Raw genomic sequence first — 922746 nt, 5'->3', positions numbered from 1 at the left:
GATACCCCTTTTGGTAATCCCGCAGGATGATCGGCGAATCGTCGATGATGCTGGCCGGCTGAACTAAGCCCGCATCAAGCGCCGGCAAATAAGCGGCGATCGGCTTCATCGTGGAGCCGGGCTGCCGTTTCATTTGCGTCGCATAGTTCATTTGCTCCGTATAGAAATCGCGTCCCTCGATCATGCCCAAAATCGCGCCGGTATCATTGTCGAGCATCATTGCCGCAACCTGCTCCAGCCCTTTCTTCTCACTGTATGGCGAAAAATTATCCGCATTTTCGGACACTTTGTGCATCGAGTTGTATACCTGCTTATCGATCGTGGTATACACTTTGTATCCCCCGGTCAACAGCTCCTGCCGGGCATCCTCGAGAATTTGCGGGCGGCTGGCCGCCTGTTCCTTGGTCAGCTCCGGATTGCGCAGCATCGCAAGCACGATAGCGCCTTGCCGTTCCGTCTCCAGCATCAGATAAGGGTAAGTGTCGTAAGCTTTTTTGGTTTGCTGCGCCAGCGAACCTTTCAGATCAAAAGCCAGCGCCTCCTGATACTGGGCCTGGGTAATTTTGTTCTCTTCCAGCATGCGCTGCAGTACGAGCTGCTGGCGCTTCATCGCTCTTCCGAAGGCTTCCTCGTTAAATTCCCCTTTGCCGTTAAAGGCCGAATAGGAGGAAGGAAGCTGCGGAAGTCCGGCCAAATAAGCGGTCTGCGCGATGTTCAGGTCCTCCAGATTGGAGATGTTGAAGATTCCTTTGGCCGCCGCCTTGATCCCGTAGACCTGGTATCCGTTCGATCCGTTGCCGAAAGGAACTTTGTTCAAATAAGCCGTAATGATTTCTTCCTTGGATAAAAAACGTTCCAGCCGGAGCGCCAGCAGTATTTCCTTGACCTTCCGGTCTTCCGTGCGTTCCAAATTCAGAAAGACGCGCCGCGCGAGCTGCTGGGTCAGCGTACTCCCGCCGGTCTGTACGCTCTCATGGAGCAGCCTCTGCTTTACGGCCCGGAGCGTTCCTTTAAAGTCGACCCCGATATGCTCGTTAAAATGATTGTCCTCAATCGCGATCACCGCATCGATGACCGATTGGGGGATTTGCTGGTAAGTGACCGGACGCCGGTCTTCCTCCGAGCGAAGCTGGCCGATCGCCTGCCCGTCGCGGAAATACGCGAACCCCGTCATCTCGTTATAATTGATTTTTGCTTCAATGTCGGCCCGCGACCGCACGGGATCGTCCTTGACGATCGAGGAGACGTAACCGAACACGGCGCCCCCCGCAAACAGAACTCCCGCAAATCCAAGGAGAACGAGCCAGCCTAGCGTCGCCCAGATCCAGCGGCCTTTCCTGCGCCGCCGAACCGGTTTGTCGCTCTTTGACCTGCGCTTTTTTTGCTGGCCGGAGTTGTTTTCGTTATCATGAACCATCAATGATCCTCCTTTATAAACAGCAACATTATAGCATAAAAATGGTCTATTGGTTGTTTTTTCATCCTATTTGGCTGAGGTTTGACTTCGTAAACGGGATTATGTTATAAAATAATTTAAATGCATATCGTCAAAGGCGTGGAAAGACTTAGTAGAAAGCGGAATCCCGCCGCTCAGAGAATCGGTGGCCGCTGCGAACCGAATGGGCGGATCCCTTTTGAATTACCGTCTGGAGCCGTCCGGGGGAACGCGGCCCTAAGCCGCAAGTAGTCCGGTTCCGGGATGACCGTTATAGGAATGAAGTGAAAACCGTTTCGTTTGCTTGCTGCGGCCTGCGGCGGGTTAACGCGGTTTTAATTAGGGTGGTAACGCGAGCGCTCCTTCTCGTCCCTTGGGACGGAAGGAGCTTTTTTTGCGTTTTACGGGTTTGACGGTTGTTCCAATTTTGAAGCTGGAGGAGTGTTTGTTATGAAATGGGAAGAGTTGACGCCTGAGCAGCAGGCAGAGGTGGAGCGCCAGTTGAAAGTAATTTCCCGGGGGGTCGTCGAGATTGTCCCCGAGGATGAACTGAGGCAAAAGGTGATGAAATCGGTCGTCGCCGGAACGCCGCTTAAGGTCAAGCTGGGGCTTGATCCGTCGGCCCCCGATATTCACGTCGGGCACACGGTTGTAATGCAGAAGCTGCGCCAATTTCAGGAGCTTGGCCATCAGGTCCACCTCATCATCGGGGATTTTACGGGGCGGATCGGCGACCCGACCGGCAAATCGGAAACCCGCAAGCAGTTGACCGAGGAAGATGTGCTGCGGAATGCGGAAACGTACCGGCAGCAGATTTTTAAAATTTTGGATCCGGAAAAAACGCAGGTTCATTTCAACTCCGAATGGCTGGCTCCGATGACGTTTGCCGACGTCGTCAAGCTGGCGGCCAAAGTGACGGTAGCCCGGATGCTGGAGCGGGACGACTTCACCAAACGCTACCAAAGCGGCCAACCGATCAGCATTCACGAATTTTTCTACCCGCTGATGCAGGGGATGGACTCCGTGGCGCTGGAGAGCGACATCGAGCTTGGCGGAACCGACCAGAAGTTCAACCTGCTGATGGGCCGGACGCTGCAGAAGGAATACGGCAAAGATACCCAGATCGCGATTATGACGCCGATTATCGAAGGTCTCGACGGCGTGCAGAAGATGAGCAAAAGCCTTGGCAACTACATCGGCATCGACGAGGAGCCGAACGAAATCTACGGCAAAGCGATGTCAGTGCCGGACGAGCTGATGCTGAAATATTACGAGCTGGTGACGGATTTGCCTGGAGAAGAGCTGGAGACTCTTGCGGAAGGCCTTAAAACGGGCAGCGTCCACCCGCGCGACGCGAAGATGAAGCTAGCGTTCACGCTGGTCCGGATGTATCATGGCGCAGATGCGGCGAATGCCGCGCAGGAGCATTTCGTAACGGTGTTCCAGCAGCGGGCTTTGCCGGAGGATATCGAAGAGAAGGAGATCCCCGCAGGAGAGCTGGAGGACGGGAAAATCCGCCTGATCAAGCTGCTGACGCTGATCGGTTTCGCCGCCTCAAACGGGGAAGCGAGACGCAGCATCCAGCAGGGGGCGGTTAAACTTAACGAAGAGAAGCTGACCGACCCGAACGCGGAGGTCGCTTTGTCCGGCGGGGAAGTCATTCAGGTGGGAAAGCGGAAATTCGCCAAGCTGACGGTGAAGTAAAGAGAATTCAACTCATTCGTTTGGAAGATATACACATTATAGAAACGCCGGAGCGAATTGCTCCGGCTTTTTTTTCTATGACCTAAGAGGGCGGCGATATTTAAAATCATGAGCCGAATTTCCTGAGTTTTAATGCTTACTTAATGAGAATTTCGGCTTTCACGGAAACCTGCCTTCCTTTAAAATCGCCTATTTTTATGGTTTGCCTGCAGGAATTAGGTTCTTTTAACAGTATGGGCGAGTTTCGTTCCTTTAGTATTGAACCTTAATCCGTGGAGTTTATATATTCTGGCGTGATGTCTTAAGAACGGCCACGATTACTTTTTTGGAAAAAAATTTGGGTTTTTAAAACTTTTTCGCAGGCCCATCCGTTTACGCCATGTGTCGACCGATCGGAATATAAGACACTAAAAAATAGGCGGAAGGATGGAAAGATAAAATGAAACACAATTTTTACAAGGTTTTGAGTACGGCCGCACTGGCCGCAATCATTGCCGGCGCGGGGACGGTTGGTGTTGTGCGGGCTGTTCAGGCTGCTCCGGCAGCGAAGTCCGCTGTGCCGCAAGAGGCCGCACAAGCCGCACAAGCCGCAAAGGCCGCACAAACTTCACAAATTTCACAAGCCGAAAAGACCGAACATGCCGGGCAAACGGCCGGTCTGAACAACGTGGATCAAAAGCTGATCGACGCCGCGCAAGCGAAGCTCAAAGAGTTTGTTAAGGAACCGGTTGCTTTCCTCAAGGCGGAAACCGCAAAGCTTGGCGATGAGGAGGCCGTTTGTTTCGTTATCAGCGAGACAAAGATGGGCTCGGAGACTTCCCCTAACGAAAACGTAACGGTAAAACGCGACGGTACGGTGGTAAATCTTTATCTTAGCACCTCGTACAAAGAACTTAACGATAACGTCAAGGCAAAGCTGGACCTCGCCTGGAAGCAGGCCTACAACAAAGATTCAAGCGGCATTGAGCGGGTGTTCGTTCATTATACAAATTCCGATTTCTATTACACGGGGCTGGATTATACCAACATAACAGCCGCCAACGGTAAAAAAGAATCCGTAGATCTGATAAACGGAAAACTGGATTATAGCGGCGGAAAACTGAAGGAGCAAGAAGTGCCGGCCGCAATCAATAAGGCGGCGGCCGAGGCCCTTTCCCGCGCCGGAGCGACCTCGAAGGGAAGCCCTGACGTAACCTTCGGCAACAAACCGAACGGAAAGAAAGTGTACTATTTTACGTACGGAGAGACGAATAAGGGGGAAGTGAAAGTTAACGTTGAAGAAACGACCAACCGGCTGCTCGGCCTGAGCTTGGAGGACTCGTCCCTGCTCAAGGACCTCTCCCAAGTAAGCAAGGAAAACGCGGAGGAGGAAACGAACGCCATCCGTGAAAAAGTAAACGGATACGGGTTGGACGAATTAAAGAACGCGGCTGTAGAGCAGGCTAAAGCGATGCTGAATCTGGATTTGTCGGACTACACCCCGAAGCGGGATGAAACATCCAAGTCTTCTTACCATAATTCGGTAATCTTTACCAAAGAAGGCGCTCCCGGCGTAACGGGTTACTTTAACGCCAAAGGGTTCTTCCACGGCTTTAGTATTGAGCAGTAAACGGAGTTTACTTGACCGCGAATAGGCTGAGTTTTTATGCGCAATCCGGCTCGAGCCGATTTTTGACTTGGGCCGGCTTAACCTAGAAATGGTACTTGACAACCGGCTACTTGAACGAGTACCCGCCAGCTTTGAGAATAGCGGCACTTTATGTCCTTATTATCCGGAGCCTGGCAGGTTCATCTCCATTAGCGGCATTTTATGTACTTATTTTCCTATGAACAGTCTGGTATGGGGGATTTTCCTTGCGACAGGGGAAAATAGGGACATAAATCGCCGGAATAACGCGCGTTTTTGTCCTTATGTTTTTCGTCTCAGTCCAAGTGCCAGCGTGTCGGAAGGCTGAACGTACAGGACGAAGCTGTTCCGGATATCCGTTTACGCAATGTGCCGTTCAAATCGGGAACGGACGCTAAAAAAGTTAAGAGAAAGGGAAGATAAAATGAAATCCAGTTTTTACAAGGTTGTAAGCACGGCCGCCCTGGCGGCGATCATTGCCGGCACGGGAGCCATCGGCGCGACCGGGACGGTACAGGCGGCATCGGCGGCGGAAGCCGGACAAACGGAGCAAACGGTCAATATAAAAAATGTGGACAAGAAGCTGGTCGACGCCGCGCTGGCCAAGCTCAAAGAGTATGCCAAGGGGTCGGTTTCCTTCAGCAAGGCGGAGACGACCGAATATAACGGCGAGGCGGTCAGTCTTTCCTGGCAAAAAAACGGCAAATTGGCCGGTTCGGTGTATGTGAAGCCTGACGGTAAAGTGGTTAGAGTCTATCTTGATCTAAAATACGCACAACTTAACGATACGCTGAAATCTAAGCTGAGCAGCGCCTGGAAGCAGTTATACCAAAAAACGCCCTCCGGATTTACGAGTGTGGACGTTAATTATTTGGAAGACGGTTCTACCGATATCATGGCTTTTTGCAATAATGAGCGGATTACCCTTGTGGACGGAAAAGTGGAAAGCGGCGGCGGATCATTGAAATCGATGCCGGCGGCAATCCAAAAAGCGGCGGCCCAGGCGCTTTCCCGCGTCGGAGCGAAGGCAAAGGGCAGTCCGAGAATATACTACAGTCTCAAGCCGAACAAGAAGAAGGTGTATGAATTAGAGTACTCCACCAATAAAGGCAATATTGAGCTGGAGATTGAAGAGACGACCAACCGGCTGCTCGGCATCGACCTGGGATATTTGTCCTTGATTAAGGAGCTTGGCAATGTAAGCAAAGAAAACCCAGGCGAAGAAACAAAGGCTATCCAAGATAAAGTGAAATCTTACACTCTGGACGATTTAAAGAAGTCGGCCGTAAAGCAAGCCAAGGAAATCATGAACTTGGATTTGGCGGGGTATGGTGCGGAGTTAAAGGATGTCAACACGTATCCGTATGTCGTCTTTAGCAAAAAGGGTTCGCCCGCGGTAAAAGGGTATTTTAACAGCAAAGGCGAGTTCCATTCTTTTGTCATAGAACATTAATAGAAACGGAGTATGGGGATTCTGCCCGCGTTAGCCCGCAAGCAGGCCGTCCTTACATACGGCCAAAGGGCCCGAGTCGACATCGACTTGGGCCCTTTGCGTGTAAGCAAAATCTTAACGGTTGTAGAACTCGACGATTTGCTTCTCGTCGATGTCTTGCGACAGCTCCGAACGTTCAGGCAAACGGATCAGTTTGCCTTCCATGGCGGTGTCGTTGTACTCCAGGTAAGCCGGAAGATGCGTGCGGTTTTCCAAAGCTTCCTTGATGGAAGAAAGGCCGCGGCTTCTTTCACGCAGGCTGATGACGTCGCCAACGCTTACGCGGAAAGACGCGATGTCCACTTTCTTGCCGTTGACGGTTACGTGGCCGTGGGATACCAACTGGCGCGCTCCCGCGCGGGAGTTGGCGAAGCCCAGACGGTAAACGAGGTTGTCCAAACGGCTTTCAAGCAGGAACATGAAGTTTTCGCCGGCGATACCAGGAAGTTTCTGCGCTTTCTCGAACAGGGTGCGGAATTGCTTCTCGCCCAAACCGTACATATGGCGCAATTTTTGTTTCTCGAGCAGCTGTGCGCCGTAGTTGCTTACTTTTCTGCGTTGGTTGGGACCATGTTGTCCCGGAGGGAATGGGCGTTTCAAATCTTTGCCTGTACCGCTCAAGGAAATGCCCAGGCGGCGGCTGAGTTTAAATTTAGGACCAGTGTAACGTGCCATTGTATAGGTAGACTCCTTTGTGTTTGAAATTTCGCGTAGGGTTCTACTTATGCGGGTTTTGTTTGTTGAGCGTAGGATAGATGATAATTACGCTCACTGACAAGAAAGTTCAGCCGCTGTCCTGTCAGCAACAAAAACCGAGAGGGTGCTCGCATGCGTTACGCCCTAATCAAGACTCTATCCAGTCTTTATCAACAATATATATTATATGAAACGGATGCCTAAAGTCAAGATGGGGAAATTGTTTTAAAAGGAGTTTTTTTGTCGATAGGGCTTTTGTCCTAAAAATTTGATGCAAAACGATGGGGAAGATAGTAAAATACAGGTAGCTGTCAGTATAACTGCAACAAGGCGTTGGCCATGCGGTATAAATGAGAGTTCGAAAAGCCAGGATTTGAACGGCTTTTTGAACAACCTCTATAAAGGAGTTTTCCTATGGCAGACCAATCCCGAGGACATCCTACGTTGAACATGAACATTTCTTCAATGCTGCCGCGCCCGGAACAGGAAGAAGGCTGTGCAGATTGGCTGCAGCAGCTGGATATTACCTCCTACGATTACCCCTATATTGAACCGGTTATTTTACAAGCTTACAAGGACTTATGCCAAAATGCTACCGAGATCGCCGAACTGGGCGGAGCTCGCTTTTTTGTCGCGCGCCACGACGGAGGCCTGGTGATCTCAGGGACGGGGGAGGACGAGCCTGGCGAGGAAGGGATGGATGCCTCTTATATTGCCGGGACCGTATCCCGCAGCATTGAGCTTGCCGGTCCAACGGTCCTTCCGCACGGGAAATTCGTTTATGCGGCCGCCCCTGTCTTTACGCGGAAGGAAGGGGGGATGTTCGCCGTGTTCGGCTGCCGGCTGCCGAATGCCCCCGAATATGCGGGAGCGGCGGCCATGCTGTTTATCCGTGCGGTTGCCCAGCATTTCCGGACATGTTTTTACAAAGCTTTTGAAGCTTTGTTCATCGCGGACATGCTGCTCGTTCAGCAGAGGGCCAAACGCGAGGAGCACCGCCGGTCGAAGCTGTTTCAGGCCGTGCAGAAGCTTTACGACAAAATCGATGTCGATTCCGTCCTGTCGGAAGTGTTTGAACGAGTTTCCGGCATGTATCCGGAGGCCAGGCTTGAACTTTTGATGTCCCAGGACGATTTAAGCCGCGATCCGCGGGTAAAGCTGCTGCAGCTGCAGGGACCCGGGGAGCGGTTTTGCGTCAAGGCGTTTATGGAAGGCCGGATGCTCACCCGGGAACTGCATGGCCCCGCGGGAGAACCGCTGCTTGAAATCGCCGCCCCGCTCGGCGGAAAGCAGGGGATCTACGGCGTGTTTCGCCTCTTGATTCGGCGCGGTTTAGTCGATGAGTTCGATCTGCAGCTCATCGGCATGCTGGCGGATACGGCAGGGGTCGCCTTTGAAAATGCCAAGCTGTACCAGCAGTCCAATTTGCTGATCAACGAGCTGCGGCTGATCAATGAGCTCACCAAACGGCTGAATCAAAGCTTGCGGCTGAAAGAGGTTTTTCAATTTGCCGGCGATGAGCTGCTCTCCATTTTCCAGGCGGAGTATTGCTGTATTTCCCAGCTTCATAAAGAAACCGGGACATTTGAAGTGATGTCCACGAATGTGCCCGGCCTTTCGAAACAGACGTTTCCGGATACTTACGGTTTTTGCGGTTTGGTGTGCTCCACGCAGGAACCGATCATTTTGTCGGATTATCAAGCGTACGGCAAAGTATCCTCCCGCATGATGGAAGAGACGAAGGCGTGCTCGCTGATTGCCGCTCCTCTGATCGTCCGGGGGGAAGTAAACGGGGCGATTATGCTGGCTCACCGGGAAGAGCGGTATTTTTCCTACGACAATTACAAACTGCTGCAGGTTCTTTCCTCGCATATCGGTTTGGCCATCGCCAACGCCCTGCTGCATGCCGAGGTGCGGAGAATGGCCAACAGGGACATGCTGACCGGACTTTACGCGCGCCACTATGTGGATGAAGCCATCCAGCAATTTCAGAAAAAAGACAGCAACGGTTCGTTGATCATCGTCGACATCGATCAGTTTAAACAGGTCAACGACACCTACGGGCATCAGACCGGGGATAAAATCCTTCAGCAGGTATGCACGATTGTCAAAAGCTCGATCCGCAAAACGGATATCGCCGCCCGTTGGGGAGGCGAGGAACTGGCCATATATCTGCCGGGGGCCGACGCCGAAAATGCCTATCGGATCGCGGAGACGATTCGCCTCCGCGCCGCAATGGATACCGATCCCGCCGTAACGGTGTCGTGCGGCATTGCCGAATGGACGAAGGGAGACGGTAAGGTCAGCGTAGAGTCGCTTTTTTATGAGGCGGACATGGCGCTCTACAAAGCCAAAAACAACGGGAGAAACCAGACGCAAATCGGGTAAGGAAGCTATATAAGGTGAACTAACGAAAGTACGGATTAGGGCGGCCGTGTGAAATATACCAGATGAAGAGGTGTTCCGGGAAAGGCGGCAAGTCCGCAAACGGAACACCTTTTTCCTTTGCGCATAGATTTCCCGCGCCGGAGGCAGGATATTGCTGAATGCAAATTTTGAATCCGCCGTTAGGCAGCGGCGAATTTCAAAAATGAGAGGCGCGGGAAGCATATGCTGAAAATAGTTACCGGTTATCGGAAACTGATTTGGATATTTTTGCTTGCAGCCGTTTTGCCCGCTTGCGGCGAGCCGAAAACCGGCGACCAATGGTTTGGCTTTACCTGGTCGGGGCTGGCGGGCTGCGACGCCCTGACCTTTCGCGGGCTTGCTTCGCTGCAGCGGGGAGAACACAGCACGCCGGAAGAGAGCATCAGCTATACGGGGCGGCTTAACAACCATCGCGAACTGAGCATGAGCGCGGATTCATTGGCCCGGAGCGGCAAGGATCGCTTTCGCGCGGCCGGATTGACCGCCGCCTCAGGGTACGAAGCGAAGCTCCGCCTGGAAAACGGCACCTGGCTGCTGCAGGCGAACGAAAGCAGCGCTCTCCTGCATGGAATGAGCCGCTTGAACCCGCTCGATCAACTGGAGGACATCCACCATGCCGTCAAGAAAAAAATTACGCTGGAAAGCGGAGCGGCGCGCGGGACCAAGGTGCTGAGGATCGAAATGGACCCCGGTGAAGCCGGAATCCGGTTAAAAGATGAGCTATTGGCGGAGATGAGCCTGCTTGGGGCGGATCTGGACAGCAAGCTTGCGGCCGTTTCCCCGAGCCGGAGAAGTCATGTACGGGCCCGGCTTACGTCAATCTTGTCGGCGGGGCGCGAGCAATTGCTCGGGATGCTTGAGGATATGGAGGCGAACGTGGTTTACCATCTGACGATCAACCGCAAAACCGGGCTGCCATCCCGTTTGACCTCGGAGACCAAGCTGAAATATTTGACGCCGCAGGGACTGCCCCAGCAGGAAGTGCTGCGCACGGACAACAGGTTTGATAATTATAAGTAGACTTAGAGGCGGGCTGACTTCCTGTGACGGCCGTGCTACAATAGTAGAAGAATTAACCATTGGTTAACACGCGGGTTCCTTGAGCATGCGTTCTTGGCGAAGGGAAGTCCCGCTCCATTTTTGAGGAGGGAAAGCCATATGCGAGATCCTAGAATACAAAAACTGGCGGAAAACCTGGTTGGTTACTCCGTAGATGTCCAGCCCGGAGAAAATGTGCTGGTTGAAATGATCGGCGAAGAGCGCGATTTGTTAAAAGCGGTTATTGAGGAAGTGGGAAAAAGGGGCGGAAACGCGTTCGTGGAAATAACCGACCGCACCGTTCAGCGGACGCAGTTGAAATACGCCACCGCGGAAAGCATGAAGACGTGGGCGGAATACGACTTGAAGCGGATGGAAATGATGGACTGTTATATCGGAATTCGGGCGGGCTCCAACGTCAACGATTTGTCCGACGTGCCTGAAGACAAAATGAAGCTGTACAATTCGCTGTATTCCCATCCCGTACATAGCGAACAGCGGGTCAAGAAGACGAAGTGGGTCGTGCTCCGCTATCCGAACGCCAGCATGGCTCAACTGGCCAACACGAGCACAGAGGCGTTTGAAGATTTTTATTTCAACGTCTGCAATCTCGATTACGCCAAGATGGACCGGGCTCAGGACGCGCTGGCCGATCTGATGAAGCGCACGGATAAGGTGCGCATTGCCGGCCCGGGAACGGACCTGACCTTTTCGATCAAAAACATCGGCGCCGAGAAATGCTCCGGCCAGAAAAACATTCCGGACGGCGAAGTATACACCGCCCCTGTGCGCGATTCCGTGAACGGAACGATCAGCTACAACGCGGCGACGCTGTACAACGGCGTTACGTTCGAAAACATCAAGTTCCGTTTTGAAAACGGCAAAATCGTCGAAGCGACCGGCAACGATACGAAACGCTTAAACGAAATTCTCGATTCCGACGAAGGGGCAAGATACATCGGGGAATTTGCGATCGGCTTCAATCCGTACATCCTGCATCCGATGAAGGATATATTGTTTGACGAGAAAATCGCCGGCAGCCTGCACTTTACGCCGGGCCAGGCTTACGATGAAACGGATAACGGCAACCGCTCCTCGATCCATTGGGATCTGGTGCTGATTCAGCGTCCGGACTACGGCGGCGGGGAAATTTACTTCGATGACGTGCTGATCCGCAAAGACGGTATTTTCGTGCTTCCGGAGCTTGCGGCGTTAAATCCGGAAAACTTGAAATAACGAGGAAAATCCTTGCTTGGAAAGCGGATTCAATGTATGATTGAAGTATGTTATTTTCAATGTTAATCACGGAGGGATCCCTATGGCCACGAACAATGAAGCGGTAGTTGAAATTGCCCAAGCGGCGGGCAAGTTTACTTCTTCCATCGTGCTCCAAGCTGACAACAAGTACATCGACGTAAAAAGTATCCTCGGCCTTTTCACTACACTGGTGAATACAATGAGCTATGAGCTCCACGTTCACGGACCGGACGCCGATGAAGCGAAAAAAGCGATGAGCGAAGTTTTCGCCAAGCACGGCTTGAATGTAAAATTGGTAGAAGATTAATCGAAATGGGAAAGACACTCCTGCCGTTTGGCGGGGGTGTCTTTTTACAATGATAGAGTTTGTTTCCCGCAGGTTCTTGTATTGGCCCTCGATTTCGTCTAATATTAGGAATAGAGTAGCTGTGAAAGGAACATTGGACATAGGGGGGAAGAAGCATGACTTCATCTGAGTTACAGGAGCAACTGAACCTGAAAGCACTTAATCTTCTGCAGGAAGATGCAGATAAAATAGAGAAGCTGATTGAAGTACAGATGGAGAACTTGGCCACACGTTACTGCCCTCTCTATGAGGAAGTGCTGGACACCCAGATGTATGGATTCTCAAGGCAGGTGGATTACGCGATTCGCGTTGGACTGATTGAGGAAATGGTCGGCAAGCAAATTATAAGCAGATTGGAACGGAATCTTGCCTCGCTTTATGAAGCCATGAACAAGAAAAAGTGACCTGCAGGCCAGGCATGCATATAGCTCATCAGACAAAATACAAGCGTATGATCCGGAAATTTTCGGCCATACGCTTGTTTTTTCTGCGGCAAATAAGTTATGCAGGGGGCCAAGTGTTCTACACGAGGTAAAAGGAAACGCCGAGAATCGCGTATACGGCGAGCAGGAGCAAGCCTTCATACCAGTTGGTTTGACCGTCCTGCGTAATCGATTTGGCGATAAATACGGATACGCCGATCGCCGCCAGTTCAATGACCGTAAACACGATATCCATGGGCCGGCCGAACAGATGGCTGACGAAGACCAGCACCGGCGCGACGAACAGGGCAATCTGCAAGCTGCTGCCGACGGCAATCTCCACGGCCGCTCCGATTTTGTTTTTCAAAGCGAGCATGATGGCGGCGCTGTGTTCGGCGGCATTGCCCACGATCGCCACCACGAAGGCCCCGACGAAAAGTTCGCTCAGCCCGAACTTGGCCGAGAAGGTATCCAGCGTGTGCACCAGCCATTCGCTGACGAAAGCGACCATAACGGTGGCTAGAATCAAATACAGGATGGATCTTCCCCTCGACCAGGCCGGATCATGCTCGTGCTCGCCCGGCAGCTCATCGCCATCTTCGGTAATATCCGCCAAATAGCTTTTGTGAGTGATCATGGAGAAAACAAGCCAAAGCAAGTAGGCGGCGATGAGGATGCCGGCGACGACCAGGCTTAACGTGGTACGGTCCTCCTCATGCAGTACATGGGTTTGCAGAAATACCGCCGGAACGAACAGCGCGATGATCGCCACGATCATTAGTGAACCGCTCATATTGGCCAAGGCCAGATTGTATTTTTGCACCTTATGCTTCAGACCGCCCGCAAGCAGGCTCGCCCCCAACACGAGCAGCAGGTTGCCGATGATCGAGCCGGTAATGCTGGCCTTCACCATATCGAACAAGCCTTCTTTGACGAGCAAAATAGCGATAATGAGTTCGGCCGCGTTGCCGAAGGTGGCGTTTAGAAAACCGCCGAGGCGCTGTCCGGCGTAATGGGCCACGCTTTCCGTCGCTTTTCCCAGGAAGCCGGCCACGAAAATAACGGCGATCGCGGAAATGATGAACTCCAGCGTCGCCGGCCAATGCGCAAAATGCCCGATGGCGCTTAGTACAAAGAAAAGGATGAGCAAAAATGGGGTCGCAAACTTTCTCATAATCCACCTCAATTTGTAATAAATTGTCGGGTTCCGAATTAACAATTCTAACTAAATATAACCAATAACGCGAAAATTATAAATCAAAAATAATTAGCGAGTCTACATTTGCTTTAAAGCGACTTACCATTTACAATGAAATTAATGAGGTTGAAGGAGGTATGACCATGACCGAACAACTGCAGTTGGAAAATGGGCTGATTCGGATTGCGGATGACGTCGTTGCGAAAATTGCCGGAATGGCGGCCCTGGAGACACCGGGAATTGCAGCGATGTCCGGCGGGCTGTCTGAAGGCTGGGCGAAACGGTTAAGCGGCAAAAATGTGCAAAAAGGCGTCACGGTGGAAGTCGGTCAATTGGAGGCGGCGATTGACCTAAGGATTATCGTCCTGTACGAGACGCCGATTCACGAGGTATGCCGGATGCTTCAGCAAAATGTTCGTGAAGCGGTAGAGAGTATGACGGGGCTTAAAATTGTGGAAGTCAATGTGAAAGTCGAAGGCGTAGCGTTTAAAGATGACGAGATGTAATCGATTTTTTCGACCTTCTGCAGTAATATAAGGGTTCGGACTTGGGTCTCGAATTAACCGCAACATAAGCTGGCATAGAAAAAGGGGTTGCCCCAAAGCAGTTTCGCTGCTTGGGCAACCCCTTTTTGATGCGAGAAATTCGCTATTTAAATTTGCCGCCGGCTCCGAAAGTCGTATACGGCCGATTCCCTGACGACAACCGATTTGGTCCGCTCCTGTTTTGCCGGCAGCGTCGATTCGCGCGAGATGCTCAGCAAGATGCCCATGGACATCATCATGGCCAGCAGGGAAGAGCCCCCGTAGCTGATGAACGGCAGCGTTACCCCGGTCATGGGGATGGTGTTCGTAACCCCGCCGATATTGATGAAAGCCTGAATGGCGATAAGCCCCATGATGCCGACGCCGGTCAACGTACCGAACGTACTTTGGCAGCGCAGCGAAATAAGCAGGCCTCGCCAGATGAAATAAACGTAAAACAGCAGGAAAAGCAGCGTGCCGATAAAACCGAACTCTTCGCCAATCACGGAAAAAATAAAATCGTTGTACGCGTTGGGCAAATAGTGCAGCTTTTGAATGCCTTGTCCGAAGCCGGTTCCCGTAGGTCCCCCGTGCCCGATGGCCGTAAGCGATTGGAGCAGATTATAGCCGTTTCCCAGGGGGTCCTTCATCGGATCCAGATAGGCCTGAATCCGGCCCACCTTGTAGTTAACTTGATCTGTCGCGGATTCGCTGGGGTGAATTTTGTCCCACAGCGCTCCGGCGGCCAGCACGATGCTGGCTCCAAGCACGAGTAGTCCGATCGAACCGAGGATGTGCTTCAGGTTTGCGCCCCCGGCGAAAATAATCAGCCCGGCGGTGGCGACGAGGATCATGCAGGAGCCGAAGTCGGGCTGCAGCATGATCAGACCGGCGACAAAGCCAACGATGACCATAACCGGGATGTACCCGGTCCTTAGATCCCGGAAGCGTTCGCCTTTTTTCGAGATCAAGGCGGCCAAGTATAAAATCGTCGTGATTTTGGCCAGCTCCGTCGGTTGAATCCCCAGCGTGCCGATGGCGAACCAACTCGTCGCACCGTTTCTTTTGTCGCCGATTATGGGAACGAGCACAAGCATCATAATAGCCAAAATAAACACGGGCACGAACAGTTTTTTGTATTTGTCATAACGGATGTTCATCGTAACGAACATGAAAACCAGGCCGAGACAGGCAAAAATGATCTGCCGTTTCGTAAAATACATAGGATCGTTTCCGAATTTTGCGTCGATCAGCGTAATGCTGGAGCTGGAGCTGAACACCATGACGATCCCGAACCCCACCAGCAGCAGGGTGAGGATGAGCAATTGGAAATCCGGGGCCCCGCGTCTGGGTTTATCCGTTTCGCCTCTCATAGGCTTGCCGCCTTAAGCCCCAAGAAGTTCCTTCAATTCGGTCAATTTATGGGTTGCGGTTTTCATCACCGTCGCGGGAATTTCCGATTCGTATTCCAGCCCGTGCGGGAAAGTGGCCCGCCCCATGTAGACCGCTTCAATAGCCAGGACCGTGTCCGGACGCTCCAATTTGCCCTCTACCGCGCGCGTGTTGATGCGCAGGTAATATTCGTCGTTGTTGTGTTCGATTTTATAGTCGTATGTAGCCCGGTAATATTCCCATTGCCAGCGCACAAATCCGACCTTTTCAGCGGATTCGTCTAAATAAGCCAAATCGCTTTTTAATCCGTTCAAACCGCTATTTTCCACGATCATGCAAGAAATGCCCCCTTAATTATGACTTTTCAACAAATTCGATTGATTCTCTACCCCATGATATTATGTTTCCACCGCTTGTGCAAGCGCGGGAAAACGCTGCCTTAAGGACGGTTTCGTTATCCTGGAGTGATTCCGCTTTCCTTTTTCTGCTACAATAGAGCTAGATTCCATTCGGGCCGGCTTTGCAGGCTAAAGAAACGGTACCTGGGTGAAGAGGAGTGAAAGACCATGGAAGAGGACGTTGTACGCGCGTTGTTTCCGGCCATGGTGGAACGGCGCAGGCATTTGCACCGTCATCCCGAGCTGTCTTATCAGGAGAAGGAGACCTCGGGATTCGCTGCGGAGAAGCTGAGGGAGCTTGGGGTCGAAACCATCGTGAACGTGGGCGGTTTTGGCGTGGTCGGCAAAATCCGCGGCGGGCTGCCGGGCAAGACCGTTGCCCTGCGGGCCGATATGGACGCCCTGCCGATTCAGGACGAAAAAAGCTGCGAATACGCCTCCGAGGTGCCCGGCGTCATGCACGCCTGCGGCCACGACGGGCATACGGCGGCGCTGCTTGCGGTCGCGGAATATTTCAGCCGGATTCGCCCGCAGCTGCGCGGGGAAATCCGCCTGCTGTTCCAGCCGGCGGAGGAGACCTGCCCCGGCGGAGCGAAGGCGATGATCGAGGCCGGGTCGCTGGACGGCGTGGACGTCATTTACGGCGTGCACCTGTGGACGCCGATTCCTGTGGGAACGGCGGCAAGCGCTGCGGGGCCGCTGATGGCTTCGACCGATGAGTTTTTCATCGAGATGCAGGGGCTAGGCGGACATGGCGGAATGCCGCATAAAACGGTCGACAGCGTCGTTGCGGCCTCGGCGCTGGTGCTGCAGCTGCAAAGCGTCGTCAGCCGCTCCGTGAACCCGCTCGACCCGGCCGTCGTGACGATCGGATCGATCCAGGGCGGGACGGCGCAAAACGTTATTGCCGACCGCTGCAAACTGGCGGGAACGGTCCGCTGCTTCAGCGAGGAGTCGCGGGAACTGATCCGCGAGCGGATCCACGCTCTTGCCGAGGGGACGGCCAAAGCCTATGGGGCGAAAGCCAACATCACCTATATGATGGGTTATCCCAGCCTCGTTAACGATGAGAAGGAAACAAGGCGTTTTTTTGCCGAGGCTCCGGGGGTGTTTGGACTTCGCGCGGAGAAGTCGCCCCCCATTATGCCCGCCGAGGATTTTGCCTATTACCTGCAGAAGGTTCCGGGCTGTTTTATGTTCGTCGGTGCGGGGAACCCTGAGAAGGAGGCCGTTTACCCGCATCATCATCCGAAGTTCGATATTGACGAAGACGCCATGCTCCATGCGGCCGGTCTGCTGATCGCGATGGCGGAATCGTATCAGCAGGAGCATGCATAATTGTTTTCCCGCTTTGGAATTCTATATCCGAAGGAGGGATTTTATAGTGAGAAAAGTAGCCGATATCATGACGGACGAAGTCGTTACCGTAACCGTCCGGGATAACATCTATGAGGTTGCCGTTAAAATGAAAGAGAACGATACCGGTTTTATTCCCGTCGTCGAAGGCGACAAGCTGCTCGGCGTCATCACCGACCGCGATTTGGTCATTCGCTGCATGGCGGAGAAACGCCCGAATTCCACGGCCGTCGATGAGATCATGACCCGCGGGATCAAAACGGCATCGCGCGAAATGTCCGTGGACGAAGCCGCGGAGCTCATGGCCGAACAGCAGATCCGGCGCCTGCCGGTCACCGAGGGCGACCGGCTCATCGGCATCGTATCGATCGGCGATTTGGCCGTGCACAATATTTTTGCGGACAATGCCGGAGAAGCGCTGTCGGAAATATCGGAGCGGGTGCATTAATCGGCCGGACCCTAAGCGGCGGCCGGACACATCCGGGAGAAGTTCGCGGGCCTTAAGCAAGCGGACTTCTCTTTTTTTGCCCGTACCTAAGCGTACGGCACGAAAGGAGGAACAACTTGTGAACGAAGCGGGAGCTTGTATCGTTCAGCGCGATTTAACCGTGCTGCTGGAGAAGGAGCATCCGGGTTTTGCAGCCGCTCGGGAGATATTGTCCGCGTTTGCCGAATTGGTGAAAAGCCCTGCTGTTTATCATACATACCGGATTACTCCGCTTACTTTATGGAATGCCGCGGCCGGCGGACTGGACGCGGAGGCGGTCATCGGGCGGCTGCGCTCGGTGGCGCGCTGGGATTTGCCCGCAGGCGCCGCCCTCGACATCCGCAAATGGATGTCCAGATACGGCGCTTTAAGGCTGTATCCCGTGATGGAAAATCCCGAACTGATCGAGCTGGAAAACCTGAGCCGGGAAGACGGCTTGCTGGATGAACTCATCGGCCAGGTTGCGCTTCCGGGCGGGAAGCCGTCGTCGGCCGGCGCCCGCAGGGTGCGGCTGGAGGCAAAGTACCGCGGGCCGCTTAAGCGGGAGTTGGCCCGGCTCGGTTATCCCGTTTTGGACGAAGCCGGATACCACAGCGGAAGGGCGATGAGCTTTACGCTATGTCCATCGCTGCCGGATGGCAGGCCGTTTCGGCTGAGACCTTACCAGTTTGGGGCGGTTGAGGCTTTTGCGGGGCACAAAGGGGACGGCGGAAGCGGCGTTGTCGTCCTGCCTTGCGGAGCGGGAAAAACCGTGGTCGGGCTGGCGGCGATGGCGCGGTTTCAGTGCGAAACGCTGATTTTGACTTCCAACGTTACTTCGGTGCGCCAGTGGATTTCCGAAGTTATCAACAAAACGACCCTGTCTCCCGAAGCGGTCGGGGAATATTCGGGGGAGAAAAAGCAGGTGAAGCCCGTCACCGTCTCAACTTATCAAATATTGACCCACCGGAACCGGAAGGAGGAGGGCTTCAAGCATATGTCGCTTTTCAACGAACGGGATTGGGGCTTGATTATTTACGATGAAGTTCATCTTCTTCCGGCCCCGATTTTCCGGGCGACCGCCGAGATACAGGCGACCCGCAGGCTCGGGCTTACCGCTACGCTGGTCCGCGAGGACGGCTGCGAACGCGACGTGTTTTCGCTGATCGGGCCGAAGCGGTACGACGTGCCGTGGAGAGATCTGGAGGAAACCGGGTTTATCGCCCGCGTCGATTGCCAGGAGATCCGCGTGCCGATGCAAGGCGATTATCAGGAAAAATACGCCCGGGCCGAAGGGAAGGAAAAATTCCGCATGGCCGCGGAAAACCCGGAGAAATTGGCCGTTATAAAGCAACTGCTTGAGCGGCATGGGGATCGGCAAATTTTGATCATCGGGCAGTACCTGGAACAATTGAAACGCATAGCCGCCGAACTCGGCGTTCCCCTCATTACCGGCAGCATGCCGCAAACGGAACGGAGCAAGCTGTTTGGGGCGTTTCGTCAAGGGGAGCTTCCCGTCCTGGCCGTCTCCAAGGTGGCCAATTTCGCCGTCGATCTGCCCGATGCTTCCGTGGCCATCCAAATTTCCGGAAGCTTCGGCTCGCGCCAGGAAGAGGCCCAGCGGCTCGGGCGGATTTTGCGCCCGAAAAGCGACGGCGTCCGCGCCTACTTCTACACGCTTGTGTCGGAGAATACGCGCGAGCAGGATTTCGCCCTGCGCCGCCAGTTGTTCCTGCTGGAGCAGGGCTACGAATACGCCGTGCGGCGGGAGCGGGAGGTGTTTGAAGCATGACGGGTCCACAAGCGAATCATTCGGCGGCCTGGAATGGCGATGCCAAGCAGCCGCCGCTGCCTTCGTCCGCGGAGCGGGCGCTGCGCTTATTGTTTTACCGATTTGCCGGGCAGCCGTTTAAGCTGGAGCAGGTTGATTCGGCGGCCGCGGGCGGCGTATCGGGAGCGGAGCTGCGCGCGGCGATGCCGGCATTATTGCGCCGGGGCGATATCAAGGCCGTTCGCAAAGCTTGGGGCGAGAGGTTGTATTATTTGCCGTTGGACATGTCTTTGCAGCGGCAGCGCGTGTGGGGGTATCCGGCCTTGAAACCGCTGTCCGGGGGACCGGCCAGGTTGCTGCGGGAAGCCAAAGCCGGACTTGCGTTCGACCTGTTCCGGGCGCTAACCTATATCGCCGGAAACGGCTTGAAGTTGACGGCCAAAGGAACGATCCACCAAAAGGAGCTCGGCAAGCTGACGGGCCGCCTGCTGCTGGCCGAACGGGATGTGGCCGGCCTGGGACTAAAGTATCCGCATGCCGACGTGTATTCGCCGCAGCTGGCCGTTGTGCTTGACCTGCTGCAGGCGCTGGGGCTGATCGCCAAAGAGCGGGCGGCTTGGCGCCTGAACGACCGGGCGCTGGCGGCCTGGCTCGCTTTGGACGTCACATCGATGAATCGGGTGCTGATTCGCCACGCCCTGCAGCGCTACGTTCCGGCGGAGCCGGGGACGGCGCATGTTGTTTTGCGCCTGGCCGCAGCGGATTTGCAGGCGGGGGAGTGGTATTCGCTTGAGGAGCTGCTGGGCACGCTGCTGGATCAGGGAATACTGGCCGGCCCGCTTCCCCGCGAACGCCAGGATTGGATCGGCAGCTGGCTGGAGGCGTGCGCGGGCTTTGGCTGGCTGGATCTCGGGGAAGATCCGGAAGACGGTCTCATGTTTCGCTGGCGGGTCGGGCGGGACGAGCCCGCTGCTTCATATGAAGGCACGGCGTATGAACCGAAGGCTGCTCCGGGAAAAATCATCGTCCAGCCCGATTTTGAAATTCTCGTGCCGCCGGACGTCGCTTTTTCGGTGCGGTTCGAGCTTGAAGCCTGCTGTGAGCACGTTGCGACGGATGTAATGAGCGTGTACCGGTTGACCCGGGCGAGCGTCGAAGGGGCGTCCCGCTACGGCCGCACACCGGAGGAGGTGTCCGCCTTCTTGACCGGGCATGCCGCCTTCGTCCCGGAGCCGGTGCTGAATGCGCTCGAGCAGTGGGGAAGTGAAATCGGCCGGACGTCGTTTGCCGAAGTGCTGCTGCTGCGCTGTGCCGACGCCGGCGCGGCCGACAGAATCGCTTCGCTTTCCGCGCTGCATGGCACGGTTGAGCGGATCGGGCCGCTGGATTTTATCGTTAACGCGGAGCGTGAGGCGGAGGTGCGGAAGGCGCTGGCGGCCGAACGGCTCGCGCCGCCGGGCCGCCGGTCTGCCGAGGCGGAGCCGGATTATCCGCGGCTGACGGGCCGGAATTCCCCGCCTGCGGATGCCTCCGTTTTCGGCTGGCTGGAGGGAACGGGCGGACAAGGCTGGATTTACCAAGGAACGGATTTGCATTTTTACGAGCCTAATGACGAGCTTCCCGACGACGGACAGCTTTTCCCCGGACTTCGGGAGCTGCCGCCGATCTGGTGGAAGGAACTGAGAGCCTACCACCATTCAACGGCACGCCAAATCATCGCCCAGGCAAAAGGCTGGCAAACGAAGATCGCCTTGCAAATCGGCGGGGAAACGGTTCTCTGCCTGCCTCTGGAACTGCGCGGCGATGAGGAATGGAGCGTCAAGGTTCGCACGTTTCCCTCCCCTTCGGGAGAGGGGCGGGGCGAGGAAAGCGAGCTGTGGCTGTCCCCCGGGGACTGGCGGGCCATGCGGCTGATCTTGCCCGAAATTGCCCGGTAAAGCGGGGATTAGAAGGATGAACCTCTTCTTCTTATTGCCGGATTATGATATGATTATGTCGTCTACCTCGGGTGGATAATAAGAAGCAGAATCGAGTTGAAAATTCATGAGCGTAATCGAGAGGAACACGGTCGATATGGCCGCCGTGCTGACATACGCCTATGAATTGGGCGATATGATAAATAACTCGCACGCCGTGTCCGAATATTTATATTGGAAGCGCCGCGTGGAGGAAGATGCCGAGATTCAGGCATTGGTCAAGAAGCTGGATTCACAGAAAGAGCTCTTCCGGGAAACGGAACGCTTCGGCCATTTTCATCCCAACTACCATGAAGCCAAAGACAAAGTGGCTGCGGTGGAGAAGGAACTGGAGCGGTTTGAGGCCGTCCGCAAATTCAAAGCGGCCGAAAACGAGCTCGACGACATCCTGCACGAGATGTCGGAAACGATCGCTTATGCCGTCTCGGACAGCATCAAGGTGCCGAGCAACGATCCGAACCCGAAAGGCGGCGGATGCGGAAGCGGCGGCAAGTGCAGCTGCGGTTAAGCGGCCGATGCCGCCATTAAATTCGAAGCGCGGCCCAGCTGAGCTAATGGACAGCCCGGGGCCGCGAAAATTGCAAACGTACCCGGGAGGAGGGGAATGATGTTTCCGGAGCGTACAGGCTATATTATTTGGGTCAGCGATTTAAAGGCGGCCAGAAATTTGGAGAAATACGGGAGCGTGCACTATTTGTCCCGGCGTATGCATTATGTGGTCATGTATGTGGACGCGGACCGCGCCGAAGACATTATGCGCAACATCCGCAAGCTCTCCTATGTCCGCAAAATCGAACGATCATACCGCGGTGAAATCAAAACGGAATACAGCAAAGATGTTCCGGATAAAACCCGGTATTACGGATTATAGGGACAATAAGCGTCAAAGCGCCAGGCAGCTGATAAAGATAGCGGCCTGACGCTTTTTTTTGAGTTATGCCGGGTATCGGCATTGTCACTTGGATTCAGAGCAAAAGTTTTTCTTACTGCGCCCGGCAGCCCGCATCGCGGTTCTGCATATTATCGGAGGCGGAAGCCTATTGCAAAATCGAATACAATAATGGATGCGTCATGTTGTCGATGCCGAAAATAGGTCTAAAGAATCTGTATTTACTTTTTTCACTATATACGAGCGCTAGTCTTGTAGAAAAATTAGCGATCATGTAATATAATTAGGTACAAATACTTAGTCAAAAAGACCTATATCGTTTCATAAGTCCGGTTGATTCTAAAGAAATTTGCTGGCAAAGAGGCTTATGAACAATGAAATTGTCTGTTAGTTTGTTGAACAAGCCTATGAAATGTGAGGTGCGGCATGAGAGATAGGGCGACAGAACGCTGGGGAACCTATGAAGCTTTCCATATTATTTTAGGGGACAAAAGAGTAGCGGACATCGTGGTGACGAACCACGCCAAAAGCAGATATCACGACCGCATCAACCGGGAAAACATCGGTTACGAGCAAATTGCCGGATGGGCATGGGAATGCTTGAAGCAAGGGCGGATCACTCCATACTACCGGAAGGAAGAGGACGTCTATTTGATTGACGACGATTTGGTCATGGTCGCCGAATTTACGGAAATTCCGGGCGAATTCGATTTGGCCGGCCGACCGCTGCACCGGATGATTATCGTCACGTTCCTCGGAAGGATGTCGGAGACGATTGAATTGCGCGATTTGAAATCCTACTATTCCTGGCTGCGCCACTCCCGGCGGATGACGTTGATCAAGAACAGCCGCAAACGCAGATAAGCGGCGTCATACGGATGGAGACTGGACGTAAAGCGAGGTTCGGCATGCCCAAGCGGCATGCTTTTTTTGTTGGCTTGAACATGCTATTGTAGGGATAAAGAAAGGGGAATAGCGGACGATGGCGTTGAACTACCACCAGCTCCACATTTTTTACACGGTCGCGGAGCGGGGAAGCTTTTCGGCGGCGGCCCAAGCGCTCCATATGACGCAGCCGGCGGTAACGATGCAAATCCAAGCGCTGGAGGATTATTTCGGCTGCAAGCTGCTGGTCAGATCGACGAAAAAAATCGAGCTGACGGAAGCGGGACAGACGCTGCTTCCGTTTGCCCGGAAAAGCGTCGAGATGATCCGGGAAACCGAGCAGGCGATGTCGCGGTATACTTCGATGCTGGAGGGCAGGCTTCAACTCGGGGCGAGCCTGACGATCGGCGAATACGTGCTGCCGCGGCTGCTGGGTCCTTTTGGGCAGCGGTATCCGCACATTTCGATTGTAATGAAAGTGATGAATACGACGCAAATTATCGAGGAGATCGTAGGCCATCAGCTCAATTTCGGGCTTGTCGAGGCGCCCGTCCAGCACCCGGATATGGTATCGGAGCCGGTCATGGAGGATGAACTGAAGCTGATCGTTCCGGCGGGGCACCCGCTGTCCGGCAAAAAGACGGCGACGCTGGAGGAGGTTGTTTCTTATCCGTTTGTGCTCCGGGAAAAAGGCTCCGGGACGCGCCAGGTGATGGAAGCCGAATTTAAGCGCCGCGGAGTCGAAATGAGCCGGGTCCAAACGGTTATGGAGCTTGGCAGTACGGGAGCGGTCAAATCGGCGGTCGAAGCGGGAATCGGGATTACGATCATCTCCCCGTCTTCCGTCAAGCATGAACAGGCGCTTGGCCTGATGGAGGCGCTCGACATTGACGGCGTTTCTTTTAAGCGGAAATTTTATTCGATCCACTTGAAATCGACGCTGCTGCCGGTCAGCGCGGTGACGTTTCTGACTTTCTTACGGGAGTACGGGGGATAAAAAAGACAGCAAAGGATGTGGATGGATGACACAGGAACGGCAAACAGGGGAAGGACGGTTTGATTTACATACGCACACGCGGGCTTCGGACGGCATGAACGCTCCGGCGGAAAACGTCAGGCTGGCCAAGGAGAAAGGCCTGGCGGGCCTGGCGATCACCGACCACGACACCGTGGCCGGCATCGCGGAAGCCCGGGAAGCGGGGGGACGGCTCGGGGTAGCCGTTGTCCCGGGGGTCGAGATCAGCACGCGGGCCGGGGGCAAGGACATCCATGTGCTCGGCTACTTTCTGAACGACCGGGACGAATTGCTGCTGGAAAGGCTTGAGCGGTTGCGGGCGGTACGCCAAGAACGGAACGAAAAAATTATCGCCAAGCTGCAACAGCTCGGCATTCCGATCACGCTGGAGGAGGTAAAGCGCGGGCTGTCGCGGCCGCTTCGGCCGGATGAAAGCCTGGGGCGGCCGCATATCGCCGACGCGCTTGTCCGCAAGGGGGCCGCGAAGGACATGCGCGACGCATTCGACCGCTATTTGGCGGAGGGGAAACCCGGGTATGCGTCCCAGCCAAGAATCGCCCCCGAGGAAGCGATGGAGTGGATCCGCGAGGCCGGCGGAGCGCCGGTGCTGGCTCATCCGGGCTTGTACGGCGACGACGATCTGGTACGGGCGATTCTGGAGCGCGGGAAACCCGCGGGCATTGAAGTTTACCATTCCGATCACGGTCGGGACGAGGAAAGGCGATATATAGCGATGGCCGAACAATTCGGGCTGATCGCCACGGGCGGCTCGGATTACCACGGCGTCCGCCAGGGCGTGGTGTTCCACGGCGATCTCGGCGGCCGCACCGCCCCGCCGGGGACGGTGGAGCGGCTTAAAAGAGCGGCCCGGGCCGCCTGGACGGAATAAAGGCAAATACGAAAGCTGCCCCAGAGGTCCACATGGACTTTTAGGGCAGCTTTTTTTGCACGGTTTACCCGGATGCGCCGTATTGAAAGGCTAACCGTTTTTGACGGAGCCCGGCAGAGCCTTGATCAGCTGCTCGTCGGGCGTGACGAACAATGTCCGCTGATGGTCGTAAATGACGAAACCGGGCTTCGCTCCGCTCGGCTTGCGCACGTAGCGGATCAGGGTGCAGTCGACCGGCACGCTGCTGGATTGTTTGGCCTGGCTGAAATACGCGGCCAGTTGGGCCGCTTCATTTAAAGTAGCCTCCCCGTAGCTGTCGCTGCGGATCAGCACATGCGAGCCCGGAATATCCTTCGTATGCAGCCAGGTGTCGTTCGGTTTGCCCAGCCGGTTGGTGATGTACTCGTTTTGCAGATTGTTTTTGCCGACGTAAATTTCGACGCCTTCCGAGGACGTGTAGACGTGCAGCGTCGGGCGATCGCCCTTTTTCTTCTTTTTGCCGCCCTTTTTCCCCCGGTCCCGCAAATACCCCTGCCCGGTCAACTCCTCGCGGATTTCGTCGATATCGCTTAACGTGGCGTCGTCCAGCTGCTGCAGCAGCCCTTCGAGATAAGCGATTTCCTCCCCGGCCAGCTTCATCTGCTCGTGAATGACGGCAAGGCTGTTTTTGAATTTATTGTATTTCTTAAAATACCGCTGGGCGTTCTCCGAAGGGCTGAGCAGCGGGTCGAGCGGAATCGTTTCGGTTTTCTGCTCCTCGTCGTAATAGTTGACCAGCTCCACGGAGCGGTCGCCTTTGCGGATCGCATGCAGGGAAGGCAGCAGCAGCTCGCCCCAGATCCGGTAGCGTTCGGCGTCCTCGGCTTCGTTTAAGTCTTTTTCCAGATTGGCCAGCTTTTTGATGTTTTTGTTCCGTTCGTTTTGCAAAAAGCGCAGCAGGTCGCCCGTCTTCTGCTTGACGGTGTCGCGCAGCGCCTTGTCGCCGTAATAGTCCTCCATGCATTCGCTGATCGACTTGTAGGTGCGCAGCCCGCTGTGGATTTGCGTCAGCCGGATTGCGGAAAACACGTTTTTTCCTTTGGCGGTTTCGCCCGTCACCGGGGTGTAGGCATGGCTACGGACTGCTTCCATCAGCGCGGAAAAGGCTTGCCACAGCCGCTCGGCAGGGTCAAGATCAAGTCCGCTTTGTTCCTTATCGGGTCCGGTCAGACCTGCGCGGGCGTAAATTTCCCCGGCGATCAGCGGGCTTAATCCGTTATAGGACTCGACCAGCCAGCCGCTGCTTTTTCCGGCCTGCTCCGCCTTCCGGTATGCCGCCAAAAACCCGGCGCGCTCCGCGCCCAGCGGGTCGAGCTTATGCTGCTCGGGCGGGGTGGTGTAGGCGAAGCCGGGCATGACGACGCGGTAGCCGCTGATGGCCGGCGTCACATGGTGGATTCCGTCAAGCTGCACCCCTGTCGCCGGATCGACGAGAATGATGTTGCTGTGCCGGCCCATCAGTTCGATAATGATCCGCTTCAGCGACAGATCGCCAAGCTCGTCGCGCGTGCGGACATCGATATGAATGATCCGCTCCATGCCGACCTGGCTGATCGCTTCGATGGTTCCGCCTTCAAAATGCTTGCGCAGCAGCATGCAGAACATCGGGGCTTCCAGCGGATTCGGAAACGAGCTTTCCGTAAAATGAACGCGCGGATACGTCGGATTCGCCGACAGCAGCAGGCGCCGGTTGCCACCCTGCGTACGCAGGGCCAACACGATGTCGCTGGCCGCGGGCTGGTGTATTTTATTGATGCGCCCTCCTATGCAAACTTGCAGTTCATGAACGAGCGCACGGGTTACAATACCGTCAAGTGCCATAATTGTGTAATCTCCTGTCTAAAGGTAGTTCAAAAAGTCATCTTTTGAAGATTTAAGAATGAACAGTCACCAAGCGTGTCTTCCTTAAATCGCAAGAAAAACTTCAGCTTAGGGCGGTCTGTCTTCTTTGAATGTTCGTCGATAGAGTTTTTCTTATCACGAAGCGGTTCATGAAGAGGATTCGACGTCGAATCTTGAATTCAGCCGGGCCTTCCGTTGCTCACGTACCCAAAACGTACGCTCCGCTCCTTACGTCCCTAGCTTCACCCAACCTTCTCGGTGCTGAAAACCTGACTTTTTGAACACGGATTTTAATAAGACGCCTCTTCTATGATGCCATACTTCGGGCAAAAACTTAAGGGCTCCGCTGTGATAATTTGGGACTGGCCGGAATACATTTACCCTAGGTGGAAAAGCCTTCACGCGGAAACTGCATTAAAAACGGAAGGGGAATAGGGGATGGAACAAAAAAACTGGCACCAGTGGAGTGCTGAAGCGCTTTTGGAACGGTTTGGCGTCACGCGTGATCAGGGGTTGTCCGACGAGGAAGCGCGGCGAAGACGCGAGGAGAGCGGCTGGAACGAGCTCGAAGAAGGGAAGCGGATCTCCCCGATCCTGTTGTTTCTCAATCAGTTCAAGGATTTTATGATGCTGGTGCTGATGGGCGCCACGCTGATCTCGGGATTTCTCGGTGAATATTTGGATGCCGTGACGATTATAGCCATCATTATTTTGAACGGGGTGCTGGGGTTCATCCAGGAATTCCGGGCGGAGCGCTCCCTGCGCGCGCTAAAGCAGCTGTCCGCGCCGCACGCCAACGTGTTAAGGGAGGGAACCGTAAAGCATGTGCCGGCCCGGGAACTCGTTCCCGGGGACATCGTCGTGCTGGAGAGCGGCGACCGGATTCCCGCGGATATCCGCTGGCTGTCCACGAACAGCCTGGACGTGGAGGAATCCGCCCTGACGGGCGAATCGCATCCGGTCGGCAAGCATGCAGGGGTCTTAAGCGAAAGCGAAGTGCCGCTCGGCGACCAGAAAAACATCGGCTTTATGGGAACGATGATTACGCGCGGCACCGGGCGGGGCATCGTCATCCGGACGGGCATGGGCACCGAGATGGGGAAAATCGCCGACCTGATCCAAAATACCGAGGTTCAGGAAACGCCGCTGCAGCGGCGGCTTGAGCAGCTCGGGAAAATTTTGATCTACATGGCGCTTGGCCTGACCGTGCTTGTAGTGCTGGTGGGCATTTTGCAGGGGCAGCCGGCCAGCGGGATGTTTTTTGCCGGGGTCAGTCTGGCGGTCGCCGCGATTCCCGAAGGTCTGCCCGCCATCGTCACGATCGCCCTGGCGCTCGGCGTGCAGCGCATGATCAAACGCAAGGCGATCGTCCGCAAGCTGCCTTCGGTGGAGACGCTCGGCTGCGCATCGGTCATTTGCTCGGATAAAACCGGCACGCTGACGCAAAACAAAATGACCGTCACCCGCCTTTGGCTGGAGGGCCGTTCCCTGGAGGTCACCGGCGAAGGCTACGAGCCGGTCGGCAACATCCTCGAGGGCGGCAGCCCGGTCGATTTGCGCCAGGATCAAAGCCTGCGCCGGCTGCTGCAAATCAGCGCGCTGTGCAGCAACGCCGTCATTTATGAGGATGATCCGGAACAACGCGGCCGGCGGAAGACGAAGGACGAAGCGGCTGCGGGTCCCGTTTGGAAATTAAAAGGCGACCCGACCGAGGGGGCCTTGGTCACGCTGGCTTCAAAAATGGGCTTGTCCCCGGCTTCCTTAAGCGGCATGTATGCGCGCGAGCGGGAATTTCCGTTCGATTCGAAGAGAAAGCGGATGTCCGTGATCGTCTCCCATCAAGGCGGCAAAATGGCGTTGGTGAAAGGCGCGCCGGATATGCTGCTGGAGCGCTGCTCCTATATTTTGTGGGAAGGGAAAGTGGTGCCTTTTACCGGGACGTTCCGCCAGAAGGTGCAGGCCGCCAACGAAAAGATGGCCCGCGGCGCGCTGCGCGTGCTCGGCATGGCGTACCGGGAGTTAAGACCTCATGAAGGGGCCGATGACGAGGACGGCGCGGAATCGCAGCTGATTTTCGTCGGCTTGACGGGCATGATCGATCCGCCGCGGCGCGAAGCGCGGGACGCCATCAACGTATGCCGCAAGGCGGGCATCAAAACGGTGATGATCACCGGGGACCATGGGCTCACCGCCGAAGCGATCGCTTCCGATCTCGGCATTTTGCCGCGCGGCGGCTCCGCGATGTCGGGCCAGCAGTTGGAAGGGCTGAGCGACGAAGAACTCGACCGCCAGGTAGAAAACATCTACGTGTACTCCCGGGTTTCCCCGGAACATAAGCTGCGGATCGTCAAAGCGCTGCAGCGCAGAGGCCATGTCGTGGCCATGACCGGCGACGGCGTCAACGACGCCCCGGCGATCAAGGCGGCCGATATCGGCATCGCGATGGGCATGACCGGAACCGATGTATCCAAAGAGGCTTCATCCTTGATTCTTAGCGACGACAACTTTACGTCGATCGTGGCCGCGATCGAGGAGGGCCGGAACATTTACGAAAACATCCGCAAGTTCATCCGGTATTTGCTGGCGTCCAATGTCGGGGAAATTTTGACGATGTTTTTCGCTATGCTGGCCGGGCTGCCGCTGCCGCTGCTGCCGATCCAGATTTTGTGGGTGAACCTCGTCACCGACGGCCTGCCGGCGATGGCGCTCGGCGTCGACCAGCCGGAGAAAGATTTGATGGAGCATAAGCCGCGCGGGGCGAACGAAAATATCTTTGCCCGGCGTCTGGGCTGGAAAATCATCAGCCGCGGCGTGCTGATCGGCGTGTGTACGCTGGGCGCCTTCTGGCTGACGCTGCAATACGCGCCGGACGATCCGGGCCAGTTGGCCAAAGCGCAATCGGTCGCTTTCGCTACCCTGGTTATGGCGCAGCTGATTCACGTGTTCGATTGCCGCAGCTCGCGTTCGATTTTTCACCGCAACATTTTGCAAAACAAATATCTTGTGTTTGCGGTGTTGTCCTCCATCATTTTGATGCTTGGCGTTATGTACATCGAACCGCTGCAGCCGATCTTTAAGACGGTTCCGCTCGGCACGAGAGAATGGGCGATTACGCTGGTGGCCGCCGGCATTCCCACGTTCCTGATGGGCGCGGGCAGCGTCTGGTCCGGCAACCGCAAGCGCCGCGGCTTCAGCGGTCCGCGTCCGCTGGGAACCGCGAAAAGTACAAATATTCGTGCATAAAATCAATACCTTTTCCGGCCGTCAAACTTTAGACTAACCCCATAGGCAAGCTTTGTCGCAAGGGATGCGTTTCCCTTGATATATATTGACGATGCAGGAGTGGGGTTAAGATGGAATTTACGAAAATGCATGGACTGGGCAACGATTTCCTCGTTTTTTACGGGCATACGGAGCTGCCTGAAAATGTATCCGAGCTGGCGGTAAAATGGTGCGACCGGTATTTCGGGGCCGGCGGGGACGGGCTCGTGTTTATCCTTCCGTCGGAGAAGGCCGATTTCAAAATGCGGATCATCAACTCGGACGGTACGGAAGCCGAGCAGTGCGGCAATGCGATCCGCTGCGTGTCCAAGTACGTATACGACAACGGCTTGGTTGATAAAGAGAACGTGACGATCGAAACGCTCGGCGCGGGCGTGCAGCAGGTCAGCCTGCAGGTGGAGAACGGGGCCGTCAAAACGGTGCGCGTCGATATGGGCGAACCGATTTTGGACGGCCTGGCCGTTCCGACCACGCTGGAGGACAGCCCGGTGCTGAACCGGCCGATCGAGGCGGGAGGGCGCGAGTTTTCCTTTACGGCCGTGTCGATGGGCAATCCGCATTGCGTCATTTACGTGGACGACGCCCCGAACTTCGATTTGACGACGTGGGGGCCGAAGCTTGAGGTGCATCCTTATTTTCCGCGTAAAATCAATGTCGAGTTTGCGACCGTGACGAGCCGGGACCGGGTGGAAATGCGCGTCTGGGAACGCGGAGCCGGGCCGACGCTCGCCTGCGGAACGGGGGCCTGCGCCACCTTGGTATCCTCCGTGCTGAACGGGCTGACGGACCGGGCGGCCTGGATCGGGCTGAAGGGCGGGGACCTGTTCATCGAATGGGATGAACGGGACAACCACGTATATATGACCGGCCCGGCGGAAGCGGTGTACAAGGGCAGCATAGAAATCTAACAGCCGTTTGGCCGACGTTGCGGCAGGCGGCAAACGAAGCCGGGACACCCGTGGTTGGGGGCTCCGGCTTTTTTTGGACGCAAGGCCGGCACCGGGATCGCGCTTTGCGGAGGCCAGAGGGACGGTGAAAAGGGTGAACGAGCAGGCGCTGGCGGATTTCCCGATCTGACTTTGCGGAGGTGAGGAGGGCGGTAAAAAGGCGCAGCCTGGAAACCGGGGTTGACAGCTTGACAGCTTGACAGTTTGACAGCCGGCTGCTGGATCGGCAAACCATCGGGCTCCAAAAAATAGCGGCACTTAAGAGCGGCGTTTAATAGCCGTACTTATAGCCGTACTTATAGCCGTACTTATAGCCGTGCTTAATAGCCGCACTTAATAGCCGCACTTAATAACGGCACTTTATGTACTTATTATCCGAAGCCTCCGCATGTTCATCTCCATTAGCGGCGTTTTATGTACTTATTTTTCCATGAATGGTCCAGAAAGCGGGCATTTCCTTGCGACGAGGGAAAATAGCGACATAAAATGCTTCTATTTCTCTTAAGTAAACGGATATCGCCGAAATAACAACCTTTTTTGCACCTATGTTTTGCGCTGGCGCTATTTTCTCCTTACGAAAGATTTCTGCCAAACGCATCACATTCTATCTTATCATTCTTATGGAATTATGTTAGATTAGTATGATAATAGTTTACGTCAGGTTGTCGGGAGGGACGAGCATGAAGCCGGATTTGCGCGAGGCGCTGAAAAACGAAGTGATTGTCGGCGACGGAGCCATGGGCACGTATTTGTACCATTTGGGCTTTCCGGTCGGCATTTCCTATGAAGAATTCAATTTGCTGCGTCCGGATGTCATCGGCGACGTGCACCGGCGATACGTCGGGGCCGGAGCCCGGTTGATCGAGACCAACACGTTTTCGGCAAATTACTATAAATTGTCCAAATTCGGCCTGGAGGCGAAGGTGGAGGAAATCAACCGCGCCGCCGTGCGCATCGCCAGGGAAGCCGCGGGGGATGTTGCTTACGTGGCGGGCGCGGTCGGTTCGATCCGCGGCGGAAAGCGGGCGAACGTCACGGCGCAGGAGCTGGGAGATTATTATGAGCAGCAAATCGCCGCGCTCCTAACCGAAGGGGTCGACGCCCTGCTGTTCGAAACGTTTTACGATTTGCGGGAAATCCGGATCGCGCTGGGGAAAGCGCGCCATCTCACCGATCTGCCGGTCATCTGCCAATTTGCCGTCGACCAGGTCGGCCGCACGCTGGACGGATACGCGATGCAAGAAGCGTTCGGCACGCTGCTTCGGGAGGGCGCCGATGTGCTAGGCTTCAACTGCCATTCCGGCCCGAAAGGAATTATGAGCGTGATGGCCGAAATGAACGGCCCGCTGGACGTTCCGATGTCCGTATTTCCAAACGCAGGTTTGGCGGATTATGTGGATGGAGAATATGTATATGGAGCAACTCCCGAATATTTCGGCGAAAACGCGGCATCGTTCGCCGATATGGGCGCGCGTCTGATCGGCGGCTGCTGCGGCACGACGCCGGAGCACACCGCGGCAACCGCGAAGGCGCTGCTTGGATACGCCGCGCCGCCGCTGGCCGATGAGCGGAAGCTCGCCGCGGCGCGTCCGTCCGCGGTCCTGAACGAGCCCGCGGCCCCGGAGACGGAAAGCGGGGCTGCCGAAAGCGGTCTCTACGGCCGCCCAAACCGGCCGAGCCTCGTCGATCTGGCGAAGGAACGGCACACCGTCATCGTCGAGCTCGATCCGCCGCGCGATCTGGATATCGGCAAGTTTATGGAAGGGGCGGCCGCGCTTCAGGCGGCGGGCGTCGACGCTTTGACGCTGGCGGATAATTCGCTGGCCGTGACGCGCATGAGCAACATGGCCTTGGGGCATCTCGTCCAGTCCGAGCTTGGCCTTCGCCCGCTCATTCACATCGCCTGCCGGGACCGCAATTTGATCGGCACGCAGTCGCATATGATGGGCTTCGACGCCCTGGGCATCGACCATGTGCTGGCCGTGACGGGCGATCCGGCGCGCTTCGGCGATCTGCCGGGCGCAAGCTCCGTCTACGATTTGACGTCGTTTGAGATCATCCGCATGATCAAGCAGCTCAACGCCGGGATCTCTTTTTCCGGGAAGCCGCTGAAGCAGAAAGCCAAATTCGTCGTTGGCGCCGCCTTTAATCCGAACGTAAAGCACCTGCACAAGGCGGTTGAGCGGCTGGAGAAAAAAATCGCCTCCGGCGCCGATTACATTATGACCCAGCCGGTCTATGACCCGAAGCTGATCGCGGCGGTCAAAGCAGCGACGGCGCATCTGGATGTTCCGATTTTTATCGGAATCATGCCGCTGGCCAGCGGCAAAAACGCCGCGTACCTGCATAACGAGGTGCCCGGCATCCAGCTTCCGGAGGAGGTTCTGAAGCGGATGGAGGGACTGCAGGGCCCGGAAGGGCGCAGAGCGGGCGTGGAAATCGCCAAAGAGCTGCTCGACACGGCGATGGAGCATTTTAACGGCATTTATTTGATGACCCCGTTTATGTTCTATGAAATGAATGTCGCTTTAGTGAATTATGTCAGGGAGAAATCGAAACAGGGGGCGTCCCACTTGTCTCGCTCCACATAATCAATTACAATAGGGTAACGGATGTGATGCCATTGTCGCACAGTATGACAGGATACGGTGGGGCCGTCAGATCTTACGGCGGTTACATCGTTCAATTCGAGATAAAATCCGTCAATCACAGATACGCGGAAATCGTTTTGCGTATGCCGCGGGAGTGGTCGTGCTACGAGGACGGACTGCGACGGTTGGTTCAACGCCATGTAAAACGGGGACGAATCGATGTTTTCATCGGCAAAGAGCTTGACGATACGAGTGTCCTGCCTTTGGTGCTGAACGCTCCGGTTGCGGAGTCTTACCTGCGGGCAGCCGAAGAGCTTGGCCGCCGTTACGGCGTGGACGCCAAGCTGAGCGCCAAGGACCTGCTTGCCCTGCCGGATGTGTTGACGGCTCCCGAGCGGCCTGAGCTCGGCGAAAGCGAGCCGGAGTGGGAACGGGTGCTGCAGGACGGCCTCGAGGAAGCGCTGATCGGGCTTCTGGGCATGCGCGAGCGCGAGGGGAGGAACCTCGTTTCCGACCTGAATGGGCGGCTGGCCCGCCTGGAGGCGATTCACGCCGAGCTGGTGCGGCTTGCGCCGGAGGTTGTGAATGATTACAGAAGCCGGCTTAAGGCTCGGCTTTCCGAACTGCTAGAGGGAAGTTTTGACGAGCAGAGATTTGCGATGGAAGTGGCCGTATTTGCCGACCGCTCCAATATCGACGAAGAGCTGATCCGCTTGAAGAGCCATTTCGAGCAATGCCGCAGTTTGCTGCAGGCTGTTGAGCCGATAGGGCGCAAGCTGGATTTTCTCATACAGGAAATGAACCGGGAAACCAATACGATTGGATCTAAAGCCAATCATTTGGCTCTTGTCAACCTTGTCGTCGAAATGAAGGCGGAGTTGGAGAAAATCCGCGAGCAAGCCGCGAATCTCGAATAACGTATTTTGACGCAGGGCAGGAGTCAATTATATAGGGGGAACTACCTGAACATGGGAATTAAACTTATTAACATCGGCTTCGGAAATATCGTATCGGCCAACCGAATCATTTCGATCGTTAGTCCGGAGTCGGCGCCGATCAAGCGGATCATTCAGGAAGCGAGAGATCGCCATATGCTGATTGACGCTACATACGGGCGCCGGACGCGCGCGGTTATTATCACGGATAGCGACCATGTTATTTTGTCGGCGGTGCAACCGGAGACAGTCGCCCACCGGCTGTCGACTAAAGATGAAGACAACGACGAATAAAATGGAGAGAATTATGTCTAAAGGGTTACTTATTGTGTTATCTGGACCGTCGGGCGTCGGGAAAGGAACGGTTTGCAGCGAACTGCGCAAGCGCATGCCGGATTTGATTTATTCGGTCTCCGCAACGACGCGGCAGCCTCGCCTTGGCGAAGAAAACGGCGTGAACTATTTTTTCAAAAGCCGTGAGCAGTTTCTGGAAATGATCGAAAACGACCAACTGCTGGAGTATGCCGAATACGTCGGCAACTTTTACGGCACCCCGCGCGATTTCGTGGAAGAGACGATCGCCGGCGGCAAGGACATTATTTTGGAGATCGAAGTTCAAGGTGCGCTCAAGGTGAAGGAGAAATTCCCGGAGGGCGTGTTCGTGTTTCTGCTCCCGCCTTCGCTTGACGAACTGAAGGGCCGCATTCAAGGCCGGGGAACGGAAAACCAGGCAACGATCGACCATCGCATGTCGGTGGCCGCGCATGAGATCGGACTGATGGAAAATTATGATTATGCCGTCGTCAATGACGAAATCGATCATGCCTGCCAAAGAATACAATCCATCATTATCGCCGAACACTGCAGAATCCGCAAACAGGGGAAATGCTAAATCCGGCGATCAGCCAATAAGAAGAGGTGTTACGTTATGCTGTATCCATCCATTGACAAGATGCTCGGCAAAGTAGGGAGCAAATACTCCTTGGTCGTGGCCGCGTCCCGCCGGGCCAGACAGCTGCGCGAAGGAGACAAAAGCGAGCTGAAGCAGCCGAAGTCGCATAAGCAGGTCGGCATTGCGCTCGAAGAGATTTACGGCGACTACGTCAAGATCAAAAACGACGGAGAACAGCCGGCAGACAAAGAATAGATTCCGGCCTCCGGGCTGCTTTACGACAACCGCGAGGTTGTTATTTTTTTGGTTTGGGAGAAAGGCAGGGGATACCGATGTTATCCGGCAAAAAAATTTTGCTAGGCGTCACCGGCGGAATCGCCGCGTTCAAAGCGGCGTCGTTAACCAGCAAGCTGGTGAAAGAAGGAGCGGAGGTCCGCGTCATCATGACCCGGTCGGCGACCAAGTTTATTACGGAACTGACGCTGCAGGCCTTATCGAAAAATTTTGTGTACACCGATACGTTTGATGAAAAGCATCCTGAATCGATTTCGCACATCAACTTGGCCGATTGGGCCGATCTCGTGCTGGTCGCTCCGGCCACGGCCAACATCATCGCCAAAATGGCCGCGGGAATCGCCGACGACATGCTGTCGACGACGCTGCTCGCCACGCAGGCGCCGATCATGGTTGCTCCGGCGATGAACGTGCATATGTACGAGCACCCGGCGGTCGTCCGCAATATGGCTGAGCTTGTGGAGCGCGGAGTCATGATGATCGAGCCCGGCGAAGGGCTGCTGGCCTGCGGTTATACGGGCAAAGGGCGGATGGAAGAGCCGGAGTCGATCGCGGCCGTGGTGAACGGCTATTTTGCGCGCCAGGCCAAACGGGCGGATAAGCCGCTCGCCGGCAAAAAAGTCGTCGTGACCGCTGGCGGCACGGTCGAGCGGATCGATCCGGTCCGCTATATCACCAACGACTCTTCGGGCAAGATGGGCTTTGCCATCGCTAAAGCGGCCCGGGAATTGGGGGCGGACGTGAAGATTATCGCCGCAACGACGCAAGCGCAACCGCCTGCGGGGATATCCTTGACGCGCGTTTCCTCGGCGCAGGAGATGTACGAAGCGGCCCTTCGGGAATGGGCCGATACGGATATCATGGTGAAGGCCGCCGCCGTGGCGGATTACCGGCCGAAGGAAACCGCGCCAAACAAAATCAAAAAAACCGGCGATTCCCTGGTGCTGGAGCTGGTGAAAAACATCGATATTTTGGAAACGCTCGGGAAACAGAAAACGATCCAACTGCTGATCGGCTTTGCGGCGGAGACGGAAAATCTCGAGCAGCATGCCATGGACAAGCTGAAGCGTAAAAACTGCGATCTGCTCGTCGCCAACGACGTCACCGCGGAGGGAGCGGGATTCGGCGCCGAAACCAACATCGTAAACATTTATGATGCGAACGGATTGGTGGATTCGCTGCCCCGGCTCGCCAAAGACGAAGTGGGCATGCGGATTATGGAGCTTGCGGCCGGCCGCTTGAAGGGAACGGGCCGATGACCTACCGAATGGCCAAAGTGATCGTGGATGTGCCGAGTCGGGAAACCGACCGGCCTTTTGATTATTTGATTCCTCAGCCGCTGGCGGGGTGGATCGAGGTCGGCAGCCGGGTCGGCGTTCCGTTCGGACGCCGCACGGTGCAGGGGTTTGTCGTTTCGCTGCATGAACAGCCGGAAATGGATCCGGCGCGCATGAAGCCGATTCAGGAACTGCTGGACCTCCTGCCCCCTCTGCCGCCCGACCTCGTGGAGCTGGCGGACTGGATAAGCCGGACATACGCCTGCAGCATGATTTCGGCGCTGCAGGCGATGATTCCGTCGGCGCTGAAAGGCAAGGCGGAACGGTATATCCGCGCGGCCGGGCCGGAGGATGCGCCGGAAAGCGAAGACGCTGCGGAGTTGGTCGCGGCGGGAAGCGCAACGGGGCCGTTGCCCGGCGGGCAGAGGGAGGATGAACTGCCGCGGGAGAACGGCGGCCTGTACGCGCTCTCGGCCCTGCTGACGCGGGAAGAGGAGGAAATCGTCGCCCACGTCAAGGCGTCCGGGACCGTGACGATGACTCAGCTTAGCGGGCGTTTTCCGGACCGGGCGACGATGATCAAGGATTTGCTAAGCCGGGGCGTACTGACGGAAAGCCAGGCGATCAAGGATAAGGTCGGCAAAAAAACGGTGAAAAGCGTGGCCGCGGCGGTCAGCGGCAAGGCTGCGGAAGACGCGCTCGCTTCTTTCGGGCCGCAGGCCAAACGCCAGAAAGAAGTGCTGCAGTTTTTGCTGGAGGTCGGCATGCCGTTGTCTCTCCAAGAGGTGCTGTCCACCCTGCGGGTGACGGCGGGCACGGTGAAGAAGCTGGCGGAAAAAGGCTACGCCGCGATCGAAGACGTCGAAGTGTTCCGCGACCCTTTCCAGGGACGCCGGTTTAAGAGCAGCGCGCCGCTGGAACGAACGCCTGAGCAGGAGATCGTGTATAATCGGCTTACCGCGGCGCTTGACGCCGGGAGGTCCGAAGTGTTCCTGCTGCACGGGGTGACCGGGAGCGGCAAAACGGAGGTTTACTTGCAAACGATTGAGCGATGTCTTTCCCTGGGGCGCCAGGCGATCGTGCTCGTCCCGGAAATTTCGCTTACGCCGCAGATGGTCGAGCGGTTCAAAGGGCGGTTCGGCGGCAAGGTTGCCGTCATACACAGCCGGTTGTCCACCGGGGAAAGGTACGACGAGTGGCGGAAAATCCGCGAAGGCCGGGTGGAGGTGGCGATCGGAGCGCGTTCGGCGGTGTTTGCGCCGTTTGCCAAGCTCGGGCTTATCGTCATGGACGAGGAGCACGAAACCTCTTATAAGCAGGAGGAAACGCCGAAATATCACGCCCGCGACGTCGCCGTCCGGCGTGCCCGGCAGCACGGGGCCGCGGTGATCCTGGGCTCGGCGACCCCGTCGCTGGAGAGCTACCATGCGGCGCGCTCCGCGGGCGGGGATCACGGCGGCTTTGCTCCGGTGCTGCTGGAAATGAAGCAGCGTCCGTCCGGCAGCCGGCTCCCGGGGGTTCAAATCGTCGACATGCGGGAAGAACTGAAGGAAGGCAACCGTTCGATGTTCAGCCGCGCGCTGCACCGGGGGATTTCAGCCCGCCTCGAGCGCGGCGAACAGACCGTGCTGTTCCTCAACCGGCGCGGCTATTCCACGTTTGTGATGTGCCGGACCTGCGGATACGTGGCCGGCTGCCCCGAGTGCGACATTTCGCTCACCTACCATCAGAAATCGAACAATCTGCGCTGCCACTATTGCGGTTACGCCGAAGCGGCGCCGTCCGTATGCCCGGAATGCGGCAGCGAGCATATCCGCTACTTCGGCACGGGCACCCAGCGGGTCGAAGCCGAACTGGCCAAGCTGTTTCCGGGCATCCGCGTCATCCGCATGGATGTGGACACGACGAGCGAAAAAGGCGCACACGAAAGGCTTTTGCAGGCGTTCCGGGAAAAAAAAGGCGACGTGCTCCTGGGCACGCAGATGGTGGCCAAGGGGCTGGATTTTCCCGATGTGACACTGGTCGGCGTAATCGCGGCGGACACGGCGCTGAATTTCCCCGATTTTCGCGCAGCGGAGAAAACGTTCCAATTGCTGACCCAGGTGGCGGGACGCGCCGGGCGCCATCAGCTGCCGGGGGAAGTGTTTATCCAGTCCTATATGCCGGAGCATTATTCCATCGTTCATGCCAGCGGGCACGATTATTTATCGTTCGTGCGCGAAGAGCTGGGGCACCGCAAGGCGCTGCATTATCCGCCGTACAGCCGGCTGATTCTGGTCACGCTCTCGCATGAGAAGCTGCCGCTGCTGCTCCGCATGGCGGAAAATTTCGCCGGCGATCTAAGGGCCAAGGCGCAGCGCCTCGGCTGGTTCGGCAGCCTGGACCGGTTCACGCCGGCGGCTCTGGACATTCTCGGCCCGGTCGCCTCGCCGATTCCGCGCATCAAGAACCGCTACCGGTTCCAGTGCATGGTGAAGTACCGCGGCGATTTGGACGCGGTCGGCCTGGTGCGGGAAACGGCGGCCGCAACGCTGGCGGGCCTGCGCGACGCCAGTTTGCAAATCAGCATCGACGTCGATCCGCAAATGCTGATGTAATGGCTGTATGCAATTTATGATCAAACCTCGAGTTTACGGCATATATATTTTTTGAAGAATGCACTGGACCTTTTTATATAATATATAAGTTGAATTAAAGAATAGGGCAGAGCAGGCAAGAGGGTGAAATGATTCTGAAGAAGCGTCAGCGTTCGCCTTTGTGACCGGATTTCTACAGTGTTTGAATTCTTACAATACATAGAAATCCGGGAACAACAGCGATCGTAAGAACATTTCACCCGTCTGCCTCTTTCTGTACAATCATTAGTTCAACTCATAATAATACACAAAAAGCTCATCAAGCGACGGAAGGAAGTGCCGTATGGCGATACGTATTATCGTAAAAGAACCGGATGAAGTGCTGCATAAGGTAGCCAAAGAAGTGGCGAAAATTACCCCGAACGTTCAGAAAATTTTGACCGATATGGCGGATACGATGTACGACGCGGAAGGCGTGGGACTGGCCGCCCCGCAGATCGGCATTCTAAAACGGATGATCGTGGTGGACGTAGGCGATGAGCACGGGCTGATCGAGCTGATCAATCCGGAGATCGTGTCCACGGAAGGGGAGCAGTTCGGGCCCGAAGGGTGCCTGAGCATCCCGGGTTACCGCGGCGATGTGCGCCGGGCGATGACGGTGACGGTCAAAGGGCTGGACCGCAACGGGAATGAAGTGTCTTACACCGGGTCCGAGCTGTTGGCCCGAGCTTTTCAGCATGAAATCGACCACTTGAACGGAGTGCTCTACACCGATGTGGCCGAACGAGTGTACGAAATTACGCCGGAAGGTGAAGAGAAGGAGTGACGTCGCAGGTGAAGATCGTCTTTATGGGAACCCCGGAGTTTGCCGTTCCTTCCCTGGAGGCTTTGCTGCGCGAAGGGTACGATGTGGCCGCCGTCGTAACCCAGCCGGATCGTCCGCAGGGGCGCAAAAAGGTGCTGACGCCGACGCCGGTCAAAGAAGCGGCGCTGCGGCACGGGTTGCCTGTGCTGCAGCCGGCGCGGATGCGCGCCCCCGAGGCGGTGGCGGAGGTCGCGGCCTATCAGCCGGACCTGATCGTCACGGCGGCGTACGGGCAAATTTTGCCCAAGGCGGTGCTCGATTTGCCGCGTTACGGCTGCCTTAACGTTCACGGTTCGCTGCTGCCGAAATATCGGGGCGGCGCGCCGATCCAACGCGCGATCATAAACGGCGAGAAGGAGACCGGGATCACGCTGATGTATATGGCGGAGGGGCTGGACACCGGCGATATGATCGCGAAGTCCGTCGTTCCGATCGAGGACGAGGACACGTCCGGCACGTTGTTCGAGAAGCTGAGCGAGGCGGGAGCCAGGCTGCTGCTTGAGCAACTGCCGCTGATCGTGGCGGGCAAGGCCGAGCGGATTCCGCAAAACGACGAGGAATCGACCTATGCGCCGAACTTGAGCCGCGAGGATGAACGCATCGACTGGTCGGCTTCTTCACGGGACATCTTCAACCGGGTGCGGGGGCTCGTTCCTTTTGCCGGCGGTTTTACGTTATGGAATGGCGAAGTGTTTAAAATATGGTCGGTCGCCAAGCCTGCGGAGGGCGAAGCTTCCACTACCGCATCCGTTTCCGCGGGCGGATCCGCGTCCGGACAGGCTCCGGGGACGGTGCTCGACTTGTCGGCGCGCGGCATTGAGGTGAAAACCGGAGATGGCTCCGTACTGCTCACCCGCGTGCAGCCGGCCGGCAAAAAAGCGATGGAAGCCGCGGAGTTCGTGCGCGGCGGCGTGATGAAGAAAGGGACGGTATTGGGATGAGCCTAGAGGGTGGCGTTGGCGGAGGAAAAGGCGGCAGGGAACGGGGCGGAGCTTCGAAGACAGGCGCGGGCGGCGGTTTCGCTTCAAAGGCAGGGGGCAGTTCCGCTTCCAGGGCGGGCGCTGTGCGCGGAAACGCACCAAAGGGGGATGCCGGGCGCAGCTCTGCTCCAAATGCGGGCACAACACGCGGCGCCGTTCAAAAGGCGAGTGCCGGAGGAGGCACAGGCCCCTCGGGGGGAGCGGCCCGCGGACAGGCGAAGCCGTCCGCCCGCAGCGTCGCGCTGGAGGTGCTTACCGCGGTCGAGCAGGAGGGCGCCTACAGCAACCTGCTGCTCAACGGGGCGCTGCAAAAATCCGGTCTGTCCGGTCCGGACGCGGGTCTTGCGACCGAACTGGTATACGGTACGATTCAACGGTTGAACACGATCGACTTTTTTTTGGCGCCTTTCGTGACGAAAGGGCTTGGCAAGCTTGCTCCGTGGGTGCGCAATTTGCTGCGGCTTAGCTTTTACCAGCTTCATTACCTGGACCGGATCCCTCCGCATGCCGTTGTCAACGAGGCGGTCAATATCGCCAAAAAGAGGGGGCATCAGGGTATATCCGGGATGGTGAACGGTGTCCTGCGCAACGTCCTGCGCCGGAAGGAGGAGCTGACCTTGCCGGAGGATCTGCCGCCGGTCAGCCGAATCGCCCTGGCCCATTCGCATCCGGAATGGCTGGTCGCCCGCTGGGCCCGGCAGTACGGCATTGCTGCGGCCGAAGCCATCTGCCGGGCCAACAACGAGCCGCCTTCGGTCAGCGTCAGGGTCAACCGGGCCCGGACGAGCCGGGAGGAGATGCTGCGGCTGATGGAGGAGCGGGGCCTTGCGGCGTCGGCTTCCCCGATATCGCCGGACGGCATCATCGTACATAGCGGCGGCAACATGGCGCTGACGTCCTGGTACCGGGACGGGCTGATTTCCGTACAGGACGAAAGCTCCATGCTGGTGGCCGAAGCGGTGGATCCGCAGCCGGGCATGTCGGTGCTGGACTGCTGCGCGGCGCCCGGCGGGAAAACATGCCATATGGCGGAGATCCTTGAGGGCAGCGGCGAGGTGGTCGCGAACGATATCCACCCGCACAAAGCCAAGCTGATTGAGGATCACGCCGACAGGCTGGGCCTCGGGAACGTGCGGTCGCTGTCGGGAGACGCGATGAAGCTAAGCGGTCGCTTCCCGCCGGAATCGTTCGACCGCATCCTGCTCGACGCGCCCTGCTCGGGCCTTGGCGTAATCCGCCGCAAGCCAGATTTGAAGTGGGCGAAGACGCCGGGCGACGTTGAAGAGATCGCCGGGGTTCAGGAAGGTTTGCTGGACGCGGTCAGCGGACTGCTGAAACCGGAGGGCATCCTCGTTTACAGCACCTGCACGATCGAACCCCGGGAAAACGCCGAGATGGTCCGGCGGTTCCTAAGCCGCCATCCGGAGTTCGCTTTGGCGGCGGAGGAGCCGGCCGGCTGGGAGCGGCGGCCGCTGGCCGAAGCTGCCGGCCGGGTGGCGGAAGGGCTGCAAATTTTGCCGCAGGACTTCCATTCGGACGGATTCTATATCGCCCGTTTGCGAAAGCGCGGCGGCGGCAAATAGAATGAGACTAGTTTCAGTTTTTTAGAGGTCAAGCTCACGGTCATTGCCGCCGGGCTTGGCCTTTTTGAATTAGGCATGGGAACTGCCTGAGAATTCCCTCCTCTAAACCCCTTCATAAAAAATAGCGGAACTTTATGTTCTTATTTCCGGCTATGAGCACGGTCATCACCCTTAGCGGAATTTTATGTCCTTATTTTTTAATGAACGGTGCGAAAGGTGGCCATTTCCCCGCGATTTGGGAAAATAACGACAAAATGTTCCTCTATTTCGCTCAACATGGGGGATACCGCCGAAATAGCGACATTTTTTGTTCTTATGTTTTCGCCCGTTTTTTTCCACAAGCTAACTTTTGCAATTTTCCCCAGGTCTTCGCTTCGCAAAAGTGTCACTGCTGCCATACTCGCCATTCTAGCATTATTTCAGGTACCGTCCACTATTGGCTTCTCCTGCTCATCCTCCCCCTGGCCTCTCTCGCTCACCTTCCCCTTGACCTATTCTCGCTCGTCCCCTGCCTGCCCAACCTTTCTTGGCCTGGCTATTCCAGCGTTTCCGCCGCACGTTTTCCCCCGCCTCCCAAAGTCCCGGAAGGCTGTCAGGAGCGGCCCTATCCGGCGCACACTTTAGTGTCATGGCGATTTATGATAAAATAGGAGGAATGAGTGGGTGATTTTTTGATAAAACATAGGATAGGTGTGTGAAAATGAAGCCTTTTATATATGATTATACTTTGGAAGAGCTGCAGGATTGGGCGGTGAGCCAAGGAGAGCCGGCCTTTCGCGGCGGCCAGATTTTCGATTGGCTGTACGTAAAGCGCGTCGGTTCCTTCGCCGAGATGACCAACCTGTCCAAATCGCTGCGGCAGAAGCTGGACGAGCAGTTTGCTTTCGTTACGCTGCAGGAAATTACGAAGCTGGAATCCAAGGACGGCACCGTTAAATTTTTGTTCGGGCTGCATGACGACCACGCCATCGAGACGGTCATCATGAAGCATAATTACGGCAACAGCATCTGCGTGACGACGCAGGTCGGATGCAAGGTGGGCTGCACCTTTTGCGCTTCCACGCTCGGCGGTCTGAAACGCAACCTGACCCCCGGCGAAATCGTCGCCCAGGTTGTGCAGGCGCAGAAAATTCTCGACGCCAAAGGCGAGCGCGTCAGCAGCATCGTGATCATGGGGACGGGCGAGCCGTTCGAAAATTATGACGCCACAATGAAATTTTTGCGGATTATGATCCACGAAAAGGGCTTGAACATCGGACAACGGCATATTACTGTATCAACGAGCGGTATTGTGCCGAACATTTACCGGTTTGCCGACGAGAATACGCAAATCAATCTGGCGATCTCGATTCACGCGCCCAACGATGCGCTCCGTTCCAAGCTGATGCCGGTGAACCGGCGCTTTCCGTTTGACGACGTGATGGAGGCGCTGCGCTACTATATCGCCAAAACCGGCCGCCGGATCACCTTCGAATACGCGCTGATCGGCGGGGTCAACGACCAGCCGGAGCATGCGGAGGAATTGGCCGGCGTGATCAAAGACATGCTCTGCCATGTCAACCTGATTCCGGTCAACTACGTGCCGGAACGCAAATACGTGAGAACGTCCAGAAACGATATCTTTAATTTTCAACGGGTCTTGGCGGACAAGGGAGTCAATGTGACGATTCGCCGGGAGCAAGGCCATGATATTGCGGCGGCCTGCGGCCAACTGCGGGCAAAGCATATGGAGTCTGGTGCGAGGTGAACGAAAGTGATTAAGACGGTTTATTTGAGTGATGTGGGACGAGTCCGTTCGGTTAACGAGGACTGCACCTGGGTGGACCGGCTCGAGCAAGGCTACACGCTTGGCGTCGTGGCCGACGGAATGGGCGGCCATCAGGCCGGCGATGTCGCCAGCAGCCTGGCCGTGGAGACGATCACCCGGGATTTGGCCGGGCTGCCGGGAGGCTTGTCGGTCCGGGATTTCGGCGAGGAGCTTAGAAAAGCGATCCTCCACGCCAACGAAGTCGTGTTCCGCAAAGCATCGGAGCATGAGGAGTACCGCAACATGGGCACCACGGTCGTGGCCGTGCTGCTGGCCGGGCGCGATGGCATGGTCGGCCATATCGGCGACAGCCGGGCGTACAAGTACCGGCGCGGGGAGATCGTCCAGCTGACCGACGACCATTCCTTGGTCAATGAGTTGCTGAAAAGCAACCAGATCAGCGCCGAGGAGGCGAATGTCCATCCTCACCGCAATGTGGTGACCCGGGCGCTGGGCACCGACGAACAGGTCGATGTCGACATGAACCGGGTAACTTTGGAGCCTGGGGAAATCCTGCTGCTCTGCAGCGACGGGCTCAGCAATTACGTTACGCCGGAACAAATGACCCTGACGCTGGGGTTGGATGATCTTGCGCTGCACGATCGCGCCGATCGTCTGCTTCAGATGGCTTTGCATGCCGGAGGCGACGACAACATCAGCATCGCCTTGCTGGAACAACATGAGGATGCCGGGTCAGGCATAAAGGAGTGGAATTCATGATCGGACACGAATTGGGCGGTCGTTACCAGGTTGTCGAACGAGTCGGCGGAGGCGGGATGGCGCTCGTCTATAAAGCGCAGGACATTTTGCTGAATCGCTACGTGGCCATAAAAGTGCTGCGTCAACAATTTGTGAATGACGAGGAATTTATCCGGCGTTTCCGCCGGGAAGCGCAGTCGGCCGCATCCTTATCGCATCCGAACATCGTCAGCGTGTATGATGTCGGACAAGAAGACGACGTTCATTATATCGTGATGGAGTTCGTGGAAGGCCAAAATTTGAATGAAATCATCAAGGAGCGGGCCCCGCTGCAAGTCGAGGAAGCCGTCCGCATCGCGTCGCAAATCGCCGACGCGCTGGATCACGCCCATCAGAACCAAATCATTCACCGCGATATTAAACCTCATAACATATTAATCGGGCGCAACGGATGGGTGAAGGTTACCGACTTCGGCATCGCCCGCGCCGTCACGTCGACAACGATTACGCAGACGGGGTCGGTGGTCGGTTCGGTGCATTATTTTTCGCCGGAGCATGCCAAAGGGGTGGCGACCGGGGAGAAATCGGACCTGTATTCCCTGGGGATCGTGCTCTATCAGATGCTGACGGGGCGGCTTCCTTTTTTGGGCGAAAGCCCGATCAGCGTGGCGCTGAAACACCTGCAGGAGCATTTCGACGAGCCGCGGACGGTCAACCCGATGATTCCGCAAAGCGTGGAAAATATTATTTTAAAGTCGATGCGCAAAAACCCCGGGGAACGTTACCAGTCGGCGAAAGAAATGCTGCGCGACCTGGAAACCTGCCTGCTGCCGGAACGGCGGATGGAATCGAAACTGGCCTTTATTGAACATGATGATGAAGATAGCACGCGAATCATCCCGGCCATTCGCCCTCAAGCCGGCGCAAAGCCGGGAGGTTCGGCCAAGCTGACCCGGGACAATCCGCGGGAGCGGGACAATGCGGCTGCACTCGACGAACGCCAGGTTCCGAAGAAAAAAGCTTGGGGCAAGCCGACGTTATGGGTCGGGTTGACCTTGGTCATTCTGCTGGCGATGGCGGGCGTCGCATGGTATCTCAGCAGCCTGGTCACGGTGCCGGAGGTCAGCGTACCAGGCGTCGTGAATCTGCAGGAACAGGATGCGATCGCCAAGCTTAAAGACAACGGGATCGAAGTCGGCGACATCGACCGCGAGTATAAAGATGGCTTTGCCGAAGGGGTCGTTTGGGAACAGAGCAAACCGGAGGGCATGAAAGTGAAGGAAGGCTCCACGGTCGACCTCAAGGTCAGTATTGCCAAGCCGCTGCCCAAGATGCCGACGCTGACGGACGGTAAGACGACTTATGAAGATGCCGTGAATCAGCTTGTTGACTTGGGGGTTGATAAAGACCGCATTTCGAAAAAGGAGGAACCCAGCGACGACAAGGAAGCGGGTCAGGTCATCGGTCAAAGCCCCGACCCCGGAACGGAGTTTGATCCCGAAACGGAGGAAATCGTGCTGACGGTCAGCACGGGGCCGGAAAACGTCAAAATGCCGAATCTGGTGAACAAAACCCAGGCCGAAGCGGAAGCCGAAATTAAGAAGTGGGGGCTAAAGCTGGCCGAGGACGGCATCAAAGAGGAACCGAGCTACGAAGTCGAAGCGGGCAAGGTTACCAAGCAGTGGCCGTACGCGCCGAATGATGAAGTCCCGCCGGGCTCGAAAGTTACTTTGTTCGTCAGCACCGGTTATCCGCCGGAGGCGATCACGTATACGTATCAGGTTCCGGTCGTGCCTGCGGTGGAAGGACAGAAAAGCAAGATCAGCATCAGCTACGGGGACGCGCGCGGCGACAGTCAGCAGTGGGGTACCAAAACGATCGGCAAAGCGCAATATCTCGCCGTCGATCTCGTGCTTGCGCCCAACAAGAACGGCTACGTTTCCGTGACTCGGGACGGCGTGCTGCTGGATACCTACCAGATAAACTATATCGACGCCAAGCAGGGGACGGTGCCCGTTCCGGAGTTTCCGGCCAGCAGCTCGGAGGAGACATGGGGCGATGAGAATACGATGGACCAGGATTCGGGAGAGATCCCGGATACCGGCATGGTTCAATCGGGCAACCTGGTCTCGGCCGTGAGCGACAAGGTAAAAGGTAAAGGCAAAGGCAACGGTAAGGGGAGCAAGCATGGACATTAAGGCAAACCGAGATGAAAGCGAGGCCTGCATTTTATGCCGGAAGGCTTAATCGTGAAGGCATTAAGCGGATATTACTACGTAAAGCCCGCCCTAGCGGCTGCGGAAGGTAACGTGCAGTGCCGGGGCCGGGGCATCTTTAAAAAAAAGGGAGTTACTCCGCTCGTCGGGGACCGCGTTATTTATACCCCGACGGAAAACGGAGAAGGCACGGTGGACGAAATTTTGCCGCGTGAGACCGAGCTGATCCGTCCGCCGATCGCCAACGCCAAGCTGGCGGTGCTGCTGTTCTCTCTGCGGGAACCCGACCTCAATCTGCAGCTTTTGGACAAGTTCCTGGTGCATATCGAGCATGCCGGGCTTAAGACGCTGATTTGCCTGACCAAAGGCGATTTGCTGAACGAAGAGGAGGATGAAGCAGCGGAGAGCCTCCTCCGGGTGCAAGAGCTTTACCGCTCGATCGGCTATGAGGTGATCGTCACGAGCTCCGCCACCGGCGCCGGGACGGGGGAAGTCAAAGCGCGGCTCGCCGGCGAGATCAGCGTGTTCTCCGGACAGTCGGGCGTCGGCAAATCGTCGCTGCTGAACGCGATGCTGGGGCTTTCGCTGGAAACGAGCGAAATCAGCCTGAAGCTGGGCCGCGGCCGCCATACGACCCGCCATGTAGAGCTGATCGAGCTGGAAAACGGCGGGTACGTGGCCGATACGCCGGGTTTCAGCCAGCTCGACTTCCTCGAGCTTGGCGTCGAAGAGCTGTCCGGCTGCTTCCGCGAGTTTGCGCAATACGCCGAAGCCTGCAAATTCCGGGGCTGCAGCCATTTGCACGAGCCGGGCTGCAAGGTTAGGGAAGCGGCGGACCGGGGAGTCATCGCTGCGAGCCGCTACGAGCATTACGTGCAGTTCCAGGAAGAAATGAAAGAGAAAAAACGGAGGTATTAGCCGCATGAATCCAATTTACATTGCGCCGTCGATTTTGTCGGCGGATTTCGCCAAGCTGGGCGAAGAGGTCGCCGATGTGGAGCGGGGGGGAGCCGACTGGCTGCATGTCGACGTGATGGACGGGCATTTCGTGCCGAATCTGACGTTTGGTCCGCTTGTCATGGGGGCGATCGCGCCGCTGACGAAGCTGCCGCTGGACGTCCATTTAATGATCGAGAAGCCGGAGGAATACGTTCCCGCGTTCGCCAAATCGGGCGCTCATCTCATTACCGTTCACGCCGAGGCCTGCGTTCATCTGCACCGCGTGCTGCACCTGATCAAAGAGCAGGGCGTCAAGGCGGGGGTCGCGATCAATCCGGCGACGCCGGCTGCGGCGGTCCGCGAGGTGCTGGAGGACGTTGATCTCGTGCTGGTGATGACCGTAAACCCGGGATTTGGCGGCCAGGCGTTCATTCCGGGAACGCTGCGCAAAATCCGCCAGCTGAAAGCATGGAAAGACGAGCTTGGCCTAACGGATTTGCGGATCGAGGTGGATGGCGGCATTTCCGCAGCGACGGCGCCGCTCGTCGTGGAAGCGGGGGCGGATGTGCTCGTTGCCGGCAACGCGGTGTTTGGCCAAGCCGACCGCCGCAGGGCGATCGGAGAAATCCGGGAGAGCCTGGCCGGTTTGGAATAGGCGCCAAAAGATGCGCATACAATGGGTTACATGAGCAGGGTTCTCATGTAACCTTTTTTTTGTGGCGGGAATACACGGGTAAATGAAATTGAACATAGAATATGGGTGAGCATGAGCACGATTGGGGAGGGTGAACGATGAAATTTTACACATTCAAGCTGCCTAAGTTTTTGGGAGGATTCGTCAAAGCCGTTCTAAATACGTTTCACAAAAACTAGGCGGCTGCAGGCCGCCTGAGGAGCGAAGGGCCCGCCCCTAGCGGTTCCCGCCTGCCATTCACGAAAGGGCCCTTTGGCTGACGTGGCTTTGACCGGTACCGGTTGTTACCCGAGACTTCCAGGCAACAAAGCGCATGAAAAAAGCACCTCCATAAAAAGGTGCTTTTTGTCTATATGTCCCGTCCCGAGATTACACGCGGGTCACTTTACCGGATTTCAAAGCCCGAGTGCTGACGTATACGCGTTTCGGTTTACCGTCTACCAAGATCCGGACCTTTTGCACGTTTACGCCCCAAGAGCGCCGATTGCGATTGTTTGCGTGAGATACATGGTTACCGCTGCCTGGCTTCTTGCCAGTCACATAACATTTGCGAGCCATTCATTACACCTCCTGTTCCAGGTACACCTGTCTTGAAAATAACGGTTTGATTTCTCATGGACCGCATAAAACAATACTTATATATAATATCACAGCAAAAAAAGCTGCGTCAACAGATCGTTAAAGTTTATTTCTACGTGTTCTTATAGTACAATATGGTTTAGTCCATAATAATTTCATCATCTTTTATATTATTGCTTTTTGCGAGATTGTTGGACCCGGGGCCGGCCGGATCGAGGCCGTTTTATGCGATTGCCCGCAGTCCAAGCGTACGTGGATCAAGCTAGGAAGGGGAATTCTCATTGAGTAAGCGTTCTTTAAATGGAACTGATTTTACCGCCATGGTGTTGGCCGGTGCAAAGCGGCTGTCGGAGCATGCGGAGCACGTCAATTCCCTGAACGTATTCCCGGTTCCCGACGGGGACACCGGTACGAATATGAATTTGACGATGACGGCTGGCGTAACCGAATTGCAGAATAACGGAAGCGGAGGTGTCGGCAGCAGAGCGGGAACCTTGTCCAAAGGTTTGCTCATGGGCGCCCGCGGGAACTCCGGCGTTATCTTGTCCCAGTTGTTCCGCGGTTTCAGCCGCCATGTCGCCTCGTTGGAGGAACTGAATCCGATTCAATTCGCCTCCGCCCTGCAGAGCGGCGTGGATACCGCTTATAAAGCGGTAGTGAAGCCGGTGGAGGGAACGATTTTGACGGTGGCGAAGGAAGCGGCCAAACACGCGGTTTTTTACGCGAGAAGAACTCATGATATCACGGAGCTGATGGGCGAGGTGCTGGCCAAAGCCAAGGAAGCTCTTGCCGGTACGCCGGAATTGCTGCCTGTGCTGAAACAGGTTGGCGTCGTCGATTCGGGCGGTCAAGGACTTGTGTATATTTATGAAGGATTTATGGAATGGCTGTCCGGTGAAGGCGCGGCTGAAGCCTGGCCGGGACAAGCTCCGCTTAAGCCCGCGGCTCCGGAAATCCGCCAGCCTGCTTCGGCGGCTGCGGTGCACGCGCCCGCGCCGGCCCAAGCCAAGCTGGAAACCGAGGATATCGAGTTTTTATACGATATGGAGTTTTTTATCAACCGCAAGCTTGGCGGCGTGCAGGGGGCCGTTTTTGACGAGGAGAAGTTCCGGAAAGCGCTGTCGCTGAATGGGGATTCCATTATTGTGATCGCCGACGACGAGATTATTAAGGTGCATGTCCATTCCAAAACGCCGGGCGATGTGCTTAATTTGGCGCTGCAGTACGGCGAAATAACGCAGATCCATATTTTGAACATGCGGGAGCAGCATCGCGAATTGCTCACCGCGGGCATGGACGCCGCTCCGATGCCGGAGCTGTTCGCCGACATTCCGGCGGAAACGCTGCGGCCGGCGGACCCGGCCGAATTGCCGGCCGATGAGCTGGCGCCTTACGGATTTATCGCCGTCGCTTCGGGGCAAGGCATTGCCGATATTTTCACCAGCTTGGGCGTTGACGTCGTTTTGTCCGGCGGACAGACGATGAATCCGAGCACGGAGGACTTCGTGAAAGCGATCGAGTCCATTTCGGCCCAGCATGTGTTCGTGCTTCCGAACAATTCGAACATTATTTTGGCGGCGCAGCAGGCCCGCGATCTGCTTGAAGGGGAACGCAACGTCATCGTTGTTCCGAGCAAGAGCATTCCGCAGGGTATTGCGGCGGCGTTCGCTTTCCAGGAGGAAGAGAACGTAGAGGTCAACGAATCGAATATGCTGAGCGCGGTACAGCATGTAAAAACGGGGCAGGTGACGTATGCCGTTCGCGATACGATGTTTGACGATTTGAAAATTACGGCCGGGCATTACATCGGGATTGCGGACGCGAAAATCGTGGCTACGGAAGAGGGGCTGCTGGAAACCTGCCAGGGGCTGCTGGACAAAATGCTGGCCGGCGGCGATGAAATCGTCACCGTCCTGGCGGGCGAGGAAGCCGAGGAAGAAATGACGGAACGGCTCGTGGCCTGGCTGCAAGACAAGTATCCGGATGTCGAAGTGGAGGTTCACTCCGGCGGACAACCGATCTACTACTATCTGTTTTCGGTGGAATCCTGACGGGCGCAGGAAAGAAAGCGGACGATAGAGGAAAGGGGGAGAACCTTATGCGGCAGGCGGTTATTGTGGCCGACAGCACGGCGGATATTCCGCAGTCCATCGCTTCGGAGCTAGGCATTCATATCGTGCCGATGCGGCTGGCCTTCGGCGATCAATCTTTTGTTGAAGGCGTCGATATTACTGCGGAGGAGTTTTACGCTAAACTGACGAAGTCGCGCGAGCTGCCGACGACTTCGCAAACTTCGCCTTCCCAATATGCGGAAGTGTACCGAGGCCTGCTGGATGCCCATCCCGGCGCGCCGATCATCTCGATCCATATCTCCTCCGGCATGAGCGGTACATACCAATCGGCGCGGCTCGCCAAGGAAATGATTGAGGAGGAGCTGGGTCAAGAGTCCGGCATTACCGTTATCGACTCCCTCTGCGCATCCTACGGGTTTGGGCTGCAGGTCGTCCATGCGGCCAGGCTCGCGGGACAAGGGGCGACGGTGGAACGGATTCGCGAAGAGGTGGAGCGGCTCGGACGGGAACGCCGCCTTTATTTTCTCGTCGATACGCTGGAGTATTTGCAAAAAGGCGGCCGGATCGGCAAAGCGGCGGCGATTTTGGGGAATTTGCTCAATATCAAGCCGATTTTGTCGGTGGACCGGGAAGGCGTAATTTATGCCGTCGATAAGGCCCGGGGCCGGAAAAAGGCGCTGTCCCGCGTTATTGAGTTGTTCGTGAACGACTTCGGCGAGAGCAAGGATTTGAACGTGGCGGTGTGCGACGGCGTGAACCCGGAAGGCGCGGCGGAGATGCTGAGCCTGCTATCGCAGCATTTTTCGCTGCATGAGGTTGTTCGCACGAGCATCGGCGCCGTGGTGGGGACGCATGTGGGGCCCGGCATTTTGGCCGTGTTTATGTGGCCGGCTTCCGGGGCCGGCGAGTAGTTTCCGCTTAAGGTTCAATGGGTATGTAAAGCGAGGGATTTCAATATGGATTTGCATGAAATTCCCGTGAGGCAAGTCAGCGGCGTGAGCGCTCTTAAACAGGAGGAGCTTCACGCCTTTGGCATCTTTACGGTGAATGATTTGATCGAATATTATCCGTTCCGGTACGAGGATTACCGCCTCCGCTCCTTGACGGAGGTGAAGGACGGGGACAGAGTGACAGTGCAGGCGAAGATCATGGGCGTCCCCGTTCTGCAGCGGTATGGCCGCAAATCGCGGTTAACGTGCAAAATGGTGGCGGAGGACTGGATGTTTACGGCGACCTGGTTCAATCGTCATTTTTTGCGGGATCAGTTGACGAGCGGCCGGGAAATCATTTTGACGGGAAAATGGGATATGCGCCGCAGCCAATTGACCGTATCGGAATCGGAGTTTCCGGATCGCGGGACGCTGCGCAGCGGCAGCCTTCAGCCGGTGTATTCGGTCGGCGGAAAAATTACGCAGGCATGGATGCGCAAGACGATCGGGCAGGCGCTGCTGCAGTACGGGGAGATGATTCCGGAAATTTTGCCGCAGGAGCTGCTGCGCAAGTACGGCCACATGTCCCGCAAGTTCGCGATTCAGCGCATTCACCAGCCGCAGGACAACGAAGAGGGGCAGCAGGCCCGCCGCCGCATGGTGTACGAGGAGCTGTTTTTGTTTCAGCTGAAGCTGCAGGCGTACCGGGCGATGAACCACGAGCGGATGGACGGCGTGGCGCATACCGTGGACAACGCCACGGTGCGGGAGTTCGTGCGCAGCCTGCCGTTTGAGCTGACCGACGCGCAGAAGAAGGTGGAGCTGGAAATTTTGCGCGACATGCGTTCCCCGTACTGCATGAACCGGCTGCTCCAGGGGGACGTCGGCTCGGGCAAAACGGTCATCGCGGCGATCGCTTTATTCGCGGCGGTGAAATCGGGCCACCAGGGAGCCTTTATGGTTCCGACCGAAATTTTGGCGGAGCAGCATATGCGTTCCTTGACGAAGCTGTTTGAACCGTTCGGCATTACGGTCGGGCTCCTGACCGGCAGCTTGACGGGTCGCAAACGCAAGGATCTGCTGGCTTCGCTGCAGATGGGGCTGGTCGAAATTGTCGTTGGCACGCACGCGCTGATTCAGGAGGACGTGTTTTTCCGCTCGCTGAGCCTCGTCGTCACCGACGAGCAGCACCGTTTTGGCGTCAACCAGCGCAGCATTTTGCGGCGCAAGGGCTTTAATCCCGACGTGCTGACGATGACGGCGACGCCGATCCCGCGCACGCTGGCGATCACCGCCTTCGGCGACATGGACGTTTCGACCTTGTCGGAGCGGCCGAAAGGGCGCAAGCCGATCTCCACGTATTGGGTCAAACATGAGATGATGGACCGCGTGCTCGGGTTTATTTCCCGGGAAGTATTGCAAGGCCGGCAGGCTTACGTCATTTGCCCGCTCATCGAAGAATCGGACAAGCTCGACGTGCAGAATGCCATCGATTTGTACGTAGCGATGCAGCAGGCATTCCCGGACTTCCGGGTCGGCCTGCTGCACGGGCGGATGACGGCGGCCGAAAAGGACGAGGTGATGCGGGCGTTTTACGAGAACGAGGTCCAGCTATTGGTGTCGACGACCGTGGTCGAGGTCGGCGTCGATGTGCCCAATGCGACGCTGATGATCGTGATGGACGCCGACCGGTTTGGCCTGTCGCAGCTGCACCAGCTGCGCGGGCGGGTGGGCCGGGGCGAGCACGCGTCGTATTGCGTGCTTATCGCCGATCCGAAGTCGGAGGTCGGTCAGGAACGGATGAAGGTCATGACCGATACGGACGACGGCTTCGAAGTGGCCCGGCGGGACCTGGAGCTGCGCGGTCCCGGGGATTTTTTCGGCACCAAGCAAAGCGGGGTGCCGGATTTCCGCATCGCGGACATGGTCAGCGATTATGCGGTGCTGGAGGCGGCGCGGGACGACGCCGCCCGGTTGGTGGCCGACGCGTCCTTCTGGACGTCGCCGGAATACGGGGCGCTGCGCGACTATTTGCGGCGGGAGCAGGTTTTCCAGGGCGAGCTGATCGATTAGTGCGAGCACCATGCGGTTGACCGCGGCCGCGGTGATGTTGGCGGCGGCCGCGAAAATAGAAAATAGCGGCACTTTATGTACTTATATCCTGCAGCCTGAGGCATGTTCATTTCCATTAGCGGCATTTTTTATCCTTATTTTTCATTGGATTGTCCACAACACGGGTATTTCCTTGCGAGTCGAGAAAATAGCGACATAAAAATCCTTTATTTCCACAAATAGACGGGTATCGCCGGATTAACGACATTTTTTGTCCCTATGTTTTCTGCATTTATTTCTTGGATATAAAGTGTGGCTATGCACGTTTAAGGACGCTTGAGCGATGTGCTCAGGCGTTTTTTATTAAACGTAATGGAATTTATAACTTAACTTTCGATGCGGTCAAGCATGAAATTGGCAATTAAATATTGATGTAACTGGAGGGGAAGCGATCAATATCTGAAGTTGACACTGGAGTAAAGAAGAGAGCTTTTTCCGGTTTTTGAGGCAACTTTAGGATCAAATCCAGCAGTTGCCGCAGAAGCGATCGCTCCATCAAGCAAAGCGTCCTTGCTTTCTCTACTTCCGCTTTCTTGGTCTATTGTTTAGTGGAATAGTTGCAAAATCTGCACTTACTTATCCGGAATTGCTGCCACATCGCTTGATTAAATGTAAAACCTGCAATTGCTCCGCTACCTTTCGGAAGGAAAGGTAAAAAGACGAATAAATAGTTGTATGAAATACAATTAACCGAATGATTTATGAAATTATGGTAAAATTGGTTGTATAATCTGCAATTCAAGGTTAGAGCCAAGCCGATCAAACATGTTTTTATATACCTATTGTTCGAAACATGCGCCACATACATAACATATGGGATTGCACGACCAAGGACCTCGCCACCGGCGAGGTTTTTCTGTAGATTATAGAGTCCATAAATTTTCAGCGGAGCTGAACGATTCTATAATCGTGGGGAAAAACTACCTTTAAACGCGGTCCGGCTTCTTTGAAAGTACGTCGATATACGTTTTTCTTATAATCGCTGTCTGTCTTTCTAGCTTAACGGAATCAGAATTTGCAATATTCCTTTGAAATAAAATTTTAATGAATAAATATTGTGTTGAAATATTGTGTCGGATAGACTATAATCGAGCTGTAAACGATTGCAAACAGAGAATATTACATCAAAGGGGAGTTTCACATGCTGGAAAATCTGACAACCGAGGCAAGAAACGAACGCACGATGCGCCTGGATGAAATGAGCGTGGTCGAGCTGCTGACGGTGATGAACGAAGAGGATGCGAAGGTGGCCGGGGCGGTTAAGGAAGCGATCCCGCAGATCGCGAAGGCGGTCGCGGCCATTACGGATGCGCTGCGGCGCGGAGGCCGGCTGATCTATATGGGCGCCGGAACAAGCGGGCGGATCGGGCTGCTTGACGCGGTGGAATGCCCGCCCACGTTCGGCACTTCCCCGGATCAGGTAGTCGGGCTTATCGCCGGCGGAAGCAACGCTTTTATCAAAGCGGTGGAGGGTGCTGAGGACCGGGCCGAGCTAGGACGCGCCGATTTAGAGAACCTTAACCTCACCGCAAATGACGCGGTCGTCGGATTGGCCGCCAGCGGCCGGACGCCTTATGTGCTCGGCGGGCTGGAATACGCGAAAGCGGCCGGCGCCGCGACGGTCGGCATCAGCTGCAACAAGAACGCGGCGCTCAGCGAAAAAGCCGATATCGCCATCGAGATTGAGAACGGTCCCGAGGTGTTGACCGGGTCGACGCGGCTAAAGGCGGGAACGTCGCAGAAGCTGGTTTGCAATATGCTGTCGACGGCTTCGATGATCGGTTTGGGCAAGGTTTACGGCAATTTGATGGTCGACGTGCAGCCGACCAACGAAAAGCTGGCCGAGCGGGCCAAACGGATCGTGATGGAGGCGACTTCCTGCGATGCGCAAACCGCCGAGGAGGCCTTGCGCGAAGCCGGAAGGAAGCCCAAGCCGGCCATCCTGATGATCCTGACGGGATGCACGTACGCGGAAGCGCTGGAAAAATTGGAGCAGAGCCAGGGGTTTATCGGCAAGGCCGTGAAAAAAGCTTCTAAACCAGAATAATACCAACAACAGGTAAGGAGGGCTAACCGATGAGTAAATTTGCAGGCATGGCAGAACGTATTTTGGAATCCATCGGCGGTTCCGGCAATGTGGAGCAATTTACGAACTGCATGACCCGGCTGCGCGTTTCGGTCGTGGACCACGGCCGGATCGACGAGGCCGGATTGAAACAAATCGACGGGGTGCTCGGCGTGGTCGACGACGAGACCTATCAAATTATCCTCGGACCCGGCGTGGTCAATAAGGTTGCGGAGGAGTTCGGCAAACTTCTGCAAGCCGGGGGAGGGGGCGAAGCGGGTTCCCCTTCGGGCGGCAAGGCGGCCCCCCTGCGGGAAGGCGCCGACATAAAGGCGGAGCTCAAGCAGAAAAACAACACGCCGTTCAAAAACTTTTTGCGGAAAATCGGCAATATTTTTATTCCATTGATTCCGGCCCTGGTCGGCGCGGGGATTATCAACGGGATCGCCGGCTTGATGAACAACCTGATTACCTCCGGCAACGGCGCGGCCTGGCTCGTTACCCTGCAGCCGATTATAGGCGTTATCGGCTCGGCGTTCTTCGGGTTTCTGACGATCTTTGCCGGGGTTAACGCGGCCAAAGAATTCGGCGGCACGCCTGCGCTAGGCGGCGCGGTGGCTGCGATTATCGTTGCGCCGGCGGTGGCGAATATTTCATATACGTACCCCTTCTTCGGCGAAATCAAGCTGAACGCGGGGCAGGGCGGGATTATCGGGGCGATTTTGGCGGCGGGGCTGATTTCGCTGCTGGAAAAATGGATCCGCAAACGGATGCCCGCGGCGATCGATATCATCGTCACTCCGACCATTTCACTGCTTATCGTCGGCCTGATCACGGTGTTCTTCCTGATGCCGGTCAGCGGCATCATCTCGCAGGGCATCGGGCAGGCAACGACCTGGCTGCTGGCGCACGGCGGACCGCTTTCCGGATTTGTTCTGGCGTCGCTGTTCCTGCCGCTTGTTATGTTCGGCCTGCATCAGGCGCTGATCCCGATTCACGCCGAGCTCATTTCCCAGGTCGGATATACGGCGCTGCTGCCGATTCTGGCCATGGCGGGAGCGGGACAGGTCGGATCGGCGATCGCCATCTACATCAAACTGAAAGCTAACGCGCGGCTGCGCAATATGATCAAAGGGGCGCTGCCGGTCGGTTTCCTCGGCATCGGCGAGCCGCTCATTTACGGGGTCAGCCTCCCCTTGGGCCGGCCGTTTGTAACCGCCTGCCTCGGCGGCGGTTTCGGCGGCGCCTTGCTCGGGTTGTTTGCGATGACGGGAAATTTCGTCGGTTCGGTGGCGATCGGTCCTTCCGGTCTGGTGCTCATCCCGCTGATTCAAGGCCCGATGGGAATCGGCATGACGATCCTCGGCTATCTGGCCGGGCTGATCCTTTCTTACATTGCCGGTTTCCTGCTCACTTATTTCTTCGGTTTTACAAAGCAGATGCTTCTGGAGCATAATAGATAATAGGAGCAACCAGAAAGAAACGTTGGCGGATCTTTGCCGGGCCGCCGCGTTTCTTTTGCGTTAAAGAACGCGGACGGGAAAACGAAAGGGGCGTACAAGTGACGACAGGAAGCATTCTCACGCAAATGGAAGCGGTGCTGGGGCAGTTGCCCGATTCGGAAAGAAAGGCGGCGCAATATATTTTGGCCGAATCGGCGGAAGTTTCCGGTTTGAGCATCCATGCGTTGGCCGATAAAGCGGGGACCAGCGCGGCGGCGATTACCCGGCTATGCCGTTCGCTGGGCCTCACCGGATTTCCCGATTTGAAAATACGGCTGTCCGTGGACAACGCCAAAACGCAAAAACCCGGTTATTACGATATTGAGCAGGGCGAAACGGTTCAAAACATTATTCAAAAAACGGTCTCCAACAGTGTCCAAGCGATTCAAGACACGATGCTTCATTTGCAGCCGCAGCTGATCGAACAGGTGGTGGAGAGCTTCCGGAAAGCTCCCGTCATCCATATGTACGGCGTTGGGGCTTCGGCCATCGTAGCGGCGGACGCCGCTCAAAAATGGCTGCGGCTCGGCAAGCAGGCGTTTGCTCTCCAGGACGAGCACCTGATAGCCGCCGCATTGGCCAGCGCTCCGCCGGGCGCCTTGTTCATGGGCGTTTCGTACAGCGGCAACACCAAGGAAGTGCTGCAATTGTTCCGGGTTGCCCAGAAATACGGAGTTCGCACTATAGGCCTGTCCCGTTTCGGCAATCATAAAGTTTCCGAGCTGGCCGATTTGATGCTGTATACGCCGCAGGCCCCGGAAGCGACGCTGCGCAGCGGGGCGTACGGTTCCCGGCTGGCTCAGCTCGTGGTGATCGATATTTTGTTTTTTGCGTACGCGACAACGCAATATGAGGAGACGATCGTCAGATTGGGACAAACCCACGAGGCGACGGCGTTTCTTAAACAAAGCTGAACAGCCGGCTGGGCCCCGTTTACTTTTTCTGAACTATGTACAGCCTATTCGTCATATATTAGGGTTGAAGTCCGGAATTGACGGGACAGGAGGTGCTAGTCAAACGGTGCCCAGTTATCATCAATATGGAATCAGTCCGCAGCTTGTGGAGCGGGTAAAATTGAAAATGAAAAATCCGGCGATCAAGGATCGGATCAAGCAGATGGTCGACGGCCTTACCCGGGCGGATTTGCAGGATCGTCCCAAGGTGCGCAGGCTCGTCCGAACGGCCGCCTCCGTGCTTGGCGAACGGCTGAGCGGCACGCAGGAGGAACAAATCGTGCAGTTCGTCATCGACCAAAAAATCGATCCGCGCAATACGCTTCACCTGCTTCGGCTGTGGGGGATGTTCCGGTAGGCGCGGAAACGTTCATCGGTAGGTGAAATAGACAGAAATGACAGCGAATTCGTATGCCAGGGCCCTGGAATGGTTTGTACCGGTACCGGGGCCTTCTTTTTCTGTCGTGCTCCGGTCGGACTCCCTTGCAATTTGCTTGCCGTTGTTTTATATTGACATGAGAGTAGGTCAAAACAAAAATGGGAACGATATCTAAACAATGGGAGGAGGCTGCGAGTTTAGTTATGACCCCGCGGACGAAAGAACAAAATGAAGAGATCCGGCTGCGCCGCCTGGTGCAAATCCGCAAAGCGGCGGCCGATGTTTTTTTGGATAAAGGGATGGCTCTGGAAATTCGCGATGTCGCCGCGCAGGCCGGACTCGGCTACGGGACGGTATATCATTACTACAGCAACAAAGGGGATCTGCTGCACGATGTGCTGTGGATGGCGATGGAGCGGGCCGGGGCCTGGCTTATGGAACCGGATGGCGGGCAGGGCGGGCGCGGCAGGCGTTTAAGCGCCCAGGTTGTCCGTCTGCTTGAGGAGTGGGCGGATGATCATGGCTTGTACCTGCTCTACAAGCTTGCCGGGGACGGCTTTCGCCTTCTCCCCGAGGCCCGGGCGCTACCGCTGGCGGACTGCTTTCGGCGGGAGGTGCTGCTCCCGTTTGCCGCCGCACTCGGCATGGAACCGGGCGGGGCGGGCGAACCGGGCGAGCCGCCCGGCAGCGGCCGGGTTGTCCCTGGCCGGTGGCCTTTTGGCCGAAAAGTCCCGGAGGAGCTAATGCGGCGGGCGGAAATGCTGCTGGCCGCGCTGGCCGGCTGCGCCTCGCTCCCGCTTCGCCGGGGAACGCTGCGACAGGATGCGGAACATATTGTGCAGATTGTCCATTTAAGGAGTGAAAAAAATGATTATTTTGAAATCGCCGAGAGAAATTGAAGAAATGAAGCCCGCGAACCAAATCGTAGCCGAGTGCCACCGCGAGGTGGCGAAGCTGATTCAGCCGGGCATCACGACGCAGGAAATCAACGATTTTGTCGCCAGACATATCGTCAAATTGGGCGGCAAGCAGTTTACGAAAGGTTATAACGGCTTCCCTGCGGAAACATGTGCCTCGGTCAACGACGTGGTGGCGCACGGCTTTCCTTCGAACCGCCCGCTGCAGGACGGGGATCTGCTTAAGCTGGATATTGTGGTGGAATACGACGGCTGGTTCGGCGATTCGTGCTGGTGTTACGCCGTAGGCGAGATCAGCCCGGAAGCCGGGAAGCTGATGAAGGTTACCAAGGAATGCATGGATCTCGGGATTGCTCAAGCGCTTCCCGGCAACCGTCTCGGCGACGTGACTTCGGCGATCCAGAAGCATGCGGAAGCGCAGGGGTTTTCGGTCGTGCGCGATCTGCTGGGGCACGGTGTCGGCCGGAGCCTGCATGAAGAGCCGAACTACGAGCATATCGGCGTTGCCGGCAAGGGCATCCGCCTCAAGGAAGGTATGGTGTTTACGGTGGAGCCGATGATCAATGAAGGCACGTTCCGCATTATGATCGATGACGACGGGTGGACGGCGCGCACGGCCGACGGCAAGCTGTCGGCTCAATTTGAACACACGATCGCGGTTACGGCGGATGGACCGCTTATTTTAACCGCCCAATAAAAGTCGTCTTTCCATGACGAAGCCATTCATGAAGCGGATCGGGCGTCGAATCTTGAATTCAGCCGGGCCTTCCGTTGCTCACGTACCCAAAACGTACGCTCCGCTCCTGACGTCCCTAGCTTCATCCAACCTTCTCGGTCCAGAAAATCCGACTTGTTGAACTCAAACTTAGAGCGGCCCGAAAATGGGAAACGAAGCTGCTTCCAAAATGCCCGAAAGGCTTTTGGGAGCGGCTTTTTTTTGCGCCGGCCGGTCTGCCAAATTATCCAGCATAAACCTGTTGATGCCGCGAATATTTGTTCGTATTATGAATATGATAAGAACAAACGTTCTTGCTGGAAGGTGCATGAAGATGTTCGAGGAGCGGCGGACGGATCGATCCGGGCATCGAGGCGCGTTATTTGTGCCGGGGACCCTTGCGAATTTTCCATGCTTTGGGGCATGGTGAAAGCTGAAATCAGGCAGCGCCTCTACAGCTATCTGGGGAATTGACATGACGAAAGAGGGGATGTTCTCGTGAAACCTTATGCCTGAACGGACGATTTTTCTGGTCGACGGCCAATCATTCTACGCTTCTATCGAAAAGGCTGCTCATCCGGAGCTAAAGGATAAACCGGTAGCCGTAGGCGATCCTGCGCGCCGGTCAGGCATCATTCTCGCAGCCTGCCCGGTTGCCAAGTCGCGTGGGGTGACGACGGCCGAAAGGGTAGGTGAGGCGCTGGCAAAATGCCCGGATTTAAAGGTCATTCGGCCGAGAATGCAGACCTACATCGCCATATCCTTATTGATTACCGAGATCTTCGAGTCGTTTACCGATCAGGTTGAACCTTACAGCATTGACGAACAATTTCTCGATGTTACCGGCTCAACTGCCTGTTTTGGTCCTCCGGCAGAAATTGCCAAACAAATCCAATCCCGCGTGCTGTTGTCGACGGGAGTTTGGACGCGCTGCGGAATCGGACCAACAAAAGTATTAGCCAAGATGGCCACGGATAATTTCGCGAAAAAAAGACCTGAAGGGATCTTCAGACTTGGCTTTGACAATATCGAATCTGCTTTGTGGCCGCTGCCCGTACACCAAATGTTTATGGTGGCTTCGAGGATGTCCCGCCACTTTATGAGAATGGGATTAAATACGATTGGCGACATAGCACGGTTGGAATTGTCCGAATTCAAACGGCGCATGCGCCGGGAGATGGGAAAGCAAAGCGATATTCAAGCGGAATACTATTGGCAGACGGCGAGGGGCATCGATCCTAGCCCGGTCGTGCCGAGTATTCGTAACCAATTGAAATCGATTAGCCATGGCAAGGCACTGCGAAGCAGCCTTTATCGAAAGCTTGAAGATATTGAGGTTGTCCTTTTGGAGCTTGTCATAGAGGTCTGCCGGCGCAGCCGGAGGCATGGATACATGGGCCAGGTGGTGACAGTGAGTGCGGCGGAGACTGACGGAGAGCGGTCTGCAGGGTTTAGCCGGCAGGTAACACTGCAGCAACCTACGTCGCTTTCTCATGAAGTAGCGGCGGCAGCGCTGGGAATTTTTCATAAATATTGGAATGGCATGCCCGTAAGTCACCTGCATATTTCGCTCACTCAGTTGGTGGACGATAGTGTCTATCAGCTTACGTTATTCGAGGACCGGGAGAAAGCTTACGGTTTGGAAAGAGCGACTGATGAAATTAAAGATCGATTCGGCAGCGCCGCTATTATGCGGGCATCCTCTTTATTATCGGCAGGAGTAGCGCGAGAACGAGCGGAACAGATAGGAGGTCATTACAAATGAGCAAACTGGACGGTAATGAGCGGTGGAAATCAAAGATGCTGCTCACCGAGCATCAAGAGCAATATGAAAGCCGAAATGATCCCAAAAAGACGTCTCGGCCCACAACAGAGGAGCTCAGTATGATCCGCGACTATATCTTGCTGCCTTACATGCTTACGATGGTGCAAAAGAGCGCAGATGACATTGAGCGCAGCCCTAACCTTCTAAAACAGCTTTACCTGGCAGCCGGCCAAGCGGTCATAAACAAAATAAGCAAAGACATGTATGATCTAAGGCGTGAATTGACCAAACGCAACATAAAGATCATCAGTGACGAACATGCGGATTTGGTCGTTTATCACCGTTTTCTGTGTCGAGGATATGAGGATCGTTTTGGGATGACCCGCGATGTTATGCGTTCGGAAATCAGCGTCCGGTTGAAAAAATATATTAAAGAAGTCGTTGGCCGAATAGCAAATGAAAAATAACCCTCTTATTTTCGTGCAGCATTGATGAACGGGGCAATGAATGGCGTGTGCGGCCAAAGGCTGTACCGCCATTATTGTCATCAAGGCGCAGAAACTCTAATGTGCTGAAAATATCCAATCAAGCCGCTTTATTTACCATTAAATTTATATTTTTATTTAATATTTCCAATTTTAATGGCGCTTAAGACTGAAAACTTACCCCCAAAATATGCGAAAAATAATTGAAAGCGTTTTATTTCTTAAGGTTTTGTCCAGAAAATTCCCCCCGAAAAAGCCCCGCCTTTAGGAAATAAGTCGCCAACCAAGGACTTCGTACATGACGGAGTTTCGCTTCCGGGAAACACGAAAAAGCGCTAGGCCTAGCCTGGGACCAGGGAAGCTTTTTTTGACGCGGTTTGTAACTTTCTGAAATCGCAAAAAACCGCGTGATTACGCGATTTTTAAATATGACTTTGGTATCAATTTTGTAACCATTATGGAAAATGGTGTAAAATTCCAGCGAAACTTAGCAATTTTTTGCGCGTCTATTATTGACGGAATCGTCCGGCAGGGAAAATGGAGGGGGCCAACCGCACCCCGGAATACGGGCCCAGACGGGCCTATAAAGTAAAATACTTCCATCAGCCTAGTTACATGATAGGTCAACTTGGTTAATGATAGAAGTACTTTGAGAGATGGAGGTGTGGAAGGCCATACTGTTCGTCACCTGCATAGAAAAGGCCGCATCCAAAAGTTATTGTCGGATCAAATCCGAATGAGAGGGCCGGCACCATAAAAACAGCGAGGTGAGAACCCAAAATCCGATGACAAGACTAATGAGAAAAAGGCTGGCGGTATGGCTGGCGCTGGGGGCGGTCCTGATCGCCGGCGGAATCTATCTGGTGCTCCAGCAATTGCCGCCGCCTATTAACAGCTTTAAGGCTGCGGATGGGACGGAGCTTACATTCCGTACCTCCAAGGATCAATTTATGGCCTACGAAGGCGATGGCCAGTGGCGGAAGATGTTCGTCAAAGGCGTGAATTTGGGAGCGACGGTCCCCGGCCATTTTCCCGGAGAATTTCCGCTTACCGAAGAGGATTATTTGCGCTGGTTCAAGCAAATCGACGACATGGGCGCCAACGTCATCCGCATTTATACGGTTCACAACCCGGTGTTCTACAAGGCGCTCGTGAAATACAACCGCGACAAAGAGGGCGATCCGCTGTACTTCATTCAGGGGATTTGGTCCCCGGAGGAGCAGCTGATCGAGCAGCAGGACGCGTATATTCCGGGGATCAAGGAAGCTTTTCACAAAGAAATCGAAAAAGCGGTCAAAGCCGTCTACGGGGATTTGAATATCCCGGTTCAGCCCGGCACGTCGGGCGGCAAATACACCGCGAACGCCGGCCCCTATTTGATGGCTTGGCATATCGGCACCGAATGGGATCCGGAGATGGTGGACAACACCAACCGCAAGCATGCCGATGTTCAGCCGTACCAAGGGCAGTATTTCGGGGCGACGAAGGAAGCCAGTCCCTTTGAAAGCTGGCTGGCCGAGCTGGTCGACGACACGGCCCGGCAGGAGCGCGCTTACGGATGGGAGCACCCGATGACGTTTACCAACTGGGTGACGACCGATGTGCTGAAGCATCCCGGCGAACCGCTGTTCGAAGAGGACTTGGCCAGCGTCGATGCCACCCACATCAAGCCGCTGGACTGGGAGGCCGGATATTTTGCCGCCTACCACGTGTATCCCTATTATCCGGACTTTTTCCATCTGGACAAGACGCTGGAGACGATTCCGGACGGGAACGGCGATTACAACACGTATAAGGCCTATTTACAGGAGCTTAAGGCTTATTACAAGGACATTCCCGTCATGGTCACGGAATACGGCGTGCCTTCCTCGCTCGGCGTATCCCATCTCGGCCGCGGCGGCCGCAACCAGGGAGGGCATAACGAGCAGGGGCAGGGAGAGATCGACGTCTCGCTGACGAAGGATATTTACGATACCGGATACGCCGGGGCGATCCTGTTCATGTGGCAGGATGAATGGTTCAAGAAAACGTGGAACACGATGCGGTTTGAGATTCCGGAGGACCGCCGCGCTTTTTGGCTGAACGTGCTGACCAACGAAAAAATGTTCGGCCTCGTATCGATGGGCCCCGGCAAGGAGGACGAGATTACGATCGACGGCAAGCTGGACGATTGGGATCTGCTCCCCGAAGGGGAAGTACAGTCCTGGGACCGGCCCGCGCCCGGCATCGACCGGCTTAGGGTGACGCATGACGAGGCTTACGTTTACGTAGGGCTCACGCTGAGCGAACCGTTTGATCCGAAGAAGCGCAAGATCGCGCTCGGTACGGATACGCAGCCTGGCGGAGATCAGCCGGTTGCCGAACTTCCCGGCCAAACGCTGAGCGATGGGCTTGAAGGGCTGATCATGATCGGCAACGACGATGAAACCGAGGTGCTGACCGCGCCCAGCTACGATTTCCACCAGCGGCTGTACGGCCGCTACGGCTATTGGATGCTGGAGGATCGAACCGCGCAGGAAAAAGTGAAATTCCAGCCTTGGAAGCTGGCGGTCAGCCTGACGATGACGCCGCCGGACACCCGCACGGCCCATCCTTTTCAGGACATGACGGTCGGAAAGCTGACCCGCGGCACGTCGAACCGGAGCAGCGAGGATTTCAATTCGCTGACTTCATGGCAATACAGCGGTAAAGAAATCGAGCTGCGCATCCCCTGGATGCTGCTCGGATTTGCCGATCCCAGCTCGCTGCAGGTCGTTGATTACGGGCCTTTGAAAAAGGACCGGACCTTCGGCACGGCGAAGACGAGCGGGATCACCTTCGTGCCGTGGGTGGTGGACCGCGCAAGCGGGCAGGTTATAGGCTCCGGCACGGGGAAAGGGACCGCCGGGCCCGGAAGCCGGCATGGGGTGCTTCAACTGGAGAGCTATCCGAAATACGTGTGGCCCGCATGGGAAACGGTGAAATATACCGAACACCTGAAATCCGGATATTATGCGCTGCAGGCATTTTACAAAAGCTTGCCGGAGCGCTAGGCGATGGGCCGGCAGATGAAGCAAACCAAAGGAGGAAATCGAATTTATGGCTCAGCATCTTACCCTGGCTATCTATTTCATTTACGTGTGCCTGGGACTGATCGTTACTGGTATTGCGCTATTGTTTTACTTGAAAATCAAGCATTTGCGGATCACGCGCCAAACGAACATGTATCTGCGAAAACATCAAGATTACTTCACCTATATTCAGACGCATTTAAGCGGCGCGGCCTCGCTGCGGCTGCCGCCCGGGAAGCTCGGGCGCCTAGAGCGGCGGGTGATCCAGCAGCGGATGATCGAGTGGATCGAGCAGTTCAGGGGAGATCTGCAGCTTAAGCTGATCGCACTATGTTATGAAGCGGGGTTCGTCGCCGACGATATCAAGCTGCTGGACAGCTTGTTCTACGGCCGGCGGATCGCCGCCGCCTACCGCCTGGGCGGGATGCGGGCGGCCGAAGCGGTGCCGCGGCTGCTTGAGATGCTGAAGAGCCAGCGGTACAGCCCGCTCAGCATCGTGATCGCCCGCTCGATCGCGAAATCGGCGGAGCAGCCTGAGCAGCTGAAGGACATGCTGCGGCATTTGCTCCGCCACGGCAAGCCGATCCACCATCTGGCGGCCGATATCGTGATGGAGACACGGCTCGATCTAAGCCGGCTGCTCCCCGAGCTGCTGGAGGAGCAAAGCAAGGATCTGGTCAAAGTCGCTTTGGTGGCCATGTGGGGACAAGCGGTTCCCGAAGCGGCGCCGGCGCTGGGGCGGCTCGTCGGGGCGGCCGAGGAAGACGTCCGCACGGAGGCGGTGAAGCTGTATTTAAAAGCCAGTCCGGAGCTGAAGGATGAAACGATCCGCGAGCTGATGGCGGACAAAAGCGCGGGAGTCCGCGCCGCCGTCGCCAAATCGCTGGGCTCGCTGCAAGCGGCCGGCAGCCTCCCGCTCTTGCGCAGCGCACTGAAGGACACCAACTGGCAGGTGCGTCAAAACAGCGCCGAAAGCCTGGCAAGCTTAGGCGAAACCGGCTTTGAGGTGCTGTGCCAAATCGCCAAGTACGGCTCCGGCGACGAACGCGAGACGGCCATGCAGCAAATCGAAAAAACGATGCGGCAGCACCGTGAACAACAAAGACTTGACCAAATGGTCGATTTCAACAAAATGAAACTGCTGTACGACCGGTATTTCGGAGCTTCCGAAACGCGCCCGGTCCGTCAACTGGCGGCGGTTAGGGGGGATTCCACTGCTTAGGGATATTTTGCTGATCTACGGGCTGTTTGCCTCGTATTACGTCATAACGGTCAATCTTATCTATTTCTCGATCATGGGTTTTTCGTTTCGCCAAATTATGACGATTTTCCGGCGCGCGGCATATTCGAAATACAATACGCTGTCCGGCTCCGAGCTGGTGCCGCCGATTTCGCTGCTCGTTCCGGCGTATAACGAAGAAGTTACCGTCATCGAAAACGTTAAATGCCTGCTTACTTTGAATTATCCGACATATGAGGTCATCGTGATCAATGACGGTTCCAAGGACAATACGCTCGGGGTGCTGCGGGAGGAATTCGGGCTTGAGCCGCTGCCGAATCCGGATATTCGCCAGACGATCGACTGCCAGCCGATTACGGCCGTGTACCATAACCCGCAATATCCGCATCTGTACGTGATCGACAAACCGAACGGCGGCAAGGCCGATTCGCTGAACGCCGGCATTAATTTATCGCATTATCCGCTCATTTCATCCATCGACGCGGATTCGCTGCTGGAGAAGGACGCGCTGATCCGGATGGCCCGGATGTACATGGAAAATCCGGAGGAGACGGTGGCGATCGGCGGCGACGTCCGCATTGCCAACGGCTGCGTGATCGAAAACGGGGCGGTGAAGCAGGTTTCGCTGCCGCGCAAAATGTGGCCGATGTTCCAGGCCACGGAATACTTGAAGGCGTTTCTCGGCGGCCGCATCGGCTGGAGCTCGATTAACGGGCTGATCATCGTGTCCGGGGCGTTCGGCCTGTTCCGGAAAGAGTACGTCGTCGCGGTGGGCGGCTACCGGGGCGGTTACCCCGGGGAGGACATGAACATCATTATCAAGCTGCACCGCTATATGCTGGAGAACAAGCTGAAGTACCGGATCGCCTTTTGTCCGGAGGCGGTCTGCTGGACGCAGGCGCCGGACACGTACCGGATTTTGTCCAATCAGCGCAAACGCTGGGGACGCGGAAACCTGAAAAACATGATCGAAAACTACGACATGGCGTTCAACCCGAGATACAAGGTGATGGGGCTTTTGACGATGCCTTACAACATTATTTTCGAGGCGCTGAATCCTTATTTCAAAATTACGGGGCTGCTCGCTCTGATCGGGTATACGATGCTCGATATGACCCACTGGCGGATTTTGGCCGTGTTCTGGCTGATCAATTTCCTCAGCGGGTACCTGCTCAGCATCGGCGCGCTCCTGCTGGAGGAACTGGCTTTCAAGCGGTTCAGCAAGCTGTCGGATTTATGCCGGCTGCTCTTTTATTCGGCTTTCAAATTTTTCGGTTACGCCCAGCTCGGAGGACTTTGGCGAATCCAGGGGCATATCCAGTTTTTGCGCAACAACAACTCCTGGGGGACGATGACCCGGCAGAGCTGGCAGGACAAGGCGCCGGCGGGAAAACGGGAAACCCCGGCGGAGCAGGCCAAAACCGCGTAACCTCCGCTCTCCTTGCCGGGGCCGGAAGGGGGCTGATATGGCGAAAACAAACTGTTGGCAAGTACCGTGAAGCTTTTCCATTTCATGGTCAGTGCTAATCCAAAATCTAAGTTTCGAGAAAGGCGGGAATGAATGATGCCAAACATAACGGCAGTGCAAAGCGAAGTGGAACAATCCGAAGTGTATGCAAGCATGAAGCAAAGCGTGGAGAAAAACGCCTGCGAGGTCAACGGGATGGTGTTCATTTATTCCGCGGGCGGACCATCCAATGCGGAAACGCAGGTCCGGGGAATTCTGGATTCCGAGTCGGGGCTTGATTTTGAAGTTTGGAGCGGGAAAGAGCCGGGCAGCATCGCCGTCCTGTTTCCGGGACAAGCCTTGGACACGGTCCATTTTGAGGGCCTGCGGCTGAAGCTGCGTCTCCAGGAAAGAATTGCAAACTACCGTCCGCAGGTGGCGGTCGCCGGTTTTGCCGGCCAGGAGGAGATCACGCTGCAGGTGCTGCAGCAGCTGGAAGAAGCGGCCAAACAGAACTATTCCGACGATATTCATATTTTTACGAAACACGATACGCCGTTGGCCAAAAGCCGCATCCTCATTGTGGAAGGAGATCCCACCGTGCGGGAATTTTTGCAGATCCGGCTGGGGATGCAAAATTACGAAACGATGACGGCCGATAACGGTACTTCCGCGCTGGAGCTGATTGAGAGCTGGAAACCTGACCTGGTATTGACCGAGCTCAATCTTTACGGCATTGACGGGCTTCCGTACATCCATCAAATCCAGCGGATCAAAGAAGGCGAAACGCCGAGAATCGTCGTGCTTACCGAACAGCGTGTCGAAAAAACGATCAGCCTGTGCTTTCAAAGCGGGGTGGACGACTACATTACGAAGCCGTTTTCCCCTGTCGAACTGGACGCGCGGATCCGCCGTTGCATTATTTAAAGGTAACCTAATCCTATACAGACAAAATGGAGGTTGAAACCTGTGAATAATAACTACTATAAACTGTTGAATGCGATTGAGTCGAAAACGGCCGTGCTTGGTGTCGTGGGCCTTGGATATGTCGGATTGCCGCTGGCTGTCGAGATGGTGAAGCAGGGCTTTCGGGTCGTCGGAATCGATCTGGATGCCGGAAAAATCGACAAGATTGAGCGCGGGGAATCGTACATACACGATATCCCGTCCGAAACGCTGGCCGCCGCGATGGCGAGCGGCCGGTTTAAGCCGACGACGGACTATGCCGTGCTGTCGGAGATCGACGCGGTCAGCATTTGCGTGCCAACCCCGTTAAGTGAAAATCAGGATCCGGATACCTCTTATATCGTGACGGTAGTGGAGCAAATCAAACGTTATATGAAAAAAGGCATGCTGATTACGCTGGAAAGCACGACGTATCCGGGAACGACGGAGGAACTGATCCAGCGGGAGCTGGAGAAGCTGGGATATGCCGCCGGGGAGGACTTCTTCCTGTGCTTCTCGCCGGAGCGGGTGGATCCGTCCAACTCCAAGTTTAATACTTACAATACGCCGAAGGTCATCGGCGGGACGACCAAAGCCTGCCTCGAGCTGGGAACGGCGCTGTATTCCCGGTATGTCCAGACGGTCGTGCCGGTATCCTCGCCGAAGGTTGCGGAAATGTCCAAGCTGCTGGAAAACACGTTCCGCAGCGTCAACATCGCTTTCGTCAACGAAATGGCGATGATGTGCGACCGGATGGGCATCGACATTTGGGAAGTGATCGACGCGGCCAAAACGAAGCCGTTCGGCTTCATGCCGTTTTACCCGGGCCCGGGCATCGGCGGCCACTGCATTCCGCTGGACCCGATGTACCTGTCCTGGAAAGCGAAAGGCTTCCGCTTTTACAGCCAGTTTATCGAACTGGCCCAGTCGACGAACGACAACATGCCTTATTACGTCGTCAACAAAACGTCGAAAATTTTAAACGAATACGCCAAGTCGGTCAAACAATCGAAAATTCTCGTGCTCGGCATGGCCTACAAGCCGGATATCGCCGACCTGCGCGAATCGCCGGGACTTGCGGTGTACGAGCTGTTTAAGGACAGCGGCGCCAGAGTCGATTATTACGATCCTTACGCGTCCAGCTTCCGGGAAAAATCGGGCGGCGTGGTGCATAGCGTCAGCTACGAGCTGGACAAGTTCAAAACGTACGATTGCTTCGTGCTGGTGACGAATCACAGCAATCTGGATTACGGCGCCATCGCCGAACTGGGCGTGCCGATCGTCGATACGCGCAACGCTTTCCGCGACTACCCGCTTCCGCACATCTACAAAATCGGCCACTCCGTCCATCCGGTGAACGTGGAAGCCGCAGCGCTGATTGTCGGGTAACGGAACCTTGCGCAACAAAGCGGCGCTGCGGATGAGAGTGGCCGGAATCATCGCGCAGCGCAAGCGGTTGGCCGTCATTGTCATAGGGGGGGTGCTGCTGATGCTGGCGGTAGTGCTGACGCTTGTGTTACTCCCTGCAAACGACCCGCAGCCGAAAGCGACCTGGATCTGGGACACCGCGCAAATTGAGCAGCGGCCCGAAGAGATCGTGGATTTTGCCGAACGGGAGGATGTCAAAGTCATCTTCCTGCAGATCGGCGGCGGAGTGGGCAATGACAGCTACCGCCGTTTTATAAGTTTGGCCGCGTCGCATGGGATCGAGGTTCACGCTTTGAACGGACACCCCGAATGGGCGCTGCGGGAGCAGCGCCGGGAGGGGGACGACTTCCTGAATTGGGTGGCGGTTTATAACCGCGGGGTTTCGCCCGAGGAACGGTTCAAAGGCGTGCAGTTCGACGTCGAGCCCTATTTGCTGAAGACGTGGACCAAAGAGCGGGAGTCGATTGTCGAACAGTGGATGGAAGGCATCCGGGCCTGGACGGAAACGGCCAAATACAACAACCTGCAGATAGGGGCGGCGGTTCCTTTCTGGCTCGATGAAATCGACCACCCTTCAAAAAGCGTGCCGCTGCCGCTCGGTAATTGGATGGTCGACCGGTTCGATTATTTGGCGATCATGGCCTACCGCGATACGGCCGGGCGGAGCTACGAGCTGGCGCGAACGACATTGTCCGAAGCCGACCGCCAGAAGAAGCAGGTCTGGGTGGGCGTTGAGCTGGGGGAAAGCACGGAAGGGCCGGGCGTTTCCTTTCATGGACAGCCGCTTGCTTCGCTGAACCGGGAGATGAAGCAACTGGAGAAGCTCGGAGGGCGGCACGCCTCGTTTGCCGGCGTAGCGGTCCATAGCTATGAGTCGTGGAATAGCAAGCTCCGGCAACCGGGAAAATAACCGAAATCAAGGCTGCTCCGCAAAGGGCAGCCTTGATTGTATAATTTCTGAACAATTAAACCGGAGGAACCTGGCGAAAAATGAGAAATCCGGCGTTCCCAAAGGTTTATAAGACAGCCCCTGGCATTTTTGCTATAATAGGAATAATTGTGAATCAGGGGAATGGAGAGAGATCTTATGATTTTACATAAAGGCGAAATCTTATTCCGGCAGGGGGATGACGGTTCGTTTTTATACCATATCAAAAGCGGCCTGTTCAAAGTGACGCGCCTGCATGAGAACGGCAACGTGGTTTTATTTAATATTTTATATCCGGGAGAGACGGTTCCGCATCATTCCTTGATTTCGCCGAAGGAGATCCACGGCACGGCGATCGCTTTAATGCGCAGCGAGGTCGAGGCGATTCCCGCCCAGACTTGGTACCGGGAGCTGCAGGAAGATCCGAAGAAGCCGCTGGAAGTGGCGGAACTTCTCCAGGAGAAGGTCCGGTTTATGCAGGAGCGCCTGGATCATTTAACGGTCGGCACGCCGGCCGAACGGCTGGAGCTTCTGAGCAAATGGCTGAACCGGCATGCCAACGGCATCCCTTTGACCGATTATTTGACCCAGGAAGAGATCGGACAGCTGATCGGCGTAAGACGGGAAACCGTCAACCGGCTGCTGCGCGGCCAGCACAAGGAATAGGCTGCGGCGGACCAGGGCCGTTCCCTGGATCGATTGGACCGGACGCCAAAAGCAAGATGATTAAGAGACCACTTAGCTTATGCAAGTGGTCTTTTTTTGTTTGCGGATCGGGAAACGAATGATCCGGTGAAACGTACTACATTAGGAACCCTATTTTAAAGGAGGTTTTTCTTTGAAAAAAAGATTCCTGAGCATGCTGTTAACCGGCCTCATGATTATGCTGCTGCTGCCGGCAGGCGCATTTGCAGCGGAGCCTAACGTTCCCGTCCTTTCGGGCGGGTCATTGGAGAAACTGGCGGCTGAGAAAGCGGAGCTGATTACCCAAAAGTATCAGACCGCAAGCATCCAATATGCCCTGATCGATCAGGGCAAGATTACGATATCCGGTCAGGCGGGGCTTAATGATGCCGGCGGCAAAATCCCGTTAACCTCCGACACTATGTACGGAATAGGTTCCACCAGCAAGATGTTTACCGCCGCCGCGGTGATGATGCTGGCAGACCAGGGGAAGGTAAATCTGGATACTCCCTTGATTGAGTACATACCGGACTTCAAAATGCAGGACGAACGCTATAAACGGATCACGCCGCGGATGCTGCTTAATCATTCCTCGGGGCTGCCGGGCTCAAGCCTGGGAAGCGCCTTTCTTTTTGAGGATAACGACTCCCATGCCCATGATACGTTACTTAAGCAACTATCCGCTCAAACTCTAAAGGCCGATCCGGGGGCCTTCTCGGTCTATTGCAACGACGGTTTTACCCTGGCTGAAATCTTGGTAGAGCGAGTTAGCGGAATGGATTATACGGCATTCATTCATCAGTATTTGACCGGACCGCTGCAACTGAGCCATACCAAGACTCCCAAGGATCAGCTTGATGTAAGCAACATGGCGGCTCTTTATTATCCGACTTACCAGGGGCAGCTGCCTAGCCTAACCGCCAATGTCATCGGGGCGGGAGGGATTTATTCCACCGCCGAGGATCTGGTGCAATTTGCGGATGTATTTATGAAGGACTCGCAAAACCGCGTTTTGTCCGAGCAGTCGGTTCATGCTATGGAGCAGGAGGAATACAAAAAGGGACTATGGCCCGAAGAAGCGGATACTTCCGTGGTGAATTACGGGCTGGGCTGGGATAGCGTAAAGTTGTTTCCGTTTAATGATTACGGCATTAAAGCGCTGTCCAAAGGCGGAGACGTCCTGCTGTATCATGCCTCGCTGATTGTGCTTCTGGAACAGAACATGGCGGCAGCCGTCTTATCCTCCGGCGGCTCCAGTTCAATAAACCAGATGCTGGGGGCCGAGCTGCTGCTCCAAAGTTTGAAGCAAAAAGGGACCATTAAAGAATTCAAGCCGGCGAAGTTGTTTGGCAAGCCGGATAAAACAGAAATTCCCGGCAGTATGTTCAAATATGCCGGTTATTACGTCGCTACCAATCAGCAGGTGAAAGTGGCTTTTACCGATGGCGAAATGTCGATCACGACACCGCTTAACCCGGAAGCTCCGGAGCAAAAGCTTGTCTACACCGCTGAAGGCGCTTTTGTGAGCGAAGACGGCAGCGTGCAGGTCAGCTTTGTTACCGAAAAGAACGGCCGCACCTACTTGCGGGAAAGGCACTATGCAACGGTTCCTGAATTGGGACAGGCGGCGCTAAATGTGTATTCGGCCGAAAAGCTGGAAGAAGCCGAAGGGACTCCCCTGCCTCCCGAGATAGAAGCAGCTTGGGAGAAGCGGGAAGGGAAGACTTACTATCCCGTCAACGAGAAGTACAGCTCGGTGATCTATCAACTGATGAGGCCGACCTTGCGGATCGGCCGGACAGATGACTTGCCGGGGTATTTGGTGGATAAGAAGATCATAGATTCCAATACCGCGGTGAGCCGGCATCAAATTCCGGGTACGGGAAGCCGGGATACGGCGGAATACCGCTTCTTTTCCCGGGAGGGCGTAGAATATTTTGAGGCATTGGGTTCGATCTATATAAGCGAAGATGGGGTTAAACCGCTGCATGCCGGCAAGAAGTCTACGGTCATGCTGCAGGCTGGTGAAACGGCCAGATGGTACACCGTTCCTAAAGCGGCGGCCGGCAAGACGATGACGGTCGGGATGCCTGAGCACGGAGCCTTTGCGGTATATGACGCGAACGGGCTTTGTGTGAACTTCACGGTTGTCAGCGGGAGTAATCAAGTACAGCTGCCCGAGAACGGCACGATTGTATTTGCCGCCGGGGAGCGCGCCCGCTTTGACATTCAGCTGAAAAAATAAGCTGAGAGATTTGCGTTTAAAAAGCGCGGGTACAGGGAAATCCCTGATCCCGCGCTTTTGAGTTTTGGATGTTTCCAATCTGGCCCACATAGGTTATTTGCTCATCGTATCCTCAAGACTGTCGGCCGGTCCGAAAAACTCGAAGTGAATCCGCTCTCCGGGAACGCCCCATTCTTTCAGCACCCGGTTAATTGCTTTCATGAACGGCAGCGGACCGCAGAAATAAAAATCGCTGCCCGCGTCCGTAACGCTCTTCAGCCACGGAAGATCGATGTAGCCCGTTTTGTCGGGGTTTTCTCCGGCTTCCGCCGTTTCGTAGATGAAATAGGAGCGGAGATTGTCATGGGTTCGCGTAAGCTCGTCTACATGCTCCTTCATCGCGTGGTGTCTTCCGCTCCGGGCGGCATGGATATAAACGATCTCCCGCCCCGAGCCGCTTTGCAGCGCCGTCTCCAGCATGCTGATCATCGGCGTGAGTCCGACGCCGCCGCTCAGCAGAACGAGCGGTATTTGCTGCGATTGGTCGAGTGTAAAATCCCCGGCCGGCGCGCTTAGTTCAAGCACGTCGCCTTCGCCGATCCGCTCATGCAAATAAGTGGATACAATGCCGGCCGGCTGGCCCTCCACGGCGTCTTCCCGTTTGACGGAAATCCGGTAAAAGGGCTGGCCGGGAGCCGCGGACAGGCTGTAATGGCGGAGATGGGTGAATTCCTGGCCCTCCGGCTTTACGCGTACGGTGATGTATTGGCCCGGTTTGTAGGAGGCGATCTCCCCGCCGTCTTCCGGCTTCAAATAAAACGAGGTGATGACTTCGCTTTCCTTGACTTTGCGGTCGACGATAAACCGGCGGAATCCCCGCCAGCCGCCTTTTTGTTGCTCGGCCTCCTTGTACATCTCGGCTTCCGTGCTGATGAACACGTCGGCGATTACACCGTAGGCTATCCCCCAGGCTTCCAGAATTTCAACGGTAGCGGCGTCGCCGAGCACCATTTTGATCGCCGCCAGCAGGTTTTCGCCGACGATCGGATAATGCTCCGGCATAATCCCGAGCGCCCGGTGTTTTTGCGCGATGCCGCGCACGACCGGGAGGATTTCCTCAAGGCGGTCGATATGCGCGGCGGCGGCGTAAACGGCGTTGGCGAGAGCCGTCGGCTGTTTGCCTTGGCGTTGGTTGGCATGGTTGAATATGTTGAGCAGTTCGGGATGATTTTTAAACATCGTTTCGTAAAACTTTTTGGTTATCGTTTCGCCGTGAACTTCGAGTACGGGCACGGTCGACTTGATGATCCCGATCGTTTTGGCATCCAGCATTAGTGAAAACCTTCTTTCTCGGAATTTCGATTCGCTTCCACCTCAGTATAGACAGGGGTAATTCTCTAAAAGGTGATTTTCGTCACACTGAAATTTTCCGAACTGTGAACTATTTGTAGATTGCAATGATATACGTCACATTATTCGCCTTAATTATTTGAAATTTGGATGTTTGCTGTCGTCATGTTTTGCTTTGTGGTATAATATAAATATAAGAAAAATCTAAAGAAAGGATCAGGATACCATGAGTTCCCGAAGGACGAATTCCCCAAGGACGATTTGGAAACGTTGTGATCTCTCTTATACTTAGCTTCTTTCGTGGACTGTCGGTTACGGCCAACAACCCTACGAAAGAGGCGTGACATCATGCGAAGGATAAAGTCCTCAAGGACCTTCTCCGTAGGGCGTTGGCGTAAGGTCAACCAAACTACGATAAGAGGGATCCCGTATGAGGAACAAGACAAGATGGCAAGTTGACGGAAAATCGCTATTGATGATGCTGTTTGGCTCCTGTTTATTGGCTTTTGCTTATTATCACATTAACTTTCAGAACGGATTGTCGGAAGGCGGCTTTGTGGGCCTGGCCCTGCTTGGCAAATATTTGCTTAACCTGCCGCCGGCGCTGACGATGATCGCGCTTGATGTGCCGATCGTGCTGCTGGCCTGGTTTTTGAAGGGCCGCAAGTTTGTCCTTAATACGCTATTTTCATCGCTTGCGTTTTCGGCGTTTTACGAATTGTGCGAGCAATTCTCTCCACTCGTGATCGATTTGCGCGCGAATTTGCCGCTGGCGGCGCTGCTGTCGGGCTTGCTGACGGGGATCGGAGCGGGTCTGGTGCTGCGGGCGGGCGGAGCGAGCGGGGGAGACGACATTTTGTCGATGCTGCTTAGCCAATGGTCCGGAATCAAAATCGGTGCCATGTTTGTGCTGATGGATGCCATCGTTCTAACGATTTCATTATTATATCTGCCTTTTAAAGAAACCTTATTTACGATTATGGCAGTTCTTATAGCAGGTAAAGTGATCACCTGGACCGTTCATTACGGACACGGTCAGCTGACGCCGCTGCGCGTCCCGCACCGGGTTAAAGTTAAGGAAAAAACGGCTCGAGCTTAAGGCTCGGGCCGTTTTTTTGCCGCTTCCCGTCCGGCGAATTGCCGGCGGAACGCCCTAGGATCTCCAGCAGCCCTGCTGCCGGCGGATCAGCACGATTTGCCCGGCATGGTAGGCGTCATGCAGCATCCAGCGGGAAAGTTCACGGCCGATCGTTTCCGTGCTTGAGCCAAAAGGAGCTTCCAGATCGGCTTCGCTCAAGGAAGCGATCGCCTCGCGCAGCTCCAACTCGATCCGTTTTGTTTCGGCGAGCGTGTTGCTCCAGTTGCTCTCGTCCCGGGCGTCTTCAGACCCTTCAAACGTTTCTTCGTTCGTGTCCACGCCTGGGCCCGGGTCGATCCCCCGCAAGCGGCTTAGTATTCGTTGGTTGTAATAATTGATATGGCTTACGGTTTGCCAAATCGTATTGCCCCCGCCCGGCGGCGCCCAGGCCGCCTGTTCGGCCGTGACGTTGGCAAGCGCGGCGGACAAAGGGACGATCCACTCTTCCAGCTCCCAGGTGTTGTCTTTTTGCAGAAGCAACAAATCAACTGCGTTTACGCTCATCCTTACTTCCTCCCCATCAATGTAACTGGCTAACTACTTATTAAAAGGTTACAATGTAATTGTAGCAAAATATCCAGTAAATTGTAACCACTTATTATAAATTTAGATAGTTACATGCAGCTTTGGGAGGCAAGTTGAATTGGAGACGCTTTGGAGTGATTTTATCAACAGCGAATGGCATGACTGGAAGGGCGGCGGACGAAGCGAGGACCGTCTGGAGAAGCCGTCATGGCAGTCGGGGTTTCTGAACGATTGGCGGCTGCGGGCTCCGGTTCCGGCGGCGGATGATGACATCGCGGCGATGCGGGAGTTTCGGGAAAAGCTGCATGCTCTGGCGGTTGAATTGGCCGGCGGCGGAGAGATAGGCGAAGAGGCCTGGCAGCTGCTGAATCAGTATATGAAGCCGGGGACCGTGTACCGGGAGTTTGCGGCTGATCGCGAAGGAACCGTCAAGCTGGAATACCGGCCGGCCATGGCGGAGTGGAGGCAGGTGCTGGCGGAGGTGGCCGCAAGCTTCGGCCAGACCGTTTTGCAGGGGGAGGCCGGACGCATCCGCGTTTGCGACAACCCGGACTGCAGGTGGATATTTTATGACGATACGCGGAATCGGACGAAGAAATACTGCGACGACAAAATGTGCGGCAATCTGATGAAGGTGCGGCGTTTCCGCGCCCGGAAAAAAGCGGAACAAAACCCGAACGTCGACGCCGAAGCGTAGGGCGAATCGTCGATGACCATAAATCAAAAAAAGGTTGCCCTGACCATTTTGAGAACAGCACGGTCGTGGGGCAACCATCTTAATGCGGTGCGAATTTGTTAGACTAGGTGAATCAACTGCAAAAGTACACCTTATTATCTTTAAAAGGCAGCTACTCCCGCGGCTCATCAAATAACACAAGATACTCGCCGTAGCCTTCCTTCTCCATGTCGGCCTTCGGAACGAACCGCAGCGCCGCGGAGTTGATGCAGTAACGCAGGCCGGTCGGTTCCGGTCCATCGTCGAACACGTGGCCCAAATGCGAGTCGCCCTGCCGGCTGCGCACCTCGGTGCGGACCATGAAGTGGCTGGTGTCCGTCCGCTCCTTGATGTGATAGCTGCGGATCGGGCGGGTAAAGCTTGGCCAGCCGCAGCCGGCGTCGAATTTGTCGCGCGAGCTGAACAGCGGTTCGCCCGAGACGATGTCCACGTAGATGCCTTCTTCGTCGTGATCCCAGTACTCGCCGGTAAAGGGCCGCTCGGTGGCGTTATTTTGCGTGACCTCGTATTGCATCGGCGTAAGCCGGCGCTTTAGCTCCTCCCGGTCGGCGGGACCGGACCAATGCCGTTCCAGGAAATCCTCGCGGCCCGAGCCTTTACGGTACAGCTTGTAATGCAGCGGATTTTTTTTATGGTACTGTTGATGGTATTCTTCGGCCGGATAAAAAGGAGCCGCCGGAAGCACCGGAGTAACGATCGGTTTGTCGAAGCGGCCGCTTCGTTCCAGCGCCAGCTTGGATTCCTCCGCTTCCCGGCGCTGCTCCTCGTTATGATAAAATATGGCCGTCCGGTACGATTCGCCGCGGTCGTGGAATTGCCCGCCTTCATCGGTCGGGTCGATTTGCTGCCAGTAGAGCTCAAGCAGCTTGCGGTACGGGAACACCGCCGGATCAAATTGGATTTGCACGGCTTCGTAATGGCCGGTTCCGCCGGCGCAAACCTCTTCATAAGTCGGGTTTACCGTGCGTCCCCCTGTATATCCCGATACAATGCCGTGTATGCCCGGGAGTTCCTCAAACGGCGAAACCATACACCAGAAGCAGCCTCCGGCAAAAGTGGCCAGTTCTACCTTTGAATTTGACGCTGAACTCATTATGATCCCTCCGTTTCGATATCATTATAGCGTGTTTTCCGAAAAAGCCAAAACGATTCTCCGAAAAGACTGGTGCTCTTTGGCGGGACGTGGTATAATTGCTCCAAGAAAACATGCATGGTTCCCAAAGGGGAGTAGCTTATACAATAAAGTCGTCATTACGGGAGTTATACATACCCCGGCTTTATTGGCAACGTAACTTAGTTGTTAGCGAGACCTTTGCCCGTAGCGAGTATTGGGTAAAGGTCTTTTTTTGATGCGTTTTTGCGTCGTGCCCAATACGGACACGGCGCATTTTTTTTGGATGGAAGAAAGGTGTTTCTTCCCGTAGACCCGTCTGAATCCAAAAGAAGCGGGATCGATGCATGGAAAACTCTGAAAGGGGAGAGAAACATGGAATTATTTTCTCCGGAATTTTGGGCCGCACTGTTTTCCATTATATTGATCGATCTCGTGTTGGCCGGGGATAATGCGATCGTGATCGGACTTGCCGCACGCAACGTGCCGCAAAAAGATCAGAAAAAAGTCATCGTGTGGGGGACCGTCGGGGCGATCCTGATCCGCGTCGTTATGACGCTGCTCGTCGTACAGCTGCTGAATATTCCTGGGCTGCGTCTCGTCGGGGGGCTGGCGCTCGTTTGGATCGCTTGCAAATTGATCGTGGATGAGAAAAGTCACGAGATCAACGCGGGCAACCAAATGTGGGCGGCGATCCGGACGATCATCATCGCCGACGCGATGATGGGGCTGGACAACGTGCTGGCCGTCGCCGGCGCGGCGCATGGCGATTTCCTGCTCGTCATTATCGGGCTGGCCGTCTCCGTTCCGATTATGGTCTGGGGCAGCACGCTGATTCTGAAGCTGACGGAGCGCTTCCCGATCGTGATCACGATCGGCGCCGCCGTCCTGGCCTGGACCGCGGCCAAAATGATCGTGCAGGAACCGCTTATTGACGAACTGTTCGCAAGCAACTGGATCAAATACGGATTTGAGGTGCTTGTAATCATCGCCGTCATCGGCATCGGCACGCAAATGAAGAAAAGAAAAGCGCGCTTGCGCGAATCGGCGCAGGCGCAGGTCTGAAAGTCCGCAAACGATGAAACGCCGCCGGGGAGCAATTAACCCCTGCGGCGTATTTCGCTTTTTTTAAACCGGATGCTGGCCGCGCGCTTGTTGCCGGAACTGCCGGGGCGACATGCCGAACTTTTTGCGGAACACTTTGTGAAAATAATTATAGCTGGGGAAACCGGAGCTCTCCGCGACATGCTCCAGCGATAGCGGGCTGAAAATAATCCGTTCGCGCGCCATGTTCAGCCTGACCTCCAGCGTATATTGAATGATGCTTGTCCCGAACGTGTCCTTAAACAGATGCACCGCCCGGGAAACGCTGATGCCGGCATAGGCGGCCGCATCCTCCAATTTGAAGGGGGAGGCGGCGTTCTCTTCAATATAATTTTTGATCCGATGGGCAAGATAAGTCGGATAAGCGGGCCGCGGCTGATCCAGCAGGTTCCGGTCGATGTCCATGCATAGTATTTTCAAATAATATTCCGCGATTTCCGGGGCCGGGTTGGCGATGCGGCGCTGCTCCAGCATGATTTGCCGGAAAGCGCCGACGATGCCTTCGGAAAGAGGAACCTTCACCCGATGGGGTCTTGACCGTTTGTTCCACCAAGCTTCGATCCATGGCCCGGCCAAAAAAATATGATAATCGCCGCTGGACACCACCGTTTCGCCCAGTCCGCTCATTTCAGCTTCAATTTTCAGCTCGTAGGGTTCGCCCGGCGCAAACAGCAGCAGATCGCCGGGTTCGATCAGCTCCAGCCGGCCGTTTAAGCGGGACCGGCATTTGCCCGAGCTTTGCAGCCGGATCAAATAGTTTTCGTGCCCGTCCGGCTGCACCGTATGAAACGGCTTGTGGTGCACCGAATAGCCGGCTAATAAAATCTGCAGGTTCGAATTAGGTTTCATAACCGACCTCCGTGGGAATCTCCAAAAATAATGACCAGATTGTTCATGTTTTAATCATATTATTCATTTTAAATCAGCGCAATTTGAAATACCATTGTACATGAAAACAACCCAGATACACACATCTGCTTGGCGGGAGTGACCAGAAATGACTATGAAGATTGGCATGATCGGCTGCGGCAACATCAGTCCGGCATACTTGACGTACCTCGGGCAAAGCGAAGTCGCCAGGATTACGGCGGTAGCCGATCTTCTCCCGGAGAAGGCCCGCGAGCGGGCAGAGCAATTCGCAATTGAAAACGTCTACACTGTGGAGGAATTGCTGGGGCGGCAGGATATCGACCTGGTGTTGAACTTGACCGTACCGTCGTCCCACGCCGCCGTCAATATGGCAGCGCTTGCCCATGGCAAGCATGTGTACGTTGAGAAGCCGCTGGCGATCTCGCTGGAGGACGCGCGAAGCATGCTGGAACAGGCGGCGGCCAAAAATCTCCGCGTGGGCTGCGCTCCCGATACGTTTCTTGGCGCAGGCCTCGAGACGAGCCGCAAGGCCATTGCGGACGGGTTGATCGGCCGCCCGGTGGCGGCCACCGCGTTTATGATGGGCGGCGGGCCGGAAAGCTGGCACCCGAATCCCGAGTTTTTCTACGCGGAAGGCGGGGGACCGATGTTCGACATGGGGCCGTACTATTTGACCGCGTTCGTAGAGCTGCTCGGGCCGATCGCGCGCATCAGCGGCTCGGCGGGCAACCCGGTTCCCGAACGCACGGTCAAAACCGGCCCCAACGCCGGCAAAACGATTCCGGTGCATACGCCGACGCACTACAGCGCCACGCTGGATTTTGCCGGAGGCGCCATCGGCACGCTCGTGACCAGCTTCGATGTCCCCGGCGGAAGCGTCCTGCCCCGTATCGAGATTTACGGGACCGAAGGGACGCTGCTTGTCCCCGACCCGAACTACTTTAACGGGGACGTGAAGGTCCGCCGTTCCGGCAGCGACGTTTGGGAAACCGTCCCGCCGGCGTTTGAATGCGGCGAAAATGAGCGCGGCCGCGGCATCGAGGATATGGCCAGGGCGATTCTTGAAGGCCGGCAACACCGGGCCAGCGGCAAACTCGGCTACCATGTGCTGGAGGCGATGCATGCCGTGGCCCGTTCATCGCGCGAAGGCCGGCATATTTTGCTGGAAAGCGCGGATAGTTTAAAGTAGAGGCTTTCATTTTCATGGAGAGGTGATATTTTATGGCAAAGGTTGGACTGCAGCTTTATACGGTAAGAGATCATTTGGAACGCGATTTTGAAGGCACGCTGCGCAAGGTAGCCGAGCTTGGGTATAAGGGCGTGGAGTTTGCCGGATTTTACGGGAGAACGGTGGAACAAGTACAGCAAATCCTGCAGGAAACCGGGCTGGTTGCGGTGGGGGCCCATACGGCTTATGACCGTTTAAAGGCCGCGCTTGATGAAGAGATTGTTTTCAACAAGGCGATCGGCAACCGTTATATCGTCGTGCCGTATCTGTCGGAGGAAGACCGCAACCGTTGGCCCGAGGTCATCGAGGACTTGAAAAAATTCGGGGAACGCTGCAAACAGGAAGAAATGATTCTCTGCTATCATAATCATGATTTTGAGCTGACCCAGTCGCTGAACGGCAAACCGGTGCTGGATGCGATTTATGAACAGGTGCCCGCCTCCTTGCTGCACATGGAGCTGGATTCCTGCTGGGTAGCCTTTGCCGGAGCGGATCCGCTGGCATACATCGCTACATATCGCGATCGCCTTCCGCTCGTGCACTGGAAGGATGTTCTTAAGAAGCCGGACGGTTCGCCGGAAACGGTGGAGCTGGGCCGGGGAGAAGTCGCCGTTGCCGCGATTGGGGATGCCGCGATCGACGCGGGCGCGGAATGGCTGATCGTAGAGCAGGATCACTGCGCGGGAGATTCGCTGGAAAGCATCGCCGCAAGTATGGAATGGGTACGCGCTTATGCCGGAAAGGGAGGAAAACTTCATGTCTAAAACATTAAAAGTCGCCATCATCGGATGCGGCGGTATCGCCAATGGAAAACATTTGCCGAGCCTGAAGCAGCAACCAGAGGTAGAGCTGGTCGCCTTCTGCGACATCGTGGAGGAACGCGCGCAAAAAGCGGCCGCCGAATACGGCGTAGAGGGAGCCAAAGTATTTACCGATTTCCGGAAATTGCTGGCGGAAAGCGACGCTGAAGTGGTTCACGTCTGCACGCCAAACGATTCGCATGCGGAAATTACCGTCGCTTCGCTGGAATCGGGCCGTCACGTGATGTGCGAGAAGCCGATGGCCAAAACGGCGGAGCAAGCCCGTCAAATGCTGGACGCGGCCAAACGCACGGGGAAAAAGCTGTCGATCGCATACCAAAACCGCTTCCGCAGCGACAGCCTTTATTTGAAGGAACTGTGCGAAAACGGCGAGCTTGGCGACATCTATCTCGGAAAAGCTCTGGCGCTGCGCCGCCGCGCCGTTCCGACCTGGGGCGTGTTCCTGGACGAAGAGAAGCAGGGCGGCGGTCCGCTGATCGACATCGGCACCCATGCGCTTGACTTGACCTTGTGGCTGATGGACAATTACGAGCCGAAAAGCGTCACCGGTTCCGTATTCCACAAACTCGGAAACCGCGAAAACGCGGCGAATGCGTTTGGCCCTTGGGATCCCGAGCAATTTAAAGTCGAGGATTCCGCGTTTGGCTTCATTACGATGAAGAACGGGGCGACGATTATTCTGGAATCCAGCTGGGCGCTCAATATCGTCGAGGTTGGAGAAGCGAAAACGCTGCTGTGCGGCACCGAGGGCGGTGCCGATATGACGAACGGCCTGCGCCTGAACGGCGAAAAATTGAGCCGCCTGTACGAAACCAACGTCGATCTCGGATCCGGCGGGGTCGCTTTTTACGAAGGCAAACAGGAAAACGAATCCACCCGTGAAGCGAGAGCTTGGGTGCAAGCGATCTTGGAAGATAAAGAGCCGCTCGTGAAGCCGGAACAGGCGCTTGTGGTCACGGAAATTTTGGAAGCCATCTATAAATCGGCCAAAACCGGCCAAACCGTATATTTTGACTAACCCGGCCTTGGGCCAAACCACGAAGCAAGGAGGAGCATAGAGGTGAAATTAGGAGTATTTCTGGTTCTGTTTGGAGGCCTTCCGCTCGAACAAGCGCTCGATAAGGCGGCCGCACAAGGGCTGAAAGCCGTGGAAATCGGCACCGGCGGACATCCCGGGAACGCCCACTGCAATCCCGATGTGCTGCTGGAAAACAAGGCGGCCCGGGAAGAGTTCAAAAAAGCGGTGGAGTCCCGCGGACTCATTATCAGCGCGCTAAGCTGCCACGGCAATCCGCTGCATCCGCAAAAGGCGATCGCCAAGGAGTTCCACGACGTTTTCGTCAAAACCGTGCAATTGGCCGAGTTGCTGGAAGTGCCGGTCGTCAACACGTTTTCCGGCTGTCCGGGCGATCATGAGGATGCCAAGTATCCCAACTGGCCGGTAGCGCCTTGGCCCAACGACTTTCAGGAAGTTCTGGACTGGCAGTGGAAAAATAAAGTCATTCCGTATTGGACGGAATGGGGCAAATTTGCCGCCGATCACCATGTGAAGATCGGGCTTGAGCTGCACGGCGGATTTTCCGTGCACACGCCGGCGACGCTGCTGCGCCTGCGCGAAGCGGCCGGCGAAGTCATCGGGGCCAACCTCGACCCGAGCCATATGTGGTGGCAGGGAATCGATCCGGTTCAAGCGATTGCGATCCTTGGCAAGGCCGGCGCCATCCACCATTTCCACGCCAAAGATACGACGATTGATCCGGTGAACGTAAACCGTTACGGCATCACGGATATGCAGCCTTACACGAACATGCAGGAGCGGGCTTGGCAGTTCCGCACCGTCGGTTACGGCCACGATCTGAAGACGTGGGCCGACATTATCAGCGCGCTTCGGCTGTACGGCTACGATTACGCGGTAAGCATCGAGCACGAAGACGGGCTAATGTCGATCGATGAAGGATTTACCAAAGCCGTGCGCAATCTGCAGCAAGTGCTTATGGAAGATTCCGCCGCGGAGATGTGGTGGGTATAACTGACCATAAACGTAATATACTATATTAGCGGCTGCCGCCAAGGCGGCCGTTTTTTCGGATACGGGGCGGTGAATGAAGAGTCCCCCCCTTACTTTCCGCGTGTAAATATGCTATTATGAAATATATTAACTTACTTAACGTAAGTTTAACGCTTGCAGGCTTGCTATAATAATGAGGTGAATGTTATGGATGAGCATTCGTATGGAATGTGTCCGCGATTTGAATCGGCTTTTTCGTTTTTGGGAAAACGCTGGAACGGCTTGATTATTCAAACCCTGATGAGCGGGCCGAAACGCTTCAAGGATATTTCCAATCAGATTCCTTCCATGAGCGATAAGATGTTATCGGAACGGATGAAGGATTTGGAATGTGAGGGGATTTTGGTCCGTCATGTTTATCCGGAAACGCCGGTTCGCATCGAATATGAATTGACTGAGAAAGGGCGGGCGCTTCGTCCGGTGATGGAACAGGTGCAGTCCTGGGCGGAGCAGTGGATTAAATAAGCTCATGCCGTTTTCGGGTCGCGAAGGCGGCATGAAAATTTTAGAAAGTAGGTGTACTTGTGGCTGAGGTAATTGTAATCGGGGCAGGGCCGGCTGGAGCCAGCGCGGCGTTATTTTTGGCCAAGGCGGGCAAAGAAACGCTTGTTTTGGACAGCAACGCAAGCATGACGAAGCGGGCCTGGATTGAGAACCATTACGGGGCAAAGGACATTTCCGGACCGGATTTGCTCAAAATCGGACGGGAGCAGGCCGAAAAATTCGGCGCCAAGTTCATTGAAGAAAAAGTGACGCATATCGATGCCAACGGCGGTTCGACAGTAACCGTAAAAACGGAATCCGGCCGCAGCTACGAGGCGTCCCATATCATATTGGCCACCGGCGCGTTGACCGATCTTGCAAGCGCTGCCGGCCTGGAGCTGAAAGAAGGCCGCGAGCCGAGAATCAAAACCGTCATCGCTACGGACGGGCAAGGCCGGACCCGCGTTCCGCGAATCTGGGCGGCCGGCACGGCGGCGGGCGTCAGCGTTCATACGATCATTACGGCAGGCGACGGGGCAAAGGTCGCCATCGAGTTGATCAGCGAAATAAACGGCGAACGGTACGTGGATCACGACGTGCTGAAATAAAACGGACTTATCTGCAAGACAAACGGCAACAAGGCCTCCCGGATACGGGCGGCCTTTAAATATTTTGAGCGGAAGTAAGAAAAACAAAAGTGATTAAAATCACAAGGAGAGACGCTTCTATGCGTTAAGTTAAAAACGTAAGCTTACGACATTAGCTCAGGAGGTCTTTCCGGATGAATCACATACAAGCATTATTTAAGGAACAAGACATGGTTCGTGATATCGTGCTTCGTTTTCCGAAATCGGCGGATTATTTCCGCGGGCGGAAAATCGATTTTTGCTGCGGCGGCGCACGTCCGTTGGGGGAAGCGGCGACAGAGCGGGGGATTCCGGTTGAAACGCTGCTCACGGACTTAAACCGCATGGCGGCCGAGCATCCCCGGGCAGAGGAAGAACAGGATTGGACAAAGGCGGAATCGGCCGATTTGATCGGGCATATCGTAAACACGCACCATCGCTATTTGCGCGAGGAACTGCCGGAAATTCAAAAATACGTGACCAAGGTGTCCCGGGTCCATGGGGATGCGGATACGCATTTGCGCGAGGTCGAGCGGTTGTTCGGTGAGCTTCGGCGCGAGCTGCTGGAGCATACCGACAAGGAAGAGGCAGAGGAGTTTCCTAAGATAATCCTTTGGGAGAAGAGCCGGGACCCGGAAGTGCTGGAAAAATTGCAGTCCGCCATCGCGGAGTTGGAATCCGAACATGACGCGGCGGGCGACATTCTCAAACAACTGCGGGAGCTGACCGACGATTTTCAGCCGCCTGGCCATGCGTGCACGACGTACCGTTTAACCTATTCGCGTCTAGAAGAGCTGGAAGCCATGACTTTTACGCATGTGCACCTGGAGAACAATATATTATTTCCGCGATATACAACATAACTTGAAATATTCAGGCCTCGCCCTTCCCTGCTTAGGGAAGGGTTCTTTGCGCCTGCCCCGAAATTTGAGAACTTTCTGCCGGTCCGGTATGCTTAAGATATGGAATATTCCTGGATCGAATCAGGGAAAATGATTAAAGGAAAGGCGGGGCGGCGATGCGCAGGAGATTGAAATGGCTGGCAGGACTGATGGTTTTGGCCGCGTTCTTCACGGCAGCCTGCGCCGATGGCGGGACGATCGACAAACCGGACCCTTCGGAGGAGCTGCAAAGCGAGGATGGGCATGCCGATGACATTACTTTAACGATTGACGGGGGGACGTTTATCCCCGATGTGACGCGCAGTTTGCATTTCGATTATACGGAAGGGATTACCGTTCTTCGGGCGCTTGAAAGCAGCGGTATCGTAGAACTGACGAAGGATAAGGGCAAAATTCAATCCGTGGGTGAAGTTTCGCTTGATTCGACGCTGGAATGGGGGATCCGGCTAAATGACAAGGAGCTGCCGTCCCGCGATTGGGACAAGCAGCTCAAGGCGGGGGACAACATACTCGTTTACGTTAAAACCGCGGGCAGCGGAACGGCGGGCCAAAATGGAGCATCGCTGCTGCTGACCGTGAACGGGGGCAGTCAAAATCCGCAGCTAAAAAGCTATTTTGTCCATCAATACAATGAAAATACGACCGTGAGGGATCTGCTCAAGCACAGCGGGATCGTGGAGCTGAACAAAACCGGGCAGCATATCGTTTCCGTCAACGGTTATCGTCCGGATGAGACGGAAGCATGGGTGCTGAAGGTCAATCATAAGAAATTGCTTGACACCGGCCTTGACATGAGGTTAAAACCCCAGGACAATGTGGAAATCGCTTTGGTGCGAAAATAAGTTTCGGAGAAAAAGTAAATCCGCAGTTCTCTTAGATAAGAGGCTGCGGATTTTTCAATAGGTATGCAAAAAAAAATGTGACAATTAAATGTGATAACTTTCACAATTAATGTGAATGAAATCACAAACTATTCATAATTTTAAATGTATACTTTTGGCATAAGGGATTGCAGGTAATCAACTAATAATTCGGAACAGTCTTATTCTGAAAGGGGCTTGGATGAGGATGGCTACAGCGAAAGAGAAACTGGTCGTGATCGGTAACGGAATGGCGGGCATCAGCACCGTTGAACAAATATTGAAACTAACTTCCAAATTCGAAATAACGGTGTTTGGCAGCGAGCCGCATCCCAACTATAACCGGATCATGCTTTCCTATGTGCTCGAAGGCAGCAAAACGATAGACGATATTATTCTGAACGATTTGAACTGGTATCGCGATAACGGGATTACGCTGCATACCGGAACGGCGGTGGCCCGGATCGACAAGGAGACGAAGGAGGTTGTCACGGAGGACGGCCAGCGCGTGCCTTACGATAAGGTGCTGATCGCTACCGGGTCGACTTCGTTTATCCTGCCGATTCCCGGCAGCGATAAGGAGGGCGTGGTCGGCTTCCGCGACATCTCGGACTGCGAGCAAATGATCCAGGCGGCCAAGACTTGCCGCAAAGCGGCGGTCATCGGCGGAGGCCTGCTCGGACTGGAGGCGGCCAAAGGGCTCGTTCAGCTCGGCATGGACGTGACGGTCGTGCATTTAATGGAAGATTTGATGGAGCGCCAGCTGGATCATCAGGCGGCGGGGATGCTGAAAGCGGAACTGGAGCGCCAGGGCATCAAATTTAAAATGGGCGCGCAGACGACCGAGCTGCTTGGCGGTTCGCGGGTAAGCGGGCTGCGGTTCGCCGACGGCACGGAACTGGAAGCGGAGTTCGTCGTCATGGCGGTCGGCATCAAGCCGAACGTTGCGGTGGCCAAAGCGAGCGGCATCGAAGTGAACCGCGGGATCGTCGTCAACGACTATTTGCAAACATCGCTGGAGGGCGTTTATTCCGTCGGCGAATGTACGGAGCACCGTGGCGTCTGCTACGGACTGGTCGCTCCGCTGTTTGAGCAGGGCATGGTACTGGCGAAGCATATCAGCGGCGTGGAAACCGCGCCTTACGCCGGTTCGGTCGTTTCGACCAAGCTGAAGATTTCCGGGGTTGACGTTTTTTCGACCGGCGAATTTATCGATGGTCCGGAACATACGGTGATTTGCAGCAAAGACGAATGGAAGCGGACCTACAAAAAAATTCTGCTGAAAGACAACGTTTTTGTCGGCGCGGTGCTGTTTGGCGACATTAACGATTCGGCCGAGCTGCAGAAGCTGATCAAGCAGAAGGCGGAGATGACGGACGAACTGTACGCCTCGCTGATGGGCACGGGCTGCTGCGGCGGCGGAGGAGCCAAGAAAGCTTCGGTGGAAACGATGGCGGACGACGAAATCGTCTGCGGCTGCAATGGGGTAACCAAAGGCACGATCGTCGACGCGATTACCAATCAGGGATTGACGACCGTCGACGAGATCAAAGCCTGCACCGGGGCAACCCGCTCCTGCGGAGGCTGCAAGCCGGTGGTTGAGCAAATTTTGCAATACGTGCTGGGAGACGGGTTTCAGTCGGCGGCGAAACAGGGCATCTGCGGCTGCACGACGCTGAGCCGCGATGAAATCGTGGCGGAGATCAAGGCGAAAGGGCTGCAGACGACCAAAGAAGTGATGAACGTGCTTGGCTGGAGCCAGCCTGAAGGCTGCTCGAAATGCCGCCCGGCCATCAACTATTATCTCGGCATGCTGTACCCGGACACGCACGAGGACGAAAAAGAATCGCGGTTCGTCAACGAGCGGATGAGCGCCAACATCCAAAAGGACGGGACCTATACGGTTGTTCCGCGGATGTACGGCGGCGTGACGACGCCGGAGGATCTGAAGAAAATCGCCGACGTATCGCTGAAATACGATGTGAAAGTCGTCAAGGTCACCGGCGGCCAGCGGCTGGACTTGATCGGCGTGAAAAAAGAAGATCTGCCGAAAGTGTGGGCTGAGCTCGACATGCCGTCGGGGTACGCCTACGCCAAATCGCTCCGCACGGTGAAAACCTGCGTCGGTTCGCAGTTCTGCCGGTTCGGCACCCAGGATTCGATGGGCATGGGCGCGCGGCTTGAACGGAAATTCGAACGGCTCGACTTTCCGGCCAAATTCAAGATGGCGGTAAACGGCTGCCCGCGCAACTGCGCCGAATCGTGCACGAAGGATATCGGGATCGTCGGCAACGACGGCGGATGGGAGATCTTTATCGGCGGCAACGGGGGGATCAAGGCCCGGCTTGCGGATTCGCTGTGCAAGGTGAAGACCGACGAGGAACTGATCGAGCTGTGCGCAGCCATCATGCAGTATTACCGCGAGACCGGCAATTATCTGGAAAGAACGTCGGAGTGGGTTGAACGGATGGGGCTGGACAATATCCGCGCGGCGGTAGTGGAAGATGCGGAAAACCGCAAAGCGCTGGTGGAGCGTATTGAGTTCGCCTTGGAGCAGGTTACGGATCCGTGGAAGAAGATGCTGAACGACGAAGAAACCCGCGGCAAGCTGTTCCACAGCCTGGAAATGAGCAAACAGGCGAACTAAAGCCGTTAGACGGATGACAGGAAAGGGGAAGAGGAGCATGAACAAGGACATGAGTAAAGAGGCATTTTTCCCGGTTGGGCATGTGGAGCAGTTTCTGCCCCAGATCGGGCGCGTGGTGGAAGCGGGAGGCCGCGAACTGGCGGTGTTCCGCCTATCCGACGGACGCATTTTCGCCGCCCTGAATCAAAACCCGCATCCGAAAGGAGGGCCGCTGGCCGAAGGCATCGTGTCCGGGCATTACCTTTACGATCCGCTGTACGATTGGAAAATCGATCTGACGACAGGCCTTGTCCAGGCCCCGGACAGCGGGCAGGTGCCGATGTTCCCGGTCAAGGTGGAGGACGGACAGGTGTGGATCGCCGCCAGCGCCTTGCAGGAGGTATAGGTTAGAGCGAAATAAGCGCGGTGTGCAAGGAGAGGGACGCCGCGCTTATTTTTAAATCGAGGGATCGACAGAGGGAGGAAGCGGCGATGTATACGCCAAATGTGGAAACCATCGTAGAAACGGCAGTCAAGAAAAAAGAAAAAATGAACGAAAGCCTTCCGAGGTATATCGTTTCGGCCATGCTTGCCGGCGCTTATGTAGGGCTCGGCATCATTCTCATTTTCAGCATCGGCGCGCCGCTGGCGGCGGCGAAATCGCCGTACCAGACGATGCTGATGGGGATGTCCTTTGGGCTCGCCCTGACGCTGGTCGTTTTTGCCGGTTCGGAGCTGTTTACCGGGAACAATATGTTTTTTACGGCGAGCACGCTGGCGAGGCGAACAACGGTAGGCGATACGGCGAAAAACTGGACGATCGTGTTTCTCGGCAACCTGGCGGGGGCGGTTGTGCTTTGTTTGCTAATCGTCGGCAGCGGGCTGTTCAAAACGGCGGCGCCGGAGCATCTTATTTTTGCCTCTGCCGCGAAGAAGATGGGTGCTCCGGTCACTGAACTGTTTTTTCGCGGCATTTTGTGTAACTGGCTCGTTTGCCTCGCTTTATGGATGGCCAACCGCTCCAAGGAAGATATCGCCAAGCTGGTGCTGATTTGGTGGTGTCTGTACGCCTTTATCGCCAGCGGCTACGAGCACAGCGTGGCCAATATGACGCTGCTCAGTTTGTCGCTGCTTTTGCCGAACCACCCCGACACGATTACGCTCGCGGGCTGGCTTCACAATATGATTCCGGTGACGCTGGGCAATATTATCGGCGGCGGGGTATTTGTGGGCATGGCGTATTGGTTCATATCCCCGGTGCGCAAAAAGGCGAAACAAGCGGAAGATGGAAAGGCAGCATAAAAACGGCTCATCCCGAGCCGTTTTTTTCATTATATTTATCAAAATATTTATCAAATTTCCGGCGGGGTTAGAGGCCGCTAAGACTAACGGACCCATATGACGAAATTTCCCTCGAAGCGGCTCGGGTGAGCTGCTTTAGAGCGAACTAGAGTCGTATGGGTCCGTTGCTGGGGCTGGGAAATACCCGGGAAAGGGGGAGGGGGGCTCGAAGTAACCGAAGAGGGAATGGGTATGGGGGGCATACCCATTCCCTCCCGCGCTTCCAACGTATGGGTTTAAAACCGTCCCGGTCATTCGGGGCGGTTTCGCAAAGAAAGGCAGGCGCATATAGACTGACGCAAGCGGCATGTCAGATCCGGCAAATTTCGTTCGGGCACAGCTCGCAGTGGCAAATATCCTGCAGCATGACCATATCCTTAATGACGATCATGCCGTTTTCGTATTCGAGCGCATCCTTTTTGCGCAGGTCGCTGAGCATCCGGTTGACGCTTTCGCGCGTAGCCCCGATCATATTGGACAAGTCGGTATGGGTGATTTTTTTGTTGATCAGAATCGTGTCCCCATGCTGCTCGCCATACGTGTTGCTCAGGCGGATCAGCGTCGAGCAAAGGGCCCCCGGCTTGCCGTACATCATCAAATCGCGGAACTTCGTCTGCGTCAGGCGATGGTGGATGCCCATCCATTTCATGAAGTCGATCGCAAAATCGCAGTGCTGGCAAATCATAATTTCAAGATCTTTCTGATCGATTACGCCGATTTCGCAATCCTCAATCACCTCGGCCGTGAAGCTGTGCTTGGTGCTGAAGAACGGATCGGCCTGGCCGACCATATCGCCGCGTCCGTACATATACAGAATGAGTTCTTTACCCTCGTCGGTCGATTTGGTCAGTTTGACGCGTCCGCGTTTGATGTAAAACAGTTTATCGGAAAAATCACCTTCCCAGAACAAATGCGTCCCCTCGGGATATGCTTTATCTTTCATTGTAACGAGAAGGCGGTTGAAGTTTTGTTCTGTGAAGCAGCTCGTGTTACCGCGGGGCAGGGTGGCGTTTACGATTTCACTCATCATGGATTTCCCCTTTATATTTCTGATTTTTATGAAATTTTTAATTAATTATATAACGATTATTGCAAAATTTGGGGGCTCGGAAGGCCGAAAAAGTGTCGAAATTCTAACATTGTGACTAAATTCACGAAATTTGTTTGCTAAACGAAATAATTTCAGAACTTTTTCAACTTTGTGAAAAAATTCACTATACAAAATCAAATTCCTATGCTATGATCAAAACATAAAGAGAAGCAATACATCTTTTAAGGATGAACTTGCAAGTGAAAAATTTCACGAACTTATGATTCGCCTATCTACACTGCAGGTTTGTCCTTACCGAACTTAGGAGGATGAGAGAAATGGCCGTAAAGAATGAAGCGACAACAAAAGCCCAGCCCACCCCGGAAGCTTACATCCAAACCTTGATCGACAAAGCGAAAAAGGCTTCCGAAGCGTTCATGAGCATGACGCAGGAGCAGATCGACGCAATCGTGCAGGCGATGGCCCTGGCGGGGCTCGACAAGCACATGCATCTGGCGAAAATGGCGGTGGAAGAAACCGGGCGCGGGGTCTACGAGGACAAAATCATTAAAAACATGTTCGCCACGGAGTACATTTACCACAGCATCAAGTACGACAAAACGGTAGGCGTTATCGAGGACAACGATTTTGACAGCTTCCAAAAAATCGCCGAGCCTGTCGGCATCATCATGGGGATTACTCCGGTGACGAACCCGACGTCGACCACGATTTTCAAATCGCTGATTGCGATAAAAACACGCAACCCGATCATCTTCGGCTTCCATCCGTCCGCTCAGAACTGCAGCGCGGAAGCCGCTAAAATATTGCTGGAGGCCGCGGTGAAGCACGGCGCGCCCGCCGACTGCATCCAGTGGATCGAAAATCCGTCCATGGACCGCACGAACGCTTTGATGAATCACCCGGATGTGGCCTGCATTCTCGCTACCGGCGGTTCCGCGATGGTAAAAGCGGCTTACAGCTGCGGCAAACCGGCCCTTGGCGTCGGCCCCGGCAACGTGCCTTGCTTCATTGAGAAGAGTGCGAATCTCGATCAAGCCGTCAACGACCTGATTCTTTCCAAAACGTTCGACAACGGCATGATTTGCGCTTCCGAACAAGCGGTCATTATTGAGGAACCCGTGTTCGACCAGGTGAAAAAGAAAATGATCGCCAACGGCTGCTATTTCGTAAACAAAGATGAAGCGGCAAAACTGACGGCGGGCGCGATCATCGCCGATAAATGCGCGGTAAACCCGGCGATCGTTGGACAACCGGCCACGAAGATCGCGGAAATGTGCGGTATCGACGTGCCGGCCGGAACGAAAATTCTCGTCGCCGAAATCGAAGGCGTCGGACCGAAATTCCCGCTTTCCGCGGAGAAGCTTAGCCCGGTGCTCGCTTGCTATAAAGTGAAAAACGCCGAGCAGGGCATCGAACGGGCCTTGGAAGTCGTGCAGTTCGGCGGCATGGGCCACTCCTCGGTCATTCATTCGAACAACCAGGAAGTTATCCAGAAGTTCTCGGACCGGATGCCGACCTGCCGGATTTTGGTGAACCAGCCTTCCTCGCAAGGCGGCATCGGCGACATTTACAACTCGAACCTGCCTTCGCTGACGCTGGGCTGCGGGTCTTACGGACGCAACTCGACTTCGTCGAACGTCACGGCCGTCAATCTGATCAACGTGAAAAGGGTGAACCGTCGTACCGTGAATATGCAGTGGTTTAAAGTGCCGAGCAAAATTTATTTCGAGAAGAATTCGACGCAATATTTGGCGAAAATGCCGGACATCTCCCGCGTCATGATCGTCACCGACCCGATGATGGTGAAGCTGGGTTACGTGGAAAGAGTCGAGCATTATCTCCGCCAACGCCAAACGCCGGTGGCGATCGAAGTGTTCGCGGACGTCGAACCGGATCCGTCGACAACGACGGTGGAACGCGGTCAGGAGATGATGGCGAAGTTCCAGCCGGACTGTATTATTGCCCTCGGCGGCGGGTCGGCGATGGACGCGGCGAAAGGGATGTGGCTGTTCTACGAATATCCGGATGAAGATTTCTTTAACCTGAAGCAAAAATTCATGGATATCCGCAAACGCCTTTACAAATATCCGCGGCTCGGACAAAAAGCGAAATTTGTGGCCATTCCGACGACCTCGGGAACGGGCTCGGAAGTAACGTCGTTCGCCGTCATCACGGACAAAATCAAAGGCAATACGAAGTATCCTTTGGCCGATTACGAACTGACGCCGGACGTGGCGATCATCGACCCGGTATTCGTGTACAGCCTGCCGAAAACCGCCGTGGCCGACACGGGCATGGACGTTCTGACGCATGCGATCGAAGCTTACGTATCCGTCATGGCCAACGATTACACGGACGGACTGTGCATTAAAGCGATCCAGCTCGTCTTCCAGTACCTTGAAAAATCGGCGCTGACCGGCGACGAACTGGCCCGCGAGAAAATGCACAACGCTTCGACGATCGCGGGGATGGCGTTCTCCAACGCGTTCCTCGGCATCAACCACAGCTTGGCCCATAAATGGGGCGGCGAATTCCATACGGCGCATGGCCGGACCAACGCGATTCTGATGCCGCACGTCATCCGTTACAACGCCAAGAAGCCGACGAAATTTGCCGCTTGGCCGAAATACACGCATTTCGTCGCCGACGAACGTTATGCGGAAATCGCCCGCATCTTGGGGCTGCCGGCGCGGACGACGGAAGAAGGCGTGAAGAGCCTGATCAATGCGATCCGCGACCTGAACAGAAAGCTCGGCATTCCGGAAACGTTCCAGGATCTCGGCTTCGATCCGAAAGTGTTCGAATCGCGCGTCGATTATTTGGCCGACCGCGCGTTCGAAGACCAATGCACGACCGCCAATCCGAAGCTGCCGCTGGTGACGGAGCTGGCGGAAGTTTATCGCGACGCTTTCTACGGAAGATTTGAAGATTAAGTGAACAAAGGGTTTTGAAAACGTGAGAAATATCACTATATGTGATATTTCTCACAATCTTATTCGACAAATTGAGCTATGATTACAGTATAAATGATCCCTCAAAGTTTGATGACGGATTAGCCCCGGGAATAACAACGGGGACTCAATCGAAGCCTTAATCGGGTACATTTAACGTTATAAATGTGAAAATTATCACGTAAATTATGTGAAAAATATCACAAATTTTAAGGGATCATGAGGCGCGGTACATCTCCTTCGAACCGCGACCAAAATATAAATGGAGGGAATAAAGATGTCGGTGATCGAAAAGGAAGTACAAACCGTGGACAATGCTTGGAGAGGATTCAAACCGGGCAAATGGATGAAAGAAGTGAACACCCGCGATTTCATCCAAACCAACATCAAACCTTATGAAGGCAACGAATCCTTCTTGGCGGGCGCGACGGCCAACACAAAAGCTTTGTGGGAAATCGTGTCGCAGCTGTCCAAGAAAGAACGGGAAGCCGGCGGAGTGCTGGATGTGGACGTCAACACGCCATCCACGATCACTTCCCACGCTGCGGGGTATTTGGATAAGGACAAGGAGCAAATCGTAGGCGTACAGGGCTCGGCCCCATTCCAACGCACGATTCGCCCGTTCGGCGGGATCAATATGGTCATCAACTCCTGTAAGGCTTATGGCTATGAACTGCCGCAGGAAATTATAGACTTGTTTACGCATATTCGCAAAACGCATAACCAAGGCGTTTTTGATGCTTATACATCGGAGATGAGAGCGGCTCGTAAAGCCGGCATTATTACCGGGCTTCCCGACGCTTACGGCCGCGGCCGGATCATCGGCGACTACCGCCGGGTGGCGCTGTACGGCGTGGATTTCCTGATCAAGCAAAAACAACAGGAACTGAAAGCTCTCGAAGTGGATGTCATCGACGAGGATGTGATCCGCCTCCGCGAAGAACTGTCCGAACAAATCCGTGCGCTCGGCGAACTGAAACAGCTGGGCGAAATGTACGGATTCGATATTTCGAGACCGGCAAACAATGCCAAGGAAGCTTTCCAATGGCTGTATTTCGGTTACCTGGCAGCCGTTAAGGAACAGGACGGGGCCGCAATGTCCCTCGGACGCGTATCCTCCTTCCTGGACGCTTACATCGAACGCGACCTGGCCGAAGGAACGCTGACGGAAGAAACGGCGCAAGAACTGGTCGATCATTTCGTCATGAAGCTGCGGATCGTGAAATTCCTGAGAACTCCGGAATACAACGAACTGTTCAGCGGCGACCCGACTTGGGTAACGGAATCGCTGGGCGGCATGTCGGTGAACGGCAAAACGCTCGTTACGAAAAACAGTTTCCGCTTTCTGCACACGCTGTACAATCTCGGCCCGGCTCCGGAACCGAACCTGACGGTGCTTTGGTCGGAACAACTGCCTGACGCGTTCAAGAAATATTGCGCCAAAGTATCGATCGAGACCAGTTCGATCCAATACGAAAACGACGACCTGATGCGTCCGATCTACGGCGACGATTACGGCATTGCCTGCTGCGTGTCGGCGATGGAAATCGGTAAACAAATGCAGTTCTTCGGCGCCCGCGCCAACCTGGCCAAAGTGCTGCTGTACGCCATCAACGGCGGTAAAGACGAAAAATCCGGCGTCCAAGTCGGTCCGGAATATCCGGCGATCACGTCCGAGTATCTCGACTACAATGAAGTCAAGAAACGTCTGATTCCGATGATGGAGTGGCTGGCTAAGCTGTATGTCAACGCGCTGAACGTCATCCACTACATGCACGATAAATATTGCTACGAACGGATCGAAATGGCGCTGCACGACCGCGACATTCTGCGGACGATGGCCTGCGGTATCGCCGGCTTGTCCGTAGCGACCGACTCGCTGAGCGCGATCAAATACGCCAAAGTCAAACCGATCCGCAACGAAAACGGCATCGCCGTCGACTTTGAAATCGAAGGCGAATTCCCTTGCTACGGCAACAACGACGACCGTGTCGACCAAATTGCGGTTGAACTCGTGGAAACGTTCATGGGCATGATCCGCAAACACAAAACTTACCGTAACTCGCTGCCGACGCAATCGATCCTGACGATTACCTCGAACGTCGTATACGGTAAGAAAACGGGGACTACGCCGGACGGACGCAAAGCGGGCGAACCGTTTGCGCCGGGGGCCAACCCGATGCACGGCCGCGACAAGAAAGGCGCGCTGGCTTCCTTGAGCTCCGTGGCCAAACTGCCGTACGAACACAGCTTGGACGGCATTTCCAACACGTTCTCGATCGTGCCTAAGGCGCTGGGCAAAGAACTCGACGCCCGCAAATCGAATCTGGTGTCGATGATGGACGGCTACTTCGGCAGCAAAGCCCATCACCTGAACGTCAACGTATTCGATCGCGAAACGCTGCTGGATGCGATGGATCATCCGGAAAATTATCCGCAGTTGACGATCCGCGTATCGGGTTATGCGGTGAACTTCATCAAGCTGACCCGCGAACAACAGCTGGATGTCATCAACCGGACATTCCACGGCAAAATGTAATCCCATTTCCTGCATACAGGCAGCCGATTTCAGGTTGAACCTCCGGTTCAACCTGCCACAGAAAGGGTGACGAAAATGCTAAAAGGTCGCATACATTCATTAGAAACTTTCGGAACGGTCGATGGCCCGGGTATTCGCTTCGTGCTCTTCATGCAAGGCTGCCTGCTGCAGTGCCAGTACTGCCATAATCCAGACACCTGGAACCTGTCGGGCGGAAAAGAAATGACGGTAGAGGAAGTGCTCAGCGAAATCGAACCCTACCTGAACTACTACCGCCCGTCCGGCGGAGGGCTCACGGTCTCGGGCGGGGAAGCGACACTGCAAGCCCCGTTCGTGACCGAGCTGTTCCGGGAAGCGAAGAAACGCTGGAACCTTCATACTACGCTGGATACAAACGGGTATAATGAAGGGGATAAAATCCGCGACCTGCTGGATGTGACCGACCTCGTACTGCTCGATTTAAAGCATATCGACAACGAAAAGCACATCAAGCTGACCGGCAAACCGAACGACCGGATGCTGAACATGGCCCGCTGGCTGTCCGATCATGGACGGAGCATGTGGATCCGCCACGTATTCGTGCCCGGCATCCATGACGACGAACAAGATCTGCGGGAGCTTGGGCGGTTTATCGGCAGCTTGAAGGGCGTTGAGAAGTTCGAGATTCTCCCGTACCACCAAATGGGGATCTACAAATGGCAGGAGCTTGGCTGGGATTATCCGCTTGACGGCGTTCCATCGCCGACGGAGGAACAAATCGAATGGGCGTACCGGATCATTCATGAGGGAGAACGGGAAGCGGCAGAGCAAAGAGAAGTTCATGTCAATTAACATGACGTAAAACTTAATAATCTTGACCAAAACGGTTAAATCGGACAATTATATGTCAGGTTTAGCCGTTTTCATTTTGTCTTTTGGATGATATTATCCCTCTAAAAGAAAAATGTCCTCCTTACCAAAGAAGAAGACGCTTTCTATAATGGGGGTGTAAGTGAATCTACCGCGTTTGAGGAGGGGTCTAGAAATATGAGGAAAAGTTTGCTGCTGTTGCTGTCTTTGATTTTTATCGCCTCCGCGCTGCTTGCCGGCTGCGGATCATCAGGCAACGGGGGGAATAAAGCTCCGGCGAACGAAGGGCAAGGGACCGAGAATAAGGGGAATGCCGGATCCGGGACAGAGACAAGCAATGAACCGTTCGAGATTACGATTCGCCACACGCAAGTCGGGGAATCGAAGAAGTTCCGGTTGGCGATGCTCGAGGATATCGTCAAGCAGACGGAAGCGGCCGTCCCTGGCCTCACGATCAAGCTGGATGCGGTGGACTCCGAAGTCAACCGCAAGGAGAAGCTGCGCGGCGAAATGGCCGCCGGGAAACCGCCGGAAATCTTCGACGTGTTCGGCAGCCCGGATGCGGCACTGTATGCCAAAGAGGGCTTGATGCTCGATTTGACGCCGATTATCGAAGAGCTTGGCATCAAGGATAAATTTACGACCCTCGATCCGTTTACCCATGACGGCAAAGTGTACGGACTGCCGATCGGCGGATCGATCGAAGGTTTCTTCTACAATAAAGAATATTTTCAGCAAAAAGGGCTGCAGGTGCCCAAAACGCTGGGCGAACTGGAGCAAATCGCCGAGAAGATCAAGGCCGACGGCAAAATTCCGTTTGCGCAAGCCTCCAAGGACGCCTGGATTCCGTTGATGACCACCAACAATTTATGGACGTATTACGCGGGGCCTGAAATTACGTACGGGTTCAAAAGCGGCGCGACGAAATGGACGGACGAAAATATGGTTAAAGCGATCGCCAAACACCAGGAATGGGTGCAAAAGGGATATTTCAAAAAAGGCGAGCTGGGCTTTGAATACGCGGACATGCGAAATCAGATCATCACGGGCGAAGCGATGATGATGATGGACGGCTCTTGGGCCAACTCCGTCTTCCGCGATCCCGAGCAGGCCGGCGACATGGTCGGTAAAATCGGCTACTTCAACATGCCGCCGCTAAACGAAGGCGACCCGGTCATCGTCATGCAGGACGCCAACAACGGTTACGGCTTCTCCAGCGCCGCCGCTGAAGATCCGCGGAAGCTGGCGGCCGTCAAAGAGTTCATCAAAAACATGTGGACGGAAGAAATGCAGCTGCGCGGCCTTAAAGAAGACGGCGTGCTGCCGGCGATGAAAATGGATCTTGAGCAAATGAAAACGGCGTCCGATGATCCGCTTATGCAGGACATTTTCAAGGGCGTCAGCGAAATCGGGACCTCGTTCCCGGCGTTTGACGCTCTGGTGCAGGCTGATGTCAATACGGCGCTGAGCATGGGGATTCAGCAAATTATCGGCGAAGAAATCAAGCCGGAGCAAATGCTGGAAAACGTCCAGGCCGCACAGGATGCAGCCAACGCCGTAGAGTAACCGATCACGAATGAACTTTGGCAAGGGCGCCGCTCGCCTCGATGGCGAGGGGCGCCTTTGCTCCCGACTACGGAGGTTATTGGCATGAACAAAGCGCTTAGAAATCCCCTGCTGTACGTGCTGTTTGTTTTACCGGCTTTTGTGCTTTTTCTGGCTTTCTTTATATATCCGATTTTTACCGCCATTAATCACAGCTTTACCAGCTGGAACGGAATCTCGAAAAATCTAAGCTATATCGGTCTGGACAATTACGCCACGGCCATGCATGATAAAGCTTTTTGGAAATCGGTGCGCAACAACGCGTATTTCATCCTGTTTTCCTGCCTGATCCAGGTGCCGCTGATCGTCTTTTTTTCGCTGCTGATCGCGAGTGTGAAAAAGCTAAAAGGCTTGTACAAGACGGCCGTGTTTATGCCGTCCATCATGTCGACCGCCGTCATCGGCATTTTATGGGGGTTCATCTATAACCCGGATTTCGGGCTGATGAACAAGGTGCTGGGCATGTTCGGGATTCCGCCGGTCTATTGGCTGTCCGACAAAAATTGGGCGATGCTTTCCATTCTGATTACCAATGCCTGGCAGTGGACAGGTTTCTACATCGTGATGGTGCTGGCGGCGATCCTCGCCATTCCGCGAGAGCTGGAAGAAGCGGCGGCGATCGACGGGGCGAGCGGGATTCAGCGGGCGTTAAAAATCACGATTCCGCTCATCATGCCGATCATTTCCGTCGTCATCATGCTGTCGGTCGCCGGGGCGATGAAAGCGGCGGACATCGTGCTCGTCATGACCAAAGGCGGTCCGGCGGGATCGACGGACGTGATGGCGACGTATATGATCCGCTACGCGATCACCAGCTTCCGCCACGGCTTCGGCAACGCGATCGCGGTGCTCATTTTCGTGTTTACGATCCTCATTACGGCGGCGTACCAGCTCTTCGTCTCCAGACGAACGGAAAGGATTGAATATTGATGAGAGCGCTCAAAAAAACGATCCCGCATATTTTTCTGATGGCTTATTTGCTCGTCATTTTATATCCGTTTCTGTTCGTGTTGTTTTCTTCGGTCAAAAGCGACAACCAGGCGATCGCTGCAAACCCGTTTGGGCCGCCGGGCTCGATCATATTTGACAATTACGTCAACGCCTGGGTGAACGCCAAGATCAGCACGTATTTTTTCAACAGTTTGTATATTGGCGTATTGTCGGCCTGTCTGTCCATCCTGCTGGCGGCGATGCTGGCGTTCGCGGTAACGCGGATGCGCTATGGCCGGATCAGCATGGTCATCTTTCAGCTGATTTTGCTGGGGATGCTGATTCCGAACAACTCGCTGTTGCTGCCGATTTACGGAATGATGCGCAGGCTGAACGTGCTCGACACGCATCTGGCGCTCATTTTGCCCTATGTGGCGAATGCGATTCCGCTTTCGGTCATTATCCTGGCCGCCTTCATGCGCTCGATCCCCGGGGAGATCGAAGAAGCCGCCGTCATGGACGGGCTCGGCTCCGCCAGGCTGTTCGCGCGGATCATCGTTCCGCTGACCGTTCCGGCTATCGTCACGGTGTTTATCGTAAATTTTCTCGGGAACTGGAACGAGTTTTTGCTGGCGAACTACTTTTTGTCCAGCGACGAGCTGCGCACGCTGCCGGTAGGCATGGTCGGTTTCCGCGACGCCTACAATACGAACTATGCCCAAATGTCGGCCGGGATTGTGTTCAGCGTGCTTCCCGTCATGATCATTTACGCCGTGCTGCAGGAAAAAATTATTGAAGGGGTGACGGCGGGAAGCGTTAAAGGATAAGCGGCGGCGTGGTAAAATGAGGTAAAACGCCTAAGTAGACGTCAAGCATATTCGCTCAAAGCATGGGAGCTGCCGCCGATGAATCTGCGCATTAAATTGTTTACCGCCTTTTTGGGGCTTGTCATTATTCCTTTGTTTATTTTGGGGATTATTACGTTTTGGGTCACGTTCCGTTCGATCGAAACGAAATACAGCCAGCAGGCCGAATATTCGCTGAAGGCGATCGGCTACAGCATCAAAAGCGCGCTGCATGAAATGGACAACGTAACCGACAACGGCATTGCCAAGGGCGTGTTCCAGGATGCGCTGGTGGCGAAGGATCCGGATTCGCAGGATTTGACGGCGACAACCCAACTGGAGCTCAACGCCAACCAGCGGAACTTCCGTTCCCTGCTGTACAGCCATCCCGCCATCGATTACGCGTTCTTGTACAATCTCCACGGCGGGGAACGCTCGAATGTCATCGCGATTTTTAACAAGGAAAATTTTCAGACACTGCCCTACGAAAAATTCAAAGAGCATCCTTTATATAATGAAGTGATGGCGTTAAACGGGATGCCGAAGTGGATCGGTCCGCACGAATATCCGGAACTGACCGGGTCGGACAGCGTGTTCACGCAGATTCGGCTGATCAAGAAGCTGAGCAATCTGGAGCGTGTGGGCGTGCTGGTGGTGCAGATCAAAAACTGGGAGTTCGAAAAGATTTTTCAAAACTTGAATCTGGGCAGCAGTTTGCAGGATACCCGGTTTATGCTGGTCAACGATCAGGGGCTTATTTTGTACGATTATCAGGCGGAGCTGGATGGCCGGCAAATCGGGGAGTATGTTTCGCACAAATGGCGGTTCCCCGCAAGCTATCACAGTTTCAAAGGGAAATTTGACGGGCAGGAAAGCGTCATTTCGATCTATAAGCTGCAGGATTACCCCTGGAGCCTGGTGTCGGTGACTTCCTGGAGTTATTTGTCCCGGGAGGTGACGACGTTCGCCAAATGGTTTGTGGCGATCATTTGCGTGTGCGTGCTGACGGCGATGCTGTTTAACGTCCTGTTCATGAACCGGATTACCGGAACGATCGGCGTGATCGTGCGTTTCATGCGCAAGGTCGAAAGCGGCGATTTGCAAGCCCGGGTCGACGAAAAGGGCGACGACGAGCTGCTGCTGCTGCAAAAAGGCTTCAACAATCAAATGGCCAAAATCAATGAATTGTTCGAGCAGGTTAAGCGGGAGCAGCTGCAGAAGGCCAATGCCGAGCTCAGGGTGCTGCAGGCGCAAATCAAACCGCATTTTCTGTTTAATACGCTGGAATCGATCAACGTGCTTGCCGTGCAAAACGAAGGGCGCAAGGTCAGCGAAATGGTCGTCCGCCTTGCCAGCATTTTGCGCATCAGTATCCAGGGGCGGGAAGAGATCGGGCTGAGCCAGGAAATCGAGCATTTGCGCAATTATTTGGAGATCCAGAAGTTCAGGTTCGACGACTTGTTTGATTATGAAATCAACATTCCGGATGAGATGCTGAATTGCCGGGTGCTTAAATTGACGCTGCAGCCGCTGGTGGAAAACAGCATTCAGCACGGCTTTGAAGGAATTGAGTATAAAGGCAGGATCACGGTAACGGGGAGCATGGAACAAGACCGGATTTTGCTGAAGGTAGCGGACAACGGAATTGGGATGACGAGCGAACAGCTGGCGACGATTCAATACGCGGATCTGGGGGAACCGGCTTGCGAGACGGTGGCGCCTTATCCGAGCCATGAGCGGCGGGGGCTGGGGCTGCGCAGCGTGTATGATCGGCTAAGATTTAAGTACGGCCGCAAATACGGCTTGTTTATTTGCTCGCAGCCCGGACACGGAACGATCATTCAATGTGTGATACCTAAATACGGGGCGGGTGATGAGGATGCGTCTAAAAGCGCTGCTGGTTGACGATGAAATTCATATTTTGAGCAATTTGTCGAAAATATTGCCTTGGCAGGATATGGGGTTTGAAATCGTCGGTTTGGCCCGGAACGGCAAGGATGCGCTGGAAGCGGCGAACTTGCATCGTCCCGACTTGATCTTGAGCGACATTCGCATGCCGGTCATGGACGGCATCACGCTGCTGCAAAAAATTCGCGAGCTGAATTTTCCCTGCGAATTTTTGCTTTTGACGGGGTATCAGGAGTTTGAATATGCAAGAACGGCGATCCGCTACGGGGTCAAAGATTACATCTGCAAGCCGATCCATTATGCCGAGCTGGAGGAAACGGTAGGCCGCATCGCCGGCGAAATTCGGGAAAAACGCAAAACGCTGGGCATGGAGAAACGCCTCCATCAGGCCAGGGATTTGGCCGCCGAAAATTTCCTGCTTCATGCGCTGCTGGGACAGGAAACGGAAAACGGCGCCTTGTGGGAGGAGGAGGAAGAACCAGCGGAAGAGCGGCGTTATGCCGTTATGCTGCTGGATTTCGAGGGCTACTCGCATCATTCCCTGCCCTGGAGCGCACATGAACGGAAAGCTTGGAATTTGCGGACCAAACACGCGATCAAAGAAATTTTTGGCGGCGTTTTCCCCGCGGGGGCCACGGTGCTGCAAATTCGCGAGGGGGAATGGTGTCTGGTGGTCCCGGCCAAGCCGGACAGCCCGCCGATCACGAAACGGTCGCTGCTCCCCGGGTTTGAACGCCTACGTCAGCGGCTCCGGGAAGGGGGCGAGGATGGCCTTGCGGTCCGTTTCTGCCTGGAACCGCGGCCGCAAGCGGCTCAGGAGCTGCGCGCCGCGTACAACCGGTTGCAGCAAATGCTCATCTTGAACCCGCCGGAGGAATGGTTTTTGGAGGCCGGGGGAGGACGTGCGGAGGACTTAAGGGAAATCTGGCCCGCGGAGGATTCGCGGATGCACTGGCGCTGGATCGAGCAGCTTGGCAGCGGCCTGCGAAGCGGAAATCAGGAGGCGCTGGGGCAGGTGGTGGCGGAGCTCAAACGATATGTTGGGCATGTGGATGAGCACCATGCGTACGCAGCCGTTAAACTGCTGCATTACTTGCTGATCCATCTGCTGCGCGAAATGCGCGAACTGCAGATGCTGCCTGGCGAGCAGGAGGAAGCGTTGTGGCAAAGGCTGCAGCGCTCGCTTGATCTTAAGGATCTGCTGTCCCTGATCGTGTCGTTGATCGGGCAGTCGCGAGCCTGCCTCTCCTCCAAAAAGACCTCCGAGCTGCTGATGATGACCGCGCAAAACTACATTCAGCGGCATTTGGGCGATGATTTCGGCATCGAGGAACTGGCCGATCATCTCGGGATCAGCACGAGTTATTTCTGCCTGCTGTTCAAAAACCACTTCGGGGAAACGTTCGTGGAATATTTGACCAAACAGCGGATCGAATTGGCCAAATGCCTGCTGCGCGAAAGCGAACGCTCGATCGCCCAGATCGGCAGCGAAATCGGGTACCAGGAGCGGCGCTATTTTACCAAAGTGTTTCAAAAATACACCGGGATGACGCCTTCCGATTACCGTCTGAAGGAGACAAACGCATCCTGAACGGGGAGATGACGGGATTTGAACTTAGGAGCACTCACCTTGGAGCAAAAGGTCGGCCAGCTGTTTATTTGCGGTTTTCACGGCACAACGCCGGATGAGCATATTCGGACGATGATCCGGCAATACCATATCGGCGGGGTGGTCTATTTCCGCCGCAACATCGAATCGGCCGCGCAGCTTGCCGGCTTGTCGCGTTGCCTGCAAGCGATCAACCGGGAGGCGTCCCAAGTCCCGCTGTTCATTTCAATCGATCAGGAAGGCGGCATGGTCGCCCGGCTGGATCATGAAGGGATGAGCCGGATTCCGGGGAATATGGCGCTTGGAGCGGCCAACGATCCGAAGCTGACGGAACAGGTGGCCGCGCTGGCCGCAAAGGAGATGGCCCTGCTGGGCATCAACTTCAATTTTGCGCCCTGCGTCGACGTCAACAACAATCCGGCGAATCCCGTCATCGGCGTACGCTCCTTCGGGGAAGATCCGCAGCTTGTGGCGCGGCATGGCACGGCGGCAATCCGCGGTTACCGGAGCCAGGGCGTGATCGCCACGGCCAAGCATTTTCCCGGGCACGGCGACACGGACGCCGATTCCCACCTCGGGCTGGCCGTGGTGCCTCACGGCAAGGAGCGGCTGCGCGAGGTCGAGCTGGTTCCGTTCCGGCGGGCCATCGCGGCGGAAGTGGACGCGATCATGACGGCGCACGTCATTTTTCCGGCTTTTGAGCCTGACGAAATTCCGGCGACGTTGTCGCGGCGCGTGTTGACCGAATTGCTGCGCGAAGAGCTGGGGTACCGGGGGCTCATCGTCACCGATTGCCTGGAGATGCAGGCGATTTCCCGCCATTTCGGAGTAGCGGAAGGCGCGGTGCGCGCGATCGCAGCCGGGGCGGACCTGATCCTCGTCAGCCACACGATGGCGGAGCAGATCGCCGCGATCCGGCAGGTGTGCGCGGCGGTGCGCAGCGGGCGCTTGAGCGAGGAGCGGATCGATGCGGCGGCGGCGCGGATTTTGGCGCTGAAGGCGGAGCGGCTTGGGCTCGGCGGCGGGCCTAAGCCGGAGAAGGCGCCGGAGCCGCCGCATCCGCTGACGCCGGAGGCGGAAAGCGCCGCGTTGCTCCGCCGCTGCGCCGAACGCAGCGTCACGCTCGTCTGCGAGGCCGGCAACCTGCCGCTCGATCCGGATAGGCCCGTGCTGGTCATATGGCCGGAACTGCGCCACCGCACCGAGGTGGATGAGCCGGCGGTGCACTCTTACACGCTCGCCGATGCGTTAAAGCCGCTGCATGAGCAGGTCGTCCTTGCGCTCATCGGCTCGCGTCCGGCGGCCGCGGAAATCGCCGCGGTGCTCCGGCAGAGCGAAGGTTTTGAACAAATCGTCGCGGTCACCTACACGGCGGAGGGAGAAATCGACGAGGGGCAGAAAAGTTTGGTGAATGCCCTCATTCAAGCCCGGGGTTCACGGCTGATCGTCGCTTCTTCGCGGAATCCTTACGATATCCGCGCATTTCCGGACGTCGGTACGTACTTGTGCCTTTACGAAAATCGTCCTTTTGCCCTGAAGGCGTTGGCCGGGGTATTGACCGGAAAACTTCGGGCAAACGGAGTCTTGCCGGTAAGCCTGAATGCCCGTTATTCCGCGGGGAGCGCGGGGGACAAATAGTTTGTCTAATTTTGTATATAAACTTTAGAAACTTTTCCCCTTTACATGCGTTTAATAGATTGTGAGATCGCGAGGGATCTACATAAAATGGGAGAGTAAAGGGAGTTAAGGCATGAATTTGAAACGAATGTTAATCACCACGATTCTGGCAGCATCGCAAATGGCCATGGTTCTTCCGGCAAGCGCCGAGGAGCTCGTCCAGGGGAATAATCCGGACGCGGGCAGCGTATCGGAGCAATCGATAGATCAGGTCGCATCGATTGATCAAAACGGAATGAACGAAAACAATGCGGGTCAGGTTCAAACCGAAGGCCAGACCGGGGACTTAGAGCAGACAGGAAACGGCGAAACGGACGGAACTGCAGTTCCTGCGGAAGGGCAGGACGGAACGAACGATGGCAGCGGCGAAGTGCCGGTAACGGATCCGGCCACGACGAAAACTCCTGGCTCGCAAACGACAACGACGGCGGGTACGGGCCAACTGATTTTGATGGTAAACAGCAATAAAATGTACCAAGACGGAAAAGAATACCTTGCCGGCTATCCAATGGAGGTCAAAGACGGCGTATCCTATATTTCGATCCGTGCCATCGTGGAGCGGGCCGGATTTGAACTCTCTTTTGACAATAGTACCAAAGAAACGATTATCAAGCGCGGCGGCGACGAGTTGCGTTTTAAACTGGACACGACCTACTACAAAGTCAACGGCGTGACGCAGACGATGCGGGGCAAATCGTATTCCGTCAAAAACAATTTCATGGTGCCGTTGACGGCGATCACCAAAGCTTTGAACATTGCTTATGAATATGATTCGGTGGGCAAGCGGGTCATCGTAAATTTGGCGATGCCGCCGGTCGCTTCCTTTAAAATCGGAAACCAGGAGATTATTGCCGGCGAGACGCAGGTGCAGTATATTACCGAATCCTCTTCTCCGAGCGGCCTGGACATCGTCAATGAGGAATGGACCGGCCGTCAGGACGTGTTCGCGGAGCCGGGAAGCTACACCGTTACCTATCGGGTTCAGGATTCCAGGGGCCAGTGGAGTAATCCGTTCTCCCTGACCGTAAACGTATCGAAACCGCATACGCCGCCGGTCGCCAGTTTCACGACCGACAAAGATACTTACAAAATGGGCGAATTGATTTTGTATACGGACCTTAGTACCGATGAAGTGGGCATTACCGATCGCAAATGGGAAAACAAAAAGCTGGCCTACTTTACGCCGGGCCCGGTGACGATTCGGCTGACGGTCGTCAACCAGTTCGGTCTGTCTTCAACGACCGAGAAGACGATCAACATTACGAACGAACTGCTGTATCCTGAAGACGAATTCAACAAGATCTTCGTTCCGGTCGGCGACAAATTCACCTTCGACGGCGGGCAAGTGCCAAGCTGGAACAAAATTCAATATTCCTATACTTCCGAACCGGTAACCCTGATTCGCAGCAACAGCCCGGAAACGGTTTACAGTAAAGGCTTGTTGTATCGGGAGAACGCGATCGGGGCTACCCGCTTTATGGTCCATCACGTGAACTCCACCGGCACGCCGAAAAACATGTACGTGATTGCCACAAACAATAATGCGGAAACGACCCATCTGTCCCAATCGTTCCTTGGCTTCGGCGGGCCAAGCCCTTTTGCCACGGCAGCGGGGAAAGTATCCGTGCAGCGGTATTTCGAATCGATGCAAAACGGCAACAAATATAAAGATATGTGGCTCGCTCCGGGCGAAAGTAAAATCATTTTGAACGAGCTGAGCGAAAAGCCCCTGAAGCAGGGAGATGTCATCTCTTTGTTTGCGGATTTAAACAGCGATCATATGTTGCAATATAACGTAGTGATGGTCGATCAAGGAGAGGATCCGATTAGCGCGCTGCCTAATTTAATCGCTCCGCCGGAGGATGTTCACAACCGGGGAACGTACATGGAATCAACCCGGATCATCGAGGTTACGGATTTGATCGGGACGACGCCATCCCGCCTGGCGATCGGCGACAACGTAAGCGACCCGTTCCAGGTCGGGGCGGACGGAATTACGCAAGCCTATAAAACGAATGCCGGCAATTTTGGAATGTTGTATAAAATTAAACTGCACCGTGTTGCCCCAAATACGATTGTGACGTTTAACCCGCGGGGCGGAAAATACATGGGCGTCATAATGGTGAACGGAAGCGTCGTACAGCTGGCCAACGGTTCCAGCCTAAGCGCGCCGAGTGAAAACGGCGTATTGTTCCGCACCGGGGACCAAGAACAGACGGTAGAGCTGCTGTTTACGGCGGCCCCGGGCAGCAACCTGCCTTTCAATATTCTGTTCCAGCAAATGCCCGCAACGAAAAATTAAACAATAAACAGGCACGGCGGCGATCGCCGTGCCTGTTTATTTTGAAATGAAAGATTTATGGTTCAACCTAATCATCAGTGCTTGACAGTCAAGCCGGCAACAGACCGCGGCCTGGAGCGAGACTCGCTATCCGATAGGCTTTGCACGATTATCCCGTTTGACCAGGTGACTTGGCTTCCTGAACCAAAGGGATGATCGTGCAAAGTGGTTTGGAGAGACAACCCCCTTAAGGACTTCTATATGAATCATAAAATGTCGTTCCTTGATGATCTATGGCGGATTTTGCGCCCGCAGCCCTGTCTCATTGACGGGGCTTGCGATTTGCGGCATTATTAAAGAAGACGCATGTAGAAACGGTTCAAGACAGGAGGAATGTCACATGCTGTCGACAGAGGATATTATTAAGGTGATGTCCAGCCGGGGGTTGCGGATTACGGATCAACGCAGAAGTTTGGCGAAGCTGTTTGCCGGGACGGACGGTTATCTGACCCCAAAGGACGTTTATGACTATATGTGCAAGAAATACAGCGGGCTCAGCTTTGATACGGTATACCGCAATTTGCGCGTGATGGAGGAGCTCGGTGTTTTGGAGCAGGTTGTATTCGAGGACGGGTTGAAGTTCAGGGTTTCCTGCAGTGAAGGAGAACATCACCATCATATGATCTGCCTGCAGTGCGAAAAGACGTATCCGATTCATTTTTGTCCAATGCCGCTGACCGATGCGCCCGAACAGTTTCAGGTAGTGAAACATAAATTCGAAGTGTTCGGGTATTGTAAAAATTGCCGTCCGGACGCAAAAGATAAGCAGGTTCCGGAGCAGCACGGGGTGTCCTGAAATGGGCGTGGTTCGCAAGGCGTTTCAGGCTCCGATTTACGTTTATCGTAAATTCATTTCTCCGCTGAAGCCGCCGACCTGCCGGTTTTATCCGACCTGTTCGGCTTACGCGCTGGAGGCGATCGAGGTTCACGGGCCGCTGAAGGGATCATGGCTGGCGGCTAAACGCATCGCGAAATGCCATCCCTTTCATCCGGGGGGCATCGATCCGGTTCCGCCGAAAGCGGAGAAGCGCCGCGGGAGCGGCGGAACGCCGCCGGTAAGGGACGGTCGGGCCCGAAGTTAAGCGCGGAAGCGGCGGACTTCGCTTGACACGGCCTGAAACTTTTCATAAGATATAGAAAGTTATATACTTCCAGTGAACGGATGAGTACGAAGAAGGAATTCAGCTACAGAGAGCCGGGGGAGCTGCAAACCGGTCTGAATCCGCTTTGGAAGATGGTCCGGGAGGAACCGCTTTCGAGCCGGCGTCTTCGTTTTACGAACGGGCGGGTAAGGGGACGGCGTAAGTCCGGCGTTAACGGAGGGGTCGTTTATCGACCTGCGGAGCCCGCCGCCTGCGAAGGCGCGGGGAATTTGGGTGGTAACACGTGAGCAATCTCTCGTCCCATAGGGGACGAGAGTTTTTTTGTTGCATTTAAATGCGTGTTCAAAAAGGCGGGTTTTCAGCACCGAAGCCTATGCCTTCCGGACAACCTCATTAAGAACAAGGAGATGAAAAGAGTATGTCTAACAACAAACCAACCTTCTACATCACGACGCCGATTTATTACCCGAGCGACAAACTGCACATTGGGCACGCCTACACGACGGTGGCCGGCGACGCCATGGCGCGCTACAAGCGGCTGCGCGGGTACGATGTGCGCTACTTGACGGGGACCGACGAACATGGGCAGAAGATCGAGCGTAAAGCGCAGGAGAAAGGGCAAACGCCGCAGCAGTTTGTGGACGGTATCGTCGCCGGGATCAAGCAGCTGTGGGAGAAGCTGGATATTTCCTACGACGACTTCATCCGCACGACGGAACCGCGGCATAAGCAGGTTGTTGAAGAGATCTTCGACCGTCTCGTGAAGCAGGGCGATATTTACAAAGGCGAATACGAAGGCTGGTACAGTATTCCCGACGAAACCTACTATACGGAATCGCAGCTTGTCGATGTCGTCCGCAACGAAAAAGGCGAAATCGTCGGCGGTAAAAGCCCCGAAAGCGGACATCCGGTCGAATTAGTGAAGGAAGAGTGTTACTTTTTCCGGATGAGCCACTACGTGGACCGTCTGCTGAAGTATTATGAAGAAAATCCGGACTTCATTCAGCCGGAATCGCGCAAAAACGAGATGATTAACAATTTCATCAAACCGGGGCTGGAGGATTTGGCCGTATCGCGGACGACGTTCGACTGGGGCGTCAAGGTGAAAGGCGATCCGAAGCATGTCGTGTACGTGTGGATCGACGCTTTGTCCAACTATATTACCGCGCTGGGATACGGCACGGACCATCAGGAGCTGTTCGAACGGTATTGGCCGGCTGACGTGCATCTGGTAGGCAAGGAGATCGTGCGCTTCCACACGATTTACTGGCCGATCATGCTGATGGCGCTGGGGCTGCCGCTGCCGAAAAAAGTGTTCGGCCACGGCTGGCTGCTGATGAAGGGCGGCAAAATGTCCAAATCGAAAGGCAATGTTATGGACCCGAACGTGCTGATCGACCGCTACGGTCTGGACGCGACCCGCTATTATTTGCTGCGCGAGGTACCGTTTGGTTCGGACGGTTCGTTTACGCCGGAAAGCTTTGTGCAGCGGGTGAATTCCGATCTGGCCAACGACTTGGGCAACTTGCTGAACCGGACGGTCGCCATGGTCGACAAATATTTCGGCGGCGAGGTGCCGGCTTACCGGCCTGACGTAACGCCGTTTGACGCGGGGCTGGTGAAAGCGGCGGAAGAAACGGTCAGCAAGGTGGAGGAAGTGATGGAGAAAATGGAGTTTTCCGTCGCTCTGACCCACATTGGAGCGTTTATCAGCCGCACGAATAAATATATCGACGAGACGCAGCCGTGGGTGCTGGCGAAGGATGAGGCCAAGCGGGCGGAGCTCGCCTCCGTCATGGTTCATCTGGCCGAATCGCTGCGTTTCGCCTCAATCTTGCTGCAGCCGTTTCTGACGCAGGCGCCGGCGAAAATTTGGGCGCAGCTGGGGATTGCCCCCGGGGAGCTGACGGCCTGGGAGAGCCTGCGTACGTTCGGTCTGATTCCGGCAGGCACAAAGCTGGTTAAAGGCGAGCCGATTTTCCCGCGGCTCGATGCGGAGCAGGAAATCGAGTTTATCGTAAACTCGATGAGCGGGGGAGCGCCGGCCGCGGAGGAAGCGGCGGGAACGGCTGCGGCGAGCGCTGCTTCGGCGGCGCCGGCGGCATCGGCGGCGGAGAAGCCGGAGCTGAAGGACGAAATCGGAATCGACGATTTCGCCAAGGTGGAGCTGCGCGTAGCCCAGGTGCTCGCCTGCGAGCAGGTAGAGAAGGCCGACAAGCTGCTGAAGCTGCAACTGGATCTCGGCTTCGAGCGGCGCCAGGTTGTATCGGGCATCGCCAAGTTCTACAAGCCGGAGGAACTGGTCGGGCGCAAGGTCATTTGCGTCACCAACCTGAAGCCGGTGAAGCTGCGCGGCGAGCTGTCGCAGGGGATGATCCTCGCGGCTTCGCAAGGCGATCAGCTGACGCTGGCGACGGTGCCGGACTCAATGCCAAACGGCGCGGTCGTCAAGTAAGCTAAACGGGGCAGCGGCTATTCGCCCGCAAAACCGCCGGGAGTCAACGTACTCCTTGGCGGTTTTTGTTATTTGCCGGCTTTTTCGAGGAAGACTAGAAGATAGGCTCCTTGATTTTCCGCGAAATATCGGCGATGTGCGTCGAAAATATACAAAGCAGGCTAAATTTAATAGTTGACAATCGTTTGGGAAAGGTCCTATAATCCTTTTGGTAATCATTACGATTAAGAAAAGGGGAGTTAATCCATGCGTTTACATAAAAAGAGCTGGATCATGCCGGCGGTTTTGCTGCTTGCGGGAGCGCTGCTGCTTTCCGCGTGCGGGAAGAACTCCGGCGGGAACATTGTGGAGGGCAAAGTTAACGTCGTCACGAGTTTCTATCCGATTTATGAGTTCGCCAAGGCAATCGGCGGGGAGCATGCGAACGTCATCAATCTGCTGCCAACGGGCGTGGAGCCACATGATTGGACGCCGCGCAGCCAGGATATTTTGAATACTTCGAAGGCGCAGCTGTTTCTGTACAACGGTGCCGGACTTGAGGGATGGGTGCCCAATTTCCTGAAAGGGCTGGGGAATGACGCCAAGGTTAAAACGGTGGAAGTCAGCAAAGGGATTGAGCTGATTCGGGCGGAAGGCGATGATGGTCATGGACATGGGGCGGTGGCTGAGGAATCCGAGGAAGCTGAGGAAGCCGGTCATTCGCATACGGAAGTAACCCAGGATTCGCATGAAGGGCATGACGTCGACGCATCCGTCGATCCTCATACCTGGGTAAGCCCCAAATCCGCGATGGTCATGGCGGAAAACATCAAAGACAGCTACGTCTCCGCTGACCCGGAGCACCGGGCGGATTACGAAGCGCGTTACGAATCGTTGGCCGCCAAGCTGAAGACGCTGGACGCCGAATTTACGCAACAATTGTCCGGCGTGTCCCGACATGAAATCGTCGTTTCGCATCAGGCGTTCGGTTATCTGTGCCGCGATTACGGTCTGACGCAGCATGCGATTATGGGGCTTTCGCCGGAAGCCGAGCCGCGGGCGCAGGATTTGGTCGCTTTATCGAAACTGGTGAAGGACCACGGTATCAAGTATGTTTTCTTTGAGGAATTGGTCTCGGACAAATTGGCCAAAACGCTGGCGTCCGAAGCCGGCGTAAAGACGCTGGTGCTGAACCCGGTCGAAGGCTTGACCAAAGCGCAGGAACAGGCCGGGGACAATTATTTCACCTTGATGAAGAAAAATTTGCAAAATTTGATTCTCGCTCTACAATAAAGTAAGAAGAAACAGCCATCGACGTAATTCAAAGATACATCAACGTAATTCAAAGATAGATAAAGAAGACTCGTACCGGAAGGAAGACGTTATGAAATCCGACACTACCGCGGCCCTTGAGGCCGATTGCCATAACAGCATTATCGAGTTGGACCATGTCTCTTTTGCCTATAAAGAACAAAAAGTGATTTCCGACTTCAGCTTCGTTGTCCGGGAGCGGGATTTCGTCGGGGTAATCGGCTCCAACGGGGCGGGAAAAACGACCCTGCTGCGCATGATGGTCGGTTTGCTGCCGCCGACGGAGGGGGAAATTCGCTTGTTCGGCAAGCCGATCCGGCGTTTTCGCGATTGGGAACGGATCGGATACGTGCCGCAGAAAAATGCCTTTAACCCGCTGTTTCCGGCGACCGTTCGCGAAGTGGTGCTGTCGGGATTGTACAACAACAAAAAGCTTCTCCGCCGCATCGGGCGCGAGGAGCAGCGCAAATGCGACGATGCGCTGGAGGTGATGCGGATCGGCGATCTCGCGGGCAAGCGGATCGGCCAGCTGTCGGGCGGGCAGCAGCAGCGCGTTTTTTTGGCCCGGGCGCTGGTCAACAAACCGGATTTGCTTGTGCTGGACGAGCCGACCGTCGGGATCGACGCCCAGACGCAGGCCGATTTTTTTGAATTGATCTTTCATATGCACGCTCACCATCATATGACGTTCCTGATGGTTTCCCACGATATTGAAATGATCGAAGGGCGCCTGGGGAGCGAACCGCGCGAGCGGTGCGGCGCGATCAAATTTTATGTGCGCCATTCGCATGAGCAGGATTGCGCCATCCCGGACCTGCAGCATTCGCTGATCTAGTAACCTTTAGGAGTTGTGAATCTTGGAAATCTTAACCGCTGATTTTTTTCAAAGAGCGCTGGCCGGGGGGCTGCTCATCGGATTGACGGCGCCGCTGATCGGGATATTTCTGGTGCTGCGCCGCTTGTCCATGATCGGGGATACGCTGGCGCACGTCACGATTGCCGGGGTCGCTTTGGGCTTTCTCGTGGGCGCATATCCCGTAGGGATCGGACTGGCTTTTGCCGTTGCCGCATCCTTTGCCATCGAAAAGCTGCGTAAAGCGTACAAAGGTTACGCCGAGCTTTCGATCGCGATCATTATGTCGGGCGGCGTTGCCCTGGCCTCCCTGTTCTTTACGCTGGGGATGGGGTACAATACGGATGTCACCAGTTATTTGTTTGGAAGCATTTATACGCTTGACACCACTGATCTGTATGTCGTAGGGGGCGTAACCGTCGTTGTCGTCGCGGTGGTGTCTTTGTTTTTCAAGGAATTCTTTTTGCTCACTTTTGAAGAGGACGCGGCGTCGGTCAGCGGGCTGCCCGTAAAGCTGCTCAATCTGCTCATCACCGTGATGACGGCGCTTGTGATCAGCACGGCGATCAAAATCGTCGGCGCTCTGCTGGTGTCCGCGCTGCTTACGATTCCGGCGGCCTGCAGCCTGCTGATCGCCCGCAGCTTCAGAACGTCCGTCATTTTCTCGGTGATTGTGGCCGAAATCGCCGTGGTTGCCGGTTTGCTGACGGCGGGAATTTGGAACCTGGCGCCCGGAGCGACGATCGTGCTTCTGCTGATTTTTATGCTGATCCTCACCTTGCTTGGCAAAAAAGGCTTGTCCGCTTAAGTGAGGTTTTGGCGATTGGAACACCGAAATTTATGGCCCGGAAAGCCGCTTGCGGCTGCTAAGGCACGGATAAGCTGCTGACAAGCAGCGAAAAAAGACGTTTTGGAGGTTACGATGGCCGATATCAATCTGGGACTCGCTTTCGGCGCGGGGGTGGCTTCGTTTATTTCCCCGTGCTGCCTGCCTTTATATCCTTCCTATCTATCCTATATCACCGGGATGTCGGTTCAGCAGCTGAAGACGGAACAAACCAAGCGGGAGGTCCGATTCCGGACGATGACCCATACGCTCGCGTTTATCCTCGGGTTTTCCGTCGTTTTTTTCACGCTTGGTTTTGGCGCGGGGTTGTTTGGCGAGCTGTTTAACCAATACCGGGGTCTGATCCGCCAGCTTTCCGCCATTTTGATCATATTGATGGGCTTGTTTTTGCTTGGCATTTTCCAGCCCCAATTTCTGCTGAAGGAGCGCAAGCTCGACCTCAAATTCAAGCGGGCCAGCTATGTCGGATCGTTCATTTTCGGCGTCGGCTTTTCCGCCGGCTGGTCTCCCTGCGTCGGGCCGATTTTGGCGGCGATTATCGCGCTTGCGGTCAGCGAACCGGGGACGTGGCTTGGCCTGATTACGGCCTATACGCTCGGATTTGCCGTTCCTTTTTTTATTCTGGCGTTTTTTATCGGTTCCACCAAATGGATCGTCCGCTATTCCGCGTTGATGATGAAAATCGGCGGCGCCCTCATGCTGCTCATGGGCGTTCTTCTGTTTACGAACCGCATGGCTCAAATCACCATTTGGCTGCAGCAAATTACTCCGGAGTGGCTGAAATTCTGACGTGGGCGGAAGCGGGAAAGTGTGCAAAAGTGCACTTGCCAACGGACAATCATAACATGTATCATAAACAGAGTAGTGTTTTTTGCGTACAATGAAGTCCGCTTCAACTCATGGAAAAGAGGGAATCATCAGATGCCAACGCCCAGTATGGAGGATTATTTAGAGCGTATCTACAAGCTGATCGACGAGAAGGGATACGCGCGAGTATCCGATATCGCGGAAGGTTTGGAGGTTCATCCTTCGTCTGTCACGAAAATGATTCAGAAATTGGACAAGGATGAATACTTGATTTACGAGAAGTATAGAGGGCTGGTATTGACCAGCAAAGGCAAAAAAATCGGAAAACGGCTCGTGGACCGGCACCATCTGCTGGAGGAGTTTCTCGGCATGATCGGGGTCGATCATGAAAATATTTATAAAGACGTGGAAGGAATCGAACATCACCTGAGCTGGGATTCCATTACCCGCATCGCAACGCTGGTGGAATATTTCAAACGCGACAACTCGCGGATTCGCGACCTGGAAAACGTGCATCAGGAATTGTTAAACGAATCTTAGAAGAAGCATCTGTCTTATGAACAAGGCAGATGCTCTTTTTTTCGGGGGAACCGCAACTCTTCGGCTATCCGAAGCGTTAATAGAAATAGACGGATTTGTCCATACATAATATTTGTGGAGGTTACTGATGAAATTTCGCACTTGGTTCATTCCTCTTCTCGTTTTCCTGCTTGCGTGGCCGATAGGCGGACAGATGAAGGCGAACGCGGCCGACGCCATTACGATTCTATTGGACGGGACGAAGCTGACCACCGATGCCCCGCCTTATATCAAAGCGCAGCAAAACGTAACGATGGTTCCGCTAAGGGTGATTAGCGAAGGTTTGGGCGCGCAGGTAGCGTGGTCGCAGGCCGCAAAAACGGTCACGATCCAAAAGGACGGCAGCATCCTAGCTCTTGTCGTAGGCGAGCAAACGGCTCAGGTCAACGGTGCTCCTGTAGGACTCGACGTTTCGGTGGAAAGTTCGCAAGGGCGCACGATGGTCCCGCTGCGCTTTGTCGGCGAGCAGCTTGGGCTGGACGTAGATTGGGATCAGCAATCGAAGACGATCTCGCTTTCCACGGGACGGAAAGCGGAAACGCCTGCCGCCGATACGGATAAGGATACCGGCAAGGACGATTCACAGAGCAGCCTGCCGCAAACACCGCAGACGCCGCAAACACCGCAGACGGGAACGGCCGTGGACGCGGACGGTCTGCGCGGCGTCTGGGTGTCCACCGTTGCCAATCTGGATTGGCCGAGCACTAGCTCGTACGGAAAAGCGGAAGCGCAAAAGGCGGAATACATCAAGCTGCTTGACGATGTGCAGGCGATGGGGATGAACGCGGTGTTCGTCCAGGTCCGTCCTTCGGCGGACGCCATTTACCCTTCCAAGCTTGTTCCGTGGTCCTCTTACTTGACGGGTACGGCCGGTAAAGATCCGGGGTACGATCCGCTACAGTTTTTGATCGAGGAAACGCATCGCCGGGGGATGGAGTTCCATGCCTGGTTTAATCCGTTCCGGGCCAGCACGGGCGGGAACGCCGGCAAGCTGCCGGCGAACCATGTCGCCAACGCGCATCCGGATTGGATCGTGAAATTCGACGGCAAGCTCTATATTAACCCTGGCATTCCGGAAGCCCGGGAGCATGTGATCGAGGCGATTATGGAAGTCGTCCAAAACTACGATATCGATGGCGTTCACCTGGACGATTATTTTTATCCGACGGGGGAAACGGCATCGAGCAAGTTTAACGATGACAGCACGTACAAACAATACAATGCCAAGCAAATTTCCAACAAGGGAGACTGGCGCCGGGATAATATCAATCAATTTGTAGAAGATCTTGGGGCCAGCATTAAGCAGGAAAAACCGAAGGTCTCGTTCGGCATCAGCCCGTTTGGGGTATGGCGCAACAAAACGAACGATATTACCGGCTCCGACACTAAAGCGGGGATCACGGCTTACGACAGCACTTATGCCGATGTGCGCACCTGGATCAAACGCGGATGGATCGATTACGTCGCTCCGCAGCTCTACTGGAGCATGACGCGCAAGGAAGTCCAATACGACGTGCTGGCCAATTGGTGGGCCGGTGAAGTGCGCGGCACGGGCGTGAAGCTGTACATCGGCCATGCCCCGTACAAGATCGGCACGCCGGAAATCGGCTGGTCCAGCGCATCGGAAATAATCAGCCAGCTGGAGTATAACCGCCAGGTTCCGGAAATCAGCGGCAGCATCTTTTTCAGCGCCAAAGACTTGCGCAAAAATCCGCTTGGGCTGATTCCGCTGCTTAAGGATTATTACGGTATGTAAGATTTTTACTGAATTTGCTTGACAACGGAGTTTGGATCATATAAATTCGTACACATACTATCTCATATGAAATAGCTGTGATTAAGGACATAAGCATCCATTTCGTGCCCCCAGAGAGGAGGTCCGTAGAGCTGAAAGGCCTCTGCCGCGTGGGATTGCTTCCCGCCTTAGGAGCTGTACGGGAGAACCTCGCATTAACCCGTACCGGATTCCGCCGTTATCCGGATTAGAGCAGCGTTGCTTTTTGCGGGTAACGGTGAAAATAGGGTGGTACCACGACACATTCGTCCCTGACGAATGTGTCTTTTTGCGTTTACACGGCTTATTTCATGAAACGATAAGGAGGTCATCTGCGATGCGTCAAAGCCGGTTATTGCTGCCTACGCTAAGGGAGGTTCCGGCGGAAGCCGACTCGGCCAGCCATGCTTGGCTGCTTCGGGCCGGTTATATCCGCCAATTGGCTGCGGGGATTTATACCTATTTGCCTCTAGGAAGACGCGTTCTTCACAAACTCGAACAAATCGTCAGAGCGGAGATGGATCGGTCCGGGGCGCAGGAGTTGCTGCTGCCGGCGCTGCAGCCGGCCGAGCTCTGGCGCGAGTCGGGCCGTTATTCCCGTTACGGAGCCGAACTTATGCGGCTCATCGACCGTCACGGCCGGGAATTTGTGCTTGGACCGACACATGAGGAAGCGATTACCGGCTTGCTTAAAGGGGAGGTTCATTCTTATCGGAAGCTGCCGGTTACGGTATATCAAATTCAGACCAAGTTCCGGGATGAACGGCGCCCCCGCTTCGGCTTGCTGCGCGGCCGGGAATTTCTGATGAAGGATGCCTATTCTTTTGACGCGGATTGGGCCGGCCTCGATGTTTCCTATTCAATGATGTACCAGGCGTACCGGAATATTATGCAGCATTGCGAGCTGAACTATCGCGCCGTGGAGGCGGATTCCGGCACGATTGGGGGCGAAGGCGGGTCCCATGAATTCATCGCTTTTGCCGGCATCGGCGAGGATGTTGTCGCGGTCTGCGATCACTGCGAATACGCGGCCAATATCGAAAAAGCCGCCTCACTGCACCACAACGCGACTATACCGCCGCTGCCCGGTAATGCCGCTTTGGAAAAAATGCATACGCCCGGAGTGCATAGCATCGAGGAATTGACACAGTTTTTGCAAGTTACGTCCGCCGAGCTGATCAAAACGTTGATTTACGTGCTGGACGGCAAACAACCGGTGGCTGTGGTCGTACGCGGGGATCATGAAGTCAACGAACTGAAGGTGCAAGCCTATATGAACGCCGAAAGCATTGAGCTTGCCGACCCGGCTGCGGTTGAACGAGCAACCGGCGCTCCGCCCGGTTTTGCGGGGCCTCTCGGATTAAAGATTCCGATTCTTCTCGACCGGGACGTCAGCACACTGCCGGAGGGGATTGCGGGAGCGAATGAACGCGATTACCACCTGCGGCATGTTAGTCCGGCCAGAGATATCATAACGAGTTATATCGGGGATTTTCGCAATGTCATGGAAGGCGAGACTTGCCCGAAATGTCAGGCCGGCAAGCTGACGTTGTCTCGCGGAATCGAAGTGGGCCATATTTTTAAATTGGGTACAAAATACAGCCAGATGCTCGGGGCGTCCTATTTGGACCGGAACGGCAAGCGGCAGGATATGATTATGGGATGCTACGGCATCGGTATCTCGCGTTTGCTCTCCGCCGTGGTTGAGCAGCATTACGACGAGCGCGGAATCGTTTGGCCGGCGGCCCTGGCTCCTTATCGGGTGCATATCATTCCCGTTTCCGTGAAGGATAGGCAGCAAATCGAATTGGCCGAACAACTGTATGAGCAACTGGCCCGCAAAGGAATCGAGGCGCTGCTGGACGATCGCGACGAACGCCCGGGCATCAAATTCAATGATGCCGACCTGATCGGTATCCCCTACCGCATCATTGTCGGGAAAGCCGCCGGAAAAGGCGAGATCGAATATATGAAACGCGGGGAAGCGGAAGTGGAGAAGATGACCTTAGAGGAGGCGCTTTCCCGCATCACGGCTCCGTTAGAATAAATCTCCGCATACGTACAACCTCCGCCATCATACATAAGCAGTAGACTTGTGTATGGGATGGGGGCTTTGGAATGCGATGCTGATGAACGGCGTGTTTGAAGGCGGGGGCGTCAAAGGTATTTCGCTGGCGGGAGCGGTAAGGGCGGCCGAGAAATACGGGGGGAAGTTCTATCGCGTAGCCGGCACCTCATCCGGGTCGATCGTGGCCTCGTTGATCGCGGCCGGGTATACCGCGGAAGAGATGAAGGACATCATCTTGTCCACGTCGTTTTCCCGTTTTCTTCAACGGGCGCGGATTTTCAATATGGCCTTCGTCGGGCCGGCGATCCGGGTACTGCTGAAAAAAGGGCTTTACTCGGGCGAGGGGTTTGAGGATTGGGTCAGGCAAGTTTTGCTGGCCAAAGGCGTAAGGACGTTTGCCGACCTCCCCCAAGGCAAGCTGACGATCATCGCATCGGATATTACGAACGGCAAAATCCTGATACTGCCGGACGATTTGGCCAAAATAGGCCTGCGGCCGGAATCGTTCGAGGTCGCCAGGGCCGTGCGCATGAGCTGCAGCATTCCGTATTTTTTCGATCCCGTGCTGCTGCGCCTGCCGCCAAAGCTGGCCAAAGGCAAGCCGTTTTCCGAACAGTTCCTTCATATCGTCGACGGCGGCCTGCTCAGCAACTTCCCGCTTTGGCTGTTTGACCAGGAAACGCCGCGCAGCGGAGAGCGGATTCCGACGGTCGGGTTTCAAATGGTCGGCAAAAACACCAACCAGCCGCACGACATTCGCGGGCCGTTTTCCATGCTGCAGGCGATCGTGGAAACGATGCTGTCGGCGCATGATGAACGTTATATCGAACAATCGAACCGCTACCGGACGATAAAAATTCCGACGTTGGGGTATCCGACGACGCAGTTTGATATTAGCGAGGAGGAGAGCCTGCTCCTTTACGAGTCGGGCCTGCGCGCCGGCGAGCGGTTTTTCGGCAAATGGAACGCTCAATATTATGAGGAGCAATTTAATAAATATCAGCAGGCGAATCCGGGCGCTTTTAAATGACAGGTACAGGCGTCCCGCGAAAAAGACGGGCAAATCCACTAGCGTTGCATTAACTGGGGAAATGATCATGTTTTCAAGCCGATAATGCGCCCGCCGGAAATCTAACGGTTGTAACAGCGGCTAATTTGCGAAAAAAGCCTTTTTCAAAACTTTAACGGTTGTGATCGCCGTTATTTGCCTGAATCTAAGTAAACTACGCCGGATTTCAGTGAAATAAGCGCTATGGCAACCGTTACATTTTGAAATCAACGTTTTTGGCACAAATAACGCTTGTAGCAACCGTCCCTCGTATTTAAGAAGTTTTCTCACGAATACTCACTTATTCGCAGGATTTCGCTACCTTGAAAAGCGAAGAGATGGGGGAGCTCCGGACAAAAAGCCGTGGTTTCTTGCAAAAGGGTGTGCAGGAACAGAAGTCGTGCATCTTTGCACTTCTCCAAAAAATGGTTTCCTGCACCCTCCACTCGGCCCCTGGAGGTTCACCCTCCCATGTCTCTACGGGTCTTCGCCCTTACATTCCTTCGTTGTACCTGTCCAAGGCGTGGAGACCGATTGCGTTTAAAAGATGGGTCATTTGCCCTTACGGTTGCGAAACTCGGTTCTGTGTTGCTTTCTTTGTTCGAATCCTGCGAACGAGTCAATCTTCGTATGACGACGGATTATCAGCCAGGCTCGGTTACGTCAATAGATTTAGGCTAGGCGACTCGGTGGACCGCTATCTCGGAGCGATACGGTTCCCCCTTCTGAACCATGCCAATGAGGATTCGAGCGAGTTTGCCGATTAACTTGGTGATTGAAGCCATCTTCTTCATTCCTTTCTTCAGGTTGTACTCATGCCATCGCTTAAAGTCCGGATGTTGGCCAACCAAGCCCAGCACGCCCAGGTAGAGATACTTGCGAAGCATGCTGTCCCCGCGCTTGGAGAGCTTGATCTGTCCTTTGAACTTGCCCGAAGTACGTTCCGCTAGATTCAGACCGGCCCGGCGCAGCAGTTGACGCCCATGGGCATAGTTACGCAAATCTCCGGCACAAGCCAGAAGGGCCGCGATCGTTATGGTTCCAAGGCCTTTAATACTTCGCAACTGCCCAGCTAGCGGAATACAGCCTAGTAACTTCTTGACTTCCTGCTCGATCTCCTCAAGCGACTTGACGGCATATTCATACGCATCCAGCAAACGCTGCAGGTCACGCCGCGCTTCTTCAAGTGCCTGTATATCGCCGATACTATGTGCAGCCACCAGAAGAAGCCGGGCGGCCTTCGCTTTGCCACTTACTCCGCCCGCACGTTTCATCCCTTGCTCACGCCAAGCTTCGATCACGTCATCCGTACGAAGACCCTGCAAGTCGGACGGCAACGGAAAGGCGCGGAGCGACGCCAGAGAACGCAAAACTGTCCAATCCGGGAAGACCGAACGGAATTCCGGAAACTTCAGATCGATCCAGCGGATAATGCGATTTCCCAGGCTCACCTGCTGCTTGACCCAAAATTCTCGATCACTCATAACCGCCTTGAGTCGTTTGAAAACAGCCGCCTCTGGCGTATAGTCCGTGTAGAAGCCTCGGCTAACTACGTCGGCAATGTTCAATGCATCCTTGGGATCGTTCTTGGACGGGCAATTGTCGCGATTTTCCTTATTACGATGCACTGTTACCGGGTTCACCAGTACCACCGTGATCCCTTGCTCCCGTAACCAATTCGCGAGATTGAACCAATAGTGGCCTGTGGGCTCCATGCCGACGATGAGTGAGGATAGATGGTGTTTGTCCTGTACGTCACACGTCCAGCGCAGAAGCTTCTCAAAGCCTTCCCGCGTGTTTGCGAACGACAGATGGCGTGGTGTCAGGACACGCCCCCGAAAATCGGTCACTTGGGCGGCATGAACATCCTTGGCGATGTCAATCCCGATGATCGCATGCTGCATGGTAATTCGTTCAATCCGTTGATTTGTGGTTTGAATTCGAGTAGACTTCATAGTAAGCGCCTCCTGATAGGTTTTAAGGGCTTTTGACCCGTCGACACCCCTATCATACGAGGCGCTCCTGTTTTTTTCAAAGACGAAATCTTAACCTACACAGGAATGTTTAGAATATTGGTGCGGCTAGAAAATGTATCTTATCAGATTTAATGCAACGCTAGTGGCGAAATTAAAAAAGCAGGGCGAAAGCCATCTTGTATGGCTTTACGTCCTGCTTTTTTCAGATAGATTGCTTTAAGCGAAAGTTCTGAACAACCTATTTTAGTGGTATTTGGGCAAGTCGTCGTCATTTTTGCCTTTTTGGCCGTCAATGACTTGAAAAGGATAAGATTTGCGTCTTTCGCCGGAAGAGCCGCGCCGTTGTTCAGCGGCCACTTTGGCCATCGTCCGCGCGGAAGGCTTGATTTTGGGCTGCTGCTTCTTCCGGTATTTCCGCGGCGGGAACTTGTATAGCAGAAATACGATGCCGACGATGGCGACCGGAACGATGATGTTCGCCAAACTGATGATATGGCTAACGAATATTCCGTTAACGATGCCGATTACGACCAGGAGCATGATGATCCAAAACATGATGCCTTGTTTTTTCATGCTTTCATCACCCTTTCAAAGGATCCAAAGCTGAACTTACCGGCGATTCCACGACATGAACTTTCTCCAGTTCGGCATCCAGCTCGCGCATGCGGTTGAAAGAAGCGATCGACACTTCCACTTGATCGTCGGTCGGTTCTTTAGTGGTCAGAAGCTGGAGCCAAAGACCCGGATACCCGAGAAAACGCAGCACCGGAATATCCCGCACGGCGTTGGTGAACCGCAGCAATTCAAAAGAGATGCCAATAACCAGCGGGAGCAGCAGAATGCGGATGTACATCCGTTCCCATACCGTATCCCAGCTGAAGATCGGCAGCGAATAAATGATGACGCCGACGATAACCGTCAAAATAATAAAGCTGCTGCCGCACCGGTAATGCAAACGGCTGTATTTTTGCACGTTTTTGGGCGTTAATTCTTCTCCCGCCTCATAGGCGGAGATAACTTTATGCTCCGCGCCGTGATACTGGAACAACCGCTTGACGACCGGAGTTTGCGAGATAAGCCAGAGGTAAGTCAGCAGCAGCGCGATTTTGATGACGCCTTCCACGAGCGTATGCAGCGTTTGACCCGCAAAAGCGTGCTGGAACAAATACTGCTCAAGCAGGGCGGGAACCAGCGTGAAATGAGTTTGCCGACGATAAAAGACAAAACCCCGGCCACGGCAACGCCGACCAGCATCGTCAGCGAAAAGCCGGACTCCTCCTTTTCCTTCTGTTTGGCGCGTTCCTCCGGTTCCACCTCGTCATCGGCCATGGCTTCGGCGGAATAATTGAGATGTTTGGAGCCTTTGGCGCTGGAATCGACGATGCTGACAATGCCGCGGATGAGCGGAATTTTGCGCAGCATTCTGACCCAGTCTTTATCTTGTTTGGGAACTTCAAAGAAAGTAATTTCTCCCGTTTTACGGCGCACGGCCGTCACATTAACATGTTTACCGCCGAACATAACGCCTTCTATAACGGCTTGGCCGCCGTAAATTGCGGGTGCAGATTGCTCAGGCAAGCATTTCACCTTCCTACAATGATATAAGTTTTGTGCGAACGGACGGCGGGCGTCATTCGTAATAAATCCATTGTATCGAACTTTAGGGGCAAATTCTAGTTGTTTAGGCTTTTTGGAATTGAGCATACTAACCAACAAAATATTTCTAACCGGGAAGGATGAAAACGCATGAATCAACCGCAGCGGGAAAGACGGGAACCCGAAGGGAACGAGCGGGAGCTTTCGCGGGGAGGCGGGGATGACGAAAACCTGCAATTTTACGGGCAGGGCTGGCGCCAGCACGGGAGGGAGCGGACGAACATTTGGATCTATTCCCTCGAGATCGGTTTTTTTGCCGGCCTGATCTGGGGAGCTATCAAAGGTTTTTTTTATTTCTTGCGGTTCACGACGGTTATCCCCGGATATCTGGTGGAGCCCTTTTTTAAAAGATCATTTTTATACAGTCAACCCGGCTATTATGTCGGATGGCTCTCCTTCATCGTCTTTTCCATTTTGGCAACGCTTATTTACACGCTCCTGTTCCGCAAGCTGAAAGGTCCGGGACCGGGAATTTTGTACGGCATCGTTTGGTGGGGGCTCATCTTCGGCATCCTTGGCCCGGCGTTCGGAATGACCCGCCCGCTGCTTGAGCTTTCGAAAGATACGCTTATCAGCGAATTTTGCCTCTATTTATTATGGGGGTTGTTTATCGGCTATACGACTGCGGAGGAATATACGGACGAGCGGGAACGCGAACCGAAGAAATCTCCGGGGGGCGTGCTGCAGTAAGACAAAAAGCTTCTCAAGCGGCTCTCTTCTATGTTAAAATTACTTTTGGTTATTTTTCGGGAAAGGGGAGAGCTTATGCACCGAATCCTGGTTATGAACGGACCGAACCTGAACCTGCTGGGCGTTCGCGAACCCGGCGTCTACGGATCCGAGACGCTTGGCGACATCGAAGAGCGTTTGCGGAAGCTGGCGGGGGACCATGAACTTGAGCTCTCGTTCTTTCAATCGAACCATGAAGGCGCGCTGATCGACCGGATTCATGAAGCCTTTGGGGCCGTCGACGGAATTTTGCTCAATCCCGGCGCGCTTACGCATTACAGTTATGCTCTGCGGGATGCTTTGACATCGGTGAACATTCCCGTCGTGGAGGTGCATTTGTCGAATATCCACGCGCGCGAGGCTTTCCGGCACACTTCGGTGATCGCCCCGATTGCGGTGGGACAAATTGCCGGTTTCGGATCGTACGGTTATGAAATGGGACTGCTCGCGCTCAAACGCCATCTACAGACGAAAAAGGCCTGAACTGGCGGATCGCGATAGCGGGCTCTAAGCGAAAATAAGGGAGAGTTTTTTATGGCGAGCACTCGAGTTGCTTTGCTTCGCGAAGCGATGAAGCTTCAGAATATCGAAGCGGTGCTGATTACCGGAGAGGTGAACCGCCGCTATTTGACGGGATTTACGGGAAGTTCCGGCTATGTGCTGGTTACCCCGGACAAAGCTTGGCTGCTGACGGACTTCCGTTACTTGACCCAAGCCGCCGAACAGGCGCCCGGGTTTGAGATCGTCGACCACGGCGCGTCCGTTACGGGAGCGATCAAGTCTTTGCTGGCTAAGGAGAACCTGGAACGCCTCGGGTTTGAGGAAGAGCATGTCGTTTTCTCGGTTTACCGCATCTATGAACGCGAATTGCAACCGATCGCGCTTGTACCGGTGAGCGGGCTGGTGGAGGAGCTCCGGCTGTACAAGGACAGCGAGGAATTGGCGCTGATGAAAGAGGCCGCGGAACTGGCCGACCGCACGTTCCTACATATGCTGGACGTTCTGAAGCCCGGCGTCAGCGAATGGGACGCGGCGCTGGAGCTGGAAACGTTCATGCGCAAGCACGGAGCCGAGGGCACTTCGTTCGATACGATCATCGCTTCCGGGGAACGGTCAGCTCTGCCGCACGGCCGGGCCAGCGGGCGCATTATGCAGACGGGCGAACTGGTGACGATGGACTTCGGCGCGTTTATGAACGGGTATTGCTCCGATATCACCCGTACCGTCGCTTTAGGCAAACCGGCCGACAAGCTGCGCGAAATTTACGATGTCGTGCTGGAGGCGCAGCTGCACACGCTGGAGCATCTTCGTCCGGGCATGACCGGCCGGGAGGCGGATGCGCTGGCTCGGGACGTAATTGCCCGCTACGGCTACGGCGAGTATTTCGGGCACAGCACCGGACATGGCCTCGGCATGGAAGTTCACGAAAATCCGCGCGTATCCAAAACGAGCGATACCGTGCTTAAGCCGGGCATGGTTGTCACGGTGGAGCCGGGCATTTATTTGCCGGGTCTCGGCGGCGTGCGCATCGAGGACGATGTCGTCATCACCGATTCCGGCGTGCGGCGTTTGACCGAATCGGCGAAGGACTATATCGCGATCGGCTGACAAGCGGCCTCGGCGGGTAGGCCAAAGGCAAAAGCCGGGGGAATGGCGGGGTTATGCGGGTACTCCCCGAATGTGGGGTAACAGCAGCTAACAAACGTCACTGTTAATTTAGGGTATTCTTTTAAAATAAATATAATAAATTTGTTAACCCACTTGAGGAGGTACTTTTGTGATTTCAGTAAACGATTTTAAAACAGGCTTGACCGTCGAGGTGGACGGCGACATTTATACGGTGCTTGAATTCCAGCACGTTAAACCGGGCAAGGGCGCGGCTTTCGTCCGCTCCAAGCTGAAAAACCTGCGCAACGGCAACACGGTGGAAAAAACATTCCGCGCCGGCGAGACGATCAGCCGCGCCATGATCGAAAACCGCGACGTTCAATACTTGTACGCCAGCGGCCAGGAGCACACCTTCATGGACAACGAGACTTACGACCAATTTACGCTGTCGTCGGATCAGTTGGAATGGGAGCTGAACTTCCTGAAGGAGAACATGAACGTTAAAATCGTCAGCTACCAGGGCGAAATTATCGGGATCAACCTGCCGAACAGCGTGGAGCTGAAAGTAATCGAAACCGAGCCGGGCATCAAAGGCAACACCGCTACCGGCGCAACCAAAAACGCCAAGGTCGAAACGGGACTCAACGTTCAGGTGCCGCTCTTCATTAATGAAGGCGACGTGCTGCTGATCGATACGCGCGAAGGTAAATATATTTCGCGGGCCTAAGCGGTTTAGCGATGAAGTTTCGGACGGGGGCGGCAGGGCGGTGAACCTGGCGTTCCCTTAAGAATGCTGCATCCTCCACCTTTCAAGGTGGGGGAATTTTTTGTAATGACCGCCAAAGCATTGACGACCTTCGGGTCCTTCGTATTATACTGGTTTAAAGCGTTACTGGTTCAAATGGTTGAATGCTCATAGGAAAACGGGCACATTAGGGAGGGTCTGACTTGGCTTTATACGTGATGAAATTTGGAGGCAGCTCCGTCGGCGACACGGAGCGGATGCAGCGTGTGGCAAAGCGCGTTGTCGACAAGCAAAAGGAAGGGCACCAGGTCATGGTGGTCGTCTCGGCGATGGGGGACACCACCGATGATCTGATCGATCAGGCGAAGCTGCTCAGCAAGGAACCGCCGCTTCGGGAAATGGATATGCTGATGACGACCGGCGAACAAATTTCCATTGCTTTGCTGGCGATCGCGATAGATGCGCTTGGCGCCAAAGCGGTTTCGTATACGGGATGGCAAGCGGGCTTTCGTACGGAATCGGTTCACGGCAAAGCGCGAATTACCGATATCCAGCCGGAGCGCGTGCTGAAATCGCTGGAGGAAGGTTATATCGTCATCGTTGCCGGATTCCAGGGCATGACCGTGGACGGCGAAATCACGACGTTCGGCCGCGGCGGTTCCGATACGACGGCGGTGGCGTTGGCGGCCGCGACCAAGGCGGATACCTGCGAAATTTATACCGACGTGGACGGCGTCTATTCGACCGATCCGCGGATCGTAAAAAACGCACGCAAACTGAATGAAATTTCGTATGACGAGATGCTGGAGCTCGCCAATCTGGGAGCGGCCGTGCTGCATCCCCGCGCGGTGGAATACGCCAAACATCACCAGGTGCGCCTCGTCGTCCGTTCCAGCTTTAACCATAATGAAGGCACAGTAGTGAAGGAGGAAGCCAAGATGGAGCAAGGAGTAGTTGTCAGCGGGATCGCTTACGATAAAAATGTAGCCCGGATCAGCATTATGGGGGTTTCCCACGTTCCCGGCGTGCTCGCAAAAGTGTTCGGTTCGCTGGCGGAAGCGAAAATCGACGTCGACATTATCGTCCAGAGCGGCGTACAGGACGGCAAGGCCGATTTCTCCTTTACCGTTGCTTTGTCCGACTGCGAAAAAGCGCTGCAGGTGCTGGAAGGCATCCGCAGCGAGCTTCCGTATGAAGATGTGACTTCGGAAGACGGCTTGGTCAAGGTTTCGATCGTAGGCGCAGGCATGGTCAGCCATCCCGGGGTTGCCGCGCAAATGTTCGACGTGATCTCCAAACAGGGGGTCAACATCAAGATGGTCAGTACCTCGGAAATCAAAGTATCGTGCGTCATCGACGCCGACAAGTTAAATGAGGTCGTGACCGCGCTGCACACCGCTTACGGCCTGGATACGGAAACGCAGGCGTTTGTCGGCGGGCCTAAGGACCGTCGGTAGACCGGCGCAAAACAAAGCGGATATACGTTTTTTGCATAAGAGGCACCTTCAAGCCAGCGGCTTGGGGGTGCCTCTTTCCACAACTATTCTAACGGTTGCCATAGCCGCTATTCGGTCAAAAAAGGTTGATTTGAAATTGTAACGGTTGCCATAGCGCTTATTTCACTGACACCCGGCTCATTTTGCTTAGATTCAGGTAAATAACGATTCTCACAACCGTTAAAATTTTGAAAAGGGCTTTTTTCGTAAAATAGCCGCTGCTGCAACCGTTAGATCTCCTGCAAGCTCAATTTTAATTCGAACACCTAAGCCTTTCCCGGGAAAACTGAAATGTATCAAGGCAACAAGTTGTCTTGTGCAGGAGCGGCAAGGGAAACCTCATACCCACATATCCATCAACTTCTCCCCTTGTACACAACGTATATACGACGAAGGACAGCGCTGCCTCAAGACCGCCTGCCTGAACGGTTGCGTTCTTGCACACAATGAATATACGACGAAGGACCTCGCCGGCGGCGGGGTCTTTCTTTTCTATTAATAAATAGAAAAATACGGGCATATCGTTAAGAGAGCACCATTTGGACAAGGAGGCGAAGGTGGATATGCTCGATAAATTTGTAGTCAGCATGGCGACGCTGCGAATGTTCTCCGGGACCATCGAGATTTTGGCGGCCCTGCTCATGCTGAAGCTGGGAAGGGTGGATAAGGCGCTAGCCGTCAATTCGGCGCTGGCACTGGTCGGGCCGACGATCCTGATCGTCACGACGTCCATCGGACTGGCTGGAATGGCCGACAAGCTGTCCTGGGGAAAAATGATTTGGATCGGCTGCGGCGTCGCCTGTCTCTTAATCGGGATTTTGAAGAAATGATAGATTGCCCGGAATAATGACAAAGTACAGGCATACATATGAGGTATAGCAAAAAAATCATTAAAGTTAGAGTTCAAAAAGTCAGGTATTTCGTGAGCAAAAGATGACTTTTTGAACAGCCTCTTAAGATTAAGAGTTTTGGGGGTACGCCATGAACCCAAGTTGGTTAACCGTATTTCCCGACAACATCCGGGCTTTGCTGCTTAAGCTGCCGCCTTCCATTTTTCCCGTTCTGGAAGAGATTCGCATCCGCGAGGGACGCCCGCTTGAGATTAATTCAGGCGGCCGCTACTATTTTGTGACACCGGACGGAAGCCTGACGCAAAATCCGGAGGCAGCCTACAAGCCGGGAAAACAGGACGGCAACCGGCTGCTGGATCTGATCACCAACCACTCGCTTTATACGATGGAGGAAGAGCTTCGCAAAGGCTTCATCACGATTGCGGGGGGGCACCGGATCGGACTGGCCGGCAGGACTTTGCTAAGCGGAGGTAAGGTGGAGCATCTGCGCGATATCAGCGGCTTTAATGTGCGGATCGCCCGGGAGGTCAAAGGCATCGCCGACCCGATTTTGCCAAGGCTGCTCGATTTCAAGCGCAGAAGCGTATACCATACGCTGATTTTGTCTCCCCCGCAGCAAGGCAAAACGACATTGATCCGCGATTTGGCCCGGCAAATCAGCAGCGGAACCTGGGGGCACCCGGAGGCGTCCTGGCCGGGGCTGAAAGTGGCTGTCGTCGATGAACGTTCGGAGATCGCCGGCAGCAAAAAAGGCGTTCCCGGATTTGACGTCGGTCCCCGCACGGACGTCATGGACGGCTGTCCGAAAGCGGAAGGGATCATGATGATGATCCGCTCCATGTCGCCGGACGTGCTGATCGTGGACGAGATCGGGCGGCCGGAGGATGCCGAGGCTTTGGCCGAGGCGCTGCATGCCGGGGTGCGCGTCATCTGCACGGCGCATGGGGCAAGCTTGGACGACCTGTCCTCGCGGCCGGCGTTGGCCAAGCTGTCGGAAACCGGCTTCTTCCAAATGTACGCGGTGCTTGCGCGGACGGAAAAGGGACTGGCTTTCAGGCTCTGGGACGGAAAACGGCGGGGAATCCAGCTGCACGGGGCGGAATGGAAAGGCAGGGAGGAGCATGCTTAAAATGTTCGGGGCCGCGCTCGTCATTTTGGCGGCAACTTTGGCCGGATGGGTGCAGGCAAGGCAGTTCGCCAGCCGGCCGAACCAGATCCGCAGGCTGATCCTGGCGCTAAAACGGCTGGAAACCGAAATCATGTACGGTTTTACGCCGCTTCCCGACGCGCTGCGGCGGATCGGGGAACAAAGCCAGGAGCCGGTGAGAGCCATCTTCGTCACCGCGGCGGACAACATGAGCGCCTCCAACCGTTTGAGCGCCCAGGAAAGCCTGGAGCAGGCCGCCATCAACGTTTGGCAATTTACCGCCATGAAAGCCCCTGAGCAGGAGGTGATCCGCCAGCTCAGCTATACGCTTGGGACAAGCGACCGGAAAGATCAGTTAAGACATCTGGCGACGGCCGTCCGGCAGCTGGAGAGCGAGGAATCCGCGGCCCGGGAAGAGCAAGCCCGCTATGAGAAAATGTACCGCAGCCTGGGGCTTTTATGCGGAGCGTTCATCGTCATTCTGTTCTACTGAATTCATTTCCCTCCAGGGCTGATTGTCGCCTGTGAAATCGATCGTGAGGTGCCAAATCAATGAACATAGAAGTGAACGCCATATTTCAAATCGCGGGCATCGGCATTATTATCGCCATGATCCATACGGTGTTGAAGCAGATGGGAAAAGAGGACATGGCGCATTGGGTAACGCTGATCGGGTTCGTCGTCGTGCTGTTTATGGTCATCCGGCTGCTGGACAATCTGTTTCAAGAAATCAAATCGATCTTTTTGTTCCAGTAGGTGAGCTCCGGTGGAAATTATCCAGGTTGTAGGGCTGGGACTGATCGCGACGGTGCTGATTCTGGTCATCAAAGAACAAAAGCCGATGTTTGCCTTTTTGATCGCCGCCAGCACGGGCATCCTCATTTTTCTGTATCTGATCGGCAAAATCGGGAGCATCATCGAGGTGCTGGAGGATTTGGCCGAAAAATCCGGCGTGCAGATGATCTATCTGAAAACGATCCTGAAAATCATCGGCATCGCCTACATCGCCGAGTTTGGGGCGCAAATCGTCCGCGACGCGGGGCAGGAAGCCATCGCATCGAAAATCGAAATGGCGGGCAAGGTGCTGATCATGGTGCTCGCCATCCCGATCATCAGCATCATTATAGAAACGGTAATCAAGCTGCTGCCGGCTTAAAGTGGAAGTTCAGAAAGTCAGGCTTTAGCACCGAACAACCTCTTAAAGAGGGTGGGGAGACGGATGATAGGAACGACAAACGAGCTTTGGCGCGGCAAAACGCTGTTTCTGATCGTCCTCGGCGCTCTGCTGGTGTGGTTGATCCCGCAGGTCTCGCTTGCCGAAGGCGCGGACGGAGGCTGGATCAAGCGGCAAGCCGAAGAGCTGCCGACCGACCAGGTGGAGACTTACTGGCAGCAGCTGATGAAAGATTACGGCGGTTTTTTTCCGGATCAGAAGCTCCCGTCCTTTATGGATATGCTGCTTGCGCAAGATCAAAGCTTCAGCCTAAAGACGGGATTAACCGGTCTGATGAAATATATGTGGCACGAGGTCCTGTATAACGGCCGCATTCTGGTAACGATTGTGCTGCTGTCCATCTTCAGCATGATCCTGGAGACGCTGCAAACGGCGTTCGAACGCAAGCAGGTCAGCAAAGTCGCGTACTCCATCTGCTATCTGGTCATCCTTGTGCTGGCGATCAACAGCTTCCATGTGGCGATTACGTACGCCAGCAATGCCATCGGCGGCATGATCGACTTCATGATGGCGATGGTGCCGCTGCTGTTCACGCTGCTGGCCTCCATGGGCGGCGCGGTCACCGTCACGGTCACTCATCCGCTCGTCGTGTTTATGGTGCACGCGGTCGGTACGGCGGTGCATACGATCGTTTTCCCGCTGCTCTTTTTCTCGGCAGTGCTGCATATCGTCAGCTCCCTGTCGGACAAATACAAGCTGACCCAGCTCGCCGATCTGCTGCGCTCGATCAGCATGGCGTTGCTCGGGGTGCTGCTGACCGTCTTCCTGGGGGTCATCTCCGTGAAAGGCATCGCCGGTTCGGTGACCGACGGGGTGACGCTGCGGGCGGCCAAATATTTAACCGGCAATTTCGTGCCGGTCGTCGGCAAGGTGTTCGCCGACGCGACGGACACGGTGATCTCCGCTTCGCTGCTGGTGAAAAACTCGATCGGGCTCGTCGGCGTCATCATTCTGTTGTTTCTCTGCGCTTTCCCGGCGATCAAAATCATCACGCTGGCGCTGATCTTCAACCTTTCGGCAGCGGTGATGCAGCCGCTTGGCGATTCGCCGATCGTCACCTGCCTGGAAACGATCGGCAAGAGCATGCTGTACGTTTTTGCCGCGCTCGCGGCCGTCGGGCTGATGTTTTTTCTGGCGATTACGATCATGCTCACCGCCGGCAACATTACGGTCATGATGAGGTAAGCGCGGGGGGCGCCCCGCCGGAAACGGGAAGGTGATCCAAGCGATGAACTGGCTAGCGGAATGGCTGAAGGAAATCATTTTTATCGTACTCATCGCCGTCTTTGTCGATCTGCTTCTCCCCAATCGCGCGATGGAGCGCTACGTCAAGCTTGTCGTGAGCCTGCTGATCTTGCTGACGCTGATCTCCCCGGTCATGCGCTTCTTAAGCTCCGATGCCAAGAAAGAGCTGGAAACGGCCTTTTCCGAAAGCATCGAAGGGCTGGAGAACGAAGCGGCCGGGCAAAGTACGGAAGCGATTTTGCGGCAGGGCGAAGAACTGCGCCAAAAGCAGGAAGCCGAGGCGCTGCAGTGGGCGGGCGAAGAAACGGCGCGGCAAATGAAGGAGCAGATCGAACGCGAGACCGGGCAGCCGGTTGAGCGGGTATCGGTTAAACTGACCACAAAACCCGCGAAGACGGGGGCGGACAAGGAAGGCGCGGCCCCGCCGGCAGCGGAGCCGGTCATCTCCGAGGTGGAGGTGGTCATGGCCGAGGCCAAAACGGAATCGTCCAGCTCGGACAAAGGTGCTTCCGGGCGGGGGCCGGAGATAACGGTTACACCTATCGAAAAAATAATGGTCCGCGTGGGCGAAAGCGCAAATGAGCGTTCCGGGCAATCGTCAAGCGGCGGTGCGAACGGCCAAACCACCGCGGCGATGGCCGGCTCCGGTGGCGGCGCGGCGGCAAGAAACCGTTCCGGCAAGGACGGGAATCCAGGGAATGAATCCGTCCCGGAAAAACTTGTTACGCAAATTGAGGAGCTGCTGAGCAAAAACTGGGGGGTTGCCGAAAATGCCGTAACGATCATCCGGCCGCAGGCGGAAAAAAGCTAGTCGGGAGGTGAAGGGACATGCCGGGATGGCTGAAAAAGCTTGAGCAATGGATCGGCAAAGGCGCGGACGGGAAGAAGCGCGCAAATACGTTCCGCCTGCTGCTGATTCTCGGATTGGCAGGCATCGCGATTATGCTGTTCAACTCTTTTGTGAACGTTAAGGAGGTGGATAACGGGGGGGAAGGCAGAGAACCGCCGGTGATGCAGGATCTGGCGTCCGAGGCCATGGAAGAGAGCGCCGCCGGCGGGGAATTCAACAGCATGGAGTTGTCGCTGGAGAATAAAACGAAGGAGATTTTGGAAAAAATCGTCGGCGTCGGCGCGGTGGATGTCCTCGTTACGATCGATTCGACGGAGGAGGTCGTTGTGCAGCGCAACGTAAAGGATACCCAGGAATTGACGGAGGAGAGCGACGCGGACGGGGGGAGGCGCCATGTGACGCAATATACCCGCGACGGTCAAATCGTGACTTACGAAAATTCCGGCAGCGAGCAGCCCATCGTCACGAAAAAAATCAAGCCGAAAATCCGCGGGGTTCTCGTCGTCGCGAGGGGGGCCGAAAACAAAACGGTGAAAGGCCTGATCGTGGACGCTGTTGAGAAAGGATTAAATGTTCCGGCGTACCGGATATCCGTCGTTCCCCGCAAGCAGTCGCAGTAGTTCTCAGAGCCGCTTTCTTAAGAAGAGGGAGTCATGCTCACAAACCTAAGCGGATGCTGCCGAAGCAAGTTTTGCTCGAAGCTTATTCAGGAAGCAACGCTCACAAAACTAAGCGTATGCTTTCGAAGCAAGTTTTGTTCGAAGCTTATTCAGGAAGCAACGCTCACAAAACTTTTAGGAGGAATCTTTTTATGAAATCCAAAAGACAAACGATTTGGCTTGTATCGATGCTCAGTTTGATGGTTGTTTTATCGGCTTATTATCTGTTTACGGAAGAAGGGCCGGCGCCTGCGGCGAAAACCGACGGCCAGCAGGTCAGCATGGACGGCGGAACGGCTCAAAACGGCGGCCTGGAGGGGTCCGGCTTGTCCGCCCAAGATGAAGTGATCCTTTCCGAAGTCGCCGGCGATGGCGAAGCCGGCAGCGCTGCCGTTACCGACGACGAAGCCGCCGCGAAGACGGATGATTCCCAGGCTGCAAAAGAAGAAGCCGCAACCGAAGAAAGCGGCGCGGCCGGCGGCGCGGCGAACGCGTCCTCCCAAAATGGCGGAAAAGAAGCGGCCAAAGAGGGGAATAGCGCGGCCGAAGGGGACAAAGCGGCAGAACCTTCCGCGGGCGCGGGGGGACCTGAGCAAACCAAAACCGACGAAGATGTGTTGAAACAAATGGAGGCGCAAGGCATCGCTTCCTCCGATTCGCTGACGGCCTATCAGTTTGAGCGGACGCAGGAAAACCTGAAAAAGCAGGAAGAGCTGATGCAGGCGATCAACGATGAAAAAAAATCGCTGGAAGAGTCCGCCATGGCGCAGCAAGAGTTAAGCGCTTTGGAGGAAAAAGAAGAGAAAATTTACGATATCGAGGAAAGACTGCGCCAGCAATATGCCAACGCCGTCGTGGCCGAAGAGGGCAACAAATACAAAGTCGTGGTCGTCAGCGAAAAAATGGAGGCCAAAGAGGCCGTAAGCATTATGGACCTGGTGATGAAGGAGCTTGACGTGTCCCAGGATAAAGTAAGCGTGCAATACGTCACGCAGTAAAGCACGGCCGTATGTTGAGATGGAGAATATGCAAAGGTTAGGAGGAGTCCGGGGAAGCTTGGACTCTTTCCATTTTGTTCGATTGTGATATAATACATAAAGCTATGAACTGATGGTCCAAGCAATAGGCTAAGGCTTTCCCGACAAAGTGAAGGAGAGAGTGAAGACATGTTTAATTTGAACGAAATTAAAGAATTGATTGAATTGGTAGACAAAACGTCCATTCAGGAAGTGGAAATTGAAAACGAAGGCGCACGCCTTTGCATTCGCAAGCCGGGAAAAAGCGAAATCGTCCAAGTGCAGCCGCAGCTGGCAGCTGCCGCTCCGCAAAACGTTCCGGCGGCCTTGGCGGTCGCTCCGGCCGTGAACGAACCTGCCGCGCAGCCCGCGAAGCCGGCCGAAATTGCGGCTAACCTGCATACCATCGCTTCGCCGATGGTGGGAACCTTTTATCGTTCATCCTCCCCGGATGCTCAGCCTTACGTCAACATCGGGGACAAGGTTGGCGAGAAGACCACGGTCTGCATTATCGAAGCGATGAAGCTGATGAACGAGCTGGAGGCCGAGGTCAAGGGCGAAATTATCGATATTCTTGTGGAAAACGGCCAATTGGTAGAGTATGGACAACCTCTCTTTTTGGTGAAGCCGGAGTAAGTCGGGGGCCAGCCGCCCCTGATTTTTAGTGAGAGGGCAAGGAGGATGGATGACATGAAATTTCATAAAATATTGATCGCGAACCGCGGCGAAATCGCGGTGAGAATCATTCGGGCATGCCGCGAGCTGGGAATATCCACGGTCGCGGTTTATTCTGAAGCCGATAAGGATTCGCTGCACGTACGGCTTGCCGACGAAGCTTACTGCATCGGCCCGACGCTGTCCAAGGACAGCTACCTGAACCTGACCAATCTGATGAGCGTGGCGACGCTCACCGAATGCGACGCCGTGCATCCGGGCTATGGCTTTTTGGCTGAAAATGCCGATTTCGCGGAGATTTGCGGGTCCTGCAACATCACGTTTATCGGCCCGTCTCCGGAAGCGATCACCCGCATGGGGGATAAAGCGGTGGCCAAACAAACGATGAAGGATGCGAACGTTCCGGTTATCCCCGGTTCCGACGGCCTGATCGAGGATTTGGACGAAGCGGTCATGATCGCCCGGGATATCGGCTATCCGGTGATCATCAAAGCGACCGCCGGCGGCGGCGGCAAAGGCATCCGCATCGCCGAGGACGAAGAATCGCTGATCAAGCAAATCACCACGGCCCAGCAGGAAGCCCAAAAGGCTTTCGGCAACGCCGGGGTGTACCTTGAAAAATATTTGACCGGCATGAAGCACGTGGAGATCCAGATCATGGCCGACAAACACGGGAACGCCGTTTACCTCGGCGAACGCGACTGCTCGGTGCAGCGCCGCCGGCAAAAGCTGGTGGAGGAAGCGCCGTGCCCTGTACTGTCTGCGGAAAAACGCCGCGAAATGGGCGAGGCTGCAGTGCGGGCGGCTCTGGCCGTCAATTATTCCGGCGCGGGGACATTGGAGTTTTTGCTGGGCCCTGACGGCCAGTTTTATTTCATGGAAATGAATACGCGGATTCAGGTTGAGCATCCGGTCACGGAGATGGTCACCGGCATCGATCTCATTCGCGAGATGATTTCGGTGGCCGAAGGGAACCCGCTTTCCTTCACGCAGGACGATGTGCAGCTGAACGGCTGGTCGATCGAGTGCCGGATCAACGCCGAGGACCCGTCGCGCAATTTCATGCCTTCGCCGGGCAAAATCGGCTTTTACCTGGCCCCGGGCGGACCCGGCGTTCGCGTGGACAGCGCGGCTTATCCGGGATATATGATCTCCCCGCACTACGATTCGATGATCGCCAAGCTGATCGTGTGGGGGGCGACAAGAGAGGAAGCCATTGCGAAGATGAAGCGGGCATTGTCCGAATTTGCCATTGAAGGCATCCATACCACGATCCCTTTTCACCAGAAGCTGCTGAATCATCCGACCTTCGTCAAAGGCGATTTCGATATTAAATTTTTGGAAGAAAACGAGATTTAAGACGCTTGCCGGAAGTTTGTCATAATGAACCCAAAATGATATAGTATGTATAATAAGTGCGCAGTATCAAGGGTTTGAGCAGCGTCATACTTATTGAGAGGTGGATGAATAGAAAATGAGTACATTGCCTACGGAATTCGAACGCACGGATATCGGGGAAATCCAGATCGCTCCGGAAGTGATCGAAGTGATCGCCGGTTTGGCCACCGTCGAGGTGAAAGGCGTGGCCGGCATGAGCGGCGGTTTCGCCGGCGGCATCGCCGAACTGCTGGGGAGAAAAAATCTTTCCAAGGGCGTTAAAGTCGAAGTCGGACAACGTGAAGCGGCCGTAGACGTATCCGTCATCATCGAGTACGGCAACCGTTTGCCTGAAGTCGCCTCGGAAATTCAACGCAACGTCAAGCGTTCCATCGAAACGATGACCGGCCTGAACGTAGTGGAAGTGAACGTGCATATCCATGACGTCATTTTTAAGGCGGCTGAAAAAGCCGAAGAAGCCGAACCGACTCATCGCGTGAAATAGTGAACTTTAGGTGAAAGCCCCCGACCAATCAGGGTCAGGGGTTTCTTTTAAGGAGGCTGTACCCGTCGTGGCCAAAATTTTAGACAGACTTTTGCTGTTTATTTACAGCTTGAGCATCGGAATTTTATCCGTCATCGCGATCCTCCTGTTGACGGACGCCTTGCCGCCCGATTTCTATGCGGCCCAGGAAAGAAACCTGTACATAGCGGCTTGGGTGGTGGCCGTCGTGTTGTTTTTGCTGAGCATCCGCTTTTTTTACATTTCGGTCAAAAGAGAGCGCGGCTCCCTGCCGTCCATCAATCAACGTACGGAATACGGAGATATTCAAATTTCCGTGGATACGATCGAGAACTTGTCGTACAAAGCGGCTACCCGCGTGCGCGGCATCAAAGAGGTCAAGACGCGAATCCGGATTACGGAAGCGGGCCTGGAAATCGTGGTAAGAGCCCTTGTGGATGGAGAAACCTCGATTCCCGCCCTAACGGAGGAAGTGCAAAAACAGGTTCACGATCATGTGGAGGAAATTACGGGGATTCCCGTATCCTATGTTTCGGTTTACATCGCCAACCTGGTTCATTCGCCTGCCGTCAAAAGCCGGGTTGAATAGGGGTGAGTAGCGGGGTGTTCTGGAAGCAATTGTGGGAGAGTCACAGGGGACGCTTGCTGGGCGTGGCCGCGGCGGTGTTTCTATGCCCGATTTATCTGTTTTTCGGATTTTGGAATATGCTGTTTTGCGCGCTGCTTCTGTTTATCGGGTATACGATCGGCAAAATAAAGGATTTGGATCAAGGCCCGCTATTGCCCTGGGGTCAGATCTGGGAATGGTTGTCTTCGCGCTGGCGTCCTTTCAAATGATTCCTGTGATAAGCTTTCTCCGGAAAAAGACGATGTTGCCATTTTGTGGAGAAAGCTTGTTGCGGGGTTTTTTTGTGCGCAGAGAAGGTTTTGGCGAAAAAGTGATGATCGGCACGTTTTTGGTCCATGCTGAAAAGTAGGATCGTGATTATAAGGAGGAAGCAGATGAAACGGCGATTGGCGAGAGAAATTGCAATTCAAAGTTTGTATCATATGGAAATGAACGAAGTGGAAGCGGAAGAAGCGGTTTCGATGCTGCTTTCCGAAGCCGCGGGGGACAACGAAGGCGAGGTTAAATTGACCGATGCCGAAGGAGACAAGGCGTTTGTCCTTGAGCTAGTCAACGGGACCTGGAGCCGAAAAGACGCGATTGACGGACTGCTGTCCGACTATTTGAAGGGCTGGCAGATCAGCCGGCTGTCGAAAGTCGACCGCCAGGTGCTGCGGCTGGCGGCGTACGAAATGATATTCCGCGACGATGTTCCGGGCAAAGTGGCCGTCAACGAGGCGATCGAACTCGCCAAGCATTTCGGCACCGAGGAATCGGGCAAATTCGTAAACGGCGTGCTCGGCAAAATGATTCAGGACGTGGAACAGCTCAAAAGCAAAATTTAAACCATTATACCGGCAGAGGAGAGGATGACAATGTCAGCACCGATTATTAACGGAAAACAGGTATCGGAGGAGATCCGGGCCAATATTCGCCAAGAAGTGGAAGAGCTTAAGAAACAAAACTTTACTCCCGGACTTGCCGTCGTTCTCGTCGGCGAAGATCCGGCGTCCCAGGTTTATGTGCGCAACAAGGAAAAAGCCTGCCATGACCTGGGCTATTATTCCGAAGTTCACCGTTTGCCGGCATCAACCTCGCAGGAGGAATTGCTGGCGCTGGTGGACAAGCTGAACCGCCAAAACAACATCCACGGGATATTGGTGCAGCTTCCGCTGCCGAAGCATATCGACGAGAAAGCCGTCATCGACGCGATTTCCGTGGAAAAGGACGTCGACGGGTTCCATCCCGTCAATGTCGGCAACCTGGTGATCGGAGATGACAGCCTGCTCCCTTGCACGCCTGCGGGAGTCATCGAATTAATCAAGCGCACGGGCTTAGAAATCGCGGGCAAACATGCGGTAGTGATCGGGCGCAGCAATATCGTCGGCAAACCGGTTTCCCTGCTGCTGCAGCGGGAGAACGCGACGGTCACGATGTGCCATTCGCGCACGGCGAATATGAAGGAGTTGACCAAGCAGGCGGACATTTTGGTCGTGGCGATCGGCCGGGCCAATTTCGTGGACGCTTCCTATGTGAAGCCGGGCGCGGTCGTGATCGACGTCGGCATGAACCGGCTCGATAACGGGAAGCTGGCCGGAGACGTCGATTTCGACAGCGTCAAGGAAGTCTCCGGTCCGATTACCCCGGTACCCGGCGGCGTCGGCCCGATGACGATTACGATGCTGATGCAAAACACGCTGATCGCCGCCAAACGTTTGCAAGGATTGGCGTAAAGGGGCCGGTCTGTCGTGGAGCAGCGGATATTAACGATCAAGGAATTGAACCGCTATATCAAAATGAAGCTGGATTCGGACCGCCTGCTTTCGGAGGTGTGGATTCGCGGGGAGATTTCCAATTTTACGCACCATTCCAGCGGCCATATGTATTTTACGCTGAAGGATGAAAGCAGCCGGGTCAAATGCATTATGTTCGCCTCGTACAACCAGCGTCTGCCGTTCAGGCCGAAGGAAGGGGCGAAAGTGATCGCCCGGGGTAATGTGACGGTGTATGAGCGGGACGGGCAGTACCAATTTTATGCGACCCAGATGCAGCCGGACGGGATCGGCAGTCTGTATCTCGCCTTCGAACAGCTGAAACAGAAGCTGGAGGCGGAAGGGCTGTTCGCGCCGGAGCGGAAGCGGCCGCTGCCGCGCTTTCCGCGCACGATCGGCGTCGTGACGTCGCCGACCGGCGCGGCGGTGCGGGATATCCTGACGACGCTGCAGCGCCGTTATCCGCAGGCGGCCGTGATCCTGTACCCGGTATTGGTGCAGGGCAAAGGCGCGGCGCCGTCCATCGTCAAGGCGATCCGGGCGCTGAACGCCATGGGCGAAGCCGACGTTCTGATCGTCGGCCGCGGCGGCGGCTCGCTCGAGGAGCTGTGGGCGTTTAACGAGGAGCAGGTCGCGCGGGCGATCTATGAATCGGCGGTGCCCGTCATCTCGGCCGTGGGCCACGAGACGGACTTCACCATCGCCGATTTCGCCGCCGACCTGCGCGCCGCCACGCCCACCGCCGCCGCCGAGCTCGCCGTGCCGCACACGGCCGAGCTGCGCGCGCTGCTGCGCCAGCGCGAGCAGGTGCTGCAGCAAGGCTTGCAGCACCGCCTGCAGCAGGCGCGCGATCGGCTGCGCCGGCTGCAGCGCTCGCCGGCGCTTCAGCAGCCGCGGCGCAGCCTGCTCCAGCACGCGGAGCGGCTGGACCGGCTGTCCATGCGGCTGGCGAGCCGCATGGAGACGCGCCTTGCGCTAAGCGGCGCGTCCCACGACCGCCTGCATCAGCGGCTGCTGCGGTACCACCCGCAGGAGGCGCTGCGGTTCGCCAAGCGGCGGCGGCAAGAGGCCGACCGGCTGCTGCGGCAGGCGATGCTCGGCGCGCATAAGGAGAAATCCCGGCTGCTTCAGGCGGGCATCCGCCAGCTTGACGCGCTGAGCCCGCTCAAAGTCATGGGCCGGGGCTACAGCCTCGTCTACGATGAGCGGGGGGAAAAGCTGATCAAAACGTTGGCGGATGTTGAGCCCGGCGATATAGTGAAGGTGAAAATAACGGACGGGGAACTCGATTGTGAGGTAAGGAGCATGATGCGGGAAGGAGCTGGACAAGATGAAGGAACGGGAAGCGCTTGACTTGGGGATGGCGGAGCAACCGGAAAAGAACTTTGAAGAAGCGATGAACGAGCTGGAGAATATCGTTTCGGAGCTGGAGCGCGGCGATGTGCCGCTGGAAAAAGCGATCGATTTGTTCCAGCAGGGCATGCGGCTGTCCCAGCTGTGCAGCCAAAAGCTGGCCCAGGTGGAACGCAAGATCGAAATGATCGTTGAAGAGGATGGAGAAATAGGGAAAAAGCCTTTTCAGCCGCCTTCAGGCGACAGCGAAGATTTCTAAGGAGAGCGGTGAATAGCTTTGCAAAATTCGGCGATTGAACAATATATGGCGGAGGTCTCGGAACTGGTGGCCTCCCGTCTGCAATCCGCGATCCCCGCGGAATGGACCGTGCCGGAGACGCTGGGCAGTTCGATGAAATATTCACTTATGGCAGGGGGCAAGCGGCTGCGGCCGCTGCTCGTCGTGGCTGCGGCGGAGGCGCTGGGAGGAAGCCGGGACGCTGCGCTGCCCGTCGCCTGCGCCGTGGAAATGGTGCATACGTATTCGCTGATCCATGACGATTTGCCGGCCCTGGACAACGACGACTATCGGCGCGGGAAGCTGACCAATCATAAAGTGTTCGGGGAAGCAATGGCGATTTTGGCCGGGGACGGTCTGCTCACTCACGCTTTTTACAGCATTGCGCAGGCGGGACGGGGATACGGGGTGCCTGCGGAGCAGGTGCTCGCGATTGTGGAGGATCTGGCGCGTTATGCCGGCCCTTCCGGCATGGTCGGCGGGCAGGTGGCCGATATGGAAGGGGAGCAGGGCTTAACCGAACTGGAGCAGCTTCAGTATATCCACGAGCATAAAACCGCGGATCTGATCGTTTTTTCCGTCAAGGCCGGCGGAAGAATCGCCGCGGCGGCGGACGAACAGCTGAAAGCGCTTGAGCAATACGGCCGCTGCCTCGGACTTGCTTTTCAGATTCAGGACGATATTCTGGATCTCGTCGGCGACGAGCGCAAGCTCGGCAAAAAAACGCAAAGCGACGTCAAGCAGCAGAAAGTGACCTTTCCTTATTTTCTGGGCCTAGAAGCCTCCCGCGCCGAGGTGGAAAAGCTCACGGCCGCGGCCAAAGCCGCGATCGGAAGCGGAATCGTGCCTCATCCGGAGCGTTTGTTGGATATAGCCGATGTTCTGGTGCGAAGGGACCACTAAGTTTATTTTTTACCGTTAGACGGGGCTTGATCGATTTCGACAACATCGTGACATATGGTATAATGAACGTTATTAACATTCAGAGGGAAATCCATTTTAGGAAAGCGGGGAATGGCTGTGCTGCTTTCACAAATTCATGAGCCTGCCGATCTGAAAAACCTGTCCGTGGACCAATTGGCTTCGCTTGCGGCGGAAATCCGCCGGTTTTTGATCGAAAAGCTGTCGGCGACAGGCGGGCATCTGGCTCCCAATCTGGGCGTGGTGGAATTGACGATCGCCCTGCACTACTGCTACAACAGTCCCGAAGACAAATTTATTTTTGACGTCGGCCATCAGGCCTATGTACATAAAATATTGACGGGACGCATGGACCGGTTTGATACGCTGCGCAAGTACAAGGGCTTATGCGGGTTTGTTAAACGGAGCGAAAGCGAGCATGACGTGTGGGAGGCGGGCCATAGCAGCACTTCGCTCTCGGCGGCCATGGGCATGGCTTTGGCGCGCGATTTGAAAGGCGAATCGCACCGGGTCATCGCCGTCATCGGCGACGGTGCGCTGACCGGGGGCATGGCGTTTGAAGCGCTGAATCACATCGGTCACGAGAAAAAAGATCTCATGGTGATCCTGAACGACAATGAAATGTCGATTGCACCCAATGTGGGAGCAATGCATAACTATTTGACCAAACTCCGTTCCGACCGCAATTACCTGCGGGCCAAAGGCGAAGTGGAGCAACTGCTCAAGAAGATCCCGGCGATCGGCGGCAAGCTGGCCAAAACCGCGGAACGGCTAAAGGACAGCTTGAAATACATGATGGTTTCCGGCGTTTTGTTCGAGGAGCTTGGCTTCAAATATCTCGGCCCGGTGGACGGCCATGATTTGCCGGGCTTAATTGAATCGTTCAAGCAAGCAAACAATGTGAGCGGCCCCGTATTGGTTCACGTGTTGACGACCAAAGGCAAGGGCTATACGCCGGCGGAAATGGATTCGCACAAATGGCACGGCGTCAGCACGCCGTACAAAATCGAATCGGGCCAACTGCTGAAGGCGGTCGGCAATCCGACATATACGGAAGTGTTCGGACAAACGCTGATCGAGCTGGCCGAACAGGATGAGCGCATTGTCGCGGTCACGCCGGCGATGCCCGGCGGCTCGGGGCTGGTGAAATTCGCCGAGCGCTTCCCGGACCGGATGATTGACGTAGGCATTGCCGAGCAGCATGCGGCGACGATGTGCGCGGCGTTGGCGATGGAGGGCATGAAGCCGGTTTTTGCCGTGTACTCCACCTTTATGCAGCGCGCTTACGACCAGATCGTGCACGATATTTGCCGGCATAACGCCAACGTAATGTTTGCCATCGACCGGGCGGGATTTGTCGGGGCGGACGGGGAAACGCACCAGGGGGTTTTCGATATCGCCTTTTTGCGGCATATTCCGAACATGGTGCTGATGATGCCGAAGGATGAGAACGAAATGCGCCATATGATGAAAACCGCGCTGGAATACAACGACGGTCCGATCGGCTACCGTTATCCGCGGATTAACGTTCCCGGCGTGCCTCTGGACGAGGAGCTCGTGCCGATTCCGATCGGCAGTTGGGAAATGGTCCGTGAAGGGGATGGGCCGGTCATCATCGCGGTCGGCCCGATGGTGCAGGTGGCCGAGGAGGCCGCCGACATGATGAAGCGGGAAGGCGTGACGGCCTCCGTCGTCAACGCCCGGTTTTTAAAGCCGCTCGATGAAAGCATGCTGCTGAAGCTGGCTCATGGCAGCAGCGAGCTGATCGTGCTGGAGGAAGCGTCCCAGGCCGGCAGCTTGGGCAGCGCCGTTCTGGAGTTTTACGCCGAGCACGGCATCACCGGGCTGGACATCCGCCTGATGGGAGTGCCGGACCGGTTCATCGAACACGGCAGCATTAAAGAACAGCTGGAGGAAGTCGGTTTGACGGCGGAGGGCGTCGTTATGGAATTGAAAAAATTCCGTTCCGATCAGCCGTATTCCCTCGCCAAGAAGGTTAAGCCGGTTTAAGTAAATGTGAGATAGACGGGAGATTTTATGTCGGTTTCCAAGGAACGCATAGACGTCCTGCTCGTGGAGCAGGGATTTTTCGACAGCAGGGAAAAAGCGAAGGCGGCCATTATGGCCGGGCTCGTGTTCGGCGGGCAGGAGCGGATCGAAAAGGCCGGCACGAAAATACCGCGCGATACGGAGCTTACGGTGAAGGGCGCGATCCATCCTTATGTCAGCCGCGGCGGGCTTAAGCTGGAGAAGGCGCTGAAGCGGTTCGGGATCGATTTGACCGGCCGGACGATGCTGGATATCGGGTCGTCCACCGGCGGGTTTACCGATTGTGCCCTGCAGCACGGGGCCGGCTACGTGTACGCCATCGATGTCGGATACAACCAGCTTGACTGGTCGCTCCGCAACGATGAGCGGGTTAACGTAAAGGAGCGGACGAACTTCCGCTACATGACGCCGGAGGATTTGGACGGGCCGAAGCCGGATTTTGCCAGCATCGACGTCTCGTTCATTTCGCTGAAAATCATTTTGCCCCCGCTCCTTGCTTTATTGGAAAGGCCTGCGGATATCGCGGCGCTGATCAAGCCCCAATTTGAAGCGGGGCGCGAAAAAGTCGGGAAATCCGGGGTCGTGCGGGATCCCAAGGTGCATCTGGAGGTGCTGGAAACGGTGCTTTCCTTTGCCGAGGAGCTGGGGTATTGCGTGCGTGGATTGACCTTTTCACCAATCACCGGCGGGGAAGGAAATATCGAATTTCTGGCCCATCTTCGTCTTGAGACGAACGCCGGCGCAGCCGATCAGGACGGCAGCGGAGAAGCCGGACGGCGACAACGGATACGGGAAACGGCCGAGCGCGTCGTCAGGGAAGCGTCCGAAACCTTTAGCGTTTAGCGGAGGCCCATCTCAATGATGGGTCTTTTTTCTGTTGCAATCTATTGCCAAACGAACGTTTGTTCCCTATAATAAAAGAAAATGAAGCTAGTCCCATATAACGATAAATTGTTGATTGTTCCTGACAGGAGCTTGGGCGTAAGCGTCGAAATAGATTGTTTGAGGTGATTTGGAGTGGGGGCATTCTCTGACGATCTATTGATGGTGCTTATCGCCGCGTTTGCGGTGTATCTGCTTTATCGCGGATTTCGCTCCTGGGTCCGCAAGCCGTTATCCTTAAGAACCAGCATCGGTTTTGCTTTGAACGAGGAAATCTTGGATCATCCGGCGGTCGACCTTCTGGAACAGGCCGGATATACGGTCGTCAGCGACAAGCTGAAGGTGCCGCTCGCCTTTCGGGTGAATCGGGATATTTTGCACAGCCGCTTGTTCATTGACTATATCGCGATCAAAGACGGGGAATTCTATCTGGTAAGGACGGCAAGGGACCGCATCGCGATCGAGTGGACGGGCAGCGGTGTGCGGAAAGAGCTTTTGCCTTACCTGCTCTTATATCCGGAATGCGCCGGCGTTCTTTATGTGGACGCGGAGCAGGGCGACATCCGGGAAATCTCCTTGACGACGGATGAAGACGAAGATGAAGACGAAGCAGCCTTGTAGGGCTTATGGAGGGCATTTATGAAAGGACAACGACATATTAAAATTCGCGAGATCATCGCGGCGAAGGAAATCGAAACCCAGGACGAGCTGGTGGAGGCTTTGCGTGAGGCCGGTTATCAGGTGACGCAGGCGACCGTATCCCGCGATATTAAAGAATTAATGCTGATCAAGGTGCCGACCGATGACGGCAGGTACAAATACTCGATGCCGACCGCGCAGCGTTACAATCCCGTGCAGAAATTGCAGCGGGCCTTGATCGACAGCTTCGTACATATCGATCACACGGGCAATTTGGTCGTGATGAAATGCCTGCCGGGGACGGCGAACTCGGTGGCGGTTCTGATCGACAACATGGAATGGCCCGACCTGCTGGGGACGATTTGCGGGGACGATACGATTTTGCTGATCTGCCGCAGCGAGGAGTACAGTTTATATGTGATTGAGCAGATTATGAGCTATATTTCCGGGTAAATTCCTGAAAATCTCTGATTTAAAGAGGGGAGTGGCCTTCACATGTTGGTTCATTTATCGATTCGCAATTTGGCTGTTGTTGAAGCGGTGGATATTTCGTTTGCTTCCGGTTTTCATGTACTGACGGGCGAAACGGGCGCCGGCAAATCGATTATTATCGATGCGCTTGGCTTGATTGCGGGAGGCCGCGGCTCGGCCGACTTGATCCGTTACGGCTGCGACAAAGCCGAAATGGAGGCATCCTTCGACCTGCCCGAGCATCATCCGGTTTGGACTGCGTTAAGCCGGTTAGGCATCGGCGGCGATCCCGGAGAACTGCTGATCATCCGCCGGGAAATCAGCATGCAGGGCAAAAGCTCGGCCAGAATCAACGGCCAGCTCGTCAATCTGTCGATGCTGCGCGAAGTCGGCGATCAATTGATCAATCTGCACGGACAGCACGAGCATCAGACGCTGCTCCGCCCGGAGCGCCACCTGGAACTGCTGGACGCCTACGGCGCCGGCGCGATCGAGCCGATCAAAACGAAATATCAGCAGACTTATGCCGAATTTGTCCGTATCGATAAAGAATACAGCGATCTTCGCAATACGAGTCAGCAGGCCCTGCAAATGCTGGATCTGTACCGGTTTCAGATCAACGAAATCGCCGCGGCCTCCTTAAAACCGGGCGAAGATGAATTGCTTAACGAGGAAAAGGTCAAGCTATCCCATAGCGAGAAGATGATGGACTCGGTGTCCCGGGCTTATGAACTGCTGTACGGAACGCAAGGGCTCGATGCCGTCGCCAAGGCGATCGCCCGCTTAAGCGAGGTCGCGGGCTACGACAGCAAAGGGATTGCTCCGCTGGTCGAACAGCTGCAGTCCGCTTATTACCAATTGGAGGACGCGGCATACGGTTTGCGGGGATACCGGGAGCGCATCGAATTTAACCCCGAACGGCTCGAGGAAGTGGAGGAACGGCTTGATTTGATTTCCACCCTGCGGCGCAAATACGGAGACGATGTTCAGGGGATTTTGGATTATTACGAAAAAATCCGCAAGGAAGCGGACACGCTTGAAAATAAAGACGAACTGCTGGAGCAGCTGCAAGCCAAACGTTCGGAAATGACGTCCAAGCTGTTGGTGGAGGCTGCCGAATTAAGCGCTGTACGGCAGCAAATCGCTACGGATCTTGCGAAACAAATCGAAAGCGAATTGAAGGATTTGCAAATGGAGCGGACCAGTTTGCAGGTCAAACTAACCTGGAATGAAGACCCGCAAGGCTTGGAGTGGCAAGGCAAAAAGGTAAGGCCCGGCAAGCAGGGAATCGACAGCGCGGAATTCCTCATTTCTCCCAACCCGGGGGAACCGCTTAGACCGCTGAGCAAAATCGCTTCCGGCGGCGAATTGTCCCGGATGATGCTGGCTTTGAAGAGCATTTTTGCCCGCCATGATCAAGTGCCGGTATTGATTTTTGACGAGGTGGATACGGGTGTTAGCGGGCGCGCCGCCCAATCGATCGCCAACAAGTTATCGCGGTTGTCCGGCGCGTGCCAGGTTTTTGCCATCACGCATCTTCCTCAGGTGGCTTGTATGGCGGATCGTCAGTATTTAATCGAAAAAATTGTGGACGACGGCCGGACGATGACCCGCGTAAACCCCTTGGATGCGGCAGGGCGCGTAAACGAGCTTGCCCGCATGCTGGGCGGCGTGGAAATCACGAAAAAGACACGGCACCATGCTCATGAAATGCTGAAGCTGGCACAGGCGCAGAAGGATGGCTTATTAAGTACGGCACAATGATTGACAGTAATAAAAGACCTGCCCCGGGGTATCTTAAGGGTACGCAATTGGCGACCACCTTTTCGTCAAGCGAAAGAAGCTAAGGGAGCGTGACAGCCATTGAACCCGAACCTCAGGAAAAGAATGCTCGGTCTTTTACTTGCTTTCTTCTTTTGTTTCATCGGTACGTCCGCAGCAAAGGGACACGCGCCTGTTCTGCCGGACGAGCTGCGCCTGTTCCAAGGCCAAGGCACGCAAATTTCGTTAGCACTTCCCGTACAGGCCGAAGTCAGCGTCGATCGGCCCGATGTCATCCGCTTAAACGGGCAGCCTAACCCTTCCATGAAAGTGTCTTTGGGACATCCGCTCAAGCTTTCGTCGCTTCGGAGCGGAGAAGCCAAACTCCGCATGAAATTATTCGGTCAAATTCCTCTTAAGACCGTAAAGGTCAACGTAATTCCTGATTTAAAAGTGATTCCCGGCGGTCAAACGATTGGAGTTAAAGTGAAATCAGCGGGAATTTTAGTGGTTGGCCACCATCAGGTGCTCACGGACACGAGCAAGCTGTCTCCCGGCGAGGCGGCGGGAATTGAGGCCGGAGATTTGATCACGCACATCAACGGCATTAAGTTGAAGGATGTTCGAGATGTGGCGGAAATCGCCGAAGCGGCCGGTAAGAGCAAACGACCGATGCAGGTAACCTACAAACGGGACAGCAAGGAATACACGACTTCTTTAACTCCGGCATTTGACAAGCAAGATCGCGCATGGCGGCTGGGGCTGTATATACGCGATTCAGCGGCAGGGGTAGGCACTTTGACGTTTTACGCTCCTGAACAAGGTGTATATGGGGCGTTAGGTCATATTATTACCGATATGAATACCCAAACGCCGATTGTCGTGGGCAGCGGTCAAATTTTGCAATCCAGCGTCACCTCGATTTCCAAAAGCGAAAGCGGGGAGCCAGGTGAAAAACGCGCTCACTTTTTGAAGGAAGGCAAAATGCTTGGTACTATTGAACGCAACACGCATTTTGGAATTTTCGGAAAAATGTCGCAAAATCCGGAGCACAGCGTTTATCAGAAACCGGTGCCCGTAGCGTTTGCCGAGGAAGTCAAAGAAGGTCCCGCTGAAATTTTAACGGTTGTGGAAGGACAGCGGGTCGAGCGTTTTAAAATCGAGATCGTGCATGTTTCCAAACAAAGCGTGCCGGAAACGAAAGGGCTGGTCCTGCGGATCACGGATCCGCGGCTGGTCGAGAAAACCGGCGGGATCGTGCAAGGGATGAGCGGCAGCCCGATTATGCAAAACGGAAAGCTGATCGGCGCCGTGACCCACGTGTTTGTAAACGATCCGAAATCCGGTTACGGTTGCTTTATCGAATGGATGCTGCAGGATGCGGGAATATTGGAACGTCCCCAGAATACTTTCCAAAATCTTAAGGCGAGCTAAAAGCCTTAAGATTTTTTCCTTTTTGTCGACATGCGGCAAGCAGAATGATGTATAGGTTTGTCGAAAACATACGAACAACATCGCTTTGTGTAAATAAATAATTTATTATATCTTAACTCCGCAAAAAAATAAAGAAAAATAATTTTCGACAGAAGGAATTTACTTTTGTGTGTCGAATCCTTATTCTGGGAAGAAGAGAATAACAAAAAACTATCCATTTACTTGAAGGAGGAAGTTGGAAAGTGCAGAAAATCGAAGTGTTGTTGGCGGATGATAACCGGGAATTTACGAATTTGCTTGCGGAATATATTTCGGAGCAGGACGACATGATCGTCTCCGGAATCGCCTATAACGGAGAAGAAGTGCTGGAGATGATCGAAAACGCGGCCAAAGTACCGGATGTTCTGATCTTGGATATCATCATGCCGCACCTGGATGGTTTGGGCGTGTTGGAACGTATCCGTGATTTGAATCTGAATCCGCAGCCTAAAATCATCATGCTGACCGCCTTCGGGCAAGAGAACATTACGCAGCGTGCCGTCCAGCTCGGCGCTTCTTACTACATTTTGAAGCCGTTTGACATGGAGGTGCTCGCCAATCGAATTCGTCAGCTCGTTGGCGTACAGCATATGACGACCGGCGGAGCTCCTGCGGCGGTCTTTACGAAATCGAACGTTGTTCCGCTTGGCAAAGGCAAAAACCTGGATGCGAATATTACTTCGATCATTCATGAAATCGGAGTTCCGGCGCATATTAAGGGTTATCAGTATTTGCGCGAAGCCATTACGATGGTTTACAACAACATCGAAATTTTGGGTGCCATCACGAAAACGCTGTATCCGGCGATCGCGGAGAAATTCAAGACGACGCCATCCCGTGTGGAACGCGCCATCCGGCATGCGATTGAAGTCGCCTGGACGCGGGGCAACATCGATTCCATCAGCCATTTGTTCGGCTACACGATCAATATTTCCAAATCCAAACCAACCAACAGCGAATTTATCGCAATGGTGGCCGACAAGCTGAGAATTGAGCACAAAGTGTCGTGAAAGGGTAAGGAGTAATGGTACGGCAAAGGATTTCGGATTTTGGCAACGGCATCTAGCCAGTTCAATTTTGGCGGCAAATATCCAAAAAAACAAAAATACCGCTTATTTATTGGTTCCTTCGGAAACCGGTAAAGGAGCGGTGTTTTTTAACATTATAGAAGGCTCAAAACCGAGATCAGTGCTTGACAAAATAAATTATGACTGTCTTGGTATCCCTGCATGCTGCTTTGCACGATTATCCCTCTTGTTCAGGGGGGAGAGGGTGGGGGATAATCACGGTCCTTTCATTTTTATTCTCCTGAATTTATCTTCCTCTCTGCTTCCGGATCAAATGGGATAATCGTGCAAAGCGTCCGGACAGCGGATGTTGATCTGCCGACCAACCCAAGCTTTTTTATTTCGAATGGATTGCAAGAAGCATAACGGTGACACTAACAGGGGCGGGGTCAAAGACAATAGATAAAACGAAATTTGTAAATCATCTTGCCGGAACATACTTGTACTAGATCACCAATGCAAGCGGCCGCTTTTCATTTTTGCGGGTTGTGTGGGTTGACAAGATGCGCCGGCAGAGATATTCTGCCAATGAACATATGCTCATGTACAATAATTGCTGGAGGCAGTTTTTATGGAAAAAGATGTGCATTCGTTTTTGAGTCCGGATACGCTTGAAAAAGTTTCGACGATTTTCAAAGCTCTGTCGGATCCTACCCGAATTAAAATTTTGTATTTGCTCTCCGAAGAGGAATGTTCGGTAACGCATATGTCGGAGGTGCTGAACTTGTCGCAATCGGCGGTATCCCATCAGCTGAGCATGCTGAGGAATTTGCGCCTGGTGAAATACCGCAGGGAAGCAAACACGCTGTACTACAGCTGCGATGACGAGCATGTCATCTCGCTGCTGACCCAGGCGATCCAGCACGCTAAATGCGATTAAGAGAGGATGAGGGGATGATGGAGAACGATTTGGAGTTGGATTTTGATTTGGAACCTTGCCGGGAATTGGCGGAGCGTTCGGGGTTAAGCGAAGCGGACAGACAACTTGTGCGCGAGCTGATCGGCCAAGTGGAAAAGCTGTCGGCGGAGAATGTCCGGCTGCGCAAAGCGCTGCTGCGGGCTTCCCGGAACGGGGCGCGGATGTCGAGCAAACTCAAAGAAGCGTTATACGAATAAACTAAAAAAGCTGTCCCGCGTAAGTGAAGTCAATTCGCCGGGAACAGCTTTTATTCATGTGTCGGATTGATTTTGCTCTGTTTGCGCGGGTTCTTTTTTACGAAATCTTGGTCCAACATAATTGCGTTTGCGGTCGCGGAAAAAAATCCAGCCGCCCAAAAAGCCGACGCCTGCGGCAAACAGCAGCAATCCAAAACCGAATTGCAGCCAGTCGAACGTGACTTTGGCAAGCGAATCGTCGCCGTGTTTGGACATATAATCAAATAGGGCATCCTTTATTTTAAGGAACCCGGTCATGGCGGCTATGCCTGGTATCACCAGCATAAGAATAGCAATGAACCGGGAAATCATCAGCTTCATGGAGCAGGATCGTCCTTTCCGATCAGAAATGGCATTCCTCTTCATCATACCTTGTTCGGCATGTTCTGTCCATTTCAGGACCGGATTTGTATTAAGGGCAAAACAGGGTAAAATAGGAGTTGGATTTATGGCGCAAACGCATGGGACTTATATATAGCGATTTTAAAAGAATGGTGGAGATTTGATTATGGCAATCCAATGTGATGTGGCGATTTTAGGAGGGGGCACGGGAGGTTATATTGCCGCGATTCGCGCTGCCCAACTCGGCAAGGAAGTCGTAATTATCGAACAGGACAAGCTGGGCGGAACCTGCCTGCACCGCGGCTGCATTCCGAGCAAGGCGCTGCTGCGCAGCGCGGAGCTGTATGCGCAAATGAAGGAGAGCGCCGCTTTCGGCATTGAGACGAGCGGGCTGACATTGGTGTTTCCCAAAGTGCAGGAAAGAAAAGGGCAAATCGTCGAGCAACTGCACAAAGGTGTTCAATATTTAATGCGGAAGCATAATATCAAGGTGATTCAGGGCAGGGGCAGGGTCACCGGTCCTTCGATCTTTTCCCCGAAAAGCGGGGCGGTTGCCGTGGAGCTGGCGAATGGCGAAATGGAGACGGTCGTCCCGGCCAATCTGATCATCGCCACCGGTTCGCGGCCGCGTACGCTGCCCGGTCTGGTTCCCGACGGAAAGCATGTGCTGAGCAGCGACGAAGCGCTCGTATTGGAGGAGCTTCCGGGTGCGATGATCATCGTCGGCGGTGGGGTGATCGGTGTCGAATGGACTTCCCTGCTGAGCGATTTCGGGGTGGAAGTCACGATCGTGGAAGCGGCGGATCAACTGCTCCCGGCGGAGGACGAGGATGTGGCCCGCGAACTGCGCAAGCAGTTGGAGAAGCGCGGCGTAAAAGTGCTGACCGGGGTGAAGGTGGATCCCGAATCCTGCGAGATTCAGGAGGGGCAGGTACATATAACGGCACTGCAGGGAGAAAAGCCGCTGCGGCTGCAGGCGGACAAGCTGCTGCTTTCGATCGGCCGGCAGGCGAACGTGGAAAACATCGGATTGGAAAATACCGACATCGGTTTAGACCGGGGCTTCATCCGGGTAAATGAATATATGCAGACGACGGAGCCGCATATCTACGCGATCGGCGACTGCATCGGCGGTTTGCAGCTGGCCCACGCCGCCAGCCATGAAGGATTGACGGCCGTGCACCATTTGGCCGGAGAGAGCTCGCATGCTTATCACGCCTCCCAGGTGCCGCGCTGCGTCTATACCCGCCCGGAGGTCGCTTCAGTGGGGCTTACGGCCAAAGAGGCCAAAGTCAAAGGATATGAAGTGAAGGAGGGCAAAGTTCCGTTTTCGGCGATCGGGAAAGCGCTGGTGCAGGGGGAAAGCGGAGGGTTCGTCAAAATGGTCGCCGATGCTCGCACGAACGATATTTTGGGCGTCCACATGATCGGTCCGCATGTCACCGAGCTGATCAGCCAGGCCGCGCTTGCGCAGCTGCTTGACGCGACGCCGTGGGAAATCGGACAAGCGGTGTTTGCCCATCCGACGCTCTCGGAAATTATCGGGGAAGCGGCCTTGGCTGTCGAAGGAAACTCGCTTTCTTTATAGAGGTTGTGCTGAAAACCCGACTTTTTGAACACGAACTTAAAAGCATTTCGCGGATAAAGTTTTCTTTTTGGCGGAAAAGCGTTTATAATAAGGTTATTCCAAGTCTTAGTACCAGGTTTTAAGATTAGATGTAACAAGGTGCTAATCTTGCCTTTCAACCCAATGTAAGTTAAACAAAGGAGGTAACTCCCATGAACGCCAAAAGTTCAGTGCAAACCAAACCTAAACATGAGCAACTCGGATTGTCGGACACGGAAGTCGTCGAGATGTACAAATACATGGTGCTCGCGCGCAAATTCGATGAGCGCTGTCTGCTGCTGCAGCGGGCGGGAAAAATCAATTTCCATGTCTCCGGCATCGGACAGGAGACGGCGCAGATCGCCGCGGCGTTTGCGCTTGACCGGGAGCGCGATTACTTTTTGCCCTATTACCGCGACTACGGCTTTGTAATGGCGGTAGGCATGACTTTGGAGGAGCTGATGCTGTCGGCGTTCGCTAAAGCGGGCGACCCGAACAGTGGCGGTCGGCAAATGCCGGGCCACTTCGGCAGCAAGCGGCTGCGCATCGTGACGGGCTCCAGCCCGGTAACAACGCAGGTTCCGCACGCCGTTGGCTTTGCTTTGGCCGCCAAAATGCAAAAAAAGGATATTGTCTCGTATGTGACGTTTGGGGAAGGCTCCAGCAACCAGGGCGACTTCCATGAAGGCCTGAACTTTGCCGGCGTTCAGAAGCTGCCGGTCATCTTCCTGTGCGAAAACAACCAATACGCCATCTCGGTGCCGATCAAGAAGCAGCTTGGCGGCCGGGTGGTCGACCGGGCCCTGGGCTACGGCTTTCCGGGCATCCGGGTCGACGGCAACGACGCCCTCGAGGTTTACCGCGTCGTGAAGGAGGCCAGGGAGCGGGCCGTTAGCGGAGAGGGGCCGACGTTGATCGAAGCGATGATGTACCGTTTGTCCCCGCACTCCACTTCGGATAACGATCTGGCTTACCGGACAAAAGAAGAAGTCGATGAGAACTGGAAAAAGGACGGCATCCCGAAAATGAAATCCTATCTGATCGAACACGGCTTATGGAGCGAGGAACGCGACGAAGCGCTGCTTAAGGATATCCAGCAGCAGCTAAAGGACGCGCTGAAGGCGGCGGAAGACGCGCCGTACCCGAAACCGGAGGATACGCTGCTGCACGTGTACGCCAGCGAAGGAGAGGTGTAAGTTATGCCGGTAATGGAATATATCGACGCGATTCGTCTGGCGATGAAAGAGGAAATGGAGCGCGACGAAAGCGTGTTTGTGTTAGGGGAAGACGTCGGCGTCAAGGGCGGCGTGTTTACGACGACGAAAGGGCTGCAGGAGCAGTTCGGGGAGATGCGCGTGATCGATACGCCGCTGGCGGAATCGGCGATCGCCGGCGTGGCGATCGGCGCGGCCATGTACGGCATGAAGCCGATTGCCGAAATGCAGTATTCGGATTTTATGCTGCCGGCCACGAACCAAATTATTAGCGAGGCGGCGAAGATCCGCTACCGTTCCAACAACGACTGGAATTGTCCTGTCGTGGTGCGCGCGCCGATCGGCGGCGGCATTTTTGGCGGGTTGTACCATTCCCAGTGCCCGGAATCGATCTTTTTTGGCACCCCGGGCCTGAAAATCGTCGCCCCTTATTCGGCTTACGATGCCAAGGGCTTGCTGAAAGCGGCGATTCGCGATCCCGATCCCGTGCTGTTCTTTGAGAACAAGAAATGCTACAAGCTGATTAAAGAGGACGTCCCCGAGGACGATTACATCGTGCCGATCGGCCAGGCGAAGGTGCTGCGCGAAGGCACGGACATTACCGTGATCGGCTACAGTCTGCCGCTGCATTTCGCGATGCAGGCCGCCGCGGAGCTGGAGGCGGAGCAGGGCATCAGCGCGCATATCTTGGACTTGCGCACGCTGCAGCCGCTGGACCGCGAGGCGATTATTGCGGCGGCCCGTAAAACCGGCAAAGTGCTGATCGTGCACGAGGACAATAAAACCGGCGGCATCGGCGCCGAGGTGGCGGCGATCGTTTCCGAGGAGTGCCTGTTCGAGCTGGACGCGCCGATTGGGAGATTGTGCGGGCCGGACGTGCCGGCGATGCCGATCAGTCCGCCGATGGAGAAGTTTTTTATGCTTAGCAAGGATAAAGTCAAAGAAGCGATGCTTCAATTGGCGCTTTATTAACGGGAGTGAGGATTTCATGCCAAACCAAAAAACGTTAACCGACGTCGCGTTGCCCCAGCTAGCGGAATCGCTCGTTTCGGCGACCATCGGAAAGTGGCTGAAAAAGCCGGGAGATCCGGTCGAGCAATACGAACCGATTTGCGAAGTGATCACGGATAAAGTCAACGCTGAAATTCCGTCGACGGTGGACGGGATTATGGGCGAACTCCTGGCCCAGGAAGGTCAGGAAATCCAGGTGGGAACGGTCATCTGCCGGATCGAGACGGCTGTGGAGGCGGCCGGTTCCGCAGCCGGCGATACATCCCTGGCCACCGCCGGACCAGGTTCGACGGTGGCCCCTGCGCCGAGCCTCGCGGCAAGCGACGGCACGCAGCGCAGCCGTTACTCGCCGGCGGTGCAGACACTGGCGGCCGAACACGGCCTGGATCTGCGCCAGATCGCCGGCACCGGGCTGGGCGGGCGCGTGACCCGCAAGGACGTGCTGGCCTTTATCGAGCGCGGCGGGGCCGCTTCGGCGGCTTCTGCATCCGCGGGAGCAGCAGCCAGCCAGCCGACGCAGCCATCGCAGCAGCAGCCGGCTCAGCCGGGCGCAGCATCTGCGGCAGCGGCACCGGTTGAGCCGGCCCCGTACGCCGCTCCGGCCAGCGCGATCCCGGCCGGACTGAACGCCGCCGTTTCCGAGCCGGTGCGCAATTCCGGCCTGCATTTGACGGAAACGCCGCGGATTCCGACAATCGAAGTGGAGAATGGCGACCGCTCCGAATATTTCATCGACGTGACCCCGATCCGCAACACGATTGCGACGCGGATGCGCCAAAGCGTGTCGGAAATTCCGCATGGCTGGATGATGATCGAGGTGGACGTGACGAACCTCGTGCAGCTCCGCAATAAGCTGAAGGATGAGTTTAAGAAAAAGGAAGGCGTCAATTTAACGTATTTGGCTTTCCTTCTTAAAGCCGTTGTCGGCGCGATCAAGGATTATCCGATCATGAACTCGGTCTGGGCGGTGGACAAAATCATCGTCAAACGGGACATCAATATCTCGCTTGCCGTAGGCACCGAAGATTCCGTCATGACGCCTGTGATCAAAAAAGCCGACCAGAAAAACATCGCCGGCCTTGCCCGGGAAATTGAAGAGCTGGCGTCGAAAGTCCGCTCCGGCAAGCTGAAGCTGGACGATATGCAGGGCGGAACGTTTACCGTGAACAACACGGGGTCCTTCGGTTCTATTTTGACGCAGCCGATCATCAATTATCCGCAGGCCGCTATTCTAACGTTCGAGTCGATCGTCAAAAGACCGGTCGTCATCAACGACATGATCGCCGTGCGTTCCATGGCCAACCTTTGTTTGTCCCTTGACCACCGCATCCTGGACGGCGTCATTTGCGGCCGCTTTATGCAGCGGGTGAAGGACAATATGGAAAGCTACTCTTTGGATACTCAGGTATATTAATTCCAACCTAAAAAAGAGGCGAAAGCAGATGAACAACATTCCCTTGAAAGTGATGTATTATCCGATGATGGAGTACGGGGAAGCGTGGGAACTGCAAAAGCGCTTGGTTAAAGCGATAGACGGAGAACAGCAGCAGGAGCACCTGCTGCTGCTTCAGCATCCGCCGACATATACGATCGGTTCCCAGCGCCACCCCGAGCATTTGCTGCTTGGTCCGGAAGAGCTTAAGCAGCGGGGGATTTCCGTGTTTGAAATCGACCGCGGCGGAGATATTACATACCATGGTCCGGGACAGCTGGTCGGGTATCCGCTGCTCTGGCTGGAAGCCGGCCAGGGCCTTGATTTGCACGGTTATCTGCGCCAGCTGGAGCAGGTGATTATCAATTATTTGGCCCGTTTTGGGGTGGAAGGCAGCAGAAAACCGGAATACACCGGCGTTTGGGTCGGGGATGTCAAAATTTGCGCCATCGGCGTGAAGTTTAATAAATGCCGTCATAAAAGAGGGTTTATTACGAGCCACGGCTTTGCTTTGAATGTGAAGTCGGGCATCCAGGAGGATGGCTTTCGCGGCATCATTCCCTGCGGCATTCAGGAATATGGGGTAACTTCGCTGGAAGACGTCACCGGCCGGAACTTTACCGTTGAAGAGGCTGCGCGCGATCTCGTTCCGCTGTTTTCCGAGGTGTTCGGCCGGTCCGGAGCGTTTGAGCCGGCGGTTAACGAATAAAAAGCGGCTCCAGGAAGGCGAGCAGCGTGGAAGCCAGCATCGCAAACAGCATCAAATATACGACGATTCTCATCCATTTTTTTTGCATAGCGAAAACTCCTCCAACATAAACGTAAATTTCACTTATTCTATCGTAACGAAGAAAGCGAGGAAAGTCCAATGATCAACGAAACCAGAGTCATCGGACAGTTTTTGGAGCTCGTGCAAATCGACAGCGAGACCAAACACGAACGCCTTATTGCGGATTATTTGAAAAACAAACTGGCCGAACTCGGCTTGGACGTGGTAGAGGACGAATCCCAAAAAGAGACCGGCCACGGCGCCGGCAATTTGATCGCGACTCTGGCGGCCAGCGGAGGCGTTGACGCCGAGCCGTTCCTGTTCTCCTGCCACATGGATACGGTAGAGCCCGGGAAAGGGATCAAACCGGTCGTCGGCGAAGACGGATGGATCCGCAGCGACGGAACGACGATTTTGGGCGCGGACGATAAGGCCGGACTGGCCGTACTGCTGGAAGTGATCCAGGTGCTGAGCGAACGGAATATCCCCCACGGAAAAATCCAGTTCGTCATCTCGGCCGGCGAGGAGTCGAACCTGAGAGGGGCTAGGGCGCTCGACGTCAAGCATCTGGACGCCAAATTCGGATTCGCCCTTGATACGAACGGCGAAGTCGGGACGATTTGCGTCGGGGCTCCGACCCTGGCACGGGTCGAAATCGAAATTTTCGGCAAATCGGCGCATGCCGGGGTCAATCCGGAAGACGGCATCAGCGCGATTCAGGTCGCCGGCAAGGCGATTGCCCGGATGAATCTCGGCCGCATCGATGACGAAACGACGGCCAATATCGGAAAATTTGAAGGCGGCGGCCCGACCAATGTCGTACCGGATCACGTCAAATTGTACGGCGAGGCGCGCAGTCTTTCCCAGGTCAAGGTGGAGCGGCAGCTGGAGGAAATGAAGGAGGCCGTGGAAGCGGTCTGCCGGGATTACGGGGCCAAAGGGAAATTTCACAGCGAGATCATGTACCGGGGGTTCCTTATTTCCAAGGAGGAGACAGCGCTGCGGATTGCCCGGAAGGCGGCGGCAGCGCTGGATTTGTCCGGCGATACCTTCGTCTCCGGGGGCGGCAGCGACGCCAACGTGCTGAACGGCTACGGGATTCCGACCGTAAACCTTGCGATCGGTTATGAGAACATTCATACCACCGAGGAAAAAATCAAAACGGACGACATCGTCAAAGCGGCGGAATTCGCGCTTGAAATCGTCCGGCAGTCCTGCATCGTGTAAACGGTCCGGGAACGCGGCAGCCCAGGGCCGGAAAGGCGCCTTGGGCTGCCGTTATGTTAATGCAGCAGCGTTGCCGCCCGGGCCGGCCTGGGTTCCGTTTGTTCCGCGGAACTAACGGTGCGCCAGCCCGAGGTTTGGATAATATGTAGGGCTTGGTTGAAATCTTCCAAATACTTGCGGATTTTGATTCTCTCCGCTTCGGGCGGATGGTAGATTTCCATTCTGCGCCGCAGGTTTAACATCGCTTCCTGCAAATAACAGGAAGCCGCGCCGAAGCGGGCGGCGGCCAAATTCCCGCTCTGTTCGGCGATCGCCTCAAAGATCGCTGCGGCTTCCCGATAATATCCCTCGTCATAACGCATTTCCGCCCAAATATAGCTAAGCTCCAAAAAAGGGGGAGATGGCCTGCTTAGCGTTTCGGGATCGATCAGGGCAATCCGTTTTTTGGCCAGTTCCGCATAACCTGCTTTATATAAGGACTGCACCAGCGCGCTGAGCAGATGGATATCGCTTTGTCCTGCTATTTTATCGGCAAACTGGATTCGTCCTTTCTCAACGGAGATTTGAATCAACTGTACCATTTTGGCCATATTCTGAGGTTGTCCGACGGGACTACGCATAATTCACCCCCCGCTTTCTATTAACCTGAAACGATGCAACTGAATAACCGGCAACCGGGAATCGATCAGATCCGTCAGTTTTGCCTCCGGCCCCGCTTCTTTCAGCCATTGCGCCAGCAAAACGCGGATTTGCCACGCCTTGCCCTGGGCCCGGACGGCGGTCGGAGAAAAGCAGCTTTTCATTTTCAAAGGCTCCTTTCCTGAGCAGGTTTGGTATAATAACAGCATATGCCCTTATTGGACAAGTTATGTGCAAGGATTCGCGCATTTCTTTACGCGTTATATAAAAGGAGGACGTTAAACATGGCAGCTGATCAATTAAAAGAAACGACGGTTTCGACCGATCCGGTATTTTCCGGGAAAATGATCTCTTTGCAAGTCGACACGGTCAAGCTTCCCGACGGTACGCTGGCGACGCGGGAGGTTGTGAAGCATTCCGGGGCCGTTGCGGTGCTGGCGGTCCATGAGGGGCGGCTGCTGCTCGTCGATCAATACCGTCAGGCGATGGGGCGCTGCGAGCTGGAGATTCCGGCAGGCAAGCTGGAAAAGGGAGAAGATCCGCTGGAGGCGGCGGCCAGAGAGCTTCAGGAGGAGACGGGCTATACTTGCGGCAAGCTGACGCATCTGCATTCTTTTTACACGTCCCCGGGGTTCGCGGATGAGATCATCCATCTGTATTGGGCCGAGGAGCTAAGCGCCGGCGAGATGGCCCCGGATGCCGACGAATTTCTCGAAGTCCACGAGGCGACGCTGGAGGAAGCGCTGCAGCATATCGCCGAGGGCCGGATCGCCGATGCGAAGACGATTTTGGCCGTATATATCTGGCAGCTGCGGCTCACTTGGGAAACGGCGGTCCGCTAAATCATGCGGCAGGAAACAGAAGGACTGCACACCGTGTTTGCCGATCTGCACATTCATATTGGCCGGACCGGGCGGGGGGAGCCGGTCAAAATCAGCGGCAGCCGCGATCTGACCTTTGCCAACATTGCGAAAGAAGCCGCCCTGCGCAAAGGGATCGGCCTGGTCGGCATCATCGACTGCCATTCCCCCGGGGTGCAGGAGGACATCGCCCAATGTCTGGAGCGGGGGGAGATGCACGAGTTGGCCGAGGGAGGCGTCGCTTATCAAGAGACGACGCTGCTGCTCGGCAGCGAGCTGGAGATTCGCGAGCCGGGGATGGGGCCGGCGCATTTGCTGGCGTTTTTTCCGACGTTTGCCGCGATTCGCGGGTTTACCGGCTGGCTGGAAAAAAGGATGAAAAACGTCATGTTAAGCTCGCAGCGCGTATACGCGCCGGCGCGTACGCTGCAGGAAGAGGTGTATGCGCGCGGGGGGATGATCATCCCGGCGCATATTTTTACGCCACACCGCAGCATCTACGGCAGCTGTGCGCCGCGCATGGACGACGTGCTCGACACGGCGCTGATCAACGCCGTCGAGCTGGGCCTAAGCGCCGACAGCGAAATGGCCGGGCTGATCAGCGAACTGGATCCGTTTACGATCCTGACCAATTCGGACGCCCATTCACTCGGCAAGATCGGCCGGGAATACAACGAGCTGCTGCTTGGCGCGGCAAATTACCGGGAGTTCGCCAAAGCGCTGAAGCAAGTGGACGGCCGGCGCGTCGCCGGCAATTACGGGCTGAATCCCCGGCTCGGCAAATACCACCGGACATACTGTGGCAACTGCAGCTATATTATCGACGAAGCGGAGGCGGCGGTGGAACGCTGCCCGTATTGCGGCAGTCCAAAGCTGGTGCGCGGCGTATACGACCGGATTCGCTCGATCGCGGACCGTCAGGCGCCCGCTGTTCCGGCGCACCGGCCGCCGTACCACTACCAGGTGCCGCTGGAGTTTATCCCGGGCCTGGGCCCGGCGAAGCTGGAGCTGCTGCTTGCCGCATTCGGCACCGAGATGAACATCCTGCACCATGTCCCGGAAGCGAAGCTCGCCGAAGTCGCCGGGCCGGAACTGGCCGCCCGGATCGCCGAGGCGCGAAGCGGCAGGCTGGAGCTGGCCGCCGGGGGCGGGGGGATTTACGGCAAAGTGAAGAAATCCTGAGCGCTGGCAGGCGCTGGTTAGGCATAAGGAAGGAAGCTTGTTCATAAATTTTTTCTAAGGCACAAGTATTTGAACAAGCGAGGAGGCTTTCTTACATGCTTCAACCGATACGCCATGCGCTTAAGGATCAAACCCCGTTGTACGTATTCGTTGCGGTGCTGTTTTTAATGGGCGTCGTGTTCGGAGCGCTGATGGTCAATGCGCTGACGCTGGAGCAGCAGCAGGATTTATCGCGATATTTCGGCGACTTTTTCTTATCGATCAACGAAGGCGGAACGGAGTTTCAGCCGATGTCGTACTGGGAGGTCGCCGTTTTACATTTGAAATGGCTGGGTTTGATATGGCTGCTTGGACTTTCCGTGATCGGTCTTCCGGGGATACTGATTCTCGATTTTTTGAAAGGCGTATTGATCGGCTTTACGGTGGGCTGCCTGGTCGGGCAATACACTTGGAAAGGGCTGCTGTTCGCCCTCGTTTCGATTGCGCCGCATAATCTGATCGTCATCCCCGCTTTGTTGATTGCGAGCGTGGCCGCCGTCAGTTTTTCGCTCAACATCATCCGATCGCGGGTCCTGCTGGGCGGCAGCGGCAACGCATCGCGCCCGTTTCTCTCCTACACCGGCCTGACGCTGGCGATGGCCGCCGTGCTGCTCGCGGTATCTTCGTTCGAAACGTGGGTCACGCCCGCGATGATGGCTTGGGTTACGCCGATGATATCGCCGAATGCCTTGTAGCCGCATTTACTGCAAATCGTCTGCATTCGGGATGTTACCGAAGTGAAATTTTCACTTTTTCGGAAGCATCCTGTTTCATTTTCTCTTAGAAGGGGATGTTCCCGTCGCCGCGAACAAAATACAGATTCGGATCGTATAGGCCCGGACATACGTCTGGAACATGACGGACGTTCGGAGCGCTGGTGCAGCCGCCTGCCAACCAAAGGACGGCAGGGATTGTGGAATTGGGAGTACATCGGCCTTTAAAATAGCGGCACTTTATGTACTTATTATCCGCAAACGGGCTTGTTGTTGCTCATTAGCGGCGTTTATGTACTTATTTTTCTAAGAATGGTCCAGAAATACGGGAATTTCATTGCGGCGGGGAAAATAACGGCATAAACCGCTTTTATTTTTCTCGAACGAACGGAAATCTCCGGAATAGCGGGCGTTTTTGCCTTTATTTTTTTCGCTGGAGTTGCTTGGGGAGATTTTTGGCATTGGTTTTTGTTTCGAAGGCAAAACAAAAAAGCGCCGCTGCCGCTGATTTTAAGAGGAGTCCAGCTCCTCACAGCAGGCTCAGAATGCCGAATATCCAAAAAATTACACCTAACGCTATGCTGATAACCCCGGCAAATTTGATGTAGTCGATAAAGCCGGCGCTTGGGTCCGAGTCCTTTGGCAAACCTATTGGCCGAAAAAGCCAAGACGTTGGCTTCTTGATCGCAAATATGCCCAAACAGACGATTAGAGCTCCAAGCAGGAGCAGAAAAATAGTAAAAAGCACGGGATCATCTCCTTAACAAATGTTACGGGCAGGATGGGGAATGGTTTCAGACTCTAGCAAAATGTTTGACTTTGTGGAATGACTCCCCCTATAATGAAAGAAGTGGTTATTGAAGTTTAATTGGATGTGCGGGAATGGCTGGGGGAGGGAGAACATGGAAGCAAAGATCGAAAAAATCAAACAACAGCTGCAATCCCACGGTTACAAATTGACGCCCCAGCGGGAAGCCACGGTACGCGTGTTGCTCGAAAACGAAGACGATCATTTAAGCGCGGAAGATGTTTTTATGCTCGTAAAGGATAAAGCGCCGGAAATCGGACTGGCGACCGTATATCGCACATTGGAACTGCTCAGCGAGCTTCATGTTGTCGAGAAGATCAATTTCGGCGACGGGGTGGCCCGGTACGATTTGCGCACGGACACGACAAAACATCACCATCATCACCTGATTTGCGTGCAGTGCGGGGCGATGGACGAAATTCGCGAGGACTGGCTCGGCCCATTAGAGGAGCGGCTGGAGAAAGAGTTTAATTTTACGGTGTTGGACCACCGCCTGGATTTTCAGGGGATCTGTCACCGGTGTAAAGATAAAAACAACGACCCGTCGGGGACTGGCGATACGAAATAATGTTCAAGGTGAGCTCCATACGGCTGCGTGCCGTAAGGGGCTTTTTAGTTGTGTGTCGGGACTTCTATGTCAGCGGAAGCCGAGCTAAAGCTCCCCGCTTTTTCCGAGGCTAACGCATACTCGTCCTTTCCTCTTTATATACTGAAAGAGAAGGCGCCTGCCCCTTGCCGGCAAGGGGGGCAGAAGTTCGAGGAAAGAGGGATGACCGATGGTGATTTCGCTTCGCCGCTGGCTGCGGTCCGTCAAATATTTGCTCCTGTTTGCGGCACTCACGTATACTTTGTATAGAACGTTTGGGCTTTTGGAGGCATATATGTTTTACGAGGATAAGTACCGGATTCCTGACGGTTCTGCCGTGAAGGTGTTTCATGCCGATCTTCCCGGCGGCGGGGAGAGGGCGTCATTGGCCGACCGGCTTAAGCTGTTTTATTGGTACGGAGAATGATGGACTTTTTTGTCCAACTTCTTGGGACGATCGGCAGGGAATCGGACCGTGAACGTGGAATATTGATCTGACCATAGAAAGGGGGGCGCGGAGCATGGAACAATATGCGGCCTCTTTTATTGCATTTTTGGCGGAGCAGCGGGAATTAAGCGGTTCGACGCTGGAAGCCTACGCACGGGATGTGAAGCAGTACATAAATTATTTGCGGCGGCGGCGGGTGGAGCATTTCCGGGAAGTGACGCGGGCCGGAATCCAGCTTTATTTCTCGGCGATGAAAGAGGAAGGCAAGGCTCCCGCCACGGTGATGCGCGTGTCGGTGACGCTGCGCGCTTTTTTCGAGTATTTGCTGCGGGAGCGGGTGATCGATCAGGACCCGTTTGTCATGGTGGAGCTGCCGAAGCTCGACAAAAAGCCGCCGCAAACATTAACGGTGGAGGAAACGGAGAAACTGCTGGAGACGCCGGATCCGGCCGCTCCGCTGGGCCTGCGCGACAAAGCGATGCTGGAGCTGCTGTATGCGACGGGAATCCGCGTGTCCGAGCTGATCTCGCTGGACGTTCGGCATGTGGATACGGCGCTGCGGTTTTGCCGCTGTCGCGGAGATAGCGGGAAGGAGCGCATCATTCCGTTCGGCGGTGTGACGGCGGAATGGCTGGAACGCTATTTGCGGGAAGGCCGGCCTCATTTGGCGCAAACGGAGGACGAACAGGCGCTGTTTCCGAATCGGCGCGGCGGGCGGATCAGCCGCCAGGGCTTCTGGAAGGTGATCAAGAAATACGGGCAAGAGGCCGGAATTAACGCCGACATTACGCCCCATACGCTGCGGCATTCCTTTGCCGTCCATCTGCTGGAACGCGGAGCGGACGTAAGATCGGTGCAGGAGATGCTGGGCCATGCCGATATGGCTACGATCCAGATGTACTTAAATCAGGCGAGACCGAACCTGAAATCGGTGTATGACGCCGCCCACCCGCGTGCCGGGCGCAAGCCGGAGCAGGGGAAAGGCACGGCGGCTCCGTCGTAATAACCGGCGGTATGGTTTTGGCCTGGCAAGGAATAACTAAGCAGCGAACATTAACGAGGTAGTTCAAAAAGGAGAGATCCCATATGCAAAACGGAAATCGGTTCAGAAAAATATCGGTGATCGTGCTGGACAGCGTCGGAATCGGCGAGCTGCCCGACGCGGCGCAGTTCGGCGACGAAGGGGCGCACACGCTCGGTCATATTTTGCAAACGGCTCATGGCACCAAGCTGCCGAATCTGCAAAAATTGGGCCTCGGCAATATCGCGGAGCTGCCGAATTTGGCTCCTGCCGCAGATCCTGCCGCCTATTACGGAAAGATGGCGGAGATTTCCGCGGGCAAGGACACGATGACCGGCCATTGGGAGCTGATGGGGCTTAAAACCGAAACGCCGTTTCAAACGTACCCGAACGGATTTCCGCAGGACTTAATCGCCCGTTTCGAGCAGGAGACCGGCCGCAAGGTGATCGGCAACAAGCCGGCTTCGGGGACGGAGATTTTGGTCGAGCTCGGGGAAGAGCACATGAAAACGGGGGCGTGGATCGTGTATACGTCGGCGGACAGCGTGTTTCAAATCGCCGCGCACGAAGAGATCATCCCGCTGCCCGAGCTTTATCGCGCGTGCGAAATCGCGCGCAAGCTGACGCTTGAGCCGGAGCATTCGGTCGGCCGGGTTATCGCCCGCCCGTTCGTCGGCTCGCCGGGCAACTTCCAGCGCACGCCGAACCGGCACGATTACGCGGTGAAGCCGCCGGAGCCGACCGTGCTGAACGCGCTGAAAAACGCCGGCCAAGACGTGGTGGCTGTCGGCAAGATCGGCGACATTTTCTCCGGCGAAGGCATTACGGCGTCGTTCCCGACGAAGAGCAACCGGCACGGCATCGAGGAAACGCTGCAGCGCCTGGATGAAGATTTTTCCGGCCTATTGTTTACGAATCTGGTCGATTTCGATTCCCTGTACGGCCATCGCCGCGATCCGCAAGGATATGCCCGCGCCTTGGAGGAATTCGATGCGGCTGTGCCGGATCTGCTCGCCAAGGTCGGCGAAAACGACCTGCTGGTGATTACCGCGGACCATGGCAACGACCCGGTCCATTCCGGGACGGATCATACGCGCGAATACGTGCCGCTGCTCATTTACGGGCCGTCCTTAAAGAACCCGGGCAGCCTCGGGGTGAGGGGAACGTATGCCGATCTGGCGGCCACGATCGCGGACAATTTCGGCGTTCAGGCCCCTGAACACGGCATCAGCTTTTTAAGCCAATTGAAATAAGATACGGGAGGACCATGTGTATGACGACAACTTTAACGATAGGCATGATCCGGGACGCGGCCGACTATATCCGCTCCCGGGCGGCGCACACGCCGAAGGTGGGCCTTATTTTGGGCTCGGGCCTCGGCGTGCTCGCCGATCACATCGAGCAGCCGGTCACCATCGCCTATAAGGACATTCCTTATTTTCCGCAATCCACGGTGGAGGGGCATGCGGGCGAGCTGCTGATCGGCACCGTTCAGGGAACGGCCGTCGTGCTGATGAAAGGCCGTTTCCACATGTATGAGGGATACGGCCCGGAGCTGACGGCCTTTCCCGTGCGCGTCATGAAGGAGCTTGGGGTATCGACGCTGCTGGTGACCAATGCGGCCGGTGGCGTGAACACCTCCTATTCGCCGGGCGATTTAATGCTGATTTCGGACCACATCAACCTGACCGGCAAAAATCCGCTCATCGGGCCAAACGATGGGGAACTGGGACCGCGCTTCCCGGATATGTCCCAAGCGTACAGCCGGCGGCTGCGGGATACAGCCCGCCAGGTCGCTGGCGAAAAAGGCGTTCCGCTTCAGGAGGGCGTCTATGCCGGGCTGCTGGGTCCGTCATACGAGACCCCGGCGGAAATCCGCATGCTCCGTACGCTGGGAGCCGACGCGGTCGGGATGTCGACCGTTTCCGAAGTAATCGTCGCCAGACATGCGGGACTTGAGGTGCTGGGCATTTCCTGCATCAGCAACATGGCTGCGGGGATCTTGGATCAGCCGCTTTCCCATGCGGAAGTCATGGAGACGACCGACCGCGTGCGCGAGAAATTTTTAAGCCTTGTTTTGGCCATTATTCCTAAAATGTAATCCCATAAGAAGAACGGAGGTAAGGATCGATGAGAGCTGTAGATCTGATCCGCAAAAAAAGAGACGGCCAGGAGCTGACGACCGAGGAAATCGGTTTTTTGGTCCGGGGGTACAGCGATGGGCGGATTCCCGACTATCAAATGTCCGCCTGGGCGATGGCCGTTTATTATCAAGGCATGAGCGCGCGGGAGACGGCCGATTTGACGATGGCGATGGCTGCGTCCGGCGAAACGATCGACTTAGGTTCGATTCGCGGCGTCAAGGTGGACAAGCATTCCACGGGCGGCGTCGGGGACAAAACGACGATCGTGCTTGGTCCCTTGGTGGCGGCGGCGGGCGTGCCTGTCGCTAAAATGTCCGGCCGGGGCTTGGGCCATACCGGCGGAACGATCGACAAGCTGGAAGCGATCTCCGGATTCTCCGTTGAGCTGGGCAAGGAGCGGTTTTTTCGGCAAGTGAACGAGATCGGCCTCGCCGTCGTCGGCCAAAGCGGGAATATGACGCCGGCCGACAAGAAGCTGTACGCGCTGCGCGACGTCACCGCGACGGTGGACTCGATCCCGCTGATCGCCAGCAGCGTCATGAGCAAAAAAATCGCCGCCGGCGCCGACGCGATCGTACTGGATGTCAAAACGGGCAGCGGCGCGTTTATGAAGACGCTGGAGGATTCGATTCGCCTGGCCAAAGCGATGGTCGATATCGGCACCCAGGTCGGACGGCGTACGGTGGCGGTGATCAGCGATATGGACCAGCCGCTCGGCTACGCGATCGGCAATGCGCTGGAGATCAAGGAAGCCGTCGCCACGCTGCGCGGCGAAGGGCCGGCGGATTTGGAGGAGGTCTGCCTGATTTTGGCCTCCCACATGCTGATCCTAGGCGGAAAAGCGGCTGACGAAGAAGAAGCCCATGCGCTGCTGAAGGCTAAACTGCAAAGCGGCGAGGCGTTGGACAAGCTGAAGGGCATGGTTTCCGCCCAAGGCGGGGATACGTCCCAGATCGATCGCCTTGACCTGCTGCCGAGCGCCGAGCTGCAAATTGAGGTGCGTTCCGAAAGCAAAGGCTACGTCGATTCGATCCAGGCCGAGGAGATCGGACTGGCGGCGATGATGCTCGGAGCCGGACGGGAAACGAAGGATTCCGTCATCGATCTGGGCGCCGGCGTCGAACTGCGCAAGAAAATCGGCGATCCGGTCGAAATCGGCGACACGCTGGCCGTGCTGCACTTAAACCGCGCCCGCGAGAGCGGCCGGGCCGAGGCGGAACGCCGGGTGCTGGGAGCTTACGGCATTTCGGGGACGAAGGTTCCGAGAAGGCCGCTGGTGTTTGCGCTTGTCACACCGGACGGCGTCAAAAGGTTCTGAAAGAGGTAGTTCAACCTTCTCGGTGCTGAAAAGCCGACTTTTTGAACAATCAATAAAGTTTTTAGACGGCATTTTCTGAAAATCGCGGGGTTCGCGATTTTTGGGAGTGCCGTTTTTTTGCGTTCAGGAATAAAATCCCACTTTGCAGCCGATACTAGGTTAGCAGAATCCAGTGTTTTTAAAGGGGGACTAATCTTGAACAGACGGCTGTTAATCTGGTTAGCCGCGTTCGTTCTGGCCGTTTCGGTTTGGCCGAATTACGCATTCGCCAACCACGGCGGCCCGCATGAAGAAGATGACGCTATCGCTCTGGCGGACAATGCCCGTTCCGCCGTGCTGATCGATGCGGATACCGGCACGGTAATTTACGAAAAGCAGAGCCATGAGCAATTGCCTCCGGCCAGCATTACGAAAATCATGACGATGCTGCTGACGATGGAGGCGGTCGACAAAGGGACGCTGAAGCTGAGCGACAAGGTGACGGCCAGCGAATACGCTTCGTCGATGGGCGGCTCGCAAATCTTCCTGGAGCCGGGCGAAGTGATGACGGTGGATGAGCTGCTGAAAGGCGTGGCGATGGCTTCCGGGAACGACGCCTCCGTGGCGCTTGCGGAAAAAATCGCCGGCTCGGAGAAAGCGTTCGTGAGGCTGATGAATGAACGGGCCAAGCAGCTTGGCATGAAGGACACGCATTTTGCCAACTGCAACGGTTTGCCGGTGGAAAATCACTATAGTTCGGCTCACGACATCGCTATCATGAGCCGGGAGCTGCTGAAGCATGAGGGGATTACAAAGTATACCGGGGCTTATCAAGATTACTTGCGCCAGGGCACGGAAAAGCCGTTTTGGCTTGTCAACACGAACAAGCTAGTCCGCTTCTACAGCGGCGCCGACGGCCTGAAGACCGGCTACACCTCGGAAGCGAAGTTTTGCTTGGCGGCTACCGCCAAACGCGACGGACTGCGCCTGATCGCCGTCGTGCTCGGCGAACCGAATACGAAGACGCGGAACAGCGAAGTTTCGGCGATGTTCGATTATGCTTTTTCCCAATATACATTGCATCCGATATATCAAGCCGGGGAAACGATCGGCAAGGTGAAGGTGCAGAAGGGGATGAGCGCGCAGATCGACCTGACCGCCGCCAAGGCGCTCAATGTGCTGGTAAAAAAAGGAGCTCCGGCGGAAAGCATTACGCACAAGCTGATCGCTCCGGAAAAATTGGCGGCGCCGGTTAAAGCGGGGCAATCGATCGGCAAGCTCGTCGTTTATCAGGACGGAAAGGTGCTTACCGAATTTGAGCTGACCGCTCCGGCTGATATCGGTAAGGCGGGCTGGTGGACGCTGTTCAAACGGACGGCCGCACACTTGTTTTTTGTAGATTAATAGGGCTTTTCTTCTAGTTTTGTCACCCGGCAGGAATCGGCCGGCGGGCCGTAGAATTGTTGTGTTCATGTCAGGGAGGAGAGTGAACAAAACGTGAATTTGCATGTGGAAATGGAAACGCGCCGCGACACGCTGATCGTACGCTTAAGCGGGGAATTGGACCATCATACGTCGGACGGCGTCCGGATGCGGATGGACGAAGAGATCGCCCGGGGGAACTGCCGCAATCTCGTTTTAAGTCTCAAAGAACTGCAGTTTATGGACAGCTCGGGGATCGGCGTCATTCTCGGAAGATACAAGCTGATCAAGCAAAAGGGCGGCAAAATGGTCGTGTGCGACGTGAATCCGCCGGTTTACCGGTTATTGGAAATGTCGGGATTGTTTAAAATCATGCCGATCTTTGAAAACGAGGGATTGGCGCTTTCGGATTTGGAGGTGGCCCTGTGAGCATGAATCAAGGCAGCAATTTTATGTCGCTCAAGTTTGCCGCCAGATCCGAAAACGAATCGTTTGCCCGGGTAACGGTGGCCGCATTCGTATCGCAACTCGACCCGACAATGGACGAGATTACCGATTTGAAGACGGTCGTGTCCGAAGCGGTGACGAATTCGATCATTCATGGCTATGACGGAAATCCGGACGGGATTGTGACGATTTCCGCCGAGATTGAAGGCGATACCGTCACGCTGATCATCGAGGATCAGGGCCGCGGAATCGAGGACGTGGAGCTGGCCAAGCAGCCGCTGTACACGTCCAAACCCGAGCTGGAGCGTTCCGGCATGGGATTTACGATTATGGAAAACTTCATGGACGAATTCGACGTCGTGAGCGAAGTGGGCGGCGGCACACGCATCCGGATGAAGAAAAGGATTGTATCCAAGAAAGCTTTATACAATTAGGGGTTGGATCTATGGATGCCGAAGTGAAGCAAACCTCGAGAGAGTTTTTGGACGACGCGGAAGTAAAGCGGTTAATCGCTCTGAGCCAGGCAGGGGACAACGCCGCCAGGGACCGGCTGGTAGGCTGCAATATCCGGCTCGTCTGGTCGGTCGTGCAGCGGTTTATGAATCGGGGGTACGAACCCGAAGATTTGTTTCAAATCGGCTGCATTGGACTGCTGAAGTCGGTGGACAAGTTTGACCTCAGCTACGATGTGAAGTTTTCGACCTATGCGGTTCCGATGATCATCGGGGAAATTCAGCGGTTTTTGCGCGATGACGGGACGCTGAAGGTCAGCCGGTCGCTGAAGGAAATGGCCAACAAAGTGCGCAAAAAGAAGGATGAATTGTCGAAGCTGATGGGCCGTCTCCCCACCGTCAAAGAGGTGGCCGAGGAGCTTGGGGTGACGCCGGAAGACGTCGTATTTGCCCAGGAGGCCAATAAGCCGCCGGCTTCCATCCATGAGACGGTATTTGAAAACGACGGGGATCCGATTACGCTGATGGATCAAATCGCCGACGAATCCCAGGAACGCTGGTTCGACAAGCTCGCCTTGCACGAGGCGATCGACGGTTTGACCGACCGGGAACGGCTGATCGTGTATTTGCGGTATTACCGGGATCAGACCCAGTCCGAGGTCGCTACGCGGCTGGGCATCTCCCAGGTGCAGGTTTCCCGGCTGGAGAAAAAAATACTGCAGAACATCCGCGATCAAATCGCGCAATAACGGTTAAGTTACCAGGCAGTTAACAGGCAAATGAATAGAGCCGAACCCTTCCAGTGATGAAATCCCCTCCAAGCAGGCGTTGCCAATGCGGCGCTTTGACTTGGAGGGGATGTTTTTGTGTTGGCGACTGGAACAGCTCGCGTATTCTATACGGGCGATGCGACATCCTATATAATAGAAGCATGTTCGACTAAAATTGAAAGCAAGGAGATTTTAACGATGAGTGTACATATCGCTGCCAAACCGGGCGACATTGCGGAAACGATTCTTTTGCCGGGCGATCCGCTGCGGGCGAAATTTATTGCTGAAACGTATTTGGAAAATGTAATATGCTACAACGAAGTGCGCGGGATGCTCGGATTTACCGGAACCTACCAAGGCAAAAAAATATCCGTCCAAGGGACCGGCATGGGCATTCCCTCCATCTCGATTTACGTTAATGAATTGATCAAGGAATACGGGGTCAAAAATTTGCTCCGCGTCGGCACCTGCGGCGGGATGCAGGAGCATGTGCATGTCCGCGACGTTATTTTGGCCCAGGCTTCCTGCACGGATTCCAGCATGAACCGCCATGTGTTCGGCGGCTTTGATTTTGCCCCGATCGCCAGCTTCCCGCTGCTCAAAACCGCTTACGAGTTCGGCGTCAAAAAGGGGCTGAAGCTGCATGTCGGCAGCATTTTCAGTTCGGACATGTTCTACCGCGACGATACGACCGTCACGAAGCTGCTGATGAAATACGGCGTGCTTGGAGTGGAGATGGAGACGACCGCGCTCTATACGCTGGCCGCCAAATACGGCGTAAACGCGCTGACGATTCTGACGGTGAGCGACCACCTGTTGACCGGCGAGGAGACGACCGCCGAAGAACGGCAGACGACCTTCAAGCAGATGATGGAAGTGGCGCTGGACACCGCGGTGACGTTGTAAGATCAAGCCGGATTTCAGAAGTAGAGGGACCGCACTGCCTGAATTTTTTGGAGGCCGCGGAAATAGCGGTAAAAAAGGTCCTTATTTTCATCAAGAAAGGGAATATGGCCTAAATAGAGGAGTTTTTTACCTCTATTTATAAAAATTTGAGGTCATATGGCGTTTTTTTAAGTCCGTTTCCCAAATAGGGCCCTAAAATTCCGCTATTTTGCATCATCAGAGATAATTACAAAAATAGCGCCATAAAATACCGCTATTTCCAGCAACAGCAGTGCTTCCCGTCCCCATCCACACATCAAAGGACCGCCTGAGCGAAATTCTCCGGCGGTTTTTTGGCGTTATGGGCATTCTCATTGAATTTTGTTGGCCTTATGTTAAACTCATGGATTGACCGATGGCTTTAGCAACGGCTGCCGTTTCAAACTAAAATAAAATGAGAACGCTTTTCTGACGTGTGGTGCGATCCGGCTGCCGCTAATGTTATCCAAATTGTCCTGGGAAGGAGACAAGCTATGAAAAGAATTTTTACCGATCGGCCGATCCAGTCCAAGCTGCTGATTTCTTTTTTGCCGATATTGGTGTTGTCGGTGGCGATGACCGGATGGTTTTCTTATCTTTCGGTTGCCGGGAAGCTGCAGCAGACGACTTATTATTCGCTGTCCGATCTGGTCCAGCAAACCTCGCTGTTTCTGGACGACAAATTCGCCACGGTGTTCGAGCAACTGGTGAGCATTGAGGACCATCCTTCGTTCCGCAGTATTTTGGCGGGCGAAGGGCAAGGCTACGACCAACGTCGCTATGATGACATCATCGGGCTGCACGACCGCTTCGAGGAGGTTTACCATACTTATTTTCAGATGATCGATTCCATCTATGTCGGCTTCAACAACGGACGTTCGTTCAATTTGCAAAAAGAATTCGTCCCCCGCCGGGTCAGCGCCGACCTTGCCGATTGGGTGGGCGAATATCAGCAGGCCGAACGCGGTTATTATTGGCTGAACAGCCATCAGGACGGGGTGTTCGATACGGTGGAGTCGCGAAAGGTGCTGAGCAATTTCAAAATCATCGGCACGCCAAGCTCGGAGGTCAGCGGACTGATTCTGATTAACTTACGGGAGAGTTATTTCCGCGACATTATGGAAAACGTCAAAATCAGCCCAAGCGGTACGCTGGCGCTGATCAGCCCGGACGGGACGTTGTTCTCCAAGCCGCTGGACGAGCGTTACGAAGTTGCGGAGGAGACGATCGCAAAGCTGCGGTCGCTGGCCGGAGAACGGGGGAGCCTGACCGCGCGGAGCTCCAGGGGGGAGAAGCTGACCATCGCCTACGATACGCTGCCGCTGAATCAGTGGGTGCTGGCGGCGATCGTGCCGGAACGCGATATTTTGGCGGGCGTCCATTCGATCAAATACATATCTTTTGGCATTACGCTCATCGTCCTGCTCGTGTTTGTTGTCGTGGCCGCTTGGGTGGCCCGCAAGCTGACGGATCCGATCCGTTACTTGTCCAAACAGGTGAGACGTTTCGAGCAGGGCAATCTGCAAGTGAATTTTCAGCTGAATGAGCGCAACGAAATCGGGGTGCTGGCGAACGGCCTGACCAGTCTGTCGGAAACGGTCCGGCAACTGCTGCAGGAGGTCCGCGACCAAGAACGGCAAAAACGGCGTATCGAGCTACATGCTTTGCAGGCGCAAATTCAGCCGCATTTTTTGTACAATACGCTCTGTTCGATCAAGCATCTAATCGATTTGCGGGAGAAGGAGAAAGCGTCGGAAATGGTCGCGGCGCTGACCCGGTTTTTCCGCATTGGCATCAGCAAGGGGAAAGAGGTCATTCCGATCGGCGAAGAAATCGAACACGTCCGCAGTTATTTGCAAATTTTGCACCTGCGCTACAGCAAAGATTTCGAGTTTAGGATTGACGTGGCGGACGAGCTGCTCACGTTATCCATTCCCAAGCTGACGCTGCAGCCGTTGGTGGAAAACGCGATTTACCACGGCATCAAAACGAAACGGGGCCGGGGGATCGTTTCCATTACCGGACGCCGGACGGGCGATAAAGCGATCCTGGAAGTGTACGACAACGGTTCGGGAATCACCCCGGACAAGCTGGTCCGGCTAGCGGGTTCTATCCGGGCTGATAGAATCGACGAGGCTGAAGAGCCGATCACTTACGGTCTGCGCAATTGCCACCGGCGGCTGGCGCTGCATTTTGGAGCTCCGTATGGTCTCAAATTGGAAAGCGTGCACGGGGAATTCACCCGGGTGATCGTTGAATTGCCTTTTACGGAGAAGGGGGAGGAATATGACAGTGAAGCTGCTGATCGCTGACGACGACGAGTGGATTTGCGAAGGGCTGAAGCGAAATATCGATTGGGGCGGGGCCGGGGTAGAGGTGGTCGGCACGGCCTCCGACGGTGAAGCCGCCTGGGAGCTGGCGCTTGAGCTGACGCCGGACATCGTGCTGACGGATATCCGCATGCCTTTTATGGACGGGCTGGAGCTGGCCGCGAAATTGCGGGAGCTGAGCCCGCGGGTCAAAACGATTTTCCTCACGGGTTACGACGATTTCAACTACGCCAAACAAGCGCTGAACTTGCAGGCGTTTGACTATATTTTGAAATATGAGGACAACGGCAAAATTTTGCAAACGGTCGTTGCCGCCGGAGAGCGTCTGCTCCGGGAACGGCAGGAGGAGGAAAAGTTAAGCAAAAGCCGGACGCTGATGGAAAATCAGCTGTTTGCCCATCTGTTTGAAGGCTGCTTTAACGGGGAGTGGGTGTCGCGCGAGCTGGAGCTGTTGGGCTTGGAGCTGTGCGGGAATGATTTTCAGGTGGCCGTCATCCGGCCGGAAAATTTGATGCGTTACTCCAGATCCGCCGATTATGAAGAAATCGACCTGCTGTTATTCTCCATCCGCAATGTATGCGCGGAATTATTGGGCGAAGGCGGTGAAGGAGATTCCTCGCCGCAGTGTTTCTTCGCGGTTTACAACCGGCAGGCGAATCTGATCTTCTGCTTGCCCCAGCCAGGCGCTGCGGTCGAGCTGCTGCCTTTGCTGGAACGGACGCGGCGGGCGCTTGCGCAGGTGCTGAAAATTCCGTTCAGCATCGGATTGGGCGGATGTTTTTCGGGGTATGACGGCATCGCCGCATCATACCGTGAAGCGCTGGCGGCGGTTCAGGTTCGGGAGGTGGCCGGCGAACCGGGGGTTTTTGTCAGCGGCGAGATTTTATCGCAGCAGAGCTCGCATCAGCTCATGCTGAAAAAAATGGAAGCCTACATTCACGCCCATCTCTGCGACGAGAGCCTGAGTCTCACGGCCATCGCCGCCGCGGTGCACATTTCGCCCCCCTACGTCAGCACATTGTTTAAAAAATACAAACAAGTCAACCTGGTCGACTACATCATCTCGGCGCGGATGGAGCGGGCGGCGGAAATGCTGGAGAAAACCGATTTCAAAGCGTATGAGATTGCCGAAAAGACAGGTTATTCGAACCCGCACTACTTCAGCGTTCTTTTTAAAAAACATCACGGGCTGTCCCCGACGGATTACCGGAAGAAGCATCAGCCGCCTCAGCCATTTTGATCATTTAAAGAGGTAGTTCAACACATATTTAAAGAAAACAAACATTATTTAAAAAATATTGAATTCCGCCGTCTAACGGGTCTGGATTACGATAGACGCGGAGGTGCTGTTATGGAGACAACAAGACAGGCGCAAAGCGCAGGCCCGGCCCCGGCTGCCGGTTTAACGCGGGGCAGCAGGGAAAAAGAGAGATTTCTGCCGTATCTGTTTATCGCGCCTACGCTGCTGTTGATTGCGGGAGTGATGGTTTTTCCCATCCTGCGCGTGTTTGACCTCAGCCTGCAGAGCTACGATTTCACTCGTCTGCATGAGGCCGGGTATATCGGCCTGGCTAATTTTCGCCGTATTTTCACGGAGGACGCGCTGTTTTACGAATCGCTGGGCATCACCGTCAAATGGGTGCTGCTGGAGGTGGCGCTGCAGCTGATATTTGGGCTGATCGTCGCTTTGCTGCTTCATGAGAGCTTCAAGCTGCGCGGGCTGGTGCGCTCGCTCGTGCTGATTCCGTGGGCGGTGTCCGGGGTGCTGACGACGATGCTGTGGTCGCTGATGTATAACCAGCATATCGGGGTCATCAACGATCTGCTGCGGCGGCTTGGTCTGATCCAGGAAAATATCGCCTGGCTGGCCAACACGGACACGGTATTCGGCTCCGTGATCGTGGCCGAGCTGTGGCGCGGCATTCCGTTTTTTGCGATCACGCTGCTGGCCGCACTGCAGACGATTCCCCGCGAAGTGTACGAATCCTGCGAGGTGGACGGCGCGGGCAGGTTCCGCAAGCTGCTGTATATTACGCTGCCGTATTTGAAGGAATCGATCGTATTCGCCACTTTGCTGCGGGCGATTTGGGAATTCAACTCGATCGACATGATCTTCACCATGACCGGCGGCGGACCGATGAATATGACGACAACGCTGCCGATTTACATGATGAAGACGGCGATTCTGGAAGGGAATTACGGATACGGTTCGGCGCTCGGAGCCGTCACCTTCCTGCTGCTGCTGGTGTTTGTCGTCGTTTACTTGAGACTGAACCGATCGGAGGCGGTGTAAATGAGTCGGCGATGGGGCCGTATCGGGGCCAGGCTGCTGCTGTTTTATGTCCCGCTGGCGTTAACGCTGCTGTTTGTGCTCGTCCCGTTTTTATGGGCGCTGTCGACTTCGCTGAAGCGCGAGTCCGATGTCATAAGCAGTGCGGTTTCTTACATCCCGCAACCGGTGACGCTGGAAAATTACGTAAAAGTGTGGACGCAGAACAATTTCTCCGGTTATTTTCTCAACAGTTTGCTGGTGTCGGTGGTGTCGGTTGCGGTGATCACCGTGCTGGCCCTGCTGAACGGTTATGCGCTGAGCCGCTTTAAGTTCCGGGGACGGGGGGCGTTTATGCTGATTTTGCTGGCCACGCAAATGATGCCGGTGATCCTGTTCGTCATTCCGCTGTTTCTCATTTTCAAAAATTTAGGACTGATCAACTCGCCGCTGGCACTCATCCTGTTTTACATCGTGTCGCAGGTGCCGTTCAACACGATCCTGATGCGCGGATTCATCTCCGGCACGCCGCAGGAAATCGACGAGGCAGCGATGGTCGACGGGGCCGGGCGGATGCGGATTATCTTCTCCATCATCACGCCGATCGTGCTGCCGGGGATCGTGGCGACGAGCGCGTTTGCGTTTATCGGCGTGTGGAACGAATTTTTGGTCGCTTTTTCCTTTATTACGACGCCGGAGCGCTTTACGATACCGATCGGGCTGAAATTTATGATCGGCGAATTCAGCGTCGAGTACGCCTCGCTGGCGGCGGGCAGCATCATCGGACTGATCCCGCCGATACTGCTGTTTATGTACATCCAGCGCTATTTGATCCAGGGCCTTGGCGGGGGCGCGGTTAAAGGTTAGTCCGGGCCCGGCGCCAAATCTATTTTACAGGGGGAAGAAGTATGAAAAAAACAGGTTTTCGCTCATTATTGTTGTTAACGCTTTCTCTGGTGCTGGTGCTTGCCGGCTGCGGAAGCGCGGCCAAAAGCGGGGAGGGCGGTTCCGGTGGCGGGGTGCAGGGAGAGGCCGCCGCGCCAACGAAAATCAGCTTTTGGGCCGCTGCCGTAACGCCGGAGCGCAACGCTTTTTTTGAACAAATCATCCAGGAGTTTGAGCAGCAGAATCCGGATATCCAGGTGGACTATCTCGGCGTTCCAGGGGATCTGTCCGCCTATGAGCAGAAGGTCAATGTGGCGATTTCCGCCGGACAAGCGCCCGATATTATGAACGATTTCAAGGCCGATCTGATCACCCGCGACGTGCTTGAACCGCTGGACGATTATTTTGCGGCTTGGGAAGACAAGGACTTGATTTCGCCGGAGATCATCGCGAGCAACCGGAAGCTGGATGCGAAAGAAGGAAAGCTGTACGCGCTGCCCTACAGCTCGCAAACGTGGAATTTGTGGGTGCGGCCGGACTGGTTTAAGGAAGCCGGGCTTAAGCTGCCCGAGACATGGCTGGACTTCTTTACGGCGGTGGAGAAGCTTACGGATAAGGGGAAAGGCCGTTACGGGCTTAGCATCCGCGGCGGGGCAGGCAGCGCCAACACACTGGAGATGCTGATGTATTCCTATTCGGGCATTACCGATTATTTTACCGCGGATGGCAAGCCTACGATCAATGACCCGCTGCATGTGGAATTCGTCGAAAAATATTTGGGCGCCTATAACGTGTTCACCCCGGAAGACGACTTGAACAAGGGGTGGAGCGAACTGGCGGCCACGTTCCAGTCGGACAAAGCGGCGATCGTCGTGCACAACCTTGGCTCGGCCAGTTCGCATGAAAAGGCGTTTGGCGGCGACCGTAATAAATTCGCGGCGGTTCCTTTTCCAGCCAGTGTAAAAGGGTATAGGGAGCATCCGGGCCTTGCGCCGCTGGGGCTGACAATGTCGAAATCGGCGCAGCACAAAGACGCGGTGTGGAAATTTATGACCTTCTACCTGTCGCATGACATCAACAGCCGCTACTCTAAGCTATATGGGGAAATTCCCGCCAACAAGGAGGCGGCGCAGGATGCCTGGGTGCAGGAGATTCCGTACATGAAATCGGCTTCCGAACTGCTGAACTCTCCGGACACGAAGTTCGCCGACACGCCTTATTATTTGCCGGGATACAGCAATGTGCAAAAAGCGGTAGAGCCGTTGATTCAAAAGACGATGGCCAAACGGATGAGCGCCCGGGAACTGCTTGACGAGTGGGCGGACCTGCTGGCTAGAGAAAAAGCGAGCTACGACCAATCCGCCAATTAAAAGGGCGGAGGTCATCATGCGATTGGAGGAACATGTAATGCGGATCAATGAGATCGGGCGGCGGGGGTGGGCTCCCGACCTGGGGGACGGGACGTACCGGAATCCGATTATTTTCGCGGATTATTCCGACCCTGATATCATCGCGGTTCATGATGAATTTTATATGGTCTCGTCGAGCTTCAATCATATGCCCGGCTTGCCGCTGCTGCATTCCCGCGATCTGGTCAATTGGACGATCATTAATCATGTGGTCCCGAGTTTCGATTGGCCCGGATACGACCGCGTGCAGCACGGGAAAGGCATTTGGGCGCCGAGCCTGCGTTATCATGACGGGAAGTTTTGGGTGTTCTTCAGCACGCCGGACGAGGGGATATTTATGTGCCAAGCTGCCGATCCGTTTGGGATGTGGACCGCGCCCCATCTCGTGCGCGCGGCCAAAGGCTGGATCGACCCTTGTCCGTTCTGGGATGAGGACGGCCAGGCCTACCTGGTGCATGCCTTCGCCTTCAGCCGCTCCGGCCGCAAGCATTTGCTGCAGCTTTTCCGCATGGCGCCGGACGGCACCCGGCTGCTGGATGAAGGGCGGATCATTATCGACGGCACGGCTCGTCATCCGACGCTGGAAGGCCCGAAAATGTATAAACGGGGCGGGTATTACTATATTTTTGCCCCGGCGGGCGGTGTGGAGAACGGCTGGCAGAGCGTGTTCAGAGCGAGGTCGATTGACGGGCCTTACGAGGACAAAATCGTGCTGCATCAAGGAAAGACGGATGTCAACGGCCCGCATCAGGGCGGTTACGTCGAGCTTGAATCGGGCGAGTCATGGTTCGTTCATTTTCAGGACAAGGGCGCTTACGGGCGGATCGTTCATCTGCAGCCGATGCGGTGGGTCGACGATTGGCCTGTGATGGGCCGGGTTTCACCCTTGGGCGGCGAACCGGACAAGAATGGCGGAGCAGGTGAGCGAGAGCTAGGTGAGTGTGGGTCAGGTGGGTGTGAGTTAGATGAAGGGGCGTCAGTTAATGGAGAACTTAGTGCTGGAGAACTTAGTGCTGGAGAACTTGATGCTGGAGAACTCGGTGTAGGTGAAGTAGGTGAGGGAGAGCCAGGTGAGTGTGGATTAGACGAGTGTGCGCCCGGTGAGTGCAGGTCAGGTGCGAGCGAACTAGGTGAAAATAAGTTGCACGAGAGTGGTCCCGGGGAGCCGGTGGATCGTTGGAGCAAACCGAAGACGCGGGCGGTGTTGTCCGGCAGCGTAAATCCGGATATTCCGCAGACCTCGGATGATTTTCGTGCGGCAACACTGGGTTTGCAGTGGCAGTGGCAGGCCAATCCGCGAGCGGAGTGGTACGAGCTGCGGCCGGAGGCGGGATGCCTCCGCCTTTACGCGCTGCCGCTGCCGGACGAGTGCGAACGCCTATACGATGCGCCGCCGCTGCTGCTGCAAAAGTTCCCGGCGCCCTCTTTCAGCGCGACAACGCAGCTGACGCTGGAGCATCTTGCCCCGGCGGGCCGGGCGGGGCTTGTCGTGTTCGGCCGGCGGGCGATGGCGCTGCTGGTTAGACCGCTTGAGGACGGGCGATTCCTGCTCGAGCAGGTCGCTTCGGAAAGCGGGCGGCCGGACGATGCGATCGTCGCGGGCGTGGCGGTGGATACCGCCGGGATTGTACTGCAAGCTGTCGTGCAAGAGCCGGGGAACTGCCGGTTCAGGTATAGTCTGGACGGCGGCTGCCGGTTTATGGACATCGGCGAATCGTTTATCGCGGAAAAAGGCGCATGGGTCGGAGCGAAGGTGGGCATCTGCGCGTTTGAGGCAACTCAGGCTGGCCGGTCGAGCTTGGCGTCCCAGGCTAGCTGGCCGAGCCAGGCCTCCCGGGAGGGCCGGCCGGCGGCGCCGTCGAGAACCGCTTGCTCAGGCTTAAGCTCAAGTTCAACGCCTTGCGCCGATTTCAAAGGCTTCGATATCCGGGTAATTTGAAGCAGCGGCGAGAAGGAGGCCCAAAAGTGTCGATTTCTGATTGCATCGGTATTAGGGCGCCTAATTCGATCACACCAGGTCGATTCGTATTTAATGAATTTCTAACGGTTGCCATCGCCGTTAAATCGTTGATTTTGCTCGTTTAAAAAATCTAACGGATGCCACCGGCGTTATTTGAGCTATTTTCGTCCGTTAAGGGTGATTATGGGGCAAATAGCGTCGATTACATCCGTTAGAAATTCGGATGCCTCATTTTTGCGGGAATAGCGCTTGTGGCAACCGTTAGAGCATTGAAGCACGAGCAGATTACAGCAAGAACATCGCAGAGGAGCATCACAGCAAGGCCATTACAGCAAGAGCATTACAGCAAGAGCGTCACGCAAGAGTATTACAGCAAGAACTTTTAAAGTACGTTCCTGAGCCGATATGTGCGGTATCGCTGCTTTCTGCTGGCGACCATCAGCAGTTTCTTATTTACTAGTGAACGGAGGACAATCCTCGTGCGGTTTTCCGACAGGTGCAAATGTGCGCCAGTTCGCGAGTTTCAAATGCGCACAGCAATCTGCGTCCGAACCGCAATGTTTCCGCTTCCGCCCAGCTTAGTTCGGAGGGGGTTCCATAGACAAAAATTTTCCGGCAAAAGAAAGGACCAGTTGCTTGCACATTCCGGGATCATCACGTATGGACAAGTAAGTGATAGGCAGGAAATACCAATCGTCAAGAACGAGCAAAGCTTGTTTCATACATAAATCTTTAAATCGGGAGACCTCTACGTCCCGGGCATGGGAGCGATAACCGTGGATTTCAATACATCCTTTAGCGCCGCCGGGCATATAGGCTAGATCGAGATAGCGGTAGCCGTTGTTAAAGTCCCGCACCTCATATTCGGGATATAAATGATCAAGGCTTCCAATGGCCGGGAACCAGATACTGCGCAAAAAATCAACCGTTCCATGGCCTAATCCACTCTGCAGCAATTCCCGTCTTCTTGGACTTTTCTCATCGGCAATTTGCTTTCCTAGCCAATCATGATAGACCTCTTCAAACAAACAACTGCACCACCTAACTTATGGAATAACAAAAAGCCGCTCTGACAGACAACCCAAACAGAGTTGTATGGTCAGAGCGGCATGTGCTTCACACCGTTTTTTTCAAAGTATCATATTTTGAGCAGTTCATCAAGCAGGTCGAAGTTTGGGTTAAGTTTATGTGTGAATTTTATTTCTGCAGCGGCGGAAGCGCTGAGCAAAATGGCACAGCAGTTGAAGGATCTGATCGGTAAGTTTAAACCGTAAAAAGAATATGGACCGAATCGGGGTACGGCGGGTTTTCCCGTATCCGGTTCCGGATTAATACAGGACCATCCCTCCCGGGTGGTCCTGTTAATTTAAAGCGACGGTCCGGTACGGTCCACGGCTCAGCACTCCCGCCTAAGAGTAAACCGCCCCCTCCCTTGGCATACTATGGGCATACGTTAGTGAAGGGGTGAAACGGTTTGGAGAAGGATGCCGCTTCGGCCGTCTATTTGCGTCTTCGCAAGCAGGCGGGCCTGCCTGCCGGAGTTCCGATCCGGCTGGGGGATGTGGCCAGCGTACTGGCGGATTCCGGGCTTGAACGGAGGCTGCTGGAGCTGGTGCTGATCCGTCCGGAGCAACGTGACGGAAATCTGATCGTGATCGACATGATGCTGGTGATCTCCGTGATCCGGGAGCGTTTCCCCGGTCTGCGCGTCGAATTTATCGGCGAACCCCAGGTGCTTGTCGAGATGGTCAAAAAGGAGAAAAAACCTTCGCTGATCTTGTTTTGTTTCGTATGGCTGCTGCTGTTTTTCGGAGCCGCGCTGACGATTATGAACTTTCATGCGGATGTGAGCATGCCGAAGGTGCAGGTGCGGATCGTGGAAATGCTCACCGGCGAGCGGGACGAGCATCCTTACCTGTTTCAGGCTGCTTATTCCGTCGGCATCGGCTTAGGGATGATCGTCTTTTTCAATCACTTGTTCAAGAAAAAATGGAACGAAGAGCCTACCCCGCTGGAAGTGGAAATGTTTTTGTATCAAGAAAATTTGAATCAATACGTCATCGCCGAGGAATACAAAAAAATGCATCAAACCGGCGCGCCGAAGGAGAAGTCCTGATGACCCTCTTAACCGCGGGATTTGCCGCTTTTATCGGCCTCTCGGGAGGCATTGCCGTCGGGGCGGGCATGATCGTGTTTTTTATTGTGCTGGACATCATTCCCAGACTGGCTCAGCTCACGAACTCTTACGGTAAAGTTCATTGGTATGAAGGCGCGATGGTGAGCGGCGCTTTTTTGGGAACGGTCGCCGATTTCTGGAATTGGAAGATGGCCGGTTCCTGGACGGCCGAAGGGCTCGTCGGCCTGCTGAACGGGATCTTCGTCGGCCTGCTGGCGGCGGCCTTGACCGAGGTGCTCAATGTGCTGCCGATTTTGGCCAAACGCTTGCATATGCAGCGTTACTTATTCGGACTTATGCTGGCCATGGTGTTCGGCAAGATGGCGGGCTCTTTATTTGAATGGTTCGTTTACGGACCTTAACTTTGATAGCAAGGAGGTTGACCGGTGCAATGATGGAAAATGAACAAAACGGACCGAGGCAAGATGATGCGGACCATCCGCAGGTGATTCCGGATTTCGTTCCCGGTGAAGAGGAGAATGTGCTCGTCAGCGATCACTACCCGGAGAGCAGAACGGAATATCGGAAAAAGGAAATGGAACGGTCCGATAACGTCAAGGAATCGATTATATACTGGCAGAAAAGCGACAACATCAGCAGAAGCTTGTCCACGACGAAACATACGCTGAAGGAAGTCGTCGGCCTGGGAGAAAGCTTTGACATCGTAATCCGGGACATGACTTTTGGCGGCAAAAGCACGTCTTTGTTTTTTATCAACGGTTTTGCCCGGACTGAAGTAATGCAGCAAATCCTCAAGCGCTTGACTTACCTGACTGCGGAAGATCTCACGGAGGGTGCGCTGCGTTCATTTTTCGAGCTGTATATCCCCCATATTCAGGTGGAGAAGACGGACAAATTAAGCGATGCGGTAAACAAAGCGCTGACCGGCATGAGCGTGTTGTTCATCGATGGGGAACAATACGCCGTGCTGATGGATACGCGCAGTTATCCGATCCGCAGCCCGGAGGAGCCGTCGCTGGAACGGGTCGTTCGCGGCGCCCGCGACGGATTCACCGAAACGCTTGTCACTAACATTACGCTGGTACGCCGCAGACTTCGCGACCCCGGGCTCAAGTTCGAAGTGATGAGCGTCGGGCGCCGTACGCGTACCGACGTTTGTATCGCCTATGTGGACGATATCGTCGATAAAACGCAGGTGGATTCGATACGCGAAAAAATCAAAGCGGTTAATATCGACGGTATCCCGCTGGCCGACAAGCAGCTGGAGGAGGCCATCGTGCACCGGGGCTGGAATCCGTACCCGTTGGTGCGCTATTCGGAACGCCCCGATGTGGTCGCTTCCCATTTGATGGAGGGACGGGTCGTCGTGTTTGTGGACACTTCACCCAGCGTTATGATTTTGCCCACGACCTTTTTCGATTTGTGCCAGCACGCGGAGGAAAACCGGCAAACGCCGTTTATGGGCACTTATTTGCGTTGGGTGCGCTTTTTCGGTATCCTGGCATCCTTGTTTCTGCTGCCGCTTTGGCTTCTGATCGTCGTTCATCCCGAATACAAACCGGCGCTGCTCGCTTTTCTCGGACCGGAGAAAACCGCGAAAATCCCTTTGATCGCCCAGTTTCTGATCGTGGAATTCGGCGTCGATTTAATGCGGATGGCCGCGGTCCACACGCCGACCCCGCTGGCCTCCGCCATGGGTCTGATCGCGGCCATCCTGATCGGGGACATCGCCGTACAGACCGGCTTTTTCGTCAATGAGGTCGTATTGTACATGGCCGTGGCGGCGATCGGGATGTTTGCGACGCCGAGTTATGAGCTGGGCTTGGCCAACCGGATCATCCGGCTTGCTCTTTTGCTGGCGGTGGCGGCATTCGGGGCCCCTGGATTCATTGTCGGGGTAACTGCGTTTATCGTGCTGCTGACGATGCGGCGCTCGTACAACGCTTCATATTTGTGGCCATTTATACCATTTAATGCAAAGGCCATGGCGGCCGTATTGATCCGCGTTCCGGTCATGACCTCCAAACAAAGACCGTCGTTTAACAGAACGCGGGACAGTACGAGAATGCCTAAAAAATAAGGGTTATTGGCTTGTCTTGCACAAAACACAAATGTTATTCGAAAAAATCCATTTTTCAGCGCACCGGTTGTTTGCTATACTGGTGTAAAATTGAAAGTGGAGGACTGCATAGAATGTATTTACACGGTACCAGCAAAATCAACGCAAAAGGCCATCTCGAGATCGGCGGTTGCGACACGGTTGAGCTGAAACAACAATTCGGCACGCCGCTATATATCGTAGATGAAGCACTCGTTCGGCAAAGATGCCGTGAATATATGGATGCTTTCCGGGCATCGGGGCTGTCCTTTCAGGTAGCTTACGCCAGCAAAGCATTCTGTGTCATGGCGATGTGCCGGCTGGCCGAAGAGGAGGGATTGTCGCTTGACGTCGTCTCCGAAGGCGAATTGTTTACGGCTTTGCAAGCAGGCTTTCCCGCGCAGCGCATCCATTTTCATGGCAACAACAAGACGCTGGATGAACTGGAAATGGCCATGTCGGCAGGCATCGGCTGTTTTGTGGCGGACAATTTTACCGAGCTCCACATGCTGCAGGCGCTCGCCGCGGAGAAAGGCATCAAGGTCAACGTGCTGTTGCGCGTGACGCCGGGCGTTGAAGCTCATACGCATGAATATATCTCCACCGGGCAGACGGATTCCAAATTCGGTTTCGACATCGGTAACGGCTCCGCGTTTGAAGCGGTTGAATTGGCTTCCCTGAGCCTCAATCTGAATCTGCTTGGGGTTCATTCCCATATCGGATCGCAAATTTTCGAAACGGAGGGCTTCCAGCTTGCCGTGGAGCGCGTTGCCGCGTTTGCGATGCAGGTGAAAGAGCAGCTGAACGTCGTATTTAAGGTGGTTAACTTGGGCGGCGGGTTCGGCATCCGTTATACGGAAGAAGATACTCCGCTAAAAGTGGCGGACTACGTCCGTGCGATCACCGATGCGGTGAAGCAGCATTTTTCGAGCTATCCCGAGCTTCCGGAAATTTGGGTGGAACCGGGCCGGAGCATCGTCGGCGACGCCGGCACCACGCTGTACACAGTGGGAACGAGCAAGGACATCCCCGGCGTGCGCAAATATGTGGCGGTCGACGGCGGGATGACGGACAACCCGCGTCCGGCGCTGTACGACTCCAAATACGAAGCCATGCTGGCTAACCGCGCTTATGACGAGAACGAGGAGACCGTATCGATCGCCGGCAAATGCTGCGAAAGCGGCGATATGCTGATCTGGGACGTGGAGCTGCCGAAAGTGAATAGCGGCGACCTGCTTGCCGTCGCTTGCACGGGGGCGTACAACTACGCCATGGCCAGCAACTACAACCGGATTCGCCGCCCGGCGGTCGTGTTCGTCCAAGACGGGCACAGCGATTTGGTCGTGAAGCGGGAATCGCTGCAGGATCTGGTCGCGTGCGACGTGATTCCGGAGCGGATTTCGAAGCAACCTTCGCTGAAATAATCGGATCTTTTATAAGAGGCGGAACCGGTTGCGTCTTTCCACCAGCGAAAGCGGACCGGTTCCGCTGTTTTGCGTGCCGGGCTTTTTTCTAGTAAACTGAAAGAGGTTTGTCTAAAGACCTTAAAGAAGAAGGGTGTGTAACGATATGAAAAAAGGCAAAATCGTCTTGGAAAAAGGCGGGGAGGTAGAAATTCAATTTTTGCCGGAAGAAGCTCCGGGCACGGTAGCCAACTTCGAGAAGCTGGCCAACTCCGGTTTTTATAACGGACTAACGTTCCATCGCGTGATTCCGGGCTTTGTGGCGCAAGGCGGCTGTCCAATCGGCAACGGCACCGGCGGGCCTGGCTACACGATCAAATGCGAAACGGCTACCAATACGACGAAGCACGAACGCGGCGTTTTGTCGATGGCCCATGCCGGCAAAGACACGGGCGGCAGCCAATTCTTCATCGTGTATGAGCCGCAGCCGCATTTGAACGGGGTTCACACGGTATTTGGCAAAGTTACTTCGGGGATGGAACTCGTGGATGAAATCCGCCCTGGCGACAAGATGAAGGAAGTTAGCGTTTGGGACGAAGCCTAATCGAAAAGCATAGCGAAGGGGTGCCCGCATGGCCAAACAGGCTTGGCCGCGGAGCACCCCTTTTTTGGTTTGAGTTTTTTGAACAACCTCTTTAGGATCTTCTCTGATGCGCAGCCTCATCCTTCACTTCTTCGCGCATGCCTTCGATGGCGTTCAGGCGTCTTTCGTTTTTCTCCTCGATGTGCTGCTTCTCTCCGCCGGAGATTTCGTCGGCATGCTCGCTTAGGTAATCCTGTCCTTCACGGAAGTTTTCGATCGTATCTTGAATGCTATCCTGCAGTTTCTCCACGTTATCGGAACGGTCATCTGGTTTGGCCACGTTAAACTCCTCCTGAACTGTAATGATTTTCGTTGGGGATTTCGTGGTTAAGGTTGCCTTTTTCAGCGCGATTTATTCACTTTTGGCGGGCGTGGTGATGATTTTTCGATATTCCAATGGGGTCATGCCGATTGATTTTTTGAATTGCTTGCAAAAATAGGACGTATCGGAGAAACCAACGGAAGCCGCAATCCAGTTTACCGTTTTATCCTGGTCCGCGAGCAGTTGCTTGGCTTTGTTCAGACGGATCGACAACAACAATTGCAGCGGACTCATACCGTATTTATGTTTTACGCAGCGAATAATATGGGCGGGATGGAAGGCGTATTGCTCGGCGAGCTCGTTCAAAGTAAAACTTTGCTCATAGTTTAAAGTAAACAGATCGTAAATCTCCGCCGCAACGTCTTTTTCAACGGTACGTTCATTAGAGTCGCAAAAAATGGTCAATATTTTAAGAAACAGCTGTTGATATTGAATTTGCGAAATGGTGGAAGGGTAAAACAGCTTTTCATTGTGATATTTATCGATTTTGACTTGCGAGATATCGTCCATGTGGCTTTTTAGGACGTCGTGTAGGCTCTTATCGATCATTCCGTACTGCGGCAGTGAAATGTAAAAAGTATCTTTTTTATAATACTTGTGTTTGTTCATTTTGGCGGATACATAGGAAATGGGACTTTCCGAATAAGAGTAACTGCCCGTTGTGGAGAAATGAATCCAGGAAAAGGCAGTGTCGGTCGTGCACGGTTTGTATCCCTTATGCAGATTGTCCGGCGGCAAAATTAAAAATTGCCCAGACTCCACGATATATTTCCGTCCGTTTTCCTCCAGATAAAGCGCTCCGCTAAATACAAAGATCAAGTCAAAGGTATTGTTAAGAATACGCCGTTCATGAATGTCGCCTTTCCGAAAAAGTGAAATGCCCCCAACAATCAGATGGGGCAGTGGAGGACAACTGAAATTGATATATAACATTCCGAATTCCTCCAATGTTCATTTTGTTTTATTTAAGATATCACTTTAAATGGGGAGAAATCAATGACAAGAGTTGGAGACCGGATTCGGCGAAGGTGCTGAAGTTTATGAAATGCTAATAATGTTATATTTTAAAAGTTAATAATGAACTATTCTTTGCTAATTTTAATTATTTTAAAAACCCGTCCCTGCTTCCATACTTAGGTTATAAACTTTTTCATTCCGTCGACGGTGAAGCAGTTTTGTAAGCGTTATTATCCAAGGCAAACAACATCATGAATGAGGTGAGAGCAATGCTGGGTGTTTTAAAAAATTATAAATTTTCGATTATTTTGCTGGCCGGCGTGTTGGTCGGCGGGATTGCCGGTACGATTCTTGGCGAACGCTCATCCGTATTGCAGCCCTTTGCGGATGTTTTTCTGAATCTGGTGTTCTGCATTATCGTTCCGCTGGTTTTTGTGTCGATTGCCAGTTCGATCGCCAGTATGACGAATTTGAAAAAGCTAGGAAAAATTCTTGGCATCTTTTTTATGGTGATTGTGGTTACGGGCTTGATTACTGCCGTACTGGCGCTGATCAGCGGACTCATTTTTAATCCGGCACTGAACTCGCACGTAACTTTCGGGGAGGCGGTGCAAACCGACAACAGCTCTTTGGATCTTGTGAGATTGTTTACGGTTTCCGATTTTGTCGAGCTATTGTCTTTAAAAAATATGATGGCCTTAATCGTGTTTGCCATCTTGTTCGGGATATCCGTAAGCTCGATCGGGGAGATTGGAGAGCCTGTGGTCAGGCTGTTGAACAGCTTGTCCGCCGTGTTGAACAAAATCGTATCGATCATCATGTATTACGCACCTGTCGGCATTGCTTGTTATTTCGCTACATTAATCGGAAAAGTCGGCAACCAGGTGGTATGGTCCGTGGCCCGGGCTTCCATCATTTACTCCGTCTTCTGTATCTTGTTTTTCATCTTATTTTCGGTTCTAGCCTCATATTACGGCGGGGGGCCCACCGGGCTTAAGCGGTTCTGGAAAAATATATGGCTGCCGCTGACGACCGCCATGGGAACCTGCAGCAGTACGGCTTGCATCCCGGTCAACCGGCTGGCTGCCAAAGATATGGGCATCCCCGATGAAATCAGCGATATCATTATTCCGCTTGGGGCCAGCGTGCATAAAAACGGGGTTGTCAGCGTTCAAATGATTAAAATCGTGTTTTTGTTCGGAATTTTAAACATAACGATGGGGCCGGCGGATATGGTTACGGCGATTCTCGTGGCTTTGATCAGCGGAATTATCGTTGGCACGATCCCGAGCGGAGGATTCATTGGCGAGATGTTCATCTGTACTGCTTTTGGCTTTCCCATGGAAGCGGTTCCGATTCTGGTGATTATGGGCACGATTACGGATCCGTTCTGCACGATGGTGAACGTGACAGGGGACACGGCTATAAGCATGGTCATTGCGCGGATTATCGAAGGGAAGAACTGGGTGAAAAACAAAATCGGCAACTTAACACAAGCTTGAGATTAGAGAGGATGTACGCATATGGATAGGGAAGAGGTCAAAAAACACCGCCAGGAGATCGTGAAACTGGACTGCGATAGCATTTATATAGGTAATTTGTATACGGTGGATACCGATCTGGAGCTGCCTTCCACAGGCAAGCATGGCTCATCCATTACCTGGGAATCGAAAGAAATTCTTTTTTTAAGTCATACTGGCAAGGTCACCAGACCAACTCATGGCGTTGGAAATCGAATCGTTCCTCTGGTAGCCACGGTTACCTTTGAAGGGGAATCCCTACAGAGAACCTTTGATGTCACCGTGCTGGAAGAAGAGTATAAAGCCGAAATCGTTGAGGTCTATCCAGTAGAGGTCCAAACGATAGCAGGAATCAAGCCGGAATTGCCGACCGTCGTTGTCGTCCGAAACGATACCGGAAGCCGGACGGTAAGCCATGTCTCCTGGGAGCCGATCGAAAGGGAAAGGTATCAACAAACGGGTGTCTTTACGATCCAAGGCAAGCTGGAGGAAACCGGATGGAAGGCTGAAGCAAAAGTGACAGTGAAAACTGAGGCGGATGAAGTGATTCCGCACACCCCCAAAGTATATGCTTTTGGCGGTCAAAGCGTACGGCTTGAGGCGGATACGGAGTTTGCAGCGGCGATGAACCGTTCACTGGAGTATCTGTTATCCGTGGATGACGATCAGATGCTGTATAATTTTAGGGCGGCCGCCCATTTGGATGTCAAAGGCGCCAAACCGATGACGGGCTGGGACGCTCCGGAGTGCAACCTAAAGGGGCATACGACAGGGCATTATCTATCCGCTTTAGCGCTTGCCTATAGTGCTACAGGGGGAAATCCGGCCATCAAAGACAAAATGGACTATATGATTGCCGAGTTGGGCCGATGCCAAAACGTCATGTCGGAGCTGCCCGGCTATCATCAGGGTTTTCTAAGCGCTTACTCGGAAGATCAGTTTAATCTGTTGGAAGAGTATTCCACCTATCCGACGATTTGGGCACCTTATTATACCTTGCATAAAATTATGGCCGGACTGCTGGACTGCTACACCCTGGCCGGGAATAAACACGCCCTGGTGGTGTGCGTTCGCTTAGGCGATTGGGTATATCGGCGATTGAGCCAGCTCTCCAAGGAACAACGCCAGAAAATGTGGTCACTTTATATCGCCGGAGAATTCGGCGGCATGAACGAGGTTTTGACGAACCTGTACCTGATCACGCAGAACCGGAACTATTTGGCAGCCGCAAAATATTTTGATAATGAGAAATTATTATTCCCGATGAAGGAAAATATCGATACCCTCGGCGATATGCACGCCAATCAGCATATTCCGCAAATCATCGGCGCTTTGAAACTATTTGAGGCGGAAGGCGAGAAAGCCTATTATGAGGCGGCCAAAAACTTTTGGCGTATGGTTACGGAGGATCACGCTTATCAAATCGGCGGTGTCGGCGAAACGGAAATGTTCAAAGAGCCCGGCAAGATTGCCGCTTATTTGACCGATAAAACCGCAGAGACCTGCGCCAGCTACAATATGTTAAAGCTGACCAAAGAATTATTTTGTTTTGAGCCTAAAAAGGAATACATGGACTATTATGAGAGAACGCTTTACAATCATATTTTGGCTACGGAAAACAGCAAAAAGGCGGAAGGGGGAAGCACCTATTTCCTGCCTTTAGCCCCGGGTTCTTGCAAGAAATTCGATACCCATGAAAATACATGCTGCCATGGCACCGGTTTGGAAAACCATTTTAAATATCAGGAAAGCATTTATTTCCATGATCAGGATAACTTGTTCGTCAATCTGTATATACCGTCCACTTTGTCGTGGAAAGAGAAGGGGATTACCGTATCCCAAAAAAGAAATAGAGGAGAGTTTGCCGAGACCGTGCAGTTTTTTGTTGACGGCGGGAAGGTGTTAAACATCCGCTTTAGGATTCCCGAGTGGGCGGCGGAGCGCTCCATTACGGTAAAGATGAACGATGAAATTGTAGCGGCCCCGCGCCAAGAGGACGGATATATTCAAATCCAAAAAGTCTGGGAACACGATAAAGTCGAACTGATTTTTCCGTATACTTTAAGATTGGTAAGCGCTCCGGATGATGCTCGCATAAAAAGCGTTTTGTTCGGGCCTTATGTTCTGGCGGCAATCCATGAGGGGGCTGATTTCATTACTTGGCCGTACAGTGAAGAACAATTCATAGGTCGGATGAAAAAATTGGAGGGGGAAATGAGTTTCACCCTGGGCGATATGCGGTTTGTTCCGTTGTATCAAATCCAAGACCAGCGGTATCATGCTTATTTTAAGTTTTGAAGATCAAAAGGCCAGTTTTGTGATAAACTGGTCTTTTTTGCATGAGTTGGTTGCAGATCAACATCCGGTGGCCGGACACTTTGCACGATTATCCCATTTGCTCAGGAGGCAAAGAAGAAGACAAATTCAGAAGAAGGGGATATAATTGGGCAAGGTAGATATATTTGGAGTAGGGGATATGTCTGAGATAGGTGGGCATGTTTTCTTCCGCTCCGGGTAGGCTCAGCCGACGGCATCCGGTGTACTCGTTTAGGTACTTGATGCAAGTGCTTCAGTCCCAAAGCTACATACGTACCCTTCAGCGATTCCCATGCCTAGTACTCTACTCAAGCCGGAAATCTCGCTTGAACCGCCTCATTTTTTCCCTCAACTCTTTTTCTTTATCCCGTCACAGCCCCCACCCCCCTGCCCCCCTGAACGAAAGGGATAATCGTGCAAGCAGCATGCAGGGACACTAAGACATGAACGATGTATAAGATTTTAATTTTGGAGATGAAAATTTGCCCTTTTTCAACAATGGGATGGGAAAATGAAAGATTTTAAGCAAATCCCTCAGCCGATGAGGAAATAATAAGGAAGATACCGTTTTGAAAAAATTATTAACTATACTAATTTGTGCATTAACTTTAATAGGGTGTAATCATGAATCCAGTATTATTGAACCAAATGCAACTGATCCCGAAAGCGAAACAAAATCAGTTTCGCCGATAGTCTATAAAACTTTTGCAAATGAAGAATTCACCATCCAATATCCGGAGGATTGGGATGAGTTCGATATCACTATATTTAATAACCCCATGATCAAAATGGCTGTGAAAAACAATAATTCTGAAAATTCGTTTGCTGACAATATCAATGTGGTAGTCGAACCCAACAATTTCTCGAGCATGTCGGCCAAAGATATTGCAGAGTATGCCGTAGAAAATTTAAAGCAAAATCAAAGTGCTGCGGGGATGGATAATTTTAAGAAGCTGAAATTCGAGGATAAAATGTTCTTTAGTAGGGATGCAGGTATTTTAATATGTGAATACAAGCACAGCGCTACTGGCGCCCAAGTTATTTTGACTCAGTTTATTGTACCGCTAGAGTCAAATATCTACACAGTTTCTATCTCTTTATCAAATGATTCTTATAAATCGATCGGAGAAGATTTAGTCAAAAATGTATTTGGGTCGTTCGTGGTCAGCGATATAGAAAAGAATGCCGAGGAGAGTCAAGCAGCGTCTCAAAATCAAGCAATTAACGGTTCTTATGAATGGAACCTTGCTGATGAAAACCCAGAAACGAATGGAAATGTTATCATTGCTTTAGATTACTTAATTGAGTCTGGACCATTAACGGAAGGCAGTCATGAAGATATTGCCAAAGTTTTTAAGGCTCCGTGGGATTATTATGGAAAGCCTATTGCCTTTGAAGGAATCGTCAGTTTAGTCCAAGACTACCCACCTGAATCTGAAACTTTTTTACGTTCAGAAGTATTACTGTCAACTGAAGATAACACTATTATAGATATACTTTCAACAGTTCCAAGTGGTAACTTAAAAGAAGATGACGCCGTGTCGATTAACGGATTGGTCGTCGGAAGAATGGAAGTAGAAAATGCAATCGGTGGCACCTTTACCCACCTTATTGTTATCACAAATAATCTGGAGTAACTAACTTATCTCATTGATGCGCAGCTTGTGAATAATATCTAAACTTAAACGTTGGCTGGACCATGAAGATTTGCAGTTAGCGGTGATCGCCCGAATCGAGCTGCAAAAGAAACAGGCTATGGTGCTCTAGAGCCTGTTTCTTTTGGATTCTATTGGGAAGAAGAGGTGAAGTCAATGACCATACGGCCCTGGATTTTGCCTTCCTCCATCTCCTCAAAGATATGGTTGATGTCCTCAATCGGACGTTTGCTGACGATCGGCACGACTTTGCCTTCCGCGGCGAAGCGGAAAGCCTCCTTCAGGTCTTCGCGGGTTCCAACCAGGGAACCGATGACCTGAATACCGTCCAGAACGAGACGGGGAATGTCCAGGTCCATCTTGTCCGTCGGAAGGCCTACGGCTACAACACGAGCGCCTGCCTTGACCACGTCAATCGCCTGGTTGAACGGCTTCTTGGCCACGGCGGTAACGACAGTGGCGTCAAGGCCGGCTCCGTTGGTCAGCTCCTTGGCTTTGTCGGCCGGATTCTCCTTCAGGCTGTTCACGGCATAATCCGCACCGACACTAAGCGCCAGCTCCAGCTTCTCGTCGCTAATATCGAAAGCCACTACTTTGGCATTGAATACGTGCTTCGCGTATTGCACGGCGAGGTTGCCCAAGCCGCCGATACCGAAGATGCCAATCCACTGTCCGGGCTGGATGCCGCTGACCTTAACCGCCTTGTAGGTCGTCACCCCGGCGCAGGTGATGCTGGTCGCTGCAGCCGGGTCGAGCTGCTCCGGTACTTTGACTGCGTAATCCGCCTTGACGATACATTGCTCTGCCATTGCGCCGTCTACGGTATATCCTGCATTTTTGACCTCACGGCACAGCGTTTCCCGGCCCGTCAGGCAATATTCGCAGCGTCCACAGCTCTCGAACAGCCATGCGATGCTGACCCGGTCTCCAACGCGCAGGTTCGTGACCCCTTCGCCCAGTTCAACGACTCTGCCGATGCCTTCGTGGCCCAGCACCCGGCCCGTTACGTCGCCGAAGTCCGCGTTTTTAACGTGCAGATCGGTGTGGCATACCCCGCAATATTCCATTTGGACCAAAGCCTCGCCGTGCTTTAGGGGACGAAGCTGCTTGTCCTCGATGTGAACGTTTTGATCCTTCGTAACAACAGCTGCTTTCATGATCATAGATCTCCTTTGGCTGATATCGTTGGTATCACTGCTTCATACAGAGACTACCCGATATCATTCGAATTCTGTTTTGGAAATATACCGTAAGAATGTAAGATGACAAGCACATATATGGTTAACCGTAATTGATATGAATTATCAACTACGAGGTAACGGGGGCAATTCCATAGCAATTTTTATCGGCAATTAAGTTTAGAGAGTAAAACAAAGAATATTTCTTTATTGAGCTGTCTTTCCCATATTGGTGAACTTGTGATGAGATTCTCACTCGGAAACTTGGTTTAGCTTGCGTAGAAGCAAAGCCAGAAGGGCACCGACAATCCCCAGCCCAAGCAGTTAATGGAGGAGGGGGTAGTCACAGGAGTTTGCCGTAAAGTGGATCCGTGTTATCCCCAGCAGTATGAAAGCTATTGTCTAACGTATATTGAACCTTTGTTTAATCCAAACCTTGGAGAAAGTACGAGCTCTTACGAAAGATGCGACAAAAATTTAGGAGAAGAAAGAATGTAAGTCACCTCATTAAGCCATCGGGAAACGATGGCTTATGCCATTAATTATCCATTTCAAACAAAACCATAAGCAACTCAATCGGAAGAACTGGCATACCAAGTCCTTTGCATCTCTTGAGCTTTTTGCGGATCGTCCATGAGCAGCGTCTTGTACTCCAGCATCTTGTTAAGGGTGTTCAGCATTTGGTCGTATTCTTCCTTCTTGCTTTCGATCTCCCTTTTCTTGCCGCGAATCCATTCAATAATCTGCAGATTGGTGCTCATATTGGTGTCGCATTCCTGCAAAGCTTCCTTCAGTTCGGCCAGCGAACAGCCGATGGACTGGAAATTCTTGATGAGCCTCAACCGCTCGACAGCCTCTTGCGAATAGTTACGGTAATTGTTGCTTTCTCGCCGGACATGCCGAGCATCCAGCAAGCCTTCCTTTTCATAAAAGCGGATCGTATGGATCGTTAATCCCATCTTGTCCGCCAGTTCCTGAATCCTCATGATCATTTCTCCTTTGGGCCGCTTGCCCTAGAGTTCACTTCATAGTTTATGCTTAACACGTTCAAGCAGTCAACTCATGAAGGAGGATATCATTATGCATGTTTTTGTTACAGGAGCAACAGGGTATGTCGGTTCCGCAGTTGTCCGGGAACTGATCGGCGCGGGACATACAGTTACGGGTCTTTGCCGTTCTGAAGAGAAAGCCGCGGGATTAAAGGCGGCGGGAGCCGAAGCGCTATACGGCACGCTGGACGATCTCGATACTCTGCGCAGTGCCGCCGCGGCTGCGGACGGCGTGATTCATCTGGCGTTCACCGGCGACTTTTCCGACTTTGAAGCTGCGCTGGCTCTGGATTTGCGGGCCGCCCAAGCCATGGGGGCGGCGCTCGAAGGCTCCGGGAAGCCGTTCATTACCACGGGCCACCCTCACGAAAATGGACATACCGTGGACGATGCCGTGCTCGCCATGGCAGAGCGGGGTATTCGGGCATCCATCGTCACGCTTGCACCGACCGTGCACGGCGAAGGCGATAGGGCCTTTGTGCCGACGTTGATCAACATCGCCCGGGAGAAGGGCTTCGCCGCCTACATCGGCGACGGAATGAACCGCTGGCCGGCGGTTCACCGCCTGGATGCGGCGGTTCTGTACCGACTGGCGCTGGAATCCGCCCCGGCGGGCTCACGGCTGCTTGGCGTCGGCGATGTAGGCATTCCGTTCCGCGAGATCGCCGAGGTCATCGGGCGGCAATTGAACGTGCCGGCGGTTAGCATCACATCTGAAGAAGCAACCGCCCATTTTGGCTTTCTTGGCCCCATTGCGGCATTCGACATCGCAGGCGTGTTCAACACTGCGCAGGGGAGTCTGGCAACACGGGAGCTTCTGGGCTGGAAACCGGTGCAGCCCGGACTGATCGCCGATCTCGAAGAAGGGCATTATTTTGGGGTGTAGAGATTAAAGTTCCAAGAGACCCGTTCTTTCGGTGGCTGGAAGGCACGGATAATTCAGACATGTAGTTTAATTTAGAGTGGAAATGTTGCATTTTTCATTTTGTGGTGGTAACATTACCGCAGAGCCTATGACATGTCATAGGACCACAACCAAATAAGCTACAATCCTTCGGGGCAGGGTGCAATTCCCTACCGACGGTGATGGCTGAAACGGATAGCGGCGATTTTCGCCGGTCGGTATTAATCCCTCCGTTTCAAGCACGAGTCCGTGACCCGCGAAGCGCTGAACAAGCGCAAGCGGCTGAGCCGGTGAGATTCCGGGACCGACAGTATAGTCTGGATGGGAGAAGGAAAACGCGAAAAAACACGCTCGTTTTAGCTATGCTTTGATTATTTACTATTTCGGTGTGTGTTTGCAACCAAAGAGCTTTTTGTATTTCAAGTTCCGTATTTCACAAAGTTTAGTTGCGCGATGAAATGGCGGCTTGAATATACGGCGTCTTTAGGCTACCCGTCTTTTTGGCGGTATTGTCTTTGCCGTCTGCTCTTTTAGCTTGCGTCTTGCGTAGGATAACTCTCATACAACCCTGCCGGATTGGTTTCGGCAGGGTTATTTGGTTTTGTTTGGGGTTTTGGTTTGAGATTTATGTGATTTTGGATTCGGCGGGAGGCGAGAGGCAATGCAAGTGATCGATGATGAATACTACATGGGGCTGGCCCTGGATATGGCCGAGCGGGCCCAAGGCCAAACCGGCGTCAACCCGGTGGTCGGCGCGGTGGTCGTAAAAGACGGCGCGCTCGTCGGCCTGGGGACGCATCTTGAGCGCGGCACGCCGCATGCGGAGGTTCACGCGCTGAACATGGCCGGAGCGAACGCCAAGGGCAGCACCGTTTACGTCTCGCTGGAGCCCTGCAGCCATTACGGTTTGACGCCGCCTTGCGCCGAGCGGCTGATTACCGAGGGGGTCAAGCGGGTCGTGATCGCCTGCGAGGATCCGAATCCCCAGGTTGCCGGCAGGGGCATCGCCATGCTCCGCGATCAGGGGATCGAGGTAAAGGTGGGCGTGCTCCGGGAAAGGGCCGTGAAGATCAACCGGAAGTTTATCAAATTTATTACGACGGGGCTCCCCTACGTCACGGTCAAAACGGCCAGCACGCTCGACGGCAAAATCGCCTCCCGCACCGGGGACAGCAAATGGATTTCCAATGAAAGCGCGCGGGAAATCGTGCATACGATGCGGCACCGGCATCAGGCGATTATGGTCGGCGTCTCCACCGTCGTTGCCGACGATCCGCAGCTCACAACCCGGCTTTCCGTTCCGGGGCTGTCGCCGGTCCGGTTGATCGTCGATTCCACGCTGCGGATTCCCGAAACGGCCAAGGTGCTGCAGGATCATGCGGCCCCGACGATCCTGCTGACGACGGAGCGGGCCGATCCGGCCAAGGCGGAGCTGCTAACAAGCCTGGGCGCCGAAGTGATGCGCTGCGGAAACGGGCCGCAGGTGGACCTCAAACTTGCCCTGGAACAGCTCGGAGCCAAAGGCATCTCGTCCGTGCTGGCGGAAGGCGGCGGCCGCTTAAACGGCTCGCTTTTGCAAAACCGGCTTGTGGATGAAATCGTGTTGTTTTTTGCCCCCAAGCTAATCGGCGGCGGCCAAGAGACGGCGGTGAATTTCAGGTTTGCCGGCTTCGATTTGATGCGGGACGCCGTCACCTTGCGGGATATGGAAATAACGCAAATCGGAGATAATGTGTGCATCCGGGGTTATCCGGTTTGGAGCGAAACGTAAATGAACCAGAGGAGGGAAAAGAGATGTTCACGGGACTTATCGAGGAAATCGGAACGATGAAGTCGATCGGCCGCAAGGGAGAGGCGATGCTGCTGGAAATCTCCGCGCAGGTGGTCACCGAAGATATCAAAATCGGGGACAGCGTCGCCGTCAACGGAGTCTGTCTCACGGCCACCGCCGTAGGCGCCGCCTCCTTTACGGTCGATGTGATGCCGCAAACGTACCGGAATACGAATTTGAAAGATTTGAAGCCGGGCAGCCGGGTCAATCTGGAACGGGCGATGGCGGCAAACGGGCGCTTCGGCGGCCATATCGTTCAGGGGCATGTCGACGGCGTCGGGAAAATCGTCGGCACAGGCCGGGACCAGAACGCGGTCGTATACGAAATCGCACCGCTTCGATCTTCTTTGTTCAAATACATCATTCCCAAAGGTTCGGTTACGGTGGACGGCATCAGTCTGACGGTCGTGGAGGCCGGGAGCGGGAAATTTGCCGTTTCGATCATCCCCCATACCCTTTCCGAGACGGTGCTTGCGTTTAAACGCCCGGGAGATACGGTAAATGTGGAATGCGATGTGCTGGGAAAATACGTGGAGCATTTGCTGAAATACGGAAAAAATCACGGCGAACCTGAGGATGAAGGTCCCGGCAGCCCAACCGGCCAATCCGGAATCGATCTGCCGTTTTTGACCGCCAACGGTTTTGCCTAAAGTTTGTTGAAACAGGAGGGGAAAAAGCATGAGCGAGATACGATTGGACCGTGTGGAAGATGCGATCTACGAGTTAATGCGAGGCAAAGTTATCATCGTCGTAGACGATGAAGACCGGGAGAACGAAGGGGACTTCGTCGCCCTGGCGGAAAAAGCGACGCCGGAAGTGATCAATTTTATGATCACGCAAGGGCGCGGACTCGTCTGCCTGCCGATCACGCAGGAGCGGGCCGAAGAGCTTGATTTGCAGCCGATGGTTGCGCAAAATACCGATTATCACGGGACGGCTTTTACCGTGTCCATCGACCATGTAAATACGTCGACCGGGATTTCCGCCTATGAACGTTCGCTTACGGTCAAAGGGATTATGGACCCGAACGCGAAGCCGGCGGACTTCCGGCGGCCCGGCCATATGTTCCCCCTGATCGCCAAAAAAGGCGGCGTGCTCCGGCGCGCGGGCCACACGGAGGCCGCGGTCGATTTGGCCCGTATGTGCGGCTCGTATCCGGCGGGGGTCATCTGCGAGGTGATTAAGGAAGACGGGACGATGGCCAGACTTCCGGATTTGGCCGAGATCGCCAAAACGTTTGATCTGAAGCTGATCAGCATCAAAGACTTGATTCATTACCGCAACGAAAAGGAAAAGCTGGTCAACCGCGAAGTCGAAGTGCGGATGCCCACCGATTACGGCGAATTCCGCGCGGTCGCTTATACGAACGAGGTTGATTCGAAAGAACATGTGGCGCTGGTTAAAGGCGAAATCAACAGCACTGAGCCGGTGCTCGTCCGCGTTCACTCGGAATGTCTGACCGGCGATGTGTTCCATTCGCATCGCTGCGATTGCGGCCCGCAGTTTGAAGCGGCGCTCCGGCAGATCGAGGAAGCGGGGAACGGCGTGCTACTGTACATGCGCCAGGAAGGACGAGGCATCGGGCTGATCAATAAACTGAAAGCCTATAAGCTGCAGGAAGAAGGTTACGATACGGTCGATGCCAATCTGAAGCTCGGTTTTCCGCCCGATCTCCGCGATTATGGGATCGGCGCGCAAATCCTTAAGGATTTGGGCGTGCGGAAAATCCGCCTGCTGACGAACAACCCGCGCAAAATCAAAGGCCTGGAGGGATACGGCCTGGAAGTGGTCGAGCGGGTGCCGATTCAAATGAAGGAAAACGCCGATAACGCCAAGTACTTGCATACGAAGCAGACGAAGCTCGGCCACCTGCTGAAGTTCGACGATCTTGAGCAAGACGAGTCGCCCCGGGTCTGACAGGCCGAAGGGCGAACCGCTAGCGATTTTCATTCCAATAATGAAAGGTATGATTCGATATGGCTAACGTAAACGTATTTGAAGGGCATTTAATATCGGAAGGGTTAAAATATGCGATCGTCGTGGGGCGCTTCAACGAGTTTATCACGAGCAAGCTGCTGTCCGGCGCGCTGGACGCGCTGAAGCGGCACGGCGCCAAGGACGAGGAAGTCAGCGTCGCCTGGGTGCCGGGCGCATTTGAAATTCCGTTTGCGGCTCAAAAACTGGCGGAAAGCGGCAAATACGACGCGGTCATCACGCTGGGCACCGTTATCCGCGGCTCCACCTCGCACTACGATTACGTCTGCAACGAAGTCGCCAAGGGCGTCGCGGCGGTTGGCCTGAAAACCGGCGTTCCGACGATCTTCGGCGTTTTGACGACGGAAAATATCGAGCAGGCGATCGAACGCGCCGGCACCAAAGCCGGGAATAAGGGTTGGGACGCGGCGATAACGGCGATCGAGATGGCAAACTTGACGAAACAGCTAAAATAGTGCTTATTTAATGTAGTACTCTAATCGACGTTAGGGTACTACTTTTTTCATTTTTAAGGTAAACTTATTTACATATGTATGGTTACGGGTGGAGGATGTTCATTGACGACAGTATTGTACAAGCTGGAAACCTTCGAGGGGCCGCTGGATCTGCTTTTGCATTTGATCGACAAGGCGGAGATCGACATTCAGGATATTTCCGTCAGCGAAATTACGGATCAGTACCTCGAGTATTTACAAGACATGCAGGAGCTTGAGCTTGAAGTGACGAGCGAGTTCCTGGTGATGGCGGCGACGCTGCTGTCGATGAAAAGCAAGATGCTGCTGCCCAAGCCGCCCGTAATCGAATTTGACGATGATTTCGATTATTTGATGGAGGATGACGAGGACCCGCGGGAAGAGCTGATCCGCAAGCTCATCGAATACCGCAAGTATAAGGAAGTCGCCGGGCATTTGCACGAGCGCGAATGGGAGCGGAGCCTGATCTTCTCGAAGGAGCCCGAGGATTTAACTCCGTTTATGCCCGAGGTGGTGGAGAATCCGGTCAAAGGACTGCACGCCGCCGATTTGATCGCCGTGTTCCAGAAAGCGCTGAGACGGGCGGCCAAGCGAAATACGGTAGCGCGAATCCATCGGGATGAAATATCGGTCAAGGACCGGATCAAGGAAGTGGTGTCGGCCCTCCAGGAGTTGGGGAGGGGCGGAAGACTGCTGTTTTCGAAGCTGCTGCATGACGGGATGTACCGGCATGAGATCGTCGTAACCTTTTTGGCGGTGCTGGAGCTGATGAAGATGAAGCAGATCGTTTGTTACCAAAACAAATTGTTTGATGATATTGTCATGGAGTGGAGAGGGGAAGGAAACATCAATGGATTTTCAGGAATTGAAATCGATTATTGAGGGGTTGCTGTTTCTGGCCGGGGAAGAAGGCCTCAGCTTGAAACAGCTGGCCGAGGTAACCGAGCAGCGGCAGGAACTCGTCGCCGACGCGCTGGAGGATATGAAGTCGTCGTTCGAGCGGGCCGAAAGAGGGCTGCAGATCGTGCAGATCGCGGGCAATTATCAGCTTGCGACGCTGCCGGAGCACGCTCCTTATTTCGAGCGGCTGGCCTACTCCCCGTCCCGTTCTTCCTTGTCCCAGGCCGCGCTGGAGGCGCTGTCGATCATCGCCTACCGGCAGCCGATTACACGGGTTGAAATCGAAGAGATCCGCGGCGTGAAATCGGAAAGGGCCATCCATACTTTGGTGAATAAGGATCTGATTGAAGAAGTAGGACGTGCGGATGCGATCGGCCGTCCGATATTGTACGGGACAACCAAAGCGTTTCTGGATTATTTCGGACTGGCCAGCCTGGACGACTTGCCGGATCTGGCCGATTTCGAAAGTCCGGAACAGCTGGAGGAAGAGACGCAGCTGTTGTTTCAAAAGCTGGAGGAGCAGCAGCTGACCTTCGACGACGTGGACGGCGAAGAAGGCGCCGGATCCAAGGAAAATTTTTGAATGCAGGCCGTTTGGAAGGTGGCTACACCTTTTGAACGGCCTGTTTTGCCAGGAGTACCCATCCCTCCAATCGCTCAAATGTAGAAGTCAGAGCCATTAAAGAACGCCGTCAGGCGTTTTTCTTAATTCGCGAATTTTTTCCTGTCCGGGAAGGCATACTACCATGGAGAATTTTATTTGATAGGTATGGAGGGCTTTCCCGTGTGGATTTGGCTCGGAGGCATCCTGATCCTGCTGCTGCTCATCATTTTTTTGATTTTGATGTCCAAAGTCCGCCTGCGTTTGTTCATCCGGAAAGTAAACGATGACGATACGATAAAGCTCGATATTACGATGCTTTACGGGCTGTTATCCATGCACTATCAGGTGCCTTCCATCCTGCTGAAAAACTGGCGGGAAGGACTGGAGATTGAGCAGGAGCGAAGCGAAAACATGATTTTTGATTCGTCCGACAGCAAGCGGGACATCAACAAGGATAAGGTGAATTCGTGGATCGATGATTTGGATCGAATGATAAAGGCGACGAAGGGGTTTAAAAAATGGCTGAAAAAGACGCTGCGCCGGGTTACTTTTCAAGGAATGGAATGGTCCACAAACGTCGCGCTGGACGATGCCGCCCATACGGCGACCTTAACGGGAGCGCTTTGGGGACTTAAATCGACGCTGGTCGGATGGTTGACCCGCCATATCTCTTTACAACAAAGACCCAAGCTGTTTGTCGTTCCTGTATTCGGCGGCAAGCCGTTATTTACCACGGAACTCAGCTGCATAGCGGAAATTCGCTGCGGTTATGCTATATATGCAGGACTGGTACTTATAGTTCGCGTGTTAAAAGTGAAGGGAGGAGTGAAAAAATGGCTGAACATCCTATCCAAGGGTTAATGCAAACGGCGATGGAAAACATCAAGGAAATGGTGGATGTCAATACGATCGTAGGCGAGCCGGTGCAAACGGCGGACGGCGGCGTCATTTTGCCGATCAGCCGCGTCGGTTTCGGATTTGCCGCCGGGGGCAGCGATTTCAACGTGGACGAAAAAAACGGTGCTTCCCATGAAGGGGGCAGACTTCATCCGTTTGGCGGCGGCAGCGGCGGCGGCGTTTCGATTAATCCGATCGCCTTTCTCGTCGTCGGAAAAGCGGGCGTTCATATCGTTCCATTGGACAACCAAACCCATCTGGTGGAAAGAATCATCGATTCTGTTCCGGGGCTCATCGATAAAATCCAATCGATGTTTCCGGGCAACGGCACCGCAAATGCAGGCATGATGATGGGCCAAACCTTTCAGGCCGCGCAAGCCCCCCAGACCGCTCAAGCCGGCATGAACGAGCCGAATGTGAACCCTGCCCCTGCCGTTAATCCTTTCGCCTGACCGACCGATCCTTTCCGGGACCTCCGGGAGGGGTCTTTTTTTGGCGGGAAGCTTGGACATACTCCCTCTTTCCGCCGCATATAGTTAACCAAGAACTCGCTACATATTACCGGAGGAATCTATGATGAGGAATTTATCACGATCCCGCGCGTTGAGAAGCTTCTGCGGAAAGGTGGCGGGGATACTGATTTTGCCGCTTCTGTTGCAGACCGGGACGGTTCAGGCCGCTCCTTCCGCGGCCGAGCCGCAAATTCACGCCCAGGCGGCGGCGTTGATCGATGTGACATCGGGGCGGATTTTGTACAGCCTTGAAGGGGACAAGGAGCTGCCGATCGCAAGTTTGACCAAAATCATGACCGCCATCGTCGCCATTGAGCACGGGAAGCTGGAAGATACCGTCACCGTGGGAAGAAACGCTTTCGCCAAAGAAGGGTCGTCTTTGTATCTGCGGTTGGGCGAAGAGATGAGCCTGGAAAATATGCTGTACGGGCTGATGCTCCGTTCGGGCAACGACGCCGCCACGGCGATTGCCGAGCATGTCGGCGGCTCCGAGGAAGGCTTCGTATACCTGATGAACGAAAAAGCCAAATTGCTGGGCCTGGCGCATTCGCATTTTCAAAATCCGCACGGTTTGGATGCGAAAGGCCACTACTCTTCGGCGAACGATTTGGCCAAGCTGACCGCCTACGCGCTCAAAAATCCGCAGTTTAAGGAAATCGTCCGCACGCCGAGCAAAAAGGCGCCGAATCCGAACGACCCTTGGGACTATAAATGGCTGAACAAAAACAAAATGCTCCGTTTCTATGAAGGGGCGGATGGCGTGAAAACCGGGTATACGAAAATCGCCAGACGCTGCCTTGTCAGCTCGGCGACCCGAGCCGGCCAGCAACTGGCGGTCGTCACGTTAAACGACGGGGATGATTGGAACGATCACCGGAAGCTGCTCGATTACGGATTCGCGAATTTTCCGCTGACGAAAATTATCGAGGAGGGCCAAACGGTTCAAAGCGGTTTGATTACGGGAACCGGCTTCAGTTACCCGCTGGCCAAAGGGGAACAGGAGAAAATCGAAAGAAGGCTGAAGCTCAGCTCGCCGGCCGCCGCCTCGTTTGGCTATCGGGGAAAAATCAGCGTGATGCTGGACGGCAAAGAAATCGGCGCCGTTCCCGTTTATGAACAAGGGACGGACGGGCAGACACCGGGCCGGACGGCCGATACCTGGGGGGCCAAGGATTCGGGAAATACGTCGTTATGGGCGGAGTCCGGGGCATATGCCAACCGGGTAAAATTCCCGGAAGCCTGGGGCGGAACGTTCAAAAAAGTAATCCAAACCCTGTTGCTGGCCGATTAATGCGGCTGCCTCATGCAGGGAAGGCTATGGGAAGATTATTTATTGGGCAGAGGAGGGGAAACCATTTGGTCAATAAAATATGGCTTGCACTTATTCTGATCGGATTTTCGTTTGCGGCGGCCAAAGGGGAAATCGGGACGGTGACGCAGGCCGCCTTCGACGGGGCGGCAACGGGGGTTACCGTCTGCTTCGGACTAATCAGCGTACTGGTGTTTTGGCTTGGGATCATGCGGCTGGCGGAGGATTCCGGCCTCGTCAAGGCGATTTCCCGCCTGCTCGGTCCGGTGGTCGCCTATCTGTTCCCGGACGTGCCGAAAAACCATCCGGCCATGGGCTACATTTTGTCCAACATGAGCGCTAATTTGCTGGGCCTAGGCAACGCCGCCACGCCGATGGGAATCCGGGCGATGCAGGAGCTGCAGCAGCTCAATCCCGACAAGGAAACGGCGTCGCCGGCGATGTGCACGCTGTTGGCGCTGAACACCGCGAGCATCACACTGATTCCGACGACGCTGATCGCGATCCGCATCAATTTCCATTCGGCGAATCCGGCCGAAATCGTTGGCTCCACCTTGCTCGCCACCGCGATTGCCACCGCGGCCGCCATTGTGGCGGACCGCTGGTACCGGAGGCGGAGCCTGCGCAGGACGCCGCCCCAGGCTCCCCCGACCACGCCGTCTGCGACTTTGCTGGAGAGGTGATGCCGCTTGCTGGATTGGCTTAACGTGGTTTCCGCTTGGGCGGTGCCGGTAATGATCGCTTTTATACCGTTATATGCTTATTTAAAAAAAGTGCCTGTCTATGAATCATTTGTTGACGGGGCCAAGGACGGTTTCTCCACCGCGATCGGCATCATCCCTCACCTCGTAGGCATGATGGTGGCAATCAGCGTGTTTCGCGCTTCGGGGGCGCTGGACGCGCTGGTCGGCTGGATGGCGCCGCTGCTCGCGCGGCTGAACGTACCGCCCGAGGTGCTTCCGCTTGGTTTCCTGCGGCCGCTGACCGGAACGGGATCGCTCGCTTTTACGACCGATCTGATCAAAACGTACGGCCCGGATTCGATGATCGGCCGCATCGCCTCGACGATTCAAGGAAGCACGGACACGACGCTGTATGTGCTGACGGTTTATTTCGGCGCGGTCGGCATCAAAAACGGCAGGTATGCCTTGAAAGTCGGGCTGTTTTCCGATGCGGTCGGATTTGTGGCCGCGATCGCCGTTTGTTTGCTGCTGTTTGGATGATTAGACGATTATATGAAGCCAGGGCCGTTCATGGCGTTTTCCAAGCCGCTGTGGGCGGCTTTTTTCTGTACGCGCGGCGGCTATTGTGATTTTGTGCGTCTATGGGTATCATGTGTATGAGGTGACTATTGATCATGGAAAGATTACAGAAAATATTAGCCGGTGCGGGCGTGGCTTCCCGCCGTAAATGCGAGGAACTGATTTTGAGCGGCAAGGTGCAGGTGAACGGCGAAACCGTCACGGAGCTGGGCACTAAGGCGGACCCGGCCGCCGACGTCATTACGGTGGACGGCAAACCGATCGGCGCGGAAAAGAAGCTGTATCTCGTATTCAACAAGCCGAAAGGAGTTATTACGAGCGCGTCGGATCCGCAAGGCAGAAAAATCGTCACCGATTATTTAAAAGGCGTCAAGGAGCGGGTTTATCCGGTAGGACGGCTTGACTACGATACCGAAGGGCTGCTGCTCCTGACCAATGACGGGGAATTCGCCCATTTGCTGACGCATCCGAAACACCATGTGCCCAAAACGTATTTTGCCACGGTCAAAGGGGTGCCGCACGGCGATGATTTGGAAAAGTTGAAGAAAGGAATCATGCTTGAGGACGGCATCACGGCTCCGGCCGAAGTAGAGTACCATGACGTCGATCCGGAAGGGAAGTTCGCCACCATTTCCATCACGATTCATGAAGGGCGAAACCGTCAGGTGCGGCGCATGTTCGATGCGATTTCTCACCCCGTATCCAAGCTGAAGCGGATTTCCTTCGGCGATCTGTACCTCGGCAATTTGAAGCGGGGGCTGTACCGCCACTTGACCAAAGAAGAGGTCGACGGCCTCTACAAGCAAGCCCGCAGCGCCTCCTCTACCCCTGCTCCCAAGCGCAAATAGTGCGTAAATGAATCAGCGGCAAAGGCAAGAGGGTTCAATATTCTAAAGCATACCCGTTTTAGAATATTGAACCTAGGTGAAATGGTTCTGGAGAAGCTAAAAGCTTTCTGGCAGAAAGCTGCTTCGGAAGAACATTTCACCCGTCTGCCCCTATCCGCTCAATCACTAGTTCAACTTATTAACTCCGATCGTAAGAATGAAATCAGCCCTCTAGGCGAGTAATAAATATTGCCGCACTTTTCGCGCGTCACATAATATTCATATTTCCCAAGGCTGAAATTGTGGCAATTTTCGTTATAATGTTCATAGAGTGTTCACGATTTGTTCAATGCTTTATGATTATGTTCATAGAAAGGAAGTTTTCGATGGGAAAGGCAAGACGGCCGATTCAGATCGTGATCTTAATGCTAATTGTTATCCTGGGTGGTTATGCGATCAGCAACGCGGTGTTTGGCGACGACTCCGGCAAGCCCGTCGTAGGAGAGAAGCCTCCGGCGTTCAAGCTGCTGGGTCTTGATGGCAACGTACATACACTTGGCGATTACAAAGGCAAAGCGGTGGTCATCAATTTCTGGGCGACCTGGTGCACGTATTGCGTCAAGGAAATGCCCGCCTTGCAGACCCAGTGGGAAAAGTGGAAGGATCAGGACGTCGTCATCCTCGGGATCAATACGGGGGAGGACAAGATGACCGTGGAAAACTTCGTCAAGCAGACCGGCGCCGGATTTCCTATTTTATTCGACAGCGACAACACGGCGGTGCGCGATTATGGGATCGTGCCGATGCCGACGACGTTTTTTGTGGACAAAAAAGGCAAAATCGCCTCCATCCATCAGGGAGAGCTGAACCTTGACACCCTCGACGATCAAATTGCTCAGTTGGTTAACCCTTGATAGGAGAGGAGGGGGAAAATGGCGTTCATCGAAAATACAAAATGCGAATGCGGCCACCAGAACCGGGTCGGCACCGTGTTATGCGAATCTTGCGGAAAACCGCTGCAGGATGACGGAGCTCCCGGAGAGCTGCTGGAAATGCGCTACGACGGCGTGGCCAGAAGATCGCAGCGGGCCAACCCGAACTTCATCGACCGGATATGGAATTTTTTCTCCTCGGTGAAAGTCGCGGTTTATCTGATCATCATCACCCTGATCGGCGCCAGTCTCGGCACGATATTCGAGCAGGAAAGCAATTTTATCAATTTCGATCCTTCCACCTTCTACAAAAATAAATACGGAACGATCGGCGAGATTTACTACAGATTGGGCTTATCGCACACGTACGAATCGTGGTGGTTCATTCTGCTGCTGGTGATGATCGGGGCCTCCCTCGTCATCTGCAGCCTGGATCGGGTGCTGCCGCTTTACAAAGCGCTTTCAAAACAGAAGATCCGCAAACATCCGGAGTTTTTGACCCGGCAAAAAATCGTTTACCAGGGCCAAATCGGCGAGGACGGCAAGGCCTGGGTCCAGCGGGCGGTCCAGCCGCTCCGCAAAAAACATTACCGCGTCCATACGGACGGGGATGCGCTGCTGGCCGAAAAACAGCGGTTCAGCCGTTGGGGGCCGTATGTCATCCACATCGGGCTGATTGTTTTTTTGCTGGCCGTATTGTTCCGCGGGCTTCCGGGACTGCACATGGACAAACATTACTGGTTCCCGGAGGGGGAAATCACCCGGATTCCCGATACGAACCTTTATTTGAAGAACGAAAAATTCACGGTGGAATATTACAGCGAGGACGAAATGTCGGAGGACTTCAAAAAGACCGGCAAGATTGTCCCGAAGCTGTACGAAACGCAGGCCGTGCTGTACGAATGCACCGCCGATTGCGACGATCCCTCGAAGCACCCCCAGCTCAAGGAAGTGGAGCGGCATGCGATCCGGGTCAACGACCCGCTGAGCTATAAAGGCCTGAAGGCGTATCAGTTCGACTTCGACCTGACGCCGAAGCTGCGCTCCGTGCAGCCGGTGCTGGTGGACAAGGTGACGGGGGAGCAGTACGGGAAATTCAAGCTGGAGATGAAGAATCCGCAGCGCGAATTTAAGCTGGGGCCTTACACGCTGGAGCTTCAGAACAAATACATGGAATTTTCCCTGAATGAACAAGGGCAGCCGGTCTCCTTGTCCGGGGAGCCCAACGCGCCGGCCTTTTTATTTTTGGTCAAAGGTCCGGATTTGCCCAAAGAAGGCGCGCAATACATTTACTTCCCGAAACAGGTCGACAAGGAACGCTTCCAGCAGGATGCGATCAACGAGAAGCTGGGCGGTTTGCAGAACAAGCTTACGCTTGATGTCCTCGGGATGGAGGATGTCGATTTCATCAGCGCCTCCAGTTACCTGAACATCCGCGTCGACCGGGCGATGCCCTTTGTCTGGCTGGGGCTGGCGATCGTCATGCTCGGGCTCGTTCTGGGATTCTACTGGCAGCATCGCCGGATTTGGCTGCGCGTGGACGGCGGCAAGCTGACGCTGGGCGGGCATACGACGAAAAACTGGTTTGGCATGCGCCGCGAAGTGTCCGCGTTTCTGAAAGCGATGGGTATTGATGCGGATGAGAAGTCATTGGAAAACGGGGGGAAACGTCCATGATATTTTTGGAAATCAGCCGGGCAGCTTTTATGATCGCATTTTTCCTGTATTGCGCTGCCTTTATTTTTTATATCGTTGCCGTGACCGGGAAAACGTGGAGAAACCGCGACCCGAAGCGGCATGAGCACAAGTGGGGCCGCATCTCGTTTGCGGCCTCCTCGTTGGGCCTCGTCTCGCATTTAGTCTATTGCGGAACGCGCTGGGCCTACAGCGGGCATGTGCCGGTCAGCAATATGTACGAGTTCATGACGTTTTTGTCGATGATGATTATGATCGCCTTTACGGTCGTCTTTTTGATCTACCGCAAAATTTTGCTCGGCGTATTCGCGCTTCCGCTGGCGATTATCATTATGGCCTATGCCGCCGTGTTTCCGCAGGAGGTTCAGCCGCTGATTCCTTCGCTGCGTTCCATTTGGCTGTATATCCATGTCACGCTGGCGGCTACGGGAGAATCATTTTTTGCCGTCGGCTTTATCGCCGGATTAATGTATTTGCTGCGGGTCATCGACTTTAGAGGAACCGATAAATCCGCGCGCCGGCAAAAACGGTGGATTGAATTTACGTTTTTTTCGATTATGATAGTAGTGGGCTTTCTTGTTTCCGTATTCGCTTTCCGGGCCGCCGGATATGAAGCGGTGTTCATACAAAATGAGACAAAGATTGACAGCCAAGTACAAGGGGATAGTACAATAGGAAAAGAAGTTTATCAGCTTCCGCCGATCGTAGCACCGTATCATAGCGAACCTGCGCAAATCAAACCGTTTTTGGGAATGGCGCAGCCTTTGTTCGAGGCCCCTTCCTGGATGAACGGCGCCAATGCCGGACGCAAGCTGAATACGATCATCTGGGCAATACTAACGGGAGCGGTGCTTTATGTACTGATTCGTGCGCTCCTTCGCAAACCGCTGGCTCAGGCGCTGGCTCCGGCGGTGCGGGCCATCGATCCGGACGATCTGGATGAAATCAGCTATCGGGCGATCGCGATCGGGTTTCCGATCTTTACCCTGGGCGCGCTTGTGTTTGCGATGATCTGGGCGCAGCAGGCTTGGGGAAGATTTTGGGGTTGGGATCCGAAGGAAGTATGGGCCCTGATTACATGGCTGTTCTACAGCGCGTATCTGCACCTTCGTTTATCGAGGGGCTTTCAAGGCCGCCGGGCTTCCTGGCTAGCGGTTTTGGGCTTCCTCGTGGTCATGTTCACATTGGTAGGGGTTAACCTGGTTATCGCCGGCCTGCATTCTTATGCGGGCACCGATTAAATAGCAGCACATCAAATGGAAGCTCACGCGCAATAGGTAAGAAGATGAAGGGGTTGTTGTTAATGTCAGATGAAACGAACCGCATTTTGGTAGTCGACGATGAGGAAAGAATCCGCCGGCTGCTTAAAATGTATTTGGAAAAAGAAGGCTACGAAATCGATGAGGCCGAGGATGGCGAAACGGCTTTGAAAAAAGCGACGGTCAACGACTACGGGTTGATCGTGCTTGATGTTATGCTGCCGGGAATCGACGGGGTCGAAGTCTGCAGCCGCCTGAGACAGATCAAATCGACGCCGGTGCTGATGCTGACGGCCAAGGGCGAGGAAATCAACCGGGTTCAGGGATTTGAAGTGGGCGCCGACGATTACGTCGTCAAGCCGTTTAGCCCCAGAGAGGTGATTTACCGGGTGAAAGCGATCATGCGCCGGGCCTCGGCGACAGCCTATTTGTCCAAAGAAAGCGGGACTAGCAACAATATCGTGTTTCCTCATCTCGTCATCGAGCATGACGCTCACCGGGTTACGGCAAGCGGCCAGGAGGTCAGCCTGACGCCTAAAGAATATGAGCTTCTGCATTATTTGGCGGTTTCCCCGGATAAAGTGTTTTCTCGGGAGGAACTGCTGAAGGACGTCTGGAATTATGAATTTTTCGGCGACCTGCGGACGGTCGACACCCACGTGAAGCGGCTGCGGGAGAAGCTCAACAAGGTTTCGCCGGAAGCCGCCGCGATGATCACGACCGTATGGGGCGTGGGCTACAAGCTGGAGGTCGCGAAGTAAGTGAATTTCTGGAGAACGCTGGTCGGCAAGCTTTGGATCACGATAACCTGCCTCGTTGCTTGCGTGTTGATGTTGATGGGGTTGTTTCTGCTGCCTTACATCGATACGAATTTCACCAATTCCGGAGCCGTGAAGAGACTGTTTGTCATCGTCGCGATGATCGGGTTCTCGCTTACGACGTTTTTTGCGTTGTTTCTGTTCACAAAAATCACGCAGCCGATGCAGAAGCTGATTCAGGCTACCGATTCGGTGCGCAAAGGCAAATACGATACCCGTCTTTCGTTGAGAACGAGCGACGAAATCGGCGAATTGGCGATCGCGTTTAACCATATGGCGGAAGAGTTGGAAAATACGATCCGCAGCCTCAGGCACGAGAAGGAGCATTTGTCCAGCGTGCTGCGCAGCATGAATGACGCGGTCATTACGCTGGACCGGGAAGGCGCCGTCATCTTGACGAATCCGCCGGGGGATCAAATCCTCAGCATGTGGGGAGATTTGGATGAAGAAGACGCCGGCTTCGAAATAGGCGGACAAGACGCCGGGGGAAGGTTGGCGCCGCAGCCGCTGCTGCAGATGTTTCGCCGTGTGCTGGACCGGGAAGGCGACCAGCGGATGAACGTGCATGTCATGAAAGGCGTGTGGTCGGTCCATATGGCCCCCTTGTCGTCGGACGGGGAAATCCGCGGCGCGGTCGCCGTCCTGCGCGACGTTACTGAAGAGGTGCGCCTGGAGAAGATGCGCCGGGATTTTGTGGCCAACGTCTCGCACGAAATCCGCACGCCGCTGTCGATGATGCAGGGGTACAGCGAAGCTTTGCTGGACGGGATGGCGGCTTCTCCCGAAGAAAGCGCGGAACTGGCGCGGGTGATCCATGAGGAATCGCTGAGAATGGGCCGGCTTGTCCATGATCTGCTCGACCTTGCCCGGATGGAAGCGGGACATACCGATATGGATAAGCGGCCGGTTGATTTTCGCGGGCTTGCCGAGCGGGTGTACCGCAAGTTCATGGTCCGGGCCAAAGAGCATGGCATCGACCTGAAGCTTGAGCTGGGCGAAGGCCCGCTTTGCCTGGAAGCGGACGAAGACCGGATGGAGCAGGTGCTCACCAACCTGCTGGACAACGCCTTCCGGCATACGCCGGAAGGGGGGACGATCGGCATTTCGGCAGCCACCCGGGACGGCGAGCCCGGCAACGAGCTGCACATTTCGATTAAGGACAGCGGGGTGGGGATTCCAAGCGACGATCTGCCGTTTATTTTCGAGCGTTTTTACAAGGCGGACAAAGCCCGGGTACGGGGAGAGAACGGGGGAACGGGACTCGGCCTCTCCATCGTGAAGAACATCATCGACGCCCATCACGGCTCGATCCGCGCCGAAAGCGGCGTCGGCAAAGGTACCGTTTTTCACATCGCGCTCCCTGTCGAAACGGGACAATAATCGTAAAAAGAAAAACATCCTTCGCAAGAGAAGGATGTTTTTTTGTTGAATACCGCAGATAAATCTTGTTCATCGTGGAACATTATTCGAAAATGATTTGCAGCGCCTTATTCAGTTCGGGCAGCTTCGTCAGATCGTCAAGCACTTCTTTCGTCACGGCCTTGTCCACCGTCAATACCATGATCGCTTCCCCGCCGACCAGCTTGCGGCCGACCTGCATGGAGGCGATATTGACGTCGTTTTTGCCGAGCAGGGTGCCGACGTTGCCGATAATCCCCGGTTTGTCATTGTGCGAAATGAAGATCAGATGCCCTTCCGGAGCAACGTCGACCGGGAACTTGTCGATTTGCACGATGCGGGCTCCGTAACCGTTAAGCAGCGTGCCGGCGATCCGGCGTTCCGCGCCGTCCTGCGTTTTCAGGGTGGCGCTGATCAGGTTGGTGAAGCCTTTCGTCGCCGAAGCCTGGGACACGACAACGTTAATGTCGCGGACTTTCGCCAGATGCATGGAGTTGACGATATTTACGTCGCTGCCGAAATGGCGGGACAATACGCCCTTGATGATGTAGCGCGTAAGCGGCTGCGTATCCACCTCGGCCAGGTCGCCGGCGTAATCGACGTGAATTTCTTTGACCGCCTGGTTGTTAAGCTGGGACAGGAACACGCCGATTTTTTCGCCAAGCTCGAAATAAGGCTGCAGCTTGTTCATAACGCTAGGTGCGACAGGCGGCATGTTGACGGCGTTTTTAAACGGCTCGCTGCGCAGAATATGCAGCACCTGCTCCGACACGTCGATCGCAACGTTTTCTTGAGCCTCCACCGTGGAAGCGCCAAGATGAGGCGTGACGATAATTTTCGGATGGTGCAGGAAAGGATGATCCGCTTCCGGCGGTTCTTTTTCGAAGACGTCAAAGGCGGCGCCGGCCACGATCCCTTGATCAATCGCTTCAACCAGCGCCTGTTCGTCGACGATACCGCCGCGGGCGCAGTTGATGATCCGCATGCCTTTTTTCATCACTTCAAATTGCGGACGGGCGATCATATGCTTGGTTTCCGGTGTCAGCGGCGTGTGGACCGTAATAAAGTCGGCGTTTCTGACGATGTCGTCGACCGTGGCCAGCTTGACCCCAAGCTTCTCGGCGCGATCTTCCGTCAGGAACGGATCGTAGCCTAAAATCTCCATCCCGAACGCCTTGGCGCGTTTGGCCACCTCGCTGCCGATCCGGCCCATGCCGAGCACGCCCAGCGTTTTGTTGCGCAGCTCGACGCCGAGGAACTTGCGGTCCCACTGGCCCGAGATCGTTTTGGCGTAGGCCTGCGGGATATGGCGGGCGAGCGCCATCATCATGGCGAAGGCGTGTTCGCAGGTCGTGATCGTGTTGCCGTCCGGCGCGTTAATCACGATGATGCCGCGTTTCGTAGCGGCTTCCAGGTCGATGTTGTCGACCCCGACTCCTGCGCGGCCGATCACCTTCAAGCGGGAAGCGGCGGCCATGATTTTTTCGGTGACCTTCGTTTGGCTGCGCACCAGCAAACCGTCATACTCGGCGATGATTTCTACAAGCTCGTCCTCGCTGAGTCCCGTTTTCTTCTCGACCGCGATGTCGTCTGCATCCATCAGCTGCTGAATCCCCATATCGCTGATCGGATCCGATACTAAAACTTTAAACATGTTTGAACCTCCTAAAAGTTTTGTATAGCAAGGCTTCCTCGAAAGTTCTTCGTACAAAACTTCCTTCGGAAGCATAAGCTTAAGTTTTGTATAGCAAGGCTCCCTTGAAAGTTCGACGTAAAAAACTCTCTTCGGAGCATAAGCTTACGGTAGTGCATTAGCGCTTTTTTTCGTTACTGCAGAAAAGAATGGAGATAATGGGGTGCGTCCCACAAGATGCCAGCCCATAAAAGGGCGTGCGGGCATTAAAAAAACTCCCGATCCGCACACTACTTCCGTAGTAAGGGACGAGAGTTGTTCGTGGTACCACCCTAATTCGCTGCGCCTTCGCAGAAGCAGCCTCATTTGTCATCGCTGACAGACTGATAACGGAGTTCACCGACTGCGCCTACTGAACGTTCAACGCAGTGACTCAGGATCGCTAAAGTTCATCGTTCCGCTACCGGTTTGCAGCACCACCGGCTCTCTGGGAGCTTTCCGACAACTTCCTTCCTTCAAAGCCTTTCGTCAAATGTAATTTTTCATAATGTAACACGCCCCGCCTCAAGGTGTCAACTACTTCCCGAATAAATAGCGGCAATAACCCGGGCCCGTATCCCGGGGCTTTTGCCAAACTTGAACCCGGCTGATTTTTTGGTTATGATTTTGATAATGTCGAAAAACGTCTGTTATCCCCGGGGAACGGCCGATCTTCCGGTTAGTATTCCGTGAAAATAGGGAGCTCGGGCAGCAGCTCGGATGCATAATACGACGATTTGAAGCGGGAAAATTCATCCCCTTTGACGGCTTCAGTTTCTGTGACAATTTTCACAATGGAAGACACAGTTTTAAGATTTAAAGCCTTGGCTCGGCCGCTTTTGATCATTTGGTCAATTTTCGCGGTCATGTCTTGGGGAAGGTAGGCTTCATACCGCTTTTCGCTTTGCATCATATCGGCGACCGCTTTGTTTTTGACGGCCAAGGGATATTTGGACCATTCCTGAACCGGGATGTTTGCTTTATAATCGAACGTGGCCGGGATTTGACTGTTCGTCTTCGCCGTCCATTTAAGAATCGACGAATAAAATTTATTTTGCGCCTCAAGCCCGAAGTTTACCGCTTCAACGGTGAACTCGTTTTGTTTCAGCGCAGCCGCGAGCGCTGCTCCTTTTTTGTGTTTTACCGCTCCGGCGCCTTGATTGAACAGCTTCAAGCTTTTCATATAATCGGTTTGCGCCTCCTTCAGCAGAGGAGAAGAATCGGTTATGTATTGGGCTGCGATCTGCTCATACCCACGGTCGGCAATTTCGCGGATCTCCTTCAGATAAGCGCTTGATTCGGATGAAGTTGCGTCCTGTTCCAATAGCTCCAGGCGGGAAAGATAGGCTTCCTTAAACTGCTGATACGGCTGAAAGACAACGTAATAAAAAGAGACCAAATCCTGCTGCTGATAGGAGACGGCCGTTTCCTGCCCCGGCGGTACGACTTTGAGGTAAGCGTATTTTGCTTCGATTTTGTTCATGCCCGTCTGAAAGCCCCACAGAAACGTGCCGAATCCGACGATCAGCGTGAACAGAAAGCCCATGATAAAAAACGCTTCCTGACGGGTATTTTTTTTGCTGTTCATTATGAATTCCTCCTTACAAATGGTTTTGAATAGGCTAGAATAATAATAAAGGACAGGGATTGACAAAAACTATGAAAAAATTCAAATTCGGCAAGGTGAAGATCCAAAAAGTCGATCCCGGGCAGCTGGACGATCGTTTGCTATTGATCAATTTATATTTGACGCAAGGGCTTACTTTATTTATCGGCTTAATCATCATTTTTTTTCAAAAAAGAAATCCGCTGTCTTTGCTGGCCTGGCCGGAGCATGCCGAATTCCTCTATTGGAGCCTGGGGCTTGCCGCGGTGATGTTCGGCGCCGATTTTCTGCTCTCCCGGTTTATTTCGGAGGAAAGCATGGATGACGGGGGGATCAACGCCAAGTTGTTCCGGGGCCGCCCGGTCTGGCATATTGCCGTTATTTCGGCAATGGTCGCCGTCTGTGAAGAACTGCTGTTTCGCGGAGCGATCCAGCATGGCATCGGCGTCTATTGGACGAGCATTTTGTTCGCCGCCATTCACGTCCGCTACCTGCGGCACTGGATTCCGACCGGATGGGTATTTGCCAGCAGCTACGGGTTAGGATTTATATACATGCAAACCGGGACGCTATGGGCGCCGATTGTATGCCATTTTCTGATCGATTTCGTATCGGGATTAGTGATCAAATTTCGGAGGGAGTCATGAGCGAACGTTTGAGTCGATTGGAACGTTACGGCCGCGGCAGGTCGAAAACAACGCCAAGAAACCGCCGCGGCCGCGTTCACCTAGTGGAGAAAATCGAAAAATCCCGGGGAAATCCAAGCCCGCCAGATCATAACACAACAGCCGCGGAAGCGGAGGTTTCGTTCGAGATGCCGCGGCCGAGGACCTCGGCTTCGCCCGCTAGGGCGGCATCCGCTTTGACCGGAACAGAGCAGGACGTTATGGAACTGCCCGCCCGCAGGGAATTGTTTCCTTCGCAAAGGCTGAAATGGACAAGATGGTTTTTTAATTCGCTATTATATATATTCGTCATCATATTAGTTTTTTTGCTGTGGTGGGGGGTCAGCGATTCGCCTTGGGGCCAAAGCCATGGCTTGTGAGGTCCGGCGGCTTGTCTCCTAATTCGAGGCAGGAAACGCAGGGAGCCCGCGCCAAAATGCTGCCAAATGCAAAAGTGCAGGCGATTTTCGGTCAAAAGCACTGAAAGTGGCTCACCAAATGCAAAAGTGCATTTCATTTTCGGACAAAAAAGCATCGTTTTTTGTCGAATGAACTTCAACGGAATGTACTTTTGCATTTCAACGGCATAAAACGGGAGATTCGCGGGGAAATCAAATGCACTTTTGCAGTTGGTCACGTCAAGTGAATCCCTAACGGACACAGTTGACGTTATTTGCCCATTTCCCGCACTGGCGTTGCAATTAACCTTTGCTCAAGCTTTCCCGTAGAACCATCCGAAATCTAACGGTTGCAGTAGCGGCTATTTGCCGAAAAAAGACCATTTCGAAATTCTAACGGTTGCCAGCGGCGTTATTTGCCTGAATCCAAGCAAAAATTACCGATTTTCAGCAAATAAGCTCCATGGCAACCGTTACAATTTGAAATCAACGGTATTGGAACAAATAGCGCTTGTGGCAACCGTTAGAATATTGGTGTGCCCAGAAAATGTATCTTTCCACAGATTTAAATGCTACGTTAGTGGTGAACCATGTCCTTATTTTGTAAATTAAACCTTTTTTTCAAATTAACGGAAATTTGTGGTCCTAATTTGCAGCAAACCGGGGAAAATCACCTTCCACTATCGTTGCATTAACTTTCAATCTAGACAACTTGTCGCCCTGATACATTCCAGAACTTGCAATTTGGAAATCTTTCGTTCGGGGGCCGATTAGGGTCTCTGATGTCCGTTAGCGCTGCTGAAGGCCGCCCGCTTGGGCGGCTTTTGTCATCTTTTTCGTCCGAGTTCCGAGTTACTTCGCTTTCTGCCGGCCGGCGTCCGTCTGCCCCGCTGCCTGCCCCGCTGCCTGCCCCGCTGTCTGATCCGCCGCCGGAGCGGGCCCGATGCTGTCGGGGTCAACGAAGCCGTAGCCTTTATTTTCCAGTTCCGTCAGCAGCTCGTCCAACGCCTCCACGGTCCAGGGCAGTTCATGCATCAAAATGTTGCTTCCGGCGTGCAGCTGATCCAGCACATTTTGAATGACGGCGTCGGGCTTGTTTTTGTTTTTGCTGTCCCAATCCAGAGACCCGTTGGACCATGTCATGTAGATCAAGCCGTTGTCGTCGGCGATCCCATGCGTAACCTCGTTCCCGGAACCGAACGGAGGACGGAAAAATCTCGGGGCTTCGCCGATCGTCTCTTTGACGATGGTTTGCACATCCTCGATTTGTTGGCGCATTTTTGCTTTGCTCTCTTTTTTGAGATCGATGTGGTCCCAGCTGTGATTGCCGATGATCTGCCCGCGGTCGTGAATAAGCTGCAGGAGCTCGGGATGCGCTTTGACCCGGTAGCCGTTGACGAAAAAGATCGCCTTGGCGGCGTGCTTATCCAGCGTATCGATCAATCCCTCGATCATTTCCCGTTCTTTCGGCCCGTCGTCAAACGTCAATAGAACCACTTTTTTGTCGGTTTCTTCCTCGTTGGGCACGACGTTGTATGCTTTGTTGATGTGGTACAGCAGCTTCGGCTGCTCCGGCTTCGCCGCTTCGGCGGACTCTCCCGGTCCGGACGCGGAATTTTCATCCTGCGGCGTCTCCGGGACAGTCCGGATTCCGTTTCCGTCAGGGGAGCCGGCGGTTTCTTGAGACTCCGGCGCGGAAGCGGCGGCACTCGCCGCATTTTCTTCGCCTGGCGCGCTTGAATCGGGCTGCCTAACGCGGGAATCGGGCTGGCCGCAAGAGCCGAGCAAAACGCAAGCCGCCAAGGCGAGCAGGATTTTTTTGTAAAGCAAACGGGTCATCTCGCTTTCCTGTATTTATGCCGCATGAGTTTGTCGCAAACCGCGAACACTACAGATGATTTTAACATATCTAAGGAGGTATTTTGGTGAGATCTTCCACATTTTTAGGCGGAGTGTTGGTCGGAGCCATCGCGGCGATGTGGGCCTCGCGGCGGAGAGGCGGGATGATGTCCATCATGAATGGGGCGGGGAGCGCCCTGAAGCTTGCGGGTCTGAAATCCGATTTCCTGGGAGGCGGGCAAGGGCGGCATGGTTCGGAAGGTTCCGAATCGCATCATAAGGGGTATACTTCCAAGGCAACCGAAGAACATCGGGCCGGGGCAGGAAACGCCCAGGTGTATCCCAGTTCGGTTTCTGCGTCCGATGAGAAACATTCGAAGGAATACAATTTAAAGCAAATCACCGATTTTATTAAAGGCGACGCGGATGTGCGCCGGGAAGTGGAATCGATCCTAAAGGAGACGAATACGGTTATTCCGGGACTATAACCTCCAAAATGACGGAATCATTTTCCGCTGCGGTAAAGTTCGGCGGAAAATGATTCTTTTTTGTCTATTTTATTACGTGCATTTAAGGTGAATAAATGATAACATACATATCAAAGAACCATTTCCATCACACATTACAGCAGGTTTCATAATCTGTTATTACACGGTATAAAGAGAGGAGGATCCTGTATGAAGATAGAAAGACTTGGCCAGGATAAAATACGGATTTTCCTCACGTTCGACGACTTGAGCGAACGCGGCATTCAGAAAGAGGACATGTGGCAGGAAATTCCAAAAGTCCACGACCTGTTCACCGAAATGATGGATCAGGCTTATAACGAAGTGGGCTTTGACGCCACGGGCCCTCTCGCCGTGGAAGTGTTCGCCCTCCCCGCTCAAGGGATGGTTGTCATCGTAACGCGCGGTAAATACGATCATCATCATCACGGGATCGGATCGCCATATGAGGATGAACTGCCGGAAGAAGTTTATGAAATGGAAGTAACGCTGGAACAAAGCGACACGATTCTGTATTCGTTTGACGATTTCGAAAACTTGATCGAAGCAGCTCACGTTTTGCAGCCTATGCTCCAAAATGCTGGCAGACTGTATAAATATAATGGGAAATGGGTTCTTCAACTGGAGCCTGACGAGTTGGATGAAGGCAAACATCCGGCTTTAATCGCGGTATTGGCCGAGTTTGGCGAAGCGACGTCGGTCACTACGGCGATGCTTGAAGAATACGGAAATCTGGTCATGGCCGACAACGCGATCGAGGTTATTTGCAGCCATTTCAAACGTCAGGATTAATCGGCGTGCCAGGAACGCGAGTATGGATTCATGATGAGAGAGAGACAAGGAACAGCAAGCGGCAGACAAGGGGGGATTACCGTTGCTCTTTTTCTCTATTGCCACTGCAGCGGTAGCTCCCGGCCTTGCCCTGCTTACTTATTTTTATCTTAAGGACAAGTATGACACGGAGCCGCTGCATATGGTCGTCAAAGTATTTATGCTTGGCTTTTTGATCGTATTGCCGGTTATGATCATTCAGCGCGGCTTGACGCTGTGGCTTGGCGACAATCCATGGGTTTCCTCGTTCGGGATTTCGGCCGGCGTCGAGGAAGCCTTCAAGTGGTTTGTCCTGTATCACATGATCTACAATCATACGGAATTTGACGAACCCTATGACGGTATTTTGTATGCGGCGGCGATTTCGCTTGGCTTTGCCACGGTCGAAAACGTCATTTACGCCTTTGCCAGCCATGCCACGCTTGGATCTTTGCTGGTGCGGGCGCTGCTCCCGGTTTCCGGGCATGCCATGTTCGGCGTCATGATGGGATATTATTTGGGGCGGGCCAAGTTTTCGGAAGGTGCGGTAAGCCGGAAGTTTTTGATTTTTTCCTTGTTGCTGCCGATTATTTACCATGGGGTGTACGACTGGATTCTTAATAATACGACCCAATATTGGCTCTGGTACATCGTTCCTCTAATGGTCTTGTTGTGGTACGGCGGATTGGGCAAAATGACCCGGGCGAACAGCCGCTCGCCGTTTCGCTTGACGACGGGGGCCAAGGGGCAAGATTAATTTTAGGACGAATAGGGCATCCTATTTTCAGGAATGGCTGCGAAACTTGCGGCTTTATGAACTGGAAAGGGGTGCCTTTTTCGTGCGCGTCAAGGTGAAAATCACGTGCAAATCATGCGGAGAACGGTTTGTGCTGCGCGGTAAAAAAGAGCGTGGCCATATCGAAACCGGATTTAAGCAATGCTTGTGCAACAATCGGCACGATTTCGAAATCGAAGAAGAAACGCCATTATAACAGACTTTTTGAACGACCTCTTTAGCATGCATAAAGTTCCTTCCTTCTTGTCAAACTAATTCCAACCAGTTAAAGAAGGGAGAGAGCACTAGCCTAATGTATACACGTCTGAGTGCGATATTATTTCCGGTTACGGCGATTTTATTGATCGGCGCCTTAGTATGGGGCTACCAGGAAAACCAGGAAAAGAATTCGATCTTGATCAAAGCGGAAAACCAGTATCAGCGGGCGTTTCACGATCTGTCCTACCATATGGACAAACTGCATGCCGAATTGGGCAATACCCTTGCGGTTCACTCGGCTTCCACCGGATCGCATCGGAAAAGCCTGGTCAACGTGTGGCGGATTACGAGCGAGGCGCAAAACGAAATCAACCAGCTCCCGCTAACTTTATTACCCTTTAACAAAACGGAGGAGTTTTTGTCCCGGATCTCGAAATTTTCCTATCAGACGGCTGTCCGTGATTTAACCAAGCAGCCTTTGACCGATAACGAGATCAAAAACCTGAAGGAGCTGTATAAAAGCTCGGCGCTAATCTCCCAGGATTTGCAAGGCGTTCAGCACAAGGTCATCGCCAACCGCCTGCGTTGGATGGACGTCGAGACGGCGTTGGCCAGCGAGAGAGAACCCCGGGACAACACGATTATCGACGGCTTCAAAACGGTGGACAAAAGAGTCGGCGAATACCCTGAGCTCGATTGGGGGCCGTCCGTTTCCAGCATGTACAACAAACGGTCGGTCAAAAAGCTGGGGGGCAAACCGGTCACGATTCAGGAGATCCAGCGTAAAGCCGCTGATTTTACGGGGATGAAAGATCCGTCGGCGATTCAGGTGGCGGAAAACGGACGCGGTACGGAATGGGCTTCATACACGGCGAACGTTCCCGGAGGACGCGACGGGGAAGCTTGGTCGCTCGATTTTACGAAAAACGGCGGACACTTGATTTCCTACAACTATAACCGGCCCATCGGCCAGAAAACGGTCGATATGAACACGGCCAAAACCCGCGCCGACGAATTTTTGGCCAGCAAAGGCTATTCCGGTTTAACCCCGGTTTCCTACGACGAGTACGGCAACGAGGGGAACTTCACGTATGTAAGCAAAGATGGGGACGTGCTGATTTACCCCGAAAAAGTCACGCTCCGCGTCGCCCTCGACAACGGCCAGGTAACCGGGCTGCAGGCCAGCGACTATGTATACGAGCGCGAGAACAGAAGCGCGGTCAAGTCGCCGAAATTAACGCTGCAGCAAGCCCGCAAATTTTTGAATCCGGAATATAAGGAAACGTATCACCGGTTGGCGCAGATCGAAAACGACCAAGCGGAAAAAGTGCTTACTTACGAATTCGGCGGAGCCATTAACGGTTCGAACTACCGGATTTACATCAATGCGGATAACGGCAACGAGGAAATCGTCGAGGAAGTCAGAAAGAAAAAAGGGGCCGTTCAGTCCTAAGGTCAAAGTTCAGCCTATAAAAGGAACACGCGAGTATGCGAGGGCTTATCGCCTTTAAGCGCTCGCGTTTTATATTTATGCGCTTTTGCGAAGATTTCCGCTACAATCCCGTCCAGGCGTGATATAATCAGGGGGAAGCCAACAACTGAAATAGGACGGTGGGAAAACTTGTTTCCTAAAGTGAACGATCTCGTATACATTCAGGTCGCCTCGACAGACAAGCAGGATACGGATAAGGAATGTAAATCGCGGATCGCGGACGTGGAAGAAGAATCGTTTCTGATCGAGGTTCCGATCGAGAGCGGAAGCGGGCGCATCAAGAAGCTTTACATCGGGGACGAGCTTTCCATTTATTTTTTGACCGATGACGGAGTTAAAAATTACTTTAATACATATGTGCTCGGTTTTGCCGACGAGGTCGTACAGCTGGTGCGCATCCGCAAACCGGAAGCGGAGACGATCACCAAAATTCAGCGCCGCCATTTTTTGCGGGTTGTCGCTTCGCTGGAAATCGCCGTTAAAACGAAAAACAATCTTCGCTTTGTTACCTATACCGAAGACGTCAGCGGCGGCGGCGTTTCTTTTATTTGCGACGGCACGTACAAGCTCGTTCAAGGCGACCAGCTGTTCTGCTGGCTGCTGCTTTCGTTCAAGAACGGATCGATCGATCACGTTCCTTTCGAAGCCGAAGTGGTGCGCACGAAGAAGCTGGAAACCGGAAAAACGATGATCATGATCAAATTCGTCAGCATCTCCGATATGGAGCGGCAGAAATTGATTCGTTACTGCTTCGAGCGCCAGTTTGATTTCAAAAACCGCTAATCCGGCGGGTCTTCTCCTTTTCGCATTTGGAAAAGCTATATATTAACGGCTGATCGTGAAAATGGCGCGAGGAGGAAATGAAGATGCGGAAAATGAACGATGACGAAGCATATACGGCACTGTTTATAGAGTTTTCCGGGAAGGTTGAAAAGGCGCTGAAGAAGGCGGTGATCGCATTGCTTGCGGCGCTGTGCCTGTTCCAGGGACTGCTGCGGATTCCCGAACTCAGGCCCTTCCTCGCTTCGGCGGATCAATTCGAAGGAACCCCGCTTTATAAGGACGAGTTTAAAAAGCCGGGTTTTTAGCGCCGAAGCTTATGCTTAGGCCCGGCTGAATTCAAGATTCGACGCCCGATCCGCTTCGTGACCTACTTCGTGATGAAAAGCCGGCAGGATAAATCGGGCGGCTAAGCCTTTTGTTTCTTTTGCATCCCTTTGCTATCTGTGGTATAATTTTCACGTCGCAGGCAATGCCTGCTTTTTTCTTGAGGATCAGTTTTGAGGAGGAATGCCCCTTTGGCAAGCGAGGCGTCAACATCACAGGCTAAGATCAACATCGCGATCGACGGTCCTGCTGGGGCAGGGAAAAGCACGATAGCCCGCATGGTTGCCGGCAGATTGTCCTACGTATACGTCGATACCGGCGCAATGTACCGGGCGGCGACATGGTATTTTCTGCGGCAGGGCATTGAACCGGACGAGGTGGACAAAGTGCTGCAAATCGTCCCCGACCTGGTTATTGAATTATTGCCCGGCGAGCAGGGGCAGCAGGTGATTGTGAACGGCCAGGACGTGACGGAAGAAATCCGTTCCATGGCGGTAAATGCGAAGGTGTCCCGATATGCGCAAATCGAGGGGCTGCGAACCAGGCTTGTCTCGCTGCAGCGGCAAATGGCTTTGCGCAAAGGCGTCGTGATGGACGGGCGCGATATCGGCACCACCGTACTGCCCGATGCGGAAGTCAAGATTTACATGACGGCCAGCGTTGAGGAACGGGCGCGCCGGAGATACAAGGAAATGAAAGAGCAGGATCGGGTTTCGTTCGAAGAACTGGTGAACTCTATCGCGGAACGCGACCGTCTGGATCAGGAACGGGAAGTTTCCCCCCTGCGGCAAGCGCCTGACGCGACCTATCTGGATACGACCGAGATGACCCTGGATGAAGTCGCCGACCGGATCGTTTCCTTGTGCAGAAATTATGGAAGTGAGAGAGGAACAAGATGATTTACCGCTTCTGCCGCGCTGTGCTTCGCGCGCTTTACAAGCTGCTGTTTCGCTTTGAAGTCACCGGTTTGGAGCATATTCCGCGAGAGGGCGGCGTGCTTCTTTGCTCCAATCATCTTACGTTGCTGGATCCGCCGACCATCGGCGTCATGCTGAAACGCAAGGTGCATTTTATGGCCAAACAGGAACTGTTCCGGATATTTGGCTTCGGTTGGCTGATCACAAAACTTGGCGCTTTTCCCGTCAAAAGGGGAGGCGTGAGCAAGGAATCGATCAAAACGGCGTTAACGCTGCTCCGTTCGGGGCATGTGATGGGGATCTTCCCCGAAGGCCGCCGCGTCAGAAACGGGGAAGGCGGCGGGATCGGCAAGAAAGGCGCGGCCACGTTCGCCCTTCGCAGCGATGCGGTCGTGATTCCGGTAGCTATCGTAGGCGATTATAAATTGTTTCGCAAATTAAAGGTGGCGTATGGTCCGCCCGTCGACTTGTCCGAATTTAAGGAGAAGGATGTTCCGGATGCGGCCGAGCAAGCCACGGAGAGAATTATGGCGGCCATCGCAGCGCTCAAAAAATTGTGAGAATGACCGGCCCTGCCGGAGCAATGCATGAAGGCGGGGAACTTTTGGGAAGCTATATTTTAGATATGTTTTGAACTTCGCTTCATGCGGGTTTAAATAAATGGGTTTTTGAATTGAGGAGGTTATTGACATGTCGGAAGAAACAAAAAATGTTCAGGAAGCTGCGGAAGTGGCAAGCCAGGACGAAATGGAACAAATCGTTTCCTTGAAAAAGGGGGACACCGTCAAAGGGACGATCGTCAAAATCGAGGATAACCAAGCTTACGTAAGCATTGGATATAAATATGACGGTGTTATTCCTATCCGCGAATTGTCCTCCGTACACTTGGACAATGCGGCGGACGCCGTTCAAGTCGGCCAGGAAGTCGAAACCAAAGTCGTGAGCATCGACGACGAGAAAGAACGCCTCGTGCTTTCCAAGCGCGCGATCGACAGCGAAAACGCCTGGGAAGACCTGGAGAAGAAATTCGCCAGCCAAGAGACGTTCGAAGTTACGGTGGCCGATGTTGTCAAAGGCGGTATTGTGGCTGACGTAGGAGTCCGCGGCTTCATTCCGGCATCGATGGTGGAGCGTCACTTCGTGGAAGACTTCAGCGACTACAAAGGCCGTACGCTGCGCGTTAAGGTGAAGGAACTGGACCGCGAGAACAATAAGGTCATCCTTTCCCAAAAAGACGTGCTCGACGAGGAATTCGAAGCCAACAAACAAAAGGTCATGAGCGAGCTGCAGGAAGGGCAAGTGCTGGAAGGCACGGTTCAGCGTTTGACGCAATTCGGCGCGTTTGTTGACGTAGGCGGCGTAGACGGCCTGGTCCACGTGTCCGAAATCGCCTGGAGCCATGTCGACAAACCGGCGGACGTTCTGAGCGAAGGCGAAAAGGTCAAAGTGAAGGTGCTGAAAGTCGACCCGGAAAAGGGCAAAATCAGCCTCAGCATCAAAGCCGCTCTTCCGGGTCCTTGGGATACGGCAGCCGAGAAGTTCCATACCGGCGATATCGTAAGCGGCGAAGTGAAACGCCTCGTCAATTTCGGCGCGTTTGTGGAAATCGCGCCGGGCGTGGAAGGACTCGTTCATATCTCTCAAATCTCGCATAAACATATCGGTACCCCGCATGAAGTGCTGAAGGAAGGCCAAACGGTGCAAGTCAAAGTGCTTGACGTCAATCCGGCCGAAAAACGGGTTAGCCTCAGCATTAAGGAAACCGAAGAAGCTCCGGCTCCAGCTCCGAGAAGCGAAAAACCGTCCAAAGGCAGCGGCGTGAGAAAAGAAGATTTGGGCGATAACCCGAATGTTTCGCTGAGCAACCAAGGCCTTAGCATTACGCTCGGAGAGCGCTTTGGCGACAAACTGAGCAAATTGAAATAAAATGGTGTAGCAGGCTCGATCATCGGCGGACCCTGAAGAAGCGGGTTCGCCGATTTTGTTTGCCGGCCTTGGGGCCGGGGACTTAAGGGCGTGTTAGCCATTTTATGTTTTTTTTGCTATGATGAAATACGTGTATTAAGACGAAACAAGGTGATTTTAATCATATAAGATGGAACGCTTACAAACCTAGGAGGAATGTCTATGGCAAGACCCGTAGTGGCTATTGTCGGGAGGCCGAACGTGGGGAAGTCTACTATTTTCAACCGCATTATCGGCGACCGCCTCGCCATTGTAGAAGATAAGCCGGGAATTACGCGCGACCGGATATACGGGGTTTCGGAATGGAACGGCAAGCCCTTCAGCATCATCGATACGGGCGGTATTGAGCTGGATGACGAAGAACCGATTTTGAAGTCGATCCGGATGCAGGCGGAGCTTGCCATCGAAGAAGCGGACGTCATCGTCTTTATGTGCGATGGCAAAACGGGGGTTACTTCTTCGGACGAAGAGGTGGCGGCCTTGCTGTACCGCTCCGGCAAACCGATCATCGTGGCCGTCAACAAGGTGGACAATATCGGGCGGATGGAGAACATCTATGAATTTTACAATTTGGGCTTCGGCGAACCGATCGGCGTCTCCGGCAGCCATGGAACAGGCATCGGCGATTTGCTCGACGCGATTACGGACAATCTTCCGGAAGAGACGGAGGACGAATACGACGAAGATGTCATTCGCGTAGCTCTCATCGGCCGGCCCAACGTCGGAAAATCTTCACTGGTGAACGCCATTTTGGGAGAAGAACGGGTGATTGTCAGCGACATTGCCGGTACGACGCGCGATGCGATCGATACCCCCTTCGAGAAGGATGGTCAGCGTTATGTCCTGATCGATACGGCCGGGATGCGCAAACGCGGCAAGGTTTATGAAACGACCGAAAAATACAGCGTCATGCGCGCGATGAAAGCGATTGAACGCGCGGACGTGGTGTTGGTCGTCATCAACGGCGAGGAAGGCATCATCGAGCAGGATAAGCATATCGCCGGTTACGCCTATGAAGCGGGCAAAGCTTCCGTCTTCGTCGTCAACAAATGGGATGCGGTCGAGAAGGACGATAAAACGATGCACCAGTTCGAGCAAAAAATCCGCGACCATTTCCTGTTCATGACCTACGCGCCGGTCGTATTCCTGTCGGCCAAAACGAAGCAGCGCCTGCACAAGCTGCTGCCGGTCGTGCAGCATGTCGCCGACCAGCACGCTAAACGGGTGCAGACGCATTTGCTCAACGACGTCGTTTCCGATGCCATCGCGATCAATCCGCCGCCGACGGACAAAGGACGCCGTTTGCGTATCAACTACGTGACCCAGGTAGCCGTGAAGCCGCCGACAGTCGTGGTGTTCGTGAACGATCCGGAGCTGATGCATTTCTCCTATGAACGGTATTTGGAGAACAAAATCCGGGCGGCCTTCGATTTTGAAGGAACGCCGATCCGGCTGTTTACGCGGCGCAAGTCTGATGAAGGTTAGGGGAGAGTAAGGTGATTTTACCCATCGTAGCAGTAGTTGTTTGTTATTTGCTGGGCTCGGTCAGCTTCAGCGTGGTCCTGTCGAAGCTCTTGAAAGGGATCGACATCCGCCAGCACGGCAGCGGCAACGCCGGAGCGACCAATACGCTGCGCGTGCTCGGCAAAGGTCCGGCGATTTTGGTGCTTGCGCTTGACGTATTAAAAGGGATCGCCGCCGTATGGCTCGGACGCTGGCTGGGAGGCGGCGACGCGTGGACGGCGGCGCTTTGCGGTATTGCGGCGATCATCGGCCACAATTGGCCGCTGTATTTTCGCTTTCGCGGGGGAAAAGGGATCGCCACCACGATCGGCGTGATGGCCACTCTCTTTTTCTTCCCGGCCTTGTACGCCGGCATCATCGCTATTCTCTCGATTGTGTTTACCCGTTACGTATCTTTAGGTTCCTTGATCTTTGTGTTTTTGACGCCGATTTTTCTTGCGGTTTCCGGCGAATTCGGCCCCTACTTTTGGACGAGTCTGATCATTGGCGTGTTCGCCTTCTGGAGACATCGCACGAATATCGTCAAAATCGTTCAAGGAAAGGAAAACAAGCTGGGTTCCAAAGGAGGAAAACGAGTTGTCTGAGAAAGCCGCCGTGCTGGTGGCGGGCAGTTGGGGGACGGCACTAGCCAGCGTGCTCGCCGACAAAAATATGGAAGTGTCCCTATGGACGCGAAATGAAGCGCAAAAGGAAGAGATCAACGTCTTGCACCGCAATGAGCGTTTTTTGCCGGGGGTCGCGTTGCCGGGCAACCTGAAGGCCACCACGGATTTGGAAACCGCCGTCAGCGGGGCCAAAGCGGTGGTCATGGTCGCCCCTTCCTCCGCCGTGCGCGAGGTGGCCCGCTCGCTGAAACCGTATTGGCGCGAGGATATGCTGATAGTCCATGCTACCAAAGGCTTTGAAATCGAAAGCCTCAAGCGCATGTCGACGGTCATCTCGGAAGAGCTTGGCTGCGAGGAGGGCCGGATCGTCGTGTTGTCCGGACCGAGCCATGCGGAGGAGGTCGTCAAGCGCAGCCCGACCACGGTGGTGGTCGCTTCGCTGGTGGAGGAACAAGCCGATTTGGCTCAGGACTTGTTCATGAATTCAGACTTCCGCGTCTATACGAACCGCGATCTGGTCGGGGTCGAACTGGCCGGAGCGCTGAAGAACATCATTGCGCTTGGGGCCGGGATGTCCGACGGGCTTGGCTATGGAGACAACGCCAAAGCGGCGCTGTTGACCCGCGGGCTTGCGGAAATCACCCGAATCGGCGTGGAAATGGGCGCCAATCCGCTAACGTTCTCCGGGCTGGCCGGCATCGGCGACCTGGTCGTGACGGCGACGAGCCGGCACAGCCGCAATTGGCGGGCCGGATATCTGCTTGGGCAGGGCAAGCCGCTCCCGGAAGTGCTGAGCTCGATGGGCATGGTGGTTGAAGGGATCCGCACGACGAAAGCGGCCCATGCCATTTCGCAGAAATACCAGGTGCAGATGCCGATCGCCGCGCAGCTGCATCACGTCTTGTTCGAAGGGCTGGACCCGCGGACGGCGGTGGAAGCGCTGATGGGGCGCGACCGGAAGACCGAAATGGAGGTCATGTCGCTGGAGACCTGGGAGCAGTGGCATTCCTAGAGCCCGTTTTGCATAGACAGCTTCACCTTTCCGAAGGTGTCCTCATACATTGGTGGAGAGGACAGCGGAGGAGGCGAATGCATGAGCAAAATATCCAAAGAAGCGCTGGATACCATCAACAAAAAAACCGGCAAAAAGATTACCGAGGGTTCGGTGAGAAAACTGGCCAGCACCGTTAAGCCGTCAACGATGCAAAACGAAGCGGAGCTGCGGAAGCTGATCAAGCAGGTGTCCGCGATGGCCAAAATCCCCGTTTCGGAAAGCACCGTGTCGGAAATCGTCAACGCCGTGAAAAAGAGCGGCATGAACCCGGCCAATATGGAAGCCATGATGAAAATGATGATGAAAAAATAATGATATGGGGCCATCCCCCAAACATCGGCTCTGCGGCGTGAAAGCTGCAGGGCGTTTTTTTAAGAATATAGAAATTCAAGTTTTCATCCGTCTTCTTTGCAAGTACGTCGGTAGACGTTTTTCTTAAGTCCCTTCGGCGCGTAGCCTATAAAGCGGCGAGATGCTATAATATGGATCATATCAATCCAAACGAAATGGGAGAATCAAACCGATGGATGCAATGACGAAAATGTGGCTATCGATCGCAGCCGTTTTGATTATGGGATTATCCGTGTTTTTGATTACGTTTGCACGGGCGAAAACGAAAGGCATCGTTAAGGGAATCCTTTCGTTGCTGGCTTTTGTCATCATGCTGGCGGGCTTTCTGACCGGCCTCGTTTCCATCACATAAATTTCGTTAGGAAGCAGCGTGAAATTCTTGGCAGGAAAGAGAAGAGGGAGTTAACATGAATGGAAATCGGAGCTATGCATTTCCGGGACTAACCGCGGCCATCGGGCAAATGGCCGGGCTGTGCGCGGGGGCCGAGGCCAAGTGGCTGCTCGGAGGCAGCTGCGGCTTGTGGCTGCAGGGCGTCCGGCTCGATACGCGGCCCAGGGATATCGACGTGTATGCCGATGAAGGGGACGCGCGGCTTGTGCATGAGCGAATGAGCGAGTATGCTACCGATATCCCCAGGCAAGACCGGACCGGCTCGTACGCGTCGCTGCTTAGCCATTACCGGCTTGACGGCGTGACGGTTGAACTGGTCGGCGGATTTGAGGTGAAAACGGACAGCGCGTTTTACCGGACCGAAATCGCGGGGATTCTGGACGAGAACGCTCCCCTTGTCCGCTTGGGCGGGGCGGAGCTTCGCTTGATGCCGCTGGCCCATGAGTTTGTTTTTAACGTGCTGCGCGCGCGGCCGGACCGGTATTTGGCGATTGCCGAAGTTATCCGCGGCGAGGCTGACCGCCACTTGCCGCTGCTTCGCGAACTGCTGCGGAGAAATCAATGGACGGCCGGTATCGTCGGAAAAATGGCCGAGGTGCTGGATCGCCCGCTGCTGTCCGGGCCGTGGGGCGAATACGGCGGCGGACAAGCTTAAGGAGGCGCGCCGGTGGAGGTTCAGGTCATGTTTTGGCCGCAGGGCAAAAAGGTGAAGGTACGGCAGGGAACAAACGTGTTGAGGGCGGCCCGGGAGGCTAGGCTCCATATCGCGACCCGCTGCGGCGGCCAAGCCGCCTGTCTGCTGTGCAAGGTCCGGGTGGAGAAGGGGGGCGAGAGCGCGTTATCCCCGCTATCTGCGGCGGAAGCGCGCAAGCTGGGCGCGCTGGCGGAGGAAGGCATCCGGCTGGCCTGTCAGGCCAAAGTGATCGGAAATGCCGAAATCCATCTCCCGGAGGACCCGTTAAAGGCGGCCGTACGCAAGAAACTGCTGGAACAGCAGGAAGACGACAGATTGTGGTAATAATGCCACAGCCCCGATCGGGGAACCGGAAGAAAGAAATGAAAAGGATGGAAGCGAACAATGCCGGGAAATCGAAATATCCGTAGATTCGAAGAAACCATGGCACGGCAAATCGGTTTGGGCATGCTGCTGCTCGCCCTCATAACGCTCCTGTCAGGATGTATGTATCGCGGAGAGCAGCAGGCCGGACCGGTTTCCTATATGGATAGCGTCGACCGCGTCCAGCGGGCGCTGGACCGTTTTCAGGAGCGGGAGGGGATTCTCCCGATCATCACCGCCGGGGAGGAGACGCCGCGGTACGAGAAGTACCGGATCGACCTGGACCGCCTGAAGCGGTTGGGATATCTAGATGAAATTCCGTCGGCCGCCTTTGAAAAAGGGGGCAGCGTCTATTTTCTCGTTATCAATGAAGAGGTAGACCCTGCGGTAAAAGTGCTGGATCTCCCTACCGTGCAAAAGGTCAACGATGTCCAGCGGAGCGTAACCGCTTACCGTTCCTCCCACGGCGGCCGGCTGCCGGGAGAGGAGGCGGGGGAGACGTATCCGGGGCTGTATACGGTCGATCTTTCGCTCATCGGGGCCGAGAACGATGAACCGGTCAGCGTATACTCCGGCGAAACGTTGTCCTACATTATGGACTCCCAGGGCACGGTATATGTGGACTATGCCTTTGACATGATGCAAATCATCGACAAGACCCAGGCGGCTCCAAAGCAAGGCGAGGACTTAAGAACGATATTAACCGGCAATTCGTATTTTGTGCCGGTCAAGTCGCTGCCCTACCGGTTTATCGACGGGGCGCCGGTCCCGGTAGTCGAGGCGGATTGACGGACTGCGGGCCAGGTAAGGCGATGGATGGCAAGGCCGCTTCGGAATATTTTCCGGACGGCCTTTTTTGCTAGGCAGCTTATACAGTCATACTTTTTTCAATAGAATCATACAAATGGAGCATGGCGGATAAATGCCCGTCTTGTTCGGCGCGAATCGGACGATAAATTGCGAGTTCAAAAGGCTTCGTGACCAAAAGATGACTTTTTGAACTACCTCTTAAAGCAAAAAAAATGGGCTTGGACGGTTAATGCCGTCATATTTCCGCATCTGGTACATATGCTGTTACTAGTCCAAATGCAGGTACGAGTTTACGCCGCTTCGTTCAGCTTCGATCCAAGCCTTGGTTTACGGCGGCGGACATGGGCAAGAGGAGCTGCCGCTCCTGCCGTAACAGTGAAGCCCGAAATATTGGTAAATCAACGAAGCGGATGCTCGGGGAGCATTTTTCCTTCGGCGAAATTTGAGGAGGGGATATCATTGGTATTGGAGAAAGTGGACATTTTTAAGGACATTGCCGAACGAACCGGGGGCGATATTTATCTGGGCGTCGTTGGAGCCGTCCGCACCGGAAAATCGACGTTCATCAAACGTTTTATGGAAACCGTCGTGCTTCCGAACATCGCGAATGAAGCGGACCGGGTTCGCGCCGTGGATGAACTTCCGCAAAGCGCCGCCGGAAAAACGATCATGACGACCGAACCGAAGTTCGTGCCGAACAATGCGGTTCAGATCAAAGTGGCGGAAGGTTTGGAGGTCAACGTAAGGCTCGTCGATTGCGTCGGATACGCCGTGGAAGGCGCAAAAGGCTACGAGGATGAGAACGGGCCGAGAATGATCTCCACGCCATGGTTCGAAGATCCGATCCCGTTCCAGGAAGCGGCGGAAATCGGAACTCGCAAAGTAATTCAGGAGCACTCCACGCTGGGGGTTGTCGTTACGACGGACGGGACGATCGCCGATATTCCGCGCTATTCCTACGTCGAATCGGAGGAACGGGTCGTTGCCGAATTGAAAGAGGTGGGCAAACCTTTTGTGCTCGTCATCAACTCGACGCGCCCGAACAGCGAAGAAGCGCAGCAGCTGCGGGGAGAGCTGGCGGCCAAATACGATATTCCCGTCATCGCGCTCAGCGCGGCGACGATGACGGAAGAAGACGTGACCGGCGTGCTTCGCGAAGTGCTGTACGAGTTCCCGGTTCACGAAGTCAACGTCAATCTGCCCAGCTGGGTTATGGTGCTGAACGAAAACCACTGGCTGCGCAGCAATTATGAAAACTCCGTCCGCGATACGGTGAAGGACATCCGCCGGCTGCGGGATGTCGACCGCGTCGTCGGAAACTTCATGGAATACGATTTCATCGAACGGGCCGGCCTCAGCGGCCTCAACATGGGGCAGGGTGTCGCGGAAATCGATCTGTACGCCCCGGACGATCTGTACGACCGCATCCTGGTGGAAGTGGTCGGCGTGGAAATCCGCGGCAAAGACCATCTGCTGCAGCTGATGCAGGAATTTACGCATGCCAAACGGGAATATGACCGGTTTGCCGAAGCGCTGGAGATGGTCAAAACGACCGGCTACGGCATCGCCGCCCCGTCGCTGGCCGAAATGATGCTCGACGAGCCGGAATTGATCCGCCAGGGCTCCAGATTCGGGGTCAGACTGAAAGCGACGGCTCCGTCGATTCATATGATCCGCGTCGATGTCGAATCGGAATTTGCCCCGATTATCGGCACCGAAAAGCAAAGCGAGGAATTGGTCCGCTACCTGATGCAGGACTTCGAAAACGACCCGATCAAAATTTGGGAATCGGACATTTTCGGCCGCTCGCTGCACTCGATCGTACGCGAAGGCATTCAGGGCAAAATCGCCATGATGCCGGACAATGCCCGCTACAAGCTGCAGGAAACGCTGGGGCGGATCATCAACGAAGGTTCCGGCGGCCTCATCGCCATCATTTTGTAGATATAATTGCCTCCTCAATGACCGTGCGCGTGCTGATCTTTGGCCGCGTGCGGTTGTTTTGCTGCGTCCAGGTTCGATCTGGGCAAAGCGGCTATCGACTTCGCGGATCAGAACGAGCCGTTGCAGGAAAGCGATTGCCCTACCCGAGCGCCTACCCGGGCGGACCTGCTCTTTACTCCAGCTTTCTTGGTCCATTGTTGAATGGATTAGTTGCAAAACATACAGCAGCTTATCCGGAAATGCTGCCACAGCGCTTGATGAAGTGTAAAACCTGCAGTATTCCGCTACCTTTCGAAGAAGAGACAATGACACGAAGAAGTAGTTGTACGAAATGCAGTTAAGCGAATGGTTAGGTAAATGGATATAAAGTTAGATGTATGATTTGCAATTGGTTAGACGTTTTTCTTATATCGCGGCAGGCGTTTATATATTAAACTTACATAATGATCCAAGTTAATAGTTTCCAAAGGAGCAAGACATGTCAAACCGTAAATGGACTTTTATCCTGGTCCCTGTCTTCCTGCCATTCGTCTGGCTGCTGTTGCAATTTACTCTGTCTTCACTTCAAATTCACCAATTTGCCGAGCAATTGAAGACGGTTTCACCCAAAGACGGAGGTTCGGAAACAAAAGTGGTCTTGATATCGCAGGAATTGGACAATTTTTTCTGGCGGTCCATCGAACAAGGAGCCCGAAAGGAAGCGGCACAGTACGGGATGCGGCTCGATTATATCGGGCCGGGCCGCATCAATCCGTCCGAGCAGATCAAGCTGCTGGATAAAGCGATCGCCGCCAGGGCGGATGCCATTCTGGTTCAAGGCATCAATGATCCGGAATACCGCCGATTAATCGACAAAGCGGCCGGACTTGGCATCCCCGTCATCACGATCGATACGGATGAGCCGGATTCCCAAAGACTGGCTTACGTCGGAACGGATAACGAGGGGGCCGGAAAGCGGATGGGCGAGCTGGTGGCGAAGGCTTCCGGGGAGCGCGGCGACATTGGAGTTGTGATCAGCAACGAGCGCGTCGAGAACCAGCGGCTCAGGCTGGCTGGCTTTCGTTCCGTGATCGGCCGTTATCCCGGGCTGCGCATTGTGGAGATCCGCTCCTCGGACATTTCGCGGCTTCAGGCAGCCCAGCAAGCTCAGAACATGCTCGCCCGGTATCCGGAGATCCGCTACGTGGTTGGATTCAGTGCGCTGGACGGCCCTGGCATTCTGGAAGCCGCGGAGCGGATTGGCTCGAGGAGTCTGCATATATTCGCTTTTGACGATATGGCCGAAACGCTGGAAGCCGTCGGAGATAACAAAATCGAGCTGACGATTGTTCAACAGCCCGTGGAAATGGGGGCCATGGCCATAAAACGGCTGAATGATTATTTAAAGGGGAACGATCCCCAGGAAATAACATACACCAGGGTTTATGAAATACATGCGGACTCTTCCGACAAAACGTCCGGAGATGGCGGCCGATGACGATTAGAACAAAGCTGCTGCTGTTCATCCCCCTCCTGGTTGTGTTCGCCAATTTCATCGCTTATTTTGTTTTTCAAAGCGGAAAGGTCGTACAACAGAGCTACGATGAAATGCTTGGCCGCATTCTGCTCATCGAGCAAACCTCAGAAAGCGCGGAGAGCAACTTAAAGCTCCTGTACGCATATCTGCTTAATCCAAGCGACGATAAGGCCGTGCAAGGCCCGGCAGAACGCCAATTGATGCAGCTGCAAGGCAGAATCCGGGAAGTCTCCGGCACGGCGGATTCTTCTTTCTTCGAGGAGGACTACATGAACTTGCTGGTCACATTTCTGGAGCAGAAACAAGCCGCCGTTTTGGATGCGAATACGCAGGATCCCGGGTCGGCTTTTGAACATTATATTGAAGCGGAGAAAACCGTCGGCTACATCCATGAGGAGGGACAGCGGCTGATCGACGCCGAACTGGCTTATTACCGGCCGATCATCGAGAATATCCGCAAGCAGAATGCGCGAATGAACGGACTTGGAGCGGCGTTGTTCGGCATGAACGCGCTGATGGGGGTATTGCTTGCGATCTGGGTCTCGCGCAGCATTACCGGCCCTGTCGGCCGGCTTGTCGGGCTGGCGAAACGGATCGCCACGGGCGACCTGAATATCGGGCCCCAGCCGCGGCGGGACGATGAACTTGGCGTATTGTCGGAGGCCATTTCGCAAATGTCCGCCGATTTGAACATCCTCATCGAGAAGGACAAACAGAGCCTGGAAATGCGGCGGCTCGTGAAGGAATTGGAGCTTAGGGCCCTGCAAAATCAAATTAATCCGCATTTTTTGTTCAATACCTTAAATGTGCTCTCGCAAATGGCGATTCTGGAAGGGGCGGAGGAGACCAGCGACCTGATCGTTTCGCTGTCCAATCTGCTTCGGTACAGCCTGCAAAAGCTGGACAAGCCCGTCACTCTCCAGGAAGAGCTGGATCATATCCGCGAATACGTAACCATCCAGCAGGCGCGTTTCCGGGACAGAATTCGCTTTGATTTTCACTATGACGCTTCCGTGCTGCAGCAGCAAATTCCGGCCCTGACGATCCAGCCGCTCATTGAGAACGCTTTTCTTCACGGTGTGAAGGATTTGGAAGACGGAGCCGTAATCGCGTTGACGTTGTCGAGAACGGGTACGGATGTGCAGATTGAAATTTCGGACAACGGAAAGGGCATGCCGGAAGAAACCCGTCTGTCCGCGCTCCGTCTCGAAAGCGGAGCCGAAAACGGCGGTTCAACAGGACTGGGAATGCAAAACGTGTTTAAGCGGCTGCAGTTGTTTTACGGAAAGGAAGGAATGGTAGAAATCAGCAGTCATGCCGGACAAGGCACAGCCATAACAATACGAATTCCGGCCAGGAAGGAGAGTGAGCGGACGGATGTATCGGTTGTTGATCGCGGATGACGAGGCTTTGGAAAGGGAGGGGCTGGAACTGACCGTGGAACGGGCCATGCCGGGGGTATTCCGGTTTATGCATGCCGGCAACGGCCGCATGGCGATCGAATGCGCGGAAGAGCACCGGCCCCATATTGCCATGTTGGATATCAACATGCCGGGCATCGGCGGGCTTGAAGCGCTTCGCGAATTAAAGGAGCGTCTTCCCGATACCCGATTCGTGCTCGTCACCGCTTATGACTATTTTGCCTATGCCCGGGAGGCGCTCTCTTTGGGCGTAAAGGAATATATCCTGAAGCCGGCCAAGCGGGAAATGGTTGTCGGTACGCTAAAAAGGCTGATTGATGAAATTGAGCGCGAGAAGCGGGGACGCAAAGAAGAATTGGAGCTTAGGCACAAAATTTCTCAGCTGATGCCGCTCGCGGAAAACGAGCTGGCTTTAATGCTTATGGTCGACCAGACGGTGGATTCCAGCGCTTCCCAGCTGTCGGAATGGCTGGACTTTCGGCTTGACCGGGGGAGCGCCATCGTTGCCGCCTTTGAAAGCTATACGGACGAGCAGGACAAAAAGAAAATTTACGATCATTTCCGCAGTTATGTAAAAACGCACGGCCCGGATTCCCTTGTCAGCTCCTTGATCGACCATCATATCGCCGTTTTTTTGCGAAAGCCGCCCGCCACCGGAGACAACGGCTGGCGGCAATTGGTCGAATGCCTTGTCCGCCAGCTCCACGATCTGGCCCGGCAGCAGCTTGGCATACAGACGGCCATTGGCATCGGATCGCTGCATAGCGGCGAGGAAGGGTTCCGCAAGTCCTATTTCGAAGCCGTTTTTGCCTCCACCCTGCACAAGCAAGGCGAGGGTTACTGCCGCTTTGACGAACTGCAGCCGTCAGAGGCCGGAAACGCTTCTTTGCTTGCCGTCGAAGCGGCGAAAGGAATCCAGCAGCAGACCTACGTCATGTCGGCGTTGCAACGGTTGCGTGAACAGCGGGAGGTCCAAACGCTGTCCGTACTGGCCAGGGCGAAATTGTATATCGAGGAACGGTTCACCGATGATCTTTCGCTGGAAGAAGTGGCTGATTACGTCCATTTGAATGCTCACTACTTCAGCAAAATTTTTAAGCAGGAATACGGGGAAACGTTCATCGACTTCGTAACCCGGCTGCGCATTGACAAGGCCATTTCTCTGATTAAAGCCGGCAATCTTACCCTTAAGGAAGTCAGCTTTGAAGTGGGGTATAAGGACCCGAACTATTTTAGCCGCGTGTTTAAGAAGATCATGGGCGTCCCGCCTACCGAGTTCAAAGGCCAAAAATAATAGACTGATTCGTCCATGCCGGCCATCGGCATGGATTTTTTTAAGCTCGAGTGTGAAAGTAATGCTAGGTTCAGCCCCCACGCCTCCAATTCGGGAGACGAAGCCAAAATCGTGCATGAAAAGGTCCGTTTAGTGCAGACGATAACCCCCCTTCCTTAGCTAAGCGCATGCTAAACTTTTCCTTGAAGAACGGAAAATCCGGAGGGGAGATGATAAGATGGCAGTAGCCATTAAGTCGGAAAGCGCTAAACAGAAAGCGCTTCAAGGGGAAAAACAGAGTATGCTCTTTGTTACGCTGGTATCCATCGTAGCCGCGCTCGGAGGTATCCTGTTCGGTTTCGACATCGCGGTTGTTTCGGGGGCAATCGACTTCCTGCAGCAGCGTTTTTCGCTGAACGAATTTCAGGTTGGCTGGGCGGTGTCAAGTCTGATTGTCGGGAGTGTCACGGGGGCGGCTTTATCCGGCTACATGAGTGAAAGGATCGGCAGAAAAAAGGTATTGCTGGCCGCCGGATTTTTGTTCGTCGTCGGCTCGATTTGCTCGGCGCTTCAAGACACATTCACCGGGTATGTTATCTTTCGCATGATCGGCGGCGTTGGGATCGGGATCACTTCGACCATTTGCCCGGTGTACAACGCGGAGATCGCTCCCGCCAAATACCGGGGCCGTCTGGTTGCTTTAAATCAACTTGCGATCGTTACGGGCATTTTCCTGGTTTATTTTCAAAATTCGTGGATCGTCAGCATGGGGGATGAAGCCTGGGGCGTCTCGACGGCCTGGCGCTGGATGTTCGGCGCGGGAGCCGTTCCCGGGCTGGTCTTTATGATCTTGATGTTTTTTATACCGGAAAGTCCAAGATGGCTTATTAAACAGAATCGGCCGTATGAAGCGCTGCCGATACTGCTGAAAATTCACGGTGAAGAAGCCGCTAAACAGGAAGTGCTTGAAATCAAGGAATCGTTCCAAAACGAGAGCGATTCATTCCAACAATTGTTCGCTCCCGGCATTCGGGTTGCTCTTTTCATCGGTGTTATGCTCGCCATTATACAGCATATTACCGGCATCAACGCCATTTTGTATTACGCGCCGGTTATTTTTAAAGGAATGGGTCTCGGTACGGACGCCTCTTTGACCCAGACCATCTGGATCGGGTTGATCAATGTGTTGTTTACCATCGTCTCCGTATGGCTGATCGACAAAGCGGGGCGAAAAGTTTTGCTGATGATCGGCACCTCCTTAATGACTATTTGTTTGGCCATTATCGGAGCCGTTTTTAAAATGGATTTGACCGCCGGACCGCTGGTGCTGATCATGATTTTGATCTACGTGGCCGCCTATGCCATATCGCTCGGACCGATCGTATGGGTGATGATTTCGGAGATTTTTCCCAATCGCGTTCGCGGCAAAGCGGTCGCCATCGCTTCGATGGCATTGTGGGCCGGCGACTATCTGGTATCCCAGTTATTCCCTCCGCTGCTGAGTTCGGCCGGTCCGTCCAATACCTTCTGGACATTCGGAGTCATCTCGCTTTTCGTTGTAGTCTTTATATGGCGCAAGGTTCCCGAAACCAAAGGCAGATCGCTTGAACAGATGGAACAGATGTGGCTTGGGAAATAACCTTGCTTTCGAAAAAAACCTCTGAAGTCAGACCGCAAATCGGGATGCTTCAGAGGCTTTTTGTCGTGCAGAACTGGAGAAAATGCCGGCCGATTACGGAAAATTCGGCTTCACGCCTTGAAATCACTTGAAATTATGCATGGGCTGTATTACTATAAATTTGTTCCGAAGCCCCTGGGAACGTGCCATTTCGGTATTTTTTAGGGGATTTGTACGCATAGGATACGAAAATTACGTATATTCTGCGGTAAAACGGAAACACAAATAGCAAGAGGTATTATTTTCCTGCAGTGGGAGGTGAATCAACATGAACAAATCCGATTTGATTTCTCAAGTAGCAGAAAGCACGGAGTTGTCCAAAAAAGATGCGACGAAAGCGGTGGATGCTGTTTTCGAAGCGATTTCTACGGCGCTTCAGAACGGTGACAAAGTTCAACTGGTAGGCTTCGGCAACTTTGAAGTCCGCGAGCGTTCCGCGCGCAAAGGCCGCAACCCGCAAACCGGAGAGGAAATCGAAATCCCTGCGAGCAAAATCCCTGCGTTCAAGCCGGGCAAAGCGCTCAAAGACGGAATTAAATAAAGATTTCTACATATCTTCCGTGCACAAAAAGACCGTGGGCTTCTCGTTCACGGCTTTTTCTTTTCGCGTGAACCAAAGCATGGCACAAAGATAAGTTGAAGGGAGAGGCGCGGCAAATATGGATAACCATCAGCAAGCAGGCGGAAATGAATATGGCGCGGCCAGCGGGGATTATTGGGTGATTAAAGCCAAGGAGCAGGGAGTTACCGTCATCGGGCTGACCCGGGGCAAAGATACCCGTTTTCATCATACCGAGAAACTGGATAAGGGCGAAGTGCTGATCGCCCAGTTCACGGACCACACCTCCGCGGTGAAGATTCGCGGCAAGGCTGTCGTTTACACGAAATACGGTACGATCGATACGGAAGAGTGAATTTTCTTTCGGCAGGCATAGCCTGCTTTTTTTCTATGTACAATGGGGTATAGGAGTACTCGGATAACCTCGCGCCGAATGGCCGAGCATATCAAAGGGGGATGCCCCATGAAGTATACACCGCTCATAAAAACGGCTCTGCTGACGCTCGGCTGTGCGGCGGCGCTGGCTTTCGTCTCGTGGCTCGGCGAACGAAGCGGAACGCCGCCGCATACGGCCGCCGTGTTCGCGGGGCAGAAGCCGGCCGAATTAACAAACGACAACTTGGTGGACGGTCTCTCCTCGCTGGATCTTCCGGTGCCGATCGGCAAGGTGGATTTGACCGGAGGCATTTTGTCCGTGGACCTTAAAGTCACCGAGGAGGATTTCAGCGCCGACCGCATTTATCAAGGGATGGCGGAAATGCTTGCGTTTTCGTTCGAACGGACGAGCAACGTCGATCAACTGCTGCTGCGGCTGTTTGCCGAGGACCGTTGGCTCGGCACGAAATATTTGCTGCTCGCCGCCGATGTCCGCCGCAGCTATTGGCGGACAACCGATTTGGCGGAGCTGCGGCAAACGGGCGACCGTCAGCTGTCCGAGGCGCTGAGGCAGCGGCTAAGGGTGACTGAAACGCAGCTGTGGATGTCGCGTTTTCTTCGCGCACCGGCGGGCCGTTAACCGGCCGCCGCCGTCGCCGGAGGCTTGCTCCCGCCGCGATTGCCGCCCGGCCGGTTGGCGGGATCCTGCGCGTCCAACCTCTGTGCGCAGGGAATTAACATGTGATATAATATACAAGATTACGACCTATTTTTAATTTGAAACGTGGTAAGAACAAGCGGCTCGGACGGAGGCAAAGGATGAAACCTTATCGCATAACAGAATTGGCAAAAAAATATGTCTCCTATGACATGATCTCAGCCCACACGGCGCTTCCGGATTTTCCGGTGCCCCGTGTTCGTTTGCTTTATGCCTTTTTAAACGACCGGCAGAGCCGGGCGGCGGATGCGGCCGAAACCTGCGCGCTGGCTGCTTTTCTCGTTCAGCTCGGCATGGATACGCACGATCTGATCGATGTGGAGGAACGCTCGGGGAGGGAAACCACCGCCATGCGTTCGCGCCAGCTCAAGGTGCTGGCGGGCGATTATTTCAGCGGAGTGTTTTACGACCTGCTGGCCCAGGCCGGAGAAATCGGCATGGTGTCCTCCATGAGCGCGGCGATTTGCGAGGTGAACCGCCTGAAGGTCGAACTGTACAGCAAGCTTAAAAGGAGGCTGCTGTCCGCGGAAGAGTACCTGAAAGAATGCGTCCATGTCAAAATGGGGCTTTTTCTTTCTTTTTCCCATCTGCTGGACAAGCCGGCGCAAAATTTGTGGCGCCTGCTGCTGGCCGAATTAAGCCGCTGCGAAGTGATGCTGGACGAGATGAAATCGAGCGGCGAGCTTCCTCAGAACCGCCAGGGATACGCTTTTTTGCGCATCCTGGAGACCGGTACCGCCGAGGATCTTGAATCGATTGCCGAGCGGAAGGTCGGGGAGCGGGATTGGTCGCTCCTGCTGGTCAAGTACAACGTGAAGGAACAGCTGATGTCCATGCTCCGCCAATCGGTGGACCGGGTGCAGGCGCTGCTTCATGAATGCAAGATGGAAACGGCGCAAAGCGAGCTGAAAGCGATTCTTGAGCCTTTTATCGCCGCTTTGTCCCCGGCGCGCCGTTCCGCGCAAGAAGGGTAGGTGTTATTCATGAGACAGATGTCGCCCGACTCGAAGGGACAGTACGTACACGAAGTGTTTGAGAACATCGCGCCCAAATACGACATGATGAACGATTTGATCAGCTTCGGACGCCATAAGGCCTGGCGCAAATTTACGATGGCCAAGATGAACATGCCGCCGGGGGCTACGGCCATCGATTTGTGCTGCGGCACCTGCGACTGGACGATTAGCATGGCCGAGACGAGCGGCGGGCAGATTACCGGGCTCGATTTCAGCGAACACATGCTGGAATACGGCCGCCGCAAAATCAAGGAACGCCGTTTGGAGCAGGCGATTACCCTGGTTCAAGGCAACGCGATGGAGCTGCCGTTTGCCGATGATTCGTTCGACTACGCCACGATCGGCTTCGGCCTGCGCAACGTGCCCGACCTGCACCAGGTGCTGCGGGAGATGAAACGGGTCGTCAAGCCGGGCGGGATGGTCGTTTGCCTTGAGGCGTCCAAGCCCACCTGGCAGCCGTTTAAGAGCATTTATTATGTTTACTTCCAAAAAGTACTTCCGATGCTGGGCAAGCTGGTGGCCAATCGCTACGAACAGTACAAATGGCTGCCGGAGTCCCTGATGCAATTTCCCGGCCGCGAGGAACTCGCGCAAATTTTCCGGGAGACCGGATTAACGAAGGTCGAAGCGTATCCTTTAACCGGCGGGGTCGCCGCCTTGCATCTTGGAACAAAGGAGACGCCTCATGTTTAGAAAACTCGTAATTTTCCTGCAAATGATCAAATTCGAACATACGGTATTCGCGCTGCCTTTCGCCTTCATGGGCGCGCTGCTCGGATCCCAGACCATAAACAACCACCTTCCTTCCTGGCCGCAGATCGGCTGGGTGCTGCTGGCGATGTTCGGGGCCCGGAGCGCGGCGATGGGGCTGAACCGGCTGATCGACCGGGTCAGCGACGCCAAAAACCCGCGCACGAAAAACCGGGCCATCCCGGCGGGACTTTTGAAAATCGGGGAAGTGGTCGCCTTCGTCATCGTTTCGTTCGCGCTGCTGTTCTGGGCCGCCGCGGAGCTGCATCCGCTGGCTTTGAAGCTGCTGCCGATCGCGGTCTTTATGCTCGTGTTTTATTCTTACACCAAACGGTTCACCTGGCTCTGCCATGTCGTGCTTGGCCTGACGATCGCGCTGGCGCCGCTCGGCGGCTGGGCGGCCGTGACCGGCACGGTGGATTGGACGGCCATGGTATTTTTCGTGACGATCACGTTTTGGATCGCCGGCTTTGACGTTATTTACGCTTGCCAGGACGTAGAATTCGACATCAAGGAAGGGCTGCATTCGATCCCCGTTCGCTTCGGCGTCGCCAAATCGCTGAAAATCGCCCAGGCCTTCCATATCATCACGGCGCTCGGCTTTATCGCGCTGCTGCTGATGACCGATCTCGGCTGGTGGTATATCGCGGGCATGATCATCGCTTATTTAATTTTGTTCTACGAGCATCATATCGTGTCCCCGGGCGATCTCAGCCGGCTGCAAACCGCTTTTTTTACGATGAACGGCGTGCTGAGCATCGTGGTCTTTTCCTTTACTTTGATTGATTTGGTGGTGCGGCATTACTGATGGACAGACAAAAGGCTATCGTCGTTGGGATCACGGGGGCCAGCGGCTCGGTATATGGCGTCAAGCTGATCGAAACGCTGCTGGAGATGGAGTTTTCGGTGCACCTGGTCGTGTCGGGCGCGGGCTGGCGCGTGCTGAAGGAGGAGCTTGGCTGGAATACTGCCAGCCGGGAGGAAACGCTGCAGGAGCAGTTCGGGCGTCTGCCCGGAAAGCTCGTGTACCACAACGTGGCCGACATCGGCGCGTCGATCGCCAGCGGCTCTTTCCTCACATGCGGCATGATCGTGATGCCGTGCTCGATGGGGACGCTCTCGTCGATCGCCAGCGGCGCATCCGATAATTTAATGGCCCGGGCCGCGGACGTTATGCTGAAGGAAGGCCGGCCGCTCGTGCTCGTTCCGCGCGAAACGCCGCTTCATGCGATCCATTTGGAAAACATGCTGAAGCTGGCCAGGTTGGGCGTACGCATCATCCCGGCGATGCCGGCGTTTTATTTCGGACCGCAAACGATCGACGATCTGGTTAAATTTTTGGTCGGCAAGGTGCTGGATAATTTGGGCATTGAGCATGCCTTGTTCAAAAGATGGGGGGATGACCATGTGCAACCGGGAGAATAACGACATCCTCATCGGAAAAATCAAATACAGCAACGTATGGCCCGTATTTCATCATTTCGACGTGCCGCGCCTGCCGCAAAGCAGCCGTCTGGTCACCGAGGTGCCTTCGGCGCTGAACCGCAAAATGCTGAGCGGCGCGCTGGATATATCCCCGGTGTCTTCTTTTGCTTACGGCTACGGTGCGAAGCGGTTTTTGCTGCTTCCCGATCTTTCCGTCAGCTCGGACGGCCCGGTTAAATCGATTTTGCTGTTTTCGCGTAAACCCCCGGAACAGATTGCGGGCGGAACGATCGCGCTGACGAATACGTCGGCGACCTCGGTCAACCTGCTGAAAATCATTATGGAGAAAGCTTACGGCGGGCGTCCGACCTATTGGGACAGCGAACCCGAGCTCGATGCCATGATGGATAGGAGCGACGCCGCCTTGCTGATCGGGGACCATGCCATCGAAGCTTCTTGGCGGGATCACGGTTATATCGTGACCGATTTAGGGGAAGTCTGGAAAAAATGGACCGGTTACGGCATGACCTTTGCGGTGTGGGCCGTGCAAAAGACGTTTGCAGAAGCACACGGCGAATATCTGGCCGCGGTATGCGAGGCGTTTGAGGCGAGCAAACGGCAAAGCCTGGGCGATTTGACGCCGCTCGTCGAACGGGCTTGCCGCGAAATCGGCGGAACGCCGGAATATTGGACCCGGTATTTCGGCAGCCATATCCGTTATGATTTCGGCGAACAGCGCCGGGCCGGCCTGGCTTTATATTTTAGGTACGCCTACGAGATGGGCCTGCTTGACCATCGGGTGGAAATAGAGATGTGGAGTGACAATTCGTTGACGCGGGTGAAGAAATGAAGATTATGGACATTTTCGGCGCACTCAAAAAGGATATGGATTTTATCGAGCAGCAGCTGTACCGGAGCATCGACGGCGATGACGGCATCCTAAGCGAAACGTCCCTGCATCTGCTGAAGGCGGGGGGGAAGCGGCTGCGGCCGGTGTTCGTGCTGCTCGGCGGCAAGTTCGGCAACTACGATCTGCAGCAGCTGCAATATATCGCCGTTCCGCTGGAGCTGATCCATTCGGCATCGCTCGTGCATGACGATGTGATCGACGATGCCGAAACCCGGCGCGGCAAACCGACCGTCAAATCGAAATGGGACAACCGGATCGCGATGTATACAGGAGATTATATTTACGCCAAAGCGCTAATGCAGGTTACGCAGCTAGGCAACCCGTACATACACCGGACATTGGCCAAAGCGATGGTGCAGATGTCGATCGGGGAAATGGAGCAAATCCGCGATTTCTTCAACACCGAGCAAAGCGTCCGCGATTATTTGCTGCGCATCCGCCGCAAAACCGCGCTGCTGATCGCCATCAGCTGCCAGCTTGGCGCGATGGCGGCGGAGGCCCCGGACAAAGTGAACTTATTGCTTTATCGTTATGGTTACAATGTCGGAATGGCGTTTCAAATCCGCGATGATCTGCTGGATCTGTTCGGCACGGAGAAGGTGATCGGCAAACCGCCCGGCAGCGATATGCGGCAAGGGAACATTACGCTGCCGGTCCTTTACGCCCTGCAGGAGCCGGAGCTTCGGGAGCCGCTGCTGCGGGAAATCCGCGGGATTCAAGCGGGAGACGGCAGCGGCGACGTGTCCCGGGCGATCGAGATGATCCGGACCAGCCCGGGAATCCGCCGGGCCGAGAAGCTGGCGGACCGTTTCATCCGCAAGGCGCTGGACGCTTTAAGCGAACTTCCCGACAACAAATCCCGGGCTCATTTGCAGGAAATTGCGCACTTTGTCAACAAACGCTCCTATTAGCGGTAGTTCAAAACACGAATTATTTAGCTTTACGGGTTTCGCTTTTTTTTGGTAAAATGCAGGTGAAACCGCCTTCTTCAAGGCGATGTTTATAAAGTTTATAACGACGACGCGATTTTTCGGGAGGGAATCCATGGAACGAACGTTTTTGATGGTTAAGCCGGACGGGGTACAACGCGGTCTGGTCGGCCGGATCATTAGCCGGTTTGAGGATAAGGGGTTTCAAATGATCGCCGGCAAGCTGGTTCAAGTATCCGAAGCCCAAGCCAAAAAGCATTATGCGGAGCACGAGGGAAAGCCTTTTTTTGACGAATTGGTCGGCTTCATTACGTCCGGGCCGGTATTCGCCATGGTGTGGGAGGGCGACGATATCATCGCTTTATCCCGGATGGTCATCGGCAAGACGAAAGTGACGGAGGCGCTCCCCGGCACGATTCGCGGCGACTTTGCCGCCCATACGCCGTTTAACCTGATCCATGGTTCCGACGGACCGGCAAGCGCGGAACGCGAGATCGCCAATTTTTTCGCTCCGCATGAACTCATCAATTATTCAAGAAGTGTAAGCCGATGGATATGAACCGGATCATTCCCGACCTTGCTCGGACAGACAACGCAGAAACGGCACCGGATCCGGATTACCTCGGCTTTATTCAAAACATCAAGAAGAGCACGGGCATCGATCTGGCCCAGTACAAGGAAGCGCAAATGAAGCGGCGTTTGACGACGCTTCGCAACAAAAACGGCTTTTCCTCGTTCGCGGATTTCTATGCGGCGATGATGGGGAACAAGGCGCTCTTTTACGAATTTCTCGACAAGATGACGATCAACGTCTCGGAGTTCTGGCGCAACCCGAATCGTTGGGAAGTGCTGCGGGACAAGGTTTTGCCCGAGCTCGCAAAGGACGGGGGCAAGTTGCGGGTTTGGAGCGCCGCCTGCTCCACGGGGGAAGAACCGTATACGCTGACGATGATATTGGCGGATATGGGCCTGCTCCCCCGCACCTATCTGCTGGCTTCGGACATCGATGACGGGGCGCTGGCCAAAGCGCAGGAAGGGCTGTATTTGGAGCGTTCGCTCAAGGATGTGCCCAAGGACGTAGCGCAGCGCTATTTCGCGCCGGATGGCGCGATGTACCGGTTTGACGCCAAATTGAAGAAGGCCGTGACGTTCAAGAAGCAAAACCTGCTGCTGGACCGGTTTGAAGAAGGCTTTGACCTTATCGTCTGCCGGAACGTGATGATTTATTTCACGGAGGAAGCCAAACAGGGCCTTTATCATAAGTTTTCCGAAGCGCTCCGCCCGGGCGGCGTTTTGTTCGTCGGCAGCACGGAGCAGATTTTTTCGCCGGGCCAATACGGTTTGGAAGCGACCGAAACGTTTTTTTACCGGAAACAAGCTTAGAATCCTGAAGCCATCAAGGTTGAGTCGGGGTTTTGAGGGGCGAGGCAGATGCAGATGCTTTCGAAGTGCGTTTTTTTCAAAACGCTTTAGGTTAGATGAAGCCAGGGAGTGAGCAGCGGAGCTAAACGGTATCGTAGAAAACGGCCTCGTACACAAGCGTTGCATTTAAATTTGGCAAGATACATTTTCTGAGCACACTAATATTCTAACGGTTGCCACAAGCGCTATTTGTTCCAAAAACGTTGATTTCAAAATTGTAACGGTTGCCATGGAGCTTATTACACTGAAAACCGGCAATTTTTGCTTGGAGTCAGGCAAATAACGGCGCTGGCAACCGTTAGCATTTAGAAAAGGTCTTTTTTCGATAAATAGCTGCTGTTACAACCGTTGCTATGAACGTTTTTGTCAAGCCCTCCGTGTGAGAGGTGCCTGAGCACGTGGCGCGAGAGCAAAAATGCGAGCGACGGTCGGCACGCTGCTATCCGTGGGTTGGTACCACATGTTATGCCTTCGTCAAGGAGAGCTCTTGCAAGCTAGAAGCGCACGTTCAGTTACTCACCTAGTGCAAACGGTTGACGCAAATTCTCTCCCGGAACCTTCGTTTGCTCCCGGGCCTCGTGCTCAGGCGTGAGCTTGTCAAGCGCTTTTCTTGACAAGCGGTTAGGTTCAAATCAACACTTTTCCTATTCCTCATTGGAAATGAGGAACGCCTCACGGCGAGTGTGGGGGTGCAGGGGGCAACGCTCCCTGCGTCTCCCCAAAGGGGACGGAAGGGGCGTTAGTTAGCCACCGGTTGTTCCACCGTTCGAGCAACAGCCCATATGAACCCGGTTAGCTCCCTGGCCACCGCGCCTACGGCCACATTTTTGTGTTTGTTCTTTCCAAAAATGAGATGACGGTATTTGTAATGCAATCTTTCTTGCGCTTTCCACGACAACAGTTGTATATCGGCCGGCATGCCATCCAAACGCTTGGCGAGATCTCCTTTCACCGCAGGCCGATGACGGTAGCTCCAGGCGGATTCCACCAAGGATCGGCGCAAGCGCCCGTTACCGGCTTTGGTCATACTTCCGCGCCGAGTACTCAGGCCGGTTGAACTCTCACGAGGAACCAACCCTAAATACGCCATGAGTTGGGCCGGGGAGCGGAAGCGAGTAAATGAACCGATCTCAGCAGCTAGAGTGACGGCCGTCAGTAGTCCAATCCCACGCAGGGACTGAAGCACCCGAATCAGAGTTGCCTTGGAGCCGACCGTGGCTTGCTGAACCAAGGCTTTTTCCAAACGCCCCATCCGCTGCTCGATCTCATTTAAGGTATGGAGCATCTCGTCGAAGGCTACTTGCATGGGCTCATAAGGGAATGTCAGTTGCTCCAGCCAGGAACGGTACTTCCGGGTCCAACGACGCTTTATCGTAGCCGGCGGTTCGATTTGATGGCGGAGCAGGAACTTCAATATCCGCTGGCGTGCCCGATGCGCGTCCTCTTTGGCGGCCTCCCGGGCGCGAACCAACTCCCGCAAAGCCTCGTCTTCCCGCTCCGGGACGTAGACAGGAGTCAATTCTCCTGCACGAAACAGACGGGCAAGCTGCTCGGCGTCCCGTCGATCCGTCTTCACGTGATCACCAGGGCGTTTGGGAATAAGCGACGGAGCAATGACAACGCAATGGGCTCCCATGGAGGTGATCCAGCGATAGGTTTCGTAACCTGTCGGACCTGCCTCATAACAAAACGATAGCGTTTCGGCCGGTCCCAGTTCTTTGATCAGCTTGCGCAGCGCCGCCGGAGTGTGAGGAATGCTCCCGTAATAGCGAGGAGTTTCACCGCTTGCATCTGCAATAGCAACCGAAATTTTTTCTTTGGATACATCTAAACCGACGAATTTTGTGGTAGACTGCATAGTATCAGCTCTCCTTTGCTATGTAGCTCTGAAATGGTTTGGTTTTCACTATCCATTTTAACCTACGAGATGTAGCAATATGGAGGGCTGTCTTTTGTTTACGTTCATCATAGCTAGATTTCCTGCGGGCGACTGTATCGATTCGAAAGCCAACGCATTTCGCATTTAAAGAAATGTCGAGCAATAGTTAATGCAACGCCAATGGGGCTCGTAAGCATTTGTTGGTAAATCCTAAGCCGACTGTATATTCCAGGCTGTATTTTCCAATACTTGTAACCATAAGGTCATTTGGCATTGGAGGACAGGCCATGGACAAAAGAAAAGTGATCGAAGCTTACAGACGCGGGTTTTTGACGCCGCAGGAATGCGCCCAAGTGCTGGGCATCGAAGGCTCCCATCTGAAGCGGATGCTTGAGGATTTCCCGGCGGATTCGCGGCGGCCCGCCGCTTTGGACAACCGCCCGGCTTCGGGGTAAATGTCCGTGAAACACAGGAATAACGTTAAATTCGCGGTGCTTGAATGTTTAAGGCATAGCCTGCTCTCTTGAAAGGAACCCCAGGAGATGGCAGGTTATGCCTTTTTGCGCTGCGGAGTAGAAGTTCGGATAACTATTTGGCTAGCGGAACTTTTTGTTCTTGTTAGCCGGATTATCCGGATTATCCGGGTTAGCCGGGTTATCCGGATTGAGCGTGTTCATGACGACCCTCAAAAATAGCGGCACTTTATGCACTTATTGTACGGAGTCACGTATATTCATCCCCATTAGCGGCATTTTTTGTCCCTATTTTCCTATGCATGGTGCAGTTTGCGGGCATTTCCTTGCGGTTCGGGAAAATAGCGGCATAAATTGTATCTATTTCTCTTTCAATGGGGGATAGCACCGGAATAACGCCCTTTTTTGTCCTTAAGTTTTCGCCGGGGCTCTCGGACGGCATTGTTTTTTTTCTGTCTCGTCCGCTAAGGAAGAGGCGGAAATAAAGAAGAAATTGCCGCAATGTTGAATCGCGCGCGTGACAGACCCGGTGATAAATATTATAATGAGCAAAGAAATTATCGGATTTTAGTTCTTTACAGTTTAACAGTTTAAAGGGGGAACGCATCATCATGAGTTTACGATATTTGACCGCCGGGGAGACGCATGGACCCCAGTTGACTGCGATTATCGAGGGATTGCCGAGCAATCTTCAGATCGATCCCGACGCGCTCAATTTTGAATTGGCCCGCCGCCAGAAAGGGTACGGCCGCGGCCGGCGGATGCAGATCGAGAAGGATACGGCGCAAATCGTCGGGGGCGTACGGCACGGCTTTACGACCGGGGCGCCGGTGGCGCTGGTGGTGGAAAACAATGACTGGAAGCATTGGCAAAAAATTATGAACACCTGGCCGATCGAAGGGACGGACGAAGAGAAGCGCAGAGTGCACCGGCCCCGTCCCGGACATGCGGATTTGAACGGGGGCTTGAAATACAACCTGAAAGACCTGCGCAACGTGCTGGAACGCTCCAGCGCGCGGGAAACCGCCGTGCGGGTAGCCGTCGGCGCCGTAGCCAAGCAGCTGCTGGAGCGCTTCGGCATGCGGATCGCCGGGCATGTCATCCGCATCGGCGAGATCGAAGCGCCGCCGCATAACTTGCCGCTGGATGAGCTGGCGCGGGTCACGGAAGCGTCGTCGGTTCGGGTGGCCGATCCGGAAACGGAGAAGAAGATGGAGGCCTACATCGACAAAATCAAGGAGGAAGGCGACTCCATCGGCGGGATCGTCGAATGCATCGTGGAGGGCGTGCCGGTCGGGCTCGGCAGCCACGTGCAATACGACCGCAAGCTGGACGGCCGGATCGCCCAGGCGGTCGTGTCGATCAACGCCTTCAAGGGCGTGGAGATCGGGATCGGCTTCGAAGCCGGGACGATTCCGGGCTCGCAGGTGCACGATGAAATCCTCTACAGCGAGGAGCGCGGGTATTACCGGGCGACCAACCGCCTGGGAGGATTTGAAGGCGGCATGACCAACGGCATGCCGGTCGTGGTGCGCGGCGTGATGAAGCCGATTCCGACACTTTACAAGCCGCTGCAAAGCGTGGACATCGACACGCGCGAGCCGTTTGCGGCTCAGGTGGAACGCTCCGACGCCTGCGCCGTTCCGGCGGCCAGCGTTGTGCTGGAGCATGTCGTGGCTTGGGAAATCGCCAAGGCGTTCCTGGAGAAATTCGGCGGCGACTCCATCGAAGAAGTCGAACGGAATTATCAGGGTTACCTGAACCAATTGGAGAGTTACTGATGAGAACGCTGCAGGTCGATTTGGGAGAGCGTTCGTACCCGATCTATATCGGCGGCGGTTTGCTGGGGAAAGCGGGAGAGTTTTTCGAGAAACATCAGTTGTCCAAAAAAAGTCCGGTGCTGCTCGTAACCGATGAGCATGTGGCTCCCCTATATTTGGAAACGGTGGAATCTTCGCTGCAGGCAAGCGGGTACACGACGGTGAGCAAAGTGGTGAAAGCCGGGGAAAAATCGAAGTCGCTGGTCGTTTACGAAGACGTCATGACGACGGCGATCGAAGGCGGTCTGGACCGCCGCTCGGCTGTGGTGGCTCTCGGCGGCGGCGTCGTCGGCGATTTGGCCGGCTTCGTGGCGGCCAGCTACATGCGCGGCGTGCCGTTCGTGCAGATGCCGACGACGATTCTGGCGCATGACAGCAGCGTTGGCGGCAAAGTGGCCGTCAACCACCGGCTGGCCAAAAACATGATCGGCGCCTTTCATCAGCCGGAAATGGTGCTGTACGACGTGGACAGCCTGCAAAGCTTGCCGCCCCGGGACGTGCGCGCCGGCTTGTCGGAGATGGTAAAGCACGGGCTGATCTGGGACGCCGAGTTCGCCGCCTGGTGCCGCGAACACGCGTCCGAGCTGCTCGCTCTTGACCCGGAGGCGCTTGGCTACGGGCTGACGCAGGGCTGCGCCATCAAGGCGAAGGTCGTGTCCGTGGACGAACGGGAGCAGGGCCTCAGGGCGATCCTGAATTTGGGGCATACGCTGGGACATGCGATCGAGGCGATCGGCGGGTACGGCGAATTTTTGCACGGAGAAGCGATTTCGATCGGGATGGCGGCGGCCGCGAAGCTTGCGGTGAACCGGGGCCGGGATGCCGCCCTGTATCAAGAAACCGTCGCTTTGCTGCAGCGCTTTGAGCTGCCGACGGCAATGCCGCGCCATTTGGACGAGGAGAAGCTGATCGGAGCGATGATGCACGACAAGAAGTTCAAGGAACAGCAACTGGTGTTTATTTTGCCCGTCGCTATCGGCCAGGTGGAAATCGTCAGCGATGTGGCGCTGGGCGAGGTGCGGCGGGTGATCGCGGAATTGAAAGAGGAGGAACCCCATGTATAACCGAGGAATTCGCGGGGCGACGACCGTGACCCGCAACGAAGAGCAGGAAATTTTGCAGGCGACGGCCGGATTGCTGAAAGAAATCGTGAACCGGAATGAAATCGTACCCGAGGATATCGCCAGCGTCTGGATTACGGTAACCCCCGATCTGGACGCCACCTTTCCGGCCCGGGCCATCCGCGGCCTGAGCGGCTGGGATATGGTGCCGCTGATGTGCTCGACGGAAATTCCGGTGAAAGGCGGTCTGCCGAAGTGCATTCGCCTGTTGATTCACGTGAACACGACCAAAGGACAGCGGGAAATGAAGCACGTTTATTTGAACGAAGCGAAAAGCCTGCGCCCGGACTTGAGCGCGTCCAATTCTTAAGGAGCGGCCGGGCTGCCCAAAAACCGGTGTTGCCAAACGGGCTCGACATAAGGTATAGTAAGTTTAAGATTTTAGATGAGCGAGTTTTTGCATCGTATAGTTCAGTTATAGTGAGTTAGTGTTTGCCTAGAGTGAGCTAAGTTTTTGAGATGATTTAGAGCCGAGTAGAGTATAGTTGAGATGAGCCGAGTTTAGTTGAGCGATAGCCAATACGCACCATAGCAGTTCACGCAGGTTATTGGTTTGCCGTATGCCGAACGCAGGGCAACCTTTGACATTTGCAGACTGGGACACGTGAGCGGGATGGCTTTCCTTATAAACCGCAAATCTTTGGACCTCTACTTCGGTAGAGGTTTTTTTATTTTTATATCCCGATAAGGAAGTGAGAGACATGGCAACCCCGCAAGTAGAACAGGTCATTGCTTTGGCTAAAAATTACAATCTGATCCCGATTACCCGGACGCTGCTCGCCGATTTGGAGACGCCGATCCGCATTTTCCGCCGCGTCGCCCAGCGGGAGCGGGCATTTTTGCTGGAGAGCGTGGAGGGCGGGAGCCAGTGGGCGCGCTATTCCTTTATCGGCACCGACCCGTTTCTGATGATTTCAGCGAAAAAAGGAGAAGTGGTGCTGGAACGCGCGGACGGCAAAGAAACGCTGCGTTCGGCGAAGCCGCTCGATGAGCTGAAAGCGATCCTGCGGGGTTACCGCAGTCCGAAGCTTCCGGAAATGCCGCCGTTTACCGGCGGAGCGATCGGGTTTTTCGGCTACGATTTGCTGCAGTATTACGAAAAGCTTCCCGCCCACCGGGTGGACGATCTGAATATGGACGATATGCAGTTTATGTTTTGCGATCAGGTCATCGTGTTCGACCACGTCAAGCAGCGGATTCTGCTGGTCGCCAACGTACACGTCAAGGAAGGCGACCGCGACGAGGACATCCGGCGTTCTTACGAGCTGGCGGAACGGAAGCTGGACGAGGCGGCCGACCTGCTGCACCAGGAGGGACCGGGCGAAAGCTTCAACCGCCGCCCGCTGCCGGTCGTGACCGATTTGGGCGATGTCCGTTCCAACCTGACCAAGGAGCAGTTTATCGCTAATGTGGAGAAAGGGAAGGAATACATCCGCGCCGGAGATATTTTTCAAGTGGTGCTGTCGCAGCGGTTCCATATCGAAACCGAGGTTGATCCGCTCCATGTGTACCGGGTGCTGCGCACGCTCAATCCTTCTCCTTACATGTACTATCTCAAGCTGGACGGCGAGATCATCGTCGGAACGTCGCCGGAGGCGCTGGTGAAGGTGGACAGCGGGCGGGTCGAGACGCGGCCGATCGCCGGCACCCGGCCGCGCGGGGCAACGGAGGCGGCCGACCTCGCCTTGGAAGCGGAGCTGCTCGCGGACGAAAAAGAGCGCGCCGAGCATCTGATGCTGGTCGACCTGGGCCGCAACGATTTGGGCCGGGTTTCGGAATTCGGCAGCGTTCAATGCGAGTCGTACATGGAAATCGAGCGATATTCGCACGTGATGCACATGGTTTCGAAGGTTTCCGGCCGGCTGCGCGGCGACAAGGACTTTTTCGACGCTTTTCTGTCCTGCCTGCCGGCGGGAACCGTATCCGGGGCGCCGAAGCTGCGGGCAATGGAGATCATCGCCGAGCTGGAGAACGAAGCCCGGGGCACCTATGCGGGGGCGATCGGGTATCTCGGATTTTCCGGCAATATGGACTCGTGCATCACGATCCGGACGATCGTGTTTAAGCACGGAAAAGCTTACGTGCAGGCCGGCGGCGGGATCGTCTGGGATTCCGTGCCGGAAAACGAATATCAAGAGTCGGTGAACAAGGCCAAAGCGCTGCTGACGGCGATCCGTACGGCGGAGCAGATGTTTCCGCCCGCGGCCAAGGACGGCGATGTGCTGAACCAAGACTATTTATACGAATATATCCCGGGAAAATAAAGAAAGGAGCGAATGGCAATGGCAGGACAGCAAGCGGTGCAGGACGGGATCAACCGCCTGATTCAAGGAGAAAATTTGGGACGGGAGGAAGCGCGGGGCGTCATGCAGGCGATCATGAACGGCGAGTCGACGCCGGCGCAAATCGGCGGGCTGCTGACGGCGCTGCGCATCAAAGGCGAGACGGTCGAGGAGATCACCGGCTTTGCGGAGGCGATGCGCGGGGCGTCGAGCCGGATTGTGACGGAAACGAGCCGGCTGCTGGATACTTGCGGTACTGGGGGATCGGGCATCCACAAAATCAACATCTCGACGACGGCGGCGATCGTGGCCGCGTCGGAGTCGGTGCGGGTGGCGAAGCACGGCAACCGCTCGGCCTCGGGGCGTTCGGGCAGCGCCGACGTGCTGGAAGCGCTGGGCGTGAACATTCAGCTCGACGCCGAGCAGGCCAAGCGGTGCCTGGACGAAATCGGCCTCTGCTTCATGTTCTCGCAGCTTTATCATCCTTCGATGAAGCATGCGGCCGGCCCGCGCAAAGAGCTTGGCATCCGGACCGTGTTCAATATGCTCGGGCCGCTCACCAATCCGGCGGGCGCGGATCGCCAGGTGCTCGGCATTTACGACCGCACGAGAACGGAAACGATCGCCGAAGTGCTGCGCGAGCTCGGTTCCAAGCGGGCGCTGGTCGTCAGCAGCGAGGAAGGGCTGGACGAAATCAGCCTCTCGTCGGCAACGCGGGTATCGGAGCTGAAGGACGGCGTGGTGACGACGTACGAGCTGCAGCCGGAGGATTTGGGACTTGGCAAGTATCCGCTCGGCGCAATGATCGGCGGCGATCCGCAGACGAACGCGGCGATTGTGCAGCGGGTGCTGAGCGGAGAAAAAGGCGCTTACCGGGACATTGTGCTGGCGAACGCCGGCGCTTGCATTTACGTCGCCGGGCTGGCGGACAGCATCCGCGAAGGCGTCGCCATCGCCGCGGCGGCAATCGATTCGGGCAAGGCCTACAGCAAATTGGAGCAGTTAATTCGGACAACGGGGGAATTAAGTTATGTATCTTGAGCGGATTGTGGAGACCAAAAAAAGCGAAGTCAAGCAGCTGGCCGCCGTGTTTTCGCTGGCCGACGCCGAGCGGCGCATCGCGGAGCTGGCGCCGGCGCGGGGCTTTCACCGTGCGCTCGCTTCCGGGCGCAAACGGGAAATGGGCTTGATCGCCGAGGTGAAGAAGGCATCGCCGTCCAAAGGTCTGATCCGCCCCGATTTCCATCCGGTGGAGCTGGCGAAGAGCTATGAAGCGGCGGGGACGGACTGCATTTCCGTGCTGACGGACGAGACGTATTTTCAGGGGAGCGGCGCCTATTTGTCCGCCATTCGCGAGGCGGTGAAGGTACCGCTGCTGCGCAAGGATTTCGTCATCGACGAGCGGCAAATCTACGAAGCGCGGCTGCTTGGCGCGGATGCCGTGCTGCTGATCGCGGCCATCCTCAGCGATGCGCAGCTGCGCGAATATCTGAAGACGGCGGCGGCGCTTGGGCTCGATGCGCTCGTGGAAGTGCACGACCGCGAGGAGATGGAGCGGGTGCTGGCGTTAGGGACGGCGGGGCTCATCGGCATCAACAACCGGAATTTGCGGACGTTTGAGGTGTCTCTGGAGACGACGGCCGCGCTTGCCGAGTTGGTGCCGCCCGAAGTGACGCTGATCAGCGAAAGCGGCATCCGGACGCGGGAAGACATCGCGTATTTGGCGGCGAACGGAGCCAAAGGCGTGCTGATCGGCGAAACGTTTATGCGCCAGGCGGATGTCGGGCGGGCCGTTCATGAGTTGATGGGGCTTTTGCCGCAAGCGGCCGCGCCCGGAGGTACCGCGGAAAGAAGGGTTGCTCATGAGTGATGCGGCAGCGGTTAAACAGCGGGAAACGGCGGTAAAAATTTGTGGACTTCAAAGCGTTGAAGTGCTAAAATCAATGGTGAACTTGCCCGTGGATTACGTTGGATTCGTGTTTGCGCCAAGCAAGCGGCAAATCGACGGCGCCCGGGCGGCGGAGCTTCTTCCGGTGCTTCGCGAGTGGAGCGGGGGGGAACGTCCGCAAAGCGTCGGCGTTTTCGTCAACCCCTCGATCGAGGAACTGGCGGGTATTATGCGGCAGGCGCCGCTGGATATTTTGCAGCTGCACGGCACGGAAAGCCCGGAGTTTTGCCGGGCGGTCAAAGCGGCGTTTCATGTGAAAATTTTCAAAGCATTTTCCGTAAAACAAGACGGATCGGTTCATGGCGAACGGTCCTTGGCAGCATATAGCGGCATATTGGATGGGATCTTGCTCGATACTTACGATCCGAAATACGGCGGGGGATCGGGTGTGACGTTCAATTGGAGCGCCGCAGCCCCGTACCGGCGTTGGGCTAAGGCGCAGGGCATTCCTTTTCTCGCCGCCGGCGGGCTGCATCCCGAGAACGTGCGGGATCTGATCGATGCGCTAAAGCCCGACGGGGTCGACGTTTCGAGCGGTGTGGAGACGAACGCTGTTAAAGATATCGCGAAGGTTGCCGCCTTCGTAGAGAGGGTGAAGCATAACATGAAGCAAGCGCAAGTGCCTGATGAACACGGACGCTTCGGTCCGTTTGGCGGCCGTTATGTGCCGGAAACGCTGATGAACGCGCTGATCGAACTGGAAGAGTCCTATTTAAAATATAAAGACGACCCTGATTTTCAGCAGGAAATCGCTTATTTGCTGAAGCAATACTCCGGCCGGGAGACGCCGCTGTATTTTGCGGAGCGCTTGACCGAGCATTTGGGCGGGGCGAAAATTTATTTGAAGCGCGAGGATTTAAACCACACCGGGGCCCACAAAATCAACAACGCGATCGGTCAGGGGATTTTGGCCAAACGGATGGGCAAGCAAAAAGTGATCGCCGAAACCGGCGCCGGACAGCACGGCGTAGCCACCGCCACCGTCGCCGCTTTGCTTGGTCTGGAGTGCAAGGTGTTTATGGGCGAAGAGGATACGAAACGCCAGCAGCTCAACGTGTTCCGGATGAAGCTGCTGGGGGCCGAGGTTATCCCCGTCATGTCGGGGACGCGGACGCTCAAGGACGCCTGCAACGAGGCGCTGCGCTATTGGGTCAGCAACGTGCATGACACGTTTTACATCCTCGGTTCGGCGACCGGGCCGCATCCGTATCCGATGATGGTGCGCAACTTCCAGCGCATCATCGGCGACGAGACGAGACGGCAAATGCTGGAGTCCGAAGGTCGGCTGCCCGACATGCTGGTGGCCGCAGTCGGCGGCGGAAGCAACGCGATCGGGATGTTTTACCCGTTTATCGAGTACAAGGACGTCCGGCTTGTCGGCGTCGAAGCGGCCGGGAAGGGCGTGGATACCGAATTCCACGCGGCTACGATGACCAAGGGCAAAAGAGGCGTGTTCCAGGGCTCGATGAGCTATTTGCTGCAGGACGAACACGGCCAGGTGCAGCCCGCTCATTCGATTTCGGCCGGTCTGGATTACCCGGGCATCGGGCCGGAGCATTCCTATTTGAAGGATATAGAGCGCGCCAAGTATTACCCGATTACCGACCGGGAGGCGCTGGAGGCGCTGCAGCTGCTCAGCCGGACGGAGGGCATTATCCCCGCGCTGGAATCGGCGCACGCCGTGGCGCAGGTCGTGAAGATGGCGCCCGGGATGAGCCGTGATGAGATCGTCGTCATTTGCCTGTCCGGCCGCGGCGACAAGGATGTTGAATCGATTATGGCATACACGGAAGGCGGGGAATCGTTATGAGTACGGCGCTGGTCAACTTGCTGGATGCGACGTTTGCGAAGCTGAAGTCGTCCGGGAAAACGGCGCTCATTCCGTTCATTACCGTCGGGGATCCCGATCCGGAAACGACGCTGGACATTCTGGCCGTGCTGGAGCAGGCCGGAGCCGATATCGTCGAGCTGGGCGTTCCTTATTCCGACCCGCTTGCCGACGGTCCGGTCATCCAACGCGCCTCCGAGCGGGCGCTGGCGCACCAAATTACGGTTGAGACGTGCATTCAAACGGCGGTAAAGGCCAAGGCGCGCGGCATCAAGCTGCCGTTCGTGCTGTTTACGTATTACAATCCCGTGCTGCAGATGGGGCTCCCGCACTTTTTTGACCTGCTGCAGGAAGCGGGGATCAGCGGGCTGATCATTCCCGACTTGCCGTACGAAGAAGCGGCGGAGGTGCTGGAGCTGGCGGATGCCGCAAACGTCAGGCTGATTCCGCTCGTGGCTCCGACCTCCAGCGGCCGGATCACGCAGATTCTGGCCCGCGCCCGCGGTTTCGTGTACTGCGTGTCTTCGCTCGGGGTTACCGGGGAGAGAGCTTCTTTTCACGCCAGCGTCGACGAATTCATCGCTTCGGTCAAAGCCGAGACCGATCTGCCCGTGGCTGTGGGCTTTGGCATCTCCAACCGGGAGCAGGTCGAGCGGTTTGCGGACATTTGCGACGGAGCCGTCGTCGGCAGCGCGATCGTGCGAAAAATCGAAGAAACGCTGCCGCTGCTGGGAAGCGAGTCTTCCAAGGAACAGGGATTGTTGCAAATTCGCGACTTTGTGGCACAATTGAGGGTATAGCGGCTATTTAAGTTGAACTTTTGAATGCAGATGATAGGGCAGCCGCGTGAAATGTTCTTACGATCGCTGTTGTTCGCAGATTTCTTTCGATTGGCTAACTCACCGTTTTTCATTAGTTCAACTGATTATAGCAGGGAGAAAGTTACAAAGGGAGGAAAAATGCATGTTGCCCAAACCCCAGATCGTGGGTCTGCCGGTATATCAGCCCGGTAAACCGATCGAAGAAGTAAAAAAAGAGCTCGGCCTTGATGATGTGATCAAGCTGGCCTCTAACGAAAATCCGTACGGCTGTTCCCCGCGCGTCCGCGCCGCCATTGAGCAGGAGTTTATGAACATCAGCCTGTATCCGGACGGCAGCGCGGCGGAATTGACGGAGGCGGTGGCGGGGCATCTTGGCGTCAACCGGGAGCAAATTATTTTCGGCTGCGGCTCGGACGAAATTATCGCGTTGATTGCCCGTGCGTTTTTTCTGCCCGGCGACGAAACGGTAATGGCCGATCAGACGTTCAGCGTTTACAAGAGCAACGCCGATATCGAAGGCGCGGTCAGCATCGAGGTGCCGCTGAAGGACGGCACGCATGACCTGGAGGCGATGCTCGCCCGCCTCGGCACAAAAACAAAGATCGTATGGATCTGCAACCCGAACAATCCGACCGGAACGATTGTTCCGCACGAGCAGCTCGTTTCTTTCCTGGATCGGGTACCGGGCCATGTCCTCGTCGTGCTGGATGAAGCTTATGCCGAGTATGTGACCGATGCCGCTTATTCCGACGGAATCGGTTTGCTTGAGAAATATCCGAACTTGGTCGTATTGCGGACGTTCTCGAAAATTTACGGGCTCGCCTCGCTGCGGATCGGTTACGGCGTGGGCCAGCCGGCGGTGATCAAGCTGATCAACCAGGTGCGCGAGCCGTTCAATACGTCCCGCATCGGGCAGGCGGCGGCCAAAGCGGCCTTGGCCGACCAGGAGTACGTGCAGGGCTGCCGCGAGAAAAACCGCAGCGGAATCCAGTATTTATATGAACAGTTTGATCGCTTGGGCTTGTCCTATTTTCCGGCTCACGGGAATTTCATCATGGTCGACGTTAAACGCCCGGCCGCGGACATGTTTCAAGCGCTGCTGAAGCTCGGCGTTATCATCCGCGCCGGTTTTCCCAAATATCCGGATTCGATTCGGGTGACCGTCGGTTCGGCGGAGCAAAACGCGAAATTTATAGACGCTTTGGAACAGGTGCTGAGCAAGTCGGCCACAGAGGTATAATTCAATTTTTGGTTTGCATATTCGCAGAAAACGAGTGAGATTACATGACAACAAAAATCGCCATATTTGGGGTAGGTTTAATCGGAGGATCGCTGGCGCTTTGCCTTAAGGGCAAGCCCGGCATCACCGTCGTGGGGCACGCGCATCGTCCCGAGTCTTTAAAACGCATCGTGGCGCGCGGCGTCGTGGATGCCGCGACGCTTTCCATGGAAGAGGCGGCCGAGGATGCCGACTTTATTTTTTTGTGCGTACCGGTCGGAAACTTGGAAGAGTATTTGGTGAAGCTGAACGGCCTTACGCTCAAGCCGGGCTGCATCGTAACGGACGTAGGCAGCACCAAAGCGGCGGTGGCCGCCCGTGCCGCGGCCATTTCGCGCCCCGGCGTGCATTTTATCGGCGGCCATCCGATGGCCGGGTCCGAGCGCTCCGGCGTGGAAGCGGCCTCTTCCTTGCTGTTCGAGAACGCCTATTATGTGCTGACTCCGTCTTCGGACATTCCGGAGGAGGCATACATACGCCTTGAGCGGCTGTTGTCGTATACGAAGGCGCAAATCGTCCGCGTCGATCCGATGCTGCACGATGAAATCGTCGGTGCGATCAGCCATCTGCCGCATATTATCGCGGTTGCGCTGGTCAACCAGGTGTGCGATTACAACAGCTCCAACGGGCTGTACCGGATGCTTGCGGCAGGGGGGTTCCGGGATATTACCCGCATCGCCTCCAGCGATCCTGTTATCTGGCGGGATATTTTGCTCAGCAACCGCAAGGTGGTGCTGGATTTGCTGAACGATTGGAACCGGGAGATCGAAGGCTTCGTCAAGCTGCTGGAGGACGAAAACGGAGCGGGGATTGAGGACGCTTTCCAAAAAGCGAACCGCTTCCGCAGCGAGCTGCCGGAACGGCGCAAAGGCGCGATCACTTCCTTGTTCGATATCTACATCGACGTGCCCGACCACCCGGGCATTATCGGACAGATCGCCACGGAGCTGGGAACTCGCCACATCAATTTAAGCAATATGCAAATTATTGAAAGCCGGGAGGATGTGCCGGGGGTGATGCGCCTTTCTTTTCGCCAGGAAGCGGAGATGGAGCGTGCGAAAGAGCTGCTGCAGGGGCTTGGTTACTCGGTCTATGTCTAAGCAGGGGGACAGGCAGCCCGTAAGGTGGTCCGAAGATGGCTTAAAGAACGCAGCGCCCGGGAAAAGCCGGGCGTGTGCGTTTTAGAGGCCGTAATTTGGGTAAGCCGTAGTATACCGTATTTCGCTGTGCGCAAGGCCGTTTAGGCTTTGTGTGCGCCCAAATTATGAAAGCGCTAAAAAAAGTTGTTGACAAAATGAAAACGGATACATTATACTAAGACTACAGTATGGTTTCTCTCCACTCCTATCCAATATCTGTTGCTCCAGCGTGAGCAAGGGCCGCTTCGAAAGAAGCGGTCTTTTTTTTGCTTTTGGCGGGCTGTTGGCGGCCGAATGGAGGTATTGGATGAGGCTAACGGACAGGGAAATCTTATTCCGAAAAAAACAGCCGCTATAAAATTGTAACGGACTCAAGTGCACCAGCGTTGCATTAACGCCTACACAAAATCTCTGGTACACCTTGCCCGCTACTCCATTTAAAATCACGCCAGAAATCTAACGGTCCAGAAATCTAACGGTTGTATTAGTCGCTATTTTGCCCAAAAAGCCCCTTTCTAAATTTTAACGGTTGTGAGCGCGGTTATTTGCTCTAATCTGAGCCCAAATCGCCGGGTTTTAGCTAAATAAGCGCCATGGCAACCGTTAGAATTTGAAAACGGCGATATTGGAGCAAATAGCGGCTGTGGCAACCGTTAGAGTGGTGGCGAGAATGCAACGCTAGTGACTCGTGACTCAGGTGCACTCATTTAGCTGAATTCACCGGATGTGACGGGGAAATGCACGGAATAAGGTCGATGGTGTCTTAGCTAGGCTGGAAAATGGATGTAGACTAAAATAACCGGGGAAATGAGCAAATAACGGCTCGGTGGTCCCTTAGCCAAGGGGGGCTCATGCCCCGGCAGACGTTGCAAGGCAAACGTTGCCCCAGAAAAGTTGCCCTAATAACGTTACCCCAACGGACGTTGCCCTAGTGACGTTGCCCCTGCCGAGGTTCCTCCCGGCCCAAATGCTGTTTGCGGTAGGCCTGCGGGCTAACGCCGTGTTTTTTCTTGAATGCCTTGCTGAAATAGTAAATATCCGGGAAGCCGGACTGCTCCGCCACCTCTTTGACCAATAGCTCGGGCTTAAGCAGCAGCTCGCAAGCTTTGGCCAGGCGGATCCGGTTCATTTCCTCGATGAGGGTCCGCCCCGTCTTCCGCTTGTAAAGCCGGGAAAGATGGCCGTAGCTCATGTGCAGGGAAGCGGCCAGTTCCTCCACGTTCAGGCGTTCTCCATGAAAATCCTCCAAATAGATTTCCACCTTGCGGACGAGGGCGTCCTTGGTTTCGCCCGGCTCCGCTATGGCCAGGCGACCGGAGCCCGGAATCGAAGTTAAAATTTCCAGGAACTGCACGAGCAGCAGCTGCAAATAAAGCGGGGAGCGGCCCGCTTCCGCCTCGTGAAACAGCTGGACCAGCAGCGGCCGAATCCCGTAATCGTCGCGGTAAGCGCCGGGAGGCCAGTCTTTGAGCAGGCTCAGCCGTTCGAACAAGCCCTGCCCGCCCGCATCCGGGCGGGTGCCGGATACGGGCCTGAACCGCCAACGAAAACAAACGCCCTCGTGCGGATCGTCACGATAGTATATATGGGAATGGGTCATGCCCGGAGGGATCAGGAAAAATTCGCCTTCGCGGACCATGACGTCTTTGTCCATAAACCGGGTCTGCATCCGGCCGGACAATACGTAGTTAAATTCGTACCAGGTGTGGGCATGGGCCGGGCATCTTCCGGCGCCGCCGGTTTGTTCGATCACGATATCGGCCCAGTCGATCACGGCGTCATCGACCCGGATTTCGCGGCACAGCCCGTTCAGCACGGAGGCCAGCTCTTGCCTCCATTTTTTCAAGTCCATAGGGATGCTCCTTTTTGTTTCTTTGCCCCAATCATATCATAATAGGACAAAAATTGATGAGGATTAGTAATTTACTTCAGGCCGTCCCGGAACGCAAAATGGGGGTGAAGTCAAAAGTTGAAACTTGCTCCAAGGGAGGAACGCAGTTCATGTTTTGGACGGAAGAAAAATTAAACGCGCGGATTCGCGAGCTTGAAGCTTATCGCTACCGCGATGCGGTGCCGATCGCCGAATTCCGCGCGCTGGTCGACGAGGAAGGGCGGATCGCAGCCAGACCGCCGAAGGGCGGGGAGTGGAGCGCGATGCCGGCCGGTGAACGCTGGGAAGGCCGCGACCTTTACTTGTGGCTGGAGGCCGAGGCGATAATTCCCCAAGCGTGGAAAGGCCGCCGGGTCGTCGGGGTATTTGATTTCGGGAAGACGGGCGGAGGGAACAACTCCGGCTTCGAGTCATTGCTGTATGTCAACGGAGAGCCTTATCAAGGGGTGGACTCCAACCATCAGGAGGTGTTTTTCCCCGCAGAAGCCGCCGGCACTTCCGTGCTGCTGCAATTTCGGCTTTGGTCCGGTCTGGAGGGCGGAGGTAAGCCGCAGGTCCAGGAGCACAGGCTGAAGCGGGCGGAAATCGCTTGGCTCGACGGGACGGTCGACCGTCTGTATTATACGGCCCGGGCCGTGATGCAGACCGTGGAAGTACTACATAAACACGCTCCCGAGCGGCCCGACTTGCTGACAGCGCTGGACCGGGCGTTTTTGCGGATCGATTGGTCGCAGCCGGGCTCCGAGGCGTTTTATGACTCGCTGGCGGCGGCCGAAGAGCAGCTGACGCGGGCGATTTCGGCGCTGCCCAAGTCGTCGCCGGTCACGGTTCGCTGCATCGGGCATACGCACATCGACGTGGCCTGGCTGTGGCGGCTCAAGCATACCCGGGAAAAAGCGGCCCGCTCCTTCAGCACCGTTTTGCGGCTGATGGAAATGTTCCCGGAATACGTTTTTTTGCAAACGCAGCCTCAACTGTACGAGTATTTGAAGCAGGATTACCCGGAGCTTTACGAGCAAATCAAGGAACGGGTCAAGGAAGGCCGCTGGGAGGCGGCCGGAGGGATGTGGCTGGAAGCCGACTGCAATTTGACGAGCGGCGAATCGCTGGTGCGGCAGCTGCTGTACGGCACCCGTTTTCTGCGCGAAGAGTTTGGTGCGGAATGCACATATTTGTGGCTGCCCGACGTTTTCGGGTACAGCTGGGCCTTGCCGCAAATCCTGCGCAAGTCGGGTTTCGATACGTTCATGACGACCAAAATCAGCTGGAACCAATACAACCGGATGCCGCACGACACATTTAAATGGCGCGGGATCGACGGCAGCGAAGTGCTGACCCATTTCATCACCACCCCGCAGGACGGCAGTTTCTGGTGGTACACCTACAACGGCAATATCGAAGCGTCCAGCGTGCAGGGCATCTGGGATACGTACCGGGATAAGGAAATCAACAAAGAGCTGCTCCTGTCCTACGGTTACGGAGACGGGGGCGGCGGCGTCAACCGGGAGCATCTGGAGCTGCGGCGCCGACTCGAAGCGATGCCGGGGCTGCCGAACGTCGTCACCGGGCGGGCCGACGAATATTTCGCCAAACTGCACGAGACGGTGGAAAAGGCCGACCGTTATGTCCACACATGGGACGGCGAGCTGTATCTTGAGTACCACCGGGGCACTTATACGAGCCAGGCTTACAACAAAAAAATGAACCGCAAGCTCGAACTGCTCTCCCGCGACGCCGAATGGCTGCTCAGCCTGGAGGCGCTGCTGGGCGGGGGTGACTGGGCCGCGTACCCGAAAGCAAAGCTGGACGAAAGCTGGAAAACGATTTTGCGCAATCAGTTCCACGACATTATTCCAGGCTCGTCGATTCCCGAAGTGTACCGCGACTCCAAGCTGGAATACGAGCATGCCGCGGCGCTGCTGCAGGAATGCCGCAGCCAGGCGATCCGCGCGTTGACCGGGGACCGGGTGGCCGGCGATGCAGCAAACGGTACCGCTACGATAGGCGATGCGGCGAACGGTACCGCCACGATAGGCAATGCCGTGACCAGCGATGCTGTGAACGGTGATCCGAAAGGCGAAGTGACCTATACCGTTTGGAATCCGTCCTCTTGGACGTATAGCGGCCTGGTCCCGGTCCATGGCGCCGAACCCGGCGGCCGCTGGACCGATGCCTTCGGCCGGGAGCTCGCCGCCGAGTTTGACGGAAGCACGGTATGGGTAAAGGTGGAAAACGTTCCTCCGTTGGGATTTATGACGATAAGCCGCGGCTCTGAAGGCGGGAAGGAGGAGGCAACCGCTTCGCAAGGAGCGTCTGCGGGAAGCGAAGCGGCCATAGAAGCGCCGTTTAAAGCGCTGCCGAACGGCATCGAGACTCCGCTGTATCGGATCGCTTGGAACGAACATGGCCAGTTGACCTCGGTGTTCGACCGGGCTGCCGGCCGCGAGGTGCTCGCCCCGGGGGAACGCGGCAACGTCTTCCAGGTGTTCGAAGACAAGCCGAAAATGTTTGAAGCTTGGGATATCGATATTTTTTATCAGGAGAAGATGCGCGAGGTTGAAGATCTGAAGGAGTGCCGGGTTGCGGCCGGCAAGCTGCGGGCGGAAGTCGCTTTTACCTGGCGGTATATGAACTCCACGATCAGCCAGCGGATGATCTTGTACTCGGGTGACCGGCGGATCGAGTTCCGGACGGAGGTGGATTGGCAGGAGCGCCAGCAGCTTTTAAAGGTCGCATTTCCGGTGGATGTACGGGCGACGGAGGCCACCTACGACATCCAGTTCGGCAACGTCAAACGCCCGACGCATTGGAACACCTCCTGGGATTTGGCCCGGTTCGAAACGGTCGGGCATCAGTGGGCGGATCTGTCGGAGCACGGTTACGGCGTCAGCCTGCTGAACGACTGCAAATACGGGCATGACATTAAAGACAATGTGATCAGGCTGTCGCTGCTGAAATCGGCGACCTACCCCGATCCGGAGGCTGATCGCGGGGAGCATACGTTCACGTATGCGCTGTATCCGCATGAGGGGCATTGGTCCGAAGGCGAAACCGTACAGGCCGCCGCGCTCCTGAATCAGCCGGTGTACGCTACGCGCGGTCAGGCGGCGGCATCCAATTTCTCCTTGCTGCGGGCCGTGCGCGTCAGCGGCAGCGGCGAAGCAGCGATCGACGCGGTCAAAAAAGCGGAGGACGGCGACGCTCTGATCGTCCGCTTCCACGAGTATAAAGGCGGCCGGGGGACGGTTCGCCTGGAGAGCGATCTCACTTTTGTCTCCTGGCAGGAAACCGACCTGATGGAACGCCCTGCCGGCGAACTCAATCGGGGTCCTGCCGAACTGCAGATTTCGCCGTATGAGATCAAAACGGTCCGGCTCGAGTTCCGCTAAGGCGGCGGGGGTGCCCGGCAAGCATTCAACGCGGATTGACACTCCAGGAAGATCCAGGTAAAGTAGTGATAGTGAATCGAATAGGAAATTCCACTAGGGGCGCCGTATTCGGCTGAGACAAGAGCGTATCTTGGACCCTTTGAACCTGATCTAGTTCGTACTAGCGTAGGAAAGTGGAGCCGGTATCGCGCCGTCCGCACGTTATCGCAAGTATCATGCGACAGGTTTTGCGCGTTCAAGCCGCTCCCTCTACGGGGCGGCTTTTTTGCTGTCTTGTAAGCGGCCCGCCTCTCACCCGCCCCTAAGCCCCCACGCCCCTACGGATGGATGCTCCTGTATCGCAGTTCACATTTTATCGGAGGTGGAGACGATGAGTTTTACGCAAATGCTGCGCCAGCGGGCGGACGAGGTTTTTGAAGCGATTTTTGAGCATCCTTTTGTGCGGGGAATCGCCGACGGCAATCTGCAGAAAGAGCAATTGATTCATTACGTCAAACAGGATTACGAGTATTTGAACGCGTACATGCGGATCTACGGGATCGCCATATCGAAGTGCGAAAGCCGCGGCGATATCGCCCTGTTCAACGAGCAGATCTCTTTTATTTTGAACAGTGAAATCCATCCGCACCAAAATTTTTGCGCTGTCGCAGGGGTCCGTTTTGAAGATCTGCAGGGTTTCCCCTTGGCGCTGTCCGCGCATCATTACATCCGCCACATGCTGACGGTGGCGCATGAAGGCAGTTTGGGCGAAATCTTGGCCGTGCTGCTGCCCTGCCCCTGGACGTATCTGGAAATCGGCCGCAAGCTGCTGGCGGAAGTGAGGCCGGTGCCGGAACATCCTTTTCACGATTGGATCCAGTTTTACGGCAGCCGGGTGACGGACGTGACGCAGCGGTTCCGGGACGTTCTCGACCAATGGGCGGAAACCGCGGCGGAAGCGGAACGGCGGAGGATGGAGGAGCATTTCATGCAAAGCTGCCAGCTGGAGTACCTGTTCTGGGACATGGCCTACAAGCTGGAGGAATGGCCGGTTCAAACGGGCCGGCGGAGCGATGACCCGTTGTCGCGGGCGCATTAACGAAGGGGGCGAACTACAAATGAGCATATTGGAAAAAGAATTATCCGCTTTGCTTACAAAAGTGCAGAACGCGAAACCGCTCGTGCACAATATGACCAACGTCGTCGTAACCAATTTTACGGCCAACGGCCTGTACGCGCTTGGCGCATCCCCGGTGATGGCTTACGCGCCGGAGGAAGCCGCCGATATGGCCAAGATCGCCGGCGCCCTCGTGCTGAACCTGGGAACGCTGTCCGCCGCCCAGGTCGAGGCGATGATCATCGCCGGGTCGTCGGCGAACGCCCATGGAGTTCCGGTGCTGCTGGACCCGGTCGGGGCGGGAGCGACGCGCTTCCGCACGGAATCGGCGCTGCGCATCCTGCGCGAGGTCAAAGTGTCGCTACTAAGGGGGAACGCGGCGGAAATCGCCCACCTGCTCGGGGAAAGCCGCGACATCAAGGGCGTGGACGCCGGGGAGAGCAGCGGCGGGGATCAGGCGGAGCTGGCCGTGCGGGCGGCGCGGAAGCTAAACACCGTCGTTGCCGTCACCGGACGCGAGGACGTGATCACCGACGGGAAGCTGTGCCGGGCCGTCAGCGGCGGGGACGCGCTGTTGACGCAGGTGACCGGCACGGGCTGCCTGCTCACGTCGGTGCTTGGGGCCTTCGCCGCGGTGGAACGCGACGTGCTGCTGGCCGGCACCGCCGGGCTGGCATTCTACGGCGCCGCCGCGTCCCGCGCCGCGGAGCGCACTGCGTCCGCCGGGCCCGGCAGCTTCCAGATCGCCTTCCTCGACGAGCTGGCCAAGCTGCACCCGCACTCGCTGAAAGGCCACGCGGCGGTCAGCGAGCGGGAAGCCTCCGCCGCCGGCGGGTGGTGGCTCGGATGAGCGGCGCGGTCCGGAAGGCGCTGACGATCGCCGGGTCCGACAGCGGCGGCGGGGCCGGCATTCAAGCCGACCTCAAAACGTTCCAGGAGCTGGGCGTGTTTGGCATGTCGGCGATTACCGCCGTCACCGTCCAAAACACGCTGGGCGTGCGGAACGTGTACCCGCTGCCGCCGGAGGCCGCGGCGGAGCAAATCGAGGCGGTCGGCTCGGACCTGGCCCCGGACGCACTGAAAACCGGGATGCTGTTCAGCGCCGAAATTATCCGCGCCGTGGCGGGGCAAATCCGCGCTTTCGGCTGGGTCCGGGTCGTCGTCGACCCGGTTATGATCGCCAAAGGCGGCGCCGCGCTGCTGCAGCCCGAAGCGGTTGCGGCGCTGAAGGAGTATTTGCTGCCGCTGGCGCAGGTGGTGACGCCGAATATCCCCGAGGCCGAGGCGTTATCCGGCATCCCGATCACCGGCATGGCCGGCCGGCGCGAGGCGGCTAAGCGCATCCACAGCCTCGGGGCGAAGCACGTCGTCATCAAAGGCGGGCATGACGAGAGCGGAAGGGGGCGGATCGTCGACCTGCTGTATGACGGCGCCGGTTTTACCGAGTTCGGCGGACGGCGGATCATGACGCGGCATACGCACGGTACGGGGTGCACCTTCTCCGCGGCGGTCGCGGCCGAGCTGGCGAAGGGAGCGGCCGCCGCCGAGGCGATATCGACCGCGCGGGCGTTCATTCAGGCGGCGATCGAAGACGAGCTTGGCCTGGGGCTGGGGCACGGCCCGACGAATCATTGGGCATACCGGCGCAGGAAGGAACAGGGGGTGCGGCCGTGAACGGGCGTATTTCAGCAGCGGCTATGCGCAAATCCCTCGGCGTGTACCTGGTGATCGGCAGCGCCAACTGCCGGCAAGATCCGCTGCAGGTGACCGAGCAGGCACTGGCCGGAGGCGCAACGATGATTCAATTCCGGGAAAAGGGGCCCGGCGCGCTGACCGGGGGGCCGAAGCTAAGGCTCGCCGCACAGCTGCAGGCCGCCTGCCGCAGGGCGGGGGTTCCTTTTATCGTTAACGACGATGTCGACTTGGCCCTGGCGATCGATGCGGACGGAATTCACGTTGGCCAGGACGACGAAGCGGCCGGCCGGGTCCGCGCGCGGATCGGGGAGCGGGTTCTCGGCGTATCCGCGCATACCGTGACAGAAGCCCGGCTGGCCATTCACAGCGGCGCGGACTATCTCGGCATCGGCCCGATCTATCCGACCGCGTCCAAAGCCGATGCCCGCGAGCCGCAGGGCCCCGGCTTCATCCGGAGGCTGCGCGAATGCGGCATTGAGGCGCCGCTCGTCGCGATCGGCGGGATCACGGCCGCAAGCGCCGGGGAAGTGATCCGCGCCGGGGCGGACGGAATCGCCGTCATTTCCGCCGTAACGCAGGCCGCCGATGTCCGCAAAGCGGTGGAGGAGCTTCACGCCGCCGCCGCTTTAGGCCGCGGATGAAATGACCAGAAAGCAAAGCAGGGCCATCCATGACGCGGACGGCCCTGTAATATTTTTCAACAAATGACCATGGGTTTATTTTTTAAATTCCGGCTCCTGTGGTATAATATGAATTGTTTTTGGCTATAATGTATGGCTTCGCCAAACGATTTCCAACGGAACAACAGAAGTTTACATAAACGACCGCAACTTTTTTGATCCTGTTCGGTAATAATTAATGTAAGAATCGAACGGGAAGAAGCACATGGAAGTGCGAGGAGGTTTCGCCCCGAAATGACCGATTCCCAGATGATACGCGAGATTAAAGAAGGCAACACGGAACTGTATTCGGAGTTGATGCGAAGGTATCAGCGAAAAATATTGGCTTTCGTTTATCACATGTTGAAAAGCGCTCAATTGGAGCAGCTTGCCGAAGATTTATGCTCGGAGACGTTCTACAAAGCGTTTCGCAGCTTGCATTCGTTCCGGGAGGTGGACGCTTCTTTCTCCACCTGGCTTTACACGATAGCACGGAATACAGTGCTTAGCGAACTGCGCAAACAGCGCAGCGGAAGTGTTCCGCTCGAAGAGAGCGGGTACATTCCTTTGGCGCCAATCGAGGTCGCCCCGGAACAAGCCGTTCTGCGCAGCGAGAAGGTTGGTATGGTGCGTGAAGCGATCAACAAATTGCCGGAGAAACAAAGGTCCGCTTTGATATTGCGCGAATACGATCAATTGGACTACCAGGAGATCGCCAGTATTTTGGGCCAGAGCGTCAGCGCCGTAAAATCGCTTTTGTTCCGCGCCCGAAGCAGCGTCAAAAGCCAGCTTGAACCCTACTTTTACGAACCGGTCTACGAGCATTACGAAGGGATGAAAAGCAGATGAATTGTAGAGAGGCCCAAGAACTGTTCGGTATGATGCGGGATTTGCCCGAACAACATCCCCAGCGTATAGAGCTGGAGCGGCATCTTTTGGGCTGCGAGTTTTGCAATACTGAGTACCATTACTGGCAGGAAAGCATGGACATGCTGCAGTACATACCCATAGAAGTGACCGAGGAGCAGGCCGAGGCCGTAAACCGTAAGGTTATGGACCGTATTTATGCGGAATCTCCGTGGCTGGCGCCGGATGTCAAGGCCGGCGTGACCCGAGGCTACCGCCGGCGGATTATCGGCTGGGCCGCCAGCTTTTTGGTCGTGTTCCTGTGCAGCTTTATTTTTCTGCTCGTGGACCATTCCGGCCAGCCCGAGGCTTCGCAACCGGCGACAGGCATCCTTCCCACAGCCGTTGCCGCTCCCGATGCGAAGACATCCGAGCCCATGTCGTTTACTCTGCCGAGCATTTCTCCGGGGATTGTTGAGCCGTTCGCCGCTCAAATGGGACCGGCCTATCCGCAATACTGGATGCTGCTTTCGATGGCGGGCATGCTGCTTGCTTTGATTTCCTGGAAAGGAATCCGCCGTTCCAAAAGATAATAAACGGGTTTGAAACGCTTCTTTCGCTACAAAAGCGGGCGGGGCGTTTTTTTCGTATACTCCTGGACAGGCATCGCTTTAGAGGGGATAAAAAGAGCTGCCGAGCGAGCTCGACAGCTGATCATTATTCCGCTTGCCCGGTTTGCATCGGTTCGCTATTTTCACTAAGAACATTTCCGTCCGTATCGAGAAAACGGATAAGCGGTTGTTTATCGTTTTTATAGTAATCGGAGTGTTCGTACAATTGACGGATAATCGGATCAAACAAGGCGGTCATAATCCCTACACCCAGTTCTCCGCCGGATTCGGCCGGGTCAAGAACAAACTCAATGGTTTGATCATCAACCATCTCTGCGCTTTTAAAAGGTGTCTCTTCTCCGTCTTCTGTGGGTTTAGCGAGTTCATCGAGAAATGCCTTGAAATCTTTGTGCGATAGAAGTACTTTTTCCCAATCACTGGCATCCATGCCTTCCAAACCTTTGGAATCCAGCAAATCCTTGCCTTGGCTTTCGGTTTCTTCATCTGCCGTTTCCACATGGTTTCTGGAATTCTCTTTGACGGACGCGTTTGTTGGAGTGGAGTTTGCGGGAGCGGTGTTAGCAGGCTCGCTGCTATCGCTTTTTCCCCCGCCGCAGGCCGCTAATGCGGAAAGCATTAGGATTGATGTCATCATTACAGCTAAACTTTTTTTCCATGGCTTCATCTTCTGTTACTACCCCTTTTCCCAAATGAAAATAAGGGCTCTGCCGAAAAAATGGCGCTTGAGCTATCGATGGAGCACGAAACACACTTCAATTTCTAACGGACTGTAAAGCCGCTATTTCAGTAAAATCGGGAGATTTCAGAAGTTACCGGGCACCAGAGCCGCTATTTTACCTGGAACTGCCGGTTTCTAGTCATTTTCGGGCCAATAAGGTCGCTGCGGTCCGTTAGAAAATAAAACTCCTGTTTTTTAGCGAAAAAAAGAGCGTCTCAGTCCGTTAGCCGAAGTTCGGCGACCACGGCTCTCTCAAAGGTCATCGTCAAGCGCTTTTTTAAAGCCGAGCCCTTTTTCCGCCTTGCGCGGGTAAAAAGACCTATTCACAACCTATGTATAAGAAAAAAATAGTCTTATAGATTTAGTATACGTTAGTTTTTCACAGAAGGCCAACCTAATAATGGAAATGGCGGAGCTGAACAATTCTATAATCGCAAGAAAAATTCCTTAGAACGCGGTCTGTCTCCTATGGGTGTACGCCGATATGAATTTTTCTTATAATAAAGAAATACTCGCTAAAGCCATATACGTTGAATGCGATGCACACATAAGGAGGATGATTATGCTTGTCGGGTTAATACGCCATGGACTTACCGACTGGAACGCGGCGGGAAAAATCCAGGGTCAAAGCGATATTCCGCTGAATGAAGAGGGTAGAAAGCAAGCGAAACGGCTGGCGCGCAGATTGCAGGAGGAAAAGGAGTACCGCTGGGATTTTGTCATTACAAGCGGGCTGTCGCGAGCCCAAGAGACCGGCTCAATCATTGCCGAAGCGCTGGGCATCCCGCTGTACGATCCCGATTCGCGGCTGATGGAGCGGGCGTTCGGCCAGGCCGAAGGGATGACGGCGGAAGAGCGTGAGACGTTATGCGGCAAAAATTGGAATGACCTGGAGCTGGGACAGGAAAAAGATGCGGATATTCGCAAACGCGCGCTTGCTTTTATGAAGGATTTGGCGGAGCGGTACCCGGACAATAACGTGCTCGTCGTTTCGCACGGCGGATTGCTTGCCCAACTGTATATCGCCTTGTATCAAAATAAATACAGCGAGCGGATCGGCAATTTGTCGTTGACGATTTTGGAGAAAAACGATGAAGATTGGCAAATGAGGTTGTACAATTGCACCCGCCATTTGGAAGAAGCGATCGAAGAAAGGTAATAGTATTCCGATTTTCATAGTGGAAAAGGGCATATAATTCGCCCTTCTCCAATTTCTCAATCAGCCCGCTTTTATCATCACAGCCACTACCAGGAACAGCCAACTTCTTCGCCGTATCTGATGATATAGTTATCTTTGTTCGTTTTATCATATATATAAGCTGCATCCATCGGGCCTTTTCGTCTTGGCAAAATCGGTTCCAACAGCGCGCCGCAAATCCTTGCCGTGGATCGCAAATAAATCCTTTATCTCGGCAGCGCTAAGCAGAAAGACCTTGTCCTCCTATCCGGGCAGCCCTCTCCGTTGAATTGTGAAGAACACGCCATTTAATCGCCAGTTCTTTACCGTCTACTGTTTGCGGATACGTACCAAACTTAATGAAGTCGCCGGGCTTTAGGTTCCGGTACGTTAAAGCAAAATGCCCCTTTTCCATTAAGTTTTGCCTCCCTGATTTTTCATTCCAACTTCAATCATATAACATTCGTGCAAGTTTTCAGGCTTGAGGACATGGAAGGCCGGCGGGTTGGTTGGTAGATCAATACCCGCTGTCCGGACGCTTTGCACGATTATCCCGTTTGGTCCGGAAGCAAAGAGGAAAATAAATTCAGGAGAAGAAAATACGTGTTTGGGAAATGCAGATACGTTCGAGATCGTTAGACAGGTATGTGAGAAGGAGGTTTTGGAGAAGTGAAGCAAACCTGACGGGAGGAATGGGGCAAGACACCGGGAAAAATGAAAGGACCGTGATATGATTAGCCCCCACCTTCCCCCCTGAACAAGAGGGATAATCGTGCAAAGCAGCATGCAGGGATACCAAGACACGAACGCTATCATAATTTATTTTGTCAAGCACTGATCTCGGTTCTGAGCCCTTTTTTTTGCATAAATTCGCATGCCGCGGAATAAACGCCGGTAAATAATCCCATAATGGAATTAAAACGGCGAGGCGGTAAACTATGAATCTGGCGGATATGCTTTCTTTTGCCGATATCGGACAGCTAAGCAGAATAGCGGATCATTACAGGTGCGAGTGCAGCGGTCATTCCAAGCATGAACTGATCCAGTCCATCCTGCAAACGGTGGGACGCCGCGATTTTATCGATCGGCACGTCAGCGCAATGAGCATGGAGGACTTGCGTTTCTTGAATTCGCTGTTATTCGACGGGCGCCGTCAGTTCAGCCTGGAGGAGCTGGTCGCTTGCGCGCAGGCGTCGCGGTTTACGCAGGATGCCAAAGACCGCGAGAGTCCGCGGGAAATGATCGCCAGGTTCCGGCAGCGCGGCTGGTTGTTTAACGGAACCACCCATCAGACCCGCTACCTGTTTGAAGTGCCCGAGGACTTGAAGCGGCGGTTCAGGGAAGCGCTGGAGGCCAGGTTTAAGTCCGAAGTGGCATCGGCGCCGGCCGAACCGCCGGTCTACCGGGAAGAGCCGGACATGCTGGCTGCCGATCTGCTGGTGTTTTTACGGTATGTATCCCATCATGACGTCCCGCTGAACAATGAAGGCGTGATGTACCGGCGAAACCAGCTGCAAATTTTGGAGTCACTGCACGTGTCCGAAGCGCTGGCCGGCAAGGGCTGGAGGTTCGGGTATGGAAGGCGGTTCAAGGATTATCCCAACCGGTTTGCTTTGCTGTACGATTATGCCTACCATTGCCGTTTCATTCAAGAGAATGGCAGCCAGCTAGAGTTGACGGAGACCGGAAACTCGTATCTGGCGGAAGGCAAAAAAGAGCCGGCGATCCAGCTCGTCCGTTTTTGGTTAAGGCTGTACAAAGGTCCCATTCCCAATTTGCTGTCGCTTGTCTATTGGATCGAGCGCTGTTCGAAACAGTGGGTGACGGTGTCCTCGCTGTACAGCAGAATAGAATCGCTGATCAAGCCGTTTTATTATGACGCTCCCGCATCGATATTCGAGGAACGCATCCTGATCATGATGCTGCATCTCGGCATGGTGCGCATCGGGGAGAACGAACAGCGCGAACGCTACGTTCAGGCGACGCCTTTTGGCCACGAAGCGGTGGCGCAGCTGCAGGAGAAATAGGTTTGACAACGCCTGAAGGTACTGCTACAATCACTCCCAAATTCTAGGCTAAAGGGGAGCGTGAGCAGTGTGTTGATTCGTTATCAAGAAAAGCTGCCGGTCGTGGATGCAAGCGTGTTTGTCGCCGATGGCGCCAAACTGATCGGCAATGTAACGGTGGGCAGTATGGCCAGCATTTGGTACAATGCCGTGCTGCGCGGAGATTTGGCGGAAATTGTGATCGGAGATCGGACGAACATCCAGGACGGCGTGGTCGGACATGTCAATACATCCCAGCCGTTAATCGTAGGAAACGACGTATCCGTCGGACATTCCGCGATCATTCACGGTTGCCGTATAGGCCATGGCACATTAATCGGGATGGGGGCGATCGTCCTAAACGGCGCCGACATCGGTGAATATGCTTTAATAGGAGCAGGTTCGGTAGTTACGGAAAACAAAAAAGTTCCCCCCTATACTCTTTCTCTGGGCTCGCCGGCCAGAGTCGTACGCGAACTGACGGAAGAAGACCTGCAGCGCATGAAGCGGACGGCGGAAAGTTATGTGGCCAAAGGAAAAGAATATAGGATCACTTAAACTTTTTAAACTTGTTTTAAAACCATGGTTTGGAGGTGCATCCTATGGATCAGATGAAGGTTACTTATGAAGCAATGCTTGGTTTGGCGGCAGAAATGATATGGGACGAAGCGCTCCGGAAGCATCGCTCGGAACAAATCTACAGCGAAATCGATACCGCCTTGGCGAATGGCGATGAGGTTGCCTTCCGGCTCCTGACGGATGAACTGAAGACATTGGAAGAACGTTGAAATCGGATCATCCGCAGCAATATATAATGTAGAAAAAGGTCGATCGGCGACGAAAAAACGCTGCTCGATCTTTTTTATCGAAGATGGCATTGTCAATCGTTCGTGTTTATAATTGGGAAGGAAAATCATCAGCAAAGGGGATATGGATGTATGAAATTCAGTGAAGTGGAGGCTTCCGGGTGGGAGGAGCTGCGCCCGTATTTGGACACCTGCCTCGTCCCGGTCACGGGATTAACCGGTTTGGAACGGCCGTATGAAGTGACGGAAAAATTGGAAAGACTTAAAAGTGTCATGGATTGGGTGGAAATCCCTTTTAAGGGCAGAGTCGTCACATATCCCTCGATTCAATATACGGGAGACCGTTTATCCCAAGCGATCAACAAGGTTTGCGAAAATGTCAAGCGGAGCGGATTTGCTTATGCGATTGTTATATCCGCCGACCTGGATTGGGCTGACGAGGAGCTGCCGAATGCCGATCTTATCATCACGCCGGGACGGTTTTCCAATCCCGATCCGGATGGCGGATCTGCGGCCGGACGGGTAAAGGAAAAAGTCCAGCATTTGTGGACAGGCGGGTCAAGGGACTGAATGTGACAAATTATTGACATTTTTAAGCAGGGCAAGGTTTTGCCGCCGGAAAAAGATGTGTCAAATTCTTGACGCTCTTAAAACGCTAATATATTATTAATATGTCTTAGACGATGTTGTGATTATTGTCATTGAAAGTCAGGAAGAATTGGTTGCAAAGGGGGTTGAAGACATATGAACAATCAGCACGACCAGCATGAATCATCGCACAAACCGCCCATTCGCAAAGAAATGTCCCGTCGGCAATTTCTTACATACACCCTTGGGGGCGCCACTGCATTTATGGTGGGTGGTGTGACGCTGCCCATGGTTCGGTTTGCCGTAGATCCAATTCTGCACAAAAAAGGCGAAGGCACTTTTGTAAAAGTGGTTGAAGTCAGCAAAATTACAAATGAGCCGCAGGAATTCTCCTTTGAATTGCAGCAGCAGGATGGATGGTATCAAAGTACGGCATCGCTTACGGCGTGGATCCGTAAAGACGAGAGTGGAAAAATTTATGCGCTTTCACCGATCTGTAAACATTTGGGTTGCACGGTTGGCTGGAACAATGACAAAAATTTTCCGAACGAATATCATTGCCCATGCCATGGAGCGCATTACACGATCGAAGGCAAGCAGCTGGCGGTTGCGCCGAAGCCGCTTGACGAGTACAAGGTCATGGTGAAAGACAATTGGGTGTATTTGGGTCAGACGATCCCGAATACGATCGTGAAATAAGGAGGCGTAGATACGGATGTTTAAAAACGTATACAACTGGATTGACGAACGTCTGGATATCACGCCGATTTGGCGGGATGTCGCCGATCACGAGGTTCCGGAGCACGTTAACCCGGCGCATCATTTTTCCGCTTTTGTTTATTGCTTCGGCGGCTTGACGTTTTTTATTACGGTCATCCAGATTTTATCGGGGATGTTTCTGACGATGTATTACGTTCCCGATATCATCAACGCTTACGCCAGTGTCGAATATTTGCAGACGCAGGTGGCCTTTGGCCAGATCGTCCGCGGCATGCACCACTGGGGAGCGAGCTTGGTTATCGTTATGATGTTCTTACATACCCTTCGCGTGTTCTTTACCGGTTCCTACAAGGCGCCGCGCGAAATGAACTGGGTTGTGGGCATGCTGATTTTCTTCGTCATGATCGGGCTAGGCTTGACGGGATATTTGCTGCCGTGGGATAACAAAGCATACTTTGCGACAAAGGTTACTTTGGAAATCGCCAACTCCGTTCCGGTGCTCGGTCCGGTCATTAAAGAACTGCTGCAGGGCGGTACGATTGTCGGCGCGGAAACGCTGACCCGTTTCTTCGCGATTCACGTGTTCTTCCTTCCGGCCGTGCTGTTGATCCTTCTGGTGGGGCATTTCATTATGATCCGCCGTCAAGGGATTTCCGGCCCGCTATAAGTTACCTCTAACTAAAAATGGAGAAGGGAGGGCATAGAGGTTATGGCCCACAACAATTCGAAGGAAAAGATCGTATACGTCGGAGATTCGCGTGTGCGTAAAGGCAACGGATTTATCACGCCTCCGGATTACACGGCATACCCGGGTAAATCCGAAGCGTTTATCCCTAACTTCTTGCTGAAGGAATGGATGGTAGGCGTCGTGGTGCTGGTCGGCTTTTTGGTGCTGACGATCGCCGAACCGGCTCCGCTGGGTTATCCGGCCAATCCGACCGCTTCGGTCATTCCGATGCCGGACTGGTATTTCTTGTTCCTGTACCAATTTCTGAAATATCCGTACGCATCGGGCGATTACGTCGTGCTCGGCACGCTTGGGATTCCCGGGGTTGCTTTCGGCAGCCTGCTGCTGGCGCCGTTTTTGGACCGCGGTAAAGAACGCCGCTTCTACAAACGTCCGATCGCTTCCTCGCTGATGTTCCTTTCGCTGGCGTCGATCGTTTATTTGACGAACTTCGCCTGGACGCATTACCAGGAGGAACTGAAAGCTACGGGGCAAGTTCCGGAGCATATTCAGCGGGAAGAAGAGGCGCGGGAGAAGCGGGAGCAAGGCTTGCCGACTTCCAATGCGCCCAAACAGCAGGAAGTGGCGATCGTGGATAAGGATGATCCGGCGATGGAAACCTACAAGAAAGCGACTTGCGTTTCCTGCCACGCGGCTGACCTGAAAGGGGCTGCCGGTCCTGCCTTGCGCGGTGTAGGCGACAAACACAGCAAGGAAGAAATCATGTCGATCATCAAAGAAGGCTACAACGGCAAAATGCCGGCCATGTACGACACGGCGATCGGCGCCGGGGTAACGGACGAGGAACTCGACCATTTGGCCGAATGGCTTGCGAAACAAAAAACGGAACAGTAAAATAGGAAGTATGCGAAAACCTGATCGTTGATTCGATCAGGTTTTTTTGAGGAAGGAGCAGTCCGTTGAAATTATCGTATTTCTGGAGCCGGGCCTTTTTGGCGTCCCGTCCGATTTTATGGGCCTTATTCGTATGCAACTTGCTGGGCACGGTTTACGGGTATATTTGGTACGATGGGCAGCTGCGGTATACCTGGGAGAACCATCCGCATTGGCAGATTATATTTGTGCCCGACAGCCCTACGGCCAGTCTCTTTTTCACGTTAACGCTGTTGTTTCTTCTGTTTCCGCGGGCCCTGGGGAGGTTTACGGGGGTTCGATCGCTGCTTGAAGGACTGGCTGTCGTGACAAGCGTGAAATACGGCGTATGGGCGGTGTCGATGATCTTTGCCGGCGCTTACCAGGGCGGCCCGCTGGTCTGGCAGGATTGGATGCTGGTCGCATCGCATTTGGCGATGGCCGTTGAAGCGCTGCTGTACGTGCGTCTGTACCGGTTTGGGCCGATCATGCTGCTCGGCGCCGGGGCTTGGACGCTGCTGAACGATACGGTCGATTATACATATGAAGTGTACCCGTGGCTGCCGGAAACGTTGTGGGACGATGTACCTGCGGTTACGGTGTTTACCGTCGCTTTGACCGCCGCCAGCGTTGTCGCGGGGTGGTTGGCGCTGAAAGGCGCAAAGAGAGCCTAGTAGACGATTTTGGAAATAAGACTAATATAGAACAAAGTGATCAACTTTTAATCGCGAAACAGGTCACGAAGCGGACTTGTCATCGAATCTTTGAGCATGTACTTAAACGTTGAAGGTTCTACCCATGGACAGCCTGCCATACGATGATGGTAGGGAGGGATGTCCGTGAAAACGAAAGGAAAGCTCGGGTGGCTGCTTGTGCTGTTGCCGCTGCTGCTGCTGGCAGGCGGTCCGGCGGCCGCGGCCTCCCCGGCAGAGAAGGGGTTAGACGGCGGCACGGCCCCGGCTCCGGTCTCGCAATTGTCCGACGAAGAGCGCGGGGATAAACTGAAGCAGCTGGAAACGGCGGCGGAAGCGCTGTACGGCCATATGCAGCAAGGGCGCGTCGAGGAGGCCCATGCCGAGATGAAACGGTTGATCGCCGCGCTTGAAGGCGTTTCTTTTAAAGGCTTGACCTCGGTGGAAGGCATTCATGCGCTTGCGGAAAGCATTATGGACGCGAGAGAAACGCTTGCCCGGTCCGAGATCGTCCCCGATGAGTGGTCGCGCTCTTCGGCCGTGCTGCGGCTGGCCGTAAACAGCCTGCTTCATAAGGACAAGGGGTTATGGCTGCAATATTACAAAGTAATGGCCGATGACATGCAGCGGATGAACAACGCCCGTGTAGGGGGGCAATCGGAGAAGCTGCACGCGGCGTTTGTGAATTTGCAGCAGCATTACGAGACGATCCGCCCGGCCGCCGTCATTCGTCGCGATCCATCCACGGTCAACCGGTTTGATTCGTGGCTGTCTTACGCCGAACGGCTTAGCAACGACCAACCGGTGGACGAAGCGGCGCTTAAGGAGGCGATTCGCCAGGGGGAAAGCGCGTTGAAGGCGCTGTTCGGCCGCAAAGGCGAAGAGCCTGTGTTCCTGCCGATCACCGGTTACGAAAATCCGTGGTATTGGAGCGGTTTGATCGGATTATGGATCGTGCTCGCTTTAGGATACACGGGCTTACGTAAATTCCAGGCCGCTCAGACGGTCACAGTGGTAGGCAGAACCGACGAGGATTCGTACCGGTACCGCTTTTAACACCGCGAAATAGCCGGTGGCAAGGGAGCATTCCACCCCCCTGCCACCGGCTATTTTTTGGTCTTGTAGACGGTTGCCGTGGTATTTTTCGCCTTAATCTTCCTTAAACCCTTCCCCGTGCACGTCATGCACATCGCTGATAATGACGAACGCCCGCGGATCGACCGACTTGGCGATGCGCTGAAGCCGCCGGATTTCCTGCCGCGACACGACGCAGTAGGCCATATGCTTCGCCTGTTTGGAGTAGGCGCCGATCGCCGGTATCAGCGTGACGCCGCGCTCCATCTCCTTCGTGATGATGTCGGCGATTTCCGGGGCGTGATCGCTGATGATCGTAAACGCCTTGGCAGAATATGCGCCTTCCTGAATGAAATCGATCACTTTGGAGGCGATGAACACGGCGACCAGTGTATACAAAATATTCTCCTTCCTAATGTAGAACAGCGACAACCCGATGATGATCACGTCCAGCGTCAGGATGACCTGGCCCATGCTGAACCCGAATTTCCGCCCCAAAATCCGGGCGACGATGTCCGAGCCTCCGGTTGTGCCGCCGAAGCGGAAGACGATGCCGAGGCCGGCGCCCAGCGTCACTCCCGCGTACAAGGAAACGAGAATATAGTCGGTTTTTGTTTCAAACGGCAAAATCCAGCCGTGATCGATCAGCCGTTCGAACAGCCACAAGAAAAAAGAAAGCGAGCCGATGCCGATGCCGGTCCAGACGATGGAGCGACCACCCAAAACTTTCCACCCAAGAAGAAAAAGCGGAATGTTCAGCAGCAGGTTGGAGAGCGACGGCGAAATGCCAAACGCATAATTGAGCAGCAGCGTAATCCCGGTAACGCCGCCTTCCATCAATTGATTCGGCAGTATAAAATAAAGAAGTCCAAACGCGTATACCGCGGTTCCGAGCAATATCGGCAAAAGCGTTTTGAAAAAAACGGCCAGCTTGTTGGAAACCATCCGATCCCTCACCTGTTCCAAAGGATGAACCTTTGCATTTTTTAACCTATATTAGTATACCTTTTTCCGCCCCGATTAAAAAAGGATTTGTTTTCGCCCCGCCTTTACGATAACATAGGGAAAAACGGGATTATTGTCGGAGGGATAGGCGCTTTATGACGTTGAAAGAAAAAACTCTGGCGGAGATGCAGCGCGAAGTAGACCGGTACATATCGCAGTTTAAGGAAGGCTACTTCAGCCCGTTGTCCATGCTGGCCCGCATGAGCGAAGAAGTAGGCGAGCTGGCCCGAGAGGTAAACCATACGTATGGGGAGAAGCCGAAAAAGCCGGATGAAGCCGAAAACTCCATCGAGCTGGAACTCGGCGATATTTTATTTATTACGATCTGTTTCGCCAATTCCCTGGGCATCGACCTGACGGAGGCGCATGACAGAGTGATGCACAAATTCGCGACCCGCGACGCCGGCAGGTGGACGAAAAAGGACACCGAACAACCATAACTTTCATATGCTGTCAGTATGATCATCCCTACAAGAGGATGTTCAAAAAGTCATGGCTTTTTGAACACTTACTATAGAATAGGGGGGACGGCGTATGAAGGCGGAGGAATTTTTGTATAAAGCTTACCGGAGCATCTACGAAAACGACTTTGAGCAAGCGCAGCATTGGTTTGAGCAGGCGCTGGCCGCCGAGCCGGATCATGCGGATATCCATTACCGTTACTCGATTACGTGCGCCCGCAGCAACCGCTTGGACAAAGCGCTGATGCATGCCAGGCTGGCTGCGGCTTTGGCCCCGGACCAGGAGGAATACAGGCTGCATTATGACCGGCTGCAGTCGATGGAATTGACGCATATGGCCAAGAAACGGCTGGAGGGCCGCGAAGAGAGCGGCAGGAACGCGGCCGAACCGGCCACGCGCATGCTCAAGCGGGCCGTGGAGCTTGATCCGTTATCCGTGGATGCTCAGGTATGGCTGGCGATCGCCTACGGGGAGCTGGGGCGGTATGAGCAAGCTTTGCACGCCGTGAGAGAAGCGGCCGCGCTGCCTGTGGACGCCGGTATAGCGAACGAGCTGCAAGAGTTGGAGCAGCGTTTCAAATCCAAAATCAAACAATCATCATAGTAAAGAATGCGAGGAGATGTACATGTCGGATCCGATTAAAGTTGCCGTGGCCGGCGCGGCTGGCAGAATGGGGAAGGAAGTCGTTAAAATGGTGCTTGAGGACCCCGATCTCCAGCTGGTGGCGGCCGTTAGTGTATCGAAAGCCGGGCTGGACGCCGGAGTTGTGGCCGGCCTGCCGGAATGCGGAGTGGCGCTGTCAGACAACCTGGAACAGGCTTTGGCGGAGCATCGCCCGCGGGTGCTGGTTGATTTCACGACGCCGGCGTCCGCTTTCTCCAACACCGAACTGGCGATCCGGCTCGGCGTTTCTCCGGTTGTCGGCACGACCGGGTTCACCCCGGAGCAAATCGAAGAGTTGGACAAGCTGTGCCAAGCCCGGGGGATCGGCGGATTGATCGCTCCGAATTTTTCGATCGGGGCCATCCTGATGATGAAATTCGCGGCGCAGGCGGCGAAGTATTTCCCGCATTTGGAGATTATTGAATACCATGGGGATCAGAAGCTGGACGCCCCTTCGGGGACCGCGGTGAAAACGGCCGAACTGATTGCGCAAAACCGGCAGGAGCTGCGGCAGGGCAATCCGCACGAGGAAGAAACGATCGAAGGGGCGCGCGGCGGGTATTACAACGGCTTCCGGATTCACAGCGTGCGGCTGCCGGGCGTGTTCGCCCAGCAGGAGGTTATTTTCGGCGGCTTTGGCCAAACGCTGAAAATCCGCCACGACTCTTATGAACGGGCCGGATATATGCCGGGGGTTAACCTGGCGATCAAGAAGGTGCTGGAATACGAAGGCATGGTTTACGGATTCGACTATTTTGTTGAATGATAAGGAGATTATGACCGTATGATAAACATTGCATTTATTGCTCATGATCGTAAAAAAGAAGATATCGTTAATTTCGCCATCGCTTATGAACATGTGTTTAAGGATAAAAAGCTGTACTCCACCGGAACGACGGGCAAACAAATTATGGAGAATACGAGCTTGAAAATCCACCGTTTCCTGTCCGGCCCGCTGGGCGGCGATCAGCAAATCGGATCATTGATCGCCCAAAATGAAATGGATCTGGTCATTTTCCTCCGCGATCCGCTGATGGCTCAGCCGCACGAGCCGGACATCACGGCGCTGCTGCGCCTGTGCGACGTGCACGGCATTCCGGTCGCCACGAACATGGCCACGGCGGAAATTTTGGTGCGGGCGCTGGACCGCGGCGATTTCGCCTGGCGCGAGCTGGTGGAACAGTATAAACCGGGGCTGGGACAATGAACGGGCCGCTGGATATTTTGATTTTCGGCGCGCATGCCGACGATGCCGAGATCGGAATGGCCGGCACGATCGCCAAACACGTTCACGCCGGATACCGGGTCGGCATTTGCGATTTGACGGAAGCCGAGCTGTCCTCCAACGGCAATCCCGAGCTGCGCAAGCAGGAAGCGGAGCGGGCCGCGCAGGAGCTTGGTTTGGCCGTGCGCCTGAATTTGGGATTGCCGGACCGCGGGCTGTCCGGTACGCCCGAACAAATCGCCGCCGTGGCCGAAACGATTCGCGAGCATGCGCCGCGTATTGTGTTCGCCCCTTATTGGGAAGACCGGCACCCCGATCATATCGCCTGCAGCAAGCTGGTGGAGGAGGCGGTGTTTAACGCCAAGCTGCGCCGTTATATGCCGGACAAGCCGGCGGTTCAGGAGCCGGAGCTGTACTTTTATTTCATCAACGATTGGAAGACGCCGGACCTGGTAGTGGACGTCAGCGATTTTTATGAGGCGAAAGAGCGGGCGCTCGGCTGCTATCGTTCCCAATTCGGGCAAGGCGCTCCCGGCGAGGATGTCGCCGAGACGCCTTTGAACCAGGGGTATGTCGAACGCGTCAAGGCCCGGGACGCGCTGCTCGGGCAGCGGAAGCTCATTCCGTACGCCGAAGGTTTTGCGGTAAAATCGGCTTATCAAGTTAATCTATTCGGGTCCCGACGCACATAATCATAATCAGGGAACTAGAACATGAAGGAGGCCCCCGCCATATGGATCCATTTTTGAAAATAGGCATCACCTGTTACCCTTCTTTGGGCGGTTCGGGGGTTGTCGCCACCGAGCTGGGGAAACTGCTGGCGGAAAAAGGGCATGAGGTGCACTTTATTTCGCATAGCGTTCCTTTCCGTCTGGGTGGTTACCATAAAAACATTTTTTATCATGAAGTGGAAGTCAGCGATTATTACGTGTTCCGCTACCCTCCTTACGATTTGTCGCTTGCGACGAAAATGGCGCAGGTCGCCAAAACGCAGGGGCTGGATGTGCTGCATGTCCATTACGCCGTTCCCCATGCCGTTTGCGCTTTTTTGGCCAAACAGATGGTCGGCGACTCGCTGAAGGTCGTCACCACGCTGCACGGGACGGACATTACCGTATTGGCCCAGGACGAATCGCTGAAGGACCTGATTCGGCTGGCGATTAACGAAAGCGACGCGGTCACGTCGGTTTCGCTGGATCTGACGCGGGAGACGCGGGAGGTGCTGGACATCACCCGGGATATCGATTTGACGTATAATTTCGTCGACGAGCGGGTGTATTACCCCCGGGATGCGGCCGGCTGCCGCGCGGACTTCGCCGAACCCGGCGAACAAGTGCTGATGCATATTTCCAATTTCCGCCCGGTCAAGCGGGTGGCGGACGTCGTGGACATCTTCCATCGCGTCAACGAAGAAGTGCCGTCCAAGCTGCTGCTTGTCGGCGAGGGACCGGATCTTCCGAAAATCCAGCTGAAAATCAAAGAGTTGGGGCTAAGCGACCGGGTGCATTTTCTCGGCAAGCAGGACGATATCGCACACGTCATTTCGATGGCCGATATTTTGCTGCTGCCTTCGGAGAAGGAAAGCTTCGGCCTGGTCGCTTTGGAGGCGATGGCCTGCGGCGTGCCGACGGTCGGAACGATTGCCGGGGGCATCCCGGAGCTCGTGAAGCACGGCGAAACCGGCTTCCTCGCCCCGATCGGCGATACGAAACGGATGGCCGAATACTGCCTGACGCTGCTGAAAAGTCCGGAGCTCGGGGCAAAGATGCGGGAAGCCTGCCTGACCCGGGCGAGAAAAGAATTCAGCAGCCAGCAAACGATGGCCAATTACGAAGAGATTTATTACCGTGTGTTAAACCTTGAGGCTCCGCAGTTGAAGCCGGCGTGCAGCTAAAGGGGCGCGGCCGCGCGCCATACCCGCCTATGCCGGCCAGGAGCGAAGGAACGTTTGGAGGCAAGCCAATGAATCGCTGGACACAGGTAGACCCCCTGATGGTAAATCAGGGGGAAAAGGTGCTGCATATATTGCTGGAACGCGGGTTCCAGGCTTTTTTTGTCGGCGGCTGCGTACGCGATGAGCTGATGGGCCGGCCGGTTCACGATATGGATATCGCCACCTCGGCCAAACCGGAGGACGTGGTCGCGGTTTTTGAGCGCACGGTTCCGACGGGGATCGAGCACGGCACGGTCACGGTGCTGATGGATGACTATGCGTTCGAGGTGACGACGTTCCGCAAGGAGTCGCAATACGAGGACCATCGCCGGCCGGCATCGGTGGAGTTCGTTGACGCCGTTAACGAGGATTTGCTGCGCCGCGATTTTACGATGAACGCCATCGCCCGGGATATCGATGGGGCGCTCATCGATCCGTACGGAGGCCAATGCGACATCAAACGCGGCTTGATCCGCTGCGTCGGCGCGGCCGAGGAGCGGTTCGAGGAGGACGCCCTGCGCATGCTGCGGGCGGTACGCTTCGCTTCGGTGTTTGGCTTCCGCCCGGCCAAAAGCCTGTGGAGAGCGCTGCTGCGCGGCAAGGACAAGCTGTCCTACATCGCGATGGAGCGCGTGCGGACCGAGCTGGAGAAGGTCGTGCTCGGGGACCGTCCGCTGCGCGGCTTGGCCTTGCTTGAGCGCAGCGGGCTGCTGCGGCATGTGAAGGCGGCGCTGCCGGAGGCCGGCGGGGCGGCCAATGCCGAGCCGGACCCGGCGGGCCGGAGCCGGGCGCGGCTGACGCGGCAGCTGCTTGCGGCCGAGCCGCGGCGGGAGCTGCTGGCCGCGCTGCCGGAGCTGCCGCCGGAGCCGCAGGCGCTGCGCTGGTCGCTGCTGCTGCAGGCGCTTGGCACCGCCGGTGAGGACGTCATCCCTTTGATGAAAGGGTGGACGTTTCCGAACAAGGCCGCCGAGGAGACGGCGGCGATCGTCCGCTTCGACGAGGCTTGGCGGCGGGCCGGGGCCGAGGAGCGCGAAGCGGCGTCGCTTCGCCGCCGCTGGGTCGTCCTGCAGGTGACGCTCGGTCAAACGGCGGCTGCGTGTTGGCTGGGCCGGCAGGCTGCCGTATTGGCGGCTGCGTCTCTCTCCGAAGCGCAGCGGATAGCTGAACGGGAGCGGCTTGACCTCGCCCGGCGCTGGCATGGGGAAGTGCGGGCGCACGCCTTGTCCGAGCTGGCCGTCAGCGGCAAAGACGTGCTTGAGCTGACCGGTCAAAAAGGCGGCCCTTGGCTCGGCGAACTGATGAAGCAGCTTCTTTTATCGGTCGCCGCCGGGGAGGTACATAACGACAAACAAGCGTTGCTGGAGTACGTGAAAGCGGGGTTAAGCGAAGCATGGAAGCAAACCGATTGATCGACATGCTCCTGGAGCATCCGGGGCAATATATATCCGGAGAGGAGATCAGCCGCCGCCTTGCGATCAGCCGGACGGCGGTATGGAAGCAGATCGCCAAGCTGCGCGATGAGGGGTATGAGTTTGAATCCGCCCCGCGGCGCGGTTACCGGCTTATCCGCAAGCCCGACAAAATTGCCCATTCCGCCTTGGCGCGGGCGCTTGAGGGCCGCGCTCTGTTCGGGCGGCAAATCCGGCTGCTCGAACGGACGGTCTCCACGCAGGCGGAGGTTCGGGAGCTGGCCGAGGCCGGGGCTCCGTCCGGCGCCCTGGTCGTCGCCGAGGAGCAGACGGGCGGCCGCGGCCGTCAGGGCCGGGCGTGGTTTTCGCCGCCGGGCAAAGGCGTGTGGATGAGCCTGCTGCTTCGCCCGGACCGGCAGCCGCTGTCCTTTGCGCCGCAGCTCACGCTGCTGATTGCGGTGGCCGTGTGCCGCGCCGTGCGCCGGGCGGCCGGCGTCGATGCGGGGATCAAATGGCCCAACGATCTGCTCGTGCACGGCCGCAAGCTTTGCGGCATCCTCGTCGAATCGGTCGGCGAGGACGAGCTGATCCGCTACGCCATCGCCGGTATTGGGATCGATGTCAATCTGGAGGCCGAAGATATCCCTGAAGAGCTTCAGGACGTTGCGACGTCCCTGTACATCGAAAGCGGCCGCCGCATCGACCGGGCGGAGCTGATCGGGATAGTGCTGGCGGAGCTGGAACAGCTGTATGAGCTATACATTCAAGAGGGCTTTGCGCCGATCGGCCATCTGTGGGAAGCTTTATCGGTTACCCTGGGCCAGCGGGTCACGGTCAACACGCCCGCCGGAGACGTCAGCGGGCTGGCAACGGCTCTCGATCCTTCCGGGGCGCTGGTGCTGGCCGAAGATGACGGAAAATTGCGCACTATTTTTTCCGGCGAAGTGCAAATTGGCGGATGAAAAATGTGACGCAATTTGTTATACTGTGCTCAGGAGGCGGTATCGGCACCCGTTCGAACTGCACTCTTCAGCGGCTGTAGGTTAATGTGATGAAGCCTGCGTTGGATTCTGCTCTGAGCCGAAGAGGACCGAGACAGAAGGAACGAAGCAAGTGACTCCTTCTATGCATTCGGACCTTTTTAGTGCCAAACTAAAAGGTTTTTTTGTCGTGCGCGTTTTTTCGTTGTACAAAGGTATGCGGGTACGCGAATGGACGCGGCGCGGCAGGCCAAACCGAAGGAGATGGGAAAATTGGCTGGAAAACAAGCATTAAACATCGTGAAATTGAAAAAAATGAAGCAGGACGGTACGCCGATTGCGATGATTACCGCCTACGATTATCCGTCGGCGCAATTGGCGGAAGAGGCTGGCGCGGATATGCTGCTCGTCGGCGATTCGCTCGGCAATGTGGTGCTGGGCTACGATACGACGATTCCGGTGACGCTGGACGATATGGTTCATCACAGCCGCGCGGTGGCCCGGGGGGCGCAGCATACGTTTATCGTGACGGATATGCCGTTTATGACGTATCACGGCAGCGTTGAAGAGACGCTGAAGAACGTCCGCCGCCTGATGCAGGAAGGGCATGCGCACGCGGTCAAGATGGAAGGAGGGGCGGAAATCGCCCTGGCCGTCCAGGCCATCGTGCAGGCCGGGGTGCCGGTGCTGGGCCATATCGGGCTCACGCCGCAGTCGGTCAACCAAATCGGCGGCTACCGCATCCAGGGCAAGGATGCGCAGGACGCCCGGCGCCTGCTGGAGGACGCCAAGGCGCTGGAGCGCGCGGGGGCGTTTGGGATCGTGCTGGAGCTGGTCACCGAGGAGGTGGCGGAGGCGATTTCCAAGGAGCTCTCCATTCCCACGATCGGCATCGGCGCGGGCCGCGGCTGCGACGGCCAGGTGCTCGTGTTTCACGATGTTCTTAAATATACCCCGGATTACCGGGACAAACGTTTCGTCAAAACGTATGCCGACATCGGAGCGCAAATCCGCAGCGGCATCTCGGAATATGTACGCGAGGTCAAAACCCGCGCTTTCCCGGCCCAGGAGCATGTGTTCGCCGCGGAAGACGGCGTGCTCGAGACATTGTACGGCAAAGGAAAGGTGGAAACAAAAGCATGAAGACCTTTACGGAAATCCGGGCGCTTCGGGAGCATTTGCAGGCGGAGCGTTTTGCCGCGGCGGGGAAAGGGGAGGACCTGCGGGTTGGACTCGTCCCGACGATGGGCTACTTGCATGAAGGCCATGCCAGCTTGCTGCGCAAAGCGCGCGGCGAGAATGACCTCGTCGTGCTGAGCGTGTTCGTCAATCCGATCCAGTTCGGACCAAACGAAGATTTTGAACGGTATCCGCGCGACGCGGAAAAGGATTTGGCGCTCGCCGAACGGGAAGGCGTCGATGCTGTATTTATGCCGAGCGTAGAGGAAATGTATCCCCGCCCGACCCGGACCAAGGTCAAAGTCGCGGAGCTGACGGAGCGCCTTTGCGGCGCTTCGCGGCCGGGGCATTTCGACGGCGTGACGACCGTCGTGAGCAAGCTGTTTCACATCGTGCAGCCGGCCCGCGCCTATTTCGGGCAAAAGGACGCTCAGCAGGTGGCCGTGATCGCCCAGATGGCGGAGGATTTGAATTTTGACGTGGAGATCGTTCCGTGCCCGATCGTACGGGAGGCGGACGGCCTCGCGCTCAGTTCGCGCAACGTATATTTGAGCCCCGAGGAGCGCAAGGCGGCGCTCGTGCTGTCCAGAAGCCTTCTTCAGGCGCAGGAGAAAGCGAAAGCAGGCGGGGCGGTCACAGCCGGCGAAATCCGCGCGGATCTGACCCGGAGTATTGGCGATGAACCGCTGGCCGATATCGATTACGTGGAGATCGCCGATTTTCCGGGACTGTCTCCGCTCGCCGACGCTGAACGCCTTGACGATGCCGGCCGCGGCGCCGACGCGCTTATCGCGGTGGCCGTGAAGTTCGGCACGACGCGACTGATCGACAACGTGATTTTGACCAAAAAGGGGATGGCCTAATTGTTCAGAACGATGATGAAATCAAAAATCCACCGCGCGACCGTGACCGAAGCGAATTTGAACTATGTCGGCAGCATTACGATCGATGAAGAGCTGATGGAGGCCGCCGATATTCTGGAGAACGAAAAAGTGCAGATCGTCAACAACAACAACGGCGCGCGCCTGGAAACGTACGTGATCCCGGGACCGCACGGCAGCGGCGTCATCTGCCTCAACGGCGCGGCCGCGCGGCTCGTGCAGCCCGGCGACAACGTCATTATCATTTCCTACGCGGCGATGTCTCCCGAGGAAGTGCGCAGCCACAAGCCGACCGTCGTGTTCGTGGACGAAAGCAACCGGCCCGTGGAAAAAGCCCATCAGGAGCTGCACGCGGCCATTCGTTAAATAAACCCGCCCCGCGCGCCTGAATTTCGCCGCCAATCGGAAGCAAATATATGCAATTGACGCTTGCGGGAATGAAAAACCCGCCCGAAACAAAAAATGATCTTAAGGCTCGGACTGATTTCATTTTCGTTAAGGGTGGGATGCGAATGATGTTTCAGCATGTTTTTGCGGAAATGAATGAGATGTTGGATGATATTTCGCGTAAATATCCGCTGGCCGTGGGCGCCCAAAAGCAGGAGCTCGCGCAAGCTTGGCGACTGCTCAAGCACATGAGCGACGGGATCATTGAAGAGTGGCTTTGTTTCGAAGAGAAGATGGCCGCGCTGCGCCAAAAATGGGGCAGCCTTGAAGCCGAGGAGGTTCTGTCGCTCCCCGAGATCGAAACGGGTCCGTTTATCAAAGGACAAGGCTATTATAAATTGATGATGTTTCCCCAGGCGCTGGAGCAGTTTGAGCAGGTGCTGAAGCAGTATCCCGGCAGCGCGCTTGGCCGTACCTACCTGGCCATGTGCCATCTGCATCTGGAGCGAAGCGAGGAAGCCGCGCGGCAGTTTTGGCTCGTTCTGGAGAAAGCCGGAAACAAAAGGCTTCGCTCCATCATTTATAATGCGCTCGGCTGCATCGAGGCGCAAAAAGGCATTTTGGCCAAAGCCAAGGAATACTTTACCCTGGCTCATCACAGCGATCCGTCCCTCGCCGAGCCTTTGGCGAATCTCGAGGCATGTTTGAGCAGCACGGGCAAATTGTATTATGGCAATGAATTGGCCTCTTTGCTGTAAACCGTCTTTATCGTTGGCATGATCGAACTTTTTTTGGCAGAACCGGTTGAGCGATGCGTAAGTCCGCCCATGAGCGCGGGCGCATCGCTCTTTTATTTTGTGATTTTAATTACACATAACGCCCGGCATGAATTTTCAAATCGCGCTTCTTCTGTTATGCTGTATTAGAGACTGGAACGAAAGGGACTTAAAAAGCAATGAAATATGCCGTGCTCGATTTTGAAACGACGGGCAACCAGTCCTCCGATGAAATTATTCAAGTGGGACTTGCCATTATAGAACCGGATAAGTCGATTTCGCAGGTATACAACTCCTTCGTCAAACCGGGAATACCGATTCCGCCGTTCATCACGGGGTTGACCGGCATCACCGAAGACGATGTCAAGGATGCGCCGGACCTGGACGAAGTGATGATGGAGATGGTTCCGCTGCTGAACGATGTAGTGCTGGTCGGGCACAATGTCGCTTTCGACTTCAACTATCTGCAAAGCGCTTTGGACAAAACGGGTTATCTGCCGTTTACGGGGCGGATTCTGGATACGATGGACTTCCTGAAAATCCTCTTTCCTTCGTTGACCTCCTATCAGCTGGGGCTTGTGGCCGCCGAATTCGAAGTGCAGCACGAGCGTCCGCACCAGGCGGACAGCGACGCCTTGGCGACGGCGCTGATTTTTCTGAAATGCCTGGAGGAATGCGAGCGGCTGCCGCTGTTGACGCTGCAGCGCCTGGCGGATTTGTTTGCGGGCGAGGACAGCGACCTCGGCTGGTTTTTCGATGCCATAGTCCAGGAGAAGGAACGCGAAACGGAGCAAAGCGATGACCGTTACATCTTTTACCGCCAGTTCGCGCTGCAGGCCGAGGATTGGATGGATATCGAATCTCCGCGGGGCGCTATGGCGGACAATCCGCTGGAGGGTGTGTCCTTTGAGCAGTTCATGGAGCAGGTGAGGGAGCGGCTGCGCGAAAGGCTGCCCCAATACGAGGAGCGCGATGCTCAGAACAAGATGCTGGAGGAAGTGAGCCGGGCTTTTAACGATGACAAGCATCTGCTGATCGAAGCGGGGACCGGGACGGGAAAATCGCTTGGTTACTTGCTGCCCGCGATCTACCATAGCGTCAAACGGGAAGAAAAAGTAATGGTCAGCACGCATACCATTAACCTGCAGGAGCAGCTTCGGGAAAGAGACGTTCCGCTGCTCGCCGAGGTGGTGCCGTTTCCTTTCCTGGCTGCCGTATTTAAAGGCAGGCAGCATTATTTGTGCTTGCGCAAATTTGAACATAAAATAAATAGAAAAGACTTTGCCACGCCGAAAGAAGAGGTGATGACGGCGGCGCAAATGGTCGTGTGGCTGACGCAAACGGTCAACGGCGACGATGAAGAGCTCAATTTGGGCAATCGCGGCGGCGATTTCTGGGAAACGGTGGCCAGCGAGTCGGACTCCTGTCTCGGGCGGTCCTGCCCATGGTTCCGCAAATGCTTCTATCATCGGGCCAAACATGAAGCCGGGGTCGCCGATGTGGTCATTACGAACCACTCCAAGCTGTTTACCGATATCCAGGCCGGGCATCAGCTGCTGCCGGGATACGAGCGCCTGGTCATCGACGAGGCCCATCATTTGGAGGATGTGGCGGGGAAACACCTGGGCATTCATATGAAGTATTTTACCGTCATTCATACGCTCACCCGGCTGTTTAAAGACAGCAAGACCGGCCAGCTGCCGAATCTCCGCATCGCTTTGCAGGCGGCGGGGGGCGAAAAAACGGGCGAATGGTGCCGGGTCATCGACGAAATGTACCCGACGCTGATCGATGTGAAGGAAAGCTGGGACAAGCTCAGCGAGCTGCTGTTTGCCCTGATGCCGGAACGGAGCGACGCCGCGCCCGGCGATCCGGGCCAATTCGTTTACCGCCTGCTTCCGCTAAAGAAACCGCAGGAATGGGATAAGCTGTCGGCGCTGGAGAACCAGATTTACGTTGCGCTAGGGGACGTGCTCCGCAAAGGCGACCGGATGCTGGCGCAAATCCGGGAAGAGCAGGAGGATTACGGTTCCGAAAGCCTCCTGACCGACATCAACGGGTTATTCAAGGATTTGGCCAACGAGCGGGAGGCCCTGCGTTTCTTCATGAAGCTGGAGAGCGAGGAGACGGTGTACTGGATGGAAGCGAACGGGAATTTCCGCAGCCGCTCCCTGCAGATGTATGCCGTTCCGATCGACGTTAGCGCGCAATTGAAGGAATACTTTTTCGACAGAAAAAAAAGCGTGGTGATGACCTCGGCGACGCTGTCGGTCGACAAGTCGTTCCAGTATATGATCGAACAGCTGGGACTGACGGAAGCGGCCGGGGAAGGACGGCTGAACACGGCGATGCTGCCGTCGCCGTTTGATTACCGCAGCCAGGCTCTGCTCGTCATCCCGCGCGATTTTCCGAGCGTGAAGGGGAGCGTGGGCGACGACCATTTCGTCAGCACGCTGGTGCGTTCGCTCGCCGATACCGCGGTTGCGACGCAAGGCCGTATGCTGGTGCTGTTCACATCGTACCGGATGCTGCGGCAGGTTTACGAGCCGTTGAAGGAGCTATTGTCGGCGCAAGGAATCACGGTCATCGGCCAGGGGATGGACAGCGGCAGCCGCAGCAAGCTGACCCGGCGCTTTCAGGGCCAGGCGGCGTCAGTGCTGCTGGGGACGAGCAGCTTCTGGGAAGGCGTGGACATTCCGGGCGAAGCGTTGACGAGCCTGGCGATCGTCCGCCTGCCCTTCCAGCCTCCCAACCATCCGCTGGTGGAAGCGAAAAGCGAACGGCTGCAGAAGGAGAAGAAAAATCCTTTCATGAAACTGTCCGTGCCCCAGGCGGTCATCCGCTTCAAGCAGGGATTCGGCAGGCTCGTCCGCTCCTCGCAGGACCGGGGGATCGTGGTTGTTTACGATACCCGCATCTTGGAGTCTTACTACGGGAAATACTTTTTATATTCACTGCCCGGGCCGAAGATGGAGCATATGCCGCTCACTCAGATGGTTCCGCGCATATCGGAATGGTTAAATCCGGGAGACGAAAACGTCTCTAAGTCCGCGTCAGAATAGGGGGATAAACGTATGAAATCCGAAAAAATTTCCGATGCCGTCGTCCGCCGGCTGCCGGTGTATTTGCGGTTCCTCAACGAGCTGAGCCGGCGCGAAGTGCCTACGGTGTCCTCGCAGGAGCTCGGCCAGAAGCTGGACCTCAACCCGGCCCAGATCCGCAAGGATCTGGCCTACTTCGGCGATTTCGGGCGAAAGGGCATCGGCTACGATGTCGCGTATTTGATCGAGAAAATCCAGCAAATCCTCAACTTGGACCAGCAGATCAACGTTGCGCTGGTCGGCGCCGGTAATTTGGGGCAGGCGCTTTCGAATTACAACGCTTATTTGAAAGACAACATGAAAATCGTGGCGGTGTTCGACGCCTCTCCGGCCAAGATCGGCACGCAAATCAACAACATCACGATCCAGCCGATCGAAGAGCTGACGGAAACGGTGCGGGAGAAAAATGTCCGGATCGGGATCATTACCGTCCCGGATTACGAAGCGCAGCGCGTGGCGGATCAATTGGTGGCGGCGGGAATCGGGGCCATTCTGAACTTCGCTCCGACGATTTTGAAGGTGCCTCCGGAAGTCCGCATCCATGCCGCCGATTTCACGACCGATTTGCTCAGTCTGGCTTATTACTTGAATGACGGAAGCGGAAAGGAACAACCTGCCCATGAGTCGTAAATGGTTAATCAAGAACGGAACCTTTGTCGTGTTCGAACAAGATCGTTCCATTGTACAGGGCTATATGCTCGTTGAGGGCGACACGATTTCCTATATCGGCGAGCAGCTTCCTGAAGGGGCGGAAGACGCGGAAACCTTCGACGGAAAAGGGCTGCTGTTCATGCCGGGGCTGATCAACACGCACGGCCACGCGGCGATGTCGCTGCTGCGCGGATACGGCGACGACATGGTGCTGCAGACCTGGCTTCAGGAAAAAATGTGGCCGATGGAAGCCAAGTTCACCGCCGGCGATGTGTACGCCGGGACGGCGTTGTCCGTGCTGGAGATGCTGAAAGGCGGAACGACCACGTTCCTGGACATGTACGACCATATGGATGAAGTGGCCAAAGTGGTTCAGGAGTCGGGCATCCGCGCCGTGCTGATGCGCGGCGTCATCGGGTTGTGCCCGCCGGACGTGCAGCAGCAGAAGCTGAACGAAGCGATCGCGTTTGCGAAAAATTGGCACGGCCGGGCGGACGGCCGAATCACGGCGATGATTTCGCCGCACGGGCCGTACACCTGTCCGCCGGAATTTTTCGAGAAATTCGTACAAGCGGCTCATGATCTGGATCTGCCGATGCATACGCATATGTCGGAGACGCGGGCGGAAGTGGAGCAAAACGTGAACGATTACGGAGTCAGACCCGTTCAGCATTTGCTGAACCTCGGGATGTTCTCCCGTCCGTCGCTGCTTGCTCACGCCGTGCATTTGACCGATGAGGAGATCGATATTTTGGCGGCCCATAACGTGGCGGTGTCGCACAATCCCGGCAGCAACCTGAAGCTGGCCAGCGGCGTGGCGCGGGTGCCGGCACTGCTTGGCAAAGGCGTGGTCGTTTCGCTTGGAACGGACGGCGCCGCCAGCAACAACAACCTCGATATGCTCGAGGAGGTCCGCCTCGCCGCATTGATCCACAAAGGCGTTTCCGGCGATCCTACCGCCGTTCCGGCGCTGGAGGCCCTCAAAATGGGCACGGAATACGGGGCGAAGTCGGTGTACTTGGCGAATACGGGGAAACTCGCGGCCGGCATGAAGGCGGATTTTATCGCGCTGAATACGGAACAGGCCCATTTCGTGCCGAAGACGGATTACGTTTCCCATGTCGTCTATTCGGCCGGCTCCAAAGATGTAGAGCATGTGTGGGTTAACGGCGAGCAGGTGGTCAAACACGGGGCTTGCCTCACCCTCGACGAGGAGCGTATCCGGCGCGAGGCGCAAGCGGCCTTCGAAGGGCTGCTGGCCCGGTAGGGGCCTGGAGGCTTGGCACTGATTGCTTGCTGCTTTTTGAATGGCGCGTGCGGTTGCAGCTGCGGCCGTGGCCGTGGACGTAAACGTGAACGTGTCATGTTCGTGGCTGCACCTGTGGCTGTGCCTGTAATTACGGCGATTTAGCGGTAAAAAAGGGCGTTATTTTCGGATTTGAAGAGGTTTCCGCCGCAATAAGGGACTTTTTTGTCGCTATTTCCCGGCATTGGCCGTGATATTGACGATATCGCCCGTCCTCGGGGAAAATAAGAACTAAAATAGCCGTTATTTTAACGATGCGGAGGAAAAACGGCCGAATAACGACCGGAATTAACGTTATTTTTCTGCGACTGTGCGAATGTGCGCGAATGTAGGTTTAGACGACTGGCTACAGGGGAAAGGAAGAGAAGGTTGAGAAAGAGAACCAAGTGGCTCCTGCTTTCGCTGCTGATTTTAGTGATCGTGCTTTTTGCCCTTCACCGTTTTTATATCTACGTTCTTCAGGATACCTGGGCAAGCGAAAATGCAGTGATTGAGCAGGCGAAACAGGAGACGGACCTGGTCCAGGGCGATAAAGTGTGGAAATCGGTGTGGGACGATGTGTGCTGGGTGGTCCATGGCAAAGACGGGTCAGGCCGGGAGATGATGGTATGGCTCCGGGAAGGTCATGAACCCGTGGTGCGGCTGCTCTCGGAAGGTGTGTCGGAGACCCGGGTGCGGACGATCATTAACGAAAGCCTGCCCGGGATCACTATCGTCAGGCTGGTGCCCGGCATCTACAATGAACGGCTGGTGTGGCAGCTGTTTTATAAACAAAAGGATCACCACTACTACCGTTTTTACGATTTTGGCACCGGTGAGGCGTTGAACGATGTATTTACGCTTCCGAACCGCTGATCCGCCATGAAGTGAACCGAATAGGAGATTTGAAGCATACGGTTTCTATGTTCAGCAATTTGGACGTGGAGGCCGTTTTTTTGCAATATAGCAACCCCAATCAAACGCGGCTGGCTTAATTTAAAGTGGAAAGTTGAAACGGATTCGGAGAATACGTGCTAAAACAATACAATAAGGAGAGGTACCGGCTGTACAATCCAAGTCAGCTTTCTACGGCGCTTTCCGAACAAATCAGATTATTCCGCCAAGGTATCGCCTGTCCTAAGCTTTTTACATACCAAGACCAAATCATGCTGGAGTCCGAGTGTGGGGAGAAGTTCGTGGCCATGCAATATTGCAAGAAATGATTTGGCTCGCCGACCATCTGGGCGAGTTGCCGCTTCTGCTTGAGAATATGTAGCAGTCTACCCATTTAAAATTTAAAATATAGCCATACTTTTTTTCGATATTTGATAGATCATGTGATATACTCTTATTTGTGGATTTGATATACGAAATGATATATCAAAATAATATATCCGACTAAGCGACGGTTCTTGAAAAAGCAACCACTTCAGAAATATAGATAAGGGGGACATCACGTGAAACTGCGTATTGGACCAGTTGTGTCGAGTGTTGTCATTTCCGCCGTATTGCTGTTTGGCGGATGGTTCATATATCGGCAGTGGGCGATTGAGCGTCCGCTGGAAAATATCGTAAAAACTTATGACGGCGTAAACGATGTACAGTTGGACATTAAGCCGAACGAACTTGCCGTGAAGCTGGACCTCGCACCCGGGACGGATCTCGGCGATCTGGTGCGGAAAATCGAACAGGACGGAAAACGGCAAATCGGCGGACGGACGTTGAAGCTGGACGTGAAAGACCATTCTTCGCCGGTTCTGGACGAGCTGTGGCAGAAAGCGCTGTTCAGCGTGGCGCAGGCGATGGAGACGAAGAAATATACGGAAATTACGTCCGCGCTGGAGCAAATGGAGCAGGCGAATTCCAAAGTGACGGCCAAGGCGGAGATGGATGAGGACAATGTTTACATTACGCTGACGGACGGACAAGCCAGCAAGTTTATCATTTTGCCGCGGACTCCACAGCGATTGGGGGCATGGCCGAATGCGTAAATGGATGGTGGAGGCGGCCATAGGGTTTATTCCGGTGCTGCTATTGTTCCTGGCGATCGTTGGCTATAACGTCGTACCGCTCGTGATTTTGTTTGTTTTGTTCGGCGTGCTGTTTGCGGCGATCAACATGCGCGGGGGCGGAATAGCGATCGGGGCGGCTCAGGAGCGGAAGCGCCGGCAGAGCGGCCCGGACAAGCTGACGTTTGAGGAAATCGGCGGCCAGGAGAGCGCCAAGCAGGAATTGCGCGAAGCGCTCGATTTTATGGTGCGCCACGAGGAAATCAGCAAATTCGGGATCCGGCCGATCAAGGGGATTTTGCTGACCGGACCTCCCGGAACCGGTAAAACGCTGCTGGCGAAAGCCGCCGCCCAGCACACCAACGCGGTGTTCGTGGCGGCTTCGGGCTCGGAATTTGTGGAGATGTACGTCGGCGTAGGCGCGAGCCGCATCCGCGAGTTGTTTAAGGAAGCGAAGGCGCGCGCGGCCAAAGAAAACAAGGAGAACGCGGTCATTTTCATCGATGAGATCGAGGTGATCGGCGGCAAACGGGAAGGCGGGCAGCAGCGCGAATACGATCAGACGCTGAACCAGCTGCTGACCGAAATGGACGGAATTTATTCGTCGGACACGCCGCGCATTCTCCTGATCGCCGCGACCAACCGCAAGGAAATGCTGGACGGCGCATTGCTCCGGCCGGGGCGTTTCGACCGTCATATTCAGGTCGATCTTCCCGACAAAAAGGGCCGGCTCCACATTTTGGAGCTGCATGGGAAGAACAAGCCGCTGCACGAAAGCGTCAGCCTGGAGAAGGTGGCCGAGGAATCGTTCGGGTTCTCGGGGGCGCAGCTCGAAAGCGTCATGAACGAGGCGGCCATCTACGCGATGCGCGAAGAGGCGGCCGAGATCATGCAGCCCCATCTGTCGATGGCGATCGATAAGGTGATGATGGGCGAGAAGACGGACCGCCAGGCGAACGAGGAAGAGAAGCGCCGGGTGGCGATTCATGAGCTTGGCCACGCGATCGCCGCCGAGGTCGTAGCTCCGGGCAGCGTGAATCAAGTGGCGCTTAGCCCGCGCGGAAGGGCGCTCGGCTATGTGCGGCATAATCCGCAGGACGAAAAGTATCTGTACACCAAAGACTATCTCGAAGGGCAAATCATGGTTGCGCTGGCCGGTGCGGCCGCGGAAGAAATTTATTACGGCGGGCGCAGCACGGGCTCGAGCAACGACTTTGAGCAGGCGCTGAAAATCGTTCATACGATGATGACCTCCGGGCTGACTTCACTTGGCATCGTGAATATGGAAATGGTAACGACGGAGGTTTTGATGCATGAAAATGCGCGGATATTGGATGAGCTGGCCGCTAGAACGAAAGAAATGCTGCTCCGGCATTCGGCAGTATTCGACAAATCTCTCGAAATTTTATTAATAGAAGAGCGCCTTTCGGGCGAGCAATTCCGTTGTCAATTTCGTGACAGCGTGCATTTACCGGCATAAAACATGATGCCGGTTATTTTTTTTACTTTTTCGTCATGCTAAGATATTATTATATGTTGGGTGTAAAAGATGTATTATTCGACATCTGGGGAACAATATTATGCAGAGATCATGAAAGGATGGAGCGAGAGGACCATGAATTACAAAAAAATAGGCGTCATCGGCGGCGGTACGATGGGGCAAGGCATCAGCGAAATGCTTGCGGGCAAAGGGCTCGATGTGCTGCTGGTGGAGGAAACGACCGAAAAATTGAACCATGCTTACAGCATGATTGAGACGAGTCTCGATAAGCAACTCGAAAAATGGGCGATTACGCAGGCCGAGAAAAAGCTGATTTTATCCCGGATCCACAAAGTGACTCATTTCGCCGAACTCGGCACCTGCGATATGGTCATCGAGACCATTTCGGAAGATGTGAACGCCAAAAAAGAAGTTTTCAAGCAGTTGGATCAGGTTTGCCCAAGCCATATCATTTTGGCGAGCAATACGTCGACCCTCAGCTTGACGGAAATCGCCGGTTCCACGAAATATCCGGAACGGGTGATTGGCATGCACTTTATTTATCCCGTTGCCAAAATCGATCTGGTTGAAATTATCCGCGGCTTGAAAACTTCGGATTCCACATTCGAAGAAACGAAACGCTTTGTGGAGGAAGTTGTGGAGAAGCACGGCATTATGGTATATGAATCCCCGGGCTTCGTTACATCCCGGATTATTTGCGTTATGATCAACGAAGCGCTGCACGTGCTTGGCGAAGGCGTCGCCTCCGCGGAAGAAATCGACAAAGCCATGCACATGGGGTACCAATTCCAATACGGGCCGCTGGAAATGGCCGACCGCTTCGGCCTGGATTCGGTGCTGGCCGCGCTGGAACGGATGTTCCGCGAATTCGGCGAACTGAAATACCGTCCATCCTTTGTGCTGAAGAAAATGGTTCGCGCCGGCAACCTGGGCGTGAAAACGGGCGAAGGATTTTTCAAATACGATAAGGACGGTGACCGTTTGTGAAAATTTTAGTTATTAACGCGGGCAGTTCCTCGCTGAAATACCAGTTGTATGATATGACGGACGAATCCGTGTTGGCGAAAGGCCTTGTTGAACGGATCGGCATGGACTCCTCCATTTTGACCCATAAACCTACAGGGAAGGAAGAGGTTACCGAGGTCAGCGATATTTTGGAGCACACCACGGCAATGCGCAAAGTGCTGGAGAAACTTGTGGACAAAACGCACGGCGTTCTGAACTCCATCGATGAGATCGATGCGGTGGGCCACCGCGTCGTTCACGGCGGGGAAGCTTTCAAGAGCTCGGCGCTGATCACGGGGGAAGTGAAATCGGAAATCCGCCGCCTGTTCGACCTGGCGCCATTACATAATCCGCCTAGCATGATGGGGATTAGCGCAGCCGAAGCGAACTTGCCGAACGTACCGCACACGGTTGTATTCGACACGGCGTTTCACCAAACGATGCCGGAGAAAGCTTATCTGTACGCGATTCCGAAGGTGCTCTACAAGAAGCATAAAGTCCGCCGTTACGGCTTCCACGGCACCTCCCATGCATATGTGAGCAAGACGGCCGCCGAATTTTTGCAGCGCCCGATCGAAGACCTGAAGATCATTACTTGCCATATCGGCAACGGCGCCAGCCTGACCGCGGTTAAAGACGGGATCTCCGTCGATACCTCGATGGGGATGACGCCGCTCGAAGGCTTGATCATGGGCACGAGAAGCGGTGACCTTGATCCGGCGATCGTTCCGTACGTGATGAACAAAGAGGAACTTACGATGAACGAAGTGAACTCGATGCTGAACAAGCACAGCGGACTTCTGGCCATTTCCGGCAGCAGCAGCGACATGCGGGACATTACGGACGGTTGGGAAGCCGGCAAGCCCAATGAAACGCTCGCGTTTGAAATGTATGAATACCGCCTGCGCAAATACATCGGCGCTTATGCGGCGGCGATGAACGGCGTCGACGTGATCGTCTTTACCGCCGGGGTCGGCGAAAATTCGGCGATCGTCCGCGAGGCGGTGTGCCAAAACCTCACTTATCTTGGGGTCGAAATCGACAAAGAGCTGAACAAGGTTCGTTCCGGCGATCCGCGCCGCATCTCCACGCCGAATTCCAAAGTCGAGGTTCTGGTCGTGCCGACGAACGAAGAGCTGATGATCGCCCGCGACACGCTCCGGATCGTGCAGGAATCGAAGGGCTGATTGCCGAACATACAAAGGAGTATAAGTTAAATATCCATATTGCGACGTTAGAGGAGAGATAAAGACATGGCGATCAAAACCGTGATTCGTCAAGTGAATGAGCATGTCGGAGAGACCGTCGTCATCGGCAGTTGGCTGAACAATAAACGCTCCAGCGGAAAAATCCAGTTTCTGCAGCTGCGGGACGGTACGGGATACATCCAGGCGGTCGTCGTGAAAAACGAAGTGTCCGAGGAAACCTGGAACGCCGCCAAAAGCTTAACCCAGGAATCCTCGCTGTACGTGACGGGCGTGATTCGCGAGGAGCCGCGCAGCAAGTCCGGTTACGAAATGACGGTAACGGGCCTGGAAATCATTCATTTGACCGAAGACTATCCGATAACGCCAAAGGAACATGGCGTCGATTTCTTGATGGACCATCGTCATTTATGGCTCCGTTCCAGCAAACAGCGGGCGATCATGGTCATCCGCGCGGAGATCATCCGCGCCGTGCAGCAGTTTTTTGACCAAAACGGATTTACATTGGTAGATCCTCCGATTTTAACGCCGACCTCCGCGGAAGGCACAACCAACCTGTTCCATACCAAATATTTCGATGAAGACGCCTATCTGACGCAAAGCGGACAGCTTTACATGGAAGCGGCCGCCATGGCGCTGGGCAAAGTGTACTCTTTCGGTCCGACGTTCCGGGCCGAGAAATCGAAAACGCGGCGCCACTTGATCGAATTTTGGATGATTGAACCGGAAATGGCGTTTACGGATCATGAAGAAAGCCTGGTAATCCAGGAGAATTTCGTTACCCATGTCGTCCGGTCGGTGCTGGCAAACTGCCGCGCCGAACTGGAGACATTGGAACGCGATATCTCCAAACTGGAGAACATCCAAGCTCCGTTCCCGCGGATTACCTACGATGAAGCGATTGAATATTTGCATACGCAGGGCTTCGATATTCCTTGGGGCGAGGATTTCGGAGCGCCGCACGAAACGGCGATTGCGGAACGTTACGACAAGCCGGTGTTTATTACGCATTATCCGGCGGCGATCAAGGCGTTTTACATGAAACCGGACCCGAACCGGCCGGAAGTGGTGCTGTGCGCCGATATGATCGCGCCGGAAGGATACGGCGAAATCATCGGGGGCTCCCAGCGGATCGACGATCCGGAATTGATGGAGGATCGGTTCCGGGAGCATAACCTGTCTCCGGAAACCTATCAGTGGTACCTGGATTTGCGGAAGTACGGCTCGGTGCCGCACTCCGGATTCGGGCTTGGCCTCGAACGCACCGTCGCCTGGATTTGCGGACTTGACCATGTGCGGGAGACGATTCCGTTCCCGCGTATGCTGTATCGTTTGTATCCGTAACGGACGGCGGAAGAGGAAGGTGGGACAAGGGCGATGGCCGATAGTAAAAAATCGCTGATGAAGGGCATCGCTTTGGGGATGCGCAGCGGATCCGTGACTGTGCCTTATCCGCTGCTGGTCCATTACCGCGATCTTCATTTAAGCGATACGGAAGCGATGCTGCTGATCCAATTGCTGGCGTTCCAGCAGGCCGAACAAAACGATTTTCCTTCGATGGAGCAATTGGAGCGGCGGCTGGATATCGCCCCCGGAGGGCTTGCCGCCGTTTTGCGCCGCCTGCTGAAGGAAGGCTGGATCAGCATCGATGAAACGGTCGATGAGATTACGGGAGTTCAGGCGGAGCGCTACAATTTATCGGGGATGTACGAGCGGCTGGGCCAATTTCTCGCGGAAAGGCAAAGCTCCTTGGAAAGGGACCTGCTTTGGGGAGAGCTCGGGGCCGAGCCGCCGGAAGGCCAGGAGCGCAATCTGTTCGTCATTTTCGAGAAAGAATTTGCCCGCCCGTTGTCTCCGATGGAATGCGAAACGATCTCCGGCTGGGTGGACCAGGATCAATATCCGGAAGAGCTCATTTTGCTGGCTTTGAAGGAAGCCGTGTTTGCTGGGAAAGTGCATTTCCGTTACATTGACCGTATCCTGCTTGAATGGAGCCGCAACCGCGTTCGGACGGCGGAGGACGCAAGAGCCTACACGCAGCGGTTTCGCGGCGGCATGCGATAACAAAGGAAGAAGAGACCCTCGCTTTCGGAAGAAAGCGGGGGTCTTTTTTTGCATTTTACATGAATCTTGATTTAAAAACATACTAGTAACTATCTATCATCGTATGATGGAATCGGGAGATTGTAAATTTAACTGGAGGTCGTTCGTATGCAAGGCTGGATCATTTACAAAAGCTCCGCCAATGATGTAAAGCCGGAAACCTATGAAATAAAACGGCTGATGGAAGAGGCTGAAAAGCAAGGGGTCAATGTGCGGGTGTTTACTCCGGAACAGTTCGAATTGATCGTGACCCGGGACGATCGCAAAAGCGTGATGGTGGGCGGGGAAGTGCTGCAGCTGCCCGATTTCGTGCTGCCGAGGATGGGCGCGGGAACGAATTATTTCGCGTTGGCGCTGATCCGCCACTTGGAGCGGCTGGGGGTGCGCACGTTTAATTCGTCGCAAAGCATCGACACGGTCAAAGACAAGCTTTTCACCCTGCAAATCTTAGCCGAATACAATTTACCCGTCCCGAAAACGATGCTGATCCGCTCGAAAGTGGATGTGGACCTGGTCGAAAAGCATTTAGGTTTTCCGGTTGTCGTCAAGACGATTTCCGGCTCGCAGGGGAGCGGCGTGTTTTTGGCGGAAACGAAATCGAAATTCATCGATTTGCTGGAAATGATCAACGCTTATAAAGAAAATGCCACGATGATCCTGCAGGAATTCGTCGAGTCCAGCCGGGGAATGGACCTGCGCGTACTGACGATCGGCGGGCGCGTCGTTGCGGCGATGAAGCGGATGTCCGGCAACGACAGCTTTAAGGCGAACTATTCCCGCGGCGGGTCGGTCGAGCCGTTTGAAATCAACCCGGAAATCGAGTGGCTGGCGCTGGAGACCGCAAGGCTGCTAAACCTTGACATTGCCGGTATCGACCTGCTGTTCGACGGAGACCATTACAAAATTTGCGAAGCCAATTCCTCCCCGGGATTTGAGGGACTTGAATCCTGCTGCCGGGCCAATATCGCCGAAGAGATCTACAATTTTTTGCGGGTGCGGTTGAACGTGTTTGAATAGGTGAAGAATTTATAAAATTTCAGCTGGGGAGAGGGGCGCGCTGCCTGCGTTTTTGGGGAGGTCGCTGAAATAGCGGTAAAAATGGGCGTTATATTTGACAAAAAGGGAGTACAGCAGAATTAGGGGAATTTTTTACCGCTACTTTAGAAAGACTAAGTTCAAAAGGCACTTTTTCTAGGGTTAGTTTCCAAATAGGGCCTAAAAAATCCGCTATTTTGCGCGAAGGAGTTAGAATCCCAACAATAACGACACAAATTACCGCTATTTCTGGCGGCAAAGTTTTACCGCCATCCCCTTCCCACCGAAATGCATGAGCTTGCACGTATAAGGACCGCCGGAGTGAATTTCTCCGGCGGTTTTTCGTGCGCTTTGTTACCTCCCGATTGCTGGGCTTATCCCTGAATCGCCGCCGCCACGAAAATGGCCCACCCCGCCAGGAAGCAGACGCCGCCGAGCGGTGTGATCGCGCCGAGCTTGCGGATGCCTGTCAGGCTTAAGGCATACAGACTGCCGGAGAATAACACGATTCCGGCAAACAGAAACCAGCCAGCCAGGACGATCTGCGAAGCGTGCGCGGACTGGGCGGCGGCAAGCCCCAGCAGCACCAGCCCCAAACCGTGGGCGATATGGTACTGAACACCTGTTTGGTACGTCTTCTGCCGTTCCTCGGTCAGTATATTTTTCAAGGCATGAGCGCCGAACGCGCCGAGGGCCACGGCGGTAAACATCATGATTCCCCCAAGTGCGAGCATTGTTTGCATGACTGATCACCTCGCTATTATATTACTCTACTGCGGATAAGGGAGCAATCGGAACTACCCGGCATTGCTGTAGTGAGATGCTAAAAAATAAATGGCTTGTCGTCACCGGACAGCCAAGCTATAATTGATCATGATAATCATTATCATTACGTGTGCATGTACATGTACATGGATTTACGCTTAAGCATCTGCAGTTCGAACTTTAAACTCGGGAAAGGGTAAGATTCGGTTTTGACATGAAAATACCAGGAAACGTAATGCGCATAAGTTTTTGGTATCTGGCTGCTGTATTGATATTGCTCGTTACGATGTTCCTAGCCATATCATATGGGGCTAAAGAAATGACGCTGGGCACGGTATATTCGGCCATTTTTCATTATGATCCCGCCGTGACCACGCATCAAATCATCCACGATTTACGGCTGCCCCGGGTTTTTGGAGCGGCGCTGGTAGGCTCGGCTTTGGCGGTGGCCGGCGCCCTGATGCAGGGAATTACCCGCAATCCGCTGGCGGACACGGGAATTTTGGGGATCAACGCAGGGGCGGCTTGCGTAGTGGCGTTAAGCTTTGCCTTTTGGCCGGGGATTTCTTATAGCGGCCTTATGCTGTTGTCCTTTGCAGGAGCCGCCGCAGCCTGCCTGATCATTACGGCGCTGGCTTCTTTGTCCGCCGGTGGCATGACCTCGCTGCACCTGACGGTTGCGGGGACGGTGATGGCCTCGATTCTTAGTTCGGTCAGCAGCGGCATCGCCATTTACTTTGACCTTAACCAAGATCTCGCCTTCTGGTACGCCGGAGGCGTGGGTGGCATAACTTGGGAGCATCTTCGGGTGCTTACGCCGGTCATCCTCTTAACGCTGCTTGGATCGGTTGCGTTAGGCAAACCCCTGTCTTTTTTGGCGTTGGGTGAAGAATCCGCATCCAGCTTGGGCGTGAAGACGGGAAGAATCCGGCTGCTCGGCATGGCGGCGGTCGTCATCCTGGCCGGCTCCGCCGTATCCGTGGCGGGATCGATCAGCTTTGTCGGCCTGGCGGTTCCGCATATCGTCAGAAAGCTGGTTGGCGTGAACTACCGCAACATTATCGGGTTATCGGCTTTGCTGGGGCCGGTGCTGCTGCTGTGGGCCGATTTCGGAGCCCGGATGATCAATCCGCCGCGCGAGCTGGCGATCGGGATTCTCGTAGCTCTAGTTGGCGTTCCTTTCTTTTTATACCTTGCCCGGCAGGAAAGGAGGGAGCTGTAAATGGCGGCAAACCGTTTGCGGCGCGCTGTGGCGGCGGGCATCGTTTTGCTTGGAATCGCGGCCGCGGTGGTGCTGATCAGCATCAATACCGGAACGATCCGCTTGTCGCCCGTGGCGGTGATTCGGACGCTGTCCGGAAACGGCACGGCGGAAGAAAATTTGATTCTCTTCGATTACAGGCTGCCGCGAATCATCATCACGATCCTGGCAGGAGCGGGTTTGAGCGTGGCGGGGGCCGTTCTGCAGGGGATATCGCGCAATGCGCTGGCCGATCCCGGGCTCCTCGGCATTCATTCCGGCGCGGCGTTTGGTTTGATCGTGTTCGTTTCTTTTTTTCGGACGATGGAAGGTCCTGTATCCTTGCTTATTCCGCTGTTCACCTTCGCCGGCGGTCTGATCGCCGCGCTGATCATTTTTGCGTTTGCTTATGACCGGCACCGCGGCATCGTTCCGATCCGCTTGATATTGGTAGGAATATGCATCGGCGCGGGGCTCAGCGCTCTAACGCTGATGTTGTCGCTTCATCTGGATGAAACGACCTATACGTTTACGGCGCGCTGGCTGGCGGGAAGCGTCTGGGGGAGGGAGTGGGTGCATGTCTGGACCTTACTGCCCTGGATCGTCATTCTGACGCCGATCGTCTATTTCCACTCCCGTACGCTGGACGCGTTTGGGCTTGGAGACGAACTGGCGGTCGGCGTCGGCACGAAGCTGACGCCCAAGCGTTTGATGCTCCTGCTGCTGGCGGTTGCTTTATCCTGCATCAGCGTGGCCACGGTAGGCGGCATTGGCTTTATCGGCCTGATCGCCCCGCATATCGCCAAACGGCTGGCCGGTCCGGCGCATCGTCATTTCCTGCCATTGGCCGCGCTGATCGGCGTCATTATCCTGACCGGCGCCGATACGGCCGGGAGGGCGTTGTTTCAGCCGGTATCCGTTCCGGCGGGCGTAGTCGTTTCGTTGATCGGGGGTCCTTATTTTCTTTATTTGCTGTTTCGTTCCAAACATGAATAGATTTATCGGGAGGTCTTCTTGGAAAATGAAAAAAATGTTCAGTGTGCTGCTTGCTTTAATGTTCATCATGGGGGTGCTTACGGCCTGCGGCGGTGCCGCCAAATCGGCGGCGCATTCGGAGGGCCAGACGGCCGCAAACGGTTCGGGCAATCGGACAGGCGGAAATCCGAAAGGGGACGGACCGTCTTCGTCGGGCGCCGATCTCGTCATCGATCCCGCGACAGCCAAAATCGCTTCGATGTCCATCCATATTACCAATAATTTGCTGGCTCTGGGGATTAAACCGGCCGGTTCGGTCATCGGCGGAGATGTGAAGGATTTTCTGCCTCATGTGAAGGAGCGGCTGGAAGGGACGGTTAAATACGGCGTCGTTGCCGACCCGGATATGGAAGCGCTGCTGGCCAGCAAACCGGATTATATTTTCATCGATTCCACGTATTCGGGAGCGGACCTCGCCAAGTTCGAAAAAATCGCGCCTACGATCTCCATCAATCTGGATGAGGGCACCTGGCGCGACCATTTAAAGCAAATTGCCGGATACTTCGGCCGCGAGGCGGAAGCGGAGAGCTTTATCGCCGATTATGACGCCAAAGCACAGCGGGTAAGCGAAAAGATCAAAGCCAAGCTGGGCGAAAACGCCAAGGTGATGGCCGTTCGAATGACCGCCAAGGAATTGCGCGTGATGAGCACCGCCAGACCGCTCGGTCCGATCTTGTTCAAGGATCTGGGGCTAAGCATGGCGGACGGCGTGGACAAAATTTCCGCAGATGAGCCTTATGAAGTGATTTCCAAAGAGGTGTTGCCCGATTTTGACGCCGACGCGATATTTGTTATCGTCAGCAGCGGCAACGAAGCGGCCGCCAATTTTGCGGAACTGGAAAAAAACGCGGTTTGGCAAAATTTAAAAGCGGTGAAGCAAAAACACGTTTACGTGCTGGACGGCCAAAAATGGTTGGATTACTCGTCCCTCGGCCAGACAATGGCTTTGGATAACGCGGAGCAGCTGTTTAACAAATAGCTCCCGGATTTCGATATCGAACGTTTAAGCCAAAAGACCGCCCCGAACGACTTATCGCGTTCAGGGCGGTTTCGTTTACTTCCGGTTTTGCCGTTCCGTCCGGAGCGAGTCATGGACGGCCGCGGGCAGCAGCAGCGCCGCGGCGAGGCTTACGGCCAGCATGATTTTGAGACGGCTCGATTTTGCCCGGCGCATATAGCGATTCCCTCCTTTACAGGCTGCGCGTTCGCCCTCTTGCAGCGGTATGATCCGGTTATTTTTGTCCGTAGCCGATCGTTGTAAACCAGTCTTTGACCGTGTCGAAGTCGCTTGTAAAGGACAGGCAGAGCAAGAGCAGGATGCGGGCGTGCGCCGCGTTCAGGTTGTCGCCGGCGATGATGCCGTCGCCGCTCGAGTAGTTGCTGCCCGAGCCGGTGCGGGTCGTCGTGACGAATACGACGCCTTTTTCGATCGCGGCTTTACGCTCATCGCTCATCGCTTTGGAAATGCCGCCGGCGCCTGTTCCGGCGGTGACGATTCCTTTGGCTCCGCCCGCCACGAAACCGCTGATCGCCCCGGGGCCGGCATCCTGATAGGAGTAGGCGATTTCGACCTTGGCCAGATCGGCTTTGGAGATTTTGCCCAGGTCAAACGGCGTGGCCCATTCGCTTGCCGGCTTCAACGCCCGAAAGGGGGCGCGGTATACGCGGATGTTGTTTTCATCGATATATCCAAGCGCCCCGATCTCCGGTGTTACGAAGGTGTCGGTCCGGTAGGAGTTCGTTTTGGTCACGTCGCGGGCGGCATGGAATTCGTCGTTCAGCATCAGCACGGTGCCGAAATATTTCGTTTTCCCGCTGGCCGCGAGCTTGATCGCGTTGTACAGGTTGGCTGGAGCGTCCGTGCCGATAACGGTCCACGGTCTCATCGATCCGGTGACGACAACCGGCTTCGGACTGCGTACGGTCAGATCAAGGAAATAGGCGATTTCCTCCATGGTGTCCGTTCCGCTCGTTACGACGACGCCGTCCTGGGTTTTAAGCGCTTCGTCAACTTTTAAGGATAGATCGTATAATTGCTCAATCGTATAGGCGCTGGACCCGGAATTGCCGAATTGATAAGTGGTGACTTCGGCGATGTGCTCTTTATTCGGGAGGGAAGCGACCAGATCGGCGATCGGCAGCGAGCCGGCCTTATAGGTCTGAAAGCTCGTTTTATCCGTGGATAATCCGGCGAGCGTTCCGCCGGTGGCGATCACCTGAACTTTGGGCAGTTCTTTGGCCGCTTCGGTTGCCGCCGTGGCGTTTACGGCCGCTTCGGCGGCGGAAGCGGGAGAAAGGTACAGATTAGGCAGCAGAGCGGTTACGGCAAGTCCGGCAACCAATAAATTTTTTAAATTGCGGTAATTCCATTTCTTCATTCGATCAGCCTCCAAGATGTGTGATCAAGTTAACAGTATGTAATATAAAATGACATATAATGTGTTAACTTGAAACGATTATAGATTTATGTCATTTTATTTGACAAATTGCTTATGGTTTGAAGTAAGCGGTTAAACTCCGTATTTTCAAGTTATAACGGCTAATTTACTTTAATTTGAGCATGGAGGGATGAATGGTTCAGTTTTATGGGTTGTTTTTATGTTAGATAAACTTACATAATAACTAATACGAATAAGGTTTATTTAGGAAAATTCTTTTGGGGTCCACAGGATATACCTATAAGATTGTAGAAAATCGGCGTTCTTAAACGTTAATTAAAAAAGAGTGCAGGGGCAGGACGGGCGGCCAACGTCTATTGTTAGGGAGGAGGGGAGATCGATTGACGAAGCTTCGTTTATTTTAAGATTCCGGCAGGGGGATCGCAGCGTGTTCCGCTGGCTGGTTCAGGAGTATGGAACCTACATCTACCGCGTAACTTATTCGGTGCTGCACGATGCCAAAGAAGCGGAGGACGCCGCTCAGGAGACCTTCCTGCAAATCTATAAATCTCTCCCGGAATACCGGTCCCAGGGGCTTAAAACCTGGATGACGCGCATCGCCGTCAACAAGGCGATCGATCTGAAGCGGCGCCGCGACCGCCGCAAGGAAGAGCAGTGGGATCCGGCCGACCTGGCCGTAAAGCTTCCCGTTCAGGATGACGAGATTTTGCTTAAATTGATGGATGCGGAACGAAACCTGGAGCTTCGCCGCAAAATCGCCGAGCTTCCGGAGGGACACCGCGAAATCGTGACGGAGTTTTATTTGAAGGGAAAAAGCCATGAACAAATTGCCGCGGACCTGAGCCTTGCGGTAAAAACGGTGGAATCGCGGCTGTACCGGGCCAGGGCGTACATACGCCGGCATTGGACAAGGGAGGGATGGGGATGAGCTCAGAGAAGAAAATGGACCGCCGGCTGTGGATGGATTATGTTCGCGGGAACGTGGATTCCGGGACGGCGGAGCGGATGGAGGCGCTGCTGCTTGGCGATGAGGCGGCTTTTGCCGCTTATGAGGAAGCTTTGTCATCCCTCGAACAGGAGCTGCCGAAGCCTGCGGACGAGGGCGCGTTTATGCGAAGCGTGCTCGCGGCGCTGCCGGAAACGGAGCCGCGGCCGCCCATGAATAAGCGGGCCAAACGCTGGAGCAGGCATCCCCTGTTTCATTATGCGATCGCCGCGTCCGTTACTGTGCTGCTGCTTAGCGGGGGTTTTTTTGACCGGCTTGCCGCCGGCGCAAACCATATGATGGACTTGAACCGTTCGCAGGACGCTTCGATCAGCCGGCAGATGATGGATGCCGCCGCGGGCTGGCTTGACAAATGGAAACGATAACCATTTAAATATGGAGAAAGGATGGATACACATGTCGTATGACCGCAACCGGCTGCTCGGTTTGCTATTGAATTTTATTCCGGGCTTGGGCCATTTATATTGGGGGAACCGGGGGAGGGGCGTTTTTTATTCAGTTTGCTTTTTTGGAGGATCGCTGTTTGGTTTTACAGTGGCGCTCATGACCGGTGCTGAGGATTTGGCGCAGGTAACCCTTGTTTTGACGGTCGTTCTTTGGCTGATTTCGATGTTTGATCTGCTCATTTCCATGCTTCGCGAGCCGGCGGAAGTGAAGGCTTATCGCGATCATATGCGGCAGATGTCCGGAGAAGGCCGGGAGTCGGAAAAATTTTTCACGATTCTGCTGTCGTTCGTACCGGGCTTGGGGCATTTTCAGCTTGGGCTGATGCAGCGGGGCTTGTCGTTTCTGGTCGCTTTTTTCGGATTGATTACGGTATTGATTTTCGTTACAAGTGTTACTCATGAATCGGGATTTCTGCTGTTTTTGGGCCTATTGCCGATCATCTGGCTCTACGCCATGTTTGATGCGGTACAGCTGGTGCACCGGAAGCTGGCCGGGGAAATACTCGTGGACCGTACTTTGCTGGATGATTGGGAATCCGGGCGGATCGAAGGGCGCCGCAGCAAAGTGCTGGCCACGCTGCTGTCCGCTTTCCCCGGCGCCGGCCAAATGTACCTGGGGCTACAAAAACGCGGTCTGCAGATGATGGTGTTGTTCATAGGGAGCTTCTACATCATCGACATACTGAGGTTGTCGGTATTTCTGTTCCTCATTCCGATCATTTGGTTTTATTGTTTTTTTGACGGCCTGCAGCAAACGAGCCGCTACGGCATTTTGCCGATGGAGGACCGGCCGCTTATTGAAACCGGGGGAAATCATCAGCATTTGCTGGGCATCGTTCTGATCGTGCTGGGGATTTATTTTATCGGCATGGAGCTGATCGTACCGGCGATCGACGCCCATTTCCCCGAGCTTAGGCTGCACAGCCGGATTCGCGAATATTTGCGCCCGCTCGTTGTGGCCGTGGTTCTGATCGGCGGCGGATTGAAACTGCTGCTCAAACCGAAGCGGCGGGACCCTTTTTGGAGCGGTGAAGATTTGTGATAGATTAGAGAGATTTTTGCCTCGGGGGCAGGAATCTCTCTATTTTCTTTTCATAGTCCGAATTTGTTACAATGCAAAAGTAGGTCCTGCTAAAAAGGAGAATCGAGCGATGTTTAAAATATTTATCGTCGAGGATGACAAGCAGCTTGTAGTCTTGTTGGAGCAACATTTGCACAAGTTCGGCTACGGCACTTTTGCGGTAACGGATTTCGGCGCAGTGAAAGAGGAGTTCGAGCGCTACGCTCCCCATCTCGTGCTGCTGGACGTGAACCTGCCGAAATATGACGGGTATTACTGGTGCCGCCAGTTCCGTAACTTATCCACCTGCCCGATCGTGTTTTTATCGGCGAGAGAAGGAAAAATGGATCAAGTGATGGCGCTGGAAAACGGCGGGGACGACTACATCACCAAACCGTTTGATTACGACATCGTTATCGCCAAAATCAAAAGCCAGCTGCGCCGCGCGTACGGAACGTATGCCGGAAACGGGAATGAACGCCACGTCACGGCGGCAGGGTTGCGCCTGGATCGCGACCGGCTGCAGCTCAGCCTGGGCGAGAACCGGGTGGAGCTCAGTTTGACCGAAATGAAAATATTGGATGAATTGATGAGCAAAAGCGAACAGGTGGTCAGCCGCGACCGGCTGCTAGAGAAGATATGGGACGACCAGGCTTTCGTCGACGACAATACGCTGAACGTTTACGTCACCCGGGTGCGCAAAAAGCTGTCCGCGTTAGGCATCGACGATGCGCTGCGAACCGTGCGCGGCCAAGGCTACCGGCTGGCGCCGAACTGGGGGGAATAGGGGATGCGCCTGTTTATGCGGGAGCAGCGTCCGCTGATCGCGGTATATGCGCTGCAGCTCCTCGTAATCACGCTCGTATACTGGCTGGACGGTTACCGCCATTGGACGATCAGCTTGTATGCGGCGCTGCTGAGCACTTGCTTGCTGGCCGCTTATCTCGTTTTCCGCTACGTAACGAACCGGTCGTTTTACCGCCGGTTGGAGGAGCCGCGCGCGGCGATTCGCGGGTTTGGCGAAGCAGAGCCGGGCTCGCCGTTGTCCGACAGTTTGCAGCAGCTGCTGAAAACGCAGCACCGTTATTATTTGGCGGAAATCAGCGAACAGCAGAGCAAAATCGAGGGACATCGGCATTTTATCAATCAATGGGTGCATCAGATGAAGACGCCTTTGTCCGTGATTCATTTGATGGTGCAAAACGACGACGACCCCAAAGCGGTAGCGATCGGCGACGAGGTGGACCGGCTGCGCAAAGGCTTGGAGATGGTGCTTTATACCGCCCGTTTGGACACGTTTGAGCATGATTTTCTGGTCGAAACGCTTGATTTGGAGCAGCTTGTCAGGTCGGTCGTTTCGGCGCAAAAACGTCTGTTCATCCGGCGCAAAGTGTTTCCGGTGATCGAGATGGAAGAAAAGCTAACGATCGCTTCCGACGAAAAATGGCTGTCGTTCGTGCTGACGCAAATCGTAACAAATGCCGTGCGGTATACGACCGAGGAAAACGGCAAAATCCGCTTCCGCGGGTTTGCCCAGGGGCGCGAGGCGGTGCTGGAAATTGCCGACGAAGGCGTGGGCATCCCGGAGAGCGATTTGCCGCGGGTGTTTGACGCCTATTTTACCGGGGAAAACGGACGGAGTTTCCAGGAGTCCACCGGAATGGGCCTGTACCTCGTCAAACAGATTTGCGGCAAATTGGGGCACCGGGTGGAGCTGGAGTCCCGGGCCGGCCGTGGAACGACGGTGCGGATCGTGTTTTCCGCCATCTTTCCATCTTACAACCCTGTAAGGTAACTGTAAGATTAAGCCATGGAGCCGGGCGCGGCCGTCTTTATATAATGGAGACATCCCACCGAAGTAAAAGGAGTTTAAGGCCATATGGCGGTGCTGGAAGTGCATGGACTATCCAAAATATATGAAGGCAAAATCGCCACCAAAGCGCTGGACGGCGTCACATTCCGGATCGATAAGGGCGAATTTGTCGGCATTATGGGGCCGTCGGGCAGCGGCAAAACGACGCTGTTGAACGTGATCGCCACCATCGACGAGCCGACCTCGGGAGAAGTGATCCTGGGCGGTCAGGATCCGCACCGGTTGAACAAGGAGCAGACGGCTTTGTTCCGGCGGCGCGAACTCGGGTTCATTTTTCAACATTTCAACCTGCTCGACACGCTGACGGCGGAGGAAAACATCGTCTTGCCCTTAACGCTGGACGGGGCGCCCGTCCCGGAAATGAAGGCGAAGGCGCGGGAAATGGCGCGCCGGCTCGGCATCGAAGGCGTTCTAAGCAAGCGTACCTATGAGATGTCGGGCGGGCAAATGCAGCGGACGGCGATCGCCCGCGCGCTGATCCATGAGCCGTCGCTGATTTTAGCCGACGAGCCGACGGGCAATCTCGACTCCAAAGCGTCGCGGGACGTGATGGAGGCGTTCGCCGCCATGAACGGGTCGTACGAAGCGACGATCATGATGGTCACGCATGATGCGCTGGCGGCGAGCTACTGTCACCGGGTCATTTTTATTAAAGACGGCAAGCTGTATAACGAGATTTACCGCGGGGACAACCGGCAGGCTTTTTTCCAGAAAATCATCGACATGCTGTCGCTGCTGGGAGGGGACAGCCATGACCTTTCGTCAATTCGCCTTTAACAACGTGCTCCGCAACAAACGGACGTATGCCGCTTATTTCCTGAGCAGCTCGTTTTCCGTGATGATTTTTTTCGTCTGCGCGCTGTTTCTGTTTCATCCCGGCCTGCGCGGGCAGGTCGTCTACAGCTCGGCGCTGCTTGTGCTCGCTGCGGCGGAAGTGGTCATGTATGTGTTCGCTTTTTTCTTCGTGATCTATTCCGTGGGTTCGTTTCTGCGTTCCCGCAAGCGGGATTTCGGGATTATGCTGCTGCACGGGATGACGGAAAGGCAGCTGCGCAAGCTCGTATTTCTGGAAAATATGCTGATCGGCGCAAGCTCGATATTGTGCGGGATCGGCGTAGGGCTGCTGACGGCCAAGCTGTTTTTGCTGGCCGGCTCCGAGCTGCTGGGCGTATCTCCGCTGCCGTTTCACGTTCCTTGGCCCAGCCTGCTGCTGACGATCGCCGCGTTTTTGCTCTTGTTTCTGCTGATCTCGCTCTGCACGACGCTGCTGCTTGGCTCCCACCGGCTGATCGAGCTGTTTCAGGCCGGGATGAAGCCGGCGGGGCCGCCGCAGACGTCGGCCGCCTTATCGCTGCTCGCGGCCGGGCTGCTTGGCGGCGCATATGCGCTGGCGGCGACGGCGACGGCCTCGAGCGTGCTGGTCCGCATGCTTCCGGTGACGGCGATGACGATCGTGGGAACGTATTTTTTCTATACGCAGCTCAGCGTCTTTTTGATCAGGGCGGCGCAAAAACGGCTGCGTTTTTATTGGAAAAAAACAAATATGGTCACGGTGTCGAGCCTGGCCTACCGGATGAAGGAAAACGCGCGGATGTTTTTTCTCGTCACCATCATCGCAACGATGGCGTTTTGCGCGGTAGGAACTTTTGCCTCGATCAACCGGCTGGCGGACGGGTTTGCGGCGGATTATCCGGCCGATATCGGATATGTCGCCAAGGCGGGAAGCAGCGTGGAGGAGAGCCAGCTGCGGCGGATTCGCGGCGAATTGGACGCCAAAGGGGTGGCGTATCGTACGGAAAGTTTGCCGATTTATTATGCCAAGGTCGTATCTTCGACATCCGATTTTCCCGTAGCGTGGATGCCGCTGATTTCGTTTTCCGGTTATAAACGGGCCGTGACGGCGGCGGGGATCGCTTTTGACGAGAAGGAGCCCGCGGACGGGGAAGCGCTGGTGCTGCTCGGCTCGGAGCGGGAATTGCGGCTGTTGGAGCAGCGAAAACCGGCCAGCTATGTGTTTACCGGAGGGGCGGCGGGCACCCGGGTCCGGGAAAGCGGACTGACGCGGCATGTGGCGATTCCGGAATCTTTGATCGAGCGGGCGGGGAACGATCTGGAGGGCTCCTTTTCCGGGTTGGTCGTAAGCGACGGACTGCTGAAGCGTCTGGAGGCGGCGTCGAAGGATGGGGAGCGGCGGGTCGACCGATTTACCGGCTTCTATGTGGATAAAGTGGAATCGACGCTCGGCGTAGCGGCGGAGCTGACGGATCACGGAAGAATGCGCTACGACATGGATAAGCCCTATGCCTTGACGGTAAGCGGCACGTTATACGAGGTGCAGCGGACAACGTACCGGGCGCTGCTGCTGTTTGCCCTGCTGGTCGGTACGGTGTTTTTCATCGCGGCGGGAAGCTTCCTTTATTTCCGGCTGTACAGCGATCTGGAGTATGACCGGCGGCAGTATGGGGCGCTGGCGAAGCTGGGGCTGACGGAAAAAGAATTGGCCGGCATCGTCACCAGACAGGTGGGCCTGTTGTTTTTCGTGCCGATCGCGCTGGCGATCGTGCACAGCTTGTTCGCGTTCAAGGCGATGCAGAGCTTGTTCAGCTTTTCCGTGGCCTGGCAGACGGCCTTCATTTTAGCCAGCTTTTTGCTTGCGCAAGCCGCCTATTTTCTGCTGATTCGGGCCCGTTATTTGCGCAATGTGAAAAAAGCGATTCGATAAAACGGTTTGGAGGTACGACGTGGAAAATAATTGGATTACGGATTTTATGGAGCAGTATGGGTATTTCGGTATTTTTTTGCTCATCGCCCTGGAAAATGTGTTTCCGCCGATTCCATCGGAAGTGATTTTGACGTTCGGCGGTTTTATGACCACTTACACCAGCCTGACTCCGGCCGGGGTCATCCTCGCCTCCACCTTGGGTTCGATCTTGGGGGCGGTGATCCTGTACGGGATCGGCTTGCTGGTTAACGTGGACCGGCTGGAAGGCTGGGTTGACCGCTACGGGCGTTTTCTCCGCCTCAAAAAGGAGGACATCCGCAGAGCGGACGCCTGGTTTGACCGCTACGGCTACTGGACGGTGCTGTTCTGCCGCATGATCCCGCTCATCCGCAGCCTGATTTCCGTACCGGCGGGAATGGCCAAAATGAAGTTCGGACTGTTCCTGCTGTTTACGACGATCGGCACGTTGATTTGGAACGTGGCCCTCGTATTGGTTGGCGCGGCGGTGGGAGGCAACTGGGAAAAAATCGTCGCGTTTATGGACGTTTATTCCCATGTCGCCTACGGAGTGATTGCCGTCGCCGCGGCGGCCGTGCTGGTGTTTTGGCTGCGCAAAAGAAGGGGCGGCGGCGCCCGCCGGACGCCGGAGCAGCCGGAGCAGCCGGCGGACTGATGGACGAAATCATAGGCGAAATGGTAGAATGGACGAATGGTAGAATGACGGATGGGATGATTGACTAGCAAAGGAGAAGCTGAAATGATTGATTTTTTGCATCTGATCAAAGCAATTATTCTGGGGATGGTGGAAGGACTTACGGAATTTGCCCCCGTCTCGTCGACAGGGCATATGATCATTGTGGACGATATGTGGCTGCGGACCGAACAACTGCTGGGTACCAAATACGTAGCCAACACGTTTAAAGTTGTGGTCCAGCTCGGCTCAATTTTGGCCGTGGTAGTCGTGTTCTGGAACCGGTTTATGGAACTGCTCGGACTGTCCCGTTTTATGGGAAAGAAAGGGAGCGCTTCGGCGTGGTCCGACGAGATGATCGTGGCGGAGGACGGGTCGTACCAGCCTCGGCAGCTTAAACATGGCGGCGGATCGCGGCTCAAGCTAACCCAGGTCATTGTCGGGCTGATTCCGGCCGGCGTATTGGGCGTCCTGCTTGAGGATTTTATCGATGAGCATCTGTTCTCGACGGCTACGGTATTGATCGGTTTGGTGGTCGGGGCCTTGCTCATGATTGCGGCCGACCGGTTTGCGCCAAAGCGGGCCAAGGTGGAAACCGTCGACCAAATCACTTACAAGCAGGCGTTTACGATCGGCCTCTTCCAATGCTTGTCGATTTGGCCGGGCTTCTCCCGTTCGGGATCGACGATTTCCGGCGGGGTGCTGCTGGGCTTAAGCCACAAGGCGGCCGCCGATTTTACCTTCATCATGGCAGTGCCGATTATGGCCGGAGCCAGCGCTCTTTCGCTGGTCAAAAACCTGCAATATTTTACGTCGGACACCCTGCCCTTTTTTATCGCCGGGTTCATAAGCGCGTTTTTGTTCGCTTTGCTGTCGATCCGCTTTTTCCTGAAGCTGGTGGGCCGCGTCAAGCTGGTGCCGTTTGCGGTGTACCGGATTTTGCTGGCGATCGTGATCTATTTCGCGTTTTTCTTTTAAGCCGGGCCTTATTCGTGGAACATGAATTAACCGCCTTCCCGGGAAGGCGGTTTTGCTTTTATTCGTGTCTTTGTTCCCTGGTTGTTACGACTTATTGCAAGGAAATGCAAAAGTGCATTTCATCTGTCGTAAATTCCCATATTTGAGCGGTTGAAATGCAAAAGTACAGTTAATTCGGCTTAAATTGGTGAATTTTAGCATACTATCCGAAAATGAAATGCACTTTTGCACTTGATCAGCTGTTTTGGGGCTTTTTGGCGAAAATCAACTGCACTTTTGCATTTGGTGTGTCGTTCATTGGTTTCCGTTACCCGCAGGCGCAGTTCAGCACCGGCTTCCGGGCGGCCCCGGTTTCGTCCAGGCGCGTTACCGGCGTAGTGTGCGGGGCGTTCAGCAGGAGACCTGGGTTCGTCTCCGCTTCCTTGGCGATGGCGATCATACAATCGATAAACCCGTCCAGCGTTTCCTTGCTTTCGGTCTCCGTCGGCTCGATCATAATGCATTCCTCGACGTTCAGCGGAAAATAGATGGTCGGCGGGTGGTAGCCGAAGTCCAGCAGCCGCTTGGCGACGTCAAGCGTGCGGATGCCGTATTGGGCCAGCCCGCTGCCGGACATGACGAATTCGTGTTTGCACGGCTGATCCTCGTAAGGCATCTCGTAATAAGGAGCCAGGCGTTTCATCATATAGTTGGCGTTCAGCACGGCGTTTTCCGAAACCTGGCGGAGTCCCTCCGGGCCCAAGCTGCGGATATAGGCGTAAGCGCGGACGAGAATGCCGAAATTGCCGTAAAACGCTTTGACCCGGCCGATGGAGGCTGAGCCTTGTGTACCCGGCGAGTTGCCTTCGGGGGCTGGGCTGGGCGAGCCGACGAAGGCGGCAGAAGTCGGAGAGACGGACGGGCCGTCGGAACCAACTGAGCCAGCCGAGCCGGGCGAACCAGGCGCAATCGAACCAACCGAGCCAGGCGAACCAGGCGAACCAATTGAACCAACCGAGCCAGCCGATCCGGGCGAACCAGGCGCAATCGAACCAACCGAGCCAGGCGAACTAGGCGAACCAATTGAACCAACCGAGCCAGCCGAGCCGAGCGAACCAACCGAACCAACGGAACTAACCGAACCGGGCGGGTTTTCCGTGCCTACCAACGGGGCGAAGCCTGCCGCCCCCTCCGCACGCCGGCCGCGGATGGCGTAACGGCCGGATTCGTCCAGGACGACGGTCGGCTCGGGGAGAAAAGGCGCGAGCCGCTTTTTGACGCCGACCGGACCTGCGCCTGGACCGCCGCCGCCATGCGGCGTGCTCATCGTTTTGTGCAGGTTGAGGTGGACGACGTCAAAGCCCATGTCGCCGGGCCGCGTAATCCCCATAATGGCGTTCGAATTGGCGCCGTCATAGTACAGCAGGCCGCCGGCGGCATGGACGATTTCGGCGATCTGCACGATTTGCTGCTCGAACAGGCCAAGCGTGTTCGGGTTGGTGAGCATAAGGGCGGCGGTATCTTCGCCGACGGCCGCCCGCAGCGCGTCCAGATCGACCATGCCGCGCTGGTTCGAAGGGACGGTCACCGTCTCAAAGCCGGCGACCGCAGCGCTGGCCGGATTGGTGCCGTGCGAGGAGTCCGGCACGATCACTTTCGTCCGCTTCTCGCCGCGGCTTTCGTGATAGGCGCGGATCATCATCAGGCCCGTCCATTCCCCATGCGCTCCGGCGGCCGGCTGCAGGGTGACCTCGTCCATGCCGGTAATCCCGGCCAAATCCCGCTGCAGCCGGTACATCAGCTCCAGCGCGCCCTGCAGGCTTTCCTCCGGCTGATATGGATGAATTTTGGCGAAGCCGGGATAACGGGCCACATCCTCGTTGATTTTCGGGTTGTATTTCATCGTGCAGGAGCCAAGCGGATAAAACCCGTTATCAACGCCGAAATTGCGGCGGGACAAGGCGGTATAATGGCGCACGACATCGACCTCGTACACTTCCGGGAACGAAAGCCCCTCGCGGCGCAGCATTTCCGGCGGCACCAGCTCTTCCTTCGGCACGGCGGGGACGTCGCATTCCGGCAGGGAATAACCGATCCTTCCGGGCCGGCTGCGTTCGAAAATAAGCAATTCCTCCGGCTTGGTTTCATTTATTTCGCGCATATCGATTCCTCCATTACACTGACGAATTGGTCGATTTCCGCTTTGCTGCGTTTTTCGGTCACGGCGATCAGCACATGTCCGGCGAGTTCGGGGTAGCTGCGCCCCAGATCAAATCCGCCGATAAATCCGGCCTCGAGCAGCTTTTGCTGCAGCCGCTGCGGATCGGCGCCTTCCGGCAGCCGGATGACGAATTCATTAAAAACCGGGGCCGGAAAGGGGAGGCCTACGCCCGGGATGGAAGCCAGGCGTGTTTTGGCGTAATGCGCTTTTTGCAGGTTCAGCTCCGCGACCTCGGCCATGCCTTGTTTGCCCATCAGCGACATATACACAGACGCGGCGAGGGCGAGCAGCGCCTGGTTGGAGCAAATGTTGGAGGTCGCTTTTTCGCGGCGGATATGCTGCTCCCGGGCTTGCAGGGTCAGCACGAACCCGCGCTTGCCGTTACGGTCGGTCGTCTGCCCGACGATCCGCCCGGGCATCCGCCGCATGTAGCTGTCCGCCACGGCGAAAAATCCGCAGGTCGGGCCGCCAAAGGAAGGCGCGATGCCCAGCGGCTGCGCGTCGCCGACGACGATATCCGCGCCCAGCTTGCCCGGCGCTTCCAGCAGGCCCAGCGACAGCGGGTTGCAGCTGACGATCAAGAGGCCTCCGCGCGCATGGATCAGCTCGCCGATGGCGCGGATATCTTCGAGGGAACCGAAGAAATTCGGGTTTTGCACCAGCACGGCGGCGGTGTCTTCCGTGATAGCCGTCTCCAGCGCCTTACGGTCGGTAACGCCCGCTTCCCAGCCGACCTCCGCGATCTCCAGATTCAGGCCGCGCGCGTAAGTCGCCAGCACCTCGCGGGCATCGGGGTGAACGGTCCGGGCCACGACCAGCCGCTTGCGCCGGGTGGCGGCCGCAGCCAGCGAGCCGGCTTCAGCAAGTGCCGTCGCTCCGTCGTACATGCTGGCATTGGCCACCTTAAGACCGGTCAGCTCGCAGATGTAGGACTGGAACTCAAAGATCGCCTGCAGCTCGCCCTGGCTGATCTCCGGCTGGTACGGCGTATATGCGGTGTAAAATTCGGAGCGGGAAATGACGTGTTGGACGACGGAAGGAATATGATGATCGTAAATGCCCGCGCCGAGGAAGCTGGCGTAACGGTCGGTGTCGGCATTGCGCGCGGCGAGCGCGGACATGTGCCGGGTTAAGGCGTATTCGTCGAGCCGCGGCGAAACCGGCAGCGCGCCTTTAAAGCGGATCTCCTCGGGAATATCCTGAAACAGCGCTTCGAGCGAAGGCGCGCCGATCGCTTCCAGCATTTCGGCCCGGTCCTGTTCGGTCAGCGGCAAATAACGGTGTTTTATCATAAGTTTCTCGTACTCCTTTCACGGCTTGGCGGATGCGTTTCGGCGATAAAACGGCAGGGGGACGACTTTGGCTTTCAGCCGTTTGCCGCGGATTTCCACCTCGAGCACGGTGCCGGCCGCCGCGTGGGCGCCGGCGATCAGCGCCAGGCCGAGGTTTTTTTTGAACGTCGGCGATTGCGTGCCCGTGGTTACTTCACCGATGGGGTCCTCGGTGCCCGGCGCAAACACCGGATAATGCGCGCGCGGAATGCCCCGGTCGATCATCTCCAGACCGGCCAGCCGCCGCAGTACGCCTTCTTCATGCTGCCTGAGCAGCGCCTCGCGCCCGATAAACGGGCCGGAGTCCCACTTCACGAACCGGCCGAGGCCGGCTTCCAGCGGCGAAATGCTCGGCGACAGCTCCTGCCCGTAGAGGGGAAGGCCGGCTTCAAAGCGCAGCGTATCCCGGGCGCCGAGCCCCGCCGGCACGAGTCCGCGAGGCTCGCCGGCCCGCATCAGCGCGTCCCAAAGGGCCGGGGCGTCTTCCGCGGCAACATAAAGCTCGTACCCGTCCTCGCCGGTATAGCCGGTGCGCGAGAGCAGCGTTTTAATGCCGCAGACCCGGGCCGCGGGTTTAAACGTGAAGGGGCGCATAACGCTGGGATCATACCCTTCGCACAGGGGAGAGAGGATGGAGGCGGCCAGCGGTCCCTGCAGCGCCAGCAGCGCCGTGGCGGCGGAAACGTTGCAGAGACTGACGCCCTCGGCGGGCAGATGCCGGCGCAGCCATTCCCAATCCTTGGCGATGTTCGCGGCGTTGACGACAAGCATGTATTTGCCTTCGTCCCGTTTATACACCAGCAGATCGTCGACAACGCCCCCGTCCGGATAACAGAGCAGGGTGTATTGGGCTTTTCCCGGCCCCAGCAGGCTCACGTCGTTTGTCGTCATCCGCTGCAAAAAACTTCCCGCTCCGGGACCCTCGGCGTAAAACTCGCCCATATGCGATACGTCAAACAAGCCGGCCCGCTCGCGCACGGCCTCGTGTTCCTTCTGAATGCCGCTGAACTGCACCGGCAGCTCCCAGCCGCCGAAATCGATGCAGCGCACGCCTTCATACCGGGAGTAACAAGAGTATAGCGGCGTTCGTTGCAATAGGGGTTCTACGGGTTCGGACATTTCATCACCTCGTTTGGCCGCGGTGGGCCGTATTTTACCTGCACATATCATGAAAAAATAAAAAGACAGGCCAAGAAATTCCGACCGGCAAACGAATCGGATATTCCCGGGCTCTGTCCTTTGTACCTGAGAGTTACCCTGCGGCAAAACACCGGTCATCTTGCGCTCCGGCATTTTTGAAAAAGCAGGTTTCCCCTTGGGTGATCCGCCTTCTGTCGATAAAGACGAATTCTCTCCAGAGACGCGTCCGGCAGAGGTCCTTTTGCCTGAGAGATTCACCGCTTCCGCAACGGCTTGCTCCTTCGGCGTTACAATTGCCTGGAATTGTAATCTCTCCCTCTGCCTTCAACCGCTGATTACATCTACATTAATACTCAAAACCGCGAAATATGTCAATAAACTTATCATGAAAATATAAAAAATATTTTATTTTTGTATTATGCAACGCTTTCATTTTTTGAATCTATAAATTATGTTAGTAATATTGACACTACAGCTAGGTTTGGAATAATCTGAACGAGAAAGATCCGGAAGAGGAGGAATACGCATGTCTGCCAATATTAGGGGAAATCTGTGGTATAGCGATGAACATGAATGGGTGCTGGATTTGGGGGACGGAACGGTAAAAATCGGCATTTCCGACGTGGCTCAGCATCGCTTGGGCGATATTGTATTTGTGGAGCTGCCGGACCTTGGAACGGAAGTGGAAGCGCAGGACGGCATCGGCACGATCGAATCGGTCAAAACGGTGGCGGATTTGTTTACGCCGGTCAGCGGAACGGTACTGGAGATCAACACGGAGTTGGAAACGGCGCCCGAGCTGGTGAACGAGGAACCTTACGATGGGGGATGGATGGTGCGGATTCAGCTTCGGGAAGACCCCGCCGCCGCTTTTTCCAAGTTGATGGATGCCAAAGCTTATGCGGAGTTTCTTGAAAGATAAAGGCCTGTGATAGGCAAAAAAACCTCGCGGCAGCGATGAGGATTCGGCTTGCTTATCGCATTGCCTCTTTTTGCTTCGCTGGCCGCAAGGTTGCTCGGTGCGATCATTTGCGTTTGGGAGGGAGCAGGAGGGAGCGGTACAACGCTTCGAACATAAATTCGAAGGCCTCCAGACGGGATACGGCATCGAACGCGGTGGAGCCCCAGGCGTAGATGCCGTGGCCCCGCAGCAACAAGCCGGGAACCCGGGTGTCGAGCGCGGCGGGAATCCGCCTTTCCATTTCGGCGATGTCGGCGTAATTCGGCACGACCGGGATGCGTACAGCGGCGTCCTCCTCCCAGATGCCCAGCGCTTTGATCAGCTCGTTGCCCTGCAATGGAACGAATCCTTCGTCGCCGAAATATTCGCTGAGCACATTGTTAAATACGGTGTGCACGTGGAGAATCGCGCCGCAGCCGGTCATCCGGTAGATCTTCGCGTGGACCGGCGCATCTTCGCCGGGCGTCAGCTTCGTAGCTTCGCTTGGCGTTCCGGCGGCGTCCACAAACAGGAACTCCTCGGCCGGAAGGTTCGTCCGGCCTTTCATGCCCGACGTCACCGCAAAATGATAATTGCCCGGCGCAAAGCTTCCGACCCGGACGGACAAGCTGCCGCTCATGGCCGGAAGCCAGCCGCGGGCGGCAAGCTGCTCCTTGACGCCGCGCAGTTCGCTGAGCGCAGCTTGTTTTTCCTCCAACGGAATGTCCGAAAAATTCATCCAGGCCGTCCTCCTTCGTGCTTCATCCAGAATTTTGGCTTACAAAAGCGACTTTCGAACCGCCTCGCCCATTTCCAAAGACCGCTCGGCGGCGCGGTGCACCGCGGCTTTCACGTTCGGCCGGAACCCGCCCGCTTCGAGCACCTCCAGCGCCGCCTGGGTCGAGCCGTTCGGCGAAGTGATGTCGGCCCGGAGCTTGGCCGGATTTTCGCCGGTTTCCGCCATCATCAGGGCGGCGCCAAGCACGGTTTGCACCGTTAGCTCTCGCGCCTGCTCGGACGTTAGGCCGCCTTCCATGCCCGCTTCGATCATCGCTTCCATCATGTAATAAATATATGCGGGGCCGCTCCCGGAAACACCGGTCAGGATTTCCATCCGTTCCTCCGGAATCACGCTCACCATGCCGACCGCTTGAAACATGGACAAGACCTGCGCTTTTTGCTCCTCCGACATTTCGGCGGAGAAGGAGATCCCGGTGGCGCCGCGGCCGATGGAGCAGGACGTGTTCGGCATCGTCCGGGCGACCGGGATGTTGCCGCCGAGCAGCGCCTGGATCGTCGCAATCGACAGACCGGCGATCAGGGAGACGATCATTTGCCCTTCGCGCAGCATCGGGCCGAGTTCGCTAAGCGCTTCCCCGGCATCCTTCGGCTTCATCGCCAGGACGATGATCGAAGCTTCCCGGAGATGCTGCCGTTTGGCGGCTTCCTCGTTTGCGGCCGTGACGCGGTAAGTCTGCGACAAATAGGCCAGCCGTTCCTGGCTCGAGCGGTTCAGCATGGCGATTTGCTCCGCGGCGGCGACGCCTTTATGGATCAGTCCGCGCACGATCGCTTCGGCCATCGAACCGGCGCCGTAAAAGCAAATCGAGGCGGAGGCAAGGGATATGTTCGGGTTCATGGGAATTACCTCCTGATGTAGAGAATGGATATTGGCTAACAGGGATTTTTTTCAGGCTTATTGCAGATTTACTCCCGGATTTGCCCGTTCCCCGTAACGATATATTTGCTGGATGTCAGCGCAGGCAGGCCCATCGGTCCTCTGGCATGCAGTTTTTGCGTGCTGATGCCGATTTCGGCCCCATAGCCGAATTCGAAGCCATCCGTAAACCGGGTGGACGCATTGTGGTACACGGCGGCCGCGTCGATTTCCTGCTGGAACAGCTTCGCAGTTTGCCGGTCTTCCGTAACGATGCATTCCGAGTGTTTGGTCCCGAAACGGCGGATATGATCCAGCGCCTCCTCCAAGTTGCGAACGACCTTCACATTCAAAATATAGTCGTTGTACTCGGTCGCATAGTCTTCTTCGGTTGCCGGATTCGCCCAGGCCACGAGGCGTCTCGTGGCTGCGCAGCCCCTTAATTCGACGCCCGCCTCCTTGAAGCGGTCCGCCAATTCGGGCAGATGCCGGGCGGCGAAGTCTTCATGGACGAGCAGCGTTTCCATCGAATTGCATACCGATGGGCGCTGTACTTTGGCGTTGAGCGCAATGGAAGCGGCCATTTTCGGGTCCGCGGCGGCGTCCAGGTACGTATGGCAGATGCCGGCGCCCGTCTCGATGACCGGCACGGTGGCGTTTTGCACGACCGTTTGGATCAGCGAGCTGCCGCCGCGCGGAATGATGACATCCAGCAGCCCGTTCAGCTTCAGCATCTCGTCGACGGACGAACGGTTCGGGTCCTCGATGAGTTGCACGGCGTCGACCGGGATGGCGGTGACGCTTAACGCCTCGTGGATGATCTCGACGATTTTGCGGTTGGAGGCGAGGGCGGAGGAGCCGCCGCGCAGCACGACCGCGTTGCCGGTCTTAAGGCACAGTCCCATCGCGTCGACCGTCACGTTGGGGCGGGCTTCATAAATGATCCCGATGACGCCGAGCGGCACGCGCTTCTTCACGATATGCAGGCCGTTCGGGCGGTCGATCGTCTCCAGCACGTCTCCGACCGGATCGGGCAAAGCGACGATCTGCCGCAGCCCTTCGGCGATGTCTTTAATGCGTTTCTCGTTTAAAGCAAGCCGGTCCAGCATCGACGAAGAAGTGCCGTTCTCCCGGCCGCGCCGCAAATCTTCCTCGTTGGCCGCGATAATCGCGGCGCTGCCGTCCACAAGCGCTTTGGCGGCGGCCAGCAGGGCTTCGTTTTTTTGCTCCGTCGTCAGGCGGTTCAGCGCGGATACGGCGCCGGCGGCCCGCTCGGCTTTTTGTCTGACTTCACTCATGGTTTTAGGCCTCCTTATGATTCTTTGATTTATGATTTTAACGAAATCCATTCGTCCCGGTGGATAACCTCCAGACGGTGGACGATTTCCAGCTTCTTGATGACCTCCCCGCTGGGAAGCCCGAGAATTTCCTGCAGCTGCTCGGCGTCGTAATTGACGATCCCGCGTCCCAGCACTTCCCCGCCGGGATTGACGACTTCCACGACATCTCCCGTATGAAAGTGGCCGGTTGCGCACTTTACGCCCACCGGGAGCAGACTGCGCCCGCCGTGGATGAGCGCTTCTTCGGCGCCGTCGTCGACCGTCAGCGTGCCGAACGGAGTGGAGAAGAAGCCGAGCCATTGTTTTTTGCGCGGCAGGGCGGACCCGTGCGCTTCGAAGTAGGTGCCGCGGCCGTCGCCCCGCAGCGCCGCCAGCAGATCGCCGGGCTCCCCTACCTTGCCGACGAAGACGGGAACGCCGCCGATCGAAGCGATTTTGGCCGCGTCGATTTTGGAGCGCATGCCGCCCGTGCCGACCGCGGAGCCCGCCCCGCCGGCGATCGCGTACAGGTCGCCCGTGATTTCGGCGACGCGGGCAATGCGCGTAGCGCTTGGATCAAGGCGCGGGTCCTTGGTGTAAAGCCCGTCCATATCCGTCAAAATGAGCAGATGCTCAGCTTTGATCAAATTGGCGACCAAGGCCGACAGCGTGTCGTTGTCACCGAATTTCAACTCGTCCAGCGACACGGTGTCGTTTTCGTTGATGATCGGCAGGACACCCTGCCGCAGCAGTTCTTCGATCGCCATGCTCGCGTTGCCCGTCCGCTTGCGGTTCTGGAAATCGGAGCGGGTAAGCAGCACCTGGGCCGCGGATACGCGATGTTCGGCGAGCGCTTCGCGGTACGCCTGCATGAGCAGCGCCTGGCCTACCGCGGCGGCCGCCTGTTTCTCATGCAGCAGCTTGGGCCGCTCGGGGTAGCCGATTTCGCGGAAGCCGGCGGCCACGGCGCCGGAGGTGACGAGCAGGGGCTGGTATCCGGCCCTGATGAGACCGGCCAGCTCGGCGGCGAAATAACGGACGGCGTCCCGGTTTAACCCTCCTTCCGACGAAGTCAGCGAACTGCTTCCGATTTTGACGACGATGCGACGCAGCATGGTGACCACTCCTCCAAAACTTGAATAATAACGTGTGCGTGCGGGTAACGGATGGTTGCGCGAGCCGCAGGATGTAACGGACATGAGAGCCGCTAATCAAGCGAAAAACGGTCTTTTCCGCATTCTCCCGCAAAATAAAAAAACTTCCGCCTTTGCACGCAAAGGACGAAAGTGTGACTTCCGCGGTACCACCTTTATTGATGAGGTTTCTCATCCGACTCGGATTGCCCGGTAACAGGGGCGCTGTCCGGCTTTAGGGCCGGCCGCTCGGGGGTAGGGTTCGGAAAGGGCAAGCATGTAAATTCTCTCAGCCGATGGAATTTACTCTCTGGAGCGCCGCGGTCTTTCGTACTGGTCCCGTCTATGCGTTTGTATGGATGTCCGATATGAATATGATTACTGTTAGGATACCACCGTACTTTCTTTTTTGCAAAGAAAAAAGCTAAATGGGGCTCAAACTAAAATTCGGCGCTTGATAACCAGCTACCGAAGGGCGAACACCGTTGGCTGGAGCTAGTGTTCAAGCTTGTGTTACTGACGAGCTGCCGAACGACGAACACCATTGGCTGGGCCAGCAAAATAGCGGCATTTTATGTACTTATTGTCGGGAGCCAGGCATCTTCATCCCCATTAACGACATTTTTTGTTCTTATTTTCCTGTGAATGGCCCCAGAACGCGGACATTTCCTAGCTGCCGGGGAAAATAGCGGCATAAAGTATCTCTATATCGCTCAAAATGGGGGGGGGATCGCCGAAATAACGCCCTGCTTTGTCCTTATGTTCACTAGCCCTTGCATTTTACTTCTTGCACAAGACAATTTGTAGCCCTGATACATGCAGAATTCCCGCAAAAGCTCAGGTTTTCGAACCGATCCATTCGCCCGCCGGAAATCTAACGGTTGTTGCAGCCGCTATTTTACGATAAAAGACCTTTTCTGAATTCTAACGGTTATGAGCGTCGTTATTTGCTTGAATCTAAGCGGAAATAGCTGGGTTTCCATGAAATAAGCGCTATGGCAATCGTTACAATTTTGAAATCTATGTTCTTGGGACAAATAGCGGTTGTGGCAACCGTTAGCATAGTTTCGTGGTTATGAATGTATCTTGTCCGGTTTGATGCAATGCTAGTGCCTTATCTTTTCGCTGGAGCGGCCGTGTGAAAAGTTCTTGCGATCACTCCCCCGCCGCGGATTCCTTAATCACCTAAAAATTCAGCACACTTGCCTAGCTCCGCCATTTCTTTAATTTAACTTATTTTAAAACAAGCCGAGCCGTCCGATTCGCCATGCGGCTTCCTGCAGGCGGTCTTCGCCGCTGAGCAGTCCGATGCGGACGTATCCTTCGCCGTGCTCCCCGAAGCCGATCCCCGGCGCCACCGCAACTTTGGCTTCCCGAAGCAGCAATTCGGCAAACGCGGCGGAGGTGAATCCCTTCGGAACCGGGAGCCAGCTAAAGAAAGAGCCCCGCGGTTTGGAGGCGTGCCAGCCGATTTGCTCCAAAGCCTGAAAAAAGGCATCGCGGCGCGACTCATAACGCCGGGCGAGTTCCGTTACGCAGTCCTGCGGACCGGTCAGCGCGGCCGCGGCCGCCGCCTGAATCGCGCCGAACAGGCTGACATAAATGTGATCCTGCAGCAGGTTCACAAGCGAGATGATCTCGGCGTTGCCCAGCGCAAAGCCGACCCGCCAGCCGGCCATGTTGTACGTTTTGGACAGCGTGTAGAATTCGATCCCGACCTCTTTGGCGCCGGGGGCCTGCAGGAAGCTGACCGGACGATGCCCGTCATAACCGATGGCTCCGTAGGCGAAATCGCTGGCGACGACAATCCGGTTGCGGCTGGCGAATTCCACGGTATCTTCATAAAAAGAGAGCGGAGCGGTCGCCGCGGTCGGGTTGTTCGGGTAATTCAGGTACATTAGCTTTGCCTGCTTCAAATCGGAGGCCGGGATGGCCTTGTAATCGGGTAAAAACGCATTTTGCTCCGTTAATGGCATAAAGGCCAGCCGCGCCTTGGCCAAGGCCACGCCGGACCAGTAGTCCGGGTATCCCGGATCGGGCGCCAGGCAGACGTCCCCCGGGTTCAAAAGCATCTGGGGCAGCTGGACAAGTCCGGTTTTTCCACCGAACAAAATGGCCACCTCCCGCTCCGGGTCAAGCTGTACGCCGTAATCCTCCAGGTACCGCCGGGCAACCGCTTCTTTCAGAAACTCATAACCTCTAAAAGGAGAATATTTGTGGTAAAGCGGGTTTTCCGCCGCTTGCTGAAGAGCATGAACGATATGAGGCGGCGTAGGCAGGTCGGGATTTCCTTGTCCCAAGTTAATGACGTCATGGCCCGCCGCGATTTCTTGATTGACATTCTGCACAAGGCCCGCGAAAAATTGGGTCGGCAGCCCCTGCATGACATCGGCAACCGGCAGGGGGAAAGCCATGGAAGACGGGTTGATGGTTTCGTTGATTTCCTTCATCGTGATCTCTCCGGTCTGGTTAAAATGATAATGTTTATAATTTATCATGAGAATTTCGAGGTGTATAGGGGGAATAAAGGACGCTTATTGCCACCCGTGAAGCAGCAAGCTATCATATCTGGTATATGGCTCTAAAGGAGTGAACGATATGGCGGAGCGTCAGCAAAGTCAGCAAAGAAAATGGCGGGTGGCCCTGGTTCAGGGCGATATCAAGCTGGGGGAACCGGAGGAAAACCGCAGGGCTATGCAAGAACTGTTGGAGCGGGCGGTCCGGGAGCATCCGGACCTCGATCTGGCCGTGCTTCCGGAAATGTGGAACACGGGTTACGCTTTGGAACGGATTGACGAATTGGCCGACACCGAAGGCAAGGCGACGCGGGAGTGGCTGTCGGCGTTTGCGGCAAAACACCGCATTCATATCGTCGGCGGCTCTATTGCCGAGAAGAGGGACGGGAAAATTTACAATGCCATGTATGTTTTTGATCGCGAGGGAAAAGAGACGGCCCGTTATGCCAAACTGCATCTGTTCCGGCTGATGGAGGAGGAGAAATATTTGGCGCCGGGAGAGCGGAACGTCGTTTTTGAATTGGACGGCACGAAAGCCGGGGCGTCGATCTGCTACGATATCCGGTTTCCGGAGCTGGCCCGGACGCTGGCCCTGCAGGGCGCCAAGGTCCTGTTCGTCCCCGCGGAATGGCCGCATCCCCGGCTCCATCACTGGCGCACGCTGCTGATGGCCCGGGCGATCGAAAATCAGATGTACGTGGTGGCCTGCAACCGGGTAGGCCGCGGGGGCGGCTCGGACTTTTTCGGGCATTCGATGATCATCGATCCGTGGGGCGAAATCGTAGCGGAAGGCGGGGAAGGGGAGGAGATCGTCGCCGGAACCGTCGACCTGCCGCTCGTGGACGAGGTTCGCGGACGTATCCCCGTTTTCGCCGACCGCCGCCCGGGCTGCTACGAATTATAAGCCGCGTCGCGTTGCTCCATCGTCGCCTTGAACGTGTCGATAAAAGCCTCCGCCGCTTTGGACAAATAACGTCCTTTCCGGTAGGCGATGACCAGCGTACGGCTCGGCACGGGCTCAGCGAGCGGCAGATAAGCCGGGATCAGCTCGCTGCGTTTGGCCCGGGCGATAAAGCGGGGAACAAGCGTGATGCCCATCCCGGCCGCGACCAGCGATTGCACCGTTTCGATGTTGTTGCTTTCGAATACGACGTTCGGTTCAAAGCCCGCGCCGCGGCACAGGTCGACCGTCAGCTTGCGGAAGCCCTGCCCTTTTTTCAGTACGATAAACGGTTCGTCCCGCAGCTGCTCCAGCTTCACTCCGCTTCTGGCCTCACCGGAAGAGGCGAGGCGGTGATTCGGCGGCACGGCCAGGTCGATGATCTCTTCGCCGATCGGCTCGTAAGCGAGGGTCGGCTCCTGCAGCGGCAGCGACAGCAAACTCAGGTCGGTGCCGCCGCCGGCCGTCAGCTTCTCCAGATTGAGCGACGTATCCTCCAGCAGGGTGATTTCGATGTCCGGATAAGCTTCTTTGAAGGCGGGCAGCACGTAAGGCAGCAGATGGGAGCCGGTAATCGGCATGCTGCCCACGACGACGCGGCCGGCCCGCAGTTGGGAGATGTCGTCCATTTCCTGGCGCAGTTGGGCCACGGCGTCCATAATTTTTTGCGCGTGCTGAATAAAGCTTGCTCCGGCATAGGTCAGCTCCACCGTGCTCGTATTGCGCTGAAACAGCTTGACGCCAAGCTCCTGCTCCAGCTTGGACAGCTGCTGGCTGAGGGAGGGTTGGGCGATATGCAGCTTGTCGGCGGCGCGGGAAAAGTTTTTTTCCTCGGCGATTTTCAGCGTGTACAGAAGTTGTCTTAGTTCCATTTCATCATCCCTCTTATAAGAAATTCCTATAATAAAGTATACTATATATAGGCGGAGAATGCTTGATTTCGATATCGCCATCCACCTGGGATATTTAGGGAAATTTGTTTTGTGTCCCTATTCCCCGTTATAATAGATGGAAAAGTTAAAGTTATTATTCTGGAGGTTTTTCGTTTGAAGAAATGGTTGAAGGAAATTGTCGGATGGGGCGGATCTATCGCGCTTGGATTTGTGTTAAGCATGATTATCGGCATTTTTGTGATCCAGCCTTACCGGGTAGACGGCCATTCAATGGAACCGACGCTGAACGACAAGCAGCGCATTTATGCCTGGAAGTTTGCGCATGTGCTGGAGAAGCTGCCGGAATACGGCGATATCGTCATTCTCGACAGCCGGGTCGACCGCAGCCGTACGCTTTTGGACGACATTAAAGAGCATCCCTTGATTACCTGGTTATCCGGCAGTGGACAGGAGGATTTTTTCTATGTCAAAAGAGTGATCGGCCTGCCGGGAGATACGATTGAGGTGAAGGACGGACATGTGTTCCGCAACGGGGAGCAGCTGGACGAGCCTTATATTAAGGAAAAAATGAACGCGGGAGCCGCAGAGGTTTGGGACATTCCGGACGGTTACGTGTTTGTCATGGGCGACAACCGGAACAACAGCAACGACAGCCGCAGCATCGGGCCGATTCCGCTCGACCATGTGATGGGAGTCGATTCGTTTTAAGCCCGCGGGTTGAACCTGCAGCTTGCGTGCACGAACATTCATATGAAAAAGCAGCTCCTTTAGGTGAATCTACCTGGTGGAGCTGTTTTTTTGGTGGCCGGAGATTTTCCCAAATCTAACCTTTCAGGCTTAAAATACGCGGAAAAGTTATAGGGAATAGCTATTAGTTATATTGTTTTCAGGTCTTGGACGCCTTTTGCGGACAGGGGTACAATAGGGCAAAACAAAACTATCAAGCGAGCAGAGGAGTCCGGCAACTATGATACATACGGTTTTAGCTACGCTGCTTCATGTAATCGTTCCGCTTTCGATTCCGGTAATTGCCGGCGCGCTGCTGGCGCGTTTTCGCGGTTTGGACACCAAGCCGCTGCTGACTTTATATTTGTATGTGCTGAGTCCGGCGATCATTTTCGATACGCTGATGAACGCGCATATTTCCTCGGGCGATGTGTTCAGCACGATCGGGTTTTCCTTGTTGAACCTGGTGCTGATGTGGGGCCTTGCCAAGGCGGGGGGCCGGCTTCTGAAGCTGGACGCGCCGGAAGCGGCCGGGCTTACGCTCATATCGACGCTGACGAACAGCGCCAACTACGGCTTGCCGCTTGTGCTGCTCGCTTTCGGTCAGCTCGGGCTCGATAAAGCTTCGCTTTATGTCATCACGCAGATGATCATCGTTAACACGGTTGGCGTGTATTTTGCCGCCCGCTCGCAGTTTTCCGTAAAAAGCGCGATCCGGTCGGTGTTTGCCCTGCCGGCGATCTATGCCGCGGCCGTGGCGTTTTTTCTTCGCATGACTCACCTGCAGCTCCCGGCAGAGATCACCCAAGGGATTTCCATGGTGGCGGACGCTTATTCGCCGGTTGTACTGACGGTGCTGGGCGCGCAGATGGTGAAGGTCGGAAGGCCGGACGCCGCAACCGCCAAGCGATCCGCAGTTTGGGCCGGCATTGCCGTAAGGCTGGCCGCGGCGCCCGTTGCCGCTTATACCGCTTTAACGGTTTTGGGCATTACGGGTACGCTTTTTTCCGTCCTGTTCATTTTGGCTTCGATGCCGGTCGCCGTGAACGCCGTCGTTCTGGCCGAACGGTTTGACGCCGCGCCCGGGCTGGTATCGAGATGCATCATGTGGACGACGCTGGCTTCGTTTGTCGTGCTGCCGGTGCTGCTTGTGCTGGTTTAGTTGAACAATCCGGGAGTTAACGGCCGGTGTCGGGGCTCCCGTCTATCGCTAACGGTTGTAACCGCGCTTATTTAGCCGAAAAGACGGATTTCAATTTCTAACGGTTATAACAGCGCTTAATTGGGTAAAAAGGCCAGAATCCTTGAGAATAAAGCGAAATAAGCTCTGCTGCAACCGTTAAATTTGATTTCCCCTACATTACTCCCATGTTCACCGGATCCTGCAAAAATTCGGCTGCGAGGACCGGACCCAGGCCGTGGTCATGGCGCTGCGCGGCGGTTTGGTGAAAATAACTTAAAAGTCTTTTGTTACAAAAATACAGTAACAGATGATTTTTTTATTTTTATATTACAATATTACTGAATGTAAACGTTGACAAATTGAATTTGCAAACGTATAATCGGCCCTAATGATACAATATTATTGTAATAAAATGAACTATGTGTTTCTCTTGAGTTCGGAATTACCGAATTGGTTTGAGGGGGAGAGCCATGAGAAAAGCGTATTGGGCGGGATTTTTGATGATTTGTTTGGGGCTGGGGGCAGCCGGGTGCGACTCTAAGGGGCCGGATGCAGTGATTCAGCCCGCCGCAATCCATACATATACCAATCCGATAACGCTGCCGGATGAATGGGAGGAATATGGACTGGGCGATCCGTTCGTGTTCTCCTATAACGGGTATTATTATTTATATGTCAGCACGAGAGATACGGACGCCGGGGTTAAAGTATGGAGCTCGGCCGATTTGCTTAAATGGAAGTATGAAGGGCTGTGCACGGAGGATCCGATAACGACGGCCGCCTACGCGCCGGAAGTAAGATACTGGAACGGGAAGTTTTATATGTACACCTCTCCGGCCGGTAAGGGGCACTACGTGCTGGAGAGCAATTTGCCGACCGGGCCGTTCCGTGTGGCGACGGGAAATTTCGGCCGTACGATCGACGGTGCGACTTTCGTGGATGACGATGGGAAGTGGTATTTTTACTACGCCGGCACATCGGGGATTCAAGCCGCGCCTATGACCGATCCGCTCACCGTCGCTCCGGAAGAAACGCAAACCGGGGCCTACATGGGCGGATGGACGGAAGGCCCGACAGTGTTTAAGCGGGGAGGAAAATATTACATGACGTATACGGGGAATCATGTGTTCAGCAACGGTTACCGGGTGGATGCGGCGGTAAGCGATTCCCCGCTCACGGGATTCGCAGGTTTTGCCGGCAATCCGGTCCTCCTGCGCGCGGACGGGCCGACGGTGGGGCTGGGTCACAATTCCATCGTGACCGGGCCTGATTTGGACACGCAATATATGATCTATCACAATTTGGAGGGCCCCGGTGTCGTTGGTCCGCTCCGCCATATGAACATAGACCGTCTGGTCTGGAACGGCAGCCGTTTCAAGGTTCACGGACCGGTGGACGGCCCGCAGCCGGCGCCTGATCCGCCGTCTTTCAGCGACCGGTTTGAAAGAAGCGAGCTCGGGATGGAGTGGAAAAAGTCAGGGGAAGGCGAGTGGTCCGTGAGTGCGGGGGAAGGGCTGATCGCCGCTGCCCAAGGAAAGCAAGGACGCTCCATGCTGCTGGCTGAACCGGCGGCCGAATCCGACTACACTGCGGAATTTCATGTACAGCTTCGTTCGGAAGGTCAAGGAGGTAAAGCGGGGGTTGTGTTCTCCTATACGGACGATAAGAACTTCGGCATCGTTCTGCTCGATGCGGAGTCCCGTGAAATTACGGCCGAGGTATACCGGCAAGGGAAACCAGTCGCTATGGAGAAAAAGCGAATCCCGGACAATCTCGATATCCGCACTCTGCAAAATTTGCGGCTGGAGGTTCAGAATCGGACGGTCCGTGTGTATACTGCGGGCATGCAGCTTCTTACGCTCCAACTGGCGGAAGCGGCCGGCGGGGGACAAATCGGTTACGCCGTCCAAAACGCCGGCGCACGTTTCGGATATGCCGCCTTCAGCAATAAAGTGAACGGCAGCGGCGATCGGCTGGCCTATGCTCCGATGCCAGGCGTAGTGGATGCCATTCATGCGGAAAATGTGGCGGAAACCAAAGCCCCCGCCGCCGATGACGGGAACGGCGGTTATTACCTCGCCAAACTGGCGAAAGGCACTACCTTAAGCTACCGGGTGAACGTAACCCGCAGCGGGACCTACAGCATTCATTTTCGCGTGGCTCCCGGGCCGGATGGGGTGAAGTTCAGCCTTTCGGACGGAAACAAGAAAGCGGCGCCGGCCATTGAAGTGAAACCGCCCGCGAATCCCGGACAATGGGAGACGCTATCGTTCCACGGAGTGAAGCTGGAAAGCGGTCTGCAAGCCCTGAAGCTGGATGTGCAGCAGGGCTCCATGGATTTCGCCTGGATGGCAGCCGGCGAATTCACGCCAGTAACGGAAACCAAGGATGGGTTTGAGGGGAGAAACACTTCCGGATGGTTCCGTTACGAAGGAGTCTGGTCCGTCAAGGATGGCCAGCTGCGCGCATCGTCCTTGCAACCGGCGAAAATCGTAACCGGCGAGTACGGCTGGACGGATTATACGGTGGAAGCAGATCTTACCGTACCGGAGGAAGGCGGTCAGACCGGCCTTATGATCCGGGTCACGGACCCTGCAAACGGACTGGAACTGAACCAAAACCGCGATGATTTCCTGCGAGGATACTATGTGTATGCGGACGGAACCGGGATACATCTGGTGAAGCATCATTACGATACGATCCCTTTGGCGGACGCCGCCTACTCTATGCCGCCTGCGGGGGAATGGATGCACTTGAAAGTTGCCGCCGCCGGCACACGAATTACCGTCTATGCCGACGGCGGCAGCGAGCCGGTGCTGGAATATGACGACCGCAGCGATAGACCGTTCCTGCATGGCAAAATCGGGCTAAAGTCGGTGGCAGCGGCTTCGAGGTTTGATGAGGTTGCGATTCATCCGTTGGATATTCCATATTGAGCGTCCGGACTGCGTTTTCCCGTCTATCCCTAAGCCTCATTGAGTCTTCCTTTTCGGCGGAAAATGAAGGATGAGATCAACAGCAACAACGGTATTAAAGCGCAAGCAGCGACTCCGAAATAACCGGTTAATTGGCCCATCCTGTCGATTTCCACAAAATTTTGAGGATACATGGCTGCGGCAAACAGTAAAACTAACGGAAGGTAATAGATATACCTGTTCCATTTTTGCGTAAGTTGGCTGAGCCCGGCGACGAGGTAAAAATAGTAATTTGCCGTGGTCATGTAAATTTTAATCGTCCACAAAACGATAAACAACAATTCAAACCGTTCCAGGAACGCGCCGGGAAATTCGATTTGCTGGGCAAAAGAAACAACCGGCCACTGCAAGCGGGAAACTTCTTCCACGGACATGCAGGCGATAACCATCGTCACCATGAGAAGATACAACCCCATGGCGACGGAATAGCCGATCGCTCCCGCCTTCCACGCCTTTTGCGGATGAACCATGAAACTCGTTAAGATGAGCATGGATTCGAAACCTAGGGTTGAAAAGGGAACTACCTCCAGAGACTGGAGAATCGGCATCCATCCCTTATGAAAAACGGGACGCAAGTTATCCGGATCGAAATGGTTGATATTGAGAATAACCAGCAGCAAAAAAACGACAAAGGTTAAGGGGAAAAAAAGCTCCACCAACCGGACCATGACATGAAGGCCGCCCGAAGTCAAATAACCGACAAGCAGCAGAAACGGGATGAGAATTGCGCTTATCGGTGTTCTCTCCAGAGCCAGAGCTTTGATAAATTCCGCCATCATTCTTACTACATGCGAGCAGACCAATAGGCAGTATACAATAAATGAAAGGTTGATGATGTAACCGAAAAATTTACCCGCAACCCGTGTGCTTATCTCGTAAAACGTCTCCCCGGGAAATCGCCGGCATAAGCTTACATTGATAAAAACGGCGAGCAAACCCAGCAAGCTGGACAAGAGCAGTCCCTGCCAAACATCGGGAGTTTGCGTCTTTTCCGCGATACTTCTCGGCAAACTCACAATTCCCACGGCGTACACGGTCGAGGTGACCGTAAGAACGGTTTGGAGAGTGGAGATTTTTTCATGTTTCATGGTAGGCAGATTTGTCATGGTGCTCCCGCTCCTTTAGAATAAGCTCCCGTTTGCCTTACTTCGGCATCCACCAGAACGTCGATCGGGATTTGACTGAAGGTTTCCGGCCAGTTGTTCTTCACGCGATCCCAGGCTTCGGGACAGTCCGTTTTTATTTTTGTGCGAAAACCGGCCACATCCGCTTTTTCCTTCTGAAGTTTGCTTAACGACCGAAGCACGCTCTCTTTGATTTCTTCCTGAGCCGCTTCCCTGGCCGTTTGCAGGAACGGTTCCTTGAGAAGATCGGCAGAGACAACCCGGTTCTCGTTCAGATTAAGGGCGGTTTTAATAAGGACCGTAAATGAGATATCCTGTCCATCAGCATGCGGGAGGAGTTTTCTCTTCACTCTGTCAACTTCAAATACCATCGTTTGGTTTGTCCGCGGATCCTCGGTTTTAACAACGGTCCCCTCCGTGTTTCCCAGCATCCAGTTGATCCCGCTGATATCCTCCTCGTCAATCCAGCCGGCAAGTTTCTTCGTTTGGCCGCTAATCAGGGCCGCGCCTGTCAGACGATTGCCGCCTTCGCCGGTATCCAGCCGCTGAATTAAAAAATCGGCTCCCTGCGAAATCCGGATCGAAATGTCTCCCAACGTGATCCTTTGTGGTATTTTTTCATTTAAAACGCTATTTTTGGCTAAATCCCTCAAATCCATGGAAGGGATGTCTTTATGTTTGCCCATCTTCGCTAGAGCTTCTTTGGCGCTGCCTTTCACGACCATAACAACCGAGTTTCGGCTCGGTTTGTAGGAGCGGGTATATGTATCCAGCAACTGATCGATCCGCCACTTCCGCAAGGCCTGATCACTGATCAAGACCAGCCGGATAAAATTGTACAAGGGAGCATGAGCCACCTGTTTCGCCTGTTCCCTGGAGGCATACTGAATGGAATCCCCGTAAAGCGTTGTTATGTTGGCATATGCATTTTCTTGGTTTTTCTGAGCGATTAAATGCTGATAAGTCAGTTCAAGCATATCCTGATCCATATCGATGGCAACGCCGAGAATGATGCTCAAGTCTTCGATTTCCCTGCTGTCCCAGCAACCGGCAAGCACGGCGCAGGCCATCCATCCGGCAATGCATTTTTGCAGCAGCCGGCTGCGGCGGGACCGAAAGCTAAAAGCGGTCATAGGTTTACTTCCTTTTTCTGTGGGATAATGTTTCGTCCTGAGTTTTTAACGTTAATGAACGTTTTTTGAAATACCTGAAAGGAATGCGAACCCAAGTATCTTGCTGATCACTTAATCGGATGGGGGCCAAAGGCGCCATGTAAGAAACGCCGAAGCTTTTGATCCGAACCATATGGGCACCCAGAAATATGAACGACAGGATCACCCCGTAGAGCCCGTATACCGAGGCAACCAGCATAACCGGGAAGCGCAGCAGGCGGATGCCGATACTGCCGCTGTACTGCGGACTCGCAAAGGATGAGATCGCGGTAACCCCGACGATAATCACCATGAAAGGACTGACGATCGACGCCTCGATGGCCGCTTCCCCGATGACAAGCCCTCCTACGATGCCGATGACCTGGCCTATGCCTTTGGGCAGCCGCAGGCTTGCCTCGCGCAGGAGTTCCAATGACACTTCCATGATTAGAGCCTCGACAAAGACCGGAAAAGGGATGCCTTTCCGCGAGGCCACGATGGACATGATCAGATCGGGCGGGATGAGCCCGGGATGAAAGGAGACCAAGCTGACGTATAGGGAAGGCAGGAAAGTTGCTATAAACAACGCCATTAGACGAAGAATGCGAAAAAATGTCCCTAACGGGAACCGTTCGTAATAATCCTCCGGGGATTGAGCCAGCATCCAAAAAGTCATCGGAGCGATCAGCACAAACGGCGTGCCGTCCAGCATGATGACAACCCTTCCGCTCATCAGGGCGCTCACCGCTTTATCCGAGCGTTCCGTCGCTTGAAGCTGCGGAAACGGAGACCATGGTGTTTCCTCGATCAATTGCTCTACGATTCCGCTATCTTGTACATCGTCGATGTCGATGGATTCAATCCTTTTTTTAATGTCCTGAACCAGTTCCGGATTGGCAATGTCGGCGATATAGAGTATGGCCAAGTTTCGGGAAGATCTTTTTCCAACGCGGTAGTTATCGATTTTGAAACTGACGTCCTTCACAAATCGTCTGATCATGGCGAGATTGCTGGCCATATCTTCGACAAAACCTTGTCTCGGTCCTCTTACCAAAGTTTCGGTTGCGGGTTCTTCAACATTTCGAGCAGGGAAATTTGCGGTCTCGACAATCAGCGCTTCATCGGTTCCTTCAATAAGCAGGCAAGTCTTCCCCGACAATACTTCCAGAACACAACTATTCAGAAACTCGCCCGTTTCAGTTGCGATCGGTGAAGCGGTTTTCTGCAGCAGGCCTTCCTTTAATGTTTCCGGGGTAAGTGCAGGTTTGTTGTTCCCCAGCCCCGCCAAAATCAAAGGTTTGACGATTTGTTCATTAATCGCATTGACGTCCGCGATCCCGGAGAGATAGACAATGATAACTTGAAAGCCGGTTTGCCCTACATCCAATTCCTTGAAGACGGCATCGGAAAAATGGCTAAGGGTGCGCTTCAGATATTCCACATTTGCTTCAAGCGGCCTTGCCATGGCGATCCTCCTCTGAACCGTATCCGTGAACTTTAACAGGTAATATGTGTAAAAAAATATTTAATATTCGTATGCCCTCCAATTCAAAAAGCTGCCGCCGGTAGTATACCGACGAAAGCTGTATCCAGAATCTGGCCTTGTCAATAGTAAAGTTACTTTAAACGGGGATCCGATTGAAAACGCGGAAAGTTACACTGTTCACTACGGGACTGAGCCTGGTGTTTATACGGAGACTGCTACAGCCACTAAAGACGTTTATGGAAATTTTGTTATTCCAGGTTTAACAAATGGAAAGACCTATTATTTTATTGTTACCCCAATAGTTGATGGTGTAGAATCTGGATTTTCAAATGAGACGCTATTATTAGTGTTTTGCCTTGAAGGAGTAGGTATTAACCTGTATCGAAGTGTCATACAATAGAGGAGAATGCCGAGAGGAGTGTGCGTGATGGGTTTCCCGCCTCAGCAACAAAGTAAACCTGGCATTGAATCAATCATGATACCAAGACCTATATTTGATAACCCCAATTACAAATCAGCCGGTAAACTGATGAATAAGGTTGCTCTCATTACAGGTGGGGATAGTGGAATTGGGAGAGCTATCGCTGTCGCCTTCGCAAAAGAGGGCGCAGACATTGCAATCTCATACTTAAATGAACATAGCGATGCACAAGAAACGAAGTTCTACATCAATAAATACGGGCGTCAGTGCGTTATCATTCCAGGCGATATTGGATATGAGCAGCCTTGCCAACAAGCTGTAATGCAAACAATTGACCAATATGGTCGTATTGACATTCTAGTAAATAATGCAGGTGTATTGTATGTAAGGGAAAGTCTATTAGATATAGACTCGAAGCAACGAGCAAGCACTTTTCACACAAATGTTTTTTCGCAGTTTATTTTGACGAAAGCTGCTCTGCCATACATGAAATCAGGCAGCTCTATCATAAATACAACATCCATTAGTGCCTATCGGGGAGAACAATATTCAATTGACTATTCGGCATCAAAAGGAGCCATTGTTTCATTTACACGTTCGCTGTCACTATCATTGGCATCGCAAGGGATTCGAGTCAATGGTGTGGCCCCGGGACCCATTTGGACTCCATTAATCCCATCTTCCTTACCTCCAGAACAGATTGCCACTTTTGGAGACAATGTACCCATGAAGCGAGCAGGTCAACCGTTCGAGGTGGCACCTGCTTATGTATTTTTGGCCTCCGATGATGCATCTTACATATCAGGGCAAATTCTGCACGTGAATGGCGGGGAAATTGTAAACGGTTAAACCGTTCAATTCGGATTAGTGTCCCACGATATTGATTTACTTGCATTTATAAGTGACAACCAAACCTCCATATCCCCTCCTTATAGGCTGCCCCTATCACAATTATAGTTATTATATCTTGGAACAATTAACGGTAACGTGCTATATTGAATTCAACATACAAAGCGCTGGTCAAATTGGTTGTAAAACCGCCGGCATTCCGCTTTGTTCCAGGTTCGATTCCTTGTGTGGGGTGAAAAAAATGAGCAGCAAAAAAACGATGTATGAGAAAATTTGGGATAATCACGTGATTTATCAGGAAGAGGGCAAACCGAGCATTATTTACATCGATTTGCATCTCGTGCACGAGGTCACTTCGCCTCAGGCGTTTGAGGGCCTACGGCTGAGCGGCCGCAAGGTTCGCCGTCCGGATCTGACTTTCGCGACGATGGACCATAACGTTCCGACCAAAGACCGCTACAACATCAGCGACCCGATCTCCAAGCAGCAGATCGATACGCTGTCGCAAAACTGCCGTGATTTCGGCGTAACTTTGTACGATTTGGACACGGTCGATCAAGGCGTCGTTCACGTTATGGGGCCGGAGCTTGGCCTTACGCATCCCGGGAAAACGATTGTCTGCGGCGACAGCCATACGTCGACGCACGGCGCGTTTGGGGCTTTGGCCTTCGGGATCGGCACCAGCGAGGTGGAGCACGTGCTGGCTACGCAATGCTTGCAGCAGGCCAAAGCCAAGACGCTGGAAGTACGGTTCGTCGGTAAACGCAAACCGGGCGTAACGGCCAAAGACATGATCCTCGGCGTAATCGCCCAATACGGCACCGATTTTGCGACCGGGTACGTCATTGAGTATACGGGCGAAGCGATCCGCGAGCTGTCGATGGAAGAGCGGATGACCGTCTGCAACATGTCGATCGAAGCCGGCGCCAGAGCGGGGCTGATCGCTCCGGACGAAACGACGTTTGACTATTTGCGCGGGCGCCAGCATGTGCCGCAAGGCGAAGCGTTCGAGCAAGCGGTGGCCGAATGGAACAAGCTGGCGACCGACGAAGGCGCGGAATATGACCGCGTGGTCGAATTTGACGTGGATTCGCTGATTCCGCAGGTGACCTGGGGCACGAGCCCGGGCATGGGCACCAGCATCGACGGACGCGTCCCTAATCCCGCGGATTTCGCTACGGACAACGAGCGGAAAGCGGCTGAGAAGGCGCTTGAATACATGGCCCTGACGCCGGGAACGCCGATGACGGACATCGAGATCGACTACGTGTTTATCGGTTCCTGCACGAACGGACGGATCGAAGACTTGCGCGCGGCGGCGCAAATCGCCAAAGGCTACAAGGTTTCCGATAAAGTGACGGCGATTGTCGTACCGGGCTCCGGCCGCGTGAAATTGCAGGCGGAAAAGGAAGGCCTGGACAAAATTTTCACGGAAGCCGGATTTGAATGGCGCGATGCCGGCTGCAGCATGTGCCTGGCGATGAACCCGGACGTTCTCCAGCCCGGACAGCGCTGCGCTTCCACCTCCAACCGGAACTTTGAAGGGCGGCAGGGACGCGGCGGCAGAACGCACCTCGTTTCTCCGGCGATGGCGGCCGCGGCTGCGATCAAGGGACGTTTTGTCGATGTTCGCGAGTGGGAAATCAAAAGCGAAGTCCTGAGCTAATCAAGGTAAAAAGGGGAGAATCGATCGATGGAAGCATTTAAAAAACTGACCGGCATCGTCGGTCCCGTGGACCGCGTCAATGTCGATACCGACGCCATTATTCCTAAGCAATTCCTTAAACGCATCGAACGTACGGGGTTTGGACAATTTTTGTTCTACGAGTGGCGTTTTGACACCGAAGGCAATGTCAATTCCGAGTTTGATTTAAACAAATCGCGCTATGAAGGAGCATCGATCCTGATCTCGCGCGCGAATTTCGGCTGCGGCTCTTCGCGGGAGCACGCGCCGTGGGCGATTCTCGATTACGGATTCCGCTGCGTCATCGCGCCGTCTTTTGCCGATATTTTTTACAACAACTGCTTTAAAAACGGCATTTTGCCGATCAAGCTGTCGGAGGAGCAAGTCGAAGAGCTGTTCCAGCGCACGGCGGCCCATGAAGGCTACAAGCTGACGGTGGATCTGGAAGAAAAGACGATTAAGGACGAACACGGCCTGAATATCGCTTTTGATCTCGACGAGCACCGCCGCCAATTCCTGCTGCAAGGCCTGGACGACATCGGCCTGACGCTGCAGCACGAGGATTTGATCGCAGCTTACGAGAAAAGAAGATTCGGTTAAACTTTAGCCGTCAAAGAATAGGAACTCCCGGTTTATGACCGGGGGTTTTTTGCGTTCATAAGGCGGTGGCGGCCGCGTTTACGGGACCCGCAGAAATAGCGGCGCTTTATGTGCTTATTACCCGGATCCAGGTATGTTCATCCCCCTTAACGGCATTTCTTGTCCCTATTTTCCTATAAGTGATCAGAAAGCAGGTGATTTCTGGCGAGCTTAAGAAAATAGCGACATAAAATTCCTTTATTTCGCTCGAATGGTCGGATATCGCCGGAATAACGGCACTTTTTGCGCTTATCCTTTTCGTTGGGCCTCGGTGGACGGCTCGCGCGTCACCCGAATGTCCGTTTTTGTAGCTCTTTGAAAATATAAGTCTATCAGGAGACGCTATTTTCTGATATTATGGAAGTAATTAGCAGCCTTTTGCGGATGAGGATTTTTTTTGTCGGTAAATTTAACTAGGGTGAGGTAGGGATGAGGTTCATGAAGAAAATCGGCTTTTTCTTGTTTGCGTGGCTTTTTTTGCTTGGACTGCCGGGATTAAGCCATGCGGCTTCGTCCGGCACGCACATTTATTTGGACGGCCAAGAGCTGGTGCAGCCGGAAAATGCGCAGGCCGGAATTGTTCAAGGGAGCGTGATGGTGCCGATCCGCGTGATCGTCGAAGGGCTTGGCTACGATGTTGCTTGGGACAAGGCGAGCAGTACGTTGACGATCAAGCAGGCGGGAACCAACCTGAAGCTGAAGATCGGCGAAGAAACGGCCGTTGTGGGCGAACGGAAGGTAAAGCTGAACGGAGCTCCTTTTCTGCAGGGCGATACGACTTTGGTGCCGCTGCGGTTTGTCGGCGAGCAAATGGGGTTGAATGTAAGCTGGAACAACGAATCCAAATCCGCGTATTTATACAGTCCGGTCGGCGGTTCGGTGGATGGCGTTCTGCCCGGGCATGTCAGCGGAGCCGCAGCGCCGGACGGAGAAATCAAGGTGCCGGCGGATGAGCCGGAGCAAGATAATACATACATCCCTACCACAGACGACGATAAAGGCATTACCGCCGATATGCCGCAGGGAGAAGGGAATGGCGGTACGGTAAACGAGCAGACCAGCCCGACGCTCATTACGGGGATGAGCTTTGAAGAAAACCGGTTGATACTTGCGGTATCCGGCAGCGTTGAACCGAACGTGTTTACAATGACCGCTCCCGACCGGATCGTCGTGGACGTTCCGAATGCCGGGTTTGACAAGTCTTTTCTGGAGCAATATCCGCTGGACGAGTATAATAAAGGGGAGCTGGCGACCGCCGGAAATCCGGACGTGTCGAAAATCCGCTATTCTATATACAGCGAAGTTCCGGGAACGGTCCGCATCGTGATCGATCTAAACCGCGGCAGCCAATTTAAGCTGACGAATAACGGCGACGGCCTCGTCATCGTTGACTTGACGTCGGATGCAGCAAACCTGGGCCACGATCGGGGAATAAACGGTAGGCCGATCGTCGTCATCGATGCAGGACATGGCGGCGGCCAGCCGGGGGCGACCAGCGTAACGAAGCGGCAAGAGAAGGATTTTACGCTGGCGGTGGCGTTAAAGGTACAGGCTCTGTTGGAGCAGGAGCCCGGACTCGATTTAATAATGACCCGGGATTCGGATGTGACGTTGTCGCTGCAGGATCGCGTAAAAATAGCCAATGATGCAGGCGCCGACGTGTTTGTTTCCATCCACGGCAACAGTATCGATCCGCCGGCCAATCCGAACGGTTCGGAGACGTATTATACCCGGGAGGAAAGCATCCCCCTCGCCAACGTGATGCACAGTCATCTCGTCCAGGCAACAGGGCTGGCGGATCGCAAAGTGCGCTACAGCAGTCTGCACGTGACCCGCGAGACGACGATGCCCGCCGTGCTTCTTGAAGTGGGGTACCTCAGCAACAAGAACGACGAGTCTCTCATGTATGGCGAAGAGTTTCAACAGCGCGTTGCCGAAGGCGTCGTTGCGGGGATTAAGGAATATTTGGGCCTGTGATTTTGTCGGAGATAAACGATAAACAAGGGGGTAGCGGCATGAGAAAAATGGGATGTCTTTTGCTGATCATCGCTCTGTTGGCGCTGGCGGGCTGCGGACAAAAGCCTGCAGTTATGCCGGCGGATACCGGGAATGCTTCGAACGTCGCGGAAGGCGGCGCGAATAATGGCCAGAGCCCGGCGGCCGATTCCAGCCAGGGTGCCGGCGGCGAGGGAGCGGGCCAAACCGATGCAAGCGGGCCGCAGCAAACATCGGAGCAGGTCAAGCTGACGGTTAAGGTTTATTTTACGGATAATGATCTTATAGAATTGAAGCCGGCCGAGCGTGAGATTGAGGTGCCGAAAGGGCAAGAAGACCTCAAATATGAAGAAGCGTTTAAGGCCCTGCAGTCGGCCGATCCAGGTTTGATTTCTTTATGGGAGAAAGTGAAGCTCAATAGCGCCGCTTTTTCCGAAGCGAACGGCGAGCTGGCGCTCGATATTGAGCTGCCGGACGAGGCCCGGCTCGGCGCGGGCGGCGAGGCGCTAGCCATCGATGCGCTGAAAAAGACGATGTTCCAGTTCGACGAGGTGAAGCAAATCGAGGTTACCGTAGGCGGAGAAAAGGTCGAATCGCTTATGGGCCATGCGGACCTTGAGCACCCGATCACCAGATCCGGAAGCTAAAGGAATTTTGGAAAGTTTACATGCAGAAACGAGGCTGTCCCAAAAGGTCGTCGACCTTAGGGAGCCTCTTTTTTTACGCTGTTTTTCTTCCGAAGAGTCAAATTGCCTACCTTCCTTTGGAGGGTTTGAGGCTTTTCTTTTCGCAAAATCAGGAAATGCAGTAGTTTGATAGGAAACAGTAGCAAATTATACGCAGAAAAATGCCATAATTTCGCAACTTTTCAAGGTTCGGAGCGTCTAATATGTCGTCTGGTGATGTCGAAGATTTGGGTAAGGTTTCATCGGTCGTCATGAGGCAAAAATACTAGGATGGTAGGGGTGACGAATGAGGAAAAAAAATTTGGCGGCAATGTTGTTCACTTTAATTCTATTGTTTGCGTTTTCGCAAACGGGACATGCTGCCGCGGGAAGTACCAGTGTTTATCTGGATGGCAGGGCGCTAACCTTGCCCGAAAATGGACAAGTCCAAAATGTAAATGGCAATGTGATGATTCCAATTCGTGTCGTCGCGGAGGAGCTTGGTTTTGACGTCAACTGGGAAAAAATGACGGGCACGGTAACCATACAGCAACCCGGAACAATTCTCACTTTGGCCGTCAACAAGACGACGGCAACGGTAAACGGCAGTGAGGTCACGCTGACGGCTGCCCCCATGCTGGTCAAAGATACCACGCTTGTCCCTTTGCGATTCGTCGGCGAGCAAATGGGGCTTACGGTATCTTGGGACAATTCCAGCAAATCGGTTTATTTAACGAGTCCGAGCTCCGGCAGCGGCAGCGGCAGTATCGATAGCCCCGAGTCGGGCAACGAATCGGAGCAGCCGGGAACGCCGATCGAGCCGGAAAATGGCGGTGAATTGGCTTCCGTCAACGGCATCAGCTTTATTGACAATCGTTTGATGATCGACGTGGACAAGAACGTGACGCCGAACATTTTTACGATGAATGGCCCCGACCGGCTAGTGGTAGATCTGCCGCAAACCGTTTTTGCCGAGTCACTCGCGACCGGCCAAACGATGGATAGCAATCAGAGCGGCATGATGGAAGTGATCGATTCTCCAGACGTGTCCAGCGTTAGATTCGCCTTGTTCAGCAGCGATCCTTGGACCGTACGCGTTGTGCTGGACCTGAATCATCAGGTGAATTATTCACTGGTAAACGAAAATGACGGACTTATTATCGTTGATTTAAATGCCGAAGCAATTGCTCCAGGGGACGGAACGGACGCAGATGGCGGCTTGACTACGGTCGTGATCGATGCCGGGCACGGGGGGAAAGATCCGGGAGCGAGCAGCATCACGAAGAAAAAGGAAAAGGACTTCAACCTTGCCGTCGCTTTAAAAGTACAGCAACTGCTTTTGGAACAAGGGCCGAGCATTAACGTCGTGATGACGCGCGAGAGCGATACATATCCGACGCTGCAGGATCGGGTGAAGATTGCGGAAAATGCCAATGCGGACATTTTTATTTCCATCCATGCGAATTCCGGCCCGGCGACGGCGACCGGAGTTGAGACGTATTACACCCGCTCCGAAAGCGCGGGTTTGGCGAAGGTTATGCACAAACATCTCGTGGAATCGTCGGGGCTTCCGGACCGCAAGGTACGCACGCAAAGCCTGCACGTCACTCGTGAAACGACCATGCCGGCCGTGCTGCTGGAATGCGGATATTTAAGCAACAGAAACGACGAAGCCCTGCTATACACGGAAGAATTCCAGAACAATGTGGCCCAGGGAATTGTCGATGGAATCAAAGAATATCTCGGCGTGAACTAAACGCGGGAAGGAGGAACAACCGTGAACAGAAAAGGATGGGTCATGGGGATGCTGGTTGTTTTGCTCTTGCTGAGCAGCGGTTGCGGTCAAAAACCGCAGGCCGCTCCGACCACCGGAACGGGAAACGCAGGGTCGAACGGGGCTGTCGGGGAGCCTGTAGCGGCGGCTCCGCAAAATGAAGGGCAGGGCTCGCAAGGCGAGGATAACGGGAAGGAGCCGGCACAATCGCCGCTGCAAACAACATCGATCGAGGCTTATTACACGGATGATAACATGCTGGAGTTAACGAAGGAAACCCGGCAAATTTCGTTTGAATCCGATCAAGACAAATATTTGGCGGCGCTAAAAACGCTGCAGTCCAGCGAAAATACCGGCTTGTTTGCTCTCTGGGAGAAAGCTGTTTTTCATTCGGCTACGCTTGCGGACGGAGTATTGACGGTCGATATGTCGCTGCCTGATGAGGCGCGCCAAGGCGCCGGCGGAGAGGCGCTGGCGATCGAAGCGCTGACCAAAACGCTGTTTCAATTTCAGGAAGTTAATGCCATCGAGCTGCTCGTTGATGGGGAAAAGGTCGACACCTTGATGGGGCATGTCGAATTAGATCATCCTCTGTTAAGAAATTAGGGGAAAATTGAAGGAACTCGCCTGCCCGCGTCGAACATGACAAGGAGAACTTTTTTTAAAAGGGGAGAATTGGATGGCATCATTTAAACGCAGTTCTCGAAGAAATGCCCATAGAGCGGTTTCCGCCATGCTCGTGACGGCGATGTGTTTCAGCGGAGGCGCAGCAGTGTTCGCCGATGAGATGTCTTCCACATCTATGGGAACTTCGCAAACGATTTCCTCAACGACGTCGTTGTTCAGCGACGTGGCGAACGGTTTTTGGGCGGAAAAACATATATATAAGCTGGCAGCCGAAGGGATCATTCTTGGCGATGCCGGAAAATTTCGGCCGGGGGACATCGTAACGCAGCAGGAAGCAATCACGATGGCGATTCGGCTGATGAATCTGGAATCCCAATTGGGCAATGGCTCGAAAGTACCGGCGGATTTGAAAGTCGGCAACTATTTCAAGCCTTATCTGGAGCTGGCGTTGTCCAAAAATCTGCTGGATAAGAACGAAGAAATCGCCGCAACGGCGGACAAAGAATCCTGGGGCGAGAAAAAAGCGACGCGCGAGTGGGTTGCCAAAATTCTCGTTCGGGCCTTGGGAAAAGACGCGGAAGCGAAAGCTTCGGCAACCTTGTCCACGGGTTTTGCCGACCAATCGAGCATTTCCGTGAATGCCCGCGGATACGTGAATGTCGCGGCTCAATTGAAAATTGCGACCGGGGTTGAAGGCAAAAAGTTCGACCCGCAAGGGAAAGTGACGCGTGCCCAAATGGCTGCGTTTTTAAGCCGTGGCAGTGAGTATATCAGCGCCAACTATGAGAACGCGTATGAAGGCATCGTCACCAATTTGACGGGCGACAGACTGACGTTATACGCGAACGGACAAACGAAAACCTTTGCTTTGGACAACCGTACCGCTTATTTCGCCAAAGATTCCGAAGTCAAAATCAACAAAAGCCAATTGAAGCTGTACACGAAAGTTTTGGCGATTGATAAGGCGGGTTCGGCCGCTTACGTTGAGATCATCGATCCGGCGGAGCAGTTGGACAGCGTGGAAGGAACGATGCTGCGGATACTTGGCGACAACCGGTTGCTGCTGCTCGTCGGTAACGAGCCCGAGACGATTGTGTATGACGATAGCACGGTTTTCCTGGATCAAAGCGGCAAAGCGATCAAAGCGGCTAATCTCCAGCCGGACACCAAGATGGTCGTTAAACGGGAAACTTACTCCGGCCAGCACAGGCCTATCATCATTCAATCGACCGTGTTAAGCAAGAATGGAACCGGTGTGATCGAAGCGGTTTATGCGGACGGCAACACCGTTACCATTAAAGATCAAGACGGCACGACGGGGAAGTATGAAGTCGATAAAAATGCGCTGCTCCAGTACCAAAATCAACTGATGAGCTTAAGCGAATTGCAAAAAGGCGCTGCTGTTCAATACACGGTAAAAAACAGCGTTCTCGTCTCCCTCAAAGTGACCGGAAGTACGGAGCGGGCGCTTGAAGGGACGTTGCTGGAAATCGGCACCGACGCCAACATGCTGACGATCAAAAGAAGCAGCGGTGCGCTGGAAACGAGGCTGCTTGACGATAAGCCCGTGATTAAGATCGCCGGGATTGCCAATCCCGGCATCGACGATCTGATCGCCGATCTGAAAAATGGGGACCAAGTCAAGCTGACGCTGAACAGCAACGATGTTGTAACCGGAATCGAGGTTCTCGGACGCAATGTGAAGCAGCTCAAACAAGCGACCGTCGTTTCCTACGATACTAAACTGCAGGCCCTGATGGTTATGGACTCGGAAGGAAAACCGCATGCGTTTACGCTGGATGATAAGACGGAAGCGTATTATGACTCCGATTATGATGATCTAGGTTTGGATGAGCTTGAGGATCTTCTGACTAAAAATCGAGTTGTTAATATCGCTTATTTGGGTGACCGGGTGGTTTCCATTAAGGTCATTCACAAATACGTCGGCAAGTTTGTGGAGGCGGACACTTCCAACAAAGAGATCGTAATTGAAGTGGAGGGGGAACTCCTCAGGTTGCCTTACAATTCGAGTTTGGATATGGAGATTTCCGGAAAATCAAAACCTACCTTTAATGACTTCTCTAAAGGGGATCCGGTTGTAGCTGTTCTGGATTCCAGACAAGACAAGGTAGAATTGCTTGGCCTCAGAATCTCCAAACAATTTGAAGTAGCGTATGTAAATGCTTCGAGTGACCGTATCGGTATAAGTAAAGACAACTTCAACAACTACATTGATGTGAAGGACGCCCGGTTTTTGGATAATAACGGAAATGTCATCAAGTTGTCCGATTTGCATGAAGGGGATACGATCAGCATTGATTTTGAAGGCCTGGCGGCGGTCAAAGTGAAGAGAGTAAATTCACCAAGGTGACACAACGATTTCCGTGCAATCGCTCAAGGAAAATGATAAAATTGTTTTGTATTTCAGGCAGAGACGAGCTGGTTGAAATCGAAAAGCAATAATCGATCATTTTTCGTGAGATTAACCGTCTTGATGCGGGATGTTTCCCGGATCAAGACGGTTTTTTCTCGGGTAAAGGGGTGGAGACATGAATGCTGCAGATGTCCGTCATATATTGGACACCATCGGTGCCATGTTTCCGGATGCGCGCTGTGAGCTGAACCATAGCAACGCTTTTGAGTTAACGATTGCCGTGCTCCTGTCCGCGCAATGCACCGATGCGACCGTGAACAAAGTCACGGCGGATTTGTTCCGGAAGTATAAAACGCCTGAAGATTATCTTTCGGTTCCGTTGGAAGAGCTGGAGCAGGACATCCGCAAAATCGGTTTGTTCCGCAGCAAAGCGAAGCATATTCAAAACCTGTGCCGGATTTTGCTGGAACGATACGGGGGAGAAGTGCCGCGCGAACACGAGGAGCTGGTACAGCTGCCCGGGGTCGGAAGGAAAACGGCCAATGTGGTCGTTTCCAATGCGTTTGGCGTCCCGGCGATTGCGGTTGACACTCATGTGGAACGTGTCAGCAAACGGCTTGGGCTGGCAGGGTGGAACGATTCCGTCCTGGAGGTCGAAAAAAAGCTTATGAAGCGGGTGCCGAGGGACGAGTGGACGTTAACGCATCATCGGCTGATTTTTTTCGGGAGATACCACTGTAAAGCGCAAAACCCGAAATGCGAAGTCTGCCCGCTCCTGGACGTGTGCCGGGAAGGCAAGAAACGTATGAAAAAACCGAGAAGCAGGAAAAATAAAGAAGATGCGTACCCCAGCAGACAAAGACAATAGTAGAGGATGAGAGACCCTATGAAATGCATTTCGGTGTATACCGACAGCTTTGAGCAGTTTTCGGATGTATTTGAGCAAGTGATTGATCTGCAATTAGGCGAAAACGACGAACGCGAAGTGGAAGGTTTGGTCGTCAGCAATTCCGGCGAAGTGCCCGAGCACTACTTGGAACGGATGTCCGCCAAACCGGAGGTTGTCGTGATGAAAGACAAAACCAGAGGCATCACCATTTTGCAGCACGGAAAAGTGTTTGAAATTCTGCTTCCTTCCGATGAAGCTGCTGAGGTCGTAAGCTAACAATCCAGTAATGGGAAATTCCGGACGTGCGGAAAGTGCGTTGATCGCGGTTTCCCTAAGCGCCGAAAAACAAACAGAATCCCCTTTGCTTAAGCCGATGAGCGTTCCCCAGGTTCAAGCGAAGGGGACTTTTTGTGCTTCCTGGACTATTGGAGAGCTCCGGCTTACACATTTTATAGGCTCAAAACCGAGATCGGTGCTTGACAAAATAAATTATGATAGCGTTCGTGTCTTGGTATCCCTGCATGCCCTGCATGCTGCTTTGCACGATTATCCCTCTTGTTCAGGGGGGAGAGGGTGGAGGCTAATCAAGGTCCTTTCATTTTTCCCGGTGACTTGTCCCATTCCTCCCGTGAGGTCTGCTTCACTTTTCCTAAATATCCTTCTCCTAAACCTTTTTCTCACAAACCTCCTTCTCACAAACCTGTCTAACGCTCCCGAACTAATGATCTCGAACATGTCTGCTTCTCCCAAGCCTATTTTCTTCTCCTGAATTTATCTTCCTCTCTGCTTCCGGATCAAATGGGATAATCGTGCAAAGCGTCTGGGCAGCAGGTGTTAATCTGCTGACCAACCCGCCGGCCATTGATGTTATGTAAGCAATTGAGAATTTGAAATGTAAACGCACTCATGTAATTCGTATGTTAATTAATATGACGCGAATTTTGACCGATTTGTTAACTTGCTGCGAAATGGACGGAATTTGGTGATACGTTAATTGACGCGGTTTTAACGTGAAACTATGATATAGATAAATTTTTACAGTTTATTCAAATGATTCGGGCCCGTTGATTTGGAAAGCTGACACTGAAGGAATAGAAAGGAGAGGAACGCATGGATCCCATAAGCGCGGACGCCCGCCCAATCTTAAACAGCGACATCGCCAGGCACCCCTGCTACAGCGAAGCGGCGCACCGTTATTTTGCGCGGATGCACGTGCCGGTGGCCCCGGCTTGCAATATCGGGTGCCATTATTGCAACCGGAAGTTTGACTGCGTTAACGAGAGCAGGCCCGGCGTCGTCAGCGAATTGCTGACCCCGGAAGAAGCGGCCCGCAAAGCGGCCGGCGTCGCCGCCCAGCTTCTGCAATTGTCCGTCGTCGGCATTGCCGGTCCGGGCGATCCTCTGGCCAATCCGGATAAGACGTTCGATACGTTTCGCCGGATCCGCAGCGCCGTCCCGGATGTTACGCTTTGCCTTAGCACCAACGGCCTGAACTTGATGAAATACCTTGATCAAATCGTTGAACTTGGCATTGCCCATGTCACGATCACGATCAATGCGGTCGATCCGGATATCGGCAGCCAAATTTACGGTTGGGTATATGACGAAGAATCGGGCCGCAAATATGAAGGCCGGGAAGCGGCAAGCTTGCTTATCACCCGCCAGCTGCTCGGGCTGAAAGCCCTAAGCGACAAAGGGGTGCTGGTCAAAGTCAACTCCGTGCTGATCCCGGGCGTCAATGATGTGCATATGCCGGTTCTGGCCAGCATGGTGAAGCGGTTAGGGGCTTTTATGCACAACATTATGCCGCTCATCATCGCCCCGGGCAGCCGTTACGAGTTGGAGGGCCGCGAGGCGCCGCCGCCGAAGCTGCTGCACGCCGTCCAAGCGGCTTGCGGCGGAGCGGGGGCGCAGCTCATGAGGCATTGCCGGCAGTGCCGCGCCGATGCCATCGGCCTTCTGGGAGAGGATCGCAGCGGCGATTTCACTTGGGAGCGGCTTGCATCGGCGCCGCCGCTTGACCCGGCAGCGCGGGAGCGGCTGCAAGCCGACCTGGAGGAGAAAGTGAAGCGGCTGGCGGAACGCCAAGCGGCGAAAGCGGCTGCCGGACGCCGGACGGAAGGCGGGTGTGCTTGCCCCGCGGCCACCGCTTCGGGAGCGCCTGCGGAAGCTGACGGCTATAGGCTGAGAGCTGCAGTCGCTTCCCGGGGCGAAGGCCGGGTCAACCTGCATTTCGGCCATGCTAAGGAATTTATGGTGTATGAGACCGACGGACAGGATGTCACCTTCCTCGGGATTCGCAAAGTGCAGGCTTATTGTCACGGCAAAGCGAGCTGCAACGGGGACAAAGCGGCGACGTTGCGGGAAATTATCGCCAGCTTAAGCGATTGTTCGGTGCTTTTTTCGGCGGGCATCGGCAAAGTACCCGAAGCTAAGCTGAAGGCGGCCGGCATCATCCCGGTAGTCAAACCCGGCCAGATTGAAGAGCTGATTTTGCAGCATGCCAAATATGAAACCAAATTTCTAAAATGGAGGTCATTCTTATGAGACAAATCGCATTTTACGGAAAAGGCGGAATCGGCAAATCGACGACTTCGCAAAATACGCTGGCCCAGTTGGCCAAAAAATTCAATCAACAAATTATGATTGTCGGCTGTGACCCGAAAGCGGACTCCACCCGGCTGATCCTGAACACGAAAGCGCAGCAAACCGTGTTGCATTTGGCGGCGGAGCGGGGTTCGGTCGAAGACTTGGAGCTGGCGGACGTCATTCAGGAAGGGTTCGGCGGCATCCAGTGCGTGGAATGCGGCGGCCCGGAGCCGGGCGTCGGCTGCGCGGGACGCGGCATTATTACGGCGATCAATTTCCTCGAGGAGGAAGGCGCCTATGAAGGGTTGGACTTCGTTTCCTACGACGTGCTCGGCGACGTGGTTTGCGGCGGTTTCGCCATGCCGATCCGGGAGAAAAAAGCGGAGGAAATTTACATCGTCTGTTCCGGCGAAATGATGGCCATGTACGCCGCCAACAACATAGCGCGCGGCATTTTGAAATACGCCAACAGCGGCGGCGTCCGCCTCGGGGGCTTAATCTGCAACAGCCGCAACACGGACCGCGAGGATGAGCTGATCACCGAGCTTGCCCGTCGCCTGAACACGCAGATGATCCATTTCGTGCCGCGGGATAACGTAGTGCAGCATGCCGAACTGCGGAGAATGACCGTCACCCAGTACAACGAAAGCCATTCCCAAGCCGCCGAATACGAGCAGCTGGCCGACAAAATTCTGCACAACGACATGCTGACGATTCCGACGCCGATCAGCATGGAGGAGCTGGAAGACCTGCTGATGGAGTTCGGGGTCATCGAAAACGAGGAAGAGGCCGTGAAGCGGATGAAAACCGCGCTTTAAGCGCGGCCGCGCGGTAGATTCCGGATTAAGAGATAAATAAGGAGCGGGAGGTTGGAGAATGGGAACGACGGACGTGATGCAAATGAAACAGCTCGTTGAGGAGATCCTGGAGATTTTCCCCGAAAAGGCGAAAAAAGAGCGCAAACGCCACTACGAAGTCATGGAGGAGGACTACAAGCAGACTAACTGCAAATGCGCCATCAAGTCCAACGTCAAGTCGCGTCCGGGCGTGATGACGATCCGCGGCTGCGCCTACGCCGGCTCCAAAGGCGTGGTATGGGGGCCGATCAAGGACATGGTCCACATCAGCCACGGACCGATCGGCTGCGGCCAATACAGTTGGGGCACGCGGCGGAATTATGCCAGCGGCATGCTGGGCATCAACAATTTTACGGCCATGCAAGTGACCAGCGATTTTCAGGAAACGGATATCGTGTTCGGCGGGGACAAAAAGCTGGAGGTCATATGCCGGGAAATCAAAGAGATGTTTCCGTTGGCCAAAGGAATTACCATCCAGTCGGAATGCCCGGTCGGCCTGATCGGCGACGACATTGAAGCCGTAGCCAAAAAAATGAGCAAGGAGCTGGGGATCCCGATCGTGCCGGTCCGCTGTGAAGGCTTCCGCGGCGTCAGCCAATCGCTCGGTCATCATATCGCCAACGACGCTATCCGCGATTTTCTGATGGGCCGGGCGGAGCTGAAGGAATGCGGCCCTTATGACGTCAACGTTATTGGCGATTACAACATCGGCGGGGACGCCTGGGCGTCGCGAATTTTGCTGGAGGAAATGGGCCTAAGGGTCATTGGGCAATGGTCCGGCGACGGCACGCTCCAGGAGATCATGACCGCGCATAAAGCGAAGCTGAACCTCATCCATTGCTTTCGCTCAATGAACTACATGTGCGAAGTGATGGAGAATCAGTACGGAATCCCGTCCATGGAGTACAACTTCTTCGGTCCGACCAAAACGGTTGAAAGCTTGCGCAAGATCGCGGCCTTTTTCGATGAGACGATCCAGGAAAATTGCGAAAAAGTAATCGCCCGCTATAAGGACGAGATGGACGCGGTAATCGCCAAATACCGTCCGCGGCTCGACGGCAAGAAGGTCATGCTGCTGATCGGCGGCTTGCGGGCCCGGCATACGATCGGCGCTTACGAGGACCTGGGCATGGAAATCGTGGCTACCGGTTATGAATTCGCCCACAAGGACGATTATTTAAAAACGATTCCCGAGTTGAAACAAGCGACGATCCTGATGGACGATCCGGGCGCATACGAACTGGAGGAGATCGCCCAGAGGCTCGATATCGATTTGATGGGCGCCGGGGTAAAGGAAAAATACGTTTACCACAAAATGGGCATCCCGTTCCGGCAAATGCATTCCTGGGATTACAGCGGCCCCTATCATGGTTTTGACGGGTTTAAGGTGTTTGCCCGCGACATGGATATGGCCGTCAACAGCCCGGTGTGGAATTTGGTGAAGGCCCGGCAAAAAAAGGAGGTGACGGCATGAGCGAACTTAGGACGATTTTGGACCATAACAAGCTGTTCGACAGCGAAAAATACGTCCGCCAGCGGGAAAGAAAACGCGAGTTCGAAAACGCCTGTCCGGAGGAAGAGGTGCTGCAAACCGCGGCATATACGAGGTCGCAGGAGTATATGGACAAAAACTTTGCCCGCCAGGCGGTGGTCGTCAACCCGGCCAAAGCTTGCCAGCCGCTCGGGGCGGTGATGGCCGCCTTGGGCTTTGAAAAAACGCTGCCGTTTATCCATGGCTCGCAGGGGTGTACCGCCTATTTTCGCAGCCATTTCGCCCGCCACTTCAAAGAGCCGGTTCCCGCGGTGTCCTCTTCAATGACGGAGGACGGCGCCGTGTTCGGCGGGATGCGCAATTTGATCGACGGGCTGGAGACAAGCGTCGCGCTCTACAAACCGGAAATGATCGCGATGAGCACGACCTGCATGGCCGAGGTGATTGGCGACGACTTGTCGGCTTTTATCGGCAACGCCCGGAAGGAAGGCGTACTGCCGGAGGGGATGCCGATTCCTTTTGCCAATACGCCCAGCTTTTCCGGCTCGCATATCACCGGCTACGACAACATGCTGAAGGCGATTCTTAGTGATCTGTACGAACGTTCCTCAGGGCAAGCCGTCGACCCGGCCAGCAGCGGCAAGCTGAACGTTCTGCTTGGATTCGAGCCGTATACCGGCAACTTCTCCGAACTTAGGCGCATCCTGGAGCTGTTTGGGGCGGACTGCACCGTGCTGGGCGATCACAGCGGCAATTTCGATTCCGGAGCGGACGGAACTTATGCGTATTATTACGGCGGGACCCGGCTGGCCGACGTGCCGGCCGCGGCGAATGCTAAGGGAACGCTGGCGCTGCAAAAATACAGCCTGCGCAAAACGGTGGAGTATATCGGGGAAGCTTGGGGACAGCCGGTGAAGTCGCTGCACACGCCGCTGGGTGTCGCGGCCACCGACCGGCTGCTGGAAACGATCGGCGAATTGAGCGGCAGGCCGGTCCCGGAAGCGCTGCTGCAGGAACGAGCCCGGGTCGTCGACGCGCTGACCGATTCCCACAATTACCTGCATGGCAAACGGGTGGCGATGGCCGGAGACCCGGACCTGCTTTTGGGCTTGATCGGCTTTTGCCTGGAGCTGGGGATGGAGCCGGTCCATATCGTTTGTTCCAACGGCGACGCCGAATTCGCACAGGAGGCAGGTCTGCTTCTGTCGTCCAGCCCTTACGGCGCGGAGGGCAAAGTGCATATCGGCCGCGATCTTTGGCATCTGCGCTCTCTATTGTTTAATGAGCCGGTGGATCTGGCCATCGGCAGCAGCCATCTGAAATACGCGGCCAAAGAGGCCGGAGTGCCGCTGCTCCGGGTGGGCTTTCCGATTTTCGACCGGCATCATCTGCAGCGCTATCCGATCATCGGATATCAAGGCGCATTGAATCTGCTGACCTTATTCGTAAATACGGTGCTTGAGCGGTTGGATGAAGACGCTCCGGCCCACAGCTTTGACCTTGTGCGTTAACGCGCAGGGTCAATCGGTTATCCGCCAGGATGCCGGGATGCAGGGACAGGAAATTCGGATAGCAGGAGGGATCAGAACGGATGGAAGCGATGAGTATCACAGGTTATGCCGGAATGGGCGATTCCTGCGGCAAAGAGGAACCGCAAAGCAAGCCGTGCCCGCGGCCAAAACCCGGTGAAGCGGCGGGCGGCTGCTCGTTTGACGGAGCGCAAATTACGCTTGTTCCGATCGCGGACGCGGCGCATCTGGTTCACGGTCCTAGCGCGTGTGCCGGGAACAGCTGGGGGACGAGGGGCAGCTTGTCGAGCGGGCCAAGGCTGTCAGCGTACGGTTTTACGACCGATCTGGGCGAGCATGACATCATTTTCGGCGGAGAGAAAAAATTGCGCGCGGCGATCGAATATATCGCAAAGCGTTTTGCGCCGCCGGCGGTTTTTGTATATTCGACCTGCGTCTCAGCGCTGACGGGGGAAGACATCGATGCGGTATGCAAGCGGGCGGCCGCCGAACTGGGAATCGCCTGCATTCCCGTCAACAGCCCCGGATTCGTCGGCAGCAAAAACTTAGGCACCCGCCTGGCCGGGGAGGCGCTCCTTCAATACGTGATCGGCACCGCGGAGCCTGCCGCCGCCATGGACACGGCCGTAAATCTGATCGGCGAATACAACATCGCCGGCGAAATCTGGGATATCGAAAAGCTCCTGAATCAGGCCGGTATTCGCATTCATGCCAAAATCACAGGGGACGGAAGATATAAGGAAATCGCCGGGGCGCACCGGGCCAAAGTCAATATGATCGTGTGCAGCCGGGCGCTGTTGGGCCTCGGGGTCAAGATGGAGCGAAAATACGGGATTCCTTATTTTGAGGGATCATTTTACGGGGCCAAGGAAACGAGCTATTCCCTGCGGCAGCTGGCCTATCTGCTGGGCAGCCGGGAGGTGGAGCGGCGCGTCGACCGCCTGGTCGAGCATGAGGAAGCCCGCGTGATGCACGAGCTGGCGCCGCTCCGCAAACAGCTCAAAGGCAAACGGGCGGTGCTGTATACCGGCGGCGTCAAAAGCTGGTCGGTGATCTCCGCGCTGCAGGAGCTCGGGATCAAGGTGGTTGGCGTCGGCACGAATAAAAGCACCGACGGAGAGATCGCCCGGATCGCTGAACGGGTTGGAGACGACGCGGTATACATTTCCGAAGGGGGAGCCGGGCGCATTCTCAAAACGGTGCGTGAACGCAAGGCCGACCTGGTCATCGCCGGCGGACGCAACATGTACATGGCCTTAAAGGAACAAATCCCGTTCGTGGACATTAACCAGGAGCGGCATACCGCGTTTGCGGGTTATGACGGGTTAATCCGCCTTGCCAAGCAGGCGGCGTTTGCCCTTGAGCATCCGGTGTGGAACCTGGTGCGGACGCCGGCTCCTTGGGAAAGGGAGGGACATGATGACGATTAACAAAACGAACAAGCCGCTAAGCTGCAATCCTCTGAAAATCGGCCAGCCTCTCGGCGGAGTGCTGGCGCTGCAGGGCATCTACCGTTCAATGCCGATCATCCACGGGGCATTAGGCTGCACTGCGTTTGCGAAAACGCTGCTGACGCGGCATTACCGGGAGCCGATCGCGGTGCAGACGACCGCGCTGCAGGAGATGGACGTGATATTCGATGCCGACCGGAATTTGGAGGAGGCGCTCGAGACAGTGCTGGCGAAGCATCGCCCGGACTGCGTAGGCGTCATAAGCACCGCGCTCACGGAAGCGTCGGGCGCGGATTACGCCGGACGAATCAAAACCTTCAAGCGCAAGCGCAATCTCCGCGACACGCTGCTGGTGACCTGTTCGCTGCCCGATTACCGCGGCTCTCTGGAGTCGGGGTACGGCGCGATGGTCGAGTCGATCATCGACGGTCTGCTGGAGCAGACGGGGCGCAAACCGCAGCGGCCGGTAAAACGCCAGGTGAACCTGCTGCCAGGTTCTTTTCTGACGGCGGCGGACGTGATGGAGCTTAAAGAAACCATTGCTTCGTTCGGGCTTGAAGTCATCGCCCTGCCCGATATGTCCACCTCATTATCGGGGCATCTGCTGACCGGTTTTTCGCCGCTCACCCGCGGCGGGGTACCGCTGGATTCCGCCCGGCAAACGCTCCGCTCGGAGCTGACGATCGCCATCGGCTCCAGCATGGAGCGTCCCGCCCGGAGACTGCAAAATGCGGCGGGTATTCCTTACCGGGTGTTTGACGGCGTATCGGGTCTTGCGGCCAGCGACGAATTTTTTTATTTTCTGCAGGAATTCAGCGGGGAACCCGTCCCTTGGCGTTATCGCTGGCAGCGGGAAAATCTGCTCGATTGTATGCTGGACGCCCATTTCAATTATGCGGGGGCGACGGCGGTCGTTGCCCTGGAGCCGGATCACCTCGTTTCGGCGGTCTCCTGGCTGAAGGAGATGGGCGTCGGCTTTCAAGGTCTGGTCGCCTCCTGCGAGACGCCGTCTTTGCAGCGACGGTACGAGGAAATCTGGATCGGCGATTTGGAAGATGCCGAGCGGCTGGCGGCCGGGGCGGACCTCTGGATCAGCAATTCACACGGAAAGAGCGGGGCCGAACGCTGCGGCGCGGCGTTTATGGCGATGGGGTTTCCGGTCCTCGACGAGCTTGGAGCCTACATGTCCCTGACGGTGGGGTATCGCGGGACGATGGAGCTGATCAACAAAGCGGGCAACCGGCTCATCCGAAGGGAGGAGAACCAGTATGCGCGTAGCGTTTGCCACGGATGACGGCATTCATGTGAACGCCCATTTCGGACATAGCCCGATGTTTGCCGTCTATGAAGTCCGCCCCGGGGAGGCCAGATTTTTAGAAAACCGGATCGTTCCCGCGCAAATTTCCCCGGATGAAACGGGCAAAATCGATGTGCGGATTTCCCTGATCGGCGATTGTACGCTGGTGTTCCTGATGCAAATCGGAGCATCGGCCGCGGCGCGCGTGACCCGGCGGAAAATGATGCCGGTAAAGGTGCCGCCCGGCGTTCTGATCAAGGAACAAATCGCCAGGCTGCTGGAAATGCTGCGCGGCAAGCCGCCGATGTGGCTGAGCAAAGTGCTGCTTGCCGAGGAGGAGGCCGCTTCGGAGCAGAACGGGGAGAGCCGAAAAGAGGGATAAACAAGGAGGGATCGGTATGGAAGAAGCCACATATTTGGAAGGGGGCCCGGAGCCAAGTTCCGGTATGCAGGAGTCCGGTCTCGGTATTGCGCCAACAAGTTTCGGTCTAGCGCAAGCCGATTCCGGTTTGCCGAAAACAATGGGGAGCTCCGCAAATATCGAGGAACCGGACCGGCGATTGTTAGCGGCTTTTAACCGGACTCTTAGTCAAATGATCGATGCTTACGATTACTTCGGCAAGGTCAGCGGCCTAAGCGAGGAAGAGAAGATCGCCCGGCTGCTGTTGTTTACTCCGGAGGAGAAGCAGGCGCTAAGTCAGGATTGCACGCCCAACGCCAAGCTGCGGCGGCAAGTCGAGCATGTGTTTCAAGCGCTGGCGGCGGCCCTCGAGGCGGAGACGGGGCAGCTTATGCAAAGCATGGTGGAAATGAACGGAGAAGGGTTCGGCAGGGCCATCGTGTCCAGCGGCCGGTTGATCCTTGTCTCCGTCACGCTGCGGGCGGGGCTGCGTTTTCCGTTTACTTCCGCGGCGAAGCTGGAGAAATTTGCGTTAAGCCAAATCCGGGAGGCGCTGGACTGGCTTGCCCGGCATGGGGAAGTCGCGGCTGCGCGCTGACGCGGACATCTTTTAGTTTTTTAAAAGGGAGGGGGGACGGCGTGACGGAAACGACGGAGCAAAACGCGGCAAAGAAGATGGAAAGCCCGCAATGCGCAGGGGAGAAGATGGAAAGCCCGCCATGCGTGGAGGAGAACCAGCGGCTTGTGAAGGAGCTTGTCCGCTATGATCGGCAGCTCAAACTGCTGGGGCGGGAGGGTCAACGCAAACTGAAGGAAGCGGCGGTGATGGTTGCCGGCATCGGCGGGCTGGGCGGAACGGCGGCGCTTTACTTGGCGGCTGCCGGAATCGGCAAGCTGATTCTGGCGCATGAAGGGATCATCCGGCTGCCGGATCTGAACCGGCAAATCCTGATGGATTCCGCCCGCGTGGGCGAGGAGCGGATGACTGCGGCAGTGGAGAGCCTGAAGCGAGTCAATCCCGAGGTGATCATTGAAGGGCACAATGCCCGGATCACGCTTGCGGAAAGCGGACCATGGGTAAGAGCGGCCGATATCGTGATCGACGCGAGGTACGATTTTCCCGAACGGTACGCCTTAAACCGCCTGTGCGTCGCCGCCGGCAGACCGCTGGTCGAAGCGGCTATGTACGGGTTTGAGGTTTCTTTGACGACGATCGTCCCCGGGGAAACACCATGCCTTGCGTGTCTGTACCCCGAGCGCCCGCAGGAATGGGAACCCCTCGGATTTCCCGTTTTGGGCGCCACCGCCGGTCTGGCCGGCTGCCTGGCGGCTTTGGAGGCGGTGAAGTGGATTACCGGGGTTGGCCGTCCGTTCATCAATGTCATGCATCGGATCAACACGCTGAATATGAGCAATTATGCCGTTTCGCTCCGCTGCAATCCCGACTGCGAGTGCTGCAGCAACGTTTGAAGGCTGCAGGCCTGGCGCCGCTCTGATCGGAATTTCTGAATGATGTGTTATCAAGAACATGCCCAACGGGAGGAGGGAACTATTATGAGGGACCTGCGGATTTGCGACACGACGCTGCGCGATGGGGAACAGGCGGCCGGCGTGGCCTTTACGGCTGCGGAAAAACTGGAAATCGCCAAGTGCCTCGCCGCCGCCGGAGTCGAGCAGGCCGAAGTGGGCATCCCGGCCATGGGCGATGACGAATGCCGGGCTATCCGCCGAATCGCGGCGCTGGGACTGCCCATGCGGCTGCTGGCCTGGAATCGGGCGAACTGCGCCGACATCGATGCCTCCCTCTCGGCGGGCGTGGATTCGGCCCACATCGCCCTGCCCGTATCGCCGATCCAAATGCGCGCCAAGCTGGGGGCGGGGCCGGCTCAAGTCATCGATTTGGGCAAACGCACCGCTTGCTACGCGCAGGAAAAAGGGCTTGCCGTATCGATCGGTTTCGAGGATGCTTCGCGCGCCGATTTCGCTTTTTTGCGCACGTTGATTTGCGCTTTTCGAAAGGAAGGAATCCGGCAGTTCCGCTACGCCGATACCTTGTCCGTTCACCATCCCGGCACGCTGTATGCAAGGGTGTCGGCGCTGCTGGCCACCTGCCCGCCCGACATCGAGCTGGAAATCCACTGCCACAACGATTTTGGCTTGGCGGCGGCAAATACGCTGGCCGGCATCGAGGCGGGAGCCAAGTGGGCCAGCACGACCGTGCTCGGCATCGGCGAACGCGCGGGCAACGCCGCGCTGGAGGAAGTGGCGATGGCTTGGAAGCATTTATACCGCGGGGAATGCGCGGTGCGTCCCGACAAGCTTAAGCCTTTGGCCGAGCTCGTTGCCCGTGCGGCCGGCAGAGATATCCCCGATGCGCGGCCGCTGGTAGGGCGGCTGGCCTTTGCCCATGAATCCGGAATTCATGTAAACGGCCTAATGAAAGATCGCCGGACGTACCAGACGTTTGATCCTGCCGAGCTCGGCGCGGACCATGTCATCGTGTTGGGCAAGCACTCGGGGCGCAGCGCGGTGCGCCTGGCGCTGGACGGAGAAGGGCTTAAGGTGAGCGAAGGAGTTATCGAGACATTACTGGAGCGGCTGCGGCGGACGGCGGGGGAACGCAAATATCCGGTGGATAGCCGGGAAATCGGGGAGTGGGCGAAGGAGGAATTGGCGAAGTAATGAAGCTGTACCGGGTCCTACTGACATTTTAACGGTTGCCACAAGCGCTATTCGCTCCAAAAACGTTGATTTTTAATTGTAACGGTTGCCATAACGCTTATTTCACTGAAATCCGGCTATTTTTCTTAGATTCAGGCAAATAACGACGCTTACATCCATTAGGATCTAGAAAGTGGATTTTTTCGCAAAATAGCCGCTGTTACAACCGTTAGACTCCCGGGTGGCTTTTACGGGAAATCTTGAGCTAAAGTGAATGCAACGCTAGTGCGAAAACACGCGCTGAAATACCCAATAAGGTCAACTGTGTCCGTCCCTTTTGCAAACCCTGGATTTTGCCGAAATAACGGCGCAATGGTCCGTTGCTAGAATCGGCCATAAGGCTCAGGGACGGCTTACGCCCGGTTTTTCAGTTTTCGGCTGGCCATTCCCGGTCCACTGCAAAGAAACCCCCTCGCGGTAAACCAACTGGCTTACCGCGAGGGGGTTTTTGTCTTGAACCGTGAAGAGCGCTCTAATCGCTTTTCAACCGGGACGAAAGCATCAGCAGCAAAAACGACAGCAGGATCGTGCAGCCCGTCAGCGCCCAGGCGAGCGGCATATTGCCGGCATCAACGGCAAAATAAATGGCCGTCGGTATCGTTTGCGTCCGGCCGGGAATGTTGCCGGCGACCATCAGGGTGGCGCCGAATTCGCCCAGCGCGCGGGCGAAGCCGAGTATAAAAGCCGCTTGCAGCGAGCGCAAGGAGAGCGGCAGCACGATATGAATAAGCACCTGCCACTCGTTGGCCCCTTGCGCGCGAGCCGCTTCCTTGACATCTTTGCCCACCGACTGAAACCCGGTTTTCAGCGTTTGATAGATCAGCGGAAAGCTGACAACGCTGGCGGCGATGATCGCCCCGAGCGGCTGGAACACAAAGGACAGGTTAAACCAGGCGGAGGCCGCCTGGCCGATCCAGCCGTTGCGGCCAAGCAGCACAAGCAGGATGAAGCCGACGACGCTGGGCGGCAGCACAAGCGGCAGCAGGAACGCCGTCTCCAGCAGCGATTTGCCGTAAAAAACCGCGGCCGCCATCCGCCATGCCACCGCAAGTCCGAGGAGAAATGCAATCACCGTTGCGGCGATCGATACCTGCAGCGACAGCAGGACCGGCGACCAAAAATTTTCCGACACGAATAAAGGATCCATTACGATCCGTTACTCCGCCGGGTTGAATCCGTATTTTTTGAACACTTCCATCGCCTCGGCGGATTGCAAAAACTCGTAAAAAGCTTTGGCCTCGTCCGGATGTTGGCTGCCCGTCAGCACGCCGGCCGGATATTCGATCGGGTCATGGCTTGCCGGGTCCGCGGTTAGCGCAATCTTCACTTTGGCGGAGACGGCGGCATCCGTTTTATATACAAAGCCGGCATCCGCGTTGCCCGTCTCCACATAGGACAACACCTGCTTCACATCTTTGGTCATAACCAGCTTGGGCTGCAGACTGTCCCACAATTTATAATAGGTAAGAGTTTGCTGGGCATATTTGCCGGCGGGTACTGATTCGGGCGTCCCGATGGCGATATTTCCGGCCTGCCCCAGATCCTCCAGCGCGTTAATCTGAACGGTGGCGTTCTCCGGAACGATGAGCACCAGGTCGTTGGTCAGCAGGTTTGCCGATAATTTTGCATCGATAAGTCCTTTGTCCAGTAAAGCGTCCATTTGCTTCTTACCGGCCGACAAAAACAAGTCCGCCGGCGCGCCTTGCTCGATCTGCTGCTGCAGTGTCCCGGATGCGCCGTAATTGAAGGTCAGGTTAACATCGTTGTGTGCGGCTTCATAAATCGTTTTTAGCTCGTCCATGCTTTCGGTAAGGCTGGCCGCGGCGGAAACGAGCAGCTCGACTTTTGAGGAAGCGGTTGAATTTGCGCCGGACGCTTCCGCCTGGGCGGCGGTATCCTTATTGGCCGATGCGCCGTTGTTGCTTGCGTTTCCGCAGCCCGAGATGATCAGCATAAGCGCGGTCATCATCGCGGCCAGCAAAGGTATCATTTTTCGTTGAAACATAAATCTTCCTCCCTAGTTATAACAAATTATATCTAGATTATACTAAACATAATGAAGTGTATAGAGATTTCACGCACATTTCAAAAATTAAATTCGTCCTAACCGCGCTGTTCATTGAAATATAGCGGGAACATCAGTAAGATAAGTCTAGCTGGAACATTCCATAGATGACGTGTACAAGGAGAAACTCATGACCGAACCGATCTCTTACACGACCGAAGAAATCGCCAAATTGCTTAAAGTATCCAAACTAACCGTTTACGATCTGATCAAAAAAGGAGAGCTGCCCGCATATCGCGTAGGCAAACAAATGCGGGTGGATTCCACGGATCTCGAAGCGTACAAACTTAAAGCGAAAAGCGGGAGCACAGCCGGCGGTGCTGCGCCAGGGCGGCTTGGCGGCGGACCCGCCGGCTTCGGCGCGGCGGACATCCATCTGCCGCCGTCGATTCCCGTATCGCTCCCTGTCAGCAGCGTTGACGCCAATGACGGAGTCAAACCGCTGGTCATTACGGGGCAGGACCCGGGCCTTGATCTGCTGGCAAAAGCGCTGGAAAAGCGAAGCGCCAAATTCAGGCCGCTGCGCTCCTTCGCCAGCAGCATGGACAGCCTGGTGGCTATGTACAACGGCGGGGCGGATATCGTCAGCGCGCATTTGTACGATGGCGATACCGGGGAGTATAACCTTTCGTATATCCGCAAATTGTTCATCTCCTTGCCCTATCTTGTGTTTCATTTCGTGACGCGCAAAGCGGGGTTCTACGTGAAGCAGGGAAACCCTTTGGGAATCACGTCCTGGGAGGACCTGACGCGCCCGGACATTCGTTTGATCAATCGGGAAAAGGGCTCGGGCGCCCGAGTTTTGCTTGACGAGCAGCTGCGGCTCAGGGGCATCATCCCGTCGTCCATAAACGGCTACGAACAGGAAGAAACGACCCATATGGGGCTGGGGGGAAGGATTGCGCTGGGGCAGGCCGACGTCGGCGTCGGGAGCGAACGCCCGGCCCGTATCGCCGGCTTGGATTTTATCCCGCTGATCGCGGAAAGGGTCGACTTGGTCGTGCTGAATAAACCTGAAAACCGGGAATGGATTGGCCTGCTTCGCGAGGCGCTGCTGTCCGCGGAGCTACGGGACGTGCTGTTTTCCTTGGGAGATTACGATTTGTCCTCAACCGGACAACTGATCGCCGGCAGCGAAGCCGGTTTGTGAGATAAGGCGCGTGAAAAGGACAAGGGGGATTATTATGAAATATCGGCGTCTGGGAACAAGCGGACTTGAAGTTTCGGCGCTCGGCCTGGGTACAAATGCGTTCGGAAAACGCGCGGATCGGGAAACATCGATCAGACTGATCCACCAGGCTTTGGACAGCGGCGTCAATTTTATCGATACGGCGAATATTTATGCCGGTTCCGAATCCGAGTGGATCATCGGCGAAGCTTTGGCGGATAGAAGGCAGGGCGTGGTGCTGGCGACGAAGGCGGGGCTAGTGCGGGGAGAGGGACCCAACGCCAGCGGTTCTTCCCGGCTGCATTTGCAGCAGGAGCTGGAGCAAAGCCTCAAACGGCTGAAAACCGACTATGTCGATCTGTACCAAATCCATACGTTTGACCCGTATACACCGCTGGAAGAAACGCTGCGTACGCTGGACGACATGGTCCGCGCCGGGAAGGTGCGCTATATCGGCGCCTCCAATTACGCGGCCTGGGAATTGATGAAAGCGATCGGAATCAGCGAAAGCCGCGGCTGGACGAAATACATTTCGACGCAGGTCAGTTATTCGCTGGCGGACCGGACGCCCGAACAGGAGCTTGTTCCGATGTGCACGGATCAGGGCGTGGGGATTATCCCGTATTTTCCGTTGGCCGGCGGCATTCTTAGCGGCAAATACCATTCCGTTAAAGAGGCGCCGGCGGGCTCGAGAGCGGATACCGATCCTAACTTCGGCAGGTTTTTGGATGAAGAGCGGATTGCCCTTGGGCAGCAGGTGAGCCGGCTCGCCGCCGATCGCGAGACCTCTGCCAGCGCGCTGTCGCTGGCATGGCTGATGACAAGGCCGGCGGTCTCGACGGTGATCGTGGGCGCGACGCGGCCGGAGCAGCTCGAGGATAATTTGCGCAGCGTATCCGTGGATCTAGATCCGGAGCTCCTTACGCAGCTTAACGATCTGAGCGACCGTTTCCGCTATGCAAAGCCGTTTGCCTGGTATCGGCTGCCGTAGCCGCCGGCCGGGTCAATCTTGCTTTTAGGGAAGGACAGGAATCGTATACATGACAAAGGGCAAGTCAACAATTTTGGAAAATGCACTGCTCGTTCTGCTGGCGGCGGGAGTTTTGGCAGGATGCCAAAACGAGGAGAAAGGCGCGGCTGAAACCGCGACTGCGCCGGCGTCGGCGCCAGTAAAAGACAGCGCTGCGGAGCCAACGCCGAGTTCAAGCGGTGGGACAGAAGCTGCGTCAACGACGGGTTCCCCGAAGCTTCAGACGAACGACGGTAATATTACAGGCCAGCAGCGTATTATTCCGGGCACGTATATCATCGGCTATTATGATCCTGCGAATGTGGGTATTGCGGAAGTCAAGAAGCTTGGCGGGGAGCAATACCATTTGAACGTACAGATCGTCCGGGGCTTTAGCCATCATAACGGGGAAATCGACGGCGATTTTCGCGTTGACGGGCAGCGGCTGGTGTTCGTCGATGAATTATATCGCAACGTATCTTTATCATTCACGGATAACGCGCTTGCCATCGATTACCCGGAGGAAGACATTTTCGGAGGCGCAAATGCGGAGCCGAGAGACACGTACTTTTTGCAAAATTCGGGGACCGAGGACGCGCCGTTTCTGAGCCGGCTGTATGATCAGGCGGGGGTAGAGGAGGCCTACCGGAACGGGTTTACGGATGTGTACACCTACCCTTTGGACGATGATCAAAATCTGCTGCTGCTGCGTTCTCAAAGCAGCGTCGACCGCACCGTCACGGCCAGTGAGCGCATCGTCATACATAACCCTAAAGAAGACCGCTTCATCCCGATAGGGGAAGTAGTTCCATACGATCTTGACAGCATACGGGAGCAATTAAAAGCGTATAACGTCGATGAGGAGCTAGTCTATGAAGTCACTCGCAAGGAATATGCCGATCGTTATAAAGAGGTGTTGATGAAGAGGTTCGATCAGGGGCAGGCGGAATTTTTGAACGGAGCGGTCAACTTAACCGAGGAAGAAGCGTTTTATATCGTCACAGGGATTGAAAATAGTACGGCAGCGGAAAACAACCGGCGGGACAATCAAAACATCGGTTCCATCTTTATCCAAGAGGCCGATCATGCGGACGAGCAGGCGGTCACGATTCATAATTACGAAGAAGTCCGTAATGACGAGACCGACACGCATACGGCGACAGCGGATTGGTTGTCGGTGGACCGTCAGACCGGCAGGGTGGTCAGCGAGCTGTTCGATTAGGGGCGGAAATCCGCGGAGGAAATAGCGGTGATCTGCACATCGTGGCGGCAGCCCCAGCCAGAAAAGACTGCGGCAGATGAAAGTGAAAATTGGCGGCACCAGGAGGATTTCCTGGTGCCGCCATCTTTTTTGTTAAACTCTCAAGATTGAGGATAGGGTATGTATTTTTGGGAACGCTTCTTTCCCATGCTTTCCCATAAGGATCAGGCAGTTGGCGACGAGCGGCTTCTCGTCAAATACGTCCACGTAGAAGTTATGTCCGACGAAATCAACGGAGTCGGCGAACGTCTTACCGCCGTGTTGGGCAAGGCGTTCCCAGAAACGCGGCACCGACACGGCGCTTTCTACTATTTTTCATATCTGTTTAGCCGTGCTGGCCCTCTTCGGCATCCGCGCTAACGGTTGTGATCTAAGCTTATTTGGCCCAAAAGACGGCGTTTCCTTTTCTAACGGTTCTGAGCGCGCTTATTGGTTTGAAATTGCCTCATAACTCCGGTTAGAACATGGAATAAGGCCGATAGCAACCGTTACATTTCGGAAATCCCTGTTTTTGTCCGAATAGCGCCGCTCAGAACCGTTAGATTTTTTTGCACCCTTGTGTGCTCTTGACCAACTCCACCTGTTAAGCACCGATTTCGGTTTTGAGCCAACTTTCCGGCAGATTCGCAAAAGATATAGTAAACTAAGCTAGTAGTATGATGCGGATGATAAGTTATTATTTACTTAATGTCAATTTAAAGCGCCAAAGTGATGTAAGGGTGCATACGAATTGAAGGACCGAACTCAACGGATCGCTGAATAAACAGTTTTTGTTTAACCGCAAGCTTTACAACAACGGCGATTATGCCAAGGTAACAATTGCGCATGTACAGGATACGCGGGAAATGTATCTGTATTTAACCGGGCAGAAAGATTACCCCGTCGAGCGGCTAATAGAAGACTTTTTGTTGCGGCTGCCGGGGCTAGAACTGCCTGCCGGAGATTATGACGATACCTTTGATCGGCTATGCGCGGGCACAGGGAGACGAAATGATCTTAAAGCTGATATCCCATATCGCCGGTATGGAATATCGTTATTTTCCCAGCAGATCGACTGCGGAACAGATGGTGGACGGCTTGTTGTACCGGGAATTTCTGCGGCGCATGGCCTTGTTTGCCGACGCCTATTCCATAAGTGCGCACCCTCTATATTTTAACGCTCAAAAGCTGGTGGAGCGACCGGACGAATATGAACAGGTTGAAGAGGATTACGCTGTGTTGCGGAGAATGAGGGAGTCTTATGCGCGCAACATCAGCCGGATGGCTTTGTTTTATATGAAACGCGCCCGGGAAGGAAGCGAGGCTGCCCGAAGGGCTTACCGCGTTTACGAACCTTTGCTGTTGATGTACGGCATCGGGGGATATATCATGAAAGAGCATGGCTTCATCGAGGTTGGCGGCGGCGCGTTCCATCAAGGGAGCTAGCGTCTTCTCATCGGTAAGGAGCCGATAGAGGATCTCTACCGGCGGACAGAGCAAGTTTGGAAACACCGCAACCGGGAATATGCCTTGGAGCAAATTCGGCGGATCAAATGGGACCAAAAAACGGACCAAACCGGGCGTTTAAAAGCTGGAACCAACCTTGACAGTCAGGAAATGCTGCGAATCATCAAAGATGATTTGAACTGGAGGAGAGATGATGTCCAATACACCTACACCGGACCGAAAAAAAGTTTACATCATACATGGCTACGGGGCATCGCCTAGCAGTCACTGGTTTCCTTGGCTGCGCGATAGGCTGACGGAAGCCGGGGCGGACGCCGCTGTATTAACGATGCCAAACCCGCAAGAGCCGAATTTTAATGCGTGGGTCAATCAGTTGTCCGCCTCGGTTCCCGATCTTGACGGCAATACCTATTTTGTGGCGCACAGCCTGGGCTGCATTACTACGCTGCGATATCTGCTCCGGCAAAATCCCGTCAAGCCGATCGGCGGAATCGTATTGGTATCCGGGTTTGCCAAACCATTGCCGGAATTGCCGATACTGGATGCATTCACGGAGCAGCCGCTTGACTATGACCGGGTGATTCGGTCCGCAAGCGGGCGGGCGGTTATCGCCGCAAAAGACGACTCGATCGTCCCGTTTGCCTACAGCAAAGAACTGATGGAGCAAATTCATGCCGATTTCTACGAGGTTGAGCATGGCGGACACTTTTTGGAAAGCGACGGATTTACAACATTGCCGATCGTGTTTGACGTACTGAACAAAATGCTCTGCGCATAAAGTACAAGGTACAAGCAGGCCCGGACTCATGCCGAGGCCTGTTTTTCAATAAAGTAAGGAAATTGTTGACTTTTTTAATGACCGTATGTAGTATTTTGATATAACCATATACGGCGAGGATTGTAACCGCTTGCGCGGGCGAAACCTAAATCGAATTGGACATTGGAGTAAATCCATGTTGGTTCGAGTTAGGTTTTTTTTCGTTTAAGCGGCTCGATCCGGCTCGCCAGGTAACACATAACTCAACTTTGTAACTGGAGGTACGCGGGATGAAGAGGAAAAAAGGTACGGGTCTGATGCTAACATTAGTCTTGGCGATCGGGACCACATTGACCGGTGGATGGCCGGCGAAAGCCGAAGCGGCTTCGCCTGTGCAGATTACGGCGAACACGTATATCGGCGATGCGGGAAGAATGGTTGAATCGTTTGATCTTAAAGTGAGCGACGCAAGTGAATATGCCGATTTGAAAGCGTCCGATTTCGAGATTACCGGCAATTATGACGGCTATCCGTTGAATGAGAACAACGAGGCTGTGCAAGCGGATTACACGGATGACGGGATTGAATTAAGCTGGAATGAAAGCGTTTTATCCATAAAAGTGAAGCCGTTTAAATATCCCGGGGGATCGGTTTCCGCGTTTGCCGTGACAAATGAACGTTATCCCGAACTATCGTTTAATGAAGCGTCCGTAACGACGTTGAAGACGCGAACGGTTGATGATTTTGTCGCGGGGGAGTATACGGGCACTAACGGAGAGAAGCTGAGCTACCGGCTAAAATTGAGCGCTTCCGCGGCTCCGCAACCCCTGGTCGTATGGCTGCACGGCGGCGGGGAGGTCGGTACGGACAATCTGAAGCAGCTTACCGAAAACAAAGGCGCGGTAGCCTGGATAGAATCAGGTTACGACACGTCCGTTCTGGCCGTGCAGTTTCCCAAAAACTACGGCTGGAAGATCTATGACAACGCCGAGGAACTTTCGCGGATGCGGGATTATTTTGAGGTACAGGCGGAGCTGATCGGGGAGCTTGTCGATTCCGGCAAGGTGGACCCGAACCGGATTTATGTCGCAGGGGTGTCCAGCGGCGGCGGCGGCGCGCTCCGTTTCCTGATGCAGTATCCCGGGCTGTTCGCCGGCTCGATTGTCGTTGCGGCGAAAGACACCGTGGCCGATTATACCGGTTCCGTGGAGGCGTTTAAGCGGGAGCTGCAAGATCTGACGGATGTGCCGGTATGGCTCGTGCATGCGCAAAATGACCCGATTACGGATAGCCGGACGAGTACGCTGGCTTACGAGGCGTTGACCCAACTGGGCAGCAAGCAGGCCAAGCTGACCATTTATGACGATGCCTTCATGGACGCTAACCGTTTTTATGGAAATTTGAAGCATTGGTCCTGGGTGCCTGTTTTTAACGATAAAGAGATGTTCGATTGGTTATTTGAGCAGAAAAAAACAGCTGCCGCACCGGTCTCGCTGCAGCAGGATGCTCAAGTGACGCGCGCGGAGCTGGCTGCGCTACTGGCTGACCGGCTGAAGCTCAGCGAGGTGATCGGCACCGGCATTTATACGGATACCGGAAGTTCGCCTCAGGATCTGGCCATTCGCCAGAATACGACGGCCGGGATCATGAGAGGGATCGGCGGCGGCCGGTTTGCCCCGGATTTGGCCGTGACGCGGGCGCAGCTTGCGGCGATCGCCGATAATTTCGTGCGGAATGCGGGGCTGGAGCAAGCTTCCTCTGCGGCCAGCGCGGCAGCGTTCAGCGATGTGCCGAGCGGGCATTGGGCTTCCGAAGCGATAGCGCGTTCCGTTGCGGCTGGAATCCTGAAGGGCGATTCCGCAACCCGCTTTGCGCCGAATCGGCCCGTGACCGGGGCGGAAGCAACCAAGTTTGCGGAAGTGCTGGCCGGTATGAAGTAGGAAAAATGTTAATTGTACGATTAATCTTTCTTAAAACCTGCACATTTGCAGGTTTTTTGTTTTGCTAAATTCTTGCATGGATTCGCTTTTAGTTATGGGTGCGATGTTGCCTTTCCCAAGCGGGCGATGAAATGTTAAAATGTTGATATTCCAAAATGAAACTAGATTTCGCAGAGCGGAAGGCGGAGATTGTTTTATGAAACCGATTACGGCACCAACCGATTACGATATGCAGAACAAACTGAAGGAACTGAGCGGCGCGCTGAGCGAAGGCGGGGACGACCGGGCGGCCGATGAATTGCGGGAGATTCAGGACAAACTGGAGCGGAAAGAGCTGACGATCGCTTTTTGCGGCCATTTTTCGGCGGGAAAATCGAGCCTAATCAACAGTTTGTGCGGCAAACCGGTGATGCCCGCCAGCCCTTTGCCGACCAGTGCGAATGTCGTTTTTATTCGCAGCGGGGAGCCGCGCGCGGTATTAAGCTCGTCCGATCCGGACCAGCCGCCGGTGGAGATGCCTGTAGAGCATATCGCCGACTATGCCCGCAACGGCAAAGATTATACGCGCGTGGAGCTGTGGGATGAGATTGAGCTGCTGGATCAAGGCGGAGCGCTGCTCGATACGCCGGGCGTCGATTCGAACGACGCCGGCCATGAGCTAGCCACGCACTCCGCCTTGCATTTGGCGGACGTCGTTTTTTATGTAATGGACTACAACCACGTATCGTCGGAAACAAACCTAAGCTTTGCCAAAACGTTAAGCGATTACGGCAAGCCGGTTTATATGGTCGTAAACCAGATCGACAAGCACCGGGAGGAAGAGCTGCCCTTTGCCCGGTACCGGGAATCGGTGAACCAGGCTTTTAAAGTGTGGAACATCGGGATGCAGGGCATTTTTTATATTTCATTGAAGCGGGAAGATCATCAAGGCAATATGCTGCCGGCGCTGAAGCGGACGATGAAGGAAATTTTGGCGCGGGGGTCCGGGCTGTTGGATTACGGGGCCTACATGTCGGCGGCGCAAACGGTGAAGGACCATCTGGCGCGGCTGGCGGAAAAGGAGCGGCCGCAGCGGGAGGCGCTGCTGGAGCAGGCGGGCGGAGAAACCGACGTGTCAAGCATGGAGGAGGAACTGGCCCGGCTGGAGCGGGCCGAAGCTTCCGGCGGCGAGTCCGTCCGGCAGGAGCGCAGGCAGGAATGGATGAACCGGATCGGCAAAGCAATCGATTCCGCCCAGTTGATGACGCCGGCGCTGCGTGAGCGGGCCGGGTTATTCCTCGAAAGCCGGGCGCCGGGCTTCAAGGTGAAGGGATGGTTTGGCGGAGGCGGAAAAACGGAAGCGGAAAAAGCCAAACGCTTGGGCGATTTTCTGAGCGGCTTGGGCGAGCAGACGGAAGCGCAGCTCGGCTGGCATGTCCGCCAGGAGCTTCGGGCGGTCGGCCAACATTTGCGGCTGTGGGATGAATCCTGGGAGGAGCGGCTCGACGCGATCCTGCCGCAGCCGGAAGAGGCTTGGATCAGCGAGGCTTTGCCCGGCGGGGCGATGTTGTCCGGCGAGTCGACGCTGCACTACGCCGCGGCTGTGGCGGCGGGCGTCGCCGGGCGCTACAAGCGCGCGGCCGCGGCGCTGCTGGACGCGCTGCTGGCGGCGCCGTCGCCGCTCGGCGCGGCGGAAGCGGCCGCGGCTGCGGCCCGGCGCGCCGAGCTCGCGGCGCGCCTGCCGGCCGCCCGCGCGCTGGCGCAGCTCGCCGCCGCGCGGGCCGCGCGCGAAGCGCGCCTGGGCGCGCTGCTCGGCGCGCCCGTGCCGCTCACCTCCGGGCTGCTGCCGGAGGTGCATGAACCCGCGCCGCGCCCGGCCGGCGGCGCGGCCATGCCCGGCGCCAGCGCGGCTGCGCCCGCGCCGGTAACGGCGCCTGCGGCTGTGGCGGCGGCTGCGCCTACGCCCGCGCCGGCAGCGGCGCCTTCGGCAGCGCCTGCGGCGCCCGCCGGGCCGCCGCCGCAGGCGGGGGCCGCCGGGGGCGAGGCCCCGGCGGCCAAGACGCAGCCGCGCCCGCCGCAGGCCCGCGGGCGCGCGCTGCAGGCCGCCGCGCGCCTTGCGGCCGCGGCGGAGCTGCTGGCTCCCCACCCCGCCTTCGGGACGGGGGTGCGGGAGCTGACCCGGCGCGCCGCCGAGCTGCGCAGCGGCACGTTTACCGTGGCGCTGTTCGGGGCCTTTAGCGCCGGTAAATCTTCCTTCGCCAGCGCTCTGCTGGGCGAAGCCGTGCTGCCCGTGTCGCCGCATCCGACGACCGCGGCGATCATCCGTGTTATGGCGCCAGGAGAAGGGCAGCGCCATAACACGGCCCGCATCCGCTTCAAAAGCCGTGAAGCGATGGTCGAGGACTTGGCGTATTCCTTCGGGGCGCTGGGGCTTGGCGCTTGGCAGGAGAAAGGCTGGCTGGAAACGGTCAGACGCCTCGAAGCTGCCGAGATCCCGGCTGCCGGAAGAGCGCATTTCAGCTTCCTGAAAGCGGCCGCGGCCGGTTGGGAAGCCGCCGAGTCCGTGCTTGGCCAAAGCATCGTCGCGGACGCCGCCGAGTTCGGAAGATTCGCGGCGGAAGAAGAGAAAGCCTGCTTTGTGGCCGATATCGATTTTTATTACGCCTGTCCTTTGACCGAGCAGGGGATCGTACTGGTGGACACGCCAGGCGCGGATTCGATCCATGCGCGGCATACGGGCGTTACATTTCAATATATGAAAAATTCCGACGCGATTATTTTCGTCACTTATTACAACCACGCTTTTTCCCGGGCCGACAAACAGCTGCTCAGCCAGCTTGGCCGCATGAAGGGGAGCTTTGCGCTCGACAAAATGTTTTTTGTCGTCAACGCGGCGGACCTTGCGGCGTCGGACGAAGAACTCGCGGCGGTGGTCGAGTACGTAAGGGACGGGCTGCAGACAGCGGGCATCCGGGAACCGAACTTGTTTGCGCTGTCCAGCCTGCAGGCGCTGCGGGCGGAACAAGGCGGAGCAACCGAAGATCCCGGCTTTGCCCGGTTCCGGCGGCAGTTCGCCGAGTTCCTGGAGGTTGATTTGGGCAGCCTTGCCGCGGCGTCCGCCTCCGCGCTGCTGGAGCAAACGAAGGAGCGGCTGGCCAAATGGATCGCGGCGGCCGATAGCGACGCGGAGCAGGCGGAACGGAAGCTGGCCGCGCTGACGGGCAGCCGCGCCGCTTTCGAAGCCGCGGTCAAGGAATTTATGGCTGCCGAGATTAGCCGGGAATGGAATCAGGAGAACGAAGAGCTGCTGTTCCACGTCGTACAGCGGTTAAGGCTGCAGGCACTTGATGCGTATGCGGAATATTTTCACCCGTCGCTGCTTCAGGACGGCGCGGGTCCATTGAAGCGGAATTTCGCGATTGCCATGCGCGGCTGGGTTAGTCAAATCTCCGGCGAGTTGGAGCGCGAGCTGCTGGCGACGACGCTGCGCCTGGAGCGGAAGGCGGAAGGGCTGCTGGCGAGGGAAGCGGAGAAATGGTGCCGCGGGAACGGGGAACGGTTCGATATGCCGCTTGAAGCGCCGGCTTCATCCGGGGAATGGAGCACTCCGGAAATTCCGGAAGGCCTGCTGGACAGCGCTTATTTTCCGCCGGAAGACTATTGGCCGTATTTCAAAAATCCGAAAGCTTTTTTTGAGGGACAGGGAAAAATGCAGCTGCGCTCCAAGCTGGAGGGCCCGCTTACGGAGCGGCTTCAGGAGCTTGTGCACCGCATGCAGGGCGTTTTCCGCAACCATTATGCCGGAGAAATCGAGAAGCGCAAGCAGCAAATCGCCGGATATTTCACGGGTCTTTGGCAGGAATGGGAAGACAGTTTGAAGAGCTTGAAGGTTACCGAGGAAGAGCTGGCGCATTGGCAAAAAGCGGAGGCCCAATTGGGCCGATATCGCGAGGAAACGGATGTCCGTTAGAATCGGTTCTCCGAACCTATATCCCAGAAAGCTGCGACAACACCGTCGTATTGGGCTATTTGGGAAAATCAAGGAACCTGGAACACACCGGTAATGGATGGCTAAAAAAGGGTCTATTACGTTATGGTGGAAACCTAGTTTCGCGATTTGTAACTTTTTATCGAAAATTATCCCGAATTTTAATTAGAAGTATTGCAATCTTGGCCATAAAACCTGAAAATAAGAGTAGAGTGTTAAATGGTTGTTAACTCAGCGTTAAGGGGGATTTATCGTATCATGTGGGGGAACCCTGCATCAAGAAGCCCTAAAACGATCATGCTGCTCGGTAGCGGCGAGCTCGGCAAAGAGGTCGTGATCGAAGCGCAGCGCCTGGGCGTTCGCACGATTGCCGTCGATCGGTACGAGCATGCGCCGGCCATGGGAGTTGCCCATGAAGCCCATGTCATCGATATGCTGGATCCGGAGGCTTTAAGATCGCTAATTCTGCAAGTGAAGCCGGATCTGATCATCCCGGAGGTGGAAGCGATTTCCACTCAAGTGCTGGTCGAACTTGAAAGCGAGGGCTTTACAGTGATTCCGACGGCCACGGCGGCGAGGCTGACGATGGATCGCGAAGGAATTCGGCGCCTGGCAGCGGAGAAGCTGGGCTTGCCGACCGCGGATTACCGTTTTGCGAATAGTTTGGAGGAGCTGGAAACGGCGGTTGCCGAACTTGGACTGCCTTGCGTGGTTAAGCCGCTCATGAGCTCTTCCGGCAAAGGGCAAAGCGTGTGCCGCAGCCGGGAAGACGTGCAAGCGTGCTGGCGGATGGCGATGGAAGGCGGGCGCGCCCAAAACACGAGGGTCATCGCGGAATCGTTTGTGCCGTTTACGAGCGAGATCACGATGCTGACGGTCCGTTCGGTTTCCGGAACCGTGTTTTGTCCGCCGGTGGGGCACATTCAGCGGGACGGTGATTATGTGGAGTCATGGCAGCCTCACTTTATGAGCGAGGAAGAGCTGCGCGAGGCGCAGGACATCGCCCGCAAAATCACGGACGCGCTGGGCGGATACGGCCTGTTTGGGGTTGAGTTGTTTATCACGCCGGACGGCGTCGTGTTCAGCGAAGTTTCCCCAAGACCCCATGATACGGGAATGGTCACGATGGTGACCCAGGATTTGTCGGAGTTTGCGCTGCATGTTCGCGCGATTTTGGGTTTCCCGGTTCCTTCTGTAGAGCTGTTGACGCCAGGTGCGTCGGCGACGCTCAAAGGCGGAGAGGGCCGGGAGGGAGAAGACTTCAGGATCGCGGGAATCGGCGAGGCGTTAAGCCTGCCGCGGACGCAGGTGCGCATATTCGGAAAACCGTTATGCAAACCGGGCAGACGAATGGCAGTTGCACTGAGTGCCGCAGAAGATGTGGAAACAGCTCGCAGCCGCGCGAAGGAAGCGGCAAATCTATTAAAGGTGGTATGGTCCAATTGAGTATTCAGGTGCTTTCTCCGGCTTTGGTCATTCGTAAAGGATGTTGTGACGACTGTCAACACATGCTTCCGTTAATGCGCCAGCTTCGTTACCCGACAACGCCCAGCGTGCTGAAGGAACGTCTATCCATGCTGGAAGACCATCCGTTGTTCAGCAGTCTGGTGGCGGAATTGGACGGGGTTATTGTCGGAACGGCTTTTCTGAAGCAGTATCAAACCCATGATATGAGTAGACCGGTGACGCAGATTACGGCTCTGATCGTTGATGAGAAGCATCGGGGCAACGGTTTCGGGAAACGCCTGATCGAAGAAGCGGAGAGTTGGGGACGCCAACGCAGCAGCTCGGAGCTGATCGTGTCCACGGCACGCGAGAATTACATGTCCGCCAAATCGTTTTACGAGCACCTCGGCTTCACGAGCTTGGGTTATCGTTTAAGCAAGTCGCTGCTGTAAGCGAACGGATTGTAATTGAACCTGATAGTCTTAATTTTATATCGGCTCCCCTCTTGTTTTTGGGAAGGGGGCTTTTTTGTGTTCTGAGCCTTGGAGTGCTTGGAGAACAGCTGTAAAAGTGCATCTTATAAAGGTCCATTCGATAAAAAGACGGCTCGAAACCGTGATCAGTGCTTGACGAAAATTATGGCTTTGGTTCTATAGCTTTCGTGTCTTGGTGTCCCTGCTTTCTGCTTGCCTTTGCACGATTATCCCTTTCGTTCAGGGGGGCTAGTGTACGGGATAAAGAAAAAGAGATAAAAAAATGAGGCGGATCAGATGAAATTTTCGTCTTGATAAGGGAACGCATGTTTGGTATAATGAAATAATTAGAACTTATGTTCGGTATTCTTGATTCGGGAGGTAAGCGATATGGAAGCCAATACGGGAACGGAACTTCAGCCATTCAGCAGCCGTTATAACAGCGAGCAAGACTGCATGGAGGCGCTAATCACGATGAAGTGGCCAAACGGCTTCGTCTGCCCGCGCTGCGCTTACACCCGGTGCAGCCGTTTGACTTCCCGGCATATCCCTTTGTTCGAGTGCGGAAAGTGCAAGCATCAAACATCGCCTTTGGTCGGCACGATTTTTGAAGGAACGCATCTCCCCCTAGTGAAGTGGTTTCAGGCACTGGAGTTGTTCCTGCTTGAAGGCGGCATCTCGGCGCTGCGGCTGCGCCAGGTGATCCGGGTCACCTACAAAACCGCCTGGGCACTGCTGCACAAAATACGCCATGCCGTGGGGGAGTTCGATGCCTGGGAGCTGCTCTCCGGAGACGTGAAGGTGAACAGCGATCAGTATGGGCGTAATCCGACCCGGTGTCAGCTTTCGCATCCGTACGCCTCGGTGGTCGTAGCCGGCTGCACGGTCACGGACTCGGGCGAGCCGGAGCAGGTCAAAATCCGCCTGGTGCCGCATAAGCGGGGAGGCGAAAAGAGGGCAAACCGTCACGATCTAACCACGTTTATTAGCGGGCATGTGGATGTCCGTACATCGGCGGTGCAGTCGTTCCTTCAAGCCTTTCGGCTGTATGCGCCCTTGCGGAGAGTGGTGAGAGAGGCGTGGGAATCGCTGAAGAGTACATATATAGCCTTGGGACCAAAGCATCTGCAGGCGTACCTGAACGAATACACCGGACGCCGCCGGCTGCGCCTGTCCGGAGGACTGCCCGGAGCGGAAGAAACGATGCGGCAGCAGTTGCTGCACATGTGTATGGCGATTCCGGCGATCCCTTACCGCCGGCTGATCGCACGCCAACCAAACCAACCCCTTGCGGCCGCAGCCTGATTACGGTCTTTTTATTTTTCCCGGTGTCTTGTCCGATCTCTCGTCAGGTCTGCTTCACTTCTCCTAAACCTCTTTTTCCCAAAACTATCTAAATGATCTAGAACATGTTTGTTTCATGAAAACAAATCTATCTATCCCGAAAATATCCTTTTTCCAATATATCTCCTTCTTCTGAATTTATCTTCTTCTCTGCTACCTGACCAAACGGGATAATCGTGCAAAGCGTCCGGATAGCGGATGTTGATCTGCCGACCAACCCACTGGCCTTCCCTGTCTTCACGCTTTCAACGCCTTTCCGGAACTTCTTGCCACGATCGGTTGCCGGCCGGCTTGACTGTCAAGCGCTGATTATTAGGTTTTGAGTCACTTTTGCATTTCGTAGAATTCTGCACCTCTCATAGTATGCTGGTGCTCAACTAACTTTACGACACAGTCCGCATGCTTTTTCCCTACCCCCATGCCCCTCAATCTGCTTCTACTTAAATCGCATTCGTTTTTAAAAGTTATAATATATATCATATATTGTTCAAATAGCTTACATATATGAAATAAACAGTTGACAAAAATCGCCTTTCTCGTGTAAATATGGAGTTGTAGAGGTTTTTATACTGATTTGCGTAAAAATAACTTACATTAACATGACATAATAAAAGGCGGTCAGTGAGAAACGCAAACCATTGTGTAGGCCACCGAAGCGGTTTTAAAGCCGGTTGCCTGCACGCATACAATTTCTGGGAGGGTTAAAGGATGAAGGTAAAAAAAGCTTTAGCGTTTTTCTTGGTTTCTTTTCTCATCATTGGTTTGCTTTCGGCGTGTGGTTCCAACGGGGGAGGAAACGCGAGCGGCGGCGGCAACGGAACCGAAGGCGGCAAGGGAAGCGGGGCGGCCAGAGGTTCGTCCGGCGGCGCTTTGACCGTCATCAAGATCGCTTCCCAGTCGCCATTATCCGGCGGTTCGGCGATCCAGGGGGAATCGATCAAGCTCGGGGGCCAAATGGCGCTGGAGGAACGGCAAGCGGAATTCAAGGAACTCGGCTTCGACCTGCAGTATGTTCCATTCGACGATCAAGGCGATCAGAAAAAAGGTGTGGCCAACGCCGAACTGATCGGCGCCGATCAGGCGGTCATGGCGGTGCTGGGGCACTTGAACTCCGGCGTATCCATTCCGAGCTCGGTCGTTTATGAGAAATACAGCATTCCGATGGTATCTCCGGCCAGCACGGCGACGGAATTTACCGATCGCAAGCTGAAGGTGGTGAACCGGGTCGTCGCCCGCGACGATTTCCAAGGGCCGGCCGGCGCCGAATATGCCGTCAAAACGGTAGGGGCCAAAAACATCTTTGTCATTCAGGACAAAACGGCTTACGGCCAGGGGTTGGCAGACGCCTTCAAAACCGCGGCCGAGGAGCTTGGGGCCATGATCGCGGGTTACGAAGGAATCACGGTCGGCGAAAAAGACTTCAACGGCGTTCTGAACCAGGTGCTCAGCAAAAAGCCGGACTTCATCTTCTTCGGCGGGATGTATGCGGAAGCCGGACTTATTGTGAAGCAGGCGCGGGAGAAGGGCATTACCGTTCCGATCATGGGCGGGGACGCGCTCGATTCCTCGGGGATGGTCGACATTGCCGGGGATAAATTGACGGAGGTGGCCTACAGCTCCGTATCGACCGACATCACCAAATCAAATCAGGAATGGGCGGATAAATATAAGGAGAAATTCGGCAAAGCGGTCGAAAACTATTCGGCATATTCCTACGACGCGATGAACGTTATTTTGAACGGGGTGAAAAAGGCGATTGAAGCTAACGGCGGCAAGCTGCCGGCGCGTGAACAGGTGCGCGACGCCGTGCGGGCGACCACCGATTTCGATGGGGTGGCCACCAAAGTCAGCTTTGACGATATAGGGGACAACAAATACGCGAAGGTGTTTATCTACAAGTTTGAAAACCAAGCTTACCCGGGCGCGATGGTTTCGGAAATTGAACAGCCCAAATAAGCTCGTACACACTTCTAAAAAAGGGGTTAGGCCATAATGGATACGATCCTGCAAACTCTTCCCCAGGTATTGGTGGACGGCCTTACTTTGGGCGCGGTTTACGCCGTGGTGGCGATCGGGTATACGATGGTTTACGGCATTCTTGAATTCATTAATTTTGCCCATGGCGAAATATTTATGACCGGCGCTTTTGTAGGAACGGCGGCGCTGCTTGGGATGAGCTCCGCCGGCTGGCTCGGCGGTCTGCCGGCCGGATTGGCTTACTTTTTGATCCTCGCTACGGCGATGGTGTTCACGGGGGTGATGGGAATCGGGATCGAGCGGGTGGCCTACCGGCCGCTCCGCAATGCTCCCAAATTGATCTCCCTGATCTCCGCGATCGGCGTCTCCTTTCTGCTTCAGGATATCGTGCGGTTTATCGCCGATGTGCGCACGGGAAATTTCGTCGTTACCGGCATTTCGCTTTACGGCGATAACCTCAAGCTAGGGGCATCGTCGCTGTGGGGCGGGTTTAACGACGCTTTTCTGAAAACAAACACGATTATCGTCGTGGCCGTCGCCGTCGTTTTGATGATCGGGCTCGATCTGTTGGTCAGCCGGACCAAGTGGGGCAAAGCGATGCGCGCCGTGGCCCAGGATCGGGAGACGGCGGCGCTGATGTCGATCAATGTCAACAAGGTGATCGCCTTGACGTTTTTTATCGGCTCCGCGCTGGGCGGCGGAACCGGCGTGCTGTTCGCGCAGCAATACGGAACGATCGACCCGTATATCGGTTTTATTTTGGGCATGAAGGCGTTCACCGCGGCGGTGCTGGGCGGAATCGGAAATATCCGGGGCGCGATGTTCGGCGGTTTGTTTATCGGCGTGCTGGAAATGTTCTCCTCGGCCAACCTGTCGGTGATTACCGGCGGAACGCTGGGCGGGGAATACAAGGATGTCGTCGCTTTTCTGATTTTGATCGCGGTGTTGATATTCAAGCCTGAGGGGCTGTTCGGCAGGGCCCTCAAAGAGAAAGTGTAGGTGAAGCTTCGTGAACCGACTGAGTGTATGGCTGGGACGCAGCAAAGCCGCGCAAGCCGCGCTTTTTTCATTGTTCGTGATCGTTACGGCCGCGAGCGTCTATTTTTCGGATAAATCCGTGGTTGCGTTTTTGCTGCTCCTGGGTTCCTTGCTGCTGCTTTATTACACTACGTTTCCGGTCTCCGTCAAATGGGCGATTGGAGCGGTTTTGGTGCTGCTGGTCATTCCGTTCGCCACTTCGGGCGGGCCTTCGCACCAATCCTACATGGAGGTAGCGACGCAATGCGGCATTTACATCGCGATGGCGCTTGGCCTGAATATCGTGGTCGGATTCGCCGGTCTGCTCGATCTGGGATTTGTCGCCTTTTTCGCCGTCGGGGCTTACACCTACGCGATTTTTGCGACGCCGCAGGCGAATGAATTTATTGCCGGGGGGCTGTTTCCGCTGTCCGGCGGAGCTTTCTGGATCTTCATCGCAATCGGCGGGTTTATGGCCGCGTTGTTCGGCTTGCTGCTGGGCCTCCCGGTGCTGCGCGTCAAAGGCGATTACTTGGCGATCGTCACGCTGGGCTTCGGCGAAATCATCCGGATCATTTTCAACAATTTGGATAGGCCGGTGAACATTACGAACGGGGCGATGGGGTTGTCTTCGATTCAGGCGCCCAGCTTGTTCGGCTACAAGTTTGCATTTCCGAACCAGTATTATTTTATCGTGGTGTTCATTTTGGCGCTCGTCATCTTCAACGTAAAAAGACTGGAGCATTCCCGGCTCGGGCGGGCTTGGAAGGCGATCCGGGAGAACGAAATCGCCGCCCAGTCGATGGGCGTGCCGCTGATCCGGACCAAGCTGACCGCCTTTGCCATCGGCGCCTCGTTTTCCGGGATGATGGGCGTTGTGTTCGCCGCCAAGCAAACGTTCATCGACCCGACCAGCTTTACGCTGCTGGAATCGATCACGATTTTGGTGATGGTGCTGCTGGGCGGCATGGGCAGCGTGCCGGGGGTTATCCTCGGCGCGGCGCTGGTAACGATCCTCAATTTGCAGGTGCTGACGGAGCTGACCAATTGGCTGAACCAGCTAACGCTGCAAGGGGTGCTCAACATCCCGAGCTCGATTTCCCCGTCGAAAATGCAGCGGCTTATTTTTGGGGCGATTCTCGTGCTTATCGCGATATTTAGGCCTAACGGCTTGATTTCGGCCAAAAATCGCAAGGTGGACGGCGAGCGGCTTAGGGGCCAGCGTTCTTCCCCTGTGCTTTCGTTCCGACAGCAGGGCAAACAACAGAGCGGAGGTGTCGGCAAATGACCGTTTTGAAGGTGAAGGGTCTCGTGAAACGCTTCGGCGGACTGACGGCGGTGGACGGCGTCGATTTTTCGTTCCCCCGCGGCAAAATATCCGCCGTAATCGGGCCGAACGGGGCCGGAAAAACGACTTTTTTCAATATGATTACGGGCATCTATGCGCCGGACGAAGGCGTAATTGAATTGGAAGGGAAATCAATCGTAGGCGTCAAACCGCATCAAGTGGCGAGCCAAGGAATCGCCCGGACGTTTCAAAATATCCGCCTGTTCGGCAGCATGACCGTACTCGAAAACGTGTTGGTCGGCAGGCATATTCATTTGAAAGCGGGGTTGCTCGGGACTTTGCTTTCCTTGCCGAAATTCCGTCAGGAAGAGGAGCAGGCTCAGCTTGAGGCTTACCGGCTGCTCGAATTTGTCGGCCTGGCGGAGCTGCTGAACGAGCAGGCGGGAAGCTTGCCTTACGGGGCGCAAAGACGGCTGGAAATCGCCCGGGCGCTGGCGGCAAAGCCGAAGGTGCTGCTGCTGGACGAACCGGCGGCGGGCATGAACCCGCGGGAAACGGCGGAGCTGATCGGGCTGATCCGGCAGATCCAGGAGAATACCGGGATGACGATTATTTTGATCGAACACGATATGAAGCTGGTGATGGAGTTGTCCGAGCATATTTTGGTGCTGGACTACGGGATGAAGATTGCCGAAGGCGGCCCCGAGGCGATCCGCAGCCATCCGAAAGTGATTGAAGCGTATTTGGGAAAAAGCGCGGTTGCTCCGGAAGCACATAGGTTTGAGGTGATTTCATGAGTCTCTTGGAGCTGGGCGAAGTCCGCGCTTATTACGGCGCCATCGAGGCGTTGAAGGGCATCTCTCTTAAGGTGGAGGAAGGGGAGATCGTCTCGCTGATTGGCTCGAACGGGGCCGGTAAATCGACGACGCTGAAGGCGATCTGCGGGCAGGTGAACACCGTCGGTGAAATCCGCTTTGCCGGGAGCGAGATGTCTTCGCTGCCGCCGCACCGGGCGGCCCTGAAAGGGATCGCGCACGTGCCGGAGGGGCGGCGCATTTTCCCGCGTCTGACGGTGAAGGAAAATTTGGAACTGGGGGCTTTTTCGGTAGGCGATAAAAAGGCGGTCAAACAGCGGATGGAGCGGGTGTTTGCTTATTTTCCGCGGCTGAAGGAACGCCTGGGGCAAATGGGCGGAACGATGAGCGGCGGGGAACAGCAAATGCTTGCCATCGGCAGGGCGCTGATGATGGAGCCGAAAATTTTGCTGCTCGATGAGCCGTCGATGGGGCTGGCCCCGATCATTGTGGAGCAGATCTTCGAAATCATTCAGGAGTTGAACCGGGAAGGGATGACCGTGCTGCTGGTGGAGCAAAACGCCTTTCAGGCGCTGCAGATCGCCCATCGCGGCTACGTGATGCAAACCGGGGAAATTTTGCTGGAGGATGAAGCCGGGCGGCTGCTGTCCAATGAGCAGGTTAAGGAGGCTTACCTGGCCTAAAATGCGGCCGATTCTGTACGGCTGCACAGCAAGCTTTCGGGCGGCAAGCGTTTCCCGGCGGTTCCCGGCGAGGAAAGCAAAAACGGCCGTTTCGCCGTAAAGCTTGCGTATGGTGCCAAGTGCCGCAAATCAACAAAGGACTGCGGAATTTTATGTCCTTATTTTCCAATGAATGGTGCCAAAAGCGGCCATCCCCCTGCGATTTGAAAAAATAGCGACATAAGTTTCCCCTATTTCACTCGAAATGGGGGAAACGGCTGAAATAACGCCATTTCTTTCCCTTATGTGCTCGCTTGCTTGCCAGAATTAATTCGCGGCATACAATTGATGCTGCTCCAGCGAAGCCGCGGTTCTGCGGGAATAGCAGTACAGCTCGCGGTACGTTTCCAGGTTTCCGCGGAACACCAGCTTCAGGAAGGAGCAGGTCGACAGATCGGACGGGGTCGTTAACCCGGCGGACTTGTCGAGCAGCTTGACGCCAGCTTCCTGAAACACGGCGCTGACGAACTGGGAGCAAAAATAGGATTTTTCCCCTCCTAGCTCCATGTTGAGAATGACGCCCAAAAGGCCGAGAAAATTATAGTTATAATGTTCGCCGTTTTCTTCGAATTTTTTCACGTAGTTTCGCATGTGCATATAGGTTTCCTTGCTGACTTTGCAGCTGTACAAGGCGCAGGTTGCTTTTGCGAATACGCCGCCGTGAATGTCTTCCTTGACGAACCCGCCGTAAATCGGAATGAGCGGGTGCTTTCGCCCGAAGCTGTAAACTTCGCGGAGCTCGGGGTCAAAAGCGATGGAAGCATGATTGAACGGGGCTCTCGTATAAAGGCCGATCATCTTGGCGACCCAGGTTTTCGGATTGCTTAATAAGATGTAGATTTGCGTTTCATTCGACATTGTTTAACCACCAACATTTGAATTGATTGCAGTTCCATTTGATATTATCATGGTACTTCGTTTGCGGGAATACAAAAACAGACCGGAGGCGGAAATAAAACTAGACTAAGGTCTTGCTTCTCGTCCTTCCGCGTTTACCGGAGCGGTCATTTACTTTTTGCGGGCGATACGATAAAATCGGGGGGAATTCCAGGGATAAAGAAGAGGATGAAAGAGAATGAAAGAGAATGAAAGAGGATGGTCCACCGATGTACAAGTTGATTTTGGCCGATGACGAAGAGGATGTGCGGGAAGGGCTGCTGCAGTTGATTGACTGGGAAAGCGTCGGGTTTGCGGTGGCGGACACGGCCGAAAATGGCAAGGAAGCCGCGGAAATGGTCGAGAAGCATGTGCCTGATGTAGTCGTTACCGATATTCAAATGCCGTTTATGAACGGCCTGCAGTTGGCCGAGTGGATCCGCGGCCATTATCCGTCGACGAAGATCATTATCCTGACCGGTTACGAGGAATTCGAATATGCGCAAAAAGCGATCCGGCTCGGCATCGACGAGTATGTTTTGAAACCGTTTTCGGCGGCGGAGCTGGCGGATATTTTGCACAAGGTGAAGAAGCAGATCGACGCAGAGCTCGCCGAAAAGGAAAACGTGCAGCTGCTGATCGAGCATTACCGCAAAAACCTCCCCGTGCTCCAAAGCCTGTTCCTGTCCTCGCTCGTATCCAGGCGGCTAAGGGAAACGGAGATCCAGGAAAAAAGCCAGCATTACGGGCTTGATTTAAACGGCAGCGAATACATGGTTTCGGTTCTTCGCATCGATGCCGCGCCGGGCAGGAAGGAAGCGGCAGGCAACGGAGGCGGGGATGAAACCCGCATGGCAAGCGGTTCGATATCTTTAAAAGATACGAACGATACCCAGTTGCGGTTGTTCGCCGTCTATAATATCGCCGATGAAATCGTAAAAGGGCATCCGGCGGATAAAGCGTTTATCCACCATGACGAGGTGGTGCTGCTGAGCATCCGGCGCCATGAGGGCAGCGAGGATCTGGCCACCCGGACGCTGCAGCTGCTGGAAGAAATCCGCTTCAGCGTGGAGCGGTTTCTGAAGCTGACGGTCACGATCGGAGCCGGACGGGCGGCCGCCCGGCTGAACGATGCCGTAACCTCCTATGAGGAAGCGCTGAAGGCGCTTGATTACCGGGTGATCCTGGGCGGGAACAAAGTGATCTGGATTGAGGATGTGGAGTCCCGGGAGTACGTGCCGCTGGCGGTCGATGAACTGAAAGAGAAGGAGCTGGTCCGCTGCCTGAAAGTGGGAAGCGATCAGGAGCTGGAGCGGCTCCTTGAGGACATGTTTGGCGTATTGGCCGACAACAAAGTATCCTATCAGGACTTCCAGGTTTACCTGCTGGAAATGTTGACTGCGGTCATCAAAGTGGCCAAGGACAGCCATGCGGATTTGGACAAGCTGTTTGGCGAGGGGCCCGGTTTTCTCGGAACATTTGCCAAGTTTGCCCACGCGGACGAGGCGAAAGCCTGGTTATTGGACATTTGCATGAAGCTGAAGCATTCGATCGCTTCGGACCGTCAATCCAGCTATAACAAGCTGGTTGAGGAAGCGAAGGAATACATTTTGGCCAATTACGGGGACCACGATCTCTCGATCGCCAAAATATGCCGGCATTTGCATATCAGCGCCGGTTATTTCAGCAATATTTTCAAAAAGGAAACGAAAACGACCTTTGTAAGCTATTTGCTGGGGGTGCGGATGGAAGCCGCCCAGCGTTTGCTCGCCGCCACCGATTTGAAGGCGTTTGAAATCGCCGAGCGGGTCGGTTTTTCCGATCCGAACTATTTCAGCTTTTGCTTCCGTAAAAAATTCGGCATCTCCCCCAAAGAATACCGCGGCGGGGCGAGAAATCCATGAGGCTGTGGAAATCGGCCAAACAGCTGCTTCGGGGTTTTCATATCCGGAATATTCAGACGCTTATCTCCTTTTCCTCCATCATCGTTACGGTGCTTACGGTCGTGCTGGTCAGCACTTTGCTGTACAACCGTTTTACCCGCGCCGCCGAAAAGAATGTGGAGCTTAGCCTGGAGGAAATCGTCGAGCAGGTGAACTCCAATTTGGAGCTCTACGTGAGCGGGATGCAGGATGTATTCGAACTTACGGAGCACAAAATCGCTTCAACGCCCGAAGCTGCTTCGGACGAGCGGCTCGGGAACGAGCTTGGTACGGTGCTGAATACGCGGGAGGATCTGGTGTCGATCGCGCTGTTTACCGAGGAAGGCAAGCTGGTGCGCAATGTCCCGGAAATTCCGATGCGTCAAAATACGAGGCTTCAGGAGCAGCTGTGGTTCGAATCCGCGATGGAGAACCCGGGCAAGCTGCAGTTTACGCCGCCCCATATTCAAAACTTGTTTAAATGGGAGTACCGTTGGGTCGTGTCGATGAGCAAAACGGTCCAATACTGGGACCGGAATTCGCTGAAACAGGGCGTGCTGGTCATCGACATCAATTTCCGCACCATCGACCAGCTCAGCCAGCGCGTCAGCCTCGGCAAAAAAGGCTACGCTTACATCATCGACGCGGTCGGGAATATCGTATACCATCCTCAGCAGCAGCTCATCTATGCCGGATTGAAATACGAGAATTTGGAGCCGGTGCTTAACTACGCCTACGGCCGGTATTTCGACGAATCCGACGGGGAGCAGCGCATCATTACGATTCAAACGGTGAAGCCGGCCGGCTGGAAAATCGTCGGAGTGGCTTACGCGGACGAGTTTTTGACGACGAAGCGGGAGCTTGGCGTCTTTTTGACTTGGTTCCTGCCCGCGGTGATCATCATCATACTCGCCATCAACATCTACGTATCCGCCCGCATTTCACAGCCGATCCGCAGGCTGGAAAGATCGGTGCAGATGGTTGAACGCGGCGATTTCGGCACGATTGTCCACGTGAGCGGGGCTTATGAAGTGGAGCAGTTGTCCAAGAGATTCAACCTGATGCTGCGGCGGATCCGCGAGCTGATGGACCAGATCATCCAGGAGCAGGAAGCGAAGCGGAAAAGCGAGCTTGACGTGCTGCAGTCGCAAATCAATCCGCATTTCCTCTATAATACGCTGAATTCGGCAACGCGCCTGGCGGAGCTGGGAAGGAACGAGGAAGTCGTGACGACGATCACCTCGCTGTCGCGTTTTTTTCGCATCAGTTTAAGCAAAGGCAGCCATGTCATTTCCGTCCAGGAAGAGCTGGAGCATGTGCGGCACTACCTGATCATCCAGACGATCCGTTTCAAGAACAAGTTCAGGTACGAGATCGTGGCCGATGAAGCGGCGCTCGAATGCCGGACGTTAAAGCTGATCCTGCAGCCTCTGGTGGAAAATGCGATTCATCATGGCATCGAGAAATCGGCGGAAGCGGGTTTCATCGGCGTGGAGGCCCGTTTGGAGGGGGAACATCTGGTATTCCGCATCCGCGACAACGGCGTCGGCATGCCGCCGGAAACGGTGGCGAAGCTGATGAAAGGCGCGGTGCGCAGCGAATCCGGTTCGGGCGTCGGCGTGCGCAATGTGCAGGAGCGGATTGTGCTGTATTACGGTCCAGGCTACGGATTAAAGTTCGACAGCGAGCCGGAGGAAGGGACGTTGGCAACGATTACGATTCCGGCGGTCAAGCCGGAGAATGCGCAAAAGGACGGGGTGGAATCATGAGCAGACTTATGCCAAAAGCGGTATTTGCAATGCTGGCGGTTGCGCTGGCCGTTTTGTTGTCTTCGTGCGCCGGGTCCGGGAATTTGCCCCCGGATAACGGGAAACCGGTCGTTGTCGATATGATCGTCAAAATGGACCGCGGCGATTATTGGAATACGACGAAGCTGGGGGCGGAGGTCGCAGCCAAAGAATATAATGTCCAACTGAATTTTCTTGCCCCGGATAACGAAAACGACGTGGAGGGCCAGATCCGGCTGATGGAGGAGTCAATCAAGCGCAAGCCGGACGCGATCGTGCTGGCGGCCACCGACTATGAGGCGCTGGGACAGGCGACGGACCGGACATCTTATTTTAATATTCCGGTCATCTCCATCGATTCGGAGGTGGCGTCCACAAAAGTGAAAACGTACGTCGGGACCAACAATTATGAAGCGGGCCAGAAGGCGGCGGAACGCCTAGTGGAGCTGACCGGTCCGGACAGTGAAATCGGGATCATCAATTTCGTGAAAGGGGCCCGCAACGCGGGTCAGCGGGAGGAGGGCTTCCTCGACTATGTCGCCCGGTTTCCCGGGGTCAAGGTCGTCGATACCCTGTATTGCGGCTCGGACGAAACGCTGGCGTACAACCTGACGGTGGATATGCTGAAACGGTTCCCCGGCCTGGACGGCATCGTCTCTCTAAGCGCGGAGTCCTCGATCGGAGCGGGCAAAGCGGTGGATGAATCGGGAAACGGTCATATAAAGATGATCGCCTTTGACAATCCGCCGGAAATGCTGGAGCTGCTGCAGGAGGAAAAAGTGCAGGCGATGGTCGTGCAAAATCCGTTCAACAACGGTTATTTGGCCGTGACCGCCGCGGTGAAGGCGGCCCACGGCGAGAAATTGGAAGACAAAATGCCGACCGACACCAAGCTGATCGATCTGGACAATATGCTGTGGCCGGAAAATCAAAAGCTGCTGTTTCCCTTCGTCAAGTGACGTTTCTTTTCTATATTAATGAGGGGAAACGGCGGACTCGGGGCATATTACTGGGTAACCGCGCTTTACCTGCGTAACTATTAACCCTAGGAGGATATCCGCGATGGAAAGAAGTTTGCTGGCTACGGGATTGGTGGATACGGTACGGGTGGCCGAAGATGTGCGGAGCGTCCGCATGCTCATCGTTAACGTGTGTTTTGTCGGGAATGCGAAGCAAGGGGATTGGGTGCTGGTGGATACCGGAATCGGGCCTTTGACGGGAGCGTTATTGGAGGAAGCCGAGTCCGTCTTTCACCGGCCGCCGGCGTGTATCGTTTTAACGCACGGCCATTTCGATCATGTCGGGGGCGTGAAAGAGCTCGCGCACAAATGGAATGTGCCCGTATATGCCCACCCCGCGGAGCTGCCCTATTTAACGGGGAAAAAAGATTACCCGGAGGGCGACCCTACCGTCGGCGGCGGCCTGATGGCGGGCGTAGCTCCGTTATACCCCAACCGGGCGATCGATTTGGGCGAGCGGGTCCATCCATTGCCGGATGATGGCCAAGTGCCTGGAATGCCCGAATGGAAATGGATTCACACGCCCGGACACAGTCCGGGACACATCGCGTTGTTCCGCGAGCAGGACCGCTTCCTGATCGCCGGCGACGCCTTCATCACCGTCAAGCAGGAATCGGCGTTGGCCGTAGCCGCGCAAACGGTGGAGGTGCACGGTCCGCCGATGTATTTTACGCCGGACTGGCCGGCGGCCGGGCGCTCGGTCGAGCGCTTGGCGGCGCTCTCGCCGGAGTCGGCGGTAACCGGGCATGGGCAGCCGCTTGGCGGGGAGGCCTTGCGCGCCGGGCTGAGGCGTCTTGCCGAGCATTTTGAAGAGCTCGCGGTCCCGGAGCAGGGAAGATATGTCGCTGAAGGGATGCGTTAACCCTTGGCAGCAGAAACAATCGGCAGCAAGCCGTTCGGAACCTTCCGAACGGCTTGCTGTTTTTCGTTTTGCACACACCTCATTAGAATTTTTATAGAACATCTCAGAATTTTAGATTCGAATTCGACACAAACCGTTGCATAATGAAAACGTATCCAAGAGAGGACTTACAGAAATCCAAAACGATGCAGGAGGTCAGATACGAAAATGAAAAAGATGACTACGGTAATGTTGGCTGCGGCCATGCTGGGCGCAACGATGGCGGGCTGCTCCAACGGCGGGAGCTCGGCGAGCGGCGGCGGCAACGGAGGGGGAAGCTCAACGCCGAACGTCGGCGTGGCGATTTACAAATTTGACGATACGTTTATGACCGGCGTCCGCAACGCGATCGAGAAAAACGCGGACGGCATCGCCAAGGTGGATATCGTAGACAGCCAAAACTCGCAGCCGACGCAAAACGACAAGATCGATTTGTTCCTGACGAAAAAGACGAACGCGCTGATCGTCAATCCGGTGGACCGGACGGCGGCAGGCGTCATTATCGACAAGGCGAAAGCGAAGGATACGCCGGTGGTGTTCCTGAACCGCGAGCCGCTGCCGGAAGATATGAAGAAATGGGACAAAGTGTATTATGTCGGCGCGAAAGCCGAAGAATCCGGCACCCTGTCCGGACAAATCATCGTGGACTACTGGAAATCGCATCCTGAAGCCGACAAAAACGGCGACGGCGTGCTGCAGTACGTCATGCTGAAAGGCGAGCCGGGACACCAGGACGCCGAGTTGCGCACGCAGTTTTCCGTGCAGGCGATTGAAGACGCCGGTATCAAAGTGGAGAAAGTCGCCGAAGACACGGCGATGTGGGACCGCGTAAAAGGCCAGGAAAAAATGGCCGCGTTCCTTGCCGCAAACGGCGACAAAATCGAAGCCGTGCTGGCCAACAACGACGATATGGCGCTGGGCGCAATCGAAGCTTTGAAAGCGGCCGGCTACTTCACGGGCGACAAGTACATGCCGGTTGTCGGCGTAGACGCCACGGCTCCGGCGATTCAGGCGCTTGAACAAGGCACGATGCTGGGAACGGTGCTCAACGACGCCGAGAACCAGGGTAAAGCCGCCGTAACGCTCGCCTCCCTGCTGGCGAAAGGCGAAGAAGTGAACAAAGACTCCGTCGGATTTGAAATCACCGACAATCAATATGTCTGGATTCCGTACCAAAAAGTGACGAAGGAAAACGCGGCCGACTTCAAATAAGCTATGCGGCGGCCTGCTGGGCAGCGCTTCTCATCATCATAAGGTTCATGGGAGGCTTTAGCGCCACACGGTGCGAACCTCCCGGTTCTTTTTACAGGGATAGGATAACGGAGGAAACGAAGCTGGCCTCTAAAGTTTAATAGACCATAGAAAGGGGCGATAAAGGATGGCTGAACCGAAATTTTTGCTGGAGATGAAGGGCATCTCCAAGGAATTTCCCGGCGTTAAAGCGCTGGACGGGGTAACGCTGCAGGTGAGACCCGGCACCGTACATGCACTGATGGGCGAAAACGGGGCGGGCAAATCGACGCTTATGAAATGCCTGTTCGGCATTTACAAGCCGGACGGCGGAGAGATTTTTATCAAGGGGCAAAAAGCGGAAATCGGCAATTCCAGCGATGCCTTGAAGCTCGGCGTTTCGATGATTCATCAGGAGCTGCATCCGGTGCCTTTCCGCAATGTGATGGAAAATATATGGCTCGGACGTTTCCCGCTCAAAGGGATTGGCCCCTTCAAATTCGTGGATCACAAGAAGATGTACAAGGACACGGAAGAGCTGTTTAAGCAGCTTGATATCGATTTGCAACCCGATACGATCGTCGGCAAGCTGTCCGTTTCCAAAGTGCAATCGATCGAGATTGCCAAGGCCGTATCGTTTAATTCGCAAATTATCGTGATGGACGAACCGACGTCATCCTTGACCAGCGTCGAGGTGGAGCATCTGTTCCGCATCATTAACGACCTGAAGAGTCGCGGCGTCGCCATCATTTACATTTCACATAAAATGGAAGAAATTTTGCGGATCTCCGACGATGTGACGATCATGCGCGACGGGAAAAAGATCGGTACCTGGCCGGCGGCGGAAATGACCACCGACCTGATCATCTCCAAGATGGTCGGCCGCGATTTGACCCAGCGGTTTCCGGATCGGCACAACGTACCGAACGGCGTCGTTATGAAAGTGGAAAATTTGACGTCGATCGATCCAAGGTCGTTCAAAGACGTTTCGTTCGAACTGCGCAAAGGGGAAATTCTCGGCGTCGGCGGATTGGTCGGGGCACAGCGGACCGAACTGATCGAAGCGTTATTTGGGCTTCGCGAGATTAAATCGGGCACGATTTCGATTAACGGGAAGCAGGTGAAAATCCGCAGTGCCGGCGAAGCCAAAAAGCACGGTTTGGCCTTGCTAACCGAGGAACGTCGCACGACGGGGATTCTCCCGGTGCTGTCCGTTCACGAAAACGGGGCAATCGCCAACCTCAGGCGTTACGTGAAGCCTTATGGCCTGCTGGATGAACGGAGGAAGAAATCCGAGGTTAACCAAATGGTCGAAAAGCTGCGGACCAAAACGCCGTCGCCCAAAACGCTCATCATGAACCTCTCCGGGGGGAATCAGCAGAAGGTGCTGCTGGCCAGATGGCTGCTCACCGAACCGGATATTCTGCTGCTGGACGAACCTACGCGCGGCATCGACGTCGGGGCGAAATATGAAATTTACACCATTATTGCCGATTTGGCGCAGCAAGGCAAAAGCATCATCATGATTTCATCCGAGATGCCCGAACTGCTGGGGATGTCCGACCGTGTCATGGTTATGTCCGAAGGCCGCCTGACCGGGATTTTGGATGGAGACAAGGCCACGGAACAAGAAGTTATGCGTTTGGCGGCCCAGCATTAAGGCTTAAAGGAGGAGGAGAAAATCATGAATACGAAAAAAATTCAAGGTTTTGTGACCGAAAACGCGATATATATCGTTTTGGCCGTACTATTGATCGGCATTGCCGTATATGACCCCAGCTTTATCGGATTAAATACCCTGCGCGACATCTTGATTCAGTCCTCGACCAGGGTGATCATCGCGCTCGGCGTCGCCTTTATTCTCATTACCGGGGGGACGGACCTGTCCGCCGGCCGGATGGTCGGTTTGACGGCGGTCGTGTCGGCTTCCATGCTGCAAGAAGCTGATTATGCGCGGCGTTTCTTCCCGAACTTGCCGGAGCTTCCGCTGTTCGTTCCGGTTTTGATCGCGATTGCGGTGGGTTTAGTTTTTGGCCTCATTAACGGCATCATCGTTTCCAAATTCAAGGTTCCGCCGTTTATCGCCACGCTCGGCACCATGGTCGCGATTTACGGGATCAACTCGCTGTATTTCGACACGGAGCCGAACCAGTCGCAGCCGATCGGCGGTTTGCGCGGCGATTTTACGACGATCGGTTCGGGAAGCTTGTTCGGAAACGGGAATTTCTCCATTCCTTATATCGTCCTGATCGCGATTGCGGTCTGCTTTATCGTGTGGGTTCTGTTCAATAAAACGCGGCTCGGCAAAAACATGTACGCCATCGGCGGCAACGAGCAGGCGGCCAAGGTTTCCGGGATCAACGTGGCCAGAAACCTGATCCTGATCTACTCGATCGCCGGCGCCCTGTACGGCCTCGCCGGAGTGCTGGAGGCGGCGAGAACCGGCGGCGCGACGAACAACTACGGGAACATGTACGAGCTTGACGCCATCGCGGCCTGCGTCGTCGGCGGCGTTTCGACCACCGGCGGGATCGGCACCGTGCCGGGCATCATGGCCGGGGTGCTCATTTTTACCGTCATCAACTACGGCTTGACTTTCGTCGGCGTCGGCCCTTATTGGCAGCAAATCATCAAAGGCGCGATTATCGTCGCCGCCGTAGCGTTCGATATGCGCAAGTACGCAAGCAGGAAGTAACGTTTGAATAGTTTGACGCTCTGAGGACGCCACAGCGGCGTCCTTTTTTGAAGATTATAGAATCTATAACTCAACTTTCGCAGCAAAAAATCGGCAGACAAGCCTTGATGTAGCCGGGCAAAGCAGCACCCCATTGCCGGAGGAAGCGTCAACGATGTAGAGGCGTCACGATCCGGCGGGGCCAGTGTATCTACTTTTTTTTTGCACCGTGGCCGTTTCGAGCAGTGTCACAAATCGACGCCAAGTGAGGGGGCTGTTTAAAGGGGCTGCTTAAAGGGACTGTCTAAAGGCTTCGTGTCGTGGTGTCCCTGCCTGCTGCCTGCCTTTGCACGATTATCCCCATCGTTCAGGAGCGGGGAGCAGGGGGGGCTAGAGCAAGTCAAGGGTTCCAAAAAAGAAGTAAAACACAAAAATGATGAGGAAAAAATGAGGTGGTTCAAGTGAGATTTTCGGCTTGATAAAGGAACGTATGTTTGGTATAATGAAATAAATGGAACCTATGTTCGTATATTCTTGATTCGGGGGCGAGCGGATATGGAAGTCAATACGGGAACGGAACTTCAACCATTCAGCAGCCGTTTTAACAGCGAGCAGGACTGCATGGAGGCGCTGATCGCGATGAAGTGGCCAAGCGGCTTCGTCTGCCCGCGCTGCGCTCACACCCGGTGCAGCCGCCTGACTTCCCGGCATATCCCCTTATTCGAGTGCGGAAAGTGCAAGCATCAAACATCGCCTTTGGTCGGCACGATATTTGAAGGAACGCATCTGCCCTTGCTCAAGTGGTTCGAGGCCCTGGATTTGTTCCTGCTGGAGGGCGGCATCTCGGCGCTGCGGCTGAGCAAGGTGATCCGGGTCACCTACAAGACCGCGTGGTCGATGCTGCAAAAAATACGTCATGCCGTGGGGGAGTTCGATGCCCGGGAGCTGCTCTCCGGAGACGTGAAGGTGAACAGCGATCAGTATGGGCGTAATCCGTCCCGGTGTCAGGTTTCGCATCCGTATGCCTCGGCGGTCGTAGCGGGATGCACGGTCACGGAGTCGGGCGAGCCGGAGCAGGTCAAAATCCGCCTGGTTCCCTATAAACGGGGAAGCGAAAAAAGGGCAGACCGTCACGATCTAACCGCGTTTATTGGCGGGCATGTGGATGTCCATACATCGGCGGTACAGCTGTTCCCTCAGGCCTTTCGGCTGTATGCGCCCTTGCGGAGAGTGGTGAGAGAGGCGTGGGAATCGCTGAAGAGTACATATGGAGCCTTGGGACTGAAGCATCTGCAGGCGTACCTGAACGAGTACACCGTACGCCGCCGGCTGCGCCTGCAAGGAGGACGGCCCGGAGCGGAAGAAACGATGCGGCAGAAGTTACTGAGCATGTGTGTGGCGATTCCGGCGATCCCTTACCGCCGGCTGATCGCGCGCCAACCAAACCAGCCCCTTGCGGCTGCGGCCTGATCGAGACGCTGAAACGGTGGGGGGAGTTTGATGCAGATCAACTTAATGGGTCCTTGATCTCCTGTATTGATCTCCCTATTGATCTCTTGCCCGGTCTGTTTCACCTCCCCTGAACCTGATTCCTTCTCCTAAGCCCGTCTAAATTATCTCGAACCTATCTGCTTCTCCACCAAATATTTTTTTCTCCCGAGCTCGTCTTTCTCTCTGCTACCTGATCAAGCGGGATAATCGTGCAAAGTCCCCGAACAGCTTGTGTTGATCTGCCGCCCCTCCCCTCTACTTCTCTATCCTCAAGCTTTCAACGCCCTTTTGTGGTTTTTGCCACGATCGCTTTTCGACAACGATAATTGCCTGCGCTTTTGCATTTCGCGGGATGATCTTAAGTATGATACTCTTAAGTAGGATGACCTTAAGTTAGGATGACCTTGAGCGGGATCGCAATTGAGTAGGAGGGGCATACAGCGGGATGACATAAAACGGTGATGGTTTTCTAGAGCATCATCGCATGGCCTTGACCCATGCCAAAAGCATGAATACATACCCAGAATTGCAAGCATATTTCTCACATTGAAACAATAGAGACAACGTTCGGGTTGTTGTTAAAAAAAGTCGAAATTCATCTCGATGCGAGATGTGTGTTCCGACAAAAATCAGCTTTTTTTCAGCGGATAGACAGTTAAAAATGATGAAATGTGTCTAGTAATGATTCATCTCAACTTGAGATGAAAACGATATAAAAAAGTTGTGTATAAATGATGAACTTTTTAAGGAAAGCGTTTTAAAAAAGTGGTACAATAATCTGGGTTTCAGCTGATGTTTCCATGATGAGGGCTTTTTAACCTCTAATACCGCCTGTTGATAGGAGGATTTTTACGCATGAATATCCATGAATATCAAGGAAAAGAAGTCCTGAAGCAGTACGGCGTTGCCGTTCCTGAAGGACGGGTGGCATTTACGGTCGATGAAGCCGTTGAAGCGGCGAAAGCGCTGGGGACACCTGTTGTCGTTGTCAAAGCGCAGATCCACGCCGGGGGCCGGGGTAAAGCCGGCGGCGTCAAAGTCGCAAAAAATTTGGACGAAGTCAAAAGCTATGCGCAGGAGCTTCTCGGCAAAGTGCTGGTCACGCATCAGACGGGACCTGAAGGCAAGGAGGTTAAGCGACTCCTGATCGAGCAGGGCTGCGATATCAAGAAGGAATACTATGTCGGCGTTGTCGTCGACCGCGGCACGGGACGCGTTACGATGATGGCTTCCGAGGAAGGCGGCACGGAAATCGAAGAAGTGGCCGCGGCTACGCCGGAGAAAATTTTTAAAGAAGTGATCGATCCGGCAGTCGGACTTACGCCGTTTCAGGCGCGCCGTTTGGCTTTTGCGATCAACATTCCAAGCGAGCTTGTCGGAAAAGCCGCGCAGTTTATGCTGGCTTTGTACAATGCGTTTATTGACAAAGATTGCTCCATTGCGGAAATCAACCCGTTGGTTGTGACCGGTGACGGCAATGTGCTGGCACTCGACGCCAAGCTGAATTTTGATTCGAACGCTTTGTTCCGTCACAAGGACATTTTGGAGCTGCGCGATTTGGGAGAAGAGAACGAAAAGGAGATCGAAGCCTCCAAATTCGACCTCAGTTATATCGCCCTCGATGGGAACATCGGCTGCATGGTTAACGGGGCCGGCCTGGCGATGGCAACGATGGACATCATTAAATATTATGGCGGCGACCCGGCCAACTTCCTGGATGTAGGGGGCGGCGCGACGGCCGAGAAAGTCACGGAGGCGTTTAAAATCATTTTGTCCGACGCCAAGGTGAAGGGTATTTTCGTCAATATTTTTGGCGGCATCATGAAATGCGACGTCATTGCTTCCGGCATTGTTGAAGCGGCAAAGCAGGTCGGTCTGGACCGTCCGCTCGTCGTACGGCTGGAAGGCACGAACGTAGCTCTTGGAAAACAGATTTTGGCCGATTCGGGGCTGGCGATCGTATCCGCAGACTCCATGGCTGACGGCGCGCAAAAGATCGTTTCGCTTGTATCCTAAGTTTTACCTATCCATGAAGGGGAGGCTCGAAATATGAGTATTTTGGTCGATAAAAATACAAAGGTCATCACCCAGGGGATTACAGGCAAAACCGCCCTGTTTCACGCCAAAGGCGCCCTGGATTACGGCACCCAAATGGTGGGGGGGACTTCGCCGGGCAAAGGGGGAAGCCAGGTCGACATTGCCCTGGAAAACGGGAGCACGGTCAGCCTGCCTGTTTTCAACACGGTGAAGGAAGCGAAAGCCGCTACCGGTGCGACCGCCAGCGTGATTTACGTGCCGCCGGCGGCGGCGGCCGATTCCATTCTCGAAGCCGTAGAAGCGGAAATGGAGCTCGTCATCTGTATTACGGAAGGGATTCCGGTGCTCGATATGGTTAAAGTCAAACGTTATATGGAAGGAAAAAAGACCGTGCTGATCGGTCCGAACTGCCCTGGCGTAATCACACCGGGGGAATGTAAAATCGGCATCATGCCGGGATACATTCATCTTCCCGGTCATGTCGGCGTGGTCTCCCGCAGCGGCACGCTGACGTACGAAGCCGTACATCAGCTTACGACCCGCGGCATCGGGCAATCCTCGGCCGTCGGCATCGGCGGCGACCCGGTAAAGGGATCGGAGTTTATCGATATTTTGCGCCGGTTTAATGAAGACGAGAATACGCATGCCGTTATCATGATCGGGGAAATCGGCGGCACGGCGGAAGAGGAAGCGGCCGAATGGATCAAGGAAAACATGACGAAACCTGTCGTCGGTTTCATCGGCGGGGTTACGGCGCCTCCAGGAAAACGGATGGGCCATGCCGGCGCGATCATTTCCGGCGGGAAAGGCACGGCGAAGGAAAAAATCGCCAAGCTTGAGGCCTGCGGCATCAAAGTGGCGCCGACGCCTTCGGAAATGGGCGCTACGCTCGTCAGCGTGCTCGAAGAACGCGGTCTGCTCGAGCTCTGCACGACACATTGATTTTTATTTGGTATAATAAGGGAAAGGTAAGCAACCTTCTTATGGCCCATTGCGGCGGGAAGGTTGCTTTTTTTGTTGTACTGGCATACATCTGAATGGAGGAATGGCGATGGAGAAAAAATGGATTCTGGTGGGGCTGCACGAGAGCCCCGGACTTGGCTGGAAAAGAATTCGGGGCATTCTGTCCCGGCCCGATTGGGGGGAGGCGCCGGACTTCACCTCCGCGGACTGGATGGAGCGGGGGCTCGGTTCCGAACTGGCCATGCAAATGTCCGAGCTTTTCACCTTGAACTGGATCGAGTCCCGGTTGGAGCTGATGAGGCGCAAAAGGATTCAAGCGATCACCCGGTTTGATGAGGAGTATCCCTTATTAATGAAGGAGACCGCCCGCCCGCCTTGGGTGTTGTACACGCTGGGCGAGCCCCGCTTGCTCTCCACGCTATCGGTAGCCGTCGTAGGAACGCGTCTGCCTACCGCGTATGGACGCAAGGTTGCCGTTCAGCTGGCGGAGGAGCTGTGTGCCCACGGCATTACGGTCGTCAGCGGTTTGGCCCGCGGGATTGACGGAATCAGCCATGAGGCGGCGCTCCGGGCGGGCGGCTCGACAATCGCCGTGCTGGGTACGGCCATTGATGTCGCCTATCCGCCGGAAAACGCCTCTCTGTACCGCAGCATTGCGGAACAGGGGCTGATCGTCTCCGAATACCCGATCGGCACGCCGGGCCATCCCGGCATGTTTCCGCGGCGCAACCGGATCATCGCCGGGATCAGCCGCGGCACGGTGGTCGTGGAAGCGGACGCCCGCAGCGGTTCGCTTATTACGGTGGATTGGGCGCTGGAAGCGAACCGGGACGTGTTTGCCGTGCCCGGCCCGATCACCTCGCCCAAAAGCCGCGGTACGCTGGCGCTGCTGAAGCAGGGGGCGAAAATCGTGACCGATGCCCAGGATATTTGGGAGGAATATAGGGCTATCCTTCCCGTGCCCGAAATGCCTGTCCAAACCGGGAAAAATGCAAACAAGTTGACAGATGAGGAGCGGCGCATATACCATATGTTGGAGCAGGGAAACGCCAGTTTTGACGAATTGCTTGTAAAAACCGAATGGGATTTTGGACTTTTACATTCAGTTCTGTTATCTTTAATCATGAAAAAAACGGTGGTCCAGCTCCCTGGCTCCGTATATCAACTAATATAGTCCATTCCTAACCGAGAGTGGCTGAATATATGACTATATCAGATGGAAGTTTGTATGTTTGAGAGGAGGACGAACCTGTGGCGGATTCACTCGTCATCGTGGAATCGCCTGCCAAGGCGAAAACGATTGGCAAATACCTAGGCAGCAAATACATCGTGAAAGCCTCAATGGGCCATGTTCGCGATTTACCCAAAAGCCAAATTGGGGTTGAAGTTGAGAACGACTTCAGTCCGAAGTATATTACGATCCGTGGGAAGGGTTCCGTATTAAAAGAATTGAAGGATGCCAGCAAAAAGGTCAAAAAAATCTATCTGGCAGCCGACCCCGATCGCGAAGGAGAAGCGATAGCCTGGCATTTGGCCCATGTTTTGGACGTGGATGAAAAAGAAACGTGCCGCGTCGTATTTAATGAGATTACGAAGCAGGCGGTGAAGGATGCGTTTAAAAGCCCGCGCAAAATCAATATGGATTTGGTAAACGCGCAGCAGGCCAGACGCATTCTGGACCGGCTCGTCGGTTACAAGATCAGCCCGCTGCTGTGGAAAAAGGTCAAAAAGGGTTTGTCGGCCGGCCGTGTTCAGTCGGTTGCCGTCAAGATCATTTTGGACCGGGAAAACGAAATTTCCGCGTTTGTGCCCGAAGAATACTGGAGCATTACGGCGAGGCTAAAAACCGGAGAGTCTTCGTTCGAAGCGAAGTTTCATCAATTCCGCGGCGAAAAGCTTGAGCTGAAGAGCGAGCAGCAGGTTAAGGGGATTTTACAATCCATCGAAAAAGCTAAATTCAGCGTTGCCGAAGTCAAGGAGAAGGAACGTCTGCGCCATCCCGCCGCTCCGTTTACGACAAGCTCCCTGCAGCAGGAAGCGGCCCGCAAGCTGAATTTCCGCGCCGCCAAAACGATGTCCGTCGCCCAGCAGCTGTATGAGGGCGTTGACCTCGGGAAAGAAGGCACCGTCGGCCTCATTACCTACATGCGTACCGACTCGACCCGGATTGCCGCGTCGGCGCAGGAGGAAGCGAAGGAATATATCCTGGGCAAGTACGGCAAAGACTACGTTCCCGAAGCACCGCGCCAGTATTCGAAGAAGGCGGCCGGCGCTCAGGATGCCCACGAAGCGATCCGCCCGACGTCGGCGATGCGCGACCCCGAATCGGTCAAGGAATTCACCAGCCGGGACCAGTATCGGCTGTATAAGCTGATTTGGGACCGCTTTATGGCCAGCCAAATGTCTTCGGCCGTACTGGATACGCTGTCCGTCGATATCGCTGCCGGCGAAGCAACGTTCCGCGCCGTCGGGTCGAAAATCCGCTTTCCGGGATTTATGAAGCTGTATGTGGAAGGCAACGACGACGGAAGCGCCAACGACGATGACAAGTTTTTGCCGCCGCTGGCACAAGGGGATAAGCTGATCACGGAAGAGATCGAGCCGAAGCAGCACTTCACCCAGCCGCCGCCGCGGTATACGGAGGCCCGCCTCGTCAAAACGCTGGAGGAACTGGGCATCGGACGCCCAAGCACCTATGCGCCGACCCTGGAGACGATTCAAAAACGCGGATACGTCGCGATTGAGGAGAAGAAGTTTGTGCCGACCGAGCTGGGCGAGCTGGTCATCGAGCAAATGGAGCAATTTTTCCCGGAAATCCTCGATGTGGAGTTTACGGCCCATATGGAGGAAGATCTTGACCATGTGGAAGAGGGCGCCGAGGATTGGGTCCGGGTGCTCAGCGAGTTCTACGAATCGTTCGAGAAGCGGCTTAGCGTGGCCGAGGAAGAAATGAAGGAAATCGAGATCGAAGACGAGGTTTCCGATGAGCTTTGCGAAAAATGCGGCAAACCGATGGTGTATAAGCTGGGGCGGTTCGGCAAGTTTCTCGCCTGCTCGGGGTTCCCGGATTGCCGGAACACGAAGCCGATCGTCAAGGATATCGGCGTTACTTGCCCGAAATGCAAGGAAGGCCATGTGGTAGAACGGCGCAGCAAGAAAGGGCGGATTTTTTACGGCTGCGATCGTTATCCGGAGTGCGATTTCGTATCCTGGGATAAGCCGTCGCCCAAGCCCTGCCCGAAATGCGGCTCGCTGCTTGTGGAGAAGCGGAACAAGCAGGGCGGAAAGCTGCAGTGCACTTCCTGCGACTACGTAGAGGCCATCGAGGAAAACGACGACGGGGCCGACGAATAAACCGCGGCCTCCCGTTAGAACCACTACCGTACAAATCCAGATTTGAAGCGGGAAATCATCTAAGATACCCAGCAGGAGACTTGGGGGGATTTTACTCTTATGAACAACAATAAAGTAACGGTTATCGGTGCGGGGCTGGCGGGCAGCGAAGCGGCTTGGCAAATCGCGAGCCGCGGCGTCCCCGTCGTGCTCTACGAAATGCGCCCGGTCGTAAAAACCCCGGCTCACCACACGGATAAATTCGCCGAGCTCGTCTGCAGCAACTCGCTGCGGGCCAACGGTTTAACCAACGCCGTCGGCGTGCTCAAGGAAGAGATGCGGCTGCTGAATTCGCTCGTGCTCGGCGCCGCCGACCGCAATGCGGTTCCGGCTGGCGGGGCGCTGGCGGTGGACCGCGACGGCTTCTCCGGAGAAATTACGCGCACGCTGCGCGATCATCCCCTGATCGAAGTGGTGAACGAGGAGATCCGGGAGATTCCGCAGGAGGGGATCGTCGTGATTGCCACGGGTCCGCTTACGTCTCCCGCGCTGTCGGAACAGATCAAGCGGCTGACCGGCGAGGACTACTTTTATTTCTATGACGCCGCCGCCCCGATTGTGGAGAAAGACTCGATCGATATGAGCAAAGTGTATCTCGCCTCCCGTTACGATAAAGGCGAAGCCGCTTATCTCAACTGTCCGATGACGGAGGAGGAGTTCGACGCTTTCTACGAAGCGCTGATTTCCGCCGAAGTGGCCCAACTCAAGGAATTCGAGAAAGAAGTGTATTTCGAAGGCTGCATGCCGATCGAAGTCATGATGCGGCGCGGCAAGCAGACCGCGCTGTTCGGGCCGATGAAGCCCGTGGGCCTCGTCAACCCGCATACCGGCACGCTCCCTTATGCCGTTGTGCAGCTTCGCCAGGATAACGCGGCGGGGACGCTGTACAACCTGGTGGGCTTCCAGACCCATTTGAAGTGGGGCGAGCAGAAGCGCGTCTTTTCGATGATCCCCGGCCTGGAAAACGCCGAATTCGTCCGTTACGGCGTCATGCACCGCAACACCTTCATCAATTCACCGAAGCTGCTTGACCCGACGTATCAGCTGAAGGCGCGGCCTACGCTCTTTTTCGCCGGCCAGATGACTGGCGTCGAAGGCTACGTCGAGTCCGCCGCCTCCGGCCTGATCGCCGGCATCAACGCCGCGCGCGCCGCCTCCGGCGCCGAAGGCATCGTCTTTCCCGCAGACACGACGCTCGGCAGCATGGCCCGTTACATCACGACCGCGGACTTCGAGCATTTCCAGCCGATGAACGCCAATTTCGGCCTGTTCCCGAAGCTGGACACCCGCTACCGCAAAAAAGCCGAAAAAAACGAAGCGCTCGCCCAGCGTGCGCTGCAAAGCTTGAGAAACTTTATGACAGAAGAACGGTTGGGCTAACCACCGTTTTTTTGCACTCTACGTGACAAAAGGGAATCCTGCAAGCTCATTAAGTCATAACATAGAACTAGCGTTAAAAAAGGTGTCTGCTAAACCAGTCCCCTGTCCCCTTACAGAATTGCACGAAGTCAAGCGATTCCCGAAGGGAGAGCGGGTAGGAGCGCCAAAAGTAAGCAAGCACGAAGTCAAGCGAATCCCGAAGGGAGAGCGCTAGGGAGCGCCACAGTGCCTCCCACGTTAGTTCCAAAGCAGGTAACCCAGGAGCACCCAAAGTAAGACGTACCCCGAAGGGGAGAAAAGCGTTCCAAGCACGAAGTTCAAGCGAATCCCGAAGGGAGAGCGCTAAGGAGCGCCTCAGAACCTCCCACGTTAGTCCAGTTTGCGGGTATCCAAAGGGCAGCAGGCCCTTGGAGCCCTCCCTTACGGTAAGGGAGGGTTTGGGAGGGTTGAGATCATGAGGGTTGAGATCATGAGGGTTGAGAAAAAGAGAAAGGAAGGCGATACACATGATTCCGACTTTTCACGCTACAACGATCTGCGCCGTTCGTCATAACGGCAAGGGGGCGATTGCGGGCGACGGACAGGTTACTTTTGGAGAGAACGTTGTGATGAAGCAGACCGCCAAAAAAGTCCGCCGCTTATACCGCGGGCAAGTGCTCGCCGGGTTTGCGGGTTCGGTTGCTGACGCGATTACGTTGTTTGAGAAATTTGAAGGCAAGCTGGAAGAACACCACGGCAATTTGCAAAGGGCTGCCGTCGAGCTGGCCAAAGATTGGCGTCAGGATCGGGTGCTGCGCAAGCTGGAGGCGCTGATGATCGTGATGGACCATTCGGGAATGCTGCTCATTTCCGGGGGAGGGGAAATCATCGAGCCTGATGACGACGTGTTGGCCATTGGCTCTGGCGGCAACTTTGCGCTTTCGGCGGCCCGGGCGCTCAAACGGCATGCCGGCGCAATGGAGGCCAAAGACATCGTACGGGAGTCCCTGCAGATCGCCTCGGAAATTTGCGTGTATACGAACAGCAACATTATCGTGGAAGAGCTTTAATATAGTCTGAAAGGCCATAGGCCGAAATAAAGTGAAGTCCATAGGCCACACTATTTTCTCAGGAGGGACGTATCGTGAGCGAGAAAAATTTAACGCCAAGACAAATCGTCGCAGAGCTGGACAAATATATCGTAGGCCAAAAACAAGCGAAAAAATCCGTGGCCGTAGCCTTGCGGAACCGCTACCGGCGAAGCCTGCTCCACGAAGAGGTACAGGATGAAATCGTGCCGAAGAACATTTTGATGATCGGTCCGACAGGGGTTGGTAAAACGGAAATCGCCCGCCGTCTCGCCAAGCTGGTAGGAGCGCCTTTTGTGAAAGTGGAGGCTACCAAATTTACCGAGGTCGGTTATGTCGGCAGGGATGTTGAATCCATGGTCCGGGATCTCGTTGAAACGGCCATCCGCACCGTAAAGCTGGAGCGTACCGAAAAGGTCAAAGACAAGGCGGAAGAGCTTGCCAACGAACGGCTCGTCCATATACTGGTTCCTTCCGAAAACAAGGCCAAGAGCGGGCGAAATCCGTTCGAAATGCTGTTTGGCGGCGGAAACCAGGGCAGCGTTCCGAGCCAGGAGCAGAACGAGGAGGACACCAGCCTGACCGAACGCCGCCGCCAGGTCCGCTTCAAGCTGCTTGCCGGCCAACTGGAAAACGATATTGTCGAAGTCGAGGTGGAGGACAATACGCCTACGATGATGGACATGTTTGCCGGACAAGGCAATGACCAGCTCGGGATCAACATGCAGGAAATGTTCGGAAACCTTTTGCCGAAACGCACAAAAAAAAGAAAATTGACCGTAAAAGAAGCGCGCAAAGTGCTGACGCAGGAAGAAGCCTCCAAGCTGATCGACCATGATGATCTTATTCAAGAGGCGATCACGAGAGCGGAGCAAAGCGGGATCATTTTTATCGATGAAATCGATAAAGTGGCCAGCCGGGGGCAAGGCTCCGGACCGGACGTTTCCCGCGAAGGCGTGCAGCGCGATATTTTGCCGATCGTTGAAGGTTCGACGGTTATGACGAAATACGGCCCGATCAAAACCGACTATATTTTGTTTATCGCTGCGGGGGCTTTCCATATCGCCAAACCGTCGGATTTGATTCCCGAATTGCAGGGGCGGTTTCCGATCCGCGTAGAGCTTAGCAGTTTGTCGCTGGACGATTTTGTTTCGATTTTGACGGAGCCGCAAAACGCGCTCACCAAACAGTACATTGAACTGCTGCGCACCGAGAACCTGGAGATCGAGTTTTCCGACGAAGCCATTCGGGAAATTGCCAGAATCGCCGCGTCCGTAAATGCCAACACCGAAAATATCGGGGCAAGAAGACTGCACACTATTCTGGAAAAATTGCTGGAGGACTTATCCTTTGAGGCCCCGGAGCTAACGTTGGAAAAAATGGTGATCACTCCGGAATACGTAAGGGAAAAATTAGGAGAAATTGCCCAGGATCGTGATTTGAGCCAGTTTATTTTGTAAGCATTTCGACGATTTTTTGTGCAAATCGGCTTTTTTACCCAGGACCTGACACTTTTTTCACAAATTCTTCAAGAAAGGCCGCCTGCCTATGAAAATAGGGGCGGTTTTTTTGTTATTCCGACAAAATTGATAAATTTTGGTTTGATTGAAAATTGTCGAATCTTGGGTGTTTTATAGAAAAAACTTCAATTAATGAAAATGATAACTAATTAGGTCCTAAAGATAGGGCTTTTTTCTTATTGTAATAATGTCGAATCTCCATGAAACTTAGGATATATGACATCATGGAAAATTTTCTGTAACTAGGACATAAGAAAGACAGCGAGAAAGACAATAATTAGCAAAAATTTGTCGAAAAAAAGAGGATTTATTAGTTGTTTGTTGAATTATGAAAATTAACTACTCAATAAGACTTAAAGGGGGGGAAATAAGGTGCAATTGTTGAATGGGTTGGGATTTAACAGACTGGAGACCGCATTGCAGGCCGCCAATCTTCGGCAGGGGGTTATTGCCAATAATATCGCAAATGAAGACACCCCCTACTATAAGCGTTCAAGCGTTTCTTTTGAAAGCATGCTGCAGGCCGAATTGAACGGCGGCATGCCCGCCTTGCAGGGCAAAAGAACCGATTCCAGGCATTTCGTTATAGGGCCGTCGACGGGCATTCCGGAACCGAAAGTCCTAACGGATGAGAGCACGATCATGAACAACAACCAGAACAACGTGGACATCGACAGCGAGATGGCCCAACTCGCCGAAAATCAGCTTCGGTACAATTCTTACATCGAACAGCTGAGTTACATGATCAAAATGAAACGCACGGCTATAGAAGGGAGATAACCTAAATGACGATCAGCAACAGTTTCAGTATTAGTTCTTCCGCACTAACTGCGCAGCGTCTCCGGATGGACGTCATTTCCTCGAACATCGCCAACGCCGAGACGACAAGAGCCAGAATCGAGAACGGCCAAGCGGTTCCTTACCGCAGAAAAACCGTCGTTATGGCTCCCAAGGAAGCTGACTTTGGCAGTGCGTTGAGTTCCGCTCTGGAGGGCGGCTTCAATGGCCAAGGGGTTAAAATTACGAAGATTCAGGAAGACCCCGCTCCTTTTAAGCCGGTGTACAATCCGACGCATCCCGATGCGGACAGCGAAGGGTACGTGTACATGCCGAACGTGGACATTTTGAAAGAAATGGTGGACATGATTTCGGCAACCCGGTCCTATGAGGCCAACGTAACGGTGCTGAACGCCAGTAAGGCAATGATCACCAAAGCGCTGCAAATCGGCAAATAAACATAAGGCAAGCTAGAAATCAAGCAGTTAGGAGTGTTGACCTTTGATTGAAAGAATGAGCTTTGACGCCGTCAAATCGCTAGTGGGGCCGCAGCTGCCAAGCAAGCCGCAGGTGCCGACTCCCGCCGAATCCATTAAAAGTTTCAGTTCTTATTTGAGCGACGCGTTGGACGGAGTGGCTGCGCAAGAAGCGAACGCGCAGACAGTCAACGATCAATTTATGCTAGGAAATGCAAGCGCCGACCAGATGATGATCGCCTCAGAGCAAGCTTTGTTAAGTTTGCAATTGACGACACAAGTACGCAACAAAGTGATAGAAGCTTATCAAGAAATTATGCGTACGCAAATTTAACGATTTTAGATGCTTCGGATGAGGTGACATTGTGAATGAGAGAATCGCTCAGTACCGGGACCGATTAACCGGGTACTGGAACCAATTCAGCAAAAAACAGAAGACATTATTGATAGCTACCATCGCATTCGTACTGCTCGCCGTGATCCTGATGACGATCCAATTCTCCAAAACGGAGTATGAAGTAGCTTTTACGGACCTGGATTCGACCGATGCTGCCGGAATTATCAAATATTTGGAATCCGGGGGCATCCCTTACAAGTTGAATCCGGACGGAACGGCGATTTCGGTTCCGAGCAAAAACGCGTCCCGCGTCAAGGTGGACGTTGGGTCGCAAGGAATCGTTAAAAGCGGCTCTATCGGGCTGGAAGCTTTTAACGAGAGCACTTCACTGATCGGCATGACGGATAATGAATTCAACGTTAAGTACAAAAACGCTTTGAACGGCGAAGTTGAACAACTGCTGAAACAGATGCAGGGTGTCAAGGACGCCAAGGTATTGATCAATCTTCCCACGGAAAACGTGTTTGCCAGTCCGGACGAACAGCAAAAAGCGACGGCTTCCGTCGTCCTTACCTTCAATCCCGGATATCGCGCAAACCAGGAAGCTATCGACGGATACTTCAATCTGGTGAAGACGTCGGTGCCGAATTTGCCGGTTGAAAACATCTCCATGTCATCCAGCGACGATACCGTACTATTGCCCAGCGGCCAAGGCGGGACCAGCGGTACTCTATCGGCGGCGGTTCAGGAAAACATGGCCTTGCAGAAAAAATTCGAAAGCGATGTTCGCCAGAGTGTGAAACAGTTCCTTTCCAGATTGACGGGGCCGGACAAAATTGAGGTGTTGGTCGCATCCAAACTCAATTTTGACCAAGTGACGCAAAAAGACAATCTGGTGACGCCGGTCGATACCGACAACATGAAAGGGATCGAAATCAGCGCGCAAAAGGTGCAAAAGAGCTACACGGGCAATGCAAGTCCGGACAGCGGAGTCCCGGGAACCGGCCAGCAGGATGTCGTCAACTATCCTTCGGCTCAGGCTAACGGCGGCTCATCTTCGGAGGAATCGTCCTCGACGATCAATTACGAAGTGAACCGGATTACGAAGGATATCGTAGCCAGCCCTTATGTCATTAAAGATTTAACCATCAACGTTGCCGTTGAACCACCGGATGGACAGCAAACCTTGGACGATACGACCCGTTTGGCCATCGAAAATATTTTGACTAACATCGTCGGTTCCTATCTTGCCGATTCCGGTACTACATATACAGACGCAGAACTGCAGCGAAAAGTTTCAGTCGTCTCGCAACCATTTCATAATGAAGCGCAGCAAAATACAGGTCTGAGCCTCTCAAACCCGGTAGTATGGGGCGTAGGCGCGGCTGCACTGCTGGCACTGGCAGGCATAGGATTCGTCTTGTTCCGCCGCCGCCGCAACCAACAACTGGCAGAAGAGGAAGAAGATATTTCGATGCCTCTTACTCCGGAATTTCCGTCCATTAATTTGGATTCGGTCACGAATGAGAACCAAGTGCGCAAACAACTGGAGACGCTGGCCAAGAAGAAGCCGGAGGAATTCGTTAACTTGCTTCGCACATGGCTAGCTGACGATTAGAGGTGAACGCATTGTCAAAAACAACGAGCACAGTGTTAACCGGGAGACAGAAAGCGGCTATATTGTTGATCACGCTCGGGCCTGAGGTATCGGCGGAAATTTTCAAGCATTTGCGCGATGATGAAATCGAGCAATTGACGCTGGAAATCGCCAATGTCCGCAAAGTGGACAGCGCGGAAAAAGAGATGATCATGGCCGAGTTTCACCAGATTTGTCTGGCCCAAGAGTATATTACGCAGGGCGGGATCACTTACGCCAAAGAGATTTTGGAGAAGGCGCTTGGACAGTCCAAGGCGCTGGATATTATCAATCGGCTGACGGCGACCTTGCAGGTGAGACCTTTTGATTTTGCTCGCAAGGCCGATCCGAACCAAATTTTGAACTTTATTCAGAACGAGAATGCCCAGACGATTGCCCTTGTTTTGTCTTATCTGCAATTTGAACAGGCGGCGGCGATCCTCTCCTCTTTGCCGCAGGAGAAGCAGGCGGAGGTTGCCAGAAGAATTGCCGTGATGGACAGCACGTCTCCGGAAGTGATTTCTCAAGTGGAACGGGTGTTGGAACAAAAGCTTTCCGCTACCGTAACCCAGGACTACACCAGCGCGGGCGGCATCGAGTCGATCGTGCAGATTTTGAACGGGGTCGACCGGGGGACGGAAAGGACGATTCTCGATTCGCTGGAAATTCAAGATCCGGAGCTGGCCGAGGAAATCAAAAAGCGGATGTTTGTTTTCGAAGATATCGTCAACATCGACAACCGCTCGATCCAACGGATTATTCGCGATATCGAAAACGCCGATCTGCAGCTTGCCCTCAAAGTGGCCAGCGAAGAAGTCCGGGAAGCCGTTTTCCGCAACATGTCGAAACGGATGTCCGAGACGTTCAAGGAAGAAATGGAATACATGGGACCTGTGCGGCTGCGTGATGTCGAAGAAGCGCAGACCCGCATCGTAGCTACGATCCGCAGATTGGAAGAAGCTGGTGAGATCATCATCGCCCGCGGCGGAGGAGATGACATCATTGTCTAATGTGATTAAGGTGTCGCAGTACGTTCCGGTGGATGTGTTGAAACAGCTCAATTTGGCGAAGCCGCTTGGGGCTCCGGAGGAGCACCATGATATAGCGGCGTCCCCTGTGGTTGAAGAAGACGTTCCGTCGCCGGAGGATATCGCCGCGGAACAGACACGCAAGCAAATGCTTGAAGATGCCAAGGAGTTTGCCGAACGCCAGGTAAGGGAAGCGTCGGAACAAGCCGAGCAGCTGCTTGCCGAAGCCCGCAAGCAGATTGAAGCTTGGTGGCAAGAGCGCCGGGAGCAGGATGAGCATTTGATTGAGGCGGTTAAATCGGAAGGCTTCAGCCAAGGGTTTGAGGAAGGGAAAATTCAGGCGGAGTTGGCGACGAAGGCCAAGGTCGACGAAATGATGCGGGAAGCGGGAGCCGTGCTGCAGCAGGCTTACGTTGAGAAAGAACGGATTATTCAGGAGGCTGAACCGTTTCTCGTGGAGCTTAGCTGTGCGATTGCCGAAAAAGTTATCGATAAGCAGCTGAACGTCGATCCGGATTATACGCTGGAGCTGATCAAGAAGAGCCTGGCGCGCAAACGGGAGCAAGGCGTTATTACATTGTGCGTTTCGCCCGCTCACTTTGCTTTCGTGCAGGCGGCAAGGGAGGAGCTTGGCCTGGCGATCGATTCGCAAGCGGAGCTGCAAATTTTGCCGGACCCTACCGTAAAAGACCGGGGCTGCGTGATTCGTTCCGCTTTCGGCAGCGTGGATGCCCGTATCGATACGCAGCTGGCCGAAATCAAAAAAGAGCTGGTGCGCATCGCGATGCAGGCGGAAGAGCGGGGGCAGACGAACGATGAGCATGAACGCTGAGCGTTATATCGATCATCTTAGGCAGCTTGATCCGGTCCGGATTAACGGAAAGGTGACTCAGGTCATAGGTCTTATGGTGGAATCCGAAGGTCCCGATGCCAGCATCGGCGACGTGTGCTACATCTATCCGACGAAAGCGTCGCAGCCGCTGCAGGCCGAAGTCGTCGGCTTTCGGGACAACAAAGTGCTGCTGATGCCGCTGGGAGAACTCCAGTCCATCGGTCCCGGATGCGATGTGGTCGGAACCGGAAAACCGCTCACCGTGCAAGTGGGGTCCGAGCTTTTGGGCAAAGTGCTGGATGGTTTGGGCCAGCCGCTCGACGGTTCGCTTCTGCCTTCGCGGATGGGCCACTACTCGACCTTCAACAAGCCGATGAACCCGCTGAATCGTCCGCGTGTAGCCGAACCGATCAGCATCGGGGTCCGAGCGATCGACGGATTGCTGACGATTGGCAAAGGGCAGCGGGTAGGTATTTTCGCCGGCTCCGGGGTAGGTAAGAGCACCTTGATGGGAATGATTGCCCGCAATACGGCGGCCGATGTCAACGTTATCGCTTTGGTCGGGGAACGCGGCCGGGAGGTGCTGGATTTCATTGAACGGGATCTTGGCCCTGAAGGCCTGGAACGATCCGTCGTTATTGTGGCCACCTCGGACCAGCCCGCTTTGATTCGGATGAAAGGCGCGCTCATCGCTACGACGATTGCCGAATATTTTCGCGATCGCGGTTTGAACGTCATGCTGATGATGGATTCGGTGACGCGCTACGCGATGGCGCTCCGCGAAGTGGGGCTTGCCGTCGGAGAGCCGCCGGCGATGAGAGGGTACACGCCTTCGGTATTCGCCGCGCTGCCCAAGCTGATGGAAAGGGCGGGTACCGGGCCGGCCGGATCGATAACCGCTTTCTATACCGTGCTGGTTGACGGTGACGACATGAATGAGCCGATCGCCGACGCGGTGAGGGGGATTTTGGACGGACATATTGTGCTGAACCGGGGCATAGCGAACAAGGGACATTTCCCGGCCATCGACATTTTGGCGAGCATAAGCCGGGTTATGAAAGATATTGTGCCCGAGGAGCAAAACGAGGCGGCCGAAAATTACAAAAGGCTGCTGGCGGTATACAAAGATTCCGAGGATCTGATCAACATCGGCGCTTACCAGCGGGGGTCCAATGCCGATATCGACGAAGCTATCGAATACATACAGGGCATTTGGGCTTTCTCGAAACAGAAAGTAAGCGAAAAGGTAACGCTCGCCGAAGCGCAAGAACGCTTAATTTCCGAATTTGCAAGGAGATGACCCTTAAAGGATGAAATTCCGTTACGTCTATCAGAAAGTTTTGGATTTGAAATCAAACGAGAAGACGCAAGCTGAATGGATGTTGTCCGCCGCCGTCAGGGAACTGCAGTCGGAACAGCGTTCCTTGGAGCAATTGTTCGAGGAACAGGCCAGAACCGCTTCGGCCATTCAAGACGAGATGGAAAACAGCGCTTCAATGCTGAAGCTCCAGGAACTTCAACGGTACATGGAATATATCGAGCAATCCATCGCCCGGAAGCTGGGGGATGTCAAACGCGCCGAATTGAACGTTGAGCAAAAGAAGTCGATTTTAAACGGAAAGATGCTCGACGAAAAAGTTTGGTTGAAAGCGAAAGAAAAAGCGAAAGAAAAATTTCAGCACGAAATGCTTCTTCGGGAACAAAACGAGCTGGATGAGATGGCCACCGTCCGGTTTGCCATGAGGGCCCGTTAAATTTTGTGCGGGCGAAAATTATGGGTTTTTCGAAGGAGGAAAGAAAATGGCTAAGACGGAGCTGAAGCTGGAGGAAGAACTGGAGGAATCGGGCGGCGGGTTCTCGCGTTTTCTGTTTTTCATGACGCCGATCTTGTTTACGGTTGTTCTTTTTGCGGTGCTATTGTATCTGTTTAACACGAACTTTCGGAATACGCTGCTGGATATCGGGAACAAAGTGCCGTTTATTAACAACTTCGTGCCCGATCCCGAGCTGACCGATGAAGAGAAGGCCGCTGTGCCGGCGGATGAGAAGAAGCAGCAAGAAAGCACGGACGCTACGGTTAAGGAATTGAAGGAACAGGTCGCCCGTCAACAGGCACAGTTGCAGGCGGCGAACCAGCAAGCTGCGGAGCAGCAGGACAAGGTGAAGCAGCTTGAGCAAGAGCTGGCCGCGGCAGAGCAGAAATCCGCCGAGGAACAGCAGGCCGCCGAAACCGAGGCTTATCAAAAGGAAGTAAAAAAGCTGGCTCAGTTGTATGCGGAAATGAGCCCCAGTAAAGCGGCGGCCATTTTCGGCAATTTAACGACGGATGAAACGCTGCAGATGCTTAACGCGATGAGCAATGAGAGCAAAGTGGCGATTCTCGAAAAAATGGATCCGCAAAAAGCGGCGGCCATTTCGATCAAGCTCAAGGACGTAAAGACCTCGGATGATTTGGCGATCGCCGCGCTGCAGTCGCGGCTGAAGAAGGACGCGGCTACGGGAGCCACGGGTTCGGCCAAAGGACTGGACGATGCCCAGCTTAGCCAGACGTTCGCTTCCATGTCGGCCGACGCCGCTTCCCAGTTGATTTTGCAAACTTACAAAGTCAGCCCGGACAAAGGCTTGAAAATTTTAAAGGCCGTCGATGACAACACCCGGTCAAAAATTTTGGAAAGCATGACGAAAACCGACGAAAAAACTTCGGTGAAAATTTTGAATCAGCTGTTAGCTAAATGATGTCAAAACAACATCGGGCAACCGCCCATGAAAGGAGGTGAAAATAAATGGGTCAATCGGTATCGATAAATTCGGGAACGGCGGCCGGCGCGCTGGTTTACACCGTCGGCGGAAATGGCGTCGGTGCGGCGGCCGGCCAAGGAAACGGGCAGTCTTTTGATCAAAAGCTGGTTTCAATGCTGCTTGGAAATGCGGGGCTGGGAACAGGGCAAGCCAATGCCCAACTGCTTACTTTGGCAGGTCTGCAAAGCGGCGGCAGCACGCAAGAAGAAAATGCGAACGACAGCCTTCTGTCGATGATCGAAGGGTTGCTGCAGCAGCTTCCGAAGCTGGACGATGCGCTTGAGGACAACCCGTCGCTGCTCGAAGCGCTCCAGGGTTGGCTGCAAAGCTTTCAGAGCTTGATCATGCCCCAGGCGGAGAAATCCGGGGCGGATGGCAACGCGGAAATCCTGGCTTTGGCGCAGCAACCGGAAACGGTGCGCTTTGCCGTACAGGATGCGCTGGTTCAACTGCTGACCGCCCAAGCTGATGCGCAGCAAGTTGCAGGCGCGTCGAACGTGACGGCACCTCCCCAAATCCAAGTATTGCTGGATTCGCTGCAAAACGTGCTGGACAGTGTTCCGGATTCCTCCGAACCGGCGCAAACCGGTGGCAAAACCGCCGAGCTTCCAAGTGTACATAACTTGGTTTCGGGGAACAAACCTGCGGAAGCAAACAGCCAAGGGAATATGGGTCAACATGGAAATGACGGCTCCCTGAAGGGCGAAAACCCGCAGGCCGCTGCGGTAAGCCAACCTAAAGCGGAGTCGGGGAAATCCCAATTTTCCGTTGCCGCCGGAGTCGCTGAAGCTGCCGGAGAGATCAGCGTGGTTGAGACTGAACCAACGGACAATGCGGATGCGGATAGTCCGCTGCAACCGGGCAGTGTCGTTACGGCCGGACAGCTTGCGCTGCGGGATGCCGGTGTTGCTGCCGTTAAGCATACGCCACGCCCGGTGCCTGTGGAGAATTTCGCTAAGGAAATGAGCGGCTTTCTCGTAAACAAACTGGAGATCGTTAAGCTGCAAGGCGTGTCCGAAGCTAAAATTTCGCTTTACCCTGAACATTTAGGCCAGGTTGATGTGAGGATTACGATGCAGGGCGGCCAATTAACGGCGCATTTTATGACCGAGCACGCATTTGCCAAGGAATCGTTGGAACAGCAGATGTCGCAGCTTCGTTCGGCGCTGCAATCCCAGGGCCTGCAGGTGAACAAGCTGGAAGTGACGCAAAATACGGCGTTGTCTTCGCATATGTACCATGACGGACAGCAATCCGGCAGCGGGGCGGGACAGCAGCAGCAAAGCGAAAGACGCCGTACGCTGGTCGAGGAAGATGCTTTGGCAACCCGTGATTTGAATGAAGAGTGGAACGCGTGGATTGCCGAGGTAAGGGAGAAGGAACAAGGTTTTGGAAGCTCCTTTAGCGCCAGAGCATAGAAGAAAGGAGGCAGCTTTGTGGCTGATGCATATACGGGCAATATTTCGTGGCCGGGTTATTCGCAAACCAATACGAAAAAGTCCAGTACGAAGACTAGCGAGCTAGGCAAGGACGATTTTCTGAAATTGATGATCACCCAGCTGCAATATCAGGATCCGTTATCTCCAATGGACAACGCCCAATTTGTCGCACAAACGGCGCAGTTCACTTCGTTGGAGCAGCTTGTGAACATATCGGACCAGCTCGCCGCCATGAAAGAGTCTTTGGGGAATGAATCCGGCTTGATCGGTAAGGAAGTCACCTGGGTCGTAGAGACGAAAACCGGCAATTATGATGTAAAAACGGGAAAAGGCGAAGTTATCGTCGAGACCGATAGCGGGATCGTCGACTCCATCATCGTTCGGGACGGAATTCATTATGTGAAAGTCGGGGACAAGGAAATCAAAATTTCCGATGTACAACAGGTTGGGAATCCTGCTACAGAGCCGGATGAAACAAATGAGCCTGGGCAAGGAACTGATGGATCATGAGTGATCCGGTAAAAATCGGGCATCTTTATCCGGGACGAATCCCGCCAAGCTCATTATCTCCAGGGAAAGGCGCACAAGCGGGCGCTCCGGGAGAGACGTCCTTCAAGGACATGCTCGCGGACCAGTTGATTCATTTCAGCAATCACGCCGTAAAACGTTTGGAGCAGCGGGGAATCGAGATCAAACCGGAGCAGCTTCATCAGATTAAATCGGCGATCGACAGCGCGGCCGCAAAAGGCGCCAAGGATTCGCTGATCTTAATGAAGGATATGGCGCTGATCGTAAACATCAGCAATCGTACGGTTGTGACGGCCATGGACGGCAACAGCATGAAGGATAATGTTTTTACGCAGATCGACAGCGCCGTCGTTATTTCTTGATTGGCTGGACCGGGTACGGAAAGCCAAATAGCCGCGGATCGACTGATGCGGCTGCAAAGCGAACGATTTTATGACTGGGAGGAATGGGAACAGATGTTAAGATCAATGTATTCGGGCGTATCCGGGATGCGCGGATTTCAAACCAAGCTGGACGTTATCGGCAACAATATCGCCAATGTCAACACCGTAGGGTTTAAGTCCGGCCGCGTGATGTTCAAAGACATCATGAGCCAGACGGTATCCGGAGTTACGGCGCCGGTTGAAGATGCAAACGGCGGTATCAATGCCAAGCAAATCGGCCTTGGCTCGCAGATCGGCTCTATCGATACGCTGCATACCAGCGGCAGTGCGATGACGACCAACAATCCGCTTGATGTGCGTATAAACGGAGATGGTTTTTTCATGGTTACAATGGGCGACGATGGCCCCGTTTTTCTAACAAGGGCTGGGGATTTCCATATTGACGCACTGGGCCAGTTGGTTACTTCCGATGGTTTTCTGGTCTGCGGTACTGGCGGAGAAGCGCTCGGTGTTGTTGCTGGGGACGGTGTGGTGTCCATTTCCATTTCTGCGGATGGTACGATCTTACAGAAAAATGCTGATGGATCGACCGGTACTGCCGGCCCAATTGGCCTCGCAATGATGTCGAATCCCGAAGGGCTGGAAAAAGTCGGCGGCAATCTTTACCGTGTGACAGGAAATGCGATTGAAGACGGAGATCTTGAAGAGGCCTATGCGACCCCGAACAATAACGGCGCTGGAGCTCTAGTTCCGGGCCAACTCGAAATGTCCAACGTAGACCTGACCGGTGAATTTACGGAAATGATCGTCGCACAGCGCGGTTTCCAAGCGAATTCGCGCATTATCACGACTTCCGACGAAGTGCTGCAGGAAGTCGTCAACCTGAAACGTTAGTAAACGTCAGCGGGGGAGCGTAAGCTATGTGCCTCCCCCGCATCCCTAACTTTCCCGTTACCGCGTAGGAGGGGTACCATGATTTCAGTAACACGCCTAAACGGTTCGCAGATGTGGCTTAACGCCATCATGATCGAAACCGTCGAAGAAACGCCGGATACATATGTCACTCTCGTAACGGGCAAGCGGATTATCGTGCTGGAGAAGGCGGCCGATGTGATCGCAAAGATCGAGGAGTATTACCGGGATATCGGCATCCACGCAGCGACTATTAAAGTGCAACAAACGGAGGAATGGTCATGAAAAAAATGTTGCCCTGGCTAATTACGATTTTGCTTGCGATTACGTTGATTGTGATTGCCGCCGGCTTTTTGATGAACTTAATGAACAAACCGGATTCAGGCAACGCAGCGAAGGCAAATGTCGAAACAGTGGCAGAGCCCCAAATGATGTCGGCCGACGAAATCGTAAAAGTGACTTCGACGATCGATGACGTCAAGACGAATTTATCCGACCCGAACTACGTCGTCGTCATGAATTTTGCCTTCCAGTTGGATAAGGAAACGTCCAAGGCGGCGTTCGACAAGATCAAGGATTACAAAATCAAGCCGATTATCATCAAAACGCTTGCGGATACGAAGCCGGAGGATCTGACAGGGGCGCAGGGCAAGGACAATTTGAGCTCCAAGCTGCTGAACCTGATCAATAAATCGCTGCCGGAAGGGAAATTGATTCAAATCGATATTACCAATTTCATTATGCAGGCGATCTAGGCATACCCGAGCGAAACTGATTTTTCTAAGGGGGTGAGATGTTTGGTAGATGTATTGTCGCAGAACGAGATCGATGCGCTGCTCGCTGCATTGTCATCCGGTGAAATGGATGCCGAAGAACTGAAAAAGGAAGAAACGCAGAAGAAAATCCGCTCTTACGACTTTAAAAGAGCAGTGAGATTTTCCAAAGACCATATTCGCAGCTTAACCCGGATTCATGAAAATTTTGCCCGTTATCTCACCACCTACTTTTCGGCGCAGCTGCGCACCTTCGTGCAGATCAACGTGGTTCAGGTAGAACAGCTTCCTTACGACGAGTTTATTCGCTCCATTCCGAAAATGACGATTCTGAACATTTTCGAAGCGGAGCCGCTGGAAGGAAGAATGGTGCTTGAGGTCCACCCCAACGTTGCTTTTGCCATGCTGGACAGACTCCTTGGGGGGATCGGGACGGCGCCTTCGAAAATCAGCTCCTTGACCGAAATCGAAACGATCATCATGGAGCGGATTTTCAGCCGGGCCTTCGAAAGCTTGCAGGAAGCCTGGAAAACCGTCGTGGATATCAATCCGCGGATGGAGGGGCTGGAAACGAACCCGCAGTTCATGCAAATCGTTTCGCCTAACGAAACGATCGCGCTCATTTCGCTGAGTACCAAAATCGGAGACACCTCCGGGATGATCAACCTTTGTATCCCGCATGTGGTCATTGAACCGATCATGCCGAAGCTTTCGGTTCACCACTGGTTCGTCTCCCAGAAAAAGTCGCGTGTCCCCGAAGAGGTCGATGCGCTCCGCCACCGGGTCAATAAGGCGATGCTGCCGATTGTAGCGGAATTGGGGGAATCGCAAATCACCGTTCGCGAATTTTTGGGCTTATCGGTCGGCGATGTGATTTCCTTGAACAAACCGGTCCAGGAAGGATTGCAGATCCGGATCGGAGACAGATTGAAGTATATCGGCAGCCCGGGAACCATCAAGGACCGAGTTGCGGTGCAAATTAACGATATTGTCAGCGAAGGAGTTGAGGAACTTGACGAGTAAAGATTATTTGTCCCAAGAGGAGATCGACGCCCTGCTCAAACAGGCCAACCAGGAAACGGCGTCCGAGCCTACGGTGGACGACGTATTGACCCCGCTTGAGCAGGACGCGCTTGGCGAAATCGGCAACATTACGTTCGGCAGTGCGGCTACCGCGCTCTCGACGCTACTCAATAAAAAGGTGGACATTACGACGCCGAAAGTTTCCGTCATTACACGGGCTCAATTCGAAGCCGAGTTTCCTAAGCCGCATGTTGCCGTTCACGTTGAATACGTTGACGGGTTTGAAGGGATGAACTCCCTGGTGATCAAGACGAGAGACGCTCAGGTTATCGCCGATCTGATGCTCGGGGGGGAAGGAAATCCGGCCGAAGAGGAATTGAATGAAATTCATATCAGCGCCGTACAGGAAGCGATGAACCAGATGATGGGTTCCTCCGCGACGTCGATGTCGACCATATTCAACCGGTTTGTCAACATCTCGCCGCCTGGGATCGATATTTTGAACATGACCGACGGGCATGGGGTGGGAAGCCTGCCGCCTGCGGATCCGCTGATTAAAATATCGTTCCGGCTGACGATCGGCGATTTGATCGATTCCACGATCATGCAGCTTTTGACCGTAAAATTCGCCAAGGAGATGGTAAACAGCCTGATCAGCGGTTCGGCAACCGACTCGGGGTCCAAGGAGAGCGCCGCGGCGGCAGCCCCGACACCGGCAGCAGCTCCGCAGCCTTCGGCACCGGCTTATCACGAATCACCGGCAGCGCCTCAGCAATCGTATCAAGCGCCGCCGATGCATCAGCCGGATCCATATCAGCAGCCCGCCGCGTACGGACAGCCAGGTGCGCATCCTTATCCGCCGCAAGGCCAGCCTTACGGGGAACCGCATCATTACGGCGGCGTTCCGGGCCGGAATGTGAATGTGCAGCCCGTGCAGTTTGCGAACCTGGGAAGTCCGTCCTTCGGGCAAGTTGATGAAAATAATTTAAACTTACTGATGGACATTCCCCTTAAAGTGACCGTAGAATTAGGAAGGACCCAAAAGCAGATCAGGGATATCCTGGAATTATCGCAAGGCTCCATCATCGAGTTGGACAAGCTTGCCGGCGAGCCCGTCGATATTCTGGTGAACAACAAATTGATCGCCAAAGGCGAAGTTGTCGTCATCGATGAGAATTTTGGCGTTCGCGTAACGGATATCGTCAGCCAGTGGGACCGCATCCAAAAATTACAATAGTAGAAGTTTAGGGAGGATTTTAAATCAATGGCAAACCGAATTCTAATCGTAGACGATGCAGCATTTATGAGAATGATGATCCGCGACATTTTGACCAAAAACGGCTTTGAAGTGGTAGGGGAAGCACAAGACGGCGCGCAAGCGATCGAAAAGTACAAGGAACTGCATCCCGATCTGATCACGATGGATATTACGATGCCGGAAATGGACGGTATCGCCGCGCTCAAAGAAATTAAAAAGCTGGATCCCAACGCCAAAGTGATCATGTGCTCCGCTATGGGGCAACAAGCGATGGTTATCGATGCGATTCAGGCCGGAGCCAAGGACTTCATTGTGAAGCCGTTCCAATCCGACCGGGTTATCGAAGCGATCAACAAAACGCTGGGACTGTAGGCCTATACGATGAATCCGAATCAGCCGGCTCCCCAGTTCGGTTCTGGGGATGCGAGTCTATGGGGGAACCTGATAACGGTCATCGTTGTCCTTGGCCTCATCCTGGTTTTAATCGTTGTATTGCTCCGCTTTATCGGCAAAAGAAATCGCATCATGTCCCAGAGCCGGTCGATCCGCACTTTGGGAGCCGTGGGTCTGGGACCGAACAAATCGCTGCAGGTGATTGAAATCGGGGGCTCCATTTACGTCGTCGGAGTCGGAGAGGACATATCCCTGGTCGATAAAATCTCCGGCCCGGCTGAAGTCGAGGCGCTGCGGCAGGCCTTGGCGGAGGAAGAGACGGAGTTTGCCGGACTTTCTTCCATTCTGTCCGGCGTAATCTCCCGCTTCAAAAAGGAACCCCCTCAGGAAGAGGAGCTGGAAGGTACGGCTTTTCATGAGGTGTTCCAATCTCAGCTGCGGAAAATGCCAAACCGGAAACGGCAAATGGAGGAATTGTTGCAGGATCCGGAAGAACAATCTACAGATCGGTCGAGGGATTCATGAAGAAAAAAGTCATACTCGTCAGCTTGCTGTTGGCTTTATGTAGCGTGCTTGCCGTCTCCGCAGCTTCCGCAGCACCGGCGGATCCGATTCCGAACATCGGCATTCAGATCGGTGGCACGGGAGGGGAATCGGGCACCAGTTCGTTGTCCATTATTCTGCTCATCACCGTGCTCAGCCTTGCACCGGCCATCCTGGTGCTGATGACGAGTTTTACGCGGATCGTCGTTGTGTTGGGTTTTGTCCGCAGTTCCCTGGGGACGCAGACGATGCCTCCCAACCAGGTGCTGATCGGGCTTGCGCTGTTCCTGACGCTGTTTGTCATGAGCCCGACGCTCTCCACGGTGAATGAGGTAGCGCTTCAGCCCTATATCAAAGGCGAGATTACCCAATCGGAGGCGCTGGAAAAAGCGGCGGTGCCGATGAAGAAGTTCATGTATACCCATACTCGAACCAAAGACCTTCAGTTGTTTATGGGTTACACGAAAATGGAAAAACCGAAAAGCTATCAGGATATCCCGCTTTCGGTCATGGTTCCGGCGTTTGCCATCAGCGAACTCAAAACGGCTTTCCAAATGGGATTTATGATTTTTATTCCATTTCTTATTATCGATATCGTCGTTTCCAGCGTGTTGATGGCGATGGGGATGATGATGCTGCCGCCTTCCATGATTTCGCTGCCGTTTAAAATACTGTTGTTTGTACTTGTAGACGGTTGGTATTTGGTCGTCAAGTCGCTGCTGGCAAGTTTCAATCCTTAGAGGCAGTTCGACTTATTTATTAGGAGAGGAAGACGGTTTATGAGTTCGGAATTTATCATCGGTTTGGCCGGACAAGCCGTTTATACCGTTTTGAAAGTCAGCGCGCCGATGCTGATATTAGGGCTGGCCGTAGGTCTTTTGGTCAGTATCTTTCAGGCTACGACGCAAATTCAGGAGCAGACGCTGGCCTTTGTTCCGAAAATCGTCGCCGTTTTGGTCGCGCTTTTGTTGTTTGGCCCCTGGATCTTAACGACTCTGGTCGATTTTACGTACGGGATCTTAAACAACCTATCTAGTTTTATCGGTTAGGCCGTATAGATTATGGATACTTTATTGCACGGATTTTCTGTCTTTTTGCTTATTTTTTGTCGAATGACAGCTTTTTTTGTAGTTTCACCGGTGTTTTCATCGCGAGCGGTACCGACAACGTTCAAAGTCGGTTTAGCGGGCATTCTCGCTTTTATGGTTTTATTTATCATCGGTCCGGGTCAACCCGTTCCCGGCGATCTGGGATACATATTGTACATCCTCCGCGAGGTGCTGGTGGGACTTTTGATGGGGTATGTCGCGTTCCTTATTTTTTCCGTCATTCAAATGGCCGGGTCCTTTATCGATCTGCAAGTCGGCTTCGGGATTGCGAACGTGCTTGACCCGATGACGGGGGCGACGGCACCGGTATTGGGGAACCTCAAGTACGTTGTGGCGACGCTGGTGTTCCTCAGCATGAACGGGCATCACTACTTGCTGGATGCGATCATTCGCAGCTATGACTGGGTTCCGTTGTCCAACGATGTGTTTCAGCGGATCTACAACGGAAATTTGGCGGATTTTTTGGCTCAAACGTTCGGACAAGCGCTGCTGCTGGCGTTCCAGATGTCGGCCCCGTTAGTCGTCGCCATATTTATCACCGACGTAGCCCTCGGCTTATTGGCTCGTACGGCTCCGCAATTCAACATTTTTGCCGTCGGGATTCCGGTGAAGATTATAGTCGGGCTGCTTGTGATGCTGTTGCTTGTGCCTAGTTTCATTTATGCTTTTCAAGCTTTGTTCGAGGTGCTGTTTGACGCGCTGCACGACCTGCTCAGCACGATCGGGCAAAGACCGACGTAGGATGGGGGATTGAAGGTGGCGTATCGCTATTCGCTTGACTTGCAGCTTTTCGCCGGCGAGAAGACGGAAAAAGCCACGCCCAAGAAGCGGCAAGATGCCCGCAAAAAAGGTCAAGTGGCCAAAAGCCAGGATCTGTCGGGAGCGCTCGTCCTATTATCGGGGTTTTTATGTCTGCTTTTTTTCGGCGGATTCATTAAGGAACGGCTGGTCGGATTATTTGTGGACGTGTTCTATAATCGGCTTACAACCGAGGTGACGAAAGAGAACGTCATGACGATGCTGGGCGATTACGCGGTGCAGATCTTACTGCTGATTGCTCCGATCTTGCTTGTCGTTATGGTCGTCGCGGTCGCCACCAACCTGGCGGAAGTCGGTTTTATGGTGACGGGCGAGCCGCTTAAGATGAAGCTTAGCAAGCTCGACCCCATCAAAGGGTTCAAACAAATTTTCTCGATGCGGTCGCTGGTTGAATTCGCAAAAACATTATTTAAGCTCACGGTGATCGGTTATATCGTATATTCGACGATTTGGGGCTTAAGGGGAAGCATTTCCGCACTGGCGCATCTTCCGGCGGAGGGGATTTTTCATTTTGCCGCGGAGATGACGACGAACCTCGGAATCAAGATCGCCGCCGCCCTGCTTGTACTTGCGGCGCTCGATTACATGTACCAGAGGTACGAGCACGAAAAAAGTCTAAAAATGTCCAAGCAGGACATCAAGGACGAGTACAAAAACCAGGAAGGCGATCCGCTGATCAAAGGGAAAATCCGCGAGCGGCAGCGTCGGATGGCGCTGCAGCGGATGATGCAGGAAGTGCCGAAAGCCGATGTCATTATTACGAACCCGACGCACTTCGCGGTGGCTTTAAAATACGACAACTCGAAAATGGATGCTCCCCAGGTCGTCGCCAAAGGCCAGGATTACGTGGCCTTGCGGATTAAAGAGATCGCCAAGGAGCACGGCGTCATCACGATGGAAAACAAGCCCCTTGCGCGGGCGCTGTTTCAAAGAACGGAAATCGGCGACACGATTCCCGCCGATCTGTTTCAGGCCGTCGCCGAAGTGCTGGCCTATGTATATAGAATAAAAGGCAAAGTGAAATAAGGAAGGGACGGATGGAACTCCCCGTGAAAAAGTATAGAGATTTATTCATTCTTGTTGGCATTATCGGCATCGTTCTGCTCATGATCGTCCCGATCCCGACGTTGCTGCTGGATATTCTGCTGATCGTAAATATTTCGTTGGCTCTAATCATTTTGCTGGTCGCGATGAATACGAAGGAAGCATTGCAATTTTCCATCTTCCCGGCAATGCTGCTGATTACGACGTTATTCCGGCTGGCGCTGAACATATCTACCACCAAGCTGATTCTGGGACAGGCCAAAGCCGGCGACGTTGTCGCCACGTTTGGCTCATGGATATCGCAGGGACAACCCGTGGTCGGCTTTGTCGTCTTCCTGATTCTGGTGGTTGTGCAGTTTATCGTCATTACCAAAGGTTCGGAGCGCGTGGCCGAAGTAGCGGCCCGCTTCACCTTGGACGCGATGCCGGGGAAACAGATGAGCATCGACGCCGATTTGAACGCCGGGCTGATCAATGAGCAGCAGGCCAGGGAGCGGCGCTCCAAAATCGAACGGGAAGCCGACTTTTACGGCGCGATGGACGGTGCGAGCAAATTCGTGAAAGGCGACGCCATCGCCAGCATCGTCATTCTCCTGATCAATTTGATCGGCGGTTTTATCATCGGGATGTCGATCCATGGCATGCCGTTTGGCGAAGCGTTGTCAACTTATTCCATACTGACGATCGGGGACGGTCTGGTCAGCCAGATTCCTGCGCTGCTGATTTCCACGGCGGCCGGTCTGATCGTGACGCGGGCTTCTTCCGAAGGCAACCTGGCCGAAGATATCACCGGGCAGTTGTTCCATTATCCGAAGCTGCTTTATATCGTTGCCGGAACGATCGCCATGCTCGGCCTGTTTACGCCGATCGGCATTTGGACCACGTTCCCGTTTGCGGGACTGATGATTTTTGCGGCCATACGGATGCAAAAAAATATGAACCGCAAGCAAATCGAGCAAGAGCAGCAAGAGGAAGAACAGCAGATCGAAGAAGTCCGCAGTCCCGAGAGCGTCATCAACCTGCTGCAGGTCGATCCGATCGAATTCGAGTTCGGCTACGGGCTTATTCCATTGGCCGATACGAGCCAAGGCGGGGATTTGCTGGACCGGATCATCATGATCCGGCGCCAGTGCGCGCTTGAAATGGGGCTCGTCGTTCCGGTTATCCGCATTCGCGACAATATTCAACTAAAACCTAACGAATATGTCATCAAAATAAAAGGAAATGTCGTAGGCGGCGGTGAATTATTACTTAATCACTATTTGGCGATGAGTCCGGGGATGGATGACGAGTCGATCACGGGTATTGAGACCCGGGAACCCGCCTTCGGACTTCCGGCCCTTTGGATCGACGAAACGATCAAAGACCGGGCCGAATTGTCCGGGTACACGGTCGTGGATCCGCCTTCCGTCGTAGCCACGCATTTGACGGAGCTGATTAAAAAGCATGCGCACGAACTGCTCGGACGGCAGGAAACAAAGGCGCTGGTCGACAACCTCAAGGAACATTACGCGGTTCTTGTCGACGAGCTGATTCCGTCGATCCTAACGATCGGGGATGTACAGAAAGTGCTGGCCAAGCTGCTCCGCGAAAAAATTTCCATCCGCGACATGGTCACGATTTTCGAGACGCTGGCAGATTACGGGACTTACACCAAGGACCCCGATGTCTTGACGGAATATGTCAGACAGGCGCTGTCGCGCCAGATTACGCAGCAGTTCACCCGGCCGGGCGAAACGATGCGGGTCATTACGGTAGGTCCGTCGCTGGAGAAAAAAATCGCCGAAAGCGTCCAGCAAACGGAACAGGGCAGCTACTTGACGATGGATCCCCAATCGACGCAAACCGTGTTCCAGAAGCTTACGGAACAGATCAACCGGCTTGTGCAGATGGGGCAGCAGCCGATCTTGCTGACCTCCCCGACCATTCGCATGTATTTGCGGCAAATCATTGAGCGCAGCATGCAAGATATCCCGGTATTGTCCTACAGCGAGCTTGAACCCAATGTTGAAATCCAAAGTGTCGGGGTGGTGAATTTATGATAGTGAAGCGCTATATCGTCGACGCAATGCCTGACGCGATGCTGAAGATCAGGAGCGAGCTTGGGGCGGATGCCGTTATTTTGAGCACCAAAGAGATGAAGGTGGGAGGCATCTTTGGATTGTTCGGAAAGAAAAAGATCGAGGTCATCGCCGCGACGGAGGGGAATGAAGCCCCCTCCCCCAAGGCCAAAACGGCTAGGCCAACCCCAGTGGCGCCTGCTCCGGTGGCAAGGGGGGCCGTTCCCGAGGCGTATCGTAAAACTTCGCAGCTCGGATCGCCGGCGGCAAGTCCGTCTTTGTCATCCGCGGCAACCGCGGGCCTCGCGGCCATCGCACTGCAAGAGCGGGAGGAACCGCCGGTCATCGGAACCCCCTTTCCAGCCGCTCCCGAGCGGACGCCGTTCTCCCCGCCGGCGGCGCCTGCCGCCGATGCCTGGCCTGCCGCGGACGTGCCGAATCACGGCGCACAGCCTGCCCGGCTGAGCCCGGCTTTGGAGCACTCAAGTCCGGCCGCCGCTTCGGCCGCGGATTCCAAGGAGGAACGGCTGCTTGAAGACATCCGGCAGATGAAGATGTGGCTCAGCCAGCTTGCCAAAAACCAGGAAGGCGGCCGCGAGCTGCCGCAGGCCCTCCTGTCGATTCAGAATCAGCTGTTCGGCCAGGAGGTGTCGGCCGATCTTTGCGATTCCTGGATCGAGGAAGTGTATCAGGAGTGGAGCGAATCCGGAAAGTCGCTCAGCGACGAGGAGCTTACCGCACAGTTCCGCGGCAAAGCCGGCGCGTTTTTGGAGGGGCGGATCGGCTCAGGGATCGAAGAGGGGACGCGCATCGTCTATATTGCGGGGCCGACGGGCGTCGGCAAAACGACGACGATCGCCAAACTGGCGGCCGATCAGATTTTCCGGGCCCGCAAAAAGGTCGGTTTCATCACGGCGGATACTTACCGGATATCGGCGGTCGAGCAGCTTCGCACCTACGCCACGATCCTGAACGTGCCGCTTGAAATCGTACAATCTCCTGGGGATGTGCAGCGGGCGATGCAGCGGCTTGAACATTGCGATTTGATTCTGATGGATACGGCCGGCCGGAACTATTTGAACGAAATTTTTGTGGCGGAGCTGCACAGTTTGCTTGCGCCTTCGGATGTCAGCGAAATGTATCTGGTGCTCAGCTTGACGTCCAAAACGCAGGACATGAAAAAAATAACCGAGCATTTCAGCAAATACGGCCTGGATAAAGTGATTTTCACCAAGTTGGACGAAACGGAAAGCGTCGGGCCGATTTATAATTTGCTGAATGCTTATCCGCTCAAGGTTTCTTACATTACCAACGGCCAGAACGTCCCGGATGATCTGCTTCAAGCGGACCGGGAGCTGCTGGTCGACATCCTTATGGGGGAACGGAAGATATGAATGATCAGGCCCAGTCACTCAGACAACTGGTTTCGTCGCGGGATGATTCTGCGGAATCGGTCCCCAGAAAAGGTTCAGCCCGGATCATTACCGTCAGCAGCGGCAAAGGCGGGGTCGGCAAATCGAATTTTACGCTCAATTTTGCCTTGGCCCTAAAGTCGTTTGGAAGCAACGTGCTGCTGTTTGACGCCGATATCGGCATGGCCAATATCGACGTATTGATGGGCGTGAGACCGAGGTACAACTTGTACCATCTGCTCAAGGGCGAAAAAAGCATCTCGGAAATTATTGAACTGGGAACTCATTCATTGCCGTTTATTGCCGGGGGATCGGGATTGGCGGATCTGTTCGCGTTATCCGATGCGGATTTGAACTACTTCACCTCGCAAATCGAATCCGTCTCGGAGGGGATGGACTACATCATTTTCGATACCGGTGCGGGCTTGTCCAAAGAAACGTTGAAATTTATCGCCGCCGCCGACGAATGCCTGGTGGTGACGACGCCCGAACCGACGTCGATCACCGATGCGTACGCTTTGATCAAAGTCGTGCACGGCTTGGACGAACATGTGCCGTTCCGGTTGGTGATCAATCGGGTTACCGGGGAACGGGAGGCCCGTCAGGTTGCCGATAAAATATCGCTGGTAACCCGCCGTTTTTTGGGGATGGACATCCCTACTCTTGGGTTTCTGAGCGACGATGCGCGCGTCGTGCAAGCGGTCAAGAAGCAGGTGCCCTTTACCATCGCTTTTCCGGGCTCTGCGGCGGCGCGCGATATTGAGCGTTTGGCTATCGCTTATATGAATGTTCCACAAATCAAGCCAAGGGATTCTATGTCAGGAATCAAGGGATTCATGCAAAAGTGGTTGAAACTAGCAAAATGATTCTGGAACAGGAGTGGAACAATCGATGCCTTATCGAGTATTGGTGGTAGACGATTCAGCGTTTATGCGGAAAATCGTGTCCGACCTCATCGAGCAGGATCCGGATTTCAAAGTGGAGGCTACGGCCAAAAACGGCCGGGAAGCGATCGAACAAATCGCGGGGCTGAAGCCCGACCTCGTCACCATGGATGTGGAGATGCCGGAGATGAACGGGCTGGACGCGCTCAAAGTGATTATGAAGGAGCATCCGCTCCCGGTCATTATGCTGTCGGGAATCAATGAACAGGGAATGAGGGAAACCATCATGGCCCTGGAGCTGGGGGCTTTCGACTTTATCCGCAAGCCGTCGGCCTCGACCAGCTCGCACGACATCGCGCAGGTTGGGCGCGAGCTGCGGGAGCAGATGCGCGGCGCGATGCTGGCTGCGGAGCGGAAAGCGGCCCGCGAGGCGGCGCTGCGCTCGGCCATGGCGCCGCCTGCGGGCGGCAAGGCGGACGCAGGCGGTAAGGCGGACGCGATCGGCAAGGCGGCTGCGCCAGGCCGGACGAAGCCGGCCCGGCCGTCGGCGGCCCCTGCCGGCAGCGCCGCGTCCGCGCAGGCGCCCGGGGCGCCGGGCAGCGGCAGCGAAGGCGCGCGCCGCCCGGAGGCGCGCCTGCCCCGGCCGCAGCCCGGGCGTGCCGCTGCGCAGCCCCCGGCCGCGCCGCGCGCCGGCCGGGCCGAACCGGACCGGCGCCCGCCGCAGGACGGGGCAGCGCGCGCCCTGCGGGCGGGCCGCCGCGCCGGGAGCCGCAGGCTTCGCCTGCCGCGGCAGCGCGGCCGGCAGCGCGCGCGGCCTCCGTGCGGCAGGGCGCGCCTGCGGCGCCGCAGGCGCCGGCTCAGGCGGAGACCGCGGCGGCCCGAGAAGCGGCCGGCGGCAGCGCCGCACGGTCCCGCCCGCGGAACGCCGCCGCCAAGAGCTTTACCGATCTGGTTGCGATCGGTACGTCGACTGGCGGCCCCAAAGCGCTGAAAGCCGTGCTGGAGAAAATTCCGGCGGATTTTCCGGCCCCGATCGTTATCGTGCAGCATATGCCGCCGAATTTCACCAAATCACTGGCCCAACGCCTCAATAGTTTGAGCGAATTGAACGTGGTCGAAGCGGAAGAGGGCATGGAGCTGCTCGGCGGTACGGCCTATATTGCTCCGGGAGGTTTCCATTTAAACGTGGTGCCTGGTCCGGCCGAAAGCTACAGATTGCATCTGTCGCAGGAAGAGCCCTGCAACGGACACAGGCCGTCGGTGGATGTCTTGTATAAATCGCTGTTCCCGCTGGAATCGCTAAAACGGCATATCGTGCTCCTCACGGGAATGGGCAGCGACGGGGCGAAAGCCATGAAGCGGCTGTATGACGCCGGCGTGACCTCCACCATTGCCGAGAGCGAGGAGACCTGCGTGGTGTTCGGCATGCCGCGCTCGGCAATCGAACTGAATTGCGTCAGCCACGTTTTGCCGCTGCATGAAATCGGCCCCAAGCTTGTACAAGTTGTGAAATAAACGGAATCTCTTGGAGGAGGTGCCTCACCATGGACATGAATCAATATTTATCCATGTTTATCGATGAGTCGAACGATCATTTGCAATCACTGAACGAAAAGATGCTGGAGCTGGAAAGCAACCCGGACGATATCAGCATCGTCCAGGTTATTTTCCGGTCGGCGCATACCTTAAAAGGGATGGCGGCAACGATGGGGTTCGAGGATCTGTCATCCCTCACCCACCAAATGGAGAACGTGCTCGATTTGGTTCGCAACGAGAAGCTCAAAATGCAGGAATTCATTTTCGATACGCTGTTCCGCGGCCTCGATGCTTTGCAGTCGATGGTTGAGGACATAACCCAGGGGGGCGAAGGGAAGGCCGACGTCAGTTCCATCGTGGCCGATCTGCAGTCGATCGTGCGCGGCGATTTTGGGCAGGGCGGCGGCTCCGACGCCAAACCGGCGGCGGAAGCTCAAGGAGCATCCACTGCCGGTGCGATCCAATTGGACCAGTACCAATACTCCGTTTTGGAGCAGTCCATCGCCGAAGGGCACCAAGTGCTGTATGTCGAAGTCGCAATTTCCGAAGATAGCCAACTCAAGGCGGCGCGAGCTTACATGGTGTTCGACCTGCTGGAACGCTTCGGGGAAATCGTGAAGGCTTACCCTTCGGTACAGGATATTGAACAAGAGAAATTCGACCGCAGTTTCTCGCTTTATTACATAACGCAGAAAGAGGCTGCTGAAATCCAAAGCATGATTCTGAATCTCTCGGAGATCGGTTCGGCTCAGGTTGCGGCATTGGATCACGAGACGCTCGCCCAGCTTGCGGCCGGCGCCAAGGAAACGGCGGCATCCGCCGCGCCCGCGCCTGCACCGGCTCCGGAGACGAAAGCAGCCAATCCCGCGCCGGCAGCAAAAACGCCGGCGCAGCAAGGGGAACATAAAAGCGGCGCTCGCGCCGGCGGCGGTACCCCCGCTCCGTCGCGGACGATCCGCGTCGATATCGACCGGCTGGACGTGCTGATGAACCTGCTCAGCGAGCTGCTCATCGACCGCTCCCGCATGGAGCAGTTGGCGAATGAAGTAAAACGCGCCGATTTAACGGAAACGGTGGAGCACATGAGCCGGGTCAGCAGCGATTTGCAAAATATCGTGCTGAAGCTGCGGATGGTCCCGATCGATACCGTATTCAACCGGTTTCCGCGGATGGTCCGCGATCTGGCCAAATCGCTCGACAAAAAAATCGATCTTGTCATCGTGGGAGCCGAAACGGAGCTTGACCGGACCGTGATTGATGAAATCGGCGATCCGCTCGTCCATCTGCTGCGGAACGCCGTCGATCACGGAGTCGAGCCGGTGGCCGAACGGGTGGCCGCCGGCAAACCGGAGACGGGAACGGTCAACCTCCGCGCTTTCCACAGCGGCAACCACGTGTTTATCGAAATCGAAGATGACGGGCACGGCATCGACCGTGACAAAGTGCTGAAAAAGGCGCTCAAAAACGGGGTCGTCAAAGAGAGCGAGGCGGCATCCATGACCGATGAACAGGTGTACATGCTGTTGTTCGCTCCAGGCTTCAGCACGGCGGAAGTGATTTCCGATATTTCCGGACGCGGCGTCGGCCTCGATGTCGTCAAATCCAAAATCGAATCGCTCAGCGGGGTGGTTTCGGTACAATCCAAGCTGGGCGCGGGCACCAAATTTTCGGTTCAGATGCCGCTGACCTTATCGATCATATCCGCGATGCTGATCAAGGTCGGGGCGGAGAAATACGCGATTCCGCTCTCCTCCATCGTCGAAACCGGACTGATCAAACGGGAGCAGGTCCGCGAACTGCACGGCTACACGATGATTCCGTACCGGGACACGCATATTCCGCTGATGTCGCTGGCGCAATTGTTCGACATTCCGGGCTTTTCGGAAAGCGATGAGGAAGAGACGGAAATCGTGGTCATCCGCAAAGGCGACCGGATGGCCGCGCTTGCGGTGGAGAATTTTATCGGACAAAGCGAAATCGTCATCAAGAACCTGGGCAAATACCTCCCTGCGATTCAGGGCGTGGCCGGGGCCACCATTTTGGGAGACGGGCAAGTGGCGCTAATCATCGATCCAAATGCATTCATTAAATAAGGTTTGAATCATTAAGGAGGGATTTCCACATGGGACAGGAATTGAAAGTCATCGTTTTTAAATTGGGGCATGAGGAATACGGCATCGAAGTGGACAAAGTGCAAACGATCGAGCGGATGATGCCGATCACGCGCGTGCCTAAGACGTTTTCCTTCGTTAAAGGGGTTATCAACCTGCGCGGCGTCGTTATTCCCGTTATCGATCTTCGCGGCCGCTTCGGTCTGCCGGAAACCGAGTACACCGATCAGACCCGGATCGTCATCGTTGCGGCCAACGATTTGGAAGTCGGCTTTATCGTCGATTCCGCCAACGATGTCATCGATTTGGATTCCGATTTGATCGATTCGCCGCCGGATGTCGTCGGCGGAGTCAAAGCCAAATACCTGGACGGAGTGGCCAAAATTTCCGAGGAACGTTTGCTCGTGATGTTGAACCTTTCCGAAGTGCTAAGCCGGAAGGAAATCATCCAGCTGGAAAGCTTAGAGGACTAGATCGTGGAGCTCTTTAAAGACTTTGAGGATTTGAAGCTTGACATTTTAAAAGAAGTCGGCAACATCGGGGCGGGCAACGCGGCGACCGCGCTGTCGAAGCTGCTGGACAAGCCGATCGATATGGCGGTGCCGAAGGTGCAGATGCTGCCTTTCGAAGCGGTAGCCGAACGCGTCGGCGGCGCCGAAAATATCGTGCTTGCGGTATTTTTCCGCGTGGAGGGCGAAGCTCCGGGAAACCTGTTTTTCATTCTTAGCCCGGAAGCGGCCAAAAAATTGCTGCATCGCCTGGCGGGGATCGAAGTGGAAAGCGAGGACAGCTTTTCGGAAATGGAATGGTCGGCGCTTTCGGAAATCGGCAACATTTTGGCGGGCTCTTATTTGTCCTCGCTGGCCGATTTTACGTCTCTGTCGATGGCGCCTACGGTACCTGCGCTGGCGCTGGATATGGCAGGGGCGATCCTGAGTTACGGGCTCCTGCAGTTTGGTGAGATGGGAGACTCCGCCCTGCTGATCGATACTACGTTTATCGAAGGACACCATGAGGTAGAGGGACAGTTTTTCCTGATTCCCGATCCGGATTCATTCGCCAAAATTTTCACTGCGTTGGGAGTACCGGCCCAGCATGATTGATGAACAACGTGTCGTAAAAGTGGGCATGGCCGAGTTGAACGTCATAACGCAGCAGGGATTGATACGTACGACTGGGCTAGGCTCCTGCGTTGGGCTTACGCTATATGATCCGCAATTGAAAGTGGCCGGCTTGGCGCACGTCATGCTGCCCTCATCGGAGATCGCCCGGGAAGGCGCTTTGAACGTCGCGAAATACGCGGATACGGCCATTCCGGCGCTGTACCAGAAATTAATGGGTCTCGGAGCCTCTCCATCCCGGCTGGTGGCCAAAATGGCCGGAGGCTCGCAGATGTTTTCCTTTGGAGGGAACAGTGATTCGATGCGAATCGGTCCGAGAAACGCGGAATCTTGCAAGTTGCAATTGGAAGCATTGAAGATCCCCTTGTTGGCGGAGGATACCGGAGGAAATTACGGCAGGACGATCGAGCTGGATAACGAAACGGGGATATTATATGTGCGAAGTGTACAAATGGGGATAAAGGAATTGTAGCCATGGCAGGAAAAACGCGATATTACTTGTTGTTGGGCTTTATCGGTTTTCTTATTACATTTGCGGTATCGGCGGGGAACAATTTGTTTATGACCAGCTTTATCCGGGGACTAATCGCCTTTGTCGTCTGGTTTGTGCTTGCCTTTGCGGCAAGCTGGATGTTCGGTTTTCTGAAGGAGCTTCCGGGAAACGGAACGGTCGAGCCGCAGGAAGCCTTGCTTTCTGAACAGGGGAAAGGGGGCAATCTCGACTTGACGACGCCGGACGAAAGCGAGCAGCTTAATGAACTGCTGAAGCCGCCCTCGAATTCGCCGGGCGAAGCCGCGGATTTTACGCCGCTGAGCCCGCCGAAACTCGTGAAAACACCTGACGACAAAGATCCTGAAGAGCTGGCCAAGGTCGTTCGTCACCTGACAGAAAAATAAGGAGGGTGAAGGCAATTGAACGAGCGGAAGACATCAACTCTGAATTATGCCGAGGTTTGGGAAAGATGGAAAGAGCACGGCGATTTGGAGGCCAAGAAACAACTTATCGAAAAATATCTGCATATTGTCGACTACGTTTCGGGACGTCTCGCCGTTGGCCTTCCCAAGAACGTTTCCAAAGATGATTTAGCCAGCAATGGGGTGATGGGGCTGATTGATGCGGTCGAAAAATTCGACTACAAACGCGGCCTTCAATTTGAAACCTATGCATCCTGGCGGGTACGGGGAGCGATTCTGGACGGCCTTCGGCAGGGGGACTGGGTTCCCCGTTCCGTGAGAGAGAAAGCCAAAAAAATCGAAGAAGGCTATCAGCACTTGGAACAGAAATATCTCCGCTCCGTAACGGACGCCGAGATGAGCGCCTACTTGAATATCAGCGAGAAAGAGTTTCAGAGCATGCTCCAAGAAGTCGCCGTCATGACACTTTGTTCCCTTGAGGACCCGATTGGCGAAGAAGAGTCGGAAACTCGTCTCACATTACTCGTTGACGAAAAAGCAAAAAACCCGGATTATAAAGTCAGGGAGTTTTATTTAAGGGATTCATTGGCAAAAGGAATCGAAAAACTGACCGAAAAGGAAAGAACGGTCGTCTCCCTGCTTTATTATGAAGATTTATCGTTAAGCGAAATCGCGGAAGTGATGTCGCTTTCGCCTTCGCGAATTTCCCAGCTTCACTCCAAAGCGATTTTACGGCTTCGCGGCAGCTTGGAGAAGCAGCGGGAATTGCTGATGTGCGAAGACTGACGGGTAAATCATGAACGAGTGAATCGGAAGAGAGGAGGAACGACTTCTTGGAGCTTATGGACGATTTAAGGCAGATCTTAAGCGTCACGTTAAATGATGACAAGACGGTAGCCTACCTGCAGTTTTTAAAGAAGGAAGACGATTTTTCCTGTACGGAGGACGCGCTGCGTCAATTTTTACATAGCGAAGGGCTTAAATTCGGGCTACAGGAAGACATCGTCAGACGTTTTGCGTCGAATCCGAAGGAGTACTTTTTCAGTAGAACGCCGATTGCCATCGGGCAAGAGCCGGTGCACGGGCAAGACGGTTCAATCCGCTACGCGCTTTCCCTCGATGACGACAATCGCCATCAACCGGCGGAAACCGAAGACGGCAAAGTGGACTTGAAAGATATTACGAGACTGAACAATATCCGTAAAGGCCAAATTATCGCCGAACTTGTCCCTCCTGTGCCCGGACGCCCGGGAACGGCCGTGACCGGGGAAGTGATTCCCTGCAAAGACGGGAAAGCCGCCCGTTTCAAAATCGGGAAGAACGTCGTCCTGAACCCGGAGCAAACCGCCCTGTATGCGGCGATTGACGGTCTGGTGACGCTTACCGACAAGGGGAAGCTAAACGTATTCCCCGTATACGAGATCAACGGGGACGTCGATTACAGCATCGGCAATATCGATTTCGTAGGAACAGTCGTTGTCCGCGGTAATGTACTGACCGGCTTTAGGATCAGTGCGGCCGGGGACATTCGCGTTGTTGGCGGGGTTGAAGGGGCGGAACTGTACGCCGACGGGTCTATCGAAATCACCGGCGGGATCATCGGTTACAACAAAGGTTTGGTCAAAGCCGGGCAAAACGTGAAAAGCTCGTTTATTCAGGACGGAAACGTTCAGGCGGGGGAGGACGTCATCGTTTCCCAAAGCATTATGCACTCCAATATCCGCGCCGGGCGCGACGTTTTGTGCAGCGGGGCGAAAGGGCTCATCGTCGGCGGCAGCGTCCAGGCCGGGGAAAAAGTGATCGCCCGGATCATCGGCAACCCGATGTCGACGACGACCTCGATCGAGGTGGGGGCGCTGCCGGAACTGCGCAACGAGCTTCAGGAATTACGCCAGCAGGTGAAGGATCAGCTGGCGAATCTCGACAAAACCGAGAAAGCGCTGACACTTTTGGATCAACTCGCCTCGCTCGGAAAGCTGACGCCGGACAAGGTGGCGATGCGTTCCAAACTGAATTTGACTAAAAAATCGAATATGCAGGAATTGGATTTGATGAAAGAACGCATGCTTGCGATCGAAAAAGCGCTGGAGGATACCGGCAAGGCGCGTGTTGACGTACTGAAAATGATTTACGGCGGTTCCAAAATCGTGATTGGCCGCTATACGAAATATATCAAAGAGCCCATTTCGCGCATGTCTTTTTACTACAGCGAAGGGGATATTTCCATGTCGGCTTACATCTAACAACGGCTCCTATTTAGGAAGGAATCCTGGTTCTTATCGAAGTATTTTCCTTCATTTCGGATGAGGTGATCCCATGAATATGAAACCCGTGGAATTGCAAATCGCGGTCCCGCGCACCAGCGAAGCCGGCCGCGTTCAGCATGATCAGCAGCATCGCCCTCTTCTCGATCAGAATCTGCTTTCGCAGCAAGCCGTCAAAACCGGGGAAGCGGACCGCCAGCGGACCGCTGAAATGGACGAGAGCAACCGCAATAAGAATGTAAGGCGGGAAGGAAATGGCTCCTCCGGCCAGGAGCAGGAACCGGAACGCGGGTCCGGCGGCAAACCGGAAGAGCCGGAGACGAAGCCGGAGCACTTGGCCGAGCATCCGTATAAAGGGCGGCATATCGATTTCTCTCTGTAATTCGGGGAACTTACTTCAGGGATCGGGGGAGGATGCAAGCCGGCCTTAAGTTAGGCACTTCAATTCAACAGCAAAAAGGTGAGGATTACATTGTCATTTGGAGACCCCTGGTTCTATGTTGTACTTCTGGGGGTGGCGGCGCTTGTATACGCCCTGCTATTGCCGGGACGCCAAGCCTCAAGCCCGAAGAACGACGCGGCGAAAGAGATGGAAGCCACGTTGGAACAATACATGTCGGAAATCGAAAGAGAAAATCAGGAGCTTATCGATTTGGTGTCCCAGATGAAACAGGAGTTTGCCTCCAAACAGCTGGCCCAGCAGGAGCAGACCGCCGAGCTGCGCAAGCGGCTTAGCGATGTGGAGTTTTCGGCCCGGCAGAGCGAAGCGCGCTTGGAAAGCTTGGCGGCTTCCGTAGGGGAGAACGTCTCCGCCGTTTCCGTTCCGGCAGCAGCCGCGGCGGAAGCAAGCTTGACGATCGCAAGCGCCGCCGTTTCCGGACAAGCTTCCGAACCGGCCGCGCTTGCGGCCGGGCCCGCCCCGGAACCGGCGTCTGCACCGGAGGATGACGGAGATCATGTCCGCGGCAGGTATCCGGAACTGTTTGACTTATATGAAAAAGGAAAGTCGATCGACATGATCGCGAAGTCGACGGGACTTCAACGGGGCGAGGTGCAGCTCATCCTGCAGTTGGCCAAAAAGGAGGAGTCCCGATGATTAAAAACCGCCATTTTATGCTGGGGCTTGGCTGCGGTCTGATTGCCGGAGCGCTCCTTTTGCAGTTGATGATCCTTGGACAAGGGGGCGGCAAGCTTTATACGGCGGAGCAGGTGAAGCAAGCCGCCGAACAACTCGGCCTGAAAGTTGTCGCTGCGGATGAAGAGTTGCTGACCGAAGAGCAGTGGCAGGAGAAAGCCGGCACCGGCCAGGAGGATGGGGGAGAAGGAGATGAGCCGGATGTTCCGGCGTCACCCAAGAATCCCGATGCTCCGCAAGCTCCGGCCGCGCCGGCCAAGCCGAGCTCGGCAGAAAACAAGCCGCAGGCAAGCGCGGATGCGGAGAAGCCGCAAACGCCCGCCAAACCGGCCAAGCCCGCGGCGGTTTCCGTCGAGTACAAAATCGCTTACGGCAGCACGCTTGCCGGCGTGGCGGAAGGCTTGTATCAGGCCGGCGTGATTACGGAGAAGGAAGCTTTTTTGAAGGCGGCCAAAGCGAAAAAAATCAATAACAAAATCCGAACCGGAACGTACACGTTTACCGAGGGTGAAGATTACGACTCGATTATTGCCAAAATTTCGCCAAAGGCTTCGGGAAAATAAACCGGAGCCCATCCGCAAGGCACCGAAAGGTGCCTTTTTCGCGTGTACTCGTCCGAAAGGCGAAATAAGGGAAACATCGGTTGCATCCGTTTTTCACTTATGGTATATTAATTGACGGTGTTATAACGCACGCAGGCTGATTTCGACAAGGGTGCTCGCTTGATAAAATGCGTGTTCAAAAAGGCTGGTTTTCAGCACCGAGAAGGTTGGATGAAGCTAGGGACGAAAGGAGCGGAGCGTACGTTTTGGGTACGTGAGCAACGGAAGGCCCGGCTGAATTTAAGATTCGACGTCGAATCCGCTTCTTGACCTTCTTCGTGATCAAAAGCGGACTTTTTGAACTGCCTCTTTAAGCAAGGGAGTCTTGTCGGAAAATGAAACCTGCGGAGGAAGCATCATAAAAAAACCAAACTTAGGAGGTGCGTGAAGATGGCAGTAATCTCCATGAAACAACTGCTTGAAGCAGGCGTTCACTTCGGTCACCAGACTCGTCGCTGGAACCCGAAAATGGATCGTTATATCTTCACCGAAAGAAACGGTATTTACATTATCGACCTGCAAAAAACGGTCAAGAAAGTCGAAGAAGCTTACAACTTCGTAAAAAGCATTGCGGAAGAGAATGGAACCATTCTGTTCGTGGGCACGAAGAAACAAGCTCAAGATTCCGTGAAAGAAGAAGCGGAACGCGCTGGCCAATTCTACATTAATCAACGTTGGTTGGGCGGTACGTTGACTAACTTCCAAACGATTCAAAAACGGATCGACCGTTTGAAACAATTGGAAACTTGGGAAGAAGACGGCACGTTCTCCGTATTGCCGAAGAAAGAAGTTATTATTCTCCGCAAGGAGAAAGAACGTCTTGAGAAATTCCTCGGCGGAATCAAGAACATGAAAGGTCTGCCAAGCGCTTTGTTCGTCATCGATCCGCGCAAAGAGCGCATTGCGGTTGCGGAAGCCCGCAAACTTGGTATCCCGATCGTAGGTATCGTTGATACCAACTGCGATCCGGACGAAATCGACTATGTCATTCCGGGCAACGACGACGCGATCCGCGCGGTTAAACTGTTGACCAGCAAAATGGCGGACGCCGTGATCGAAGCTAACCAAGGCGAGCAAACGACGGCGTAAGCGGCTAATTGCCGACAATAAGCGATAAATTAAATGAAAAGGGTGGTTGGTAGGTGTCAAACCTCTCACTACCCTTTTTTTAAAGAGGAAGTTTAAAAATCGAGTTTTGATCACGAAGATATTACGTGGAAGACATTTCGGCGTCGAATCTTGAACTTAACCGGGATCTCCGGTGCTCACGTAGGCCAAACCTACGCTCCGCTCCTCGATCCCTAGTTTCGTCCAACCTTCTCGGTGCTGAAAACCCGATTTTTAAACCTTGATCTTAATTAGGAAGTTTGAAAAATCGGCTTTGATTTTTATAACAATAACGGAGGGAATTAAACAATGGCTGTTGACGCTAAAACGGTTAAAGAACTACGTGAAAAAACGGGCGCAGGGATGCTCGATTGCAAAAAAGCGCTGGAGGAAGCCGGCGGCGATCTGACGAAGGCGATCGAGCTGCTTCGCGAAAAAGGTCTTGCCGCTGCCGCCAATAAAGCTGGCCGCATCGCTACGGAAGGCGTGGTTGAGTCTTACATACACGCCGGCGGACGGATCGGGGTTCTGGTGGAAATCAACTGTGAAACCGACTTCGTTGCCAAAACGGATCAATTTAAAGATTTCGCCCGCGATATCGCCATGCATATCGCTGCGATGAGCCCGCGTTACGTTCGCCGCGAAGAAGTGCCGCAGGAAGAAATCGAAAAGGAAAAGGAAATTTTAAAGGCACAAGCCCTTAACGAAGGCAAACCGGAAAAAATCGTGGAAAAAATGGTGGAAGGCCGCATCGGCAAATATTTCGAAGAGTTCTGTTTGCTGGAGCAAGCTTTCGTTAAAGACCCGGACAAAACGATCGCCCAGCTGGTTAATGAAAAAATCAGCACGATCGGCGAAAACATTTCCATCCGCCGCTTCGTTCGTTATGAACTTGGCGAAGGTATGGAGAAGAAAGTGGACAACTTCGTAGAAGAAGTAATGTCCCAAGTAAATAAATAATCTAAAGACCAATCATAAACGCAAGGAAAGTTGGAACACGCCGTGTTCCTTCTTTTTTAAGATCAAAGTGCGTTGGTAGACGTTTTTCTTTATTGTTTGTCGCGAATGAGTTCGATGTGGAGGTATACATTTGGAACAGCCAGTGTTTAAACGTGTTGTATTAAAGGTCAGTGGGGAGTCGCTTGCCGGTCAAAACGGGTACGGTATCGACGCCGACACCATTTCATCCATCGCCGAACAGGTCAAGGAAGTGGTGGAACTGGGCGTTCAGGTAGCGATCGTTTGCGGCGGGGGCAATATTTGGCGCGGAATTGCCGGGAGCGCCAAGGGCATTGACCGGGCTACGGCCGATTACATGGGCATGCTCGCGACCGTGATGAATTCCCTGGCCCTGCAGGACGCGCTGGAGCAGATCGGGGTTCCGACCCGGGTGCAAACGTCCATCGCGATGCAGCAAATCGCCGAACCTTATATCCGGCGCCGGGCGATTCGTCACTTGGAGAAAGGCCGGGTCGTCATCTTTGCCGCCGGCACGGGCAATCCGTTTTTCTCTACGGACACGACTGCTGCGCTGCGCGCCGCCGAGATCGAAGCGGAAGTGATCCTCATGGCGAAAAATAAAGTGGACGGCGTTTATTCCGCCGATCCGTTTGTAGATCCGAATGCGGTGAAGTACGAATCCCTCACTTATTTGGATGTGCTGAACAAAAACTTAGGTGTTATGGACTCCACGGCTTCATCGCTGTGTATGGACAATGACATTCCGCTGATCGTGTTTGCCATTACGGAACAAGGAAACATTAAGCGGGTCGTGCTCGGTGAAAAAATCGGGACGATCGTTAAAGGGAGTGTTGAATAATGCCACAGTCAGTTAAAAAGCATGCCGAAGAACGCATGGACAAAGCAATCCAGGCGCTGAAAAGAGATCTTGCGACGCTGCGTGCGGGAAGAGCAACTCCATCGCTTTTGGATCGCATTCAGGTGGAGTATTACGGGGCGCCGACTCCGGTCAATCAATTGGCCAACATCAATACGCCGGATTCCCGGACATTGTTGATCCAGCCTTGGGACAAATCATCGCTGTCCGATATCGAACGCGCGATCCAAAAATCCGATCTCGGGCTGACCCCGGCGAATGACGGATCGTCCATCCGGTTGACGATTCCGCCGTTGACGGAGGAACGCCGCATTGAACTCGTGAAGATGACGAAGAAGCATGGAGAAGAGGCGAAAGTCGCCATCCGCAACATTCGCCGCGATGCCAACGACGAGATCAAGAAGCTGGAGAAAACGGATATTTCGGAAGACGAGTCGCGCCGGCATCAAGAGGATATTCAGAAAACGACGGATAAATACATCGCGGAAGTAGATAAGGTTCTTGCTGCGAAAGAGAAAGAGATTATGGAAGTTTAAGAGACGATAAGCGGCCCCTCCTTTTACGGTGGGGTTTTGTCTCTTTTTCATCATCGGCTGGAGGAAAAGGAATGATCAAGTTATTTCAACCCTGGTGGAAAAAAAAGCAGCGTCCGGCGTCTGTTGTTTTAGCTCCCGACAACATTCCAAAGCATGTGGCCATCATTATGGACGGGAACGGGCGTTGGGCGCGCAGGCTTGGTTTGCCGCGAATCGTCGGACATCGTACAGGTATGAAAGCCGTCAAGCGTGCGACGATTGCGGCTGACGAACTTGGCATTTCCGTTTTAACGCTGTATGCTTTCTCGACGGAAAATTGGAAACGGCCGAAGGATGAAGTCGATTTTCTAATGTCGCTTCCGCAGGAATTTTTGGCGATTGAGCTTGAGGAGTTGATCGAAAAGAATGTCCAGGTGCGAATGATGGGATACACGGACATGCTGCCTCCCCATACGATAGCCGCCATGGAAGAAGCGACCGAGCGTACAAAACACAATACCGGACTTATTTTGAATTTTGCCCTGAATTACGGCAGCCGCCGCGAAATTGCCGAGAGCGTCAAAGCCGTTGCCAGGCTTGTGCAGAACGGTGAGCTGTCTGTGGAAGACATTACCCCCGATTCGATTGATAGCCATTTGCTATCGGCGGGGCTGCCTGAGCCGGATCTGCTCATTCGGACCGGAGGCGAACTGCGGCTCAGCAACTTTATGCTTTGGCAAACGGCTTACAGCGAACTGTGGTTCACGGATGTTTACTGGCCGGAATTCAAGCAGGAGCATTTGATCGAAGCGGTGGCCGAATACCAGCGGCGCACGCGGCGCTACGGCGGATTAAGCTAGCGATGGAAGGTGTAAACTCTTGAAACAGCGGTTGATTACAGGGATCGTCGCCGGCGGTTTTTTTCTGGGCATGTGCTGGCTGGGCGGACTAACCTATCATGTACTCATCTTAATAATGGCTCTGATCGGCTACTATGAATTCGTCCGTATGACCGGGCTGCCGGCGTTTGGCGGAACCGCCGTTTTGGGATATTTAGGCGTTTTGTATTTGGGTTTTCCTTGGACTCTTTTACAAATTCCCATGCCGCTCCCGACTTTGGCGATCCTGTGGCTGCTGATGCTTCTGTTTTTGGCGGTGACGGTGACTTCCAAAAACGAGGTTCCGATCGCTCAAGCCGCGCTGCTGTTTCTGGGCGCCGTTTACATCGGAATCGGGTTTTCATCGATCGCTGAGACACGCAGCACGCCGGACGGCCACGGGCTGTTTTGGACATTGTTGCTGCTGGCTGCGATTTGGAGCAGCGACGCCGGGGCTTATTTCACCGGCCGCCGGTTTGGAAAGAGCAAGCTGTGGCCGGCTATCAGTCCGAACAAGACGGTTGAGGGAGCGCTTGGCGGAGTAGCGTTGGCGGTGATCGTCGCGGTCGTTTTTGCCGTGATTTCCGGCGGCTTGTTAAGTATTGGACGAGCCGCGGCGGTTGGGGTATCCGCCGCCGTCGTCGGACAATTCGGCGATTTGATCCAGTCTGCCTACAAACGTGTATACGGTGTTAAGGATACGGGGAAGCTGCTGCCCGGTCATGGCGGGATTTTGGACCGCTGCGACAGTTGGATTGTGGTGTTCCCATTCATACATATCCTGTCTCTCCTCCCGTAGAGGTAGTTTAAAAATCGGCTTTTGATCACGAGGCAAGAACTAGAGACGGTTCTGAGAAATAACGTCAGTATGATGGCAAGTGAAGAATTGAGAAAACGGCAAAATAGTCTTTTGAAAATCCCGGGGACAACATAAAGGAAAAAAAAGGCGCTATTTCAGCCGATGTCCCCCATGTTTCGTGAAATAGAGGAATTTTATGGCGCTATTTTCACGATCTAGTGGCAAAAGGCAGCATTTTCGACCTGTTCATCGGAAATAAGACCGAAAAGTTCCCTTATGGTGATGAATTGGCTCAAATTCGGGAAAATAGGCCCCTAGAGTTCCTCTATTTTATGGGGACGATGCTGAGCACAAGACTAATGTAGAACAAGCATATGCTTCGGTGCTGAAAAGCCGATTTTTAAACATTGATTGAAATGAGTTTGAAAATCACAAAACTCCATTGTTTAGAGGTGCGATATGAAAAAAATAGCGTTGATCGGGTCGACGGGGTCGATCGGTACCCAAACGCTGGATGTCGTACGGCAGCATCCCGGGCAATTTGAAATTACGGGGCTTGCGGCCGGCGGAAATATCGGGCTGTTTGCCGAACAGGTAAACCGGTTTCGGCCGAAAAAAGCTTCGGTGGCCACGAAAGAGCTGGCCGAGCGAGTGCGCCCTCAGCTTCCGGAAGATGTGCAGCTGTATTACGGGGAGCAAGGACTGATCGAGGTGGCTGCGGGGACGGAGGCGGAAACGGTAGTCACCGCCATCGTGGGCAGCGCCGGCCTCCCGGCGACGATCGCGGCGATTGAGGCCGGAAAGCATATTGCGCTGGCGAACAAGGAAACGCTGGTGACGGCCGGCCATCTGGTTACCGAAGCGGCGGGGCGCAAGGGCGTCGCTTTGCTGCCGGTCGACAGCGAGCATTCCGCTATTTTTCAATGTTTGAACGGGGAGCGAATCGAAGAGGTGCGCCAAATTACGCTGACGGCTTCCGGCGGCTCGTTCCGCGATTTAACCCGTGAAGAGCTGCGAAACGTTACGGTCGAGGATGCGTTAAAGCATCCCAATTGGTCCATGGGCGCCAAAATTACGATCGATTCGGCCACGATGGTCAACAAAGGACTGGAGGTCATTGAAGCCCATTGGCTGTTTGGCCTTCCTTACGAACAGATCGGAGTGCTGCTGCATCCCGAGAGCATTATCCACTCTTTCGTTGAATATCGTGACGGCAGCGTGATCGCCCAATTAGGAACACCGGATATGCGGGTTCCGATCCAATACGCGCTTTCCTATCCGCGCCGCTGGCCGTCCGAAGCCAAAAGGCTGTCCCTGGCGGAAGTGGGCAAGCTGCATTTCCGGGAGATGGACTACAACCGGTTCCCTTGTTTAAGACTAGCCTTCGAGTGTGGTAAAATAGGGGGTACAGCCACTTGTGTTTACAATGCTGCCAATGAAGTGGCTGTCGCCCGCTTTCTAAGCGGAAACATTTCGTTTCTGCAGATTGAGACGATTATTGAAACGGTGTTGTCCAAACACGACGTTCAGGAGGAGCCGGATCTGGAAGGGATTCGCTCCGCCGACCGCTGGGCCCGGAACATGGCCGAATCTTTATAGAGCCCGCCCGCTTGGGCCGGAACCTCTATAAAATTCCTCTTTTGCACCGGAAAAGTCCGGCGGCGGTATTCTCTTGTGCCTGATCGGAGAATAATGTTAATCTAAGAAGACGCCCTAGGACGATCCGTGGCCAAAAGGAGGATGCTTACGCTTGGAATTGCTTAAAATCATATTTTTGACGGTGCTCATGTTCTTCATCATCGTCACGGTGCACGAATGGGGGCACTATTACTTCGCGAAACGCGCAGGTATTTTGGTGCGTGAATTCGCGATCGGCTTTGGACCGAAACTGCTTTCTTTCAGAAGAGGAGAGACGCAGTTTACATTGCGCCTGCTTCCGTTCGGCGGGTATGCCCGCATGGCGGGGGAAGAGCCCGAACTGGTCCAGATCGCCGAAGGACAAACCGTCGCGCTGCGCCTGGATGGCGATACCGTACGTAAAATTTATTTGGACCGGCTGGACAGCCGCAAAAATGTTATCCGCGGCGAGGTGCGGCACGCTGATTTGCAGGACGATCTTGCAGTTCGTCTGGATGTGGATGGAGAGGTGGTCTCTTACCCCGTTCATCCGCAGGCGATGCTGGTGACCAAAGGCAAAGAAACGCAAATCGCGCCGAGGGATCGGCAATACGGCAGCAAGACGGTCGGGCAGCGGGCGTTGTCGATCTTCGCCGGGCCTTTTATGAACTTTGTTTTGGCCTTTGTTTTGTTTGCCCTGCATACGCAAATGGCGGGGATTCCGCTGGAAACGCCAAGCCATCTGCAGATCGGCGAAGTTGTGAAAGGGATGCCGGCGGCGGAAGTCGGGCTTCAGCCTGGAGATATTATCGAGACGATCAACGGTCAGCCGGTCGGCACCGATGCGAACGCAATGATCGGGAAGATTCAAGCTTCCAAGGGCAAACCGATGCAATGGACGGTCAAACGCGGCGAAGAAACGCTGAGCTTTACGATTACCCCGCGCGGGGCCGAAAATGAAGACGGAAAAGTGGGCAGCACGATCGTGACGGTTTTCCCGACCCGCAGCGCCTCCTTCGGCGAGACGTTCCAGGTGGCCGGACAGAAAATGGTGTCCACGACCGAGGGGATTTTTCTCGGCTTTAAGCAGTTGATCAACAAGTTTTCCATGGACGATCTGGGCGGGCCGGTGCGCACGTTTGAAATGACGGGGCAAATCGCCAAACAAGGGTTAGCCCAGCTTACGTATTGGGCGGCAATCCTGAGCCTTTACCTTGGCATATTCAACCTGCTGCCGATTCCGGCGCTGGATGGCAGCCGCCTCGTGTTCCTTGGAGTCGAGGCACTGCGCGGCAAGCCGATCGATCCGAACCGCGAAGGCATGGTGCATTTCATCGGCTTTGCGATGCTGTTCCTGCTGATGATCGCGGTCACCTATAATGATATATTGCGTTTGTTCCACGGCTGACCGGTTGCCCGAACCGTGCGAATCACGCGGTGAAATAAAAATTGTTGTTTTTTAACGGGAGGACAAGGGTTCTTATGGCAAAAGAGGAGAAACAATTCGTTACGGAGATTACCCCTCAGGGAGAAGACTTCTCCAGATGGTACATCGACGTGATTAAAAAAGCGGATTTAATGGATTACTCGCCGGTGCGCGGCTGTATCGTTTTTAAGCCGGACGGTTACGAAATCTGGGAGCACATTCAGGAGGAGCTGGATCGCCGTTTTAAGGAAACGGGGCATCGCAACGCTTATTTTCCGCTCTTCATTCCGGAAAGCTTCTTCCAGAAGGAGAAGGAACATGTCGAAGGCTTTAACCCGGAGCTGCCTTGGGTAACCGAAGCCGCCGGCGAGAAATTGGAGGAGCGGCTGGCCATCCGTCCGACCTCGGAAACGATGATCGGGCATATGTATGAGAAATGGATTCAATCCTACCGGGATTTGCCGGTGCTGATCAACCAGTGGGCAAATGTGGTCCGTTGGGAGAAACGGACGCTGCCGTTCCTGCGCACTAGCGAATTCCTTTGGCAGGAAGGCCATACCGCCCATGAAAACGAGCAGGACGCGCGGGAAGAGACGATGCGCATGCTGGAGATTTACCGCGATTTTGTCGAGAACTACTTAGCGATTCCGGTCATTGTCGGGCAAAAAACGCCGTCCGAAAAATTCGCCGGCGCGGTGGACACCTATTCTATCGAAGCGATGATGAAGGACGGCCGCGCCGTGCAAGCCGGAACCTCTCATTATTTGGGGACGAATTTTGCGTCGGCCTTTAATATTCAATATTTGAACCGGGACAATGTCCGGGAATATGTGCATACGACTTCCTGGGGGGTAAGCACCCGGCTGATCGGCTCGCTGATCATGGTTCACGGCGACGACCGCGGCCTTGTTCTGCCGCCGAAGGTTGCGCCGAAGCAGGTGATGATCATTCCGATCGGCCCGCCGAAAACGTGGGACGCGGTGGTGGGAAGAGCCGACGAATTGTTCGCTGAACTGAAGCAGGCGGGGATTCGCGTCGGGATCGACGACCGCTCCGATCTTCGTCCGGGGTGGAAATTCAACGAATACGAAATGCGCGGCGTGCCGGTACGCCTGGAGATCGGACCGCGGGATATGGAGAACGGCGTGTGCGTGCTGGTTTCCCGCATCAGCGGCGAGAAAAAAGTCGTTCAGCAGAACAATCTGGTCGAAGAAGTCCGGGCGATGCTCGATCAAGTGCATCAGGAAATGTACGATCGCGCCAAGGCGTTCCGCGAGGAGCATTTCTACTCCGTGGACACGCTGGATGAAATGAAGGCGAGCATTGAAGAAAAACGCGGCTTTACGCTGGCCGGCTGGTGCGGTTCGGAGGCTTGCGAACGCCAGGTGAAAGAGGAAACCGGCGCGACCAGCCGCAACATTCCATTTGAACCGAAAGAGAAGAAGCACACTTGCCTTGTTTGCGGGGAACAAGCCAAACATACCGTCGTTTTTGCCAGAGCCTATTAAAACTTGAATTATTTGTCCAAGCCATAAGAGGTTGATCAAAAAGCGATAAAGCCGACTTTTTGAACACGCATGATACGGGGAAACCCCTGTGCGGGCAAACCAACAGCCAAAAGAGGGCTTTCGGCAGTAAATTGTCGGGCAGGTTCATTGCCTGCCGGTTTTCTCGCCGGAAGCCTTTTTCATGCAAGCGGACGCGGAGTCACCGACCTGATTTTTAAACGGAGCGTTCCAAAAGTCGGGTTTTCAGCACTTAGATGGGGGAGGAAGACATGACGGAGACTCAGGACAAGAGAAACCGGCTTGAACTGTTGATGAAGCAGGCGGAGCTTCCCGCCTCGTTAATCGATCCCTATTTTCTCGAAGGTTATATCGAGCGGGTTGAGGTTAGCCGCAGCAACAAGGAATGGAAAATCACGATCAGGAAGGATACGTTGGTGCCGGCCCAGGCTTACCGCACTTTTTGCCTTCGCATCAAGGAAAAAATGGAGCACATCGCGGCAATTTCCTTTGAATTCAGGTACGGCGGCGAAGTGTCGGCCAAAGATATCGTTGGAGAGTATTGGAGGTTGTTTTTGGAATGGGTGCAGCGTCAGGTTCCTTCCGTCAACGGCTGGATGGTCCGGGCCGGATTTGAAGTCGAAAACGATCTCGTTAACGTAACGTTGGGCGATTCTACCGCACTGGAGCTGGCCCGCAAGAAAAATATCGACCGGGCGATCGTGACGTTTTACGAAACTTATTTTGCTCTGCAGCTGCGGGTCAAGCTGCAAACCGGCGAAACGAGCGCCGAAGCGTTCGAGGAGTTCCAACAGCGGATCGTGGAGGAAGAACGCGAGGTCATCCAGAAAATGATGGAAAGCATGACGGTGGAAGCGCCGCCTGAAGAGGTGGACGGCGAAGTCGTCAAACTGCAAATCGGATACGACATCAAGGAGCCGCCGGTGCCGATTCAGGACATTCAGGATGAAGAGAAGAAAATCACGGTCCAGGGAACGATTTTCGGTTTGGACCGCAAGGAGCTGCGCAACGGAAATACGTTGTTTACGTTCAATTTGACGGATTTTACCGACTCGCTGGCGATGAAGCTGTTTGCGAAAAACAAGGAAGATTTGAAAGTGATGGGCCAACTGGCAAACGGCAAGTGGGTAAAGGCCCGCGGCAAAGTCGAATTCGACCGCTTTATGCAGGTGCCCGAGCTGGTGATGATCCCTTCCGATCTGACGGAAATTACGGCGCCTCCGGGACGCAAGGACAATGCTCCCGAGAAGCGGGTCGAATTCCATCTGCACACGACGATGAGCACGATGGACGCCGTCACCCCGATCGGCGATTACGTGAAGATGGCCGCCAAATGGGGGCATAAAGCGATCGCCATCACCGATCACGGCGGGGTGCAAAGTTACCCCGACGCGGCTAAGGCGGCGAAGAAAAACGGCATAAAAATGATCTACGGCGTTGAAGCCAACGTGGTGAACGACGATGTCGCCGTGGTGCTGAACCCGCGCGGGGACGATTTGAAAGACGCTACATATATCGTATTCGATATCGAAACCACCGGTCTCTCCGTCACCCAAAACAAAATCATCGAGCTTGCCGCCGTTAAAATGCAGGACGGCAAGGAAGTGGACCGTTACGCTACCTTCGTCAATCCGCATGAACGGATTCCTTACAATATCCAGCAGCTCACCAACATCAACGACGAAATGGTCAGGGACGCTCCGGATGTGGAACCCGTGCTGCGGCGGTTCGTGGAGTTTGCCGGGGACGCGGTGCTGGTCGCCCATAACGCCCGGTTTGACGTCGATTTCGTCAACGCGAAGCTGAAAGAGCTGGGCCTGCCGCAGATGAACAATCCGGTGCTCGATACGCTCGAACTAGCCCGGATGCTGTTCCCGACCTTGAAGAATCACCGGTTAAATACGCTTGCCGCCAAATACAAGGTGTCGCTGGAGAACCACCACCGGGCGATCGACGATACGTTGGCGCTCGGGGAAATTTTGAACGGTCTGCTCGAAGATGCGATCAAAATCGAAGGGTATACGACGCTGGACCGGCTGAACGATAAGGTCGGCAAAGATCTGTCGAATACCCGGCCGTTTCATTGCGGCGTCTACGCGCTCAACGCTACAGGCAAGAAAAACCTGTTTAAGCTCGTGTCCCTGTCGCACACCGACTATTTCAAACGGGTGCCCTGCATTCCGAAATCGAAGCTGGTGGAAATGCGCGAAGGCCTGCTCATCATGTCCGGCTGCGAAAAAGGCGAGTTTTTCGAAACGGTGCTCAACAAATCGGTGGAGGAAGCGGAAGCTGTGGCCGAGTTTTACGATGTGCTGGAGATCCAGCCGCTGACGATGTATATGCATCTGGTGGACAAAGGATTGGTCGGCAGCGTGGCCGAGCTGGAGACGGCGATCCGCAAAATCGTCGAGATCGGGATGAAGCTGAATAAGCCGGTGGTGGCTACCGGCAACGTGCACTATCTCGATCCTAAGGACAAGCTGTTCCGCGACATCACGATTCACGGCATCACCGGGTTTAGCCCGCTGAAGGATATACGCAAGCCGGATGCGCATTTTCGGACGACGGAGGAAATGCTGGAGGAATTCGCTTTTCTCGGCGGGGAGAAGGCTTACGAGGTAGTCGTTGCCAACACCTCCAAGCTGGCCGACGAATTTGAGGAATACGAGCTGTTTCCGGATAAGCTGTTTACGCCGATCATCGAAGGCGCGGAAGAGGAAATCCGCCGGACTTGTTACGATACGGCCAAAAAGATTTACGGCGAGGATCTGCCGGAAGTCGTCGTCAAGCGGCTGGAGAAAGAGCTGGAGCCGATTATCAAATACGGGTTCTCGGCGAACTATTTGATCTCCGAACGTTTGGTCAAAAAATCGAACCAGGACGGGTATCTGGTCGGTTCCCGGGGGTCCGTCGGCTCCTCGGTCGTCGCCATGTTCCTCGGCATCTCCGAGGTCAACCCGCTGCCGGCGCATTATATATGCCAAAACCCGGAATGCAAGTACAGCGAATGGTTCCTTGACGGCAGCGTGCCAAGCGGTTTCGACCTTCCGGACAAGGCGTGCCCGAAATGCGGGCAAACGCTGAAGGGCGAGGGGCACGATATCCCGTTCGAAACGTTCCTTGGGTTTAAGGGCGACAAAGTTCCCGATATCGACCTTAACTTCTCCGGGGAATATCAGCCGCACGCCCATAACTACACGAAAGTGCTGTTCGGCGAGAAAAATGTGTTCCGCGCCGGCACGATCGGCACCGTGGCGGAAAAGACGGCGTACGGTTTCGCCAAAAAATACGAGGAAGAGCATCACAAGCATTGGCGCGGAGCCGAGCTGAGCCGGCTTGCGGCGGGGTGTACCGGCGTCAAGCGCAGCACGGGCCAGCATCCCGGCGGGATCGTGGTCGTGCCGGACTACATCGAGGTGGAGGATATCACCCCGGTTCAGTATCCGGCCGACGACACCGAGGCGGAATGGAAAACGACGCACTTCGATTATCACGCCTTTGACGCGAACCTGCTGAAGCTCGATATCCTCGGGCACGATGATCCGACGATGATGCGGATGCTCCAGGATCTCACGGGCGTCGATCCGACGACCATCCCGATGAACGATCCGAAGGTGATGAGCATCTTCAACTCGACGGAAGCGCTTGGGGTGACGCCGGAACAGATCCGCACGCCGGTCGCCACGTACGGCATTCCCGAGATGGGCACGAAGTTCGTCCGGCAGATGCTGGTGGAATCGCAGCCGTCGTCGTTTGCCGATCTGCTGCAGATTTCCGGCTTGTCGCACGGAACGGGCGTCTGGCTTGGCAATGCCCAGGATTTGATCAAAAACGGAACCTGCAACATCAAAACGGTGATCGGCTGCCGTGACGACATCATGCTGTTTTTGATTTACAAAGCGGGTATGGACGCCGGCCTCGCCTTCAAAATCACGGAAAGCGTACGGAAAGGGAAAGGGCTGACGCCGGAGTGGATCGAGGAGATGAAGAAATGCAAGGTGCCGCAATGGTACATCGACTCCTGTCTGAAGATCCAGTACATGTTCCCGAAGGCCCACGCCGCCGCATACGTTATTTCCGCGGTGCGCACCGCCTATTTCAAGCTCTACCATCCGATCGAATTTTACGCGACATATTTCTCGGTGCGCGGCGAGGATTTCGACATCGAGCTTTGCTGTCAGGGATATGAGGCGATTCACCGCAAGATCGAAGAGATCGAGCAGAAAGGCTTTCAGGCGCTGCCTAAAGAGAAAGCGATGCTGCCGATTCTGGAAATGGCGCTGGAGATGACCGCGCGCGGCTTCCATTTCAAACCGATCGATTTGTACCGCTCCGACGCGACGAAGTTCATCGTGGACGGCGATTCGCTGATTCCGCCGTTCTCGGCGCTGGCCGGGATCGGGGAGAACGCCGCCAAAAATATCGCCGCGGCCAAGGAGCAGGGCGAATTTCTGTCGATCGAGGACTTCCAGCAGAAATCGAAGGCGAGCAAAACGATCGTCGAACTCCTCGGCAACATGGGCTGCTTCCGTGGACTTCCCGAAAGCAACCAGCTGTCATTATTTTAAGTTTAAGTTTAAATTAAGTTCAAAGAGTCAGGTTTCCAGCACCGAGAGCAAAAGCCGAATTTTTGAACTACCTCTAGTAGTAAAGGCCTTTTACTTGTCACTGTTGGCGGACTATGTTATAATTTTTTTGGCAATCATGAAGATAGAACCGTTGTTTAAAGAGTGGGGAAACCCACTCTTTACTCTTTGGTATACAGGAATGAACGCGATGGAGGGAATGTACGCTTGAGCACACCGAAGATCAAAGCGACCGTAGAGCAAATGGTCACGCCTTATTTGGAGGAACACGGCTTTGAATTGGTTGACGTGGAATACGTCAAGGAGGGAAGCAACTGGTTCCTTCGCGTATTCGTCGACAAGGACGGCGGCATCGACATCGATGACTGCGGCCGGATCAGCGAATACCTTAGCGAAAAGCTCGATGAGAATGATCCGATTCCATCGGCTTATTTTCTGGAAGTGTCCTCGCCGGGCGCGGAGCGTCCGCTCAAAAAAGCCGAGGATGTATCGAAAGCCGTCGGCAAAGACGTATTTGTCACTACATACGAACCGGTAGGCGGCCTGAAGGAGTTTGAAGGCCGGCTTCTTTCCTTCGAGAACGGCGAATTGGTCGTTGAAGTCGGAAAGAAGAGTCACACGATTCCATACAGCAAAGTAGCCAGCGCAAGGTTGGCCATTATTTTCTAGAACAGCGGATGTTTGGTTAAGCGTGACCTGCAGGGAACTATGAAAGGGGGAACTCGAGGCAAATGAGTATGGATTTTATCGAAGCCTTGAATGAATTGGAAAGGGAAAAAGGAATCAGCAAAGATATTTTGTTCGAAGCGATTGAAGCCGCGCTCATCTCCAGCTACAAGCGGAACTTCAATACGGCGCAGAACGTTCGCGTGGATATGAACCGCCATACCGGCGCGATTAAAGTATACGCCCGCAAGCTCGTCGTGGAAGAAGTGCTGGATCCGCGCACGGAGATTTCGCTGGCGGCCGCGCGTGAGATCAACCAGAACTATCATCTTGACGATATTACCGAGATTGAAGTTACACCTCGCGATTTCGGCCGCATCGCCGCGCAAACCGCCAAACAAGTCGTGACCCAGCGGATCCGCGAAGCCGAGCGCGGACTGATCTACAACGCCTTTGTCGAGAAGGAAGAGGATATCGTAACCGGCATCGTGCAGCGTCAGGATCTGCGCAACATCTATGTCGATCTCGGCAAAATCGAAGCGCATCTGCCCTTGAACGAGCTGATGCCAAACGAGAAATTCAAGCATGGGGATCGCATCAAGGCATACATCACGAAGGTGGAAAATACGACGAAGGGGCCGCAAATTCTGCTGTCCCGCACGCATCCGGGCCTGTTGAAACGCTTGTTTGAGCTGGAGGTGCCGGAAATTTTCGACGGGGTGGTGGAGATCCGTTCCGTCGCCCGCGAAGCGGGATTCCGTTCCAAAATCGCGGTATACTCCCGCAACAGCGAGGTCGATCCGGTCGGCTCCTGCGTAGGGCCGAAAGGCACCCGGGTGCAAACGATCGTGAACGAGCTGCGCGGAGAGAAGATCGATATCGTCCGTTATTCGGAGAATGTCGAGGAATATGTGGCGAATGCGCTCAGCCCGTCCAAGGTGCTGGAGGTGCAGGTGTTTGAGACCGAGAAGATGGCGCGCGTCATCGTGCCGGATTATCAGCTTTCGCTGGCGATCGGCATCAAAGGCCAGAACGCTCGCCTGGCGGCCAAATTGACCGGTTGGAAAATCGATATCAAGAGCGAAACCCAAGCGGAAGAGGAATTCGGAAGAGAAAAAACCGATCAGGACGAAATGCCTCAGGATTCCATCTCCGTAGATTGATCGGGGGCGGTTGAAGGATGAAACAGAGAAAGGTACCGCTGCGTAAATGCGTGGCCTGCCAGCAAATGATGTCCAAGAAATCGCTGATCCGCATTGTCCGTTCGCCGGAAGGCGAGGTGTCGATCGACCTCACCGGCAAAAAATCGGGGCGCGGAGCATATTTGTGCGGTAAGGAAGCTTGCTTCAAGCTTGCCCACAAAACCAAAGCGCTCGACCGCGCGCTGAAAGCGCCGGTCAGTCCGGAGGTTTACGAGCAGCTTGCCCGCGATTTTTTGAAAGTGGAAGAGGAGTTCCGCGCCGGCCAGGGGCGTGAAGGGGATGGCGATGAATAAAGCGTTGTCCGGGCTTGGCCTTGCCATGCGGGCGGGCAAGCTGGTGACGGGGGATGAAGTCGTGCTGAAGGCGATCCGCTCCGCGGAAGCCAAACTGGTGATTGTAGCCGGCGATGCGTCGGCCAATACGCAAAAGAAGTACCGCGATAAATGCGGTACGTACAAAGTTCCTTTGATGGTCGGATTTGACAGGGATATGCTCGGATCGAGCGTAGGAAAGCCGGAACGGGTCGTTCTGGCCCTTACCGATCAGGGGTTTGCCGATATGGTTCGTAAAGCGATCGCGAAAACGTCGGAGGTGGAGTATATTGAGTAAACAAGAAAAACAAGATAAGCTCAGGGTATATGAATATGCAAAATCGCTCAACATGAGCAGCAAAGAAATCATTACGATTCTTAAGCGACTTAATATCCCGGTGAATAACCATATGAGCGTGATGGAGAATGATGCCGTAACGCGCGTAGAGCAATTTTTCAAGGATATTAAGACGAACGCTGCCGCCAAGCGGGAAAATTCGGGCCGCGCCGAAACCCCGTCCAAATCGCCGGCGCCGGCTTCCGCAGGAGGAAGCCAAGCTGCGAAAAATCCGGCCCCGGAAGGGGCGGGAAATCGCGGAGAACAAGGCCGGGAGGCGAAGGTTCACGGAAATCCCGGCGGTCAAGCCAAAAAAAATCAACATGAAAAGCAGGTAAGTATGAATAATAAACCTAATCAAAACCAAAACGCAAAAGGCGGAACTACCGCTGTACAGGAAAGAAACCAACGTCCAAACGGAGGCCATCAGCAAGGCCCACGCGCTTCTGCGCAAAACGCCGGCAATGCCGGAGGCCGCAACCCTCAAGGAAACCGGGGGCAAGGCCAAACCGGGGGCGATTCGCAGCGCCGTGACGGCGGCGGCAACCGCCAAGGAAACGGCCAAGGAAACGGCCAAGGAAACGGCGGAGCAAACCACGGCGGGCAAGCGCCAAACCGCAATTTTGTTTCGGCCGGCAGCAATAATAACAATGGCGGAGGCAAAGGCCAAGGTCAAGGCAGAAAAGGCAATCATGGCGGCAAAAATCAAAAAGGTTTTGACGACAACCGTGGCGGCAACTTTAAAAACAACAACCGCGGCGGCAAAGGCGGCCGGGGGGGCCGTGGCGGATATCAGCAGCCGCCGCGCGAAAAAATCGACAATACGCCGAAGAAAATCATTGTCCGCGGCACGATGACCGTTGGCGAAACCGCGAAACTGCTGCATAAAGACGCTTCCGAGGTGATCAAAAAGCTGATGCTGCTCGGCGTCATGGCCACGATCAACCAGGAGCTCGACATCGAGACGATCCAGCTTTTGGCCGGCGATTTCGGCGTTGAAGTCGAAGTGAAAATTCCGGTCGAGGAAGACCGTTTTGAAACGATCGAAGAGGTTGACGATGAGGCGGATTTGAAAGAGCGTCCGCCGGTCGTGACGATTATGGGGCACGTCGACCACGGGAAAACGACGCTGCTGGACGCGATCCGTTCGACGAACGTGACCGGCGGCGAAGCCGGCGGCATTACGCAGCATATCGGCGCTTATCAGGTCGAGATCAACGGCAAGAAGATCACGTTCCTCGACACGCCGGGTCACGAGGCGTTTACGGCGATGCGGGCGCGCGGAGCGCAGCTGACCGACATTACGATCATCGTCGTTGCGGCTGACGACGGCGTGATGCCGCAGACGGTTGAAGCGATCAACCACGCCAAAGCGGCGGGGCTGCCGATCATTGTGGCAGTCAACAAAATCGACAAACCGGAAGCCAACCCGGATAAAGTCAAGCAGGAACTGACAGAATATGAGCTTGTACCGGAAGAATGGGGCGGCGATACGATTTTCGTCAACGTGTCGGCCAAACAAAAAATGGGTCTGGAAGACCTGCTGGAAATGATCCTGCTCGTGGCGGAAGTCAACGAGTACAAAGCCAACCCGGATAAACGCGCCCGCGGCGCGGTTATCGAAGCCGAGCTGGACAGAAACCGCGGACCGGTGGCCCGCGTACTGGTGCAGCACGGCACGCTGAAAGTCGGCGACGCCTTTGTGGCCGGCAACTGCTTCGGCCGCGTCCGCGCAATGGTGAACGACCGGGGACGCCGCCTCAAGGAAGCGGGGCCTTCGACGCCGGTGGAAATTACCGGCCTTACCGAAGTGCCGCAGGCGGGCGATCCGTTTATGGTGTTTGAGGACGAACGCAAAGCCCGCTCCATCGCCGACAAACGTGCGATTACGCAGCGCCAGTCCGATCTGGGCGCGAATACGCGCGTGACGCTCGACGATTTGTTCCGCCATATTAAAGAAGGCGAAATCAAAGAGCTGAACGTGATCATCAAAGCGGACGTTCAAGGTTCGGTGGAGGCGCTGAAGGGCGCGCTCGAGAAAATCGACATCGAAGGCGTGCGCGTGAAAATCATCCACAGCGGCGCCGGGGCGATTACCGAGTCCGACGTTATTTTGGCCGCAGCTTCCAACGCGATCATCATCGGCTTTAACGTACGTCCGGACAACCAGACGAAAGCGACTGCCGAGCAGGAAAAGGTCGACATTCGTCTGCACCGCGTCATTTACAATGCGATCGAGGAAATCGAACAAGCGATGAAAGGGATGCTGGATCCGGTATACAAGGAGTCCGTCATCGGGCATGCCGAAGTCCGCAATACGTTCAAGATCAGCAAGGTCGGCACGATCGCGGGCTGCATGGTCACCTCCGGCAAAATTACCCGTTCGGCGGAAACGCGCCTGATCCGCGACGGCATCGTGATCTACGAAGGCAAAATCGATTCTTTGAAGCGGTTCAAGGATGATGCCAAAGAAGTTGCGCAAGGGTACGAATGCGGGATCACCCTCGATAACTACAATGATATTAAAGAAGGCGACGTGATTGAGGCCTTCATCATGGAAACCGTTGAACGGAAGTAAGGTGGTGTCATAAATGGCCAAAAATCGGACCGGCCGCGTAGGCGAACAGATTAAAAAAGAACTCAGCGTTCTTATCCAGAAGGAACTGAAAGATCCGCGCATCGGTTTTGTCACCGTGACCGGGGTGGATGTGACGAGCGATTTGTCGCAGGCCAAAGTCTACTTGAGCGTTTTCGGGGATGATGAGAAGAAAAGCGAATCGCTGAAGGGGCTGGAGAAGGCAAACGGATTTTTGCGCACCGAGCTCGGCAAGCGGATCCGGCTGCGCCATACGCCGGAGCTGATCTTTAAAATCGACGAATCGATCGCTTACGGTAGCCGGATCGAGCAGCTTCTGGGCGAAATTACGCACGAGCACGACAAATGATTTTATAGGTGAGAGTTCAAAAAGTCAGGTTTTCAGCACCGGGAAGGTTGGATGAAGCTAGGGACGTCAGGAGCGGAACGTACGTTTTGGGTACGTGAGCAACGGAAGGCCCGGCTGAATTCAAGATTCGACGCCGAATTCGCTTCATGACTTGCTTCGTGATCAAAAGATGACTTTTTGAACAACCTTGAAAAGGAGACCGGCAATGCAATATGAACGGGAGCTGCGTCAGAGCCAGGCTTTTTTGACGGAGCATGATGATTTCCTCGTGGTGGCGCATGTTCAGCCGGACGGAGACGCAGTCAGTTCCACCCTTGCGGTGGGCTGGCTTCTGTCATGTCTGGGTAAAAAATACGTAATGGTCAACGAAGGGCCGATTCCAAAGCGGATGGGTTATTTATGGCAGGCGGATCAAATTCGTGACCTGTCGGCAGAGCCCCTGAACCGGAAATTCGACAACGTGATCTGCGTCGATTGCGCGGATTTCAAACGGGTCGGGACGACCAAAGAGCTGTTTGCGGAAGGCGCCAAACTGCTGAACATCGATCACCATCCGACCAATGACGGATACGGCACGGTCAATTTGATTGTCCCCTATGCCGCAGCCACGGCGGAGATTTTATTCGACCTTATCCAATTTATGGGTCTGGAGTTGAACGAGGCGATCGCTACGGCGCTATACACCGGACTGCTGACGGACACGGGCGGGTTCCGCTATTCGAACACGTCGCCCAAAGTGATGGCAACGGCCTCCAAGCTGCTGGAGTACGGTGTTGACGGACCGGGCTTGTCCGAACTGCTGCTGGAGCAAATGACTTTGCCGCAGCTGCGCCTGCTGACGAGAGCCTTAAACGGGCTGCAGCTGACCGAAGACGGTAAAATCAGCTGGGTGGTCGTGACGGACGAAGACTTGAAATCCGCCGGGGCGGTTCATGAGGATATGGAAGGCATCGTCAACTATCCCCGCAATATTCAAGGGGTGGAGGTCGGCCTCCTGTTTAAGGTGATCGATGAGCAAGCTGTAAAAGTGAGCATGCGTTCTGCCGGCAAAGTGGACGTGGCCAAAGTGGCGCAAAGCTTTGGCGGGGGCGGGCACGTCCGGGCCGCGGGAGCGCGTGTTGAAGGATCGCTGGAGGCGATCGTGCCCCGCGTGGTGGAGCAGGTGAGGCTGCAGCTATGACCACGTATGAAGGCATCCTGCCGGTTTTGAAACCCGCCGGTTTTACCTCCCACGACGTTGTGGCCAAATGCCGCGGCATCCTCAAGATGAAGCGGATCGGCCATACGGGCACGCTCGATCCGGCTGTCACCGGAGTGCTTCCGCTTTGCTTGGGACGGGCTACCCGGATGGTCGAATATTTGCAGGAGCTGCCCAAGGAATATGAGGCCACGCTGATTCTGGGGGTGGCCACGGACACTGAAGACATGTCGGGTACGGTCGTGGAGCGGCTGGATCAAGTTTCGGTGACGGAAGAGGCCGTAAGGCAGGTGCTTCAGCGATTCGTCGGCACGATTTCCCAGGTTCCGCCGATGTATTCCGCCTTGAAGCACGATGGAAAGCGGCTCTACGAGCTGGCGAGAGAAGGAAAAATGGTCGAACGCCAAGCCCGCGAGGTGACGATTTATGAGCTGGAGCTGCTGTCCTTTCAACCGGAGGGACCGCATCCGAAGATCAAGTTCCGGGCGCTCTGCTCGAAAGGAACTTACATCCGCACGCTTTGCGTCGATATCGGCCGGGCGCTTGGCGTGCCGGCGGCGATGGCGCAGCTGAAGCGGACGGTGTCGGCCGGCATCGCGGAAGAAAGCTGTTTAACGCTGGAAGAAATCGCCCGGCACGCTGGGCAAGGGGACCTGGCTTCCTATTTGCTGCCGGTCGACCAGGGAGTCCGGCATCTGCCGGCACATACGATCGCCGGGGACAAAGTTAAGGCGGCCTTGCAAGGTCAGCGCCTGCCCGCCGCCGCGGTACATCCGCGGGCAAACCGGGGGGAACTGATCCGGCTTTATGATCCGCAGCAGCGGTTTTTGGGGATATTCCAGGCGGATGAAGAAATGCCTGCCGTGAAGGCGGTCAAGGTGTTCCTTCCCGACTGAATCATATGAACGATTGTGCCAATCCGAGGGAATTGCAGGTGAGACTTTAGATGGAAACGATAAGCTTATCATACCCTTTAACCGAACAATTTATTGCAACGTGCGCAAGGCCGCAGGTGCTGGCCATCGGTCAGTTTGACGGCCTCCATCTGGGGCACGCCAGCGTGATTGAGACGGCCGTCAAGCTGGCGGCCGAGCTTGGTCTGCCCGCATCCGTCATGACTTTTCACCCTCACCCGAAGGAAGTCATGAAAAAAGGCGATTACGACGGATATTTGACCCCGCCCCGGGAGAAGGAACGCCTCCTTCGCAGCATGGGCGTGGATTTTGTATATATCGTGGAATTTAACGACGCTTTCTCGCGGGTGAGCCCGCAAAATTTCGTCACCGGCATTTTGGTTCCCCTGCAGGTGCACACCGCCGTGGTCGGGTTTGACTTCCGCTACGGCTACCGGGGAGAAGGGCACGCCGGAATGCTGCGCGAGCTGAGCGATAACGTTCTGGACGTAAGCACGGTTCCGCCGTTCCTGATCGACGGCGAGAAGGTGAGCAGTTCGGGCATCCGCAAAGCGCTTCAGGAAGGCGGCATCCGCTTGGCCAACCGCTGGCTCGGACGAAGCTATTCGCTGAAGGGCGCGGTCATGCACGGGGAAAAGCGGGGGAGATTGCTCGGCTTTCCGACAGCCAACCTGAAGCTCACCGAGCATTACGTGATTCCTGCGAGCGGCGTTTACGCCGTGCGTGCGTATCACGGCGGCCACTCCTACGAAGGCGTGATGAACGTTGGGGTCAAGCCGACCTTTCACAACGATGCGACCGTCCCCTCGTTCGAGGTTCATCTGTTTGACTTTTCCGGAGAAATATATGATGAAAGCCTGTCCGTCGAACTGGTTCATTTCCTCCGCGAGGAACGCAAATTCGGCTCGATCGATGAGCTGATTGCGCAAATAACTAAGGATGCCGAAACCGCCAAAAGCTTGCTGAAAGCGGAAAAAGCGTAAACGGGAAAGCGGCATTTACTTTTATCCGGGTTGTATGGTATACTGATCTACGTTGTTATGCCCATGGGTTTTCTTTCCGGGCATCAACTATAACCTTGGCTTGGTTGTGCGGTTTCACCGCCGGCGACGAGGCTAACGGCGATTGAGGAAAAGGAGGTGAACAGGATGGCATTGACTCAAGAACGTAAGCAACAATTGATCGAAGAGCACAAAACTCATGAGTCCGATACCGGATCCCCAGAGGTGCAAATTGCTATCCTTACGGAGAACATTACGAACTTGACGGAACATTTGCGTACGCACAAGAAAGACCATCATTCCCGTCGCGGTCTTTTGAAAATGGTCGGTCAACGCCGTAAGCTGCTGGCTTACTTGAAGAACAAAGACGTGAAGCGTTACTCCGCATTGATCGAAAAACTCGGATTGCGTCGTTAATTTGACATCTTTACGAAAAAGCAGCCTGGTTGCCGTCGGACGCTTTCAAGCGAACGATGTGCCGCCGGGTTGCTTTTTACAAATGAACGGGTATTTCGGCGGTGTTTTGAATAGCGTAAACGAAAGGCTCCGTCAGGAGCTTTTGTTGTGAAGGGACAAGTTCATCGCTCCTTAATGATTTAAGATAAAGCAGGAAATAATGAACTTTGTACCGAACTTTTAATGTGATAAGGAGGGATTACATGGAGAATCATGTGAAAATGGATTTGGGGGGAAGACCTCTTATCCTCGAAACGGGCCGATTGGCCAAGCAAGCCAACGCGGCGGTCATGGTGCGTTATGGGGATACGGCTGTGCTGTGCACGGTAACGGCCTCCTCGGAACCGAAGGACCTGGACTTTTTTCCGCTTACGGTCAATTATGAAGAAAAGCTGTACGCGGTCGGTAAAATTCCCGGCGGCTTCATTAAACGCGAGGGCCGTCCCAGCGAAAAGGCCATTTTGGCCAGCCGGTTGACGGACCGTCCGATTCGTCCGCTGTTCCCGGAAGGGTTCCGCAATGATGTGCAAATCGTCAATCTGGTCATGAGCGTGGATCAGGACTGCGAGCCTGAAATCGCCGCGATGATCGGAACGTCGGCCGCGCTGAGCATTTCGGATGTTCCGTTTAACGGGCCGATCGGCGGCGTGGCGGTGGGACGGGTGAACGGCGAATTTGTGATCAACCCGAATATAGCCCAGCAGGAAGCCAGCGATATTTACGTCGTGGTGGCGGGGACGAAAGACGCGATTATGATGGTTGAGGCGGAAGCGAACGAAGTTCCGGAAGAAGTTATGCTGGAAGCCATCATGTTCGGCCATGAGGAAATCAAAAAAATCGTTGCCGTGATCGAAGAGCTTGTCCAAGTTGCCGGCAAAGAGAAAATGCAGGTGAAGCTGCACGCGGTCGACGAAAACGTGAACCAGGAAGTTCGCGCCTATGCCAAGGATCGGCTCGTGGAAGCCGTAAAGATCGCCGAGAAGCATGCGCGGCAGGATGCGATTGACGCCATCAACGAGGAGACGGTTGCCTATTTCGAAGAGAAATACATAGAGTCTCCGGAGCTCATTGCCGACGTCAAGGAAGTGCTGCACGATATCGTTAAAGAAGAAGTCCGCCGCTTGATCACGCATGAGAAAATTCGTCCGGACGGCCGTAAGCTCAGCGAAATCCGGCCGATCGAATGCGATATCAGCCTGTTGCCGCGTACCCACGGCTCCGGTTTGTTTACGCGCGGCCAGACGCAAGCTCTAAGCGTTTGTACGCTCGGCGCGCTGGGCGATGTGCAAATTCTCGACGGCATCGACCTGGAAGAGTCGAAACGGTTCATGCATCATTACAACTTCCCTCCGTTCAGCGTAGGCGAAGCCCGTCCGCTGCGGGCACCGGGCCGCCGCGAAATCGGTCACGGCGCGCTTGGCGAACGGGCGCTTTCCAAGGTCATTCCGCCGGAATCGGAATTCCCTTACACGATCCGCCTCGTGTCGGAAGTATTGGAATCGAACGGTTCGACGTCGCAAGCCAGCATTTGCGCCAGCACTTTGGCGATGATGGACGCGGGCGTGCCGATCAAGGCGCCGGTAGCCGGGGTGGCGATGGGCCTGATCAAAGACGGAGAGCATGTCTCCATTTTGACGGACATCCAAGGGATGGAGGATCATCTCGGAGATATGGACTTTAAAGTGGCCGGAACCGCGGAGGGCGTAACCGCCATTCAAATGGACATCAAGATCGACGGCATCGACCGGCAGATTTTGACGGACGCTTTGAAGCAGGCGAGAGAAGGCCGGATGTTCATATTGGGGAAGATGATGGAGCGCATCCAAAAACCGAAGGAGCACTTGTCTCCGTATGCGCCTAAGATCCTGATCATGAACATCAATCCGGACAAAATCCGCGACGTTATCGGGGCCGGCGGCAAAATCATCAACAAGATCATCGAGGAAACCGGCGTGAAAATCGATATCGAGCAGGATGGCCGCGTCTTTATCGCTTCGGCCAACGAAGAGATGAACAACAAAGCGCGTTCGATCATCGAAGGGATCGTGAAGGAAGTCGTCGTCGGCGAAATTTATGTCGGCACCGTAAAACGGATTGAAAAATTCGGCGCTTTTGTGGAAATTTTGCCAGGCAAAGACGGGCTGGTGCATATCTCCCAGCTTTCGACGGAGCGTGTAGGCAAAGTGGAAGACGTCGTCGCCATCGGCGATACGGTAACCGTCAAGGTGACCGAAATCGACAGCCAAGGACGGATCAATCTTTCCCGCAAAGCGGTTTTGACTGCCCAAACGGAAAAAGCTCCTTCATAAACGATGAACGGCTGCATATGAACTAAAGATGTGCGGGAAAAGAGACAGAATGAATCAATTCTGGCTCTTTTTTAATGCGCATGCCCCGATGGGCCTTTAAAAGGTGCATAATTCGGGTCTTGTCTACATATGATGGGGACAAAAACCGGTTGAAGGGATGAACCTGGCATGGGGCGGAACAAATTTGTGATCATTGCGGTCTGTATCGCATTTGTCGTGATTCTCGGGCAATTGGCGGGAATTCGCACATTTGTCGAGAACGGCGGCGGGCAAGACGGAAGTTTTGCCTTCCGTCTGTTTAGCGATTTTTATGAAAGCAATGAGTTGGGTCAAGACGGAAACAAACAAGACGATCTGCTGCTAAAAATACGCGAGGAAGCCGCCAAAAGGCGGATCGAGCCGGTCAACGCCACCGTCGATCGCGTCTGGAAGGCGATTCCGGGATATAACGGGCGGGAAGTGGACATCGAGCGCACTTATCAGAAGGCGAAGCTGCTGCCGGCCGGAGCGGAGATCGAATACATATACCGGGAAATTAAGCCGCAGGTGAGCCTTGATGATTTGGGGGCGCAGCCCATTTATCGGGGGAATCCGAACAAACCGATGGCGGCGCTGATGATCAATGTGGCCTGGGGAGAAGAGTACCTCCTCCCGATGCTGGACACGCTTGACGAAGCGAAGGTGAAAGCGACTTTTTTTCTGGACGGAAGCTGGCTCAAGAAAAATACGGAGCTGGCCGCGGAAATTCAAAAACGGGGGCATCTATTGGAAAATCACGCCTATTCCCATCCGAACATGAGCCAGCTGGAGGCATACCGGGCCCGTCTGGAAATCTCCAAAACGAAGGGTTTGCTGAAGGAGAAGCTGGGCGTGGACAACCGCTGGTTCGCCCCGCCTTCGGGAGATTATAACAGTCAAACCGTCAAGCTGGCCGCGGAGCAGGGACTCAAAACGGTGCTTTGGACGGTGGACACGGTGGATTGGAGAAAACCTCCGGCTTCAAGTATTGTAAACAAGATCGCAAACAATGTAGAACCGGGCTCATTGATCCTGATGCATCCGACGGCGCCAACCCGGGACGCGCTGAAGGACGTGATCCGGGTCATCCGCAGCAAAGGGCTCGTTCTCGGCACGGTGGAGCAGACGCTGTCGCCTGATCGGGTCGAAGTACCGGAGAGTTGAGCGGAACGCCTTTTTTTGGTAGGATAGGAACTGCGTTTATTGAAATTTTAGGAGGGCCTTTCGTGAAGAAAACGCAATTAAAAAACGGCCTTCGGGTGGTTATGGAACAGATTCCGACCTGCCGCTCGGTCTCGTTTGGCATTTGGGTCAAGACAGGCTCGCGCAATGAACAACCCGAAGTCGGCGGGGTTTCGCATTTTATCGAACATATGCTGTTTAAGGGGACGGAGCGCTTCAGCGCCAAGGATATCGCCGAGCAATTCGACGCCATCGGAGGCAACGTCAACGCATTTACGTCCAAGGAATACACATGTTACTATGCGAAGGTGCTCGACGAGCACTTACCGATTGCGGTGGATGTTCTGTCGGATATGTTTTTCCGGTCACTGTTTGACCCCGAGGAGCTGCGGAAAGAGAAAAATGTCATCATCGAGGAAATTTCCATGTACGAAGATACGCCGGACGACATGGTGCACGATCTGGTGTCGCAGGCCGCTTACGGAGACCATCCGCTGGCTCTCCCGATACTGGGAACGGAGGAAAAGCTCCGGGCTATGGAATCGGACCATTTGCGCGCGTACATGCGCGAGCATTATACGATCGAAAATACGGTGATCAGCGTAGCTGGCAATATCGATGACCAAGTGGTCGAGCTGCTGGAAAAATATTTCGGCGATTTCGCGATTCGGGGAGACCGGGGTTCGCTGGCTGCGCCGGATTTTCTCGGCGACCTTAAATTTCACCGTAAAAAGACGGAACAAAATCACATCTGCTTGTCCTTCCCGGGGCTGCCGATCGGTGACGAGAAGCAGTATGCCATGACCTTGCTGAACAATGCGCTTGGCGGTGGTATGAGCTCGCGGCTGTTTCAGGAGATCCGCGAAAAACGCGGTCTGGCCTATTCCGTCTACTCCTACCACAGCTCACATGCCGATAGCGGTTTGTTTACGGTATATGCCGGTACGGCGCCGCGGCAAACGAAAGAGGTCCTGGAGCTGACGAAGGAGCTTTTGCACGATGTGTCCGTAAACGGGATTACCGAAAGCGAGCTCAGCAAAGGCAAGGAGCAACTCAAGGGCAGCCTGATTTTGAGTCTGGAAAGCACGGGCAGCCGCATGAACCGGCTGGGGAAAAACGAGCTGATGCTCGGACGGCATTATACGCTGGATGAAATGATCGCCCGGATCGAGGCGGTGACGATGGACGATGTGAACGATGTGCTGAGGCGCATGTTCAGCCGGCCGTTCGCCTTGGCGATGGTTGGCGGGTCCGATCGCGCCATTATGGGATTAAGGAGAGATGAACTTGTCATTTGAAGTACAAATCAAACGTTTTGCTGGAAATGAAGATATTGAGCTGCCGCGCAAAATGTCGGAGCTGGCCTCCGGCTTTGATCTTTACGCCGCGGTTACGGAGGATCTGGTCTTGCAGCCCGGGGCGAGAGCGCTCGTCCCCACCGGGATCGCCATCGCGATGCCGGGCGGTCTGGAGGCCCAGATCCGCCCGCGCAGCGGCCTCGCTTTGAAGCATGGCATCACCTGTCTCAACACGCCGGGCACGATCGATGCCGATTATCGCGGTGAGATCAAGGTGTTGCTCATCAACCTCGGCCAGGAGCCCTTTGCGATTAAACGCAATGAGCGCATCGCGCAAATGGTCTTTCAAACCGTGCCGGAAGTGGCTCTAACCGAAGTGGACGAGCTTTCCGAAACCGAACGTGGAGCCGGCGGTTTTGGCCATACCGGAACGAAATAATGCGGCAATCGGCTATCGGAACAACCGGCGTGAGTCGTAAGCGGTCACTTTTAAAATAACGGCCCTTTATGTGCTTATTATCCGAAGCCCTGGCATTGCCTCTATTGGCGGCATTTTATGTACTTATATTCCTATAAACGGTCCATAATGTTTATCGACAGACTCTGCTTTGATGCTCCGGAGGCCTTCAATACAAGCACCATCCCGCTGGAAGACCAAGACCGCCCGACATATTTGATCGGGCGGTCTTTCACGTTGAAAGAATTTATTTCCTATTAGGTATAACCCGATTATCCTGCTTAACCCTCACATGAACTTTTCCGTTTTTCAGAAGATGATAGTAATCCAAGACAGCTCCGCTTGTTAGTATAGAGGCTCTTTTCATTTTAATCCACTCATCATTTTCGGCGGGGATAATCTTGGATAACTCTTCCAGCAACTGGTCGGGTGTCCGACCTCCAAGTTCCAGCAAAAGATCCCCGCGCTTCAGCTCTGACGGCTGTATGAGTGTCGTGCATACCCGCGAGGCTTTCGGCGGCAACGGCAATGGATTAGTTTTACAGGCGGCCGCTGCATTTAAGCAATGATTTTTTTCCGCTGGTCAGTTTCCGGCGGCAGCGCCCTCTTTCACCACTTTTTAGGCTGCGGCATAAGATGGTCTATACTGTGTTGCTTGGAAGGAGTGCCGTCTAAGAATGCTGACGGGAATCACGATTGTATTCCTTGGTGGAGACGCCCGCCAGGTGGAGGTCATCGACAAATGTTTGGAGCTGGATGCCACGGTGCGCATCGTCGGCTTCGACCGGTTGGATATGCCGCTTCCCGGAGTCTCGAATGAAGCGCTGACCCCCGGCTTGCTGGCCGGGGCTGATGTCATCATCCTTCCGGTAATCGGTTGCGATGATCACGGTATCGTACCGGCGCCGTTCTCTGCGGAAGAGCTTGTCATCAAGCCGGAAGGGTTTGAAGCTGTACGAAAAGATACGTTGGTATATACGGGAATCGCCAAAAGTTTTTTGAGGCAAATGGGAGACAGGGGCGGGTTCCGGATTATTGAACTGCTGGAGCGCGACGACGTAGCGATCTACAACTCGATACCGACGGCGGAAGGGGCCGTGATGATGGCGATCCAGAATACGGACATTACGATTCACGGATCGACCTGCATCGTGCTTGGGATTGGCCGTACGGGATTTACGCTGGCAAAAACACTGCAGGGTTTGGGAGCGACCGTGAAGGTGGGAGTGCGCCGGGAAGACGATATGGCCAGGGCGGTGCAAATGGGCTGGAAGCCTTTTGCCACAAGGGATTTGGCCGCTAATGTCGGCGATGTTGACTTGATTTTTAATACGATACCGACTATGATAATCACAGCGCAAATCATCTCAAAACTGCCGCGCAGGGCGGTTATTATCGACCTTGCGTCCGCTCCCGGCGGGACGGATTTCCGTTTTGCCGAGAAGCGCGGCATCAAGGCGATCCTTGCCCCCGGCCTCCCCGGTATCGTCGCTCCCAAAACGGCTGGAATCATCATGGCCAATACGATCTGTCAGTCGATTTTGGATGAGTTTCAAATACGGGGGGATGAAGAGTGAATTGGCAGGGCAAAACGGTAGGATACGCCATTACGGGCTCGCATTGTACGTTCGCTGAGGTGATGCCTCAGATTGAGCGTTTTGTCGATGGAGGTGCTAAGGTCATCCCGATCATTTCCCAGTCGGTGCTGACGACGGATACCCGTTTCGGCAAATCGGAGGATTGGCGGAAACAGTTGAAAGATATTACGGGGAATGATATTATTTCATCAATTGTCGAAGCGGAGCCGCTGGGACCCAGCAAATTGCTCGATGTGCTTGTCATTGCTCCTTGCACAGGCAACACGACAAGCAAGCTGGCGAATGCCGTCACGGACAGTCCGGTGCTTATGGCCGCCAAAGCCCAGCTGCGGAACGGGCGCCCGCTCGTGATTGCCGTGTCGACCAATGACGGCTTAGGCTTCAATCTGGCGAATATCGCCAAGCTGATCGTAGCCAAAAACGTATATTTCGTTCCGTTTGGTCAGGACAATCCGACGGGGAAACCGAATTCGCTGGTGGCCAGGATGGAACTGGTGCCGGAAACCTGCTATGCGGCGCTGGAAGGCAAGCAGCTGCAGCCGCTGATTATCGAGCGTTTTCATGGATGAGTCCGCCTGCTGGCGGAAACATACTCGTATTTTAGAATATAATCGTTCGATTTAAGAGGTTGTTCAAAAAGTCATCTTTTGATCACGAAGCAGGTCAGGAAGTGGTTCTCGACGTCGAATCTTGAATTCAGCCGGGCTAAGCATATTCTTCCGAAGCATGTTTCCTACGGAAACATCTCAGGTGCTCACGTACCCAAAACGTACGCTCCGCTCCTTTCGTCCCTAGCTTCATTCAACCTAAAGCGTTTTGAAAAAACGCTCATCGGAAGCATAAGCTTCGGTGCTGAAAAGCCGACTTTTTGAACACGTACTTTAAGAGAATGGGAGACTTGCTGCATGAGCAAGAGAGAACGGAACGTCGCTGTCGTCGGAAATCGTTTTGGATCATTTGCTCAAGGCGCGTCATGGAACGCTTTGCAATTCGCGGAGAGGACTGCAGTGAAGGTTTAGCTTCCGGCTTTTCGTCCGCTCGGGGTGCCCGGGCGATGGATAGGAGTTAAGCTACACTCCGCATTTACTTAACTGGAGGAATACCCATGCGCATTTTGGTGCAAAAATTTGGCGGCACATCTCTATCGACCGCGGAAGCGAGAGATCATGTCGTCTCACACATTCGCCGGGAACTGGAAAATGGTTTCCGGCTCGTCGTGGTGGTTTCGGCCATGGGCCGGAAGGGCGATCCATACGCCACGGATACTTTATTGGAATTGGCTTCCGCAGGAAGCGGCCTTTTACCATCGCGCGAACAGGACTTGCTGATGGCTTGCGGCGAAATTATTTCCGCGGCGAAGCTGTGCAGCCTGCTCGCGGAACGCGGTATTTCTTCGGTCGTTTTAACCGGCGCCCAAGCCGGGTTTCGAACGGACAGCCACTTTGGAAATGCCAGAATTTTGGACATCGTGCCGACAAGGGTGCTTGAAGAGCTCGAGCAGGACAAAGTGGTCATTGTGACCGGGTTCCAGGGCCAAAATCAAACCGGTGATTTCACTACATTGGGGCGCGGCGGCAGCGATACTTCGGCAACGGCGCTGGGTGCGGCCCTGCATGCCGAAATGGTGGACATTTATACCGACGTGAATGGGATTTTAACCGCCGATCCCCGAATCGTGGAGGACGCAAAGCCTCTGGAATATGTAAGTTATGCGGAGATTTGCAACATGGCCCATCAGGGAGCCAAGGTGATTCATCCCCGGGCGGTGGAGATCGCCATGCAATCGGGGATACCGGTGCGCGTACGCTCCACCTTTTCGGAAGGAGAAGGGACGCTGGTGGCCAATCCCGAAGGCTTTAAAGACGTTCAGCTGGGCATTGTGGACCGCTACGTGACTGGGATTGCTTATGTGGCGAACGTGACGCAAATTCGCGTCGAAGCCGCCGGCAAAGGGGCCGACAACCTTCAGCTTCAGGTCTTTAAAGCGATGGCGGGAAACGCAATCAGCGTTGATTTTATTAATGTGACCCCGACGGGCGTCGTTTATACGGTATTCGACAAAGATGCGGCGAAAGCCGAAGCGATTCTGAACGACTTGGAGCTGTCGCCGGAGATTCTGTCCGGCTGCGCCAAAGTATCGGTCATCGGCGGGGGCATCAACGGGGTTCCGGGCATTATGGCGAAAATCGTCGAGGCTTTGACGGAGCAAAATATTCAAATTCTGCAATCCGCAGATTCGAATACAACGATCTGGGTGCTGGTCCATAAGGACGACATGGTTCAAGCGCTTCGCGCTTTGCACGACAAATTCGAACTCGGCAGGTAAATCGGACGCGCGGAAAATGGGAGGAGGATAAAGTGTGGCAGAGTTTGGAAGATTGATCACAGCTATGGTAACGCCTTTTGACGAACAAGGGAATGTTGATTTAAACGGAACCGCTCGCTTAATGGATTATTTGATCGAGGAGCAAAAATCCGATGCCTTGGTCGTTTGCGGAACGACGGGGGAGTCCCCTACTTTAAGCGATGAAGAGAAGCGGAATTTATTCGAATTTGCGGTGAAGCACGCCGCGGGCCGCTGCAAAATCATCGCCGGCACGGGGAGCAACGACACGGCCCATTCCATCCGTTTGACGCAGGAGGCCGAGCGGTGCGGCGCGGACGGTGTTTTGCTGGTCGTTCCCTACTACAACAAACCGAATCAGGAAGGGCTTTACCGGCATTTCGAAGCGATCGCGGCTTCGACCTCCTTGCCGGTTATGCTGTATAATGTGCCGTCCCGGACCATCGTCGGCATCAGCGTGGAAACGACTCTCCGGCTGGCGCAAATTCCGAATGTCGTGGCGACCAAGGAATGCGCGTCCCTGGACCAGGTGGCCGGAATTGTGAGCGGCGCTCCGGACGGATTTCGCGTGTATTCGGGAGAAGACGCGGCAGCGCTTCCGGCGATGGCCGTTGGCGCCCACGGGGTCGTCAGCGTGGCCAGCCATCTGGCCGGCAGCACGATGAAGGAAATGATCGATTTGTTCCTGAGCGGCCGGGTCGGCGAAGCGGGCAAGCTGCATCGCCAGCTGCTGCCGCTGTTTAAAGGCTTGTTCGAATGCCCGAATCCGGTTGCGGTGAAATACGCGCTGAATGAAATCGGCTGCCGGGTCGGAACGGTACGGCTGCCGCTTATTCCGCCGAATGCGGAGGAAGCGGCGCGGATACGCGAACTGTTGAAGTAAGCGTTCAGCCAAATATGCGCTCGATTTCCAAAAACCGATACCTCGTTATGAGGCATCGGTTTTTTTGCTGCGGCGCAAGGTAACGTTAAAAGCGCGTAAAACGCCTGACTTGTTTTTTGCCAATTTAATCATGTATAATGATCTCAAGTGACTGGGTGCGGTGATTTTTTTAAAAAATAGCAATATTGAGAAACGGCTGGACCGTCCGGCGAGGCGGTCGTTTATTCCTGCGAAACATATGTGGTCTGCAGTGATCGGAGCCATTTCCATATGAAAAATACGACGTCCAAACTTATAGGAGGGTTAGATTCACTTGTCCAAAAAAATGAATAATGAAAAATTGACGATCTTTGCATTGGGCGGCGTCGCAGAAATCGGAAAAAACATGTATGTCGTTCAATATGCCAATGATATCGTTGTCATCGATTCCGGGCTTAAGTTTCCGGAAGAGGATATGCTCGGCATCGACATCGTCATTCCCGATATCACTTACTTGACGGAGAACCGCGACAAAGTAAGAGGTATCCTGCTTACGCACGGCCATGAGGATCATATCGGCGGATTGCCTTATGTACTCAAGAACTTGAACGTTCCGGTTTACGGGACGAAATTGACGCTCGGCCTTGTGGAGAACAAGCTGAAGGAAGCGGGATTGCTCGGCGAAACGAAACGGGTGCTGATCAATGCCGATTCGGAAATCGAGCTGGGCTCGACGCTGAAGGCGACGTTCTTCAGAACCAATCACAGTATTCCGGATTCGGTGGGCGTGTGCATTGAAACGCCGGAAGGAAATGTCGTTCATACCGGGGACTTCAAATTTGATCATACCCCAGTCAATGATCAATATGCGGATTTGCATCGGATGGGCGAAATCGGTAAAAAAGGCGTTCTGGCTCTTTTGTCCGACAGCACCAACGCGGAAAAACCCGGCTTTACGCCATCGGAAAGAAATGTAGGACTCGTGCTTAGCGATATTTTCCATAAAGCGCAGCAGCGCGTCGTGGTGGCAACGTTTGCTTCCAACGTGCACCGGATTCAGCAAGTGATCGATGCGGCCTACGAAACCGGACGCAAGGTCACGATCATCGGCCGCAGCATGGTGAACGTGGTGACGATCGCCGATGAATTGGGTTACTTGAACGTGCCGGACGGTATTTTGATCGAGCCGGAAGAAGTCAACAAAATGGCTGCGGATCGCGTAGTGATTTTGTGCACCGGCAGCCAAGGCGAGCCGATGTCGGCGCTGACGCGGATGGCCCGTTCGACGCACCGCAAGGTCGATATTTTGCCGGGAGACACCGTCATTATCGCGGCGACGCCGGTTCCGGGCAACGAGAAGTACGTGGGACGGACGATTGACGAGCTGTTCCGCCTCGGAGCGGAAGTCATTTACAGCGGCTCCAATTCGGGCGTTCACGTGTCCGGGCACGGCAGCCAGGAAGAGCTGAAGCTGATGCTGAACCTGATGCGGCCGAAATATTTCATTCCGATCCACGGCGAATACCGGATGCTGCGCAAGCATGCGCTGCTTGGCGAATCGGTGGGCGTGGAACCCGACAATATTTTCCTGATCGACATCGGGGAAACGATCGAGATTCAGAACGGCATTGCCCGCAAAGCCGGCAAAGTGCCGGCAGGCAACGTGCTGATTGACGGCCTCGGCGTCGGCGACGTCGGCAACATCGTACTGCGCGACCGCAAACTGCTGTCTCAAGACGGGATCCTGGTTGTCGTCGTCACGCTTAGCAAGCAGGACGGCACGATCGTTTCCGGTCCGGACATTATTTCCCGCGGGTTCGTGTATGTCCGCGAGTCGGAAGGTTTGCTGGAGGAAGCGAACCGGATCGTCTCAAGCACCTTGGAGAAATTGATGAACGAAAACGTCAACGAGTGGGCGTCGCTCAAGACGAACGTCAAAGATGCGCTCGGCCGTTTCCTGTATGAGCAAACGCGCCGCAGACCGATGATCCTGCCGATCATTATGGAAGTATAAAAGACGAATAGCACACAGTCGCCCCTTTTCCCGCAGGCAATAATTGGACGGTTCCTGACGGAGGAAGGGGCTTTTTTTATTTTTTGCAAACCGGACACCCACTTTAAGGCTTTTTGCATAGACCAGCGAAGGTTGTCGGCATACTAGTTGTATGCTTAAAACCGAAAGGATGGCTATAGCGATGAACAAGGATTCCAGCAAAACGCCCGATCTCCGCGAAAATGCGGAACTGCCTCCGAACCAACAACCGGATTCCGAAAAAAAAGAACCTACCGTGCCCGACGTCATTCAGCAACTGGGACAAACGGCCGTGCCTACTCCGGGCGAGTCGAATGTGTATTGCCTGACGATCATCGGGCAAATCGAAGGCCATTTGGTGCTGCCGCCGCAAAATAAAACGACGAAATACGAGCATTTGATCCCGCAGCTGGTAGCTGCCGAGCAAAACCCGCGGATTGAAGGCCTGCTCATCATTTTAAATACGGTGGGCGGCGACGTAGAGGCGGGGCTGGCGATCGCCGAAATGATCGCCTCGTTGTCGAAGCCGACCGTCACCGTCGTTATCGGGGGAGGACACAGCATCGGCGTCCCCATCGCCGTGGCTTCCGATTATTCGCTGATCGCCGAAAGCGCCACGATGACGATCCATCCGATCCGCATGACCGGCCTTGTCATCGGCGTCCCGCAGACCTTCGAATATATCGAAAAAATGCAGGAAAGAGTGGTGCGGTTTGTCACCACCCATTCGCGTATCTCGGAGCAGCAGTTTAAGGAGCTCATGTTCAAAACCGGAGAGCTTAACCGGGACATCGGCACCGCGGTGGGCGGCACCGATGCGGTGAAATACGGTCTCATCGATGCGATCGGCGGGATCGGCGAAGGCTTGAGCAAGCTGAATTCGCTGATCGATTCGCGCCGAAATGAGAAAACGGCGGGAGGGATCACGCAGTGACCCATTATACCATATTGCCTGATGGAATCTACTGGGAACAAGAGGAACATGAGGAGTCTTACGGCGAGATCGAGCTGGGCGGCGTCCTGATGCAGGTCCGGCTCGAGCCGGGAAACCGGGCGACGATCGTGAGGCTGCTCCGCTGCAACCTCGAAGATTATTTAAATCCGGATTTCGCTCCGGGCAAGCAAATCACCTTTTATCCCGCACTGCTGAAATAACCATTGCAAAAGTTAGCAGGCTCGTAAAGCTAGGCCCCCCTTTGGTGAATATGGTATAATATTCATCTAGGGGGTGTTTTCGTTTGGCACGCAAACGGAAGAAAAAGAAGGCTGCCTTCGGCAGCATGCTCAAATATGAAATCTACGGAATCATCCTGATCACTCTATCGGTTATTGCCTTGTCCGGGGAAGCGGCGGTGGGAAGAACGTTATCGAAAATGTCCGCGCTGATCCTCGGCAAGTTTTATTTTGTGATCCCTTTGATCGGCATCTACATAGGCCTGGCCGTTATGATCAACCGGAAATGGCCGTCCCGGTGGAATGCGCGGCGCAGCGGGCTGCTGCTCGCGGTGCTGGCCTTATCGCTGATGAGCACGATTTCGGCGGTACAGCACAAGCTTGTTCCGGCCGTTTCTTTATCCGCGGGCAATATTTTTGGCCAAATCCAACGCGATCTGCAGGGAGCATTGTTTCAGACGGCTGCGGGCGACGCCGGATTCAGCCTCCTCGGCATGGACATCAGCGGCGGTTATATCGGCGCACTGGAATTCGTCCTGCTGTATTCCTTGTTCGGCATGGCCGGGGCCAAGCTGATTATGATCGTGATGCTGGCGATCAGCTTCATGCTGGTAACAGGGCTGTCGTACGTCGACCTGTTTCGCTTGCTCCGCTCCAAATTGGGCGGGCTCAGCGAAAGCTTCGGCAGAAAAATGCGGCTGCTCCGCCCGGTGCCGGTGCGGGGCAAAGGGAGACGGCCCGAGCCGAAGGTTCCCGCCGTTACGGAATATGATGCGGCGTATGATGCCGGCGAGACGGAAGAGGTGGAGCTGCCCGAACCTTCCGTAAAACCGCGAAAAAAGCCGGTGTTCTTTCAACTGCTCGGGTATAAGGGACGTTCCAAAGAACCGGCCGCGGAAGTGCCGGAACCTTTCGGCCCGGATGACGAAGCCGGCGATTACAATGAATCACCGGCAGCAAGCATTAACTGGAACGAACTGGATTACACCGGCCGCGGAGCGGATGGCGGCTCCGGGGGCGTACCGCACGGCAGCGGCGAGACCGCGGCGGATACCGGGCCGATCATCCGCGATTTCTTCGATCATATTCAGCGGGAAGGGCTAGGCGAGCGGGAGGACGAAGACGAGAACGAGAGTCCATTATATACGGCCGCTGATGATGCGGACGCTGCCTACGGGGAGCGGGGCGAATCCGGGGTTGCGGATGAACCGCGCGGCGCTGCGGACGGAGAGCCGGAAATGCCGCCGGGAAGCGGAGCGTCAGGTGAGGAGGGCGCCGACGGCGCCGCGGGGGGAGTCCCGAATGACGGCTCCGAAGCGGCGGCGGAAGTTCCGGCGGCCCCGCCGAAACCGGCCCCGAAACCGTACAAGCTTCCGCCTTTCCGGCTGCTGGCCAAGCCGGCGGGGGCCGGCAAATCCGGCGACCAGGCCGATTATATGCAGACGGCCCGCAAGCTGGAGGCTACACTGGAGAGCTTTGGCGTAAGGGCAAAGGTGCTGGAAGTCGTTCGCGGTCCGGCGGTGACCCGCTACGAAATTCAGCCGGACATCGGGGTCAAGGTTAGCCGGATCGTCAATTTGACGGATGATATCGCCCTGGCTTTGGCCGCCAAAGACATCCGCATGGAAGCCCCGATTCCGGGCAAATCCGCGATCGGCATCGAGGTGCCGAACAACGAGGTTTCGCTGGTGACGATGCGCGAAGTGATGGAGACGCCGACGTTTATGGAGGCCGAATCCAAGCTGTCGATCGCTTTCGGCCGCGACATTTCCGGGCAGACGATCGTCGGCAATCTGGCGAAGATGCCCCATTTGCTCGTCGCGGGGGCGACGGGTTCGGGCAAATCCGTCTGCATTAACGGGATCATCACGAGCATTTTGTTCAAAGCCAAACCGGATGAAGTTAAGTTTATGATGGTCGACCCGAAAATGGTCGAACTGAACGTATACAATGGGATTCCGCATTTGCTCACGCCCGTCGTCACCGATCCGCGAAGAGCCTCGCTGGCGCTGAAGAAGATCGTTGTCGAAATGGAGAAGCGGTACGAGCTGTTCTCCAAATCGGGGGCTCGCAATGTGGAAGGGTACAATCAGATGATGAAGGACAACCCTGAGGCGATCCTCCCGTATATCGTCGTCATTGTGGACGAGCTTGCCGACCTCATGATGGTCGCCGCAAACGACGTGGAGGATGCGATTGCCCGCCTGGCGCAAATGGCCCGGGCCGCCGGCATCCATCTGATCATCGCCACGCAGCGGCCGTCGGTCGATGTCATCACCGGGGTGATCAAAGCGAACATTCCGTCGCGGATCGCCTTTGGCGTTTCGTCCCAGGTCGACTCGCGGACGATTCTCGACATGGCCGGCGCGGAGAAGCTGCTTGGCCGCGGTGACATGCTGTATATGCCGATGGGGGCTTCCAAGCCGACCCGGGTGCAGGGGGCGTTTATGAGCGACCAGGAAGTGGAGACGATCGTGAATTACGTTCGCGCCCAGGGGCAGGCGGAATATGACGAAAGCCTTGTTCCGGAAGTCGACGATGAGGTCCAGGAACCGGAGGAAGAATTGGACGAGCTGTACGATCAAGCCGTGCAGATCGTGCTGGAGGCCAAGCAGGCCTCGGTATCGCTGCTCCAGCGCCGCATGCGCGTCGGATATACCCGGGCGGCACGGCTGATCGATTCCATGGAAGCGCGGGGGATCGTCGGTCCGTACGAGGGCAGCAAACCGCGCGAGGTGCTTATGTCCATAGAGCAGTACAAAATGGGAAGAATATCTTCATGACCTTTGCGGTCAAGGGATGTTCTTCCCTTTTTTTCGGCCATATCCGGCGAGCCAGGCCTTGAAACTTTAGGGTGCATAGGAAGGGAGTCCGCTTGTCATACTAAAGTTACCCATCCTTGTTAATCCACTAAAGAAAGGTAGAGCTAAACGTATGAATAAAACTAAGATATGGTTTGCCGCCGGTTTAGTGCTGCTTTTGTTGGGAATCGGTTACGGGGCCAACGTGCTCCGGCATTCGCTTGACGTCGAGAAAAAGGAGGCTCCGGACAAAGCCAAGGCCGTATTCAGCGAGCAAGTCATCGATTACGGGGCTTTCGGCAAAGACGTATACGAATTGCAGGGCAGGCTTGCTTTTCTCGGTTTTTACCACGGAAAGCTGGACAGCTATTTCGGCCCGAAAACCCGCGATGCGCTGAAATGGTTCCAATCGGAGTTCGGGATGAAGGCGGACGGGTTGGCCGGGCCAAAAACCAAGCTTAAGTTATTTAATGCCACCAAAGATTGGAAGCCAGGCATGGAATACGTCAACGCGGACCGGGGAAATCAGCAGCCGAATACCGGAAACCAGCAGACGAACACCGGAAACCAGCAAAATACCGAAGCCGCGAAAAACAATTCGGATAATCTGGCCCCTTCCAACAGCATGGGCTTAAGCGAAAACGATCTGCGCATTATGGCCAACGCCGTTTACGGGGAGTCCCGGGGCGAGCCGTTCGAAGGCCAGGTGGCGGTCGCCGCGGTTATTTTGAACCGGGTCAAATCGCCGAGCTTCCCCAATACCGTTTCCGGCGTCATTTTTCAACCGGGCGCTTTTACCGCAGTGGCTGACGGGCAAATCTGGCTGGAGCCCAACGAGACGGCCCGCAAAGCTGTGCAGCAAGCGTTGAACGGCTGGGATCCGACCGGCGGCTGCATCTACTATTTCAACCCGAGAACGGCAACCTCCAAATGGATCTGGTCCCGCCCGCAGGTGAAAACGATCGGGGAACATATTTTTTGCATGTAAATATAATTTGGATGAAGGAGCAGCCGCTGGTGTCAGGTTGCTTCTTTCCTTTGGATTGGTATAGAATGGAACGCAGGAAATGAACGCGCTATTCAAAAAGTCTACTCGCAAAGGAGTTTTGGTTTTGAACAAAACGGTATTTGAGCGCGGCAGCGTGGGCCAAATCCGCATTCACGTGCTGCCTACAACCCGATTCAAAACATTTGCCGTTTCTCTCTACGCGGGTTTGCCGCTGGGCGAGCAAACGGTTACGACTACGGCGCTGACCCCTTTTGTGCTGCGGCGGGGCACCGCGTCTTATCCCGAAACGACGTTGTTCCGGGAACAGCTCGAGCATCTGTATGGCGCCGGCTTCGGCTTTGACGTCTATAAACGGGGCAATTACCAGATTGTCCAGTTCCGGATGGATACGATCAACGATTCTTTCGTGCAAAGCGACGATTCGCTGCTTGGTCAAACGTTTGCTTTTCTCGGCGAAGTCGTCACGAAACCGGCCACGGAGAACGGGGTTTTCCGTTCGTCTTATGTGGCTTCGGAACGCGAATCCGTGCGCAAAAAGCTGGAAGGGATCATCAACGATAAAATCCGCTATGCGGCCGAGCGCTGCATGGAGGAGATGTTCAAGGACGATCCGTACCGGCTGCACCCGCTTGGGGAACGCGCCGATCTTGACGGCATTACGCCGCAGTCGCTTTTTGCCGCTTATCAGAACTGGCTGCAGCAGGCGAATTTGGACCTGTACGTGGTGGGAGACACATCGCTTGCCGAAGTGGAGGAGCTGGTCGCAAGGCAATTCAGCTTAAACCGGACGGCTTCCCCGGAATACAAGCCGGAGCACGTCGAAATGAAGACCGCGGAAGTGCGCACCGTCAAAGAGGCGCTCGACGTCAATCAGGGCAAATTGAATCTCGGTTTGCGCACGCCGATTACGTATGGGGACGACCGCTACGCGGCCGCTTTGGTGTATAACGGCATTTTGGGCAGCTACCCGCATTCGAAGCTGTTCATGAACGTGCGGGAAAAAGCCAGCCTGGCTTATTACGCCGCTTCCCGGTTCGATGGGCACAAGGGGATCGTGGCGATTCAATCGGGAATCGAAATCGAAAATTACAACAAAGCGCTGGAGATTATTCAGGCCCAGCTGGCCAGCTTGCGGTCGGGGGAGATCAGCGAGCTGGAGATGTCGCAGACCAAAGCGATGATCCGCAACAGCCTGCTGGAAACGCAGGACTCGGCCTTCGAAATGATCGCCTACGATTTCAACCGGGTGCTGTCCGGCAAGGACCGTCCGGCCGAAGAGTTGCTCCGCCAGGTAGAGCGGGTAACCCCCGGGGACGTTGTGCAGGCGGCGGAAACGGTGCAGCTTGATACGATTTACTTTTTGACAGGTAAAAAGGAGGTTTAGCCGCTTGGAAACGCTTCGCTATGATGCTTTGCAGGAAACGTTATACCGTGAAACGATGGATAACGGCCTTCAGGTGTATGTGCTGCCGAAACCCGGTTTTCAAAAGACGTACGCCACGTTTGCCACAAAATACGGTTCGATCGACAACCATTTCCGGGTCGAGGGTCAGGAGGAGATTTCCGTTCCGGACGGGATCGCCCATTTTTTGGAGCATAAAATGTTCGAGGAGCCGGAGGGCGACATTTTCGCCACGTTTGCTTCCCATGGGGCTTCGGCCAACGCTTTTACCAGCTTTGATCAGACCGTGTACCTGTTCTCCGCGACCGAAAACATCGCGCTTAATCTGGAAACGCTGATCAATTTCGTGCAGCATCCGTATTTCACCGACCAGAACGTCGAGAAGGAAAAAGGCATCATCGGCCAAGAAATTGGCATGTACCGCGACAATCCCGATTGGCGGGTTTATTTCGGCCTGATCGAAGCGATGTACAAGGTGCATCCCGTTCACATCGACATCGCCGGTACGGTCGAATCGATCGGCACGATTACGAAGGAGACGCTGTACACCTGCTACAACGCGTTTTACCACCCCAGCAATATGCTGCTGTTCGTCGTTGGCGGGGTGGATCCGGAAGAGGTGTTTACGCTGGTTCGGAATAATCAGGCGAAGAAGCAGTACGGCAAGCAAGGCGCGATCGAGCGGTTGTTTGACCCCGAGCCCCGCGAGGTTCATGAGCAGCGGCGGGAGTCGCGGCTGCCGGTATCGCTGCCGAAATGCCTGTTCGGATTCAAGGAAACGGATCTTGGGTTGACCGGTGAAGCTTTGCTGCGCCGGGATTTGACGACGAAACTCGCGCTCGATCTGCTGCTTGGGCCCAGTACGAAGTTGTATCAGAAGCTGTATGACATGGATTTGATCTCCGACAGCTTCGGGCATGAGTACAACAGCAATCCGAATTACGCGTTCTCGGCGATCGGCGGGGACACGCCCGACCCGGACCGGATGCTGGCGGTGATCAAAGAGGAAGCGAAGGCTGTGCTGGCCGCAGGTTTCCGCGAGGAAGATTTTGAACGGGCGCGGAAGAAAAAAATCGGCGGCTACCTGCGGATGCTTAACTCCCCGGAAAATATCGCCCACGAATTCACGCGCTTCCGCTTCCGGGGCAGCGATCTGTTTGCGGTGCTGCCGATGTACGAATCGCTGACGCTGGACGAAGTGAACGCCCGGCTGCGCGAGCACTTGAACTGGGAGCAGATGGCCGTGTCGGTCGTGGTGAGCCCGTAACATGAACGAAGAGCATGGGATTGGAAAAAACATTGCGGACATGACCGTACTCATTACCGGAGCAAGCCGGGGGATCGGCGCGGATACGGCGCTGCGGTTTGCGGCGGTGGGCATGAACGTGGTTATTCACTATAGGAACTCGCTTGAAGCGGCGAATGAGGTGGCCCGCAGATGTCTGGAGGTTGGGGGCAAAGCCTATACGGTGGCGGCCGATCTGCGCAGCAAGGAGCAGATTTTGCGCATGAAGGAACGGCTGGACCATTACGGGCTGCATCCCGACATTCTCGTCAACAATGCGGGGATTTCCCATTACGGGCTGCTTTCGGACGTTACCGAAGAGGAATGGGATGACGTGATGAACGTCAATTTGAAAAGCGTTTTTATGTGCAGCCAGCTGTTTATGCCCTACATGATCCGGCAGCGCTTCGGGCGGATCATCAACGTATCCTCCGTATGGGGCATTTCCGGCGGCTCCTGTGAAACGGTTTATTCCGCCGCCAAAGGCGGGGTCAACGCTTTTACGAAAGCGCTGGCCAAGGAGCTTGCTCCGTCCGGGGTGACGGTAAACGCGGTAGCCCCGGGAGCCGTCCGGACCGAAATGATGGAACGTTTCGACGAGGGGGAACTAAAGCAGCTGGAGGAAGAAATTCCCGCTGGAAGGCTCGCCTCCCCGCAGGAAATTTCTTCCCTTATTTATTTTCTCGCCCTGCCGGAATCGGGCTACATCACCGGTCAAATCATCAGCCCCAACGGGGGCTGGATTACCTGAAAATTTCCGGTCGGGCCCGGGGGAGTCTTTCGCTTTGCCCGTCAGGAGCGCATAAAACCCGCGCAAACTTCACATATTACGACTGTTGATTTTAAATCGCCAAGCAAAGGAGGATTTAAGGATGTCAACCGTACTCAAAAATTTTGATACATGGAAGAAGTTTTTGGGCGACCGTGTGGAGCATGCGGAAAAAGCGGGATTCAGCGAAGAAGCGATCACCAACCTGGCTTATGAAATCGGCGGATTTCTCGAAGATAAGGTCGATCCGCAAAACGATTCCAACCGGGTACTCAAAGAGATTTGGGAAGTAGGCAGCGAAGACGAGCGCAAAACGATCGCTCGCCTGATGGTAAAGCTGGCGAAGAAAAACTCATAGTTTTTGCTTGAAAAGCTCCCGCGTTATGGGAGCTTTTCAGCCATTTTCCGCCAGCTGCTTGCCTTTCATTTTCATTTTATATATCATAAAACACATATGATTATTGTCGGGCTAAGGAAAGGGTACTAAACTTTTTGAAGCCGTAAGAAGGATTCAAGGTTATTTTGTCGAAAATGGGTGAGTAGGATAGAGAAGGTGTCTTCGGATGGAATTAAAACAATGGTATTTGGAGTACAAAATACATAAAAACCGCCCGGGACTATTGGGCGATATCGCCTCGATGCTGGGGATGCTGGAAATCAACATTTTGACGATCAACGGTGTCGAAGGCAAAACCAGGGGGCTGCTGCTGGAAAGCGATGACGACGGAAAGATCGACCAGGTCAGCAAAATGCTCAGCAAGGTGGACAGCATCACCGTTACGGCGCTGCGCTGTCCGCGGCTTGTCGATCTGCTGGCCGTAAGGCACGGAAGGTACATCGACCGCGATTCCGACGATAAGAAGACGTTTCGCTTTACGCGCGACGAACTCGGGATTTTGGTGGACTTTCTCGGTGAAATTTTCAAGCGGGAGGGCCATCAGGTCATCGGTCTTCGGGGGATGCCGCGCGTCGGCAAAACGGAATCGATTATCGCCGGCAGCGTCTGTTCGATGAAGCGCTGGACGTTTGTGTCCTCCACGCTGCTGCGCCAAACGGTAAGGAGCCAGCTGTCGGAGGATGAAATGAATCCGCACAATGTTTTTATCATCGACGGTATTATCAGTACGTTGCGTTCGAACGAGAAACATCATCAGCTGCTCCAGGAATTGATGTCGATGCCTTCCACGAAGGTGATCGAGCATCCGGATGTTTTCGTCAAGGAATCCGAATACAGTTATGACAATTTTGATATTATTATCGAATTGCGTAACAATCCTGAGGAGCAAATCGTTTATGATACGTTTACGACGATTTACACGGACGATGTGTAATTCGATAAAGCATAACCAATAAACACAGGAGGTGATGGTCATGTCGGAATTGGGCCAGAAGTTGAAGGAAGCCCGCCTTGCCAAAGGTTTGTCGTTAGATGACATACAGGAAATGACGAAAATTCGCAAACGATATCTGGAAGCCATCGAGTCGGGAGATTATAAAGTGCTTCCCGGGAGTTTCTACGTCCGGGCTTTTATTAAGACGTATGCCGAAACGGTGGGCGTGGATGCGGATGAACTCCTCGCCGAGCACCGACAGAACGTGCCTGATGCCGTACCGGAGCAAACGATGGAGCCCGTGATACAAAAACGCCGCAGCCGCCAGCACGCCGAGCGCAATTCGAAGTGGCTCTCCACCACGCTGATGTGGTCTTTTGCCGTGCTGATCCTGATCGTCATTTACATGTATTTTACGATTTGGGGGAAAACGAACCAGTCGGCCGGAGAGAAGCCGGACCCGACGCCGGTAACGCCGGCCACGCAAGCGGAAGGACAAGGGACGAACGGATCGGGGAACGCCAAAAACGGCGGACAAAGCGGCCCCGGAAACAATCAAACCGGCACGGGCGACGCCGTGAACGGCGGCAGCAACACGGGAAATGCCGGAACAGGGAGCAATGCCGGAACGGGGGCAAATACCGGTGCTGGCACGGGCGCTAACGGTGGGACGGGTACCGATAACACCGGCGGAACGGCCAGTCCGCAAGACATCGTAGTCGTTCCCGACGGCAAAGAGGGCAGCACCACGAAGTTCAAGGTGCAAAATGCCGGCGGCCAGCCGGTGCAGGCTGTCATTACGGCTTCCGGCGAAAGCTGGGTCGAGGTTCGCAAAGGCGGCAGAAAGGGCGACAAGCTTTACTTCGGCAAAACGTCCGACGGCGATGTGCTGACGTATGATATCGCGCCGGAGGGACTGTTTATTTTGTCGGGGGCTTCCAGCAAAACGGCGATTACGGTAGCCGGGCAAACGGTGGAAGACGGCAAAGCGACCTCGCGGATTTTGCTTACCCTGGATGACGGCACCGGTGCGGATACCGGTTCCACGGGCGACGCCGGCGCAGGCGGCGGAACATCCGGGAACAATGTCGAGAGCGTCGAGAGCGGAAACGGAACAAGCGGGCAGTAAGGATCGGCTTTGTCCGCTTGGGCCTCTGTTAAAGGCGGGATTTGGACCTGACAAGGTTTGGATCTCGCCTTTTTTGCATCTTTTACCCGCCGCGGTTATGGCTTGGAAACAGCTTGGAAATAGCGGGTTGGCTCGACTTCGGGAAAACTTTTACATATAATGAGTGATAGAAGAAAAGATTGGGAACCAGAAAGGAACGTGAAGTATGGCTTCGGAAAGTTCATTTGATATCGTCTCGAAAATGGACATGCAGGAATTAAACAATGCGATCGATCAAACGGAACGGGAGATCGCCAGCCGCTTTGATTTTAAAGGAAGCAAAAGCGAACTTAAACTGGAAAAGGACGTGCTGGTGATCGTGGCGGACGATGAGTACAAGCTCGGCGCCGTGATCGATATCCTGCAATCCAAAATGATCAAGCGCGGGCTGCCGATCAAAAATTTGGATTACGGCAAAGTGGAGCCCGCTTCGATGGGCACGGTGCGGCAGCGCATCAGCTTGAAGCAGGGCATCGACCAGGAGAACGCGAAGAAAATCAACGTGCTGATCCGCGACTCCAAGCTGAAGGTCAAAAGCCAAATCCAGGGCGATCAAATCCGCGTCACCGGCAAAAGCAAGGACGATTTGCAGCAAATCATTCAGTTGTTGCGCAAAGCCGATTTGTCGCTCGATTTGCAGTTTACGAACTTTAAATGACTCCAGAAAGGTCTCCTGCGGCGCTTCCCGCGCCTGCTTGAGACCCTTTTCATATTTTTGACAGCCGCCTTTTCCGAATATTATACTTGTAGAGGCTGTTCAATCGATGAACATGGCTTGATCACGGCTTGAATTATGGGGGAAATCGTCATGACTGAAAAGGTGAAAATCGTTACACTTGGCTGCGAGAAAAACTTGGTTGACTCCGAAATCATGTCGGGGCTGATCGACCGGCGCGGCTATTCCTTGGTGGACGACCGCGAAGACGCCACGGTCATCATCGTCAATACGTGCGGTTTTATCGACGCCGCCAAAGAAGAGTCGGTAAACACGATTCTGGAGCTGGCCGAGCTTAAAGAAAGCGGAAAATTGAAGGCACTGATCGTGTCGGGGTGCCTGACGCAGCGCTACAAACAAGCGCTCATGGAGGAAATGCCGGAGATCGATGGAATCGTCGGAACGGGCGATTTCCATAACATCACGCAGATCGTCGATGAGGCGGTGAAGGGCAAGAGGCCGGTATATGTTGGCAATCCGGTGTTCAACTACGAGCAGGTGCTGCCGCGCAAGCTGTCGACGGCCCGTTATACGGCGTATGTGAAAATCGCCGAGGGCTGCGACAACAACTGCACCTTCTGCAGCATCCCGCTGATGCGGGGCAAATTCCGCAGCCGTTCCATCGAATCGATCGTGGAGGAAGTCAAAGGCATGGCTGCGCAAGGGGTCAAGGAATTCAGCCTGATCGCCCAGGATTCCACCAATTACGGCACCGATCTGTACGGGGACTATAAACTGCCTGAGCTGCTGGACCGCGTCAGCCGGGTGGACGGCGTGGAATGGGTGCGTCTGCATTATGCGTATCCGGGCTTTTTTACGGATGAATTGATCGATATGATCGCGTCCAATCCGAAGATTTGCAAATACGTGGATATGCCGCTGCAGCATAGCGAGGACGCGATCCTGAAAAGAATGCGGCGCCCCGGACGCAACCGGGATATCCGCGAACTGATCGCCAAAATCCGCTCCCGCATCCCGGACGTTTCTTTGCGCACGTCGCTGATCGTGGGATTCCCGGGCGAAACCGAGGAAGATTTCGAGCGTCTATGCGATTTCGTCCGGGAGATCAAATTCGACCGGCTGGGCGTGTTTACATACTCGCAGGAAGAGGATACGCCGGCTTCGCGGCTGCCGGATCAGGTCGCCGAGGACGTCAAGGAATGGCGGGCCAATACGTTGATGGAGATTCAGCGCACCGTAGCGAACGAAAACAGCGGCAAATACATCGGCAAAGTGCTGGATGTCCTTGTGGAGCGCTACGATGGGCGGAGCGACGTTTATGTGGGGCGCTCGCAATTCGACGCACCCGAAATCGACGGGGAAGTGTTCGTGACGAACTGCTCCGGGAATATCGGCGATATTGCCAAAGTGCGGATTACGCACGCCTTTGAATATGATTTAACCGGGGAGGCTGTCCTGTGAATTTGCCCAACCGCATTACACTGACGCGTATTTTTATGATTCCGGTGATGCTGCTTTTTTTGCTGCTGGATGCGGGCTGGCTGTCTTATGAGCTCGTTGCGGGCACGTACGCGCTGCCGGTCCATCAGTTGATCGCCGCGGTGCTGTTCATCGTCGCCGCCAGCACGGACGGAATCGACGGATACATCGCCCGGAAATACAATCTGGTGACGAATCTGGGCAAACTGCTCGACCCGCTTGCCGACAAGCTGCTGGTGGGCACCGTGTTGATCGGGCTCGTGTCGCTTGGCAAATGCAACGCCTGGATCGCCGTCATCATTATCGCGCGCGAATTTGCGGTAACCGGCCTGCGGGAGGTAGCGCTGCTCGAAGGTTCCGTGATCGCCGCCAGCAAATGGGGTAAAGCGAAAACGATCATCCAGATCATCGCGATTACCGTGCTGCTTCTGAACAATTTCCCGTTTGCCTGGCTGAACATCCCGTTTGACGATATCGCGATCTGGCTGGCGGCGATCATTACGATTTATTCGGGCATCGACTATTTCGTCAAAAATAAAAGCGTGCTTTCTTTTTCGAAAATGTAGTGCCTTGAGTGCGATGCTTGGGGTGTGATCCATTGAGTGTGATCCATTGAGTGTGATCCTTGGGGTGTAATGCTTTGAATGTGTTGCTCTGAGTGAGATGCTTTGAGTGAGATGCTTTGCGTGGTAAGTTTTGAAGCGAAGTATTTAATGCTCAGGCAGAGGCTTGTTTTTGGATTGCCGGAAGGAGACGTGAAAGCAAATGAAAGCGGAAATTATCGCGGTGGGGACGGAGCTGCTGCTCGGGCAAATCGTAAACACCAATGCGCAATATTTATCCCAGGAGCTGGCCGCGCTTGGGATTGACGTATATTTTCAGACGGTGGTCGGCGACAATCGGAAGCGGTTTGCCCAAGCGGTGGAGACGGCGGCCGCCCGCGCCGATTTGCTGATTTTTACCGGGGGGCTCGGGCCGACGCAGGACGATTTGACCAAGGAGGCGCTGGCCGAGGTGCTTGGGCGGCCGCTCTATGTTGACCCGGAAGCGATGGCGAATATCGAACGCTTTTTCAAGGACAGGGGCGTGCCGATGACGGAAAACAACCGCCGCCAGGCGCTGGCGATTGACGGCGGGACGCCGCTTCCGAACGAAACCGGGCTGGCGGTTGGGGATGCGGTTGCGGCCGGCGGCAAGTTTTATATCGTTTTGCCCGGCCCGCCGAAGGAAATGAAACCGATGTTCGAGCGCCAGGCGAAGCCGTGGATTTTGAAGCATGCGCTATCCGAGGAAATGCCGATCTATTCGAAAATGCTCAAGTTTGCCGGGATCGGCGAATCGGCGCTGGAGACGAAGCTGCTCGATTTGATCAAGGAGCAATCGGACCCGACCGTGGCCCCTTACGCCAAGGAAGGAGAGGTCACGATCCGCGTTTCCACCAAGGCGGCGAGCGAACGGGAAGCGATGGAGAAGCTGGATGCCATGGAACGGGAAATCGCTTCCCGCTTGCCGGAGCATCTGTACGCGAACGTCGATGTGCCGATCGAGCAGAAGATTTTGGAGCTGATGGCCCAGCGCGGGCTGACGCTCAGTGCGGCCGAGAGCTGCACCGGCGGGCTGCTGATGGAGATGATCACCGCGATTCCAGGGAGCTCGGCCGTTTTTATGGGCGGCATCGTCTGCTATTCCAACGCGATGAAGGAGAAGCTGCTGAACGTTCCGCATGAACTGCTCGAAGGAGATGGCGCTCCTGGTGCCGTCAGCGCGGAAACGGCGCGGGTGCTGGCTGAGCAGGTGCGGCTGACCGCCGATACCGACTTTGGCCTATCGATCACCGGCGTCGCCGGCCCCGGCGCTTCCGAACGCAAGCCGGCCGGGCTCGTCTACATCGCGATCTCCCGCCGCGACGGGGATACGGCCGTATACGAGCTGAACCTGAAAGGCAACCGCGATGCCGTCCGCATGCGCTCGGCCAAAACGATTTTGTACCGGTTGTGGAGAGCGTTGATGGAGTCGTAAGCTTAGTGCATGTGCATGTGCATGTAATTATGCTTGTGCTTGTGTGAGAGCGATGAGTTCCCGCAGCTTAATTGACACCGTGTTCTGATTGGAATTATCCAATAGAATTGGAAATTTATTGGAAAATAGGACGGTGTGATTGGATATTTCCAAAAGATTGGGTTCGGTAAGGCGCAAAACGGGCGATTTGAGCGAGATCTATTGGATTTTTTCCAATGAGAGCTCAAAATGGCGAGCGAATTCCGACAATCTGTTGGATTTTTTCCAATGAGAGGTGAAGGGACGAACGGATTGTAGGAGCACTGCCGTATAGCGTGCGTCGCCACTGTCTACTGAGCATGCTTCTTGCACTTTTCGGCCGCTTAGCATATAATCAAAACACGGAAGAACCGTAGCAAACGAACAGTTGTGCTGCGGTTCTTTTTTTATTTGGAAATTTGTTTGGGAGGAGGAGTGAATTTGTGCATTTTGGCGAACGATGGATCGATGCCTTGTTGTGTCTAATCAGTTGACTAGCTAAAGTCCTGCGCCGAAGTAAAGCGAATCCCGCAGGGAGAGCGACAGCAAGCAGAAAAGTCACTAAAGCAGCACCAAGTTAGATATAAACAAGCTAAAGCTTTGCGCCGAAGTAGAGCGAATCCCGCAGGGAGAGCACCTGCAAGCAGAAAAGTCACTATAGGAGCACCAAGCAAGGGATAAACAAGCTAAAGCCTTGCACCAAAGTAGAGCGAATCCCGCAGGGAGAGCGCCTGCAAGCAGAAAAGTTACTAAAGCAGCACCAAATTAGGCATAAACAAGCTAAAGCTTTGCACCAAAGTAGAGCGAATCCCAAAGGGAGAGCGGGTCCAGCACGAACGTTGCAACAAACAGCCTACGTAGCAGTTCACCCCCGCAGGAGCGCCATAAGCAGAGCGTGCCCAAAGGGCGACAAGCGGCTGTTTTCCCCATAGCTACCCGGGTGCATGTGAAAGCAGCAGTGCCTGCAGCGTGTTTTCAGGTAGCCCTGGAGCACCAATAGTAAGACGTACCCCGAAGGGGAGAAAAGCGTTCCAAGCACGAAGTAAGCGAATCCCGCAGGGAGAGCGCCAAGGGAGCGCCTCAGAACCTCCCACGTTAGTCCAATTTGCGGGAATCCAAAGGGCAGCAGGCCCTTGGGGCCCTCCCTTACGGTAAGGGAGGGTTTGGGAGGGTTGAGATCCCGGTTTGAGAGGGTTGAGAATTTACGCGAATATATGTTCGAAAAAGTGCTTGGCAAACATTCCAAAACAAGGTACAATTATAGACGTTGGAAGTAATCGTGTTATTATCTCATTTAAGGATGTGAGCTGATTGTCAGATCGTAAAGCTGCGCTGGAAATGGCGCTTCGGCAAATAGAAAAACAATTCGGTAAAGGTTCGATCATGAAACTGGGCGAGTCGACGCACATGCAAGTGGAGATCGTCCCAAGCGGATCGATCGCTTTGGATATTGCTTTGGGTACCGGAGGATTGCCCCGCGGCCGTATTATTGAAGTGTACGGACCGGAGTCTTCGGGTAAGACGACGGTAGCGCTGCACGCGATTGCGGAAGTTCAGAAAATCGGCGGACAAGCCGCATTTATCGACGCGGAACACGCGCTGGATCCTTCTTATGCGAGCAAGCTTGGCGTAAACATCGACGAGTTGCTTTTGTCCCAGCCGGATACGGGCGAACAAGCGTTGGAAATCGCCGAAGCGCTCGTGCGCAGCGGTGCGGTTGACATCATCGTTATCGACTCCGTTGCCGCGCTCGTACCTAAGGCGGAAATCGAAGGCGAAATGGGGGATTCCCACGTCGGTTTGCAAGCCCGCCTGATGTCTCAAGCGCTGCGGAAGCTGTCGGGGGCGATCAGCAAATCGAAAACGATCGCGATCTTCATTAACCAGCTTCGCGAGAAAGTCGGCGTAATGTTCGGGAATCCGGAGACAACGCCGGGTGGACGGGCCTTGAAATTCTATTCGACGGTCCGTCTGGACGTTCGCCGCGTGGAAACGATCAAGATGGGCAACGACATGGTCGGGAACCGGACACGGATTAAGGTCGTGAAGAATAAAGTCGCTCCGCCGTTCAAACAAGCCGAAATCGACATTATGTACGGTGAAGGTATTTCCAAAGAGGGCAGCATCATTGACATCGGCGTGGAATTGGATATCGTGGATAAGAGCGGCGCCTGGTATTCGTTCGCCGGCGAACGCCTTGGCCAAGGCCGGGAGAACGCAAAGCAGTTCTTGAAAGAGCACCCGGAAATCGCCAATACGATTGAACTAAAAATCCGGGAATCGAGCAATTTGACCACTGCGGTTGCTCCTGCGTCGCCAAGCGAACTGGAAATGGAACTCCAAGAGGAGCAAGCGCTTTTCGGAGATGAATAAGGCAGCAGCCATGAAGCGCTCTGACCCCGTCGGTAAATAGCCGGGGCAGGGCGCTTTTGCAGTTTGGGGGCGGTTGGCCGAAAACGGTAAAAAATACAGCTTGACCTAAAAATCCGTGTTGACAGCTGGCTACTGGAACGACAGAGCGTCGGCATTCAAAATAGCGGCACTTTATGTGCTTATTATCCTGAGCCAGGCATGTTCATCCTTATTAGCGGCATTTTTGTACTTATTTTTCTATGAATGGCCCAGAACGTGAGGATTTCCTGGCGACTCGAGAAAATAACGACATAAATTGTCTCTATTTCCCTCAAATGGACGAAAAACGCCTGAATAACGCCATTTTTTGCTCTTGTGTTTTTCGCTGGAGTATATCAGGCAGCCTGGGTTTGCAGGTTTTCACATAGTTTTATCGAGCGGCGTATTTTTTTGGACACACAAAGCTGAACTACACCTGGTACCAGTCCGGTCCGGGTGTGACACAGGAGGAACGCAGTTGAATCAATGGGAGAAAAGCCGTGGAAAGGATAAAAGCGGCGGGGACGATATCGTTGACATATCCGATGAGATGTTTTGGAAGGAAAGATTGCGGACGCCTGACCGAAAGGAATCCAGACAACTGGAAGGATCCAGACAAGTGGAGGGATCCAGGCAAGTGCAGGATTCCGTCCAGGTGGAGGACTCCGTCCAAGTGAAGGAATCCGGATTAGCGGCTTTTCCGGAAGATGGAGAGCTGGTCATTACTTCGGTGCAGGTGCTGAAGCGGCCGAAACATCGGTACCGGATTTTTTTCGGAGCGTACACGTTTGAGGTTCATGAGGATGTCATGATCAAATACCGCATGATCAAAGGGGCGGTTTTCACCAAAGCGGAGCTGGAGGAGATCGTTTCGGCGGATGAGCGACAGCAGGGGTATGCGGACGCTCTGACGTATTTGAGCCGGAAGCCGCGGACCGCGTATGAAATCTCCATGCGCCTAAAGGAAAAAGGCTGGGGAGAGGAAACGGTAAACGATGTTATCGGCCGGCTGCAAGCCGAAGGTTATCTCGATGACGCCGCATATGCGCAGGAATGGGCTGCACAGCGGGTGAAACTACGGGGGAAGGGAAAACTATGGGTGCGCCACGAACTGCGCCAGAAAGGGGTCTCCAAGCCTCTGATCGAGGACGCGCTGGGCGAAGTCAGCGAAGACGACGAATTCGCAAGCGCGATGCTGCTGGGGGCCAAGAAATGGCGCGGTACTTCCGGCGAACCGTTAGATAAAAAACGCAAGACAGGAGCTTTTTTGCAGCGCAGAGGTTTTTCCGGAAAAATCGTCTCAAAAGTGCTTCGGGAGCTCGGCCGCGAAGACGGAATGGGCGCTGAAGACGAGTGGGACGTGGAATAGCCGGACAAGACCGGAACTGGAGGGAACTCTTGTCATTTGCTTGACAATTTCTTTCATCAAATAATAAAATGATACTTGAATCCATATCGCTGAAGTCCCTTTTTTTCCTTCCAAAATTATGGGCTCCGAATGTGATTCTTGTTCTCCAATCATGAGGCCGATACTTCCGTATTTTCCGCGGAACCGTCATGCATAAGCATGAACCAGCTGAACTGAATGGGCATGTCATGTATTCTTAGTACGAATGATGAATGAGAAAAGTAACTAACAACTGCAAACATCCCAAGGAATGCCTTGGAGGAAACAACGGGGAGGTGAACAGATGAATCCTGTAATCTGGTTCGTTCTCGTTGCAGCCGCTTTATTCTTTGGGTTCGTGATCGGGTATTTTATTCGCAAATCTCTTGCAGAAGCTAAAATTTCCAGTGCGGAACACGCTGCAAGCCAAATCTTGGAAAACGCGAGAAAGGAAGCAGAGGCACTGAAAAAGGAAACGGTTCTGGAAGCGAAAGATGAAGTCCATAAGCTAAGAACCGAAGCTGATAAAGACATTCGTGAACGTCGGAATGAAATTCAACGACAAGAAAGACGATTGTTGCAAAAAGAAGAGTCGCTGGATAAAAAATTAGAATCGCTTGAACGTAAAGAAGAGCAAGTGGTCAGCAAGGAGAAACGGATCGAAGAAACCCAGCAGCAAATCGAGTTGATTTACAAAAATCAGGTTCAAGAATTGGAACGCATCTCCAATCTGACGATGGAAGATGCTCGCACGATTATTTTGAACAACGTTGAGCAGGAAGTCCGCCACGAGACGGCGCAGATGATCAAGGACATCGAACAGCAGGCGAAGGAGGAAGCGGACAAGAAATCCCGCGAAATCATCACGCTGGCGATCCAACGCTGCGCTGCCGACCATGTGGCGGAAACGACGGTGTCCGTCGTGACCCTGCCGAACGAAGAGATGAAGGGACGGATTATCGGGCGCGAAGGACGTAATATTCGTGCGCTCGAAACGTTGACGGGAATTGATCTCATTATCGACGATACGCCGGAAGCGGTGATTCTGTCGGGCTTTGATCCGATACGCCGCGAAATTGCCCGCACCGCGCTGGAGAAACTGGTGGCGGACGGACGGATTCACCCGGCGCGCATCGAAGAGATGGTCGAGAAGTCGCGCCGGGAAGTGGACGAACGCATTCGCGAATATGGCGAACAGGCTACCTTCGAGGTCGGCGTGCATGCTCTTCATCCCGATTTGATCAAAATCCTGGGACGCCTCAAGTTCCGGACAAGCTACGGTCAAAACGTGCTGAAGCACTCGATGGAGGTTGCGTACCTGGCCGGATTGATGGCCGGAGAACTCGGCGAAGATATCGCGCTGGCCAAACGGGCGGGCTTGTTGCATGATATAGGTAAAGCGCTTGATCATGAAGTGGAAGGATCTCATGTCGAAATCGGCGTGGAACTGGCTAAGAAATACAAGGAACATCCGGTGGTCATCAACAGTATTGCCTCTCACCACGGCGATTGCGAAGCGACTTCCGTCATCGCCATGCTGGTTGGCGCCGCAGACGCTTTGTCGGCGGCAAGACCGGGGGCGCGGCGCGAGACGCTGGAAACGTACATTCGCCGTTTGGAGAAACTCGAAGAGATTTCCGAGTCGTTCGAAGGCGTCGAGAAGTCGTTTGCCATTCAGGCGGGCCGCGAGGTTCGCGTGATGGTGCAGCCTGATAAGATCGACGATGCGGAAGCGTTCCGCTTGGCGAGAGACATTACCAAGAAGATTGAAAGTGAGCTGGATTATCCGGGTCATATCAAAGTTACCGTCATCCGCGAAACGCGGGCGGTTGAATACGCCAAGTAAAGGATATGCTGAAAAGTGGCCCCCTGGGGGGCCGCTTTTTCATTGCTTGACAACGCGGCTTCCCGTTGCGCAAGGCATTCGGAGATTATCGCAAGATGGCGAACGCCGGATACTGCATAAGGGTAGTCATGCCTAAGGAGGGAGCACCATTAAAGTTCTGTTTATCGGAGATATCGTAGGGAATACGGGGCGAAAGGCGTTGAAGGCGACGCTGCCTCATCTGAAGTCCAAGTACAATCCGCACATCATCGTCGCCAACGGCGAAAACGCGGCGGCCGGCCGGGGAATCAACGCCAATATCGCCAAGGAATTTTTTGAGCAGGGCATTCACGGATTAACGATGGGCAACCATACGTGGGACAATAAAGAGATTTTCGATTTTATAGACGAGGAGCCGCGGATGATTCGTCCGGCCAATTATCCCCCGGGCACGCCGGGCCGGGGCTCGATGGTCATCAAGGCGGGCGGCAAAGAGCTGGCGGTCGTAAACCTGATGGGCCGCACGTTTTTGCCGCCGCTGGACGATCCGTTCCGCAAGGCGGACGAAATCATCGGCCAGTTGTCCAAGAAGCACAAATGCATTCTGGTCGATTTCCATGCCGAAGCCACTTCGGAGAAGATCGCCATGGGCTGGTATTTGGACGGCCGCGCTTCTTTGGTGGTCGGCACGCACACGCATGTGCAAAGCAACGACGACACGATTTTGCCCCAAGGCACCGCTTATTTGACGGATGCCGGCATGGTCGGCTCCCGGGAAGGGATTCTCGGCATGGAGCGGACGGCCGTGCTGCGGAAATTTACCACCCAACTGCCGGTCCGGTTTCAAGTATGCGAAGGCAAATGGCATTTTCACGCCGTGTTCGTGGAACTGGACGAAGCGACCGGCCGGGCGCTGAAAATCGAAAAAATCCGTTTGCTCGAAGACGAGTGGCGGATGGATTGAAACCGGCCGATCAAGGCCTCCCAAAGTACAGCAAGGGAAAAAGAAGGAATTATTTGAGCTCTCACGAATATGTTCTAAGTAGTGGAATCAACCGATTATTCCCAGGGAGGTACTTGACCATGGAAGTATTAAAAGTTTCAGCAAAATCCAACCCCAACTCCGTTGCCGGGGCGTTAGCTGGAGTTCTTAGAGAACGCGGCGCTGCTGAACTTCAAGCCATTGGGGCTGGTGCACTAAACCAAGCCATTAAAGCTGTAGCGATCGCCCGGGGATTTGTCGCGCCAAGCGGTGTAGACCTCATTTGCATTCCGGCATTTACCGACATCGTGATCGATGGTGAGGACCGTACCGCTATTAAACTTATCGTAGAACCCAGATAAATGAGAATTATGATGACATGATGCCTGTTTACGACGTAACCCGACGTAGACAGGTTTTTTTGTTATTTTTAGAAAATGGGACAGGAGGAATCCGCTTTGAAATATCCGGTGATTGACTTTCATTGCGATGCTTTAAGCAAAATGATGCTTGACCCGGCGCTTGATTTTGCCAGCGATGAACGGCTGGACGTCAATTTGCGGCGAATGAAGGACGGGGGCGTTGCCCTGCAGTGCTTTGCGATTTTTCTTTCCGAACGTTTGGGAACACCGAAAATGGAGCATGTCCTGGGGCAGCTTGACCTGTTTCGGCAAAAAATAAAAACCCTCGGCGTGTCCGAGATCCGTACGGCGGAAGAGTTTGAGGCATTGGAGCGGAAAGGCGGAATCGGCGGCTTTCTGTCGCTGGAAGGAGCCGACGGGCTGGAAGGCAACCTGCATTATCTGCGAATATGCTATGAGCGCGGGGTTCGGTTTCTCGGCATTACGTGGAATCATGCCAATTGGGCGGCCGACGGCATAATGGAGCCCAAAGGCCGCGGGTTTACGCCGCAAGGCCTGGAGTTGGTCAAGGCCTGCCATGAACTTGGAATTATCCTCGACGTATCGCATTTGTCGGTCAAGGGGTTTTGGGAACTGGCGGAGCTGGCCGATCGGGCGGGAAAACCTTTTATCGCTTCGCATTCGAATGCTTATAGCGTCTGCGGGCATGCGCGGAATTTGCGCGACGATCAGATCAAGGAGATCGTCCGACTGCGCGGACGGATCGGAATCACCTTTGTTCCCTGGTTCGTCAAAGAGGGCCGAAACGTTTCGAGCCGGGATATTTTGCCGCATCTGGACCGGATTTGCTCGCTTGGGGGAGCGGGGACGATCATGTTCGGCTCCGACTTCGACGGCATCGAATCGCATTTGAGCGATCTGCGGCATGCCGGACATTACGCCCAATGGCAGGAAACATTGCTGAAATATTACCCGGAGGAGCTTGTCCGCGGATGGTTGTACGGCCATGCGGCCGCGTTCCTGCGGGCCTGGCTGCCCAAAGGCGAGAAAGCGCTTTAATCCATCCAATTGCGAGATCGAATTAATCGAAAACTACTATACGAAAAAGTCGAGAAAACGCTTGCTTTTTGTCCGGTGGAGACATAAAATTGACATGACTCTGAAACAGAATGTTCACAAAATGCGAGGCCAACAGTGAGGTCTCACACGTCTACATTCTATGAGTGTGATTTATAATTTTAGTTTCCATTGCGATACGATTAAAGGGGTGGGCGATCTTGATTAGTCAATTGTCTTGGAAGATCGGTGGACAGCAAGGCGAAGGGGTTGAAAGTACGGACCGGATTTTTTCGACGGCCTTAAACAGGTTGGGTTATTATTTGTACGGGTACCGTCACTTCTCGTCCCGTATCAAAGGCGGACATACAAACAACAAAATCCGGATCAGTACCAAGCCGATTCGTGCGATTTCCGACGACTTGGACATCTTAGTCGCTTTTGACCAGGAAAGTATCGACTTGAATGCCAAAGAACTGCGCAGCGGAGGGGTTATCGTTGCCGATGCCAAATTTAACCCCACCGTTCCCGAAGGCGTGGATGCCGGATTGTTCCCGGTTCCGATTACGAGCATTGCCGAAGAACTCGGGACTTCGCTAATGAAAAACATGGTGGCGTCGGGCGCATCCTGGGCGCTGCTCGGACTTCCGCTCGAGGTGTTCAACAAAGCCGTGGAGGAAGAATTCGGGCGCAAGGGGCCGGCCATTGTCGAAAAAAATATCGAAGCGGTTAAACGGGGCGCGGACTATGTGCTGGAACTGGCCGGCGGTCCGTTGGAAGAATTTAAGCTGGAGCCGGCCGACGGCAAGCAGAAACTGTTCATGATCGGCAACGATGCGATCGGCCTCGGCGCCGTAGCCGCGGGATGCCGGATCATGAGCGCGTACCCGATTACGCCTGCTTCCGAAATCATGGAATATTTAATCAAGAAATTGCCGAAATTCGGCGGCACCGTCATTCAGACGGAAGACGAAATCGCGGCCATTACGATGGCGATCGGCGCCAGTTATGGCGGCGTGCGGGCGATGACGGCCTCGGCCGGACCGGGCTTGTCTCTGATGATGGAGGCGATCGGCCTCGCCGGCATGACGGAAACGCCGGTCGTGATCGTCGACACGCAGCGCGGCGGTCCAAGCACGGGCCTGCCGACGAAGCAGGAGCAAAGCGATATCAACGCGCTGATCTACGGCACGCACGGCGAAATTCCCAAAATCGTGCTGGCGCCTAGCTCCATTGAAGAGTGCTTCTACGATACCGTTCAGGCCTTCAATCTGGCGGATAAATATCAAGTGCCGGTCATTTTGGCCACGGATCTGCAGCTGTCGCTCGGCAAACAGTCCTGCGAGATGCTCGATTACAACAAAATTACGATCGATCGCGGCTACCTGGTCAAGGACATTCCGGACCGCGAGGATTCGAGCATGTTTAACCGGTACGCCTTTACCGAAAACGGCATTTCGCCGCGGGTTCTGCCCGGGGAGAAAAACGGCATCCACCATGTGACCGGGGTGGAGCACGACGAGGCGGGACGCCCGTCGGAAAGTCCGGTCAACCGGAAAAAGATGATGGAGAAGCGGCTGCGCAAGCTGGCGAAGGTGGAAGTGAGCGATCCGATTCACCTGCAGGCCCCGCACGCCGAACCGGATCTGCTGATCGTCGGCATGGGTTCGACCGGCGGCACGATCGATCAAGCGCGTAAACAGCTTGAAGCGGAGGGCATCAAAACGAATCACATGACGGTTCGCCTGCTGCATCCATTCCCGACGGAGCTGGTGCTGCCGCAAGTCGCCAAAGCGAAAAAAGTCGTCGTGCTGGAAAACAATGCGACAGGGCAGCTGGCCAATCTGATCAAACTGCATGTCGGCCATCACGACAAGATCGCGAATGTGCTGAAATATGACGGAAATCCGTTCCTTCCTTCGGATGTTTACGAAGAATGCAAGAAGGCGGCCGGAAACAAAGCGCAGGAGGAGTTGGTGAAAAATGGCAACCTTTAAGGAATTCCGAAACAACATTAAACCAAACTGGTGTCCGGGATGCGGGGATTTCTCCATTCAAGCCGCTATCCAGCGCGCCGCGGCGAATGTAGGCCTGGAACCGGAGAACCTGGCCGTCATCTCCGGGATCGGCTGCTCCGGCCGGATCTCCGGTTATATCAACGCCTACGGCCTGCACGGGATTCACGGCCGCGCCCTTCCGATTGCGCAAGGCGTCAAACTGGCCAACCGCGATCTCACCGTGATCGCTTCCGGCGGCGACGGCGATGGCTTCGCCATCGGGATGGGGCACACGGTGCATGCGATCCGCCGCAACATCAACATTACGTACATCGTAATGGATAACCAGATTTACGGATTGACGAAAGGGCAAACCTCCCCGCGCAGCGGCGAAGGATTCAAGACCAAAAGCACGCCGGAAGGGTCGGTGGAATCGACGTTGTCCCCGCTGGAAATCGCTTTGGCGTCGGGCGCAACGTTTGTCGCCCAGTCCTTCTCCAGCGATCTGAAGCAGTTGACGTCGCTGATCGAGCAGGGCATCCAGCATGAAGGCTTTTCGCTGATCAACGTGTTTAGCCCGTGCGTCACCTTCAACAAGGTGAACACGTACGACTGGTTCAAGGAAAACATTATCAACCTCGATACGATTCCGGATTACGATCCGGCCAACCGGGCGATGGCGATGGCGAAGCTGATGGAAACGGGCAGCATGATTACCGGCCTGATCTATCAGAACAAGGAGAAGAAGAGCTACGAAAATCTGGTTCACGGCTTTAAGCAAGAGCCGCTTGCTTACCAACAGCTGGCAATATCCGAAGCCGAGTTTGACAATCTTGTAGCAGAATTTAGATAATATTTCGAAAGACGTCCTTTTTTGGTGGACGTCTTTTCCTTTTTGTACACAATAGGTGTATAATGGGTAACGATGTGAATCGTCATCGACATAGAGAATATACGAGGAGTGTTTGCAAAGATGAGTAAGACAGTACCTGTCGGCGTTTCTGCACGTCATATCCACTTAACCCAGGAGCACATCGAAATTTTGTTTGGCCAAGGCTATCAGCTGACCGAGTTCAAGCCGTTGTCCCAACCGGGGCAATTTGCCGCCAATGAACAGGTGGCCGTGATCGGACCGAAAGGACAATTCGATAAAGTTCGTATTTTGGGACCGGCCCGTCCGGCTTCCCAGCTGGAAATTTCCCGTACGGATTCCTTCGCGATCGGAGTGAAGGCGCCGGTTCGTGAATCGGGCAACATCGAAGGCACGCCGGGCATCAAAGTCAAAGGGCCGGCCGGCGAAATCGAATTGGACAAAGGCGTCATCGTCGCCGCCCGCCATATTCACTTCCATACCTCGGATGCGGAGAAATGGGGCATTAAAGATAAGCAGCTGCTGAAAGTCCGTTTGGGCGGGGAACGCGGTTTGGTGTTCGAGAATGTGATCGCGCGCGTTTCGGACAACTTTGCGCTCGACATGCATATCGATACGGACGAAGCGAACGCCGCCGGAGCCAAAACGGGGGACACGGCGGAGATCATCGACTAATCGCTTTGCTATGATCATAGATACACCAATGGAGAAGGGCTTGCTCCCGGCAGAAGATGTGCCGGGAGCAAGCCCTTGACGTTTTCCCATAGATTTAGCCTTCGGAGCGTTCGATCGCTACGGCGTGAGCGATGCACGGAACGCTTTCCCCTTGCTGGTAGGAGAGCGGAGAGAGCAGCGCGCCGGTGGCGACAACGAGAATCCGGTTTAGTTCGCCGCGCTTCATCTTGTTCAGCAGGTGCCCGTAGGTCACGACGGCCGAGCAGGCGCATCCGCTGGCCCCCGCCTGCACCTGCTGCTTTTCGTAATCGTAAATCATCATCCCGCAGTCTTTATATGTTGTCTCCTGAATGGGCACATTATGGCGTTTAAACAGATCGTTGGCGATCGCGTAACCGACTTTGGACAGGTCGCCCGTCACAATGAGATCATAGTAGGAGGGGGCGATTTCCAAATCCCGCAAGTGCGCTTGAATCGTGTCGACGGCCGCCGGCGCCATCGCCGCTCCCATATTAAGCGGATCGGTAATGCCCATGTCGACCACTCTGCCGATGGTGGCCGCCGTCACCGAAGGCCCTGTCCCCTTCAGCGATACGACGGCCGAACCGGACCCGGTGACGGTAAATTGCGCTGTCGGCGGTTTTTGCGAACCGTATTCCGTCGGGTAGCGAAATTGCTTCTCAACGCTGGCGTTATGGCTGCACGTGCCGGCCAGCGCGTATCTGGCGCCCCCCGCGTTCACGACAAAGGAAGCGAGCGCCAGGCTTTCCATCGAGGTGGAGCATGCCCCAAACATGCCGACATAAGGAATGCTTAACGTCCGGGCGGCAAAGCTGGTGCTGATGATCTGGTTCATTAAATCGCCGCCGAAATGGAAAGAAATCTGCTCTTTCGTCAGGCCGGCATTTTCGATCGCCAGCTTGGCCGACTCCTCCATCAGAGTTTTCTCGGCTTTTTCCCAGCTGTCCTGCCCCAAATACAAATCGGCGTGGATGATGTCGAAATCTTCGGCGAGCGGTCCCTGGCCTTCGAACGGGCCAACGACGGTGGCGGTGCTGATGATTTTCGGTTTGTTCTCAAACACCCAGCTTTGATGTCCCTTCAGCATGTCAATGACCTCCTCCGGCGTAGCCCGGAACGAAGATGGCGTAGATGATCCCGACAATAAACGCCGCTACCGTGCCGAACACGACGACCGAACCGGCCAGCTTGAACATCCCGGCGCCGACGCCAAGCACCAATCCTTCGGCGCGGTGCTCGATGGCGCAGGAAGCCATCGAGTTAGCAAAACCGGTCACCGGCACGGCCGTCCCGGCCCCCGCCCATTGGGCGATCTTGTCGTAGACGCCGAGGCTTGTCAGCAGAACGGACAAAATAACGAGCACCGCCACCGTAGGGCTCGCCGCCTCTTTTTCGCTCATTCCGGCGAAATGAATAAAAGCCTGGCGAATGCATTCGCCAAGCAGGCAGATCAGCCCGCCGACCAGAAACGCCCGGACGCAGTTGAGGGCCACCGGGCGCTTCGGCTCATGCGAATTGGCCAGCCGTTGGTATTGCTGCTGCGTTGGCGTCAGTTTTTTGTTTTGTTTCTTGGCCATGATCCCATTCCTCCTTCGTTTACGATGATAAGAGCGGCTTGACGCCTTCGATGACCTTTTGCAGGCGGTTCGAGCAATCGCCGTACAGCTTTTTGGCTTCGCCCTCCTCCGACGAAAGGGCAAACATTTCCAGATCGGCTTCGCATTTTTTCAGTTCCGCCAGCAATACCGCCTTTTCTTGCGGCTGCGGCACCATCAGCTGATCATCGTACAAATCGGCGTAAAATTGACCGTACGCATCCACTTGCCCCAGGTTGACATTGTCGAGCGAGACGCCGAGCTTCTCCAGCTGGGTGTTCAGCCAATGCCGGTTCAGCCCCATCGTGGCGAGCGGCTCGTCCATGATTTTTCCGTCGATGATGACCGTTTGCGGTTCGGGTTCGGGGGAAACTTTGATGCCCAGATCGGAAGGGGTCAGCGGCAGGTATTCCTTTTTAGGCAGCGCGTTGATTTCCCCGTCGGGCTCGATTACGGCGAATTCGACCTCGGCGACTTTGAAAATGTTCTTTTTGCGCAGTTGGGCCATCAATTCCTCGTTGGTGAGCCTTTCTTTTTTCAAATTATCCTCCATCACCTTGCCGTCTTTGATCAAAACGGTGCCTTTGCTGTCGATCAAATCCCTGGCCTTTTTGCTCTTGAGCTGCAGAAATTCGATGCCAAAGGACACGGCAAACCAAACGGCGACGGCAATGATCCCCAAATACCAGTGGGTCCCGATATCGAGGGAGATGTAAGCCGTGATGCTGCCGATGGTGATTCCGGTGATATATTCGAAAAAGGAAAGCTGGGAAACCTGCCTTTTCCCAAGCAACCGAGTAAGCACATATAAAACGACGACAGCCACCAGCGTTCTAACTATGACTTCCAGCCATACCGGCATGCGGATACTCCTTTCGGCTTAGTGCTTTTGTCAAAAATCGGGTTGAACTAAACCCATTATGCGCGAGCCAAACCACTTTTACTAAATACAAAATATGGAAAAATAAAAGCCGCATGAAGATTCAGTTAGCAGGCAAAATTATGCTGTGTCTTAACGATTTTGCATTTCAAAGGTGGTGAAAAACATGACGGTGGCAGCACAAGTCAAAACGACGCTGGCTTCTTTGAAAAGCGCTCAGGCCAACCTTGAGCAATTTGCGCTGAACACGCAAAACCAACAAGCCAAAAACCTGTTCACGGATGCCGCTAAACAGACGCAGCAAATCGTGACTCAAGTGGAAAGCCGCGTACAGCAGCTGGAAAGCGAAGAGCCTCAATATAAAGGGTTCTAAATTGAATTTTGCGAAGGAAGGCCCGTTCTTTCATAGAGCGGGTCTTTTTCTGGATATCGGCAAGGAACCATGCTATAATTTAGTGTAATGCCTTTTTCTAGATATGAAGAATCGTCCATTGGGACCGCAAATAGATAGATTGAAGGAGTGAGCGGGCATCATGGCTAAGGAAACGAAAGATTATTCCAAGTATTTTGATTTTTCGGACGCCCGGGTGATATCCGAGGATGAACGGGGCAAGAAGATTAGAATCCGCGGAAGAGACATTCAGATTTTATCCGAACCGAATCACCGGATGGAGAAGCAGCGGGGCAAGGAAAACGTTCAAGTGCTGTACGAAAATGCCGTTCCGGAGGAGCTGAAGGGCCTCGGCACGGGCAAACGGTACATTGTATATACGTTTGGCTGCCAAATGAACGAACACGACACCGAAACGATCAAAGGCCTGCTGGAGCAAATGGGATACGCGCCTACGGAAGACCGCAAGGAAGCCGACATTATCCTGCTGAATACCTGCGCAATCCGCGAAAACGCCGAGGATAAAGTGTTTGGCGAACTGGGCCATCTGAAGGGCTTAAAGACGGAGAAGCCCGATCTGCTGCTCGGCGTCTGCGGCTGCATGTCGCAGGAGGAAGGCGTCGTCAACCGCATCCTGCATAAGCACGGGTTTGTCGATATGATTTTCGGTACCCATAATATACACCGTTTGCCGCATCTCATTCAGGAAGCGCTGTTCAGCAAGGAGATGGTCGTCGAGGTTTGGTCCAAGGAAGGCGACATCATCGAAAACCTGCCGAAAAAACGCGAGGGCATGCGCGCTTGGGTAAACATCATGTACGGGTGCGACAAGTTCTGCACCTATTGCATTGTGCCGTTTACGCGCGGCAAGGAGCGCAGCCGCCGTCCGGAGGACGTGATCGCCGAGGTGCGCGAGCTGGCGCGTCAAGGGTATAGAGAGGTGACCTTGCTCGGGCAGAACGTCAACGCTTACGGCAAGGACTTTACCGACATCAAGTATACATTTGCCGATTTGATGGACGATATCCGCAAAATCGATATTCCGCGCGTTCGCTTCACGACGTCGCATCCGCGCGATTTCGACGATGCGCTGATCGACGTGCTGGCCAAGGGCGGCAACCTGGTCGAGCATATCCATTTGCCGGTGCAGTCGGGAAGCAGCGAAATCCTGAAGAAAATGAGCCGGAAATATTCCCGCGAGCATTATCTGGAGCTCGTCCGCAAAATCAAGGCGAAGATTCCAAGCGTCGTGCTGACGACGGACATTATCGTCGGTTTCCCGGGCGAAACGGAGGAGCAATTCGAAGAGACGCTGTCGCTCGTGCGCGAGGTCGGCTACGACTCTGCATATACGTTCGTTTATTCACCTCGTGAAGGAACGCCGGCGGCGGTGATGGAAGACAACGTGCCGCTCGAAGTGAAAAAGCAGCGGCTGGCGCGGCTGAACGACACCGTAAACGAATTCAGCCGGCGCAGCAACGACGCACTACGCGGCCAAATCGTGGAAGTGCTGGTGGAAGGCGAAAGCAAAAACAACCCGAACATGCTGTCCGGCCGCACCCGCAGCAACAAGCTCGTCCATTTCGAAGGCGGCCCGGAACTGATCGGCAATTTCGTCGATGTGGAAATTACGGACCCGATGACATGGTTTACCAAAGGGGTCCTCGTATCGCAAACCGCCAAGATGGCGTAAGTCCCAAAGAACTGTTAGGAGGTAATCAAAGGTGGAGCAGCATACCGAACATACCGATTGCGGAATTCCGAAATTTGACTCCCGGGATCTGGTGATCCGCGCGGACATTATGGCCAAAGCGAAAGAACTGGCCGAGTTGATCGGAACAAGCGAAGAGGTAGAGCAGTTCAAAAAGGCCGAAAAGCTCATTCAGGAGCATGAGCGGGTGCAAACTTTGATCAGCGCGATCAAGAAGAAGCAAAAGGAAATCGTCGCTTTCGAGACATTCCAAAACAAGGCGATGGTAGAGAAGATCGAACAAGAGATCGCGGCGCTTCAGGACGAACTCGACGAAATTCCGCTGGTGACGGAGTTTCAGCAAAGCCAAAGCGATATAAACTACCTGCTCCAGCTGGTCGTTTCGGTGATCCGCGACACGGTGGCGAACAAGGTAAACGTGGAGTCCGGCAGCGAACCGGCCGTGACTTCGGGATACGGGGAATAGGCTGATTATGGCGGTGCGGAGGCATGTTCCTCCGCACTTTTTGAATAGAAAACGCCGCTTTGCCCGACTGAACGCAGGGCATCTTCGGAATATTATATAGAGAGCATAGGAGGCTAATCCATGAGTTGGAGTGAGGAAATCATGCGCCGGGATGAGCAGTCGTTCTGGGGGTTATTGGGGCTTCGGCTTATTTCGGCGGACGCAAGCCGCGTAGAGCTGGGTTTAACGGCGGGAACCTCGCATTTGAATGCGATGGGGATTGTGCACGGGGGCGTATTGTCTTCGATGATGGACCAGGCGATGGGCATGCTGGTGGGCGCCGTTAAAGGACGTTTGGGGGTCACGACCCATCTGAACGTCAACTTCCTGAGCCCGATGCGGATCGGCGAACTTGTCGCTGCGGCGTTTCCGCTGCATGAGACCCATCGGACCATGACGCTCCGTTCCGAGGTCCGGGATGGAGCAGGAACGCTTGGCTGCATTTCGACAGCGACGTTCCGGCTGCCCAAATAAGGGATGGTGAATATGGGATGAATGAAAAAGAAGAGCAGAAAAAACCAATTAATGAGGTTAAGAAATATCGCACCCCGGACGGCATTCCCGCCGATATCGTAATGTTTACGCTGACCAGGCAGGAACGCAAAGCGGCGACGAAATCGCTGCCGCGATTCGATCTGAAGGTGATGCTGATCAAGCGCCGCAGCTGGCCTTTCGCCGGAGCCTGGGCGCTGCCCGGAGGCTTTTCGCAGGAGGACGAATCCTTGTATGAAACGGCGCGAAGAGAGCTGAAGGAAGAGACCGGGGTCGACGGGTCGCATCTGGAGTATTTGGGCGTATACAGCGCGCCGGGGCGGGATCCGCGGGGCTGGATCATCTCCCACGCTTTTTTTGCGCTGGTGGAGGAGTGGGTTCTGGAAAAACGCCAATCCGCCGACGATGCACAGGAGGTAGGCCTGTTCACCGTACGCGAAGCGCTGGAGGAACTGCAGTTGGCGTTTGACCACCGTGAAATTTTGCAGGACGCCTACAAAAGAATCCAGCAGCAAATGCTGCAGACGACGATCGCCAAGCAGTTCCTCCCTCCTCATTTTACGCTGGGTGAATTGTATCAGGTCATTCAAACGGTCGTTCCGGATTTTGCCGAGCTGAATTTCATCCGTAAAATCACTTCGACACGCAGCCGGCAGGGGATTCTGGAGGAAGTGCGCGATGAAAACGGCAAGCCGATGCTGTCCAACCAGTACTCGCAGCGGCCCGCGCAATTGTACCGGTTTACCGATTATACGCCGCAGCTGTCGATTTACACGTAACCCAAGCTTTACTTTTACATATCTTGCAACCCGGGCGTAATCAAACAGGAGAGGGGAAGAGACGATGAAAGCTTTGATCGTGATCGATTATACCAACGATTTTGTGGATGGGAGCCTGCCGGTAGGAGAGCCGGCGGTGGCGATCGAGCCGGCGGTTTGCCGGCTTACGGAGGAGTTCGCGGGCAGAGGGGATTTTGTCGTGATGGCCGTCGATCTGCATGAACAAGGGGACCCGTGGCATCCGGAAACAAAGCTGTTCCCGCCCCATAATCTCCGTGGTACGGAAGGGCGCAACCTGTACGGTCAATTGGCGGATGTGTATAAGCGGAACGCCGAGCGGATTTATTGGATGGACAAAACGAGATACAGCGCTTTTTGCGGAACCGATCTGGAGCTGAAGCTGCGGGAACGCGGCGTTCGGGAAGTCCATTTGATCGGGGTTTGCACCGATATCTGCGTGCTGCACACAGCGGTGGACGCTTATAACAAAGGATTTGCCATAACCGTATATGAAGATGCGGTGGCCAGCTTTAATTCGGAAGGCCATGCCTGGGCGCTTGGCCACTTCCGCAGCAGTTTGGGAGCACATGTAATCAACAGCCAGAGAGGATGAGAAAGATGCCGACCGAAGGGTTAGCGCTGCATACCGATAAATATCAGATCAATATGATTTACGCCCATTGGGCGAACGGAACGCATGAGAGACAGACGGTGTTCGAAGCTTATTTCCGCAAGCTGCCTTTCGGCAACGGGTATGCGGTGTTTGCGGGCCTGGAACGGATCGTGGAGTATATTCGCAATCTGCGTTTTACGGAGAAGGACCTGAACTATCTAGCCAAGCAGGAGGAAAACTACAAGCCGGAATTTCTCGAGCTTTTGCGCAATTTCCGGTTTGGCGGCACGCTGCTGTCGATGAAGGAAGGGGCGCTTTGCTTTCCGAATGAACCCCTGATCCGCGTGGAAGGGACGATTATGGAGACACAGCTCGTGGAAACGGCGATGCTTAACTTCATGAACTTTCAGACGCTGATCGCCACTAAAGCTTCGCGGGTGAAGCGGGTGGCGGAGAACGACGTGCTGCTGGAGTTCGGGACCCGCCGGGCGCAGGAAGCGGATGCCGCCATTTGGGGCGCGAGGGCCGCGTATATTTCCGGCTTCGACGCCACCTCGAATTTGCTGGCCGGCGAAATTTTCGGCATTCCGACCAAAGGAACGCACGCCCATTCATGGGTGCAAATTTTCGATTCCGAGCAGGAGGCGTTTGAACGGTACGCCAAAGCGCTGCCCGACCAGGTGTCGCTGCTGGTCGATACGTTCGATACGTTAAAGAGCGGGGTGCCGCACGCTATCCAAACGGCCAAAATGCTTGAGGCGCAGGGGAAGCGGCTGAGCAGCATCCGGCTGGACAGCGGCGATTTGGCGTATTTGTCGATCCAGGCGCGCAAAATGCTTGACGAAGCCGGTTTGCCTTACGTGAAAATCGTGGCCTCCAACGATTTGGATGAGAATACGATTTTCAACCTGAAAGCCCAAGGGGCGAAAATCGATATTTGGGGCGTCGGCACGCAGCTGATTACCGCGGCGGACCAGCCGGCGCTCGGCGGCGTATACAAGCTGGTGGAGCGGGAAATCGGCGGCCGGATGGAACCGACGATCAAAATTTCCGGCAACCCGGAAAAAGTGACGACCCCCGGCAAAAAAGACGTGCTGCGCATCGTCAGTAAGGAAAGCGGCAAGGCGATGGCCGATTACGTTTGTTTTCCGCATGAGCAGCAGGCTAGGAGCGGCGGCAACCTGCGGCTGTTCGACCCCGTCCATCCTTATATCAAGAAATCGGTGAAAAACTACGAGGCCGTGTCCATGCTGCAGCCGATTTTCGAGGATGGCGAGCTGGTTTACGAGCTGCCGTCGCTGGAGGAGATCCGGAAATATCATCAAACGCAGCTAAGCCTGTTTTGGCCGGAGTATTTGCGCAAGCTGAACCCGGAAATCTACCGCATCAGCTTAAGCCAGGAAGCTTGGGAATTGAAGCAGAAAATGATTGAGGATTATTTGGGGCATCAGGAAGACTAGAGCGAAAAAAGATTGCTTTGCGGCGGTGTTGCCGTTAAAGCAATCTTTTTTTGCATGGGCACCCGCGGGGAATATTTCTCGGGAAAGCGCAAAAACCGCTATAAATCGGCGTTCTCCCGGTTTTGATTCGACACGTCCTGTTCGCAGTATCTGGCGAAATAATGCTTAAACAATATATCGATTTGCCGCTCGACCGCATTGCGGTCGGGATCGCCGGCGATATGCTTGATATGCTGCATCATGATGATCGGAAACAACACGGCGGCGTTGATTTGCAGCATCATGATGTTGAGGATCTCCGGATCCGCCTCCCCGGTAATTTCCCCCACCGTAGATCTGATTTTGTTGAAACCGGTCGTCTTTAAGAAGCTGCTGAACTCCTGATTGGATTCAAACGTGATGTTTCCTTTGCCGAGAACCTCCTGAAGCAGCCCGGGATACTGGGAAATGTAGTCGACATATTGAAGCATAAACGCTTTCAAGCGGTCTTTCGGATTCAGGGCGGTGTCGTCAAGTACGGTAAAGTTGTCTTGAAACGAGGTTAGCAGCATTTTCAGCGCCTCGTTAATCAACTTGTCCTTTGAACCAAAATAATAGTTGACCAGCGCCAGGTTGACATTGGCGGCCGCGGTGATTTTGCGCAGCGTGACTTGATCGGCACCCTCCGTTTTAATGAGCTCCAGCGTTGCGTTTAAAATATTTTTTTTGGTGGTCAGCCCATGATCGGCACAGTAGCCCATAATTCCGCTCCTTTATGGCGTAAATCATCTCAGCATAAGTATACCAAATGTCAACGCGGGATTAAATCCGCGAATCCGAGTTTAAATTAAAATCTGTTCGCTTGACAAAACCGGGGGAGGGATATTTAATATTAAATTAAACAATGTTTAAAACGTTGTTTAAACCTTGGATAGAAAGTTGAGTGAGAGAGTATGCCGAATACTGCGGGAAACCCGGCCAACGCCCAAGAGTTTTCCATCCGCTCCATCATTGCGCCGATGTTAGCCGTCATTGTCGGCATGATTATGGTCATATTGGATAGTACGGTGGTCAATGTCGCCGTCCCCCGGCTGGTGGATTATTTTGCCACGGATTTGAAAACGGTGCAGTGGACGATCACCGGATACACACTTGCGTTATCCGCCGTGATCCCCTTGGCCGGCTGGATGACCGATAAATTTGGCGAGAAGCGGATCTTCCTGATTACGATCGCCTTGTTTACCATTGGTTCGGTCTTATGCGCTTTGGCCGAGACGCCGGCCCAATTAATCGTGTTCCGCATCATTCAAGGCTTGGGAGGCGGGATGGTCTCGCCGATCGGTTTTGCGATGGTGTTCAAGCTTGCCCCTCCGGATAAGCGCGGCGCGGTCATGGGCGCGCTCGGCGTGCCGATGCTGCTGGCGCCGGCCCTCGGTCCGGTTTTGTCCGGCTGGATGGTCGAAAATTTAAGCTGGCACTGGATTTTTCTGATCAATTTACCGATCGGCATCATCGCTTTGTTGGTGGGCCTGCGTTTTTTGCCGAAATCCGAACGGCGGGAAGCACCGCGGTTGGATATGTTCGGGATGATTTTAGCCCCTATCGCCTTTGCGATGCTGACCTTTGGGGTCGGCGAAGGAGGCGCAGGCTGGACTTCCGCGGCTACGATTACGGGGCTCAGCGTTGGCGCTATGGCTTTGCTTCTCTTCATCATCGTTGAATTCAGACATAAGCAGCCATTGCTGGAGCTGAAGGTGTTCCGTTCCTCCCATTTTACGCGGGGGATCGTGCTGGTCTGGATTGCTCAGGCGGCGTTGTTCGGCTCGATGATTTTAACGCCGCTATACCTGCAGCAGGTGAGAGGCTACAGCGCCTTCGAAACCGGGATTTTCCTGCTTCCTCAAGCGCTGGCCTCGGCCTTCTTCATGCCGATCAGCGGACGGCTGTTTGACCGGGTGGGAGCCCGCCCGCTCGCATTTATCGGCCTCGGCATCGTATCCGCCGCCTTGTTCCTGCTGTCGCGGATCACGGCGGACACCAGCCTCGGCATGGTTTTGCTTCCGCTCGGGCTGCTCGGCAGCGGTATGGGGCTAACGATGATGCCGCTGAACACCCATATCCTGAACTCCGCGCCGCGCCATTTGGTCGCCCGGGTCACGCCGCTGATGACCGCCGCGCAGCAGGTGATCGTGTCCTTTGCGGTCGCCGGGTTAACCGGGTATTTAACCTCGCGGATCAACAGCCATATGGCGGAGGCGGCGCTGAAGGGAGGAAGCGATTCGCTGCAGGCCGCTGCGGCCGGGTTCGGCGATACTTACTTTGTGGCGTCTTGCCTGGCCGCCGCCGGTTTTGTGCTTACCCTGATGCTGTCCAGACCGAAAAAGCAGGCCGAACCTGCCGAAGCGCAGGCCGGCGAAGGGGCTCAGGCGGACCCTGGAGTGATGATCGGACATTAGATGAAGCAAGGATGCAATGAAAACGGGATATAGGTTGAAGCGAGAGCATCTCCGGCAGGTCGGAGGGCTCTCGCTTTTTGTTTATTTGGCGGCGCAAATCAAGAATGTATATATGACATTTGTTACATAAGTCACACGTCTTCTGTGATATTTTAAAAATTAACAAAGTCATGCTGTATTGTCATTCATCGATAGTTTGTTTTAACGCTGTTAATAAACTCGCTATGCGAGAAGGAGGGGGCCAAACGCGTGGTACAGTTGCCGAAAGTAAATGAACTTGGTTTTTTTGAAATTCGTTTGGAATCCATTGGAGGCTTGGGAGCCAACCTGGCCGGCAAAATGCTGGCGGAAGCCGGGGTGGAGGGAGCTGGCTTCAACGGGGTCAGCTTCTCGTCTTACGGCTCGGAGAAAAAAGGCTCCCCGGTAAAGGCGCATATCCGGTTTTGCGACTTAAATACGCCGATCCGCGATACGTCGCCGGTGGAACGGCCGCATATCGTCGGCATTTTTCAGGAGGCGTTATCCAAAACGGTGAACGTCATCAGCGGAATTTACGAGGACAGCACCGTACTTGTCAATTCGCGCAAAACTCCGCAAGAGCTCAAGGAAAAAATGAAGCTTGTCGGCGGGACGATCGCCGTCATCGATGCGACCGGGATCGCGCTTGAGGAGAAGAACCGGGTCAATATGGCGATGCTCGGGGCTTTGTTCCGGTTATGCCCGTTCCTTGATCCGGAAACGATGAAAGACGTTATCCGCAAATCGCTGGAGAAGAAATATCCGCAGACGGTGGCGCCCGCTTTGGCGACGTTTGACCGCGGATATAACGAGGTTGTGTTTGAAACGTTTGCGCTGCCGGAAGGCGTCAGCATGCCCGCTTTCGTACGCGCCGATACGCCGATGCTCGGGTATGAAACCCAGCCGATCGGCGGTATTGTCGTCAATCCGGGCAACAGCATTCTGAAAGATCTCAGCATTTCCCGCTCCGGGATGATGCCGCATTTTAAAGCGGAAACTTGCATCAATTGTGCGGCTTGCGACAATGTTTGTCCGGACAATTGCTTTGTATGGGAAGAACAGCCGGATAAAAAAGGGCGGCCGCAGATGTTCCTGAAAGGCATCGATTACCAGTACTGTAAAGGCTGCCTGAAATGCGTTCACGCTTGTCCGACGGACGCTTTGTCCGGGGAGCGGGAAGAAGACGGTTATGCGGAGGAGCATCGGGTTCCGCATCTGTTCGATTTGGCGGTTCATTAATATTAAGGGGAAAGGTGGTACAAACATATGGCGATCGATATTGAAACAGAACGCCGCGCCGGCACGGTCGAACAGCGCGTCGTGTATGAGTCGGGCAACGAAATGGCCGCTTATGCCGCGAGCCAGATCAATTATCATATCATGGGGTATTTTCCGATTTCCCCGTCCACGGAGGTCGCGCAGTTTCTCGATTTGATGAAAGCGAACGGCCAACATGACATCAAGCTTATTCCTTCGGACGGCGAGCACAGCTCCGCCGGGATTTGCTACGGTGCTTCCACCGCCGGCGGGCGGGTATTTAACGCGACCAGCGCGCAAGGCTATTTGTATATGCTGGAGCAAATGCCGGTGCAGTCGGGAACCCGCTTCCCGATGGTCATGAACCTGGTTTGCCGGGCGATCTCCGGGCCGCTTGACATCCACGGCGACCATTCGGACCTGTACTTTGCGCTGAACACCGGCTGGCCGATTCTGATGTGCCGCGATCCGCAGGCCGTTTACGACATGAACATCATGGCGATCAAGCTGGCCGAGGATCCGGAGGTAAGGCTGCCGGTGCTCGTCGCTTCGGATGGCTATTTTACGTCGCATCAAAAACGCCGGGTGCATACCTTCGCGAAACAAGAAGACGTGCTGAAATTCATCGGGGAACGTCCGCCGGCCGGGTTTGCGCATACGCTTGACCGCAACAACCCGATTACGGTCGGCCCGTATATGAACGAGCCCGATTATATCAACAACTGCTACCAGCAGTCTGTGGCGATGTACAACGCGGAACGCGTTTTCGAGCGCATTGCCGGCGAATACGAGGCGCTGACCGGCCGGGAATACAAGGTGCTTGATCTGTACCGGATGGAGGATGCGGAAGTCGCGGTCTTCCTGATGAATTCGGCGTCCGAAATCATCAAGGACGTGGTTGACGACCTGCGCCGCCAAGGCATCAAAGCGGGCTCGATCGCGCCGAACATGATCCGCCCGTTCCCGCAGAAGCAAATCGCCGAAGCGCTCAAAAACGTCAAGGCGATCACCGTTGGCGACCGCGGTGATTCCTATGGGGCGTACGGCGGAAACATGGTCAACGAGATCAAGGCGGCGCTGTTTACGCACGGCAACCATACGACGCAGGTGATCAGCCGGATCTACGGCCTCGGGGGCAAAGAGTTTTACGCCGAAGACGGACATCACTTTTTCAAGCTGGCGATCGATGCCGCGGAGAAGGGACATGTTGAGGTTCCGTTCGATTATTACGGCCATACGCCGGGCGATCCGGACAAAACGCCGAAGCGGGTATTGAATCCGCTCAAATTCGAAGATTTGAAGACCGGCTTGATCACCGTGACCAAAAATGAGGAGACCGGCAAGCTGGGCGTGCGGATTCCGCCGTTGCGCTCGCTTACGAAGAAGCCGAAGCGGATCGCTCCGGGGCACGGCGCTTGTCCGGGCTGCGGGATTTTCTCCGGTTTGGAGCTGTTTTTCAAAGGGATCGAAGGCGACATCGTGGCGCTGTTCCATACGGGCTGCGCGATGGTCGTAACGACAGGGTATCCGTATTCCTCCCACAAAGCGACCTATATTCACAACCTGTTCCAGAACGGCGCGGCCACCCTGTCCGGGGTCGTCGAGATGTTTTGGGAAAGAAAACGCCGGGGCGAACTGGACGATCTTGGCCTGAAGGACGACTTTACGTTCGTGATGGTCACCGGCGACGGCGGGATGGATATCGGCATGGGACCGGCGATCGGGGCCGCGCTGCGCAATCATAAAATGATTATCATCGAGTACGATAACGAAGGATACATGAACACCGGGGCGCAATTGTCCTATTCGACACCGCTGGGCCACCGGACTTCCACGTCCAATATCGGCAAGGTGCAAAAAGGGAAGGCGTTCCAGCATAAAGACACGGCGCAAATTATGGCGGCGACCAACATCCCTTACGTGTTTACGGGCAGCGAGGCTTATCCGCAGGATTTGGTGAAAAAGGCGGCCAAAGCGCAGTGGTATGCGCAAAACGAAGGGCTGGTTTATGGTAAAATATTGATAGCCTGTCCGCTCAACTGGATCAGCCCCGACGACCAGGGCACAAATATCGTCGATGCGGCGGTGAACTCATGCTTTTTCCCGCTGTACGAAGTCGAGCATGGACAGACGACGATTACGTACAACCCGGAGGAGAAGGGTAAACGTGTGCCATTGACGGACTGGCTGAAAACGATGGGCAAAACCCGCCATTTAACGAAGCCGGAAAATGCCGAAGCGCTGGCCGAATTTGAACGGGAGGTCGAGCGCCGCTGGCAGATGCTGCTGGCCAAGCATGAGCATCCTTATCTTTGATGTAAAATGAGTGTTCAAAAAGTCGGGTTTCAGCACCGAAGCGTATGCTTTCGAAGTGCGTTTTTGCAAAACGCTTTAAGGTTGGACGAAGCTAGGAGGAAAAACAATGGAACAACAATTTCGCGCCTTCCGCGTGCATCAGGACGAGCAGGGATTTCGCGCCGGGCTTGAGACGATCGGCTTGTCCGACCTGCCCGATGCCGAGGTCACGATTCGCGTCCACTATTCGGGCGTCAACTATAAAGACGGACTGGCGAGCATTCCGGACGGCAAAATCGTGAGGAAGTATCCGTTTATCCCCGGGATCGATTTGGCCGGAGAAGTCGCCGAATCGCGCGATGCGCGGTTTCGGCCCGGGGATCTGGTGCTGTGCACCGGCTACGGGCTGGGCGTAACGCATGAAGGCGGCTTTGCCGAAATCGCCCGGGTGCCAGGGGATTGGCTCGTGCCGCTGCCGCAGGGGCTGACGGCGCAGGAGGCGATGGCGATCGGCACCGCCGGCTTTACGGCGGCATTGTCCGTACAACGCCTGCTCGATAACGGGCTGGCGCGGGAGGACGGCCCCGTCCTTGTCGCGGGAGCGACCGGCGGCGTCGGCAGCATGGCCGTGGCCATTCTCGCCAAGCTGGGGTTTGAAGTCGTTGCCGTCACCGGCAAAACCGGAGTAAGGGAAAAACTTCTGGCGTTTGGCGCGTCCGACGTGATCTCGCGGGAAGAGGCATCGTCCGGAGCCAAAGGAGCGCTCGGCAAGGAACGCTGGGCAGCCATCGTTGACCCGGTTGGCGGCGCGATGACGGCCGATTTGCTTAAAACGGTCAAATACGGCGGCTCTGTCGCCTTGTCCGGACTGACTGCGGGCGGAAACGTGGAAACCACCGTTTATCCGTTTATTTTGCGGGGCGTGAATCTGCTTGGCATCGATTCCGTCTTTTGCCAGGCGCCACTGCGCCTTCAGTTATGGCAGCGGCTGGCCGGGGAATGGAAGCCGGAGCGCGCGCTGAACGAAGGGATTAACGTATATCCCCCCGAGCAGCTTCCGCAAACGCTGGAAACGATCCTTTCCGGCCAGGCCGTCGGCCGGCAGGTGATCGATTTTAAAGATTAGACCCAGAGGATGGTATAAACTGGGCGGATACGAGACACCCTAACCCCATCGGAGCGGCTAGCGAAAGCTTTGTGCAAAGGTGGGGTATTGACATGAATTGGTGTAAACTCGGTCTTGGCCTGGTATTGGCGGTATCGTTGTCCACGGGCTGCGGTAATGGGATGCAAAAAGTGGCGAAGCAGGAAATGGAAAAATACAATATGAACAGCTACCGGAAGGGCAACCAAAGGCAGCTAACGAGCGGAACGACGCTCAACACCTCCTTGCTGCGTTCGTTAAAGGCGGAGTGCGCCGAGCAGGGAATCCGTTTAACGCATGTAACGTATGCCGAAGGGCTTGACGGGAATATCAGCTACAGTTATTTCATTAACGGAGACGCGCGGCATTTCATCATCGTTCACGTTTTCCCCAGCGAGCAGGACCGGATTCGCGAAATGACGGAAATTTACGGCTCCGGCGATGGATCCGGCGATGGAAAGAAGGGGCTTCACGCGGCGGCTGCAGCCAGCCAGGCTTCCGTCATACGGACCCGGGACAACGCGGCGTTGGTTTACGCCTCCACGGCGCAAAAAAACAGTCAATATCGCGAGCAAATGAAAACGATCTTTGACCGTCTTTTGATGCGGATGCAGGACCGCGCCGCCCAATAATTATGAAGCGATAACCAACCTCTTTTTCAGGGCCGCACCCGGTAAGAGGTTGGTTATTTTTTTGGGGATATTATTTTTTGTAAATTTCCCGCATCACATGGCGCAGTTCGGGGATGATGATCCGCTCCATGGCGAGTTTGACGGCCCCTTGCGAACCGGGCATGGAAAACACGGCTTTGTTGCTGATCGTTCCGGCAATCGCCCGGCTAAGAATCGCGGCGGCTCCGATATCCTCGGTAAAGCTGAGATAGCGGAAAATTTCGCCGAATCCGGGCATCTCTTTATTCAGCAAGCTGCGGACCGCTTCATACGTCGTGTCCCGGGGCGCGATCCCGGTTCCGCCGGTAAGCAGCACCGCTTCGATGCTGCGGTCGGAGGCCGCTTCGCGCAGCAGCTGGCGAATCCCGTCGTAATCGTCTTTGACGATGACGTACCTGGCAACCCGGTAACCGTTCTGCTGCAGCAGCTCTTTGATCAGCCGGCCGCTGCTGTCCGTTTCTTCCGTCCGCGTGTCCGATACTGTGACCACCAGGCATGATACTTGATCCGGCGCTTCATTCCGATGTTCATCTACAGATCTCATCTTTAAATCGATTCCTTTCAGGTTGAGATAGAGTTAATCCCATTTTATCACTTCCTGGGCAAAACATCTCGGCATGAAATGCGGCGTGAAATAAGGACTTGAAATAGAGTGTGAAATAGCGACTTAAAAAAAAGAGTGTGAAACAGCGGCTTGAAATAGGGGCGTGGAATAGGGCTTGAAATAGGGTTGCATGTCCTTGCCGCTTGGTGTAAACTCGCATTCGTACAGATGGAACGAAAGCCGCCTAACCATAGCCATGGTGGTCAGCCTAGAAGGAGAAGAGGGGAAGTCATGGAGAAAATTACGCCAGTATATATATTGTCCGGATTTTTGGGGAGCGGGAAAACAACGCTGCTGCAGCGATTACTGCGGTTTTGGCAGGATAAAGGTTTGCGCCCGGCAGTCATCATGAACGAAATCGGGGACGTCAACCTGGACGGCCTGCTCGTCCCGGGCGAAGTGCCGATGGCGGAAATGCTGGGAGGCTGCATTTGCTGCACGATCCGCGGGGATTTAAGCGTACAGATGGCCGAGCTGATCTCGGCGGAAAAGCCGGATCTGGTCGTCATCGAGGCGACCGGGGCGGGCAATCCGCTGGAGATATTCGACGCGGTCACCGAAGTGTCGCTGTATTTGAAGCTGGAGATAAAACCGATGATCACCGTCGTGGACGCGGCGCATTTGGCCGAGCTGCACGATTTGCAAAAGGGGAAAACCTACCGTTTAATGCTGGAACAAATCCGCTGCGGGTCCGTCCTTATCCTGAACAAGATCGATATGATCGGCGAGGGGCGGCAGCGGGAAATGACCGATTTACTGCGCAAGCTAAACCCATACGCGCAAATCGTGCCCGCTTTGAAATGTGAGGTCGACATTCCCGGTTTGTTGAGCGGAGGACGGTCAGGTTCCGGGGGGCGCGATCTCCGGCTTGGTCATGAAGAGAACGACTATGGGCATGGGCACGAACATGGGCAAGTACTTGAACCTCCACACGAGCATCAATATGAGCACAAGCACGGATACGAACACAAGCACGAACACAAGCACGAACACAAACACAAACACAAACACAAACATAAGAACGAACACGGACACGAACATGAGCATCAACACGAGCGCAAGCATGAACGTGAGCACGAATTTGCATCACATGAGCATAACCATGACCATAACTATAACCATAACCATGATCACGACCACGACCACCATCACCCCCATACATCACATGAGCATGTTACCGTGTATACTCACTATTTTAACGGGCCGGTGGACAGCGAGGAATTCGAACGGTTTATTGCCGAACTGCCGCGCGAAGTGTACCGGGGCAAAGGCGTTTTGACCTTTACCGACACGGCCAGCCGCTTCCTGTTCCAATACGCCTACCGGGAAGCGGATTACTTGAAAATTACGCCGCAAGGCGAGGTGCCGGATGTGGCCGTGTTCATCGGCGAGCATTTCGAACGGGAGCTGATCGCGCGGCGCTTAAAAGAACTTGAACGCAAACAAGCGTAGAAGCGGTGCAGAAAATCGGGCCGGATGGACCTCGATTTCCGAAAGCGGAGGGCCGGATGGACCAAGTCGTCCAACCCCCGCCCACTGCCGACACGCGCCGCAGCAACGCGTTCTGGGAACTGTGAAAACAGGGTGAACAATGGGCTCAACCCTAAGTATCGGATCGGCGCTTATACAGCCAGTTAAATGCAACGGCCAGCCGTCGGCGTTCAAAATAGCGGCACTTTATGTACTTAATATCTGGAGCCGGGCGTGTTCATCCCCATTAGGGGCATTTTATGTACTTATATTCCTATGAATGGGGCAGATTACCGGCATTTCCTTACGACGGGGGAAAATAGCGGCATAAATCGCCTCTATTTCTCTCAAATGGGCGGATATCTCCGGAATAACGGCCTTTTTTGCCCTTATATTTTTCGCTTGCCGCCTTCTCAAGCAACTTGGCTTTATTTGTTCAGCGGCGTTCCGTTCCCTGAGGCCCTGATCCAAATACCATCGTGCTGGAAAACTGAATACTTAGGATGAAGATGCGCGCCTTCAAGCCTAGTTTATCATTCTAACGGTTGTGATCGCCGTTATTTTGATAAAATAGAGGTGAAATTAAATTTAACGGTTGCGACAGAGCTTATTTTGCCTTTCTTCTACGGATTTCGAGCCTTATTCACTGAATAAGATCAACCACAACCGTTAGAAATTGAATTACCGTCTTATTGGCGAAATAAGCTCGAGTACAACCGTTAGAAAAAGACTGGAGATCCAGAAAGCTGGGGCCGTTAACTTCAAACGAATGGATTAGCCAAATAACCGTTAAGCCGCACCGTCTACCGTCTACTGTTTGCTGTCCGTGTCTGCTGTCTGTGTCTAGTGTCTGCTGCCGATCAATAACGAGCACACATAAATTTGTGAAACGGAAATTACTGCAACCTTTTGGGCGGGCCTCCCGTCTAGGGGGACAGAGGTGATGAGACATGAAAAAAACGCCAAAATTGAAACTTTCAGCCGCTCTGCTGCTGGCCGGTTCGCTGCTTTTGACGACTTCCGTTTCTGCTTTCAGCGATGTGCAGGGAGATGACGCCGGTATTACCGAGTCACTGCAGCAAAAAGGAATCATCCAAGGAATCACGCCGGACAAGTTCGTTCCCATGGGCAAACTGACTGGAGCACAGGCGGTGACGATGATCGTCAACGGACTTGGTCTTAAAGTGAAGGACGCCGCCAAATCACAGGTTCCCGCCAAGGATGAATGGTATTCCTCCGCGCTGCGGATCGCCGCAGACAACGGCATCAAGCTTCCCAAAGGCTTTGACCCCAACGCCGAGCTGACGCGGGAAGCTTTTGCCGATATTTTGGTGCAGGCCGTAGGTACGACTGGCGACTATCCAATGGTCAAAATGTTCATTGAAATCGCCGATGCCGATCAGATCACCGTGGAATATTCGGGCCACATCCAGCAGCTGCTGCTAATGAAGATCGCCAGCCTGGACGAGCAGGGCAAATTCCATCCGCAGGATACCATAACCCGCATCGAAGCGGCCCGGCTTGTATATAATGCGGCCGAATACATCGATAAATACAAGGAAGCCGAACAGGGGATGCAGGATAACGTAAGCTTTCAAGTCGAAAAAGTAAACGACCAAATCAACAAGGTGGTGCTCACCCGCGCCGAGCAGCCGAACCCGGGATACGGCATCCGTGTAGCTAAAGTGGAGTTCTCCGGCGACAAGGCCACCGTCTATTACGAGCTGCTGTCCCCTGAACCGGGCATGAATTATATTCAGGTCATTTCCGATACGAGGGCAGAGACGTACATCTCCAGCCAATATACGGTGGAGGTTAAGAAGCTGTCTTGACCAAAACGCACATGTGAAAATTTACAGATATCTTTAATCTAAAAAAACCTTCAGAACCGCCTAATAAGCGGATTTGAAGGTTTTTTTGTCAGCGCGAAGGCCGCGGTCAGCGCGGATTAGCCACCGGCGCCCAGGGCTGGCCTGCCGCCGGCGCGCCGGGCGCTTCCGCGCCTCCGTGCTGCAGGCGGTACATTTGATAGTACCGTCCGCCCATGGCGAGCAGCTCATCGTGGGTGCCGCGCTCGACGATTTCACCGCGATGCAGCACGAGGATCTGGTCGGCGCTGCGGATCGTGGACAAGCGGTGCGCGATGATGAAAGTGGTCCGGCCCCGCTTTAACACCTCCAGCGCGTTTTGGATCAGCGCTTCGGTTTCCGTATCGATGTTAGCGGTCGCCTCATCGAGAATCAGGATAGCAGGATCGAAGGCAAGCGCCCGCGCAAACGAGATCAGCTGGCGTTCGCCGGCGGAAAGGGTGCTGCCTTTTTCCACGACCGGTTCGTCCAGCCCTTTGGGCAGATGCGCGAGAATCCGCGTTGCACCGACGTCGCGCAAAGCCTGCTCCGCCGCTTCCCGGGAGATCCGCTCGTCGCCCAAAGTGACGTTGGAGAGAATCGTCCCGGTGAACAGGTAAGGGTCCTGCAGCACGATGCCCATATGCCGGCGGATCCACTGCTTGGGCAGGTCCTTCACCGGCTGGCCATCGATCGTGATCAGGCCTTTTTGCGGATCGTAAAACCGGAACAGCAGGTTGATGATCGAGCTTTTGCCGGACCCGGTATGCCCGACCAGCGCCACCGTTTGGCCCTGCTTCGCTTCGAACGAAATATTTTTCAGCACGTAATCCTGCTTATAAGCAAACCATACGTCCCTGAACTCCACGTTCCCTTTGTAACGCGGCATCGAGCCGTCCGTGACGTCTTCGCCAGGTTCGTCCATCAGGGCAAACACCCGCCCGGCGGACACCATCGAGGTGTCGAGCGCGGCCAGTTGGTTGACCATCCCGGTGATCGGCTGGAACAAGCGCCCCAGCACGTCGACGAAGGCATACAGCACGCCGAGCGAAATGACGCTGTCCCCGCCAAGCTGTGCCGAACCGAAATACCAGAGCACCGCGGCAAAAGCGAGGTTGCGGATTACGTTCACCAGGTTATGCGACGTAAAAGCGTTCAGGTTCAGCATTTTGTTCTGATGTTTCATATAATCGTCGTTCAGGTGTTCGAACTCTTCCTTCGTCTTCGCCTCGCGGCGGAAAATGCGGATGATCGACATGCCCTGAATCGACTCGTTGATGATCGCGTTGATCTCGCTAAGCCGCGAGCGGATGATCGTGTTGTATTTGGTGGCGAACTTCCGGTACAGCACCACCCATAGGTAGATGACCGGCACGATGAACAAGCAGATCAGGCCGAGCCGCACGTCGAGAATAAACAGCGCCACATAGACACCCAGCATATTGATAATCCCGGAAAAAAAGTTCGCCAGCACCGCAATAAACAAATCTTTGACCGCTTCCGTGTCGTTCGTCACCCGGGATACGACTTTCCCGGCCGGCAGATTGTCGAAGAAATACACCGGCAGCCGCTGAATGTGGGCGTAGACGTCCATGCGCAGCTTGCGGATGACCTTGTTGGCGGACGATTGCAGCCAATACGTTTTGCCGAATTCCATCACGATGGAGACGGCCAGAAAAACGAAGTACCATATAATCAGCGAAATAATGCCGGGAACCTCGGGTTTGTAAAAAGCGAACAGCCCAGAGGCGCTGAGCTTTTGCGCCGGATATTCGCTAACGGTGCCGTCCTTGCGGGAGATGGTTAGGACGCCGTCCTTAAAGCTGCGGTCGCCGGTGACGTCCGCGACCGGCTCACCGATGAACAGGAAGCTGGTTCCGGCTTGCAGCACGCGCACTTCACCGCCTTTGGCTTCGCCTTCCGCAAAGCGGTCGCCCCGCTTGAAGTACCGGCCGTCGTAAAGGACGGTGCTCTCGTCCTGGCTTGCCGTTTCGTAAAACGGCTGTTCGATCGCCAGCATATGATCGTCGATCATCGCGCGGGCGATAAACGGGCCGGCGAGTTCGGCGGCGACGCCGATCGCCAGCATGACGAGCGCGAGTATAAAGGTATTTTTGGCCGTTAAAGCGTATTTGAATAACGATTTCTCCGTATGGGCGTGCATAACTTAGGACACCTCCTTAGTCAGTCAGGTTCGATTCCACCTGCTGGCGTTCGTATTGTTCGCGGTACCAGCCGCCGCGCGCAAGCAGCGATTCGTGGGTACCTTCTTCAATGATGCGGCCTTGCTCCAGCACGACGATCCAGTCGGCATGCTCTACGGCGGACAGCCGGTGCGTGGAGATGAGCGTCGTTTTGCCGGCCCGGCGGGTGCGGATATTTTCGATGATCCGGGCTTCGGTCCGCGCATCGACGGCCGACAGCGCGTCGTCGAGAATCAGGATGTCCGGGTTGGCGATAAACGCCCGGGCCAGCGACACCCGCTGCTTCTGGCCGCCGGAAAGGGCCACGCCTCTCTCGCCGACCAAGGTGTCCAGCCCGTCGGACAATGTGCCGAGGTCCTGGTCGAAGGCGGCGGTGCGGATCGCTTCCATGATGACTTCATCCGGCGCGTCTTTGAAGCCGAACTGGATGTTTTCGCGGACCGTTTTGGAGAACAGGATCTGCTCCTGCGGCACATACCCGACCCACCCGTGCAGCTGCTTCAGCGAGATATCCTGGATCGGCACGCCGGAGACGGTCAGCTCGCCGCTGCCGAGCGGATACTCGTGCAGCAGCTGCTTCAGCAGCGTCGACTTGCCGCTGCCGGTCCGGCCGACGATGCCGAGCGTTTCTCCGCGCCGGATCGTCAGGTCGATCTGCTCCAGATTGTTGACGGTCGACGTCGGATAACGGAACGTGACGTCTTTGAATTCGATCGTTTCCGGCGTTTCCACCCGCACCGGATTCGGCACGTCCTGAACGTCCGGCTTGACGTTCAGCGTTTCGTTGACGCGGTCGAGCGAAGCACCGCCGCGCTGCATAATGTTGATCAGCTCGCCGATCGCAAACATCGGCCAGATCATCATCCCCAGGTACATGTTGAAGGACACGAGATCGCCCAGGGTTAATTCGTTATGAAAGACAAGATAAATGCCGTACGTCAGTCCGATCGCATAGCTTAGCCCGACGCAAAGCCGGATGGTCGGCTCGAAGTAGGCGTCCACTTTGGCGACCGCCAGGTTTTTCTGGTAAACGTCGTTGGTGATGTCGGCAAAACGCTGCTCATCATTCCGTTCCTGCACATAGGCGCGAATGACACGGATGCCGGCGATCGATTCCAGCACCTGGTCGTTCATATCCCCGAACGCATCCTGGGCCAGCGTGTAGCGCTCATGGATGATCTTCCCGTAAATCTTCATCGCCAGAGCGATAAAGGGGAGGGGGATGATCGCCGCGAGCGTCAGCTTCCAGCTGATCAACGTGCTCATGGCGATAAAAATGACCGCCAGATACGCCGTCGAGTCGGTGAGCGTCAGCATCCCGAAGCCGGCGGTTTGGGCGACCGAGCGCAAGTCGTTCGTAGCCCGGGCCATCAGATCCCCGGTGCGGCTGCGCTCGAAAAACGGCGGCGTCATCCGCAGCAGATGGCTCATAAAACGCGAGCGCAGCAGCCGCTCCACCAGGTTCGATCCGCCGAACAGCGAATGCATCCATATGTAGGTGATCAGATAGATGAACAGCAAAAAGCCGATGATGAGCAGAATATATTTCGTGAGCGAGCCCCAAGTTACGGTGCCGCCCACGATTTCGTCGATGGCGCTGCCGAGCAGCCGCGGCGGGGCGAGTTCGGCGATTCCGGCCACGATGAGCAGGAACAGGCCGATGGTGTAGCGCCTCTTTTCACGCTTAAAAAACCAGCCCAAATTTTTCAGAACCGAAAACATGTTGCGATTTCCTCCTTTTTCCATACCAGGTTGTTCTACAGCTTGAAAAACGGCAAAAAAGGCATACCGTCCGTAAACGATATGCCTTAAAGAACCTTAACATATGCCGCGTACGCCGCTTTATTATCAAAAGCAGCCCCGCGTATAATTTCGCCGCCGAATCCGTCCCTTCATAACAATGGGTGGTCAGCGCTTGGTTCGTGTAAAGCGGGCAGGGTCTGCTCCGGTATTCGGTTGTAGACGGTCCGTACGCGGACGTACATCGGAATCTTTGAACTTGAACACCGTGCTCACCCTTTCTTCATTGGTAATTACTTGAAAATGCGATTCGTATGTTCCCGATTGTACCACCGGATTCAAGAAGATGTCAAACTTTATTTTTCCCGCTTCCGAACAAGGGTTTGGCAATCGGCCCGGTTTGGTCTACAATAAAAGAAAAAGGAGAGGGGAGAATCTGATGATCCACGTTACACAAGAAGCAGCCGAATGGTTTAAGCGGGAGTTGGACCTGAAAAACGGGCAAGCCGTGCGCTTTTTCGCCCGCTACAGCTCGGGGGGGAAACTGTATCCGGGGTTCTCGCTTGGCATCGGAGTCGATCGCCCGGTATCGCCGGCCTTGACTTCGGAGGTGGAGGGCATCACGTTCTACATGGAGGACCAGGATAAGTGGTATTTGGACGGCTATCATTTGAATGTGACGTATGACGAGGGGCTTGGCGACATTGAATATAAATACGAGGCGGCGCAACCGAACTGACCGGCCGCAAGGCCGGCAGCGCCAGCAGCCGCATGCCATAACGAAACAAGGCCCGTTCTTTACGGGCCTTTTCTGTATTTTTCCTAATCAGATAATGCTGTCTTCCATGGCAAATTCAAAATCGCCGATATCAAACACTTGAACCGGCATTTCCGCTTCGATGATCCGCCGGATCAGCTCCAATTGATCGGTTAGAATCGGGGCGTTCTCCCGCTGTGCGGTAAGCACGATTTCCGTTTCGATCGGGTCGAGAAATTCGCCGTATTGCTCATTGTCGACCGCGTTGATGACGGTCCAGGATATTTTATCGCCGAACAATATGGACGGGCTTTTGGACCAGGGAACGCCTAACGCGCGTTCAAGCTTCTTGCGGTTTAGCGGCTCCTCCAAATAAGCGATCAGCTCGGCTATTTTTTGTTTGACGTGGAAATCGTCGGCCGGATCGTTCATCAACGGTTCCGGGCTGTTTTGAAATTCATAGAGCTCCATGACGGTGGTGTAGGGTACAATATATTCAACAGGTGCCTGGGGCACCAGCAATTCTCCATAAATCGCCACCATCACGGCTTCAATGACAAATCGGCGTGACATGGTCATCCTCCTAAACCGGCCTGTGCCTCGTTGCTATATTATTTTCATAGTGCGTTATCAATTATAATGGAGTATACCACAATCGGTTTATAAATTCAGCTTTGCTTGACGAAAATCGGCGTTTATCCCCAAAATCGGGATATGTTGCCATTGCAGGAGAGGGATGTGTACGCAAATTGAAATATTGGAAAGCCTATTTTACGTTTGTCCGGCCTTATACGAAGTGGATTATATTAACCTTGTTCATCGGCATGCTGAAGTTCGGCATTCCGTCGCTGCTCCCGCTCGTGCAAAAATACGTGGTGGACGATATATTGCTGAACGGGAGCATGGCGGCCGGGCAAAAGGTGCCGCAGCTGATGATGGTACTGGGAATTACGCTGTTCCTGTTCGTCATCGTCCGCGGACCGGTGGAATATGCGCGGCAGTATTTCGCCCAGTTTATCACGGCGCGGATATTGTTTGACTTGCGGAACCGGCTGTACGGGCATCTGCAGCGGCTATCGCTAAGGTATTATCAGAACACGAAGGTGGGGGAGATCATTTCCCGCTTCATCAACGACGCGGAGCAGACGAAAAACATCGTCGAAGTCGGAATGATGAATGTCTGGCTGGACACGTTTACGCTTGTGTTCGTGCTGGGGTTTATGTTTTATTTGAACCCGCTGCTGGCGCTGGTGTCGATCGCGATATTTCCGCTGTATGCGGTGGCGGTCAAGGTGCTGTACAAGCGGCTGAAAAAGCTGACCAAAGACCGGTCCGCGGCCTTGGCCGGCATTCAGGCCTATCTGCATGAACGCATCCAGGGGATCTCGGTCATCCGCAGCTTTGCGCTGGAGCGGCACGACCGCAAGAAATTCGAAGGGATCAACGGCAAGTATTTGCAAAAAGCGATGGCCCATAGCCGCTGGAACGCCTGGACGTTCGCCATCATCAACACAATGACCGACATCGCGCCGCTGCTCGTGATCGGATACGGCGGCTACCAGGTGATTCAGGGGCATCTGACCTTGGGGACGTTCGTGGCCTTTTTCGGCTACCTGGACCGTTTGTACGCGCCGCTCAAGCGGCTGATCAATGCGTCGACGACGCTGACGCAGGCCTCCGCCTCGTGGGAACGGGTGCTGGAGCTGCTGGAGCAGCCGTACGACATGACCGATGCGCCGGACGCGGCGGCGCTGCCCCGGGGCAGCCACGGCGTGGCGTTCCGGAACGTTTGGTTCAGGTACCAGGAGCAAGGGCAGTGGGTGCTGAAGGATATTTCGTTTGCGGCGGCGCCCGGGCAAACGGTGGCGTTCGTCGGCATGAGCGGCGGCGGGAAATCGTCGCTGGTCGGTTTGATTCCCCGTTTCTACGATATAGAGAAAGGGGAGGTCGTCGTCGGGGGCCGGGACGTTCGGCAGTGGACGATGGAAAGCCTGCGCAGCCGGATCGGCATGGTGCTGCAGGATAATTTCCTGTTCAGCGGCAGCGTGCGCGACAACATTTTGTTCGGCCGCCCGGACGCGAACGAGGAGGCGGTCATCGCCGCGGCGAAAGCGGCCAATGCGCATGATTTCATCATGCAGCTGCCAAACGGCTACGACACCGAGGTCGGGGAACGCGGCGTGAAGCTGTCCGGCGGCCAGAAGCAGCGAATTGCCATCGCCCGCGTGTTCCTGAAGGATCCGCCGATCCTCATCCTCGACGAGGCGACGTCCGCGCTCGACCTGGAGTCGGAGCATCTGATCCAGCAGTCGCTGCTGCAGCTTGCGCACAGCCGTACGACGCTGATCGTCGCGCACCGCCTGTCCACGATCACCCATGCCGACCAAATCATCGTCATGAAGGACGGCGAAATCGCCGAACGCGGTACGCACGAGGAACTGATGGCTAAACCGGAAGGCGTGTATGCGCAGCTCTACAATATCCAGAATTTAAGCCCGGTGGAGGTCGGGGGATGACAGACTCGGCAACGATGACGGGCCGCCTGCTCCGATTGCCGGCGGGGGGCTGGTTGAATGACTGGCCGGTGCGAAATGCTGCAGGAAAAACGTCGTATGATGCGAAATGCCTGGGGCGGGAGGGAGTTATCAAATAACGGAAAAAAAGTACGTTATTTCAGTTCATTTACCGAAAATGCGGGCAATAGAGGGAAAAAATGGCGTAATTTTTTCGAAGAAGAGAGCAATCAAGACAGTTCTTGGCGGCTGGATAGAAAATAAGACCATAATTTTCCCCTATTCTACCAAGCAACCTTCACAACGAGGAAATAGATACAAAAAGTTCCGCTATCCTCTTTCGTAACGGAACTGAGCAATGAAAAGAGGATGTACCTGTAACGTTTAAAGGTACATCCTCTTTTTTTAATTCTGCGGTTCTTCGCTACAGCTTCCCGATCACCAGCGACAAAATCCCGGCGGCGATCAGCGGGCCGACGGGGACGCCGCGGAAAAAGGCGACGCCGAGCACCGTGCCGATGAGCAGCCCCGCCACGACGGTCGGCTGGCTGCCCATCAGCGCCGCGCCGCGGCCGCCGAGCCAGGCGACAAGCATGCCGACGCCGATGGCGAGCAGCGATTTCCAGTTGAGAAAAGATGCCCACAGCGTCTGGATCGAGATTTTCCCGCTAGCGACGGGGCTCATGACGCCGATGGTTAAAATGATGATGCCAATCGTCAGCCCGTACTTGTCCAGCCAGGGAAACATACTGTTCAAATGCAGCACGCGCAGCAGCAGCAGGACGATCATCGCCACCGTGATCGGCATATTGCTGCTGAAGATCCCGAGCGCGGCCAGAAGCAACAGCAGCAGCGCCGTGACATCGATTTGATTCATGGTGCTTTGCACCTCCTCCTATGGAGAAATCCGAACCGGGCCGTGCCCCTTTTGGGGCGTTACTTTTCAGCGGAACGGGAAGCCAAAATATGCTCCGCGATCAGCTTGCCGTGGCCGCGCCCGGTTTCGATAAACACCTCGTTGGCGTTGCGGCCCGAGGCAATGACGCCCGCGACGTACAACCCCGGCACGTTCGTCTCCATCGTTTCCGGATCGAACACCGGCTTCTCCATATCGCCGGCCATTTCCACCCCGGCGCCAAACAGCAGTTTGCGGTCCGGACGGAATCCGGTCAAGGCCAGCACGAAATCGTTGACCAGCGCCGTTGTTTCGCCGCTATCGTTGGCCTCGACGACCACATGATCCGGATGGATTTCTATCACCCGGGAGTTTAGCCGCAGATCTACTTTGCCTTTGTTGACCAGGCTTTCGAAGATCGGCCGCACCCAAGGCTTGATGTTGCCGGACAGATCGTCACCCCGGTAGACGACGGTGACCTCGGCGTTCACGCGAACGAGCTCCAGCGCCGCGTCCACGGCCGAGTTGCTGCCGCCGATAATCGTCACTTTGGTGCCGGTATACGGATGGGCCTCCTGGAAATAGTGGGACACTTTATCGGTATTTTCTCCCGGAATGCCCAAAATATTGGGGTGATCGAAATACCCCGTCGAAATGATCACATTTCGTGCCGCGTACTCCGCATGTTCACCGCCGCGTTTGACGGAACGCACGATAAACGTACCGTCCGGCTGCCGCTGGACTTCCGTGGCTTCCTCATAGGCCGATACCGGGACGTTGTAGAAGCCGCTCACTTTTCTGTAATAGGCCAGCGCTTCATGGCGGAAAGGTTTGTCATTAGGGGAAGCAAACGGCACATCCCCGATTTCCAGCAGCTCGGCCGTACTGAAAAATTGCATATGGGTTGGATAAGAGTAGATGGAATGAACTAAGCAATGTTTTTCGAGAACGAGCACATGCAGTCCGCGCCGCTGGCATTCGATCGCTGCCGACAGTCCGCATGGCCCTGCTCCGATGATGATGACATCCTGCATGGGTTCCTCCTGTGTTTGTTGGTTTTTTTGGTTTTCAAAAAGAATTTTCAAAACAATACCATCCTACAGCAAATGCCAAAGAATAGCCAGACATTCACGGTTTTTTGGCGAAATCAGGCCTTGTTGTGTCCATTGAGTGACAATTGAAGCGCGGCTGTCTCAAAACATAAAATTTGGAGTAAACTAATATTGTAAGCGCTTGCCATGAATTTGATAGATTTAGGGAGGTGCCGTACATGCTGTCGTGGTTCAAAAGAAAACCAAAACCAACTCGCGCCGGAGCCCCGGATACCGTTTCGGTTTCGCTTGATGAGGTGAGGCAGGCCGTATTGCGTTTTGAGGCCGACATGCCCGAAGGCGTAAACCGGTTATCGCTGCTGCTTCCTGACGGAAGTCTGGAAATGAAGCGATTGTCGCGTTATTTGGGCGGCATTACGAAGCAACGATTTTTTCTGTCCAGGGAAACCTATGAGATTTTTGACGAAGCCGACCGCCTGATTCCCTATTACTTGGACATGGTTCAGCCTGCGGTGGATACTTACATGGATGAGCAGGGGAAACTTCCGGTGCTGGAACAGTCCCGCGAGCTCCAGGTGGATTACCGGCTGTTAATGCGGGAGCATTACCTCAAGGAAATGCCGCCGTTTCCGCTGTATGTTACGGAGCAGGAGATGCTGCTAACCCACCGCCCCAGACGTGTTATGTGAGCCTTGCGCGCAGGGTCCGATCAGGGCCCTGCGCTTTTTTCATTTGACAGCCTGTTTTACAATAGAGAAAGAGAATAAGTTGGGGAGAGAGGGAACTTGAAATTGCAGCTGGAAGCGGTGTTGTTTGACTTGGATAATACGCTGATGGACCGGGACCATACGTTTCGCCGGTTTGCGGAACAGTTGGCGCGGGAATGTCTGTTGCCTGCCTTGGAAGAAGAGGAGCGGAACAGGCTGATTGATTATATGATCGAGAGGGACGCCGACGGATATCGGCCGAAGGAGGGCTTCTTCCGGGAGCTGATCGAGCATTTGCCGTGGAAGAAGCGGCCCGACCTGGAGGAACTAAAGGCTTATTATGACCGCAACTATATGACCCACGCCAAGGCGATGGATCACGCGGCCAAGACATTGGAAGCCTGCCGCTCGCGGGGCCTCCGGTTAGGCATCATCACCAACGGAATAAGCCGTTTGCAGCACGGAAAAATCGATTTGCTCCACTTGCGGCCGTATTTTGACACGATCGTCGTATCCGGGGACGTGGACATCCGCAAGCCGGATCCGCAAATTTACCGGCTGGCATTGGAGCGGCTTGGCGTAACCCCGGAGAAGGCGGTGATCGTCGGCGACCATCCCCGCAACGATATTTGGGGGGCGGCACAGGTCGGGATTCGCGGGATCTGGCTGCGGCGTAAACATGCCTGGGACGCGGAGCTGGCCGGAGGAGAACCTTGGCGTTCCGTTCATGGGTTGGACGAAATTCCCCCACTGCTGGAGGAACTCGCGGGAACGGAGCAATAACCGGGTAGGGGCATTTGACAAGTGGAAGGATTGACAAAGCCTGCCCGATCCAATATGATGAATACAAAATCTTGAAGGAGGCTGGTAATTATGAAAAAAGTCCATGTGTCTAAGCTTGATGTTCATGAAACTTTTGACGTAAGTACGGCCTGCTTGGCGGAAAAGCATCTAATGCTAACCTTTTGTTAATGAACGAAAGTTAGCCATAAGGTGCAGGATTACCCAGCCGCGGGACCGTATTGTCGTCCCGCGGCTTTTTGCTGTGGCCGCCGGCGAATTTCGCTAGGCGGCCGGGAGTAACTGCGCAGGGAACAGTGCCCTAATTCCGATTGCATGAGCGTGTGTGCGCGGGAATGGGAGCCGGTTTTCCTGCGGCTTCCCAAGCGGGCGCGGGGCGATGAGCCTCGCGTCTTTTTGCGCTGTTTTAGCTTGCTGCAGATCCGCCAAGAGACCGCGAAAAATCAAACCGAACGATACCATTTAGGAGGAATACCCAATTGAATTTGACCAATTTAGGATGGAATCATGAGCGGGAAACCGCATTAAACGGGCTGGGCCTTGGGCAGGTATGGCCGGGCAGAGTCGTGGCCGACCACGGACGCAAATACCGCGTGGCTACGGAGCGGGGCGAAGGCTGGGCGGAAATGTCCGGCCGCCTGCAGCATGAGCTTGGCGAACGCAGCGAATTTCCGGCGGTAGGCGACTTTGTGGCGCTCCGTTTTCTGGCGGACGACAGCCAGGATGCGGTGATACACGGCCTGCTTCCGCGTACCAGCCGGATCTCCCGGCGTGCCGCCGGTTCGGTACCGGCCGAGCAAATCGTCGCGGCCAATGTCGATCTGTTGTTTGTGGTGGCCGCGCTGAATCTGGATTTCAATTTGCGGCGCTTGGAGCGCTATTTGATTATGGCGTGGAACAGCGGGGCTTCGCCGGTGATCGTTCTTAGCAAAGCGGATCTATGCCCCGATCCGGAGCGTTACGTCAGCGAGACGGAGGGAATCGCGCCCGGGGTGCCGGTTATCGTGGTCAGCGCCATGGAAAACCGGGGGCGGGAGCAGGTGGATGCGCTGCTGAAACCGGGCGTGACGGTCGCCTTGACCGGCTCGTCCGGCGCCGGAAAATCGACCATCCTTAACTGGATGGCCGGAGAGGAGATGCAGCGGACCCAGAGCGTACGCGAGGACGACAGCCGCGGCCGGCATACGACGACGCACCGGGAGCTGTTCGTGCTGCCCCAGGGCGCGGTCATGATCGACACGCCGGGGATGCGCGAGCTGCAGCTGTGGGACGATGACGGCGGCTGGGCGGAAGCGTTCAGCGACATCGAGGAGCTGGCCAAGGCGTGCCGCTTCAGCGATTGCCGGCACCAGCAGGAGGCCGGGTGCGCGGTTCGGGAAGCGCTGCGCACCGGACAGCTTGAGCGTAAACGGCTGGACAATTACCTTAAGACGCAGCGGGAGCTTAAATTTCAGGCCGCCAAAGAGCAAAGCCGGCAGCGCGCGGCCAAGGCCGGGGCCGGCAAAAGCGCCGCCAAGGCCGGTTCCGGCAAAGGCGGCGCTCCCCGCGACAAAGGGGAGCAGCGCCGGCGGTTTGCGCAGGAGTGGGAGTAGTCGGGAGTTGGCTTATGGGTGTGATTGATTTCCGGGAAATCTCCCCGTAAGATACAGGCAAGATAGCGGATTTCAGTGGTTCGAATGTTGGCCGACCAACTGCAAAAGTGCATTTGAAAAGGGGGGGAATCCGGGCTATTCGGGCGATGAGATGCAAAAGTGCATTTGAAAAAGGGGCTTGGGAGAAATTTTGCTCTAAACGTTGAAAATGAAATGCACTTTTACCTTTGAACCACCGATTTAGAGGAGTTTCGACAAAAACCGCCTGCACTTTTGCATTTCGACGATATCCAGGAAGGGGGTCGTAAACGCTGACAAAGTCAGTTAGCCATCCATTCGTATGGAGTTAACGACCCTGCGTCCCGGATCTCCAGTCTTTCGCTAGACGGTTGTGATCGGGCATTTCGTCGAAAAGACGCGGATTCAATTTCTAACGGTTATAATCCGCCACAAGCGTTGCATTAACTTTTCTAACGGTTGTAGCAGTGGCTATTTTACGAAAAAAGACCTTTTCTAAATTTTAACGGTTGTAAGCGCCGTTATTTGCCTGAATCTGAGCAAAATAGCCGGATTTCAGTGAAATAAGCACCATGGCAACCGTTACAATTTGAAATCAACGTTCATGGAACAAATAGTGCTTGTGGCAACCGTTAGAATAGTTGTGTGGCTAGAACATGTATCTAGTCAGATCAGATTTAATGCAACGCTTGTGGCAACCCAACATTAAAATGACGGGGTCTGCAGCGGCAGCCATTGCAGCACGTCTTGGATTTTGGCGTCCCAGTATCCCCACTCATGTTCGCCGGGGCCTTCCTCGTAGGTCAGGGGGATTCCCAGCCGGACGCAGGCTTCGCGGAACGTCCGGTTATCCGCGTACAGAAAGTCTTCCGTGCCGCAGCACTGGTACAGCCGGGGCACCGGCTTGCCGTCTTTGCCGGTCTGCTCGAGCAGCGCCAGCAGGTCGTTTTCGCTGTTCTGCGGACCGGCATCTCCAAAGATGCGGCGCAGTAGCGCAAAGTTCGCGTCGTCCAAACGAAATCTTGCATTCATGTCCAAAGCCCCGGATAAGCTGGCCGCCGCGGCGAACATCTCGGGTTTTCGCAGGGCCAGCTTAAAGGCTCCGTATCCGCCCATCGACAGGCCGGCAACAAACGTGTCCTCCCGGCGTCCGGACAACGGGAAAAACGAACGGCAGAGCCGCGGGAGCTCCTCGCTGACGAATGTCCAATACCGGTTGCCTTCGGCCATATCGGTGTAAAAGCTCAAATCGACCTGAGGCATGACGACGGCGAGCCCCATGCCCGATACATAACGTTCGATCGACGTCCGGCGCAGCCAGACGGTGTCGTCGTCGGACATGCCGTGCAGCAGGTAGAGGGTCGGATAAGGACCTTGAGCTCCTTTGGCGGACATTCCGATTTGCGACTTGGCGGGCTCAGGCAAAATCACGGTCATCGATGTGCTGAGCCCCAACACTTCGGAAAAAAAGCGGCATTGAAACAGTGCCATTTAACATGCTCCTTTGCTTATGCGATTCGGAAAAACGCCGTGCCGCTTCGGGTAAGCGTTTTCCTGAACGCGTGATTGGAATGAAGCCATACCTGGCCAACTCTCGTCTGCCTTTCATGGCTATAGCCCAATTATAACGCCTGACAGGATTAATTTCTTCATCTTTCCAAACGTTCCGCTGAAATCGTGCTACAATAAGAAGGACGGGTTAGTTCCAGGGTATCGAGGCGACACGCTGGGGGTGGGAAGATGAAATTCCCCTGGAAAAGAAATCTGTACGTGCTGTGGATCGGGGTGTTTTTTTGCAGCACCGCTTATTCCATGGTCATTCCGTTCATGTCTTTGTTTATCGCGCATGATCTCGGAGTGACGAAGAATTTGACCCTTTGGTCGGGCTTTGCGTTCGGCATTACGTTTTTGGCCGGGGCTTTGATATCTCCTTATTGGGGATCGCTGTCGGACAAATACGGACGCAAGCCGATGCTGCTGCGCTCGGGTTTTTCCTTGTGCGCCGTATATATACTTAACTCATTGGTTCAGGATCCGTACCAGCTCATCGCCGTACGCATCCTCTCCGGGTTATTGGCCGGATACGTGCCGTCGGCGATCGCGCTGGTGGCGACGAATACGCCGGAGAAGCAGGTGGGTTACTCGCTGGGAATCATGTCGACGGCGGGGGCGGCGGGGGGTATTATCGGACCGCTGGTCGGGGGCTCGCTCAGCAGGTTTATCGGTTACCGCGAATGCTTTCTGGTTGCGGGGGCGGTGGTACTGTTTTCCGCCTTGATCGCTTTGATTTTTGTGAAGGAAGAGAACTTCGACCGCAACCGCGAACGCTCCCATGTGCTGGACGACTTAAAGGAAGCTTCGGCGAACCGTCCGTTTATGGGCCATCTGCTCGTGGTGATGCTCGTCACGGCTTCGGTCATGGTACTGGAGCCGCTGCTTTCGCTTTATGTGCTCGATCTTGGTGCCTCGGCGTCCGACGCCTCCTTCAGTTCGGGCATCATCTTCTCGGCGGTGGGCATCGCGACCGTGATCGCCGCACCGATTTGGGGTAAAATCGGCGGCCGTATCGGCTACAAGAATACGCTGATGATCGGCCTGATTGGCGGCGGTCTGGGCAATATTCTGCAGGTTCTTTTCCACAATCAGGTTGGCTTCGGGGCGCTTCGTTTCGTGTACGGGCTGTTTTTTGCCGCGGTGTTCCCGGCTTTGAACGCGCTGATCGTCGAGGTGACGAAGCCGGAGTTCCGCGGCCGGGCCTTTAGCCTGAACCAATCGGCCAGCCAGCTTGGCAATATGGTCGGGCCGATCGCGGGGGGCGCCCTTGGCGGCTGGATTTCCATTCCGCTGGTTTTTGTGCTGAACGGCGCATTGCTGGCTATCACCGCGGTGACGCTGCGCCTGAAGCCGCTGCTCCATGCCAGACATGCCGGCAAAAGACCCGGCTCAGCCGCCGGCAGATCGGGATAAGATAAAAGAAACTCCCCCTCTTAGCGTAAGTGAGCTAACGAGGGGGAGTTTCTTTTGCCGCGGCTTCCGCTAGATTAATAGAGCGAAAGCGCCAGCGTGTCGAATTCGCTTTTGCTGTGAAGGATCGCTTCGGAACCTTCGATTTCAATGCTGATCAGCGAGCTCAAACATTTTTTCAAAGCTTGTTTGCCGTTATAATATTTGTACTCGAGCGCGCTGGTCAGCAGTTTTAAAGTACGCTGTACAGGTTGCTTGCTGTCGACGTTAAAGTAAACGGGTACGAGATTGTTTTGGAAGTTAATGAGAATTCTCATAGTAATCACCTCTATACAGTGGTTTCATAGTACAATACTATAGTAAGAAACTTAAAAAAACATTAAGAAAACATTATAATTCGATTAATGTTTGATGACATATTATCGCCGGAGAGGGACGGAAGTCTCTCTTTTTTGCGCTTACCTTAATTACGAATTCAGGATTAAAAAAGTTTCATCTCACTCAAAAAATATGCTTCATGCCCTATTTTTGTGGGTATATTGTAATAGAATGGGAAAAATTTCCGCGCATTGCAAAATTAATAAGTGTTATGATTACACCAAAGGAACGAAAATGAAGCTTTGATCCTAATGAGGAGGTGGACAGATGTTGGTCTCAAGTGCTGTGCGGAAAGGCACAGTGAAGCTGGATGCATACTCTTGGTTTTATTTGACGAAGACTTTAGGACCAGGAGATCTGCTTGAAGCGGACCATCCTTTTTTAAAATATTTGCATAGAGGGCTGCGCAAAAACGAAACCCCCACACCGCTGATCGAGAATCTGCCAAGCTTGCCCCTGCACGTATCGACCTGTCTGACTGCTGCGTTTCTGGCGGGCAAAGCCTGCTGGCTAAATTTTCGGGCCGGGACGAAGAAATATGAACAATATTTATATTTGGCCGGAAAACAAATGGTTAAAGTAGAGCGGCTTCACGAGGAATCGCCGCGTTTGCTGCTGGAAAGCGCCGGCGGGATGCAGCAGTGGTGCGAGGACCTGACTTTGAAAATGAGATGGAATTCGCGAACGCCCCGCGTCGAGCTCCCCGCTTTAATGATGTCCAGACGCCGGTTTGAAGAGCTTGCCGGCCAAATGGACAAGCTGGATCTGCAGAAGTTGACCCTCGCGCTTACCGCGCTGACGAATGACCAGGAAGGCAGCATCGCGCTCGCCCGCTGTCTGAAGGCTCCCTTGGCGCAGGGAGAAATGCGTTTTTACGCCAAGGCGGGGGACGCTTGGGAGCTGCAGACGGTACATTTTCTGAACAATGAACATATTAACTGGCTGATCCGATTCAGCGCCAATGAGGAAGAAGACTGGCTGATCGCCACGCCGACCCCGCGCCATCAATTTCAGGACATGCTGCACATGTGGTTTCGGCAGCCGCCGGAAGCCCAAAAGGAATCCCGAGAGGAAGTCCGCGCCAAGTCCAGGTGATTCGTCCGGCCGGAAATAAGATCAGAACGTCCCCGCGGGGACGGCTTTATAAGACGAGGTCAAACGGGATCATCCCGGTTGGCCTCTTTTTGTCGTTTTTAAACTCAGGGGTTGATTTTTTATGTAGAAGTGTATATATTGTATATATACATTGTTGACAAAGTATACAACAAAGGAAAGATGTACAATGGATATTTTGTTATCCCATTCTTCGGGCGAACCGATTTACTTGCAGATCGTCCGGCAAATCCGGGAAAGCATCCTGCAGGGGAAGCTTTCCCCCGGTACGGCGCTTCCTTCCATACGCCAGTTGGCCAAAGATTTGCAAATCAGCGTCATCACGACGAAAAGGGCCTATAACGAGCTGGAGCAGGAGGGCCTCATCGATTCCGTGGTGGGAAAAGGCTCCTTCGTTGCCGGCGGAAATCAGGAATTTATCCGCGAACAGCGGCTGAGAGCGTTGGAGAACAAGCTGAGGGAGGTCCTGGAGGAATGCCGCAGCATACCGGTGAGCATGGAGGAACTGATCGAATGGATGAAGCTTTTGGACAGCGAAGGAGGAGCAAAGAAATGAACGCGATACAGGTTGATGGATTTTCGAAACAGTACGGAAGCTTTGCATTATCGGACGTGAGCTTCGGGGTGCCGAAAGGCTACATTACCGGGCTGATCGGTCCCAACGGAGCCGGAAAAAGCACGCTGATCAAAGCGGTCATGGGCATGGTGCTGCCGGATCAGGGCAAAATTTCGGTGCTCGGTGAAACGGCGGGTTCGGAGCATGCCGGATACAAGCAGCATGTCGGCTATATTTCGGACGAAAATATTTTTTATGATTATTTGACGATGGAGCAAATGAAGCGGATCGTTGCCCCGTTTTATCCCGGCTGGGATGAGGACGTTTTCGAGCGGTATATGGACCGGTTCGAACTGCCGAAACGCAAGAAGATCAAGGATTGCTCCAAGGGGATGAAAATGAAGTACGCGATCGCGCTCGCTTTGTCGCATCATCCGGCGCTGCTTATTATGGACGAACCGACGGCGGGGCTCGATCCCGTTTTCCGGCGCGAGCTGCTGGATTTGCTTGCGGAGTATATCTTGAGCGGGGAGAATACGGTTTTGTTCTCCACGCATTTAACGGCCGATCTCGATCGGGTGGCGGACTACGTTACCTTTTTGAACCGCGGGAGCCTCGTATTTTCCGATACGAAGGACGATGTGCTTGAGCGGTATGTGCTCGTCAAAGGCAGCCGCGGCTTGCTCGATGCCGATGTGCGCCGGGCCCTGATCGGCGTGCGGGAGACGGAGGTTGGATTCGAAGGCTTGGCGCCGGATCGTGAACAAGCCCGCGAGCTGTTCGGCGGCGAGGTGCTGTACGACCGGCCTACGCTGGAAGAAATCATGTATTTTACGGTGAAGGGTGGAAAAGCAAATGTCTAGCATCGTTCGATTGCTGCACAAGGATCTATTGCTGATGAAGCGTTATATCGGAGTGTTGGCGGTTTATGCCATCGTGTTCTCCGGTTTTATTCAGGCGAACAATTCGTTTTTGTACGGAATGCTGCCGGGGATGGTGCTGATTTTGACGCTTAGCGCCGACATGCAGCTGCCGGTTCAGCAGTTTCTGGTCAACCTGCCGGTACGCCGCAGCCTGCTCGTTTTGTCCAAATATGCCTCCGCGTTTATTTTCATGCTGGCGGCGTTCCTCTTGAGCGTTGTGCTGGATAAAGGAGCCGCTGTGCTGCAGGGAGGTTCGGTTAGCTGGGAGCCTTCATATTTGCTCGGCGTGTTTGCGCTCCAGATTCTGGTCATGTCTGTTTATATTCCGCTTTATTTTTGGCTTGGTCCGAAAGGGGCCCAATTTTTGAACATCGCCATGATGATCTTCTTTTTTGGAGTCAGCTTTACCGTGTACAACGTACTGGGCAGCGAAAGAGCGATGGGGATGATCGCCCGGATCGGGGCGCATCCCTATGTTGCCGGCCTGATGGGGATCTGCGTTGCGGCGCTTGCCGTATTCGTTTCCTATAAAGTATCGTGTCTGATTTTCGCAAAACGGGACCTCTAAGAAAAACATCGTGACTAAATCACACCCCTAGATGGGCAATCTGGAAAGAGGCAGAAAAATGACTTTTTGAACTACCTCTGATAGGAGTGTGAGCAGATGATGGAAGGACATCAAACAAACAAGCGCGGGCGTTTTGAGGGAAAAACGGCGATCGTGACCGGAGCCGGCTCCGGCATCGGCAAAGCGGCGGCCGTTAAATTGGCTGCCGAAGGCGCGAAGGTGGCGCTGTTCGATCTGCTGGATGAACGGACCGGGCAGGCGGAGCGGGAAATCAACGGCCTCCACGCCGGGGCGGCCCGGGCCTTCGATGTGGATGTGGCCGATCCGGCGCGTATGGAGAAGGCGGTCCGCGAGGCGGCCGGGCATTTTGGGGGCATCGATATCGTCTTCGCAAACGCCGGCATTAACGGGAGACTGGCCCCGGTGGAGGATTTTAGCTTTGAAGAATGGGAAAAAACGCTCAGCGTCAACTTGAACGGCACGTTTTTGACGGTAAAAAACGCGGTCCCGTATTTGAAGCAGCGCGGCGGCGGCAGCATTATCATCACAAGTTCCATTAACGGCAGCTATAAATTTTCCGGCTTCGGCATGTCGGCATACAGCACCACCAAGGCCGGACAGGTCGCTTTTGCCAAAATGCTCGCCCTGGAGCTGGCCAAGTTCAAAATCCGTGTCAACGCGATTTGCCCTGGAGCGATAGCCACGAATATCGACGCTTCCACGGAAAAAAGCAAGGAGCTGCAGGAAATCATCATTCCGGTCAAATATCCGGAAGGCTCGCAGCCGCTATCCGATGGGCCGGGGCAGCCGGAGAACGTCGCCGATTTGGTCGCTTTTTTGGCCTCCGACGAAGCGATTCACATCACCGGCGCCCAAATCGTCATCGACGGCGCGGAATCGCTGCTGTAGCCAAAAATTTAAAATGGCATTTCAGGCGTTTGCTTCCGTCCTTGGGGCGGAAGCTTTTTTTGCTGCCCCCACTTTGGAAAAAATCCAATAGATTGATGCTGATCGTCCGTAATTGGGGCATGAGGCAAGAAAGGGAAAGGGGCTAATACTCCGAATTATGGCGGCGGTAATCGTGGATGACGCTTCTCCCGGCGCGCCTTCCCGTATGTACGGCGGCTGGCCGGACCGGAGCTGGTTTTCAGCGGGGCCGAACCAATGTATAATCGCAAGTAAAACCAGTGTTTAGCGTGAACTCAACTTTGTAATTAAGGCTTAACCTAATAATCAGCGCTTGACAGGGAGGGCCGGTAAGCGATCGTGGCAAGAAAATCGGCAGATCAATATCAATATCCGCTGTCCGGACGCTTTGCACGATTATCCCATTTGATCCGGAAGCAGAGAGGAAGAGAATTTAGGAGAAGAAAATAGGTTTGGGAGCAGCAGACATGCTCGAGATCACATGTTCGAGATCACATGTCTGACATCGTTAGACAGGCTTGTGAGAAGGAGGTTGGAGAAGTGAAGCAGACCTGACGGGAGGAATGGGGCAAGACGCCGGGAAAAATGAAAGGACCGTGATTAGCCCCCGCCCTCTCCCCCCTGAACAAAAGGGACAATCGTGCAAAGCAGCATGCAGGGATACCTAAACACGAACGCAGATGTGCGAAACTTGTTGGTATAGAAGGGTATTGGCAAATTGGTGCGAAGGAGGAGAAGAAAATGTTGTCTTGGCTCGCTGAGCAAAAAATAGCGGAAGCGATGGCGCGCGGGGAATTCGATCATCTGCCCGGGAATGGGCGGCCGCTGCAAATTGAGGATTTGTCGTCCGTTCCGGAAGATTTGCGGATGGCCTACAAATTGCTGAAAAACGCCGGCTGCGTTCCGGAAGAATTAAACCTGCACGGCGAATGCCTGCGGTTGGCCGATTTGATCGCGGCCTGTCAGGATGAGGAAGAGAAGCGGGAGCTGAAGAAAAAGCTGTCAGAGCAGCAGCTGCGGCTGAACATGCTGGCGGAACAGCGGGGGCTGACACACAGTCCGGCGTTCCGCCAGTATGAAGATGCGATCCGCCGGAAGCTGGAGTAAGCTCGCGCCGCGGCTGGAGACATGGGCTCGGCCGGAGCGGCCGGAGGCCGGTATGCTGCTCAAGGCAGCTAAAGACAGCTAAAGGCAGCTAAAGGCAGCTAAAGGCAGCTAAAGGCAGCTAAAGGCAGCGACACGGCAGCGGTTATGGCAGCAGCTTACGCATCATCGCCTCCGTTAGAATAAACGGCTCGCGGGAGATATTGTCCAGCCGGAACTCACAGACCAAATCGCCCGCGGCGGCGGGTTCCGGCCGATCGGTCAGGCCGCTGATGTACGCCAGCCAACCGATGACGGTCTCCGGCCGCGTACCCGCCTGGCGCAGCGCGCCGATGCCGAGGTCGCCGTGCCGCTTGGCCAGCCGCCGCCCGTCTTCGCCAAGGATGAGCGGGGCGTGGGCGAAGGCGGGCGGCGTCCATCCGAGCGCGGCGTACAAGTGGAGCTGGCGGGGCGTGGAGTCCAGCAAGTCGTCGCCGCGCAGCACGTCGGTGATGCCCATCAGGCAATCATCGACGGTGACGGCTAGCTGGTACGAGAATAGCCCGTCCGCCCGCCGCACCACAAAGTCGCCGCCGCTGCCCGGCGGGAACGACTGCGGCCCGGCGATGCCGTCCACGAAGGCGACGCCTTCGCCGCCCAGCGCGAAACGAAGCGAAGGCAATTTCGCCTGCGCCTTGATCCGGCGTTCCGCCGGAGTTAAATGGCGGCACGTCCCGAGGTACGGCGCGCCTTCCGAGCTTAACCCGTGCGGCGCGCCGGCCACGGCCAGCAGCTCCGCGCGGCTGCAATAGCACGGATACAAGCGGCCGTCTTGGTCCAGCTTGGCCAAAGCCTCCTCGTACATCGCCGTCCTGCGGCTTTGCCAATACGGGCCGTACGGACCGTCCGCACCGGGGCCCTCGTCCCAATCCAGGCCAAGCCAGCGAAGATCGGCGATAATCCGTTCGGTAATTTCCGGTTTTGAGCGCTGGATGTCGATATCTTCAATCCGCAGCACAAACGCTCCTCCGGCCGCCCGCATTTGCAGCCACGACAAAAGCGCCATTTTGGCGTTGCCCAGATGCATGTCGCCGGAAGGCGTCGGCGCAAAGCGTCCGCGTCTCATGGTGATCACTTCCTTATGATGTGGTGCATGATGTTGTGTGTAAGCTGTAAAAGTTGTGAAAGTTGTGTAATCTGTAAAATTCGTGAAATTCGTGAAATTCGTGAAAGCCGTGAAAGCCGTGAAAGCCGTGAAAGCCGTGGAAACCGTAGAAGCACTGGTGCTTTTTTAAGGGAATTACCCCATCCGCCGGAAGTTTAACGGTTGTAACAGCCGCTATTTTACGAAAAAAGGCGGTTTCCAATTTCTAGCTATGATGAACGTAAACAAAAGACAGCCCTCCATATTGCTACATCTCGTAGGTTAAAATGGATAGTGAAAACCAAACCATTTCAGAGCTACATAGCAAAGGAGAGCTGATACTATGCAGTCTACCACAAAATTCGTCGGTTTAGATGTATCCAAAGAAAAAATTTCGGTTGCTATTGCAGATGCAAGCGGTGAAACTCCTCGCTATTACGGGAGCATTCCTCACACTCCGGCGGCGCTGCGCAAGCTGATCAAAGAACTGGGACCGGCCGAAACGCTATCGTTTTGTTATGAGGCAGGTCCGACAGGTTACGAAACCTATCGCTGGATCACCTCCATGGGAGCCCATTGCGTTGTCATTGCTCCGTCGCTTATTCCCAAACGCCCTGGTGATCACGTGAAGACGGATCGACGGGACGCCGAGCAGCTTGCCCGTCTGTTTCGTGCAGGAGAATTGACTCCTGTCTACGTCCCGGAGCGGGAAGACGAGGCTTTGCGGGAGTTGGTTCGCGCCCGGGAGGCCGCCAAAGAGGACGCGCATCGGGCACGCCAGCGGATATTGAAGTTCCTGCTCCGCCATCAAATCGAACCGCCGGCTACGATAAAGCGTCGTTGGACCCGGAAGTACCGTTCCTGGCTGGAGCAACTGACATTCCCTTATGAGCCCATGCAAGTAGCCTTCGACGAGATGCTCCATACCTTAAATGAGATCGAGCAGCGGATGGGGCGTTTGGAAAAAGCCTTGGTTCAGCAAGCCACGGTCGGCTCCAAGGCAACTCTGATTCGGGTGCTTCAGTCCCTGCGTGGGATTGGACTACTGACGGCCGTCACTCTAGCTGCTGAGATCGGTTCATTTACTCGCTTCCGCTCCCCGGCCCAACTCATGGCGTATTTAGGGTTGGTTCCTCGTGAGAGTTCAACCGGCCTGAGTACTCGGCGCGGAAGTATGACCAAAGCCGGTAACGGGCGCTTGCGCCGATCCTTGGTGGAATCCGCCTGGAGCTACCGTCATCGGCCTGCGGTGAAAGGAGATCTCGCCAAGCGTTTGGATGGCATGCCGGCCGATATACAACTGTTGTCGTGGAAAGCGCAAGAAAGATTGCATTACAAATACCGTCATCTCATTTTTGGAAAGAACAAACACAAAAATGTGGCCGTAGGCGCGGTGGCCAGGGAGCTAACCGGGTTCATATGGGCTGTTGCTCGAACGGTGGAACAACCGGTGGCTAACTAACGCCCCTTCCGTCCCCTTTGGGGAGACGCAGGGAGCGTTGCCCCCTGCACCCCCACACTCGCCGTGAGGCGTTCCTCATTTCCAATGAGGAATAGGAAAAGTGTTGATTTGAACCTAACCGCTTGTCAAGAAAAGCGCTTGACAAGCTCACGCCTGAGCACGAGGCCCGGGAGCAAACGAAGGTTCCGGGAGAGAATTTGCGTCAACCGTTTGCACTAGGTGAGTAACTGAACGTGCGCTTCTAGCTTGCAAGAGCTCTCCTTGACGAAGGCATAACATGTGGTACCAACCCACGGATAGCAGCGTGCCGACCGTCGCTCGCATTTTTGCTCTCGCGCCACGTGCTCAGGCACCTCTCACACGGAGGGCTTGACAAAAACGTTCATAGCAACGGTTGTGAGCATCGCTATTAGTCTCAATCCAGGTAAAGATAGCCGAGTTTCAGTAAAATAAGCGCTATGGCATCCGTTAAAATTTGCAATCAACGTTGTGGGACCAAATAGCGGCTGTGGCAACCGTTAGAAAGTTATCGTGTTAGAAACATTTGTTGCATCAGGTGTTGCATCAGGTGTTGCATCAGATTAGCCTTTACAATCGTTCCTGGGGAGCTTCTTCCGGAAGCACGGGAATCTCGATCCTTTCGATTTCGATCTTCCGGATCCGGCTTTCTTCCCGTTCCAGCACCTTAAAACGGAGATCGCCGTGCGTAAGTTCCGTTCCTTCCTCGATGTCCATGTTTTGCCCGTAAACCCATCCGCCGATCGTATCGGTTTCCTCTTCCTCCAGGTCGGTCAGCAGCAGTTCGTTAATCAGCGAGACGGACACTTTGCCGTCCACAATGAGATGATTCGCCGCAACTTCGGTAATTTCCTGCTCTTCCTCAGCATCGAATTCGTCGCGGATGTCGCCGACGATTTCCTCCAAAATGTCCTCAATCGTCACCATTCCGGATGTTCCGCCGTATTCGTCGATCAAGACCGCGATGTGGGAGCGCTCCTTCTGCATTTTTTTCAGCAGCTTGGGCAGCGGAATATTTTCCGATACCGTCATCACGGGCCGGACAAGCGAGTCCAGGGAACCCCGAAACGTCTCCTCATCGGACAAAAACAGCGTCTTCGTGTTGATCATTCCGACGATATCGTCCTTGTTTTCCCGGATCACGGGGTAGCGGGTATACTGCTCTTCCTTAATGATCTGCAGGTTTTCCTCCCGCGATTTGCCGGCGTGCAGACAAACCATGTCGGTCCGCGGCACCATGATGTCTTTGGCGAGCTTATCGTCAAACGCGAATATGCGGCTAACAAAACTGAATTCGTTGGTGCCGATTTGTCCGCTTTCCAGGCTTTGGCTGAGCAGGGCCCGCAGTTCTTCCACACTGTGCGCTTCGTTCCATTCCGCGGGCGGCTTAAGGCCAAGCAGTGAAACGATCCAGCGGGAAGAGCGGTTAAGCAGCCAAATCATTGGAGAGAGCAGCGTCGCGAACCAGAGGAGCGGCCGGGATGCGGCCAGGGCGAACGACTCCCCCTTTTGGGAGGCAAGCACCTGCGGCACCAGTCCGCCCAGCACGACATGCAAATACGTGATGATAATAAAAGCGATCAGAAAGGAAAAAAACGATTCCACCGGCTCGGACAAGCCGATATAAAAAAACAGCGGCCGCAGCAGCCGGCGAACGGCGGGTTGTCCCAGCCAGCCAAGCGTTAAGGAGATCGCCGTGATGGCGAGCTGGCAGGTCGACAGGGCTTGATCCATGCGGTCGGCCAGTCTTTTTAACGCGGCTGCGTTTTTGCGGCCTTCTCGCCTCAGCGCGTTCACCCGACCCGGGCGGAGCGCGCGAAGCGAAGATTCGGTAACCACGAACAAGGCGGTGAGCGGGATTAATGCAAAGATAACCGCCAGTTTGATCAGATCGGTTCCGTACACACTCATCTTTTCGAAAACTCCTTTGGACCTTGAAAAGTAATTATTTCAGCTCAAACCTAGAAATCGGCGCTTGACATCCGGTCAAGCGGAGCAACGAATCGCGGGGCTGTAAAATTGCGGAACTTAACGAATCGCAGGCCTGCAAAATAGCGGCATTTTATGTATTTATTATCCGGCGCTCCGGCATGTTCATCCCCATTAACGGCATTTTTTGTCCTTATTATTCTGGATCAATGGACCGGAACATAGGGCTGGAGTTTATGTTGCTTTATTAAGGTTGTTCAAAAAAGGCGGTTTTGATCACACCTAAGGGGAATGTGGTAAAATCGATACGAATAGAGACTTGAGGAGAGAACGATGACGAAGCTGTCTGAACCTAAACCGATGCCTATAGATGAAGCGATTCCCGCGTTAAAAGACAGCCTGCGTAAGGCAGGCGCCGCCGTTCTGCTGGCCGAGCCCGGAGCGGGGAAAACGACGCGCGCGCCGTTGGCGCTGTTAAGCGAGCCGTGGCTGGAAGGCCAGAGCGTCATTTTGCTGGAACCGCGCCGTCTCGCGGCCCGTTCCGCCGCCGTGTATATGGCCGCGCAGTTGGGCGAACGGGTCGGCGAAACGGTGGGCTACCGGATGCGCGGGGAGAGCCGCGTGTCGCGCAAAACGCGGATTACCGTTGTGACGGAAGGGATTTTGACCCGGCTGCTGCAGCAGGACCCGGCGCTGCTGGGGACGGGACTCATCATTTTTGACGAATTCCACGAGCGCAGCCTGCACGCCGATTTGGGGCTGGCGCTGGCGCTGCAGAGCCGCGAGCTGCTGCGCGATGATTTGCGGCTTCTGATCATGTCGGCGACGCTGGACGCGGAGCCGGTCGCCCGGCTGCTTGGGGATGCGCCGGTCGTTCAAAGCCGCGGCCGCATGTATCCGGTGGAGACATTATACCTTCCGCAAGCGCCAGCCGCGAAAGAACCGCTCGAAACCGTGGTGGAGCGGGCGGTGCGCCGCGCTTTGGCGGCGCATGACGGCAGCCTGCTCGTGTTTTTGCCCGGGGCCCGGGAGATCAGCCGCGTCGAGTCGCTGCTTGCGGGATCGCCGCTGCCCGAGGGCGTGCTGCTCACGCCGCTTTATGGGGCGCTGCCGCAGGAGGCGCAGCGGCGGGCGATCGAGCCGGCGCCGGCGGGCCGGCGCAAGGTGGTGCTGGCCACGTCGATCGCCGAATCGAGCTTGACCGTGGACGGCGTGACGGTCGTCATCGACAGCGGCCTCCGGCGCACCACCTTGTTTTCCCCGCGGACCGGGATGAACCGTCTGGTGACGGTCCGCGCCGCCCGCGATTCCGCCGACCAGCGGCGGGGCCGCGCCGGGCGAACCGCGCCCGGCGTATGCTACCGCCTCTGGAGCGAGGCGGAAGACCGCGCGCTGCCCGCGCGCACGCCGCCGGAGATCCTCGAGGCGGACCTGGCGCCGCTCGCGCTGGAGCTGGCGGCGTGGGGCGCCGGCTCGCCGGACGAGCTGGCTTGGCTCGACGCGCCGCCGCCAGCGCCTTACGCCAGCGCCGTCCTGCTCCTGCAGCAGCTCGGCGCGCTGGATGCGGCCGGCCGCATCACCGGGCACGGCCGGCAGATGGCCGCGCTCGGGCTGCACCCGCGGCTGGCGCATATGCTGCTGCGGGCGCGCGAGCTAGGCCTGGCCGAGCCGGCCTGCGCCCTGGCCGCGCTGCTCGAAGAGCGCGACCTGCTCAAAGGCGCCGCCGGCCGGGACGGCGACCTGCGCCGCCGGCTCGCGCTGGTGCTGGACGCGGCCAAGGGTGCGCGCGGGGCCGGCTCGGCGCTCGAGGCGGACCCGGCCGCCCTGCAGCGCGTCCAGCAGCTCCGCCGCCAATGGGAGGCGCGGCTGCTGGAGCTGGATCAGCCGGCCAACGAAGCTGCCGCTGAAGGCTTGGCCGCGCCGCCGTCCGCCCAGGCGCCGGCGCCCGGGACGCTTCCGCCCCAAACGCCGCCGACTCAAGCGCCGCCAGCCCAAACGCCGCCGGCCCAGGCGCTGTCTACCCAAGCGCCCACGGCTCCTCAGCCGCGCGCCGATCTTGACCCGCAGCAGCCGGACCGGTATTGCGGCCTGCTGGTCTCTTTCGCTTACCCGGACCGCATCGCCATGCGCCGCCCGGACGGGCGGTATTTGCTGCGAAGCGGGCGCGGCGCGGTTTTACCGATGAAAGAGTCCCTCGGGGCCGCGGCTTTTCTGGCCATCGCCGATGTCGACGACGAGGGGGCGGAAGGGCGGATTCTTTTGGCTGCTCCGCTCGACGAAACGGACCTGTATCGTTATTACGGCAAAGAGATTGCCGAGGAGCGCAGCGCGGCTTGGGACGACGCTTCCGGTGCGGTGCGAGCCCGAATCCGCCAAACGTTCGGCGCGATCGTCCTGAAGGAGCAGCCGGATCCGCAACCGGGTCCCGAGCAGATTACCCGCGCCCTGTTGGATGCAGTTATCGTCAAGGGCGTGGGCATCCTGCCGTGGACGGACAGGGCGCGAATGCTGCAAGAGCGGCTGCTGTTCTTGCACCGCTTGGATGAGCGATGGCCGGACGTTTCTGACGAGACGCTGGCGGCGACGGCAGAATCGTGGCTGGCTCCGTATTTGTCCGGCGTGCGCAAGCGTTCCGATTTGCAAGCTTTATCGTTGTACGGCATCCTGGAGAACCTGTTGGACTGGCCGTTGCGGCAAGTGCTGAACGCCGAGGCGCCAACGCACTTGCTAGTCCCGAGCGGCTCCAAAATCCAAGTTCACTACGATGGGCCACAGGCCCCGTATGCTGCAGTACGCCTGCAGGAGGTATTCGGGATGATGGAGACCCCGCGAATCGGCTTCGGCCGGGTGGCGATCACCCTGCATCTGCTGTCGCCAGCAAGTCGGCCGGTTCAGGTGACCGCGGATTTGCGCAGCTTTTGGGAGACGACCTATTTCGAGGTCAAAAAAGACCTCAAAGGCCGTTACCCCAAGCATTATTGGCCGGATGATCCCATGGAGGCGACGGCTACCCGCAAGGTGCGTCCGGACGGGCAACGATAGCCGGACGTTGGATGAACGTGATACAGACTGCAATCTAATCGCATTGACCACAAGCGCGGTGATCTTCCGGGATCGCCGTGCTTGTTTGTCGTTCCACCAGTTTTATTTCGGCGATTATCTCATTTCTCACAGGCAAGATTCGAACAAATAGTAGAAATTTATCCTTTAATCGCCAAGAAGAGTATGATTTAATAGAATTGTAACCTATGGCAGATATTTCCTTCGGATGTCAGAGGGAAAGGGACACATCGTTTGCTTTCGTCTCTATACAAATAATGATTTGGGAAGCACCAGATTGCGCTCTTTTTGCTTGGTTTATTTCATTTAATTTTCTAGTGAAAGAGGGTTTCAAATTATGCATTCGATGAGAACCCACCGATTCTCCCAAAAGTGGAAGCTATTTGCCATGACCTGCTTGACATTGTCTCTGTTGCTTCAGGGAGGTCTCCGACAGCCGACGGCCGCAAAGGCGGCGGATTCACACAAAGGCGGCGTGACTCCTCCTCCAGCACGCTAACGGAATTGATGGATTCGCTCAAGACGCTTCTATGGAAGCCGTGGGATAAACTCATTGCCGCACTGAACAGGACACCCAGTCGAACCTCAAATGGGCGATAGAAAAAGCAGAAGTCGGTCGTTGCGGCAGAGTAAAAAGACTCGACAACTAACCGTGTCACCGTTTATGCAACACTACTGATGTAATTTTACGGAAATTACAGAAACTTAGAGTAAATAGGAGGCGGATTAAATGGAAAATCAATTGTTGCCTGGAATTGTTGTTTTGAATAGAAATTATTTTCCTGATTCCGAAATGAGTGCTTATAAAGTAGGTGCTACTCATTTTGCGCTTGAAATAATAAAGTGTCTAAATGAGAATGGTTCTTTACTAGGAATTATATTATATAAGCGAGATGAAACATTATCAGAACCAGCAATTAAAAACGAAACTCTAAACGGTTACAATACAATAACATTATTCTTTAATTTTAGAATGAATGACGAGAGTGTTATGGAAGCCATAGACAGGGCTATTGTCATGTTATACAGAAGTGAAACGGATAATCTGATTGTCTATTACCATACAGATACAATTATACAGTACCATCCTAAACATATTCCCGCTTGCTTAACTCATCATGGACCTTTTGTTGAAGATTTTATTGAAAATTATTCGTTAATCGAGGCTTATAAGGCATTTGAAAGTAACGAAAAGGTGCATCATATGTTAGAACAGCAAAAACGAGGTTTGACTACGTTGCTAAGCAATGAAAATATCTTTGTTTTACAGCATTCAAATATGCAAAGCAGGTTCTTAAGAAATAAAGGAATTAGGCAAGATTTAATTAAGGCGATTATTCCTCCAATCATTCCGATAACTGTAAGTGAAGTTAATTTAGGTGAAAAGTTACAATATTTTTTGAAGAACATTTCTGAAAATGAATTAATATTAACATCGAATGCTGCAAGGATTGATTACTTTAAAAATATGGATTTATTAATACACTCGGCTTTAGAATTAACAAAAAAGAATATTCCGGTAAAAGTAATCATAACAGGAGGATCAAAGGTTGATGAGCATAAAAGAGAAGCTCTTTATAAACTGATACCAGAGAATCTTAGATATAGATTTATGTTTACTGAAAAATTGTCAAAACTTGAACTTTATGCGCTCTTTAAAATAATGAAAAGAAAGGGGATTTTCGTATTTACTTCTAGATATGAAACACTTGGAATAACACCATTAGAAGCTGTCTTAAGTGGTGTATGCACTATTATGCCGGATTCAGATCTGGTGGAAGCATCCAGATTTTTTCCGCAAAAATATAAATTTTCTCCCTCGCTTGAAATGCTTGTAGATAAACTTAATGAGTTATATTTCAGTAAGGACTATAAAACAAATGAAGTGAACAATTATGTTGGTAGCATTATTTCTGAAGAGAATTTTAAAAAAAGTTTTATAAATATGTGGAGTGAAATAACTACTATAGTAAATGAAAAAAAGTATTCAAAAAGTGCTTCCTGTAAATAAAATTTTCACTGGCCTTCCCTGTTCTCAAGCTTTCAACGCCCTTCCGCATTTCTTGCCAAGATTGATTGTACTTGACTCTCAAACACTGATTATTAGGTTGAGCCATAAGAAAGTATAAGTTTCGGAGCCTCTGCTTCCTTAAATCGTAGTACAAACTACCGCTAAACGCGGTCTGGCTTCTTCAAAGATACGTCGATAAACGTTTTTTCTTACGGATCGGCCCCCCGTTCATTTTTTCGCCAAAGCTTGCCAGCAAACGGCAGGTAAAGTATATTCGGTGGAGAAAGAGATCGATCGCGGAGGCCCTGTATGTCATATAAAATCACGAAATGGATGATCCTAATAGTTCCGACGCTTGTCGTCGGTATATGGGAATATGTGCGCCATCAATTTTTGATGCCTTATCTTTCCATGGAGCTGGGGAACATCCTTACGCCTTTTATCTTGTTCGGGGTCTGCGTGCCCCTATTGCACCGCTGGTTTTCCTATCTGGAACAGATGCAGGAGGAACTGCAGCGGGAGCGGGCGCTCAAAGCGCGCCTGGAGCAGCGGGAACAGTTGGCCAGGGAGCTGCATGACGGGATTGCCCAATCTTTGTTTCTGCTGTCGGTGAAGGTTGACCGGGCTGAACGGCAGCAGGCGGAGGCCGGACAAGCTTATGATTGGCACGAGCTGCGCAAGACGATCCACGAGGTGAACCGCTATGTCAGGGAGGCGATTTCCGATTTGCGCGTTCCCCCGGACTCCCGGCTCTCCGAAAGCGGAACCGCCGATTTTCCGGGGCTGATCCGGCAGATGGCGGAGGAGCGGCAGCTGGGGCTGAGTATGGATTGGCGGTTAAATGAAAAAGATTGGTCCCCCAGGACGCGAATGGAGCTGCTGGCATGTATCCGGGAGGCGATCGTCAACGCGGGCAAACATGGCGGGGTTCAGGAAGTTTGCGTGACCGGGACGGGCGATGCCCGGCGGTTTCGAGTGTCCGTCATGGATGAAGGAACCGGTTTTCAAGCGGATAAACCGCAAGCCAAAGGAAGGTACGGACTGCAAATTATTAGGGAACGGGCGGAAGCTATGGGGTGGACGCTGCAGGTGACATCCCGGCCGGGAAAAACGACGGTTGAAATAGCGGGAGGAGACGGTTTGGATGAAGGTACGCGTACTGGTCGTCGATGATCATCCGCACGCGCGGGAGGCGATCGGCGAAATTTTGGCGGAGGACGACGGGTTTGAAGTGATCGGTTATGCCGAAAACGGGGAGCGGGCGGTTGAACTGACCGAGCTGTGGATGCCGGACCTGATCCTGATGGATATTCAGATGCCGGGCAAGGACGGGCTCGAAACGACGCGGGAAATCAAGCTTCGGTACCCGTATGTCAAGATCGTCCTGATTACCGTTTCGGATGATGCCGCGCATCTGTTTGAGGCGCTTAAGCAGGGGGCGCAAGGTTATTTGCTCAAAAATTTGGAGCCAGGGACATGGCTGGAATATTTACGGGCCATCGCCAGCGACGAAGCCCCGCTGTCCAGCGAGCTCGCGCTCCGCATTTTGCAGGAGTTTCCGCTCACGAAAAAAGATGCGGCCGGCGAACCGCCGCTTACCGCCCGGGAGCGCGAAATTCTCGGCTGGGTGGCGAAAGGCATGACCAATCGCGAAATTGCCGGCGAACTGCAAATTTCCGATCAGACGGTGAAAAATCATTTGAAAAATATTTTGCACAAGCTGCATTTGGAAAATCGCGTCCAATTAACGCGCTACGCGTTGGAACGGGGATGGATCGATACGCGGAAAAAATAACGCAGGGCCGGCTGTAGGCTCGGGTTTATACTTAAGTAACTGTTGTTGACAAAGTTTTAGTTAGCCGTTATTATAAACAATAGTTACGGCTTAATATTAAGTAGCTATTAAATAGTAAGTTAATAATTGAAAAAGTGGAGGGAATACAGATGGCTAAAGTTTTATTTGTCAAAGCGAATAACCGTCCGGCGGACCAATCCGCTACGGTTAAGCTGTATGAAAGCTTCTTGAAAACGTACAAGGAAACGCATCCGGAAGATGCGGTTACCGAACTCAACCTGTTTGACGCCGAGCTTCCTTACTATGATTTGAACATGCTGAACGGATTGTTCAAGGTGGGCAAAGGCATCGAGGCGACGGCGGAAGAGCAAAAAGCAGCCGACCTGGCCAACACTTATCTCGATCAATTTTTGGGCGCCGACAAAGTCGTCTTCGCTTTCCCGCTCTGGAACTTCACGATCCCGGCCCAACTGCTGACTTATCTGTTCTACTTGAACCAAGCCGGCAAAACGTTCAAATATACCGAACAAGGACCTGTCGGCCTCGTAGGCGACAAGAAGATCGCATTGCTGCAAGCCCGCGGCGGCGTTTACTCGGAAGGTCCGATGGCGGCGCTTGAAATGTCGTTGAATTACGTGAAAAACACGCTGGCTTTCTGGGGCATCAACAACCCGGAAGTCGTCGTTGTGGAAGGCCACAACCAATTCCCGGACCGTGCCGAAGCAATCATTCAGGACGGCGTAAAACGCGCAGCCGATCTTGCCGCCAAGTTTTAATCCGCTTGTCATAAATAATCTAAAAAAAGCTGCCTTCTTCGGATCTTTGATCCGTGGGGCGGCTTTTTTGTTTTTAAGAACAATTGCACGGAGCAGCCGAATCCAATTATACTCACTTTATATGACTGAAGGAGATGCAGTTCAACATGATGATGGAATGGGAAATGGCCTTTAAACTATGCATGGCTTTATTGTTCGGGCTGTTTATCGGCATCGACCGGCAATTGAAGCAAAAACCGCTCGGCATCAAGACCAGCATGGTGATATGCATCGCCAGCTGCCTGGTAACGATCGTATCGATCGAATCATTTGCGAAATTCGCCACGCCTGAGCATCCGAACATGGACCCGATGCGACTCGCCGCACAAATCGTTAGCGGTATCGGCTTTTTGGGGGCGGGCGCGATTTTGCGCCGGAGCAACGAGGGGATATCCGGATTAACCTCGGCGGCGATGATCTGGGCCGCTTCCGGGATCGGGATTGCGATCGGGATCGGTTTTTATCTTGAAGCGGCGCTTACGACCGTGCTCCTGATCATTTCGGTGAACTTTATTCCCTACGTGATCAAATGGGTCGGCCCATACAAGCTAAGCCAGCGCGACGTGTCGATCAAAGTCGTGATGGAGAATCCGGGCAACGTCACGGAACTGATCCGCATTATCGAGCGGAAGGATGAAAAGAACCGGAGGGACAGGGTAAACCGCCATCGCATTCGCCGGCTGAAAATCAAAGACCTGGAGGATGGGAGACAGCGGATCGACATGGTCATCACCGCGTCGGAGAAAGAATACACGACGGAAATTTACCATTTTCTGCGGACGATCGAGCATGTGCACAGCGTGGAAGTGGAAAATTTATAGTCCGGTGGGCCCGTTTAAATTCAGTTTAAAAAACAGTTATATTCTTTTCCTGAGCTTAAATAGAAGCTTATCCGGGACGGGACATAAGGAAGGGAAGAGAAGAACATGCGTGAGAGAGAAACTTTATACAATGAACCCAATAAGCAGATAGCTAAAAAACGGGGCGGCCTGCGGGCGTTCTTGCGGCTGATCCGCGAGACGAAACCGAACATGGCGCTGCTGATCGGAGCGCTTTTGCTGAGCGTCGCTTCAACGGTTGTGAGCTTGGTCATTCCGATGTTCACGAAAAATCTGGTCGACGGCTTTTCGCTGTCATCAATCAGTACGCAGCAGATCGTGATGATCGGGGCGGCATTTATCGGCATGTCGATCGCTTCGGGGCTGTCGATCTATTTGCTTAATTACGCCGGGCAAAAAATGGTGGCCAGCCTGCGCGACCGGCTTTGGAAAAAACTGCTCCGGCTGCCGGTGTCCTATTACGATAACAACCGCACCGGAGAATCGGTGAGCCGCCTGACGAACGACACGGGGATCATCAAATCGCTGATTTCCGAGCATGTGACCGGTTTTTTCAGCGGTATCATTTCGATCATCGGGGCGGTCGCGGTGTTGTTTTACCTGAACTGGAAAATGACGCTGCTCATGTTTGTCGTCATCCCGATCGCGGCGCTTATTATGGTGCCGCTCGGGCGAATGATGTACAAAATTTCGCTGGGCATGCAGGACGAGACCGCTTCTTTCACGGCGGTTCTGAGCCAGGTGCTGTCTGAAATCCGGCTGGTCAAGGCGTCCAATGCCGAACGCAAGGAATATGAGAACGGGTTCGCCGCCATCGGCAAACTGATGACTTTCGGCATCCGGGAAGGCAAGGTGATGGCCTGGATCAGCCCGTTCACTTCTTTTGTAATGATGATGCTGCTGGTCGTGGTGATCGGTTATGGGGGCATGCAGGTGTCAAGCGGCGCAATGACGGCCGGTGAGCTGGTTGCGTTTATCCTTTATCTGATTCAGACGGTGATGCCGATGACGCAATTGACGACGTTTTTCACGCAATTGCAGAAGGCGATGGGAGCAACCGAAAGAATGCTGGAAACGCTGGACGCGGAGGAAGAGCCGTTTGCTTCGGGCAAGGAAGTGGCGGACGCGAACCAGCCGCTGGCGGTCGAAGGCTTGACGTTCGGGTACAAGCCGGAAGAGCCGGTGCTGGAGGGCGTTAGCTTTACGATGAAGCCCGGCACGGTGACGGCGGTTGTCGGGCCGAGCGGCGGCGGCAAAACGACGCTGTTTGCCCTGCTGGAACGGTTTTATATCCCGCAGGAAGGAACGATCAGGCTGGGAGATGACCCGATCGATGCGTTTTCGCTCCGTTCCTGGCGGGGGCTGATCGGGTACGTATCCCAGGAAAGTCCGATTATCGCCGGCACGATCCGGGAAAATTTATGTTACGGCATCGAGCGCGAAGTGAGCGAAGAGGAACTGAAGCGGGCGGCGGAAATGGCCTATGCCGACGGCTTTATCGCCGAATTGCCGGACGGGTTCGACACCGATGTCGGCGAACGCGGCGTGAAGCTGTCCGGCGGGCAGCGGCAGCGGATTGCGATCGCCCGGGCACTCCTCAGAGACCCGAAAATTCTTATGCTGGACGAAGCGACTTCCAGTCTGGACAGCCGCTCGGAAATCGTGGTGCAAAAGGCGCTGAACAATTTGATGCAGGGCCGCACCACCATCGTGATCGCGCACCGGCTGTCCACCGTCGTCGGCGCCGATCAGCTGATTTTTATCGAGAAGGGCAAAGTAACGGGCCGGGGAACGCACGAGGAGCTGCTGCGTCATCACGCGATGTACCGGGAGTTCGCCGCCCAACAGCTGCAGCTTCCGGAAGCCGGTGAACGCGCAGATAAGACCGGTGTACGCGCAGAGGCGATATTGTAAAGGGGTAATTGGCTATGGCAAAAATACTTGTGGTGGACGACGATCAGCACATTCGCGAACTGGTCAAGGTTTTTCTGGAGGAAGCGGGAATGGTGCAGGTGCTTGAAGCGGAGGACGGACGCGAGGCGCTCACCCTGGTGGAAACGGAAAAAGTCGATATGGTCATTATGGATATTATGATGCCGAATATGGATGGCTGGGAGCTGTGCCGCCAGCTGCGGCGGGATTATGACATGCCGCTCTTGATGCTGACGGCCAAAGGCGAAACGAAGCAGGTGGTGAAAGGCTTCGAACTGGGCACGGACGATTATTTGGTCAAACCGTTTGAGCCGGCGGAGCTGGTCGCCCGGGTCAAGGCGCTGCTCAAGCGTTATCATGTGACGCTGTCCCAGGTCGTTGCGATCGGCGAACTGAAAATCAACCGCAAGACATTTGAAGTTTCCGCCCAGAACGAGAGTTTTACGCTGCCGCTGAAGGAATTCGAGCTGCTGTTTAAACTCGGCAGCCACGCGGGTCGAACGTTGACGCGGGAGCAGCTGATCGAAGATATATGGGGTTACGATTTCGAGGGGAACGAACGGACGATCGACGTGCACATCAACCGTCTGCGCGAACGTTTTCCCGAGGAGCGGTACGGGTTTAAAATCCGCACGATCCGCGGCCTGGGCTACCGCCTGGAGGCGGGGGAACGGTGAACTGGTTGAAAAAAATTTGGAAAGTACTGTTCCATATTTTTGGGTCTCTGGCGGTGTTGGCGGTTTTCGGCTTGACATGGACGGCTGCTACTTTTACCACCTCTGTTGTCTATCGGCATTGGGAACCGCCTTTTTCCGACTATGCGCTCGAACTGCTGAATGTGATTCTTGGATTTATTTTGTTTGTCTTCATTGCCTTTCTGATCGGCCAGTTGCTCCATAACAACCAGTTAAAGATGCTCAATTCGGTCATCGCGGCGATCCGACGGATCGCCAAAGGGGATTTCTCCGTCAGGCTGGAGGGTTTTGAGAAATTGAGGGAATTCGAATCGATCGTACACAGCATTAACGAAATGGCCAGCGAGCTGGGGCGGATGGAAACGATGCGCCAGGATTTCATTTCCAATGTCTCGCACGAAATCCAATCGCCGCTCACTTCCATTCGCGGATTTGCCAGAGCTTTACGGAAACCGGGGCTGCCGCAGGAAAAACGGGACCATTACTTGGAAATTATCGAGTCGGAGAGCCGCAGGTTGTCGCAGATGAGCGACAATTTGCTGAAATTGTCCTCGCTTGAGGCGGAGCGCGCCACTTTTCAGGCCAACCGGTTTCGGCTCGACCGTCAGCTTAAGACCGTCGTTTTGGCTTGCGAACCGCAATGGCTGGACAAGAACATCCAGATTAATCTGGACCTGGTGCCTGTCGAGGTGGAGGCGGTCGAGGATTTACTCGCTCAAGTATGGTTGAACCTGCTGCACAACAGCATTAAATTTACGCCGCATGGCGGGGAAATTACCTTGACGCTTTCGCGCGGAGGAAGGCATGCCGAAGTCGGGATCGCCGACAGCGGGATGGGCATCGCCAAAGAGGATCTGGTCCATATTTTCGAGCGGTTTTATAAAGCCGATAAATCGCGGACGCGCAGCGCAGGCGGCAGCGGACTAGGCCTATCGATCGTGAAGAAAATCGTCGAAATCCACCAAGGGAACATTTCCGTAGCGTCCGAACCGGGTCAAGGGACGAGGTTCGTTATCGCCGTCCCGTATGATTGGACCTAAGTTCCAGATTGATGACAATCTTTTATTTGTAAACGGGTGGCGTGAACATGGTATGATAGTACCGATGTGCCATTCCAGTTTTTCAAATAAAGGATGAAATAATCTATGAACAAACAAATTTTAATCGTCGACGACGATGATAAAATTGCCAAACTGATTGAAATTTATCTCGTAAACGAAGGTTATGATGTCGTGAAAGCGGGGGACGGGCTTAAAGCGCTGGACATCATGGAGCGCGAGGCGGTCGATCTGGTCATTCTCGATGTCATGATGCCGGGGCTTGACGGGATTTCCGTCTGCCTGAAGATCCGCGAGACGCGGACGACGCCGATTCTGATGCTGAGCGCTAAAGACGGCGATATGGACAAGATTACGGGCCTGATGACCGGAGCGGACGACTATATGGTCAAGCCGTTTAATCCGCTCGAGCTGGTCGCCCGGGTGAAATCGCTGCTGCGCAGATCCTCTTACGCCGCCCAGGCGCAATCGTCCGTACAGGCGCAGGCGTCCCAGGATCATATGATCCGAATCGGCTCGCTGCAGATCGACAAGGAGACGCATACGGCTGCGGTTGACGGGAATCCGCTGAAGCTGACGCCGATCGAATTCGGAATCTTATATTTGCTTGCCAGCCATCCCGGCCGGGTGTTCGGCTCGGACGAAATTTTCGAACTTATTTGGAAAGATAAATTTTTGGAGAGCAGCAATTCCGTGACGGTGCATATCAGCCGCCTGCGCGACAAGCTGGAGAAAGAGATGGACGGAGAAAAGCTGATCCGTACCGTGTGGGGGGTCGGCTACAAAATTGAAGGCTAGTTTGCGCTTTTTGACCTGGCTGTTTTGGACGACGGTCGCTTCGCTGATTTCGCTGCTGCTGCTCATCCTGCTGGCCAGATTGTTTTACGTGCTGTATCCGGAGATGTCGGTTTATACCTTTATCGTTTGGATCAACCGGAACATCGGCTTTCCCTTGGCCTATTATTTGGCGGGAGTGCCGATTTTGCTCTTGTTCGCGCTGTATTTCTACCGCCGTAGCGTCCGGCGCCACGAGAAAAAGTACCTGGAGCTGCTGATTGAAGAGGTGCATAAGATCGAGGAGGGCTCCGTGCGGAAAATACCGGTGGAAAACGTGGGACAGCTTGGACAGCTGGCCACCGACATCAACCGCATGGTTGAGCGCTTAAGAACGTCGATGGAGGAGGAACGCCGGGCGGAGCAAACGAAAAACGAGCTGATCACCAACGTATCGCATGATTTGCGGACGCCGCTCACCTCCATTACCGGCTATCTCGGCCTGATCGATCAGGACCGTTACCGCGATGAGGTCGAGCTGCGCTACTACGTCAACATGGCGTACGAGGAATCGCTGCGGCTAAAGCAGCTGCTTCAGGATTTGTTTGAGTTTACGCGGCTGCAGAACAAGGAGATGAAGCTGCAGAAAACAAGGATTAATCTGGCGGAAATGCTGGATCAAATTATCGCCCATTTCGGCTGGCAGCTGCAGGAGAGCGGCATGGAATGCCGGCTGTATTTGCAGGGGCGCCACCTTTACGTTCACGCGGACGGGGACAAGCTGAGAAGGGTGTACGAGAACCTGATCACAAATGCGATCCGTTACGGACATGAGGGAAAATACATCGATATTCGCGGCTGGATGGAAGGGGAGGAGGCCGTTACCGAAGTGGCCAACTACGGGGACCCGATTCCCGAATCCGATTTGCCGCATCTGTTCGACCGCTTCTATCGGGTGGAAAAATCCCGGGCGTCGCACACCGGCGGGTCGGGGATCGGCCTGGCCATCGCCAAGCACATCGTTGATCTCCACCAGGGGACGATAGCGGCGGACAGCAACGAATACCGCACGGTGTTTACCGTACGGCTGCCGCAAAATTCCGAATCGTTTAAGAAAAATGAAGAAATTTCTTAAGAAAAACTTAACAATTTCTTAGACGGGACGCAAACTCTAACCTTCATAATGAACCATGGAACCAGGCAAGCGCCGGTACGAAACGGGGCGCTGCCGAAATTTCAATGGATAGAAATGAGGGGAAAAAGATGAAAACCCGTTCTATGGATCTTCTTTATCGCGAATATAAAAACGACGTTTACCGCTATTTATACAGTATGTGCCGCAATCATCACACCGCGGAGGATTTGATGCAGGAGACATTTTGCCGGGCGCTCAAGCATTTGGACGGGGCGGAAGGGCGCAAGGCTAAAGCGTGGCTGCTGCGGGTGGCCCATAACGCCTACATTGACAAGCTGCGCAAAGAAAGCCGGTCTTCGTCTTATGAAAATGAATTTTTCTTCGGCTACGCCAGCGATGACACGCCGGAACAACGCGTGCTCGGACAGGAGAGCCGAAAGGAATTGTACGCCCTGCTTTCCGTGTTGGCGCCCAACCAGCAGCACGCGGTGCTGCTGTACGACATACACGGCTTCTCTTATCAGGAAGCCGCCGATCTGATGGGGATTTCACTGTCCCACTTCAAAATTTTGCTGTACCGGGCCAGACAAAAGCTGCGCGGCGCGGGTAAAACGGCATAATTGTATAAGCGCGTTAACGCACGCAGGAACTATGGGCCGCCGGGTAGAAAACCCGGCGGCTTTATCGCGTTGCTGTGGATTGGATCAACTTAGAAATCGGCGCTTGACAGCCAGCTGCCGGCATGGCCGGCCGCTGGCCAACAAGCCCATAAGCCCACCTGCTAACCGGCCGTCAGCCTTCAAAATAGCGGAACTTTATGCCTATTACTGCCGATAAAATGGGAAATAGGCCCTCTGGCAACCGTTACATTTTGTATCCGTTCGTTTTTGCCCAAATAGCGTCGCTCACAACCGTTTAGATTTTTTTCGCATGGCCTTTACGCTATTCTCACTTATCCCGCGCTCAAGCGCTGATTTTTGTTTTATGAAGAAAACGATTGGAATTCGCGGGAGGGTCCGCCATAATAGGAGATACGGAAAATAAGCCCATCTTAAGAATTAGAGGAGGATTGACCGATGCCCAATCATTTGCAGGATACCGTCACATTAAACAATGGAGTCGAAATGCCCTGGTTCGGTCTGGGCGTTTATCAAGCCAAAGAGGGCCAAGAAGTGATTCAGGCGGTCAAAGCGGCGATTCGCACCGGTTACCGCAGCATTGATACCGCAGCCTTGTACCGCAACGAAGAAGGAGTCGGCCAGGCGGTAAAGGAAGCGATGGAGGAAAACGGGCTGACGCGGGATCAACTGTTCATTACCTCAAAGGTATGGAATAGCGACCAAGGTTACGAATCGACGCTGCAAGCGTTCGAAACAAGCCTGAGCAAACTGAACCTTGGATATATCGACCTGTTTCTGGTGCATTGGCCAGTCAAGGGAAAATACAAGGACACGTGGCGGGCGCTTGAAAAGATATACGCGGAAGGCAAGGTGCGCGCGATCGGAGTCAGCAATTTTCAAATCCACCATCTGGAGGATTTGCTGGCGGATGCGAAGGTCGTTCCGGCGGTGAATCAGGTGGAATTGCATCCGCACTTAACGCAAAAAGAACTGCTGCAGTACTGCCGCTCAAAGGGCATTGAGACGGAAGCGTGGTCGCCGCTGGGGCAGGGCCAGTTGCTTGATCATGAAACGTTAAAGGAGATTGCGGCGAAATACGGCAAAACGGCGGCGCAGGTCATTTTGCGCTGGGATCTCCAGGTCGGTGTCGTCACGATTCCGAAATCCGTACGCGCGGAGCGGATCGCCGAAAACGCCGATATATTCGATTTTGCGTTAAGCGAAGAGGACATTCGGGAGATCGACAGGTTAAATCAAAACAAGCGGTTCGGGGCGGACCCGGACAATTTCGGTTTCTAGCGGATTAGCGGACGATGAATCAGACAACTGCTATGAAACCCGCCTCCCCCGCTTTAACGGTCTACCCGATTTTGTTCGCGATCAGTATCGTCCATATGCTGAACGATACGATGCAATCGGCGATCCCGGCCTTGTTTCCGATTCTGCGCGAATCCCTTATGCTCTCTTACGGCCAGATCGGCTGGATTTCCTTCGCGATGAATATGACGGCCTCGGTGCTTCAGCCGATGGTCGGATTGTATTCGGATGTCCGGCCGCGGCCGTATATTTTGCCGCTTGGCGTATGCTTCACTCTGGCGGGGATCGTCATGCTGGCGTTTGCCCCTAGCTACGGCCTGATTTTGCTGGCCGTCACGTCTATCGGCATCGGCTCGTCAGTGTTTCACCCGGAATCGTCGCGCGTCGCCTATTTGGCGGCCGGCCCCCGAAGAGGACTGGCCCAGTCGATTTTTCAGGTCGGCGGAAACATCGGCGCTTCCCTGGGGCCGATTATGTCGGCGCTTATTTTTATCCCGTTGGGGCAGGCAAGCGTCGCCTGGTTTGCGCTGGCCGCCGTGGCGGCGATCGTCATTCAGTTTTTCGTCGCGAGATGGTACGGAGCCCAGGATCTGCAGCCGCGCCGAAAACGAACGGCAGCCGCGAAAGGCGAACCTGTTCGCCATGCCAATCTCAGCCGGGCAAAAGTATTGCTGGCCGTTGCCATACTGGTGCTGCTGCTATTTTCCAAAAACGTTTATTCCATCAGCATTTCCACGTTTTATTCGTTTTTTCTGATGGACCATTACGGCGTAACTAAAGAAGCGGCGCAGTGGTATATTTTCGCCTTTTTGGCGGCGTCCGCGGTCGGAACGTTTTTCGGCGGGCCGCTGGCGGATCGTTACGGGCGACGCAATGTCATATGGGTGTCCATCCTTGGTGCGGCTCCGTTCGCCCTGTTGCTGCCGTACGCCAACTTGTTCTGGTCCGGCGTGCTTGTCGTGATTGCTGGACTGATCATGTCTTCCGCCTTTTCGATCATCGTCGTATACGCCCAGGAACTGCTGCCGGGGAAGGTGGGGCTTGTGTCCGGCTTGTTTTTCGGCTTGTCCTTTGGACTTGGCGGGCTTGGCTCGGCGGTGCTCGGCAATTTTGCCGATCAGACCGGCATCCTGTTTATTATGCAGTTGTGCTCGCTGCTGCCGCTGATCGGCCTGCTGACGGTACTGCTGCCCAAGGATAAAACGCTGCAAGGGGCGTGAAACTATGATCATACATTATCCTGAATATGAACCGAGTAATTCCGCGATGAATGATGCCGCAGGTTTAAGGGAAGCGATCCTCCATCAGCCGGAAATGCTGGAGGATTTACGGGCGGTGGCCGAACAAGGGCTGCCGCACGGCTGCATCGCCGCCGGTTACGTGCGCAATTTTGCGTGGGATGTGCTGCACGGTTACACCAGCCGAACGCCGCTGCATGACGTTGACGTGCTGTATTATGACCCCGAATGCTTGGACGAGGCGGTCGAGAAAGGGTATGAAGCCGCATTAAGAGCACGCAATCCGCACCGGAGTTGGTCGGTCAAAAACCAGGCCCGTATGCATTTGAGGAACGGGGAGAAGGCACCGTACCGCTCGGTTGAAGACGCGATGCGGCACTGGCCCGAAACGTGCACGGCGGTAGGAGTGCGTCTGCATGCCGCGGACGATATTGAGCTCCTCGCGCCTTGGGGGCTGGACGACTTGCTCACATTAAAGGTACGGCAAAGCCCGTACTTCCGGGACAGCGCGGTGTTTAGGCAGCGAGTGGCAGCCAAGGAGTGGCTGCGTCTGTGGCCTCGGCTTCAACTGATCGAAGAATAATGTTGCCCCATGAAAATTGAGGACTAGGCCGCGATAAACGGGGCCAATGAATATCGAATGAAGCTGTTGATACTCCTCCATCAGCAGAACGTCGATCCTTATATCGATCTCAACGGTCGCAGAAAGTACAGTAAAAAATAGGGGAACTGAAAAGCTGCACTCGGATTTCTCCGACCGTAAGAGAGTGATTTATATATGGGGATATCAGGAAATAATATGCGTTGGATAAAATTTAATTCAATTTTAAATGCACGAACTGACCATTAAAGTCTGTTCGTGTTTTTTACGCACTATTCCATACGTGATCTTGTTTCGAATTTATGTATAGATTAATCAGTTTATCTAACTCTACTGACTTCTGTAGTACAAGTTGACTGTTTAAGCCTTCACGCATTGCTAGTTCGTGCATCTCTAGTCGCAACCTTTCAATTTCAGCCTGTAAATCTTTAGTAACAGACCTCAAAGTTATTTCCCCCTTACTTTTTTTGCAGTTGCTGTCATACGGGAGAGGTTTTCTGGCATATCAAACTTGAAGTGCAGCAATCGAAACGTCACAATTCAGACTTTGGATTGCATTTCTAAGGCTTGTCATAAGAATTTTACATGCTGCAGCTTGACGACCCTTGGGAAGATGAAGTCAGCGATTTTTATGAGTTGCGGAAGAATCGAATGGTGCTTTGTCTAATCTTGTCCACTTGGATGTAAATTCCTTAAGATCTCAGTAATTATTATACATGAATTATACTACGTAAATTATAATTAGCCAATTAAAATATGTGACTTAAAATTCACGAACAGACTAACATAAAAGTAAACAAAATTTAAGGAGAGTTTCCACGCTTGAAACTAATTGACGCAAGAAAACGAAAAGGATTGTCACAGGAGAAAGTAAGTCGAATGATAAATGTTTCACTTAAACATTATCAAAACATCGAATACGGCATAACGATTCCAAGCGTTACGATTGCCTTACATCTCTGTGAAGTTCTTGGTATCGATATACGAGAAGTTGATGAGTGGAAAGACCGGCGGCAACCGATTTAAAGTTCTCCAATGCAAAAATGCTGGATAATCAAGAGCAGCCATCTCTAGGGCTGTCATATCAACATTTAAGAGCCCCGATGATCAGATCAAGGGGCTTTTACTGCTTTTCTCCTCCCTCATTCAGTTCCCTTATCTCGACGAACGATCCTCTTTATGACCTCAGAAACTATCTCATTGACGAATTTATTTTCTTGGGCAAGTTAATAAGGAAGGGCTTTTTTCGTCACGAGGTAAAGCAAAATAAGTTTTTTTATAAAAGCAGCTTCGGAAATATATACTTAAGTTTGCTTGGTTACCCGCAAGTACATTTCACCCTGCCGCCTACACTCGGACGATCATTTAGTTCAACGCCCCTGCCCGGATTTGTGATAAAATTTGAGTGGCCCGCATATGACGCTTCTTAGAATACTTACTGATGGGGGAATGAAGCGATGAACAACTCGAAAGGATATTTTTATTATTTGGTTTGGATCGTTGGGGCGATCGTGCTGGTGTATTACGGACAGCAGTTTACTCACATGATGGATCAAAAGGCCGGCACGTTCTACAGAATGGACTACAGCTTGCTGGGGGATATCGTTTATTCTTTTGTTTTCGGACTGTACTTGAGCTTTTTGAGCGGATGGCCGCGCCGGAAAAGCTTGCACCGCCCGCTGTTCTTTTTCGTGTTTTTGCCCAGCCTCATCCTGCTGTTGTACCCGCTGATAACGATTTATATCAACCAAATCCGTATTGCCGGATACCACCTATGGGTGGGGCAAGTACAGCTGTTCTTTATTGGTCTGCTTAGCGGCTACTCTTTGATGAAAAGCCTGTTTTCCAGCAAATAAACTCATTTAATATCGGAGGGCATAACGCATGGGGAAAATATTGGTGCTGGGCGGTTCGCGATATTTCGGAAAAAGGCTCGTCAGCCTGCTGGCGCTTTCAGGCGAGCATGAGGTCACGGTAGCCACGCGCGGCTTGACGGCGGTCAATGCGGAAGGCAACGTCCGTCACTTAAGGATCGACCGCGGCGATGAAGCGTCGTTGCACCAGACAGCGGTTGAGGGGCCTTGGGATGTCGTATACGACAATATTTGCTTTACACCTAACGATGCCTTGGCGGCCATACGGGCGTTTGACGGAAAGGTTCGGCGTTATGTCCTGACGTCTACGATGTCCGTTTACGGCTTTAGCGAAAATCCGATTTCGGAGTCCGGTTTCGATCCTTACATTTATGAGCTTAAACCGGGCGGCCCGGATGATTTCGATTATGGCGAGGGGAAACGGATGGCGGAGGCGGCGTTTTTTCAGCGGGCCGACTTTCCGGTTAGCGCCCTGCGGATTCCGATCGTGCTAGGCCCGGATGATTACACCCGCAGGCTGCATTGGCATGTGGAGCGGATTCGGCAAGGGCTGCCTATCGTCGTGCCGAACCCGGACGCGGCGATTTCCTTCATTTCCTCGGGGGAAACCGCTAGCTTTCTGAGCTGGCTTGGCCACAGCGAAATGACGGGGCCGATCAACGCCTGCTCCGACGGAAACATCACGATCGGCGGAGTCATCCGCTTGATTGAGGAAATCGCAGGAAAGCAAGCTGTTGTCCATGGCGAAACCCAAACCAACGACGATAATGCTTCTCCGTTTGGCATTCCGTCCTCCTGGGTTCTGGACAATGGCAAAGCGAAGGCGGCGGGTTTCCGGTTTGAAGCATTGACCGATTGGCTTCCGGAGTTGATACGGGAAATAGCGGCAGGATAACAAACGGGAGTGGCAGACATCGCCCGGGCGTGCCTGTATTTAACCCATCCCGACAATACGTTCGTCACCGGGGCGCATCTCGTCGTGGACGGCGGCATGACGCGCAAAATGATTTACGAGCCGTAAGCCCAGCCAAGCAGAACGCCGCCCGCGGCGCCGGCGAGGACGGCGATCCAGGGGGGCAGCTTCCAATACACGAGCAGGGCGAACAAGGTCAGCACCAGCACAACGTCACCGGTATGCCGGACGGAGGAGGTCCAGATCGGATCGTACAGGGCGGCGAGCAAAATCCCGACCACCGCGGCGTTGACGCCTTGCAGCGCGCGGTGGATGTTCGGCAGGCCGCGCACTCGGCTCCAGAACGGAAGTACCCCGATGACGAGCAGAAAAGCCGGTAAAAATATCGCCGCCGTAGCCAGCACGGCCCCGAATACTCCGCCGATCGCCGCCCCCAAATACGAGGCGAACGTGAACAGCGGCCCGGGAACCGCCTGAGCCGCGCCGTATCCGGCGAGGAAATCCGCTTCGCCGATCCATCCCCGCGGCACGACTTCGCTTTCCAGCAGCGGAAGCACGACGTGGCCGCCGCCGAATACGAGCGAACCTGCCCGGTAGAAACCGGCGAACAGCTGCAGGCCCGGGGAAGGCCATAACCAAACGCTGAGCGGGAGGATCACCAGCAGCCCAAAGAAAGCCGCCAGAGCGGCAATGGCCCGCTTCTTTCCGAGAACAATGGCTATGGATGGCTCCTCGTCCACGCGCGGGGACGGCGCACCGGGCAAGTCGCGGTAAAGCCATATGCCGATAAGTCCCGAAATCAAAATAATCAGCACTTGCGCAAGCCCGTTTGGCCATAACAGGGCGGCGGCGGCCGCAAGCACGGCGATCGTAGCCCGGCTGCGTCCGGCGGCGAGCTTTTGGCCCATGCTCCATACGGCTTGCGCCACGATCGCCACGGCGGTGAGCTTGAGGCCATGGAGCCAGCCGCTGTGCGCCAGTTCCGTCCCTTTTAGCAGCAGCGCGAACAGTGCAAGCAATAAGGCGGATGGCAGGGTGAAGCCGGCCCAGGCCGCCAATGCACCAAGTACGCCACCGCGGTACAAGCCAATCCCCATCCCCACCTGGCTGCTTGCCGGGCCCGGGAGGAGCTGACACAGCGCGACCAATTCCGCATATTTTTGCTCGCTTAGCCATTTGCGCTTGTTTACGTATTCCTCATGAAAATAACCGAGATGGGCGATCGGCCCTCCGAACGAAGTAAACCCCAGCTTGGCGGAAACCGCAAAAATCTCCCTTGCGCGGCGAAGAGCGCCTTGAGGAGAAGGTTTGGTCGCAGCGGGTTCAAGCGTCTTCATTTCCATAATTACCGCTCCTTTTTGGGCTCAAAACAAAAAACGGCGCTTGACTGCGGGAAAAGTGTAATAGCGTAAAAGTGTGCGAAAAAAATCTAACGGTTGTGAGCGACGCTATTTGGGTGAAAACGAGCGCATACAGAATGTAACGGTTGCCAGCAAGCCTATTTCCCGTTTTATCGCACTAGCGTTGTATTAACTTTTGCTAAAAATTTCCCCAAAAAAGCTACCCGGAAATTTAACGATTGTACCGTTAGCGTAGAAAATGTATTCCGGATAGCTTGATCAATCGAGATTACCCGCTAGTCATGCACCTATTTTTAGGTTGAGCCCCTTTCTTTTGCTGATTTTCTAAGATGATTTAGGCGTTTCCCACTACTCTATCACACTATTGTTAACGCAGAGCAAATTGTCTGGAGAGCTTGATGCGCTTGAAAACCAATGCTAAAATATCCCGAGTTAACAATTAACCGCAAAAGGGGATTCATATGAGACCGATTTGAACAATGTCCGACTTCAACCGCCAACCAGAATGTTGTATTTATTTGAAGCCCGGGAAATTCCGGGGATCGGATGGAAGAGGAAGGGCAAAAAGAGAATGTTTAAAAAGTCATTTTATTATTTATGGGGTTCGCAGACCCTGTCCAACGCGGCGGATGTTTTATATTTAGTGGCATTAACGACTTTTGTGCTGGACCAAACCGGTTCGGTCGTGTTTGCGACGCTGGTGCCGTTTATCCGCGTCACGTCCCAGCTTATCAGCGGTTTGCTGGCGCCTTTAATGATCGCCCAATATCGGCTTCCTTTCTTGCTAACGTTGTCGCAATGCGGGCAATTTCTGCTGTTCGGGTTTATGGCGGGATACGTCTCGCCGTGGTTTGGAGGCGCCAGCCTTTGGGTGCTGTATGTATTTATTTTCGGCATTTCCTTCCTCGACGGATGGACGACGCCCGCCCGGAACGCGTTAGTGCCCAGGCTTGTCGCCGATGAGGCGCTGTTAAAAGCGAACGGAATCATGGCCGCCACCGATCAGATCGTACAATTTGCCGGATGGGCGGTGAGCGGGCTGGCGGTTGCCGTGTTCGGCTCTTTTCCCATCCTGCTTCTGGTGGCGGCCGGGTACGGGGTGGCGATGCTGGCCACAACGGTCATCGTCGATCCGACAGAACCTCCGCGCCGCCATCTGCTGGATGTTCGTACGGCTGCAGTCGCTGAAACGATAGAATGCCAGGGCATGGAATCGGCGGCGGGAAACATGCGGAAGCCATCGCGCCGGGAAACGCTGAAGCAAGGCTGGGTTGCGCTGTGGCGCTCGCCTCGGCTTCGTTCGTTGACGCTGATGGAGATCACGGATATGATCGGCGGCTCGGTATGGGCCGGAGCGTTTCTGCTCGTCTTCGTCCGGGAGGTATTGCTGAAAGGAGACGAGTGGTGGGGTTATATCAACGCCAGCTATTTTGCCGGAGCCGTATTGGGAGGACTGCTGATCGTAGCCCTGGTGGCGCGCATGGAAAAACGCATGTTCGCCGCGATGCTCGTCGGGATGCTCGGTTACGCCGTTTTAACCTTTTGGTTTGCGCTAAACCGGTCGGCGTTATTAACTTTGCTGATCGTGCTGCTGACGGGTCCGTTTACCGAGTTGAACGGCGTCATCCGCCAGACCTTTACCCAACGCAGTGTCGATAAGGATTTGCTGCCCAAAGTTTTGTCGGCCAAATCGGCCTTGCAAAACTTCACGTTTGGTTTCTCCGTCCTGTTTATGAGCGGCGTGGCCGAATTATTCGGGATTGTCTGGGTTTATTTGCTTGCCGCGCTGTTAAGCGCGATTTCGGTTTGGGTAGGCATCGCCAGCAGACGGGCGTATGCTGCGGCAAGCGGCGGCGAACCGTGGGACCTGGCGAGATGAAACAAAACCGCCGTTCAGCACGTACTTAAAAGCATAGGTGCATCCAAGGGAACATCGTGCGGCAAGAGATGCCTGCGCTTTGTACTCTTTATTTGGAGGGATACTTTTGTTTGAGGACTTAACCGGACAACTGGCGGAGCTGAAGGAAAAAGGGCGGAACGAGGAAAAATGGAGAAAACGGCTGGAGCAATACAAACAGGAACTGGCTGAAGCGGAAGTCGCCAGGGATCGGTGGCGGCAAAAGCTTGCCCACGAGGAAGAGGATGTCCGAAAGCTGTCGGGGATGTCCTTGTCCAATCTGCTGGCGACAATTCTTGGCAACAAGGCGGAAAAGCTGGATCGCGAGCAGCGGCAGGTGCTGGAAGCGAAGGTGAAATACGACGAGTCCGATCGCAAGGTACGGAGCTTGGAGCAGCAAATAGCCCAGCTTGAGCGGCAGTGGCAGGAGGTCCGCCATTGGAAAGCGGCCTATACCCGTGTGTTTCAGGAGAAGGAGCGGCAGGTCCTCACGCAAAACGAAGAGCTGGCGGAACTGGCCGACCGGCGGGCCGAGCTAAGCGTACAATTGAAGGAACTGGAAGAGGCGATCCTTGCCGGCCAATCGGTGCAAAGCGATTTAAGCGCCGCCGAGGATGATCTTCACTCCGCCAAAAATTGGGGCACGTACGATATGCTCGGCGGCGGCATGTTATCCACGCATATCAAGCACAACCGGATCGACGAGGCGATGGATCATATCTATCAGGCTCAGCGCAGCCTGGCCCGGTTTGAGCGCGAGCTTCGCGACGTGGGGGGCGGGCTCCCTGTTGAAATGGAAATCAGCGGGATGCTGACGTTTGCCGACTATTTTTTTGACGGCTTGATCGCCGATTGGCTGGTGCAAGGGCGGATTCAAGATACGCTGGCGCAGGTTGAGCAGAAGCAATCCGAGGTGGGCCGTCTAATGCAGAAGCTGGACGCCGCCCAACGAAAAGCCGAAAGCGAGCTTGCCGAGTTAACCCGAAAATATGTGCGGATCGTAGAGAATTACGGATAACGGTTTGTCGCTTCAACCCGGGGATTGCAGAGATCTCCGGGTTGTTTGTTCAAAACGGGGCTTGCCGCGCCGGCTTCCCGGTTATACAATTCGGCCCCGAGGTTAATAGTGATATTACAGGCCGGATACGGAAACCGAAAGATATGGAAAGGGCGGCAAACATGAAGCGAACCTGGTGGAAGGAAAGCGTAGTTTATCAAATTTACCCGATCAGCTTTAAAGATTCGAACGGGGACGGTATCGGCGATCTGCGCGGCATCATATCCAAGCTGGATTATTTGCAGGATCTGGGTGTCGACGTGGTGTGGATCTGTCCGATTTATAAATCGCCCGGGCACGACAACGGGTATGACATCAGCAACTATTGCGAGATAAAACCGCAGTTCGGCACGATGGAGGATTTCGACGAACTGCTGCACGGGCTGCATACGCGCGGGATGAAGCTGATGATGGATTTGGTGCTGAACCACACGTCGGACGAACATCCCTGGTTTCTGGAGTCGCGGCAGTCCCGGAACAATCCGAAACGGGATTATTACATTTGGCGAAAAGGGAAAAACGGCGGCCCTCCGAACAACTGGGAGTCGTATTTCAGCGGTTCGGTGTGGGAATACGACGCGCGGACGGACGAATATTATTTGCATTTATACTCCAAACATCAACCGGACCTGAACTGGGAAAACCCGGCCGTCATCGGCGAGATGCACAATATGATCCAATGGTGGCTAAAAAAAGGGGTGGACGGTTTCCGCTTCGATGCGATCGCGCATATCGTAAAAGCGAAAGGGCTACCGGACGCCGACAATCCGGGCCATTCGCCGACCGTGCGGGCGTACGGCATGTTTTCAAATTTGGACCATGTCCATACGCTGCTGCAAAATTTGCACGATGAGGTGCTGTATTTCTATGATATCATGACCGTAGGGGAAACCTCGGGGCTGGGGCCCGAGCAGGCGCTCGATTACGTCGGGGACGGCCGGCGGGAGCTGAATATGACGTTTCAGTTTGAGCATATGTTCTTGGATGCAGCTTCTCCCGGGACCGGCAAGTGGGAAGTCGTACCATGGAAGCTGGCCGACCTCAAGCGGGTTATGACAGGCTGGCAAACGATCCTGCACAAGAAGGGCTGGAACGCCAACTATCTGTGCAATCACGACCAGCCCCGCTGCGTGTCGCGGTTTGGAAATGACGGCCCGCACCGGATTCCTTCGGCAAAAATGCTGGCCACGTTCATCCATACGCTGGAAGGGACGCCTTATATTTATCAGGGCGAGGAGCTCGGGATGACCAACATCGCTTTCGATGCGATCGACGATTACCGGGACGTGGAAACGCTGAATTTTTATAAGGAACGGATGGAAGCCGGGGTGCCGGAGCATGAGATCATGCGGGCCATTCATCTGAAAAGCCGGGACAACGCCCGCACGCCGATGCAGTGGGAAGCTGGCGGCCAGGCGGGCTTCACGACGGGGACGCCGTGGATCGCCGTGAATCCCAACTGCAAGGAGATTAACGCGGCACAGGCGATGCAGGACCGCGATTCCGTGTATCACTATTATAAGGAATTAATTCGTTTGCGAAAGCGGCATGAGGTGTTTGTGTACGGCGAGTACCGGCTGCTGCTGGAGGATCATCCGGAGATCTACGCCTATACCCGGACGCTTGACGATACCCTGCTGCTCGTGATCCTGAACTTCTTCGCCGGCGAACCGGTGTTTGAATGGCCCGATTCCGTAAAGATCGAAGGGATCGAGCTGCTGATTTCCAACTATAAGCCGGACGAATGGGAAGATCTCCGCCAGTTGCGGCTCCGGCCTTATGAAGCAAGGGTGTATTTGCAACAAGGCAGCCGCGGATAAAACGATTGAAATTGGGGTGAGGACATGGAGAAATACGAAAACAACCGCCTGGCCTCGGTGCTTGGCCCATGAAGATCGGCATCGTTTCGGATACGCATCTGCCCCGCCGGGGCAAGGAGCTTCCGTCCGCCCTGCTCCGGCAGTTTGCAAACTGTGATCTGATCCTGCATTTGGGGGACTGGACAACGTTCGAGGTCTATGAGCAGTTGTCCGCGCTTGCGCCGGTCGAAGGCGTGGCCGGCAACAACGATCCCGCGGACATCGTCCGCCGGTTCGGCTACCACAAAGTGCTGGAGCTTGGGGCGAAAAAAATCGGTCTGACCCACGGCCATTTGCCCGGAGGCGGGCATAACGCCCTCGATAACGCCAAACGCGTATTCACCGGCAAGCAGCTCGACGCCGTGCTGTTCGGCCATTCGCACAAACCGCTGCTTACCCATAGCGGCGGCGTGCTGCTGTTTAATCCCGGGTCCCCGACCGACAAACGGCGGGAGGAGAAATACAGCTTCGGGATATTGGAAATTGGGGCAAAAGGGCTGGAAGCAAAGCATATTTTTATAAAATAATGAGCGGCGGTTTCCAGAATTGGCCGGAAGCCGGTTATTGACGGAAAATTGACCACCATTTAATATAGAAGTCATACTCATGTCCTAATCGGGGCGGCGTATTCACGTTCCCGCTCGCTTTATCACTTTCATCTATGAAAGCGTCAACGGGATCGTGCATTACAGCTCTATTGTAAAGGGCCTGATCATGGTTGAAAGGGGAAAATGAAGATGAGGAAGAAAATCGGACTATTTTTCGCGGTATCTCTCATGCTGCTTAGCGTCATTGGCTGCGGCAGCAACAGCGCAAGTTCGGGAAATGGCGCAAACGCTCAAAACAATGGAGCGGCCGAAGCCGGCAATGCGCAAAATGCAGGTTCTGGGGGCGGGACGGACAATAAGACATACAAGATCGCGATCTCGCAAATCGTCGAGCATCCGTCGTTGGATGCGACCCGCGAAGGTTTCATGGCGGCGTTGAAGGACGCGGGGCTCGTGGAAGGCCAAAACCTGCAGGTGGATTACAATAACGCGCAAGGCGATCAACCGAACAATATGGCCATCGCGCAAAAAATCGCCGGCGGAGATTACGACTTGGTCTTGGCGATTGCAACGCCTCCGGCCCAGGCTGTCGCCCAGCAGGTAAAAAACTCGCCGATTTTGTTCGCGGCCGTCACCGATCCGATTGATGCCAAGCTGGTTGACAATCTTGATCATCCCGGCGGAAACATTTCCGGCGCTTCCGATACCAATCCCGAAGCGATCACGAAGCTGATGGACTTTATCGCCGCGAATTTCAAGGATGTCAAAAAAGTCGGCGTAGTGCTGAATCAAGGGGAACCGAACGCGGTCATCATGACGGATCAGGCCGAAAAGGCGCTGAAGGCCCACGGAATCGAGCTCGTTAAAGCTACGGTCACAAACACTTCGGAAGTGAAGCAAGCGGCGGAATCGCTGGTCGGACGCGTCGACGCGCTGTACATTACGCTCGACAACACCGTCGTTGAAGCCGTCAGCACGGTCATCCAGGTCGCCAACGAACACGACATTCCTTTCTTCTCCAGTGACCGCGACACGGTTGAACGCGGTGCTTTCGCCACCGTCGGCTTCAAATACTACGACCATGGTTACCAAGTGGGACAAATGGCTGTGGATGTGCTGAAAAACGGCAAAAAGGTCGGCGACATGAAGGTGACGGTGCCGGATAAGCTTGACCTCATCCTGAACCTGAAGGCCGCCAAAGAGCAAGGCATCGAAGTAACCGACGCGATGAAGGATCAAGTGGTCGACAAAGAAAACAACATTATCGAATAAAGGCTCCGCAGGTTCGGGGGAGGTACTAATATGTTAAATTCACTGCTGGGAGCGCTGGAATCCGGACTGCTCTATGCGGTGATGGCGCTGGGCGTATACATTACGTTTCGGATTCTGGATTTTCCGGATTTGACCGTGGACGGCAGTTTTACGACCGGCGGCGCCATCGCTGCCGTAATGATCTCAGGGGGAATCTCCCCCTGGATCGCCACAGCGGCCGCTTTCTTCGGCGGGATGGCCGCCGGCGCCCTGACCGGGCTCATTCATACCAAAGGCCGCATTAACGGTCTGTTGTCCGGGATATTGATGATGATCGCGCTGTACTCCATCAATATGCGGATTATGGGCAAACCGAACGTCGCATTGCTCGGCGAAGATACGATTTTTACATCGGTTTCGCCGCTTGTGCTGATGCCGTTTGTGGTAATTGCGATCAAACTGCTGCTGGACCTGTTCCTGCGCACCGAGCTTGGCCTCGCGCTGCGGGCGACCGGGGACAATCAGCGGATGATCCGCAGCTTCGGCACCCACACCGACAACACGATTATTTTGGGCCTCAGCTTGTCCAACGGACTCGTGGCGGTATCGGGGGCGCTGATCGCCCAGCAATCGGGATTTTCCGATATCTCTTCGGGGATCGGGATGATCGTCATCGGCCTTGCTTCCGTCATTATCGGCGAAGCGATTTTCGGATCGCGCACGGTATTTTGGGCGACGCTGGCCGCCATCCTCGGTTCGGTCGTTTACCGGGTTGTCGTGGCGCTTGCGCTGCGCGTTGAATGGCTGGAACAAACCGACCTGAAGCTGATCACGGCGATCATCGTCATTATCGCTCTGGTGCTGCCGACCGTGAGCAGATCGCTTAAGCAAAAAAGCCTGGCCCGGGAGCGGGCCGCCGAAATCACCGGTTCGTCCGGGCGGAAAAGCTTGGGAGGTGGGCTCTGATGCTGCAGCTTTCCCGCGTGTCCAAGCTGTTTCATCCCGGAACGCCGGACGAGAAAATCGCCCTGATCGACATTAATCTGCATTTGGCCCCAGGAGATTTCGTGACGGTCATCGGCAGCAACGGCGCAGGCAAATCGACACTGATGAACATGATTTCGGGCGTTATTAAGCCCGACGCCGGCGAAATCCGCATCGGCGGCGCCGATGTCGGACATCTGCCGGAGTACAAACGGAGCCGCTGGATCAGCCGCGTGTTTCAGGACCCGATGGCCGGGACGGCGCCGCATATGACGATTGAGGAGAATCTGGCGATGGCCTATGCCCGCGGCAAGCGGCGCGGCCTGGGCTTTGGCGTCACCGCCAAGCGGCGGGCGATGTTCCAGGAGCAGCTAAGCCGGCTCGGGATCGGGCTGGAAGGCCGGCTGCGCGCTAAAGTCGGCACGCTGTCCGGCGGCGAACGCCAGGCGCTCAGCCTGCTGATGGCGACGTTCACCGAGCCGCAGATTTTGCTGCTCGACGAGCACACGGCCGCGCTCGACCCGGCCCGCGCCGAGCTGGTTACGCAGCTGACCCGCGACATCGTCAGCGAACTTAAGCTGACGACGCTGATGGTCACGCATAATATGGAACAGGCGATTCGCCTCGGCAACCGCCTGATCATGATGGACGGCGGGCGCATCATCCTCGATGTGGACGAGTCGCGCAAACGCGACCTGACCATGGAGCGATTGCTCGGCGAATTCGAGCGGATCAGCGGGCATAAGCTGTCCGACGACCGCGTAGTTTTAGGTGGCTAGCCATCGCCATAAAGAATAAAAAGCCTGCCCGGCGGAGCATTCGCGGGGCAGGCTTTTTTTGTTAATGGACCGGTGGGACCAACTGCAAAAGCGCATTTGATTTCTGTTCAAACTCCGTTTTTCGGCGATTGAAATGCAAAAGCCGCCGAAAGTGCATCTGAATATTAGCGATTTGATCAAAAAGTGACTTTTAGCCGGAAAATGACCTGCACATTTGCATTTGAACCTCCTGTTTAGGGGAGTTTCGACGAAATTCGCCTGCACTTTTGCATTTCGTGGGATTTTTCCCCCTTAAAAGTACGTCGCTTGGCGTTTTGGGGTTTAATATTTTACCCCCGCACTCGCACGCTGCTGTCGTTCCGGATGCCGTCTTTGAGCAACCACCGGTGAAAAAAATATTCAAACACGCCGACGACGACGGTGATGGCTAAAATCTCCCCGGGCGAAAGCGTCCACCCCGCGCTGGCGGCAATCGCCCATAACATCAGATACACAAGCACGGCGTCTACCAGCGTGGCGATGGCGTTGTTGGTACGCGGGAGAATAAACAAGTCCCCGAATAAATAGGCCAAAATGGCCAACGCTATAGCTGTCATCAGCGCCCCGACCAGCGATGCGTTGCTCAACCACAGCAACATGGCCACGACGATAATGCCGTTTCCAAGCAGTTTGACGAAAAATTTACTCACGGTAATGCACCTCCTTCTGCCTGCCGTTAATTTCCCCGGCTTAATGGCGGAGTATGCGCGAAAGAAACGAAGGAGCGCCTAATAAATTGTTAAGGGGGGAAGCGGCCGCGGCAATTTGGATTCATAAAGCGCTTAGTCCGTGCTATAATCAGCCTTACGAAGGAGATGAGGAGAATGATTCTTGAAGTAGCGGAACTACACGTAAAACCCGGGATGATCAACGAATTTGAAAGCAATTTCCGCAAAGCGTCGAAGATTATCGCCCAGACGGAAGGCTATATTGAACACGAGCTGCATAAATGCGTGGAAACGGAAAACAAATATATTCTGCTCGTCAGATGGCAGTCGATCACGGCGCACGAGGTCGGGTTCCGTAAATCGCCTCATTACCAGGAGTGGAAAGCGCTGCTGCACCACTTTTACGATCCTTTTCCGACGGTGGAGCACTACGTTCAGATCAGGCATGAAACGGATTAACGGAATTACGGGAGAAAGGAAGTCGGGAGCGGATACATATGCCTACGGACATGGAATATTCGATTGAGGACGCAACTTTGCAAGATTTGCCGGCGATCGTCGCCATTTACAATGAAACGATTGCCGGACGGATGGTCACCGCCGATCTGGAGCCGGTTACGGTGGAAAGCAGGCTAAAATGGTTTGATGAGCATTCCCCGGATTTCCGCCCCCTCTGGGTTATGAAATCAGGCGGACGCATCGTCGCCTGGCTCAGCTTTCAATCCTTTTACGGCCGCCCGGCCTACAACGCTACCGCCGAGATCAGCATTTATCTAACCGGCGAGCACCGTTCGCGCGGGATCGGCAGCATTTTGCTGAACAAGGCGCTTGCCGCTTGCCCCGGACTAAGGTTGAAAACTCTGCTTGGTTTTGTGTTTGCCCATAACGGGCCAAGCTTGTCCCTGCTGCGCAAATTCGGTTTTGAAGAGTGGGCGTTTTTGCCGCGGGTAGCCAATTTGGACGGGGTGGAGAGGGACCTTGTCATTTTGGGAAGAAGGGTTGAAGCGTAACGTAATTTTTTGCGATTGGGGAAAATGAAGTTGAACGAATGGATTAAACAAATCACGGATTGGTTTTTGGAGACGACGGGCTTAACCGGTTATTCCATCCTGCTGCTGACGATACCTTTAGCCGTCCTACAAGGGTTGTTCGGTTTTTTCCCGTTCGCCACGATCGTGATGCTGCATATCTCGCTGCTTGGCATTGCCGGCGGCCTCGCGGCCAGTTGGATTGCCGGAAGCGCGGCGGGAATGATCGTATATTTGCTGTGCAGGTATTTGTTCACCGACTGGTTTAACCGGAAATGGATGAACCGATTGAGGAAATACGAGAAATGGCAAAAAGGTTTGGATCGGTACGGGGTGTGGGCCGTTATTTTTCTTCGCACAGTGCCGATTATGCCGAACAACTTGATTTCGTTTATGGCGGCGATTTCCAATTTAAGACTGTGGTCGTACACTTGGTCGAACGTGGTCGGGAACTTGTCCAGCATCTGGCTGTTCGGAATCTTAAGCGCGCCGCTCGTGTTTCCGGGCGCCGATTTGCGGCAGCTGATCTTGGCGTATGCCGTGTTTTTACTGGCGCTTTGCGCCGCATTTTACTTGAGAAACCGGAAGATGGCCAAAAAAGACCGCGGGATGATGACATAGCGGCTCACGGATAGGGGGCAATGGATATGAATGCGACAACAGGGGACGCCGTGGGAACGAAAACGGCGTCCAAACCAAGAAAACTGCTGCTGAGCGCCGGGCTCAGCTGGATGTTCGACGCCATGGACGTCGGCATCATATCGTTTATCGCCGCCGCCTTGGCGGCGGAGTGGAGTTTGACTCCGGAGCAAACCGGATTTTTCACGAGCATCAATTCGGTCGGAATGGCCTTTGGTGCGGCGGTCGCCGGGTTTATGGCGGACAAGTTCGGGCGGAAATCCGTGCTGTTGTGGACGCTGCTTATATTTTCGGCGGCGAGCGGCTTGTCCGCGGCGGCAACCGGTTTTGCCGTACTATGCGTGCTGCGCTTTATCGCCGGGTTTGGGCTCGGGGGAGAGCTGCCGGTGGCCTCCACGCTCGTTTCCGAGTCCGTTCCCGCCAAAGAGCGGGGGCGGGCGGTGGTGCTGCTCGAAAGCTTTTGGGCGGCCGGCTGGATAGCGTCGGCATTAATCTCCTATTTCGTCATTCCAAAGTGGGGCTGGCAGGCGGCGTTCCTGATCGGCGCGGTCCCGGCGCTTTACGCGTTATATTTGCGCAAATCGATTCAGGAGCCGGTACGCTACCGGGAACAGGCCGCCGGAAGGAAAGGGCAGGCGCCGTCCTTCGGCAAACGGTTCGCCTCCGTATGGGCAAAGCCGCACCGGCGTTCCACCGTCATGCTTTGGGTCCTATGGTTTACCGTTGTTTTTTCGTATTACGGCATGTTTTTGTGGCTGCCATCGGTGATGGTGCTAAAGGGCTTCAGCCTGGTCAAAAGCTTTGAATACGTCCTGATCATGACGCTGGCCCAGCTTCCCGGTTATTTCACGGCCGCGTACTTCATCGAAAAGTTCGGCCGCAAATTCGTGCTGGTGCTTTATTTGCTGCTGACCGCCGCCAGCGCAGCCTGGTTCGGAGCCGCCGCCAGCGAAGGGATGCTGATGGCCGCCGGCATCTGCCTGTCCTTCTTCAATCTGGGAGCATGGGGCGGCATGTACGCCTATACGCCCGAGCTGTATCCGACCTCGGTTCGCTCCACGGGAGTGGGCCTGGCCGCGTCGTTTGGCCGGATCGGAGGGATCATTGCGCCTTTTCTCGTCGGCATGCTCGTTGCCCGGCATGTGGCGGTCGGTTCGATTTTTTGGCTGTTTTTCGTGACGATCGTGATCGGAGCGCTGGCCGTATGGTGGCTGGGGACGGAAACGAAGGGGAAGGAATTGGCGGACTGAATTTGGATATTTTTAAAAAAACAGGCCCTCGGAAGATACTTCGGAAAGTATCGGCCGGGGGCCTGCCTCTTAATGGGCGTTTAATTCCATGTCTCGGTATTCAGGGTTTGTGCCGGCTTTAAGAAGTGGCCTTGAATGCCGATTTTCTGCAATTCGGAGACAAAACGTTGTCCATCCTGACGGATCAGCTCGAAGGTGTTGTAGTGAACCGGGACGACATGTTTGGCATTGACCCACTCGGCCGCGACCAGCGCGTCCTCCGGTCCCATCGTGTAATGATCGCCGATCGGCAGAAACGCCAGATCGATCGGCCGGCGGCTGCCGATCAGCTTCATGTCGCTGAACAAAGCCGTGTCCCCCGCATGATACAAGGTCAGATCGCCCAGCTCCAACACGATGCCCGCGGCGACGCCAAAATAAAGGCTGACGCCGTCCTCCCGAGTCACCGATGTGCTGTGCAGCGCCGGCACCCATTTCAGTTTGCCGAACGGCAATTGGATGGAGCCGCCCAGGTTCATCCCGATCGTCTGCAGCCCGGCATGGGTGAAATAGTTCGCCAGCTCGACGATCGCGACGATGGGGGCATGGTTGCGTCTTGAAATGCTGTCCGCATCGCTGATATGGTCGGAGTGCCCGTGGGTCAGCAGGACGTAATCCGCTTTGATCTCATCGGCCGCCGCTCCCGCCAGCGGGTTGCCGGTCAGAAAAGGATCGATGATGATTTGATGTTTTCCCGTATCCAAATGGATGCAGGAGTGCCCCAAGTATGTGATTTTCATGCCTATCACCTCATTGGAAAAGATATCCTTCCTAAATTATTATACCCTCCGCCCGCGGGCCTGTCACATGCCATAGAAGTTTCATAGCACCATTTTCGGCATTCACCATCATTTGGCAGGGGAGAATGGATTCTTTTTCGGCGTGGATTTCCCTGGGGGCCCTGATTCTGGCCGAAACCGTGATGTGGCAGTATGTTACCTATTGGATAAACCATAACGAACGCGTAAAGAGAAATATTCCCGGTTTTCTGGCACTCGGAACCATCGCCGCCGCTTATTTGATCGCCGTTTTCGTGTATTCATTTTTTGCGGGGATCGATGGCCGGTTTTTGAGCGGATTAGTGCTGCTGCACATTCTAACCTTGACGATTGCCGTGCTGCTTGGAGGAGCGGTTTTGCTGTTCCTGAACTACACGCTGAAAAGCGACGAAACCACTCAATCGCAGCTAATCCATTTGTATGAGATCGAGTCCGGCCTCAAAAGCCTGCTGATGAAGATCGAGGCTTACGGAGAGACGGAAACCGAAGACATCAAATCCGTCCTAACGAAACTGATCGAACAAGTTCGTTTCAGCGATCCGGTCGTCCCGGATGCGCTGGCTTATCTGGACCAGGATCTTTTGTTCCGCATCGATATGCTCAAAGAGGAGCTGCAGCAAGGGGAGAAGGAGCAGCGTCTTGCTCCAGAGTCCGTTCTTTTGCGTCTGCAAGAACTAAAGCATCTGCTGGACGATCGCAACGCCCGATTGCTGCTGTCCAAATAGTTATGTGTACGGTTGATTAGGAGGACCACATGAAATCATTCTTTAAAAATTTATTCGGAGTTATTTGCACGGTCCTGGCCGGCCTTTTAGGAAGCATATTTTTAATCGTTCTTCTCGCCGCTGAAGATCCGGATACGATATTAATCGTAGCTTTAGTTTTGCTGATTCCGGCAGGCCTATTTCTCTTTCTTGGCATTCTTTTATTTAAAGGCTCCAAGAAAAAAGTGATTCCAACGTATTCAGGGCCTCCCGGATCCCGTCCTTATCCGCAGCAAAGACAAAGACCGGGCTCGCCATCGCCGGGGGCTTCTTCGCCATCATTTACGCCTATTGAACTAGACCCTGAGGTGGTCAAAGGCGCCGCTGAATTTATGAGTTCTCTTTTTGGCGGGCAGCAAACGGATGTAATAGAAAAACCTCCTGCTCCAAAAGAGCCGGTTTCCCTCGATTGCCCGGGCTGCGGGGCCAAAACGGTGGTGTATCCCGATAAGCCGGCGACTTGCGAGTACTGCGGTACGGTGATTCCATATAAGGATTGATAAATGACAAGGGACAAACCAAGAGGTTTGCCCTTTTTTTATGAGAAGTGGAAAAAAGGTTGGTTGTAAGAGCTAAAGGACTCCACGGACTTATCTGCGGAAAAACGGGGGTTTGCAAAATGTAAGGACAGATGGAATAGCGCGCAAGGTGTACCAGAGATTTTGTGTAGGCGTTAATGCAACGCCAGGGGAAGGTAGCCGGGAAATAGACGGATAAGGTCGCTGAAGTCTGTTGCGCGCCACAAATTTGAAAGAGCCGAAGTACCCGGTGGTGCTGCTTATGAAAAAGGGGAAGGGTACTACAACGTATGGGTTTACATGACAAAGGACCTGGTCAGCGGCGAGTTTTTTTATCTGATCTGATGTGATCAAATTTATAGCATTTTTAAAAGTATTGCTAGACTAACCCGCCGCCGGCAGATAAACTAGAAATGAAATTTTAACTGGATAGGTCCTTGAAGCCCCAAAGAAAGGTGGTCCGGATGACAGAACGGTATCCCGAAATCGATGAGGTTATCGCCTACATTCAGCAGAACATTCACGAGCCGCTCCCGTTGCCCAGATTGGCCAAATATGCGGCGTACAGTCCGTTTCATTTTTCGCGCATTTTTAAAGAACGAATGGGGCTGCCCCCGCTGTATTACGTCTCCGCCATGCGTTTGCAAAAGGCAAAGGACCTGCTGCTGCGGACGGACATGACGATCCGCGACATCGGTTTGGAAATCGGCCAGCAGAGCCTTGGCACCTTCACGACCCGCTTCACCGAACGGGTTGGCATGACTCCGTCGGATTTTCGCAATTCCATCCGTCATGCCGGTGATCTGCTGCGCTCGTTGCAGCATTTTAATGAAGGCAGGTTAAGAGGCTGGAAGATGAACCGGCCGGGGAATATCGGTGGGACGGTGCAGGCGGCGTCGGCTTTTTCCGGGGTGATCTTTATCGGGCTGTTTGCCAAACCGATTCCGGAAGGACTGCCCCTTTACGGTACTTTACTGTTTTCCTTGGGGGAGTTTTGCTTCACCGGCGTCAAGCCGGGCACTTATTATCTGATGGCGACTTCTCTCGATTGGGGCACGAATGCCAATGATATTTTGCTGCCGCAGCGTACGCTGCGGACGCGCTTTCATCATCCGATCGCCGTTAAACCGGGGATTCCGGTGCCTTATCAAGAGGTTATGCTGTACCCTCCGCGGGCCGACGACCCGCCGATTCTGATATCGCTTTCCGTGCTGATGAATCGTTTTTTAAGGAGATCGCTGCAAAAAAGCAATCGGTAAGAAATTTTTGGCTCGAAGAAAAGGTACAATGTTATGGGACATACTGATGAGGAAGTCAGAATCCAACACCAAAGGAGCACGTACAATATGACAATGCGGTTAACCCCTTATCTCGTGATGGACGGCAACGCCAAGGAAGCCATTTCATTTTACGAAAAAGCTTTGGAAGCTAAGGTCATTATGCTTCAATCGTTTGGAGAAATGCCGGAAAATCCCGAATTTCCACTGCCGGAGGCAGCGAAGGATCGCGTTTCCCATGCGCTGCTGAAAGTCGGAGAATCCGAGATGATGTTTTCGGACACGTTTCCGGGCCAGCCTCACCAAAGCGGAACTCAGGTGACGATCTGCCTGACGACAAATGACGCCGAACAGGCGAAACGTATGTTTGAAGCGCTGGCTGAGGGCGGCCGAATCAATATGCCGCTTCAGGAGACGTTTTTCAGTCCGGCCTACGGTTCGCTGACCGATAAGTTTGGCGTTACGTTTCAAATCTTCGTGGAAGGAAAAATTTAATTATCCTTCAAGGCAGGCGGGACGCCGGAGCTAAAATTCCGGCGTTCTTTTTTTCATAAATGCTTGAAATTACCATATGATTTTGGAGTAATGTTTCATTTTGCGGCGGGTTGAAGCTTCCGAAACGGGGTACGCTTAAAAAAGGACTGCAGCATAGGGAGGCGGTGGCGGAAATGAAAATTATCATCACGCAAAGCGAAGCCGTGGAGAAAGGAATTTGGCCCGAAGTCAGAAAGCGGTTCGGCTTGTCCGAAGAGGATGAGGTATGGGAGCGGGAGGAGTTCATTCTCACGGAGGAGGAAGCGCGGAATTACGGGTTAATCCATTAAACGGGCCGAAAATCCCCAAGGAATGGATTGCATTACGCGGGAGCGGGCGGTTAATATGGGGTATAGACTAAGCGCCGTATGCTTTTCCGCATGCGGACGGCTTCTTGGTGGGAGGAATGTATGATGAAAATTGAAGTTTGGTCGGATTTTAGCTGCCCGTTTTGTTATATCGGGAAAAGACGTCTGGAGAAGGCGCTGGAAGCTTTTGAGCACAGGGAAGAAATACAGGTGGTGTACCGCAGCTTTGAACTGGACCCGGAAGCTCCAAAGGACGCGGAATTAAGCATCCACGAGCTGCTGGCCGTTAAATATGGCTTAAGCCTGCCCCAGGCCAAGGAATCGAATCAGAACGTGGCGGCCCAAGCAAAGGCCGAGGGGCTTGATTATCATTTCGACACGGCCATTCCGACAAATACGTTTGACGCTCACAGGCTTTCGCATTATGCCGGGGAAAAAGGGAAGGCTAAAGAGATGACGGAAAGATTATACCGGGCTTATTTTACGGACTCATTACATATCGGCGACAGGGATACGTTGGTTCGGCTGGCGGAAGAGGCAGGGCTGGACGGCCGGGAAGCCGGGGAGGTATTGGACCAGAACCGGTACGCCGATCAGGTGCTGGAGGATGAGCGGGAAGCCCGGCAGCTTGGCATCCGCGGCGTTCCGTTCGTCGTGCTGCGCGGCAAGTACGCGGTGTCCGGAGCACAGCCGCTGGAAATTTTTCAAGGAGCGCTGCTGCGCGCTTGGGAGGATCAGGCATAGCTTAAAATGAATACAATGGAAAGACAAAAAACGCTGATCCGTTAAGGATCAGCGTATGTTTAGCTTTATGTAAACGACACATAAAAAATAAAACTTGTATTACTTCAATTTCTATGATAAAATGACGGATAGCCAAATCACATATGCTTCATACAATAATCTACTCAATAATAGCATAATATCAATGATTTGTCAAATGGATTTGGGCGACCCAGATAGAAAGACTTGGCAATTATTTATTTAGGGTGGGGGTCTGAAAATGACGGAGGACTTGAAGCATAATGAAACGGAATTTACCGACGACCTGACGCTGCCGCCAGGAATAAAAATCGATGACCCGGTACGTATGTATTTGAAGGAAATCGGGCGTGTTCCTTTGCTATCCGCCGAAGAGGAAATCGAACTCGCGCAGCGGATCGAAAACGGCGATGAGGATGCCAAACGCCGTTTGGCCGAAGCGAATTTACGGCTCGTCGTCAGCATAGCCCGGCGTTATGTCGGGCGCGGCATGGTTTTTCTGGATTTGATTCAAGAAGGCAATATGGGCCTGATTAAAGCGGTCGAAAAATTCGACTACTCCAAAGGCTTCAAGTTCAGCACCTATGCAACGTGGTGGATTCGCCAAGCGATTACGAGAGCGATCGCCGATCAGGCCAGAACGATCCGGATTCCGGTGCATATGGTCGAAACGATCAATAAATTGATCCGGGTTTCCCGGCAGTTGCTGCAGGAAATCGGACGGGAGCCAACGCCGGAGGAAATCGCCAAGGAAATGGATATTTCGCCGGATAAGGTACGCGAGATTATGAAAATCGCCCAAGAGCCGGTTTCGCTGGAAACGCCGATCGGCGAGGAGAACGACTCGAACCTCGGCGACTTTATTGAAGATCACGACGCCCCGGCGCCCGCGGAAGCGGCGGCCTACGAACTGCTCAAGGAACAGCTGGAGGAAGTGCTCGACACGCTGACCGAACGGGAAGAAAACGTGCTTCGGCTCCGCTTCGGAATGGACGACGGGCGGACGAGAACGCTCGAAGAGGTTGGCAAGGAATTTGGCGTTACCCGGGAGCGGATCCGGCAAATTGAAGCCAAAGCGCTTCGCAAATTGAGACATCCCAGCCGCAGCAAACGGCTGAAAGACTTTATGGAATAAACCAAAGAAGCGGTCCATCGGGATTTGACGGATGGACCGCTTCTTTTTTTGCCTGCAATTATTTTCGCGTTGAACGAGAACGCCCTCTTATCAGGCTAATTTGCCCCAGGACTTTCGAGGTGAGCGGGCGAACGCTGCGATAGTTCACCTTCCGGCCCCGCTGCGCGCGGAGAATCGCGGATTTGCCCGGACGGGCCACGCGTGTTCCGAACACCTGCATAAACCAATGCACCGGATAGGAAATCGACAGCCGGCCGTTTTCGGAACCGGCAAAATTGACGGCCGCCGCCAGATTGCCGCGCTCGGTCAGCCAGACGGACCCGGAGTCGCCGGCCAGCGATACCGGGCGTTTGCCGCGAATGACGCTTTGGTCCTTGAAGGTGATCGTCCCGAGGTTGCCGTAATCGCCGTAATCGACCCGGATGTCCGTATGGATCGACTCGACGGTGCCGGTGACGACCCCGGTGGTCCGCCCGATTTTTTTGAAGCGGTCCCCGACTTTATAGGTGACGACATGCCCCGGGACGGCTCCGAAAACGGCGTAGGCCGGTTTGAGCAAATCGCGGCGCAGCGGTTTCGAGGTCGCGGCATCCAGATAATTGGCGCTTTTCTTGCGGAGCTTGACAAAGCGGTCCAGACTTCCGATCCGGTCCTTGGAGCCGCGGCCGCCGTCCGCTCCTCCCGGCTGAAGCGTTGCCGAGTATCGCGGCGTGTTGTTGTTTGCAAGCACGTGGTTGTTGCTTAGGATATAGCGGCCGCCCCCGGAACGTTTGTCGCTGACGATCAGGCCGGCCGTTCCCGATGCGGCGGAAGTACCGACGCTATACCCGGCGACGACCGGGCGGATGCGGCCGGTGAAGGTTAGCGTGGAGCGGGCGCCTGGTTTACCGTGTTTGCAAAAGCGCCGGCAACGAACGATGCGAAACGGCACGCCGGATGCGGATTTTAGCTGGAGCGGCACAGCGGGCGGCCGTTTTTTGACTTTTCTTTTTTTATGGGCGGTGGAAGAAAGGGCTTCGGCGTAAACGATGATAGCGGCGCCTTTTCGCGGGCGTTTGGGATCATGCAGGCCGACGCCGACGCCGTGGATGCCTGTTCGTTTGAGCAAGCGTTTGGCAATGCGCTGCTTCAGCAAATAAGCTTTACGAAAACTGGCCAATAGGTATCACCTTTTCTCGCGTTTTTGCGGATTTGCTTTATCATATGCAGCGGCGGGAAAGGTTGACTGTCCGTGAGTTTGCCGGCTTGTTGACCTAACGGATGCACATATTGCCCAGCCAGGCAAACAGAACGCCCAGCAAAACGGAGGATATGACGTAAACGGCGGCGTTTCGCTTCCGCCCTTGCTCGATCAGGCCGATCGTTTCGTAACCGAATGTGGAAAAAGTCGTATAAGCTCCGCAAAAGCCGACCCCGAACATGAGCCAGCTCCATTCAGGGATACCGTGACGGGTATGTAAAGCTGACAAAAGACCGAGGAGGAAGGAACCGCTAAGGTTAATCGCCCAGGTCCCGTACGGGAATCCGGCACCCATTTTGCCGGATATCCATTTTCCCAGATAATACCGCAGAAGCGTCCCCAATATGCCGCCTGCGCCAACGCCCAAGATGCCGATCATGCCGCACCTTCCCCTTGACGGCGGCGGTTCTTTCCGGCGATCCGCACGCCGAGCCCGGCCATGAACAGGCCGCCGATCACGTTCGCCAGCGCGTAAGCGGCCGCCGTTCCGGGACGGCTGGAGCTTAGTGCTTCCAAGGTCTGCACGGAAAAGGTGGAGAAGGTCGTAAATGCTCCGGTAAAGCCTGTTCCCAGGCCAAGGCGCAGGTGGGAAGGAATCTTCCGCAGCGGTGCGGCGGTAAAAAACCACCCAAGAAACAAGCAGCCGGACAGGTTAATAACGACGGTAGAGAGGGGAAAGGAGCCGACAGCGGGAATCCATAACCCCAGTCCATAACGCAGCAGCGAACCGAAAAGCCCGCCGATCATCAGCGCGATTACATTCAAAGCGATCATCCTCCTAAAAAATAGACAGACTCCTACCAGCAGCTGCTGGTAGGAGTCATTAGCTCGGGGAGCGGTTCAGGCGAACTCCATCGCCTTTAATACTGGGTCCATTTTAGTCGATGGAACGCGGGGAGTCAATATTACACTTTAAATGACCGCTTTAAGTGGTAATGGTAATCGTGGGGGCGGAGATTGTGGGCTGCGTCGTAATCGTGGACGTGACATCGCCGAAGCTGTTGACTTCCAATTGAACGGGAACGCCTGCGCTGATATCCGTCGTGGCCAAAACCAGGCTTGCCGTCGTCAACGTGGACAGTGACTGCTGCTGGATCACGCCGTTGACATACACGTTAAAGAAGTCGCTCCCGGTCAAGGCGGGCAAAGCGGTGACGGCCGTGTCCGTGTCATCGACGAAACTCCCGGCGGGAATGGTGATGTCCGTGGCTCCGATCATTGCGGCCGTAATCGTGGCGAAAAAGCGGGTGACGGTCGGGGAAACCGTCGTGGTGATAGCTCCGCCCGATGCAACCGGAGCGGTTGCTGTCGCGGTAAAGACGGGTTTTACTACCGGCATGGTATTACCTCCTAATCTAGAATGTTATCGAGAGACTCGATATATCACATATAATGTTCAGGTTGACTTAATAGAAGCGGCGCATCTTCATCGGCAAAATATGTAATTTTTTGCGGGGGAGCAGGATATTTGTCTATTTCGCCTCTACACGAAAGCACATATGATAATGCAGGCGAATAACGAGGCACAATACAGCATTTCCGTGTGGGAGGAATGGCAAGTGGGGAAAGGAAAGTGTGCCCCAGGGGGAAAAAGAAAGAGAGGCACGAGAAGCCGCAAAAAGAGGGCCGCCGCATATTATGCTCTGCGTGCACAAAACCGGAGATTGCGCGGCCGTCTTATCATATGCTGGAAACGGATGCGGCGGATAGAGCATCTGCTTCATGAGCGCCACGGGCAAATGGAACGCCCGGGAGCGGGAGGCGGCTCCGGCGGCTCCGGCGTCCCCGGTTTGCCGGGGGCGAATGGCCCGGCAGGCGCTCCGGGGGGACCGGGTCCCGCGGGAAATGCAGGGCCGACGGGACCGCATGGAGCTCTCGGGCCACCGGGAACGATCGGGCCGGTGGGTCCGCAGGGACCGGCGGGAGAAGCGGGACCGCGCGGTCTGGAGGGCCCGCGGGGACCCGTGGGAGAAGCGGGGGCGTACGGTCTGGTGGGTCCGCAGGGACCTGTGGGAGAGGCGGGGGCGTACGGTCTGGCGGGGCCGCAGGGACCTATGGGAGAAGCGGGGGCGTACGGTCTGGCGGGTCCGCAGGGACCTATGGGAGAAGCGGGTCCCCAGGGGCCGGTGGGACCGCAAGGGCTAGCGGGCGATCCAGGTCCGCCGGGGCAAGTGGGTCCGCAAGGGCCGGCGGGGGATCCAGGGCCGGTGGGGCCAGTGGGTCCACAAGGGCCGGCGGGAGAAGTGGGTCCCCAGGGGCCGGTGGGACCGCAAGGGCCAGCGGGAGAAGCTGGACCACAGGGGGCAGTGGGTCCGCAAGGGCCGGCGGGAGAAGCGGGTCCCCAGGGGCCGGTGGGACCGCAAGGGCCGGCGGGAGAAGCGGGGCCACAGGGGCCAGTGGGACCGCAAGGGCCGGCGGGAGAAGCGGGGCCACAGGGGCCAGTGGGTCCGCAAGGGCCAGCGGGAGATCCAGGGCCGGTGGGAGAAGCGGGTCCGCAGGGGCCGATAGGCCCGCAAGGCCCCGAGGGGCCTCCTGGCCCCCCCGGACCTCCCGGCGGCGCGATTCAGGTAACGCCTACCGTGTTCCGCTACTTTTATTTTCCTCCTGCTAATTTACAAGGGGATGTCACCGTCCCGGCGAGCGAGTTTACGGATGACCAGGGAAATCCGCCGGCCGCATTTTCCGGGCTTGGCAGCGAATCATATGCCAATTTGTATATAAACGGCGTAATGCAGGAAGGCAGCCTGTATACGCTGTCCCCCCAGGCTTTGACGCTTTTGCTCGGTCAGGATATGATATTGGCGGGGACGCCGATTATTATCGAAATCGTGCAGATTACGGCCCAAGCCATAATCTGAAAATCATTTTTATCACATAATGCGTGCCGCATAAAGGGCGAGGCGTTATGGCCTTGCCCCTAATTTTTGCTGGGAGGAGCCCAATGGATATTAAGGGAATTAACCATTTCTGCTTTTCGGTAGCCGATCTGGAGCGGTCGATTGCTTTTTATGAACAGGTATTTGACGCAAAAATGGTCGTGAAAGGGAGGAAACTCGCCTATTTCGATTTACACGGTTTATGGATCGCTTTGAATCAAGAAGACATCCCCCGGGACAAAGAGAACCGTACATACACGCATATCGCGTTTACGATCGAAGAAACGGATTTTGACGCTGTTCTGGACAAGCTGCGGCAATTGAGCGTAGAAGTGCTGCCGGGGCGCGAGAGGGATGTGCGGGACAAAAAATCGATTTATTTTTTCGATCCCGACGGGCATCTGTTTGAATTCCATACGGGAACGCTGGCGGATCGTCTCGACTACTACCGGGCGGAAAAAAGCCACATGACCTTTTACTGAAAAGCTTCGGCGGCTTTAGAGCATTTTTTGTTGGGCTTTTGCCCCGTATCAGCTAGAATAAAGACAAGCCCGGAAATTTAATGGTTATAGCAGCAGCTATTTTCCGAAAAAAAACCTTTTCTACACTGGCGTTGCATTAACGCCTACACAAAATCTCTGGTACACCTAGCCCGCTATTTCATTTGAGATCACGCCAGAAATCTAACGGTTGTATTAGTCGCTATTTTGCCAAAAAAGCCCCTTTCTAAATTTTAACGGTTGTGAGCGCAGTTATCTGCTCAAATCTGATTCCAAATATCCGGGTTTTAGCTAAATAAGCGCTATGGCAACCGTTAGAATTCGAAAACGGCGATATTGGAGCAAATAGCGGCTGTGGCAACCGTTAGAATGTGGTGGCGAGAAAATGTATCTTGTCGGATTTAATACAACTAGTGCGGACAAATCCCGAATACTAAATCAAAGTGAAGTAGGCTCAAGTACATGAAAAAGTTCAAAAAGTTTTATATCGAAACGACCAGCATTTGCAATTTGGCGTGCAGCTTTTGTCCGCCGACGCACCGCAACGCGCAGTTTATCAAAACGGAAGACTTCAGCAAAATTTTGGACGACATTAAACCTCATACGGATTACATTTATTTCCACGTTAAAGGGGAGCCGCTGCTGCATCCTAAAATCGACCGGCTCCTGGACATCAGCCACGAAAAAGGATTTCAGGTAAACATCACGACCAACGGCACATTGATTCCGAAGGTTAAGGGTAAGCTGCTCGGCAAGCCGGCGCTGCGTCAGATGAATTTTTCGCTGCACAGCTTTGACGGGCATGAAGGCTCCGCGGACCGGGAGGGTTATTTGTACTCCATTTTGTCCTTCGTCCGGGAGGCCGTCGCTTCGTCCGATCTGATCGTTTCGTTCCGGCTCTGGAACTTGACGAAGGATAACGAAACGAACTTGCAGCGCAAGCGCAACCGCGAGACTTTGGAGATCATCGAAAAAGAATTTGGCCTGGACTACCGCATCGAGGAGAAAGTCGTACCCGGCAGCGGAGTTCAATTGGCCGAGCGGATTTACTTGAATCAGGACCACGAATTCGCCTGGCCGGATTTAAAAGCGCAGGAGGACGACGGCAAGGGCTTTTGCCATGCGCTCCGCAATCAGGCGGGGATTTTGGTCGACGGTACGGTAATCCCTTGCTGCCTCGACGGCGAAGGGGTGATCAATTTAGGCAACGTGTACAAAACCCCGTTTTCGGAAATTATCGAAGGAGAACGGGCCAACCGGTTGTACGAAGGTTTTTCGCGCCGGACAGCGGTGGAAGAACTGTGCCGGAAATGCGGGTACCGCCAGCGTTTTGGCGGTGGAGCTTAGGAGCCGGACTCAATAAGAGAGAAGGGGAAAATGAAAGGAGCCAGTACGGCTCCTTTTTGAGTAGATTGGGGTAGGGTCGACGCATAATTAGCATATCCGCCAAGTGGCCGGGGCTTTTATCTCAGTTTCGCGGGGTCCACCTTCGGGACGAGCCCTTCGGCCGCGGCGCGGTCGAGCAAGGCGGTTACGGCGGCATAGCCGTCTTCGCCCAGCTCCGCCGTGTAGCGGTTGACGTACAGGTTGATGTGCGCCTGCGTCACTTCCGGCGACATTTCCTGCGCGTGGCTCATCACGTAATCGGCGGAAGCTTCAGGATGCGCCCAGGCGTATTCGACGGATTCCCGCGTCCAGCGGGCGAGGGCCGCCAGGTCAAGCGAGCGGCGGGCGATGATGGCGCCCAGCGGAATCGGCAGCCCCGTATCGGATTCCCACCAGCTGCCCAGATCTTGAAGCATCTTGAGCCCGTAGTTCTGATAGGTGAACCGGGCTTCGTGAATGACCAGCCCGGCGTCGATATCGCCGCGCTGCACCGCCGGCATGATCTCGTCAAACGGCATGACGATGATTTCGCCGACGCCGCCCGGGACATGCTGTGCCGCCCACAGGCGGAACAGCAGATAGGCGGTCGAGCGTTCGCTCGGGACCGCCACCCGGCGTCCGGACAGGGCGGACGCCTCGTCCGTGCCGCCAGCCGTTCCGGCGGTCAGGACAAGCGGCCCGCAGCCGCGTCCCAAAGCGCCGCCGCAGGGCAGCAGCGCATATTCGTCCAGCAGCCAAGGCAGAGCCGCGTAGGAAACTTTAAGCACATCCGGTCTGCGGCCGGATGCCGCAAGGCCGTTCGTTATGTCGATATCCGCATAAGTCACGTCCAGCTCGGGCGCGCCGGGGATCAGTCCGTGCACCCAGGCGTGAAAAACGAAAGTATCGTTGGGACAAGGGGAAAAAGCGATGTTCATGATTGCAGCACCTCCGGTAGTATTGAGCAGGCTTGTTCCAGCGCCTGCAGGGCGTCGCCGATTTTCCACAGCTCGCGCCGGCGCGGGCCGACCGCGTTGGAAATGGCCCGCAGCTCCAGCGACGGAAGGCCGAACTGGCGCGCCGCTTCGGCGACGCCGTAGCCTTCCATCGCTTCGGCTCCCGCGCCGGGGAAGCGGGCCCGCAGCGCTTCGGCCGTTTCTGCCGTACCGGTCGCGGTCGACAGCGTCAGGACCGGCCCGTAATAGGCCGGAAGCCCGGCAGCGGCAAGGGCGTCCGCCCAGCGGGCGGCAAGGCGGCGTTCCACCGCGATCCGCGCGGAGCCGAAGCCGAGCTCGTCCACGCTCGCAAAGCCGTCCGGCGTTTCCGCGCCCAGATCGGCGGCGATGATTTCGCTGGCGACGACCAGCGAACCGACCTCGGCGACCCCGTGAAATCCGCCGCCGATGCCCGCGCTGATGACGAGCTCGAATTCGCCGCCAGCCGCAGCGAGCGCTGCCGCCGTGGCCGCGGCGGCCGCTGCCGGGCCAACGCCGGCGAGCCGCACCTCGGCCCCGGCATGTCCGCCCAGCCCGCGTTGCACGGCATCCCGCTCCGCCTCCACCGCCGTCATGATCAGGACGCGCTTCGGCGCACGAAACGAAGCAGTGCCGGCCGGGGCGAGTCCGGGACGATGTATTGAATCAGAAAGGTTCATAACAGCTTGACAACTCCTTAACCAAACTCACTCTTCAAATTATATAGCTCCGTCCCGGGAAATCCAAGCGGGGCTCGGCCAGGCCCGCCGAATTCAGGGCCGATCCGCGGAGCAACTGCAGCGCTTGGCAGCGGCCGTACCGGCCGGGGCCGAGGCGGCAAAAACCGGACCTTGAGCCTACGCAAACCTGCGTACAAAAGCTCAAGGTCCGGTTTTAGAAAAGCGGATTTTATCACTCCCCGGCGGCGGTCAGGCTCTCTGGTATTGAACGGGACGCTCCAGCGTCGTGCGCAGTTCCTTGGCCGCTTCGTAAGGCCAATAAGGATTGCGCAGCAATTCGCGGCCGAGGAACACAAGGTCGGCGCGGCCGTTCCCGATAATTTCTTCCGCTTGGAGCGGGCTGTTGATCAAGCCGACCGCCCCGGTAGCAACGGCTGCCTGGGCGCGGATTTGATCCGCCAGATTTACCTGATAGCCGGGGAACACGTCGATCGGCGCCGGCACGAGCCCGCCGGAGCTGCAGTCGATCAAATCGACGCCCTGTTCCTTCATTCGCCGGGCATAATCGATATATTGATCTAGCGAGTTGCCTTCCGGGGCGTATTCATTGGCCGAAACCCGCACGAACAGCGGGCCGTCCCATACGCTTTTCACCGCGTCGATCACTTCGCCGAGCAGGCGGTAGCGGCCGTTTGCGTCGCCGCCGTATTCATCTTCCCGATGGTTCGAAACCGGGGAGAGGAATTCGTGGATCAGGTAGCCGTGAGCGCCGTGGATTTCGATCACATCGAACCCGGCTTCCTTCGCCCGGCGCGCCCCATCCCGGAAGCCTTCGACGATCCGCCGGATATCGCCGGCGTCAGCGGCTTTTGGCACTTTCATGTCCGGGAACGGGATGGCCGACGGAGCGACGATCGTCTCGTCCAGCACCGCTTTTCTGCCGGCGTGCGCGAGCTGAATCCCGATCTTGGCGCCGTTTTGGTGAACAAGGTCCGCGAGTTCCTTCAGCCCGGCGATATGCTCGTCGCTCCAGATGCCGAGGTCGTCATAGCTAATCCGTCCTTCGGGGGCGACGGCGGTCGCTTCCACGATAATGAGTCCGACGCCGCCGACGGCCCGGCTGGCGTAGTGAACCCGGTGCCAGTCGGCGATTTTTCCGTCCTGGTTCGAGGAAGAATACATGCACATAGGAGACATGACGATCCTATTTTTTAAAGTAACTTGCTTTACCGTCCATGGGGAAAACAGTTTGGCGCTCATGATAACCACTCCTTTATATTTTTTAAAAAACCCACCTATTCTATCGTAATTCATGCCATACCGAGTTACAAGTACGCACATTTTTGTTGTATAGTATACTTTTTAATACTTAAAAATAAACGGGAGCTCAAGGAGATGCCGCTCAGGATATTTTCCGGACTTTCATGCTGAAGTTGTTCTCGCATCAGGGGGAACTCCGCCGCCGCAGCCGCCCTAAACGCTAAAAACCGCTTCGTCCGGCATTTTTGCAGTCCGGAACAAAGCGGTTTGCGATTTGGAATCGATTTGGAAAGCTCAAGCCTTTTTGCTGGCCTGGGCAAAACGGTCCTTGATTTGTTTGTTGTTGCGTTTCATCGCCGAGCGCTGATCGCGCAAAATTTGGGAGGAATTTTTATCCGAAGGGGCAAACAGCAGCGCTTCCTTCGGCTGAAAACCGATGGCTTTGGAGACGACTCCGTTTTTGGATACGAATACGCCGCGACTCAAGACGGCATCCCTCCTAAACATAGTTTGACAAATTGGATGATGACCGGATTTTTACTCATTATAGCATGATTGGCGCTCTCTTTGTAGCGGATGAATTTCCTGTAGTCCCAAGACGGGTCGGCCGGGAAGTGCAGTGTCAGCACATATTCTCCCGAGCGGATGCAGTAATAGAACATGCTTTTCGATTCCGTGAAAAAAACCTGCTCCTGCTGGTTCCCCAAATGGTAGGTCAACACGGCGTAGGAGCCGTTGTTGTCGAGGGTGTATTCAGCCGGTCCGTTCGCCTCGCCGGCCTGAGCCACGGCCTTTAGCCTGTCGTCCGACCGGACGTATAGCGTGGCCGCGCTGCAATCCTTGTAGTAACCGACCTGCTCGGCTATATACTGTCCGTAACGGTGTGCGATCATTCCGCCTTCAAAAGGGGAGATGAGTCTCTGAAGAAACGCCTCCGGCTCCCGCAGGCCGCCGATTTCCAGCTGCGGAAGCAGGCCGCTGATCAGCTCGAACGCATGATCGAACTGTTCCAGACGCTCGCTGTTCTGCTCAATTGACGGCTCCAGCGGCAGCAGCAAAGCGCCGCGCCTGAGCAGGTCGCTGAAATACCCGCGCCAATCGATCGGAACGCCCAGCGAAAGATCGTCAATGTATATTTTGCGTATGGCGATGTCGTAAAGCAGCAGCCATATGTAAGGATCGATATGATGAGGCAGGCCGGGCTCGGCAGCAAGGATATCCATCATTTGCCTGGAGCTCGGAAAACGTTCTTCCTTGGCGATAAACCGGTCGATGAACGGTTCAAGCAGCGGCTTGACGCTGCCGAAAAACAGCGATTTAAGCTGTACGTCGCCAAAGACGAGAATCGTTTTCCCGGCTTCAAACGCTTTGATGAATTCGAGATGAGTGACCGTTCGATCGGCATCGGGCTCATAGGTCCCGGCTTTGCTGCCGATAAACAACAGATAAATGTCGCATTCCTCCACCGCCTCGAGGCAGCGTAGCACAGGATCGGTTCCGGCCGGCCACGGACCGAGATTCTCCTCCCACATGACCGGCTCATGCCCCATAGCGGCCAGTTCCCGGAACGCGGTTTTGCGGAGAGGCTTCAACCCGTCTTCGTTCACGGAGCTAATGAACACCTTTGTTTTCGCCACGGCTAAATACACTCCCGGATCGGTATTTCCAGCATTTTCTTCCATTATACCCCAGCTTGGCGGAATTGGACATCACCGTTTTATCCCGCCGGCAGCGCAGAGGTCAGCCAGATGTCCTTAAAATCCATCCAGCCGAGATTGTTGATCGCGAGCCCCCGAATCGACGGGTGGACGTAAGTGTGCAGCTTTTGATGAACCAAAAACATCACCTGCGCCTCTTCCTGCAGCCGGAATTCGATTTGCCGAAGCAAAGCCTGGCGCCGTTCCGCGGAGGAGGAAGCCAGCACCTCGGACACCATGCCGAACACCCAGCGGGTCAGTTCCGGGGGCATAGTCCGGCGCAGGAAGCTGTTATCCATCAAATAGCATTCCAACTCGCAAACTTCATCTTCGGCGAAAACAAGGCAGGACAAAACGCAGTCCGCTTCCTGGGAAAGATCGGCCGTGTTGGCCATATTCGATTTATCCGCATAGCGGATTTCCACAGGAATTCCGATCGTGGCGCATTGCCACCGGATCCATTCCGCTTCATCGCGGTCCAGATAATTGGCGATAAGACGGATTGGGGTGCCGTCGTATCCGGACTCCTCCAGCAGCTGCCGGGCCGCCGCGGGATCGTGGCGGTGGATGCCAAGCGCGGCATCTTCGGTAGGGCGGAAACTGCGGGCCGGGTATCCCGGTTTTCCGGTATGCGCGAGCATGCCGGGACGGTCAATGATCAGATTGACCGCCTGGCGGAAAGCCAGCGACTGCTGGGGCCCCTTTTTGTTGCGGTTCCAGTTGATCAGGCTGCATCCTTTGCAAAGCTTCTCGATCCGTTCCCAATCCGTTCCGGCACGATCGGGAATGCGGGTATCGCCTCCGATAATCTGCTCCCATTTGATTCTGGAGGAATTCGGGATGTTGTCGGGCAGGAACACGAGGGTCACGCCGTCCAGATAAGCTCTGCCGAGAAAATACGCCGGGTTCACCTCCAGCTCCATCCGGCTGTCGCTCCAGTGCGTCAGGCGAAAAGGGCCCGTGCCGCTCGGCTGCGTCCAAAAAGCTTGCTCATCCCGGCCGAGCAGGTCGGAGGGAAGAAGGGAAGCGCAGGATGAACAGAGGAGGCGGGGGAACAGCCAGTTCGGCTGGGTCAGGAAAAATTTGACCGTTCTCGGGTCAGGCGCCTCCATCCGTTCCACGGTAGCCAACAGCCAGAGGTTGGCCGAACCGTCTTTCAGGCGGCCGAAGGTAAACATGACGTCTTCCGCGGTCAGCTCTTTGCCGTGGTGAAAACGGACGCCTTTACGCAGGTGGAACGTCCATTCGTCACCGTTTTCGTTATGCTCCCAATGGTGCGCGATCATCGGCACGACTTCGCCAAGCGTTCCGTCGAATTGGACCAGCCGGTCGAACAATTGCCGGACCAAATGCGAGTCGAACCCGTAAAACAGGTTGGCCGGATCGAGCGTCATCGGCTTCTTGTAAACAGGCAGCCGGAAAATGTCCCTGCAGCTTTGGCCGGCGGCGAGTTGCTCGATCCCGAATTGCTCGTTCATCCATAAAATAAACTGCTCCACCACCGGCTTATCCTCCTCGTGCTGATTGAGGAACTCAAACGCCTCCCGGTATTCCCCCTTTTGCGCCAGAGTTTGCGCCAGCTGCAGGAGAAAAGCGGGCCGGCCGATGCGGAAAACGAGCCGGGAACGGTGGCCGCGGCCCCGGCCGGGATGCCACTCGATCAGCTCTTCTTCCTGCAGCTTGCGGATAATCAGCTTGACGTTTCGCTCGGTGCAGTGAAACAGCTCCGTCAAATCCTCCAGCGCCACCTCCACTTCCCGCATTTCCGTCGATTCCGGCCCGGAAAAATGATTAAGCAAAGTTACATAACGTTCTGCCGTTAACATATGCGATCGCCTCCACAGCGGATATTATCTTGATGCTTGCAAGTACAAAGAACCGTAATTCCCGGACATGTCCCGCTTGTTTCCCTAAAAGGGGAAGTGCTTTGGCAATAGTGTACACTTTTTCTTCCTGCTTTTAAAGCGGATAATGAGAGCAGTTTAAACAGCTAGAATCAAACGGGAAGCCGTAAGGAGGTCATACGCATGAGTTTCGATGAATTTTACCGCAGGGAGCGGGAGCTGAAACAATTTCATGAAACAAAAAGCAAGCTTTACGAAGCTTGGCATATAGACGTCAAGATCATTCGGGAACGGTGCGGCAAGGGCAAAAGGGCGCAAAACGCGTGGGTGAAGACGCTTCGTTCTTTTTTTCAAATGGTCAAATGATAGAACTCTAAATTCGGCCTTTGCCCCGCAGCAACCAGAGCTCCGGACGCATATGGTGAATAAGCCATCTGATCCTATGCGTAAGGAGGATAAAATGAACATTTTAATGGTTGCGCCCGAGCAGATTCCGGTTCCGGGGAACGGATCGGTGGAAATTTGCATGCTGGCGATCGCCAAAGAGCTGGCCGCCCGCCATACCGTTACGATCCTCAGCAGACAGTCGAAAGGCTTGCCGCCGGTGAGCCGCACCGGCAAATTAACGATCGTCCGCGTGCCTTCGGGCAGTCCGAACCGATATATCGCTTCCGTGCTGAATTATTTAAAAGGCAGGAACTATGACCTGATTCAGGTCGACAACCGGCCCCATTACGCGGCCAAAATCAAAGCCGCTTTTCCGCGCACGCCGGTCTCCCTGTTCCTTCATTCATTAACTTTTGTGAGAAATACGTCCGCGGTGGCTGCCAGCATCGCCAAACCCGATCTCATCGTCGCCAACAGCAATTCGCTGAAAGCGAAATTGTCGGAGCGCTTTACCCGGTTGGCGGGCAAAATATATACGGTGCACCTGGGAGTCGATACCGAGCGTTTTAAACCGCCGGCCCGGCGAACAGTCGCTCCGGGTCAATTCCGGGTGCTGTTTGCCGGAAGGGTCATCCCCCGCAAAGGAGTCCCCGTTCTGATCAAAGCCATCGAACTGGTGCGGCGGGAATGCGCCGGAGCGAGCCTGACGGTCGTCGGAGGAGGAAAAGCCGGGTATTTGCGGGAGCTGCGCCGCTTGGCCGGCAAGCATCGGGTGCCCGTCCGCTTTGTGGGGAAGGTTCCGCATCGGCAGATCGACCGTTATTTCCGCCAGGCCGACTGCTTTGCTTGTCCTTCTCAAGAGCACGAAGCGTTCGGCCTCGTCAATGTGGAGGCGATGGCCTCCGGGCTGCCTGTCGTGGCCTCCAATATCGGGGGCATCGGGGAGATCGTAGGGCATGGCCACAACGGTTATTTGGTGAAGCCCTATTCGGACCCCCGGGAGCATGCCAAGTGGATTTTACAGTTGGCGAAACATCCGGAAGCGGCTGCAAAAATGTCCAAACAGGCCAGACGCGATGCGGTAAGCAAGTTCGGCTGGAACCAGACGGCCGCGAACCTGATGAAGATTTATAACCGGTATGTATCCTGAAAACACGGGCGGAGGATTGCTGCAGGCATCATGCGGCAATCCTCCGCGTTTTTGGATTAGTGCTATTTGTGCTGAACTTTTCCGTTCGCACGGGAATAGCGGATGACCGTGCGGAATATGTTTTTGTCCTTTAACTTCCTGAATATATACGGGTCCGGCGATGTATTGACTTCGAGGATCCAGGGACGCAGCTTTTGGTCGACGGCAATATCCGCGCCGATTTCGCGGATCCCGGGAAAAACCTTATGAAGGTGGTTGGCGACGTCTTCGCCAAGGTCTTGCAAGTCTGTGCAATATGCCTTGATTTTAGGGCCTTTCATATGGGGGGAAAACAGTTTTTCCACAGGCATTAGCGTGCCGTCGCTATGATAGTTGGTGACGATTTTTTTAGGGTGGGCCAGCCTACCGATGTAACCGGTGGTTTTCCAGACTTTTTGCGGCGTTTTTTGGACCATGACCCGCAGATCAAACGTGCGGTTTTGGTAGGTGAGCAGGTGAATGCCTTGTTGAACGAGGTAGTCCCCTTTTCGTTTATGCTGTTGGATAGACGCGTAAAGTTCGTCGAAAGTCTTGAAGGAACGGGCCTTGGTTTCGAGCTGGTACCGGTACGGGGCGGCGCTTGCCGCCGGTTTCAGCTCCACTCTCATCACTCCTTTTCCGAAGGAGCCGTTAACCGGTTTGACGTACACCATTTTGTGCTTCTTAAGCATGTTAAACAGGTTGGCCCGACTGAACTTGCGCATCTCCGGCAGGAAGGGCCTTAGTTTTTTGTTTGCCAGGAGCGCTTTGTTTTTTTTCCATTTGCTGATTACATGGCGCGGATGCCGGCCTGGTTTCATGGATTAAATTCCCCTTTGCGGCGTTTTACTGGCAGTGTATTCGCGGCTATGTCCGAAAGGAAAGGATAATGACCTATGCAGCGGAAAAAATCTGGCGGCGGCTTTGACAAAAAAAGTTAGCTATAATATAATTGTTATAACAACTAATTTGCGGAAAGGGAAGTATTGCGGATGGAGGCAGATCAACGCGGGGCCGACTTGGCGGTCGGCTTCATTATGGGCGTGACCTACCGGAAAATCGCGTCATTGCTGCAGCATCGTTTGAAGGAGTACGACATTACCCCGGAGCAGTGGTCCGTGCTTAATCAGATCGACCAATCCGAGGGTTTGATTCAAAAAGAAATCGCCGACCGCTGCGGCAAAGACAAGCCTACGACCACGCGCATCCTCGATTTATTGGAAAGCAAGGGCTTAATCTACAAGCAGACCGGAAAGCAGGACCGCCGCTCCTTTGCGGTGTTCAGTACGGAGCGCGGCAGGGCGTTAATCCGGGAAACAATCGCGCTGGAGCAAGGGGTCACGGAAGAGGTGAAGCGCTGCATGTCCGAAGCGGAGTACCTCATGCTGCTGAATTTGCTGGAGCGGGTCAACGCGCACATTTCCGGGCAGCTGGAGCACAATCAGATAGAGAGTGGGAGAAATCAGAGATGAAAGCATCAATTCAATCCGAGCCATTGTGGACGAGGTCGTTTATTTCGTTAACGATCTCTACTTTTTTGCTGTTTTTAAATTTGCATATGCTGCTGTCTTCATTTTCGGCTTACGTCAAAAACGAATTGGCCGCCACAGATTTGCAGGTCAGTCTGGTGACCAGCGTGTTTGCGGCTTCCGCCATCGTTACGCGCTTTTTGGCGGCGGCATTGTTAAAAAGAATGTCTTCGAACAGCTTGTTGTTCATCGGCCTGGCCATTGCGGCGGCCACGACTGCGCTGAACAGCCTGGCCGGTTCCGTCGGGGGGCTGCTGATCGTCAGGGCCGGATACGGGGTCGGCTTCGGGATCGCCAGCACGATTCTGCCGACGCTCGTTTCGCAAATCATACCGGTCCGGCGGATGGGGGAAGGCATCGGGTATTTCGGTTTGTCCACCAGCTTGGCGATGTCGGTTGGCCCGATGATCGGACTTAACGTGATGGGGCTGTTTGGATTCGGCACATTGACGCTGGCCGGTTCGGCAGCGGTGGTGATCATGATTCCGCTTTTGCTGCTGACCCGGGCGCTGCCGCCCGCATCCCGCGGCCAAGCAGCGGGCAAGGTTAATCAAGAGGAGGCGTCCGGCGGCCGAAAGGAAGGCGAAGGCAAGATAACCCGCGGCTTCAACCGCAAGCTCTTGTTCCCCGCTTTTTTAAATGTTGTATTGGCGATTACCTACAGCGGGTTGCTCAGCTTTATCGCGCTTTACGGAGAGTTTGTCCATTTGTCCCAGGTTGGCCTGTTTTTCCTGTTTAACGCCTTTACGATCGTCATTATCCGCCCGATCTCCGGCCGCATCTTCGACAGCAGGGGACATGCCGCCGTTCTTTTGCCCGCCGCCGTGTCGGTGATCGCCAGCATGGTGATCCTATCGTTCACAACGTCGCTGGGCATGCTGATTTTGTCGGCATTGCTGTACGGGCTTGGCTTTGGCGCGATTCAGCCGACGCTACAGGCCTGGATGATCCGAAGCAGCTCGCCCGAGCAATACGGTGCGGCCAACAGCATGTTTTACAATTCCACCGATTTCGGCGTTGCGATCGGATCGGTTATTCTGGGAGCGATCGCTTCCGCTACGGATTACGCCGTAATGTACCGGTATTCCGCCGGGTTTATGGGCATGTTCATGGTCATTTATTTGCTGGTCATGGCGGCGGCGCGGAGCGGGCAAGCTAGGGCAACCTCGAAACCATTGAACGATAAACTTGAGCGGGCAAGCGAAAACTAAAAAAACATTATTGACAAGAGCGGGGCGCAAAGGAATGACCTTTGTGCCCCGCTCTTTTTGGCTTTCCTTGAATCGAATACAAATTATGGATATAGGCCATATTACTGTTAGTTCACGGGTTGGAGGCGCGTTATGAGGAAACTAGGCCGAAATCTACGAAAAGGAAGCCGGGGGAGAGCCACGGCCCCTGCGGATCGGGAAATGGGTCAAAGATTAAGCGATGGCTTGGGCGGCTCATTATCCGGTACGCTTGCTTATCTCCGCTCAAAAATGGGGGGCAGCTCCGACGTCGTCATTCGCCGGCTGCAAAACCGCGGTCCGGAAGGAGAGGACATCGCTATCTGTTATGTTGGCGGGCTTATTGATCAAATGCTTTTAAGCGAATTGATCGACGATTTGGACAAGCGTTTTTTTGCTGCGGATCGGGACTATCAGCACCGGCCGATCGCCGAACAAATCAGTACCGGAAACGTAAAGCGGATTACCAGCGGCAGCGATCTGATCTCCTCCTTATTGACCGGTTCGGCCGCGATCATTATCGACGGGACGGAAGGCGCCATCGTTGCCCCCATATCGGGGGGACCGCGCAGATCGGTCGAAGAGCCTTCGACCCAGACCGTCATTCGCGGGCCAAAGGAAGGATTTACCGAGGAGATGTCCACGAATATGGCTTTGCTGAGACGAAAAATCAGGTCCCCCGATTTGCGTTTCGAAAGCAGAACGGTGGGGACGTATACGCAAACGGAGGTTGTCGTCGCTTATATCGAGGGAGTTGCCAATCCCGCTGTGCTTCAAGAGGTATTTAACCGCCTTGATGCCATTCATACGGACAGTATTTTGGAAGGCGGCTATATCGAAGAATTTATTCAGGATAAAGCCTTCACTCCGTTTCCGACGATTATGAACACAGAACGTCCCGACGCCGCGGCAGGATGTTTATTGGAGGGACAGGTTGTCATTCTGGTCGATGGCAGCCCGTTTGTGCTGATTTGCCCGGTCACGTTTTTCAAGTTTTTCCTGTCCAGCGAAGATTATTATCAACGTTACGATATTTCGACCTTTTTGCGTTGGATCCGCCTGCTTTCCTTTTTAGTCGCCATGCTGCTTCCTTCCTTATATATCGCCGTGACCACCTTTCATCCGGAAATGCTGCCGACCACGATGCTGATCAGTCTGGCGGCGCAGCGTGAAGGCACGCCCTTGCCGGCCCTGTTTGAGGCCTTGCTGATGGAAATCACGTTTGAAGTCATCCGCGAAGCCGGGGTTCGTATGCCGCGGGTGGTCGGGTCGGCGATTTCGATCGTCGGCGCGCTTGTATTGGGGCAAGCTGCGGTGCAAGCCGGTTTGGTATCCGCCGCGATGGTCATCATCGTGTCGTTTACGGCCATCTCCAATTTTGTCATCCCTACGTTCGGCATGTCGTCCGCGGTCAGACTAATCCGCTTCGGATTAATGCTCTTGGCCGGAACGTTTGGATTGTACGGCATTTTGGCCGGCCTGATCCCGCTCCTGATGCACCTGGTCTCCTTAAGATCGTTTGGGGTCCCTTATTTATTGCCGATCGCCCCTTTAAGCTTTGCAAATATGAAGGATGTCTTTATTCGGGCGCCCTGGCCGAAGATGAAGCAGCGTCCGGCGTACATCAATGAAGACAACAAAACAAGACAAGGCTCCGTACCGAACGACGGGCTGATTAAAAAGTAGGGGAATGAGCGTCAATATGCGGATGTTTTTGTTGTGCTGCGCTGCAGCGGTCCTATGTCTTACTGCAACCGGATGCTGGAATCGTACAGAACTGAATGAGCTAGGCATCACCGTAGCCACGGGGTTTGACCGGTCCGGAAACGATTGGGAAATATCCTATCAGATTGTCGTTCCCTCCGCCACGGGGGCAAGCCAGGGAGGGGGCACCGGCGGCGGCGGCTCCCAGCCCAGCGTGTCCGTGTTTACGACGAAAGGCAAGACGATTCGGGAAGCGGCCGCTTTAGGGTATGTGGAGAACCCGCGCCGGCTTTACTTCGGTCATACAGAAATTACGGTCATTGGCAAAGAGGCGGCGGAAACGGGGATAAACCAAATTTTAGATTTATACTTCCGCAATGTCGAAGCGCGTGAAACTGTGCTGGTTGCCGTAACGGATCGCAAGGCTTCGGATATTTTGAGAAATATGGTGCCTCCGGAGAAAATTCCGGGCAGCGCCCTGGCGGATATTATGCGCAAGCAGCAAAACAATTCTTCCTATTTTCCAGTCATTAACTTGTTTCAACTGGCGCAAAAAATTTCGTCCGACTCGCGGGCGGCCGGCGTTCCGGTTGTAAGCGTTCCGGAAGGCAGCGAAAAGCCTTTGGAATCCCTGGATATCAACAAAACCACCTCTCCTCCCGTTAAAATGAAAATCGTGCGGCTGGGAGTATTCAAAGGCGATCGGCTGGCGGGATGGCTGAACCGGGCGCAGAGTTACGGCATTGCCTGGCTTACCGATCAGGTAAAGGGCAGTACTCTGTCATTTGCTTGCCCGGGGACCGAAACTAATGGCAAAAATGAGGGCTCCCTGCTCATTAATCGAGCGAAAACGAATGTCATACCCGTCAAGGCGGGAGATCATTATAAAATGAAGGTTAACATTCAAGCCAGCGGAAACTTGCTGGAATACATGTGCGGCGGCGACCCGTTTAATCCTGAGACGATACAAGCGATCGAGCGGGAAGTTGGCGCCACGATTATCGACACGGTAAATACGGGTTGGGAAGCCGCGCAAAAAATGCGCGTCGATTTGCCGGGATTTGCCGGAAAAATCCACCGGAAGGATCCTGAAACCTGGAAACGGATAAAGGGCCATTGGGACGAGGAGCTCGCCAAGATCGAACTGGAAGTACATGTGACGGTAAAAGTCGAGCGTCCCGGCTTATTGAAGAAATCGTTTAAACAGCTGTCCAACAAAAATGGTCCTCATGGCGGATGAAGCAGGAGGAAGGCAGAATCATGAAGCAGGAGAAGTACGGAATCGCCGAATTGATTAGCGGATTTGTTTTGTTTGAAGTCGGGAGCACCACGCTGTTCCAAATCGGCGGTAAAGCCGGGCAGGATGTGTGGGCCGCCATGGCCATGGCGGCCGGTGCCGGCTTCTTCCTTTTATTGATGTACTGGGCTATTTACCGCCGTGATCCGGACCTCGATCTATTCGAGTTGTGCCGAAAATATTGGGGGAAAACGGCGGGTTCGCTGCTTTCCGCCTTGTTCGTCGTTTATTTTGCTTATGAAGCCTCGCGTAATTTACGCGATTTGGGCGAATTGGCCTCTTTCGTGCTTCTGAACCGAACCCCGCTGGTGGTCATTATGCTCATCGGGATCGCCATCGTAGCCAACAGCGTCAGGTACGGCCTTCGGGTCGTGTTTCTTTGTACTCTTGTGTTGTTTCCGTTCGTCGTTTTGAGTTATATGATCCTCATTTCGATGATCGGGGGCGTGGGGCTAATGCACTTTGAAAATATGCTCCCCATATTGGAAAACGGCTTAAAGCCCGTTTGGCGAGAAGTCCCGAACATCATTGCTTTCCCGTTTGCTCAAACGGTGCTGTTTCTGGTGTTTTTTCCGGGGCTGAAAACGGGGCGGAAAGCGCGCAAACCGATTTTGCTCGCCTATGCGGCCACTGCCGCTTTTCTCCTCCTCGTCAACCAAATGAACGTTCTCGTGCTTGGCCCCAAACTGGCGAATGCGGTAACTTTTCCCTTGCTGCAGGTCGTTCAACTGATCGAGTTGGTTGAAGTGTTCGAGAGAATGGATGTGCTGTTTGTCATTGTTTTGTTCATCGGGCTTGGGACAAAATTGCTGCTGTTTTATATCGGCGCTGTAAAGGGATGTTTCCGCATTACGGGGATTGCTTATAATAAGTGGATTTTTCCGGTGGGTATAGCCATTTTTGGCGCCTCGTTGTCCTCTCCGAATTTTTCGCATCATTTATGGGTCGGCATCGATGTCGTGCTGAAGTGGTATCCGCTGATTCAAATATTGGCCCGGCGCTGCTGTTCATGACGATGCTGATCAAGCGCAAAAAAAGTCCGCAGCGGTAAGAAAAACGTCCGGCGATATTCTAAAAAAATCCGCTATGGCCAGCGGCCAAAGCGGATCGTTATCGGCGATTTATTGTTTTGCGGAATCGGTGTCGGCAAACGGCGCCGGTTTGGCCACCCATTCGTCGGCTTCCGGTTCGATGTCCACACCGCTTTTCATTTTCTTTTGCTCGGCCATAGAGTCACCGGCGGGGTCGATTTTATTGCGAAGTTTGGCTTCGTCGCGGGAATGCTGCCCGTTGTGCTGTTCCATGCTGTTCCTCCTTGTTGTTTTACTCTGTTAATGGTAGTTTGCCTTATTTATCGTTTCCCGATCCGCGCAATTACAAACATTTTCGCTTTCCGTCTTGCTTTAACTTCATGTCCAATTGTAATAAAATACAATTAAGGACATCCTTGCTATTCATATCCGACAACCGAAAACGTAAGCCATGATTTACACTTTCGATTCGAGGAGGAATGATGATGCGTTTGACAAGGAAAGCCGCAATACCTGCTTTAAAGCTGCAAAAGTTATGCGTAATGGTGCTTTGCATGACCATGTTCGCTTCGGCGGGATGGTTCGGCCTGGAGCAACGGGCGAGCGCTGCCGGGGAATTAAAACCTTTTCCGCAGCAGGTCAGCTACCCGGGCATCGTTAAGCCGAATCACGTGACGCAAACGGAGATGAACCAAGCCGTGGCGGAGTATTACGACTACTGGAAAGCGAAATACCTCAAACACGACTTAAAATCATTGCCCGGCGGGTATTACGTGAAAGGAGACATCACGGGTGATCCGGACGGCTTTACCGCATTAGGTTCTTCCGAAGGTCAAGGGTACGGGATGATCATTACCGCGCTGATGGCCGGCTACGATCCCGAAGCCCGGACGATTTACGACGGTTTGTTTAAAACGGCAAGGGCTTACAAAAGCTCGGGCAATCCCAACCTGATGGGCTGGGTCGTGGCGGACGATCCGGCCGCGCAAGGGCATTTCGGTTCGGCCACCGACGGCGATCTCGACATCGCTTACTCGCTTATTCTCGCTCACAATCAATGGGGATCGGGCGGACCGGTCAACTATTTGCAGGAAGCGAAAAAAATGATCACGGACGGCATCAAAACCAGCTACGTGACCAAGACCTACCGCTTGAACCTGGGCGATTGGGATGCCAAAGACGCTCTCAACACGCGCCCTTCGGACTGGATGTTCAGCCATCTTCGGGCTTTTTACGAAGTGACGGAGGATGAAACCTGGATTCACGTCATCGATAGTTTATACAATGTGTACCGGCAATTCAGCGAAGCTTATTCGCCAAACACCGGGCTGATCTCGGATTTTGTGGTGGGGAATCCGCCCAAGCCGGCGCCGGAATGGTATTTGGACGAGTTCAAGGAAACCAACCTGTATTACTATAATGCAAGCCGGGTTCCGCTGCGCGTCGTGATGGATTACGCCTTGTACGGGGACACGCGGGGCAAAGCGATCGCGGACAAGCTGGCGGCCTGGATTCAAAGCAAGACCGGGGGATCGCCCGCAGGGATCAAAAACGGGTACAAGCTGGACGGCTCGGCGGTCGGGGACTACGCCACGGCGGTGTTTGCCGCTCCGCTCATCTCGGCGGGAACGGCCTCCAGCGCCAATCAGGCATGGGTTAACGCCGGGTGGGATTGGATGATCGATCAGAAAGAGGACTATTTCAGCGACACCTACAATTTGCTGAACATGCTGTTCCTTTCCGGCAACTGGTGGAAACCGGAGGCCCAGACCGTGCCGCCTGCGGCGCCCAATCTGGCCTTAAACAAGCCGGCGGTGTCCAGCTCCGTGGAGGGCGTGGGATTCGAGCCGGCCCAAGCGGTCGACGGCAATCAAATGACGAGATGGGCCAGCCGCGAAGGCAGCGACCCGGAATGGATCTACGTGGACCTGGGATCGGTCCGGCAAATTACCGGGGTCAAGCTGCGCTGGGAAGATGCCTATGCGACACAGTATAAAATCCAGGTATCCACCGACAACGGCGATCCCGAGCACTGGACGGACGTCTACACGGCGACAAGCGGAGACGGGGGCGTGGACGAAATCCCGCTGGACTCCAAGCCGGCCAGATACGTAAGAATGTACGGGATCGAGCGGGGAACCCCATACGGCTATTCGCTATACGAGTTTGAGGTTGCCGGGCAGTAGCGCGGCAAGGATAATCGCTGGTGACTGGTGACTGGTGACTGGTGACTGGTGACTGGTGACTGGTGACTGGTGACTGGTGACTGGTGACTGGTGACTGGTGACTGGTGACTGGTGACGGCTGGCCGCTGAGCGCTGACCGCTGACAGCCAGCGACCAGCCGTCAGCCTCTGGCCGTTGGCCACTGACGGCTGGTCGCTGGCCCCTGGCCACTCACGCTGGCCGGCTGTTCCGTTGTCCGGGAGTCCGCGGAAATAACGGCATAAAATGTCCTTATATTCTGCAAAAAAGGGAGAATAGCATAAATAGAGGATTTTTTTGTCGCTATTCTAGACAGATGGGGGTAAAAGGCGCTGTTTTCCAAGCTTGATCTTCAAATAAGGACCAAAAGTTCCGCTATTTTCCGCAGGAGAGGTGAATCTCGAAAATAGCGACATAAATTGCCCTTATTTCCGGTAACATAGGCTGCTCAGCATAGGCTGCTCAGCATAGGCTGCTCAACATAAGCTGCGCAACGTAAGCTGCGCAACGTAAGCTACCCAAGTTCCTACTTCACCTCTCTACGCCAAAAGCATGGATTTGCACATGAAAAACCCGCCGGAGTGAATTCTACGGCGGGTTTTTTCATATCATCAGAATTTCCCGGATTTCCTGCTCGGTGAGCGCCGAGAACGATTCCTCGCCAGGCTTCAGCACTTCCTCCACGAGGTTCTTTTTCTTCTGCTGAAGCTCGTACATTTTGTCTTCGACCGTCCCTTGCGCTACCAGGCGGATCACCTGCACGATGTTTTTTTGCCCGATCCGGTGGGCGCGGTCGGCGGCCTGCTCCTCCACCGCGGGGTTCCACCACAAATCGTACAAAATGACGGTGTCCGCGCCGGTCAGATTCAGGCCGGTACCGCCCGCTTTCAGCGAAATCAGGAACAGATCGCGCTCGCCTTCATTAAACCGGGTGCAGAGCTCGACCCGTTCGGAAGCGGGGGTTTTCCCGTCCAGATAGAAAAACGGCAGTCCCCGGTATCCCAATTCGCGGCCGATGAGCCCCAGCATTTCCGTAAACTGCGAGAAGATCAGCACGCGTTTTCCGGCGCCTTGGCATTCCTCCACCATTTCCATCAACTGCTCGAATTTGGCCGAGCCGCCTTCGTAACCGTCGACGAACAGGGCGGGATGGCAGCATAGCTGGCGCAGCCGCGTGAGTCCGGCCAAAATGCGGATGCGGTTTTTCTGGAAGGCATCCTCGTTTAAATGCTTTAACGTTTCCTGCTGCAGCTTGGCCAAATAGGCCACGTACAGCTTCTTCTGTTCAGGCAGCAGTTCGGTCGCCTGCAATGACTCGATTTTTTCCGGCAGCTCCTTTAGCACGTCGGTTTTTACGCGGCGCAGCAGAAACGGGCGAATCCGCTTTGCGATCGTATCCCGGGACAGCTCGTTAAACGCTTGGCGGCTCGGGAAAAGCTCCGGGAACACGGCGCTGAAAATCGACCATAACTCCTCCAGCGAATTTTCGATCGGCGTCCCCGTCAAGGCAAACCGGTGCCGCGCCTGAAGGCTTTTGACCGCTTGCGCGGTTTGGCTGGCATAGTTTTTAAAGCTTTGCGCTTCGTCCAAAATAAGCGTATGGAACGACAGTTCGGCAAATTGCTCGATGTCCCGGCGCAGCAGGGGATAGGAGGTGATGATCACATCGGCTTCGGCCGCTTCCCTGAGCGCCCTCACCCGTTCGGCTTTGCTGCCGTCGGCGATCACCGCCTTGATTTCGGGAGTAAACTTCTCCAGTTCGTTTTTCCAGTTGTATATCAAGGAAGCGGGCGAGACGATCAAAGCCGACTGCCCGGACGCGGCGATCTCCGGGAGCACCGATACGATGAAAGCGATTGATTGCACCGTTTTGCCGAGGCCCATATCGTCGGCCAAGATCCCGCCGAAACGGTAATGGGCCAGTGTCTTTAACCACTGGTAACCGTAAGCCTGGTAATCCCGCAAAACGCCGGAGAGCTGCGCCGGAACCGGGAAGTCCAGATGATCCGGATTCCGCAGGTTATGGAGCAGCTTCCGCAGCGATTTGCCAAGCTTGATCGGGCTTCCCGGCTCCGTCTGCTCCTGGAGGTGAATCCCGCGGCTGACCGGCAAACGGAATTCGCTGCCTTTAATTTCATTCCGGCGAATGCCGAACTCGTTCATAAATTTGACGATTTCCTGGAATTCGGCGCTTTCCAGCGGCATCAACGCTCCGTTCGGAAGGCGGTAGTAGCGTCTTTTTTCTTCGATAGCCAGCAGCAAGCCGCGAATTTCCGATTCATTGATCCCGTCCATGTCAAAGCGGAACTCCAGCCAGTCCGTACGCTCGTCCAGCTCCACGGAAATTTTGGGCGGCCGCAGGTCGGACAGGAGCCTAACCTTCACGGCCGAGGTGGCATAAATTTCAAGCAGCTTCTCAAGCTCGGGCACGACATGGTACAGAAACTCATATTCCGCTTCTTCGTTGTCCAGAAAATAGCCGCTTTCCGTTTTCGCGAACGAGCTTGCTTCCATCAGCTCGAGAATTTGCCGTTCCTTTTCGCTGTCCCGCAGCAAAATCAGGTCGGTTCCCCGCTTGGGGCCATGTTCTTCCAGGGGGTTAAAAATAATGTCCCCGTATTGGAACTCCAGTCCGGCGAGCAGGCGATCCTTCACCCGGTCCAGATACAGCTTGGCTTTAAGCTGCGTGCGGACCATCCGTCCGGCAACGTTGTCCTCGATTTCGATTTTGCCGAGCTTGGCCAGTCCGGGCAATACTTTTTCCGCAAATGGCTCGATCTGCTCCGGCTGAACGATGATCCGCTGCTTGCGGGCCGTCGCCAGCAGATGTTTGATTTCCGCCAGACGCCGGCACTCCGCCGCCGGCTTTTTTATGATTTTGCCTGCGGTCAGAATGACCCCGTAATCTTCCAAAACAATGCAATCGTCAAGACCGCGGACGGCAAAATGAAAGTGGTTGTCCCCGGCTTCGCCCAGCTCAAATTGCAGCGGCAGCGGTTCATCGGAAACCGCCAGGCGGGGCCAGGTTTGTCCATCTTGCTCCAGCTCGGCAGCCGGGGCTTCCGTCAGCAGAGGCAGCACGCGGTCCCAAAAAAACGGCGGGATCGGCAGCAGCCGGTCCCCGTTCCCGTATTTCTTGGCAGGCATATAACCGCCCAAGGTTTCCGTGTACATCCGCTCGTTGCGGTTAATTTCAATGAGCTGCTGCAGCAGCTGCTCGTCGGCCGGCAGAAAACTGTGGCGGTCCGGATCGTAGCAGAAATGCTTGGAAAAGACGAACGGTTCGCGCCGGCCTGCTTTATCGAGAAAGTCCCGGATGTTTTTGACGATATAAGGCCGTTTCTCCCCGACTTTCATCTCCAGCCCAAACATATACTTCCGGTACCCGTAAGGTACGGGACGCAGCGTAAAAACGGCCTGCAGCGGCGTTCTTGCATCGAAGCGGGTTCCAGCGCGCAGCGGCTGCTTCGTGTTGTCCTCGAACAAATGCATCATGTCGCGGGCGATCCAGATGTCCCGGGAAGAAATTTCAACCGGACGCGCTTGGGAAGAGTCATTTCCTGTGCCGCCCAAAACATCGCCCGCCCCGCGCTCCCCATATCGCTCGTCCTCCTCAAGTCCCGTATGCAGCAGGGAAGGATAAGACCGCACCGGGGGCTTGCCGTTTTGCTGCAGATCGTGCACGCCCAGCAGCACCGCCGCGATATGCTTGCAGTAATTGGTATAGGTATAAAAAGCCGGACAATTGCACTCCGCGTGGACGTCCCCGTGTTGATCGATCTGCACCGATACGTGATACAGGCCCGTTCCCGACACATCCGCTGCGTAGACGCGGGAGGCATGGTCGATTTGCTGAAAGGTTACTTTTCCGGCCCGGTAATAGGCCTCTCCGCGCTCGTAAGAAATACGTCCGCACAACAATTTAATCACACGCTGCGTTAGTTGAAAGCTCATGGTTTATTTCCTTTCTCCGTTCGACAATGATCTCCCATTATGATAACAGAAAAGGGACCATCGGAAAAACGCTCGGCATTTCCGCCCGCAAACGGTATCAGTCAACTGTCAGCATATTGTCAGCCGGGTTGCCATGTTGCCCGCCCGCAAATTAAGATAAGATGATGATGTTGCATGGAATGGAGGGAGCAGGGCTGGATACTTTCGCCTGTATTTATATTCTTCGGGGGGAGCCGTTCCGCCCCGGATCGTGCGTAAATTTATGCCAGAACGTTATGGAGATCGGCCGCGCCTCCTCCGGGAGCGCCCCGGATCTGGCGTTCACGAATATTTTCATTTCCCGCAAGCATTTGACCCTGCGCAAAGAGGGGGACCGGGTCGTGGCGTACGACCGCGGCAGCCGTCACGGAACGGAGCTGAACGGGGTGCGGATGATTCCGAATGCTCCCTATATGCTGGAAACGAACGATATCCTCAAGCTGGCAAGAGGAACAGGCGTGCTGCATTTTTCGTATTCGCCGGGGGAGCAGACACTGGAATTCGAACCGCCGGATGATCTGCTGCACGGGCAAGAGACGGAGGGCGAGGATGTCGTGATTTATTGGGAAAAACGGGAATGCATCGTGGGCGGCGCAAAAATTTCGATGTCGGAACGGGAGTTTTTGCTGCTTCAATTGCTCCATGAGCATCCCAATCGTCTGGTGGCGATCCCGGCGATCAAACAGCGGGTTTGGTATGACCGGCAAAGCGGCCCGGACGGCCTGCCGGACGTCACGATGGACGAATTAAGCACGCTGATCTACCGCATCCGCAAAAAGTTCGGCAGGGATACGTTCCAGATCAGTGCGGTCCGGGGCAACGGCTATATTTTGGAGAAGGAGTCATGACATGTTGTGGAAGATCATCAGGCGAAAAAGGACGTGGCTCCTGCTTGCTTTTCTCGTTTTCGTTTACATAAACAATTCATCGCACTTCACGGCTTCGCGGGGCGACGAGCCTAAACTGCTGGCCCACCGGGGACTGGCGCAAACTTTTCCGCTGGAGGGCGTTGAGAACGATACCTGCACTGCGGAGCGGATTTACGAGCCGGAGCATCCCTTTTTGGAAAATACGATCGCTTCCATGGAAGCGGCGTTTGCGGCGGGGGCGGATATGGTGGAGCTTGACGTCAAGCCGACTAAGGACGGGCAGTTTGCCGTGTTTCACGATTGGACTTTGGATTGCCGGACCAATGCGCCAAGGGCGACGAAGGATTATACGCTGGCCGAGCTGAAAATGCTGGATATCGGCTACGGGTATACGGCGGACCAAGGGGCGACGTACCCGTTCCGCGGCAAAGGCATCGGGCTGATGCCGTCGCTGCCGGAGGTGCTGGAGCATTTTCCCGGCAAAGCGTTCCTCATTCACGTCAAAAGCAATGATCCGGAGGAAGGAACGCAGCTGGCGGATTTCTTATCGACAAGGCCCCCGGAGGAGCGGAGCTTGCTGACCGTTTATGGCGGCGACGAGCCGATCCGCACGCTGCAGGAGCAGCTGCCGGACCTGCGGGCCATGTCCAAGGCGACGCTGAAGCGATGTTTACTGTCGTACGAGGCTTCCGGTTGGACGGGATACATCCCGGACGCTTGCCGGAATACGGAGCTGCATATCCCCGAGAATATCGCCCCGTGGATTTGGGGGTGGCCGGATAAGTTCCTGAACCGGATGGACTCGGTCGATACGAGGGTCGTTGTGGTCGGCGGAGACGGCAGCGATTTTTCCAGCGGCTTCGACACGGCCGAGGACCTAAAGCGGCTGCCGGCCGGTTACTCCGGCTGGATCTGGACGAACCGGATCGATAAAATCAGCGCGGAGCTGAATAAGGATTAAGGATTGAAGTTGAGAACGGTTATCAATATACTTAATACGAGTATATCGATAAAGCGAGATGTCCTAACATGAAGCAGACGAAAAACGATTTGAAAATAAGCAAGCTGGGTGATTTATCATTCCGGCTTCGTTCCGTTGAGTACATAAAAGACGAACTCGGGGGGGCCTTGCGGCAGCAGTTGGCGATGTCGTTTGTCTTGATCGTGGCGGTACGGGGCAGCGTGCGGCTGATCATCGATCAGGAGCCGGCGGAGTTGGACCGGGGCAGCGTTTTCCTCGCGGTTCCGGGGCAGACGTTTGGCGCCGCCGAGCGGAGCGGGGAGGCCGAGTTGTATGCCTTTTGCTTCGATGTGTTTGCCTGCCCGCAAAAGGGTCACAGCGAGGGGCGAAGCATCCTCCGGATAGACCGCTCTTCCGAAGCGCTGCCGCGTTCGGGAAAAATGTTCGTTTATCCAAACGATCAGCTGGCGGCGATGAGCGCCGATCTCTATCGGACATGGCATGGCGAGGACGAGATGGGGCATTTCCGCTGTCAGATCGATCTGCAGGAAATGCTTTTTCACATTTACCGGAACCTCCGGTCAAAGCCGGAAAACGCTGGCGCGGCCGTGGAGCACGCTAAACGATACATCGAGGAGCATTACGCCGAGCCGGTCACGATCGAGCGGCTCGCCCGGATCGCGGAGCTAAGCCCGAAATATTTCGTGGAGTTATACAAGAAAAAATACGGCAAAAGCGTGATCGAATACGTTACGGAACTGCGCATGCGGCAGGCGAAGCGGCTGATGGCGCAGTCCCCGGCCAAGCTGCGCGACATCGCGCACATGATCGGCTATGCGGATGAGTTTTATTTCAGCCGCAAGTTCAAACAGGAGATCGGCGTATCGCCGAGCGCCTATATGCAAAGCAGCCGCCGGAAGCTGGCGGCCTACAGCCCGCCGGTGCTCGGCTATCTGGTGCCGCTGGGGATTTTGCCGCACGCGGCGCCGCTCCATCCCAAGTGGACGGAATACTACTACCGCGAGTTCAGCGGGGAAATTCCGGTGCAGTTCAGCGCTTACCGGTACAACGAGGACTGGCGGGCCAATTTGGAGCAGCTTCGGCAAATTTCCGCCGATCTGATCCTCGCCGCCAATACGATTTCGCCGGGAGAACAAGCCGAGCTGGAGCGGATTGCTCCCGTGAAGCTGCTTGCCGTTTCCCGTCTCGACTGGCGGGAGCAGTTTGCGTCGCTGGCAGCGGAATTGGGCGAAACGTGGCAGGCCGGAAAATGGCTGGAAGATTATTCTTTTCAGTTGAAGCGGACGAAAGAACTGCTGCCGCTTGCGCTCCGCCAGGGCACGGTGGCCGTGATCCGCATGGTGGACGAAAGCCTGTTTCTCCACTGCAATCGCGGCATGGCCGGGCTATTGTACGGCGATTTGGAATTGCTTCCCGCTTATGCCGGGGAAACGGAACTTTACAACCGGCCGGTAAGCCTGGAGGAGCTGAGACGAATCAACCCCGGTCATATTTTGATGATAGTGCGTCAGGACAGCGAGACGATCGATGCGTGGGGAAGATTGCAAAAGCGCCGGGAATGGCTGGCGCTCCCCGCCGTTGAACGGCAAAAAGTGCGCATGCTGACATCGGACCCGTGGCTCGAATATTCCCCGCACGCGCATCTCCGCATGCTGGAGCAGCTTGCCCGGTTGTTTCCGGGAGAATGTCCATAATTGTTCCGAAGATAATCCATGGTAAAGCGGAAGTCCTCTTTTTATAATCGACAATGATAATCATTATCATAAATAAGCGATGATGATTTTGTCCGCATATGGAAAGGGGTCTACGGAGAGATGAAGAAATTGACTTGGGCAGGTTTGCTTATCCTGCTGTTTACATTGGCGCTGACGGCGTGCGGGTCGGGGATAAGCGATGAAGCGGGGGCGGGGCAAAACGCTGCGGGGAACGCGAATGCCGCTTCGGCGAATCCGGCCGCGGATGGAAATGCCGCCGGGAATGGGCAGGCAGCCGGAACGGGAACGCGCACGCTTGAATATTTGGGCCAGACCTATCAGGTTCCGGCCAAGGTGGAGCGGATCGTCATTACCGGATCGATGGAGTCGATGGAGGATGCCCTGGTGCTGGACGTGCATCCGGTAGGCGCGATTTCGTTCGGCGGAGCTTTTCCGGAGCGTTTTGCCAAGGTGACGGATCAGGCGGAATCGATCGGGGAGAAAATCCAGCCTAATTTCGAAACGATTCTGAAGCTTAAACCGGACGTTATTCTCGGCTCGACGAAATTTCCTGCAGAGGTAGCGGAGAAGCTCGGCAAAATCGCGCCGACCGTCCTCGTCTCGCATTTGGCCGTCGACTGGGAAGCGAATTTGAACCTGCTGGCGGAACTGACGGGGAAGCAGGCCGAAGCCGAAAAGGCGATTTCGGAGTATCAAAGCGATCTGGAGAAAGCCAAAGCGGAACTGACCGGCAAACTCCAGGATCAAAACGTGCTGGCGGTACGGATCCGTACCGGGAAGCTGTTTATTTATCCGAAAACGGTATTTTTGAATCCGATTTTGTATGAGGATCTTGGTTTGAAGGCGCCGGCGGAGGTTGCCGCGGCCAAAGCGCAGGAAGAAGTGACGGTCGAGCAGTTTGCCGCGATGAATCCGGACTATTTGTTTATTCAGTTTGCGAGCGATGAGAATCAGGAAACGAAAACGGCGCTGGACGAATTTTTGAATGACCCGATCGTCAAAAACGTAAATGCGGTGAAAAACGGCAAGGTGTTCGTGAACGTGCTCGATCCGCTGGCGGAAGGAGGTCCTGCGTGGAGCCGGATCGAATTCCTAAAGGCGGCGCAGGAACGGCTTGGCGAGTAATCGGATGAGCGGGGATATTCGAACCGGGACACCGGCGGGAATACGCAAGCTGAGAAATGCCGGCCTCCTGGCCCTGGGTATTCTGCTCATCGCCGTCACGCTCGCGGGATCGGTGCTGCACGGAACGAAGCCGATCACCTGCGATAAGGTATGGGACGCGGTCGTTCATTTTGATGCTGGCAACATCGATCATCAGATCGTCCGCGCGTCCCGGATTCCCCGCGCGCTCGGCGCGCTGCTGATCGGCGCGCTGCTCGCCGTTTCCGGCGCCTTGATGCAGGGAATTACCAGAAATCCGCTGGCCTCGCCTTCCATAATGGGGATTTCGGACGGTTCGGCGTTTGCGGTCACCTTATGCATGGCGTTTATGCCGGGAACGACGAACATGGGGATGATCGGGTATTCCCTGGCCGGCTCGACGCTTGGCGCCTGTCTCGTGTTCGGCTTGTCCAGGGTGCTGCCCGGCGGTTCCTCCCCCGTCATGCTGGCGGTGCTGGGCACGCTTTTGGGCACTTTTCTCGGCGGGGTGTCCCAGGCGCTGGCCAGTTATTTTCAGGTATCGCAAAATATCAGCTTCTGGTACAACGCCCGGCTGCACGATATCGCACCGGAAATGCTGTGGCTGGCCGTTCCTTTCGGGATCTTCGGACTGCTGCTCGCCCTGCTCTTGGCCCGTCCGGTCACGGCGCTTGCGCTGGGGGATGAGCTGGCGTCGGAATTGGGGCTGAACGTCAAGCTGATCAAAGCGGCGGCAATGCTCGGCGTCGTAGTCATGACCGGCGCCGCCGTGGCGATCGCGGGGAAAATCGCCTTTGTCGGTTTGATCATGCCGCATATTACGCGGCTTTTGGTAGGGCCGGATTACCGGAGGGTGATTCCGTTTGCGGCGCTGCTCGGCGCTTTGTTTTTAGCTTGGTGCGATTTGCTCAGCCGCTTTCTGAATCCGCCGTTCGAAGTGCCGGTCGGCGTCGTTACCGCGCTGTTTGGCGTGCCTTATTTCCTCTACTTGATCAAGACGAGAGGAGGGGAAAAAAGTGAGTAGTAGGCCTTATTCTTCGGCGCGGTTTTGGCTGGTTTTTTCCGTCTGCTGCGGCCTTGCGTTATGCGGGATGTACCTCGGCCTCACAAACGGGTCGTTTGACCTGTCGGTTCGCGATGTCTTCGGGACGCTGCTCCGCATCGATCCGCAGCGGGACCACGACCTGGTCATCTTCGAATTCCGGCTGCCGCGGATCGTGATCGGCGCTTTGGTCGGCTGCGGGCTTGGCGTAGCCGGCGCCGCGCTGCAGGGGATCACGCGAAATCCGCTCGCCGATCCCGGTATCCTGGGCATTCATGCCGCGGCGGGGACGGCGGTGGTTTTGTTTATGTTTTTTGTGCAGGGGGCGGTGAATGGCGGCGGTTTTGGCTCGGTGTTATCGATGCCGCTGTTTGGCTGGATCGGCGGTCTCGCCGCGGCGGCGCTGCTCTATTTCTTTTCCGGCCGGAATGGAGTCATCGACCCGCAGCGTTTGATCCTCGTCGGCATCGCGCTTGGCTCGGGCTTTGGCGCCATTACATTATACGTATCCCTGAAGATGAATCCCCAGGATTTCGAAATGGCCACGGTCTGGCTGACGGGCAGCATATACGGCGCCAGCTGGGAGCAGGTGCTGACGACGCTGCCGTGGCTGCTGGTGCTCATCCCGGTCATTTGGCGCAAAGCGGGCGTGCTCGACGTGATGCAGCTGCATGAGACGAGCGTTGTCGGCTTGGGCGTCCGGGCGGGAGCAGAGCGGCAGTGGCTGCTCGTTTGCAGCATCGGGCTTGTCAGCGCCTGCGTAGCGGTGTCGGGCAGCATCGGCTTTGTCGGGCTGATCGCCCCGCATATCGCCCGGCGGTTGGTCGGCATCCACTACCGCTATGTGATTCCCGCCTGCGGCGCGATCGGGATGGCGATGGTCATCATCGGCGACTTGATCGGCAGGACGGTGTTTGCGCCGGTGGAGTTGCCCGTGGGCATCGTCATCTCGATCATCGGGGTACCTTATTTCGTTTACCAATTATATCGGGCAAGAAGAAGTTAGGAGGGCGCCATCATGAATCAGACGCTGGAGAAACAGCCGTTTTGTATCCCCGGGGCTAAGCAATGGAAAATGAAGAGCCGCGGCGGGCGCGATTACCGCATCATGCTGTGGAAGCCGGACGGGCCGGCCCCGGAGGGCGGCTTCCCGGTGATTTATTTGCTCGACGCCAACGCCTGTTTTGGGGCGATGGCGGAGGCGGTGCGCATGCATGCGCGCGGGCCCCATCGGCTGGAAGCTTCCGCCGTCGTTGGCATCGGGTATGAGACGGATCAGCCGTTTGACACGGAGGCCCGTTTCTACGATTTTACAATCCATGCGGATCATGAGGAGCTGCCGCAGCGCCCGATTGATGTACCGTGGCCGCAAACCGGGGGAGCGGAGCAGTTCCTGGCGTTTATCGAAGAGGAGTTAAAACCGCTTATCGAGCGGGAGGTGCCGATTGACCGCACCCGTCAAACGCTGTTCGGCCACTCGCTGGGCGGCTGGCTGGTCTTGTACACACTGTTTACGCGGTCCCGTGCTTTTCAATATTATGCCGCCGGAAGCCCGTCGATCTGGTGGAAAAATCGCTGTATCGTGCCGGTCGCGGAACACTTGATTCGGCAATGGAGGGAAGCGGCGGGGCCGGGGCCGGCCTCAGATGATGGTTTCGCCGGGGACTTCCCGGTAACCGGGGACTCCCCGGCAGGGGAGGCGAAGCCGCCCAGCGGGCTTTATCTTGGCGTCGGCAGCCTGGAAAAGCCGCATATGATCGAAGACGCCAAAGCACTGTACGAACGGTTGAATGCCGCCGGCATCCCCGGATTCCGCGTATCCTACACATGTTTCGCGGAGGAAACCCATCTATCGGTACTGTTTCCGTTTATCGTCCGGGTGATCCGCGATACGCTGAAGCCGTGCGTTGGGGAAACGTTAAGCTTGCCGCCGCAGTTACCGTGATCCGCCCGAGCCCGCCAGCCTAACCGGAACTCTAACGGTTGCAGCAGCGGCTATTTGCCGAAAAAAGACCTTTTCGAAATTCTAACGGTTGCCAGCGCCGTTATTTGCCTGAATCCAAGCAAAAATTACCGGTTTTCGGCGAAATAAGCTCTATGGCAACCGTTACAGTTTGAAATCAACGGTATTAGAACAAATAGCGCTTGTGGCAACCTTTAGAATATTGGTGTAGCTAGAAAATGTATCTTGTTAGATTTAATGCAACGCTAGTGCCAGGGCAACCGTTAGAACGGTTCTAGGGTTCAGATTTGATGCAGCGCTAGTGACTTTTGTCCAGTACTTTGGAAATCCGCGATTCATACATCCCCCGTGCAGCACTTCATCACGCTTGATATACAACACCTTTTACTATTCCCTGTACTTATTCCGTTACGTCCTGTACTATCCACTGTACTGCCCTCCGCCTTTCTTCGGCATAGCCGCCTTTCTTCGGCATAGCCGCCTTTCTTCGGCATAACCGCCTTTCTTCGGCATAACCGCCTGTCTCCAGGCTTCTCGCCAACCGCTTTTTAGACTAAATTCTGCACCGCCGTAAGCGCCTTGTCCATCTTTTTTATACTTTTTTAAGTATTCGTTTAGAGGCGTTTTAGACCTGACGGTTATGCTTAATGACAGGAAGTTCAGTCAGGCATGCCGCGCTTCCGAACATCCGATAGAAGAATGCGCGCTTATAAGGTCTGGTGCTTTGGTGGAAGTTACTATATAATTTTTAGCGGGCTAAAATTTATATACAAGCGAGGGATGACATGGCTGCCATTGAAGTGCGCGACTTGCGCAAGACGTTTAAAGTGCAGAAAAACCGCGAAGGCCTCAAAGGGGCCTTTCTTGATTTGTTCAAGAGGGAGTACAACGAAGTGGCCGCCGTTAAAGATATTTCTTTTCAGATTCCGGAAGGGGAGATCTGCGGATATATCGGGGAAAACGGGGCCGGGAAGTCGACGACGATCAAAATGCTGACCGGCATTTTGGTGCCGACTTCGGGACATTTGAAGGTAGGGGGCTTTGTGCCTTATGAGGAGCGCGAGAAATTCGTGCAGCATATCGGCGTCGTGTTCGGGCAGCGCAGCCAGCTGTGGTGGGACATCGGCGTAATCGAATCGTTTGAGCTGCTGCGCAAGGTGTACCGCGTGCCGCAGGCCGATTACAAGAAGCGGCTGGACGAGCTGGTGGAACGGCTGCAGCTGCAGGAGCTGCTGAACCGCCCGGTGCGCAAGCTGAGCCTGGGGCAGCGGATGCGCTGCGAGCTCGTGGCCGCGCTGCTGCACAACCCGTCGATCGTGTTCCTCGACGAACCGACGATCGGCTTGGACATCGTCGTCAAATCGGAAATCCGCGATTTCCTGAAAGACATGAACCGTGAACATGGAACGACGATTCTGCTGACCACGCATGATTTGCAGGACATCGAGGCGCTGTGCTCCCGGGTCATCATGCTCGACGACGGCCGGATCATTTACGACGGCGGCCTGGAGGAGCTCAAAAACCGCTGGGGGACAGGCAGGGAGGTGCTGTTCCAATTCGGGATGGCGACCAAGCTGGATCAGCTCCGGTCCTGGACCGGTTCGCTGCCGGTCGTTTGGACGGCGGAAAACGATTTGAACGCCAAGGTTTGGATTCCCCTCGACATCGGCGTGTCCGAGGTGCTGGGGCAAGTCGTCGGCAAAGCGGACATCACCGATATCAAAATCATCGAGACGAACACCGACGAAATCGTGCGCAGCATCTACCAGGCCGGTTCGGCGGAGAAAAAACCGGACGAGCCGGCCGAAAGCGAAGGTGCGGTGGTCCATGTCTAACACCTTAGGAGCTTACATCGATTTTATCCGCATCCGTTTTCTGACCATGCTGGCCTATCGGGTTAATTATTATTCGGGCATTTTGATTTATACGCTGAACATCGGGGTTTATTATTTTACGTGGAAAGCGATCTATGGCGGAGGTGGGGAACTCGGCGGCTTTACCGCCTCGCAAATGACCACGTATCTGGCCGTATCGTGGATGGCCCGCGCGTTTTATTTCAACAATCTCGACCGGGAAATCTCCACGGATATCCGCGACGGCAGCATCGCCATCCAGTTTATCCGCCCTTATAACTATTTGATGGTCAAAATGATGCAGGGCCTCGGTGAAGGGATGTTTCGCTTCATGATGCTCATGATCCCCGGCATGGCCATCGCCATGCTGCTGTATCCGGTGAAGCTGCCGACGGCGCCTTCCGCTTGGGCAGGTTTCCTCGTGATGCTGTTTTTCAGCTTTTTGATCAATTCGCAGCTCAACGTGATCACCGGGCTAATGGCTTTTTTCGTGGAAAACAACGAAGGCTTCATGCGCATGAAACGGGTCGTCGTCGACCTGTTTTCGGGGCTCATCATTCCGATCAGCCTGTTTCCATCCTGGCTTTCGGGGATCATGAATTACCTGCCGTTTCAGGCGATCACCTATTTGCCGGGCTCCGTGTTTACGGGCCGGATTCAAGGCGCCTCGATCTGGAGCGTGCTGGGCATCCAGGTTGTCTGGTTCGTGATTTTGCTGATTCCGATGGTTTGGTTGTACCGCGCGTCGCGGCGACGCCTGTTCGTTCAAGGAGGTTGAGAACAATATGTACTATTTGGGCCTCATTGGCGAATATTTGAAAAACTATATGAAAACCCGGCTGACCTACCGCGCCGATTTTTGGGTGGAGGTCATTTCCGATTTGCTGTTTCAGGCGACGAACCTGATCTTCATTTTCGTCATCTTCATGCACACCGACAGCCTCGGCGGCTGGAGCGAAAGCGAAGTGGTGTTTGTTTACGGCTTTTTTATGGTGCCGTTTGGGGTGTTCAGCTGCTTCGTCAATATGTGGAACTTTAGCGAACGTTATATCGTCAAAGGCGAAATGGACCGGATCATGACCCGGCCGGCCTACAACCTGTTCCAGATCTTTCTGGAAAACGTCGATCCGCCGGCGCTCGTAGGCTCGATCATCGGCTTGATCATCATGGGCGTCAGCGGGGGGCAATTGGGCCTCGATTTTGAGTGGTGGACAATCCCGGCCCTGATTTTGTTCACATTAAGCGCGGTTGCCATTTACACCGGGATTTACACGACGCTGACCTCGCTGTCGTTTTATTCCGACGCGCCGACCGGCATTTTGCCGCTGATGTACAACGTGCAGGGCTACGGCCGTTATCCGGTGACGATTTACAACCGGGCGATTCAAGTGCTGCTGACCTGGATTTTGCCGTTCGCTTTCGTCGGCGTTTATCCGGCTTCGCTATTTTTGCACCGGGAGGAGATGCAGATGATGGCTTGGCTCACTCCGGTCGTTGGCGCGGTTTTCCTGGCGATAGGCATCACCGCTTGGAACTATGGCGTGAAGCGGTACCGGGGAGCGGGGTCTTAACTGTTCAAAAAGTCATCTTTTGAAGATATAAAATGCAAAACCATCCGTGCACCGCTTCTTTAAATAACAAGAAAAACTTCATCTTAAGGCGGTCTGTCTTCTGAGAATGTACATCGATAAAGTTTTTCTTATCACGAAGCAGGTCATGAAGTGGTCTCGACGTCGAATCTTGAATTCAGCCGGGCCCAGCATATACTTCCGAAGCATGTTTCCTACGGAAACATTTCAGGTGCTCACGTACCCAAAACGTACGCTCCGCCCCTTTCGTCCCTAGCTTCATCCGACCTAAAGCGATTTGAAAAAACGCACATCGTAAGCATAAGCTTCGGTGCTGAAAAGCCGGCTTTTTGAACACGCATTATAAGGGAATATGTCTTTCGGAAATTCCGGATTATTGGTTGCTCACAACCAGTAATCCGGTTTTTTGTCAAAAGAAAACCATACGCTATGCGTATGGTTCGGGAGAGCTTTCAGCGATGTATCAAAAAAATTCCTCCTAATGTTACACAATAGGAGGAATACAGATGTCATCTGATGTGAACAGTTTAGCACATACAAAATGGAATTGTAAGTATCATATCGTGTTTGCCCCAAAGTATAGACGGCAAGTCATATACGGAAATTGAAACAAGATATTGGGAAAATATTGAGACAATTATGTGAGAGAAAAAATGTGGAAATTATTGAAGCTGAAGCGTGCAAAGATCATATTCATATGTTGGTGAGTATCCCACCGAAGCTGAGTGTGTCAGCGTTTATAGGATATTTAAAAGGAAAGAGTAGCTTGATGATCTTTGACCGACATGCCAATCTAAAGTATCGGTATGGAAGTCGGAAGTTCTGGTTTAAAGGGTTTTACGTGGATACGGTCGGAAGGAACAAGAAAGTGATACAAGAGTATATCCGAAATCAATTGCAGGAAGATATCGTCGCGGAACAAATAACAATGGAGGAATACATCGATCCATTTACAGGAGAAGAAACAAAGGAACATCGAAAGAAGAAGAAATAGAGAACCCCTTTAGGGGTAGCCGAAAAAGTAGTGCGGTTGGCGAACCCTTCAATGCCCTTTTAGGGCTGGCCAGTACCAAAGGCTTTCAGCCGCAGAGCAAACCACCCGTTATACGGGTGGTTCTGATTTAACATCTCAGAAAGTATAAAATTCCGAGGGAGGAGAAGAGGAATCAGGGGGCTAAGGGACACCGGGGCCATTATTTTCGAAAAAACGGGAGTTTGCAAAATGTAACGGACACGGATGACCTTATTTTCCTCAAATCGGCCTGGATGTACGGGTTTAGAGCGAAATAGGGGCGTGTGTGTCCGTTAGGCTGGGAAATACCCGGGAAATGGGCGGATAAGGTCTCTGGTGTCCGTTAGAGCAGCGTCCAAAGTTTAAGGAGAGCCTCCAAATCGCTCCAATGTAGAAGTTTAGTCAGAACCATTAAAGGACGCCGTCAGGCGTTTTTCTTATAAAAATGTAAATAATCATAGTTGTAATGACTTTGTAACCGCCAGTGTAACTATTCTGTAAGGACAAGTCTCTATCTTTTATATTATTCTAATAATGGAAAATAGAGAGAGGAAATGAGAATATGAACCTGACAATCCATAAGTTGCCCCTTGGAAGAGATAGTTATATTGACTTTGATAAGTCTATTTTCATGAAAAATGATCTGCCATGTGCATTATCACATAGCGAGATTCTGTTGCTAACACGATTAACAGAGAACTTGGGTCATATCGTTCGGTATAATGAGCTTTTGTCTGTACTTTTTACTGAAATAAGCGTAAGTGATTTGCAGGTGTACATAAGCCGACTGAGGAAAAAGATTGAAGAGAATCCAAGAAAACCGAAGTATTTAATTTCAATCAAAGGCATCGGATATATGCTGATGGCAAATAGGAAGTAGGCACTTTTGTCGAATAACTTGAATGATTGAAAGAAATTCGACATGAAATGGCTGTTATAATGAACGTGAAATAAATAACAGGAGATGTAGAAATTGGGGTGATCTATGAAAAACGCATTAGCAGTAACTTTTGGTAGAAACTTTTTTGTTAATGTGGTGTAGGTGTCTTTTGTTTACTAGGAAAGAATTGCAAGCTGTTCGCAACATCATGAATAGACCGAGGCGTCGAAACTCAAATATAAGGAGATGCAGCAAATTGAAGGTTATTAAAAATATGTTCAAAATTCTATCTGCAACTTGCTTAGTAGGTCTCTGTATTACATCGATGGTTTCGGCTGAATCTCAAAATGACCAAGTCCCTGCTAGAATGAATGCTGGAACCGTGATTGAATATGATGCGAATAATCAAATGGTGATCGTTGAAGAGGGAACACCTGTAGTTGAATCTAATTCCAGTCTGAAGCCATTGCAATCTAACCTTACGCCGGACGAACAAAAGGCGCTTGAAGAAGAAAATGAATTTGTAAACAAGATTAAAGCGGAAGCGGCAAACTATCCGGTATATAAAATCGAAAATCCAGCACCGCAACCCGGATTGCGAGTTGAGTATGACGGCGAAGGCTATATTAAACAATTTCTTATCCAAGACAATGGTGGCTTTATTCCTTTTGCCTACAAGGCTTTGCCAAGAGGAACCAGAAAACCGGCTGGAACCTATACCTATGGTAATCATAATAATACGATAACAATTTCAAATAGCAGTGTGCTGGGAGTAGGACGAATTACTAATTTTACGGATAAGACTGGAGAAAACGATAACACTCTAGGACGAGGCGATGCAGCTACTCGTGGTGACATTGATAATCCAGAATATGATACTGAGCTGAGAGTTAGAAATTTGGATAATGACGAAACGGGAAATGTAAACAAAAGGGATAATGGTGCTCTCCCCGATGCGGTTCTAGATCTTTGGAAAACGACCGTAGAGGATTTTGGGGTAGACTGGTCAAAATCCGTATCTTTTAGTGGGCGGTATTATTATAGTTTTTAATACAATTAAGTAGGTTTCACCCGGGGACAATGTTTTGTTCCCGGGTTTCATAACAAAGGTGGGGAATATGGGAAGAATAAGTGTTGGTATGAAATTAGTCGTATTGTTTCTTTTAACCGCTTCATTGGTCAGTTGCAGTCCTACGTACAGCAAAATATCCGATAAGTCTCCAGATAAAAACATTGATTTAAGCGACTATCTAAGCATCACCTATACGAAGTATACGAATGGGACGGATACAAACGATGGAATGACGATGGAGGTATACAGTTATGAGATTGGCAGCAAAAAGCTGACTAAAGTGACGGAATTGCCCTATACATCACAATATCCCCTTTCGTCGGCTTCTTTACCTGAGCAGAAAATTTACTATTCTGCGGAGGGAGAGCGGGATGAAGACGAACTTTTTGCGTATGATCTAAAAACACAATCTTCAGAGCAACTAAGTTCCAATCTATTTGCGATCAATCGAATTATTCCTTTTACTGCCGATAACAAGCTGATCATGGTAGCGGTAAAGCGAGGAGAAATTAACTTGAAAGTCGGCTTTTTCGATAAGAAAGGTGGAGATATCCGCTTTGTGGATGATCAAGATCTGGATACCCATACATGGGACATCGCTTATAATCCGGAAACCGACAAAACGTACGCAGCCCAATATTCTGACGCTCAGAAGCGTATTCAAATGAAGAAAGCGAATATGGCGAATACGGATATGATTCCGTCTAATCACTGGATCATAGAGATTGACAATGCAACGCTAGCGACTCGCAAAATCATTGAGTTGAAGGCGGAAAAAATTCTAAGTATAACCGTAAGCGGCGATCAAATCCTGATAGCAACGGCAAAAGTCATTAATAGTGGCCCGGTTGAGTATAGCATGGTCAACATTCAGTCAGGCGAAAGAACGAAGTTAGATTTGCCCATTACAGCAAGAAAAGGAATATATCTATCAAGAGATGGGAAAGGCATTTATTATTTGGGTGAGGACAAAAACGCCAAGACCGATCAAAGAGGGATATTTTATCTTGACTTGAAGACCAAGAAATCAGAGCCGATATTTCTACAAGAAGACGGATTTATCAACAATTTCAGTTTCATTCGACCCGGTTCTAAATAGCAGCAAATGAAGGGGGAAATCGAGCGGGATCCGTCCAAACCTCAATAATTGAGAAGTTTGGGGCGTTGGATTCCGCTTTAATTTATTGGAAGTCATGTTCGTACAGGGCTGGTCTTATAACAAAGGTGGGGAATATGAGAAAACCAAACGGTGATATGAAATTAGTTGTATTGTTTCTTTTAACCGCTTTATTGGTCAGTTGCAGTCCTACGAACACCAAAATATCCGATAAGTCCCTGAATAAGAACACTAATTTAAGCGACTATCTGAGCATCACCTATACGAAGTATACGAACGGGATGGATACGAACGATGGCATGACGATGGAGGTATACAGTTATGAGATTGGCAGCAAAAAGCTGACTAAAGTGACGGAATTGCCCTATACCTCACAGTACCCCCTCACGGTGGCTTCTTTACCGGAGCAGAAAATTTACTATTCTGCGGAGGGAGAGCGGGATGAAGACGAACTTTTTGCGTATGATCTAAAAACACAATCTTCAGAGCAACTAAGTTCCAATCTATTTGCGATCAATCGAATTATTCCTTTTACTGCCGATAATAAGCTGATCATGGTAGCGGTAAAGCGAGGAGAAATTAACTTGAAAGTCGGCTTTTTTGATAAGGAGGCCGGTGATATCCGCTTTGTGGATGATCAAGATTTGGATACCCATACGCAGGACATTGCTTATAGTCCAGAGACAAACAAAATATATGCAGCCCAATATTCTGACACTCAGCAGAGTATCCAGATGAGGAAAGCGAATAAAGCGAACAAAGATATGATTCCGCCTAATCACTGGATCGTAGAGATCGACAACGCTACGCTAACGACTCGCAAAATCATCGAACTGAAAGAGGAGCAAATTCTAAGCCTATCCATAAGTGGTGATCAAATCCTGATAGCAACAACAAAAGTGATTAATGGCAGTTCGGTGGAGTATAGCATGGTTAACATTGCTTCGGGTGAAAGAACGAAGATAGATCTACCCATTACAGCTAGAAGAGGAATATATTTTTCAAAAGATGGGAAAGGCATATATTACTTAGGCGTGGACAAAACCTCCAAAACCGATCAAAGAGGGGTATATTATCTCGACTTAAACACCAAGAAATCAGAGCCGATATTTCTTCAAGAAGACGGATTTATCAACAATTTTAGTTTCATTCGACCCGGTTCTAAATAGCAGCAATGAAGGGGGAAAGTCGAGCGGGATCCGTCCAAACCTCAATAATCGAGAAGTTTGGGACGTCGGATTCCGCTTTAATTTATTGGAAGTCATGTTCGTGTATGGCTGGTCTTATCAACAAAGGTGGGGAATATGGGAAGAATAAACGTTGGTATGAAATTAGTTTTGTTTCTTTTAACCGCTTCATTGGTCAGTTGCAGTCCTATGTATAGTAAAATATCCGATAAGTCCCTGAATAATGATTTAAGCGACTATCTGAGCATCACTTATACCAAGTATACGAACGGGACGGATACAAACGATGGCATGACGATGGAGGTGTACAGCTATGAGCTTAACAGCAAAAAGCTGACTAAAGTGACGGAATTACCCTATACATCACAATATCCCCTTACGTCGGCTTCTTTACCGGAGCAGAAAATTTACTATTCTGGGGAGGGGGAGCAGGATGAAGACGAACTTTTTGTATATGATCTAACAACAAAGTCATCAAAGCAGATAAGCACCAACCTATTTGCGATTAATCGAATTATTCCTTTTACTGCTGATAACAAGCTGATCATGGTAGCGGTAAAGCGAGGAGAAATTAACTTGAAAGTCGGCTTTTTTGATAAGAAAGCTGGCGATATCCGCTTTGTGGATGATCAAGATTTGGATACCCATACGCAGGACATTGCTTATAGTCTGGAGACAAACAAAATATATGCAGCCCAATATTCTGACACTCAGCAGAGTATCCAGATGAGGAAAGCAAATAAAGCGAACACAGATATGATTCCGCCTAATCACTGGATCGTAGAGATTGACAATACGACGCTAACGACTCGCAAAATCATAGAACTGAAAGAGGAGAAAATTCTAAGTTTAACTGTAAGCGGCGATCAAATTCTAATGGCAACTACTAAAGTAATTAATAGCGGTAAGGTTGAGCATAGTATGGTCAATATTCATTCAGGCGAAAGAACGAGGATAGATTTGCCCACTGTAGTAGGTAAAGCCTATATGTCCAAAGATAGGAAAGGGATTTATTACTTGGGTGAAGACGCAAATGCCAAAGCAGATCAAAGAGGGGTATATTATCTCGACTTAAACACCAAGAAATCAGAGCCGATATTCCTGCAAGAAGACGGGTTTATCAATAATTTCAGTTACATTCGACCCGGTTCTAAATAGCAGCAAATGAAGGGGGAAAGTCGAGCGGGATCCGTACAAGCCTCTATAATCGAGAAGTTTGGGGCGTTGGATCCCGCTTTAATTTATTGGAAGTCATGTTCGTGCAGGGCTGGTCTTATAACAAGGGTGGGGAATATGGGAAGAATAAACGGGTGTACAGTTATAAATGCCGGTTTCCTGGGATCAGGAGCCGGTATTTTTTTGTAATGGAACCGGAGGAAAGGCGTATTAACTGTTGAATTACTTGGCCAGGTAATACATTGGCGAAAGGAGATTCTCAAGTGATGCAAGACCGCGCGCTGCTTCACCCTTTCATGCAGGAGGAGATCAGGGAAGAGACGGAAATAGACAGGCTGTTTACAGAGATTTTTGAAGCCTATTATAAACGGATTTTCAACTATATCAGCTATCGTGTGAGCAATGTTCATACCGCTGAGGATCTGACGAGTGTGGTGTTTGAAAAGATATTAAGCAAGCTGGGGACATATTCGCAGAAAAAAGCTCCCTTTGAAGTATGGATGTTTGCTATTGCCAGAAATGTAGTGAACGACTACTACAGAAGGCAAAGAAGACGGCAGTTTTTCTCGCTGGAAGCGGTCAGGGAACTGGTGTCAAGCAAAAAAGACCCGGAAAACCTGATCCTGCGGGAAGAGCGGAGCGACAAACTGATCGGTGCGCTGAACAAACTGGATGAAAGAGAGCGGAATCTGGTGGCGCTGAAATTTGGAGCCTGTCTCCGGAACACGGAAGTTGCCCAGATTACCGGGTTGTCCGAAAGCAATATCGGAGTGATTCTCTACCGTGCCATGAAAAAACTGAAAGCTGAACTTGGGAGTGTGGATCAGTTATGAGACTCAAAGGCAACAACGATAAGTTCTTGTGTGATATGGAGGCTTGCCAGCACGGTGCAGTTCCCGGTGATGTGGCCGATACAAAAGAAAACCGTGAGCTGCTGGAGCTCAGCCAAGCGCTGTCCGGCAAGGATTTCAGCCAATATTCCAACCGCAGCGCCGTGCTGTTTAAAGTACGGACGATGAACAATAAACAGGAGGCAAACACAATGAAAAATAAACGCGGATTCAAACGTCCTGCCATCGCGCTGAGCGCGACACTGGCTGCCGGAGTGCTGAGCATAGCCATTGCCCAGCCTTCCTTTGCACAGGATATAGTAGATAAAGTGCTGGCTTCGTTCAATCTGGGACATATTGAGGTGGCGCAGACAGAACCTCAGGCACAACCGGCAGAATCAACGGGCAAGCAGTCTGTTAAAGAGGAAGAGCGGGACCCGGACATCGCGGAGCATATACTCAGCATAAAGGACACAACGAAGCTGGCCGACTATGCCGACTTTCCGGTAAAGCTCCCGCAGTATTTGCCAGAGGGATACGCCTTCGACAGCGCGGAATTTTATCGTGACGCGGAGGAGGTAAGCGGCAAATATGTCACTCTCCATTTTACAAACGAGGAGACAAAAGGCAGTATCTACATGCAGCAGCGGCTGCCTGATGAAGAAACCGCGTACAGCACGGGTACGGAAGGCAAGCTTGAGGAATTGCAGTTGAATGGCGTTAAAGCGATCCTGATGGATGACAGAGCTCTGCTTTGGGAAACCAAGGACGCATTATATTACCTCTCCAGTCGTAGTGTGGACAGAAACGAAATCATCCGCATTGCCGAGTCGATCCGCTAATTACTAAATCGAAAGACGTTTATTGGATTTACGCAATTTGCTCAATTCAAGATGATTGGCCGTACGGGATTTTGGTCCTGTGCGGCTTTTTTCTATGGCTGTCTATTTATCAGCCTCCCTTCAATGGTCCTCACTAAGCAAAAGAGGGTGCAGCTTGATACGTGTATGCGAATTGGACAGCCTTTGCGTTGCTAAGACGGACCCCAGCGACCTTAAACGGTCCATAACAGGGGCTGCAATCCTTACGTTATATTAAAACCTATACAATATTGACCGATATAGGGATATATAGAGATTTAATGGAAATATATGGATTATTGTAAAAAAATTAATACGGGCAGGTGGAACATGGACGGGACGATTACGCTTAGCCAAATCGAAATTATGCCTTACCAACTGATACATCTTCATGAACTGAAAGTCGTAAAAACGGCGAACGATCATGCCCGCTTGATTTTTGCCGGGACGGTTGATGAAAACTTACGCGACTATTACATGAAGGCTTCGGATGAAGAGACGCAGGTGAAGGTTTTTGTTAAAGATGGGGAAGGGGGCCGGCATGCTCTGTTTCGGGGAATCGCCCTGGACGTTAAGGTCAAGACGGTTAACGGGATTAACTATATGACGGTTGAGGCCATCTCCCATACGCACCAGTTGGATATGAAGCGGCGGAAGCGGTCGTTTCAAAACCCGCGACTGACCTATACCGAGTTAATCAAAAGCATTGTGGCGGAGTACGGAAAAGAAGCCGATGTGTTGGACGTCGCTTCCGGCGGCAAAGCGATCGGCACCTTTGTGATGCAGTACGATGAGACGGATTGGGAATTTTTGAAGCGCTTGGCTTCCCATTTCTACTCACCGCTAATTCCGGCTGTCGGATACGGGGTGCCCAAGTTTTATTTCGGGATGCCGATGGGCTTAAGCAAAGGGGAACTGCAGGTCCATAACTATAAAGCTGTAAAAAGAGTCTCTGCCTACCAGACGGCTGCGGAAAACCGCATTCCCGGGGTACGGAACGAGGATTTTCTGCAATACGAGGTGGAGGCGGACAAGCTGATGGAGCCGGGGCATGAGGTGCTGTTTCAGGAGCGGCCGTGGCTGGTCGCCGAGGCGGTGAGCGAACTGCGGCAAGGCTTGCTGAAGCACAGCTATAAGCTGAGCCCGCGCAGCGGGCTTCGGCCGATCAAAATGTACAACCGGGCCATCATCGGAGCGTCCATTCACGGCAAGGTACTGGCGGTGCGGAAGGACAAGGTGCAGGTAAAGCTGGATATGGACGAGCAGGTCGATCCGGCCACCGATTTCTGGTTTCCTTACTCGACCATCTATGCATCGGAGGGACAGACGGGCTGGTATTGCATGCCGGAAGTCGGCGACCAGTTGCGCATCTATTTTCCCAGCTACAAAGAGGAAGAAGGCTACGCGATCAGTTCGGTAAAACGGACAAACCCGGCTTCGGCACCTTTAAAAAGCCAGACGTCCGCAGCAGCTGCGGCAGCCCCGGGAAAAGCGGCGGCAGCCCCAGAGCCGCATAGCTCGGCCGATGGTGAGGATGTGATGGCCGATCCGGCGGTGAAAACGCTGCAGACGAAATACGGCAAAAAAATCGTGCTGGCCCCGGACAAAATCGTGATCTCCTCGGGCGGAATGTCCATCATCGTCAGCGACAGCGAGGGAATTACGATCAAAAGCGACAAGGATATCAGCATTACGGCGGGTGGAGAGCTGGTATTATCTTCCCAGATGCTGCAGCTGTCGGCGGACAAAATCGAATTAACCGGCAAGGGCAGCACCTTGTCTTTGGAAGAGGATATTTTATTGTCCGGGTCGGAAATCAAAATGAACTGATGCGAGGAACGCCTATGAATAAGCAGGATGCGTTACGGCAACTTTCGGAAGAAAAAGTACTCCCTTTGCTTGGTGACTGTATTCGGGAGGCGGAGTTGGAGTTTTTGCACAACCGGCAGCGGCTGACGGAACAACTGAAAGCGTCTTTTGCTGCGTTATGCCGCCAGGCTTCCGACATGCAGCAGCGTTCGCAAAAAGCGCCGATCGCCTATATTCATTATTCCATGCTGCGCACCTCCTTGCTGGATCAATCCTTTACGTATTTACTAGCGGCCGATTCGCGCGAATTTTATTTTGACGAGGCCGAGTGTGCGGTTACGTATGACGCCGGCTGGGCCTACCGGAGTTATTCGCGCCTTTTGGCCGAATTGGAACGGGAAAGCAAGAAATATATGGGCCTGCTAAGCGGGGCCGATGCGGAGCGGCTGGCGCTCGAGTGCGCTCCCGCGTTTGACCAATACGTCACCGCTTTATTGCGGACAGCGATGCCTGAACTCGTAAAAGTTCCCGAGTTTGCCGCGCTCGACAAAGCCGACCGGCTGCAGATCAGGACGGGGGAACTGATGGACCGGGGCGAGATATTGTACTGGGAGGAGAAGCAGGCGGGCGAGGCGGAAAAAATACAGGCGCTTCTCGGATCGGATGAGGGAGATCGCGGAAGGCTGGCCTATGCCCATTTTCGCAGCTTGTCGTTAACCGGGCAAAGTTTTAACGGAAAGAAGATGCCGTATTCCGATTTCAGCCGGGGCAACCTTAGTTTCTGCCGCTTTGTGGAATGCAACTTGGTCGGGACGAGTTGGCGGGGAGCAAACCTAAACGGGGCGGAGTTCCGCGGAAGCCTGCTTACCGACGCCGATTTTACCGATAGCGATCTGCAGGGCGCGGTATTCGTGAATATCGGCCGGCTGGAGCCGCTGGATTCCATTTACCGCCTGCCGGGATTGCTGGGCTTGCGCTTTGATCGGGCTAGGCTGGACGGGGCGGATTTTACTGCGGCGGGTTTAAACGGAAGGGTCAGCTTTCACGAGGCTTCGCTGGAAGGCACGCGCTTTCGCGCTATGGACCGGGAGAAATTGGACCTGAGCGAGGAGCAGGCAGGATCGGTTCATTGGATCGAATAGAGAGGGGATGATGAGGCTGCCTGACTATTTTGTGATGAAAAACGATCCGCGTATAACACATAAACCGGCCGTGCTGCAGATCGATTTGTTGAAGAAGCCCTTTCATGAGCTGCCGCCGGTACAGGTGCTGGAAGCCAGGCCGGACCCCGCGATGGAAGCGGTGGACTGGATCGCCGATCCGGTACCGCTTTACTCGGACGCGCTGAAAAATATTGCGGAGAAATACAACATTTTTATCCGGTTCAAGAAGGTCTATATCGTTGATCCTTCATCCGGGAATGACATGGTCTACTGGCTTGCCGATTATCCGTCCGTGGACGTGTTGTCGCCCGCTACGGAATACCACGTTCATGACGGGTCGGTGAAACGTCTGGTGCTGGACCGGGGCAAGCTGCGAGGGCATCACATCGTGCAGATTCGCGGACCGAGAAGGGGAGAAAGCTACCTTGCGATCAGCCTCCATGCCGCCGAGAGTTTTTTGCGCCGGGGGTTAAGCGGTTTTGTTTTGGAAAAGACCGAACTGGATGGAGGGTATGCTCTGTGACCGATTATTTGGATGAACAGTATTTGACGGCGTACAATCAGCGGCTGATGCACCGGAAGCTGACCGAGGCCGCAAACGGCGATTCGTGGATGAGCGTCGGCATGGACGAATGTCTGGAAGGCCTGGAGCGGGGAACGATTGACTTGCGCGACGGACAAACGATCGGCGTCGCAGGGCGGAGCGCTTTGGGCGGACAGTTGGCGCTTTTAATGCCGGAATCGTTTCACCCTGACATTCCGATCGGGCAAGGGAGGCCGGATCCTACGCGCAGTTACTTTCTGGATCGCACGGCCCCCGCAGGCTTTGGAGTGAAATGGCTGGACATCAAGCTGGGTGACGCGCAGCTGGAGGCGGTACGCGATATGCTGCTTACGAACAGCTTGTTTGCAAAACCGGAAATGAAGGTTCAAGGAAAGGGCGTTTACCCTGGGAAGAAGCAGCCGTTTGCTTATTATGAGGCGCTTTTTTTGGCGGGTGCCAAGCCCTTTTACCAGGTAGTGCTGGTTGGTTACTGTCGGCATGAAATGGAAGGGAGCAGCGGAAAAGGATTGATGGCCAGCGCGCAGTTTCCTTTGCCGGAAGCGGGGCTTTATTATCCGCTTGCCTTTGCTATGGCGGGGGCGCTGCGCTGGGAAAAAGCCGAAAAGGAGGTCAGCCGATGAACCTGCAGCAATTATTAATGGCATACAGCTTCGGGGCGTTAAACGCGGAATATTCTTATGTGGTTCGGGGGGCCGAACTCGAATGCGATCGAGGGAATCGCCCAGGGGTGCTTAATTTGCCGCTCAGCCACGGCGTATATGTCAAAGGTAAGCCGGTGATGAATATTGCCGATTGCGTCTGCGGACCCGATGCCAACATTAGCAATGTGGGCGCTTTTGGTATGTGTAAATTGTTAAACAATATCTGCAAGCCGAAAATCGACTTCGGGTCGAAATGGACGGATGGCAAGGAGGATGTTCTGATCGAAGGGGAGCAGGCTCTGTTGAGCAAATCGACGCTGCGTTGCACATGTAAAAGCCCCGGGGGGATCATTACCATTACGAACGATGGGCAGGGCGGCTGATTTCGAGAGGGAAGGAGGGGAGGAACGTGGCTGCAACCACCGATAACGTCATTACATATGGGCAGTTAAAAATGGTTTGGCCGTACGGAGCGCTCCGCCTGGTTGGGGTGGATCTTTGCCATACGGCCGGGGAACATGCGCGGCTAAGCGTTCAAGGGAGCGCCGATCCGGCTATGGAAGAGACGATCCTTAGGCAAACGAGTCCGGATGATTTGATCGAGCTTTGGCACACCGATCATGCGGGGCAGGATCAGCCGCTTTTTAAAGGGCAATTGTATGATATCGAAATTTCGAAGGCGATGGACCGGCTGGATATAAAACTGGAGGCGGTGTCGCACAGCTTCAAGCTGGACACGACACTCCGGAACCGCTCTTTTCAGCATGTGGGTCAATCCTACGTCGAGGTCATTCGCCAAGTGATCGGCGGCTATCCCGGCGCGGATATGATCGATGAAGCGTTTGCCAAACGGGCGACCGGACGGTTTATCTTGCAGTATCAGGAGACGGATTGGAGTTTTTTGCAGCGTTTGGCTTCGCATGCCGGGGCGGTGCTGGTCCCGAATATTACGGCGCACCGGATTCAGATCTGGGTGGGGCTGCCGCAAGGCCGGCGCCGCTTAAAGTTGGAAAATGTCCCCCTCGTGTACGAGCGGAAAATGATTCCGCTGGCATTGTTAAGCGCTGCAAATGAAGCTTCTGCGGGGGAAGAAGTGATCCGGCATACCGGGTATACGTTCGAATGGCCGGAAATTTTGCAGCTTGGCGATGAGGTGGAGTGCGGGGGAGTAACCTTTGCCATTTACAAACGCACGGCCCGGATGCGTCAGGGAGTTTTGACTTGGAGTTACGAATGCGGACGTCCGGAAGGGCTGATCGTTCCGAAGAAATATAATTCCACGGTGATTGGCGCGGCGATCGAAGGGAAGATTTTGCAAATCAGCCGCAACCAGGTGCGCATTCATCTGGATATGGACGAACGGCAGAACCCGAAAGATGCCCAGTGGTTCCCTTATGCCGCCGAAGGCAGTCAGGTTTGGTATATGATGCCGGAAATCGGCAGCCGGATCAAGCTGTATTTTCCCAGCGCGGACGAGGACGAGGCGATGGTCATTCAGTCGGTGCGGATGGAGCCTGCTCCAGCGTTTAAGCCTGCGGTTGGAGGAACCAGGGGTGCGTTACCTGCGGAGAGTTTGCCGGAAAGTCCGGCTGACAAATATGAGCGCAAAATGCAGGACCCGGGCGTCAAATCGTTCAGCAACCCGCAGGGCAAAGAAATCGTGCTCGGCGATGCGGACTTGTTGATCAGCGCACAGGAAGAAACGCTGTATATCGGGATGAACCAGTTAGGCGGAGTTCGTTTTCAGAGCTCGCAAAAAATAAACATCAGCACCGGGAAAAATTTGTTTTTGCGGGCGGGCCAGATCCGGGTGGAAGGAACGGACGGTCTTGATGTAGAAGCAAAGAACAGTAAGGCACAGCATAATGAATCCGCTGAATTCAGCGCACAGAAGGTCGAATTGGCCGGAAGTCTGCACCAAGCGTATGAGAAGCTCCTGTCTCCGTTTGAGCAGGTGCTTAAGGAGAAAGGGGCGGCATATGCCGTCGGGGAAGTTGCCCTGAACAATATTGGGGCGACCTTAAAAGGGGAATGGGATGGAGCCGTAGACTTCGTTAAAGGTTTATGGAACACGGCCAGCGATATCTCGGACGTGCTTTTGACGCAGCAATTTGGAGATCCTCTGGTCAGATCATACTACGGACTGTTTACCGACGAAGAGGTCAAGCCGCTGGCGGAACGCAATGAGACGGTGAAATCGGCCATCAATACGGGACAATACGTATTGGAAGCGGTGACGTTTCAAAAATCGGGCTCCGAGCTGCTGCATGATGGCGGAGAGGCCTTAAAGGAGTTCGTTAACCCGTTAGTCAAATGGTGGAACAACGGCTTGCCGAACCCGCTCACCGACCGGGAAGACGAGAGCTATCGGATCGGGTATGACTCGATTGAAGCTGCGGGTTTGGCGGTGGATATCGGCCTTACCGCTGCTGGAGGAGCTGGAGCCGCCAAAAAAGCGGCCAGCATGTTGAAGGCGAAAAGTGCGGCAGGCCGGGCCCTGGGGAACGCGGAAATGGGCGCGGCCGGTGCAGCCGGAGGTCTCGGGCTTGCAGGAAAAATGAAGTCATTTCTCACCGATGAACACGGAACTCCCAAACTGGGGGACGGCAAGCTAAAAACCGGAAGCTTCAAATCTTTGGAGCAAGCGGCGGAATCTTTTGAGGAAATCCTGGAAGGACTCTCCATAAGCCTGCCAGGCTGGATGAACGGCATGGGCGGAAGACGCCTCGGCTTCGCAGGCAATGGCGGCGGAGGCCTAGGACGTCATTTTGAGGTGGAGTATAATAATGATTACCGGAAACATCATGGTGGCGGGGGAGAGAGTAAGGAGAGAAGTAGGAGTGCGAATGAGAAGAGTAAAACTGGTGTTGGGAAGACAGGTGAGGGGATACCAATTGAAGAAGTAAAGCCGCATGTACTTGAACAGATTGATCGGGACGACAGAGGTGTATATGGATATTTGCCTAAAGAAGGGACGCCATATGCAAAATATGATTTCACAGATGTTGAGAAAGTTAAGCAGAATAGAGCCATTAGAGAAGAATACTTAGAGCAATCAAAAAAAATTCAAGAAGAAATTGATAGGATGATGAAACAAGGCGCACCACAGGACGAAATAGCGAATACGGTTGTTAATATGCGAAATCAAGATAAGGTTACGGCAAGGGCAAAAATGTCACCTGAAGAATTGGCTCCAATAGAGGAAAGAAATATGGAATTGTATGGCAATCCTATAGGGCCAGACGCTAAATGGCTTTTTGATAGTAAGAAACAAAAAATGCTGGAACAAGGTTTAAATCCTACGAACGAGGAGATTTGGCAATCGATAATCAACAGTTCTATGAAAAAAGATGACGTATTGAATACTTTACTAGGACTAAAACATTAAAAACCATGTATTATATTTTAGCGATCTCGTTAAATTGTTTGTAAAGGTGGATAAAAATTATGATAACATTACGCAATTATCCAAAACTAGGATCGTACATTTTAATTAATAATAATACTTTTTCAATTGAAGAAGTTGAAGATAGGTATAAAGAGATACAAGGGGTTGGTGGATTTAGTGAAGATGGGCAGATAGTTGGGGTTTATGTCAAAGATGACAAACTATTTTTTTTCTACAATGGGCGATCATATGAAGTACCCATAACTGATCTGAATTGCACAAATAATTATGTTTCAAAATTGGAAAGATGTTTTCATGTAGCATTAAGGGGGCAAGAGATCTGTAATATAATTTATGAGCCTTATGTCGATCCTGGAATGATATATTATGATGCGGAGCCTGATGAGTTTGATGTGCTGTTATATATAAGTGGACTATTAAAGAGTGAGGATTCTATCAAGAAATTTATGAATGGGATGGAAATAATAAAGAAGCAGAATAGAAAGTAGTTTTAAAGCGTTGAACAAGTAATTATTTAATAGAGTTTGTTTAGTTGGTGACAATTGGTAACCCAATTGCCACCTTCTTTTTTTCTGGTTTAAGATTACAACCTAAGGGAATGGTAGAACATTTACAATGGATTCTCCGATCGTATTCCTTACTCCCCACCCACATGTCTCAATGAAAGCCTAGGTTGTTATTTTTGCTGTTGTTCTGCAAGAAGCTGGTTATTCAAGCGGTCCTCGAGTGCTTTTATCATGAGAAGAAAATGGTTGGCCTCACGAACCACATGGTCCGCCAATAAGGGATTAATCACGTTTCTGATTTGACAGGTTTTAATGAGTTCCAGTCCGGTTTTTTTGAAATTCCTCAATTCCACGGTAGCGTTTTCGCTATCTTTTTGCATTTTGGTGATGATCGGATAAGTTGGTTGTTTGTTAAATAGCATCGATTCAACATCCCTTGCTTGCCCTAAAAGCGTTTCGAAATCATCGCCAAACTTCCTTGCAGTATTGATCAAATTACGTTCAGATTGGTCTAACAAGGAAGCGATAAACCGGGAATGTTCCATCATGATGCGGAGCCAAAAAACGTTTTCGCTTATAATAGCGTCTTGAATGGGTTCCAATATTCCCTGATTGAATTTATGTAGAGTACGAACAAAATACTCTGCCTCACGGGCAATATGATCTACAAGCAGCGGGAAGTTAAAACCGCTTATTTTGCAATTGATAATTAAGATTAAGATATTCCTTTTGAAATTCCGAAAAGCTGATACCAATGTGATGCTCTCGTCATTGAGTTGTCTCACGTTTTGGACGGTTTCCGGTAGTGTCATCGCTTTGTGGAGATGTCTATCAAAGTAGTGATAAAAACGGTCAGCTTCTTGAATTAATCCGACATCATTCCGGTTAAATCCTTCTCCCAGAAATAAAGCGTGTTCTTTCATAATCCGCAGCCAAAATCGATTTTCGGTCAAGGAACGCTCAATGAACTTTTGTTCAGTTAATGATTCGGGCGGGGAAGACTTTAGTTCCGGGGGCAACAACAAGGCACGCTGCGGATCCAAAACATATTGACCTGCCACTTGATTCATTGCCATGAAATCCCTCCGTTCAAAGATCAATCTCGTTTCATTGTATTTGGTTATCCGAAAGATCATGCATATCGGTACTAATAAAACCGTACTTTTCATATTCATTACAAAGAAAAAATAGGGGGGAGTGTAAAGCTAGTTGAAAAAAGTTACGGTTAGTTTACAGCCTATTGTAAGCAGGATAAATTTACCAACCGTTTTGAAAACAGCTATGCTTCCGGGTGACTCCATTGAAAGATTATTTATTGCAACCCAGGTTGGAGAGATCTTTTACATAGGAAACGGAGTTATAAGGACTTTTTTGGATATTCGCCCACGAATCATAAAACTAGGCATTTCTAGAGGCGGATATGACGAACGCGGATTAGTAGGGCTGGCGTTTCATCCCGATTTTTATTATAACGGCCGGTTTTATCTTCATTATTCCGTGGCCGGAACACAAGGTCCGGGTGCTCTTCCTAAACCTTTTCAGCCTGACCCGTGTGATCCGGAAACTTTAAACTTACAGTGGATGAATAGGGAAACTCAATATGATCACATTGATACCGTTGAAGAATGGATTTTACAGCCGAATGGGCAACCTCAAAAACGACGGACATTGCTTAACATAAGAAGACCATTTTTTAATCATAATGGCGTTAATAGTTTAAACTTTTCACCTGAAAATGGAAAACTAATTTTAACAACCGGAGATGGCGGAGCGGGTTATGACCCATTTAATTTAAGTCAGGATGATATGGAAATCGCCGGAAAAATAATTGAAATCGATGTGGCTAAGCATACACTTATCGAAAATCCGCCTGTAGTCACACGTTTTAATGAACTTCCATCACCTATTCAGGAAACGCTTACGGTAATAGCCAAAGGGGTTCGCAATATTTCGGGGGTTTCTTTTCAAAGGTTCTATAGTCAGTACATTAAATATGTAGGGAATGTCGGACAAGATTTGGTAGAGTCGATTTTTTCATTCACCCATTATAAACCCATACCGGTTACTCAGCTTATTCAAGCTTCTTTAATGAACGTTCAGCTTGACCCGGAAGGGTTTATTAATTTTGGCTGGCGAGGGTGGGAAGGTGCTTTTCCGACTTCGACTATAAGAGAGTGTCCCACGAACCCGGCTTTGGACGAGAAAACAATCGCTTATTACGATGAAGCAGTACAAACTTCAGTGCGGCGTCTTCAGCCTTTAACCAGTTATTTTCATCAAGACCCCCGTCCCGATAAGTTTGGAGGAACTTCACTTACAGGCGTCCAGCCATATATGGGGAATGGAATCCCCGATTTAAAAGGAAGTGTTGTGTTTACCGATCTTGCCCGAAAGGAAGAATCTCGACCTCCGGTTCAAGGGGTTTTGGCTTACACTAGGATAAGAACAGATTGCAAACTAAGTGATTTTGGTGTGATTGAAACCAATTATAACTTTGGGTCTCAATCCGCTTATTATGTTAGTTTGGGGACGAATCTGGATCAGAGCAGACTATATTTAGGGGTGCATAGCTCTATGAGGGTGACTGATTTTAATCAAGGTACTGTTTTTGAAATTGTTCCATAATCCGTATAATGGATAACCCAGAGCTCATATGGATGAATATGACTTTTTTGCACCGAGGAGGGAGGCTTTGATCTGAATAAATGGAAAACCTTTCTGGAACTCGTTCGTTTCCCCAATTTATTTACAGCAATGGCTGACATCATGGCGGGCGGATGGATCGCTTTTGGTGATTGGAACCAATTTAACATCATTACCGTGTTCTCCTTGTTATTATCAAGTGCTTGTTTTTATGCAATGGGAGTAGCGCTAAACGATTACGTGGATTACGCACTCGATAAAATAGAGCGCCCCGAACGGCCACTGCCTTCCGGTCGCCTGAACCGTTCATTTGTATTGGTGATCGTTGGCATTTTTGGTTTATGCGGTCTTTGTATAACTTATTTCGTCGGTTGGATCAGTTTCTTGATAGCTTGTGCACTGGTTATATCCATTTGTCTGTACAATGTTTTTTTGAAAGGGAGTAATTTTTTCGGGCCCGTAAGTATGGGGTTATGCCGCGGCTTAAATTTATTGCTGGGCATAAGTGTGATTCCTTCCCAATTATCGAACTTTTGGTGGCTTTCCATCGTCCCTTTTGTCTATATTGCCATGGTCACGGCTTTGTCGAAGGGGGAAGTGGGGGAGGCTCTTTATCCGAAACGGGTCTGGGCGATGAGTGTTACGATTAATGCTTGTTCCATTGCGGTCATTTGCTTCGGAGGCCGAGAGAAACTACTTGTAACCATGCTTGCAGTGTTGCTTTTCCTAATCTGGACGTTAAGGGGGATGTATGCTGCTCTCAAAAAACCGAATGCCGTTCATATTCGCAAATCGGTGGGAACTTGTATTATCGGACTGCCCTTATTAAATGCCGCCATTGCCACCTCTATTGGAGGGATGACGGCTTGGCTAACCGTAACTCTTTTTATGTTGTTAAGTTATGCGGGGTCTCGCGTTTTTTCTGTTACGTGAAGGAGGAGAGAGTAATGAATAACCATCATGTGCTTGTACTCGATATAGTCAGCTTGGCCCCAGAACACTTACAAGATCCTGAATTATTACCCAACATCCATCATATTCTTGATCAGGGTCAACAGATTAAAGTAAATCCTGTTTTTCCGGCAGTGACAGGGACGATTCAAGCAACATACATAACGGGAAAATCTCCTTCGGAACATGGCATTATTTGCAACGGTCTTCCGAATCGAGATTATAAGGAATTTACGATGTGGAATCAGACCATGATTCCCATGCAAGGTGAAAAGTTATGGGAAACCTTGAAGAAGGCGGATCCGGAGGCGAAGACCGCCATATTATTTTGGCAATTCAGCAAGTTGAGTACGGCTGATTATGTGGTCACTCCTGCCCCCTTCCATTTGGAGAATCGCATGATCCAATGGTGTGCATCCAAGCCGGGCGGTCTATATTCGAAACTTCGAGAAGAGCTTGGGGACTTTGATTTACGAACGTTTTGGGGACCGTTGGCATCCCTCCAATCCAGCGATTGGATACTTAAAGCTGCGATGAATGTCCTGGAGGAATGTAAACCCAGGTTATCACTCGTTTACTTGCCGAACCTCGACTATAATGCTCAAAGATTTGGTCCGGACAGCGTGCAAGCGAAGCAATCTTTAAAGGAGATTGATGGGCTGGTCGGGTATTTGATTGACGAACTGAAACGCCGGCAGCTTTACGAGAATACGCGGATTGTTTTGCTGTCAGAGTATGCTTTCAAACCGGTTCAGCGCCCGATCTATATTAATCGGTTCCTTCGGGAACAGGGGTACCAAGCCGTTGATATTGTAGAAAACATGGAGTTTATCAATATGGAGAATTCCAGGGCGTTTGCCCTTGCGGATCATCAGTTGGCTCATATCTATATCCCTAGTCCCGGCGATATCCCCGAAGTGAAGCGAATTTTAAAAGAATTGCCGGGCATCGCCGAGATTTGGGGAGAGTCCGAGAAAAAGCAGCATCGTATCGATCATGATCGTTCCGGGGAGCTGGTAGCCATTGCGGAACCTGATAGCTGGTTTGTCTATTACTGGTGGTTAGAGGATGAGCGGGCTCCCGAATTTGCTCACACCGTGGATATTCACCGCAAGCCTGGTTACGATCCGGTTGAGCTGTTCGTTGATCCGAAAACTTACCGTATCCCCTTACAACCCGAGTTGATTCGGGGGTCCCATGGATTACCGGTCAGAGGGGAAAAGGATCAGGTGTCCATGATTGTAAGCGGCAGAGATCTTGCGTTGCCGCAAGAAGTGGATGCCACGGAAGTTCATGATCTTTTGTTGCGGCTGTGTTTAAGATAAAAGACGAGGAGTGAGAAAGATGAAATTTTTCGACCCGCATATTCATTGTTATTCCCGTACGACGGATGACTACGAGCGGATGAGTTTAGCCGGTGTGCAGGCCGTCGTTGAGCCCTCTTTTTGGCTTGGAAGCGAACGTTGTTACCCGGAAACATACTTCGACTATTTCCTTCATATCCTCGGCTTTGAACCGAAAAGAGCGAAAGAGTATGGGATTGAGCATTATAGCTGCGTGGCGATGAATCCAAAGGAAGCCAATAACCTCAAAATTGCGCATCAGGTCATTGACGGCTTGCCGGAGTTTTTGCGGCACGAACGCTGCCTGGCTGTTGGTGAAGTCGGTTTCGACCAGATAACGGACGCGGAAGAAGAAATCATGCGGCGTCAGCTCCACTTGGCCAAAGAATTGAATATGCTGGTCATGGTACATACTCCTCATCGAAATAAAAAAGCGGGCACTGAACGCACAATCAAGGTACTAAAGGAAGTCGGACTCGATCCTGATCAAGTTCTAATTGATCATAACAACCTGGAAACTATTGACCTTTCGGTAGCTTATGGGGGATGGAGTGCAATGACGATTTATCCAACAAAGGTTTCCCCCGAATTGGCAATCGAGATATTTGACAAATACGGGACGGAACGCATGCTAATTAATTCCGCGGCTGATTGGGGGCCATCAAACCCGCTAAATATAGTGAAAACAGCACTTGAAATGAGAAAGAAAAATTATAAGGAAGATGTGATCCAACAACTGGTCTGGGACAATCCGATCCGCTTTTACAGTCAATCAGGCAAATTACATTTGGGAGAGTGGGTAAAGGAGCAGCAGGGATGAGCGGCATTCGTAAACCGATGACCGGCAAAGAGTATTTGGATAGTCTTCAGGATGACCGGGAGATTTGGCTAAACGGTCAGCGTGTAAAGGATATCGTTAACCACCCTGCCTTCCGTAATTCTGCGCGTTCCATTGCCCGGCTTTATGATGCATTGCATGATCCCAAATATCATGACGTGCTTACAACACCAACCGATATTCCAGGAGGCAGTTATACTCATCGTTTTTTTAAAGTTAGCCGCAATCCGGAAGAATTGCTGGCGTCTCGCGAAGCGATTGCCGCCTGGGCGCGGCTTACCTACGGTTGGATGGGGCGCACTCCGGATTATAAGGGAGCTTTCCTTGGCACGCTCGGCGGCAATCCTGAGTTCTATGCCCCCTTTGAAAAGAACGCTCTTCGCTGGTATGGGGAAGCACAACAGAGGGTATTGTTTATCAACCATGCTCTTATTAATCCGCCAGTAGACAGAAACAAACCGGTACATGCTGTATCCGATGTATTTATCAATGTAGAAAAGGAAACGGACGCGGGGATCATGATTAGCGGCGCTAAAATGGTTGCAACAGGATCTGCGCTGACCAATTGCCATTTTGTCGCACATAACGGCACGTTGCCCGTTCAAAAAGAGGAATTTGCCCTCGCATTCTTTGCTTCACACGGTACACCCGGAGTAAAAATGATTTGCCGGCCTTCGTATGAATTCAATGCTGCCGTATTAGGCAGCCCGTTTGATCATCCGCTTTCAAGCCGCCTGGATGAGAATGATGCCGTACTGATTTTTGATAAAGCCTTGATTCCATGGGAAAACATCTTAGTTTATAGAGATATTGAAAAAGCAAATGCATTCTTCCCGCATTCCGGTTTTGTCAATTTGTTTATCTTTCATGGTTGTACCCGTTTATCCGTCAAGCTTGATTTTATCGCCGGCCTGCTTTTAAAAGCCATTGAATCGGCGGGAACTAACGAATTTCGCGGGGTCAAAGCAAAAGTCGGGGAAATGATTGCCTGGCGAAATATGTTTTGGGCGATAAGTACCGCAATGGCTAAAGATCCAACTCCAGGACCTAACGGCACCGTTCTTCCCAATGTTGAACACGGGACTGCATATAGAGTGTTTTCTCCCATGGCTTGGACACGTATTAAAGAAATCATCGAAGATGTGGTAGGCGGGGGACTTATCGTACAGCCTTCCAGTTCAGCAGATTTAAAAAATCCGGAGCTTCGCCCCTATCTGGAGAGATTTTACCGCGGTTCCAATGGATATAGCAGTCTGGAGAAGATCAAGCTGAATAAATTGCTTTGGGATGCTGTTGGGAGCGAATTTGGCGGTCGGCATGGGTTATACGAACGAAATTATACCGGTAATTTTGAAGATATTCGTATTCACGCATTAATGGAAGCAATAAACAACGGGTCTGCCGAAGCATTCAAAAGTATGGTGGATCAGTGCATGAGCGAATACGATCTGGATGGCTGGACGGACTCAACGTGGATCAATCCATAGGATGTAAACTTGGTTCAAAGGTAGAAAAAATAAACTAAAAGAACACTAGCCAAGAGGTTCAGTGTTCTTTTTTCTTTTGCCCTAAGAGTAGGGGGCCTAACGGACACATTTTTTCCCTTTTTATTTATTGACCAATGTTTCAATAAACTATATCATTAGGAATATATGGTTGATAATTCCATTGTTGAACAAAGGAGGTGTTCGTATGAAGCCGGCAAGCACGATTCGCTCTCAATTGGAGAACTATTTAAAAAACAAGAAACTCTCGCTTAATCAGTTCACCGAACTTACAGGGATCAATTCCGGGACGTTAAGCGGGATCATCAATGGCCATCGTCCTATTGCCATGCAGCAGCTTGACCGGATTACGGCGGGGATGGGGCTGCCCGAAGGTTATTTTTACGAGTTGTACGTTGACGAGTGCTTCTTCCAGGCTGCTCCCGATTGGCGCAGACTGGGGCCTTTCTTGCGGCGATGCGCCGAACTGAACAAGCTGGACTGTATCGAGCGATCAATACGTTTAATGTTGGACAACCTATCTTACATACCCCTGATTTTTCACTTGGCCGAGCAGTTTTTTCATGAAGGCAAACAAGAAGCGGCCATCTTGCTGTATGAAGCGGTAGCGGAAGGTGAACAGAAGCAGCATTCCGAACGCCTGGCGCTGTGTCAATACCGGTTGTTCACGTTGCGGCTGTCTAAAGATCAGAACCGGAATTTATTGTTGACCGTGCAATTTGAGCCTTTTGTCGACCGGCTGGACGAACCTTATCAACTGGATGCGCTAAATGATTTAATCAATGTGTTTTCTTCTTTACGTCGTTGGGACAAGTTAAAAGAATTAGGGGAAAAACTGAAAATAAAAGCGACCATTCATTATGAATTAAACGGGAGCAAAAAATCACCGGAAACCCAAAAGCAGATTATTTTCTACATTTTGTATTCCTATTTGGCATTAGGTGAAGCACACTTTTATACGAAAGATTATGAAACCGCGCTGCATTATGTCTCCTTGTATACGGATTGCAGTTGGGTCAAGAACCCCACTGAAGACGAGATGGCTGTGATCGAGCAATTTCAGGAATGGGCTGAAGGCAACCGTCATATGTATCAATTAGTGTCAGGTAAGGTCGAGGTTCTACCGGAATATTTAGCGTATATTTCCACAAGGGAAAATGAAGTGTTCCCGGCCATATGCGAGATCGTGACTGCTGCGAACAAGTTTGATATAAACATTGACGATGTGCTTGAACAATACGCATCTTATCTAATTTACCGAGTGCAACACTACCGGATTAAGAAAATTAGCGAGCAATTTACCGCAGATCGATACGCAAACTTGTTGGCAGGTTTAGGGGAATATTATTTAAATAAAAAAGCTTTTGCCCAAGGATTGGAGTATGTGCTGAACAGTTTGGCATTCGCTATTGAAATTTACAACAGATACGGTATTCTAAAATGTGTAGGGTTATTTGAACAATACCGTAATTTTGCAACGAAAGCGGCAAACGAGCGGTATAAAAATTTAATTAGCGAGGTGCAGAAACTGAATGAAAAGGAAATTGGCCTTATGGATAGCTACATGTAGCTTATTGGTGGCTGTGGCGGCCCCAGTTTCTACTCTAGTCCCTATTGGAAACCAGACCACCCCCGGCATTATCACCACATATGGTCACGGTTTGGGTTAATATCAAACTTTATAGTTGTAAAAAAGACCGCTTGGCTATGATGCCTAGCTGGTCTTTTTTTGCGGCTTTATAGCATTCAAAATTGCATTTTTATTCTTTTTATATTGATCGATAGTGCATTAAACTATATGATTAGAAATATATGGTTGATTATTCCATTATTGAGCCAATGGAGGTGTTCGCTTGAAACCGGCAAGCACGATTCGCTCCCAATTGGAGAGTTTTTTAAAAAATAAGAAACTCTCGCTCAATCAGTTCACCGAACTTACGGGGATTAATTCCGGGACGTTAAGCGGGATCATCAACGGCCATCGACCCATTGCCATGCAGCAGCTTGACCGGATTACGGCGGGGATGGGGCTGCCCGAAGGTTATTTTTATGAATTGTATATTGACGAGTGCTTTTTCCACGCCGCGCCGGATTGGCGTAGATTAGGGCCCTTCTTGCAGCGGTGCGCCGAACTGAATAAGTTGGACTGTATCGAGCGGACAGTTCGGTTACTGTTGGACAACCTTTCTTACATCCCCCTGCTTTTTCACTTGGCCGAGCAGTTTTTCCATGAAGGCAAACGGCAAGCGGCCGTCTTGCTGTACGAAGCCGTAGCGGAAGGTGAACAGAGGCAGCATTCCGAACGGCTGGCGCTGTGTCAATACCGGTTGTTCACGTTGCGGCTGTCCAAAGATCAGAGCAGGAATTTATTGTTGACCGTACAATTTGAGCCTTTTGTTGATCGGCTGGATGAAGCTTATCAACTGGATGCGCTGAATGATTTAATCAATGTGTTTGGTTCATTGCGTCAATGGAACAAGCTTAAGGAATTAGCTGAAAAACTAAAAATGAGAGCGACTATTCATTATGAGTTAAACGGGAGCAAAAAATCAGCGGAAACCAAAAAGCAGATTGTTTTTTACATTTTGTATTCCTATTTAGCATTGGGTGCAACTCATTTTAATTTAAAAGATTATGAGAAGGCACTATATTACGTCTCCTTGTATACCGATTGCAGCTGGGTCAAGAACCCCACTGAGGACGAGAAGGCAGTGATTGAGCAGTTTCAAGAATGGGCTGAGGGCAACCGTTACATGTATCAATTAGTGTCCGGGAAAGTTGAGGTTCTGCCGGAATACGAGAAGTATATATCCACCCGGGAAAGCGAAATATTCGCCGCTTTATGCGAGATCGTGATTGCGGCTAACCGGTTCGATCTCAATATCGATTTCGTGCTGGAGAAGTACAAGCCTTATTTCAATTACCGGGAACAACACTCCCGTATCAAGAAGATTAGCGAGCAATACACCGATGATCGATACACAAACTTATTAGTGGGACTGGGCGTGTATTATCTAAACAAAAATGATTTTGGTCGAGGACTGAGGTATATTCTGGACAGTTTTGCGTTTGCTATAAAAATACACAATGGAGACGCAATGCTGAAGTGTGTCGAGTTATTTGGCCAATACCGGAATGTTGCTTCCGAAGCGATGAACCGGGAGTATAAAACTTTACAAGAGAAAGTTGGCTATATGGATAGCTACATGTAGGTTTATTGCGTCATTATCACCACGAATACTCACGGATTTGGCTAATATCAAACTTTATAAATGTTAAAAAGACCGCTTGACCAATGATGCCTCGCTGGTCTTTTTTTGCGGCTTTAATGCATTTATGAATACCGCATCTAAACAAATATTTCAACTTTCGCAGAACCCAAATCGGCTACTATTTCTTTCGCCTGGCCGGATGGCACGCAAAAGCTGCTTGACCGGCTTGGCTCTGACCATTAACTGTAAATCGTGCAACTAACTTTACGTTCATTCACCCAATCATCTGTTTACTTGCATTTCATACATTTATTTCCTCGTTTTAGCCTCATTCTTCGAAAGAAAGCGGAGTAATTGCAGGTTTTACACTTAACCAAGCGCAATGACAGCATTTGCGGATAAGTAGATGTACATTTTGCAACTATTCTATTCAACAATGGACCAGGAAAGCTGAAGGGGATATGCCGCGCATGCGTATTTCGGCGCCAAGCTGCGTCGGGGCGGTAATCTCGACGAGCGATCGCTTTACTGCAACTGCTGGATCTGATCCACAAAATCGCCTCCGAAGTCGTCTCCGAAATCGCCTCAAAATGCATAAATCGGGCCTGTCAGTAAATCCGATAATTTCCGCTTAAGGCCAGCAGGCTAAAAAAATACAGGCAGTTATCGTAATAACGCCGTTGGCCGGTGCGTAAAGGTGTATTCCAAAGCAAACGGACAAAATGACTCGCTTCCGGGCCATCGGCGGCGAGCGAAGCCATCGCGTTGGTCGCCAGCAATCCTATCGGGTGCAGCGCCGGTTCGTCGAAGGGCTGTCCGTCTATGGTATACCGGCGGTAATCCGAAACTTCAATGTTCCGGAAAAAGCTTTGAATCCGGTTAGATTGCCCGACCTGCCAGGGATCTTTTTGGAACCATGCCCAATCCAGCCCGATATTGGCGGCAACCCGGTAAGCGTCGCTGAAGAAATGGCGGAAATCGCCATGCGGCTGGGGCTCTGCCGGGGTTCCGTCAAAATTCGCGTATTCGGGGGCAAGACCGGTTTCCGGATGGCATGCGGCGTGAAGGTAGGCGCGGCTGGCATCCGCCGCTTGCTTCCAAAACGCGCTGTCCCGCTCGTCGGCCCGAAGGGCGAACAAATCGTAAAAATGCGGCAGATGGTAAGACGGATCGCTGAAAGGGGATTCCGGTACGAATTTGATTAATTTCGTTTCCGGGTCCCACATCGGGTCGCCGTCGCCGGCTTCGCCCTGATGCAGGCATGCGCGCAAAATCGTTCGCGCCTGCTCGGAATAGTTATAGGGTTCCGGCCCGTCCCCCCAACGGCTTGCGGCGAAAAACAGGGCCATTGCGAAATATTCTTCCCCGTCCGGCGCAGGCCCCTGGGAGATGCGAATACCGTCAGGCTTGCAATGCCAGGCAAAGTAATGGGCGTAACGGCCTTCTCTATGCTGCATAAACGTCTTCGAAAAGTTCCACAACCGGTCAAACTCTTCTTTTTTGTTCATTTGCACGGCCATCATCATCCCGTAGGACATCCCTTCCGTCCGAACGTCCTGATTGCCGGTATCGAGAATATAGCCTTTATCGTCGCCCAGCGGATAATAGATCCGCACATCCGGAGCTCCATAAAACAAATCGGTCCATGTCCGCTCGAGCCTAGCGTCGATGTCCGCTTCGGAGTAGCCGAGCTCCTTGAACAGGTTCCTGTATTCTTTCGTATAAAAAGCGCCCTGTTGGATGATTGACATAGAAAAATCCTCCATATTATTTCTATTTTGCTATATCATAGCACAATAGGAGGTGAATGAATTACAATTCTTCATAAGGAGGGGTCTGAATGTATTCCGTCATTATTGTGGACGATGAGTTGTTTGTCCGGAAAGGCTTAATCGAAATGATCGATTGGGAAAGCAGCGGCTTTAAAGTGATTGACGAGTCCGATAACGGAGAAGACGCCCTGGCGATCATCCAGGCGAAAAAACCGGATTTGGTCGTGACCGACATCCGTATGCCGGTGCTGGACGGGCTCGAATTGATCGAGGCCGCCAGCAAGCTGCAGTTGGAAACGGAATTTGTCATCATCAGCGGGCATAACGATTTCCGCTATGCCCAGCAGGCGGTGCGGTTCGGCGTTCAGGATTATGTGCTCAAGCCCATCGATCCGGACGATATTCAGCAAGCGCTCGTTAAGCTTAGAGACAAGCTGTCGGCAAAACAACGGTTGCGGGATCAAAACCGCAGGCAGATGGGCGAAAAACTGATCGAAACCCTGCTGCGGGACGAGATCGACGAGACGGCGTTGGATGAGTGGGGGCAGGTTTCGTTTTTCGTTGATGCGAAAGCGTTTTCTTACATATTGCTGGAGGTTAACAATGTCGTACCCTGGAAAAATGCGGTTTGCCCGGCAAGAGACCGGCTAATGGAAGCCATCCGGGAAACGGTGCAAGAACTCGGCGCTGCCGCTTCGCCGCCGATCGTGTATGAGCATCGCCGCACGTACGGCTTCATTGTGCCGGATACGTACCTCATCCCTTTCAGCGGAGATATCCGTCTTTTTATGCGGTCCGCGCTTCGGCGGCTGAAGGATGCTTTCGCCCTGGAACTGCGAATCTATGCCGGCCAATCCGTCGAATCCTTAAACCGGTTGAGGTTCTCCTATATCAGCGCGAAGGAAACGATGCAGCACAAATGGCTCCGTCACAACACCCATGCACTGCTATACTCGGACATCGCCGGCGCGGAACTGAACTATTTGCATCTTCGCGAACCGTCGATCCACGCTTTGATCGAAGCGGTCGAAGCATCGGACAGGGACGGCATTCGAAGCGCCATCGACCGCATCTTTGCGGATTTTCTGGAGCGGAACTTCTCTATCGAAGCGATCAAAACATCGATCATGCAATGTGTTCTGGGCATCGTGCACTCCGTCAGAAGCGTGGAAGGTGACGAGAAGGAACTCGGCCTGATCGAGGCAATTCTGGGCTGGCACGACTATAATCTCACATTGGAAGAATTGCGCGGATTATTTGGCGAATTCGTGTCCGAAGCCGCGGAACTCGTCAAACAGCTTTATAATTCCAGCGGCAAGAGCGGAATTCACAAAATTAAATCGTATGTGGACCAGCACTTCCAGCAAAATTTGAGCTTAAAAAGCCTTGCGGCGCAGTTCTTCATGAACCCCGCGTACATCGGGCAATTGTTCAAGAAGCATTATGGCGTTTATTTTAACGAATATTTGTTGCTGCTGCGCATCGAAGAGGCCAAAAAACTGATGAGGCAAAAGGATATGCGCGTTTATGAAATCGCCGAGCGAGTCGGATTCAACAGCGCCGAGTATTTTGTCTCCCAGTTCGAGAAGGTCGAGAAGATGACCCCTACGGAATACCGCAATCGCATGAGCAATCGGTAGCGGAAGGGGGCGGCGCGCGATGAACCGACTGCTTCATAATACCCGGCTAAGGAACAAGATGCTGCTGGTCTATTTTCTTTGCATCTTTACGCCGATGATCGTGACCAACGCTATTTTTTATAATCTCATCTCGAATAATGTCAGGGAGGGGAGAGTCAGGGATATCGACCTGGCGGTGGAGCAAATCAAAAACGAATTCCGCTCCCAGGTTGACGATGCGGTGGGCTTGTCCTCCTTTTTTTACGCCGACCTCAAGACCAATGAAATTCTGGAGCGGAATTTTGCCAATACGGAAGATTACGTCGAAGCTTATGACGATTATTTAAGACGGGTGCTGAACAGTTACCACCCCGTTTCCCTGTATCTCCAGAACATGATGATTTACGTGAACAACCCGACGCTGCTGAATTCCGGAAACATCGGCTACCTGTCGGATGAAATCAGGTCGGAGGATTGGTATCGAATGGCGGCGGGCAGGTATCGTTCCCAACCCGTGTTTGCGCGCACGGAAGCGGATGACGGGCATTTCGCCAGTTTCTCGCTGATCCGGCGTCTGGACTATTTTGCGAACCGGATGTCCAAGGAAAAGCTGCTCAAAATCGATTTTAAAACGATCGATCTGGTGTCCCTGTTTTCGAACTTAAACGTGCAGGGAGATATGTATCTGATCAACCCGGACGGCGGGATCGAGTATACGACAAACGGGGAAATCGACTGGCAGGGCGGTAATGAAACCTCGTTCGCCTCGCTCGGATCGGACAAAACGATCCGGTTCGTGAAGGAATACCGGGGAGTCAGTTATCTGGAAGGATGGAAGATCGCCGGCATCGTCAGCGAAGGCGAAATCGTTAAGGAAGTCCGCGAGTCGCGTGATTTTATTTTATGGTCCGGCTGCGTGATGATGATCATTCCGACCATAATTATTCTTATCATCACCCGGTCGATTAACCTGCGCATCATCCAAATCCTGAAGCAGATGAAAAAAGTAAAAAGCCAAAGTTTTGAACCGATTCAAGGCGAGGCCTATAAGGACGAGATCGGTCAATTGACGCTGGAATTCAACCGGATGATCCTGCAGATCAAAAGCTTGATCCATGACGTGTACCTGGCGGAAATCCAAAAGAAATCGTTGGAGCTGGAGCGCCGGAAGGCGCAGTTGAATGCATTGCAAAGCCAAATGAATCCCCATTTTCTGTTCAATGCCCTGGAAACGATCCGGATGAGAAGTTTGCTGAAAAAAGAGCGCGACACGGCTAAAATTATCCATAGCATGGCCAAATTCTTCCGAGGCTCCTTGACCTGGAACAAAGACCGGGTTTCGGTGAAGGAAGAGCTGGAGTTTATTTTATGCTTCTTGGACATTCAGAAATATCGCTTCGAGGACAAGCTGGACTGCCGCATCGCCGTCGCGCCGGAAGCGTATGAATGCCTGGTGCCGAAAATGGCGTTCCTTCCTTTCGTTGAGAATGCCTGTATCCACGGCATCGAGCCGCTGAAACACGGAGGGATGATCGAGATTCGAATCGACGCTACGGAAGATGAACTGACTTTTACCGTCAGAGACAACGGGATCGGCATGGACGATGCAACGGTCAACAAGCTGTACCGTTACCTGGAGGCCGAGGAAACCATGGGGGAACGCATCGGTGTTCAAAACGCGATATACCGCACGAAAATAATCTACGGGGAGAAGATCCGTTTTTCGCTGAACAGCCGTCCGGGAGAAGGGACCTGCGTCATGCTCGCAATCCCGAACGAAAAGAGTTGAGCGCCGAAACAAATACTGAAATTTTTGCAGGAAGCTCTATAGTTCTCCGGGTAACCCAACATTGAAAACGATTTTATACTGTTCCTGTAAATACCACTCAACAAACGAAAGGGGCAGATCGGTTTTGACAAAAAAGAAATTTTGGGTTCTCTTTCTGGTCACGGCGTTGCTGTTGTCTGTAGTCTCCGCTTGTTCCGGCGGCAAAAACAACCATAAAGCCGTGGGCGAGACAGGCAACAACCCGGAAGAAAGCAACAAGCAGGACAAGGTCACCTTTACGATCTTTAATGGCGTAGCCGGATCCAAGGACCGGAATACAAACGAGACCACCCTTGGAAAAATACTGGAAGACCAAACGGGAGTCAATTTTAAACTGGAGTTTCTGGTCGGCGACCTGAATACGAAAATCGGTACGATGATCGCCGCGAACGAGTATCCGGAAGTGCTGATTCCGGATGCGGCGATGGAAAGCGTATTGAACGCAGGCGTATTTATCCCGCTTGACGATTTGATCGAGGAGCACGGCCCGAATATCAAACGGGTATTCGGGCCATATTTTGACCAGCTGAGAGCTGAAGACGGCAAGCTTTATTTCCTTCCGATCGCCGTGCAGGTCGGCGACTTCGTTCCGGACCCGGAGCCTGGAGCCGCATTTTGGATTCAGCGCCGCGTCTTGGCCGAGGCCGGTTATCCGAAAGTCAACACGCTGGATCAATATATTGAACTGATCAGAAACTATGCCGAAAAGCATAAGGATGAAGAGTTGACGGGCATGATCACCCTCACGCATGACTGGAGATTTTTTGCGACATCCAATCCGCCGATGCACCTCATGGGTTACCCGAACGACGGCGAAGTCATCGTCGATCCGGAAACCTTTGAAGCCAAGACATACGCGGCTTCCGAGGCGACGAAAAGATGGCTGAAGACGCTGAACGAGTTAAATGCGGAAGGTCTGTTCGACAAGGCTTCTTTCGTGGACAATTACGATCAATATATCGCCAAATTAACCTCCCATAAAGTGCTGGGCTTTTTTGATTACCGCTGGCAGGCGGGAAATGCGCTCAACGTCCTGAAGGACGCGGCGCGCAAGGACCCCGCCCAGGACGCTTACAACTACTTCCCGCTTCCCGTTACCTTTGACGAGAACACGCCGGATGCGTATGTCGACGCCGAAGGCGGATTGGCAACGAACCGCGGCATCGGCATTACGGTCAGCGCGAAGGACCCGGCAAGAATCATCCAATATTTCGACAATATGCTGACGGAAGATAACCAAACCCTGTTGTCTTGGGGCATTGAAGGCGAAACCTATGAAGTTAACGAACAAGGCCGCTTTTACCGGACACAGGAACAGATCAACATGATCGACGAAGCTTTTAACGAGAAGTTCGGCTTTAAATATTACAATTGGAACTGGCCGATGTACAACGCCAATTCCACGCTCGCGAGCGGGAATGCCAAAAGCGTGGCTTACCAGCCCGAAGTATTCCAAATGAGCTTGACGCAGGCCGATAAGGACATTTTGGACAAATACGGCGTGCAAACTTACAGCCAAATGTTCGCGACCCCGAAGTTCCGCCCTTGGTATCCTGCCTGGGGATTCGCCAAGGAACAAAATTCGCCGCAGCAGCTGTGGGAAACGGCCAAGGATGAATTGACCAAGAAATACTTCCCGAAACTCGTGCTTGCAACGCCGGATAAGTTCGAATCGGTGTGGAGCGAATACTTGAACGAATTCGGCAAGCTCGACACGGCCGGCTATGAAAAGTGGACGACGGAGCAAGCGCAGGAGAAAGTCAAAATCGTTACCGGCGGTAAATAACCGATTCTACCGGAAGGCCGGGAAGGAGAGAATAGTATGGGGAATGATTCGGTGCTGGCCGCGTCCGGGCCGGAGACATGCAAAAAGCCGAAAGGGATTGGGCCGTTTTGCAAAAAATTGGTGCAGCAGCGTGCCTTGGCCGTGATGACCATCCCTTTTTTCATTTGGCTGGTCATTTTCAAATATGTTCCTTTATGGGGCTGGACGATTGCTTTCCAGGATTATAAACCGGCGCGCGGGTATTTGGATCAAACTTGGGTCGGATTTCAACATTTCAAATTTTTGTTTGGAGACGAGCGGTTTTTGCGCGTATTGCGAAATACGCTGGCCATGAGTTCCATCAACTTGATTCTCGGCTTTGTGACGGCGATTACGCTGGCATTGCTGCTCAATGAACTTCGAAACGTAGCATTTAAGCGAGTGGTGCAAACGGTCAGTTATTTGCCCCATTTCATTTCTTGGGTGGTGGCCGCAAGCATCATCCAAACGACGCTCGCGCCCGACGGAATCATCAACCAGCTGTTGATCTGGACGGGATTGGTTGATAAGGGGAACGAAATATTATTTCTGGGAATTCCCGAATACTTTTGGGGAATATTTGGAGCCGGCTCCGTCTGGAAAGATATCGGCTGGAACACGATCGTGTATTTGGCCGCGATAACGACGATTGATCCGGCGCAATACGAAGCCGCCGAAATCGACGGCGCCAGCAGGTTTAAACGGATGATCTATATTACATTGCCGGGCATTAAATCCGTCGTTGTCGTCCTTTTAATTATGAATATCGGCTATTTGCTGGAATCGGGATTCGAGCCCCAATATTTGCTGGGTAACGGCATGAACGTGGATTATTCCGAGAACATTGACATATTCGTATTGAAATACGGCATCGCCCAAAGCAACTTCTCGCTATCCATCGCGGCCGGCATGTTCAAGACGGTGGTCAGCTTCATCTTGCTGTTCTTCGCGAACCATATCGCGAAACGGGCGGGCGAAGCCAGGCTTTTCTAGAGAAGGAGGCAAAGCCAATGGATCAAAGATCCGCAAGCGCTGCGAGAAGGGTTAAGAATCCGCGAATCAAATCTTCCGGCGGTGATCGTATTTTTGATATCTGCAATTATATCTTTATGGTTCTGTTGATGGCCGTGACGCTGTATCCGTTTATAAATGTTCTGGCCGTGTCGCTAAACAGCGCTCAAGATTCGCTCAAAGGCGGGATTTATTTGCTTCCGAGGATCTGGACGCTGGACAATTACAAATATATTTTCAGGGAAGCCACGATATTTCACGCCACGCTCGTCTCGATCTTGCGTACGATCATCGGTACGGTGGCTACGGTGTTTTGCTCCGCCATGGTGGCTTATTCGATCAGCAGGCAGGATTTCGTGCTCCGCAAATTTATTACGGTCGCCTTTATTTTAACCATGTATTTTAACGGCGGGTTGATCCCCAACTATTTGCTGATGAGGGATTTGCAACTCGTGGGCAACTTCTGGGTATACATCCTGCCCGGATTAATCGGCGTGTTCAACCTGATCATCATCCGTTCCTTTATTGAGAACCTCCCCGAGAGCATTCTGGAATCGGGACGGATTGACGGAGCGGGCGATTACAGAACTTTTTTCAGCATCGTATTGCCGTTAACGACGCCGGTTTTGGCTACGGTGGCCTTGTTCTCGGGCGTCTTTCAGTGGAACTCCTGGTTTGACGTGTTTTTGTACAATTCTTCGCACATTGAATTAAGCACACTGCAGTATGAACTGCAGAAAATTTTGCAGAATTCCAATACGACTTCGGGAACTTCGAGCCTGGACGGGATGATCCAGGGCGCCAGCGGGGCGCAGCAAAACACCGTCACACCGTTGTCCGTTCGCGCCACGATGACGATGGTCGCCTCCGTCCCCATTATCATGGTGTATCCTTTCTTGCAAAAATATTTCGTCAAAGGCATGATGGTTGGCGGGGTTAAGGGGTGATCAAGCCGCCGCAGAGTCGCTTGGCCCGTGTGGAAAAACGATCTGTACTATTTTTCCCAACTGCTATTTAAAGTTTAAATAACACTATAGCATTCGTGTTTTGGTGTTCCTGCATGCTGCTTTGCACGATTATCCCTTTCGTTCAGTGGGGCAGGGGGGGAATAGGGTAAGGGATTAATGTTGATTTCGAACATGACTACTTCTTACAAACATATCTACTTCTCCTGAATTTAGCTCCTTCTACGCTTCCCTGATCAAGCGGGATAATCGTGCAAAGCGTCCGGACAACGGGTATTGATCTGCCGACCAACCCAAGGCCTCTCCTGCCTACACGCTATAAACGCCCATACGATATTTCAAAAGAAAGTTCAATAAAATCAAAAAAAATTCTATTAAATTTTATCGCTAATCCATTTATAGTGAAATTGTAAAAATGTAATAAATTACTATTATATGTTTTTTTAGGGAGGTTGATAGGCCGTATATTTATTCAATCGAGTGCGTCCAGATTTGGATCCAAAAAAATAGGGAGGAGCAGATTTATGATTTCACGTTTTAAGAAAGCGATTTGTGCAGGTTTGGCCCTTGTAATAGCATTGACCCTCATGGTAGCACCGGGCGATGTTGCCGCAGCCAGCGACGCCGTCGTGAATGTATCGGCGGAAAAACAAGTGATTCGCGGTTTCGGAGGCATCAACCACCCGGCTTGGATCGGAGATTTGACGGCGGCACAAAGAGAAATCGCTTTCGGAAACGGAAATAACCAGTTAGGTTTCTCGATCTTAAGAATCTATGTGCATGATGACCGCAATCAGTGGTACCGGGAATTGGAAACGGCAAAACGAGCCATCGCCCTCGGAGCCATCGTGTTTGCGTCGCCATGGAACCCGCCCGCCGACATGGTAGAGACCTTCAACCGCAACGGTGATACGTCGGCAAAACGGCTCCGTTACGACAAGTACGCTGCGTATGCCCAGCACCTTAACGATTTCGTGACTTATATGAGGAATAATGGCGTGAATCTGTATGCGATTTCCGTCCAAAACGAACCCGATTATGCGCATGACTGGACGTGGTGGACTCCCCAGGAAATGCTTCGCTTCATGAAAGAAAACGCCGGTTCCATTAATGCCAGAGTGATCGCGCCGGAATCGTTCCAGTATCTGAAAAATATGTCGGACCCAATTTTGAACGATTCGCAGGCGCTTGCCAATATGGATATTCTTGGTGCACATCTATACGGTACCCAGATCAGCAATTTCGCTTATCCGCTATTCAAACAAAAAGGAGCGGGAAAAGAACTCTGGATGACGGAAGTATATTACCCGAACAGCGACAACAACTCGGCGGATCGCTGGCCCGAAGCCTTGGATGTGTCCTATCATATCCACAATGCGATGGTAGAGGGAGATTTTCAGGCTTACGTATGGTGGTATATCCGCAGATCATACGGTCCGATGAAGGAGGACGGCACAATCAGCAAACGCGGTTACAATATGGCTCATTTCTCCAAATTCGTCCGTCCCGGCTATGTGAGGGTGGATGCCACGAAAAATCCTGAAACGAACGTTTACGTATCTGCCTATAAAGGTAACAACAAAATCGTTATCGTTGCCATCAACAGAAGCGGCTCCGGGGTTAATCAGAACTTTGTCCTGCGGAATGGATCGGTTTCGAAAGTATCCCGATGGATCACGAACAGCAGCAGCAATCTTCAACCCGGAACGGAGCTTACGGTGACGGGCGAAAATTTCTGGGCTCATCTCCCGGCCCAAAGCGTGACCACCTTCGTAGCTGATCTTGGCACAGCTTCAGGCAGAAGCGCAGCCAATGAAGCTGAGACAGACACAACATTGCCTGACGCTGTCGTAGATAATCTACGTTAAACCTCTTGAAAAAGAGGCAGATTAAGAGGTTGTCCCAAAAGGTCGTGAAACATTGACCTAAGGGGCTGCCCTTTTTTAAATTCTGCAAGGAAGATAATCATGTACGGTAGCTCGATGGGTTTCGGTAAATGAAGGAGAAGTAAAGTAAAAAGATGAACGTTGCCGCGAAATATACACCCATGCATAATGAAAGCGTAACCAAATGGAAGGCGAATACAATTGAACTGGGGGATGCAAATGAAAATGAGGACCAAAAATAGCTCAGCGTGGTTAAAAGGTCTCTCCGTATTAGTGCTGGCTTCGCTTATGCTTACCGCATGCTCGGGCGGGGGCGGGGACGGGGCAAACGGGGATCCGGGCGGAGCTTCGAAGGACAATCAGAACCAGACCTCCGCCGCGGATGACGGCCCGCTCGGCAAATACGATCCGGCGATCAAAGTATCATTCGTCAGAGATTTGAGCGATGTTGTGGAGAACAATGTGCTTGGCGTGCTGAAGGGCGAAACGATCGACAACAATCGCTGGACCCAATTGTACGAGGACGAGCTTGGCATCAAGATCAAATACGACTGGGTCGTCAAGGGCAGCCCGACTTCCGATCAATATCTGCAGAAAATCAACGTTACTTTGGCTTCCGGCGACCTGCCGGACGTCATCCCGGTGAATGCCACGCAGCTCAAGCAATTGGCCGATTCCGACCAAATCGAGGACATGACGGAGTTATACGAAAAGTACGCGTCTCCTTTTACGAAAAAAGTGCTCTCAGAAGAAGGAACAAGTGTGTTTGATGCCGCTACGTTCGACGGAAAGTTGATGGCGGTTCCCCAGCTGGAATCTTCCATGGAACGGGCGATGTACATTTGGATTCGTACCGATTGGCTGGATAAATTAGGCTTGAAGCCGCCGAAAACGATGGCCGACGTGCTGGCGATTTCGAAAGCGTTTACGGAGAACGATCCGGACGGGAATGGCAAGCAGGATACCTTCGGTCTTGGCGTGACGAAAGATTTGTGGGGCGGGGCGATGGGACTTGAAGGTTTTATGGCCGGATACGCTGCCTACCCTAACATTTGGGTGGAAGACGCCTCGGGCAAACTCGTGTTTGGCAGCACTCAGCCGGAAGTGAAAAAGGCGCTTCAGGTGCTGCAGGATATGGCCAAAAACGGCCAGATCGACCAGGAATTCGGGGTCAAAGACGGGGGCAAGGTGTCCGAACAGATCTCCGCCGGAAAGATCGGGATGGAGTACGGCGAGCAATGGAATTCTATATGGCCGCTTCAGCTTAACCGCGATAATGATCCGAACGCGCAATGGCAGGCTTTCCCGATCGTATCGGAGTCGGGCGAGACCCCGAAGGTGCCGCTTAAATTCAGCACTACCCGTTTCTTCGCCGTTAAGAAGGGCGCCGCTCATCCTGAAGCGGTGATCAAAATGTTCAATTTGCATCTGGAGAAAAACTGGGGCGAGACCGCGGAGTTCGATAAGTATTTTGCGCCGCCGGAGGCCGAAAGCGTATGGCAGCTCTCGCCCGTTACGCCGTATCCGGTTAAGAAAAACGTAGACGCCTTCCGGGCGATTGATGCCGCGCGCAAAGCCGGTGATTTCTCCACACTGACCGGGGAGGCCAAGACGATTCAAGAAAAACTGGAAGCCTACGCGTCGGGATCGTCGGAAGGGTTCGCGTTATGGGGCTGGGAACGGATTTATGGAGAAGAAGGCTCCATGGGAATCGCCGATCAATACGACAAAAACAATCAGTTTCTGCGGGAAAAATTTGTCGGCGCCCCGACTCCGACCATGGTGGAGCGCAAAGCGACGCTCGAAAAGCTGCAAAACGAGGTGTTCGTCAAGATCATATTAGGGGATCCCATCGATAAATTCGACCAGTTCGTGGCCGATTGGAAGAAGCTTGGCGGGGACCAAATTACCCAGGAAGTCAACGAATGGTATGAAACTACGAAGTAACGATTCCGGGCCGGAGGGGGGCTTTTGCTCTCCCTCAGCCCTACTCTTGCCCACCGATGTGGAGGATGAAAATGAGAGCGAAATGGCGAAGAGAATTGCCGCTTCATTTAATGATACTGCCGGGACTAATGTTGATCGTGTTATTTTCGTATATCCCGATGGCCGGCGTGATGATTGCGTTTCAAAAGTTTATTCCCGCCAAAGGCTTGTTCGGCGAGCAGAAGTGGGTCGGCTGGGACAATTTCGAGTATGTCATGAACTTGCCGAATTTCACCCAGGTTTTGTGGAACACCCTGTTTATTTCCGGCTTTAAGCTTATCTTAGGGCTCGTGGTTCCGATCATTTTTGCGATTCTCTTAAACGAATTGAAAAATAATCTGATCAAACGGTCCGTGCAAACCGCGATTTATTTACCCTATTTTTTATCCTGGGTCGTACTGGGCGGCATCCTGATCGATATTCTTTCCCCTTCCGGAGGAATCGTTAATGAATTCCTCGGATTATTTGGGATTTCGAAGATCTTTTTCCTCGGCGACAACGACTGGTTTCCCTTCACGCTGATCGCTTCGGACATTTGGAAAAACTTCGGCTACGGGACAATCGTATATTTGGCGGCAATCACGGGCATTGATCCGGGACTGTACGAAGCGGCGACCATGGACGGCGCCAATCGCTGGCACAAAATGTGGCATATCACGATTCCGGGAATGCGCATGGTGATCGTGCTGCTGTCGGTATTAAGCCTGGGGCAGCTGCTGAACGCCGGGTTTGATCAAGTGTTTAATTTATACAGTCCGCAAGTTTACGAGAGCGGCGATATTTTGGATACGTTCGTGTACCGGATCGGCTTGCTTGACGCGCAGTACGGGGTAGCGACGGCGGTCGGTTTATTCAAATCGGTCGTATCGTTCACGCTGATTTCCGGCTCCTATTTCTTTGCCTACCGGGTTGCGAAATATCGGATTTTTTAGAGGAGGGAGAACTTTGGAGCAAAGGTTGGCGCCAAAACCGGCAGGGTATGCCCGCATCCGGCAGGGAAAACGTTTTGAATGGTTTCCCCTGGTCAATGCCGTTATTCTTATCTTGATTTCACTCATTTGCGTCTTGCCCTTGATTCATATCATAGCGGTTTCTTTCAGTTCGAGCGCGGCGGCCTCGGCGGGGTACGTGAGGTTGTGGCCCGTCGATTTCACATTCGCCTCTTACATGTATACGGCGAGCCGCAACGAATTCTGGCAAGCGATGCTCGTGTCGCTGACGCGGATTGGCTTGGGAACTCCGCTTAACCTGCTGTTGACCATCTTGGTCGCTTATCCGCTGGCCAAAGAGTCGCATGCTTTTCGGTTTCGCAGCCTGTATGCGTGGCTCTTTTTTATTACGATGCTGTTCAACGGGGGACTGATTCCCTGGTATTCGACGATTAAAGAATACGGGCTGCTCGATTCGATCTGGGCGCTTATTCTGCCAGGCGCGGTTCCCGTATTCAGCGTCGTGCTGCTGCTTAACTTTTTCCGGGAGATTCCGAAGGAGCTGGAAGAAGCGGCGCTCATTGACGGAGCGAGCCACTGGAGGACGATGTGGGCGATCTTCGTGCCGATCTCCAAGCCCGCGCTTGCCACACTGGCCTTGTTTTCCATGGTCGAGCATTGGAACAGCTGGTTCGATGGTCTGCTGCTGATGGGCAACCCGTCCAATTATCCGCTGCAAAGCTACATTCAAACCATCGTCATCCAGCAAAACCTGTCGAATATGTCGAGAGACGATATGCTCAACCTGGCGCTTATTTCCGATCGGACGTTGAAATCGTCGCAGATTTTCCTCGGTTCACTCCCGATTATTTTGGCGTATCCATTCTTGCAGAAATATTTCGTAAAAGGTATCGTTTTGGGCAGCGTCAAAGGATGAATGTGCGATTAATTGCATAGGGCTGCTTCGAATGTCTGGTTGTCGCTTCGGTTTCGGGCTATAATTGAGAAAAAATGGCTGGAGGCATCGGCTTTGTTTTTAAGGCAGGACTTTTCGCTGCGAAATACGATATTTCTACGGTTGATCATCACTTTTCTGCTGATCATGCTGCCTATTTTGTTATCCGCGGTTTATCTGTACCATTGGGTCGTGCAAACCGCAAGCGCGGACATAACCAAGACGGCTGCCGCGCAAACTGGATTCTATTTGACCGACCTGGAAAATGAGATCGAGCGTATCAAGCTATTGCAGTTCAGTCTGCTGGAGGACGATAACCTGAACGAACTCGCCCTCGCCTGGGAAACGATGGCGACGATCGACCGTACGGAGAATATGAATTCGCTGATGAAACGGCTGTACACCGTCCAAAACAGCAGCATGTATATCAAGGACGTGAGCGTTCATATCGCGACGATCGAACGAACGATGTCGGCCCTGGGCGGAGTGCGCGGGTTCGAAGCCGAGCGCTACCGTGAAATCCGCTCTGTATTTGGCAGCGCTTCCCAGGTCATCGAATGGAATGGCGGACTGTTCCTCGGCGCGATGAAACAGCGGGGAACCAAGGGGGCGGAGCCGTTGTTTACGGTCGAGATCGAGCTGGATACGCTAAAGCTTCAGGAGGCGCTTGCCCAATTCAACACCTATCCCGGCAGCGGCACGCTGCTGCTGTCGGACAGCGCCAAGGTGGCTTTGGCGAGCGGAACGGGGGAATTGTCGAAAGCCGGCGCCCCCTTTTATGTCCGGGAAATCCGGCCGGACGCAGCAGGCAAAACGGCCAAGCTGCTTATTGCGGGGAACCGGTATTACGCCGTCCAGGCGCACTCTGCGGACCTGGGATTATCGATCTACCGTTTCATTCCCGATCAGGTCGTGCGGAAGCCATTGAGCAAATTTTACAAATGGGCATGGGTATTTGCCGCCTGTGCATTGGGGATTTTTGCCGCTTTTGCGTTGTCTACCTATAAGTTCATTCACAAGCCTATGCTGACGCTCGTTAAAAGCTTCAGGAGGATGGAGCAAGGGGATCTGGGCATCTATATCGCCCATGAATCCAAAGACGAGTTTCGGTACTTGTACGGCCGGTTTAACCAGATGGTGGAAAATTTGCGTTCCTTGATCGATCAAGTCTATAAGCAAAAAATCATGGCTCAGCGAGCGGAGCTGAAGCAGCTGCAATCGCAAATCAACCCGCACTTTTTATATAACAGTTTTTTTATCCTGAATACGATGGCCAAGACGGGGGACACGGAACGGATCGAACAGTTTACGACGCTGCTCGGGGAGTATTTCGAGTTTGTGACGAGAAATGCTTCCGACCTGGTTGCTTTGGAACAGGAAATTCATCATGCGAGAATGTATGCGGAAATACAGGAGTTGCGGTTTTCCAGAAGGATTCAGGTCCGTTTCGATACGCTACCCGATGAGCTGCGGTCGATTCCCGTACCCCGGTTGATCGTTCAACCAATCATTGAAAACGCATTCAAGCACAGCCTTGAAAAAAAAGTCAAGGACGGCTTGATCGCCGTCCGTTTCGAGAAGGTGAGCAGCCAGGTCCGAATTATCGTGGAGGATAACGGAGACCGCTTGACGGATGAAGCGTTGGAGCAGATACGGAAAGCATTGCATGATGTGCAGGACCAGGCCGAGATCACGGGGATGGTCAACATTCATCGCCGAATTCGCATCACATTCGGGGAGGATAGCGGATTGCAAACGGAACGGAGCGAGCTTGGAGGGCTTAGGGTAACGATCCTTCTTGCCGATGGAGGTGACCGGTCAGGTGTACAGAATGCTGATCGTTGACGACGAAGAGATCATTACGGATGGCTTGGCGGATATTTTCGGAAAGCTGAACCTCGACCTCGATCTGTACAAGGCGTATTCCGGCCAAGAAGCGCTGGACTTGTTAAACCGGACCAGAGTCGATATCGTCTTGTCCGATATCTGCATGCCCGGTATGGACGGCCTGGAACTGATGGAAGCCATACGTCTCAACTGGCCGCAGTGCAAAATTGTTTTTCTGACGGGGCATAGCGACTTCAACTATGTCTATCAGGCGATTCAAGCGCCGGACGTGCAATATGTGCTGAAGAACGAAGGTTATCCGAAATTGATCGCAGCCGTTGAGCGAGCGCTTCAGGAATTGGCGGATACCTTGCGTGCGAACGATCTGATCCGGCGGTCGAAAGAGCAGCTGCATACGCTTGAGACGCTTGCGCATGGGGACTATTTTCGAAATCTGCTATTCCACGACGTCCTCTTCGAACGGGTACTGGCGGAAGATTTCCAGCGGCTGCAGATACCGCTGGACGCGTCTCTGCCGGTGCTGATCGCGCTTGGCAATTTAACGCATGCCGGAACGGCGGGGGCGTCCCCATCGTATGCCGATCGGCAGGAGACGGCACTTGCGGTTAAGTTTCTGGCGGAGGCGTTTTGGGCGGAGCGGACGAACAGCATCGGCGTCATTGATCGATACGGCGATCTGATTTGGCTTTTTCAGCCCAAGCGGCTTATCGATGGGGAAAGAACGGACGCTTTCGAACAGACGGTTATGTATTTGGAAGGGACATTTGAGCTGATTCAGCAAGCCTGCCTGGAGTCGCTCGATACGACGGTTGCCGTTACGCTGAGCGGTGAAGCGTTCGCCTGGGAAGGACTTCCCGCCGTTTACGACAAAATGAGGCGGCACCAGCATGATCGGACCGGGGACGGAACGCGAATGGTCCAAAAGGTGTTTCCCGATGAGGACGCCCCGGCGTCCGCCTCGATCCGCAGCCGGTCATTGCGCGATAAATCCGAAGCGTTGGCCGCGCATTTGGAAGCCGGAAGAAGAAAGGAATTCATGAGGCTGTTCGACGAATTGGCCGAGCCGGCAGCTTACGAACACGGGAGGGGTGACCCCAATCTGACGGAGCTTTGTTACACCATTGCGCTTGTGCTGCTGTCTTACATCAATCGCTGGGAAGTTCGCGAGATCGGTTCGTTTGGCCTGATGCGGCTGGAGGACTATCATTCCTGGAGAGAAGCCTTGGAGTTTTTGAAAGGCGCGGCCGAGGTTCTGTTTTCGCTCCGGCAAAGCGGAGAGCAGAAGAGGGCGGCCGGCGCAATCGATAAAATGTGTTTGTACATTGAACATAACATCAGCGAAGATTTGTCCCTTGTGAGACTGGCGGATGAATTCCATTTCAATCCCTCCTATTTGTCCAGGCTGTTCAAGCAGGAACGGGGTGTCAATCTATCGGAATATATCGATGAGCTCCGAATCCGCAAAGCGAAGGAACTGCTGAGGAAGGACGAGTTGAAGGTGGCCGAGGTCGGTTGGTTGATCGGATACGAAATGCCGCAATCCTTTACCCGGTTTTTTAAGAAATGGACCGGCTTAACGCCGCAGGAATATCGCACCGGCACGCAAAGCGGCGACGGGTCCTTTTTGTAATTTTGACGCTTTCTAAAGTTGCCTTTTAAAGTCCGGTAGCATAGCAGGCCTTGTATTCCGCAGGCGTCATATTCATATAAAACCTGAACCATTTGGAAAAGTAACAAGGAGGGTGTAAATTTTAATGAAAAAACAAGGATTGAATCCCTATCTCCCATCATGGGAATACGTACCTGACGGAGAGCCGTATGTTTTTAACGGCAGAGTTTATGTGTATGGATCTCACGACCGTTTCAACGGACACGCTTTTTGTTTAGAGGACTATGTGTGCTGGTCGGCGCCCGTGGATGATCTGGGCGACTGGCGGTATGAAGGCGTGATTTACAAGAAAACGGATGACCCGCTCAATCCGGACGGCAGAATGTGCCTTTATGCGCCTGACGTTACCGTCGGCCCGGATGGACGGTATTATCTCTACTATGTTCTGGATAAGGTTTCGATCGTTTCGGTAGCCGTCTGCGATACGCCGGCCGGCAAGTATGAATTTTACGGTTATGTCAGATATGCCGACGGCACACGCTTGGGAGAAAGAGAAGGCGATGAGCCCCAGTTTGATCCGGGCGTGTTGACGGAAGGAGAGCGGACCTACCTGTATACCGGTTTCTGTGCGATTGGAGACAAATCCAGACACGGCGCAATGGCCACGGTGCTTGGTCCTGATATGCTCACGATTGTGGAAGAACCGGTATTTGTCGCCCCGAGCGAACCTTACGGCAAGGGCAGCGGGTTTGAAGGACATGAGTTTTTTGAGGCCCCTTCCATAAGGAAGAAAGGCGATACCTATTATTTTGTCTATTCCTCGATCGCCATGCATGAACTGTGTTATGCCACCAGCCAATTTCCGACGAAAGGATTTGTTTACCAGGGGGTTGTCGTAAGCAACAACGATTTACATATTGATTCCTACAAGCCGGCGGACAAACCGATGTATTACGGCGGCAATAACCATGGCAGCGTCGTCCACATCAACGGGAAATGGTTTGTTTTTTACCATAGACATACCAACGGTACAGCTTTCTGCCGGCAAGGCTGTATCGAGCCGATCGCATTCCGGGAAGACGGAACGATCCTTCAGGCGGAGATGACCTCCTGCGGTCCGAATGGCGGACCGCTTGCGGGCCGCGGGGAATATCCCGCTTACCTGGCATGCAATCTGTTTTGTAAAGACGAGGAGCTGTATACAGGCGGTTTCGGCCAATCCGGGGCATGGCTGGATAGCCGTTTTCCGAAAATCACCCAGGATGGAAGAGACGGGGATGAAGAAATCGGGTACATCGCCAATATGACGGATTCCGCTACGGCCGGGTTCAAGTATTTTGACTGCCATGGAATCAGGAAGATTAAAATCAAGGTGCGCGGATATTGCCACGGCGTCTTTGAGGTGAAAACAGCTTGGGACGGCCCGGCTCTCGGAAATATACCGGTCCATTTTTCGAATATCTGGACGGAATATTCTGCCGATCTCGTCATACCGGACGGCATACAGGCGTTATATTTTACGTATAGAGGCTCGGGAGGCGCAAGCCTGTCCTCGTTTACATTACTTGGAGATGAATAGAATAGGAATACCATCTAAAAATCGGCCTTGTTCGCATCATCTGCGAAGAGGCCGATTTTTAATGCGTTTTTAGATTTACTTATTTCAATTTCCCTGCACGGATGTCGTCTGTCATCCCTTTATAAGGCGCTTTGGAGATTAGTTTCTGATTGTTAACGCCGGCATTCTCCCAAAATGTGATGTCAGCAAATTCAGGAACAACATATTTGGGATAAGTTTCATATTTTTCGCGCGATTCTTTCATTAATTCAAGATGGTCATTTTGATAACAAACCGTAATTTCCGGATGTTCATGAACCCACTTTGGGAAAAAAATAACACCGTGCATTCGTTTTTCATTTGGCATAAAATTCAAGGAAACGTCCGTTCCTGTTGGTTCGGTCCATGATACTTTATAAACGCCTTCCGTTAGTTTTACAATATCAACTTCCTGGTCCCGCACCCAGCGGCCCGCAACCATGCCGCTATGGATCCGATAATCAATGGTATGGTCATTCTTAATGTAGATTTCGTATTCCCAACCATTTTCATAAGTATAAATCATATGGCTTCCTACAAAGTCTTTTAAAGCTTCTTTCGGTTGCATATGAAGTCTCTCCTTATTTGAATAATTGCCTGCTTGAAGGGTTTCATTTCATATCCCGCCAGTTTTGGATATTGTTCTCCCAAATATATTTATATTTTCCGATAATATCTCTTGCCGTTTTTGGCTTTTGTCCAGTTAAAGTTTCAATGGCATCGGAATGAACGTTTAAAAGCCCTTCTTTAATACTGGCATCGGTTGTCACGAGATCATCGCCGCAGAATGGAACGGGCGAGCGGGAGAAATCCCCGGTAATTTCTCTAGGAATGTGCAGTTTCTCCAGGTGTTCATAATATTGCTCCGCATTCACAGGAATATACTCCAGGTCTCTACCGGAAACTTCTTTAATGAGGTTGCACAGATCCCTTACGGAAACAGACTCTGATCCTACGATATTATAAGCCTCGTTGTCTTTGGCTTTTCCGAGCAGGGCTGCGGCTGCGGCCCTTGCGCAATCATCTTTGTGAACTAAAGTAGCCCGTTCTTCGCCGGCAGTGCTCAACCATTTATTGTCGGACATTAGTGCCAACATCGTATACATAGTCAGGTAGTTTTCTAAATATAAGTTATTTCTCATTGCATTGTAGGCAATGCCCGTTGACTTTAAGTAGTTTTCAGTTGCTGTATGGTCCGGAGTTACAAAAACGTGAGCGTAATTAGGATCTGTCGCACCGATAAATGAACTATACGTGATGTGGGAGACTCCTGCTTTGATCGCCGTATCAATCGCATTTTTGTGTTGCTGGACTCTTCTGCCTACTTCAAGGCCAGAGACAATATAGATGCGGTCACCATCTTTGAAAGCCCGTTCCATGGATGGAATGTCATCATAATTGATTTCAAAGATTTTGACTCCCGCACTTTCCCATCGTTGAACCGTATCTTTGGGAATTCTGTCTTTCTTCATGCATGTGAAGGTTAAATTGCGGCCATCTGCTTCTGCGAGCACAGTTTCCGCCACACGGCTTGCTAGTTGACCATCTACGCCTGTTACAATATAACGCATGTGTATTCCTTCTTTCCTAGTGATAACTTTCACAAGGAAAGAATAGCATAGGTTGACGTTACAGTGAAATTACCCTATGTTATGATTTATAAAAAGGATTTATTACTAAAAAGGGTGTTTCAAATGAATATTCAGCAACTAAAGTGCTTTGTTTCTCTTGCCGAGACACTGAATTTTTCAACAACGGCAGAGAAATTAAATTTGACACAACCTGCTGTAAGCCACAATATAAAAAGTTTAGAAAATGAGCTGGGAATCATTTTATTTGTTCGCAACAAAAGGACCGTTAATTTGACTTTAGCCGGCAATAGCTTTTACGAAGATATGGAAGGACTTCTATTTAGATTAGACCAATCCATTAAGAAAGCAAAACGGCTCTCGGAAAAATATGAAAGCACTTTGGTTATCGGATACACGGAGACTGTTTTTGAGAAGCAAGTTTTGCCGGACATTATTAGGCGGTTTAAGGAAAGATACCCGCAGATTCAGATTCAGTTGAAGAAGTCTAATTTGACCAGAGAGAAAGAAGACTTATTAAACCAAAAGTTTGATATCATATTTACTTCGCAAGATAATTTGGGAAAGGACATTGATTTTTGCTTTTATCCAGTACTTAAAGGGTCCTATGTTTGTGTACTGCCCAAAAGTCATCCTATTGCGAATGAAAGTGTGCTGGACATCGAACAATTAAATCATCAAGCGATCATTTTATTTGACGAACACCAATCCCCTCCAACCCTAAAAAGAATGAACAGGAAAATTATTGAGAATTGTCCCGATTCCATTTATACCTATGGAGATACCATAAATACAGTACATACCATGATAAAAAGTGATCTTGGCGTTTCGGTTCTGCCGGACTTTGTGATTGGAGAGGACAATGAGATCGCCTTTGTTCCCTTAAGCTATACTGAAGAAGTGGTTTACGGTATTGCGTGCCTTAGAAGCGAACAGCGCTTAGAAGTAAAACGCTGGATTTCAACTATAAAAGAGCTATTCACTTAAACCAAAACCTGAACCAGGCAATGAGAAATCTTTGCTTTGGCTTCAGGTTTTTTTATATCTTTTTGATCCGGCAACGGGGCTGGCTCTTAAAAAATGACAACGCTTTCTTAGAAATGTTGGCTTACCGCGATAAAGTCCAGGAGGATACACTAGATGTAAAGCCCATGGTTCCGAAGTAAGTTTTGCACGAAGCTTACTCAGGAAGCAATGCGCACAAAGCTTTGAGGAGGAGCGCATATGGAACTGGATACACAGCTTATGAGCCCCGCGGCTGGGGGTGGCCGGCGAACCCAATTGTGGAAGCGGTTCAAAAAGCAAAAGGTACTGCATGTATTTGTCGGACTCGGCATGATCTTTCTGCTAATTTTTTCGTACACGCCGATGTTCGGTATTTTGATGGCTTTTAAAGACTACAGCATTTCAAACGGCATTAAGGGGATCTTTACCAGCGAGTGGGTCGGTCTGAGGTATTTCGATGAATTCATCCACGATTATCAGTTTGCCACGATTGTCCGCAACACGCTGGTCTTGAGCTTTCTGAAGGTCATCTTCGCTTTTCCTGCGCCGATCTTGCTCGCGATCATGCTGAACGAAGTGAAGAACATGGCGTTCAAGCGGTTCGTTCAGACAATCAGCTATTTGCCGCATTTTATTTCCTGGGTTGTTGTTGTCGGCGTCTCCTACGCTTTTCTGTCCGCGGACGTCGGCATGGTCAACAGAGCCCTGATTGAAGCCGGATTTATCGACAAACCGCTCAATATTTTGACGAGTCCCAATTACTTCTGGGGGCTTGCCGTCGGGAGCGCGATTTGGAAGGAAATGGGCTGGTGGACGATCATCTTCCTGGCGGCCATTACGGCCTATAAGCCGGCGCTCGGCCTGATTCAGACCCAGCCGGATTCTAAAGAAAAGACGATCAAAACCAAGATCGACGAGATGATCAAAAATGAGAAGGTTAAAATTTACCTGGCAAGTTCCGAAGAGGAAGCCGTTGCGAAATACGAGAATATGGTGAAGACGGCCGAGAATATGGGCTTGCAAGAGCTTGTCGATTGGGCAAACGAGACTTATCGGAAGAAGAAGGATTTGTTCGAGTAAGCGAAGGTCGCCGCAATCGGTAGGGAGGTCAAATCTCTACCGGGTTTTGCTTGCTCATGGTACGGTTAGAAGAAATAAATCGGCAGCGGGGGGAATCGTTACCGTGAGCATCGTACGCAAAATCATTTTAGGATATGTCATCCTGATTTTTATTCCGGTCGTCACGTTCGGATATTACTATTATGTACAAATCTACGGCAACCTGACCCAACAATTCGTGGAGAGCCGGCAAAAAATATTGGAACAGGCCAAGGCAAACATGAAGGCGGATCTGTCCCGAGTCGACTCCATCCATCGCTTGCTGCAATATAACCCGTATGTGACGGATTATTTAGGCGGAATTTATGAATCCAAATCGGACAGCATTTACGCCTACAACCGGTATATCAGTCCGATTATTACACAGTCGCTGTATGCCAATCCGGAAATTGAGAGATTCAGGATATATACAACAAAGGGGCGCGCGCTTCAAATCACCGACCGGTTTCTCGATATATCGTCTCTGGATCCTCAGGGCAAGGAGATCGCCAGTTCGCTGAAGCCTGGTCAAGGAGTATGGGTTGTACCCGATCCGGGAGCACGGGAACCGCGGCTCGTTTTTTATCAGAACATTTACAATCCGGATTTTACTGAGGTCATCGGGCTTCTTGAGCTCCGCGACAGCGGTGGCCTGATCCGGAAATTTTACAATGCGACAGGCGGAGAAGGCAACTGGAAAGCGTTTCTGTTACCGAAGCAAGGAGGGCTGCCGGCGGCGGAAGGCGCAGTTGCCGGGATTGACGACGCGACGTGGAAGCTGCTGGGCTCGAACGATACGAAAGCCTATTTCATCAATCGGAAAACGATCATAAATCAGCTTTACATCGAGGAGCTTGGCGTCCGGGTCGTCGTCACCGGAAAGGTAGACGAAGTGTTTCACGCGGTCAAACGCAAAGAGATTATTCTGATTTCCACCATCGTCCTTCTTCTGGCGGCACTGTCGCTTGCGTATTATGCGCTCGCTTCTACCATTACGAAACGTATCCTTCGCCTGGCCAGACATATGCGCAACTTGAGCGATGACAATATGAAACAGTACATCAGCAAGCACGACAAGCCGAACCGCCAGGATGAGATCGGGTTTCTGACCATGACCTACAATTCGATGATCCAGCGTATGGATGAGCTGATCAACAACGTCCACCGGGCCGAGCTGCGAAACAAAGAAGCGGCCTATAAAGTGCTGCAAGCCCAAATCAAACCGCATTTTCTATACAACACGCTTGAGACCATCCGAATGCTGGCGGAATCCAACAACGATAAAGAGGTAGCCGACATTTCCTATTGGTTCGGGAAGCTGATGCGTTACAGCCTGTCTTCGAAGGAGGATCAGACGGTGCTTGCCAGGGAAATCGAGACGGTCGTCTTCTATCTCAATATTCACAAAATGCGGCTTCAGAACAGGCTGAGTTACGAGATTGACATCGCCGTCGACGCGGAGCAGATCGCCTGCCCCCGGTTCATGCTCCAGCCTTTGATTGAGAACAGCATCATCCATGGGGCGTCCGCGACGCTGCGACCCGTTCATATCAAGCTTCAGGCGTCGGAAACCGCCGACGAAATCCGGATCTGCGTTTCGGACAGCGGAATAGGCATTCCGGAAGGCAAACTGCCGAGGCTCCGTTCACGGCTAACGGGGGGAGGCGATGTACATTCCGTCCAGGAGATGGAGGGAGGCGTAGGTCTGATTAGCGTCAACGAGCGGGTCAAATCGTTTTTCGGCGGCGCTTCGCACTTGGCGCTTGATAGTGAGCAAGGCCGGGGAACATGTCTCACCATCATCATATCGAAAGGGGCGGCGGGTCAACGATGAGATTATTGATTGTGGATGATGAGCCGCTTATTCTTGGGGGATTGGTCAAGGTCGTCAAGGATGCGGCTCCGCTCGGTACCGAGGTGCGCGAGGCGGGCAACGCTTTTGAAGCGCTTGAAGTCATGAAAGGTTATATGCCGGATGTTACGGTGACGGATCTCCATATGCCGGAGACTCCCGGTACGTTGCGATATAAGGGAGCGGGGGAAATCCCACGAAATGCAAAAGTGCAGGCGGTTTTCGTCGAAATTCCTCGAAACAGGTGGTTCGGATGCAAAAGTGCAGTTCATTTCGGAGCAATAGCTACTTTTTTATCGTATATCCCCAAAAGAGATGCATTTTAGCATTTTAACCGCTCTAAAATGGAGATTTGCGGAGAATGGAATGCACTTTTGCAGTTGATCCCATCGGGGCTCTTCATGCCTAGGTAACGTTCCATTTTAAAGTTAGAACGTGTTTCGACCTGCTGGAAAAATGTGCTTAATTGGTGTCATTTTCGCCGCCTCTTTTTAATAAAGCCCGGCCCATGCTTCCAACCGGAAAGGAAGATGGGCTTTTTTTGCATTTCCGGCAAAAGCCCGTTTATGTAATTTAATATTTCAAAAGAAAGTTCAATAAACTCAATAAAAATTCTATTAAATTTTATCGCCAATCCATTTATAGTGAAATTGTAAAAATGTAATATATTTCTATTATATGATTTTTAAGGAGGTTGATCGGCCGTAAAAGTTTATTCGAAGATTTGATCTCCGGTTGATTCCATTCAGAGGTTAAACGAAAGGAGAGGTGAAAGTAATACAAAAGAATACTGCACAGTATCAAAATATTTTTGAGAATCCGATTATATGGGCGGATGTGCCCGATCCCGATGCAATCAGAATTGGAAACGCTTACTATATGACGAGCACAACAATGCACATGAACCCGGGTGTGCCGATCATGAAATCGTATGATCTCGTCAATTGGGAAATTGTGAACTATGTTTACGATACACTGGGGGATTTGGACGCGCAAGCTTTACGGAATGGCCAAAATGAGTATGGCAAGGGCTCGTGGGCCAGCAGTCTTCGATATCATAACGGCACCTATTATGCAGTTTTTTCATCCAGCATAGCGGGGAAGACCTTCATCTACCGGACGCAAGATATCGAAAACGGTCCGTGGACAAGCTCCACGATCGGTTTTTACCATGATATGTCTTTGCTGTTTGACGATGATGGGAGAGTGTACCTCGTTCATGGGAGCGGAGATATTCGCCTTACCGAACTCACCTCGGATGCCGCCGCCGTCAAACCGGGCGGGTTAAATCAGGTCATTATCCCCAACGCCAGTTTGGCAGCGGGTCCTAACGTAGGCCTTCCGGCCGAGGGGGCGCATATTCAAAAAATCAACGGCAAGTATTACGTCTTCCTGATCACCTGGCCGCAGGGAGCCGGCCGCACCCAATTGGTGTTTAGAGCCGATCGTATTACAGGTCCTTATGAAGGGCGGGTCGCTTTGGACTATGCCGGTATAGCTCAAGGCGGAATCGTGGATACGCCGGACGGAAAATGGTATGGCCTGTTATTTCAGGATCATGGCTCCGTAGGACGCATTCCCTTCATTGTCCCTATCACCTGGCAAAACAACTGGCCGGTATTCGGCGTAAACGGCCAAGTCCCTACGCAGATGCAAAAGCCGGTCGCCGGCGTGAATTCGAATGAATGGTTTGTGGCCTCCGATGAATTCAATCAGTCCCGGCTTTCGCTGGTATGGCAGTGGAATCACAATCCCGACAACAATCTTTGGTCGCTTACGGCGCGTTCAGGATATCTGAGACTGACGACCGGAAGAACCAGCACAAGTATTTTGGATGCCCGTAACTCGCTGACGCAAAGAACCGTTGGTCCGGAAAGCTCCGGACGGATCGCAATAGACGTAAGCCGCATGAAAAACGGCGATTATGCGGGGCTTGCGGCGCTTCAAAAGAACTACGGGCTTGTTGGCGTCAAAATGTCCGGCAATTCCAAATCGGTCGTGATGGTTAACGGCAGTTCGGCAACGCCGATGGAAGTGGCCAGCGTGCCGCTTATACAGAACAATGTATATTTAAAAGTGGAAATGGACTTCAAAAACAAAACCGATAAAGCCTATTTTTATTACAGTCTGGACGGCAACCGGTGGACGGCGATCGGCAACAGGCTGCAGATGAGCTACACCATACCGCATTTCATGGGTTATCGGTTTGCCATCTTTAATTATGCGACTCAATCGGCCGGCGGATACGTGTATGTCGATTATTTCCGAATCGAAAACCGGATGACGGGAACGGAGTGATCATCCGGAGAATCCCCCGTGCAAAGCGGCTCGATTTCCAAAATTCATTATTGGGAGGCGATTTTATGTATTTGTTAAAGTCAAAATTTGTGCATGTATTGACCGCTTTGGTCATGGTGGTATCTTTGCTGGTGTTTTCCTCGCCGCAAATCGCGAATGCCGGGCTTGTGTCAGGCTCCAAATTTTTAGGCAACATTATCGCTGGCTATGTACCCTCCAATTTTGCTGCTTATTGGAACCAAGTCACACCTGAGAACTCCACAAAATGGGGTTCCGTCGAAGGTGTACGCGGTTCCATGAACTGGTCGCAAGCGGATATGGCCTACAACTACGCCAAGGCCAATGGCTTACCGTTCAAATTCCATACGCTCGTATGGGGAAACCAAGAGCCGGTGTGGATTTCCGGGCTGCCGGCTGCGAATCAAAAGGCGGAAGTTACCGAATGGATTCAAGCGGCCGGTCAAAAATACCGCAACGCGGAATTCGTCGACGTTGTGAACGAACCGCTGCACGCCAAGCCTTCTTACCGGAATGCGATCGGCGGCGACGGCTCTACGGGATGGGATTGGGTCATCTGGTCGTTCGAGCAAGCGAGAAAGGCGTTCCCGAATTCCAAACTATTGATTAACGAATACGGCATAATCAGCGATCCGAATGCGGCGCGGCAATACGTTCAGATCATAAACTTGCTGAAGGCCAGAGGTTTGATCGACGGCATCGGCATTCAATGTCATTATTTCAATATGAATACCGTTTCCGTAAGCACGATGAACAGCGTTCTCGGCACGCTGTCTGCTACCGGGCTGCCAATCTACGTCTCGGAGTTGGATATAACGGGCGACGACGGAACTCAATTGCAAAGATACCAGCAAAAGTTTCCGGTGCTGTGGGAACACCCGAACGTGAAAGGCATCACGCTCTGGGGGTATATTCAAGGACAAACATGGGAGGACGGCTCTCAACTTATCACCAGCTCGGGCGCCGAACGTCCGGCCATGAAATGGTTGAAGGGTTATCTTGCCGGAAGACGATAACGGTACGGCGGGTCATAACTGGAGATTCAACGTTTATTAGGTAACTCATGCAAAGAGGGGAATGAAATGAAAAAAAGCAGTCGAATGAAAGCTTTATTATTGGCCTTTGTCATACTGTGGGCGGGAGTGTTGAACGGACAGGTTGCACAGGCGGAAACAGCGGCCATCGCTAAAACTCCGGGCAACTCCAACCCATTAATGGATCACAAGCTTGGGGCCGATCCATCCGCGCTGGTCTATAACGGCAGAGTCTATATTTATATGTCAAGCGACGCTTACGAATATGACAGTAACGGAAAGATCAAGGCCAACTCGTTCAGCAATTTAAATAAGGTGCATCTGATCTCATCCGACGATATGGTGAATTGGACGGATCACGGGGCTATTCCGGTGGCCGGGTCAGGCGGCATCGCCAAATGGGCGTCGGGTTCTTGGGCACCGGCCGCAGCGCACAAAAAAATAAATGGCCAGGATAAGTTTTTCCTTTATTTTGCCAATAGCGCTGGAGGGATCGGCGTACTCACGGCGGATAGTCCGATCGGACCGTGGACGGATCCGCTGGGAAAAGCGCTGGTTTCCTGGAGTACCCCGGGAGTCAGCGGCGTTGTTTGGTTATTTGATCCGGCTGTGCTGGTAGATGATAACGGCTCCGGCTACTTATATTTTGGCGGGGGAATTCCTGGCGGTGATAATCCAACTCAAAATCAATGGGCAAGTCCCAAGACGGCCCGCGTCATCAAATTAAGCAGCGATATGATTCATATCGAAGGCAATGCGCAATTGATTGACGCCCCCTTCTTTTTCGAGGATTCAGGGATCCATAAGTATAACGGAAAATACTATTATTCCTATTGCTCCAACTTTGGCGGAAATCATCCGGCGGGCAGCCCGCCTCCCGGTGAAATCGCCTATATGGTGAGCAACAACCCCATGGGGCCGTATACTTACGTGAAATCCATCTTGAGGAATCCGGCTGTGTTCTTCGGTGTCGGGGGCAATAATCACCACACCATTTTTAGCTTTAATAATAAGTGGTATATTACCTACCATGCCCAAACCGTCAGCAAAGCCCTTTTAGGTGACGGCATGGGGTACCGTTCCCCGCATATCAATGAACTGACGTATAGCGGGAATGAAATCGTACCGGTTCAGGGCACGATGCAGGGTGTTTCGCAAACAAAGCATCTGAATCCGTATCAAAGAACCGAGGCGGAAACCATCGGGTGGAACGGCGGCATTCTGACCGAAGTTTCCCAAGCGCCGGGCGGCATGGTGCCAAGCGTAAATATGAATGTAACCGATATCCACAACGGGGACTGGGTTGCAGTGGGGAACGCCGATTTCGGATCAACCGGCGCAACATCGTTTAAAGCTAACGTCGCGTCAACGGTGGTAGGACAAATCGAAATTCGCCTCGACAGTCCGAAGGGCCAGGTGATCGGCACGCTTAATGTCACTCCTACAGGGGGGAACCAGGTTTGGAGATTGCAAGAAACGAATGTTAATCGTGTGACAGGGGTTCATAATATTTACTTTATGTTTAAAGGCGCCAGCGGCCAGTGTCTGTTCAACTTCGATTATTGGCAGTTTGCGACTTCTTCCGGTGGGGAGACGCCGGTTGAAAACGGCCGCGTATATAAGCTTCAGAACGTACACAGCAACATGGTGGTCGGCATTACCAATATGTCCACGGCCAACGGCGGGCAGGCGGTCCAATGGGATGACAACGGTACGGCGGATCATGAATGGCGGTTTGAGCGCTTAGACAGCGGTTATTACAAGCTGACGAATATCCACAGCGGCAAAGTGCTGGGTATAGAAAACATGTCCACGGCCAGAGGAGCTTCCGCCGTACAGTGGGACGACAATGGCACGGCCGATCATGAATGGCAGCTCGCGCCGCTGGGCGATGGCAGCTACAAATTGGTCAACCGCCACAGCGGTATGGTGCTCGGCGTGGACGGCATGTCCAGGGAAGCAGGCGCAAAAATCGTGCAATGGGACGATAACGGCACCGCAGACCATAACTGGAGATTCATGTTGGTCAGGTAACGAATAAGAAATGGCGGTGCAGGGATAACTCCCTTGCACCGCCATTTCTTTGCTTTTTACATGTTTTTTATAACCGATTGCGGTTCCGGTACAGCAAAATCATAAAAAACGGGGCCCCGATCGCGGCCGTTAAAACGCCGGCGGGGACGTCCCGGGGCAAAAAAGCGGTGCGGGCGATCAGATCGGCAATGAGCAGGATCAAAGCGCCCAGCAGCGCGCTGATCGGGAGCACGCCGGAAAAGGACGGCCCCGCCAGTTTGCGGGCCATATGCGGCGCCATCAGGCCGATAAAGGCGATTGCGCCGCCGATGGCCACGGCGGAACCGGCGAGCGAAACGCTTAGGGCGATCAGCAGCAGACGCTGCAGCTGCACGCGGGCGCCGACGCTCGTGGCGATATCATCGCCGAGGGCCTGGATGTTGACCTGGCGGGCTTGCAGCCAGGTGAGGGCCAGCAATACAGCCGTCCAAGGCAACAGTGTCAGCACGTCATTTTCCCACGACACGCCATAGATACTGCCGGTCATGAATGTGAGCGATTGGCTGGCCAATTGCAAAGGACCGGAGATGATCAGCATGAACGACAGCGATTTAATGGCGGCGGACACGCCGATCCCGATCAGGATGATCCTCAAGGGAGACACGCCCTTTTTCCAGGCCAGCACATACAGTAACGCCGTGACGAGAAATGCACCGCCGATCGCGGCAAGCGGCATCCAGTGAATCGAAATGCTGCCTTGAAACAAGAAAATGAACAAGACCGCGCCCAGCGAAGCACCCTCGGTGATTCCGGCCACATCGGGCGAGGCGAGCGGGTTGCGGATGACGCCCTGCAGAATAGCCCCGGCCACCGCCAAAGACGCGCCGACCAGCACGGCGATGATGATCCGCGGCAGCCGGATTTTTTGCACGATGACCTGATTTCCCGGGTCGGCCATGCCAAATAAGGATTTGATGACGGTAAGGGGAGGGATGTATTTGCTGCTGATGCCAACGCTGATGACCATAACCGCCAGACATAATACGGACAACAATAGGCAGATCCAAACCGTTCTTTTTTTCTTCGCCAGCAGGGTCGATTTGGCGTCCGAGACCTGAAGCTTGCCGGGTTTGGCCATCAGTTTTTCACCCCTTTCCTTGCGATGTATACGAAGAACGGTACCCCGAGCAGCGCGGTCATGACCCCGACCGGAACTTCCTTGGGCATGGCGATGTACCTTGAGCCGATGTCGGCCGACACCAAGAGCAAGGCCCCGAACAAGGCGCAGTAAGGCAAGATCCAGCGGTAATCCGCGCCTATGAAATAGCGGACGATATGCGGGATAATGATCCCGACAAACGCGATCGGACCGGCTACCGCAACCGACCCTCCGGCGAGCAGAATCACGGCCGCCGTAGCCAAAGTTTTAATTCGGCCCGTGCGTTGGCCGAGCCCTTGCGCTACGGTATCTCCCATTGCCAGGATATTCAGCTGTCCGGACAGAAGGAGAGCGATAACCATCCCGGCCCCCATATAAGGAAGAACGGCAACGAGTTGGTCCATTCCCCGTCCCGCAACGGATCCGACCAGCCAGACGAGCACCTGATCGAACATTTTGCCGTCGGAGAGCATCAGTCCCTGCGTGAGCGAGTAGAAAAAAGCGGTCATCGAAGCGCCGGCAAGCGTGATTTTGAGCGGCGTCATGCCGTCACGTCCGATGCTTCCGAGCAAAAACACGACCATTCCGCTTAAGGCCGCTCCGGTCAAAGCAACCCAGGTAAGGGGCTGCATGCCCGATATGCCCAGCCACCCGGTCGCCAGGATAATGAAGAAGGCCGCGCCGGAGTTAACGCCAAGCGTGCTCGGCGAAGCGATCGGGTTGCGGGTGACGACCTGCATCAGCGCTCCCGCAACCGCGAGGCAAGCGCCGACAGCGGCGGCGATAAAGGCCCGCGGTACCCGGGCCGTCTGAATGAGCAGATGCTCGTTGCTGCCGTTTGGGCGGACAAACGATTCCCACACGGTACCGAAAGGGATGTCCGTCACGCCGAAGCTGATGCTGCAAACGAGGGCTGCGGCCAGGGCAAATAGCGAAATCAATAAGCCGAAACCTTTCATGAGGCAAATTCCCACTTTCCAGTTCAAGAAAATAATATCCATTAAATATTAGAAGATGCGGTGCGGACTGTCAATGATTATGAGAATCATTCTTAATGGATTGACAAGAGGTCTGACATGCTTTATAGTTTTGAACATCGTGGTGAAGATGATAATCATTATCACCTATAACAAGTACTTTGCAGACATATTTTTAAGGGGGATCATTAATGAGCTTTACTCGTAATCACATCATCCGAAAACGCGCCGTATGGTGGGGGCTCGCCATTTTGGCGCTCATGCTGGCGCTGAGCGGATGCGGAAGCAATCAAAGCCAAGGAGCTTCCGATAATACCACCAAAGCGTCAAACGGGACGCCTTCCGCGGAGAATGGTAACTCTAGCGGTAATACGGCCGCCGGCGCTGTCCGTACCGTTAAACATGCGATGGGAGAGACGAAAATAGAAGGTACGCCGAAGCGGGTCGTCGTTTTGACCAATGAAGGCACGGAAGCGCTGCTTGCTCTGGGAGTTAAACCGGTCGGCGCCGTCCGCTCCTGGACGGGGGAACCATGGTATGCGCATATTAAAGACGAGATGGACGGGGTTGAAGTAGTTGGCGAGGAGAGCCAGCCGAATCTGGAATTGATCGCCGGACTGCAGCCTGATTTGATCATCGGGAACAAGATGCGCCAGGAGAAAGTTTACGAGCAACTAAATGCGATCGCGCCTACGGTGATGTCCGAAGACCTGCGCGGCAACTGGATGGACAACTTCAAGCTGTACGCCGAAGCGCTTGGAATGACCGACAAAGGCGACGAACTGCTGGCCGCCTTCGAAGCGCGGATCGAAGACTTTAAAGCCAAAGCCGGCGATAAGCTGAAAGAAACGGTATCAGTGGTCCGGTTCATGGACGGCAAAACCCGCGTATATCACACGAACACGTTCTCCGGAATTATTTTTGAGCAGCTTGGCATCGCAAGAAATGAAATGACGAAAAACGCCAAAGATACGTTCGTCGATGAAATTACGAAAGAACGGCTGTCCGAAGCGGATGCCGACCGGTTGTTCTACTTTACTTACGACATAGGCGACGGCAAAGCCAATCAGACCGAAACTGACTGGACGAACGATCCGCTGTGGAAAAACCTGAACGCGGTGAAAAACGGCAAAGCCTATAAAGTGGACGACGCCATCTGGAATACTGCCGGCGGCATCAAAGCGGCAAATCTGATGCTTGACCAGCTGTCCGAGATATACGGGCTTGAAAAGTAACTTAAATATTTAAAGGCTGCACAGCAAGAGGCCGTTTCCAACCATGGGAACCGGCCTCTTTTGATTTCACGCTGGGGAATCGCTAGCTGTCGCGGAAATCAGGGAAAATGTTTTCGGCGTTATTTCGCCGTCCGGGCGAACCTCCCCAAGATTTCCGTGGACTGCACCACGTTCATGAATGCCTGCGGGTCGGTTTCGGCCACCGCTTTGCGGACGGCGGCCAGTTCGTATCGCGTCGTTACCGTCATGAGCATATAATTTTTCTCTTCGCTGTACCCGCCCTCCGAGTGGATGCACGTGATGCCGTGATGCAGCTGGCGCAAGCGGCAAAGCATTTTCTCTTTTTGCTTGGTGATGATAAAGCAGGTCACCTTGATATGTCCGACATGGATCATGTCGACGACCTTGCCTTTGACGAAGGTCGACAGCATGGAGTAGAGGGCCAGGTCCCAGCTCTGCAGAAATCCGAGCGCCACGATCACGATGCCGTTCAAGAGGAACAAAATGTTGCCCATGGCCACGTCATGTTTACGGGTAACGATCGATCCGAGAATATCGAAGCCGCCGGTCGAGCCGCCTACGCGCAGCGAAAAGCCGATGCCCGCCGCCGAGATGATCCCTCCGCACACGGCGCCGAGAATCGGGTCGTTGGTCACCTGGATCTGCGGGATGATCGCCATAAACCACGTCGTGCTCGCGACGGAAATACAGCTTAAAATGATGTACCGCCGCCCGACCGCTTTCCAGCCCCAGGCGATAAGAGGGACATTCAGCAGAAAGTACAGAATCGATATATTCCAGTCCGTAAAATAACCGATAAAGGAGGCAACGCCTGTCAGCCCGCCGGACAGCAGCTTGTGGGGGATCAGAAACAAATTAAGCCCGGCGGCGACGAGCAGCGCGGAAACGAGGATGATTCCCACTTCCTGAGCCGGTTTTAAGGCGGCTTTGACCGGTTTGGGGATGATCGGAACATATTGATTCAAGTTCATGTCTAACCCTTCTTTTCTTTAAAGGTTGTGCAAAAAGTCATCTTTCCATGACGGAGCAGTTCATGATGTGGACTCGGCATCGAGATATTTTGATAAAAAAATGTTATCGGATTAAATTATCATTTTTATCACTCATAAGGACTATGATCTGCGTCACGAAAAACAATGTTCAATAATATGTCATTCCGTTTTTGCCGGGCGGTTATACGTTTTTTCCATGATTTATTTTGCCTCGTCTTTCTGTGCTTTTGAGGATCCGGGCCGGGCTTATTTTAAAAGCATGGTTTATATATGGTCGTCCGGCATGGGAAAAGCTGAATCGGGGCATGTTATGGATAATTCTTGATTGAAAGAAAGGGATATCCATGGTAAAAAGAAGAGGAAACGGTCCGGCGGCGGAGGGCGCCAATGAAGCGGACCTGAAGCAGTTCAAAGCGGAGGTTATGCGGCGCGAAGGTTACCCTGTCGATCCGCAGCATCCGGACGACGTGAAATACGAGGTGGCCGAATCGCTTGGCGTGCCGCTAAAGGAAGGCGATAACGGGGATTTGACCTCGGAGGAGGCCGGTAAAATCGGCGGCGCCATCGGCGGCTCGATGGTCCGGGAAATGATCCGTTTGGCCAAGCAGAAGCTGAGCGATTCGCAGCGGTAAGCGTATTATGGCTGGGGCGAACTTGAAGGCATCGCCGGCGTTTCGCCCCGGTCAACATGGTGATCGATTGGAGGAAAAGGCCATGAACGAGCTCGATCGGCTGGAAGCATGCTTATCGGAATGGGTGGAAACGAGCCGGCTGGAAAGCGCAAAGGGGACTGTGGCCACGTACATTCCCGAATTGTCGAAATCGCCCAAGCATCTGCTGGGAATTCATCTGATCGATGCGGGAGGAAGATCCGTAAGCGCTGGAGATGCCCAGGCTCCGTTTACGATGCAGAGCATCTCTAAGGTGTTTACGTTGATCCTTGCGTTGATGGATCATGGGAAAGAAGCGGTTTTTTCCAAGGTGGGCATGGAGCCTACGGGCGACAACTTCAATTCGATCATGAAGCTCGAGCTGGTGCAGCCGGCGATTCCGTTTAACCCGCTGATCAACGCGGGGGCGATCGTGGTGTCTTCGATGATCAAAGGCGACGGCGCGTTGAACAAATCGGCCCGCATCCTGGAGTTTTTTCGCGAGTTGGCCGGGAATCCCGCGCTGGATTACAATTTGGAGGTGTACCGGTCGGAGGCGGCGACGGGCCATCTGAACCGCTCGATGGCTTATTTTTTGCTGGATAAAGGGACGCTGGGCTGCGATGTGGAACAGGTGTTGGAGGTTTACTTCCGCCACTGCTCGATCGAGGTAACTTGCGCCGATTTGGCCCGTATGGCGTTGGTGCTGGCGGAGGACGGGACGGACCCGATTACCGGCAAGGAGCTGATTCCCCGGCGCTTTGTGCAGATCGCCAAAACGTTTATGGTGACGTGCGGAATGTACAACGGCTCGGGCGAGTTCGCGATCGGAGCGGGACTGCCGGCCAAAAGCGGCGTATCGGGCGGGATTTTGTCCCTGGTGCCCGGGCGCTGGGGCATCGGCGTGGTAGGACCGGCGCTAAACCCGAAAGGAAACAGTATCGCGGGCGTCCATTTGCTGGAGCGGCTGTCGCACGAGTTTAACTGGAGCATTTTTTAAGAGGATAAGAATTTATGATGCGGTTCATTTCCGGTCAAAAGCTGCTTTTTATCGAATAGCCTCATAAGAGATGTACGCCTGATCCATATTTTCGAGGAATTTTATAACAAATCGTGCATTGTTCTCATATCCTCTTCCATTTGAACTAGCTACTATAGAGATGTAAACAAGTTACTCAGAAGCGAATGGGAGGGGTTCATCCATGTTGAAATGGAAGCGTTTACTGGTTTCGCTGATGGCGCTTTCCCTCGTCGGGATGCTTGCGGCATGCGGCGGCGGTGGAAAGCCGGGCGGGGCCAACGGAGAAACGGCCGGTGCGGGGAACGCATCGGGAGCGGGAGGAGACGGACAAATCAAGCTGCGCATGATGTGGTGGGGATCTCAAGAACGGCATGAAGCCACGCTGGCCGCACTGGAACTGTACACGAAAAACCATCCGAACATTACGTTTGAGCCGGAATATTCCGGGATGGACGGCTATTTGGACAAATTGTCGACACAGGCGGCCGCCAAAAACGCGCCGGACATCATCCAGCTGGACCCGGGCTGGGCTCCGGACTGGGCCGGACGCAATCAATTGTCACCGCTGGATTCGGTGGACGTTGCGAAGATCGATCCGAAGCTGCTGGCCGGCGGACAGAAGGACGGAACGCAGTACGCCGTGCCGCTTGGTTCCGTTGCTTTCGGGTTGATTTACGACAAAGCGGCGCTGGATAAGCTGGGCATCAAAAACCCGGAAAACGGCTGGACTTGGGACGAATTCTTTGCCTTGGCCAAAGAATTCAAAGGCAAGCTGCCCAGCGGCCAATATTTCACCAAGGATTACGCGGCCAACTATTTTATGTATTCGGCATACCAATACAGCAAAGGTAAAGGCACGGTCATTTCGGATGACGGCAAATTCAATGTCGACCAGGAATCGTTCCTGGAGTGGACGAAGCGGTTCGAGGAACTGCGCAAGGAAGGGCTGGTGCCGCCGGCCGATGTGAATTCCTCGGATAAAGAATTCGATCCGCAAATGGACTTGATGGTGGCCGGAAAAATCCTCTTCCGCTACAGCTTCTCCAACAACTATGGCGCATGGGACAGTCTCAAGCCGGGCGCGTATGCGCTGGTGACGATGCCGCGGGCCGAAGAAGCGGGCGGATGGCTGAAGCCGTCGATGTACCTGGCCGTTTCGGAAAACTCCAAGTATAAGGAAGAAGCCGAGAAATTCATCGACTGGTTTGTCAATGATCCGGAAGCCGCCGCGATCCTGAAAACTTCGCGCGGGCTGCCGGTAAACAAGGACAACGCGGCGGCGCTGGAAGAGAGTATGAGCGAAGTTGACAAGGTCGGTATGGGGCTGCTGCGCGCCACGGAGCAGGACGGGCAGACCTGGACGGCCGGCCCGGGCGGCTGGACCAACTATATCGACAAGGATTGGCCGCTCGTTCACGATCAGCTGAGCTTTAACAAAATCACGCCGGAAGAAGCCTTTGAACAGCTGAAGGAAGCTGCGCTGGCTTACGAGTGATACTGTACATGTTGGGCTAGCCCGGAACGAAATTTTGGTTCCGGGCCTGGCATGTTCCAGGAGAGGGAGGGTTGCCATGGCTATACGGATTCGGGATGTGATCGGCAAATTGACGGAGGAAGGCGGGGCGCTTGGCGAGGAGTCAGTCGACAAACTGGAAACGGGGGATTTCTTGGGCGAAGTCGAGGCGATAGCGACAGCGTTTATGGCGTCGCAGCAGGTGATCGAGCGGGCGGTGGCCTTGGGGGTGAACCTGCTGATCACGCATGAAGGGTTGTTTTACAGCCATCGCCCGGGCAAGCAGCCAGCGGCTAATGACCCGGTCGTCCGGCAAAAACGGCGGCTGATCGAGGAGTCGGGGATCGCGGTTTACCGTTTCCATGACGGCATACACCGCTATGAGCCGGACGGGATAATGGCGGGGTTCGTGGAAGAGGCCGGCTGGGAAGCTTACGTCAAGGAATATCAGCCCGCGGCAGCCATATTGGAGCTTCCCCCGACCCCGCTAGCCGATATCGCGCAGCATTTAAGAACCAAGCTGGAGGCGCCGTTTGTCCGCTTTGTCGGCGACGCCCGGACGGTGTGCTCGCGCGTCGGGCTGCTCGTAGGCTACCGGGGCGGCGGAGAGCTGGCGATTCCGCTGTTTGCCGAGCGCGGTGTGGACCTGATCGTAGCCGGGGAAGGTCCGGAATGGGAGACGCCGGAATACGTGCGGGATGCGGCGCATCAGGGGCTGAACCGGGCGCTGCTCGTGCTGGGCCACGGGCCGAGCGAAGCCCCGGGCATGAAATACCTCGCCAAGCGTCTTCAGGCTGCTTTTCCGTCCGTGCCCGTGCATTTTGTGGCGGATCAGCCGCTTTTTCAAATCATAGGATAGGAGGAGTTTTACGTGAGTAACAATCCGGCGTTGTCGGAACCTACCGGTTATGAAGCTTGGCTCGGTTATCGCCGGGCAGCCTCGGGAAGCCGGGTTGAGGAATATGCCGCCTATACAAGCATTCTCGTTGAAGCCAAGGATGACATCCTGCAAAATGCCGCCGCCGAACTTGTCCGGGGGATGGAGGGGATCGCGGGCTCCGCGCCTCAAATTGCTGATGGAGCAGGAGATCAAGCCTCCATCGTGCTGGGCGTATTTGGACGCGGCGGCGCGGTGGACCAAGCGTTTGCGGACGCCGGGGATCTGCGCTTGGGCGCGGAAGGATATGCGATCCGCTCCGTTTCCGGCGGAAAGCGGATCGTCATTGGGGCGGAGGCGTCCGCCGGCGTATTGTACGGCGTGTTCCATTTGCTGCGGCTCATGGGCACAGGCGCCGCCATCGGCGGTCTGAATATCCGGGAGCGTCCCGCGGGGAGGCTGCGCATGATCAACCAGTGGGACAATATCGACGGCTCGATCGAACGCGGTTATGCCGGGGATTCGATCTTTTACGCGGGCGGCAAAATCACCGCGGATTTGGGGCGAATTCGCGATTACGCCAGGCTTCTGGCATCCGTCGGGGTGAACGCGCTAGCGATCAACAACGTAAATGTGCACCGTCTGGAAACGATGCTGATCACGGAGGCGTATCTGCCGGAGGTGGCCGGGCTTGCCGGGATCTTCCGCGGTTACGGGATCAAGCTGTTCCTCAGCGTCAATTACGCGGCGCCGTTGGAGATCGGCGGCCTGTCAACGGCGGACCCGTTAGATCCCGAGGTTCGGCGGTGGTGGCGTTACAGGGCGGCGGAGATTAACCGGTATATCCCCGATTTCGGCGGTTTTCTCGTCAAAGCCGACTCGGAGAACCGGCCCGGGCCGTTCACTTACGGCCGCGATCACGCGGACGGCGCCAATATGCTGGCCGAAGCGCTGGAGCCGTATGGAGGCGTTGTCATTTGGCGCTGCTTCGTGTACAACTGCAAGCAGGATTGGCGCGACCGGAAGACGGACCGGGCCCGGGCGGCGTACGATCATTTTGTGCCGCTGGACGGCCGTTTCCATGAAAACGTCATCCTGCAGGTGAAAAACGGGCCGATCGACTTTCAGGTACGGGAGCCCGTGTCGCCGCTCCTCGGCGCAATGCCGGCCACGAACCAGATGATCGAGTTTCAGATTACCCAGGAATATACCGGACAGCAGCGGCATGTGTGCTATTTGGTGCCGCAATGGAAGGAAGTGCTGGAATTTGATACGTATTTGCAGGGGAAGGACACGCCCGTGAGGCGCATCGTCGACGGTTCGGCGCACGGGAACCGGTATGGCGGCTTCGCGGCCGTGTCCAACATCGGGGACGACGCCAACTGGACCGGACATTTGCTGGCTCAGGCCAATCTGTACGGATACGGCCGGCTCGCCTGGAATCCGGAGCTGACTGCGGAGGAAATCGCCGAGGAGTGGATCCGCCTGACGTTTGGGGACGACGAGCGCACGGTTCGGACGATTCTCGGCATCCTGCTTGATTCTCTTAGTATTTACGAATCCTATACGGCGCCGCTCGGCATCGGGTTTATGGTCAATCCCGGCCATCATTACGGACCCAACGTCGACGGCTATGAGTATTCAATGTGGGGGACGTACCATTTTGCCGATTGCCATGGGGTTGGCGTGGACCGGACCCAAGCGACGGGAACGGGGTATACGGCCCAATACGCCGAGCCTAATTTTAGGCGCTACGAATCTTTGGAGAGCTGCCCGGATGAACTGCTGCTGTTTTTCCATCACGTCCCTTACACCCATGTCCTCCATTCCGGCAAAACGGTCATCCAGCATATCTACGACACGCATTTCGCAGGCGCGGAGCGCGCCGCCCGGCTGCAAGAAGCCTGGTCCAGCCTGGCCGGCCTGATCCCCGATTCGCTGTACAAGCAGGTTGCGGACCGGCTGGACGAGCAGGCGGAACATGCTAAGGAATGGCGGGATCAGATCAACACGTATTTCTACCGCAAAAGCGGGATCCCCGACGAACGGGGCAGACGGATTTATTAATCGGGATGACGGATTGCCGTCGGCGGCTTCATGAATATCATTTACGGACTTATTTCGGAGGGGTGGGGAGCCATTCCTCTTTTTTTCGTTGGCGCGTTTTGTATGGCTCTCATTGGAATTATCCAATAGAATTTCAGAATGTTAACTTCCGCTGCTGGTTAGATTGGATTTTTCCAACAGATTGGAGCGAAATTCGCTAAAAGTGCCGGACTGGAGCTAATCTATTGGATTTTTCCAACGTGGGGAACAAGGGTTAAGCCGGCAAAAGAGCAAGCAGTTAAAAAAAATTGAAACTAAACCGTCCAGACGGTATACTAAATTCGGAGGTGATTTCATGGACGGCTCAAAAAAAGCTTCCAAACGGAACGCGATATTACAGGCTGCCGCAAAAGTGGCCAGAGAAAGCGGCGTTGAGCATCTAACCCTGGATGCCGTCGCTCAAGAAGCTGGAGTCAGCAAAGGCGGCCTGCTTTATCATTTCCCGACCAAGGACGAATTGATCTCGGGCATGGTCAAGCAATATTCCGATGACTTCGTCGGCAGCGTCAGGACCCGGGCGGACAAGGACCCGAGTGAAAAAGGGAAGTGGATCAGAGCCTATATGGAGACAACCCATGATTCGATAAAACACGAAAACGGCATGTCGATCGCGCTCTCCACCGCGCTTTTCACCAATCCGCATCTTTTACGGGAAATGCAGGCCGAATATCGGGATCTCCAAAAAAGCATCGAAAATGACGGCTTGGATCCCGCGGTTTCGACACTCTTCAGACTTGCCGCCGACGGTCTGTGGTTTGCCGAAATGTTCGGATTTGCCCCGCCGGATCAAGCATTAAAAGAAAAGATGCTCCGCTATATCGCAAACAGGATCGAGGAGGAAAAATAGTGGCTTATTTATTTCTGATGATATCTATCGCCAGCGAACTGATCGGAACTTCAATGCTTAAAGCTTCCCAAGGATTTACCAAATTAGCGCCTTCGATCATCACGGTCGCGGCCTTCGTTTGCGCCTTTTATTTTTTGTCGCTGTCGCTCAAAACGATTCCGCTTAATGCCGCTTACGCCATTTGGTCCGGGCTCGGTTCCGTATTGACGGTCATCATCTCCGTACTCATTTGGAAAGAAAAGATCAATGCCGGCAGTATTGTCGGTATCGCTTTGATCATTGCCGGGGTGGTGATCCTCCAGTTGCTTGGTCCCGGACACGGTTCATCAAATGACGAAGCGAAACAGGAAGCGGCTATAGTTCAGAAAGAATAAATTCGAACGGACCACCACAGCGGAACCAAACAGAAGGGGGCAACCTCGACTTAACCCAGCAATCTATGTTGTGCGCTTCTGGAGTTTCTTCTAAGTCAGCCTGGCTCGCCGCTTTAGGTTTTAGCGGGTTGTCCCCTTTTTTTCGTGATATTTTAAAAGAAATCGAGGATTCCTCTTCTACAAGCGCTTTCATGCTCACCTTATACTTGAATTAAATCAAGAAACAAGATTGAACGAACAGAGGTGAGCAAGCATGAAAAGTTCCCCAGCCGTTGCCGCAACCGATGCGCCCAAGCCTATCGCCAAAAAGCGCCGGGCCAAGCCGAAGAAATGGAATGCCCCGGTCGCCGGCTATTTGTTTATTTCGCCATGGCTGCTCGGTTTCATCGGCCTGACGGCGTATCCGCTTTTTTTGTCGCTGTATTACTCGTTTACCGACTATACCTTAATGGAACCGATCAACTGGGTCGGCACCCGCAACTATGAGCTGATCTTTACGGCGGATTCCAAATTCGTCAACTCCGTGAAAGTGACGTTTCTGTATGTCCTTGCGTCGGTCCCGTTAAAGCTAATTGCCGCGCTGCTCGTGGCGATGATCTTGAACAAGGCGGTCCGGGGCATCGGCCTCTACCGGACGGCGATTTATTTCCCTTCGCTGATCGGCGGGAGCATCGCGGTGTCGCTTTTGTGGCGCAACATTTTCGGCGTGGACGGCATCTTCAACAAAATCATCGCCGTGTTCGGGATCGAGGGCAAAGGGTGGATCACCAGTCCCGACACCGCGCTCAGCACGCTGGTGCTGCTGACCGTATGGCAGTTCGGCTCCTCGATGGTCATTTTCCTGGCCGGTTTGAAGCAGATTCCAAACGACTTGTACGAGGCTTCGGCGGTGGACGGCGCCGGCCGGTTCCGCCAGTTCTTCAACATCACGCTGCCGATGCTGTCGCCGGTTCTCTATTTCAACCTGATCATGGGCGTGATCAACGCCTTCCAAATGTTTACGTCGGCGTTTGTCATCACGAACGGCGGGCCGATGAACTCGACTTACGTGTATGCCCTATACCTTTACGAACGGGCGTTTAGCCGCTATCAGCTCGGTTATTCCTCGGCACTCGCCTGGATCATGCTGGCCATGATCGTGGTCGCCACGCTGATCATCGCCGGCAGCTCGAAATATTGGGTGTTCTACGAAACGGAGACGGAAGGGAGAAAAGGCAGATGACGTTCAAATGGAAGCCGCTGATCCGGCACGCGTTTATGATTTTGTTCAGCCTCGTGATGATTTATCCGGTGCTCTGGTGGATCGGCGCCTCGCTCAAAACGAACAGCGAGCTGGCTTCGCCGAACATTTTCCCGTCGGCGCCGCAGTGGAGCAATTTTGTCAAGGGGTGGAACTCGGTTCCGGGCCATTCCTTTAGCGACTTTTATCTCAATACCTTTGGCCTTGAGCTGGCTGTGATGGCCGCCACGCTCGTGTCCAGCACGCTGGTGGCGTTTGGCTTCGGGAGGCTGAATTTTCCGCTGAAAAACCTCTGGTTCTCCCTGTTCATGCTGACGCTGATGATGCCCGGACAAGTGCTGATCATCCCGCAATACGCCTTGTTTCATCAGCTCGGTTGGGTCAATACGTATTGGCCGTTTATCGTGCCCCATATGCTGGCTGGAGGCGCGGGCGGAACGTTTTTCGTATTCCTGCTGATCCAGTTCGTGCGCGGCATTCCCAAGGAGCTCGACGAGTCGGCCAAGATCGACGGCTGCTCCTGGTTCGGCATCTACCTGCGCGTGGTGATGCCGCTGATGAAACCGGCGATCGTCACGGTGATGATTTTCTGCTTCCTGTGGAATTGGGACGATTTCCTCGGCCATCTGCTGTACTTGAACTCGGTCGACAAATATACGGTCAGCCTGGCGCTGCGAATGATCAACGATTCCCAATCGGCGCAGGAGTGGGGGCAGCTATTGGCGATGTCGCTCGTTTCCATCGTTCCGGCCACCGTCATCTTTATGTTTCTGCAAAAATATTTCGTCGAGGGGATTGCCACGACCGGAATAAAGGGATAAGGGCGGCTTGCGGCAAATTAAATAACGGTAAAGCGTGAAATCAGTTTCGCGGCTTTACCGTTTTTTGCCTTGACTTGAAGGGAGTGCAGCTAAAGAATGACCAATCCTTTTAAAAAATACCGCATCGACAGTCTCTTTTTCCGCAGCTTTGCCGTGCTTATGATCCTTGTGCTGCTGTGCATCGCCTGGGCCAGCTACCGCATCTCCTCCAATTCGCTGGTGCGGACGAGCTCGCACTACCAGCAGCTGCTGCTCGACGAACTGAACAACGAAATCTCGACCCGGCTGGTGATGATCGAGCAGATCTCTTTGTCGACATCGCGCGACAACGAGCTGACCACGTTTCTGCGGGACCGTCAGGACGAATACGACCGCTATCGCAGATCGCTGAGCGTAGAGCATGCGCTCGCCAACCTGACTTATTCGATCCCGCTGATCCAGGGCATCGATTTATATATGCAGCGCCCGCTGCGGGGCGACGCCAACAGCTATATCCAATTCCGCAGCCTAGACGATTTGGCGGATCAGGACTTCGCCAAGGCGATGGCCAACAACGATTTTGCCTGGTCCGGAAAACACGAAATCCCCAGCTTTCAAGGCGATGTGCCGGTGCTCAGCTTTGCCCGCAAAATCGTCGAGGAGGACAAATACCTGGGCGTGCTGGTGGTTCACGTCAAGGCCCGGGAAATCGAGAAGCTGCTGGCCGGACCTTCCGCCGCGGCCAACCGGATGATGATCGACACGCTGGGGGAGCAGACGCTGGAAATCGGGCAAACGCCAAGGTCCGCCGAGTTGTCCAGGTGGATCGACGTCAAAAGCGAGCGGTCCGGCTACGTGCATATCCGGGGCGGCGAAGGGCTTGGCGATTCCTTGCTCGTTTATTCCAAACCGGCCGATTCCCATTGGATGCTCGTGGAAATTACCGATTGGAGCGATATTACCAGCAGCAGTTTCGGGCTCGCGCTCGTGATCGGGCTGATCGGGATCGGCGCGATGCTGTTGGTGCTGCTGCTGACGCATTATTTGAGCCGGCAGTTTACCAAGCCGATCAAGCAGCTGGTGGCGGCGATGCGGATGTATTTTGTGGACGGCAACAATGTGGAACTGCCAAACGACTATGAAAATGAATTCGGCTATTTGTTTTCCGGTTACCGCAAACAAAACGAGCGGATCGAGGAGCTGTACCGTTCCTTGCAGCGGCGTTACGAGCAGCAGCGCAAAGCGGAAATCGAAGCGCTGCAGGCCAATATCAACCCGCATTTTCTCTACAATATGCTGGATCAACTGAACTGGATGGCCATCGAGGCCGGCCAGGATGAGCTGAGCCGGATTCTCGAGCTGATGGGGCGCATGTTCCGCATCGGCTTGTCCAACGGCGACAGCTTCATCACGGTTAGCGAGGAACTGGAGCATATCCGCTGCTATCTGGAAATTCAGCAGCTCCGCTGGCAGGCGGGCGGCGGAGAGCTGACGTACGATATCCATGCGCCTTATTCGCTTCAAGAGCTGTTCCTGCCGAAGCTGACGCTGCAGCCTTTCGTCGAAAACGCCATCGTGCACGGTTTTAACGCGCGGAGCGAGGGGCATATTGCGATTGCGCTGGAGGATCGGCCGCAGCAGATCCGGATCGTGATCGAAGACAACGGCAGCGGCCTGAAGCCTTCGGCGGACCGGAGGCCCAAGCGGCGCACCGGGGGCTATGGCATCCGCAACGTGAAGGAGCGGATCGCCGGGTACTTTGAAGGCGCTTACGGCGTGGAGCTGTCCGACCGGGAGGAAGGGGGAACCCGCGTCGTCATTACGCTGCCCCGTCTTCAGGAGCCGCCGGTTCCGCCTGTCCATGATCCGTTTGAAATCGCCGAAAGCTTCGAACCGGCAAGCGGTGAAAATTCATCCTGGAAACAAGCTGAAGGAGGCTACTAAAAATGTGGAAAATCGCCATCATCGATGATGAACGCCAGGTGCTGCAGGGTATGAAGCGGGCCATCCCGTGGGAGCAGTTGGGAGCGCAGTGGGTGGGTGAAGCTTTGAACGGCGAGGAGGGCTTAAACGTGGTGCGCGCTGCCGAGCCGGACATCGTCATCACGGATCTTTATATGCCGTCGATGAGCGGAATCGATATGATCGAGCAGCTGCGCAAGGAGGGTTACCCCGGAAAATTTGTTATTTTCAGCGGGTATTCCGATTTTGAGCATGCCCGGCAAGCGCTGCGGTTTAATGTCAGCGACTACGTATCGAAGCCGATCAGCGTGCCTACGCTTAAAACGATTTTGTCCAAAGTGATCGGGGAACTGGCCCGGGAGAGGGAACAACAGCAAAAACAAGGGGAAATGGAACAAAAACTGAGCTTGTACGAGCCTTTCGTCGAAAAAGAATGGGTCAGATCGGCGGCGGCGGGGACGCTGGACCTTTTTTACCGCGAAGCAGGGCGGCTGCCGGAGCCTTACCGTTATTGGTCCGAGGTCGGCCACGTCGCGGTTGCCGTCGACTTGGTGCGCGACGAACGCGCCAACTCGGCGGGCCTGTCGGATTGGAACCTGTTCCGTTTCGCCATCAGCAACATTACCGGCGAGGTCGCCCGGAAGATGTTTTCGCGGATAGAGTATACCGAGCTGCACAGTACGCGTGCGGTGCTGCTCGTTCATCCGCGGCCGGAAGAACCCGAAGAGCGGCTTGCGGCGAAGCTGGCCGAGCTGGGGAGAAATCTGATCGACGCCGTCAAAAGCTGCCTGAAGCTGGTCATTCTCGTCGGGATCGGCGGCTTAAAGCGGCAGTGGCTGGAGATTCCCGATTCCACGGAAGAAGCGTTCCGGGCCATCGATTTGCGGACGGGCCGAACGGAACCCGGTTATTATTTGTATATGTACAAAAAGGAGGAGCGCGCGTCCCAAGGAACGGTGCAGACCCTGCCGGTTAAATTTTATGTGGAGTTGGCTTCGGCCATTAAAGCGTCGCAGGAGGAGACGGCCAAAAGACTGGTGGCCGACTATCTGGGGCGGCTTGGGCCGCGGAAGGCCCTTACGCCCGAATACGTTCAAGTGCTGGCGAGCGAGCTGTGGGGCGTATTTACGTATTGCTTGTACGAGGCCGGCGTCGTTCTCGACGATCTCGTGCCCGGCGAGCGGATCACCAAAGAGCTGGTCGGTTTGACAAGCCTGGAGCAGCTCTCCGAGTGGCTGTCCGCCAAAATTTCCTTCATCTGCGCGAGCCGGCAGTGGCGGGGGAACAGCAAGCACAGGCAGGTCGTCGATTTTATGACCCAATACATCCATGAGCATTATGCCGAGGAAGTGACCTTGGCCGAGCTGTCGGAAAAAATATATATTTCCCGAAATCATTTGTCGATCATTTTCAAAAACATGACGGGCGAAACCTTCAACAACTATTTGACCCGGGTCCGCATGGAAAAAGCGCGGGAACTGCTGATGGAGCGGAAGATGCTCGTTTACGAGGTGGCGGAGCGGGTCGGCTACAAAAACGTGCCTTACTTCAGCACGCTGTTCAAAAAAATGACCGGTTTGAATCCGACCGATTTCATAAAATAACCGTCTTTAGGACAATTTTAAAAAAAGATTTGACCTTCACGTTGCGTCAACGTTTATAGTGAAGTCGTCGGGAGGTGAACACATGGAATACACCGTTCAAAAACTGGGGCGCTTGGCCGGGATAAGCACGCGGACATTGCGTTATTACGATGAGATTGGGATTCTTAAGCCGGCAAGAATGAACTCGTCGGGATACCGCATTTACGGACAACAAGAGGTCGACCGGTTGCAGCAGATTTTGTTCTACCGCGAGCTTGGCCTTAGCCTTGACGACATCAAGACGATTCTTTCCGATCCGTCTTTTGATGACCTTCGCGCCCTCCGGGACCATCGTGAGCAACTCCTTGACCAAAGAAAACGATTGGACGCGCTGATCGCCAATGTGGAAAAAACGATTGACGCGCGTGAAGGGAGAATAACGATGAGCAATCAGGAAAAATTCGCGGGCTTCAAAAAGCAATTGATCGCAGAAAACGAAAGAAAGTACGGCCGGGAAATCCGCCAAAAATACGGGGACGACAAGGTTGAGGAGTCCAACCGCAAGCTGCTGAACATGACCGAGGAGCAGTACGAAGAGGTGACGCGGCTGGAAAGCGAAATGAAGGAAGTCTTGGCCGCGGCGTTCAAAACGGGCGATCCGGCCGGCGAGCTGGCGCAAACAGCGGCCGACTTGCACAAGCGTTGGCTGACGTACTCTTGGAACGAATACAGCAAGGAAGCCCATGCCGGACTTGCGCAAATGTACGTGGACGATGAACGCTTTAAAGCTTATTATGATGAGCAGCAGCCGGGTACGGCCGAATTTTTGCGGGATGCCATCCGCATCTATACCGGGGTGCGGGAATAGCCCAGTGCAGCAAGTGTCGTTAAGAGCTCCGCGGCGGGATGCCGCGGGGTTCTTTTTTAGATTGGGCTTTCTAACGGTTGCCATCGCTGTTAAATCGCCGATTTTACTCGTTTGAAAAATCTAACGGATGCCACCGGCGTTATTTGGGCTATTTTCGTCCGTTAAGGGTGATTATGGGGCAAATAGCGTCGATTACATCCGTTAGAAATTCGGATGTCTCATTTTTGCGGGAATAGCGCTTGTGGCAACCGTTAGAGAATTACTGTAAGAAAACCTTTTATCATTTTGGGGATTTACAAGGGGAGTGAAATACGGTACTATATTTCCATCGATATAGAAATAAGATAATCGGTATATAAAGGAGGCATTGCCAATGGAGATTAGCCCGGAGACGCGCGAAGCCGTAAAAATTTATAAAGCACTTGGAGAGCCGACGCGGCTGAATATCGTCAAACTGCTGGCAAACGAGCCGGACCAATGCTGCGTCTCGCTGGGAGAGAAGCTAAGGACCGTCGCCAACTCGACGCTATCGCATCATTTAAAGCAATTGTTTGAGTGCGGATTGCTGGATTCGCGGAAAGAAGGCACCTTTATTTATTACAGCTTAAACCGCGAAGTGGCGGAAAAATATGCGCCATATTTGTTGAAGTAAATTTTTTTTGCTGTATATTTCAATGATTCTAGAAATATAATAATTAGCTTTAAGGAGTGGACAAAACAGCTATGTCGAATATATGGAAGATTTATATTTTGGCTGTGGTCAGTTTTTTGGTGGGTACGTCGGAATACATCATTTCGGGGATATTGGACCAGATTGCCGGGGCGCTTGACATATCCATCGGGGCGGCCGGCCAGCTGATCACCGTTTTTTCGCTGGTTTATGGCATCGGGACGCCGATCTTGATGGCCTTCACCGCCGCTATGGACCGGCGCAAACTCATGCTGCTGTCGCTGGGCATATTTGTGGTTGCGAACGTCTTGTCGTTTGTGCTGCCCGGCTTTGGATGGTTTATTGCCGCCCGGGTGATCATGGCGTTGGGGGCGGGCATGGTCGTCGTTACGGCGCTCAGCATCGCGGCGCAAATCGCCCCTGCAGGGAAACAGGCGAGCTCAATCGCCACTGTAATTATGGGTTTTACCGCTTCATTGATCATCGGGGTTCCGCTGGGCCGGGTAATCGCTTCAAGCTTTGGCTGGAAGGCCGTGTTTGTGGGGATCGCTTTGCTTGGGATCTTGGCGATGATCGTCATTCGCTTTACGATTCCCCGGCTTCAAGGCGACAAGCCCGTACCGCTGGCCGGCCAGCTTGCCATGCTGAAAAATCCGAAAATCGCGCTGGCGCTGGCGATCACTTTCTTCTGGCTCGGCGGGTATTCGATCGCCTATACCTATATCTCGCCGTATCTTCTTCAAGTTGCGGGAATGGGTGAAGGGCTGCTGAGCACGGCTTTGCTGGCCTTCGGGATCGCCAGTCTGATCGGCTCCAAAGCGGGGGGATTCAGCGCGGACAAGAAGGGCGTCAACTTTACGTTGGCCGCCGGGATGATCATTCATATCGCTTCGCTGATTTTGTTGCCATTTGCGGCAAATTCGCCGATCGCCGTGTTTGCGGTGCTGATGCTATGGTCATTTTCGGCCTGGACCACCGGGCCAACGCAGCAGTATAATCTCGTCACGCTGGCCCCGGAATCGTCCGGCGTCATGCTGAGCCTCAATTCATCGATGAACCAGTTGGCGATGGCGGCCGGCGCGGGCATTGGCGGCGTGGCCGTGGGCCAGGTGTCGTTGACGTCGATCACCTGGTTCGGAGCGATCGGGGTGGTAATCGCGCTGCTTGGGGTTTGGGGGCTGGCCCGGTTGCGGCGGCAGGCGAAGCCTGCGCAGACCGGCTCGTCTGAGGCGGGGCAGACCGGTTCAACTGAAGCGGAGCAGTTCGCAGCGTCCGGAGCGGCACAGCTCCAAGCGGCTGAAGCGGCGGGGAAAGACAGCGGATGCCCGCGGGTCAGCGGGCAGGGCGCGTAACGCTGCGGGAAGAGCGGCGGATGCCCGCAGGTTAGCGGGCAGAGTGCATAACGCAGCGGGAGAGACAGCGGATGCCCGCGGATTAGCGGGCAAGGCTCGTAACGCTGCGGGAAGAGCGGCGGATGCCAGCAGGTTAGCGGGCAGAGTGCATAACGCAGCGGGAAAGACAGCGGATGCCCACGGGTCAGCGCGTAACGCTGCGGGAAGAGAGGCGGATGCCCGCAGGTTAGCGGGCAGAGTGCATAACGCAGCGGAAGAGACAGCGGATGCCAGTGGGTTAGCGGGCAAGGCGCGTAACGCTGCGGGAAGAGAGGCGAATGCCCGCAAGTTAGCTGGCAGAGTGTATAACGCAGCGGGAAAGACAGCGGATGCCCGCAGGTTAGCGGGCAGGGCGCGTAACGCTGCGGGAAGAGAGGCGGATGCCCGCAAGTTAGCTGGCAGAGTGTATAACGCAGCGGGAAAGACAGCGGATGCCCGCAGGTTAGCGGGCAAAGGCGCTTAACGCTGCGGGAAGAGAGGCGGATGCCCGCAGGTTAGCGGCAGAGTGCATAACGCAGCGGAAGAGACAGCGGATGCCAGCGGGTTAGCGGGCAAGGCGCTAAACGCTGCGGGAAGAGCGGCGGATGCCCGCAGGTTAGCGGCAGAGTGCATAACGCAGCGGAAGAGACAGCGGATGCCCGCAGGTTAGCGGGCAGAGTGCATAACGCAGCGGGAGAGACAGCGGATGCCCGCGGGTCAGCGGGCAGGGCGCGTAACGCTGCGGGAAGAGCGGCGGATGCCAGCGGGTTAGCGGCAAAGCGTGTTGCACCGCCGCTTTCGGCCGGGTACAGTCGGGCCGGAGCGCACGGGCTGGCCGATAGCCATAGATAAACAAAGCAAAAGAAGCTTCCGATTCGCGGTCGACGCGGAAAGGAAGCTTCTTTTTTGCATCTGGTTCAAGCTCGTTTTCTCCAATACATTCAGATTGGAATTATCCAACAGAATGGAAGACAAGTGAAACGTACAACGGCTTGATTGGATATTTCCAATAGATGAGGCTCGACAGGGCGCAAAACGGGAGGACTGTGTGAAATCTATTGGATATTTCCAATGAGAACCCCCACTAGCGTGCGATTTCCGCCAATCTATTGGATTTTTCCAATGTGAGGTGATAGCGCCGGCCTTTTTTCGATCCGCAAACGCAATGTGGGAAGGCGCATTTTTGCCTTGGGTCTGGGCTTGCAACCACTTGCTCAGACCCAGTTGCCATTGCGGAAGACCGGCTCGATCGTGCCGTCGGCCAGTTCGCCGTCGATATCGAGCTCCGCGGAGCCGATCATGAAATCGACGTGCGTTAAGCTGACGTTGCCGCCTCTGGCCGTCAATTCCTCTTTGCTTAGCTTGGTTCCACCCTCGATGTTGACCGGATAGGCGCTGCCGAGCGCCAAGTGGCAAGAGGCGTTCTCGTCGATGCCGGTGTTGTAAAAAATCCGCTTCAGCCGCGAAATCGGGGAATCGTGCGGAACCAGAGCAACTTCGCCGAGGCGGCGGGCGCCTTCATCTGTGCTCAGCAGGTTGGCGAGATGCTCCCGGCCGGATTCGGCGTCGTATTCCACCACTTCGCCGTCCCGGAATGTCAGCTTTAAACCTTCCACCAGCTGACCGTTCAGATTCAGGGGCATCGTGCTTGCAACAGTGCCGTTTACACCGCCGCGGTGGGGCATCGAATAAATTTCTTCCGTCGGCATATTGGCCACGAAATAGTTGCCCGCCGCGTTGTAGTCGCCGCCCCCCAGCCATAGATGGCCTTCGGGCAGCTCCACGGATAGATCGGTTCCTGGCGCACGATAGTGCAGGAGCTTGTAACGTTTCGCGTTCATGTATTCCTGTTTTTGTTTAAGCTCATCGATATGCTCGCGCCAGGCTGCCACCGGATCATCGCTGTAGACGCGGTTCATTTGGAAAATCGCTTCCCACATCGCCTGTATGCGCCGCTCCTCCGGCAGGTCGGCGAACACTTTATCGGCCCAGGCCCGCGTGGGCGCTTTGATCAGCGACCAGCTGATCTGATTGTTGCGGGTTTGGGCGAAATGCTTCTCGCGCGCTTTGGCTGCCGCTTTAACGGCGGCGGATACTTTGGCGGACGGGATGCCGGCCAGCAGCTCCGGATCGGGCACTTTAATCCGCAGCACCGCGCCGCCTTTCGCCCCGAACTGCTCGGCCATGTCCGCGAGCCATTGCGGATAATACGACAGCGATTCGTCCGAAGCGTTTTCGTACCTGATCCGGGTAATTTGCTCATCCTCCCAATCGACGTGAACATATTTGGCTCCGGCGCGGTAAGCTTTGGTTACGAGCAGCCGCGTGAACTCTACGGTTTCCAAGGGAGCGTAGATCATCAAGCACTGCCCGGGCTGTACGTTGACCCCGACTTTGATGACCAGTTCTGAGTATTTTTCCAGCAGGGTATCAAATGGTTCCATAGGTTGATCTCCTCCGAGTCTTAGTTTCGCTTATGTATACATGATCTATTGTAGCACTTTCGGAAGGGCGAAGGGAGGAAGCGCAAAAGGCTGGATGCTAAGCGAAGGAGGAGAACGGTAAAGCCGAAAGGGACTGGAGGCTGTGCGCTGGCCAAGGAAAGAGAAGGAAAGAGAAGGAAAGAGAAGGGAAAGCCGAATGCGTGCCGGAAACGGGCTGACCATGGAGGAAAGCGCGTACCTCGCCGGAATGCGCGTACCTGGCGGGAATGCGCGTACCACACCGGAATGCGCGTACCACACCGGAATGCGCGTACCTCACCGAAATGATCGTACCTCGCCGGAAAGCACGTACCTCGCGGGAATGCGCGTGCCACAACGGAATGCGCGTACCTTACCGGAATGATCGTACCTTGCCGGAATGCGCCTACCTCGCCGGAATGCGCGTACAACACCGGAATGCGCGTACTTCTCCGGAAAGAGCGTACCTCGCCGAAATGCGCGTAATTCGTCAGAAAGCGCGTACCTTGCCGGAATGCGAGTATCTCTCCAGAAAGCACGTACCACACCGGAATGCGTGTACCTCGCCGGAAAGCGAGTACCACACCGGAATGCACCTACCTCGCCAGAAAGCGCGTACCTCGCCGGAAAGCGCGTGCCTTGCCGGAAAGTTCCCGCCATTTTATGCCGCCTTAATATTGCGGTGTTATCGTTAACTCAAGTCCAATTTAAATTTCAGCATCGATCATTTAAAGGAGGTCGGCCAAAAAATGCGCGTTCTTATTGCGGGCGGCGACGGTTTTTGCGGATGGCCAACGGCGCTGTATTTGTCAAAACAAGGGCATGAGGTGGCGATCATCGACAACTTGGCGAGGAGAAAATGGGATGAAGAGCTGCGCTCAAATTCTTTGACCCCGATCGCTTCGCTTCAGGCGCGAGTGGCCAAGTGGGAGGAACTCACGGGCAATACGATCAGGTATTATATTGGGGATCTGAACCATTACGACTTTTTGTGCGAGGTTATGCGCCAGGTCCGCCCGGAGGCGTTCGTGCATTTTGCCGAGCAGCGGTCGGCTCCGTATTCGATGATCGACCGGGAGCACGCGGTGTTCACCCAGGTCAACAATGTGGTGGGGACGCTGAACGTAGCTTATGCGATCCGCGAACTGGCGCCGGACTGCCATTTGATCAAGCTTGGCACGATGGGAGAATACGGGACGCCGAATATCGACATTGAGGAAGGGTATATCGAGATCGAGCACAACGGGCGCAAGGACGTGCTGCCGTATCCGAAGCAGCCGGGGTCTTTTTACCATCTGTCGAAGGTGCATGACAGCCATAACCTGATGTTTATTTGCCGGATTTGGGGGCTGCGGGTGACCGACCTCAATCAGGGCGTCGTTTACGGGCTGCATACGGATGAGACGCGGCTTGATCCGGTGCTGATGAACCGGTTTGATTACGACGGCGTGTTTGGCACGGCGCTGAACCGTTTTTTGATTCAGGCGGCGATCGGCCACGATTTGACCGTGTACGGGCGAGGCGGGCAAACCCGGGGTTTTCTCAATATTACGGATACGGTGCGCTGTATCGAAATTACCGTCAATCATCCGGCCGACCGCGGGGAGTTTCGCGTATTTAACCAGTTTACCGAGGAGTTTTCGGTGTTGGAGCTGGCGGAAAAGGTAAAAAAAGTGGCGGAACGGGAAGGTCATAAGGCGGAAATCGCCCATTTACCCAACCCTCGGGTTGAAAAAGAATCGCATTATTTCCACGCGAAAAATACGAAGCTGCAGCAGCTTGGCCTTACGCCGAACCTGCTGACGGACGAGGTGCTGCTCGGCATTTTCGAAGCCGCCCTGAAATATAAAGACCGCGTCGTCATGAGCAATGTGCTGCCCGATGTGAGCTGGGGCTGAAAGGGGGCGTACAAGCCAAATGAAAATCGCCTTCATTACCGAAACGTTTTATCCATCCACAAACGGCGTCGTCACGCGGCTGACGCAAAGCATCCGCTGGCTGGTCCGGGAAGGTCACGAAGCGCTCGTCATCACCCCCGATCAGGGCGTGAGCGAAGTGGAAGGGGCCCAGGTGATCGGAGTTCCGAGCCTGCGGTTTTTTCTGTACCCGAACCTGCCGCTGGCGCTGCCGAGCCGGCGCGTCGGCAAGGCGCTGCAGACGTTCAAGCCGGACCTTGTTCATGTGGTGAATCCGGCCGTGCTGGGGGCAGCGGGCATGTGGTATGGGCGCCGCTACCCGCTGGTCGCTTCGTATCATACCCATGTCCCGCAGTACGCCGATTTTTACAAGCTTCCCTGGCTGAAGCCAGTCCTCTGGAGATATTTGCGCCTGCTGCATAACCGTGCCGATTTGAATCTTTGCACGTCGGGGGCGGTGCAGGAAGAGCTGTTGTCACGCGGGTTCGGCAATGTCCGGCTTTGGCAGCGGGGGGTGGACACGGAGCTGTTCGGCGCCCGGCGCCGAAGCGATGAGATGCGCCGGATGCTTTCGGGCGGCGAACCGGACAAAAGGCTGCTGCTGTACGTGGGCAGATTGGCCGCGGAGAAAGAAGTCGAACGTCTCCGCGACGTTCTGCTCGCCTCGGACGATTTCCGCCTGGCGATCGTGGGCGACGGACCGCACCGCGGACGGCTTGAATCCCATTTCTCCGGTACGCGGACGGTGTTTACCGGCTTTTTGCACGGGGAACAGCTGGCCCAGGCTTATGCGTCCAGCGATATTTTCGTATTCCCTTCGACGACCGAAACGCTGGGGCTCGTCCTGCTGGAAGCGATGGTTTCCGGACTTACCGTCGTGGCGGCCGCAAGCCCGCCCAGCCGGGAGCAAATCCGGGAAGGGATCACCGGGTTTCTGTACGACCCGGAAATCCCGGGCAGTCTGGTTAACGCTATCCTCCCCTTGCAGGATGAAGAGTTGCTGCGCCGCATCGGGGACCGAGCCCGGGAAGCCGCCCTGACCCATGGCTGGAACGAGCCGAGCCGGCAGCTGCTGGAGTTGTACCGGACGGCCATGGCAAACCCGCTGGGCGGCCGAATTCCGGGTATGGTCCGCAAAAGCGCCAAGCGGGCCAGGTAGAGGCGTTTTCTAATTGACAGCGATCGTTGGCCCGAAAGTTTTGCGGCGGTGATCGCTGTCATTTTTTTGAATGCGGGCATGTGTTATGTATATAATTCCGTGTTGACAAATTGGAATTATATGAATAATAATAGGGGTGCGTACGGTTAGGATTTTGTATAAATTTTAATATTTTTACTTCTTTATAAGATTACGGAAAGCGGGTTGTTTGAGCATGAGCTTCAGCTATTTATCGCATTTGGAATGTCCGGCTTGCGGACGAACCTGCGGGGCGGACGAGGTTCGGCAGTTATGTCCGTGCGGTGCGCCGCTGCTGGCCCGGTACCGTCTGGACGAACTCGGCAAGGACTGGACACGCGATTCGCTAATTGGCCGCGAAAATACACTTTGGCGCTATCATGAGCTGTTACCGGTCCGCAGCCGCAAAAATATCGTCACGCTGGGAGAGGGGATGACGCCGCTGCTTGATATGCCTCGTTTGGGGTTGGATTACGGGATCTCCCGCTTGTATATGAAGGACGAAAGCCTGGTGCCCGGCGGCAGTTTCAAAGCCCGCGGCGCGGCCGTGGGCGTCTCCAAGGCGGTGGAGCTCGGCGTGCAGAAGTTGGCCATGCCGACCAACGGCAACGCCGGCGCGGCTTGGGCGCTGTATGCGGCGCGGGCGGGCATTGAGGCGACGATCGTCATGCCGCAGGACGCGCCCGCGATCACGCGCAGCGAGGCGGCCCTGGCCGGAGCCAGGCTGTATCTGGTGGACGGTCTGATCAGCGATGCCGGGCAAATCGTCGCCCGGGCGGTTGCGGAGGACGGACTGTATGACGCCTCCACTCTGAAAGAGCCGTACCGGATCGAAGGCAAAAAGACGATGGGGATCGAAATCTGCGAGCAACTGGGCTGGAAATTGCCTGATGTGATTTTGTATCCGACCGGCGGCGGCGTGGGGTTGATCGGGATTTACAAAGCGCTGCTGGAGCTGCGCGAAATCGGCTGGATCAGCGGCCGGCTGCCGCGTCTGGTCGCCGTACAGGCGGAGGGCTGCGCCCCGATCGTCAAGGCCTGGCAAGAGCGAAAAGAGCGCTCGGAATTTTGGCCGGATTCCGCAACGGCGGCGTTTGGCATCAACGTGCCGAAAGCGCTGGGCGATTTTCTGGTGCTGCGGGCGGTCTACGAGACCGCTGGGGCGGCGGTGGCCGTCAGCGACGAGGAACTGCTGCGGGAGCAGTGGAAAATCGCCCGGCTGGAAGGAGCGTTCATTTGTCCGGAGGGAGCGGCGGCTTTCGCGGCGGCCCGCAAGCTGGCGGAGCAAGGATGGATCAAGGACGGCGAAACGGTCGTCGTGCTGAACACGGGGGCCGGCGTCAAATATCCGGAAACAGCCCAGGTAGAGCCGCCGCTGCTTAACATCGGGGAATCTATCCCTTCCCGGCTTTCTTAATCCGGGTATACAGGCGGCATAACGGGAGAGGGGAAACGCAGCATGAAACTCGATACGGATTTTATGATTGAACATATTCCGGACTTCGTCCGCGCGGCCGGCCTTACCCTGCGGATCGGCGTCATCGCCATCGTGCTGTCGCTGGCCGTGGCCGTGCTTTACGCCATGATTCTCTATTTCAGGGTGCCGGTTCTTAGGACGCTTGTCCGCGCACATGTGGAAGTCGCCCGCAACACGCCGCTGCTGATCCAGCTGTTTTTTCTGTACTATGGCCTCCCTTCCCTTGGGATCAAGCTGTCCGGGCTGACGGTCGCCTTTATCGCCATGGCGTTTCTGGGCGGCGGTTATTTTACGGAAGTGTTCCGTTCGGGGCTGGAAGCGGTGGACAAAAATCAGGAGGAATCGGGGCTGGCCATCGGCCTGTCCCGCCGCCAGCTGTTCCGGCACATCGTGCTGCCGCAAGCGCTGCGCATCGCGATTCCGTCGCTGTTCGCCAATTTCATCTTTCTGCTGAAGGAGACGACCATCGTTTCCGCGATCGCGGTGCCCGAGCTGCTGTTCACCACGACAAGCTATATCTCTTTGTACTATAAAACGTATGAAATGCTGTTGATGATGACCTTCTGTTATTTGCTTATTTTTCTGCCGCTGTCTTTCGGGCTGAGCCGGATCGAAAGGAGGTACCGGCATGGAGCGTACGGGAATTGAACTGCTTGTCTTCAGTTTGCCGGAGCTGGGCCGCGGCGTATGGAAAACGGTTTTGATTTCGCTTTATACGATAGCGATCAGCATCGTCTGCGGCATCGGGTTTGGAGCGCTCCGCACTTCGCGGCGTCCGTGGCTGCGGATTGCAACGCGTGCGGTGCTCGAGCTGTTCCGCAGCGTACCGGTGCTGGTCTGGCTGTTTTTCTTTTTTTTCGGCCTGCCGTTGTTTTTCGGGATCGACATTCCCGCTTTTGCTTCGGCCGTGCTGGTTTTGTCGCTTTGGGGCATGACGGAAATCGGCGAGGTGGCGCGCGGCGCGCTGCAGTCGCTGCCTAAAGGCCAGCTTGAAGCGGGCCAAGCGATCGGGCTTAATACCCGCCAGCTGTACATATATGTGCTGATCCCGCAGGCGGTGCGCCGGATGATACCTCCGAGCATCAACGTGTTCACCCGGATCGTGATGACCAGTTCGCTGACCGTGCTGGTCGGAGTTACGGAAATGATCAAATCGGGGCAGCAAATCATCGAACGGAATTACAAATACGGCCTGGCGGCGATCATCATTTACGGCGCGTTGTTTGCCTTGTATTTTCTGATTTGTTATCCGCTGTCCGTCTATTCGCGGCGGCTGGAGAAGAAGTGGGCGGAGTAGTTCAACTTAACGGAAAGGCGGGACAGGACATGGGCGAAAGCTTATTAAGCCTGGAGGGCGTCGTGAAAATTTTCGACAAACATCCGGTTCTGAACGGGATCGACCTGGAAGTGGCGCACGGCGAAGTCGTCGTTATTCTCGGACCTAGCGGCTGCGGCAAAAGCACCCTCCTGCGATGTTTGAACGGTCTTGAACCGGTGCAGGGCGGGAGCATTCGCTTTCAGGGCGAGGACCTTACTGCGGGTAAGGCGAGCTGGCAGCAGGTCCGGCAAAAGATCGGCATGGTGTTTCAGAGCTATCATCTGTTTCCGCATATGACGGTGCTGGAAAATATTTTGCTGGGACCGCTGAAGGTGCAAAAGCGCGCAAGAGCCGAGGCTACCGCGGAAGCGCTGCAGCTGCTGGAACGGGTAGGCCTGGCGGACAAAAAGGACGCCTATCCGCGCCAGCTCTCCGGCGGACAGCAGCAGCGGATTGCGATTGTGCGCGCGCTGATCATGCACCCGCAGGTCATGTTGTTCGACGAGGTTACGGCCGCGCTGGATCCCGAAATGGTCAAAGAGGTGCTGGAGGTGATGCTGGATTTGGCGGAGCGGGGGATGACCATGCTGATCGTCACGCACGAAATGGGGTTTGCCCGCGCCGTGGCGGACCGGATCGTGTTTATGGATCAGGGGGAAATCCGCGAAACCGCAAAGCCGGATGAATTTTTTGCGGGACCGCGAAGCGAACGGGCCAGGCAGTTTTTGGGGCAGTTTTTTGCCATAAAAACCGGAAAAGGGAGTGGAAACCTATGAAAAACTCATGGAAACGGGCATTATCTGTATTATCTTTATTGCTGCTTGCGGGGACGCTGACCGCTTGCGGCGGCGATTCCTCCGGCGCGGCCGGCGGCTCGGCGGGAGCCAAGGAGGCTTCCGGCGGCGGCATTCAGGCCATTAAAGACCGCGGCAAACTGATCGTCGGCGTATTTTCCGACAAGCCGCCTTTCGGGTTTACGGACGAACAAGGAAATTTCATCGGTTTTGACAACGATTTGGCCAGACGGTTCGCCAAGGATTTGCTCGGCGACGAAACGAACATCGAATTCGTCACGGTCGAGCCGGCCAGCCGGATTCCTTACTTGCAAAGCGGCAAGGTGGACCTGATCGTCGCCAATATGACGGTCACGGACGAACGGGCCGAGCAGGTGGACTTCACCAACCCGACGATGAAAGTGGCGACCCAGGTGCTCGTCGCGGACAGCAGCGGGATTCAAACGCTGGACGACCTGAAAGGGAAGAAAATCATTGTGACCAAGGGAACGACCGCCGATATTTTTCTGACGGAAAACCGCCCCGATATCGAACTGGTCAAATACGATAAAAACACCGAGTCTTTGCAGGCGCTGAAAGACGGGCGCGGCGACGGCTACGCTCAGGACAACTTCATCTTAATCGGCTGGGCCAAGGATAACCCGGGGTTTCATCTGATCGAAGAAAAGCTGGAAAAAGAAGCGCCGATCGCTCCGGCTGTCCAAAAAGGCAACACGGAGCTGAGGGATTGGATCAATACCGAGCTGGAAAATCTGGGGAAGGAGCAGTTCCTGCTCCAGCTGTATAACAAATACGTCAAAGACGAGCTGGGGCCCGATACCGATCCCAATGAAGTTATCACGGAGGGCGGCAAGCTTTAGTCCGGTTAAACCTGCAAACATTTTTGCAGGTTTTTTCACGTTCGGTCTTAGAACCTGGTACTATTATGTGGTATAATGAGTTGATCAAAATAACTGGTAACTTCAGTTTAAAAGGGGATAGATCAACTTGAACTATGAGCAGTGGCTGGCGCCGGAATTTTACAATATAACATCGGAGATGGAGAACCACGACCCGGGGAAAACGGCTTTAAAATGGTTAAGCGAGCAAGGCGATTATGAGGAAATTTCGTACGGAGACCTGCTGGCCGGGGCGAACCGGCTTGCCGGAGGATTGTCCGGGCTCGGATTAAACAAAGGGGACCGCGTGCTGGTGATGATGCCGCGGCATATTAATGCTTACGTAATTTATGTGGCTTGCTTGAAGCTGGGGCTGACGATCATCCCTTCGTCCGAGATGCTGCGGGCCAAGGACTTGGCTTACCGGCTTCGGCACTCCGGGGCGCGGGCGGTCATCGCCTGGCACAATGCGACCGGGGAGGCGGACAACATTGATGAGGAGCTGCCGTCATGGGCGTTTCGCATCGCGGTTGCCGGAAGCCACGAAACCGTCCTCGCTCCAGCCGGGTGGGTTATGCTCGATTCATTGATGGACGGGCAGCCGGACACCTTTGAGGCGGTGCGGACTCACCGCGACGATATGGCCATTTTGGCGTATACGTCCGGAACGACCGGCAATCCGAAGGGCGTCGTGCACAGCCATGGGTGGGGTTATGCGCATCTCAGGATCACCTCGGCCTGGCTGGACATTCGAAGCGCCGATACAGTGTGGGCCACAGCCGCGCCGGGCTGGCAAAAATGGATTTGGACCCCGTTCCTGTCGGTACTGGGGAATGGGGCGACCGGTTTCGTATACCAGGGGACGTTCCAACCGCACCGCTACCTGCAGCTATTGGAGAATTACGGCATTCAGGTCATGTGCTGCACGCCGACCGAATATCGGATCATGTCGAAAACGGACGGGCTGGGCGGTTATAACCTATCCGGCCTGCGCAGCGCCGTTTCCGCCGGGGAGCCGCTAAACGAGGAAGTGATCCGGAAATTTCAAGAGGAATTGAACATCACCATTCGCGACGGATACGGGCAAACCGAAAGCACGCTGCTGATCGGCAATCTGAAGGATACTCCGCTCAAGCAGGGATCGATGGGCAAAGCGGTTTCCCCGGGCGTGGCGGAGGTGGTCGACGAGCGGGGAATTCCGCTTCCGGCGGGACAAGTCGGGGATATTGCCGTTCATGTTAGCATGCCGGCTTTGTTTAAAAACTATTACCTGGAGCCGGAGCGGAAGCAACAAAACGTGCGCGGTGAGTATTTTATTACCGGGGACCGGGCGCGAATGGACGAAGAAGGCTATTTCTGGTTCGAAGGGCGCGGCGACGATATCATCATCAGTTCCGGGTATACGATCGGGCCGTTTGAAGTCGAAGAAGCGCTGATGAAGCATCCTGCCGTCAAGGAATGCGCCGCCGTGGCGAGTCCCGACGAAATTCGCGGGCATATCGTCAAAGCTTTTGTTGTGCTGAAAGAAGGGGCGGCGGGTTCGCCGCAACTGGTCAAGCAGCTTCAGGCTCATGTCAAAGCGGTGACGGCCCCGTATAAATATCCGCGGAAAATCGAATTTGTCGCTGAACTGCCCAAAACGAATACGGGCAAAATCCGCAGAGTAGAGCTGCGGGAGCGGGAGGAGCGCGCAGCCTTGGAGGTGAAAAGCTCTATTTAGAACAAACGGCCCCCCGAGCTAGGGCAAGAAAGCCTTGATGTAATTGGGGAAAACCACCGGCGGATTTATGAATCAGTTTCATGGTAAGAAGGACGGCTCGATGGAATCAAATGCAAAAGTGCATTTGAATTTCCGCAAATTTCTGCTTTTGGGCGGTTGAAGTGCAAAAATACATCTCATTTGCAGCTATAGGATAAAAAGGCAGCTTATCATAAGAAATGAACTGCATATTTGCAGTTGAACCGCCTGTTTCGGGGATTTTCGACGAAAATCGCATGCTCTTTTGCATTTCGTGCCACTAGCGTTGCATTTGAGTCTGGCAAGATACATTTTCTGAGCACACCAATGCTCTAACGGTTGCCACAAGCGCTATTTGTTCCAATCCCGTTGATTTCAAATTGTAACGGTTGCCATGGGGCTTATTTCGCTGAAAACCGGTAATTTTTGCTTGGATTCAGGCAAATAACGGCGCTGGCAACCGTTAGAATTTAGAAAAGGTCTTTTTTCGGCAAATAGCCGCTGCTACAACCGTTAGATTTCGGATAGCTTTCACGGGAAAGCTTGAGCAAAAGTTAATGCAACGCCAGTGATTTCGTGCCGATCTCCTCCTCCTCCTTTTTCCGGCTCCGTATTCCATCGCTGTCAAATCCATGCTCTATCTGCTTTAAAGTTGGTTTTTCGCTGCGGCCTATGCGGCAGGAGCGTGGGATTGGCAAAAGTTCGAACGCATATTGTCCGGCCCTTTTCCTCAAATTAGTAAGGTCCTGCATCTTATCATCTTTTTGGAGGAGGCTAAAACATGGCAAATCCTTATTCCAGCATGCAATCGCAAAACCCGATCTCATCCGCCCAGCAGTCCGTCAAAAAAGCGCACCGGGCCGTAACGCAAGCACAGTCCCATCCGACCGAAGAAACGGTGGAAAATGCCTACAACGCCATTCACAAAGCGGAGAACGCCATTTCCCAGGCGGATGGGCGCATGAACCCGGAACCGCTGGAACGCGCCAAGGAAGATTTGCAGGAGGATCAGGCCGATTTGGCTGAAGCGGAAAGCCGGCTGCAGTAACGAATACGGCGGCGAGCATATGGCGAAATCGAAAATGTTACAGAACATGGGTTGACATGAACGCGAATTGCCTTTACTATAGACTCACGCTTAGTTTCCGGCTTAAGGAGCCGGGAAACGGGGGAACCAATTTTTTGGGGCGAATCATTCAGCAATGATTGTAGGGTACCATCTTACCCGAGCCCGTCAGCTAACCTCGTCAGCAGTGGATGGGTCTATATTGCGACATTAAGAGATTTTATTAGGCCCTTTTATAAGGGCCTTTGTCCGTTTTAAGGACCCTGCTGGGTAAGCTTTGTCTTCTCCAAGCGGCGGTCCTTTTTGGTTTGGACAAATATTTCTTATGAGGGGATGAGGAGGAATGAATCAATTGGAAACGTCCGTAATTTTTGATCCAAAGACGGATGCTTACCCTTCCCGGGTGTATGCTGAGCCGAGATGGCTTCCGCGGCAGGACCCCATCGTATATGGCGAGTGGAACGCGGAAAGCGGAATCAGCAAAGAGCAGTCGGATTTTTACGCCAAAAACGGTTATCTGTTCCTGGAGAACTTTTTCGGCGGAGCGGAATTAAAGGGCTATCAGGAGAAGGCGCAGCGCTTGCGGGAAGCATCCCGGAACCTTTCATCCGATGAAATTATCCGCCAGCCCGGCGGGGAAGAAGTGCATTCGATCTTTGCGATTCATCGGACCCACCCGGTTTTTCAGGAGTTGTCCCGGCATCCGAGACTGCTCGCGATCGTCGAGCATGTTTTGGGGGGACCAAGCTACATCCATCAGTCGCGGATCAATTATAAGCCGGCATTTACCGGCAAAGAGTTTTACTGGCATTCGGACTTTGAGACCTGGCATGTGGAGGACGGGATGCCCCGGATGCGGGCGCTCAGCTGCTTGATCGCACTGGAAGACAATTATCCGTTTAACGGACCGCTTATGGTCATGCCCGGTTCCCATCAAATCTTCGTGTCGTGCGTCGGCCAGGCGCCGGATGATTGCTCCAAGGAATTCATCGCGCCCGATCAGGCGAGCTTAACCGAACTGGCGAAGCGCTGCGGCATTGAAACGCCGGTCGGCAAGGCAGGTTCCGTACTGCTGTTCGACTGCAATTTAATGCACGGCTCCAACAGCAACATTACGCCGTACCCGCGCAGCAATATTTTTATGGTCTATAACAGCGTAGCAAACAAACTGGCGGAGCCTTATTTCGGGAAGAAGCCGAGACCCGAATACATGGCGGCCCGCGCGGAATTTTAAGAAAAAAAGCCGTCCCGGCAAAATGGCTTTGCGTTGGGGCGGCTTTATACATAAAGAAGCGCAAAATATCGCATAGTAAATTCAAACCACAACCTTCCGGGAAAGGAGTGACCTTTAGGTGAGCAATAAAATTGAAGCCGTACGCGCGGATCATCAAAATTTTGTCGATAAGACCGAAGACGAGGTTAAGGCCGTGCCGGCCACCACGAATGTGAATGAAGCGGTCGAAGCCATTACCGGGCATATCAATAAATACGATGAACCTGAAGAAAAGGAACAAAAGAAATGACGCACCGCCAGAAAAACCCCGGAATTCCGGGGTTTTTTCGCAAGCTACATGTTTAGCGCTTGATTGGCCATTTGCACGTCGTGGGCCAGCAGTTCTTCCAAATTGTACGCCGGATAGTAACCGTGTTGGTACATGAAGTTAAATATTTTGGTATGAAGGGCGATGGCGCCAAGCAGATGTTTTTGGAACGTTTCTTTTAATTGAGGAGTAGCCGTCTCCGTAATGGCGTTCGCGTAATTGCGTACAGAGGCTTTAGCGAAGCCAAGCAGGTTGGCCGCGTCAAAACCGGTCATATCGGGCGAAACGTTGCGGGCCATACCAGGCGCCAGCGGATAAAATTTGAGCAATTCGCGGATATTGTGCTCCAAGGTTTTGATCGTTTCTGCATAAAGCGCTTTTAACTCCGGGTCCATCACCATCGGCAGTTTCTTTTTGAACGCCGCCAAATTGGCGGATTGCGAGGCGACCAGCTCATGCAGCTCCAGTGTTTCATGCCAGGCCAGATGCTCCTGTTTCCATTCATTATTCACGATCTCACACTCCATAGTTAGGATTGATTCATTATATGCGCAGCGGAACCTTATGGGTATTTGTCCTTGTATGGGACGATTTTACTCCGGCTTCCGGCAATAATAGAAAACGATGGGGCGCATTCTAAAAGTGATTTACCAAGCAACCGCAAAACAGCGAAGGAGGATACGTTCTCATGGAATTGGCCGCACACGAGGCACAGGATTTGAACGAACTAACGTTAAGCTGCGTTAACTCGATTACGAACATGGCGTGTTTCTTAAACCAAGCGCAGGACCCTGAACTGAAGGCGATCTTGCAAAAACATCTTCCGCTCCATTTTCAGGACTACAACATGAAGGTGGAGTATTTAAGCAAGGCGGAAGGGGCCAGCGGGAAATTGGCCATTCCGGATTTGCAGCCGGTCTTGCAATCCTTTACCGAGGCGTCTGCGTCGCCTGTTCCGGTCATGCCGAGAACCTCGATTCAGCAGTTCAACGACCGGGAAATCGCCACCGCTTATTTGCTGACTTTGAAACGGGCGGGCAGGGAGTACGCTTGGGCGGCCATGGAGATGAGCCATCCCGAAATCCGCAGCTTCCTGGAGCATGCCTTCTGCATGTGCTCGCACCACGCTTATGACGTATGGCAATGGATGGTAAAAAAAGGCTATTATCCGTTAGAAGCGGCTCCGATGTCGACGATGAATACGCTCGGCGCTTTTTATCAGAAAGTGCAGGAGCCGGCGGCGGTTCATTAGCAAATCGGCGGAGCATAGCGAAAGTAAAAGAGCGGGTACCAAGGAAATCAATGACCTTGGCGCACCCGCTCTTTTTTGCATGGGATCGGCAATTGGAAACATTGTTTTGTGGTACAATGTCAGCGGATGCGGGCGCATTCAATTCCACTGCCAAGTGCAAGGAAGGTGCTGTTATTGGCCGCGATTTTTCATTACAACCCGGACCGTCCGTTCCGCGATTCACCGGAGCTGTATTTATGCTATTGGGGCAAGGAAGCCTGCGCTCCCCAGCATTCGTTCGGCCCGGGCGTACGGGACGTTTATAAGATCCACTTTGTCCATGAGGGAAAGGGGATCGTTCGCGTGGAGGACGGCGAGACGCTGACGCTGACGGCGGGCCAGGCGTTTATCGCTTATCCCGAGCGGGTCGTCTTTTACCAGGCGGACGCCGCAAGGCCCTGGGTTTATTCCTGGATCGCCTTTTGCGGCGATCAGGCGGGAGAAATTCTGGCGCGAACCCGTGTGACCGCGGAGCAGCCGGTGTTCCCCATGGATCCCCGTTTGATGCCGAAGCTGTACGAGCTTTTGAACGAGGCCGAGGAGCAGGCGGCCACCCGCGATTTGCGTTTGCGGGCCTTGCTGAACGAGTTTTTTTCGGTCATGGTAGAGCTGGCTCCGGCTTCCGCGCCGGGCCAAGCGGCGGTTCAAGCGCAGGCGAAGGACGCTTACATACACCGCTGCCTTGATTTTCTGCACAGCCATTACGGCGAGGAGATTTCCGTCGGCCAGCTGGCGGCGGTCGTTGGGCTGGACCGCAAATATTTATCGGCCATCTTTAAACAGGCGACGGGATTTCCGCCGCAGCGGTATTTGCTGCAGTACCGGATGGAGCGGGCCTGCGCGCTCCTGAAAACGGGCCGGTTTACGATCGGGGAGGTGGCCCGGTCGGTCGGGTATCAGGATGCGCTCTTGTTTTCGAAAATGTTCAAAAAAACGCTCGGCGTTTCCCCTTCGGCCTACCGGGACGGGCTTTAATAGGATGGGCTGTAATAGCTACGGCTGGCGCCTTTGTGGACAATGGATCGAGAGAAGCGGACATTATGCCATATCAAACAGCCTTGTTGATATAGGTGTGCGGCACGGCTTCGATTATATTGTTCTCATGACCATTAAAGGAGGTACAAGCCATGACCTATCAGCCAGACAACGGCAGATACGAAAAAATGACATATAACCGCGCCGGCAGAAGCGGCTTGAAGCTGCCCGCCATATCCCTCGGATTATGGCATAATTTCGGCGGCATCGATGTTTTGGAAAACGGGCGGGCGATGCTGCGCCGGGCGTTTGACCTCGGCATTACGCATTTTGACCTGGCCAACAACTACGGACCGCCGCCGGGGTCGGCGGAGGAAACGTTCGGCAGGGTGCTCAGGGAAGACTTCCGCCCTTACCGCGACGAAATGATCATCTCCACCAAAGCGGGCTACTACATGTGGCCGGGACCTTACGGGGAATGGGGCTCCAAAAAGTATCTCGTCTCCAGCCTGGATCAGAGTCTCAAACGGATGGGCCTCGAATATGTCGATATTTTTTACCACCACCGCCCTGATCCGGATACGCCGCTGGAGGAAACGATGTCCGCGCTCGACCTCGTCGTGCGTCAAGGGAAAGCGCTTTATGTCGGGCTGTCCAATTATCGGCCGGAAGAAACTCGCGCGGCGGCGAAAATCCTCAAAGAGCTCGGCACGCCATGCGTGATTCATCAGCCCAGCTATTCGATGATGAACCGCTGGATCGAGGAGGGGCTGCAGGATGTTTTGCAGGAAGAGGGGATCGGTTCGATCGTTTTTTCGCCGTTGGAAAAAGGCATCCTGACCGACCGCTACTTAGGCGGGATCGCGCCGGATTCCCGGGCGGCCGGGCCCAGCGTGTTCCTGCGTCCGGAGGATTTGACCGGGGAGCGGATCGGCCAGGTGAAGCGGCTTAACGATTTGGCCGCAGCAAGGGGACAAAAGCTGTCGCAAATGGCGCTCTCCTGGGTGCTGCGGGGCGGCAAGGTGACCTCGGCGCTCATCGGCGCGAGCAAGGTCAGCCAGATCGAAGACGCGGTTCTTGCGCTGGGAAACACCTCGTTCAGCGCTGAAGAGCTGGGCCAAATCGACGAGATTTTAGGTTATTAGATTGAAACGAAAAGCACCGCCCCTGAAGCTCAGTCCGGGGGAGGTGCTTTTTTTTGCGGGCAATAATTTATTCCGCCGTATTGAGTTGTCCTCCGGTTAACCTTTATAATATGACGAGTGTATCTTTTTGCGAGAAAGGTGTAGTTTCATGAGCATATTGAATGTAGAAAAGCTAAGCCACGGGTTTGGCGACCGGGCTATTTTTAACGACGTGTCCTTCCGGCTGCTGAAAGGCGAGCATATCGGCCTGATCGGGGCCAACGGCGAAGGCAAATCCACCTTCATGAACATCATTACGGGCAAGCTCCAGCCGGATGAAGGCAAAATCGAGTGGGCGCGCCGGACGCGCGTCGGCTATTTGGATCAGCATGCGGTGCTGAGCAAGGGCATGACGATCCGCGACGTGCTGCGCGGGGCGTTTCAGTATCTGTTCGACTTGGAGCAGGAAATGAACGACATGTATGCGAAAATGGGCGAGGTGTCGCCGGAGGAGCTTGAGCGGCTGCTGGAGGAGGTCGGCACGATTCAGGATACGCTGACGAACCAGGACTTCTACATGATCGACGCGAAAGTCGAAGAGACCGCGCGGGGACTCGGGTTGACCGATATCGGGCTGGATAAGGACGTAAACGATTTGAGCGGCGGGCAACGGACGAAAGTGCTGCTGGCCAAGCTGCTGTTGGAGAAGCCGGACATTCTGCTGCTGGACGAACCGACGAACTATCTGGACGAGCAGCATATCGAATGGCTCAAACGCTACCTGCAGGAATACGAAAATGCGTTTATTTTGATTTCGCACGACATTCCGTTTTTGAACAGCGTCATTAACTTGATCTATCATATGGAGAATCAAGAGCTGACCCGTTATGCCGGCGATTACCATCATTTCCAGCAGGTATATGAGGCTAAAAAACAGCAGCTGGAGGCCGCCTATAAGCGCCAGCAGCAGGAAATCGCCGACCTGAAGGATTTCGTCGCCCGCAACAAGGCGAGCGTCGCGACCCGGAACATGGCGATGTCCAGGCAAAAGAAGCTGGACAAGATGGAGATCATCGAACTGGCCAGGGAAAAGCCGAAGCCGCAGTTTAATTTCAAGGATGCGAGAACGTCCGGGAAGCTGATCTTCGAAACGGCGGATTTGGTGATCGGCTATGATTCGCCGCTCTCGAAGCCGCTGAACCTGCGCATGGAACGCGGGCAGAAAATCGCCCTGGTCGGGGCCAACGGGATCGGGAAAACGACGCTGCTGCGCAGCATTCTCGGGCAGATTCCGGCGCTCTCCGGGTCCGTACAACTCGGCGATCTGCTGGAAATCGGTTATTTTGAGCAGGAGATGAAGGATGCCAACTACAACACGTGCATTGAGGAAATTTGGGACGAGTTCCCGTCGTTTACGCAGTTTGAGGTGCGCGCCGCGTTGGCCAAATGCGGCCTTACGACGAAGCATATCGAGAGCAAAATCGCCGTGCTGAGCGGGGGGGAGAAAGCCAAAGTCCGCCTGTGCAAGCTGATTAACCGCGAGACGAATTTACTGGTGCTCGACGAACCGACGAACCACTTGGACGTGGACGCGAAGGATGAATTGAAGCGGGCGCTTATTGCGTATAAGGGGAGCATTTTGCTTATTTCCCACGAACCGGAGTTTTACCGCGACGTCGTGACGGAAACGTGGAACTGCGAATCGTGGACGACGAAGATGCTGTAGGCAGCCTTGTTTTATGTGCAAATAGGGCAAAAGAACAGTCATACAAGCGGGCAGCCTCATATACCGTAATGAAGCTAAAAACCTATAGCGAGGTGAATCCAAATGAGCTGCCACTGCTGCCCACCCGTAAGAGTTGTTGCGCCGGCGCAGGTCATCGTTCAGGATATTTTCGATCCCCAGCTTGTTCAAGTCATCCATCCGATAAACATTGTGAGTCGGCATCACTGCGTTCCCGTTTACGAGCACCTGGTCAGTTACAATTTCGCCAGTGAGCCGCCCAAGGCGGCGGTTTGTTCCACGACTCCGCGGCGGAAAAGAAGAAAGCGGTAATGCTCTCCCTTCTTAAACAGCCCTACTGCGTATTAAGGTAGGGTTGTTTTTTATGGAGTTCCCAGTCAAAAACAGTGATTGCAAGAATAGTCCACAGCTTGAAAAAAATCGGTTATAATAGATAGGTACTAAACATAGAAAGTGGGAACAGTATGGGCCGCAAATGGAACAATATTAAGGAGAAAAAAGCTTCGAAAGACGCCAACACAAGCCGGATTTACGCAAAATTCGGGGTTGAAATTTATGTAGCCGCCAAGAAGGGCGAACCGGATCCGGAATCGAACCGCGCCTTGAAAGTCGTTCTGGAACGGGCCAAAACCTACAATGTGCCTAAAGCGATCATCGACCGCGCTCTGGATAAAGCGAAAGGCAGCTCGGAGGAAACCTATCAGGAGCTCCGTTACGAAGGCTTTGGACCAAACGGGTCGATGGTCATTGTCGATACGTTGACCAACAACGTGAACCGGACGGCGCCGGAGGTGCGTTCCGCATTCAACAAAAACGGCGGGAATATGGGCGTCAGCGGTTCGGTATCCTACATGTTTGACGCCACTGCGGTGATCGGCATGGAAGGAAAAACGATCGACGAAGTGTTCGAAATCCTGATGGAAGCCGATGTCGAGGTACGCGATATCGTAGAAGAGGATGATTCGGTCATCGTATACTCCGAACCGGATCAATTCCACGCGGTGCAGGAAGCGCTCAAAAACGTCGGGATCACCGAGTTTACCGTGGCCGAGCTGACGATGCTGCCGCAAAACTATGTGACGCTTCCGAAAGAGGCCGAAGCGCAATTCGAGAAGCTGATCGATGCGCTGGAAGATTTGGAAGATGTCCAGCAAGTCTATCATAATGTCGAATTTGAAGACTGAACGAAACAAGATGAATGGCTACATACTTGGCGAGTATAATGGCTCAAGTGGTGTGCTTTGGATGGAAACAGGCTGACAAGGAGGATTACCTTGGACAGCCTGTTTGCTTTTTTTGAGCTGCATTTTCCGCTAAAATAAAATGACTCAACCTCAACCTGGCAAATCGGTGTTTACAGCCGGCTGCCGGAACGACGACCTGTCGTCGAGGACCTTCAGCCTTGAAAATAGCGGTACTTCTTAAAAATAGACATACCTTTTGAAAATAGCGCCATCTTATGTACTTATTATCGGGAGCCAGGCAGGTTCATCCCCATTAGTTGCATTTTTTGTCCTTATTTTCCTAGGAATGGCCCGGAAGCGGCGCTTTCGTTAGCGATTCGAGAAAATAGCGACATAAAATCCCCTTATTTCTATCAAACTGACGGGTATCGCCGAAATAACGCCTTTTTTGCCCTTATGTTCTATGCTGGCCTATGCTGGGCGTTCTCAGGCGCAGTTTCGTAAAACGGATTTGATATTTCGCAATTCGGATATATCATTTTAGGAGGACTATGATGAACAACGCAGCTTTCGGCGCCGGCCATTCAACGGGAACGGAAATCATTCCGCTTGGGGATGGCGCTTTGACCGTCAAGCTTGGAGAAGCGATTCATCCGGCCGTACACCACAAAGTAAGACAACTGGCCGACTATCTTGAACGAAATCCATTCCCGTGGATGGTGGAGTATGTGCCCTCCTTTGCTTCGGTAACCATATATTACGACATCATGCAATTGCAGCCGGATAACAATGAAGCCGGGAGGGAGGAAGACGCGTATTCGTTTAAACTCGCCGCCGCTCGCCTTCGCGACGTACTGGGCGGGTTGGAAAATAACGAACTTCCATCGCCGAGAGTAATTGAAATTCCGGTATGTTACGGCGGGGAATGGGGTCCGGATCTGGCCGCAGTGGCGGAGTATCACGGACTAACGCCTGAGGAAGTGATCGGCGTACATACTTCAGCCGATTACCTGGTCTATATGCTTGGCTTCACTCCCGGATTTGCGTATTTGGGAGGCATGCCGGAACGCATAGCTACGCCGCGCAGACAGACGCCGCGGCTTTCGATTCCCGCGGGCACGGTCGGGATCGCGGGGGATCAAACGGGCGTGTACCCGCTTGATACGCCGGGCGGCTGGCAGCTGATCGGAAAAACGCCGGTCAAGCTGTTCATACCGGGGCAAATGCCGCCAACCTTGCTCCAGGCGGGCGATACGGTGCGTTTCTATCCGATATCCCGCAGGCAATTTGAGGCTTGGGAGGAGGATGAGCGGTGAGCCTTCTAATTACTAAGCCCGGCCTGCTGACGACGGTACAGGATTTGGGCAGATTCGGCGCACAAAAATACGGCGTTATCGTCAGCGGAGCGATGGATGCCTTCGCCTTGCGCATCGCGAATCTGCTCGTTGGCAATGAGGAGGGGGCAGCCGGGCTCGAGATTACGATGACGGGCCCGGAGATCCGGTTCGAGCAAACGGCGTTAATCTCGATTTGCGGCGGGGATTTGTCGCCCAAGCTAAACGGAGTATCGTTTCCGGGCTGGCGGACTGTTCTGGCCCCCAAAGGTTCCGCGCTCACCTTCGGGCCCATGAAGCAAGGCTGCAGAACTTACTTGGCTGTCGGCGGCGGATTGGAGGTGCCGCTGCTCATGAACAGCCGCTCCACCTATTTGCGGGCCGGCATTGGGGGATATGGCGGGCGAGCGCTGGCCAAAGGCGACAGGCTTCCGGTCGGGAACATGTGCATGCGGAGCCTGAATTTGCTGGCCTTGCTGGCCCGGAAGGCGGAAAATAGCTCGGGCGCCATCAGCCGCTGGTCGGTTTCCGCCGATCTTATTCCGCCATATGAGCCGAACCCGAAGGTCCAGGTTATCGCGGGAGAACAATACGATTGGTTTGAGGAGGAAAGCAAAGCGTTGTTTGCGGGCGAGCCGTTTGAGGTTTTGCCGCAGTCCGATCGGATGGGATACCGTCTCAAGGGACCTCGGCTCAAGCTGACGAAAAGCGTGGAGATGCTTTCCTCGGCCGTAACGATGGGAACGGTGCAGGTGCCGCCTGACGGAAATCCAATCGTGCTGATGGCCGACCGCCAGACAACCGGCGGATACCCGAAAATCGCCCAGGCGGCTTCTGTGGATTTGCCGCTGCTTGCCCAGGTGAATTTGGGCGGGAAAGTGAGATTCAAGCGGATTAGTCTAGGTGAAGCGCAGCGGCAGTTCATAGAGCGGGAAAAAGCTGTCCTTGCCTTGCGCCAAGGCCTCGATCATTTGCAGCAGCAAAAATAACTTGATTTATTGTATAAACTTTTTGGAAAAGGGATGAACGGTCCATGAGCATGGTGGATTTGAACTGCGACATAGGGGAGAGTTTTGGCGCTTATCAAATCGGCAGAGACAGCGAGATCCTGGAATTTGTAACCTCGGCGAACATCGCCTGCGGTTTCCACGCCGGCGACCCGGCGACGATGCGCCGGACGGTTAAACTGGCTTTGGCCAGCGGGGTTGCGCTGGGCGCGCATCCGGGGCTGCCGGACCTCGCGGGCTTCGGCCGCCGGGATATGGACATCTCCCCGCAGGAAGCGTACGACATGGTCTTGTACCAAATCGGCGCTCTGTGGGGATTCGTGCGTGCGGAAGGCGCAAAGCTGCAGCATGTGAAGCCGCACGGGGCCCTGTACAACATGGCGGCCCGCAATGCCGGGCTGGCCGAAGCGATCGCCGAGGCGGTATACAAGGCCGATCCCGACTTGATTTTGTTCGGGCTGGCCGGCAGCGAACTGATTCAAGCCGGGAAAAAAGCGGGGCTGCGCACCGCAAGCGAAGTGTTCTCCGACCGGACTTACCAGTCCGACGGTTCGCTGACGCCGCGCAGAGAACAAGGCGCCTTGATCGCCGATGAGCAAACATCGCTGAACCAGGTGATTCGCATGGTGGCTGAAAAAAAAGTGATGTCCCGGCAAAACGTGGACGTGCCGATTCAGGCCGATACGGTTTGCATTCACGGCGACGGTGCGCATGCCGTGGAGTTTGCCGGCCAAATCCGCAGCTCTCTGACGAAAGCGGGGATCATCGTTCAGCCGATCGGTGTGACGCTCGGACGAAGCGAGCAGAGGTGAGAAGAACCACGCCGCCGGCGAGTCCTTTGCCCGCGTGAATCCCATACATTGGATGCAGGGGAGGGAGAGGCATGGGGCGGCTTAACCCGCTGTCAGAGTCGGATTCTAATTGAAAAAATCCGGGCAGCCATTCAAGGTTCCGGCATATTTTGGCCCAAGACCGCGTACTGTTTAACGGCGATAAAATCGCGGCCGACGCGGCCGAAACGATAGAACCTGCCGAATTGACACGGATGGAGATGACGTAAATGGTGGAGATAGCCCGCTCGCTGCTCGCCTGCCGGACGGAAGGCCGGCGCTGCGTCGTGGCGGCGGTGATCGAGGTCGACGGTTCCGCCTACCGCCGGGAGGGGGCGCGCTGCCTCATTCACGAGGACGGGGAAGTGACGGTCATCCTCAGCGGCGGCTGCATCGAGGAGGATTTGCGGCAGCACGCCGCGGGGGTGCTGCGTTCCGGCGAGCCGCTAAAGCTGTACTACGACTTCCGGATCATAGGCGATGACGTCTGGGGGCTTGGGCTCGGCTGCAACGGGGCAATCACCGTTTGGCTGGAGCCGTTTGATCCGGTGCGCGCTCCCGAGGCGGCGGACCGGATTTTATCCGACCTGCTGGGGCGCGCGGAAACGCGGGAGCCCTACGAGGCGGTGACGGTGATCGGCTCCTCCGATCCCGCCGCCGTTCCGCCGGGCACGCGCTGGGTTAGCCCCGGCGGGTCGTACGCCGGCCGGCTTGGCGGCGGCCGGACGGCCGGGCTGGTGCGGGACGCGCGCGGCAGCTCCGAGCTGGAGCTGCTGGTCGAGCGGATCGCACCTCGCCCGGAGCTGGTCATCGTCGGCGCCGGCGACGATGCCCGCGTGCTCTGCAGCATGGCGAAAATGCTGCAGTGGCGCGTCACCGTCGCCTATCATGCGACGGAAAAAGCAAGCGAAAGCCGGTTCCCGGAGGCGGATGAACTGCTGATCATCCCGCGGCTTGCTTTTGAGCAAGTGGACGTTAAAGGCAAATTCGTGGTGGTCATGTCGCATAATCTCGGCTTGGACCGGGAAGCGGTGCGGAAGATGCTTACGCCGGAGGTGGCTTATCTGGGGCTCGTCGGCTCGAAATACAGGCTGGAAAAAATATTGGAGCATATGGGGAGCGGGCGGGAACAGCCGCAAAAGGCCGATGAAGCAGACGAAAGCCTTGGCAAAGCCGGGAAGCAGGGGACGGAACAGAGGACGGAGCAAGGGACGGACCAAAGGACGGACCAAAGGACGGAACAGAGGAAGGAGCAAAGAACGGAACAGGGAACAAAGCAGAGAACAGGGCAGGGCGAAGCGCACCGCAGCGGCATAGACCCTAGCCTCTTGGATAAGCTGTATTCCCCGGTCGGGCTGGATATCGGGGCAAACACACCGCAGGAGATCGCCATGAGCATCCTCGCGGAAATGTTAGCCTGCCGGAACGGCAAGCCCGGGGGATTTCTGCGCGACCGCAAAGGACTGCGGGCGGCATCCCCAGCATCGCAGGTTGCCGAAGCGGGCCCTGCGCCGCGGGATCTCTGTCAAACCTCGGAGACCGCTTGTCATGTCTGACACGGCAAACGCGGTTTGGGCGCTGATTCTCGCCGGCGGGGCGTCGGCGCGGATGGGCCGGCCCAAGCTGCTGCTTCCGGCCCCCCGGGGCAACATCCTTAAGCAAACCGTACATCAGGCGCTAGCGTCGGGCAGTTGCCGGGTTGCGGTGATCGCCGCCCAAAACGGTCCGTTAAAGCGGAAGCACCTGGAGGCCGGGCCGGAGCGGCGGGTAGGAGCAGGAGCGGAGGTTACGGTGACATCTAAAGCGGACGGTACCAAACCGTCTCCGGCGGCGGCGGTCGAATGGCTGGAAACGGACGCTTCAGCCCGCGGGCTCGGCGCCTCGCTGGCCGCCGGCGTGCACCAGCTGTCGGCGCGCCGCTCGCCGCAGGCCATCCTGGTGCTGCTTGGCGATCAGCCGGAGATGAAGCCCGAGGTCATTCGGCGGGTAGCCGCTACGTTCCGGGAAACCGGAGCGTGGATCGTTCAGGCCCGCTACGAGGATCGTCCGGCCCATCCGGTATTGTTTGCCGCTCCGCTGTTCGCCGAACTGGCCGCGTTAAACGGAGACGTGGGCGCAAAGGCGCTTTTGCGCAAACACGAAACGCGCGTCGTTTATGCGGATGTTCCCGGCCCGGCGCCGAGCGATATCGATACGCCGGAGGATTACCGGGAATATGTGCGGAACGCTTTTGGCCAAAGTTGACTTGCCAGGAGGGACGGTTTATTCTTAGGTCAATCCATGGTAGGAGTGATGTAAGATGGAGCTTAAATACCGGTTTGATCCCGAACGCCTGGAGATCCGTGAAACGGCAGGCGATGCCGATGTGGAGTTTGAGATCACCTTTCTGCAAAAAGAGCCGATGCTGGAGAAAATGCGGGACGTGCAGAAGCGGTTTGAGGAAAACGACGTTTATACGGATGTTTTGTTCTATATGAACGAGGGCCGGGAGCAGCAATTTAAGGTCATGGTCCGCAAGGATTTTTATTTGGACTTTATTTTGGCGCTGCTGAAGCATCAGCTTTTGACCCGGGTGGAATGGACGTAAACAAATAAAAAAAGATCGCCGCCTCCTATGCCTTCTTGGCCAGGATGCCGGCGATCTTTTTTTATTGCTGCTGCGAACGCAGCTGTTCGCCGCGAACGGCGCGTTTGGCCGACCATAAACGCCAGCCCGTCAGCACCGCGGCCACCAGGCAGATGGTCGCCGAGGTCATAAAGACGACGTGCATGCCGGAGAGGAACAGATCGGGGCGCCCCGGCACCAATCCCGTAACCCGCTGGCCGGCGAGGCTGCTCATGACGCCGAACAAGGTCGTGGTGGCGACGGTAATCCCGACCACCATGCCGATGTTGCGCACGAGCGAGTTGATGCTGCCGGCGATCCCCAGCTGCGTTCTCGGCACTTTGGACATCACCAGCGAATTGTTGGGCGATTGGAACAAGCCGCTTCCGAGACCGAGCATCCCGATCCATACGCCGACCAGGAAAATAGGGCTGCTCCCGTGAAGACCGGCGAGGCCTACCTGGGCGATGACCATCACGATCAGGCCGGCGAAGGTAAGCAGTTCGGAACCGATTTTGTCCGACAGCGCGCCGCTGAGCGGAGCGACGATCACCATCACGATCGGGAACAGCATCATCAGCAGCCCGGCATGCGATGGGGAAAGGTTCAAAATGCTCTGTGTATAAAAAGGCGCGATAATATTAAAACAAAAATTGGCGACAAAGACGAGAAATCCGCACAGGATGCTTAAGCTGAACAGCGGATTTTTAAACAGCGACAGCTGCAGCATCGGTTCGGACTTGCTCGTTTCGATCCAGAGAAACACGATAAACACTACGGCCGCTATGATCAAGGCGGCGATAATACGCGGGTCGCGGTAGCCGATTTGCTGTCCCAGCAGCAAGCCGGAAAACAAGGCGAGAATAAATAAAGGGAACAGCAGGCTGCCGGCTTTGTCGATTTTCACCCCCAGTTTGGTGCGGTCCCCAGGCAGCGTTCTCCAGCCGATCACGATGGCGATGAGCCCTACCGGAATGTTGACCCAGAAAATATACTCCCAGCCGAGTGCGGACACGATGACGCCGCCCAAGCTTGGTCCGGCGATGCTGCCCAAAGATACGAACGTGCCGATCAGCCCCAAAGCCCGCCCCCGTTCCGTAGCTGGAAAAATATCGGTGATAATGCCCTGGTTGTTGGCCATCGTCATCGACGCCCCCAACGCTTGGAGCAACCGCGAGCCGACCAGTATCGTCAATGAAGAGCTGAACCCGCAAAGCAGCGAACCCACGGTAAAGATAATCATGCCCCACTTGAAAACTTTGATTTTTCCGACGATGTCCCCCAGCTTGCCGAAAAAAAGAATCGCCGCGCAGATCATCATTAAGTAGGCGGTGACCACCCACTCGGCCTCGGCAACCTGCAGATCAAGCTGCTTAGAAATGACGGGGAGGGCTATGTTGACGATGCTGCCGTCGAGCGTCGACATAAACGTAAACAGATTCAGCACGACGAGAATAAGCCAGCGCCGCTTTTGGATTTGCGGATCCTCCTGATAGGATACCGGAGCGCCCATACTTTCCGTTTTCATACAAACTACACCTCTCTTGTTCGGTAAACCCAAAGATTGCATTTTGTTGCGTCCGCAACTGTTTTGCTGGTTTTAGTTTACTCCGATTTAGTTGCGTTTGCAACAGATTTTTAGTAAAATTTTCGTAAAACAGACCGCTCGCAAAGAGGTGAAAGGGATGGAAAAGTTTTTCGTCGGCAAGTTGATCTCATACATCCAGCGCATGAACCAAAAGCAGCTGGCCGCCTTGCTGAAGCCTTACGACATCGGCGGCGGGGGGCACCACACTTACCTGAAGGCCATTTTGGCGAACCCGGGGATCAATCAGGATCAACTGACAAGCGAAGCCAAGTTCGACAAAGCGACCACGGCCCGCTGCGTAAAGCAGCTGGAGGAGGCGGGCTATGTTTACCGCCGGATCGACGATCACGACCGCCGTGCCTACCGGTTGTATCCGACCCAAAAGGCCAAAGACTTCGAGCCGACGCTGCGGCGGATCTTTGAGGAACACAACCGCCGGTTCACAAGCTGTTTGACGGAGGCGGAAAAGGAGCAGCTATCGAGCTTGCTGCAAAAGATCTACGACAGCTATCAGGCGGATTAAAGCTGCCGTCGGATCTATTTTTCCTAGGTTCAATCCATATTATTTACAGGAACGAAAGGCGGGCGATTATGGAGGACGTATTGATTCGTAAAGGACAATTGGAACAATTGGACGAAATTATGGGGCTGATGGCCCGCTGCATTCAAGTTAAGAGGGACAGCGGGAGCGATCAATGGGACGAGACCTACCCGAACCGCGAGGTCATTGCGGAGGATTTGCGGCGGGGGACGCTGTTTGCTGCAGAAAGCGGCGGTGTTGTGGTTGGCATCGTCGTGCTGGACGAACGTCAGGACGAGGAATATGAGTCCATCGTTTGGAGGCAGCCGAAGGGGCCGAATTTGATCATGCATCGGCTGGCCGTTGATCCGGCGGCGCAGGGACGGGGGATCGACCGCACTCTGATCGCTTATGCGGAACGATTTGCGCAGCAAAATGGTTACCGGAGCATCCGCCTGGATACCTACGCGAAAAACGCGTCCGCGCTTAAGCTGTATCGCGGCTTGGGATACGACCAGCGTGGGGAAGTGAATTTTCCGCGCCGGGTTGCGGTTTTTCCGGTGTTTGAAAAGGTGTTTTCCGATCCGGGCCAAGAGCAGGACTAAAAAGTAAAAAATGCAAAAAAAGCCAATGGCTTAATGTCCGCGGAACGATTTTTGATGAAACGACGTGATATCGCGAAAAAGGGATTGCCCGTCATCCGTGACGGCAAAACCGGCGGACAGAGGAAGGTAGAGGGCGCGGTAGGGCTCGGGCACCCAAATATACTGGTGTACATAAGACGTGGCGATAAAACCGCACCGCTCCCAAAATTTCAGGCGGCTGCGGTTTTCCTCCGTATCATCGGCCTCGGCTTCAATGATGATTGCCTGGGCTTGGCTTTCGCTGGCCGCCCAATCGCGGATTTGCTTGAAAAAGCCCGCGCCCAGCCCTTTTCCGCGCAAATCGCGGCGGATGGCCATATAATCCAGGATCAGCCGTCTATTTTCCGCCGGGCCGCTAAACCCGGTAACCGCCATGGCGGCCGCTTCGCCGTCCAGAGTCCCTGCGTGCATGGAGGCGATCCCCTTGTTTAACATGCTCCGCAGCACTTTTTCCGGTTTGGCTCCGTGCGGGAAGGCTTCCCGGTAAATCGGGCCGAGCCGTTCCCACCAGGTTTCGTCCCAATGCGTTATTGTTTCGAATTTTAGCTGCAATGAAGGCGCCTCCTCAAGCGATGAATGAATGTTAAACAGCGTGTCTTTAAATAGTAATACAGCGGCGTGGCTGCGGCAAATTTTCACCGATTTCAAACTTCAGGACATATGTCCTTTCCAAAAGGTCCCGTGCTATCTTTTAATATGAACAGACTATGAAGAGGGGAGAACACCATGAAAGGCTTGTTATTTGCGTTTTTGGCGGGGGCCTTTATTACACTCCAAGGGGTGGCGAATTCGCGGATCAGCTCGAGCATCGGCACCTGGCCTGCGGCTGCGCTAACGCAGTTCACCGGTTTTATCGCGGCATGGCTCATCTGGCTGTTTATCCGGGACGGCAATCTGAAGCAGCTGGGGCGCGTGCAGCCGTTATATCTCGGCGGCGGAGCGCTCGCGGCGATCATTATTTTCTCCAATGTCACGGCGATTCAGCATGTCGGGGTCACGCTTTCGATCGCGGCCGTACTGATCGCCCAGCTGTGCATGACTTTCCTGATCGACAGCACCGGATGGTTTGGCATCGAAAAGAAAAAAATGCGGCTGCCGCAGTTTGTCGGCATCGCGCTGATGATTGCCGGCGTCGCGATTCTTAAATTGTAGGCCGGCCGCGCTTGGGGGGATCGGAACTTGAAAGAAATCGAAGATCGCGGGCAGCTTAAAGCCTATATGCAGACGCATCAATTGGATAACGTGTTTACGGAGCCGCTCATCCCGCACCTGACGCTGCTTACTTTCGGCCAAGGCGAGTTGATTTGCGCCCAAGGGGAGCCCTCCGGGGTGATGTATGTTTTGGTGAAAGGGAAAATCAAAATATACAACACGTCGGAGGAAGGGCGGACGCTCGTCATTTCCTTCAAGACGCCGCTTGAAGTGATCGGGGACGTGGAATATATCCGGGGCAGCGATATCATTAACACGGTCGAGGCGGTTTCCCCGGTGCACATGATCGCAGTAGAGTACCGCTGGCTGCGGAAATACTGCGGCGATCATTCTCCGCTGCTGCGTTTTTTGCTGGACATCATCACCAACAAATTTTATATGAAGTCTAGCTCGCTGAGCTTTAATCTGCTGTATCCGGTGGAGGTCAGGCTTGCCAGTTATTTGCTGTCCGTATCGTTTGACGAATCCGGCGCGGGTTATAGGAGGGAGCTAAGCACCGCGGACCTGACGGATGCGGCCAATCTGATCGGCACCAGCTACCGGCATCTGAACCGGGTGCTGCAAAAGTTCGCCGCCCGCGGGCTGATCGAACGGAGCCGGAAGGGCATTTTGGTCAAGGACAGGGAGGGCCTGCAGAAGCTGACGCACCGGAATATTTACGAATAATCGGGAGGAAACGATGGTTTTAGGGATCTTATTGGCGCTGGTCGCGGGTTCGCTGGTCGGTATACAAAATATTTTTAACAACAAAGTCAATGAGCATACGGGCACCTGGACGACCACCACGCTCGTGCTGGGTCTCGGGTTTGCCGCTTCTTTTGTGATCGGATTGTTGCTCGAAGGGAAAAATATGTTCGCGCTGCGCGATATGCAGCCTTGGTTTTATTTCAGCGGCTTGATCGGCGTGGGCGTCGTCACCTGCATGGTGCAGGGAGTTAAACGTTTGGGGCCGACTTACGCCGTGGCGATCGTTATGACCTCCGAGCTGGGATTCGCTTTGTTGTTCGATTCCATGGGCTGGCTCGGGCTGCAGAAGGTTCCGTTTACGCCAAAACAGCTGATTGGCGTATTGGTGATCGTCGGAGGGATCTTCGTGTATAAACTGGGCGAACGGCGCCGGTCCGATGCGGCGGCCACCGCCAAGAAGGCGAAGAGGGAAGCGTTGAACTAAGGAACTATATTTAGAGAACGAGGAGGAAAGAATATGCCGGAGCATATCGATAAAATCGCCTGGATTTGTATCCGGGATGGGCGGATTTTGAGCGTCCGCTCCAAGGGGAAGGAGCTTTTTTATTTTCCCGGAGGGAAGCGGGAGCCCGGCGAAACCGACGCCGAAACGCTGCAGCGCGAAATCGGCGAGGAGCTGTCCGTACGCATCAAGCCGGAAACGATCGCGTATTATGGTGCGGTTGAAGCCCAGGCCGACGGTAAGCCGGAAGGGGTGCTCGTCAAAATGACGTGTTATACGGCCGACTACGAGGGCGACCTTGCGCCCGCCTCCGAAATCGGAGAACTGGCCTGGCTCGGCTACGCCGACCGGGACCGGACGTCGCTGATCAGCCGGATCATTTTTGACGAGCTGCATGAGAAGAACTTGCTGGCTTGATGGAGGACCTAGTGAGATTAGGGGTAGAGGAATAGGGAGACAGGGAGATTGGGAGGTAAGGAGTTTGAGAGTCGGGAGTCGGGAGTCGTCTGTCTGTCGTTTAGAAGCGTATTAAGAAGCATATTAGAAGCATATTCAGGAGCACATTCAGCAGCATATAAGGACAAAAATTGTTCTTATTTCCGTGCTGAGATGGGGAATGGGGGGAAATAAGCGCACAAAACGTCCTTATTTTTGGACGGTCGGGTAAAAAGAGGGGAATTCCCTGGTCCTCCAGGCAAATAGAGTCAAAAAATGTCCCTATTTGTATAGAGTAGAGTGAATTTCGGGAAATAAGATCATATAATGCCGCTATTTCTCGCCGCTGCACCGTTTGCACCAACGCACCGCCGTACAGCGCACTAACTTACAGAGCACTACCGTAGCACCACACAGTGCACTAACTTACAGAGCACCCCGTATACCTCACCACACAGCCTACTTTACAGTCCACCACCGTATCACCGCACATCGCAACACCATACAACGGACCGCAGAACCGCCATACAACCGCCGTTATCGCCCGGCAGCCATCCTGCAATGAAAACCGCTGACCCGCTCAGCGGTTTTTTTAATAGGGTTTTCACCGCCATCATCAGGGATTTCCCTGATGGGAAGATGGAGGCGCGCCGTTCCATAATGGAAACAGACAGAATGAATATCATTGGATTCCCCGATCAAATGCATTCATTCGTGGATGAAGGAGTGAACGCTTCCTATGAAAAAAAGATCAGGACTAACTTTTTTCAAACCGAAGGAAGGCTATTCGGGAAACTGGTCGATCGTTGAAGAAAAAAGCCGGGAATGGGAGAACATGTACCGCGGCCGCTGGTCGCACGACAAAGTGGTGCGCACGACGCACGGGGTCAACTGTACCGGCTCCTGCAGTTGGAAGGTTTTTGTGAAAAACGGCATCATCACCTGGGAAAACCAGCAGATCGATTATCCGTCCTGCGGACCGGACATGCCGGAATTTGAGCCGCGCGGTTGTCCGCGGGGCGCATCGTTTTCCTGGTACGAATACAGCCCGCTGCGGGTGAAATATCCGTATATGCGCGGGCGCCTGCTGCGGCTGTGGAAAGAGGCGCTGGCAAAGCAAGGCGACAACCCGGTGAAGGCATGGGCCAGCATCGTGGAAAATCCGGAAGCCGCCAAATCGTATAAGCAAGCCCGCGGCAAAGGGGGCCATGTGCGCGTGACGTGGGAGGAAGCTACCCGTCTTATCGGCGCGCAGCTTATCTATACCATAAAAAAATACGGCCCCGACCGGATCGCAGGCTTTACGCCGATCCCGGCCATGTCGATGATCAGCTACGCATCGGGTGCGCGCTTTATCTCCCTGCTGGGCGGGGAAATGCTCAGCTTCTACGACTGGTACGCCGATTTGCCGCCGGCTTCGCCGCAAATCTGGGGCGAGCAGACCGACGTGCCGGAATCGTCCGACTGGTACAATGCCGGCTACCTCATCATGTGGGGCTCCAACGTGCCGCTGACGCGGACGCCGGACGCCCACTTTATGACCGAGGTGCGGTATAAAGGGACCAAAGTGGTGTCCGTAGCCCCGGACCACGCCGAAAACGTCAAGTTCGCCGACAACTGGCTGGCCCCGCATCCGGGAACCGACGCGGCCGTCGCGCAGGCGATGACGCATGTCATTTTGGACGAGTTCTACGTGCGGCGCCAGGAGCCGATGTTCCTGAACTATGCCAAGCAGTATACGGACATGCCGTTCCTGATTTTGCTCGATTCGCATGAAGGTGAAGGCAAATACAAGGCCGGGCGGTTCGTGAGAGCCAGCGATCTCGGCGAACGTTCGGAGCACGCCGAATGGAAGCCCGTTATTATCGACGAAGCGGAAAACGAGCTGATCGTCCCCAACGGGACGATGGGGCAGCGCTGGGAAAAAGACGTGAAATGGAACCTCAAGCTCGAACGCGAAGACGGAACGGCCATCAAGCCGGCGCTTTCGGTCGAAGGCCATGAAGCCGAGTGGACGGAAATCGTCTTCCCGTATTTCGACCAGAGCGGCAACGGCACATTTGCCCGGACGATTCCGGCGAAGCGGATCACGCTCGCCGACGGTTCGACCCGGCTGGCGGCCACCGTGTATGACCTGATGCTCAGCCAATACGGCGTGAAGCGTTCCGGCGGCTCGAACGCGCATACGGCGGCCGGCTATGACGACGCCAGCTCGCATTACACGCCGGCCTGGCAGGAGAAGATCACCGGCGTCAAAGCTTCGCTCGTCGTGCAAATCGCCAGGGAATTCGCCCAAAACGCGCTCGACACCGGCGGCCGCTCGATGATCATCATGGGCGCGGGCATCAACCATTGGTTCAACAGCGATACGATTTACCGCTCGATCCTGAACCTGGTCGTGCTGACGGCCTCGCAGGGCGTAAACGGCGGCGGCTGGGCCCACTATGTCGGCCAGGAAAAATGCCGGCCGATCGAGGGCTGGTCGACGATCGCGTTCGCCCGCGACTGGCAGGCTCCGCCAAGGCTGCAAAACGCCACCTCGTTTTTCTATTTCGCCACCGATCAGTGGAAATACGAGGAAATGAGCACGGATTCGCTCAAATCGCCGACGGGCGGCCAAACGAAATACAGCCATCCGGCGGATTACAACGTGCTGGCCGCGCGCCTGGGCTGGCTGCCGTCTTACCCGCAGTTCAACAAAAGCAGTCTGGCTTTTGCCGCGGAAGCGGCGGCAGCCGGAAAGACCGAAAACGCCGACATCATCAAGCACGCGTACGAACAGGTCGTGAAGGGAGAAACGAAGTTTGCGATCGAGGACCCGGACGCGCCGGAGAACTTCCCGCGTACGATGTTCGTTTGGCGCTCCAACCTGATCTCCAGCTCGGCCAAAGGGCAGGAGTTCTTCATGAAACATCTGCTCGGCACGCATAACGGGCTGCTGTCCACCCCGAACGAAGAGGAGAAGCCGCAGGAAATCGTCTGGCGCGATGAGGTCGAAGGAAAGCTCGACCTGCTTGTGTCTCTGGATTTCCGCATGACCGCGACGCCGATGTACGCCGATATCGTGCTGCCGGCGGCGACCTGGTACGAGAAGGTCGACATCTCCTCGACCGACATGCACCCGTTCGTGCATCCGTTTAACCCGGCGATCGATCCGCTGTGGGAATCGCGCTCCGACTGGGATATTTACCGCACGCTGGCCGGCGTCCTGTCGGACATGGCGAAAGAGCATCTGCCGGGCGTCTACAAGGACATCGTAAGCTCCCCGCTCGGCCATGATTCCATCGGCGAAATCTCCCAGCCGTACGGCGAGGTGAAGGATTGGAAACGCGGCGAGATCGAACCGGTCCTGGGCAAAACGATGCCCGGCTTCACTGTGGTTGAGCGGGATTACACGAAAATTTACGACAAATACGTTACGCTCGGGCCTAATCTCGAGACCGGCAAAGTCGGCGCCCACGGGGTATCGTTCCCGGTGAAGGAAGAGTACGAGGAACTTAAGTCCATCAATGGCGCTTATTTCGACGACACGATCAAAAACGGGCGGCCGAAGCTGCATACGGCAAGACACGCGGCCAACGCCGTGCTGCATCTGTCTTCGGCGACGAACGGGAAAGTTTCACAGCGGGCTTGGGAATCCGCCGAGCAGGAACACGGTGTGGAGCTTAAGGATATTTCTGCCGACCGCGCCGCCGAAAAGATCACGTTCGCGAACATTACGGCCCAGCCGCGCGAGGTTATTCCGACGCCGGTGTTCACCGGCTCGAACAAATCGGGCCGCCGGTATTCGCCGTTTACGACCAATATCGAACGGCTTGTCCCGTTCCGCACGTTGACCGGGCGGCAGCATTTTTACCTGGATCACGAAATCTTCCTCCAGTTCGGCGAAGCCTTGCCGGTTTATAAGCCGACGCTGCCGCCGATGGTGTTCGGCCCCCGCGACAAGCAGGTCGCCGGAGGCGAAAACGCGCTGGTGCTGCGGTATTTGACGCCGCACGGCAAATGGAACATCCACAGCACGTACCAGGACAACCTGCATATGCTGACCTTGTTCCGCGGCGGCCCGACCGTGTGGATCAGCCGCGAGGACGCCGAGCAGCACAACATCGCCGACAACGATTGGCTGGAAGTGTACAACCGCAACGGCGTCGTGACGGCGAGAGCGGTCGTCAGCCACAAAATGCCGAAAGGCACGATGTTTATGTATCACGCCCAGGACAAACACATCAACGTGCCGGGCTCCGCGATTACCAAGGAGCGGGGCGGCAGCCACAACGCGCCGACGCGCATCCATTTGAAGCCGACGCAATTGGTCGGCGGTTACGCCCAGCTGAGCTATGGCTTTAACTACTACGGTCCGATCGGCAACCAGCGGGACGTGTACGTGGCCGTGCGCAAACTGAAGGAGGTCGATTGGCTTGAAGATTAAAGCGCAAATTGCCATGGTGATGAATCTCGATAAGTGTATCGGCTGCCATACGTGCAGCGTCACTTGCAAAAGCACCTGGACGAACCGCGAAGGCGCGGAATACGTCTGGTTCAACAACGTGGAGACGAAGCCGGGCATCGGCTATCCGAAGCGTTGGGAGGACCAGGAGCAATACAAAGGGGGCTGGACGCTGAAGAACGGCAAGCTGGAGCTGAAATCCGGCAGCAAGCTGTCCAAGATCGCCCTTGGGAAAATTTTCTATAACCCGGACATGCCGGAAATGAAAGATTATTACGAGCCGTGGACCTACGACTATGAGAAGCTGACGAATTCGGGCGAGAAAAAGCACCAGCCTACGGCGCGCCCGAAATCGGCGGTCTCCGGCGAGCCGATGGACATCGACTGGGGTCCCAACTGGGAAGACGATCTGGCCGGCGGGCATATCACCGGGCCCCAAGATCCCAACATCGAAAAAATCGAAGAGGAGATCAAATTCAGCTTCGAGCAGTCGTTTATGATGTACCTGCCGCGGCTGTGCGAGCATTGCCTCAACCCAAGCTGCGTGGCGTCCTGCCCTTCGGGCGCGATTTACAAGCGCGACGAGGACGGCATCGTGCTCGTTGACCAGGAGGCCTGCCGCGGCTGGCGCTACTGCATGACGGGCTGCCCGTACAAGAAGGTGTACTTCAACTGGAAAACGAACAAGGCGGAAAAATGCACCTTCTGCTTCCCGCGCATCGAGGCGGGGCTGCCGACCGTTTGCTCGGAAACGTGCACCGGCCGGATCCGCTACCTCGGCGTGCTGCTGTACGACGCGGACCGCGTGCAGGAAGCGGCTTCCATGCCGAATGAGCAGGACCTGTACCAGGCGCAGCTGGACCTGTTCCTCGATCCGAACGATCCCGCAATCATCGAGCAGGCGCGCAAGGACGGGCTTAGCGAGGAATGGCTCGAAGCCGCGCAAAATTCGCCGGTATACAAACTGGCGATCGAATATAAGCTGGCGTTCCCGCTGCACCCGGAATACCGCACGCTGCCGATGGTGTGGTACGTGCCGCCGCTGAGCCCGATCATGAGCTATTTCGAAGGCCGGGATTCGATTCAAAATCCGGACCTGATCTTCCCGGCGATCGAAGAGATGAGAACGCCGATCCAGTATTTGGCCAATATGCTGACCGCCGGGGACACCGGGGCGGTGAAAGTCGCGCTGCAGCGCATGGCGATGATGCGTTCGTATCAGCGGGCGCACTTTTCCGGGAAGCCGTTTGACGAAAGCCGCCTGGAACGGGTAGGCATGTCGGCCCGGCAAATCGAGGAAATGTACCGTCTTTTGGCGATCGCCAAATACGAAGACCGCTTCGTGATTCCGACTTCGCACAAGGAAGGCTACATGGACCCGTACCGCGCTCAGGGCTCGGAAGGGTTCGGAATGGATTGCGGCGGCTGCGGCCCGGCTTTCACTGCGCAGGAAAAAGGCAAGAGCGGCCAGGATTTATACGAACAGAACTTTTACGGGGGGATCTGGCGTGATTGATCTTGTCAAGCTGCATGAGTATAAAGAGATGTTCGGCTTTTTTGCCGGTCAATTGGCCTACCCCGACAAAGCGGCTTTTCGCGAGCTGCGCGAAGCGGAGGAGCTAAACTGCCCTCCTGCGGTCCGCGAACCGATCGCGGCATACCGGGAACGGATGCTCCTGCTCAGCATGGACGACATCGAAGAACAGTATGTGCAGACGTTCGATTTCGAGAAATCGTCGACGCTTTATATGACCTACTTCAAATATGAGGATTCGCGGGAACGCGGGCAAATGCTGACGGCGCTTAAGGGCGTTTACGAGCTGTACGGTCTGGAGATGGAAGGCCGGGAGCTGCCGGATTACCTGCCGGTGATGTGCGAGTTTCTCTATGCCGCCCAGTGGCTGAATCAGGAGCAGGCCGAAACCGCCATGCAAACGCTGCTCGCCGTGCTTGAAGACGGCACGTACAAACTGATGAAGTCGCTCGAGAAGCAGAACAGTCCTTATTTTTATCTTATCAAGGGGTTACGGGAAACGTTTAAGCTGTGTCTTCGGCAGGAGGTGAACGCTAGTGAGCTTGGTTGATCAGTTTGCCTGGGTCATATTTCCTTATCTGTGCGTCGCCGTTTTTATCGTCGGCCATATTTTCCGCTACCGCTACGACCAATTTAACTGGACGGCCAAATCCAGCGAATTTATCGAGAAAAAACAGCTGATGATCGGCAGCCTGCTGTTCCATATCGGCGTCATTCCGGTCATTCTCGGGCATGTCGCCGGGCTGGGGATTCCGAAGTCGTGGATGAACGCCATGGGCGTCAACGAGCATTTGTACCATATCGGCGCGATGTACGGCGGGGGATTTTTCGGCGTCGTCACGTTTGCCGGGATGCTGATCCTGACGGCGCGCCGCCTGACGAAAAAAACGATCCGCCGCTTAAGCTCGGTTTCGGATATCGCGGTCAATGTGCTGCTATTGTCCATCGTTTTTATGGGCCTGTTCTCCACGCTGGTTACAAACAATGTGCAGCCGGAATTCGATTACCGGGAGACGATATCGGTGTGGTTCCGCAACCTGCTGGTGTTTCGCCCGGAGGCCGCCTATATGGCGGAAGTGCCGCTTTCGTTTAAAATTCATATTATAGGCGGATTTTTGATTTTTGCGCTGTGGCCGTTTACCCGGCTCGTTCATGTTTGGAGCGTACCCTTGAATTATGCCCGGAGAAGCTATATCCTTTATAGGAAGCACCGCCAGCATTAACGCCGGCAGAAGGATTTGAAATTAGGAGCCTAGCGTATGAAGCCATTGTCCAGCGATTACCAGTTCAAAATAGATCAGCTAAGGGAGCAAGCGGGTTACGATTTCGCCGCCCTCGCGTTCGCGCAGACGGCGGTCAACGATTACGTGATCACGTGGCAATTCGCTTCCGGCAATTTAAATGACCGTTATAAGCGCATCGTTCTCCAATCCGGAAAAGGGATTGCCGGCATCGTGTTCAAAACCGGCATCCCGATCCTGGTGACCAGCGTCCGGGAGCAGCTCAACCCAAAGGAATTAATCAATTATCCGATCGTTATGTCGGAGAAGCTGACCGGCCTTGCAGCCATTCCCTTATATTTGGCGGACCGCGTGGAAGGCGTGCTGCTGATCGGCTGCCGCGGGGGGCAAACGATGCCCCAAGACACGCTGCAGGCCTTATACGGGACGCTTCACGGCAGGTTCGGAGATTTTGCCGTAAAGGAGTTGACCATCCCGTGAGCCAGCCTTCGCTGCAGATTTCGCCCGAGCTTTTGCTGAAAATGTATGGACACAGCGCGGAAGCGATTATTTTCTTCGACCGCGACAACGAAGTTATCGCCATGAATCCGACGGCGGAGCAATTGCTTGACCCGCGGATGTTCCGCCGGGGGCAGCCGGACGGAAACAACGCCTTTTGCTTTGCCTGCCGGGGCTACACCAGCGAAGAGGAGCCGATGACCTGTTTGGATTGTTATTTGTCCAATCCGCTTAAAGATTTCAGCTCCTTCCAGCTTTATCTGGAAACGAAGGACCGGGGTCTCGTGCCGTATTCCGCCGGTTTCCACACGGTCGATGAACAGGCCGGCATCCGCGTTTTGTTGCTGCGCGATCTGACGAACCATCTGCTGACCCAACAGACCTTGAACCGCAACACGATGACCAAAAGCATCATCAAGGCCCAGGAAGACGAGCGCAAACGGATTTCGCGCGAGCTGCACGACAGCGTGGCGCAAGAGCTCGTCAGTTCGCTTGTCGATCTGCGCGTACTGAAATATTTGAACGTGCAGGAGGATGCGCTGCAAAAAATCCGGCAGACCGAGGCCTCCTTGACCCGGCTGCTGGAGCAGATCCGCAATCTGTCCGTGGAGCTTCGTCCGGCGTCGCTGGACGACCTTGGCCTGGAGGCGGCCTTCCGCTCCCATTTCAAATGGGTCGAGAAAAACTACGGGGTGGTCGTCCGTTTTAACGCGGAGTTGGGCGGACTGCGGTTCAATAACGAGGTCGAAACGGTCGTCTACCGGGTCTGCCAGGAATCGCTGCTCAACGCCTTAAAGTACGCCGATGTCGACGAAATCACCGTGCGGCTGTACATCGCGGACCGCAAGCTGGAGCTGGTCGTCGAGGACCGGGGAAACGGCTTTGACGTCAATGCCAGGGACCCGAAGGGAACCGGCCTCGGCTTGTACGGGATGAAAGAACGGGCCGAACTGGTAAACGGGGAGATTGTTATCACCTCCGAGCCGGGGAAGGGGACGACGGTGCTGCTCAAGGTTCCGGTCGGACCGGACGGAACGGTCAGCCCCTGACGGGTGAGTCTGCTTAATAGAACGGAGTTGGAAGGGAGGAGCGGATCATGAAGGTTGTCATTGCCGATGACCATGCCGTCGTCCGCAGCGGCTTTGCGATGATCATCAATTTTCAGGAAGACATGGAGGTCGTCGCGACGGCCGCCGACGGGATCGAAGCCTACAAAATGGTGGCGAAGCATCGGCCGGACATTCTGCTGATGGATCTCAGCATGCCTCCCGGCGAAAGCGGACTGATCGCCACCGCGAAGATCAACGAGGATTTTCCCGATACGAAAATCATTATCCTGACCATGTATGACGATGAGGAATATCTGTTCCATGTGCTGAAAAACGGAGCCAAAGGTTATGTGCTGAAAAACGCTCCGGACGAACAGCTGGTCTCGGCGATCCGCATGGTGCATCAGGGCGGCGTTTACATCCACCCGAAGCTGGCCACCTCGCTCGTCCGCGAGTTCATCAACCAAAACCAGGAGGCGGACGAGAGCAGTCCCTACCGGATTTTATCCACCCGCGAGATCGAGATTTTGCCGCTGGTGGCCAAGGGCTACGGCAATAAGGAAATCGCCGAGATGCTGCATATTTCCGTAAAAACCGTCGAGGCGCATAAAGCGAAGCTGATGGAGAAGCTGAATTTAAAAACAAGGCCGGAGCTGGTGGAATACGCGCTCAAAAAGAAGCTGCTGGACTTTTAATCCAAGCGCTTGCCCATAATCGTCGTTTGATGATTATGGGCTTTTTTGTGTCCAAACGGCCCGGTTAGGGAGTTCCGGAACGCAAGCGAGGGATTTCCCTATTTTAGCCGGGCGGTGTTCTCCTCTACAATACGGATTGGGGAATCCGATCGCGGTTCATTCAGTAATTTGGGAAAGGTGATCTATTTGATAAGAAAAGTTCAATTACCGCTGCAAACATTAAATCTTATCGTTGGTTTTGCCGTGTGGGTGATCATCTCTTCGCTCGTGTCGTTTATGGGCGAAGACATCAACATCCCGCCCGACAAGGTGGCGATCATCACGGCGATTCCGGTCGTGCTTGGTTCTGTGCTTCGTATACCTATCGGTTATTACACCAACATCTTTGGGGCCCGGCTCGTCTTTTTGATCAGCTTCGTCTTATTGCTGTTTCCGGTGTACTACATCAGCGAAGCGAAGTCATACGTCGATCTGATCATCGGCGGGTTGTTCCTCGGGATCGGCGGGGCCGTATTTTCCGTCGGCGTTACGTCGCTGCCGAAATATTACCCCAAAGAGCGCCATGGCTTGGTGAACGGCGTTTACGGATTGGGGAATTTGGGAACGGCCGTCACCTCTTTTTCGGCGCCCGTCATCGCTACGCAAATCGGCTGGTCGATGACCGTGAAGCTGTATCTGATCTTGCTGCTGGTGTTTGCGGCATTGAATTTTCTCCTGGGCGACCGCAAGGAAGTCAAAGTGAAAACGTCGATGATGGAACAGATCAAAGGCGTCTACAAAAACGAAAAGCTGTGGCTGTTTTCGCTGCTCTATTTCATTACCTTTGGCTCGTTTGTCGCTTTTACCGTGTATTTGCCGAATTTCCTCGTCACGAACTTTGGCCTGGACAAGGTTGACGCAGGGATGCGGACGGCCGGCTTCATCGCTCTCGCTACGTTCATGCGCCCGGTTGGCGGTTGGCTGGCGGACCGCTTCAACGCGCTGTATCTGCTGGTCGGGGTCTTTACGGCCTTTACCGTGGCCGCGATCGTGTTGGCCTTTTCGCCGACGTTCACCTTATATACCGTTGGTTGCCTAGTTATCGCGGTCGCCGCGGGAATCGGGAACGGGGTGATCTTTAAGCTGGTGCCGCAGTATTTCAACAAGCAGGCCGGAATCGTCAACGGGATCGTTTCGATGATGGGCGGACTCGGCGGATTTTTCCCGCCGCTGCTGTTATCTTATATCCATTCGGTGACCGGGCAGTATTCGATCGGATTTATGCTGCTGTCGCAGGTGGCGCTGGCCAGCGTGATCCTCGTTCTTTGGATGCTCTACCATGACAAGGGGAGCTTGCCGGCGAAGACATCCAATATCAGCAATTAAAGCTAGCCGTGTTCATGAAAACAGCCTTGGCCGGTAGTTAATCATCGGGCCAAGGCTGTTTTATGATTAGCGGCGGTTCAGATCACGTAGAAACATTCCTTTGCCTCCGTCTGCTTGATGCCGAATTCAAAGGTGTCCTGACGCAATCCCCGGCGCATCGTTTCAAGCGATAAAATATCCGCCGGAGGAATATTCCCCAGGTGTACGTCCGAACCGAATTTCCGCAGCAGCAGCACTTGTTGATGCTTCAGCGGCGCTTCCCACATCAGCCTGCGGGAATCGGGGACAAATTCGAGGATATTGTCGACAATCTCCATGCGGCAATCGCCCTTTTCATCGAAAATGCCGACGCCGCATCCCGACTCGCGGGCCTCTACGGTCATCAGCTCGGCGCCGGCCTCCAGATCGGCCTCCTGAGTCTCCGCCAGATGTGTGGCATCGATAAGCGACCCGGACAGCTTTTTGCCGAATTCCGTAACGACCTTAAGACCATGTTTTTTGCCTTCCTGAATCAGCTCGGTGCGTTTTTTGCGCGGAAGCTCGATCGTTCCGTCGGACACCTCAATCCCGTTGAAGCCGAGGCTGCAGACCGCGTCAAAGAAAGCCGGAACGGCATCTTGCTGAACGGCCGTTTCCAGCAGCGTGCCGCCGGGCATCACCATCAGGCCGTGCCGTTTGGCCAAATTGATCTTGTACAGCAGCAGCTCCGTGCTGTACAGCGGGGATGTGCCAAAGCCAAACTTGACGCAATCGACATAGGGGGAACCCAGTTCGATCAAATCCGCAAACGCATTTCTGCCCAAGCCTTTGTCGATGATCATTGTGAGGCCGCGGCTTAATGCCTCCAAGGGTTGACGGTTGCCCTCGCCGGGGGCTTGACGGCGCAGTCCGCTCGGGTCGCTTAGCTCGGGGGGCCAAACTGCACGCAACGTACTATTCATCTGGAATCTCCTCATTTCTTTAAACTTAGCTTTTGATCCAATGTCATAGGCATCATATGCGTTTGCCCCCCGGCAGGTGCCCAGCTTTTGGTAAAAGCGAATCGCCGGCTCAGCTGACTTTACGAGGCGGCCGAATCAGGAAAAATACCAGCCCCAGCGTAATCAAAGACAGGACCGAGACGGAAATAAACACCAGATAATCCGACTTGTCCATCATCCAACCGAATAACGGCGGACCGAAAGCGACACCTAGAAACCGCAGGCTGTTGTACAGGGAGGTGATCATGCCGCGTTCGCTTTTTTGCACCGCCCCGGTAATGATCGTATTTAGACAGGGCAGGAGCAGTCCGGTACCGATGCTGCTGACCGTAAGCAGGCCGATAAACACATACATGTTTTTGAAGAAAAAAATCGTGGCCCCGAGCGCCAGCGTCATCAACAGCAGCCCGATGTTCATGAGCCAGCGCATCAACGTGCCTTTTTTCTTAATCACGCTTCCGGTCGTATAGGATGTAATGACCATCCCAAGCAGGGGAATGGCCAAAATAAAGCCTTTGACGACCCCGTCGATGTTGTAGGGCGGATCCTCCAAAATATTGGACAAATAAAACAGCACGCCGAACAAAATGAATAGTCCCAACGATCCGGCAAAAAAACAGGTGATCAGCCAGCTGCCTTTTTTGCTGAAAACTTCCCCGATTTTGTGAATGTATTTCCCCAGCTCCTGCTTCTGCTCGTGTTTGGGTTCTTTAATCAAAAACAAGACAGCAAGCAAGGATATGAGACAAAACGCGGGAAACGCGAAAAACGAAGCGTACCAGACAATCAGAACGAGCAGGGAGCCGATGATCGGACTAAGCACTTTTCCCGAGCCGTTGGAGGCCTCAATCAGCCCCAGCGCTTTACTTTCCGTACCGCCCTTGTAGAGGTCGCCAACCAGGGCCATTGCGATGGGCGCGGTCCCGGCGGCCGCCATGCCCTGGATCGCTCTGGCCGCAATAATCACCCCGTAGGAGTCCCAAATCGCTCCGAAGCCGGCGAGTACGCCCGCTCCGCCGTAAACGATCAAAGCGGGGACGATGATCATTTTCCGCCCAAACTGGTCGGACAAATAGCCGATCACCGGAATGAACAGGGCGGCGGCCAAAGAAAAAATCGAGATGACCAAGCTGCTTTGAAATTTGCTGATCCCGAGCTGCCGCTGCATTTCGGGAAGCACGGGCACCAGCATGGAGTTGCCGAACACCTGCACGATCGGTATGGTGGCGATGGCGATAAATTCCCAAATACGCCCTTTGGACTCGCTGCCGGATTGCTCCTCGGCTTCCTCAGCCTCTTTTGATTTGCGGCCTGGAGTAAGGCGTATATCGCTTTCAAACGAAATATTCAGCTTGCGTGATTTGGTCTTTTCCATGCGTATTAGCTCCTCAGGTCGGCAAAATGTAAACACATAATTAACAAGTTCATTATTTGTTATTCTCATGGAAGGTATTCATCAAGGGTCCGTTGCACCATTTAAGCCGGGTTGGGCATAAGCTGATAATGCTCGGGAAGAAGGGAGGAACATGTTGAATATCGAGATTATGCAGGGGGGCGGCAAGATGCCCGCAGCTTCGGATATCAACGTGGTGATTGACGTCATACGGGCATTTACGGTCGCTCATCAGGCGTTCATTCATGGCATTAAAGGCATCTTTCTCGCGGCAACGCCGGAGGAAGCTTTTTGCTTGAAAAAGGAAAAAGAGGGATGTCTTCTGGCGGGAGAGGAAAAAGGGCTGCTCATCGGCGGCTTTGATCTTGACAACTCCCCGGCGCGAATACGGCGGGCGGATCTTCGGGGGAAGTTTCTGGTCCAGAGAACGACCAATGGCGTGAAGGCGACGTTAAACGCTCTAAACGCCGAGCATGTTTTGGTAACGGGGTTTTCGAACGCCCGGACGACAGCGGAGTATATCAAAGCAAGATGGCTTAAGTCCAACCCCTCCATCACGATCAACATCATCGCCTCGCATCCCACGGGGGACGATGATCTGGCCTGCGCGGAGTACATTTCCGGCATTCTTCGCGGCACCTTCGCTCCTTCGGCGGAGGAAACCAGGCTAAGGATACTTGGCTCGGAAGCGGCCCAAAAATTTTACGATCCCGGCAAGCCGGAATTTTTGCCTGAAGACATGGAATTTTGCAGCGCGGAGCTGCGCTCGCATTTCGTGATGGCGGTGAACCGCTTAAACCGCATTCCTTTCGTGGAAAAAGTGATAGTTTGAATAAGAAGGAGAATAACGATTTTTCGGGAGGTCTGGTTCCATCGTTATTCTCTTTCGCTTTTTGCATCCGTTTGTTATTCCGGCTTTTTGACGAGCAATGGGGGAGGGACAAGCCAGCCCTTTTCTTTGTTTAAGCGAAGAATTCGCAGGCCGAATCCGGTTTTGGCCACATGGTATTTGGCAAATAAGGCGGCGATATCCTCACGGATGGACATGCCCATCGCGGAACTGCATCCCGCGAGACCCGCCGCATTGTCCATGGCGAGCTTTGCGCCGATTTCCGGATCGGCAAACCGGGCCCCGGCCGGAATATCTTCCAGCTTGGCTTCCGGGCGTTCCGGCAGCATGGGAGGCGGTGTAATCCCTGCTTCGCTTAACAGCTTGTCGAACTCTTTGATTTCCAGCTTGGCTTGATCGATCAAATCGCCAAGCAATTCTTTCAGCTCCTTATCGCCGGCATGATAAGTAAACGCTTGATAACACGACAGTATCATCTTCGCTCCCATCGAGCTTTCCCAAATCGTAAATATTTCTCCGTAATGCATCGGTTCATTTTTCGGATTTCCATCCAACACGCCCATTGTGCAGTCTCCTTAAATTTATTTTTTGGTTAAACAGGGCTATTATGCCCAATTTGCCGCGAAATCTTTTTTTGATCGAAGGCACTTTTGGTTTGCTTCATGTGTTATAAACATAGAAAGCCATGGAGGTGAGCAAAACGTTACAGGAACCTAAACCGCCGGAAAGCTTACGGGATCCCGGGCAAATTGAAGACATCGTCCAGCGGATTCAGCAAGGGGAACGGGAAGAGTTTGCGCTGATCGTTCAGGCGTTTCAGCAGCCGATTTTTCGCTACTGCTGCCGTCTGCTCGGCAACCGGCAAGACGCCGAGGATGCCGTACAGGATGTTTTGTTCAAGGCGTATCAGTCCATAGGGCGGTACAAGCCTGCGGCCAGCTTCTCGTCTTGGTTATACAGAATCGCTTGCAACCATTGTCTGAATCTTTTGCGCAGACGCCGGCTGCAGAGCCGGATCATGCGTATTTTCAAACCGGAGACGGCCGCCGGGAGCCCGGAACAGAAAATGGAGGAGGGCTTGTACAGTGAAACCTTGCAAGCGGCGCTTATGAAGTTGTCGCTGGAAGAGCGGAATATGCTGGTGCTGCGGGTTTTTGAACAGCTTAGCTATCAGGAGATGAGCGAAATCCTGCAGGTTAGCCCCAATGCCTTGAATAAGCGGATGAAGAAGACGATGAACAAAATGAAGGCCTGCATAGAGCATAAGGAGGAGATGGAATGCAATACGGAGTCGGTAATGAGTACGAAAATATAATTCAAGAGGCTGTGCCCGCGAAAAATTTGCCGGAAATTGAGGTCACGGAGCGGGTGATGCGCCGCATTCGCGAGTCCGCAGGGAAAGCGCCGAACAACCGCAGCCGCTGGTTTAGCCGCACCGGGGCTTTTACGGCCGCGTTAACGCTGCTGTTTCTCTCCCTAACGGCTTATGCCGCTTCCGAATGGATTCAAATCCGCAATGCGGCAGGAGAGATTAAAGTACAATATGCCGCGCCGGATCTTACAAGGGAGCAGGGTTCCTATGACAAATTTGAGCATAAAGCGCTGAAACTTGCCAAACCGGGCGAATTGATCGCTTATTATGTGAAAAGCGACAAGGCTGCAGATGATCCTGGCGCCAAGGAACAGCTGCAGTTCGCTTACAAGGAGCGCCGGATCACCGACTACGCTGCTTTTTTGGCGGAAATGAAAAGAACGGGGACTCCGCTGCTGCCCGAAACGGTAGCGGGATATCCTTTTGAATACGGTGGGGTAAGTGCGCATCTTCCTACCGATGCTGAAATAAAAAACTCTGAGGTATATGCGCAAACACTGAAGGAACTAAAAGCTGAAGTCGAAACCTCAAGCGGGACTCGCTTTGCCGCAAAAGCGATTCCGTGGACGGAGGCCGGTGCTGTGCAGGGGAAATATACGCTGGATACCGCTCATATTGAAATCAGCGCCCTTATGCTTCGCGGCGGAAAGCTTACCCAGGAGCAGGAAGACAAGGCAGAGCTGATTTCGGTGGAAGGCAGGAACCTTGTTTATAACGATGTGAAAAAAGAGAATAGAAGCTATCATTACCTTACGTGGTATAACGAACAGCAGGATGCTTACTATCTCTTATCCACTTTCGGCGGGCACGCTCTAACCAAGGAACAGCTTGTGAAATTGGCCGGGGAATTATTCCGGGGCGGGCTTTGAAAAAATTCAAATGGGGGAGTTGTTGGTACGAGGTCGATTTGATAAAACCGGCTGCTTGGAACGGCGACGAACCGTCGGCCCCCGAAATAGCGGCACTTTATGTACTTATTATCCGGGGCCAGGTATGTTCCCGCTCATTAGCGCCATTTTTTGTGCTTATTTTCCTATAAATGGCCCAGAACACGGGAAACCCCATATGGTTCAAGAAAATAGCGACATAAATTACCGCTATATCTCTCAGATTGACCGGTATCGCTGGAATAACGCCATTTTATGTACTTATTTTTTGGCTGGAGTTTCCCGGGCAGAAAAAAGGCTGCTTCCGTCTCCAACTTAACTCAACTCGACCCAACCAACTAACTCAACCAACTAACTCAACCCACCCTAGCCCAACTATCTAACTCAACTTAACTTAACTTAACTTAACTCGTCCAACCTAACCTAATTTAACTCAACTCAACCTATCATCGCCGTGCCTTGCATGAGGATTAACTTTAACCATTTAACCCGTTTTGCGGCACGATAACGCGCGCCTTTCTCGGCGCGCGTTATGTCCCGTGCAACGCCAGCCGTTACCGGTGTTGCGCATACACGTTCGCTTTGCTCGCCTGGCGGATCAGCTGGACTTCCTCGGCGGACAAAGCCGGAACGTTGGCGGCTGCGATATTTTGGAGCAGCTGCTCCCTGGAGCTGGCCCCGGGAATTGCAACGGCCACCGCCGGGTGGGCAAGGGAATACCGGATGGCCAGCTGCGTCAGGCTGCGCCCCTCAGTCTCCAGCTCCCGGAGCTGTCGGCGCAGCGAGATCAGCTCCTCCAACTCATAATCGAGAATGCCTTTGTTGGGCTCTCTTCCGGCGGCGAGCGCGCCGCTGGCCAGCGGGCCGCGGGCAATGGCGCTGATTCCTTTTTCCTGGAGCAAAGGAAGCACGGTTTCTTCAGCCCGCCGGTCTACGATGCTGTATTGATTCATGACGCTGACGATGGAAGAGCGGGCGGCGTATTCCCGGATCACGTTGGGGCGAATCGAGGAAATGCCATACTCCCGAATGACGCCTTCGCGCTTTAACTGCTCGAACGCTTCGATCGTCTCATCGATCGGGTCTTCCATGGTTCCTCCGTGAAGCTGATACAAATCGATATAATCCGTGCCGAGCCTGCGCAAGCTTTCTTTGACGGCCGAGAGGATATAGGTTTTGGAAGGGTCCCACACCCAGCCGTCCTGACCGGGAATTCTCCGGTTGCCTGCTTTTGTGGCCACCACGACCCGATCCCGCCGTCCCCGAATCGCCTTGCCGACGATCTTTTCGTTGCGCCCGCTATCGTATAAATCGGCGGTGTCCAGGAAGTTGACGCCGAGATCAAGCGCCTCATGGATCAGCGAGACGGCTTTCGCTTCGTCCGTCCCCAAAGTCATGCAACCCATTCCGATTTCGCCGACGAGCAAATCGGATGCGCCTAAACGATTCATTTTCATATGATTCATCTCCTTATATCTGCATATGTAAAATATAATCTTCGTCTATCATATCATTTCAAATCATTTCAAACCTTTTTCGGCGCAAATATGCGGCGGAAAGAAGAAAACCAACGGTCCGAAAGATCGTTGGTCAAACATCAAGCAACGTAGGCTAGTGGATATCGCGTTTTTTGAAGTTGCCTCCGCGCACTTCGGATACGTCGGATACGACGACAAATGCGCTGTGATCGATGTCTTTGATGATGGAGAGAAGCTTGGTTTCTTCCATGCGGTTAATGACGCAGTTCAGGATTTGGGTTTCCTCCTTCGAGTACCCGCCCCGGCCCGGGGTGAAGGTAACGCTTCGGCCGAGACGGGATTGAATCGCTTCCCCGAGCTCTTCCGATTTGCTGCTGATCACCTTGACGGACTTTGATTTCTCCAAACCAACTTGAATGATATCGATGACATTTTTGGCGATGTAATAGGTTAATGCCGAGTAGAGGGCGTTTTCCAAGCCGTAAATAAAGCCCGCGCCCGTAAAAATAAACGCGTTGATGACCAGGATAATGTCGCCGACGGAGAACGGGATTTTGCGGGAGAGCAGTACGGCGAGCACTTCCGATCCATCCATGGCGCCTCCGCTGCGGAGCACGATCCCGATTCCGACGCCGATCAGCAGCCCCCCAGCCAAGACGACAAGCAAAGGATCTTTAGGTCCCAATATCGGTTTGATGTGATGCATCAGCACGGTGGAAACCGACAACGCCACGATGCCGATACTGCTCATAATCGCGAACGTTTTTCCGACCTGCTTGTAACCGAGGTATACGAACGGAATATTTAAAACAAACAGCAAAATGCCGAGGGAAATGCCGAACAGGTCGGAGCCCATGATGCTTAAGCCGGTAACGCCGCCGTCAATGACATCGTTGGGGATCAGCACGGCTTCCAGGCCGTATCCGGTAATCACTGCCCCGATGATGATCATGATCACCCTGCGAACCCATTCAAGTGTTTTATTTTTTTTCATAAGTTTGCTCCTTACGTTGTTGGGATTGTTCCAAATAAATTTTTGCGATAAAAAAAAGCCGCCGGGCTTCCAATTCCAGCCCCGTACGTTCAAAAGCTTCTTTCAACGCTTTAAGCGCAATCAGGATTAATGTGCAATTGATGACTTTCTGCGCGATCAAGCCGTGCAGCCCGTCGATCAGTTCGATGGAACTGACGGGCGTATTTTCCGCCGCAGCCTTTTGTTTTAATGCATCGATTAGTTCCAGGACAAAACTTTTTTCTATATGCACCCCGCTTCCTTTTTGGTCAAGTTGAAGGAGCGGGTCCATCGCAAAGATGTTTTCCCGGGAATCCAGCATGACTTTGATGATCGCCTCGATGTAACGCAGCAGTTTGGGAATGACTTCATGCCATTCGGGACTTGTCCGAAACAAGCTTTCCCACGTTAGCGAAACTTGCTGGACCATTCCAAAATACAGCATGGCCGCGTCAAAGGAATACGGCTTGATCTCGGCCCCGTATATATCAACCAGTCTGGAGGACAGCCATTTTATTTGTTTGCCGATCAGCGCCGATATTTCAAGCTCTCCGCTATGATACTCCGACCATAACATTTCGAGAATGGGCCTTTTCTCCGGCAAAGACATCGGGACGGCCAATTGGTCGGCCAGCAGCGCCAGCTCGGAAGGGTATTCGCCGGCTTCCAGCTCCCTGCGGATCACCATGTCATCCTGATGGCTTTGCTCGAGTATAGCCACGATTACATCGCTTTTCGAGTTAAAATATTTGTAAAATGTGCCCTTTGCGACTTGCGAGGTTTCGAGAATCATCTGAATGGAAGTATGGGGAATTCCATGCTCCTTGAACAGTTCAAGCGCCGTGTCCATTATTAAATGCTTGCGGTCCCTCATGGAAACGCTCCTTAGATGTTTTAATGTATTTATTATATCATCATTAATGGGGTTAACCAAACCTCTAAAATTTAAAATGAACTTCATGTACAATTTAAAGTCGTGATTATCAATAAAAATTGACATGCCGTGTTTGATATTGAATTAAAATAGACATAGCGTATAGTTTTGAGGGCGTAGAGAGTTTTTTGCGAACCCGGGTTCCTTTGTTAAAATTTACTGGACATATTGTTAACCTGTGTAGTAATTTTAGGTTGACAATTATGCGGTAATACTCCATTTTGAAGGGACGGGATCACTTGATGAAAACGGTTGGGCCGTGGGATATTTACGTTGCAAAGGCGCTCCAAGGAAATTGCCTCACGATGGAAGAGGGGCTGAATGTGCTTCAGGCGGAGGATGATGAGCTGCTCCCCCTGATGGAAGCGGCTTTTCAAGTCCGAAAACATTATTTCGGCAAAAAAGTGAAGCTGAACATGATCATTAACGCCAAAAGCGGACTTTGCCCGGAGGACTGCGGCTACTGCTCGCAATCGCTCGTCTCGGCGGCCCCGGTGGCCAAATACGCGTTGTTGGATAAAGAGACCCTGCTCGCCGGCGCGCGCGAAGCGATGCGGCGCAAAGCCGGAACCTACTGCATCGTGGCGTCCGGCAGAGGGCCGACGGACAAGGAGCTGGAGCAGGTCGCGGAGGCGGTGAAAGAAATCCGGGAGACGATGCCGCTCAAAATATGCGCCTGCCTCGGCCTGCTGAAAGCGGATCAGGCCCGGCGGCTGTCGGAAGCGGGGGTTCACCGCTATAACCATAACTTGAATACGAGCAAGGCGAATTATCCTTCCATCACGAGCACGCACACCTATGACCAGCGCGTCGAAACGGTGGAAACCGCCAAAGCTAGCGGTTTGTCGCCTTGCTCCGGCGTAATCGTCGGGATGGGGGAGACGGACCGGGAAATCGTGGAGATGGCGTTTGCGCTGCGCGAACTGGATGCTGATTCGATCCCGGTCAATTTTCTGAACGCCATCCCGGGAACGCCGCTGGAGCACGCCGGGCGGACGCCGGCTCTTAAGGCGCTGAAAACGCTGGCCCTGTTCCGCTTCATTTGTCCGTCCAAAGAAATCCGCGTGGCCGGCGGCCGCGAAACGAGCCTCCGCTCGCTTCAGCCATTGTCCCTGTACGCGGCCAATTCGCTGTTCGTCGGCGACTACTTGACGACCGCAGGGCAGGACGTTCGCCAGGACCACCGCATGATTGAGGATCTGGGCTTTGAGATTGAACTCACTGCGATTTAGCGCTTTGGAGGATGGCGCGGCTGCCCGTTTTCCATTAAACTGAATATGGAAAACGAAACCAACAAACGTGGTGATAAGCTTGTTTAACATTATGCTGATCGAAGACGACCGGTCTCTTTTTCAGGAAATCAAAGAACGGCTGGAGCAGTGGTCCTACGGGGTGCATGGGGTTGGGGACTTCGGAGACGTGCTGCGGGAGTTTACGGCGATTCGTCCCGATCTGGTCGTCATCGACATTCAGTTGCCGAAATATGACGGGTTCCACTGGTGCCGGATGATTCGGGCTCATTCCAACGTACCGATCATTTTTCTGTCCTCGCGCGATCATCCGACCGATATGGTGATGTCCATGCAGCTGGGGGCGGACGATTTTATCCAGAAGCCGTTTCATTTCGAGGTGCTGATCGCCAAAATCCAGGCGACGCTGCGGCGCGTGTACGACTACAATACGGACCGGATGGAGCTGCGGACATGGCGCGGGGCCGCGGTGGAGTACGTGCGGAATACGATCCGGAACGGGCAGGGGACAATCGAACTGACGAAAAACGAAATGCTGATTTTAAAAATGCTGATTGAACGCAAAAACCGGATCGTCAGCCGGGAAGAGCTGATCAGGAGCTTGTGGGACAACGAGCATTTCGTCAGCGACAACACCTTGACGGTCAACGTGAACCGGCTGCGCAAGAAGCTGGAAGAAATCGGGCTGGGCGCTTATATCGAAACCAAGGTGGGACAAGGGTATATAGCCACGGAAGAGGCGGCGCCCCAATGATCCGGAAATTTCTGCGAGAACGGCTAAGTTGGATTTTGCTGATTGCCGGTTTGCAGCTGCTGCTGCTGTTTGTCGCTTTCATCGACAGCGAGATTCCATTTCTGCCGATCCTTTATATCGTCTTTTTGTCGCTGCTTGTGTTTGCCGTTTTTCTCTTTATGCGCTACTCGAAAGAAACGAGGTTTTACCAGACCCTTGCGGCCTGGGACGATACGTACGACCTGTCCGCGATCGCCCGTCCCGACAGCCCGTTTGAAACGATTGCGATGGACATGCTCAGCGAACAGACGGACAAGTACCGGAAGGAAGCTTCGGCGCATGTGGCCCGGCTGGAAGAGGAAAAGGACGAGCTGATGTCCTGGATTCATGAAGTCAAAACGCCGCTCACCGCCATGCAGCTTATGATCGATCGGCTGGAGGAAGGAACGCTGAAGTCGCAGCTGAGGTACGAGTGGCTGCGCATTCATCTGCTGCTGGATCGCCAGTTGCATCAGAAGCGGATCGCTTTTATCGAAAATGACCGGTATATTGAGCGGACGGCGCTGGAGCCGATCGTGCACAAAGAGATCAAGGATTTGCAAGCCTGGTGCCTGCAAAAAGGCATCGGTTTTGATGTGTCGCTAACGGCCAAAGAAGTGCTGACGGACGGCAAGTGGCTCGGCTTCATCCTTCGGCAGCTGTTGAGCAATGCCGTAAAATACAGCCAGGCTTCCGATATCATCGTTGAAAGCGGGGCGCTGGAAGGCCGGACCTGGCTGCGTATTCGGGATTTCGGCCGGGGGATCGATCCGAAGGATGTGCCGCGCATCTTCGAAAAGGGCTTTACATCAACGGCGGCGCATCTGGACAATGCGGCTACGGGAATGGGACTATATTTGGCGAAAAAGGTCGCGGATTCGCTGTCCATACGCATTGAAGTCGAATCGAGGCCGGGCGAAGGGAGCGTTTTTACGCTGTATTTTCCGCAAAGCAACGATTTTGTAAGCACGCTGGGCATGTGACAACATTGTCACATGCCTTTGTGTTTTGTTCGGCTAACCGCAGGACAGGGCGGGGGCGACTGGTTAAGATAGAGGCAGAACCAAAGGAGTGATGGAAAGTGGCGATACTGGAAGCCAGCAAAATTCATAAAAGCTATGGCAACAAATTCAATAAACAGGAGGTGCTGAAGGGGATCGACCTCAGCGTGGAAAAAGGCGAATTCGTCAGCATTATGGGGGCGTCCGGCTCCGGTAAAACGACTTTGCTGAACGTGCTCTCGTCCATCGACAAGGTCAGCCTCGGCAGCATCAAAATCGAAGGCAAGGAATTTACCGGCATGAAGGAAAAGGAGCTGGCCGAGTTCCGAAAGTCTCATTTGGGGTTTATTTTTCAGGAGTACAATTTGCTGGATACGCTGACGGTCAAAGAAAATGTGCTGCTGCCTTTGTCGATCAAAAAAGTGTCCCGGAAAGACGCGGATCATAAATTCCGGACGATTGCCTCTGAGCTGGGCATTTACGAGTTAAAGGACAAATACCCGAACGAAATCTCCGGGGGACAAAAGCAGCGGACAAGCGCGGCACGGGCGTTTATCCATGACCCAAGCATCATTTTTGCCGATGAGCCGACCGGTGCGCTCGATTCGAAGTCGGCCTCCGATTTGCTGGGCAAGCTCAGCGAACTCAACCGGAAAATCGAAGCTACGATCATTATGGTCACCCACGATCCGGTGGCGGCCAGCTACTGCAGCCGGGTCGTCTTTATCAAGGACGGTCAGATTTACTCGCAGCTGGTCAAGGGAGAAGAATCCAGGCAGGCGTTTTTTAACGACATCATTAAAGCGCAAGGTGTATTGGGCGGTGTCCAGGGATGAGCTTAAACCAGTTGATATACCGCAATTTGAAAAAAAACATCAAAAACTATTACCTGTACGTCTTTGCGCTTATTTTCAGCGTCGCTTTGTATTTCGCGTTTGTGACCCTGCAATACGATCCGGCGCTTGATGAAATCAAGGGTTCCGTGAAGGGGGCGGCCGGATTGGCCGCCGCGTCGGTTCTGCTCGTTGTCATCGTGGCGATATTTTTGCTGTACGCCAACACGATTTTCATCAAGCGCCGCAGCCGGGAAATCGGATTGTTTCAATTAATCGGGTTAACGAAGGGAAAAATCTTCCGGATTTTAAGCAGCGAGAACCTGATCCTGTATTTCGGTTCCATGCTGGTCGGCATCTTCTTTGGTTTTTCCTGCTCCAGGCTGCTCCTTATGATCTTGTTCAGAATCATCGGCGTGGACGAGCAGGCCAAGCTCAGCTTTTCGCCGCAGGCGCTGCTGCAAACCGTGATCGTCTTCGCGGCCGTTTATTTGCTGATCATGCTCATGAACTATACGTTCATCAAGCGGCAGAGTATCCTTTCGCTCTTCCGGGTCGTGTCTTCGACAGAAAATACGTACCGGAAAATGCGCGTCTCCGAGCTGTTTATCGGCTTGCTCGGCATCGGGTTCATCCTTTTCGGATACAAGGTCTCGACCCGCTTGTTCAGCGGCGCTTTCACCGCTATGAACGAGCTGTTTCTGGCGATGGTGCTGATCTTGGGCTCCGTTATTTTAGGGACATATTTGTTCTATAAAGGGTCGGTCAGCGCTATTTTTAACCTGGTGCGGAAAGCGAAGGGCGGTTATTTGTCGCTGAACGAGGTGCTGTCGCTTTCTTCGATTATGTTCCGGATGAAATCCAACGCCTTGCTGCTGACGATCATCACGACCGTATCGGCGCTGGCGATCGGACTTCTGTCGCTCAGTTATATCTCGTATTATTCCGCGGAAAAATCGGCCGAGCAAAGCGTACCGAACCACTTTTCGATGATGGAGCCCGCGGATGTAGCGGCGTTTGGGCAGGCGCTTCGGCAGGCGAACATCGAGTACAGGGAAACCAAACGCGCCGTTCTTATGGTGGACGCTGACGTCGCCCAAGTTATCGGCGTCAGCACGCAAGACGGCGGCAACGGAATCATGACGCTTCCGGTCGTCAGCGAGAAATCGGTGGACGGCGTGGACGTCGCCCTGAGGGAGGCGTTGTTTATGGGGTTAAACGATGCGATGACGCAGTTTATGGCGATCCGGCCGACAGGAGAACTGACGCTTAAGGGACAAACGGACGAGATCAAATTATCGCTGATCGGAATGGATAAAATGGCGGTCGTCTCCATTCCTTTTTCGGGCGGGGTGCCTACGGCCGTTGTGGATCAAGCGGTGTTTGAACGAATGGCGAAGGACGTGAACCCGGATATCCAAAAGGGAACCTCCGTATATTACGGCATCGATATCGTTAACCCTGAACAAATGGATCAGGCCGACGAACTGTATAAAGGCATGGGCTTAGAAAGTCGTTCCGGCAATATGTCGCAGCCTGAGCTCATTACGAATCAAAAGGGCAACATGGGGCTGATCATGTTCATCGTCGCCTTTCTGGGATTGACTTTCCTGATCACTTCGGGCTGCATTTTGTATTTCAAGCAAATGGGCGAAGGGGAAGAGGAGCGGCCGAATTATACGATCTTGCGAAAAATCGGGTTCACGCAAGGCAATTTGCTCCGCGGCGTTCAAATCAAGCAGTTGTTCAGCTTCGGCATTCCGCTGGCCGTAGGCTTGTCGCACAGTTATTTTGCCGTGAAATCCGGCTGGTTTCTCTTTGGCACCGAGCTGTGGACGCCGATGGTCCTGGTGATGCTGCTGTATACGGGACTGTACTCCATCTTTGGACTTCTGTCCGTTATGTTTTATAAGCGGGTGATTAAGGAAGCGCTGTAGCAATAAACTCCGGTCCGGCAAGGGCCGGTTTTTTTGTACTTTCAGATTCGTGGACGCTTTTAACTTGCTTGGGGATCTATTGTCGTAGTTGACGATTGTTTCTTTAATGGATATTATAGATATATATAATCTATAATATCGATTTAATTTTAGGAGGAAACTCATCATGACAACCTTGCTTGATGTAGGCATTATCGGAGGCGGACCGGCCGGTTTAAACGCGGCTTTGGTTTTGGGCAGAGCGCGAAAAAGCGTAGCGGTGATTGACGAAGGACGTCCGCGCAACCGGGTGACGGGCGAGTCACACGGGTTTTTGACCCGTGACGGCATCAAACCGGCGGAATTCCGGCGTATCGCCAAAGAACAGATTCAAGCCTATCCTACCGTTCGCTTTGTGGAGGATACCGCGGTGAAATTGTCGGGGGAGGATGGACATTTTCAAATTACTACTGCACGGGGAGAGACGCTCTATACGAAAAAGCTGCTTATTGCCTCAGGAATGAAGGATGCGCCGCTGGACATCCCGGGCCTTGCCGATGTATACGGGAAAAGCGCGTTTGTGTGCCCATATTGTGACGGCTGGGAAATGCGGGACAGGCCGCTCGCCGTGATCGTTCCCAGAGACCATGCGTTGCATATGGCCAAAATGATCTCGGGCTGGACCGCGCAATTTGCGATGTGCATCCATGGTCAAGGGGAATGGCCGGAGGGGCACCGCGAGGAGCTTGAGCGCCGCCAGGTTCCCGTCTTCGATTTGCCGATCGAACGCATTGACTCTGAGGAAGGCATGGTACGGCAAGTCGTCCTGGAGGATGGCACGGCCGTTCCTTGCACCGGGATCTTTTTTGCGCCGAAGCTGGTGCCGGGATCCGGCTTGCCCCAAACGTTGGGCTGCGATATGACGGAAGGCGGGGCTATGGTCGTCGACGATCTCGGCAAAACGAACGTGCCTGGGGTCTACGGCGCCGGCGATGCGGCCTCCGTCAAGTATCAGGTGATTGCAGCCGCCACGGCGGGAGCTTTTGCGGGCATCGCCATCAATAACGAGCTCCAGGAAGAAGCCTGGAGCCGTAAGGAAGAGTAACTTGACGAAGGTTTAGTGCTGGACAAAACGATCTGGAGTACGTAGGGCGGGCTAACGGAGCGAAATAACCTTATTTGGCTTGGACCATTTCGCCGAAATCAAGCGTTCCCGCCCCAAAACGCCTGCATCCGACGGCTCACATATACAAGCTGGCCAACAGGATTCCCAGGCTTTCCTCGTAAATTTCGTCATATTGCGCCAGCGGCAGGGGATTGACCCCGCTGCCGAGCTCCACCGTAAACCCCGGCCTTCTCCAGTCCTGGATGAACCAGTCTTTGTAGCCGGCATAGCTTTCGACATACCGCACCGGTTCGTATCCGCTGACGCGGGCAAACTCGTTTACGATCGTTTCGGCATAGGGCGGTTCTAGATTTTCAAACCCCCAATAAATGACTTCACCCTGGGTATGAAAAGCCAGTACGCGGGCAAAATCGCTTTCTCTCGTTAGATCAGCCATCGCGATCGCTTCCGGCTCGGTGAGCGGGGCGGTTCCCCCATAATCCCGCGGTCCGCGCTCCTGCGGATTTCTGGCGACTTCGCGTTCCCACAGCGCGGGGAACTGGTCGTTGAGGTCCACGCCGCGTATGTTCGCTTTCCACCCCTGGAAATCGGAGCTTCCGTTGTTGTAGGACAGCACATTGCTGCGGTAGGGCACCTGCTCCGGCAAGCCGTTTATGACCAAATCCACGCCGTCGGGATTAACCATAGGAACCACGGACAACGTCGCCGCCTCATAGTAAGGCCACATTTGCAGCCCCCTGATCCCGGTATTGTTGGTTAATGCAAGCGAATAATGATTCAGAAACTTGATCAGGACAGGCGTCGTGATCCATTCGTTGGCATGGAAGGCCCCGTTGGCGTGAACGCGTTTGTTGCCTTGGCCGACGCGCAGCTCGGGCAGCGGTTTGCCCATCACGGAATTACCGATATTGCGGTATCCGAGAAACGGATACAGATCCATAAGCCGGTTCAGATCGGAGCGAAGCGCGGCATAATCGTACGGTTTTCTGACGTCCACCACAAACCAGGTGACCCGCAGCGGCAGCTGCACTCTCTGCCCGATCTCCAACCGGTTCGGATTGACCGACGGGTTCAGCAGAATCAGCATATCCAGCGAAATCCCCCGGTCTCTGGCCAGCTTCCATAGTGAGTCGCCGGGTTTGATTTGATATTCGCTGACCAGAAACCCCGGAATATTCACTTCCTGGCCCACAGCAAGATTCGCGGCGTCCACTCCGGCGTTGGAATCCACGATCAACTGCAGCGGCAGGTTAAACAGCTGGCTGTAATACCACAGCGTATCCCCGGCACGAACTTGTATTCTCAAAAGCCATCCCTCCTAGACGTACCCTCCCTATCAGCATATGGGGGAAAAATGGGCTCCATGTCAGATTGCATGATAACGGGAAGGATCGGCCTATGGTCCTTGCCCTAAATAATCCGCCCGAGCATGGAATTCACGGAAACGGGGATTCTATTCAAAAAGGAGGAATCACTATGCCTAATGAGCGGATATCGATCGAAAAAGACGGGGACCCGCAAACTGTTTACGAGGATACGAGACCGCATCTGCGAACCGGCTTTATGCCGGAGCAGCCCGACGTAACGGCCCTTCCTTCCGAGGAAGAAAGTCTGGAGCGGATCGGAAACGACCAGGCCCCGGAGTAACTTTGCAAGAACAGCGACTAGTCCGGTCGCTGTTTTTTATTTTCAATTATAAGCGGATGTGAACAAACGTTCCCCAGTTATGATATACTAAAATGGAAATTTGACGCTTGTCCATGAGGATGGAGAGTTTGCCATGGAAAATCGTTTGCGTTCCATTGAATTTGCGGAAATCGATTTGTACGAAGAAGAGCCGGGACTTGATATACCGCTTAAAAAAGATACGGACCTGAGTCAAGCGTCCGCGGGGTCCATTCCGTTCTACAACCGTGAGCGCCATTTCGCCAAGGAAGCGCGGAAGCGGGTGAACGAGCGGGGCGAGCCGGCGCCTTTTGCGCCGTTTATGAGCTATTGGCCGACCTACGAACATATGATGGAGTCGCAGCAGAGATGGTATTTTTACTGGCGTTCCGAAGTGCGCGCCGGGCGTTACCCCGATACGGATCTATCGTACATATTCGTTTATGTTTATGAACTGATCAACGGTGTGGGGTGGTCGGACCCGCAGGAAGGGTTCGAAGAACTTAACCGGATTTGGATGGCGTATGGCGGACGGTATCCGCAGCTAAACGCCTATTTGAAAGATTGGCTCGCCGATTTTGCGTTTGTGCACGCGCTGGATGTTCCGCTGCTGGAAATCATCACGCGCGGCGGAGGCTCATATCCGGAGGATTTGTTGGATATGGAACTGCTGCGGATGTTTAAGAAGCAGCCGTCCCAAATCCCGCTGGACCTCTTGCTTGCGTTAAGCGACTACGATTTGCGGCGCAGCAAATTTTATCAGGGGCCCGGCAAAGCGGATCTGGAGCTGTGGGTCCCGCGGATTGTCGGGATGCTGGACGCTTTTTTGTGCCAAACGCAGGGGATCCGGCTGATCGACAAATTCCATCCCGGCCGGGAGCGGACGACCGAGCGGTATCTGTTCCGCAGCGCGGTCTACGACGATTCGCTTTACGGGAGAACGATAGCCCTTGGTACGGTCCCGCTCAGCAGCCATCGTCCGCTGCGAAAATGTATCACGCAAACGATCCGCTATGCCGAAAACCGATTAAGGGAATTAAGAGGATTTAGAGGACGCTTGAGGGGCGTCGTTATGGAGCCGGAGACGGCGCGGCTGATCGACCGCTTTCTGGAAAAAGAGTTCGCTGCGCAGACGGCCGCAAAGCCGCGGATCGAAATCGACGCGGAGAAGCTGGCGGCGCTTAAGCGGGATTCGGATTATGTGCGGAGCAGGCTGGCGATCGGCTATGAGGAAGGGGGCGAAACGGCGGCGCAGGCGAGTTCGGGTTTGGCCGCGGAATTGGGCCCGCAAGCGGATTTGGACTCGGAAGCAGCTTTGGACTCGCAGGACAATGTCGCGCCTGAACAAGAAGTCGGCAAGGAAGATGGAGAGAGCTTGGCGTATTGGGACCTGCCGCAGCTGGACGAGGATTGGACTTCATTCGCCGAACAGCTTGATTCGGGGCAGCTCGAAGCTTTGCTTGCCCTCAAAAGCCCTGCGCCCGATAGCGCGCTTGCCGCTGTGGCCGAAGCTTACGGCACCATGCCCGAGCTGATCCTGGATGAAATCAACCAGCTGGCGATGGAAACGATCGGGGACCTGGTTGTTGACGAAGGGCGGATTGTCCCGGAATATATGGACTTTTTTGCGCATTTGAAAGGAGAATTCTCGTGAATGAAGTGAAAATCCCCAAGCGCCTCACCACGGCGCTGGTCAATTCGCTCACGGCCGGCGTGGTGCCGCGGGTGGGGCTGGAACATATCGCGGTGGGGCGCCGGGCGGAAGTTGACGCCATTCTCAAGGACCTCGACAACATCGCCGAGGGCGGAGCGGCGTTCAGATTTATTACCGGACGTTACGGCAGCGGGAAAAGCTTTTTGCTGCAGACGATCCGCAACTACGCGATGGACCGGGATTTCGTCGTGGCCGACGCGGATTTGTCGCCGGAGCGGCGGCTGGTCGGGACGAAAGGGCAAGGCTTGGCCACCTACCGCGAGCTGATGACCCATCTGTCCACCAAGACGCGCCCGGACGGCGGAGCGCTGGAAGCGATGCTGCAAAAATGGTTCGCCGCTTTGCAGCAGGACGCGCTGCGGGAGACGGGCCTAAAGCCAAGCGATCCCGCTTTAAACGATGCGGTGGAGCAGCGGATTTTTGCGGTTACGGCGGAAATGCAGAACCTCGTGCACGGGTTTGATTTCGCCAAAGTGCTGGCCGCTTACTGGAACGGGTACAAGCTGGCCGACGACGACCGGAAGCAGGCGGCGCTCCGCTGGCTAAGGGGCGAGTACCCGACGAAAACGGAAGCGAAAAAGGAACTGCAAGTTGGCGTCATCGTCGATGATGAAAATTGGTACGACTATGTCAAGCTGTGGTCGGAGTTCGCGGCGCGGATCGGATACCGCGGCCTGCTGCTGTTTATCGATGAAGCCGTCAATTTGTACAAGATTTCAAACAGCGTGTCCCGGCAAAGCAATTACGAAAAGCTGCTGACGATGTTTAACGATACGATGCAGGGCAAGGCGGAGCATCTGGGCATTTTTGTCGGAGGGACGCCGCAATTTGTCGAAGATGAGCGCAGGGGCCTGTTCAGCTATGAAGCGCTGCGCTCCCGACTGATGGAAGGACGTTACGCCGGGAAAGGCTTCGTGAATTATTCCGGGCCGATCCTGAGGCTGGAGATGCTGTCGCCCGAAGAAATACTGCTGCTCCTGCAAAAGCTGGTGAACATCCATGCCCAGCATTTTGGCTATGCGCCGTCGGTCGCGCAGCAGGAGATCGTGTATTTTATGGAGGCTGCCGTCGGCCGCCTGGGCGCCGATGAGCTGCTCACCCCGCGCGAAGTGATCCGCGATTTTATGAATTTGCTGCATACGCTGCGGCAAAATCCGGAGGCATCCTTCGAGCGGCTTGTCGGCGGGCATCAAGTGAAGCCGGCCGAAGCGGATCCGGACGAGATCGACGGCTTTCTGGCGGAGTTTGAACTATGAGCGACAATCCTTTTTATCAGCTGGCCCCGTTTATCCAGGAATTTATTTATAAGCGGAAATGGGAGACGCTAAGGGCCGTGCAAGTGGAGGCCTGCCGCATCTGCTTTGGGACAAGCCGCCATTTGCTAATCGCTTCGGGCACCGCCTCGGGGAAAACCGAGGCCGCGTTGTTTCCAGCGCTGACCGAGCTGCACAACCGGCCGGCCAGTTCCGTCGGCATCTTGTACATCGGCCCGCTGAAGGCGCTGATCAACGATCAGTTCGCCAGGCTCGAGGATCTGCTGCGCGAATCGCGCATTCCGGTTTGGCATTGGCACGGCGACGTGCCGCAAGCCGAAAAAACGAAGCTGGTCCGGAATCCTTCCGGGATACTGCAAATTACGCCCGAATCGCTTGAGGGGCTGCTGATGAACCGCCCCAACGCGATTCCTGCATTGTTTAAAGACTTGCGCTACATCATCATCGACGAGGTGCACGCCTTTATGGGGGTGGACCGGGGCATCCAGGTGCTGAGCCAAATCGCCCGGATCGAGCGGATGGCCGGCGCCAGGCCGAGGCGGATCGGGCTGTCGGCGACGCTGAGCGATTACGAATCGGCCAAGGCATGGTTAGGAGCGGGAAGCAGCGAGCAAGTCGAGGTCGTATCCTCGGCGGGAGGGCGTAAGCTGCGGCTGCGGGTTGAGCATTTTTCGTTTCCCGACGCCCGTGACGAACAGCAGGCCGAGCAGCTGCAGAACGCCCGCAAGGCATATTACGAGTACATTTACGACAGCACGCATTTGAAGAAGGCGCTGATTTTCACCAACAGCCGGTCCGACGCCGAGCTCACGACGCTGGAAATGCGCCGGGTTGCGGCGAAACGCCATGAGCCGGACGTGTTTTACGTTCACCACGGGAGCATTTCGGCGATGCTGCGGGAAGAGGCGGAGAGCGCGCTGAAAAACGGCCCGGGACCGGCGGTGTCCGCGGCGACGCTAACGCTGGAGCTGGGGATCGACCTTGGGGAGCTTGAGCGGGTCGTGCAGCTTGGCGCTCCGTACAGCTCGTCCAGCTTCGTGCAGCGGCTGGGGCGCTCCGGCCGGCGCGGCGATGCGGCGTCCGAGATGCTGTTCGTCGTCCATGAGGAAGAGGACGAGGATGCCCCGCTGCCGGCACGCATGCCGTGGACGCTGCTGCGCGCGGTCGCGGTGATCGAGCTGTACGTCCGCGACAAGTGGATCGAGCCGCTGGAGATCCGCAAGCTGCCGATCGGCACGATGTACCATCAAACGATGAGCATGTTGAAAAGCATGGGGGAAGCGGAGCCGGCCGAGCTGGCGCAAGCGGTGCTGACGCTTCCGTCGTTTCGCCGGGTGAGCCCGGAGCAGTATAAAATGTTCCTGAATTATCTCCTGCAAACCGATCATCTGCAGTGGACGGAAGAAAAGTCGCTGATCATCGGCCTGGCCGGGGAGAAGATCGTAAACAACTTCCGCTTTTACGCCGTCTTTCAGGATGACGAAGAACATGCGGTGTATAACGGCTCCGAGGAGATCGGCTCGATTACGACCGTTCCGCCGCCCGGATATTGCTTTACCCTGGCCGGGAAGCTGTGGAAGGTGACGGAGGTGGATGCGAAGCATAAGGCGGTTTACGTAAAACCGGCGATCGGCAAAGTGGATACGTTATGGCTTGGGGCAGGCGGAGATATTCACACGCAGGTGGTGAAAAAGATGCGGGAAGTGCTCGCCGGCTCCGCCATCTATCCGTATTTGTCCCCGCAAGCGGTGAACCGGTTGGAGCGGGCCCGGCGGCTGGCCAGGGAGACCGGGCTGGCCCGGCAAGTTGTCCTGCCGGCTGGCGGAGACTCCTTGTTCGTGCTGCCATGGGTCGGCAGCAAGGCGTTCCGCACCTTGGAACGGCTGCTCAAGCATCATTTGTCCGAACGTCTCGCCTTACGCTCCGTCGTCCCGATGGAGCCCTACTACATGATCGTCTCGGGCAAAAGCGATCCGCAACTGTTAATCGGAGAAATCGCGCGAGCTTGCCGGGACTGCCGTGAAGAGGACCTGCTGGCGCCGGAGGAAGCGCCTTACCTGGGGAAATACGACGAGTTCGTCGCTCCGGAGCTCATCCGCCAGGCGTTTGCCGCCGACGGTCTTGATTTGCAGGGACTGCGGACAGGGCTCGCCGACATGCCGGAGGAAGAAGTATAGCAGGGTTCCTGCGCCTGAAAAGGATGTTCTGATTGGATATATCCAATTGAATTGGAGGTTGATTGGTAATTCCGGCGACTTGATTGGATATTTCCAATAGATTGGCTCGGCAAGGCGTAATACGGGCGATTTAAACGAAATCTATTGGATATTTCCAATGAGCATCCATTTTGGAGCGGCTTGTTCCCGATCTATTGGATTTCTCCAATGACAGGTGAGGGACGAGCAAGTTAATTGATGGGGGGATTATGGACCACGACGCGGCCCAGGCCAAGTTCTTTCGAAAGCACGAAAAGCAAGCCCGGTGAAGAGCCCGGCTCGCACCGTAGGATACGAGCCGGGCTCTTATATGGATGGAAGGCTTGCCATCGTTTTTATTTTTTCAGGGGAAGGTTAAGTTCCAAATCTTCCAGATATGCTTTTATAGGCGACCCGTCGCTGTTTTGAACCAATTTTCCTTTGCTGTCCGTTTTAAAGGTATACGGTTTTACGACAATAGAACTTGGAACAGCCGCAAAGGATGTATATGTCATGTCGAAGTAGTGCTGCTTTTTGACGACGCCGTCATTAGCTTGCAGGATAGGAAAGGTATTCCCTTTACTATCCGCGAGATCAAATCCTAAATTTTTTAAATCCTTTACTTGCTTATGAGCGCCTTGTGCAGCCAGCTCTAACCGGCTTGAATAAGGGGTTAATTCTACCCGTTTTACGGTATAGCTGAAATTTCCCGCTTTCTTAACCACCGCTTTGCTTAAAACCGTGTTTTGTGGCGCTTGTTTTTTGACGGGTAATTTAAAGGTAAAAGGATCCTTCACACCTGAAATATAAGCTTTGACCGTAAGCTCGAACTGCTAGGGCAGATACAGGGTTCGCGGGCCCTTAACGGACAGGTCTGATCGTCATTTCCAAATCTTTATGGTACGTTTTTGTTTGTTTGTCAACCGCAGTCCAATCCGATTTTTCGACCGTATAGGTATACGGTTTGATCGTAATGGATTTGGGTGCCGTACTGAACGCGCTATACAGTTCGTCCTCATGATAGTGATTTTTTGGCGCTTCATAAGGGGACGGAACCCACGACTGTTGAATTGGATTTCCTTGTCCATCCACAATATTGTAATACATTAAATCCATGTTTTAAAATAAGTGGGCTCCCGTAGAGTATGGATGGATTTAAAGGCTTTTAAGACAGCCTCCTGCATCGCATCATCGCAATCTTCCGGTTTTTTGAAAATGGCCCAAGCGGTTTGATAAAGCGGCAGTTCCACTTGTTTCATCAATTGAACAAGGGCGGTGCGATCTCCGGCTTTTGCCAGCAGTATGCATTCCTCACTAAATTCCCAATCGTTTCACCTCTTTTCTCTTTCATTTCGTTTATTAGACCGGCCAACTGTCCGAAAGGTAACATAGAAAAATTTATGGTTGTCAGAAAACATCCTTGGCAATCTTCCTAATGAATTATGCGTAAATTCATTTTGAAAAGCAAAAATGGTTGTAAAAAATCGCTTTTCCCGATTCGATTGACTGAAAAAATAGATAATGCTACAATTTTTTTATTAATTTACGTAAATTTTGCGATGGGGTGTGTACATTGGCGACGATAAAAGAGATAGCCAAAGAAGCCGGGGTGTCGATAGCCACGGTTTCCCATGTCATTAATAAAACGAGATACGTCAGTCCCGAGCTGGCGGAAAAAGTGGAAGACGTCATCAAGAAGCTGGGCTACGACAAAAAAATAGCGGTTGCCGGCAATCAGTTCAGAATCGGCAAAAAATCAGAAATCGCCTTGCTTTTGCCGGGTTTGTCGGGAACGCTTTATTCTCAGCTGGCTTCCGCGATTTCAGCCTGTATAACCGAACGGGGCTATAGTTTGACGGTTTATTTCCATCATGACGATGTGACGCTGGAGAAAAACATCATTACCAACATCCTGAACAACAAGCGGATCGCGGGGCTGATCATCGTACCGGCCAGCACGGAGGCGAAGCAGTTCCAGAAGCTTAAGCAGCAGCAGTTTCCGTTTTTGTTCCTGGACCGCAAGGTTCGCCTGGAAGGCGTCGGCTCCGTGCTGGCGGACAGTAAAGAAGGGATTTACAGAGGCTGCGTTCATCTGCTGAAATCCGGACATGAGGAAATCGCCTTGATCATTGAAAAAGCGGATTTTTCCAGCGTCGAAGACCGGTTGGAAGGTTACCGCGAAGCGCTGGGCTCCTACAAAATCCCGTTTCGCAAAGAGCTGGTGATCGAAGTGGAGCAAAACCGGCTGGATGATTTCGAAAAAGGGATCAAAGAGGTCTGGGGCCAGCATAAAAGTCCGACCTTTGTGGCCAGCGGCAACCGGATTACGCTCAATTTGCTGCGGGTGATGAATAAACTGGGGCTGGAGTGGCCGGCCGACGTTTCGGTGATCGGGTTCGGTGATGAGGAATGGTCGGAAATCATCAATCCGCCGCTGACGATGCTGAAGCAAGACACGAAGCAAATGGCTTTGGAAGCGGTTTCGATGCTGCTTGACATCATGGATCACGGCCCGGGCGAGGCCCGGGAAATCAAAGTCCCGATGACGTTTTCGATCCAGAAGTCGACCCAGGTGATCGGCAAAGGACCGTTTGGCGAAAAGCCGGTTTCCCCCGATGAATTGACGTTGTCCAAGGAAGAAGTTGAAAAATTGACGACAGGCAGCTATAAAGTCGGCATCTCTTTCCATTACGGCGGTACGGCGTGGACAAGACTATACGAAAACGGAATCCGCCATGTGTTGGACCAATACGGGATTTCCATTATTTCCATTACCAACGCCGGTTTTGACCCGAATCTGCAGGTCACGCAACTGGAAGGCTTGCGCATGCAAAAACCGGATGCGATTATCGCCATCCCGGTTGACGATGAGCTGACCGCCAAGAAATTCAAGAACATCTCGGAGGAAACGAAGCTGATTTTTATGAGCCATGTGCCGGAGGGCATGACGAAAGACGAGTATTCCTGCTGCGTTTCGGTGAACGAACGGGAAAACGGGCAAAACGCGGCGCTCCTGCTGGGCAACTATTTCAAAAACGAGCAGAACGTCAAGATCGGCTTCATCGGGCATGGCGCCCCGTTTTACGGCACGCATTTAAGGGACGCCGTGGCGAACGACACGATCCGCAGCAATTTCCGCAATATCGAGATCGTCGATGAGCAGTATTTTTACCAAATCGAGAAAACGTACGACGTATGCAAAGAAATGATCAAGCGGCATCCGGAAATTCAAGGCTTGTATATTTCCTGGGACAGACCGGCGCTGGAGGCGATCAAGGCTTTGCAGGAGCTGAAGCGGGAGGACGTGGCCGTCTTCACGTTCGATCTCGATACGGAAATCGCCACGTATTTGGCCAAAGAAGAAATGGTCAAGGGATTGTCCACGCAGCGGCCATACGATCAGGGGATCGCGGTAGGTTTGGCGACCGCCAAGGCCTTGCTGGGCCATGATGAGCACAAGTATATCGGCGTTCCGCCATATATCGTGGAACCGAAAAATCTGTTAAAGGCTTGGAAAAATATTGTATTGGAACCGGCTCCAGCAGAAATTGAAGAATTAATTCTCAAGAAATTTACGTAAATTAATTTGGAATCATTTTTTTGTTTAAAATTTCGACAAAATATTTGACATTTCGCAGCTCTCTATGATACATTTTACGTAAAGAAGTTGAAAGCGGTTTATTCGTAAAAACAGTGCGCACCGGATCGACCGCAGACGTTCTTTATTCACAAACTGATCATAGGGGGCTGGTTTATTGTGAAAAAGCAATTTTTTAAGTTTTCATTGATAGCGCTTACCGTATTGGCTCTGTCGGCTTGCGGCAACGGGCAAGGGACCGAGGCGGGGAATCAAGCGGGGAGCGGCGATGGCGGCGGCAAGGACGGGACGTACAGCTTTGCTTTTTTGACGAACACGCAGAACAATACGTTCCAAACGGCGATGAATGAAACCTACGAAAGATTGGCCAAGGAGAAAGGCTACAAATATACGATGCTGGACCCGGATTATGATCTGAACAAACAGATCAATCAGATGTCGGACGCGGCCAACCAGGGCTTTGACGCCGTGTTCGTGATCCCGGTCGATTCCGCGGGGATCCGCCAGGGGCTGGAAGCGATGCATGACCGCAACATTCCGGTGTTCAACGTCGACACAGCCGTCATTAAAGAGGATCGAGACCTCGTAAAAAGCATCATCGCCACCGACGCTTACATGGCCGGCAAGCTGATGGGCGAGCAGATGGTGAAAGACTATCCGGACGGCGCCAAAATCGCCATCCTGGACTTTCCTTCCAACGAAAGCTGCGTGCAGCGGGTAGCGGGCTTTATGGACGGCCTCGGCGACAATGCCGCCAAATTTAAAATCGTAGCCCAACAGGACGGCAAGGCGGCGCTGGACGCCTCGATGCCGATCGCGGAAGACATCATCCAGGCGAATGCCGACATCGACGCCTTCTTTGCGATCAACGATCCGTCGGCTTTGGGCGTAGCGGCGGCGATTAAAGCGAGCGGCAGAACGGATATCGGCGTGTACTCCATCGACGCGTCTCCGGACGGCAAAGCCGCATTGCTCGACGGTTCGTTTACGGCGGTTTCGGCCCAGGTGCCGATTCAAATTGCCGAAACTTCCTTCAATATGGCGGTCGATTATTTGCAGGGTAAGGAGATTAAACCGGAAGTGCTGCTGCCTTCTCATATCGTCACGAAGGAAATGGCCAAAGAAACCGCCGGCAAGTGGCAATAAGCCCCTTAAATTTAGAATGCAAGCGTCCCTTGCATTCTAAATTTTTTCAAGATGATACCGCTTCGGAGGTGAACAACCATGGGAGATAATTTGCTGGAGATGCGTGGGATCGCCAAAAGCTTCGGGGGGACCCATGCGCTTAAGGGCATCGATTTTGAACTGAAAGCCGGCGAGATCCATGCCTTGCTGGGCGAAAACGGCGCAGGCAAATCGACGCTGATCAAAATTTTGGGCGGCATCCATAAGCCCGACCGGGGACAAATCTTTATCGGCGGTGAGCCCGCGGATATCGACAGCGTGCAAAGCGCCCGGGCTTACGGAATCGGCATTATCCACCAGGAAATCGTGCTCGTTCCATATCTCAGCGTTGCCGAGAACATCTTTTTGGGCCGCGAACCGGTCAACAAATGGGGGTTCAAGGACGAAAAGCGGATGAAAGCCGAAGCCAACCGCATGATCGAGCAGCTTGGGCTGAACATCGATGTCACGACATTGGTGGGAGAATTGACGGTGGCTCAGCAGCAGCTGATCGAAATTGTTAAGGCGATTTCATTTAACGTGAAAATCCTGGTGATGGACGAACCGACCTCCTCCTTGTCCGACGAGGAAGTGGGCCGCCTGTTCGTGACGATGGAGAAGCTGCGGCGGCAAAACGTCGGCATTATTTATATCTCGCACCGGCTGGAAGAATTGTTTAAGATGGCGGACCGCATCACCGTCATAAGGGACGGCGGTTATGTCGGCACGAAGCGGACCTCGGACACCAATACGGAAGATCTGGTGGCGATGATGGTCGGCCGGGAGCTGGAAAGCTTCTACACCCGCACCTATTCCGTCCGTGACCAGGAGGTGCTGCGCGTTGAAGGGCTGTCCAGAGAGGGCGTATTCGAAGACGTGTCCTTCCGGGTGCGCAAAGGCGAAATCCTCGGTTTCTCCGGCCTGGTAGGCGCGGGCAGAAGCGAACTGATGCAAACCATTTTCGGCGCCTACCGGCATAACCGCGGGCGGATTTACTTGAACGGCGGGGAAGTCAGCTTTAAAAATTGCAGCCAGGCTATCGCCAAAGGGATCGCCATGGTCCCGGAAGACCGCAAGGACCAAGGGCTGGTTCTCGAAAACTCGGTCGGCTTCAATCTTACGTTAACGAATCTCGATCAGTTGATGGGCAGCCGGCTTTTGATCAGCGAGAAAAAAAGAAGCGAACAGATCGGCAAATACGTGAGCGACCTGAATATTAAGACCGCCTCGGCGGACATCGAGGTGTCCAGCTTGTCGGGAGGCAACCAGCAGAAGGTCGTCATCGCCAAATGGCTGGCTACGAACCCGCAGCTTCTGATCCTGGACGAGCCTACCCGCGGAGTCGACGTCGGGGCCAAGTCGGAAATCTACGCGATTATCAACCGGTTGGCCAATGAAGGGTTGGCGATTATTATGGTCTCTTCCGATCTTCCGGAGATCATCAATATGTGCGATTCGGTGTGCGTGATGCGGAGCGGCAAGCTGGTGGCGCAACTAAACCGGGAGGAACTGTCCCAGGAAAATATTATGCGCTATGCGACAGGAGGATGAGAAAGCGATGAGCACAAAAAATAGCGCTCTTACATCAATGGTCAGAGGCAATATCGGCATTATATTCGTGTTGCTGGTTTTATGCGTGATTTTATCGATCGTATCGCCGGTGTTCCTGACGACGGAAAACTTGATCACGGTGCTGCGGCAGGTTTCCAACAACGTTTTCCTCGCTCTCGGCATGACCCTGGTGATGATTTTGGGCGGCATCGACCTCTCGGTCGGCGCGATTGTGGCCGTCTCCGGGACGCTGACCGTCGGCTTTATGGTCAATAACGGCATCCCCATGCCCGTAGCGATTTTGCTGGGAATTTTAATCGGCACGCTGCTCGGATTTTTCAACGGGGTGATCATCACCCAATTTAAATTGCCTGCATTTATCGTGACGCTAGCGACGATGAACATCGCCCAGGGGATCGCTTATATTTACAGCGGCGGACGGTCGGCCCGCATTACCAACGACGCCTATACCCAGCTGGGGACGGGGAAGCTGTTCGGTTTTTTGCCTCTGCCCGTACTATATATGGCCATCTTGACGGTTATCTTCATCGTGTTACTGAACAAAACGAAGTTCGGAACCAACATCTTTGCGATCGGCGGCAACCGGGAAGCGGCCCGCCTGTCGGGCGTGCGCATCAAGAAGGTGGAGATTGCGGTGTATACGCTGGCCGGGCTGCTTTCGGCACTGGCGGGCATCGTGCTTTCGGCGAGAATGTATTCGGGCCAGCCTTCGGTTGGCCAGGGCTATGAAATGGACGCGATCGCGGCCTGCGTGCTGGGCGGAGTGTCCATGGCCGGCGGGCGGGGCCGCATCAGCGGAACGATCTTCGGCGTCATGATCATCGGGGTCGTAAGCAACGGTTTGAACCTGATGGGAGTCAGCTCGTTTTGGCAGCTGCTGGTTAAAGGTTTGATCATCTTGATCGCCGTCCTGATCGACGCCCAGAAGGGCAAAAAGCTTCCGTTTTCCTTCAAATTCGCCAAATAAACCGCAGCATCAGACCAACCATGAAAAGAGGTTTTGACTATGGACACAACAGCGCAAGCATTCAAATATAAATTTCAAATCATGCTGAACAATCCGGACCATCTGCCGAGACAAAACGAGCCGGTGATCACCAAGCTGAATTTCTCCGATTACCGGGTTCACCCGGGCAGCCTTGAACTGTATGACGACCAAAACCGCAAGGTCCCGTTTCAACTTATAGACGTGGTGCTTGACGGGGAATTTATCCGGGAAGCGTCGATCGTTTACGTGGTCAGCATGGACAAACGGGTCGCCTCGTACTCACTGTATGCCGGCGGCAAACCGCTTGCTGAGGTCCCTGAGTATAAGGGCATTCAAAAGCTTGAGCCCGTGCAGGCGGACGGCTTCCGCAGACTGGATACCGGCTACTATATTCTGGAGCTGTGCTCCGGCACCGCCGACGGCACCTCCTACGGGAAATGGGGCATCCGGTATTTCGAAGCCAAGGAAGAACGGAAAAATTTAATCAAGGATTACTCCAATGCGATCGGGGGATTTTACGGTCCTTTCTTCACCCCGAAAAACGGGCTGATCAATCCGCCGGAGCACACGAAGGTGGAATACGTCGTCGAGGCCGAAGGCCCGATCTACTGCCGGTACCGCATGAACGGCCAGGTACCCGACGGATTGGACGAAAATCTGAAAGGGAAAAAGTTTTCGGTGACCTGGGAGTTTTTCTACAATTCGCCCTGGTTTCGCAGAAAATACGAGGTCGATGATTTCTCCACCACGGTGGACGGCATCCCGGTCGTCAACAAAATTACCGTCGGAGACGAATTCGAGAGCGGACAAGGCAACCGCGTCTTTAGCTCCTTCGCTTCTTACGGGGGTACGTATTACCGGGAAGGCGACCTGTATGCCAACATTTTGTCGGACGGCGTGCACCGTCTGCTCGCTGACGCGGACAAGCTGGGGAACGACAAGCTGAAGCAGTACAAGGCGAGCATCGGGGAGAATATCAACGAGGTGTCCTGGGACTATTTCTGGCGACTCTTTTGCATCCGGGACGGGATTTTGACGGCGGAGGAAATCAAGGCGCATATTGCCGAGATCATCCCCGAATCCCATAAACAGGTGCACCAAAGCGAGCGGAACGAACAAGTGCTGTTCCAAAAGCAGGTGGACGTCAACAGTGCGCCCGAGCAGACCATTTTCCCGCTGAGCGCCAACAAAACCGCCGAGATCAACGATGAAACCGGCTATGCCATGGTGTGGTACACGAGCGCGGTCGTATCGCGTTACCAAATCGTGCAGCGCAGCGATTCCGGCTGGGTGAACTGGGGCACGAACGGAGAGAATGAGCACCCCGAGCTGCCGACCGGCTCGACGATTTATACGGCTTACGGCAAATTTGCGGACTGGGAGAAGCAGGCGGATGCGATGGAGAAAAATATCGACTCCAAACAAGGGCTGGCGCAAATGATTAACGATTAAGGCAAGAGCAATCGATCTTTGCCGATCCATTGTTATCGCTTTGCCATATTTCGCAGCGGTCGTCCCGAAGCGGCCGGCACAAAGGACCTCCAATCCGCCTGGCGGGGAAGAGGTCCTTTGTGCATTTTTTAACCGGGAGCCGCGGCGGAACGCCGGTTTTCATTTAACGAGGATTCTGGTATACTTGGTTTCGTCCCCAATAAATGCCAAGTAGGTGACTTTTGTGAAACCGGTTACAGTTTACGATATCGCGAAAGAGGCGAATGTTTCCGTGGCTACGGTTTCCCGGGTGCTGAACAATACGGCTCCGGTCAAAAAAGAGACCCGGGAGCGCATCAACGAACTGATTAACAAATACCAGTTTCAGCCGAACGCGCTGGCCCGCAGTTTGACCAAAAAGGAGACGGGGATGATCGGCATCATCCTGCCGGACATTACGAATCCTTTTTTTCCGGAGGTATTGTCCGGGTTCGACCGGGAGGCGAGAAAGCAAGGTTATACTTATTTCCTTTGCGACACCGTGTCCGCCAACGGGGACAGCGCCGACCAGTATGTCCGCGAATCGCAGTATTTGAACGTGCTGACGGAGAAGCAGGTGGACGGCATCGTCATGCTGGGCGGGCGGATCGATCTGGCCAAACCCGGAAAAGAGCTTACGGAGGAAGTCGTCGAGGTCGGCAAAAGACTGCCTTTGCTGCTCATCAACGGACGGCTGCCCGGATCATCGCTTAGCCGGGTGGCCGCGGACGAGCGGCTTGGCGCGGAACTGGCGACCCGGCATCTCATCGGGCTGGGGCACCGCGACATCGCCGTTGTCGGCGGATATCGGCATATGTCGAATACGCTGCAGCGAATAGCGGGGTTCACGAAAACGATGGAGCGGCACGGCATCCCGGTGCGGAGGGAATGGATGCTTCACGAAGGTTTTTCCGTGGCGAGCGGCACGGCGTTTATGGATCGGCTGTTAAGTTTGCCGCAGCGGCCGACGGCGATCTTCTGCCTGAACGACCTCGTGGCGATCGGCGCGCTCAAAGCGGCCGCCAAAGCCGGGCTGAAAGTGCCCGGGGACATTTCGATCGTCGGCTATGACGACATTCCGTTCGCGTCCAACAGCATTCCGGAGCTGACCACCGTATCGCTGCGCGCAAACGAGCTCGGACGCACGGCGGCCGAAATTCTGCACAAAATGATAACCAAGGACAAGGTAGCCAAGACAACCTTGCTCAAGCCCGAGCTGGTCGTGCGCGAATCCACCGCCGCCCCTGCCGAATAACGATTGACACAGCAGGGGGAGCAGGGAGGAGGAATGCCTGAATAAAAGTGTTGACAACGCCTGTGACGTCAGGCTAAAATAGCGAATGAAAACCCTTACATTCCATGGGCCAACCCCGGTCCAACGATTCAACCGTTCCAAAATTTATGTAATATGCATTGATCGCAGCAACTTTCTCCGCAACTAACTTACAATCGACCTTGTAATCTTACCGCGAATCGCAATCCATTAGAGTTTCAAGTTGCATTTCTCCTATGTTTTTCAGCGTGTTTTTTCTGGCTTTATTTAGAAGCGGCGTTTGACAGCCGGCTACCGGTACGCTCAACCGTTCCCGACTTCAAAATAGCGGCACTTTAAGTACTTATATTGGGAGCCGTAGCATGTTCATCCCCATTAGAGGCATTTTATGTACTTATTTTCCTAAGAATGGCCCAGTACGGAGGGGTTTTCTTGCGACTGGGGAAAATAGCGGCAAAATTTCCCTTTATTTCTCGCGAATTGCCTGATATCGCCGGGATAACGACAGTTTTTGCGCTTATTTTTACCCCTGAGACTTTCAAAGCATTTTTCCGAATTTCAGACCTCTGTGTGGCCATTCCCAGAAATGAAACCCGTTTCATTCGCTGTGGCCGTGATGCCCAAAAATTATTTTTTGCATATAATGAAACGGATTTCATGAAATGGGTTTCACTAAAATTCAGCAAAAATTGGCGAGGAGTGATTCAAGCTTGAGTATCCGTGTCCGTGTCCGCGCCGAAGCGGCCGTAAGCTTTGGCGGCAATGCCGTCCGAATCGGCGGGGAGAGCGTGCTCCTTTTATCGGCTTCGCTGTTCTACTTCCGAATCCCCCGCGAACATTGGCGGGAGAGGATGGAGCAGGTTAAAGCGCTGGGCTACAACAGTATCGATGTTTATTTTCCTTGGAACTTTCATGAACGGCGGGAAAACGTTTGGGATTTCGAGGGGATGCGGGATGCGGAAACGTTTTTGCGCCTGGCCGCCGAATCCGGACTGTGGGTGATCGCGCGGCCCGGGCCGTACATCTGCTCCGAATGGGACGGAGGCGGGCTGCCGGCTTACCTTTACGCCAAACAGCCGCCGATGAAGTTAAGGGATAACGATCCGGTTTTCCTGGAGCATGTCGGCAGGTGGTATGACAAAATCATGCCGATCCTGCAAAAGCAGCAAGCCGGTGCAGGGGGAAGCGTGATTTGCGTGCAACTGGACAATGAGCTCGATTTTTACGATTGCGACGACCCCAAGGGGTATATTTCCGCGCTTCGCGATCTTGCTTTGACGTATGGAATCCGGGTTCCGCTCACCGCGTGCGCCGGACAGGGCGGGCTGCTTCAAGCCTCGGGGCTGGCGGAAGGCGTGGTGCCGACTTGCAATTTTTACCCGCATGACCGCGATCCCGAATTCGAGAGCAAGGCGCTTCATTACCGGGAGAAGCTTGCCGATTTGCATGTTCCGCTGCTGGTGACGGAGACGAACCGCACGCATTACCTGCTGCGCCGGCTGCTGTCGGCCGGGGCCAAGCTGCTCGGGCCGTACCTGCAAGTATCCGGGACGAATTTCGGATTTACGAACGCAACGAACAATTGGGGGAAACCGCTGGCATTCCTCGCCTCGGACTACGACTTTGGGGGGATGATCTCTCCGGAAGGGCATATTCGTCCGGAAGCGTATGAAGGCAGGCTGCTCGGCAGGCTGATCCGCGCGTACGGAGCGGCGCTGGCGGAAGCGGAGCCTGCCGCTAAGCCGGCGTGGAAGGCCGAGGGGGACACGGAACATGTTTTTGGTCCCTTTGCGCTGGGGCTAGCAGGCGGTGGTCAGCTTGTTTTCATCACCAACGGGGATGAGCGCGACAAACGGATCGCGCTGCGAGCGGCGGATGAAGGCCTGCTTCCCCCGTCCTCCGGAACACTGAAGCTTTCCGGCTTAAGATCCCTGGCTTTGCCGGTCGATGTGCCATTGTCCGTTTGGGGCCTGCCAGGACGTATTGTTTATTCGACGGCCGAGCTTTATATGGCGGAGCGGCAGGAAGGGGGAACGGTGTTGGCTTTCCATGCGGCGGGAAACGGGGAAATAGCGCTGGCGATCGATGCGCCGGTGGCGTCGGCAGCGGCGGAACAGGCGACGCTTGAACAAACGGATCGCCAGCTGCGCGTCAGGTTTGCCGGGACCGGGACGGCTTTGTGCCGAATCCGGTTGGAGGATGGAAGGTTGTTGACCCTGATCGTCACTGACCATTTGAAAGCGCTTTATACCGAGGGTATCTCGATAAACGGCAAGATGACAGTCACCCTGCCGTCAGCCGAAACGGAGCAGCCCGCAGATAACGTTGCTGCGAACTGGCGCTTAAGCTTGGCGGATGGAGGTAAGCTGGGTGCGTATGCTGACAAGGTCGGCGAAGCAAGCTCGCAGGCGCCGTTTCTGGAGCAATTGGGCGTTTACCGGGGGTTTGCTTGGTACGAAGCATCCGCCTTAGTGCCGGTGGGCGCGAAAATCAGAGGTTTTCTTGTCCGCCAAGGCAGCGACGTCATTTCGCTGTACGCGGGCGGCCGGTACATCGGAACAGTGACCCCTGGAGGAAGGAGCGCCTTCATTTCGGCCGAAATGGAGGATTTCCCAGGGGGGACGCTTGGGCTGCAAGCCAGGGCGGAAATTTGGGGGCACACCAATTTCGACGATGCCCGGCTCCCGGGGCTCAGACTGCCGGCGCTGAAGGGCATCGGCGGACTCACGGCGGTTACCCGCGTCCGCGACATCAGCTCCAACTGGCGCGTGTTCCAGCGGGCGGCTGAGGCGATCGGGTCAGGCGTTGCGGAAGTCCGCGGGACCGGCAAGACCGGCAAGACCGGCAAGACCGGCAAGGCAGAGATGATCGATAAGGCAGAGATGATCGATAAGGCAGAGATGATCGATAAGGCAGAGATGATCGATAAGGCAGAGATGATCGACAAGATGGATAAGATCGCCAGGATTGACCCCGCCGATGAATCGCTGTGGCCGCTGGTCGGCTTTGGCGGTTGGCTGACGGCGGACCAGCGGTCGCATGAAATTTTCCGCAGGGAGTTCGGGCCATTGGAAGGCGCCGATACGTGGGTGCTGCATTTTAAGGACCTGGAGGCCGAGGCGCGGCTCGAAGTCAACGGGAATGATGCGGGCCCGGTTCAGCGGTTTGATCCGTTCATCGATATCACCCCTTACGTTACCCATGGTGAAACCGTCCGGTTGACGGTGTACTTGAAGCGAACCCTTGGGCAATCCGCCGGACGCGTCATCATTTATGAAGGCTATGCGGCCAAAGGGTTCGCCGTCTTCGCCGCGGAGGAGCCGCAGCTAACGGCCAGCGCCGAAGCGGTCCAAGCGTCCGCCGCTGCGCAGGAGCTGCCGCTGACGCTCGCTTCCGGCGCCGCCGGCTGGCTGCTTGGCCGCGTGAAGAGCTCCGCGGCGGGCAAGGGCTGGCGAGTACGAGCAGCCGGCTCCGGCCTGAAGCTCACGGTGTTCATGGGCGAGCGGATCGTCGGCCGGCTGTGGCTCCCGGGAGGCGCGGCAAGGCCGGTGATCGCCGGAGGCAGCGCGGACTCGTTTTATTTGCCGGGTCCATGGCTTGGCGCGGAAGGCGAACCGCTATCCATCTTTCTTGAGGCCGTTGATCCGCAGGCTCACGGAAAGCTGGAGTCGCTCGATTTTATACCGGTATGAAAGGAGGCGCCGTAAATGGCAACCGTTTCGCAAACGCAGGCGCAAACCGGGCGGCATCGCCGCCAGCCGCTTCATGGCGGCGGCCGCTGGAGACGTTTCCGCAACAACCGAACGCTGCTGCTGATGTGCCTGCCGGCCATCCTGTTTTTCATCGTATTCGCTTATTTGCCGATGCCGGGCCTGTATCTTGCGTTCATTAAATACAACTACACGGACGGCATTTTCCGCAGTCCGTTCGTCGGCTTCGACAACTTCAAATTTCTCGTGATGACCGGGGACCTGTGGCGGCTGACTTTTAACACGGTCGTGTACAATCTGGCTTTTATCTTACTGGGGAACGTGCTGCAAATCGTCGTCGCCGTTTTCCTTAACGAAATCCGCCAGAAATGGTTCAAAAAAGTGACCCAGACGCTCATGTTCCTGCCGCATTTCATTTCGGCGGTGCTGATCGGCCTGATCGCGTACAACGTGCTCAGCTACGACTACGGGCTGCTGAACAGCATTTTAACCTCGCTTGGCATGGACCCGGTCAAAACATATTCCAATGCGAGCATCTGGCCTTTCATTATCGTGCTGACCTACTTATGGCAGTCGACGGGTTACGGCTCCATCGTCTATTTCGCGGCGATTATGGGGCTCGACAACGAAATCATCGAAGCTTCGGAGATCGACGGGGCGAACGCATTCCAGCGCATCCGCTACATCGTGCTCCCCTGGCTGAAGCCGACGTTCATCATTTTGCTGCTGTTCTCGCTGGGCGGCATTCTCCGCGGCAATTTCGGCCTGTTCTTCAACCTCGTCGGGGCCAACAACACAGCGCTGTACGCCACGACGGACATTATCGAAACCTATGTATTCCGCGCGCTCATGACCAACTTCAACTTCTCCATCGGCAGCGCGGTCAGCCTGTACCAATCGGTGTTCGGCTTTTTCGTGGTGATCACGGCCAACTGGCTGGTCAAAAAAATCTCCCCCGACAACTCTCTCTTCTAGGAGGCGGCGCGCATGGATGATACCCACGAAACCCGCAGCATACGCACGGATTTGAGCGGGATCGTCGTCAAACTGGTCGGCTATGTGTTCATCGGCCTGTTCTCGCTGTTCTGTCTGCTGCCGTTTCTGCTCGTACTCGGCACTTCTTTTACGGCGGAGGCGGCAATCAAAAAATACGGCTTCAATTTTTGGCCCAGGGAATTCAGCACGTTTTCCTACAAAATCGTGTTTGAGAACCCGGGGCTCATCGTCGGCTCCTACCTCGTGACGATCGGCATCACCGTGGTGGGGACGGCGGTGGGGCTGTTCCTGGTGGCCATGACCGGGTACGCGCTGCAGCGGCCCGATTTCCAGTACCGCAATAAAATTTCTTTTTTCATATATTTTACGACACTGTTTTCCGGCGGGTTGGTGCCGTTTTATCTGCTTGTGACGCAGTACCTGAGTTTAAAAGACAACTATCTGGCGGTGCTGCTGCCGGGGCTGCTCAGCCCGTTTCTGATCATCATGATGAAAAGCTTCGTCCGTTCGATTCCGCATGCGATCACCGAATCCGCCAAAATCGACGGGGCCGGCGACTTTACGATTTTCGTGCGGCTGATCCTGCCGATGACGACGCCGGCGCTGGCCACGATCGGCCTGTTCATCGCCCTCGGCTATTGGAACGAATGGTACAACTCGATGCTGTTCCTGTCGCCGGATGTGAAGTACCGGCCGCTGCAATTGTTCCTGTATAACGTGATCACCAGCGCCGACTTTATCCGCAACTCGGCGGCGGCTTCCAACGTGGAACTGCGCGACGTGCCGCTCGAATCGATGAAGATGGCCACGGCGATCGTGGCGACGGGGCCGGTTATTTTGTTTTATCCGTTCGTACAGCGCTATTTTATCAAAGGGATTACGGTCGGTGCGGTCAAAGGCTGAGGAGGTCATACGTTTAAGTGAGAGTTCAAGAAGTCAGGTAGCCGATACTTTGTAGTCAACTCTTTCTTATATCTTCAAAAGATGACTTTTTGAATAACCTCAACACCTATTCAAAAGGGAGGTCAATTCCATGAGCAAGTGGAAAAAAGGGTTAAGCCTGCTGCTGACGGCGATGCTCGTGTTCGTGCTGGCATCGTGCGGCGGGGGTGGCGGCGGAGGCGGAGACGCGAAAGGGAGCGCCGGCAATTCCGGGGGGAACTCGGCGAATCCCGGCACGGAGGACAGCGGAGATATCGACACGTCGAAGTTCGTCAAGATCAGCTATCTGGTGCTTGGCGACAAGCCGAAAAACGGGCAGTTCGAAAAGGTGCTGGCCGAAGTGAACAAAATCATGAAGGAAAAGATCAACGCCGAACTGGAATGGAAATGGATCGAATGGGCCGACTGGCAGACGAAATACAATCTCGCGCTGGCTTCCGGCGAGCCGTACGATCTGATCACGATCGGCACGGACTGGCTGGACACGTGGGGCAACGCGCAGCGCGGCGCGTTTATGAACCTTGATGAACTGCTGCCCAAATACGCGCCGGAAACGTGGAAGTCGGTTCCCGAGGAAGATTGGAAGGAAAGCATGTACAACGGCAAAATCGTGCTGATTCCGGAAAACGATTACACGCAGTGGGTGAACCACGGCTTTTTCTACCGCGGCGACTGGGCGAAGGAAGCCGGGATCACCGAACCGATCAAGGATTGGGAAGGCATCGGGAAGTACCTGCAGTATATCAAGGACAACAAACCGGATGTCATTCCCTGGGACGCCGCATCGGGCACGCAGACATGGGGCGGATTCGTGCAGTCCTACACCGACGAGCTGGAGCTGCCGATCTCGACCGGTTTACTGCCGGTCTACACGGCCAAATCTTATGAAGAGAAATTTACCGTCGTCAGCCCCGTTTTCGAGGACGTGTTCTTGGACTACGCGACGATGATGAAAAGCTGGGCCGATAAAGGCTTCTGGCGCGAGGATGCGCTGAACAACAAAAACAATAACCGGGACGCGTTGAAGGCGGGTCTGTCCGGCCTTGACCAGCATCACACCCAGACGTTCTCCGGCTTGCGGGTGGAGATGGACCGGCTGCAGCCGGGGTCGGAGCTGCAAATGTTCCCGTTCTCCCGGACGCGCGGCACGAACCTGATGGAGCTGTCGATCACGCACGGCGGCACTTCGGTTGGCGCGCACAGCAAAAACCCGGAGCGCGCTTTGATGGCCTACGACCTGATCCGCAACAACGAGCAGGTTTACCACTTGCTCAACTACGGCATCGAAGGGGTGCAATACGTGATCAAGGACGGCAAACGCGCCCGTCCTGAAGGGTATGACGACGCCAGAGACAACTTCTACTCCGATTTCTGGGGCGGCCGGGTCGACAAGTTTGAAATTCCGAGCGAAACGACCTGGGATCAGATCGAAGAGACGCTGTACGCCGAATACGACAAGCTCAAAAAGCCTTACGTTTACGGGCAATTCGTGTTCGACAAGACGCCCGTGGAAGCGGAGCTGACGGCGATTTCGCAAGTAACCGGGGAACTCGGTCCGGCGATCGTAATGGGCAAGGCGGGCGATCCGGCAGCGGCGGTGGAGGAGTTCCGCAGCAAACTGAAGCAGGCCGGGTACGACAAAGTGCTGGCCGAGCTGCAAAAGCAACTGGACGCGTATAAAGCGCAGCTGGGCGAGTGACCTCGGCGATCGACGCTGCTGATCCGGTAGACTGCTTGCCGTCATGCAGCGGATAGCTGGCCGGGAGTTCACGCAAAACGTGAGACGGAGGGCGGATGCCGATGGACGTCAGCTCTCCGCTATCCCGGCAGAGCAACCATTTCATTTCAAGGAGGGAATTTATATTTTGATGCTCAAACGCCTCGCCAAACCTTTATTGCTTTTCCTTGTCGCTGCGTTGGTTTTAGTTCATTTTGGCCCGGTTCCTAACGTTTCGGCCCAGTCCGAACCGCTGGGGGCGAGCACGGTGAGAACGGCGTTTACGCCGGACCAAATCTGGGCGGATACGAGCGGCGATCCGATCGACGCCCATGGCGCCGGAGTGATGTTCGATGACAAGACGCAAAAATATTACTGGTACGGTGAATACCATCAAGGCGCTTGGCCGGCGGCCGGGGTGCGCGTTTATTCTTCGGCGGATTTGCTGAACTGGAAGGATGAAGGCATGGCGTTGACAATGGTGAAATCGATGGCCGATTTTACCGACGATCCGCTTATTTCCGAGCTGTACGCCGGGCGGACGGATACTTACAACATCTGGGCGGACATTCGCGTTGGCCGGATCATTGAAAGACCCAAGGTCATCTATAATGAAAGAACGCAGAAATACGTGATGTGGGCCCATATCGACGGGGACAAAAATCCCGAAAACAACGCGCAAAACTACGGAAAGGCCCAGGCCGGATACGCGATCAGCGATTCGCCGACAGGGCCGTTCGTATACCAGCGCAGCTACCGCATGGATCAATGCCCGCCGGATCAGGTCGACTATCAGCCCGGCAACCCGGGCATGGCGCGGGATATGAACCTGTTCAAGGACGACGACGGCACGGCTTATCTGATTTACTCCAGCGAGGAAAACCGGACGATTTACATTTCCAAGCTGCTCGACGATTATTCGGACGTAGTCGGCTGGCATAAGGACGGGAACGTGGAAGAAAACGGCAATCCCGTTCGCGATGCGGTTTACAAAGGCGTTTACGGCGAGGATTATGTGCGAGTATTCCCCGGAGGGGTGCGCGAAGCGCCGGCCGTGTTCAAATATAACGGCAAGTATTATTTGCTGACCTCGGGCGCGACCGGATGGTCCCCTAACGAAAATATGTTCAGCGTGGCCGATGATATTTTCGGACCGTGGTCGCCGCTGAAAAATCCGTTTGTGCGCACGTCGCCAAGCGATCCCGATCCGGCCAAGGCTTTCGGTTCGCAGACGACAAACGTGATTCCGGTCGATCCGGAACGCGGCAAGTTCATTTATATGGGCGACAACTGGAACGGCGGCAATTTTTCGGCGAACGGCGGCGCGAAATACATTTGGCTGCCGATCGAATTCGGCCAGGGGACGGACATCTCGATTAAATGGTATAGCAGCTGGACACCGGATATCTTGGACCATATGGGCGGCGTGGAAGCCGAAGTGGAACTGCCGGAAGTGATTGAAACCGGCACGCTTCTGAATTTGCCGATTGAAATCGAGGTGACGCCGCACGGCGCTTCGGCTTCCATAACGACACCAGTCGTTTGGACCGTTGGCGGCCAGCCTTTGGGTGCCGGTACGTTTGCGCTGCCGGGCGTTTATTCGCTGCAGGCAACGCTGCCGGAATTGGGCGGCAAAACACTGCAGTTCAGCCTGTACGCCGTTCCGAAAAACACGATTTATTTCGTGAACAGCGGCGGTCAGGAGACGAGCGATTACCGGCTGATGGCCTCTTACCTTGAAGCGGCGCTGCTCAATAAGGGCACGCCGGAACAAGCGTACGATCCGGGCGATCCCGCGGCTTGGGGGTATCTTGGGACAGCTTCCAAACCAGCCGGTGCGGAGAGCGGGGATATTTTTACGACCCTAAGGTATTTGAATGGAGGCAACGTCGTCAACTCTCCCGCCGGGACCGATCTAACCTATAAATTCACGGTTGATAACGGAACCTACACGGTTTATACCGGCTTTAACGACATCTGGCGAAACAGTACGCGCAAAGCCGACTTATATATCAACGGGGAAAAGAAAACGGCGATCACCTTCATTGCAAACCGGGTGTACGGCCATGCCGCGGATGTGACGGACGGGACGATCGAGATCACGGTGCGAAACACGGCGGCGCAGGATCCGCTGATCAACTGGATCATGATCGTGGACGATTCGCTGCCGGAGGACCCGCTGCAAGGGCTTCGCGCCCACGGGGAGAACGCGGGTTCGGCCTCGCTTAGCTGGAACAAGGCGCTCGGCGCGATAGCTTACACCTTGTACCGGTCCACCCGTGCAGACGGAACGTACGAACCGGTCTACCATGGCAAGGAAACGGAGTTCACGGACAGCGGCCTGAATCCGGCGGCGAACTATTACTATAAGATCAGCCACACGGATCTGTCAGGCGAATCGCCCTTATCCGCGGCGCTGCCGCTGCGGCAGGATCAAACGCCGCCGGGATTCAAGCTGCTCGCGGGCGGAGCCGAACTGGCGGAAGGGGATTCTTTTGACGACTTCCTGCCTTTAACGTTCCAGGTGTCCGATGATCAGTCGGAGCTTACGGCCGCGCGGATTACGGTGACGGGAGCCGTATACACGGTGGATTTGACGAAAGGAACCAGCGTCGAAATCAATTTGGCGGGGAAAGCCGGCCGCCATGTTGCCGAAATCAGCGCGTTGGATGCGGCAGGGAACGAGCTCAAGGGCACTTTCGAATTTCACGTCACGACCAGCATCGCCTCCATGACCAAACTGTTGGAGCGGTTTGCGCCGGAGCTCAGCCGTCCTCTCATCAAGCCGCTCGCCAACAACCTCAAACAGGCGCGGCGCGAGTTGGATAAAGGACGCCCCGATAAGGCGGCTAAGCATATGCGCGATTTCCTGAAGCACCTGAACAACCCGGCTTTGGCCCGGGAAGGGGATGAACGCGCGAAGGCCGTCCTAAACGCGGACGCCGAGGTTTTGATCCGGCAATGGGACGGTGAACAGCCATAAATCAAAATGCGGAACCTCCGAACAACGATTCGGAGGCTCCGCTGTTTTTAAGATATCTGAAAAGTATTCTTAGAGAGTATGGCGAGAGGCGAATTTCTTATGGAGCAAATGTTTTGTCAGTGTTTTTTGGAAAGTTTGCAAGCGAAGGGTTGGCCCATACCTTTCTATCATTTTCCGAATAGATTGCAAGAGAGGATGCGCGCATCGCATTCTCTCACTTTCATCGGGTTTTGGTAGAAAGGAGAGGCTTCAAATGGGGAGAATCACGATCAGGGAGCTGCAAAACGGTTACTCCGGCCGCTTGTTTACCCCGCTGGAAATCACAAAAAGGTATTTGAGACGAATCTTGCTCAAAGATCCCGCGCTGAACTCGTTTATTACGATCGCCAAGGAGCGGGCGATTCTGGAAGCGAAACGGCTTGAGGCCAAAGCCAGGGCCGGCGAACAGACCGGTGCGCTGTACGGCATCCCGCTCGCTTACAAGGACAACATCGACACCAAAGGAATCCGCACGACCAACGGCTCTTCCATCGACGCTTATAACGTGCCTTATAAAAATGCGGCGGTCGTTCAGCAGCTGCTGCTCAAGGATTCCATTCTGCTTGGCAAAAATAATCTGCACGAGTACGCCCTCGGCGTAACTTCCAACAATCCGCACTACGGTCCCGTCCACAATCCGTGGAATCGGGAATATACGCCGGGCGGCTCCAGCGGCGGATCGGCGGCGGCGGTGGCCGCCGACTTGACCGCGGCTTCGATCGGTACGGATACGGGCGGCTCGGTACGCATCCCGGCAGCTTCCTGCGGCGTCATCGGCCTGAAGCCGACCTACGGTAAGGTGCCGACAAAAGGGGTGTTTTATGTATCGTGGACGCTGGATCATGTCGGTCCGATCACGTCCACGATGAGCGATTTGGCGGTGTTGGCCGGGGCCATGCTGGGGCAGTCTTATCTGCCCGACCTGAAGACAGATATTCGGGGGCTGCGGATCGGCGTGCCCACCAGTTATTTTAACGAGCGCATCGATCAGGAAACTTACGGTCTGTACCTGCGCGCCCTGGAAGCGCTGGAGGCGCTCGGCGCGATCCTGATCGACACGGACGTGTCGTTTGTGGCCGGAAACGCGGAAACGTCGCTGACCATCGCCGCCTCGGAGGCCGGCTATGTCCACCGGAGCAGGATGGAGTGCTGCCTGTCCCAATACGGAGAGGATGCGAGAGCTTTGCTGGAATCGTCGCTGGAGATCACCGCTTTGCGGTATATCGAGGCGCTGAAGGCGAAGGAACGGTATGCGGAAAAATTCGCCCGCCTGTTCCGGGAAAGCATCGATGTGCTGGCCACGCCCACCATTCCGATTCCGGCGCGGAAAATCGGCGTCGACGAGGTGCGGTTCGGCCCCTATACGGAGAGCGTTTTTGACGCGATGACCCGCTACACCGGCATTTTCAATATGGCGGAGGTGCCGGCCTTGTCGATTCCGTGCGGTCTAACCTCCGAGGGCCTTCCCGTCGGCCTGCAACTCGTTTCTGCCCGCGGCCGGGAGGATCTGCTGATCCGGGCGGGCTACGCCTATGAGCAGGATCAGCTTGGGGATTTTTACCGGGAGCGGGATAGAGTCTGTGCCGGATATATTTCGGAATGATTTTCTTGATCCCTTACCTTAGCCCCAACCCTCGCCTGCTGCTCCCTTAACGAAAGGGATAATCTTGAAAAGGCAGCAGGCAGGGACAATACGCGAGCCGTTTGGACAGCCCCCTCAGCCACTTACTCTTTAGCTTTTTTCTTAAACCGTATACGGCCAAAAGAATGGATATCACTGGTTTGCTGAATTTTTCAGAACGCATTGACCATAATAAGGTAAGGATGTCCGACGACAGCCACAGAAACGAGCCATGGCTTGGGAGGAGCGGCGATGCAGAACATTGGCGAGACAACAATAGCGCCGCGTTTGGATGAAAATGCCGCGCGGCTGTACGAGGTCTACGCGGATAGCTTTGACGCCGTGTTTCATGATTTCAACTGCGGCGGAAAGCGGGCGGTGCTCGTATATTTGGACGGTTTGTCCGATACGGAGAAGATCGACGAACAGATTCTTGGACCCGCGTTGAAGCTGCCGGAAGGGGAGGGACTGGATGGCCTGTGCGCATGTTTGCCCGTATCCGCGTTTTCCCGAACCCTCTCGTTTGAGCAAATCGTTGCGGAAATCGGCAACGGCAATCCGGTGCTGTTGATGGACGGTGAAGTGGAGGGAATCTCGTTTAGCCTGGCCAAATGGGACAAGCGGTCGATTTCGGAACCAGAAGCGGAATCGGTCGTGCGCGGCCCCCGGGAAGGCTTTGTGGAAACGCTGACGGTCAATGTATCGATGATCCGCCGCAAGCTGAAGTCGCCCGAATTGAAGATGCGGGCCATGGAAATCGGCCAGTATTCCCAAACCAAGGTCGTGATCGCTTATTTGCACGGTGTTGCGGATTCCGCGCTCATCGCGGAAATCCAAAAGCGGCTGAAACGCATCGATGTGGACGGTGTGCTCGAGAGCGGTTACATTGAAGAGCTGATCGAGGACAATCCATACTCGCCGTTTCCGCAGCTGCAGTCGACGGAGCGTCCGGACGTGGTCGCGGCCGGACTGTTGGAGGGCAGGGCGGCCATACTGGTCGAAGGAACGCCGATCGCGCTGATCGCGCCGACAACGGTTTTTGCGTTTCTGCAATCCCCCGAGGATTACTATCAGCGTTATTATATTGCTTCGGCTATTCGCTGGCTGCGTTACCTGTTTGCGTGTATCGCTTTGATCGGTCCCTCGTTTTACGTGGCGATCGTCACGTTTCATCAGGAAATGATTCCGACTACGCTGCTGCTCAACATGGCGATTTCCCGGGAACAAATCCCGTTTCCCGCCCTGGTGGAAGCGCTGTTGATGGAGTTTACCTTCGAGGCGCTAAGGGAGGCCGGAGTGAGGCTGCCGAAGCAGATCGGCGCGGCGGTCAGCATCGTGGGGGCGCTGGTCATTGGACAGGCGGCGATCTCGGCGGGCCTCGTCTCTTCCCCGATGGTGATGGTGGTCGCGATCACCGGCATCGCCTCCTTTCTGATTCCCCACTTCACCTTGGGCATTTCCATCCGGCTGCTAAGGTTTCCGATGATGTTTCTGGCCGGATTCCTCGGTTTCTTCGGATTAATGATGGGGCTTACGATCATTCTAACCCATTTGTTCGCACTGCGTTCCTTCGGGGTACCGTACGTATCGCCGGTTACGTACACAAGCGTCAACGCTTTGAAGGATACGATGGTCCGCGCCCCTTTCTGGAAAATGAACCGCAGGCCGCGTATCGGCGTCCTGAATCGCTACCGCCAGGGTGCGGGTCAGCGTCCGGGGCGGGAGGGCCAAGGCCGATGAAGCCCGGCAAATACCGGCTCGCCGTATGGGTGTTGCTCGGAATGTTTCCGCTGTTGTCGGGCTGTTGGGATCGGACGGAGGTTAACGATTTGGCTTTAATCATGGCGGCCGGACTCGATGAAGGCAAGAACGGAGGCATTGAACTTTCCGTACAGGTGTACACTCCCAGCCAAGCGTCCGGCGGGGGCGGCGGACTGGAAACCGGCGGCGCGGACGGTACCGGCGGCGGCCAGGTTATCGTGCAGAGCATACGCGGAGCCGATTTCGCGGACGCTGCGGCCAAATTGCAGGAACAGCTTCCCCGCCAAGTGTTCTGGGGTCACAGCGAGGTATACGTGCTGGGCGAACAGCTTGCCCGGAAAGGAGTTCTGGATCAGATCGATTTCCTGTTCCGCCATCCCCAACCGCGCGAGCGGGCTCATGTTTTCGTCAGCAAGGGTAAAGCCAAAGATATTCTAAGCATGAGCACCCGCATCGAACGGGACAGCTCCGAAGCGCTTCGGGAATTGTCCAATCTGTCGATGGGGATGGGGATTACGATGAAAGATTTAAACCAGATGCTGACCGGCCGGTCAAAGGCTGCCGTTTTGCCGCTGATCGAAATTAAGCGGGAGCAGGGCAGCGATTATTCCTTTCCGGTCATTTCCGGCGTTGCGGTTCTGAAAGACGGGAAGCTGGCGGGCGAATTCAATGAAGACGTCCGCCGGGAAACGCAGTTGATCCGGGGTGAACTGAACGTATTGAACATGACGTTCCCCGTAGAAGGAAAGAAAGAAGAGGAAGAGGGGCTTATGTCCGTCCGCATTATCAAGTCGCGCGCCAAGCTGGTCCCGGAGATCTGCGGTGATCGGTGGAGGTTGACGGTGCTGGTGGAAGGCGAAGCGGTCGTGCAGCAGAACGAATCGGCGGTCGATGTGACGAAGCCGGAGGAGCTGCCGCGCTTGGAGAAACTGTTAAACCGGAAGCTGGCGCAAAAAGTGGAACAGGCCTTCAGTCAGATTCAAGCGGAAAGCCGGGCGGACGTTTTTGGGGCGGCGGACGCGTTTTGGCGGAAATATCCCCGGCAATGGGCCAGGGAGGAAAGCCGATGGAACGATATTTTTCCGAACGTCGACATACTTGCCGCAGCCAAGATTCGCATCTTGTCGCCGGGTTTTTCCGGGAAAAGCCTGCATAAATGAGGGAAAAGCATGATCGGTTTAAAAGTGATCGGCATCAGCCTGCTGGCCGCCGCCTTGTTTCTGTATGAGCTCCCCCTGCTGCGGGCGGGAAAAAAGAAAGAAAAAATCGCATTTGCCGTCCTGACCTTAGGAGGCTGGGGGCTGGGCCTTGTGTTGTTGTTCGTCCCCGGTTTGCCCGGTCCCACCGAACTGATCAACTACGTGTTCCGCCCCATCTGGATGTTATTGACTCCCGAGGGATAGAGGTGCGTACCGTATGGAAAAGGAAAAGATTTCGAATATACAACTTGCCTTTATGATGTATTTGATGGTCGGAGGCACCTCGATTCTCGTCGTGCCGTCGTTCACCGCGGCGCAAGCCAAGCAGGATATGTGGATATCCCCCGTTCTCGGTTCGGTGTTCGGGCTTCTCATCGTATGGCTGACGTGGAGCTTGCACCGGATGTTTCCGGGAGAGACGTTGATCCAGTATGTGCAGCGCGTACTCGGAAAAACGCTGGGAAACGCGTTCATCGCCGTGATCCTGTTTTTCCAGATCGACGCGATCGGGTTAATCGTCAGGGAATATGCGGAATTTACCGTTCAAGCGTTCTTGTCGCAAACGCCGCTCGTCATTATTATCGCCAGCATTGTGCTGACGTGTTCTTTTGCGGTCAGGGCGGGCGTGGAAGTTATCGGGAGGTTCGGATTGATCTACGGTCCGCTGTTCTTTTTGTTTGTGCTGGCCATCTTTTTATTGCTATTGCCCGATTACAAATTTACGAACATGCTTCCCGTATTCGGACTGGGGATTCGTCCCGCTTTAAAGGGGGCGTTGGAGCCCTCGGTTTGGTTTATGGAGTTTTTGTTTATCTACTCTTTTTACCCGTCGGTCCGCCAAGGGGATCAGACCTTAAAAGGAGGGATATTCGCGGTCGCGCTGATGATGTTCACGATGGTGATCACCAATTTCACCTGCTTGTTCCTGTATGGGGAAGCTACGGCCAACCTCACTTTTCCGACGCTTTCGGCATCGCGGTACATCAGCATTTCGGACTTCTTTTCCCATGTGGAGGCGATTGTGATGGCGCTTTGGATGCTGGGCGGTTTTGTGCAAATTTCCATGTGGTACTATTCCTTGACGGTGAGTACGGCGCAATGGCTCAAGCTGGACAACTACCGTTTCCTCGTGTTTCCGGTCGGCCTGCTCATCGGGGTTTTCAGCATCTGGACGGCCAAAAATTTTCAGCAGATGCTGAAATTTTTTCCGACCGGAGGAACGGGGTTTTCTTTTGTTGCCCTGTTACTGATGCCGCTTCTGCTGTATGCGGTGGCGCTGATTCGGCAGAAATTTTTTTTCAACAAATATTGACATGATTCGCTGCATTCAAATAAGATTTAACTTATATTTATACAAACTTGGATTTGTGGAGGTGAAACAAATTGTTTTTCAAACAACAGTATGAAGAGATCGCCAAAATCGGAAAAACGATTTTCGACCATCCCGAGCTGGGTTACAAGGAGTTCTCAACAAGCGCATTGGTGTCGGATTATTTGCGGAAAGTCAACCCCGACGCCTCCCTGGAAACGTTCAGCACCACCGGTATCAAAACGACGCTCGGACCGGGCAAGCCGTTACATATCGCGTTTATCGCCGAGTTGGACGCCGTTTACGCGCCGACTCACTGGCGGGCGGACGAAGAGACCGGGGCGGCCCATAACTGCGGCCATTATACGCAAGTCGCCATCGCGCTCGCCCTGTACAACTATTTCTTGACGACGAAAGCGTATGAGGGGTATGATTATACACTTTCGTTCGTTTTTGTGCCTGCCGAGGAATACCTTGATCTGGCCTACCGGGAAGAATTGCTGAAGCAGGGGAAAATCTCCTATTACGGCGGAAAACCGGAAGCGATGAAGCTGGGCGTCTTTGACGGCATCGATATCGGGATCTGCGTTCACGCCATGGGCGGGGAATACCCGCGGCGGACGATTGAGATCAATTGCGATTTGGCCGGATTTTTGTACAAGAAGTACAGCTTTAAGGGCAAGGCAAGCCACGCCGGATTTGATCCGTTTTCGGGAAACAACGCGTACAGCATGTCCACTTTGTTCAACGTGGCGCTGGGCCTATGCCGGCAGCAGCTCAAGGATGCGGAGAAGGTGCGCATGAACCCCATCGTGATGTCCTCCGATATGTCCACCAACGTCATACCGAACCAGATTACGGTCGGCACGGATCTGCGGACTCAAACCGTCGATTATATGACCGAGGTGGCCGCGAAAATGGACGACGCCGCCAAAGGCAGCGCGCTGGCGCTGCAGGGCGAGGTCGCCATCGAGACACAGATGGGGTATTTGCCGTTCGTGCAGGACCGGTATTTATCGGAATTCGTGCTGGAAGCGTTCCGCGAAACCGGGGAAATCAGCGATTGTCTGAACAATAACGCGATCAGCGCGGCCGGCGACATCGGTGATTTATCCTTTATGATCCCCTGCATTCAGATTGGGTACAGCGGTTTTACGGGAACAATCCATGGGGACGACTTTAAGGACATCGACCCGGAATTCATTTACGCCGTATTCCCCGAATTTTTGACCCGGGTGTTTGAACGCATGAACGGGCGTATCGACCCCAGCAAGCTGTACCGCCGTTCTTTCGCCGATTACGAGAAGCTGCTGGCTTCCATCGTGACGCCCGCTTGAGGCGCGGACGGAACGATGACGAAAACTTACCGAGGAGAGACCCATGAAGCCGAAGTTAAACTTTATTTATTTGCTTGTTTTTGTACTTTTGGTCATCACCGTTGCCGAGTGGATCGGCATCCAGTCGATTCCGGTCGGCTCGGTGCGCATTAGTTTGCTGCCGCTCGTTTTCGCCATCCTGATTACGATGGTTTTGGGCTTGGCCATATTCCGCAAAGGATTCATGAAAAAAATCTACAGCAAAGAAAACGTGGATTTTGCCGGCAAATATCTGATCTTTATCATGCTGCCGCTCATGGCCCGGTACGGAGCCGATATCGCTCCGAAAATCCATGAGATTATGCAGGTTGGCTGGGTATTTATTCTGCAGGAAATCGGCAACCTGGGGACCGTGCTGCTGGGCTTGCCGGTGGCCATTTGGATCGGCCTGCGGCGCGAAGCCATCGGAGCCACGCTCGGCATCGGGCGGGAAGGCGAACTGGCGTACATCTCCGAGAAGTATACGCTGGACTCCGACGAAGGCCGAGGCGTGTTGTCCCTTTATATCATCGGAACCTTATTCGGCACGCTGTTCTTCAGCATCATTGCGCCGTTGATGAGCGCGGCCGGCTTCTCCGTTGAAGCATTGGCCATGTCTTCCGGGGTCGGCTCCGCGAGCATGATGACCGGGGCATCGTCAGCGCTGATCGCGGGTACGCCCGAGAAAGCCGACACGATCACCGCGTATGCGTCCGCCAGTCAGCTGTTGACCAGTTTCCTCGGCACGTACACGATGGTGTTTTTGGCGGTGCCGCTGCAGCGTTTTATGTACAAACTGTTGGTTAGGGGGAAAGCGAAATGACGAGCGGATTGAACAAATACGTCAAATACGCTTTAGTGCTGCTGCTTAGCGTGGCGCTGATCCTGTTCACGGAACAGATCAAGCATCTGAAAAATCCGGAATCCGGCTCCATTTCCTGGGATACGATCGGCGGGCTTGCCGTGCTGTGGCTGTTTTCCTTTATCGGTATCCTCATCTCGGCGGTCATGAAGAAGGTTCCGGTCAAATTTCTGCAGGAATTTCCGGTGCTTGGCTGGGTGTCAATCACTTCACTGATCTTCTGTCTTTCCTCCGATATGTTCGTAAACGCGATTCAAGCGGTGAATTTTCTCTCGATCACGACGCCGATCCTGACGTTCGCGGGCATTTCGGTGGCCAACCGGCTGGCGGATCTGCGCAAAACGTCCTGGCGCGTTGCCATCGTCGCCATTTTCGTCTTCACGGGAACGTATCTGGGCAGCGCTATTGTGTCGGAAATCGGTTTGGCCTTTACCCGCTGATTTCCGCGGGTAGAAAGCGGCGGCTAACCTTGGACCTGGTATTTTGCGGGTCGCGGTTGGCCGCCGTTTTTGTAATCTAACCGCTACGCGGGGCCACCGCGAAATTAGCGGTATATAAGGGCGTTATTTTCTCCAAAGCAGGGAATCCATCTGAAATAAAGGAAAATTTTGTCGCTATTTTCGGCAGAAGAGAGCGAAAAGGTGTTTTTTTCAAGCCAGGAATAAAATAGAGGTCCAAAATTCCGCTATTTCACGGACGAGGAATCGAAAATCAATAATAACGCCCAAAATTACCGCTATCTGGCCGCATTTTGACGTATATCACCGTTAGCTTGAGCTGTATCTTCTGGACTTGTAGTAGTCGTGTCCCATACGGCCGTGCCGGCGCTTGTAATCCGAAGAGGAGCCAAAAGGACGAGGGTGCCCGTAGCTGCTGCTATAATGTTTTCCGTAATGCCTCCCCGCGCTGCTGCCGTATCGTTTTCCGTGATGCCTCGCCGAACTGCTATAACGCCTTCGGTGCTGATGATGAGACATCGAATGCAGGAACTTATCGATGAATCTTCTTAACATTGTAATCACTCTCCTTATTTGTAATCATTATTGTTATATTATTCGGATATTAACATAAACGAAACGGCACATTCAAATCCGGGTGCATCGTCCGTGCTTTATTGGAATTTGGTATGACGGCTCAGCGACTCCAGCTCTTTCATGAATTCCGCGGAACCCGAATAGGGCTCCTGAAGTTCCAGCAAGCGCTCGATGACTGTTTTCAGCTCGCCGGAGAGCGCCAACTCGTCCTGCCAGCTGCGCTCTTCCGAGGGCTCGGCGTTCTTTTCCGGCACGTAAGCGGAGTAGAGGAGAAATAGCATAAAATGGCCGATGTCCAGCAAATCGGAGGTTTCCTCCGCCGCTTTAAACTGCCTTGAAGCCGTACCGCGCCGGCCGGACCCGTTCCGCACGTGAACATGGTTCGGCGCCGGTTCGCCTATTTTTCTCGCCAAGCCAAAGTCAATGAGGTAGATTTCACCATTTTTCACCAGAACGTTGGGAATGCGCAAATCCAAATGGACGTATCCTTTTGCGTGGGTGTACATAACGAGCTCCAAAAGCTGCCGCGTAATCCGTAGGCATTCACGCTCTCCGTACTTATGGCCCAGCTCAAAGATCAGATCTTCAAACGTATCGCCCTGCAAGAAAGACATAGCCAAATACGCGTTGCCCTTGCCGGTAAACCATTCGATGAATGCGGGAAATCGTGGATGCGGCAACGCCTTCAGAATCATCGCTTCCCTTTCCAGCATATGTTTGCCATAGCGGCCTTTGCTTGGTCTGGCCTGCTTGACGGCGACCAGGCTGCCGCTGGTCCGGTCTACGCATTTATAGGTTAAACCGTAGCTGCCCTGGCCGACGACTTCCTGTACGACATACCGGTTACCGAGCACCGTGCCCGAAGCAGCCGGATAATCCCGCCATGCGGCATAAAACGAGCTCAGGAATGAAACGAAACGCATTCATGGTCCCCCATTTCTCCTTTACATATAGTTGACGCCGCTTACTGTAACATTTGTTATAGTAAATGGGGATGACTTTATTTGCAACGGAATGATAGTTTGCTACGTAATCATAAATTACAACGTATCATAGAATAGACAAGACGAGGTAGGCGTTATGAAAATTGAACTTATTGAGGTTGCGGACGCTTCGTACCAAAGGGCCGAGGAGCGGGCGGGCGAATATTTTGCCGCGCTGAAGTCGCAGCTCCATGAACGGAGTTATGTTCCCGGTTTAATCGAAGATATTGGGCAGTGGAAGAGGAGGCATATGCATCGCGCCCCGCTGCCGTTTCTTTTTGCCGGGACACGAAAGAAGCCCGATCCCTCCGACGTTCAAACCTATTTGAGGTGGCTGAACCGGTCGGGTAAGCTGGACGCTTATTTGGAGCGCAGCGTATCTTATATTTATATGCGGGATTTGGGCAAAGATTTGAACGACCCCCGTACGCGAAAGCGGCTGGAGCATTTCCTGGCGGATCTGAAAAAACACCTCCTGAGCCCCGCCGAATCCGCCGGCGGCAACCTGCCGGAGTTGCTCAGCCTAAGGTCGTTTTACCGCTGGGCCGAAAAGGAAGGCGTGGAGGGCGCCGCCATTTGGCTCATCGATAAGCTCAAAGGCGTGTCCGCCCACCTCCCCAAAGAAATGAATGCGGAGGAAGCCCAGCGGAAGCTGATCAAAATTATTCTCGGCGTCGTATTGCACGCCTTGGACGAAATCAGCGAAGAAGCCCCAGCCGCAAAGCGGGCGCAAATCTTGGAAGCAGCGATCAAATCGGGTTACTATTACGGACTGACTTATCCTTTTATTGACGATTTGCTGGATTCCGAAGCGCTGAACGCGGATGAAAAGGAGCGCTATTCCCGGATGATCCGCGCTGCGCTGATCAGCGGCACCGTTCCTGAGCCGGGGGAGTGGGGCGGCGAACGCAGAGAATTGATGAGATATGTGTACGCCGAGCTTCGCGAGGCTTACGAATACATTAAGCACCGCCAGCCGGAGCAAGCGAAACAGGCCTTTTTCGACCAATCCTATGTTTTCTTTCATGCCCAGCATGTGGACAGAGTGAAGGAGCTGGCGCATGCGGATTATTCCAACGAAGAACTTTATTTGCCGATCATTCTGAAATCCTCTTCGTCCCGGTTGATTGTCCGTTCCGTGATCGGCGCTCCCCAAGACGGGGATTTCGACCGGCGGGTGTTTTATTACGGCTTGTACAACCAGCTGGCCGACGATTTCGCCGATCTGTTCGAGGATATGGAACGCGGCGCGGTAACGCCTTACACCTATTTTTATAAATACCGTCATCAACGCCCGGATTTGATCAATCCTTTCGAATTGTATTGGGCAGTCATCTTCCATTTGATCCATCATGTCTACCGCTCGGATGCGGCGATACGCGAAATTTTGCTCGACCGCGCCATCAACGGGCTTAAACGGTATCGAAAACGCGCCGGTTCAAAGAAATATAGGGAAATCATGGACGTCTTTTCAACGGGCAGCGCGGAACTGAACCGGCTCATTCAGCGTATGGTGGACAAGGCGGAAGACGTGGATTTCTTGGATAAGCTGCTGCGGGACCAACTGCTGGCCGTCATGAGCCGCCATCGCAGCGAACAGGAGGAATTTGCCGAAATTGTCCATACCGCCCGCCGCGCTATCAATGAACGTTTGCCGATCCCCAGGCCGGGAGCGGCCGCGCCGATGCAGGAGCTGCTTATCGAAACGGCCAACTACAGCCTGGAGGGCAGCGGCAAACGGCTGCGGCCGATCCTCGCCTGGGTGATGGGCGTCAATGAATTCGGGTTGCCGGACGCGGGGCTTACGCCGCTGCTTAGAGCGCTCGAATATATGCACACCGCTTCTTTAATTTTCGACGATCTGCCGTCCCAGGACAACTCGTCCATACGCCGAGGGAGGCCTACCCTGCACCGGGTTCACAGCAGCGCGATCGCGGAATTGACGGGGATTTTCCTGATTCAGAAGGCCATCGAAGAGGTATCTTCCCTCGAAGGCTTCCCCGGCGGCGCCGTACTTGCTTTGCTGAAGTATATGTCGCACAAGGCCGGAGAAATTTGCATGGGGCAGGCAATGGACCTTAGTTCCAGAGGCAAGGCGCTGACCTTGGATGAACTGAATCGGATTTGTTTTTACAAAACCGGGATCGCTTTTGAGGTATCGTTGGCGGCGCCGGCCATTTTGGCCGGTGCGGACGAGGCGGATATAAACGTTCTGAAAACTTACTCCTATCACGCGGGGATCGCGTTTCAAATAAAAGATGACCTGCTGGATTGGGAGGGCGACCTAAAGCGGCTGGGCAAGCCGACCGGCCAGGACAAAGATAACGAAAATTCTACGTTTGTGGCGATCCTCGGCTTGGAAGGCGCCAAAAAGCAAATGTGGGAACACTACTGCCTGGCTATGGAAGCCCTGAAAGATCTGCCGCGGGGCACCGTTTTTTTAAAACATTTGCTGCACTTCATCGTGGGCCGCGACCGCTAGGCTTTTGCCTGGCGGCCGGTCCATGAATTATATTGTGTAAATTTTCACATACTTTGATTATAATAGTTTAGGAATGGATAAATTTACTATCGCAGAGAAAGAGAGGAATGAAATGATCAATGTGACGAAGCTGCTCACCGGTATAGAGGGCGAAGGGGATCACCTCCGCTATGACATCACGCCGGGAGACAAACCGCATGGCGTTTCGGCCGGCAAAGGGCCGGTTGTGGTCTGGAACGCGACGCGCTCCTGCAATTTAAGCTGCAAGCATTGCTACGCGGACGCCCGGGCGGCCAAGGACCCGCACGAGCTTTCTACGGACGAAGCCAAAGCGTTTATCGACGACCTGGCTTCGTTTCGGGTGCCTGTGCTGCTTTTTTCCGGAGGAGAACCCCTGGTGCGCAAAGATATTCTGGAGCTGATCTCCTATGCGGCCGGCAAAGGCCTGCGGCCGGTCGTATCCACGAACGGCACGCTGATTACTCCCGAGAAGGCCAAGCAGTTGAAGAAGTCCGGGGTCAAGTATGTGGGCATCAGCCTCGATGGCCTGGAGCAGCGCCACGATTTGTTCCGCGGCCGGAAGGGGGCTTTTGCCCAGTCGCTGGCCGGTTTGCGCAATTGCCTGTCCGTCGGGCAAAAAGTGGGCGTCCGGTTTACGATCAGCAAGCACACGTACCCCGATTTGGACGGTGTGCTCGATTTGATCGACCGGGAGAACATCCCGCGCGCTTGCTTCTATCATCTCGTTTATTCCGGTAGAGGAAGCACGCTGCAGACGGAGGATGTCACCCGCGAGGAGTCGCGGCGGGCGCTGGACAAGATCATCGCCAAGACCTTGGATTTGCACCGCAAAGGGAAAAAGACGGAGCTGCTCACCGTGGACAACCATGCGGACGGGGTTTATTTGTATCAATGGATGAAGGAGCATGATCCGGAGCGGGCTGCACTTTTGCTCGGGCTGCTGCGGCGGAACGGCGGCAACCGCTCGGGGGTGGCCATCGGCTGCGTCGATTGGCACGGGCGTATTTATCCGGACCAATTCACCCGGGACGTGGAGATTGGCAACCTTCGCACGCAGAGGTTCAGCGAAGTTTGGCGGGAGGCGGCCCACCCTGTCATGGCCGGGCTACGGGACCGGAAGGCGTTGCTGAAAGGGCGGTGCACAGCATGCGCTTGGCTGGATTTGTGCAACGGCAACTTCCGGGCAAGAGCGTCGGTCACCGGCGATTTCTGGGCGGCCGATCCATCCTGCTATTTAAGCGACCGCGAAATCGGGATCGTCTAAAGCGATTGTATAAAAGGAGATAACGCCATGCTCGTATCCTGGAATGTGACCAGAAGATGCAATCTGTATTGCGAACATTGCTACCGCGATTCCGGGCCGGAATCGCCGACGGAGGGCGAACTGACGACGGAGGAAGGGCGCCGGCTGATAGATCAGATCAAGGAGGCGGGGTTCCGTATGCTCATTTTCAGCGGCGGCGAACCGCTGACCCGCGGCGACCTTTGCGAATTGATCGCTTACGCGGCGGAGCGCGGGCTGCGCGCCGCGCTGGGCAGCAACGGCACGCTTCTCGATGGCGCCAAAGCTGCCGAACTGAAAGAAGCCGGTCTGGCGGGCATCGCCATCAGCATTGACAGCGCTTCACCCGCTTACCACAATCGCTTTCGAAATGCGGCCGACGGGTGGGAGCGGGCGGTGATAGGAATTCGCCACGCGCGTGAAGCGGGACTCAAGGTTCAGATCAATATGACGCTGACCTCCGAAAATATGGATGATTTCGAACGGGTGGCGGCATTGGCGGAAGAGCTGGACGTCTCCTCGCTGCATCCGTTTTTTCTCGTCCCTACCGGCCGCGGCATTTATATCGAAGAAAATGCGTTAAAGCGCGAACAATATTTCACGGCGTTAAAAAACGTCCTGGCCAAGCGAAAATCGACCTCGATCGAAATCAAGCCAACCTGCGCTCCGCAATTTATGCCGCTGGCCAAAAGCATGGGGCTTAACCTGCGCTACACGCGCGGCTGCCTGGCCGGCGTTGCCTATTGTTCCATCCTGCCTAACGGCGAGGTGCATATTTGCCCCTACCTGCCGGTCAAGGTCGGCGATGTGCGCGAACGGCCGTTTCATGAAATTTGGGAGACGAGCCCGGCTTTCCAAGACTTAAGGAATTTCGAAAAATACGAAGGGGCCTGCGGGGCCTGCCGCAATGTCGGGATTTGCGGAGGCTGCCGGGCCAGGTCGTACTATTACAGCGGCGGCAATTTTATGGCGGAGGAGCCGTGGTGTCATCAAAGGCCGGCGGCAAGAGCTATGGGCGGAAGGAGGGGAGCCCAATGAAGCTGGATGCGCTGGACCGGGCTCTCCTGAACCGGCTGCAGGCCCGAATTCCGCTAACGGCCGAGCCTTGGCGCGCGGTTGGCGAAGAGCTGGGGCTGGCGCCGGGGGAAGTGCTGGAACGGCTGAAGGGACTCAAGGAGCAAGGGGTTATCCGCCGGGTTGGCGGCGTTTTTAACCCGGCGGGTTTGGGCTTTGCGGGCAGGCTTTATGCCATGGAGGTGGAGGAGAGCCGTTTTTATGAAGCCGCCGCCGTCGTCAACGGCTTTAAAGGCGTTACGCACAATTACCGCAGGCGGCATCGGCTGAACATGTGGTTTACGTTATCGGCGCGGTCGGAGGAAGAGCGCGAGGCGATTCTCGGGCCGATACGCGAAGCGGCGGGGGAGCCGCGGCTGTACGAATTTCCGTCCGAGCAGGTGTTCAAGCTGAACGTGTTTTTGAATATGGAAGGGAACGCCGAAAAGGGCAGCCCTCCGCTGCCCAGAAGCCAGGAGCGCGTGAGCCTTTCGCCGCGGCGGGCTTGCGAGACCGATGAACTGGATCTGCGGATCATTCGCGAGCTGCAGGGCGATATGCCGCTGTTGCCAGACCCTTTTGCCGAGGTGGCGGACCGGGCTGGCTGCGGCAGAGAAGACGTATTGATCCGGCTGGAAAGGCTGCAGGCCACGGGGGTTCTGAAGCGGGTTGCCGCCGTTTTGCGGCACAGGGTGGCTGGTTTTTCCGCCAATGGTTTGTTTGTTGCGGTTCTGCCGCGGGAAAAAATCTGCGAGTCCGGCCAAAGATTGGCTGGCTTCAAACAGGTCAGCCATTGCTATCAGCGCCGTTCCTATCCGGATTGGCCGTACAATTTATATGCGATGATTCACGCCTCCGAGGAAGCGGAAGTGCAGCGCGTTGTCAGGGAGTTTGTTGAAGAAGAACCGGTTGAGGCTTATGACATTCTTTTCAGTACGGAAGAGTTAAAGAAGACAAGCTGGTCGCTGTAATTCTTTGAGAAAATCGCCAGGCCTGCGGGCAGCAGCTGTGTTAATATGGAGAGAGGTTTAAGTGCCATTTCGGAATAAAACCAATGATGAGGTGAGCTAATGGAAACTCAGCATGGGACGGGTACTCTTTTTCCGAGCGTACAGCAGTTTACGCCAGCGTCCGAACAACGGTGGAGGCCTGCCGCTTCTTCCAAAATCGTCGTCATCGGGAGTGCAAAATCCTCCGGCAATCCGCGGCTTGACGATACGGTGTCACTGCTTCGGTCGGAGTTTGCGGCGAAACGGCTGCCGACCGAAAACGAGCTGCCGGTTCAATATGGAACCATCGCCGACGCCGCTCCCGGCGACCTGGTCATCGAGCTGGCCGAACCGCCGGAAACGAGCAGTCCCGAGGGCTACACGATCGACATTGGAAGTTTTGTCATAGTCAAGGCGGGGACCGAGCGGGCGGTGATGTACGGCGTTAGGACCATTTTGCAGCAGCTGTTGCGGAAAGGCTATCTCCCTTACGGCAAAGCCGTCGATTACCCGGCGGTGCAAGAACGGGCGCTGCATGTGGATATCGGGAGAAAGTTTTTTACGGCCGAATGGATCGTGGCAAGAATTAAGGAATTGTCCTGGCTGAAACTGAACGCGCTGCAGCTGCATTTTTCGGAAAACGAAGGTTTTACGCTGCGGAGCGACCGCCATCCGGAAGTCATGTCGCCGGAATATCTGACAAAAGAGCAGGTGCGGGAGATCATCCAGGTGGCGAGGCGTTATCACGTTACGCTGATCCCGTCCCTGGATTCGCCGGGCCATCTGGGCTACGCCTTGCGGAATCATCCGGACTGGCTGCTGAAAGATACGGACGGTGTTCCGGCCAAGGGGGCGCTGGATATCACGAATCCGGACGCCAGAGCGTTTGCGCTGGATTTGATTGACGAGTATGCGGAACTGTTTCAAGCCAGCCCTTATTTCCATATCGGCGGAGACGAATTTATCGACTTTGAAAAGTTTGACGCGTACCCCCAGCTGGCGTCGTATGCCCGGGAGACGTTGGGGATCCAAGGCGGTACGGGCGTCGATGCATATATCGACTATGTTAACGATATTGCCGATCATCTGGAGCGGAAGGGTTTTGTCGTGCGGGCGTGGAACGACGGATTTTACCGGGCCGATCAGCAGGAACGCGCCGCGCTCAAGCCTACGATCCAAATCGCCTACTGGACCAAATGGCACCGCAATATGGCCAGGGTGAAGGCTTTTTGGGACAAAGGCCATGATGTGCTGAATTATAACGACTCGTATTTTTATTATGTGCTGGGAGAAAATGCCGGATATAAGTATCCAACGGGAAAAAAGATCTACGATAGCTGGCATCCCGGCGTGTTCCCCAGAGTGAGCGAGTCGGAAGGGCAGGAATACCCGCAGCCTTACCCCGACGCTTTAATCGGCTGCTCTTTCGCCATTTGGAGCGACAAACCGTCAGCGCAGACCGAAGCCCAAGTGAGCGCCGGCATCGCCGAACCGTTGCGGGCCATGGCGGAAAAATCATGGCTTGCGGAGAAGCGCTACGGCAGTTATGAGGAGTTTAAGGCGGCGTTTACGTCTTTATAGATTTCGGAACAGCAAATCCCTACTTTTTGATGGAAGTAGGGATTTATATTAAAACAAGAAATTGTATTTTCGCTTTCCGTGAAGGATTCTGCGGATTTCCACAGTTTCATCATTAACTACATAAAATACAATATATGGGTCAACTATTAGCATTCTGTAATTCAGTGCCTGGAGACGAAGGTCATTTGGAATAGATCCGCTATTGGGGAATATTTCCAGAGTAGAGGTGGTTTGGTCAAGTTTATTGGCCATTGATAATGCAGCGTCAGGATTATCAAGCATGATGTATTGGATGATTTCAGATAAGTCTTCTTCAGCAATGGGCAAGTATTCGATTTTATATTTCTTGTCCACGGATTTGACTCCTAAGGTTTTTCATCACTTCAGCGTGATTCTTTTTGGGAGCTCCGTCATTACTTTGCTTTTCAGCTAAGGCCAGCTTTTGGTATAGTTCGATTAAAGCTTGTTGTTTCTCAAATGCAGCATGACTCATGACGACAAGATCACTTTGTCCATTTTTTGTAATAAAAATAGGTTCTCCATCCTGATGTGCTAATTCGGAAATCAAGTTGAAATTATTTCTTAAATCAGAGATGGGACGAATCGTGGGCATCTTTTTTCACCTCAATCATTTTATTGTTATTAATATTATCATAATTATGATAATAAATACAGGGTGCGGGCGAACATGGAAAAATTAATGATTTTTTGATTAACTTTTTATAGCGAGGGATGCAGTTTGAAGCAGATAGATTTGCAACCTGTAACGGGAATGTCGCCTGTTATCGGTTTATTGCATGCGATGGTGAGGTTTAATTTTTTGCGCTTGAAGCAAGCGGTAGAAGGGTTGACGCAGAAAGAAATCGATTACAAGGGGCCAAAAGGGGGACAAAACAGCATAGCGCAATTAATCAGGCATTTGACGGTCGTTGATCTTCATTGGGTGTATCGTCTGCAAAAGGCGGGAGTTCCGGCAGAATATACTGCGAAGTTTGGGCCGATGTATAATGCGGACGGTAAGCTGCCTATGGTCAAAAACGTTCCCTTGCAAACTCTTCTGGAAGATTACGAGCAGATTCAGGAAATGCTAAAAGAAGTATGTTTAAAACTGGATGATGATGAACTATTGAAAGAAGTTCCTTATGAAAACGGCAATACAGCTGGGGCATTTGGCATATCGCCGATCATAGCCGCCACCATTATGCTCATATCGTCGGCCTGAAAAAGGGCTGAAGTCTAGAAACCAGTGTTCAACAGCACGCTATTGGAATGACCGACCGTCGGCTAGGTATAGACCAACTGGCCTTCATAATAGCGGCATTTTATGTGCTTATGATCCGGAGTGAGGCATGTTCATCCCCAATAGCGGCATTTTATGTGCTTATTTTCCTATGAATGGTCCAGAATGGGGCAGTTTCGCGTGCTCCGGGAAAATAGCGACATAAATTGCCCCTAATACTCTCAAGTGGACGGTTACCGCCGGAATAAAGACATTTTTTGTTCTTATGTTTTTCACTGGAGCCTTTCGTTCGGTCCAAGTGCAATTTCTGTTTGTTACACGTAATTGATAGTGTCGCAGACGATACTTTTTTTCTAAGGAATGATAAAAAGTGAAACCGTTTGAAGTCGTTAGTCTGGATATGTTCCAAACTTTAGTAAATGTGGATTCCAGAATCGAGCAGACTTGGAAGCCAATTTTACTGAATACATACACGCGTGAAGCTGCAGATGAGTGCGGGTGTTTATTATTAAATTATTTTTTCGAACACTGGGAGCAGATGAAAGCGACGAAACAATTTTTTCTGATGAGTGAAGTCTATGAACGCAGTTTCGGCAGTTTGTTCCGGCAAATGAACATGACGTACGAGGCGGCGGCAGCCCTTGAGATTTTATTTGAAGAACACACGCGCTCGGAATTTTATGAAGACACGGCCGCATTTTTAAATAGCGTCTTGCAGAAGTATAAAGTTTGTATCGTTAGTGACGCGGACGAGGCGATGACCCCGGAATTTTATAAGAAATACGGGATTCGGCTGTTCACTTCCGAACGATACCGCTCTTATAAAAATGATGCTAACAATACGATGTTTAAAGAATTGCTTCAAATCAATCACACGTCTCCGGACAAGGTTATTCATATCGGAGATTCGGTTTCCGATGTTGTAGGGGCAAAGCGGGAAGGTATAAAAGCATGCTGGTTAAACCGGCACAAGCGCGTTTGGAATCACGAAATTGCACCGGACTTCGTCATAGAATCATTAAGCGATTTGGAATTTATACTTTAATTTATCCATGAAAGGAAGGGCCTGAACCCGATGCAAGCTGTTCAGATGATTGAATTAACTCAGCAAAACCTTGAAGAAGCAAGAGGATATTGCTTAAGAAGCAAACCTCTTTCAACCGGATATCAGAACAAAAACAACTGGCTCAAAAACGAGCTGGAAGCGGGTTTAAAATACATAAAGCTGATGGAAAACGGAAAACCGGCGGGATTTATAGAGTATACGGCTGCGGAATATTCATCCAGAGTCGTCCACGCCAACGATTATTTGATCATTCATTGCTTATGGGTCAACATTTCCGGGAAAGGCTACGGAACCAGGCTGATCAATAAATGCATTGAAGATGCCAGACAACAAAATAAAAGCGGCGTTGCGGTAGTCACTAATTCGGACACTTCTTGGACTCCGAGTAAAGACATCTTCTTGAAAAACGGGTTTCGTATCATTCAAGAAGGGCCTTACGGATTTGAACTGTTGGCATTTCCGCTCAAGGATGATCCGCTTCCCTATTTCCCCAATAATTGGGAGCAAAGATTGCAGACCTCCCATGAGTTAACCATTTTTCGCACTAACCAATGTCCGTTTGTGGATGTAGCTACCGAAAATTTCTTGGAAGGGGCCCGAAAACTCGGGCTTGAAGCGAAAGTCATTGATATGAAAAACAGAGAAGAGTTGATGAAATTATCCCCGACGCCGTATGGCATTTTTGGGGTTACTTATCGCGGGCAATTGGTTACTTTCCATAGGCTTACCGTTCATTCCACAATCAAGAAACTTAAATTACTAAAAGACATAGTCATATCGGTGCGGAAAGGTGGGTAGAGGACGTAGAGACGCTCATGTCGGCGTGGCCGTCACTTTCCCGGATGCTACGCGATGGATTGCCGATTTTTACACCATCAAATGTATTGAATCGATAAGGCAGGATTATTCAGAGAACGGACATTGTCCAAGATAGACCCATCTTATGTATCCTGGCATGCCGCACAATTAAAACAAATGTTGGATCAGTCAAGTCCGGAAACCAGAGAAAAAATACTCAAGGAGATTTTGGAGATATCTCCTTGAGTCAACAATTTCAATCAAAAGCTCATGCAAGCTACAGCGTGCCGGGTTCTTGTTCCTTATCGCTAAAAAACAGCTTCATCATCGGAGGGGTGACGATCGTCGTGACCAGTACGACAAGTACAATAACGGCGAACATCCCTTCGTTCAGCAGCCCGGCTTCCTGGCCGATGGCGGCAATAATGAGCGCGACTTCACCCCGGGACACCATCGCCGAGCCGATCCCTAGGGCGCTCCGCCAACCGAAGCCGGCAGCTTTAGCCCCAAAGGCCGATCCCAATAGTTTGGTGCCGATAGCCAGCACGCTTAATCCGGCAATCAGGCCAAGCTGGGAGGATACGGCGGAAAAATCAACTTTAACGCCAATCGTCGTAAAAAACACGGGGACAAAAACCGCGTATCCGATCGTTTCGATCTTCTCGGTAACCTCATGTTTATAAGCGGTAAGACTGATGGCTACCCCCGCAATATACGCCCCGATAATGGCGGCCACGCCGGCATATTCAGCCATGTAAGCAAACAGGAAGCAAATGATCAAAGCCGCGGAGATGACCGACTCCGACACGCGGAGCGGAGAGAACTTGCGCATCACCCAAGGCACGGCTTTCCAGCTCAAAACGATGGCGATCGCAAAAAACGCGAACTTCTTCAATATCATCATTCCCAAGTTAACGTCGCCGCCGGCGAAGCTCATGACAAAGGCCAGCAGGATAATGACGAGAACATCGTCGATCACGGCCGCCCCGAGAATGGCGGCTCCCTCTCTGGATTTGAGCCGGCCCATTTCTTTTAACGCCTGGACCGAAATGCTGACGCTTGTCGCGGACAGCAGCAATCCGAGAAAAATAGCTTCAAATACGGGCATGCCGATAAGAACACCCGAGAGATAGCCCAATCCGAACGGGAGGGCGATGCCGGCCAAACCTACGTAAGCGGATGCTTTCCCGGTTTTTTTGAATTCGTTCGCATCCGTTTCCAGCCCCGCAATAAACATAAGTAAAATGACGCCGATCTGACTTATTTCATTCAGAATATCGGTTTCATGGATCAAGCCCAATACTGCGGGGCCAAGCAAAATGCCGATGAGCAATTTCCCCAAAACGGCAGGCTGGCGTAATCTTACGCTTAGGTCTCCGGCTAGTTTGGATGCAATCAGAATCATGGCCAGTTCTAAAATCAGCATATCAATCAATCCTCCATTGAAGTGAATTATGTGAAAAAAATAAGAATAAATACAAAAAGAGCCTGCCAACCACGGGAATGACATGCCGAAAAACGACATACCACTCCCTTGGTGACAGGCTCCTCCAAGTGAAGCGTATTAATTTTTAACCAATGAATGTAATTATATCAAAAAGTATAATTGTTGCCAATAGGTATAACAAGAATCACAGATGTGTTAAATTATCCATGTCTATTTGTTAAAATTTATTGACAATTCCAATTAAATGTTGTTTCATTTGATTAAACCAAGTTGAATTCATTTTTATTTAGGGGATATCTTACGTGGAATTGGGCAGTAAAATCCGAAAGATCCGTAAATCACAAAACCGGAGTCTGGACGACATCGCCAAGGCCTGCGGGTTTACGAAAAGCCTGTTGTCCAAAATCGAAAACGGGAAAACGGTGCCCCCGATCGGCACGCTCATCAAGATTGCCGAAGCGTTGGGAACCAAAGTCTCCGTGCTGCTTGACGACAGCGATCTGCATGGCACCGTACACACCACGAAAGCGGCGAGCTTGGATAAAATGGTCCGCACCGACAAAGGGTATTCCTTTTCCGCGATTGCGGCGGAACGGCCGGAGAAATTGATGCAGCCGTTTTATTTCGTGGCCAGGAAAGGAAAGGCCGGGAAACGGACGCTGTCTCATGTCGGACAGGAATTTATTTATGTGCTGGAAGGCACCATGATCTATTACGTAGGCGACGAAGCGTATACGCTAAACGCCGGCGACAGCTTGTATTTCGACTCTTTTGAAAATCATAAATATACGCCGCTGACGGATGAAGTCAAGTATTTGTCGGTGTTTTGCTCCGATTCCAAAGCCTGACGGCAAAAAAGAGGGGATGGAAAATGCTGAACATTTTGGTCGTGGACGACGAACCGAAGCACCGGAAAGGGCTGTCGCGGATGCTTCAGGGGCTGAATCCGAAGTGCAACATTTTTCATGCCAGGGACGGTGCGGAGGCGCTTGAAAGCATCAGCGTACATCCCGTTGACCTGGTCTTTACGGACATTCAAATGCCGGTGATGGGCGGGCTCGAATTCATGGAGCATTTGGCCCGTCGCGGCGGGAACGAAAGCGTCATTATTATGAGCGCGTATTCGGAGTTTGCCTATGCGCAGCGCGCGCTGCAACTTGGGGCCTGCGATTATTTGCTCAAGCCGGTGGAAGAGCATAAAATCGCGCCGCTGTTGGCGAAAGCGGAGCAACAAGCAGGCGCCGTGCGTCTCGCCGCCTCGAAGGCGGCCCGGGAATGGCTCTTCGAGTTTGACGACCGCCCGAATAACCCGAAGCAATGTAAAGCCGAACCGATTATCGAAAGCTGCAAAACCTATATTGACACGCATTACCATGAAGAAGATTTGTCGCTAAGCACGCTGGCCGTGAAGTTTTATTTCAATCCTTCGTATTTTTGCAACCTTTTCAAAACGCATACGCGTATGACCATCCACCAATACATTACCCAAACCCGCATGAAGGCGGCGGCAAGACTGCTGCTGCATACCTCGCAAAAGGTTTACCAAATTGCCGAAAACGTAGGTTATAAAGATGTAAAGTATTTTATTCGCCTGTTCCGCAAGGAATTCGGCGCAAGTCCGGAAGAATACCGCCGCCTGTCCGCCATTCGCTAAATAAGGAAGGGATGTCATTTGAGAGGACGTTACGGTTTGCCGCGATTCAAGGATCTCCGCTACAGGACCAAACTTTTTTTATCCTATGCCCTCATCATCACGATTCCGCTTGGCATCCTCAGCTCTAAATATTACTTCTCCAGCAGGGAGTCCGTCTCCGAATTCGCCCGGCAAAACCTTTACTCCATCGTCAAGCAAAACAACGAAATCATCGACGCGGAGCTTGCCCGGCTGGAGGAAAGCAGCCTCGCCCTGATCGCGGAACAGGTATTGTACGAGCAATATTTGCACGCGAATCCGGGGGACGAATACAGCATGATTACGATGGAAAAAAAGGTAAGCCGGGCGCTCAACAAATACTTTCCCGATTTGCAGGACATGTATTCGATCCATTTGATCACCAGCTATTCCAACATCGGCCCCACAGGTGCTTCCGCTTTGATCCCTTATGAAGATTTTGACGAGACCGGTCTATACCAGGCGGCGGTAAAAGCGGACGGGGGAATGGCGTGGGTCCCTACCTTTTCGTTTGCGCAAATGTTCAAGCGGGAAATCAATCCGTCCAATCCGCCGGAATACTTCCGGCTGCTGGCCGGGGTGCGCCTGCTCAAACTGTTCGAAATCAACAACGGCGAAGTGATCGAGCTGCAGGGTAAAGCCGAGCTCCCGGTGCTGGTCATCACTTACCGGCCGGACTATTACCGTGCCCGCTTCGAAAGTGCGCTCCCTTCCGCAGGAGCTTCTTTTTTTATCATGAGCCCGGGGGGAGAGCTGGTCGCCGGTTCGAACGCGGAGCGGGAACACGCCGGCTTTAAACCGGATTGGCTGGAGGAAATGGCCAAACTGAAAAGCGGGACCTTAACGATGATCAAGAACGGCCAGCCGCTGATCGTTTGCTTTGATACCTCCGAAGTAACGGGCTGGATTTCGGGAGTCACCATCTCGCCGGAAGCTTTGGGGGCCGCTTTTTTGCCGGAGATCAAATCCTATACCTTCTATTTGGCGTTATTTCTGCTGATCTTCTCGCTCCTGCTGGCGCTTATGTTCGCCAATTCCATCACCAGGCCGATTCATCAACTGCTGCGCGCGATCAAAAAGACGGGCGAAGGGGAATTCGATACCCGCGTCCCGGTCGAGTCCTACAACGAGATGGGGCTGTTGATTCATAAATTCAACCAGATGAATGCAAAAATCAAAAATTTAATCGAAGAGAACTACAAGGTCAAGCTCAGGGAAAAAGAGACGCAAATCATGTCGCTCAACATCCAGCTGAATCCGCATTTTTTGTACAACACCTTAAACATCATGAATTGGACGGCGCTGGAAAACGATCAGAAGGAGCTGAGCCGGATGATCGTCAGCTTGTCCGCCATGCTGCAGTACACCTCCGAAAACAGCCGCGACACCGGCGATTTGGCGGAGGATTTAAATTGGCTCCGGCATTATCTCTTTCTCACGAACGAACGTTTTGAGGGCAAGTTTACCGTCACCTATGACATCTCCCCCGAGCTTTATTCGTATCAAGTTCCCAAGCTGTTTCTGCAGCCGTTCGTCGAAAACGCGATTGTCCACGGCTTTTCCCGCCTGCACACCGGGGGAAGGATTCTGATCCGGGGCCGGGTGGAGGAGGGGGAGCGCGTGTTCACGGTGGAAGACAACGGCATCGGCATTCCCGCTCACAGATTGGAGCAATTAACCCAAATGGAGAGCGGCTCCATCGGCATACAAAACGTGGACAAAAGAATCAAGCTTATTTACGGGGAGGCCTATGGTGTAACCCTGACTTCGCAAGAAGGGAAAGGGACCACCGTTCACCTCCGTCTTCCTTTATCCAACAAATAAAAATCCTCCACCAATCCAAAAATGTTCGAATTCTTTTTAGAACCGTGCTTTTTTACAATAAATATACAAATCATTTTTGCTGAATGGAGGGTTAGAGGATGAAGAGAGCTAGGCGTTTCGCGGGCAGGATGTTAGCGGCGGCTCTTACCGTTGCCGTCGTGTTGGCGGCCTGTTCGAATAGCGGGGGAACCTCCGAAGAAAGCCGGGGCGGCGGCCAGGACGGCGGTAAAGAGCAGGTTACGCTGAAATTCTCCTTCTGGGGAGATACGATCGAGAAAAAAACGGTGACGGAAGCGCTCGAACGTTTTGAGCAGGCCACCGGGATTAATGTCGAGCCGATGCACGTCCCGGCCGATTATTTAACCAAACTGACGACGATGGTGGCGGGGAATGTCGCGCCGGATCTTGGTTACTTGTCGTCCGGGGCCGCTTTAAGCTGGGGCGCGGACGGGAAGCTGCTCAATCTCGCCCCGCTGATCGACAAGGACCCGGAATTTAAAAAGGAGGATTATCTCGACCAGGTCTGGTACGAAATCGCTCCCGGCAACATCATCGGGATGAGCACCGCAGTCGAAGGATACGGGCTTATGTACAACAAGGATCTGCTGCTGGAAGCGGGCGCACCGCTACCCCCGACCGACGCGGATAAAGCCTGGGATTGGGATACGTTTGTGGAATACGCCAAAAAATTAACGCTGGACGACCAGGGGAGAAATGCGCTCGATCCCAACTTCAACCCGGACAAAATCAGGCAGTACGGACTTCAGTACGATCCTTACAACATGATGGCGGCGGTGGTATCTAATGGCGGCAACTTTTTGACGGAGGACGGAAAAGGGTTTGGGCTGGCCCGGCCGGAGGCGATCGAGGCGATTCAAAAGCTGGCGGATCTGATGTATGTTCACCATGTTTCGCCCACTCCGATGCAAACCAAAAACCTGCCCGATACGGCGCTGCAAACGAAAAAAGTCGCTATGACGGTCTCCGGGAACTGGGCTTTGCAAGCGTTTGCGGAACAGGATTTTAATTTGGGAGTCGGGGTGCTGCCGAAGCTTAAAGTCAGCAATACCCTGTTGGACGGGGCGCCGACGGTCATTTTTAAATCGACCAAGCACCCGGAGGAAGCTTGGCTGCTGTACAAATATATGGCCGACCCCGAATCGGTGCTGCCGCTGATCGAAGGCGGCTTATGGATGCCGCTGAAAAAAGAATGGTACACGAATCCGGACCTGATTAACAAATGGGCCGCCGGGAACAAGGCGCATCCGGAAGGATACACCGAAGCCTATATGAAGCAGACGATTGAAAACGGCATCCGCACCCCTGGCTTTGAAGTGAAGAACCTGGACAAAATCAATGCCTTGGTAACGCCGGCTCTCGACTTGGTCTGGACGGGCAAAATGACGGCCGAAGAAGCGCTGAAGGGGGTGGAGCCCAAGGTGCAGCCGCTGATTCAAGGATATTACGGCAAGTAATATCCAGGCTTATCCATTCATCCGGATTGGGGGGATTGCTATTCTTCATAAACGCCGTATCGCTTTAGCAGGCATCCTGTTCGCCCTGCCCAGTATCTGCGGGCTGATGCTGTTCGTCATTTTGCCGATGGTCGCCAGTCTGTTGCTCAGCTTTACGGATTACCGGATCGTAAATGCGCCCAAATTCATCGGGCTGGCGAATTATACGCGGCTGTTCGACGGCACGGATCAATATTTTTACAACTCGCTATGGGTCACCTTCAAATATGTCGTGCTCCGCGTTCCGCTCGGACTGGTCTTTTCGTTTATCGTTGCGTTTCTGCTGAACATGGAGTTTATCCGCGGCAAATCCGTGTTCCGCACGATCTATTATTTGCCGGCCATCGTGCCCGCGGTGGCGTCCTCGATGATTTGGATTTGGCTGTTTAGCCCGGACCTGGGCCTGTTCAACAGCTTCCTGGAAGCCTTGAACCTGCCGACGCTCGATTGGCTGTATTCCGAAACCACCGTGGTTCCTTCCATCGTGCTGATGAGCCTGTGGGGGATGGGGAGCACGATCATTATTTTCCTGGCGGGCCTGCAGGGCGTGCCGAGGTCCTTGTACGAAGCGGCCATCGTCGATGGCGCCGGTCCGCTCCGGAAGTTTCGCCATATCACAATCCCGATGATGACGCCGATTATATTTTTCAATCTGATCATGGGGTCGATCGGAGCTTTTCAGGTGTTTACCGAGGCGCTGATTATGACCCAGGGCGGGCCCAACAATGCCAGTCTGTTCTATAACTACTACATTTACCGGCAGGCGTTTCAATTCGGGGAAATGGGGCAGGCGTCGGCGATTGCCTGGATTCTCTTTATGATCATTCTGCTGGTCACGGTCATCTTCTTCCGCACATCCAAATCCTGGGTGTTCTATGAAAGCGAGGTGTAGCGCCTATGCGGAGAAGCCGCCGAATCTCGCAGCTGACCGTTTACACGATCCTCATTTTAGGAGCCTGCTTTTGTCTATTGCCGTTATTTTGGCTGGTCCGCAGTTCGATGATGAGTTCGCTGCAAATTTTTGAAATGCCGCCAAGGTGGATACCTTCGCCCTTTCGCTTGCAGAACTATGTGGAGGCCTTGACGACGATCGATTTCTTCCGTTTTTTCCGCAACACGTTAACCATCACCATCGGCTGCTTGGCCGGAGCGCTGATCAGCAGTTCGCTTGGGGCTTACAGCTACGCCAGGTTAAGCTGGCCGGGCAAAAAGTTCTTCTTCGGGCTGCTGCTGTCGAGCATGATGCTGCCCAGTGCGGTCACGCTGATTCCGACCTTTATCGGCTGGAAGCTGGCCGATCTGATTAACACTTACGTCCCGCTTATCCTGCCGGTGTGGTTCGGCTCGGCCTTCGACATTTTTCTGTTAAGGCAGTTTTATGCCGGCATCCCGCGGGATTTGGACGAAGCCGCTTTTATGGACGGGGCCGGTCCGTGGACGGTTTTTTCCCGGATCATCATTCCTTTGTCGAAGCCGCCGCTGATCGTCATCGGTTTGTTTTCCTTCATGAATTCGTGGAACGATTTTATGGGCCCGCTGGTGTACTTAAATGAGGAAAGCAAATTTACGATGGCGCTGGGCCTGCAAATGTTTCAGTCGCTGCACAGCGCGCAGTGGCACTTGCTGATGGCCGCTTCGACCGTGGTGATTTTGCCGGTGATCATCGTGTTTTTTATCGGGCAGCGTTATTTTATCGAAGGCATTACGTTAACCGGGATGAAAGGCTGAACACAGGATGCATGCGTATGAGGTTCGGTCTGAAAAGATGAGAGGGAGGGTGCAATCCATGGAAGCACAGCGTCTTGAAAAGGTACGGGCAGCGCTCAAGCGGCAGGGGATCGACGGACTATTGATCGCAAGCCCCTATAACCGCAGATATGTTACCGGCTTCACCGGCACCGCCGGCACGGTGGTGATTACGCAGGACCGGGCCTTGCTGGTGACCGATTTTCGTTATACCAGCCAGGCGTCCCAGCAGGCTCGTGAATACGAAGTTGTACAGGCGGCGGGCGACCCGCTTGAACTGATCCGGGAGAAACTGGCCGGGGCCGGCGTTGCGAAATTAGGGTTCGAGAAAAATCACGTGACCTACGCGGGATATGAGGCATATGAAAAGTGTTTTCAGGGATTCGAGCTGGTGCCGACGGACAATATCGTCGAACAGCAACGCGGCATCAAAGACGAGCGGGAGCAGGCGCATATCCGGCGGGCGATCGAGATTACGGAAAAGGCTTTCGACTATATTTTGGGCTTTATGAAGCCGGGCGTTACCGAACGGGAGGTGGCTGCGGAGCTGGAATACTTCATGCGCAAAAACGGGGCGATTTCGTCGGCGTATCCCACGATCGTCGCTTCCGGCGTGCGCTCCGCGCTGCCGCACGGTTTGGCCAGCGACAAGCCGCTTGGCGTCAATGAGTTCGTAACCCTCGATTTCGGGGCGAACTACGAAGGATATTGTTCCGATTTAACGCGGACCGTCTTTATCGGCGAGCCTACGGAGCGCCATCAGGAGATCTACCGGATCGTGCTGGAGGCCAACCGGACCGCCCTGGAGGGGCTCAAACCTGGCATGACGGGGAAGGAAGGCGATGCGCTGGCCAGGGATTGTATCGCCGGCTACGGGTACGGCGACTATTTCGGCCATGGCCTCGGTCACGCCTTTGGTTTGGAAATCCACGAGCCGATGCGGTTTTCGCAAAAAACGGAGGACGTGCTCGAGCCGGGGATGATCCTGACGGTGGAGCCCGGGATTTATATCCCCGATTTCGGCGGCGTCCGCATTGAGGATGACATTCTCGTGACGGAGACCGGCATTGAAGTGCTGACGAAATCAAGCAAAGAACTGATCGTCTTATAATGCGGGTTCAACAACCTCTGTAAAAGAAGGGGGGACTATCGTTCATGAATTCGGTGGCTGCGGAAGTCGTTGTCATCGGCGGCGGGATCATCGGCATGTCCATCGCCTATTATGCGGCGAAAGCCGGCATGGACGTGATCGTGGTCGAGCGCGGCGAAATCGCCGGGGGCACCTCGTCCAAATGCGACGGCAATATTTTGGCGATCGACAAGGACCCCGGCTTTGACAGCCAAATGTCCCTGAAATCACAGCAGTTGGTGGCGGAGTGGGCCCGGGAGCTTGATGAAGAATTCGAATACCGGGCCCCCGGCAGCATCCTCGTGTGCGAGACCGATGAAGAGATGCAGGCCGCCGAGAGCTGGGTTGCGCGCCAGCGGGAAGCGGGCCTTCCTTTTCGCATGCTGGACCGGCAGGACCTGCGGGAGGAGTGGCCCTTTCTGGCGGACGATTTGCCGGGGGGCTTGGAATGCGCCACGGATTCTACGGTGAACCCGGTCCTCTTAACCTATTCACTTGCTGCCACCGCCCGCCGCCATGGTGCAAGGCTGCGAACCCATACGCCCGTGACGGCGCTGCTGCTGGATGAGAAGGGCGGAATTCGCGGGGTGGAAACCTCCGGCGGCACAATCCGCGCAAAATTTGTCATTAACGCCGCCGGGGTATGGGCGAAGCGGATCGGGCTAATGGCCGGGATAGATATTCCGATCGAACCCCGCAAGGGCCACATTCTCGTCGCCTCCCGCTGGGAGAGCATCGGGAAGCGGAAAGTGATGGAATTCGGCTATTTGATCAGCAAATTCGGCGGAACGCGCAAGGTGGACCCGAGGTTCGAACAGTACGGCATCGCGCTCGTGTTCGAACCGACCGCTTCGCAAAACTTCCTGATCGGCTCCAGCCGCCAATTCGCGGGGGAAGACAGCCGCGTCGACCAGGAGGTGATCCGGCTGATTGCGGAACGGGCGATCCGCTTCTTTCCCGTGCTGGAGCGGATCCCGCTGCTGCGGACGTACGCGGGCTTGCGTCCCTGGACGGCCGATCATTTGCCGATCGTTTCCGCCGTCGACGAAGTCCCCGGATTTTATGTGGCGGCAGGACATGAAGGGGACGGCATCAGCCTGGCCGCGGTTACGGGGAAGGTGATGAGCGAAATGTTAAGCGGCGCCGAGACGTGCATCCCGGTCGAGCCGCTCCGTTATGACCGTTTTCGCCGCTCTGTTGCCCGCCATTAGGAGGTGGTGTTATGAGTATGGGATTTTCCAAGCTGGTGAGCACGATCGATACCCATACGGGCGGGAATCCGACCCGCACCGTGACCGGCGGAGCGCCGGAGCTGATCGGAAGGACGATGACGGAAAAGATGGTTTACATGTCCGAGCATTACGACGATTTCCGCACCGCGCTGATGTTTGAGCCGCGGGGACATGAGGTGATGTCCGGCTGCATTTTGACCCCGCCTTGCGACGAGCGGGCCGACATCGGGGTGGTGTTTATGGAAACCGGCGGATATTTGCCGATGTGCGGACATGATACGATCGGCCTTTGCACCGCGCTGATTGAGGGAGGAATTTATCCTGACAGTCAAGACGTCATCCGGCTCGACACCCCGGCGGGTCTTGTGGAAGCGAGGCTGGAGATCGAGGACGGGAAGGTGAAGCAGGTAACGTTCATGAATATCGCCTCTTTTTTATACAAAAGGGATGTGTTGGTAGATGTCGAAGGGCTAGGCGAAATCTCCGTGGACATTGCGTATGGCGGCAATTTTTACGGACTGGTCGACGCGCGGCCGCTTCGCCTTCCCCTGGTTCCCGGCCAGGGCTCGGAAATCATAGGATTGGCCGTCAAGATCCGCGAGGCCGTGAATCGCCAGGTTGAGGTGGTGCATCCGGAAATCCCGGTCATTCGCGGGCTTACCCATATCGAGTTCTACAGCGATCCGGTATCGCCGTCGGCCCACTGCCGGAATACCGTGGTTGTGCCTCCCGGGGGGATCGACCGTTCACCGTGCGGGACGGGAACTTCGGCCAAGGTCGCCGTACTTCACGCCAAGGGGGAGCTTGGCAAAGGGCAGGAATTTGTCCATGAGAGCATCGTGGGCTCGCTGTTCCGAGCCAAGATTGTGGAAGAAACAATGGTAGGCGGCCTGCCGGCGGTTATACCGCAAATCTCCGGGGCGGCTTGGGTGACCGGCTTTCACCAGTTTGTTTTACAAGCTCGGGATGAGCTGAATCGGGGATTCTTTCTGCTTTGATAGTTCGAGTTCAAAAAGTCAGGATGTCAGATTTTTTGAACTACTCTAATGGGTTCGGGGGCCGGTGTACATGAGAATGAAAAATTGGTATGCGGCGATCGATACGCATTCCGGCGGCGAGCCGCTTAGGATCGTCACCGGCGGCTTGCCGCCGCTGGAAGGAGCTTCGCTGCGGGAGAGGACGGAGTTTTTCCGGCGGAACTTCGATGCCGTAAGGAAGCTGCTGCTGGCCGAGCCGCGGGGGCACGGGGCGATGACCGGGGCGGTCGTTACGGCGCCGGTGACGAAGGAAGCGCGGTTCGGCCTGCTGTTCTTGGATCAGGAGGGCCTTTCGGCCATCAGCGGCCACGGGATTATCGCCGCGGTTGCGGCCTGGACCGCCACAGGGCAGTTGGAGCCTTCCAAGGCCGCCGCGGGTATTCTGATCGATTGCCCGGCCGGAACGGTGCGTGCGGTAGCCGATTGCGAAGGCGGAGAAGTCCGCTTGGTTACGGTCGAATCGGTTCCGAGCTTCGTTTACGCCGCGCCCTTTCGGGTGAATGTTGAAGGCGCGGAGGTAAGGATCGATATCGCCTTCAGCGGCGAGATGTACGCCGTCGCCGATGCTTCTTCCTTGCTTGCCGGCGTAAGCGGGGGATATCCGCTGCCCAAGCTGCGGGAATGGGCGCGGCTGATCCGCGAGGCGGCGGAAGGGCGGCTGCAAGTCGAACATCCGCTGGCGGACGGGAATGGGAGGATTTACGGCGTGTTTTTTTATCGGAGGGAAGCTGAGTACGATGGCCGCTGTGAACCCCATATTGAACCCCATGCTGAAGCCCATGTTGAAACCTGTCTTGAGTCCCGTCTTAAAGCCCGGGCTGATGATCGGCCTGATGACCGTGATTCGTCCGGGATCGTCTACCGTAGCGCGGCTGTATTCGCCGGAGAACAGCTGGACCGGTCGCCGGGCGGAGCCGGGGTTTGCGCTCATTTGGCGGTTCTCTATTCCCGCGGATTGCTGGCGCGGGGCCAGCAGGTCGTCTACGAGGGGATCACCGGCGCCCAAGCGGTCGGGAGCATTGCCGGGGAAACGGCGGCTTCCGGCCGCAGGGTCGTTATCCCGCGGTTTACGGGAACCGCCCATGTCTTAGGTTTTATGAATTTTTTGCTGGATCCGGCCGATCCGCTGCCTGAAGGTTTTATTCTTAATTAGATTAATATTTTATTGCATGAATAAATGAAAAGAGGGGAGAAAGCGCGTTATGCCTAGATTTGAAGGAGTTTACGTGGCCATCGTCACGCCGTTTACCGCCAGCTTCGAGGTGGACTACAAGCGTTTGGCCGAGCTTTGCGACTGGCTGATTTCACAAGGGGTGAACGGTCTGGTTCCAGCCGGCTCACTGGGGGAATACGCGACCATGACCGGCAAAGAGCGGGCCAAGGTTGTGGAAACCGTGATCGCGGCCGCGGCCGGGCGGGTGCCGGTGGTGCCCGGGTCCGCCGCGCCTTCTACGCGGCAGGCCGTCGAGTGGGTGAAGCATGCGAAGGAAGCGGGGGCTGCCGGCGTGATGGCGCTGCCGCCGATCAACTACCGGCCGCTGGAGCATGAGGTCATCGCCCATTACGCGGCGCTCAACGAGGTGGGGCTGCCGATCATCGCCTACAATAATCCGCATGATTACAAGGTCGACTTGACCCCGCAGCTGCTGGCCAAACTTTCCGGGCTTGAGCATATAGTGGCCGTCAAAGAGTTTTCCGGCGACATCCGCCGCGTTCACGATATTTTGGCCTATACGGATTTGGAAGTGATGATCGGCGTCGACGATTTGGCCATGGAGGGCGCGCTGTTCGGAGCGACGGGCTGGATCTCCGGGGTGCCGAACGCTTTGCCGAAGGAAGGCGTGGAGCTGTTCAGCCTGGCCAGACAAGGCAAGGTCCGGGAAGCAACCGAGCTGTACCGCCGGCTGCTCCCGCTGCTTCACTTCGACGCCAGCCCCCAGCTCGTCCAGTCGATCAAGTACATGATGGAGCTGGCCGGATTCCCGGCCGGGCCGACCCGCCCGCCGCGCCTGCCTTTGCCGGAGTCCGATTGCGAGGTGATTAAACAAGCGTTTGAGCAGGCGACCCGCCATAAACAACCGGCCAATTAACCGGCAGTCGCACGAACAAGGGGCATTAAGAAGGAATCGGCACAAAAAAGGGAGCAGAAGCAAAAGCGGCGTTTGACATCAGGACGGCGCAGCCCCTTCAAGCAAGGCCGGCGTCATTCCAAACGGTTATGAGCGCCGCTAAGTCGATAAAATGCAGGGAAAACCAAATTTAACTGTTGCGTCAGCACTGGCGTTGCATTAACGCCTGCACAAAATCTCTGGTACGCCTTGCCCGCAATTCCATTTGAGATCACGCCAGAAATCTAACGGTTGTATCCGTCGCTATTTTGCCAAAAAAGACCCTTTCTAAACTTTAACGGTTGTGAGCGCGGTTATCTGCTCTAATCTGATCCCCAATAGCCGGGTTTTAGCTAAATAAGCGCTATGGCAACCGTTAGAATTTGAAAACGGCGATATTGGAGCAAATAGCGGCTGTGGCAACCGTTAGAATGTGGTGGCGAGAAAATGTATCTTGTCGGATTTAATGTAACGCTAGTGTTGCGACAGAGCTTATTTTGGCTTATCTCAAAGGTTCGCCCCTTTTTCACCCAAATAAGCGCGGGTGCAACCGTCAGATAATGAATCTCGTCTTTTCGGCTAATTAGCGCAGGTTACGACCGTTAGCGAAAGACTGAAAAACCTGGATGCAGAACCGTTAACTCAAAACGAATGGATAGCCAACCGACTTTGCAGCCAAGCGCCGATTTCTGGGTTGAGTCCAAAAAAGGAAGCGTCCAAAAAGGAAACAAAAGAAGGGAGCTTGGAATGAGCTTGAAACAGGAAGAATCGGCAAAATCGTCAATGGTACACAGCCGGAATTGGATCGGAGGAGAATGGATCGTCCCTGCGGCAGGGGAGTGCGCCGTGGTTAATCCGTCCGACATCCGCGAGGAAGTAGGCGTGCTTCATTTATCCGACGCTTCGCACGTCAGACAGGCGGAGCAGGCGGCACGTTCGGCATACGCTTCCTGGTCCCGCTTGACGGGGGCCGCAAGAGGCGAGCATTTGCAGCGGCTGGCGGCCGCTTTGGAGGCGAGGGCGGCCGAGGTGGCCCGTCTCGCCAGCATGGAGATGGGCAAGCCGATTACGGAAATGCGCGGCGAAGTCATGCGCGGCGTAAACCTGCTGCGTTACTATGCCGCAGAAGGAGTACGGGCAAGCGGGGCGGTGATCCCTTCCAGCGAGCCGGATGTTTTGCAGTATAGCCGGAAGGTGCCGCTTGGGGTGGTCGGAATTATCACCCCCTGGAATTTTCCCGTAGCCATTCCGCTATGGAAAATAGCGCCGGCGCTGATCTGCGGCAACACGGTGATCTGGAAACCGGCCGAGTCCGCTTCTTTGACCGCGACCAGGCTGGCGGAAATTTTCGCCGAAGCCGGACTTCCGCCCGGTGTCGTCAATCTGGTCGTCGGCAAAGGCGGTAAAATCGGCGGTCCGCTGCTGGAGCAAATCGCTTTGGACGCGGTCAGCTTTACCGGCTCCACGGCCACCGGTACGCACATCGCCGAGACCTGCGCCAAACGCAACATCAAATATCAAACCGAAATGGGCGGCAAAAATGCCGCCGTGGTGCTAAGCGACGCCGATCTGGAGCATACCGTGCCCCTGATCGTCAGCGGCGCTTTCCGCTCGGCGGGCCAGAAATGCACGGCGACCAGCCGCATCATCGTGGAATCCGGCATTTACGATTCGTTTACCGAAGCGTTGACGCAAGCGGTATCCAGGCTCAAGCTGGCCCCGGCCCTTGACCCGGAGGCTTACCTGGGACCGGTAGCTTCGGCAGGCCAATACGAAACGGTGAACTCCTATGTGCAGCTGGCTTGGGAGCATGCCGAAATCTTGGCTCAAGGTCCGGCAGCGGCGGATGACCGGGAAGGCTACTACATTCGGCCGCTGGTGGCGGCGGGCTTGAACGCGGAGCATCCGCTGATTCAGGAGGAGATTTTCGGACCGGTCGCCGTGGTGCTGGAAGCGTCCGATTTCAGGGAGGCCGTCGCTTTGTGCAATCAGTCCGTTTACGGCTTGAGCGCTTCTTTATTCACCCGGGATTTGTCCTCTGCTCACCGGTTCCTCGACGAAGCCCGGGCCGGAATGGTCCGCGTCAATCAGGAGACGGCGGGCGTCGAGTATCAGGCCCCGTTTGGCGGCCTGAAGCTGTCCAGCTCGCACACGCGCGAACAGGGGCAAGCCGCCCTGGATTTCTACACAGAGCTGAAGACCTGCGCTATCCGTTATTTTTAGGGTCATCTTTTGAAGATTTAAGAATGAATAACCACCGGAGATTTTCTTCCTTAAATCGCAAGAAAAACTTCATCAAGGCGGTCTGTCTTCTTTGATTGTTCATCGATAGAGTTTTTCTTATCACGGAGCAGGACAAGAAGCGGATCGGGCGTCGAATCTTGAATTCAGCCGGGCCAAGCATATGCTTCCGAAGCATGTTTCCTCCGGAAACATTTCAGGTGCTCACGTACCCAAAACGTACGCTCCGCTCCTTTCGACCCTAGCTTGATCCAACCTTCTTGGTGCTCAAAACATGTCTTTTGAACACGGACTTTTTAGGAGGCTTACGATATGCAACGACGATCCACGGTGATTTGCCGCTGCGAAGAAGTGACGCTGGAACAATTGGAGGCGGCCTATGCGTCGGGATGCCGCACCTCCCGGCAACTGAAGATGAAAACGCGGGCCGCGATGGGCGCTTGCCAGGGCCGGGTATGCAGGAACCTGCTGGAAACCTGGATTCACGCAAAAGATCCCGAGTCCTCCCGCGATGCCGAGCTGCTGGCCTGCCGACCGCCGATCCGGCCCGTCACTTTCGGCCAACTGGCAAGGGGGGGAGAGTAGTGGAACGGATCATAGACCACCCGATTCTGGGTCCGCAGAAAACGCCGGGTAAAACGGTGAGTTTTACTTTTAACGGCAAGGTATTGACGGGACGGCAAGGGGAGCCGATCGCCGCCGCTTTGCTCGCCTCCGGGATTCGCATTTTACGCAGGCACGAGGAATCCGGCAGTCCCCGCGGGCTGTACTGCGCCATCGGCCATTGTATGGAATGCCGGCTGGATGTGGAAGGCAAGGGGCCGGTGCGCTCCTGCCTTACCCCGCTGGAGGCGGGGATGCGCATTTCCGAGGGGCGGCGGCTGCCCAATGAAATAACGGGGAGGAAACGGCCGTGACGAAGTCCCCGCTATTCGACCTGCTGATCGTCGGCGCCGGTCCGGCGGGATTGTCGGCCGCGGCCGAAGCGGCCGGCCATGGGCTCGGCGTAGTCGTGCTGGATGAGTTCCCCGAACCGGGCGGGCGTATGCTGGGCCAGTTTCACGAGGAAAAAGGGCACTGGTGGATAGGCCGGCGGGAAGCTGAGCAACTGCTGGAAAAATGCGCTGCCCTAGGGGTTGAAATCCGCTGCGGCATATCCGTTTACGGTATGGCCAGGCAGGATGACCGCTGGGTGGTAAGAACGACCGGCGGAACGCTAACGGCCGCGCGCATCCTGCTCGCTACGGGCGCCGCCGAAATTCCCCGGCCCTGCCCCGGCTGGACGCTGCCCGGCGTGATGTCGATCGGCGCGGCCCAGGTGCTGGCCAATGTGCACTACGTGAAGCCCGGCCGGCGCGGACTGATTATCGGCGTTAACACGCTCGCCATGGCCATCGCCCGGGAGCTGGCGGTCAGCGGAGTGCCGATCGCCGGGATTGTGCTGCCCGGGCCGGGTCCCTTGTCCGGTGAAGACGCCTTGCCCAAGGCCGTTTTGGCGAAGTTGATGGGCCTCGCCCATCTGGCGCCTTCGCCGCTGATGCGAATCGGCGGAAAGATCGCGGGCAGCTTAGGGATCGCGAGGCCGGCGGCCCGGTTTTTCCCCCGCAGCGGGATGAAAATATGGGATATTCCGTTACTGCTGCGGACGGCGGCCATATCCATTAACGGTACGGACCGGGTGGAATCCGTAACGTTGGCGGATGTAACCGGAACCGGCGAGGTCATCCCCGGCAGCGAGCGGGAGGAGCGGGTGGATTTCGCGGCGCTGGCGGGGGGATTATATCCGCTGGCGGAATTGGCCGCGGTGGCCGGGTGCCCATTTGTGCATGTACCGGAGCTGGGCGGCCATATTCCGCTTCACAATGAGCAATTGCAAACCCCGGTGGAAGGCTTGTATGTCGCCGGCAATATTACCGGGATCGAAAGCGCGCTGGTGGCTATGGCCCAGGGGCGGCTGGCCGCCGCGGCCGTATGCGGCGATGCGGGCGTATTGGGAACCCGCAGGGAAAGCAAGCTGCTTGAAGCGGCGCAGCAGGTCCGGCGCGTGCGCTCCTCCGCGTTGATTCAATTTCAACCGGGCATCGCTGATGCCAGAGAGCGGGTTTATAAGCAATACGCTGCGTTCCTGCGGGCTGAAGTGAAGGGTTCAATGAGCAAATGAACTAAGCGCAAGAGAAAAACATAAGCACAAAAAATGACGTTATTCCGGCGATATCCGTGCATTTGAAAGAAATAGAGGCATTTTATGCCGCTATATTCTCCCGTCGCAAGGAAATGCCGGTAGCTCTGCGCCATTCACAGGAAAATAAGGACAAAAAACGCCGCTAACGGGGATGAACAGGCCTGGCTCCGGACAATAAGATCATAAAGTGCCGCTATTTTTGAGGGATGACGGTTAGCCAAAGCAGCAGCTAGAGCCGGCCGTCAACCGCCGTATTTTTAGGTTGAGCTATAAACAAGGAAGGGGATAAAGGATGAAAAGATGGGTCTCATTATGGATGAGCATTCTGTTAACGGTTTCCTTATTCGCTTTACCGGCCGCCGCCGAGCCGGCGGAGCCGCAGCAGCTTGACGATCAGGCGGAAATTGTCGATATTTTCGGGAGAACCCTGAACAATTACGGCGTGGAGCTGGTAGACTGGCAAGGGTATATCGCCAATCCTTTTGTCAAACTAACGCTTGTTCCGCCGCGGAACGCCGCTTATCCTTTGACCATAAACATTAAGGCCAAAGGCAGCTCCAGATTGATGTTGGACCGTCCCAGCACTTTTAGCGCAAACGGGGCGGCCAAGACGCTGTCGTTCCAAAACGCCGGCGATCGCAAGCCTTTTTACCTTGAGATCCAACCGGACCGGATCGGCGGAAACGGTGAAATCGAACATTACACGCTGGAACTGACGGTGACCGGCGCGAATGGCGCCTCCCGCACGCAAACCACTCCGATTCGCGTCCTGGATCAGGACGATAACAGGGAGCCGGAGCTGCCGCTTAAATTCGATTACAGATACGACACGGTTCAGCCCTATTTCAGCAATCCCGCGATCCGTGCAGCCGGTGAGCAGGCGATCAAGGACTGGTTCTATTTCTTCGATATGGAGCCGTTTGATACCGTGCCGGCCAACGCGGAAACGACCTGGCTGCCGGAGGATGGCTTCAACGGGCATGTCGCCGCAACCAACAACGAGCCTTACAACGGGATGTGGATCTACTTGAGAGGACTCAACGGCCCCTATTCGACCGGCGGACCGGCGAACAACGGACAATATCACAAGCGGGGCGGAGTGACCGTGCCGGGCAATATCCATCGTTCCTTGCTAACGATCCTTGATTTTTACGATACCGCGACCCCGTTTGCTTCGCTAAATGACGAGGAATGGTACCTGTCGGAAATGTCGAGTACGCGCACGGACGTATACGGCCTGATCATGCACGAGTTTGGCCACGCGGTCGCGTATTCCGATAGCTGGCAAGGGATGGCGGCCTACGAGCGCGGCGGCTGGAGAACGGCGGACAATATTATAGCCTACCAAGGCGTTCCTGTACCGCTGGACAATAGCTACCATATTCCCGGAGATCAGCAGTATTGGGATCGGCTCAGCGGCCAGAACGGCGGATATAACCATCTTTTTCACGACAATAAGCGCTGGATGCTGACCAAACTGGCCTTGCTGATTGCGGAAAAAGCGGGCTGGAAATTAAATCGCGAGCTGACGCCTTTCCTGAGTCCGTCCATCAAAAATATCTCTGTTCCTAACGCAACGCCAGGAGGGAATTACGCATTGAAGCTGCAGGCCGAGGGCGGGGTTCCTTTCTACGATTGGACGATTACGCAAGGCTCGCTGCCCGGGGGTCTGAGCTTGGACCGCTTTACCGGTGAAATCAAAGGTACCGTATCCGGCAATGCCCAAGGAAGCTACCGGTTTACCGTGCAGCTTCGCGATTACGACGAAAAGGGTACCCCGGTGCAAAAACAATTCACCATCAACGTCGGACAGGGAGGAGCCCCGACAGAAAACGTAGCCGTCAATGGAACGGCCTCCACCTCCTACGTATCCCCTTGGGAAAGCCTGGCCGGGCTGAATGACGAGTACGAACCGGAAAGCTCGGCAGACCTTGGACACCCGGTGTACGGCAACTGGGATAACCCCGGAACCGAGCAGTGGGTTCAATATGACTTCAACCGTCCCGTTAAGATCTCGTCCAGCGAAGTGTACTGGTTTGACGATAATCAGGGGATCGATCTGCCGGAGTCTTTTTACTTGCAATACTGGAACGGAAATGCTTGGGTGCAGGTGCCGAACCCATCCGCATATGGCGTGCTTCCGGATCAGTATAATGTGACTGCCTTCGACCCGGTGACAACGACGAAAATCCGGTTAACGATGAAGGCCAAGCCAGCCGCGTCAACCGGCATCCAGCAATGGAAAGTGATTGGAGAGCCGGCTTAGAGTTGATTTGATCGGACGAATAGCGGGTATATCGAATTTGGCGAGCTGCGGGGGAGAAAATGCCCTTGCGGCTCGTGATTTTTTTAATAAAAATTTGAAAGAACACTTGAATAATGTTCCAGCCTCCATTACAATCTAACTGATATTGATATTCATTATCATTTAGAATGTAATGGGGGAGAAAGCAATGATGTTCAGGTTCAACAAATCATTTTTCAGTCATATGGCGCTTGTGTTGATCTTTACGATGTTGGCAGGCTGCGGAGCCGCCGGCGGGGCGGCGGAAGGAACGGCAAATACAAGCCAGGCGGCGGGCGCCAGCGTGAACGCGGGCAGCGCCGCAAACGGGGGAACGGATAGCAGTGCCGGGGAAGAGACGCGGATCATTAAGCATGCGATGGGGGAAACCGAGATTAAGGGAACACCGCAAAAAGTCGTCACCCTGTTCCAAGGGGCGAACGATGTCGTGGTTGCCCTGGGGGTGAAGCCGGCCGGAGTGGTCGAATCCTGGGCGCAGCAGCCTGTCTATGAATATTTGCGGGCCGATCTGGAAGGCGTGCCCATCGTCGGGCAGGAGACTCAGCCGAACCTGGAGGAAATACATAAGCTCAAGCCCGATCTGATTATCGCCAATAAGACGCGGCATGAGGACATTTATGAGCAGTTGTCCCAAATCGCGCCGACCGTGATGCTGGAGACGCTGTACGACTGGAAGGAAACGCTGAAAACGGCGGGCGCGGCGTTGAACCTTGAAGACAAGTCCGATCAGCTGTTGTCCGATTGGGAGGCGAGAGTGGCCGACTTTAAAGAGAAGATGGGCGATCGCCTGCCGATTGAAGCTACGATCACCAATTTCAGAGCCGATCAGGTGCGGATTTACTATATGGGTTATGCCGGCCAAATTTTGCAAGAGCTTGGCTTTACAAGACCTCCGGGTCATGACGAAGATATCTGGGGTGTCGAGCTTGCCTCGAAGGAAGCCATTCCGGATATGAATGCGGACATGATCTTTAACTTCAATTACAGTGCGGATGGTGAAGCCGTCCAGAAGAATTACGAGGAATGGACAAAAAGCAAGCTGTGGGCCAATCTGGATGCGGTCAAAAACAACCAGTTTGTCCAGGTGGATGAGGTGATATGGAACCTCGGGGGCGGTTACAAGTCGGCCAACCTTTTGCTCGATGGTCTGTATGAGTATTTCAAACTGAACTAAGGGGAAAGAGTGAGGACATGTTGCCCCTGTTTGCACAAGGGAAATCCAAGATTGCAGGGCTGGCGGCGTTGCTGGTGCTGCTGGCCGCGGCGGGTGCCGCAAGCCTGATTTACGGCCGCACGGAAATTACGGTTTCCACGGCGGTGGAAGCGTTCAAACATTATGATGAAGAATCCACCCCGCATATCGTGCTCCGTACCGAGCGGCTGCCCCGGACGGTGATCGCCGCCGTTGTCGGCGCCAGCCTGGCGGTTGCGGGTGCGCTCATGCAAGCGTTGACACGCAATCCGCTTGCTTCTCCAAGCGTGTTTGGCATCAATGCCGGGGCGATATTTTTTATCGTGCTTGCAAATGTGGTGCTGTCGGTCTCCTCGTTAAATGCGATGATGTGGTTTGGCTTTACCGGGGCTGCCATTGCGGCGGCCGTTGTGTATACGCTCGGCTCCATCGGGCGGGACGGCTTGACCCCAATCAAGGTTGTGCTGGCCGGGACGGCGATTAGCGCCTTGTTCTCGTCCTTTACGCAGGCGGTGCTCGTTCTGGACGGGACCGGGCTGCAGGAGGTGCTGTTCTGGCTGGCCGGCTCCGTCAGCGGCCGCACGCTGGAAATGCTGTATCCCGTTCTGCCGTATATGGCCGCGGGAGCTTTGGCCGCGCTGTTTATGGGCCGGGCGATCAATCTGCTGTTGACCGGCGATGATATCGCTAAAGGCATGGGGCAAAACGTCGTGCTGGTCAAGACGGCCATGGGCGCCGCAACCGTGCTGCTCGCCGGGGGCGCCGTGGCCGTGGCCGGCTCCATCGGTCTTGTCGGACTCGTCGTGCCCCATATCATGCGCACATGGGTCGGGAATGACTACCGCTGGCTTATTCCTTACTCGCTCATAGGCGGAGCGGTGCTGCTGTTGTTGGCCGATGTGACCGCGCGGCTGATCATCCTGCCGGAGGAACTCCCGCTTGGGATCATGACCGCCCTGATTGGCGGACCGTTCTTCGTCTACATTGCCCGCAAGGGGGTGACGAAGATATGAGAGGAACGTTTATCTTCCGCAGCAAGAAGGAAGCGGTATCCCTGCAGGTGGAGAGGAGAGCGGTGCTTGTCATCGCCGTGCTGGTTCTTCTCGTCCTGCTCGCCGCTGTGCTTGGCACAAGCCTAGGCAGCGATGTGATTTCGCCCCTGGAAGTGCTGCGGACGATTCTGGGAATGAATGCAGGGGAGTATGATTTTGTCGTGCTGACGCTGAGGCTGCCGCGGGTGCTGCTGTCCCTGCTGGTCGGAGCCGCGCTCGGCATGTCCGGCGCCATTTTGCAAGGGGTGATCCGCAATCCCTTGGCTTCTCCGGATGTCATCGGCATCACGGGCGGCGCGGCGGCTGTTGCCGTCGGTTTTGTGACGCTGCTGGGCGGGGCGGTCAGCATCAAGCTGTTGCCGGCCTTTGCGGTTGCCGGAGCATTGGTGACCTCGATGGTCATCTATGCGCTTGCCTGGAAGGCTGGGGTCGCGCCGATCCGCCTCGTGTTGATCGGCATCGGCATTTCGGCCATCACCAGCGCCGGTACGACGTTTATGCTGATCATCAGTCCGTTTTATACCGCCGGGCAAGCGTATATTTGGCTGACAGGCAGCGTGTATGGCGCTTCCTGGACGGATGTTTATACGATAATTCAGGTTATTTTGCTCGTCGTACCGCTTGCGCTTTGGCTGGCCCGCAGTTTGAACGCGCAGGAATTCGGCGACGATCTGGCCACCGGACTCGGCGTCACCGTTGAGCGCCACCGCTTTACGCTGCTGCTGTGCAGCGTCCTGCTCGCCGGATTTGCGGTTGCCGTGGCCGGCACGCTTGGTTTCGCCGGATTGATCGCGCCGCATATCGCCCGAAAACTGGCTGGCCGGATGTTCGGCAGCCTGCTCCTCGTGTCGGCGCTGACCGGCGCGCTGCTCGTATTCGGCGCCGACTTGGTCGGACGCACGGCGTTTCTTCCGTTGGACGTCCCGGCAGGGGTGTTCACCGCGGGGATTGGCGCGCCGTTTTTCCTGTACCTCCTGTTTAAGAACAGGAATCAATTTTAATTGCGTTCAAAAAGTCGGATGACTTTTTGAACAACCTCATGTAGAAGGAGGAGAAACCGTGAGCATCTTGGAAGCAAAGGACTTGACCATTTCTTATGGCACGGAGCCTGTGATCGACAACCTGAATCTGGTGATTCCCAAAGGAAAAATCACGGTGCTGATCGGCAGCAACGGCTGCGGCAAATCGACATTGCTGCGCACCGTCGCCCGGTTGCTCAGGCCCAGGTCAGGCACGGTGCTGCTGAACGGGGAAGAGATTGCCAGGCTTCCTACCAAAGAGGTCTCCCGGCGAATGGCGATTTTGCCTCAGGGACCATCCGCCCCGGAAGGGCTTACGGTGAGCCAGCTAGTGCGGCAGGGGAGGTATCCCCATCAAAGCTGGCTGAAGCAGTGGTCGCGCGAGGATGAGCGGATGGTCCGGCTTGCGCTTGAGTCCACGCGTCTGTCGGAGCTGGCGGATCGCCCGGTGGACGCCTTGTCGGGAGGACAGCGCCAGCGCGCCTGGATCGCCATGACCCTCGCGCAGGGCACGGAAACGCTGCTGCTTGACGAGCCGACAACGTACCTGGACATGAGCCATCAGATTGAAGTCCTCGATCTGCTGTTTGAACTGAACGAGCAGGAAGGCCGCACCATCGTCATGGTTCTGCACGATCTGAATCTCGCCTGCCGTTACGCGCATCATATCGTCGCGGTCCACAACAAAACCGTGTTCGCGCAGGGCAGACCGGAGGATATCGTGACCCGGGAGATGGTCCGGACCGTGTTCCGGATGGACTGCGAGATCGCCGTCGATCCGCTGTTTGGAACACCTTTATGCATACCTCACGGAAGGGGCAGGAAAATTCAAGATGAACAAGACTACAGACAACTCGCTGCAACCGGAAGAATTTGAAATCCTGGCCGCCGACTACCGGTTAACCCGGGATTCTTCGCCTAACAGGACTTTCTCCATTCCGTATGCCGACTTGCTGGATTCGGAGAAAAGCCTGGCCTATTTTCGCGGGGTAAAAGGCATTTTCGAAACCGATTCCGAGCTTGCCGCCGTCTCGCTGTTTGCCAAGCGGTATGCCTTTCTTGTCGTCGCACCCGGACTCTATGCGATGTCCTGCCTCAACAAGGGCTTGAATTTGGCCTTGGAGAACGGCTGGATCGAATCGAGCTACCGGGGGCAGGCGTGGCTGCCCAAAGCGAGGCTCTTAGACCTGCAGGTAAGTGTGCCAGGGGAGGGACAGAGAAGCGAATGGCGCGACCGGGTAATCGAAACGATGTTTGCCGGAAACTTGTCCCGGGTGTGGACCGCCATGTCCAAAGCGGCCGGCATCTCCAAAGCGTTGTTATGGGAAAATACGGCGATCTATGTCTATTGGCTATATGAGAAAAAGTTTACGGAAGAAGGAGTCAGCCCCGAGCAAAAGCGGCGGATGGAGGAGGATTACCGCTACCTGCTCTATGACGCGCCGCCGCGTCTTTTCGGCGAACCGCGCAACCCGATCAAGAAATTCAACAGCCCCAAAGTGATCAAGGCTGAGTCCGATAGCCCGATCCGCATGCGCAAAACGTGCTGCTTGTATTATCTGACGTCGGACACGCCGCACGACTATTGCTCGACATGCCCGAAACGAAATCGTTAACAAGGGAAGCGCCGGGGAGCGCCGCTTCTTCCTGCGGGGCTAGTGCCGCTTCCCCGGCACGCGCGGCATGCTGTACGGCACTGGAGCAGAGGGTCCAGGCTGAAGCGGCTAAGGGACCGGAGAGTCCTTATTTCCTGAAAATACACTAGGGTTGCATTAAATCTGATCCGGCAAGATACATTTCTAGCCACATAAATATTCTAACGGTTGCCACAAGCGCTATTTGCTCCAAAAATATTGATTTCAAATTGTAACGGTTGCCATGGCGCTTATTTCACTAATACCCGGCTATTTTTGCCTAAATTAAGGAAATTAACGTCGCTCATAACCGTTAGATTTCAGAAAAGGTTTTTTTTGGAAAATAGCCACTGTTGCAACCGTTAGCTTCCCGAGTAACTTTTACCTCTCCACCTCTCGCTTAACCCCCTTTTTCCACTCCTGTACTCCGACAATGTTTATAACCCCGAACGCGAAAAAACTTAAATTTCCTTAAAAGTTTATAATTGACAATCCGAATAATCCTCCTGTAAGATAATTACAGATGATATTGATAATCATTATCATTACATTAATGCTTTTATATTATCGGAACCATGAGGAACAACCGTGGCTTTATCGGGGATGGGAGGGATTGCATTGCGCGGGGCGCAAAGCCAAAATTTACAAAATCGGCTGATTATGAGCAAAGCCGAGGAGATGGGCATCGGCTGCCGCCAGCTTGTCGCCGGGTGCGAGGATTTTTTGGAGCTCACTTGCCAGGGCAGGAGCATCGTGATCAACAAAACGAGATCCCATCGTCTGCCGTTGATTGCCGGACTGCTGGCGAAAAATAAAGAAGCGGCGAACCATTTGCTGCAGCGCCGGGGGCTGCCGGTGCCTCCGTTTATCGTGGTGCCGGAGATGGGGGAGAAGGCCGCACGGTTTCTGGAGGCCTGCGCGTCGGTTGTGGTCAAGCCGCTTGATGCCAGCGGCAGCGCCGGCGTCACGCTGGACGTCCGGACCAGGGATCAGCTTGTCGAAGCCATCCGAAGAGCCGGCCGATACAGCGGGAGCATCCTGATTCAGCGATTTGTGCCGGGGGCGGATTATCGCGTTCTGGTCATCGGCGGCAAGGTGGCGGCGGTCACCGGATACCGGCCTGCCTATGTCATTGGAGACGGCTCCTCCTCGGTAAGGGAATTGATCCGGCGATTGAATGAAACGAGAATCAGACGGCGCGGTATCGGCGAAATGGAGGCGTTTGCCGAAATCAAGGCGGATTCGCCGCGGCTGAAAGCGGTGCTGGACAAGCAGGGGGCGGCGCTTGACGATCTTATTCCGGCGGGAGCGCGGCTGGAGCTGTTTGATCTTCACAATGCTCCGGCCGGCGAGATCAGCGAAATTTACGCCGATCGCACGGATTCCATCTGCCCGGCCAACGCCGAAATGGCCATCGAGGCTGCGCGAACGCTGCAGATTGATGTCGCCGGCATCGATATGCGCTGCCCCGATATCGGCCGGCCCATAACGAAGACATCCGGCGGCATCCTGGAGGTCAATGCCCTGCCTGATTTCGCGTATCACGTTTTTTCGTATGAAGGCGCTTCACGCGATGTCACCCGCATGTATCTGGAATATTTGTTTGAAACAACACTTTCTGCATCCCACAACTAAACCAAAGGAGCGTTGGAAGGATATGTCGGTAAAGGTCCATAATGTCCAAAACGATCAGAACGATTATTTAAGGCTGCAGGAAGAAAAGGAATCCAATGCGCGCGCGTACCCCCGGCATTTTCCGCTTGTGATCAGCAGGGCGAAAGGAATGATGGTGACGGATACGGAAGGCCGCACGTACTATGACTGCCTGGCCGGCGCCGGCACGCTGGCGCTGGGCCATAATCATGAGGTCGTGGTGGAGGCGATTCGCGGCGTGCTCGAACAGCAAATTCCGCTTCACACCCTCGATCTGGCCACGCCGCTCAAGCTGGCCTTTATGGAGGAACTGTTTTCGATTCTGCCCGAAGAACTAAGGAACAGCAGCAAAATCCAGTTCTGCGGCCCGACCGGGGCGGACGCCGTTGAAGCCGCGATCAAGCTGGCGAAGAGCGCAACCCGGGGCAGATCCGTTCTTGCCTTTCAAGGCGGCTATCATGGATCGACGCAGGCGGCGATGGCGATGAGCGGCAATCTCAGTAAAAAGGAGCATCTGCAGAGCCTGCTGCCGGATGTGCATTTCCTTCCTTTCCCCTATGAATACCGCTGTCCGTTCGGCATGGGCGGCGGCATGACCGCCAAGCTGAGCGCGCAGTATATCGAGAACCTGCTCGACGACTGCGAAAATGGCATTGCCGCTCCGTGCGGCGTCATTGTGGAGACGGTGCAGGGCGAGGGAGGAGCGATCCCCGCCGATCTTGGATGGCTGAATGAACTGCGGCGCATCACGGCCGAAAGGGGCATCCCGCTGATCATTGACGAAGTGCAAACGGGGATCGGGCGCACGGGCCGCATGTTTTCGTTCGAGCATGCCGGAATCGTCCCGGACGTGATAGTCTGTTCCAAAGCGGTTGGCGGCAGTCTGCCGATGTCGCTTGTCATCTACAAGGAAGAGCTGGATGTATGGCCGCCGGGGGCGCATACCGGCACCTTTCGCGGCAACCAGTTGGCGATGGCCGCCGGGCTGGCGACGCTGCGTTACATCCGGGAACAGGATGTGCTGGCCAACGTACAGAAACGCGGCGAGCAGTTCATGACCCGGCTCGGCGCGCTGAAAGCCGGGTGCGAGGCGATCGGCGATGTTCGCGGCCGCGGCCTGATGATCGGGGTGGAGATCGTGGACACCGCCGGCCGCAGGGATCGTTTGGGCCACTATCCGCCGCATGGGGCACTGGCCGCCGCCATTCAGCGGAGCTGCTTCAATAACGGTTTGATTGTGGAGGTGGGCGGGCGCCGCTCCGCCGTCATTCGCTTCCTGCCGCCGCTGACGATCACCGAACGCGAAGCCGCGGACGTGCTTTCGATTTTCGAGAAATCCGTGACCGAAGCGCTGGCCGAGCCGCCCGCGGCTTTCGTCTCCTGCTGATAAAAGGAGCAGGCCAATTTATCCGTATCGAGAAAGAAGGTTGGCATCATTGCTGGAGATGGAGAGCAAGCTTCGTTCCGAGAGCTTGGAACAAGCGAACCGGCACACGTGCAAGCTGCTGCTTAACTGCTACATCCGGGAGCTGGCGCAGGAGAGGGAGGATGACATTACGCTGAACGCGGACACGCTTGACTATGCGGTCGCTTTCCCGGTCTGCGGGGTTACGGTTTTTGGAAAGCTGGCCTATTATTCCGCCGCCGGAGAGCATGAATACGAGAGCATTCGGCGGTCCGGCGCAAACGGAGCGAATGGAGCGAATGGCCACGTGGAATATGGGGAACTGGTCCAATGGATCATCCGGGAGCTGCCGAGCGAAGGTTTGGGGACAGGCCAAGGCGCGCCGGCAGATGATAACCGGATCACGGACGAACAGGCGCGCAGTTTTGCGGAAAAGGTGGACAACAGCTGCCGCAATCTCGCCCTGTTTATCGAGCGGGCGGCGGAGCTTGAGGTGTTCGACTACCGGACTTCGGAACAATCGCTGATTTACGGGCATCCGTTCCACCCCTTTCCCAAAAATTCGCGGGGATTTTCCGAGCGGGATGTGCGAACGTTCAGTCCGGAGCTGCGCACCTCGTTTCGGCTCGGATATTTTGCCGTAAGAAAGGATGTATTCCGGGACGAGTGGGTGGCGGAGGATAAAAAAGTACCGCCGCATGAAAGCGTGCAGGCGCATCTCCGGCATACGCTTGGGGACAAAAGCGGCGAATACGCTCCGCTTCCGGTTCATCCGTGGCAATACAAGCATGTGCTGGGCCTGTCCGAGGTTCAGGATTATGTCCGCGAAGGGAAATTGGTTCCCCTCGGCGGCCTGGGGCCGCTTGTCTATCCGACGACCTCCGTACGTACGGTATATGTGCCCGACATGAACTGCAATATCAAGCTGTCCCTGAGCATGCAGATCACCAATTTGATCCGTACCAACAGCGATGAGCAGATGCGCAGGACGCTGGACGCCTCCCGCTATTTGCTGCGGCATGGCTGTTTCGGTCCAAATTCGCCTACCCGGATCGCTTATGAGACAGGCATTAGCACCTGCCGGTTTGCGGATGAGAAGTTGACCCGGCAGTTTACGATCGTCTACCGTCCGATCGAATTTGATCCGGCATCTACCTATGTGCTGGCAAGCCTGGCGGAAGCTCCGCAGCCGGGGAGACCTTCGCGCCTGATGTCGATGCTGGGCGGCAGCGGCCAAAGCGGACAGGCGGACCGCTGGTTTGCGCGCTATCTGGAGCTGTCGCTGCTGCCGCTCGTGCGCGTTGCGTGGGAGAAGGGCATTCATTTTGAAGCCCATTTGCAGAACACGCTGCTGACCTTGCGGGACGGCATGCCGGAGGCCTTCATCATTCGCGATCTGGAAGGCGTTAGCGTCGAGATCGGCAGGGCGGCGGAAGGGCTGGGGACAGCCCGGGGACAGGAACTGTCCGGTCCTTTGTTCTATTCAAGAGAGCAGGCCTGGGCGCGGACATCGTACTATTTTATCGTGAATCATCTCGGCTCGCTTATTCATGCCATGGCCAGGGATGCGGGCGTTCCCGAAACGCATTTCTGGACGATCGTGCGCGAAACGCTCCGGCGGGAATGCGAGAGAAGCGGCAACGCTTTTGCGAAACACCTGCTTACGGCAGGTACGTTCTATGCCAAGCGGAACATGCTGAGCTGTCTAAAAGGAAGCGGTGAGGCGCCGGCTTATGTGCCGGTCGGCAATTTAATTCAAGAAACGGGGGAGTGAAAAGCTCGTGGAAACAATGGACAGTTTGGCTAACTTGTCCGGCCCGAAGACGGCCGCCTATCATGATGTCCAGGAGAGGATGATGCGCCAGACGCTGGAGGCTTTGTGGTTCGAGGGCATCTTGAACCGCACCGAAACCGGCGGGATTTGGCGGACGGATGGAGTAGGCAGGGACGGAAAGCCCGTTGCTTATACTTGCGAGGCAGAGGAGAAATTTTCGTTCGGCCGGGTGAAAATCGTCAAAGATTCCATCCAAAGAGCAGGCGAACCCTGCGCCGATCTGCACCTGTTTGTGGAGGAACTGGTGCTGGGCAACCTGCAAGGAGAGCGGATCGACTCCTTCATCCAGGAGCTGCTGGAGACGCTGGCTAAGGATAGCCAGTGCAGGGCCGAGCTCCCCGAGCGCGTTCCGGACGGCGACAAACACTACGATGCGTTGGAAAGCCATATGACGGACGGGCATCTTTACCATCCAAGCTACAAGTCCAGACTTGGCTTCACATTAACGGACAATCTGGCGTACGGTCCCGAATTCAATCGGAACATTCGTTTGCACTGGGTTGCCCTGAAGCAAGAGCTTGCCGATATGGCGCTTTCCGCCGGCTGTACGGCGGAGGAGATTTACGGGCAGCACCTGACGGAATATGACCGGCAGAGGTTCGGCCGCATTTTGGAGAAGGAGGGCGATGGGAGCGCGTATGTGCTGATTCCCGTCCATCCCTGGCAGTGGGAGCATCGGCTTGAAACCGTCTTCACCCGCCAGCGGCTGAGCCGGGAGCTGATTCCGCTGGGGGTTTCGGACGGCAATTACCGGGCGCAGCAATCGATCCGCACGCTGTCGCACAGAGATCGTGCGGAGGCTTCATACATCAAATTGTCGCTCAGCATCACCAATACCTCAACCGGCCGCATTTTGGCCCATCATACGACGCAAAACGCGCCGCTGATCAGCGACTGGCTGGACGGTCTGATCCGGCAAGACGAGCTGCTGCGGCGGGTGCGGTTCGGCATCCTCAAAGAGGTTATGGGACTGTCCTTGCGGTACGAGGGGCTGCCTAGGGTTCAGTACCGCAGCGCGTACGGCACGCTGGGAGCGATCTGGAGGGAGAGCGTATCCGCCCGCCTGCGGGAAGGTGAAGAGGCCTGGCCGCTGAACGCACTGATGCTGGTGCAAAAAAACGGCGAGCCGTTCATCCGGGATGTCATTGGCCGGCACGGAATCGGGCGGTGGAGCGAAGCGCTTGTCCGCACGCTGACGCTGCCGATGATTCATCTGCTGTACGCGCACGGCATCGCCTTGGAAGCGCATGCTCAGAACATCATCCTGGTGCTCGAGGATGGACTGCCGGTGCGGATGATTGTCAAGGATCTGCATGACGGCGTGCGTTTTGTCCCGGACAAGCTGCTGTTTCCGGAGCTGGCGCCCAAGCTGTACCCTGAGCCGGAAACGCACCGGCGGTTCAACCGGTATTCGTTTATCCATGCCAAAGCGGCGCCGGAGGTGCGGGATTACACGTATGACGCTTTCTTTTTCATCTGCATGACGGAGATCGCTCTGACCCTGGAAAGGTTCGGACTATCGGAGCGGGAGTTCTGGGGCCTGTGCGCGGCGACGATTGCGGAATATCAGCGGCAGTTTCCCGAGTATAGGGAGAGGTTTAAATGGTTTGATCTGTTTGCGGCGGATGCGTTGATCGAGGAGATGACCAAGCGCAGGTTGTACGGCGACGGCGAGCTGCATTTCCGCATAGCAAGCAATCCGCTGCGGCTGGCGCGGGAGAGTTTGTCACTATTATGAGACCCAATACGCTGAAATTAAAAATAAACCGGAAGCAGCCGGTGTTCGGATTGATTGTCTCCATTCCGCATCCCGTTGTTGTCGAGCTGATCGGCCATGCCGAATATGATTTTGTCATCATTGATCACGAGCACGCCTCCACGAATATGGAGCGCGTCGAGGAACTGATCCGCGCCGCCGAGCTGGCGGGCGTCACCCCGCTTGTCCGCGTTTCGGGCGTGGAACGCACCGAAATACTGAAGGTGCTGGACGCGGGCGCCCAGGGCATCGTCATCCCCCATGTGGAGCGGCGGGAGCAGGTGGAGGAAGCGGTCCGCCGGGCGTATTACCATCCGCGCGGAATGCGCAGCCTGAACAGCGGCCGGCCGGGCGCGTTCGCCAAGTATCCGCTGACCGACTACATCCGCGAAGCCAATGAAGCCATTATGATTGTACCGATGATCGAAAGCGCGGAAGGCATCCGGCAAAGCGAAGCCATTTTGTCCCATCCGCAGATCGGCTTTGTGCTGGAAGGGGCGGCGGACTTGTCGCAATCCCTCGGATTGCCGTGGCAAACCGGGCACCCGGAGGTGCGGCGGCGGCTGGAGCAATTGCATGCGGCGTCGCAGCGGTGCGGGGTTCCGTACGCGGCGGTGGCCAGAAGCAGGGAGGACATGCGGCTGTGGGCGGAGCGAGGCGTACGCATCTATGTGCTGGGAGACGACAGAAACACGGCATTCCGCGCATATCTGCAAAAGCGGAATGACTATTGGGACGCGGGTGGATGGATATGAACGCAAACGTATGGGAAGCGATAGAGCGATTGCGGGCGCAGAGCCGGGAGCCGGTGTGCGCCTACTTGTATGACCTGGCGGGGATTCAGGCGCATGTCCGGGAGATGCGGCGGGTGATGCCGGATGGGACAGGGCTGTTCTACGCGATCAAAGCCAACCCCGACCGGCGCATTATCGAGTCGCTGCTGCCGCTGGTGGACGGCTTTGAGGTGGCCTCCGCCGGCGAGCTGCTCAAAGTCAGGGAAGTCTGTGAGAACGTTCGCGTTCTGTTCGGAGGTCCCGGCAAAAAAGAAGCGGAGCTGGAGCTGGCGCTCAGGCATAATGTCACCTATATCCATGTGGAAAGCCTGCTCGAGCTGAGGCGGATTATCCGGCTGGCCCAAGGGCGGAGCCGGCCGGTGCGCATTTTACTGCGCATCAACCTGAGAACGGCTGCGTTACCGCAGACCAAAATCGCGATGGGGGGACGTCCTGCTCCTTTCGGGCTGGACGAGCTGCTGATCGAAGAAGCGATCGGCATCATCCGGGAGGAGGGCCGGGGGGCGGTCCGGCTAGGCGGTTTCCATTTTCACTCGCTGTCGAATAATTTGCGGGCGGAGCTGCACGCGGAGATGATTGAGCTGTATCTGCTGAAGGCAGAGGAGTGGGCGGAGCGCTATAATCTGGACCTTGAAATCGTCAACGCGGGCGGCGGCTTTGGCGTCTCCTACGATGCTGCGCCGGCGTTCGACTGGCCGCTGTTCACGTCCCTGATCGCGCGGAGTGCAGCGAGGAAGCGGCTTCCCGGGGTGCGGCTATGGTTCGAGCCGGGCCGGCTGATCGTGGCCGAGCACGGCTACTACGCGGCCGAGGTGGTTGACATCAAAATATCGCATGATCAGCACTTTGCCGTGCTGCGGGGAGGTACCCACCATAACCGGCTGCCCGCTTCCTGGGGGCACAATCATCCGTTTGTCATTATGCCGACAGGCAGGTGGGAGCATCCTTTTGCCAGACCGGAGGTCAGGCACGGAAAAGTGACGTTGGTTGGCGAGCTGTGCACGCCGAAAGACCGGCTGCACGCGGATGCCGAAGTGGAGTGTTTGCAGGTCGGCGACATCGTTGTTTTTGAGAAGTCCGGCGCCTATTGCTGGACGATCTCCCACCATGATTTTCTCGGCCATCCGCATCCGGAATTTTACTATTTGACGGAAGGAAATGGTCATGCGCACATCGACAATAGAGTCCGGCCTGAAAGCGGCTGAGTCGCGGATTACCGCCGATTTGATGAATGCTTTTTTGACGGAGCGGTTTTTCCGGTTAGACGAGGAACTGCTCCGGCCGCTCTCGGCTGCGCCGGCGCGGATTCGGCGGTTATACGGAAAAGATGGAGAATATGGTGCCGAGACCAAGGTTTATGCCGGGGAAATCGTGTTTCTGGTTGAGTCCGGGATCCGCTTGGGAATTCAGTGGGTGCAGAATACCCCCATTTATAAAAAGACTGCCGACGGAAGCTGGGCCGGCTTAGGCACTGCGCCGGAGCTGGCGGAAGCCGTGCTGCGTTCGGCTTTGTCCGCGGAAGCTTACGCACAGCCGGGCGTTGCGGACTTTCTGGCCGCTGTGGAGACGGCGGTTCGGCAGCTAGCGCTCAGCCTGAGTCCGGAGCGGATGGAGCAGCTGCTGGCATTCACCCCGGCCACGGCTTACGAGTGGTTCATCAAAGGGGAACGGATCGCCGCTCTGCGCGACCGTCCGTTCCATCCGACGGCCAAAGCCAAAATCGGCTTTACCGGGCCGGACAGCTTGCGGTATTCGGCGGAGTTTGGCCTGCCGATCCGCCTTCGCTGGGTAGCGGTGCATAGGGATTCGGTTAAGCGGGGTTGCGAGGAGGAAGAGTTGTCCTGCCTGGATGTGTTGAACGCCGAGCAGCGGGCTTTGGTTGAGGCGGAGCTGAGCCGGCGGGGGATGGGACCGGACGAATACGTGCCGATGCCCGTCCATCCCTGGCAGCTTGAGCATGTGATCGCGCCCCGTTTCGCTCAGGAGATAAAGGAGGGGACGATCGTGGTGCTGGATGCGGAGGCCGGCGACTTCCTGGCCACCTCTTCGCTGCGTTCCATGGCGCCGGAAGCCGTGATTGAGCCCAATGCCGAAGCGGGGGGCGTATCGGCCATGCTAAAGCTGCCGGTCAGCGTGCTGTCGCTGGGAGCTGCCCGTTATTTGCCTGTGGTGAAGCTGCTTAACGGCCTGGCCGGAGAGAAGCTGCTGCGTCAGGCAGTGGCTTGCGATGAGGCGCTGCGCGGCCGGGTTTATCTGTGCGAGGAGCGCCATTGGTGGGGCTACATGCCGGCGGCGATGGGCTTGTTCGACGACCACCCGCGCCACCTGGCCGCCCAACTCCGGCTTTATCCGCCGGAGCTATTTGAGGAAGGGTGCAAGGTGATCCCGATGTCCGCGCTTGGCGTGGATTTGGGCGGCCGGCATTTTTTGTCCGAAATGATGGGCAAGCCGCTTTCCGCCGAAGAGGTCTTAAGCTTCTATGCCGACCTGGCCGGCATGTTCTACGATGTGGTGATGCGTCTGTTTAAGGTTGGGGTTGTGCCGGAAATTCACGGACAAAACTGCTTGCTGGTCTTGAAGCAAAATCAAGTGAGCGGACTGCTGTTTCGCGACCACGATTCGGTGCGGCTGCATCAGCCGTACCTGGACAAGCACGACATTGGGGACCCGGGCTACCGCATACGTCCCGGCTATTCCAACAGCCTGTACAATGAGACGATCGATAAGCTGATATTTTACGTCCAGTCGCTCGGTACGCAGGTAAATCTGGCTTCGATTATGGAAGCCCTGTCCGGCGTGTACGCCATTCCCGAGTCCCGTTTGTGGGCGATCACGGGGCAGGCATGGAAGGAAGCGCTGCTGGCCGCTGGGCTGCCGCAAGCCGACCGCGCCGCGCTGTACCGGGCGATTTTCGAGAGCCGGGAGTGGCCGGTGAAGCTCGTCGTCCGCCCGCTGCTGGAAGCGGATGGGGTGCCGGGTGCGATGCCTTCGGGAAAGGGCCAAGGGCGCAACCCTTTTTTGGCGGAGAAAATTTTCCCTTGACAAATCGCGCTGAGGTAATTTATGCTGATGAAAATTTAGGAAAACGAATGAAAGGAGCGTGAACGGGGATGAAATTGGCGATGTATCCAATCGGGTATGAGAACTTGGAGCAATGGTGCCTTCTGGAGGACAACCGTTTGTTTGATCATGCCGAAAGCTTTTTATCCTCGTCATGCAGCCGTTTCAATATATCCAAACATTCTCTTTCTTAGGGGAAGTTGTATGCAAATAACGTTGTTTGCAACGTGTGAATTTGTTCGGATATAAGACCGCTGAGATGACTCGGCGGTTTTCTTTTTGGTCATTTTGGATGAATGTTCAAAAAAAGATAAAAAAAGGGTTGACAGCATAAAAACACCGTGGTAACATCATAAATATCAACAAGGTAAAACACTAAAGCATTAACGCGGGAATGCGTTTTGTAAATCTACGAGGAAAGAAAGGGATAGGAAATGAAAATGCACTATACATTAGATTTTTTGGAGCAACGCTATAACGAACAGGCAAATATTTGGCGAGAGAGCGGCGAACCATCCTATCTCAATCCGATCGCCGGTAGCTTTTACGTGCCACGCTTAGTCCGTAACATCCTTAAAGAAGGAGGAACGGTACTGGCGTGATTGTGAATCGCGGACCGTTCTGAATTCTAAATTCATTTCCGTCGATACATATTCAGTACGTAAAGGCTGCTTGCACCCTGGCAAGTGGTCCATTTGTGCTTGTTTCTGCCCGGAGGATTCGGGAGAGGCAAGTGAAGCGAATGGCGCCGCTCCTTGGGGAGGCAGTCTTTTTTTCATGGCGCATTAGGCAAGCGGTCAAAGCCACAGGACTTTCAATCCTGCAATCGCCCGGTTCGAATCCGGCATGCGTCACTTATTTTCGCGGAGATCGTGGTGAAGTGGATAACACGTCAGGTTGTGGCCCTGATACTGCACCGGTTCGATTCCGGTCGATCTCCCCAATGAAAAGTACATACCTATACGGTTACGGTTCGCAAAGTGTGAGTGGGTCACTTGGCAGGGTTCAATGATGTGGTCTAACGAAACACAAGCTGTAAAAAATCGGCGGGAGATTAACCCGCTCTTAGCAAGGATTTACCGTAATCCAGTTCTGTTCTTAGCATGGCGTGGTGGTGAAAATGGATGAACACACCGGCCTTTCACGCCGGGATTTGCGGGTTCGAGCCCCGTCCACGTCATCTTTATTCATCCTGTAGGGGTCCATGTTCCTAGGGCGGCGAGTCTGCCTCCAAAGCAGACTGTGGTGGGTTCGATTCCCACGCCCCCTGTTAAGCTGGTTCGAATCGCTCGGCACATTTGTGATCAAGCAGCGGTGATCAAGACATATTATGAAAAGGGAGCTTTCGGCGTTTTATAAGCCGGATTCTTAGCTATATAAGTTGAACTTAAGAAAAATCGGGAACTAGGCAAGAGTGTTCAATATTCTAAATAATACACACTTTAGAATATTGAACCTAGGTGAAATGATTCTGAAGAAACTGAAAGCTTTCTGGAAGAAAGCTGCATCGGAAGCATATGCTTGGTCGCCTTTGTGAGCGGATTTCTTCCTTGTTGGAATCTATAAAATCAAGAAATCCGCGAACAACAGCGATCGTAAGAACATTTCACACGGCTGCCCTATCACGTAGAATCAATAGTTCAACTTATATAGCCCGAAAAATTCCAAAACGAAAGGAAGAAGCCAACCTTGCAGTACAGGTGAACCCTATGAAAAGTAAAAGACGACAGTACCCATTGATTCATGAGACGACATTTCGGAATACGACGGAACAGAACCTGGAATTTAGCGATGTGATGGAGCGGATATCCCGGTTCATCGCAAGCGATCCGCGGGGTGTATACGACCTCGTTATTACGACCGACGCACAGACCCACCCGGGACATACCAAGTTCGTCAGCTACATTGTAGTGTACCGTGTAGGAAGAGGGGCATGGCTGTGCAGCCGCCAAGTGATTCTCCCCAGGGAAATTTATTCGGTTCGCGAAAAATTGTCTTTGGAAACGTCATACAGCCAAGAAATTGCCGCGCAATTCGGGTTGGCCGAGCGGATCGGCCTCGAAAACCTGATTCTTCCTTATCTCGATCAAGGGGCGGACATCCGTTTTATGGTCGATATTGACGGCGGCCGCGAGGCCAAGAACCGGACGGCAGCCTATCTTTCGGAAATGGTTGGTCGAATTGAGGCGATGGGTTTGATCGCTAGGGTCAAGCCTGAATCGGTGATGGTCAGCGTAGCCGACCGCGAAACCAAGAAACCGTACCCGTTAAGGGAGGCATCAAATTCGTGAACGGCAAGACTGAGGCGTTTCTAAAGATGCACATAATGCTAACATTCTGGCCCGGCATATGCCGGGTTTTTCTTTAACAAAAATGGGGGAAGCGCATGGATGAAGAATCCACCTTTCCGACGGGAAAAGGGGGCGGCCATCAGCCCGATGAGGCCGTGAAATTAGATACTATATGGAGTGCCTTAAGCATTTATGTGAAAGCAGTTCTTGCCATCTATAAATGGATATAGGATATTGAGAATAATTTGTTTGATTTTTTGTGAGGATACAGTAACCGGTCTGTAACTATCTTTGACAACCATTCTACTAAAATGAGATTTAGAGTTTTTACATATGAAAACAAGGAGAATGGTTGATGAAAAAAAGACTCAAGGTTATCGTTGCGGCGTGCTCCGCTTTCGTGTTGTTATCGGGCTCCGCACTGGCTATGACGACCGAACCGGAGATTTTTATTAACAAGGCCCCGTACGCGAATACGTATTTGAAGCTGAAAATCGAAAACGGCACGGCTATGGTTTCGCTGCGCGCTATCGTGGAGGAGTTGAAAGGGGAAGTGACCTACAAGGACAACAGCATTCATGTAACCCTGCCGGAAGCGTCCCAACTGGCTCGTCAGGTTGACATGTTTATGAGCGGGCTGCATGCGGATACACCGGAGGAGGCGGCGAAGACATGGATTCGCGGAGTCCAGAAAAGAAGCGGACCGATGCAGTATGCCGTCATGACCCCGGCTTTACAGGCAAGCACAAAACAGGAGTTCGAAGATAATTTCTGGGTTACGGGCGGATCCAGCCCGCATATGGGAGCCGTGGAAAAGTTGGATACCAAGTCATTGTCTGATAAAAAAGTGCAGATCACCTTTAATTATCCCCTTATTGTAATGAAAGAAGTCATAGGTTATGGAAAGGCATCCCTAACGATCGAAAAAGGGAGCGGGCTTTACGAAGACAATTGGGCGATCTCGAAAATTTGGCTTGAGGATCCTGGTGATACGGGAGTTATGATCGGCGCAAATTAGCGCGATAATAGAGAGCTTTCGCAGCATGAAATTGGCAAGTAAGCTTTAATGTAACCGGGCAAAGCTAACAAGATAAAAAAATTATTAAACGGAGGCGGGTGAACCCTGCTTCTTTTTTTTTGGAGTGCTACCTTATTGAGCATAAAAGTTGTGGCTCGAATGCCTCGAATAAGATAGCCAGATGGAGTCATATTCAGAAAAGGGCCGGTCAGCTATGATAATAGAAAGAAACAAGCATTCGGCCGCTGCTCGAGAAAAGTCCTCTACCTGGACCTTAGTCGAGGGAAAATTCAGTCTTCGGGCGAGTTTATTAATTTGCCTTCTCCTCTTATTCTTAAGAAATGAAAGTAAGTAACAATTAATGATTAACTAGAGAAAATCAAGGGAGAGAAGGCGAGTGAGAAAAGTATGGCGTTTCATCGTGTATGTGTTTGTTTTCGTTCTGGTTGTGGGGGGAACCGGTGCGATTGGTTTCATGAGCACGATGCAGGAGGCTATGTCGGTTTACGATAAGCCGGTTCCTGCATCTTTACAAAACATCCAAGCTCCTGCCTATGATTCGAAAAAGCCGACCGTGGCCGTTATTATGGCGAATGAAGTGACCGAGGTGTTTGATTTTCTCGTACCCTACGAAATGTTCTCCATGACGGGTTCGTACAATGTGTTTGCGGCGGCTCCCGACAAAAACATCAAATCGTTGACGGGCGGCCTTGATGTCGTACCGCAGTACACTTTTGACGAGTTGGACAAAATGACGGGTAAAAGTCCGGATATCATCGTGATTCCTTACATGCCGATTTTGGATGAGACAAAATACAAGCCTGTCCGCGATTGGATCAGGAAACACTCAGGCCAGGAAACGATTTTGTTGTCTATTTGCAATGGGGCGGAAAATTTGGCGGATACCGGGTTGCTGAACGGGAAAGCTGCGGCAACGCATTGGGGAGATATCGGCAGATTGGAAAAGAAATATTCCGCAGTGACTTGGAAAAGGGATCAGCGTTATGTACCTGACGGCAACATAGTCTCCTCGGCCGGTCTGACTTCGGGGATCGATGCCACGCTGTACGTCATATCCCGGCACTTGGGGGAGCCGGCGGCGAAGAAAGTGGCGGAGGAAATGAATTACCCTTCCTACGATTTTGTTGAGCATCCGCAAATGGAGCCTTTTACGGCCGGATTAAGCGATATCGTCTATGTTTTGAACAATGCGTTTCAATGGAGCAAGAAAAAGAACGGGGTAATGCTGTATAACGGGACCGACGAGCTGATGTTAGCCTCAGCTTTTGATACGTACGGGGCTTCCGGTACGACGACAACCTTGACGATATCAAGCAAACAAGGGCCGGTCGTTACCCGGCACGGTCTGAATTTGATCGCCCGGTATCAAATAGCGAATGCTCCGCAACTCGACAAAATAATTTTTGTGGGGCCGGACGTTAAAACGCTCGCTGCGGACGATATCCGAAACTGGAATAAAAATGGCGGAAAGGCGGAGCAGCTTTATCTGCACAGCGATGTGCCGGAGCGATTCGCGATGGAGCCTGCGTTTGAAGATTTAGCGCAGCAGGAAGATATCCGGACGGCGAAGTTCGCCGCCAAGCGGCTTGAGTATCGCGCCACAAGCCAGCTTAAGCTTGGAGGAGCGCCATTTTCGTATGAAGCGTTCGGAATACCGATTGGTGTCGGCTTGTTGTCGCTGTTCGTTGTTTATTGGGTAGAAAGACGTATCATAAGGAGAAAGACGTTTTCGCGAAGTTTTGTCGAGTAACACAAAATGAAGTTCTAAAGAAGGGGTCAACCAGAATTGGTTGATCCCTTTTTTAAGTGAAGGTAACTGACTTAATTGTTACTATATTTTTTATTAGGTAAGAAGGCTATAAAAAGGAGTGAAATTAAAGTGAAGCCGACTGTCCACATAAATGTATGATTAAAAGCCGTGTTCCGCGTCGTTATACTGATAACAGATTGAGAGGTCATTTGATTTTGCAAGATGATTGCAAGCACTGAAGCACCAAAAGCTCCCCCGATTTGCTGTAGAATCCGAGTGGCGCTGCTGGCATGCGGGACCTGTTTTTTACTTAATCCTTCATAAGCTGTTGCCATAACAGGGAGCATAACTCCGCCAAGTCCTCCGCCACGGACAACGAGGGCAATGGCCAGCAGAAATTCGCTGGTATTGGCGCGGCAAAAGGCAAAGGGAATGGTTCCGAATATTGTTAGAAGGGTACCGCAGAGCACGATCCATCGAGAGCCGATTGTATCTGTAAGTTTACCTGCTAATGAACGCGTCAATAACATCCCTATACCTTGAGGAATCAATAATAACCCTGAAGCGAGAACACTCTCCCCGCGAACTTGTTGATAATAGAGTGGTAGTAATAACATGCCTCCATAAGAGGATAGACCTGATAAAAACAAAAGGCAAGAAGATGCGGTAAAAGGCATGCTTTTAAATATACGTATATCGATTACTGGATTGTTAGGCTTTCTTAAAACATAAAGGCAGAATACCAGCAGAAATAAAACTCCAACGACAATAGGGACGATGACTGAACTATGCAAAAAGCCATGATCTGAGCTGACTTTGGTAAGCCCATAAATAATCAACACGATACTAGGCGATAACAAGGATAAACCAAGGATATCTAGTTTCTGAGGCTGATTTGGGGCATCATCTTTGGGTAAACCCCATACGGCCAGGATTAAAGCGATGAAACAAACAGGAAGATTGACATAAAAAATCCAACGCCAGTTAAGATAATTAATAATAACCCCACCTAATACAGGTCCAAGAATAGGCCCGATCAGTACAGGTAAACCAACAATGGCCATTAATTTACCTAATTTCTCTCCGCCAGCTGCCCGCACAATCATGGTCTGCATGATTGGCATCATCAAGCCACCGCCCATTCCTTGAACCACTCTAAAGGTGATGAGACTTCCCACATTCCATGCCAAACTTGATAAAACAGACCCAATTAAAAATAAACTTAAAGCCAATATCCATATGTTTTTACCGCCAAAACGGTCAAGTGCCCATCCTGAAATAGGAATAACAATGCCAAGGGCAATTAAATAACTCGTCATTACCCACTGAATCGTTGAAACGGACGCGTGTAAAGCATTTCCAAGCGTATCGATTGCGACATTCATTATGGTGGTATCGAATAAAGGGGCTAGAAGTCCAACCAACAGAATCCATGCCATTTTCATAACGGCTGGATCTATTTTTTTATTGGCTGTTTGTTCAATTTGTTTATCCATGCATATTCACTCCTTTTCACCATTGGATACTCCGAGTATCTTATTCGGGTTTATGATATAATAATCTCATAAGAAACGCAACGTATTTTATTGGAGGGTTAAATATGAATAAGAAAAATGAAGGTGAGTTTACGACTAGACGAAGAGGCGCGGAATTAGAAGCCGCCATTCTTCAAGCGGCATGGAATGAACTGTTGGAGGTTGGTTTTCCGAGTCTTACAATAGAAGGGGTTGCTGCCCGGGCTCAAACCAGTAAGCCAGTTATTTATCGGCGTTGGCCGAATCGCGAGGAGCTTGTCTTGGCAGCAATTCAGAATATTTTACCGGCACCACCGGAGGAAGTCCCTAATACTGGCAATCTGCGAAGCGATGTCATCATCGTATTGAATCGATTGAATGAAATGCTCCGTCAAATTGGGCCAGAAACGATTCATGGATTAATGTCTGTTCTAACGGGCATCCCCTTATCCGAATTGATCAGTTTCCGCAGAACCAATACCATGCAAACCATTTTGAATCGGGCAGTAGAGCGAGGAGAAATTAGGCGGGAGAAAATTACTCCACGAATTGCAAAGCTGCCTGTTGATCTTATAAGACATGAGGTGTTGATTACCTATGAACCTGTGTCACAGGACACAATTGCTGAAATTGTGGATGAGATTTTTTTACCGTTAATTAAGTGAATCTTTTTAGGCAAACATAAATAAATAAGAATATATGTTCCCGTTAGGACTTTAGTAGGTAGGGAAGGCTGCGAATATTAGGTATTATATAGAAGAAAGACTTATATGATAATTTTGGCAGAGCAGTAAACTTACCGATGGCGGAGGGGAACTACGTTTGATTGAGATTACGGAAACTTGGATCGACTCACTGGCCCCGAATAGCGCGGCGATTAAGAACGGCCAGGATTTAAACAGAAAAGGCAAGTATATCGAGCTGCACCGGTCCGCGGATGGACAGGTGCTATTTGGCTTGTGTGCGGGAAGCGGAAAGACACCTTACGCGCCATCCGCGGATTTCGCCGTTCCCGACAAACCGGTGATGCGCTGCAGCTGTCCGAGCCGGCAATTCCCGTGCAAACATGTATTGGGTCTCTTGTATGCCTATGCGGAAGGAAAGCCATTCATGGAGGCGGAAGTGCCCGCGGATCTGGCGGCCAAACGGGAGAAAGCCGGAAAGCGGGAAGAGAAGAAAGCGCAGGAAGCCGCTGCCGGAGCCGATGCCAAGCCGAAAAAAGTCAATAAATCAGCGCTGAAGAAAAAAATCGCGGCGCAACTGGAAGGGCTGGAGCTGCTCGAGAAGTTAACGCAATCTTTGATCCGGCGCGGACTCGGGACCTTGGATGCCAAGGAGCTTAAGGTGATTCAGGAACATATGAAGCAAATGAAAAGCCACTATTTGGCCGGCGCGCAAATTCAGCTTGGCAAGCTGCTGCTGATCTTGTCGGAGCGGCAAAATCCGGAGCAAGCCTATTCGTTGGCCGTCGAGCAGCTTGCCGTCATTCATGCCTTCATTAAAAAAGGCAGAGCGCATCTGTCCGCAAGGCTGGAAGATCCCGAGCTGGCGCTGGACCATGAGTCTTCCATCGAGGAATGGCTAGGGCATGCCTGGCAGCTGACCGAACTGAAGGAGGCGGGATTGGCCGCTCCGGGAACCGAGCTGATTCAGCTGGCCTTTTTAAGCTATGATGATGCTGCCCGGCAGGAATACGTCGACTGCGGTTATTGGATTCAGCCGGATAGCGGGGAAATTCATTATACGGTACAGTACCGTCCCTATAAAGCGGCGAAATTGATACGAGAAGAAGACAGCTTTTTCGAGGTGGCCGTCGTGCCGGAGCTTTACCGCTACCCCGGCGATCTGAACCGGCGCATCCGCTTCGAATCGATGACCGCCAGAGCTTTGGAAGAGCAGGATCTGGGCCAAATTCGCCGCTGCGCCGCTCCATCTTTCGCCGAGACCGTCAAACGGGTCAAAAACCAGCTAAAAAATCCGCTGGGCGATTCTAACCCGGTCGTGCTGCTGGCTGTAGCAAAGGTAGTCGCCGATTCGGAAGGCCGGCTGTTTATTGCCGACGCACAAGGGGACACGCTGGAGCTTCGCGATGTATTGGACGACGGAACCGTTCAGCTTATGAAATTTTTGCCGGATGAGCACCTTCAGGACATCGCCGTGCTGGGGATGTTTCAACATGATTCCCTAAGCGGCCGGCTAACGGTTCAGCCGCTCAGTATTTTAAGCCAACAAGAGCTGATACGATTGCTTTATTAGTCCGGGTTAACAACGGCAACCTCTACTAACAAGCCGAATTGGAGGAACATGCATAATGAGTCAGGCCATATTGTTTGAGCTGAACGATGAAATCCGGCGCCTTTATATTGCCGGCAGCGATCTGGCGTCCGGGGATTATAGATTGAAACGGTTGGTTCCGGCTTTGCAGCAGTTGGGAGAACGGGCTCCGGTATTTAAAAAACTGGCCGAAGGCACCGCGTCTTTAATTGCCGAAGACAGTGGAGCGGATTCGGCCCGGCGGCTGCAGGACGTCAATCTTCTCCTTCAGTCGGTGCTGCGCACCCAGGGCAAAGGTTCCACCGCGGGCGAGACGGTTATGCTGCACAACAAACCCGTTTCCTTAAAGACGTTCGCATCCTTCCGGAAATTGTCCGCGGTCCGCCATGCGCTTACCACCCGGGGCGGCGGGCGCCATGAAATCATCGTCGAAGCGTTCCGCGATGGATTGTTTCAGGATCTTCGCCTGCTTCCGTTTGCCTTGGAAGCGTTGAACGACCCTTATGCGGAAATTGCCGAGTTTGCGATGACGGACATTTTGCCGTCTTATGGCGCTGAAATCGTGCCGCATCTGATCCGAAGCTTTGAGCCCGCCGGAGGGAAGCTTGAAGCGCGCAAGCTGACCGTTATCGCAAGGAGCGGCGGCGAACAAGCGCGGCCTGTCATTTATGAGGCCGCCGTTTCGGGTTCCGATGAAGTGCGGACGACGGCGATTCGTCTGCTTGCGGGGTACGCCGAATATGAGGGGGCTTTGCTCGAATTCAGCCGCGACAAGAAGAAGAGCATTCGCGAAGCGGCGTATCAGGCGCTGGCGGACAGCGACTCGGCAAGCGCGGCCGAACGTCTGTATGAGGCTTCCAAAGGCAAAGACAGCGAACTGGTAGGCCCGGCGTTAAACCGAAGCCGATCGGAACGGTTGAACAGGTGGCTGGCCAGGGATTTTGCCAAACTGATTCAATCTGTGGAGGCGGGCGTAGCGGATAGGGAGAAAACGCAGGAAAGCTCGATGTTGGCGAGACGCTATTTCTGGGCGCTTCACCATAAAACGATGCCTGAGCTGGAGGAGATTTATTTAAGAGTTCTACGGAACTATACTCACTATGCTTACACGCTTGGCTGGACTTTTTTAACGAACGCAGCGCTGCAGTACATAACCAAAACCGGCTCCGGCGAGGGGCGCGAGCTTGTCAGGGCTGCGATAAAAATCGAACTGAAAAAAACGGCGGGAACGAACACGTATGTGCGTGAAACCTTTGTTAAGGCGCAGTCCGCATTGCCTCCGGAACACTTGTATGAGGAGTATGCCGGCATTCTGCAAGACCGGTTGGCTGCTTCGTCCGTCAGCAAAAGCGCCAACTACTGCAAGCACTTGCTCGATACGTTGGAAGGTTTGGTCATTGACCGCAGGTATCGGGAAGCGGAGCCGGTATGGACGAGTGAACGGAGGAGCTATGCATATTACGTGGAAATGCCGTCGCCGGAGCAAATCGCCGCAGCATGGGACCCGCGCTGGCTGGATCATTTCATTGCCCTCAATCATCTGGCCTTGGTCAGCGCTTTCGCCCGGCCGGGACATGAGGCTGCCGCTTCCTATTTGCTTGCTAAGCTGGGCAAATCGCCGGAATTTCGCAACCGTTTTGCCAATTTGGCGGCCATGGGGCTGGTTCGCGCGGGAATCCCGGAGAAAGAGCTGCATGAAGCGCTCATCCGGGCTTTGGAAGACGAGCGGAATACGGAATGCCACGAAATCGAACCGTTTCTGTTCGACCAGCTTTGCCGTCTTCCCGCCTCCTATGCGGACCGGATCCGCAAGGCCATGCCCAAATTCGTTGGCAGCAGCGTAGAGCAGTTGGGGTATATTTTAAAAACGATGGAGTCGTCCATTTAAGGGGTCTCATATTTTTATCATAAAGGAGCGATGGCGGTGATGAGTACGGAATCCGCGATGCAGGAGATGATGCGCAAGCCTGCGGAGCTTTTGTATCAGGAAGAACTGCAGGCTTTGATCCGTGAGGATCAAGGGAAAATCCCGGCCGGGTGGCAAATGTCCCCGCAGTCGGTGCTTAAGTTTATCGTCGGGGGAACCGCGGGGAGTCAGGCGATCACCCCGAAATATATCGGGAACCCGCGTCTCGTTGAAATGGCGATTGCGACGCTGGTGACAGACCGCGCTTTGCTGTTGATCGGCGAGCCGGGAACGGCCAAGTCCTGGCTGTCGGAGAATCTGGCCGCAGCCATTTACGGCAACTCCGGGCTGGTTGTGCAGGGAACGGCGGGGACGACGGAAGAGCAGGTCCGCTATTCCTGGAACTATGCCATGCTGCTGGCCCAGGGGCCAACGCCGGAGGCGCTGGTGAAGAGCCCGATCATGCGGGCGATGGAAGCGGGCGGCATCGCCCGCTTTGAGGAAATTTCCCGCTGCGCCTCCGAGGTGCAGGACGCTTTGATTTCGATTTTATCGGAGAAGACGATCTCGATTCCCGAGCTAGGCAAAGAGCTGAACGCGCGCAAAGGATTCAGCATTATCGCTACGGCCAACACCCGCGACCGCGGGGTCAATGAAATGTCGACGGCGCTGAAACGCCGCTTTAACATGATCGTGCTGCCGGCGCCGGCCGACCTTGAAACCGAAGTGGAAATCGTCAGGAAGCGCGTCGCCGAAATCGCCGCATCCTATGACCTGCAGGCGGCCGTTCCCGCAGACGAAGCGCTGCAAAAGATAGTGACGATCTTCAGAGAGCTGCGCAGCGGCATGACGCTGGACAAAAAAGAAAAGGTGAAATCCCCGGCCGGGGTCATTTCCACGGCGGAAGCCATTTCACTGCTCACGAACAGCATGGCGCTGGCGGCCAGCTTTGGCGGCGGAGAAATCACCGATGAAGATTTGGCCGCAGGGCTGCAGGGGGCGATCGTGAAGGATGACGACAAGGACCGTCTCGTATGGAAAGAATATTTGGACAACGTGATGAAAAAACGCGGAGCAAGCTGGCGCGGCCTCTACAACGCCTGCAAGGAGATGAATCAATGAAGCCGGCGAGCGGTGCTGGAGTGCAGATCTTTGGCGTCCGGCACCTGTCTCCGGCCGGCGCTTACCATGTGGCCGACTTCCTCGATCAGATAAAGCCAACGGCGGTACTGATTGAGGGCCCGGCGGACGCTTCCCCCGAAATCGCGCATTTGACGAACACCTCGACCAAGCCGCCGGTGGCGATTTTGGCCTTCACCGAGGAAGTGCCGGTCCGGACCGCGCTCTGGCCGTTCGCCGTGTATTCCCCGGAATATCAGGCAATGCTCTGGGCTCGAAAACATGGTGCGTACTGCGCCTTTATCGATTTGCCTTCGTCTTCCGCGGTTTGTCTGCAGGATGCGCGCGGCGCCGCCCGGGAGCGGGAAGAAGACCGGCCGAACGGCAGCGCCGCTCCTCTCCCGGAGGGAGAAGGCCGCGTGACGGAAGGGGGCGCTGAGCCGGAAAGCTCCTTGTACGGCAGGATTACGGCAATCGCCGGCGAATACGACTATGACGCGTATTGGGAACGTAACTTTGAGCACAATTTGCGTCCGGATGCCTACCGTCAGGCCATTCTGGCGTACTCGGGACAAATGCGGGAGCTGACCGCGGAGCGGGAGCGCCGCGGCCAAAGGCTCGAATACGCCTATAATGCGGTGCGCGAAGCGTATATGTGCCGGCAAATTGCCGATGCGGTCGCTGCGGGACATAAGCCCGAACAGGTCGTGGTCATTTGCGGGGCGTATCACGCTTCCGCCCTCAAGGATCTGTCCCTTGCCATGAGCGACGAAGAAATATCGCAGCTTCCTTCCCGCAAGACGAAGCTGACGCTGATGCCGTATTCCTATTTGCGGCTTTCGTCTTTGACCGGGTATGGAGCGGGGAACATTGCGCCGTACTATTTTGAAATGATGTGGGAGCAGATGCAGCGGGGTACGCTGGAGGAGCTGCCGCATCGTTATCTCGCTTCGGCGGCCGCGGATTTGCGAAGGACGGGAACGCACCGCTCCACGGCAGAGGTGATCGAGGCGGTCAGGCTCGCCGAATCCTTGTCGGCCCTGCATGGCGGCAGCCTGCCGGTACTGATGGACCTGAGAGATGCGGCCAAAACGCTCCTGGGGCGCGGAGAACTCGCCGTGGTCGCCGAATCGCTCGCGCGTACGGAGGTGGGGACGGCGATCGGGGCCCTGGCCGAAGGGGTCAGCCAAACGCCGATTCAGGACGACGTGAACCGCCAGCTGAAGCGGCTTAAACTGGAGAAATACAAAACCGCGGTTGCCCAGGATTTGGTCCTCGACCTGCGGGAAAACCGGCGGGTTAATTCCGAGGAAGCGGCCTATCTTGATTTGAACCGCTCGATCTGGTTCCATCGTTTGAAGCTGCTCGGCATTCATTTTGTCAAAGACCGGGCCAGGTCCGCCGGCCAGGCGGTGTGGTCGGAGCATTGGATCGTCCAGTGGTCCCCGGAAGTGGAAATCGAAGTCGTGGAATCCAATTTGCTGGGCGAAACCGTAGAAACCGCCGCGGCCTTCGTTTTGCAGCAGCGGCTGGAGGAATGCTCCACGATCAAGGAGGCTTCCGCGCTGCTCTCCGTTGCCTATGAGTGCGGGATGATCCGGCAGATGGAGGCCGGCCGATCGGCCTTGCAAAGCCTGGCGGTCCAGAGCCGGAATGTCGTGGAAATCGCGGACGCGGCGGGAATCCTGTCGCAGCTTGTCCGCTTCGGCGGGATCCGCAGAATCGATACGGCCCCGTTAATCCCATTGCTGCAGCAATTGTTTTTGCGCGCGGCTTTGTTTCTGCAAGAGGCGAGCCGATGCAATGATGAGGCGGCGCAGGCGATGGCGGAAGCGATGAACGAGCTAAGCCATATCGCCGCAGAGCATAGCGCCGAAGTGGATGAAGGGCTGTGGGTTGAGGAGTTGACCGCTTTATCGGACAGAGATGATGCCCACCCCAGGCTGTCCGGTCTGGCGTGCGCGATTTTGCTGGAGCGGGGAGAGCTTACGGCCGAGCAATGCGCTGCCGAAGTTTCGCGCCGGCTCTCGCCGGGGATTCCGGCCGACCTGGGCGCAGGCTGGTTCGAAGGTCTGGCGATGCGCAACCGGTATGCGCTTCTGTCGCGGATGAGCCTATGGGAGCAGCTTAACGCGTATATCAGCGCGCTGGAGGATCACGAGTTTGTGCGGGCGCTGGTCTTTTTGCGCCGTGCTTTCAGCGCTTTCAGCCAGAAGGAAAAAACGATGGTCGCCGAGCTGCTTGGCGAATTGTGGGGCGTTAAGCCGCAGCAGGCGGCCGAAATCATGATGGATGAGCTTAAGGAGGATGAAGCCCGGATGCTGGATGAACTTAATGATTTCGATTTTGAGGATTTATAGACATGGCTGAAGCGGTAAACCAACAACAGGCTTTGGCCCGCTGGCGGCTTATTCTGGGCGCGGCCGCCGCAGGGGAGCTTGACCGGTACGGCAGCGGCGGGCAAGTGGAGCTCTCGGAAGATGAGTTGATTATGGATCGAGCGCTTGCCGCCATTTACGATCAAACGGCGGAGGGCGGAGAAGGAGCAAGCGGGGGCAGCGGTGCTGGCGCTCGCGGTGCGGGCCAGGGGAAATCCGCGCCCCGCCTGGCGCAGTGGCTTGGCGACGTAAGGACTTTTTTTCCGGAAGACGTGGTGTCCGTAATCCAGAATGATGCGATGGAACGCAAAGGCTGGAAGCAGCTTTTGTTCGAACCGGAGGTGCTGGCCACCGTTAAACCGGATATTCGCCTTGTCGGAACGCTGCTGTCGCTCAAAGGAAAAATTCCGGAGAAGACAAAGGACACCGCGCGAATGCTTGTGCAGGCGGTGGTCGATGATCTGGTCAAACGGATGAGCCATGAGCTCCAAAGAGCGGTCACCGGGGCGTTAAACCGCCGGCAGCATACACCGCTGTCCTCGCTGAGCGGTATCGACTGGAAGCGGACGATTCAGCGGAATCTGAAGCATTACGATGCAGAGCATAAGCGAATCGTCCCGGAAAGGTTTTATTACTTTGACCGCGCCAAGCGCAGCAAGGAATGGACGGTCATCGTCGATATCGACCAGAGCGGCTCCATGGCGAAATCGGTGATCTGGGCGTCGGTGATCGGGTCCATTTTTGCCAGCATTCCGGCGCTGGACACGCGTGTGGTCGTTTTCGATACCGAGGTGGTCGATCTGACCGAGCAATGCGCGAACGATCCGGTGGATATGCTGTTCGGCATTCAGCTCGGGGGAGGCACGAATATCGACAAATCCGTGGCCTATTGCGAACAATTCATTAAAGAACCGAAGAAAACGTTGTTCATCCTGATCTCCGATCTTTATGAGGGGGGCAATCAATCCCGGCTGATCCGGCGGATGCGGGAAATGAGGGAAGCCGGCGTCAAGACGCTAGGGTTGCTCGCCCTGTCGGATGAAGGAACACCGTTTTACGATGAACAGTTGGCCAGGGCTTTTGCTAGGGACGGGACTCCTTGTTTTGCCTGTACGCCTGCGATGTTGCCGCAATTGGTGGAAGGTGCGCTGCAAGGCAAGGATTTAGCGGAGTTGGTGAAGCGGTTGGAAAACAAGGATTAAGAATCGCCTCTTGGCATTAAGAGGCTATCCTAAGGAGGAGTTTGGCAAATGACCAAAAGCATATTGAATTGGGAGACAGGGCGCTGGATGAATGCGCCTTTGTCCGTGAAGCAGGAGGGGAGCTGCCTAAAGGTTGTTCCGGAAAAAGGCAGGGATTTTTGGAAGAAGACACTTTACGGTTTTGAGTTTGAGGACGGCGCGGCCCTGTTAACCGGCTGGCCGGCGGACAAAGCGGTGGAGGTGTCGTTTTTGCTGACGACTTTCACCGAATTGTATGATCAGGCCGGTATTATGCTGTACCACGGACCAGGCCAGTGGATCAAAGCGGGCGTTGAAATCAACGATGGAATTCCCCAGTTGTCCGCCGTAGTCACGGATGGGTATTCGGACTGGTCCTTAACGGCCGTACCCGAATGGGCGGGCGAAGAGGTGACCATCCGCGCTTCCCTCATGAACGATGCCGCCATTATACGGGCGCGTACGGAGCGCCATGCCTGGCGCACCATCCGCGTGGCTCGTTTCCCTTACCTTTCCGGCAATCAAGCCGGCCCTTTCACGTGTTCCCCGACGCGCGACGGCCTGGAGGTTACGTTTACTGGCTGGGCTTTCGCCGAGCAAGACCAGGATCTTCATAAAGATCCGCCGGTTTGAGTGCTAAAGCGAAATGCCATTATTGAACTCGGCCGCAGATTCCTCGCGCGGTTCATTATTTGCTATGATATATGCTCAAATGAGCATCGCTTAACGTTATGTGACAAAATACGAGCACAAGGAGTATCCTGCATGCTGAAAGCATTTATTTTTGATATGGACGGCGTAATTATTGATAGCGAACCGCTGCATTTCGAAGTTGATCTGTACACGTTAAACTCGATCGGCATTGCCAGCAGCAAAGAAGAGCTGGAGCAATACGTGGGGATGACCAATCCGGAAATGTGGAGATTAATCAAGGCTGAATATCAATTGGCGCATTCGATTGAGGAATTGATTCAGCTGCAATTAACGAAAAAGCTCGCTTATTTGGATGAATCGGACATCGAACCCATTTCCGGGATCCGAGAGCTCATTCAGGAATTGCGTGATAGGAACATTCCGATCGGCTTGGCCTCATCGTCCCCCAGAGTATTTATCGAAAAGGTGTTGAGCAAATTCAACATCCTGCATGAATTCGCATGCATCACAAGCGGGGAAGAGGTTCCCCAGGGGAAACCCGCTCCGGACGTCTATTTGGAAACCGCGCGGGCGATGAACGTGGAGCCGGAGCATTGCTGTGTCCTGGAGGACGCCAAACACGGGGTGGCAGCAGCGAAAAACGCCGGTATGCGATGCATCGGATTCGTGAATCCAAACTCCGGGAATCAAGATTTATCGGCGGCTGATTTTATCGTCAGCTCCATCGCAGAAGTAAAAATCCGGGAATTATAGCAAGCGTCCATAAGATCATCCGCTGGGGGGGATTTCAAGTGAAAGCATCTGTTTTTAATGACATCGTTACTTCGGAGGAGGAGCTCCGGACGTTATGCGGATTTCCGAAGGAATTGGTTAAGAACAAAGCGGTAACGGTCATAGACCGGCATTGCCGGGACTTTATTTCCAAGTCTCCGCTCATCTTCCTGTCCACCGCCGATTCGGCGGGCTCTTGCGATGTATCTCCGCGGGGAGATGCCGCCGGCTTTGTACACGTTATGGATGACCGCCATTTGGTTATTCCCGAACGTCCCGGAAATAAACGATTCGACTCTCTGCGGAACATTCTCGAAAATCCGAGGATCGGATTGATTTTTATGATTCCCGGGCTGGGGGAGACGTTAAGAATCAACGGACAGGCCTGGATCGTGAAAGATCGGGAGATCCTGAAGAATATGGAGGCTTTCGGAAAAGTTCCGGTGCTGGGGATCGGAGTGAAAGTCGAGGAATGTTATATGCATTGCGCCAAAGCATTCAAACGTTCGCATGTGTGGGACGATCACTACTGGCCGAAACAAGAGGAGTTGCCGAACCCGGCAAAAATTATCGCCGCCCATGCGGAAAAATTAAAACTTTCCGCCGATGAGGTGGCCGCTTCGCTAAAGGAAAGCTATGAGCAGCGGTTATACTAAGCCGTCGTTAAGGCTTATCAAACGAATCGGTTATGCGGCAAGTATGGTCACCGTTGGTTTATGGGCGGTTCTGCTGTGGTTTAACCCATATTTTAACGGCTTTGATCGGATTAGCCTTTTGATTACATTGATTATGCTGGTTCTCCCGGCTGTTTTATTTTCCGTGGGTCTTGCTTTGTCCCGGAGTCTAATTTTATTGATTTCGTTCATCTGGAGTTTTCCGTACAGCTTGTATATGCTGCTGACACCCAGCATTTTTAAGCTGTTTGGCATTACGTGCTTCATTTATTTATTGTGTTTCGTGCTGTTTCGAGTAAATAAAATAAAGTATAAATTAGGCTGAACTTAAAAATCGGTGTTTGATAACGGCTGCTGCTGAATGACGAACCGCCGCGGCTGGGCCTGCAAAATAGCGGCACTTTATGGACTTATTTTTTGGAGCCAGGCATGTTCATCCTCATTAGCGGAATTTTTTGTTCTTATTTTTCCTTTGAGTGGCCCAGAAGGCGGGAATTCCTTGAGCTTTGAGAAAATAGCGACACAAATTTCCTCTGTTTTCCTAAAATTGAAGGATATACTGGAATAACGCCATTTTATGTACTTATGTTTATCGGTGGAGCTTATTGGGGAGCCTCGTTTTAGGTTTTGAGCAATTAACAACCAGGAAAAGAAGTGATCCTTTATGGGCTATATTATGGATATAAGAAAGATTGTGGGTACCAGACCCTTAATAATGGTGGGGGCTTGTGTTGTAGTTATAGATGGCGACTTCATTTTGCTGGAGAGAAGAACGGATAACGGCATGTGGGGGTTACCCGGAGGATCGCTGGAACCTGGGGAATCGTTGGAGCAAGTAGCCCGGAGAGAATTGTTTGAAGAGACGGGGTTGGAGGCCGTTCAGCTTGAGTTGATGGATGTTTTTTCGGGGCATGAGCTTTATTACAAGTATCCGCACGGGGACGAAGTTTATAACGTGGTAACTGCTTATTTGTGCAAAACGTATCGCGGAACGATCCGTAAAGAGGATGCCGAAGTGGAAGAGATCCGTTTTTTTGAAGCCAATCAATTGCCGGACAACATCAATCCGCCGGATCGGCCGATCATTAGAGCATATTTAAGTCTACAAAATCATTTCTAAATTGAGGGTGTATTCAATCATGAAAATCGCTTACGCCCTATTCGATGGGATTACTTGCCTGGATTTGATTGGAGGGAGAATCTTAGGCGTGCACTTGAAAGCCAGCCTAGGCTAAGGAATCTCTATAGCACACGCCTGTTCGAGGAATTTTTGCTGTTTTTTAGAAAATGTAATACTATGGAAATAAAACGGAAAGGGATGGAACAGGTGATTATTATTCATGCCGGGTTTCAAGTAGATCCAATGAAAGAAGCAAGTTTTTTGGAAGAGATTGCTGCACTGGTACAAGCCTCGAGAAATGAAGCCGGTAATATGTCGTACCGACTGTATAAAGATACGGAAAAAGAACATGCGTTTACGATGGTTGAAGTCTGGGAAGATTCGGCTGCGGTGGATTCCCATAATTCCAGCGAACATTTCACCTCATTCGTGGCCAAGGCGAGTCAATTTTTAACCGAACCGTTGGATATAAAAGTTTATAGCGGGCAACCCTTGACGTGATAACGCAGGGCCTTATCGGCCATCCTGGCGTTGAATGGTTGAATTTAAAAAACAGCTATGTTAAGATACAAATAATTTAATTGATAGGAGCTGAAGAGGATAATGGATTTTTCTTGCTAAGAATCATAAAACAGCCAAGCGAACGGGTTTCGCATGTTTTATTTTTCCGATGCAAGAAAGTTGCTTATCCTTTTCACTCAAACGGAATATCCTGATCTGATGCCATAAGTGGGCCAGATTTGCTGTATTTGATTTGAGCTGCGGGAAAGTAACTTTCTTGCGGCTCAAATTTTTTTTGCAGGAGGATCATTTCATGTCATTAATTAAAGTGACGAATCTGACTTTTGCCTATGAGGGCAGTTACGATAACATTTTTGAAGACGTCAGCTTTCAAATCGATACCGCTTGGAAACTGGGGTTTACGGGGCGGAACGGCAGGGGGAAAACGACGTTTCTGAACCTGCTTCAGGGCAAATACGAATACAGCGGCCATATCTCCGCCGATGTTGGATTTGAGTATTTTCCTTTCCAGATTGAAAATCCGGAATATCTGACCATGGATGTCGTCAGCGAAATATTTCCGGACTATGTCAACTGGGAACTCATGCGCGAGATGAATTTGCTGAAGGTGTCCGAGGATGTGTTGTACCGGCCGTTTGCGTCCTTGTCGAATGGCGAGCAAACAAAGGTAATGCTCGCGGCCTTGTTCCTGAAGGAAAACCGCTTCCTGCTCATCGACGAACCGACCAACCATCTGGACATGGAAGGGCGAAAGCTCGTGAGCGATTATTTGGCGGGCAAAAGCGGTTTTATTCTGGTCTCGCACGACCGGGCGTTTTTGGACAACTGCGTGGATCATATCCTGTCCATCAACAAAACGAATATCGAAATTCAGAAGGGCAATTTTTCCGATTGGTGGGAAAACAAACAGCTGCAGGATAATTATGAGCTTTCCGAAAACGAAAAGCTTAAAAAAGATATCAAACGCTTGTCGGAAGCGGCGAAACGGACGAGCAACTGGTCGCATGAAGTGGAAAAAACGAAAAACGGTACGAGAAACTCCGGGTCGAAGGTGGATAAAGGATATGTCGGCCACAAAGCCGCCAAGATGATGAAGCGTTCCAAATCGATGGAGCAACGGCAGCAATCCGCCATTGATGAAAAGTCCAAGCTGCTGAAAAACATCGAAACGTCGGAGAGTCTAAAAATCACGTTGCTTCCTTATCATAACTCCCGGCTGGCCCAGCTTGAGCGGGTTTCGATTTTTTACGGGGAGAAGGCGGTTTGCGAGGATATCAGCTTTACGCTCGAGCAAGGGGAGAGGGTTGCGCTTTCCGGGAAAAACGGCTCCGGCAAATCGAGCATCATGAAGCTTATTTGCGGCGAGGAGATCAGCTACACGGGAACGCTAAGAATAGGAAGTCAACTTAAAATATCTTATGTCAACCAAGATACTTCCCATCTCCAAGGCAATTTAACGGACTATGCCCGCAGTGAAGGAATTGATGAAAGCCTGTTTAAGGCGATCTTAAGAAAGCTGGATTTTTCCCGAATTCAGTTTGAAAAGGACATGGCGGCTTTTAGCGGCGGTCAAAAAAAGAAAGTGCTGATCGCGAAAAGTCTCTGCGAGCAGGCCCATCTCCTGGTGTGGGACGAACCGCTGAATTTTATCGACGTCATCTCGCGCATGCAGATCGAAGAACTGCTGCTGCAACACGCGCCAACCATCCTTTTCGTGGAGCATGACCGCGAATTTTGCGACCGTATTGCCACCAAGATTGTCGAACTATAGAGTTGTCGGCTAAACGAAGAGGCCGCCTTAAAAGGAATTATCCTTTTGAGGGCGGCCTCTTTCGTGTGCGCTAATCCGGCAGGATCAGGCCGACTGCGCTGTTCCCCATCGACTGGACGTAAATGCCAAGCTGTTCGGAAACAAAGCGGACGGGGACGAAGGTGGTGCCCCCGACCATCATCGGAGCCGCATCGGTCTCCACGCGTTTCCCGATTACGAGGATGGTTTTTTCTCCGACCGTAAGTTCGAGCTCGCGGTTTTTCCCGTGTATCGTTACTTTACGCGCCGATTTATCCCATTTCACGCCAGCCCCCAGCGTTTCCGACACGAACCGGAGCGGCACGTAAAATCTCCCTTTATTGTTGAAAGGGGCTTCGTTCAATTTTACAAATTTCCCCAAAACATATACATCCTGAGTCTGGCGGAACAAAATGTCCGGAAATGGCTCGTAGGTCGTAAACAGCACTTCGGCGCCTGCTTCCTTCAACCTTTGGATCACGGCAGCGGAGCCGGACGGTTCACGGTAATCGACGATATTGCCTTCGATATCGAGCAGCTTCAGTTTCGGGCCGGGCTGGACGCCTTCGAGCGATACGAGCAGATTATGGCTGAAATGGGCGTATTCAAGCTCAGGCCACGCCTTGATGACGGCGAGCGAAGACAGGCGATTGGCGGCTGCGTTAAAGGTGCGAAGCCGGGACAAGCCGCGCAGCGGGTCGACCGTTTCGATCTGGTTCATACTGATATCAAGGGATTCCAGCTTCGTAAGCCCGGTTAGCGGTGCGACATCTTTCAAACCGACCGCCGGGAGCGACAGCCGGGTTAGATTCGGGAACGAGCTTACGGTTTCGGGATGCAGCAGGTTCGGATTTTGTCCCGCATTCAATTCTTCCAGGCGGGAAAGCGGCTTAATCGGAGCGAGGTCTGCCACGCGTGCCGCCTCCATGTTTAACTTAACGAGCCCGGTCAGCCCGCTTAACGGTTTCAGCCCGATCGGCTTCGGATGGGGGTTGTCGCTGGCGAGGGTCAAATCGGCGAACGACAGCTCCGTCAATCCTTTAAGTCCGCGCAGCGGTTCCAAATCAACGAGCGGGTTCGTATCCAGCACAAGCTTATGGAACTTCGGCAAGTGGCCGATGGGAGACAGCTCCGCGACATGGTTTCCGGTCAAATCCAGCTCTTCGAGGGAAGTCAGGCCGCCGAGCGGCTTAAGATCCGACAGCTCGCCGTTATACTGCAATGTCAATCGCTTCAGGTTGTTCAAGTTTTGCAACCCGTCAAGCGACTTAAGCGAAGCCGAAGATATGGTAAGATCCTCGAGTTTGCTTAGGTTGCGAAGCGGGGTAATGTCATTGATGCGATGCTCGGGTTGTAAGGGCTGTGTGTAGTCCGGTGCAATATACAGCCGTTGCAAATGGGCGAAATGCTGAAGCCCCTCAAGGCTTTGAATGCCGGGAAACATTCCGGCCGATCCGGCGCCCGCGCCATTTTGCGCACCCTCAGCCATGACGTCATAGGACTTCGAGGTATCGATCTCCGTGATGCGCGCGGCGTCCTCGGCGGTAATCGGTCCGGAAGGTTTGCCGAGGAGGGAGCGGACGATTTTTTCCAGCACGGGGTCCTCAATGGTTATGGAGTCGGAAGAAGCCGCCGACGCGGCGGATGGCAGGAAAAGCGGGATCGGCAGCAGCAGCAAAAGAAAAAGCGTTTGTATCTTGACCAATTTAAAGCTCCACTTCATTGGAATTCACCTCTAAAATCTGAAAAATTCGGAACATCATTTAGACGGCGATATATGGAAAAAGTTTCGCTCCGCACTTAAGCGCCGGCAAAAGAACCGGCCAGGTTCAATCCATCCGCCTACACAGATCTCTTAAAGCGCACTGCAGCATCGATTAAAATTTCAATATTAAATGGTTTACTTTCATGCCGGCATGGGGCTCTACTATGAATGGTCCGGCGGATTGACCCTTATCATTTTCATTTGGAAACAAGCTTGAACGGATCGAGTTGGAAGACCGTGGATACGGTGCAGGGCAACACTAATCTTTCAACGGTCTCTGCCGCCGGTAGAGGCGCGTTACGTCCGGCTGGTGATCGATCAGGGGAATGCCGCCAACAATCAATGGGCGTCCGTGCTCGAATTTGAAGCTTATGGAGAATTGCTGACCGCGCCCGGGACGCCGGGTAATTTTGCAGGCGTCTTTCAAGATGGGGCTCCCAAGCTTAGTTGGGATGCCGCAGCAAAAGCGGCCACTTATGAACTTAGACGAAACGGCTCGCTGATTTATTCCGGACCGCTTACTTCTTATACGGATGCCGATGTCCTGCCGGCAGGAGAAATTACATACAGCGTTCAAGCGGTTAACGCCAAAGGAAGCAGCGCGGCGGCGGAAATCACCGTGAACGTCCCAAGCGAGGCGGAACGGGCTGACGAGGCCGCCGCGGCGCTGGAAATCGGATATGCGCCCGGCGACAGCGCTTCTGCGGTGACGCAGGATTTAACGCTTCCGCTTGCCGGATTAAGCGGGACAACCGTCAGCTGGAGCTCAAACGCTCCGGAAACGGCCGGTAATGACGGAAAGGTGACCCGACCGGCGTATGCTCAGGGGGACCGCGCGGTGGAAATGACGGCGGAGGTAATGCTGGGAACGTATAAGGTGACTAGGACTTTCAACATAACCGTGCTGAGGGAACCGGCCGAAACCGCTCTGGCCAGAGCGGAGCAGGAACTTACGCTCGGGGATCTGACGGCCGTCGCAGGCAACCTCGCACTGCCTGCAACGGGCTATGGCGGAACGCGGATCGAGTGGTCTTCCAGTGCACCGGAGATCGTCGCACCGGACGGAACGGTTCACCAGCTGAGGCGGCACGGCTGGCGGCGGATTCGCTAGTTCTCAATTACCCTGCGGGGATTAAAGATTCCATCAACCTTCCCCGCTCGGGCCCCTTTGACACTACAATCGAATGGGCGTCCGATCGGCCGGAAGTGTTGGATGCGGACGGCCGGGTCAACAGGCCAAGGTACACGGACGGGGATGCCGAGGTTCACTTGACGGCAACGGTGTCCAAGGATGCATCTGCCGTGCAGAGAACGTTTCGGCTCTCCGTACTTAAAGCTCTGCCGAACACGCCTTATATTCGCCTCAGCGGAACGAATCCGGTGCTGCTCGAAAGCGGAGACAGCTTTACGGACCCTGGAGCGACCGTCGTCGATAGCGTTTATGGGAGCATGCTGGCGGAAGGGATAACGGGAACGGGTTTGGTGGATATAAATGCCCCCGGTATTTATTCGCTAAGCTATGATTATAGCGGCGATGGATGGACGGCGGAAGGCGCCGTGCGCGAAGTTCATGTGCGGCCGCGCCCGGTGTCGGCTGCTGCCGCAAGCAGCGGCGTAGCAGGCTCCGTCCATGTGAGCGGAGCGGTCCCGGGCGCCCGGCTTGGACTGTATAACAGCGATGGGCGGCTGGCAGCTGATGGCACGGCGTCCGCGGAAGGGACGTACACATTTACTTTGCTTGCGGAAAACGGGTACTATGTGCTGCAAACGGTGAACGGTATGGCAAGTTCCCCGTCCGCTCTAATATATGTAAAGACTCTTACGGCAGCGGACGTAGCGGCGGCAATCACAGCCGTCCCCGGCCCGGGCGAAGCGGATACGAAACTGCAGCTTCCGGCAGTGCCGGACGGGTTCACGCTTGCGATCTCCAGCAGCAGTCATCCGGAGGTCGTGCAAACGGACGGAGTCATCCATCGTCCGGCACGCGCTACTCAGGTTACGCTTGTATTGCAGGTAATCAAGGTTTCGGACGGCTCCGGCGCGCTGACCGTCCCGATCGCGATTACGGTTCCCGGCGTTCGAACCGGCGGCGGGGACGACGACGGCGGTCAGAACAGCGGGGGACGGAGCGGCGGATCGCTCAGCAGTTCAACGCTTTAAAAATCGTTCCTGTACGAACAAGGCCGTTTGGTCGTGGTTTATACGCCTTCGGCCGCATATTTGGAGCAACGGATCCGCCAGGCTGAGCTTTCTGGCATGGACCACGCTTCCATTGAATTAACGAATGAGACTGGCGCCAGCCGAGGCTTCCGGAAGCGGGGCAGCCCCCGAGCGCAGCTGGAGCGATGCGCGGGAGCACTGGGCGGACGGCGCGCTGCGGGCGCTGGCTGTACGCGGATGGATGCAGGGTTACGGAGATGGCACGATTCGGCCGGACCGGCCGGTAACGCGCGCCGAGTTTGTTTCGGTCCTGGCTAAAGCGCTGGGTAAAAACACGGATGAAGGCGGAAGCGCTGCGTTTGCGGATCTGGAAGGCCACTGGGCGGCCTCAGCCGTACAGGACGCCTATGCCCAAGGCTGGATCAACGGCGTATCCTCCGAATCGTTTGCCCCGGATGCGCCGCTGACCCGGGAACAGGCGATCGTGATTTTGGTGAAGGCGCTGGGAGCGAGTTCGCCGGATTCGAACCAGAACCTGTTGAATAGATTCACGGATAGAGATCAAATCACCGCTTGGGCCGCTTCGGCGCTGCAGCAGGCGGCTGCTTCCGGATGGATCGTCGGTTATCCGGACGGTACGCTGAAGCCAAGCGGAACGCTCAGCAGGGGCGAAACCGCAGAATTGCTGATCCGGGCATTCGGCCTAGAGTCATAAACCCATTAAAGAGCACGGTTACTTGGACAACGGGTAACCGTGCTTTACATTTCTTGCCATCCGATTCCATGTCTTGATTTAAGATTATATTAAGGTTGCATAGAAACCGGATTAAGATTGCTCCGGTACGTTTATAGCGCACTTTATAAGCGAAGGGAGAGAGCAATCAATGAACATGTGGCGGACGTTCCGCGCCAAAGCGGCCGTTGCCTTGGGGATCGTGATGATCACGAGCGCTATCGGCGGAGGTGGCAGTACCGGATTGTACAATACCGCTTCCGCGGCAGAGGAGGGCCCACGCGATCCCGAAGAAGTGGGGCGGTTTTTCGATGAATTTTTCGCAGATCCTGAAATTGCCAAAAGTATGGCCGGGGCCGTGGTCATGGTCGTGAAGGGCGATCAAGTCCTGGCCCAAAAAGGGTACGGATACGCGGATACGGAGAAAAAGCTGCCCGTGGATCCGGAGCGCACCGTATTTCGGATCGCTTCGGTTTCGAAAGTGATTACCGCTACGGCGGTGATGCAGCTGGCGGATCAAGGGAAAATCGACTTGGACGGGGATATAACGCCCTATTTGGGCGGCGTCCGCATCCCCAATAAAACGAACGCGCCGCTGACGATGAAAAGCTTATTAACGAACAGCACCGGATTCGACTACGGGGACACCTCCGAACTAACGTCGCCGGATTTGAAGCGGGAGGTCTCTTTAAAGTCTTTCATTAAAGATAATGTTCCCACCGTCGTTCAGGAGCCCGGCAAATACTACCGCTATGATAACCTCGGTTTTACGCTGCAGGGATATGCCGTTGAGCAGGTTGCGGGCCAGCCTTTTGAAGAATACGCTCGGGAGCACATTTTTGAACCGCTTGGGATGACAAGCAGCGGTTTTCGGTTTACGCCGAAAATCAAGGAGCAGCTAGCCGTACCCTACGATGTCACGGGCAAGCCGATTCCGCAATATGCCACCGTTCCGACTGTGCTTCCTGCCGGCGGCATGTTTTCAACCGGCTCCGATATGGCGAAGTTTATGATCGCGCATCTGAACGGCGGCAAGCTAGGTGACGCTAAGATTTTAGATGCGGCGTCGGCGGCGGAAATGCATCGTCCGCAGCTTGCCATCCATGCGAAGCTGCCGAACATGGCGTACGGGTTCGAATATTCCAACCGCCAAATCTATAACGGACGTTATGTGGTGGAAAAAGGCGGGGATATGGACGGATACCATAGCGGAATGTGGCTGCTGCCGGAGGAAAACGTCGGCGTATACGTCAACGTGAACAAGGATTTTGACTTCCGGATTCCGTTGTTTGAGGCTTTTATGGATCATTATTATCCGGAGAAAACCGCTGACGGAGAGCTGCCCGCTAACACCGATCAGCAGTCCTTGAAGCAATTCGAAGGTGTCTACAGCGACCTGCGGAACCGGATGTGGACGACCCGCATTCGCGCCGAAGGCGGCCTGCTGGTCGCAACCGATCCGCTGGGCGAACACCGGCTGCGCGCGATCGAGCCGCTGCTGTTCGAGGACGAAAACGGCGTGAAAGCCGCGTTTAAGTTGAATGACGACCACACGGTGCGGGCTTTTTATTACGATCAAAAATCGGACAGTTGGTCGCAAAAAATGCCCGAGCCCCGGAAGTATCCGGATATTGGCCCCGACCATCCTTACGCTGCATATATCAGTCATCTGCGCCAGCTTGATATCATCGGCCGGGAAAGCGGGGAGGAGGCATTCCGGCCCGAAGAACAGATAAACAGAGGCGAGTTCATCGGTTGGTTCATCCGCTGGACGGGGATTGCTCCGTCAAGGCAAAATCCGGTATTCGCGGATATCGAAGGCAGCCCCTATGCCCAAGAAATTCAAGCCGCTTATGAATTCGGCATTATCAAGGGTGCGGGCGGGGGCAAGTTCCATCCGTTGAAGCCGATCACCCGGGAAGAAGCGGCCAACCTGGTTTGGAATATGGCTGTCGCGTACCTTCACGCGGCTCCAATGGAAGCGAAGCTAAGCGGGACAACCAGTCCTTGGGCGCTTGAAGGAGTTCGCTATGTTGTGGCGAAAGGATTATATGGGCCGGAGATCGCAGGATCGCCGGGCAGCGGTCTCGACTACCGGTCGCAGGAGCCGATGCTCCGGCAAGAAGCGGCTGCGCTGTTGTCGAAGTTCGCGGATAACTTATACTAGGATAGAATAGTAAAGTCCCTTTTGTTTGCAGAGCCTTCTCTGTGAACAAAAGGGAACATTTACGTTTATGGGGTGAGGAGCATAAAAGCAATCTTGATCATCGACGACGAAAAGGAAATCCGCGAGCTCCTGGGGATCTACCTGAAAAATTACGGTTATGGCACCTTTGAAGCCGAAAACGGACAGGAAGCGCTTGAACTTTTTCAAAAGGAGAAGATCGATCTGGTCCTGGCCGACGTGATGATGCCCGAAATGGACGGCATTGAATTGCTCCGGAAAATGCGCCAGGACTCCCATGTCCCTTTTCTGTTTATTTCCGCCAAATCCGACGATATGGACAAAATTAACGGGCTCCAGCTTGGAGCGGATGATTATATCGGCAAGCCTTTTAATCCGCTGGAAGTCGTTAGCCGGGTTCAGGCTTTGTTCCGCCGCGCGGATTCGTATCATACACCGGAACAGCGGGAACGGGAGTTTATCGAAATCGGCGACGTCGCCCTGGATCTTCTTAGCTGCAAGCTGTACAAGCAAGGAGAGTACAAAGAGACGACTTCTTATGAATTTAAAATTTTGGCGCTGCTGATGAAAAACGCGGGACGGGTTTTTACGAAAGCGCATATTTACGAGCAGGTATGGGGCGAGGAATATATGGGGGATGAAAATCTGGTGATGGTCTATATCAGCAAAATCCGCGACAAGATCGAAGACAACCCCAGAAAACCCGTGCATCTCGTGACGATTAGGGGGCTCGGCTACCGTTTTGAAAAAGTATAACCGACATGCCGGCAAGCGGCCGCTCAAGCGTTTGTTTCTGTTGAATTATACAGCGATTACCGGCCTTGTGCTGGCGGCGATCATCTTGGCTTTGCTTAATATGGATTTCCTGATGAACCGTTTTTTCGACAAAACTCCGGATTTTAAGCATATCAGCGCGGCCGATCTGTACGAAGCGGACGGGACTTTAAACGGAACCTTGCTCGACCGGTACAGCGGCTGGCTGGAGCTTTTGGATGAAGCGGGGAATATCATCGCCACGAAAGGGCAGAAACAGGACGATATCGCTGCCTACGGCGGGGACCGGCTTTTTGCCGAAATCGATATGTACCGTAATGATCGCTATATTACCTATCATCCTTATTCGGTGGAAGGACCCAATGGCGAGCGGTACGTCCTATTATGGAAAACCCCGGAACTAAACGATAAGATGCTTCTTGCCGTCGGTATTTTTGCGGCTTCCCTGCTCGTGTTCCTGATGGGGGCTCTGTTCTTCTACACTCGGTATTCCGTCCGCCAGTTGAAGAAGCCGCTCCAGCAAATCGCCCAAGGCATCGGGGAAATGGAGCGGTTCCACTACGAGAAGCGGCTCCATTTTGAGGCCGAACAGGAATTTGCGGAAATTCGCGATGCCTTCAACGACATGGCCGAACGTCTGCAGCTGGCGTCCGCAGCCAAAGCAACGGCCGAAAAGAACAAGCAGAATCTACTGCTGCACCTGTCTCACGATCTAAAAACGCCGATTACGTCGATATTGGGTTATTCCCAACTGCTGCTGGACAACCCGCCGGCGGACGAAAAGGATCGGCGGAAATATGTCCAATACATTCTCGATAAATCCTCTTATATGAGCAAACTGATCCTGGATTTGTTTGAGCTGGCGAAATTGGATGACGAGCACCTCAAGCTTAATTTGCAAAAAGTGAATCTGACCAAGTGGTACCAGCAAAAAATCGCGGAATTTTACCCCGAAATCGAGCATCACGGCTTCCGCTTGCGGGCGGAAATTCCGGAAACGCCGCTACATGTCATGATGGATCTGGTGCATATGGACCGCGTAGCCGTCAATTTGATCGGAAATGCGCTGAAGTATAATCCGCCGGGGACCGAACTTTATGCGTCATGCGAGGAAAAGGACGGGAAAGCCATTCTATGGCTGGGGGATAGCGGCTTAGGTTTTCCGGTACAAGAAAGGGACCGGCTGTTTGAGGAATTTGTCCGCGGCTCTTCTTCCGGCAAGGAAGGTACGGGACTGGGGCTGGCGATATGCCGAAAAATCATCGAGCGTCACCAAGGCGTCATGGAGCTTGTGAGCACTGCCGATTATCCGACATTGTTCCGGATTTATTTGCCAAGTACAAGCGTTCAATCTCCATAAAAACCACACACTTTCTTCATTTTCTCTGTTTAAAATAGTTATCACCTAATAACACTAATTAGGTAATAATGAGAATTTGCAGGAGGTTTGCATGAAGAAATCTGTCAAGCTTGGCGCGGCGGTTTTGGCTGCGGTGTTTGTGTTGTCGGCATGTACCAATACGGGCGGCAAGGAAGCGGCGGGGGAAGCGAAGCTTGAAGGCTCCGCCGCTCAAACCGCGAATGAATCCAAAGCGGATGCGACCACGGTGGCTGCCCCCTGGATCGCCTCCAAAAATACGACCCGGATCAACACCGATGATCCCGTGAATGCGGCGGTGGCGGTTTCTCGTTCGCTATGGATGGCGACCGGCGAGGATAACCGGCCCGGAAGCGTCATTCTCACCTCTGCGGACCCTTGGCAAAATGCCGCGGTCAGCGCCGATTTGATCCATCATCCCAGTAACGGCCCGATTTTGTTTGTGAACAAAGACGGCGTTCCCGAAGCCACGGCAAATGAACTAAAAAGACTCCAGCCCAGCGGTGTGGCATCCAACCAGGGCGTTCAGGCGATTTTGGTGGGGGATCTCGGACAAGGCGTTGAAGATCAGGTGAAGGAGTTGGGCTTCAAAACGGACAAAATCGCCGCCGACAATCCCGCAGCTTTGGCCAAAGCGATCGATGCCTATTACGCAAAAGTAGCCGGGGACAATCCTTCCTCCGTGATCATCGGTTCCATGGACAGCCAGGAGTACACCATGCCGGCTATCAACTGGATCGCGCATATGCCCGAACCCCTTCTGTACGTCAAGCAGGACGAAATCCCTCAGGAAACCAAAGAGGCCTTGCAAACACGGGGAGGCAAGGCGAATATTTACATATTGGGTCCCGAATCCGTAATTTCGGCCAAGGTTGAAAGTGAACTAAAGTCATTCGGCAATACGGTGCGCATCTCCGGAGATGATCCCTATGCCAATGCGATCGCTTTTGCCAAATATAAAGATGAGCAAACCGGGTTCGGGTGGGGGATCACTACGCCGGGCCACAACTTTTCTTTTGTGAACGCCGCTTCGCCGTCATTGGCTATTGCGGCCGCCCCTTTCTCGCACTTGGGAAAACACGCTCCATTACTGTGGACCGATCGGGAAGGGATGCCTGAATCGGTGATGTCCTACGTGATGTCGGTTCAGCCTACGTATGATCAGACCCCGACGGAAGGCCCCTACAATCATGCCTGGCTGACGGGATCGGCGGCAACGATTAGCGAGAAGGCGCAGGGAGAAATCGATTCGATGCTGGAAATCACGGCCAAGTCGGGAGCAGGGCATGGAAGCATGCACGGAACGAGCCACTGACAAATGCAGCTGCCTTTTTAGCAGACACGGTTCTTTAGAATCGTGTTTGCTTGTTTATCCGCTGTTTCCACATCGTTTCTACACATTCCTTCTATAGAATGGACTTATCAAGGATTGAAATGTTGAAGGAGGAAGGCAAGATGGATTGGTCTTGGTTGCTGGTGCTGGTTTGTCCGCTGATGATGATTTTTATGATGTTTGGCATGAAGGGGCATGGGCATGTTCATGGGCGAGGGGATCATGCGCATCATTCGCCAAACGAACAAGCGATTCGGGCGGAACTGGACGAGCTTAAAGCGCAAAACGAACAAATAAAGCAAGCGCTCCAAAAACTGTCCCGGTAAATTAAGCTATAATATTATGTATGCGTAAGTAAGGGAGTGGCCGCAGTGTCAAAGCTACAGGTGCTGGTTGTGGACGATGAATGGAATATGCGCAATTTGCTGCGTATCTATTTGACGCGGGAAGGATTTGAGGTGAAAGAGGCGGCAAATGGCTACGAAGCCTTGGGCATGGCGGAAAAACATCGGTTTGACGTCATTTTGCTGGACATTATGCTGCCCGATATGGACGGGTGGCAAGTTTGCAAAAAGATCCGGGAAAATGACAACGTAGCCATTCTTATGCTCACCGCACGTTCCGAAACTAAGGATAAGGTGCATGGGCTTGGCATCGGCGCGGACGACTATTTGACCAAGCCGTTCGAACAGGAGGAATTGCTCGCCCGGGTGTACGCCTTAATCCGCCGTGCGGCAATGACGGAAACCGCCATCAAACCGGAGCCCGTATTGGAGTTTGGCCATCTTCGAATCCTCCCTGAAGGCAGGGAGGTTTATATCCATGACACCCCGGTGGAGTTCACACTCAAAGAGTTCGATTTATTGCTGACGCTTGCTAAAAACGGGCAACGCGCGTTCGGCCGCGAGCAATTGGTGAACTTGATTTGGGGAAGCGAATACGAGGGGGAAGTCCGGGTCGTTGACACGCATATTAAAAATATCCGGGATAAGACCCAAAAAGCCGGACTCGGGTTTAATCCGGTTCAAACCGTTTGGGGAGTAGGTTATAAATGGAACGGGGCGGGCAGTTCCCAATGAGCGGGAATAAAATAGGCTTCAAGCTCGGCCTTGTCATTCTCGGGGCGTTTGTCGTGGTGATTGTGTCACTGGGGCTCTCCATCGACCGGATGTTTACGAATTTCTATAGTGCGGAAATGAGAACGGAGGTCAACGAACTAACGACCCATTTCACCGCGATGAGCGAACCGCCGGATATGCTGTCCGAAGAAACGATGCTGAAATTCGCCGATTTTTCCAATGTCAGCGTCCTCTATATTAACGAGCAAGGAAACGTGCTGGCGAATTCCGGGCCTTACGATATGACGAACCGTACATTTATTAAGCCAAGGGACGTTGAACTGCTGTTCGCCGGGCGGACGGTCGAGTCGGAATATGCCGATCCGAATGGAGCCCGGTATTTTATCGCGGCCAAACCGATATTTGATGCAGCCGGGAAAAATATTACGGCGGCCGTCTACGTCTTGTCTTCGACCAAACATATGGGTGAATCGCTCTCAGCGGTAAGGGGCGTTTTGGTTCTGGCGGGAGTGGGGGCACTTCTGCTTGCCTTGGCAATTGCCTGGATTATGGCCCGGATTTTGTCCAGGCCGCTAGTGCAGATGCAGGTTGCGACCCGCAACATTGCCAACGGCGAGTTGGAAACAAGATTAGCGATTCGGCGGAACGATGAAATCGGGATGTTGGCGGATTCCATCAATCATCTGGCCGTGGAGCTTCAGCGGTACCGGGACACGCGGCAGGAATTTTTTGCGAACATATCCCACGAGCTGCGGACTCCGATCACCTATTTGGAAGGATACGCGAAAGTCCTCAAAAACCGGCTCTACGATACGGTGGAGGAAAGGGACCGGTATTTGGATATTATCCACGAAGAGGCGTTGCGATTACAGCGCTTGGTTAATGATTTGTTTGAGCTGGCCAAAATGGAAGAAGGAAAAATCGCGTTGTCCCTGGAATGGATCGATTTGGCGGAAATTGCCGATAATGCGGTACGCAAAGTGCAGCTGAAAGCGGAGGATAAGGGGCTGCGGCTGCAGACGATAATCAAGGATGCCATTCCTTTGGTTTACGGGGACGGCTTGAGGACGGAACAGATCGTGCTTAATATCCTGGAAAACGCGGTGCGTTATACGGAAAAGGGCGGCATCACCGTTGAGCTGGATCAAACCCCGGCATATGTATTTTTGGCCGTCCAGGATTCCGGCATCGGAATTCCCGCAGACGAGCTCCCGCTGATTTTCGAGCGGTTCTATCGCGTGGAGAAATCGCGCTCGCGGCAGCATGGGGGCACGGGGCTTGGGCTGCCGATCGCCAAAAAACTGGCGGAGCTGCAGGGAGGGGAACTTTTGGTCAGCAGCAAGGTTGGCCAAGGAACGAGATGCGAGCTTCGCTTTGCATCCGGGCAGCGGGAGGAACCGGCATGAGAAAAACGGAATGGCTTATCGTTACGTTGATTATAGCTATGGGGCTGTCGTGCTTGTTCCTTTCGGCCTCCTCTTTTCGGGAAGTGTCTTTGCTTCAGCTCGGGCGATCCTTGGGACGAACTTGTCTTCCGATGATGGCCGCGGTAGGAATCGTAGGGTTTGTTTACTGGTGCATTCAAAGAAAACGGAAATAAAAATGATAGTAAAGGCTAGCAGCAAGGAGTAATCGGTTTCATTGACAATACGGGTGCGATAAGCTATAATTCATTGAACAAATGTTCAGTGAAATGAGGGTTGTTGCGTATGAAAGGGCATGTTGAACGTAATATGCGGCAAGAACAGGCGGCCGAAACGCGTGAGAAGCTGTTGGCCACCGCAAAAACCTTGTTTGCGGAAAACGGGTTTCATGCAACCCCCGTTCGGGCGATTAACCGGAAGTTAAAAATGGGGGACGGCATTCTTTATCATTACTTCCCCGGCGGCAAAAGGGAATTGCTGACGGTCTTGCTGCAAGAAAGCTTTGAAAAACGAATCTTGATACTGAATCAATCCATAGAAGAAGTTGAGCAGATGCCGCTCCAAGATGTATTATACTTTGTTTTTACCAGGGCGGAAGAATTGCTTATGACCGACAAGGAATTGCTGCGGATTCTGATTCGGGAAAGCGATGTTTTGGACCTGGAGGAGATGACGGAACTCTCAAGCATCGTTCAGCAGCGGGTAGCTTGGCTTACCGGTGTTTTGGAACGGCGGTATGAAAGGGGAGAGATCCGCAAAATGGATTTCCGGATGTCCGCCATTCAACTGATGTCGATGTCCTTGCTTATGGTGATCAGCACCTTTATCGGCATTAATTTAATGGGTGAGGTTGACTCCTCCAACTATCGCAAACAGGTTATCCGTTATCTTCTGGAATCCTGGAAAAACACGGATTAACGACCCGTGCAATTCGATCAGATTATCCTAAAAAACAACTGCTCGCTTGAGTTGGTTGTTTTTTTATTTTATGGATTGACGATGTTCATCCAATCTGAGTATAATTTCATTACACAATCGTTCAATCAATTAAAAAAATGCTGCGGGAGAGGTAATAAAAAAAAGTAGGGGTTAACTTGTTGCGCTCTTTAATTCACCAATCGTTCAATCAAATGAAGGTTGGTTTTACATAAATAGGGATTACAAAGGGAGAGTAGAGAGAATGAATAAAGAGGCCTTGAGGAAGTTATTGAACCGCAAGAACATCATGTATGTTCTGCTGGTTATCGCGCTGGTGTTGGGCGGCACTTTAATGGCGCTGAAAGGGAAGGACGCCGTCACCGTCGCCGCCTCGGAGAAAAGCGCGCTGCTTGCGGCCGATTCCGTCAATCAGGCCTTCCAAGGCGTCGGCGGCAAAGTCGTATCCATTGCGGTGGAAGAACAGCAGCATGTAAAAAAGGGCAAAGTCCTCATGCAGTTGGATACGACGGACATCGACCTGCAAATCGCCAAACTGGAGGGCGATATCCAGCAGGCGAAATTAAAAATTGAGCAGGCCCAAAAATCGCTTGACGTCCAATCCGAAAAAATCGTGACCCAAGAAAAGCAAAGCGAGCTGGATCTGGAAGGGGCGAAGGCGGCGGAAAGCCAGGTCATAAAAGGCACGCGTTCCGAAGATATCGAAAGGCAGGAGCTGGCGGTCGAAGCCGCCGTGGAATCGGCCGAGGCCGCCAAAGCCGCCGTGGAATCGGCCAAGAAAAATTTGGCGGTAGCGGAGCTTTCCCTAAACGCCAAGCAAAAAAGCGCCGATTTGGCCCAAACCGGCTACGAGCGGATTAAGAACCTTTACGAAAACGGGCTCGTGGCTCAGACCGATCTGGAATCGGCCGAAAATCAGCTCGAGAACGCAAACATCGCCTTAGAAACGGCGCAAAATCAAGTTGACGTGGCCAATAATCAGGTGGTTTCCGCCGAAAAGCAGCTCGCCGTGGCCAACAACTCGGTTGCCCAGCAGCAAACGGCGCTCGACAAAATGAAAGCAGGCGCAACCGCCGAAGAAAAAGAACAAGCGCATATCAAAACCGAAAAAGCGAAGGAAGCGCTGAATTCAATTGCCCAATCAAAGGAAGAAGTCGAAAACGGCAAATACAATGTCGACTTGCTTAAGAAGCAAAAAGAAGCGCTTGACGTTCAATATAAAACCTTGAAGCTGCAGAAAGAACGGATGACGCTCGTCGCTTCCACAGACGGAAAGGTGACGCGCATCGTGCCGAAAGTCGGAGAACTTGTATCGACAGGCGGCGTGGGAGCCGTGATTGAGACCGATCAGCTTTATTATGAAGTGTACGTAAACGAAACGGATGTTTCGCATTTTAAAGTGAGCGGCCATGTAAATACCCATATCAAAGCGCTGAAGCAGGACGCCAAGGGAGTCGTCAAATCCGTGACGCCCGCGCCGCCATACGCCGGCCTTCGGATGAGCCGGGAGAAGGGACTTTCCGATTTAACCTCGTATATCGTCCGCATCGAAATTGACCGTACGCCGGAGCTATTGCCGGGTATGACGGTAGAGGTTAAGGCTCGATGAAAGCTTTTATCGAGGAATGGAAGCTGCTGATGAGCGGCAAATCTGTCGTGATCTTTATTCTAACGCCGATAATTATGGCTTCGGTATTCGGATACGTATTCAAAAACAACCAGATTAACGAAGCACCGCTCGCCGTCGTCGACCTGGACCACAGCAAGTACAGCCGCGAGCTGATCGGCAAACTGGACGCCTCTCAGTACATTTCCGTTGAGGGCGTGTTCGACAATGACATCGATCCCGATATGCTGCTGTACAACGAGCGATACGCCGCAGTGCTGTATCTTCCCGCCGGTCTGGAGCGGAACCGGACGCGCGGGGTACAAACGAACATCGGGTTTTATGTCGACAACATTGTGACAGGCGCGGTGGGTACTCTGCGAAGCGGCGTCAGCGAGGTCATTACAACGGAAAACGCGGCGTTATCCACGGGCAGCCTGATGGCGATGGGGCTATCGAACAGCGCGGCTACAGGAATGATGACCAGTTTAAACCTGCAGCAGCGGACGCTGTACAACCCGACGAACAGCACGATGACGACATCCGTGGTGGGCTTTGTCAACACGGCGATGATTTCCCTTTTGGGAAGCGCGGCGCTGACGATCGTGCCCCGGCTGCGCGAGGCCGGACGATTAAGCGAAGCTCTGGCAAACCCGCTGCAGCTCGTGCTGCGTATTGTTCCCTATTCGCTGGTAGGGTGCGTTTCTTTCATCATGAGCTTTGGCATTTTAAAACAGGTAGGCGGCATGAGGTTTGAGGCAACCGCTTTTGAAATGTTCATTCCATTCTTCATTTATACGTTGCTGCTCAGCCTTTTCGCCATGATTATCGGCTGGACCGCCGCTAATCCGGCTAAGGCCGGCAAGCGCACCATTATGATTATATTGCCCTCCTTTTTGTTAAGCGGGGCCAATTTCCCGGTCTTGATGCTGCCGGAGCCGCTGCAATTTTTCAGCAAATTTCTGCCTTTGTTTTGGCAGCTTGAATTTATAAGAGGTCTGGCTTTCCGGGGAGGGAAACTTCAATATTTCATCCCGCAGTTTGGTGAGGCGATATTGCTGATGGGCGGGATGTTGGCCGTGGTATACCTGCTTGTGCTTAAGGAGCGGAGAGCGGAACACAAGCTGCACCGCAGTGAGGAGAAGGGCTCCTTATCCGCTCCGGCTTCATCCCAATCCATAAGTTTATGAAAAAAGATTACAGCGGGAGAGTGGAGCATGAACAAAATCAAACGGACGACGGAAGAGGTTAAGGGGCCATGAAGGCTTTTATCGAGGAATGGAAGCTGCTGATGAGCGGCAAGTCCGTCATTGTCTTTATTGTGATGCCTCTGATTATGGCTGCCGTATTCGGCTATGCCTTCAAAAACAGCCAGATTAACGAAGCGCCGCTTGCCGTCGTCGACCTGGATCACAGCAAGTACAGCCGCGAGCTGATCGGCAAGCTGGACGCTTCCCAATACATTTCCGTGGAAGGCGTGTACGATAATGTGATCGAACCCGACATGCTGTTTTATAACCAGCATTACGTTGCGGCCTTGTATCTTCCTGCCGGTTTGGAGCAGAACCGCAATCGCGGCGCATCAACGAATATCGGTTTTTTTGTCGACAACACGATTCCTGCCGCGGTAGGGTCCATTAGAAACGGCGTCAACGAAGTCATTGCGGCGGAAAACGCCATGGTATATACAGGGAGTCTAAAGGCGATGGGGCTTTCGGACGGGGCGATCGCGGGCCTCGGGACCAATATGAACCTGCAGCAGCGGCTGCTCTACAACCCGACAAGCAGTATGATGATGTCGACCGTACTCGGTTTTGTCAGTGTTATTTTAATTATGCTGCTGGGAAGCGCGACGCTGTCGATCGTACCGCGGCTGCGCGAAGCCGGCCGGCTTGGGGAAGTATTGGCGAACCCGCTGGAGCTGCTGCTTCGCATCCTTCCTTATTCCTTGCTGGGCTGCGTTTCGCTGTTCCTGAGCTTTGGCGTTTTAAAGCAGGTTGGCGGCCTAAGGTTTGAAGCAAACCTGTTTGAAATGGCGATCCCGTTTTTCATCTACACGTTATTGCTTAGCTTTTTTGCCATGATTATTGGCTGGACCGCTGCCAGTCCGGATAAAGCAGGCGGCCGCACCATCATTTTGATCCTGCCCGCCTTTTTGCTGAGCGGCGCGATGCTTCCCATTAAGATGCTGCCGGAACCTTTGCAATTCGTAACCGACTTTTTGCCTTTGACCTGGCTGCTGCTGTTCTTGCGCGGTATAGGATTCCGGGGAGGAGACTTGTCCTATTTTATTCCGCAGCTGGGAGGGGCGATTTTGCTTCTGGCCGGCATGATGGCCGTCGTGTATCTGCTTGTGCTGAAAGATAGAAGAGCGGAGCACAAGCTGTCCCGCAGCGAAGTGCAAGCACCGCCGCAAACGCTCGGAACGGGAATGTAAAATCGGCATTTGCCCAAGCAGCCCGTGAGCCATTTGAATACGTTAAACTAGACTAACTGGAAAAGGTGGTGAATTGATTATTCATGCACTATTTGGAAATGTTGTCTAGATTAGGCGAAGGGAGTGCCCATCCCGGCGGATTTGCGGCAACGATCGAGCAATTTAACAAGTATAAACCGTCGGTGGATGGGACCATTCTGGAAATCGGCTGCGGTACGGGAAGAACGGCGTGTTATTTAGCCGAACAGGGGTATCGGATCGTTGCCGTGGACATACAGCCTGACATTTTGGCCAAAGCGAAAAAGCGGGCATCCGCCATGGGGGTGGAAGTGGATTTCCAGCTTGCCGACGCTCATGCCCTGCCTTTTTCCGATGAATCCTTCCATGCCGTCCTGGTTGAATCCGTCACTAATTTCACGCAAGCTGAGCAATCGTTATCCGAGTATTTTCGGGTGCTGAAATCCGGGGGGGTATTTTACGATCGCGAGATGTTTGTCCGGCCTTCGGCCCCTGCGGAAATCGTATCGGAGCTAAGATCATTTTTCCCCGCGCCTTCGATCATGAATAAGGATGAGTGGAGCGTGATATTAACGGACCGCGGCTTCACTCGTATCGAATTTCTCGAAATGAGCGAGATGGGGGATGACAAACTGGGGCAACAATACGAATATCCCGATGATCATCAAATCATTGATGAAGGGTCCTTTCTGGACAACAAACTGATGGAGTGCGTATTTCGTTCCTCGGATCTTATTATCGATAATAAAGAACATCTGGAGTTTGGGATTATTAGAGCTTTTAAACCATAAGAGTAAACTGGGTCCGCGCGCGCGGACTTTTTTTTGCATTATCGAATTTCATCCACCGTATGGGTTTGCGCGGGGAGATCCTTGAACAAAGCTACTTGCGGGCATATAATCGGATCTAGAGTCTATTCCGGTAATTAGATGCTGATTTTAACTATAGTATCTATATATGCACCTTTGGTGGGGGATGAAATGGTTTTAAATTGTAAATACGAAGCGGTGTTGGAAGTACTTTTCGGTAAATGGAAAACCGTGATTTTATTTAATCTTTTTTCCAATGGTACAATGAGATTCAGCGAACTGCAAAAAGCCATTCCGGACATTACCAAAAAGATGCTGACGCATCATTTAAGAGAATTGGAGTATCACGACATCGTTCATCGGGAGGTCTATCAGCAAGTGCCCCCGAAGGTTGAATACTCCATTTCGGCTTACGGAAGAAGTTTGCTGCCTGTATTGCTTGCCATGAACGAGTGGGGGATGGCTCATGGCAAGCATTTGACTGAGCTATATGGGGAAGAGTCCGGTCAGTAGAAACGTCCGACCGTTACAAACACAGCCAGCGCTAAAAAAACGAGATTGGGGATCACGTCTTTCATCTCTTTTCTCTTGATATGAAGCGCGACGGCCAGAGTCAAAATCACGGAGGCGCCTAGCGCCGCTAATGGTGTAAGCCAAGGGAGTATTCCCGTTAATTGCGGCAAGATTACTCCCAAACCCGCCAAAAGATCCACACAACCAACAAATGTTACAAGTGCTTTCGGGGAGTCTTTTACCCAAGGCCACATCTCGTATACCTTGTTATACATAAAGAGTTTCATCCAGCCCCCCATCAGGAAAATCAATGCCAATAAGATCTGCACAACCCATAAAGCAACATTCATTCAAGTTCACTCCTCTTTTTTATTGGCGCAATTTTACGCGTTGAAGAACTTAAGTTGCATCATAAAGCATTGCGCTTGTGCGAACAATTAGGCACTTTATTTAAACAAGGTATCGAAAAGTAAACCATGCGAGTTTGACGGTTGGAAAAGTCAATGTTAATATGAGTGACCAAAAGGCTAAAGGGACTTCAAGCAAAAATAGTTCCGAAAGCGGCGGCGAAATGATTAAATTGCAGCTGGTCAAATCGAGGATAAAAATAATTCTGAAGGGATAAAAACGGCGCGGATACCATATTCTACATGTGATGTTTAACGAATTTTTGGCAAAACGGAGGGCGTGCTTTGACCGAACAAACCGAGGAAAAAGTGCGAAATATCGGCAAGCTTATCGTATTTATCGCCAAAATATCCGCCGCTTCCGGAGTCGCGTGGGAGCTCGCCAAGCTGGCCGGGTCGAAGCACCCTTACCTGGCGCCGCTGTCGGTGATTTTATGCGTGCAAACCACGATTTTGCAATCCGTCCGGTTCTCGCTTCATCGGCTGCTCGGTACGGTGATCGGTGTTGCCTTGACGTTATGGGCCGCCGATCATATGGTCTTAAACGGCTGGACGCTGGCATTGCTCATTGCCCTGGTTTGCGGATTCGCCTTACTGATCGACAGGAAGGAAAGCGTCCTTCATCAAGTGGCGTTAAGCGTGCTGCTCGTTTTTGCGCTGCAAAAACAATCCGGCCTTTACGGGCTGGACCGCATTCGCGATACGTTTATCGGCATAGCCGTCGGGCTCGCCGTCCATATGCTCATATACCCGCCGAATTTTGTCAAACCTGCTGAACGCAAAGCTTTGGCACTCATGAAAAGCTTATCGGAGCGGTTTAGCGAAGCGGCTGACTGGATTCAAAGCGGTTGTTCCGACGAGCAAAAAAAGGCTGTTCAATCGGCGCTGCGGACATTTGGGGAAAACCTGTTTCAATTAGAAAAACAAATGGAGCAGGCGGCGGAAAGCATCCAATTCAATGTGACCGCACCCGCAAGCCAAGCCTTGGTGCGGCAAAATCAGAATAGAATCGCTATGATGAAGCAAGGTACGGCCTATTTGGAAAATACGCTGAACGTTGTTTCCGAATGGAACTCCACAGGGACGCTAGGAGAACCCGAACGGAAACAATGGGCTGGCCTGCTGAGAACGATCGGCTTATACTGGATCAACCCAAGTCCCAAATCGGCCGATCTTTCTGTGTCGTCGCTCGAACTGCGTCGGATTGACGCTATGCCGGACGAGCCTCTAAGGTATTCGTCAGCCATTTTTACGGATACGTCCGCGCTTCTTAAACAACTTTATCGGCTGTCCTGATTCGCGGCACCCCTTATAATGGGGTGTCTTTTTTTGCGCTCTAGGAGCATAACGATTTGTCCCGATTCGTATAATGCAGTAATTTGCGCAAAACCGTGCGGAGCAACATTCGAAAGGAGAGGGCGGCTTTGGAAGTCATCGGCAGAAGTATTCCGAAAAAAGAGTCCTGGGATAAGGTAGCAGGCGCCGCTTTATACACGGGCGACCAAACCGATACACGGATGCTCCACGCCCGTATGGCGATAAGCCCGTACGCCCATGCGCGGATCGTCGAGATCAACACGGACGAGGCCCGGCAAGTTCCGGGGGTTCGCGCCGTGTTGACAGGGGATTGCAGCGATGTTCTTACCGGGGAAGAAATCCGCGACAGGCCCATCATCGCCAAAGACCGTGTGCGCTTTTACGGGGAAACCGTGGCTGTGGTGGTCGCCGATACGGAAGTACAGGCCCAGCGTGCGGCGGATTTGATCCGAATCCGGTACGAGCCGCTGCCGGTAGTGAACTCTCCGGTGGACGCCTTGCGAAGAGACGCTCCGCTTATTCACGAGAAGCTCGGGGAGTATGAAGCGGCGGCAGGGGTTATGCCGATCCCCGGAACCAACATCGCCAGCCTGCTCAAGGTTCGCAAAGGCGACCTGAGAGTGGGCTGGAATATGAGCGAGGTCGTCATAGAAAATACAGTTTCGTTCGTACCGTCGGACCATGCGGCGATGGAAACGCGGAGCGCTGTCGCGGAGATCAAGCCGGACGGCCATATTCACATTGAATCGTCGACGCAGGCTCCTTTTGCCATCAAACATTATTTGGGCCGTTTTTTTAATATCAATCCCGGTTGGATTGTGGTGACCACCCCGTTCGTCGGAGGAGGTTACGGCGGCAAGGCTGCGATCCAGCTGGAGCTGGTCGCTTATATCGCTTCGCGGGCGGTGGGCGGCCGCAAAGTTAAAATCATCAACACGCGGGAAGAAGATATGCTGACTTCGCCGGGGCATATCGGCCTCGACGCCACGGTCAGGCTGGGCAGCACGGCGCAAGGGAAAATCACCGCGGCGCATATCGTGTACCGGTTCGACGGCGGCGCTTACAACGATAAATCCAGCGACGTTGCCCGGGCAGCCTTGATCGACTGCTCCGGGCCGTATAGAATCGAGCATTTGTATTGCGACTGCTACACGTTGTACACCAACCATCCTTACGCTTCGGCATTTCGGGGATACGGGCATGCGGAACTGACCTTTGCCATAGAGCGGGCGATGGATGCGCTGGCGGAAAAACTCCGCATGGACCCTTGGGAGCTGCGCATGCGGAATATTGTCGTGCCCGGCGACACCGCGCCCTCCAAAGATGTGCTGACGGAAAGCAGTCTGGGCGACTTAAAAACCTGCATGCACCGTTTGCGTACGTTGTCCGGCTGGGACGAATGGCAGGTGAGGCAGGTGGGTGCGAATAAGATCCGGGCCAAGGGAATCAGCTGCTTCTGGAAAAATTCCTCCATGGACCCGGATGCCAGTTCGGGGGCGATCATTTCCTTCAATCGGGACGGCAGCGTAAATCTGGAGACCGGCGTCGTGGAGATCGGCACCGGCACCAAAACGGTGTTGGCTCAAATCCTGGCGCAGCGATTGAAGATGAGTCCCGATAAGGTGCACGTGAAGTTTAAGGTGGATACCAAAATTACGCCGGAGCACTGGAAAACGGTGGCTAGCCGCGGCGTTTTTTTGGCGGGACGCGCGGTGCTTAAAGCGGCGGACGACGCGATCGGGCAGCTGCTGAAAATCGCCGCCTGCGTGCTCAGGGCTGATCCGGACGATCTGGAGCTGGGGTGGGAACGAGTGTTCGTCCGGGCCGACCCGAGCTTGAACGTCAGGATCGAAGAGATTTGCTATGGCTACAGATATCCGAACGGAAATTCCATCGGCGGCCAAATCATCGGCCGAGGTAATTATATCCAGCGGCGGATGAACATGACGAACCCGAAGACCGGGGAAGGCACACCGGGGCCGGAGTGGAACGTAGGGGCTCAAGCCGTGGAAATTGAGCTTGACACCAGGGATTATTCCTACCGGCTGCTTAAAGCGATTTCCGTCAACGACGCGGGCAAAGTGCTGAATCTTAAAGCGGCGCTTGGCCAAGTGATGGGCGCGATGTCCATGGGGCTAAGCTTTGCCAACCGCGAGACGTTTTTGTTTAGCCCTGACGGCGCCGTCTATAATCCAACGCTTCGTGATTATCCTTTAATCCGTTATGGCGAAAACCCGGATTATGTGGTGGAATTTATCGAAAGTCCGTGCCTGGATGGGCCCTACGGCAGCCGCGCGCTGGGCGAACACGGGCTGATCGGCATGCCTGCCGCATTGGCCAGCGCCTTATCGCGCGCTGCGGGAGTGCAGCTGAATCAATTGCCTCTTTTTCCGGAAACGATCTGGAGGACAAGAAGGGGGAAGCAGAATGATTCCCTATGACTTCGAATATTACCGGCCGGCTTCCGTAAATGAGGCCGTTAACCTTTATCGGCAATTGGACACACAGGGCAAGCGGCCGCTTTATTGGTCCGGCGGCACCGAAATCATCACCTTGGGCAGGCTTAACCAAGTGATTACAGGGGCCGTGATCGATCTGAAGGCGATCCCCGAATGCCGCGAGATGTCGGTTCGGGAGGATAAGCTGATTCTCGGGTCCGCGCTGACACTGTCCGAACTATACGATTCCCGGGTGTTTCCTCTGCTTGGAGAAACCGGGGGCGAAGTTGCCGACCGCACCTCCCGCAATAAAATTACGTTCGGCGGCAATATTTGCGGGCGGTTTATTTACCGTGAAGCGGTGCTTCCGCTGCTCTTAACCGATAGCGAAGTGCGGATCGCCGGCCCGGCGGGGGGAAGACAAGCGCCGATTACCCAAGCGTTCGACCAAACCCTTCAGCTTGGAAAGGGAGAATTCCTGGTGCAGACGGTTACGGAGGAAAGCTATAGGAGAATGCCCTATATCACCATAAAAAAACGAAAAGTAGCCGCCATCGATTATCCGGTCGTCACTGCGGCCGCGATTCGCACCGGTTCCGGGATTCGCGTCGCTTTCAGCGGGGTGTGCGCTTTTCCTTTCCGCTCGGAAGCGATTGAAGCCCGTTTAAACCTGCGGGACATCCCGCTGAAAGAAAGGGTCGAGCAGGCCATTGCGCTGTTGCCGGCGCCAATCCTGAGCGACATTAAAGCTTCGGCGGAATATCGCGGGCTCATTCTGAAGCTGACTTTGGAAGACATATTGAAAGCGTTGGGGGCGGAATAATATGGCGGATACGAAACGTTACGGGATGGCGCTGGATCTGGATGTGAACGGCGAGATACGGACCGCCGCCATTCGTCCCGCAGACTTGCTGCTGGACACATTGCGGGATTCTTTGGGTTTAACCGGCTCCAAACCGGGCTGCCGGAACGGAGACTGCGGGGCCTGCACGGTACTCGTCGACGGCATACCTATGAAATCCTGCCTCATGCTTACCGTTGAAGCGGCGGGAAAAAAGGTAACGACCATCGAAGGCCTTTACGATACGAAGGTCCAAAGGGAGTTCGTGGAAAAGTTCGCCTTCCAGTGCGGCTACTGTACTCCCGGCTTTATTATGAATATCTATGCGCTGGCACGAACTCATCCCGATGCGGATCAGGCGACGATCACAGACTGGCTGCAATCCAACATCTGCCGGTGTACGGGTTACGCTGAAATTCATCAGGCCGTCGTTTCGGTGCTGGGCCGCCCTTCTGCGGCGGAGAATTAAAACACTATGGGCGGCTATCCAAGATGCGCCATCCCAAGAGATGCAACGGCTGCTTTCATGGGACGGCGCATTTTTACATTTATGTAACCCTAGCGGCCTTTTTTCGGCCGCCGTGCGATCAATATGACCAGTTCGACAAGCAAAACGGGCAGTGTCACGCGGGCGGGATAAGCCAGGTAGCGAGGCTCCCAGCGCGGCGAGAATTTTTCTTTATAATGACGAAGTCCTTTAAAGCCGTACCAGTGGCCTCCGTAATTGTATACCCGATTCGCCAGTTTTTCCTCGCGCAAAGCCATATTCGCTTGGCCGACGCTTGAAAGGGGGGCCATTCCCAGATTAAAGACAGCGTACCCCTGCTCCCGCGACCACTCTAACAAGCGGATAAACAGGAAGTCCATCGTTCCGTTCGGGGTTTTGCGTAAATGGCGCATCAGGTCTACGGACATGGTCCGCCGATCGTCATAACTTGGAGCAAGCGATGCAAAAGCGATCTCTTGCCCGTCCGCCGCCGCAAGTATGGCAATCGGAGATTCCTGCAAATACGCAGGATCAAACCAGCCGAGTGAAAATCCTTTTTCCCGGCGGCCGTCCAGCCACTCGTCCGAAATGCGGTGAAGCCGGCTGAGCAGCTGCGGATCGTGCGGAGGCTGAAGCACCTCCAAGTGAAAGCCTTCCCGTTCAAAGCGATTTTTCACATTGCGCAAACTGGTATTGGCTTTTCCGGCTAACGTAAAGTTTGCCAGGTCGACCAGCGCTTCTTCGCCCAGTTTGAAAAATCGGTACCCGTGTTCATGGTAAATCGGCAGGTTAGCGGGAGATACCTGATAGAACACAACTTCCAGATCGTATAAATCGGCAAAGCGCTGACATTCCTGAATCCCGTCGTAAAGAAGCGGTGCGGGGCCGATGGGATCGCCCAACACCACGAATTTGTTGCGGATGAGCGAATACGGAAACAGGACGCGTCCGCCGCAAGCCCAAAAAAAGCTTTTGTCGCCGGCAAACAGCATGTGCGTCAGGAGATTGCCGCCGGTTTCGCCGAGGAAGCCGCGCAGCTTGTCCCGCTCCGCTTCGGTCGCCCCATGTGCAACAAGCCTGTTAGGGCGGAGAATGATCGCAAGCGAGAGCAGAATCCAAGTAACGGCGAGCCCGGTTATGACCGCAACGGTATGCTCGGTCGGATTCAGAATGAGATGAAGATACCGCTCGTGACCCGGCGGCAGGTGTTTGAAAAACGGCGGCTGCGTCCCCGAGGCGATTGCTTCGTACAACAAAGCTACGATAACTGTGGAAACCGCCCATGTCGCCATGGTGCCGCGCCCGATCGGGGCCCCGAGCCGATAAAACCGTTTGCGCGACACATAAAGCAGGAAGGCGATCAATATTAGAAAAATCGCTTCCTCATAGTCGAACGCCTTGGTGAAGGTAAACAGGATACCGGCGCCCAGCAGACCCATCGTCCACTGGTAAGCCCGCTTGATCCGCCGGGAGATTCCCCAGGAAAGAACGATCAGCATCAGTCCGATGATCACGCTCAATTGATGGGATAACCGCATCAGCGGCAGGGACAGGAGTTGCTCGGCCAATCGCAGCCGATAGAGAAGCCCGGGCGTCGCCGCCGACAGCAGCAGGATCACTCCGCTGAAAAAAACCAGCTTGCCGAGCGCCCACGCCCCGATTTCCGAAAGCCATGCATATTGGCCGGGAAACTCCCAGAACCGCTGCCAGGCGTTCAGCGATTTTTCAACCGTTTGCGTATTGGCCTCCGACGCTTTGCGCCGCTCGTTCGCAAACTCGAATACCCCCATAATAAGGCCGATCAGCCAAGGAATGATGTAATACATCATCCGGAATAAAACGAGCACGGCGGCGGTTTTTTCGGGCGCGTAGCCGAGCGCCTGAAGCCCAAGCAGCGCAATCAGGTCAAAACCGCCGATACCGCCGGGAGCCAGGCTGACCAGACCGGACGCAGCGGCGATGGTGTAAATGCCAAGTCCGGTGCGGAACGACAGGTCCGGCAGCAGGGTCGAAGCGATCATCCAAAAGGCGACGCCGGATAATACCCACTCTATCAATGAGACCGCCACGGACGCGGCGATCGTGGAGAAGTTCATCCGCGGCAGATCACGGTTCAGCCATTTGGTATAAAAGGACGAACGCTGAAAAAGGACGTAGCCGGGCAGATAAAGGGCAAGCGCCCAGACGGCATACAGCGTCCAGGGGTGGGAACGGGTGACCGCATCGATCGGAAGCAGTCCGGCCAGATCTCCCCAGGCCAGCAGAGATATGCCCGTAATGGTGATGGTCGACAGGAAAGCGATGGAAGCCGTGATGGTCGCAACGGAAATTCCGCGGCTCCGGTATAGATAGGTTCGCAGAGCCGCTCCGGCTATTCCGGCGAACCCGATGACATTGTTTGAAGTATTGGCGATCCATGCAAAACGGAACGTCGTCCAGCGCCCGATCGGGAGCCGGAAATGGCGGCGAAGCACAAACTCGTAGCCGCTCACCGAGGCGACGGCGGCAAGGGACATGGCGATGAGCAGCAGAACCCTGGACGGCTCCAGGCGGTGCAGCACACGGAGGGTGGCGGCCCAGTCAATGCGGCGGAACTCGGCCTGGCCGGCCCAAATAATCAATCCGATAATGATGATAGGTATCAAGATTTGTACGATTTTTAAACGGTACAGCGTCGTAAATAATTTTACAGTCTTCAGTCGTTGGAACGTCTTTTGCATGATAGATAACCCTTCCTCTACTCCCATCAATTTCTGCGTATTCAAGTATACCCTTTATGGACGCGATTAAAAAGTCCGCAAACCATCCGGAAGATTGCTTCGGGCAGGAAAGAAGTGCTAAAATCCGGTGTAAACACTAGCAAGGCGGCTAGCATTTTTGCAAACTGTCTTTTTTGCATCCGGAGGAGATCAACCTTGGAAATCCTAACTTACTGGCTTGAGCATTACGGGTATGGAATAATCTTTCTGCTCCTGTGCCTGGAAATGCTGGCGCTTCCGCTGCCGGGTGAAATGTTGATGAGCTACGTCGGACTATCGGTCTATGAATCCAAACTGAACTGGCTGCTCAGCATCGTGTCAGCGAGCTCGGGTGTCTTGGCCGGTATAACTCTCTCGTATTGGATAGGTTACAGACTGGGAAGGCCATTTATCGTTAGATACGGAAAACACGTCCATCTTACGGAAGAACGGGTGAATCACTTAACCCTCTGGTTCGAAAAATATGGCGCCAAGCTGCTTTTTATCGCTTATTTTATTCCGGGAGTCCGGCACATCACCGGTTATTTTTGCGGCATCACACGTTTGCCTTTTCGGAGATACGCGCTTTTTGCCTATTCCGGTGCGATCTTCTGGGTGAGCTTGTTCATTTCCCTGGGCAAAGTGCTTGGCCCTAAATGGGAGCAATATCATTCGACCGTCAACCGGTACATGATCATCCTGGGCCTTGCTTCGGCCTTACTTACCGGCATTGTCTTTGTGTACCGTAAGTATAAGCGAAACATGGTCGAAGCGTTAATGCATTTGCTCACGCAAGGCGTCCGCCGCTTTAATTCGTTCGGTAAGGTCCGGTTTCTGCTGCTGACTTCTTTCACCGTATTCGTTTTATTTTTCTCGCTGATGCTTGGTGTAATTCAAGACTTTTTGGCCCATGAATTCGGGCAGTTCGACGAGATTGCCTCCTATCTGGCGGCAGCCATCTTCGGGCCGAAATGGACAAGTTTGATGAATGCTGCGGCGATGCCCGGAACGCTTTATTTCTACGGGCCCGTGTTAGGACTCACTACGCTATGGATCGTGCTGCAAAGCAAGGAGCGCAGGCTTGACCTGGCCTTTCTTGTTTGGGTCGTAGCGGGCGGGGAATTCTTGGGCCCCATTTTGGGCCTCATTTTTCAGCGTCTGGGACCGGTTGCGGCAGGTGTTCAGCCATTCCATACATTTCCCAGTGGAGAGACGCTGATCTCGATCACGGTATACGGGTTTTCGGCCTTTCTGCTGCTGCGTTATGATCAAAACCGCTATATTCGTGTGCCTGTTGTTCTTGGGGTCATACTCATCTGCCTCGCGGTTGGGGTCAGCCGTGTTTATTTCAGGGAACAGTATCCAAGCGACGTCTTTGCGGGGTATGTCTTCGGCGGTGTATGGATCAGTTTTAACGTCATATTGCTGGAGATTCTCCGGAAGCTGCGAAGCATTAGGAGACCTTCTGTAAATGAATAAAGCGTGGGGCAGGGAATCAGGAATAGCTGGATTTTGCAGGTTTTCCTGGTGCAATGCCTATTGACTTAGAGCGCGCTCAAACTTGTAGACTACCTGACAGGAGGGGATACACATGAAAGAGAAAGAGTTGACGATTCAACAGGCTGCCGAGCTCACCGGTTTAAGCGTACATACACTGCGATATTACGAGCGGATCGGCCTTATGGACCCGATACCACGCGCCAAGAATGGACATCGGCTTTATCGGGAGTACGATTTCGAATGGATCGTATTGCTCGCAAGGCTCCGGGCTACGGGCATGCCGATTGCGCAGATGAAGCAATTCGCCGAGTTCATGCGGCTGGGAAACGCGGGCATTCCGGCACGCAGAGAAATGCTGGAGAAGCACGAGCAGAAGCTGCATGCCGAGCTTCAAACGATTTGGCAAACGCTGGACATGCTGCGGGATAAAATTGATTACTATCGATCCTGGGAAGCGGAGACTAAACTTGAGCAAGGTTAACAAGGAGGATGAAGCATGCAACAACATTCATTAGGCGCCGGCGGAATCAAGGTCAGCGCATTTAGCATGGGATGTCTCAACTTTGGCTCCAAAACGGATAAAAAAACTTCTTTTCGTTTGCTGGATCGTTACGTCGACGCCGGAGGCAATTTTCTGGATACGGCCAACAACTACGCTTTCTGGAACGAGGGATGTATCGGCGGCGAAAGCGAGTCGCTGCTTGGCGGGTGGTTGAAGGAACGGAAAAACAGAAGCCGAATCGTCGTGGCCACCAAGGTGGGCGCGAAGCCCAGGTTCCCGGGCGCGGGATTCGATCAAATAGAAGGCCTGGGCCGCAAAGCGATTGAAAAGGCGATAGACGAAAGCCTGCAGCGGCTGGGAACCGACTACGTGGATTTGTACTATGCGCATATTGACGATACCGGCACCGAGTTGGAGGAAACCTTGGAAGCGTTTGATCGCTTGGTCAAATCCGGCAAGGTTAGGGCGATTGGCTGCAGCAACTACCGGCTGCCGAGGCTCCGTGAGGCCATGGCGGTCTCTAAAGCCAACGGCTGGGCATCCTATTGCTGTATCCAACAACGGCATACTTACTTGCGCCAGCGAAAGGATGCGGATTTCGGTTTGCAAGTCAGTACGGATGACGATATGCTTGCATACTGCAAGGAGAATAAAGATATTATGCTTCTCGCGTATTCGCCGCTGCTTGGCGGTTTGTATGACAAGGAGAATGCCGAGCTTCCCGATGGTTACCGGAACGAAGCACAATTGAACAGATTGCAGGCGGTAAGGAAGCTGGCGAAAGAGACGGGACACACGCCAAATCAAATTGTGCTTGCTTGGATGCTGCAAAACGCCCCGGCGGCCTTACCGCTTGTTGCCGTGAGCGATTCCGTTCAGTTGGAAGAAAACTTAGGCGCGTTGGATATCCGGCTAAGCTCCGAACAGCTTGATGATTTGAATCTGGCGTAAAACATAAGCATGGCGTTTTGGCGCGCACTGCCTGACCGGGCAGTGTTTTTTTATTTCCGGCCACCTGGCTGGTGTGCATCTAACTTCTAATTTCTGGGTAAATTAAAGAAAACCATTTTCCTAAGGGTGTTTCTTGTGTGGTCTAAAATCGCAGCCTATATTCCTGACTGGACGATCTTTGTGCAGGCGGGGTTCACCTTGCTGGTTCCTATCGTCATGTATGCTTTGCACCGCTGGCTCCGCTCGGTCGTAACGGGTTCGCAAAACCAGTCCGGGAACGGAAGCGGGGCAGCGCTCGCCGACGATTCGCCGTCATCCCGGGAAAAATCCGGCCCGCCGTTATCCGGAGATTATGAAACGGATCTCATGTCCATGAAAGAGACGATCGGCGGCAATGACGACGTGCATTTCCGGGAATATGAAGTCACGCCGTTCGGCGTGCGGGCGGTGTTGATCTACGTTGACGGAATGCAGGAGGAACAGCTGATCGATACCCATGTTTTGCAGGTGTTGATGTCGGACGCCGCTCAAGATGCGGAACAAAAACCGAAGCGTCCGCCTGAAGAGCTTGCTTCGTACTTTAAGGAAAAAACGCTGCCGATCAGCGAAATTACCGAAGTGACCGAGACCCGCCGCCTAAGCGAAGCGATCTTGACGGGATATACGGCCTTGCTGGCGGAGGGGATGCCCCATGCTTTGCTTGTCGGTGCCCCGAAGGGGAAAACCAGATCCATCGAGGAGCCGATTTCGGAAGCGCTGCTGCGCGGGCCAAGGGTAGGTTTCACCGAGGTATTAAGCGATAACACGGCGCTGCTCCGGCGCCAGGGACGTACGGAGCAAATGGAAATCAAAAAATACGTCGTCGGCAACGTCGTTAAAAAAGACCTGGCGGTCGTCTATATGAAAACGATTGTGAATCCCGATTTGCTGCAGGAAGTGGAGCGGCGGATCGCCAAAATAAATTTGGATTATATCGCCGAGTCCGGTTATGTCGAGCAATTGATCGAAGATGATATACTGAGTCCTTTTCAGCAGGCGCAAAATACGGAGCGGCCGGACCGGGTCATGAGCGCCCTGATGGAAGGAAGAATCGCGCTGCTTCTGGACGGAACGCCGTTTGCGCTCATTGTTCCGGTGACGTTCAGCATGCTGCTGCAGTCTCCCGAAGATTACTATGAACGGTGGATGGGCGGATCGCTTTTGCGGACATTGCGTTTTTTTACCGCGTTTATGTCCCTGATGATTCCTTCGCTGTATATTTCATTTATTTCTTTTCATCCCGGGTTGATCCCGACCGAATTGGCTATCACGATTATCGAGACCCGCCAAAGGGTGCCCTTTCCTTCGCTGATCGAAATTTTGATCATGGAAGTCTCGATTGAAATTTTGGGAAGCGGGGGTCCGGCTGCCCAGGCCGATCGGCTCCGCGATGGGCATCGTCGGCGGCCTGATCATCGGAGAAGCGGCGGTCCAGGCGGGCATTGTCAGCCCGTTTCTGGTTATTGTCGTCTCGGTAACCGCCATCGCCTCGTTTTCGATCCCGATGTACAGCGCGGGGATTACGCTGCGCATTTTGCGCTTTGCGGGGATGTTTTTTGCCGCTGTGCTGGGCATATTCGGAACGATCCTGTTTTTTCTGCTGCTGTGCAGCCATCTTACCAAATTGGAAAGCTTTGGGGTGCCTTATGTAACTCCAGTCTCGCCGCTCCGGCTTCGCGACTGGAAGGATTTGTTCATCCGCGCGCCCCTGACGTTAATGAAGCGCAGACCCGCGATGTTGAAGACAACCCGTGAGCAGCGCAGATCCTAAACTGGCCAATCAGGAGGGGCTCATGTGTTTACACGCTCTGATGACAAAATCACGACATCGCAAGCGGTTGTATTTTTGACCGACAGTATCCTGGGGGCCGGCATTCTGACTTTGCCCAGGAGCGCAACCGAAGAAGTACAAACCCCGGACGCCTGGTTATCCGTTGTGCTGGCCAGCGTCCTTGCGCTGCTGGTGGTGTTCATCATGATAAAATTGAGCCAGCAGTTTCCGGGGAACACGGTTTTTGAATTCTCCCAAAAAATCGCCGGCGTCATCCCGGGCAGTGCTTTGTCTGCGCTGCTCATCGTTTTCTTTATGATGATGGCCGTTTTTGAAATCCGCATGTTGGCGGAGGTGACGATCTTTTATTTGCTCGAGGACACTCCCATCTGGGCCATTATCATTCCTTTTATATGGGTGGCGGCCTATTTGATTTCCGGAGGAATCAACTGCATTGCCCGGTTGTTCCAAATTATTTTCCCCGTCAGTATCCTGGTTTTGGTCTTCAGCCTGTTTCTCAGCTTGAGGCTGTTCGATATCGATAATATGCGTCCATTGCTCGGGGAAGGTTTGCCCCCTGTAATGGCGGGCTTGAAATCAACACTGCTCAGTTTTGCGGGCTTCGAAGTCGTGCTGATTTTGGTCGGGCATCTGCAGCATCCCGAGAAAGCGGTCAAAAGGCTGCTGCCCGGAATGAGCATTCCGATCGCATTGTACCTTTTCACAACCGTAATTGTTGTGGGAGGTATGTCGACCAGCGCCGTATTAAGAAGCACCTGGCCGACGCTTGATCTTCTGCGAAGCTTTGAAATCAGCGGATTGTTTTTCGAACGGTTTGAATTTCCGTTTATGGTGATTTGGATCATGCAGATGTTTTGCAATTTCACCAGCAATTTTTTCGTCGTCTCCCTGGGAGTATCGAACGTTTTCCGCATCAAGTTCCCTGCCGTTCTATTTGCGCTAATGCCGGTGATTTTTATCGCGGCGCTCTTGCCCAAAAGCATCAACGACTTACTTGGACTCGGCGGAGCAAACGGAATCATGAGCGTCATCGTGTTCGTCTTGGTGACCCTGCCGTTATCCGTCATATTCCTCATCCGGAAGAAAGGACTTAAACAGCATGCGTAGACGGCGTATTCTGTTTCTGGTTGTTGCCGCCGGTTTGCTTGTTGTGCAAACGGGGTGCTGGAGCAGTAAAGAAATTGAAGATTTAAGCATGTACGTCGGATTGGCTTTGGACGTAGGGCGGCCGGCCGCCCTTGAACAGCAGCTGGAGAAACAAGGGGGAAGTTATCCTAAGCGGAATCTGATGACGGCCACCGTCCAGATCGTTCCGATGAAAACTTCCGGCGGCGGCAAACAACAAGCTGGGGAAGGCAAAGAGCCGGAATTTCTGAATACATCGGAAACGGGCGACTCTCTTTTCGAGATTATGCGGCAGTATTCGCTTCGCCGGCAGCGCGCGGTCATCGGCCATCACCTGAAAGTGATCGTCATATCCACCGAACTGGTCCAAAAGCAAAACTTGGACAACCTGCTGGAGTTCGTGCTCCGCGATAACGATATTCGTCCGAGCTGTATTGTGCTGCTTAGCCAAGGGCTGGCGCGGGATACGTTTGAAGCGGGACAGTCCGGCGAAATCCCGGCCTTCAAGTTAAAGGACCTGCTGCGCGGCCATTTTAGAACCGGTAAAATCTTGAAGGAAGTTAATTTGACCAGGCTGGATAGTCTGCTGGGCTCCAAGCGCAGCTTTATCCTGCAGGAGGTTGTGGCAGGGGATGGCGAGACGGAATTTTCGGGTGCCGGTATTATTAAAGGGGAGACCGGACGATGGATCGGTTCGCTGGACCAGACGGATGTGGAAAGCATTTCCTGGATAAAAGGGGAAGTGCAGGGTGGGGCTATTAAAAGCTATGACTGGCATAATGAACCGATCACGTATGAGGTTGAATCCATGAAGAGCAAAATAACCTCCCGGGTCCGGGATAACCGGCTTTCGTTTCATGTCAAGATCGAATCGGAAGGACGGATCATCGAAAATTGGGATGTTTTGGAGAATCCGTCCAAACCTGAATATCAGGAGAAAGTGAAGAAGATATTTGAAAAAAGGTTGTCCCAAATGCTCGAAACGACGTTGCAAAAAATGCAGTCGAAATACAAAGTGGATGCCGCAGGATTCGGCGACCGCGTAAAAATTCAGCATCCCAAATACTGGAGAAAGGTGGAGGACCACTGGGACGAGGTCTTCAGTCAAACGCCGGTGACCTTTGATATCCAATTTACAATCACGGATTATGGTTCATCCACAAAATAAACCCTTGCTGATGAAAATTGAAAACTCCGGAGAGGTGAAGCTGACGTTTTATCTCCGTCTCTCCGGAGGTACAAATAGCAGCAAACGGTTATTTTTTGTCAGACGTTGCCTGGCTCGCCGTAAAGTCGATCGGCGCAAGACCTTCCGCTTTCCATACCGTGCCTCTACGCTCGTACTCGAATAGATGTTCAATTTCATTGGTGATTTGCGGCCCTAACTCGCGTTCAACCAAATACAAAGCCACTTCAAGTCCGGAAGTCACGCCTCCACCGGTCACTAAACGAGGATTATCCACCACGACTCTGGCGTCAACCGGAATGGCGCCGGTAGCCGCTAAAGCCTTCAAGCCAATCTGATTGGTAACCGCATATTTATCTTTCAACAAACCGTCCATAGCCAGCAGCAGTGAACCTCCACATACGGTAGCCACCGTGACTTCTTTATTGTCCATAGCTTCTTTAATCTTCTTCGTTACTCCTGTACCCATGGTTTTCGCCAATAGATTCGGAATGGAATCTTCCGAATTTCCCGCCGGCTTGCCCGCAGCTCCAGGCACCAAAATAATGCCCGGAAGATTTGGATCTAAAGCGGCTTCCGCTTCAAGGGAAGGCCCGTTCAACCCGCTCGGAACGGAACGCTTGCCTTCCATGGATACCAATTCCACAGTAATCGCGCCTCCGGAGTACATTCCCGCGGCAGCGAATACTTCATAGGGTGCCATGACGTCCAGCAGATCGAACCCATCGAATAATACGATTTGGACATGTACACTTTTGTCCTTTGATAATGCATGATTCTCTTTTGTATTCGCACTTGCTGCAGGAACAACCAGACTTAGAACTAATGCAAACGATAAGAGTAATCCCCAAATTTTTTTCATCCTTATACCATTTCCTTTCGCTTGGATGGACCGATCATTCTAATGATGATGCCGGGAATGACCAGCAGCAGCACTATGGAGCCATAAACGCCAATAGTGTAGCTGGTTACGTAAACGAGACCAACCCCCTGATGAAATAGGGTGGTGATAAGATGAATCAGCATATTCGTAAAACAAAAGGCGTAGCTTCGGATCATCCAGTTCCGGTGCTGCGTAATCCGTTTCCTTTTGATTTGCACAAGCGCCATAATCGTAATAAACAGCCAGATCAAATTCAGCGCATTAAATCCCATGCTGCCGATTCTTCCGCCGGTGGCGTAAGGCGCCATATATCCGGAAGTCAGCACGATAAGCAGCACGGACACGATATAAACGTAGCCGTTAATTCGATGGAACCTGCGGCTTTTTTCAAAGATTCGACTGGAGAAGTTGAGCAGCCCCGCCGCCATGGCAATGCAGGCAAAGGCAACGTGAATGTACATCACGTTTAACCAAACGGGAAGATTAAGCTCGCGTTTCAGACCGGTTTTATGGCTTAAAAATTCCGCGGCTCCCGGATCGAGCCAATAATTTTTCACCAGAGAATAAATGATGAACAGAGCGCTGGCCGCGGCCAAAAGTCCGTATAATGTTTTCCGTATGTTCATGTGATCCCCCCGGCTCAAGAAACCCGTTTTCCGGTTAATTTGGATGACGGCAGCATGCCGGCCTTGGCGACGCCGATCAGGTCATCTCCGTCTACGACGGCTTCGAATTTCAGATTTAAGCGCAGTGGTTTCATGATCCGCAGCGACCAGGTAAGCTTGCCGTCCTGCAGGACGGGGTCCAAAAACGGGACCGTCTCATTCCCTTGTGTTGCGTTGCCTTCGATCCCCCCGTTGCTCGTTGAGATGGAGAGTTTTACCTGCATTTTCCCCACGGGCGTAACGATCGTCGCGTCCCAGTCCCCCTCGAAGACGGATGTCTGGGCGATTTGGTTATCCCCGGCAGTATAAGGTGCGGGCGCTTTATCCGCCGCGATGTTCGGTTCGCCGGCCGCCTTTTGCTTCTGTCCACCGGGCGCCAGTCCGGTTTCCCTCCAGACCGTTCCCCTCCGTTCAAATTCGAATAACTGCTCTACCGCGTGGGCGATACGCGGTCCAAGCTCACGTTCCACCAGGTACAGCGCTACATCGAGTCCGGAAGTTACGCCGCCGCCGGAAACGAGGTTGCCGTCATCCACGACCCGTGCCGGGACGGGAATCGCTCCGGTTGCGCCAAGTACAGCCATGCCCAAATGATGGGTTACCGCCTTTCTGCCTTCCAGCAGCCCTCCCATGGCCAGCAGCAGGGAACCGCCGCATACGGTGGCGACGACGATGTCTTGTTGCCTGAAGGCTTGCTCCATCAGTCCGGTCAATTCCGTTTGCGCCGTTCTGCTCAAAATGGCCGGGATCGAATCGGGGCCATCGCCTTCGACGTCCCCCGCCGCGCCAGGCACGAGAATGATCCCCGCCTGCTGCGGATTAAGCCGGCCGCTGGCTTCAATTTTCAACCCGTTGACACCGCTGGTCACGGACCTCGGCCCTTCGGCGGTGACGAACTCTACGCTCACCGCGTTTTCGGCATGCCTGCCAGCGGCGTTAAACACCTCGTAAGGGGCGATGGCATCCAACAGGTCGAAGCCGTCAAACAACACAACTTGAACGGTTAGCATCAGTAAATCCTCCTAGTTCAAAGTAAATCCAATCATAACAAACGAATATCTCAAACAAAGCTGTAAAAAGGTCACAAAACAATAAACAATCCATCACAAAACATAAGGGTTTGTCAGTTCTTTCCGAAAAGATGATAAACTAGGGGATGAAGGTGGGATACTGATGAGCTCATTCCATACGATACTCGTCGTAGACGACGACCAAAGTATCGTTGAACTATTAAGGGACTTTTTGGAGAACGACCAATTTCAAGTCATCACCGCGGGCGACGCCGCTGAGGCATGGGCTTTGTTGGAGCAAAACTCCGTCGATTGTATCGTTCTCGACATCATGATGCCGGGGCAAAACGGGTTTGAGCTGTGCCGGCGGATTCGGGCGGAAAGCAGCGTGCCGATCCTGTTCCTTAGCGCGCGCAGCGACGATGTGGACAAGATTCGCGGCTTGACGCTCGGCGGCGATGACTATATCGTCAAAACCGCTTCGCCCGGAGAGATCGTGGCCAGGGTAAAAGCCGTCTTGCGGCGCACCGCTGGGGGCCGGCAAGCGGATGGGAGAATCCTCGATTACGGCCGCATCAAGTTAAACTTGTCGACCAGAGAAGTGCTGGCGGACGGGAAAAACGTCGTGCTCACGCCCAAGGAATATGAGCTGTTGCGATTATTCGCCGAGCACCCGAGACATGTGTTTTCCTATGAACAACTGCTCGCAAAATTTTGGGATGGGGTGGGCGATCGCCATACGATTCGAGTTCATCTCAGCCGGCTGCGCGAAAAGATCGAATCCGATCCGAACCATCCGGAATACCTGGTAAACGTATGGGGAGTAGGGTATCGCTTTGAGGGAGGATAAAATGAGAACACTTCGCATACGCACGTTTACTTTGCTTTGCTTCTTGTTCATCCTCTCATTGCCGTGGATATTCTTTCTGACAGCTCACTTTATGGAAACCAAAACGCTAAGCATCGCAAACAGCGGGCTGCAAGATGAAGCGCTGCAAGCAAAATTAAACGGGATCATTGACAGGATTGAAGCCGGTTCGGACAAGTGGAGGGATCCTATTTGGCAGACAAAGCTGCATGAAGAGCTGCGGAAAGCGAATATGGATGCGGCTATTTTATCGGCGTCGGATCAGGAGATTTACCGGTCCAACCCGGAGCGCCGCGGCTCGCTGCGGTCTACGGAACGGATTTCCGTCATTGAGGACGGTCATTTGCTGGGAAGGGCGGTCATTTATCTGCCCAAGTCCAATACCGTTCAAATGATTTCGGCGTTTGCCGGATTTTTATTGGCATTTTTTATTATCGCTGTTGAAATGCGGCGGTTCCTGCTTAAACCGCTCGAGAAGATGGGCAATGCGGCCAGACAAATTGCCGCGGGAGATTGGGATGTGCGGTTGCCCCGGTCCAGGATTACGGAAATCGCTGAAGTCCGCGACGGATTTGAAGCGATGGTAAATGGGCTGCAGCAGTCGTACCGGAAACAAGTGGAATTGGAAGAGGAGCGCCGGTTCGTGATTGCCGCGGTCGCGCATGATTTACGGACACCGCTGTTCGCGTTGCGCGGTTATTTGGACGGTTTGGAGCAAGGAATTGCGGAATCGCCGGAGAAAATGGCAAAATATTTGGCGGTTTGCAAGGAAAAATCGGCACAATTGGACCGTCTCGTCGAGGACCTGTTCACCTTTACAAAGATGGAGTATTTGGAGGCGGAACTGAACAATAACTCGGTTGATTTTAAACTTATACTCCAGAAGGCGGTAGACAGTCTGAGCCCGCTAGCCCGGCAGAAGCGGATCTCGATTTCAAACCATGCCACGGACGATTTGCTGATTAGCGGCGACGCACACCTATTGGAGCGTGCCATAAACAATCTGTTGGATAATGCCGTCAGACATACCCCTAATGGCGGTGAAATTGTTGTTCAAAGTTATCAAGAGGGCGATAAAGTAAAGTTTACAATCCGTGATACGGGGCCGGGCTTCTCTTCGGAAGATCTGGAGCGCGTTTTCGAACCTCTATACCGCGGGGAAGCATCCCGAAGCCGGTCCACCGGAGGCAGCGGATTAGGATTAACCATTTCACGAAGAATTGTCAGGCGCCATGGAGGCGAGCTTACCGCAAGCAATCATCCCGACGGGGGTGCATTGCTGGCCGGCTGGATACCGGCGGCTGTTCCGGATTTAAACGAAGAGAATTAGGCAAGGATTGAACAGGTATGTTCTAACGGGATCATTCAAGCGCTTATTATAATGAACTTGCAAGGTTGACTCCGGCGATCAATCGCCTAGCCAAAATCAATAAAGGAGAGACTAATATGAGCTTGAATGGAAAAGTTGCCATCGTCACCGGGGCGTCAAGAGGGATTGGAAGACAAATAGCCCTCCAGTTAGCGCAGTCCGGGGCAAAGGTGGTTGTCAATTATTCTTCGAATCCGGAAAAAGCGGACGAGGTAGTAAAGACAATAGAGCAGTCCGGCGGGGAAGCGGCCGCAATCCGTGCCAACGTCGGCAACGTCAGCGAAGTCGAGGCGTTGTTCGCCGCGGCGCTCGAGAAATATGGGCGCGTGGATATCCTCGTCAATAATGCCGGCATCATGGAGTACAAGGCATTAGGAGATGTAACGGAGGAGATGTTTGACCGGCATTTTGCCATTAACGTGAAAGGGACATATTTCGCCTGTCAGCAAGCAATGAAGCATATGGAAAAAGGCGGGACGATCATCAATCTATCGACCTCCGTGGCCGGCGCCATGCTGCCGACTTACAGCGTATACGCGGCGACAAAAGGCGCGGTCGAGCAGTTGACCCGCCAATTGGCAAAGGAATTCGGCCCTAAAGACATCATCATTAATTGCATTGCCCCGGGTCAAGTATCCACCGAGTTATTTTTGAACGGCAAGTCGGAGGAGCTGATTGATTCGTATCGGCGGATGAATGCGTTTGGACGGCTTGGCGAACCGGAGGATATCGCGAATGCGATTGAGCTGCTCGTTAGCAACAAAGCCCGGTGGATTACGGGACAGACGATTCGCGTAAACGGCGGCTTCAACTAATATTGAAAGAGGTTTCCTGAAAAAGATGGACGAACTCGGCGCAGAAGCGCCTGAGGTTCGTTCATCTTTGTTGAATGGCAGATTTATTATTTAGAATAGGGGGTAATCCCCTTTGTATACAGGTTGTCCACTAACTTGAAAAATTCTTCTGATGATAAATCCTTTTGTCGCTGGAGCCAAAGACGAAATAAAGAAAGGGATGTTGAGAGGTAAAACTCAATCAAGTACGGCGTTATGGACTGGTTTTGCGGAATGTTTAATTCCAATCTATTCAAGGCGATTTCCCTTTTTAAACGATTTAAAAACCGAGTGCTTCCATAATCGCCCAGGAGGGCACTGAGAGTCGAGAGATACTCCCTTTTGTCCAAACAATGGAGCGCATTTTGGACCGTGTGCATCGATAACTCTTTATTCGCCAATTCTTCTTTTATGTAGTTCAACAAATTATTTTCAACAAAGTCTAACAGTTCGTAAATATCAGAAAAGTATTGATAAAATGTACTGCGGTTATATCCTGACTTATTCGCAATCTCTTGAATGGAGATTTTTTCAATCGGCTTTTGGCGATATAACTCACAAAAAACATCTATAAAGATTTGTTTTGTTTTCTCCGTTATTTCTGGCTGCTTTTTCATTTTATACTCCTATTCGAACAAAAATATCATCCGACAAATAATAAAAAACTGATGGTTGATGTAGGAATAATAAAGATCTATGATCACATTATACAACATGTTGTCTGATGATTAAAAGGAGATGTTGAAAAATAGGGGTGGTTTTATGTCAGCAAAACAAAATAGAGTTTTAATTTTTGGTGCAGGTGTTATAGGCAGCGCATACGCAATCAAATTCATTGAAGCAGGAGTTGACGTCACTCTGTTTGCGCGTTCTAATAGATATACAACATTGAAAGAAAATGGCCTTCAATATTATGCAAAAGGTGCGGTTAAATCTATAAAAGTAAATGTCATTGATACGCTTGAAAATGATGATGTATATGATTTTATTTTCGTTACAGTTCGCTACGATCGATCCGAATCAGCGTTGTTAGCCTTAAAAGACAATCAAAGCAAAAATATTGTTACGATGATCAGCAATTCAATGGGATTTTCTTCGTGGCTGGATATTGTTGGAGATAGACTTTTACCAGCTTTCCCCGGTGCCGGCGGACAGATTAAAGATGGCATTTTGTATGCCCGGTTTCCACCACAGGTTCTAGTGGCTACTATGTTTGGAGAAATTAATGGTTTAGTGACAGAACGTGCGGAAAACCTGGCAAAATTATTTGAAACAGCAAAACTTCCCTACGCCATTAATAAGGATATGAAAGCTTATCTAATCACACATTCAGTATCGGACATTGCCATGCTTAGTGTTTTGCATTCTGAAGATAAGATCGTTGATGAAAAAACAGCTAAAACCAGAAAAACGGCACATAAAATAACAATCACTTTAAAAACGTATTTAAAGGCAATCCAAAAAGCTGGCATTGCTATTAATCCATCTGCACTCAAAATTGTGCTTAAATTCCCTAATTTGATTTTGGATTTTTTCTTTATGATATGGCTCCGGACTAAAATGGTTAAGGATATGATGTTGCCGGACTATGCGAGTAGCGCAAACAATGAAATTGTGCGGTTGAATAACGATTTATTGAAGTTTTTAAATCAAAATGATATCGATCTGGAAATACATGCTTAGTGACAACGTTTAATTATTCGAGGCGAGGGTAAAAGAACATGAACAAAACCGAACGGCAGCTCGCCATAACGCTTGAACTGCAGCGAAGCAAGGTGCTCCGGGCTGAGGATTTGGCGGCTCATTTCGAGACAAGCGTGCGGACGATATACCGCGACATTCAAGCCTTGAGCGAAGCGGGGGTTCCGATTGTCGGAGCTCCCGGGCAGGGTTATTCCTTAATGGAAGGATACTTTTTGCCGCCGGTCGGATTTACCGCGGAAGAGGCCGTGGCCTTGCTTATGGGGACGGATTTTATAGAGCAGAGGCTGGATAGCGATTACGGCAGGGTGGCCAAAGCGGCCAAGCGCAAAATCGAAGCGATTCTCCCGGAGCCGGTGCGCGGCGAGTCGGCGCGCGTACGGGAGACGATGCGGCTCCTTCGTGCCGGCGAACCGGTAACCGGGCGGAAGGAGAAAGACTATCTCGGCCAAGTAAGACGCGCGATTTTGGAGCGGCGTAAAATAAGCTTTACGTATCTGAAAAAAATCCCGGAAGCGGGCGGGGGCAGGGAGAGCAGGCGGG

The 922746-nt window shown here is 54.2% G+C and carries 831 protein-coding genes, 4 tRNA genes, 9 pseudogenes, 6 riboswitches and 2 other annotated features (2 of these 852 running past the window's edge); of the genes and pseudogenes, 725 read left to right on the top strand and 119 right to left on the bottom strand.

What is annotated here, in order from left to right:
• Positions 1-1417 carry the beginning of a penicillin-binding protein 1A gene (locus tag NYE69_RS23865; RefSeq protein WP_340928168.1) on the bottom strand. 1688 nt of this gene lie to the left of the window's left edge, so 1417 of the gene's 3105 nt are visible here — the first part of the coding sequence; it begins with the start codon at positions 1415-1417; the stop codon falls past the left edge of the window.
• 130 nt (positions 1418-1547) lie between these two features.
• Positions 1548-1812 (top strand) — a binding site (T-box leader).
• Between the two features lie 73 nt (positions 1813-1885).
• Here NYE69_RS23865 and tyrS point away from each other — a divergent pair.
• The 3 genes from tyrS to NYE69_RS23850 all read left to right on the top strand — a co-directional run bounded on the left by tyrS (position 1886) and on the right by NYE69_RS23850 (position 6219).
• On the top strand, positions 1886-3139 hold the full coding sequence (tyrS, locus tag NYE69_RS23860; RefSeq protein ID WP_340928167.1) for a tyrosine--tRNA ligase: 1254 nt from the start codon (positions 1886-1888) through the stop codon (positions 3137-3139).
• 439 nt (positions 3140-3578) lie between these two features.
• Entirely contained in the window at positions 3579-4748 is a 1170-nt protein-coding gene (locus NYE69_RS23855) for a hypothetical protein (RefSeq protein WP_340928166.1), read from the top strand.
• Between the two features lie 442 nt (positions 4749-5190).
• Positions 5191-6219 carry a hypothetical protein gene (locus tag NYE69_RS23850; RefSeq protein WP_340928165.1) on the top strand — a complete coding sequence of 343 codons (1029 nt, stop codon included), beginning with the start codon at positions 5191-5193 and terminating at the stop codon, positions 6217-6219.
• 114 nt (positions 6220-6333) lie between these two features.
• Here NYE69_RS23850 and rpsD read toward each other — a convergent pair whose 3' ends face one another.
• Entirely contained in the window at positions 6334-6933 is a 600-nt protein-coding gene (rpsD, locus tag NYE69_RS23845; protein ID WP_036621550.1) for a 30S ribosomal protein S4, read from the bottom strand.
• A 435-nt stretch (positions 6934-7368) separates the two neighbouring features.
• On the opposite strand from rpsD, the gene NYE69_RS23840 reads away from it, so the two are divergent.
• From NYE69_RS23840 to NYE69_RS23820, 5 genes are all read left to right on the top strand, one after another.
• Positions 7369-9342, top strand: a complete 1974-nt coding sequence (locus NYE69_RS23840; protein ID WP_340928163.1) for a sensor domain-containing diguanylate cyclase — start codon at positions 7369-7371, stop codon at positions 9340-9342.
• 222 nt (positions 9343-9564) lie between these two features.
• Complete coding sequence (locus NYE69_RS23835) at positions 9565-10401, top strand: hypothetical protein (protein ID WP_340928162.1); 837 nt, start codon at positions 9565-9567, stop codon at positions 10399-10401.
• Positions 10402-10539: 138 nt separating this feature from the next.
• Positions 10540-11655 (top strand): aminopeptidase, encoded by a 1116-nt coding sequence (locus tag NYE69_RS23830; protein ID WP_036621556.1) that lies wholly within the window; start codon positions 10540-10542, stop codon positions 11653-11655.
• A gap of 82 nt (positions 11656-11737) precedes the next feature.
• The gene (locus tag NYE69_RS23825) at positions 11738-11983 is read left to right on the top strand and encodes an HPr family phosphocarrier protein (protein WP_036621558.1); all 246 of its coding nucleotides are present in this window, start codon (positions 11738-11740) and stop codon (positions 11981-11983) included.
• Between the two features lie 155 nt (positions 11984-12138).
• Positions 12139-12426, top strand: coding sequence for a YlaN family protein (locus tag NYE69_RS23820; RefSeq protein ID WP_036621560.1), 288 nt, complete (start codon positions 12139-12141; stop codon positions 12424-12426).
• A gap of 118 nt (positions 12427-12544) precedes the next feature.
• On the opposite strand, the gene cax is transcribed toward NYE69_RS23820, so the two are convergent.
• On the bottom strand, positions 12545-13618 hold the full coding sequence (gene cax, locus NYE69_RS23815) for a calcium/proton exchanger (RefSeq protein ID WP_340928161.1): 1074 nt from the start codon (positions 13616-13618) through the stop codon (positions 12545-12547).
• Positions 13619-13785: 167 nt separating this feature from the next.
• On the opposite strand from cax, the gene NYE69_RS23810 reads away from it, so the two are divergent.
• Positions 13786-14148: an Asp23/Gls24 family envelope stress response protein gene (locus NYE69_RS23810; RefSeq protein WP_036621562.1), complete on the top strand. Its 363-nt coding sequence runs from the start codon at positions 13786-13788 to the stop codon at positions 14146-14148.
• 146 nt (positions 14149-14294) lie between these two features.
• Here the strand turns inward: NYE69_RS23810 and ftsW are convergent, their stop codons facing one another.
• Together ftsW and NYE69_RS23800 are read right to left on the bottom strand one after the other, a co-directional pair.
• On the bottom strand, positions 14295-15539 hold the full coding sequence (gene ftsW / locus NYE69_RS23805) for a putative lipid II flippase FtsW (RefSeq protein ID WP_340928159.1): 1245 nt from the start codon (positions 15537-15539) through the stop codon (positions 14295-14297).
• Between the two features lie 12 nt (positions 15540-15551).
• Positions 15552-15893, bottom strand: coding sequence for a YugN family protein (locus NYE69_RS23800; RefSeq protein ID WP_328270910.1), 342 nt, complete (start codon positions 15891-15893; stop codon positions 15552-15554).
• Between the two features lie 231 nt (positions 15894-16124).
• On the opposite strand from NYE69_RS23800, the gene NYE69_RS23795 reads away from it, so the two are divergent.
• From NYE69_RS23795 to NYE69_RS23755, 9 genes are all read left to right on the top strand, one after another.
• Positions 16125-17294: an amidohydrolase gene (locus NYE69_RS23795; protein WP_340928158.1), complete on the top strand. Its 1170-nt coding sequence runs from the start codon at positions 16125-16127 to the stop codon at positions 17292-17294.
• 46 nt (positions 17295-17340) lie between these two features.
• Positions 17341-17760: a CBS domain-containing protein gene (locus NYE69_RS23790; RefSeq protein ID WP_340928157.1), complete on the top strand. Its 420-nt coding sequence runs from the start codon at positions 17341-17343 to the stop codon at positions 17758-17760.
• A 118-nt stretch (positions 17761-17878) separates the two neighbouring features.
• Positions 17879-19570 (top strand): DNA repair helicase XPB, encoded by a 1692-nt coding sequence (locus NYE69_RS23785; RefSeq protein ID WP_340928156.1) that lies wholly within the window; start codon positions 17879-17881, stop codon positions 19568-19570.
• Complete coding sequence (locus NYE69_RS23780; protein ID WP_340928155.1) at positions 19567-21486, top strand: helicase-associated domain-containing protein; 1920 nt, start codon at positions 19567-19569, stop codon at positions 21484-21486. The genes NYE69_RS23785 and NYE69_RS23780 overlap by 4 nt, the downstream gene beginning before the upstream one ends.
• A gap of 106 nt (positions 21487-21592) precedes the next feature.
• The gene (locus tag NYE69_RS23775; RefSeq protein ID WP_124332972.1) at positions 21593-22033 is read left to right on the top strand and encodes a YlbF family regulator; all 441 of its coding nucleotides are present in this window, start codon (positions 21593-21595) and stop codon (positions 22031-22033) included.
• A gap of 99 nt (positions 22034-22132) precedes the next feature.
• The gene (locus NYE69_RS23770) at positions 22133-22396 is read left to right on the top strand and encodes a YlbG family protein (RefSeq protein WP_036621586.1); all 264 of its coding nucleotides are present in this window, start codon (positions 22133-22135) and stop codon (positions 22394-22396) included.
• Between the two features lie 444 nt (positions 22397-22840).
• Entirely contained in the window at positions 22841-23278 is a 438-nt protein-coding gene (locus NYE69_RS23765) for a hypothetical protein (RefSeq protein WP_036621588.1), read from the top strand.
• A gap of 118 nt (positions 23279-23396) precedes the next feature.
• Positions 23397-24296 carry a selenium metabolism-associated LysR family transcriptional regulator gene (locus tag NYE69_RS23760; protein WP_124332970.1) on the top strand — a complete coding sequence of 300 codons (900 nt, stop codon included), beginning with the start codon at positions 23397-23399 and terminating at the stop codon, positions 24294-24296.
• A 25-nt stretch (positions 24297-24321) separates the two neighbouring features.
• The gene (locus NYE69_RS23755) at positions 24322-25203 is read left to right on the top strand and encodes a PHP domain-containing protein (protein WP_340928153.1); all 882 of its coding nucleotides are present in this window, start codon (positions 24322-24324) and stop codon (positions 25201-25203) included.
• A gap of 90 nt (positions 25204-25293) precedes the next feature.
• Here NYE69_RS23755 and NYE69_RS23750 read toward each other — a convergent pair whose 3' ends face one another.
• On the bottom strand, positions 25294-27063 hold the full coding sequence (locus NYE69_RS23750; protein ID WP_340928152.1) for an Rqc2 family fibronectin-binding protein: 1770 nt from the start codon (positions 27061-27063) through the stop codon (positions 25294-25296).
• 459 nt (positions 27064-27522) lie between these two features.
• Between NYE69_RS23750 and NYE69_RS23745 the strand changes: the two genes are divergently transcribed.
• Entirely contained in the window at positions 27523-30327 is a 2805-nt protein-coding gene (locus tag NYE69_RS23745; RefSeq protein WP_340928151.1) for a calcium-translocating P-type ATPase, SERCA-type, read from the top strand.
• A gap of 110 nt (positions 30328-30437) precedes the next feature.
• Positions 30438-31274: a diaminopimelate epimerase gene (dapF, locus tag NYE69_RS23740; protein ID WP_155619828.1), complete on the top strand. Its 837-nt coding sequence runs from the start codon at positions 30438-30440 to the stop codon at positions 31272-31274.
• Positions 31275-31725: 451 nt separating this feature from the next.
• Here dapF and NYE69_RS23735 read toward each other — a convergent pair whose 3' ends face one another.
• Positions 31726-31905, bottom strand: coding sequence for a hypothetical protein (locus NYE69_RS23735; RefSeq protein WP_340928150.1), 180 nt, complete (start codon positions 31903-31905; stop codon positions 31726-31728).
• Positions 31906-31993: 88 nt separating this feature from the next.
• Here NYE69_RS23735 and NYE69_RS23730 point away from each other — a divergent pair, with 88 nt between their 5' ends.
• The 10 genes from NYE69_RS23730 (at position 31994) to rsmB (ending at position 43306) form a co-directional block, all read left to right on the top strand.
• A complete protein-coding gene (locus tag NYE69_RS23730; RefSeq protein ID WP_340928149.1) occupies positions 31994-33904 on the top strand; it encodes a bifunctional homocysteine S-methyltransferase/methylenetetrahydrofolate reductase in 1911 nt (636 codons plus the stop codon).
• A gap of 32 nt (positions 33905-33936) precedes the next feature.
• Positions 33937-34821: a YicC/YloC family endoribonuclease gene (locus NYE69_RS23725; protein ID WP_124332965.1), complete on the top strand. Its 885-nt coding sequence runs from the start codon at positions 33937-33939 to the stop codon at positions 34819-34821.
• 51 nt (positions 34822-34872) lie between these two features.
• A complete protein-coding gene (gene remA / locus NYE69_RS23720) occupies positions 34873-35133 on the top strand; it encodes an extracellular matrix/biofilm regulator RemA (protein ID WP_036621599.1) in 261 nt (86 codons plus the stop codon).
• A gap of 13 nt (positions 35134-35146) precedes the next feature.
• Entirely contained in the window at positions 35147-35731 is a 585-nt protein-coding gene (gene gmk / locus NYE69_RS23715; RefSeq protein WP_036621600.1) for a guanylate kinase, read from the top strand.
• A gap of 36 nt (positions 35732-35767) precedes the next feature.
• The gene (gene rpoZ, locus NYE69_RS23710; protein WP_036621601.1) at positions 35768-35986 is read left to right on the top strand and encodes a DNA-directed RNA polymerase subunit omega; all 219 of its coding nucleotides are present in this window, start codon (positions 35768-35770) and stop codon (positions 35984-35986) included.
• A 77-nt stretch (positions 35987-36063) separates the two neighbouring features.
• The gene (gene coaBC, locus NYE69_RS23705; RefSeq protein WP_340928145.1) at positions 36064-37284 is read left to right on the top strand and encodes a bifunctional phosphopantothenoylcysteine decarboxylase/phosphopantothenate--cysteine ligase CoaBC; all 1221 of its coding nucleotides are present in this window, start codon (positions 36064-36066) and stop codon (positions 37282-37284) included.
• Complete coding sequence (priA, locus tag NYE69_RS23700; protein WP_340928144.1) at positions 37281-39899, top strand: primosomal protein N'; 2619 nt, start codon at positions 37281-37283, stop codon at positions 39897-39899. Before coaBC ends, priA begins: the two co-directional genes overlap by 4 nt.
• 322 nt (positions 39900-40221) lie before the next feature.
• Positions 40222-40704 (top strand): peptide deformylase, encoded by a 483-nt coding sequence (def, locus tag NYE69_RS23695; RefSeq protein WP_340928143.1) that lies wholly within the window; start codon positions 40222-40224, stop codon positions 40702-40704.
• An 8-nt stretch (positions 40705-40712) separates the two neighbouring features.
• The gene (gene fmt, locus NYE69_RS23690) at positions 40713-41684 is read left to right on the top strand and encodes a methionyl-tRNA formyltransferase (protein WP_036627912.1); all 972 of its coding nucleotides are present in this window, start codon (positions 40713-40715) and stop codon (positions 41682-41684) included.
• Complete coding sequence (gene rsmB, locus NYE69_RS23685; protein WP_340928142.1) at positions 41681-43306, top strand: 16S rRNA (cytosine(967)-C(5))-methyltransferase RsmB; 1626 nt, start codon at positions 41681-41683, stop codon at positions 43304-43306. Before fmt ends, rsmB begins: the two co-directional genes overlap by 4 nt.
• Positions 43307-43503: 197 nt before the next feature.
• Here the strand turns inward: rsmB and NYE69_RS23680 are convergent, their stop codons facing one another.
• Complete coding sequence (locus NYE69_RS23680; protein ID WP_340928141.1) at positions 43504-43704, bottom strand: hypothetical protein; 201 nt, start codon at positions 43702-43704, stop codon at positions 43504-43506.
• A gap of 302 nt (positions 43705-44006) precedes the next feature.
• Between NYE69_RS23680 and rlmN the strand changes: the two genes are divergently transcribed.
• The 6 genes from rlmN (at position 44007) to spoVM (ending at position 49840) form a co-directional block, all read left to right on the top strand.
• Positions 44007-45053 (top strand): 23S rRNA (adenine(2503)-C(2))-methyltransferase RlmN, encoded by a 1047-nt coding sequence (rlmN, locus tag NYE69_RS23675; protein ID WP_036621604.1) that lies wholly within the window; start codon positions 44007-44009, stop codon positions 45051-45053.
• A 6-nt stretch (positions 45054-45059) separates the two neighbouring features.
• Complete coding sequence (locus NYE69_RS23670) at positions 45060-45833, top strand: Stp1/IreP family PP2C-type Ser/Thr phosphatase (protein WP_340928140.1); 774 nt, start codon at positions 45060-45062, stop codon at positions 45831-45833.
• Positions 45830-48010, top strand: coding sequence for a Stk1 family PASTA domain-containing Ser/Thr kinase (gene pknB, locus NYE69_RS23665; protein ID WP_340928138.1), 2181 nt, complete (start codon positions 45830-45832; stop codon positions 48008-48010). Before NYE69_RS23670 ends, pknB begins: the two co-directional genes overlap by 4 nt.
• 33 nt (positions 48011-48043) lie before the next feature.
• The gene (gene rsgA, locus NYE69_RS23660; protein ID WP_124332961.1) at positions 48044-48946 is read left to right on the top strand and encodes a ribosome small subunit-dependent GTPase A; all 903 of its coding nucleotides are present in this window, start codon (positions 48044-48046) and stop codon (positions 48944-48946) included.
• A 4-nt stretch (positions 48947-48950) separates the two neighbouring features.
• Positions 48951-49622, top strand: coding sequence for a ribulose-phosphate 3-epimerase (gene rpe, locus NYE69_RS23655; protein WP_124332960.1), 672 nt, complete (start codon positions 48951-48953; stop codon positions 49620-49622).
• A 137-nt stretch (positions 49623-49759) separates the two neighbouring features.
• A complete protein-coding gene (gene spoVM, locus NYE69_RS23650) occupies positions 49760-49840 on the top strand; it encodes a stage V sporulation protein SpoVM (protein ID WP_036621610.1) in 81 nt (26 codons plus the stop codon).
• A gap of 190 nt (positions 49841-50030) precedes the next feature.
• Here spoVM and rpmB read toward each other — a convergent pair whose 3' ends face one another.
• Positions 50031-50219: a 50S ribosomal protein L28 gene (gene rpmB, locus NYE69_RS23645; protein WP_009225259.1), complete on the bottom strand. Its 189-nt coding sequence runs from the start codon at positions 50217-50219 to the stop codon at positions 50031-50033.
• 302 nt (positions 50220-50521) lie between these two features.
• Between rpmB and NYE69_RS23640 the strand changes: the two genes are divergently transcribed.
• From NYE69_RS23640 to NYE69_RS23550, 19 genes are all read left to right on the top strand, one after another.
• Complete coding sequence (locus tag NYE69_RS23640) at positions 50522-52291, top strand: DAK2 domain-containing protein (protein WP_340928137.1); 1770 nt, start codon at positions 50522-50524, stop codon at positions 52289-52291.
• Positions 52292-52338: 47 nt separating this feature from the next.
• Positions 52339-53223 (top strand): DegV family protein, encoded by an 885-nt coding sequence (locus tag NYE69_RS23635; protein ID WP_328274020.1) that lies wholly within the window; start codon positions 52339-52341, stop codon positions 53221-53223.
• A 45-nt stretch (positions 53224-53268) separates the two neighbouring features.
• Positions 53269-55314, top strand: a complete 2046-nt coding sequence (gene recG, locus NYE69_RS23630) for an ATP-dependent DNA helicase RecG (RefSeq protein WP_340928136.1) — start codon at positions 53269-53271, stop codon at positions 55312-55314.
• A gap of 1180 nt (positions 55315-56494) precedes the next feature.
• Positions 56495-57400 carry an N-acetylmuramic acid 6-phosphate etherase gene (murQ, locus tag NYE69_RS23625; RefSeq protein WP_340928135.1) on the top strand — a complete coding sequence of 302 codons (906 nt, stop codon included), beginning with the start codon at positions 56495-56497 and terminating at the stop codon, positions 57398-57400.
• A 29-nt stretch (positions 57401-57429) separates the two neighbouring features.
• Entirely contained in the window at positions 57430-58881 is a 1452-nt protein-coding gene (locus NYE69_RS23620; RefSeq protein ID WP_328273852.1) for a PTS transporter subunit EIIC, read from the top strand.
• Positions 58882-58979: 98 nt separating this feature from the next.
• The gene (locus NYE69_RS23615; protein ID WP_328273853.1) at positions 58980-59834 is read left to right on the top strand and encodes a MurR/RpiR family transcriptional regulator; all 855 of its coding nucleotides are present in this window, start codon (positions 58980-58982) and stop codon (positions 59832-59834) included.
• A 166-nt stretch (positions 59835-60000) separates the two neighbouring features.
• The gene (locus NYE69_RS23610; protein ID WP_051985844.1) at positions 60001-60231 is read left to right on the top strand and encodes a stage VI sporulation protein F; all 231 of its coding nucleotides are present in this window, start codon (positions 60001-60003) and stop codon (positions 60229-60231) included.
• Positions 60232-60455: 224 nt separating this feature from the next.
• Positions 60456-61151, top strand: coding sequence for a TetR/AcrR family transcriptional regulator (locus NYE69_RS23605; RefSeq protein WP_340928133.1), 696 nt, complete (start codon positions 60456-60458; stop codon positions 61149-61151).
• Positions 61120-61866 carry a type I methionyl aminopeptidase gene (map, locus tag NYE69_RS23600; protein ID WP_213510314.1) on the top strand — a complete coding sequence of 249 codons (747 nt, stop codon included), beginning with the start codon at positions 61120-61122 and terminating at the stop codon, positions 61864-61866. Before NYE69_RS23605 ends, map begins: the two co-directional genes overlap by 32 nt.
• 526 nt (positions 61867-62392) lie before the next feature.
• Positions 62393-63649, top strand: coding sequence for a DNA polymerase IV (locus NYE69_RS23595; protein ID WP_270618688.1), 1257 nt, complete (start codon positions 62393-62395; stop codon positions 63647-63649).
• Positions 63646-64116: a hypothetical protein gene (locus tag NYE69_RS23590; RefSeq protein WP_213510316.1), complete on the top strand. Its 471-nt coding sequence runs from the start codon at positions 63646-63648 to the stop codon at positions 64114-64116. Before NYE69_RS23595 ends, NYE69_RS23590 begins: the two co-directional genes overlap by 4 nt.
• 803 nt (positions 64117-64919) lie before the next feature.
• A complete protein-coding gene (locus NYE69_RS23585) occupies positions 64920-67166 on the top strand; it encodes a hypothetical protein (protein WP_213510317.1) in 2247 nt (748 codons plus the stop codon).
• A gap of 46 nt (positions 67167-67212) precedes the next feature.
• Positions 67213-68406, top strand: coding sequence for a HEAT repeat domain-containing protein (locus NYE69_RS23580; RefSeq protein WP_340928131.1), 1194 nt, complete (start codon positions 67213-67215; stop codon positions 68404-68406).
• A gap of 73 nt (positions 68407-68479) precedes the next feature.
• On the top strand, positions 68480-69853 hold the full coding sequence (locus NYE69_RS23575; protein WP_051985845.1) for a glycosyltransferase family 2 protein: 1374 nt from the start codon (positions 68480-68482) through the stop codon (positions 69851-69853).
• A 132-nt stretch (positions 69854-69985) separates the two neighbouring features.
• Positions 69986-70798 carry a response regulator transcription factor gene (locus NYE69_RS23570; RefSeq protein WP_328271994.1) on the top strand — a complete coding sequence of 271 codons (813 nt, stop codon included), beginning with the start codon at positions 69986-69988 and terminating at the stop codon, positions 70796-70798.
• 42 nt (positions 70799-70840) lie between these two features.
• Positions 70841-72205, top strand: coding sequence for a nucleotide sugar dehydrogenase (locus NYE69_RS23565; RefSeq protein ID WP_036621644.1), 1365 nt, complete (start codon positions 70841-70843; stop codon positions 72203-72205).
• Complete coding sequence (locus NYE69_RS23560) at positions 72195-73154, top strand: hypothetical protein (protein ID WP_328271995.1); 960 nt, start codon at positions 72195-72197, stop codon at positions 73152-73154. Before NYE69_RS23565 ends, NYE69_RS23560 begins: the two co-directional genes overlap by 11 nt.
• 177 nt (positions 73155-73331) lie before the next feature.
• Positions 73332-73838, top strand: a complete 507-nt coding sequence (locus NYE69_RS23555; protein ID WP_036621646.1) for a Crp/Fnr family transcriptional regulator — start codon at positions 73332-73334, stop codon at positions 73836-73838.
• A gap of 172 nt (positions 73839-74010) precedes the next feature.
• Positions 74011-76101, top strand: a complete 2091-nt coding sequence (locus NYE69_RS23550; protein ID WP_328271996.1) for a serine hydrolase domain-containing protein — start codon at positions 74011-74013, stop codon at positions 76099-76101.
• 93 nt (positions 76102-76194) lie between these two features.
• Here the strand turns inward: NYE69_RS23550 and hmpA are convergent, their stop codons facing one another.
• Positions 76195-77412: an NO-inducible flavohemoprotein gene (gene hmpA / locus NYE69_RS23545; RefSeq protein ID WP_328271997.1), complete on the bottom strand. Its 1218-nt coding sequence runs from the start codon at positions 77410-77412 to the stop codon at positions 76195-76197.
• 448 nt (positions 77413-77860) lie between these two features.
• Between hmpA and NYE69_RS23540 the strand changes: the two genes are divergently transcribed.
• Positions 77861-78529 carry a YitT family protein gene (locus tag NYE69_RS23540; RefSeq protein WP_036621653.1) on the top strand — a complete coding sequence of 223 codons (669 nt, stop codon included), beginning with the start codon at positions 77861-77863 and terminating at the stop codon, positions 78527-78529.
• A gap of 54 nt (positions 78530-78583) precedes the next feature.
• On the opposite strand, the gene NYE69_RS23535 is transcribed toward NYE69_RS23540, so the two are convergent.
• Complete coding sequence (locus NYE69_RS23535; RefSeq protein WP_328271998.1) at positions 78584-79072, bottom strand: DinB family protein; 489 nt, start codon at positions 79070-79072, stop codon at positions 78584-78586.
• 139 nt (positions 79073-79211) lie between these two features.
• Here NYE69_RS23535 and NYE69_RS23530 point away from each other — a divergent pair, with 139 nt between their 5' ends.
• The gene (locus NYE69_RS23530) at positions 79212-79790 is read left to right on the top strand and encodes a CGNR zinc finger domain-containing protein (protein WP_328271999.1); all 579 of its coding nucleotides are present in this window, start codon (positions 79212-79214) and stop codon (positions 79788-79790) included.
• A gap of 151 nt (positions 79791-79941) precedes the next feature.
• Here the strand turns inward: NYE69_RS23530 and msrB are convergent, their stop codons facing one another.
• The gene (gene msrB, locus NYE69_RS23525; RefSeq protein WP_328272000.1) at positions 79942-80922 is read right to left on the bottom strand and encodes a peptide-methionine (R)-S-oxide reductase MsrB; all 981 of its coding nucleotides are present in this window, start codon (positions 80920-80922) and stop codon (positions 79942-79944) included.
• Between the two features lie 393 nt (positions 80923-81315).
• On the opposite strand from msrB, the gene NYE69_RS23520 reads away from it, so the two are divergent.
• The gene (locus tag NYE69_RS23520; RefSeq protein ID WP_328272001.1) at positions 81316-82005 is read left to right on the top strand and encodes a TerC family protein; all 690 of its coding nucleotides are present in this window, start codon (positions 81316-81318) and stop codon (positions 82003-82005) included.
• A gap of 63 nt (positions 82006-82068) precedes the next feature.
• Here the strand turns inward: NYE69_RS23520 and NYE69_RS23515 are convergent, their stop codons facing one another.
• On the bottom strand, positions 82069-82893 hold the full coding sequence (locus NYE69_RS23515; RefSeq protein WP_328272002.1) for an AraC family transcriptional regulator: 825 nt from the start codon (positions 82891-82893) through the stop codon (positions 82069-82071).
• A 148-nt stretch (positions 82894-83041) separates the two neighbouring features.
• On the opposite strand from NYE69_RS23515, the gene NYE69_RS23510 reads away from it, so the two are divergent.
• The 11 genes from NYE69_RS23510 (at position 83042) to NYE69_RS23460 (ending at position 93830) form a co-directional block, all read left to right on the top strand.
• Complete coding sequence (locus tag NYE69_RS23510; RefSeq protein ID WP_340928129.1) at positions 83042-84103, top strand: Gfo/Idh/MocA family protein; 1062 nt, start codon at positions 83042-83044, stop codon at positions 84101-84103.
• Between the two features lie 32 nt (positions 84104-84135).
• A complete protein-coding gene (locus tag NYE69_RS23505) occupies positions 84136-84906 on the top strand; it encodes a sugar phosphate isomerase/epimerase family protein (RefSeq protein ID WP_328272531.1) in 771 nt (256 codons plus the stop codon).
• Positions 84899-85981, top strand: a complete 1083-nt coding sequence (locus tag NYE69_RS23500; protein ID WP_240751863.1) for a Gfo/Idh/MocA family protein — start codon at positions 84899-84901, stop codon at positions 85979-85981. Before NYE69_RS23505 ends, NYE69_RS23500 begins: the two co-directional genes overlap by 8 nt.
• A 42-nt stretch (positions 85982-86023) precedes the next feature.
• Positions 86024-86992 (top strand): sugar phosphate isomerase/epimerase family protein, encoded by a 969-nt coding sequence (locus NYE69_RS23495; RefSeq protein WP_270618684.1) that lies wholly within the window; start codon positions 86024-86026, stop codon positions 86990-86992.
• Positions 86993-87178: 186 nt separating this feature from the next.
• On the top strand, positions 87179-87496 hold the full coding sequence (locus NYE69_RS23490) for a winged helix-turn-helix transcriptional regulator (protein ID WP_036621667.1): 318 nt from the start codon (positions 87179-87181) through the stop codon (positions 87494-87496).
• Between the two features lie 59 nt (positions 87497-87555).
• A complete protein-coding gene (locus tag NYE69_RS23485; RefSeq protein WP_340928128.1) occupies positions 87556-88122 on the top strand; it encodes an FAD-dependent oxidoreductase in 567 nt (188 codons plus the stop codon).
• Positions 88123-88304: 182 nt separating this feature from the next.
• On the top strand, positions 88305-89003 hold the full coding sequence (ric, locus tag NYE69_RS23480; protein WP_340930500.1) for an iron-sulfur cluster repair di-iron protein: 699 nt from the start codon (positions 88305-88307) through the stop codon (positions 89001-89003).
• Between the two features lie 155 nt (positions 89004-89158).
• Entirely contained in the window at positions 89159-89884 is a 726-nt protein-coding gene (locus NYE69_RS23475) for a hypothetical protein (RefSeq protein ID WP_340928127.1), read from the top strand.
• A gap of 226 nt (positions 89885-90110) precedes the next feature.
• Positions 90111-92549 carry a nitrite reductase large subunit NirB gene (gene nirB / locus NYE69_RS23470; protein WP_340928126.1) on the top strand — a complete coding sequence of 813 codons (2439 nt, stop codon included), beginning with the start codon at positions 90111-90113 and terminating at the stop codon, positions 92547-92549.
• Between the two features lie 37 nt (positions 92550-92586).
• Positions 92587-92934, top strand: a complete 348-nt coding sequence (gene nirD / locus NYE69_RS23465) for a nitrite reductase small subunit NirD (RefSeq protein ID WP_172531688.1) — start codon at positions 92587-92589, stop codon at positions 92932-92934.
• Between the two features lie 86 nt (positions 92935-93020).
• Positions 93021-93830, top strand: a complete 810-nt coding sequence (locus NYE69_RS23460) for a formate/nitrite transporter family protein (RefSeq protein WP_340928125.1) — start codon at positions 93021-93023, stop codon at positions 93828-93830.
• Positions 93831-94179: 349 nt separating this feature from the next.
• On the opposite strand, the gene NYE69_RS23455 is transcribed toward NYE69_RS23460, so the two are convergent.
• Entirely contained in the window at positions 94180-94896 is a 717-nt protein-coding gene (locus tag NYE69_RS23455) for a Crp/Fnr family transcriptional regulator (RefSeq protein ID WP_036621673.1), read from the bottom strand.
• Positions 94897-95237: 341 nt separating this feature from the next.
• Here NYE69_RS23455 and adhE point away from each other — a divergent pair, with 341 nt between their 5' ends.
• From adhE to NYE69_RS23345, 22 genes are all read left to right on the top strand, one after another.
• Positions 95238-97853, top strand: a complete 2616-nt coding sequence (adhE, locus tag NYE69_RS23450; protein WP_340928124.1) for a bifunctional acetaldehyde-CoA/alcohol dehydrogenase — start codon at positions 95238-95240, stop codon at positions 97851-97853.
• 295 nt (positions 97854-98148) lie between these two features.
• On the top strand, positions 98149-100410 hold the full coding sequence (pflB, locus tag NYE69_RS23445; RefSeq protein WP_340928123.1) for a formate C-acetyltransferase: 2262 nt from the start codon (positions 98149-98151) through the stop codon (positions 100408-100410).
• A gap of 75 nt (positions 100411-100485) precedes the next feature.
• A complete protein-coding gene (gene pflA, locus NYE69_RS23440) occupies positions 100486-101241 on the top strand; it encodes a pyruvate formate-lyase-activating protein (RefSeq protein ID WP_124332950.1) in 756 nt (251 codons plus the stop codon).
• Between the two features lie 195 nt (positions 101242-101436).
• Complete coding sequence (locus NYE69_RS23435) at positions 101437-102825, top strand: extracellular solute-binding protein (RefSeq protein ID WP_124332949.1); 1389 nt, start codon at positions 101437-101439, stop codon at positions 102823-102825.
• An 84-nt stretch (positions 102826-102909) separates the two neighbouring features.
• The gene (locus NYE69_RS23430; RefSeq protein WP_124332948.1) at positions 102910-103794 is read left to right on the top strand and encodes a carbohydrate ABC transporter permease; all 885 of its coding nucleotides are present in this window, start codon (positions 102910-102912) and stop codon (positions 103792-103794) included.
• Entirely contained in the window at positions 103794-104621 is an 828-nt protein-coding gene (locus tag NYE69_RS23425) for a carbohydrate ABC transporter permease (protein ID WP_036621683.1), read from the top strand. The genes NYE69_RS23430 and NYE69_RS23425 overlap by 1 nt, the downstream gene beginning before the upstream one ends.
• Positions 104622-104699: 78 nt before the next feature.
• Positions 104700-106544: a cache domain-containing sensor histidine kinase gene (locus NYE69_RS23420; protein ID WP_124332947.1), complete on the top strand. Its 1845-nt coding sequence runs from the start codon at positions 104700-104702 to the stop codon at positions 106542-106544.
• On the top strand, positions 106513-108138 hold the full coding sequence (locus NYE69_RS23415; RefSeq protein ID WP_340928121.1) for a response regulator: 1626 nt from the start codon (positions 106513-106515) through the stop codon (positions 108136-108138). The genes NYE69_RS23420 and NYE69_RS23415 overlap by 32 nt, the downstream gene beginning before the upstream one ends.
• Before the next feature lie 18 nt (positions 108139-108156).
• Positions 108157-109794, top strand: a complete 1638-nt coding sequence (gene nagZ, locus NYE69_RS23410) for a beta-N-acetylhexosaminidase (protein ID WP_340928120.1) — start codon at positions 108157-108159, stop codon at positions 109792-109794.
• 112 nt (positions 109795-109906) lie between these two features.
• On the top strand, positions 109907-112135 hold the full coding sequence (locus NYE69_RS23405) for a copper amine oxidase N-terminal domain-containing protein (RefSeq protein ID WP_340928119.1): 2229 nt from the start codon (positions 109907-109909) through the stop codon (positions 112133-112135).
• Between the two features lie 379 nt (positions 112136-112514).
• Complete coding sequence (locus tag NYE69_RS23400) at positions 112515-112970, top strand: Fur family transcriptional regulator (protein ID WP_328273501.1); 456 nt, start codon at positions 112515-112517, stop codon at positions 112968-112970.
• Position 112971: 1 nt separating this feature from the next.
• Entirely contained in the window at positions 112972-113256 is a 285-nt protein-coding gene (gene yidD / locus NYE69_RS23395; protein ID WP_340928118.1) for a membrane protein insertion efficiency factor YidD, read from the top strand.
• Positions 113257-113336: 80 nt separating this feature from the next.
• On the top strand, positions 113337-113564 hold the full coding sequence (locus NYE69_RS23390; protein ID WP_340928117.1) for a hypothetical protein: 228 nt from the start codon (positions 113337-113339) through the stop codon (positions 113562-113564).
• A 131-nt stretch (positions 113565-113695) separates the two neighbouring features.
• Positions 113696-115732 carry a methionine--tRNA ligase gene (gene metG / locus NYE69_RS23385; protein ID WP_340928116.1) on the top strand — a complete coding sequence of 679 codons (2037 nt, stop codon included), beginning with the start codon at positions 113696-113698 and terminating at the stop codon, positions 115730-115732.
• A 246-nt stretch (positions 115733-115978) separates the two neighbouring features.
• Positions 115979-117004, top strand: coding sequence for a metal ABC transporter substrate-binding protein (locus NYE69_RS23380; protein WP_340928115.1), 1026 nt, complete (start codon positions 115979-115981; stop codon positions 117002-117004).
• A 91-nt stretch (positions 117005-117095) separates the two neighbouring features.
• Positions 117096-117857: a metal ABC transporter ATP-binding protein gene (locus NYE69_RS23375; protein WP_340928114.1), complete on the top strand. Its 762-nt coding sequence runs from the start codon at positions 117096-117098 to the stop codon at positions 117855-117857.
• A 22-nt stretch (positions 117858-117879) separates the two neighbouring features.
• The gene (locus NYE69_RS23370; RefSeq protein ID WP_036621704.1) at positions 117880-118683 is read left to right on the top strand and encodes a metal ABC transporter permease; all 804 of its coding nucleotides are present in this window, start codon (positions 117880-117882) and stop codon (positions 118681-118683) included.
• Between the two features lie 114 nt (positions 118684-118797).
• Positions 118798-119511 carry a cytochrome c biogenesis CcdA family protein gene (locus tag NYE69_RS23365; protein ID WP_278738103.1) on the top strand — a complete coding sequence of 238 codons (714 nt, stop codon included), beginning with the start codon at positions 118798-118800 and terminating at the stop codon, positions 119509-119511.
• Between the two features lie 132 nt (positions 119512-119643).
• Entirely contained in the window at positions 119644-120069 is a 426-nt protein-coding gene (mntR, locus tag NYE69_RS23360) for a transcriptional regulator MntR (RefSeq protein WP_036621708.1), read from the top strand.
• A gap of 127 nt (positions 120070-120196) precedes the next feature.
• Positions 120197-121864 (top strand): family 10 glycosylhydrolase, encoded by a 1668-nt coding sequence (locus NYE69_RS23355; protein ID WP_340928112.1) that lies wholly within the window; start codon positions 120197-120199, stop codon positions 121862-121864.
• A gap of 355 nt (positions 121865-122219) precedes the next feature.
• Positions 122220-123929: a proline--tRNA ligase gene (locus tag NYE69_RS23350; protein WP_340928111.1), complete on the top strand. Its 1710-nt coding sequence runs from the start codon at positions 122220-122222 to the stop codon at positions 123927-123929.
• 76 nt (positions 123930-124005) lie between these two features.
• Complete coding sequence (locus NYE69_RS23345) at positions 124006-124980, top strand: patatin-like phospholipase family protein (protein ID WP_340930499.1); 975 nt, start codon at positions 124006-124008, stop codon at positions 124978-124980.
• A 695-nt stretch (positions 124981-125675) separates the two neighbouring features.
• On the opposite strand, the gene NYE69_RS23340 is transcribed toward NYE69_RS23345, so the two are convergent.
• The 3 genes and pseudogenes from NYE69_RS23340 to NYE69_RS23330 all read right to left on the bottom strand — a co-directional run bounded on the left by NYE69_RS23340 (position 125676) and on the right by NYE69_RS23330 (position 128552).
• Positions 125676-126953, bottom strand: a complete 1278-nt coding sequence (locus tag NYE69_RS23340) for an IS110 family transposase (RefSeq protein WP_326045729.1) — start codon at positions 126951-126953, stop codon at positions 125676-125678.
• A gap of 264 nt (positions 126954-127217) precedes the next feature.
• Positions 127218-127547, bottom strand: a complete 330-nt coding sequence (locus NYE69_RS23335) for a hypothetical protein (RefSeq protein ID WP_326044821.1) — start codon at positions 127545-127547, stop codon at positions 127218-127220.
• A 7-nt stretch (positions 127548-127554) separates the two neighbouring features.
• Positions 127555-128552: pseudogene (locus NYE69_RS23330) on the bottom strand (DUF1385 domain-containing protein).
• Positions 128553-128720: 168 nt separating this feature from the next.
• Here NYE69_RS23330 and NYE69_RS23325 point away from each other — a divergent pair.
• From NYE69_RS23325 to NYE69_RS23305, 5 genes are all read left to right on the top strand, one after another.
• On the top strand, positions 128721-129320 hold the full coding sequence (locus NYE69_RS23325) for a YqhR family membrane protein (RefSeq protein WP_340928110.1): 600 nt from the start codon (positions 128721-128723) through the stop codon (positions 129318-129320).
• A gap of 75 nt (positions 129321-129395) precedes the next feature.
• A complete protein-coding gene (gene aroQ / locus NYE69_RS23320; protein WP_340928109.1) occupies positions 129396-129842 on the top strand; it encodes a type II 3-dehydroquinate dehydratase in 447 nt (148 codons plus the stop codon).
• Between the two features lie 51 nt (positions 129843-129893).
• A complete protein-coding gene (locus NYE69_RS23315) occupies positions 129894-130967 on the top strand; it encodes a M24 family metallopeptidase (RefSeq protein WP_340928108.1) in 1074 nt (357 codons plus the stop codon).
• Between the two features lie 169 nt (positions 130968-131136).
• A complete protein-coding gene (efp, locus tag NYE69_RS23310; protein ID WP_036621724.1) occupies positions 131137-131694 on the top strand; it encodes an elongation factor P in 558 nt (185 codons plus the stop codon).
• A gap of 221 nt (positions 131695-131915) precedes the next feature.
• Positions 131916-133169, top strand: a complete 1254-nt coding sequence (locus tag NYE69_RS23305; protein ID WP_326044826.1) for an aspartate kinase — start codon at positions 131916-131918, stop codon at positions 133167-133169.
• 107 nt (positions 133170-133276) lie between these two features.
• Here NYE69_RS23305 and NYE69_RS23300 read toward each other — a convergent pair whose 3' ends face one another.
• Positions 133277-133435, bottom strand: coding sequence for a hypothetical protein (locus tag NYE69_RS23300; protein ID WP_328269638.1), 159 nt, complete (start codon positions 133433-133435; stop codon positions 133277-133279).
• A gap of 336 nt (positions 133436-133771) precedes the next feature.
• Between NYE69_RS23300 and NYE69_RS23295 the strand changes: the two genes are divergently transcribed.
• From NYE69_RS23295 to NYE69_RS23160, 28 genes are all read left to right on the top strand, one after another.
• The gene (locus NYE69_RS23295) at positions 133772-134038 is read left to right on the top strand and encodes a YqhV family protein (RefSeq protein ID WP_326044839.1); all 267 of its coding nucleotides are present in this window, start codon (positions 133772-133774) and stop codon (positions 134036-134038) included.
• 151 nt (positions 134039-134189) lie between these two features.
• Positions 134190-135188 (top strand): stage III sporulation protein AA, encoded by a 999-nt coding sequence (spoIIIAA, locus tag NYE69_RS23290; RefSeq protein WP_326044828.1) that lies wholly within the window; start codon positions 134190-134192, stop codon positions 135186-135188.
• Positions 135181-135699, top strand: coding sequence for a stage III sporulation protein SpoIIIAB (gene spoIIIAB, locus NYE69_RS23285; RefSeq protein WP_036621732.1), 519 nt, complete (start codon positions 135181-135183; stop codon positions 135697-135699). Before spoIIIAA ends, spoIIIAB begins: the two co-directional genes overlap by 8 nt.
• A 59-nt stretch (positions 135700-135758) precedes the next feature.
• A complete protein-coding gene (gene spoIIIAC, locus NYE69_RS23280; protein ID WP_036621734.1) occupies positions 135759-135962 on the top strand; it encodes a stage III sporulation protein AC in 204 nt (67 codons plus the stop codon).
• A gap of 10 nt (positions 135963-135972) precedes the next feature.
• Positions 135973-136362, top strand: coding sequence for a stage III sporulation protein AD (gene spoIIIAD / locus NYE69_RS23275; protein WP_036621737.1), 390 nt, complete (start codon positions 135973-135975; stop codon positions 136360-136362).
• A 63-nt stretch (positions 136363-136425) separates the two neighbouring features.
• A complete protein-coding gene (gene spoIIIAE / locus NYE69_RS23270) occupies positions 136426-137625 on the top strand; it encodes a stage III sporulation protein AE (RefSeq protein ID WP_326044829.1) in 1200 nt (399 codons plus the stop codon).
• 43 nt (positions 137626-137668) lie between these two features.
• Complete coding sequence (spoIIIAF, locus tag NYE69_RS23265) at positions 137669-138496, top strand: stage III sporulation protein AF (RefSeq protein WP_326044830.1); 828 nt, start codon at positions 137669-137671, stop codon at positions 138494-138496.
• Between the two features lie 17 nt (positions 138497-138513).
• On the top strand, positions 138514-139155 hold the full coding sequence (spoIIIAG, locus tag NYE69_RS23260) for a stage III sporulation protein AG (protein ID WP_326044831.1): 642 nt from the start codon (positions 138514-138516) through the stop codon (positions 139153-139155).
• Between the two features lie 191 nt (positions 139156-139346).
• Positions 139347-140192: a SpoIIIAH-like family protein gene (locus NYE69_RS23255; protein ID WP_328273479.1), complete on the top strand. Its 846-nt coding sequence runs from the start codon at positions 139347-139349 to the stop codon at positions 140190-140192.
• A 168-nt stretch (positions 140193-140360) separates the two neighbouring features.
• Positions 140361-140846 (top strand): acetyl-CoA carboxylase biotin carboxyl carrier protein, encoded by a 486-nt coding sequence (accB, locus tag NYE69_RS23250; protein ID WP_326044833.1) that lies wholly within the window; start codon positions 140361-140363, stop codon positions 140844-140846.
• A gap of 54 nt (positions 140847-140900) precedes the next feature.
• A complete protein-coding gene (gene accC / locus NYE69_RS23245; protein WP_326044834.1) occupies positions 140901-142244 on the top strand; it encodes an acetyl-CoA carboxylase biotin carboxylase subunit in 1344 nt (447 codons plus the stop codon).
• Positions 142245-142359: 115 nt separating this feature from the next.
• Positions 142360-142767, top strand: a complete 408-nt coding sequence (locus NYE69_RS23240; RefSeq protein ID WP_036621756.1) for an Asp23/Gls24 family envelope stress response protein — start codon at positions 142360-142362, stop codon at positions 142765-142767.
• Positions 142768-142834: 67 nt separating this feature from the next.
• The gene (gene amaP, locus NYE69_RS23235) at positions 142835-143374 is read left to right on the top strand and encodes an alkaline shock response membrane anchor protein AmaP (RefSeq protein WP_326044835.1); all 540 of its coding nucleotides are present in this window, start codon (positions 142835-142837) and stop codon (positions 143372-143374) included.
• A 2-nt stretch (positions 143375-143376) separates the two neighbouring features.
• Positions 143377-143622 carry a DUF2273 domain-containing protein gene (locus NYE69_RS23230; protein WP_411831174.1) on the top strand — a complete coding sequence of 82 codons (246 nt, stop codon included), beginning with the start codon at positions 143377-143379 and terminating at the stop codon, positions 143620-143622.
• 165 nt (positions 143623-143787) lie between these two features.
• On the top strand, positions 143788-144237 hold the full coding sequence (gene nusB, locus NYE69_RS23225; RefSeq protein WP_326044836.1) for a transcription antitermination factor NusB: 450 nt from the start codon (positions 143788-143790) through the stop codon (positions 144235-144237).
• 30 nt (positions 144238-144267) lie between these two features.
• Positions 144268-145125: a bifunctional methylenetetrahydrofolate dehydrogenase/methenyltetrahydrofolate cyclohydrolase FolD gene (gene folD, locus NYE69_RS23220; protein ID WP_326044837.1), complete on the top strand. Its 858-nt coding sequence runs from the start codon at positions 144268-144270 to the stop codon at positions 145123-145125.
• Between the two features lie 15 nt (positions 145126-145140).
• Complete coding sequence (xseA, locus tag NYE69_RS23215; RefSeq protein WP_340928103.1) at positions 145141-146517, top strand: exodeoxyribonuclease VII large subunit; 1377 nt, start codon at positions 145141-145143, stop codon at positions 146515-146517.
• A 7-nt stretch (positions 146518-146524) separates the two neighbouring features.
• Positions 146525-146776 (top strand): exodeoxyribonuclease VII small subunit, encoded by a 252-nt coding sequence (gene xseB / locus NYE69_RS23210; protein WP_036627940.1) that lies wholly within the window; start codon positions 146525-146527, stop codon positions 146774-146776.
• Between the two features lie 45 nt (positions 146777-146821).
• Positions 146822-147697: a polyprenyl synthetase family protein gene (locus tag NYE69_RS23205; protein WP_326045141.1), complete on the top strand. Its 876-nt coding sequence runs from the start codon at positions 146822-146824 to the stop codon at positions 147695-147697.
• Between the two features lie 111 nt (positions 147698-147808).
• Entirely contained in the window at positions 147809-149725 is a 1917-nt protein-coding gene (gene dxs, locus NYE69_RS23200; RefSeq protein ID WP_411831191.1) for a 1-deoxy-D-xylulose-5-phosphate synthase, read from the top strand.
• Between the two features lie 27 nt (positions 149726-149752).
• Positions 149753-150607: a TlyA family RNA methyltransferase gene (locus NYE69_RS23195; RefSeq protein WP_326045142.1), complete on the top strand. Its 855-nt coding sequence runs from the start codon at positions 149753-149755 to the stop codon at positions 150605-150607.
• A gap of 174 nt (positions 150608-150781) precedes the next feature.
• On the top strand, positions 150782-151267 hold the full coding sequence (locus tag NYE69_RS23190; protein WP_326045143.1) for a hypothetical protein: 486 nt from the start codon (positions 150782-150784) through the stop codon (positions 151265-151267).
• A gap of 18 nt (positions 151268-151285) precedes the next feature.
• Complete coding sequence (gene ahrC / locus NYE69_RS23185) at positions 151286-151738, top strand: transcriptional regulator AhrC/ArgR (protein ID WP_128634244.1); 453 nt, start codon at positions 151286-151288, stop codon at positions 151736-151738.
• 42 nt (positions 151739-151780) lie between these two features.
• Positions 151781-153520 carry a DNA repair protein RecN gene (gene recN / locus NYE69_RS23180; protein WP_328272107.1) on the top strand — a complete coding sequence of 580 codons (1740 nt, stop codon included), beginning with the start codon at positions 151781-151783 and terminating at the stop codon, positions 153518-153520.
• A gap of 99 nt (positions 153521-153619) precedes the next feature.
• On the top strand, positions 153620-154951 hold the full coding sequence (gene spoIVB, locus NYE69_RS23175) for a SpoIVB peptidase (RefSeq protein ID WP_328272106.1): 1332 nt from the start codon (positions 153620-153622) through the stop codon (positions 154949-154951).
• 242 nt (positions 154952-155193) lie between these two features.
• Positions 155194-156000, top strand: coding sequence for a sporulation transcription factor Spo0A (spo0A, locus tag NYE69_RS23170; protein WP_036621785.1), 807 nt, complete (start codon positions 155194-155196; stop codon positions 155998-156000).
• A 628-nt stretch (positions 156001-156628) separates the two neighbouring features.
• The gene (locus NYE69_RS23165; RefSeq protein ID WP_328272105.1) at positions 156629-156937 is read left to right on the top strand and encodes an ArsR/SmtB family transcription factor; all 309 of its coding nucleotides are present in this window, start codon (positions 156629-156631) and stop codon (positions 156935-156937) included.
• Positions 156938-156951: 14 nt separating this feature from the next.
• The gene (locus tag NYE69_RS23160; protein ID WP_340928099.1) at positions 156952-157173 is read left to right on the top strand and encodes a hypothetical protein; all 222 of its coding nucleotides are present in this window, start codon (positions 156952-156954) and stop codon (positions 157171-157173) included.
• Positions 157174-157227: 54 nt separating this feature from the next.
• Here NYE69_RS23160 and NYE69_RS23155 read toward each other — a convergent pair whose 3' ends face one another.
• Positions 157228-157533: a DUF2627 domain-containing protein gene (locus NYE69_RS23155; RefSeq protein WP_328272103.1), complete on the bottom strand. Its 306-nt coding sequence runs from the start codon at positions 157531-157533 to the stop codon at positions 157228-157230.
• A gap of 187 nt (positions 157534-157720) precedes the next feature.
• Here NYE69_RS23155 and lpdA point away from each other — a divergent pair, with 187 nt between their 5' ends.
• From lpdA to lipB, 5 genes are all read left to right on the top strand, one after another.
• Positions 157721-159142, top strand: a complete 1422-nt coding sequence (gene lpdA / locus NYE69_RS23150) for a dihydrolipoyl dehydrogenase (RefSeq protein WP_328272102.1) — start codon at positions 157721-157723, stop codon at positions 159140-159142.
• Between the two features lie 191 nt (positions 159143-159333).
• Positions 159334-160356, top strand: coding sequence for a thiamine pyrophosphate-dependent dehydrogenase E1 component subunit alpha (locus NYE69_RS23145; RefSeq protein WP_328272101.1), 1023 nt, complete (start codon positions 159334-159336; stop codon positions 160354-160356).
• A 3-nt stretch (positions 160357-160359) separates the two neighbouring features.
• Positions 160360-161346, top strand: a complete 987-nt coding sequence (locus NYE69_RS23140; protein WP_036621800.1) for an alpha-ketoacid dehydrogenase subunit beta — start codon at positions 160360-160362, stop codon at positions 161344-161346.
• Between the two features lie 16 nt (positions 161347-161362).
• Positions 161363-162799, top strand: coding sequence for a dihydrolipoamide acetyltransferase family protein (locus NYE69_RS23135; RefSeq protein ID WP_340928095.1), 1437 nt, complete (start codon positions 161363-161365; stop codon positions 162797-162799).
• 28 nt (positions 162800-162827) lie between these two features.
• Positions 162828-163526, top strand: a complete 699-nt coding sequence (gene lipB, locus NYE69_RS23130) for a lipoyl(octanoyl) transferase LipB (RefSeq protein ID WP_328273042.1) — start codon at positions 162828-162830, stop codon at positions 163524-163526.
• Here the strand turns inward: lipB and prli42 are convergent.
• Positions 163516-163614 carry a stressosome-associated protein Prli42 gene (gene prli42, locus NYE69_RS23125; RefSeq protein WP_115311167.1) on the bottom strand — a complete coding sequence of 33 codons (99 nt, stop codon included), beginning with the start codon at positions 163612-163614 and terminating at the stop codon, positions 163516-163518. The genes lipB and prli42 overlap by 11 nt on opposite strands.
• 71 nt (positions 163615-163685) lie before the next feature.
• On the opposite strand from prli42, the gene NYE69_RS23120 reads away from it, so the two are divergent.
• Complete coding sequence (locus tag NYE69_RS23120) at positions 163686-164813, top strand: M20/M25/M40 family metallo-hydrolase (RefSeq protein WP_340928093.1); 1128 nt, start codon at positions 163686-163688, stop codon at positions 164811-164813.
• Between the two features lie 56 nt (positions 164814-164869).
• On the opposite strand, the gene NYE69_RS23115 is transcribed toward NYE69_RS23120, so the two are convergent.
• Both NYE69_RS23115 and NYE69_RS23110 read right to left on the bottom strand, forming a co-directional pair.
• Positions 164870-165433, bottom strand: a complete 564-nt coding sequence (locus NYE69_RS23115; RefSeq protein ID WP_124333691.1) for a tetratricopeptide repeat protein — start codon at positions 165431-165433, stop codon at positions 164870-164872.
• A 3-nt stretch (positions 165434-165436) separates the two neighbouring features.
• Positions 165437-165616 carry a hypothetical protein gene (locus NYE69_RS23110; RefSeq protein WP_036621812.1) on the bottom strand — a complete coding sequence of 60 codons (180 nt, stop codon included), beginning with the start codon at positions 165614-165616 and terminating at the stop codon, positions 165437-165439.
• A gap of 120 nt (positions 165617-165736) precedes the next feature.
• Between NYE69_RS23110 and NYE69_RS23105 the strand changes: the two genes are divergently transcribed.
• From NYE69_RS23105 to spoIIM, 3 genes are all read left to right on the top strand, one after another.
• A complete protein-coding gene (locus NYE69_RS23105; protein ID WP_340928091.1) occupies positions 165737-166294 on the top strand; it encodes an NUDIX hydrolase in 558 nt (185 codons plus the stop codon).
• Between the two features lie 3 nt (positions 166295-166297).
• Positions 166298-167494 carry an endonuclease Q family protein gene (locus NYE69_RS23100; protein WP_340928089.1) on the top strand — a complete coding sequence of 399 codons (1197 nt, stop codon included), beginning with the start codon at positions 166298-166300 and terminating at the stop codon, positions 167492-167494.
• Between the two features lie 95 nt (positions 167495-167589).
• Positions 167590-168228, top strand: a complete 639-nt coding sequence (spoIIM, locus tag NYE69_RS23095) for a stage II sporulation protein M (protein ID WP_124333694.1) — start codon at positions 167590-167592, stop codon at positions 168226-168228.
• A 308-nt stretch (positions 168229-168536) separates the two neighbouring features.
• Here the strand turns inward: spoIIM and NYE69_RS23090 are convergent, their stop codons facing one another.
• Complete coding sequence (locus NYE69_RS23090) at positions 168537-168806, bottom strand: hypothetical protein (RefSeq protein ID WP_340928088.1); 270 nt, start codon at positions 168804-168806, stop codon at positions 168537-168539.
• Positions 168807-169148: 342 nt separating this feature from the next.
• Between NYE69_RS23090 and fur the strand changes: the two genes are divergently transcribed.
• The 17 genes from fur (at position 169149) to NYE69_RS23005 (ending at position 187397) form a co-directional block, all read left to right on the top strand.
• Positions 169149-169622: a ferric iron uptake transcriptional regulator gene (gene fur, locus NYE69_RS23085; protein WP_036621828.1), complete on the top strand. Its 474-nt coding sequence runs from the start codon at positions 169149-169151 to the stop codon at positions 169620-169622.
• 208 nt (positions 169623-169830) lie between these two features.
• On the top strand, positions 169831-170067 hold the full coding sequence (locus NYE69_RS23080) for a DUF4227 family protein (protein WP_124332632.1): 237 nt from the start codon (positions 169831-169833) through the stop codon (positions 170065-170067).
• A 94-nt stretch (positions 170068-170161) separates the two neighbouring features.
• Entirely contained in the window at positions 170162-171091 is a 930-nt protein-coding gene (gene xerD / locus NYE69_RS23075) for a site-specific tyrosine recombinase XerD (RefSeq protein ID WP_340928086.1), read from the top strand.
• 83 nt (positions 171092-171174) lie between these two features.
• Entirely contained in the window at positions 171175-172362 is a 1188-nt protein-coding gene (locus NYE69_RS23070) for a phosphopentomutase (RefSeq protein WP_340928085.1), read from the top strand.
• Positions 172363-172382: 20 nt separating this feature from the next.
• Positions 172383-173210 carry a purine-nucleoside phosphorylase gene (locus NYE69_RS23065; protein ID WP_340928084.1) on the top strand — a complete coding sequence of 276 codons (828 nt, stop codon included), beginning with the start codon at positions 172383-172385 and terminating at the stop codon, positions 173208-173210.
• Positions 173211-173239: 29 nt separating this feature from the next.
• Positions 173240-174571 (top strand): pyrimidine-nucleoside phosphorylase, encoded by a 1332-nt coding sequence (locus NYE69_RS23060; protein ID WP_340928082.1) that lies wholly within the window; start codon positions 173240-173242, stop codon positions 174569-174571.
• A 195-nt stretch (positions 174572-174766) separates the two neighbouring features.
• On the top strand, positions 174767-175954 hold the full coding sequence (locus NYE69_RS23055) for a D-alanyl-D-alanine carboxypeptidase family protein (RefSeq protein WP_270618673.1): 1188 nt from the start codon (positions 174767-174769) through the stop codon (positions 175952-175954).
• Positions 175955-176047: 93 nt separating this feature from the next.
• Entirely contained in the window at positions 176048-176401 is a 354-nt protein-coding gene (gene spoIIAA / locus NYE69_RS23050; protein WP_036621841.1) for an anti-sigma F factor antagonist, read from the top strand.
• Positions 176402-176403: 2 nt separating this feature from the next.
• Complete coding sequence (gene spoIIAB, locus NYE69_RS23045) at positions 176404-176853, top strand: anti-sigma F factor (RefSeq protein WP_036621843.1); 450 nt, start codon at positions 176404-176406, stop codon at positions 176851-176853.
• A gap of 11 nt (positions 176854-176864) precedes the next feature.
• Positions 176865-177620: an RNA polymerase sporulation sigma factor SigF gene (gene sigF, locus NYE69_RS23040; RefSeq protein ID WP_036621844.1), complete on the top strand. Its 756-nt coding sequence runs from the start codon at positions 176865-176867 to the stop codon at positions 177618-177620.
• Between the two features lie 219 nt (positions 177621-177839).
• Complete coding sequence (deoD, locus tag NYE69_RS23035; protein WP_340928079.1) at positions 177840-178547, top strand: purine-nucleoside phosphorylase; 708 nt, start codon at positions 177840-177842, stop codon at positions 178545-178547.
• Between the two features lie 512 nt (positions 178548-179059).
• Complete coding sequence (locus tag NYE69_RS23030; protein ID WP_340928078.1) at positions 179060-180877, top strand: sensor histidine kinase; 1818 nt, start codon at positions 179060-179062, stop codon at positions 180875-180877.
• The gene (locus NYE69_RS23025; RefSeq protein ID WP_328271473.1) at positions 180852-182135 is read left to right on the top strand and encodes a response regulator; all 1284 of its coding nucleotides are present in this window, start codon (positions 180852-180854) and stop codon (positions 182133-182135) included. Before NYE69_RS23030 ends, NYE69_RS23025 begins: the two co-directional genes overlap by 26 nt.
• A gap of 111 nt (positions 182136-182246) precedes the next feature.
• Positions 182247-183188, top strand: a complete 942-nt coding sequence (locus tag NYE69_RS23020; RefSeq protein ID WP_328271472.1) for a carbohydrate ABC transporter permease — start codon at positions 182247-182249, stop codon at positions 183186-183188.
• Positions 183189-184031, top strand: coding sequence for a carbohydrate ABC transporter permease (locus tag NYE69_RS23015; RefSeq protein ID WP_328271471.1), 843 nt, complete (start codon positions 183189-183191; stop codon positions 184029-184031). It abuts the gene before it with no gap.
• 41 nt (positions 184032-184072) lie between these two features.
• Positions 184073-185419 (top strand): ABC transporter substrate-binding protein, encoded by a 1347-nt coding sequence (locus NYE69_RS23010; RefSeq protein WP_328271470.1) that lies wholly within the window; start codon positions 184073-184075, stop codon positions 185417-185419.
• Positions 185420-185456: 37 nt separating this feature from the next.
• On the top strand, positions 185457-187397 hold the full coding sequence (locus tag NYE69_RS23005; RefSeq protein WP_340928077.1) for a glycoside hydrolase family 43 protein: 1941 nt from the start codon (positions 185457-185459) through the stop codon (positions 187395-187397).
• A 403-nt stretch (positions 187398-187800) separates the two neighbouring features.
• Here NYE69_RS23005 and NYE69_RS23000 read toward each other — a convergent pair.
• A pseudogene (locus NYE69_RS23000) lies at positions 187801-188446 on the bottom strand (transcriptional regulator).
• A gap of 446 nt (positions 188447-188892) precedes the next feature.
• Here NYE69_RS23000 and NYE69_RS22995 point away from each other — a divergent pair.
• The 5 genes from NYE69_RS22995 to NYE69_RS22975 all read left to right on the top strand — a co-directional run bounded on the left by NYE69_RS22995 (position 188893) and on the right by NYE69_RS22975 (position 193660).
• The gene (locus NYE69_RS22995; protein WP_328271806.1) at positions 188893-189534 is read left to right on the top strand and encodes a stage V sporulation protein AA; all 642 of its coding nucleotides are present in this window, start codon (positions 188893-188895) and stop codon (positions 189532-189534) included.
• Positions 189534-189956 carry a stage V sporulation protein AB gene (locus tag NYE69_RS22990; RefSeq protein ID WP_340928075.1) on the top strand — a complete coding sequence of 141 codons (423 nt, stop codon included), beginning with the start codon at positions 189534-189536 and terminating at the stop codon, positions 189954-189956. Before NYE69_RS22995 ends, NYE69_RS22990 begins: the two co-directional genes overlap by 1 nt.
• Positions 189957-189988: 32 nt before the next feature.
• Complete coding sequence (locus tag NYE69_RS22985; RefSeq protein ID WP_412761714.1) at positions 189989-191635, top strand: spore germination protein; 1647 nt, start codon at positions 189989-189991, stop codon at positions 191633-191635.
• A 113-nt stretch (positions 191636-191748) separates the two neighbouring features.
• Positions 191749-193077, top strand: a complete 1329-nt coding sequence (gene lysA / locus NYE69_RS22980; protein WP_328271809.1) for a diaminopimelate decarboxylase — start codon at positions 191749-191751, stop codon at positions 193075-193077.
• A 145-nt stretch (positions 193078-193222) separates the two neighbouring features.
• Positions 193223-193660 carry a peptidylprolyl isomerase gene (locus tag NYE69_RS22975; protein ID WP_124332645.1) on the top strand — a complete coding sequence of 146 codons (438 nt, stop codon included), beginning with the start codon at positions 193223-193225 and terminating at the stop codon, positions 193658-193660.
• A gap of 91 nt (positions 193661-193751) precedes the next feature.
• Here NYE69_RS22975 and tlp read toward each other — a convergent pair whose 3' ends face one another.
• Positions 193752-193979, bottom strand: a complete 228-nt coding sequence (tlp, locus tag NYE69_RS22970; protein ID WP_328271810.1) for a small acid-soluble spore protein Tlp — start codon at positions 193977-193979, stop codon at positions 193752-193754.
• A gap of 72 nt (positions 193980-194051) precedes the next feature.
• On the bottom strand, positions 194052-194954 hold the full coding sequence (locus tag NYE69_RS22965) for an AraC family transcriptional regulator (protein WP_328271811.1): 903 nt from the start codon (positions 194952-194954) through the stop codon (positions 194052-194054).
• A 293-nt stretch (positions 194955-195247) separates the two neighbouring features.
• Here NYE69_RS22965 and NYE69_RS22960 point away from each other — a divergent pair, with 293 nt between their 5' ends.
• The 3 genes from NYE69_RS22960 to NYE69_RS22950 all read left to right on the top strand — a co-directional run bounded on the left by NYE69_RS22960 (position 195248) and on the right by NYE69_RS22950 (position 200451).
• A complete protein-coding gene (locus tag NYE69_RS22960) occupies positions 195248-196480 on the top strand; it encodes a dicarboxylate/amino acid:cation symporter (protein ID WP_328271812.1) in 1233 nt (410 codons plus the stop codon).
• 21 nt (positions 196481-196501) lie between these two features.
• The gene (locus NYE69_RS22955; RefSeq protein ID WP_340928073.1) at positions 196502-198796 is read left to right on the top strand and encodes a beta-L-arabinofuranosidase domain-containing protein; all 2295 of its coding nucleotides are present in this window, start codon (positions 196502-196504) and stop codon (positions 198794-198796) included.
• Between the two features lie 587 nt (positions 198797-199383).
• Positions 199384-200451 carry a hypothetical protein gene (locus tag NYE69_RS22950; protein WP_340928072.1) on the top strand — a complete coding sequence of 356 codons (1068 nt, stop codon included), beginning with the start codon at positions 199384-199386 and terminating at the stop codon, positions 200449-200451.
• Positions 200452-200600: 149 nt separating this feature from the next.
• On the opposite strand, the gene adhP is transcribed toward NYE69_RS22950, so the two are convergent.
• Both adhP and NYE69_RS22940 read right to left on the bottom strand, forming a co-directional pair.
• Positions 200601-201626, bottom strand: coding sequence for an alcohol dehydrogenase AdhP (adhP, locus tag NYE69_RS22945; protein ID WP_340928071.1), 1026 nt, complete (start codon positions 201624-201626; stop codon positions 200601-200603).
• A gap of 593 nt (positions 201627-202219) precedes the next feature.
• Positions 202220-202633: a MerR family transcriptional regulator gene (locus NYE69_RS22940; RefSeq protein ID WP_340928070.1), complete on the bottom strand. Its 414-nt coding sequence runs from the start codon at positions 202631-202633 to the stop codon at positions 202220-202222.
• Positions 202634-202727: 94 nt separating this feature from the next.
• Here NYE69_RS22940 and NYE69_RS22935 point away from each other — a divergent pair, with 94 nt between their 5' ends.
• The 18 genes from NYE69_RS22935 to NYE69_RS22850 all read left to right on the top strand — a co-directional run bounded on the left by NYE69_RS22935 (position 202728) and on the right by NYE69_RS22850 (position 220294).
• A complete protein-coding gene (locus NYE69_RS22935) occupies positions 202728-203582 on the top strand; it encodes an SDR family oxidoreductase (protein WP_340928069.1) in 855 nt (284 codons plus the stop codon).
• A gap of 160 nt (positions 203583-203742) precedes the next feature.
• Positions 203743-203937: riboswitch (FMN riboswitch) on the top strand.
• Between the two features lie 324 nt (positions 203938-204261).
• Positions 204262-205371 (top strand): bifunctional diaminohydroxyphosphoribosylaminopyrimidine deaminase/5-amino-6-(5-phosphoribosylamino)uracil reductase RibD, encoded by a 1110-nt coding sequence (ribD, locus tag NYE69_RS22930; protein ID WP_328271817.1) that lies wholly within the window; start codon positions 204262-204264, stop codon positions 205369-205371.
• Positions 205372-205394: 23 nt separating this feature from the next.
• Entirely contained in the window at positions 205395-206081 is a 687-nt protein-coding gene (gene ribE / locus NYE69_RS22925; RefSeq protein WP_328271818.1) for a riboflavin synthase, read from the top strand.
• A 28-nt stretch (positions 206082-206109) separates the two neighbouring features.
• Complete coding sequence (locus tag NYE69_RS22920; RefSeq protein ID WP_240751852.1) at positions 206110-207348, top strand: bifunctional 3,4-dihydroxy-2-butanone-4-phosphate synthase/GTP cyclohydrolase II; 1239 nt, start codon at positions 206110-206112, stop codon at positions 207346-207348.
• Between the two features lie 59 nt (positions 207349-207407).
• On the top strand, positions 207408-207881 hold the full coding sequence (gene ribH, locus NYE69_RS22915; protein ID WP_124332649.1) for a 6,7-dimethyl-8-ribityllumazine synthase: 474 nt from the start codon (positions 207408-207410) through the stop codon (positions 207879-207881).
• Between the two features lie 78 nt (positions 207882-207959).
• Positions 207960-208781, top strand: coding sequence for a segregation and condensation protein A (locus NYE69_RS22910; RefSeq protein ID WP_340928068.1), 822 nt, complete (start codon positions 207960-207962; stop codon positions 208779-208781).
• The gene (gene scpB / locus NYE69_RS22905) at positions 208750-209382 is read left to right on the top strand and encodes an SMC-Scp complex subunit ScpB (RefSeq protein ID WP_124332651.1); all 633 of its coding nucleotides are present in this window, start codon (positions 208750-208752) and stop codon (positions 209380-209382) included. The genes NYE69_RS22910 and scpB overlap by 32 nt, the downstream gene beginning before the upstream one ends.
• A 201-nt stretch (positions 209383-209583) precedes the next feature.
• On the top strand, positions 209584-210264 hold the full coding sequence (locus tag NYE69_RS22900; protein WP_340928067.1) for a DUF2953 domain-containing protein: 681 nt from the start codon (positions 209584-209586) through the stop codon (positions 210262-210264).
• On the top strand, positions 210237-210752 hold the full coding sequence (gene ytfJ, locus NYE69_RS22895; RefSeq protein ID WP_051985382.1) for a GerW family sporulation protein: 516 nt from the start codon (positions 210237-210239) through the stop codon (positions 210750-210752). The genes NYE69_RS22900 and ytfJ overlap by 28 nt, the downstream gene beginning before the upstream one ends.
• A 124-nt stretch (positions 210753-210876) precedes the next feature.
• Complete coding sequence (locus tag NYE69_RS22890) at positions 210877-212103, top strand: D-alanyl-D-alanine carboxypeptidase family protein (protein ID WP_340928066.1); 1227 nt, start codon at positions 210877-210879, stop codon at positions 212101-212103.
• 65 nt (positions 212104-212168) lie between these two features.
• Positions 212169-212804: a nucleoside recognition domain-containing protein gene (locus NYE69_RS22885; protein WP_316561025.1), complete on the top strand. Its 636-nt coding sequence runs from the start codon at positions 212169-212171 to the stop codon at positions 212802-212804.
• Positions 212805-212810: 6 nt separating this feature from the next.
• Positions 212811-213344 carry a spore maturation protein gene (locus tag NYE69_RS22880; RefSeq protein ID WP_276323188.1) on the top strand — a complete coding sequence of 178 codons (534 nt, stop codon included), beginning with the start codon at positions 212811-212813 and terminating at the stop codon, positions 213342-213344.
• Between the two features lie 134 nt (positions 213345-213478).
• Positions 213479-214231, top strand: coding sequence for a pseudouridine synthase (locus tag NYE69_RS22875; RefSeq protein ID WP_340928065.1), 753 nt, complete (start codon positions 213479-213481; stop codon positions 214229-214231).
• 365 nt (positions 214232-214596) lie between these two features.
• Positions 214597-215124, top strand: coding sequence for a redoxin domain-containing protein (locus NYE69_RS22870; RefSeq protein WP_036621886.1), 528 nt, complete (start codon positions 214597-214599; stop codon positions 215122-215124).
• A gap of 18 nt (positions 215125-215142) precedes the next feature.
• A complete protein-coding gene (gene resB / locus NYE69_RS22865; protein WP_340928064.1) occupies positions 215143-216819 on the top strand; it encodes a cytochrome c biogenesis protein ResB in 1677 nt (558 codons plus the stop codon).
• Positions 216816-218078, top strand: coding sequence for a c-type cytochrome biogenesis protein CcsB (gene ccsB / locus NYE69_RS22860; protein ID WP_340928063.1), 1263 nt, complete (start codon positions 216816-216818; stop codon positions 218076-218078). Before resB ends, ccsB begins: the two co-directional genes overlap by 4 nt.
• Positions 218079-218140: 62 nt before the next feature.
• Complete coding sequence (locus NYE69_RS22855; RefSeq protein WP_328271694.1) at positions 218141-218857, top strand: response regulator transcription factor; 717 nt, start codon at positions 218141-218143, stop codon at positions 218855-218857.
• Positions 218858-220294: an ATP-binding protein gene (locus NYE69_RS22850; RefSeq protein WP_340928062.1), complete on the top strand. Its 1437-nt coding sequence runs from the start codon at positions 218858-218860 to the stop codon at positions 220292-220294. It abuts the gene before it with no gap.
• 82 nt (positions 220295-220376) lie between these two features.
• On the opposite strand, the gene serA is transcribed toward NYE69_RS22850, so the two are convergent.
• Positions 220377-221966 (bottom strand): phosphoglycerate dehydrogenase, encoded by a 1590-nt coding sequence (gene serA, locus NYE69_RS22845; RefSeq protein WP_340928060.1) that lies wholly within the window; start codon positions 221964-221966, stop codon positions 220377-220379.
• A 280-nt stretch (positions 221967-222246) separates the two neighbouring features.
• Positions 222247-222473: a binding site (T-box leader), on the bottom strand.
• Positions 222474-222663: 190 nt separating this feature from the next.
• Positions 222664-223572, bottom strand: coding sequence for a hypothetical protein (locus NYE69_RS22840; protein WP_328271692.1), 909 nt, complete (start codon positions 223570-223572; stop codon positions 222664-222666).
• A 71-nt stretch (positions 223573-223643) separates the two neighbouring features.
• Here NYE69_RS22840 and NYE69_RS22835 point away from each other — a divergent pair, with 71 nt between their 5' ends.
• Positions 223644-224237 (top strand): CPBP family intramembrane glutamic endopeptidase, encoded by a 594-nt coding sequence (locus tag NYE69_RS22835; protein WP_328271691.1) that lies wholly within the window; start codon positions 223644-223646, stop codon positions 224235-224237.
• A gap of 127 nt (positions 224238-224364) precedes the next feature.
• Here NYE69_RS22835 and NYE69_RS22830 read toward each other — a convergent pair whose 3' ends face one another.
• Together NYE69_RS22830 and NYE69_RS22825 are read right to left on the bottom strand one after the other, a co-directional pair.
• The gene (locus NYE69_RS22830) at positions 224365-224892 is read right to left on the bottom strand and encodes a hypothetical protein (RefSeq protein WP_340928059.1); all 528 of its coding nucleotides are present in this window, start codon (positions 224890-224892) and stop codon (positions 224365-224367) included.
• 613 nt (positions 224893-225505) lie between these two features.
• On the bottom strand, positions 225506-226492 hold the full coding sequence (locus NYE69_RS22825; protein WP_340928058.1) for a polysaccharide deacetylase family protein: 987 nt from the start codon (positions 226490-226492) through the stop codon (positions 225506-225508).
• Positions 226493-226578: 86 nt separating this feature from the next.
• On the opposite strand from NYE69_RS22825, the gene NYE69_RS22820 reads away from it, so the two are divergent.
• From NYE69_RS22820 to NYE69_RS22655, 34 genes are all read left to right on the top strand, one after another.
• Positions 226579-226980 (top strand): hypothetical protein, encoded by a 402-nt coding sequence (locus tag NYE69_RS22820; protein WP_328271165.1) that lies wholly within the window; start codon positions 226579-226581, stop codon positions 226978-226980.
• Between the two features lie 189 nt (positions 226981-227169).
• Positions 227170-227790: a genetic competence negative regulator gene (locus tag NYE69_RS22815; protein ID WP_036621898.1), complete on the top strand. Its 621-nt coding sequence runs from the start codon at positions 227170-227172 to the stop codon at positions 227788-227790.
• Positions 227791-227872: 82 nt separating this feature from the next.
• Entirely contained in the window at positions 227873-228565 is a 693-nt protein-coding gene (prsW, locus tag NYE69_RS22810) for a glutamic-type intramembrane protease PrsW (protein WP_328271164.1), read from the top strand.
• A gap of 82 nt (positions 228566-228647) precedes the next feature.
• Positions 228648-228800 (top strand): hypothetical protein, encoded by a 153-nt coding sequence (locus tag NYE69_RS22805; protein ID WP_328271163.1) that lies wholly within the window; start codon positions 228648-228650, stop codon positions 228798-228800.
• A 96-nt stretch (positions 228801-228896) separates the two neighbouring features.
• A complete protein-coding gene (gene ypeB, locus NYE69_RS22800; protein WP_328271162.1) occupies positions 228897-230255 on the top strand; it encodes a germination protein YpeB in 1359 nt (452 codons plus the stop codon).
• A gap of 168 nt (positions 230256-230423) precedes the next feature.
• A complete protein-coding gene (locus tag NYE69_RS22795; protein ID WP_328271161.1) occupies positions 230424-231077 on the top strand; it encodes a flagellar brake protein in 654 nt (217 codons plus the stop codon).
• Between the two features lie 83 nt (positions 231078-231160).
• Entirely contained in the window at positions 231161-231382 is a 222-nt protein-coding gene (locus tag NYE69_RS22790; RefSeq protein ID WP_326043525.1) for a hypothetical protein, read from the top strand.
• Positions 231383-231592: 210 nt separating this feature from the next.
• Positions 231593-232300, top strand: a complete 708-nt coding sequence (gene cmk, locus NYE69_RS22785) for a (d)CMP kinase (protein ID WP_328271160.1) — start codon at positions 231593-231595, stop codon at positions 232298-232300.
• On the top strand, positions 232297-232878 hold the full coding sequence (locus NYE69_RS22780) for a lysophospholipid acyltransferase family protein (protein ID WP_124332659.1): 582 nt from the start codon (positions 232297-232299) through the stop codon (positions 232876-232878). Before cmk ends, NYE69_RS22780 begins: the two co-directional genes overlap by 4 nt.
• 130 nt (positions 232879-233008) lie before the next feature.
• Positions 233009-234244: a 30S ribosomal protein S1 gene (rpsA, locus tag NYE69_RS22775; protein ID WP_036621907.1), complete on the top strand. Its 1236-nt coding sequence runs from the start codon at positions 233009-233011 to the stop codon at positions 234242-234244.
• Between the two features lie 201 nt (positions 234245-234445).
• Positions 234446-235768: a ribosome biogenesis GTPase Der gene (der, locus tag NYE69_RS22770; RefSeq protein ID WP_036621908.1), complete on the top strand. Its 1323-nt coding sequence runs from the start codon at positions 234446-234448 to the stop codon at positions 235766-235768.
• 11 nt (positions 235769-235779) lie between these two features.
• Complete coding sequence (gene plsY / locus NYE69_RS22765) at positions 235780-236391, top strand: glycerol-3-phosphate 1-O-acyltransferase PlsY (protein ID WP_328271159.1); 612 nt, start codon at positions 235780-235782, stop codon at positions 236389-236391.
• The gene (locus NYE69_RS22760; RefSeq protein ID WP_328271158.1) at positions 236384-237424 is read left to right on the top strand and encodes an NAD(P)H-dependent glycerol-3-phosphate dehydrogenase; all 1041 of its coding nucleotides are present in this window, start codon (positions 236384-236386) and stop codon (positions 237422-237424) included. The genes plsY and NYE69_RS22760 overlap by 8 nt, the downstream gene beginning before the upstream one ends.
• Before the next feature lie 81 nt (positions 237425-237505).
• Positions 237506-237778 carry a stage VI sporulation protein F gene (locus NYE69_RS22755; protein ID WP_316561394.1) on the top strand — a complete coding sequence of 91 codons (273 nt, stop codon included), beginning with the start codon at positions 237506-237508 and terminating at the stop codon, positions 237776-237778.
• A gap of 211 nt (positions 237779-237989) precedes the next feature.
• Positions 237990-238169: a DUF2768 family protein gene (locus tag NYE69_RS22750; RefSeq protein WP_036621912.1), complete on the top strand. Its 180-nt coding sequence runs from the start codon at positions 237990-237992 to the stop codon at positions 238167-238169.
• Between the two features lie 55 nt (positions 238170-238224).
• The gene (locus NYE69_RS22745) at positions 238225-238863 is read left to right on the top strand and encodes a hypothetical protein (protein WP_340928054.1); all 639 of its coding nucleotides are present in this window, start codon (positions 238225-238227) and stop codon (positions 238861-238863) included.
• A gap of 12 nt (positions 238864-238875) precedes the next feature.
• On the top strand, positions 238876-239226 hold the full coding sequence (locus tag NYE69_RS22740) for a 2Fe-2S iron-sulfur cluster-binding protein (RefSeq protein ID WP_328272884.1): 351 nt from the start codon (positions 238876-238878) through the stop codon (positions 239224-239226).
• Between the two features lie 60 nt (positions 239227-239286).
• Complete coding sequence (locus tag NYE69_RS22735) at positions 239287-240054, top strand: hypothetical protein (protein ID WP_051985384.1); 768 nt, start codon at positions 239287-239289, stop codon at positions 240052-240054.
• A gap of 486 nt (positions 240055-240540) precedes the next feature.
• Positions 240541-242019: a stage IV sporulation protein A gene (gene spoIVA, locus NYE69_RS22730; protein WP_036627955.1), complete on the top strand. Its 1479-nt coding sequence runs from the start codon at positions 240541-240543 to the stop codon at positions 242017-242019.
• Positions 242020-242497: 478 nt separating this feature from the next.
• A complete protein-coding gene (locus tag NYE69_RS22725; RefSeq protein WP_328272882.1) occupies positions 242498-243496 on the top strand; it encodes a sugar-binding protein in 999 nt (332 codons plus the stop codon).
• On the top strand, positions 243493-244938 hold the full coding sequence (locus tag NYE69_RS22720; protein ID WP_328272880.1) for a sensor histidine kinase: 1446 nt from the start codon (positions 243493-243495) through the stop codon (positions 244936-244938). Before NYE69_RS22725 ends, NYE69_RS22720 begins: the two co-directional genes overlap by 4 nt.
• Entirely contained in the window at positions 244913-246250 is a 1338-nt protein-coding gene (locus NYE69_RS22715) for a response regulator transcription factor (RefSeq protein ID WP_328272879.1), read from the top strand. The genes NYE69_RS22720 and NYE69_RS22715 overlap by 26 nt, the downstream gene beginning before the upstream one ends.
• A gap of 217 nt (positions 246251-246467) precedes the next feature.
• Positions 246468-247868 carry a sugar porter family MFS transporter gene (locus tag NYE69_RS22710; protein WP_328272878.1) on the top strand — a complete coding sequence of 467 codons (1401 nt, stop codon included), beginning with the start codon at positions 246468-246470 and terminating at the stop codon, positions 247866-247868.
• 307 nt (positions 247869-248175) lie between these two features.
• Positions 248176-248448: an HU family DNA-binding protein gene (locus NYE69_RS22705; RefSeq protein WP_036621920.1), complete on the top strand. Its 273-nt coding sequence runs from the start codon at positions 248176-248178 to the stop codon at positions 248446-248448.
• 118 nt (positions 248449-248566) lie between these two features.
• On the top strand, positions 248567-248821 hold the full coding sequence (gene mtrB / locus NYE69_RS22700; RefSeq protein WP_036621922.1) for a trp RNA-binding attenuation protein MtrB: 255 nt from the start codon (positions 248567-248569) through the stop codon (positions 248819-248821).
• Positions 248822-248929: 108 nt separating this feature from the next.
• Positions 248930-249481, top strand: coding sequence for a hypothetical protein (locus NYE69_RS22695; protein WP_124332665.1), 552 nt, complete (start codon positions 248930-248932; stop codon positions 249479-249481).
• A gap of 179 nt (positions 249482-249660) precedes the next feature.
• Positions 249661-250533: a heptaprenyl diphosphate synthase component 1 gene (locus NYE69_RS22690; protein ID WP_036621925.1), complete on the top strand. Its 873-nt coding sequence runs from the start codon at positions 249661-249663 to the stop codon at positions 250531-250533.
• 9 nt (positions 250534-250542) lie between these two features.
• Positions 250543-251268, top strand: a complete 726-nt coding sequence (locus tag NYE69_RS22685; RefSeq protein ID WP_371861045.1) for a demethylmenaquinone methyltransferase — start codon at positions 250543-250545, stop codon at positions 251266-251268.
• Positions 251261-252133, top strand: coding sequence for a UbiA-like polyprenyltransferase (locus NYE69_RS22680; protein WP_036621926.1), 873 nt, complete (start codon positions 251261-251263; stop codon positions 252131-252133). Before NYE69_RS22685 ends, NYE69_RS22680 begins: the two co-directional genes overlap by 8 nt.
• Entirely contained in the window at positions 252133-252750 is a 618-nt protein-coding gene (locus NYE69_RS22675) for a UbiX family flavin prenyltransferase (RefSeq protein ID WP_036621927.1), read from the top strand. Before NYE69_RS22680 ends, NYE69_RS22675 begins: the two co-directional genes overlap by 1 nt.
• On the top strand, positions 252731-253600 hold the full coding sequence (locus tag NYE69_RS22670; protein ID WP_036621928.1) for a menaquinone biosynthetic enzyme MqnA/MqnD family protein: 870 nt from the start codon (positions 252731-252733) through the stop codon (positions 253598-253600). Before NYE69_RS22675 ends, NYE69_RS22670 begins: the two co-directional genes overlap by 20 nt.
• Entirely contained in the window at positions 253597-254571 is a 975-nt protein-coding gene (locus tag NYE69_RS22665) for a polyprenyl synthetase family protein (protein WP_340928050.1), read from the top strand. Before NYE69_RS22670 ends, NYE69_RS22665 begins: the two co-directional genes overlap by 4 nt.
• 133 nt (positions 254572-254704) lie before the next feature.
• Positions 254705-255148, top strand: coding sequence for a nucleoside-diphosphate kinase (ndk, locus tag NYE69_RS22660; RefSeq protein ID WP_036621931.1), 444 nt, complete (start codon positions 254705-254707; stop codon positions 255146-255148).
• The gene (locus NYE69_RS22655; RefSeq protein ID WP_036621932.1) at positions 255139-255972 is read left to right on the top strand and encodes a CheR family methyltransferase; all 834 of its coding nucleotides are present in this window, start codon (positions 255139-255141) and stop codon (positions 255970-255972) included. Before ndk ends, NYE69_RS22655 begins: the two co-directional genes overlap by 10 nt.
• A 778-nt stretch (positions 255973-256750) precedes the next feature.
• Here the strand turns inward: NYE69_RS22655 and NYE69_RS22650 are convergent.
• Entirely contained in the window at positions 256751-257869 is a 1119-nt protein-coding gene (locus NYE69_RS22650; RefSeq protein WP_036623922.1) for an IS110 family transposase, read from the bottom strand.
• 308 nt (positions 257870-258177) lie between these two features.
• Here NYE69_RS22650 and NYE69_RS22645 point away from each other — a divergent pair, with 308 nt between their 5' ends.
• From NYE69_RS22645 to NYE69_RS22590, 12 genes and pseudogenes are all read left to right on the top strand, one after another.
• Positions 258178-258345: a hypothetical protein gene (locus tag NYE69_RS22645; protein WP_164815325.1), complete on the top strand. Its 168-nt coding sequence runs from the start codon at positions 258178-258180 to the stop codon at positions 258343-258345.
• 629 nt (positions 258346-258974) lie between these two features.
• The gene (gene aroC, locus NYE69_RS22640; RefSeq protein ID WP_340928048.1) at positions 258975-260144 is read left to right on the top strand and encodes a chorismate synthase; all 1170 of its coding nucleotides are present in this window, start codon (positions 258975-258977) and stop codon (positions 260142-260144) included.
• The gene (gene aroB / locus NYE69_RS22635) at positions 260144-261247 is read left to right on the top strand and encodes a 3-dehydroquinate synthase (protein WP_340928046.1); all 1104 of its coding nucleotides are present in this window, start codon (positions 260144-260146) and stop codon (positions 261245-261247) included. Before aroC ends, aroB begins: the two co-directional genes overlap by 1 nt.
• Complete coding sequence (gene aroH, locus NYE69_RS22630; protein WP_036621942.1) at positions 261240-261614, top strand: chorismate mutase; 375 nt, start codon at positions 261240-261242, stop codon at positions 261612-261614. Before aroB ends, aroH begins: the two co-directional genes overlap by 8 nt.
• 391 nt (positions 261615-262005) lie before the next feature.
• Positions 262006-263568, top strand: a complete 1563-nt coding sequence (gene trpE / locus NYE69_RS22625; RefSeq protein WP_340928044.1) for an anthranilate synthase component I — start codon at positions 262006-262008, stop codon at positions 263566-263568.
• 18 nt (positions 263569-263586) lie between these two features.
• Positions 263587-264627, top strand: coding sequence for an anthranilate phosphoribosyltransferase (trpD, locus tag NYE69_RS22620; protein ID WP_340928042.1), 1041 nt, complete (start codon positions 263587-263589; stop codon positions 264625-264627).
• Entirely contained in the window at positions 264617-265456 is an 840-nt protein-coding gene (gene trpC, locus NYE69_RS22615) for an indole-3-glycerol phosphate synthase TrpC (RefSeq protein WP_340928041.1), read from the top strand. Before trpD ends, trpC begins: the two co-directional genes overlap by 11 nt.
• A pseudogene (locus tag NYE69_RS22610) lies at positions 265449-266111 on the top strand (phosphoribosylanthranilate isomerase); the annotation flags it as partial. The gene trpC and the pseudogene NYE69_RS22610, both read left to right, overlap by 8 nt.
• A gap of 27 nt (positions 266112-266138) precedes the next feature.
• Positions 266139-267344 carry a tryptophan synthase subunit beta gene (gene trpB, locus NYE69_RS22605; protein WP_340930492.1) on the top strand — a complete coding sequence of 402 codons (1206 nt, stop codon included), beginning with the start codon at positions 266139-266141 and terminating at the stop codon, positions 267342-267344.
• The gene (gene trpA / locus NYE69_RS22600; protein WP_340928040.1) at positions 267341-268162 is read left to right on the top strand and encodes a tryptophan synthase subunit alpha; all 822 of its coding nucleotides are present in this window, start codon (positions 267341-267343) and stop codon (positions 268160-268162) included. Before trpB ends, trpA begins: the two co-directional genes overlap by 4 nt.
• A gap of 163 nt (positions 268163-268325) precedes the next feature.
• A complete protein-coding gene (gene hisC / locus NYE69_RS22595; protein WP_036621946.1) occupies positions 268326-269423 on the top strand; it encodes a histidinol-phosphate transaminase in 1098 nt (365 codons plus the stop codon).
• 44 nt (positions 269424-269467) lie between these two features.
• On the top strand, positions 269468-270562 hold the full coding sequence (locus NYE69_RS22590; protein ID WP_340928039.1) for a prephenate dehydrogenase: 1095 nt from the start codon (positions 269468-269470) through the stop codon (positions 270560-270562).
• A 967-nt stretch (positions 270563-271529) separates the two neighbouring features.
• On the opposite strand, the gene NYE69_RS22585 is transcribed toward NYE69_RS22590, so the two are convergent.
• Positions 271530-272453 (bottom strand): AraC family transcriptional regulator, encoded by a 924-nt coding sequence (locus NYE69_RS22585; protein WP_340928038.1) that lies wholly within the window; start codon positions 272451-272453, stop codon positions 271530-271532.
• A 149-nt stretch (positions 272454-272602) separates the two neighbouring features.
• Between NYE69_RS22585 and NYE69_RS22580 the strand changes: the two genes are divergently transcribed.
• The 7 genes from NYE69_RS22580 (at position 272603) to NYE69_RS22550 (ending at position 280770) form a co-directional block, all read left to right on the top strand.
• Positions 272603-275881 carry an alpha-mannosidase gene (locus NYE69_RS22580; RefSeq protein WP_340928037.1) on the top strand — a complete coding sequence of 1093 codons (3279 nt, stop codon included), beginning with the start codon at positions 272603-272605 and terminating at the stop codon, positions 275879-275881.
• Between the two features lie 85 nt (positions 275882-275966).
• Positions 275967-276070: riboswitch (TPP riboswitch) on the top strand.
• A 181-nt stretch (positions 276071-276251) separates the two neighbouring features.
• Positions 276252-276959 (top strand): thiaminase II, encoded by a 708-nt coding sequence (tenA, locus tag NYE69_RS22575; protein WP_340928036.1) that lies wholly within the window; start codon positions 276252-276254, stop codon positions 276957-276959.
• A gap of 19 nt (positions 276960-276978) precedes the next feature.
• Complete coding sequence (gene thiM / locus NYE69_RS22570; protein ID WP_155620382.1) at positions 276979-277827, top strand: hydroxyethylthiazole kinase; 849 nt, start codon at positions 276979-276981, stop codon at positions 277825-277827.
• Positions 277824-278651 (top strand): bifunctional hydroxymethylpyrimidine kinase/phosphomethylpyrimidine kinase, encoded by an 828-nt coding sequence (gene thiD, locus NYE69_RS22565; protein WP_326045293.1) that lies wholly within the window; start codon positions 277824-277826, stop codon positions 278649-278651. Before thiM ends, thiD begins: the two co-directional genes overlap by 4 nt.
• Positions 278648-279313 (top strand): thiamine phosphate synthase, encoded by a 666-nt coding sequence (thiE, locus tag NYE69_RS22560; protein WP_326045292.1) that lies wholly within the window; start codon positions 278648-278650, stop codon positions 279311-279313. The genes thiD and thiE overlap by 4 nt, the downstream gene beginning before the upstream one ends.
• A 273-nt stretch (positions 279314-279586) precedes the next feature.
• Positions 279587-280180, top strand: coding sequence for an RNA polymerase sigma factor (locus NYE69_RS22555; RefSeq protein WP_036621956.1), 594 nt, complete (start codon positions 279587-279589; stop codon positions 280178-280180).
• Entirely contained in the window at positions 280177-280770 is a 594-nt protein-coding gene (locus NYE69_RS22550; protein WP_340928035.1) for a zf-HC2 domain-containing protein, read from the top strand. Before NYE69_RS22555 ends, NYE69_RS22550 begins: the two co-directional genes overlap by 4 nt.
• A 124-nt stretch (positions 280771-280894) precedes the next feature.
• On the opposite strand, the gene NYE69_RS22545 is transcribed toward NYE69_RS22550, so the two are convergent.
• Complete coding sequence (locus NYE69_RS22545) at positions 280895-281473, bottom strand: hypothetical protein (RefSeq protein WP_340928034.1); 579 nt, start codon at positions 281471-281473, stop codon at positions 280895-280897.
• A gap of 616 nt (positions 281474-282089) precedes the next feature.
• On the opposite strand from NYE69_RS22545, the gene NYE69_RS22540 reads away from it, so the two are divergent.
• Complete coding sequence (locus NYE69_RS22540) at positions 282090-282686, top strand: histidine phosphatase family protein (protein ID WP_340928033.1); 597 nt, start codon at positions 282090-282092, stop codon at positions 282684-282686.
• Between the two features lie 259 nt (positions 282687-282945).
• On the opposite strand, the gene NYE69_RS22535 is transcribed toward NYE69_RS22540, so the two are convergent.
• On the bottom strand, positions 282946-283119 hold the full coding sequence (locus NYE69_RS22535; protein WP_340928032.1) for a hypothetical protein: 174 nt from the start codon (positions 283117-283119) through the stop codon (positions 282946-282948).
• 523 nt (positions 283120-283642) lie between these two features.
• On the opposite strand from NYE69_RS22535, the gene NYE69_RS22530 reads away from it, so the two are divergent.
• From NYE69_RS22530 to NYE69_RS22490, 9 genes are all read left to right on the top strand, one after another.
• Positions 283643-284731, top strand: a complete 1089-nt coding sequence (locus NYE69_RS22530) for a hypothetical protein (RefSeq protein ID WP_340928030.1) — start codon at positions 283643-283645, stop codon at positions 284729-284731.
• Between the two features lie 69 nt (positions 284732-284800).
• A complete protein-coding gene (locus NYE69_RS22525; RefSeq protein WP_340928028.1) occupies positions 284801-285307 on the top strand; it encodes a gamma carbonic anhydrase family protein in 507 nt (168 codons plus the stop codon).
• 44 nt (positions 285308-285351) lie between these two features.
• Positions 285352-285537, top strand: coding sequence for an IDEAL domain-containing protein (locus tag NYE69_RS22520; protein ID WP_036621966.1), 186 nt, complete (start codon positions 285352-285354; stop codon positions 285535-285537).
• Positions 285538-285687: 150 nt separating this feature from the next.
• Complete coding sequence (locus NYE69_RS22515) at positions 285688-286125, top strand: DUF2487 family protein (protein WP_340928026.1); 438 nt, start codon at positions 285688-285690, stop codon at positions 286123-286125.
• A gap of 174 nt (positions 286126-286299) precedes the next feature.
• The gene (locus NYE69_RS22510; RefSeq protein WP_340928025.1) at positions 286300-286842 is read left to right on the top strand and encodes a ubiquinol-cytochrome c reductase iron-sulfur subunit; all 543 of its coding nucleotides are present in this window, start codon (positions 286300-286302) and stop codon (positions 286840-286842) included.
• Between the two features lie 16 nt (positions 286843-286858).
• On the top strand, positions 286859-287530 hold the full coding sequence (gene qcrB / locus NYE69_RS22505) for a menaquinol-cytochrome c reductase cytochrome b subunit (RefSeq protein WP_016311825.1): 672 nt from the start codon (positions 286859-286861) through the stop codon (positions 287528-287530).
• A 42-nt stretch (positions 287531-287572) separates the two neighbouring features.
• Positions 287573-288445: a menaquinol-cytochrome c reductase cytochrome b/c subunit gene (locus NYE69_RS22500; RefSeq protein ID WP_340928022.1), complete on the top strand. Its 873-nt coding sequence runs from the start codon at positions 287573-287575 to the stop codon at positions 288443-288445.
• A 65-nt stretch (positions 288446-288510) separates the two neighbouring features.
• Positions 288511-289137, top strand: a complete 627-nt coding sequence (locus NYE69_RS22495) for a DUF1405 domain-containing protein (RefSeq protein WP_340928020.1) — start codon at positions 288511-288513, stop codon at positions 289135-289137.
• Positions 289138-289302: 165 nt separating this feature from the next.
• Positions 289303-290211, top strand: coding sequence for a sporulation protein YpjB (locus NYE69_RS22490; protein ID WP_340928018.1), 909 nt, complete (start codon positions 289303-289305; stop codon positions 290209-290211).
• Positions 290212-290304: 93 nt separating this feature from the next.
• On the opposite strand, the gene NYE69_RS22485 is transcribed toward NYE69_RS22490, so the two are convergent.
• On the bottom strand, positions 290305-291174 hold the full coding sequence (locus NYE69_RS22485; RefSeq protein ID WP_328273366.1) for a YitT family protein: 870 nt from the start codon (positions 291172-291174) through the stop codon (positions 290305-290307).
• Between the two features lie 155 nt (positions 291175-291329).
• Here NYE69_RS22485 and NYE69_RS22480 point away from each other — a divergent pair, with 155 nt between their 5' ends.
• The 23 genes from NYE69_RS22480 to NYE69_RS22370 all read left to right on the top strand — a co-directional run bounded on the left by NYE69_RS22480 (position 291330) and on the right by NYE69_RS22370 (position 315006).
• Positions 291330-291674 (top strand): nucleotide pyrophosphohydrolase, encoded by a 345-nt coding sequence (locus tag NYE69_RS22480; RefSeq protein WP_328273367.1) that lies wholly within the window; start codon positions 291330-291332, stop codon positions 291672-291674.
• A gap of 94 nt (positions 291675-291768) precedes the next feature.
• Positions 291769-292299 carry a tetratricopeptide repeat protein gene (locus tag NYE69_RS22475; protein ID WP_340928016.1) on the top strand — a complete coding sequence of 177 codons (531 nt, stop codon included), beginning with the start codon at positions 291769-291771 and terminating at the stop codon, positions 292297-292299.
• A gap of 22 nt (positions 292300-292321) precedes the next feature.
• Complete coding sequence (dapB, locus tag NYE69_RS22470; protein WP_036621986.1) at positions 292322-293125, top strand: 4-hydroxy-tetrahydrodipicolinate reductase; 804 nt, start codon at positions 292322-292324, stop codon at positions 293123-293125.
• 18 nt (positions 293126-293143) lie between these two features.
• Positions 293144-293566: a methylglyoxal synthase gene (gene mgsA, locus NYE69_RS22465; RefSeq protein WP_036621989.1), complete on the top strand. Its 423-nt coding sequence runs from the start codon at positions 293144-293146 to the stop codon at positions 293564-293566.
• On the top strand, positions 293563-294276 hold the full coding sequence (gene bshB1 / locus NYE69_RS22460) for a bacillithiol biosynthesis deacetylase BshB1 (RefSeq protein ID WP_328273369.1): 714 nt from the start codon (positions 293563-293565) through the stop codon (positions 294274-294276). Before mgsA ends, bshB1 begins: the two co-directional genes overlap by 4 nt.
• 41 nt (positions 294277-294317) lie before the next feature.
• Positions 294318-295478 (top strand): N-acetyl-alpha-D-glucosaminyl L-malate synthase BshA, encoded by a 1161-nt coding sequence (gene bshA, locus NYE69_RS22455; protein ID WP_328273370.1) that lies wholly within the window; start codon positions 294318-294320, stop codon positions 295476-295478.
• A 68-nt stretch (positions 295479-295546) separates the two neighbouring features.
• Positions 295547-296926, top strand: a complete 1380-nt coding sequence (locus NYE69_RS22450; RefSeq protein WP_340928015.1) for a CCA tRNA nucleotidyltransferase — start codon at positions 295547-295549, stop codon at positions 296924-296926.
• On the top strand, positions 296908-297888 hold the full coding sequence (locus tag NYE69_RS22445) for a biotin--[acetyl-CoA-carboxylase] ligase (protein WP_340928014.1): 981 nt from the start codon (positions 296908-296910) through the stop codon (positions 297886-297888). The genes NYE69_RS22450 and NYE69_RS22445 overlap by 19 nt, the downstream gene beginning before the upstream one ends.
• 291 nt (positions 297889-298179) lie before the next feature.
• On the top strand, positions 298180-299049 hold the full coding sequence (gene panB / locus NYE69_RS22440; protein ID WP_340928013.1) for a 3-methyl-2-oxobutanoate hydroxymethyltransferase: 870 nt from the start codon (positions 298180-298182) through the stop codon (positions 299047-299049).
• Positions 299046-299948: a pantoate--beta-alanine ligase gene (gene panC, locus NYE69_RS22435; RefSeq protein WP_340928012.1), complete on the top strand. Its 903-nt coding sequence runs from the start codon at positions 299046-299048 to the stop codon at positions 299946-299948. Before panB ends, panC begins: the two co-directional genes overlap by 4 nt.
• Positions 299949-300332: an aspartate 1-decarboxylase gene (gene panD / locus NYE69_RS22430; protein WP_340928011.1), complete on the top strand. Its 384-nt coding sequence runs from the start codon at positions 299949-299951 to the stop codon at positions 300330-300332.
• Positions 300333-300481: 149 nt separating this feature from the next.
• Positions 300482-301111 carry a hypothetical protein gene (locus NYE69_RS22425; protein ID WP_328271296.1) on the top strand — a complete coding sequence of 210 codons (630 nt, stop codon included), beginning with the start codon at positions 300482-300484 and terminating at the stop codon, positions 301109-301111.
• A 197-nt stretch (positions 301112-301308) separates the two neighbouring features.
• The gene (gene dinG / locus NYE69_RS22420; RefSeq protein ID WP_328271272.1) at positions 301309-304191 is read left to right on the top strand and encodes an ATP-dependent DNA helicase DinG; all 2883 of its coding nucleotides are present in this window, start codon (positions 301309-301311) and stop codon (positions 304189-304191) included.
• A gap of 12 nt (positions 304192-304203) precedes the next feature.
• Positions 304204-304860: a redox-sensing transcriptional repressor Rex gene (locus NYE69_RS22415; protein WP_328271273.1), complete on the top strand. Its 657-nt coding sequence runs from the start codon at positions 304204-304206 to the stop codon at positions 304858-304860.
• The gene (locus NYE69_RS22410) at positions 304850-306148 is read left to right on the top strand and encodes an amidohydrolase (protein WP_328271274.1); all 1299 of its coding nucleotides are present in this window, start codon (positions 304850-304852) and stop codon (positions 306146-306148) included. The genes NYE69_RS22415 and NYE69_RS22410 overlap by 11 nt, the downstream gene beginning before the upstream one ends.
• Positions 306149-306556: 408 nt before the next feature.
• Positions 306557-307042 carry a cell wall elongation regulator TseB-like domain-containing protein gene (locus NYE69_RS22405; protein ID WP_328271275.1) on the top strand — a complete coding sequence of 162 codons (486 nt, stop codon included), beginning with the start codon at positions 306557-306559 and terminating at the stop codon, positions 307040-307042.
• A 581-nt stretch (positions 307043-307623) separates the two neighbouring features.
• Complete coding sequence (locus NYE69_RS22400) at positions 307624-308157, top strand: hypothetical protein (protein WP_328271276.1); 534 nt, start codon at positions 307624-307626, stop codon at positions 308155-308157.
• On the top strand, positions 308150-309655 hold the full coding sequence (locus tag NYE69_RS22395; protein WP_340928010.1) for an AAA family ATPase: 1506 nt from the start codon (positions 308150-308152) through the stop codon (positions 309653-309655). Before NYE69_RS22400 ends, NYE69_RS22395 begins: the two co-directional genes overlap by 8 nt.
• A gap of 135 nt (positions 309656-309790) precedes the next feature.
• Complete coding sequence (locus tag NYE69_RS22390) at positions 309791-310663, top strand: 3-hydroxyacyl-CoA dehydrogenase family protein (protein WP_340928009.1); 873 nt, start codon at positions 309791-309793, stop codon at positions 310661-310663.
• A complete protein-coding gene (locus NYE69_RS22385) occupies positions 310660-311868 on the top strand; it encodes an acetate/propionate family kinase (RefSeq protein ID WP_036622030.1) in 1209 nt (402 codons plus the stop codon). Before NYE69_RS22390 ends, NYE69_RS22385 begins: the two co-directional genes overlap by 4 nt.
• Positions 311869-311934: 66 nt before the next feature.
• Positions 311935-313230 carry an asparagine--tRNA ligase gene (asnS, locus tag NYE69_RS22380; protein WP_340928008.1) on the top strand — a complete coding sequence of 432 codons (1296 nt, stop codon included), beginning with the start codon at positions 311935-311937 and terminating at the stop codon, positions 313228-313230.
• 33 nt (positions 313231-313263) lie between these two features.
• Positions 313264-313950, top strand: coding sequence for a DnaD domain-containing protein (locus tag NYE69_RS22375; RefSeq protein WP_340928007.1), 687 nt, complete (start codon positions 313264-313266; stop codon positions 313948-313950).
• A gap of 147 nt (positions 313951-314097) precedes the next feature.
• The gene (locus tag NYE69_RS22370; protein ID WP_036622036.1) at positions 314098-315006 is read left to right on the top strand and encodes an ATP-grasp domain-containing protein; all 909 of its coding nucleotides are present in this window, start codon (positions 314098-314100) and stop codon (positions 315004-315006) included.
• Between the two features lie 392 nt (positions 315007-315398).
• On the opposite strand, the gene NYE69_RS22365 is transcribed toward NYE69_RS22370, so the two are convergent.
• Positions 315399-315767, bottom strand: a complete 369-nt coding sequence (locus NYE69_RS22365) for a DUF423 domain-containing protein (RefSeq protein WP_340928006.1) — start codon at positions 315765-315767, stop codon at positions 315399-315401.
• 257 nt (positions 315768-316024) lie between these two features.
• Between NYE69_RS22365 and NYE69_RS22360 the strand changes: the two genes are divergently transcribed.
• Genes NYE69_RS22360 through NYE69_RS22350 form a run of 3 tightly spaced genes read left to right on the top strand, consistent with a single transcriptional unit; the run spans position 316025 to position 319043 of the window.
• Positions 316025-317011 (top strand): FecCD family ABC transporter permease, encoded by a 987-nt coding sequence (locus NYE69_RS22360; RefSeq protein ID WP_445744787.1) that lies wholly within the window; start codon positions 316025-316027, stop codon positions 317009-317011.
• Complete coding sequence (locus NYE69_RS22355; protein ID WP_340928004.1) at positions 317012-318025, top strand: FecCD family ABC transporter permease; 1014 nt, start codon at positions 317012-317014, stop codon at positions 318023-318025.
• A 25-nt stretch (positions 318026-318050) separates the two neighbouring features.
• Positions 318051-319043, top strand: coding sequence for an iron-hydroxamate ABC transporter substrate-binding protein (locus NYE69_RS22350; RefSeq protein WP_340928003.1), 993 nt, complete (start codon positions 318051-318053; stop codon positions 319041-319043).
• A gap of 253 nt (positions 319044-319296) precedes the next feature.
• On the opposite strand, the gene NYE69_RS22345 is transcribed toward NYE69_RS22350, so the two are convergent.
• A complete protein-coding gene (locus tag NYE69_RS22345) occupies positions 319297-320442 on the bottom strand; it encodes an asparaginase (protein ID WP_340928002.1) in 1146 nt (381 codons plus the stop codon).
• A gap of 448 nt (positions 320443-320890) precedes the next feature.
• On the opposite strand from NYE69_RS22345, the gene NYE69_RS22340 reads away from it, so the two are divergent.
• From NYE69_RS22340 to NYE69_RS22300, 9 genes are all read left to right on the top strand, one after another.
• Positions 320891-321391, top strand: coding sequence for an RNA polymerase sigma factor (locus NYE69_RS22340; protein WP_340928001.1), 501 nt, complete (start codon positions 320891-320893; stop codon positions 321389-321391).
• Positions 321388-321834, top strand: coding sequence for a hypothetical protein (locus NYE69_RS22335; RefSeq protein ID WP_340928000.1), 447 nt, complete (start codon positions 321388-321390; stop codon positions 321832-321834). Before NYE69_RS22340 ends, NYE69_RS22335 begins: the two co-directional genes overlap by 4 nt.
• Before the next feature lie 31 nt (positions 321835-321865).
• Positions 321866-322957, top strand: coding sequence for a hypothetical protein (locus NYE69_RS22330; protein WP_340927999.1), 1092 nt, complete (start codon positions 321866-321868; stop codon positions 322955-322957).
• 109 nt (positions 322958-323066) lie between these two features.
• Positions 323067-323762: a response regulator transcription factor gene (locus tag NYE69_RS22325; RefSeq protein ID WP_340927998.1), complete on the top strand. Its 696-nt coding sequence runs from the start codon at positions 323067-323069 to the stop codon at positions 323760-323762.
• A gap of 3 nt (positions 323763-323765) precedes the next feature.
• Entirely contained in the window at positions 323766-324770 is a 1005-nt protein-coding gene (locus NYE69_RS22320; RefSeq protein WP_326043566.1) for a HAMP domain-containing histidine kinase, read from the top strand.
• Between the two features lie 84 nt (positions 324771-324854).
• A complete protein-coding gene (locus tag NYE69_RS22315) occupies positions 324855-325625 on the top strand; it encodes an ABC transporter ATP-binding protein (protein ID WP_326043567.1) in 771 nt (256 codons plus the stop codon).
• Positions 325600-327570 carry an ABC transporter permease gene (locus NYE69_RS22310; RefSeq protein WP_340927997.1) on the top strand — a complete coding sequence of 657 codons (1971 nt, stop codon included), beginning with the start codon at positions 325600-325602 and terminating at the stop codon, positions 327568-327570. The genes NYE69_RS22315 and NYE69_RS22310 overlap by 26 nt, the downstream gene beginning before the upstream one ends.
• 46 nt (positions 327571-327616) lie before the next feature.
• A complete protein-coding gene (locus NYE69_RS22305; protein ID WP_340930488.1) occupies positions 327617-328243 on the top strand; it encodes a DedA family protein in 627 nt (208 codons plus the stop codon).
• 84 nt (positions 328244-328327) lie between these two features.
• Complete coding sequence (locus NYE69_RS22300) at positions 328328-329239, top strand: undecaprenyl-diphosphate phosphatase (protein ID WP_445744786.1); 912 nt, start codon at positions 328328-328330, stop codon at positions 329237-329239.
• Positions 329240-329546: 307 nt separating this feature from the next.
• On the opposite strand, the gene gcvPB is transcribed toward NYE69_RS22300, so the two are convergent.
• From gcvPB to gcvT, 3 genes are read right to left on the bottom strand one after another with little or no spacing between them, the layout of a single operon-like run.
• Positions 329547-331379, bottom strand: a complete 1833-nt coding sequence (gene gcvPB / locus NYE69_RS22295; RefSeq protein WP_340927996.1) for an aminomethyl-transferring glycine dehydrogenase subunit GcvPB — start codon at positions 331377-331379, stop codon at positions 329547-329549.
• The gene (gene gcvPA / locus NYE69_RS22290) at positions 331367-332731 is read right to left on the bottom strand and encodes an aminomethyl-transferring glycine dehydrogenase subunit GcvPA (protein WP_340927995.1); all 1365 of its coding nucleotides are present in this window, start codon (positions 332729-332731) and stop codon (positions 331367-331369) included. The genes gcvPB and gcvPA overlap by 13 nt, the downstream gene beginning before the upstream one ends.
• Positions 332732-332749: 18 nt before the next feature.
• Positions 332750-333889: a glycine cleavage system aminomethyltransferase GcvT gene (gene gcvT, locus NYE69_RS22285; protein ID WP_340927994.1), complete on the bottom strand. Its 1140-nt coding sequence runs from the start codon at positions 333887-333889 to the stop codon at positions 332750-332752.
• Between the two features lie 111 nt (positions 333890-334000).
• Positions 334001-334130, bottom strand: a riboswitch (glycine riboswitch).
• Between the two features lie 3 nt (positions 334131-334133).
• A riboswitch (glycine riboswitch) is annotated at positions 334134-334238 on the bottom strand.
• A 198-nt stretch (positions 334239-334436) separates the two neighbouring features.
• On the opposite strand from gcvT, the gene gcvH reads away from it, so the two are divergent.
• Positions 334437-334832 (top strand): glycine cleavage system protein GcvH, encoded by a 396-nt coding sequence (gene gcvH / locus NYE69_RS22280; protein ID WP_340927993.1) that lies wholly within the window; start codon positions 334437-334439, stop codon positions 334830-334832.
• 103 nt (positions 334833-334935) lie between these two features.
• Here the strand turns inward: gcvH and mtnB are convergent, their stop codons facing one another.
• The 4 genes from mtnB to proB all read right to left on the bottom strand — a co-directional run bounded on the left by mtnB (position 334936) and on the right by proB (position 338941).
• Entirely contained in the window at positions 334936-335589 is a 654-nt protein-coding gene (gene mtnB, locus NYE69_RS22275) for a methylthioribulose 1-phosphate dehydratase (protein ID WP_340927992.1), read from the bottom strand.
• A 39-nt stretch (positions 335590-335628) separates the two neighbouring features.
• Positions 335629-336489 carry a pyrroline-5-carboxylate reductase gene (gene proC / locus NYE69_RS22270; RefSeq protein ID WP_340927991.1) on the bottom strand — a complete coding sequence of 287 codons (861 nt, stop codon included), beginning with the start codon at positions 336487-336489 and terminating at the stop codon, positions 335629-335631.
• 68 nt (positions 336490-336557) lie between these two features.
• Complete coding sequence (locus NYE69_RS22265; protein ID WP_340927990.1) at positions 336558-337805, bottom strand: glutamate-5-semialdehyde dehydrogenase; 1248 nt, start codon at positions 337803-337805, stop codon at positions 336558-336560.
• Positions 337806-337834: 29 nt separating this feature from the next.
• On the bottom strand, positions 337835-338941 hold the full coding sequence (proB, locus tag NYE69_RS22260) for a glutamate 5-kinase (protein ID WP_340927989.1): 1107 nt from the start codon (positions 338939-338941) through the stop codon (positions 337835-337837).
• Between the two features lie 82 nt (positions 338942-339023).
• Between proB and NYE69_RS22255 the strand changes: the two genes are divergently transcribed.
• Positions 339024-339176 (top strand): hypothetical protein, encoded by a 153-nt coding sequence (locus NYE69_RS22255; protein ID WP_340927988.1) that lies wholly within the window; start codon positions 339024-339026, stop codon positions 339174-339176.
• A 1021-nt stretch (positions 339177-340197) separates the two neighbouring features.
• Here the strand turns inward: NYE69_RS22255 and NYE69_RS22250 are convergent.
• The gene (locus NYE69_RS22250; RefSeq protein ID WP_340930485.1) at positions 340198-341373 is read right to left on the bottom strand and encodes a pyridoxal phosphate-dependent aminotransferase; all 1176 of its coding nucleotides are present in this window, start codon (positions 341371-341373) and stop codon (positions 340198-340200) included.
• Between the two features lie 184 nt (positions 341374-341557).
• Here NYE69_RS22250 and NYE69_RS22245 point away from each other — a divergent pair, with 184 nt between their 5' ends.
• A complete protein-coding gene (locus tag NYE69_RS22245) occupies positions 341558-342379 on the top strand; it encodes a carbon-nitrogen family hydrolase (RefSeq protein ID WP_340927987.1) in 822 nt (273 codons plus the stop codon).
• Here NYE69_RS22245 and NYE69_RS22240 read toward each other — a convergent pair.
• On the bottom strand, positions 342367-343287 hold the full coding sequence (locus tag NYE69_RS22240; protein ID WP_213511092.1) for a LysR family transcriptional regulator: 921 nt from the start codon (positions 343285-343287) through the stop codon (positions 342367-342369). The two genes, NYE69_RS22245 and NYE69_RS22240, sit on opposite strands and share 13 nt — an antisense overlap.
• A 174-nt stretch (positions 343288-343461) precedes the next feature.
• Between NYE69_RS22240 and lepB the strand changes: the two genes are divergently transcribed.
• The 4 genes and pseudogenes from lepB to NYE69_RS22220 all read left to right on the top strand — a co-directional run bounded on the left by lepB (position 343462) and on the right by NYE69_RS22220 (position 348153).
• Positions 343462-344016 carry a signal peptidase I gene (lepB, locus tag NYE69_RS22235; RefSeq protein WP_283776265.1) on the top strand — a complete coding sequence of 185 codons (555 nt, stop codon included), beginning with the start codon at positions 343462-343464 and terminating at the stop codon, positions 344014-344016.
• A gap of 259 nt (positions 344017-344275) precedes the next feature.
• Positions 344276-345196, top strand: coding sequence for an AEC family transporter (locus tag NYE69_RS22230; protein WP_340927984.1), 921 nt, complete (start codon positions 344276-344278; stop codon positions 345194-345196).
• Positions 345197-345398: 202 nt separating this feature from the next.
• Positions 345399-345494, top strand: a pseudogene (locus NYE69_RS22225) (helix-turn-helix transcriptional regulator); the annotation flags it as partial.
• A 193-nt stretch (positions 345495-345687) separates the two neighbouring features.
• Positions 345688-348153 (top strand): family 43 glycosylhydrolase, encoded by a 2466-nt coding sequence (locus NYE69_RS22220; protein ID WP_340927983.1) that lies wholly within the window; start codon positions 345688-345690, stop codon positions 348151-348153.
• A 29-nt stretch (positions 348154-348182) separates the two neighbouring features.
• Here the strand turns inward: NYE69_RS22220 and NYE69_RS22215 are convergent, their stop codons facing one another.
• Genes NYE69_RS22215 through NYE69_RS22205 form a run of 3 tightly spaced genes read right to left on the bottom strand, consistent with a single transcriptional unit; the run spans position 348183 to position 351932 of the window.
• A complete protein-coding gene (locus tag NYE69_RS22215; RefSeq protein WP_213511098.1) occupies positions 348183-349298 on the bottom strand; it encodes a GerAB/ArcD/ProY family transporter in 1116 nt (371 codons plus the stop codon).
• Complete coding sequence (locus tag NYE69_RS22210) at positions 349295-350449, bottom strand: Ger(x)C family spore germination protein (RefSeq protein WP_340927981.1); 1155 nt, start codon at positions 350447-350449, stop codon at positions 349295-349297. Before NYE69_RS22210 ends, NYE69_RS22215 begins: the two co-directional genes overlap by 4 nt.
• 4 nt (positions 350450-350453) lie before the next feature.
• Positions 350454-351932 carry a spore germination protein gene (locus NYE69_RS22205; protein ID WP_340927979.1) on the bottom strand — a complete coding sequence of 493 codons (1479 nt, stop codon included), beginning with the start codon at positions 351930-351932 and terminating at the stop codon, positions 350454-350456.
• Between the two features lie 448 nt (positions 351933-352380).
• Between NYE69_RS22205 and NYE69_RS22200 the strand changes: the two genes are divergently transcribed.
• From NYE69_RS22200 to NYE69_RS22155, 10 genes are all read left to right on the top strand, one after another.
• Complete coding sequence (locus NYE69_RS22200) at positions 352381-353223, top strand: SDR family oxidoreductase (RefSeq protein ID WP_340927978.1); 843 nt, start codon at positions 352381-352383, stop codon at positions 353221-353223.
• A 241-nt stretch (positions 353224-353464) separates the two neighbouring features.
• Positions 353465-354889: a 3-isopropylmalate dehydratase large subunit gene (leuC, locus tag NYE69_RS22195; protein ID WP_340927977.1), complete on the top strand. Its 1425-nt coding sequence runs from the start codon at positions 353465-353467 to the stop codon at positions 354887-354889.
• 27 nt (positions 354890-354916) lie between these two features.
• Positions 354917-355507, top strand: coding sequence for a 3-isopropylmalate dehydratase small subunit (gene leuD / locus NYE69_RS22190; RefSeq protein ID WP_036623768.1), 591 nt, complete (start codon positions 354917-354919; stop codon positions 355505-355507).
• A 477-nt stretch (positions 355508-355984) separates the two neighbouring features.
• On the top strand, positions 355985-357523 hold the full coding sequence (locus NYE69_RS22185; protein ID WP_340927976.1) for an N-acetylmuramoyl-L-alanine amidase family protein: 1539 nt from the start codon (positions 355985-355987) through the stop codon (positions 357521-357523).
• A 38-nt stretch (positions 357524-357561) separates the two neighbouring features.
• The gene (locus NYE69_RS22180) at positions 357562-358188 is read left to right on the top strand and encodes a GerMN domain-containing protein (protein WP_340927975.1); all 627 of its coding nucleotides are present in this window, start codon (positions 357562-357564) and stop codon (positions 358186-358188) included.
• A gap of 325 nt (positions 358189-358513) precedes the next feature.
• Positions 358514-359962 (top strand): N-acetylmuramoyl-L-alanine amidase family protein, encoded by a 1449-nt coding sequence (locus NYE69_RS22175; RefSeq protein WP_340927974.1) that lies wholly within the window; start codon positions 358514-358516, stop codon positions 359960-359962.
• Between the two features lie 21 nt (positions 359963-359983).
• A complete protein-coding gene (locus NYE69_RS22170) occupies positions 359984-360586 on the top strand; it encodes a GerMN domain-containing protein (protein WP_340927972.1) in 603 nt (200 codons plus the stop codon).
• Positions 360587-360659: 73 nt separating this feature from the next.
• On the top strand, positions 360660-362978 hold the full coding sequence (locus NYE69_RS22165; protein WP_340927971.1) for an S-layer homology domain-containing protein: 2319 nt from the start codon (positions 360660-360662) through the stop codon (positions 362976-362978).
• Between the two features lie 178 nt (positions 362979-363156).
• Positions 363157-363849, top strand: coding sequence for an endonuclease III (nth, locus tag NYE69_RS22160; protein ID WP_340927970.1), 693 nt, complete (start codon positions 363157-363159; stop codon positions 363847-363849).
• An 18-nt stretch (positions 363850-363867) separates the two neighbouring features.
• On the top strand, positions 363868-364146 hold the full coding sequence (locus NYE69_RS22155) for a hypothetical protein (protein ID WP_036623762.1): 279 nt from the start codon (positions 363868-363870) through the stop codon (positions 364144-364146).
• A gap of 270 nt (positions 364147-364416) precedes the next feature.
• Here the strand turns inward: NYE69_RS22155 and NYE69_RS22150 are convergent, their stop codons facing one another.
• Positions 364417-364605, bottom strand: a complete 189-nt coding sequence (locus tag NYE69_RS22150) for a hypothetical protein (protein WP_340927969.1) — start codon at positions 364603-364605, stop codon at positions 364417-364419.
• Between the two features lie 375 nt (positions 364606-364980).
• Here NYE69_RS22150 and nifB point away from each other — a divergent pair, with 375 nt between their 5' ends.
• The 10 genes from nifB to NYE69_RS22100 all read left to right on the top strand — a co-directional run bounded on the left by nifB (position 364981) and on the right by NYE69_RS22100 (position 376167).
• Entirely contained in the window at positions 364981-366417 is a 1437-nt protein-coding gene (gene nifB, locus NYE69_RS22145) for a nitrogenase cofactor biosynthesis protein NifB (RefSeq protein ID WP_340927968.1), read from the top strand.
• Complete coding sequence (gene nifH / locus NYE69_RS22140; protein WP_124332911.1) at positions 366414-367277, top strand: nitrogenase iron protein; 864 nt, start codon at positions 366414-366416, stop codon at positions 367275-367277. The genes nifB and nifH overlap by 4 nt, the downstream gene beginning before the upstream one ends.
• Before the next feature lie 58 nt (positions 367278-367335).
• Entirely contained in the window at positions 367336-368790 is a 1455-nt protein-coding gene (gene nifD / locus NYE69_RS22135) for a nitrogenase molybdenum-iron protein alpha chain (protein ID WP_340927967.1), read from the top strand.
• Positions 368787-370319, top strand: a complete 1533-nt coding sequence (gene nifK, locus NYE69_RS22130; protein WP_340927966.1) for a nitrogenase molybdenum-iron protein subunit beta — start codon at positions 368787-368789, stop codon at positions 370317-370319. The genes nifD and nifK overlap by 4 nt, the downstream gene beginning before the upstream one ends.
• A gap of 80 nt (positions 370320-370399) precedes the next feature.
• Positions 370400-371767 (top strand): nitrogenase iron-molybdenum cofactor biosynthesis protein NifE, encoded by a 1368-nt coding sequence (nifE, locus tag NYE69_RS22125; RefSeq protein WP_340927965.1) that lies wholly within the window; start codon positions 370400-370402, stop codon positions 371765-371767.
• Positions 371757-373082 carry a nitrogenase iron-molybdenum cofactor biosynthesis protein NifN gene (gene nifN, locus NYE69_RS22120; RefSeq protein WP_340927964.1) on the top strand — a complete coding sequence of 442 codons (1326 nt, stop codon included), beginning with the start codon at positions 371757-371759 and terminating at the stop codon, positions 373080-373082. The genes nifE and nifN overlap by 11 nt, the downstream gene beginning before the upstream one ends.
• Complete coding sequence (locus NYE69_RS22115) at positions 373057-373467, top strand: NifB/NifX family molybdenum-iron cluster-binding protein (RefSeq protein WP_340927963.1); 411 nt, start codon at positions 373057-373059, stop codon at positions 373465-373467. Before nifN ends, NYE69_RS22115 begins: the two co-directional genes overlap by 26 nt.
• A 16-nt stretch (positions 373468-373483) precedes the next feature.
• The gene (locus tag NYE69_RS22110; RefSeq protein ID WP_340927962.1) at positions 373484-374083 is read left to right on the top strand and encodes a DUF269 domain-containing protein; all 600 of its coding nucleotides are present in this window, start codon (positions 373484-373486) and stop codon (positions 374081-374083) included.
• Between the two features lie 41 nt (positions 374084-374124).
• Positions 374125-374955 (top strand): HesA/MoeB/ThiF family protein, encoded by an 831-nt coding sequence (locus NYE69_RS22105; protein ID WP_340927961.1) that lies wholly within the window; start codon positions 374125-374127, stop codon positions 374953-374955.
• 84 nt (positions 374956-375039) lie between these two features.
• On the top strand, positions 375040-376167 hold the full coding sequence (locus NYE69_RS22100) for a homocitrate synthase/isopropylmalate synthase family protein (protein ID WP_340927960.1): 1128 nt from the start codon (positions 375040-375042) through the stop codon (positions 376165-376167).
• 511 nt (positions 376168-376678) lie between these two features.
• Here the strand turns inward: NYE69_RS22100 and modB are convergent.
• Both modB and modA read right to left on the bottom strand, forming a co-directional pair.
• Positions 376679-377353, bottom strand: coding sequence for a molybdate ABC transporter permease subunit (gene modB / locus NYE69_RS22095; RefSeq protein WP_340927959.1), 675 nt, complete (start codon positions 377351-377353; stop codon positions 376679-376681).
• 9 nt (positions 377354-377362) lie between these two features.
• Positions 377363-378211, bottom strand: a complete 849-nt coding sequence (modA, locus tag NYE69_RS22090) for a molybdate ABC transporter substrate-binding protein (protein ID WP_340927958.1) — start codon at positions 378209-378211, stop codon at positions 377363-377365.
• Between the two features lie 190 nt (positions 378212-378401).
• Here modA and NYE69_RS22085 point away from each other — a divergent pair, with 190 nt between their 5' ends.
• The 16 genes from NYE69_RS22085 to NYE69_RS22010 all read left to right on the top strand — a co-directional run bounded on the left by NYE69_RS22085 (position 378402) and on the right by NYE69_RS22010 (position 398862).
• Positions 378402-379421, top strand: a complete 1020-nt coding sequence (locus tag NYE69_RS22085) for a helix-turn-helix transcriptional regulator (protein ID WP_340927957.1) — start codon at positions 378402-378404, stop codon at positions 379419-379421.
• 34 nt (positions 379422-379455) lie between these two features.
• Positions 379456-380430 carry an aldo/keto reductase gene (locus tag NYE69_RS22080; protein WP_340927956.1) on the top strand — a complete coding sequence of 325 codons (975 nt, stop codon included), beginning with the start codon at positions 379456-379458 and terminating at the stop codon, positions 380428-380430.
• A gap of 49 nt (positions 380431-380479) precedes the next feature.
• Positions 380480-381670 carry a hypothetical protein gene (locus tag NYE69_RS22075; RefSeq protein ID WP_270620299.1) on the top strand — a complete coding sequence of 397 codons (1191 nt, stop codon included), beginning with the start codon at positions 380480-380482 and terminating at the stop codon, positions 381668-381670.
• Between the two features lie 159 nt (positions 381671-381829).
• A complete protein-coding gene (locus NYE69_RS22070; RefSeq protein ID WP_340927955.1) occupies positions 381830-382069 on the top strand; it encodes a hypothetical protein in 240 nt (79 codons plus the stop codon).
• A 585-nt stretch (positions 382070-382654) separates the two neighbouring features.
• Positions 382655-383134, top strand: coding sequence for a hypothetical protein (locus NYE69_RS22065; protein WP_340927954.1), 480 nt, complete (start codon positions 382655-382657; stop codon positions 383132-383134).
• Between the two features lie 214 nt (positions 383135-383348).
• Positions 383349-383933 (top strand): RBBP9/YdeN family alpha/beta hydrolase, encoded by a 585-nt coding sequence (locus tag NYE69_RS22060; protein WP_340927953.1) that lies wholly within the window; start codon positions 383349-383351, stop codon positions 383931-383933.
• A gap of 269 nt (positions 383934-384202) precedes the next feature.
• Complete coding sequence (locus NYE69_RS22055) at positions 384203-385852, top strand: S-layer homology domain-containing protein (protein WP_340927952.1); 1650 nt, start codon at positions 384203-384205, stop codon at positions 385850-385852.
• 196 nt (positions 385853-386048) lie between these two features.
• On the top strand, positions 386049-389801 hold the full coding sequence (locus NYE69_RS22050; RefSeq protein ID WP_340927951.1) for a dynamin family protein: 3753 nt from the start codon (positions 386049-386051) through the stop codon (positions 389799-389801).
• A gap of 276 nt (positions 389802-390077) precedes the next feature.
• Positions 390078-391265, top strand: coding sequence for a formate-dependent phosphoribosylglycinamide formyltransferase (purT, locus tag NYE69_RS22045; protein WP_340927950.1), 1188 nt, complete (start codon positions 390078-390080; stop codon positions 391263-391265).
• A complete protein-coding gene (locus tag NYE69_RS22040; RefSeq protein WP_036623741.1) occupies positions 391262-391717 on the top strand; it encodes a GNAT family N-acetyltransferase in 456 nt (151 codons plus the stop codon). The genes purT and NYE69_RS22040 overlap by 4 nt, the downstream gene beginning before the upstream one ends.
• 411 nt (positions 391718-392128) lie before the next feature.
• On the top strand, positions 392129-393043 hold the full coding sequence (locus NYE69_RS22035) for an IS1595 family transposase (RefSeq protein ID WP_340927949.1): 915 nt from the start codon (positions 392129-392131) through the stop codon (positions 393041-393043).
• A 747-nt stretch (positions 393044-393790) separates the two neighbouring features.
• The gene (locus tag NYE69_RS22030) at positions 393791-395038 is read left to right on the top strand and encodes a branched-chain amino acid ABC transporter substrate-binding protein (RefSeq protein WP_340927948.1); all 1248 of its coding nucleotides are present in this window, start codon (positions 393791-393793) and stop codon (positions 395036-395038) included.
• Between the two features lie 36 nt (positions 395039-395074).
• Positions 395075-396058, top strand: coding sequence for a branched-chain amino acid ABC transporter permease (locus tag NYE69_RS22025; RefSeq protein WP_340927946.1), 984 nt, complete (start codon positions 395075-395077; stop codon positions 396056-396058).
• A gap of 19 nt (positions 396059-396077) precedes the next feature.
• Positions 396078-397364 (top strand): branched-chain amino acid ABC transporter permease, encoded by a 1287-nt coding sequence (locus NYE69_RS22020; RefSeq protein WP_445744846.1) that lies wholly within the window; start codon positions 396078-396080, stop codon positions 397362-397364.
• Entirely contained in the window at positions 397361-398161 is an 801-nt protein-coding gene (locus tag NYE69_RS22015) for an ABC transporter ATP-binding protein (RefSeq protein ID WP_340927944.1), read from the top strand. The genes NYE69_RS22020 and NYE69_RS22015 overlap by 4 nt, the downstream gene beginning before the upstream one ends.
• Positions 398158-398862: an ABC transporter ATP-binding protein gene (locus NYE69_RS22010; protein ID WP_124332930.1), complete on the top strand. Its 705-nt coding sequence runs from the start codon at positions 398158-398160 to the stop codon at positions 398860-398862. Before NYE69_RS22015 ends, NYE69_RS22010 begins: the two co-directional genes overlap by 4 nt.
• A 306-nt stretch (positions 398863-399168) precedes the next feature.
• Here NYE69_RS22010 and NYE69_RS22005 read toward each other — a convergent pair whose 3' ends face one another.
• Complete coding sequence (locus NYE69_RS22005; RefSeq protein ID WP_340927943.1) at positions 399169-399759, bottom strand: hypothetical protein; 591 nt, start codon at positions 399757-399759, stop codon at positions 399169-399171.
• A gap of 248 nt (positions 399760-400007) precedes the next feature.
• Between NYE69_RS22005 and NYE69_RS22000 the strand changes: the two genes are divergently transcribed.
• From NYE69_RS22000 to pduL, 104 genes and pseudogenes are all read left to right on the top strand, one after another.
• On the top strand, positions 400008-401681 hold the full coding sequence (locus tag NYE69_RS22000) for a response regulator (RefSeq protein ID WP_340927942.1): 1674 nt from the start codon (positions 400008-400010) through the stop codon (positions 401679-401681).
• Entirely contained in the window at positions 401678-403468 is a 1791-nt protein-coding gene (locus NYE69_RS21995; RefSeq protein WP_155620658.1) for a sensor histidine kinase, read from the top strand. The genes NYE69_RS22000 and NYE69_RS21995 overlap by 4 nt, the downstream gene beginning before the upstream one ends.
• A complete protein-coding gene (locus NYE69_RS21990) occupies positions 403465-404445 on the top strand; it encodes a substrate-binding domain-containing protein (protein WP_155620659.1) in 981 nt (326 codons plus the stop codon). Before NYE69_RS21995 ends, NYE69_RS21990 begins: the two co-directional genes overlap by 4 nt.
• Positions 404446-404548: 103 nt before the next feature.
• Positions 404549-405367, top strand: coding sequence for an MBL fold metallo-hydrolase (locus tag NYE69_RS21985; RefSeq protein WP_340927941.1), 819 nt, complete (start codon positions 404549-404551; stop codon positions 405365-405367).
• Between the two features lie 207 nt (positions 405368-405574).
• On the top strand, positions 405575-406618 hold the full coding sequence (locus NYE69_RS21980) for a galactose ABC transporter substrate-binding protein (protein ID WP_036623731.1): 1044 nt from the start codon (positions 405575-405577) through the stop codon (positions 406616-406618).
• 166 nt (positions 406619-406784) lie between these two features.
• Positions 406785-408296, top strand: a complete 1512-nt coding sequence (locus NYE69_RS21975) for a sugar ABC transporter ATP-binding protein (RefSeq protein WP_340927940.1) — start codon at positions 406785-406787, stop codon at positions 408294-408296.
• A gap of 24 nt (positions 408297-408320) precedes the next feature.
• Positions 408321-409331 carry a galactose/methyl galactoside ABC transporter permease MglC gene (gene mglC, locus NYE69_RS21970; protein WP_340927939.1) on the top strand — a complete coding sequence of 337 codons (1011 nt, stop codon included), beginning with the start codon at positions 408321-408323 and terminating at the stop codon, positions 409329-409331.
• 534 nt (positions 409332-409865) lie between these two features.
• On the top strand, positions 409866-410780 hold the full coding sequence (locus NYE69_RS21965) for an IS1595 family transposase (protein WP_340927938.1): 915 nt from the start codon (positions 409866-409868) through the stop codon (positions 410778-410780).
• An 876-nt stretch (positions 410781-411656) separates the two neighbouring features.
• Positions 411657-412817 (top strand): ADP-forming succinate--CoA ligase subunit beta, encoded by a 1161-nt coding sequence (sucC, locus tag NYE69_RS21960; protein ID WP_340927937.1) that lies wholly within the window; start codon positions 411657-411659, stop codon positions 412815-412817.
• Between the two features lie 33 nt (positions 412818-412850).
• Positions 412851-413780 carry a succinate--CoA ligase subunit alpha gene (gene sucD, locus NYE69_RS21955; protein ID WP_270620139.1) on the top strand — a complete coding sequence of 310 codons (930 nt, stop codon included), beginning with the start codon at positions 412851-412853 and terminating at the stop codon, positions 413778-413780.
• 109 nt (positions 413781-413889) lie between these two features.
• On the top strand, positions 413890-414975 hold the full coding sequence (dprA, locus tag NYE69_RS21950) for a DNA-processing protein DprA (protein WP_270620140.1): 1086 nt from the start codon (positions 413890-413892) through the stop codon (positions 414973-414975).
• 77 nt (positions 414976-415052) lie between these two features.
• Positions 415053-417155, top strand: coding sequence for a type I DNA topoisomerase (topA, locus tag NYE69_RS21945; protein WP_340927936.1), 2103 nt, complete (start codon positions 415053-415055; stop codon positions 417153-417155).
• Positions 417156-417254: 99 nt separating this feature from the next.
• Positions 417255-418574 (top strand): methylenetetrahydrofolate--tRNA-(uracil(54)-C(5))-methyltransferase (FADH(2)-oxidizing) TrmFO, encoded by a 1320-nt coding sequence (gene trmFO, locus NYE69_RS21940; RefSeq protein WP_270620142.1) that lies wholly within the window; start codon positions 417255-417257, stop codon positions 418572-418574.
• 506 nt (positions 418575-419080) lie between these two features.
• Positions 419081-419623 (top strand): ATP-dependent protease subunit HslV, encoded by a 543-nt coding sequence (gene hslV, locus NYE69_RS21935; protein WP_036622240.1) that lies wholly within the window; start codon positions 419081-419083, stop codon positions 419621-419623.
• Between the two features lie 74 nt (positions 419624-419697).
• Positions 419698-421101, top strand: coding sequence for an ATP-dependent protease ATPase subunit HslU (gene hslU, locus NYE69_RS21930; protein WP_270620143.1), 1404 nt, complete (start codon positions 419698-419700; stop codon positions 421099-421101).
• A gap of 432 nt (positions 421102-421533) precedes the next feature.
• Entirely contained in the window at positions 421534-421941 is a 408-nt protein-coding gene (gene flgB, locus NYE69_RS21925) for a flagellar basal body rod protein FlgB (RefSeq protein WP_270620144.1), read from the top strand.
• Positions 421942-421946: 5 nt separating this feature from the next.
• Positions 421947-422396 carry a flagellar basal body rod protein FlgC gene (gene flgC, locus NYE69_RS21920; protein ID WP_124332719.1) on the top strand — a complete coding sequence of 150 codons (450 nt, stop codon included), beginning with the start codon at positions 421947-421949 and terminating at the stop codon, positions 422394-422396.
• A gap of 43 nt (positions 422397-422439) precedes the next feature.
• Positions 422440-422748 (top strand): flagellar hook-basal body complex protein FliE, encoded by a 309-nt coding sequence (fliE, locus tag NYE69_RS21915; protein WP_373872231.1) that lies wholly within the window; start codon positions 422440-422442, stop codon positions 422746-422748.
• A gap of 31 nt (positions 422749-422779) precedes the next feature.
• On the top strand, positions 422780-424369 hold the full coding sequence (gene fliF / locus NYE69_RS21910; RefSeq protein WP_270620145.1) for a flagellar basal-body MS-ring/collar protein FliF: 1590 nt from the start codon (positions 422780-422782) through the stop codon (positions 424367-424369).
• Positions 424370-424380: 11 nt separating this feature from the next.
• The gene (fliG, locus tag NYE69_RS21905) at positions 424381-425397 is read left to right on the top strand and encodes a flagellar motor switch protein FliG (protein WP_036622248.1); all 1017 of its coding nucleotides are present in this window, start codon (positions 424381-424383) and stop codon (positions 425395-425397) included.
• Positions 425390-426247 carry a FliH/SctL family protein gene (locus NYE69_RS21900; RefSeq protein ID WP_155621509.1) on the top strand — a complete coding sequence of 286 codons (858 nt, stop codon included), beginning with the start codon at positions 425390-425392 and terminating at the stop codon, positions 426245-426247. Before fliG ends, NYE69_RS21900 begins: the two co-directional genes overlap by 8 nt.
• Complete coding sequence (gene fliI, locus NYE69_RS21895) at positions 426231-427547, top strand: flagellar protein export ATPase FliI (RefSeq protein ID WP_155621508.1); 1317 nt, start codon at positions 426231-426233, stop codon at positions 427545-427547. The genes NYE69_RS21900 and fliI overlap by 17 nt, the downstream gene beginning before the upstream one ends.
• Positions 427548-427557: 10 nt before the next feature.
• A complete protein-coding gene (gene fliJ, locus NYE69_RS21890) occupies positions 427558-428001 on the top strand; it encodes a flagellar export protein FliJ (protein WP_270620146.1) in 444 nt (147 codons plus the stop codon).
• Between the two features lie 46 nt (positions 428002-428047).
• Positions 428048-428983, top strand: a complete 936-nt coding sequence (locus tag NYE69_RS21885; protein ID WP_270620147.1) for a MotE family protein — start codon at positions 428048-428050, stop codon at positions 428981-428983.
• 47 nt (positions 428984-429030) lie between these two features.
• Positions 429031-430464, top strand: a complete 1434-nt coding sequence (locus tag NYE69_RS21880; RefSeq protein WP_328271897.1) for a flagellar hook-length control protein FliK — start codon at positions 429031-429033, stop codon at positions 430462-430464.
• An 18-nt stretch (positions 430465-430482) separates the two neighbouring features.
• Entirely contained in the window at positions 430483-430995 is a 513-nt protein-coding gene (locus NYE69_RS21875; RefSeq protein ID WP_328271898.1) for a flagellar hook capping FlgD N-terminal domain-containing protein, read from the top strand.
• Entirely contained in the window at positions 430992-431375 is a 384-nt protein-coding gene (locus NYE69_RS21870; RefSeq protein ID WP_270620150.1) for a TIGR02530 family flagellar biosynthesis protein, read from the top strand. Before NYE69_RS21875 ends, NYE69_RS21870 begins: the two co-directional genes overlap by 4 nt.
• Positions 431376-431468: 93 nt before the next feature.
• Entirely contained in the window at positions 431469-432290 is an 822-nt protein-coding gene (gene flgG / locus NYE69_RS21865) for a flagellar basal body rod protein FlgG (RefSeq protein WP_270620152.1), read from the top strand.
• 78 nt (positions 432291-432368) lie between these two features.
• Positions 432369-432593 (top strand): flagellar FlbD family protein, encoded by a 225-nt coding sequence (locus NYE69_RS21860; RefSeq protein WP_036622262.1) that lies wholly within the window; start codon positions 432369-432371, stop codon positions 432591-432593.
• Positions 432590-433063, top strand: coding sequence for a flagellar basal body-associated FliL family protein (locus NYE69_RS21855; RefSeq protein WP_155621503.1), 474 nt, complete (start codon positions 432590-432592; stop codon positions 433061-433063). Before NYE69_RS21860 ends, NYE69_RS21855 begins: the two co-directional genes overlap by 4 nt.
• Positions 433064-433105: 42 nt before the next feature.
• Complete coding sequence (gene fliM, locus NYE69_RS21850; protein WP_036622267.1) at positions 433106-434104, top strand: flagellar motor switch protein FliM; 999 nt, start codon at positions 433106-433108, stop codon at positions 434102-434104.
• Positions 434094-435341: a flagellar motor switch phosphatase FliY gene (fliY, locus tag NYE69_RS21845; RefSeq protein WP_155621502.1), complete on the top strand. Its 1248-nt coding sequence runs from the start codon at positions 434094-434096 to the stop codon at positions 435339-435341. The genes fliM and fliY overlap by 11 nt, the downstream gene beginning before the upstream one ends.
• 27 nt (positions 435342-435368) lie before the next feature.
• Positions 435369-435734: a response regulator gene (locus tag NYE69_RS21840; RefSeq protein WP_036622271.1), complete on the top strand. Its 366-nt coding sequence runs from the start codon at positions 435369-435371 to the stop codon at positions 435732-435734.
• A gap of 9 nt (positions 435735-435743) precedes the next feature.
• Positions 435744-436280, top strand: coding sequence for a flagellar biosynthetic protein FliO (locus NYE69_RS21835; RefSeq protein ID WP_155621501.1), 537 nt, complete (start codon positions 435744-435746; stop codon positions 436278-436280).
• Positions 436277-437038 carry a flagellar type III secretion system pore protein FliP gene (fliP, locus tag NYE69_RS21830; RefSeq protein ID WP_124332722.1) on the top strand — a complete coding sequence of 254 codons (762 nt, stop codon included), beginning with the start codon at positions 436277-436279 and terminating at the stop codon, positions 437036-437038. The genes NYE69_RS21835 and fliP overlap by 4 nt, the downstream gene beginning before the upstream one ends.
• A gap of 39 nt (positions 437039-437077) precedes the next feature.
• Positions 437078-437347, top strand: a complete 270-nt coding sequence (fliQ, locus tag NYE69_RS21825) for a flagellar biosynthesis protein FliQ (RefSeq protein ID WP_036622278.1) — start codon at positions 437078-437080, stop codon at positions 437345-437347.
• A 12-nt stretch (positions 437348-437359) separates the two neighbouring features.
• Positions 437360-438148 (top strand): flagellar biosynthetic protein FliR, encoded by a 789-nt coding sequence (gene fliR / locus NYE69_RS21820; RefSeq protein WP_155621500.1) that lies wholly within the window; start codon positions 437360-437362, stop codon positions 438146-438148.
• A gap of 15 nt (positions 438149-438163) precedes the next feature.
• Positions 438164-439252, top strand: a complete 1089-nt coding sequence (gene flhB / locus NYE69_RS21815) for a flagellar biosynthesis protein FlhB (RefSeq protein ID WP_240751828.1) — start codon at positions 438164-438166, stop codon at positions 439250-439252.
• Between the two features lie 23 nt (positions 439253-439275).
• A complete protein-coding gene (gene flhA, locus NYE69_RS21810) occupies positions 439276-441312 on the top strand; it encodes a flagellar biosynthesis protein FlhA (RefSeq protein WP_265416197.1) in 2037 nt (678 codons plus the stop codon).
• Positions 441309-442724: a flagellar biosynthesis protein FlhF gene (gene flhF, locus NYE69_RS21805; protein ID WP_340927930.1), complete on the top strand. Its 1416-nt coding sequence runs from the start codon at positions 441309-441311 to the stop codon at positions 442722-442724. The genes flhA and flhF overlap by 4 nt, the downstream gene beginning before the upstream one ends.
• Positions 442721-443608 (top strand): MinD/ParA family protein, encoded by an 888-nt coding sequence (locus tag NYE69_RS21800; RefSeq protein ID WP_316561027.1) that lies wholly within the window; start codon positions 442721-442723, stop codon positions 443606-443608. The genes flhF and NYE69_RS21800 overlap by 4 nt, the downstream gene beginning before the upstream one ends.
• A gap of 25 nt (positions 443609-443633) precedes the next feature.
• Positions 443634-445141, top strand: a pseudogene (locus NYE69_RS21795) (protein-glutamate methylesterase/protein-glutamine glutaminase).
• A gap of 29 nt (positions 445142-445170) precedes the next feature.
• Positions 445171-447255 (top strand): chemotaxis protein CheA, encoded by a 2085-nt coding sequence (locus NYE69_RS21790; RefSeq protein WP_340927929.1) that lies wholly within the window; start codon positions 445171-445173, stop codon positions 447253-447255.
• A 29-nt stretch (positions 447256-447284) separates the two neighbouring features.
• The gene (locus tag NYE69_RS21785) at positions 447285-447746 is read left to right on the top strand and encodes a chemotaxis protein CheW (RefSeq protein WP_036622292.1); all 462 of its coding nucleotides are present in this window, start codon (positions 447285-447287) and stop codon (positions 447744-447746) included.
• 3 nt (positions 447747-447749) lie between these two features.
• Positions 447750-448376, top strand: a complete 627-nt coding sequence (locus NYE69_RS21780) for a chemotaxis protein CheC (protein WP_036622294.1) — start codon at positions 447750-447752, stop codon at positions 448374-448376.
• On the top strand, positions 448369-448866 hold the full coding sequence (locus tag NYE69_RS21775; RefSeq protein WP_124332727.1) for a chemotaxis protein CheD: 498 nt from the start codon (positions 448369-448371) through the stop codon (positions 448864-448866). Before NYE69_RS21780 ends, NYE69_RS21775 begins: the two co-directional genes overlap by 8 nt.
• 2 nt (positions 448867-448868) lie before the next feature.
• Positions 448869-449291: a hypothetical protein gene (locus NYE69_RS21770; protein WP_036622298.1), complete on the top strand. Its 423-nt coding sequence runs from the start codon at positions 448869-448871 to the stop codon at positions 449289-449291.
• Between the two features lie 15 nt (positions 449292-449306).
• Entirely contained in the window at positions 449307-450095 is a 789-nt protein-coding gene (locus NYE69_RS21765; RefSeq protein WP_340927928.1) for a FliA/WhiG family RNA polymerase sigma factor, read from the top strand.
• Positions 450096-450142: 47 nt separating this feature from the next.
• Positions 450143-451552 (top strand): DUF342 domain-containing protein, encoded by a 1410-nt coding sequence (locus NYE69_RS21760; protein ID WP_371861068.1) that lies wholly within the window; start codon positions 450143-450145, stop codon positions 451550-451552.
• 73 nt (positions 451553-451625) lie between these two features.
• Complete coding sequence (locus NYE69_RS21755) at positions 451626-451955, top strand: hypothetical protein (RefSeq protein WP_328272231.1); 330 nt, start codon at positions 451626-451628, stop codon at positions 451953-451955.
• A gap of 90 nt (positions 451956-452045) precedes the next feature.
• Positions 452046-452669 (top strand): hypothetical protein, encoded by a 624-nt coding sequence (locus NYE69_RS21750; RefSeq protein ID WP_340927927.1) that lies wholly within the window; start codon positions 452046-452048, stop codon positions 452667-452669.
• Entirely contained in the window at positions 452666-453271 is a 606-nt protein-coding gene (locus NYE69_RS21745) for a hypothetical protein (protein ID WP_340927926.1), read from the top strand. Before NYE69_RS21750 ends, NYE69_RS21745 begins: the two co-directional genes overlap by 4 nt.
• 429 nt (positions 453272-453700) lie before the next feature.
• On the top strand, positions 453701-454399 hold the full coding sequence (gene rpsB, locus NYE69_RS21740) for a 30S ribosomal protein S2 (protein ID WP_124332730.1): 699 nt from the start codon (positions 453701-453703) through the stop codon (positions 454397-454399).
• A 327-nt stretch (positions 454400-454726) separates the two neighbouring features.
• A complete protein-coding gene (tsf, locus tag NYE69_RS21735) occupies positions 454727-455377 on the top strand; it encodes a translation elongation factor Ts (RefSeq protein WP_316560686.1) in 651 nt (216 codons plus the stop codon).
• 130 nt (positions 455378-455507) lie between these two features.
• A complete protein-coding gene (gene pyrH / locus NYE69_RS21730; protein WP_036622311.1) occupies positions 455508-456236 on the top strand; it encodes a UMP kinase in 729 nt (242 codons plus the stop codon).
• Positions 456236-456790, top strand: coding sequence for a ribosome recycling factor (gene frr / locus NYE69_RS21725; RefSeq protein WP_036622313.1), 555 nt, complete (start codon positions 456236-456238; stop codon positions 456788-456790). Before pyrH ends, frr begins: the two co-directional genes overlap by 1 nt.
• A 71-nt stretch (positions 456791-456861) precedes the next feature.
• The gene (locus NYE69_RS21720; protein WP_340927925.1) at positions 456862-457629 is read left to right on the top strand and encodes an isoprenyl transferase; all 768 of its coding nucleotides are present in this window, start codon (positions 456862-456864) and stop codon (positions 457627-457629) included.
• 19 nt (positions 457630-457648) lie between these two features.
• Complete coding sequence (locus NYE69_RS21715; protein WP_340927924.1) at positions 457649-458446, top strand: phosphatidate cytidylyltransferase; 798 nt, start codon at positions 457649-457651, stop codon at positions 458444-458446.
• Between the two features lie 459 nt (positions 458447-458905).
• A complete protein-coding gene (locus NYE69_RS21710; RefSeq protein WP_340927923.1) occupies positions 458906-460045 on the top strand; it encodes a 1-deoxy-D-xylulose-5-phosphate reductoisomerase in 1140 nt (379 codons plus the stop codon).
• Between the two features lie 151 nt (positions 460046-460196).
• Positions 460197-461471, top strand: coding sequence for an RIP metalloprotease RseP (gene rseP, locus NYE69_RS21705; protein WP_036622320.1), 1275 nt, complete (start codon positions 460197-460199; stop codon positions 461469-461471).
• 74 nt (positions 461472-461545) lie between these two features.
• Positions 461546-462997 carry a proline--tRNA ligase gene (gene proS / locus NYE69_RS21700; protein ID WP_340927922.1) on the top strand — a complete coding sequence of 484 codons (1452 nt, stop codon included), beginning with the start codon at positions 461546-461548 and terminating at the stop codon, positions 462995-462997.
• Between the two features lie 269 nt (positions 462998-463266).
• Positions 463267-467583 carry a PolC-type DNA polymerase III gene (locus NYE69_RS21695; RefSeq protein ID WP_340927920.1) on the top strand — a complete coding sequence of 1439 codons (4317 nt, stop codon included), beginning with the start codon at positions 463267-463269 and terminating at the stop codon, positions 467581-467583.
• A 225-nt stretch (positions 467584-467808) separates the two neighbouring features.
• Positions 467809-468270 (top strand): ribosome maturation factor RimP, encoded by a 462-nt coding sequence (gene rimP / locus NYE69_RS21690; RefSeq protein ID WP_036622326.1) that lies wholly within the window; start codon positions 467809-467811, stop codon positions 468268-468270.
• Between the two features lie 62 nt (positions 468271-468332).
• A complete protein-coding gene (gene nusA, locus NYE69_RS21685) occupies positions 468333-469430 on the top strand; it encodes a transcription termination factor NusA (RefSeq protein ID WP_328273278.1) in 1098 nt (365 codons plus the stop codon).
• 17 nt (positions 469431-469447) lie between these two features.
• Positions 469448-469762 (top strand): RNase P modulator RnpM, encoded by a 315-nt coding sequence (rnpM, locus tag NYE69_RS21680; RefSeq protein ID WP_340927918.1) that lies wholly within the window; start codon positions 469448-469450, stop codon positions 469760-469762.
• Entirely contained in the window at positions 469755-470078 is a 324-nt protein-coding gene (locus tag NYE69_RS21675; protein ID WP_051985856.1) for a L7Ae/L30e/S12e/Gadd45 family ribosomal protein, read from the top strand. The genes rnpM and NYE69_RS21675 overlap by 8 nt, the downstream gene beginning before the upstream one ends.
• The gene (gene infB / locus NYE69_RS21670; RefSeq protein WP_340927916.1) at positions 470071-472695 is read left to right on the top strand and encodes a translation initiation factor IF-2; all 2625 of its coding nucleotides are present in this window, start codon (positions 470071-470073) and stop codon (positions 472693-472695) included. The genes NYE69_RS21675 and infB overlap by 8 nt, the downstream gene beginning before the upstream one ends.
• 13 nt (positions 472696-472708) lie before the next feature.
• Positions 472709-473062, top strand: a complete 354-nt coding sequence (rbfA, locus tag NYE69_RS21665; RefSeq protein ID WP_036622336.1) for a 30S ribosome-binding factor RbfA — start codon at positions 472709-472711, stop codon at positions 473060-473062.
• A 205-nt stretch (positions 473063-473267) separates the two neighbouring features.
• Positions 473268-474242, top strand: a complete 975-nt coding sequence (locus NYE69_RS21660) for a DHH family phosphoesterase (protein WP_328273280.1) — start codon at positions 473268-473270, stop codon at positions 474240-474242.
• Entirely contained in the window at positions 474239-475156 is a 918-nt protein-coding gene (gene truB / locus NYE69_RS21655) for a tRNA pseudouridine(55) synthase TruB (protein ID WP_340927915.1), read from the top strand. Before NYE69_RS21660 ends, truB begins: the two co-directional genes overlap by 4 nt.
• A 50-nt stretch (positions 475157-475206) precedes the next feature.
• Positions 475207-476157 carry a bifunctional riboflavin kinase/FAD synthetase gene (locus tag NYE69_RS21650; protein WP_328273496.1) on the top strand — a complete coding sequence of 317 codons (951 nt, stop codon included), beginning with the start codon at positions 475207-475209 and terminating at the stop codon, positions 476155-476157.
• A gap of 165 nt (positions 476158-476322) precedes the next feature.
• Positions 476323-476592: a 30S ribosomal protein S15 gene (gene rpsO / locus NYE69_RS21645; protein WP_036622344.1), complete on the top strand. Its 270-nt coding sequence runs from the start codon at positions 476323-476325 to the stop codon at positions 476590-476592.
• Positions 476593-476834: 242 nt separating this feature from the next.
• Positions 476835-478940: a polyribonucleotide nucleotidyltransferase gene (gene pnp, locus NYE69_RS21640; RefSeq protein ID WP_340927914.1), complete on the top strand. Its 2106-nt coding sequence runs from the start codon at positions 476835-476837 to the stop codon at positions 478938-478940.
• A 168-nt stretch (positions 478941-479108) separates the two neighbouring features.
• Positions 479109-480122 carry a polysaccharide deacetylase family protein gene (locus tag NYE69_RS21635; protein WP_340927912.1) on the top strand — a complete coding sequence of 338 codons (1014 nt, stop codon included), beginning with the start codon at positions 479109-479111 and terminating at the stop codon, positions 480120-480122.
• Between the two features lie 62 nt (positions 480123-480184).
• Entirely contained in the window at positions 480185-481438 is a 1254-nt protein-coding gene (locus tag NYE69_RS21630; RefSeq protein ID WP_340927910.1) for a M16 family metallopeptidase, read from the top strand.
• Positions 481428-481877, top strand: a complete 450-nt coding sequence (gene dut / locus NYE69_RS21625; protein ID WP_124332736.1) for a dUTP diphosphatase — start codon at positions 481428-481430, stop codon at positions 481875-481877. Before NYE69_RS21630 ends, dut begins: the two co-directional genes overlap by 11 nt.
• A 695-nt stretch (positions 481878-482572) precedes the next feature.
• Complete coding sequence (dpsA, locus tag NYE69_RS21620) at positions 482573-483472, top strand: dipicolinate synthase subunit DpsA (protein ID WP_340927909.1); 900 nt, start codon at positions 482573-482575, stop codon at positions 483470-483472.
• Positions 483469-484062, top strand: coding sequence for a dipicolinate synthase subunit B (locus NYE69_RS21615; RefSeq protein ID WP_036622358.1), 594 nt, complete (start codon positions 483469-483471; stop codon positions 484060-484062). Before dpsA ends, NYE69_RS21615 begins: the two co-directional genes overlap by 4 nt.
• A gap of 536 nt (positions 484063-484598) precedes the next feature.
• Positions 484599-485819: an aspartate kinase gene (dapG, locus tag NYE69_RS21610; RefSeq protein WP_340927908.1), complete on the top strand. Its 1221-nt coding sequence runs from the start codon at positions 484599-484601 to the stop codon at positions 485817-485819.
• 34 nt (positions 485820-485853) lie between these two features.
• Complete coding sequence (dapA, locus tag NYE69_RS21605; RefSeq protein WP_340927907.1) at positions 485854-486720, top strand: 4-hydroxy-tetrahydrodipicolinate synthase; 867 nt, start codon at positions 485854-485856, stop codon at positions 486718-486720.
• A 313-nt stretch (positions 486721-487033) separates the two neighbouring features.
• Positions 487034-488713 carry a ribonuclease J gene (locus NYE69_RS21600; RefSeq protein ID WP_270619039.1) on the top strand — a complete coding sequence of 560 codons (1680 nt, stop codon included), beginning with the start codon at positions 487034-487036 and terminating at the stop codon, positions 488711-488713.
• Between the two features lie 181 nt (positions 488714-488894).
• Positions 488895-489665, top strand: a complete 771-nt coding sequence (locus tag NYE69_RS21595) for a ClpP family protease (protein WP_340927906.1) — start codon at positions 488895-488897, stop codon at positions 489663-489665.
• Positions 489662-489886 carry a YlzJ-like family protein gene (locus NYE69_RS21590; RefSeq protein ID WP_036622365.1) on the top strand — a complete coding sequence of 75 codons (225 nt, stop codon included), beginning with the start codon at positions 489662-489664 and terminating at the stop codon, positions 489884-489886. Before NYE69_RS21595 ends, NYE69_RS21590 begins: the two co-directional genes overlap by 4 nt.
• 83 nt (positions 489887-489969) lie before the next feature.
• A complete protein-coding gene (locus NYE69_RS21585) occupies positions 489970-492687 on the top strand; it encodes a DNA translocase FtsK (protein WP_340927905.1) in 2718 nt (905 codons plus the stop codon).
• A gap of 151 nt (positions 492688-492838) precedes the next feature.
• Positions 492839-493693 carry a spore cortex-lytic enzyme gene (sleB, locus tag NYE69_RS21580; protein WP_340927904.1) on the top strand — a complete coding sequence of 285 codons (855 nt, stop codon included), beginning with the start codon at positions 492839-492841 and terminating at the stop codon, positions 493691-493693.
• Positions 493694-493817: 124 nt separating this feature from the next.
• Positions 493818-495098, top strand: coding sequence for an EF-P 5-aminopentanol modification-associated protein YfmF (gene yfmF, locus NYE69_RS21575; RefSeq protein ID WP_340927903.1), 1281 nt, complete (start codon positions 493818-493820; stop codon positions 495096-495098).
• Positions 495099-495102: 4 nt separating this feature from the next.
• Positions 495103-496383, top strand: coding sequence for an EF-P 5-aminopentanol modification-associated protein YfmH (gene yfmH, locus NYE69_RS21570; protein ID WP_213511153.1), 1281 nt, complete (start codon positions 495103-495105; stop codon positions 496381-496383).
• Between the two features lies 1 nt (position 496384).
• The gene (gene ymfI, locus NYE69_RS21565) at positions 496385-497152 is read left to right on the top strand and encodes an elongation factor P 5-aminopentanone reductase (protein WP_340927901.1); all 768 of its coding nucleotides are present in this window, start codon (positions 496385-496387) and stop codon (positions 497150-497152) included.
• 121 nt (positions 497153-497273) lie between these two features.
• Complete coding sequence (locus tag NYE69_RS21560) at positions 497274-497528, top strand: DUF3243 domain-containing protein (protein ID WP_036622376.1); 255 nt, start codon at positions 497274-497276, stop codon at positions 497526-497528.
• A gap of 205 nt (positions 497529-497733) precedes the next feature.
• On the top strand, positions 497734-498501 hold the full coding sequence (locus NYE69_RS21555) for a DUF3388 domain-containing protein (RefSeq protein WP_036622378.1): 768 nt from the start codon (positions 497734-497736) through the stop codon (positions 498499-498501).
• Between the two features lie 40 nt (positions 498502-498541).
• Positions 498542-499630, top strand: coding sequence for a RodZ domain-containing protein (locus NYE69_RS21550; protein WP_340927900.1), 1089 nt, complete (start codon positions 498542-498544; stop codon positions 499628-499630).
• Between the two features lie 205 nt (positions 499631-499835).
• Positions 499836-500327 (top strand): YajQ family cyclic di-GMP-binding protein, encoded by a 492-nt coding sequence (locus tag NYE69_RS21545; protein ID WP_036622381.1) that lies wholly within the window; start codon positions 499836-499838, stop codon positions 500325-500327.
• 150 nt (positions 500328-500477) lie between these two features.
• The gene (gene rimO / locus NYE69_RS21540; protein ID WP_213511147.1) at positions 500478-501806 is read left to right on the top strand and encodes a 30S ribosomal protein S12 methylthiotransferase RimO; all 1329 of its coding nucleotides are present in this window, start codon (positions 500478-500480) and stop codon (positions 501804-501806) included.
• Positions 501803-502390 (top strand): CDP-diacylglycerol--glycerol-3-phosphate 3-phosphatidyltransferase, encoded by a 588-nt coding sequence (gene pgsA, locus NYE69_RS21535; RefSeq protein ID WP_036622385.1) that lies wholly within the window; start codon positions 501803-501805, stop codon positions 502388-502390. Before rimO ends, pgsA begins: the two co-directional genes overlap by 4 nt.
• Positions 502391-502589: 199 nt before the next feature.
• Positions 502590-503843, top strand: a complete 1254-nt coding sequence (locus tag NYE69_RS21530) for a competence/damage-inducible protein A (protein WP_340927897.1) — start codon at positions 502590-502592, stop codon at positions 503841-503843.
• A 1329-nt stretch (positions 503844-505172) separates the two neighbouring features.
• Entirely contained in the window at positions 505173-506234 is a 1062-nt protein-coding gene (recA, locus tag NYE69_RS21525) for a recombinase RecA (RefSeq protein ID WP_340927896.1), read from the top strand.
• Positions 506235-506730: 496 nt separating this feature from the next.
• Positions 506731-507621 (top strand): regulatory protein RecX, encoded by an 891-nt coding sequence (locus NYE69_RS21520; protein WP_340927894.1) that lies wholly within the window; start codon positions 506731-506733, stop codon positions 507619-507621.
• 322 nt (positions 507622-507943) lie between these two features.
• On the top strand, positions 507944-509485 hold the full coding sequence (rny, locus tag NYE69_RS21515; protein WP_036622391.1) for a ribonuclease Y: 1542 nt from the start codon (positions 507944-507946) through the stop codon (positions 509483-509485).
• Positions 509486-509633: 148 nt separating this feature from the next.
• On the top strand, positions 509634-510428 hold the full coding sequence (locus tag NYE69_RS21510; protein WP_340930481.1) for a TIGR00282 family metallophosphoesterase: 795 nt from the start codon (positions 509634-509636) through the stop codon (positions 510426-510428).
• Positions 510429-510547: 119 nt separating this feature from the next.
• Complete coding sequence (locus NYE69_RS21505; RefSeq protein ID WP_006286829.1) at positions 510548-510808, top strand: stage V sporulation protein S; 261 nt, start codon at positions 510548-510550, stop codon at positions 510806-510808.
• A gap of 96 nt (positions 510809-510904) precedes the next feature.
• Complete coding sequence (locus tag NYE69_RS21500; protein ID WP_213511145.1) at positions 510905-511867, top strand: dipeptidase; 963 nt, start codon at positions 510905-510907, stop codon at positions 511865-511867.
• A 218-nt stretch (positions 511868-512085) separates the two neighbouring features.
• Complete coding sequence (locus NYE69_RS21495; protein ID WP_213511143.1) at positions 512086-513861, top strand: 2-oxoacid:acceptor oxidoreductase subunit alpha; 1776 nt, start codon at positions 512086-512088, stop codon at positions 513859-513861.
• The gene (locus tag NYE69_RS21490) at positions 513848-514714 is read left to right on the top strand and encodes a 2-oxoacid:ferredoxin oxidoreductase subunit beta (RefSeq protein WP_155619478.1); all 867 of its coding nucleotides are present in this window, start codon (positions 513848-513850) and stop codon (positions 514712-514714) included. The genes NYE69_RS21495 and NYE69_RS21490 overlap by 14 nt, the downstream gene beginning before the upstream one ends.
• A gap of 120 nt (positions 514715-514834) precedes the next feature.
• Complete coding sequence (pduL, locus tag NYE69_RS21485; RefSeq protein WP_155619477.1) at positions 514835-515407, top strand: phosphate propanoyltransferase; 573 nt, start codon at positions 514835-514837, stop codon at positions 515405-515407.
• 94 nt (positions 515408-515501) lie between these two features.
• Here the strand turns inward: pduL and spoVAD are convergent, their stop codons facing one another.
• Genes spoVAD through NYE69_RS21470 form a run of 3 tightly spaced genes read right to left on the bottom strand, consistent with a single transcriptional unit; the run spans position 515502 to position 517885 of the window.
• Positions 515502-516515 carry a stage V sporulation protein AD gene (spoVAD, locus tag NYE69_RS21480; RefSeq protein WP_340927841.1) on the bottom strand — a complete coding sequence of 338 codons (1014 nt, stop codon included), beginning with the start codon at positions 516513-516515 and terminating at the stop codon, positions 515502-515504.
• A gap of 1 nt (position 516516) precedes the next feature.
• Positions 516517-517005, bottom strand: coding sequence for a stage V sporulation protein AC (gene spoVAC, locus NYE69_RS21475; RefSeq protein WP_278738317.1), 489 nt, complete (start codon positions 517003-517005; stop codon positions 516517-516519).
• 19 nt (positions 517006-517024) lie between these two features.
• Entirely contained in the window at positions 517025-517885 is an 861-nt protein-coding gene (locus tag NYE69_RS21470) for a DUF421 domain-containing protein (protein ID WP_278738318.1), read from the bottom strand.
• A gap of 184 nt (positions 517886-518069) precedes the next feature.
• Here NYE69_RS21470 and NYE69_RS21465 point away from each other — a divergent pair, with 184 nt between their 5' ends.
• The 7 genes from NYE69_RS21465 to NYE69_RS21435 all read left to right on the top strand — a co-directional run bounded on the left by NYE69_RS21465 (position 518070) and on the right by NYE69_RS21435 (position 523854).
• Positions 518070-518276, top strand: a complete 207-nt coding sequence (locus NYE69_RS21465; RefSeq protein WP_036622410.1) for a DUF1657 domain-containing protein — start codon at positions 518070-518072, stop codon at positions 518274-518276.
• A gap of 160 nt (positions 518277-518436) precedes the next feature.
• Positions 518437-519987 carry a tRNA (N6-isopentenyl adenosine(37)-C2)-methylthiotransferase MiaB gene (gene miaB / locus NYE69_RS21460; RefSeq protein ID WP_278738319.1) on the top strand — a complete coding sequence of 517 codons (1551 nt, stop codon included), beginning with the start codon at positions 518437-518439 and terminating at the stop codon, positions 519985-519987.
• 31 nt (positions 519988-520018) lie between these two features.
• Positions 520019-520471: a RicAFT regulatory complex protein RicA family protein gene (locus tag NYE69_RS21455; protein ID WP_278738320.1), complete on the top strand. Its 453-nt coding sequence runs from the start codon at positions 520019-520021 to the stop codon at positions 520469-520471.
• A gap of 120 nt (positions 520472-520591) precedes the next feature.
• Positions 520592-520984, top strand: coding sequence for a PaaI family thioesterase (locus NYE69_RS21450; RefSeq protein ID WP_278738321.1), 393 nt, complete (start codon positions 520592-520594; stop codon positions 520982-520984).
• Between the two features lie 17 nt (positions 520985-521001).
• Entirely contained in the window at positions 521002-521781 is a 780-nt protein-coding gene (locus tag NYE69_RS21445; protein WP_036622418.1) for an NUDIX domain-containing protein, read from the top strand.
• A gap of 64 nt (positions 521782-521845) precedes the next feature.
• Positions 521846-522394: a cysteine hydrolase family protein gene (locus tag NYE69_RS21440; RefSeq protein ID WP_328270589.1), complete on the top strand. Its 549-nt coding sequence runs from the start codon at positions 521846-521848 to the stop codon at positions 522392-522394.
• Between the two features lie 5 nt (positions 522395-522399).
• On the top strand, positions 522400-523854 hold the full coding sequence (locus NYE69_RS21435) for a nicotinate phosphoribosyltransferase (protein WP_278738323.1): 1455 nt from the start codon (positions 522400-522402) through the stop codon (positions 523852-523854).
• Positions 523855-523952: 98 nt separating this feature from the next.
• Here the strand turns inward: NYE69_RS21435 and NYE69_RS21430 are convergent, their stop codons facing one another.
• The gene (locus NYE69_RS21430) at positions 523953-524594 is read right to left on the bottom strand and encodes a TetR/AcrR family transcriptional regulator (RefSeq protein WP_340927835.1); all 642 of its coding nucleotides are present in this window, start codon (positions 524592-524594) and stop codon (positions 523953-523955) included.
• A gap of 192 nt (positions 524595-524786) precedes the next feature.
• Here NYE69_RS21430 and NYE69_RS21425 point away from each other — a divergent pair, with 192 nt between their 5' ends.
• The 5 genes from NYE69_RS21425 to NYE69_RS21405 all read left to right on the top strand — a co-directional run bounded on the left by NYE69_RS21425 (position 524787) and on the right by NYE69_RS21405 (position 531635).
• On the top strand, positions 524787-526289 hold the full coding sequence (locus NYE69_RS21425; protein WP_340927833.1) for a DHA2 family efflux MFS transporter permease subunit: 1503 nt from the start codon (positions 524787-524789) through the stop codon (positions 526287-526289).
• Positions 526290-526538: 249 nt separating this feature from the next.
• A complete protein-coding gene (locus NYE69_RS21420; protein ID WP_036622426.1) occupies positions 526539-527546 on the top strand; it encodes a 2-oxoacid:acceptor oxidoreductase family protein in 1008 nt (335 codons plus the stop codon).
• A 27-nt stretch (positions 527547-527573) separates the two neighbouring features.
• A complete protein-coding gene (locus NYE69_RS21415) occupies positions 527574-529880 on the top strand; it encodes a thiamine pyrophosphate-dependent enzyme (protein WP_340927831.1) in 2307 nt (768 codons plus the stop codon).
• Between the two features lie 106 nt (positions 529881-529986).
• The gene (locus NYE69_RS21410) at positions 529987-530985 is read left to right on the top strand and encodes an acrylyl-CoA reductase family protein (protein ID WP_340927829.1); all 999 of its coding nucleotides are present in this window, start codon (positions 529987-529989) and stop codon (positions 530983-530985) included.
• A gap of 92 nt (positions 530986-531077) precedes the next feature.
• Entirely contained in the window at positions 531078-531635 is a 558-nt protein-coding gene (locus NYE69_RS21405; protein WP_340927827.1) for a hypothetical protein, read from the top strand.
• A 70-nt stretch (positions 531636-531705) separates the two neighbouring features.
• On the opposite strand, the gene NYE69_RS21400 is transcribed toward NYE69_RS21405, so the two are convergent.
• Positions 531706-532218: a MogA/MoaB family molybdenum cofactor biosynthesis protein gene (locus NYE69_RS21400; RefSeq protein WP_036622434.1), complete on the bottom strand. Its 513-nt coding sequence runs from the start codon at positions 532216-532218 to the stop codon at positions 531706-531708.
• A 291-nt stretch (positions 532219-532509) separates the two neighbouring features.
• On the opposite strand from NYE69_RS21400, the gene NYE69_RS21395 reads away from it, so the two are divergent.
• A complete protein-coding gene (locus NYE69_RS21395) occupies positions 532510-533730 on the top strand; it encodes a CobW family GTP-binding protein (RefSeq protein ID WP_340927825.1) in 1221 nt (406 codons plus the stop codon).
• Positions 533731-534698: 968 nt separating this feature from the next.
• Positions 534699-535580 carry a protease complex subunit PrcB family protein gene (locus NYE69_RS21390; RefSeq protein ID WP_316561819.1) on the top strand — a complete coding sequence of 294 codons (882 nt, stop codon included), beginning with the start codon at positions 534699-534701 and terminating at the stop codon, positions 535578-535580.
• Between the two features lie 106 nt (positions 535581-535686).
• Here NYE69_RS21390 and NYE69_RS21385 read toward each other — a convergent pair whose 3' ends face one another.
• Both NYE69_RS21385 and NYE69_RS21380 read right to left on the bottom strand, forming a co-directional pair.
• The gene (locus tag NYE69_RS21385) at positions 535687-537759 is read right to left on the bottom strand and encodes an ABC transporter ATP-binding protein (protein ID WP_340927820.1); all 2073 of its coding nucleotides are present in this window, start codon (positions 537757-537759) and stop codon (positions 535687-535689) included.
• Positions 537760-537775: 16 nt separating this feature from the next.
• Positions 537776-539521, bottom strand: coding sequence for an ABC transporter ATP-binding protein (locus NYE69_RS21380; protein WP_316561757.1), 1746 nt, complete (start codon positions 539519-539521; stop codon positions 537776-537778).
• A gap of 454 nt (positions 539522-539975) precedes the next feature.
• Between NYE69_RS21380 and NYE69_RS21375 the strand changes: the two genes are divergently transcribed.
• Positions 539976-540278: a HesB/YadR/YfhF family protein gene (locus tag NYE69_RS21375; protein WP_128635483.1), complete on the top strand. Its 303-nt coding sequence runs from the start codon at positions 539976-539978 to the stop codon at positions 540276-540278.
• 87 nt (positions 540279-540365) lie between these two features.
• Here the strand turns inward: NYE69_RS21375 and NYE69_RS21370 are convergent, their stop codons facing one another.
• The gene (locus tag NYE69_RS21370) at positions 540366-540869 is read right to left on the bottom strand and encodes a hypothetical protein (RefSeq protein WP_036622444.1); all 504 of its coding nucleotides are present in this window, start codon (positions 540867-540869) and stop codon (positions 540366-540368) included.
• 176 nt (positions 540870-541045) lie between these two features.
• On the opposite strand from NYE69_RS21370, the gene NYE69_RS21365 reads away from it, so the two are divergent.
• Both NYE69_RS21365 and NYE69_RS21360 read left to right on the top strand, forming a co-directional pair.
• Complete coding sequence (locus tag NYE69_RS21365) at positions 541046-542812, top strand: ABC transporter ATP-binding protein (protein ID WP_340927818.1); 1767 nt, start codon at positions 541046-541048, stop codon at positions 542810-542812.
• A 57-nt stretch (positions 542813-542869) separates the two neighbouring features.
• Positions 542870-543073 (top strand): hypothetical protein, encoded by a 204-nt coding sequence (locus tag NYE69_RS21360; protein WP_340927817.1) that lies wholly within the window; start codon positions 542870-542872, stop codon positions 543071-543073.
• Positions 543074-543233: 160 nt separating this feature from the next.
• Here the strand turns inward: NYE69_RS21360 and NYE69_RS21355 are convergent, their stop codons facing one another.
• Both NYE69_RS21355 and NYE69_RS21350 read right to left on the bottom strand, forming a co-directional pair.
• Positions 543234-543686 carry a DUF441 domain-containing protein gene (locus tag NYE69_RS21355; RefSeq protein WP_316561755.1) on the bottom strand — a complete coding sequence of 151 codons (453 nt, stop codon included), beginning with the start codon at positions 543684-543686 and terminating at the stop codon, positions 543234-543236.
• Between the two features lie 59 nt (positions 543687-543745).
• The gene (locus tag NYE69_RS21350) at positions 543746-544738 is read right to left on the bottom strand and encodes a YpdA family putative bacillithiol disulfide reductase (protein ID WP_326044669.1); all 993 of its coding nucleotides are present in this window, start codon (positions 544736-544738) and stop codon (positions 543746-543748) included.
• A 236-nt stretch (positions 544739-544974) separates the two neighbouring features.
• Between NYE69_RS21350 and NYE69_RS21345 the strand changes: the two genes are divergently transcribed.
• The 3 genes from NYE69_RS21345 (at position 544975) to rsgA (NYE69_RS21335) (ending at position 547856) form a co-directional block, all read left to right on the top strand.
• Complete coding sequence (locus NYE69_RS21345) at positions 544975-545445, top strand: DUF3939 domain-containing protein (RefSeq protein ID WP_316561792.1); 471 nt, start codon at positions 544975-544977, stop codon at positions 545443-545445.
• Between the two features lie 96 nt (positions 545446-545541).
• Positions 545542-546246, top strand: a complete 705-nt coding sequence (locus NYE69_RS21340; RefSeq protein ID WP_316561793.1) for an HAD family hydrolase — start codon at positions 545542-545544, stop codon at positions 546244-546246.
• A gap of 497 nt (positions 546247-546743) precedes the next feature.
• A complete protein-coding gene (gene rsgA, locus NYE69_RS21335; RefSeq protein WP_340927810.1) occupies positions 546744-547856 on the top strand; it encodes a ribosome small subunit-dependent GTPase A in 1113 nt (370 codons plus the stop codon).
• A gap of 723 nt (positions 547857-548579) precedes the next feature.
• Here rsgA (NYE69_RS21335) and NYE69_RS21330 read toward each other — a convergent pair.
• Complete coding sequence (locus NYE69_RS21330) at positions 548580-549365, bottom strand: alpha/beta hydrolase (protein ID WP_340927808.1); 786 nt, start codon at positions 549363-549365, stop codon at positions 548580-548582.
• Between the two features lie 249 nt (positions 549366-549614).
• On the opposite strand from NYE69_RS21330, the gene NYE69_RS21325 reads away from it, so the two are divergent.
• Complete coding sequence (locus NYE69_RS21325) at positions 549615-550841, top strand: MFS transporter (protein WP_340927804.1); 1227 nt, start codon at positions 549615-549617, stop codon at positions 550839-550841.
• Between the two features lie 74 nt (positions 550842-550915).
• Here the strand turns inward: NYE69_RS21325 and NYE69_RS21320 are convergent, their stop codons facing one another.
• On the bottom strand, positions 550916-551155 hold the full coding sequence (locus tag NYE69_RS21320) for a hypothetical protein (RefSeq protein WP_036622462.1): 240 nt from the start codon (positions 551153-551155) through the stop codon (positions 550916-550918).
• 328 nt (positions 551156-551483) lie between these two features.
• On the opposite strand from NYE69_RS21320, the gene NYE69_RS21315 reads away from it, so the two are divergent.
• From NYE69_RS21315 to NYE69_RS21290, 6 genes are all read left to right on the top strand, one after another.
• Positions 551484-552311: a hypothetical protein gene (locus tag NYE69_RS21315; protein WP_340927800.1), complete on the top strand. Its 828-nt coding sequence runs from the start codon at positions 551484-551486 to the stop codon at positions 552309-552311.
• Between the two features lie 187 nt (positions 552312-552498).
• Entirely contained in the window at positions 552499-552885 is a 387-nt protein-coding gene (locus NYE69_RS21310) for a GntR family transcriptional regulator (protein WP_328271905.1), read from the top strand.
• Complete coding sequence (locus NYE69_RS21305) at positions 552882-553748, top strand: ABC transporter ATP-binding protein (RefSeq protein ID WP_340927797.1); 867 nt, start codon at positions 552882-552884, stop codon at positions 553746-553748. The genes NYE69_RS21310 and NYE69_RS21305 overlap by 4 nt, the downstream gene beginning before the upstream one ends.
• Complete coding sequence (locus tag NYE69_RS21300) at positions 553741-554376, top strand: ABC-2 transporter permease (RefSeq protein WP_328271903.1); 636 nt, start codon at positions 553741-553743, stop codon at positions 554374-554376. Before NYE69_RS21305 ends, NYE69_RS21300 begins: the two co-directional genes overlap by 8 nt.
• Positions 554377-554475: 99 nt before the next feature.
• Positions 554476-555285: an SDR family oxidoreductase gene (locus NYE69_RS21295; RefSeq protein ID WP_326044671.1), complete on the top strand. Its 810-nt coding sequence runs from the start codon at positions 554476-554478 to the stop codon at positions 555283-555285.
• Positions 555286-556044: 759 nt separating this feature from the next.
• On the top strand, positions 556045-556410 hold the full coding sequence (locus tag NYE69_RS21290) for a DnaJ family domain-containing protein (RefSeq protein WP_036622474.1): 366 nt from the start codon (positions 556045-556047) through the stop codon (positions 556408-556410).
• Positions 556411-556552: 142 nt separating this feature from the next.
• Here NYE69_RS21290 and gluQRS read toward each other — a convergent pair whose 3' ends face one another.
• The gene (gluQRS, locus tag NYE69_RS21285) at positions 556553-557512 is read right to left on the bottom strand and encodes a tRNA glutamyl-Q(34) synthetase GluQRS (RefSeq protein WP_340927793.1); all 960 of its coding nucleotides are present in this window, start codon (positions 557510-557512) and stop codon (positions 556553-556555) included.
• Between the two features lie 361 nt (positions 557513-557873).
• On the opposite strand from gluQRS, the gene NYE69_RS21280 reads away from it, so the two are divergent.
• On the top strand, positions 557874-558992 hold the full coding sequence (locus NYE69_RS21280) for an IS110 family transposase (protein ID WP_036623922.1): 1119 nt from the start codon (positions 557874-557876) through the stop codon (positions 558990-558992).
• Positions 558993-559580: 588 nt separating this feature from the next.
• Here the strand turns inward: NYE69_RS21280 and NYE69_RS21275 are convergent.
• Positions 559581-560921 carry a hemolysin family protein gene (locus NYE69_RS21275; protein ID WP_340927792.1) on the bottom strand — a complete coding sequence of 447 codons (1341 nt, stop codon included), beginning with the start codon at positions 560919-560921 and terminating at the stop codon, positions 559581-559583.
• Positions 560922-561272: 351 nt separating this feature from the next.
• Here NYE69_RS21275 and hrpB point away from each other — a divergent pair, with 351 nt between their 5' ends.
• The 15 genes from hrpB (at position 561273) to NYE69_RS21200 (ending at position 578811) form a co-directional block, all read left to right on the top strand.
• Complete coding sequence (gene hrpB / locus NYE69_RS21270) at positions 561273-563981, top strand: ATP-dependent helicase HrpB (RefSeq protein ID WP_036622480.1); 2709 nt, start codon at positions 561273-561275, stop codon at positions 563979-563981.
• Between the two features lie 748 nt (positions 563982-564729).
• Positions 564730-566010 (top strand): glycosyltransferase, encoded by a 1281-nt coding sequence (locus NYE69_RS21265; protein WP_036622482.1) that lies wholly within the window; start codon positions 564730-564732, stop codon positions 566008-566010.
• A 309-nt stretch (positions 566011-566319) separates the two neighbouring features.
• Positions 566320-567183, top strand: a complete 864-nt coding sequence (locus tag NYE69_RS21260) for a sensor histidine kinase (RefSeq protein ID WP_036622484.1) — start codon at positions 566320-566322, stop codon at positions 567181-567183.
• On the top strand, positions 567155-567805 hold the full coding sequence (locus tag NYE69_RS21255; RefSeq protein WP_036622486.1) for a response regulator: 651 nt from the start codon (positions 567155-567157) through the stop codon (positions 567803-567805). Before NYE69_RS21260 ends, NYE69_RS21255 begins: the two co-directional genes overlap by 29 nt.
• Positions 567806-567954: 149 nt before the next feature.
• Positions 567955-568581, top strand: a complete 627-nt coding sequence (locus NYE69_RS21250; RefSeq protein ID WP_124332760.1) for an FMN-dependent NADH-azoreductase — start codon at positions 567955-567957, stop codon at positions 568579-568581.
• A 146-nt stretch (positions 568582-568727) separates the two neighbouring features.
• Positions 568728-569441 (top strand): MgtC/SapB family protein, encoded by a 714-nt coding sequence (locus NYE69_RS21245; protein WP_227872861.1) that lies wholly within the window; start codon positions 568728-568730, stop codon positions 569439-569441.
• A 105-nt stretch (positions 569442-569546) separates the two neighbouring features.
• Positions 569547-571373, top strand: coding sequence for an ABC transporter ATP-binding protein (locus NYE69_RS21240; RefSeq protein ID WP_051985401.1), 1827 nt, complete (start codon positions 569547-569549; stop codon positions 571371-571373).
• Between the two features lie 14 nt (positions 571374-571387).
• A complete protein-coding gene (locus tag NYE69_RS21235; protein ID WP_036622491.1) occupies positions 571388-572068 on the top strand; it encodes a response regulator transcription factor in 681 nt (226 codons plus the stop codon).
• Positions 572065-573126: a sensor histidine kinase gene (locus tag NYE69_RS21230; RefSeq protein ID WP_227872862.1), complete on the top strand. Its 1062-nt coding sequence runs from the start codon at positions 572065-572067 to the stop codon at positions 573124-573126. Before NYE69_RS21235 ends, NYE69_RS21230 begins: the two co-directional genes overlap by 4 nt.
• Before the next feature lie 105 nt (positions 573127-573231).
• Positions 573232-573942: a response regulator transcription factor gene (locus NYE69_RS21225; protein WP_036622493.1), complete on the top strand. Its 711-nt coding sequence runs from the start codon at positions 573232-573234 to the stop codon at positions 573940-573942.
• On the top strand, positions 573932-575053 hold the full coding sequence (locus tag NYE69_RS21220; RefSeq protein ID WP_124332762.1) for a sensor histidine kinase: 1122 nt from the start codon (positions 573932-573934) through the stop codon (positions 575051-575053). The genes NYE69_RS21225 and NYE69_RS21220 overlap by 11 nt, the downstream gene beginning before the upstream one ends.
• Before the next feature lie 128 nt (positions 575054-575181).
• Positions 575182-575673 carry an RNA polymerase sigma factor gene (locus tag NYE69_RS21215; protein ID WP_036622497.1) on the top strand — a complete coding sequence of 164 codons (492 nt, stop codon included), beginning with the start codon at positions 575182-575184 and terminating at the stop codon, positions 575671-575673.
• Positions 575674-576129: 456 nt separating this feature from the next.
• Complete coding sequence (locus tag NYE69_RS21210; protein WP_036622499.1) at positions 576130-576972, top strand: aldo/keto reductase; 843 nt, start codon at positions 576130-576132, stop codon at positions 576970-576972.
• A 14-nt stretch (positions 576973-576986) separates the two neighbouring features.
• Positions 576987-578210 (top strand): MFS transporter, encoded by a 1224-nt coding sequence (locus NYE69_RS21205; protein ID WP_036622501.1) that lies wholly within the window; start codon positions 576987-576989, stop codon positions 578208-578210.
• A gap of 46 nt (positions 578211-578256) precedes the next feature.
• Complete coding sequence (locus NYE69_RS21200; RefSeq protein WP_340930476.1) at positions 578257-578811, top strand: nucleotidyltransferase family protein; 555 nt, start codon at positions 578257-578259, stop codon at positions 578809-578811.
• Positions 578812-579094: 283 nt separating this feature from the next.
• Here the strand turns inward: NYE69_RS21200 and NYE69_RS21195 are convergent, their stop codons facing one another.
• The gene (locus NYE69_RS21195; protein ID WP_328271988.1) at positions 579095-579274 is read right to left on the bottom strand and encodes an aspartyl-phosphate phosphatase Spo0E family protein; all 180 of its coding nucleotides are present in this window, start codon (positions 579272-579274) and stop codon (positions 579095-579097) included.
• A gap of 377 nt (positions 579275-579651) precedes the next feature.
• Between NYE69_RS21195 and NYE69_RS21190 the strand changes: the two genes are divergently transcribed.
• The 4 genes and pseudogenes from NYE69_RS21190 to NYE69_RS21175 all read left to right on the top strand — a co-directional run.
• Positions 579652-579855: a helix-turn-helix transcriptional regulator gene (locus tag NYE69_RS21190; protein WP_328271989.1), complete on the top strand. Its 204-nt coding sequence runs from the start codon at positions 579652-579654 to the stop codon at positions 579853-579855.
• A gap of 431 nt (positions 579856-580286) precedes the next feature.
• Complete coding sequence (locus NYE69_RS21185) at positions 580287-580685, top strand: hypothetical protein (RefSeq protein ID WP_213510254.1); 399 nt, start codon at positions 580287-580289, stop codon at positions 580683-580685.
• A gap of 28 nt (positions 580686-580713) precedes the next feature.
• Positions 580714-581598: an NAD-dependent dehydratase gene (locus NYE69_RS21180; protein ID WP_328271990.1), complete on the top strand. Its 885-nt coding sequence runs from the start codon at positions 580714-580716 to the stop codon at positions 581596-581598.
• A gap of 15 nt (positions 581599-581613) precedes the next feature.
• Positions 581614-581724 (top strand): annotated as a pseudogene (locus NYE69_RS21175) (SDR family oxidoreductase); the annotation flags it as partial.
• On the opposite strand, the gene chrA reads toward NYE69_RS21175, so the two are convergent.
• A complete protein-coding gene (gene chrA / locus NYE69_RS21170; RefSeq protein WP_340930475.1) occupies positions 581712-582953 on the bottom strand; it encodes a chromate efflux transporter in 1242 nt (413 codons plus the stop codon). The pseudogene NYE69_RS21175 and the gene chrA overlap by 13 nt on opposite strands.
• Positions 582954-583548: 595 nt before the next feature.
• Between chrA and NYE69_RS21165 the strand changes: the two genes are divergently transcribed.
• The 7 genes from NYE69_RS21165 (at position 583549) to NYE69_RS21135 (ending at position 591352) form a co-directional block, all read left to right on the top strand.
• A complete protein-coding gene (locus tag NYE69_RS21165) occupies positions 583549-584856 on the top strand; it encodes an MFS transporter (RefSeq protein WP_328273073.1) in 1308 nt (435 codons plus the stop codon).
• 106 nt (positions 584857-584962) lie between these two features.
• The gene (locus NYE69_RS21160; protein ID WP_328273074.1) at positions 584963-585892 is read left to right on the top strand and encodes a hypothetical protein; all 930 of its coding nucleotides are present in this window, start codon (positions 584963-584965) and stop codon (positions 585890-585892) included.
• A 161-nt stretch (positions 585893-586053) separates the two neighbouring features.
• A complete protein-coding gene (locus tag NYE69_RS21155; RefSeq protein WP_328273075.1) occupies positions 586054-587751 on the top strand; it encodes a glycoside hydrolase family 13 protein in 1698 nt (565 codons plus the stop codon).
• Positions 587752-587819: 68 nt separating this feature from the next.
• Positions 587820-588317, top strand: a complete 498-nt coding sequence (locus NYE69_RS21150; protein WP_328273076.1) for a metallophosphoesterase family protein — start codon at positions 587820-587822, stop codon at positions 588315-588317.
• 210 nt (positions 588318-588527) lie between these two features.
• Positions 588528-589610, top strand: coding sequence for an ABC transporter substrate-binding protein (locus tag NYE69_RS21145; RefSeq protein ID WP_328273077.1), 1083 nt, complete (start codon positions 588528-588530; stop codon positions 589608-589610).
• Between the two features lie 30 nt (positions 589611-589640).
• Complete coding sequence (locus tag NYE69_RS21140) at positions 589641-590555, top strand: ABC transporter permease (RefSeq protein ID WP_036622519.1); 915 nt, start codon at positions 589641-589643, stop codon at positions 590553-590555.
• Positions 590555-591352 carry an ABC transporter ATP-binding protein gene (locus NYE69_RS21135; protein ID WP_340927775.1) on the top strand — a complete coding sequence of 266 codons (798 nt, stop codon included), beginning with the start codon at positions 590555-590557 and terminating at the stop codon, positions 591350-591352. Before NYE69_RS21140 ends, NYE69_RS21135 begins: the two co-directional genes overlap by 1 nt.
• 329 nt (positions 591353-591681) lie before the next feature.
• Here NYE69_RS21135 and NYE69_RS21130 read toward each other — a convergent pair whose 3' ends face one another.
• On the bottom strand, positions 591682-592041 hold the full coding sequence (locus tag NYE69_RS21130) for a DUF2512 family protein (RefSeq protein ID WP_082207750.1): 360 nt from the start codon (positions 592039-592041) through the stop codon (positions 591682-591684).
• 174 nt (positions 592042-592215) lie between these two features.
• Between NYE69_RS21130 and NYE69_RS21125 the strand changes: the two genes are divergently transcribed.
• From NYE69_RS21125 to NYE69_RS21110, 4 genes are read left to right on the top strand one after another with little or no spacing between them, the layout of a single operon-like run.
• Complete coding sequence (locus tag NYE69_RS21125) at positions 592216-592518, top strand: antibiotic biosynthesis monooxygenase family protein (RefSeq protein WP_328271931.1); 303 nt, start codon at positions 592216-592218, stop codon at positions 592516-592518.
• Between the two features lie 38 nt (positions 592519-592556).
• Positions 592557-593069 carry a GNAT family N-acetyltransferase gene (locus NYE69_RS21120; RefSeq protein ID WP_328271930.1) on the top strand — a complete coding sequence of 171 codons (513 nt, stop codon included), beginning with the start codon at positions 592557-592559 and terminating at the stop codon, positions 593067-593069.
• Positions 593070-593099: 30 nt separating this feature from the next.
• Complete coding sequence (locus NYE69_RS21115) at positions 593100-593708, top strand: TVP38/TMEM64 family protein (RefSeq protein ID WP_412761719.1); 609 nt, start codon at positions 593100-593102, stop codon at positions 593706-593708.
• Between the two features lie 26 nt (positions 593709-593734).
• A complete protein-coding gene (locus NYE69_RS21110; protein WP_328271928.1) occupies positions 593735-594976 on the top strand; it encodes an MFS transporter in 1242 nt (413 codons plus the stop codon).
• An 80-nt stretch (positions 594977-595056) separates the two neighbouring features.
• Here NYE69_RS21110 and NYE69_RS21105 read toward each other — a convergent pair whose 3' ends face one another.
• Complete coding sequence (locus tag NYE69_RS21105; RefSeq protein WP_328271927.1) at positions 595057-595755, bottom strand: metal-dependent hydrolase; 699 nt, start codon at positions 595753-595755, stop codon at positions 595057-595059.
• Between the two features lie 125 nt (positions 595756-595880).
• Between NYE69_RS21105 and NYE69_RS21100 the strand changes: the two genes are divergently transcribed.
• The 7 genes from NYE69_RS21100 to rpoD all read left to right on the top strand — a co-directional run bounded on the left by NYE69_RS21100 (position 595881) and on the right by rpoD (position 601092).
• A complete protein-coding gene (locus NYE69_RS21100; protein WP_328271926.1) occupies positions 595881-596519 on the top strand; it encodes a hypothetical protein in 639 nt (212 codons plus the stop codon).
• A 29-nt stretch (positions 596520-596548) separates the two neighbouring features.
• A complete protein-coding gene (locus NYE69_RS21095) occupies positions 596549-597058 on the top strand; it encodes a hypothetical protein (protein WP_328271925.1) in 510 nt (169 codons plus the stop codon).
• A 482-nt stretch (positions 597059-597540) separates the two neighbouring features.
• Positions 597541-598335 carry a helix-turn-helix domain-containing protein gene (locus NYE69_RS21090; protein ID WP_328271924.1) on the top strand — a complete coding sequence of 265 codons (795 nt, stop codon included), beginning with the start codon at positions 597541-597543 and terminating at the stop codon, positions 598333-598335.
• Positions 598336-598422: 87 nt separating this feature from the next.
• Positions 598423-598848, top strand: a complete 426-nt coding sequence (locus NYE69_RS21085; protein WP_328271923.1) for a VOC family protein — start codon at positions 598423-598425, stop codon at positions 598846-598848.
• A 173-nt stretch (positions 598849-599021) separates the two neighbouring features.
• On the top strand, positions 599022-599177 hold the full coding sequence (locus tag NYE69_RS21080; RefSeq protein WP_164815249.1) for a hypothetical protein: 156 nt from the start codon (positions 599022-599024) through the stop codon (positions 599175-599177).
• 123 nt (positions 599178-599300) lie between these two features.
• Positions 599301-599939, top strand: a complete 639-nt coding sequence (locus tag NYE69_RS21075) for a DsbA family oxidoreductase (protein ID WP_328271922.1) — start codon at positions 599301-599303, stop codon at positions 599937-599939.
• A 259-nt stretch (positions 599940-600198) separates the two neighbouring features.
• On the top strand, positions 600199-601092 hold the full coding sequence (gene rpoD, locus NYE69_RS21070) for an RNA polymerase sigma factor RpoD (RefSeq protein ID WP_036622545.1): 894 nt from the start codon (positions 600199-600201) through the stop codon (positions 601090-601092).
• Positions 601093-601150: 58 nt separating this feature from the next.
• Here rpoD and NYE69_RS21065 read toward each other — a convergent pair whose 3' ends face one another.
• From NYE69_RS21065 to NYE69_RS21050, 4 genes are all read right to left on the bottom strand, one after another.
• Positions 601151-602251 (bottom strand): hypothetical protein, encoded by a 1101-nt coding sequence (locus NYE69_RS21065; protein ID WP_328271921.1) that lies wholly within the window; start codon positions 602249-602251, stop codon positions 601151-601153.
• A 94-nt stretch (positions 602252-602345) separates the two neighbouring features.
• The gene (gene crcB / locus NYE69_RS21060) at positions 602346-602711 is read right to left on the bottom strand and encodes a fluoride efflux transporter CrcB (protein WP_328271920.1); all 366 of its coding nucleotides are present in this window, start codon (positions 602709-602711) and stop codon (positions 602346-602348) included.
• A complete protein-coding gene (crcB, locus tag NYE69_RS21055; RefSeq protein ID WP_340927765.1) occupies positions 602708-603106 on the bottom strand; it encodes a fluoride efflux transporter CrcB in 399 nt (132 codons plus the stop codon). Before crcB (NYE69_RS21055) ends, crcB (NYE69_RS21060) begins: the two co-directional genes overlap by 4 nt.
• A 33-nt stretch (positions 603107-603139) precedes the next feature.
• Positions 603140-603200, bottom strand: a riboswitch (Fluoride riboswitch).
• Between the two features lie 57 nt (positions 603201-603257).
• Positions 603258-603671 carry a DUF4183 domain-containing protein gene (locus NYE69_RS21050; protein WP_036622552.1) on the bottom strand — a complete coding sequence of 138 codons (414 nt, stop codon included), beginning with the start codon at positions 603669-603671 and terminating at the stop codon, positions 603258-603260.
• 358 nt (positions 603672-604029) lie between these two features.
• Between NYE69_RS21050 and NYE69_RS21045 the strand changes: the two genes are divergently transcribed.
• The 3 genes from NYE69_RS21045 (at position 604030) to NYE69_RS21035 (ending at position 607055) form a co-directional block, all read left to right on the top strand.
• Positions 604030-605190, top strand: a complete 1161-nt coding sequence (locus NYE69_RS21045) for a DUF4183 domain-containing protein (RefSeq protein WP_340927762.1) — start codon at positions 604030-604032, stop codon at positions 605188-605190.
• 83 nt (positions 605191-605273) lie between these two features.
• Entirely contained in the window at positions 605274-605690 is a 417-nt protein-coding gene (fosB, locus tag NYE69_RS21040) for a metallothiol transferase FosB (protein ID WP_036622554.1), read from the top strand.
• A gap of 480 nt (positions 605691-606170) precedes the next feature.
• Positions 606171-607055: a radical SAM/SPASM domain-containing protein gene (locus tag NYE69_RS21035; protein ID WP_036622556.1), complete on the top strand. Its 885-nt coding sequence runs from the start codon at positions 606171-606173 to the stop codon at positions 607053-607055.
• 116 nt (positions 607056-607171) lie between these two features.
• Here NYE69_RS21035 and NYE69_RS21030 read toward each other — a convergent pair whose 3' ends face one another.
• From NYE69_RS21030 to NYE69_RS21005, 6 genes are all read right to left on the bottom strand, one after another.
• A complete protein-coding gene (locus tag NYE69_RS21030; RefSeq protein ID WP_340927761.1) occupies positions 607172-608011 on the bottom strand; it encodes a 1,4-dihydroxy-6-naphthoate synthase in 840 nt (279 codons plus the stop codon).
• Entirely contained in the window at positions 608008-608727 is a 720-nt protein-coding gene (locus NYE69_RS21025) for a futalosine hydrolase (RefSeq protein WP_340927759.1), read from the bottom strand. Before NYE69_RS21025 ends, NYE69_RS21030 begins: the two co-directional genes overlap by 4 nt.
• Before the next feature lie 249 nt (positions 608728-608976).
• Positions 608977-609987 (bottom strand): NADPH dehydrogenase NamA, encoded by a 1011-nt coding sequence (namA, locus tag NYE69_RS21020; protein WP_328273477.1) that lies wholly within the window; start codon positions 609985-609987, stop codon positions 608977-608979.
• 294 nt (positions 609988-610281) lie between these two features.
• A complete protein-coding gene (locus NYE69_RS21015; RefSeq protein WP_036622564.1) occupies positions 610282-610473 on the bottom strand; it encodes a hypothetical protein in 192 nt (63 codons plus the stop codon).
• Positions 610470-611624, bottom strand: a complete 1155-nt coding sequence (locus NYE69_RS21010) for a DUF4062 domain-containing protein (protein ID WP_164815282.1) — start codon at positions 611622-611624, stop codon at positions 610470-610472. Before NYE69_RS21010 ends, NYE69_RS21015 begins: the two co-directional genes overlap by 4 nt.
• A gap of 80 nt (positions 611625-611704) precedes the next feature.
• Entirely contained in the window at positions 611705-613510 is a 1806-nt protein-coding gene (locus NYE69_RS21005; protein WP_328273476.1) for an SgrR family transcriptional regulator, read from the bottom strand.
• Positions 613511-613711: 201 nt separating this feature from the next.
• Here NYE69_RS21005 and NYE69_RS21000 point away from each other — a divergent pair, with 201 nt between their 5' ends.
• Together NYE69_RS21000 and NYE69_RS20995 are read left to right on the top strand one after the other, a co-directional pair.
• The gene (locus NYE69_RS21000; RefSeq protein WP_124331980.1) at positions 613712-613894 is read left to right on the top strand and encodes a hypothetical protein; all 183 of its coding nucleotides are present in this window, start codon (positions 613712-613714) and stop codon (positions 613892-613894) included.
• A 94-nt stretch (positions 613895-613988) separates the two neighbouring features.
• Positions 613989-615065, top strand: a complete 1077-nt coding sequence (locus tag NYE69_RS20995) for a glycosyltransferase family 4 protein (RefSeq protein WP_340927754.1) — start codon at positions 613989-613991, stop codon at positions 615063-615065.
• Positions 615066-615127: 62 nt separating this feature from the next.
• On the opposite strand, the gene NYE69_RS20990 is transcribed toward NYE69_RS20995, so the two are convergent.
• Positions 615128-615904: a YheC/YheD family protein gene (locus NYE69_RS20990; RefSeq protein ID WP_340927752.1), complete on the bottom strand. Its 777-nt coding sequence runs from the start codon at positions 615902-615904 to the stop codon at positions 615128-615130.
• 171 nt (positions 615905-616075) lie between these two features.
• On the opposite strand from NYE69_RS20990, the gene NYE69_RS20985 reads away from it, so the two are divergent.
• From NYE69_RS20985 to NYE69_RS20965, 5 genes are all read left to right on the top strand, one after another.
• Positions 616076-616555 (top strand): MarR family winged helix-turn-helix transcriptional regulator, encoded by a 480-nt coding sequence (locus NYE69_RS20985; RefSeq protein WP_326045630.1) that lies wholly within the window; start codon positions 616076-616078, stop codon positions 616553-616555.
• Positions 616552-617823: an MFS transporter gene (locus tag NYE69_RS20980; protein WP_316561642.1), complete on the top strand. Its 1272-nt coding sequence runs from the start codon at positions 616552-616554 to the stop codon at positions 617821-617823. Before NYE69_RS20985 ends, NYE69_RS20980 begins: the two co-directional genes overlap by 4 nt.
• A 132-nt stretch (positions 617824-617955) precedes the next feature.
• The gene (locus NYE69_RS20975) at positions 617956-619527 is read left to right on the top strand and encodes a spore germination protein (RefSeq protein WP_340927751.1); all 1572 of its coding nucleotides are present in this window, start codon (positions 617956-617958) and stop codon (positions 619525-619527) included.
• Between the two features lie 4 nt (positions 619528-619531).
• Entirely contained in the window at positions 619532-620785 is a 1254-nt protein-coding gene (locus NYE69_RS20970) for a Ger(x)C family spore germination protein (protein WP_340927749.1), read from the top strand.
• A gap of 20 nt (positions 620786-620805) precedes the next feature.
• Positions 620806-621855 (top strand): GerAB/ArcD/ProY family transporter, encoded by a 1050-nt coding sequence (locus NYE69_RS20965; RefSeq protein ID WP_340927747.1) that lies wholly within the window; start codon positions 620806-620808, stop codon positions 621853-621855.
• 108 nt (positions 621856-621963) lie between these two features.
• On the opposite strand, the gene NYE69_RS20960 is transcribed toward NYE69_RS20965, so the two are convergent.
• Complete coding sequence (locus NYE69_RS20960) at positions 621964-622146, bottom strand: hypothetical protein (RefSeq protein WP_155619448.1); 183 nt, start codon at positions 622144-622146, stop codon at positions 621964-621966.
• A gap of 269 nt (positions 622147-622415) precedes the next feature.
• Between NYE69_RS20960 and NYE69_RS20955 the strand changes: the two are divergent.
• Together NYE69_RS20955 and NYE69_RS20950 are read left to right on the top strand one after the other, a co-directional pair.
• Positions 622416-623633: pseudogene (locus tag NYE69_RS20955) on the top strand (glycosyl hydrolase family 8); the annotation flags it as partial.
• Between the two features lie 12 nt (positions 623634-623645).
• Positions 623646-624059 (top strand): discoidin domain-containing protein, encoded by a 414-nt coding sequence (locus NYE69_RS20950; RefSeq protein WP_340930474.1) that lies wholly within the window; start codon positions 623646-623648, stop codon positions 624057-624059.
• A gap of 621 nt (positions 624060-624680) precedes the next feature.
• Here NYE69_RS20950 and NYE69_RS20945 read toward each other — a convergent pair.
• Positions 624681-628031, bottom strand: a complete 3351-nt coding sequence (locus NYE69_RS20945; protein WP_340927742.1) for a DEAD/DEAH box helicase — start codon at positions 628029-628031, stop codon at positions 624681-624683.
• 179 nt (positions 628032-628210) lie between these two features.
• Here NYE69_RS20945 and NYE69_RS20940 point away from each other — a divergent pair, with 179 nt between their 5' ends.
• From NYE69_RS20940 to NYE69_RS20825, 25 genes and pseudogenes are all read left to right on the top strand, one after another.
• Positions 628211-628918, top strand: a complete 708-nt coding sequence (locus tag NYE69_RS20940; protein ID WP_340927741.1) for an FHA domain-containing protein — start codon at positions 628211-628213, stop codon at positions 628916-628918.
• A 1-nt stretch (position 628919) separates the two neighbouring features.
• The gene (locus NYE69_RS20935) at positions 628920-629900 is read left to right on the top strand and encodes a glycerophosphodiester phosphodiesterase family protein (protein WP_340927739.1); all 981 of its coding nucleotides are present in this window, start codon (positions 628920-628922) and stop codon (positions 629898-629900) included.
• 68 nt (positions 629901-629968) lie between these two features.
• Positions 629969-631615 carry an AraC family transcriptional regulator gene (locus NYE69_RS20930; RefSeq protein ID WP_340927737.1) on the top strand — a complete coding sequence of 549 codons (1647 nt, stop codon included), beginning with the start codon at positions 629969-629971 and terminating at the stop codon, positions 631613-631615.
• 120 nt (positions 631616-631735) lie between these two features.
• On the top strand, positions 631736-632761 hold the full coding sequence (locus NYE69_RS20925) for an ABC transporter substrate-binding protein (RefSeq protein ID WP_340927736.1): 1026 nt from the start codon (positions 631736-631738) through the stop codon (positions 632759-632761).
• 4 nt (positions 632762-632765) lie between these two features.
• Positions 632766-633803, top strand: coding sequence for a FecCD family ABC transporter permease (locus NYE69_RS20920; protein WP_445744845.1), 1038 nt, complete (start codon positions 632766-632768; stop codon positions 633801-633803).
• Positions 633796-634827 (top strand): FecCD family ABC transporter permease, encoded by a 1032-nt coding sequence (locus NYE69_RS20915; RefSeq protein ID WP_445744785.1) that lies wholly within the window; start codon positions 633796-633798, stop codon positions 634825-634827. Before NYE69_RS20920 ends, NYE69_RS20915 begins: the two co-directional genes overlap by 8 nt.
• Before the next feature lie 12 nt (positions 634828-634839).
• Positions 634840-635766, top strand: a complete 927-nt coding sequence (locus NYE69_RS20910; protein WP_340927733.1) for an alpha/beta hydrolase — start codon at positions 634840-634842, stop codon at positions 635764-635766.
• 803 nt (positions 635767-636569) lie between these two features.
• Positions 636570-637619, top strand: coding sequence for an ABC transporter ATP-binding protein (locus NYE69_RS20905; RefSeq protein ID WP_036622594.1), 1050 nt, complete (start codon positions 636570-636572; stop codon positions 637617-637619).
• A complete protein-coding gene (locus NYE69_RS20900) occupies positions 637612-638415 on the top strand; it encodes an ABC transporter permease (protein ID WP_036622596.1) in 804 nt (267 codons plus the stop codon). The genes NYE69_RS20905 and NYE69_RS20900 overlap by 8 nt, the downstream gene beginning before the upstream one ends.
• 7 nt (positions 638416-638422) lie before the next feature.
• Positions 638423-639208 (top strand): ABC transporter permease, encoded by a 786-nt coding sequence (locus NYE69_RS20895; protein WP_036622598.1) that lies wholly within the window; start codon positions 638423-638425, stop codon positions 639206-639208.
• A gap of 524 nt (positions 639209-639732) precedes the next feature.
• Positions 639733-640220 (top strand): annotated as a pseudogene (tnpA, locus tag NYE69_RS20890) (IS200/IS605 family transposase).
• A gap of 580 nt (positions 640221-640800) precedes the next feature.
• Entirely contained in the window at positions 640801-641118 is a 318-nt protein-coding gene (locus NYE69_RS33790; protein WP_430113798.1) for a winged helix-turn-helix domain-containing protein, read from the top strand.
• A gap of 256 nt (positions 641119-641374) precedes the next feature.
• Positions 641375-642169 carry a hypothetical protein gene (locus tag NYE69_RS20885; protein ID WP_340927730.1) on the top strand — a complete coding sequence of 265 codons (795 nt, stop codon included), beginning with the start codon at positions 641375-641377 and terminating at the stop codon, positions 642167-642169.
• 67 nt (positions 642170-642236) lie between these two features.
• Complete coding sequence (locus tag NYE69_RS20880; protein ID WP_340927729.1) at positions 642237-643289, top strand: hypothetical protein; 1053 nt, start codon at positions 642237-642239, stop codon at positions 643287-643289.
• Positions 643290-643423: 134 nt separating this feature from the next.
• Positions 643424-644476 carry a hypothetical protein gene (locus NYE69_RS20875; RefSeq protein WP_340927728.1) on the top strand — a complete coding sequence of 351 codons (1053 nt, stop codon included), beginning with the start codon at positions 643424-643426 and terminating at the stop codon, positions 644474-644476.
• Positions 644477-644611: 135 nt separating this feature from the next.
• A complete protein-coding gene (locus NYE69_RS20870; RefSeq protein ID WP_340927727.1) occupies positions 644612-645652 on the top strand; it encodes a hypothetical protein in 1041 nt (346 codons plus the stop codon).
• Positions 645653-645936: 284 nt separating this feature from the next.
• Entirely contained in the window at positions 645937-646503 is a 567-nt protein-coding gene (locus tag NYE69_RS20865; RefSeq protein WP_340930472.1) for a sigma-70 family RNA polymerase sigma factor, read from the top strand.
• Positions 646500-647342 carry a DUF4367 domain-containing protein gene (locus tag NYE69_RS20860; RefSeq protein ID WP_340927726.1) on the top strand — a complete coding sequence of 281 codons (843 nt, stop codon included), beginning with the start codon at positions 646500-646502 and terminating at the stop codon, positions 647340-647342. The genes NYE69_RS20865 and NYE69_RS20860 overlap by 4 nt, the downstream gene beginning before the upstream one ends.
• A gap of 348 nt (positions 647343-647690) precedes the next feature.
• Complete coding sequence (locus NYE69_RS20855) at positions 647691-649190, top strand: phage baseplate assembly protein V (protein WP_340927725.1); 1500 nt, start codon at positions 647691-647693, stop codon at positions 649188-649190.
• A gap of 14 nt (positions 649191-649204) precedes the next feature.
• Entirely contained in the window at positions 649205-650311 is a 1107-nt protein-coding gene (locus NYE69_RS20850) for a pentapeptide repeat-containing protein (RefSeq protein WP_340927722.1), read from the top strand.
• 10 nt (positions 650312-650321) lie between these two features.
• Positions 650322-650855 (top strand): hypothetical protein, encoded by a 534-nt coding sequence (locus tag NYE69_RS20845; protein ID WP_340927720.1) that lies wholly within the window; start codon positions 650322-650324, stop codon positions 650853-650855.
• Positions 650852-651517 (top strand): hypothetical protein, encoded by a 666-nt coding sequence (locus NYE69_RS20840; RefSeq protein WP_340927718.1) that lies wholly within the window; start codon positions 650852-650854, stop codon positions 651515-651517. The genes NYE69_RS20845 and NYE69_RS20840 overlap by 4 nt, the downstream gene beginning before the upstream one ends.
• Positions 651514-651921: a DUF4280 domain-containing protein gene (locus NYE69_RS20835; RefSeq protein WP_036622608.1), complete on the top strand. Its 408-nt coding sequence runs from the start codon at positions 651514-651516 to the stop codon at positions 651919-651921. Before NYE69_RS20840 ends, NYE69_RS20835 begins: the two co-directional genes overlap by 4 nt.
• 26 nt (positions 651922-651947) lie before the next feature.
• Positions 651948-654926, top strand: a complete 2979-nt coding sequence (locus NYE69_RS20830; protein ID WP_340927716.1) for a contractile injection system protein, VgrG/Pvc8 family — start codon at positions 651948-651950, stop codon at positions 654924-654926.
• 59 nt (positions 654927-654985) lie between these two features.
• Positions 654986-655435 (top strand): hypothetical protein, encoded by a 450-nt coding sequence (locus NYE69_RS20825; protein WP_340927714.1) that lies wholly within the window; start codon positions 654986-654988, stop codon positions 655433-655435.
• Between the two features lie 188 nt (positions 655436-655623).
• Here the strand turns inward: NYE69_RS20825 and NYE69_RS20820 are convergent, their stop codons facing one another.
• The gene (locus NYE69_RS20820; protein ID WP_328270091.1) at positions 655624-656529 is read right to left on the bottom strand and encodes a DUF2935 domain-containing protein; all 906 of its coding nucleotides are present in this window, start codon (positions 656527-656529) and stop codon (positions 655624-655626) included.
• A 133-nt stretch (positions 656530-656662) separates the two neighbouring features.
• Here NYE69_RS20820 and NYE69_RS20815 point away from each other — a divergent pair, with 133 nt between their 5' ends.
• The 7 genes from NYE69_RS20815 to NYE69_RS20785 all read left to right on the top strand — a co-directional run bounded on the left by NYE69_RS20815 (position 656663) and on the right by NYE69_RS20785 (position 665945).
• The gene (locus tag NYE69_RS20815; RefSeq protein ID WP_328270092.1) at positions 656663-658078 is read left to right on the top strand and encodes a PQQ-dependent sugar dehydrogenase; all 1416 of its coding nucleotides are present in this window, start codon (positions 656663-656665) and stop codon (positions 658076-658078) included.
• A gap of 72 nt (positions 658079-658150) precedes the next feature.
• The gene (gene eboC / locus NYE69_RS20810; RefSeq protein WP_340930470.1) at positions 658151-659029 is read left to right on the top strand and encodes a UbiA-like protein EboC; all 879 of its coding nucleotides are present in this window, start codon (positions 658151-658153) and stop codon (positions 659027-659029) included.
• A gap of 14 nt (positions 659030-659043) precedes the next feature.
• On the top strand, positions 659044-660372 hold the full coding sequence (locus NYE69_RS20805) for an alkaline phosphatase family protein (protein ID WP_326045598.1): 1329 nt from the start codon (positions 659044-659046) through the stop codon (positions 660370-660372).
• Between the two features lie 19 nt (positions 660373-660391).
• Positions 660392-661210, top strand: a complete 819-nt coding sequence (locus NYE69_RS20800) for a TatD family hydrolase (RefSeq protein WP_326045597.1) — start codon at positions 660392-660394, stop codon at positions 661208-661210.
• The gene (locus tag NYE69_RS20795; protein ID WP_326045596.1) at positions 661207-662715 is read left to right on the top strand and encodes a 4-hydroxyphenylacetate 3-hydroxylase family protein; all 1509 of its coding nucleotides are present in this window, start codon (positions 661207-661209) and stop codon (positions 662713-662715) included. Before NYE69_RS20800 ends, NYE69_RS20795 begins: the two co-directional genes overlap by 4 nt.
• Before the next feature lie 205 nt (positions 662716-662920).
• Positions 662921-664303: a helix-turn-helix domain-containing protein gene (locus NYE69_RS20790; protein ID WP_326045594.1), complete on the top strand. Its 1383-nt coding sequence runs from the start codon at positions 662921-662923 to the stop codon at positions 664301-664303.
• A 283-nt stretch (positions 664304-664586) separates the two neighbouring features.
• Positions 664587-665945: a helix-turn-helix domain-containing protein gene (locus tag NYE69_RS20785; protein ID WP_340927710.1), complete on the top strand. Its 1359-nt coding sequence runs from the start codon at positions 664587-664589 to the stop codon at positions 665943-665945.
• 608 nt (positions 665946-666553) lie between these two features.
• Here the strand turns inward: NYE69_RS20785 and NYE69_RS20780 are convergent.
• Complete coding sequence (locus tag NYE69_RS20780) at positions 666554-667696, bottom strand: glycosyl hydrolase family 8 (RefSeq protein ID WP_270619479.1); 1143 nt, start codon at positions 667694-667696, stop codon at positions 666554-666556.
• A gap of 89 nt (positions 667697-667785) precedes the next feature.
• On the opposite strand from NYE69_RS20780, the gene NYE69_RS20775 reads away from it, so the two are divergent.
• From NYE69_RS20775 to NYE69_RS20720, 12 genes are all read left to right on the top strand, one after another.
• Positions 667786-669357 carry a response regulator gene (locus tag NYE69_RS20775; RefSeq protein WP_270619480.1) on the top strand — a complete coding sequence of 524 codons (1572 nt, stop codon included), beginning with the start codon at positions 667786-667788 and terminating at the stop codon, positions 669355-669357.
• A gap of 19 nt (positions 669358-669376) precedes the next feature.
• On the top strand, positions 669377-671125 hold the full coding sequence (locus NYE69_RS20770) for a sensor histidine kinase (RefSeq protein ID WP_340927707.1): 1749 nt from the start codon (positions 669377-669379) through the stop codon (positions 671123-671125).
• 124 nt (positions 671126-671249) lie between these two features.
• Complete coding sequence (locus tag NYE69_RS20765; protein WP_270619482.1) at positions 671250-672950, top strand: ABC transporter substrate-binding protein; 1701 nt, start codon at positions 671250-671252, stop codon at positions 672948-672950.
• 36 nt (positions 672951-672986) lie between these two features.
• Complete coding sequence (locus NYE69_RS20760; RefSeq protein ID WP_340927705.1) at positions 672987-673961, top strand: ABC transporter permease; 975 nt, start codon at positions 672987-672989, stop codon at positions 673959-673961.
• 17 nt (positions 673962-673978) lie between these two features.
• Positions 673979-674926 (top strand): carbohydrate ABC transporter permease, encoded by a 948-nt coding sequence (locus tag NYE69_RS20755; protein WP_270619484.1) that lies wholly within the window; start codon positions 673979-673981, stop codon positions 674924-674926.
• Between the two features lie 542 nt (positions 674927-675468).
• On the top strand, positions 675469-676812 hold the full coding sequence (locus tag NYE69_RS20750; RefSeq protein WP_340927704.1) for a glucuronoxylanase: 1344 nt from the start codon (positions 675469-675471) through the stop codon (positions 676810-676812).
• 243 nt (positions 676813-677055) lie between these two features.
• On the top strand, positions 677056-678777 hold the full coding sequence (locus tag NYE69_RS20745) for an extracellular solute-binding protein (protein WP_340927703.1): 1722 nt from the start codon (positions 677056-677058) through the stop codon (positions 678775-678777).
• A 71-nt stretch (positions 678778-678848) separates the two neighbouring features.
• Positions 678849-679748, top strand: coding sequence for an ABC transporter permease (locus NYE69_RS20740; RefSeq protein WP_115311178.1), 900 nt, complete (start codon positions 678849-678851; stop codon positions 679746-679748).
• 13 nt (positions 679749-679761) lie between these two features.
• The gene (locus NYE69_RS20735) at positions 679762-680682 is read left to right on the top strand and encodes a carbohydrate ABC transporter permease (RefSeq protein WP_445744784.1); all 921 of its coding nucleotides are present in this window, start codon (positions 679762-679764) and stop codon (positions 680680-680682) included.
• 93 nt (positions 680683-680775) lie between these two features.
• The gene (locus NYE69_RS20730; RefSeq protein WP_340927702.1) at positions 680776-682545 is read left to right on the top strand and encodes a sensor histidine kinase; all 1770 of its coding nucleotides are present in this window, start codon (positions 680776-680778) and stop codon (positions 682543-682545) included.
• Positions 682532-684178 (top strand): response regulator transcription factor, encoded by a 1647-nt coding sequence (locus tag NYE69_RS20725; protein ID WP_340930466.1) that lies wholly within the window; start codon positions 682532-682534, stop codon positions 684176-684178. Before NYE69_RS20730 ends, NYE69_RS20725 begins: the two co-directional genes overlap by 14 nt.
• A gap of 124 nt (positions 684179-684302) precedes the next feature.
• Positions 684303-685736 carry a family 43 glycosylhydrolase gene (locus NYE69_RS20720; protein WP_340927701.1) on the top strand — a complete coding sequence of 478 codons (1434 nt, stop codon included), beginning with the start codon at positions 684303-684305 and terminating at the stop codon, positions 685734-685736.
• 79 nt (positions 685737-685815) lie between these two features.
• Here the strand turns inward: NYE69_RS20720 and NYE69_RS20715 are convergent, their stop codons facing one another.
• Positions 685816-686322 carry a phenolic acid decarboxylase gene (locus NYE69_RS20715; RefSeq protein ID WP_340927699.1) on the bottom strand — a complete coding sequence of 169 codons (507 nt, stop codon included), beginning with the start codon at positions 686320-686322 and terminating at the stop codon, positions 685816-685818.
• A gap of 43 nt (positions 686323-686365) precedes the next feature.
• A complete protein-coding gene (locus NYE69_RS20710; protein WP_340927698.1) occupies positions 686366-687325 on the bottom strand; it encodes an NmrA family NAD(P)-binding protein in 960 nt (319 codons plus the stop codon).
• A gap of 63 nt (positions 687326-687388) precedes the next feature.
• Between NYE69_RS20710 and NYE69_RS20705 the strand changes: the two genes are divergently transcribed.
• The 7 genes from NYE69_RS20705 (at position 687389) to NYE69_RS20675 (ending at position 696682) form a co-directional block, all read left to right on the top strand.
• Positions 687389-688330, top strand: a complete 942-nt coding sequence (locus NYE69_RS20705) for a LysR family transcriptional regulator (protein WP_340927697.1) — start codon at positions 687389-687391, stop codon at positions 688328-688330.
• A 237-nt stretch (positions 688331-688567) separates the two neighbouring features.
• Complete coding sequence (locus NYE69_RS20700; RefSeq protein ID WP_340927696.1) at positions 688568-689428, top strand: hypothetical protein; 861 nt, start codon at positions 688568-688570, stop codon at positions 689426-689428.
• A 103-nt stretch (positions 689429-689531) separates the two neighbouring features.
• Complete coding sequence (locus NYE69_RS20695; protein WP_340927695.1) at positions 689532-691280, top strand: sensor histidine kinase; 1749 nt, start codon at positions 689532-689534, stop codon at positions 691278-691280.
• Positions 691277-691624 carry a response regulator transcription factor gene (locus NYE69_RS20690; RefSeq protein ID WP_340927694.1) on the top strand — a complete coding sequence of 116 codons (348 nt, stop codon included), beginning with the start codon at positions 691277-691279 and terminating at the stop codon, positions 691622-691624. The genes NYE69_RS20695 and NYE69_RS20690 overlap by 4 nt, the downstream gene beginning before the upstream one ends.
• Positions 691625-692066: 442 nt before the next feature.
• On the top strand, positions 692067-693596 hold the full coding sequence (locus NYE69_RS20685) for a glycoside hydrolase family 43 protein (protein WP_340927693.1): 1530 nt from the start codon (positions 692067-692069) through the stop codon (positions 693594-693596).
• A 113-nt stretch (positions 693597-693709) separates the two neighbouring features.
• The gene (locus tag NYE69_RS20680; protein ID WP_340930465.1) at positions 693710-694630 is read left to right on the top strand and encodes an endo-1,4-beta-xylanase; all 921 of its coding nucleotides are present in this window, start codon (positions 693710-693712) and stop codon (positions 694628-694630) included.
• A 66-nt stretch (positions 694631-694696) separates the two neighbouring features.
• Entirely contained in the window at positions 694697-696682 is a 1986-nt protein-coding gene (locus tag NYE69_RS20675) for an RICIN domain-containing protein (RefSeq protein ID WP_445744783.1), read from the top strand.
• Positions 696683-696749: 67 nt separating this feature from the next.
• Here NYE69_RS20675 and NYE69_RS20670 read toward each other — a convergent pair whose 3' ends face one another.
• Together NYE69_RS20670 and NYE69_RS20665 are read right to left on the bottom strand one after the other, a co-directional pair.
• The gene (locus NYE69_RS20670) at positions 696750-697799 is read right to left on the bottom strand and encodes a FecCD family ABC transporter permease (RefSeq protein WP_326043706.1); all 1050 of its coding nucleotides are present in this window, start codon (positions 697797-697799) and stop codon (positions 696750-696752) included.
• Positions 697799-698779: a FecCD family ABC transporter permease gene (locus NYE69_RS20665; protein WP_340927691.1), complete on the bottom strand. Its 981-nt coding sequence runs from the start codon at positions 698777-698779 to the stop codon at positions 697799-697801. Before NYE69_RS20665 ends, NYE69_RS20670 begins: the two co-directional genes overlap by 1 nt.
• Before the next feature lie 209 nt (positions 698780-698988).
• On the opposite strand from NYE69_RS20665, the gene NYE69_RS20660 reads away from it, so the two are divergent.
• Positions 698989-700032, top strand: coding sequence for an ABC transporter substrate-binding protein (locus NYE69_RS20660; RefSeq protein WP_340927690.1), 1044 nt, complete (start codon positions 698989-698991; stop codon positions 700030-700032).
• A gap of 119 nt (positions 700033-700151) precedes the next feature.
• On the opposite strand, the gene NYE69_RS20655 is transcribed toward NYE69_RS20660, so the two are convergent.
• Positions 700152-701024: a YitT family protein gene (locus tag NYE69_RS20655; RefSeq protein ID WP_051985418.1), complete on the bottom strand. Its 873-nt coding sequence runs from the start codon at positions 701022-701024 to the stop codon at positions 700152-700154.
• A 365-nt stretch (positions 701025-701389) separates the two neighbouring features.
• Here NYE69_RS20655 and NYE69_RS20650 point away from each other — a divergent pair, with 365 nt between their 5' ends.
• The 16 genes from NYE69_RS20650 to NYE69_RS20575 all read left to right on the top strand — a co-directional run bounded on the left by NYE69_RS20650 (position 701390) and on the right by NYE69_RS20575 (position 717778).
• A complete protein-coding gene (locus tag NYE69_RS20650; RefSeq protein WP_174719594.1) occupies positions 701390-701677 on the top strand; it encodes a small, acid-soluble spore protein, alpha/beta type in 288 nt (95 codons plus the stop codon).
• 82 nt (positions 701678-701759) lie between these two features.
• Positions 701760-702695, top strand: a complete 936-nt coding sequence (glsA, locus tag NYE69_RS20645; protein WP_340927688.1) for a glutaminase A — start codon at positions 701760-701762, stop codon at positions 702693-702695.
• 202 nt (positions 702696-702897) lie between these two features.
• On the top strand, positions 702898-704211 hold the full coding sequence (locus NYE69_RS20640; protein ID WP_340927687.1) for an ABC transporter substrate-binding protein: 1314 nt from the start codon (positions 702898-702900) through the stop codon (positions 704209-704211).
• A gap of 76 nt (positions 704212-704287) precedes the next feature.
• Entirely contained in the window at positions 704288-705088 is an 801-nt protein-coding gene (locus tag NYE69_RS20635; protein WP_340927686.1) for a Nif3-like dinuclear metal center hexameric protein, read from the top strand.
• A gap of 12 nt (positions 705089-705100) precedes the next feature.
• Complete coding sequence (locus tag NYE69_RS20630; protein WP_340927683.1) at positions 705101-707173, top strand: alpha-glucuronidase family glycosyl hydrolase; 2073 nt, start codon at positions 705101-705103, stop codon at positions 707171-707173.
• Positions 707174-707507: 334 nt separating this feature from the next.
• Positions 707508-708059 (top strand): TetR/AcrR family transcriptional regulator, encoded by a 552-nt coding sequence (locus NYE69_RS20625; protein WP_328272921.1) that lies wholly within the window; start codon positions 707508-707510, stop codon positions 708057-708059.
• Positions 708056-708433, top strand: a complete 378-nt coding sequence (locus NYE69_RS20620; protein ID WP_412761761.1) for a DMT family transporter — start codon at positions 708056-708058, stop codon at positions 708431-708433. Before NYE69_RS20625 ends, NYE69_RS20620 begins: the two co-directional genes overlap by 4 nt.
• 253 nt (positions 708434-708686) lie before the next feature.
• The gene (locus tag NYE69_RS20615; RefSeq protein ID WP_036622697.1) at positions 708687-709655 is read left to right on the top strand and encodes a carbohydrate ABC transporter permease; all 969 of its coding nucleotides are present in this window, start codon (positions 708687-708689) and stop codon (positions 709653-709655) included.
• The gene (locus tag NYE69_RS20610) at positions 709652-710494 is read left to right on the top strand and encodes a carbohydrate ABC transporter permease (RefSeq protein ID WP_328272918.1); all 843 of its coding nucleotides are present in this window, start codon (positions 709652-709654) and stop codon (positions 710492-710494) included. The genes NYE69_RS20615 and NYE69_RS20610 overlap by 4 nt, the downstream gene beginning before the upstream one ends.
• Before the next feature lie 96 nt (positions 710495-710590).
• On the top strand, positions 710591-712417 hold the full coding sequence (locus tag NYE69_RS20605; RefSeq protein WP_328272917.1) for a cache domain-containing sensor histidine kinase: 1827 nt from the start codon (positions 710591-710593) through the stop codon (positions 712415-712417).
• Between the two features lie 2 nt (positions 712418-712419).
• On the top strand, positions 712420-714039 hold the full coding sequence (locus NYE69_RS20600; protein WP_328272915.1) for a response regulator transcription factor: 1620 nt from the start codon (positions 712420-712422) through the stop codon (positions 714037-714039).
• Between the two features lie 82 nt (positions 714040-714121).
• Positions 714122-714886, top strand: coding sequence for a MerR family transcriptional regulator (locus NYE69_RS20595; RefSeq protein ID WP_328272913.1), 765 nt, complete (start codon positions 714122-714124; stop codon positions 714884-714886).
• Between the two features lie 373 nt (positions 714887-715259).
• On the top strand, positions 715260-715538 hold the full coding sequence (locus NYE69_RS20590) for an ArsR/SmtB family transcription factor (RefSeq protein WP_128633419.1): 279 nt from the start codon (positions 715260-715262) through the stop codon (positions 715536-715538).
• A 71-nt stretch (positions 715539-715609) separates the two neighbouring features.
• Positions 715610-716908: an MFS transporter gene (locus NYE69_RS20585; RefSeq protein WP_340927679.1), complete on the top strand. Its 1299-nt coding sequence runs from the start codon at positions 715610-715612 to the stop codon at positions 716906-716908.
• 43 nt (positions 716909-716951) lie between these two features.
• Positions 716952-717410, top strand: a complete 459-nt coding sequence (locus NYE69_RS20580) for a hypothetical protein (protein WP_340927677.1) — start codon at positions 716952-716954, stop codon at positions 717408-717410.
• Between the two features lie 143 nt (positions 717411-717553).
• Positions 717554-717778, top strand: a complete 225-nt coding sequence (locus NYE69_RS20575; protein ID WP_340927674.1) for a hypothetical protein — start codon at positions 717554-717556, stop codon at positions 717776-717778.
• Positions 717779-718140: 362 nt separating this feature from the next.
• Here NYE69_RS20575 and NYE69_RS20570 read toward each other — a convergent pair whose 3' ends face one another.
• Positions 718141-719370: an aminopeptidase gene (locus NYE69_RS20570; protein ID WP_328272219.1), complete on the bottom strand. Its 1230-nt coding sequence runs from the start codon at positions 719368-719370 to the stop codon at positions 718141-718143.
• Between the two features lie 767 nt (positions 719371-720137).
• Here NYE69_RS20570 and NYE69_RS20565 point away from each other — a divergent pair.
• From NYE69_RS20565 to NYE69_RS20515, 11 genes are all read left to right on the top strand, one after another.
• Positions 720138-721286 carry an NAD-dependent epimerase/dehydratase family protein gene (locus NYE69_RS20565; RefSeq protein ID WP_340927671.1) on the top strand — a complete coding sequence of 383 codons (1149 nt, stop codon included), beginning with the start codon at positions 720138-720140 and terminating at the stop codon, positions 721284-721286.
• Between the two features lie 19 nt (positions 721287-721305).
• On the top strand, positions 721306-722463 hold the full coding sequence (locus NYE69_RS20560) for a glycosyltransferase family 4 protein (RefSeq protein ID WP_340927668.1): 1158 nt from the start codon (positions 721306-721308) through the stop codon (positions 722461-722463).
• A gap of 214 nt (positions 722464-722677) precedes the next feature.
• Complete coding sequence (locus NYE69_RS20555; protein ID WP_340927666.1) at positions 722678-723898, top strand: threonine synthase; 1221 nt, start codon at positions 722678-722680, stop codon at positions 723896-723898.
• 42 nt (positions 723899-723940) lie between these two features.
• Positions 723941-724606: an amino acid ABC transporter permease gene (locus NYE69_RS20550; RefSeq protein ID WP_328273774.1), complete on the top strand. Its 666-nt coding sequence runs from the start codon at positions 723941-723943 to the stop codon at positions 724604-724606.
• Positions 724587-725255 (top strand): amino acid ABC transporter permease, encoded by a 669-nt coding sequence (locus NYE69_RS20545; RefSeq protein WP_328273773.1) that lies wholly within the window; start codon positions 724587-724589, stop codon positions 725253-725255. The genes NYE69_RS20550 and NYE69_RS20545 overlap by 20 nt, the downstream gene beginning before the upstream one ends.
• Positions 725256-725284: 29 nt before the next feature.
• Positions 725285-726052: an amino acid ABC transporter ATP-binding protein gene (locus NYE69_RS20540; RefSeq protein WP_328273772.1), complete on the top strand. Its 768-nt coding sequence runs from the start codon at positions 725285-725287 to the stop codon at positions 726050-726052.
• A complete protein-coding gene (locus NYE69_RS20535) occupies positions 726049-726930 on the top strand; it encodes a transporter substrate-binding domain-containing protein (RefSeq protein WP_340927663.1) in 882 nt (293 codons plus the stop codon). The genes NYE69_RS20540 and NYE69_RS20535 overlap by 4 nt, the downstream gene beginning before the upstream one ends.
• Before the next feature lie 178 nt (positions 726931-727108).
• Positions 727109-728668: an acyl-CoA synthetase gene (locus tag NYE69_RS20530; protein ID WP_328271187.1), complete on the top strand. Its 1560-nt coding sequence runs from the start codon at positions 727109-727111 to the stop codon at positions 728666-728668.
• A gap of 799 nt (positions 728669-729467) precedes the next feature.
• Positions 729468-729734 carry a hypothetical protein gene (locus NYE69_RS20525; protein WP_328271179.1) on the top strand — a complete coding sequence of 89 codons (267 nt, stop codon included), beginning with the start codon at positions 729468-729470 and terminating at the stop codon, positions 729732-729734.
• Between the two features lie 77 nt (positions 729735-729811).
• Positions 729812-729954, top strand: a riboswitch (cyclic di-AMP (ydaO/yuaA leader).
• A gap of 141 nt (positions 729955-730095) precedes the next feature.
• Entirely contained in the window at positions 730096-730986 is an 891-nt protein-coding gene (locus tag NYE69_RS20520) for a phytanoyl-CoA dioxygenase family protein (RefSeq protein ID WP_278738613.1), read from the top strand.
• A gap of 118 nt (positions 730987-731104) precedes the next feature.
• Positions 731105-731275: a hypothetical protein gene (locus NYE69_RS20515; RefSeq protein WP_155619422.1), complete on the top strand. Its 171-nt coding sequence runs from the start codon at positions 731105-731107 to the stop codon at positions 731273-731275.
• Positions 731276-731319: 44 nt separating this feature from the next.
• Here the strand turns inward: NYE69_RS20515 and NYE69_RS20510 are convergent, their stop codons facing one another.
• Complete coding sequence (locus NYE69_RS20510; protein ID WP_445744782.1) at positions 731320-731820, bottom strand: spore coat protein; 501 nt, start codon at positions 731818-731820, stop codon at positions 731320-731322.
• 161 nt (positions 731821-731981) lie between these two features.
• Between NYE69_RS20510 and NYE69_RS20505 the strand changes: the two genes are divergently transcribed.
• From NYE69_RS20505 to NYE69_RS20455, 11 genes are all read left to right on the top strand, one after another.
• Positions 731982-732545, top strand: coding sequence for a spore coat protein (locus NYE69_RS20505; RefSeq protein ID WP_328271181.1), 564 nt, complete (start codon positions 731982-731984; stop codon positions 732543-732545).
• A 174-nt stretch (positions 732546-732719) separates the two neighbouring features.
• Positions 732720-733559: an AraC family transcriptional regulator gene (locus NYE69_RS20500; protein WP_328271182.1), complete on the top strand. Its 840-nt coding sequence runs from the start codon at positions 732720-732722 to the stop codon at positions 733557-733559.
• Between the two features lie 152 nt (positions 733560-733711).
• The gene (gene mgrA, locus NYE69_RS20495; RefSeq protein ID WP_340927658.1) at positions 733712-734704 is read left to right on the top strand and encodes an L-glyceraldehyde 3-phosphate reductase; all 993 of its coding nucleotides are present in this window, start codon (positions 733712-733714) and stop codon (positions 734702-734704) included.
• Between the two features lie 148 nt (positions 734705-734852).
• Positions 734853-736409: an ABC-F family ATP-binding cassette domain-containing protein gene (locus NYE69_RS20490; RefSeq protein WP_340927656.1), complete on the top strand. Its 1557-nt coding sequence runs from the start codon at positions 734853-734855 to the stop codon at positions 736407-736409.
• A 482-nt stretch (positions 736410-736891) separates the two neighbouring features.
• Positions 736892-737611 (top strand): YebC/PmpR family DNA-binding transcriptional regulator, encoded by a 720-nt coding sequence (locus NYE69_RS20485; protein WP_340927654.1) that lies wholly within the window; start codon positions 736892-736894, stop codon positions 737609-737611.
• A gap of 554 nt (positions 737612-738165) precedes the next feature.
• The gene (gene pxpB, locus NYE69_RS20480; RefSeq protein WP_213510271.1) at positions 738166-738927 is read left to right on the top strand and encodes a 5-oxoprolinase subunit PxpB; all 762 of its coding nucleotides are present in this window, start codon (positions 738166-738168) and stop codon (positions 738925-738927) included.
• Positions 738924-739934: a 5-oxoprolinase subunit C family protein gene (locus NYE69_RS20475; protein ID WP_213510272.1), complete on the top strand. Its 1011-nt coding sequence runs from the start codon at positions 738924-738926 to the stop codon at positions 739932-739934. Before pxpB ends, NYE69_RS20475 begins: the two co-directional genes overlap by 4 nt.
• Positions 739935-739978: 44 nt before the next feature.
• Complete coding sequence (locus NYE69_RS20470) at positions 739979-740764, top strand: LamB/YcsF family protein (RefSeq protein ID WP_213510273.1); 786 nt, start codon at positions 739979-739981, stop codon at positions 740762-740764.
• A gap of 248 nt (positions 740765-741012) precedes the next feature.
• On the top strand, positions 741013-742338 hold the full coding sequence (locus NYE69_RS20465) for an XdhC family protein (RefSeq protein ID WP_340927653.1): 1326 nt from the start codon (positions 741013-741015) through the stop codon (positions 742336-742338).
• On the top strand, positions 742331-743026 hold the full coding sequence (locus tag NYE69_RS20460) for a nucleotidyltransferase family protein (RefSeq protein ID WP_213510275.1): 696 nt from the start codon (positions 742331-742333) through the stop codon (positions 743024-743026). Before NYE69_RS20465 ends, NYE69_RS20460 begins: the two co-directional genes overlap by 8 nt.
• A 55-nt stretch (positions 743027-743081) precedes the next feature.
• Positions 743082-743369, top strand: a complete 288-nt coding sequence (locus NYE69_RS20455; RefSeq protein ID WP_213510276.1) for a hypothetical protein — start codon at positions 743082-743084, stop codon at positions 743367-743369.
• Between the two features lie 61 nt (positions 743370-743430).
• On the opposite strand, the gene NYE69_RS20450 is transcribed toward NYE69_RS20455, so the two are convergent.
• Entirely contained in the window at positions 743431-744915 is a 1485-nt protein-coding gene (locus tag NYE69_RS20450; protein ID WP_340927651.1) for an MFS transporter, read from the bottom strand.
• A 157-nt stretch (positions 744916-745072) separates the two neighbouring features.
• Here NYE69_RS20450 and NYE69_RS20445 point away from each other — a divergent pair, with 157 nt between their 5' ends.
• Positions 745073-745498, top strand: coding sequence for a MarR family winged helix-turn-helix transcriptional regulator (locus tag NYE69_RS20445; protein WP_240751804.1), 426 nt, complete (start codon positions 745073-745075; stop codon positions 745496-745498).
• A 68-nt stretch (positions 745499-745566) separates the two neighbouring features.
• Entirely contained in the window at positions 745567-746100 is a 534-nt protein-coding gene (locus tag NYE69_RS20440; RefSeq protein WP_340927650.1) for a GNAT family N-acetyltransferase, read from the top strand.
• A 30-nt stretch (positions 746101-746130) separates the two neighbouring features.
• On the opposite strand, the gene NYE69_RS20435 is transcribed toward NYE69_RS20440, so the two are convergent.
• A complete protein-coding gene (locus NYE69_RS20435) occupies positions 746131-746691 on the bottom strand; it encodes a GNAT family N-acetyltransferase (RefSeq protein ID WP_340927649.1) in 561 nt (186 codons plus the stop codon).
• Positions 746692-746865: 174 nt separating this feature from the next.
• Here NYE69_RS20435 and NYE69_RS20430 point away from each other — a divergent pair, with 174 nt between their 5' ends.
• The 12 genes from NYE69_RS20430 (at position 746866) to NYE69_RS20375 (ending at position 759804) form a co-directional block, all read left to right on the top strand.
• Positions 746866-747291, top strand: a complete 426-nt coding sequence (locus NYE69_RS20430) for a DMT family transporter (RefSeq protein WP_036622754.1) — start codon at positions 746866-746868, stop codon at positions 747289-747291.
• Between the two features lie 27 nt (positions 747292-747318).
• Positions 747319-748017: a Crp/Fnr family transcriptional regulator gene (locus NYE69_RS20425; protein ID WP_340927648.1), complete on the top strand. Its 699-nt coding sequence runs from the start codon at positions 747319-747321 to the stop codon at positions 748015-748017.
• 13 nt (positions 748018-748030) lie between these two features.
• Positions 748031-748522, top strand: a complete 492-nt coding sequence (locus tag NYE69_RS20420) for a DMT family transporter (protein WP_340927646.1) — start codon at positions 748031-748033, stop codon at positions 748520-748522.
• Positions 748523-748555: 33 nt separating this feature from the next.
• A complete protein-coding gene (locus NYE69_RS20415) occupies positions 748556-748957 on the top strand; it encodes an NUDIX hydrolase (protein WP_340927645.1) in 402 nt (133 codons plus the stop codon).
• A 757-nt stretch (positions 748958-749714) separates the two neighbouring features.
• Positions 749715-753404 (top strand): nitrate reductase subunit alpha, encoded by a 3690-nt coding sequence (locus NYE69_RS20410; RefSeq protein WP_340927642.1) that lies wholly within the window; start codon positions 749715-749717, stop codon positions 753402-753404.
• Entirely contained in the window at positions 753394-754938 is a 1545-nt protein-coding gene (gene narH, locus NYE69_RS20405) for a nitrate reductase subunit beta (protein ID WP_270619499.1), read from the top strand. Before NYE69_RS20410 ends, narH begins: the two co-directional genes overlap by 11 nt.
• Positions 754931-755506, top strand: coding sequence for a nitrate reductase molybdenum cofactor assembly chaperone (gene narJ / locus NYE69_RS20400; protein WP_124332026.1), 576 nt, complete (start codon positions 754931-754933; stop codon positions 755504-755506). Before narH ends, narJ begins: the two co-directional genes overlap by 8 nt.
• Positions 755499-756179: a respiratory nitrate reductase subunit gamma gene (narI, locus tag NYE69_RS20395; RefSeq protein ID WP_445744844.1), complete on the top strand. Its 681-nt coding sequence runs from the start codon at positions 755499-755501 to the stop codon at positions 756177-756179. The genes narJ and narI overlap by 8 nt, the downstream gene beginning before the upstream one ends.
• Before the next feature lie 36 nt (positions 756180-756215).
• Positions 756216-756677: a GAF domain-containing protein gene (locus tag NYE69_RS20390; RefSeq protein ID WP_340927638.1), complete on the top strand. Its 462-nt coding sequence runs from the start codon at positions 756216-756218 to the stop codon at positions 756675-756677.
• A gap of 41 nt (positions 756678-756718) precedes the next feature.
• The gene (locus NYE69_RS20385) at positions 756719-757744 is read left to right on the top strand and encodes a sensor histidine kinase (protein ID WP_340930460.1); all 1026 of its coding nucleotides are present in this window, start codon (positions 756719-756721) and stop codon (positions 757742-757744) included.
• A 47-nt stretch (positions 757745-757791) separates the two neighbouring features.
• On the top strand, positions 757792-758439 hold the full coding sequence (locus NYE69_RS20380; protein ID WP_036622774.1) for a response regulator transcription factor: 648 nt from the start codon (positions 757792-757794) through the stop codon (positions 758437-758439).
• Positions 758440-758625: 186 nt separating this feature from the next.
• Positions 758626-759804, top strand: a complete 1179-nt coding sequence (locus NYE69_RS20375) for a nitrate/nitrite transporter (protein WP_270619501.1) — start codon at positions 758626-758628, stop codon at positions 759802-759804.
• Between the two features lie 77 nt (positions 759805-759881).
• Here the strand turns inward: NYE69_RS20375 and NYE69_RS20370 are convergent, their stop codons facing one another.
• Entirely contained in the window at positions 759882-760745 is an 864-nt protein-coding gene (locus NYE69_RS20370; protein WP_124332030.1) for a phosphosulfolactate synthase, read from the bottom strand.
• A 109-nt stretch (positions 760746-760854) separates the two neighbouring features.
• A complete protein-coding gene (locus NYE69_RS20365; RefSeq protein WP_124332031.1) occupies positions 760855-762159 on the bottom strand; it encodes an MFS transporter in 1305 nt (434 codons plus the stop codon).
• 154 nt (positions 762160-762313) lie between these two features.
• Between NYE69_RS20365 and NYE69_RS20360 the strand changes: the two genes are divergently transcribed.
• Positions 762314-763009: a 2-phosphosulfolactate phosphatase gene (locus tag NYE69_RS20360; protein ID WP_445744843.1), complete on the top strand. Its 696-nt coding sequence runs from the start codon at positions 762314-762316 to the stop codon at positions 763007-763009.
• Positions 763010-763083: 74 nt separating this feature from the next.
• Here the strand turns inward: NYE69_RS20360 and NYE69_RS20355 are convergent, their stop codons facing one another.
• Positions 763084-763590 carry a DUF3231 family protein gene (locus NYE69_RS20355; protein WP_036622780.1) on the bottom strand — a complete coding sequence of 169 codons (507 nt, stop codon included), beginning with the start codon at positions 763588-763590 and terminating at the stop codon, positions 763084-763086.
• Positions 763591-763718: 128 nt separating this feature from the next.
• On the opposite strand from NYE69_RS20355, the gene NYE69_RS20350 reads away from it, so the two are divergent.
• Positions 763719-764342 carry an RNA polymerase sigma factor gene (locus NYE69_RS20350; RefSeq protein WP_270619502.1) on the top strand — a complete coding sequence of 208 codons (624 nt, stop codon included), beginning with the start codon at positions 763719-763721 and terminating at the stop codon, positions 764340-764342.
• Entirely contained in the window at positions 764306-765268 is a 963-nt protein-coding gene (locus NYE69_RS20345) for a hypothetical protein (protein WP_340927634.1), read from the top strand. The genes NYE69_RS20350 and NYE69_RS20345 overlap by 37 nt, the downstream gene beginning before the upstream one ends.
• A gap of 572 nt (positions 765269-765840) precedes the next feature.
• Here NYE69_RS20345 and NYE69_RS20340 read toward each other — a convergent pair.
• The 3 genes from NYE69_RS20340 to NYE69_RS20330 form a co-directional block, all read right to left on the bottom strand.
• Positions 765841-766743: an aldo/keto reductase gene (locus NYE69_RS20340; RefSeq protein WP_340927632.1), complete on the bottom strand. Its 903-nt coding sequence runs from the start codon at positions 766741-766743 to the stop codon at positions 765841-765843.
• A 154-nt stretch (positions 766744-766897) separates the two neighbouring features.
• On the bottom strand, positions 766898-767758 hold the full coding sequence (locus NYE69_RS20335; RefSeq protein WP_328272145.1) for a YitT family protein: 861 nt from the start codon (positions 767756-767758) through the stop codon (positions 766898-766900).
• Positions 767745-768650: a TetR/AcrR family transcriptional regulator gene (locus tag NYE69_RS20330; RefSeq protein ID WP_328272144.1), complete on the bottom strand. Its 906-nt coding sequence runs from the start codon at positions 768648-768650 to the stop codon at positions 767745-767747. Before NYE69_RS20330 ends, NYE69_RS20335 begins: the two co-directional genes overlap by 14 nt.
• 302 nt (positions 768651-768952) lie before the next feature.
• On the opposite strand from NYE69_RS20330, the gene bioB reads away from it, so the two are divergent.
• From bioB to NYE69_RS20300, 6 genes are all read left to right on the top strand, one after another.
• Positions 768953-769942, top strand: a complete 990-nt coding sequence (gene bioB, locus NYE69_RS20325) for a biotin synthase BioB (protein WP_328272147.1) — start codon at positions 768953-768955, stop codon at positions 769940-769942.
• A gap of 79 nt (positions 769943-770021) precedes the next feature.
• Positions 770022-770714, top strand: coding sequence for a response regulator transcription factor (locus tag NYE69_RS20320; protein WP_328272143.1), 693 nt, complete (start codon positions 770022-770024; stop codon positions 770712-770714).
• Positions 770711-771715 carry a sensor histidine kinase gene (locus NYE69_RS20315; protein WP_328272142.1) on the top strand — a complete coding sequence of 335 codons (1005 nt, stop codon included), beginning with the start codon at positions 770711-770713 and terminating at the stop codon, positions 771713-771715. Before NYE69_RS20320 ends, NYE69_RS20315 begins: the two co-directional genes overlap by 4 nt.
• Before the next feature lie 98 nt (positions 771716-771813).
• Complete coding sequence (locus tag NYE69_RS20310) at positions 771814-772569, top strand: ABC transporter ATP-binding protein (RefSeq protein WP_036622794.1); 756 nt, start codon at positions 771814-771816, stop codon at positions 772567-772569.
• The gene (locus NYE69_RS20305) at positions 772566-774503 is read left to right on the top strand and encodes an ABC transporter permease (RefSeq protein ID WP_340927630.1); all 1938 of its coding nucleotides are present in this window, start codon (positions 772566-772568) and stop codon (positions 774501-774503) included. Before NYE69_RS20310 ends, NYE69_RS20305 begins: the two co-directional genes overlap by 4 nt.
• Before the next feature lie 166 nt (positions 774504-774669).
• On the top strand, positions 774670-775587 hold the full coding sequence (locus tag NYE69_RS20300) for an NAD(P)/FAD-dependent oxidoreductase (protein ID WP_340927629.1): 918 nt from the start codon (positions 774670-774672) through the stop codon (positions 775585-775587).
• A gap of 136 nt (positions 775588-775723) precedes the next feature.
• On the opposite strand, the gene NYE69_RS20295 is transcribed toward NYE69_RS20300, so the two are convergent.
• Complete coding sequence (locus NYE69_RS20295) at positions 775724-776914, bottom strand: M14 family metallopeptidase (protein ID WP_340927628.1); 1191 nt, start codon at positions 776912-776914, stop codon at positions 775724-775726.
• Between the two features lie 170 nt (positions 776915-777084).
• Between NYE69_RS20295 and NYE69_RS20290 the strand changes: the two genes are divergently transcribed.
• The 4 genes from NYE69_RS20290 (at position 777085) to NYE69_RS20275 (ending at position 782438) form a co-directional block, all read left to right on the top strand.
• Positions 777085-777255, top strand: a complete 171-nt coding sequence (locus tag NYE69_RS20290) for a hypothetical protein (protein WP_270618772.1) — start codon at positions 777085-777087, stop codon at positions 777253-777255.
• Between the two features lie 133 nt (positions 777256-777388).
• Positions 777389-778927, top strand: a complete 1539-nt coding sequence (locus tag NYE69_RS20285; protein ID WP_340927626.1) for a TerB N-terminal domain-containing protein — start codon at positions 777389-777391, stop codon at positions 778925-778927.
• Complete coding sequence (locus tag NYE69_RS20280) at positions 778924-780243, top strand: ATP-binding protein (protein WP_340927625.1); 1320 nt, start codon at positions 778924-778926, stop codon at positions 780241-780243. Before NYE69_RS20285 ends, NYE69_RS20280 begins: the two co-directional genes overlap by 4 nt.
• A complete protein-coding gene (locus tag NYE69_RS20275) occupies positions 780240-782438 on the top strand; it encodes a DEAD/DEAH box helicase (protein ID WP_340927624.1) in 2199 nt (732 codons plus the stop codon). Before NYE69_RS20280 ends, NYE69_RS20275 begins: the two co-directional genes overlap by 4 nt.
• 374 nt (positions 782439-782812) lie before the next feature.
• Here the strand turns inward: NYE69_RS20275 and NYE69_RS20270 are convergent, their stop codons facing one another.
• From NYE69_RS20270 to NYE69_RS20265, 3 genes are all read right to left on the bottom strand, one after another.
• Positions 782813-783253, bottom strand: coding sequence for a DUF5643 domain-containing protein (locus tag NYE69_RS20270; RefSeq protein ID WP_278738595.1), 441 nt, complete (start codon positions 783251-783253; stop codon positions 782813-782815).
• Between the two features lie 64 nt (positions 783254-783317).
• Positions 783318-783563 (bottom strand): DUF5643 domain-containing protein, encoded by a 246-nt coding sequence (locus tag NYE69_RS33785; protein ID WP_445744781.1) that lies wholly within the window; start codon positions 783561-783563, stop codon positions 783318-783320.
• Entirely contained in the window at positions 783563-783715 is a 153-nt protein-coding gene (locus NYE69_RS20265; RefSeq protein ID WP_278738593.1) for an RNA polymerase sigma factor, read from the bottom strand. The genes NYE69_RS33785 and NYE69_RS20265 overlap by 1 nt, the downstream gene beginning before the upstream one ends.
• Before the next feature lie 314 nt (positions 783716-784029).
• Between NYE69_RS20265 and NYE69_RS20260 the strand changes: the two genes are divergently transcribed.
• From NYE69_RS20260 to NYE69_RS20165, 20 genes are all read left to right on the top strand, one after another.
• Positions 784030-786036 carry a LacI family DNA-binding transcriptional regulator gene (locus tag NYE69_RS20260; RefSeq protein WP_340927623.1) on the top strand — a complete coding sequence of 669 codons (2007 nt, stop codon included), beginning with the start codon at positions 784030-784032 and terminating at the stop codon, positions 786034-786036.
• A gap of 177 nt (positions 786037-786213) precedes the next feature.
• On the top strand, positions 786214-787200 hold the full coding sequence (locus tag NYE69_RS20255; protein WP_340927621.1) for a sugar ABC transporter substrate-binding protein: 987 nt from the start codon (positions 786214-786216) through the stop codon (positions 787198-787200).
• A gap of 78 nt (positions 787201-787278) precedes the next feature.
• Positions 787279-788769, top strand: coding sequence for a sugar ABC transporter ATP-binding protein (locus tag NYE69_RS20250; RefSeq protein ID WP_340927620.1), 1491 nt, complete (start codon positions 787279-787281; stop codon positions 788767-788769).
• Positions 788770-788776: 7 nt separating this feature from the next.
• On the top strand, positions 788777-789757 hold the full coding sequence (locus NYE69_RS20245) for an ABC transporter permease (protein ID WP_082207766.1): 981 nt from the start codon (positions 788777-788779) through the stop codon (positions 789755-789757).
• Positions 789758-789796: 39 nt separating this feature from the next.
• Complete coding sequence (locus NYE69_RS20240; RefSeq protein WP_340927619.1) at positions 789797-791230, top strand: hypothetical protein; 1434 nt, start codon at positions 789797-789799, stop codon at positions 791228-791230.
• 223 nt (positions 791231-791453) lie between these two features.
• The gene (locus tag NYE69_RS20235) at positions 791454-792503 is read left to right on the top strand and encodes a LacI family DNA-binding transcriptional regulator (protein ID WP_340927618.1); all 1050 of its coding nucleotides are present in this window, start codon (positions 791454-791456) and stop codon (positions 792501-792503) included.
• A 450-nt stretch (positions 792504-792953) separates the two neighbouring features.
• Positions 792954-793235, top strand: coding sequence for a hypothetical protein (locus NYE69_RS20230; RefSeq protein ID WP_340927616.1), 282 nt, complete (start codon positions 792954-792956; stop codon positions 793233-793235).
• The gene (locus tag NYE69_RS20225; RefSeq protein WP_340927615.1) at positions 793232-796213 is read left to right on the top strand and encodes a beta-galactosidase; all 2982 of its coding nucleotides are present in this window, start codon (positions 793232-793234) and stop codon (positions 796211-796213) included. The genes NYE69_RS20230 and NYE69_RS20225 overlap by 4 nt, the downstream gene beginning before the upstream one ends.
• 123 nt (positions 796214-796336) lie before the next feature.
• Entirely contained in the window at positions 796337-797206 is an 870-nt protein-coding gene (locus NYE69_RS20220) for an ABC transporter permease (RefSeq protein ID WP_340930459.1), read from the top strand.
• A gap of 12 nt (positions 797207-797218) precedes the next feature.
• Complete coding sequence (locus tag NYE69_RS20215; RefSeq protein ID WP_036622828.1) at positions 797219-798130, top strand: carbohydrate ABC transporter permease; 912 nt, start codon at positions 797219-797221, stop codon at positions 798128-798130.
• A gap of 130 nt (positions 798131-798260) precedes the next feature.
• On the top strand, positions 798261-799868 hold the full coding sequence (locus tag NYE69_RS20210) for a DUF3502 domain-containing protein (protein ID WP_340927613.1): 1608 nt from the start codon (positions 798261-798263) through the stop codon (positions 799866-799868).
• 169 nt (positions 799869-800037) lie between these two features.
• The gene (locus tag NYE69_RS20205; RefSeq protein ID WP_340930458.1) at positions 800038-802869 is read left to right on the top strand and encodes an FIMAH domain-containing protein; all 2832 of its coding nucleotides are present in this window, start codon (positions 800038-800040) and stop codon (positions 802867-802869) included.
• Positions 802870-803122: 253 nt separating this feature from the next.
• The gene (locus NYE69_RS20200) at positions 803123-804511 is read left to right on the top strand and encodes an amidase (protein ID WP_340927612.1); all 1389 of its coding nucleotides are present in this window, start codon (positions 803123-803125) and stop codon (positions 804509-804511) included.
• Between the two features lie 270 nt (positions 804512-804781).
• A complete protein-coding gene (locus NYE69_RS20195; RefSeq protein ID WP_340927610.1) occupies positions 804782-806269 on the top strand; it encodes a spore germination protein in 1488 nt (495 codons plus the stop codon).
• A complete protein-coding gene (locus NYE69_RS20190; RefSeq protein ID WP_340927609.1) occupies positions 806266-807450 on the top strand; it encodes a Ger(x)C family spore germination protein in 1185 nt (394 codons plus the stop codon). The genes NYE69_RS20195 and NYE69_RS20190 overlap by 4 nt, the downstream gene beginning before the upstream one ends.
• A gap of 9 nt (positions 807451-807459) precedes the next feature.
• Entirely contained in the window at positions 807460-807693 is a 234-nt protein-coding gene (locus NYE69_RS20185; RefSeq protein WP_036622834.1) for a hypothetical protein, read from the top strand.
• A gap of 13 nt (positions 807694-807706) precedes the next feature.
• On the top strand, positions 807707-808801 hold the full coding sequence (locus NYE69_RS20180) for a GerAB/ArcD/ProY family transporter (protein ID WP_340927607.1): 1095 nt from the start codon (positions 807707-807709) through the stop codon (positions 808799-808801).
• A 71-nt stretch (positions 808802-808872) separates the two neighbouring features.
• Positions 808873-810135: a M20/M25/M40 family metallo-hydrolase gene (locus NYE69_RS20175; protein WP_340927606.1), complete on the top strand. Its 1263-nt coding sequence runs from the start codon at positions 808873-808875 to the stop codon at positions 810133-810135.
• Between the two features lie 43 nt (positions 810136-810178).
• Complete coding sequence (locus tag NYE69_RS20170; protein ID WP_340927605.1) at positions 810179-810976, top strand: DUF3100 domain-containing protein; 798 nt, start codon at positions 810179-810181, stop codon at positions 810974-810976.
• Complete coding sequence (locus NYE69_RS20165) at positions 810973-811455, top strand: hypothetical protein (RefSeq protein ID WP_340927604.1); 483 nt, start codon at positions 810973-810975, stop codon at positions 811453-811455. The genes NYE69_RS20170 and NYE69_RS20165 overlap by 4 nt, the downstream gene beginning before the upstream one ends.
• Positions 811456-812126: 671 nt before the next feature.
• Here the strand turns inward: NYE69_RS20165 and NYE69_RS20160 are convergent.
• Positions 812127-812972: a serine/threonine protein kinase gene (locus NYE69_RS20160; RefSeq protein ID WP_340927601.1), complete on the bottom strand. Its 846-nt coding sequence runs from the start codon at positions 812970-812972 to the stop codon at positions 812127-812129.
• A 157-nt stretch (positions 812973-813129) separates the two neighbouring features.
• Between NYE69_RS20160 and NYE69_RS20155 the strand changes: the two genes are divergently transcribed.
• The 5 genes from NYE69_RS20155 to NYE69_RS20135 all read left to right on the top strand — a co-directional run bounded on the left by NYE69_RS20155 (position 813130) and on the right by NYE69_RS20135 (position 820440).
• Positions 813130-815514 (top strand): polyprenyl synthetase family protein, encoded by a 2385-nt coding sequence (locus NYE69_RS20155; RefSeq protein WP_340927600.1) that lies wholly within the window; start codon positions 813130-813132, stop codon positions 815512-815514.
• 112 nt (positions 815515-815626) lie between these two features.
• Entirely contained in the window at positions 815627-816799 is a 1173-nt protein-coding gene (locus tag NYE69_RS20150; RefSeq protein ID WP_340927598.1) for a radical SAM/SPASM domain-containing protein, read from the top strand.
• Between the two features lie 27 nt (positions 816800-816826).
• Positions 816827-817855 carry a radical SAM/SPASM domain-containing protein gene (locus NYE69_RS20145; RefSeq protein WP_340927597.1) on the top strand — a complete coding sequence of 343 codons (1029 nt, stop codon included), beginning with the start codon at positions 816827-816829 and terminating at the stop codon, positions 817853-817855.
• A complete protein-coding gene (gene ahbB, locus NYE69_RS20140) occupies positions 817852-818841 on the top strand; it encodes a siroheme decarboxylase subunit beta (protein WP_340927596.1) in 990 nt (329 codons plus the stop codon). The genes NYE69_RS20145 and ahbB overlap by 4 nt, the downstream gene beginning before the upstream one ends.
• A gap of 99 nt (positions 818842-818940) precedes the next feature.
• On the top strand, positions 818941-820440 hold the full coding sequence (locus tag NYE69_RS20135) for a beta-N-acetylhexosaminidase (protein WP_340927594.1): 1500 nt from the start codon (positions 818941-818943) through the stop codon (positions 820438-820440).
• Between the two features lie 48 nt (positions 820441-820488).
• Here NYE69_RS20135 and NYE69_RS20130 read toward each other — a convergent pair whose 3' ends face one another.
• Both NYE69_RS20130 and NYE69_RS20125 read right to left on the bottom strand, forming a co-directional pair.
• On the bottom strand, positions 820489-820794 hold the full coding sequence (locus NYE69_RS20130) for a type II toxin-antitoxin system RelE/ParE family toxin (protein WP_340927593.1): 306 nt from the start codon (positions 820792-820794) through the stop codon (positions 820489-820491).
• Positions 820778-821053, bottom strand: coding sequence for a type II toxin-antitoxin system prevent-host-death family antitoxin (locus NYE69_RS20125; protein WP_340927592.1), 276 nt, complete (start codon positions 821051-821053; stop codon positions 820778-820780). The genes NYE69_RS20130 and NYE69_RS20125 overlap by 17 nt, the downstream gene beginning before the upstream one ends.
• A 126-nt stretch (positions 821054-821179) precedes the next feature.
• Between NYE69_RS20125 and NYE69_RS20120 the strand changes: the two genes are divergently transcribed.
• From NYE69_RS20120 to NYE69_RS20110, 3 genes are all read left to right on the top strand, one after another.
• The gene (locus tag NYE69_RS20120) at positions 821180-821662 is read left to right on the top strand and encodes a DinB family protein (RefSeq protein WP_340927591.1); all 483 of its coding nucleotides are present in this window, start codon (positions 821180-821182) and stop codon (positions 821660-821662) included.
• A 388-nt stretch (positions 821663-822050) separates the two neighbouring features.
• Positions 822051-822725: an HAD family hydrolase gene (locus NYE69_RS20115; protein ID WP_340927590.1), complete on the top strand. Its 675-nt coding sequence runs from the start codon at positions 822051-822053 to the stop codon at positions 822723-822725.
• 30 nt (positions 822726-822755) lie between these two features.
• Positions 822756-823544, top strand: a complete 789-nt coding sequence (locus NYE69_RS20110; protein ID WP_340927589.1) for a GNAT family N-acetyltransferase — start codon at positions 822756-822758, stop codon at positions 823542-823544.
• 277 nt (positions 823545-823821) lie between these two features.
• On the opposite strand, the gene NYE69_RS20105 is transcribed toward NYE69_RS20110, so the two are convergent.
• A complete protein-coding gene (locus tag NYE69_RS20105) occupies positions 823822-824970 on the bottom strand; it encodes a cation:proton antiporter (protein ID WP_340927588.1) in 1149 nt (382 codons plus the stop codon).
• A gap of 323 nt (positions 824971-825293) precedes the next feature.
• Here NYE69_RS20105 and NYE69_RS20100 point away from each other — a divergent pair, with 323 nt between their 5' ends.
• The 37 genes from NYE69_RS20100 to NYE69_RS19920 all read left to right on the top strand — a co-directional run bounded on the left by NYE69_RS20100 (position 825294) and on the right by NYE69_RS19920 (position 864460).
• The gene (locus NYE69_RS20100) at positions 825294-825839 is read left to right on the top strand and encodes a helix-turn-helix domain-containing protein (RefSeq protein WP_340927587.1); all 546 of its coding nucleotides are present in this window, start codon (positions 825294-825296) and stop codon (positions 825837-825839) included.
• A 23-nt stretch (positions 825840-825862) separates the two neighbouring features.
• Positions 825863-826645, top strand: coding sequence for a response regulator transcription factor (locus NYE69_RS20095; protein WP_340927586.1), 783 nt, complete (start codon positions 825863-825865; stop codon positions 826643-826645).
• Positions 826646-826663: 18 nt separating this feature from the next.
• Positions 826664-828487, top strand: coding sequence for a cache domain-containing sensor histidine kinase (locus NYE69_RS20090; protein WP_340927585.1), 1824 nt, complete (start codon positions 826664-826666; stop codon positions 828485-828487).
• 98 nt (positions 828488-828585) lie between these two features.
• Positions 828586-829962 (top strand): ABC transporter substrate-binding protein, encoded by a 1377-nt coding sequence (locus tag NYE69_RS20085; RefSeq protein ID WP_340927584.1) that lies wholly within the window; start codon positions 828586-828588, stop codon positions 829960-829962.
• A gap of 106 nt (positions 829963-830068) precedes the next feature.
• Positions 830069-830893 carry a carbohydrate ABC transporter permease gene (locus tag NYE69_RS20080; protein WP_340927581.1) on the top strand — a complete coding sequence of 275 codons (825 nt, stop codon included), beginning with the start codon at positions 830069-830071 and terminating at the stop codon, positions 830891-830893.
• A 5-nt stretch (positions 830894-830898) separates the two neighbouring features.
• Positions 830899-831729 (top strand): carbohydrate ABC transporter permease, encoded by an 831-nt coding sequence (locus NYE69_RS20075; RefSeq protein WP_036622854.1) that lies wholly within the window; start codon positions 830899-830901, stop codon positions 831727-831729.
• A 58-nt stretch (positions 831730-831787) separates the two neighbouring features.
• The gene (locus tag NYE69_RS20070) at positions 831788-832858 is read left to right on the top strand and encodes a M24 family metallopeptidase (RefSeq protein WP_340927580.1); all 1071 of its coding nucleotides are present in this window, start codon (positions 831788-831790) and stop codon (positions 832856-832858) included.
• Positions 832859-832902: 44 nt separating this feature from the next.
• A complete protein-coding gene (locus NYE69_RS20065; protein WP_340927578.1) occupies positions 832903-834087 on the top strand; it encodes an NAD(P)/FAD-dependent oxidoreductase in 1185 nt (394 codons plus the stop codon).
• 17 nt (positions 834088-834104) lie between these two features.
• Positions 834105-835106, top strand: coding sequence for a proline racemase family protein (locus NYE69_RS20060; protein WP_340930456.1), 1002 nt, complete (start codon positions 834105-834107; stop codon positions 835104-835106).
• Between the two features lie 70 nt (positions 835107-835176).
• On the top strand, positions 835177-836298 hold the full coding sequence (locus NYE69_RS20055) for a proline racemase family protein (RefSeq protein ID WP_340927577.1): 1122 nt from the start codon (positions 835177-835179) through the stop codon (positions 836296-836298).
• A 49-nt stretch (positions 836299-836347) separates the two neighbouring features.
• A complete protein-coding gene (locus tag NYE69_RS20050; protein WP_340927576.1) occupies positions 836348-837235 on the top strand; it encodes a dihydrodipicolinate synthase family protein in 888 nt (295 codons plus the stop codon).
• Positions 837236-838000: 765 nt separating this feature from the next.
• The gene (locus tag NYE69_RS20045; protein WP_340927575.1) at positions 838001-839476 is read left to right on the top strand and encodes an aldehyde dehydrogenase family protein; all 1476 of its coding nucleotides are present in this window, start codon (positions 838001-838003) and stop codon (positions 839474-839476) included.
• A gap of 330 nt (positions 839477-839806) precedes the next feature.
• Positions 839807-840079 (top strand): (2Fe-2S)-binding protein, encoded by a 273-nt coding sequence (locus tag NYE69_RS20040; RefSeq protein WP_036622859.1) that lies wholly within the window; start codon positions 839807-839809, stop codon positions 840077-840079.
• On the top strand, positions 840079-840411 hold the full coding sequence (locus NYE69_RS20035; protein WP_326048021.1) for a (2Fe-2S)-binding protein: 333 nt from the start codon (positions 840079-840081) through the stop codon (positions 840409-840411). The genes NYE69_RS20040 and NYE69_RS20035 overlap by 1 nt, the downstream gene beginning before the upstream one ends.
• The gene (locus NYE69_RS20030) at positions 840408-841655 is read left to right on the top strand and encodes an NAD(P)/FAD-dependent oxidoreductase (protein WP_340927574.1); all 1248 of its coding nucleotides are present in this window, start codon (positions 840408-840410) and stop codon (positions 841653-841655) included. The genes NYE69_RS20035 and NYE69_RS20030 overlap by 4 nt, the downstream gene beginning before the upstream one ends.
• A gap of 313 nt (positions 841656-841968) precedes the next feature.
• Positions 841969-843942 (top strand): Ig domain-containing protein, encoded by a 1974-nt coding sequence (locus NYE69_RS20025; RefSeq protein ID WP_340927572.1) that lies wholly within the window; start codon positions 841969-841971, stop codon positions 843940-843942.
• Positions 843943-844132: 190 nt separating this feature from the next.
• On the top strand, positions 844133-845155 hold the full coding sequence (locus NYE69_RS20020) for an ABC transporter substrate-binding protein (protein ID WP_340930454.1): 1023 nt from the start codon (positions 844133-844135) through the stop codon (positions 845153-845155).
• Positions 845156-845172: 17 nt separating this feature from the next.
• On the top strand, positions 845173-846186 hold the full coding sequence (locus tag NYE69_RS20015; protein ID WP_278739323.1) for a FecCD family ABC transporter permease: 1014 nt from the start codon (positions 845173-845175) through the stop codon (positions 846184-846186).
• Positions 846183-847226 (top strand): FecCD family ABC transporter permease, encoded by a 1044-nt coding sequence (locus tag NYE69_RS20010; protein ID WP_340927571.1) that lies wholly within the window; start codon positions 846183-846185, stop codon positions 847224-847226. The genes NYE69_RS20015 and NYE69_RS20010 overlap by 4 nt, the downstream gene beginning before the upstream one ends.
• Positions 847227-847284: 58 nt before the next feature.
• Positions 847285-848121 (top strand): ABC transporter ATP-binding protein, encoded by an 837-nt coding sequence (locus tag NYE69_RS20005; RefSeq protein WP_340927569.1) that lies wholly within the window; start codon positions 847285-847287, stop codon positions 848119-848121.
• Complete coding sequence (locus tag NYE69_RS20000; RefSeq protein ID WP_340927566.1) at positions 848078-848860, top strand: IucA/IucC family C-terminal-domain containing protein; 783 nt, start codon at positions 848078-848080, stop codon at positions 848858-848860. The genes NYE69_RS20005 and NYE69_RS20000 overlap by 44 nt, the downstream gene beginning before the upstream one ends.
• A gap of 606 nt (positions 848861-849466) precedes the next feature.
• A complete protein-coding gene (locus NYE69_RS19995) occupies positions 849467-850513 on the top strand; it encodes an ATP-grasp domain-containing protein (RefSeq protein WP_340927564.1) in 1047 nt (348 codons plus the stop codon).
• Positions 850514-850535: 22 nt separating this feature from the next.
• Positions 850536-851918: a diaminobutyrate--2-oxoglutarate transaminase gene (locus tag NYE69_RS19990; RefSeq protein ID WP_340927562.1), complete on the top strand. Its 1383-nt coding sequence runs from the start codon at positions 850536-850538 to the stop codon at positions 851916-851918.
• Positions 851919-851976: 58 nt separating this feature from the next.
• On the top strand, positions 851977-853710 hold the full coding sequence (locus tag NYE69_RS19985; protein ID WP_340930452.1) for an IucA/IucC family protein: 1734 nt from the start codon (positions 851977-851979) through the stop codon (positions 853708-853710).
• A 16-nt stretch (positions 853711-853726) separates the two neighbouring features.
• The gene (locus NYE69_RS19980) at positions 853727-855508 is read left to right on the top strand and encodes an IucA/IucC family protein (protein ID WP_124332215.1); all 1782 of its coding nucleotides are present in this window, start codon (positions 853727-853729) and stop codon (positions 855506-855508) included.
• Positions 855505-856281: an HpcH/HpaI aldolase family protein gene (locus NYE69_RS19975; protein ID WP_124332060.1), complete on the top strand. Its 777-nt coding sequence runs from the start codon at positions 855505-855507 to the stop codon at positions 856279-856281. Before NYE69_RS19980 ends, NYE69_RS19975 begins: the two co-directional genes overlap by 4 nt.
• Entirely contained in the window at positions 856278-857525 is a 1248-nt protein-coding gene (locus tag NYE69_RS19970) for a type III PLP-dependent enzyme (protein ID WP_340927560.1), read from the top strand. Before NYE69_RS19975 ends, NYE69_RS19970 begins: the two co-directional genes overlap by 4 nt.
• Positions 857485-859362 (top strand): IucA/IucC family protein, encoded by a 1878-nt coding sequence (locus NYE69_RS19965; protein WP_340927559.1) that lies wholly within the window; start codon positions 857485-857487, stop codon positions 859360-859362. Before NYE69_RS19970 ends, NYE69_RS19965 begins: the two co-directional genes overlap by 41 nt.
• A 452-nt stretch (positions 859363-859814) precedes the next feature.
• Positions 859815-859982 (top strand): hypothetical protein, encoded by a 168-nt coding sequence (locus tag NYE69_RS19960; protein ID WP_170179987.1) that lies wholly within the window; start codon positions 859815-859817, stop codon positions 859980-859982.
• 177 nt (positions 859983-860159) lie between these two features.
• Positions 860160-860234 (top strand) — tRNA-Glu (locus tag NYE69_RS19955).
• A gap of 12 nt (positions 860235-860246) precedes the next feature.
• Positions 860247-860323: transfer RNA gene (locus NYE69_RS19950), tRNA-His, on the top strand.
• Positions 860324-860485: 162 nt separating this feature from the next.
• Positions 860486-860560: transfer RNA gene (locus tag NYE69_RS19945), tRNA-Glu, on the top strand.
• Between the two features lie 16 nt (positions 860561-860576).
• Positions 860577-860650, top strand: a tRNA-Trp gene (locus NYE69_RS19940).
• A gap of 439 nt (positions 860651-861089) precedes the next feature.
• The gene (locus NYE69_RS19935) at positions 861090-861671 is read left to right on the top strand and encodes a ribonuclease H-like YkuK family protein (RefSeq protein WP_328271505.1); all 582 of its coding nucleotides are present in this window, start codon (positions 861090-861092) and stop codon (positions 861669-861671) included.
• Positions 861672-861766: 95 nt separating this feature from the next.
• Complete coding sequence (locus NYE69_RS19930) at positions 861767-861901, top strand: M20 family metallopeptidase (protein ID WP_148090729.1); 135 nt, start codon at positions 861767-861769, stop codon at positions 861899-861901.
• A 125-nt stretch (positions 861902-862026) separates the two neighbouring features.
• The gene (locus NYE69_RS19925) at positions 862027-862689 is read left to right on the top strand and encodes a hypothetical protein (RefSeq protein ID WP_124332064.1); all 663 of its coding nucleotides are present in this window, start codon (positions 862027-862029) and stop codon (positions 862687-862689) included.
• Between the two features lie 397 nt (positions 862690-863086).
• Positions 863087-864460 (top strand): DJ-1/PfpI family protein, encoded by a 1374-nt coding sequence (locus NYE69_RS19920; protein ID WP_124332065.1) that lies wholly within the window; start codon positions 863087-863089, stop codon positions 864458-864460.
• A gap of 71 nt (positions 864461-864531) precedes the next feature.
• On the opposite strand, the gene NYE69_RS19915 is transcribed toward NYE69_RS19920, so the two are convergent.
• Positions 864532-865956 (bottom strand): MDR family MFS transporter, encoded by a 1425-nt coding sequence (locus NYE69_RS19915; protein WP_124332066.1) that lies wholly within the window; start codon positions 865954-865956, stop codon positions 864532-864534.
• 104 nt (positions 865957-866060) lie between these two features.
• Here NYE69_RS19915 and NYE69_RS19910 point away from each other — a divergent pair, with 104 nt between their 5' ends.
• The 12 genes from NYE69_RS19910 (at position 866061) to NYE69_RS19855 (ending at position 880383) form a co-directional block, all read left to right on the top strand.
• On the top strand, positions 866061-866639 hold the full coding sequence (locus NYE69_RS19910; protein ID WP_326044598.1) for a TetR/AcrR family transcriptional regulator: 579 nt from the start codon (positions 866061-866063) through the stop codon (positions 866637-866639).
• A 157-nt stretch (positions 866640-866796) separates the two neighbouring features.
• Positions 866797-868230: an SWIM zinc finger family protein gene (locus NYE69_RS19905; RefSeq protein ID WP_036622873.1), complete on the top strand. Its 1434-nt coding sequence runs from the start codon at positions 866797-866799 to the stop codon at positions 868228-868230.
• Positions 868231-868285: 55 nt separating this feature from the next.
• A complete protein-coding gene (locus NYE69_RS19900; protein ID WP_328271504.1) occupies positions 868286-870136 on the top strand; it encodes a HEAT repeat domain-containing protein in 1851 nt (616 codons plus the stop codon).
• 39 nt (positions 870137-870175) lie between these two features.
• The gene (locus NYE69_RS19895; protein ID WP_115311182.1) at positions 870176-871276 is read left to right on the top strand and encodes an ATP-binding protein; all 1101 of its coding nucleotides are present in this window, start codon (positions 870176-870178) and stop codon (positions 871274-871276) included.
• The gene (locus NYE69_RS19890; RefSeq protein ID WP_124332071.1) at positions 871273-873633 is read left to right on the top strand and encodes a DUF5682 family protein; all 2361 of its coding nucleotides are present in this window, start codon (positions 871273-871275) and stop codon (positions 873631-873633) included. The genes NYE69_RS19895 and NYE69_RS19890 overlap by 4 nt, the downstream gene beginning before the upstream one ends.
• A gap of 2 nt (positions 873634-873635) precedes the next feature.
• Positions 873636-874853 (top strand): VWA domain-containing protein, encoded by a 1218-nt coding sequence (locus tag NYE69_RS19885; RefSeq protein ID WP_340927554.1) that lies wholly within the window; start codon positions 873636-873638, stop codon positions 874851-874853.
• Between the two features lie 48 nt (positions 874854-874901).
• A complete protein-coding gene (locus NYE69_RS19880; protein ID WP_340927553.1) occupies positions 874902-875504 on the top strand; it encodes a DUF1349 domain-containing protein in 603 nt (200 codons plus the stop codon).
• A gap of 132 nt (positions 875505-875636) precedes the next feature.
• Positions 875637-876278, top strand: coding sequence for an HAD family hydrolase (locus tag NYE69_RS19875; RefSeq protein ID WP_340927552.1), 642 nt, complete (start codon positions 875637-875639; stop codon positions 876276-876278).
• 38 nt (positions 876279-876316) lie between these two features.
• A complete protein-coding gene (locus tag NYE69_RS19870) occupies positions 876317-876952 on the top strand; it encodes a pyridoxamine 5'-phosphate oxidase family protein (protein ID WP_340927551.1) in 636 nt (211 codons plus the stop codon).
• A gap of 682 nt (positions 876953-877634) precedes the next feature.
• Complete coding sequence (locus NYE69_RS19865) at positions 877635-878090, top strand: NUDIX hydrolase (RefSeq protein WP_270618754.1); 456 nt, start codon at positions 877635-877637, stop codon at positions 878088-878090.
• A 207-nt stretch (positions 878091-878297) separates the two neighbouring features.
• Positions 878298-878591, top strand: a complete 294-nt coding sequence (locus tag NYE69_RS19860; protein WP_340930450.1) for a putative quinol monooxygenase — start codon at positions 878298-878300, stop codon at positions 878589-878591.
• Between the two features lie 313 nt (positions 878592-878904).
• Positions 878905-880383 (top strand): Lsa family ABC-F type ribosomal protection protein, encoded by a 1479-nt coding sequence (locus NYE69_RS19855; protein WP_340927548.1) that lies wholly within the window; start codon positions 878905-878907, stop codon positions 880381-880383.
• A 70-nt stretch (positions 880384-880453) separates the two neighbouring features.
• Here the strand turns inward: NYE69_RS19855 and NYE69_RS19850 are convergent, their stop codons facing one another.
• Positions 880454-882106, bottom strand: a complete 1653-nt coding sequence (locus NYE69_RS19850) for a stalk domain-containing protein (RefSeq protein WP_340927545.1) — start codon at positions 882104-882106, stop codon at positions 880454-880456.
• Between the two features lie 370 nt (positions 882107-882476).
• Here NYE69_RS19850 and NYE69_RS19845 point away from each other — a divergent pair, with 370 nt between their 5' ends.
• From NYE69_RS19845 to NYE69_RS19765, 17 genes are all read left to right on the top strand, one after another.
• Positions 882477-883277 carry an immunoglobulin-like domain-containing protein gene (locus tag NYE69_RS19845; RefSeq protein ID WP_340927544.1) on the top strand — a complete coding sequence of 267 codons (801 nt, stop codon included), beginning with the start codon at positions 882477-882479 and terminating at the stop codon, positions 883275-883277.
• The gene (locus tag NYE69_RS19840; protein ID WP_340927543.1) at positions 883193-884326 is read left to right on the top strand and encodes an immunoglobulin-like domain-containing protein; all 1134 of its coding nucleotides are present in this window, start codon (positions 883193-883195) and stop codon (positions 884324-884326) included. The genes NYE69_RS19845 and NYE69_RS19840 overlap by 85 nt, the downstream gene beginning before the upstream one ends.
• Before the next feature lie 124 nt (positions 884327-884450).
• Positions 884451-885041 carry an S-layer homology domain-containing protein gene (locus NYE69_RS19835; RefSeq protein ID WP_340927541.1) on the top strand — a complete coding sequence of 197 codons (591 nt, stop codon included), beginning with the start codon at positions 884451-884453 and terminating at the stop codon, positions 885039-885041.
• Positions 885042-885210: 169 nt separating this feature from the next.
• Positions 885211-887226, top strand: a complete 2016-nt coding sequence (locus tag NYE69_RS19830) for a serine hydrolase (protein ID WP_340927539.1) — start codon at positions 885211-885213, stop codon at positions 887224-887226.
• An 81-nt stretch (positions 887227-887307) separates the two neighbouring features.
• A complete protein-coding gene (locus NYE69_RS19825) occupies positions 887308-888000 on the top strand; it encodes a response regulator transcription factor (RefSeq protein WP_340930448.1) in 693 nt (230 codons plus the stop codon).
• Entirely contained in the window at positions 887987-889378 is a 1392-nt protein-coding gene (locus NYE69_RS19820) for a HAMP domain-containing sensor histidine kinase (RefSeq protein WP_340927538.1), read from the top strand. Before NYE69_RS19825 ends, NYE69_RS19820 begins: the two co-directional genes overlap by 14 nt.
• Positions 889379-889469: 91 nt before the next feature.
• Positions 889470-890711, top strand: coding sequence for a cell wall-binding repeat-containing protein (locus tag NYE69_RS19815; protein WP_155619385.1), 1242 nt, complete (start codon positions 889470-889472; stop codon positions 890709-890711).
• Between the two features lie 140 nt (positions 890712-890851).
• Entirely contained in the window at positions 890852-891055 is a 204-nt protein-coding gene (locus NYE69_RS19810; protein ID WP_340927537.1) for a hypothetical protein, read from the top strand.
• A 45-nt stretch (positions 891056-891100) separates the two neighbouring features.
• Complete coding sequence (locus NYE69_RS19805; RefSeq protein WP_328271421.1) at positions 891101-891808, top strand: response regulator transcription factor; 708 nt, start codon at positions 891101-891103, stop codon at positions 891806-891808.
• Entirely contained in the window at positions 891805-893214 is a 1410-nt protein-coding gene (locus NYE69_RS19800; RefSeq protein ID WP_340927536.1) for a sensor histidine kinase, read from the top strand. Before NYE69_RS19805 ends, NYE69_RS19800 begins: the two co-directional genes overlap by 4 nt.
• On the top strand, positions 893211-893408 hold the full coding sequence (locus NYE69_RS19795) for a hypothetical protein (protein ID WP_036622890.1): 198 nt from the start codon (positions 893211-893213) through the stop codon (positions 893406-893408). The genes NYE69_RS19800 and NYE69_RS19795 overlap by 4 nt, the downstream gene beginning before the upstream one ends.
• Positions 893409-893517: 109 nt before the next feature.
• Positions 893518-894150, top strand: a complete 633-nt coding sequence (locus NYE69_RS19790; RefSeq protein WP_328271420.1) for a TetR/AcrR family transcriptional regulator — start codon at positions 893518-893520, stop codon at positions 894148-894150.
• A gap of 262 nt (positions 894151-894412) precedes the next feature.
• On the top strand, positions 894413-895777 hold the full coding sequence (locus NYE69_RS19785) for an HlyD family secretion protein (RefSeq protein WP_328271419.1): 1365 nt from the start codon (positions 894413-894415) through the stop codon (positions 895775-895777).
• Positions 895774-896964, top strand: coding sequence for an ABC transporter permease (locus tag NYE69_RS19780; RefSeq protein ID WP_340927534.1), 1191 nt, complete (start codon positions 895774-895776; stop codon positions 896962-896964). Before NYE69_RS19785 ends, NYE69_RS19780 begins: the two co-directional genes overlap by 4 nt.
• A 68-nt stretch (positions 896965-897032) precedes the next feature.
• Positions 897033-898211, top strand: coding sequence for an ABC transporter permease (locus NYE69_RS19775; protein WP_328271417.1), 1179 nt, complete (start codon positions 897033-897035; stop codon positions 898209-898211).
• A gap of 83 nt (positions 898212-898294) precedes the next feature.
• Positions 898295-899020, top strand: a complete 726-nt coding sequence (locus NYE69_RS19770; protein WP_328271416.1) for a class I SAM-dependent methyltransferase — start codon at positions 898295-898297, stop codon at positions 899018-899020.
• A 189-nt stretch (positions 899021-899209) separates the two neighbouring features.
• The gene (locus NYE69_RS19765) at positions 899210-899551 is read left to right on the top strand and encodes a winged helix-turn-helix transcriptional regulator (RefSeq protein WP_036622894.1); all 342 of its coding nucleotides are present in this window, start codon (positions 899210-899212) and stop codon (positions 899549-899551) included.
• Here NYE69_RS19765 and NYE69_RS19760 read toward each other — a convergent pair.
• Positions 899545-899901 (bottom strand): DoxX family protein, encoded by a 357-nt coding sequence (locus NYE69_RS19760; protein WP_340927533.1) that lies wholly within the window; start codon positions 899899-899901, stop codon positions 899545-899547. The genes NYE69_RS19765 and NYE69_RS19760 overlap by 7 nt on opposite strands.
• Positions 899902-900243: 342 nt before the next feature.
• On the opposite strand from NYE69_RS19760, the gene NYE69_RS19755 reads away from it, so the two are divergent.
• From NYE69_RS19755 to NYE69_RS19740, 4 genes are all read left to right on the top strand, one after another.
• A complete protein-coding gene (locus NYE69_RS19755; RefSeq protein WP_340927532.1) occupies positions 900244-901254 on the top strand; it encodes an FUSC family protein in 1011 nt (336 codons plus the stop codon).
• 128 nt (positions 901255-901382) lie between these two features.
• Positions 901383-903716 (top strand): xanthine dehydrogenase family protein molybdopterin-binding subunit, encoded by a 2334-nt coding sequence (locus NYE69_RS19750; protein ID WP_340927531.1) that lies wholly within the window; start codon positions 901383-901385, stop codon positions 903714-903716.
• Positions 903703-904536, top strand: coding sequence for an FAD binding domain-containing protein (locus NYE69_RS19745; RefSeq protein ID WP_328271412.1), 834 nt, complete (start codon positions 903703-903705; stop codon positions 904534-904536). The genes NYE69_RS19750 and NYE69_RS19745 overlap by 14 nt, the downstream gene beginning before the upstream one ends.
• Before the next feature lies 1 nt (position 904537).
• On the top strand, positions 904538-905023 hold the full coding sequence (locus tag NYE69_RS19740) for a (2Fe-2S)-binding protein (RefSeq protein WP_328271411.1): 486 nt from the start codon (positions 904538-904540) through the stop codon (positions 905021-905023).
• Positions 905024-905112: 89 nt separating this feature from the next.
• Here the strand turns inward: NYE69_RS19740 and mprF are convergent, their stop codons facing one another.
• Positions 905113-907761, bottom strand: a complete 2649-nt coding sequence (gene mprF / locus NYE69_RS19735) for a bifunctional lysylphosphatidylglycerol flippase/synthetase MprF (RefSeq protein WP_328271410.1) — start codon at positions 907759-907761, stop codon at positions 905113-905115.
• 195 nt (positions 907762-907956) lie between these two features.
• On the opposite strand from mprF, the gene NYE69_RS19730 reads away from it, so the two are divergent.
• The 6 genes and pseudogenes from NYE69_RS19730 to NYE69_RS19705 all read left to right on the top strand — a co-directional run bounded on the left by NYE69_RS19730 (position 907957) and on the right by NYE69_RS19705 (position 914856).
• A complete protein-coding gene (locus tag NYE69_RS19730; protein WP_328271409.1) occupies positions 907957-909258 on the top strand; it encodes a bifunctional DedA family/phosphatase PAP2 family protein in 1302 nt (433 codons plus the stop codon).
• A gap of 112 nt (positions 909259-909370) precedes the next feature.
• Positions 909371-909760 (top strand): MerR family transcriptional regulator, encoded by a 390-nt coding sequence (locus tag NYE69_RS19725; RefSeq protein WP_328271408.1) that lies wholly within the window; start codon positions 909371-909373, stop codon positions 909758-909760.
• Positions 909761-909775: 15 nt separating this feature from the next.
• Entirely contained in the window at positions 909776-910732 is a 957-nt protein-coding gene (locus NYE69_RS19720) for an aldo/keto reductase (protein WP_328271407.1), read from the top strand.
• Positions 910733-910867: 135 nt separating this feature from the next.
• Positions 910868-912542: pseudogene (locus NYE69_RS19715) on the top strand (spore germination protein).
• Between the two features lie 24 nt (positions 912543-912566).
• Positions 912567-913670, top strand: a complete 1104-nt coding sequence (locus NYE69_RS19710; RefSeq protein WP_328271406.1) for a GerAB/ArcD/ProY family transporter — start codon at positions 912567-912569, stop codon at positions 913668-913670.
• Positions 913663-914856 (top strand): Ger(x)C family spore germination protein, encoded by a 1194-nt coding sequence (locus NYE69_RS19705; RefSeq protein ID WP_340927529.1) that lies wholly within the window; start codon positions 913663-913665, stop codon positions 914854-914856. Before NYE69_RS19710 ends, NYE69_RS19705 begins: the two co-directional genes overlap by 8 nt.
• Positions 914857-914944: 88 nt before the next feature.
• Here the strand turns inward: NYE69_RS19705 and NYE69_RS19700 are convergent, their stop codons facing one another.
• From NYE69_RS19700 to NYE69_RS19690, 3 genes are read right to left on the bottom strand one after another with little or no spacing between them, the layout of a single operon-like run.
• A complete protein-coding gene (locus NYE69_RS19700) occupies positions 914945-915736 on the bottom strand; it encodes a DJ-1/PfpI family protein (RefSeq protein ID WP_328271404.1) in 792 nt (263 codons plus the stop codon).
• 2 nt (positions 915737-915738) lie between these two features.
• Complete coding sequence (locus NYE69_RS19695; protein WP_328271403.1) at positions 915739-916383, bottom strand: DUF2306 domain-containing protein; 645 nt, start codon at positions 916381-916383, stop codon at positions 915739-915741.
• Positions 916384-916397: 14 nt separating this feature from the next.
• Positions 916398-917432 carry a DJ-1/PfpI family protein gene (locus NYE69_RS19690; RefSeq protein WP_328271402.1) on the bottom strand — a complete coding sequence of 345 codons (1035 nt, stop codon included), beginning with the start codon at positions 917430-917432 and terminating at the stop codon, positions 916398-916400.
• 163 nt (positions 917433-917595) lie between these two features.
• Here NYE69_RS19690 and NYE69_RS19685 point away from each other — a divergent pair, with 163 nt between their 5' ends.
• The 3 genes from NYE69_RS19685 to NYE69_RS19675 all read left to right on the top strand — a co-directional run bounded on the left by NYE69_RS19685 (position 917596) and on the right by NYE69_RS19675 (position 920484).
• A complete protein-coding gene (locus tag NYE69_RS19685; protein WP_328271401.1) occupies positions 917596-918282 on the top strand; it encodes a response regulator transcription factor in 687 nt (228 codons plus the stop codon).
• 1 nt (position 918283) lies between these two features.
• Positions 918284-919630 (top strand): sensor histidine kinase, encoded by a 1347-nt coding sequence (locus NYE69_RS19680; RefSeq protein WP_328271400.1) that lies wholly within the window; start codon positions 918284-918286, stop codon positions 919628-919630.
• 116 nt (positions 919631-919746) lie between these two features.
• Entirely contained in the window at positions 919747-920484 is a 738-nt protein-coding gene (locus tag NYE69_RS19675) for an SDR family oxidoreductase (RefSeq protein WP_328271399.1), read from the top strand.
• Between the two features lie 86 nt (positions 920485-920570).
• Here NYE69_RS19675 and NYE69_RS19670 read toward each other — a convergent pair whose 3' ends face one another.
• Positions 920571-921119, bottom strand: a complete 549-nt coding sequence (locus tag NYE69_RS19670; protein ID WP_328271398.1) for a TetR/AcrR family transcriptional regulator — start codon at positions 921117-921119, stop codon at positions 920571-920573.
• Between the two features lie 145 nt (positions 921120-921264).
• Between NYE69_RS19670 and NYE69_RS19665 the strand changes: the two genes are divergently transcribed.
• Entirely contained in the window at positions 921265-922185 is a 921-nt protein-coding gene (locus NYE69_RS19665) for a ketopantoate reductase family protein (protein WP_328271397.1), read from the top strand.
• 38 nt (positions 922186-922223) lie between these two features.
• Positions 922224-922746, top strand: partial view of a helix-turn-helix transcriptional regulator gene (locus NYE69_RS19660; RefSeq protein ID WP_328271396.1) — the 5' portion only. It continues 425 nt past the right edge of the window; the window shows 523 of its 948 coding nt (coding positions 1-523); it begins with the start codon at positions 922224-922226; its stop codon lies off the right edge, out of view.

The organism is Paenibacillus sp. FSL R5-0527 (genome assembly GCF_038008055.1).
Lineage (GTDB): Bacteria > Bacillota > Bacilli > Paenibacillales > Paenibacillaceae > Fontibacillus > Fontibacillus macerans.
The sequence above is the reverse complement of the archived record's forward strand: the minus strand, read 5'-3'. Positions and strand labels throughout refer to the sequence as shown.

Excerpts from the sequence above, each read along its gene's own strand:
- tyrS (WP_340928167.1), top strand. The coding sequence starts at position 1,886 with ATGAAATGGGAAGAGTTGACGCCTGAGCAGCAGGCAGAGGTGGAGCGC.
- NYE69_RS23855 (WP_340928166.1), top strand. The coding sequence starts at position 3,579 with ATGAAACACAATTTTTACAAGGTTTTGAGTACGGCCGCACTGGCCGCA.
- NYE69_RS23850 (WP_340928165.1), top strand. The coding sequence starts at position 5,191 with ATGAAATCCAGTTTTTACAAGGTTGTAAGCACGGCCGCCCTGGCGGCG.
- rpsD (WP_036621550.1), bottom strand. The coding sequence starts at position 6,933 with ATGGCACGTTACACTGGTCCTAAATTTAAACTCAGCCGCCGCCTGGGC.
- NYE69_RS23840 (WP_340928163.1), top strand. The coding sequence starts at position 7,369 with ATGGCAGACCAATCCCGAGGACATCCTACGTTGAACATGAACATTTCT.
- NYE69_RS23835 (WP_340928162.1), top strand. The coding sequence starts at position 9,565 with ATGCTGAAAATAGTTACCGGTTATCGGAAACTGATTTGGATATTTTTG.
- NYE69_RS23830 (WP_036621556.1), top strand. The coding sequence starts at position 10,540 with ATGCGAGATCCTAGAATACAAAAACTGGCGGAAAACCTGGTTGGTTAC.
- NYE69_RS23825 (WP_036621558.1), top strand. The coding sequence starts at position 11,738 with ATGGCCACGAACAATGAAGCGGTAGTTGAAATTGCCCAAGCGGCGGGC.
- NYE69_RS23820 (WP_036621560.1), top strand. The coding sequence starts at position 12,139 with ATGACTTCATCTGAGTTACAGGAGCAACTGAACCTGAAAGCACTTAAT.
- cax (WP_340928161.1), bottom strand. The coding sequence starts at position 13,618 with ATGAGAAAGTTTGCGACCCCATTTTTGCTCATCCTTTTCTTTGTACTA.
- NYE69_RS23810 (WP_036621562.1), top strand. The coding sequence starts at position 13,786 with ATGACCGAACAACTGCAGTTGGAAAATGGGCTGATTCGGATTGCGGAT.
- ftsW (WP_340928159.1), bottom strand. The coding sequence starts at position 15,539 with ATGAGAGGCGAAACGGATAAACCCAGACGCGGGGCCCCGGATTTCCAA.
- NYE69_RS23800 (WP_328270910.1), bottom strand. The coding sequence starts at position 15,893 with ATGATCGTGGAAAATAGCGGTTTGAACGGATTAAAAAGCGATTTGGCT.
- NYE69_RS23795 (WP_340928158.1), top strand. The coding sequence starts at position 16,125 with ATGGAAGAGGACGTTGTACGCGCGTTGTTTCCGGCCATGGTGGAACGG.
- NYE69_RS23780 (WP_340928155.1), top strand. The coding sequence starts at position 19,567 with ATGACGGGTCCACAAGCGAATCATTCGGCGGCCTGGAATGGCGATGCC.
- NYE69_RS23775 (WP_124332972.1), top strand. The coding sequence starts at position 21,593 with ATGAGCGTAATCGAGAGGAACACGGTCGATATGGCCGCCGTGCTGACA.
- NYE69_RS23770 (WP_036621586.1), top strand. The coding sequence starts at position 22,133 with ATGTTTCCGGAGCGTACAGGCTATATTATTTGGGTCAGCGATTTAAAG.
- NYE69_RS23765 (WP_036621588.1), top strand. The coding sequence starts at position 22,841 with ATGAGAGATAGGGCGACAGAACGCTGGGGAACCTATGAAGCTTTCCAT.
- NYE69_RS23760 (WP_124332970.1), top strand. The coding sequence starts at position 23,397 with ATGGCGTTGAACTACCACCAGCTCCACATTTTTTACACGGTCGCGGAG.
- NYE69_RS23755 (WP_340928153.1), top strand. The coding sequence starts at position 24,322 with ATGACACAGGAACGGCAAACAGGGGAAGGACGGTTTGATTTACATACG.
- NYE69_RS23750 (WP_340928152.1), bottom strand. The coding sequence starts at position 27,063 with ATGGCACTTGACGGTATTGTAACCCGTGCGCTCGTTCATGAACTGCAA.
- NYE69_RS23745 (WP_340928151.1), top strand. The coding sequence starts at position 27,523 with ATGGAACAAAAAAACTGGCACCAGTGGAGTGCTGAAGCGCTTTTGGAA.
- dapF (WP_155619828.1), top strand. The coding sequence starts at position 30,438 with ATGGAATTTACGAAAATGCATGGACTGGGCAACGATTTCCTCGTTTTT.
- NYE69_RS23730 (WP_340928149.1), top strand. The coding sequence starts at position 31,994 with ATGAAGCCGGATTTGCGCGAGGCGCTGAAAAACGAAGTGATTGTCGGC.
- remA (WP_036621599.1), top strand. The coding sequence starts at position 34,873 with ATGGGAATTAAACTTATTAACATCGGCTTCGGAAATATCGTATCGGCC.
- gmk (WP_036621600.1), top strand. The coding sequence starts at position 35,147 with ATGTCTAAAGGGTTACTTATTGTGTTATCTGGACCGTCGGGCGTCGGG.
- rpoZ (WP_036621601.1), top strand. The coding sequence starts at position 35,768 with ATGCTGTATCCATCCATTGACAAGATGCTCGGCAAAGTAGGGAGCAAA.
- coaBC (WP_340928145.1), top strand. The coding sequence starts at position 36,064 with ATGTTATCCGGCAAAAAAATTTTGCTAGGCGTCACCGGCGGAATCGCC.
- priA (WP_340928144.1), top strand. The coding sequence starts at position 37,281 with ATGACCTACCGAATGGCCAAAGTGATCGTGGATGTGCCGAGTCGGGAA.
- def (WP_340928143.1), top strand. The coding sequence starts at position 40,222 with ATGGCGATACGTATTATCGTAAAAGAACCGGATGAAGTGCTGCATAAG.
- rsmB (WP_340928142.1), top strand. The coding sequence starts at position 41,681 with ATGAGCCTAGAGGGTGGCGTTGGCGGAGGAAAAGGCGGCAGGGAACGG.
- NYE69_RS23680 (WP_340928141.1), bottom strand. The coding sequence starts at position 43,704 with ATGGCAGCAGTGACACTTTTGCGAAGCGAAGACCTGGGGAAAATTGCA.
- rlmN (WP_036621604.1), top strand. The coding sequence starts at position 44,007 with ATGAAGCCTTTTATATATGATTATACTTTGGAAGAGCTGCAGGATTGG.
- pknB (WP_340928138.1), top strand. The coding sequence starts at position 45,830 with ATGATCGGACACGAATTGGGCGGTCGTTACCAGGTTGTCGAACGAGTC.
- rsgA (WP_124332961.1), top strand. The coding sequence starts at position 48,044 with ATGCCGGAAGGCTTAATCGTGAAGGCATTAAGCGGATATTACTACGTA.
- rpe (WP_124332960.1), top strand. The coding sequence starts at position 48,951 with ATGAATCCAATTTACATTGCGCCGTCGATTTTGTCGGCGGATTTCGCC.
- spoVM (WP_036621610.1), top strand. The coding sequence starts at position 49,760 with ATGAAATTTTACACATTCAAGCTGCCTAAGTTTTTGGGAGGATTCGTC.
- rpmB (WP_009225259.1), bottom strand. The coding sequence starts at position 50,219 with ATGGCTCGCAAATGTTATGTGACTGGCAAGAAGCCAGGCAGCGGTAAC.
- NYE69_RS23635 (WP_328274020.1), top strand. The coding sequence starts at position 52,339 with ATGCGGCAGGCGGTTATTGTGGCCGACAGCACGGCGGATATTCCGCAG.
- recG (WP_340928136.1), top strand. The coding sequence starts at position 53,269 with ATGGATTTGCATGAAATTCCCGTGAGGCAAGTCAGCGGCGTGAGCGCT.
- murQ (WP_340928135.1), top strand. The coding sequence starts at position 56,495 with ATGCTGGAAAATCTGACAACCGAGGCAAGAAACGAACGCACGATGCGC.
- NYE69_RS23620 (WP_328273852.1), top strand. The coding sequence starts at position 57,430 with ATGAGTAAATTTGCAGGCATGGCAGAACGTATTTTGGAATCCATCGGC.
- NYE69_RS23610 (WP_051985844.1), top strand. The coding sequence starts at position 60,001 with ATGAAAAATCCGGCGATCAAGGATCGGATCAAGCAGATGGTCGACGGC.
- NYE69_RS23605 (WP_340928133.1), top strand. The coding sequence starts at position 60,456 with ATGACCCCGCGGACGAAAGAACAAAATGAAGAGATCCGGCTGCGCCGC.
- map (WP_213510314.1), top strand. The coding sequence starts at position 61,120 with ATGATTATTTTGAAATCGCCGAGAGAAATTGAAGAAATGAAGCCCGCG.
- NYE69_RS23595 (WP_270618688.1), top strand. The coding sequence starts at position 62,393 with ATGCCTGAACGGACGATTTTTCTGGTCGACGGCCAATCATTCTACGCT.
- NYE69_RS23590 (WP_213510316.1), top strand. The coding sequence starts at position 63,646 with ATGAGCAAACTGGACGGTAATGAGCGGTGGAAATCAAAGATGCTGCTC.
- NYE69_RS23585 (WP_213510317.1), top strand. The coding sequence starts at position 64,920 with ATGACAAGACTAATGAGAAAAAGGCTGGCGGTATGGCTGGCGCTGGGG.
- NYE69_RS23580 (WP_340928131.1), top strand. The coding sequence starts at position 67,213 with ATGGCTCAGCATCTTACCCTGGCTATCTATTTCATTTACGTGTGCCTG.
- NYE69_RS23575 (WP_051985845.1), top strand. The coding sequence starts at position 68,480 with ATGGGTTTTTCGTTTCGCCAAATTATGACGATTTTCCGGCGCGCGGCA.
- NYE69_RS23570 (WP_328271994.1), top strand. The coding sequence starts at position 69,986 with ATGATGCCAAACATAACGGCAGTGCAAAGCGAAGTGGAACAATCCGAA.
- NYE69_RS23555 (WP_036621646.1), top strand. The coding sequence starts at position 73,332 with ATGATTTTACATAAAGGCGAAATCTTATTCCGGCAGGGGGATGACGGT.
- hmpA (WP_328271997.1), bottom strand. The coding sequence starts at position 77,412 with ATGCTGGATGCCAAAACGATCGGGATCATCAAGTCGACCGTGCCCGTA.
- NYE69_RS23540 (WP_036621653.1), top strand. The coding sequence starts at position 77,861 with ATGAGGAACAAGACAAGATGGCAAGTTGACGGAAAATCGCTATTGATG.
- NYE69_RS23535 (WP_328271998.1), bottom strand. The coding sequence starts at position 79,072 with ATGAGCGTAAACGCAGTTGATTTGTTGCTTCTGCAAAAAGACAACACC.
- msrB (WP_328272000.1), bottom strand. The coding sequence starts at position 80,922 with ATGAGTTCAGCGTCAAATTCAAAGGTAGAACTGGCCACTTTTGCCGGA.
- NYE69_RS23520 (WP_328272001.1), top strand. The coding sequence starts at position 81,316 with ATGGAATTATTTTCTCCGGAATTTTGGGCCGCACTGTTTTCCATTATA.
- NYE69_RS23515 (WP_328272002.1), bottom strand. The coding sequence starts at position 82,893 with ATGAAACCTAATTCGAACCTGCAGATTTTATTAGCCGGCTATTCGGTG.
- NYE69_RS23510 (WP_340928129.1), top strand. The coding sequence starts at position 83,042 with ATGACTATGAAGATTGGCATGATCGGCTGCGGCAACATCAGTCCGGCA.
- NYE69_RS23505 (WP_328272531.1), top strand. The coding sequence starts at position 84,136 with ATGGCAAAGGTTGGACTGCAGCTTTATACGGTAAGAGATCATTTGGAA.
- NYE69_RS23500 (WP_240751863.1), top strand. The coding sequence starts at position 84,899 with ATGTCTAAAACATTAAAAGTCGCCATCATCGGATGCGGCGGTATCGCC.
- NYE69_RS23490 (WP_036621667.1), top strand. The coding sequence starts at position 87,179 with ATGGATGAGCATTCGTATGGAATGTGTCCGCGATTTGAATCGGCTTTT.
- NYE69_RS23475 (WP_340928127.1), top strand. The coding sequence starts at position 89,159 with ATGCGCAGGAGATTGAAATGGCTGGCAGGACTGATGGTTTTGGCCGCG.
- nirB (WP_340928126.1), top strand. The coding sequence starts at position 90,111 with ATGGCTACAGCGAAAGAGAAACTGGTCGTGATCGGTAACGGAATGGCG.
- nirD (WP_172531688.1), top strand. The coding sequence starts at position 92,587 with ATGAACAAGGACATGAGTAAAGAGGCATTTTTCCCGGTTGGGCATGTG.
- NYE69_RS23460 (WP_340928125.1), top strand. The coding sequence starts at position 93,021 with ATGTATACGCCAAATGTGGAAACCATCGTAGAAACGGCAGTCAAGAAA.
- NYE69_RS23455 (WP_036621673.1), bottom strand. The coding sequence starts at position 94,896 with ATGAGTGAAATCGTAAACGCCACCCTGCCCCGCGGTAACACGAGCTGC.
- adhE (WP_340928124.1), top strand. The coding sequence starts at position 95,238 with ATGGCCGTAAAGAATGAAGCGACAACAAAAGCCCAGCCCACCCCGGAA.
- pflB (WP_340928123.1), top strand. The coding sequence starts at position 98,149 with ATGTCGGTGATCGAAAAGGAAGTACAAACCGTGGACAATGCTTGGAGA.
- pflA (WP_124332950.1), top strand. The coding sequence starts at position 100,486 with ATGCTAAAAGGTCGCATACATTCATTAGAAACTTTCGGAACGGTCGAT.
- NYE69_RS23435 (WP_124332949.1), top strand. The coding sequence starts at position 101,437 with ATGAGGAAAAGTTTGCTGCTGTTGCTGTCTTTGATTTTTATCGCCTCC.
- NYE69_RS23430 (WP_124332948.1), top strand. The coding sequence starts at position 102,910 with ATGAACAAAGCGCTTAGAAATCCCCTGCTGTACGTGCTGTTTGTTTTA.
- NYE69_RS23425 (WP_036621683.1), top strand. The coding sequence starts at position 103,794 with ATGAGAGCGCTCAAAAAAACGATCCCGCATATTTTTCTGATGGCTTAT.
- NYE69_RS23420 (WP_124332947.1), top strand. The coding sequence starts at position 104,700 with ATGAATCTGCGCATTAAATTGTTTACCGCCTTTTTGGGGCTTGTCATT.
- NYE69_RS23415 (WP_340928121.1), top strand. The coding sequence starts at position 106,513 with ATGAGGATGCGTCTAAAAGCGCTGCTGGTTGACGATGAAATTCATATT.
- NYE69_RS23405 (WP_340928119.1), top strand. The coding sequence starts at position 109,907 with ATGAATTTGAAACGAATGTTAATCACCACGATTCTGGCAGCATCGCAA.
- NYE69_RS23400 (WP_328273501.1), top strand. The coding sequence starts at position 112,515 with ATGCTGTCGACAGAGGATATTATTAAGGTGATGTCCAGCCGGGGGTTG.
- yidD (WP_340928118.1), top strand. The coding sequence starts at position 112,972 with ATGGGCGTGGTTCGCAAGGCGTTTCAGGCTCCGATTTACGTTTATCGT.
- NYE69_RS23390 (WP_340928117.1), top strand. The coding sequence starts at position 113,337 with ATGAGTACGAAGAAGGAATTCAGCTACAGAGAGCCGGGGGAGCTGCAA.
- metG (WP_340928116.1), top strand. The coding sequence starts at position 113,696 with ATGTCTAACAACAAACCAACCTTCTACATCACGACGCCGATTTATTAC.
- NYE69_RS23380 (WP_340928115.1), top strand. The coding sequence starts at position 115,979 with ATGCGTTTACATAAAAAGAGCTGGATCATGCCGGCGGTTTTGCTGCTT.
- NYE69_RS23375 (WP_340928114.1), top strand. The coding sequence starts at position 117,096 with ATGAAATCCGACACTACCGCGGCCCTTGAGGCCGATTGCCATAACAGC.
- NYE69_RS23365 (WP_278738103.1), top strand. The coding sequence starts at position 118,798 with ATGGCCGATATCAATCTGGGACTCGCTTTCGGCGCGGGGGTGGCTTCG.
- mntR (WP_036621708.1), top strand. The coding sequence starts at position 119,644 with ATGCCAACGCCCAGTATGGAGGATTATTTAGAGCGTATCTACAAGCTG.
- NYE69_RS23355 (WP_340928112.1), top strand. The coding sequence starts at position 120,197 with ATGAAATTTCGCACTTGGTTCATTCCTCTTCTCGTTTTCCTGCTTGCG.
- NYE69_RS23350 (WP_340928111.1), top strand. The coding sequence starts at position 122,220 with ATGCGTCAAAGCCGGTTATTGCTGCCTACGCTAAGGGAGGTTCCGGCG.
- NYE69_RS23345 (WP_340930499.1), top strand. The coding sequence starts at position 124,006 with ATGCTGATGAACGGCGTGTTTGAAGGCGGGGGCGTCAAAGGTATTTCG.
- NYE69_RS23340 (WP_326045729.1), bottom strand. The coding sequence starts at position 126,953 with ATGAAGTCTACTCGAATTCAAACCACAAATCAACGGATTGAACGAATT.
- NYE69_RS23335 (WP_326044821.1), bottom strand. The coding sequence starts at position 127,547 with ATGAAAAAACAAGGCATCATGTTTTGGATCATCATGCTCCTGGTCGTA.
- NYE69_RS23325 (WP_340928110.1), top strand. The coding sequence starts at position 128,721 with ATGAATCAACCGCAGCGGGAAAGACGGGAACCCGAAGGGAACGAGCGG.
- aroQ (WP_340928109.1), top strand. The coding sequence starts at position 129,396 with ATGCACCGAATCCTGGTTATGAACGGACCGAACCTGAACCTGCTGGGC.
- NYE69_RS23315 (WP_340928108.1), top strand. The coding sequence starts at position 129,894 with ATGGCGAGCACTCGAGTTGCTTTGCTTCGCGAAGCGATGAAGCTTCAG.
- NYE69_RS23295 (WP_326044839.1), top strand. The coding sequence starts at position 133,772 with ATGCTCGATAAATTTGTAGTCAGCATGGCGACGCTGCGAATGTTCTCC.
- spoIIIAA (WP_326044828.1), top strand. The coding sequence starts at position 134,190 with ATGAACCCAAGTTGGTTAACCGTATTTCCCGACAACATCCGGGCTTTG.
- spoIIIAB (WP_036621732.1), top strand. The coding sequence starts at position 135,181 with ATGCTTAAAATGTTCGGGGCCGCGCTCGTCATTTTGGCGGCAACTTTG.
- spoIIIAC (WP_036621734.1), top strand. The coding sequence starts at position 135,759 with ATGAACATAGAAGTGAACGCCATATTTCAAATCGCGGGCATCGGCATT.
- spoIIIAE (WP_326044829.1), top strand. The coding sequence starts at position 136,426 with ATGATAGGAACGACAAACGAGCTTTGGCGCGGCAAAACGCTGTTTCTG.
- spoIIIAF (WP_326044830.1), top strand. The coding sequence starts at position 137,669 with ATGAACTGGCTAGCGGAATGGCTGAAGGAAATCATTTTTATCGTACTC.
- spoIIIAG (WP_326044831.1), top strand. The coding sequence starts at position 138,514 with ATGCCGGGATGGCTGAAAAAGCTTGAGCAATGGATCGGCAAAGGCGCG.
- NYE69_RS23255 (WP_328273479.1), top strand. The coding sequence starts at position 139,347 with ATGAAATCCAAAAGACAAACGATTTGGCTTGTATCGATGCTCAGTTTG.
- accB (WP_326044833.1), top strand. The coding sequence starts at position 140,361 with ATGTTTAATTTGAACGAAATTAAAGAATTGATTGAATTGGTAGACAAA.
- accC (WP_326044834.1), top strand. The coding sequence starts at position 140,901 with ATGAAATTTCATAAAATATTGATCGCGAACCGCGGCGAAATCGCGGTG.
- NYE69_RS23240 (WP_036621756.1), top strand. The coding sequence starts at position 142,360 with ATGAGTACATTGCCTACGGAATTCGAACGCACGGATATCGGGGAAATC.
- nusB (WP_326044836.1), top strand. The coding sequence starts at position 143,788 with ATGAAACGGCGATTGGCGAGAGAAATTGCAATTCAAAGTTTGTATCAT.
- folD (WP_326044837.1), top strand. The coding sequence starts at position 144,268 with ATGTCAGCACCGATTATTAACGGAAAACAGGTATCGGAGGAGATCCGG.
- xseB (WP_036627940.1), top strand. The coding sequence starts at position 146,525 with ATGGCGGAGCAACCGGAAAAGAACTTTGAAGAAGCGATGAACGAGCTG.
- NYE69_RS23205 (WP_326045141.1), top strand. The coding sequence starts at position 146,822 with ATGGCGGAGGTCTCGGAACTGGTGGCCTCCCGTCTGCAATCCGCGATC.
- dxs (WP_411831191.1), top strand. The coding sequence starts at position 147,809 with ATGGCTGTGCTGCTTTCACAAATTCATGAGCCTGCCGATCTGAAAAAC.
- NYE69_RS23195 (WP_326045142.1), top strand. The coding sequence starts at position 149,753 with ATGTCGGTTTCCAAGGAACGCATAGACGTCCTGCTCGTGGAGCAGGGA.
- ahrC (WP_128634244.1), top strand. The coding sequence starts at position 151,286 with ATGAAAGGACAACGACATATTAAAATTCGCGAGATCATCGCGGCGAAG.
- recN (WP_328272107.1), top strand. The coding sequence starts at position 151,781 with ATGTTGGTTCATTTATCGATTCGCAATTTGGCTGTTGTTGAAGCGGTG.
- NYE69_RS23165 (WP_328272105.1), top strand. The coding sequence starts at position 156,629 with ATGGAAAAAGATGTGCATTCGTTTTTGAGTCCGGATACGCTTGAAAAA.
- NYE69_RS23160 (WP_340928099.1), top strand. The coding sequence starts at position 156,952 with ATGATGGAGAACGATTTGGAGTTGGATTTTGATTTGGAACCTTGCCGG.
- NYE69_RS23155 (WP_328272103.1), bottom strand. The coding sequence starts at position 157,533 with ATGAAGCTGATGATTTCCCGGTTCATTGCTATTCTTATGCTGGTGATA.
- lpdA (WP_328272102.1), top strand. The coding sequence starts at position 157,721 with ATGGCAATCCAATGTGATGTGGCGATTTTAGGAGGGGGCACGGGAGGT.
- NYE69_RS23145 (WP_328272101.1), top strand. The coding sequence starts at position 159,334 with ATGAACGCCAAAAGTTCAGTGCAAACCAAACCTAAACATGAGCAACTC.
- NYE69_RS23140 (WP_036621800.1), top strand. The coding sequence starts at position 160,360 with ATGCCGGTAATGGAATATATCGACGCGATTCGTCTGGCGATGAAAGAG.
- NYE69_RS23135 (WP_340928095.1), top strand. The coding sequence starts at position 161,363 with ATGCCAAACCAAAAAACGTTAACCGACGTCGCGTTGCCCCAGCTAGCG.
- lipB (WP_328273042.1), top strand. The coding sequence starts at position 162,828 with ATGAACAACATTCCCTTGAAAGTGATGTATTATCCGATGATGGAGTAC.
- prli42 (WP_115311167.1), bottom strand. The coding sequence starts at position 163,614 with ATGCAAAAAAAATGGATGAGAATCGTCGTATATTTGATGCTGTTTGCG.
- NYE69_RS23120 (WP_340928093.1), top strand. The coding sequence starts at position 163,686 with ATGATCAACGAAACCAGAGTCATCGGACAGTTTTTGGAGCTCGTGCAA.
- NYE69_RS23115 (WP_124333691.1), bottom strand. The coding sequence starts at position 165,433 with ATGCGTAGTCCCGTCGGACAACCTCAGAATATGGCCAAAATGGTACAG.
- NYE69_RS23110 (WP_036621812.1), bottom strand. The coding sequence starts at position 165,616 with ATGAAAAGCTGCTTTTCTCCGACCGCCGTCCGGGCCCAGGGCAAGGCG.
- NYE69_RS23105 (WP_340928091.1), top strand. The coding sequence starts at position 165,737 with ATGGCAGCTGATCAATTAAAAGAAACGACGGTTTCGACCGATCCGGTA.
- NYE69_RS23100 (WP_340928089.1), top strand. The coding sequence starts at position 166,298 with ATGCGGCAGGAAACAGAAGGACTGCACACCGTGTTTGCCGATCTGCAC.
- spoIIM (WP_124333694.1), top strand. The coding sequence starts at position 167,590 with ATGCTTCAACCGATACGCCATGCGCTTAAGGATCAAACCCCGTTGTAC.
- fur (WP_036621828.1), top strand. The coding sequence starts at position 169,149 with ATGGAAGCAAAGATCGAAAAAATCAAACAACAGCTGCAATCCCACGGT.
- NYE69_RS23080 (WP_124332632.1), top strand. The coding sequence starts at position 169,831 with ATGGTGATTTCGCTTCGCCGCTGGCTGCGGTCCGTCAAATATTTGCTC.
- xerD (WP_340928086.1), top strand. The coding sequence starts at position 170,162 with ATGGAACAATATGCGGCCTCTTTTATTGCATTTTTGGCGGAGCAGCGG.
- NYE69_RS23070 (WP_340928085.1), top strand. The coding sequence starts at position 171,175 with ATGCAAAACGGAAATCGGTTCAGAAAAATATCGGTGATCGTGCTGGAC.
- NYE69_RS23065 (WP_340928084.1), top strand. The coding sequence starts at position 172,383 with ATGACGACAACTTTAACGATAGGCATGATCCGGGACGCGGCCGACTAT.
- NYE69_RS23060 (WP_340928082.1), top strand. The coding sequence starts at position 173,240 with ATGAGAGCTGTAGATCTGATCCGCAAAAAAAGAGACGGCCAGGAGCTG.
- spoIIAB (WP_036621843.1), top strand. The coding sequence starts at position 176,404 with ATGAATCAAGGCAGCAATTTTATGTCGCTCAAGTTTGCCGCCAGATCC.
- sigF (WP_036621844.1), top strand. The coding sequence starts at position 176,865 with ATGGATGCCGAAGTGAAGCAAACCTCGAGAGAGTTTTTGGACGACGCG.
- deoD (WP_340928079.1), top strand. The coding sequence starts at position 177,840 with ATGAGTGTACATATCGCTGCCAAACCGGGCGACATTGCGGAAACGATT.
- NYE69_RS23030 (WP_340928078.1), top strand. The coding sequence starts at position 179,060 with ATGAAAAGAATTTTTACCGATCGGCCGATCCAGTCCAAGCTGCTGATT.
- NYE69_RS23025 (WP_328271473.1), top strand. The coding sequence starts at position 180,852 with ATGACAGTGAAGCTGCTGATCGCTGACGACGACGAGTGGATTTGCGAA.
- NYE69_RS23020 (WP_328271472.1), top strand. The coding sequence starts at position 182,247 with ATGGAGACAACAAGACAGGCGCAAAGCGCAGGCCCGGCCCCGGCTGCC.
- NYE69_RS23015 (WP_328271471.1), top strand. The coding sequence starts at position 183,189 with ATGAGTCGGCGATGGGGCCGTATCGGGGCCAGGCTGCTGCTGTTTTAT.
- NYE69_RS23010 (WP_328271470.1), top strand. The coding sequence starts at position 184,073 with ATGAAAAAAACAGGTTTTCGCTCATTATTGTTGTTAACGCTTTCTCTG.
- NYE69_RS23005 (WP_340928077.1), top strand. The coding sequence starts at position 185,457 with ATGCGGATCAATGAGATCGGGCGGCGGGGGTGGGCTCCCGACCTGGGG.
- NYE69_RS22990 (WP_340928075.1), top strand. The coding sequence starts at position 189,534 with ATGACCCTCTTAACCGCGGGATTTGCCGCTTTTATCGGCCTCTCGGGA.
- NYE69_RS22985 (WP_412761714.1), top strand. The coding sequence starts at position 189,989 with ATGGAAAATGAACAAAACGGACCGAGGCAAGATGATGCGGACCATCCG.
- lysA (WP_328271809.1), top strand. The coding sequence starts at position 191,749 with ATGTATTTACACGGTACCAGCAAAATCAACGCAAAAGGCCATCTCGAG.
- NYE69_RS22975 (WP_124332645.1), top strand. The coding sequence starts at position 193,223 with ATGAAAAAAGGCAAAATCGTCTTGGAAAAAGGCGGGGAGGTAGAAATT.
- NYE69_RS22965 (WP_328271811.1), bottom strand. The coding sequence starts at position 194,954 with ATGTTATATATCAATTTCAGTTGTCCTCCACTGCCCCATCTGATTGTT.
- NYE69_RS22960 (WP_328271812.1), top strand. The coding sequence starts at position 195,248 with ATGCTGGGTGTTTTAAAAAATTATAAATTTTCGATTATTTTGCTGGCC.
- NYE69_RS22955 (WP_340928073.1), top strand. The coding sequence starts at position 196,502 with ATGGATAGGGAAGAGGTCAAAAAACACCGCCAGGAGATCGTGAAACTG.
- adhP (WP_340928071.1), bottom strand. The coding sequence starts at position 201,626 with ATGAAAGCAGCTGTTGTTACGAAGGATCAAAACGTTCACATCGAGGAC.
- NYE69_RS22940 (WP_340928070.1), bottom strand. The coding sequence starts at position 202,633 with ATGAGGATTCAGGAACTGGCGGACAAGATGGGATTAACGATCCATACG.
- NYE69_RS22935 (WP_340928069.1), top strand. The coding sequence starts at position 202,728 with ATGCATGTTTTTGTTACAGGAGCAACAGGGTATGTCGGTTCCGCAGTT.
- ribD (WP_328271817.1), top strand. The coding sequence starts at position 204,262 with ATGCAAGTGATCGATGATGAATACTACATGGGGCTGGCCCTGGATATG.
- ribE (WP_328271818.1), top strand. The coding sequence starts at position 205,395 with ATGTTCACGGGACTTATCGAGGAAATCGGAACGATGAAGTCGATCGGC.
- NYE69_RS22920 (WP_240751852.1), top strand. The coding sequence starts at position 206,110 with ATGAGCGAGATACGATTGGACCGTGTGGAAGATGCGATCTACGAGTTA.
- ribH (WP_124332649.1), top strand. The coding sequence starts at position 207,408 with ATGGCTAACGTAAACGTATTTGAAGGGCATTTAATATCGGAAGGGTTA.
- NYE69_RS22910 (WP_340928068.1), top strand. The coding sequence starts at position 207,960 with ATGGTTACGGGTGGAGGATGTTCATTGACGACAGTATTGTACAAGCTG.
- scpB (WP_124332651.1), top strand. The coding sequence starts at position 208,750 with ATGGATTTTCAGGAATTGAAATCGATTATTGAGGGGTTGCTGTTTCTG.
- ytfJ (WP_051985382.1), top strand. The coding sequence starts at position 210,237 with ATGGCTGAACATCCTATCCAAGGGTTAATGCAAACGGCGATGGAAAAC.
- NYE69_RS22890 (WP_340928066.1), top strand. The coding sequence starts at position 210,877 with ATGAGGAATTTATCACGATCCCGCGCGTTGAGAAGCTTCTGCGGAAAG.
- NYE69_RS22875 (WP_340928065.1), top strand. The coding sequence starts at position 213,479 with ATGGAAAGATTACAGAAAATATTAGCCGGTGCGGGCGTGGCTTCCCGC.
- NYE69_RS22870 (WP_036621886.1), top strand. The coding sequence starts at position 214,597 with ATGGGAAAGGCAAGACGGCCGATTCAGATCGTGATCTTAATGCTAATT.
- resB (WP_340928064.1), top strand. The coding sequence starts at position 215,143 with ATGGCGTTCATCGAAAATACAAAATGCGAATGCGGCCACCAGAACCGG.
- ccsB (WP_340928063.1), top strand. The coding sequence starts at position 216,816 with ATGATATTTTTGGAAATCAGCCGGGCAGCTTTTATGATCGCATTTTTC.
- NYE69_RS22855 (WP_328271694.1), top strand. The coding sequence starts at position 218,141 with ATGTCAGATGAAACGAACCGCATTTTGGTAGTCGACGATGAGGAAAGA.
- serA (WP_340928060.1), bottom strand. The coding sequence starts at position 221,966 with ATGTTTAAAGTTTTAGTATCGGATCCGATCAGCGATATGGGGATTCAG.
- NYE69_RS22840 (WP_328271692.1), bottom strand. The coding sequence starts at position 223,572 with ATGAACAGCAAAAAAAATACCCGTCAGGAAGCGTTTTTTATCATGGGC.
- NYE69_RS22835 (WP_328271691.1), top strand. The coding sequence starts at position 223,644 with ATGAAAAAATTCAAATTCGGCAAGGTGAAGATCCAAAAAGTCGATCCC.
- NYE69_RS22825 (WP_340928058.1), bottom strand. The coding sequence starts at position 226,492 with ATGACCCGTTTGCTTTACAAAAAAATCCTGCTCGCCTTGGCGGCTTGC.
- NYE69_RS22815 (WP_036621898.1), top strand. The coding sequence starts at position 227,170 with ATGAAGATAGAAAGACTTGGCCAGGATAAAATACGGATTTTCCTCACG.
- ypeB (WP_328271162.1), top strand. The coding sequence starts at position 228,897 with ATGTATACACGTCTGAGTGCGATATTATTTCCGGTTACGGCGATTTTA.
- NYE69_RS22790 (WP_326043525.1), top strand. The coding sequence starts at position 231,161 with ATGCGGAAAATGAACGATGACGAAGCATATACGGCACTGTTTATAGAG.
- NYE69_RS22780 (WP_124332659.1), top strand. The coding sequence starts at position 232,297 with ATGATTTACCGCTTCTGCCGCGCTGTGCTTCGCGCGCTTTACAAGCTG.
- rpsA (WP_036621907.1), top strand. The coding sequence starts at position 233,009 with ATGTCGGAAGAAACAAAAAATGTTCAGGAAGCTGCGGAAGTGGCAAGC.
- der (WP_036621908.1), top strand. The coding sequence starts at position 234,446 with ATGGCAAGACCCGTAGTGGCTATTGTCGGGAGGCCGAACGTGGGGAAG.
- NYE69_RS22755 (WP_316561394.1), top strand. The coding sequence starts at position 237,506 with ATGAGCAAAATATCCAAAGAAGCGCTGGATACCATCAACAAAAAAACC.
- NYE69_RS22750 (WP_036621912.1), top strand. The coding sequence starts at position 237,990 with ATGGATGCAATGACGAAAATGTGGCTATCGATCGCAGCCGTTTTGATT.
- NYE69_RS22745 (WP_340928054.1), top strand. The coding sequence starts at position 238,225 with ATGAATGGAAATCGGAGCTATGCATTTCCGGGACTAACCGCGGCCATC.
- NYE69_RS22735 (WP_051985384.1), top strand. The coding sequence starts at position 239,287 with ATGCCGGGAAATCGAAATATCCGTAGATTCGAAGAAACCATGGCACGG.
- NYE69_RS22725 (WP_328272882.1), top strand. The coding sequence starts at position 242,498 with ATGTCAAACCGTAAATGGACTTTTATCCTGGTCCCTGTCTTCCTGCCA.
- NYE69_RS22720 (WP_328272880.1), top strand. The coding sequence starts at position 243,493 with ATGACGATTAGAACAAAGCTGCTGCTGTTCATCCCCCTCCTGGTTGTG.
- NYE69_RS22715 (WP_328272879.1), top strand. The coding sequence starts at position 244,913 with ATGTATCGGTTGTTGATCGCGGATGACGAGGCTTTGGAAAGGGAGGGG.
- NYE69_RS22710 (WP_328272878.1), top strand. The coding sequence starts at position 246,468 with ATGGCAGTAGCCATTAAGTCGGAAAGCGCTAAACAGAAAGCGCTTCAA.
- NYE69_RS22705 (WP_036621920.1), top strand. The coding sequence starts at position 248,176 with ATGAACAAATCCGATTTGATTTCTCAAGTAGCAGAAAGCACGGAGTTG.
- mtrB (WP_036621922.1), top strand. The coding sequence starts at position 248,567 with ATGGATAACCATCAGCAAGCAGGCGGAAATGAATATGGCGCGGCCAGC.
- NYE69_RS22695 (WP_124332665.1), top strand. The coding sequence starts at position 248,930 with ATGAAGTATACACCGCTCATAAAAACGGCTCTGCTGACGCTCGGCTGT.
- NYE69_RS22690 (WP_036621925.1), top strand. The coding sequence starts at position 249,661 with ATGAAACCTTATCGCATAACAGAATTGGCAAAAAAATATGTCTCCTAT.
- NYE69_RS22685 (WP_371861045.1), top strand. The coding sequence starts at position 250,543 with ATGAGACAGATGTCGCCCGACTCGAAGGGACAGTACGTACACGAAGTG.
- NYE69_RS22680 (WP_036621926.1), top strand. The coding sequence starts at position 251,261 with ATGTTTAGAAAACTCGTAATTTTCCTGCAAATGATCAAATTCGAACAT.
- NYE69_RS22675 (WP_036621927.1), top strand. The coding sequence starts at position 252,133 with ATGGACAGACAAAAGGCTATCGTCGTTGGGATCACGGGGGCCAGCGGC.
- NYE69_RS22670 (WP_036621928.1), top strand. The coding sequence starts at position 252,731 with ATGTGCAACCGGGAGAATAACGACATCCTCATCGGAAAAATCAAATAC.
- NYE69_RS22665 (WP_340928050.1), top strand. The coding sequence starts at position 253,597 with ATGAAGATTATGGACATTTTCGGCGCACTCAAAAAGGATATGGATTTT.
- ndk (WP_036621931.1), top strand. The coding sequence starts at position 254,705 with ATGGAACGAACGTTTTTGATGGTTAAGCCGGACGGGGTACAACGCGGT.
- NYE69_RS22655 (WP_036621932.1), top strand. The coding sequence starts at position 255,139 with ATGGATATGAACCGGATCATTCCCGACCTTGCTCGGACAGACAACGCA.
- NYE69_RS22650 (WP_036623922.1), bottom strand. The coding sequence starts at position 257,869 with ATGCAGTCTACCACAAAATTCGTCGGTTTAGATGTATCCAAAGAAAAA.
- NYE69_RS22645 (WP_164815325.1), top strand. The coding sequence starts at position 258,178 with ATGGACAAAAGAAAAGTGATCGAAGCTTACAGACGCGGGTTTTTGACG.
- aroC (WP_340928048.1), top strand. The coding sequence starts at position 258,975 with ATGAGTTTACGATATTTGACCGCCGGGGAGACGCATGGACCCCAGTTG.
- aroB (WP_340928046.1), top strand. The coding sequence starts at position 260,144 with ATGAGAACGCTGCAGGTCGATTTGGGAGAGCGTTCGTACCCGATCTAT.
- aroH (WP_036621942.1), top strand. The coding sequence starts at position 261,240 with ATGTATAACCGAGGAATTCGCGGGGCGACGACCGTGACCCGCAACGAA.
- trpE (WP_340928044.1), top strand. The coding sequence starts at position 262,006 with ATGGCAACCCCGCAAGTAGAACAGGTCATTGCTTTGGCTAAAAATTAC.
- trpD (WP_340928042.1), top strand. The coding sequence starts at position 263,587 with ATGGCAGGACAGCAAGCGGTGCAGGACGGGATCAACCGCCTGATTCAA.
- trpC (WP_340928041.1), top strand. The coding sequence starts at position 264,617 with ATGTATCTTGAGCGGATTGTGGAGACCAAAAAAAGCGAAGTCAAGCAG.
- trpB (WP_340930492.1), top strand. The coding sequence starts at position 266,139 with ATGAAGCAAGCGCAAGTGCCTGATGAACACGGACGCTTCGGTCCGTTT.
- trpA (WP_340928040.1), top strand. The coding sequence starts at position 267,341 with ATGAGTACGGCGCTGGTCAACTTGCTGGATGCGACGTTTGCGAAGCTG.
- hisC (WP_036621946.1), top strand. The coding sequence starts at position 268,326 with ATGTTGCCCAAACCCCAGATCGTGGGTCTGCCGGTATATCAGCCCGGT.
- NYE69_RS22590 (WP_340928039.1), top strand. The coding sequence starts at position 269,468 with ATGACAACAAAAATCGCCATATTTGGGGTAGGTTTAATCGGAGGATCG.
- NYE69_RS22585 (WP_340928038.1), bottom strand. The coding sequence starts at position 272,453 with ATGGACTTGAAAAAATGGAGGCAAGAGCTGGCCTCCGTGCTGAACGGG.
- NYE69_RS22580 (WP_340928037.1), top strand. The coding sequence starts at position 272,603 with ATGTTTTGGACGGAAGAAAAATTAAACGCGCGGATTCGCGAGCTTGAA.
- tenA (WP_340928036.1), top strand. The coding sequence starts at position 276,252 with ATGAGTTTTACGCAAATGCTGCGCCAGCGGGCGGACGAGGTTTTTGAA.
- thiM (WP_155620382.1), top strand. The coding sequence starts at position 276,979 with ATGAGCATATTGGAAAAAGAATTATCCGCTTTGCTTACAAAAGTGCAG.
- thiD (WP_326045293.1), top strand. The coding sequence starts at position 277,824 with ATGAGCGGCGCGGTCCGGAAGGCGCTGACGATCGCCGGGTCCGACAGC.
- NYE69_RS22555 (WP_036621956.1), top strand. The coding sequence starts at position 279,587 with ATGACCGATTCCCAGATGATACGCGAGATTAAAGAAGGCAACACGGAA.
- NYE69_RS22550 (WP_340928035.1), top strand. The coding sequence starts at position 280,177 with ATGAATTGTAGAGAGGCCCAAGAACTGTTCGGTATGATGCGGGATTTG.
- NYE69_RS22545 (WP_340928034.1), bottom strand. The coding sequence starts at position 281,473 with ATGAAGCCATGGAAAAAAAGTTTAGCTGTAATGATGACATCAATCCTA.
- NYE69_RS22540 (WP_340928033.1), top strand. The coding sequence starts at position 282,090 with ATGCTTGTCGGGTTAATACGCCATGGACTTACCGACTGGAACGCGGCG.
- NYE69_RS22535 (WP_340928032.1), bottom strand. The coding sequence starts at position 283,119 with ATGGAAAAGGGGCATTTTGCTTTAACGTACCGGAACCTAAAGCCCGGC.
- NYE69_RS22530 (WP_340928030.1), top strand. The coding sequence starts at position 283,643 with ATGAATCTGGCGGATATGCTTTCTTTTGCCGATATCGGACAGCTAAGC.
- NYE69_RS22520 (WP_036621966.1), top strand. The coding sequence starts at position 285,352 with ATGGATCAGATGAAGGTTACTTATGAAGCAATGCTTGGTTTGGCGGCA.
- NYE69_RS22515 (WP_340928026.1), top strand. The coding sequence starts at position 285,688 with ATGAAATTCAGTGAAGTGGAGGCTTCCGGGTGGGAGGAGCTGCGCCCG.
- NYE69_RS22510 (WP_340928025.1), top strand. The coding sequence starts at position 286,300 with ATGAACAATCAGCACGACCAGCATGAATCATCGCACAAACCGCCCATT.
- qcrB (WP_016311825.1), top strand. The coding sequence starts at position 286,859 with ATGTTTAAAAACGTATACAACTGGATTGACGAACGTCTGGATATCACG.
- NYE69_RS22500 (WP_340928022.1), top strand. The coding sequence starts at position 287,573 with ATGGCCCACAACAATTCGAAGGAAAAGATCGTATACGTCGGAGATTCG.
- NYE69_RS22485 (WP_328273366.1), bottom strand. The coding sequence starts at position 291,174 with ATGGTTTCCAACAAGCTGGCCGTTTTTTTCAAAACGCTTTTGCCGATA.
- NYE69_RS22480 (WP_328273367.1), top strand. The coding sequence starts at position 291,330 with ATGACGTTGAAAGAAAAAACTCTGGCGGAGATGCAGCGCGAAGTAGAC.
- NYE69_RS22475 (WP_340928016.1), top strand. The coding sequence starts at position 291,769 with ATGAAGGCGGAGGAATTTTTGTATAAAGCTTACCGGAGCATCTACGAA.
- dapB (WP_036621986.1), top strand. The coding sequence starts at position 292,322 with ATGTCGGATCCGATTAAAGTTGCCGTGGCCGGCGCGGCTGGCAGAATG.
- mgsA (WP_036621989.1), top strand. The coding sequence starts at position 293,144 with ATGATAAACATTGCATTTATTGCTCATGATCGTAAAAAAGAAGATATC.
- bshB1 (WP_328273369.1), top strand. The coding sequence starts at position 293,563 with ATGAACGGGCCGCTGGATATTTTGATTTTCGGCGCGCATGCCGACGAT.
- bshA (WP_328273370.1), top strand. The coding sequence starts at position 294,318 with ATGGATCCATTTTTGAAAATAGGCATCACCTGTTACCCTTCTTTGGGC.
- NYE69_RS22450 (WP_340928015.1), top strand. The coding sequence starts at position 295,547 with ATGAATCGCTGGACACAGGTAGACCCCCTGATGGTAAATCAGGGGGAA.
- NYE69_RS22445 (WP_340928014.1), top strand. The coding sequence starts at position 296,908 with ATGGAAGCAAACCGATTGATCGACATGCTCCTGGAGCATCCGGGGCAA.
- panC (WP_340928012.1), top strand. The coding sequence starts at position 299,046 with ATGAAGACCTTTACGGAAATCCGGGCGCTTCGGGAGCATTTGCAGGCG.
- NYE69_RS22425 (WP_328271296.1), top strand. The coding sequence starts at position 300,482 with ATGTTTCAGCATGTTTTTGCGGAAATGAATGAGATGTTGGATGATATT.
- dinG (WP_328271272.1), top strand. The coding sequence starts at position 301,309 with ATGAAATATGCCGTGCTCGATTTTGAAACGACGGGCAACCAGTCCTCC.
- NYE69_RS22415 (WP_328271273.1), top strand. The coding sequence starts at position 304,204 with ATGAAATCCGAAAAAATTTCCGATGCCGTCGTCCGCCGGCTGCCGGTG.
- NYE69_RS22410 (WP_328271274.1), top strand. The coding sequence starts at position 304,850 with ATGAGTCGTAAATGGTTAATCAAGAACGGAACCTTTGTCGTGTTCGAA.
- NYE69_RS22395 (WP_340928010.1), top strand. The coding sequence starts at position 308,150 with ATGCGTAAATGGATGGTGGAGGCGGCCATAGGGTTTATTCCGGTGCTG.
- NYE69_RS22390 (WP_340928009.1), top strand. The coding sequence starts at position 309,791 with ATGAATTACAAAAAAATAGGCGTCATCGGCGGCGGTACGATGGGGCAA.
- asnS (WP_340928008.1), top strand. The coding sequence starts at position 311,935 with ATGGCGATCAAAACCGTGATTCGTCAAGTGAATGAGCATGTCGGAGAG.
- NYE69_RS22375 (WP_340928007.1), top strand. The coding sequence starts at position 313,264 with ATGGCCGATAGTAAAAAATCGCTGATGAAGGGCATCGCTTTGGGGATG.
- NYE69_RS22370 (WP_036622036.1), top strand. The coding sequence starts at position 314,098 with ATGCAAGGCTGGATCATTTACAAAAGCTCCGCCAATGATGTAAAGCCG.
- NYE69_RS22365 (WP_340928006.1), bottom strand. The coding sequence starts at position 315,767 with ATGCAAACAATGCTCGCACTTGGGGGAATCATGATGTTTACCGCCGTG.
- NYE69_RS22360 (WP_445744787.1), top strand. The coding sequence starts at position 316,025 with ATGCGCATAAGTTTTTGGTATCTGGCTGCTGTATTGATATTGCTCGTT.
- NYE69_RS22355 (WP_340928004.1), top strand. The coding sequence starts at position 317,012 with ATGGCGGCAAACCGTTTGCGGCGCGCTGTGGCGGCGGGCATCGTTTTG.
- NYE69_RS22350 (WP_340928003.1), top strand. The coding sequence starts at position 318,051 with ATGAAAAAAATGTTCAGTGTGCTGCTTGCTTTAATGTTCATCATGGGG.
- NYE69_RS22345 (WP_340928002.1), bottom strand. The coding sequence starts at position 320,442 with ATGAAGAAATGGAATTACCGCAATTTAAAAAATTTATTGGTTGCCGGA.
- NYE69_RS22335 (WP_340928000.1), top strand. The coding sequence starts at position 321,388 with ATGAGCTCAGAGAAGAAAATGGACCGCCGGCTGTGGATGGATTATGTT.
- NYE69_RS22330 (WP_340927999.1), top strand. The coding sequence starts at position 321,866 with ATGTCGTATGACCGCAACCGGCTGCTCGGTTTGCTATTGAATTTTATT.
- NYE69_RS22325 (WP_340927998.1), top strand. The coding sequence starts at position 323,067 with ATGTTTAAAATATTTATCGTCGAGGATGACAAGCAGCTTGTAGTCTTG.
- NYE69_RS22320 (WP_326043566.1), top strand. The coding sequence starts at position 323,766 with ATGCGCCTGTTTATGCGGGAGCAGCGTCCGCTGATCGCGGTATATGCG.
- NYE69_RS22315 (WP_326043567.1), top strand. The coding sequence starts at position 324,855 with ATGGCGGTGCTGGAAGTGCATGGACTATCCAAAATATATGAAGGCAAA.
- NYE69_RS22310 (WP_340927997.1), top strand. The coding sequence starts at position 325,600 with ATGACCTTTCGTCAATTCGCCTTTAACAACGTGCTCCGCAACAAACGG.
- NYE69_RS22305 (WP_340930488.1), top strand. The coding sequence starts at position 327,617 with ATGGAGCAGTATGGGTATTTCGGTATTTTTTTGCTCATCGCCCTGGAA.
- NYE69_RS22300 (WP_445744786.1), top strand. The coding sequence starts at position 328,328 with ATGATTGATTTTTTGCATCTGATCAAAGCAATTATTCTGGGGATGGTG.
- gcvPB (WP_340927996.1), bottom strand. The coding sequence starts at position 331,379 with ATGCGCGAAATAAATGAAACCAAGCCGGAGGAATTGCTTATTTTCGAA.
- gcvPA (WP_340927995.1), bottom strand. The coding sequence starts at position 332,731 with ATGATAAAACACCGTTATTTGCCGCTGACCGAACAGGACCGGGCCGAA.
- gcvT (WP_340927994.1), bottom strand. The coding sequence starts at position 333,889 with ATGTCCGAACCCGTAGAACCCCTATTGCAACGAACGCCGCTATACTCT.
- gcvH (WP_340927993.1), top strand. The coding sequence starts at position 334,437 with ATGTCTGCCAATATTAGGGGAAATCTGTGGTATAGCGATGAACATGAA.
- mtnB (WP_340927992.1), bottom strand. The coding sequence starts at position 335,589 with ATGAATTTTTCGGACATTCCGTTGGAGGAAAAACAAGCTGCGCTCAGC.
- proC (WP_340927991.1), bottom strand. The coding sequence starts at position 336,489 with ATGAACCCGAACATATCCCTTGCCTCCGCCTCGATTTGCTTTTACGGC.
- NYE69_RS22265 (WP_340927990.1), bottom strand. The coding sequence starts at position 337,805 with ATGAGTGAAGTCAGACAAAAAGCCGAGCGGGCCGCCGGCGCCGTATCC.
- proB (WP_340927989.1), bottom strand. The coding sequence starts at position 338,941 with ATGCTGCGTCGCATCGTCGTCAAAATCGGAAGCAGTTCGCTGACTTCG.
- NYE69_RS22255 (WP_340927988.1), top strand. The coding sequence starts at position 339,024 with ATGAGAGCCGCTAATCAAGCGAAAAACGGTCTTTTCCGCATTCTCCCG.
- NYE69_RS22250 (WP_340930485.1), bottom strand. The coding sequence starts at position 341,373 with ATGGCTTTCCCCCTGCCGGTTGCCGATGTCATGCAGGGGCTGCCGACC.
- NYE69_RS22245 (WP_340927987.1), top strand. The coding sequence starts at position 341,558 with ATGGCGGAGCGTCAGCAAAGTCAGCAAAGAAAATGGCGGGTGGCCCTG.
- NYE69_RS22240 (WP_213511092.1), bottom strand. The coding sequence starts at position 343,287 with ATGGAACTAAGACAACTTCTGTACACGCTGAAAATCGCCGAGGAAAAA.
- NYE69_RS22230 (WP_340927984.1), top strand. The coding sequence starts at position 344,276 with ATGATACATACGGTTTTAGCTACGCTGCTTCATGTAATCGTTCCGCTT.
- NYE69_RS22220 (WP_340927983.1), top strand. The coding sequence starts at position 345,688 with ATGAGAAAAGCGTATTGGGCGGGATTTTTGATGATTTGTTTGGGGCTG.
- NYE69_RS22215 (WP_213511098.1), bottom strand. The coding sequence starts at position 349,298 with ATGACAAATCTGCCTACCATGAAACATGAAAAAATCTCCACTCTCCAA.
- NYE69_RS22210 (WP_340927981.1), bottom strand. The coding sequence starts at position 350,449 with ATGACCGCTTTTAGCTTTCGGTCCCGCCGCAGCCGGCTGCTGCAAAAA.
- NYE69_RS22205 (WP_340927979.1), bottom strand. The coding sequence starts at position 351,932 with ATGGCAAGGCCGCTTGAAGCAAATGTGGAATATCTGAAGCGCACCCTT.
- NYE69_RS22200 (WP_340927978.1), top strand. The coding sequence starts at position 352,381 with ATGGGTTTCCCGCCTCAGCAACAAAGTAAACCTGGCATTGAATCAATC.
- leuC (WP_340927977.1), top strand. The coding sequence starts at position 353,465 with ATGAGCAGCAAAAAAACGATGTATGAGAAAATTTGGGATAATCACGTG.
- leuD (WP_036623768.1), top strand. The coding sequence starts at position 354,917 with ATGGAAGCATTTAAAAAACTGACCGGCATCGTCGGTCCCGTGGACCGC.
- NYE69_RS22185 (WP_340927976.1), top strand. The coding sequence starts at position 355,985 with ATGAAGAAAATCGGCTTTTTCTTGTTTGCGTGGCTTTTTTTGCTTGGA.
- NYE69_RS22180 (WP_340927975.1), top strand. The coding sequence starts at position 357,562 with ATGAGAAAAATGGGATGTCTTTTGCTGATCATCGCTCTGTTGGCGCTG.
- NYE69_RS22175 (WP_340927974.1), top strand. The coding sequence starts at position 358,514 with ATGAGGAAAAAAAATTTGGCGGCAATGTTGTTCACTTTAATTCTATTG.
- NYE69_RS22165 (WP_340927971.1), top strand. The coding sequence starts at position 360,660 with ATGGCATCATTTAAACGCAGTTCTCGAAGAAATGCCCATAGAGCGGTT.
- nth (WP_340927970.1), top strand. The coding sequence starts at position 363,157 with ATGAATGCTGCAGATGTCCGTCATATATTGGACACCATCGGTGCCATG.
- NYE69_RS22155 (WP_036623762.1), top strand. The coding sequence starts at position 363,868 with ATGAAATGCATTTCGGTGTATACCGACAGCTTTGAGCAGTTTTCGGAT.
- NYE69_RS22150 (WP_340927969.1), bottom strand. The coding sequence starts at position 364,605 with ATGTTCGAGATCATTAGTTCGGGAGCGTTAGACAGGTTTGTGAGAAGG.
- nifB (WP_340927968.1), top strand. The coding sequence starts at position 364,981 with ATGGATCCCATAAGCGCGGACGCCCGCCCAATCTTAAACAGCGACATC.
- nifH (WP_124332911.1), top strand. The coding sequence starts at position 366,414 with ATGAGACAAATCGCATTTTACGGAAAAGGCGGAATCGGCAAATCGACG.
- nifD (WP_340927967.1), top strand. The coding sequence starts at position 367,336 with ATGGGAACGACGGACGTGATGCAAATGAAACAGCTCGTTGAGGAGATC.
- nifK (WP_340927966.1), top strand. The coding sequence starts at position 368,787 with ATGAGCGAACTTAGGACGATTTTGGACCATAACAAGCTGTTCGACAGC.
- nifE (WP_340927965.1), top strand. The coding sequence starts at position 370,400 with ATGGAAGCGATGAGTATCACAGGTTATGCCGGAATGGGCGATTCCTGC.
- nifN (WP_340927964.1), top strand. The coding sequence starts at position 371,757 with ATGACGATTAACAAAACGAACAAGCCGCTAAGCTGCAATCCTCTGAAA.
- NYE69_RS22115 (WP_340927963.1), top strand. The coding sequence starts at position 373,057 with ATGCGCGTAGCGTTTGCCACGGATGACGGCATTCATGTGAACGCCCAT.
- NYE69_RS22110 (WP_340927962.1), top strand. The coding sequence starts at position 373,484 with ATGGAAGAAGCCACATATTTGGAAGGGGGCCCGGAGCCAAGTTCCGGT.
- NYE69_RS22100 (WP_340927960.1), top strand. The coding sequence starts at position 375,040 with ATGAGGGACCTGCGGATTTGCGACACGACGCTGCGCGATGGGGAACAG.
- modB (WP_340927959.1), bottom strand. The coding sequence starts at position 377,353 with ATGGATCCTTTATTCGTGTCGGAAAATTTTTGGTCGCCGGTCCTGCTG.
- modA (WP_340927958.1), bottom strand. The coding sequence starts at position 378,211 with ATGTTTCAACGAAAAATGATACCTTTGCTGGCCGCGATGATGACCGCG.
- NYE69_RS22085 (WP_340927957.1), top strand. The coding sequence starts at position 378,402 with ATGACCGAACCGATCTCTTACACGACCGAAGAAATCGCCAAATTGCTT.
- NYE69_RS22080 (WP_340927956.1), top strand. The coding sequence starts at position 379,456 with ATGAAATATCGGCGTCTGGGAACAAGCGGACTTGAAGTTTCGGCGCTC.
- NYE69_RS22075 (WP_270620299.1), top strand. The coding sequence starts at position 380,480 with ATGACAAAGGGCAAGTCAACAATTTTGGAAAATGCACTGCTCGTTCTG.
- NYE69_RS22070 (WP_340927955.1), top strand. The coding sequence starts at position 381,830 with ATGTATTTTTGGGAACGCTTCTTTCCCATGCTTTCCCATAAGGATCAG.
- NYE69_RS22065 (WP_340927954.1), top strand. The coding sequence starts at position 382,655 with ATGACGATACCTTTGATCGGCTATGCGCGGGCACAGGGAGACGAAATG.
- NYE69_RS22060 (WP_340927953.1), top strand. The coding sequence starts at position 383,349 with ATGTCCAATACACCTACACCGGACCGAAAAAAAGTTTACATCATACAT.
- NYE69_RS22055 (WP_340927952.1), top strand. The coding sequence starts at position 384,203 with ATGAAGAGGAAAAAAGGTACGGGTCTGATGCTAACATTAGTCTTGGCG.
- NYE69_RS22050 (WP_340927951.1), top strand. The coding sequence starts at position 386,049 with ATGAAACCGATTACGGCACCAACCGATTACGATATGCAGAACAAACTG.
- purT (WP_340927950.1), top strand. The coding sequence starts at position 390,078 with ATGTGGGGGAACCCTGCATCAAGAAGCCCTAAAACGATCATGCTGCTC.
- NYE69_RS22035 (WP_340927949.1), top strand. The coding sequence starts at position 392,129 with ATGGAAGCCAATACGGGAACGGAACTTCAGCCATTCAGCAGCCGTTAT.
- NYE69_RS22030 (WP_340927948.1), top strand. The coding sequence starts at position 393,791 with ATGAAGGTAAAAAAAGCTTTAGCGTTTTTCTTGGTTTCTTTTCTCATC.
- NYE69_RS22025 (WP_340927946.1), top strand. The coding sequence starts at position 395,075 with ATGGATACGATCCTGCAAACTCTTCCCCAGGTATTGGTGGACGGCCTT.
- NYE69_RS22015 (WP_340927944.1), top strand. The coding sequence starts at position 397,361 with ATGACCGTTTTGAAGGTGAAGGGTCTCGTGAAACGCTTCGGCGGACTG.
- NYE69_RS22010 (WP_124332930.1), top strand. The coding sequence starts at position 398,158 with ATGAGTCTCTTGGAGCTGGGCGAAGTCCGCGCTTATTACGGCGCCATC.
- NYE69_RS22005 (WP_340927943.1), bottom strand. The coding sequence starts at position 399,759 with ATGTCGAATGAAACGCAAATCTACATCTTATTAAGCAATCCGAAAACC.
- NYE69_RS22000 (WP_340927942.1), top strand. The coding sequence starts at position 400,008 with ATGTACAAGTTGATTTTGGCCGATGACGAAGAGGATGTGCGGGAAGGG.
- NYE69_RS21995 (WP_155620658.1), top strand. The coding sequence starts at position 401,678 with ATGAGGCTGTGGAAATCGGCCAAACAGCTGCTTCGGGGTTTTCATATC.
- NYE69_RS21990 (WP_155620659.1), top strand. The coding sequence starts at position 403,465 with ATGAGCAGACTTATGCCAAAAGCGGTATTTGCAATGCTGGCGGTTGCG.
- NYE69_RS21985 (WP_340927941.1), top strand. The coding sequence starts at position 404,549 with ATGGAAAGAAGTTTGCTGGCTACGGGATTGGTGGATACGGTACGGGTG.
- NYE69_RS21980 (WP_036623731.1), top strand. The coding sequence starts at position 405,575 with ATGAAAAAGATGACTACGGTAATGTTGGCTGCGGCCATGCTGGGCGCA.
- NYE69_RS21975 (WP_340927940.1), top strand. The coding sequence starts at position 406,785 with ATGGCTGAACCGAAATTTTTGCTGGAGATGAAGGGCATCTCCAAGGAA.
- mglC (WP_340927939.1), top strand. The coding sequence starts at position 408,321 with ATGAATACGAAAAAAATTCAAGGTTTTGTGACCGAAAACGCGATATAT.
- NYE69_RS21965 (WP_340927938.1), top strand. The coding sequence starts at position 409,866 with ATGGAAGTCAATACGGGAACGGAACTTCAACCATTCAGCAGCCGTTTT.
- sucC (WP_340927937.1), top strand. The coding sequence starts at position 411,657 with ATGAATATCCATGAATATCAAGGAAAAGAAGTCCTGAAGCAGTACGGC.
- sucD (WP_270620139.1), top strand. The coding sequence starts at position 412,851 with ATGAGTATTTTGGTCGATAAAAATACAAAGGTCATCACCCAGGGGATT.
- dprA (WP_270620140.1), top strand. The coding sequence starts at position 413,890 with ATGGAGAAAAAATGGATTCTGGTGGGGCTGCACGAGAGCCCCGGACTT.
- trmFO (WP_270620142.1), top strand. The coding sequence starts at position 417,255 with ATGAACAACAATAAAGTAACGGTTATCGGTGCGGGGCTGGCGGGCAGC.
- hslV (WP_036622240.1), top strand. The coding sequence starts at position 419,081 with ATGATTCCGACTTTTCACGCTACAACGATCTGCGCCGTTCGTCATAAC.
- flgC (WP_124332719.1), top strand. The coding sequence starts at position 421,947 with ATGACGATCAGCAACAGTTTCAGTATTAGTTCTTCCGCACTAACTGCG.
- fliI (WP_155621508.1), top strand. The coding sequence starts at position 426,231 with ATGAGCATGAACGCTGAGCGTTATATCGATCATCTTAGGCAGCTTGAT.
- fliJ (WP_270620146.1), top strand. The coding sequence starts at position 427,558 with ATGAAATTCCGTTACGTCTATCAGAAAGTTTTGGATTTGAAATCAAAC.
- NYE69_RS21885 (WP_270620147.1), top strand. The coding sequence starts at position 428,048 with ATGGCTAAGACGGAGCTGAAGCTGGAGGAAGAACTGGAGGAATCGGGC.
- NYE69_RS21880 (WP_328271897.1), top strand. The coding sequence starts at position 429,031 with ATGGGTCAATCGGTATCGATAAATTCGGGAACGGCGGCCGGCGCGCTG.
- NYE69_RS21870 (WP_270620150.1), top strand. The coding sequence starts at position 430,992 with ATGAGTGATCCGGTAAAAATCGGGCATCTTTATCCGGGACGAATCCCG.
- flgG (WP_270620152.1), top strand. The coding sequence starts at position 431,469 with ATGTTAAGATCAATGTATTCGGGCGTATCCGGGATGCGCGGATTTCAA.
- NYE69_RS21860 (WP_036622262.1), top strand. The coding sequence starts at position 432,369 with ATGATTTCAGTAACACGCCTAAACGGTTCGCAGATGTGGCTTAACGCC.
- NYE69_RS21855 (WP_155621503.1), top strand. The coding sequence starts at position 432,590 with ATGAAAAAAATGTTGCCCTGGCTAATTACGATTTTGCTTGCGATTACG.
- NYE69_RS21840 (WP_036622271.1), top strand. The coding sequence starts at position 435,369 with ATGGCAAACCGAATTCTAATCGTAGACGATGCAGCATTTATGAGAATG.
- NYE69_RS21835 (WP_155621501.1), top strand. The coding sequence starts at position 435,744 with ATGAATCCGAATCAGCCGGCTCCCCAGTTCGGTTCTGGGGATGCGAGT.
- fliP (WP_124332722.1), top strand. The coding sequence starts at position 436,277 with ATGAAGAAAAAAGTCATACTCGTCAGCTTGCTGTTGGCTTTATGTAGC.
- fliQ (WP_036622278.1), top strand. The coding sequence starts at position 437,078 with ATGAGTTCGGAATTTATCATCGGTTTGGCCGGACAAGCCGTTTATACC.
- fliR (WP_155621500.1), top strand. The coding sequence starts at position 437,360 with ATGGATACTTTATTGCACGGATTTTCTGTCTTTTTGCTTATTTTTTGT.
- flhF (WP_340927930.1), top strand. The coding sequence starts at position 441,309 with ATGATAGTGAAGCGCTATATCGTCGACGCAATGCCTGACGCGATGCTG.
- NYE69_RS21800 (WP_316561027.1), top strand. The coding sequence starts at position 442,721 with ATGAATGATCAGGCCCAGTCACTCAGACAACTGGTTTCGTCGCGGGAT.
- NYE69_RS21790 (WP_340927929.1), top strand. The coding sequence starts at position 445,171 with ATGGACATGAATCAATATTTATCCATGTTTATCGATGAGTCGAACGAT.
- NYE69_RS21785 (WP_036622292.1), top strand. The coding sequence starts at position 447,285 with ATGGGACAGGAATTGAAAGTCATCGTTTTTAAATTGGGGCATGAGGAA.
- NYE69_RS21775 (WP_124332727.1), top strand. The coding sequence starts at position 448,369 with ATGATTGATGAACAACGTGTCGTAAAAGTGGGCATGGCCGAGTTGAAC.
- NYE69_RS21770 (WP_036622298.1), top strand. The coding sequence starts at position 448,869 with ATGGCAGGAAAAACGCGATATTACTTGTTGTTGGGCTTTATCGGTTTT.
- NYE69_RS21755 (WP_328272231.1), top strand. The coding sequence starts at position 451,626 with ATGAATATGAAACCCGTGGAATTGCAAATCGCGGTCCCGCGCACCAGC.
- NYE69_RS21745 (WP_340927926.1), top strand. The coding sequence starts at position 452,666 with ATGATTAAAAACCGCCATTTTATGCTGGGGCTTGGCTGCGGTCTGATT.
- rpsB (WP_124332730.1), top strand. The coding sequence starts at position 453,701 with ATGGCAGTAATCTCCATGAAACAACTGCTTGAAGCAGGCGTTCACTTC.
- tsf (WP_316560686.1), top strand. The coding sequence starts at position 454,727 with ATGGCTGTTGACGCTAAAACGGTTAAAGAACTACGTGAAAAAACGGGC.
- frr (WP_036622313.1), top strand. The coding sequence starts at position 456,236 with ATGCCACAGTCAGTTAAAAAGCATGCCGAAGAACGCATGGACAAAGCA.
- NYE69_RS21720 (WP_340927925.1), top strand. The coding sequence starts at position 456,862 with ATGATCAAGTTATTTCAACCCTGGTGGAAAAAAAAGCAGCGTCCGGCG.
- NYE69_RS21710 (WP_340927923.1), top strand. The coding sequence starts at position 458,906 with ATGAAAAAAATAGCGTTGATCGGGTCGACGGGGTCGATCGGTACCCAA.
- proS (WP_340927922.1), top strand. The coding sequence starts at position 461,546 with ATGGCAAAAGAGGAGAAACAATTCGTTACGGAGATTACCCCTCAGGGA.
- NYE69_RS21695 (WP_340927920.1), top strand. The coding sequence starts at position 463,267 with ATGACGGAGACTCAGGACAAGAGAAACCGGCTTGAACTGTTGATGAAG.
- nusA (WP_328273278.1), top strand. The coding sequence starts at position 468,333 with ATGAGTATGGATTTTATCGAAGCCTTGAATGAATTGGAAAGGGAAAAA.
- rnpM (WP_340927918.1), top strand. The coding sequence starts at position 469,448 with ATGAAACAGAGAAAGGTACCGCTGCGTAAATGCGTGGCCTGCCAGCAA.
- NYE69_RS21675 (WP_051985856.1), top strand. The coding sequence starts at position 469,755 with ATGAATAAAGCGTTGTCCGGGCTTGGCCTTGCCATGCGGGCGGGCAAG.
- rbfA (WP_036622336.1), top strand. The coding sequence starts at position 472,709 with ATGGCCAAAAATCGGACCGGCCGCGTAGGCGAACAGATTAAAAAAGAA.
- NYE69_RS21660 (WP_328273280.1), top strand. The coding sequence starts at position 473,268 with ATGCAATATGAACGGGAGCTGCGTCAGAGCCAGGCTTTTTTGACGGAG.
- truB (WP_340927915.1), top strand. The coding sequence starts at position 474,239 with ATGACCACGTATGAAGGCATCCTGCCGGTTTTGAAACCCGCCGGTTTT.
- NYE69_RS21650 (WP_328273496.1), top strand. The coding sequence starts at position 475,207 with ATGGAAACGATAAGCTTATCATACCCTTTAACCGAACAATTTATTGCA.
- rpsO (WP_036622344.1), top strand. The coding sequence starts at position 476,323 with ATGGCATTGACTCAAGAACGTAAGCAACAATTGATCGAAGAGCACAAA.
- pnp (WP_340927914.1), top strand. The coding sequence starts at position 476,835 with ATGGAGAATCATGTGAAAATGGATTTGGGGGGAAGACCTCTTATCCTC.
- NYE69_RS21635 (WP_340927912.1), top strand. The coding sequence starts at position 479,109 with ATGGGGCGGAACAAATTTGTGATCATTGCGGTCTGTATCGCATTTGTC.
- dpsA (WP_340927909.1), top strand. The coding sequence starts at position 482,573 with ATGCTGACGGGAATCACGATTGTATTCCTTGGTGGAGACGCCCGCCAG.
- dapG (WP_340927908.1), top strand. The coding sequence starts at position 484,599 with ATGCGCATTTTGGTGCAAAAATTTGGCGGCACATCTCTATCGACCGCG.
- NYE69_RS21595 (WP_340927906.1), top strand. The coding sequence starts at position 488,895 with ATGAACAAGGATTCCAGCAAAACGCCCGATCTCCGCGAAAATGCGGAA.
- sleB (WP_340927904.1), top strand. The coding sequence starts at position 492,839 with ATGAATAAAACTAAGATATGGTTTGCCGCCGGTTTAGTGCTGCTTTTG.
- ymfI (WP_340927901.1), top strand. The coding sequence starts at position 496,385 with ATGAACGAAGAGCATGGGATTGGAAAAAACATTGCGGACATGACCGTA.
- NYE69_RS21560 (WP_036622376.1), top strand. The coding sequence starts at position 497,274 with ATGTCAACCGTACTCAAAAATTTTGATACATGGAAGAAGTTTTTGGGC.
- NYE69_RS21555 (WP_036622378.1), top strand. The coding sequence starts at position 497,734 with ATGGAATTAAAACAATGGTATTTGGAGTACAAAATACATAAAAACCGC.
- NYE69_RS21550 (WP_340927900.1), top strand. The coding sequence starts at position 498,542 with ATGTCGGAATTGGGCCAGAAGTTGAAGGAAGCCCGCCTTGCCAAAGGT.
- NYE69_RS21545 (WP_036622381.1), top strand. The coding sequence starts at position 499,836 with ATGGCTTCGGAAAGTTCATTTGATATCGTCTCGAAAATGGACATGCAG.
- rimO (WP_213511147.1), top strand. The coding sequence starts at position 500,478 with ATGACTGAAAAGGTGAAAATCGTTACACTTGGCTGCGAGAAAAACTTG.
- NYE69_RS21530 (WP_340927897.1), top strand. The coding sequence starts at position 502,590 with ATGAAAGCGGAAATTATCGCGGTGGGGACGGAGCTGCTGCTCGGGCAA.
- rny (WP_036622391.1), top strand. The coding sequence starts at position 507,944 with ATGAATCCTGTAATCTGGTTCGTTCTCGTTGCAGCCGCTTTATTCTTT.
- NYE69_RS21505 (WP_006286829.1), top strand. The coding sequence starts at position 510,548 with ATGGAAGTATTAAAAGTTTCAGCAAAATCCAACCCCAACTCCGTTGCC.
- NYE69_RS21490 (WP_155619478.1), top strand. The coding sequence starts at position 513,848 with ATGGCAACCTTTAAGGAATTCCGAAACAACATTAAACCAAACTGGTGT.
- pduL (WP_155619477.1), top strand. The coding sequence starts at position 514,835 with ATGAGTAAGACAGTACCTGTCGGCGTTTCTGCACGTCATATCCACTTA.
- spoVAD (WP_340927841.1), bottom strand. The coding sequence starts at position 516,515 with ATGCTGAAGGGACATCAAAGCTGGGTGTTTGAGAACAAACCGAAAATC.
- spoVAC (WP_278738317.1), bottom strand. The coding sequence starts at position 517,005 with ATGGCCAAGAAACAAAACAAAAAACTGACGCCAACGCAGCAGCAATAC.
- NYE69_RS21470 (WP_278738318.1), bottom strand. The coding sequence starts at position 517,885 with ATGCCGGTATGGCTGGAAGTCATAGTTAGAACGCTGGTGGCTGTCGTC.
- NYE69_RS21465 (WP_036622410.1), top strand. The coding sequence starts at position 518,070 with ATGACGGTGGCAGCACAAGTCAAAACGACGCTGGCTTCTTTGAAAAGC.
- miaB (WP_278738319.1), top strand. The coding sequence starts at position 518,437 with ATGGCTAAGGAAACGAAAGATTATTCCAAGTATTTTGATTTTTCGGAC.
- NYE69_RS21450 (WP_278738321.1), top strand. The coding sequence starts at position 520,592 with ATGAGTTGGAGTGAGGAAATCATGCGCCGGGATGAGCAGTCGTTCTGG.
- NYE69_RS21445 (WP_036622418.1), top strand. The coding sequence starts at position 521,002 with ATGAATGAAAAAGAAGAGCAGAAAAAACCAATTAATGAGGTTAAGAAA.
- NYE69_RS21440 (WP_328270589.1), top strand. The coding sequence starts at position 521,846 with ATGAAAGCTTTGATCGTGATCGATTATACCAACGATTTTGTGGATGGG.
- NYE69_RS21435 (WP_278738323.1), top strand. The coding sequence starts at position 522,400 with ATGCCGACCGAAGGGTTAGCGCTGCATACCGATAAATATCAGATCAAT.
- NYE69_RS21430 (WP_340927835.1), bottom strand. The coding sequence starts at position 524,594 with ATGGGCTACTGTGCCGATCATGGGCTGACCACCAAAAAAAATATTTTA.
- NYE69_RS21425 (WP_340927833.1), top strand. The coding sequence starts at position 524,787 with ATGCCGAATACTGCGGGAAACCCGGCCAACGCCCAAGAGTTTTCCATC.
- NYE69_RS21415 (WP_340927831.1), top strand. The coding sequence starts at position 527,574 with ATGGCGATCGATATTGAAACAGAACGCCGCGCCGGCACGGTCGAACAG.
- NYE69_RS21410 (WP_340927829.1), top strand. The coding sequence starts at position 529,987 with ATGGAACAACAATTTCGCGCCTTCCGCGTGCATCAGGACGAGCAGGGA.
- NYE69_RS21405 (WP_340927827.1), top strand. The coding sequence starts at position 531,078 with ATGAATTGGTGTAAACTCGGTCTTGGCCTGGTATTGGCGGTATCGTTG.
- NYE69_RS21400 (WP_036622434.1), bottom strand. The coding sequence starts at position 532,218 with ATGAGATCTGTAGATGAACATCGGAATGAAGCGCCGGATCAAGTATCA.
- NYE69_RS21395 (WP_340927825.1), top strand. The coding sequence starts at position 532,510 with ATGGAGAAAATTACGCCAGTATATATATTGTCCGGATTTTTGGGGAGC.
- NYE69_RS21390 (WP_316561819.1), top strand. The coding sequence starts at position 534,699 with ATGAAAAAAACGCCAAAATTGAAACTTTCAGCCGCTCTGCTGCTGGCC.
- NYE69_RS21385 (WP_340927820.1), bottom strand. The coding sequence starts at position 537,759 with ATGCACGCCCATACGGAGAAATCGTTATTCAAATACGCTTTAACGGCC.
- NYE69_RS21380 (WP_316561757.1), bottom strand. The coding sequence starts at position 539,521 with ATGTTTTCGGTTCTGAAAAATTTGGGCTGGTTTTTTAAGCGTGAAAAG.
- NYE69_RS21370 (WP_036622444.1), bottom strand. The coding sequence starts at position 540,869 with ATGTCACGCCGATTTGTCATTGAAGCCGTGATGGTGGCGATTTATGGA.
- NYE69_RS21360 (WP_340927817.1), top strand. The coding sequence starts at position 542,870 with ATGACTGGCCGGTGCGAAATGCTGCAGGAAAAACGTCGTATGATGCGA.
- NYE69_RS21355 (WP_316561755.1), bottom strand. The coding sequence starts at position 543,686 with ATGAATCAAATCGATGTCACGGCGCTGCTGCTGTTGCTTCTGGCCGCG.
- NYE69_RS21350 (WP_326044669.1), bottom strand. The coding sequence starts at position 544,738 with ATGCAGGATGTCATCATCATCGGAGCAGGGCCATGCGGACTGTCGGCA.
- NYE69_RS21345 (WP_316561792.1), top strand. The coding sequence starts at position 544,975 with ATGCTGTCGTGGTTCAAAAGAAAACCAAAACCAACTCGCGCCGGAGCC.
- NYE69_RS21330 (WP_340927808.1), bottom strand. The coding sequence starts at position 549,365 with ATGGCACTGTTTCAATGCCGCTTTTTTTCCGAAGTGTTGGGGCTCAGC.
- NYE69_RS21325 (WP_340927804.1), top strand. The coding sequence starts at position 549,615 with ATGAAATTCCCCTGGAAAAGAAATCTGTACGTGCTGTGGATCGGGGTG.
- NYE69_RS21320 (WP_036622462.1), bottom strand. The coding sequence starts at position 551,155 with ATGAGAATTCTCATTAACTTCCAAAACAATCTCGTACCCGTTTACTTT.
- NYE69_RS21315 (WP_340927800.1), top strand. The coding sequence starts at position 551,484 with ATGTTGGTCTCAAGTGCTGTGCGGAAAGGCACAGTGAAGCTGGATGCA.
- NYE69_RS21310 (WP_328271905.1), top strand. The coding sequence starts at position 552,499 with ATGGATATTTTGTTATCCCATTCTTCGGGCGAACCGATTTACTTGCAG.
- NYE69_RS21305 (WP_340927797.1), top strand. The coding sequence starts at position 552,882 with ATGAACGCGATACAGGTTGATGGATTTTCGAAACAGTACGGAAGCTTT.
- NYE69_RS21300 (WP_328271903.1), top strand. The coding sequence starts at position 553,741 with ATGTCTAGCATCGTTCGATTGCTGCACAAGGATCTATTGCTGATGAAG.
- NYE69_RS21295 (WP_326044671.1), top strand. The coding sequence starts at position 554,476 with ATGGAAGGACATCAAACAAACAAGCGCGGGCGTTTTGAGGGAAAAACG.
- NYE69_RS21290 (WP_036622474.1), top strand. The coding sequence starts at position 556,045 with ATGTTGTCTTGGCTCGCTGAGCAAAAAATAGCGGAAGCGATGGCGCGC.
- gluQRS (WP_340927793.1), bottom strand. The coding sequence starts at position 557,512 with ATGAGACGCGGACGCTTTGCGCCGACGCCTTCCGGCGACATGCATCTG.
- NYE69_RS21280 (WP_036623922.1), top strand. The coding sequence starts at position 557,874 with ATGCAGTCTACCACAAAATTCGTCGGTTTAGATGTATCCAAAGAAAAA.
- NYE69_RS21275 (WP_340927792.1), bottom strand. The coding sequence starts at position 560,921 with ATGAGTGTGTACGGAACCGATCTGATCAAACTGGCGGTTATCTTTGCA.
- hrpB (WP_036622480.1), top strand. The coding sequence starts at position 561,273 with ATGACGAAGCTGTCTGAACCTAAACCGATGCCTATAGATGAAGCGATT.
- NYE69_RS21265 (WP_036622482.1), top strand. The coding sequence starts at position 564,730 with ATGGAAAATCAATTGTTGCCTGGAATTGTTGTTTTGAATAGAAATTAT.
- NYE69_RS21260 (WP_036622484.1), top strand. The coding sequence starts at position 566,320 with ATGTCATATAAAATCACGAAATGGATGATCCTAATAGTTCCGACGCTT.
- NYE69_RS21255 (WP_036622486.1), top strand. The coding sequence starts at position 567,155 with ATGAAGGTACGCGTACTGGTCGTCGATGATCATCCGCACGCGCGGGAG.
- NYE69_RS21250 (WP_124332760.1), top strand. The coding sequence starts at position 567,955 with ATGGCTAAAGTTTTATTTGTCAAAGCGAATAACCGTCCGGCGGACCAA.
- NYE69_RS21245 (WP_227872861.1), top strand. The coding sequence starts at position 568,728 with ATGATGATGGAATGGGAAATGGCCTTTAAACTATGCATGGCTTTATTG.
- NYE69_RS21240 (WP_051985401.1), top strand. The coding sequence starts at position 569,547 with ATGCGTGAGAGAGAAACTTTATACAATGAACCCAATAAGCAGATAGCT.
- NYE69_RS21235 (WP_036622491.1), top strand. The coding sequence starts at position 571,388 with ATGGCAAAAATACTTGTGGTGGACGACGATCAGCACATTCGCGAACTG.
- NYE69_RS21225 (WP_036622493.1), top strand. The coding sequence starts at position 573,232 with ATGAACAAACAAATTTTAATCGTCGACGACGATGATAAAATTGCCAAA.
- NYE69_RS21215 (WP_036622497.1), top strand. The coding sequence starts at position 575,182 with ATGAAAACCCGTTCTATGGATCTTCTTTATCGCGAATATAAAAACGAC.
- NYE69_RS21210 (WP_036622499.1), top strand. The coding sequence starts at position 576,130 with ATGCCCAATCATTTGCAGGATACCGTCACATTAAACAATGGAGTCGAA.
- NYE69_RS21205 (WP_036622501.1), top strand. The coding sequence starts at position 576,987 with ATGAATCAGACAACTGCTATGAAACCCGCCTCCCCCGCTTTAACGGTC.
- NYE69_RS21200 (WP_340930476.1), top strand. The coding sequence starts at position 578,257 with ATGAATGATGCCGCAGGTTTAAGGGAAGCGATCCTCCATCAGCCGGAA.
- NYE69_RS21185 (WP_213510254.1), top strand. The coding sequence starts at position 580,287 with ATGAACAACTCGAAAGGATATTTTTATTATTTGGTTTGGATCGTTGGG.
- NYE69_RS21180 (WP_328271990.1), top strand. The coding sequence starts at position 580,714 with ATGGGGAAAATATTGGTGCTGGGCGGTTCGCGATATTTCGGAAAAAGG.
- chrA (WP_340930475.1), bottom strand. The coding sequence starts at position 582,953 with ATGAAGACGCTTGAACCCGCTGCGACCAAACCTTCTCCTCAAGGCGCT.
- NYE69_RS21165 (WP_328273073.1), top strand. The coding sequence starts at position 583,549 with ATGTTTAAAAAGTCATTTTATTATTTATGGGGTTCGCAGACCCTGTCC.
- NYE69_RS21155 (WP_328273075.1), top strand. The coding sequence starts at position 586,054 with ATGAAGCGAACCTGGTGGAAGGAAAGCGTAGTTTATCAAATTTACCCG.
- NYE69_RS21150 (WP_328273076.1), top strand. The coding sequence starts at position 587,820 with ATGAAGATCGGCATCGTTTCGGATACGCATCTGCCCCGCCGGGGCAAG.
- NYE69_RS21145 (WP_328273077.1), top strand. The coding sequence starts at position 588,528 with ATGAGGAAGAAAATCGGACTATTTTTCGCGGTATCTCTCATGCTGCTT.
- NYE69_RS21140 (WP_036622519.1), top strand. The coding sequence starts at position 589,641 with ATGTTAAATTCACTGCTGGGAGCGCTGGAATCCGGACTGCTCTATGCG.
- NYE69_RS21135 (WP_340927775.1), top strand. The coding sequence starts at position 590,555 with ATGCTGCAGCTTTCCCGCGTGTCCAAGCTGTTTCATCCCGGAACGCCG.
- NYE69_RS21125 (WP_328271931.1), top strand. The coding sequence starts at position 592,216 with ATGATTCTTGAAGTAGCGGAACTACACGTAAAACCCGGGATGATCAAC.
- NYE69_RS21120 (WP_328271930.1), top strand. The coding sequence starts at position 592,557 with ATGCCTACGGACATGGAATATTCGATTGAGGACGCAACTTTGCAAGAT.
- NYE69_RS21110 (WP_328271928.1), top strand. The coding sequence starts at position 593,735 with ATGAATGCGACAACAGGGGACGCCGTGGGAACGAAAACGGCGTCCAAA.
- NYE69_RS21105 (WP_328271927.1), bottom strand. The coding sequence starts at position 595,755 with ATGAAAATCACATACTTGGGGCACTCCTGCATCCATTTGGATACGGGA.
- NYE69_RS21100 (WP_328271926.1), top strand. The coding sequence starts at position 595,881 with ATGGATTCTTTTTCGGCGTGGATTTCCCTGGGGGCCCTGATTCTGGCC.
- NYE69_RS21095 (WP_328271925.1), top strand. The coding sequence starts at position 596,549 with ATGAAATCATTCTTTAAAAATTTATTCGGAGTTATTTGCACGGTCCTG.
- NYE69_RS21090 (WP_328271924.1), top strand. The coding sequence starts at position 597,541 with ATGACAGAACGGTATCCCGAAATCGATGAGGTTATCGCCTACATTCAG.
- NYE69_RS21085 (WP_328271923.1), top strand. The coding sequence starts at position 598,423 with ATGACAATGCGGTTAACCCCTTATCTCGTGATGGACGGCAACGCCAAG.
- NYE69_RS21080 (WP_164815249.1), top strand. The coding sequence starts at position 599,022 with ATGAAAATTATCATCACGCAAAGCGAAGCCGTGGAGAAAGGAATTTGG.
- NYE69_RS21075 (WP_328271922.1), top strand. The coding sequence starts at position 599,301 with ATGAAAATTGAAGTTTGGTCGGATTTTAGCTGCCCGTTTTGTTATATC.
- rpoD (WP_036622545.1), top strand. The coding sequence starts at position 600,199 with ATGACGGAGGACTTGAAGCATAATGAAACGGAATTTACCGACGACCTG.
- crcB (WP_328271920.1), bottom strand. The coding sequence starts at position 602,711 with ATGATCGGCATCTTGGGCGTTGGCGCAGGCGGCATATTGGGGACGCTT.
- crcB (WP_340927765.1), bottom strand. The coding sequence starts at position 603,106 with ATGATCGCTTTGAATGTAATCGCGCTGATGATCGGCGGGCTTTTCGGT.
- NYE69_RS21050 (WP_036622552.1), bottom strand. The coding sequence starts at position 603,671 with ATGCCGGTAGTAAAACCCGTCTTTACCGCGACAGCAACCGCTCCGGTT.
- NYE69_RS21045 (WP_340927762.1), top strand. The coding sequence starts at position 604,030 with ATGCGGCGGATAGAGCATCTGCTTCATGAGCGCCACGGGCAAATGGAA.
- fosB (WP_036622554.1), top strand. The coding sequence starts at position 605,274 with ATGGATATTAAGGGAATTAACCATTTCTGCTTTTCGGTAGCCGATCTG.
- NYE69_RS21035 (WP_036622556.1), top strand. The coding sequence starts at position 606,171 with ATGAAAAAGTTCAAAAAGTTTTATATCGAAACGACCAGCATTTGCAAT.
- NYE69_RS21030 (WP_340927761.1), bottom strand. The coding sequence starts at position 608,011 with ATGAACATCGCTTTTTCCCCTTGTCCCAACGATACTTTCGTTTTTCAC.
- NYE69_RS21025 (WP_340927759.1), bottom strand. The coding sequence starts at position 608,727 with ATGAACCTTTCTGATTCAATACATCGTCCCGGACTCGCCCCGGCCGGC.
- namA (WP_328273477.1), bottom strand. The coding sequence starts at position 609,987 with ATGAGCGCCAAACTGTTTTCCCCATGGACGGTAAAGCAAGTTACTTTA.
- NYE69_RS21005 (WP_328273476.1), bottom strand. The coding sequence starts at position 613,510 with ATGTTAACGGCAGAACGTTATGTAACTTTGCTTAATCATTTTTCCGGG.
- NYE69_RS21000 (WP_124331980.1), top strand. The coding sequence starts at position 613,712 with ATGAGTTTCGATGAATTTTACCGCAGGGAGCGGGAGCTGAAACAATTT.
- NYE69_RS20995 (WP_340927754.1), top strand. The coding sequence starts at position 613,989 with ATGAACATTTTAATGGTTGCGCCCGAGCAGATTCCGGTTCCGGGGAAC.
- NYE69_RS20990 (WP_340927752.1), bottom strand. The coding sequence starts at position 615,904 with ATGAAACCAGGCCGGCATCCGCGCCATGTAATCAGCAAATGGAAAAAA.
- NYE69_RS20985 (WP_326045630.1), top strand. The coding sequence starts at position 616,076 with ATGGAGGCAGATCAACGCGGGGCCGACTTGGCGGTCGGCTTCATTATG.
- NYE69_RS20980 (WP_316561642.1), top strand. The coding sequence starts at position 616,552 with ATGAAAGCATCAATTCAATCCGAGCCATTGTGGACGAGGTCGTTTATT.
- NYE69_RS20975 (WP_340927751.1), top strand. The coding sequence starts at position 617,956 with ATGAGGAAACTAGGCCGAAATCTACGAAAAGGAAGCCGGGGGAGAGCC.
- NYE69_RS20970 (WP_340927749.1), top strand. The coding sequence starts at position 619,532 with ATGAGCGTCAATATGCGGATGTTTTTGTTGTGCTGCGCTGCAGCGGTC.
- NYE69_RS20965 (WP_340927747.1), top strand. The coding sequence starts at position 620,806 with ATGAAGCAGGAGAAGTACGGAATCGCCGAATTGATTAGCGGATTTGTT.
- NYE69_RS20960 (WP_155619448.1), bottom strand. The coding sequence starts at position 622,146 with ATGGAACAGCACAACGGGCAGCATTCCCGCGACGAAGCCAAACTTCGC.
- NYE69_RS20945 (WP_340927742.1), bottom strand. The coding sequence starts at position 628,031 with ATGAGCTTTCAACTAACGCAGCGTGTGATTAAATTGTTGTGCGGACGT.
- NYE69_RS20940 (WP_340927741.1), top strand. The coding sequence starts at position 628,211 with ATGGAGGGAGCAGGGCTGGATACTTTCGCCTGTATTTATATTCTTCGG.
- NYE69_RS20935 (WP_340927739.1), top strand. The coding sequence starts at position 628,920 with ATGTTGTGGAAGATCATCAGGCGAAAAAGGACGTGGCTCCTGCTTGCT.
- NYE69_RS20930 (WP_340927737.1), top strand. The coding sequence starts at position 629,969 with ATGAAGCAGACGAAAAACGATTTGAAAATAAGCAAGCTGGGTGATTTA.
- NYE69_RS20925 (WP_340927736.1), top strand. The coding sequence starts at position 631,736 with ATGAAGAAATTGACTTGGGCAGGTTTGCTTATCCTGCTGTTTACATTG.
- NYE69_RS20920 (WP_445744845.1), top strand. The coding sequence starts at position 632,766 with ATGAGCGGGGATATTCGAACCGGGACACCGGCGGGAATACGCAAGCTG.
- NYE69_RS20910 (WP_340927733.1), top strand. The coding sequence starts at position 634,840 with ATGAATCAGACGCTGGAGAAACAGCCGTTTTGTATCCCCGGGGCTAAG.
- NYE69_RS20905 (WP_036622594.1), top strand. The coding sequence starts at position 636,570 with ATGGCTGCCATTGAAGTGCGCGACTTGCGCAAGACGTTTAAAGTGCAG.
- NYE69_RS20900 (WP_036622596.1), top strand. The coding sequence starts at position 637,612 with ATGTCTAACACCTTAGGAGCTTACATCGATTTTATCCGCATCCGTTTT.
- NYE69_RS20895 (WP_036622598.1), top strand. The coding sequence starts at position 638,423 with ATGTACTATTTGGGCCTCATTGGCGAATATTTGAAAAACTATATGAAA.
- NYE69_RS33790 (WP_430113798.1), top strand. The coding sequence starts at position 640,801 with ATGAACCTGACAATCCATAAGTTGCCCCTTGGAAGAGATAGTTATATT.
- NYE69_RS20880 (WP_340927729.1), top strand. The coding sequence starts at position 642,237 with ATGGGAAGAATAAGTGTTGGTATGAAATTAGTCGTATTGTTTCTTTTA.
- NYE69_RS20875 (WP_340927728.1), top strand. The coding sequence starts at position 643,424 with ATGAGAAAACCAAACGGTGATATGAAATTAGTTGTATTGTTTCTTTTA.
- NYE69_RS20870 (WP_340927727.1), top strand. The coding sequence starts at position 644,612 with ATGGGAAGAATAAACGTTGGTATGAAATTAGTTTTGTTTCTTTTAACC.
- NYE69_RS20865 (WP_340930472.1), top strand. The coding sequence starts at position 645,937 with ATGCAAGACCGCGCGCTGCTTCACCCTTTCATGCAGGAGGAGATCAGG.
- NYE69_RS20860 (WP_340927726.1), top strand. The coding sequence starts at position 646,500 with ATGAGACTCAAAGGCAACAACGATAAGTTCTTGTGTGATATGGAGGCT.
- NYE69_RS20855 (WP_340927725.1), top strand. The coding sequence starts at position 647,691 with ATGGACGGGACGATTACGCTTAGCCAAATCGAAATTATGCCTTACCAA.
- NYE69_RS20850 (WP_340927722.1), top strand. The coding sequence starts at position 649,205 with ATGAATAAGCAGGATGCGTTACGGCAACTTTCGGAAGAAAAAGTACTC.
- NYE69_RS20845 (WP_340927720.1), top strand. The coding sequence starts at position 650,322 with ATGAGGCTGCCTGACTATTTTGTGATGAAAAACGATCCGCGTATAACA.
- NYE69_RS20835 (WP_036622608.1), top strand. The coding sequence starts at position 651,514 with ATGAACCTGCAGCAATTATTAATGGCATACAGCTTCGGGGCGTTAAAC.
- NYE69_RS20825 (WP_340927714.1), top strand. The coding sequence starts at position 654,986 with ATGATAACATTACGCAATTATCCAAAACTAGGATCGTACATTTTAATT.
- NYE69_RS20820 (WP_328270091.1), bottom strand. The coding sequence starts at position 656,529 with ATGGCAATGAATCAAGTGGCAGGTCAATATGTTTTGGATCCGCAGCGT.
- NYE69_RS20805 (WP_326045598.1), top strand. The coding sequence starts at position 659,044 with ATGAATAACCATCATGTGCTTGTACTCGATATAGTCAGCTTGGCCCCA.
- NYE69_RS20800 (WP_326045597.1), top strand. The coding sequence starts at position 660,392 with ATGAAATTTTTCGACCCGCATATTCATTGTTATTCCCGTACGACGGAT.
- NYE69_RS20795 (WP_326045596.1), top strand. The coding sequence starts at position 661,207 with ATGAGCGGCATTCGTAAACCGATGACCGGCAAAGAGTATTTGGATAGT.
- NYE69_RS20790 (WP_326045594.1), top strand. The coding sequence starts at position 662,921 with ATGAAGCCGGCAAGCACGATTCGCTCTCAATTGGAGAACTATTTAAAA.
- NYE69_RS20780 (WP_270619479.1), bottom strand. The coding sequence starts at position 667,696 with ATGTCAATCATCCAACAGGGCGCTTTTTATACGAAAGAATACAGGAAC.
- NYE69_RS20775 (WP_270619480.1), top strand. The coding sequence starts at position 667,786 with ATGTATTCCGTCATTATTGTGGACGATGAGTTGTTTGTCCGGAAAGGC.
- NYE69_RS20770 (WP_340927707.1), top strand. The coding sequence starts at position 669,377 with ATGAACCGACTGCTTCATAATACCCGGCTAAGGAACAAGATGCTGCTG.
- NYE69_RS20760 (WP_340927705.1), top strand. The coding sequence starts at position 672,987 with ATGGGGAATGATTCGGTGCTGGCCGCGTCCGGGCCGGAGACATGCAAA.
- NYE69_RS20755 (WP_270619484.1), top strand. The coding sequence starts at position 673,979 with ATGGATCAAAGATCCGCAAGCGCTGCGAGAAGGGTTAAGAATCCGCGA.
- NYE69_RS20750 (WP_340927704.1), top strand. The coding sequence starts at position 675,469 with ATGATTTCACGTTTTAAGAAAGCGATTTGTGCAGGTTTGGCCCTTGTA.
- NYE69_RS20745 (WP_340927703.1), top strand. The coding sequence starts at position 677,056 with ATGAGGACCAAAAATAGCTCAGCGTGGTTAAAAGGTCTCTCCGTATTA.
- NYE69_RS20740 (WP_115311178.1), top strand. The coding sequence starts at position 678,849 with ATGAGAGCGAAATGGCGAAGAGAATTGCCGCTTCATTTAATGATACTG.
- NYE69_RS20725 (WP_340930466.1), top strand. The coding sequence starts at position 682,532 with ATGCTGATCGTTGACGACGAAGAGATCATTACGGATGGCTTGGCGGAT.
- NYE69_RS20720 (WP_340927701.1), top strand. The coding sequence starts at position 684,303 with ATGAAAAAACAAGGATTGAATCCCTATCTCCCATCATGGGAATACGTA.
- NYE69_RS20715 (WP_340927699.1), bottom strand. The coding sequence starts at position 686,322 with ATGCAACCGAAAGAAGCTTTAAAAGACTTTGTAGGAAGCCATATGATT.
- NYE69_RS20710 (WP_340927698.1), bottom strand. The coding sequence starts at position 687,325 with ATGCGTTATATTGTAACAGGCGTAGATGGTCAACTAGCAAGCCGTGTG.
- NYE69_RS20700 (WP_340927696.1), top strand. The coding sequence starts at position 688,568 with ATGGAACTGGATACACAGCTTATGAGCCCCGCGGCTGGGGGTGGCCGG.
- NYE69_RS20690 (WP_340927694.1), top strand. The coding sequence starts at position 691,277 with ATGAGATTATTGATTGTGGATGATGAGCCGCTTATTCTTGGGGGATTG.
- NYE69_RS20680 (WP_340930465.1), top strand. The coding sequence starts at position 693,710 with ATGGTGGTATCTTTGCTGGTGTTTTCCTCGCCGCAAATCGCGAATGCC.
- NYE69_RS20675 (WP_445744783.1), top strand. The coding sequence starts at position 694,697 with ATGAAAAAAAGCAGTCGAATGAAAGCTTTATTATTGGCCTTTGTCATA.
- NYE69_RS20670 (WP_326043706.1), bottom strand. The coding sequence starts at position 697,799 with ATGGCCAAACCCGGCAAGCTTCAGGTCTCGGACGCCAAATCGACCCTG.
- NYE69_RS20665 (WP_340927691.1), bottom strand. The coding sequence starts at position 698,779 with ATGAAAGGTTTCGGCTTATTGATTTCGCTATTTGCCCTGGCCGCAGCC.
- NYE69_RS20660 (WP_340927690.1), top strand. The coding sequence starts at position 698,989 with ATGAGCTTTACTCGTAATCACATCATCCGAAAACGCGCCGTATGGTGG.
- NYE69_RS20655 (WP_051985418.1), bottom strand. The coding sequence starts at position 701,024 with ATGAACTTGAATCAATATGTTCCGATCATCCCCAAACCGGTCAAAGCC.
- NYE69_RS20650 (WP_174719594.1), top strand. The coding sequence starts at position 701,390 with ATGGTAAAAAGAAGAGGAAACGGTCCGGCGGCGGAGGGCGCCAATGAA.
- glsA (WP_340927688.1), top strand. The coding sequence starts at position 701,760 with ATGAACGAGCTCGATCGGCTGGAAGCATGCTTATCGGAATGGGTGGAA.
- NYE69_RS20640 (WP_340927687.1), top strand. The coding sequence starts at position 702,898 with ATGTTGAAATGGAAGCGTTTACTGGTTTCGCTGATGGCGCTTTCCCTC.
- NYE69_RS20635 (WP_340927686.1), top strand. The coding sequence starts at position 704,288 with ATGGCTATACGGATTCGGGATGTGATCGGCAAATTGACGGAGGAAGGC.
- NYE69_RS20625 (WP_328272921.1), top strand. The coding sequence starts at position 707,508 with ATGGACGGCTCAAAAAAAGCTTCCAAACGGAACGCGATATTACAGGCT.
- NYE69_RS20615 (WP_036622697.1), top strand. The coding sequence starts at position 708,687 with ATGAAAAGTTCCCCAGCCGTTGCCGCAACCGATGCGCCCAAGCCTATC.
- NYE69_RS20610 (WP_328272918.1), top strand. The coding sequence starts at position 709,652 with ATGACGTTCAAATGGAAGCCGCTGATCCGGCACGCGTTTATGATTTTG.
- NYE69_RS20605 (WP_328272917.1), top strand. The coding sequence starts at position 710,591 with ATGACCAATCCTTTTAAAAAATACCGCATCGACAGTCTCTTTTTCCGC.
- NYE69_RS20600 (WP_328272915.1), top strand. The coding sequence starts at position 712,420 with ATGTGGAAAATCGCCATCATCGATGATGAACGCCAGGTGCTGCAGGGT.
- NYE69_RS20595 (WP_328272913.1), top strand. The coding sequence starts at position 714,122 with ATGGAATACACCGTTCAAAAACTGGGGCGCTTGGCCGGGATAAGCACG.
- NYE69_RS20590 (WP_128633419.1), top strand. The coding sequence starts at position 715,260 with ATGGAGATTAGCCCGGAGACGCGCGAAGCCGTAAAAATTTATAAAGCA.
- NYE69_RS20585 (WP_340927679.1), top strand. The coding sequence starts at position 715,610 with ATGTCGAATATATGGAAGATTTATATTTTGGCTGTGGTCAGTTTTTTG.
- NYE69_RS20570 (WP_328272219.1), bottom strand. The coding sequence starts at position 719,370 with ATGGAACCATTTGATACCCTGCTGGAAAAATACTCAGAACTGGTCATC.
- NYE69_RS20565 (WP_340927671.1), top strand. The coding sequence starts at position 720,138 with ATGCGCGTTCTTATTGCGGGCGGCGACGGTTTTTGCGGATGGCCAACG.
- NYE69_RS20560 (WP_340927668.1), top strand. The coding sequence starts at position 721,306 with ATGAAAATCGCCTTCATTACCGAAACGTTTTATCCATCCACAAACGGC.
- NYE69_RS20555 (WP_340927666.1), top strand. The coding sequence starts at position 722,678 with ATGAGCTTCAGCTATTTATCGCATTTGGAATGTCCGGCTTGCGGACGA.
- NYE69_RS20550 (WP_328273774.1), top strand. The coding sequence starts at position 723,941 with ATGAAACTCGATACGGATTTTATGATTGAACATATTCCGGACTTCGTC.
- NYE69_RS20545 (WP_328273773.1), top strand. The coding sequence starts at position 724,587 with ATGGAGCGTACGGGAATTGAACTGCTTGTCTTCAGTTTGCCGGAGCTG.
- NYE69_RS20540 (WP_328273772.1), top strand. The coding sequence starts at position 725,285 with ATGGGCGAAAGCTTATTAAGCCTGGAGGGCGTCGTGAAAATTTTCGAC.
- NYE69_RS20535 (WP_340927663.1), top strand. The coding sequence starts at position 726,049 with ATGAAAAACTCATGGAAACGGGCATTATCTGTATTATCTTTATTGCTG.
- NYE69_RS20530 (WP_328271187.1), top strand. The coding sequence starts at position 727,109 with ATGGAGAACCACGACCCGGGGAAAACGGCTTTAAAATGGTTAAGCGAG.
- NYE69_RS20525 (WP_328271179.1), top strand. The coding sequence starts at position 729,468 with ATGGCAAATCCTTATTCCAGCATGCAATCGCAAAACCCGATCTCATCC.
- NYE69_RS20520 (WP_278738613.1), top strand. The coding sequence starts at position 730,096 with ATGAATCAATTGGAAACGTCCGTAATTTTTGATCCAAAGACGGATGCT.
- NYE69_RS20510 (WP_445744782.1), bottom strand. The coding sequence starts at position 731,820 with ATGGAGTGTGAGATCGTGAATAATGAATGGAAACAGGAGCATCTGGCC.
- NYE69_RS20505 (WP_328271181.1), top strand. The coding sequence starts at position 731,982 with ATGGAATTGGCCGCACACGAGGCACAGGATTTGAACGAACTAACGTTA.
- mgrA (WP_340927658.1), top strand. The coding sequence starts at position 733,712 with ATGACCTATCAGCCAGACAACGGCAGATACGAAAAAATGACATATAAC.
- NYE69_RS20490 (WP_340927656.1), top strand. The coding sequence starts at position 734,853 with ATGAGCATATTGAATGTAGAAAAGCTAAGCCACGGGTTTGGCGACCGG.
- NYE69_RS20485 (WP_340927654.1), top strand. The coding sequence starts at position 736,892 with ATGGGCCGCAAATGGAACAATATTAAGGAGAAAAAAGCTTCGAAAGAC.
- pxpB (WP_213510271.1), top strand. The coding sequence starts at position 738,166 with ATGAACAACGCAGCTTTCGGCGCCGGCCATTCAACGGGAACGGAAATC.
- NYE69_RS20470 (WP_213510273.1), top strand. The coding sequence starts at position 739,979 with ATGAGCATGGTGGATTTGAACTGCGACATAGGGGAGAGTTTTGGCGCT.
- NYE69_RS20465 (WP_340927653.1), top strand. The coding sequence starts at position 741,013 with ATGGTGGAGATAGCCCGCTCGCTGCTCGCCTGCCGGACGGAAGGCCGG.
- NYE69_RS20460 (WP_213510275.1), top strand. The coding sequence starts at position 742,331 with ATGTCTGACACGGCAAACGCGGTTTGGGCGCTGATTCTCGCCGGCGGG.
- NYE69_RS20455 (WP_213510276.1), top strand. The coding sequence starts at position 743,082 with ATGGAGCTTAAATACCGGTTTGATCCCGAACGCCTGGAGATCCGTGAA.
- NYE69_RS20450 (WP_340927651.1), bottom strand. The coding sequence starts at position 744,915 with ATGAAAACGGAAAGTATGGGCGCTCCGGTATCCTATCAGGAGGATCCG.
- NYE69_RS20445 (WP_240751804.1), top strand. The coding sequence starts at position 745,073 with ATGGAAAAGTTTTTCGTCGGCAAGTTGATCTCATACATCCAGCGCATG.
- NYE69_RS20440 (WP_340927650.1), top strand. The coding sequence starts at position 745,567 with ATGGAGGACGTATTGATTCGTAAAGGACAATTGGAACAATTGGACGAA.
- NYE69_RS20430 (WP_036622754.1), top strand. The coding sequence starts at position 746,866 with ATGAAAGGCTTGTTATTTGCGTTTTTGGCGGGGGCCTTTATTACACTC.
- NYE69_RS20420 (WP_340927646.1), top strand. The coding sequence starts at position 748,031 with ATGGTTTTAGGGATCTTATTGGCGCTGGTCGCGGGTTCGCTGGTCGGT.
- NYE69_RS20415 (WP_340927645.1), top strand. The coding sequence starts at position 748,556 with ATGCCGGAGCATATCGATAAAATCGCCTGGATTTGTATCCGGGATGGG.
- NYE69_RS20410 (WP_340927642.1), top strand. The coding sequence starts at position 749,715 with ATGAAAAAAAGATCAGGACTAACTTTTTTCAAACCGAAGGAAGGCTAT.
- NYE69_RS20390 (WP_340927638.1), top strand. The coding sequence starts at position 756,216 with ATGAAGCCATTGTCCAGCGATTACCAGTTCAAAATAGATCAGCTAAGG.
- NYE69_RS20385 (WP_340930460.1), top strand. The coding sequence starts at position 756,719 with ATGTATGGACACAGCGCGGAAGCGATTATTTTCTTCGACCGCGACAAC.
- NYE69_RS20380 (WP_036622774.1), top strand. The coding sequence starts at position 757,792 with ATGAAGGTTGTCATTGCCGATGACCATGCCGTCGTCCGCAGCGGCTTT.
- NYE69_RS20370 (WP_124332030.1), bottom strand. The coding sequence starts at position 760,745 with ATGAATAGTACGTTGCGTGCAGTTTGGCCCCCCGAGCTAAGCGACCCG.
- NYE69_RS20365 (WP_124332031.1), bottom strand. The coding sequence starts at position 762,159 with ATGGAAAAGACCAAATCACGCAAGCTGAATATTTCGTTTGAAAGCGAT.
- NYE69_RS20355 (WP_036622780.1), bottom strand. The coding sequence starts at position 763,590 with ATGGGCGTGTTGGATGGAAATCCGAAAAATGAACCGATGCATTACGGA.
- NYE69_RS20345 (WP_340927634.1), top strand. The coding sequence starts at position 764,306 with ATGCAATACGGAGTCGGTAATGAGTACGAAAATATAATTCAAGAGGCT.
- NYE69_RS20340 (WP_340927632.1), bottom strand. The coding sequence starts at position 766,743 with ATGAAAATGAATCGTTTAGGCGCATCCGATTTGCTCGTCGGCGAAATC.
- NYE69_RS20335 (WP_328272145.1), bottom strand. The coding sequence starts at position 767,758 with ATGAAAAAAAATAAAACACTTGAATGGGTTCGCAGGGTGATCATGATC.
- NYE69_RS20330 (WP_328272144.1), bottom strand. The coding sequence starts at position 768,650 with ATGAGGGACCGCAAGCATTTAATAATGGACACGGCGCTTGAACTGTTC.
- bioB (WP_328272147.1), top strand. The coding sequence starts at position 768,953 with ATGAAAACGGTTGGGCCGTGGGATATTTACGTTGCAAAGGCGCTCCAA.
- NYE69_RS20315 (WP_328272142.1), top strand. The coding sequence starts at position 770,711 with ATGATCCGGAAATTTCTGCGAGAACGGCTAAGTTGGATTTTGCTGATT.
- NYE69_RS20305 (WP_340927630.1), top strand. The coding sequence starts at position 772,566 with ATGAGCTTAAACCAGTTGATATACCGCAATTTGAAAAAAAACATCAAA.
- NYE69_RS20300 (WP_340927629.1), top strand. The coding sequence starts at position 774,670 with ATGACAACCTTGCTTGATGTAGGCATTATCGGAGGCGGACCGGCCGGT.
- NYE69_RS20290 (WP_270618772.1), top strand. The coding sequence starts at position 777,085 with ATGCCTAATGAGCGGATATCGATCGAAAAAGACGGGGACCCGCAAACT.
- NYE69_RS20285 (WP_340927626.1), top strand. The coding sequence starts at position 777,389 with ATGGAAAATCGTTTGCGTTCCATTGAATTTGCGGAAATCGATTTGTAC.
- NYE69_RS20275 (WP_340927624.1), top strand. The coding sequence starts at position 780,240 with ATGAGCGACAATCCTTTTTATCAGCTGGCCCCGTTTATCCAGGAATTT.
- NYE69_RS33785 (WP_445744781.1), bottom strand. The coding sequence starts at position 783,563 with ATGTATTACAATATTGTGGATGGACAAGGAAATCCAATTCAACAGTCG.
- NYE69_RS20265 (WP_278738593.1), bottom strand. The coding sequence starts at position 783,715 with ATGAAACAAGTGGAACTGCCGCTTTATCAAACCGCTTGGGCCATTTTC.
- NYE69_RS20250 (WP_340927620.1), top strand. The coding sequence starts at position 787,279 with ATGGGAGATAATTTGCTGGAGATGCGTGGGATCGCCAAAAGCTTCGGG.
- NYE69_RS20245 (WP_082207766.1), top strand. The coding sequence starts at position 788,777 with ATGAGCACAAAAAATAGCGCTCTTACATCAATGGTCAGAGGCAATATC.
- NYE69_RS20240 (WP_340927619.1), top strand. The coding sequence starts at position 789,797 with ATGGACACAACAGCGCAAGCATTCAAATATAAATTTCAAATCATGCTG.
- NYE69_RS20220 (WP_340930459.1), top strand. The coding sequence starts at position 796,337 with ATGTGCCTGCCGGCCATCCTGTTTTTCATCGTATTCGCTTATTTGCCG.
- NYE69_RS20215 (WP_036622828.1), top strand. The coding sequence starts at position 797,219 with ATGGATGATACCCACGAAACCCGCAGCATACGCACGGATTTGAGCGGG.
- NYE69_RS20210 (WP_340927613.1), top strand. The coding sequence starts at position 798,261 with ATGAGCAAGTGGAAAAAAGGGTTAAGCCTGCTGCTGACGGCGATGCTC.
- NYE69_RS20205 (WP_340930458.1), top strand. The coding sequence starts at position 800,038 with ATGCTCAAACGCCTCGCCAAACCTTTATTGCTTTTCCTTGTCGCTGCG.
- NYE69_RS20200 (WP_340927612.1), top strand. The coding sequence starts at position 803,123 with ATGGGGAGAATCACGATCAGGGAGCTGCAAAACGGTTACTCCGGCCGC.
- NYE69_RS20195 (WP_340927610.1), top strand. The coding sequence starts at position 804,782 with ATGCAGAACATTGGCGAGACAACAATAGCGCCGCGTTTGGATGAAAAT.
- NYE69_RS20190 (WP_340927609.1), top strand. The coding sequence starts at position 806,266 with ATGAAGCCCGGCAAATACCGGCTCGCCGTATGGGTGTTGCTCGGAATG.
- NYE69_RS20185 (WP_036622834.1), top strand. The coding sequence starts at position 807,460 with ATGATCGGTTTAAAAGTGATCGGCATCAGCCTGCTGGCCGCCGCCTTG.
- NYE69_RS20180 (WP_340927607.1), top strand. The coding sequence starts at position 807,707 with ATGGAAAAGGAAAAGATTTCGAATATACAACTTGCCTTTATGATGTAT.
- NYE69_RS20170 (WP_340927605.1), top strand. The coding sequence starts at position 810,179 with ATGAAGCCGAAGTTAAACTTTATTTATTTGCTTGTTTTTGTACTTTTG.
- NYE69_RS20165 (WP_340927604.1), top strand. The coding sequence starts at position 810,973 with ATGACGAGCGGATTGAACAAATACGTCAAATACGCTTTAGTGCTGCTG.
- NYE69_RS20160 (WP_340927601.1), bottom strand. The coding sequence starts at position 812,972 with ATGCGTTTCGTTTCATTCCTGAGCTCGTTTTATGCCGCATGGCGGGAT.
- NYE69_RS20155 (WP_340927600.1), top strand. The coding sequence starts at position 813,130 with ATGAAAATTGAACTTATTGAGGTTGCGGACGCTTCGTACCAAAGGGCC.
- NYE69_RS20150 (WP_340927598.1), top strand. The coding sequence starts at position 815,627 with ATGATCAATGTGACGAAGCTGCTCACCGGTATAGAGGGCGAAGGGGAT.
- NYE69_RS20145 (WP_340927597.1), top strand. The coding sequence starts at position 816,827 with ATGCTCGTATCCTGGAATGTGACCAGAAGATGCAATCTGTATTGCGAA.
- ahbB (WP_340927596.1), top strand. The coding sequence starts at position 817,852 with ATGAAGCTGGATGCGCTGGACCGGGCTCTCCTGAACCGGCTGCAGGCC.
- NYE69_RS20135 (WP_340927594.1), top strand. The coding sequence starts at position 818,941 with ATGGAAACTCAGCATGGGACGGGTACTCTTTTTCCGAGCGTACAGCAG.
- NYE69_RS20125 (WP_340927592.1), bottom strand. The coding sequence starts at position 821,053 with ATGCCCACGATTCGTCCCATCTCTGATTTAAGAAATAATTTCAACTTG.
- NYE69_RS20110 (WP_340927589.1), top strand. The coding sequence starts at position 822,756 with ATGCAAGCTGTTCAGATGATTGAATTAACTCAGCAAAACCTTGAAGAA.
- NYE69_RS20105 (WP_340927588.1), bottom strand. The coding sequence starts at position 824,970 with ATGCTGATTTTAGAACTGGCCATGATTCTGATTGCATCCAAACTAGCC.
- NYE69_RS20095 (WP_340927586.1), top strand. The coding sequence starts at position 825,863 with ATGCTGAACATTTTGGTCGTGGACGACGAACCGAAGCACCGGAAAGGG.
- NYE69_RS20085 (WP_340927584.1), top strand. The coding sequence starts at position 828,586 with ATGAAGAGAGCTAGGCGTTTCGCGGGCAGGATGTTAGCGGCGGCTCTT.
- NYE69_RS20080 (WP_340927581.1), top strand. The coding sequence starts at position 830,069 with ATGCTGTTCGTCATTTTGCCGATGGTCGCCAGTCTGTTGCTCAGCTTT.
- NYE69_RS20075 (WP_036622854.1), top strand. The coding sequence starts at position 830,899 with ATGCGGAGAAGCCGCCGAATCTCGCAGCTGACCGTTTACACGATCCTC.
- NYE69_RS20070 (WP_340927580.1), top strand. The coding sequence starts at position 831,788 with ATGGAAGCACAGCGTCTTGAAAAGGTACGGGCAGCGCTCAAGCGGCAG.
- NYE69_RS20065 (WP_340927578.1), top strand. The coding sequence starts at position 832,903 with ATGAATTCGGTGGCTGCGGAAGTCGTTGTCATCGGCGGCGGGATCATC.
- NYE69_RS20060 (WP_340930456.1), top strand. The coding sequence starts at position 834,105 with ATGGGATTTTCCAAGCTGGTGAGCACGATCGATACCCATACGGGCGGG.
- NYE69_RS20055 (WP_340927577.1), top strand. The coding sequence starts at position 835,177 with ATGAGAATGAAAAATTGGTATGCGGCGATCGATACGCATTCCGGCGGC.
- NYE69_RS20050 (WP_340927576.1), top strand. The coding sequence starts at position 836,348 with ATGCCTAGATTTGAAGGAGTTTACGTGGCCATCGTCACGCCGTTTACC.
- NYE69_RS20045 (WP_340927575.1), top strand. The coding sequence starts at position 838,001 with ATGAGCTTGAAACAGGAAGAATCGGCAAAATCGTCAATGGTACACAGC.
- NYE69_RS20040 (WP_036622859.1), top strand. The coding sequence starts at position 839,807 with ATGCAACGACGATCCACGGTGATTTGCCGCTGCGAAGAAGTGACGCTG.
- NYE69_RS20025 (WP_340927572.1), top strand. The coding sequence starts at position 841,969 with ATGAAAAGATGGGTCTCATTATGGATGAGCATTCTGTTAACGGTTTCC.
- NYE69_RS20020 (WP_340930454.1), top strand. The coding sequence starts at position 844,133 with ATGTTCAGGTTCAACAAATCATTTTTCAGTCATATGGCGCTTGTGTTG.
- NYE69_RS20015 (WP_278739323.1), top strand. The coding sequence starts at position 845,173 with ATGTTGCCCCTGTTTGCACAAGGGAAATCCAAGATTGCAGGGCTGGCG.
- NYE69_RS20010 (WP_340927571.1), top strand. The coding sequence starts at position 846,183 with ATGAGAGGAACGTTTATCTTCCGCAGCAAGAAGGAAGCGGTATCCCTG.
- NYE69_RS20000 (WP_340927566.1), top strand. The coding sequence starts at position 848,078 with ATGAACAAGACTACAGACAACTCGCTGCAACCGGAAGAATTTGAAATC.
- NYE69_RS19990 (WP_340927562.1), top strand. The coding sequence starts at position 850,536 with ATGTCGGTAAAGGTCCATAATGTCCAAAACGATCAGAACGATTATTTA.
- NYE69_RS19985 (WP_340930452.1), top strand. The coding sequence starts at position 851,977 with ATGGAGAGCAAGCTTCGTTCCGAGAGCTTGGAACAAGCGAACCGGCAC.
- NYE69_RS19980 (WP_124332215.1), top strand. The coding sequence starts at position 853,727 with ATGGACAGTTTGGCTAACTTGTCCGGCCCGAAGACGGCCGCCTATCAT.
- NYE69_RS19975 (WP_124332060.1), top strand. The coding sequence starts at position 855,505 with ATGAGACCCAATACGCTGAAATTAAAAATAAACCGGAAGCAGCCGGTG.
- NYE69_RS19970 (WP_340927560.1), top strand. The coding sequence starts at position 856,278 with ATGAACGCAAACGTATGGGAAGCGATAGAGCGATTGCGGGCGCAGAGC.
- NYE69_RS19965 (WP_340927559.1), top strand. The coding sequence starts at position 857,485 with ATGCGCACATCGACAATAGAGTCCGGCCTGAAAGCGGCTGAGTCGCGG.
- NYE69_RS19960 (WP_170179987.1), top strand. The coding sequence starts at position 859,815 with ATGAAAATGCACTATACATTAGATTTTTTGGAGCAACGCTATAACGAA.
- NYE69_RS19935 (WP_328271505.1), top strand. The coding sequence starts at position 861,090 with ATGAAAAGTAAAAGACGACAGTACCCATTGATTCATGAGACGACATTT.
- NYE69_RS19930 (WP_148090729.1), top strand. The coding sequence starts at position 861,767 with ATGGATGAAGAATCCACCTTTCCGACGGGAAAAGGGGGCGGCCATCAG.
- NYE69_RS19925 (WP_124332064.1), top strand. The coding sequence starts at position 862,027 with ATGAAAAAAAGACTCAAGGTTATCGTTGCGGCGTGCTCCGCTTTCGTG.
- NYE69_RS19915 (WP_124332066.1), bottom strand. The coding sequence starts at position 865,956 with ATGGATAAACAAATTGAACAAACAGCCAATAAAAAAATAGATCCAGCC.
- NYE69_RS19910 (WP_326044598.1), top strand. The coding sequence starts at position 866,061 with ATGAATAAGAAAAATGAAGGTGAGTTTACGACTAGACGAAGAGGCGCG.
- NYE69_RS19900 (WP_328271504.1), top strand. The coding sequence starts at position 868,286 with ATGAGTCAGGCCATATTGTTTGAGCTGAACGATGAAATCCGGCGCCTT.
- NYE69_RS19895 (WP_115311182.1), top strand. The coding sequence starts at position 870,176 with ATGAGTACGGAATCCGCGATGCAGGAGATGATGCGCAAGCCTGCGGAG.
- NYE69_RS19890 (WP_124332071.1), top strand. The coding sequence starts at position 871,273 with ATGAAGCCGGCGAGCGGTGCTGGAGTGCAGATCTTTGGCGTCCGGCAC.
- NYE69_RS19885 (WP_340927554.1), top strand. The coding sequence starts at position 873,636 with ATGGCTGAAGCGGTAAACCAACAACAGGCTTTGGCCCGCTGGCGGCTT.
- NYE69_RS19880 (WP_340927553.1), top strand. The coding sequence starts at position 874,902 with ATGACCAAAAGCATATTGAATTGGGAGACAGGGCGCTGGATGAATGCG.
- NYE69_RS19875 (WP_340927552.1), top strand. The coding sequence starts at position 875,637 with ATGCTGAAAGCATTTATTTTTGATATGGACGGCGTAATTATTGATAGC.
- NYE69_RS19865 (WP_270618754.1), top strand. The coding sequence starts at position 877,635 with ATGGGCTATATTATGGATATAAGAAAGATTGTGGGTACCAGACCCTTA.
- NYE69_RS19855 (WP_340927548.1), top strand. The coding sequence starts at position 878,905 with ATGTCATTAATTAAAGTGACGAATCTGACTTTTGCCTATGAGGGCAGT.
- NYE69_RS19835 (WP_340927541.1), top strand. The coding sequence starts at position 884,451 with ATGAGACTGGCGCCAGCCGAGGCTTCCGGAAGCGGGGCAGCCCCCGAG.
- NYE69_RS19830 (WP_340927539.1), top strand. The coding sequence starts at position 885,211 with ATGAACATGTGGCGGACGTTCCGCGCCAAAGCGGCCGTTGCCTTGGGG.
- NYE69_RS19815 (WP_155619385.1), top strand. The coding sequence starts at position 889,470 with ATGAAGAAATCTGTCAAGCTTGGCGCGGCGGTTTTGGCTGCGGTGTTT.
- NYE69_RS19810 (WP_340927537.1), top strand. The coding sequence starts at position 890,852 with ATGGATTGGTCTTGGTTGCTGGTGCTGGTTTGTCCGCTGATGATGATT.
- NYE69_RS19800 (WP_340927536.1), top strand. The coding sequence starts at position 891,805 with ATGAGCGGGAATAAAATAGGCTTCAAGCTCGGCCTTGTCATTCTCGGG.
- NYE69_RS19795 (WP_036622890.1), top strand. The coding sequence starts at position 893,211 with ATGAGAAAAACGGAATGGCTTATCGTTACGTTGATTATAGCTATGGGG.
- NYE69_RS19790 (WP_328271420.1), top strand. The coding sequence starts at position 893,518 with ATGAAAGGGCATGTTGAACGTAATATGCGGCAAGAACAGGCGGCCGAA.
- NYE69_RS19785 (WP_328271419.1), top strand. The coding sequence starts at position 894,413 with ATGAATAAAGAGGCCTTGAGGAAGTTATTGAACCGCAAGAACATCATG.
- NYE69_RS19780 (WP_340927534.1), top strand. The coding sequence starts at position 895,774 with ATGAAAGCTTTTATCGAGGAATGGAAGCTGCTGATGAGCGGCAAATCT.
- NYE69_RS19775 (WP_328271417.1), top strand. The coding sequence starts at position 897,033 with ATGAAGGCTTTTATCGAGGAATGGAAGCTGCTGATGAGCGGCAAGTCC.
- NYE69_RS19770 (WP_328271416.1), top strand. The coding sequence starts at position 898,295 with ATGCACTATTTGGAAATGTTGTCTAGATTAGGCGAAGGGAGTGCCCAT.
- NYE69_RS19765 (WP_036622894.1), top strand. The coding sequence starts at position 899,210 with ATGGTTTTAAATTGTAAATACGAAGCGGTGTTGGAAGTACTTTTCGGT.
- NYE69_RS19760 (WP_340927533.1), bottom strand. The coding sequence starts at position 899,901 with ATGAATGTTGCTTTATGGGTTGTGCAGATCTTATTGGCATTGATTTTC.
- NYE69_RS19745 (WP_328271412.1), top strand. The coding sequence starts at position 903,703 with ATGATTCCCTATGACTTCGAATATTACCGGCCGGCTTCCGTAAATGAG.
- NYE69_RS19740 (WP_328271411.1), top strand. The coding sequence starts at position 904,538 with ATGGCGGATACGAAACGTTACGGGATGGCGCTGGATCTGGATGTGAAC.
- mprF (WP_328271410.1), bottom strand. The coding sequence starts at position 907,761 with ATGCAAAAGACGTTCCAACGACTGAAGACTGTAAAATTATTTACGACG.
- NYE69_RS19725 (WP_328271408.1), top strand. The coding sequence starts at position 909,371 with ATGAAAGAGAAAGAGTTGACGATTCAACAGGCTGCCGAGCTCACCGGT.
- NYE69_RS19720 (WP_328271407.1), top strand. The coding sequence starts at position 909,776 with ATGCAACAACATTCATTAGGCGCCGGCGGAATCAAGGTCAGCGCATTT.
- NYE69_RS19705 (WP_340927529.1), top strand. The coding sequence starts at position 913,663 with ATGCGTAGACGGCGTATTCTGTTTCTGGTTGTTGCCGCCGGTTTGCTT.
- NYE69_RS19700 (WP_328271404.1), bottom strand. The coding sequence starts at position 915,736 with ATGAAAAAAATTTGGGGATTACTCTTATCGTTTGCATTAGTTCTAAGT.
- NYE69_RS19695 (WP_328271403.1), bottom strand. The coding sequence starts at position 916,383 with ATGAACATACGGAAAACATTATACGGACTTTTGGCCGCGGCCAGCGCT.
- NYE69_RS19690 (WP_328271402.1), bottom strand. The coding sequence starts at position 917,432 with ATGCTAACCGTTCAAGTTGTGTTGTTTGACGGCTTCGACCTGTTGGAT.
- NYE69_RS19685 (WP_328271401.1), top strand. The coding sequence starts at position 917,596 with ATGAGCTCATTCCATACGATACTCGTCGTAGACGACGACCAAAGTATC.
- NYE69_RS19680 (WP_328271400.1), top strand. The coding sequence starts at position 918,284 with ATGAGAACACTTCGCATACGCACGTTTACTTTGCTTTGCTTCTTGTTC.
- NYE69_RS19675 (WP_328271399.1), top strand. The coding sequence starts at position 919,747 with ATGAGCTTGAATGGAAAAGTTGCCATCGTCACCGGGGCGTCAAGAGGG.
- NYE69_RS19670 (WP_328271398.1), bottom strand. The coding sequence starts at position 921,119 with ATGAAAAAGCAGCCAGAAATAACGGAGAAAACAAAACAAATCTTTATA.
- NYE69_RS19665 (WP_328271397.1), top strand. The coding sequence starts at position 921,265 with ATGTCAGCAAAACAAAATAGAGTTTTAATTTTTGGTGCAGGTGTTATA.